The following is a 912,850-nucleotide window of genomic DNA, read 5'->3' as shown; positions in this document are numbered from 1 at the left end:
AGAACGGCCTGCGCAGCTCGCGCTTCAGCACCTTGCCCGCGCCCGACAGGGGCAGCGGTGCCTCCGTGATCTCGATGCTGCGGGGACATTTATAGCCGGCAATCAACGTCTTCGTGAACTCGATCAGCTCGCCGGCCGAAACCTCCACGCCGCTGCGTCTGACCACGACGGCATGGACCTGCTCTCCCCATTGCTCATTGGGAATTCCGATGACGGCGCATTGCAGCACCGACGGATGCTGCGCCAGCGCGTTTTCGACCTCGACCGAGTACACATTCTCGCCGCCCGAGATGATCATGTCTTTCACGCGGTCGACGACGTAGATGAATCCGTCCTCGTCCATGTAGCCGCCATCGCCCGTGTGCATCCAGCCGTCGACGACGGCGCGCGCGGTCTCTTCCGGCCGTTCCCAATAGCCCATCATCACGGTGTCGCCGCGCACCACGATCTCGCCGACGGACCCTGCCGGCACCGGCCGGTCGTTCTCGTCGACGATCCGGACCTCGCAGCCGAGCGTGGCGCGGCCGGCACCGCGATGACGTCCCTTGCGGCGTCCCTCCCCGACATGCTCGCCGGCGTGCAGCAGGGTCGCGATCGGCGACAATTCGGTCATGCCATAAGCCTGGGTGAAACGCACATGCGGCAGTGCGCGCGCGGCACGGTCCAGCACCGCCTCGCTGATCGGCGAGGCCCCGTAGATGATGTGCTTGAGCGACGACAGGTCGTAGTTTCCGATCGCGGGGTGATCGACGAACATCTGGATCATCGTGGGCACCAGCAAAACGTCGGTCACGCGCTCGTTCTGCATCGCAGCCATCACGCCTTCGGGCGTGAAGCCCTGAACGATCACGTTTGAGCCGCCGGAGAGCAGCAGCGAATACATCGCCGCCCCGTTGGCGAGGTGAAACATCGGCGCCGCATGCAGATAGGTCGTGCTCGCCGGAAACAGTCCTTCGCCGAGAGCATTGAGCGCGTTGGCCATCAGGTTCTGGTGGCTGAGCATCACGCCCTTGGAACGCCCGGTGGTGCCGCCGGTGTAGAAGATGCCGGCGAGATCGTCGCCCTTGCGCATGGCATCGGCGACCGGAGCGCTGCCCGCGACCAGATCCTCATAGCTCTCCATGCCCGCCGGCACCTCGCCGTCGTCGGCATAGATCAGCTTCAGCCCTGGAATGGCGCCGGCGAGCTGCGCGCCGACCTGCGCAAACGCCTTGTCGACCAACAGCACGGAGGCACGGCAGTCGCGCAGCGCATCCTCGTTTTCGAGGGCGCTCCAGCGGATGTTGAGCGGCACGATCACGCCGCCCGCCCAGCCGGTCGCCAGATAGAGCTCGAGATAGCGGTCCGAGTTGAAGGACAGCACGGCGACGCGATCGCCGTCCTTGACACCGCGCGTGCGCAGGCCGCCGGCCAGCCTGGCAACGCGTTCGCCGAGCTCGCCCCAGCTGCGCCGCCGCTGGCCATAGACGGTGGCGAGCCCGTTCGCATTGATCTGCAGCGCGCGCCGCAGCCCATGTGTGATGTTCATCGCGTTCCTCCTCCTGTGCGCTTCTTCCCTGTCGTCCCGCGCCCTGAGTTGCGCCGTTGCGGCGCTCTCGGCGTCTTCTTTGTCATCTGCTGCCGGCCCTCGGTCGCCAGGCCTTCCGTCAGCCGAACCGTGAACTCGTCGGCGATTTCGTTCGGCGACAGCCCGCCGTCACGGCGATACCAATGGCCGATCCAGTTGAGCGCGCCCGCGATCGCGAACGCTGCAAGCTTGGGATCGCAAGGCCTGATCGAGCCGTCGTCGATGCCCCCGGAGATATACTTCCGGAACGTGGCGTCGATGCGCTTCTTGGCGGCGCGCGCGACACCGGCGTTCCGCTCGGTCAGGTCGCGCAGATCGAAACGCACCAGGCTCGCGCCGAAGTCGGTCGCCATCAGCCCGGCATAGGCGTGCACCAGCTTGCGCAGCTTGGCGAGGCCCGAACCACCGCCGGCGTTGATCTCCGTGATGACGCTGTCGACGAGCTCGGCGCCCATCGACCAGCATTCGAACAGGATCTCGTCCTTGCCCCGGAAGTAATTATAGAGCGCGGGCTTGGTGATGTTCAGCCGTTCGGCGACCTCGTTCAGCGTCACGCGATGATAGCCTTGCTCCAGGAACAGCTGCACGGCGGCGCGCAGCACCGCCTCGCGCTTCTCGTCGCGGGCGCGGCGGCGACTCTCGAACGGCAGCCAGGGCGGCGGCGATGAGGGCGGAGCGGGCGGCGCTGAATCCATGCTTGATCGGTTGACTCCGGAGGACATCGACCGATATATTACCCATGGGTAAGAAAAAGTCCAATGGGTAATTTATCGGGAGGAAACCATGTCTGACGTGGTCGTCGCAGGGGTCGGCATGATCCCCTTCGCCAAGCCGGGCGCCAGCGCGCCCTATCACGAGATGGGGACGGAAGCGGCCAAGCTCGCGCTCGCCGACGCAGGCCTCGGCTACGAGAAGGTCGAGCAGGCCTATGTCGGCTACGTCTACGGCGATTCCACCTGCGGGCAGCGCGCGCTCTACCATGTCGGAATGACCGGCATCCCCATCGTCAACGTCAACAACAACTGCTCGACCGGCTCGACCGCGCTGTTCATGGCGCGGCAGATGATCGCGAGCGGCGCGCTCGACTGCGTGCTGGCGGTCGGCTTCGAGCAGATGAAGCCCGGCGCGCTCGGCAGCGTCTATACCGATCGCCCGAGCGCGTTCGAGGAATTCGACGCGGCTGCGGACCAGCTGATCGACGCTCCCGGCATTCCGCTGGCGCTGCGCTATTTCGGCGGCGCCGGGCTCAGCCACATGAAGAAATACGGCACGCCGCTCGACGCCTTCGCCAAGGTGCGCGCCAAGGCGAGCCGTCATGCCAGGAACAATCCGCTCGCGCTCTTCCGCAAGGAAGTCACGGCCGACGACGTGATGAACGACCAGGTGATCTGGCCGGGCGTGATGACGCGCATGATGGCGTGCCCGCCGACCTGCGGCGGCGCCGCCGCCGTGCTGGTGTCCGAGCGGTTTGCGGACCGGCACGGCATCGGCAAGCAGGTGCGCATCGCGGCGCAGGCCATGACCACCGACACGCCCTCGACCTTCAAGGCCGGCGACATGATGCAACTGGTCGGCTACGACATGGCCAAAGAGGCGGCAAGCCGCGTCTATGAAAGCGCCGGCATCGGGCCCGGCGATCTCGACGTCGTCGAGCTGCACGACTGCTTCGCCCACAACGAGCTCATCACCTACGAGGCGCTCGGCCTCTGCGGCGAGGGCGAGGCCGGCAAGTTCATCAATGACGGCGACAACACCTATGGCGGCCGGATCGTGACCAATCCGTCCGGCGGCTTGCTGTCGAAGGGACATCCGCTCGGCGCCACCGGGCTTGCGCAGTGCTACGAGCTAACGCGGCAGTTGCGCGGCACGGCGGGACCCACGCAGGTCGAGGGTGCGAAGGTCGCGCTCCAGCACAATCTGGGCCTCGGCGGCGCCTGCGTCGTCACGCTCTACCAGCGCCATTGATATCGCCATGGTCGATCAGTCCGCCGTAGGGCGCTGCTTCACGCCCGTCACCGCGCGCGTGGAGCCGGGTCGTCTTCGCTACTTCCTGAATACGCTGGGTGAACAGAATCCGGTCTACCGCGACGCAGATGCTGCGCGCGCGGCCGGATTTGCCGGAACGCCGGTGCCGCCGACCTATTTGTTCTGCCTGGAGATGATGGACGCCGGGGACCCGTTCGAAATGTTCAGCGCGCTCGGCATCGACCTTGGCCGCGTGCTGCATGGCGAGCAGAGCTTCGTCTATCACGCGCCGGTTCTGGTCGGCGACACCCTGACGTTTCGGCCGAGCGTGACCAGCGTGACGGAGAAGAAGGGCGGTGCGATGACGCTGATCGGCATCCGATGCGAGGTGACCAACCAGGACGGCGTGCATGTCGCCGATACCGCGCGCACCATCGTCGTCCGCAACAAGGTGACGTTGTGATGGCATCCGCAGACATCAAGGCCGGCGACCGCATCGTCCACAAGGTCTTTCCGCCGATCACCCGCCACACGCTCGCGCTCTATTGCGGCGCATCGGGCGATCACAATCCGATCCACGTCGATATCGACTTTGCCAAGACGGCCGGATTCCCGGATGTGTTCGCCCACGGCATGCTGGTCATGGCCTGTCTCGGGCAGGCGCTCACGGATGTGGTGCCGCCGTCGAAGCTCCGCAGCTTTGCGACCCGCTTCGTGGCGATAACCCAGCTCGGCGCCAAGCTGACATGCGAAGGCACCGTGACCGAGCTCTTCGCGGAAGACGGCGAGCGCCGCGCAAAGCTCGCGCTCACCACCAGGGACGATCGCGGCGAGGTCAAGCTCGAAGGCAGCGCCGTCGTCGCGCTGTGACAGCAGGAGGACACATCCAAATGGCAAAACTGCAAGGAAAGATCGCGCTCGTCACCGGCTCGGGCCGCGGCATCGGGCGCGCGATCGCACTCAAGCTCGCGCGCGAAGGCGCCCGGGTGGTCGTCAATGATCTCGATGCCGAGCCCGGCAACGCGGTGGTCGCGGAGATCAAGGCGCTCGGCGGCGACGCCGCCGCAGTGAACGGCAGCGTCTCGGAAGCGGGCTTCGCCGACCGGTTCGTCGGCGCCGCGCTGGAGAAGTTCGGCGGGCTCGACATCATCGTCAACAATGCCGGCTACACCTGGGACTCCACCATCCAGAAGATGACGGACGAGCAGTTTCAGGCCATGCTCGACGTCCATCTCGTCGCGCCATTCCGGATCCTGCGCGCGGCCGCCGAGCCGATCCGCGTCTTTGCCAGGAAGGAAGCCGAGGAGGGGCGCGAGGTGTTCCGCAAGGTCGTGAACATCTCGTCGATCGCTGGCCTCTACGGCAATGCCGGACAGGCAAGCTATTCCTCGGCCAAGGCCTCGCTGATCGGGTTGACCCGGACCATGTGCAAGGAGTGGGGCCGCTACAAGGTCAACGTCAATTGCGTCGCCTTCGGCCTCATCAACACCCGTCTGACCCAGCCGATCGAGGCGCAGCAGAAGACCATCGACGTCGCCGGCCGCGACATCAAGGTGGGCGTGCAGCCGCACATGCTGGAGGCCATGTCGCGCATGATCCCGCTCGGCCGCGGCGGCACGCCGGAAGAGGCAGCCGACGCGGTCTATCTGTTCTGCAGCCCGGAATCCAATTATATCAGCGGCCAGGTGGTCGTCGCCGGCGGCGGCCTGATTGTCTGAGAGCGAGGCGCTGATGCAATACCGATCGTCGTGGATGACCGAAGAGCTGGACACGTTCCGCGACCAGTTCCGGAAATATCTCGCCAAGGACCTGTCGCCGCATGCCGAGAAATGGCGCGAGCAGAAGATGGTCGACCGCTTCGCCTGGCGCGGGCTCGGCGAGATGGGTGCGCTGCTCGCGAGCGTGCCAGAGGAATATGGCGGCCTGGGTGCCACCTTCGCCTATGACGCAGCGGTGCTGGAAGACCTCGAAAGCACGGTGCCGGAGATGACGACCGGCGTCTCCGTGCACAGCGCCATCGTCGCGCATTACATCCTCAACTACGGCTCGGAGGAGCAGAAGAAGCGCTGGCTGCCCAAGATGGCCTCCGGCGAGATGGTCGGCGCCATTGCCATGACCGAGCCCGGCACCGGCTCGGACCTCCAGGCCGTCAAGACCACGGCGAAGAAGCAGGGCAATTCCTACGTCATCAATGGCCAGAAGACGTTCATCACCAACGGCCAGGCCGCCGATCTCGTTATCGTGGTCGCGCGCACCGGCGAAGCTGGCGCCAAGGGCATTTCGCTGATCGTGGTCGAGACCGCGGGTGCCGGCGGCTACAAGCGCGGGCGCAACCTCGACAAGATCGGCCTGCATGCGTCCGATACGTCGGAACTGTTCTTCGACAACGTCACGGTGCCGCCGGAAAACCTGCTCGGCAAGGAAGAGGGCCAGGGCTTTGCTCAGCTGATGCAGCAATTGCCGCAGGAGCGCCTCGCGCTCGCGGTCGGCGCCGTCGCTTCGATGGAGCGCGCGGTCAAGCTCACCACCGATTACACCAAGGAGCGGAAGGCGTTCGGCAAGCCGCTGATGGACTTCCAGAACACCGCCTTCACGCTCGCCGAGCGCAAGACGGAAGCGATGATCGCACGCGTCTTCGTCGACTGGTGCATCGAGCGCCTGATCGCCGGGGATCTCGACACGGTCACGGCGTCGATGGCGAAATACTGGTGCTCGGAGAAGCAGGTCGAGACCGCTGACGAATGCCTGCAGCTGTTCGGCGGCTACGGCTACATGCAGGAATACCCGATCTCGCGCATCTTCATCGATTCGCGCATCCAGAAGATCTATGGCGGCACCAACGAGATCATGAAGCTGCTGATCGCCAGATCCTTATAGATCAAGTCGCTGTAGATCATCGCGCACGCCAGTCGCGCGGCCGGCAGCCGAAGCGCTGCTTGAAGCGCCGCGTGAAGTGGGAGAGGTCCGAGAAGCCCCAGTCGAACGCGATGGCGCCGATCGCACGGTCCGCCATTGCGGGATTCCCGAGATCCCTGGCCGCGCCGTCGAGCCGATGGTCGATGACGTATTCGGTGAAGCTGGAGCCCGATCGCGCCAGCAGCTTGTGCACATAGCGCTCGCTGATGCCGACGGCCTCGGCGACATCGGCAACCGCGAGGCCGGGCTCGCGGAGCCGCCGGTGAATGGCACGCTTCAGCGCCAGCGTGGTTGCGTCGGCAAGACTCTCCGTCTCCGCAGCGCCTGCCCGGCCACGGCGCGACAGGCTCACGGCGACCAGTTCGATCAGAACCCGGAACAGCCGCACGCCCTCGTCTTCGGTCATGCGCAGCGCGCCGTCGCTGAGCGTGCGCGCGGTGTCGACGATGAGATGGCCGACGAAGGGATCGTCGGAGACGCGCGCTGCTCCGACGTCGAAGGAGGCCGGCAGGCGCTCGCGCAAGGCTTCTGCCGGCACCCAGAACGAGGCAACGCGCAATTGTGGTCCGCGGTCGTGCAGAAGCGCGAACTGCCGATCACTGTCGAAGATGCCGACCTGTCCCGACGAAAGGCTGATCTCGCGATCATCTTGCTGGATGCGACAGCGGCCCGCCAGCTTCAGGTTGAGATAGAAGCAACTGCGGTCCGATGCCGCGATGTCGGCCGCAGAGCGCCGCACCACGTGCTCGGGAAAGCTGACGCGGTTGATCGCGGCATCGCCGAGGCGAACGTGATCAACGCTGGCCGGAAAGCCGGCCGCGGCCGCCGGCTCCGGCGTCAGATTCATGAAGGCCTGGCAGATCGCCTCGCGATAATAGGCGAATTGCTCGGTCGGCCGCACGCCCGCAGTATTCCAGGCCGATTGACGTGACGGAACGGCGCGCTCGATCTGCTGCATCGGTTCACTCCGAGACCAATCCGGTTCACTCCCAGCCAAGCGGCAAACTAGCCGCCGGTCCACAATCGACGTACGGCAGCGCCGCGCCGGCCAGGGCCGCGCAGCCTCGATCTAACCACACCCTTGGGAGGAGCCACAACATGTCGACCTACGTTCTCGTCCACGGCGCCTGGCACACCGGTGCCGAGTTCGAGCCCGTCGCGGCCCCGATCCGCGCCGCTGGCCATCAGGTCTATACGCCGACGATCAAGGGCAACCGCCCGGGCGATGCCAAGACGACCGGACTGAAGGAGGCGATCCAGTCGATCGCCGACTATCTCGCCGAAAACAATCTCAAGGACGTCATCCTGCTTGGCCATTCCTATGGCGGGATGATCATCACCGGCGTCGCCGATCTCGCGCCCGATCGAATCCGTCGCCTGGTCTACTGGAATGCCTTCGTGCCCAACAATGGCGAATGCCTCAACGACATGGTGCCGCCGCACTATATCGGACTGTTCGACGCGATCGCGGCCGAGCGAGGCGACGGCTCGGTCGTGTTGCCCTTCCCGGTCTGGCGCGAAGCCTTCATCAACGATGCCGATATCGCGCTGGCGCAGCGCGCCTACCACGTCCTCAATCCGCATCCGCTGGCGACCTTCACCGACAAGATCGCGCTCAAGACCAATCCGGCGGAGATACCGCTGGCCAAATCCTACATCAACTGCACCGAAGACACCGCGCTGCCGCACAGCTATGGCTGGCATCCGCGTCTGTCGGAGAAGCTCGGCCTGTTCCGCCTGGTGCAGGTGGCGGGCAGCCACGAGCTGTGCTTCTCCGATCCGGCACGGCTCGCCGAGGCGATCATGGAGGCGGGACGCGACTGACGGCACGCCCTGTGCCAGCTCGCAATCGTCGGCCGCTCAATTCGGATGCCACCAGCGGCCGCCGATGACGACGCCTTCGGAGACGATCTTGCGGTCCCCGATCAGGTGCTCGCCGACGACGTCTTCATAGTCGAACTGCCCCTGCCTGACCGAGATCAGCGTGGCGTCGCCGACGCTGCCCGGCTTGAGGCTGCCGAGTTCGGGGCGGCGCAGCGCCATCGCCGCGTTCACGGTCGAGGCCGCGATCACGTCCGGCAGCTCCATGCCCATGCACAGGAATTTCGACATGGTCGTGACCTGGTCGTAGGCGGGACCATCGATGCAGAGCTGGTGGATGTCGGAGGAGATGGTGTCGGGATAGAAGCCGTTGGCGAGCATGGCGCGCGCGGTCTTGAAGGCGAACGAGCCCTTGCCGTGGCCGATGTCGAACAGCACGCCGCGCTCGCGCGCATCCAGCACCGCTTTCTTCACCGTGCCCTGCGCGGTCGCCGGCGTGTTGGGGAAGGGCCTGAACGCATGGGTGAGAACGTCGCCGGGCCGCAGGCGGGCCAGCACCTCCTCATAGCTCGGCGGCGGGTGGTCGATATGCGCCATCAGGGGCATGCCGACTTCGTTGGCAACCTCCAGCGCGATGTCGAGCGGGACGGCGCCCGATGTGCCCGAGGAGTGCAAGCCCACGCGCACCTTGATGCCGACGATGAGGTCGCGGTTGGCATCGGCCACCTTGGCCGCCTCGATCGGATTCATCAGCCGCAGCTCCTCGCTCTCGCCGACCATGATCCGGTGCGAGAAGCCGAAGATGCCGGCATGCGAGACGTGCAGGTAAGCGAGGATGCGAACCTGGCTCGGCTCGATGACATGCTTGCGGAAGCCGGCGAAATTGCCGGGACCTGCGCTGCCGGTGTCGACCGCCGTGGTGACGCCGGAGAGACGGCAGAATTCCTCGGCATCGATGCCGAGCGAGGTGCCGCCCCAATAGACATGGGTGTGCAGATCGATCAGCCCCGGCGCCACGATGAGATGCGAGACGTCGCGCACGTGCGTGCCCGGATCGGCCTTGAGCCCGCTGCCGATCGCAGCGACCTTGCCGCCGGCAAAGGCGACATCGGTCACGGCGTCGAGCTTCTGGGACGGGTCGATCACCCGCCCCCCGCGCAGGATCAAGTCGAAAGGCATCATGGTCTCCGGATCTAGCTATGAGGCGGCCGACTGGTCGACCGAAGGGAAGGAATCCCCACACTTCTAGCAATTTTTGCGCCGGAGTCCCTGGCAAACCGAGACGAAGACCCATGACAAATCAGCAGTCCCGGTAAGAGCCGCGCCCCGGCCTTTGACGCAAATTCCGTCTCCTCCGGGGATGCTGTCGATGCACCTATTCAGAGCGAACTGTGGCAAGACGCATCAGCGCTTTGCGGACGCCGGCGCCATAGGCCGGATCGGCTTTCGTGCAGTTCGCGATGTGGCGCTCCTGGATGTGGACGGCTGCACTGCCGACGGCGCGTGCCGTATTGTCGAACAGGACCTGCCGCTGCGCCGCGTTCATCTTGCGGAACAGGTCTCCGGGCTGCTGATAGTGGTCGTCGTCGATACGATGATCCCAGTGGGCGGCGGCGCCGTCGATCTCCAGCGGCGGCTCGTTGAGATCGGGCTGATCGGTCCACTCGCCGTGACTGTTGGGGAAATAGGTCGGCGTTCTCCCCAGATTGCCGTCCGTCCGCATTGCGCCGTCGCGATGGTAGCTGTGATACGGACATTTTGGGGCATTGACTGGAATAAGGTGATGGTTGACGCCGAGGCGATAGCGCGCCGCGTCTCCATATGAGAACAGACGAGCCTGCAGCATCTTGTCGGGCGAGAAGCCGATGCCGGGCACGACATGTGCCGGCGAGAAGGATGCCTGCTCGACCTCGGCGAAGACGTTTTCCGGATTCCGGTTCAACTCGAAATATCCGACCTCGATCAACGGAAAACCCGCCTTGGGCCAGACCTTGGTCAGATCGAACGGGTTGAACGGAAACGCTTTGGCTTGGTCATCGGTCATGACCTGCACGAACAGAGTCCAGCGCGGAAATTCACCGCGCTCGATGCTCCCGAACAAATCGCGCTGATGAGACTCGCGGTCCTTGCCGACGAGCGCCTCGGCCTGGGCGTCCGTCAGGTTCTCGATGCCCTGCTGCGTGCGGAAGTGAAACTTCACCCAAGTCCGTTCATTGGCAGCGTTGAGGAAACTGTAGGTATGGCTGCCGAACCCGTGCATGTGACGATAGCTCTTGGGAATGCCGCGCTCGCTCATGACGATGGTGACCTGATGCAGCGCCTCCGGCAGCAGCGTCCAGAAATCCCAATTGTTGTCGGCGCTGCGCATCCCCGTCCGCGGGTCGCGCTTGATCGCGTGATTGAGGTCGGGGAAACGCAGGGGATCGCGGAAGAAGAACACGGGGGTGTTGTTGCCCACCATGTCCCAGTTGCCTTCCTCGGTGTAGAACTTGAGCGCAAAGCCGCGGATGTCGCGCTCGGCGTCGGCCGCGCCGCGTTCACCGGCGACGGTCGAGAACCGCGCGAACATCGGCGTCTGCTTTCCGATCTGCGAGAAGATCTTCGCCTTGGTATAGCGGGTGATGTCATGGGTTACGGTGAAGCTGCCGAAGGCACCCGATCCCTTGGCATGCATCCGCCGCTCGGGGATCACTTCGCGGTCGAAATGAGCCAGCTTCTCGATCAGCCAGATGTCCTGGAGAAGAGCGGGGCCACGACGGCCCGCGGTCATGATGTTCAGGTTGTCGCTGACGGGAGCGCCGGTCGCGTGCGTGATATAGGGTAGCTTGTCGCTCATGTGATGATTCCCGATCGGTGATTTGGAGAAAGAGGCGGTAAGGCCGCGCGGCAGCGCCGAGCGGCGGCTCACCCGTGCCAATGTGAGCCGCGGATGACGCTGCAGAAGTTGCCGCGATGGAAATGCGGCTCCTTGTCGGCGATGACGTCGGCCTTGACGTTGCCGAAGGTGGTATCCGGCCTGTGCTTGATGCCGTCGTAGAACGCCTGGATGATGTCTTCCTTGAAGTGCGGCGTTCGCGGAAACGCCTGCACCACCGCCTCGCGTTCCTCGTCGGAACAATCCTCGTAGGTGAGGCCGAGAACGTCCATCTCGACGCCGGCGGTCACCAGAGCGACGACGGGATGCATATACTGCGGCACGCCCGGCGTCGTGTGCAACGCGATCGCGGTCCAGACCGTGTAGGCGTCGGCTTCGGAGATGCCATGGCTGCGCAGGAAGTCACGAGCGGCGTGCGCGCCGTCCACTTCGAATCGTTCGTGCTTGCTGCCATGGCCCGGCATCAGGCCGATGTCGTGGAACATCGCACCTGCGTAGAGCAGCTCGCGGTCGAATTTCAGCGCGCGGCGAATGCCGGCCAGCGCGCCGAAATGATAGACGCGGCTGGAATGATTGAAGAGCAGGTCCGTCTCGGTGTCACGGATGTAGTCGGTGACGGCGCGCGCAAGCTTGCTGTCGGGAATGGCGGCGGCTTTGGCAATCTGTGGCATGAGGGTCTCCTGAAAATCTCTGGTCGCCCGCAAGCTAAATCCGCGCTATTCTGTCTTCAATTGTCGTAATACGTCTAAAGCGGACAAATACCGACCGAGGCGGACATGAGCGGGAAGCCGAAACCGAGGACAGTTGTGATCGTGGCGTTGCCCGGGGTGCAGCTTCTCGACGTGGCGGGGCCGCTCGACGTTTTCGCCGAGGCCAACGTGCAGGCCGGCCATCAGGCCTATGTGCTTTTGGTGGCTGGGGCGGAGCCCGGCCCGATCCACAGCTCTTCAGGCGTGCGACTGATGCCGGACCGGATCATCGATCGCGGTTTCCAGGAGAGCATCGACACGTTGCTGATCGCGGGATGCCCGCACGCCGCCGACGTGCCGGCAGGCGGCGTGATGACCGATTGGCTCCGCCGGCGGGCGACCAGGACCCGGCGCTTCGGATCGGTTTGCAGCGGCGCCTTCTTCCTTGCAGCGGCGGGCCTCCTCGACGGCAGACGAGTCACGACACACTGGGCAGTCGCCGACCGACTTGCCGAAAAATACCCTTCAGTCACCGTGGACAGGGACGCGATCTACGTCACCGACGGCAAGCTTCGCACGGCTGCCGGTGTCACTGCGGGGCTCGATCTCGCGCTCGCCCTCGTCGAGGAGGATCTCGGGCGCGAGACGGCGATGAAGGTTGCGAGCCAGCTCGTCATGTTCTTCAAGCGCCCGGGTGGACAAATGCAGTTCAGCCGCAAGGGCGAGACCGTCCCCGCCGGCCGTGCCGCGCTGCAGGAACTGCAGCGCTGGGTCGCCGCCAATCCTGGACTGGACCACAGCGTTGCGAGCCTCGCGACGCGCATGGACATCAGCCCGCGTCACTTTGCGCGGCTATTCCGTGCCGAAGTCGGAATCACCCCCGCAACCTGGGTCGAGGAGGCCCGCGTCAACGCGGCGAGGCGCCTGCTGGAGCTCGGAAACGAAGCGCCCAAGCAGGTGGCCCTGCATTGCGGCTTTGCCGACGCGGACACGCTGCGCCGCGCGTTCGCCCGCCATGTCGGCGTGACGCCCGCCGAATATCGCAAGCGCTTTGCGCGGATCTCGGCCTGATACGCGATACGGGAGGAAGATGAAAATGGCGATCCCGGGATGACTCGAACATCCGACCTACGGTTTAGGAAACCGCCGCTCTATCCGGCTGAGCTACGGGACCGCGGAACCCGTGGGTACGGGTTCGATCCCGTCATAGCAGAGCAAAATGCGGTTCGCCAGCCGTCAGGCGGGCCAAGCCATCGTCAACCTGAACAGGGCGGCTATACAATCGCTTCCAGGCCCCTCTCGGCGGAGCAGCCCACCATGATCGAGAGCATCAGCGCCATCACGCTCGGCACCCATGACATGGCGCGCGCCGTGCATTTCTACCGCTCGCTCGGATTCGAGCTTCTCTATGGCGGCGAGGCCGCGGCATTCACGAGCTTTCGCGCCGGCAGCGGCTATCTCAACCTGACGGCGCAGCCGGACGACAGGTGCTGGTCCTGGTGGGGCCGCGTCATCTTCCATGTCGCCGACGTGGACGCGACCTATCAGCAGGCGCGCGCTGCGGGATGGCAGCCGTCGACCACGCCGCGCGATGCCGAATGGGGCGAGCGCTACTTCCATCTCACCGACCCGGACGGCCATGAGCTCAGTTTCGCGCGGCCGTTGTCCTGACCGAATAAGTCGCAGTCGCTGACGTTCCCCAACGTGCAAGTAGCGCTGTCTCAGCAGCCGTGGCAAGCTCGGCGCGGTTTCCTCAGGTTCTAACCAGGGAGGACGACCATGGTAACCTATGTTGTGCTGGGAAACTTCACGGATCAGGGAGCCCGCAACGTCAAGGACTCGCCGAAGCGGGCCGACGCCTTCAAGGAGATGGCCAAAACGTTCGGCGTGACTGTGAAAGAGATCGTCTGGACGCAGGGACGATACGACGTTGTGACCGTTCTCGAGGCTCCAGATGAGGCTGCCGCGATGTCGCTCAGCCTTAGTCTCAGCGCTCTCGGCAACGTCCGCACCGAAACGCTGCGCGCGTTCTCGGCAGCGGATATGACAAAGATCGTTGGCAAGATGCTCTGACGCTCAGGCCCGCGCGAGCGCACCGGACCTGCCACCGGACCCGGGATGGCAATCCCGGGCAGAGGCCTCTCATGCCCTGATATTGTTGTCCTTCACCACCTTGCCCCAATAGGCGACCTGCTTGTCGAAGAAGGATTTGAAGGCGGCGCCGTCCTGGAGCAGCAGCGTCATGTGCTGGGTGTCCTTGAGCTGGGTGGCGGTCGCGGGCTCGCTCAGGATCTCCCTGGACGCCGTCGCCATGGCCGAGACGATATCGGGCGGCGTGCCTGCGGGGGCGAAGATGCCCCACCAGGCCAGCGTCTCGAAATCGGGAAAGCCGGCCTCGATCGCGGTCTGCGTGTCCGGCAGCGCCGGCAGCCGCTCGCGGCCGAGCTGCAGGATCGGGCGCAGCATGTTGGTGCCGAGCTGGGCGGCGACCAGCGCGGCCGATCCCGCGATCAGGTCGACATGGCCGCCGAGCACGTCGTTCATCGCGGGGCCACCGCCGCGATAAGGCACGTGCATGATCTCGACCCCGGCCTTGCTGCCGAGCACGGTCATGGCGAGATGGCCGAGCGTGCCGATGCCGACAGAGGCATATTTCACCGCGCCGGGCGTCGCCTTGCAGGCCGCGACCACGTCGGCAAAGCTCTTGTAGGGACGGCCGGCACCCGCGGCGATCACGTAAGGCGCGGTGCCGATCAGCAGCACCGGCATCAACTCGCGCTCGACATCGACCGGTGGCTTGTCGAGGATGGCCGGGATCACCGCGTGGGAATCGAACGTCACCAGGAAGGTCGAGCCGTCCGCCGGGCTCTTGGCGACCTGCGCCGCGCCGAGCGCGCCGGCCGCGCCCGATTTGTTCTCGACCACGACGATACGATTGAGTTTTGTCTGTAGATTGGCCTGCAACAGCCGCGCCATCGCGTCGGTCGAGCCACCCGGCGGGAACGGCACCACCAGTGTAATCTTGCCGGCCTGCGCCGCCGCTGGCGCGATTGCGAGAATAGCGGGCGCTGTCAGCAGCGCCCGTCTTGTGATCGTCATCGTCCCCTCCCTTGTGTCTCCGCGCCCGGCTTTTGCTCTTTGGCGCTTCAGGTCGTTCCGAAACCCGACCCTGGTTTTCTGTATTCTGGCCGAGGCGGACTGAAGATGTCCAGCACCCGGGCGCCGTCGGGGCCGGCGCGCATGGTGTGCGGCACGTTGCCGGGCGTGCGCCAGAAGTCGCCCTTCTTCACCGGGATCTCCTCGTCGCCCTGGACGCGGATGGCCGAGCCGTCGAGCAGCACGCCCCATTGCTCCTCGGGATGGTGATGCAGCGTACCCTGCGCATGCGGCGCCAGCGTCACCACCGAGAGCATCGCCTGCTCGCCGGAGAAGATGCGCGTGGTCACCCCGGCTGCGAGCTCGCGGAACAGCCCGTCGCTGGCATCGTCGATGTTGTGGAATTCGTCCTTCTGGCTCACGCCATCCTCCCCTTCACGCGTATCTGATCAGGCTTTGCCATAAGATCCCTGGTAGCGGCCCTCGCGGATCGCCTTCAGCGTCTCCTCCTCGCGGGCGACCTGAGCGCGCACCGCGTCCAGCAGCGCAGCGGCACCGGCGGCGGGGAACGACACCACGCCGTCCTCGTCGCCGACCACGATGTCGCCGGGCGAGATCACGCTGCCGCCGATGGTGACCGGCACGTTGATCTCGCCGGGCCCGTTCTTGTAGGGACCGCGATGGATCACCGCGCGGGCGTAGCAGGGAAAGTCGTCGGCCGCGAAAGCCGCGACGTCGCGGATCGCGCCGTCGATGACGTAGCCTTCCGCTTTGCGCCACTGCGCGATGTTCTTCATGATCTCGCCGACCAGCGCCCGCGTCTCGTCGCCGCCGCCGTCGACCACGATGACGTCACCCGGGCCGACCAGGTCGAGCGCGCGATGGATGGCGAGATTGTCGCCGGGCCGGGTGCGCACGGTGAAGGCCGTTCCCACCAGCTTGCCGCCGCGATGATACGGCCTCAGCCCCACCGCGCCCGGCAGCCGGGCGAGATTGTCAGAGATCACCGAAGTCGGCGCGTCCCTGAAACCTTCGATGATATCGGCCGGCGGCTTCGGCACGCTGCTCGCTGCAATGGTGATCGTCATGTCAGTCCTTCCGTGTCTGTCTTACTCGACGTGTGCCCGCGCCTTCGCCGGCCAGATCCGGAAGGCGCGCCCCTCCTTCATCCACGCCGCGCGCTCATCGCGCAACAGGGTGCGGCGGACTTTACCGGAATCATCGCGCGGCGGAGCGCCGACGAACTCGAAGCTTTCGGGGTGCTTGTAGCGGCTGAGCCGGTCTTTCAAAAACTCCGTCATGCCGTCGGCGACGGCCTGGCCATCGGCATCAAGCTCCGGTTCGATGATGGCATGCACACGCTGGCCCAATTCCGGATCTGGCAAGCCCACCACGACGCAGGAGCGCACCCCGGGGCAGGCAGAGACCGCGGCCTCGACCTCGGCCGGATAGATGTTGGCGCCGCCGCGCAAGACCATGTCGGCGAGGCGGTCGCCGAGATAGAGATAGCCTTCCGCATCCAGCCGGCCGATATCGCCGAGCGACTCCCAACCGTCGGCACGGCGTTTCGGCTCGGCACCGAGATAGTGATAGGTGGCGTCCTTGCCGTCATTGTTGAGGAAGTAGATCTCGCCGGTCTCCCCCGGCGCAACATCGTTGCCGTCCTCGCCGATGATGCGAAGCTTCGCCATGTCGCCGATCTTGCCGACCGAGCCCTTGTGCGTCAGCCATTCCGTGCCGGAGATGATGCAGGCGCCCTGGCGCTCGGTGCCGCCATAGAGCTCCCATATCCGCTCGGGCCCGAGCCAGGCGATCCAGTTCTCCTTCAGCCAGGGCGGCATCGGCGCGGCCATGTGGAAGACCGTCTGCAGGCTCGACACATCGTAGGCGTTGCGCACGTTCTCCGGCAGCGCCCAGATCCGGTGCATCATGGTCGGCACGAAATTGACCCATTGCACGCGCTCGCGTTCGATTTGGCGCAGCGTCTCCTCGGCATCGAACTTGGTAAGGCCGGTGAGCTTGCCGCCGACGAACAGCGCGTAATGCGACACGATGAACGGCGCATTGTGGTAGAGCGGGCCGGGATTGAGCAGCGAAACTCCGAAGGGGATGTTGAGCGGCGGCGCGGCGACCGTGTCGGTCACCGCCGGCTGATGGTCGAGGATCACCTTGGGACGGCCGGTCGAGCCGCCTGAGGTCATCGCTTTCCAATAGCGCGCCACCGGCGCATTGAGCGGCTCGTCCGAGAAACCTTCCGGCACGAAGTCCGCAGGCAGCCGGTTCGGCGCATTCCAGTCGGCCTCGCCGCCGACCACAAGCGCCGGCTTCAGAATATCGAGCACCGCGGCGGCTTCGCCGCGCGGCAGCCGCCATGACAGCGATGTCGGCGTCGCCCCGCATTTCCATACCGCAAAGGAGGTCTCGAAGAACGTGTTGCCGTTCGGCAAGCCGATCGCGACGAAATCGCCGGGCTTGACGCCCCTGGCCGCGAACGCCCGGGCGCGCCGGTTGGCGCCACGCTCGAGCTCGTCCCAGGTCAGCGTGTCCTGCCCGTGACGGATGGCGATCGTGCCATGCGGTTTGCGTTCAGCGTACCAGCGCGGCACGTCGGACAGGGGCAGCAGCATCAGGCGTTTCCACTTCGTCTTCTTGGCGACGCCTCGGGAGTGAGGCGCTCACAGCATGAGTGTAACAGTCTGCCGGCAGGGCGCTGTGACTCCCGCGCCACGTCAAGCACAAAATGTCAGCATTGCAGACATGAAATTCCCAAGTTCCATGGGTGACAAGGCGGCGATAAAGGGGCAAAAATCGGTCTCGACTCAGTTCGGGTTGAGTCCTGCAAGGAATGCTCTCGTAGAATGTCGGCCGTGGCTACATCGCGTCGTGCGGCGCTGCTTCTTGTGACCGCAGCAGGGTCTCTCCTGCTGACGCATGCGCATGCCGAGGCGCAATGGTGGAAGCGCGCGCCGGTCGATTTCGAGGAATGCGCCGACGCCGCCGAGAAGGCCGCAACCAAGTCCGAGAAGACCTCCGCGCTTGCCGATTGCAACGCCAAGTTTGCCGGCCGCCGCAAGCCGGGCGGCGGCTATTCCTATTACGACTTCCTCCAGGATCGCACCTTCGACATCGCCGGCCCCAATCCGACGCCGGAGGAACAGAAGAAGATCGACGAAGCCTACACCGCCTATCTCGCCAGTCAGCGCCGCAGCAATGAAGCGGCCCAGGCCACCGCTCGCCAGCAGCGCGAGCAGCAAGAGCAACTGGTGCAGCAGCTTCAGCAGGTGGCACTGCGAACCGAAGTCGAGCGCGTGCCTATTCCGGTCGAGCGGCCGAAGGTCCAGCAGGCCGCAGGCCCGAGGCCGAAGGGCGCACCCTGCACCAAGGGCTCGTTCTCCTGCGAATGGCCACGGCTATCGGAAAGCTTGAACGATCTGAAGAAGCTGTTCAACCCGACCCCGAGCAAGCCCGCGAAGAAGGGCTGAGCCGAGACAGCGTCATTTCCGGATTGAGCGTGGAGCGTCAGTTCGTGTGCTTCTTCTTGCCGCGCTTCGGCTTGACCGCGGGCGCAGTCGCGGGCTCCGTTATGGCCATCGAACCACTCAACTCCTTGCGGCTCTCCTGCAACCGCCTGTCATAGCCGGGCGAGTTCATGACCGTCGGCGGCCTGGCGTAGGCGAGCGTCGATGCGGCGCAAAGCGCGGCCAGTGCAAGCCCGATCATCAAACCACGCTTCATCGCGTTCCTCCTTCGCACTCACGCCGACCCGCGAATCTGCTGCGGGGTCAGCCGCAGCGGGCCGTTGCCGGCCGTCTCAGCCTCCTTGATCAGCGCAACAATGCGGCGCATCAGCGGCACGCTGACATTGTTCCGCTCGGCGAGCGCGATGACCGCGCCCTGGAGATAGTCGATCTCGGTCCTGCGGCCCTGCTTGAGATCCTGCCACATCGAGGAGCGCGCCTCGGGATCGATCTTCATCGTGCGTCCCAGGATCGCTTTGAAGATCGCATCGGGCAGCCGCAGCAAGGCCGGAGACCACCTCATCGGAATCGGCGTCGCCGAGACCGGCGTGATGCCGGCCGCCTTCAGCGCCGCGAGCCCCTCGGCCATCTGGTCGGCGAACAATCTGCGCCAGTCGCGGTTCGCCAGTTGCGCGGCGAGCGGCAAGTCCGACAACGCGCTGAGCGCATTGTTCAGATTGATGATCAGCTTGCCCCATTGCACGCCGGTGATGTCACCGCTCGCGCGCACCGTCAGGCCGGCGACGGAGAGTGCGGCGGCCGTGTTCTCCGGATCCTCTCCCACGTGGATGTCGCCGGAGGTCGAGCGGTGGAAACGCCCCCCGCCCATCGCGATCACGTTGAACGGCACCATACCCGCAAGCACGCGGCGGCCGCCGAGCCGCTCACGCAGCACCGCGACATTGCCGATGCCGTTCTGGAGCGAGACGACGACGGCATCCTGCGGCGCATGCTGCGCGATCTGATCCGCGATGTCGGCGGTGTCGGCGCTCTTCACCGTGACCAGCACGATACCTGCGCTGTGGAAGATCGCGGGATCCTCCGATAGCGCGAGCTGACCCGCGCCAAGCCTCTTCTCGGAGCCGTCGAAATCGGTCAGAAGCAGGCCGAACCGCTCGATCTCGGTCTTCACCCGCGGCCGCACCAGCAGCGCGACGCGGCGGCCGGCGGCCGCCAGCATGCCGCCGACGAAACAGCCGATGGCGCCCGCGCCGGCGACTACGATCGGTCGATTTGTCATAACCTCGCCTTGCTCAACCTGAACGGCTCGCCTTCGATAGCAGAGGCCAGGCCGGCAACCAATCGCGGTGCATCCGACTTGTAACGGTCATGCGTGCCCCATATGTTTTCGCCCCGGGGGCAGTCAGCGGCGAGCGCTCGCCGAACCAGAGGCCAAAGGAGAGCACCATGGGTCTACTCGACGTCCTCAATGGCATGCAGAACGGCCCGCGCGGCCCGAGCACACCGAGCTCCGAGAAATCCTCCGGCGGCATGTCGCCGATGACCATGGCGCTGCTCGGCCTGCTCGCCTGGAAGGCGTTCAAGCATTTGACGGCAGGCCAGCAGCCCGGCGCGGCGCCTGCCCCGCAGCCGCGGTCGCCGCTGCCGCCTCCGACGCAGGCGAATGCGGGCGGCCCCGGCGGCGGTCTCGGCGATTTGCTCAAAGGTGGCCTCGGCGGCCTGCTTGCGGGCGGCGCGGCCGGCACCGTGCTCAGCGGTGGGCTCGGCGATCTCCTCAACCAGCTCCAGCAGAGCGGCCAGGGCGAAGCTGCGAATTCCTGGGTCGGCAGGGGCGAGAACAAACCGATCGCGCCCGGCGATCTCGCCAGCGCACTCGGCGCCGACCAGATCGACAGCCTGTCCGCCCAGAGCGGCCTGTCACGCGAGGAACTGCTCTCCGGCCTCAGCCAATATCTGCCGCAGGTGGTCGACCATCTGACGCCGGACGGACGGCTGCCGACCGAGAACGAAATCTCGGGCCGAATCTGAAGTTCTTGGTCTGAGCATGATCCATTCGGAGAACCGCGACACACTTCTTCGGATCATGCTCGAAGCGTTCTCGGGAAGGGGAGCACACTCATGAGCATGGGCGGCCTGTTGTGGATCATCGTCGTCGGCTTCGTCGCCGGCCTTATCGCGCGCTGGCTGGCGCCGGGGCCGAATAATCCGAGCGGCTTCATCCTCACAACCATCCTCGGCATCGCCGGCGCATTTCTGGCGACCTTCCTCGGCCAGGCCATCGGCCATTACAGCCCCGACCAGGGCGCCGGCTTCATCATGGCCACGATCGGCGCCGTGGTGGTGCTGTTCATCTGGCACCGGCTGGTGGCGAGCGGCGTGATCAAGGGGTAGCGGCGCTGGAAGTAGGCACGCCGTCGCTCCGCACTCGTCATTGCGAGGAGCGCTTGCGACGAAGCAATCCAGGCCGTTTCCGCGGAGGGATTCTGGATTGCTTCGCTGCGCTCGCAATGACGAGCTAGGTAATCAAATGCATCCCCGCATCCATGCGCACGACCTCGCCGGTCATGTTGCTGGAGGCCGGCATCGCCAGGAAGCAGACGAGTTGCGCGATGTCTTCTGCGCGCGAGGCGACCTTCAGCGGCACCTTTGCGACAACGCTATCGCGCACCTGTTTGGCCCCTGCCTCGCCGCGGCCCTTGGTGAACCAGGGCGTGTCGATATAGCCGGGGCATACCGTGTTGACACGGATCAGCGGCGCCAGCGCACGCGACAGCGACAAGGTCATGGTGTTGAGTGCGCCTTTGCTCGCGGCGTACGCGATCGACGAGCCGACACCGCTGATGCCGGCGACCGAGGACACGTTGACCACCGCGGAAGGCCGTCCCGAAGCCTTCGCGCCCGCCTCGAGCAGGCTGCGCGCCGCGCGCACCATCTGGAATGGACCGATGGTGTTGACGCCGTAGACCCGCTGGAAATCCTCCGCCGACAATCCGTCGAGATCGGCGTGAGCGACATGCTTGGTGGTGCCGGCATTGTTGACGAGCACGTCGAGCCGGCCCCATCCGCTGGCTGCCGCGACGATCTTGCGGCAATCCTCATCCCTGGAAACGTCGCCCTGCGCGACCAGGACCTCCGCCGCGCCGGCCTTGCGGCAGAGGTCGGCCGTGGCCTCGGCTTCCTTCTGGCTCGACGAATAGTTGATGACGAGCCGCGCCCCGCTCCGCGCGAAAATCTCCGCGGTCGCCGCGCCGAGGCCGGACGCCGATCCCGTCACGATTGCGCACAGACTGTCCTTTGCCATCCCGAATTCCTTCCCCTGTTCTGACGTTGGCGTCCTCTTTAGCGAGTTTGCCGCGCCCTGCAAATCGAGCAAACTCCGCTAAGCGGAATTAGCCTCCTGTTGGCCCTTGCGCCCATGCCCACGCCGCAGGTTGACCTGCGGTCAACGCTTGTCAGGGCCATGGCTTTTTCCGATCTTCGGGCGCAAGAAGAGAGCGCGCACCCGCCTACGGAACGGGACGCGCCAATGGCAAGACACGGGGAACGCTGTGGCGGAGAGTGACAATATCGTCGTCGAGACCGCGGAGAAAATCTTCGCCGATCTCGCCGATCCGCAAACCATCAACAACGACAAGAAGGATTCGTGGCAGGCGCCGCTGTGGCGGGCGCTGAGCGAGGCCGGCCTTCCATTGTCCTGGGTGCCCGATGATCTCGGCGGCTCCGGCGCGAGCCTTGCCGATGGCTTTGCGCTGCTGAACGCCGCCGGCCGTTTCGCGGTCGCGGTGCCTCTGGCCGAGACCATGCTGGCGGGGTGGCTGCTGGCGCAGGCCAGGATCGCCTCGCCCGAAGGCGAGATGACGGTGCTGCCGGCTTCGCCGAAGGACCGCATCAGCCTCGATGCCGATGGCGCGCTCTCCGGCCGTGCCCGCGGCGTGCCGTTCGCGAAGACAGCGAAGCACTTCGCGGTGCTGGCGCATGGCAAGGACGGTGTTTCCATCGCACTGGTCGATGCGGCCAAGGCGCGGATCGAGGCCGGCCTCAATGTCGGCTACGACCACAGCGACATCGTGACGCTCGACAAGGTCCAGCCCATCATCATCAAACCCGCGCCGAAGGGCTGCGACCAGACCACGTTGATGCTGATGGGCGGCGTCGCTCGCAGCCTTCAGATCGCCGGTGCATTGGAATCGATGCTCGATATCTCCGTGCGCTATTCCAACGAGCGCGTCGCCTTCGAGAAGAAGATTTCGAAATTCCAGGCGGTGCAACACAATCTCGCGCGCCTTGCCGGCGAGTCCGCCGCGGCGCTTGCGGCGGCGACGTCGGCCGCCGACGCGATCGCCAACGCAATATCCTTCAACGACGAGGTCTATCTCGAAGCCGCCTCCGCCAAGATCCGCTGCGCGGAAGCCGCCGAGAAAGGCGGCAGCATCGCCCATCAGGTCCACGGCGCGATCGGCTTCACCATGGAGCATATCCTGCACCGCTATTCGCTGCGCGCGCTGGCCTGGCGCGACGATTTCGGCTCGGAAAGCTACTGGGCCGTCGAGCTCGGCAGGCTGGTCGCGAACCGCGGCGCCGACGAATTGTGGCCGCTCGTGGCGTCGCGCTGATCAGGAGACGAGACAACAATGACCGCTGCCCTCCGTTTCGATCCGATCCGCCTGCCGGAGAAGTGCGAACAGCTGCGCAAGGAGGTGCGCGCCTTCCTCGCCGAGGAAATCGCCGCCGGCACCTTCGATCCGCACAAGCCCAACCGCGAGGACACCGACGCGCCGGAATTTTCCCGCCGGGTCGGCGCCAAGGGCTGGCTGGGGATGACCTGGCCGAAGAAATATGGCGGCCAGGAACGCTCCTTCCTCGAACGCTACGTCGTGACCGAGGAGATGCGCGTCGCCAACGCGCCGACTCGGCGCTTCTTCGTCGCCGACCGCCAGAGCGGGCCGGTGCTGCTGAAATACGCGCCCGAGCACATCAAGATGGAGATCCTGCCGCGCATCTGCCGCGGCGAGATCTGCTTCGCCATCGGCATGAGCGAGCCGAACTCCGGCTCCGACCTGTTTGCGGCGAAGACGCGCGCGACCAGGACCGACGGCGGCTATCTCATCAACGGCACCAAGATCTGGACCTCGTCGGCACACATCGCCGACTACATGATCGCGATCTTCCGGACCTCGCCGCCGACCAAGGAGAACCGCCGCCACGGCCTGACGCAGTTCCTGGTCAAGATGAAGCAGCCGGGCATCAAGGTGAGCCCGATCGGCCAGATCACCGGACAGTACGAATTCAACGAGGTCGTCTTCACCGACCACTTCATTCCCGACGATCACGTGCTCGGCGAGGTCGACGGCGCCTGGAAGCAGGCCACCTCGGAGCTCGCCTACGAGCGCTCGGGCCCCGAGCGCTTCCTCGAAACCTATTACGTGCTGACCGAGCTGGTGCGCGCAGTCGGTCCCAATCCGGACACGCGCAGCGCCGAGGGCATCGGCCGGCTGGTGGCGCAACTCCACACCATGCGGCGCATGTCGGTCTCGGTTGCCGGCATGCTGGAAGCCGGCAAGGAGCCGGTGGTCGAAGCGTCCATCGTCAAGGACATCGGCACGGTCTGGGAGCAGCAGCTTCCGCACCGCGTGCGCGATCTCGCCGCCTTCGTCGAGGAGACCGCGAGCAACCGCGAGACGCTGGAGCGGCAGCTCGACTTCGCCATCAAGACCGCCCCGAAACTCACCATTCAGGGCGGCACCACCGAGGTGCTGCGCGGCATCATCGCCCGCGGACTTGGCTTGCGCTAAGCTGATGGGATCGGACCTGTCTCCTCGCGCTCCGTCAACCTCTCCCATCGGGAGAGGTCGGCGCGTAGCGCCGGGTGAGGGGTTAGGGTCCCACGATAGAGGAGCTGATCCCCTCACCCGATTTGCTGGCGCAAATCGACCTCTCCAATGGGAGAGGTGATTCTTCGCTACTGAGATACTGGAGATTAGAAATGAGCACCTACAAGGATATCGGCGTCGAGAAGGTCGGGCATGTCGGCACCATCGAGATCCGCCGCCCGCCGCTGAACTTCTTCGACATATCGCTGATCAACCAGATCGCGGATGCGCTGGAAGAGTTCGATCGCGACATCGAGATCCGCGCTTCCGTGCTCTCAGCGCAGGGCAAGGCGTTCTGCGCCGGCGCCAATTTCGGCGATCCGGCGCGGCAGGCGCAGGAGGCGCGCGAAGCCGACAAGAAGGGCGATCCGGCCGACAGCCTCGGCCCGATCAACCATCTCTACATCCAGGCGGTGCGCATCTTCCGCGCCAAGAAGCCGATCGTTGCCGCCGTTCAGGGCGCGGCCATCGGCGGCGGACTCGGGCTCGCGGTGTCGGCCGATTTCCGCGTCGCCTGCCCCGAGGCGCGCTTCTCCGCGAACTTCACCAAACTCGGCTTTCATCCCGGCTTCGGCCTGACCGTGACGTTGCCCGAGCTGATCGGCAAGAACAACGCCGAGCTGATGTTCTACACCAGCCGCCGCGTCACCGGCGAGGAGGCCTACAAGTGGGGCCTCGCCAACGAGCTGGTGCCGCAGGACCAGGTGAAATCGGCCGCGATGAAGCTCGCCGGCGAGATCGCCGAATGCTCCCCGCTCGGCCTGCTCTCCACCCGCGCCACCATGCGCGCCGGCCTCGCCGACCGCGTCATGGCCGCGACCAACCACGAGCTCGCCGAGCAGACCAGATTGCGCGCGACGGAAGACTTCAAGGAAGGTGTGAAGGCGACAGAAGAGCGGCGCGCGGCGAATTTCAAGGGAAGGTGATTGCGGCGATGCCGTAGGATGGGCAAAGGCGCGTAAGCGCCGTGCCTACCATTGTGCTCCCAATGAGAAGAGGCGTGGGCACGCTTCCGCCGTCGCTCTTCGAGCTATGGCGGACAAGTCGCTTTGCCCACCCTACGCTTCGCTGCGCACTTTTCCGGATCTTGCTCTTGTTCTACACCCCCGTATCTCCTCGCGGCCGTCTCGAACCGTCATCCTGAGGTGCGAACAGCACGGTGCATAGCGCCGTGCTGAGAGCCTCGAAGGATGAACGGCCGGGCCAGTGGCCGTCGCCCTTCGAGGCTCGCCGAAGAGGCGAGCACCTCAGGGTGACGGATAACGAATAGGATCAGCTCACGCGAAACGTCACCCCGCCCAGCAAGAACTCATTCCCCGCGACCGCGTGCCCCTTCGCTCGCGCGGCATGCAGCACGCGTGCGACGTCGGTCACCCGAAACTCCAGCGCGCTCATGATCTCGCTGGCGCCCTTCACGAAGCGGAAGGTCGCGTTGGGCAGCTTCAACGCGAAGCCATCAGCCGCAACTCCGATGATCTTCCCCCAGTGCTCCGCCAGCCCCTGCGGGTCCGGGCTCTGCATCTCCACGGCCGTCAGCGCCTGCGTCACATCCTTGCGAATGAATTTCTGCCAGTCCGGCCCCGCCGGCGGATAGGGGCCCAGAATGTCGTCGCTGCCTTCGGTGTGGTTGAACTCGATGAAGGCGGCGCGGCAGTCGCGCGGGTGGAGCTGCACGCCGTGATAGGGCGCATGGTCGATGACGTTGGCGGTGCGCACACCGAGCGCGTTGGCGTTGCGGCCGCGCTCGTCCGGATCGTTGCAGCAGAAGATCGCCATATAGCCGCCGCGGCCGCCGGTCTTCTCGATGAAGCGGCCGGCCGTGGTGCCGTCCTTGAAGGGCGCCACCACCTCGAGCAAGATCGTGTCGACCGGGAGCAGCGCGTTCTCCAGGCCGTATTTGGCGACATTGCCGTCCCGATAGCAGACGGAAAGGCCCATGATCTCCGCGATGTCGGAAACGACGGGCGCGAGCTGCGGCGCGACCAGGCAGATCTGCCGCAGCCGCATATAGGGCGCCATGGTCATGCGCCCTTGAATGTGGGTTTACGCTTCTCGACGAAGGCCTTGGCGGCCTCCTTGTGGTCCTCGGTGTCGCCGCAGCGGGTGTGATGGATCGCCTCGCCGTCGAAGCAATCCTCCAGCGCCAGATGCTCGGCATTGTTGATGTTGCGCTTGATGAAGCCGAGCGCGATCGACGGGCCTTGCGCCAGCGATAGCGCGAGCTCGTGCGCGGCGGCATCGATCTCGGCGTCGGGCACGACCCTGGTCACCATGCCGATCGCATGCGCTTCCCTGGCCGTGAGCACCGGCGACATCAGGTAGAGCTCACGCGCCCGCGCGCTGCCGAGCAGTTGCGTCAGGAAATAGGTCCCGCCGTAATCGCCGGAGAATCCGACCTTGGCAAAGGCGGTGGTGATCTTGCAGGATTCGGAGGCGATGCGCAGGTCGCAGGACAGCGCCATCGACAGGCCCGCGCCGGCCGCGGCGCCATCGAGCTGCGCCACCACGGGCTTGGGCATCTGATGCAGGATGCGCGAGACCTCCATGCCGCGGCGCAGATTCGCAAGCTTCTGCTCGAACGGCAGCGGTGCGCGGCCTGCTGCCATCGACTTGACGTCGCCACCGACGCAGAAGGAGCCGCCCGCGCCCTTGAACAGCACCGCCCGTACCTCCGGATCATCAGCCGCGCGCCGCGCCGCTTCGACCAGCCCGGCGACCATCTCTGGATTGAGCGCGTTCTTCCGCTCCGGCCGGTTCATCGTGATGGTGAGCAGCCCGCCTTCGAGCTTCTGCAGGACCATGTCGTTGCTCACAGGACGTCTCCCTTGTTGTTGCTTTGCTCCGTCGTTCCGGGCTCGCGCAGCGAGAACCCCGGTGCGCGATTGCGCACCTGAGAACCTCGAGATCCCGGGCTCGCGCTCACGCGCGCCCCGGGATGACGCTTCGCGTCACTTCTTCACCAGCGGGCAGCGCGACTGCTCCAGTGACTGGAACGCCTCGTTGCCGGGGACGGTGGCGAGCAGCTTGTAGTCGTCCCAGCGGCCCTTGGACTCCGACGGCTTCTTCACCTCGAACAAATACATGTCGTGGATCATGCGGCCGTCCTCGCGGATCTTGCCATTCTTGGCGAAGAAGTCGTTGATCGGCGTCTCCTTCATCACCTTGATCACCGCCGCGGCGTCGGTCGTGCCGGCTGCCTTCACGGCTTTCAGGTAATGGGTGACGGAAGAATAGACGCCGGCCTGCGCCGAGGTCGGCACCCGCTTGGTACGCTCCATGAAGCGCTTCGAGAAGGCGCGCGTGTCGTCGTTGAGGTCCCAGTAGAACGCCTCGGCCAACAACAGGCCCTGCGCGGTCTCGAGCCCGATCGAATCGATATCGGAGACGAAGGCGAGCAGCGGCGAGACCTTCTGGCCGCCCTTGGTGATGCCGAACTCGGCCGCCTGCTTGATCGCGTTGACGGTGTCGCCGCCGGCATTGGCGAGCCCGATGACTTTGGCTTTGGAGGCCTGGGCCTGCAGCAGGAACGAGGAGAAATCCGACGTGTTGAGCGGATGGCGCACGCTGCCGAGCACCTTCCCGCCGGTCTTGGTCACGACGCTGCCGGTGTCCTTCTCCAGGTCCTGGCCGAAAGCGTAATCGGCGGTGAGGAAGAACCAGGTGTCGAGACCCGACTTCACGGCCGCAAGGCCGGTCACGTTGGCCTGGCCGTAGGTGTCGAACACGTAGTGCACGGTGTAGGGACCGCAGGCCTCGTTGGTGAGACGGATCGAGCCCGGGCCATTGAAGATGATGATCTTGTTGCGCGCTTTCGCGATCTCGCCGGCAGCAAGCGCGGTCGCGGAGGCCGCGACGTCGTAGATCATCTCGACGCCCTGGTTGTCGAGCATGTCGCGGGCGATGTTGGCGGAGAGATCCGCCTTGTTGAGATGGTCGGCCGCCAGCACCTGGATCTTGCGCCCCAGCACCTCGCCACCGAAATCCTCGACGGCCATTTTGGCCGCAGTCTCGCTGCCGGGACCGGTGATGTCGGCATACAGGCTCGACATGTCGAGGATTCCGCCGATCTTCAGCGGCGGCTTGTCCTGAGCCTGCGCGGCGCTTGCACTCAAGGCAAAAGCGGCGGCAAAAATGCCAGGCAAAAGTCTCTTCATCGAAAACGATCTCCCTTTATCGCGCCGTACTCTGATGGCGGCTTGGTTATTGCTCTTGGCTATAGCTGTTCGCTATCGCTATTGCCGCAATCCTGCCGCATGCGCAACAGCGCAGCAAGCGCGCGGGCGTTGAGAGCACACGATTGCCGTGCGCGTTTTCCGCAAAGCGGAATGGTGAGATGCGGAAATGCGCCTCCGCGCCGTCATTGTGAGGAAGACTCTTCGCGGCTCACGACGCTTGAGTTATGATCCGCCCGCAACGCAACCTCTCCGGGTCACGTGACGCGACTGCTTCATCTCATCGTCGCATGTCTTCTCGTCGCGAGAAGCGCCGCGCTCGCCAATCCGTGCCAGTTCGAATCCCAATCCCAAGACGAAGGCCGCGTTGCCGCGATCGTCGATGCGCGCAGCGTGCGTCTCGACGACGGCCGCGAAATTCGCCTTAGCGGGATCGAGCCGACGGCGACGACGAAGCAGGCGCTGACATCGCTGCTCGCCGGCCGCGACGTCATACTCCGCGGTGCTGACGACACGCCCGATCGCTACGGCCGCCAAGGGGCGCTGGTCTTCATCGGCGGAAGCGACACCCCGGTGCAGGCCACGCTGCTCGCCCAGGGCAGCGCCATGGTCTCTGCCGAGATCGCGGACAAGGACTGCGCGGCCTCCCTGATGGCGTCAGAAGCCGCGGCACGGCGCCAAAAAATGGGCAGCTGGGCTGACCTGTCGGCCATAAAAAACGCGGAAAGTCCGGACGATATTTTGGCGGAGATCGGGCGCTTTACGGTGGTCGAGGGCAAAGTCCTGTCGGTCCGGCAAGCTGGGGCAACGACCTACCTCAACTTTGGACGGAACTGGACACGTGGCTTTGCCGTGACTATTTCAAAGCGCACGCTGCCGGCGTTCGAAGGCGCCGGTATCAGCCTTAAGTCCCTGGAGAATCGGCGTATTCGAGTTCGGGGCTGGGTTGAGGGGAGTACGGGGCCGCGCATCGATGTGCGACTCGTGGGGCAGGTCGAGTTGCTGGGCGCAAACGAGCCGACAGGGGTAAGGCCTTAAGATCAGGCCAGGCACGGGTTAAGCGACGTGGATGGGGTGCTAGAACGGCACGTACGGGTTGAACGCCGCCGCCTGCGGGCGGCGCCGGCCGCGCTGTGCCTTGTTCTGGGCACGGCTGTTCTCGCCGGTTGCGGCGATATGGGCCGGTTCCAGACCGCGGCGGCCCCGGCGACCGTCATGATGCCGAAGCCGAAGCCCGCCGTGGCGCAAACCCCCGCCACCGAGAAGGAGCACGAGCGCATCCTGGCGAGCTATGGCGGCACCTATGACGATCCCAGGCTCGAGGCGCTGGTCAGCAAGACCGTCGACCGGCTGGTCGCGGCTTCCGACCGCCCCGATCAGGGCTACAAGGTCACCATCCTCAATTCCGGCGCGGTGAACGCGTTCGCGCTGCCGAACGGCCAGCTCTATGTCACGCGCGGCCTGCTCGCGCTCGCCAGCGACACCTCCGAATTGTCTTCCGTGCTCAGCCACGAGATGGCGCATGTGCTGTCCAAGCACGCCGCGATGCGCGAGGACCAGGCCCGCCAGGCCGCGATCGTCACCCGCGTCGTCACCGACATGAGCAACGATCCCGATCTCACCGCGCTTGCGCTGGCCAAGACCAAGCTCACCATGGCGAGTTTCTCGCGCAAGCAGGAGATCGAGGCCGACGGCATCGGGGTCGGCATTTCCGCCAAGGCACATTTCGATCCCTATGGCGCGGCGCGCTTCCTCTCGGCGATGGAGCGCAATGCCGAGCTGAAGGCCGGCAAGAGCTCGCTCGATCCGCGCGCGCAGGATTTCACTTCGTCGCATCCGGCAACCCCGGAACGCGTGCAGAACGCGCAGAATATCGCGCGGCAATACACGGCGCCGGAGGGCGCCGAGCGCGACCGCGAAAGCTATCTCGCCGCGATCGACAACCTCGTCTATGGCGAAGATCCCAGCGAAGGCTTCGTCCGCGGCCGGCGTTTCCTGCATCCGAAGCTCGGCTTCACCTTCCAGGCGCCGGACAATTTCACGCTCGACAACACCGCGCAGGCCGTGATCGGCGTGCGCGAGGGCGGCGCGCAGGCGATGCGCTTCGACGTGGTGCGCGTGCCGGCCGAACAGTCGCTCGGCGACTACCTGAATTCGGGCTGGATGGAAGGCGTCGAGAAGGCGTCGACCGAGGATCTCACGATCAACGGGTTTCCGGCAGCGTCCGCCACCGCCAAGGGCGATCAGTGGCAGTTCAAGGTCTATGCGCTGCGCTTCGGCAGCGACGTCTATCGCTTCATCTTCGCGACACGGCAGAAGTCGACCGAGAGCGAGCGCAACGCGCGCGAGACCGTCAACTCGTTCCGTCGCCTGACTCTCGAAGAGATTCAGGCCGCGCGCCCGCTGCGCATCAAGGTCATCACCGTGCAGCCCGGCGATACCGTGGAATCGCTCTCCCACCGCATGGCCGGCGTCGATCATCCCGCCGAGCGCTTCCGCGTGCTGAACGGCCTCGATCGCACCGCGCAGGTGAAGGTGCGCGATCGCGTGAAGATCGTGGCGGATTGACCCGCACCAAGCTGCACCAGCTGTAGGGTAGGCAAAGCGGAGCGTGCCCACCATTCTCCGTCGCAATCGCTGAAGGAATGGTGGGCACGGCGCTACGCGCCTTTGCCCACCCTGCAGCTCCCCCCGTTGAAGCCGGATGGCTATGCGTTGCTGGCCTTGCCGCCCGCGTCCATGTCGCCGGCCTCGCGCTGGCCGCTGAGCCAGAGCGCGAGCAGGGTCCAGAACGCGCCCGAGAGCAGATACGCACCCGAAGCGATGACGCCGAGATTGGTGGCGAGCAGCAGCGCCACCAGCGGGGCAAAGCCGGCGCCGAACAGCCATGCCATGTCCGAGGTCAATGCCGAAGCCGTGTAGCGGTATGTCTGCCGGAAGTTCGAGGCGATCGCGCCGGAGGACTGGCCGAAGGACAGGCCGAGCAGGATGAAGCCGATCACCATGTAGATGGTCTCTCCGAACGCGCCGGCATCGAGCAGCTGCGGGGCAAAGCCGCTATAGATCGCGATCGCGATCGCCGATCCCATCAGCAGCGATTTGCGGCCGACGCGGTCGGCGATGATGCCGGAGATCACGATCGCGGCGACACCGAACATGGCGGCGACGATCTCGATGATCAGGAAGCGCACCGGGCTCTCGCGGGTGAACAGGAACACCCAGGACAGCGGAAACACCGTGACCATGTGGAACAGCGCGAAGCTCGCCAGCGGCGCGAATGCGCCGAGCATGATGTTCTGGCCTTCGCGCGCGACGGTCTCGGAGATGCGCGAGGGCTGCAATTCGCGGGTCTCGAACAGCGTGGCGTATTCTTCCGTCGTCACCATGCGCAGGCGCGCGAACAGCGCCACGACGTTGATGGCGAAGGCGACGAAGAACGGATAGCGCCAGCCCCAATCGAAGAAATCATCCGCGGAAAGATTGCCGGCGAAATAGGCGAACAGCGCGCTCGCCACGATCAGTCCGAGCGGGGCGCCGAGCTGCGGCACCATCGCGTACCAGCCGCGCTGGGAGGACGGGGCGTTCAGCGCCAGCAGCGAAGCCATGCCGTCCCAGGCGCCGCCCCAGGCCAGACCCTGCGCGATGCGCGCCAGCGCCAGCAGCCAGATCGCGGCGACGCCGATCTCGTGATAGCCGGGCAGGAACGCGAGCGCCACGGTGGCGGTGCCGAGCAGGAAGAGAGCCGAGATCAGCTTTGCCGTCTTGCCGTAGGCACGGTCGATCGTCATGAAAATGACGGTGCCGATCGGCCGGGCCATGAAGGCCAGCGCGAAGATCATGAACGAATAAAGGGTGCCGGTCAGTTCGCTCGCGAACGGAAACACCAGGCGCGGGAACACGATCACCGAAGCGATCGCGAAGACGAAGAAGTCGAAGAATTCCGAGGTGCGGCCGATGATGACGCCGATAGCGATCTCGCCGGGACTGGCCTGGTCGTGGCCGTGCTCGCCCGTGTGGAGGTCTGCCATTGCGGGGGTCTGTGCCGTCGCCATTCGTGCGCCCTTAACGTCCTGAAAACCAAAGCCGACCGCCCGGCCGAAGGCCAGGCAATCCGGTTCTGTCTGTCCCAACATTCTGCACTGCAACATTGGACAAATTGTCCAATGTCCGGATTGTTGCGTCGCAGCTACCCGTTGCCCCCGCAAAGGAAACTCATTCTCAAAGGCTCGGCCCGTGTCTCGTCTCAAGATCCTGGCGCTACTACCCCTGGCAGCTGCGCTCAGCGGCTGCAACTACGTCGTGCTGGCGCCAGCCGGCGACATCGCTGCCCAGCAGCGCGACCTCGTCATCATCTCCACCGTCCTGATGCTCCTGATCGTCCTGCCCGTGATGGCGCTGACGGCGCTGTTCGCCTGGCGCTACCGCCAGTCCAACACGGCCGCTCGCTACGAGCCGGAATGGGACCACTCGACCAAGCTCGAGCTGGTGATCTGGTCGGCGCCGCTGCTGATCATCGTCTGCCTGGGCGCGCTGACCTGGATGGGCACGCATCTGCTAGATCCGTACCGCACGCTCGGCCGCATTCATGCCGACCGCGCCGTGGACCAGTCCAAGGCCCCGCTCGAGGTCGATGTCGTCGCGCTCGACTGGAAGTGGCTCTTCATCTATCCGGGCTACGGCATTGCGACCGTCAACGAGTTGGCGGCGCCCGTCGATCGTCCGATCAACTTCCGCATCACCGCCTCCTCGGTGATGAACTCGTTCTACATCCCCGCGCTCGCCGGCCAGATCTACGCAATGCCGGGCATGGAGACCAAGCTCCACGCCGTCGTCAACCACCCCGGCACCTACAAGGGGTTCTCGGCGAATTACAGCGGCGCCGGCTTCTCCGGCATGCACTTCAACTTCAAGGGCCTCGACGACAAGGGCTTTGACGCCTGGATCGCCAGCGCCAAGTCGGCCGGCGGCGCGCTCGGCCGCGCCGAATATCTCCAGCTCGAAAAGCCCAGCCAGAACGAGCCGGTGCGGCGCTGGGGCACCGTCGATGCCGATCTCTACCGCCTGATCCTCAACATGTGCGTGGAGACCGGCAAGATGTGCCAGAGCGAGATGATGGCGATCGACGCCAAGGGCGGCGCCGGCCATCAGGGCCTGAACAACACGCTGCCGCTGGCCTACGACAAATACGCCCGCCGCGGCACCGCGCTTGGGCCGGAGCCGAGCTTCGTCGCCGGCACCTGCACGCCGGATGCGCCGCAGGGCAAGACCACCGCCTCGATCACGGCCCCGACCGACACCATGCCGCTCATCGGCGCCGGCCTGAAGCGGCCGTCGTTCACGCCGCTCAAGTCCTCGTCCTTCTTCCTCGGACAGCGTCCGAAGTCAGACTCCTAATAGAGATCCAGCATGTCTCCTGATTTTCTCAAGCTCATCTTCGGCCGGCTCACCTTCGAGTCACTGCCGCTGCACGAGCCGATCGTCGTCGGCACTTTCGTGGTGGTCGCGCTCGGCGGCGCGGCGCTGCTCGGCGGCCTCACCTACTTCCGTCTCTGGGGTTATCTCTGGCGCGAGTGGTTCACCACGGTGGACCACAAGCGCATCGGCATCATGTACATGATCCTCGGCATCGTGATGCTGCTGCGCGGCTTCGCCGATGCGCTGATGATGCGCGGCCAGCAGATGCTCGCCTTTGGCGGCTCCGAAGGCTATCTCAACGCCCATCACTACGACCAGGTCTTCACCGCCCACGGCGTGATCATGATCTTCTTCGTGGCGATGCCGCTGGTCACGGGCCTGATGAACTATGTCGTGCCGCTCCAGATCGGCGCACGCGACGTGTCGTTCCCGTTCCTGAACAATTTCAGCTTCTGGATGACGGTCGGCGGCGCGGTGCTGGTGATGGCCTCGCTGTTCATCGGCGAATTCGCCCGCACCGGCTGGCTGGCCTATCCGCCGCTCTCGAACATCGGCTACAGTCCCGATGTCGGCGTCGACTATTACATCTGGGCGCTGCAGGTCGCCGGTGTCGGAACGACGCTATCCGGCATCAATCTGATCTGCACCATCGTCAAGCTGCGCTGCCCCGGCATGACGATGATGAAGATGCCGGTGTTCACCTGGACCTCGCTCTGCACCAACGTCCTGATCGTCGCCTCCTTCCCCGTCCTGACCGTCGTGCTCGCGCTGCTCTCGCTCGACCGCTACGTCGGAACCAACTTCTTCACGAACGATTTCGGCGGCAGCCCGATGATGTACGTGAACCTGATCTGGATCTGGGGCCACCCCGAGGTCTACATCCTGGTTCTCCCCGCCTTCGGCATCTTCTCCGAGGTCACCTCGACCTTCTCGGGCAAGCGGCTGTTCGGCTACACCTCCATGGTCTACGCCACGGTCGTCATCACCATCCTGTCGTACCTGGTGTGGTTGCACCATTTCTTCACGATGGGTTCGGGCGCCAGCGTCAATTCGTTCTTCGGCATCACCACGATGATCATCTCGATCCCGACGGGCGCGAAGATGTTCAACTGGCTGTTCACGATGTATCGCGGCCGCATCCGCTACGAACTGCCGATGATGTGGACGATCGCCTTCATGCTGACCTTCGTGATCGGCGGCATGACCGGCGTTCTGCTCGCGGTGCCGCCGGCCGACTTCGTCCTGCACAACAGCCTGTTCCTGATCGCGCATTTCCACAACGTGATCATCGGCGGCGTGGTGTTCGGCGCGTTCGCCGGTATCAACTACTGGTTCCCGAAGGCGTTCGGTTTCAAGCTCGATCCGTTCTGGGGCAAGATGTCGTTCTGGTTCTGGGTCACCGGCTTCTACCTCGCCTTCATGCCGCTCTACGTGCTCGGCCTGATGGGCGTGACCCGCCGCCTGCGCGTGTTCGAAGACCCCTCGCTTCAGATCTGGTTCGTCATCGCCGCGATCGGTGCCCTCTTCATCTTCATCGGCATCCTCTCCATGCTGATGCAGTTCGCGGTCAGCCTGCTCAAGCGCGAGCAGCTCAAGGACGTCACCGGCGATCCCTGGGACGCGCGCACGCTGGAATGGGCGACCTCCTCGCCCCCGCCGGACTACAACTTCGCCTTCACCCCCGTCGTTCACGACAATGACGCGTGGTGGGACATGAAGAGGCGCGGCTATCAGCGTCCGCTCACCGGGTTCAAGCCGATCCACATGCCGAGCAGCACCGGCACCGGCATCATCCTCGCCGGCTTCGCCACCGCGATGGGTTTCGGCCTGATCTGGTACATGTGGTGGCTGGCGGCTGCGAGCTTCATCGCGATGCTCGCCGTCGGGATCGGCCATACCTTCAACTATCACCGCGACTTCGACATTCCGGCTGAAGACATCATCCGGACGGAGGACGCGCGCACCAAACTGCTCGCCGGAGCCAAGTAAATGACTGTCGCTGTCAATCCCTCGCAAACCGGCGAGCCGGTGTTCTATCTCGCCGACGAACATCCGCATCCGGAAGGCTGGAGCACCGCGCTCGGCTTCTGGATCTACCTGATGAGCGACTGTCTCATCTTCGCGATCCTGTTCGCCACCTACGGCGTGCTCGGCGGCAATTATGCCGCCGGCCCCGCCCCGAAGGACCTGTTCGACCTGAACCTGGTCGCGGTGAACACCTCGATGCTGCTGCTGTCGTCGATCACCTATGGCTTTGCCATGCTGACGATGCAGCAGAACAAGGTCGCCCAGACCCAGATGTGGCTGGCGATCACCGGCCTGTTCGGCCTTGCCTTCATCGGCATCGAGCTCACCGAGTTCGCCCACATGATCCACGAGGGCGCCACGCCGCAGCGCAGCGCCTTCCTGTCGGCCTTCTTCACCCTGGTCGGCACCCACGGCCTGCACGTCTCGTGCGGCCTGATCTGGCTCGTGACGCTGATGGTGCAGGTCCAGAAGTTCGGCCTGATCGAGGCCAACCGCCGCCGCCTGATGTGCCTGTCGATGTTCTGGCACTTCCTCGACGTGGTCTGGATCGGCGTCTTCACCTTCGTCTATCTCCTGGGAGTTCTGCGATGAACACCGATACCCACGCCGCCCATGCGGACCATCATCACCACGGCGACGGCCACGCCCACGGCACGTTCTCGACCTATCTGCTCGGCTTCGTGCTCTCGGTGGTGCTCACCGCGATCCCGTTCTGGCTGGTGATGAGCGGGGCGCTTCCGAGCAAGCAGATCACCGCGCTGGTCATCATGGCCTTCGCGGTCGTGCAGATCGTCGTGCACATGATCTACTTCCTGCACATGAACACGGCCTCCGAGAACGGCTGGAGCATGATGGCGCTGATCTTCACCATCGTGATGGTGGTGATCGCGCTGTCCGGTTCGCTGTGGGTGATGAGCCACCTCAACAGCAACATGATGCCGGTGCATCAGATGCCGGGAATGAACTAAGCGAGACTCCGAAGTGAGCAAGACCCGGACCGTGACGAGCAAGCCAGGGGGGACGCGCAGCGAGGCTGTGCGTGCCCCTTCCTTGGGGCTCACGGCGCTCTTGCTCATCGCCTTTGCAATTCTCGTCGCGCTCGGAGTTTGGCAGATCGAACGCCGGGCCTGGAAGCTGGCGCTGATCGACCGCGTCGAGCAGCGCGTTCATGCCCCGGCGCAGCCGGTTCCCTCGCCCACGTCATGGCCCACCATCAGCGCCGCGAACGACGAATACAGGCACGTCAGCGTCAGCGGCCGTTTCCTGCATGACCGCGAGACTCTGGTTCAGGCCGTCACCGAGGAAGGCCCCGGCTATTGGGTGCTGACGCCGCTGAAGCGCAGCGACGGCACGCTGGTGCTGATCAATCGAGGCTTCGTGCCATCCGAGCGGCGCGACGCGTCGACGCGCAGGGGCGGCAATCCCGACGGTCAGGTCGAGATCACCGGCCTGATCCGCATGACGGAGCCGAAGGGCGGATTTCTCCGGGACAACGCGCCCCAGCACAACCGCTGGTACTCACGCGACGTCGCCGCGATTGCGGCGGAACGCGGCCTTCACGACGTCGCACCCTTCTTCGTCGATGCCGACGCCGGATCACAAATCGCCGGCGGTCCGATCGGCGGATTGACCGTGATCCGCTTTCCCAATAACCACCTGATCTACGCGCTGACGTGGTTTGCCCTGGCTTTCATGCTGGCCGGTAAACTCTTCGTCACATTCGGCGGCGGGCTGTTCCGCCGCAAGCGCTTCGTCCACGAAACGGCCGGCGGCTCCGATGCCATCGCCCGAAGGACGGGATCAGATGCTGGAACGATCGTCGAGCCGACCTGACGACGGGAAAACGCTTTCCCAGACGCTTGCGCGTGACGGGCTCGCCGTCACGCTGCAGTCGCAGGCCGATGCGCGCAGCGAGTTGATCGGCAGCGCTCCGACCGACGACGAGACCAACCGCAAGAACATGGCGCTGTTGATCCAGCTGCGCTGGACCGCTGTGGTCGGCCAGATCGTGACCATCGGCGCCGTGCATTTTGGTCTGGGCATCCCCCTCCCATTGGAGCGGATGGCCGCGGTCATCGGCGCGCTGGTGCTGCTCAACGTCTCCAGCCTGGTCTGGGTGCGCCATCGCGCCGCGATCACCAACAACGAGCTTCTGGTCGCCCTGATGCTGGACGTCGCCGCGCTGACCGCGCAGCTCTATTTGTCCGGCGGCGCCACCAATCCCTTCACCTCGCTGTTCCTGCTCCAGGTGACGCTGGGCGCGGTGCTGCTTGATGCCCGCTCGACCTGGTCGCTGGTCGCGCTGACCTGTGCGAGCTTCGTCTGGCTGACATTGGCCTACCGGCCGCTCGACCTGCCGCCTAATCCGCTGAGCGAGACCTACACCCTCACCGTAACAGGCATGCTGCTCGGCTTCGTCCTCAACGCCGTGCTGCTGGTGGTGTTCGTCACCCGCATCAACAGGAATTTGCGCCAGCGCGATGCGCATCTGGCGGCGCTGCGTCAGCATGCCGCCGAGCAGGACCACATCGTGCGCATGGGCCTGCTCGCCTCCGGCGCGGCACATGAGCTCGGCACGCCGCTCGCCTCGCTCTCGGTGATCCTCAGCGACTGGCGTCGCATGCCGGATCTCGCCGCCGATCCGGAGCTTGCCGAGGATCTTGCGGAGATGGAGACATCGCTGCAACGCTGCAAATCGATCGTCACGGGGATCCTGGTGTCGGCGGGCGAAGCGCGCGGCGAAGGCTCCTCGCCGACGACGGTGACGGCCTTCGTCACGGCACTGGTCGAAGAGTGGCGCAACGCGCGCTCGGCGCGCACGCTGTACTTCGTCAACACGTTCGGCGAGGACGTCGCGATCGTCTCCGACGTCGCGTTGAAGCAGGTGATCTTCAACGTGCTCGACAATGCCTATGAGGTCTCGCGCGACTGGGTCGAGCTCGTGGCCGAGCGCGAAGGCGACAATCTGGTGCTGTCGATCAGCGACCGCGGCCCGGGTTTTGCGCCGGAGATGCTGGCGCAGCTCGGCAAGCCCTACCACTCGAGCAAGGGACGCGCCGGCGGCGGGCTCGGCCTGTTCCTGGTGGTGAATGTCGTACGCAAATTGGGAGGCACCGTGACCGCCGAGAACCACAGGAAGCGCGGCGCCACGGTGCGCCTGACGTTGCCGCTCGCAACGCTCGCGATCGGAGGGAATTTTGACGCCTGACCGCTCCCTCATCGTCGTCGAGGACGACGCCGGCTTCGCCCGCACGCTGAAGCGCTCCTTCGAGCGCCGCGGCTACGAGGTCGTGCTCGCCGCCTCGATCGAGGAGGTGCGCCAGGTGCTGGAGCAACGCTCCTTCGGCCACGCCGTGGTCGACCTCAAGCTCGGCGGCGCCTCGGGCCTTGCCTGCGTCGAGCTCTTGCACACGCATGATCCGGACATGCTGATCGTGGTGTTGACCGGCTTTGCCAGCATCTCCACCGCCGTCGAAGCGATCAAGCTGGGCGCATGCCACTATCTGGCAAAGCCGTCGAACACCGATGACATCGAAGCCGCCTTCAACAAGGCCGAAGGCAACGCCGAGGTCGCGCTCGATGCGCGGCCGACCTCGATCAAGACGCTGGAATGGGAGCGCATCCACCAGACCCTGATCGAGACGGAGTTCAACATCTCGGAAGCGGCTCGACGGCTGGGCATGCACCGGCGGACGCTGGCAAGGAAGCTCGAGAAGCGGCCGGTGAAATGATGCAGCGAGAACGTAGCACGCGTAGGTGGTGAGGTAGGACCTGCAGATGCGCAAAGCGCATCTGCTCGTTGTAACCCACCACTTCTTTCGATGCGGACACAGACGTTGGCGGGTTACGCGGTGCGATTGTGCTTCGCACGATCGCACGGCTAAAGCATGATGGAGTCAGGCTCGATCGGCGCGGGCGATTACCTCTCCCCGACGGGGAGAGGTGATCGGAGCTCTCCGTACGCATCGACTCAACCAAGACACTTTCCGCTTCAACCCAGCCTACCATTCGAACAAAAAGCCCGGCCGAACGGCCGGGCTTTTGATCTCTTGCGTTCGACGCGGGGCTTACGCCGCCTCGTCGGCGACGGTCGTGTCGTCGCCATCGGTATCGTCCGACTCACCCTCGGCATCCGCGTCGGCTTCGCCCTCGGCGGCTTCCGCCTTGGCGTTGCGGCGCGGGCTCTTGGCGAGCTGGGCTTCGATCTCCTTGACCGCTTCGGTCTCGGTCGAGTGCTGCACCACCGCGATCTCGCGGGAGAGACGGTCGAGCGCCGCTTCATAGAGCTGGCGTTCGCTGTAGGACTGCTCCGGCTGCGACTCCGAGCGATAGAGATCGCGCACGACTTCCGCGATCGCGACGATGTCGCCCGAATTGATCTTCGCTTCGTATTCCTGGGCGCGGCGCGACCACATGGTGCGCTTGACGCGGGCGCGGCCCTTGAGCGTCTCCAGCGCCTTCTTGACCAGCGCCGGATCGGACAGCTTGCGCATGCCGACATTGGCGACCTTGGCGGTGGGCACGCGCAGCGTCATCTTGTCCTTGATGAAGTTGATGACGAACAGCTCGAGCTTCGCACCGGCGATCTCCTGCTCCTCGATGGCCAGGATCTGGCCGACGCCATGAGCGGGATAGACGACGAACTCGTTGGCCTTGAAGCCCTGACGCTGGGTCACGACCTTCTTTTCCTCGACCTTCGGCGCAGCAGCGGGCTTGGCAGCCGGCTTCGCCGCCGCGGGAGCCTTGGCAGGCGCAGCAGCAACAGGAGCCTTCGTCGCGGGCTTGGCAGCGGCAGCGGGAGCCTTGGCAGTTACCGGCTTTGCAGTCACAGGCTTGGCAGCAGCAGGCTTGGCAGCGGTCGCTTTCGCGGCCGGTTTGGCAGTCTTGTTAGGCATTGCGCTTCTTTTGTTCTTCGAGGACTTTGCAGCCGGCGCCTTCGTCGCGGTCCGACCCTTGGATGCGCTACGGCTGGCCGCGGCGACTTTTTTGGCCTCCTTATGGGAAGCCCTCGCTGAAGTACTCTTTTTACGCGTTTTCTGTGACACAGCCTGCGCGCGGAAACTGCCACGCCCCTGTTCGACATTTGGTTTCACGGGAACCCAGAGGGGCCAAACGGGCTGACGGGGTTCGGCTTAATGTGCCCAATATAGCACATTTCCCGCAAAAATCAATGATTTAGGGGTCTTCAGGGCTGGTTTTCGGCGGCAACGCCGCTATTAGGGTTAAGTTTGGGCCCGAATTAGTCGCCCGAGCCCGGGTTCGGAGAAAAATATTTCTCGAACTTGCCTTCCATGCCGTCGAATTCCTTGGCGTCGGCGGGTGATTCTTTCTTCTGGGTGATGTTGGGCCAGCTCTTGGCGTAGTCGGCATTGACCTGGAGCCACTTTTCCAGGCCCGGTTCCGTGTCCGGCTTGATGGCGTCGGCCGGGCATTCCGGCTCGCACACGCCGCAATCGATGCACTCGTCGGGGTGGATGACGAGCATGTTGTCGCCTTCGTAGAAGCAGTCGACCGGGCAGACCTCGACGCAGTCGGTGTACTTGCACTTGATGCAGTTTTCAGTGACGACGTAAGTCATCCAACGCTCCGAAAAGCTCTTTTAAAAGTCGTGGCTTGCGTAGCGCGGATGGCCCGGCGCCGCAAGATCGGGGAGGCCGATCATGACGGCTTTGCGCCGTTTGATCGACCAAGAAATGAATACAAAGCGCAATTAATTGCGCTCGCCGAGCTCCTGGTAGAGCACCCGGGCCGAGGCAGCATCGCCGCGGCGTTCGTTGAAGCCCGTCACCTTCAGGACGCGCACCGTGCGATCGAGCGCGACGGTGAGCACGTCGCCGATCTTGACGGCATGCCCCGGCGAGGTCTCGCGCGCGCCGTTGATGCGGACATGGCCGGTGACGACGAGCTCGGCGGCGGAGGTGCGGGCCTTCACCACCCGCGCATGCCACAGCCATTTGTCGAGGCGCTGCCGCTCGGTCGTCGTGACTCTACTCCCTGCTCCTTCTGACGCGTTGTCTTCAGGCGAACCGCTCCGGACTTCGCGTGAAGACGCGACGTTACTCCTTCCGGCCGGACAGCTGCTCCTTCAGCGCGGCAAGCTTGGCGAAGGGCGAGTTCGGATCGGCGGGACGGTCGCGCTCGCGCGGGCTTGCGCTGGAGGCGTAGGGACGGAGCGACGGACCGCCCTGGCGGTCGCGGCCCTTGTCGCGGTCGCGGCCACGGTTGTCGCGGCCCTTGTCGCGATCTCCGCCGAACTTGCCCTTGTCGCGGTTGCGATCCTTGTCGCCGCCCTTGCCCTCGAAACGACGATTCCTGTCGTCGCGGCCCTCGGGACGCGGCGCGCCGTCCGCACCGCCTTCGCGCGGCTTGCGGAAGTCCCTGCCGCCATCGCGGCGACCGCCGCCGTGACGATGTCCCGGCTTCGCGCCTTCGGCGGCTTCGGCGGGTGCGGCCGCGCCAGCTTCGGCCCCCGCCTGCGGACGCGGCTGATGGTGACGCTGGTGGCGATGGCGCTCGTGGCGCGGCTTGCGGTCCTCGTGACGGCCGGCCGGGCGCCAGACCTCGACCAGCTCGGGCTCTGCGGGCGCGACTGCCGCCTCAGGCGCGGCAGCGTCGGGGGCTGCGGCGGCTTCGGTCGCGGCCGTCTCGGCGGCAGCGGCTTCGAGGCCGGCAGCCTCGGGGGACGTCGCAGCCTCTTCTGCCGGCGGCGCAATGCCGGGGGCATCTTCGGGCGTGACGGGGGTCTCGGGAGCGGCTTCGAGCGCCGGCTCCTCATGGGCGGGCTCGTCGTGCGGCTCCATGCCGGGCGCGTCTTCGACCGTGACGGACTGATCAGCGGCTTCGGTGGAGGCGGTCGATTCCGCCGGCAGGCCGGCAACGGCCTCCGCCGCGGTCCCGGTCGAAGCCTCGGTCGAGGTCTCCGCGCTGCCCTCGGCGGGCGGCGTCTCGGCCGCAACCGTTTCGGTTACAACCGTTTCGGCCGCAACCGTTTCGACGACGACCGGCTTCGGCGGCAGCGGCGGACGCTTCTCCATGCGATAGCCGAGCGCGCGCAGCACAGAGGCGAAGTCTTCGCCGGCCGATCCCGTCAGCGAGGTCATCGCCTGCGTGACCACGAAGCTGCGGCCGTCGAATGCGCCGGCGGGCTTTTCGCCGGGCGAGTTCTCGCGCCACGCCAGCGCCGGGCGGATCAGATCGGCCAGCCGCTCCAGGATGTCGACGCGCACGGCGCGCTCACCGGCCTGCTTGTAGCCGAGCACGCGATAGGCATCGCGCGGCAGCTGCTTGTCGACCGGGAACGAGGTGCGGCCCGACGACGCCAGATGCTGCGCGCCCGAGAGCGCGGAGAGATCGACATTGTCCTGCTTCAGCGCCCAGAGCAGCGCAGCGAGTGCGCGCGCGGCGGGCTTGAGCAGGCCGGGGAAATAGATGTGGTAGGCGCCGAAGCGGACGCCGTATTTCCGCAGCACGGCGCGCGAGGACTGGTCGAGATCCTTCAGCTCGTTCGCGATCTTCGGGCGCTCGAGCACGCCGAGCGCCTCGACCAGCTGATAGGCGATGCCGCGGGCAATGCCGGTGACGTCCTCGGCCTTCGACAGCTCGAACATCGGCCCGAGCAGCTTTTCGATATGCGTCTTGAGCCAGAGCTCGAGCCGCGCCTGCACCTTGTCGCGCGGGCCGCCGGTCAGGCGCTCGTCGGAGATGATGCGGATGCGCGGATGCAGCGCGTCGTCTGCGGCAGACAGCCGCGCCACGGCATCGCCGGTCCAGCGAATGATGCCTTCCGAGGTCAGCACGAACTGCTCGTCCGGCGCGTTGCCGAGCTTCTCGGCGCGCGCGTTGATCTCGCCGGCGAGCACCGCTTGCGCTGCGGCCTGCAAGGCTTTCGCATCGGAGCCTGCTTCCGCAGCATCCGGTGCAAAGGTGAAGCCGTCGAGGCGGCCGATGACATGGCCTTCGACGATGACTTCGCCGGTCTTGCCGATTTCAGTATTCAAGCTCGTGTTCTCCCGCAGGCGGCGCATCAATACACTGGTCCGGCGATCAACGAAACGCTCAGTCAAGCGTTCATGGAGCGCATCCGATAATTTATTTTCGACCTCCCGCGCGATCCCCTGCCAGCGTTCCGGGTCTCTCAGCCAGTCCGGGCGGTTGGCGACGAAGGTCCAGGTGCGGATCTGGGCGATTCGGGCCGACAGCGTGTCGATATCGCCGTCGATGCGGTCGGCCTGGGTGACCTGGGACTCGAACCAGGCGTCGGGAATGCAGCCCTTCCGCATCAGGAAGCCGTACAGCGTCGTCACCAGCTCGGCATGGGCGGCGGGCGACAGTTTTCTGTAGTCCGGGATCTGGCAGGCTTCCCAGAGCCGTTCCACGGCGGCCTTGCCGTGCGCGATATCGCGCACCTCGCCGTCGCGGGCGGCGTGGTCGAGCACGCGCATGTCCTCGGCGATCGGCGCGCGCGTCAGCGCCTCGTGGCCGGGGGCGAGGTTCAGCGACACCTGGAGCGCGCCGAGCGAGGAGAAATCCAGCTTCGAGTTGCGCCATTGCAGCACCTTCACGGCATCGAAGGTGTGGTTCTGCAGCGCGTTGACGAGTTCGGGCTCGAACGGCGCGCAGCGGCCCGTGGTGCCGAAGGTGCCGTTGCGGGTGGCGCGGCCGGCGCGGCCGGCTACTTGCGCGAACTCGGCCGGTGTCAGGCGGCGGAACTGGTAGCCGTCGAACTTGCGGTCGGAGGCGAAGGCGACGTGGTCGACATCGAGATTGAGGCCCATGCCGACGGCGTCGGTGGCGACGAGATAGTCGACGTCGCCGTTCTGGAACATCGCCACCTGCGCGTTGCGTGTGCGGGGCGAGAGCGATCCCAGCACCACCGCGGCGCCGCCATGCTGGCGGCGGATCAGCTCGGCGATGGCGTAAACTTCATCCGCCGAGAACGCGACGATGGCGGTGCGGCGCGGCTGGCGGGTGATCTTGCGGTCGCCGGCGAATTCGAGCTGCGACAGGCGCGGCCGCGTGATCATGGACACGCCCGGCAGCAGCCGCTCGATGATCGGGCGCATGGTGGCGGCGCCCAGCAGCAGCGTCTCGTCGCGGCCGCGACGGTTGAGCAGCCGATCGGTGAAGACGTGGCCGCGCTCGAGATCGGCGGCGATCTGAACCTCGTCGACGGCGAGGAAGGAGACGTCGAGATCCCTGGGCATCGCCTCGACGGTGGAGACCCAATAGCGCGGGTTCTTCGGCTTGATCTTCTCCTCGCCGGTGACGAGCGCGACGCTGGCGGCGCCGGCCCTGTCGGCGATCTTGTTGTAGACCTCGCGCGCGAGCAGGCGCAGCGGCAGGCCGATCATGCCCGAGGGATGCGCGAGCATCCGCTCGATGGCGAGATGGGTCTTGCCGGTGTTGGTCGGCCCGAGCACCGCAGTGACGCCCGCGCCGGGCACTCGATCGTGAAGGGCGCGCTCGGAGGCGAAGGGGGAGGAGGAAAAAGCCATGTCTGGGGGATTAGGTAGTGGCGATTTGGGCGAATGTCAGTGCTGGATGAGGCGGGCCGGGGGCTGGGTGTCGGCCATGTCTCCGAACGCTGCGCGGCAACCACGCACTCCGCTGTCATGCCCCGGCTCGACCGGGGCATCCAGTACGGCGCGGCCTCTCCGCTCGACCACAACCGCCTCGGCGTACTGGATCGCCCGGTCAAGCCGGGCGATGACACCGTGGGTGTGGGAACGCCCTCGCCGAACCCTCCGCAACTGTCTCACTTTGCGACGCTTTTCCCGTTCGCCTTAAGTTTCGGAACGACTCTAGAACGAATCGCGGCCGAATCGCTGACTCCCCGTTGAGTCCCGTTCCGTTCTCGCAACATGTCGCGGGACTCGTGCTGGTTGTGCACTAGATGGAGGTTCGGGCCGCCGCACAAGCGGCCGTATCGGTTAAAGCTGGGGACGGCGCGGAGTCGAATCAGAATCGGGGCGGAGTCAAATGGATTCCCGTTGTCTCGCTCTGCCGTCATGCCCGGGCTCGTCCCGGGTATCCACGTTCTCGGCCCCGCGCAGCAAGGACGTGGATGGCCGGGACAAGCCCGGCCATGACGCTGGTGCTGGGGCCGGACGCCTTTTTCGTGAGAACAACCCCATGCACAGTAGGGAAGTGATTGAAAAAATTACGCTTCTTCTCCGTCATCCTGAGGCGCGAGTGGCGCGGCGCTTGCGCCGCGCCGGGAGCCTCGAAGGATGAGACGGCCCGGATGCGGCGGCTGGCGCTGAAATCCTCGTGGCGAGAGGGGGGCTGTCGCCCTTCGAGGGCCGCTGAAAGAAGCGGCCACCTCAGGGTGACGGTCAGGGAGAGGAGTGGGTAGCCAACGCCGGCCTACTGCGTCTTGGCGACGCGCGGCGGCTGGGCCGAGGTGATGAAGCTGGTGGCTTCCAGCATGGCCGGTCCGAGCGGCGTCGGCACTTTCAGCCAGAACGGGACCAGGATGCGCGTGCCGGCGACCGGGGCGAAGGCGATCTCGATGTTGCGCTGGGCGGCGAGGTATTTGATCACGGGACGATCGGGGATGTAGCCGGCAACAGGCACGAAATAGAGCGAGCAGACCACGACCGGGCCCTTGTACCCCTTCTCCGCCTTCACGGTCTCCATGCGCTTGAAATCGAGCTTGAGGTCGTAGCGCATGCGACCGTCGAACACCGGCGCGCCGTTGTGGCAGGCGTCCGGCGAAACGGGATCGCCGCTGCCGGGCACGCGCAGGAGCGAGGCCGTCATGGGGTCCCAGACGCCGCGGCGATGCGCCTCGGTGACGACGATACGATCAGGGTCGACCGGCGGTTCGGGGAGGATCGCAAAATCCTTCACATTGCCCTTGTCGAGGGTGATGCGGATTTCTTCGGTCTTCTTCTGGGTGGTGGTGGAGGCCTGGTAGCCGGTCGCCACCAGCGCGCCGTTGACGACGCGCCCCTGGCTGGCGCCGGTGCCCGAGCCGCCCGTGAAGGACTTCAGCAGCCCCGTGGTGCCGCCGGCGGCCGCCGCCGAAAACACGTCGTCCTGGATATCGATGTTCCAGGCGCCCTTGCCGACGGGAATGCCCGCCAGCGAGGCCTCATACTGCGCCTCGAGCTTGCCTTGCGCTGCGGCCGGCACTGCGCCCCACGCCAGGGCCAGCGCGCAAAGCGCCATCAGCCATCCGGCCAGGCGCGGACGGGCTGAGCGCAAATCCTGCGCAAAAAGAGACGTTGCAAGCACGGAGCAATCCAATCAGGGCGCGATGCGCTGTTACTTAAACCAAAAACCGCGGCAAACAATGTGTCCGGACGTATCCGCCCCGGAACTCCACCTGATATTTCGGCGGCGAATACGCCCTTTATGTGATGGTAACGCGCGATAATCATTGCCGTTTTGGTGATCGGGCGGTAACCGCGGGCTCCCACCTCTCCCGCTTGCGGGAGAGGTCGCGCGAAGCGCGGGTGAGGGCTCTCTCCTCTTGGGGGCACCGTCCGCAATGACGTCCGGGCCCCCAAGAGGAAAGAGCCCTCTCCCCAACCCTCCCCCGCGCGCGGGGGAGGGAGCGCACCACCCGGGCGGCTCTAAAAGACACCCCAAAAACTTGACGTCCCGCCCCTTCCCCCCTATACGTCCGCGCGCTCCCTGCAAGGACAAAAGAATTTGCCCCCGTGGCGCCCCGAATGGCGGCCGCAGATCGTTGGGGGTTCAGGATAAGGATTTTTGCCATGTCTCGCCGCTGCGAACTGACGGCCAAGGGCCCCCTCGTCGGCCACAAGGTCAGCCACTCCAACATCAAGACCAAGCGCCGCTTCCTGCCGAACCTCGTCAACGTGACGTTCATCTCGGAAGCACTGGGCCGCAACGTGCGCCTGCGCGTCTCCACCAACGCGGTCAAGAGCGTCGACCACAATGGCGGCCTCGACCCCTTCCTGCTCAAGGCCAACGCCGACAATCTGTCGCCGCGCGCCCTCGAGCTGAAGCGCGCCATCCAGAAGAAGGTCGGCGACGCGCAGCCGGCCAAGCAGGCGAGCTGAGTTTTCGGAAATTGGGCGGGGGCTAAGTAGCGTCGCGTGGCGTAGGCTTAGCCGAGTAAGAGTTTGCGTTGCGGCCGGATCGGAAGATCCGGCCGTTTTTGTTTGTGCATTACTCGCCTAAAAGCAACCATCTTTGATTTATTCAATTAATGTTTGCAGAGGTAAAATTTTTCATCCGCCGGGGTTTTCAGTGCCACTTAGTCTATTGAAGTTGGTGCGGCTCGTCATTCCGGCCGCCCTAATGCTTTTCTACGCTAAGCTTCTCGGTCACATGACGGGGCTATGGTCCACCACGCTTCCGGACTTCGAAAAGTCGGCGTATCTCCCGATCGTAGTCATTCCTGCTGTTCTCTACTATCTCACACCGCTTCGCAAATGGACCAACGCTTATCACCACAAGCGCGTCGTCGAGAGACTGCGCGAGGGGCTCGTTAAGATCACCGGTTATCCGGATCAGAAAGATCGATATACTTGGAAAAAGCTACGACCGCTCTTCTTTACCTTGGTCGACAGCGACGAGAGTCTCAAACAAAAAGCAAGTTTGGCCTACGCAAACGGCGCCATATGGACGTCGTGCGCGGACTCCACGATCTTAGCCCTGCTGTTTTTTCTCGTTTCAATGTTGCTCTTCTATCTGAAGATCGAAGAAGCTTTCCCCGCGGGTATGATTTTTCTTTTGATTGCGGTCTTCTCCTTCGCAGGCTCTCTTGCGTGCACCTCTAGTCAAATCGGCATCGGTGCAGAGCAACTCGAAGTGATCGACCTGAAGTACAAGTCTGAAGTCGAGAAGCGATTAAATGCTCTTGATGGATGATCCGGTACTCCGTTCAATTGAAATGACTACTGAAGCAATACGGGCCAGAAGCACAGCGCATTGGATCATCGCATTCTCGGGCGGAAAAGACTCGTCCGCAGCGCTAAAGATTTTCCTCGCTGCTTATCGTCGCGCGAAGGTCAATCTCTCTCGAATGACCTTGATCTATTGCGATACCGGTGTCGAGAATCCCGTGCTGGACGCCTATGTGAAGGCATTTCTTCAGAAGGTGAGGCAGGAATTCGTCGAGCTTGGGCTATCCATCAACATAGAGCTACTCAAAGCGCCCATTCCTGATCGCTTCTTTGTGAGAATAATAGGACGTGGCTACCCGCCACCTACCAACAGTTTCCGATGGTGTACGACTGGATTGCGAATAAAGCCCGTCTCGGAATTCATTGCGAAACAAAATCCGGACAACACAGTCGTTGTCTTGGGCCTGAGGCAATCTGAAAGCAGACAACGAGATCGCGCGTTGGCTCTAAGCTCCAACCTCTATTGGCAGAAACAGCGAGAGGGCAAAGGGGACTACGATCTCTTTCTACCAGTCGTAGAAATGAGCGTGCCAGAAGTATGGGATACAATTTTCGGTCTTTCTCTCCCGAACGCATTAGATAAGTCTGACTTAGAAACGCTTTACCGCGGAGCCTCGGGCGAGTGTCCCGTCATTAAGGCTCCGACTGCTCCCCCATGCGCCTCAGGCAGATTTGGATGTTGGACCTGCACGGTTGTCCGCAAGGACAAGTCTGCAAACGAACTGATAAAGTCAGGCCATTTTCAATTGAGACCATTCTTGGCATTTCGCGATTGGCTCGCAGAATTTCGTAACGATCCCGCCAATCGATGGCACACGAGGCGCAACGGCAGCGCCGGACTAGGCCCGTTTACGATTAAGGCCCGAAGGGAAATTCTCCGGAGAGTCGACGCGCTTGAGGATTTAACTGCAACAACAATAATCGACGTCGAAGAGCGAGGCGTTATTGCTGCTTTATGGACTATGGACAATTTTGCCCGGTTAGCCTTCAGGCCACAGGGCAATTGTTGAATCGCTGGAGTCCAACATCAAGCTAGTGCTAGGGGCTTGGCAGTTTACCGATTGCCCTCGGCTACTCTAGCCTGCTACCTCACCCAGTAGCAGCCCCTATACTTGCGAACACTGCAAGGGCGGAATCTAGAATGATCTTTGAGAGCAGCCCCTGGAAGCAGCAATTGCTTAGAGACGCGGGGAGTCTAAACAAGATATCAAGAGCCCGCCTTGGAGAGAGCAATGAAGACGCTTTGCTCGCTCGTCTTGAGCGCCTGATCTTCATTGGCGCCTATTCGATGCGTAAGCTTCACGAATCGGGAAAGCTATCGACCGATTGGACAAAGGTTAAGCTGTCTTGCTTCCGTTTCGAATTTATCGGAAATGGCACGCCGACCATCTTGAATTCTCACAAGATTGAACAGTTCTATGATCTCGCCAATCCTTTAGACGTGAGAATGCCTTCCGACGAATTTTGTAACCGCGTCGTGCATAGCTTTGTCTTCTCACCGGTGGTGAGCGAAGAGGGTTGTGTAGAGGGATTTCATCTTACCTCGGATCGTCTGAAGAAGCAGTGCCTTTGGCTTGTCCCTTTGGCTGAGGTCATCGCCTTGATGCGACGGACAGGAAAGGATTACCCAACCCACGGCGCTTGGGTTGGAACCGCAAGCGGCGAGCTAAAAATCTGGGCGGGGAACGAAGAACCGCCGGCAGAGTGGCTCGCTAACGCCGAAAAATCGCGACGCTAGCGCCGACTGCCGAGCGTCTTTTTGATCCTTTGCTAGTTGCGGTAGGAGCCTCGGTTTTCCAATTTTCCGCTATACTCGCCCCGGTAGCATCACCCGGAGGCGCATCCCATGGAGTCCGCGCACGACACCGACCGCAAGCTAGATCCGAAAAACCTCGTCATCTGCTGTGACGGCACCGGCAACGAGATCAGCGAGAACATCTCCAACGTCCTGAAGCTCTATCGCTGCCTGCGCAAGACGGACAGGACGTCGCCGCGGCAGATGGTGTATTACGATCCCGGGGTCGGCACGGTGACGGAGCCGACGACGTGGCACCGCTTCAAGGCCAACGTCAACATGGTGCTGGGGCTCGCCACCGGCTACGGGCTCGATGACAACGTGCTCAGCGCCTATTGCTTCCTGGTCGAGCATTATGCGCCGGGCGACAGGATCTACCTGTTCGGCTTCTCGCGCGGGGCCTACACCGTGCGGGTGCTGGCGGGGCTCATTCACAAGATCGGGCTGATCTCGCCGGAGCAGGCGAACCTCGCAGGCAGCGGCCTCGTCGCCTACAAGCAATATTCCGGCACCGGGCGCGGCAACGCGATCGAAGACGTCGAGGGCATCGCGACCGACGAGAGCGGGCCGCTGCCGAAGGACGCATTCGACCTCGCCGCGCAGTTCGCGCGCATCACCTCGACGCGCTGGCCGACCATCCACTTCATCGGCGTCTGGGACACGGTGGCGAGCGTGATCGTGCCGCGGCGCGACAATTTCTTCTTCCTGTTCAGCCTGGAGGAGCTCGCCTTCACGCTGCGCAACCCCAGCGTCAGGATCTTCCGGCAGGCGATCGCGATCGACGAGCGGCGCTGCATGTTCCGCCTGAAGCAATACCGGGAGCCGCAGGACTTCTGGAGCAACCGCTACGTACCCGACGAGAAGAAGGTGCCGCAGGACATTCTGCAGGTGTGGTTCGCCGGCGTGCATTGCGACGTCGGCGGCGGCTATCCGGAGGTCGAGAGCGGCGAGTCGAAATACCCGCTGATCTGGATGATCGAGGAAGCCGCGAAGGCCGGGCTGAACTTCAATCCGCGCACGGTGAACCAGCTCGCCTGGGGCGTCCAGCGCAAGAACTCGCCGTTCCACTATGTCGCGCCGGCCTACACCGGCAAGACGGGTCAATTGCACGATTCGATGACGCCGGCCTGGCGCGTGCTGGAGTATTTGCCGAAGAGCGCCAGGTACAAGGAATGGCCGGAGCGGAAGGCCTATTTCGGCTTCTACATCCCCGACTGCGAGCCGCGCGTCATCCCCGAAGGCGCGCACGTGCATGAGAGCGTGCTGAAGCGGATGGCGGTGGAGCCGGACTACCGGCCGGTGAACATGCCGAAGGATTACGTGACGGTGCCGATGCCGGTGGGGCCGGCGCACGCGGAGGCGGCGGGGGCACAGGTGGAGGGGGGCGTGACGGGGTGAGCTGCGATTCCCTTCTCCCCTTGTGAGAGAAGGTGGCGCGCGAACGCGCGCCGGATGAGGGGTTGTCTCCACTCGCAAGACCGGTCGTGAGGAGAGAACCCCTCACCCGGCTTCGCTTCGCGAAGCCACCCTCTCCCACAAGGGGAGAGGGTGAAGGCGGCGCATCCTGCTACCCCGCTTTCTGCTTTCGCCAACACTTTTCGTTAAAATTCTCATTCGCGGCTTAGCGCGATCGCATCATCTCGCCTGCCATCATGGCCCTCCAAACCGACTGCAGAACCTGCGGACTTGGAGGAGACGTGCCACAGCATCCGCGAAAGTTTACCCGCGTCAAGCCAGCAGGGCTGGTCTCACGCCAGGCCAAGATCATCACCGACCCGCGCGCGCCGGTGATCCCCTGCACGCTGATCGACTATTCGCCCGGCGGGGCCTGCGTCGATCTCGGCGGCCAGGTGAAGATCCCCGATCGCTTCGAGCTCCTGCACGTCAACACCAAGAAGCGCTGCCGCATCGCCTGGAAGCGCGGCACGCGGGTGGGCGTGGTGTTCTGAGCCATGCTGCTGCTGACCCTCCCCTGGAGGCAGGGCCATCGCATATGGATTTCACAAGGACTGTCTGCGGGCTTGCTCCGCCTCTCCCGCTTGCCGGGAGAGGCCGACGCGCTCGCAGAGCGCGGCGGGTGAGGGCTCTCGCCACGCAGGGACATTCTCATCAATCCCTGGCAATCCCGATGCGGAGACACCCCCACCCCAGCCCTCCCCCGCAAGCGGGAGAGGGAGCCCAGTGCCGATGCCGCCGCATTGTGCGCACCATATGCGATGACCCTGCCCTGGAGGGGGAGGGTCAGAAAGTTACTTCCGCATCCTTGCCTTGGCGCCCGCGACGATCTGCATGACGACGCCGGCGAGCCAGCCGGCGAGGACCAGCCAGGTCCAGAGCATGTGCGGGTCGATCCGCAGCACGATGACGAAGACGGAGACGAAGGCGGTGAGCGTGGCAAGCAGCGTGCCGGCGGAGCTCATGAATTCGGCGGCGTCGATCTGGCTGTGCGCATCGTCGAACGGCAGCTGCGGCGTGTCGATGCCGAGATAGAAGCCGATGCCGCCGAGCACCATCATCAGCAGCAGGAAGCCCTGGGTGGTGAGCACGGGAATCGCCGATCCGACATAGGCGCCGACGAACAGCCCGCACGATGCACCGGCCATCGCAAGGCCCACGCGCTCGAAGATGTGAGCAGCTTTGCGAACAGGATAACGCATGGGCGGCCCTCCATTGCCTCGGCTGCGCGGAAGGTTAGGCCAGTTTCGAGGGGCGTGGAAGCTCGGGGGAGTTACGGAGGGGCGAGGAACGTCTGAATCACGCCCGCCGGAATTCGACATCTACGTGTGGTGCACGCCTGCCTCCCCATCGTCATTGCGAGCGAAAGCGAAGCAATCCAGAACCCCTCGGCGGAGGCAGTCCTGGCTTGCTTCGTCGCAAGGGCTCCTCGCAATGACGAGGGCGGGGCAGGATCATCGCGCCTCAGGTGCCCTCACCGCGCGCCGAACGTGGTCTTGCCGAACAGCGCCTTCTGCGTCGAGGGCTGCGAGCGCCAATATTGCGGGGCCGCTTCGACCTCGCCGCCGAGCTCGGCGGCGGCGTGCCAGGGCCAGCGCGGGTCGTAGAGCATGCCGCGGGCGAGCGCGACCATGTCGGCCTTGCCGGATGCGACGATCTCTTCCGCCTGCCTTGCCTCCGTGATCAGGCCGACGGCGATGGTGGGCAGGCCGGTCTCGCGCTTGATGGCGTCTGCGAACTGCACCTGATAGCCGGGGCCGAGCGCGATCTTCTGCAGCGGCGAGACACCGCCGGAGGAGGCATCGATCCAGTCGACGCCGCGCGCCTTCAGCGCTCTCGCAAATTCGATGGTCTGCGCCAGGTCCCAGCCGCCCTCGACCCAGTCGGTCGACGACACCCGCATGCCGACCGGCTTGTCGGCGGGGAATGCGGCACGGACCGCGTCGAACACTTCCAGCGGATAGCGCATGCGGTTCTCGAGGCTGCCGCCATATTCGTCGGTGCGCCGGTTCGAGATCGGCGACAGGAATTGATGCAGGAGATAGCCGTGCGCGCCGTGCACCTCGATGGCGTCGATGCCGAGCCGCGCGGCGCGCCTGGCGCTGTCGACGAAGGCCTCGCGGATGCGCTTGAGGCCCGAAGCATCGAGCGCCGCAGGCGCGGCCTCGCCCTCCTTGTGCGGCACCGCGCTCGGGCCGACCGTCTGCCAGCCGCCGTCGCTGACCGGAATCAGCTGGCCGCCGTCCCAGGGCCGCGCGCTGCTGGCTTTGCGGCCGGCATGGGCGAGCTGCATCGCGACCGCGGCGGAGGAATGCTTGCGCACCGAATTGAGGATCGGCTTCAGCGCGGCCTCGCAGGCATCGCTGTAGAGCCCGAGGCAGCCCGGCGTGATGCGGCCGATCGCCTCCACATGCGTCGCCTCGATGCAGAACATCGCCGCGCCCGACAGGCTGAGATTGTTGATGTGGGTGAAGTGCCAGTCGGAGGCGACGCCGTCATCGGCCGAATACTGGCACATCGGCGACACCACGATGCGGTTCTTCAAGGTCAGGCCGCGCAGCTTGATCGGGGAAAACAGGACGCTCATGCGGGGAGTTCCGGAAGGTGGGAGGGCGATGCGGAGGAGTGTAGTGGGAGACGCGCGGATTGCTAGCGGGGCGGAGGAATGGCGGGTCGCCTCGGCGTGCATTCCCGCAATTGCGATCTGGCGCGAGCCAGCCTCTCCATCGCAATGACAGGGAGAGACTGCCTACTCCGCCAGCGTGAACTGCAGCAGCAGGGTCCGTTGCAGCATCGAGAAATTGTCGTCGGAGATCAGGGTCAGCACCGTCTCGCCGTCGGCGGTGACGTGGGCGTCGATGGCTTCCATGTTGTCGATCTCGTGGCCGAGATCGGCGGCGAACAGCGCAGGGCCATCGACCAGCGCACCCGGGACGATCGACTTCAGGGGGATCGAGCGGATGCGGATGTTGACGCCGGTGAACCAGGAGAATTTGCGTTCGAGGATGAGCAGCTCGCCGGAGGGCAGCAGCACGGCATCGCTGATGTCGTATTTCTCGGTCCGCCGCACGCCGAACTGGCCGGGCGTGGGGCCGCCGATCAGGAAGGCGATGAGGTTGCCATCGGCATCGAGCCCGCGCTCGGAGAAGGCGATCAGGCTGCCCGCGAGCGGCTGGCCCTGGCCCTTGGGAACGACGACCATCGCCTCGAGCCCCTTGTTGTAGGGCAGCTTGCGCAAGGCCGGCGGGACGCTCATCACCTCGCCGCGGGCACGGGTGCCGCCCTTGGCAAAATCGTAGCGCAGGATCTGGTTGACGCGCTCGAGCCCGACATAGACGAGGTTGCCATCGCGCGCGAGCGACTCGGTGTCGTACCAGAGCTTCTTCTCGGTGATCGGCCGGCCGTCGGCGCCCAGCACCGGCGCGGCCTCGACATCCGCAAGGCCCGTCATCTCGCGGCCGGCATAGCGGATGGTGCCGGTGAACCAGCCGCCCTGGTCGGAGATCGCGAGGAAGCGCTCGCCCTTGCCGTCGAGGAAGCGGATGCCGGACAAGCCGCCGAAGCCGCGATAGGGCGAGGTCAGCACCAGGCCGCTGCGATAGTCCAGCGAGCCGAAGCGCGTGCGCGTGCGGTCGCGCGGCTCGAAACTGGGAATGGGGCGCGCGTTGACCTCGACGCTGACGGGCTCTGCGACGGCGTGCTCGACCTGGAGCGCGCGCGGAGGCGGCTCGGTCGTGGCTTGCGCCAGCGCGAGGCGGGAGACTGCGAGGGTGGAGAATCCCGCCGCCGCGTGGCCGAGAAAGCGGCGGCGGGATGAATGCGTGCTCACGAATGCAATTTGCGTCGCGGGCGACCGGGTGCTTGCGTGGGCGCCGTGGCGGTCTCGCTGAAGAGTTCGGCGAGCTTCTCGGTGATGGCGCCGCCGAGCTCCTCGGCGTCCACGATCGTCACCGCGCGGCGATAGTAGCGCGTCACGTCATGACCGATGCCGATCGCGATCAGCTCGACCGGCGAGCGGGTCTCGATCTCCTCGATGATGTGGCGCAGGTGCCGCTCGAGATAGTTGCCGGGATTGACCGACAGCGTGGAATCGTCGACCGGCGCGCCGTCCGAGATCATCATCAGGATCTTGCGCTGCTCGGGCCGGCCGAGCAGGCGCTTGTGCGCCCAGTCCAGCGCCTCGCCATCGATGTTCTCCTTCAGCAGCCCCTCGCGCATCATCAGGCCGAGATTCTTGCGCGCACGGCGCCAGGGCGCATCCGCCGACTTGTAGATGATGTGGCGGAGATCGTTGAGACGGCCGGGATTGGCCGGCTTGCCGGCGGCCAGCCAGGCCTCGCGCGATTGCCCGCCCTTCCAGGCGCGCGTGGTGAAGCCGAGGATCTCGACCTTGACGCCGCAACGCTCCAGCGTGCGCGCGAGAATGTCGGCGCAGGTCGCCGCGACCGTGATCGGGCGTCCGCGCATCGAGCCGGAATTGTCGAGCAGCAGCGTCACCACGGTGTCGCGGAACGTCGCCTCCTTCTCGTGCATGAAGGACAGCGGATGATAGGGATCGGTGACGACGCGCGACAGCCGCGCGGGATCGAGGATGCCCTCTTCGAGGTCGAACTCCCAGGCGCGGTTCTGCTGCGCCATCAGCTTGCGCTGCAGCCGGTTGGCGAGGCGGGCGACGATGCCCTGCAGATGCGCGAGTTGCTTGTCGAGATAGGCGCGCAGCCGCTCCAGCTCGTCATGGTCGCAGAGGTCCTCGGCCGCGATCACCTCGTCGAACTTGGGCGCGAAGGCGTGATATTCCGGCCCGCGCGGCTCGTTCTTGCCGTGCGCGTTGGGACGCGTCGCCTCGCCGGGCGTCTCGTCGTCGCCGAGCTCGCCGTCGTCGAACGTATCCGAGGTCGAGGCCTGCGCGCTTTCCATCGCGCTCTCGCTCATCTCTTCCGAGGTCGCCTGCGCCTGGTCGGCGCTCATCTCCTGCGCTGCGTCGGAATCGGGCGAGCCTTCGGCGCCGGACTGGTCGTTGTCGCCGTCCCGGTTCTCGTCGTTCTCGTCATTGTCTTCGCTGTCGGCGTTGCGCTCGTCGCCGAGCTCGAGCGCCGACAACAGATCATGCACGGCGTCGCCGAACTTGGTCTGGTCCTCGACCACGCCGTCGAGCCGGTCGAGCCGCTTGCCGATCTTGTCTTCGAGGATGGGCCGCCAGAGGTCGACCATCTTCTTCGCCGCCGCAGGCGGCGCGAGGCCGGTCAGGCGCTCACGCACCAGCATCGCCAGCGCATCGGCCAGCGGCGCATCGGCGCGGTCGGTGATCTCGTCGAACTTGCCGCGATGAAAATGATCGTCGAGCATCGCGGTGAGGTTCTTGGCAACGCCGGCCATGCGGCGCGCGCCGATCGCCTCGACGCGAGCCTGCTCGACCGCCTCGAACACGCCGCGCGCCTGCGGATTGCCGGGCATCAGCTTGCGATGAACCTTGGGATCGTGACAGGCGAGCTTGAGCGCGATGGAATCGGCATGGCCGCGCACGATCGCGGCATCGCGCCGGGTCATCTTCCGCGCGGGCTCGGGCAGCCGCGCCTTCCCCGGCGCAAGGCCGGGCCGCTCGGCCGCGAAGCTGACGTCGAGCTCCGGCGTCCTGGCGATCGCCTTGAGGCAGGAGGCGACCGAGCGCTTGAACGGCTCGGTCGGCGCTTCCTTGTTGGTGCGGAATTTGGAGTTGGAGGTGGTGCTCATCTCGATCTCACCGTCGTCCCCGCGAAAGCGGGGACCCATAGCCACCGGCGGTAGTCAGGGAAATTATCACGTCGCTTCAATCGAGATATCACGCGGTATGGGTCCCGGCGTTCGCCGGGACGACATCTCGCGAGAGATCAGCTCAGCGCCACGTTCACCGCCGATTCCGGCAGCTCCGCGTTGAAGCAGCGCTGGTAGAACTCGGCGACCAGGGGGCGTTCGAGCTCGTCGCACTTGTTGAGGAAGGTGACGCGGAACGAAAATCCGATATCGCCGAAGATGTCGGCGTTCTCCGCCCAGGTGATCACCGTGCGCGGGCTCATCACCGTCGACAGGTCGCCGTTGGCGAAGGCGTTGCGGGTCAGGTCAGCGAGGCGCACCATCTTGTTGACGATGTCGCGGCCTTCCTGGGTGCGATAGTGCTTGGCCTTGGCCAGCACGATCTCCACCTCCTCGTCATGGCTGAGATAGTTCAGCGTGGTGACGATCGACCAGCGGTCCATCTGGCCCTGGTTGATCTGCTGGGTGCCGTGATAGAGGCCCGAGGTGTCGCCGAGGCCCACCGTATTCGCTGTGGCGAACAGGCGGAATGCCGGATGCGGCTTGATCACCTTGTTCTGATCGAGCAGCGTCAGGCGTCCCGAGACCTCCAGCACGCGCTGGATCACGAACATCACGTCCGGGCGGCCGGCGTCGTATTCGTCGAACACCAGCGCGACGTTGTGCTGCAGCGCCCAGGGCAGGATGCCGTCGCGGAATTCGGTGACCTGCTTGCCGTCGCGGACCACGATCGAATCCTTGCCGACGAGATCGATGCGGCTGATGTGGCTGTCGAGGTTGACGCGCACGCAGGGCCAGTTCAGGCGGGCGGCGACCTGCTCGATATGGGTGGATTTGCCGGTGCCGTGATAGCCGGTCACCATGACGCGGCGGTTGCGCGCAAAGCCCGCGAGAATGGCGAGCGTGGTGGCACGGTCGAAGCGGTAATCGGCGTCGACTTCGGGCACGTGAGGATCGACTTCGGAATAGGCCGGCACTTCGAGATCGCTATCGATCCCGAACACCTGGCGAACCGACACTTTCATGTCGGGCAGACCGGAAACTTCCTCAACTTTGGACAGGGCGGCGGTCGTCATCAATCCTCCGAGGTCCCGGGCGGTCCCGAAACCGGTTATTCGCACGTTGGCTGCGGCTGGGTGCTGAAAAGCAACCTATCAGAGACACGGGGCCGGCAGAAGCCCGCCCTCCAATCAAAGTTCCATTGTCTTTTCATTTAGATAGGCAAGGAGCGCAGTTTTTGGAGGGCTGCCTTGCGAATCACGCTCGTATTTCGGGCGGGGGAACGTCTCTGCCTTCACAAATGGCAGGTTTGCCGCTCGTGCTTACTTAGATAGGGTCTGACCTCCGATGCTCCAACCCGCCGCAGAGACGACGTGACGTCCTTCCTCGATCCGCTCATCTCCTTCGTCTCGGCCCATCCATGGCTGGGCTACCTGACCCTGTTCCTGGCGGCGCTGCTCGAAGCCGTGCCGGTGGTGGGATCGGTGATCCCCGGCTCGACCATCATCCTGGCGCTGAGCGCCCTGGTCCCGGGCGGCGAGCTCAAGCTGCAATGGGTGCTGCTGGCGGCCGCGCTCGGTGCCGTGCTCGGCGACGGTTCGGCCTACTGGATCGGGCACCGGCGCCAGCGCGAGATCCTCAACACCTGGCCGCTGACCAATTATCCGCGCGTGGTCGCCGAGAGCGAGAGCTTCTTCAACCGCTTCGGCACCTGGGCCGTGTTCTTCGCCCGCTTCGTGCCGCCGGTTCGGGCCTTCGTCCCCGTGACCGCCGGCGCGCTCGGCATGGCGCCGGCCAAATTCTACGCGGTGAACATCCCGGCCATCCTGGCCTGGGCGCCCGCGCATGTGCTGCCGGGCGTGCTGGCGGTCTCAGCCCTGCACGAATATGCCGGGCTGCATTATCATGGGCATGTCGGCAAGCACATCTGGATCCTGACCGTAACGGGCGCGGCGATCGCATTCGGCGCCGCGTTGTGGTTCATACGCCGCCGGAGCCGCAGCGAAGTCGCCGCGTCGAAGCCGCAGACCTAGTTTCCGCAGGGCGACCGTCTCTCACGGCGCGTTGAGCAACACCCACAAGCGTGAGATCTTACCGCCTTCGATTTCCGCGACGTCGGCCCCGGTCACGGCGACTGGACCATGCTCAGGCCCGGCGTGCCAGGCCAGACGTGCCAAACCATGATGCCCGACGGCGACGCCATCGGGTACGAACCTGAATGTCGGCCCAAACTGCTGCAGAAGTTCTCCGGCGACGCGCGATATCTCTGACCGGCCCCGGACGATCTTCGTCGGCTCGTACATCACGGGCTCTTCGACGAACAACTCGGCGATGGCGGCGCGCCGCTTGTCCTCGCTCCGCTCGTTGAACACGCGCTCAAGATTTGAGCGAAGCAGGTGGTCGAAATCGGTACTATCGGTTGTCATCTGGGTAGCCTTTCATCATCTCATATCGTTGGTGAACCTTCTCGGAGGGTCAGCCGAACTTGACCAGGTTCAGCGCCGGAAGCGGACCACCGGGAAACTGGGTCAGCCTGCCTCCGATTGCGAGCGAGCCCAGATCGATGCCGAAGAATCCGAGCCGATCGATCAGCGCGCCGACAACGGCTTTCGCATCAGCGTCATCTCCCGAGTAGAACAGCACGCGCTTGCCGCCGTCGCTCGCAGGGTCAGTTGCGAGGAGCTGCGCCAAAAGATGATTGAATGCCTTCACCACCCGCGCACCGGGCACGAGATCTGCGAAAACCTCGGACGAGGCGCGGCCACCGAGTTCAGCCGGCTTGAACAGCGGGGCCTCGATCGGATTGTTGGCGTCGACGACGATGCGGCCGGCGAATGGCGGCAGCCCGGCGAGCGCATCCGGCAGCTTCGACCAGTTGACTGCGACGAACACGATCTCCTTGGCAGCGGCCTCTTCGCGGGTGCCGGCGGTCACGAGCGGACCGAGTTCGGCAACGGTCGCGGCCAGGCTTTCCGGGCCGCGGCTGTTGGACAGGGTCACGGCGATGCCGTTGCGCGCCAGGGCTTGGGCGATTGCGCGGCCAATATTGCCCGCGCCGATGATGCCGATAGTGGACATGGAAAATCTCCGAGATGTTTGGGATCAGCCAAGCTGATCGGTGGTGCAGAGATGGTCCAAACATTGCCCCTTGATTAGGAAGATATTGCTCGTAATATTTTCAACGATTGCTTGAGAATAGATAGATGGAAACGCTGGCGAACCTGGAATCCTTCCTCCGCAGCGCCGAATGCGGCAGCTTTTCGGAGGCCAGCCGGCGTCTCTCGTTGACTCCGGCCGCCGTCAGCCGAAACGTCGCCATGCTGGAGCGCAATCTCGGCGTCCGGCTGTTTCATCGTTCGACGCGGAAATTGACGCTGACGGAGGCGGGCGAGACGTTTCGCGTGGCGATCTCCGACAATCTCGAAGGCCTCCAGGCAGCCATTGCAGGGATATCGACCGGCGGCACCGAGCCGGCAGGCCTTCTCAAGGTCAGCCTGCCACCGACATTCGGTACGGCTCATATCCTGCCGCTACTTCCCGGCTTCCTTGCCCGGTATCCGCGGGTCCGCCCTGAGTGGCACTTCGAGAACCGTCAGGTCGATCTGATCGGCGAAGGCTACGACGCGGCTATTGGTGGCGGGTTCGAGTTGTCGCCGGGACTTGTGAGCCGAACACTTGCGCCCGCCCATATCGTCGCCGTGGCGTCACCAGCCTACATGTCCGGGCGCGTGCCTCTGACCAAGCCTGATGAGTTGGCCAGGCTCAATGGCATCGTGATGCGCTCGCTGCAAACCGGGCGCATCCGGCACTGGTCGATGCGCGATGTTTCGGGACGGGAAGTTCAGGCGTCGCTGTCGGAGTCCATCGTGGTCAACGATCCCGCCGCAATGCGCGAAGCAGCGCTGCTGGGCCTGGGAGTGGCCATGCTCGCGACAGCCGACATCCTTCCAGCGCTCGAAGACGGCTCCCTGCTGCGCCTGGTACCGCGCTGGTACTGCGACGCCGGTGCGATCTCGATCTATCATGCATCGCGCAAGCTCGTGCCCGCGAAGACGAGAGCCTTCGTGGACTGGGTGGCGGAGGCATTCAGGAAGAACCGGCTCGCCGAACGTTTCGCCGGAAGCCTGAGCTGACAAGGTCGGCAGACTATGTGTCCCGAGTTCTGGAATCCGCGGCTGCCGTCCGCCGCCCCGGCGCCGGCCCGACATACCGCGCCCGCGGCCTGATCAGCTTGCCGAACTGCAATTGCTCGCTGGCGTGCGCGATCCAGCCGACGCTGCGCGCCATGGCGAACAAGGCGAGCTCGCTGCCCGCGGGCAGGCGCAGTGCGTGCACGAGGACTGCGAGCGCGTAGTCGATGTTGACGAATTCGCCGGTGGCTTCCGCGATGCGCTCCGGCACCTCGCGGGTGAATTTGCGCGGCGCGCCGGCGCGCGACAATGCGTTCAGCAGCGATTGCGCGCGGGGATCGCCGCGCTTGTAGACGCCATGGCCGAAGCCGGCAAAACGCTCGCCGAGCGCGACGCGCTCGCGCACCATCGGCTCGACGTCGCGGTCGACCAGCGCCTTCACGAGCTGCGAGGCCAGCACGCCGGCCCCGCCATGCTTCGGCCCTTTCAGCGCCGCGAGGCCGGCGATGACGGAATCGTAGAGGTTGAGGCCGGTCGAGGCCGCGCAGCGCGCGGTAAAGGTCGAGGCGTTCAGCTCGTGATCGGCGAGCAGAACCAGCGCGCGGCGGATCAGATCCGACGCATGCTTGTTGTCGGGCGCCCAGGCGTTGGCGATCTGCCGATGCAGCGGCTCTGCCGACGGCTCGGCGTTGAGCATGGTCGCGACCAGCAGGCGGACGATGCGCGCGCCGACCATGGCGCGGCCATCGGGCGCACGGGTGAAGGCGCGGGGATCGGCACTGGCGGCCAGCGCCAGCACGGCGATGGCCCGGTCGATCGGCGCCGCCCGGCGCGCGGCCTGCCCGATCGTGCGCATCTCCTCGGATATCTCCGGCTGATTGTCCGGAGCGAACGGATCGACGCCGGAGACGTCCCAGAGCAGCGTCGCCGTGTGCTCCAGTGTGTCGCTCTCGGAAAGATCGACGCAATTGACGCCGCGATAGATCGCGCCCTCCTCGGTGATGGTCGAGATCTCCGTGTCCATCACCGGCAGGTCGGCATCGAAGCTGCGCAGCCCGCGCGGCTCCGGCGACGGTACGCGGCGCTCCTTCAGCGCCCGGACATCCTCGGCGCGGTAGCGGTTCTTGCGCGAATCCGGCGTCGGCTCGGAGCGGATCAGGCCACGGCTGACATAGGCGTAGAGGGTGGCCGGGGAGATCGCGAGCTCGGCGGCCGCCTCCCGGGCAGAAAGGTACAGCCCATCGGAATTTTTCATATTGATTTACGTAATCAAGATTGATCAATCTGTCGAGAGGCCCGACCTTTCTCGCGTGAAAGGAGACAGGCCATGAACATTCATCTGACCAAGAGCCAAATCGGGCTGGACGGCGTCCCCGCGGCTGAAACCGTGCTGAGCCATGTCGATGGCGAGCGCGGCGAGTTGATCATCGCCGGGGAGCGTGTCGGCAACCTCGCCGCCAAATCGAGTTTCGAAGGCGTCACCGCCCGACTGTGGAACGGCGCGAGCAAGACCACGCTGAGCGAAGCCAATGTGCGGGCGAGCCTGGGCGCGGGGCGCGAGCGCGCCTTCGCGCGGCTGCCCGACCTGCTGCCGGCGACGCGCGGCATGGGCATCGTCGACGGGTTTCGCGCAGCCGTCGCCGCGCTTCGCGCCGAGCACGGGCTGGAGCATGAGGCGACCATCGTCGGCGCATTCCCGGTGATCGCAGGCGCACTGGTCCGCCGCGCCAACGGGCAGGAGCCGGTCGCGCCCGATCCCGGCGCGAGCCACGCTGCCGACACGCTGCGCATGCTGCACGGGCGCGCGCCTGCAACGCGCGAGGTCACCGCGCTCGATGCGTATCTCGTCACCGTCTGCGACCACGGCATGAATGCCTCGACCTTCACGACGCGCGTGGTGGCCTCGACGCAAGCCGATCTGTTCGCCGCCGTGACCGCGGGCTATTGCGCGCTCACCGGCCCCCTGCATGGCGGCGCACCGGAGCCGGTGCTGGAAATGCTGGATGCGATCGGCTCGCGTGAACGGATCAAGCCGTGGGTCGACGCGGCGCTGGCGCGCGGCGACCGGATGATGGGCTTCGGTCACCGCGTCTATCGCGTGCGCGACCCGCGCGCCAACGTCCTGAAGACCGCGATCGAGGCACTGGCTTCCAACGGCGCCGACCTGCCCTTCGCCGGCGAGGTCGAAGCCTATATCCGCGCCGCGCTGCGCAAGAAGAATCCGGAGCGGCCGCTGGAGACGAATGTGGAGTTCTTCACTGCGATCCTGCTCGACGCGCTCGCGATTCCGCGCCAGGCCTTCACGCCGATCTTCGCGGTGGCACGCGCCGCGGGATGGACTGCACACGCGCGCGAGCAGCAGCGGACGGGACGGTTGATCCGGCCGAGTTCGTCCTATGTCGGGGCGATGCCGAAGACGTGAAGTATCCGGTGAATGATCGGCGGCAGCGTGCCGTGCTTCCCCTCTCCCTTTGCGGGAGAGGGTCGCTTCGCGCCGCGGCGAGTGATGGGTTGTCTCCGCGCGCAAAACTGTCAGCGGAGTATCTCGGAGGGATACCCCTCATCCGGCGCTTCGCGCCACCTTCTCCCGCAAGGGGAGAAGGAAGAAAGAAAGCGAGGCCTTACGCCTCCCGCACGACCGTCTTCAGATAATTATACGCCTTGATGATCTCGATCAGGCGGTCCTCGGTGGAACGGTCGCCGCCATTGGCGTCGGGGTGGTGCTGCTTCACCAGCGCCTTGTACTTGGTCTTGACGTCGGCGAGCGTCGCACCGGGGCCGAGGCCCATGACCTGGAGCGCCTTGCGCTCGGCGTTCATCACCTTGCGCGTTTCGGCCTTGGGCGGCGCCTCCGGGCCCTTCCGCCAGCCCGTGCGGCCATTGAGCTCCTGGAACATGCTGAACGGATCGAACGCGCCGTCGATCTCGGCTTCCGCGCCCTTCTTGACGCCGCCATTGGCGCCCATCTTCCAGGTCGGACGGTGGCCGGTCAGCGCATCCTTCTGGTAGCGCGCGACGGCGTCGGCGTTCATGCCGGAAAAGAAATTGTAGTTCTGGTTGTACTCGCGCACGTGGTCGAGGCAGAAGTGCCAGTATTCGCGCTGGTTCTCACGGCCCTTCGGCGCGCGGTGGCTGCCCTTGTTCTGGCAGCCGGTCCATTCGCAGGCGACCACGCTGTCGCGCGGCTTCGCTTCCGCCTGCTTGCCGCGCGGCTTGACGCGGATGGAGTCGAAGAACTTTGATGAATCGATCGGCATGGCTGACTTTGACTACGCAATGCAAAAACCTTCAAGTCTTGACATTGCAATTAGCGTGAGGCCCGGGAGTTGACGGGCCGCGATCGCGTCCCTTAATGGCACTCATGGTCATGAAAGACACTATCAGCAACAAGTTGCAGGAAGCTTTCACGCCGGAAAGCCTGCGGGTCATCGACGAGTCACACTTGCATGAGGGCCACGCCGGCCATCAGCCGGGCGGCGAGACGCACTTTCGCGTCTATATCGTATCTGCCGCCTTCAAAGGGAAGAGCCGGGTCGACCGCCATCGCATGATAAATTCGGCGCTCGCCGCGGAACTCTCCGGCGGCGTGCACGCGCTCGCGATCCAGGCGCAGGCGCCGGGGGAAGGCTGATTTGCTCACCTCCCCTGGAGGGCAGGGCTATCGCAGGTGACTGTTGGCTGCAGCCTGAGCACGCGCCTCGTCCTTCGAGACGGCGCTTACGCGCCTCCTCAGGATGAGGCTAAGCGGCATCTTGCTCGTTGAAACTGCGGCCGCACACTCCGTCCTCATCCTGAGGGCCCGCCAAAGGCGGGCGTCTCGAAGGATGGCCGCAGAGAGATGCTCTCATATGCAATAGCCCCTCCCCTGGAGGGAGACGGTGAGCGAGATCAGAACGACGTTCCGGCCCGTCTCGGCTTGGTCTCCTCCAGCTCACCCTCGCGTGCCACCGCTGAAATACGGAGCGCGGTGATGCGGTTGCGCTCGCGCCGGAGGACGCGGAAGCGGAAGCCGTGGAAGGTAAAACTCTGGCCGCGGTCGGGGATCGAGCGCGCTTCGTGAATGACGAGGCCGGCGACCGTCGTTGCCTCTTCATCGGGCAGGTGCCAGTCCAGCGCGCGGTTGAGATCGCGGATCGGCACGGAGCCGTCGACCACGACGGAGCCGTCGGGCTGACGGCGCACGCCGGTGACCACCACGTCGTGCTCGTCGGAGATATCGCCGACGATCTCCTCCAGAATGTCTTCCAGCGTCACGAGGCCTTCGACCTCGCCATACTCGTCGACGACGAGCGCGAAATGGGTCTTGCGACGGCGGAACGCCTTGAGCTGCTGGGATATCGGCCGCATTTCCGGCACGAACCAGGGCGGCAGCATGATGCTGGTGACGTCGATGCGCGAGGTATCGCCCTCCGACGCGCGGATGGCCCGCAACAGATCCTTGGCGTGCAGGATGCCGATGATGTTCTCCGACTTGTCGCGCCACAGCGGAATGCGGGTGTACTCGGTGGCCAGCACCTCCCGCACCAGCTCTTCCGGCGGCAGATCGGCATTGATCATCACCATGGCGGTGCGATGAACCATCACGTCGGACACGGTCAGCTCGCCGAGGCGGAAGACATTGTGAATGTATTCGGCCTCGCCGCTCTCGATCTTGCCGTGCACGGCCGATTCCTCGACCAGGCCCTCGATCTCGGAATCCGTCAGGATCTCGTGCTGCGAAAACTCCTGGACCCCGATCAGACGCAGGATCGCGCTCGAAGCCGCGTTGAGACACCAGCTCAGCGGATAGAACAGCAGGTAGGAGACATGCAGCGGATAGGCGATCCACTGCGACACCGGCATCGGCTCCCTGATCGCAAGCGTTTTCGGCACCTGCTCGCCGATGATGATGTGCAGCGACGAGAAAACCAGGAAACCCGCCACGAACGAGACGAAGTGCAGCGTGGCCTCCGACAAACCGAGCGGCTGGAGGATCGGACTCAGCAGCGCAGACACGGTCGGCTCACCGATCCAACCAAGACCGAGGGACGCCATGGTGATGCCGAGCTGGCAGCAGGCGAGATAGGATTCGATATTTCCCATCATCGTCTGCAGCAGGCGGGCGCCGAAGCGATTCTGCTCGACCATGGCCTTGACGCGAAAGCCGCGGCTCTTCACGAGCGCGAATTCCGCAGCCACGTAAAACGCGTTGGCGGCGAGCAAGAGGACCGCCAGCAGCAGATTGACCGAGATCGAACTCATGTTTGCCTCGCGACCGCCTCGGCATTCCCCGCCGTTTCGCGGGCGGCCGGCCTGAAGGGTCCCGCCATCACTGCGACAGTTTCGACTGCAGGAAATCGCGCACTAGGCTCGGCTCGACGTCCTTGGCGATCACCGCGCGTCCCACGGCCTCCAGCAGGATGAACGTGAGCTTGCCGCGCTTGACCTTCTTGTCCTGTGCCATCAGCGCCATCAGCGCATCGGCATCGGCAAGTCCTTCCTGCGCGAAACCGGCGATGTCCTGCAGGCGGGTCGGCAGGCCGGCTTCGATCAAATGCCGCTCGACGCGCGCCGCATCGGCCTCGCCGATCATGCCGAGCCTGGCCGAGAACTGCGCCGCCAGCGTCATGCCGATCGCGACGCCCTCGCCGTGGAACAGACGGTCGGAGAAGCCGGTCGCCGCTTCCAGCGCATGACCGAAGGTATGGCCGAGATTGAGCAGCGCGCGCTCGCCGGTCTCGCGCTCGTCGCGCGAGACGACGCCCGCCTTGGCGCGGCACGAGGTCGCGATCGCGTGCTCGCGCGCCGAGCCGCCCTTGAAGATGTCGGAATGGTTCTTTTCCAGCCAGGTGAAGAAGGCCCCGTCGCCGAGCACGCCGTATTTGGCGACCTCGGCATAGCCGGCGCGGAACTGGCGCGGCGACAGCGTGTCGAGCACGGCGGTGTCGGCGATGACGAGCACCGGCTGGTGGAAGGCCCCTAACAGGTTCTTGCCCTGCGGCGAGTTGATGCCGGTCTTGCCGCCGACGGATGAATCGACCTGCGCGAGAAGCGAGGTCGGCACCTGCACGAAATCGACGCCGCGGCGCAGGATGGCCGCGGCAAAGCCGGCGAGATCGCCGACGACGCCGCCGCCGAGCGCGATGACGAGATCGTTGCGCTCGATCCTGGCGGCGATCAGGGCTTCGCTGACTTTTTCGAGGCCGGCATAGGTCTTGGAGATCTCGCCTTCCTCGACGACGATGCGCGAGGTCGGAATACCGCTGGCTGCGAACGACGCCTCGGTGGGCTCGAGCCAGTATTTCGCGACGGTGCGGTCGGTCACGATGGCCGTGCGCACGCCCGGCCGCAAGGCTGCGACCCGTTCTCCAAGCGAAGACAGCACGCCGCGGCCGATGACGATGTCATAGGCGCGGTCGCCGAGCGCGACGTCGACCTTGACTGGATCGGAATGTTTCAACGGCGCAGTCATCGTACGGCACTCGCAACGTCGGCAGGTGGTTGGGCGGCCTGTCCGCCGCAGAGATGGGCGTGCAGCGCCTCGATGCACTCCTCGACGATCCGGTCGTGCGGAACGTCGCGCGAGGCGATGGTGAGATCGGCATTGGCATAGACCGGCTCGCGCTGGGCGAGAAGGCGCGTCACGGTTCCTTCGGGATCGGCGGTCTGAAGCAGCGGACGGTCGGCACGGCGCCGCACGCGGCGCATGATGACGTCATGGTCCGCCCTCAGCCAGATCGAGATGGCCTTCGCCGCGATGCGCGCGCGCGTCTCCTCGCGCATGAAAGCGCCGCCGCCGGTCGCCAGCACCACGGGACCTCCCTCGAGCAGGCGCGCGATCACGCGGGCCTCGCCATCGCGGAAATAGGGCTCGCCATGGGCCGCAAAGATTTCCGGGATGGTCATGCCGGCGTGGGCCACCTCGATTTCGACATCGGCATCGAGAAATCGCAGGCCAAGCCGCGCCGCCAACCGCCGGCCGATGGTGGACTTGCCCACCCCCATCATGCCGACCAGCACGATCGAGCGCGCGCCGAGCGCCGACAGGATGTCGGCCTCAGGGGTCGCTTGTGCTGGCACCGCGGCGTCGGACATTGTCTCGCTCGATTGGATCTCGCTCGATCTGCCGCCGGGGGCGGCATGCTTTGGCCACCTATACGATCCCATGGGGGCCCTCGCCAGAGGACTCTTGCCACGAAACGGCGAACATGTTGGATGATTTCATTGGTTAATTTGGCTGCCAAGACCTACCAACAGCCCCATCCAAGAGCCCTATCCAAGTCCTCTGCCCGAGACCCCAGAAAGATGCCCAGCCTGTTCCGCTTCCTGACGGTCGTCGCCGTGATCGCCGGCATCGTCTATGGCGTGGTCTTCGCGCTGGCCAATTTCGTCAATCCCAAGCCGCGGGAAATGACGGTAACGATCCCGCCGGATAAATTTCTCAAGAAATAGGCGCTAGCCTCCGAGGCATGCCCATCAAGCCCTCAGACGCCAAGCTCATCGGCCTGTTCCTCGACATGCTCGCGGCGGAACAGGGCGCGGGGCCCAATACGCTCGACGCCTATCGCCGCGACCTCACCGATTTCTCGGATTTCCTGGGCCGCGTCGGCCACAATTTTGTGGGCGCGGAAACGCAGACGCTGCGCGACTATCTCGCCGATCTCGACATTCGCGGCTTCAAATCCACCAGCGTCGCCCGCCGCCTGTCGGCGATGCGACATCTCTACCGCTTCCTCCTCAATGAGCGCATCCGCAGCGACGATCCGGCCGCGATCCTGTCCGGCCCCAAGCGCGGCCGCGGCCTGCCGAAGGTGCTGTCGATCGCGGATGTCGACCGCATGCTCCGCCGCGCCAAGGAGTTGAGCGAGGCGGAAGAGGCCTCGCCGGCGAAGCGGCTGCGCGCTCTCAGGCTCTATTGCCTGCTCGAGGTGCTCTACGCCACGGGCCTGCGCGTCTCCGAGCTGGTGGCGCTGCCGCGCTCGGCGGCCAAGCGCGACGCCCGCATGATCGTGGTGCGCGGCAAGGGCAACAAGGAACGGCTGGTGCCGCTCAACGAGGCCTCGCGGCAGGCGATGGCGGATTACCTTGCCGCGACGGAGGCCGCGAAGACCGAGAAGAAGAAAGACAGCCTCGCCGCCTCGAAATGGCTATTCCCCTCCTTTGGCGAGAGCGGACATCTGACGCGGCAGCATTTCGCCCGCGATTTGAAGGAACTCGCGGTTGCCTCCGGGCTGCAGGCCCGGCTGGTCTCCCCGCACGTGCTGCGCCACGCCTTCGCCAGCCACCTCCTGCACAACGGCGCCGATCTCCGCATCGTGCAGACGCTGCTCGGCCATACCGACATCTCCACGACGCAGATCTACACCCATGTGGTCGAGGAGCGGCTGAAGAGCCTGGTGCGCGACCTGCACCCGCTGGCGGAGAAGTAGACAGGTCTCGTGCCCTGGACGGGGCTGTCGTAGCTCGGATGAGCGAAGCGACATCCGGAATTGTGCCCAAGGCACGACCTGCCCCGGATATCGCTTCGCTCATCCGGGCTACGGCGACCCATGAACCGCCTTGACTTCGGCCGCATCTCCGCAGAAAGAGCCGGGGCCTCACCGATTGATTTGGCTGGCGCCACACGAGCACACAAGCCAAACCATTGAAGACGCTACACATCTTTCCGTGACCCGAACCTCGCTTCGCTCCAAGGCCCCGTCCCCCTATATTGAGTTGATGCAAGACCAGATGCGCAGCTATCTCGACTTCGAAAAGCCCGTCGCCGAGCTCGACTCCAAGGTCGATGAATTGCGGGCGCTCGCGGCGTCCGGCACCGACATCAGCGACGAGATCGGCCGGATCGAGGACAAGGCGGCGCAGGCGCTGGCCGACCTCTATCAGAACCTGACGCCGTGGCAGAAGACGCTGGTCGCGCGGCATCCGCAGCGGCCGCATTTCAACGACTTCATCAAGGGCCTGATCACCGAATTCACCCCGCTCGCCGGCGACCGCAAGTTCGGCGAGGACGAGGCGCTGGTCGCCGGCTTCGGCCGCTTCCGCGGCGAGCCGATCTGCGTGATGGGCCAGGAGAAGGGCGATTCCACCGAGAGCCGGATCAGGCATAATTTCGGCATGGCGCGGCCCGAAGGCTATCGCAAATGCGTGCGGCTGATGGAGATGGCCGAGCGCTTCGGCCTCCCCGTGCTGTCGCTCGCCGATTCCGCGGGCGCCTATCCCGGCATCGGCGCCGAGGAGCGCGGCCAGGCCGAAGCGATCGCGCGCTCGACCGACGCCTGCCTCGCCCTGACCGTGCCGAACGTCGCCATCATCACCGGCGAGGGCATGTCGGGCGGCGCCATCGCCATCACCACCGCCAACAAGGTGCTGATGCTGGAGCACGCGATCTACAGCGTGATCTCGCCGGAGGCGGCGTCCTCGATCCTCTGGCGCGACGGCACCAAGGCGCAGGAAGCCGCCAACAACATGAAGATTACCGCCCAGGACATGCTCCGCTTCGGGGTGATCGACCAGATCCTGAAGGAGCCGGTCGGCGGCGCCCATCGCGACCCCGCGGCCATGATCGCCACGACGGGTGAGGCCATCGCCAAGGCCTTCGACGAGCTCCAGGGCCTCGACGGCGATGCCATCCGCAAGCAGCGGCGGCAGAAATTCCTCGATATCGGCCGGAAACTGGGCTGATTCGGGCTTGTTGCCGTGTCCCGGACGCGCTGCAGCGTGGAACGCTGCTGCGCAGAGCCGGGACCCAGGAGACTGCACAGCTCGCCCGCAGCATGGGCCCCGGCTCAGCAGCGCACCGCCCAAGGAGCGTTGCGCTGCGTCCGGGGCACGAGACCGTCGCAGGACGGCCCCCGGTAACCCCGCATTAACCCTTTTTTTGCCCAAATCGGCGATCTCAGTGGTGGTTTGGCCGTGGTCCAAGTTCCGGCCCAGTTTAAGTCTCTGTTGACCACACCTTTGGGCCAACGCCCTCGTGATCCCCGCTCGGGTTGCGACCGCATGACCCAGAGGTTAGAATTTTAATCAATGGCTTCAGGGCATAAGCGCTGGGGCGTGGTCCGAAAAAGCCCGTGGACGGGTCCGGTTCGCCGGTCGGATCATGCTCCATAGAATTGGGGTTCGCGCATCAATGCCCGGCACGGTGTGGGGTCCATCTTGATTTCTCGTTCGCTTGCTCGCGCGCTCTTGGCTTCGGTTGCGCTGATGACGGCCGGCGTTCTGCTGACCGGCTGCAACAGCGACCAGGTCTCGCTCGCGACCAACGCCAAGGCCAACCAGCCGGTGCCGCCGAAGCTGATCGCTGCGATGGCCGAGAAGGACATGGACCTGCAATCGCCGATCCTGGTCCGCCTGTTCAAGCAGGAGGCCGAGCTCGAGATCTGGAAGCAGACCCGCTCAGGCAAGTTCGCGCTGCTCAAGACCTATCCGATCTGCCGCTGGTCCGGCGACCTTGGCCCCAAGGTGCGCGAAGGCGACCGCCAGGCGCCGGAGGGATTCTACTCGATCAACCCGAGCCAGATGAATCCGCAGTCGGCCTATTACTTGTCCTTCAACACGGGCTATCCGAACGCGTTCGACAAGGCCTTGGGGCGCACCGGCTCGCAGCTGATGGTGCATGGCGATTGCTCGTCGCGCGGCTGCTACGCGATGACGGACGAGCAGATCGCGGAGATCTATTCGCTCGGGCGCGAATCCTTCTTCGGCGGCCAGAAGGCGTTCCAGCTGCAGGCCTATCCGTTCAAGATGACGCCGGTGAACATGGCCAGGCACCGGAACAATCCGAACATGCCGTTCTGGAAGATGATCAAGGAGGGCTATGATCATTTCGAGGTGACGCGGCAGGAGCCGAGGGTCGATTTCTGCGAAAAGAAATACGTGTTCGACGCGGCGAAGCCGGCGGACGCCAAGCGCGACCTGGTGTTCGACGCCTCGGCGAAGTGCCCGGCCTATGTGATCCCCGAGGAGATCGTCGCCGCCGTCCGCGAGAAGCAGGCCAAGGACGAAACGGAATACGCCAAGCTCGTCGCCAAGGGCACGCCGGTGGCGCGCATGAACACCGGCATCGACGGCGGCATGAACAAGGTGTTCGCCGCCAAGATTCCGGAAGGCTCGACCGGCCTGTCCGAAGGCGCCGAAGGCACCACGCTGCAGATGCTGGCGATGGCCAAGGCGCCGGGCACGATCCCCGGTCACGTCAATCCGCCGAAGCCCAACCTCGACTCGGTGGCGTCCGCGACCGCACCGCAGGACGTGCCGGTCGCAGCCGTCAGCGCGCCCGCGACCACGCGCGTCGCCGCAGTTGCGCCGGCGGAGAAGCCCCAGGCTGAGAAATCGCAAGCCGAGAAATCACAAGGCGGCGGCTTCTTCTCGAACCTCGGCCGCAAGATGGGCCTCGGCAGCTCCGAGACGACGGCGACCACGCCGCCGCCGCAGGCCACAGCGTCCGTGGCGCCGACCCAGACGTCCGTGACGCCGCCTACGGCAGCATCGAGGCTGAAGGCCGCTGTGACCCGCTTCGTGCCGGGGCATGACAAGTCCAAGGACACGGCCAAGGATGCGCCGAAGCCGGCGGCCGTCGCCGCCAAGCCTGCGGAGCCGCCGAAGCCCGACACCCGCCTCGCCCAGACGCGTCCGGCGCTGAAGCCGTCCGTGTCGGATGGCGCGGGTGAAGCGACGCAGATCATGGGCGCCGCGCCGGTGGTGCAGTCGAACTCGTTCGACAGCCGGTTTGGGGCGGTGAAGTAGGCGGGCGCCGCGCCTTCCGGAGCAAGCCAAGCACAACCTGCTGATTGCCCTTCCCCGCACATGGCCCGCCGCAGCAATAGCCGCGTGCGATCCGCCAGCTTGTCGGGAAGCTTGATCCCGCACGCGGAATGCAAGAAATCGCGACTTGGGGAAGGCCGGAGAAAGTTCGTCGTAGAGTTCGAACGCCTCCGACAAGGCCGCCACGGCGAGGATTGAGGAGCCGACTGGTTCCCTCCAAGGATCCGGGGCGCCTCTCGATGTGCCGGATTGCGTCGCCCGGTCACCCAGCTATAGTTACGCCGTTTGCTCTCTCGCGCTGCGCATGAGTGGATTTGGGCATCTCGATCATCTGATTGACCGTATCTACGAGGCCGGGCTCATACCGTCATTGTGGCCCGCGGTTCTCGATGAAATCGGTAACGCTATCGGCGGCAATGGCGGACTGCTTTTTGCGGTACGCGACGGCTATATCAGCGGGGTCAATTCCGTCAATCACGACCAGACCATGCCTCTTTTCTTGCAAGAGGGATGGAGTGAGCGCGATCCGTTGCTGCCGCGTGCCGCCGCCCTCAACTACGCCGGCTTCCTCAATGATGGAGACCTTCTATCGGAGGAGGAGATCGCGACCAATGACGTGTACTGCAATTTCTACCGCAGGTACGGAATCGGCTACAGAGCCGGGACCCTCATTTCAATACCGAGCGGCGATTCGATTGCGATCGTCATGCCGCGACACCAAGACAACGGACCGGTGCCGCGCGACGTCGTCTCGTTCCTTGATGGCCTGAGGCCTCATCTAGCTCGGGCGTCCCTGACTGCAAACCGCCTTGGCTTCGAGCGCGCGCGCGCGCAAGCCGACGCACTGCAGGCCATTGGGCTGCCCGGAGCAATATTGCGCGAACGAGGCAAATTACTCGCGGCGAACGGCCTGTTCGAAGCACTGATGCCGTCGCTGTTCCAAGACCGCGCAGAGCGGTTGACCCTGACAGATGTCACTGCGGACGGATTGTTCTTGGCGGCGCTGGGGACCTCGTTCGTTGGCACCAGTCGAGGCGTCAAGTCCCTCGCCATCGCAGCGGCCATGGATCGCGTACCGATGGTCCTGCATGTCGTCCCGGTGCGCGGATCCGCACGCGATATTTTCACGCAAGCCACCTTCATGCTCATCGTGACGCCCGTCGATCGCGGCGCGGTACCGAGTGCGGAAGTCCTGCAAGGGCTGTTCGACCTGACGCCGGCAGAAGCCCAGGTCGCACGTGGAGTTGCTCAGGCCGGATCGGTCGATGCACTCGCATCAAAAATCGGCGTGACGCGAGAGACGGTGCGCACGCAGCTCAAAGCCGTGCTTTCAAAGACCGGCCTTTCCCGTCAGCAGGAGCTCGTCAGCCTGCTCGCTGGCAAGGCATTGCGCGGCGGCTAGACCCCTATCCCGCAGACACATCCCTCATCGCCCTTCCGCCCGACGGCCCAGACCAGACCTTGCCCTGGCATGGGCAAGTCCTCTTTCACCCAAATGGGTGAAGACAGGGATCGGACCTCCGGGTTCAAGTTTGTCCGGTTGGTTGCAGGGTGAGAAGCGGCGACAATGGTCAGATCGGAGTTTTCGACATTCGAAGTGACTTTGGTGCAGCGCAAGCGAAAGAGATGGGTGTGGAGCGTCTGCACCAGCGGAGGAGCGGTCGTGGTGCGAGGGCGGGAATCAAGTCGATATGCCGCAAAGTACCAGGCCGAACGCGCGCTTTTCATGCTGCTTCTAACCGCGCCCTATTGGTCGCGACTTCCCGCATAATGAGGCTTTCAGTAATGTTGCGTCTGGACCTGGCTTGAGACGGAGCACCATACCGGATGCCTCGCTTTCGCGGAGGATGACAGCTGTGGTCGGTGTGGGTTCGGCGCGCTTCACGAGCATCCCTACGGCGCCAGATACCGCATCAGCTCCGGATTGTCCCTGACCTCGCCCGCCTCGCCCTGCAGCGCAACCCTGCCGCGGTCGAGCACGTAGGCGTAGTCGGCGACGCGCAGCGCCAGGTCGAGGTGCTGCTCGACGATGATGACGGCGATCTCCTTGGCGAGATCGATCAGGCGTTCGGTGATCTCCTCGATCACGCCGATCCAGACGCCTTCGGTCGGCTCGTCCAGCAGCAGCAGCTTCGGATCGCCCAGCATGGCGCGGCCGATGGCGAGCATCTTGCGCTCGCCGCCGGAGAGGGTGCCGGCGGGCTGGTCGAGCCGCTGGCCGAGCTTTGGGAAGATGGTCAGCACGTGATCGACGGCGTCGGCCTTCTTGCTCGCGAGCGAGCCGACCGCGAGATTGTCGCGCACCGACAGGCGCGCGAACACCGAATGCTCCTGCGGGACGTAGCCGATGCCGGCGCGGACGCGCTCCTGGGTGGCGCGGCGGCTGATGTCGCGGCCGTCGAAGGCGACCTCGCCCTTCCACGCCGGCAGCTCGCCGACGATGGTCTTCATCAGCGTGGTCTTGCCGGCGCCGTTGCGGCCGAGCACGGCGACGCCGCCGCGCCAGGGAATGCCGAGGCTGACGTCGAACAGGACCTGGCTGCGGCCATAGCCGGCGTCGAGATGCTTGATGTCCAAAAATTCAGGCACGGCGCAGATAGATCTCCTGGACGGCCTTGTTGGCCTGGATCTCGGACACCGTGCCCGACGCCAGCACCTTGCCCTGGTCGAGCACGGTGAGGCGATCGCAGATGTCGCGGATGAAATCGAGGTCGTGCTCGACGATGACGAGCGAGCAATGCTGCTTGATCGGCTGCAGCAATTCGCCGGTGACGCGGCGCTCCTCCAGGCTCATGCCGCCGGTGGGCTCGTCGAGCAGCAACAGCTTCGGCTTGCCGGCGAGCGCCATCGCGATCTCCAGCCATTGCTGCTGGCCGTGCGACAGCGCGGCGGCCGCATCGAAGGCGCGGTCGGCGAGGCGGAACTGCGTCAGCATGGTCATGACCTGGTCGTGCAGGAGACCGCGCGTGCGCGAGAACACGAGGTCGAGCAGCGAGCACTGCGCCTGCAGCGCGAGCAGGATGTTGTCGTAGAGCGTCAGCGTCGGCAGCACGCTGGTGATCTGGAATTTCAGGCTCATGCCGGCCCGCGCCCGCTCGGTCGGCGTGAACGCGGTGATGTCGGTGTTGACGAAGGAGACCTTGCCCTGCGTCGGCACCTCGGCGCCGGCGATGCACTTCATCAGCGTGCTCTTGCCGGAGCCGTTCGGGCCGATCAGGCCGTGAAACTCGTTCTCGCCGACGGTGAGCGCCGCGCCGTCGAGCGCAGTGAGCTTGCCGAAGACCTTCTTGATGCCGGCGGCCTCAAGGAGCGGCATTGCGCTTCTCCTTTGGCTTCGAACCGAAGCTGCCGACCCGCTCGCGCTCGCCGAGCACGAAGCTGATCAGGCCGAGCGGCCGGAACAGGATCACGAGCAGCAGCAAGAGGCCCAGGATGATCGGCCAGACGTCACGATAATTGTCCGACAGCCAGAAGCTGACGCCCTCGACGATGACGGTGCCGATGACGGCACCGATCAGCGTCCCGGAGCCGCCGAACAGCACGTAGAGCACGACCTGGGTCGAGACCACGACGCCGACCATGTTGGGCCAGACGAAGCCCTCGTGGAAGGCGTAGAGGCTGCCGGCAAGACCCGCAATGGCGCCCCCGATGGTGAAGATGATGGCTTTCAGGTGCTGCGCCTTGTAGCCGAAGAAGGCGATGCGCTGCTCGTTCTCGCGCAGGCCCGCGAGCGCCAGGCCGAACTGCGAACGCACCAGGAAGCGGCAGAGCAGATAGACGACGACGAGGATGCCGAGCACGAGATAGTAGAAGGCCGGACCTTCCGTGAACTCGTAGCCGCCGAGCGACATCGGCGCGATCGAGGGAATGCCGTTCTGGCCGCCGAGATAATACCAGCCGCGGGCCAAGCGGTCGGCGGCATAGGAGCCGGTGAGCGTGCCCAGCGACACGAAGATCACACTCGAGGGATGCCGTCCGAGCAGCAGGAAGCCGCCGAGCAGGAGCGCAGAGGTGAGTCCGATGATGGTCCCCGCCGGCAGCACCAGGAGGATGTTGGTGATGTCGAGGTCGCGCGCGAGCAGCGCGACGCCGTAGCCGGCCGAGCCGAAGAACAAGGCCTGGCCGAAGCTCATGATGCCGGCATAGCCCCAGACCAGGTCGAACGACAGCGCGAACAGCGCCAGGATGATCACCCGCGTCGCGAACACCGTGAGATAGTCCTGCAGCACCAGCGGAGCGAGCAGCGCCGCGACCAGCACGACGCCCTCCACGATCGGCAGGACCTTTCGCCCTGACGATGCGCTCTTGGCCACCGGAACGTCCGCTTCGCTGCCAACGTTGGCGTGGACAGCCTGTTTAGCCGCACCCATGGACTTCAGCATTTCGAATTCGACATCGTGGGATCAGTCCGCCTGGTCGTGTGTCACCTCTCCCCAACGGGGAGAGGTGAAGAGGGAGCCTCTCGGCTGGTACAGATGCAAGCCAAACTGACGATGACCCGGCATGTGTCGTCAGCATTCCTTGGGATCGACGAGGCCGTTGCTGCGGGCGACGATCTCGTAGTTCCCGCCCTTGGCGACCGCGGTGTACATCTTCATCTTGCAGTGCCGCTTGCCCGGCACCATCTCGGCGGGCCCGCCAGGGCCTTCGGCGATCTTGGCGTGGTCGAGCGCGGCGGCGACCGACTCGCGATCGATCTTGCCGGCTTCCTTGACGGCCGCCTCCCACAGCTTCAGGCCGCGATAGGTGCCGGTGGCGGCGCTGCCGGCGGCGAACAGGAAGTTGCCGGGGAAATCCTTCTCGTAGGCGGCCTGGATCTTGGCGTCGAACGGGTTTTCCTTGGTCAGCACCTTGAAATAGTCGAGGCAGCTTGCGAGGCCTTCGATCTCCGCGGCCTGGTTGATGTTGAGCGTGTTCTCGTCATAGTAGACGCAGGCGAGCCGCCCGCCGCTCTTGAGGAAGCCCGCTTCATAGAGCTGCTTGAAGAACGGACCGACGCCCGGCGGGATGACGGTGTTGAAGACGACGTCGACCTTGTTGGAGATGATGCGGTTGACCGTCGAGGAGAAGTCGACCTGGTCGAGCGGGTAATATTCCTCGAACACGACCTCGCCGCCGTTGGCTTCGATCACCTTGCGGGCGTAGACGTTGAGCGTGTGCGGCCAGACATAGTTGGCGCTGGGCAGCGCGAACTTCTTGCCGCCGTTCTTGATCAGCCAGGGGATGAACTCGTCGCACTGTTGCGCCGGCGTCGGGCCGGTGCAGAACAGGTAGGGCGTGCACTCCTTGCCTTCGTAGAGTTGCGGATAGATGTAGAGCGTCTTGCCGCGGGCGACGATCGGATCCTTGATCGCGTTGCGCATCGAGGAGGTGATGCCGCCGAGCACCATGTCGACCTTGTCGCGCTGGATCAGCTTTCGCACGTTGCCGACGGCGACGGATTCGTTGGACGCGGTGTCCTCGATGTAGAGCTCGAGCGGACGGCCGAGCAGGCCGCCGGCCGCGTTGATCTCCTTGATCACCATCTTGGCGACGTTGGCGTCGGCGTTGCCGGCATAGGCGATCGGGCCGGTGAGGTCGGTGGCGATGCCGACCTTGATCGGGCCTTCCGCCGCATTGGCCCAGGGCGCCGGGATCACCCAGCTGCCGACACCGGTTGCGACCGCGCCGGACGCAAAAGCGAAATTGGAGAGGAAACGACGCCGCGTGAGCTGAGTACGATCGAGCATGTGATTAAACCCCTTTTCCAGCGATGAGGCCCTGCGGGCGGAATTTGATGAAGACAATGGCGAGCACGAAGACGAGCACATCGGCGACGACGGGCGCCATCACCCAGGGCAGAGCGGCACTGAGCGTGCCGATGACGCCGGCGCCGGCGACCGGGCCGATGAAGGAGCCGACGCCGCCGACCATGACCGCGACAAAGCCCTGGATCAGGAAGCGCAGCCCGAGATCGGCGTAGAGGCTGAACACCGGCACGATCAGCGCGCCGGCAAGCCCGGCGAGCGCGGAGCCGAACGCGAAGGTGGCGCCGTACATCAAGGGCGTGGAGATGCCGGAGGCGCGCGCCAGCGACGGGTTCTCCAGCGTGGCGCGCATGCGCAGGCCGAAGCTGGTGCGCGAGAGCAGCAGGTAACAGCCGGCCATCACCAGGAGCGTGATGACGATGATGGTGAAGCGCCAGGCCGAGATGTGCATGGCGCCGATGTCGATCGAGCCGCCGATCGGCTCGGGCACGGTGAGATAGAAGCCGCCGATCAGCCCGCGCACGGATTCGCGGATGATCAGGCCGAGCGCATAGGTGCCGAGCATGGCGACGATGGGTGCGGCGTAGAAGCGGCGGATGATCAGCGCTTCCAGCACGAAGCCGAGCGCGCCGACGACGAAGGGCGCCGCGACCATGCCGGCCCAGATCGGCAGGCCCCTGGCATAGGCGAGATAGGTGATGTAGGCGCCGAGCAGGACGAACTCGCCTTGCGCGAAGTTGAAGATGCCCATCATGCTGGCGATGATCCCGAGCCCCAGCACGATCAGAACGATGATCGCCCCGAAGCTCAGGATCTCGAACGTCGCGACGAACGCATTAGCCATGCGCCGGAGCCTTTCCCGTTCCGATGGAATCGGAACGGGCCTCTAGAATTCGGTTTTGACGCGTTTTCCTGACGCGAACCGGGGTCCAGTTCGCGCGAAAACGATCTGGCGTTCCGCCCACCTGCATCAACACCTCGTTCACATCTTCTTCCAGTCGCCGATCTGCTCGAAGGCATGGGCGGCGCGGTAGATCGTGGATTCCTCGAACATGCGGCCGACCAGCATCAGGCCGACGGGCAGGCCGTCGACCATGCCGCAGGGCAGCGACATCGCGGGATGATGCGTGATGTCGAACGGCGCGGTGTTGGAGATCATCTCGAGCGCGCGGGCGACGTACTCCTCGCGGCTGGCATTTGGCTCCGGCAGCTTGGTCGCCTTCATCGGCGTGGTCGGCATCAGCAGGAGATCGTAATCCCTGAACGCCTTGTCGTAGGCCGCGGTCAGCCGGCGCGAGATGTTGAGCGCCTTGCCGTAGAAGCGTGGACCGAAATTGTTGTTGATGTAGGTGCCGAGCATCATGAACAACTTCGTGGTCTCCGACAGCGAGTCGGCCTGCCGGCGCCAGCCACGGTGGAAATCCATCAGCGAGGTCGAATAGAGGTCGCCGCGGCTGAGGCCGTAGCCGTCGCCGAACATCATGGTCTGGGTCAGGCCTTCGGTGCCGATCGGGGTCCAGATCGCGCCACCCAGGAGGTGCATCGGGATCGAGACGGTCTCGACGGTGGCGCCGAGATCCTTGAAACGCTTTGCTGCCTCGCGCACGCCTTCATTCACCGCAGCCTCCGCGCCCGGCTGCTCGAAACCTTCCTTGACGATGCCGATCTTCATGCCCTTGACGCCCTGACCGAGCGCCTTGGTGTATTCCTCGACCTTCGGAGCCTTGATGCGAGGATCGTAGCCGTCGTCGCCGGCGAGCACTTCGAGCAGCAGCGCGTTGTCGGCGACCGTCGCGGTCATCGGGCCGGTATGGTCGACATAGATCTCGATCGGCATGATCCCGGTATAGGGCACGAGGCCCCAGGTCGGCTTCATGCCGTAGATGCCGCAGAACGAGGACGGCATCCGGATCGAGCCGCCCTGATCGCCGCCGATCGCCATGTCCACCTCGCCGAGGGCGACCACGACGCCCGAGCCCGACGACGAGCCGCCGGCCGAGTAACCCATCTTGTGCGGATTGTGCACCGGCCCGTAGGAGCCGGTGTGGCTGCCGCCGGACAGGCAGAAATGCTCACAATGCACCTTGCCCTTGATCTCCGCGCCGGCGTCCAGCATGCGTGTGACGATGGTGGCGTCGAAATCGGGCACATAGCCTTCCAGCGTCGACGACCCGTTGGTCATGGGAACGCCGGCCAGCATGATGTTGTCTTTCAGGGCGACGGTCTTGCCCTTCAGCTTGCCGCTGGCTGCGCCCTTCACGGTCGACTTGCGATACCAGGCGTTGCGCGGGTTCTCCTCGGCCGAGGGCCGGTAACCCGGCGTGCGCGGGTACTTCACCTCAGGCACCTCGTCCGGCATCGTGGCAACGAGATTGTAGGCCTCGATCGAGCCCTGCATCAGGCCGCGGAACGAGGCGACGTCGTCGTCGGTCAGCGAAAGGCCGCACTGCTCGGCGACGCTGCGAAGTTGGTCGGGCGTGGGAAGGACAACTGTCACGGCGCTCTCCTTGAAGGCTTCTTGTTTCCTGGCGTTGAACGGAAGCCTTCCGCCCGCGCCTGCACGGCGCGGGCCAATCCGGCTTCGCGGCGATACTACAGACGGAAATATTTTCCTTTTCAAGTATTATTTCGCGAGACGGCTGCGACGTATCGGCGGCCGCATTCAGAACGTCTTGATGATCCTGAAGTCGAGACCGTCGGCTTCAGCGAAGTACATCGGCATCTCGGCGCGGCCGTCGCGAAGAGTCACGGGTCCGCGGCCGGCCGAGTAGACGGTGTTGCGCGCGGCTTTCAGGAGCGGACGAAACGCCAGCGAGCCGGCGCGGTTGGCCACGGACTCCAGGAAGCGCAACCCTTCATAGTTCGACTGGCCGACGGAGCCGACCGGCGGCGCATTGGCGCCGAACATGGCCTCGTATCCGCTGAGGAACTCGTCGTTGGCGCGTGAAGCCATGCAGTTGAAATAGCCGGAGGCGCAGAACAGATTCTCGGTGTTGTCGGCGCCGATGCCGAGCAGCACGGTCTCGTCCATCGCGCCCCCGAGCCGCAGCGTCGAGGTGGCAAGGCCCGCTTCGGCGAAGGCGCGGTTGAAGGTGATGCTGTCGGTGCCGATCAGGGAGATCAGCACCACGTCCGGCCTGGCGGCGCGGATGCGCGCCAGATGCGGCTCGTGATTGTCCTCGCCGACCGGAACGAACTCCTCGCCGACGACCTGGCCGCCCGCTTCCTTGATGTAGCGCTTCACCGCGCGATGCGACTGCCAGGGCCAGACGTAATCGCTGCCGATCAGGTACCAGCGCGCCGCCTTCTTGACCTCCGCGAGCCAATGGATCGAGGGCCGGCTCTGCCAGCGCGGCGTCTCGCCGATCGCCATGACCCCCGGCGTGCGCTCGCCGCCTTCATAGACCGGGGTGTAGATATAGGGGATGCGGTCGCCGGTGACCTTGCGCAGCGCGACGCGGACGGCGCTGATATGCGAGCCCATGATGAGATCGACCTCGTCGAAGGCGATCGCCTGCTCGGCGCGCCGCACCACCTGGTCGATTGGGCCGCCGGAATCGTAGATCGACAGCTCCAGCTCGCGGCCCAGAATGCCGCCGCGCTTGTTGATCTCGGCGACCGCCAGCATCGCGCTGTTGGTGGAGCTCGGGCCCCAGATCCCCGGCGAGCCGGTGAAGGTGAGGAAGTTGCCGATGCGCAGCTTGTTGCGGGCGCCGCGCCGCTTCATGAAATGCGCATCGACCGGGGACAGGTCGAAATCCGCCACCGATGACGACAAATTCCTGAACAGCAGGGACGGCGGCAACGCCGGTCTGCCGTGAGCCGGGAAGTTCACCGTCGCGCGCACGCCAACTCCTGTCTGGGACCAGACCTGAAAGCACATTGATCAGGCGGCCGCGGCTTCCGCCCTTTTGTTGGGCAATGATCCTATTTTGAAAATATTGAATGTTCAAGAATTGAAGTGCATATAGATGCAGCATTGATTGCAAGACATTCACTCATCTGGGTCAAGACGAAGTCTTAGCCGTGGCAAAACCGCCGAAAGAAAACTCCCCGATCACCGAACACCTCGCCTACCTGCTCGCGCAAGCCAACCGGGAAATCAACCGGCAGCTCGAACTGCGGTTGAGCAAGGAAGGCGTTCCCGTCGAGCAATGGCGCATCCTGAAAGTGCTGTCGGATGGCAACGGCCACTCGATGGGAGAGCTTGCGGATGCGGTGCTGCTCAACCATCCGACATTGACCAAGATGATCGACCGCATGGTCTCCGACACGCTGGTCTATCGCGTTCAGGACCCGAACGACCGCCGCAAGGTCCTGATGTTCATCTCCGACCGCGGCAAGGTGCTGTGCAGGAAGCTCAACTCGCTCGCGGTGGACCAGGAGGAGCACATCCTGGAAAGCTACGGCGACAAGTCGACGAGCGAGCTCAAGCGACTACTGGAGAGCCTGATCGACAGCTCGAACTGAGGCTCGTCTGCGCCGGGTGAAAGCCGATCGGGCCATGCGGCTTGGCGGAACAAAAAGCGGAACTGACGGTTGATCCCGGCGCGTACGGCCGTGAGGAACAGATCCACCGAGCCGGTCCCGTCTTTTTGAGGCCACCCACGGCTCGCGAATGACACGCTCAGTATTGATCGTCGAAGACGAAATCTTCGTCGCCAGCGACATTGCCCGCATCCTGGAAGACGCGGGCTATCGTGTCGCTGCGATCGCTGCGGATCGCAAGGAGGCGCTGGAAGCGGGGCCCAAGGCGCAGATCGCGCTGGTGGATGTCAATCTGCGCGACGGATCGACCGGGCCGCAGATCGCACTCGACCTGTCGCGCACATACGGGACCAAGATCGTCTACGTCACTGCAAATCCCGCACAGATCGCGCCCCGGGCAGAGACCGCCATTGGATTCATCCGCAAGCCTTTCAGCGATGATGCGATCCTGACCGCAGTTCATCACGCCGCTGGCCAGGCGGCTCAGCCCCGTTCCCCCGACGTCACGTTCTTTGCGGCAGCGGCCGGCTCATCGAGGCCTTTGGAATCGTAGCCACGGCCCGGAGCCCTTCCGGTTTCCAGGCGTAGGAGATCGCCCCGCCCAGCTGGTTGGACATGCTCAACGCGATCAGCCTGGAGCCGAAGCCTTCCACCGCCGGCGCCGCCTCGACTTGCGGACCGCCGCTTTCCGTCCACGCAATGACGACATCCTCGTCCGCCTCGCTGATGTCGATGGCGACGCGTCCTTCCAGCGTCGAGAGCGCGCCGTACTTCGCGGCGTTGGTCGCCAGCTCGTGGAACGACAGCGCCAAGGGCGTTGCGGAGCGGTCGTCGATGCGGAAATCGCCGCCCGTGATCGCAACCCGCTGCGCCTCCGACTGATAGGCCGACAGAAGTTGCTCCATGAGGCCCTTGAGGGTCGCCTGCGTCGAGGTCGGCTGCGATCGGGCGCTGTGCGGACGTACGAAGTCGTGCGCCTTGCCGAGCGACATGATGCGCGAACGCAGCTCGTCCGCCAGACGCTTGAGCTCCGGATGCGTGCGCGTCGACAGGCCGATCAGCCCGTTGATCACGGAGAAGATGTTCTTGATGCGATGGCTCAGCTCCTGGCTGATCATCTCGCGCTGCTCCATCAGCAGCTTCTGTTCGTGGATGTCGGTGCAGGTCCCGAACCAGCGGGTGATGTTGCCTTCGCCGTCGCGAATTGGCAGGGCGCGTCCGAGGGTCCAGCGGTAATTGCCGTCGGCATTCCTCAAACGGTATTCGATCTCGTAGGGCTCGCCGGTTCTCAGCGAATGCCGCCAGCGCTCCCAGGCCTTGTCCTGATCGTCGGGGTGGAACATCCCGTTCCAGCCCTCACCGTCGGTGGAGCCTTCCGGCACGCCCGTGAATTCGTACCACCTGGCATTGTAGTAATCGTGGTGGCCGTCGGGCAGCGTCGACCACACCATCTGGGGCATGGTGTCGGCCAAGATGCGAAATTTCTGCTCGGTCTCCGACAGCGCCTGCTTTGCGACGGCCTCGCTGGCCTGCTGGATTCTGGTCTTCTTGCGGTGCCCCATCGCGCCGATGACTTGGGAGGCCATGACGCGGAGGCCCTGCTGCTGCAGCGGCGTCAGGCCCGGCCTGGGCACGCGATCGATGACACAGAGCGAGCCGAGCGGAAAGCCGTCCTCCGTCACGAGCGGCGCGCCGGCGTAGAACCTGATGAACGGGTCTCCCGTCACCAGGGGATTTTCGGCGAACCTCGGATCCCGGGTCGCATCGGGCACGACCATCAGGTCGGAGCCCAGCATGGCGTGCGCACAGAACGAGGATTCGCGCGGCGTTTCGGAAACGTCGAGGCCGTGTCTGGCCACGAAGCGCTGCATCGTGTCGCCGACCACGCTGACGAGACAGATTGGCACCTCGCACAGAGCCGCCGTGAACGACGTCAGTTCATCGAAGCCCGCCTCAACGGCAAGGTTTTCAAGATCGTGCGCCTCAAGGATTTCGGTTCTGGACGGCGGGAGATTGTCTGCGGAACTCATGAAACGGTCTCACCCCCGGGCCAGCGCAGCCATTATCGAGCGACGTCGCATCATCGCCGGCGTTGTGGCGGCCTCCCCACGTTGAGCCGTCCCGACTTGAATTCTGATCGTCGAAACTGGTCAGGCAGCGGCGGACGACGTTGTCCTTGCTTGCGAGACGAGCGCACGTCCCCGCAAGGTCACGGCATGACAACAGCATTTGCTACAGAGGGTTCCGCTAGTGTCTACGACACTGACGCCGCAGCAGCGATGGAACCAAGGCGGGCCGGCCGGGAGCCCGGCCGATGCCCGGGGCTAGGCATATCTGCCGTGGCAGTGCTTGTACTTCTTGCCTGAGCCGCACGGGCAGTCCTCGTTGCGGCCGATCTTGCCCCAGCTGGCTGGGTTCTTCGGATCCCGTAGCGACGCATCCGTGGCCGGGGCGCCGAGGGTGACGCTGGCAAGCGCCATTTCGTCTTCGCCGGTATTCGGGTCGAACTTGTGCGCCTCCATCGGCGGCAGGACAGGAGCTTCCTGCTCCGGCGGGACGATCTCGACCCGCATCAGCTGCGCCGTGACCGCCTCGCGCAAGTGAGCGCTCATCTCCTGGAAGAGATTGAAGGCTTCGGTCTTGTATTCCTGCAACGGATCGCGCTGGCCGTAGCCACGGAGGCCAATGACCTGGCGCAGATGATCGAGCATGATCAGGTGCTCGCGCCAGAGATGGTCGAGGGTCTGGAGCAGGATGGTCTTCTCGACGTAACGCATCACGTCGGGACCCCATTGCCCGACCTTGGCCGCCATGTGCTCGTCGGCCTTGGTCTCGATGCGGTTCAGCAGCTCCTCGTCGGCGATGCCTTCTTCCTTCGCCCATTCGTCGACCGGCAGGTCGAGATCGAGCACGCGCTTCAGTTCCTCCTTCAGACCCGCGACGTCCCACTGCTCGGCATAGGCATGCTCGGGCACGTGCTTGGCGACGAGGTCGTCGATGAAGGCGTGACGCATGTCGGTGACGGTCTCGGCGACGCTCTCGTCCTTCATCAGCTCGACGCGCTGATCGAAGATCACCTTGCGCTGGTCGTTCTGGACGTTGTCGAACTTGAGGAGGTTCTTGCGGATGTCGAAGTTGCGCGCCTCGACCTTCTGCTGCGCCTTCTCCAGGGCCTTGTTGATCCAGGGATGGATGATGGCCTCGCCCTCTTGCAGGCCGAGACGCTGGAGCATGCTGTCGAGACGGTCCGAGCCGAAGATCCGCATCAGGTCGTCTTCGAGCGACAGGAAGAATTTTGAACGGCCGGGATCGCCCTGACGGCCGGAACGGCCGCGCAGCTGATTGTCGATACGGCGGGATTCGTGGCGCTCGGAGCCGATGATGTAGAGGCCGCCGGGCTTCTTCACGGTCTTGGCAGGCTTGGACCCCTTCGCCGGCTCGATCTCGACGGTCTCCTCGGCCTTCAGCACGATTTCGCGGAAGCGCTCGATGTCGGCCTTGATCTGCTCGATCTTCTTCGCCTTCTCGGCCTCGTCGGTGATAGCAGCGGTCTCCTGCTGGATGCGCATCTCCAGCGAGCCGCCGAGCTTGATGTCGGTGCCGCGGCCGGCCATGTTGGTGGCAATCGTGATCGCGCCGGGCACGCCGGCTTCCGCGACGATATAGGCCTCCTGCTCGTGGAAGCGCGCGTTCAGCACCGCGAACAGCTTCGCCTGCTTGCCGGCGCGGGCCGCGGCATAGAGCTTGTCGAGCGCGCCCTCCTTGCCGAAATCGATCTGCTTGTAGCCGTTCTTCTTCAGGAACTCGGCAAGCACCTCCGATTTCTCGATCGACGCCGTGCCGACCAGCACCGGCTGGAGCCGCGAATTGGCGCGCTCGATCTCGGCAAGAATGGCTGCGTATTTCTCCTGCTGGGTGCGATAGACCTCGTCGTCCTCGTCGAGGCGCGCCACCGCCAGATTGGTCGGGATCTCCACGACCTCGAGTTTGTAGATGTCGAACAATTCGTCCGCTTCGGTCGCGGCCGTGCCGGTCATGCCCGCCAGCTTCTCGTACATGCGGAAGTAGTTCTGGAAGGTGATCGAGGCGAGCGTCTGGTTCTCGGGCTGGACCTGGACGTGCTCCTTGGCCTCCAGCGCCTGGTGCAGGCCTTCCGAATAGCGGCGGCCCGGCATCATGCGGCCGGTGAACTCGTCGATGATGACGACCTCGTTGTCGCGGACGATGTAGTCCTTGTCGCGGGTGAACAGGGTGTGGGCGCGCAGCGCCTGGTTGATGTGGTGCACGACGGAGACGTTCTCGACGTCGTAGAGCGACTCGCCCTTGAGCTGACCCGCATCGCGCAGCAGGGTCTCGATCTTCTCCATGCCGGCTTCGGTCAGCGTCACCGTGCGCTGCTTCTCGTCGACATCGTAATCGGTCTTGTCGAGCCTGGGCAGGAAACCGTCGATGGTGTTGTAGAAATCGGAGCGGTCGTCGAGCGGACCGGAGATGATCAGCGGCGTGCGCGCCTCGTCGATCAGGATGGAGTCGACCTCGTCGACGATGGCGAAGAAGTGCGGGCGCTGGACCATGTCCTCGAGCCGGTACTTCATGTTGTCGCGCAAGTAGTCGAAGCCGTATTCGTTGTTGGTGCCGTAGGTGATGTCGCAGGCATAGGCCGCCTTGCGCTCGGCATCGTCGAGGCCGTGCACGATCACGCCGGTGGTCATGCCGAGGAAGCCGTAGATCTGGCCCATCCAGCCGGAGTCGCGGCGGGCGAGGTAGTCGTTGACGGTGACGACATGGACGCCCTTGCCGGCGAGCGCATTGAGGTAGACCGCGAGCGTTGCGACCAGCGTCTTGCCTTCGCCGGTCTTCATCTCGGCGATGTCGCCCTCGTGCAGCACCATGCCGCCGATCAGCTGGACGTCGAAATGACGCTGGCCGAGCGTGCGCTTGGCCGCCTCGCGCACGGTGGCGAAGGCCGGCACCAGGAGATCGTCGAGCGTCTTGCCTTCGGCGAGCTGCTTCTTGAACTCGGCGGTGCGCGCTTTCAGCGCCTCGTCGGACAGCTTGGAGACTTCGGGCTCCAGCGCGTTGATCGCGTTGACGCGGGACTGATATCCCTTCACCCGCCGGTCGTTGGCGGAGCCGAAAAACTTGCGGGCGAGCGCGCCGATCATGCCTAGTTCCTGTGTTCGCGATTTAACCGCGTTGCAGCCAAGAAGTTGTCACCCGCCTGCCTATCAACTCACCGTGACGCCTCGCGGCATCTGAGCCCGGACTGCGGGTTCATCCGCCATATGGGTGGGAATTGGGCAAGTCTGGGTTCAACGGCCAAAAACGCAGCAAAATAAACGCCATCGCCATGGTCGCGACCGGGCAGAGATATGGCCCGGTCAGGGCCTTGTCAACGGCGGGCGCATTGCGGCTAATTCATCATTTTGACAGACTTTTCGCGTTGCCAAGCCCCCCTGAATTGGGCGAGTGTCCGCCCCGCTCGAGCAGCCCCCTGCTTCAACATAAGGATTTTCCATGACCACCTCGTTCCCGGTAACCACCGGCCAGCGCTTCCGGCATGCGTCGGCCCTGGCTGGCAGCCTCGGCTTGACAGCCTGCTTGGCGCTGTCCCTGGCGTTCGCGGGCCCGCTCCGGGCCGCCGACGATCCGGTGCTGGCGAAGGTCAATGGCGCGGAAATCAAGAAGAGCGACGTCACCATGGCCGAGGAGGAACTCGGGCCGAGCCTCGCCCAGATGGACCCGGCGACCAAGGACGAGAATGTCCTGTCCTTCCTCATCGACATGAAGATCGTCAGCAAGGCTGCCGAAGACAAGAAGATCGCCGACAGCGAGGAGTTCAAGAAGCGCCTGGCATTCGCCCGCAACCGGCTCCTGATGGACAGCCTGCTCGCCAATGAGGGCAAGGCCGCCACCACGCCGGACGCCATGAAGAAGGTCTACGAGGAAGCCGCCAAGCAGATCACCGGCGAGCAGGAGGTGCGCGCCCGCCACATCCTGGTCGAGACCGAGGACGAGGCCAAGGCGGTGAAGGCCGAGCTCGACAAGGGCGCCGATTTCGCCGAGCTCGCCAAGAAGAAGTCCAAGGATCCGGGCTCCGCCGATGGCGGCGACCTCGGCTTCTTCACCAAGGAGCAGATGGTGCCGGAGTTCTCGGCCGTGGCGTTCTCGCTCGAGCCCGGCAAGATCTCCGACCCCGTGAAGTCGCAGTTCGGCTGGCACATCATCAAGGTCGAGGAAAAGCGCAACCGCAAGGCGCCCGATTTCGAGCAGGTCAAGGCCCAGATCGAGCAGTACGTGACCCGCAAGGCTCAGGCCGAGTATGTCGCCAAGCTGCGCGCCGAAGCCAAGGTCGAGCGGCTCGACCAGCCGGCGGCGGATGCGGCCAAGGACGCCAAGCCCGCCGACACTGCCAAGCCGTCCGACAGCAAGATGGCGCCGCCGGCGAAGAAGTAAGAATTCGCTGTCACTTCGCTGACGCCGAGAGTATCTAAGCATCGCAATGGCCGGGCATCCCCCGGCCATCTGCATGTCCAGACCCACCAAGGCGCCCCACGATGTCCTCTGCCGTCTCTCCCCTCGCCCCCAAAACCGTTCCCGACATGCCCGTGATCGCGGGCATCCGTCTTGCGACGGCCGAAGCCGGCATCCGCTACAAGAACCGCACCGACGTGCTGCTGGCGGTGATGGACAAGGGAACCGCTGTCGCCGGCGTCTTCACCAAATCGAAGTGCCCCTCCGCCCCCGTGGAATGGTGCCGCGCCAAGCTGAAGGGCGGCAAGGCCCGCGCGCTCGTGGTCAATTCCGGCAATGCCAATGCCTTCACCGGCAAGACCGGCCGCGCCTCCACCGCGCTGACCGCGAAGATCGCCGCCAAGGCGGTCGGGTGCAGCGAGAGCGAGATCTTCCTCGCCTCGACCGGCGTGATCGGCGAGCCGCTGGATGCCACCAAGTTCGACGGCGTGCTCGGCCGCCTCGCCGAGACCGCCGAGCCCGGCGACTATCTCGCCGCGGCCAAGGCGATCATGACCACCGACACCTTTCCGAAGGTCGCGACCGCGACGGTCAAGCTCGGCAAGGCCAGGGTCACCATCAACGGCATGGCCAAGGGCGCCGGCATGATCGCCCCCGACATGGCGACGATGCTGTCGTTCATCTTCACCGACGCCCCGATCGCGCCGGCAGCGCTGCAGGCGCTGCTCAAGAGCGGCGTGGAGGACACTTTCAATGCGGTGACGATCGACGGCGATACGTCGACGTCGGACACGCTGCTGGCTTTTGCGACCGGCGCCGCCGCCGGGCACGGCGCACCGAAGATCAGCCGCGCCAGCGATCCGCGCCTGAAGGCCTTCGTCAAAGCCTTCAACCAGGTGCTTGCCAACCTCGCCGAGCAGGTGGCGCGTGACGGCGAGGGCGCGCGCAAGCTGGTCGAGATCACGGTCGAGGGCGCCAAGACCAAGGCCTCGGCGCGCAAGATCGCGATGTCGATCGCCAACTCGCCGCTGGTGAAGACCGCGATCGCGGGCGAAGACGCCAATTGGGGCCGCGTGGTGATGGCGGTCGGCAAGGCCGGCGAGCCGGCCGATCGCGATAAGCTCTCGATCTCTTTCAACGGCATCCGCGTCGCCAAGAGCGGCGCGCGCGATCCTGACTATGACGAAGCGCAGGTATCGGAAGCGATGAAGGCGCCGGAGATCGCGATCAAGGTGTCGCTCGGCCTCGGCAAGGGCCGCGACCGCGTGCTGACCTGCGACCTCACCAAGGAATACGTCGCGATCAACGGGGATTACAGGTCCTGACCGGATGGCCGAACTGAAGCTCACCCTCGTCGTGGCCTGCGCGCTGGTCGATGCCGACAAGCGCGTCCTGATCGCGCAACGTCCCGAGGGCAAGCAGCTGGCCGGCCTCTGGGAATTCCCGGGCGGCAAGCTCGAGCCGGGCGAGCGGCCGGAGCAGAGCCTGATCCGCGAGCTCCATGAGGAGCTCGGCATCACCGTCGCCGAGCCATGCCTCGCGCCGCTGACTTTCGCCAGCTACGGCTACGAGACCTTTCACCTCCTGATGCCGCTCTACATCTGCCGGCGCTGGGAGGGCCTGGTGACGCCGCGCGAAGGGCAAAACCTCGCCTGGGTCCGCGCCAACAAGCTGCGCGACTATCCGATGCCGCCGGCGGACATTCCGCTGATCCCACATCTGATCGATCTGCTGATGTGAGGTCGTAACGGCGGCGTCGATTATTTGGTCGTCATTCCCGGGGCGCGCAAAGCGCGAACCCGGAATCTCGAGATTCCGGGTTCGATGCTGCGCATCGCCCCGGAATGACGTTCGGAAACGCCTACGTCTCCCCCGCCTTCTTCACCGCTTCCGCCAGACTCACCTTGGCCGATCCCGGCTTGAGCGGCTGCTGCTGGCTCGCATGCGGGGCCCAGCCGGACAGCCAGATGACGTCGAACGTCGCACGGATGCGGCCGTCGGCATCGGCAAAGCGCTCGGCGTAGATTTCGGCCATCCGCAGCAGCGTCGTGCGCCGGCTCGGCGTTCGCCGTCGTTCGATCAGCACGTTGGCCGCGCCCATGCGGCGGAGATCCTGCATCAAGGCGAACGCATTGGCATAGCGCACCACGACGCGGTCGACGTCGGTGACCGGCAGCGCGAAGCCCGCCCGCTGCAACAGCGCGCCGACGTCGCGCAAGTCGGCGAACGGCGCCACCCGCGGCGAGACGCCGCCCTCGCATTCGGCTTCCGCCGCGGCGAAGGCCTGGCGCAGCTCGGTCAGGCTGTCGCCGCCGATCATGGCGGCAAGCAGCAGGCCGTCCGGCTTCAGCGCCCGGCGAACCTGCGCAAGCACGCCCGGCAGATCGTTGACGAATTGCAGTGCCAGCGCCGAGACGACGAGATCGAGGCTTTCCTGCGCGAAGGGAAGTGTCTCCACACCCGTCGCATCGGGTGCAATCCGCGCGATTGTCGGAAGCCTCCCGCGCAACGCCGCGAGCCCCTCGCCGGGCGTCCAGAGATCGGCCGGAGCGTGAAACTCGCGCATCACCGCAGCCAGCCGGTCGGACATGTCCTCGGCCACGCGATCGAGCAGGAATGTCACCTCGCCCAGCGCCCGTGCGCGCCGCTGCCGCGCGTTCAGCAAGGCGCGATCGAACAAGGCGGGCGGGGTTTGCGGGGTCTGAGCCATGCCGCTGGTTACGCTGATCACCACGGTTCTGGCAACGCTCTCCTGTCCCGGACGATGCTTCGCATCGCCAGGGGCGCTGCGTCCGGGGCACGACACCGAATTCGGCCGCTTGAGCCCTCGCAAGCAGAACGCTAGCCTTGTCTCATGGAAGCCGACGCCGCCCCGACCCGCTCGATCGCCGCGCCGCTGCGGGCCGCGTGGACGGCTGGCCGCCACGTGGTGTCGCGCGCAGCGCGGCTCGCGCTCGACATCGCCCTGCCGACGCAGTGCGTATCCTGCCACGAGCCGGTCGACGGCGAGGGCGTTTGTGCTTCGTGCTGGGCGCGGCTGTCGTTCATCGAACGGCCCTACTGCCCGCGGCTCGGCATCCCCTTTGTGTATGACCCCGGCCCCGACATGCTGTCGATGGAGGCGATCGCGAGCCCACCGGCCTACCAGCGCGCGCGGGCGGCGGTGCGTTACGACGACATCGCGCGCACGCTGGTGCATGCGCTGAAATACCAGGACCGCACCGATCTGGCGCCCGCCATGGGCCGCTGGATGGCACGGGCGGGCGGCGAGCTGCTGGCCGGCGCCGACATGCTGGTGCCGGTGCCCCTGCACTGGCGGCGGGCCTGGCGCCGCCGCTACAACCAGTCCGGGGCGCTGGCGCGTGTCATCGCGCGGCAGAGCGGCGTCAAGGTGCAGAGCGAGGTGCTGCGCCGGGTGCGCGCCACCGAGCAGCAGATCGGCCTGTCGCGTGCCCAGCGCGCCACCAATGTGCAGGGCGCATTCCAGGTATCTCCCGACCGTCAGGCCGAGATTCAGGGCCGCCGCATTGTCCTGATCGACGATGTCCTGACGTCGGGGGCGACGCTGGATGCCTGCGCGCGGGTCCTGCTGCGCACCAAAGCGGCCCAGGTCGACGTGCTGGTCTTCGCCCGGGTTGTCGAAAGCGGCCCCCGTCCCATATAGTTCAATGAATTCATGACATGAGAGCGCCAGACGAAATGACTGCTGCTGTCGAGATCTACACCCGGCCGGGCTGCGGCTATTGTTCCGCCGCCAAGTCGCTGCTGACCCGCAAGAAGGCGACCTTCACCGAATTCGACGTCGCCAAGAACCCGTCCTGGCGCCAGGAAATGTACGGCCGCGCCGGCCAAGGTTCGACTTTCCCGCAAATCTGGATCGGCGGCACCCATGTCGGCGGCTGCGACGAGCTCTATGCGCTCGACCGCGACGGCAAGCTCGACGGCATGCTCGAGAGCGTCAAGGCGGTCTCATGAGCGAGAATCGCACCTTCACCGCGGCCATGGTGCAGATGCGCACCGGCCTGATGCCCGAGCCGAGCCTCGAACAGGCAACGAAGCTGATCCGGCAGGCTGCGGCCAACGGCGCCGACTACGTGCAGACGCCCGAAGTCAGCAACATGATGCAGCTGAACCGCAAGGCATTGTTCGAGCATCTGCAGAGCGAGGAGGACGACGCTTCGCTGAAGGCCTACCGCGCGCTCGCGGCGGAATTGAAGATTCATCTCCATGTCGGCTCGCTGGCGCTGCGCTTCTCGCCGGAGAAGGCGGTCAACCGCTCCTTCCTGATCGGGCCCGAGGGCGATGTGCTCGCGAGCTACGACAAGATCCACATGTTCGACATCGAGCTGCCGGACGGCGAGAGCTATCGCGAATCCGCCAATTACCAGCCGGGCGAGACCGCCGTGATCTCCGATCTGCCCTGGGGTCGCATCGGGCTGACGATCTGCTACGATGTGCGCTTCCCGGCACTCTACCGCGCGCTCGCCGAGAGCGGCGCGTATTTCATCACGGTGCCGTCGGCCTTCACCCGCAAGACCGGCGAAGCGCATTGGCACGTGCTGCTGCGCGCACGCGCGATCGAGACCGGCTGCTTCGTCTTCGCCGCGGCCCAGGCCGGCCTGCACGAGAACAAGCGCGAAACTTACGGCCATTCGCTGATCATCGATCCCTGGGGCGAGATTCTGGCCGAGGGTGACGTCGAGCCCGGCATCATCATGGCGAAGGTCGATCCGGCCAGGGTCGAGACCGCCCGCCGAGCGATTCCCTCGCTCCAGCATGGCCGCCGCTTCGGCGTCTCCGACCCCAAGGCGGGACCGGACCATTTGCACCTCGTGCGGGGCTCGGCATGATCCGCTACGCCCTTCGCTGCGACCGGGACCACGCCTTCGAGAGCTGGTTCCAGAGCTCGTCGGCCTATGATTCGCAGGTGAAGCGGAAACTCGTGACCTGCCCGATCTGCGGCTCGGCCAAGGTCGAGAAGGCGATCATGGCGCCGCGCATCGTCGGCAAGAAGAGCCGTGGCCGCGCGACGCCGGAGCCAGTCGCCACGGCCACGACGCCCGAAGCCGCGCCGTCAGGACCGACCTCGCTGCTGATGGCGCAGGAGCGCGAGCTGCGCACCAAGCTCAAGGAGCTGCGCGATCATATCGTCAAGAACGCCGACAATGTCGGCGAGCGTTTTCCCAACGAGGCTCGCGCCATGCACTACGGCGACAAGGAGCACCGTCCGATCTATGGCGAGGCCTCGCCGGAAGAGGCGAAGTCGCTGATCGACGAAGGCATCGAGGTCTCGCCGCTGCCGACGCTCCCGGAAGACCGGAATTGATGCGCGCAACGCGTCATTCCGGGGCACGCGAAGCGTGAACTCTGGTGCGCACTTGCGCACCTGAGAATCTCGAGATTCCGGGTCTGGTCCTTCGGACCATCCCGGAATGACGGTGCCTTACACGCCCACCAGCACTGCCACGCCGATCACGATCAGCGCGATCCCTGCGAGCTCGCGCGGCGCGATCGGCTGCTTGAACGAGTAGTAGGCCACGGCCTGCGCGAACAGCACCTCGATCAAAGCGAGCGTGCGGACATTGGCAGCCGCCGTCAGCGCGAACGCCAGGAACCAGAATTGCGAGGCGAAGGCGCCCGTGAAGCCGGCGAGCATCGACGGCCGCCACATCGCGAGGATGCCCTGCAGCACTTTCGGCGCACGTAGAAGCAGGTAGATCGTCAGCACCAGTGTCTGCACGAACAGGCCGAGCACCAGCGTGAACGAGGAGGCCGTCACGAACGACACGTCGGACACCGTGATGATCGCGCCGCGAAAACCGACCGCGGACAGCGCGAACGCCGCGGCGGCAACGAGGCCGGTGATGGTCGGCTTCAGTTCGGCAAAGCTCTTCTCGCCGCCCGGCCGCAGCGCAGTGATGACGACGCCGACGGTCGCGATCACGATCGCGAGCACCTTGAGCCAGGTGAGGTGATCGCCGAGGAAGATGAAGCCGAAGATCGCGGTCTGGATCGCTTCCGTCTTCAGATACGCCGTCGTCACCACGAAGGAGCGGTCGTTCATCGCGAGCAGCATCAGGCCGGTGGCGACGATCTGGCTGAGCGCGCCTAACAGCAGCCAGGGCCAGAACACGGCCGGCGGCATGCCCAGATGATCGCCGGTCGCGAGCAGCACGACGGCGAGGAACAGCACCGAGAATGGAAAGCCGAACAGGAAGCGGATATTGGTCGCGCCCCAGGTCCCCAGCGGCTTCGTCAACGACCGCTGCATCGCATTGCGCGCGACCTGCCCGAGCGCGGCAATGATGGTGAAGGGAATCCAGAGACTGGCGATGGTGAGCATCGGGGTGGGGTGGGACAGGCGTTAGCGGGAAATGATTGCGGCCAACCTGCAAGTTGAGGTCAGCGCGGTCAACCGCACAGACGTCATGGGTGCGATGCTCACGCCACAAACTCGGTGTCGTCTCTGCGAACGCAGGGACCCATAACCCCAGGGAGAAGGTTGGCGAAGACCGCCGGCCCGCGCGTCACACCATGGCTTCCGCCACCACCATGTAGTTCACGTCCATATCGGACGAGAGGGTCCATTTGTCGGCGAAGGGGCTGTAGACCACGCCGGTCTGCTCGGTGATGACGAGGCGGTTGTCGAGCAGGTGTTTTGCGAGTTCGTCGGGGGTGACGAACTTGCTCCATTCGTGGGTGCCGCGCGGCAGCCAGCGCAGCACGTATTCGGCGCCGACGATGGCGAGCGCGAAGCTCTTCCAGTTGCGGTTCAGCGTCGAGACCACCATCAGGCCGTTCGGCTTCAGCATCGAGGCGCAGCGCTTCAGGAAGACGCCGACATCGGTGACGTGCTCGACCACCTCCATCGCCAGCACGATGTCGAAGCGCTCGCGCGGGTCGATCTCCTCCACCGTGGTGCAGCGATAGTCGATCGCAAGATGGCTCTTGTCGGCGTGCAGCTTCGCCGCGGCGATGTTGCTCTGGGAAGGATCGATGCCGATGACCTGTGCGCCCAGCCGCGACAACGGCTCGCACAGCAGGCCGGCGCCGCAGCCGATGTCGAGCACGCGCAGGGACCCGAGGCAATTGAGGCTGCGCACGTTGCGCTCGAACTTGCGGCAGGCGGCGTCGCGGATATAGCCGAGCCGCAGCGGGTTGATCCGGTGCAGCGGCGCCATCTTGCCCTTGGGGTCCCACCACTCCGCGGAGAGTTTTGAGAATTTCGCGATCTCGGCGGCGTCGACGGTGGAGCCCGGCTGGGCGGAAAGGGAAGTATTTTGCTGCATGCTCATGGTTGCGCGCGGTCCTACCGCGTGGTGATCGAACTACGGAAGGCGAGCGGCGAAGCGATGGTCTTGATCGTCTCGATGCCCTCGCCGACGCCGCGAATCGTCACGTCGCCGTAGTTGAGAATACGTCCAAGAATGGACTGGTCGACGTCGACGCTCTCGACCTTGTCCAGCGCCATCTCGAAGGTTCGGCGCTTGATGAAACCGGTCTTGTGCACGACCCTGAGATTGGTGACGTCGGTCTCGGTGGTGAAGCGATGGAACCAGCCCTTGATGGTCCAATACAAGGCCGCCAGAGCCACGAGACCCGAGGCGACCAGGCAAAGCAGGACGAGCCAGTCGGCGGTGGCCTGCCGGGACAGCACGAACAGGGCCAGCGCCACGATCCAGGCCACGATGGCCGGAAAGTAGAAGATCCAGTGCGCATTGGTCGAATACAGCACCCGCTCGCCCGGTTGCAGGATCTCGTCGATATAGCGCGCCATGATCTCGGTTAACCCACTTCCCCCGCGCCCTGCCCCCGCAGGAACCCGCTTGCCCCCGGCCCCGCCGCTATGTATACGCGCGTCGGTGTCCGCGAGGCACCCGTCCAGTGCGGGTCACCATACTGATCCTTATGAAGGAATGCACGCGTCGTCATGAGCCGCCTCGTGATGAAATTCGGCGGCACGTCCGTCGCCAACATCGAACGTATCCGCAACGTCGCACGCCATGTGAAGCGTGAGGTCGATGCCGGCCATGAAGTGGCCGTGGTCGTCTCCGCGATGGCCGGCAAGACCAACGAGCTGGTCGCCTGGTGCACCGAGGCCTCGCCGATGCACGATGCGCGCGAATACGACGCCGTGGTCGCCTCGGGCGAACAGGTGACCTCAGGTCTTCTTGCCATCGTGCTCCAGGGCATGGGCATTCAGGCCCGCTCCTGGCAGGGCTGGCAGATCCCGATCAAGACCAGCGACGCCCATGCCTCGGCCCGGATCGAGGACATCGACGGCAGCGAGATCATCAAGCGCTTCCAGGAGCGCAAGGAGGTCGCGGTCATCGCCGGCTTCCAGGGCATCAACCCCGAGACCAACCGCATCACCACGCTCGGCCGCGGCGGCTCCGACACCTCGGCCGTGGCGATCGCCGCCGCCGTCAAGGCGGACCGCTGCGACATCTACACCGACGTCGACGGCGTCTACACCACCGACCCGCGAATCGTGCCGAAGGCCAAGAGGCTCGACAAGATCGCGTTCGAGGACATGCTGGAACTGGCCTCGCAGGGCGCCAAGGTGCTCCAGGTCCGCTCGGTGGAACTCGGCATGGTCCACAACATGCCGATCTTCGTCCGCTCGAGCTTCGACAAGCCCGAGGATATCGACCCGCATGCCAACCAGCCGCCCGGCACGCTGATCTGCAGCGAGGAGGAGATCATGGAAAGCCACGTCGTCACCGGCATCGCCTTTTCGAAGGACGAGGCCCAGATCTCGGTGCGCCAGATCGAGGACAAGCCCGGCGTCGCGGCCTCGATCTTCGGCCCGCTGGCGGATGCGAACATCAACGTCGACATGATCGTGCAGAATGTTTCCGAGGACGGCAAGACCACCGACCTCACCTTCACGGTGCCGGCCGCCGACTATACCCGCGCCAAGGATACGATTACCGCCGCCAAGGCCAAGATCGGCTATGCGCGGCTCGATACAGCCACCGACGTCGCCAAGATCTCGGTGATCGGCAGCGGCATGCGCAGCCATGCCGGCGTCGCCGCCCAGGCGTTCTCGGCCCTCGCCGGGCGGAACATCAACATCCGGGCCATTACAACCTCCGAGATCAAATTCTCGGTTCTGATCGATGCCGCCTATACCGAGCTGGCGGTGCGCACCCTGCATACGCTCTACGGCCTCGATCAGGCCTAAAGCGCGACCATCGTCGCGCTTTAGATTGTTGTTGGAGCATGGTCTTTCCGGAAAATCGCTTCGCACTTTTCCGGACCAAGCCTAGGCTAATTTTCTCTTAGCGGTCGCAGCAAACGCGAAGGTGTACACACCTTCGCGTTTGGCAGGCGTTTTGCTTGGCAAAACAAGCCTCAATTCGCTATACGGCGAACAGGGTGGGCTGCCGCAGACTGTGTCCCAGTTCAGGCGGCGCTGATTCGGTACAAGCGCTGAATCTCAGGTAGATTTTGGGCTTGTGCCTGCGCCGGACAAACAATTTGGTTGTTTTTCTGGAATTTTGAGCCAGCCGCCGGCTGATACCGCCGGGCCCGGCAGACGGAGGAGATTGACGGTTCATGCGGAGCGCGTCGGGAGGTCCCCGCGTCTTGTTGAGACGGCTCCGCGAAACCATGGCGGAGCAGGTCTCGGCCCAGGAGCGGCTGGACAAGATCGTGGTGCTGATCGCCGCCAACATGGTGGCCGAGGTGTGCTCGGTCTATGTGCTACGCATCGACAACACGCTTGAGCTCTACGCCACCGAAGGTCTCAACCGCGAGGCGGTGCACCATACCGTGCTCAGCGCCCATGAGGGCCTGGTCGGCCTCGTCGCCAGCGAGGCGACGCCGCTCAATCTGAGCGATGCGCAGAGCCACCCGGCGTTCTCGTTCCGCCCCGAGACCGGCGAAGAGATCTACCACTCCTTCCTCGGCGTGCCGATCCTGCGCGCCGGCAACACGCTCGGCGTGCTGGTGGTGCAGAACCGCGCCAAGCGCAACTATGTCGAGGAGGAGCTCGAGGCGCTCCAGACCACCGCGATGGTGCTGGCCGAGCTGATCGCCTCGGGCGAGCTGTCCGCGCTGGCCCAGCCGGGCCAGGAGCCGGCGGCGCGCCATTCCGCGCAGAAGGTCGGCGCGATCCTGTCCGAGGGTATCGCGCTCGGCCACGTCGTGCTGCACGAGCCCCGCGTCGTCATCAAGGACTACATCGCCGAGGACCTGCCGAAGGAGATCAAGCGGCTGGACACCGCGCTCGCCAAGCTGCGCGCCGACCTCGACCGCATGCTGGAGCGCGGCGACGTCGCCGACGGCGGCGAGCATCGCGAGGTGCTGGAAGCCTACCGCATGTTCGCCAACGACCAGGGCTGGTCGCACAAGCTGCACGAGGCGGTCGCCACCGGCCTCACCGCGGAAGCCGCCGTCGAGCGCGTGCAATCCGACACCCGCGCGCGCATGCTGCGCTCGACCGATCCCTACTTGCGCGACCGCCTGCACGACCTGGAAGACCTCGGCTACCGCCTGATGCGGCAGCTGGTCGGCCAGGATCACGCACCTTCGCGCGAACAATTGCCCGACAATGCCATCGTCATCGCCCGCGCGATGGGCCCGGCGGCGCTGCTCGACTACGACCGCAAGCGCCTGCGCGGCATCGTGCTGGAGGAAGGCACCGCCAATTCGCACGTCTCGATCGTGGCGCGCGCGCTCGGCATTCCCGCGGTCGGCGAAGTGCCGAACGCGCCCGGCATCGCCGATCCCGGCGATGCCATCATCGTCGACGGCACTTCGGGCTCGATCTATGTGCGCCCGTCGCAGGAGATCGAGGCCGCCTTCGCCGAGCGCGTGCGCTTCCGCGCCCGCCGCCAGGCCCAGTATCTGGCGCTGCGCGACCGGCCCTGCGTCACCAAGGACGGCCAGAAGGTCGAGCTGATGATCAACGCAGGGCTGGCCATCGACCTGCCGCATATCGAGGACACCGGCAGCGCCGGCATCGGCCTGTTCCGCACCGAGCTACAATTCATGGTCGGCCAAAGCCTGCCGCGCACCAGCGACCAGCTCGCGCTCTATCGCACCGTGCTGGACGCGGCCGGCAGCAAGCCGGTCACCTTCCGCACCCTCGACATCGGCGGCGACAAGGCGCTGCCCTATATGGAAGCCGTGATCGAGGAAAATCCCGCGCTCGGCTGGCGCGCGATCCGGCTCGGGCTGGATCGTCCCGGCCTGCTGCGCGGCCAGATCCGCGCGCTCTTGCGCGCCGGCGGCGGCCGCGCGCTGCGCATCATGTTCCCGATGATCTCGGAGGTCGCCGAATTCGACGCGGCCAAGGCACTGGTCGAGCGCGAGCTGACATATCTGCGCCAGCACGGCCACACGCTGCCTGAAAGAATCGACATCGGCACCATGGTCGAGGTGCCGGCCCTGCTCTACCAGCTCGACGAGCTCCTGAAGAAGGTCGATTTCATCTCGGTCGGCTCCAACGATCTGTTCCAGTTCCTGTTCGCGGTCGATCGCGGCAATGCCAAGGTGTCCGAGCGCTTCGACACCATGTCGACGCCGATCCTGCGCGCGCTGCGCGACATCGCAAGCAAGGCGCACGCGGCGAAGAAATCGCTCTCGCTGTGCGGCGAGATGGCGTCGAAGCCGATCGGCGCGCTCGCGCTGATCGCGCTGGGCTACCGCTCGCTGTCGCTCTCGGCGACTGCGCTCGGCCCGGTCAAGGCGATGGTGCTCGATCTCGACGCCAAGAAGGCCGAGGCCGTGCTTGGCCCGCTGCTGGACGCGCCGGCCGGCAGCGTCTCGATCCGGCGGAAGCTGACGGAATTTGCCGAGGCCGAAGGCCTGGCCTTGTAGCGGGCCTTTCGCCGCGTCCCGCCGCCTCGCCTCCTGCCGCTATTGAGACTGAACCGATGTCGTCACTCCCCGAAGCCAAACTGGACGTCCTGCTCGCGCATCACGCCTCGCTCGAGGCCGAATCGCTCGGACAACTTACCTCCGAGCGGTATGTGCAGATCACACGCGAGCTCGCCGAGATCACCCCGCTGGTCGAGGCGGTGAAGGCTTATCGCTCCGCCGTCAAGGAGCTCGCGGATACCGAGGCGCTGATCGCCGATCCGTCGACCGATGCCGAGATGCGCGGCATGGCGGAGGCCGAGCGCGACGAGCTGACGCGACAAATCGAGGAGCTGGTCCAGAAGATCCGCGTCGCGCTGTTGCCGAAGGACGCCATGGACGACCGCAACGTGGTGCTGGAAATCCGCGCCGGCACCGGCGGCGACGAAGCTTCGCTGTTCGCCGGCGACCTGTTCCGGATGTACGAGCGCTTTGCCAGCCTTCAGGGCTGGAAGGTCGAGGTGATCTCGGCCAGCGAAGGCACCGTCGGCGGCTACAAGGAAATCATCGCGGAGGTGCAGGGCCGCGGCGCGTTCTCGAAGCTGAAGTTCGAATCCGGCGTGCACCGCGTGCAGCGCGTGCCCGACACCGAGACGCAGGGACGCATCCACACCTCCGCCGCGACGGTGGCCGTGCTGCCGGAGGTCGAGGACGTCGACGTCGACATCAAGAACGATGACCTGCGAATCGAGACCATGCGCGCGCAAGGAGCGGGCGGCCAGCACGTCAACAAGACCGAATCGGCGATCCGCATCACCCACATCCCGACCGGCATCGTGGTGATGATGCAGGACAGCCGCTCGCAGCACAAGAACCGCGCCTCCGCCATGAACATCCTGCGCTCGCGCATCTACGACGCCGAGCGGCAACGCGTCGACGCCGCACGCTCCGCCGAGCGCAAGGAGAAGGTCGGCTCCGGGGACCGCTCCGAGCGCATCCGCACCTATAATTTTCCGCAAGGGCGCGTCACCGACCACCGCATCAACCTCACGCTCTACAAGCTGCCGCAGGTGATCGCGGGTGAAGCCCTGGGCGAATTGATCGACGCACTGACGACGGAGCACCAGGCCGCACAGCTCGCTGCGCAAGGCGCGGCGGCCTGAGGCGTGAGCAACCCCTTCACCGGACAATCCATCGAGGGTGCGCGGCGCACGCTTGCTGCGCTGTTGAGATCGGCACAGCTCGACGAAGCCGAGCTCGACGCCCGCATCCTGATCGGTGCGGTGCTCGGCCTCGACCTCACCGGCCTGGTTACGCAGGCTGCCCGTCCTCTCACCACGGCCGAGGCATCGCGGCTGGCGCAGCATGCGCAGCGCCGCATCGCCGGCGAGCCGGTGGCGCGCATCCTCGGAACACGCGAATTCTGGGGCCTGCCATTTCGCTTGTCGGAAGCAACCCTGGTCCCGCGCCCCGATACCGAGACCGTGGTCGAGCTTGCACTCGAGATATTTCGCGAGCGGCAGGCGTCTCATCCGCCGCGTATCGTCGACATCGGCACCGGATCCGGCGCGATCCTGCTCGCGCTGCTGCACGAAATTCCGGGTGCTTTCGGCGTCGGCACCGATCTCAGCCAGAACGCGCTCAGAACCGCCGGGGACAATGCCGCCGCGCTCGGCCTCGCCGACCGCGCCGCCTTCGTCGCCTGCTCCTACGCCGCTGCGCTCCGCGGCCCGTTCGATCTCATCGTCTCGAACCCGCCCTATATTCCCTCGGCCGAGATTCCGAAACTGAGCATCGAGGTGCGCGGGCACGATCCGCATCTGGCGCTCGACGGCGGCAATGACGGATATGACGCCTACCGCGCGCTGATCCCCCAGGCGGCCGAACGGCTCGCGCCCGGCGGAGCGCTGATCGTCGAGGCCGGACAGGGCCAGGCCCAAAATATTGAAACCTTGATGAGGGGCGCCGCGTTATCCCTGGACCGGCCGCCCAAGGCCGACCTGGCGGGCATTCCGCGGGCCGTTTCGGCCCGAAAAATGCCTCCATAAAAGCCGGATTGGGCTGCAAAAAACCTCTTGGAATATCGCCTGGGAACGACTACGTTCCGTTCAACACATCGGTGCCGGCCCCGTATACCTACGGGTGAAAGCCGGGCTCTCGGGCGAGAGCTTTACTGATTTAAAGGTTCCAAGCCGCAGGTCCTGTTGAGCGCGATGGCCATTGGAGCTGCGCTGCTCTCCGACCGCAACGTGAACGAAAGCCTGATATTGCGCTTGAAAACTTACGCAAGAAAGCTGGGCTTGTTTCGGCAGGCGAAATGAATGGGTTCGCTGGCAATGAATGCTGGCGGGTGGGGAACGCGTCTTTGTTGAACGCGACGGTCGACGAACATTGGCAGGGCTCGATCCGGCTTGCGCGCGGTGCGCGCGAGAGACGTGAGCCGCTGTCACCAGGTCACTCCTAGCAATCAGTAATGCGTGCAACCTTTAGGGCTGGAATCGAAGGCAGGACATGAGAAACGGTCAGAACAAGCAGCGGATGCGCAACCGCAACAACAACAATAACAACAACCGGCGCGGCCAGAACCCGATGACCCGGGTCTACGAGTCCAACGGACCCGACATCAAGATTCGCGGCACCGCTTCGCACATCGCTGAAAAGTATCTCCAGCTTGCGCGTGATGCGCGCTCCTCCGGCGACCCCGTTGCAGCCGAGAACTACTACCAGCATGCCGAGCATTACTTCCGCCTGATCGCGGCGGCCCAGGAGCAGTTCCGCCAGAACCAGCAGCCGCGCGGCGATGAGCCCATCAGCAGCAGCGACGACGGCGAGGATGACGGCGAGAATTTCTCGGCCTTCGGCCAGGAGCCGGGTTTCGTCCCGCAGCCTCCGCAGCAGCCCTTCATGCGCGACCGCGATGGCCAGCGCGATCACCACCAGCGTGATCATCAGCAGCGCGACGGCCAGCAGCCCTATCAGCGCGACAACCAGCAGCCGCGCGAGCACCGCGAACGCGATCATCGCGCACAGCCGCAATATCAGCCGCAACCCGCCAACCAGCCGCAGCCCGTCATCGCCGATGCCGGCAGCGTCGACCGCCTGCCCTCCTTCATCACTGGCGCGCAGCCGCAAGTGAATGTCGCCGCGAATGGCGGCCAGGGCGGGTTCGAGGGCGCCAGTGGCGGCGAGCGCTATCCGCGGCGGCGGCGCCGGCCGCATGGCCCGCGCCCCGAGCGGGAGGCCGCCCCAGTCGCGTCCAGCGACGAGGTCGCCCCTGGCGAGTAGCCACTTCTGATTTTCAGACCCGACTCGTCCCGGCCTCGCCGGGACGATTTGTTTGTGCCTGGCTGAAGCGGTGAGCGCTCGGGGCACGGACCACCTCTCCCGGTAGGGGGCGGTGAGCCCAAAGCATGATCCGGAAAAGTGCGCAGCGGCTTTACGAAAAGATCATGCTTAAACAACGGCCTAAAGCGCGATGACGATTCATCCTGATCGCATCGCGCTTTAGCTGCGCGTCGCTGTCGTCTGGGACGGCACCAGCACCGGCTTCGCGAGCGAGGGAATGAGCCGCGCGTGCTCGCGCTTGGCGGGGATCGCGCGGTAGACCTGCTTGGTCGCCTCCACGATATGGACGCCGGCAAAGGGCAGCGACAACGCTGCGCCGGCGCGCTCCCACATCTGCGCCGATTTCAGCACCCAGCCTCCGGCATAGGGCGGCATGAACAACGCCTCGCCCCAGGCGGTCGGCGTGAACCAGGTCTGGCGCAGCAGCTCGGTGATCTGCGAGCGCGAATAGGGCCGGCCGTGACCGAAGGGCGTGCTGTCGGTGCGAGTCCATACCCCGCGCCGGTTCGGGATCACGGCGATCACGCGCCCGGACGGCGACAACACGCGCCACACCTCGCGCAGCAACGCGGCCGGATCGTCCGACATCTCCAGCGCGTGGACCAGGAGGATGCGGTCGACCGCGGCGTCAGGAAGCGGCAGCGAGTATTCGTCGACCAGCGAGGCCAGCGCCGGCCGTCCCGTCGGCCATTTCAGGACGCCCTGGGCCGCCGGCATGAAGGCGATGCAGCGCTCGGCGTCCTCGCGGAACAATCCCAGATAGGGCGTGGGATAGCCGATGCCGAGCACGCGCTGGCCCTCGGCGCTTGGCCAGCGCTCCCTGATGCCGCGATTGATCATTTGCCGCGCGACGATCCCGAGGCGGCGGGAATAGAACTCGCGGAGGTCGACGACGTCGATGGTCATGACGGCAATGTAACATGCGCAAGGCCGCCGCTGCGCGCGGAATATTGCATTGCCTGCGCAACGTTAACGCCATATTTGTCTGGCGGGGCTGAGCCCGATGGAGATGACATGGCCGCCGAAATTCGTACTTTCACCTGTTTAAACGACAATTTCGGTTATCTGATCCACGATGTGGAAACCAAGGCGACGGCATCGATCGACGCGCCGGAGGCCGGTCCCATCCTCGAGGCCCTGGAGCGCGAGGGCTGGCAGCTCACCGACATCCTGATCACCCATCATCATGGCGATCACGTCGGCGGGGTTGCCGAACTCAAGCAGAAATACAATTGCCGCGTCGTGGCGCCGCACGACAAGACGACGAAGATCGCGAATGTCGACCTGCGCGTCGCCAACGCCGACGTGGTGAAGATCGGCAATTTGCTGGCGCGTGTCGTGGAGACGCCCGGCCACACGCTCGACCACATCTCTTACGTGTTCGACACCGAGAAGACGGTCTTCGCCGCCGACACGCTGTTCTCGATCGGCTGCGGCCGCGTCTTCGAGGGCACCTACCCGATGATGTGGGATTCGCTTCTGAAGCTGCGGGCGCTACCCGACGACTTCAAGCTCTATTGCGGCCACGAATACACGGCGTCCAACGTCAAGTTCGCGCTGACCATCGAGCCGGACAATCCGGCGCTCCAGGCGCGCGCCGCCGAAGTGACGAAGCTGCGGGCCGAGAACAAGCCCACGATTCCCTCACTGCTTGGTGACGAGAAGCGAGCAAACGTGTTCCTGCGGGCCGATGCGCCCGAGGTCGCAGCCAGGCTACACATGAAGGGCGCGGATGCCGCCGCGGTGTTCGGCGAACTGCGCGAGCGCAAGAACAAGTCCTGAAGAACAAGTCCTGACGGGAATCGATGCCGACCGCAGCCGAGATCATCGCGCGCCTCGAACTCCGGCCGCATCCCGAAGGCGGGCATTACCGCGAAACGTTTCGTGATCTGGCCACGGACGCCAACGGGCGTTCGCGCTCGACGCTGATCTACTTCCTGCTGGCTCGCGGCGAGCGTTCGCACTGGCATCGCGTCGATGCGGTCGAGACGTGGCACTATTACGCCGGCAGCCCCTTGATGCTGCGCATCGCCCATGACGGCTGCTCCCAGCATGAGGTGCGGCTGGGCACCGACCTCGTCGGCGGCGAGCGGCCGCAGGCGATCGTGCCGGCACAGGCCTGGCAGATGGCGGAAACCACCGGCGAATGGACGCTGGTCGGCTGCACCGTGGCGCCCGCGTTCGACTTCGCGGGCTTCGAACTCGCTCCGCCGGGCTGGGAGCCGTAGCTCACCTCTTCCGCAGCACCATGTCCTTCGCCGCGATCAGGCCGCCACCGGCGATCAGGATGGCAGCGATGGCGATGTTGGCGCTGGCCTTGGCATAGCCGGCGGCGATGAGGAAGCCGGTCGAGAGCAGCGGCGTCGCGTAGGAGGCGGCGCCGAGCACACGGATGTCGCCGCGCTTCATGCCGATGTCCCAGGCGTAGAAGGCAGCGCCGACGGGCCCGATGCCGAGCGCGATCACGGAAAGCCATTGCAGCGTGGTCTCCGGCCACACGGTGGTCTCCAGCGCGACATGCATCACTGCGGCGAGCACGGCGGTGGCGAGGCAGAAGCCCGCGACGGCGTCGGTCGGCACCGCCTTCAAGCGGCGCGACAGCACCGAATAGGTCGCCCAGACGAAAGCGGCGATGAAGGCCGCGATCAATCCCGGCACCGCCCCCGGCGCGAAGCCGGAGGTATTGCCGGCAAACAGCAGCACGGTGCCGACGAGGCCGAGGACCGCGCCGATGATGTGATGCGCGGCCAGCCGCTCGCCCGGCAGGAATGACGAGAACAGCACGATGAGCAGCGGCCACAGGTAATTCAGAAGGCCCGCTTCGGCCGGCGGCGCAAAGCGTAGCGCGAGAAAATACAGCGCATGATAGCCGAACAGGCCACCGACGCCGACGACCCAGACGGCGAGCGGCTGACGCAGGCTTTTCGCCGCCTCGCTCCGCCCGATCCAGGTGAGCAGCCCCACGACACCGCCGATCGCGAAGGTCATCGCGGCGAGCTGGAACGCCGGGATCTTTCCGGTCGCCACCGTCATCACTGACAGCAGCGACCACATCAGGATCGCGGTCAATCCGATCAGCGTTGCCGTGCGGGCAGTCATCGACCCAATGCTTCCGTCATGGCCGGGCTTGTCCCGGCCATCCACGTTCTTCCGTGGCGACGGCTGTTGTAAGGCCGTAGATGCCCGGGACAAGCCCGGGCATGACGATGTGGAAATTATCGGGCCACGTGATGCGATCGCATCACACCATGTACTGGCCGCCGTTGACGGTCAGGGTCGAGCCGGTGATGAAGCCGGCCTCGTCGGCCGCAAGGAACACGACCGCGCGCGCAATCTCTTCGGGCTCGCCGAGCCGGTTGGCCGGGATCTGCGGGATCACGTTCTTCTCCAAGACGTCCTTCGGCACCGCCTGCACCATTTCGGTGTTGATGTAGCCCGGGCAGATCGCATTGACGGTGATGCCGCCCTTGGCGTTCTCGAGCGCGAGCGCCTTGGTGAAGCCGACGTCGCCGGCCTTCGCCGCGGAATAGTTGACCTGACCGAACTGCCCCTTCTGGCCGTTGATCGACGAGATCGAGATGATGCGGCCGAACTTGCGCGCGCGCATGCCCTCGATGACCTGGCGCGTCATGTTGAACAGCGAGCCCAGATTGGTGTTGATGACGGCGGTCCACTGCCCGAGCGTCATCTTGTGGAAGGCGGTATCGCGGGTAATGCCGGCATTGTTGACGAGCACCTCGATCGGCCCGAGATCGGCTTCGACCTTCTTCACGCCCTCCGCGCAGGCGTCGAAGCTGCTGACGTCCCATTTGTAGGTCGCGATGCCGGTCTCGGCCTTGAACTTCTCCGCCGCCGCATCGTTGCCGGCATAGTTCGCCGCGACCTTGTAGCCGGCGGCCTTCAGCGCCTTGCTGATCGCCGCACCGATGCCCCGCGTACCACCCGTGACCAATGCAACACGTGCCATGTCGTGATCCTTCCCTTGGACTTTTCGGACGCTTTTGAGTGACTGTTTTTAGCGATGGATTATGCGATTGGTTTGACGGACATCAAGAACAAAACGCCCGGCGTCGAGCCGGGCGTTTCTCTTTAGTCGAGGCTTGCGTGGTTGCGAAGAATATTTGATTTGCAACCGCTGCCTTTTTGGTCGCGTGCAATGCACGCGCTGACGTGTGCGACGCACGCGTCAGCTCCGTGCAAGGTCGTCGTCAGTCGCGCGCCACACACACGGCGATGCCCATGCCGCCGCCGATGCACAGCGTGGCCAGGCCCTTCTTCGAATCACGCTTCTGCATTTCGTGCAGCAGCGTCACCAGCACGCGTGCGCCGGATGCGCCGATCGGATGGCCGATCGCGATCGCGCCGCCATTGACGTTGACCTTGGAGGTGTCCCAGCCGAGATCCTTGTTGACGGCGCAGGCCTGTGCCGCGAAGGCTTCGTTGGCCTCGATCAGGTCGAGGTCCCCGGCATTCCAGCCGGCCTTCTTCAGCGCGGCGCGCGAGGCCGGGATCGGGCCCGAGCCCATGATCTTCGGATCGACGCCGGCCTGAGCCCAGGACACGATGCGCGCGAGCGGCTTCTTGCCTTCCTTGGCCGCCTGCTTGGCGGTCATCAGCACCACCGCGGCGGCGCCGTCATTGATGCCGGAGGCCGAGCCCGCAGTGACCGTGCCGTCCTTCTCGAAGGCCGGCTTGAGCTTGGCCATCGCGTCGAGGGTGGCGCCATGACGCGGATATTCGTCGGCGCTGACGACGACGTCGCCCTTGCGGGTCTTGATGGTGACGGGCACGATCTCGTCGTTGAACCTGCCGGCCTTCTGCGCGGCCTCCGCCTTCTGCTGCGAAGCAACGGCGAACTCGTCCTGCTGGGCGCGGGTGATCTGCCACTGCCGTGCGACGTTCTCGGCGGTGTTGCCCATGTGGTAGCCGTTGAAGGCATCCCACAGGCCGTCCTTGATCATGGTGTCGACCAGTTCGAGGCCGCCCATCTTGACGCCGCCGCGCAGATGCTGGGCGTGCGGGGCCATGCTCATGGATTCCTGGCCGCCTGCGACCACGATCTCGGAATCACCGTTGAGCAGCGCCTGATAGCCGAGCGCAACCGTGCGCAGGCCCGAGCCGCAAAGCTGGTTCACGCCCCAGGCCGGGCTCTCCACCGGAATGCCGGCGGCGATCGAAGCCTGGCGGGCCGGGTTCTGGCCCTGGGCCGCGGTCAGGATCTGACCCATGATGACCTCGGAGACCCGGCCGGGCTCGATGCCACCGCGCTCCAGCGCGGCCTTGATGGCGATGGCGCCGAGATCGTGGGCGGGAAGGGTCGCGAACGCTCCGTTGAAGCTACCGACCGGGGTGCGGGCGGCGCTGACGATGACGACATCGTCTGACATGGGCATCTCCTGGGTTTGAAGGGGGCAGGCGGGGCTGGGGAAAAGACGGCTCGCCAGTCTCGAACGGCATCCTGTTAACGTCGTTGAGGCATGTCAATCGGACGGTCTCCGAATTCATGCCGCAACGCATTCAAAATAGCGTTCTTGGCGCTTTCGCAAGCACGATTTTGCTCTGCAATTAACCGTGCCGCACAAAACGGTAGCGTGAGCCCTTTGAAAATGCTTATTTTGTTGCGTTGCGTACTCTTCCCGCCCTGCGGCATTGCCCGACAGGTTCCCGTTCTCCGCGTTTGCAAGTGAGAGCCCATGGCGAAATCAGACCAACCCACCACCATCAAGAAATACGCGAACCGCCGGCTCTATAACACCGGAACGAGTACCTACGTGACGCTGGAAGACCTCGCCGCGATGGTCAAGGACGGCGAAGATTTCCTGGTCTATGACGCCAAGACCGGCGACGACATCACCCGCTCCGTGCTCGCCCAGATCATCTTCGAGCAGGAGAACAAGGCCGGCCAGAACCTGCTGCCGACCACCTTCCTGCGCCAGCTCATCCGCTTCTATGGCGACAGCATGCAGATGGTGGTGCCGAAATATCTGGAGCAGTCGATCGCGACGCTGACCCAAGAGCAGGAGAAGTTCCGCAAGCAGATCGCCAATACGTTGTCCGGCACTCCTTTTGCTCCGTTGGAGGAGCAGGTCCGCCGCAACATGGAGCTGTTCCAGCAGACCTTCTCGATGTTCAAGCCGTTTGCGGCGCCACGTCCGACCACCACTGCCGAGCCGCAGCCCGATGCGAGTACTGAGGCGCCGAAGGACAGCAATATCGACGACCTGCGCCAGCAGATGAAGGAGATGCAGGAACGCCTCGAGCGGATGTCGAAGAAGGACGAGTAGTCTTTCATTGGCACCGGCTCCCAGCGCGCCGGAGGACGAGCCATGTCTGGCCGAAGCACCCATTGGGACAATGTCTACGCCACCAAGGGCGAAGCCGAGGTCAGCTGGTTTCAGGACAGCCCGACAATCTCGCTTCAGATGATCCGCGCGGCCAATCCGGATCATGACGCAGCCGTCATCGATATCGGCGGCGGCGCCTCGCGGCTGGTCGATGCGCTGCTGCAGGACGGATATCGCGACGTCGCCGTGCTGGACCTCTCCGCCAACGCGCTTGATGCGGCGAAGAAGCGAATCGGCGGAGCCGGTTCGATCGTCGACTGGATCGTTGCCGACGCCACGACGTGGCAGCCGGCGAAGGCCTACGACGTCTGGCACGATCGCGCCGCGTTTCATTTCCTGACCGAGCCGCGCGACAGGGCGGCCTATGTCGAACGCCTGCGGGCAGCGCTTACCCCCGGCGGACAAGTCATCATCGGCACGTTCGCGCCCGATGGTCCGGAGAAATGCAGCGGCCTGCCGGTTCAGCGACACGACAGCGCGAGCCTTGCAGCGGAGCTCGGACCTGAGTTTGGGCTCGTCGAGACGCGCAGCGAGACGCATCACACGCCGTGGGATTCAACGCAGGCGTTTCAGTTCAGCCGGTTCCGGAGACGCGGCCTGTAAGCGCGCGACAGCTGGCTCAAGCCGCCAGCCTCACCGCATGCGCGAAATCCCAATAGAGTTTGCGCGCCCTCGTGTAGAACGGGCCTGGCTTCAGCTCGCGCTCGTCGATGCGGATCACGGGAGCGACCTTGGCGAAATTGCCGGATGAAAAGATCTCGTCGGCGGCAAGGAAATCGGCATAGCGCAGCGTCTTCTCGACCACGGTGATTCCGTCGCCACGAAGCAGGCTGATGACACGCTGGCGCGTGATGCCGTTCAGGAAAGTGCCGTCGGCACCGGCGTGAAGACCACGCCGTCCTTCGCCATGAACACGTTCGAATTGCCGAACTCGGCGACGTTGCCGAGCATGTCGAGCATCAGCGCGTTGTTGAAGCCGCGCGCGGCGGCCTCGGCGAGCGCGCGCGAATTGTTCGGATAGAGGCAGGCCGCCTTGGCTTCGACCGGCGCGCATTCGGCGGTGGGCCTGCGGAACGGCGACAGCGTGATCGCGTTGCCGACGGGCTTTGGCATCGGCGCCACGTAGATGCACAGGCACCAATTGGTGGTCTCGGGGTCGAACAGCACGCCGCCGCCGCTCCCGTTCTGCGCCCAGTACATTGGGCGGATATAGAGCTCGGCATCGGGCGCAAATCGCGCAATGCCCTCGGTTGCGAGCGCAAGCCAGGCGCCGGTATCGAGCACCGGCTTCAGGCCAAAATTGATCGCCGATTGATTGACGCGGGCGACGTGCCGGTCGAGATCGGGCGCAACACCCTCGAACGCGCGCGCGCCGTCGAACACGATCGAGCCGAGCCAGGCCGCATGCGTGCGCGAGCCCATGATCGGCACGTTGCCCTCGTGCCATTCGCCCTCGAAGAAGGTCCAGCTCGGCGAATAGTCGATGGGCTTCTTGATCTCGGCCATGACCGGCCTCCCCTTGGAAATATCCGGGCACTATTGCCCCCAATTTCTAAAAGATTCCCTGCGGGGACGTGGTGAGCTACCCTCCCCTCGTGGGAGAAAGGAGAGATCCATGCCCCTTGATCCGCTCGCCAAGCGTTTGTTGACCATGATGGCTGCGGCTGCGCCGCAGGCGCGGAGCCGGCCCAGCGTGGAAGCGCGGCGGCAATCGCTGGCAAAGCTGATGCAGTTCGCGCGTGCCGAGGCGCCGGACGTGACGACGTCCGACGGCGTTCTGGCCGGCCGTGCCGGCGAACTGCCCTATCGCCTCTACACGCCGGCAAGCGCCGAGGAACTCGCACCGGGCTTCGTGTTCTTTCACGGCGGCGGGCTCGTCGCCGGCAGCATTGCCACGCACGACCGCATCGCGGCCGCGCTGGCGCATGCCACCGGCTGCCGCCTCGTGTCGGTCGACTACCGGCTCGCGCCCGAGCACAGATTCCCCGCCGCCGTCGATGACGCGATCGCCGCCACCGAATGGGTGGCGCGCGAGGCGGCATCGCTCGGCATCGACGCGGACCGCCTGGTGATCGGCGGCGATTCCGCCGGCGCCACGCTGGCTGCGGTCGTGTGCCAGGAGGCGACTCAGGCCGCCGGCCTCTCCATCGCCGCGCAATGCCTGATCTGCCCGGTACTGGATTTCGAGGAAACCTCGCCCTCGCGCGAGGCCTTTGCCGAGGGCCACCTGATCGACCGCGTCACGATCGAAGCCGATCTTTCCGATTATCTGCCCGAGGGCATCGACGCCGCCGACCCCCGCGTCTCTCCGCTGCGCGCGAGACGGCTGACGGGCCTGCCGACCGCGATCATCCATACCGCCGAGTACGACCCGATGCGCGACGAAGGCAATGCCTATGCCCGCAAGCTGCTCGCTGCGGGCGTCGCCGTCGAACATGTCTGCCACGACGGCATGGTCCACAATTTCCACGCCATGGGCGCGATCCTGCCGCAGGCCCAGCTCGTGCTGTCGCAGATCGGCGAACAGGTGCGGAGGGCGGTGAAGAAGTGAGTGAGTGTGAGAATCACACGCGTGCGTCGAGAACGGCCCTGGCGGCCACAAGATATTCGGGCCAATGCGCATCCGCATAGCGCTCCGCCTGCCGTGCGCAAGTGACGTCCGGAGCATGCGCGGCGGCGATCATGCGCGCAAAGCGTTCTTCGGCAACCGTCACATCATCGACCACTGGCGCCGGTGCGGCCGCCGCAGCGGTCGGAGCGAGGGCGAGCCCCGCCATTCCGGCGAGCAGGATGCGGCGTGACGTGTTCATGGCTGTCGTCCTCCGTTGTCTGGCCTGCACTCTGGCCGGCGAGAGTGTCGGTGCAGTCACGACAGGGTAGCCGCGTGCGTCGATACAGTCCATCGTTTGCGGATAGCGCTTGACCGCGGGAACGATCACGTTCCATCTAGCGTGCGCTTCCGCCACCAGAGCCTCACGCGTCGGATTGTCACGTGTCAACTCGCAACCCACCGCATCGTCCGGCTTTGCGCGCCGTCGCGCTGGGGCTGGCCTGCGTGACGGTTTCAGCAAGCGCGGCCTTCGCCGCCGAGGCGGACGAGGACGCACCGGCAAAGCCGGCTGTTCCGAACATCTACCTCGACCTCCGCACCAGCTACGCGACGATCCCCGCAGGCACGCTCGGGCTCGGCTTCGGCACCACCTCGCTGTCGGCCGCGCTCCAGGCGCTGGCGGCGCGACGAAGCACGACGCTGCCGAGCGGCTTGCCGGCGGCGAAGTCGATTGCCGTTGACCTGCCGCTGACCGTCGACGTCACCGACCGTGTCTCGCTCTATGGCGGCGTGTCCGGATCGACGACGGATATCGGCGGCGGCTGGTCGTCCTTCGACATCACCAGCTGGAACATCGGCGTGCAGGCCGACCTCCACCAGCAGAATGGCGGCAAGATCCCGACGATCACGCTGCAATCGACGCTGACGCAGTCGGTGCCGAACGAGCAGGGCATGGTGAATTCCTTCAACAACATCCTGGAATTCGACTACGCGCTCGACGAGGACGAGACGCGGGGCTGGTTGGCCGGCATGCAATACACCACCGCCACCATTGCCAGTACGTTCGCCAGCATCCGGCCGAACACGATCCTCTATGGCGGCGGCTACTACCAATGGCCGAGCAACTGGAAGTTCACCGGGCGCCTCGGCATGCAGTCCTTCGGTGGCGCACAGCTCGCGGGACGGACGATCGCGGAGTCCTTCACCCAGCCGATCCTGCGGCTCGACCTTGACCGCATGGACGACAACGACAACCGCCTGTTCGGCATCACCGCGCTGATCGCGTGGACGCCGAAGCCGTCCTATCAGCTGACGTTGCGAACGCCGCTCTACGCCGTGCGCAATTGAGCACGATCCCGGAAGAGGATCATGCTCAAATGAAACGAAGCCCCTGCTAGTCCGGCACCGGCACGTCGAACGTGTTGAGCGTGACCGAGACCATGCAATAGACGCCGACCAGATAGGACAGCTCGGCCGCACCGTGTTCGCCGAACTCCTTCACCGCCGCACGATAGGTCAGCTCCGGCAGCACGCCACCGCTGACCAGGGCCGAGGCCATGTCATAGGCGACCGCCTCCTGCCTGGTCAGATCGACAGGCCGCTGTCCGGCGACGATGGTCGCCAGCTTCTCGTCGGACAGACCGCGCTGCTCGGCGACCAGAACGTGGGCATAGAGCTCGTAACCGGACCGGAAATGCGAGCCGGTGACGAGGATCGCGACCTCACGCACCGGAGCGGGCAGCAGCGGGTTCGACGCGACCGCCTTGACCAGCTCCCACACCGGCCCGCCGAAGCGCGGCTCGCGGATCCAGGGGTTCCAGGGCCCGAGCAGCGCGCCGTCGTCGCGCATGTTCACAAAACCCTTGAAATGGTCGGTGATGCCGGCTCGCATGTCGTCATAGAGCGGCTTCTGTTCGTCGGTCAGATCCTTGGGATCGAGAATGGGAAGGCGCACGATGGGATCTCCTCGTTGAGACCACAACCGTCACCTGCATGCGTGCGCGGGGCAAGTGAAGTTGCCGTGACGGTCGTGCCAATTTGAAAAACGGCAGGAAGACGCTGCTATGACGCGGCGGGGCTTCGCACGCCCTGCGGATTGAAGACATCGTCGACATCGAGCCTCAGCGGCTCGCCTGTCGCGAGGAACGACGACAAGGCCGCCTCGTAAGGCGCCGGATCGAGTCCGCGCGCCTTCAGCCATGCGGGCTCGTAACAGGTCTGCCGGTAGCGCTCGCCGGAATCGCAGATCAGCGTCACCAGCGACCCTGTCGCGTTCGCCTGACGCATTTCCGAGGCGAGCCGGCACAGCGCCAGGAAGTTGGTGCCGGTGGAGCCGCCGACCGCGCGGCGCAGCCGGCGCGACAGCACGTTCATCGCCGCGATCGTCGCCGCATCCGGGATCTTCATCATGCGATCGACCACACCCGGCACGAAGGACGGCTCGCAGCGCGGCCGGCCGACACCCTCGATCAGTGACGGGCGGTCGCAGACATGGGAGCGGTCCTGCGAGCGGAAGCAGTCGAAGAAGGCGGAATGTTCGACATCGGCGACGCATAGCCGCGTCGGATACTGCCGATAGCGCAGATAGCGCCCGATGGTGGCCGAGGTGCCGCCGGTGCCGGCGCCCATCACGATCCAGTCCGGCAGCGGGCGCGGCTCGCCCTGCAATTGCGTGAAGATGGACTCGGCGATGTTGTTGTTGCCGCGCCAGTCGGTGGCGCGCTCGGCGAAGGTGAACTGATCCATGTAGTGGCCGTTCAGACGGGCGGCGAGCGCCGCGGCGTCCGCATAGAGCGCGCGACCGTCGTCGATCAAATGGCAGTTGCCGCCATAATGCTCGATCGCGGCGATCTTCTCCGCCGAGGTCGTCCGCGGCATCACGGCGTAGAAGGGCACGCCGATCATCTGCGCGAAATAGGCTTCCGACACCGCCGTCGATCCCGACGATGCCTCGACGACGGGCGTGCCTTCGCCAATGTGGCCGTTGCAGAGCGCATAGAGGAACAGCGATCGCGCGAGACGATGCTTCAGGCTGCCGGTCGGATGCGTGGACTCGTCCTTGAGATAGATGTCGATGCCGGAGAGCGCCGGCACGATCAACCGGATCAGATGCGTGTCGGCGGTGCGGCACTGGTCGGCCTCGATCGCAGCCACGGCCTCGTCGACCCAGCCGCGCCGATAGCTCGGCCCGGCCGGATTGTACTGGCGGAAGGGAAATGTCTGCATCGGATGAACCTCTCATGATGCGGATCGCGCATCAAGTGCGCAGGATTCTGTTTTGACGCGTTTTATGGCGCGAACCGGCTTCCACTTCGCTGGAAAACGCTTCTGCTCAAAACTCCAGCGGCGCGTTGTCGACGACTTCCTTCATCACGAAGAAAGTTCGGGTCTGGCGCACGCCGGGCAGCGCGATGAGCTGCTCGCCATGGATGCGGTTGAAATCCTCCATGTCGCCGACGCGGATCTTGAGGAAGTAGTCGAAGTCGCCGGCGACCAGGTGGCAGTCGAGCACGAATTTCAACTTCGCGATGGCCTTTTCGAAGGTGGCAAAACTCTCAGGCGTCGAGCGGTCGAGCACGACGCCGACCATCACCAGCGTGCCCTTTGCCAGCTTCTTCGGCGCCACCATGGCGCGCACGCTGGCAATGAAGCCGTCCGCGAACAGGCGCTGGGTGCGGCGATGGCAGGTGGCGGGGCTGATCGCGACCGTCTCGGCCAGCTCGGCATTGCTGAGCCGGCCGTTATTTTGCAGCAATCTCAGTATCTTAAGGTCGATGCGGTCAAGTCGGGCGGCCACGGAAGAAGCTTTCATTCGTAGCGGACAATTTGGAAGAAATCTGGCCTATTGAGCCAATCGACGCAAGAGATAGCCAGTACTGACCCAATATTCGAGAGCACATTTTTCCAAGGCGATGCTAGCTCCGTTCCTCAGACGCCACCGCCAAATCGGGATAACCCATGATGCTGGAAAAATTCGCGCGCTACCCGCTGACCTTCGGCCCGACGCCGATCGAGAAGCTGGAGCGACTGTCAAAACACCTCGGCGGCAATGTCGAGATCTATGCCAAGCGCGAGGATTGCAATTCCGGCCTCGCCTATGGCGGCAACAAGTTGCGCAAGCTCGAATACATCATTCCCGATGCGATCGCCTCCAACGCCGACACGCTGGTCTCGATCGGCGGCGTGCAGTCCAACCACACCCGCATGATCGCCGCGGTCGCGGCCAAGATCGGCATGAAGTGCCGCCTCGTGCAGGAAGCCTGGGTGCCGCACGAGGACGCGGTCTATGACCGCGTCGGCAACATCATGCTCTCGCGCATCATGGGCGCCGACGTGCGCCTGGTCGACGACGGCTTCGACATCGGCATTCGCAAGAGCTGGGAGCAGGCGATCGAGGAGGTGAAGGCGGCGGGCGGCAAGCCTTATGCGATTCCCGCCGGCGGCTCCGTGCACAAATATGGCGGGCTCGGCTATGTCGGCTTCGCGGAGGAGGTGCGCAAGCAGGAGGCCGAGCTCGGCTTCAAGTTCGACTACATCATCGTCTGCACCGTCACCGGCTCAACCCATGCCGGCATGCTGGTCGGCTTCGCCGCCGATGGCCGCGCCCGCAAGGTGATCGGCATCGACGCGTCCTTTACGCCGGCCCAGACCAAGGCGCAGGTGCTCGAGATCGCGCAGAACACCGCTGAGCTCGTCGAACTCGGCAAGGACCTCGTCACTGATGACGTCGTGCTGATCGAGGACTACGCATATCCCGCCTATGGCGTGCCGTCGGAAGAGACCAAGGAGGCGATCCGCCTCACCGCGCGCCTCGAAGGCATGATCACCGACCCCGTCTACGAGGGCAAGTCGATGCAGGGCCTGATCGACCTCGCGAAGAAGGGCTATTTCGAGAAGGGTGCGAAGATCCTCTACGCCCATCTCGGCGGTGCCCCCGCGCTGAATGGATACGCGTATGCGTTCAGGAATGGGTGAGTGAGGGCATAGCCCTCGCCTTGTACACAGCTATCGTCCCGGACAAGCGCAGCGCAGATCCGGGACCCATACGCCGCAGCAATAGTTTTGCGAAGGCTCGTGGTTGCCAGCGTGACGCAGCGACCTCGTCCTGTGATTATGGATCCCGGATCTGCGCGCGCTTTGGGCGCGCTTGTCCGGGATGACGGCGGAGTTAAAGGCCGCTCCCTACCGCGTCTTGACGATCTGCAGCAGCTCGTCGCCGTAATGCTCGAGCTTCTTGTCGCCGATGCCGGGCACGTTGCGGAGCTCGTCGAGTGTCGTCGGCCAGGCCCGGACGATGCCGTCGATAGTGGCATCGTGCAGCACCACATAGGCCGGCACGCCGCGCTCGCGCGCGACCTCCGAACGCCACGAGCGCAGCCGCGCGCGCAGTTCGGGATCGACATCGCCTGGCGCGGCGCTGGCGGCGGGCGCAAGGTCGCCGCGGCGGGACTTGCCGCGGCTCGCGCGAATGCGCGTGCCGGGCGCCTCCTCGCGCAACCACACTTCGGTTTCGCCGCGCAGCACGCCGCGCGCAGTCTCGGTCAGCTTCAGCGCACCGAACGCTTCGCTGTCGCTCTGCAAATGGCCCATCGCCACCAACTGCCGCAGCACGGTGCGCCACTGCTTCTCGTTGAGCTCGCGCCCGATGCCGAACACGGACAATTTGTCGTGGCCGAACTGCGTCACCTTCTCGGTCAGGCGCCCGACCAGCACGTCGATCAAGTGCATCGCGCCAAAACGCTGCCCGGTGCGATAGACGCAGGACAACAGCTTCTGCGCCAGCACCTTGCCGTCGCGCATCCTGGGCGGCGTCAGGCAATTGTCGCAATTGCCGCAGCTCTCACCCATCACGATCTCGCCGAAATAGGCGAGCAGCCGCCGGCGCCGGCAATGCGGCGTCTCGGCAAGGCCGACCAGCGCATCGAGCTTGCCGATCGAGACCCGCTTGAATTCGTCGGAGGCGCTGGACTCGTCGATCATGCGGCGCTGCTGCACGATGTCGGAGAGCCCATAGGCCATCCAGGCCGTGGACGGCTTGCCGTCGCGGCCGGCGCGCCCCGTCTCCTGGTAGTAGGCCTCGATGCTCTTGGGCAGATCGAGATGGGCGACGAAGCGCACGTCGGGCTTGTCGATGCCCATGCCGAACGCCACGGTCGCGACGATGACGATGCCGTCCTCGTTGAGAAAGCGGTCCTGGTTGCGCGAGCGCACGCTGCCGTCGAGCCCGGCATGGTAGGGCAGCGCCGCAATGCCGGCGTCCTGAAGCGCGGCGGCGACCTCCTCGACGCGGTTGCGCGACAGGCAATAGACCACGCCGGCATCGCTCGTGTGGCGCTCGCGGATCAACTCCTTCAACTGCGACACCGCGCTGCGCTTGTCGACGATCTCGTAGCGGATGTTGGGCCGGTCGAAGCTCGAGACGAATTGCGGCGCGCCCGTAAGCTGAAGCCGCTCGACGATTTCCTTGCGCGTCAGCTCGTCGGCAGTCGCGGTCAGCGCGATGCGCGGCACGTCGGGAAACCGCTCGGCGATGATGGAGAGGCCGACATATTCGGGACGGAAGTCATGCCCCCATTGCGAGACGCAATGCGCCTCGTCGATCGCAAACAGCGCCACCTGCGCCTGCGCCAGCAGCGACAGGCAACGCGGCGTGACCAGGCGTTCCGGCGCGACATAGAGCAGGTCGAGATCGCCCGCGAGAAGGCGTCGCTCGATGTCGGATGCCTCCTGCGGCGTCAGCGACGAGTTCAGCGCGGCGGCATTGACGCCGGCCTCGATCAGCCCGGCAACCTGGTCACGCATCAGCGCGATCAGTGGCGACACCACGATGCCGCAGCCTTCGCGTAGCAAGGACGGAAGCTGATAGCACAGCGACTTGCCGCCGCCGGTCGGCATCAGCACGAGGCAATTGCCGCCCTCGGTGACATGCCGGATGATCTCGCCCTGCGCTCCGCGAAAACCCGGCAGGCCGAACACCGAATGCAGCACCGACAGCGCGTCGCGGCCGTTGGCCGGCGCAGAGAGCGGAGCGGTGGAGGGAGCGGACATGCGGAACAGATCAGGCCGTGAGATTCGTCACAACGCCAGTCGCATGCCGGCGCGAGCGTGGCAAGACTGTTTGCGGGGCAGGCGCTTCTCTTCCCCTCTCCCCTTGCGGGAGAGGTGGCTCGCCGCGATAGCGGCGAGACGGGTGAGGGGTATCTATCCTCGGATTCGATGGAGCTTGTTCTGCGGAGACATACCCCTCATCCGGCGCTTCGCGCCACCTTCTCCCGCAAGGGGAGAAGGAGGGCAGAAGCTACGCTCCGATCCGTCGCAGCGCCTCTGCAACGGTCACGATCGGCATGTTGCGCTTACCAGCGGCCTCCAGCGCGTGACGCATCAGGCGCGGCGTGCAGCCATAGGGGCTTGGCGCATCGGCGACGTCGTGGCCGTAGAAGATCAGCCAGCCGCCGCTTGCGACCGCCTCGTCGAAATAGCGATCGACGCCTGCCGGATCGATCTCGCAATCGACAAGCGGCGAGGCGCGCAGGAACTGGAGATCGATGACGTCGCTGTTGACGCCGGGAAGAATGCCGCGCGCGGAACGGAAGGCTTTCGCAAGTTGCGGCTTGCGCCAGACCGAGGCGAGCCCATAGGGGTAGGCGAAGTTCTCCAGCGTGATCGAGGAATCGATACCGCGGAAATGACTGCGGTTCCGCTCGATCTCGCGAGCCATCGCGGCCTCATCGAGAGTGGCCGAACTCCGGTGCGAGAAGGTGTGGCAGGCAATCTCGTGACCGGTCCGGTGAAGCCGCACGATCGCATCGTTCGACAGACCGTGCCAATGGTCCGACGGCTGATCGATCAAGCTGCCGGCGAGATAGAACGTCCCCCGGCCGCCATGCTGCTCCAGAAGCTCGGCACCCTCGCCTGCGGCGCTATCGGGGGCATCGTCGAAAGTGAAGCTCACCATCGGCGCATGCGCGGGCAATCGGTGCGGCGCGGCATGGAAATGCCGGGCCAGCCGATTGTTCACGCGTCCCTGGAGTGCCGACCACACGCTGCGCTTCCCGTGATTCCCTATTCCTCTACTGAAACATTCGTGCGCAGGTTGAGGCAAGCCTAACGCCTGGGTAATCCTAACGTGAGACCAAGACCGCTTCCGCTAGCGCGCCGCTACCGACGCGTCGGCGTCCGCGCCGAGATAGCGCAACCAGTTGCGGAATAGCATTGCCGCCGCGTTGCCAGCGCCGATATCGGCGCGCAAGTTCAGCCCGGGCAGCTCGTTGGCGAGTGCCGGATGGCGCTGATGCGCCGCCTTCTTCTCGAAGCGAGCCAGTTTCTCTTCCGTCGCTGCGTCAAAATAGCTCACCGGCAGGCGCGGGTAGGTCTCGCGCTCCCGCGCGAGATAGCGGCCGATGTCGCGCAGATATTCGCGCTGGAGCGACAGCGCGTCATATTCGGGGTGGCCCTGAAAGAACACGAAGCGGCTGGCATATTGGCGGACGAAGACGTCGACGCCGGCTTGGGCCGAGCGTGTCAGCACCTGATAGCCCGACTGCACGAGGTCGCTCTCGACGATCTCGTTCAGGCGTGAATGCGAGACCTTGAGCGGCGCAGGCGCAGCACGGGTCAACCCATCGCGGGTCACGACGTCGCAATCGAAAATGCCGTGACATTTGGCCGGCAGCCGCCGCCGTTCGATACCGTCGAGATGCAGCACCGCGGCATGCGCGGCAAGGCACGACCAGATCGTCGAGCGCGTGTTGGTCTTGGCCCAGTCGATGAGGTTCGTGAGGTCCTGCCAGTATGGCTCCTGGTCGAGCGCGGGCGCGATCGGCTCTGCACCGGTCACGATCAATCCGTCAAACTTGCCGCGCTCGAGATCGGAAAAGTCGGAATACTCGCTCTCGACATGCCACTTCGCTTCGGGCGACCGCTTCACGCTGGGAAGCGAGAAGCAGTGGAAGCGGATGCGGTGCGGGCCCGCGGCGGCCTGGAGCAACTTCATGAACTGCCGCTCGGTCGCCTTCAGCGCCGGATCCGGCATGTTGTTGATCAGCCCGATCGTGAGGTCGGCGCCGGCATGGTCGCGCACGAGATCGCCCTCGCCCGGCACCAAGGCCGGGCTCGATACGACTTGATCCCTGTCGATCAGGATCGTCATGGGCGACGCCGCCTACTCCGCGGCCTCGAGCCGCGCCGACGGGCAGGCCTTTTCCAGCGCCTGGTCGATGTCCTCGATGATGTCTGAGGCATGCTCGATGCCGATCGACAGACGGATGGTCTCCGGCAGCACGCCGGCGACGCGTTGCTGCTCCTCCGACATCTGCCGATGGGTCGTCGAGGCCGGATGGCAGGCCAGCGACTTGGCATCACCGATATTGACGAGCCGTGTGATCAGCTTCAGCGCATCATAGAAGGTCTTGCCGGCCTCCATGCCGCCCTTGATGCCGAAGGTGAACAGAGAGGAGGCGTTGCCGTTCAGGTACTTCTGCACCAGCGGATAATGGGGGCTGTCCGGAAAACCGGTGTAGTTGACCCAGGCGACGCGCGGATCGCCGCGGAGGAATTCGGCGACCTTGCGCGCATTCTCGACATGGCGCTCCATGCGCAGCGCCACGGTCTCGATGCCCTGGAGCAGCAGGAAGGCGTTGAACGGCGACAGCACCGAGCCCATGGTGCGCTGATAGACGCTTCGCGCCCGCTCGATGTAAGCGGTGCGGCCGAACCGCTCGGCATAGACCAGACCGTGATAGGAGGCATCCGGCTTGTTGTAGGCCGGGAAGCGCTCGGCATGCTTGGCCCAGGGGAAATTTCCGGAATCGACAATGGCGCCGCCGAGCGTGGTGCCGTGACCGCCAAGGAACTTGGTCAGCGAATGCACGGCGATGTCGGCACCGTAGTCGAACGGTTTGAGCAGGATCGGGGTTGCGACAGTGTTGTCGACGATCAGCGGCACGCCATGCGCATGAGCCATCTTCGCCAGCGCCTCGATGTCGCAGACATTGCCGGCGGGATTGCCGATGGTCTCGGCAAAGACGGCCCGGGTGTTCTCATCGATCAGCTTCTCGATCGCCTCAGGCCTGTCGCTCTCGGCGAAACGGCCGGTGATGCCTTGGCGCGGCAGGATGTGCGAGAGCAGCGTGTGCGTGGTGCCATAAAGCTGCGGCACCGAAACGATGTTGCCGCCGTGATCGGCGACGTTGACGAAGGCGAAATGCAGCGCGGCCTGCCCGGTCGCGACCGCAAGCGCGCCGACGCCGCCTTCGAGCTGGGCGATGCGCTTCTCCAGAACCGCACTGGTCGGATTGGCGATGCGGCTGTAGCGGAAGCCTTCGGTCTCGAGATTGAACAGGGCGGCGCCATGATCGGCGCTGTCGAAGGCGTAGGCCGCGGTCTGGTAGATCGGCACGGCAACCGCGTGCGTGGTCGCTTCGGGCTCGTAACCGGCGTGAATAGCGATCGTCTCGTTGCGCATTATGCCACCTCCGCGTGGGGCGGGCCGCACTTATTGGCCTAGAATGAGGCATGTGCGTTGTCCGCCGTCCTCGTGTTAGAGGCGGGCGGTAAAGCGGACAATAATTCGTATAGAGATCGAGGAAGTAACCCTAACGCCTGCTGGCGAATTGGCAGTGATCCCGGTTAAATTCGATTAACCGATCACGCCGTGTCTTGCTCGGCGTCACCCAACTCGCCGCTGCACGGCGAGCACCCCTCGCCCACACGCGGAGAGGGGTGCATCGTCAATGTGGCGGTGTTGCTTAGGCCTAAGCCATGTTCTCCCAGAGGCGGTGGGTGAGCACGCCGGCACGCTTCTCGATCGCGGCGGCGGCATCGAGTGCGAGGTCCTCGCGGTAACGGCCGGCGATGAGCTGCACGCCGATCGGCTTGCCGTCATGCAGCGCCACCGGCACCACCGCGCCGGGCAGGCCCAGCACGTTGATGGCGGAGATGAAGCGGATCTCGCCCCAGAAGATCTCGCGCACGCGCTCGGAACTGACGGTGTCGTCACGCGGGCCCGGCGTCGGCTTCACCGTGGTCGGCGCCAGCACGACCGGATATTCCTCGAAGAACAATTGCCAGGCGCGGATGTGGCCGCTGCGCGCGGCAGTCGCCTGCATCCAGGCTTTGAGATCGAGCACGTTGGCCTTGGCCTTCATGCCCCCCCAGGCTTTGTGGAAATCCTCGGACGTGACCTTCAGCATGCCGGCCTCCTGCATCACCACGGTCTCGTTGGTGATGATGTCGCACCAGGTCTGCCAGACGCCGTTGATGTCGGGCACCTCGACCTCGCTGACGCGATAGCCGGAACGCTCGAGATGGTCGGCGGCCTGGCGCAGCGCCGCGGCGACGGAGGGATCGACGTCCATGTCCTCGGGGATCTTCGCCAGCGCGACCTTGATCGGCCCCTTCGGCTTGGGTCCGATCAGCGGTGCCGGCACCCACCAGGGGTCGCGCGGATCGCGCTGGCTCATCGCCTCCAGCGCGAGGCGAACGTCGGCGACATGGCGGGCGAGCGGCCCCTGCGCCGACATCAGATGCGCCAGCATCGGCCGCTCCGCCGTTGCGCTTCCGTTGAAGGCGGGGATGCGGCCCTGCGTCGGCTTGATGGTGGCGACGCCGTTGCAATGCGCCGGCCAGCGCAGCGAGCCGCCGATATCGTTGCCATGGGCGATGGTGCCGATGCCTGCCGCGACCGCCGAACCCGCACCGCCCGAGGAGCCGCCGCAGGTGATATCAGGATCCCAGGGGTTCAGCGTCAGCCCGTGCAGGGGATTGTCGGTGAAGCCGCGGAAGGAGAATTCCGGGGTGTTGGTGAGACCAAGGACGATGGCGCCGGCCTTCCTGAGGTTGCGGACAACAGGCGCATCCGACGGCGCGATGAGACCCTTGTTGGCGGGAACGCCGTTGAAGTTGGGCCGGCCTTCATAGTCAACATTCTCCTTGATGGTGATGGGCACACCGTGCAGGAGGCCGAGCTCGCCGCCCTTGGCGCGCTGCTTGTCGGCGGCGTGCGCGGCCGCAAGCGCTTCTTCCGAGAGATCCACGACAACCGCATTGAGTCCCGGATTGACGGTGCGCATCCGCTCGAGATGCGTTTCCACGACCTCGACCGCGGAGATTGCGCCGGAGCGGATCGCGGCCGCGGTATCGACCGCGGACCATTGCCAGGCCGGTCCCCTGGGCCGACGCGCGGTGGCTGATTTGCGCGCGGCGACCTTCTTGGCTGGCTTGATCGTTTTCGCAGCGACGCCCTTTCGGGCTGGGGTCTTTTTGCTCGAAGTCTTCTTGCTCGATGCCTTCTTGCTCGTCTTCGTTGCCGCTTTCCTGGAAGCACTTTTCTTCTTGGTTGCCGTTTTCTTCGCCACGTCGCATCTCCTGAAATTGTGCGGCGGAGGTTACGGACGAGGATGAGGCGTGTACAGCCGCGTTTCTGCATGGCGCATTGCGACGGTACACCGATGCGACGAATTGCTTGCGTCTCCTGGACTACACCGGCGGCGGATTCAGCCGGGCAAAACCCTGCTGGATGCGATAGGGATAGTAGGGATAGGGCGGCATCACCGCGCTGGCCTCGTCGAGACGCTTGATCTGATCCGCGCTCAGCGGCCATCCCACTGCGCCGAGATTGTCGCGCAGCTGCGCTTCGTCGCGGGCGCCGATGATGACGGAGGCGATGGTGGGACGGCTCAGCAGCCAGGCGATCGCGACCTGGGGCACGGTGCGGCCGGTCTCCATCGCGATCGCGTCCAGCACGTCGACGACGGCGTAGAGCGTCTCGTCGCGCACCGGCGGACCGAACTGTGCGGTCGCGTGCAGGCGGCTGTTCGGCGGCAGCGGCTGGCCGCGCCGGATCTTTCCGGTAAGGCGGCCCCAGCCGAGCGGACTCCAGACCAGCGCCCCCACCCCCTGGTCGCGCGCGAGCGGCATCAGCTCCCACTCGTAGTCGCGGCCGAGCAGCGAGTAGTAGACCTGATGCGCGACATAGCGCGGCCAGCCATGCCGGTCCGCAATGGCGAGCGACTTCATCAACTGCCAGCCGGCGAAATTGGAGACGCCGACATAGCGCAGCTTGCCCGCGCGCACGAGCATGTCGAGCGTCGACAGCACCTCCTCGATCGGGGTGAAGGCGTCGAAAGCGTGGAGCTGGAGCAGGTCGATGTGGTCAGTGCCAAGCCGGCGCAGCGCCGCATCGACCGAGGTCAGGAGCCGCTGCCGCGACGAGCCCGCATCGTGCGGCCCCTCGCCCATCGGCAGGCTCATCTTGGTGGAGATCAGCACCTTGTCGCGCCGGCCCCTGATCGCAGCACCGAGAATCTCCTCGGACGCGCCGTTCGAATAGACGTCAGCACTGTCGAACAGATTGACGCCGGCATCGAGGCAGATGTCGATCAGCCTGCGCGCCTCGTCCGCATCGCTGCGGCCCCAGGCCGAGAACAGGGGGCCCTGACCGCCGAAGGTGCCGGTGCCGAAGCTGAGCACAGGGACCCTGAGTCCGGAGGCCCCGAGATTGCGGTATTCCATTGCGGATCTCCTTCGCTATTCCGCCGGACACGCCGCGGCGGCGACCGGCGCGCGATCGAGCCGAAGGCTCCACAGCGCCAGCGCGAGGCCGATCGCTGTGATGCCGGCCGCGACCAGCGGCAGCGCGGGAAGCCCGAATCCGCGGTCGATAGTGACGCCGCCGGCCCAGGCGCCGAGCGCGTTGCCGAGATTGAACGCGGCGATGTTGAGGCTGGAGGCGAGCGTGCGGCCGCTGGGGCCGGCTGCCTCCAGCACACGAAGCTGGAGCGGGGCGACGGTTGCGAAGGCGGCGATGCCGAGCAGCAGGATCAGCGCGATGGAAAGGATCTTGATCGATAGCACGGCTGCCAGCCCGAGCAGCACGATCGCAAGCGCGGCCAGCGTGCCGGTCAGGGCCCGTGCCAGGCCGCGGTCCGCGAGCTTGCCGCCGGCAACGTTGCCGATCGCGAGCCCGACGCCGAACACCAGCAGGATCGGCGAGACGGCAGCCTCCGAGAAACCGGTGAAACGCGTCAGGATCGGCTGGATATAGGTGAAGACGACGAACAGGCCGGCGAAGCCGAACACGGTCATGGCGAGGCCGAGCAGCACCTGCGGACGACCGAGCACGGCGACCTCTTCGGCGAGCGAGATCGGCTTGTCGCCACTGCCGACATGGCCAGGCACGAGCGCGGCGACCACCGCGAACGCGATCACGCCGATGACCGTCACGGCCCAGAACGCGGCGCGCCAGCCGAGCATCAGGCCGAACCACGCGCCGAAGGGCACGCCCAGGAGCGTGGCGACCGTCAGGCCGATGAACATGGTGGCGATCGCGGAGGCACGCTTGTCCTCGGCGACGAGGCTGGTGGCCACGACCGAGCCGACACCGAAGAACGTGCCGTGGGCGAGCGAGGTCAGCACGCGCGCAGCCATCAGCAGTTCGTAATTCGGGGCCAGCGCGCAAGCCGCATTGCCCAGCGTGAAGATCGCCATCAGCGCGAGCAGCACTGTTTTCCGTGGCATCCGCCGCGTCGCCAGCGTCAGCACCGGCGCACCGACGAACACGCCGAGCGCATAGCCCGATATCAGCAGGCCGGCGACCGGCACGGAAACATGCATGTCGGCGGCGACCTGGAGCAAGAGGCCCATGATGATGAATTCGGTGGTGCCGATGCCGAAGGCACCGGCGGTGAGCGCGAGGACGGCGGGAGGCATGCGTGGCTCCGATGGATGAGACGAAGCCCCGCAGATAGCGGCATGGCCGCAAAACCATTAGAATGTCGGCAATCCAATCATTTGTGACGTGAATTCAACATGGCCCGTTTTGACACCAACCGCTCCGCCGAGATGGAGGTTTTCGTCCGCGTGGTCGATCTCGGCGGCTTCACCCAGGCCGCGCGAAAGCTGCGCCTGACGCCGTCGGGCGTCAGCAAGCTGATGTCGCGGCTGGAGGCGCGGCTCGGCGCGCGACTCGTCAACCGCACCACGCGCAAGCTGACGCTGACCGAGGAGGGCCGGGCCTTCTACGAGCGGGCGGTGCGCATCCTCGCCGAAATGGAGGAGGCCGAGCGCGAGGCCGCCTCGGGCGCGGCGCCGCGCGGCCGCCTCACGGTCAATTGCAACATTCCCTTCGGCATGCTGCATGTGGTGCCGTTGATCCCGCGCTTCCTGGAACGGCATCCCGACGTCACGCTCGATCTCGTGCTGACCGACACGCTGATTGACCTGATGCAGGAGCGCGCCGACGTCGCCATCCGCGTCGGCCCGCTGCGGGCCTCGCGTCTCGTGGCGCGAAAGCTCGGCAGCAGCCGCATGGTCGTGGTCGGCGCGCCGGATTACCTCGCCCGTTGCGGCACGCCGAAAGCGCCGGCGGACCTTGCCGATCACCGTGGCATCGGCTGGACTTTTCCGCGCAGCATCCGCGGTTGGCCGTTCAGGCGCGGGGATCACACCGAGGAGGCCGTGCCCACGCCCGTCGCGCGCGCCAGCGACGGCGAGGCCGCCCGCCGCCTTGCGCTGGGCGGCGTCGGGCTTGCCCGGCTCGCCCTCTTCCACATCGGCCCCGACATCGAATCCGGCCGCCTCGTCCCGGTGCTGCAAGGCTACAATCCCGGCGACCGCGAAGACATCCACGCCGTCTATGTCGGCCACACCGCACCACTGCCCGCGCGTGTGCGCGCGTTCATCGATTTCCTGGCCAAGCACGTGCGGGTGAGCGATCCGGCGTTGAAGCGGGCGGGTGATGGAAGGTGGAGATTGGTGTGATGAGGCTGGCGAAGGGAGCGTCAATCGACTGCGCTGAAATGAGCCGAACGTTCCAGCTCCGGCGCTGCTGAGGTGCGGCCGAAATCACGAAGCCGTGGTCACCGGCTTCGTCCGCGCTGCCAATGCGACGCTCAGCCGTTCGAGCACCACGAAGAACGGCGGCACGAAGAGCACGGCGAGGAAGGTCGAAGCCAACATGCCGCTCACGACCGCCAGCCCGATCGAAACACGGGCGCCGGCACCTGCCCCGGTGGCGAACACCAGCGGGAGCATGCCGAATATGAAGGCGCACGAGGTCATCAGGATCGGGCGCAGGCGCAGCCGCGCCGCTTCGATCGCCGCCTCGGCGACCTCCATGCCCTCGGCCCGCTTCTCGCGCGCATATTCGACCACCAGGATGGCGTTCTTGGCAGCGAGCGCGATCAGCAGGACGATGCCGATCTGGGTGTAGAGGTTGTTCGGCATGCCCGTCGCATCGAGCGCGATGACCGTGCCGAGCAGCGCGAGCGGCACGGCGAGGATCACCGCGAGCGGCTGCAGCCAGCTCTCGTATTGACCGGCGAGGATGAAATAGACGAGCACCAATGCAATGAGGAAGACGCGATAGATCTGGTTGCCGACGATCTGCTCCTGATAGGACATGCCGGTCCAGGCGGTCCCCATGCCGGGCGGCAGCGACTTGGCCGCGACCTCGCTCATCAGCGACATCGCCTCTCCGGAACTGAAGCCGGTAGCCGGACTGCCGGTGACGGTCGCCGCGGGATAGAGATTGTACAGCGTGATCAGCGGCGGGCCGACCTCATCCTTGATGGCGGCGACCGTGCCCAAGGGCACCATCCGGCCATCGGCACCCTTGACCTTCAGCTTGAGGATGTCGTCGGGCTGGAGCCGGAACGCGGCATCCGCCTGGACGTAGACCTTGAACACGTAATTGTACTTGGTAAACTGGTTGACGTAGGTCGACCCCATATAGGTCTCCAGCGCCGAGAAGACCTGGCCGACGGTGATGCCGATGGCCTCGGCCTTGATGCGGTCCACCACCAGACGGAATTGCTTGACCGTCCCCTTGAAGTTCGGCGCGACATGGGCAAGCCCGGTCTGCGTCGACGCATTGGCGGCGAGCTGGTCGACGGCGTTCTGCAACGCCACGAAATCGGAGCTGCCGTCCTTGATCTGCACCATCATCGTGAACCCGCTGGCATTGCCGATGCCCTGGATCGGCGGCGGCAGCATGATCAGCGCCGTCGCGCTGTCCATGCCGTCGAGGGCGGCCCGGGCATTGGCCGCGATGCTGCCGATGCCAAGATCGGCCGTCTTCCGGTCGTCCCAGGGCTTGAGCACCACGTAGAGCATGCCGGCGTTATACAGCGTCGCGTTATTGTCGAGCGGCGAGATGCCGGACACCGCAATCACGTCCTCGACGCCGGGGACCGCCTGCACGAGCTTTACCGCCTCCGCGACGGCAGTCTCCGTCCGGTGCGCGGAAGCCGCGTCGGGCAGCTTGAGACTGACGACGAAATAGCCCTGATCCTCGTCCGGCAGGAAGCCGGTCGGCACCGTCGAGAGGCTGTAGAACGCAACGCCGATCAAGGCGATGCCGAGCAGTGCAACCGGAACGCTCAGGGCGACGATGCGGCTGATCAGCGCCGTGTACAGCATCTCGGCGCGCCCGTAGACGGCGTTGAAGGCGCGCGCGGCGACGTTGCGCTCCTGCGGCGGCACCGATGGCCGCAGCCACAACGCGCATTGCGTCGGTTTCAGCGTCACGGCGTTTATCGCGGAGATGACTGCGGTCGCGGCGATCACGAGCGCGAACTGCTGATACATCTTTCCGGTCAGTCCGGACAAGGTCGCCGCCGGCAGGAACACCGCCATCAGCACCAGGGTGATGCCGATCACGGGGCCGAACAGCTCGGACATCGCCTTCACGGCAGCTTCGCGGCTGGACATGCCGCCATCCAGATGACGCGCCACGCCCTCGACGATCACGATGGCGTCGTCCACCACGATGCCGATGGCAAGAACCAGCGCGAACAGGCTCGTCGTATTGACGGTGAAGCCGAGCAGCGACATCGCGCCGAACGCGCCGATGATGGTCACCGGCACCGTCGTCGCCGGCACCAGCATCGCCCGCCAATCCTGCAGGAACGCGAGGATCACGATCAGCACAAGGCCGGCGGCGATCACCAGTGTCTCGTAGACTTCGCGGACCGAAGCGGTGATGAACTTGGTGCTGTCGAACGAGACCTTGTAGGCGAGCCCGGACGGGAACGATTTCGACAGCTCGTCCATCTTGCTCTTGACGCTCTCGGCAACCGTCAGGGCGTTGGCGCCGGACAGCTGCGAGACCGCTATCGCCGCCGACGGCCGGCCGTTCAGCGTCGCGGTCTGGCCGTAGGACGCAGCGCCGAGCTCGATCCGGCCGACGTCGCGGATGCGGACAATCCTGCCGCCCTCGCCGCTCGCCACCTTGACCACGATGTTCTCGAACTCCGCCGCCTCGGAAAACCGGCCGGTGACATTGAGCACGTATTGGAAGTTGACGGTGTCCGGCGTCGGCGGCGCGCCGACGAGGCCGGCGGTCACCTCGTTGCTCTGCTGCTGGATCGCCGAAGTCACATCGCTCGGGGTCAGGCCGAACGCCTGCAGGCGGCCGGGATCGAGCCAGATGCGCATGGCGTAGGCTCCCGACCCCAGCACCGTGACGTTGCCGACGCCGGGCACGCGCGCCAGCTCGTTCTGGAGGTGGATGGTGGCGTAGTTGGCGAGGAACAGGTTGTCGTAGCGGCCCTCGGGAGAATAGAGATTGATGAACTGAAGAATCGAGGTCTGCTTCTTCTGGACATTCAATCCCTGCGTCGAGACCGCGCTGGGCAGTTGCGCGCTCGCCAGCGAGACCCGGTTCTGCACCAGAACCTGCGCCGTGTCCGGATCCGTGCCGATGTCGAAGGTGACGACAAGACTATAGCTGCCGTCGCTCGCGCTGGTCGACTGCATGTAGATCATGTGGTCGACGCCATTGACCTGCTGCTCGACGGGAAGGGCGACCGTATCCATCACTGTGCGCGCGCTGGCGCCGGGATAGGTCGCCGTCACCGATACGGTCGGCGGCACCACATTCGGATATTGCGACACCGGCAGGCTCGCCAACGCCAGCGCGCCGACCAGGACGATGAGGAACGCCAGCGTGTTCGAGAGCACCGGCCGTTCGATGAAGAAGCGCGAGAACATGAGAGCCTTGTGTGTGCCGGTGGCCTATTGCGAGCTTCGTCCCGACCCCGCCGCCGGGACCGGAGAGGCAGGTGCGGGCGTCGAGCCTTGGCCGGCGGCGGCCATTGTGCCCGCGACGGGATCGACCGTGTTGCCGGCGACCGCGCGCTGGATCGATCCGATCACGACCTTGTCGTCGGCCTTGAGCCCGCCGGTGATGACGCGAAGCTGGCCTTCCACCGGACCGGTCGTCACCTGACGCTGGGCAACCACCTTGTCCTCGCCGACCACCATCACGTAGCTGCCGGCCTGGTTCGACATCACAGCGGTGTCATTGACGAGCAGCGCGTTCTCGATCTTGCCGACCGGAACACGGACACGCACGAACAGGCCGGGCACCAGCGCGATATCTTTGTTCTCGAACACCCCTCGCAATTGCAGCGTGCCGGTATTGGGGTCGAGCTGCGGGGCGATGTAATCGATTTTGCCTTTGTACTGAAATGCGGCATCCGCGGCGAGAGCCACCTCGACCGATCGCTCCTCGGCCTTCTCGCGCAGGTCCCTGAGCGTCTTGCCCTGCTTGGCAAGGGCGTCACGCATGTCGATCTGCTGCTGCTCGGAGATGTTGAAATAGACGTGGATCGGATTGACCTGAAGGACCGTAGCGAGCTTGGTCGGACCGGACTGGCCGACCAGCGAACCGACCTCGGCAAGGTGCCGAGTAACCACTCCGTCGAAGGGCGCGCGCACCGTGGTGTAGCCGAGTGATGTCTGCGCGAGCCTGAGACTGGCTTCGTTGGCGGCGAGCTGGGCGGTCGCCATCTCGTAGTTCATCGTCGCCTCGTCGACCGCACGCTGGGTGGAAACGTCCTTCTGACCCAGCGTGACCTGCCGATCGTACTCCCGCTTGCTATTCACCTGCTTGGCTTTTGCGCTCTCCACCTGCGCCTGCTGCAGATCGAACTGCGCCTGGTACTGATCCCGCTCGATCTCGAACAGCACGCGGTCCTTCCTGACCGCTTCGCCATCGCGATAGCCGATCGCCGTCAGGAAGCCCTGAACGCGGGCCTCCACGTCGACGGCGGCGAGCGGCGCGGTGTTGCCGGTGAACTCGGCGTAGAGGGTGACCGGCCGCTGGATCGGGCTTGCCACCGCCACCTTTGCCGGCGGCGGCGCGGCATACCGGTTTTTCTCGTTACAGCCGGACAGGGCCGGCATGGCGCAAACCAGGCCCGCCAAAACCGCCAAGCGAGCCGGCCGGCCGGCAAAACCACGCCCCGTTAGTACCAACATCTCCATCTCTGCCATCCCCCGCCACGCGAACCATCCATGTCGGCCGCGGTCTGTCTCGTCTGCATATCCATCGCCCCGGTGCTGCGCTCTGCATCCGGCGCACCGCCCGCCGTCGTTCCAAAAACGCGCGGACATCGCCTGCGTCGGGGCTCACGGGCATGAGCGCTGATCAGCGCAGCCATCGTTTGGGCCGCACCTCGCACGATCGCAACATCATCTCACCGGCGCCGGCGGCCACGGAGTTGGCCAGCAGCCCACCGGCATGGCGCTCATGAATGTCTCTTTGATGCCCCCTTGGCGCGTTGCGGCAGCTGCAGCATTGCCAATGCGGATCAAGTTACCGCGCCGGCGCAGATCGAGAATCAATCGATTGGCCCAGCTATATACAGAAAAATCAGGGCCGGGGCATTTCCCGCGGAAGGTGTTTGTGATGCAGAGATTGCAGCCGGTCGCCGCAAAGGCGTCATTGGCAGCGTCGCCGCTTCGCAAGACAATGCAGCCTTACGATCGCACCTTCATCAAAAGTGCAAATGTACTGTTGCTGATCGCCAGTCACTCATCCGCCCTTTGCACGCTTCGCCGCAGACGCCGGAGATAGACAAACTTGAATCGCGGATGATCGCCCGGACCTCTATCTGCACCCATTCACGCAAGCGCCTAACCCGGAAAGGCCGATCTTGTCCTCGTCGTGCGAAACGTCATGCCCAGCGATGTCGGTCCCAGGCGCGCGTGGCAGCGGAACAAGAACTTCGCTTGCACCATGGGGTCACGACGTCATGGTGGACTTGCCACGTGAGCTTGACGGCGAGCTTCTTGGGGACAGTCAGCTGGCGCGGCGGACCGACTCCATCGGTCGTACGAATCGTCGAAATCGTAAGCCGGCGAACGAAGCGGTCAAATCGCGCCTATGGCGGAGAGAGTGTCAGTCAATCCTCATTGAAAGATCAAGTATTTTCGACCTTCCCAGACCAAAACCCACCGTTTGAGCTACCGCCGGAATGGAATTTCGCCTTCGACAAAAGCCTATCCCGTCCAATGGACGGTCATCGACAACAGTGCCACCAAGCGACTAGCGAAAGGCAAATTGCCGTCGCACCGCTCAGCCTGGGGCGTGGGCGTTTGCCCTCCGAAGGCGAAGGCCACACGTTCGAATCGTGTCGGGTACGCCACTTTTGCCATTTCCACTACGCCAACACTAAAATTACCGCCAATCGCCGCCGGACTACGCCCGAGCAAAGAGCGGCAATTAGCCTGCGAGCGAAAAAGCGGAGTAACGACGCCGCGGGGCAGCACTAGCACCGCTGGATTTGGAACCCATTGCAATCTAGATCCGCTTGAGTAGCCGGATCGGGGGACTCATGAGCGAGACCATTTTCAACGTCGCCCTGCCGTTCAAAGACGAACGATGCGACCACGTGCTCTATGTGGCTCACGAGTTCGCTGGCGACGGTGAGGCGCGTCATCATCTCCGGCTATCTCGGATATGCAATTGAGTTCTACGGCTTCCTCTTGTACAGCACAGCTGCTGCATCCAACTTCTTCGATTTGAACCGCGAAATTGCATGCCTTGTCGACCCCCGTGTGATCCTTCCTGAATGAGCACGAATCGCTGAAGTGCAACGTCATCAGTGATCATGAGATCCTGGACGCAGTGCGGGCTCTGCTCCCGTTCGGTCAGAAGAATCCTGGATCTGCCAGCCGGCCGCTCAGAATATCCGGAATACCTCGCCTGGCGCTTCGTTCAATACCCGTGCGACGGGCGTGCGCGGTCGTCAACGACGAGCAACGTCGGAAGCCACCATGTCGGCCCCCTTCATTAATCGTATCAACCCGACGACAAAGACTTGCATAGTTCGTTGCCGCACGTGCACAAAACACACTATTGTGCAAGATTTCGGCAACGTCATACGGCCACGAAGTGGGATTCTTCTGAGTCAGCCTTCGCCCGCCACACCGGAAAGCAATCCCTTTCGTCAGCGAGTTCTGCGGGATTTTCCAACGGCCACGATTCGGTGAGGCAAAAATCCAACCGTCTTTGCAAATCCTCAACATCGAGCCCCACGCCAATGAATACCAGTTCCTGCTTGCGATCGCCGTACCTTGGGTCCCACGAGGCCGCGAGTTGGCTGCGCCAGGCAGGATCCCTAGGCCACAACTTTTGATCGACCGCACACCACCACCAGCTCCTCCCGCTGGTTCGCACGAGAGCACCGCAATGGCTCAGTTCTCCAACCCACCGAGGTCGGCTGGCCAACCAGAAAAATCCCTTCGCGCGCAACACTCCGCCCCAGCCGCTGTCCAGGAAATCGGAAAAGCGCTGAGGATCGAACGGACGCCGGGCGCGGTAAACGAAGCTCGAAATGCCGAACTCCAACGTCTCCGGCACATGATCCTTGAATCCTTCGAGTTCCTTCTTCCAAAGGGGATGCAGGGCGGCTCTTTCCGGGGCGAACCGACTTACCCCGATGATCCGCGTCAAATCCAGACGGCCGAAATCCGCTTCATAGATTCTCGCGTCCGAGTTCAGTCCGCGAATGATCGAATATGCATATTTGCGCTGCTCGTTCGTCGCTGAGGATATCTTGTTCAGAATGATGGTGTCGGCAAACTCCACCTGGTCGACCAGCAACTCGACAATGGTTCGCTTATCGTCAGGGGACACTTCCTTCTGTCTTGCTTGCAGGAGCTCACGCGACCAAAAGTCCTGGGCAATGCGCGCGGTGTCGACCACCGTCACCATGTTGTCGATATAGGCGATATCATCCAGGCTCCGGCCTTTCTCGTCTCGGTAGGAAAATGCCGCCGCAATGGGCATTGGCTCCGAAATTCCCGTAGCCTCGATGATCAGGTTGTCGAAGCGTCGTTCGTTGCAGAGCTTTCTCACCTCGTCGATGAGATCTCCCCGGAGCGTGCAACAGATACAGCCGTTGCTAAGCTCTATCAAAGATTCTTCGGTGCGGGATAACTGAGATCCACCCGACTCTATCAGAGCCTTGTCGATGTTGACGTCCGACATGTCGTTAACGATCACAGCGACGCGCCGACCAGTCCGGTTAAGAAGCAACTCGTTCAACAGGGTGGTTTTTCCGGCGCCAAGAAATCCAGACAAGACGGTAACGGGCAGTTTCTTTCGGCTATTCCACAGCATCGAGGCACACCTGGTGACCACGCTCGGCCCTGAAGGCAGAGCTATCGCATTTGAAAAGAACCTGCAGGCGGTGTCTTTGCGGCCCATCCTTGGAGACGCCAGCCTTTGGCTGGCACCTCAGGATGAGGTCTTGTTTCGCGGCAAAATCTTGGACCCTCATGGTGAGAAGCGCCGCCTGCGGCGCGTCTCGAACCATGACGCCGAGCGCCTTCGCACCTGTATAAGAACCATTTGCAATAGCCCTGGCCCTGAAGGGTAGAGCTTCCGCGCTCGCGAGGAGTCTTCTTTCTGCTTCCGTGCGGCAGTCGGGCTCATATCGACGCTCGGCATCCCGGAGCGAGCACCTCTTATTCCGCGGCGATTGCTGTCGGTATTGAGGAAACGTCCTTGAAGACCGCCGTGCTATTCGCGGTCTCAGCCATCACGGGGAAAATGAAGCCGCACTTAGGACAGGGCTCGGCCAGCGCCGCTTGTTCCATGGAGACGTCGAATGCCTTGTCCGAAATGAAGGCACAAGCCGGACACACCCGAATGAGGCGCGCATTCTTGTACTCGAAGTTGACAATGATGTCCTCCATGATGGCGCCGGTGCGGACCGCCCATTCCTTCGCGTGCTTGTGGTAGGTGTCCATGTGCCAATCCTTCAGAGCTTCGAAGCTCGTCCAGAAGCTAACTTCGTTGTACCAGTGCGGATCGTCGGGATGCACCCACCAAGTCAAATGGAGGAAGCCGGGGAGCTTTTTCAACTGATGACGCACGTTCGCAAACACGACTTGAAACTTCTTGTAGCCGTCCTCGCTCGAGAACCGTACTCGTTGCATGCTTTGATATACCGCCATAACTCGTCCTCATTTCCGGTGCGCCCACTGCGCTGGCGGCGTGAAGACTAGAACGATTCAGAACTCCGACTGGCGCCAGGAAATGATTTTTCCCTTAGTCCAGGTCGCTCATGACCGATGCCGCAGAACTATTGGGCAGCGACTTGCTGATCCAAGTGTGGCGTTAGGCGAACGAAGCCACGGATCGCAAGCTGGGAGGACCTGAGGAGAATGGGTCCGCATCGCAAAATGACCATGAGTCCACCCGGATGACCTCGGCTAGGAGCCTCTTTTCCGGTACACTATTGGCACGCGCATTGCTTCGAGTTGGTATCATGCAATTGCCGATCAACATAGGTTCGGAAGGGAAAGCCGGCCTCCAACGTCAGCTCGTCGACCAAGTTCGAGAGCTGATATCCCGTGGAATATTGAAACCGGGCGCTCGACTGCCCTCCACGCGGGAGATGGCGACGGACCTGAATATTTCCAGACGGACAGTGGTCTTGTCCTACGAGCGCATGATCACAGATGGTCTTATTGTGACAAGGCCGGGCCTTGGCACCTTCGTCTGCGATCCGCTGCCGAGCGAATACATTCGTATAAGGGATGGCTATCCCGACGCGGAAGTAGCCCGGCTATCGTTCGCCCGGTTCAAGCGGGCGGTTGATGGGATGCATCTCTACCAAGAACCGAGAGACAGGCTGCGATATGACTTCCGCATTGGTCGCCCGGATCCGGGTCTGTTCCCAAGAAATTTATGGCGACGACTTACGGTCGAACACCTAGATACTTTCACTAGGCTGATAAGCGACTACACGGATCCTGCCGGTCACCCACTGCTTCGCGAGGCGATCGCAAATCATCTGCGTACCGCTCGCGGCATCTTATGTAAACCAGAGCAGGTCGTTGTCACGGCAGGAGCCCAAGAAGGCCTGAACTTGGTGGCGCGGCTGATGGAAATCCGTGACAAGCAGGTTGTCGTGGAGGATCCTTGCTATCGTGGCGCTGCACAGGCGTTCTCGAGCCTTGGTGCTCAGTTGGTGCCGGTGCCAATCGGAGACGATGGCTTGGACACCGACATGCTGCCGAAGGACGGCGGTTGCGTCGGATACGTGACGCCTTCCCACCAGTTTCCACTCGGTGTCACCATGTCGCGAGAGCGCCGACTAAATTTGGTCGAATGGGCTCGCCATACCGGTACGCTACTCGTGGAAGACGACTATGACAGCGACTTCCGACATAATTCGACCCCGCTGATAGCCTTACAAGCGCTGGCGCCCGAGTGCGTGGTGTATTTGGGGACGTTCTCCAAGTCGATCGGGCCGGGCTTGCGTCTCGGATACGCGGTCTTTCCGCACGATCTGGCGAAAGCCGCTCGCTGCCTCAAGTCAGTGATGAACAACGGTCATCCATGGTTGGAGCAGTCCGTTACGGCCGATTTCATATCATCCGGCGCGTTCGAACAGCACCTGTCTCGGATGAGGACGTGCTATTTGGAGCGCAGGAACACTGTGATGGAATGCATCGGGCGTGCGTTCCCAGCCACATCGCTTAGTGGCTTCGAAGGTGGCATGCACTTGGTTTGGACGATCGAATCGGACTTCGGTTCGGCATCGGACTTAAAGTCAAAGTGCCAGCAGATCGGTGTTGGCGTCTACACGTTGAACGAAAGCCCGACGCATCAGCTTCACCCTCGTCTAGACGGGGAACGAAAAATACTCTTGGGCTATCCGTGCCTGAATCCGCAACAGATCCAAACCGCTATTGGGCTGATTCAGCACGCGAGGTACCGGACAAACCTGCTCGCAACTGCACCATTCGACTCGTGACTGGTTCTCAACCTGTGTATCGGTACGGCCAAACTCGTACCTGGTCCCAGGGCCTTAGGCGGGCGTCGAGTGAGCACGAATAGCTAACGATTTGAGGACTGGCTTGGGGACGTACCCCCAAGCCTTAGGTTTCTTTAAGTTAAGTTACGGGGTCACTAAGCGACGGCTTCGTTTGTGATGATCCAGAACTTCTTCACATACGGTGCTTTCGATGTCCACTTGACCTTCAGACCTGAAGGTAGAGCAATGATGTCGCCGGCCTTGAATTGGTACTCCTCACCGGTCTCTTCATTGATCAGGTGAGCTTGCCCCTCGAGCAGCAGCATTGTCTCGTCACCGAGCGGAGCGGTATAGGGAATTGTCGAGGATCCGTCCGCCTCGCAGCCGGGGATGCCGACTCCTGTGCGCCAGAGACCGCACTTGAGCGTGCCGGTGCTTCCCGTTGATCGGAGCTCAAACAACTCACCGCAAGTCTGCGGACCGTGGTCGGGCTCGACCCATCGATACGGTGCCCAAAGATCGGGATTATCGCTGATGTTGCCGACGAAAATATCGGTCTCGCGAGTTGCCGGATTTGGGCTGTCCCAGATCACCCAGAACTTCTTGAGAAATGGCGGATCAATATCCCAGCTCAACACCACTCCTTTTGGGTGACTGATGATCGATCCGGCCTCAAGACGGTACTTCTTCCCGGTGGCGGCTATGGTGATTGTCACCGCCCCTTCGAGGATCACTATGGTTTCGTCGCCGAGCGGCGCTGAATAGTCCACGTGACATGAACCGTTCGCTTCGCATCCCGCGATGCCAATGCCTGTCCTCCAGAGGCCAGCTTGAAGGAAGCCGCTGGTGCCATTACTACGAATGACAGCGACTTCGCCCTTGATTTGCGGACCAAACTTCGGATCGTCCCATTCAAACGGTACCCATTTGGCTGGATTGTAGTTCCGGTTACCTATTTCGATTTGCCGTTCGAGAGCCGTTTTCTCGTCCAGCTGGCGTACAGCTCCATTGCTCATGCCAATCTCCTTTTGAGCCCGCGCGAACCGTCTGCTCTGTTGCGTTCATTGCAAACGGCCTGTCTTGCGGTGCTCAGAGTAAGCACTTTGCCGGACCACCTCTTAGGTCCTCTGATGCCAATTTTGCTGTTACCAGCGAGGCGGTAAAGGCTCTAGTCCGACAGTTAATTTCATCTCCAGGTCGTTACCGCGCGACTCTCAGAGAGTCCATTTGCTCGCCCTGATATCCTATTTTGCGACGCGCATCAGACCGACCTGTACCAATTGACCTGCGCTGTATCTCATGGCGTCAGGGTAAGTAACAAAGGAGATAGCGCACGCCGTGGAGGCTAATCCGGGGTCAAAAATCAAAAAGCATAATTTGAATCAGCAGGACATGGCGGAGAGAGTGGGATTCGAACCCACGGTACGGTTTCCCGCACACACGCTTTCCAAGCGTGCGCCTTAAGCCACTCGGCCATCTCTCCGGAGCGCCCTCTCTTGAAGGGGCGCCGATGATTTTGCAAGGGATCGCGGAGGGAATCGGGCGATTTTCCGCAACTTGTTGTATTTGCGAGATAATATCTGTCGCTGCAGGTGCCTTGACCCGCCTGCCGGCTGAACCGCAGGCGGGTTTGGCGCGACGATTCACGGCAAGCCGCCAAACACGACGGGGGACGCCATGACCATCTGCAGGACCATCGCCGCCCTTGGGCTGATTTCGGCCCTCGGCTCCGCCCTCGCCGTGCCCGCCGCCGCGCAGGTCTGCACCCGGCAAGGCGTCGACGTCAGCTGTGACGACGGCCGGCGCGGGTTGCTTTCGGGCGATGCCATCCTCTGGCCGGACGGCACGCGCTCGAGCTCGACGCCGCATCAGAGCGTGATTGTCGGCAACAAGCGCTCGGTCCATGTCGGGCCGGGCGTATTCGTCGGCCAGGGCAAGGGCGTGGTGCCGCTGGACGATCCCAACGCGCCGAACAAGCGGCAATGCGCGATTCTGGAGGGCGTGTCGTATTGTTTTTGAGGCTCGCGCCATTCGCCTGATACCGCCGTGCCCGAGGCTCGTCCCGGGCATCCACGGTCTCGGATCCGCGTGGCAAGACGTGACGGCCGGGACAAGGCCGGCCATCACGCGTGGACAGAGCCTGCGAAGATCTTAAATCAACCGCACGCCTGATATCGCCGACTTCAGCCAGCGCAGTGCCTGCGGCGGCTGAGCTGCGAGCGGCGCGACCGCCGCCTTCTCCGTCCGGCACTTCTCAAGCTCGGCGACGAAGTCGGCGGACCATTGCTGGATGGTGTGGCCGCGCAGCTTCTTCATCATCGCGTCCCAGCGCATCTTGCGCTCGGTGAGCGGCATGGAGGCCGCGACCGCGATCGCACGCGCCATACCGTCGACGTCGTGCGGATTGACCAGCAGTGCGGTGTCCAGCTCGTTGGCGGCGCCGGCAAATTTCGACAGCACCAGCACGCCGGGATCGGCCGGGTTTTGCGCGGCGACATATTCCTTGGCGACGAGGTTCATGCCGTCGTGCAGCGGCGTCACCACGCCGATCTGCGCCGTGCGGTAGAGTCCCGCGAGCACGGCCTGGCTGAAGCCCTTGTTCAAATAGCGGATCGGCGTCCAGTCGACCTCGCCGTGGCGGCCGTTGACGTCGGACACGAGGCGCGCGACCTCGCTCTGGAGACTGCCATAGGCCTCGATACCGCCGCGCGACGGGTTGGCGATCTGGAGCAGCGAGATGCTGCGCGCCAGTTGCGGCTGCTCGGTCCAGAGCCGGTCGAACGCGCTGATGCGGTTGACGAGACCCTTCGAATAGTCGAGCCGGTCGACGCCGATCGCGAGCCGCTCGCCGTTGAGGCTGCGCCGCAGCCGCGACACATCGGGGTGCGAGGCAGACTTCGCAGCATATTGCGCGAACTTCTCCGCATCGATGCCGATCGGGAAGACTTCACAGCGGGTGCGCCCATGCTGCGAGATCGCAACGCCATCCTCGATGGCGAGGCCGAGCTCACCGCCGACATAACCGAGAAAGTTCTGGCGATCCTCCTCTGTCTGGAAGCCGAGGAGATCGTAGGCCAGCATCGCCGTGATCAGCTCGCGATGGTTGGGCACGCCCTGCATCACCGCGGCGACGGGCCACGGCGTATGCAGGAAAAAGCCGATGGGATCGTCGACACCGAGGTCGCGCAGCTCGGCGCCGAGCGCGAGGAAATGATAGTCCTGCACCCAGAACGCTGTCTTGGCTTTTCGGAAGCGCAGCAGGGCGCGCGCCATGAAGGCGTTGACCTCGCGATAGCTGACATAGTCTTCCCGCGAGACGCGGATCAGATCGCTGCGCGAATGCAGCGCCGGCCACAGCGCCGAATTGGCAAAGCCTTCGTAATAACCGCCATAATGCGCCGCCGGCAGGTCCAGCGTCGCAATCGCACCGGTCCCGAGCGCCTCGATCTCGGCAAAAGGTTCCTTCTGATGGCCATCGCGCACCCGGCCGGAGGAACCGACCCAGATCGCACCAGAATGTTCCACCACGGGAAGCAGTGCCGCCGCGAGGCCACCCGTCATGGGCTCGTTGGGTTTGCCGCGCGCGACACGATTTGAAACGACGACTAAGTTCACAGGTCGTCCCCTCCTGTTCATTCCACCCCGTTTAACTGCCGTTCATCAATATGGTTCCTGATCATCGTTTCAACCAATTGAAACCAAAATCGGGCGCGCGCGTTGGAACTGGTTTCGCTTGCGGAACCCTGGGATTTCGCTGCAAAGACGGCTTTTACGGTCGTGTTGCACAGCATGTATCGCGGCGCGCAGTGAAGCTGCGCTCAGGGCTTTGTGTCTGCGAGGTGGCGCTGCCTTCGTTTCACCTCGGATCGAGCAGGCGCGCAAGGAACGCGCGCACATCCGCCGGCGCATCGAAGTGGCCATTCACGCCCATGGCGCGGCGGCCGACGGAAAAGGCGAGACCGTCCATGTCGGGCATGATCGCGAATACCGTCTCGTCGGTGACGTCATCGCCGATGAACATCGGGCGCCGCCCCCTGAATGGCTCGTGCTTCATCAATTCGCGCACGCCGCTCGCCTTGGTGAAGCCGGAATGCTTGATCTCGCAGACGAACTTTCCGGGCAGCACCTCGATCGGCGCATTGGGCAGGTCGGCGCGAATCAACGAGACGGCTTCGTAGATCGCCTTCTCCGCATGCGGCGCGAGACGGTAATGCAGGGCAAGCGAGTAGCCCTTGTCCTCGAGCAGAATGCCCGGGCTGAGCTTGGCGACCGCAGCCAGACGCCGCTTCAGCTCCTTGTCGAGCGGGGGCGCATGGACAGCATCGGCCTCGTTGTCGACCGACAGCCGCATTTCGGCGCCGTGGCCGGCGACGGCGCGAAACACGTCCGGCGCGAAGATCAGGTCGATGTCGTTGAGCGAACGGCCGCTGACCAGCGCCAGCGCGCCGGACGTACGCTCGGTCAGCCGGCCCAGCGTTTCCGACAGGCCCGGCGGCACCCACACCTCGCGCGGTGTCGGCATCAGGTCGAGCAGCGTGCCGTCGATGTCGAGCAGGATGGCGATTTCATCGAGATGCGGCACCAAGGCATGCGGCACCGGCACCGCTTCGGGCGCATCGTCATCCAGCATGGTGCGCTTCTGGTCCAATGCCATGTCCGCAAGTTCCGATTTCATCAGTCTACTCCATAAAGGCGAGCGGCCGCGCGATTTGTTCGAGCGATTTGCGCTCCGCCGAGACGGCATAGCGCCACGCCACGATCGCAGCCGCGATCATCAGGACTGCCCCCAGCAAATAGCCGGCGAACACGCTGTTGCGTGAACCCGTGTCGATCAGAGCGCCGAACAGCGCCGGCCCGATCACGCCGCCGATGCCGGTACCGATCGCGTAGAACACCGCGATCGCCAGCGCGCGAACCTCCAACGGAAACGTCTCGCTGACAGTGAGATAGGCCGCGCTCGCAGCCGGCGAGGCAAAGAAGAAGATCACCATCCAGGCCACGGTCTGCCCTTGTGCGCTCAGCACGCCGATCGAGAACAGATAGCCCGATACCGCCAGCAGCACGCCCGATGCGCCATAGGTGAACATGATCATGGTGCGGCGGCCGAGCGTATCGAACAGACGGCCGAGCAGCAGGGGCCCGAGAAAATTGCCGGCAGCGAAGGGCAGCAGGTACCAGCCGACTTGATCGGCACTGATGCCATAGAAATCGGTCAGCACCAGCGCGAAGGTGAAGAAGATGGCGTTGTAGAAGAACGCCTGGGCGCTCATCAGCACGAGGCCGACCACCGCGCGCTGGCGATAGGCCGAGAACAACGTATGCGCGACCTCGCGGAGCGGCGTGTGATCGCGCATTCTCAGGCGGATCTTCGTGAAGCGCCCATCCGTCAGGTCCTGATCATGCCCGATCACCGAGCGCTCGATCCCGTCGACGATGGCGTGGGCTTCGTCGGGACGGCCATGGATCATCAGCCAGCGCGGGCTTTCCGGGATCCACATTCGCATCAGAAGCACGACGAGGCCGAGGATCGCGCCTATGAGAAAAGCCAGGCGCCAGCCGAGATCGGGATCGATCACGGCAGGATCGAGCAGCACGATGGCCGCCACCGCGCCCATCGCGGCGCCGATCCAGAAACTGCCGTTGATGACGAGATCGGTCCAGCCGCGATAGCGCGCCGGCACCAGCTCCTGGATGGTCGAATTGATCGCGGTGTACTCGCCGCCGATCCCGGCTCCGGTGAGGAAACGAAACAGTGCGTAGCTCGCGACGTCCCATGACAGCGCGGTCGCCGCCGTTGCCGAGAGATAGAGCGCAAGCGTGATGAAGAACAGCTTCTTGCGGCCGATGCGGTCGGTGAGCCAGCCGAAGCCGAGCGCGCCGAGCACGGCGCCCGCCAGATAGGCGGAGTTGGCGATGCCGAGATCGAAATTGGAGAACTGCAACGAGGGACTCTGCTTCAGCGCCCCCGAGAGCGCACCGGCCAGGGTCACCTCGAGCCCGTCGAGAATCCAGGTGATGCCCAGCGCGAGCACGACGCGGGTGTGGAAACCGCTCCACGGCAGCGCGTCGAGCCGCGAGGGAATGCTGGTCTCGACGATACGGTCGGTCGCGGTCGCCGCCGGGACTACGGGTGCATAGTTCAGGGCTGGGCTTTGCTGCAATTCCATCGGGCCAGTCTGATCAATGGAAACAACCCCTCTCACGTGATGTGGACGGGTCGATCCGATCATCGGGGTGCGGCAATTCGCCTGCCACCTGCGACAACGCCTGCGGCGAGGCCAGGTTCCCATGGGAACGTCCGTTGGCACCGCTCGTTTCCGATGGAGCCGCAAGGAGTTGACGCATGGCTCACGTCAGAAAGACGACACATTCAAGGAAGACAGGCGCGCGCAACACCGCGCGTCGCAAGGCGAGCACGAGGCGGAGCACGACGCGCAAGAGATCGAGTCGCCGTGCGGCACCGAAGCGCTGGTCGCAACGGGTGACGCGGGAGAGCGACGCGCTCGATCTCAAGCGCGGTGTGTTCAAGCTCAAGGCCCCCGGGAAGATCGCGGCCTCCCTGAAGCGCTCGGCGGAGCACAGCTCGCGTCGCAAGACCGGCGCCTATCGCTCGGCGCTGTCGATGCTGACCTTCTACATCAACCGCGCCGGCAGGACGCTGCCGAAGACGCAGCGCGCGCGGCTGGAGCGCGCGAAGGTGGAGCTGAAGCGAGCCTTCGGGAAAGAGTGAGCCCGGATGGCGCCTCCTCCTCCGCTCTCGTCCGGGACGACAGCGGAGATGAGGTAGCGCGGACTTCGGAGGCCGTGAACCTACGCCGCCCTTATATTCGCCATGAAGCGGTCGAGCTCGGCGCGGAGGCGGGTGCTCTCGCTCGACAGGGTCTTGGCCGAATTCAGCACCTCTTCCGAGGCCGAGCCGGTCTCGGCGGCGCCGCGATTGACCTCGCCGATATCGGTGGCGGCCGTCTGGGTGCCCTGTGCGACCGTCTGGACGCTGCGGGCGATCTCCTGGGTGGCGGCGCCCTGCTGCTCGACCGCGCTCGCGATCGACGTCGAGATCGACGAGATCTGGCCGATGGTCGCGCCGATCTCCTTGATCGCGGCGACCGATTCGGCGGTGGCGCCCTGCATGCCCGCGATGTGCGAGGAGATCTCGTCCGTCGCCTTCGCGGTCTGGCTCGCCAGCGATTTCACTTCGCTCGCCACCACCGCGAAGCCGCGGCCGGCCTCACCGGCACGCGCGGCCTCGATGGTGGCGTTGAGCGCGAGAAGGTTGGTCTGCTCGGCGATCGCCGTGATCAGCTTGACCACCTCGCCGATCTGCTGGGCGGCATGCGACAGCTTGCCGATGCGGCCGTCGGTCTCCTTGGCCTGCACCACGGCCGCTTCGGCGATGCGGCTGGAATCGCGGACCTGACGGCCGATCTCCTCGACCGAGGCCGAGAGCTCTTCCGTCGCGGTCGCGACCGACTGCATGTTGCTGGACGCCTGCTCGGAGACGCCGGCGACCTGGCTCGACAGGCTCTGCGTGGTCTCGGCGGTGCGGGTCAGCGTCGAGGCCGCCGATTCCAGCTGCACGGCCGAGGCCGAGACGTTGGAGACGATGGCGCCGACCGCGCTCTCGAAATCGTCGGCAAAGCGGATCAGCTCGGAGCGGCGGCTTGCGGCCTGCTCCCGGTTCTGGATTTCGCTAGCGGCGGCGTCGCGCTCGGCCTTGGCGACCGCCTGAACCTTGAACTCCTCGACCGCGCCGGCCATCTCGCCGATCTCGTCCTTGCGGCCGAGACCCGGCAGCACGACGTCGAAATTGCCCGAGGCAAGCTCGCGCATCGCCTTGCACATCGCGATCATCGGACGCGAGATGCCGTTACCGAGCCACAAGGCCAGCACGGTGCCAACGGCCAGGCCGCCCAGCGCCAGCATCAGCATCAGCTGCTCGGTTTCCACGATGGTGGAATTGGCGCTCGCCTCGATGCGTTGCTGGTCGGCGGTCAGATCCGAACGCAGCTCGGCCGAGAGCTTGAGGATGGTCGCGGCCGTCCTGGTCATCTCGCCGTTCAGCTTGACGATGACCTTCACGTTCTCGTTCAGCTTTGCGAACGAGGTGCGGTACTGCTTCAGGAGATCGCCGATCTCCTTGACGCGATCGGTGATCTTCTGGTCATTCGCGTAGATGGAGACCAGCAGCGTCTCGAGGAACTTGATGCGGGCGATCACGCCGTCGGCGGTCTTCGGCTCCGGCTTGGCCACGAAGGCGCCGACCGAGGTGGAGACCGCCAGATATTGCGAGGTGACGTCCTTGGCCGTGGTCTGGACCGAGTTCAGGCCCGCCAGAGCTGCGGTGTCGGCGAGATCGTCGAATTTGAAGCGGATCTTGTTGCCGACACTGTTGAGCTCATCGGCCGCGATCTTGTTGTTCTCGCGCGTCAGCGTGATGATCTCGCCGAAGACTTTCGTGAAGTTCTGGAACTCGGTCTCGAGCTTGCCGACCTGCTCACGGCGGGCGGCGCCGGTCGTCGCCGTCATCGACTTGGCGATCGCGCTCTTCAGATTGCCTTCAGCGGTCTTGGCTGCGGTCTCATCATCGGCCGCGCCGGTCAGGGTATAGGCCCGCGCCAGCCCCTGATAGGCGACCAGCTCGCGATCGACCGTCCGCGCCAGGTCGGCTTCCGATACGCTGGTGCGGTAGGACGCCACGGCGCCTGCGATTCGCTCGAAGCCGAAATAGGCGAACGCCATGCTGACGGCGAGAATGGCTAGCACCGCCACAAAGCCGAGGATGATTTTTGCGCGAAAGCGCAGCGTTGGCAGCTTCGATTTGCTCGACTTCGACTTGACCGACATTCCCCCACCCCATTCCATTCGCGGAAAACCAGGCGCATCCCGGAAGCAGCCCGCTTCCCGGCTCTTCTGCACGTTACGGGGCAAAGGATAAGCTGTGGTAAATTTGTGGCGCCGCAACTGGCGGTTAGGTGACCCAGGGAATTGTTAAGGCGCGCTTTCTCCCGCCGCTACAAATTGACTGCCGCCCCATCTCTGCGGTCGTCCCGGACCAGCGCAGCTCCCGACGACGCGTAGCATTGGCGGGAGCGAAGCACCGACCCGGGACGACAGCGGAGATGAGGCAGCGCGGACTTCGGAGGCCGTGAACCTACGCCGCCCTTATATTCGCCATGAAGCGGTCGAGCTCGGCGCGGAGGCGGGTGCTCTCGCTCGACAGGGTCTTGGCCGAATTCAGCACCTCTTCCGAGGCCGAGCCGGTCTCGGCGGCGCCGCGATTGACCTCGCCGATATCGGTGGCGGCCGTCTGGGTGCCCTGTGCGACCGTCTGGACGCTGCGGGCGATCTCCTGGGTGGCGGCGCCCTGCTGCTCGACCGCGCTCGCGATCGACGTCGAGATCGACGAGATCTGGCCGATGGTCGCGCCGATCTCCTTGATCGCGGCGACCGATTCGGCGGTGGCGCCCTGCATGCCCGCGATGTGCGAGGAGATCTCGTCCGTCGCCTTCGCGGTCTGGCTCGCCAGCGATTTCACTTCGCTCGCCACCACCGCGAAGCCGCGGCCGGCCTCACCGGCACGCGCGGCCTCGATGGTGGCGTTGAGCGCGAGAAGGTTGGTCTGCTCGGCGATCGCCGTGATCAGCTTGACCACCTCGCCGATCTGCTGGGCGGCATGCGACAGCTTGCCGATGCGGCCGTCGGTCTCCTTGGCCTGCACCACGGCCGCTTCGGCGATGCGGCTGGAATCGCGGACCTGACGGCCGATCTCCTCGACCGAGGCCGAGAGCTCTTCCGTCGCGGTCGCGACCGACTGCATGTTGCTGGACGCCTGCTCGGAGACGCCGGCGACCTGGCTCGACAGGCTCTGCGTGGTCTCGGCGGTGCGGGTCAGCGTCGAGGCCGCCGATTCCAGCTGCACGGCCGAGGCCGAGACGTTGGAGACGATGGCGCCGACCGCGCTCTCGAAATCGTCGGCAAAGCGGATCAGCTCGGAGCGGCGGCTTGCGGCCTGCTCCCGGTTCTGGATTTCGCTGGCGGCGGCGTCGCGCTCGGCCTTGGCGACCGCCTGAACCTTGAACTCCTCGACCGCGCCGGCCATCTCGCCGATCTCGTCCTTGCGGCCGAGACCCGGCAGCACGACGTCGAAATTGCCCGAGGCAAGCTCGCGCATCGCCTTGCACATCGCGATCATCGGACGCGAGATGCCGGTGCCAAGCAGAAAAGCAAGGACCGCGCCCAGCAGCGTGCCGCCAACGGCCAGCATCAGCACCAGCTGCTCGGTCCGCCCGATGGTCGCCTCCGACTCCGAATCCAGCCGCTGCTGTTCGGCGAGGAGGTCGGCCTTCATCGTGGTCGCTCCTTGCAGGATCGCACCGGCGGAGCCGTTCATCTCGGTGACGAGATCATCGACCAGCTTGGCATTGGCGATCAGCTTCTCCAGCGCTTCGCGATAGGCGCCGAGCAGAGCCTTGGCATCCTTCAGGCCGGCGACGACCTTGTCGTCCATGGAATAGATCGCACCGAGCGAGTTCTCGACGAATTTCAGCCGCGCCAGCGCGCTGGTGGCGATCGCCTGGTCGGAGGTCAGCACGAAATTGGTCGCCGCCGCACTCGCCGTCTGGAACTGGGCGTTGACCTGCTTCGTGCCGAACTCGATCGCCTGCGCTTCGGAGTCGGAGGCGTTGTTGCCGATATCGTCCAGCTTGTATTTCAAGAGATTGGCGTTGCGGCTGAGCTGGTTCTGCACCAGCAGCGCACTGTCGCGCTTGGCCTTGAGCACCTTTGCGAAGGTCGCGGAGAAGTTGGAGAACTCCTTGGCGAGCTTGTCGAGGCTCTCCTGCCGCGCCGGCGTCTTGGCGCCCTTCACGGCCTGGTCGATGGCGTTCTTCAGGCTGCCTTCAGCATCCAGCGCCGCCTTGGCGTCGTCTTCCTTGCCGGTCACCACGAAATAACGGGCGGCCGAACGATAGGCGAGCAGCTCGCGATCGATGTTGCGGGCGAGATCGGCCTCGGAAACGCTGCTGCGGTACGACCCGACCCCGGAGGCGACCCGCTCGAAGCCGAAATAGGAGAAAGCCATGCTGCCGGCGGAAATCACCAGCACGGCGGCGAAGCCGAGAATGATCTTTGCGCGGAACCTGAGGGCCGGAAACAGTGTACGCTTAGACGGCGACGCGATACGCCCGGACATTCCCACCCCCATTTGTAATTCAGCCGCGATCCGGAGGCGCCCCGCCCCCCGACCTGGATGCGCAAAACTAAGGCAGAATCGATAAGGGGCGGTAAATTTGGCAGGCCCGCACGATGCTCGCCGCATCGGCCAAAGGCTCGATCCGGATCGAGATGATTGCTGGCATCCCACACCAGCCCGGCTGCTCCGCCTCCAAAATCCTCGCGCGCCGAACTGGATCAATGACTTTTCAATGACGCCGGCGACCAAAATCCTAGTTGCAAAGTTCCGGGCCGCTGTCTCTAATTAGAAGCAATCAAAATCAATCCCGGGAGGACTACGCCGTGTCTAAAGTCAACCTGACAGTGAACGGCAAGGCCGTTGCTGTCGACGTCGAGGACCGCACGCTGCTGGTCCAGCTCCTGCGCGATCACCTCAACCTCACCGGAACCCATGTCGGCTGCGACACCAGCCAGTGCGGCGCCTGCGTCGTGCACATGGATGGCCGTGCTGTGAAATCCTGCACGATGCTGGCGGGGCAGGCCGATGGCGCCAGCATTACCACGATCGAGGGCATCGCCAAGGGCGACGAGCTGCACCCGATGCAGGCTGCCTTCCGCGACAATCACGGCCTCCAATGCGGCTATTGCACGCCGGGCATGATCATGTCCGCGATCGACATCGTGCAACGCCATGGTGGCCAGCTCGACGAGGCGACCGTCCGCCAAGAGCTCGAGGGCAATATCTGCCGCTGCACCGGCTACCACAACATCGTGAAAGCCGTGCTGGATGCGGCCGGACGCATGAAGGTCGCGCAGGCGGCCGAGTAGAGCGGCCGTCGCGAAGCAAGAAATCACCACTCCCGCTTTCGAGGGAAAGCGCGGGTCAACGAAAATTCCGGTCGGGAGGACCAGACATGGGTGTTGAAGGCATCGGCGCACGCGTCGTGCGCAAGGAAGACAAGCGTTTCATTACCGGCAAGGGCCGCTACGTCGACGACATCAAGCTGACGGGCATGACCCATGCCTATTTCGTCCGCAGTCCGCACGCGCACGCCAAGGTGAAGCGGATCGACTCCTCCGCCGCGCTGAAGATGCCGGGCGTGGTCGCGGTGCTCACCGGCAAGGAGCTCGTCGACGACAAGGTCGGTAACCTCATCTGCGGCTGGGCCATCACCTCCAAGGACGGCAGCCCGATGAAGATGGGCGCGTGGCCGGCAATGGCGCCCGAGACGGTGCGCTTCGTCGGCCAGGCCGTTGCCGTCGTCATCGCCGAGAGCAAGAATCTCGCGCGTGACGCGGCGGAAGCCGTCGTCGTCGATTACGAGGAGCTCCCCGCTGTCGCCGACATGCAAGCCGCCATCAAGGCCGGCGCGCCCCAGCTTCACCCCGAAGCGCCCGGCAACCAGGTCTATGACTGGGTGATCGGCGACGAGGGTGCCACCGATGCCGCCTTTGCCAAGGCTGCCAATGTGGTGAAGCTCGACGTCACCAACAACCGTCTCGCCCCGAACGCGATGGAGCCGCGCGCGGCGATCGCCGATTACGACGCGGCGGAGGAGCACTTCACTCTATATACGACCTCGCAGAACCCGCACGTCGCCCGCCTCGTGCTGTCGGCGTTCTACAACATCGCGCCCGAGCACAAGCTGCGCGTGATCGCCCCCGATGTCGGCGGCGGCTTCGGCTCCAAGATCTTCATCTATCCCGAGGAGATGGTGGCGCTGTGGGCATCCAAGAAGGTCGAGCGTCCCGTGAAATGGACGGGCGACCGCACCGAGGCTTTCCTCACCGACGCGCATGGCCGCGACCACATCACCCATGCCGAAATGGCGTTCGATGCCAACAACAAGGTCATCGGCTTGAAGGTGAAGACCTACGCCAATTTCGGCGCCTACATGTCGCTGTTCTCGTCCTCGGTGCCGACCTACCTCTACGCGACCTTGCTGTCGGGCCAGTACAACATCCCGGCGATCCATGCCGAGGTGATCGGCGTCTACACCAACACCACGCCGGTCGACGCCTATCGCGGCGCGGGCCGCCCCGAGGCGAGCTATCTGATCGAGCGGCTGATGGAAACGGCGGCGCGGCAGTTGAAGGTGGACCCGGCGGAGCTGCGCCGGAGCAACTTCATCACCCAGTTCCCGCACCAGACGCCGGTAATCATGGCTTACGACACCGGCGACTTCAACGCTTCGCTCGATGCCGCGATGAAGGCGATCGACTATGCCGGCTTCCCCGCCCGCAAGGCCAAGGCGAAGGCCGACGGCAAGCTGCGCGGCATCGGCGTGTCCTGCTACATCGAGGCCTGCGGCATCGCGCCGTCGAAGGCGGTCGGCAGCCTGGGCGCCGGCGTCGGCCTGTGGGAATCGGCCGAGGTGCGCGTCAACCCGGTCGGCACCATCGAGATCCTCACGGGATCGCACAGCCACGGCCAGGGTCACGAGACCACCTTCTGCCAGCTCGTCGCGGAACGGCTGGGCATTCCGATCAGCCAGGTCTCGATCGTCCATGGCGACACCGACAAGGTGCAGTTCGGCATGGGCACCTACGGCTCGCGCTCGGCGGCCGTCGGCCTCACCGCCATCCTGAAGGCCATGGAGAAGATGGAGTCCAAGGCCAAGAAGATCGCAGCGCATGCGCTGGAGGCGTCGGAGGCCGACATCGTCATCGAGAACGGCGAGTTCAAGGTGACCGGCACCGACAAGGCGATCGCCCTGCCGATGGTCGCGCTCGCGGCCTACACTGCACACAATCTGCCTGACGGTATGGAGCCGGGCCTGAAGGAGAGCGCCTTCTACGACCCGACCAACTTCACCTTCCCGGCCGGCGCCTATATCTGCGAGCTCGAGGTCGATCCCGGCACCGGCAAGACCTCCTTCGTCAACTTCGTCGCGGCCGACGATTTCGGCCGGCTGATCAACCCGATGATCGTCGAGGGCCAGGTCCATGGCGGCCTTGTGCAGGGCATCGGGCAGGCACTGCTCGAGCATGCCATCTACGATTCCAACGGCCAGCCGGTCACGGCCTCGTTCATGGATTACGCCATGCCGCGCGCCGACGATGTCCCGTCGTTCAACCTCTCTCACACCACGACGCTCTGCCCGGGCAATCCGCTGGGCATCAAGGGCTGCGGCGAGGCCGGCGCGATCGGGGCGTCAGCGGCCGTGATCAACGCGATCACGGATGCGATCGGCAAGAACACTCTGGAAATGCCCGCAACCCCGGACCGGGTGTGGCGCACGATCCACGCGGCCTAGCCGACCACCGTCGTCATTCCGGGGCGACGCGAGGCGTCGAACCCGGAATCTGGAGCCACGAATTCAACCTCGAGATTCCGGGTCTGCGCCTATGGCGCATCCCGGAATGACAGAGCAGAGATTTCAGGAGCAACCAAGATGTACCAGACCACCTATCATCGCGCCTCCTCGGTCGACGAAGCCGCCAGCCTGTTCGCCAAAGGAAGCGAGGCGAAATTCCTCGCCGGCGGCCAGACGCTGCTGCCGGTGATGAAGCAGCGCCTTGCCGCACCGTCGGACGTCATCGACCTCGGCAGGATCAAGGAGCTGCAGGGCGTCGAGCTGTCAGGCGACGTGCTGACCATCAAGGCCGCCACGACCTACTACGACATCATGACAAATGCCGACGTGAAGAAGGCAATACCCGCGATCGCCTATCTCACCTCGGTGCTGGGCGACCCCGCCGTGCGCTACCGCGGCACGATCGGCGGCTCGATCGCCAACAACGATCCTGCCGCGGATTTCCCGGCCGCGCTGCTCGCGCTCAGCGCCACCGTGAAGACCAACAAGCGGTCGATCTCGGCGGATGACTTCTTCAAGGGCCTGTTCACCACGGCGCTCGAAGACGGCGAGATCATCACCGCCGTGTCATTCCCCGTGCCGGCGAAAGCAGGCTACGAAAAGATGCGGCACCCGGCCTCGCGCTTTGCGCTGACCGGCGTGTTCGTGGCGCAGACCAAATCGGGTGAGGTTCGGGTTGCCGCGACCGGCGCCTCACAGAGTGGCGTGATGCGGGTGCCTTCGATCGAGGCCGCGCTGAAGGCGAACTGGTCGCCCTCGGCGATCGACAACGTGACGATTTCGGCGAGTGGACTCCTCGCCGATATCCACGGCACGGCGGAGTACCGCGCCAATCTCGTCAAGGTGATGGCGCAGCGCGCGGTCGCCGCTGCTCGCTGATAGCGCCTCCACGCAAATTTTCCGCGGCGCGCACTTCGGTGCGCGCCGTTTTTATTTGGCCGTGCGGCATGAAAACCGCTTGCCTCGCTGACGTGAAGGCGAGAAAAGTTAATCAGTCAATTAACTCGCCCACAGAGGAACGTCGGAAGCGATTGCCGGACCACCGGCACTCTGCTCGCGACCCCGAGGAAACAACAACGTGCTCGATAAATCAGCCCCCACCTCATCCGTCCGCACCTCCGGCCCGCTCTCGGGCTTCCGCGTCGTCGAATTCGCCGGCATCGGTCCTGGTCCGTTCGCCTGCATGATGCTGGCCGACATGGGCGCCGAGGTCGTCACGCTCGACCGGATCGGTGCGAAGAAGAGCATGAAGTCGGTCGCCGGCCGCGGCCGCAAGGTGATTGAGCTCGACCTCAAGGACAAGGCCGCGATTGCACAGGTGCTCGACCTGCTTGCCAGCGCCGACGCCCTGGTCGAGGGCTTCCGTCCCGGCGTGATGGAGCGGCTCGGGCTCGGGCCCGACGTGGTGCTCGCGCGCAATCCAAAACTCGTCTATGGCCGCATGACCGGCTGGGGCCAGGAAGGCCCGCTCGCGAATGCCGCCGGCCACGACATCAACTACATCTCCATCACCGGCGCGCTCGCCGCGATCGGTACCACGGAAGCACCGGTGCCGCCGCTCAACCTCGTCGGCGATTTCGGGGGCGGCGCGCTCTATCTCGTGGTTGGGGTGCTCGCAGCGCTATTGGAGGCGCAGAAATCCGGCAAAGGCCAGGTCGTCGATGCCGCCATGTGCGACGGCGCGGCATCGCTGATGTCGTTCTTCTTCGACATGACCGCGATGGGACGCTGGACCGAGGGGCGCAACCAGAACTTCCTCGATGGCGGCGCGCATTTCTACGGCGTCTATGAATGCGCCTGTGGCCATTTCGTCTCGATCGGCTCGATCGAGCCGCAATTCTACGCGCTGCTGCGCGAGCATGCCGGGCTCACCGACGCCGATTTCGACGCGCAGATGGATCCCAAGGCCTGGCCTGCGCTGAAGGAAAAGCTCAAGACGGTGTTCAAGAGCAAGACGCGCGAGGACTGGTGCAAGATCATGGAAGGCACCGACATCTGCTTCGCGCCGGTGCTGACCATGTCGGAGGCCACGCAGCATCCGCACATGGTGGCGCGAAAGGTCTTCGTGGAGCGTCACGGCATCAAGCAACCGGGGCCGGCACCGCGCTTCTCGCGCACGCCCTCGACGGTGCGCGAGCCGGAGCCGGCGGAGATCGGCGCGGTGATGAAGGCGTGGGCGGCGGCGAAGTAATTTCCGCTGTCACCCCGGGGCGCGCGGAGCGCGAGCCCGGGATCCATATCCACAGGACGTGGTTTGACGAAGACTCGGAGTTGCCATCTCGCACGACGACTCCTCCCTGTGGTTATGGGTCCCCCCCTGCGCGGGGACGACACCTGTTGTGACGCAGCAGTGTGGCTGAAGCAGCGACCTAGGCCGCGTCCACCTTCAACACGCCGCGCCGGATCTGATCCTCCTCGATCGATTCGAACAGGGCCTTGAAATTACCCTCGCCAAAGCCGTCGTCGCCCTTGCGCTGGATGAACTCGAAGAAGATCGGGCCGATCGCGTTGGCCGAGAAGATCTGCAGCAGCACCTTGGTCTGGCCGCCCTCGACCACGCCCTCGCCGTCGATCAGGATGCCGTTCTTCTTGAGCCGTGCGACGTCCTCGCCATGCTTGGGCAGGCGCGCATCGATCTTCTCGAAATAGGTGTCGGGCGGCGACGGCATGAACGGCAGGCCGGCTTCGCGCAGGCCTTCGATGGTGCGGTAGATGTCGTGGCAGCCGCAGGCGATGTGCTGGATGCCCTCGCCGCGATAGGTCTTCAGATATTCCTCGATCTGGCCGGAATCACCGGCGTCCTCATTGATCGGAATCCTGATCTTGCCGTCCGGGCTCGTCAGCGCGCGCGAGAACAGGCCGGAGGCGCGGCCCTCGATGTCGAAGAAGCGAATCTGGCGGAAGTTGAACAGCTTCTCATAGAAGCCGGCCCAGACGTCCATGCGGCCGCGATGAACGTTGTGGGTGAGATGGTCGAGATAGAACAAACCGGCGCCGACCGGTCGCGGATCGCGTGCGCCGAGCCATTCGAACTCGGCATCATAGGCCGAGCCATTGGCGCCGTAGCGGTCGACGAGATAAAGCAGGCTGCCGCCGATCCCCTTGATCGCGGGGACATCGAGAGTTTTCTGCGCCGGTGGCACATCGGCAGGTTCGGCGCCGAGCGAAATCGCGCGGTCATAGGCCGCCTTCGCGTCGACGACACGAAAGGCCATCGACGGCGCGCAGGGGCCATGCGCGGCGACGAACTCGTAGCCGCGGGTGCCGGGCTGCTCGTTGACGAGATAGTTGATGTCGCCCTGGCGATAGACCGTGATCTTCTTGGTCCTGTGGCGCGCGACGGGCGCATAGCCCATCAGCTTGAACAGCGCGTGCAACTGTTCCGGATTGGGATGCGCATATTCGACGAACTCGAACCCGTCGGTGCCCATCGGATTGTCGGCGCTGATCGTGGCCGGCGGTGCATCGTGCGGAAACGGACCCATGCGGTTCTCCCAATTTGCTGCCGGGAGGAACTATCCTTCATAGGGCGCGCAAGAGGCGTGCAAACGGGTCGCGATTTCGCTACTTTATGCACGCTTTGTGCAAAAAATGGACGATTGACGCATGATTCCTGTGGACGCCTTTGACCTCAAGATCCTGGGCGCACTCCAGGACGACGGCCGCCTCACCAACCAGGAGCTCGCCGACCTCGCTGGCCTCTCCGCATCGCAATGCTCACGCCGGCGGATGCGGCTGGAGGAGGAGAAGGTGATCGCGGGCTATCATGCCGACCTCTCCAGCGAGGCGCTCGGCTTCGGCGTGATCGCCTTCATCCAGGTGGGGCTCGCGACCCACTCCCCGGACAATTCCAAGCGCTTTCGCGCGCTGGTGAACCGGATCGACGAGATCCAGGAGGCGTATTCGCTCACGGGCGATGCCGACTACGTGCTGAAAGCCGTGCTGCGCGACCTCAAGGGCCTCTCCAACCTCGTCAACGACGTCTTGATGCCGCACCAGAGCGTGGCGCATGTGCGCTCCTCGATCGTGCTCGACAGGCTCAAGGAAAGCTCACGGCTCCCGCTCAAGGAAATCAGGACCGGCTGAAATCGAGGGAACTATGGCATTCGCGCGGCGCGCGCGATCTGCGATGATCCGGCTCCACGTGCGGAGATTCGACATGGCCCTCCAGCTTCGGCCGAACTGCGAATTTTGCGACCGCGACCTGCCGCCGAGCGCAACGGACGCGCGGATCTGCTCCTATGAATGCACGTTCTGCGCGGATTGCGTCGAGACCAAGCTGTTCAACGTCTGCCCGAATTGCGGCGGCGGCTTTGCCCCGCGCCCGATCAGGCCGGCGCAGGAATGGCGGCCGGGCGTGTGCACAGCAAAGCAGGCGCCGTCCGACAAGCGGGTGCATCTGAAGTACAGCGTAGAAGATATCGCGGCGCATTGCGCGAGAGTCCGCGACGTGCCGCCGGAGAGGCGGTAAGCGCTCTCCACGCCGTCATTGCGAGGAGCCCTTGCGACGAAGCAATCCAAAATCTTTCCGCGGAGAGATTCTGGATTGCTTCGCTGCACTCGCAATGACGGTACTTGTGGCGGCGAGCGCTCCTACTCCGCCGGCAGAATCGTCCCCTCGACCTCGCCGAAGCCGACGCGATAGCCGTTGCCCTGGCACCAGCCGCGCATCACGAGGCTGTCGCCGTCTTCCAGGAATGAGCGCTTGGCGCCGCCGGGCAGCTCGACCGGCTCGGTGCCGTTCCAGCTGATCTCGAGCAAGCTGCCACGCTGGTCCTTCTCAGGGCCAGAAATGGTGCCGCTGCCCAGGAGATCGCCGACATTCATGGCGCAGCCGCTGGAAGCGTGGTGCATGAGCTGCTGCACCGAGGACCAGTACATGTACTTGAAATTGGTGCGGCTGATGCCGGCAGGTGCATTGGCACCCGCAGCGCGCAGGGAGACGTCGAGCGCGATGTCGTAGTTCTGCGGCTTCGTCTGCCTGAGATAGTCGAGCGGCGCCGGCTCCTGCTCCGGCCCCTTCAGCCGGAACGGCTCCAGCGCCTCGCGCGTCACCACCCAGGGGCTGATCGAGGTCGCAAACGCCTTGGCGAGAAACGGCCCGAGCGGCACATATTCCCATTGCTGGATGTCGCGCGCGCTCCAGTCATTGAGCAGCACGAAGCCGAAGATCATGTCTTCGGCCTGGCTCTCGCTGAGCATGCCGCCCATCGGCGAGGGTTGGCCGATCACGACGCCCATCTCCAGCTCGAAATCGAGCCGCTTGCACGGCCCGAAGCTCGGCACATCCACATTCGGCGGCTTCAGTTGCCCGCGAGGCCGCTTCACCTTCGTGCCGGAGACCACGACCGTCGATGCGCGGCCGTTATAGGCGATGGGCATATGCAGCCAGTTCGGCTGCAGCGCATTGTCCTTGCCACGGAACATCACGCCGACATTGGTGGCGTGCTCTTTCGAGGAGTAGAAGTCGGTGTAGCCGGAGACGGTGAAGGGCAGATGCAGTTTGGCAGCCGACATGGGAACCAGGGCCAGCTTGCGCAACTCGTCATTGTCGCGCAATTCGGGATTGTCGTGCCGCAAGAGCTCGCTGATCCGCGCGCGGGTCGTCGACCACGCCTTCGAGCCCAACGACATGAACGGATTCAGGCTGCCTGCCGCAAAGGTCCCCGGCTGCCCGACATCGAGGCGGCCATCCTGCTCGAGCTCCCACAGATCAAGAATGTAGGCGCCGATGGCGACACCAACGCGCGGCGCCAATCCATTCGCCGAGAACACGCCATAGGGCAGGTTCTGGATCGGGAAGTCGGAGGCGGGATCGACGTCGATGAAGGAGCGGAGGCTGGGGTCGTTGGGGTGTGTCGTCACGTCTGGCCCGGTCCTTTCTTCCTTCTCCCCTTGTGGGAGAAGGTGGCGCGAAGCGCCGGATGAGGGGTTCTATCCGCGAATCCAGAATGAGAGAGGTCCGCTCGCGGAGAGACCCCCTCACCCGTCTCGCCGCCACGCGGCGAGCCACCCTCTCCCACAAGGGGAGAGGGCACGACCGTCACGGCCGGCTCGGATCGAATTTCTTCTCCAGGCCCTTCCAGCAATCGGCGTAATCGTCCTGGAGCGTCGTAGCCTTCGCCGCATGCGCGGTGACGCGCTGCGGATAGCGGGTCTCGAACATGAAGGCCATGGTGCCGGTCAGCTTCACCGGCTTCAGCTCGCCATTGCTGGCGTGCTCGAAAGCATCGCGGTCCGGGCCGTGCGGCAGCATGCAATTGTGCAAGCTCATGCCGCCCGGCACGAAGCCTTGCGGCTTGGCGTCGTAGACGCCGTAGATCAGGCCCATGAACTCGCTCATGATGTTCATGTGGTACCAGGGCGGACGGAAGGTGTTGTCCGCGACCATCCAGCGCTCGGGGAAGATCACGAAGTCGATGTTCGCTGTGCCCGCGGTCTCCGACGGTGAGGTCAGCACCGTGAAGATCGAGGGATCGGGATGATCGAAGCCGATCGCGCCGACGGGAGAGAAGGTGCGCAGATCATATTTGTACGGCGCGTAATTGCCGTGCCAGGCGACGACGTCGATCGGCGAATGGGGCAGCGTGGTCTTGAACAGCGAACCGCCCCACTTCACGAACAGTTCGGTCGGCGTGTCCTTGTCCTCGTAGTTCGCGACCGGCGTGAGGAAGTCGCGCGCGTTGGCGAGGCAGTTGGCGCCGATCGGACCGCGCTCCGGCAGGGTGAAGGCACCGCCGTAATTTTCGCAGAGATAACCGCGCGCCGGGCCATTCGGAATCTCGACGCGGAACTTGACGCCGCGCGGGATCACCACGATCTCGCCGGGCTCGGCGTCAATGCGGCCGAACTCGGTGACGAGGCGCAAATTGCCCTGCTGGAGCACGAACATCAGCTCGCCGTCGGCATTGTAGAAATGCTGGTCCACCATCGATTTGGTAATGAGGTAGACATGCGCGGCCATGCCGGCCTGGGTGTTCACGTCACCCGCCGTCGTCATGGTCTGCACGCCCTCAACGAAGGTGACATCCTCCTTGGGGAGCGGCGTCGGATCCCAGCGCAGCTGCGCGATCGGCAGCTCGTATTCATGGCAAGGCGCCGAGCGCCACAGGCCGGCATCGACCTTCTCGAAGCGGCCGGAATGCTTCACCGAGGGCCGGATGCGGTACAGCCAGGAGCGCTCATTGGCGCCGCGCGGCGCGGTGAAAGGCGAGCCCGAGAGCTGCTCGGCATAGAGCCCGTAGGCGCAGCGCTGCGGCGAGTTGCGCCCGATCGGCAGCGCGCCCGGCAGTGCCTCGGTCTCGAAGCTGTTGCCGAAGCCGGACATGTAACCCGGCGTCACCTGGGCCGAGCTGCGGATGATCTGGTCAGGCGAGGTATTGATGTTCATGACTATCCTCCTCCTTGCAAGGCAGCCCACATTTCCTGGTCGCGCTTGTCGGTCCAGATCACGGGGTCGTCGATCCCCGACGCCTCGTCATAGGCGCGCGACACGTTGAACGGCAGGCAGTGCTCGTAGATGGCGAAGCTGGAAAATTTCGGATCCATCACCTCGCGGGTCGCCGCCATCGATTCCTTCAGCGTGCGACCACGAGCAACGGAGATTTCGGCCGCGCCGTAGAGCGAGGTGACGAAGTCGCGCGTCATCGCGATGGCCTCGCGCACCGTGGCCGTGCCCTTCAGCGCATCGCCGCGGCCCGGCGCGATCGCCTTGGGATTGAAGTTGCGGATCTCGTTCAACGTCATCGGCCATTCGCGCAAATGCGCATCGCCGCAATAGCAGGCCGAGTGATATTCGATCAGGTCGCCGGAGAACATCACCTCCGCGTCCGGCACCCAGGCGACGATGTCGCCCGAGGTGTGGCCGGCGCCAAGCTGCATCAGGCGAACCTCGCGCTTGCCGAGGTAGATCGTCATCTCGCCTTCGAAGGTCAGCGTCGGCCAGGTCAGGCCGGGGATGCTCTGCGCATCCTGGAACAGCCGCGGGAAGCGGCCGTATTCGGAATCCCAATCCTGCTTGCCGCGCTCCTCGATCAGCCGATAGGTCTCCTGCGAGGCGACGATGCCTTGCGCCTTGTAGGCAGAGGCGCCGAGCACGCGCACGGCGTGATAGTGCGACAGCACGACATATTTGATCGGCTTGTCGGTGACTGCGCGCACGCGCTCGATCACCTTGTTCGCCATCGCGGGCGTCGCCTGCGCGTCGAACACGAGGCAGCCGTCGTCGCCGACGATGACGGCGGTGTTGGGATCGCCCTCGGCGGTGAAAGCATAGAGGTCCGTACCGATCTCGGAGAATGTGATCTTCTTCTCGGAGAGATCGCCAGTGGATGCGAAGTTCTTCGCCATCAATTCGTCCTTCAAGTCACCGGGTTATTGTTGCTGCTGTTGTTGCTGTTGGCCGTCGATCATGCGGCGCTTCGCAAGCCCGATCGCCTCGCGCAGCACGTCGATATCGCCGATATGGTTGGCGAGGATCAGCACCAGCGCCGCGTCGAAATCGGCGCTCTGCTCCTCGGTGAGACCGCGATGCGCCTCGACGATGGCGCGGAAGGCGTCGTCGGGGCGTGCGAAGTTGGAGCTGGTGGAAAGCGGCATGCGAACCTCAATACAAGCCTTCGGCACGCGCCAGCGCTGCCGCGATCGTCGCACGCGTCGGATGGCGGAAGCGCGCCGCGACATAGCCATCCGGCCTCAGCAGATAGGCGGCGCCCGGTTCGGCGCCGTAGCGCTTCGCGACCAAGCCCGAGGGATCGGCAAACCCGCCCTCGCCGCCGATGCGGATGCCCTTGACGCCATCGGGCGCATCGATGGCCGCACCATTGCTGAACGACAGCAGGGTGAAGTCCGTTCCACCCTTGCGGAAGGCATCCGTCAGATAGATCTGCTCGCCGGCCGGCGTCGTGACGGGGGCGTCGAGCATGGAACAGCCGGGCGACGGCCCACCGTGCCACGTATCCGCGTCGAGCGAGGACAAGGGGGAATCATAGCTGCATGGCACCGAAAGCCGGCCGCCATTGACCATGCGCTTGCCGAACTCGGTCTCCTTCGCCAGCGACAGCACCGCCTTGCGCAGCCGCGCCTCCTGATGCGAGTTCGGCGCCATGAAATCGGTCGAGCGGGTCGATTCGCGGATGTTCTCGTCGGCGGCGGCGCTACGCTCGATGTGATAGCTCTCGAGCAGGCTCGCGGGCGAGGTGCCGCGCAGCACGCGATTGAGCTTCCAGGACAGGTTTTCGGCGTCTTCCAGCCCGGAATTGGCGCCGCGTGCGCCGAAGGGCGAGACCTGATGCGCGGAATCGCCGGCGAAGACCACGCGGCCATGGATGAAGCGGTCCATCCGCCGGCACTGGAATTTGTAGAGCGAGATCCACTCGAACGCGAACTTGTCGTGGCCGAGCATACGCGCGATCCGCGGCCGCACGTTCTCGGGCTTCTTCTCGACGACAGGATCGGCGTAGCGGTTGAGCTGGAGATCGATGCGCCAGACATCGTCAGGCTGCCGGTGCAGCAGCGCCGAACGCCCGGCATGGAACGGCGGATCGAACCAGAACCAGCGCTCGGTCGGGAATTCCGCAGTCATCTTGACGTCGGCAATGAGGAACTGATCCTCGAACACCTGCCCGGCGAACTCGGCGCCGACCATCTGCCGCAGCGAGGAGCGCGCGCCGTCGCAGGCGACGACGTATTGGGCGAGCACGCGGTACGCGCCCTCCGGCGTCTCGATCGTCAGCGCGACGGAACCGTTGCGCTGCTCGAGCGCCGTCACCTTGTTGCGCCAGCGCAGGTCGATCTCGGGAAGATCGTCGATGCGATCGACCAGATAGGCCTCGGCGTAATATTGCTGGAGATTGATGAAGGCCGGCCGCTTGTGGCCGTTCTCCGGCAGGAGATTGAACTGGTAAAGTTGGGACTCGCCGTGGAAGATGCGGCCAACGCTCCACACCACGCCCTTGTCGACCATGCGGTCGCCGACGCCGAGCCGGTCCCAATATTCCAGCGAGCGCTTCGAGAAGCAGATCGCGCGTGAGCCCTCGCCGATACGATCGGCATCATCCAGAAGGACGACACGCTGGCCGCGCTGAGCAAGATCGATCGCCAGCGACAGCCCGACCGGGCCCGCACCGACGACCACGACCGCGTGCTCGGCCGGGCTCTGGCCGGAACGATCCTGATCGGGGTGGCGTCGATAGCCGAACTGGGATTTGGCCTGTGCCATACACTAACCTCGGCTCTGGTCAGGAGAGGACTGATCTGCTAGATAGTCTCACGTGCAACTATTTTGGACCGGAGCCGGCCGGCCGTCAACTGGAATTCGGAGCGCTTTCCTTGGCGAGGACATCCAGCGACATCGCGCTGAAGGCGCGCGACGCCGACGAGGCTTCGGCGCGGCCAAAGCCACGGCTCGACCTGTTCAAGTTCGTGCCGTTCCGCCTCAACCGGCTCGCAGCGGAAGTCAGTTCCGCGCTTTCGGTCGAATATCAAGAACGGCATGGCCTCGACATTCCGGCCTGGCGCGTGATCGCCACGCTCGGCTTCCGCAACGATGCCTGCAGCGCGCAGTACATCGCGCAGTGCACCCGCACGCACAAATCCACCATCAGCCGTGCGGTGACCGCGCTACTCAACGACAATCTGATTGAACGGGTCGAGAATGAGGCCGACCGCCGCGAATTCCGGCTGCAACTGACGAGGAAAGGCCGCGCGCTCTACGAAGAGCTTTTCCCGCAATTGCTGCGGCGGGAAGACGAGATCCTCGCCTGCCTTTCCGCGCAGGAGCGCAGGCAACTCTCGACCCTGCTCGGCAAGATCGAGCAGAGCCTCGACCTGATCCAGACCAGCCAAGAGGCCGACGCCAAGCAGGCGTATTAGCCGATGCCGTCAACTTCTGGATTCCGGGTTCGCGCGACGCGCGCCCCGGAATGACGGCTTCGCCGTCATTTCGCGAACGATCGCGTCGGCGGCATATGCAGCGCCCAGGCATCGACCTTCTCGCTGGCGCGCGGATAGATCTCCGTCACGATCGGATCATGTCCGGGAATGAAGCGATCCGGATGGCCGGCAAGGCGCTCGATCGTCTCCCAGCCCTGCGCCATGTCGCCGACATTGTAGACGATCGGGAACGGGCTCCTGCGCTGCAGATTGGCGTAGTAATGCGCGGCATCGGATGCCAGCACCACCGGGCCGCGCGCAGTTTCGACCCTGACCACCTGCAAGCCGTCGGAATGGCCGCCGACGCGATGCACTGTCACGCCTGGAGCAACCTCGCCGTCACCCGAATAGAAGTTGACGCGCTCGCGATAGACGTGGCGCACCATCTGCGTGACGTGCTCGACCGAGAACGGATGTCGCAACAGTCCGTTGCACATGCAGCGGCCGGTCGCGTAAGCCATCTCGCGCTCCTGGAGATGGAAGCGCGCATTCGGGAAGCGGTCGAGATTGCCGGCATGGTCGTAATGCAGATGCGTCACGATGACGTCGCGAATCGCAGATGCGGCGACCCCGAAGCGCTCCAGCGCATCGACCGGGTTGAGCGTCAGCTTGCGCGCCCGCGCGCTCGCCTCCTCGGCATTGAAGCCGGTGTCGACCAGAATGTCGCGGCCGTGCCCTCGGATCAGCCAGACGAAATAGTCGAGGTCCTGCGCCGCACTGTCATGTGGATCGGGTGCCAGGAAGTTCATGCTGGGGGTGCGCGGCGACATCGTCGCGTAGCGAAGGGCGTAGATTTCGTAGACGTTTCCCATGGTCTTGCTTTTCTGAGTTGGATCTTCTGGGACGATCGAGCACACCAAGCCATCGTCGGCAGGAAAGGTCAAATGGGGCATTGCGCCGGGAGCCGGCCCCGCAATGTGAGACCAATCACATTTTTCATCGCCATGGTTGCCTTAAACATTGTGCCGACAGGATCGAACCAGGCCGCGCCGAGTACCGTCATGACAGCCCGTCCATCCCCCTCGCGGCACGCCCATACGTTGCGGTCAATCGCTACGATAATGCCGAATCTCCAAGCGGTTGACGCCCCCCCGTCCCCGGTTTGATAATGCAGGAAGCGTAAGTTAAGGTCGCCGCGGCGCAAGCTGGAACGGCGCCTTTTTGGCTGGACCGCGCTGATTATGAAAATTCGCTTCTTTTTTCTTCTGCCCTTGCTCGTCTCGCTTGTCCCGACTGCCCCATCGCTTGCGGCCGGCGACCGTTTTGCGCTTGTCATCGGCAACGCCAAATATCCGGACGCGGATGCTCCACTGAAGGAACCGATCAACGATGCGCGCGACGTCGCCGATGAGCTCAAGCGGGACGGCTTCTCGGTCGAGATCGGCGAGAACCTGACCGGCGACGCGATGCGCCGCGCCTTCGACAAGCTCTACGGCAAGATCAAACCGGGATCGGTGGCGCTGGTGTTCTTCAGCGGCTTCGGCATCCAGTCGGCGCGCCAGAGCTACTTGCTGCCGGTCGATGCACAGATCTGGACGGAGTCCGACGTGCGCCGCGATGGTTTCAGCCTCGAGACCGTGCTCGGCGAGCTCAACAGCCGCGGCGCCGGCGTCAAGATCGCGCTGATCGATGCGTCCAGGCGCAATCCGTTCGAGCGCCGGTTCCGCAGCTTCTCGGCCGGCCTGACCCCGGTCATCGCGCCCAACGGCACGCTGGTGATGTATTCGGCGGCGCTGGCCTCGGTGGTCTCGGACGCCGGCGGCGACCACAGCCTGTTCGTCCAGGAGCTGCTGAAGGAGATCCGCGTCCCCGACCTGATGGCCGAAGAGACGCTGAACCGCACCAAGATGGGCGTCACCCGCGCCTCGCGCGGCGAGCAGGTGCCTTGGATTTCCTCGTCATTGGCCGAAGATTTCTCGTTCATTCCGGGCGCCGGCGGATCGCGTCCCGCAACGACGCCGCCGCCTGCGCCCCCCGCTGCGCCGGCCGTCATCGCCAACAACCCGCCGCCGGCGCCACCCGCCCCGCCGGCACCGCCTCCGCCGCCGAAGCCGGCCGACACTGCTGCGGCACCCGCTCCTGCTGCTCCAGCTGCGCCCGCGCCCGCGCCGCCCCCCGCGCCAAAGCCACAGATCGAGGCCGCCCTGCCGCCGCCGCCACAGCCGGTGAAGCCGATCGATCCCGCTCCCGCGCCGAGCACCGACAGCGGACCCAGCGCCGCCGCGCTGGCTGACGATCCCACGATCAAGGGCCTGACCGCCAAGATCGCCGCCAATCCGGACGACGTGAACGCGCTGTATCGGCGCGGCCAGGTCTATGCCAGCAAGGGCGCCTACAACCTCGCGATCAAGGATTTCGACGACACCCTCCGGATCAATTCGAAAGACGTCGAGGCGCTGAACAACCGCTGCTGGACTCGCACCGTGGTCGGTGACCTCCAGGGCGCGCTGAAGGATTGCAACGAGGCACTGCGGCTTCGGCCGAACTTCGTCGATGCGCTGGACAGCCGAGGACTCGTCAACCTCAAGTCGGGAGCGGTGAAGAACGCCATCGCCGATTTCGATGCGGCCCTGAAGATCAACCCGCGCCTGACCTCCTCGCTCTACGGACGGGGCCTTGCCAAGCAACGCAACGGCTCCGCCCAGGAAGGAGCGCTGGACATCGCCAATGCCAAGGCGATGGATCCGAACATCGTTCAGGAATTCGCAAGCTACGGAGTGCGTTGATATTTTTTCGAGTTGGGGCAGTCAAAGCCTCGAACCTTGGACGGGCCAAGAAAGACTAATGGGCGGATGCCGCAAGAGGCCTTTTCCGGGGCCTATTGCCGGAATTTGGAAGCACGCGACTGGCTGAGCAGGAGGGACTGGCTATGAGATTGGCTGCAAAGGGACTTACCGCGATCCTGTCCATCATCATCGTCGGCGCCGCTCTGTCATTGCCGCGCGCGTACGCAGGCGATGACGGCAACAGCAAGAATGTCACCGAGGACGAGATCGTCCGCGCGCTCGCACCGCCGGCCAAGAAGCCCCTGACCCGCGGCCTCTCGATCGGCCCGCAGACCGAATCCGCGCCGAACGCGGCGGAGACCAAGCTGATTCAGTCCGTGCGCGGCCGCTCGACGCGCTCGCTGTCGTCGACCGAGCGCGAGGAAATCGCTTCAGTCGTCAAGGACAAGCCGAACATCGATCTCGAAATCACGTTCGACTACAACTCCGCCAACATCAGCGCCAAGTCGATGCCGTCGGTGCAGGCGCTCGGCCGGGCGCTGACCAGTCCCGACCTGAAGGGCTCGACCTTCGTGGTCGCCGGCCACACCGACGCCGCCGGCGGCGAAGCCTACAACCAGGACCTGTCGGAGCGTCGCGCCGATTCGATCAAGCGCTACCTCGTCGAGAAGTACAACATCTCCGCGACCGATCTCGTCACCGTCGGCTATGGCAAGAGCAAGCTCAAGAATCCGAGCCAGCCGCTGGCAGAGGTCAACCGCCGCGTGCAGGTCGTCAACATGGAAAACAAGACTACCGCGTCGAAGTGAGCTCGACGTAATCCTTTACAGTGAACAGTCGTGATGTGGTGTAAGGTCTCGCTTCCAAAGCGCGTCCCGCAACCTTGCGGGACGCTTTATTTCGGGGAAACGCTCTGTCTGGGCCTCGCACGGACGGCCGTGAGCCAGGCCAGGATGATCCGGCGATGAATCTGACTCAATATCTCAAGCCGGCCGGAACCGTGCTGTTCGTCGCCGTGCTCGGCGTCGGCTATTATCTGTTCGAGCATCGGCATCGCCCCGAAGCGAAGGAGACGCCGGGCGAGGCGCTCGTCATCGTGACGAAGTCCACCAACGCCTGCTTCTCCGACCTGGTGCGGGTGACCGGCTTCTTCGTGCCGCGCCGCGAGGCGGTGGTCGTTGCCGACCAGGAAGGCTCAAGAGTCACCGACCTCCTGGTCACCGAGGGCGCCATTGTCGCCGACAACCAGGAGCTGGCGCGCCTGACTGCGCCGCCGCAGATCCCGGGCCAGCCGCAGCGACCCGGCCCGCAAGGCCCGATCTCGTTGAGAGCACCTGCTCCGGGTCTCATCACCGAGGTCCGCACCATCGTCGGCGCGCCGGCCTCGCCGCAGGCTGGTCCGATGTTCCGCATCGCCGTCAACAACGAGATCGAGCTCGACGCCCAGGTGCCGGCGGTGCACATGTCCAAGCTCAGTTCCGGCGCGACCGTGCGCATCAGCCGCGACGACGCGCCCGATCTGATCGGACGCGTCCGGCTGGTCGCGCCCGAAATCGACCGCACGACCCAGCTCGGGCGCGTCCGCATCAGCGTCACCAACAATCCATCGCTCAAGGTCGGCGTGTTCGCCCGCGCCTCGATCGACGCCAAGCGCAGCTGCGGCGTTTCCATCCCCAAGACCGCGATCGACCATCTCATGGTGCAGGTCGTCAAAGGCAATGTCGTCGAGACGCGCAAGGTGCGGGTCGGACTGTCGTCCGACACCTCGACGGAAATCCTGGAAGGCCTCGAGGTCGGGGAAATCGTCGTGGCCGACGCCGGCTCTTCGCTCCATGATGGCGACCAGATCAAGACCATGTTCGCCGATGAACTCGATCGCACGCGGGTACGCTGATGGCTCTCAATATCTCGGCATGGTCAATTCGTCATCCGCTGCCGTCTGTCGTCTTTTCGATCATCCTTCTGGTTCTCGGCTGGACCTCCTTCACCAAGCTTGCAGTGACGCGGCTGCCCTCGGCCGACATCCCCGTGATCTCGGTTGCGGTCTCGCAGTTTGGCGCAGCACCAGCCGAGCTCGAATCCCAGGTCACCAAGACGGTTGAAGACGCGGTCTCCGGCGTCGAGGGCGTCAGGCACATCACCTCCTCGATCACCGACGGCCTGTCGGTCACCACGATCCAGTTCGCGCTCGAGACCAACACCGACCGCGCGCTCAACGACGTCAAGGACGCGGTGACGCGCGTGCGCTCCAACCTGCCGCAGAACGTCACCGAGCCGCTGATCCAGCGCGTCGACGTCATCGGCCTGCCGATCGTCACCTATGCCGCGATCTCGCCCGGCAAGACGCCGGAGCAGCTCTCCTATTTCGTCGACGACGTGGTCAAGCGCGCGCTGCAGGGCGTCCGCGGTGTCGCCCAGGTCGAGCGCATCGGCGGTGTCGAGCGCGAGATCCTGGTCTCGCTCGATCCCGATCGCTTGCAGGCCATGGGTCTGACTGCCGTCAATGTCAGCCAGAGCCTGCGCGGCACCAATGTCGACGTCGCCGGCGGACGCGCCGAGATCGGCAAGAACGACCAGGCGATCCGCACGCTCGCGGGCGCCAAGACGCTGGGCGATCTCGCCGGCACCATGATCCCGCTGTTCGGCGGCGGCGAGGTCCGGCTCGACGATCTCGGTACCGTCACCGACACCATCGCCGACCGCCGCACCTTCGCCCGCTTCAATGGCGAGCCGGTGGTCGCGCTCGGCATCAAGCGTTCCAAGGGCGCCAGCGACGTGAAGGTCGCCGAAGCCGTGCAGAAGCGCATCGACGCGCTCAAGGCGGCCTATCCCGATGTCGATCTGAAGGTGATCGACACCTCGGTCGAATACACCAACGGCAATTACCACGCGGCGATCTCGACCCTGTTCGAAGGCGCCATCCTCGCCGTCGTCATCGTGCTGCTGTTCCTGCGCGACCTGCGCGCCACCATCATCGCCGCGATCTCGCTGCCGCTGTCGATCTTCCCGGCGTTCTGGGCGATGGACCTGCTCGGCTTCTCGCTGAACCTCGTCAGCTTTCTCGCCATCACGCTGTCGACCGGCATTCTCGTCGACGATGCCATCGTCGAGATCGAGAACATCGTCCGGCACATGAACATGGGCAAATCGCCCTACCGTGCCGCGTTGGAGGCCGCCGACGAGATCGGCCTCGCGGTCATCGCGATCTCGCTGACCATCATCGCGATCTTCGCACCCGCGAGCTTCATGTCGGGCATTGCCGGGCAGTTCTTCAAGCAGTTCGGCATCACCGTCTCGGTGCAGGTGTTCTTCTCGCTGCTCGCGGCCCGCTTCGTCACCCCGGTTCTGGCAGCCTACTTCCTCAAGCACCATACGCATGTGGAACCGCCGCCCGGCCGCATATTGCGGTCCTATCATCGGATCGTGGGCTGGTCGGTGAAGCACTATTTCATCACGGTGCTGATCGGCCTCGGCGTCTTCGCCGCCTCGATCTGGAGCATCACGCTGCTGCCGCAGGGCTTTCTGCCGGCGCAGGACAGCGCCCGCTCGCTGCTTGCCCTCGAGCTGCCGCCGGGCACCCAGCTCGCCTACACCGAAAAGGTCACCGAGGACATCGTCGCGCGCCTGCGCAAGCGGCCCGAGGTCAAGAGCATCTTCGTCGACGGCGGGCGCGTCCCGCCGGGGACCCAGGAAGTCCGGCGTGCCGCCCTGATCATCAACTACACGCCCAAGAACAGCCGCGACATCACCCAGCGCGAGCTTGAATTCTCGATCAGCCAGGAGCTGGAGAACGTTCCCGATATCCGTTTCTGGTTCCTGGACGAGAACGGCCTGCGCGCGATCTCGCTGGTGGTGACCGGTGTCGATCCCAACATCGTCAACAACGTCGCGAGCGAGCTTGCGACGCAGATGAAACGCATTCCCACCATCGCCAATGTGATCTCGGAGACCTCGCTGGAGCGTCCCGAGCTGCGTATCGAACCGCGCGCCGATCTCGCCGCACGGCTCGGCGTGTCCACCGAAAGCCTGTCGCAGACCATCCGTGTCGCCACCATCGGCGACGTCGGCCCTGCGCTCGCCAAATTTGACGTCGGCGATCGCCTGGTACCGATCCGGGTGCAGCTCGAGGATGCCGCGCGCGGCAATCTGAAGACGCTCGAACAGTTGCGCGTGCCGCTTGGCGAGCGCGGCGAGAAGGGCGGCGTGCCGCTCTCGGTTATCGCCGATGTCAAGCTCGACCAGGGTCCGACCAGCATCAACCGCTACGACCGCGAGCGGCAGGCGACCGTCGCGGCCGACCTCGTCGGCTCCGCCGCGCTCGGCGATGCCACCAAGAAGATCTACGACCTGCCGGTCATGAAGACCCTGCCGAAGGGCGTGAAGGTCTCGCCCTCCGGCGACGCGGAAAGCCTGAACGAATTGTCGGACGGCTTCGCGACCGCGATCACGGCGGGATTGATGATGGTCTACGCCGTGCTGGTGCTGCTGTTCGGCACCTTCCTGCAGCCGATCACCATCCTGTTCTCGCTGCCGCTCTCGATCGGCGGCGCCATCGCAGCGCTGCTCGTCACCGGCAAGCAGCTCACCACGCCGGTGTGGATCGGCATCCTGATGCTGATGGGTATCGTCACCAAGAACGCGATCATGCTGGTGGAATTCGCGATCGAAGCCATTCGCGCCGGCAAGCCGCGCGAGGAAGCCATGATCGACGCCGGCATGAAGCGCGCCCGGCCGATCGTGATGACCACGATCGCGATGGCCGCCGGCATGATACCGAGCGCTCTCGCGGTCGGCGCCGGCGGCGAATTCCGCTCGCCGATGGCGCTCGCGGTGATCGGCGGCCTGATCTTCTCGACCATCCTGTCGCTGGTGTTCGTGCCCGCGATGTTCATGGTGATGGACGATTTCGGCGCCCTGATCTGGCGCTTCGCCAAGCGGCTGATCGTGCACAGCGAGGACGCCGAGACGGACGATCATCATGGAACGGCACCAGCGGAGGCGCCCCGCGTGCCGAAGAACTTCGTGCACCCGGCGGCGGAGTAGGACCGCGCGTCTCAAACGGACGACGCCGCCGGTTGGGTGTGCGATGATGAGTGCGCGGCGAGCAGGAAGATCGGACGCCGCGAGCAGCCGTCGCCCCTACTCGTTCCGCGCGATCGCGGTCAGCTTGCTCATGTTCCGCAGCAGGATGCGGCCGCGCTGGAGATCGAGGATCGCCTCCTTGCGCCAGGCCTGAAGCTGGCGGTTGACGCTCTCGCGGGCGGCGCCGACGAAGACGCCGAGCTGCTCCTGCGAGATGTGGACCTCGGAGCCGAAATCGGCGGCGAGCGCGCAGAGCCGCCGCGCCAGGCGAACCGGCAGCGGCTGCAGCATGGATTCCTCCATGCGCTCGCTCTGCCAGCGGATGCGCTGGCACAGCAGTGCGATGATCTTGATCGCGACCTTTGGCTCGCGCTCGAGGAAGCCGAGGAAGTCTTCGCGTCGCAGCACGAACAATTCGCTGGTCTCGCCCGCAGTGGCATCCGCCGTGCGGCTCTGGCCGTCCAGCACCGCGACCTCGCCGAACAGGTCGCCGGGCCCCATGAAATTCAGCGTCAGCCGGCTGCCGTCGGAGGCGCCGGTCTCGATGCGGACCTGGCCGCGGCGCACGCCGAACAGCGCGTCCCCGGGATCGCCTTTCTGGAACAGCACCTCGCCGTTCCCCAGATGCTGGGTGTGACAGAGATTGGACAACCGCTGGAGCTCGTCTGCGCCGAGATCGGCGAACATCGGGTTCATCTTCAGGATGACCGCAAATTCGGCCTGCTTGCTCATTTCAATGTCCTTGTGAACGTCACTGTTCCTGTCAAATCGCTTGAAACCATCAAACTTCAGGATCGCGTAAAACCGCGCCGGAGAAGTGTGTCATAAGTCACATAACTTTGCAGCACCCCCGGACTATTTTTACGCGCTTGGAGCCGCTTCCCGTCCGGGGATAAACTAAAGGCGCAAAGGACGGGTCATCTGCCGGTTCGACGCCGATCATCCGTCGTTGGAAAGTCGACATGAGAGCATTGAAATTCGCCGGCGGAGCTTTGGCCGCCGTCATCATCGTGATCGCACTCCTGCTGATGGTGGGAATCCCCTCGGGCTTCCTGACCGCCGCGATCGCCTCGCGCGTCGAGAGCGCGACCGGCTATCGCCTGTCGATCGACGGCACCACGAAGATCAGCCTGTGGCCGACGCTGAACGTCACCCTGAACGACCTCACGCTTGCCGACCCCAGGGATCGCAGCGGCATCACGCGCCTGACGGTCGACAGCGTGCAGGCCGAAATGTCGCTCGCAAGCATATGGTCCGGCCGCCCTGAGATCGGCGAACTCGTCGTCACCCATCCCGTGCTCTACCAGCCGCTGCTGCGTGAGCGCCTGCCGAGTGCCGGCGCCCCGTCGAAGCCGCTCGCGCTCGATACCAATGGCGCCACCATCGACCGCATCAAGGTGATCGACGGCGAAGTTGCATTCTCGCGCCTGCGCGATCGTGTCGAGGGCCGCATCAGCGCCATCAACGCCGACGCGACCGTCGACCACGACCGCAAGGTCAATATCACCGGCACCGCGCGCGTCGGCGATCATCCGACCAAGTTCGACATCAAGGCGGCCGCGCCGGCATCGCCGGCCGAGCGGCCGACCGTTCCCGTGGATTTCGCCATCGACATGCCTGACGTGCTGAAGTCCCAGCTCACCGGACACGCCGAGATGCGGCTCAACCGCGATGTGGTGATGATCAACGGCGTGAACGGCCGGCTCGGCGACGGCGCATTCAACGGCTGGGCTTCGGTCGACATCGCGAGCAAGCCCCTGGTCAAGGTGGACCTCGATTTCCAGCGGCTCGCGATGCCGCTGGCGAAATCGCCGCAGGGCACGGCCGGACAGCCCTGGAGCGATGCGCCGATCAACGTGTCCGGGCTCAACTATGTCGACGCGCAGTTGCGGATCTCCGCGAACGAAGCCTTGATCGGCGATGCGCGCATCGCGCCGCTGGCGCTCGACGCCAAGCTCGCCGGCGGCGTGCTGAAGGCCGGCACCTCCAATCTCGGCGCCTATGGCGGCCAGGTCTCGGGCGAGGTGATCCTGGATGCGACCAGCGGTGCGCCGAGCTTTGCCATGCATTCCGATCTCGTCGGCGTGCGCGCGCTGCCGCTGCTCCAGGGCCTTGCCGAATTCGACCGCATCGACGGCAAGCTGCAGGCCAAGCTCGCCCTGCGCAGCGCCGGCAACAGTCAGCGCGCGCTGATGGCGAACATGCAAGGTACGGCCTTCGTCAATTTCCAGGACGGCGCCATCCGTGGCATCAACGTCGCGCAGATGATCCGCTCGCTGACGGCAGGCACGCTGTCCGGCTGGCAGGCAAATCAGGACCCTGGCCAGGAACAGAGCACGGATCTGTCGCAGCTCTCGGCCTCCTTCCGCATCGACAAGGGCCAGGCGGTGACGACCGATCTCAATCTGATCGGACCGCTGGTGCGCGTGACCGGCGCCGGCACCATCGCGCTCGACACCAAGATGATGGGCTTTCGCGTCGAGCCGAAGCTCGTGATGACGACCGAAGGCCAGGGCCGCATCTCCGAGCCGGTCGGCTTCGGTATCCCCGTGATGATCCAGGGCAGCTGGTCGCAGCCGCGGATCTATCCTGATATGGCCGGCATGCTGGACAATCCGGACGCCGCCTATGCCAAGCTGCGCGAGATGGGCAAGGGTCTGTTCGGCCCCGACGGCGCCGGGCTCGGCAACATTCTGGGCAGCCTCGGGCTGGGTGGCGCCACCGCGCCAAGCGGCGGCAATGCCAATCCGCAAGCCCAGCAGCCGGGGCAGAACAATGTGCTCGGCGGCCCGCTGGGGGAGGCGATCGGCAATCTGATCCAGCAGGGGCTTTCCAGTGGCGCAGCAACCGGCACAGGCACCGCCTCCGGCCGCAGCCGCAGCGTGCCGGCAACGCCCTCCACGCCGGCGCCGCAGGCCTCGCCTGCGGCCCCCGCTCTGGAGGACCCGCCGCCGGCGCAGCAGGACAGTCAGCCAATGAACGACGTGCTGCGGCAGCTCTTCAATCGCTGACCGAAGGACTGGCGCGCTGGACGTCACGGGCAAATCCTTGCATCGGCTTCGACCCCTGCGGCTTCCTCCGAGCGGGATGAGGCTGCGGCAATTCCTCCCTTCCACCGGCCCGGAAGTCCACCGGGGGTAACCACACCGGCCGGTCCGCCGGCCCCGCCACGGCCCCATGGCCCAAATTGTGGTAGAACGGCCCGCAGCGCCGGCGTCGATGGCGGCGCAAGAGGATCGGGATGGCAGGAGCGAACGACAAGACACGATCTCTGCGCGGGGGCCTGTTCGCCAAATACGTCGTCTCCCTCGTCGGCCTCGTCGTGTTCGTCCTCGCCGTCAACGGGGCGATGGAGACCTGGATCTCCTATCGCGCCACCCGGACGTCGCTGACCGACGGGCTGGAGGACAAGGCCCAGGCGGCCGCCCGGCGAATCGAGCAGTCGATCTCCGAGCTCGACCGCCAGATCAGCTGGGTGACGCGGGCGAGCCAGGATACGCTGGAGAAGCGCCGCGCCGACTACGCGCAGCTGCTGCACCAGGTCTCCGACGTCAACCAGCTGTTCCAGCTCAACGGCGACGGCCGCGAGGTGTTGCGCGTCTCCCGGCAGTCGACCACGACCGGCGGCAATGCCGACCTCTCCCGCGACATGCGCTTCACCGACGCCGTCGCCCGCGGCGTCAGCTATGCGCCGGCCTGGTTCGCCGACCGGACGCCGATGATGTCGATCTCGGTGGCGCATTCCGGCTTCAACGCCGGCGTCACCGTGGCCGAGATCGATCTCAGCTTCCTCACCGATTTCCTGTCCGACGCCCAGGTCGGCAAGGCGGCCTTTGCCTATGTGGTCGATCCGCGCGGCCGGGTGCTGGCGACGTCCTCGAAAGGGCCCGAAATCGGCAAGGACCTCTCCAGGCTGCCGCAGGTCGCAGCCGCGATCGCGCCCGGCCACGAGCCCGACACGTCCGGCACCGACTTCAATGGTCATGCGGTGATGAGCGCCGCGAGCATCGTGCCGAAGCTCGGCTGGAGCGTGCTGTTCGAGCAGCCGACCACGCAGGCCCTGATGCCGATCCGCGACCAGCTGGTGCGCATCGTGCTGCTGATCGGCATGGGCCTGATGGTCGCGATCCTCGCCGGCACGCTGCTGGCGCGCCGCATGATCATCCCGATCACGGCGCTGCGCGACGGCGCACACAAGCTCGGCGAAGGCGATTTCAGCCACCGCATCGACGTGCACACCTCCGACGAGCTGGAGGACCTCGCCGGGCAGTTCAACCGCATGGCCGACCAGATCCAGGAGACCTATTCGAACCTGGAGACCAAGGTCGAGGAGCGCACCCGCGACCTCGCGCAGTCGATCCACGAGCTCAAGGTGCTGGAGGAGGTCGGCCGCGCTGTGGCCTCCTCGCTCGATCTCAACGCCGTGCTTGCGACGATCGCCGCCCGTGCGATCGAGATCACCCATGCCGACGCGGTGCTGATCTACGGCTTCGACGCCGAGGCGGGCCGCTTCAACCTGGTCGAGGCCAACGGCATCGACAAATCCGCCGACGGCGCGCATGTCACCATCGAGCAGGGCGAGAACATCCTGAGCGATGCCGCCGACAGCGGCGAGCCGATCGCACTAGCCGAGCTCGGCGAGGCCGCGGAGCAGCCGCTGCGCGAGGTCGCGCTCGCGGCCGGCTTCAACTCGGTGCTGGTGGTGCCGCTGATCGACCAGCAGGGCACGCTGGGCTCGCTGGTGGTGCTGCGCCGCGCCGGTGGCGAGTTCGCCGGCAGCGTCATCGGATTGATGCGCACCTTTGCCAACCAGGCGGTGCTGGCGATGCGCAATGCGCGGCTGTTCAGCGAGGTCGACCACAAGAGCCACGCGCTGGAGGCCGCGAACAAGACCGTGCGCGCCCAGGCGGACAAGCTGCGCGAGCAGACCGAGCAGCTCAAGGACTGGAACAAGTCGCTGGAGGCGCGCGTCAAGACCCAGCTCGGCGAGATCGAGCGCATCCGCAAGCTCGAGCGTTTCCTGGCGCCGCAGGTGGCGCAGCTGATCGCCTCCTCCGACAGCCCCGAGGGGCTGCTCACCAGCCAGCGCCGCGAGGTGACCGTGGTGTTCTGCGACCTGCGCGGCTTCACCGCGTTCACGGAAGCGACCGAGCCGGAAGAGGCGATGAACGTGCTGCGCGAATATCACGCCGCGCTCGGCAAGCTGATCTTCAAATACGAGGGCACGCTCGACAAATATGCCGGCGACGGCGTGATGATCCTGTTCAACGCGCCGATCCAGTTCGAGGACCATATCAGGCGCGCGGTGAAGATGGCGGTGGAGATGCGCGACACCATCGGCCCGCTGACCGAGCGCTGGCGCAACCGCGGGCATAGCCTGGGGTTCGGCATCGGCATCGCGCTCGGCTATGCCACGCTCGGCCAGGTCGGCTTCGAGCAGCGGCTGGAATATGCCGCGATCGGCAGCGTCACCAACCTCGCCTCCCGCCTCTGCGGCGAAGCCAAGCCCAACCAGATCGTGGTCAGCCGCCGCGTCTACGGCATGGTCGAGCCCTGGGTCGAGGCCCGCGCCCTCGATGATCTCCAGCTCAAGGGCTTCAATCACCCGGTGCTGGCGATGGAGATCCTGAGCTGGCGCGAGGAGGTGGAGAACGTGGTGGATGCGTCGGTCGCGCGGATGCGCGGGTAGCCGAAGCAAAAAGTGCGAAAACAACCCCATGCACAGTAGACGGGGTCTTAGGAATCAATGGGTTAGCGGGGCCTTTCCGCGGGTGCCAAAGCGTTTGACACGTCGGGCGAAAACAGCGGCAAGACGGTAGCATCCCCACGAACCACATCCCGCCTCCTCGCGACCAACCCTCGCCTCAACGGCGAGGCTGAACCCGGATGGAGCCGACCGTGGCATTTGCCCCGCCTTCGCGTGCTTATGATCTGCAGATGCTGGACCGTCCCGCCGACCGCGTGCGCGATCATGGCTGGGTCTTTGGGCTGCCGCCGGGCATCACGAGCGAACAATGGCCGCTCGATCCGGTCAGCGGCTATCCGCTGATGCACGGGTTCACGCTGTTGCTGCCGGAGGATTATCGCGTGCATGGCGAGGACATCGTCGCGGTGTCGTTCTTTGCCACCGCGCCAGATCACAACGACGGCGGCGCGCCCGATGATCCCGAGATTCGCGAGGCGGTGTTGGCGCGCATCTCCCATCCACACCTGTCGCGCATGACGGACATCCTCGACTACGAATATGCCGCGCTGCTGCTGACACGGGCCGAGTACGAGGACGCGTTCGCGACGCCGCCGGCACCGCTGGCGCTGGCGACGGCCGAGCGGCCGCGCTGGCTCGACGTCGGCGGGGCCAGCGCCTTCTTCGAGGCGGCGCCGCCTTACGCAAGGAAGATGTTCGCCGCTTCGCCGCGCGCGGATCTCGTCGAGAATCGCGCGATCGCCCTGTCGCCGCGCGCGAACGATCCCAACGCCGGCAAGGGCCCGCAGGACGAGCACGTGCGCGAGAAGACGCCGACCGGCTATCAGCCCTACTACTATTATGTCGGCGGCGTGCCCGGCCGCGACAATTTCCGCCTGCATGACTGGAGCAAGGATCACGCCCACAACCATCTCGGCGGCACGATGCGGCCCTGCCAGGCCGTGCCCGAGATGAGCCCGTTCTACATCGAGTTCGAGGAATATTTCGGCGGCTACAATTTTGGCGGCGGCAACGCCCAGCTCGACTTCAGGGATATGAAGTTCGACTGGGCTTGCGGGTGATCACGCCAGGCGTGCCGCTTCTTCTCCTGCTCAACCAAGAGGCGCCGATAAAATCGATTTTCGATTTTCTGTTGACCGCGGGGTGCCGCCTTGCAATCATCCCGCAATGGGTCCGCTTCAGTTCGACATGTCCGGAAACCCCGGCGATGGTCCGCGCAGCCTGACGTCGGCGCTGCATGAGCGGCTGCGCGCCGATATCCTGGCGACGCGCCTGCTGCCCGCCCAGAAGCTGCACATCGCCGGCCTCGCCAAGCAGTTTTCGGTGAGCCTTGCCGCCGTCCGCGAGGCTCTGTCGCGTCTCGTCGCCGACGGCCTCGTGCAGGCGTCAGACCAGCGCGGCTTCCGCGTGAGCCCGGTGTCGCTGGCCGATCTCGCCGACGTGACACAGACCCGGATCGACATCGAGGGCCTCGCGCTGCGCCGTTCGATCGAGCGGGGCGATGACGCCTGGCTCGCGTCGGTGAAGTCGACCTGGGCGGATCTGAAGGCCGTCCCCTATCACTACCCCGATGATCCGACCGTGCACTACGAGGAATGGGTGATCCGTCACCGCATTTTCCACCGTGCGCTCGTCAACGCCTGCGGCTCGCCATGGCTGCTCGGCTTCCGCGACGTGTTGCACGAGCAGAGTGAGAGATATCGCCGTCTTTCGATCCGACGCGAGCTCGGTGGCAAGCCGCGCGACGTCGAGGCCGAACACGAGGCGATTGTCGCTGCCGTGATGAAACGCGACGCGGACGCGGCAGTTCGCGCCTTGTCGAAGCATTTCGGCATCACCAAGGAGTTTGTCGAGCTCGCCGCCTCGCGCATTGCGGAGGTGAGCCGCACGACCTGACGATCCCTAGAAATTCGGCACAAAAAAAGAGAGACCGGGAGGAAACAATGAAGATCAATCGCCGTCACGCGTTCATGTCGCTCGTTGCCGCCGCAATTTTCGCCGGCCCCGCGAGCGCCGCCGACACCATTCGCGTCGGCCTGCCCACGAAAACTTACTGGCCGACGACGATCGCCGAGACGGCCGTGCGGCAAAAGCTGTTCGAGAAGGAAGGCATCCAGGCCGAGCTGACCATCTATCGCAGCGGCGCGGAGACGTTCGAAGGCATGGCTGCGGGCGCAGCCGACATCATCCTCGATCCGCCCTCGCTGGTTTCCGCCGGGCGCAAGAAGGGCGTGATGTCGCGCATCGTCGCCAACGCCGCAATGGGCAATTTCGGCTGGCAGTTGATGGTGCCGGCCAAATCGACGCTCGACGTCAAGGACCTCAACGGCAAGAAGGTCGCGATCACCGCGGCCGGCTCAGGCTCGGACCTGCTTGCGCTGTGGACCATCCAGGACAAGAAGATCGACTTCACGCGCGTCCCCGTCGGCGGCGGCGGCCTGGTGCCGAATCTGCTGGCCGGCAATGTCGAGGCCGCCGTGGTCTATTCGCCGCTGAGCTTCCAGATCTCGAAGTCCGGCGAAGCCAAGACCATCCTCGACTACGCGACCGCGGTTCCGCCGAACCTGACCGCGGGCTGGATCGTGCTCGACAAATTCGCCGAGGCCAAGCCTCAGCTGGTGCAGAAGGCCGTGAACGCTCTCTACGGCGCGGTCGCGTTCATGCGCGCCAATCGCGACGTCACCATCAAGCTGATCGCCGAGCTCTACGAGATGCCGCCGGAGATCGCCGGCCTCGAATACGACAACACAATCATGAAGCTCGAGACCAGCGGCGACATGGGCGCAGCCAACGTGAGCGCCGCCGTGCAGCTCTCGCTCGACCTCGCCAAGCTCGGCGGGCTCAAGGACATCGTGCCGGTCGAGGACGTGATCTCGACCAGGTTCAAGCCCGTCCCGACCAAGTAGTTGGCGATGCAGAGCACGCTTGCCATCAACCTTGCGCGGCTCGCGATTATCGTCGCGATCCTGGCGCTGTGGGAGGTGCTGTCGCGCACCGGCATCGTCAATCCGCGCCTGCTGCCGTCGGCGTCCGACACGTTCGTGACGCTCGGCGATCTCCTGCAGCGCGCGGCCGTGCAGAAGGACCTGATGGTGACCGCGACCGAGGTGCTGGCCGCGTTCGCGCTGGCCGTCCCCTTTGGCGCGGTGATCGGCTTTCTGGTCGCGGAGAACCGCTACTTCGCCGATGTCGCCAAGCCGCTGCTGTTCTTCGCCTTCAGCATCCCGAAATCGATCTTCCTGCCGATGTTCATCCTCGTGTTCGGCGTCGGCTTTGCCCAGAAGGTCGGCTTCGGCTTCTTCTCCACGATCTTCATCGTGATCATGTCGACCACGACGGCGGTTGAGTCGGTCAAGGTCGAGCATCTGACGGTGGCGCGCTCCTACGGCGCCACGCCGATGCAGACGGCGTTCCGCGTCTACCTGCCGAGCATGCTGCCGGTGCTGCTGGAGGCGTTGCGGATCTCCATGATCTTCAACCTGACCGGCGTGATCCTCGCCGAGATGTACGCCTCACGCGACGGCATCGGCCATCAGATCGCGACCTGGGGCGAGAATTTCCAGATGAAGCAGCTCCTCGCCGGCGTCGTGATGGTCGCCGCGATCGCCATGATCTTCAACGAACTTGTCAGATGGGTGGAAACGCGATGCAGCCATTGGCGAACGTGACCCCGTTGAAGCCCGCCGCGCGCGCCGGCGCGATCGAGGTGAAGAATGTCGGCCAGGTGTTCAAGACCCGGTCGCAGGACGTCGTCGCGCTGGAGGACGTCTCGCTCGACATCAAGCCCGGCCGCTTCGTCGTGCTGGTCGGCCCCAGCGGCTGCGGCAAGTCGACCCTTTTGATGATGATGGCGGGACTGCGTCAGCAGACCGCGGGCACCATCACGATCAGCGGCGCGCCGATCCTGCAGCCCGACCCCGACAGGGTCGGCGTGGTGTTCCAGGAGGCGAGCCTGTTTCCATGGCTGACGGCGGAGGACAATGTCGAGTTTCCGCTGGCGTTGCGGGGTGTCCCCAAGGCCGAACGGCGAGCCAAGGCGCAGGATGCGTTGAAGCTGGTCGGGCTCGAAGGCTTCGGCAAACGTCATCCGCACGAGCTCTCGGGCGGCATGAAGCAGCGCGTCTCGATCGCGCGCGGGCTGGTGCAGGACCCGCCGGTGCTGCTGATGGACGAGCCGTTCGCAGCGCTCGACGAACAGACGCGCATGACCATGGGCGACGAGCTGCTGCGCATCTGGGCCGCGACCGGCAAGACGGTCGTGTTCGTCACGCACAGCCTGACCGAAGCCGTCTATCTCGCCGACGAGGTGATCGTCATGTCGGCACGGCCCGGCCGCATCGTGGACCATCTCCAGGTCCAGCTGCCGCGGCCGCGCACCTACGAGATGCTGAGCGGCGATGCCTTCGGGAGCTTGCGCGACCGCATCTGGCGGCACATCCGCAAATCGGCGTGAGGCTGAGATGAGTGCCAGGATAAGCGCGAAGACGCTGCGATATCTGATCGTGATCGGCCTGATCGCGCTGTGGGAGCTGTTGCCGCGCGCCGGGCTCATCCCGGAACTGTTCCTGCCGTCGCTGTCGTCCACGTTGATGGCGGGATGGACAGACGCGGGTGAATACGGTCATGCGCTTGCCGTCACCCTCTACGAGGTCGTGGTCTCCATGGCGTTCGCCTGCGGCGGCGGCATCCTGCTCGGCGCCATCGTCGGCAGCCTGCCACGTCCGCGCGTGCTGATCATGCCGATGGTGTCGAGCCTCTATGCGGTGCCGCTTGTGATCCTCTATCCCGTCTTCACGGTGTGGCTCGGCATCGGCTCCGAATCCAAGATCGCATTCGCCTCGATCTACGGCTTCCTGCCGACGATGCTCGCGACCGCCGCCGGCATCCAGACCATCGATCCGCAACTCTTGCTCGCAGCCCGCAGCATGGGCGCGACGCTGAGCCAGCGGCTGGTCCGCGTCATCATCCCGGCGGCAATCCCGACGGTGCTGTCGGGTCTGCGCGTCGGCGGTGCGCTGGTCATCGTCGGCGTCGTGGTCTCGGAGATGTTGATCTCCTCGGCGGGCATCGGCTACCTGATCTCGCGCTACCGGACGATCCTCGACAGCCCGCACGTGTTCGCGGGCGTACTGCTCGTGCTGTTTCTTGCGATCGGCTTCAACGCCGTGATCCGGTGGATCGAGCGCAAGGCGGCGATCTGGCAGACCGGCACCCGCGCCGGTCAGGCCAACGACGACATCGCATCCAGCGCGATGCAGCCGGCGACCTGAGGTACTCGCGTGTACGACTTGACCCTGACATTCGACAACGGTCCCGACCCTGAGGTGACGCCGCGCGTGCTCGACATTCTCGGTGAGCGCGGGATCAAGACCACCTTCTTCGTCATCGGAGAGAAGCTTGCCGATCCCGAGCGGCGCAGACTTGCGGAGCGCGCGCACCGTGAGGGGCACTGGATCGGCAATCACACCTTTACGCATAGCATTCCGCTTGGTGAGCAATCGGGGCGCGATACCGCAGAGAACGAGATCGGCCGCACGCAGGACGCGATTGGCGATCTCGCACATCCGCAGCGCTGGTTCCGGCCGTTCGGTGGCGGCGGCAATCTCGACAAGCGGCTGCTCAAGCCCTCCGTCGTCGACTATCTCGCGCGCAAAAGACACAGCTGCGTGCTCTGGAATTCCATTCCGCGCGACTGGGACGATCCCGACGGCTGGACCGAGCGTGCCCTCGACCAGTGCAGCCGGCAGCCATGGACGCTGACGGTGCTGCACGATCTGCCGACCGGCGCCACGGATCATCTGGAGCGCTTCCTCGACCGCGCCGATGCCGCCGGCGCGTGCTTCCGCCAGAACTTCCCGCCGCAATGCGTTCCGATCCGCTGCGGCGAGATCGTCCTTCCGATCAACGACTATGTCTCCTGCATTGAAGAGAGTGTTTGACCGATGAAAGTTGCAAGCTTCACGATCGCCGGTACTGCGAGCTATGGCATCGTCACCGACAAAGGCGTCATCGATGCCGGCAAGCGCCTGAAGGCATATCCGACCTTGAAGGCGCTGCTCGCGAAGGGGTCGCTCGACGAGCTGAAGCAACTCGCCGGCGAGAAGACCGACTACGCGTTGCAGGACGTCGCGCTGCTGCCGACCATTCCCGATCCCGACAAGATCTTCTGCATCGGCGTCAACTACGCCACGCATCTGGCCGAGAGCGGCCATCCGACGCCGGCGCATCCGATGATCTTCACCCGTTTCGCCAACAGCCAGGTCGGCCACGGCCAGCCGATGATCCGGCCGCTGGAATCCGAACGTTTCGACTACGAGGGTGAAATGGCCGTCATCATCGGCAAGGCCGGCCGCCGCATCTCGCGTGAAGCCGCGCTCAGCCATGTCGCCGGCTATGCCTGCTACAATGACGGCAGCATCCGCGACTGGCAGCGCCACACCTCGCAATTCGCGCCGGGCAAGAATTTTGCCGGCACCGGCGGCTTCGGGCCCTGGATGGTCACGACCGACGAGTTGACCGATATCGCAAAGCAGACGCTGATCACCCGGCTCAACGGCGTCGAAGTGCAGAAGGCTCCGATCTCCGATCTCGTCTTCGACGTCCCGGCCCTGATCGCCTATTGCTCGACCTTCACGGAGCTCGTGCCCGGCGACGTGATCGTCACCGGCACGACCGGCGGCGTCGGCGCCTATCGCACGCCACCGTTGTGGATGAAGGGCGGCGACGTCGTCGAAATCGAGATCTCTGGCATCGGCATCCTGCGCAATCCCGTCAAGGACGAAGGATCGGCCGCGGCAACGCGCGCGGCCTGAACAGTCGCGCTCAACAACGACAAGCCACAACAAGAAGAAGAAGGAGAACCCCATGCCCATGCCGACGCACATCCTGCCGACCACCGTGGTCGGCAGCTATCCGCAGCCGGAATGGCTGGTGAACCGCGCCATGCTGTCGAAGGTGGTGCCGCGCACACGCCTGCACGACATGTGGCGGTTGCCGCCCGAACACCTGGAAGAAGCCCAGGACGACGCCACCATCGTCGCGATCCGCGACATGGAGCGCGCCGGCATCGATATCGTGACCGACGGCGAAATCCGCCGCGAGAGTTACTCCAATCGCTTCGCCACCGCGCTCGACGGCATCGACGGGGACAATCCCGCGATGATCGTGGCGCGCACCGGCAACACCCAGACGCCGGTGCCGCGCGTCGTCGGCCCCGTGAGGCGCAAAGGCCCGGTCGAGCTGCACGATATGCAGTTCCTGCGAAAGAACACGGAGCGTGCGGCGAAGATCACCCTTCCCGGACCATTCACGATGAGCCAGCAGGCCAAGAACGAGTACTATAAGGACGACGAGGAGCTCGCGATGGCTCTCGCCGAAGCCGTCAATGCCGAGGCGCTCGATCTGCAAAAGGCCGGCGCCGACGTGATCCAGCTCGACGAGCCTTGGGTGCGCAACAACCCGGAACTCGCCAAGCGCTACGCCGTCAAGGCGATCAATCGCGCGCTGCAAGGGATCACGGTGCCGACCGTGGTGCATCTCTGCTTTGGTTATGCTGCGGTCGTGCCGGGCTCGAACAAGCCGGCCGGCTATTCCTTCCTGGCCGAGCTCGACGACACCACCGCCGACCAGATTTCGATCGAGGCGGCGCAACCGAAGCTCGACCTCGGCGTGCTCAAGGACCTGTCGTCGAAGAAGATCATGCTCGGCGTGCTCGACCTCGCGGATCCCGCGATCGAGAGCGTCGATACCGTCGCCGAGCGCATCCGCAACGGGCTGAAATATGTCTCGCCGGATCGTCTCGTCCCGGCGCCGGATTGCGGCATGAAATACATGCCGCGTGCGACTGCGTTCGGGAAGCTGAAGGCCATGTGCGACGCAGCGGCGAAGGTTCGGCGGGAGGTCGGCTAAAGCGCGATGCGATGAGGATGAATCGTCATCGCGCTTTAGGTTGTTGTTTAAGCATGATCTTTTCGGAAAACCACTGCGCACTTTTCCGGATCATGCTTTAGCGACCTTCACGGGAGGCGTTGCGACTCCGGCCTCACGCCCCCCGCTTCGGCCCGATCGACTCGAACCCGGCCTTCTGCTCGTCGCTCAGATCCGCCTGGAAATCGTCGAGCGCATCGGTGACGTCGCCGACGGCTTGCAGCATCGTCTGCAGCCGCGCCTTCACGGCCGGGAGGCGGGCTTGCGGTGTCGCGGCGGGCTCTGTCGGGCAGGCGCTGAGCGTCTGCATGGTGCGCAGGGTGGTGTCCTGGAGCACCTCGAGGCGGGCGCGGGCCACCTCGTCGAGGTGGAGCGTGGAGGCAATGTCGTTGGCGGGCCATTGCTGCTGGACCAGCTGCTCGTATTGGCGCTGCGCCTTTTCGTCATAACGCGGATCGTAGTCGGGCCGGCAGGCGGCGGCCGCCTGCGCATCCTTGACCACATCCTTGGCCGCATCCTTCTGCGAATCCTTGGGCTGGCGGGACGCCAGCGCAGCGCGGCGATCGCTGGCGAGGGCATTGAGCCTGGCCTTCTGGTCGTCATTGAGGAGACCGGCGAATTTCGCCAGCGGCGCTTCGATTGCGTCGATCGCCTTGATCATGGCCTCGAGCCGCTCGCGCATCAGGCCGAGGCGCTCCGACGCAGTCGCGGGCGCCTGCTCCGGGCAGGCAGTGTGGATGGCCTCGCGCGCCCCATTCCAGGCGGATGCGAGCTCGTCGAGCGCAGTGCGCTGCAGCTCGTTCGGTGCCACGGCCGCGGCGATGCGGTCGACCGGCAGGCCGCCGGTGTCGCTGGCCTCGCAGAGCGTCTCCGCCGTCGGGACCCTTCGTCCACGCCGGCTTTGCGGCGCGGTGTAGGCGGCGAGCTCCGTCGCCGCATAGGGCGAGAAGATCGCGGCATAGATGTCGCCATAGCCATAGAACGAGAGGCTGGTGGTGTCGCCGAACATGATCGCGGTGGTGAGATCGTCATGCGCGAATGGCCAGAACACCGGGCCGACCCAGCCGTAGCTGCCGTCGGGATGGCGCCACCAGCCCTGCGGGCGCCGGCCGCCATGCCAGCCCGAGAGCGCAGCCTGCGCGGTGAGGGCCGCACGCAGGACATAGGGATTGGACAGCTGGCCGCGCTCGGCCCCGCGCAGATCTTGCGACCGCAGCGCAGCGGAGCGGTATCGGCTGCCGCGCACGGCCATGCGGGAGTGGCGCAGGCGCGACACGCCGAGCATGTGGCCGACCGCGAAACGTGCAACGCCAAGCGGACCGCCGCGCAATCCGAACTGCGCCTCCGCCTTGTTGGGCAGCAACACTGCCGCAATCACGAGGGTCGCGCCGGCCAGTGCCAGTCCCATGCGTCCCGACATGATCGCCGACCTGACCACCTCGGCCTCCTCCCAGCACCAAGCGCAATGCGTCGCAGCACAATGACGCGCGAGGGAACCGATTGTTCCGGAGGGACACAGGGCAAAGCGTCGCGGGCGACCGCGCCCTCTGCCCGCGACGGGCGACTTTCAAGACGCCCGCCTGGGCGGGGGAGGATGGAGCGTGCCGTCACTCCGCCTTTTGCGGCATCACGAAAGTCTGGCCGGGATAGATCAGATTGGGGTTGTTGATCTTGTCGCGGTTGGCCTTGAAGATCACCGCGTAACGGGCGCCGTCACCATAGGCGAGCCGGCTCAGAGCCCACAGACTGTCGCCACGGGCAATGACCCGGCTGCCGCCGGCCTGCGCCGGTGCGGCGGTGAGCACGTCTGCCGGCGAGGCCGATGCGACCGTGGTGTCCGCCGGCGCACGCGCGAGGACCTTGGGTTTCGGCGCGCCGGTCAATTTCGGCCGGGCCGCCTGCCTGTCAGGCGCTGAAGCCAGGCGCGGCGAGGCCGATGGCAGGGCGGCCACGACATCCGGCTTGTCGTCGGGCTTCTCGGCCTGCTTCGGCTCCTGTCCCGCATCTTGCTTCGCGGCCGGTGCGGGCCGCGCGGGCGGCGGCGCCGCCGCGGCGATGGTCACCGGCATGGTCCGGCCGGACTCCGTCACCGTGCCGTCCGGTGCCTTGGCCCGGAGCGTCAATTCATAGGAACCGGAGGGAAGCTGCGGCGGGGTCATGACGAACTGGCCCGAGGCGTCCGCGACCACACTATCGAGCGGCTTGCCGTCGCGCAGCAGCTCGACCCTTGCCCCCGGCGTGGCGCGGCCCGCAATCACCGCCGCCTCGCCGTGATCGTCGACGCGGGCGACGTCGAAACGAGGGCCGCTATCCGCAACCGCCGGCGGCGGCTTGACCGGCGCGAGATCGGCGAGCGCGGCCGTGACCTCGTTCTGAGTCTCGGCCAGCGCGCCCGCCTTCGGCCCGGGGGCCGGGGCCGGCGGCGCGCCGCCGGCGAGCTTTGGCTGTTCCGGCTTGAGCTGGACCTTGGCCTCAGCTTTGGGTTCGGCCTTGGGTTCGGCTTTGGCCTCCGGCTTGGCGGCGACGGCGGTCTTCGTCCCGTCCGGCAACAGGCGGCGCAGCTCGGTCGGGCCGATCACCAGTGCGGTGCCGGCCAGCGCGAGCAGACAGAGGGCAATGAGGACCTTGGATGCGGTGATCATCTGAAAAGGACCTTGGGTGGCAAATCAGCCGAGGCCGGCAAAGTGCGCCGATTTGGCTGCGGCAGCAAGACGGTCGATAGGATGATAAGCCTCCGTCCCGGCGCCCGGGATGAACCGGCGTCACCCCGCCGGCGTCCAAATCGTCGAGGCCGCAGCGCGGCATGTCTTCAAGGAATTTTCCCGTGGCCGTATTTCGCCGTCCCGCCCGATGGCTGGCGCTGGTCCTGACGGTGGCGGCTTCACCCGCACTCGCTGCCTCCGGCCCGCCGCCCGGCTTCACCCTGTCCGACAACACGGATCTCGCCTTCACCTCGCCCGACGGCGCCACCAGGATCGAGCAGTACGTGAAGGAGAGCGAGGATTTCAACGTCAGGTGGCAGGCCTGGGCTCGGCAGGGCGGAGAGATGACCGAGCTGAAGCCGGAGCAGACCTATCCGGCGGGCTTCCGTTTCACCGACGACTCGCGATGGCTGGTGCGGATGCAGAAGACCGGCTCCGGCGAGCAGGACCTCTATCTCTACCGTGTCGAGAAGGCAGCCGTCGTGAGTGCGACCAGCAAGTCGCTCAGCGATCTCGCCTGGGCCTATTTCCACAGCCGGTCCGACACGAAGAGGATGAAGCTCGACTCCCACATCTCGGCCAATCTCGTGAAAGGCACGGAGGATGGCTATCGCCGGCTCGGCGTCCGCTGGCCCAACAACCGCTATCTCGTGATCTCGCTGTCGGGCGAGATGGACAGGCATCCGAAGAACGTTGCGGTGAAGGGGCTCGCCGACTGGCGCTGCCGCTACGATCTCGAGACCGGCACTTTCGACGTGCCGTCGATATTCGCCAAGGCGAATGCGGAGGCGCTGCGATGGGAGATCAGGCGGTGAGCGCCACCTCCGATTCATGTTTTCCTAACCTTTAATGGTAACGGGGTCTTGTCGGTTTTGCTGCATCTTGCATCCCACGGGAGGGCCGGATGGGCGCATCGATCAGATGGACCGCGCGAATGCGCGCGTTGCTCCGCCGTTGGCGCGGGGCGCCGCTGACATGGCTGATCATCGGCGGCTTCGTGCTGATGCTTGCGACCGCCATCGGCACCGCGCTCACCGTCGACCGCTTCCGGCAGAATGCGATCGAGAGCGGCCGCGACAGCCTGGAAAACTCCGTCCGCATGCTCGCCCGGCACTTCGACCGCGCGTTCGAGGACTTTGCGGTGCTGCAGAAGAGCATCATCGCCGAGCTCGAGAGCCACGGCGTCGAATCCGCTGAAATCTTCCGCAGCGAGATGGGCACGCTCGCCGTGCACGAGGTGCTGCGTGCCAAGGCCAGCGGCTGGTCCGACATTGCCGGCGCCAATCTGTTCGATTCCAGGGGCCTGCTGATCAACTCGTCGCGGCAATGGCCGGTCGCCGACATCTCGGTCGCCGACCGCGGCTATTTCAACCGGCTCAAGAACGATCCCGCCTCGCAGGAAGAGGTGGAAGTCGAGCCCGCCCGGCTCGGCAGCGGACCGGCGATCGTGTTCGCGCGGCGCGTCTCCGGCCCGCATGGCGAATTCCTCGGGCTGGTCTCGCGTGCGATCGCGCCCGAACAGCTCGAATCCTTCTTTGCCTCGACCGGGCTTGGCGAGGAATCCTCGATCGCGATGCACCACCAGAACGGCCAGCTGCTCGCGCGCATTCCGCATGCGGATGCGATGATCGGGCAGAATTTCCGCAACGGCACGCCGGAGCAAATGGCGGTGTTCGAGCGCACCTTCGTCACCACCCAGCTCGCAAGCCCGATCGACGGCAAGGACCGCATCGTCGCCTCGCGCCTGCTCGCGGGCGAGCCGCTGGTGGTGGTGGCGACCAAGTCGATGGATGCGACGCTGGCGACCTGGCGCACGCAGACGAAATTCTTCGTCACCATTGCCGTGCTGTCGACGGGCCTGCTGGTGCTCACGCTCTACCTGATCTTCCGCCAGATGACGAACCGGCTCTCGCTCGAGAAGCAGCGGCTCGACACCGCGATGAACACGATGACGCAGGGCCTCCTGATGTTCGACCAGGACGAGCGGCTGATCGTCTGCAACCGGCGCTACATCGATATGTATGGCCTATCGACGGAGGTGGTGAAGCCCGGCGTCCATTTCCGTGACGTGATCCGGCATCGGCACGACACCGGCTCGTTCGAGGGCGACGTCGAGGCCTATTGCGACGGAATCCTGAGCAATGTCGGCCGGACCCAGAGCACCATCGTCGAGACCGCCGACGGCCGCCTGGTCGAGATCAAGAATCAGCCCGGCGCCGCGGGCGGCTGGCTCGCCACCCATGACGACGTCACCGAGCGCATCCGCGCCGACGAGCGCATCGCCCATATGGCGCATTACGACGCGCTGACCGACCTTCCCAACCGCGTGCTGCTGCGCGGGCATCTGGAGCGCCGCATCGCCGAGCTCGGCCAGGGCAAGCCGTTCGCGATCCTCTACATCGACGTCGACGAGTTCAAGGGCGTCAACGATTCGCTGGGCCACGAGGTCGGCGACGAATTGCTGCGCCAGGTGGCGAACCGCCTGCGCGCCTGCGTGAGCGGCAACGACATGGTGGCGCGGTTAGGGGGCGACGAGTTCGCCATCGTCAAGGCCGGCACGAACGACGCGGCCGAATTGACGGCGCTGGCGGAAACGATCCTCGGGGCGTTGCGCGCGCCGGTGAGCTGCAAGGGCCAGGACATCCCGACTGATGCCAGCATCGGCATCGCCATCGCGCCCGACCACGGCGACAATCCCGACGATCTGCTCAAGCGCGCTGATCTTGCGATGTATGCGGCGAAGTCGGAAGGGCGCCGCACCTTCCGACTCTTTGCACCCGAATACGACGCCAAGGCACGGCAGCGCCGGCAGCTCGAGCTCGATCTGCGTCACGCGCTCGTGCGCGGCGAGTTCGAGGTGCACTATCAGCCGCTGGTCGACCTCGCCGCCAATGTGGTCACCGGCTGCGAAGCGCTGCTGCGCTGGCGCCACCCCGAGCGCGGCATGGTCTCGCCCGCGGATTTCATTCCGGTGGCGGAAGATACCGGCCTGATCGGCGAGATCGGCGAATGGGTGCTGAAGCAGGCCTGCCTCGAAGCCGCCTCCTGGCCCGGCCAGATTCACATCGCGGTCAACGTCTCCCCGGTCCAGTTCCGCTCGCGGACATTGGCGCTCAAGGTCGCCGCCGCTCTCGCGGAGTCAGGGCTCGCGCCGGGGCGGCTCGAACTCGAGATCACCGAGACCGTGCTCATCCGTGACGATGCGGAGGCGCTGACGATCCTGCAGCAGCTGCGCGAGCTCGGCGTGCGCATCGCGCTCGACGATTTCGGCACCGGCTATTCCTCGCTGAGCTATCTGCACCGCTTCCCGTTCGACAAGATCAAGATCGACCGCAGCTTCATCAGCGACATCGGCGAGCCCGAGGATTCCTCGCCGATCGTGCAGGCCGTGGTGCACATGGCCGCCGCCCGCCGCATGGCGACGACGGCCGAAGGCGTCGAGACCGAGGCCCAGCGCGAGGTGCTGCGTCAGCTCGGATGCAGCCAGATGCAGGGCTGGCTGTTCAGCCCGGCCGTGCCCGCGGCGGAGTTGAAACGACTGCTGGCGGCGCAGGCGGTGGCAGCCTGAAGCGCGATGCGATGGGGACGAATCGTCATCGCGCTTCACGCCCCCGCGGTGACCGTCCAGAACGCGCGCCATCCGCGGCGACCGAGCGCAGCCACCCGCCTCCAGGACAGGCGGGACAGGCCGGCGACCAGCGAAGCGCGGGCGAGAAGGAGGTGGGCGACGACATCAATCACGGCCACCTCGCGTCCGCAGCGTGCGGCTCGACCGCGATCGCGCCGATGCGCACAAGGACGTGCGCGGCCGTCATGGCCGCGCCTCCAGGATCATGTTGAAGGGCGAGGCGGCAGCCTTGCCGATCTGCGAGAAGCCGCCTTGCCGCAACACATGCGCGATGCGCTTTTCGCCGGCCTGCGCCCCGAGTCCCAAACCGACGTCCTGGCTCAGCGACGTCGGAAGGCAGATGTGGGTGGAGCCGGCGTAATAGACCCGCCCGACCGGATTGAGATTGTCGGCCAGGCTGTCGCCCGCCGCCGGCTCGACCAGCATCAGCGTGCCGTTCTGCTTCAGCGCGGCGCGAACGTGGCGGGCGGCGCCGACGGGGTCGCCCATGTCGTGCAGCGCGTCGAACATCGTCACGAGATCGAAGCCGGATCCTGCGAAATCCTGCGCCTTTGCGACCTCGTATCGCAGATTGCGCGCGCCGGATATCTCGGCCCGTGCGCAGTCGATCGAGGCCTCGTCGTAGTCGATGCCGATGAAGTCCGAGTTCGGGAATGCTTCGGCCATGAGCCGGGTCGAATAGCCGTGGCCGCAACCGACGTCTGCGACCTTGGCACCTCGCTCCAGCTTCTCGACGACGCCGTCGAGCGCAGGCAGCCATTCGGCGATCAGATGCGCGCGATAGCCGGGCCGGAAGAAGCGGTCGACGCCGCAGGACATGCAATTGCAATGATCGCTCCAGCGTAGACCCTTGCCGGTCTTGAACGCCTCGGCCAGTCGCGGCTCATCGTGATAAACCGCCGGCAGCAGGCTGAAGCCGCCAACCATCGCGACCGGACTGTTCTCATCCGCGAATACGGCCTTCTGCTCCGGCGTCATGCTGAACGTGTCCTTCGTCGCATCAAAGCTCACGAAGCCGGAGGCCGCCTGTGAGGACAGCCATTCGCGAACGTAGCGTTCGTGAGTCCCCGTTCGCCTGGCCAGCTCGGCTGACGTCATCGGGCTGTCGGCCAGCGCGTGGAATAATCCCAGTCGGTCGCCGAGGACGACGAGCGCCGCATTGGAGGCGGCGCCGAGTTCGTTGACGACCAGTCCAAGCAGCTGCTCGAGCTTTCTCTCATCCAAGTTCATGTCTGGCTCCTCAGGGCGCGGAGATGCGCCGCTGAGGTGCGACATAGGGTGTCTGGACTCGCGGATGGAGAGGCAGAATAGTCAGTTTCGAGCCAATCGAGCCAGAGGCTGCAGAATGTCACGTGGACGTGTACGCGTGAGTATTCCCGTGTTCGCCGAATGCGATCCGTCGATCATCTACGGCGTATTCGACACGCTGTGGGGCGCGGGACGGATGTGGGACGGCGTCAAGGGCGGCACGCCGGAAGGCCTGTTCGAACCACGGCTGGTCGGCGCCGAACCTGGCCCAATCAAGCTGATCACCGGGGTCAGCATCCTGCCGCAAGACTTGGTCGATCAGGTTGAATCGACCGACATCGTGTTCGTACCGAATGTGATCGTCACGGCAGAGACGGGCACCGCCGTGCTCGATCGCCGGCTCATCGCATGGATCAGGCGGATGCACGAAGCGGGCGCGCAGCTGTACGGATCCTGCGGCGGGTCTCTCGTGCTCGCCGAAGCCGGCCTGCTCGACGGATACGAGGCCACCACGCACTGGGTTTACGAGCCGGTGTTTCGAAAGCATTTCCCCAAGGTCAAGCTCCGCATGGAGCGCGTGCTGGTGCAGAACGGGCCCGGTCACAATCTCGTCTGCGGGGGCGGTGCATCATCCTGGCAGGATCTCGCGCTGCTGATCGTCGCGAAATACGGCGGTACGGAAGAGGCGATTCGCATCTCGAAACTCTTTCTCTACCAGTGGCATCGCGAAGGACAATTGCCGTTCGCCTCGATGGTGCAGAACGTGGATCACGGCGACGGCGTGATCAGGAAGTGCCAGGACTACATCGCGCAGAACTACCAGCGGCAGGACCTCATTGCGGCGCTGGTGCATCACTCCGGGTTGCCGAAGCGCTCATTCGACCGCCGCTTCCGGGCAGCGACCGGCTATTCGCCGCTCGCCTATGTGCAGACGCTGCGCATCGAGGAAGCCAAGCAACTGCTCGAGACGTCGGAAACGGCCATCGAGGATATCTGCCGCGAGGTTGGATACGAGGACGTGGCATCGTTCCGCCGCTTGTTTCGAAAGCAGGCCGGCGTGTCGCCGAAGGATTACCGGCGCAAGTTTCAGCTTCCCGACTACGTCACGGGAGCGCGGCCCCCGGCCTCCGGCACATCGGTCAGGCCGCGGCGGGCGGCCGGCTGACGGCAACGGGGATCACGGTGGCGGCAAGGCCTGACGGGCTGCTGCTCAGGACCTCGCCGGAACAGGGGCAAACCCGCGAGCTCGGCAAGCTTACATCGATCGCCGGGCCGCGCGCACTTCGGCGAATTCGGCGTCGGGATGGCTGACGATGGTGGCGACCATGATGCCGCTGATGATCAGCGACCAGGCGGTGTTCCAATAGATCCAAAACACGGCCAGCCTCCGTTTCCATCTCTCGCCCGACGCACCTGGGTAACGGCGTGGCGATGCCGCCGTTCCCTGGCGCGACGACCGTCCAACAGCATGCGGACAGACGAGGCGCTATTTTGATTTGGTCGGTGGCGGCGCGCGATCGGTTTGGCCGGTGTGGCGCTTTGCCACGACGTCCTCGTCGCGCTCGCCCTCGCGCGGGCGTGGCGGAAGCTTGGGCTGGCCGGCTTGGCCGCCATGCTTGCCGCCCATGTCGGGCTTGCCTTCGAGATCATTTTCACGGGGCATGCCGGTTCAATGCACTCGCGCGGCATTGGTTCGCAGCGGCATCGGCTGTTTTCGACCTGTGAACCGGCTCATGGGAGCGCTTTGCAATGCACTGGCCGCACGGCGGCGATGCGTGGGCTAACCCGGCGCCACCGATACGAATTCGGCATCGATCAATCCCGATTGGGATTTGGTGCGGCGGCACGCCTGCCGCTATCCTCGCCGGCAAAACGACGATGCCGCGATCCGGCCTTAGGAGGAGCCCATGTCGAAACCGAGGCCGAGACCGCGCCAAGAATCTGCATCCAAAGCATTACGCGCTGCGATCGCCACCACCCTGTTCGCTTGCCTCATTCTCGTTTCCGGAGCCCGTGCCGGCATGGCCGAGACCTTCGCCTATGTCGGCAACGCCGACAGCAACGACATCAGCGTGTTCAACATGACCGAGCGCGGCGAGATGACGCTCGTGCAGACGGCCGCCTTCAAGGACGTCGAAAAGCCCGGCTCCTCGACGCCGCTCGCGATCACGCCCGACCATCGCGTGCTGATTGCCGGAATCCGCTCGCAGCCATACCTCGCGGTGAGCTTTGCGATCGATCCCGGGACGGGCCGGCTCAGCCATCTCGGCAACGGACCGCTCGCGGACAGCATGGCCAACATCGCCCTCGACCGCAGCGGCAGGTTCCTGTTCAGCGCCTCCTATGGCGGCAACAAGGTCGCGCTGAATCCGCTTCTGGCCAACGGCGTCGTCGGCGAACCCAAGCAGGTGATCCCGACCGGGCTGAACGCCCACGCCTTCCTGCCCTCGCCCGACAACCGCTTCGTGTTCGCGACCAATCTCGGCTCCGACCAGGTCCTGAGCTTCGCGTTCGACACCGCAACCGGTACGCTGGCGCCGAGCGATCCGCCGGCGCACAAGGCACCGCAAAAATCGGGGCCGCGGCACTTCGTGTTTCACCCTGGCGGCAAGTTCGTCTATCTCCTTCACGAGCTGAACGGCGACGTCGCGGCATTCGCCTACGATGCCAGCAGCGGCGCCTGGGACGAGATCCAGCGCACCACCACGCTGCCGGAAGGGTTCAATGCCAAAGAGCCTGACAAGAAGCCTTGGGCCGCCGACATCCACATCACTCCGGACGGCCGCTTCCTCTACGCCTCCGAGCGCACCACCAGCACGCTCGCCGCCTACAGGGTCGATGGATCAAGCGGCAAGCTGACCACGATCGGCAGCGTCCCGACCGAGACCCAGCCGCGCGGCTTTGCCATCGATCCCAGCGGGCGTTACCTCGCGGCGGTCGGCGAGCTCTCAGACGGCATGACGATCTATGCCATCGACCAGAGCAGCGGCGCGCTGGCCAAGCTTAAATCCTACCCCACCGGCAGGAAGCCGAACTGGGTCGAGTTCCTGAGCCTGCCTTGAGGGGCCGCCGACCTACGTAAACATCCGTAATTTCGCAAGGTCCGGCTTGGCGGCATATCTCCGGCCATGGATCGACAGATTGTCTTCAAATGCCCTCAGACTGGCTTGAACGTGCAGCATCGGCTTACCGATGAGCCGGCCGACCGCACGCACGTATCCGTGTCATGCCCGGCCTGCACGCGGCTGCATCTGATCGAACGTTCGACCGGCAAGCTGCTGGGCGATCGGCGCGGCTAACGGTTAACGCGGCGCCGCGACCTGTGGCGTGACGTCCTCGACGTGGTGCAGCAGGAAGACCAGATGGCCGGCCGTGTCATGGATCGGCGAGTTGATCGGCTGCCAATGACGCTCCACGAAGGTGCCATCGGAATCCCGGATGTCGTAGCGCTGGATCGCCATGGCATGGGCCTGCCCCGTCTCGCCGACGATCCGTAAGCTGCCGTAGAGATTGCTGACGCCATCGGCGAGCGGATCGTCGGGATTGTCGGGAAACATCTCGAACAGGGACCGGCCGACCACGTCGGCCCGGCTGATGAAGGTCGCCGCCGCATAGGCGTCGTTGATGTCGACGATGGACAGTCCCGGGCCGGGATCCAGCAACATGTAGGGGTGCGGCGAGCTATCGAACTCCGGCTGGAATTGCCGCCGGATCGTTGCGCCGTCGATATGCTGCCGCCGGCGCTGTTCGAGCCGCGTCGAATCGGCGCCGGACGCGGCCGAGTTCAACAACGCCAACTGGCGCTTCGCCGACGCCAGCAGTGCGCGCACGGTACTCTGGACCGTCGGGTCGCTCGTCTCATTGAGCAGCCGCTCGAAATGGACGATATTCTGCTCGCATACGAACTGCTGCATCCCGTCTCGACCAAGAGTTGTACGGCAGCAACGCCGCATCGTTTCTGACGCTAAACCCATACAGGTCGCTGTCGCAGATGAGAAGACCGTGATCAGCCGCACCCGAGGCCCGGACGGCCACGGCAAAGCGCACCCCAGAAGCGCGAACCTGTTCACCAATCCCGCGACTAATCAAAGGCTTGCCGCGACCGCCTGCGGCGCGGCATCCTGTTTTGGGACGACGCGGCCATAGTGCGGGCGGCGGCCATCTGCTATCGATTGGAGACATAGCCCCTGTGGAATTTCCGATGCGTCATTTGCCCCGTGCCGTTGGTCGAAACCTGTGTCCCGCAGCCGTCGCCGGCCTGCTCGTCTTCAGCCCCCATCCGGCCGGAGCCGCCGATGACGACGCGCCCAAGGGGCCGGCGGTCACGGTGCTGAAGGTCGCGAAATCCTGCTTCTCCGATATCGTCGAGGCGACCGGCACGATCGTCGCGCGGGAGCAAACCTCGGTGCGGCCCGAGCGTCCCGGCCTGAAGGTCACGGAGGTGCTGGCGGAAGCGGGTGATACCACCACCGCCGGCCAGGTGCTGGCTCGGCTGGCGCTGCCCGAAGGCGGCACGCTTCAGGTCACCGCACCGGTGGCGGGCGTGATCGCGACCTCGACTGCGCAGATCGGCAACTTCGCCTCGGCCAAGGGCGAGGCGCTGTTCACGATCGTTGCGCGCAGCGAATACGATCTCGTCGGCCTGGTGGCCACCACCGATGTGCGCAAGCTCGCGGTCAATCAGCAGGCGAGCGTGTGGATCGCAGGCGCCGACGACATCGGCGGCAAGGTGCGCCGCATCGGCGCGACCGTCGAGCCGAACATCCAGCAGGGGATGGTCTATATCGGCATCTCATCGCAGAAGCGTCTGCTCCTGAACGCGAGCGGGCGCGCGCTGATCAAGACCGGACAGAGCTGCAACGTCGCGGTGCCGCTGACCGCCGTGCAGTATTCATCCGCAGGCACCGTGGTGCAGGTGATCCGCCGCAACCGCGTCGAGACCAAGCGTGTCGAGGTCGGCTTGATGTCGGGCGGCAACATCGAGGTCCGCGACGGCCTCAATGAAGGCGATGTCGTCGTCGCCCGCGCCGGCGCATTGCTGCGCGAAGGCGATCCGGTGCGCCCAGTGATGGCGAGCGCGGAAGCCGCGAAGTAGTCGCCACAACCGTCATTGCGAGCGCAGCGAAGCAATCCAGAGTCCCTCCGCGGAAAGAATCTGGATTGCTTCGTTGCGCTCGCAATGACGATGTGGATACAGATGTGCGCAACAACACGCACATCGCAAAGCCCGGAAAAGCCTAGCCGCCGGCTTCGCCGAACTGGACGTCTTCGAGCAGCGAGGAGGAAACGGTCGGGACCTGGTCGCCTTCGCTGGCGCGGGAGATAGCGAGGCGGGTCTTGTTGAAGACGCTCTCGGCGCTGCCCTGCTTGCTGAGGTTGTTGAGGAACTCGCTGACCAGCACGCTGTGCTCGCCCTTGCCGTCGTCGACGACCTTGCCGGGCGAGGCGGAAGTGAGGATCAGCGCATTGTCCGACGCACTGATCGGCGCGAGGCCGTGGCTGTAGGAGCGGAAGCGGCGCTCGTAGGGATTACGGCGGGAGGCATCGACCACGACGAGCTTGGCCTTGGCGCCCTGCTCCTTCATCATCTCGAGCACGCCCTCGATGGAGACGCCATGGCGGCGGACGTCGCTTTCCTTCCAGATCACGGCATCGACCGGCAGCATGTAGCTCTCGCGGCCGGCCTGCACGCCGAAGCCGCCGAAGAACAGCATGACGACGCTGTCGTGCTTGATCCGGGACTTCAGGCGGTTGACGGCGCGGACCATGTCGTCCTTGGTCGCGTCTTCCACCATGTCGACGTCAAAGCCGTTCTTGCGCAGCGACGAGGACAGCGCACGGGCGTCGTTGATGGACTGCGTGAGCGGCGCGCTGGCGTCGGGATAGTGTCCGTTGCCGATGACCAGAGCCAGGCGCGAGGTCTGGCCGATCGAACCGGTGATCTGGTCGGTCGAGACGGCCTTGGCGGCGTCGATCGCACGCATGTTGAGAGCAGCATGGGCGCCGATCACCAGCGACACCGTGCCGATGAGGGCTGCGGCGAAGGCGATCGTGCGTCTGGAAAGGTCGAGCTGCTTTACATTCATCTCGGTTCGTTTCCTGTGCCAAAGACCATCCACGCGCGCGCACACTGTTTGAGTAGCGCGATAGCGTCTTTAGGTTTGAGGGATTGGCCGGGGGAGTGCCCCCGAATTGCGCGCAATTTGCGGCGCCGCACCAAACAAACCCTTAACCGCATATAGGCCCTCGGGCAATAGATTGCTCGAAATTTGAGATAAGTCTCTGAATACGTTAGTTAATTCTCCGAGCTGGAGGCTCCATTCTTGACGCCCCCGTAGCATTCCGGAGGCCGTCATGCAGGCCTCGTGCCGGCTTTTTTGTGACGTCTATCACATTTGTTTTTCCTGCGAATCCGGGTAGCTTTTTCAAAGACTTGCAGGGGGTGGTGTGCGGACAGCTGCGCGCTCGCCGGCCCCGGATGAGCCCCCGCGACCAGGTATTTCATGAGCTTTCATTATTTTGCCGGCGCCGCCTGCCGGGCGCTGACGGCGCGGAAGGACGGCCCCTCGCTTTACGACGTCTGCGATCCCGTATTGTCTGACACGGCCAGCGGCGATCTGCATCTGGCCAAATTCTACAAGACCGCACTCGGCAATCCCGCGCTGCGGATCCTGCTCCGCCGCGCCGGCCTGCCCGAGCTGCGCGACGAAGCCAGGCTGACCCGGCTGCGCGAGGCACTCGTCCACGCCCGCAACGAGGTCGAGCCCGACTGGGCGGCGGTCGGGCGGCCGATCGCCGATCTCGTCGACAGCATCGCGCTCGACCACCCCAGGCCGCCGCCGGCGCCGTTCACCGCCGCCATGCCGCAGAGCGCGCAGATCGACGGCGCGATCCGCGATTGCGCGCAGCATCTGCTCGGCTCGTACCGCCGAAACGGTTTCCTGCCGACCTATGCCGCCTTCAACCTGATCGGCGATCCCGATTTCCGCGGACGCGAGCTGATCATGGCCCTGACGGGCCTCAACGCGCGCGGCTACAAGAACTCCTCGCTGCTGTTCAATCTCGCCCGCGTCTTCATCGCGCGCTCGTCCGCGCGGGCCGTGGTCAATCCGCCGTGGAAAGGCATTGCCGAACCGATGTGGGAGCCGGTGCAGATCCGCCACCGCTCGGCCTATTACGATGCGTTCTTCATCGAGGCGCTGCTGAGCTACGTCGAGACCGGGCTCGCCTCGGTCGCCGACAAGATCGCGGCGGAGCGCGCGATCGCCGACATGGTCGATTTCTGCGTCAACATCAGCCGCGAGGAGGTCGAGGGCATCGACGGCGCGCGCTTCAACGTCGTCACCGCGCTCGCGCCGGCGCCGCATCCACGCTTTTCCCGCTACTTCGCGCAGATCAAGCAGGATCTCGGCTTCGGCATCTACGTTCCGGATTGCGACACCACGGCGTGCTCGATCTCCGCGGCGACGCAGGCCGGCTGCACCGATCCCATCATCGACCAGCCATTGCTGGATTTCTACTCGGGCTATCAGGTGCGCGCCGGCGTCAACGCGCCGCGCGTGACCGTGCCGCTCAACGACAATATCGACTATGAGGGCGGGGTTGCGACTTGGATCGACAATCTCGACGGCGAGCGCCCTTACGGCAACGATCTCGATCCGACGCTCAATCTCGACATTCTCGAGGTCAGCTTCCGCAACCTGGCGCGCTGGAAGATTCTGGAGACGCCGGCCCGGCTCGCCACCGTGCATCGCATCATCGGCTTCCAGAAGCGGCTGGCGGCCAGCGGTGCCTTCGCCAATCCGCGCTCGCACATCTATTACCTGCCGGAGCTCTACAGCGCCTATTTCGGCCGCTGCTATGCCGCCTTCCTGGCACTGCCGCTGGCGGCGCAGGCCGCGATCGATCCCGATGGCGATTTCGATTTCATCCGCCACCGCGTGCTGTCCTACGTCAAGGGCGAGCTGATGGCGGCCGAGATGAACGTGTTCGACGCCGCGCTCGCGCTGATCGCGCTCGGCCATCTCGGCGCCGACCCGCGCGCCTTCGCACCGGCTTTGAACGTGATCATCGCAAGCCTGGGCGAAGGCGGCCGCCGCGGCCCGTTCCGCGCCTATGAATGGAACAAGATGAAGACACCGACGCGGATTCTGGTCGGCGGTCCCGAGGTGACCTCGGCCTTTGTGCTGATGGGGCTGGCGGTGGCGAAAAGGGCGATGGCGCGGGGGTGAGCTCCTCTCGTGCCCCGGACGCGGCGCAGAGCGCACTTGCGCGGTGCGCCGCAGAGCCGGGGCCCATACGACTGCGAATTGTGTCCGTGATTTTCTGGGTCCCGGCTCTGCGCAGCAGCGTTTCACGCTGCAGCGCGTCCGGGACAAGAGAGGCGTGAATACTCACCACAATGACGGGAAGTTGAAAGCCCAGTCGTCAGGCATATGCTGGCCGCGAGGTCAAAAGCCGACCACAATTGCGGGCTCTACCGGTATCTCATCACGCGCGGACAGGCATGCTGCGAAGAATCCTGATTGCACTGTCTTTCCTTGCCCTGCCGTCGCTGGCCGAGGCCGCCGACATCACCGGCAACGCAAAGGTCCGCGCGGGCGATGCCGTCGTGATCGGGAACACGCGGATCCGGCTCGGCGGCATCGACGCGCCCGCGGTCGACCAGCTCTGCCTCAACACCAAGACCGAGCGCTGGACCTGCGGCGTCGCCGCCCGCGACGAGCTTGCCAAATACGCCGAGGGCAAGAGCTGGGCCTGCCACACGAGGTCGATCGACCGGCGCGGCCGCACCGTGGCGCGCTGCGAGGTCGGCGGCGAGGACATTCAGAAATGGCTGGTGCGCAACGGCTGGGCACTGGCCTACACCCGCATGTCCCACGACTATGAGGCGGATGAGAAGGCCGCGCGCGAGGCCAAGGCCGGGATGTGGCAGGGCGCCTTCATCGCGCCCTGGGACTGGCGCGTGCGCAACAAGAAGACGGCCATCCTGGGCGCCACCAAGCCGCCCGACGGCGCGCATGCGGTGCTGCTCGCCTCGGCCTCGGGGCCGGTCGCGCCCTCGCCGGACTGCACCATCAAGGGCAATGTGAACAGCGCCGGCGAGTGCATCTATCACCAGCCGACCAGCCGCTGGTACACCCAGATCAAGATGAAGATCAGCAAGGGCACTCGCTGGTTCTGCTCGGTGGAGGAAGCCGAAGCGGCCGGGTGCCGGGAGACGAAGCGATAACCCAGCCCTGCATTTTACGTGCTTTTCTCAAGACCCGGCGGCGCGTAAAAGCATGAATCAGCGACCAATCAGCCTGTTCTCAAGCAACAAGGACCAACAGCAATGACCGTTCGCGCGGGCCGGGAGTTTCTGGCCATCCCCGGGCCCACCACGATGCCCGACGAGGTGCTGCGGGCGATGCATCGTCCGGCGATCGACATCTACTCCAAGGAGATGCTCGATCTGACCGAGAGCCTGCTCGGCGACATCTCGAAGCTGTTCGCGACCAAGGGCAAGTCCTACATCTACATCGCCAACGGTCACGGCGCCTGGGAAGCGGCGCTGAGCAACGTGCTGTCGCGCGGCGACAAGGTGCTGGTGCTGGAGAGCGGACGCTTTGCGATCGGCTGGGGCAATGCGGCGGCGCTGATGGGCGCCGAGGTCGAGGTGCTCAAGGGCGACTGGCGCCGCGCGGTGCGGCCGCACGAGGTCGAGGAGCGCCTGCGCCGCGACAAGGAGCACACGATCAAGGCGGTCGTCGTGGTCCAGGTCGACACCGCCTCGGGCGTGCAGAACGACATCGAGGCGATTGGCAAGGCGATCAAGGCCAGCGGCCATCCCGCGCTGTACATGGTCGACACCGTCGCCTCGCTCGGCTGCATGCCGTTCGAGATGGACAAATGGGGCATCGACGTCGCGATGTCCGGCTCGCAGAAGGGCCTGATGACACCGCCCGGCCTTGGCTTCGTCGCCGCCAATGCGCGCGCGCTCGAGGTGCACAAGAAGGCCAACATGTCGACGCCCTATTGGAGCTGGAGCGAGCGCGAGGGCACCGAGAATTATCGTAAATATGCCGGCACCGCGCCGGTGCATCTGTTGTTCGCGCTGCGCCGGGCGATCGACCTGTTGCACGAGGAAGGCCTGGAGAACGCCTTCCGCCGCCATAGCCTGCTCGCCGAAGCGGCGCGCCGTGCGGTCGCCGTCTGGTCGGAAGGCCAGGTGCTCGGCTTCAACGTGGCCGAAGCGAGCGAGCGCTCCAACACCGTCACCACGGTGACCATGAGCAACGGCCACGACCCGGCCGTGCTGCAACGCTATTGCAAGGAGAAGTGCGGCGTCGTGCTCGGCACCGGCATCGGCGACCTCTCGGGACAGGCCTTCCGCATCGCCCATATGGGCCACGTGAATGCGCCGATGCTGCTCGGCACGCTCGGCGTGATCGAGGTCGGCCTGAACGCACTGAAGATCCCGCACGGCAAGGGCGGGCTGGAGGCGGCGGTTTCGTATCTCGGCGAGGAGGTGGCGGTGTAATAAAGCGGCGCTCGTGCCCCGGACGCAGCGCAGCACGGAGTGATGCGCTGCTGAGCCGGGGCCCACGTGGCTGCGATGGGTCCCGGCTCAGCGGAGCGGCACTTCGCGCCGCACCGCGTCCGGGACACGAGACCGACGATCCGCAAATCGATCTTGAGCTCTGGCCAGGTTACGGCTGTGGCACACGATACGCCTCAACCTGCGCCTTCAGATCCTCCAGCGACGCGGTCGGCGCCTTCGAATCCACCCGGTACTCCCCGCTCGCCAGCCACTTCAGCACCATGGCGTCCACCACCGGCGAATGGTGGATGACGTCGCTGTAATTGTCGAGATCGTGCGTCACCGCCTTGATCGCGCGGAAATCATGCAGGCGCACGTTGGGAAACTGCGTCAGGCGCCGCGCGATATGCGCCGTCAGTTCGGTGACGATCGTCAGCGTCCCGGGCGAGGCATCGCGCATGGCGACGAATTGCAGGATCGAATAGGGCGGGAAGTAGATGTCGAAGGTCACGCCGGGGTGGCGCGTGATCAGGCCGACGGCATCGCGCTCGAAGTGCCGGACCATCGCGTCGTAGCCGTACCCTTCGCCGAGGAAGCGGCGGCGAACGGGATCGGTGATGTAGCCGAAGGCGGCAAGCGTCTTGGTCGCGTTGTAGCCGCGCGCGACAACGAAATCCCGCGGCAGCGCGTAGATGTCATCGACGTCGGACAGCGCGAACTTGACCGGGAGAAACGGCGCCGCCCGGGTCAGCGGCTTGCGCAGCGGCGGCACCGACCGCGCCAGCGCGAACAGAGATTCCTTCGCCATCGCCGCGCTGAACAGATAGGACGCGATGCCCTTCGCCGTTCCACGATAGAGGTCGACGGAGAGATAGGGATCTGCCTCGATGTCCGCGGCGTCGACGAAGATGAAGTCGTCCATCTCCCAGATCACCCGTCTTGCACCGCGGTCGATCGCCTGTTCCAGCACGAAGGCCTGCTGGCGCGAATTGGAGCCGGTCATCGCCAGCTTGAGCGAATGGACGCCGAGCACGCGATCGATCTCGCTCTGGCGGAAATGGATCGCGAGCGATGTGCCCATGAAGGCGGTGTCGAACGACTGGCTGCGGATCAGCCCGGCATTCTGCACGCGCGTGTCGTCGGAGTAGAAGGCCGCCATGAGGCGCGAGGGGCGAAACAGTTGCAGCGGATCGACGACGAAGGTCAGCGCAGCCGCGGCCAGCGCGCACACGATGCTCGCGAGGAGAAGACGTCTCACATTGGTGAACGGTGCGCGCATCAGAACCGGAAATAAATGAACTCGCTGTGGCTCTGGATGCCCAAAATGCCGAACGCGAGCACCAGCGACGCGCCATAGAGAAACAGCGGTCGCATGCGCCCTGCCAGCAGGGCCCCGCCGACGCTGCGATTGCCGTGATCGTAGCTCATGATCGCCTGGGTGTTCGGCGTCAGCCACACCAGCGCCGCGTAGACCGATACCAGCACCAGCGCCGCAATCTCCTCGCGGCCAAAGACGATATCGGCGGGATCGGCCATGGCGCGGAGGATCCGTAGCGCCCATGCGACGCTCTCGGCGCGGAAGAACACCCAGGCGACGACGACGGCAAGAAACGTCAGAACCGCTCCGGCGATGCGGGCCGAGCGCGCCAGCGACGACGGGAGATCCGGCACCAGCGCGTTGAAGGCATGATTGAGACAGAGGTAGGCGCCGTGCAGCGCGCCCCACACCACGAAGGTCCAGGCCGCGCCGTGCCAGAGCCCGCCGAGCAGCATCGTGATCATCAGGTTCGCATAGCGCAGCACGCGGCCTCTGCGGTTGCCGCCGAGCGGGATGTAGAGATAGTCGCGCAGGAACTGCGACAGCGTCATGTGCCAGCGGCGCCAGAACTCGACGATGCTGGTCGCCTTGTAGGGCGAGTTGAAATTGACCGGCAGGAAGATGCCGAACATCAGCGAGATGCCGATCGCCATGTCGGAATAGCCGGAGAAGTCGAAATAGAGCTGGAAGGTGTAGGCAAGCGCGCCGAGCCAGGCCTGGTCGAAGCTCGGCGAGCGCGTATCGAAGGCGAGCGCGACCAGCGGCTGGATGCCGTCGGCAAGGCAGGTCTTCTTGAACAGGCCGATGGCGAAGATGATGATCCCGCACAGGATCAGATGCGCGTGCGGATGCTTCGATTCCTCCCGCTCGAATTGCGGGATCATGTCCTTGTGGTGGAGGATCGGTCCGGCGATCAGGTGCGGGAAATAGGTCACGAACAGCGTGTAATGCGGCAGCGCATAGGCCGCGACCTGGCCGCGATAGGCATCGACCAGGAACGCGATCTGGGTGAAGGTGTAGAAGGAGATGCCGACCGGCAGCAGGATGTGGACCGCAACATGCGTGCCGAGCAGCGCGTTGATGTTCTCAGCGGCAAAGCCGGCATATTTGAAGATGCCGAGCCCGAGGAGATCGCCGACGACGCCAAAAGCGAGCGCGGCCCGGCGCCGTGACGGCTTGAGCTCCGCCACGATGAGGAGATGGCCGACACCGTAGTTGAACGCGATCGATACCAGCAACAGGGCCACGAACTGCCAGCTGCCGATGGCGTAGAAGGCCAGCGAGGCCAGCGCCAGCCAGATCACCGGGGCGAGATTGCTGCGCTGGCCGAGCCGGAAATAGCCGGCCAGCACAACCGGCAGGAACAGCAGGATGAATGGATAGGAATTGAACAGCATCTGGCTGGACCGGCGGCGGGGATATCGTCCCTAAAGCATACAAGGGGCCGGTCAACAACCCGGCGGGCTCGGCGCAGCGGCGCTGGCAATTCGCGGAATCGGGACGATATAAGGGAACGCAGCGAGTTGCCCTCTTCCCCCTCTCCCCGCTTGCGGGGAGAGGGTCGGGGTGAGGGGGAGTCTCCGCAAGACTGGTGAGAGTTGGATTCGCGGAGAGTCCCCCTCACCCGGAATTTGCTGTCGCAAATCCCGGCCTCTCCCCGCAAGCGGGGAGAGGCGAAGAACAGCGACGTCGGACACGAACGAGGATCGAGTGACACAAGCCAAGACGCCTTCGAAGCCCCCCGTCGCCCCGCGCCGGCCGCATTCCTTCACGCGCCACGGCATCACGGTGACCGATGACTATGCCTGGCTGAAGGACGAGAAATGGCAGGAGGTGCTGCGTAACCCTGCGGTGCTCGATCCCGATATCCGCAAATATCTCGACGAAGAGAACGGCTACACCGAGAGCCTGCTCGGCCACACAGCTAGCCTGCAGAAGACGCTGGTGCGCGAGATGCGCGGGCGGATCAAGGAGGACGATTCGAGCGTGCCGTCGCCGGACGGCCCCTTCGCCTATTTCCGCCGGTTTCGCGAGGGCGGGCAGCACGAGCTGTTCGGCCGCATGCCGCGCGATGGCGGCGAGGGCCATATCGTGCTCGACGGCGACGCGCTCGCCAGGGACCACAAATATTTCAAGTTCGGCGGCAGCCGGCACTCGCACGATCACAAGCTGCAGGCCTGGAGCGCGGACACCAAGGGCTCCGAGTATTTTTCCGTCCGCGTGCGCGACTGGGCGACCGGGGCGGATCTCGACGACCTCGTCGAGGAGACCGACGGCGGCGTGGTCTGGGCCGCGGACTGCAAGAGCTTCTTCTATGTGAAGCTCGACGACAATCACCGTCCGATGCAGGTCTGGCGACACAAGCTCGGCACCAGGCAGGCCGACGACACGCTGGTCTACGAAGAGCAGGATGCCGGCTGGTTCACGCATCTGCACGAGAGCACCAGCGGCCGCTTCTGCGTGATCGCAGGCGGCGACCACGAGACGAGCGAGCAGCGGCTGATCGATCTCGCCAATCCCGAGGCGCCGCCGCGCCTGGTGGCGGCGCGCGAGGAGGGCGTGCAATATTCACTCGCCGACCGCGGCGACGAGCTCTTCATCCTCACCAATGCCGACGACGCCATCGACTTCAAGATCGTCACGGCACCGCTTGGCTCGCCCGAGCGCAAGAACTGGCGCGACCTGATTCCCTATCGTCCCGGCATCTACATCATCGACCTCGATCTCTATGCCGGCCATCTGGTCCGGCTGGAGCGCGCCAATGCGCTGCCGTCGATCGTGATCCGCGATCTCTCGACGAAGGAAGAACACGCGATCGCGTTTGACGAGGCGGCCTATTCGCTCGACACGATGGGCTCCTACGAGTTCGAGACGACGAATTTGCGCTTTGCCTATTCGTCGATGACGACGCCGTCGGAAGTCTATGACTACGACATGGTCAAGCGCACGCGCACCCTGCGCAAGCGCCAGGAGATCCCGTCCGGCCACAACGTGGCCGATTACGTCACCACGCGCATCATGGCGAAGGCGCATGACGGGGCCGAGGTGCCGGTGTCGATCCTCTATCGCCGCGGGCTGAACCTCGACGGCGCAGCGCCGCTCCTGCTCTACGGCTACGGCTCCTACGGCATGGCGATGCCGGCCTCGTTCAATGCCAACCGCCTGTCGCTGGTCGACCGCGGCTTCGTCTACGCCATCGCGCACATTCGCGGCGGGGCCGACAAGGGCTGGGGCTGGTATCTCGACGGCAAGCGCGAGAAGAAGACCAACTCGTTCGATGATTTCGCGGCCAGCGCCCGTGCACTGATCGATGCGAAATACACCAGCGCCAGGCGCATCATTGGCCATGGCGGCTCGGCCGGCGGCATGCTGATGGGCGCCGTCGCCAATCGCGCCGGCGAATTGTTCGCAGGGATCGTCGCCGAAGTGCCGTTCGTCGACGTGCTCAACACCATGCTCGACGACACGCTGCCGCTGACGCCGCCGGAATGGCCGGAATGGGGCAACCCGATCGAAAGCGAGAGGGATTTCCGCACCATCCTGTCCTACTCGCCCTATGACAATGTCGCGGCAAAGGACTATCCGGCGATCCTGGCGATGGGCGGCCTGACCGATCCGCGCGTCACCTATTGGGAGCCCGCCAAATGGATCGCGCGCCTGCGCGCCACCATGACGGGCGGCGGCCCGGTCCTGCTCCGCACCAACATGGGGGCCGGCCACGGCGGCGCGTCGGGACGTTTCGACCGGCTCGACGAGGTCGCGATCGTCTATGCGTTCGCGCTGTGGGCGGCGGGGATGGCGGAGGCTTAGTTCTTCTCCCTCTCCCACAAGCGGCAGCGCGATCGCATGTAACTTGTAGCGACGGCCGGTGCGCACGCCTCATCCTTCGAGACGACCGCTGCGCGATCTCCTCAGGATGAGGCTAAACAGCGTCCGTGTTCGTTGAGCCGATCGCCACGACCTCGGTCCTCATCCTGAGGGCCCGCCTACGGCGGGCGTCTCGAAGGATGGCCACAGGCGAGATCGCCTATATGCGATAGCCCTGCCGCTTGCAGCGAGAGGCGAAGAGACTACCTCCCGTTCTTCTTCCGCCACTCCGCAAAGTCGGTGAGCGTCTGCGGGTCGGTGGCGGGATAGAGGCCGAAGATGCCGCGGCCCTTGCCGACTTCCTCGGTGACGAAGTCCTCGAACGCGGTCATCTCGAAGGTCTCGCTCGCGATCTCATCCGCGAGATGCGCCGGGATCACGATGACGCCGTCGGCATCGCCCAGGATGACGTCGCCGGGAAACACCGGGGCGTCACCGCAGCCGATCGGGACGTTGATCTCGATCGCCTGGTGCAGCGTGAGGTTGGTCGGCGCCGAGGGGCGGTGGTGGAAGGCGGGAAAACCGAGTTTTGCAATTTCAGCGGAATCGCGAAAGCCGCCGTCAGTGACGACGCCGGCGACGCCGCGCTTCATCAATCGCGTGACCAGGATCGCGCCTGCCGATGCCGCGCGCGCGTCCTTGCGGCTGTCCATCACCAGCACAGCGCCCGGAGGGCAATCTTCCACGGCCTTGCGCTGCGGATGCGAACGGTCCTTGAAGACGTCGATCGTGTTGAGATCCTCGCGCGCCGGCATGTAGCGCAGCGTGAAGGCCTCGCCGACCATGGTCGGCTGATCGGGACTTAAGGGATGCACATCCTGGATCATCTGGATGCGCAGGCCGCGCTTGAACAAGGCGGTGGCGACCGTGGCGGTGGAGACGGATTTGAGCTTGTTGCGGGTGGCGTCACTGAGTTTGGTCATGGGCATCCTCATCTGTCATTCCGGGGCGATGCGAAGCATCGAACCCGGAATCTCGAGGTTCCGGGTTCGCTTCGCGCCCCGGAACGACGTCAGTAAATCGACGGCTCGCCTATCGGCGCGCCGAAATCGGTCTCAAGGAAATCGAAGTCGCAGCCGTCATTGGCCTGCTTGATGTGCCTGGTGAACATCCAGCCATAGCCGCGCTCGAAGCGGGGCTCGGGCTGCTTCCAGGCGGCGCGGCGCCTGTCGAGCTCGGCCTCGCTCACGTCGAGATTGATGGTGCGCGCGGCAACGTCCAGCGTGATGCGGTCGCCGTTCTGCACCAGCGCGAGCGGGCCGCCGACATAGGATTCCGGCGAAACGTGAAGGATGCAGGCGCCGTAGCTGGTGCCGCTCATGCGCGCATCCGAGATGCGCACCATGTCGCGCACGCCCTGCTTCACGAGCTTGGTCGGAATCGGCAGCATGCCCCATTCCGGCATGCCCGGCCCGCCTTGCGGCCCCGCATTGCGCAGGATGAGAATGTGGTCCTCGGTGACGTCGAGGTCGGGATCGTCGACCGCCTTCTTCATCGACGGATAATCGTCGAACACCAGCGCAGGCCCGGTATGCTTGAGGAAGCGCGGCGCGCAGGCGGAGGGCTTGATGACGCAGCCGTCGGGGGCGAGATTGCCCTTGAGCACCGCGAGCGCGCCCTCCTTGTAGATGGGATCGTCGATGGAGCGGATCACGTCGGCATCGTGGACCTCGGCGCCCTCGATGTTCTCAGCCACCGTCTTTCCGGTGACGGTGATGCAGTCGAGATGCAGATGCGGCTTGATCCGGTTCATCAGCGCCGGCAGGCCGCCGGCATAGAAGAAGTCCTCCATCAGATAGGTATCGCCGCTTGGACGGACATTGGCGATGACGGGCACCTTGCGGCTCGCGGTCTCGAAATCGTCCAGGCCAATGTCCTGGCCCGCGCGGCGGGCCTGAGCGATGAGGTGGATGATCGCATTGGTGGAGCAACCCATCGCCATCGCCACCGCGATGGCGTTCTCAAACGCCTCGCGGGTCTGGATCACCTTCGGCGTCAGGTCCTCCCACACCATTTCGACGATGCGGCGGCCGCATTCTGAGGCCATGCGGATGTGGTTGGCATCGGCCGCCGGAATCGAGGAGGCGCCGGGCAGCGTCATGCCGATCGCTTCCGCGATCGCCGTCATGGTCGAGGCCGTGCCCATGGTCATGCAGGTGCCGTAGCTGCGGGCGATGCCGGCTTCGATATCGAGCCAGTCCTTGTCGGAGATTTTTCCGGCGCGGCGCTCGTCCCAATATTTCCAGCCGTCGGAGCCGGAGCCGAGCGTCTTGCCCTTCCAATTGCCCCGCAGCATCGGGCCCGCCGGCAGATAGATCGCCGGAATGTTCATCGAGGTCGCCCCGAGCAGCAGCGCCGGCGTGGTCTTGTCGCAGCCGCCCATCAGCACCACGCCGTCGACGGGATGGCTGCGCAGCAGCTCCTCGGCGTCCATCGCCAGCAGATTGCGATAGAGCATGGTGGTGGGCTTGAGCAGCGATTCCGACAGCGACAGCGCCGGCAGCTCCAGCGGCAGGCCACCGGCCATCAGGATACCGCGCTTGACGTCGTCGACACGCGACTTGAAGTGCATGTGACAGGGCTGCGCGTCCGACCAGGTGTTGAGGATCGCGATGATCGGGCGATCCTTCCACTCCTCGGGGGCATAGCCCATCTGCATGGCGCGGGAGCGGTGGCCGAACGAGCGCAGATCGTCGGGCGCGAACCAGCGCGCGCTGCGGAGCTGGTCGGGCGACTTCTTCTTGTTGGTCATTTCATTCCTTGTCCGTCCGAAGGATTGGCCCTGCTCTTCTCACAGGCTCTCCATGCCCGGCAAGGCGCTGGGCGGGCCGAGAGCGAACCTCTGCTATGCACTCAGGCGGGCATAGGGACGGTGCGGGGCAAAAAATCGGCACCTCAGGCCAGAGAGGCTCCGAAGTGCTTGCCGGCAGACGAGAATCCGCGCAACAATTTCATGTTTTTGATGGCTTTGATGGTCGCCGGGGACTTCCCCATTGACCCGGAGGATTTCAGACGTGGCCAACATCCTGATCGTGGATGACGATCCGGGCTTGGAGATCACCATCCGGCTGCTGGAACGGGCTGGTTATCACGTGACTGTCGCCGGCGATGGCTGCAGATGACCAGGACACCTCCTCTGCTCCGGGCCAGAACAGACGCGATACGGCAAGCCCGGCGAAAGTCCCCATGAGACTGGCAACGACGCTGGCAACGCGGCTGGCCATCGCGATGATCCTGCTGGTGGCGGTGACCGTAGCCGCAGTCGGATGGTTGGGCTATCGCAACACCACACAGGCCGTCATTCCACGGGTCCTGGAGCGGGTTGAAGCCCAGTCACGCCTGCTCGCGACCAATCTCGAATCCTACGTTGCCGGCGTGCGCGGCGATCTGATCGGCTACCGCGCCGCAGCGGCAATCAACGGCCTCATCCGCGCTCACACCAGTGGAGGAACCGACCCCGTCGATGGCGTCTCGGAGCAAACCTGGCGCGAGCGTATCGCGACGCGGCTCGCGGCCGAGATCGACGCCAAGCCCATCTATGGGCAGTTCCGGATCATCGGTGTCGACAACGACCAGCGCGAACTGGTCCGCGTCGATCGCTCCGGACCGGGCGGAACGGCACGGATCGCCCCGGACGGCGAACTGGAGCGCAAGGGCGACCGAGCCTACTTCAGGGAAACCATGCGGCTCCGGCCCGGCGAGATCTACGTGTCCCCGATCGATCTCGCGACCCGCCACGGGGGAACCACGGCCGCTCACGCTCCGACTTTGCGGGTTGCGATGCCTCTGTTCACATCCGACGGCAAGCCGTTCGGCATCATCGTCGCCAATGTCGACATGCGCCCGGCACTCGACCGCGTCCGCTCCACCTCGACTTCAGGAGGAGAGATCTACGTCGTGAATTCGCGGGGCGACTATCTCATCCACCCCGATCGCACGCGGGAATTCGGTGCGTTGCATGACCGTCCCAACGACTGGCGCAAGGACTTTCCGTATTTCGCCGCCTTGGCCGGCACGCTGGAAGTCTCTACGCGGCTCATGACGGACGGATCGGGCCGGCCGAGCGGCGCAGCCATCGCGCCGGCACTGCTCGTGGGCAAGGAATGGGTCGCAATCATCGAGACGATTCCGGCGCCTGTGTTCGGCCTCGTGCCAGGGGCCATCCAGAGAACCTCCCTGCTCGTCGGTGTGCTGGCCGTGCTTGCAGCGGCCTCACTCGCAGTGCTGCTCGCGCGTTCGCTGACACGCCCGATCGGGCGCCTCACTGCGGCGGTGCAGGCGATCGGCAGCGGACGTCCAGCGGAGATTCCTGTCGACGCCGGCGGCGAGACCGGCGTGCTGGCGCGGGCCTTTGCCCGGATGATCGAGGAGACCCGTGCGAAAACGGCCGCTCTCGAGCGCGAGATCGAGGAGCATCGCCGCACCGAGGCTGCGCGAAGCCATCACGCGGCGCGCGAAAGGCTGTTCAGCGCCGCGGTGGAATCGTCCGACGATGCGATCGTGATGCAGACGCTCGATGCGGTCATCACGGGCTGGAACCCGGCCGCCGAACGTCTCTATGGCTATTCGGCGGACGAGGCGATCGGCAAGCCCACGTCGATCATTGTCCCGCCCGACCGTCGCGCGCACGGCAAGGACTATTTGCAGCGGATCGCGCGGGGCGAGCCGATCGAACGGTTCGAGACCGTGCGCCTGCGCAAGGACGGCACGCCGGTCGAAATTTCGCTCAGCCTCTCGCCGATCAGGGGGCCATCCGGCCAGATCGTCGGCGTCTCCGGGAGCGCGAGCAGCCTGACCGAGGCGCGGCGCGCCGAGCGGGTGTTGCAGCACCAGCTCGAGGAGCGGCGGCAGATCTTCGAGACATCGCAGGATCTGATCATGATCATGGATGCGCGGGGCCATATCGCGCAGATCAGCCCGAGCAGCGAAGCCATTCTCGGCTACCGGCCGGACGAGATGACCGGCCGCAGCGGCGCCGATTTCATTCATCCGGATCATCTGGAGCAGTCGCGCGTCGAGATGCGCGCCTTGCGTCGCGGCGAGCGTCCCAAGCTCGCCGACACCCGCTGCTTCCACAAGAGCGGCCACGAGGTGTGGCTGTCCTGGCTCGGCAACTGGTCCGAGCCGGCGCATCGATATTTCTTCGTCGGTCGCGACATGACAGAGGCACGGCTCGCGCAGGAATCGCTGCGCGAGAGTGAACGGCTCGCCCGCAACATCGTCGACACCTCGCTCGACGCCTTCGTCCAGACCGACGAGACCGGCAGCATCCTGAACTGGAATTCGCAGGCCGAGCAGCTCTTCGGCTGGCGCCGGGACGAGGTGCTCGGCAAGAGCACGATCGATCTGATCGTCGCCGAGAGCGAGCGCGAGAGGGTCAGGGCGGGGCTGAAGCGCTTCCTCGAGGACGAGGACGGCACGACGCTGAACCGCCGCCGCGAGCTCATGTGCCGCCGCCGCGACGGCAGGGAATTCAGGGCCGAGCTGAGCGTCACCGCCCTGAAGCGCCGCGAGGGCCTGCTGTTCAACGTGTTCTGCCGCGACCTCACCGACAAGATCGCCGCCGAGGAACGCATCCGTCACGCCGAGAAAATGGAGGCTGTCGGCCAGCTCACCGGCGGCGTGGCGCATGACTTCAACAACATTCTGACCGTCATCACCGGCACGATCGAGATTCTCGCGGAGGCGGTCGCGAAGGAGCCGCAGCTCGCGGCCATCACCAAGATGATCGACGAGGCCGCCGCGCGCGGCGCCGATCTGACCCAGCACCTGCTCGCCTTCGCGCGCAAGCAGCCGCTCCAGCCGCGCGAGATCGACATCAACTCGCTGATCGTCGACACCGCGAAACTGTTGCGGCCGACGCTGGGCGAGCAGATCCAGATCGAATCGGTGTTCGAGGACGAGAATTGCGTCGCGATCGTCGATCCCAACCAGCTCACCACCGCGATCCTCAATCTCGCGCTCAATGCTCGCGACGCCATGCCCGGCGGCGGCAAGCTGATCCTGGAGACTGGCGCCGCCTATCTCGACGAGGTCTATGCCGGCGCGAACGACGTGCCGCCGGGGCGCTACGTCCTGATCGCCGTGAGCGACACCGGCACCGGCATCCCCGCGAACATGTTGACCAGGGTGTTCGACCCCTTCTTCACCTCGAAGGGACCGGGCAAGGGCACCGGGCTCGGGCTTTCGATGGTCTACGGCTTCATCAAGCAGTCCGCAGGTCACATCAAGATCTACAGCGAGGAGGGCCACGGCACCACGATCAAGATGTACCTGCCGCCCGGCAAGACGGCGACAGCGGTCGGCGAGGGCGTGACGCCGGCGACGATCGAGGGCGGACACGAGACGATCCTCGTGGTCGAGGACGACCGTCTGGTGCGGGACTACGTGCTGACCCAACTGCATTCGCTGGGCTACGTCACCTTGGAGGCCGCGAACGCCGCGGAGGCGCTCACGATCGTCGCCAGCGGAAAGCCGTTCGACCTTCTGTTCACTGACATCATCATGCCCGGCAAGATGAACGGACGGCAGCTCGCCGACGAGCTGATGAAGACGCGCCCGGATCTCAAGGTGGTCTACACGTCAGGCTACACCGAGAACGCGATCATCCATCACGGCCGGCTGGATTCCGGAGTTCTGCTGCTGGCAAAGCCCTATCGCAAGTCGGATCTGGCGCAGATCATCCGCAAGGCGCTGAGCACTTGAGGCTGCGTAGCCCGGATGAGCGAAGCGATATCCGGGACTATGCAGCAGCGGTCCCGGGTGTCGCTTCGCTCACCCGGGCTACAAGAGCTTGCTAAGATGCGCGCTGGGCCGCAGTCATCACGATGCGGATCAGATCGGCGGCATTGCGTGCGCCGAGCTTCTTCATGATGTTGGCGCGATGGTCCTCGATCGTGCGCGGGCTGATGCCCAGCGTGCGGCCGGCCTCCTTGTTGGATGCACCGGAGGCGAACTGCTCCAGCACCTCGCGCTCCCTGCGCGTCAACGGCTCGCGTCCGGGGAAATGCAGCGAGCCGAACTTCGGCGCTGCATTCTGCGCCTGCCTGCGTGCATAGGCGCCGATCGCCTCATCGAGCCGGCCGACGATCTCGCTGCCGCGGAACGGCTTCTCGATGAAGTCGAGGGCGCCGCTCTTGATCGCGCCGACCGCCATCGCGATGTCGCCCTGACCGGAGATCATGAAGATCGGCGCCGGATAATCCTCGCCGTGCAACTCCTTCAGGATGTCGAGACCCGACTTTCCCGGAATATGCACGTCGAGCAGAATCGCAGCCGGTGTGCGGCTTCGCGCGACCGAGAGCAGTGCTGCCCCGTCCGCAAAACAGATCACGTCATAGCCCGCCGCCTTCAACACCATCGACAAGGTGTCGCGAACGGCAGCGTCGTCGTCCACCACGAAGATTTCACCGCGAGAGCTTTGTTCGGCCATGTGCCACATCCGGTTGGCATGAAGGACTCGCGTCCGCGCCAACCCTTATGGCGCTCGGCGCGGATTCGGCCCACCCGTATTTGTACGGGACATGGACTTAACGCACAAGTAGCGGCAGGGTGCCTAATTGCGGGACACGGAGATTATCCATGCTAAATTTCGCCGGCACGGCCCCGCTTGTCGCGACGTCTGCAACTGACAGCCGTCAGTTGATCGCAGCCGATCTTCGCTCTCTGATCGCGCGCATCGACATCAGTCTGCGCCTGATCGACGCAGTCATGGCGGAGGAAGACGCGGCGGGGCACGCGAGCGCTATCGCGGGTTCCATTGAGATTTTCGTGCTCGACGACGTCACGCCCCGTTACGCCGCGGCGGGCGCCGCGCTCATTGCCTGCCGGGCGGGGCTCGACCACGCCCTGCAACAATTATCGGAATCCGGCAGGCCGGCCTGAGTTGCAATCAGCGCGGCGGAGCAGCCGCTCGCATGCCAGCTCTGCGCGTCAGGCGCGATGCCGTTCCACGATCGCGTCGTTGGCGACACCACCCCAGGTGTGGATCGCAGGCAGGCCCATCGCGATCTTGCCGAGATTGGCGAGGCTGATGCGCAGGGCCGCGAGATCCAGCGGCTTCGGCAGGCTCTGCAGCTCGATCCCGACGGAGCGGGCAAAGCTGCGGGCGGCGCTGCGGCGTTTGCCGTCCATGCCGCTGATGACGATCACGGAGCCCGCAAATTTCGCGCTCGCCATCTCGCGCAGCACGTCGATGCCGTCGCCATCCTCCAGCACGAGGTCGAGCGTCACGCAGTCAAAGCGCGCGGCGCGGAGCTTCTCGATCGCGTCCGTCACCGATGGCGCCACGGTGACTTCGTGGCCGGCCTGCTTGGCGGCGACCGCGATCAGGTGGCGCTGCGTGGCGTCGTCGTCGACCACCAGGAGCTGAAGCGCACGCCGCTCGGCGACGTCCGGCAGGTTTGACGAGACGGGGGAAAGAGAACTTCTGGGCATTTCCGTATCCTGAGATTGAGACCCTCAATGGATACACGGCTCGCGCTTAGGCGATGTAAAGCCGCTGCGGCCAATTGATTCGAATGTGTTCAACAAATGTGAAGCAAGGTGCCGGACGGAATGGCGGCAGCTGCGGCCAGATCACGCCGCGGCGTCGTGGCCGCCGGCCGCACCGCGCTTCTTCCTGTTCTTGCCGCGCAGGAACTGGATGTCCATTTCGGCGCCGTTGACGCGGACCAGCTCGCAGCGGCGATAGGCGAGGCCCGTTGACGACAACAGCAGGAAGAACTCTTTCAGATTCAATCCCTGGATCGAGCCCTCCACCGTGAGGATGGCATCGGTGTCGGAGATTGCGTTGAGCTTGCAGTCCCGCCGCCAGGTGCCGTCGATGGCCATGATGCAGACATCATAGCCGCGGCTGAACGTCACGCGCTCCGCGCCCTTGCCATCGTCGGCCATGCTATTGCCCCGCCATCGCCGCCGCCATGCGCGGCGCCGCTGCGGCGAGAACCGGCTTGGCTGCCGCCGCACGCGGATCGTTCGGCTTGTAGAGGCCGCGCCGCTCCGGAATCGGCCTGAACGTATCGGTCAGTCCGACCACGGTCTCGGCGGCGCCCAGCACCAGGAAGCCGTCCGGCTCGATCTGGCGCGCCAGCCGGTTGAAGATGTTGATCTTGGTGTCCTGGTCGAAATAGATCAGCACGTTGCGGCAGAAGATGACGTCGAAGGTGCCGAGCTGGGCAAAGTCGTGCAGCAGGTTGAGCTGGCGATGCTGGATCATCGCCCGCAATTCGGGATTGATCTGCCAGGTCTCGCCGGTCTGCTTGAAATATTTGACCAGCATCTGGATCGGCAGGCCGCGCTGCACCTCGAACTGGCTGTAGATGCCGGCCCTCGCCTTCTCCAACACCTCCTGCGACAGGTCGGTCGCGATGATCTCGATGCGCCAGCCGGTGAGGGCCGCGCCCATCTCCTTCAGGCACATCGCCAGCGAATAGGGCTCCTGCCCGGTCGAGCCGGCGGCGCACCAGATCCGCACGCTGCGGCGGTTGGCCCGCGCCTTGATGATCTCGGGCATGATGTGGTCGCGGAAATGATCGAACGGGACCTTGTCGCGGAAGAAGAAGGTCTCGTTGGTGGTCATCGCCTCGACCACATCGGTGATCAGCGTGCGCGAGCCGGCTTGCAGCTTCTGCACCAGTTCGGCGATGCCGGAGAGCCCGGTCTTGCGGGCGAGCGGCAGCAGGCGGCTCTCGATCAGATATTGCTTGTCTGCGGACAGGTCGAGACCGGAATTGTCCTTCAGAAACTTGCGCAGATACTCATACTCGGTCGGGGTCACGGATGGCCTCTCGGAAGCTGTACTGGAACACTCTGGCCCAAGCACTCGGGCCAGACACACTCAGACCATGGCTTGTCCGACCGGGATCAAACCAACTTCAGCGAACTTGTCGGCGATAATGTCTTTGTCGAAAGGCTTCATGATGTACTCGTTGGCGCCGCCGCTGAGCGCCTGCGCGATATGAGCCACGTTGTTCTCGGTGGTGCAGAACACCACCTTGGGCTGGTCGCCGCCGGGCAGGCGGCGCATGTGGCCCATGAACTCGAAGCCGTCCATGACGGGCATGTTCCAGTCGAGCAGCACCGCGTCGGGCAGCTGCCGCTGGCAGATCTCGAGCGCCTTCGCCCCGTCCTCAGCCTCGGTGACTTCGAATTCCAGACCTTCCAGGATCCGGCGCGCGATCTTGCGCACCACGCTGGAATCATCGACCACCAAACACGTCTTCATTTTGGTTCTCCGGCTTCGATGGTTTCTTTGGTTCAGGCCGCCATCATCTCGGGTGCGAGCTCGAGGACGCGATCGACGTCGAGGACGACCATGAGCTGGCCGTCGAGGCGGTGGACGCCGCCGGCGAGCTTGGCCATGCGGGGGTCGAGGTTGACGGGGTTCTCCTCCATGCCGGCCTCGGGCAGGCGCAGCACCTCGCCGATCTGGTCGATCAGCAGGCCATAGGATTCGCCGCGCAGGTCGACGCCGACCGCCATCGGCACCTTGCCGTCCTCGGCCTTGGGCAGGCCGAGACGGGCGCGCATGTCGACCACGGTGACGATGCGGCCGCGCAGGTTCAACACGCCCGCGATCTCGCGCGAGGACAGCGGAACGCGGGTGACGCGCTCGGGCATGAACACGTCCTGGACGCGGGAGATCGGCAGGCCGAACAGCTGGCCGCCGATCATCGCGGTGACGTATTCGACCATGGCGCCTTCGCTGGACTGGGTCTTGTTGCTGGCCATAAGCCTATCTCCTGATCCCCTGGGTTACGCCGCGGCCCGGCTCAGCTCGGAAGCGCCGGCGGCGCCCGCGGTCTGCTCCTTCAGCGCCGCGATCAGCCCGGGACGGTCGAACTTGGCGACATAGTCGTGGAAGCCGGCCTGACGGCCGCGCTCGATCGCCGCCGGCGACACCAGCGCCGACAGGCCGATGATCGGCGTCGCGGCGAGGTTGTTGTCGGAACGGATCACTTCGGCGAACTCGAACCCGTTCATGTCGGGCATCTCGATGTCGGTCAGCACCACGTCGAAGCTCTGGGCGCGGAGCGCAGCTAAGCCCTCCTGCGCGGTCGGCGCGGTGCGGACGCGGTAGCCGGCGGCCTTGAGCACCGGGGCCAGCATGTTGCGGAAGAAGGCCGAATCGTCGACCAGCAGCACCGACTGCGAATGCATCGACGGCTTCATCTCCTTGCGGGTGAACCAGTCGGAGAACGCCATCGGCAGGAAGTGGCCGACGTCGATCACCTCGGTGGCCTGGCCCTTGATCACGGCCGAGCCCAGGATGCCCGAACTTGAACCGCCGACCTCGATGTTGAGCCGTTCCTCGACGATGTCGATGATCTCGTCGACGACGAGGCCCATGGAGCGGCCGTCGTCGGCGAACACCAGGATCGGCTGGACGCCCTGGCTGGCAATGGTGACGCCTTCCATGGCCACCAGCGGCATCAGCTGCTCGCGGTACTGCACCATGTAGCGGCCGTTGCTGAACTCGATCTTGTCGGCCGGCAGCTCTTCCAGGCGGGTGACGAGCCCGAGCGGGACCGCCTTGGGCTGGGACGAGCCGGCGCGGAACACCAGCAGCGAGGTGGTCTGCTCGCCCGAGCCGATGTGATGGCCGGCCGCGTCCTCGCCCATGTCATGAGCCGAGGAGCCGGCGGCGCCGAGCGCCTTCGCAATGCCGTTGGGATCGATGATCATGATCACCGCGCCATCGCCCAGAATGGTGTTGCCGGAGAACATGTCGATGTGGCGCAGCTTGGTCGACATCGGCTTGACCACGATCTCCTCGGTGTGGAACACGCCGTCGACCACGATGCCGAAGGTCTGGCTGCCGACCTGGGTCACCACGATGAAGCCGTTCTCGGGATCGGAGGCCGCGCCGTCGTCGATCTTGAGCAGCTTCTTCAGGTGGATCAGCGGCAGCAGCTTGTTGCGCAGCCGAAGGACCGCGGTGTCCTTGATGCGCTCGATGCGGTGCTCGGAATTGGCGCGGGCCCGCACCAGCTCGACCACCGAGAGCTGCGGGATGGCGAAGCGGTCGCCGGCGGCTTCCACGATCAGCGCCGAGACGATGGCGAGCGTCAGCGGGATCTTGATGGTGACGCTCGAGCCTTCGCCGGCCACGCTCTTGATGTCGATGGTGCCGCCGATCTGGTCGATATTGGTGCGTACCACGTCCATGCCGACGCCGCGCCCCGACACCGAGGTGATGGCGGCCGCGGTCGAGAAGCCCGGCGCGAAGATGAACTTGTGGATCTGGGCTTCGCTCATCTTCTCCAGCTCGGCCTCGGTGACGAGACCGCTCGAGATCGCCTTGGCCTTGATCTTCTCGGTGTTGAGGCCGCGGCCGTTGTCGGCGATGCAGATGATGATGTGGCCGCCCTCGTGATAGGCGGACAGGCGAATGGTGCCCTGCTCGCCCTTGCCGGCAGCCAGCCGCTCGGCGGGGGTCTCGAGGCCATGATCGGCGGAGTTGCGCACCATGTGGGTGAGCGGGTCCTTGATCAGATCGAGCACCTGGCGGTCGAGCTCGGTGTCGGCGCCGTGCATCTCCAGCTCGATCTGCTTGCCGAGCTCGCTCGAGAGGTCGCGGACGATGCGGGGCAGCTTCTGCCAGGCATTGCCGATCGGCTGCATGCGCGTCTTCATGACGCCTTCCTGCAGCTCGGCGGTGACGTTGGAGAGGCGCTGCAGCGGCACCTTGAACTCGGTGTCCTCGTTGCGCCTCGAGATCTCCAGCAGCTGGTTGCGGGTCAAGACCAGCTCGGAGACCATGGTCATCAGGTGCTCCAGCGTATCCACGTTGACGCGGATCGACTGGTTGGCGATGCGGTCGCCCTCGGAGGCGCCCTCGTCGGCCGTCGACTTCTTCGGCGCAGCCTTCTCCCTGGCGGGTTTTGCTTCCGCGACGGGCGCTTCTGGGGCGGGCTCAGGCTTGGCTTCGACCTTGGCTTCAGACTTGGCTTCGGATTTGGCAACGGGCGCGGGCACCGGCGCTTCGATCGCGGTCTCGCGGAAGGCGCGCTCGAGCTCGTCGAGCGAGACCTCGCCGGGACGCAACGGGCGCTCCAGCGTCTGCTCGATCAGCATGCCCGTGGTCAGCTCCTTGACGGGCGCAGGCGCAGCGGCAGCCGGGGCTTCCGGCGCCAGCGGCGGAGCGTCAGTGACGGGAGCAGCAGCACCGGCCGACGGCATCGGCTGCGCCGAGCCTGCCGCGATCGGCGAAGCCGACGCTGACATCGCCGCCATGCCCTGCTCGACCATCGCTTCCAGCTTGTCGATGAGGTCGCGGTCGTTGCCCTCCGGCTCGGCTTCGGTCGCCTCCAGGCCCGCCAGGATCTCCTTGATGCGGTCGATCGAGGACAGGATCACCGTCACCGCCTGCCCGGTCACCGGCATGCCGTCACGGAATTTGCCCATCAAGGTCTCGCCGGCATGCGCCAGCGCTTCCAGCCGCGGCAGCCCGAGGAAGCCGCAGGTGCCCTTGATGGTGTGGACCAGGCGGAAGATGTTATCCAGGATCTTGGCGTTGTTCGGCTCCTGCTCGAACTTCACCAGCTGATTGTCCACGGTGTCCAGGCTCTCGCTGGTCTCCGTCAGAAACTCCCGCAACAGATCATCCATGAGCTACGCCTTACTGACCTGGATTTAAACTGGACGCCCGAGCCACCCTTGGCACGGATGGACGCCCTATCCTCGATCGTTAGACATCCCCTTTCACAGTCCCGTTAATTTCATCCTCCGTCCTACTACGGATATTGAAGAGAAGTTTGCGGTTCGACCGCATGCCCCAGCGCTTTTCGGCAAATCCGTCTCCTCGCCGCAAGGAGTCGGCGTGCGAGGTAAACGGGCCGATAACAGCGAGGCGAGACGTGCGGGAAAGTCCTGCTCGCGAAGAGCATTGGAGACGGCCTGCGGGGGTTGGCCCGAGCCGCTCGCAACCGGCGATGCTCTCGTGGCTTGCGCTTCGCGGAATTGCTGCGACGTGCGCCGTCCGCTCATGAGGTAAACGGACTCTTACCCTGCGGCCATAGCGACTCGTGCCGCGCTAACCTAGCCGCGCGCAGCCGAGGCAATGCCGCCGCCACGACGCTCTGGCAGGCAATGCGGCATGACGATGTCGATGATCATCAGATCGAGCTGGTCGTGTTCGAGCGTGCAGCCCGGCTTCGCCAGCCTTGCCATCGTCACCCGAAATTGTTTGGACTAGGTCACAACCTTTGGGTTAATATCTGCCAAAACTACAACTGAGCGACGAACGGCACTTGCCGACGGCATCCGATGGACGCGTCGTGCTGTTCCCCGGAACTGCCTCCATGCTCGAAATCGGAGCTTTCCTTCCAGTCGCTGCCGCAAGCGCGCCGTCTTGCAAGCACGAAGCGCCGCAGGAAGCGATTGCCGCGGCCGGACAACCTGTCTCAATTGCCAATATATCCCGGCCTGTACATGATTGAACTTACCGCACAGGGCCGTGATGTCGCCTGTCGCGATTCGACGATGCAGGAACAGGGGAGGCAGCTTTGGAAACGATGGCCCGTCCACCCAACGGTTTCCTGTCCGCACTGTCGCCGGACGATTACGAATTGATCCGTCCGCACCTGCGAACGGTTGATCTGCCCCATGACGCAGTGCTGGCCGAGACCGGCGAGACGCTGAAGCGCGCCTATTTTCCCCACCGCGGCGTCATCTCGCTGGTGGTGGAGCTGGCCAGGGACGAGCATGTGCAGGTCGCCATGATCGGCCGCGACAGCCTGCTCGGGACGTTTTCGATCATGGGCGATGCGTCTGTATTGAACACCGCGCTCGTGCTGGTTCCCGGCGTCGCGTCAGTGGTGGATCTGGACCCGCTGCGGATCGCCGCCGACCAGAGCAGCACCCTGCGCACCTTGCTCATGCGCCACGGGCTTGCAGTCTACGTCCAGGTGCAGCAGACCGCCGGCTGCAACGCCGCCCATCCCGTGGAGTCGCGGCTGTCGCGGTGCCTGTTGCACACTCATGATCTGTCGGGCGACTCCCGGCTGCTGCTGACCCAGGAGACCATGGCACAGATGATCGGGGCGCGGCGCAACAGCGTGTCGCTGGTCGCCCACTCCTTGCAACAGGCCAATTTCATCCACTACAGCCGCGGACACATCCAGATCATCGACATCGACGGCCTGCGCCGGACGGCGTGCGCCTGCTACGCTACCGTGAAGGCCCAGTACGACCGGCTGCTCGGCACACGCTGAACGCCGCGGGCGATTGGTAAACCGCCGGCTAATACCGGTCTGCAAACACCGGCCATCCTGCTACCGGAACTGAAATTCCGATGCCGTAGACACGGGACGTACCTCGCGCCGCCACGTGCCGCGCGACAACGAACGATGATCAAGGCAGGCAAGCCATGTTTGACGCCCCCGTCGCGCCTGCGCTGAACGCGCTCGATGCCGACCCCGCGCGTGAGCCGCGCGCGTACGAAGCGCTGGTGCGCGAGATCGGCGAGGATGCTGCCTGTGAAGTGCGGGATGTGTTCTGGAGCGAGACCCGCGCGCGCCTGCAACTGTTCCGCACGCTCTCGCTTGCGCAGCACCACGCCCGGATCGCGCGCGAGGCGCATTCGCTCAAGAGCGCAGCCGGGACATTCGGCTATGTCAGGCTCGCAGCGCTGGCGTTGCGGCTGGAGAAGACCGCGGAGGGCCTCGGCGAGGCCGAATTCCGCGCGCTCCTGGACCGGATGGATGCCGCCTACGCCGCCGCGCGCGCACAAGAGCCGCAGGTCTAAGCGCGATGCGATTGACGCGTTTCCAGTGCGCGAACCGGTATCCGCTCCGCTCGAAGACGCTCGGGTACAGACCACGCGAAGCCCGCCGTACTTCTACGGTTTTGGATCTTCATAGATGGCTAATCATGGGAGGCGATAGTCCCGGGGAAAACCAGGAGGGTTTCCAATGTTCAAGTACGAGACGGCAGACCAGAAAGAGGTTCGTCGCTTCCGCATCGCGCAGTTCAACGGCCGGATGGCGACAGTGAAGGCTGGCGAGTCCACCGTGACCGGCTTCGTGCGTTCGGTGCTTGAGCAGGAATCGAGCGTGCCTCCCCGCTGGACCATCACGATCATTCCGAACGCGCCGAAGGAAGAGATCAAGCCGCTGCGTCGCGCCTCCCCCGCGCGTCCGTTCGCCGAAGATTATTTCTGAGCAGGACGGGTTTCCGAACGTCTCGAGAGATGTCGCGGGCGCATCGCCTGCCGGCGACGCCGCACGCCCGCCTCAGTCGATCGCATGCAGCAGCGCCGCACGGACGAGATCCGCGGTGTTGCGCGCACCGAGCTTGCGCATCGCCTCGGCGCGATGGCTCTCGAAAGTGCGCGGACTGATCTGCATGCGAAGCGCGCCCTGCTTGTTCGAATAGCCTTCGCTGATCAGCCTCAGCACCTCGCGCTCGCGCTTGGTCAGCCGCTTCTGGCCCGACGGACCGACGAGCTCGGCGCTCGGCACGCGCTGCGGCTGCAGCGCGCGAGCGGCCTTCGATTGCGCCTCCTCGGTGCCGGACGGGATCGGCAAGCCGCCTTTGCCGGCAAGCTGCTTGACCAGACCGCAAACGCGCTCGGTCTGTACCAGCGCGTTCTCCACCACCCGCTGCAGATAGGCACGATCGCCCGTAGCAGGCACGAGCTGATCGCTGTGGTGCTTGATCTCGCCCATGTAGAGCAGGAGCGCAGTCAGGGGGCCGTTGAGCTCGCGGGCGATGGCCGCGGCCATTTCGTCGGCCGCCTTGGCACGGGCGGCGCTCAGGCGGACGAAATCAGGCTCCTCAGCCGGCGCAGCGCCGCCTTCGTCCCATTCCGACGGCCGCGAATCAGTGGCCGTATCATTCGGTGACCCCATGGCACTCGTTTAGCGGAACCGGAGCCGGTCTGTGCTTAACTTTCTGCTCCGTAAGACTACGGTGATTTGGGCCCTTTTGCGCTAAAAAGGCGACTTCGGCACAATTTGTGCTTGCGTGCGGCCGCCCTCGATCGTGCAGCGGTTGAGTTCCGGCCGACACCTTGAGCGGTCAGGCCGGAAAACTCCCTTCGAGCGCCGCCTCCAACCGGCGCCGGCCCCCGGCTTTTACGGATTAATTAACGGCGACTTGCTTCTCTAGGGCGGTTGAGCGCGCAAATGCCTCCACGCATTGGGCCCGCAAGCCAGCGGGACACGCTGCGAAAGATGCGTGCCATGAACGAGATCGATCGACTGTCGGAATTTCTGCAGAGGCTGACGCCGCTGTCGCGCAGCTGTCTGCTCAGCGAGCTCGAGCGGCTCGAGCTGTGCGGCATCGACATGCCAGGCTCGGCCGACATCCAGTCCCGCTTGCGCGCCGAGTTCCGCAAGGACGGATCGACCCAGGCGCGCGCCACCAACCCGTCGCGCTATTTCTTCGCGCCGCTGCAGCTGCTGCTGATCGATGGCGCACCCGAGCATGCCAATCTGGGGCGGATCTCGCGCAACACCCTCACCCCGATCTGGGAGTGGATCTGCCGCGATCTGCTGCCGACCATGGCGCGCGACTACATCAAGGCGATCAACGACCAGGTCGCGGCGAACAACCCGAAGGAGGTGCAGAAGATCGCGTCGACCTTCCAGATCAAGGTCGTCAAGGTCCTCGAAAGCACCCTCACCTCATCCGAGAGCACCGAATCGGCGCGAGCCAAGCTCGCGCAATACACGGCCTCGCGCACCGCCTTCGACGACGTTGTGAAGATGCTGCATGTGTTGCGCGCCGGCGATGCGCTACCGAAGTTCAACGAGAAGCTGCCCGAGAGGATCGCGAAGTTCGACGACGGCCAGGTCGCCCAGACCACCGCGCAGCTCGACGCCTTCAAGAAGGCCCATCCCGACGCGCTGCCCTTTGCGCTGGCGCTGGTGGCGCGGCGTCTGAAGACGCCCTGGCAATTGGTGCGGCTTGCCACCAAGGCTGCTGCGAGCAAGGCCGCCGCGGACATTGCCGCCACGCCCTATGCCTGCGTCGTTCACATGGTCCTCGACCGGCTCGACGACAAGCGCCTCGCGCTTCGCATCGCGCTCCGAAACAACCGGGTGCTGGTCGCCCGCGACCTGCTCGCCGAAATCTACGACACCGAATATGCGCTCAAGGTCCGCATCGACGGCATCGAGCATTGCGACTGGGGCGTCCGCCTCCAGCAATTGATGGACGCGATCGCGAAGCTGGTCTCCGCCGAGGTGAGCCGCTTCCCCGCCAATGTGGGCCACATTCTCGGATCGCGGCGGCTGCGCAGCCACGACACGCTCGGCGGCAAGCTGACTTATCTGGCCTGGAAGGGACGCGACGCGATGCAGGACGGTGCGGCGGCGTTCCGCAAGTTGATCGGGCAAAACTAAAGCGCGATGCGATTAGTTAGGCACGCCGGGCGCGCGGCAGGCTCAGGAAACGGTCGAAAAACCGCCCCGACAGCACGAATCTGAACCACCAATACATCATTCGCCGCATCGACATTGCTGTAATCCTCGACAGCCCACCACCGGCTGCGCGGACCAATAGCGCAGCTGCAGCAATGTGCGTGTGATGCGCTTCACATTCTCGGTCTCCGGCCCGGACCCGTTGTCGCAGAACCACGGCGCGCGACAGCGCAACATGCGCGCAGGACGGGAAGACGAGCTGTTCCGGCGCAGCCGTCGCTCCGATGCGCGCGCTGACGCTCGCGTCGACGACAATGGCGCCGACGTCATCGCCGCAAGGCAATTGCGCACCGACCACAACGACAAGCGCCACCAGCCGCGCCCCTCGAACGAGCACGCGGGCTGGCGTGACACGGGAAAGTCGCCGGCAATCAATCCTCCGTCGGCCTCATCCCTGCGCCGGAGCGACAGCGCAACCGCATTGCGCAACGCGGTCGAGCGGCAAATTGCACGCCCATTGCGCGCGAGAGATTTTTCGCGCGCTTCGACCGGCGTTGCGCATGCGATGCCTGGATATGCGGATTCTTTTCGAAGCTTCTGTCGAAAAATTAGCTCAAATTGCAGAGCTTAACGTTACTCAAATTATTCAAGAACGATGTGAAGCTCTCCTTATTTGAACCCACGCTCGCCGTTTAAAAAACCGTCACGGAACGGGAGTGGTGTACGATGAACGATGGGATGACTGAACTCGTCGGCCGGAGGCCTGTGACCTTCGGACGACGAAAGGTGACGCCGCGCGCCTGCGTGGCCGACAGCAAGCGTCACCTGCGCGCCTTTCTCAGCGAGGTGCTCGAGGATCTCGGCTTCGTCACCTGCGAATGCGCCAGTGCCGACGAGCTGAAGACCGTGCTCGCCACCGAGTTGCCGGACCTGATCCTGCTCGGCGTCGCCGCCGATGGCATCGAGCCGGGACGATTCCTCGAAATCCTGGTGCGCGAGGCATTTGCTGGCAGGGTCCTCGCCGTCGGTGCCCGCGAATCGATCATCGTCAAAGCCGTGCGGCAGGTCGGTGAGGAGTATGGCCTTGCGATGCTGCCGCCGCTGACCACGCCCTTTGCCGCGGAGACGCTGCGCGAGCGTGTTGCAATGCTGCTGCCGGAGGAGCCGGCGCCGAGCCCGGCGGTGCATGTCGGCGAGGCCTTGCACGCCGGCTGGCTCGAGCTCTGGTACCAGCCCAAGATCGACGCGCGCACGCTCGTGCGCAGCGGCGCCGAGGCGCTGGTGCGGATGCGGCATCCGACCTGGGGCGTGGTACCGCCGGCCTATTTCATCCCGGAGCCGCACGATCCGCATTTCCGCGGTCTGTCGGAGTTCGTGATCGATCGCGCCGTGCAGGACTGGCACTATCTTCTGGAACAACAAAGCCCGGTCGATCTGTCGATCAATCTTCCCGCCTCCTATCTGAGGGAGCCGCACGCGGTGCGCGATCTCTGCCGTCGCGTGCCGACGCATCCGGCCTTCGGCGGACTGACGGTCGAGATCGACAGCGAGGAGGCGATCCGCGAGCTCGATCTCCTGACCGAGGTCGCGCGCGAGGTGGGCCTGCACAATATCGCGCTGTCGATCGACAATCTCGGCACCAACTGGCCGTCGCTGATGGGGCTCGACAGAATTCCCTTCGTCAAGCTGAAGGCCGATCGGCAATTCGTCACCGGCAGCGGCGGGGACCGGCTGAAGCGCACGGTGTGCCGCCACATCGTCGAGCTGGCGCAGGGCTTTGGCGCGCGCACCGTGGCTCAGGGGGTCGAGAGCCGCGCCGACCTCGTGGCGGCGAACGAACTCGGCTTCGACCTCGTGCAGGGCTTTCTGTTCGGCAAGCCGATGCCGCTGAAGAAGTTTGCAAGGAGCGCGCTGACGCGAACGGTGATGGGCGAGGCGTGAGGCACAGCCTCACGCGAACTGCCGCGCGAAGAAGACGCAGACGACCACGACCGCGGTCGCGGCGATCATGCTCCAGGCGACGGGCTCACGCAGCAGGAAGCCCGCGAGCGCGAGACCGAAGAACGGCTGCAGCTGCTGCAACTGGCCGACACGGGCAATGCCGCCGACGGCGAGCCCGCGGTACCAGAAGATGAAGCCGACGAACATGCTGAAGACGGAGACGTAGCCGAGCCCGATCCAGGCGGGCACGGTGACGCCGCTCCAGACGGGCGGCCATGTCAGAATCGCGAGCGCCGCCATCAACGGCAGCGCGAGCAACAGCGCCCAGGAGATCACCTGCCAGCCGCCGAGGCGGCGCGACAGCGCGGCGCCTTCGGCATAGCCGAGGCCGCACAGCACGATCGCGGCCACCATCAAGAGATCGCCGGTGAGCGATGCCGAGCCGTCGCCAGCGAGGGCGAAGCCGGCCACCGTGGCGCTGCCGGCCACGGCGAACGGCCAGAACAGCGGTTGCGGCCGCTCACCGCCGCGCAGCACGCCGAAGATCGCGGTCGATAGCGGCAAGAGCCCGATGAAGACGATCGAATGCGCGGAAGTGATGTGCTGGAGCGCGAGCGCCGTCAGCAGGGGAAAGCCGATCACGACGCCGACAGCGACGATCGCGAGCGAGGCGAGATCCTTCCGTGCCGGCCGCGCCTGACGGAGCAGGCCGAGCAGCGCAGCCCCCAGCAGTGCGGCGATCACTGCGCGCGCGGAGGTCAGGAACAGCGCCGAGAAGCCCCCGACCGCAACCCGCGTCGCCGGCAACGAAGCGCTGAAGATGATGACGCCCAGAAGACCGTTGCCCCAGCCGCTGCCCGCAGATTGCATGTCACCTCATTCCCTGGCGCGGCCATCTACCCGCTTCGACCATGGCGAAGCCAGCGACAGTCCCATACAATCTTGGAAAACTGTATTGGTATGGAAGGTCATACACCTTGGGCGCCGACACACGCATGAAGGGCCATAACGGCACGCGGACCGCCGATGTCATGAGCGCGGTCCGCGCCAAGGTCGCGGGCCGCGCGCTCGGTGCCGGCGACCGCCTGCCCTCGATCCGCAGTCTTGCCGCGACCATGGACGTTTCGCCCTCCACGGTGGTCGAGGCCTATGACCGGCTCGCGGCCGAAGGCCTGATCCGCGCGCGCCGCGGCTCGGGCTTCTATGTCTCCCCGACGGCAACACCGCCGCTCGCGCTGGCCGAAGTCGAGCCGCGGCGCGACCGGGAAGTCGATCCGTTCTGGGTGTCGCGGCAGTCGCTCGACGCCGATGCGGCCGTGCTCAAGCCGGGCTGCGGCTGGTTGCCGGCAGACTGGATGCCGGAGGCCGGCCTGCGACGGGCCGTCCGTGCGCTGGCGCGGGTCGACGAGCGCCTGCTGACCGACTATGGCAGCACGCGCGGCGTACTGGCGCTGCGCCGGCTGCTGATCACGCGGCTGGCGGAAGATGCCGTTGAGGCGTCAGTCGACCAGCTCATGCTGACGGGCTCGGGGACGCAGGCCACCGACCTCGTCTGCCGCTTCCTGCTTCGTCCCGGCGACACCGTGCTGGTCGACGATCCCTGCTACTTCAATTTCCGTGCACTGCTGCGCGCACATCAGGCAAGGATCGTCGGCGTGCCCTATACGCCGTCGGGCCCGGACGTCGCGCGCTTCGAGCAGATCCTCGGCAGCGAACGGCCGCGGCTCTACATCACCAATTCAGCTCTGCACAATCCGACCGGCGCGACGCTGTCTCTTGCGGCCGCGCACCGGCTTCTGACCGCGGCTGCCGCGCACGACCTCACCATCATCGAGGACGACATTTTTGGCGACTTCGAGCCGGAGCGCTCGCCGCGCCTTGCCGCGCTGGACGGCCTCACCCGCGTGATCCGCATCGGCAGCTTCTCCAAGACGCTGTCGGCGTCGGTGCGCTGCGGCTACATCGCGGCACGCGCCGACTGGATCGAGAATCTCGTCGACCTCCAGGTCGCAACCAGCTTCGGCGGGCCGAGCCCGGTCGCGACCGAGATCATTGCGAAAGTCCTGATCGGCGGCAGCTATCGCAAGCACATGGACGAACTCCGGCAGAGGCTCACGCGCACGCGTCGGGACGTCGCGCGCAAGCTTCAGGCGCTGGGGATCGAGCCGTGGCTGATGCCGCGCGGCGGCTTCTTCCTGTGGTGCCGCCTTGCCGACGGGCTGGACGCCACGCAGATCGCGCGCGCCGCGCTCCAGGAGAATGTCGTGCTGGCGCCCGGCAACGTGTTCAGCGTGTCGCAGACGGCATCGCACTTCATGCGCTTCAACGTGGCACAGATGAGCGAGCCGCGAATGTGGGACGTGCTGCGGCGGGCGTTGAAGTCGGCGCCCGGAAGCACCGGCGGCTAGTACCACGGCTCCTCATACACCGGCTCGCCGTCGAGCAGCAGCCGCTTGATGGCGGCGCGGCCCGAGGGCAGCACGGCGGCGACGACCCGCAGCTTCTGCTGGTTGCGCGCCTGCTCGAGCTTCCGGCCCTCGCCCTCGGGCACGAAGTAGCTTTCGAGACCATATTTGATCGTCAGCTTGTCGCAGAAGGTGCGGCCGGTCGAACCGCAGGAATGGCTGACGCGGCCACGGATCAGGATTTCAGGTACCGTGACCGTGACGGGCGCGGCGTGCACCGAAACCGCCTCATAGAGCCCGTTGGCATTGGGTGCGAGCTTCACAAACACGTCAGGATTGCGCTCGGCCGCGGGCTTGCCGGCCAGCGCACCTGCCGGCAATTGCGAGATGTCGTAGCGGAGCACGACATAGTCGCCGCGCAGCAGATCGCGGGGATCGACCGGCTGAGTCTGCAACGTGACCTCACTGCCTTCGCGCAGGATCTGCATGCGGTCGGCGACCATCAGGACCAGCAGCGCACATTGAATGAGGATGGCGGCGACGAACAGCGCCGCTTTCGGGATGCGCTGCCAGAGTTCGGTGAGGGACGCGATCGTCTTGTTCATCGCTCGGCCCTCGGCAACATGCGATTGAGCGCGGTTGCGAACAGGACGGCCACCACGCCCGCGGCCGCAAGGAAAGCCGATCGGCGCAGCAGCGAGCCCTTCACGGCCCAGGTGATGGCCGCGATGACGCCGGCGATCCCGAGCCAGCCGGCAACGATGCGCGGACGCGCTGCATCGAGCATGCCTGATACGACGAGGCACAGCATGGCGCAGAGCAGTGCGGCATAGGCGAACCAGGGCTCGCCGGCCGTGGATGCCGGCCAGAGCGGCGCCGCGACCAGCACGAGCCCGATCGCGCATCCTGCCAGGACTTCACCCGGGCGCCTGGTGATGGCGGCGGATACGAGCGCAAGGATCACGCCGGCAACGCCGCACAGGATCGCCCAAAGCGGCTGGGCCGGCACCGTGGCGGTCCGGAGGCGGATGATGTCATCGACGGTCGTCACTTCCAGGACGGCGGCGCCGGCCAGCGACAACGCGCCGTAAATCGACAGAACTGTTCCGAGGCCGAGCGCCCGCGGCGAGGGTGCTGCGGCGATCGCAAGCCCGGCGCCGAACAGCAGGGCCGCACCGTTCGCGAGCACGAACGACGGCTGGGCTCCAGCGAAATCAAAGCGAAGCGACGTCGCGATCCACCACGGCAGCACTGCGAGCGCGACGAGATGAGCCGCGACGCGCGAATTCCAGGCGAAGGCGAGGCTTGCGGCGACCAGCCAGACCGCCACGAAGGGAAGATGCAGGACGTCGGGTGCATCGTAAGTCCGCATGCAGGTCCAGATGGTGGCGGCGACGAGACTGACCGCAAGCGCACCGCGCGATCCGGTCAGCAGCGCCGCCGCAAACGCGCCGATCGACCACAGCAGCATGCCGCCGGCAAAATCCTCGCCGAGGTGATACATCTGGCCGACCAGCGCGATGCCCGCACCGAAGATGATCGCACCGACGCTCGCGCAGAGATCGGAGAGAACAATGCGGCCGGTCGCAGCGAACCAGGCCCCGAGGCCGCCGGTGACGACCATGCCGGCGAGCAGGATCGCGAACCGCATCGGTCGTGCAATCTCCGTCCAGTGTGCCGCCACGAAGGCGAGGAATGCCGCCGCGATCAGCAGGCCGCCGACGATGGCGACCACCACGGCGATGTTGATGCCCGCCGGAAGCGGCGGCAGCGCATTGCGGATCGAGGCCGCCGCCGCCGGCGCGATCACGCCATCGGCCTCCCATCGCCCGAGATCGGCCTCGAGGCGCTGCCGGTAGGATTTGTCGAACATCGTTGGGAATTACTCGGGGTGTCGTCGGAGGGCGGGACGTTGCTAGGTCGGATCCCACCCATAACAGGTTCAACCCGTCACCGCTCTGCAGGAAAAAGCGGCCATCTTGAACTGCGGTCTAAAGTCTTAACGCCAACAAACTAGTTCGATCGGTCGAGATGCGGCAGCTCGTTCGATGCCAATGAACATCGAATGCAGTCATTGGCGATAGTCCGATTGGACTGGCCGCAGCCGCTGACCTGCTGGTCAGAAATATTCCGGTTCGCCGCTATGAGGCTGGCGAAACGGTTGTCGCTAATGCTCGCGTTTGCGACCGCGGGCGCCTCTTCTTTCTCGGCCTGGAATTTGAAAGTCGATCAAGCGGCCCGGCAATTCTGAGGCGGCGCGGATGGCAGGCGCCTCGCGATGGAATGGCGACCGAGAGCATTGTGCGATGCGGCTGAATGCCACTGGATAACTTGACGAATCTCAAGAACTGCTTCCGCCCAGTTGCAACGATGGTCCCATCACATGGACCTGGTGAGAAACCAGGTGGCTCTTCTGGCCGCCCATCCGCCAGATAACGTCAAAGCCCCGGCACGCCGTCTCCTGCCCCGGGCAACCGTGAGAATCCTCTCTCTCCCCTACATTCGCGAATCGAACTGTTCGAAAGCAGCTTCGCTGAGGATTCGGCGTTTGAGATTACGATGGTGAAATCAGCGGCAAGTGGCTGAGTTACTGGCTCTGACTACGTCTAAAACGACGCGATTAACGTCAGCGAGCGGAGTAGTCTACGTGCTGTTCAATTCTTATCAGTTCATACTCGTATTCCTGCCTGCCGTACTGTTCGGCTATTTCGCCCTGCGTTTCTTTGCAACCAAAGCCGTCACCTTGCTTTGGTTGATTGGCGCATCCCTTGCGTTCTATGCGGCTTGGGATCCATGGAATCTTCTGGTGCTCTTTACGAGCATCGGCCTCAATTTTATCTGCGGCACGAGCCTCGCGGCTCGCGCGCGAAGCGGAAGCCCAACCCGGCTTCTGCTTGCTGTGGGCATAGCATTTAACCTCTGCATGATCGGCTATTTCAAATATGCAGGCTTTCTTGCAGCGAACGTCAATACGATTTTTGGAACCGACATTCCTGTCCTCGATCTGGTGTTGCCGCTGGCGATTTCGTTTTTCACATTTCAGGAGATCGCCTATCTGGTCGATTCGTCACGGGGCGAAACATACGGGTACCGCTTCAAGGATTACGCACTGATGGTGGTGTTCTTCCCGCACTTGATCGCCGGGCCGATCGTCAATCACCGGATTCTAATGCGTCAATTCATGAGCAATGAGCAATTGAGCGCGAGGGCCCCGACACTTGCGCTCGGAACCGGCCTATTCGTATTCGGCCTTGCAAAGAAGGTGCTGTTCGCTGATGGCATGGCGCCGCAGGCCAATCTGATTTTCGACGGTCTGGCCAAGGGAGCTTCGCCGACCTTTGCCGAAGCCTGGGTTGGAGCCCTGGCGTACACGTTGCAGCTCTATTTCGACTTCTCCGGCTATTCCGACATGGCGATCGGATTGGGCCTTCTGTTCGGGGTTCGCCTTCCACTGAATTTCAACTCGCCGTACAAGGCAGAAAACCTCATCGATTTCTGGCGGCGCTGGCACATGAGTCTGTCGGCATTTCTCCGCGACTATCTTTATTTTGCTCTCGGCGGCGGCCACCGAGGGGAAATACGGCGGCTTGCAAACCTGATCATCACCATGCTGCTCGGCGGGCTATGGCACGGCGCGGGATGGACATTCGTCTGCTGGGGAGCGTTTCATGGCTTCGGGCTCGCCATATGCCATTTGTGGATACGTCTCTTCGGTACTGCCCAACGCGGCGGCGCCAGTCGATCTGGGGCTATGGCTGGCCGCACTCTTACCTTGATATTCATCGTGTTTGGGTGGGTGCTGTTCCGTGCGGACTCCATGGGAAGCGCAACCAAGATGATGGGGACGATGATCGGACTGAATGGGTTCGATCTCGGGATCAATGCCGACCGGCAACTGACCACCTTGCTGACGCTGGCGTCAATTGTCGCTTTGTCGGCGATTGCGCTGTTTGCCCCCAACTCACAGCAGTGGTTGGGTTACGATCCGCAGCATCGGGTTGAAGAACGCTCCTCCTTGGCCGGTCACTTTGGGACTGCCTACCCATTGCACGGCGTGGCGTTGGGCTGCCTTTTCGTCTTCACTCTGACCCAGATGTCCATCGTGCAATCTTTCCTCTATTTCCAGTTCTGACCGGAGGGCCTGAGATGCAGCTGATCCAGACGGGCGACGAACGTGGCGCGGAAGGTCGTGCGCGGGTCTGTCTTGCCGCATTTTCCGTTACGGTCCTCCTGTCGGTGGTTGGATTCTTTGCAGCACTCGCAGCTTTGCGGGCCATCGATCGCCTGCCGCCGCCTCCGGTATCCGGGACGTGGTGCATCGATGGCCGTTTTGTCTGGCTGAGAGACAACCCGGACTGGAAGAATGCGGCGCTCATCGCGGTGGGCTCGTCGGTGACTTGGCGTAATCTTGATTTCCATGTGGTTCGCCCCGAGGGGGGAATCGTAAACGCAGCGCCCTGCGCCCTAACCGTCAATCAGACTCGTTATATGACGGAGTTTCTTCTCTCGCGCGCATCGAACGCAAAAGCTGTGATGATGGTCCTGGCACCGCGAGACTTCCAAGGCTGTTCGAGGAATCCGACTGCATTTTTCGATCCTGATCTGGTCGATCAATTCATTGATCGAAAACTGAGCAACAGACTAAACAGGGCGTGGCTTCGCTTTCGTAACTTTCGTCTCAAAGACGTCTTCTTTCACGTGCTTTACGCCGAAGAGCGCCGCTCCGAGTTGCAGTTTGACGAGTTTGGATCCGGCCCCCTGGTCAGGGACGTGCCGGACGTGGGATACCCGGTCAAGCCGGAGTCCAGCTGCTATTCGGAACTAACCGGCCTCGCCACCTGGCTCGAATCGAAGGGCATTCAGTTCGTTGCGGTGACTTTTCCCGTTATGCCGGGGTGGGCCGCACGTCACGACCGATCCCGCTCGATACGAGAACAATTCAGATCTGCGGTCGCATCCGCGCTTGCCCCTACTAAAGCGATCTTGGTCGATGGCATGACCGAATGGCAAGTGCCGGACTCGGCATTTACAGATCCGGTACATCTACAATGGGCAGAAACGGCTGCGTTTACCCGTTATGTCTGGAAGGCTGCTCAACAGAGGGGCGCAGACTTGCCTCATCTGAAGAGTGAGGGGAAATGACGGCAGCGAGCAGGTCTGAGACGAGAAACAGCTCAACAACATGCGGTAACCGGAAAGAGCCGCCGCGTGCTGCCGGGCCGGCGGGTGGTCGCGAGGTGTTGGCTTAAGGCTTTTTTGCAAAAACTCAGATAGGCCCAGACGGCGCATCGTTAGTAACGCAGCCGTTCTTCCTGGTCCTAGCGAAACGTCTGAACTATTGACGCCCCTCGACTCGGATTTCGGCTGATCACCTCGCGCTCGGTGTGCGGGCATTCAGCCGACCATTTCGTCCGCGCCTACGTGTCTCGGTCGGCGCTGTAATAAGGCCTGCCGGTTTGTAGAACGCGCTTGGAATTCTCAGCGCGGGCTATCAGATGGACGTGACGGACCCGCAATGGGCAGACTTCCCTATCATGCGGGATTTTCGGGCCTTCCTCGATCGATATTACCCGAAGCCGATTGCTCGGAGAGCCCTCCCTTGATTGCATTCAACATGTCGCCGGCACTCGTGGAGATGATCAAGCGATGCGGTGACGAACCGACCCGCCAGAACATCATGCAAGTCGCCTCAAGCCCCGATCTTGCGATCGGAAGTTACGTCCGTGGGGTCCGCATAAGAACCTCCCGCACAGACTATCTTCCGATCGAGCAGCTGCAAATGATGAGGTTTGATTGGCGGAAAGAGAAGGATTCCCGCTTAAATCGAATCAATCCATTTGGAATCATCAGGCCTGGGGAAACAGCATTCACAACCGCCGGTTGAGGCCATGGTTAGATTTCCGCAAGCGCCATCCTGCTTCCTCGATGGAATTTTTCCAGCGGCACAGATTCGGGTCTTTCCCGATTTCAGCCAGCGTGAGAAACTCCCGCCAAGCTGAGCGAGCATGAAGTTCTACCCCTTGCCGCGTCGATTCTGCGTTCTGGAGTCGCCCCGTGTTTGGTGTTGGATCATATTCTTCGGTTGCCGGAGCTCCATCGAGCCACCCTTTGCTTCAATGTCGTTGCTATCGAGTAGGCAGCCTTCGCACTGCCCGGCTCGCAAGCGCTTAGTGCCGGGAATTCCGGCACGGCACTGATGATCACGTAATAGCCGTTCGCACCTGAGGGCAGGATCGCGAGGTCCTGTATTTCCTGTCCGGAGCAGGCCATGCATCGTGAGCCGTGGTTGCATGTATGGGACAAGAACGAGTCCTGCGACCGAAAGACATTGCTCGAGTCGCTTGCCGGCGCGGGCATTCGCCCACGCCCCTTCGATTCCAGTGCGGAGGGCGACGGAATTCTGTGTATCGCGCGGTTGAACGAGGACATCTGTGAATTCGTACGCGAGCACACGCGCAATCACGGGCGGGTCCTGGTGCTGGAGACCGCTGGCACGGCCGCAGACGGTGCGCAGGCCTGGCAGCTGTTGCACGCCGGCGCATCGGACCTGCTGACATGGTCGTCGGCACCCGGCGTCGCCGAACGCATCAAGGCGCGGTTCGCGCGCTGGCAGGCCGTCGACGCGCTCATGCAATCCGCAGCGGTCATGGACCGGCTGGTCGGCGTGACCGCAGCGTGGCGCGCGACGCTGCGCCAAGTGATCGAGATTGCCCGCTTCACGTCCGCCTTTGTCCTGCTGACCGGCGAGAGCGGCACCGGCAAGGAGTTGCTGGCGCGTCTCGTCCATCAGCTGGATTCGAACGCGGCCGAAAGCGAGCTTGTCGTCGTCGACTGCACGACGATCGTGCCGGAACTATCCGGCAGTGAGTTCTTCGGACACGAACGCGGCGCCTTCACCGGAGCCGTGGCGATGCGCGACGGCGCTTTCGCGGCGGCCGACGGCGGTGTGCTGTTTCTCGACGAGGTTGGCGAACTCCCAATGCCGCTGCAGGCGCAGCTGCTGCGCGTCATCCAGGAGGGCACCTACAAGCGCGTCGGCGGCAACGTCTGGCGGCATGCCGCGTTTCGCCTCGTCAGTGCAACCAACAAGAACCTGATCGACGCGATCGCGGACGGCTGTTTCCGCAACGACCTGTACTATCGCATCGCCAGCTGGGTGGTCCGGGTACCCAGCCTGCAGGAACGACGCGAGGACATCCTGCCGCTGGCGCGGCATTTTCTGCGCGTGTTCCGCCCCGACATTCCGGACCTCGACTTCGAGCCCGCGGTGCGCAGTTTGCTGCTCGCGCGGGTATATCCGGGCAACGTTCGGGATTTGCGACATCTTGTGGCGCGCATCGCGAGCCGCCATGTCGGACCGGGCCCGATCACCGTCGGCGATGTGCCCGTCGACGAATATCCCGCGGTCGGCGCCGGAGATGGCCAGTGGCTCAACGCGGATTTCGAGCAGGCGATCCGCCATGCGGTCGACATTGGAGCCGGATTGAAGGAAATCAGCCAGGCCGCCGCCGAAACCGCCATACGCATCGCCATCGACAGCGAGGACGGGAGCCTGCAGCTCGCCGCGCAGCGCCTGGGCGTGACGGACCGTGCGCTGCAGATGCGACGCGCCGCGCGGCGCGCTCACAACGGCAATTCGGGCACTTAAAGCGTGATGGGATGAAGCTTGATTGCGACAGCGACGGAGGTGCACTCCCTCTCCCGCTTGCGGGAGAGGTGAACGACCCGCGGTGATCGATTCAACCTAAAGCCATTCCGCTTTGGTCGAGAGGATCGGTCGAAGCGTTTTACCGTGGCGCGATGACCGCCGGGAATCCGGCTTCGAATTCGAACGTGTCCGGCGGGATCCCGAAGTCGCTTGCCACAGTCGCTCCCTCGTTTCTCCGCGCGATCGTTTCGATGAGCATCGTCATTTGAAGCAAGGGTAGAGGCTGAGAGGATTGATCTGCTGCTTTGCCACCCAGTCTCTCAACCGCCGCACACGCTGCGACACTGCGCTTTGTCGCAGCTCGAACATCTGATTGATCATGCGTATGCCGCCACGGATATTCTCCTCGAGGATGGTCATGTCGCGCCAGATCTCCTTGTCTGTCTTTTTCGGACCTGGTTTGGCGAGGTGGGGGGCCTGGCCCCAGGCCCGAACGGACGGGATCAGGAACTCGATCGCGTCGCTGAATTCCGGTTCTGTCATGTCAACGTACCGGTCGTACCGGTCCACCGCGTCAGCCGTCAGATACCGCATGTCGTTTCCGGGCCGTGCAATCTGGTCAACAAGACACAGGATTCGCCGTCGCTTCGCCTCGTTGATGGGCATGCCGAATTGGTCCCACTTGCCGGTACGGCCAAACAGCTCGCGAGCTCTCAGGATGACCCGCCCGATATATTCGGGGTCTTCCTCGATGTTGGGCGTGGGGGCCGGGAAGCGCGCTCTGACAGGCTCCTGAGCAAATGAAATTTCGCGCCTACTCTCGATGAGCACGCCACGGTTTTGCGCGCGTCCTTGCACCGTGCTGTTGTCGGCAATGTAAGTACCGGGCGATGCCGCGGCAACTCGGACCTTCCCGCCCAGGTACCTCCAGTCGGAGCCGGCAAGCTGCTGGAGCAATTGCGCCATCTGTCGAGCGCGGCCGAGGCGAAGGGCACGATTGTCTTTCTCCCGGCCGACGCAATCGCTGTATCCGGTGATTGAGATGGTGGTGCTGGGATTGGCGCGAGCGACCTGGATGATCTCGCTGAGCCAGCTCCTCAGCGCGGCTTCTCTTCTCAGGGACGCCTTCGGAGTGGGCTGATCGACGCCGAAGTCCATGACCAGCAAGCCGCCGCTGCCGGGCCTGGTGACGTCGGATGGCAGATGCCCCTGCGCGGTTCGGGACCTCTCCACCTCGCCCCGCTGATACGGAGGACACACTGCCCGGGGCGTCGGCGCTTCATATTCATCGAAGGCGCCTTCGGACTCGGCCCATCCGTTCTCGTACTCGTCAAACTCCGGCTCGAATTCGAACGCCTCGGGTTCGATATAGAACTCCTCGGGCGTCGCCCGGCCTTGCGCCGGCCACAGGTTGTGGGTGCGGAACGGCGAAGGACGCTCGAATCCGTCGCGCGGCGCAGGCGCGACGGATTCGAACGGCTTCCGGGAGATATTGAATGGGCTCGTCATGTCACCCTCCCGTTGTCGTCAGTATGCTACTGGCCTGATCGCCGGCCACGACCGGGCGCGGCCCCGGTGACGCGAATGATCTCCGACTTCATGATCAGCACCCCGCGGTTCTGCGCGCGCCCGGCAACCGTACCGTTGTCGGCGATGAATTCGTCGCTCGGTGCCGCCCAGGCGTCGAGCCTCGAACTGAGGAACGCGCGGTCAGGACCCGCGAGCCGCAGCAGCAATTCTTTCACGCGTTCGGCCCGGCCGCGGCGCAGGAAGCTGTTGTTGTTCTCACGCCCCACGCAATCGCTGAAGCCAATGACCGAGAGCCCGACCGCGGGATTGGCGCGCATCTCGGCGATTGCGCTCGCAAGCCAGGCCTGCAGCGTGGCGTCATGGGCGAGGCTCGGCTTGGTATGGCGCCAATCGACGCCGAAGTCTGCGACCAGCGCCTGGCTTGGCTGCGGGAAGACATCGGCAGGAAGGTGACCCGCCTCGGTCCTCGACTTCGCGACCTCGCCGGGGGCGTAGGCTGGACACCGACCCGTGAGCCGTTTCGGCGTGTACCAGCCCTGTTCGTATTCGTCCTCGAACTCGTCCTGTTCGCCCTCGTAGCCGTATTCCGACTCGAACTCGAAGGCCTCCGGCTCGATAAAGAACTCGCCTGACTGGCCGGTGGGCGGCGGCGCTGGAGGCTCGGCCGGCTCCGGACTTGGCGGCTCGGCGACAGGCGGCGGCGCCATCTGCACCATCGGCGCAACAACCGGAGGCGGTGGCGGCGGCTCGACATAAGCCGGCTCGGGATATTGCGGTTCGTCGTAAGGCTGCGGGTACCGCATCTGGCCGTATGGCCAGCCGCCGCCATACCAGCGACGCCAGCGGCGCCAGCGCGGGGCTATGCCGGCCGTATAAGGCTGCTGCCAGTAGCCATAACGTACCGGTTGCTGCATCCCGTAAGCCTGCGATCCATAGACCGGCCGCGCCGGCCACCACCGACGGGCTCCAAGGGGACGCGAACCATAGACAGTCGAACGATAGGGACGCGCCGCGTAGTAGCGCGAAACCCGGCCGGACGGCGAGTAGCGGAATGACGGTGCGCTGACGCGTGATGCGTATGGCCGTTGCGGGTAAGCGCGCGGCGGCAGACGCGGCAACCGACGCCGGTGATCGCGGATCTCCGCTTCGCCGAATTCGGCTTCATCGGACTCCGCTTCGCCGAATTCTGCCTCGCCAAATTCGTCCATCTCGGAATTGAACTCGAAATCGCTGCGTTCGCTCTCGAATGCCCTGTTCATGATGTCCTCGCTGACAGTTTGGTTGCGCGGCCGGAGACGAGATCTCAGTGACGCTGCCGCGGCGGCCCTTCACCGGGACCGCTGCATCGCCAACCGGTTCTGAAGGTGGATCGCCGGCATGGTGTGGTCGACCATCTCGGCATTGGTGAGATCCATGCCGGTGACGGCACGGTAGGCGTGCAGGTATCCCTGGACCTCGGGTCGCCAGGAGCGGGCCCAGTTCTTCGCCGCCTCCTCGTTGTTGACGTCGATCCAGTCGCCGTAGCGGATCGTCAGCAGGATCTGCTCGCCATAGACACCGAGGTCGCGGAAGTAGGTGACCGGAATGTCGGTCCATCCCTGCAGCGCCTTCATGGTGTCGACCGTCGCCATCCACGGCTCCTTGTAGGGCACCATGCGGCGACCCTGCAGGAAGTCGCGCATCTCCGGCCGCGACAGCAGCCATTGCTGCATCAGCATCTCGGCGCGAGCCGTCCACGGCAGATCGCCGAACTGGTTGTTCGCGCCTTCGGCCAGCAGGATGTGCACCTCCTGCAGCGCGTTGAGCAGCGCGAAGCCGTCGGCGATCACCGTTGTGTCGTTGTCCTCCTTGTAGAAGATCGAGCAGCGGTGCAGCAGATGGTGGAATGCCTCGAGGAATTTCGACCGGCTGTCCGCCGAACGCAGCGGCGGCACCGCCTTGCCGTAGAGCTGCAGGCCATACTGATGGTCGTATTCATAGGCGCGGCGCTTCACGGAGAGCAGGTTCGGCTCGTCCTGAATGTAGCCCCACAACAGGTTGCCGAGCGGACGCAGCGGATCGATCTCGAGATGGGCGAGCGGATCGCGGTCTCCCCGCGCCCGCACGTTCTGGAAGCGCCGCGCGATGGCGCCGATGCTCTGCACCAGCATGCCTTCCTCGTGCCAGTACGACCAGATCAGCTCGAGCAGGCACGGCACCTGGATCCGCGAGCTGAGCACGCCATAGCAGTGCAGGCTGGCGATCTCCTTTTCGCCCTGGAAAGCGCTATCGAGCACACGCTTGATGTAAGGCAGCTGTCCGTGCGGGATGTAGGCGCAGAGCCGCGCGCGCAGATCCTCCAGCGTCACCTGCTCGCCGAAGCGCAGCGACTCGTCGTCCGGATCGAGATTTTTGATCTCCGCATGACAGCCGCCGCATTCGAGCAGCAGGAACACCTGCGTAGCGGTCTTCAAGAGCTCGTAGGCTCCGACGCCGTAGCTGAACGGCTGCAGATCGCGCGCGTCGCGCACCAGCCGGCTCGCGAGCATCGAACCGCGGCCGAGGAGGTCGGTCTTCTGCTTACAGAGCACGCCTTCGATGAACTCGGCATAACGAGCGCCGCTGATCTGCCCGGTGCAACTGCGGATCAGCGACCAGAATGCCTGGTCACGGGTGCGTAGTGCGGCCGGACGTTGCAGTGACACCCGCAACGTGTCGCCGCGGCCGAGCGGCTGCGCCCTGACGCGTCCCGTGTCGCTAAGGACTACAGGATCGTGCCCGCGCATTACGGCGGCTCCCCGCTCGTCCACCAGCAGGGCACTGACGGTGTGCGTCCCGGCAAACATCCCGCTCGTATCCCAGGAGGCAGTTACCGATTTGGCTTCGACCTTGACGTTACGGATCGCCCCCTTGTTGCCGGTGTCGAAACGCCAATGCAGCTTGGCGCTCTCTACCGATGGACCTCCCACTGTGAGCTTGATTGGTTCGCCCTCTTCAACTCCCTTGTCGTCGTCGTCGACGTGGAAATCCCACACCGGCATGTCCTCGGGCTGTTTGGCGGTGCGCACGGTGTGTATCCACGTCTCACCGATCTCATGGCCGGCCACGGCGACCGTCGCGCGGTGCACCCGTGTCGTTATATTTTCCGGCGGCGTCCATCGTGCCATTCGCGGATTGTGTGCATCGAGGTCGATATCCACGCCGTCGATTGCGAACACCAGCGGGCCGTGCTCCGTCGTGATCCTCTCCAGCTCCAGATCCGAGAGATTGACCGTGAGGGTCACGGTGTCACTATTCCGCAGAACCAGGTTGATATTGGCTTCGAGCTCTACCGTCTGAATCTTCTTGATCATCTGATCCTCCTTTGAGCCTTCATGCAGCGCGGGCGCGCGCAACCGGCGCGGCCGCACAGATTTCCGACATGTCCAACGTGGCGCGCAGCGCCCAGAAGGTGAGCAGCTTGCAGAGCAAGAGGCTCTCGTCCTCGGGACCGAGCTTGCCGTCCGAGCGCGCCTGTCCCATCACGGCGAAGACCAGCGTCGGCTTCGCGCGATACATTTCCGACGGCCGCGCCTGCCAGGACTGGAACAGCGCAGCGAGCCGCGCGGGCTGCCGCGCGCCGGTGTCCATCACTTCGGCGAGCGACCGGCCGCGCAACGCCGGCGGCCGGTGGTTGATCAGCGCGGCCGCGAAAGCGGGCATGGTCGCCTGCAACTCCTGCAGCAGCGCCTGTATCTCCGCCGCCACGCCGTCCGCCGGGTAGAACGACTCCCATGTCGCGCTCAGCCGCTGCCATTGCGGGTGCGGATAGAGCGCATCTCCGATCGCCGCGCTGAGCTTGACGCGGATCCACGGCATCGGATGCGGGTCATCGGCGTTGAGGCGGAACACGAAGGCGCGCGGCAGGCTGACGACACCGATGAGCCCGAGGGTGGACGCGATTCCGACCCGCGCGACCGACCAGAAATCGGCGACGATCTCGGAGATCCAGCGTTCCCACAACTGCCAGGCGCGGCGGGCGGCTCCGGCCCCATGCTGCAGCCGCCACAGCGCCGGCCGGAGCGAATTGACCAGGTCCAGCAAGGCCGCCGCCTGATGCCCGACCTCATGCACCAGCGACGACGCGATGCTGGTGCCGACCATGCGCTCGCGCGGAACGCGGATGATGGCCACCGGACTCTCGCCGCCGCCGGGCATGCGCGTGCGCGCGCGCCGTATCGCTGCGCCGATGTCGCGATCGAGATAGCAGATGACCGGCGGCGGATCGTAATAGCCGGGCAGCGCGAGGGCCTCGGCCGCGACCACGTCGAGCCCGGACAGCCAGACGCCCGACTCGTTCTCGCTACGCTGCGTGATCACGTCTGCGAAGGTGTCGAACTGGGTCAGCACCGCGTTGAACTTGAGGCGCAGCACCGCGAAACGGCGCTGCGCCTCCTCGGCGCTGACCTCGTCACCCGCCGCGTTCAGCCAGGCCAGGTAGCGGCCGACCATGAGCCTCAGCTCGCGGCGGCCGGCGAGCAGGAAGCGGTCGATCGCGACCTCCGCGGCCGGGAGCAACGCGGCGGCGGGCAGCATCGGCTCCTGCAGCGCAAACGGCTTGACCAGCGCCAGCCGCGCCAGCAGGGCGCGCGTCTCGTGCAGCAGCATCGATTTTGCGAAGGAGCCGATCACAATACCCTGCCCTAAACGCCGTAAAGCACGATCTTGTTGCCGCGACGCCGCCAGCGGCCGCGCTGGCCGCAGCGACATGGTCCCAGGTCGGGAGCGGGCGGCCGCAGCAACGCCGGAGCCAGCGCATTCGCCGCCTGGGCAATACCGGCTTGCGCCGCCTCCATCGCCTCGACATGCGGCCCCGCCGCGACCGTGTTCCTGACGGCGTCGGCGCCGACACGCACGAACTGCCGCGCGCCGGCGAATTCGCGATCCTCCTGTTCGAAACTTTCCGCTTCCATCTCGTTGCCCGCCATCGACGCGAGGCCGTTGCCGATCTGCGCACCGAGCGGCCCACCGACGAACGTGCCGAGCGCACCCGCGGCGTGCGGCAGGATCTGCCGCACCGCGCCTTTCAGGATCCCGCCGATCGCCTGGCCGGACGGGGAGCTCACGAAGCTGCCGAGCGCACGCCCGGCCTTGCGGATCAGGTCGCCGAGAAACTGATCGAGCTCCTCCTCGCTGTTGACTTCCATCAGTTGCGCGGCGAGCTCCATCTCCTCGGCCTCGCTGAAGACGGTTTCGCCGAGCCATTCGAGCTGCCCGGCTTCGTAGTTCTCCAACTCGGGATCGGTTTCGAGCTGAATGCGGCCAATGTTGTGCATGCTGTCCTCCGCAGATCGGATGTGGATGGGTCCGCCCGAACGGTCGCGCTGCGACTGCCGCCGACGTTTGCGGCCGCGCGGGATAATCCCGTAGCGCCACAATCCAGGCGCGTTGCGCCGCGCCGCAGCCGCGATTGCGAGTCGAGCTGTTGTCGCCGGGTCCTGCGATCGCGGTGCCACGATCGCGTCGCCCACCGCCTCGCTGGCGAAGCGCACGAAGCGTCTTGCCGCTGCAAGCTCGCGGTCCTCCGGGCCCAGTCCCTCGAGCTCGAGGCCGAATGCTCGCCCAGCCATGGAGGCCAGTCCGCTGCCTATCGAAGCGCCGAGCGGTCCGCCCGCGAAAGTCCCAAGCGTGCCGCCTGCGAGCGGCAACGCCGTTTTGATCGCACTTTTCAGTCCGGAGCCGATCGCCTTGCCGAGCGGCGAGTGCACGATCGAGCCGGCCGCGCGGCCGACCTTGCGAATGAGATCGCCGAGAAACTGGTCGAGCTCCAGCTCGTTGCTGACCGCCAGCAATTCACTGGCGAGATCGAGCTCAGTGGATTCGTCGATGATCTCGCGGCGATCCGAATCCGCCAGCCCCGACGCCTCGGCCTCGAAAGTTTCCCATTCGGGACTGTATTCGGTTAGTGGGCTGGGCATTCCGAATTCCCGAGGCCAGGCCATCGCAACCGCGCGACGCTCATCGTCCCTCTCCACTTCGCAAGGCGTGTGCCAGCCGCACGGTCATTGAAAATACGAAGGAAATCCCGTGATGGCCCTCACCCGCGGGGAAGATGGATTCGCCGTAGCGGGGGGCGCTGGCGAAATCGCCTTCGGGCTGTCCCGGCGACGCGGAGCTGCAGACATGCGCTGCGAGATAGGTATCTGGAAGGGCACCCGGCCTACCGCGAGCGACGATGGGACGATGCACTCGCGAGGCCTGGTGCCTCACTGGAGGTGATGCCTGGCGACGGACCGTCGATCGCGATACTTCAACGCATCGAAAGCATCAGAGCGAACCCGCCGCCTCGGGATTGGGACGGCTCGTGGCACATCGAGAAACAGCTGACGGAGCACGTCCCTCATGATGCGGCCAAATCAGTCCGCCTTGGCTTTCTCGGTCATTGCTGCCTCGAGTTTCTTGATGTCTGCAGGTGACAGTTGTGGACGGTCGACCTTGATCGTCAACTTGTTGAGCTTGGCGGTCAGCGGGAAAGGCGGCTTGTAGTCGGCATCGTTCACGCCGGTCAGCGTATCCGAGCCGATATCGAAGCTCTCGTCCCATTGCAGGATCATCGGCAGCGTCTTCGGCATGCGCTTCGAATCGACTTCCTTGCCGTCGACCTTGAGCGTACCGGTGCCGGGTTGGGCGAGGCCGCTGAAGTTGTTATACGCAAGCGTTCCGACGCCAGTACCTTCGTACTTGAAGTCGAATTCGACCGTATGCCGTCCGGGCGGAAGCGCCTCAGCCCCCGCCCACTTGATACGTTCGAGATCGATCATGTTCCAAAGAAACACCGGCTTGCCTTGCAGGAGATAGAAGCCGTAGCCGGAAAAGCGTCCTCCCGACGTCAGGATCATGCCCTCCGCCCCACCGGTCGGAACGTCGATGTCGGCGATGATCGCATAAGAGGTGTTAAGCAGCAGCGGCGAGTCGCCTTGCGGCAATCCCGTCATCGGCCGGGTGTAGACGAACTCGGAACGACCGGCCGTAATGTTCGGGCGCGGCGCGACGATTCGCGCGGCGACCGAGGCGTCCATTGGGAAGACCTGATACTTCTTGGCCTCGGCGATGAATTTCTGCTTCATCTCCTTGACCTTCTGCGGATTCTTCGCGGCAAGATCCTCGGTCTGGCTGAAGTCCTGGCTCAAGTTGAACAGCTGAAGTGTCTGGTTGTTCAGCGGGTCGGAATTGGCGGGGCCGAAAGCCTCCCAAGGCGCGCGATTGACTTTGGTGCTCAGGAACCACCCGTCGTCATACAGGGCCCACTGGCCCATCATCTCGAAGTACTGCGTCTTGTGCCGCGACGCGGCCTTCGCGTTCGCCGCCTCGAACGTGTAGGCGAAGCTCGTGCCCTCGATCGGCGCCTGCTTGATGCCGTCGACGATCTCGGGAGCGCGGATGCCCGCGGCCTCGAGGATCGTTGGCACCACGTCGATCACGTGAACGAACTGTTCGCGCAGCCCGCCCTTGTCCTTGATGCGAGCCGGCCATGACACAACCATGTTCTGGTTGGTGCCGCCGAGTTGCGAGGCGTTCTGCTTGAACCAGGAGAACGGCGCATCGAAAGCCCACGACCAGCCGGCCGACATGTGGTTGTAGGTGTGTTCGGTACCCCACACGTCGTAATACTTGGCCAATTGGACATCGACGGGCACCGGCACGCCGTTGAAGAAGGCCACCTCGTTGGGCGTACCGATCGGGCCGCCTTCGGCACTCGTGCCGTTGTCGCCATTGATGTAGATGATCAGAGTGTTGTCGAGCCTGCCAAGATCCTCAAAAGCCTGAATGACGCGCCCGATCTCGTGATCGCTGTAGGCCTCATAGGCGGCGAATACCTCCGCCTGACGAATATAGAGCTTCTTTTCGTCGGCTGTCAGCTGGTCCCACTCCTTCAGGATATCCTTTGGCCAGGGTGACAGTTTGGTCTCCTTCGGAATCACGCCCAGCTGCTTTTGGTTCTCGAAGATCCGATCGCGCACCTTATTCCAGCCTTCGTCGAACAGATGCAGCTTGCTGATCTTGTCGACCCATTCCTTGGTCGGATGATGCGGCGCGTGCGTGGCACCGGGCGCGTATTTGATGAAGACCGGCTTCGACGGATCGGTCTGATGGACCCGCGTCATCCAGTCAATGGCATCGTCCGCCATCGCGGTAACCAGATTCCAGGTCCCCGACTCCTTGCCCAGGAACGGGTAGATCTGCGTCGTGTTGCGGAAGAGATTCGGCTCCCACTGGTTAGCATCGCCGCCAACGAAGCCGTAAAAGTATTCAAATCCCATGCCGGTCGGCCACTGATCGAACGGACCAACCTGGCTGGCTGCGAAGGCCGGCGTGTTGTGATCCTTGCCGAACCACGACGTCGAGTAACCGTTGTCGAGCAACATGCGCCCGATCGTGGACTTGTCTTTGGAGATGATGCTGTTGTAGCCGGGAAAGCCGGTCGACTGCTCCGAGATCACACCGAACCCGACCGAGTGATGGTTGCGTCCCGTGATCAGCGCTGCGCGTGTCGGAGAACACAGCGCGGTGGAAAAGACCCGGTTGTACCGAAGGCCGCTGTTGGCGATGCGATCCATGGTCGGGGTCGGTATGACACCTCCGAACGTACTGGGCACGCCAAAGCCGGCGTCATCGGTAATGATCAACAGTACGTTGGGCGCGCCCTTCGGCGGCACGATGCGCGGCGCCCACCAGGGCGTCGACTGCAGCGCTCCATCCTTGATGACGCCGCCGAATTTCGCGTCTGGCGGCGGCAGTTGCTTGCCGCCGATCGTCGAGGTTGCACCGGGCGCACCGAGAGTACCATTGACCTGCTGGCCGGCTGCCGGAAGGGGCACCAGCAACGACAGGCTCAATACGCCCGCAGCGGCGAGAACTGATCGATACAGTTTCATGATTGCTCTCCCGGTACAATCGAACACGATCCGATGCCGCGCCGATGTTGGTCGCCTCAGCGCCTGCCCGCTCGGTTGACGGGGCCACCGCGGTTCATGGGCGTGCCCGGGACTCCAACGCCGGGAGTCGCCACGGCGCGCGCGACCGGTCGCGGCCGAAGCACGACACCGGCCCTTGCAACGCAGCCGACGGGATATGCGACATACTGACAGTACACCACGGCACTGGCCGGTTCCGTGCCTGCGGCTACGAAACCAGACGCCAACCCAACCATCAGTAGACCCGAGAATACGATTGATCGCTTCATCATGACGTGCTCCGTTCGATATCCAAAGAGAATGCGCGTTCGCGGTCAGACGAATTCGTCGATACCGGTTCGCATGCTAGAATTGCCGGTACGAACCGTATTCAGATGGTCCGTATTGGCACCGCCTCCGACAGTGGCGATGTAGAGATATTCGAGTTTTGCGGACCAGTTTTGAGTGAACGCCCACTCGGCGCCGAGACCGACCGCCAGTCCCGGCCGCCACGCCGAAGCAGAACAGTTCGTGAGCACGCCGGCCGTTCCGCATGCAGAGCCGGCGATCGAGGTGCCGTCGGCGCTGGATTTGACGAACGCCGCGCCGCCGGTGGCGTAGAACAGCCAGTTGTTCATGGCGACGCCTGCGCGCAGCCTTGCTGTTCCTACGGCGCTGATTTTTGATGCGATGTTGAGCGTGATGGCTTGGGGAACGCCTGCGATGGTCGGAGTGGAGACGCCATTGCCCTTGATGTTTGCCCAATCAAGATCACCTTCGACGCCCAGCACGACGATGCCCTGCTGAATTTGCGCGCCCATCGTGCCGCCGAACATTCCGCCGCTGATATTGAAGCTTGTGCGATCGAACCTGTTGGAAACGAGCGTCAAGGGATCCTGCGAGCCCCAGCCGTATCCGCCGTTCACCCCCACATAAAGACCGGTCCAATTGTAGACTTGCGCGACGGCAGGCGCGGGAACGTAGGCTTTGGTCGGCATGTCGGCCGCATTTGCCGAAACCGCGGCGGTCGAGAGCATCAACGCGGCTGCCCCCAAATGTCTGATGCTGAAATCCATGGCGTATCCCCTTTGAATAATTTGCATCGAAAGGCTGGGTCCGGGTCGCGGTGCGAACCTTGATCTGCATCAAGTCGAAGAAGATCACCGCAGGCCCCAAAGACAATTGGCTCGATGGCGCGCCAAATGCGGTACACATTCGTAAGGGGTGCTTACCGACCGGAAGGACCGAGCAGAGCAGCTTCGCGAGCAAGCAACAAGGTCAGCAGCAAATGAAGCGTGACCGCCGGCCACAGCAACACGCCGACTAATCCATCCGCGAAGCCGACGTAGCCGAGATAGAGCGTGACCAACGCGCTGTAGCTCAACATCCCGACAAGCGGCGGCCCCGGCCAGCATGCGATGCCGAGAGCAATCAAGGCAATCCCGACGACGCGCGCGACCGGTACTGCGATGCCTGTCAGCCGCTCACCCAGCAACAGCTGGCCGACCAGCGCAGGGGCAACGAGCAGAGCCAACCCGGTGGCAGCTTCGGCAACAGCGGCGAACGTCAGAGCATTCTTCATCGTTCCGCCTGCTGTTGCGAAGCAACCAACCACCGGTGCCGCTATGGCTTTGCGCTTGCCTCTTGCTCCGGCGTGAAAGGTTCAAGCTTGAAGGTCAGCTTGTCGATCTCGCCGGTGAACTTGAACGGCGGGTCGTAGCGGTATTCGACCATCGCGACCCCGGAGCGGGTATCCAGGCCGACATCGAAGGTTTCATCCTCGGGGAAGGTGACGGGAATGGTGTTCTTCATGGATTGTCTTGCCACTTCCTTTCCGTCCACGGACAACACGCCGGTACCGCCCTTGCCCAGACCCGGACCATCGGACTTGAAGTCAAAGATGATGGTGTGCTTGCCGGCGCTCAACTCCGGCCCTTCCCACATGGTTCGCTTGAGGTCGAGCAGGTTGTAGAGAAACACCACCTTGCCGCGGCCAACGCCGGCTTCGCCCTTGCTCACGAACAGGCCATAGCCGCCGAAGCGCCCGCCTTCGGTAACGATCATGCCTTCGGCGCCGCCGTCCGGGATCGTGACCTCAGCAGTGATGGCGTAGGACTTGCCCAGGATGCTTGGAGCTGCACTGGCCGGAACGCCCGACAGCTCACCCCTGTAGGAGAAGACCGTTCGTCCCGCCGTGAGGTTCGGGCGCGGCGCATTCCACCTGGCGAGGGTGGAATTGTCGAGAGGCAGCACGTTGTACTTCTTTGCCTCGGAGTAAAACAGGTCCTGCATCTGCTTGAGCTTGTCCGGCATCTTGGCGGCGAGATCGTCGAACTGGGTCGGGTCCTCCTGGACGTTGTAAAGTTCCCACTTGTAGCCGGTGATGACATCCGGAGGCACGGCCGAGCTGAGCGCCCAGGGAAGTGTCGCCGGTGTCGTGGCCGCCACCCATCCGTCCTGGTAGATCGCGCGATTGCCGAGCATCTCGAAGTACTGCGTCGTATGTTGACTCGGCGCCTTCGCATTCGCCTTGTCCCAAGTGTACTTCATGCTGACCCCCTCGACGGGGATTTGCTTGATGCCGTTGATCATGTCTGGTTGCGGAATGCCCGTGGCCTCGAGGATCGTCGGCACGATGTCTATGACGTGGTGAAACTGGCTGCGGATGCCGCCCGGATCGTTGATGTGGCCGGGCCAGGACATGACCATGCCCTGCGCCGTGCCGCCGAAATGCGACGGCACCTGCTTTACCCACTTGAACGGAGTGCCCATCGCCCACGCCCACGGCGCCGCAAAGTGCGGGAATGTCTTGTCCGATCCCCAGAACTCGTACCAGAGAAGCTGGTCCTTGACCGGTACCGCGACGCCGTTGAACGTGGTGAATTCATTCGGCGTGCCGTTGATCATGCCTTCGGCACTCGCGCCATTGTCGCCCCCGATATAGATGATCATGGTGTTGTTGAGTTCGCCGAGATCCTCGACGGCCTGGATGACCCGGCCGATTTCGTTGTCGGCATAGGCGAGATATGCGCCATAGACGTCCGCTTGCTTGATGAAGAGCTTCCTCTCCTCGAAACTGAGAGAATCCCACTGCGGCAATTCTTTCGGCCACGGCGTCAGCTTGGCGTTTTCGGGCATGATGCCCAATCGCTTCTGGTTGGCGAAGATGGTTTCACGCACCTTGTTCCATCCGTCATCGAACAAGTGCATGTCGCTGATCTTCTTTATCCACTCCGGCGTCGGATGATGCGGCGCGTGGGTCGCACCCGGCACGTAATAGACGAAGAACGGCTGGTCGGGCGCGAGCGCCTTGAGCTGCTTCATGTGCTGGATGGCATCGTCCGCCATCGCCGTTTCCAAATTCCACTTCGGATTGCCCTCGAAAGGATAGATGGCCGTCGTGTTGCGGAACAGGTTCGGCTGCCACTGGCTGGCGTCGCCACCGACGAAGCCATAGAAATAGTCGAAACCCATTCCGGTCGGCCATTGATTGAACGGCCCGGCTTGGCTCGACTGGTACGATGGCGTGTTGTGGTCCTTGCCGAACCACGACGTTGCATATCCATTCGCCTTCAGGACCGTGCCGATCGTTCCTTTCTCGATCGGAATGATCGAGTTGTAACCCGGGAAACCAGTAGCTACTTCGCCGACGACTCCGAAGCCGACCGAGTGATGGTTGCGCCCTGTGATCAGCGCCGCCCGCGTCGGTGAACACAACGATGTTGAGTGGAAATTCGTGAAGCGCAGCCCAGCTTTCGCGATGCGATCCATCGCAGGCGTGGGTATCACGCCACCGAATGTGCTTGGCGCACCGAAGCCCTGATCATCCGTCATGATAAGCAGCACGTTGGGCGCGCCTTTCGGCGGCACAACACGCGGGGCCCACCACGGCTTCGACTCCGACGCCTTTTCATTGATTACGCCGCCGAACTTCGGATCAGGTGGCGGAATTTGCTTGCCGTCAATTGTGGCGGTGGCGCCGGCCGAACCAAGCGTGCCGGTGATCTGCTGAGCCGATGCCGAAACGTAATTCAGGGCGAGAAAACATGCACCCACGAACATACTGCAAATGGATCTCATGGCGAACTCCCGGTGGGATGGTACGCACGGCAAACTGCGAGCCTGTCAGCGGGACCAAGCCTTCCCTTGATCCAGGTCAACGTTGTCCCGACGGAAAGACTCAACTTGTTGCGGCGCTGAAGTCAGGTGGTTCATTCGACGAGAGGCAGTTCGCAGGGAGCTTCAGTATGAAGGTCGCGCTGTTTTCGATGGCACTGCCCGGAAGCCAACTTGTGATCCCCGTCAGCGGCCGCGTGCCCGAGTTCAATGTCGTAGCGGCATGCAAGGCGACGGTGGCAACCGACAGGGCGATGGGGCTGGACCTGCCCCAGAGCTCTGACGATTGCATATGCGACGAGAAGGCTCCGCGCCAGCAACTCGGCACAGTCGCGATCGCACCATCGCGGTCCTAGCGCTGGGGGTGTCGTTGGCACGCAAGCGACGGAGATCCTCCACCAAATCGGGATTGCGAAAGGATCCCATCGGGGAAGAGCCGGCTGTCGCCGAAGCACCGACGTCAACAGGATCAGGAGCCGTTCTGCGCGCGATGCGAATGGCCCGGACGGCTTTCGGGTTCGTGCTGGTTTTGGTCTCCGCTTTGGGACTTGCCCTGTGGTTTCTCGGCAGCAGAGGGGCAGTTTCGGACTCGCAAGACGATTCAGGCGCAAGCTTCGTCGGTAGCGAAGTTTGCACCGGCTGTCATCGTACCGAAGCCAAGCTCTGGAACGCCTCGCAGCACAAGGTTGCGATGCAGCACGCCACCGAGAAGACTGTGCTTGGCAACTTCAACGACGCCGGCTTCGACCATTATGGCGTGTACTCCCGCTTCTTCCGCAAGGACAGCAAGTTTCTGGTCGAGACCGACGGACCGGATGGTCAGCTCGCCGTCTACGAGGTGAAATACACCTTCGGCGTAGAGCCGTTGCAACAATACCTGGTGGAGTTCTCCGACGGCCGCATTCAGGCGCTTTCGATTGCCTGGGACAGTCGCCCGCAAGACAAAGGCGGCCAGCGCTGGTTTCACATCTATCCCAATGAGCAGATCAAGCACGACGATGTCCTGCACTGGACCGGGCTGAACCAGAATTGGAACTTCATGTGCGCGGAGTGCCACTCCACGGGCGTACGCAAGAACTACGACGCCAAGACAGACCGCTTCGCGACTGGCTGGTCAGAGATCAGCGTCGGCTGCGAAGCCTGTCACGGCCAGGGTTCGCGTCATGCCGCCTGGGCGCGCGAGCAACAAAGCTGGTGGCCCTTCGGCAAGCGCGAGGACCCAAGCAAGGGGCTGCTCACGCTGCTCGACGAGCGCCAAGGCGTCACCTGGCCGATCGATCCGCAAACAGGGATCGGCAGGCGCAGCGTCGCGCCTGCCACGCTTCGCAAGGAGGTCGAGACCTGCGGGTTGTGCCATGCGCGGCGGGCCTCCTTCCACGAGGACTGGCTGCCAGGACAGTGGCTGTCTCAGACGCACGTGGTCGAGCCGCTCGCGCGCACGACCTATCATTCCGATGGCCAGATCCGTGACGAGGAAGAGCCGTATAACTATACGCCATTCAAGCAAGGCAAGATGTTTGCCGCCGGCGTCACCTGCAGCGACTGCCACGAGCCGCACAGCGCGAAGCTTCGAGCATCCGGCGAAGGCGTCTGCCTGCAATGCCATGCGCCGGAGAAATACGCCAACGTCGAGCATCATCACCACGGCAGCGTCAAGCCGCAGCCAACCTGCACCTCGTGCCACATGCAGACGCGCACCTACATGGTCGTCGACCCCCGCCATGACCACACCTTCCGTGTTCCGCGCCCCGATCTTTCCCTCACATTGGGTACGCCGAACGCCTGCAACGATTGCCACCGCGACAAACCCGCAGAGTGGACGGCCGCTGCCGTCGAACGGTGGTTCGGTCCCGGCAGAAAGGGTTTTCAGACCTTTGGGCCCGCCTTCCACGCAGCACGGACCGACCAGGTCGATGCCGCCGCCCTTCTCGGCATCATCGCCGCGGGCAAGAATGTACCAGCCGTCGCACGCGCCAGCGCACTCAGCGAACTCGCCTCACGCGTTTCGCCGGCGAACATCAATGCTGCGCGAAGCGGGCTGTCCGATTCCGACCCGATGGTTCGGATCGGAGCCCTCGACGTGCTGGCAAACCTCCCGGCCGCCCAGATCTGGCCGCTGGCATCCCCTCTGCTGGCCGATCCCGTGCGCGGCGTCCGGATCAGAACGGCCTCGCTGCTCGCCGCCATCCCGGCCGCGAGACAGCCCCAGGCGGATCGCGCGCGCTTCGATCAGGCGGCAGCGGAATTCGTCGATGCGCAACGCGCCAACGCGGAAAGGCCCGAGGCGCGGACGACGCTTGCAAACTTCCTGGCCCAGCGCGGACAGTTGGCCGAATCCGAGTCGGAATACAAGGCGGCGTTGCGGCTGAGCCCGCAATACACGGTCGCTGCCGTCAACCTCGCCGATCTCTATCGGCAGCTCGGCAGGGATAAGGACGGTGAAGATGCGTTGCGTACAGTGATCGCGACATCGCCACGCGACGCCGCGCTCCGCCATGCGCTCGGGCTAACATTGACACGGCTGAAGCGACCGGACGAAGCCATCGTCGAATTCCAGAAAGCAATCGAACTGGAGCCGGACAGTCCGCAATACGCCTATGTCTACGCGGTCGCGCTCCATTCAAGTGGCCATGCTGACGAAGCTGTGACGGTCCTGAAGCAAGCCCTGGCAAGCCATCCCAACGATCGCAGCATCCTGTCCGCGCTCATTGCGTTCAGCCGAACGAATGGCGATACGGAAGCCGCGCTAACCTATGCACAGCGCCTCGCCGCCATCGGGCCGGACGACCCCAACCTCACAAAACTGATTTACGAGCTTAGGCAAGGGGCCAATCCAGCCCGACGATAGCTTCCGAAGCGTACGGAATCCTGTCAGCAGCAACCACATATGCGAAATAGGAGGTTTCTTGGGGCTACACTCAAGGGCTCCACCAGGACCCCGCCGGGTATGCAAAAGTCTCTGTTTTACGGGGCGTTCTCGAGGCCGTTCTAATATGGCGGAGAGGGAGGGATTCTCTGCCAGAGCCCAAGAGGGCTCGAAAACCGCAGTGAAATCAGCGTTTCCAGACAACCTCGGTGGGTTGTGTGTACCGCGAGCATGTACCGGATCAGATGGCCCAGCTCAAGCGGATTCGCGCGAATGGTAAACGGTTTCCCACCGCCTTGTCGCTCTCATAGCGGTCCTGGGCGGTATCAGGAGGTTTGGCCCGTGTCCATCCATGCGCGGGGTCATGGCGGCGTTCATGCCACACGCAAATACGTCGCGGAGAGGCTCGCCCGAGCTGCTGGCCATGGAATGACTCACCTCGGAGAGCTAACTAGATGCAAGAGGAGGAGGATTTTCGGCCCGATCGCAGGCAGCCGGGGACGGCACGGCCTTTTCCGCCTTGGCGCCTTCGTGGCGGCCCGGGGCAGCCTGCGATTGGGTCGAGCGCGCATCAAATATCTGGTTGTCCCGTCTTTCGGACGCAAGTGGTCGAAACTGATGCGGGCCGGGACATTCCTATCTGCAGCACTTATGCATGCCAATGCGGGCGACGGGTTGCAGTTCGGCTTGCAATCCGATGTCACGGTGGAGGCGGCCCGAAGGCCGCCTTTTCAGTATCGCAGCAAGGCTTGTAACGGAGCCTTTTCAGAAAGGGCTGAACGGCACGTCGGTTCGCGGACGAAGGCGATCTGTGCTCTGCGCTCAAGCGCCTGCTGGAGCGCCGCCTCAACGAGGTCATCGATCGCCTCGAGATCGGCCTCGCCGCAAACCGGACACTTCGATAGCCGCGCGTCTTCGAACAAACTCCCGCAGTGCCCGCATTGGGCGCCAGCAGCAGCGTAGCTGTCGTCAACGACCAAGGTGAGGACTCGTCCCTCGCTCAGACAGTCTAAGGTCTCCTGTGTTCCCGTTGAGACCGCAACTGGATTCGCCTCGCGCAATCGGTCGATAAGCTCGCGCTCCTCTCGAGCTTTGAGCTGATCTTGTTTTGCGGCGGCCGCAACACCGATTTCGGCAGACGACGCGTGTACGCTGACCTCGCACGTCGCAAGGCGGGAGAGAGAATCCTTGGACAGATGATCGCGAAAAGCCGCGCTCATGTCGGGAGGCGCGCAGAGCAGGATGTGGGTTGTTTCGAACTCTCGGCCGATGATCTCAGTCATCGAGGCCAAGGCCTTCGCCTCGTCCTTCATGAGTTGAGTCGCCAGCGCTTCGCGGCGGTCGCGCGGGACACGATCCGTCAGCATGCCCCGAATGCGCTGGCCCTTGACGCGGTAGATCTCTTCGATGGTGCCGAGATGGCTGACGAAAAAGCGGCTCTGCTCCCGCGACAGCAGCGCAAGTAGCATTCGGTCGCTGCGGCCCCAGGTGCGCAATAGAGGTCGCAGGTAAGGCCGGGGTCCAATCCGGATATTGTCCGGCAGCGGAATCGGCAGGGCGATCTGCCGCCAGATCCCACGTTCGCGGCAAGCGAAGAATGCAGCGCCACGGCCAAGTTCGGGCAATTGTTGATCCAACGCGCCCCGGATATCCTCGATGTCCGCATTGACGCTGGCCCGAATGGCCTGATCAGCCGTCTGCGAGATGCGATGGCTGAGGGCTGACAGGGCAGACCGCCAGCCACCTCCCACGCGCCGTTCCGGGGTCAGCTGTAGATAGAGGCTGACGACGGGAGGGCCGGCCGTGTCGAGTGCAGCGAGAGCGCGGAAATGTTCGGGGGAGAGCAATCGATAGGAGTGCTCTTGCATCCGCGTGCGAACGTTCTGGACGATCCGGTCCCGCAACTCCGGAGTGAGTGCATGATGGGCGTCAATGGCGAGGCTGAGAGCCTTCATTTGCAGTCCTCCTCATCAGTTCAGCCAAGCGGGCTTGCCCCTCTCGCCAGAGCTGCGACAGGCTTTCCCGCGAAATTCGCAAGCCAATTGCAATTTCGGTAAAGCTGAGGCGGTGGACATGACGCATCACCAGCACCTGGCGAGCGATGGGCGACAGACCCGGAATGTTCCGGTCGAATACTCCCGTGGGGGGCTCGAGATCGGACTCAGCACGCAAAATGTCCTCCCAGCGCACCACCTCGTCCGGTTGAAACCATTCATAGAAGCCTTCGTCATCGTCGTAGATCGGCGGCTCCGGCGCACGCGACTCCAGCGAAACGGAAATGAGACGCCGTAGCAATTGCTCCTGCCGGACGATGCGCATCAGCACGCGGAACTGGAGCCCGAGCAGCCATGCACGAAGCCCGAGGGCTTGCGGACGGGTTCGGCGGTCTCGCCATGCCCGCAGCAGGGTCTCGCCAACCAATTCCTCCGCAGACAAATCGCCCTCGAGTAGACCGCCGAGGGCGACGTGATATCGGATGTCCCGCTCAGCTGCAGCGAATAGCTCGTCCAGGTGAGCGCTGACCACAACCTGGAACGCGTCCCGATCGCCGTCCAGGCAACGCGCCCATGCCGCGCTATTGTCCAACGTGCTAGACGCAGGGCCGAAAGTACCGGCGTCCGAGACATCGATGGGTGTCATGGTCATGTCCCGTATTGGGCCTCCTCAATTGGCTTCATTTTGAACCCCAGTTTCCGCCTGAGCCTGCAATCTTGCGATCGGACGCGCCGCGAAGCTCGGCAGGTGACGCTCGGATGCAGCCCGTTTTCGCAGCAGTCTCTGGTAAAGTTTGACGTATTCGGCAGCCATACGGGTGGCGGAGAAGCGCTCCTCGAAACGGGCGCGAATGGCCATTCGATCCAGCGCCAGAAGAGAGGGCATGGCTTGCACGGCCTCGTCGACGCTTTCGACGATGCGCCCGGTGATCCCGTCCTCAACGATCTCGGCGACCGATCCTCCGCGGAACGCCAGGACCGGCGTGCCGCATGCCATGGCCTCGATCATGACGAGGCCGAAGGGCTCCGGCCAATCGATCGGAAACAGCAGTGCTGCCGCGTTGCCCAGAAATTTGGTCTTTTCGCTCTCGTTGATCTCACCGATGAATTCCACCCCCGGACCGTCGAGCAGCGGCGCAATGGTGTCACGGAAGTAGGCTTCGTCGGCATTGTCGACCTTCGCGGCAATCTTCAACGGCAGTCCCGCTGCTCGCGCAATTTCGATCGCGCGGTCCGGCCGCTTCTCTGCGGAAATTCGTCCGAGAAAGGCGAGATAGCCGCCAGCCGGTTGGAAAGTCGGCTTATGCAGATCGAGCGGCAGCCCGTGGTAGACGGTTGCAACGAAATTGGCCCGCGGCAGCGGCGCGCGTTGAGCGTTGGAGATCGAGACCAACGGCATCTCGGGGAAATGGGCGTAGAACGGCATGTGGTCGGGCAAATCCTGCCGCCCGTGGAGGGTCGTTACGGTCCGTCGGGCCTGCGTCCGGAACAGTGGAAAGTGCAGATAGTCGACGTGGAAGTGGAGCACGTCGAACTCCTCAGCGCGCTCCCGGACCTTGTCCAGCAGCAGCATTTGGTGCGGAATCGAATTTCTGACATCCGGATCGAGCCGGAGGGCCTGGGTCGTGCAGGGGACGAGTTCGGCCGATGTGATGGAGTCCCCGCTCGCAAACAGAGTGACCTTGTGCCCTTGCCTGACCAACTCCTCCGTCAGGTAGTGCACGACCCGCTCAGTCCCGCCATAAAGCCGGGGCGGTACGCTCTCGAACAGCGGCGCAATCTGCGCGATCTTCATTCGGTCCTCCGTGCGTCCAGTCGGGTATATTTTTCAAGCGTGAGATCCGGCCGGCTTTGCCAAATGGCCACGCCGGCGCGCGGCAGCGCCTTGGACCTCGGAAGGAGCTGGTCGTTCCGCGGTCGCTCGCGCGGAGCGGCGGGCTGGTCGCGCTCGCCAAGCAATTGACCGATCGGGAGAGCCGATGTTGACACCGAGCGCGGCAAAGCACGGCGGATCACTCGCTGGAAAGGATTCCAAGAGCGCGGTTTCGATCACATCGTCTAGGACTGCTGCCATGGTCACTCTCTTCGGCCAAGTGCGATGGAGGGGCCGGCCGAGGCTCAGCAGGATGATAGGAAAGTATCCTTTGTCTCAGACGGACCCGCCAAAAAACATGGGTGCGGCATCGCAGTTTTCGCAAGATGCCGGCAGGACTTGAAATGATGGGGCTCCCTTCTAACTTGATGGGTGAAAGCGCGAGCCATCGCGCGGCACCACCGGGCGCCTGAGACAGGGCCCGGTCAGCGGGCGCCAGGCAGGTGTCCGAAGCGCCCAGAACCATGTTGCTCAATGGAGGATATGGCTATGACCACGCTTGATCTTGCTCCCCTGTGGCGATCGACCGTCGGCTTCGATCGTCTGTTCGACCTTCTCGATGACTCCGGCGGATGGACCGGTGGGGACAACTATCCCCCCTACGACATCGAACGTGTCGGCGAGGACCACTATCAAATCTCCCTGGCGCTTGCGGGCTTCACACCCGATGAGGTCTCCATCACGGCCGAGCAGAACATGCTGACCGTTGAGGGTCGCAAGGCCGAGAAGGGCGCCCACCAGTATCTCTATCAAGGCATCTCTTCACGCCCGTTCCGGCGGATGTTCAATCTGGCCGAGTACGTGCAAGTGAAGGGCGCCTCGTTCGAGAACGGCATGCTCAAGATCGATCTGGTGCGGGAGGTTCCGGAAGCCATGAAACCCCGCCAGATTGCGATCAGCACAGGTGGCGACCACCAGCAAATTGAGAACAAGCAAGCGGCCTAACACACCGCCTGCCCGTAATTGGCGCTCGCGGCGTGGCCCGCCGCGCCGCGGGCGCTTGGAACAGAGAAAGGAGAAACCCTATGGCTATCACTGATCTAATCCCTTGGGGCCGTGGTCGTGATCTGACCACCCGCCGCTCCGAAAACTACAATCCGGTTCTCACCCTGCACCGGGAGATGAACCGGCTATTCGATGATGTCTTCCGCGGCTTCGATGTCGCGCCGTTTGGCGGCAGCTTCTTCGAGCAGTCGATGAATTGGCCGAGCATCGAGGTCAATGAGAGCGACAAGGACGTCAAGGTCACGGCAGAATTGCCGGGTCTCGAGGAGAAAGACGTCCAGGTCGAACTCGCTAATGGCGTCCTCTCGATCAAGGGAGAGAAGAAGACCGAAACGGAAGACAAGGATCGCAAGTTCAGCGAGCGCTACTATGGCCGGTTTGAACGGCGTATCCCGGTCGACGACGTGGATCAGGACAAGATCTCTGCCGCGTTCAAGAACGGGGTGCTGACGGTCACCATGCCAAAGCTGCCGCAGGCCGAATCGAAGGTGAAGCGCATTGCGATCAACTCGAAATAAGTGCAGTTCGACGGGAGCGGGTCTCCGCTCCCGTCGAACACCAATTCGTTGTGCGGGAATGTGCTCGACATGAAATCCAGTTTTGCAGGCGCGGCGGATATTGTTGCACACGCCGAGACGGCGGCGCAGCACATCAAGGAGCTGAAGACGGCTTGCGCGAACGGCGACAAGCGCGCGGTCGGTCGATCGCTGCGGCAAGCGATTAGCGAGCTTCAGCTGGCGCGCGCGATGTTGCGGACCGGTCTCGATTAAATGCGCGCGTCGACGGCATCTTCCAGTCAGGCGGGATAATGGTTGACTTTCGAGCGGAGCGTCGCTTCAAGCTTGATGGAGAGATCCCGAGAGGAAAACGGCTTGCTGAGCAGTGTGCCGCCATCGAGGCGCTTGCTGGTTTCCTCGATCAGATCCGGATAGCCGCTGCAATACACGACAGGTAAGCCGGGCTTCCGCCGTTGAAGCTCGCGCCCGACGTCCAGTCCCGAGAGGCCGGGCATGGCGAGATCGACGATGGCCAGATCGATCGGCTGATCGGACATGGCGGTCAGCGCCATATCCAGAGTGTCCGCCGCGATCGCCTGATATCCGAGATCGTCGAGCATGCTCCGTGTCGTCTCCAGCACGCTGGCATCGTCGTCCACGACAAGGATGTGCTCCCTTGCTCCCGCGCCCGGGGTATCCGGTTGGCGATCGTCGCTTCCGACGACAGCCTCGGTCGATTTCGGCAAGAGGATTCGCACCACCGTTCCACGACCAACCTCGCTTTCGATTTTGGCGGTCCCGCCGGACTGGCGGGCAAACCCGTAGACCTGCGACAATCCAAGTCCCGTTCCCTTGCCGGGCTCCTTGGTGGTGAAGAATGGATCGAAAGCTCGGGCCAGAACATCCGGAGGCATTCCGGTGCCAGTATCTTTCACAGCGATGCAGACATATTCACCTGCCTTGAGGTCTGTCCGCAGATCTTCCGGGACACCATGGAGAATGCTTGTTTCGATGGTAAGAAGGCCACCCTGCGGCATCGCGTCTCGCGCATTGATCGCAAGATTGAGCAACATCAGCTCCAGTTGAGTCGAATCGACCAGTGCAGGCCAAAGATCTTTTTGTGTGACAACGTCGACCCGTATGGAGGCTCCAAGGGTTCTGGATAGCATCTCCGCAACTGTGCCCACGAGTTCATTGACATCGACCGGTTCCGGCGTGAGATGCTGCTTGCGGGAGAATGCCAAAAGCTGTCCCACGAGCTTGGCTCCGCGCTGCGCCCCGTGCATCGCGTTGCGAACATATCGCTGGATGCGCTCGTCCTCCACTCGCCGGGCGATCAGCTCGAGATTGCCAATGATCGCCATCAGAAGATTGTTGAAATCGTGAGCGATGCCGCCGGTGAGTTGACCGATGGCCTCCATCTTCTGGGCTTGACGCAGTGCGACTTCAGTGCGCTCGCGCTCCACGATTTCGTCTCTCAGTCGCTTGTTCGCTTCCAGGAGTTGCTGGGTCCGCTCCTCCACGCGGCGCTCCAGGGTGTCGGCCAGCTGCTTCAACTGCAGCAGATAATGCTCGGCCTGTCGCTGCCGCCGGCGGCTGCGTATCGCCGCCAGCACCGCGCTCTTGAGGGAGGTCGCCGCCAGCGGCCGCTCGAGCACCGTCACGTGGCCAAGCAGCTCGATCAGTTTGGTGAGAGCCGCGCCGTTTTGGCCCGTCCTCAGTGTCAGCAATACGAAGGGAAAGTCCGACCATGGCGGCTGATTGGCGATCCAATGAGCCAATGTGCCACGATGCTCGTGAACCAGCGCTTCCTCGGCAATGACCGCCGCGGCGGCATCATTCAGGTTGGCCACCAACTCCGAAAGGCTCGATTGCTGCAGCGCGTGGATGCCAACGTCACGCAGCGCAGAGCAGACCACGCCGGCATCACGACCGAACGGCGCCAATACGAGCACCGGCCCGTCCGGGCTTGGCTCACGATTCTCCATTGCTCCTCGTCGTAAGCAGCGCGCCGTGCTGGCCCGTATAGACGGGAGAACCCGACAGGACGCCTTGGAACTCGGCCAGAGGCGGTCCGACGCGGATGCCGCGATTGTCGAGCCGGTACTCACGGATTTCGTCTTCGTGGCGCCCGGTGCGCTTCTTCAGAACCGAAATGGCGCGGCGGATCCTTCCGGCGGCCTCGAAGAAGCGCAACAGCAGAACCGTGTCGCTCAGATAAGTGAGATCGACGCTGGATTGCATTGAGCCGACAAGTCCGTGCTGCGCTAGGGTCAAGATCGTCACGACGCTGCGGTGATTGAGATAGGTCAGCATTTCGTGCATCAACAGCAACATGAACTGCTCGGCGGGCATTGCATTCTGGTAGCCGCTCAAGCTGTCGAGGACCACGACCCGCACATTGTCGGTTTCGACGCGCCGGCGCACCATTCCAGTGAGCTCACCTGGAGAAAGCTCCGCGGGGTCGACCTGTTCGAGCAGGAGCTGTCCTGATGCGATCGGATGCTCCAGATGCCAGCCCATGCCGGCTGCACGCTTCATCAGGATCGCCTTGGTCTCGTCGAAGGTCACGAAGAGGGCGCGCTCACCCTGGCCAAGCGCCGCGGTGACGACCTGCATGGCGATGGATGATTTGCCGGAGCCGGACGGCCCGATGAGCAGAGTGCTGGTGCCGCGGTCGAGGCCGCTCCCCAGCAACTGGTCCAGCTCACCGATGCCGCTCAGGAGCGGCTCCGCTGCAGGTGCGTTGTCGACGTGCTCGGACGCGATCAGGCGCGGAAACAAGACGATCCCGCCCTTGCGGATGACAAAATCATGAAAGCCTCCGCGGAAGCTGCGGCCACGCATCTTGAAAATGCGCAGCCTGCGGCGTTCGGCGCCGTATTGCAGCGCATTGTGTTCGAGCCGGATGACGCCATGGGCGAGGCTATGCAGATTGAGGTCGTCGGCCTCGTCGGTCAAGTCGTCCAGCAACAACGCGGTGCATCCCTCCTGGGCAAAGAAATGCTTCAGGGCGATGACCTGCCGGCGGTAGCGCAGCGGGTTCTGCGCCAGGAGCCGGATTTCGGAGAGGCTGTCAAAAACCACCCGCGCCGGCGCAACCCGCTTGACCTCGTCGAACGTCATTTTGGTCGTTTCGCCGAGCTCAAGGTCGGAGGCATAGACCACCGTCTGTTGCTGCTTGGGGTCAAGACTGAGTTCCGCCGGGATAAGCTCAAAGATCTCGATCCCCTCGAGATTCCAGCCGTGCGTCTCAGCCACCTGCCGCAGCTCGTCCTTGCTCTCGGACAGGGTGATGTAAAGGCAGCGCTCTCCCTTCGACGCACCGTCCAAAAGAAACTGCAGGGCGAGCGTGGTCTTACCGGTTCCCGGCTGACCCTCGATCAGGTGCACACGGTGCGACGCGTATCCGCCATCTAAGATGCCGTCAAAGCCGGCGATTCCCGTGGAGATGGCATGCGTTTTGGTGCTCGTTTCAGGGATGTTCATTTGTCTTCCGATCGTCCCAAGCGCGCGCCGACGAGCAGGCTTCGTTCGCCCGGCCGGCATGGCTGGATGTGATTGTCGTGATCTTCGCGAAGACAAGGCCCAGGCCCTTGAGCAGGCACCTTGGCGCGGACATCTCCCGGAAAGTCCATTTTCGTACGAATTTCTGCTGTTGTGTCAAGCTGCCGGAACCAGTCCTGGCCGGGAACCGCGACAACTGAGCTGAGTTACCCGGCTCCGGCGGCAAGATCTCGATCGATGCGGAGGAATCCAACGACCGTGGCGTGGAATCAGTTTGTCGGCACCACCATGCTCCTCTACGCACTGACGAACCCGGTCGGAGCCATCCCCGTGTTCTTAGCAATGACTGGGCGCACTGGCGCAGCGATGACCCACCGGATTATTGTCTTGGCCTGCACGGCGGTCGCTATCTTCTTCGTCGGATCCGCGATGTTCGGGAAGGAGATACTGGCCTTCTTCAATGTGGGGCTCAATGACTTCCGGATCGCGGGCGGGCTGCTCGTGCTGGTGATCGCATTTGAGATGTTCCAGGCGCAATATGGAAAGTTCATTCCTCGTGCTGACGAAGGGAACTACGAGGAAAGCGACGTGCATGGCCTTGCCATTACACCGTTTGCTTTCCCGCTGCTCGTGGGACCGGCGGAATTGAGCATCATGATAACTCTTTCGAATGACAATCCGGGATGGCTCGGAAAGGCATTCTTGGCGTCGGCAGCGATCCTCGCAACTCTATTGATCGGCCTAACCTTGTGGATGGCTGCTGCGATTGAGCGGCTCCTGGGGCGAACCGGCATCAACGTCATGACACGCGTGATGGCGCTCATCATTGCGGCGATCGCAGTGAATTTCATCATGACCGGGGTCAAGAGCGAGCTGCCCGGCCTGGTAAACCGAGCCAGCTAAGCTCGCAAGCTAGGCCGTCGAGTTGGGAGTTCTCCTGGACCGCTCATCCGCTGCGCGCCTTGCCGCGATCGCCATCCAGTCTCGCAGCAATCCTCTGTCCTCTCTTGAAAAGACTGCCCGGCGTTTGAGATCGTCAAGAGTGTCTCCGGGATGGCATCGCTCGAAATCCTGGCGGATCAACGATTCAAGATATTCGGCGTCCTCCTGATCGGCACCGCCAAGGTCGCAATAGGAACGCGTCGACATAGATGCCGCAGTGTTCAGAGCCGATCTGGGCTATCAACTGCGTCCAGTTCGGCATCTATCCTTTCGAGAAGATGCTCGATCTCCTCACGCTCCCTTGGCCCGGGATCTTCTTCTAGGCGGCTGATCAGGTGCTGCTTGCGCGTGAGGAGCATTGCTATGCTCGTCATCGCAGGCGTGAGTTCGGCATGCTGGTACATTGGTCTGAACCCGATGTTGCTCTGTCGCGGCAACAAGGAGGCGATCGTGGGACGCTTGGTGTGCGTCGCGCCGAAGTAGGCTCTCGATACGCGCTAAACTCTCGACTGCACCGGCAGTTCCTGGGGCTGCAGTCTCTACGTGGACACGGGGCCCGGTGCGGCCTCGGTCAATCGGTTCCCCTAGTCGGGCGGGTGCTCTGAAACAACGATGGTTCAGGGCAGTTTCCAGCCGATGACCCCAAGCTGGGGCTTGCCCTCGGCTAAAGCGCATCCGAAAAGTCAGCTATTTCCATGCCGAGCCTTCCCATGACTGCGGCGGGCTACGCCGCCCTTCAGGCCGAACTAAACGACCGCATCAGGATCAAGCGGAGGCAGATTGCCGAGCGCATCCAGCAGGCGATCGGCGACGATCCCAATCTCGTCGAGAACTCGGAGTATCAAGCTGCGCTGACTGAGCAAGGTCTCAACGAAGCTCGCATAGCTGACTTGGAAGCCAAGCTTGCGCGCGCAGAAGTCATCGATGTGTCCAAGCTTTCCGGCGAAACTATCAAGTTCGGCGCGACGGTCACGCTCAGAGACGAGGATACGGGCGAGAAACGAACTTGCCAGATTGTCGGCGAGCCCGAAGCCGATCCTGCTCAAGGCAAGATTTCAGTGAGCTCACCGATCGCCCGGGCATTGATCGGCAAGTCGAAGGGCGCGGTCGTTGCTGTGGAGGCACCGGGAGGAGACAAGAACTACAGGATTGAGGAAGTCAGGTGGCTGCCATGAACACCAGGGGGCCCTCTCCCGCTCGGCCTGCGGCCCGGTGCGGCCTCGGCAAGGTGCTCAAGGACAGGGCTGCAGCCGGGTCTATACATCGGCGGCTTCAAGGACTGGGCGGGTTCCGGCGGGGCGGTGGAGAAGCCGATCTAGCCGGGAATGTAGGGCAGGAAGCCGGGCGGCAAAGGCTCCGCCGGAGCTCGAAGAGCGAAGGCGGATGCGTGCCACTTCTCTCGCCAGCCGCTCTTCGAGACAAAAGTGGTGGGCACGTCGCTCGCGCTCCTTACCCACACTAGCGCTTACTGCGCTGCCGCGCCGGTTGCGCGTGTATGAATATCGCGTCACGATGCATTCAGAGGACGAGCACAATTCCTACCAAAGTCTGAGCCGAAAATGCCTGAAATCACAGACTTGTAACTGGCCGGCTCGTTTCCTTCCCCAACTTCGTCACGATTGCTTCCATCATCCGACACGCTGGCGCCCCGGTTTGGGCGGCGTGCGATAGCCATCCCGGGTTCATTCCCCTTGCAGGAGTGTCGTCCATGCGAGCGCTTGATGTTGCGCGTCTTGCATTTGCCCTCACACTGATTGGCCCCCTGGCCCATGCTGCCGAGCCGGCACGCGAGATCAAGGGCCTCTACCTCATGACCGATTATCCTTCCGTCACGGTGAGGCCGGGCACCACCTCCAACATTTCGCTGCGCCTGCAGAACTATGGTCTTGCGCCGGAGCCGTATCAGCTCTCGGTCGCCGGCGTGCCGGCCGGGTGGACCGCGGCGCTGCTCGGCGGCGGACAGCCGGTCGCTGCGGCCGAGCCGGCGCCTGACGCCAGCGTGTCGCTCCAGCTTCGGCTCGAGATCCCGAAGGGGGCCGATCTCAGCCAGCAGACAATCACCGTCAAGGCGCAAGGGCAGGGCGCCAGTGCGGACCTTCCGATCACGATAGCACTTGCCAAGGAGCTGCCGGCGAAGCTCACGGTGATTCCGACCCTGCCGTCATTGCGCGGCAGCCCGAAATCGAACTTCGATTATACGCTCGCGATCAAGAACGATTCCGGCCGCGACGTGGTCGCAAGCTTCGATGCGCAGGCGCCCAGCAATTTCGAGACCTCGTTCACCGAGGCCTACGGTACGCAGGAGCTGTCCTCGATCCCCATCAAGGCCGGCGAGTCCAAAGACGTCAAATTGAAGGTGCGGCCGCCGAGCACGGTCGATGCCGGGCACTTCCCGGTCAAGGTGACTGTGAAAGCCGAAGATGTCTCGGCCTCGACCGAGGTTGCCCTCGACGTGGTCGGCCAGCCGCAGCTCCAGGTGTCCGGCCGCGAAGGATTGCTCAGCGCGCGCGCGGTTGCCGGACAACAAAGCTCGATTCCCGTGGTTGTCACCAACTCGGGCACGGCGCCGGCGGAGAATATCACGCTTGCGGCCACCGCCCCGACGGGCTGGAAGGTCACCTTCGAGCCTAAGACCATCGAGCGTCTGGTGCCCGGCAAGGATGCCGAGGTGCAGGCTTTGGTGACCCCCAGCGAAAAGTCCCTCGCCGGCGACTATCAGGCCACGATCCGCGCGACCTCGAGGGGCGAGAGCGCCTCCAGCCAGTTCCGCATCACCGTCGGCACCTCGACGGTGTGGGGTATTGCGGGAGCCGGGGTCATCGGCATGGCGCTGCTGCTGATGCTGGGTGCGGTTGTAAGGTTCGGACGGCGATGAGCGACAGCCAGACACAGGCCGTCGGCGGCCCGCGCGACATTGTCATCAGCGCGCGCGGCCTGACCCGACGCTACGGCAACACCGCCGTCGTCGACGCCATCGATCTCGACATCGCGCGGGGTGAGGTGTTCGGTCTGCTCGGGCCCAACGGCGCCGGCAAAACCACGACCATTCTGATGATGCTCGGCCTGACCGAGATATCGGAGGGCACAGTGAGCGTGCTCGGATTCAATCCTGCCCGCGAGCCGCTGAAGGTGAAGAGCCACGTCGGCTATCTGCCCGATTCCGTCGGCTTCTACGATCAGCTCACCGCGGCGGAGAATCTCGCCTACACGGCCAAGCTGATGGGACTGACACGGGCCGAGCGCACGAAGCGGATCGAAGGGGCGCTGGCACGCGTGCGGCTCAGTGACGTCGCCAACAAGCGCGTCGCCACCTTCTCGCGCGGCATGCGGCAGCGGCTTGGCCTCGCCGAGATCATCATCAAGCGCGCCGAGATCGCCATCCTCGACGAGCCGACCTCCGGGCTCGATCCGCAGGCGACCCTGGAGTTCCTCGCGTTGATCGATGAGCTCCGGGGCGAGGGCATCACGGTGCTGCTGTCCTCGCACCTGCTCGACCAGGTGCAGCGCATCTGCAACCGCGTCGCGCTGTTCCAGGCCGGCCGCATCGTGTTGATGGGATCGGTCCCGGAGCTGTCGGTCAAGGTGCTCGGCGCGGGCTTTGTGGTCGAGGTCGAGGCCGAAGGCGCGGGCATCGCCCAGCGCCTGTCGATGATTCCCGGCGTGACGCAGGTCGAGACGCTGGCGCCCGATCGCTTCCGCATGACCGCCGAGCGCGATGTGCGGCCGGATGCGGCGCGTGCCGTGGTCTCGGTCGATGGCGCGCTCAAGCGGCTTTCGGTCGACGAACCCAGTCTGGAGGCGATCTATGCCCGCTACTTCCAGGCCGCGGGAGGAGGCGTCCGTCATGCGGCGTGAAGGTTCACCGTTCCAGGGCCTCGGCACGGTCTTCGTCAAGGAGCTTGCCGATCACATCTCCAGCGTCCGCATGCTGATACTGGAGCTTCTGATCCTGTTCACGGCGCTCGCCGCGCTCTATGAGGCGATCACGAGCCTGCGGCAGAACACGGCCGAAGACCCGTTCCTGCTGCTGCGCCTCTTCACCATCGACCAGGCGCCGCTGCCGTCCTTCGTGGCGATCCTCGGCTTCCTCATCCCGCTGATGGCGATCGGGCTCGGCTTCGACGCTGTCAACAGCGAGTATAACCGGCGGACGTTGTCGCGCATCCTGGCCCAGCCGATCTACCGCGACGCGCTCCTGATGGGAAAATATCTTGCGGCGCTCGCCACCATCGGCATCAGCCTCGCCGCGCTGTGGCTGCTGGTGATCGGGCTCGGTTTGATCTTCCTCGGCGTGCCGCCCGGCGGCGAAGAGATCGCGCGATCGCTGGTGTTCCTAGTCGTGGCGATCTTCTATGCTGGGGTCTGGCTGTCGCTCGCGATGCTGCTGTCCATCGTGTTCCGCTCGCCGGCCACCGCAGCCCTCGTCGCGCTCGGCATCTGGCTATTCCTGACCGTGCTCTATACGATGCTGGCGCCGGCGATCGCGCAGGCGATCTCGCCGCCCGATCCGCGTTATGCGCTGCTCGGTCTCAACGATCCGCAGACCGCCATCTGGACCAACACGCTGCAGCGTGTGTCGCCCAACGACCTCTTTGGCGAAGCCATGATCGCCGTGCTCTCGCCGACCACGCGGACCTTGGGTCCGGTCTTCATCGATCAGCTGCGCGGCGCGGTGATGGGTTCGCCCCTGCCGTTCGGCGAGAGCGTCATGATTGCCTGGCCACAGACCGTCGGCCTCATCGCCGGCACCATCGTGCTGTTCGTCGTCGGCTACGTCCTGTTCCAACGGCAGGAGGTGCGGGCGTGAAGGACCGAGCAAGGTCTTAACGGGCCCGCATAGCCGACTTGGAAGCCAAGCTTGCGCGTGCAGAAATCGTCGATGTGTCTCCAAGCGCTCCGGTAAAACTATTAAATTCGGCGCAACAGTCACACAGACCGGGCGAAAGCGAACTTGTCAGTTTGTCGGCGAGCCCGAAGCCGAAATGGCGCGGTCGTGGCTGTAGAGGCACTGGGAGGCGATAAGACTTACAGCATTGAGCAGTCAGGTGGTTGCCCTGGAACAAAAAGCGTTCTTCTTCAGGCAAACGCCAATCATAAGTTCTCGCAGGGTTTGAGATAAAAGCGGGCCATTCTGCACTGAGCGCATAGCGACCTATTGTTCTGCTGTGGGGTGCCGAACCTTACGGTCTTGCATCTAACGCAACCGAGTGGATGGGCTACTCCCCACGGCCGGCGGGGCTACTCTGACGATCACCGAACTGGTGGCTTCGCCGCGCACCAGCGTAAGCTTCACGTCTTGGCCGACACGCGCGAGGCCGATCTTGTTACGAAGTTGCGAGGCCGTGCGGATCGGACGGTCGTCCGCCATAATGACGATATCACCCTTCCGCAAGCCGGCCTTCTCAGCGGGCGAATCCGGCGAGACCTCCGCGATGACCGCACCTTCATTGCGACCTTTATTGGTCGATGGTTGGAGGTCGCGCAGTGAGACTCCGATGCGGCCGCGCTCGACGCGTCCCTTGTCTACAATCTGGTCCATGACCAGCCGCGCCATGTTCGCGGGAATGGCGAAGCCAATCCCGACGTTGCCGCCGCCAGGTGAAATGATAGCCGAGTTGATGCCGACCAACTCGCCGCGAAGATTGACTAATGCGCCGCCGGAATTGCCCGGATTGATCGCAGCATCGGTCTGGATGAAGTCCTCGTAGCCTTCTTTACTCAAGCCTGTGCGACCCAGCGCACTCACGAGGCCGGACGTGACCGTCTGGCCGAGACCAAAGGGATTGCCAATGGCAAGCACGAAATCTCCCACTTCAAGCGCGTCGCTGTCGCCGAAGGGAAGCCCTTGAAGGCCGACAGGGTTCTGGATCTGCAGTACAGCGACATCGGTAGGAGGATCGCGTCCGACTACTTTCGCAGAAAGCTGGTGGCCGTCCTTGGTTGTAATCTGAACCAAAGACGCGCCCTCGACAACATGATTGTTGGTCAACACATAGCCACGGATCGCATCGACGATGACTCCCGAACCCGTCGAGTTGACCTCTTTCTCGACCTGCTTGGGAATGTCGAAAAATTCGCGGAAGAAAGGATCGCGATAAAGCGGATTGTCCTCGCGCACACGACCGTGCACGGAAATGTTGACCACGGCGGGCGTTACCTGCCGAACTACTGGAGCCAATGTTGGTACAGTACCGCCCGTCTTCAGGTCCGGCACCTGAGCTGAGGCTGGTGGAGACGCGAAGAACGCCGCAACTAGAACCCATGCCAATATTGCTCGCTGACCACACATGTCGGTCACCCTTGCATGCGTGTGGGGTCATCAAGCAGCGGCAGAAGCCCTCGTTGCCATGCTACAATCGGAACTGCCCAGGCCGCTGCGGCATGGCCAAGCAGAACGATGCCCAGAACGGCTTCCGTGACCATCACAACCACCTCCGGTGTGCGGCGGCGGCCCAAGGCCGCCGCAACCGCATGGGAACGCCGCCGCCACGGGGCGGATCGTCATCGTCACCACCATCGAGCTGACGCAACGCTGCAAGTATGTCGTTCAACCGTACCGAATGGCCGGTGCCAGGGATTTCCCGCAAATCGGGGCGGGATTCCACCGCGTACATGTCGGACGCCCATGAAGACAGGACGATTCGCTTCTCGGGGATCGAGAGCTCCTTGTCATTCAGGACTTCCGCCGGCGAACTGTAATGAGCGGCGGGGTGGAAGAATGGGTGCATGCCACCGCCATTAACGTTGACGTTGGTCATGGGTGCCTCCCTTATCACTCCTTTCTGAAGGGATGGTGGGTGCGTTATGAGCGGCGGCGCGAAGTGCGTCGCCACGCGGGGTTTCGTATTGGTGAGCAGCGATGCTCGCCGCGAGATCACTCGAGAGAGCGCGACCTGGCTGGAGGTCACAGCTCAGCATCCATGTCGGGCCATTCTACGCTGCCTTCTTCTGTTCAATTTGAGACGAAGAGGCCTCTCCGCTTCCGATCTGAATTCTGCGTAGTCTCATGGCTTCCGGAATCTCTCGAACGAGATCCACGATCAAGAGACCATTCTGGAAGGTCGCCTGCTTCACCTGAACGTAATCGGCGAGGCTGAAGACTCTTCGGAACGGTCGCGCCGGGATGCCCTGATACAGATACTCGCGCGCAGCGCCATCGGGTTTCCTGCCCTCGATCGTGAGAGCATTCTGCTCGGCCGTCACGGAGATATCGTTGGCACCAAAGCCCGCTACGGCCAGCGTGATTCGATACTGATCGTCACCGGACCGCTCGATGTTGTACGGAGGATAGTTGTCCTCGGTCGGCTGGCCCGACATGCCCTCGACAAGGTCAGCCAGATGATCGAAGCCGACGCTAGTGCGCCAAAGTGGCGTAAAATCAGGTGTCCTCATAGCCAAGTCCTCCAAAGAGCAATATGGATACGAAGCTAGGCAGGACGGGAGTCGGTGAGAGTCGAACCTCCAGTCCCGTACCTCGTGCCGAACCCGGCCCGGCGCTCGACACACCGCAGCCGCGGTCGAGAATCGAACTAGAAGCGACGCCCGTGAGTTCAAGAGGCCGTACGTACTTTTTCTGGCAGAAGCTGCTCAGCGGCTACGCGGCAAAGCGATCCGGGAGAGCGCCCTGGCGTAGATCCTCTATCACTCGCCGCTCTCGCTCAATTCGGGATTGATAAAGCTGGCGCTCTTCCTCACTCGTCGCGGTCGAAAGAAGGCGCTCGTAGTGACCGATCACCTTCTGGCTACCCCGGATGAGAAAGTCGCGGACGTCAGGCCCGAGTGTTGCGCGTGATGCCCGGTCGGTGCTCCCGCGTACGGAATGCCTCGCCGAATTCGGTCCGGACATGATCGTCGCTCGCTCTTGACGCACTGAAACCGGAGCGGCCTGGCGGGCCGCTCCCGTGAGGTTCAGCTTGTTGCAGCCGGCCCGTTAGGACCGGGCATCTGCTGCGGAAAGATGCTGGTCGGCGCAGAGCTCGGCGGCAGCAAAATGTCGATCTTCATCCTTGCTGGCTCCGGCTGCCATTTCATCCACGGCATTGTATCAAGATAAGGGATCGGCGGCAGTGGCAGGCCTGTGAAAGCACTACGCGTCGTCTCGGCTCCGCGCGGGCTGTCCATGCCGTAAGCACCAAAGGCAGTCATAGAAATTGCGCCGCCAATCGCGAGCGCCAGCAGGTGTCGCCGCAGGTTGTGTTTGGTCTCCGTTCGGGCGGAGAACGTACGATGATGACTCCGCATCTATACTCCTCCAATCGTTCGACAACAGGTCCAGGCGATGGTGAGAAAGCTCAGTGAGAACATGAACCCGTGGATCGCGTCCTGTTTCATCCTGAGCCGACGACGATCAGACCTTTCATGCGAGACTTCGTCTTTGATTTCTCTCCTCTCATCGGCGGAGCCCGGCCGTCCTCGGCCGGGCTCTATTGTTCAGAAGTCCATGGCGGGAGCTGCCGGAGCTGGTTCTGCCTTCTTCGGCTTCTCGGCCACGAGCGCCTCGGTCGTGATCAGCAGCGACGCCACCGACGCGGCGTCCTGCAAGGCGGTGCGGACGACCTTGGCGGGATCGATCACACCGGCTTTCACCAAATCCTCGTACTCGCCAGTCGCCGCGTTGAAGCCCCAATTGTAGCTCTGGTGCTCCAGAAGCTTGCCGACAATCAGCGACCCATCCTCGCCGGCGTTCTCCACGATCTGGCGAGCCGGCATCTGAATGGCTCGGCGAACAATGTCGATGCCGGCCTTTTGGTCGGCGTTCGCCGTCTTGGCGCCCTCCAGCGCCTTAAGGGCACGCAGGAGGGCCACCCCGCCGCCCGGGAGAATGCCCTCTTCGACCGCCGCGCGAGTTGCGTGCATCGCATCATCGACGCGATCCTTGCGTTCCTTGACTTCGACCTCCGTCGCGCCGCCCACCCGGATCACCGCAACGCCTCCGGCAAGCTTCGCCAGCCGCTCCTGCAGTTTTTCGCGATCATAGTCGGAGGTGGTTTCCTCGATCTGCAGTCTGATTTGCTGGGCGCGCGCCTCGATATCCTTCTTGGCGCCCGCGCCGCCGACAATGGTAGTGTTGTCCTTGTCTATGACCACCTTCTTGGCGCGGCCAAGCATCTTCACTGTGACCTTTTCCAGCTTGATGCCGAGGTCCTCGCTGATGACATTGCCGCCGGTCAGGATCGCGATGTCCTCCAGCATGGCCTTGCGGCGGTCGCCAAAACCGGGCGCCTTCACCGCCGCGACCTTCAGACCACCGCGCAGTCTGTTGACGACCAAGGTCGCAAGCGCTTCGCCTTCAATGTCTTCCGCGATGATCAGGAGCGGCTTACCTGATTGAACCACCTGCTCCAACAGCGGCAGCATGGTCTGCAAGCCGGACAGTTTCTTCTCGTGGATCAGAACGTAGGGATCCTCGAGTTCGACGCGCATCTTCTCGGTATTGGTGACGAAGTAGGGCGAGATGTAGCCGCGGTCGAACTGCATACCCTCGACCACTTCGAGCTCCGTATGCAGGCTCTTGGCCTCCTCGACAGTAATCACGCCCTCATTGCCGACCTTGTTCATTGCGTCGGCGAGAAAGCGGCCGATCTCGGTGTCGCCATTGGCCGAGATTGTACCGACCTGGGCAATCTCGTCATTGGAGGTGATTTTCTTGGCGTGTGATTTCAGATCGGACACGATAGCGTCGACAGCCAGGTCAATGCCGCGCTTCAGGTCCATCGGATTCATGCCGGCGGCGACGGATTTGGTGCCTTCCTTGAAGATGGCCTGCGCGAGCACGGTCGCTGTCGTGGTGCCGTCGCCCGCAAGATCATTCGTCTTTGAGGCGACCTCGCGTACCATTTGCGCGCCCATGTTCTCGAACTTGTCCTCCAGTTCGATTTCCTTGGCGACGGTGACGCCATCCTTGGTGATGCGCGGTGCACCGAACGATTTTTCGATCACGACGTTACGCCCTTTCGGACCGAGCGTGACCTTCACCGCGTTAGCCAGTGTATCGACCCCCCGCAGCATGCGCTCGCGGGCCTCGGTTGCGAACTTGACGTCCTTGGCAGCCATTTTGAACTCTCCTTTCCTTTATGACTGTCAATGTCCTCTATGACTGTCCGTGCGCTACGCTGCCTTCTTGACGGTGCCTGTCTTGTCGATGACACCCAGAAGGTCGCTTTCCTTCATGATGAGGAAGTCCTCGCCGTCGATCTTGACCTCGGTGCCAGACCACTTTCCGAACAGGACAAGATCGCCTGGCTTGACGTCGAGTTGAACGAGTTGGCCCTGTTCGTTGCGTGCGCCGGGCCCAGTGGCGATTATCTCGCCCTGCTGTGGCTTCTCCTTTGCGGTGTCCGGAATGATGATGCCGCCGGCGGTCTTCTCTTCGGCGTCCAGACGTCGCACGAGCACGCGATCGTGCAAGGGACGGAAATGCATGCACATCCTCCTTGGGCAGGTTCAGCGATGTCCAAAAACCGGGTCCATAGCGGCCCCCGGGCAAAAATCCACTTAGGCGCGGAGGTTCTACTTTCAAGAGGAAGTGAGCAAATTTTTCTGCCCCAAATCTGCTCATCGATAGCACTCGCGCTCGAGGCTTCGCCAGCGTCGGAATCGCTCGCCGCTCAGTTGAAAACTTAGATCATAAAACCGAGATGTTGCTCGGCCGCGGAGCAACGCAGCAGTTTGGAGCATCGTCGAAAGGAGGTTGATCAGAGATGCGGACCTTGATGGTATTCGCTGCTTTACTCGGCATGATGGTTTCGCTGCACGCCAAAGAAGTGGGATCGCTGCGAGCGTTGCGAGGCTCGGACGCCGCCGTTAAGCAGATCGTGAGCAATCAAAGCTCACAGCCGCGGGGCAAGCTTGCAAGAACAAGGTCCGATGCCCGCAAGGACCGTGAATTCTCAGCGGAAGCCATTGTGCCCGATATCTGCACTGGCTGCTGATCCATTGATCAGCAGCCAGTCTGTGGTTGTGGGATCCTCCTAGTATGCCTCTGCTGATGCAGTCTGAAGATCGGGGAGGCGAGCGCAGATCATCGCCTTGATACGCTTCAAGGCACGCTGCTCGATCTGGCGAACTCGCTCGCGAGAGATTCCGAACTTGGTAGCAAGATCGTCCAGCGTTCTTTGCTCTTCTGCCATGTAACGCGCTTCGACGATGGTGCGTTCTCGCGGCGAAAGCGCGCTCAAGGCTTCCGAGAGTGCGGCCTTCCGCCGTTCACGGTCTCCGGTCTCCACGAGCAGGGTTTCAGGATCAGGAGACGAATCGGCGAGCCTGTCCTGCCATTGTTCGCCTTCTTCGTCGCTGAGCTGAATGTTCAGCGTCATGTCGCCACGGATCCGCCCGTTCATCTCGACGACATCGGCTTCCTTGACCTGAAGGTGCTCAGAGATCTGTTTTACCTGTTCTGGCGAAAGCTCGCCGTCCTCCGGCGCACCCAAGCGCGCCTTCAACTTTCGAAGGTTGAAGAACAGCTTTTTTTGTGCGGCCGTCGTGCCGAGCTTCACCAGTGACCATGACCGCAGGACGAATTCCTGCACGGACGCCTTGATCCACCAAGTGGCATAGGTGGCAAGGCGAAATCCTTTTTCAGGGTCGAACCGCTTGACCGCCAGCATCAATCCGACATTGGCTTCTGAGATGAGATCGGCAACCGGTAAACCGTAGCGCCGATATTTCAGGGCGATTTTGGCAGCGAGCCGTAAATGGCTCGTCACCAAACGGTAGGCAGCTTCGCGATCGCCAAAATCCCGAAGACGCCTCGCATACATCACTTCTTCCGACGCATCGAGCAGCGGAAAGCTGCGGATCTGTTGCAGATACCGGGACAACCCGGCTTCCGAATGGATAGCAGGGAGGGCTGAGGCAATTGACATGACTTGCCCTCCTTCAGAAGCCAGAGCCGTTCTTGAGTTCGAACGGGCTGCCAAAGGGAAGATGCAGCCGCGCGAGCCCACCGTGGTGAGTGAGACCGATGGACGGCAAAGCGAAAAGACAGGTGGCTTTCATATCCAAATCCTCCATGGAGCAAAATGGTACGAGCCGCCGCGTTGCCCGGCTTAACTGGGCCCAGAAGGCGCCCAGCGACACTCAGGCCGGCGACGCCGAAAGAACCGCGAAGACAATGGGTTGTTCCACGTTTTGACTAACCCATTGGTCGGAAGATCTCCGTCAATTCGGACGACCGGTCGAACCGCCGCCATCCCCCCGGACGGATGGACGGTCCCAAAACGATGGGCTTGCATCGTGCCCCGCGGTCACCTGCTCGATTGAGGTGGAGCGCGAATCCGCTTGTCCCAGGCCTCTCGAGCCCGGCGCGAAGCTGCATACTTAGGATCAGGTCATCGCCGCCATTTTATCGCCGATACGGCATGGGCGGCGTGGTGGCAAGCGACCGCATGCGCTTCCGCAGACCGTTGGCAACGCCTTCGAAGCCTCTTATCGAGGGGGGCTCGCGATGCAGAGGGCTTGAAACCGGCCGAGCCCGTTCTAATTCCAGTAGTGCAGCGCGCGGCGATGCGCTGCTCCGGGTGCCTTCTGAGGACCCGGTGATCGGGCGCCGGCTACGGTGTCCGTGCGCTCGTAACCATGTTGCTCGAAAGGAGGATGTGGCTATGACCACCTTTGACTTCAGCCCGCTGTGGCGATCGACCGTCGGTTTCGACCGCGTGTTCGATCTACTCGAAGATTCCGCCCAATGGACGGGCGACAACTACCCGCCCTACAACATTGAGCGGAGCGATGAGGACCACTATCAGATCTCGCTTGCTCTGGCCGGTTTCTCGCCTGATGAGGTGACCATCACGGCTGAGCAGAACGTACTGACGATCGAAGGCCGTAAGGCGGACAAGGGTACCCATCAGTTTCTGTACCAGGGTATCTCGTCTCGCCCGTTCCGTCGGCAGTTCAACCTGGCCGAATATGTGCAGGTGAAGGGCGCTTCCTTCGTGGACGGCATGCTCAAGATCGAGCTGGTGCGCGAGGTTCCCGAAGCGATGAAGCCGCGCCAGATTCCTCTCCAGGCCGGCAACGACAATCAGAAGCTCGAGCACAAGCAGACGGCTTAAGTCTTGGCCGAATCGCTCCCGTCGCGCGGCCTGCGCCGCGCACGGGAAGCATTGTCCGCATTTCAGCCGATAGTCGCTTCGTCTCTCCGCCAGGGAGGGAGTCCGGCTGGCCCGGATCGAGACTTGAGCAGAGAGCCACTGTGAAGGCCATGGAAAGAGCAGTTCCTATCGATCTTGAGCAGATTAAACGCAAACTGCTTGCTGCGTTCGAGCGCCACGGCAGCGATGGCAGGGCTATCACATTGCAGAGCCTGGCAGCCAGCATCGGTACGCACGCAACCGCGAAAGAGTTCAGGCTCGCGCTGAAGGATCTCATCGACCGTGGACTAGTGAGGCGCGCGGGCGAAGACCCCATTCCCGGCTCTGCGATAGCCTTTCGGCTTGTCGCGCCGGTGATGCGGGAACGCGAGGGTAAGACCGAGGACCAATCCGTATTTAACGCGACACCTTCGGGTTCTGCGGAGCAGACCCAACCACGGCGACGACACCGAGCCAGCATGCCGGCCTGCTAGGCGAGGTTTGCTGTGGCGAAACTTTGATCACAGATGGCAGACGTGCTCTCTCGCTTAAGGGATATGACAGAAATGGACGACTATAGCGACATTGTAACAGCAAGCCTTACGCTCCTATCCGCCGGAATCATGCTGGTTGCAGGCCAGATCTACCTCGAAAACTACCCCACACATCCGACCCAGCCATCGCGGCAGGACGGGCAGCCGGCCCTCATCTCTCGCGCGCCGTCATCTACCGGCTGGCCGATCGAGCCGCCCCGAGCTCAAAATCGGAGCGCGAGCTGAGTGCGCGAGCGGCGCAACATTGCTGCTCAGCGACCGCAGACTCTCCTTCGGCATCTTCGCCCGCCAACAGCACACACTCGTCACCTCGCCAAACCCAACCTTTTCAAGCCATCGAGTTTCATTGCCGGAAGCGCCGTATGGCGGACTAAGAAGGCCCGGCGGGAGCCGGGCCTTCTTCTCGTCACCAGGCGTACCAGTAGGGATCAACCGGCGGATAGTCAGCGGACTACCCGATATGGGCGGCCGTAGTAGTAGGGCGGACCATAGACGGTCCATAATAGATCGGAGGCGCGGCAGCGGCCGCCAATGTTCCCGCGAACAATCCGAGAGCAAGCCCAGGAACGATACCCGGGCCGCCCCAACCATGGTGACGCCAATGGGCCGAAGCCGGCGCCATCGATCCGATGAGGAGCGTTGCCGCCGCGACGATTGTAAGGGCAAGCTTTCTCATGTCGTTTCCCTCAACTTTCTACGCGCTCTGCGCACTTAAGTCCTTACCAAGCTCAACATAGCCGAACCTCGGTTCGGCTATGAGTTGAATTAGAATTGTCGGAGGCGAGTTCAAGTAACCGGCGCCTATTGCCATGCTGCTGCCCGTACGATCATCAGCGCAACGCGCGCCGCGGATGGTGCGGATCGCCGACGAGTGGGTCAGCTCCTATCGACGGCGGTCAGCGATAACCTGCCCGGCTCAAAGCCGAGTCGAGTTCGCGTAGCGATGGCTGGACCAGCACTTGTCCGCCGATAGTGACGGCTGGACTTGCAATCCGTCCGCCGGCCAACCATTCGAGCTGACTTCGCGCCTCCGGATATGCCTCCCAATCCACGAAATGGTAGGGCACACCAGCCCGATCGAGATGGCGACGCACCATCATCGTGATTCCACACCAGCGGCTGCCATAGACAACGACGCCGCCGGCATGCGGCTTTGCTCGAAACATAGAGGAAGTAGACGCATACATCGGGAATGCTCCATCAAGCGGCCTTGCGAGTCACAAGTCCGTCCAGGACTTCGAACAGCTCGTAGATGTCCGGGACATGCTGAAGTTTGGGCGATACGTGTGCGTAGCGAATGATGCCGTCAGCATCGACGACATACAACGCGCGCTCGGAAAATCCCTCGGCTTCGCGCCAGACCCGATAGCTCCGGGCGACTTCGCCCTTTGGATTGAAGTCCGACAGAAGCGGGAAGCTCAGCCCCCGAACAGCGGACCAGGCTCCATGGCTGTAAAGGCTATCCACCGAAATGCCAACGAGTTCGACACCTCGGCGCTGAAACTCCTCGAGCTCGTGCTGGTAGACATCCAGTTGCCGGCTGCAGCCTGGGCTCCAATCGAGCGGGTAGAACGCCAGCACAACTGGTCGGCCGCGGAAATCGGACAGGCGAATGGTGCCCCGTTGGCGTCAGGAAGAGCGAATTCTGGCGCGGGCTGTCCCACAGGCAGCGGTGTGCTAACCGCCTCCCCCTCCATTGCCGGCGCGTGCTGATGGAGTTCAACGATGTCTTCGATTGTGGCGCCGGGCCGGGTTTGTGCCGGGCTGGAAGAACCCACCGCGCGCCACAGCTCCTGGACCATCCCATGCAGCAGCGAGATCGCCTGCCTTTCAGCGCCCCCGAGAGCTGAGGCGCGAGAGCGGCAAAATCAGACTCAAGTTGTTCGATACGGCTCGGGCGAACGTCGAGCGGACCTGCATGGGTACTCATAACCGTGCTCCCTATCTCCAATTGATCCTTTCCTGTTGGGGGCTAAACGGCGCGAGCCGCGCCGTTTGATGATGATCTAGGAGCCTGCGTGCGGAGCACAAGCGCCGCAGGCAGACCACTGGCGATCGCTCGGACTCATGCCCAGATTCACGGCGGCACCGGCTGAACGTGAGGACGTCCTATGGCCGAGAAGCGTCGAGTAGTCTGCCCGAGTTGTGATAGCATCAATGCCGTTCCGGCGGATCGACCAGCTGAAGCCGGAAGGTGTGGCCGCTGTCACGCGCCGCTTTTTCAGCGTCGCCCGATCGACGTCAACGCCAGCCAGCTGCAGAAACACATCGCAGAGTCTCCGGTGATCGTCGATTTTTGGGCGCCGTGGTACGGGCCGTGCCGCGCGATGGCTCCGATATTTGCTCAAGCCGCCCAAACCCTGGAGCCCAGAGCGCGCTTCGTCAAAGTGAACGTCGAAGAAAATCTACAAGCTGCCAGCCAATACGGTGTTCAAGGTATCCCGGCTCTCTTCGCGTTTCGTGGAGGCAAGGTAGCAGCGAGCCACGTAGGCGTGACCGATAGCGTCGCTCTGCGCAATTGGGTGCATCAACTCAAGGCCTGACTAGAGCGGTTTTCGGTTGATGTGAATCGGAACAAAAAGGGGGTTCCCAGAGGGGAGAAAATCAGATTCGTGTTGCTTTGACAGCAACGACGAGGTTGCGCGATGGCGAAGGGATACTCGAAGGACCTGAGGGCGCGGGCAGTCGCGCTTGTCGAAGATGGCGAGAGCAGACGGGAAGCGGCGCGGGTGCTTGGTCTCGGCGCCTCGACCGCCATCCGCTGGATTGAGCGGTGGGCGACGACGGGCAGTGTCGCGGCATTGCCCGGCACGGGCCACAGTCGCTCGCCACTTGAAGCGCATCGCCAATGGCTGTTTGATCTGGTCGCCGCGGAGCCGGACTTGACGCTCGAAGAGATTCGCGCGCGACTCAAGTCCGAGAAGCGGCTGAAAACCGGTACGACCTCGGTCTGGCGCTCTACGAACGCCACGACATCACGTTCAAAAAAAACTCTGCACGCCGCCGAACAGGATCGTCCTGCTGTCGCTGCAGCGCGTGCCGAGCTGAAGGCCGAGCAATCCAGGCTTGATGCGCCGCGCCTTGTGTTCATCGACGAGACGGCGGTTACGACCAAGATGGTCCGGCATCGCGGTCGCGCACCGCGCGGCGAGCGTCTCGTTGCGAGCGTGCCGCACGGCCACTGGAAGACGCTGACACTGGTTGCCGCGCTGCGCATCAATGGCCTGACGGCGCCCTATGTCTTTGACGGCGCGCTGGATGGGCCATCGTTCCTCGCCTATGTTGAGCAGATCCTCGCGCCGACGCTGCGCAAAGGCGATACCGTCTTCATGGACAACTTGCGCACCCACAAGATCGACGGCGTTCGCCAAGCGATCGAAGCGGTCGGCGCCAAGGTACGCTATTTGCCGGCCTACTCGCCCGACCTCAATCCGATCGAAATGGCATTCTCGAAGCTGGAGACGGCGCTGCGCAAGGGCGCCGCTCGCACCGTGACAACGCTGATGAAGCTGATTGGCAAGCTCATCAAGTCATTTGCACCCGCCCAGTGCACGAACTACTTTCGACATGCCGGATACACATAATGACCCACATCAAGTGGAAAGGGCTCTAATTGCTCGTCCAAGCTTCTCGCTGCAGTTGGGTGCGCGCGGGGCATATGGAACAAAGTTCGAACTGTACGTTTCATGCAGTAGGTCGCGCGCCTGACGAGCGGCGGACGGGAGAGATTGCAATGACTACACCAGAGTTCTTTGCCCGCTTACGATCGGCGGCGACGGGGGCGATGCGGGACGAAGGCGTTCTGCTCACCATCCTCGGCTTCGCGGCCATGATCGTGCCACCACTGGCCAGCATTGCCACAACCATCTGGCTCGGATGGATATTCTTGATCAGTGGTCTAGTCGGACTGGTCCTAACATTCTGGGCGAAAGGAGTGCCGGGCTTTTGGTAAGTCATTGCTGTCCGCTCTCGTCGCTATTGCCGCGGGTGTGGTCCTGCTGGTTGCGCCCATCCAGGGCACGTACGCGCTGACCATCGTCTTGGGAGCTTACTTCCTGGCCGAGGGCGTCGCTTCCATCCTGTACGCGTTCGAGCATCGGCGCGAATTGATTGGCTGATCTTGGATGCTGATTGCGGGTCTGATGGACCTGCTGATCGCGTCCATCATCATTATTGGCCTTCCCGGATCGGCGCTGTGGGCCGTTGGACTGCTTGTCGGGATCGACTTGGCTTTTGGCGGCGCAACGCTGATAGGGATGGCCCTGGCCGCGCACAGCGGAACGTCGGCTGAGCGAAGCATACAGCCGTCGGCCAGGAACGAAGACCCCGGGCTTGCCGGGGTCTTCGTTCCTCTCGAAAGCTGACCGGCTGCAGCCGCAGAATCGAGCAGATCCCCTCATGCTGCTAGTTCGGTCGTCGGCTCGCTCCCTTGGGCCGGCTCTCGGCGCTGGTTGGACTGAATGGTGGTCCGTTCGAGCTCGAGCAAGGCGAGCTCGACTTCACCCAGGCGCGATCGTCGCTGCTCGTCGGGTTTTGCGTCGGCGCTCGCTTGTTCGATCAGGTATTCGGTCCAAGCCCAGTTTATCAGGATCGAGCGTTTGGCCTCGATTGGGAAGGCCGCATCCTTTGCCACGGCCATAGGGGTGGCCCAGCCTTCATCCCCTCGAGGGTCATGCCGAGCTTCAGCGCCTGCAACGGCGTCCACATAGCTTTCTTGCAAGGCGCCAAGCCCAAGGCGTTCGAGGGTGGCATCGGAGAAGGCACGCGTCACCGGGGGCTGCGTTTCCGCTTGGTCCGCGCCTTCGTGGTGAGGCGTCTCAACAACGTATCGTAGGGCCTGCCGTTCAGCATACCGGATTGCGGACCTCAGGGTCGGAAACTTGAGCTCGACCTGGGCCAGCGGGTCATCATCGGAGGTCCATCCCATCAAAGGCTCCAGGTAAGGAGCGCTGCGCCGCTCGAACACGAGCCGCCAGCCGTCGCAATGGGCTCTTCCCGAACTCATCGGCGATGGCGCCGGCCTGAAGATGACGGCTGTGGCGCCTTTCGGGAACACGGACGGGGTGAAAAGATCTGCCGGCAGATTGTCATTGGCAATGACAGCCTCTGGTACGGGTTGTTCCAAAATTTTGGTGTTCACGACCTCCATTTGATCCCTCCCATGTCTGAGAACCGCACAGGGCTCGCTCAAGCCGCGCAGCGCGTCAGTCCTATGAAAGGATGACTGAACGACATGCCCTTGCGCCGCTTCTTTGCCAGCGTCGCGGCAATCAAGTTGGGTGTCTGCTCGCGAGCCTTCAAGAGCCCGCCGGAAACAAGCAATGCCAGGCGCGCCTACTGGCCCCCTGCTCAGCCTCTTGAAAGTAGGTCGGCCGATTTAGTTGGCCTGTCGTCAGCTGCTCTGACCTCCCCGCGCGATGAGCCTCCGGCTGGAGCCGTCAGGTGCGCCCTGCCGGAGGTTGAGCGACCGATGCGGAAACCAGAACCATGCGAGACGCAAGACTGAAGGGGCTCGCGATTGCGCGGTCAGGCGTCCTGCGTCGCACCTAGACAATAAGCCAGTGGCCTGGGCGATGTGGGAAGAGAATCACATCGCTCGGAGACCCTCCCTGGGCATTTCCCGTATCAACACATCAATGTCACTTTGCTCCAAAGTCTCTTTCTCGAGGAGCTTCTTTGCGGCACGGTCCAGGATCGGACGTCGTGTGTTCAATAGGCCCTGGGTGCGCTGGAAGACCTGATCTACAATCGCTTTCACCTCACGATCGACAGCAGCAGCAGTCTCCTCCGAATAATCTCGCTCGTGGACCGGATAAGGTTGGTCAGGCCCTGCGAGAAAACTACCGGGCTCGCGATCGTAGGCAACGCTGCCGAGTTCTCCGACATCCCGTAGCGGGTCACCATGCTTCGCGCGATGTCGGTTACCCGGCGCAGGTCGTCGGCGGCTCCGGTCGATAGATGACCAAACACAATTAGCTCAGCCGCACGGCCGCCGAGAAGTACGGCCATTTTGTTTTCTAACTCCTCCTTGGTCATCAGGAACCGGTCCTCGATGGGCCGCGGAATGGTGTAGCCCAGCGCGCCGACTCCGCGCGGGATGATCGAGACCTTGTGCACTGGGTCAACACCGGGCGGTGAGAGCGCGACGAGCGCGTGGCCCATCTCGTGGTAAGCGACGATCTCGCGCTCCTTGGAATTGAGCAGCCGGTTGCGCTTTTCCAAGCCGGCGACCATGCGTTCCCGCGTTATTGAAGTCGCTCATGCTTACCGCCTCGGCCCCCCGGCGCGTCGCCAGAAGCGCGGCCTCGTTAACGAGATTAGCAAGGTCGGCTCCGGTAAATCCGGGCGTTAGCGCTGCAACGGCCTCCGGCTGGACATCACCAGCGAGCCGCACCTTCTTCATGTGGACGTTGAGTATCTCGATACGGCCCTTCTTGTCGGGGCGGTCGACCAAGACCTGGCGATCGAAACGCCCAGCGCGCAACAGGGCAGGGTCGAGGATTTCCGGTCGGTTTGTAGCCGCGAGGATAACCAAGCCCGAGCGCGAGTCGAAGCCGTCGAGTTCCACGAGAAGCTGGTTTAGCGTTTGCTCCTTCTCATCGTTCCCTCCAGCAAACGGGCCGATGCCGCGGGCTCGGCCAAGCGCGTCGAGCTCGTCAATAAAGATGATCGCTGGCGCCTTTTCGTGAGCTTGCTGGAACAGGTCGCGCACCCGCGCAGCGCCGACGACCACGAACATCTCTACGAATTCAGAGCCCGAGGTCGAGAAGAAAGGCACCCGGGCTTCGCCTGCAACCGCCTTTGCCAGCAAGGTCTTGCCTGTCCCCGGCGGGCCAACCAGCAGCACGCCCTTGGGCATGCGGCCACCAAGACGGCTATAGTCGGTGGGATTCTTCAGAAAATCGACGACTTCGCGAAGCTCGTCCTTTGCTTCGTCGACCCCAGCCACGTCGGTGAAGGTCACGCCAGTGTTGGATTCGACATAGACTTTCGCCTTGCTCTTGCCGATCGCCATCAGTCCGCCGCCCAGGCCACCCGCTTCGGCCATGCGGCGGCCGATGTACCATCATATGCCGAAGAATATCAGGACGGGCATCGCCCAGGACAGGATGTCGCGCAGGAATGTGCTCTCGATCTGCCCGGTGAACCAGACGTTGTACTTCTCAAGCTCCTGCGCCACATCCTGGTCAACGCGCGTGGTCAAAAATCTCTTTTGACCACCAGGCAGCGGCTCCTTGAGAGTGCCCTGAAGCGTGCTAGGGCCACGTTAGATTCGATCAGGGCTCCGGCACCTGGCCGCGCCGCCCAGCGCGGCCCATGCGCCCAGCGTAAACAACAACTGCCAGGCAAACGGATTGAAGTACCAGACGCCCGACGGAAAGGACGGGAGATTCCATCCAAAATGTCTCGACGCGAAGTAAAGCACCAACGAGACCGCAAGGGCCCGGTCGGGCCGTCGGTCATCACCCAGAGCACAGGCGGGAAGACGGCCATCAGCACGATGTACAGAGGCAGCACGTCGAGATTCAGCGGCTTGAATCCAAGAGTTAAGCCATGCGCCAGTGTGGCAAGCGGATTCTTGATGACTTGGGCGACGTTGAATTCGTCGAGGAGGTGCGAGTGTTCGTAGGTGCGCGCGATATATCCAATCGACGCGACATATGTCACGAACAGAAGGACGTGAGCCGCGTAGAGCTGCCAAGCACGCGAAAGCAGCCGGATCGCGGCGGGAAAGAATCCACGCGCGAGCATCGTCCGACCGTAGACCAGAGCCGCCGTATAGCCGGAGATGAAGACGAAAAGATCGGCGGCATCGCTGAAGCCGTAGTGCTTCGTCGTCAACCACGCGACCGCATTGTTGGGGATATGATCGAGGAAGATCGCCCAGTTCGCAAACCACGGAAAAGGTCGAGGCGAAGATCGCGCCGCCGAGCTGCCGGATGGGCATTCCTTACGATATCCGTCGACGAGCTTCGCATGTCCGAGGCGTGCGGCGCGTCGGCAGACCTCGCTTTGGGTTTCGGTTCGGATAGGCTTGGTGGGCTCATTCTGTGGCGCGTCTCCAAGCGGATCACTGATCTGAAGCGGCCGCCGCTCGCCGGCCTTTCAGCCTCATCGAGAAGTAGATTTCGCTGCCGAGCGCAGGAAACAGGGCTCCCCAAGGTAGGTTCAGTCGCAGCCAAATGCGCGAGTTCTCGATCGCGCATCCAGAGTGTCGGGACAGAAAGGCGCCGGACAGGAATTCGACGGAGAAGCAATTGTCGTCCGCAAATCGCTGGAGCCGTTGCGGAGAGATCACGCTGACATGCTCGAAGGGCCCGGCCCGTCTTCGCAGTACGCGTTCGCGAAGCGGCGCCAGACAAGCAGGCATGGTGGGAGAGCCACCAACGATGATGCCGCCGGGCACCAGGCAGGTCGATAGCTGTTGCAGCGCGTATTCCGGTTCCTTGAGATGCTCCAGTACGTGCAGCGCGATCACGATGTCGTATGACCGCAGACAGGGAAGCGCTTCACGTCCCACCGTGTGCTCGATCAGGTCACTGTATGAATAGCGCGTTAATTCCGGCCGGAGCAACCGATCCAGCCCGTCCCATCGCTCGAACAGCTCCGGCAAACCGAAGCGACCGGATCCGCTCGCGCGCCCGTTCATGAACGCCAACATCTGTCCTCTGTCGATTCCGACTTCCAGCACCCTCAGCGGACAACCGCGTCGTTCGCTCTCCAGGTCGATGATCCTGCGCATGAACCAGTACCGCAGGCAACGAAACTGATAGCGCGTCCGATTCGTTTCCGACCAAAAGCAGTAAAACGGATGGTCCGCCCCGATCGCCGCCAATCCTGAGACGTCGCAGAATGGATGCCAACTCATAAGCGATTCCCGCAAAGCTCCCTCGGATGCAGTGAGCCGAGGCGACGAAGGTGCGATCACTATCAGGCGCAGATTACGGACTGCCGATATGGCGATTAAGAATCCGTCATCTTGGTTTCACTGATGCCCCAAGTAGGACGAGCGTTTCCAGTCAATGCTGTGCTTGTGAATGCACGACGAACGCACGCAGGACTCAAGGCTATGGCAAATGCCATCCTGATCGCGCCGTAGGATCAGCGCTCGCCGCCAACGATGAGGTCCTCTAGCCGCTCCCGTCTATGAACCATGTTGAGATTGAGAGCCGTCGCTAGTTGCGCCAACGTGAAAGCCTCTCCAGCAAGAATGCTGCTCGGCACGCCCCGCGACTCCCATTTGCTCTACTGTCGGCAAGTCATTTTGACGATCGGGAGATCCGGACTGGACTTATGTTACTGGTCCATGCGTGGCAGAGATATCTCTTTGCTCAGAAGCCGCGGCGATCGGCTGAGACGCTCGAAGAGCGCGCTGTTTCGCCATCCGATCTACTCTGCGGGAGCGGGCCCCGGGCTTGCTTGTCGAGTTGCGAATTCATTGGCCTCCGCTTCGAAACGCCCGAACCGCAGCGCCAGGGTCGGGAGCACGAGCAGGTTGAGCGCCATGGACGTCAGCAGCCCGCCAAGGATTACGACGGCCATCGGCCCCTCGATCTCGCGGCCGGGATCGCTCATGCCGATTGCCAGGGGCAGCACGCCCAGGGCCGTGACGAGGGAAGTCATGAGGATCGGTGTTACCCTGTCCGCGGCGCCCCGGATCGCGGTATCCGGGCCCCAACTCAACCCTTCGACTTCGACCAAATGTTCGTAGTGCGCAACCATCAGGATCGAATTGCGCAGCGTGATCCCGAAGACCGTCACGAAACCGACCAGCGAGCCCAGCGACAGCAGGCCTCCGGTCGCGAACACCGCCAGCACGCCACCAACGAGCGCAAACGGCAGGTTGACCAGCACCAGGAGCAGGTTTCGCCAGTTGCCCGTCACGATCGAGAGTAGCAGTACGATGCCAACGGCGGCGATCAGCGAGTTCAGAAGAAGATCGCGCTGCGACTGCGACTGCGCTTCCGCGGCGCCGGCGAAGGTCACGTAGGAGCCTGCCGGAAGCCGAACCTTCGAACCGATCGCCGCACGCGCGTCCTGAACGAAGGAAGCCACGTCACGCCCCGCCACGTTGGCAGTGACAGTTTGCAGGCGCTGCCCGCCCTGGTGCAGGACTTGGTAGCGTCCAGCGACTTCGTAGATATCGGCGATCTGCTTCAGCAGCACGTAGGTGCCGCCTCCGGAAGAGCTTGCACCGGCCGTGGCCGATGCCGTGCCCGGTGAACTTGTGACGCGAAGCGGAAGGTCGCCGACCTTGGTCACGCTGCCGCGGCTTTCCGGATCCAGAATCGTGATGACGTTGAAGACCTGGCTGCCTTCGTAGGTTTGGCCAACGACATCGCCCTGGTAGGCGGTGCGGATGAGATCAAGCACCTCGACGGCATCGAATCCCCATCGCTCCAGATCTGGCTGCCGCAAGCGGATCGTGAGCTGTGGGAGCCCCGGCGGCGACTGCACCTGGACTTCGGTGGCGCCGGGAATCCCGCCGAGGACGCGTGCGATCTCCTGCGCCGTCCGATCGAGAACGTCGAGGTCGTTGCCGAAGATGTTGACGGCGACGGAGGCGGTGTAGCCCGAAAGGGTCTCCTCGACCCGCTCGGTCAGGAACGTCTTGACCGAGAAATTGACGCCAAGGAAGCCGGCGAGTGCCTTGCGGATCTCGGCCTGCGCGCCCTCCGCCTCATCGCCGCTTAGCGGCTTCAGATCGACCTCGAATTCGCTGTAGTGCGGTCCCCACGTGTCGCTGACCTTCTCCGCCCGGCCCACCCGCTGCGCGACCGACCGGACCGAAGGCAGAGTCCGCAGCGTGTCGGCGACGCGCGCTCCGATGCGCAGCGACTCGTCGATGGACGTGCCGGGCACGGCCGACATGTGAATGATGAAGTGCCCCTCCTTGAGCTCGGGAATGAACCCGCCTCCGAAAAAAGGCAAGGCCGCGCAGCCGACTAGCGTAAACGCTACCGCGGCGGCAATTACGGTCCGCGGCTGCTGCGCAATGCCCCGCAGCAGGTTTTCGTAAGCGGCGCGCGTCCAACGGACGACCGGAGGATCGTGGGCTGCAGCGGTCCGGCCGGCAAGCAGCGCCATCGAGAGCGCCGGCGTCACCGTGAGCGCGACCAGGAGCGACGCCAGCACGGCCAACGTGTAGGAGAAGCCAAGCGGCGCGAACAACCGACCGGCAAGTCCGGAAAGCGCCATGATGGGTAGAACGACGAGAATGACGGCCAAGGTGGCGTAGACGACGGCGCTGCGGACCTCGATGCAGGCGTCCAGAATCACCCTGGCTTCGGATCGCGGTTCGGGCAGGCGCCGGTTCTCGCGCAGGCGCCGGACGATGTTCTCCACCCCGATCACCGCGTCGTCGACCACGACGCCGATCGAGATCGCAAGACCGCCAAGGGTCATGGTGTTGAGGGTCGCGCCCACCACCTGGAGAACGATCGTCCCGGCCAGCAGCGACAGCGGAATGGCGATACAGGAAATCGCCGCGGTGCGCATGTCGAAGAGAAACAGGAACAGGATTGCGATGACCAGGACGCCGCCGATGATCAAGGAATCGCGGACGTTGCTGGTCGCGGTGTGGATGAAGTTCGCCGGCCGGAACAGGTCCGACTGAATGCTAATGCCGCTGGCCGCCAATCCCGGCCGCAAATCCTCGAGCGCCGCTTCAACGGCGGTCGTCACGTCCACGGTGTTCGCGCCGTACTGCTCGGAGACGTTGAGAATGACACCCGGCCGGCCGCCGATGGCGGCGCCGCTGATCGCGGGCTCCGGAGCGTCCCTCACATCGGCGACATTGCCGAGCGTGACGCTCGAGCCGTTCTGGCTCAGCAGCACGGTACGGGCGATCTGCGCCGCCTGGAGCGATTGGCCTTCGGTCTGGAATACGATGCGTTGGTTCTTGGTGTCGATGAAGCCGGCGCCGCGCACGCCCGTGGCCTTGCGGGCCGCGGTCAGAACATCGTTCAGGCCAAGATCGTACAGGATGAGCTTATCGGGGTGGACCTGAATCTGAATGGCCCGCGTCTCACCGCCGAAGATCGCGACGTTGGCGACGCCGGGCACCGCGAGCAGCCACAAGCGGACGGTCCATTCCGCGATCGAGCGGAGTTCCATCAACGATTTCGAATCCGAGGTCAGGCCGGCGACGAGCACGGTGCTGGTCGATGACGTGAGCGGCGTCAGTGAGGGCGGCTGGACGCCGGCGGGAAGCTGCTGAGCGGCTGCGGCGAGCCGTTCGGCCACGACCTGGCGGTCGCGGTAGATGTCGCTCGACGGATCGAAGAACACCGTGACGACCGAGAGCCCCTGTATAGAGGTGGAGCGCAACGTCTGCACGCCGGGCACTCCCTTGATCGCGGTCTCGATCGGCCGAGTGACGAGAATTTCCACCTGTTCGGGCGTGAGGCCGGCGGCCTCGGTCTGTATGCCGACCTGGGGCGGCGCAAATTCCGGGAACACGTCGTACTTGACCCGCCCCAACGAATAGACCCCGTACGCCAGCAGCAGGCACGCAAGCGCGATGACGATGCCGCGAAAGCGGATCGCAAAGCCGATGACCGCCGCCTGTGGTCCCGATGGAGGCGCGCCGGTCATTTCTTGTCCTCGCCGACCTGGATTTGCGCGCGGAACTCCTCGGACAGGAGCGCCTGCGCGCCGCGCGTCACGATTTCGGCATCCTTCGGAAAGCCCTTGACGACGTAGCCTCCGCCGGGCGCCGGAAAGTCGGTCGCGATCGAGACGCGGGTGAACTTGTCGGGGGCGCTGCGCCGGTAAACCCAGGCCCGGTCCTGCCACCATACCATGGCCGGCTCCGGAATGGCCGCGCCTTCGACAGTTGCGCCGCTGGGCAGATACGCAATCACGTTCATGCCGGGCAACACGCCGCTGTCGGCCGCGGCGATATAGAAATAGCTCACGCCCTGAATCTTCGGATCGGTCCGCGTCGCGGGCGAGACGAACCTGATGTCGGCTCGCAGTCCGTTGGCGGTGAGGATCGCGGCAGTCGGCGGAGGCGTCGGTATCGACACCCCGGGCGGCAGGGTGACCTGCAACAAAAAGTCCTGCCGCTCGATCAATCGGGTGATCGTAGGAGATCCCTCGATCAGCGCCTTGTCTAGAACCGGCCCCCACTCCTGTTGCGCGGTGGCCGCGAGCGTCCGGAGCTGCGACTCGGCGGAGGCCTGAGTGGCCACGTCGGCGCCGTAGGTCGCCTGCGCCGCCTGGACTGTCGCCTGCGAGACGATCTGCTCGTTCTTGTTCAACGTCTGCGCACGTTCGTACGCAGGGCGCGATGCCGCGAGCCGGGCGTTCGCGGCCTGCAGCGAGGATTTGGCGGTCTGGTAGCTGTTGCTCAGGTCGGTCAGACGCGCCAGATCGACTACCGTGCCGTAGGCCCGGACGCGCTCCCGATACGGCGCCGCCGCAACCCGGGACGTTTCGATCCCGTTGTGCTTCTGGGCTTCGGCGTCCAGCGTCACGACCTGCTCGTCGTTATCCAGGGAGACGCGGAGCGGAGCCTTGATGGGTCTTTCCCGCTCGGCCTCGAGCGCCGCCTCCATTCGTCCCGCCACGAAACCCCAGAGAATCCCGCCTCCGACGCCGGCCAGGACAAGTACAAGAAGGAAACGGCGCAACGGCCGCCAGCGCTTCTTCGATGGCTTCGATTCGATCATATGCCTGACCCTGATGGTCCGCGTGGATTCGTCTCCGAAACGAAGAGGCGGACGCGCGGTTCGAATATCGGGTGCTGAAGCGCATCCTCCAGCGCGCCCAGCGCCTGTCGCTGCTGCACCAGGACGTCGAAACGCGAGATTTCGATCGCCGCCACCTCGAGCTCGGCCGTGACCAGGGTGGAGCGATCGACGTCCCCGGCCTGCAACGAGCGGGAGACTTCATCCTGACGCCGACGTCCGGTGGCAACCAGCGCATCCGCCGTCGTCATCGTCTGGTTTATCGCGCGATAGCTCGAGACGGCGGTGTCGATCGCCCCGATGATCTGTGCCTGCAAGGCGTCGAAGCGAGCGGCGGCATCCTTGCGGCGGGCATCCGCCTCGGCGATCGGCCCCTGGTTCTGGTTGAAGATCGGCAGTTCGAAGGACAGATCGAGATTGTACTTGTTGGCGCCCTGATCGAAGGTGTAGCCGGGCCCGACATTAACGTTCGGGAATCGCTTCGCGATCTCCAACTGCAGGGCAGTTTGCATTGCCGCATATTCGGCGAGGAGCGCCTGCACGTCGCTGCGACCGACAAGGGCTTCGCGGCGCAATTCGCCGGCCTCCAGGCGGAATGGAGGTGCCCGCTCGAAAGCGCCGAACGAGAGGCTGACGGCGTCCAACGCTCGGAGCGGCACGCCGACGGCGGTCGCAAGTTGCGCCCGCGCCTCGGCGCGTTGCCGCTCTGCATCGCGCACCGCAAGACTTACCTGATTGAGGTTTATCCGCTCGCGCGTGAGGTCCAATGCGGAGGCCTGACCTTCCGAGAACCGCCGTTGGAGCAGGTCGACGAGTTGGCGCTGAAGGGCCGCACGCCGGCCGTTCAGTTCGAGCCTTCTCTGGGCCGCCCACAGGCTCAGGAAGGCGGTGCGGACGTGCCCGCGCACCAGCCAGGTGGCCGTCGCCAAATCCTCGCGCGCGGCCTCGACCAGGTTTTCCGCCTGGCCAATCCGATACTTGCGCCTACCCATCGTCTCGATCAGGAAGCCTACGATCTGGCCGACGGTCCACGGCGTCGGCGCGGTCATCGTGGCGTTGTAGGTCGCGCTCGCACTCAGCGTAGGATTCGGAATTTGCGCGGCGGTAATCACGGCGGCCCGTGCCGAGACAAGCTTGGCGCGCGAGACGTCGAGATCCGGATGATAGTACAGCGCCGCCAGCGTCAAGCTCGAGAGCTCCCATGCCCGGCCGCCCTTCCGTTGCCGAGGCAAACCAAGCGCGACGAACTCGCCCAATCGCGGATCGTTGAACGAACGTTCTTCGAGCGCCGCAGCGTGGCGCTCGGCCGAAAACGGCTCGGGCCGATACTGGGCGCAGCCTGCGACGACAATCGTCAGGGGAACGGCAAATGCGGTCCACATCGACTTCCGACCGAATAAGTTCGCCCGCCACATTGGATTCATCCAAACCTCGACACCTACCCTTGCCTACAGAAGCGAGCCTGACAGGCCCCTGACGCCAAGATGACGATTTCGTCATCTGCCAGTAGCAATGCGCTTCGCCTTTCGTGACGAGATCAAGCTTGTCTTCTCGGGCTGGACTAGCTTGACGTGAGGCCACTTTCGGAGGACGCAGTAGGAGTCCCGTTCGATATTGGATCGCCCGCATGCAGTCGAATGAGGCTTTCGGCGTTTTTGGCGTGAAATCTAGTGCCGCCAGTTCGCATCAAACGTCAGGAACAGGCGCCATCAGGGTGAGGTTTTTCATGGCAGCCGCAAAGCACATGGCAATGCTGGCAGGCTTGGCCGTTCTCGGGTCAGCTACCGGCGCTCGCAGATGAATCGACGAACGTCGCGACCCGGATGGCCGAAGCGACGGCCCCATCGGTCACTTCAGAGCGACCGTGGGGAACTTGGTCCTATGATCCGGGCGCCGGTCTCTTCTACCAGAATGTCGATTTTCGATGGACGTTATGGGGCTATGCTGAACGTCTGATCGACGCGCAGGGCGACAACAACAGCACATGGCGTCGCTTCCGGCAGGGCAGCGAGTTTGATCTTCCCCGTATCACCGATCAGTTACGGCCAGCGCTCGTCTACGAAATCGACATGGTCAATTCTGACTTCTTCAAGAGCGGCATCGGCGGAACAAGCGGATTTGGCCGCCGCAATCTAGAAAACTTTTTCGTTGCGATTCAGATGTCCGGGATCCCGGCCATCTGCGCGCCCTGCTCGGCCAGAATCCCCATATTCCCTCGCGCGAGGACAATCTGTCGTCCGGCAATCTCCCAACCATCAATCAATCTCTGATCCTGGAAGAGCATGGGACAGCGAATCTCTTCGGCGCGCAATTTGGCTTCGAGTATGTTCAGGCGTTGTCGCCGCAATACACGATCGCCTTTCCCGCCCTCGACAACCGCGGCTCGTTCAACGTCGACCGCCCTCGATACTCGATCGGCAATTCGCTCTCGGCAAAGCTCTCTGCGACGCCATTCGAGGATAGGGAAAGCGGACAGAAACTAACCTTGGGGGGGCGGCATCGATCATACGATGGACATCCACAACGGAATGCTGAGGCTGCTGACCGCCGTCGGCCAATCTGGCTTGGGCGCCCTCCCGGCCGAAGGCGACAAGTTGACCGTCGAAGGCGATGTGTCCTATTCGTTTAAGGCCTTCGGACATCCTATCACCTTGGAAGCCGAGGGCTTGCTTTCGAACTTCAGCGGCAGCAAGACGAAAATTGGTGGCGGCTACGTCATGGCCCAGCTTTCGCTGTTCGACACCGAAATCTGGGGCGATCTCGACCTCTTCGTCCGCCATGATGTGGTGAATGCAAGCGCCGCCGGTTTTGGCGGAAGTGCTCGACAACAAGCGGTGAGGCTTGGGATCAATTACAACCCTCCCCACTTCAAGAAGCTCATCAACCTGCACTTGGAATATGCGCACAATCGCATCGTCGGCCCGGCAGGCATGGTTTTCGGGACGCGAGACTCTGATGAACTGATGCTTGAGATCCGAGCAAGTCTGCAGCCCTATCAGCGCCATTGATGTGCAGCGATGCGCAAACCCTGGCCGCTACGCCGGTCGGCGATTGCGATTGAGCCATCACCACTATCTCTGTGGCGCGCAATCGGCACGGGGCGATACTGGGGTACGCTCCGATCGCTCCGTCGGCTCGCCAAATCGTTCCACAACTCGGCCAGTGACCGAAATAAAATGTTTGCCTCCGCCGGAACGCCGAACGTCGGCCGGTCGTATGTCGAGAGCGTATTGATCGAATCGGAGGTGCACCTGCAAGATGACGATTTCGTCATCTTGGCGTCGGCACCGGATTGATTTCCAAAGACGCGAAGGGGAGATTATGTTGACGTGGATCAAGCGCGTGCGAAGTTGAAGCGATGGAGTCGTTCGGTAAATGAAGATCCTCGTCATCGACGACGAAGAGAAGTCGACGGCGTATCTCAAGAAGGGCCTTGAGGAGAACGGCTTCGTCGTGGACGTGGCGCATGATGGGGAAAGCGGGTTGTTCCTCGCGCGTACGGGACCATACGACCTGATCATCCTCGACGTCATGCTGCCGGTCATCGACGGCTGGTCCGTCATGACGGAGATCAGGCGCACGCAAAGCGACGTGCGCGTCCTCTTCCTGACAGCCCGCGATGGTCTGCAGGACCGGGTCAAGGGCCTGGATCTCGGGGCGGACGACTATCTCGTGAAGCCCTTCGCGTTTTCGGAACTGCTGGCGCGGACCCGGTCCATTCTGCGGCGGAGCGCGAAGCGCGAGCAGACGATACTTCGGCTCGACGATCTCGAAATCGATCTCAATCGCGGGCGTGCCACCCGCGCCGGCAAGCCGTTGGACCTCACGCCAAAGGAATTTCTCCTGCTATCGCTGTTCTTGCGGCGTGCCGGCGACGTCCTTTCCCGGACCGTAATCGCTGAACAGGTATGGGACATGAACTTCGATAGCGACACCAACGTGGTCGATGTCCACATTCGGCGGCTTCGGTCAAAAGTAGACGATCCCTTCGACAGAAAGCTTCTTCATACCGTACGCGGAATTGGCTATGTCCTCGAAACGCGATCCTGAAGCTGCGGAGGCGCGGCGGTGGCCGATCTGGCGTGGCCCGACTTCCATCGCTCTGCGCATAACCCTTTGGTACGTGCTTTCCGCCGTGGCCATAGTGTCGGCCGCGACCGGCACGCTCTATTGGGCGATGGCGACCAACCTCAATCAAGAGGATCGGCGCATCCTCACCAACAACCTGGATAATCTCCGACTGCTCCTGAAGCCGCAGCACGGCTCGGGCTTTCTCACCGAGCCGGCAGCACCCGATGCCTCGCCGGTGGACACGCAGATATACATCCGCGTTCTGGACCGGAACGGCCGACCGCTGGTCGAGACCCCCGGCATGACGCAGGAGATTCCGCCGCCGTCGGCGGAGACCCTGGAAACGCTCCCGACCGGACCGCCGGAGCCCCGGGACATCGCGACCCGCTCCAAGCGGCCGTTCAAGATCCTGACCACGCGCGCGCCCGCCGACGCCAGCCGCCCGGACGCGCAGTACGTGCAGGTGGCGATGGACCGCGGAGCCGAAGAAAAGACGTTGCGGCGCTACCGAGAACGCCTTTACCTGATTCTGGTGTTGGCCGTGGTCCTCAGCTCGCTGGTCGGATACGCGATTGCCCGCAGCGCCATGCGTCCGGTCGGCGGCATCAGCAAAACGGCGGAGCGGATCCGCTCGACCACGCTCCATGAGCGGATCGATACCGCAGATCTGCCTACGGAACTTCTGGGACTCTCCTCCACCTTCAACCACATGTTGGACCGGCTGCAGGGCTCGTTCGACCGCATCTCGCAATTCAGCGACGACGTCGCGCACGAACTCCGGACGCCGGTCAACAACTTGAGGGGCGAGATTGAGGTCGCCCTCACACGGGCGAGAAGCAACGAGGACTACCGCGATATCCTCGGCTCCAGCCTGGAGGAGTGCGCCCGCATTTCGCGTATCATCGAAAGCCTGCTGTTCCTGGCTCGGGCCGACAACGCGGTCGGCCAACTCGACGTCGAGGAGGTAAACGTCCGCGACGAGATCGCGAGCGTGAAAGACTTCTTCGAACCCTCGGCCGCCGAGAAGGGTATCGACTTCGAGCTCGGCGCTTCTCCGGCGCTCACGGCGCGCGTTGATCGAACGTTGTTCCGCCAGGCTCTAAGCAATCTGGTCTCGAACGCCATAACCCACACGGACCGCGGCGGACGGCTTCGCGTCAAGGCGCAGGCTTCAAAAGGTGCTCTCGCCGTCGCCGTCTCGGACACCGGCAGCGGGATTCCCCCGGCTGATCTGCCGCGCGTCTTCGAACGGTTCTACCGGGTCGACAAGGCGCGGGCGGGTTCGCAACACAACGTCGGGCTGGGCCTCGCAGTCGTCAGATCGATCGTCGTCCGGCACGGCGGGCATGTCGAGATCGACAGTCATCTCGGGGAAGGCACCACGGTGACCATGGAATTTCCGAGGAGTTGCGCATGACGCGAAAAAGCACAGACGGCTCTGCCTGGCGACGCGTCGCCACCACGCAGCGCTCTGGCACGTGGCTCGCGCTGCCTTGCCGGGATGGATGGCGACAACGTGATCTCGACCGTTCCAGCCGTCGACTGCAATTGGAAACCCCCGGCCACAATCGCGGGAGCGGTCCCGGTGATCTAGTGTCCTGAACCAGAAGTCCGCAACATCGCGTCGTGTTCTGGCGGGGCATTGTACCGACAGAAGCGCTCGATAGAAGCAAGGACGTCATCGGCTGATTTGGTCCACCGGAACGGCTTGGGATCGGCGTTGTGTCATTCGATGAACGAGGTGATGTCCGCCCTGAGGGCGGCGACGCTGCGATAGACGCAGCGCCTGATCTTCTTGTCGGTAAGGAGCGCGAAGAAGCGTTCGACCTGGTTGAGCCACGACGAGCTGGTCGGGGTCAGGTGCACATGCCAGCGCGGCCTCTTAGCCAACCATCGCCGGATCGGCGGGGCCTTGTGCGTGGCACAGTTATCCATGACGAGATGGACGTCGAGTTCACGCGGCACGGCGGCCTCGATCTCGTCGAGGAACTTGCGGAACTCGGCGGCACGGTCGTCCGTAGCACGTGCCGATGACCCGCCCGGTCGCAATGTCGAGGGCGGCGAACAGCGATGGTGCCGTGCCTCTTGTAACCATGGCTCCTTCGGGTCGGCTGGCCGGGACGCATCGGTAACATCGGCTCAATGCGGTCCAGCGCCTGGATTTGGGATTTCTCGTCCACACACAGAACGATGGCGTGCTCCGGCGGCGAGACGTAAAGGCCGACGACGTCGCGCACCTTGGCCACGAAGTTCGGATCGGTCGAGAGCTTGAACGTCTCCATCCGGTGCGGTTGGAGCCTGAAGACCCGCCAGATGCGTTGCACCGTCGACACCGACAGGCCGCTGGCCTTCGCCATGCCACGGGAACTCCAATGAGTCACGTTCTCAGGGCAGCTTTCCAGCGTCCTCACGATCACCGCTTCGATGCAGGCGCCATCTCTGGCACAGCGACTGCGAACTTGTGACTCGGAACACTAGATAGGAGCGGCCTGGCGGGTGCATCTCAAGATTCGGGTGGCGGAACTGGTTCCGGCAGGAGCGAGCTTGATGCCTTCCGATGGGGCGGCGCGATTCACGAAATCACAGGCGGGCGACGAAATGGCTGAGGCGAGGCAGAAATACTCGGTGAGGAACATTCCGACCGGCGTCTGGGCGCTCGGCTTCGTTGCGCTCTTGATGGACGTCTCGTCGGAGATGATCCACGCGTTGCTTCCGGTGTACCTGGTGACGGTGCTCGGCACTTCGATGGTCACGGTCGGTTTCATTGAAGGCATCGCCGAAGCAACAGCATCCATCACGAAGATCTTCTCCGGCACCCTCTCCGACCGGCTTGGCAAGCGCAAGCTGATCGCCGTCGTCGGATACGGCCTCGCTGCAATGACCAAGCCGGTGTGTCCGCTTGCATCTACGGTCGACTGGCTCTGGTGGCCGCGCGCTTCACGGACCGGGTCGGCAAGGGCATCAGGGGCGCGCCGCGGGACGCGCTGATCGCGGACATCGCCCGGTGCATCTGCGGGGGGCGAGTTTCGGCTTGCGTCAGTCGCTGGATACGGCGGGAGCCTTCACGGGGCCGGCGCTGGCGATCGCGCTGATGTGTGGACGGCCGACAACTTCAAGGCCGTATTCTGGTTCGCGGTCTTTCCGGCCTTTCTGGCGCTGGCGCTCATCATCTTCGCCGTCCATTAGCCGGCGCAGCCGAAGGGGATGCGCGAGGTGCGCAATCCGATTAGCCTGGCCGAGATCAAGCGTCTCGGCGCGGCGTACTGGTGGGTCGTGGCGGTCGCCACCGCATTCACGCTGGCGCGGGTCAGCGAGGCATTCCTGATCCTGCGCGGGCAGAACGCCGGGCTGCCGATTGCACTGGTGCCGGCGGTGCTGATCGTGATGAACGTCTTCTATGCCCTGGCGGCCCATCCGGTGGGCGTCCTCTCGGACCGTATCGACAGCACGGGTTTGCTCGCGCTTGGCCTCGCGCTGTTGATCGCGGCAGATCTGGCACAGGCCTTCCTCTCCACGACCAGCGGCACAACCGTCGGGACCGTGCTGTGGGGACTGCATATGGGATTCACGCAAGGGCTGCTGGCGACCCTGATCGCGGATACGTCGCCTCCGGAACTGCGAGGGACGGCATATGGGTTTTTCAATCTGCTGGGCGGCTCGGCGATGCTCGGCGCGAGCGTGATCGCCGGCACACTCTAGGACGCCGCCGGGCCAAGGGGAACTTTCGTCGCGGGAGCCGGGTTCGCGCTGATCGCGCTGGCGGGTTTGCTGGCCGTGCGCGGGGCAAGAATACACGAGCGTGTCTATGATTTCTCTCTTTAGACGCCGGAGTTTGCGCCATTCTATTTGGTAATACTTGCTTCATTTGTGGGTGGCGTTGGCCGGCAGGTGTCAGGTCTTTCCAGCCACGCATGCGCAAGGAAAAGCGGGCGCAATCGACTACACGAAACGGCAGCACATCGGCGCTTTCGCGATGAGGAAGCCGCCGCCCACTGTCGACGAGCTGCGGTTTCGTCCTATCAGATGACCATATTTGGAACAGGGCTAGGAAAAATAACAGGCCGCCGTGAACTGCCCCATCATTCCATTATCCTCATGCTCCAGGATGTGACAGTGATACATGAAAGGCGCCGCCTTCGAAGCGGGCTGTGTGAATTGTACCAGCAATTCGACAGGCTCCTTCACTAGGACAGTATCCCGAACACCCTGGTCGCGAATAGACGGTTTTACTCCACCCCGGCTCAGTACTTGGAAGTGCACGCCGTGGATGTGTAGTGGATGGGCCATCATCTCGCCCGACGCTTCCCAAATCTCAAAATCTACCAGCCGGACTTTCTCGTCGATACGATCCATGTCAAAGGCGCGGCCATTTATGCCAGCCATCGCCATGCCACTGCCTCTGCCGCCCTCCATCATCCGCCCTCTGCTACCCATCATGGCCATCATGCCGCCCATACCCATGTTCAGCGAAAACCGCCGGCGCCTCACAGCCCTGCTTGAGTCTGGATTCGCGCGTGTGACGAGTCGGTCGGGAACGGTTGGGTTGGTGCGATGGCCCGCTGTTTCCGTTGGTTCGAACGCGAGCACGCGCTCATGATCGAGGTCGACGAGATCCCGCAGGAAGTTTCGCGGGCCGCCGACCATGCGCATCATCGTGGGCATGTTACGGTCGGGTGCCGTCTGCAGCGCGACTGATCGTCCATCAGAAAATCCACAAGGACCTCCGCCCTCTCGCCGGGCGCAAGGCTCAGCGACTGCAGCTTGACAGGAAGCTCCAGCAGTCCGCCTTCCGAGGCAATCCAGTGAAACGTCCGGCCATCCGTAAAGGAAAGATCAAAAATGCGAGCATTCGATCCGTTCACAAAACGCAATCTAACCAGCTGCCTCGGCACCCTCGCTATTGGATTCACTGTCCCGTTCACGAGCATTGTGTCGCCCCTCCTACCAGCCATCAACGTCATCATCCCGTTTGGAATGACGAGCCGACCATCCTCGAATTGCCTGTCTTGCAGAACGAGCGGCAGATCGTCGACACCATATTCTGATGGGAGCCCGAGCAAATTCTCTTCGTCGTCGGTCACAAGAAGTACACCGGCAAGACCAGTGTAGACCTGTTCGGCCGTCCGATCATGGACGTGTGAGTGATAGAAAAGGGTCGCCGCGGGCTGGCGGACCGGCAGCACGGGGCGCCATGTGGTGCCAGGACGGATGAGTTGATGTGGCCCACCGTCCACTTCCGCCGGGACAAGGAGCCCGTGCCAGTGCACGGTTGTGTCGTCGCCAAGCGCATTCGTGACCGCCACCTCGACGTCGTCTCCACTGTGGACGCGAAGTGTGGGGCCGAGATAGCTGCCGTTGTATCCGAGGGTTCTGCTCTCTCGACCTGGAAAGAACGAGGTGGTGCCTCGCTGCACCTTGAGGGACGCCGATTGCCCCATCCCCCGAAGGTCGATCAGATCGGGAATCCGCAGTAGCTGCGGCTCGGGGGCTGCACGATCGTGCCAGAGTGAACCGGCCACGACGACGCCGGTGCCAGCCAGAGCAGCACCGGCGAGCAGAGCGCGGCGAGACATCATGACATCGTCCTGCAGCAAATTGGAGGGCTCGAGTGGCCCCCCTTGGCGGAGGCGAACGCCACAGCATTGTCATCTCCGGCAAGCCATCGGGGAGCGTTCGCCCATAGTCCTGTGCGCTTTCGTGAAACTCTTAGGTGTGAGCAACGACGCTTACGGGACGGAGTTCCAAGCGCTTACCGGTATGTATGCGTGCACGGCCTCTCCCTTCGTCGTCGGAAGTCGACCAGGTAGGCCCGCGCCGATGATCTTCTCGCGGGCGTACGCGGGGTGGCGACTGTCAGCGGCACAGCCGGTTCGATCGGGCGGCGGCGCCGGACACCGAGCATGACCGAGAAGAACCATCAATTTTTCAAAGAGTGAACGGCTCCATCGCTGGCCTCGCTCATGCATCTGCGCCGATCTCATATCTCAGTCCCGGTCTCACGTCCTTTGTCAAATATCATAGGCAGCGGCGGCCGCGTCCCTTCCTGCTTCGTGATGTGATTGGTCGGCAGTTCACGGCAACATCGATATCAGGGCTTGGATGTGGTCAGTGGCGGCTGCGACGAGATCGGCGTAGCTAGTGTGACCTTGCGCCGCGGCCTTGAGAATGCATTCGGCGAGAAACGCTTTTGTGGAAACCGTAGCGACGTCTGATGGCACCCTCGCCATCGCATCTTCAAGAGCGCTCCTCATTCGCGACACCAGCTCGGGATCGAATTGCGGCATCACGACAGCTCCCACATTGCAGCGTTGCGCGAGGCAATTTGAAGTGTGAGGGAGTGCGCGGCAAAATCAACTTAATTGCGTCGGCGTTAGATGAAATTGGAGAAAGGTTGAAGAGCAAGCGGTTCGACGCACGAAGGGGGCGACGGAGCGAGCCTGCCGCCGGCAACGTTCTTCAGCTCGTATTTCGGAACCGCGAAGCCCGCGACGTGGAGCGCGCCTGATTCGTTACCGCCCGAGGCTCGACATTGCGCCTTGAAACAGCCGTCAGTGATCGTCGCGACGAATCGTCGGACATAGCTGTCCGCTGCACGTTCGCGCGACAGTCGGCCGTCGTCAGCGCGTGCGCAGTAGGAACAAATCAGGACAGCGCGCGTAATCTAGTAAGGACCTCTAGGAGCTGATGGATGACCACGACGCGGAATCGGGTGCCCCTACGTTCGTCTGAGAGCGATAATCGTCGCATCGAGCGCACGATGCGGGCGAACGTCGCCTTTTTCGCCGAACACCGCGACCAGATTGCCGACAGGTTGCGCGAGCTCGACCGGGAGTGGGACATCGAGAGAACCATCGAAGCTAATGCAGCTGTAATCGGATTCACTGGCATCGTCCTGGCGGCCGCTCACAATCAGCGCTGGCTCGCACTCCCGGCGCTGGTGACCGGCTTTCTGTTCCAGCATGCGATCCAGGGGTGGTGCCCCCCGGTGCCTGTCTTGAGAAAGCTGGGCTTTCGCACTTCCTACGAAATCGAGCAAGAACGTCGAGCCCTGATGGCGTTACGAGGCGATTTCAGGCACGTGGCGGAAAACGCGGATAGCGCCCTTCGGGCTGCGAGGGGTGTCCCAAACGCGACTGCACCAGCGTAGCGCTGAGGCACACCAGTACAGGAGTTTGGAATGTCGTACTATTTCTCGAGAACACTCGACCTTCCTTTTGCGGAGGCCGTCGACAAAGCGATAACCGCACTCAAAGCCCGCGGATTCGGCGTGTTGACCAGGATCGACGTACAATCGACGCTCAAGGAGAAGATCGGCGCCGACTTTCGGCCTTACGTCATATTAGGTGCGTGCAACCCGAGAATGGCGCATGAGGCGCTGATGGCCGAGGACAAGATCGGAACCATGCTTCCATGCAACGTTGTGGTTCAGGAATTCGACGGGAAGACCGAAGTGGCAGCGGTGGATCCGGTAGCGTCAATGCAGGCCATACAGAATGAATCACTGGCGGCGATCGCGGAGATGGTCCGCGGCGAATTGAAGGCGGCGGTCGAAGCCATCTAAAGGCCTTCTGTTCTTTGTGTTGGTGCATCGCTCCAGCTCGGCGACACGTCGCCTGGCGACGTCTCGACAGGGACACTCGGTACCGCGGAGGGAGGGATCCCGCCCCTTGGAGCATCCCTACTTTCGTCGAGGTCGCGCGCGGATCGAAGTTCATCCGCCCGAGGCCGCGGTCTCTGCACCGCCCGTCGGCAGGACCACGACCTTGGCTCCCGACGGCACGCGTCGGTAGAGCTCGATCACGTCCTGGTTCATCATGCGGATGCAGCCGGACGACATTGCCTGCCCGATGGACCATGGCTCGTTGGTGCCGTGAATCCTGTACAGCGTGTCCTTGCCGTTCTTGAAGAGATAGAGAGCGCGGGCGCCGAGCGGGTTTTGCGTGCCGCCTTCCATGCCCCGGGCCCACTTGGCGTATTTCCCCGGCTCCCGGGCGATCATCTTCGTGGTCGGCGTCCAACGCGGCCATTCGCGTTTCATCGCTACATTGGCGGTACCCGACCAGGCCATGCCCTCCTTGCCGACGCCTACGCCGTAGCGGAGCGCCTTGCCGCCTTCCTGCACCAGATAGAGGAAACGGTTTTTCGGGTCCACGACGACGGTCCCGGCAGGCTGCCCGGTCGGATCGTCGACGAGTTGTCGCATGTAACGGATCTTCAGGTCGCCGCCAGGAACCGCCGCAACAGTGTAGGCGCCGTCCGAGACCGCCCCATATCGCAGGTCGGAAGCCGGCGCGTAGGTCGCCGCTGCGGCCTTGGGCATCATGTCGGAGTCGGACACGCAGCCCGCCAACGCTACCGGCAGAAGCAGTGCCGCAGCACGTACGGTCCATTTTCTATAAGTGCTCATGTCGATTCCTTCGATGCGGCTTGCCGGCGCGCGTCGGCGACCGCCCGGCGAAGGCCGGCGTAGTCGAGCGTGTTGTAAAGAAGATTTCCGATCAGATACGATGGCGTGCCGGCAAGGCCCAAGGAGTCCGCCTGCGCCGCGTTTCTGGCGAGCAGCGCATTGATGTCGTCGGCGTGTTGGCGAAGATCGGCCTCCAGCGCCTCCATATCGATGCCGGAGGCGCGGACGCTGTCCAGCATCAGTTTCTGCGGAATCCTCGAGCCCGGAATCTCCATGAGCGCATGGTGCGCCCTGTCGTATCCGCCTTTGTATCGAGCTCCGAGGGCGAGGCGGGCGCCGAAGAGAGAGGCGTTCGTCAGGATCGGCCAATCCTTGTGGACGAGGCGAACACCTTTATCTTCCGCTAACAGCCGATCCAAATTCGGGACAGCTGCCTTGCAGAATGGGCAGTTATAGTCGGTGAAAGCTGCCACGACCACGTCGCCGTCCGGATTGCCCGAGACAGGCACATCCGGATCCCGAAGAATGGAGCCGACGTCGACGCTGTCAGCGACGGCGCTGCCCGATCCCCTTGAGATCAGACGCGGGACCAGCACCATTCCTGCAGCCAAAGCGAGGAAGCCCCTGCGTCCTACACGTCCGTCCCTCATAAAGGTCTGCGGCCTCAGCATCTGACGATCCCAGCGTGGCTTCATTGATGGCGGTCAGTCTCAATCCTCAGCTTAAGCCACGCTTAAGAGGGGCTCCGTTGGCTCACTTCTTTGCGGCGCGCGCCCGCGCGTCGGCGGCGACGCGCTTGAAGCCTTCGTAGTTCAGGGCCTGCGTCACCCGGTACTGACCGACGATGTAGGCGGGCGTGCCCATCAGCCCCAGCGAGTCGGCCTGGGCGAGGTTGCGTCGCAGCAACTTGGTGATCTCGTCGCCGTGTGCCTGCAGGTCGGCATCGAGGCGAACCATGTCGACCCCCGACTGCGCGATCGCTTCCCGCATCCGCTCGGCGGGTATCTTCGGTCCTGGTATCCCCATCATCGCGGAGTGGGCGGCCTCGTAGCGGTTTTGATATTTGGCAGCCAGCGCCCACTGCGCACCCTTGATGGAGTCCGGCGTCAAGATCGGCCAATCCTTGTAGACGAGGCGTATCTTGCCGTCGGCCTTCACCAGCCGATCGAGCTCGGGCTCGGCCTGTTTGCAGAAGGGGCAGTTGTAGTCGAAGAAGACGACGATCGTCAGATCACCTTTCGGGTTGCCCGCGGTCGGCGTCGCCGGATCGTAGAGGATGGCTTCGCGCGATATGTCGGCTTCAGTCGGAGCGCCCTCGGCGCGCACGGGGCCTACCAGATAGCGGGCACCCGCGATTGCGATCATTTGGGCGAGGGTGCGTCTGGAGATGTGCGGAGGCATGTTCGATTTCCTTTTCTGTAGATGGGGCTCAGTCGACCGCGGCGAAGGCCGATAGCTTTCCGAGCAGGGCGTCGGCATCGAGAGCACCGATGATCTTGACCGCGGGCTCGACGGTTTCATGCGCGCCGAACAGCAGAATCGTCGGCGGCCCGACGATGTCGAAGCGCTTCATCAGGGCGCGGCTCGCGTCGTCGACGGAGGTCACGTCGGCACGAACCATTCTGAAGTCCTGCAGCCGTGCCCGAACTTCAGGCTTGCGCAGGACGGCATCCATCACTCTGCATTCGACGCACCACTCGGCGGAGAAGTCGACCATGACGGGCTTTCCGTCCGTTCGGGCCGCGGCGAGTTCGTCTTTCAGCGCGGCGACTGACCGGATCGTTCGGAAAGGTGCCTCGGATGCGCTCTCGCGGGTCACGAACCGATCGAGAATGCGTGTCGCGTTGAGGCTATCGTCGCCTCCTGATCCGATCATCAGGACCGAACCGACTAGCAGCGCGATACTCGCCAAGCTCATGGACACGAAGCGCCATCGGCTTTGCCTGACCAGGAATTGCGTTCCGCAATAGACGGAGACACCGGTAGCAAGAGCGCCCCATAGCAGCAGCGTGGTCTGCTGCGACAGAACGCGAGAGAAGATCGAGATCGCGACGGCCAGCAGGATGAACCCGAAGGCATGCCTGACGCGGACGAGCCAGCGACCAGGCTTCGGCAGGAAGCGTGGTCCAAGCGCCCCGAAGACCAGAAGCGGCATTCCCATGCCGACGCCGAACACGAAAAGGGCAGTCATGCCACGCACGACATCGCCGGTCCGCGCGACGTACAGAAGAGCGGTGGCAAGCGGAGGCGTCACGCAGGGGCCGGCGATCAGCGCCGATCCGAATCCAAGAACGGCGGCCGCAGCCAACGGCCCTCGACCTCCGTCTGAAGCCGCGCCCGATATCCGCTCGACGAACGCGGCCGGCAGCTGGATCTCGAACAGGCCGAACATGGATAGCGAGAGGACGACGAGAACGGCGCTCATTGCGCCGAGCGCGATCGGCGTCTGCAGCAGGATTTGCAGGTTCTCTCCGGATCCGGACCAGGCCGCGAACGCGCCCAGTGCCGCATAGGCCGAGGCCGACGCGCCGACGAACGTGGCCGCGAGGGCGAGACCGCGACCGAGCGAAAGATGGTCCTGCGACCGGGCCATCAGGCCGAAGAAGATCGGCACCAGCGGGAAGGTGCAGGGTGAGAACGACAACAGAACGCCGAATCCGAAGAACGAGGCCAGCATGCCGCCGAGCGTCGCCCAGGAGGAGATACCCGTGTCAGAAGTTGACCCAGCCTTCGTCGGAAGGTCATCATCCGATCCCCCCGCGACATTGGGAGCGTCCTCGAAGGCCGACGATGATCCCGACGAACTCGCGCCGGTGGCCTCGCGGTCCTTGATCGCCAGCGTCTGCAAATCGATCGTCTTGGCGACGGGCGGGTAGCAAATCTGATATTGTTCCGCACAGCCCTGATAGGTCACTGCGATCTCGCGCAACCCACGCAGATCGGCTGATGGGATCCGGGCCTTCGCCAAGTTCCGATAGATCTCCTGCGGCCCGAAATCCGGATCGTCCTTCGGTTCTCCCCGGGGCGTTTGGACCGCGATAGGGGTTCCGGGCGGCACCGCATCCTTGACGACGATCATCGCGCGGTAGAGGTAGCTGCCCGGCCCTATCGCCCAAGTGAGCGAAAGCCCCGCGTCGTCGCGCGAAGCCTTTAATTGGAACGCCTGATCGGCCGGAGGCGGCGTTCCCGCCCGGGCTTGCGCGAGCGATGACAGGAGAACGAGCAATAAGATCGATAGTCGCTGAAAGCCCGGCATGTCGGTGGCGGCCCTGCGTTTTTGTGAGCGGTGCCACGACTTGGATAGGCTACCTTAAGCCAGCCTTAAGGCTGGCGACCGAGAGGAAACTCGGAGGTGCTGATGCGCATACTTGTGGTCGAAGACGATCCGATCCTGGCCGACGGTCTGCGGGCGGGTCTGTCGTTGACGGGTGCGACGGTCGACGCGGTCGAAACCTGCGAGGACGCAGACCAGGCGCTCGCCGCGTCGCGCTATTCGGCGGTGGTGCTCGACATCATGCTGCCGGATGGAAGCGGTCTGGATCTGCTGCGCAAGCTCCGGGGGCGCAGGGACGCTACGCCCGTCCTGCTCCTGACGGCGCGCGACAGCGTCGGCGACAAGGTTTCGGGACTGGATTCTGGGGCCGACGACTATCTGGCGAAACCATTCGATCTCGATGAACTGGCAGCGCGCCTGCGCGCCATTGTCCGCCGGGAAGGCGGTCGTGCGGCTCCGGCCATGACCCACGGCGCCATTGTGCTCTCGCCTGCTGATCTCTCCGTGACCGTCGCGGGTGAGCCGATCAACCTGTCGCGTCGCGAGTTCGCGATCCTGGCAGCGCTCATGGAGCGTCCGGAGCAGGTCCGTTCGCGCGCCGAACTTGAGGAGCGGCTTTACGGATGGCAGGAGGACGTCGAGAGCAATGCGATCGAGGTCCACATCCACAATCTTCGCAACAAGATCGGCAAAGACGCGATCCAGACGCTGCGCGGCGTCGGCTACCGGATGGGGGCGGCCCGATGAGATCCTTGAGACTGAGATTGTTTGCGATGCTGCTCGCCGCGACCGGGATCGTCTGGTTGGCGGCGGTCATCTGGATCTACGTCGGGACCCGCGATGAAGTTGAGCACGTTCTCGACACGCGCCTGCAGGAGGCCGCGCGCATGGTGGCCTCACTGGCGTCCGGCTTCGACGCGCTTCCCGGTGGCTCGACACCCGCCGCGCCGCAGCCACTCGGCAGCTACGAACGTCAACTGTCATGCCAGATCTGGTCTCTCGATGGCCGCATGGTCGCGAAATCGAGCGGCGCGCCCGATCAGCAGCTCTCGCCCGCGGTGTCCGGCTTTTCCGACCGGATCATCGACGGCGAACCCTGGCGCGTGTTCTCCGTTGAGGACGCCGATCACAATCTGCGTGTGATGGTCGGCGACCGCGTCGGGCTGCGGGAGCGGCTGGTGACCGACCTGATCAAGGGGCTGATGTGGCCGGCGCTGCTGATCGCGCCGCTGCTCGGCGCCGCGATCTGGGCGAGCGTGGGGCAGGGTCTTCGTCCCTTGCGGCAGATGGCCCAGGACCTCGGCGCGCGCGAGCCGGACGACATGCGGCACGTCGAAACCGAACGCGCTCCGACCGAGGTCAGGCCGCTCGCGGTCGCCCTGAACGGGCTTCTCAGCAGAGTGGAAGCCGCGCGTCGGCATGAACGCGAAGTGACCGCCTTCGCGGCGCACGAACTGCGCACGCCGCTGGCAGGACTGAAGACGCAGGCCCAGGTGGCTTTGGCCGCCGACGACCCGAAGGTCGTGCGGGGGGCGCTCGAACAGATCGTGAGAGCCGTCGACAGGAGCTCGCGCCTGGTGCGCCAACTGCTGACGATCGCAAGGCTGGACTCCGAAACGGTCGATGCACCGTTGGCGCCGGTCGCGGTCGGTCCGATCCTCGAGGAGATCGTCGCCGCCACTCCGAGGCACGAACGGACGACAGTGACGATCGACGCCAGCGTCCGGGCCATGGTGCTGAATACGAACGCCGAATGCCTACAGCTCGCGCTGCGGAACCTGCACGAAAACGCGATGCAGTACACTAGCGAGGGACGGGTCGTCTGGACGGCCCGGGGCAATGCCGTCGCCATCGAGGACGAAGGGCCGGGGATCCCCGCCGACGAACTCGATCAAATCGGAAAGCGCTTCTTCCGGGGTCGACTGAGGAGCCCGATCGGAAGTGGGCTGGGCCTTGCCATCGTCAAGCTCGCGCTCGCCAAGGTCGGAGCGAAACTCACCATATCCAACCGCGAAGGTCGCAGCGGCACTCGGTCGGAGCTGACGTTCGACGTCTGATCAGCGACCGGTGCCACGGCATGAACGATCGTCTGGGGCCTACACGCAGGTCTGCGCGCCGCCCTTGAGTTTCACGGGGATCGCGAGATAGCGCACCCCGTTGGCTTCGGCCGGCGGGAATTTGCCGGCGCGGATGTTGACCTGAATGGAAGGCAGCAGCAGCTTCGGTGCCGACAGCTTGGTGTCGCGCGCCTGCCGCATGGCCACGAATTCGTCTTCCGATACGCCGTCTTTGACGTGGACGTTGTTCTCGCGCTGCTCGCGTACCGTGGTCTCCCACGCGAACGTATCTCGGCCGGGGGCCTTGTAGTCGTGACACATGAACAGCCGTGTTTCCGGCGACAGCGCCAGCAGCCGCTTGATCGAACGGTAAAGCTTGTGAGCATCGCCGCCGGGGAAGTCGGCGCGCGCGGTGCCGTAGTCGGGCATGAACAAAGTGTCGCCGACGAACACCGCATCCTCGATCTTGTAGGAGACGTCTGCCGGCGTGTGCCCCGGGGTATAGAGAACCTCCACGTCGAGCTCCCCAATCTTGAAGCGCTCTCCGTCGCGGAACAGATGATCGAAGTCGCTGCCGTCGGTCTTCAGGTCGGTGGCGTTGAAGATCGGTCGGAAGATGCGCTGCACGTCTTTGATGTGCTCGCCGATACCGATCTTGGCTCCGGTCTTCGACTTGATAAAGGGCGCGCCCGATAGATGGTCGGCATGCGCGTGGGTCTCCAGAACCCATTCGACGGTGTAGCCCGCTTGTTCGGCGGCTGCCAGCATCGCCTCGACGGAGCGCGTATCCACCTCTCCTGAATTATGGTCGTAGTCGAACACCGGATCGATGATGGCGGCCTTTTTCGTAGCCGGATCGGCGACAAGGTAGCTTACGGTGTTGGTGGGCTCGTCGAAGAACGATCGGATAATTGGCTGTGACATTCTGGAACTCCCTGATGCCATGGTCACTTGGACTTGACGAATATATTAGCGATGCCTAATTAAGCAATACCTGAAATAATGGGAACGGGAATATGGCCATCTCAACATTCGATCCGGCAACTTTCGGAAAGCAGGCAGTTGAAGTTGCCTCCATCTTGCGCGCGCTCGCCAATGAGCGCCGGTTGATGATCCTGTGCAGACTGGTTGAATGCGGCGAGGACAACGTGAGTTCCCTCGCCGAGGCGGTCGACCTGTCGCAATCGGCGCTGTCGCAGCATCTCGCGAAGATGCGCGACGAGGGTTTCGTCACTTTCCGCCGGGAAAGCCAGACGCTCTGGTATCGCATCGCCGATCCGCGCATCGAGCAGCTCTTTGCTACGCTGCACAAGCTGTTTTGCGCGCCCGTCAAAGCCAAGCGCAGATAAGCCAAAGAAGGAACCAGGAATGTCTCTACCGACTATCACCCCGACGGATGCGGGTCGTCTTCTCGACAAGGGCGCTACCCTCATCGACATCCGCGAAGCGGACGAGCACGCTCGCGAGAAGATCCCGGGCGCGCGGAACCTGCCGCTGTCGAAACTCGACGACGCCGATCTCGCGGCGCATCACAAGCCGATCATCTTCCATTGCAAGAGCGGCGCGCGAACCCAAGCCAACGCTCCGCGGCTCGCCGTGAAACTCGATCCCGCCTGCGAGGCCTTCGTCGTCGATGGCGGGCTCGATGCTTGGCGTAAGGCGGGTCTGCCGGTCGCGACCGACCGGCGGCAGCCGATCGAGCTTCAGCGCCAAGTGCAGATGGGGGCCGGAAGTCTGGTCTTCGTCGGGACGCTGCTTGGCCTTCTGGTCTCGCCCTGGTTCTTCGCCGTGCCGGCATTCGTCGGTGCCGGGTTGATCACCGCCGGGCTCACAGGCTTCTGCGGTATGGCCCGTATGCTCATGCGGGCCCCTTGGAACCGCCAACTCTACAGCGCGCCGGGGCGAGCCGCGTGACGCCCGAGAATTGAGGAGTATCCGCTATGCTGTCTCTGGCCCAAGGCGCGCTCGGCATCGCCTCTGGCTCGCTGGTCGGCTTTTCGCTGGGCCTGGTCGGAGGCGGCGGCTCGATTCTCGCGGTACCGCTGCTGATCTATCTGGTCGGGGTAGCGGATCCCCATGTCGCGATCGGGACCAGCGCCATCGCCGTCGCGGCGAACGCCGCGACCAACCTGGCCAACCACGTTCGCGCCGGCAATGTGAAGTGGCGCTGCGCCTCCGTGTTCGCGCTCGCGGGCGTCGCCGGCGCCTTTCTCGGCTCCACTCTGGGCAAGATCATCGACGGCCAGAAGCTTCTCGCCCTGTTTGCCATCGTCATGCTGGTCGTGGGAGCGCTGATGCTGAAGGGCCGCTCCGGCGAGGGCGAGCCGTCGGTCAGGCTTAATCGTGAAAATCTGCCGAAGCTGGTGGCTTATGGTCTCGCCACGGGGGGCGTGTCCGGCTTCTTCGGGATCGGCGGTGGTTTCCTGATCGTACCCGCTCTGATCGCCGCCACCGGCATGCCGATCTTGTACGCGGTGGGTTCTTCTCTGCTGGCGGTGACCGCCTTCGGACTGACAACTGCGGCGAACTACGCCGTGTCCGGCTTCGTGGACTGGTCCCTCGCCGGGTTGTTCATCGTCGGCGGCGTTCTCGGCGGGCTCCTCGGCGCCCGCTCTGCAACCTCCCTGGCCAGCCGCAAGGGCGCATTGAACACCGTGTTTGCCGCGCTCATATTCGCAGTCGCAATCTACATGCTGGTCCGCAGCCTGGGTCTGTTGTGATGGACCTTGGCAGGCCGGCTGTTCCGAACGTGGCCGGGCGCGAAAGCCATGAGAGGCGTGGCAGCCCCCTCAAGGAGGGGCCGGGCTCCTGAACGGGTGGCCTTCCAGCTGGTCGCTCGATGACGCGCCCGGCATGGAAATCTATCTGATTCCGAGATCCCGCGGATGAAGCTGCAATGCTCCACGCCGCCCGCGAACGCGCGCGACGAAAGGGCTCTATCGTAGCATCCGCTGCACGACCCCATCGCGGTACAGCAGGATGTGCAATAGGGCTGCCGACACATGGATAACGATGAACGCCAGCAGGGTCCATTCCATGGCTTGGTGGAGGCCATCAATGGCTCGAGCGGCGGTCGCATCGACAGAGCCCAGCATCGGCAGCGGCGTCAGGAACAAGAAGGAGACCGACCAGCCACGAAAAGAGGCGAACAGCCATCCTGTGAGCGTCGTCGCGAGCACCAGCGCGTAAAGCGACCAGTGCACCATTTCCGAGCTCAAGCGCTGCCAGGCGGACAGCGAGCTCTCTGGTGCGACAGGATGGGTAAGCCGCCATGCGAACCGCAGCAGCATTACGGCCAGGATCAAGACCCCAAGGCTGGCGTGGAGGGTCATGGCGATGCCCGGCAGCTCGCCGCGGTGAATGTCCGGCATCAGCCATCCAATCGAATATTGCGCGAGCAGCAGTACGACAACGAGCCAGTGAAGAACTCTCGCGGTGGTGCCATACTGCAATGGGGTCGCTATTCGCATATCCTGCACAGGCTTCCTTTGGGAGCTGCCTTCACCTGATGCTAGGCCGCGCCTCGCCAGGTGGGCGTAGGGTCTAGACTGCATCGCTGGCGAGGCGCCCTGCCGGATGTCTGCCAGCCCGCTGCGGGAAAATCAGGAGGCAGGCGACGATGAAGACGGCAATCACGGCCGAGGCGATTGGGCGGCTCAGGTGCAGGCCGCCCTGGCTGACCGGCTTGTCGAAGAAGTCGCCCACGGTTGCGCCCAATGGTCGTGTCAGGATAAACGCTGCCCAGAACAGCAGAACCCGCGAAACTGTGGTCCGATAATACAGTGCGGCGAGGACGGCAAGGCCTGCCGCAAAGACGATCGCCCCGCCTTCGTACCCAAGCCCGGTCGAATCGGCCGTCCAGTCGCCCAGAGCGGTGCCCAGGGTTTGCGAGAAGGTGATCGCCGCCCAATAGAACGCCTCGACCTTTGGCGTGTTCACGGTGTCGACGGAGATCGAGCCCTGCGACCAGTACCACAAACACAGGGTAAAGATGACGCAAGCAAATAGGATCGAGGAGCCGCCAGCATAGCCGATACCGAGCGAGCGATCGGCAAAATCAGCCATGGTCGTGCCGGCCGTGGTCGATGCGATGATGGTGGCCCAGTAAAGGAACGGGTGGAACCTCTTCGCTGCGGTCTGCATCACAACCAAGACCGCAAGGATCGAGAGAAACAGCGCGGTGCTGGCGAGGTACCCCCAATGCAACGTCATGCTAACGGTATCGCCGCCGGTCTCGCCCAGCGTGGTGGCGGCGATCTTGATCACCCAGAACGAGAGAGTAACCGCCGGTACTTTGGTGGCAAAATCCTGCAGTTCGATTGAAGCAGACGGTGATGAGAAGTCCTGCCCTGCATGGCGACCGGCATTTCTCTCTTGCATGTGAGCACCTCCTGATTGAACGACGCGACAACGCGCAGAGTGCAATCTTTTCTCCTTCCGCGAGGTTACGGGCTCTATACAATTCCGTATTCTGCGGACTGCAAGGCGGCGCGAGGGCAGACTTGCAAACCGCAAGTCGAATGCTATCGCCTCATCCGGAAGATGAGGACTGCGAGCGTCGCATACATTACACCGCCCCCTACTCGCCAGAACTCGTCGAGCCGACATTACAAATCGGTATAGTTTTGGTGAGGGCCCCGTCAGGTGTCGACTGCTAGGCTCCTATTCTCGTCGGATGGATCGCGCCGAGTTGGGGCAGTCATGGAGAAGCGGCAAGCGGAGAGACGGCGCACCTTCAAGGGTGGCAAGATTGTTTTCAACCACGGGCGCTCAATCATCGACTGCACCATCAAGAACTTGTCGCAGGGCGGCGCTGCGCTGAATGTCGAAAACACCTGCGGAATTCCGGACGAGTTCATCCTTCTTGTCAACGCCGACAACGCGCGAAAGGCCTGCCGGGCCGCCTGGAGAACGCAAACCCAGATTGGCGTTGCTTTCCTGGAGGCTTAGCACCACGCATGCGACAAGGTCTCGATATCGCGCTTACTCAGTGGCTCAACAGCTCGGCCGGACATCGTCCTATGCTCGATTGGTTCATGATCGGGGTGACGGATTACACGGTTCCCGTCATGGTTCTGGCGGTCGCGGTGCGGTGGTGGCAACGTGAGGACAGGGCAAACGAGAGGATGCTCGCGGTCGACGCCGGACTGACCTTTCTTTTCGGTCTCCTCATCAACCAGTTTATCCTGTTGTATGTAAGTCGTCTCCGCCCCTACGAGCTAGGTGTAACCCATCTCATCGTCGCACCCAGCTCCGACCCCTCCTTTCCTTCAGATCATGCCACGGCCGCGATGGCGATCGTCGCCGCGACACTGCTGCAGCATCGCCGGCTCCGCGCGCTGATCTTGGCGATTCCGGCGGCGCTGCTGATGGTCTCGCGCATATACGTCGGAACGCACTACGTTTCGGACGTAGTCGGCGGCATGGGCACGGCGCTATTGGCGGCCATCGTGATGCGCGCGACAGTCGCCTTGCGTCAGCCGATCATCGAGGTGATCATCCGTTTTCCATAATGGATTTTGGGTCCCGAGGTGGACCGCAAGTCGCGGCGCCTGTCGCGATATCCGGGCGATCATTACTAAAACGTATAGCGTCGGTCGAATTCAGGCAATGCTCTCCCGGTCATGGTTCGGCCTATCAGCGAAGCCTTCGCTTCGCGGCGGACGAAAGGAGACACCAATGCTCCGCACCAAACTTATGACCGCTATCCTGGCCGGTACTCTTGCCTCGGGCGCGATCGGCGGCTCGGTCGCGGCTTACGCCAAAAACCGCGATGCTCCGACCGACGAAGCGGCGGTCATGGCCAACGCCAAGGTCCGTATGGAAGAGGCCATGGCAACCGCAGAACAAGCGGTCGGCGGCAAGGCCGTCGGCTCGGGCATCGAGGATCAAGATGGTACCGTCTATCTCGAAGTGCAGGTCCTCAAAGGCGGCACCCGCCACAAGGTGCTGATCGACCCTCAATCGGGCAAGGTGGTGAAAACCGTCACTGCCGACAACGAGCAGAACGAGAACGGCCACGAAGGCGACGACGACTGATCTCGACGACTGGGGCCGCTACACAGCGGCTCCAGTTCCTTCCCCTCGCGCATCTTCTCGAATGTCTTTGACCGTCGTCTTGCGTGTCAAACGCGCGGGAGCCGTACGCAATTGGCAGCAATTCTTGAATAGGAGCCGATCCGATGCATGCAACCCAGCTGACGGCAAGCGCCATCTACAATCGCGTACCGAAGGTAACGGTCGACTTCTGGTTGATCAAACTCATGGCTGTGACCGTCGGCGAGACGGCGGCAGACTTCCTCAACGCAAATTTGGGTCTCGGCCTCTCGAAGACATCCTTGCTGATGAGCGGGCTCTTGCTCGCCGCGCTGATGGTGCAGTTTGCGCAGAAGAGATATGTCCCCTGGATCTACTGGGTGATCGTGGTTCTGGTCAGCATTGTCGGCACCCTGCTCACCGACAACCTTGTCGATCACCTCGGCGTCAGCCAAGAGGCCGCCAGCATCGGCTTCGCCATCGCCCTCGCGGCGACCTTCGCCGTATGGTATCTGGTCGAAAGGACGCTTTCCATTCATACCATCTACACCACCCGGCGCGAACTGTTTTACTGGCTGGCTATCTTGTTGACCTTCGCCCTCGGCACGGCCGCCGGAGATCTCGCCGCTGAAGGCCTGAACCTGGGCTATCTGCATGCCGGGCTGATGTACGGCGCAGTCATCGCCGTTATTGCATTCGGCTATTTCGGGCTGAAGATGAACTCCATCCTCGCATTCTGGCTCGCCTATATTGTGACGCGCCCGATGGGCGCATCCTTCGGCGATCTCCTGTCGCAACCGATCGGAAATGGCGGCTTGGGACTTGGCACCGTGATCACGAGCGCGGTGTTCCTGACCGTTATTGCCAGCGTGATAGTCTATATGACGCTCAGCCACGAGGGCGAGGAGGCCGTTCCGGTCAAGCGGCGCGTTTGACGACGCGCCGGCATTGTAGGATCGTACCTGATCGCGAGGCGGCGGGCTCATGCGATGGGAGATGCAGGCGATGCGTGTTCTTGTAATCGAGGACGACGCCGAGACGGGGTCCTATCTCAGGCGGGGCTTGCGGGAACAGGGTCACGTGGTGGACATCGCGACAAATGGTCGTGACGGTTTGTTCATGGCGACCAGCGAGGCCTACGATATCCTGATCGTCGACCGGATGCTTCCCCATCTCGACGGCCTCTCGGTGGTCAAGACGGCCCGTGCGACGGGACTCAAGACCCCAGTGCTCTTTCTGACAACGATGTCTGGCGTCGGTGATCGCGTCGAAGGCCTCGAGGCCGGCGCGGACGACTACCTCGTCAAGCCGTTCGCGTTTGCCGAGCTGTCGGCCCGGATCAATGCCCTGGCCCGACGGCCGCCAATGGCCCAAGTCGAGACCGTGTTGAAAGTCGCGGACCTGGAGATAGACCTGATCAGCCGAGAAGTGCGCCGCGCCGGTCTGGACATCGACTTACAACCCCGCGAATTCCGTCTGCTGGAGTATTTGATGCGCAATGCCGGTCGGGTCGTAACGCGCACGATGCTCTTAGAGAGTGTCTGGGATTTCCATTTCGATCCAAAAACGAACATCGTAGAAACTCACATTAGCCGGCTGCGGTCAAAAATCGATCGCGGTTTCGACACTGAGCTGATCGAGACGGTTCGCGGTTCAGGATACATTCTCCGTGCCCGCCCCTAGACTTTTTAGAAGCACGGGGTTCCGCTTCGCTCTGCTTCACACGGTCGTCTTCGTACTGTCCGTCTCCGTCATCGCCTGGGTTGCCGAAATCACGGTGACGTCCGCTCTTGAGCATCAGGCGCGGGACCGCATGGACGCGGAGTCTTCGTCGATGCTGGCCGAATATCGGCGCCACGGCATGGAGGGCTTGCGCTCTACGATCGAGGAGCGATCTTCGGCCGCCAAGCGGCGTCTGCAGTATGCCATTGTCAATGCCGAAGGCCACGTCCTGATCGGTGAAAGCTATCTGGCTGAATTTGCCGCAACGTCGACCGCACGACCGAAGATCGTGCCTCGGTCCAATGGCGAAGACGCAACCGACCAAATCCTGGTGGGCTCGACTGCATTGGCAAACGGCTTGACGCTCGTCGTTGCCGACAATCTCGAAAGCGTCGAGGACGTCGAAGATGTGGTCTTGAATGGGTTTTTCATCGCGCTCGGCCTTGCACTCGTACTCGGTCTGGCGGCTGGGACCCTCTTCACCCGCTCGCTGCTCAAGCGGGTTGACCACGTCAGCCGGACTGCGGAAGCAATCATTGCCGGCGACTTGTCTCAGCGCATCGCCCTGACGGGCTCGGGCGACGACTTCGATCGGCTTTCCGCGACCTTGAACACGATGCTCGATCGCATCGCGGATTTGCTTGAGAGCCTGCGACAGGTCTCCAGCGATATTGCCCACGATCTCCGGACACCGCTCACTCACCTGCGCCAGCGCCTCGAGTCCGCCAAAGCGCGGGCGTGCTCGCCAGTCGATTATCAACGTGCCATCGATCAGGCCATCGAGAACGCAGACCAGCTCCTCGAGACATTTTCGGCACTCTTGAGAATCGCGCAAATCGAGGCCGGGGCTCGACGCGCGTCGTTCCGTTTGGTCGATCTGGAGGAGGTCATGCGGACGGTTGCGGATGCTTACGAGCCGACAATCGAGGACGGCGGCCGAGCTTTGGAGCTGCAACTTGCCGACGAGCTTCCGATCCATGGCGACCGCGAGCTTCTGATCCAACTCTTTTCCAACCTGATGGAAAACGCGCTGCGGCATACACCGACGAAGACGCGCATCGTCTTGCGCGGATTTCACTCGCGCGGCACAGTCATCGCGGAGGTCAGCGACGACGGTCCCGGCATCCCGGAACCCGAGCGAGATCGCGTGTTCCGGCGATTTTACCGCCTGGAGCGGAGCCGCACCACGGCGGGAAACGGCCTTGGACTTAGTCTGGTTGCTGCCGTTACCGATCTCCATCAAGCCGTGATCGAACTGTCCGACAGCAAACCAGGTCTCAAGATCACGCTGCGATTTCCGGATGCGAGCTCTGGAACGGGTGCCGGACGCGAGAACGGCTTGGCCGTATCTTGCGTCTCTCACAGTGAATAAGCGAGGTCGACGCGCCTGACGCGACCTTCGGCCAAATTGCGAAGGAGGCTGGCGAAAAGTCGCCGGTCGAGCTAGTACTACTTTGGTAGAATCTATTTGCGCCAGTGTTTTTCAAAGATTTGTTTTCGGCAGTATGGACACCGTTGAGACGGCGGCCGAAGGATAAGATCGACGATGGCGTGACGTACGGCGGGCATGGTTGGCTGAGGCGGAGGTCCGTTGATTCTTTTTTTCCGCCCCGCGTATGCGAGGCGGCGATGTTGCAGGAAGGCGTAGGCGATCATTGTCATCAGGGCATGGCGATGAAGACCCTGCCATGATCGCCCCTCGAAGTGATCAAGTCCAAGTTCCTCCTTCAACTGCTGATGCGCCTGCTCACAAATCCATCTAGCCTTGATGGTGGCGGCCAGTGTGCGCAGATCCGTCGCCGCAGGGAGATTGGTAAGATCGTATTTCTTCTCCCCTGAGGCACGTTGCTCGCCAATGAGCGAAGCTTCGTCGCCCGGGAGATGCTCTCAACCGACCTTTCGTCCCGCTGCGCCAACTCACGGCTTTCCATTTGGCGCTGGCCAGCATTTGTTCTGCCGCAGTCGACAGGATATCTGGCACGTGGTGCTTTCGTGGTTTCCCGCGGACTTTGGTAATCGGCCAAATGAGCTTCACATCGACCGGATACACCTTCAGGTGCCGAGGGATGCCGACAGCCCAGGCCAGCCCGCGCTCTGTTAGCCCTTGTCGAAACGGTGCGCTGAGTCCTTATCCTGCATCCGCCAGCACACATCCAAAGCGCACGTTGGCTGCCATCGCGCGGTCAATCTCGGCCAAAGCAATTTCCGGCTGGGACTGTGTCGTTCGATGTTCGACTGGCACGCGAGCGCGCTTCAAACGAGACACGTCGCTTGTCTAACTGTCAGGCAAAAAGAGACGTAGCGCCACCATCACTGGCACTTCGCCGCGCGCAAGCGTCAAAGACACCAGCGTTTGGCAATTTGCCGTTTTGCCGAGAGCCGACGCGTATTGAGCCGCAACACCAACCGAGCGGTCGCCCTTCTTCGGCAGTGAGGTGTCATCAATAACCAGCACCGCATCCTTGCCGCCGACAAGTCGGTCCGCCTGGTTGAGCAGCTCTGTCTCCAGCGGCGTCGCGTCCCAGACACCGTCCGCAATGAAATGGTGCAACTGATCGTAGTTGCCCGTGGCAAGGCGTTCTGCCATCGGCGGAACGCTCTTGCGATCGCCAGGACCGATCAGTCCCGCAACGTAAAGGGGACACATCCGCTGCCGGGTCTTATGACCCAACCGGTCCAAGAACGGCATGAGCCAGCGTTCGAGTTCGTCTTCCCATTCCGCCATGGTCAGCCGTCCAAGAGCCGACCACCCATGAATCATTGAAAAATCGATTCGGGAATCCTAATAAAAAGCCCAGATCTAACATTCTGCCAAGTAGTGCTAGGCCCCAGCCGAAGGTCGGTTCACCGAAGGACATGGAACATGCGCCGACGTTCGGACAAGTTCACACTGGTCCTACCTCGCGCCTTGTGCGCCGCTGGAGCGGTCCTGTTCGCAATCCTATCGTTTCGGCAGGACCGTCGGATGATTTCAGGTCGAGCGGGTTCGGGTAACTCGAGCGAGGAATTTTTCATGCCAGCACCGGAAACCGGCCGATCGCTCAAAGTAGCCTTGGCGCGGTCGCAAACGTCCGGAACGCCTCTCTCGTTCAGAGCACGACCACCATTCCTGCGCGCAAGTCGCTACGATTCGGGCTGCGGTATCTCATCGAGGGCGCTCCCGCCGGCGCGCGCGTGGAGCTCAGGCTTGTCACTGTCTTTCCGGAGTCGGGATTGCTCGATCCGGCTTCGGGGGTTCGGCACTACGAAAGCGAGTATACCATTCGCGGCACGATCGGCGCTCAGGCCTACCGCGAGTTCATGTTTGACCACACGTGGGAGATCGTAGCCGGTGAGTGGGTCTTCGAATTTTGGCAAGACGGTCGAAAGGTCGGAAGCGAGACGTTTTGCGTGTTGGACGCGGATTCCGCGCCGCATCGGTCGGACCCGTCGAAGGCAAATTGCGGCTTCTTGATCGGACGAATGGAATTCTGGAGAGGGGCCGTTGCGGTAGGTCCGGAAAGTGGCTCATGAGAGGTCGCGCGCCTTCGTTCACGGCGATGATTCCAATACCGTCTATGGCGGCCTACATCGCTCCGCAGCGGCCGCGTGAAGGCCGAATTCGCAGCGCCGCGAACGTGAGCTGTGGCCCCGCTGCCGCCGGTCGACCCGGTGCGACGCGCAATCGCGAGGCCGGACCGGATCCCCAGGGAGGCTTCGTGAACTAATGCATCGTTCCACTTCAATGAGGATTGCTGCCCAATGCCCAAGCGACGATTTGCTCGCCGGATCGGCCGGTCTGGCTGGGCGGCTTCTCCGCATTCCGTGGATGAATCTGGAGGCGATGGAGCTCAGTCGCTGAAGTCGGGGCTTCGAATGCTACCGGTACGCTCGGCAATGAACCGGGAAAGGAACTCTGCCGCGTTCTGCGGCCAGAACTCGTATCCCACCTTGGTCAGAAGCTGGAGATGGGCGCGTTCATCCTCACGTCCGACCCAAAGCTCATGAAAGGCCGCAACGAGATCGGCGTCTGCGATATCGATCGTGCCGATCAACATCTTGAAACGGATTGCCGCTTCGCGGCTTCGAATGTCGCTGCCGTCGATCAGCATCTCGGCATTGCGCCGGATCGCGGCATTCTCGAAGATTTCCTTCAAGACCGCGCGAATATGGCTGACGTCCGATCCCGTGCCCACTCGGCCAACTATCCCGGCCATCTCGTTTCCAGCCCTTTCGATCCGGCAATTGAGCCAACCGGCATCAGGGAATGTCATTGCGCCTTGGGCGAACATCAAACGGGCGATCCTGCCTCGTGTCAAGGAACCGCTTCGCCCGTGTCGTTTACACCGCTGCTCGCGCGCGACGGTCGTCAGGCGACGCGATGGCGCGGGCATACAAGCAGCTTTATACAGACGCTGAGCTCGGCGAAAAATTACAGCGAGTGGCATAGCTGATCACCGAAGTCCGCCCTTGGAGACATATGGATCGCACACCCCGGCGGCGACATGATATCGGAATTGCGGTCGCTTGCGGTTCACCGACGCCCTATGCGGTGCAAGCTCGGCGACCCGACACTATCGACCGAAAAGGCGAATGCCACGAACATCTCCGGCGGCGAGCCGATGCTCCGACGCGCCGACTTCAAGCGACAGTTCTCCCATTCGGTGCGAGCGTTCCGCGGGAGCGCCCCGCGACCCGACACGTTTCGCCGTTCCTGACCGCGGTGCGTTTCCGGATCGTATGACTGTTTGGCTTTATCTCATCGGAGCTGGCGCCGGACTCGCGCCTCTCGATGCTAATACGTCGGCCGCTTGTCGTGGCGAGGCGATCTTTTCGGGAGTCCCCGGGTGGGCGATGGCCGCCGCCGCAGGCTCCTCCCTGCGCCTACACATTCAACGCCGATTGAGGCCGTTCTTCGGTCCATACCCGTTGCTGATGATGGTCACTTGGGCGGATAAGATCGGCTTAATCAAAGGAAATGGAGAAGCGCTCGCGCTCCTCGAAAGGCTGCGTCGAGCGGCGATCGAGGGAGAACTCGAGTTCTATGGACAACTGGTTACGACGACGGGCGTGGAGCGCGAATTGACCAAAGTGCCTCCCGGCCACCTCCAGGTGTGCGCGATAGGTCTGGGCACCTCGCGTGCGCAGGGAGGAACGAGGAGGTAATCACCTACGATCCGAAGCGACCGGCTTCAAAGGCCTCGCGGCAGGTCGGTCACTTCCGCAATCTCCATGTGAGCAGGAGCGTGCTGGGGATCATCCGGCGGATCTGGGAAGACGCGCACGGGTGAGTCGGCCGCCGACAGGGACCGGCGCGCTGGCCGGCGAAGTGACGAACCGGAAAATGGTCCGGTTACGATCGCGTCGAGGGCGGCGTCCATGCCGAACGAGGGAACCGGTCTTTCGCGAACGATCCGGCAGCCCCCCGCGCGACGTCAACGCGACGGCGGTGGAAAGCGTTTACCACCCGGAGGAATCCGGTTGAGCCGGGTTGCCGGTACACGCAACGCACCGCGGTAGTAGTCCGGAAACGCTGATTTCCATCGCGAATTTCATGGGAGGTTCGACGAGATTGGTCTTCTGCAGCTGCCGAATTACCGCATTTATCTCAAGCTTATGATCGATGGAACGCCGTCAACGCCGTCACGCTTGATCCGCACGCCTATCAGACGCCGCCTATTTTTGCTAGTTGCGGAGATGGGTATGGATTTGGCGTTCGGTTGGAAGCGGTGGCTTGCCAATCGTCGCGCACAGCTCTGGATCGTGCCCCGTTGCGTGGTGTAGCTGGCGGCGGGAGACCGCGTTCACCGGCAAGAGCCGGGCAGGTCAGCTGGCGATCGCCGGAAGGCTGACGGTGGGATCATCGCTCAACGGCGCGATGGTTTCCAGCGTCATGTAGCGGGCGCGCTGGACGGCCCATTCATCGTTTTGCTCGAGCAGGATCGCGCCGATGAGGCGAACGATGGCATCTTCATTGGGGAAGATGCCGACGACCTCGGTCCGGCGCTTAATCTCGCCGTTCAGGCGTTCGATCGGATTGGTCGAGTGCAGCTTGGTCCGGTGCTGCGGCGGGAACGTCATGTAGGCCAGCACATCGGTCTCGGCCTCGTCCAGGAAGCCGGCAAGCTTGGGCAGCTTGGGACGGAGCTGGTCAGCGACCTTGCGCCACTGCGTGCGAGCGGCCTCGGCATCGTCCTGGGCGAACGCGGTGGCGATGAAGGCGGAGACGACGCGCCGGCCGCTCTTGCCGGCATGGGCCAGTGCGTTGCGCATGAAGTGGACGCGGCACCGCTGCCAACTGGCATTGAGCACCTTGGCGACGGTGGCCTTGATGCCCTCATGGGCATCGGAGACGACCAACTTGACACCACGCAAGCCGCGGCGGGCGCGCTTGCGCAGGAACGCCGTCCAGAACGTCTCGGCCTCGGACGGGCCAATGTCCATGCCGAGAACTTCGCGCCGGCCGTCGCTGTTGACGCCGACCGCGACGATGACTGCGACCGACACGATGCGGCCATTCTGGCGCACCTTCACGTAGGTGGCATCGATCCACAGATACGGCCAGTCACCCTCGATCGGACGGGCGAGGAACGCCTTCACCTTGTCGTCGATCTCCGCACAGAGCCGGCTTACCTGGCTCTTGGAGATGCCACTCATCCCCATCGCCTGCACCAGATCGTCGACCGAGCGGGTCGAAACGCCTTGCACATAGGCTTCCTGGACCACGGCGGTGAGCGCCTTCTCTGCCATCCGGCGCGGCTCCAGGAAACCCGGGAAGCAGGAGCCCTTGCGCAGCTTGGGGATGCGAAGCTCGACGGTGCCGGCCCGGGTCTCCCAGATCCGGTCGCGGTAGCCGTTGCGCTGGGCCAGACGCTCGGGGTTCTTCTCGCCGTAGGCTGCACCGGCCTGGCCTTCGACTTCCAGCTCCATCAGCCGCTGGGCGGCAAAGCCGATCATCTCGCGCAAGAGATCGGCATCAGGGGTCTTCTCCACGAGCGTGCGCAGGTTCATCATATCGTCGGTCATCGGTGGTTCCTCGGTTGCGTTGGCGTGTCGCAACCCGATCCTACCGGAGAACTGCCGGTGACCACCGCAAAGCCGCCCGCCCGCTACGGCGCTATTTGAGGCGCGCGTCCGGGCGGCTTTGCTCTACCGAGCTACACCACCACCGGGGACACGACCCAGCTCTGAGCTGAACCACCATCGCTTGTTTCCATCTCGCGCCCAAACGATGAGCCGTCCGTTGACGACAATCCATTGATCCTATGGCAACACTGACACTTGTGAGTGAGATGCGGAGGAAGGAGGTGGCGATCGAGCCGCATAACATTCTCCCTAGGCCGTTCCAGGAGAGGGCGCCAATAGCCTTGCCAATTTGCCACAATCTCACGCCTCCTTCTTTCACGACCCCAAGACAATATTGCGGTCTGGCGTGTACCTTCTCCGGCCCCCTATTCCGGGTCGGTAGCGAGGTGGAGTTATTCTGCAGCTGCGCGAGCCATGCGCGCAGTAGCTCCGCTTTGCTATCTCGGGCGGTCGGCAGTGAGGAGAAGCGAGACGTCCACCATTGCTCTTTCTACAAGGCTATAAAGCCGGTGAGGCTTTGTGACATTGAGGGATTCGATAGCCTCGATAATCTGCTCATCGCAGAAATCACCGACACCGTGTGTCCTGCCATCTGCATGACGGAAAGATGCGACCACACGGCAAAGATAGAGCCCGACCAGGACCAGGGATACTGCGAAGCGTGTGGCGGTAACACCGTCGTATCAGTGCCCGTGCTCGCTGACCTAATCTAAGAGGCCGGCCATGCAAATCCGAAACTACTACCACTGGGCGGAACGCGGCCGTGAGTGGACCGATCTGTGGTCTGCACAGTGTGACGATGATTGTCCCTACTGCGGGGCCCGCCACATGTCTCCGTACAAAAGCGGGACGCGGATGACGCGGAGGAGAGCGATGACGAATTGGATCGCTCTTCTCATTACGCCTTCATAAGCGCATTCTGCGGCGGCAAGGTGATGCTGCCGATGGTGGGGGTGCGGAACTGCCTGACTGCGTGAAGGCACAGCCGCTGCTTTTGGTGACGAGCTTCTCGGAATTTTCCGCCGAGAATGACTCGCATGGCGAGCACGACTTAGGCCGCTTTAGCTTGGTGGGCCGCACGTTCTTCTGGAAGATAGACTATTTCGATAAGGGCATGCGCACGACTCCGAATACCCGAGCGATCCCGAACGGACGCTGCGTGTGCTCACGTTGATGCTCGCCAGGGGGTACTGAATAGAGCAAGAAGTGACCGCCTCCCATCTAGACGCAAGGGGCCAATGCTCCAGCAGGAGGAGCACCATTGTGGGGACCATCGGATGGCCTGCCAGAACCTACGGGTTCGGCGCCCGATCAGGGCGGATTTTCCCTGGACATTCTTGTCCACCAACCCTTGCTTCAACGCGAGGGTCTTCTTTCTCGATCGAGATGACCCCTTCCAATTCAATGGCAGGGGAAGGCGCATTTAATCATACTGCTGACATTGCATCACTTTAGTCATTGAAATATCTTCAAAGAATCGGCCAGTGCAGCCGTGATAGGGTAACGGGCACCGGCGGCTTGGTCGAGCTGCCTCCCTTGAACCTTACAATGACTTAGACCATTCGACATGACTCAGATCCGGTTCTGCAAATCCTCAGACGGCGTCCGTATCGCTTATACTCAGGGCGGCCAAGGTCCGGCGATGATCGAGGTAGCGACTTGGCTCAATCATGTGGAATACGATTGGAAGAGCCCAATCTGGAATGCGCGGCTTGCCGAGCTGACAAGGAACTACACGCTTACGCGCTATGATGGTCGCGGCTGCGGACTCTCCGAACAAAATCCCCCGCACCTGACATTCGATGATCTTGTTGCCGACCTCGAGGCGGTCGTCAACGCGTCAGGGCTGAAGCGATTCATTCTCCTCGGCTGCTGCCAGGGAGCGCCGGTGGCGATGGCTTACGCGGCACGTCATCCGGAGCGCGTGAGCCACTTGGTTCTTTATGGCGCCTATGCACGCGGAAAGCTCACTCACAATCCATTGCCGCAGGACGTCGATGAAGCCGAGACGATGCTCAAGCTGGTCGAACTCGGGTGGGGGCGTGACAATCCGGCGTTCCGCCAGGTGTTTTCTGCCCTCCTGATACCCGACAGCAGGCCGGAGCAATACAGCTGGTTCATGGATATGCAGCGCATGACGATCTCGCCACAAAACGTGGTGCATCTGATGCGGACGCATAACCGCATCGATGTTAGCGACATGCTGTCCGATATCCGCAGTCCGACGCTTGTCATGCACGCGCGCAATGACAGGCGAGTGCCGTTCGCCGACGGCCATATGGTCGCCCATTCAATCCCGAATGCCGAATTCGTGCCCTTGGAAAGCAATAACCATCTTCTGCTCGAACATCAGCCTGCGTGGCGTCAGTTTCTTGACGAGACGGCACGATTTGTCCTCGCTGATCGGCGCGCGGAATCCGGAGAAACCCCGTTTCTCGAGCTGACTGCACGCGAACGCCAGGTGCTCGACCTGATCGCGCGCGGTCTAGGCAATTTGCAGATCGCTAAGTCGTTGACGCTGAGCGAGAAAACCGTCCGCAATCACATCAACAGCATTTTCGGCAAGCTCGGCACGCTAAACCGCGCGCAGGCGATCGTCCGTGCGCGCGAGGCGGGGCTTGGATCTCGGGGCGTCTCCAGGGACTGACCGAATCTGGGTCCTGGGCCCCAGACCTTTCATTGATCTCGTCTAAATTGTGCAGCCGTCTGGGTCCGGCGGCTCATGACGAATGTTCAGTATTCTTGATGATGTGGCAACCTGGAGCGATCGCGCCACCAGCCAAGTTTGGAAGGAGAAAGCAATGAGCGTGACAATAACCGCATCTGCTGGATCTGCTTCGGTCCAAGGGGACTTGTGGGGCGCGCGTGCGCGTGACTATGCCGAGGTACAAGAGCCGACCTTCCTTCCCCTTTATGAGAGCGTGCTGGCGCGTCCGGAAGTCGCGAAGGCTGGGTCAATCCTCGATATTGGGTGTGGAGCTGGGCTCGCAGCGCAGGTTTTCTCAAGAGCAATCGGCCGTGTTGCAGGCGTCGATGCTACTGCGCCCTTCATCGAGATTGCGCGGCGTCGCGTCCCCGGTGGAGAGTTCCACGTCGCCGAAATGGAAGCCCTCCCCTACGAGGACGGCTCTTTCGACGTCGTGACAGGCTTCAACGCATTTCAGTATGCCGCTTCGCCGGTGAACGCACTGCGTGAAGCGCGACGCGTCGTGAAGGCCAACGGCATCATCATCATCGCAGTCTGGGGCTTGCCGGAAACCTGCGAGGCTGCCGGGCACCTGAAGGCATTGGGATCGCTGATGCCGCCACCGCCTCCCGGCGCTCCAGGTCCGTTTGCGCTCTCGGACGAAAGCAAGCTCAAAACGCTCGCGAGCGAAGCGGGCCTGACACCGGGCGTAGTCGTGGATGTCTCATGTCCCTGGATTTATGCCGATTTGGAGACGGCGCTCAGGGGCATGCTATCCGCGGGACCAGCCGAGCGCGCGGTTCGGGCCTCGAGCTTTGAATGTGCCCGCGAAGGAGTCGCCGCTGCGATCGAGCGCTACCGCACTGCGTCCAGCGGCTATCGTCTGAACAACACGTTCCGATACCTAGTCGCTCGCTCATAGAGACGCGACTCAATGTCCGACATCGATTTGCCCCCGACGCGTTACGCGCTTTCAGGTGAGGTCAGTATTGCCTACCAGGTGATAGGCAACGGAGCGATCGACATCATCATGGTCCCGGGCCTGTTTTCGCACGTCGAGTTTATGCATGAGCTCCCAGGCTACACGGCGTTCTTGCGGCGGCTATCCCGATTCGCCCGGATTGTGAGCTTCGACAAACGAGGCCAGGGGTTGTCGGACAGAATATCCGGCGCGCCCTCACTCGAGCAACGCATGGACGATGTCCGCGCCGTCATGGACGAGATTGGATCCCGCTGCGCCATTATTTTCGGCTTCTCTGAGGGTTGTCCAATGAGCATTATGTTCGCGGCAACCTATCCCGACAGGGTCTCGCACCTTATTCTCGTGGGAGGGTTTTCCCGCGCTGCGGATCGGATGTCTGACGACTTGTGGCAGCCTCGTTTGGAACAGATCATCAAGTCGTTCGGTAGCGGAGCCATGATCAAAACGGTCATCCCGAGTCAATTGCACAGCGCCGCCGCCGTTAGCCAGTTCGCTAAGCTAGAGCGGTTATCCAGCAGTCCCGGCGCGTTGCGGACGCTCTTGGCACTCAACCGGCAGATCGACGTCTCCTCGATCCTCCCCACACTGCAGATCCCCACTTTAGTGGTGCACCGCAAAACAGATGCTCAGGTCCCCGTCGCCCTGGGTCGGAAACTGGGTCAGAAAATTCCCGGGGCAAAGTACGTCGAATATGCCGAGGGCGATCACTGTTACTGGCTCGGTGAAGTTGAGGCGCTCTATGGAGACATTGAGGAGTTTGTTACCGGCCGACGGGAAGCTGCATCAATGGACCTGGAGCGAGTATTGGCGACCGTGCTTTTCACGGACATCGTCGGTTCGACCCGGAGTGCCGCCGAGATGGGCGACCAGACGTGGCGTCGATTGCTGGATAGTCACGATGAATTGGCGAAGCAGATGGTCGCAAAGCATCGCGGCACTTTGATCAAGAACACTGGCGATGGTATTCTCGCGACATTCGACGGACCTGGTCGGGCAGTTCGATGCGCGATTTCCGTCGCTTCCGCTTCAAAGAAGATCGGTTTAACATTGCGCGCCGGCCTTCACACCGGCGAGATCGAAATCAGAGGGCGGGATGTCGGCGGTATTGCCGTGCACGTCGCGGCTCGCGTCATGGCCAATTCCAAAGCCGATGAGGTACTTGTTTCAAGGGTCGTGACCGATCTCGTGGCTGGATCAGGTTTGAAATTCTCCGATCGCGGATCGCACGAGCTTAAGGGCCTTCCGGACCGATGGGATCTCTTTGCTGCAAGCATCTAGTTTCTGGTCCACGACGTCATCTGTTGCGGTTGCACAAGAGTGGTCGTTATCGGAGCGAAGCGCACGTGGCCGAAGTTTTATCAGTGTGCGCCCTAATAGCCTTCGGCCTCCCCTATCTGAACGGCCGCGACATTCGGAAGCTGCCCCACCTCGAGCGAAAGGCCGAGCTCAAGAAGATCATCGCGGGAACGGACGACGTACAATATAGCGAAAGCTTCGAGAGCGAAGGACAGCTTTAGCGACTTCACCATCTTCTCCACGGTCGTCTTGTACTTTTAAATGATCCGATCCGAGATGAGCGTCGTAGCGCTCCTATCCCGGTAGATCTCGAAGACTTCTGGCGCTGCCGTTGGCCGTCGGTGTGTCATCGTTCTGGATGCACCCGCGACCCTTCGCAATCCTACATACCCGAAACTTCCTCAATCACGCTCCGGATAGTCTTTCCCGAGCGATCACAGCGCCATACTCTTTGCGATGGGTTTGGCCTCTGGGTGTCCGCCTCAACGCCGGCACGTCGTGCCGGGGCCCTAGCCGCCGCCCTCGGGCTCTGCGTAGGCTGGGCCCGGGTCTACCTCGCCGCCCATTTCCCTTTGGACATTGTCGGCCGATAGACGCCCCGGGTCCTTATAACCCGGTACTTTTTGCGGTGATAGTCGATGAAGAGTCGCAGACAGTCGCCCGTACACTCGATAAGTTCGCCAATTACGATTGGGACTTGATCTCCGGGACCGCGGGAAAGCTGGCGCTGGCAATTAGCCCGTGCTCGCCGGGCGGCCTCGTGTTCTCGAGGCGGATCGAACCGTGACACCGTTCGGCTACGCGACGCACAATCGAAAGGCCGAGGCCGGTTCCATCACCTCGCGAGCGACTTCCAAGGCGGTAGCGCCAACGTTTTTGTTGTCACCGCAGTCAATGAGGAAGAAGAGCAAGCCATCGTGGCGCGGTTTCAAGCCGACCGAACGCGCGAATACGACGAGTTCGGCGCGCGCTCCAGCGAATTTCTCGCCGAGATCGAAAAGGAAACTAAGCGCCGGAAGTTTACGTTCGCGGAGCTTGAGGAGATCGAAGACGACTTCGACAAGCTCTCTGCCTGGCTTGCCAAGATCAAGGCGCGCGACTTTTTCCCAGGCGCGCGGATGGAGCAGCCGGACGAAATACTTAAGACCTGTGACACCGCCCTGCGGACATTCGCCGATGAGGTCTATGCGCAAGAAGGCATCGTAGACACGAATGACGGCGGCACTGGCCCGCTGGATCCCGACACTCCAAACTCCTCGAAGCGAGGGAAATCGCGGAATGGCTGACCACGCTCTGACCGCCTCGACGGCGCTTCGAGCCCTGCCGCGCGGAATCTGGCCGCTCGGATTCGTGTCGCTGTTCATGGATCTCTCATCCGAGATGATCCACGCGCTCCTGCCGGTTTACCTCGTCGCCGTGCTCGGAGCCTCGACACTGACAGTCGGACTCATCGAGGGTGTTGCCGAAGCCACCGCGATGATCACCAAGATTTTTTCGGGCGCACTGTCCGATTGGCTCGGCCGCCGCAAGATGCTGGCCGCCATCGGCTACGGTCTTGCCGCCTTCACCAAGCCAATCTTCCCCCTCGCGACGACGATTGAGTGGATCCTGACTGCCCGTTTCCTTGACCGGGTCGGAAAAGGCGTCCGCGGCGCGCCGCGCGATGCACTGGTGGCGGACCTCGCGCCCGCGGCATTGATGGGAGCGAGCTTCGGCTTAAGACAGTCGCTCGACACAATCGGTGCATTCCTAGGCCCTCTCACCGCAATCGGGCTTATGCACCTCACTGGCGACAATTACGCCGCGGTGTTCTGGATAGCGGTCGTCCCAGCGTTCGCCGCAGTTGGCTTGATGGTGTTCGGGGTGAAGGAGCCGGAACGGGCAATTGGCGCTGTGGCGAAGTTCAAGCCGCACTTCGCCGATGTCTGGCAGCTCCCGCGGCCGTTCTGGGCCGTGGTGGCCGTTGCGGTGGTGCTGACGTTGGCCCGGTTCAGCGAGGCCTTTCTGATTCTACGAGCTCAGAACGTGGGCCTCGCCGTCGGACTCGTACCCATCGTCTTGGTCGTTATGAACTTCGCTTATGCGCTCGCGGCTTACCCTGCCGGGGTGCTCTCTGACCGGTTTGGGCATCAAGCTGTCCTGATCGTCGGCGTCGCCACGCTCGTGGTGGCCGATCTGCTCCTGGCATTGGCGTCATCGATGCCGATCCTTCTGCTTGGCGTCGTGTTTTGGGATCTGCACATGGGCCTCACCCAAGGATTGTTTGCGGCATTGGTGGCAGATACCGCGCCTGCCGATCTGCGCGGAACTGCGTTTGGGGTGTTCAATCTCGCGAGCGGGGGTGCCATGCTCGCCGCCAGCGTGGTCGCGGGAGCACTCTGGGATGTCTACGGCCCCATCGCGACATTCCTGGCCGGAGCGGCGTTTACAACGGTCGCTTTGGTTGGTCTGCTTGGTCTGCGCAAGCAGTTCCGAAAGGATTTCGGACAGCATTCGCTCAAGATAGAGCTATCGAAAAATGGCGATGGAGATGGACGTGGCCGTTAGGCAGCACACAAGCCCTGATGGATCTGCGCGCCGAATCGTTCGAGCCTTGGTTACCCTTGCAGTGGTTGTAGGCCTTGGCGCGCTTGTCGTTTGGGGGGGTTCCTCGCCGGACGAGGCGAGGCAGCGTTGGAGGCTGAACGAGAGCGGCCGCTCAAAGCGCCTCTGCGCGTATCGATCGACGGCGATGGTCAGCCCGTCGTGACCCTGACTGCCGCGACGCGCAAGCTGAGCGGGGTCCTGGTCATCAAGCCAAAAGCGACGCAACACCAGGACCAAATCCGCGTCTACGGAACCGTGCTCGATCTCGACAAGCTGGTCGCGTTGGACAACAGCTACGTGACTGCCGTCGCCCAGCTTCAGAGTGTCCAAGCCAGGATCGCTGCATCGAAGGCTGCGTTGGAGCGCGCGCAGACACTTTCCAAGGACAATATCAGGACCCTGGCGCAGCTACAGACGGCCGAGGCGACGTTCGCCACAGATCAAGCCGGTGTCGCAACGGCAGAGGCCCAGGTCAGAACGCTAAAGGCAACGGCGCTGCAGGAGTGGGGGACGGTCATCGGCAAGGCGCTCGTTGCGGATTCCGGGGATTGCGGCCAGGGATTCCGATTGAACGCGACCATGCATTCCGATCGAAGGCGGCCACCTGTTCCGACGAAGGCGGCCGGGGTGTCGTTGCCGGCATGAGGAGTTGGGTCAGGTTTTCTTGGCTGCGTCAAGATTGGCGCGCTGCGCAGTGATCTTTCGCATGCTGTCTCCCTTGAGTGTGAGGCGGTGAGCATTGTGGACGAGTCGATCCAGGACGGCGTCGGCGATGGTCGGGTCGGCGATGACCTCATGCCAATTTTCGATCGGCACCTGGCTGGTGATGATGGTCGATCCGCGCTGGTGGCGATCGTCGACGACTTCGAGGAGATCGCGACGTTGCTCGCCGGTAAGCGGAGCGAGGCCCCAGTCATCGAGGATGAGCAAATCGACCCTCGATAGCGTTTTGAGGAGCCGCGCGTAGCGTCCGTCGCCGCGGGCGAGCGCAAGAGCTTCGAACAGCCTTGGCAAGCGATGATATAAGACGGATCGATTATCGCGGCATGCCTTGTGGCCGAGCGCGCAGGCGATCCAGCTCTTGCCGACGCCGGTCGGCCCGGCAATGAGCAAATTTTGCTTGCGGCTGATCCAATCGCCATCGACGAGCTTGGCAAAGAAGGCGCGGTCGATGCCGCGCGGAGCGCGCAGATCGACATCTTCGACGATTGCGGTCTGCCGTAGCGAGGCGAACTTCAGGCGCACGATGAGCCTTTTGTTCTCCCGCTCGGTTGCTTCGCGATCGATCATCAGGCCGAGGCGCTGCTCGAAGGTCAGTGCGGTGACGTCCGGTTGGCGTTGCTGATCATCGAAGGCCTTGGCCATGTCGGCGAGCCCGAGAGCGGCGAGACGTTCGTGGGTATGGTTGCTGAGCATAAGGTCTCCTTGTTGCTGGTCAGTGGTAGTAGCCGCGGCCCCGGATCTTGCCGTGCTGGATGGGATCGGCGTCGGGGGCGGTGTCGGGAAGGAAGGCCTTGTCCAGGCCGGTCTTGAGGATCGAGGCGATCGACCGATAGCTCGCTGCGCCGATGCTGATACCACGGCGGCATGCGGCCTAGAGACGCTGCGCCCCATAGGTCCTCTCCATCCGCAGGATGCCGAGACAGGATCGGAAGCCCTGCTCAGGATGGGGCTTTGTCCGCATGATCGCCTCGCACAGCGCGACCGTGGACGGACCGATCTTCTCGGCGGCGGCCAGCAGACGCGCGGGCGTCCAGAAGGCGTATCGGCGATGCGCGCTCGGCATGTGCTCGGGGATCGTGGTGTGGCGGCGCTTCACGCCCGAGCGTGCGTGGCTGGCGATGCGGGTGCCGCGATGGAACACCTCGATAGTGGCTTCGGTGGCCCGCACCTCGACAACCTGGCGGATCATGCGGGATGGCACCGAGTAGAAGTGTCCCTGAACTTCAACATGGTAATCCGGCGCCACACGGGCACGACGCCATTCGGCGTACTGATAGAGCTCGGCCGGCAGCGGCATCAGGGCCGGACGATCGATGGTGTCGAAGAACTCGCGGCGGCTGGCACCGAGCTTGCGCATCAGGCGGGCGTTGAGTTCATCGACCAGGATGCGGATCGCAACGTTCAACTCGGCGAGTGAGAAGAAGCGCCGGTTGCGCAACCGCGCCAAAATCCATCGCTGGACGATGAGAACCGCCGCCTCCACCTTGGCCTTGTCGCGCGGCTTGCGGGGCCGCGCCGGCATAAGGGTGGTGCCGTAATGGGCGGCAAGATCCTGGTAGGTCCGGTTGACGCCTGGCTCGTAGCGGCTCACCACCGTTACCCCGGCCTTCAGATTGTCGCAGACGAGCGCCTTCGGCACCCCACCCAGGAAGGTGAGCGCATCCACATGGGCGCCGATCCAGTCGGGCAGCGCCTCGCTGAACCGGGCTTGGGCAAAGGTGTAATTCGACGCTCCCATGACCGCGACGAAGATCTTGGCGGCGCGCACCTTCCCGGTGAGCCCGTCGAACACCGGCACGGTATCGCCGGCGAAGTCCACGAACAGCTTCTCGCCGGCCGCGTGGGTCTGTCGCATGGTCGCCGTAATCCCGTGGCGCCATTCGACGTAAAGATCGCAGAACCGGCTGTAGCCGTAGCCGTCGGGATGATGGCCGCGGTATTCCTCCCACAGCAGCGCCAGCGTTACGCTGCGGCGGCGCAACTCGGCATGGACATGCCCCCGATCCGGAAGTGGCTTCGATCGCGGCGGGTTGTAGCCGGCCGGCGCAAACAGCTTGCGCTCCAGTGCTGTGTCGTCGAGTTCCTCCGGTATCGGCCAGGTGATGCCGATCACCGCGGCGCGGCGGACATACTCCGCGATCGCCGTGCGGCCGATCCCGACCGATCGGGAGATCACCCGATCGCTCACCCCACAGGCATACTTCAGGCGTAGAACTTCTCGAATCTTCCGCATCGGCAATCTCTCGGCGGGCATCAGACCTCCCATTGCGTGAACCGCAAAAGGAGGGACCTTGCCCCGTTCAGATTGCCGACAACGCCCCCTGGCTCACCCTATCAACAGGGTGGCCGCCTTCGTTCGGATTGGGCGGCCGCTTTCGATCGGAATCGGTGGCCGCCTTCCGTCGGAATCGGTGGCCGCTTTGCCTCGGATTCCGCACTCGTCGACGGCAGCCCGTTGGTGAGCCGGCTGATCGAACGTCAGACCTTTCTCCTCCAGATCACGCTGCCTCCTGGGGCTTCCGCGTCGCCGCACCGAGCGCGACGGTTCAATTCGGCGCAAGTGCCACACCGCATCAGGTCGAGTTCCTCTCGCCCGCCACGCAAACGGACCCGAAAATCCAAGGTCTGAGTTTCTATTACTCGGCCGATGCCGCAAGCAATCTGCTGCCAGGAATGAACGTTCTTGCATTCCTGCCATCCGGTGCGCCCATCGATGCAATCGAAGTTTCCGCGCTCGGCTGTCGTGTGGTGGACGGGGCGTGCCTGGGTCTATCTGCGCACCGGCGCAGATACATTTACGCGCCTCGAAATTCACACTGACGCACCCATGCCCGAAGGCGCAGCCAAGGATTTCCCCCAACCCATCCCCGAGCTTGTGGCCCAGGGAGCCCAGATGCTGCTGTCCGAGGAGTTCCGGGCGCAAATCCAGGTCGGCGAGGACAACAAATGACGCGGGCCAACGCCGGTCTCGCCGCAAAGCAGTCGGGATTGCAAGCGAATATCATCGGTTTCGCCATCCGCTTCCGCGGCATCGTCCTGGCCTTGGCCTTGGTGCTGCTCGGCTACGGTATCCTCTCGGTCGTCCGCGCGAAATACGATGTCTTTCCGGAATTCGCGCCGCCCCAGGTCGGCATCCAAACCGAGGCCCCCGGACTGACCCCGGAGCAGATCGAGGTCCTTGTGACCCAGCCCATCGAGAACGCCGTTAACGGCGTTCCCGGCGTGCAATCGCTGCGCTCCACATCGATCCAGGGGCTCTCGGTCGTCACGGTTGTTTTCGCGTCCGGAAGTGACATCTACCGAGATCGGCAAGTGGTGGCCGAACGCCTGGCGGTCGCGGCCCAGCAACTCCCCGCGGGGACACAATCCCCGGCGATGACGCCGCTGACCTCCTCGACGAGTACCGTCCTGGTGGCGGGGCTCACCTCCGACAAGCGTTCGCTGATGGATATGCGCACCATCGCCGATTGGACGCTGCGGCTGCGGCTTCTTGCCGTGCCGGGGGTCTCTAACCCTCGACGACGTTCTGGCCGCAGCGAAGAAGGCGACCGGCGTGCGCGGCGCGGGCTTTATCGACACGACCAATCAGCGCATCGTCTTTCAGACGGAGGGGCAGTCGCTCAAGGCGGAAGATGTTGCCCACACTGTCTTGCTGAACCAGGGCGCTTCGAGCGTGCTGCTGGTCGACGTTGCCGACGTGGTCCATGCGCCGGAGCCGCCGATCGGTGGCGCGACGATCATGGGCAAGCCCGGCGTAATCCTGGCGATCTCGGGACAGTACGGCGCCAATACCGTCGAGGTGACGCAGCGTGTCGAAGACGCGCTGGCGGACTTGCGGCCGGTGATCGAGAAGGATGGCGTCATCCTTCACGCCGACCTTTTCCGTCCGGCGAACTTCATCGATACGGCCAACAATAATGTCCGGGAGTCGCTGATCCTCGGCGACATCCTCGTCGTCGGGGTGCTGTTCCTGTTCCTTTTCGATCTGCGTACGGCGGCCATCGCCTGCACGGCGATTCCGCTTTCGCTGCTGGCCGCAGTCATCACCTTGAACGCGCTGGGCGAGAGCCTGAATACCATGACCTTGGGCGGCCTCGCGATCGCCATCGGCGAAGTTGTCGATGACGCGGTGATCGGCGTTGAAAACATCGTCCGACGTTTGCGCGAGAACAGGCGTTTGCCCAATCCGCGGTCCGCAGCCCGCGTCGTGCTCAACGCCTCGCTCGAAGTGCGCGGAGCCGTGATTTACGCTACCCTCGCGGTGGTTCTTGTTTTCTTGCCCGTGCTGACGTTGCCGGGTCTCGCCGGCCGGTTCTTTGCGCCTCTCGGCGCCGCTTACATTTTCGCGATCCTGGCATCGCTTGTCGTCGCGCTTTCCGTGACGCCGGCGCTCTCGATGCTGTTGCTCGCGGGTCGCGGACGACAAGACGAAGGCGCGGGAGCGGCTAGAGAGCCGCCCGTCGTTCGCTGGACACGCGGCCGCTATGAGCGAATTTTGCGGAACATCGCGGTCCATCCACGGACTGCGATCACCGCCGCTATGGCCTTTACTTTGGCCGGCTGTGCCGCCCTCCCGTTCTTCGGAAGCGCCTTCCTTCCTGAGCTCAAGGAAGGACATTTCATCCTGCACATGTCGGCCGTGCCGGGCACTTCGATCGCGGAATCGGAGCGCCTTGGCGCGCTCGTCACCAAGGCTTTGGCTGCCCTGCCAGTGGTGCGCTCGATCTCCCAGCGGATCGGCCGGGCGGAGAAAGCGGACGACACCTGGGGTACGCATTACAGCGAGTTCGAGGTCGACCTCAAGCCTGGGCTATCCGGTGACGAAGCGGAAGGCGCTCAGGCCGACGTGCGCAAGGCCCTCGTCGGATTCCCGGGCGTAAACTTCGCCGTCAAGCCGTTCCTGACGGAGCGGGTCGAGGAATCGCTATCGGGCTACACGGCCGCCGTTATCATCAACATCTTTGGCGACGATCTCAACACGCTCGATCGCACGGCGCGCGACGTAGCGCGCACCGTCGGCGGGATCCAAGGCGCGACGGAAGTGCAGCTGCAATCGCCGCCTGGCATGCCGCAACTCACCATTAGGCTCCGGAAAAAGGTTGTAGAGCGCTGGGGCTTCGACGCGGTGGACGTTCTTGACCTAGTGCGCACCGCCTATCAAGGCGATGTCGTCGGTCAGAGCTATGACGGGAACCGGGTTTTCAACGTCATCACAGTGCTCGACGCCGCGAGCCGCAATAACATCGCGAAAGTTGGGGACCTCGCCCTGCGGGCGCCGAGCGGCAGCTTTGTACTCCTGAAGCAAATTGCGGATGTATACGAAACCGCCGGCCGATATCAGGTTTCTCATCTCGGCGGCCGGCGCGTTCAGACAGTGACGGCGAACGTTGCCGGCCGCGACGTCGCGTCATTCGTGCAGGAAGCTCAGGCAGCGGTTGCAACCCATGTCGAACGCCCGAGTGGGGTCTACGTCGAGTTCACCGGCACAGCGCAAGCGCAGGCACAATCCCGGCGGGACCTGCTGATCCATTCGTCGATCGCCGCCGTCGGCATCGTTATGCTCCTGTCGATCGTGACGCGGAACTGGCGAAACCTGCTGCTCGTCCTTGTCAATCTGCCCTTCGCCCTCGTCGGCGGCGTGCTCGCTGTATTTGCAACCGGAGGCGTGCTCTCGCTCGGTTCAATGGTCGGCTTCGTGACACTGTTCGGAATCACGTTGCGCAACTCGATCATGATGATATCGCACTATGAACGCTTGGTCGAAATTGATGGCATGCCCTGGGATCTTGAAGCTGCAATCAAAGGCGCCGGCGACCGACTGACGCCCATCCTGATGACCTCGCTCGTCACCGCGCTTGGGCTCCTGCCTCTCGCGATCGGAATGGGAGATCCCGGCCGTGAGATCGAGGGCCCCATGGCGCTCGTCATTCTCGGTGGTCTGCTGACCTCGATGGCTCTGAATTTGCTCATTCTGCCTGCGTTGGCGTTGCGCTTCGGACGGTTCGAGGCCGCCGTCAATGAGCTCGGCGAAAATCCTCCAGAGGTGGCCAATGCCTATTCGACCGGCGAATGACCGCCCGGTTGGTCGTCTTGGTCGGCCTTTCCGGAAGCGGGAAGTAGACGATCCTTTCCTGCGTTGCTGGCCTCGACGAGCTTGACGCCGGCCATGTCGAGATCATGGGCCAGCGCCTGTCGCGCCGACCCGAACCGGAAGACCTATTCCGTTGCAGCAGGAAGTCGCCGGGTGCCCCGGTCTGCATCCGGAGCGCCATCTGCAGCACTGCGCAAACGACCATGATGCAGACGGAGATGCAGTACCGGGCAACACCAGGGAGGCGGTGCTCAAGCACCAGCGGGGACAGCCTGTTAATGGAAACTCAAACTACCCGCTGGGGACCGCCGTTCCCGCCGCCGCTCGGGATCTGGGGAACAAGATCGAGAATAGGAGTCTTAAGACGTAAAGCCGAATTGGAGACGGCAGCGGCTGATACCGGGACCGCCAGATTGGCTGGAAAGCGAGCGCGGTCCTCATGAAATGGATGCTTGTCGTTCTGGTCGGCGGCGTGACGCCGGTCAACACCGATCTGGTGTTCGAGAAATTCGCGGACTGCCTATCCGCCGAGGAGCAGATGCGGAGGCATTACGCGGACGCTTTCGAGGCTTGGGATAGATCGGCGGCACTCAATTTCGAACGACGACGGGATTATTCCAAGGCACGCGACATCCAAGCCAAACGGCTACTGAGCAACATCGGGACTTGCATTCCGCACAGTGGCGATCCGCTTCTCGGCACGCCTCTGCAGCAGCCAAATCCTCAACCCACTGCGCAGAGGAGACTGGCATTTGCCGCCTAGGTCTCGCTGGCACGAACGCGGCCAAGCTGACGCAAGTCTCCATCGGGAGAGGCGGCATTTCTGTTTTACCACCTCTCAGAGGGGAGCAGGTCTCAGAGGGGAGCAGGTCGCCGCGAGTAGCAATCAATGGTGCATCGCGGCGAGATCGCCGACCATCTTGCCCGTCGTGCTGTTGACGATGTGCAGCGACATGCAGGCCGGGCATGGCACCGCCGCATAGGTATATTCGGGTTTTCTGCACTCAAGCGCTTCGTCGTCCAGGGAAAGCTGGACGTTCATTCGCGTGCGCGGACAGTTGAACAGGATCTGGCGCCGCATGACCCCACCATGCACCTTGCCCGCTGCCGGCGAAATTGCGGATGACTACCTAGGGCGCTCCCCGAAAGTTGAGGTGGGTCAAAGCGAACCCAACGACTGATCCAGAATTGACCTGCATCGGGCACTTCGGCCCCGATAGCGTGGCGAGGCGGAGCCCGGACTCCTGGGCACTCCGGGTCCCGTCTCTCGGCCGCCGCAGACCGTTACTTTTCCGGAGGCCTCAGCGGGCTGTCGGCCCAATTGCGGGCGGTCGGGTTGTGCAACGGGTCTTGCTCGCAAACGGTGCAGACGTAGCGCAGCCGTCCCTCGGCAAGATCGTCGGTCACGGCCGCCATCGGCTTGCCGCACGTCGGGCACGCCTTCCGGATGGGATAGAGCACTGCCACTGGATTTCCCCCTGCCGCTTGGATCGTAATCCCGCTCTTGGCGTGTACGCAAGCGCATCCATCAGGCTTGACGTGGGTGCCGCAAGCCGTTGAGATTAGGCTTTCAGTGAATGTTGCGGGGGTGCGTCATGGAAGAGTTCTACAGAGGCTTTGCGCAACGGGCGCGCGATCTGGCGGAGGCCGCGGATCCATTTACCAAGCGGCGGCTACTTGACCTGGCTCAGCGGTACGATCTCAGGAGCAGGCCGGGCGCAGCGAGCGGACGGCCCCTTCCAACGCAGCGGGCCACGCCACCGACCGTGCTATTTTCCGGTTCCGGCGAAGCCTGACGCTCCCAACTATGCGGCAGCGCGAAGCCTTCCTCACCGGCCTCGACCACGTTGCTCAGGACATTCGGCCAACGCATGGCGCCAGCGTGTTGATCGCGCGAGCTCCAAGACAAGACTTGGATAATCGCTCCTGCTGACAAAGCCCTGATGCTGTAGGCGATTCCGGACGGAGCGCTCCGCATCGTTGCCCACCGGCAATTTGGTAGAACGGAAGGCAATCGATCAGCTTCCGCGATTCCACCAGGATTGCCTAAGCTTTAGTTCAGATTGTGGTCAGATTTGCTCAGCCGGATGCTGATAACTCTGGCACTGAGCTCACGTGACCGATGCTATGGAATTGCCGGAAGAAGACCTGATGATCTGCGATCGATGCCGCATGCCCATGCAGCATTTGCCGGACCTTCGGAGCATTGGTTGCCATCCGGCAGCGAGTATATTCCGAAGCAGTGCCTGCAATGCCGTCGTCTCACTGCCTTGGTGAACTTGCCACGTGCGATCCGATCGATAGAGGACGGACTGCTCCTCCTGAGACTTTCCCGCCAACCAACAGTTCCGCCAGAAGACACCTGCCATCCGAACTCGGGGTTTTGGTCAATATTGACCAGCCCCGCTGCCACGAGTTGAGGCAGACTGGGTCCATCGCCGCTCCGACAGGCAGTTATCGGCGACGGAGAGATCGGTAATGCTGCCGCCTAACTTCCGGGAAAGCAGATGTCATCTATCCAGCCAAACCCACTGTTCAACCGCGCCGAGTTCGGAATTCACCCGTGTCTCAGGTGCGGCAAGCCTATGCGGCTCGTTTGCATCGAGCCCGACCAGCCTGGTCACGAAGTCCGGATCTTCGAGTGTCCGGAATGCAAAACGACGGGCAAGTTCAAAGCCGTGATCTAGTCGCCGATGGGCAGAGATCGGCTGGTCCCAACGTTCGCTTCGCCAAGGCGCGGAGTCTCGCTCTGATGACGGGACGACGGGTCCATCCGCGCGGCTGGTTTATTGGCACCGCCTTCAGGCGGCCGGCCAAAGTAGACGTCATGAGGACCAAAATCGGCATGGCCGGCAGGACCAACACACCATATGACCCGAGGGATTTTCTCGCCAACGTGGGCGAGGGAAAGACCATCCTTGAACTCGGCAAGGGCGACGTCATTTTCACCCTTGGTGACGAGGCGAATACGATCTTCTACATCCAGAAGGGGCGGGTGAAGGTTGTCGTCGTATCTGAGCAAGGCAAGGAAGCTGTCGTCGGTATCTTGGTGCCGGGCCAATTCTTTGGCGAAGGCTGCATGAACGGTCATTCGCTGCGGATTGCGACAACGACGGCGATTGAGTCCTGCTTGATCACGGCGATCACGAAAAGCGCCATGCTCGCCGCCTTGCGCGATCAGCCTAAGTTCTCCGAATTGTTCATGAGCTACCTGCTCACCCGAAATAGTCGGATCGAAGAGGATTTGATCGACCAGCTCTTCAATTCCAGTGAAAAACGGTTGGCGCGCCTGCTTCTCCTATTGGCGAATTTCGGGAAGGAGGGGAGCCCTCAACTGATCAGCCCCAACATCAGCCAGGAAACATTGGCCGAGATGATCGGAACGACCCGATCCCGCGTCAGCTTTTTTATGAACAAGTTTCGCAAGCTCGGCTTGATCAACTACAACGGAAAGATCGAGGTCAACAGCTCGCTGCTGAACGCCGTCTTGTACGACAAGCCCGAGATCCAACGCGACTGATAAATCGATCAGCGGAAGCGCAAGGAGGCCGCCGCAACAAGACCTGATCGAGACCGGTTGAACTCGTCATCCAAACTACGCTCAAATCCGAATAGCCCTAACGAGTTGGTGCGGCGACGATGAACTTTCCAGTCTTGCTCTTGCCCGTATCTGACCACAAGTGTCCTAATTCGCTGTCGGAACCTAGTTCGTCTGAACCGTTGATCTAGCTCAACGGCCCAATCTTCGTCCCGTCGAACCATCGCGCATGGCTGAGCCCGAGAAACCAAAGCCGGCTGAGGAAGCCAAGCCCTCCCGGGTCGAGGAAGCTCGAAGCGTCATCGAGGAGTACGCGAACGGCCTCCGCGAGATCATCAGAAAGCTGCGCCAGAAGCTGCACTAAGTCGCCTGCCGCTTGCGTGGAGGCGGCAGCCTGGCGGCCGGGTTCCTTCGCTCCTCGCGAGCCGGCCCTGCGGGCGCTTACCCAGGATATCGAAGGCTCGGAGCCGAAGCGTCTCGCCTTGCTCAGACGCCAGGCTGCGAGGCCGGCCGATCAAGTATCCCTGCATCTCGTCGCAACCCTGTTGCCGGAGAAGCGACATCTGGGCGTCGGTCTCGATCCCCTCCGCGAGCACCGGCACCCCTAGGCCGTGGGCAAGGCGGATCACCGCGCGTACGATGGCCAGCGACCGCTCGCTCTGCCCCAGCGAGGCGACGAAGGACCGATCGATCTTGATCCTGTCGAGAGGCAAGACTTCAATGTACGACAAGGAGGAATAGCCAGTACCGAAGGAGTCTGGGCTAAGCGCCTCTTTTCGTCGAGATTTGAGGTTTCCATCCTCATCGGGATAATCTGAATCAGCTTTTGCGTCGCCACCACGTGAGCAAGCGCCCGATCTCGGCGAGCGACCTTGCGGATCGAGTTGCGGACTTTTCCTCGTGCGGGCTGATCGACGGCGCCTCGTCTAGCGCGCGAAGTTGCTGCATTTTCCTTTCTAGGTTAGGAGGCAAATCGGTTTGCTCCCTTAGCACTGTGCGCAGGTGCTCACCGATCTCACGCCTGATTGCATGGCTGTGCGTTTGGTCATCGAGAAGTTTCGCATACTCTCGATCCGCAATCAGGTTGAATTTCGCGACCACAATCTGCCTCGAACCAGGCAGGCACCATCCTATGGAAAATGCGGAGACCGTTGCTTTTTGCTATCTACGCGGACGCTGGTTGCTAGACAGCGGGTCCATCGCTATCGACCTTTGGCTATCCTGCGACGTGCGCTGCTTGTCTAAACAGCGGGCGACGGTCTCACACACCTAATGTCGTCAATGAAAGGGCGTTCCGCTGGCACGGGAGTTTTCTGAGTTTGGGGAAAGCCACGGGGCCGCCGCGATACATAGGTTGCCGCGCTCGCCTGATCTCTGATGAGAGTCCCAATCCTCAAAGCCAAACAATGTCAGGATTTGAGGGGAACTCGCATGGCTCAGAGAGACTTTCTTACGTTGCCGCGAAAACGCCAGTTCATCGGAGGAGACGCGCTTACACGAGAAGGTTTTTCGTAATCAGGCTTGCGGCCTGTGCCGCTACCATCGCCTCACTTCAAACCGCTTCGGCGATTTCCGTTGCAGCACCTGGCGTGCTTGGCGCGTCCGATAATGCCGTAATCCAAGTCAAGGGCGGCCACGGTCACGGCCACGTGCACCGATGAGGACACCGGGGCGGCCGCGGCCATCATTACGGGTGGCACCGGGGGCGTGGCCACCATTATGGATGGTACCGAGGTCGTGGTCACCACTATGGGTGGAGGCACCACCGCCATCGCTGGTGAGTTCGAGGGGCTGCGCTTCGCACAGGCGCGACCTAAAAGACAAAAGCCGATTCTCAGAGCCGGCCTTCGGTTTTTCAATCCCTGAACGAATAAGTAGTGCGCAACCACCCTAAGCGTCGTTCTCGGGCCACGGCTCTCGATTCTTCCGGCTGAGCTAGTCCAGAGGTGACTAGGACAGGATGCTGTTCTTCGTCTTCGATGTCCTCTGCTGAATGGCAAGGACCTTGGGCGAGAGCCGCAGATTGAGCGCAAGCGGCTGCTGCAAAACCTGATTACGGAAATGAGTTGGACGATCCGCCGCCCCCGTCCCCTTCGTCGGCCAATATCTTCCCCCTGACGCCGTTGACGAAGTGCAGAAGGCCGCAAGCCAAGCACGACACGGCTGCATGCGCGCTGCCGTGGGGATACGTTGCGAACACAATGCTACCCGTCGCTTTCGCGCGTCCTCCACGGGGAGCTGTTCAGACGCCACAAGCTGCAGCAGGCCGATCCATGCAGCAGGCGCCGCCCTATGGGGCGGCGCCAAGATTGTCAGTTACCAGCGGCCGGTGCCGAAGCTGAAGCCGATGTTCGGCCCCCCGCCGTAATAGCCGTAGCCGCGGTCGTAGTAGCCCGGACCGCCGTAGGAGCCGTAGCTTCTGCGCACCACGTAGCGGTCGTCGCCGCCGTAGTAGCGCTGCACGTATCGTGGGCCGCGGGTCCGGTAGCAGCGGCCGTACTCGCTGCAGACCAGGCGGACCTGATCGATGTTTGCCAGCTCCGCCGACCCGATCGGGGGGGCATTGAGCGGAGCTGCCGAGGCTGCCGAGGCCGCCATGACGGTGGCAGCGAACGCTGCGAAAGCGATAGTCCTCATGGTGTTTCTCCTTGGTAATGACAAGATCAATCGATCTCTTCGATGACGCGACGTTCCCCTGGTTCGACGATGTAGGTGCGGCTATCCCGGTTGATGTACCGGTACTCCCGCAGGCTCGGTGCCTCGCGGTAAACCTCCTCGGGGAAAGTCTCGACTTCCACGCCTTCCGGGAGGCGCTCCCCCCTGCGGATCTCGGTGCGCACGGTGCTGCCGGTGGTCTGCCGCTCGCGCTCGACAGGGCGAGGCTTGGCGTGCTTCCGGATCACCTCGCGATCACGATCGCTGAACGTCGCCTTGCGTTGCTCCGTCCTCGCCGGCGCAGCGGCCGTCGAGCGGCCGGAGTACGGCAGGACCGTCACGATCTTGTAGGTCGACGGCTCGACGATCACGATCTCGTCCTTGACCAGGACGAAGTTGTAACCGCGGTACTGCGGGACAATCTCGACGACCTCGGCCGGCAGCGGCTGCAGACGGACGTCGCGCGGCACAACCGTGCCCACCGACAGGGAGAAGTTCACGCTGGTGAGCGGCTGCACGTTCAGGTGCGAAATCGACGCGCTGATGCGGGTCCGCTGCTGGTCGTTGATGTTCACCGACGCGTTCACGTTGGTGTTCGACGAACGATCTGCCGTGTTCTGCTGATTGTTGGGCTGCTGGGCGGTGTTTGTCGATCCGCTACCCGACGGCGATTGGGCCTGGTTGGTGGTTGAGGCTGGCGGGTTGGCGCTCTGCGTCTGGTTGTTTGTGTTCGAAGGAGGATTGGTCTGCGCCTGGCTGGAAGGCGCCCTGGTCTGGTTGGACGGCTGATTGGTCTGAGCCTGGTTGGTGGAGTTGTTCGAGGGCGCTTGGGTGGTGTTGGTGCCCGCGCCCGAATTGGACGACTGGCCTGCAGCGGTCTGCCCCGTCGATGACGGAGATTGCGTCTGGGCGGAATTCGTCGAAGGACTGGTCTGCGCGGATCCGGACGAAGAGTTGTTTGCCGGGGCTGAGGTAGAAGACGACGGCGTCGAGGAATCCTGCTGACGCTGGGTAGAAGTCGGGCTGGAGCTCGACGAGCTCTGCGAAGATTGAGCGAAAGCCGAAGTCGCGATCGCGATTGCAGCCGTCGTAGCCAATAATAAACGCTTGTTCATCTCTGAAACCTCCTAAATGCGGACGCCGGTCAACCCGCAGCGACAAGCGGGGTTCCGTTGCGGGAAAACTTGGCAATCTCGGCTCGATTTCTTCCGGATGCCGCAAGATTGCTGCTGTAGCGAAATGGCAACGACGATATCGCCCGTGGGAACAAGCGGAACTTCGACGACGAACGCTCGTTTGCAGTGATACAAACACTGAGGAGGACATCATGAAGAAGTTGATCGTATGCGGCGCGCTCGCCGCTTTCGCCCTCGGCACCCAGGCCGCCAGCGGCGCCGAGTTCTACATCGTGCGCGACGCCACCACCAAGAAGTGCACCGTGGTCGACAGCAAGCCAACCACGACCACCACCACGGTCGTCGGCAACGGCGTCTACAAGACCAAGGTCGAGGCCGAGTCCGCGGTCAAGACCACAAAGGTCTGCACCGAGCAGTAACTGCTCGACGCTTCGTTTTTTAATCAACCATGGAGGCGTAAATGCCTGTCTTGATTCTGTGGGCCGTTCCTGCCGTTCTCATCGTCGGCGGCGTCGGCTATTTCCTGGTTCACATGCACTGAGCAAGTGGACGCATCCTTGAACGGCCCGTCCGGCATCTCCGGGCGGGCCGTTCTTGTTTTAGGATGCCTCGCGTGGAAAAGGGGGGCCTCTGGATGGAGGCCCCCGATCCCGAAAGATCTTTTGCGAAGGTCAGTTGTAATCCGAATACTTGAACTGCGGGAGCGCCTTCAGTTGCTCCTTGTTGCCGCTCATGACCGCATGGTCGGGGACCCAATCGTTCGTGTTGCGGCTCGACGTACTCGTCGAAGCCGCACCGGTGGTCGTGGTCTCGCGCGTGGTGGTCGAGTTGCCGGTCGAGCTGGTCCGGACCGGCTCTTCGACGAACTTCAGCTTGTCCATCGAGACCGCGATGTCGTGCTCGCCCATCCCGAGGAAGCCGCCGATACCGATCACCACAGCATTGATCTTGCCGCTCTTGTCGACCAGCAGTTCGTTGATGTCGCCCAGCTTCTCGTTGGCCTCGTTATAGACGTTCAGGCCCATGAGCTTCGAAGCGCGCCAATTGTCCTTCAGCATCATCTTGTCGGCGGGTTGTGCGGTGGCCGTCGGCGCGGCGCGGTCGGCCGGCTGAGCGGATTGCGCGAACGCGGCGCCGCCGATCACGGCAGTGCTCAGCAGAGCGACGGCAAGAAAGCTTTTCATCGAATTTTCTCCTCCAGGTGACGCACCCGTTCGGATGCCCGCCCCAACGCGTATGATTGCCGCTTGTTCCCAGATCGGAACGTGCGACGATCTCTTTCGAATCCTTCGCGCTCGGATGCGTCAGGCGCGACAGCCTCCGCGAGCGAGCAGCTTGCGATAGCTGTCTTCATAGCGCCGGGCCATGCGGTCGGCTGCAAAGCGCTCTTCGAAACGGGCGCGGATCCTGCTCCGATCCAGTCGGCCCGCTTTCCCAACCGCCTCGATCGCCTGCTCCTCGCCATCGACTATAAAGCCGGTGACGCCGTCCTCGACCACTTCCGGCACCGATCCGGAGCGGTACGCAATCACAGGCGTACCGCAAGCCATCGCTTCGATCATGACGAGACCGAACGGCTCCGGCCAATCGATCGGAAACAGGAGCGCGGCGGCCCCCGCGAGGAAGGGCTCCTTGCGGGCCTCATCCACCTCGCCGACGAGCTTGATCTCCTTGCCGTCGATCTCGGGCTCCAGCTTCTTCTTGAAGTACGCCGTCTCTGCCCGGGGTATCTTGGCCGCTATCCGCAGCGGCATCCCGACGGCACGTGCGATGCGTATCGCATCTTCCGGCCCCTTTTCGGCCGTGAGCCGTCCGAGAAACGCCAGATACGAACCGCTTTCGAACGACGGTCGAAACTGGTCCTTGGGAAGCCCATGGGGGATCGTCGCGATCCAGTTGGCGTCCGGAAGCGGACGGCGCTGGTTGTCGGAGATGGAGACGAAGGGGGCCTCCGGAAAAGCGCCGATCACGTCCGCCAGGCCGGGAAGGTCGAGGCGTCCGTGCATGGTCGTCAGAAACGGCACTCCCGTGCGTCTCAGGACCGGCAGCGGCAACCAGTCGACATGGGAGTGGATGACGTCGAAGTCGCGCGCGCGCTCGGCGATCGCCTCGATGAGGAGCGCGCAGGCGGCGTTCGGATCGGCGCCCCGCCGCCCCAGGCGCAGCGCGCGCGGCCAAACGGCATGAAGCTTTCCCTTGGTTCTCGAATCGCCGCTTGCGAAGAGGGTGACGTCGTGTCCGTGTTGGACGAGCTCGTCCACCAGCCAGGCGATTACCCGCTCTGTGCCACCATAGAGCTTCGGCGGAACGCTCTCGGCCAACGGAGAAAGCTGGGCAATCCGCATCGGTCAGGCCCCAAAGACGAGCCGCAAACCGATCACGACAGCCGCGGAGATCAGAAACGAAATCGCGAGCAGCGTCCAACTTGGCCTTGTGCTTCCGCGGGCTGCGCGCACGACGAGCATTTTCATGCTCGTCAACATTCGTCTCTAGGAAGACGGTGCAGGTAGGCGATACCGAAGCTCGCGAGTTCTTCGGTGTCGCTCTCGCGCTCTTCCCATCTCCTGTGCAGGTGGCGCTCGAGCAAGCAGCGCCGGCTGTCGCGAGCGCAGACCTCGGGGTGCCGCGCCCGGTACACCGTCCATGCCGTCTCCGCGGCGCTCCTCAAGACGACATCGTCGACCATGCTCACTCTCCGGAGACGAACCCAATCGCTGCCAACTCAAGGCACCGCTGAAAGTTTCCGGTTTTTCCCGGTTCCGGACGAGAGGTGGTTCAGGATGCCTTGGCGCGCGCTCGCGCACGTGCTGCGCGGCGGCGCTGCAGGCGCTGGTTTCGGCCGGCCCTTTTGGAGACGACTAGCCTGGGCGCCGGCTGAGCGAACGAGAGCTGCTCGACCGGAGCGTCTAGTGCGGTTTGCGTTCCTGAAGACCTGGCTTCCATGAAGTCGAGTACCGTCCTGCCCTTCTCCGTGATCCGCCATCCTCCGTTCAGGCGTTCGATCAGCGCCTGCGAGAAGATGTCGAGATCGGGGACACGCGCGGCGAGGCGCTTTGTCCGCTCGGACCAGTCGCGGCCGCTAGTCGCAAGGATCGCCATGTCACGCTTGAGATCCGCCATGACGGCGAATCCATCGGGATAACTCACCAGGATCTTCAGCACTGTGACCTGGAAGTTCACCCTCGCCCTCCGCTATCGCCACATGGTGGGAGCGTCGTGGAGCGCTTCGCGCCCCACCTGCGCCAGGCTCTCCGGCGCTGTCTCGCCCTTTGACGTCGCTTCCAGTAGTTTAGAGGCGACGTGCGTGTGAGCTACGGCCTGAAGGCGCGGAACGTCTTCGCAGACCTCCTCGAACACGGCGCGCAAAAGCGCCGTCGCTGCTGGATCGAACATGGGACGCCCCAAGGAAAGAGAGATAGTTTACCGCAAACGCACGCTACCGCCACTCAACATCGTCTGCGCTTCACTGGTGAAGACGCCGAGCGCCTCTCGGAAGAATGCTGCAGCGCAACATCGATCGCGAACCCGTCGAGCGCAGATGCATTGTTTCGAGCTGGATCTCTTCAGGCAACGCTGCCCCGGCGCCGAGCAATCCATTGCCCGCTCGCCGTCGGGGCCAGCAGAAACCATTGCCTGTTCTTCCCGTTGACGCCGAGCAACGTGAAAGGCTTTTCGATGAAGAAACTTGCAATGTCGGCGCTGATGGTGGCGCTCTTGGTCTCGCCTCGGTAGCCACGACATCTCCTGCCGAAGCCCATTGGCGAGGAGGTTGGGGCGGCTGGGGCCCGGGCCTCGCGGGTGGCCTGGTCGCGGGCGCGGTCATCGGCGGGCTTGCTTCCTCGGCCTACGCCTGGGGTCCGGGCTATGGCTATTACGGCGGGGCCGGCTACTACCGGGACGGTTAATACGGTGGCCCTTACGCCTCCGACTACGGGTACGACGGGCCCTATCGCTGGGGCGGCGGATGCACCACGACCTATTACACGGCGCCGGTCTCCTACGGCTATCGCTATCGCCGCGTCGTGCGGCCTGCCTACGCCTATTACGGCGGGTCCCATCCGGTCGTTCGGCATCGCTGGCATCGTCATCGATCACTGGTGAGATCGGTCCGACCGCACAATGAAGGCCGCGCGTTGGACGCGCGGCCTTGCGTGCGGGACCGACCTAGAACTTCCGCTCACCACCATCCGCCGGCAAATGGGTCGTGTCGGTCGAAGGCAAGCCGTCGCTCGGATGCCCTTCTCGAAGGCTGGGCCGAGCGCTTCGGCCGCGGACTGGCCCCCGCGTAGACGTGAGCAGGCGGCTCTTTCTTGATCTCGGCCGAAGGTGCTGCAGGCATTGCGGCCATGGCTTGACGAACCTGCTCCTGCGGGCCTTCAGGGATGGGATCCGCCTGCGCGACCTTGGGCACGTCAGTACGCGGACTTGTGTCGAACACGATCTTCTCCGGAAGACTTTTCGCCGAACTGATCCGGATGATGGTTCTGTCAGGATCCGCCGCGGCGGCAGTTTCGACTGGAGCGGGCAGGTAACGGTCCGCAGCGAAGAGCAGGGCCAGCAACAGACCGCCCACAAAGACGAAATATCGAATGATCGGCATGAACTGGCCGCTCGTGAAAGGGGGTGAGATTTTGGGCGGGCCGGATCGGCGTGGCGGGCCGCTGACTTCAGCGACCCGCCAAGGACTCAGTCGATCTCCTGAACGACCGTGCGGGTCGACGGGTCGACCAGCATCACGCGCTCGCCCGAGTAGACATAGCGGTACTTCGTGAGCGAGGGACCCCAGTCGGCGGGCACCGCCTCGAGCTCGACCTCGCGCGGCACGGGCTGGCCGATCACAATCTTCTCGCGGGTCTGCACGGGACGGACCTTGTGTTCGGTGACGTAGGTGCGGATCTTCGTGCGGTATTCTGGCTCGATCTGCACGGCGGCAGCATGACCCGTGCCGGTGGTCGTGGTGACGACCGTAGACTGCGCCATCGCACCGGTCGAAATCAGCGCGGCGGCCGCGCAGGTCAGCATCAGCTTCTTCATGAAAATCTCCTGGCCGCAGGATGCGGCCTGCGAGAACCCGCCAATGATGGCAAGGTTCCAGCCCCGCCTCCTGGGCTGCTACCCGGTCACATCGCCGCTGGTCAGGGGCTTGATGCGCCCATGACCGGGCCTTCTCGTCGCATTAAAACCAACTCAGGAGCTCGCTGGGGTAAAGGCCGACGAGGTCGCGCACCTTGGCCACAAAGTTCGGATCGGTCGAGAGCTTGAATGTCGCCAGCCGGTGCGGCTGAAGCCCGAAGGCCCGCCAGATGCGTTGCACCGTCGACACCGACAGCCCGCTGGCTTTCGCCATGCTCCGAGAACTCCAATGAGTGGCGTTCTCGGGGCAGCTTTCCAGAGTCCGCACGATCACGGCTTCGATGCGGACATCGTCATGGTGCGCGGCGCCCCGGACGCGGCTGGTCGTGCAGCCGGCCACGCGCTGCTTTACAAAACGCTGCCGCCACTTGCCTACCGTTCTCCGCTCCAGGCCTAGCTTGGCCGCCACTTCATTGTTCTGCCCGCCTTCCGCGCAGGCCAGCACGAACCGGGCTCTCAGAGCCAGCGCCTGCGCCGTCTTCCGCCGCATTGTCAGCGACTGAAGTTCGGCAAACTCATCATCGCTCAATATCAGGGGCGCAAGTCGCTGGGCCGACATCAGATCCTCCGTCGCTGTTACAGCGGCCATCTCTGGCACAGCGACGCGAATCCACTGCGAATCTACGATTGCGAACTTGTAACTCGGGACACTAGTGGACCACCGCCTGTCAAACTTGTTCGCTCAAATCGCAATGCCACGACCGGCCAGAGCGGAGAATTGCACGATGGGGGCATGAGCACCTGCTCGAGGCCGTACAGCACGGCTTGATGCAAACCAACAAGCCATGCGCCAGCGTCGCGAGACGGTCGAGCGTCCGTCCGGGACGATGAAGGCTCGCATCGGGAGCAACACACTTCCTCACCAAGACCCTTCCGAACATTGCCGCCGAGATGGCACTCTCCGTCCTGGCCTATAGTCCTATAATCTGACGCGGGTCATGAACATCGTTGGGACAAGCCGTTGATATCTGCGATCGCGGCCTCAGGCCGAACCGGGTCTCTCAGAACCGGTCTTCTTTAGGAACGTTTTTACATGGCCAAGACCCAAAGCAGACACGGTGAACACCGGGCGGCCGGCAGCCACTGACTGCTGGGACGCCGGGCCAACCGGACCTTCCGGAATACGCGTACCAGTGCTCTTCATGGCCTCCGTGCTTTGCCAGCCAATGCGGTTGCCGAATAGGTGATGCTGCCGTCGGAAGCTATCGGCAAGGTCTCGCGCAAATGGTCTCGTTGAGCGTTGTCAAGTCTGGCGACGCTCTTGCCGGGCGGCGAGAAGGGCAAGGTCTGAACTCCCAATACTCGTCAAAATTCCGGAAGCTTTGGTCGACCTCAATTTCAGTCACCATGATGGCGTCATATCCCGCCGCGGCGAGCGCGGCATGCATTCCGTCTGTCGAGCCTTCCGGAACGAGAGGCGAACGCAGCGTGCGCGCTCTCCATCGAGCCGTTCTCGTGTGCGATGCCCGCATTGTTGCGCGGTGTTGCCATGCGGTAATGGCCCATCAGCGCGGCGTAGCGCTATGTCAGATCCCCGCGCATCGGCCGCCAGATTGCGGTACGCCGCGGACAGACTGTCGCTACGATGTCCCGCGGCGCGCCGCCGAGCGCCCACAGGGCGGTCTGCAGGCCCTCGGCCAGGGCGACGAAGCTTTCGCCGCCGAGCACGACATAGCATGCTCGGAGCCGGAGAAGGCCAGCCGGAAGCGATAGAGCCGGTGATCGAGCGTCTCACGGCGATGGTAATGCCGAGCGCGCTTGTGTCGGTGAAGTCGGACAGACCCAGACGGCCGGGCTCATCCTTCCTGGCGGAAGATCACGTCCTGTTCGGGGCCATTGAGCGACCACCAGGCATTGATGCGCCGCTCCAGCGTGCGTCGGTTGTTGGGGTGAGGTCGGGATGCCGTCGGCGCAGTTCGTCCAGCACGCCGATCACGGGGGTGCCCGGGGGCAGCCTCTAGGATCGGAAGGATCTCGGCGTCCCAATAGGGCGCGAGCGGATCGAATCGTCGCCGGCCCCTCGGCGCCTTCTTCTGCGATGGCGGACGCACATCGCCCTCGATCCGCTACGCGCTCGCTTTCGAGAACCCGCCTTGGCCCCGGCGGCCTCGGGGGACAATGTGAGTCGGTAGGTCATGTATGGCCTCATTTGGTGGTCGGTGATGTGGAGGCCAGGCACGGCGCCGATTCCCTCTTGGTCGAGACGAATCAACAGCTTGCACCAATCCCGCCCGGCCGCCAGACGGGTTCAAAACTGCGCGACGCCGATGGGGACGGTCTTCCGGTCGGGCTACGCCCTCCCTTCGGTCCGTCCCCACCGGCGCAGTCTCATCCTGATTGTCGCTCGAGTCTCACCCTGCCGCGCAAAGGAGTACGGAGCGCTCGCTGCCTAGATCCTCGGCCCGTAGGAATACGGGACTATGGCCATCGACCCTCGAAGAGCTTGCCTTTCTGTAGCGTGCGCGACCGAATGTCCGCTCTGGCATCGCATGAGGGGTTGATGGACGAGCGCAAATTCAAACTCGCAAGCTTCTTGGATCTCCAAGCCCTGCGGCTGCTGCACGCCTTCTTCAGGATTGACAGCCCCGAGCGCCGCCAGGAGGTGATCCTGCACGCGGAGAAGCTCGCCTCACCCAACCCAGATGCCAATCCTCCTTCGAGCGGAGCAGCTCGTTAGCGCGAGCCGGGGAATTTGGCACAGTCTGCTGCCAAATTGAGGTAGCGCCGTATTGCACAAGGCGATGGAACACGTGGAAAAGCGGCAGGTATGACATTCGGAAGCTCACCCTGTGTAAGCAGGCGGAACGTACGCATACGACGAAGACCGCCTGATTGACGCATGCGCGCGGGCACGGCGAGTTCTATGATGGCGATGCGTGAAGGTCAGCGGCTTGCTGATCAGTGGGGTTGTCGGCTTGGCGCAGGAGCTTCCATTCCCAAGGCAGCAGCTCGTGCAGACGCAATGAGGGAAGATCGGCTGTCAATCGGCCCTTTAATTGCGGGCTGTTGTCAAGCTGCCATTCTTTCTCTCCAGTGGCACGCCGGTAGCGATTGCTCCGTCGGAGCTGGTCGGGTTGCGGAGACGGAGCGATCGCGGATGGCGAGACGATCGCCTAGCGGGATTGGATAATCGACGTCCTTGGCGGCTTCGGCGTAATTGGATTGATGTCGTAGCTGGGGTCATGGTCCTTTCCGAGGTCGCGAGCGCCTCATGATGATGTCCGGATCGAGCGCCTCAACGTTTGCAGCGGAGTGCGGACGAACCGCCTCCAGCCGATTGACCGAGGTCGCCACGACCACCGTCCCAGCGGGACATCGCCAGTCCGGCGGGGCCGGACCAGGAGCTTGTAAAATAGGATTATGCCGCCTTCGCCTGCCCCCAGTCGAACGATGTGCCGTCGACCCAGATGCAGAAATCGATCGCCCCAACGAGATATCTTGCCGTTGGTGTCAGTTTCACCAGATTGGTTGCGTCGCGGCGTAAGCCCCAGATAGGCGCCAACTGTCGAGGCCGATCGGAAGCGCGAGGGATCATCGATCGTATGGCGGAAAGTTAGGGCAGTCACGACGCCAACACCCGGGACCGTCATCAGACGGCGCGTCGTCTCGTCCTGCTTTGCCAACCGGCGGACTTGGTCATCGAACTTATTCTGTTGCTGACAGACGTTCTCATGGATCGACAAGAGCGGCGCTATCACGCTCAGGAGCTGATGATCATCGCCCAAAAGCTCGTGGACCTGGTGGCGGAACTGCAGGCCGATTGCGCGGGGGAACAATAATCCATACTCCTTGATCAGGCTGCGAACCTGGTTCTCGATATCCCGGCGAATGGTCACGAGACGAAATCGCGCAACGAGTATCGCACGAATCTTCTGGCTTTCTTCGCTCTTGACCTTCACCTCCCGGTACCAACCGACCCGCACCAGTTCGGCGAGACCTCGCGCGTCGTTTTGATCACTCTTGTTCATGCGAACCGACAGGGCTGCGTGCGCGTGCCGAGCGTCGATACAGACAACGGGAAGATCAACCCTGCGGAGTTCATGCCACAGCCAACTCGCCATCGCGCCAGTCTCGAATCCGATGCGCTCGGCATGGGGCGCATGCTTGCGAAGCAGGCTGGTCAACGCGCCCGGATCAGATTTGGCCTTTCCTTCGAAGATTACTTGTCCCATCTCGCCAACTACGCATATCGCCGTTTCCCTCTGCGAGACGTCCAGCCCAACGTATTGCTTCATCATAGCTGCTCCGAATCGTTTGATTGCGAGAGCCTGACAATAGCGAGAGTACCTTCCTCCCGAACGTCGACCGCAATTACGTCATCGTTTGCAAATTTGGCTCTGACGCAATCTTGGTAACCGTCCGGTGAGGGCCGCGGGATGATCGAGCGGCGTCCCGATCAGGCAGCGGACTGAACGGGGGTTCTCTTCCATTCCCAAGGCAGCAGCTCATTGAGGCGACCTTGCGGGGTGCTGGCGATGCGGGCCAAGACGTCTGCCAGCCAGGCTTGCGGATCGACGTCATTGAGCTTTGCCGTCATGATCAGCGTCGCCATGATGGCGGCGCGGTCGGCACCACGCTCGGAGCCGGCGAAGAGCCAGGACTTGCGGCCGAGAGCAAAGCCGCGCAGCGCTCGCTCCGCCGCATTGTTTGTCAGGCAGATCCGCCCATCTTCGACGAAGCGAGCGAACCGATCCCAGCGGCGCAGCATGTAGTCGATTGGCTTGGCGACCGATGACGAGTTCGACAGCCGCGCGCGCTGCTCGCGCAGCCATGCCAATGCGTTTAAGAGCACGGCACTTTGTTCTTTGCGCATCCGTAGCCGCTCTTCGGCGCTTTGGCCGTTAATGCCGCGCTCGATGTCGAACAGCGCATCGATGCGCTTGACCGCCTCCAGGGCGATCGGCGAGATCGCCGCGGCGTTCTTGTCTCGCCTCGCATTGGCGGCGATGTCCGCCAGCTCAAAAAATTGCCGCCTGGCATGAGCCCAACAGAGTGCGGGCGTGACCGGTCCCTGCGCGCGCGAGGCGTCATACAGCTCGTTATAGCCGCTATAGGCGTCGGCCTGCAGGATGCCAGTGAAGCTTTGGAGATGCCTCGTGGGATGCTCCTGTCGTCGATCGCGCGAGGCGTAATAGAGCGCGGCCGGCGGCGCCCGTCCGCCAAACGGCCGGTCGTCGCGGACATAGGCCCAGATGTGCCCCTTGACCGTCTGGCCCTTGGCCAGGATCGGCACCGTGGTGTCATCGCCGTGCAGCCGCTCGGCGACCAGGACGTGGCGCTCGATCAGCCCATGGAGAGGCTGCAGGGCTGCCGCACAGGCGCCGACCTGGTCGGCCAGTGTCGACAGGCTCAGATCGATGCCCTCCCGGGCATAGCGGTCGCTCTGCCGGTTCAAGGGCTGATGCTGGCCGAACTTCTCGAACAGGATCATGGCCAGGAGGTTGGGCCCGGCGAAGCCGCGTGGCGTCACGTGGAAGGGTGCCGGCGGCTGGGTGATCGTCTCGCAGCCCCGGCACGCGAACTTCTCCCGCAACGTCTGGATCACCTTCCACTGCCGGGGAATGACCTCCAGCGTCTCGGTGATATCCTCGCCCAGCTTCGAGAGCCTCGATGAGCCGCAGCAGGGACAGCTCTCCGGCGCCGGGATCACGACGCGCTCGCGCGGCAGATGCTCGGGGAACGGTTTGCGCGACGGCCGCGTGCGCTTGAACGGCTGCACGGTCTGTGTCTTGGCCGCGGCCTGCTCGGCTGCCAGTTCGTCCTCGGTTGCAGTTGCTTCCAGCTCTTCGAGCTGAAGCTCCATCTGCTCCAGGAGCCGTGCCTTGCGCTCCGAGCGGGTGCCATAAATCTGGCGGCGCAGCTTCTCGATCTCGAGCTTGAGGTAACTGATCAGCGCCTCGGCTGCCTTCGCGTTGGCAGCTTCCGCCTTGGCGCTCGCCGCGACTGCTTCCGCTTGACGGCGCGCGGCCCGTTCCGCGAGGATCATCGCGTGTGCGGCGGCCAGATCGGTGGGAAGCGATTCAGATGTGGTCACGACGATGATGGAATCACATCCATCACGATCCGCAAGCTCAAAGCTCTCTCATCCGACCGATGTCGGCCGCCACGTCTCTTGTGGGTGCCGCCAGTCGATCCCGGACAAGAGATAACCGAGCTGCGCCGACGAGATCGTCACCACACCCTCAGCCGGGCTCGGCCAGATGAAGCGACCCCGCTCCAGGCGCTTTGTGAACAAGCAGGCGCCCTGGCCGTCATGCCAGATCACCTTCAAGAGATTGCCGCGACGACCACGGAAGCAAAACAGGTGACCGCCCAGCGGGTCGCGATGCAGGATCTCCTGAACCTGCAAGGCCAGCGACGGAAAGCCCTTCCGCATGTCGGTATAGCCGGTTGCGAGCCATACCCGCACGCCGGCAGGCAACGGGATCATCGTGGCCGTCCATCGGTCAGCGCCGCCACGACTGCGCTCAGCGTCGCGGCGTCAACCGCGCCCGTGATCCGCATCCGAGCTCTGGCCGCGAACTCAATCTCGATCGCGCCGCAGCTCCCGGCGGGCGCCGTAGACGGTTGCCGGTCTGGCGCAATGGAGACCGCCGCAAAACAGACTTCGTCACTCCGCTGCGGCATCGGCTCGGGCCCGCAAGCAAGGACGCCTGTACGGACCTGCCGCCGCCAAGCCGTAACCAGATTGCGGTGAACATCATGTCGTCGAGCAACCTCGACAACACTGGCCCCAGGCGCCAGACTCTCCTCCACGATCCGAAGCTTCTCCGCACTGGTCCACCGCCGTCGCCGCTCTGGACCAGACAGAACCGTAACCGTCGTCACGTTTGCTCATTTGTTTGCAAATTAATGAGCAAATCATCTCATGCTCGAACCCGATCCGGGAAGGCGGCTTCCACCGGAGGCTTACCAATCTTGGTGCAGATCCAATTATTCTGCGCCGATTAGTCTCGCTTGAAGCAGATCGAGTTTGCCGCGGCCGTACATCTGACGTTTGACGAGCTTGAGGCGCGTGATCTGACCTTCGGTCTGGCCATTAGACCAGGGCAAAGTGATTGCTGCCCGGACCGCTGCGTCGTCCCTTGCGACGCCACTGGCGAACGAGGCGACGAGACTAGCGCGGGCGCGCTCTATCCACGTCATGAGACCCGCCTCCGTCTTGCGCCGGATCATCAGATGGAATTCGGCAATCATCTCGCGTGCCTCGACCAAGGTTGGCACGCCAGCTTCGATCGCCGCAACCGTCACGGTCTCTGCTTCCGTGAGCAAGTCCGCCCGATTATCATGAGGCGCGCGATCGTTCTGGCCGACGGAATCCTCTGAAGGTTCGTGTGTCGGCTCTTTCCGCCCGTCGTCTGCGGGTTGTCCACTCGCTGATGACTCGGAGCGAGCCTCGGAAGCCCCGCCCTTTTAAACGACGCCAAAGTTCAGCCCCGTTACGGCAGCCGGACGCCCACTGCTCGTCCAGCCATGGTAAATGTAGATCCAACGAACTAGGTCGCGGCATTGCCGGGGTCGATCGACTGAGCCCGGTCGAAATCCGCCAAGGCATCCTTGTAGCGTCCCATTGTCATGTAGGCGCTCGCCCTGTTCGACCAGAAGATCGGATCGGTGCCGTTGAGCCGGATGGCATCTCCGAAATCTTTGATCGCTTTGTCCGGCTCTCCAAGCATCAGGTACATTCCACCCCGGTTGCTATAGGCATCCGCGAAGTCGCGCAGCAGATCGATTGCGCGGTCATAATCCGATATCGCAGCCCAATAGTCCTGCTTCGCGATATAGACGTGAGCACGGTTATAGAAGGCCTGTGCTGCCTTGGGATCGAGCCGGATCGCTTCCCCATAGCTTTGGATGGCCGAATCGATCTCTCCCTTGCGTTCGTAGACCGAGCCCAAATTGTTGTGAATGAGCGCGTTGGTCGGGTTCAGCCGAAGGGCTTGCATGAGATCGTCACGCGCCTTCTCGAATTCCCGACGATCGCCCCACACTATTGCGCGATACACGTAGGAATTCGGGAAATCTGGCAACAGCGCTATCGCGGCGTCGAGGTCGCCCAAGGCAAGATCGCGCAGCCCGAGCGCCTCATACGACACCCCTCGCCCGTACAGGATGAAACCGCGTTGCTCAGGAGTAGATTGTCCCTGCTTGATCGCTTCGTTGAACAATTGGATGGCCAGCGGAAACTGTTGCCTGTCCTTTGCCGCGAAGCCTTCCCGTGCGAACTCGCGCGCGGTCTGGGCGGCTGTCGGCGAAACCAGCCAACAGACCATCAGCAGACAAAAAGCCACATGGACCGACCTTCCGCCACTCCCGAGCAGTCGCTCGCAAAATCTGCCACCGGCATTGGCCGCTCTGGCTTTCTCGGAAGCCGCCGTACTCAATTTGGAAATCGTCTGGCCGAAAACCTTCCATCGACACCTACCCAGCATTCTTCGCAGGAAAAAAGCCAGCCACCGGGCTCGGTTCGCCAGTCCCCGTCGTGCGGACAGTTCGGACATGCTGCCCTCCCTCTTTGGTTTACCCCATCGATCTCGATATCAAGCGTCGATTGAGACGGCGCTCGAGCTTGCTTCTCGCCCTCGTCCACACTAGACCACTTCGTCAGGCGCCAAAGCGCACTCGTTGTTCTCGTCGACTTCGATCTGCAGGGTCGCGTGTCCGATCTTGTGCTCCGTCCGGAGCAGTCGAGCCGTCTCCATCAAGAACTCGTCGCCGGGATGCCCGGCGGGCATGACCAGATACAGGTGATCGCGGTTTCCGTCGTAGAGATCGGCCAGATGTGCAGGTCATGGATCTTGGAGACGCCAGGGCGCCGCAGCAGAAACGAGCGGACGGCGTCCATGTCGGTCCCGGCCGGCGCGGCGCTCAAAGACATCGCGACCGAGCCGCGCAGAAGGCTCCAGGTGCTCCACAGGATGACGGCGCAGATGACTAGGCTCATGCCGGGATCCAGCCAAAGCCAGCCGGTCCAGAGAATGAGCCCGGCGGACGCAACGACGCCGGCCGAAACAGCAGCGTCGCCAGCCATGTGCAGAAAGGCGCCTTGGATGTTGATATCGCCCTTGCGGCCGCTGGCGAACAGCATGGCGGTGGCGCCGTTGACGACGATGCCGATCGCGGCGACAACCATGACGGTCAGGCCGGCGACGGGCTCCGGTTCGTACAGCCGGAGGATGGATTCCCATCCGATAGCGCCGGTCGCGACCAGAAGAAAAACGGCGTTCGCAAGCGCCGCCAGGATCGACGCCCCCTTCAGACCGTAGGTGAAGCGACCGCTGGGCGCCCGCTTCGCGGCGACTGATGCGGCCCAGGCCACGACCAGGCCAAGGACATCACTCAGATTGTGTCCGGCGTCCGCCAGCAGCGCCGTCGAGTTTCCGAGGTAGCCGTAGACGGCTTCGGCCGCGACCAAGGCGGGGTTCAGCCCGATGCCGATGGCGAAGGCCCTGCCGAAGCTCGCCGGAGCATGGACGTGTCCGAGCCCGGCATGGTCGTGGTCATGACCGTCCTGGTCGGAGCCGTGCCTATGATGAGCATGATGCCGAGAATCATGACCGGCATGCCCTCCCGACCTGGCGTCGCGGTGGCCCGTCTCAGACATGGAGTACGGTCTCCTCCACCCTCATGGCCTCGTCCTCGACCTGGATCGTGGTGTGGTCGATGCCGAAGTCATCCTTCATGAGGTTGCGGGCCGCCCGCAGCGTCTCCCGACTGGTCGACATGTTTGCCACAACGAGATGGCAGCTCATGGCGTCGAAGCCGGACGTGACGCTCCAGACGTGAAGATCGTGGACGGCAACGGTCCCAGGAATGCCGAGCAGCTTCTTCTCGATCGCGCCGGTATCGACATTGGGAGGCGTTCCCTCCATCAGGATGTGGGTGACCTGGCTGAGGAGCGACCATGTCCGGGGCACGATGAAAAGGCCGATACCGGCTCCGATGATCGGATCGGCAAGCGCCCACCCCTTCCACATCATGAGCAGCGCGGCGACGATCACTCCGATTGACCCGAGCATGTCGCTGAGCACCTCGAAATACGCGCCCTTGACGTTCAGGCTTTCGGACGACCCGCTCGACAGCAGCCGCATGCTGACCAGATTGACGGCAAGGCCGATTGCCGCCACGACGAGCATCGGTCCGCTCAAGACTTCGGGGGGTGTCAGGAAGCGTTGATAGGCTTCGTACAGGATGTAGACGGTCAGCAGCAGCAACACGACGGCGTTGGCCAATGCCGATAAGACCTCCATCCGGAGATAGCCGAAGGTGCGTTGCGGCGTCGCCTCGCGTGCGGCAAAGCGGATCGCCAGGAGCGCCAGCGCGAGACCACCGACGTCGGTAAGCATGTGGGCTGCATCCGCGAGCAACGCCAGGCTACCGGTCACCAGCCCTCCGATGACCTCCGCGATCATGTATGTCGCGGTCAGTGCGAGCGCCCAGGCGAGCTTTGTCGCGTGCCTTGCGCCGGCCGTTCCGACGGATCCTCCTCCGTGCATGTCTCAATCTCCCGTCGTGACCGGTTCTCGCGCGGCGTCGTCCGGAACGTCGAGCGATCGGCGGAGGTTCCGCTCGAGCTCGTCGAGCAGAAAGAAGCTGACGTCGTCCACCGAACCGTGCCCCTTGGCGAATGGCTGCTCAAGGAGCCGGACGAGGTAGAGGACGTAGACGAACATGTAGGTGATGAAACCGAACAGCAGTGCGGATGCGGGATCGCCCTCGGTCTTCAACAGCAGCAGAAGGAGCACTATCGATCCGACGAGGGTCTGCACCAGAACGTGGACGGACGGCACGAACTCGACGCGCTGAATGGTGTAGATCCGGAGCAAGGCTCTCCGGATAACGTCCTGATTCGTCCGGAGGCGAACGACGAAGTTCGCCGCCATGCCCATGCCCTCGAGCTGGCCCAAGATCGGCGTCAACCTGGCAAGCTCAGCGAGAGCGGGAGGAACATCCTTGTGATCGTTTTCGTGCCCTAGACCATCTCGAAGCCTGTCGATGACCGCCAGCAGCAACTGCCGAGCCTTTCGTAGCTCAAACGCATCGTTGGTCTGCGCGAAGCAAGCGAGGTCGCCGTCGATAGCCTCAATGGAATTCCTGAGATCGGCCGGAATCTTTTCGGCCTCCTTGTAGTCCTGAAGGATGCTCGATAGCAGAAAGCCAACGATGAAGACGGCGCCGCCGATGCCGCTGGTCACCAGGCCGTTCAGATCGAGGAATTCGACTCCGAAGTAGTGGACCGCGACCTTCGCCGCGCTCAGAATCAGCACAACGACTCCCACGGTGAAGAACAGCCGGAACTTCTTCCAGAGAGAGATATCAGCGCCGCCAAAGTGAAGATGCGAGATGATCGACGATGTCACCGCTCGATACCCTTTCCGAATAAGGGAACGGGTGCGAATGTGCGTCCGTTCCAACGTAGAATAACCGGCCGATCTCCCGCGAACTCCAACCCGGCGGTCCCGCCGTCGTTGATCAGCTTCATGTCGTCGATGAAAGCGCTGAATACCCGGCGTGAATGCCCACCCTGTTCCAGATAGACCTCATGGAGGCATCGGTCCGCCCTACAAATCGCCTCTCGCCGCTCGCAGGCGAAGTTCTCGAAATGCAACGATCTGAAATGCAGGCCGCCGGCCTCGATTGTGGTGGAAAAGTAGTGCGTGGCGGCAGCTTTCCCGCCGCATTGTCTCTCCAGGCGACTCAGGTCATGACGGATGTCCGGGGGAAGCAGATCGATGTGCTCGGCCGCGAAAGGGCGCTCGCTGGCAATGCTGCCCCGCGCCTCGGCGACGCCTACTGCCGCGATCAGACCCAAGACACTTCCGAGCGCCAAGAAGAGCCCGTCCTTCCACATCTGCGACCTCCGATGCCGTTCCGTCCTCACCCCTTGAACTTCACACCCCTTCGTTTCTCCTTGATCCACGCGACCCGAGAGTTGCGCCGTATCGCGTCCTTAGGTACGACGAGCGTGAATTCGCGGGGGATGCCGACTTGGCTTTCGACCTCCAACATCGCACCTTGGTCGCTGAGGTTCCGGATCGAGCAATCGATGGCGGAGCTGCCGAACTCGATCGATCCCTTTTTAAGTACCCTCCGGCGTTGATCTCCACGTCGTTCCATTGCAGTTGCTGCGGCGTATCATCAGTTCAGTCGGCGGCCTTCTCTGCCTTTTCGCCCTGCTTCACGATATCGCCATCGGTAAAAAGGATTCCTTTCAGCTCCTCGCGCCACTGTTTATTCCGCCGCAGAAGGAATTCCAGGTTCATGCCGAAATGCTTGAACTCCTCCTTTTGGGCGTTGGCCATGATGGCCTTTCGCCTTCTTGTCCTTCTCGACTGACATGCGCTGTTCGTACCAATTGATGGCCTCGGCCTCCTCGATCAGCGAAGCGATCATCCGCGCGAAGGTGCGCACCTCTTGCGAAAGCTCCTGGGGCGGTTCGTGGTATTGATCGAAGCCCATCTCATAGTTCCCTTCGTGCTAGTCTTGGTTGCGGACTTGCTTCGCGCTCGACGGGTCGTCGATCAAATGCAGCGCGAAAATCTCTCGCCCAGGTTTTGAAATAGGCGACGGAGATCATGATGCTGATGCCCGCGGTGCTGACGACGACCTGGAAGGCGAGCGAGTCGGAGACAAGGTCGATCGCGAAGTAAGCGACGAACGCGAGGAATACGCCCGCACAGAAGACTTCGAGCGAGCGCTCTCCGCACAGCCGCAGCGGCCGAAGCCACGACGTCGACAGGAACGGCGCGTCCTTCGGAATCAATCGCGAGATGACGATTGCGACCGCCAGAAAGTGGACGATGCGATACGGTGCCAGATTCGTCTTGTCGTTCGGAATGAATGTCGAGCGGACGGTATCGAGGATCAGATTCTGATGGCCGGTCCGAGTCGCCAGTGTGATGAACGCGGCGAACAGGAGAAAGAGACCGGCGACAGCGAGGGTGGTTTTCGAGTTGATGAGCGCCCTTGCCGCGGTCGCTCCTCCGACGGCGACCCACGCTCCGATGACGAAGAGAAATTGCCATGCGAACGGATTGAAGTACCAGTGACCGGCGGGGTACGCGCGTAGATTGCATCCTGCCTGTGCGGCGATGTAGACGCCCGCCGAGATCACCAGCGCGATGTTCGGCCATCTGATGAGAACCCAGAGCAGCAGCGGAAACGCGACCATCAACGCGATGTAGAGCGGTAGGACGTCGAGATTCAGGGGCTTGTATTCGAGCAGAAGGCCGTGCTTCAGAAACTCGACGGGGTCCCTGATGAGAAGCCGAATGTTAAACTCGTCCAGCAGATGAGCATGCCCATACCGTTGCGCTACGTAACCTATGGTGACCACGTAAAAGGCAAACAGCAAAATGTAGGCGATATAGAGCTGCCAGGCTCTGCCGAGAACGCCGACCACGGCGGCGAGGAAACCCCTGGCTCGCGCCATGCGGGTATACACCAAGGCGGCCGTGTAGCCCGAGACGAACACGAACAACTCTGCAGCGTCGCTGAAGCCGTAGTTCCGAGCCGTAATCCAGGCGACCGCGTTATTCGGAACATGATCGAGGAAAATCGCCCAGTTTGCCACCCCCCGAAAGAGGTCTAGGCGCAGGTCGCGACTGCCGCTTTGTGCCCTCTCCGCTGTCATCGGGACGCGCCCTTGTCGGATGGTCCATGACCGCTTGGGACAGAGAGCAGACGCAGCGCGTTCAAGGTCACTAGGACGGTCGCGCCGGTGTCGGCGAGGATGGCCGGCCATAGGCCCGTGATTCCGACGACGGTGGAGACGAGGAAGATCGCCTTCAGTCCCAACGCGACCGCGATGTTTTGCCGGATGTTGGTCATGGTCCGCTTGGACAGGACGATCATGGCCGCGACATCCGACACGCGCCCGTGCAGCACGGCGGCGTCGGCGGTCTCCAGGGCGATGTCGGTGCCGCCTCCCATGGCGATGCCGACGTCGGCGGCCGCGAGCGCCGGCGCGTCGTTGATGCCGTCGCCAACCTTCGCGACAACGAAGCCCTCCTTTTGGAGCCGGCCGATGATGCGCTGCTTGTCATCTGGAAGAAGCTCCGCTTCGACGTCGATGCCGAGCTGTTCGCCGATGGCATCGGCGGTCCTCCGATTGTCGCCGGTCAGCATCACCGTCCGAATGCCGGCTTCCGCAAGCAGCTTCAGGCCCCTTTCCGCATCCGGACGAGGCTCGTCACGCATGGCTATCGCGCCGGCTATGCTGTCGTCCAAGACGAGCAGGGAGACCGTCTTGCCTTCGTCATTGAGAGCAGCGATCCGTGCCTGCTGGGCATCCGAGACGGCCGCCAACTCCGCAGCGCCTTTCGCGGAACCGAGGAAGACCTTCGTTCCCTCCACCATTGCCCGCACGCCCTTGCCGCCGATGGCCGAGGCTTCCGAGGTCGGCGGGATTTGCGTCCGTTGCTCCGCCGCCTTGGACAGGATGGCGGTTGCGAGCGGATGGCTCGACCCCAATTCCAGCGCGGCCGCGAAGCGCAACACGTCGCCCTCGCTGCGGCCGAAACCGACGATGTCGGTGACCTGGGGCTTGCCGGCGGTGAGCGTGCCGGTCTTGTCGAGCCCCACTGCGGTGACCTTGCCGACCTTCTCGAGCACGGCGCCCCCTTTCAGGAGCAACCCTCGCCGGGCACCCGCCGCAAGGCTGGCGGCGATGGCCGCCGGGGTCGAGATGACCAGCGCGCACGGGCATCCTATCAACAGGACGGCGAGGCCCTTGTAGATCCACCCGTTCCAGTCTCCGCCAAACAGCAGCGGCGGCAGAATCGCAACGAGTGCTGCGACCACTACAACGCCCGGCGTGTAGTACCGGGAAAACCGATCGATGAACCGCTCGGTCGGGGCCTTCGACTCCTGCGCCTCCTCGACCAGCTTGACCACGCGGGCGATGGTGTTGTCCGCCGCAGCGGCCGTCACGCGGACCTTGACCAGGCCGTCTCCATTGACAGTCCCGGCGAACACGTTCTCGTCCCGCCCCTTTCGGACGGGATTGCTTTCCCCGTTGATGGGGGACTCGTCGATGGCGCTCTCTCCGGAGACGATGACCCCATCGGCCGGGATCCGATCGCCGGGACGCACCTGGATCACCGCGCCGACTAACAACGTGTCGGCCTCGACCTCGCTCACCCGGCCCTCGCTGTCCTCGAGGCGCGCGGTCTTGGGTACAAGCTTCGTCAGACCCTGGATGCTGGCGCGCGCCCGGCTGGCCGCCACGCCCTCCAGAAGCTCGCCAATCAGGAACAACAGAACCACCGTAGCCGCTTCTTCGGTCGCGCCGATGAAGACCGCTCCGACCGCCGCAATCGTCATCAGCGTCTCGATCGAGAACGGTGTCCCCGCCATGGCCGCCGAGAAGGCCCGCTTGGCGATCGGGACGAGACCGACCATCATCGCCAGCAAAAAGGCCCAGCGCTCAAACGCGGGCACGCTCTTCCCGACCGCGAAAGCAACCGCGAGCGCCACACCCGATGCGATCGTCAGGCGGGCCTTTCCGGTCTGCCACCATGGCCTGTCGCTTGGCTCGCGATCATGATCTTGACCCCGTGAAGGACCGGTTCGTTCTTCGGACTCGATCGGGGAATGCTCACGGGCGCTTGCCTGGTCGCTCTCCGCGACCGTATATCCGAGCGACGAGATCTTGCTCGTCATCTCTGCAGAGTTTGCGTTGTCGTGCCTCACCGTGACCGTGCCGCGGGAGACCGAGACATCCACGGTACGCACTCCGGGCATCCGGTTCAGCGCGTTCTCGATCTTGATCGCGCAGCTCGCGCAGTCCATTCCCTGCACCTGCAGGCGCGTGGTGATCGCCTGCGAGGCAGCCGTCGAGCCATCCTCGTTTCGTGCGTTTGGACGTGTCATCGTGCCGCCCTTGCCATGGTCTGCCGCGATCTATGTTTCATACCGCCTCCTCGGGCGCCGGCGCCGGCTCGGAGTCCTTCCTGAACAGCACGTAGAGGGCCGGTAACACCAGCAGCGTCAAGATCGTCGAGGAGATGATGCCACCGATGACGACGGTCGCCAGCGGCCTCTGCACTTCGGCACCGGCACCCGTCGCGATGGCCATCGGAACGAAGCCGAGCGAAGCCACTAACGCCGTCATCAGTACCGGCCGCAGCCGGGTCACCGCGCCTTCATGGACGGCCTCCAGCACCGGTTTCCCTTCGTGTCTGAGCCGCTCGATGAAGGCGATGATGACGAGACCGTTGAGGACGGCGACGCCGGAAAGCGCGATGAAACCGACGCCGGCGCTGATCGACAGCGGAATGCCCCGCAACAGCAGCGCCAGGACGCCGCCGGTGAGCGCCAGCGGGACTCCGCTGAACACCAGAAGCGCGTCGGCGACAGACCCGAAACTCATGAACAGCAGCAGCAGCACCAGCAGCAGCGCCACCGGAACGACGATGGTGAGCCGCTTGGTTGCCGAGACCAGTTGCTCGAACTGACCGCCCCAGCCGATCCAGTAGCCGGCCGGGAGCTTGACCTTCTGAGTCACGGCATCCTGCGCCTCGGACACGAACGAGCCGAGATCGCGCTCGCGGACGTTCGCCGTCACCACGATCCGGCGCTTGCCGTTCTCGCGGCTGATCTGGTTCGGGCCGGGCGCGGAATCGACGGTCGCGACCGACGACAGCGGCACGTAGCGGGGCTGCGCCGCGGGCGTCCCCGACCAGGCGGTCTTGGTGACCGCCGGCGCGCCGGGCTCCTCCGCAGGCAGCGGAATCGGGATGGCACGGATCGCCTCGATATTGCCGCGCAGGCGCTCCGGAAGGCGCACGACGATGTCGAACCGCCGGTCGCCTTCGAACAGCTTGCCGACGCTCTTTCCGCCGACGGCGATCTCCACGATGTTCTGGACGTCGCCGACGCTGAGCCCGTACCGCGACAGGGCGCGGCGGTCGAGCTTGACGGTGAGGATCGGCAGACCTGCGACCTGTTCGGTCTTCACGTCGGTCGCCCCGCGGATGCCCTGGATCACCCCTTGGACCTGCTTGGCAGCCCCCTGAAGCACGTCGAGATCGTCGCCGAAGATCTTGACGCCGACGTCGCTGCGCACGCCCGAGATCAATTCGTTGACGCGCAACTGGATCGGCTGGGAGACTTCGTAGTTGCTGCCCGGAATGTCGTTGGCCGCGTTCTCGATCTCCTCGACCAGTTCCGCTTTCGGTTTCTCGGGGTCAGGCCACTCGCTGCGCGGCTTGAGCATGATGTAGCCGTCGGAAATCGACGGGGGCATCGGATCGGTGGCGACTTCGGCGGTGCCCGTACGCGCGAAGAACTCCTTCACCTCGGGCAGTTGCTGAATTCGCTTCTCGAGCGCCATCTGCAGCTCGAGCGACTGTGTCAGGCTCGTTCCAGGGATCCGGATCGCGGCCAGAGCGACGTCGCCCTCATCGAGGCTCGGGATGAACTCGCCACCCATGCGGGTCGCCGCGAACACGCTGGCGCCTACGATCACGACCGCCGCGAACGCCACGATGCCGCGGAATGCGATCGCCCGGTCCAGAAGCGGCAGGTAGACGCGCTTGGCGGCGCGCATGAAGAGGTTCTCCTTCTCCGATACCTTGCCGGTGACGACGATGGCGACGGCGGCGGGCACGAAGGTGATCGAAAACATGGCGGCGGCGGCAAGCGCCATCAGGACGGTCAGCGCCATCGGCGTGAACATCTTGCCTTCGACGCCCGTGAGCGTCAGGACCGGCAGGTACACGACCGCGATGATGAGCGTTCCGAACAGGCTGGGCTTGATGACTTCGGCAGAGCCGCGACGGATCGTGTCCAACCGCTCCCTTAGGTTCAGCAGCCGGCCCTTCTCATGCTGCGCTTCGGCGAGCAGCCGGAGACAGTTCTCGACGATGATGACCGCGCCGTCCACGATGATGCCGAAGTCGATTGCACCCAGGCTCATCAGGTTGGCGCTGACCTTGGTCTCGACCATGCCGGTGACCGTCATCGCCATCGACAGCGGAATGACGCAGGCGGTCACCAGCGCTGCACGGAAATTCCCGAGGATCAGGAAGAGAACGGCGATGACGAGAATCGCGCCCTCGACGAGGTTCTTCTCGACCGTCTTGACCGTCGCCTCGACGAGGTGGGTCCGGTCGTAGACGGTGCGGGCGACGACGCCTTCGGGGAGTGACTTGGCGATATCGTTCAGCTTGGCTGAAACCCGCTGTGCGACGGCGCGGCTGTTTTCGCCGATCAACAGCATGGCGGTGCCGAGCACCGTCTCCTTGCCGTTCAGCGTCGCAGCGCCCGTGCGCAGGTCTTTCCCTTCGGTGACCTGCGCCACGTCCTTGATCCTGACCGGCACACCGCCGCGCGAGCCGATGACGATGTCCTCTATTTCGGCGATGTTGGCGACCTGCCCGGGGGTCCGGACCAGGTACTGTTCGCCGTTCTTCTCGATGTAGCCCGCGCCGACGTTGGCGTTGTTGGCTGCAAGCGCGGTCATCACGTCGCGGAAGCCGAGCTTGTAAGCCATCAGTTTACCGGGGTCCGGCAGCACATGGAACTGACGCTCGAACCCACCGATCGTGTTGACCTCGATCACGCCGGGCACGTTCCGGAGTTGCGGCTTGATGATCCAGTCCTGGATCGTCCGAAGATCACTCGGCGTGAACTCCTTGCCGCCCGGCGCCTTCCAGCCCTGCTTCGCTTCGACAGTGTAGAGGAAGATTTCGCCAAGGCCCGTCGCAACAGGACCCATGGCGACCTCGACGCCGGCGGGAAGCTGATCCTTGACCTGTTGGATCCGCTCGTTGACGAGCTGGCGCGCGAAGTAGATGTCTGTGCCGTCATGGAAGACGACGGTCACCTGGCTGAGGCCATAGCGCGACAGGGAGCGGGTGTATTCCAGCTTGGGTAGTCCTCCCATTGCCGTCTCGACCGGGAAGGTGATGCGCTGCTCCGTCTCCAGCGGAGAAAAGCCCGGCGCCTGCGTGTTGATCTGCACCTGGACGTTGGTGATGTCCGGCACGGCGTCGATCGGCAGCCGCGTGAAATTCCAGCCGCCGAACGCCAGAAGCCCGAGCACGAACAGGATCACCAACCAGCGCTGGCGGATGGAGAATTCGATGATGCGCTCAATCATGCTCGGCCTCCCCCTTGCCCATCTCGGCCTTCACGACGAACGAGTTTTCGGCGACGTACCTCTCTCCCGGCGATATGCCGGCACGGATCTCCACGAATTTCTGATCGGAATCCCCGAGCTCGACCGGGCGCGCCTCGAGCTTGTCGTCGCCTTCGCGCACGAACACGACCGTCTTGTTCTCGAACGTCTGGATCGCGCCGGCGTGCACCGCGACCGGCACCTTCCGCTCGGCCAGGATCAACCGGGCGGTCACGAACAGACCTGGGCGAAGACGTCCGTGGGGATTCTGCAGGACCACGCGGGCGATCGCCGTCTGGGTCTCGCTGGCGCCGACGGGCGCGACGTAGGAGATCGACCCTTTGATGTCGCCGGCCCCATCGTCCGGATCGATCAGAACCTCGTCCCCGATCCGCACCCGCCTGAGATCCTGACGGTAGATCGAAAGGTCCACCCAGATCGTCGACAGGTCAGCCACGACGAAGGCGGGCTTCTGCTCGGAGACGTACTCGCCGAGCGAGATCTGGCGATCGATCACGGTTCCCCCGATGGGCGCCTTCAGGTCGTACACCGTGAGGCTCTGATTGCTCTCGATGGACGCCAGCAGATCGTCCTTGCCGATGGTGTCGCCGATCCGCTTCTTGATCGCACGTGCGATCCCCGGGAAGCGCGGGGTGACCTGGACCACCGTCTCCTGGTTGGCTCGCAGCACGCCGTTGAACGAGAGGGTTTCGGTCAGGGTCGCCGGTCCCGCCTCGGCGAAGGCAGCGCCGGCAGCCGCCAATTTGACGTCGCTGATCACGATGCGGTCGGCGCCGTGTTCGTCCTTCTCGGCGTGCTCGTTGCCGGCTTTCTCGTCCTTGCCATCCTGCTTCGCGACCTGCTGCGTCGCGGCGGGCGCGTCTTTGGGCGTCAGCCAGCGGTACCCGTGGGCGCCGGCGGCGGCAGCGACCAGTGCAAGGACGATTGCGCTCGAAGTTCTCATCGTGCGCTCCCCCGCGCCAGAGCGAAGGGATTGCCAACCAGGCCTTCGATTGTGGCAACGGCGACGTGATAATTCTGCAGCGCTTCCTGCTCGCGCAGACGAGCCTGGGTGACGTTGGCCTGCGCGTCGAGCACTTCGAGCAGGGTGAAGCGCCCTGCGCCGTAGCCTTGCTCGATCTCGTTGGCGGCCGCCTGGGCTTTCGGTATGCCGGACTCGCGTAGGATCGCGAGTTCCCGCAGCGAGCCCTGGACCGTGTCGTACGCCCGCCCCGCGACGACGATCAGCGTATTGCGGTTCGCCTCGCGCTCGGCCCGCGTCTTGGCGAGGCTTTCCTGCGCCGAGAGGATGTTGCCCTGGTTCTGATCGAATACCGGGATCGGGACCGACAAGGTCAACCGAACGGCGTCGTCGTTGGTTTCGTTGAAATGGCGCCAGCCGGCTGCCAGGCGGACGTCGGGGTAAGGCTTCAGCCGCGCCAGAAGAAGTTCGGCGTTGCGCTGGGCGTAGATCGCATTCCATCTCGCCAATTGCGGGTTCGCGTCGATGGCCGCGATCACCGCCTGAAACGACGGCGCCCGAGTGGTGGCATCCAGCCGTCCAGAGACGCTGGCGAACTTCGGCGACGTCTCCCCTATGAGCACCCCCAGCTCGCGACGGGCACTGGACAGGCTGGCCTTGGTGCGCTCGCGATCGGCCTTCACCAGGGCGGCGGCGACCTCGGCGCGGCCGGTCTCGGCGGGCGACGATGCGCCGGCGTCCACCCGGCGCTGAAGCAACGGGGTCAGGCGCTCGAGAGCGGCGACCTGCTCGTCCAATATTTGGATCCGCCGCTGCAGGCCGAGCACGTTCAGGAAGGCGATAGCGGTCTCCGACAGGATCTGCAGGCGCACCGCCTTGCGCTCGATCGTCGCCCCCTCGACGCCCGCCTGGCCGGCGGCGATCCGGGCCTCGCGCTTGCCGAACAACTCGAAGAGCTGGCTGATCTGCAGCGTCGTCTCGGCCGACTTGGTGCCACGGTAGATGCCCGATCCGAACGAGTTGTCCTGTTCGTAGGATAGTTCCGGATTGAGCAGCGCGCCCGCCTGGATGCGCTGGCCGGTCGCGATACCGACGTCGCGCTCTGCGGTAGTCAGGCGGGGGCTGGTCGCGAGCGCGCGCTGCAGCGCCGCCCCAAGATTGAGGGTCTGCGAATGCGACGCCGCCGTCAGCCAAGGACTGACCAGCAACGCCGTCGCGCACGCGAAACGCGTGACGCACCTTGAAAACATGATGAAAACCTGACGAAAGACGGAATCAGAGCGCGATGCGCCCAGCGGTCATTTTCAGGTCAGGAACTTCGGCGGCGGTGGATCGAGACCTCGGACAGTGTCTGTTAAAGGGGCCGTCGACCGGATGAGGACCGCCAGCTTGGGTTCCATCACGGTCATGACCTGCTGCGGGGGCGCTGCGACGGAAACCGCGAAACAGCCATGGCAGTGATGGTCGATGATGACGCCGGTCTCAGGGCCGCTGTCGGACTTGGTGTCGACCATCCAAACCACCGGGGAACCGGTCGGATTGGTCACGTCAAGGTCGAGACAGCGATGCAGCGCACCCGACATCAGATACGTCACGATCAGAAATACGGACACAATCCCGCGCAAAGCAGGGATATGCCTCATTCCAGATCTTGTCCGATCGATCATCAATGACCACGGTCTACGTTTGCGAGTTGATAGGTAGCATGGGCACGCTGCTCAGGTCGACCCGCAACAATGTAACAATCCCAAACATTTGTTGCGGGTTACTCGTAACTTCCGATCGCCCTAGTCTCGGACGGGCACGCGAGCCTGTCCCAAGTCGAGACTCCGCGGCGCAGTTCCCAATTCGGACGGAAAGCAAGGCGCGCCCGCGCCTGGTCCGGATCGCGTGGCTCGAGAAGGCATCGGCGGCATGCCGCACTCGGTCGTCATCGGGGGTACCCTTAGGGCTTCCTGAAAAAAATCACGGCAATCCGTCCGATCCGTACGGAATGCGACGACTGTGTTTTGCCCCCGGCAAACCCAGCTTTTTTCAGGAGCTGGCCCCATGTGCCGTCGACGTGAGACTGAACCGCATTCCTGCTTGAAATCTGTGCTGCGATGTTGAGCACGATGCGTTCTTCGCGGATCGTCGGTCGGTCATAGTCCGCAACGTAGAATACTCCTCCACGGCGCAGGATTCGGAAAGCCTCCTTCGCCAAGGCGATTTTTTCGTCGGGAGTTCGTAGGTGAAAGGACAGTATGCACATCGCGCGGTCGAAGCAGCCGGTGTGAACCGGGAGGGCGGCAATGGAAGGTGCGTCGATGAACGTAACATTCGGAATTTGCTGTTTTTCGATAACGCGTCTTGACTTGCGCACGATCGATGGATCGGGATCCGCTACCACGATGCTGAGCTCGGTGAACCGTTCCGCAAGCGCGATCGCGGTCGCTGCACTTCCCGGTCCGAACGCCAAGAGGCGCTCTCCGAGCTTCGGAGACATCAAGTCGAACAACGGCTCTTGCCATGTCGTGTCGCGCATCATTGCAGCGGCGAAGCGGTAGTAGAGCGGCTTAAGCAACGCCACGACCAATTTCGATAGAAACTTCATGCAGTGTCGCGACCGCGTGGCCAATGGCGGAGCGCGTCCGAAGCCGTCAGAAGCTCCGCGCGCTTGAGGACGCTTTTCAGCTCCTCGAGTTCTGTTAGAAGCCGGCGCGCCTTGCCGCTCGCGTTATTGGCAACATACGCATTCACAGCGTTCATGGAGCCAGACAGTTCTTCTATCTGCCATTGAGCCTTGCTCGAGATCGCGAGGAGGACGACCCGGCGATCGATCGCGCTCGGCTTGCGGCAGATCAGTCCCTTGGACTCAAGCAACTGCGACTGGGCGGTGACGAATGAGGCGTCTACGGAGAGCTTCTCCGACACCACGTTAACCCGGACACCCTCGTCGCCCGCAAGATGCGATATCGCCATGAGAATGTTCCATTGAGACAAAGTGACGCCCACCCGGGTCGCCCAGAACTTCTGCACTTCGCTTAGACAACCGTGAATTTGCTTCACTTCCCAAGACAATCGCTGCAAGAGGTTGTCCGACGCCGAGGTCTGCGGGTCTTCAACTTGCTTGGTTTCCATAGCGCGATCCCTTAATTCCATTCGATGTGCCGCCGAGGGCCCGACAAAACGGAAGGGCCTCATAAGAGCAGTTTCTGAAAAATCCATTGTCGATCAAGATCGCCTGCGCGCTCGCCGTCACAGCAACTCGGTTCGCGAAGGCTTTGCGAGCGACGGCGTCGACATGCTAAAATAGAGGGATGACAGCATCGCGCGCCGTGAAAGCGCGCGAGGGAATTCGACGAAACACGGAGACGGGCGCGCGATGCGTCCGCGTCGTTCGCTTCAGGTCAGAGACTTCGGCGGGGGCGGATCAAGACCGCGAACATTGCCGTACAAAGGAGCCGCCGATTTCGGCAACTCCGCGACCTTCAAACCCGGGGCGAGTTCAGCCTGTTGCGCGGGCGCAGGGACCGACACCGAAAAGCAACCGTGACAGTGGTGATCGGCCACCAAGCCCCGTTCGGACGATTGGGAGCTTTTCCCATCCATCAAGAAGATCGTCGTGGAGGATCCGTAGCGATCGGCGACGTCGACATCAACGAATCCGTGCAGAATGCCGGGCAGGAGGTACGCCATGGTCAGGAGAGCGGACACGACCCCGCGAAACGCAGAAACGCGCTGGGTTCCCGTTATGACCTGACAACCGGACAATGATCACGCTCTTGGTAAAGACGACGTGGCTACCTAACATGAGGGTCACCTTCCGTCGAGCCGCATTATGTCGGAAGCGGCAGAGAGCCTGCGGGCCTAAAGATCTTCGCCGGGGCCAGCTTTCTGAGTTCGTTCTTGTCGTCTTCGCGCAAGAAATTTGGGAGGACCCCAAAGATGCGAAGACGGTAGATTGGGCGTCATTCGCCCATCATCCGCGATTTCGATCAACAGATTAGCCCTCCTCGATCGTCACTCGACATCCACCACGCTCGGGCGTGCCTGAGCACATTGGTGATGTTTCCTGAATGAGCCGATAGACGGTCTGCAACAGTAGGTTGTCGAGAACGTCGAAAGGACCTTCAAGCCGTGATCGAATGCGTAACCTGGGAGCCTGCTGGTCGGTGTCGCGCGACAGCGCCTCGATAGTTCCGGATAGGCCGAGCTCAGCAAGGTAGAGCGGGCTCAATCCCTGCACAATGCGCATGTTCGCCTGCTGAAGCGCCTCCGCCGCCTCGACCACGCCCCCTGGACGGGCGCGCCGGCGCCGCAGCCGTCGCTTGCGGCCTCTTCCGGTATTTCAGCGGCGTTGGTTCGGATGGCGAATAGGAGCGGACCCATCTCGTCGCGCAGTTCGAGTGCAATTCAACGGCACTCGTCGCTTTGCAGCGAGACGAGCCTTCGCAAAAGGTCCGGTTATAGCGGCTGAGATCCTTTAGGGTCGCGGTGGGCGTCGATTCGCGTGCCGCGCCTCCCCCCCGAGCGGTTGCCGGAACCGCTGGCGAGGAGTATCCCCTCCCAGGGGATAGGAGGGTTCGGACCATGAGTAGCAAGGATCACGTCCACGAAAGTCACCCGGAGATCGTCAAAAGGCTGAAGCGGGCCGACGGGCATCTCCAAAAGGTGATCGCGATGCTCGCCGAAGGCCGACCGTGTCTCGACCTGGCGCAGCAGCTCCACGCCGTCGAGAAGGCGATCGCCGAGGCGAAGAAAACCCTGATCCACGATCACGTCGACAACTGCTTGGACGCCGCCGCCAACGGCATATCGGGCAAGTCGACCAAGAGCGTCCTCGCCGAATTCAAGGCGATCTCGCGCTACCTGTAGGAAGGAAAAAGATGATCCCGGGTATACGGACGGCCTGCATGGTCCTCCTCGCGACGATTGCCGCGGCCGGCACCATCGTGCCGACGAGGGCGCAGGTGGATTCCGCGAAGCCGGCGGTCATCGTCATGGACGACGACCGCATCCGGCTGTCAGGAATCGAACTCCGACAGGCGGGACCAGCCTCGATCGCTAAACGGCTGACGGTGCCGGGGACGATCGTCCCAGACGCCGGCCGGGTGGCGCACGTCTCGATCAAGGTGTCCGGAACCGTCGCTGATCTGCGGAAGAACATCGGCGACGACGTTCAGAAGGACGAAGTCCTCGGCGTTCTGGAGAGCCGCGAGGTCGCCGACGCCAAGAGCGAGTATCTCTCCGCCAAACTCTCGAACGAACTGCAGCAAGACCTCACGGCGCGCGACAAGTCGCTGTGGGAAGGCCGCGCCGTTCCCGAGCAGCAGTACATCAAGTCGCGCAACGCGGCGGCGCAGACCGAGATGCGCTTCGGCATCGCTCGTCAGAAGCTGATGGCGCTCGGCATCAGCGATGCGGAGGTCTCCGGGCTGCCGCAGGCGCCTGATGGGACGCTGCGCAGCCAAAACGTCCGCGCCCCTATCTCCGGGCGTATCGTCGAGCGAAAGGTCGAGCTCGGCACCGCGGTCGGACGGGACAGCCTGGAGACCGAGCTCTTCGTCATCGTCGACCTCAGCCGCGTTTGGGTCGACCTGGCGGTCTCGGCGACCGACCTGCCCCTGGTCAGGGAGGGCCAGGATGTGGCCGTGGCCGTGCGTGGGATCACGGAGGCCGGCTCGGGCAAGATCACGTTCGTCAGCCCCCTGCTGGACAAGGATACCCGCACGGCCCGCGTCGTGGTCTCGCTCGACAATGCCGGCGGCCGATGGCGTCCCGGCTCCTTCGTCACGGCCAAGATCGCAGTCGAAAGCCATGATGCGGCGGTCACCATCCCCTTTGCCGCCCTCCAGACCCTTGACGGTCGCAAAACCGTTTTCGTCCGGACCAAGGAAGGTTTCGAAACCCGCAACGTCGTGCTCGGCGGACGAGACGGACCGGTCGTCGAGGTGGTCTCTGGTTTGGCCGCCGGCGAGACCGTCGCCGCCTCGAACACGTTCCCGCTCAAGGCGGAGGTATCCAAGCCCGGCGACGAGGACTGAGCGATGATCGAACGCATCGTAGAATTCTCAGTCCGCCGGAGATGGCTGGTCGTGTTGATCGCCTTGGCCGCGGCTGCGTCCGGCTTCTGGTCACTGACAAAGCTCCCGATCGACGCCGTGCCCGACGTTACGAACGTCCAGGTACAGGTCAACGCCGTGGCCCCGGCCATGACGCCGGTCGAGATCGAGAAGCAGGTCACCGTCACGCTGGAGACGGCGCTCGCCGGCATGCCCGGTCTGGAATCGACGCGCTCTTTCTCGCGCAACGGCTTCGCGCAGATCACCGCCGTCTTCGCCGACCGGACCAACATCTATTTCGCGCGGCAACTCGTCGCCGAGCGTATCAGCGAAGCCAAGACCGATATGCCCCCAGGTGTCGACATCCGGATGGGACCGGTCTCGACGGGCCTCGGCGAGATCTACTGGTGGGCCGTGGAATACGAAAAGCCTGGCGCGTCCGTACCTGTCCGCGATGGAAAGCCCGGCTGGCAGACCGATGGCAGTTACCTCACTCCGGAGGGCGAGCGGCTGACCGATGACTTCCAGCGCACCGTCTACCTTCGGACCGTGCAGGACTGGATCGTCCGGCCGCAGATGAAGACAGTACCCGGCGTCGCCGGCGCCGATGCCATCGGCGGCTTCGTCAAACAGTACCAGGTGCAGCCTGATCCGGCGAAGCTCGTCGGCTACGGGTTGTCCTTGAAGCAGATCGTCGAAGCGATCGAGGCCAACAACGCCAGCCGCGGCGCGAACTACATCGAGCAGAACGGCGAAGGGTACGTCGTGCGCGCCGCGGGCCGCGTCGAGAACCTGGAAGACATCGAAAACATCGTCGTCGCGACGCGTGGCGGCGTGCCGGTCCGCGTCAGGGACGTCGCCGAGGTCGCAATCGGAAAGGAGCTCCGGACCGGCAGCGCGAGCGTCGACGGGCGCGAGGTCGTGCTCGGCACCGCGCTGATGCTGATCGGTGGCAACAGCCGGACCGTGGCAGCCGCGGCGGACGCCAAGATCAAGGCGATCGGCAGGACGTTACCACCGGGGATCTACGCCCACACGGTCCTCAATCGCACGCAACTGGTCGACGCCACCATCCAGACGGTCGCCAAGAACCTCGCCGAAGGCGCCCTCCTGGTGATCGCCGTGCTCTTCGTCCTGCTCGGAAACTTCCGCGCCGCGCTGGTCACCGCCCTCGTCATCCCGGTCACGATGCTCGTCACCGCGAGCGGGATGCTGCAGGGGCGGATCAGCGCGAACCTCATGAGCCTCGGTGCGCTCGACTTTGGCCTCATCGTCGACGGCGCCGTCATCATCGCGGAGAACAGCCTCCGGCACCTTGCCGAGCGCCAGCGTGAGCTTGGCCGCGGGCTGGCGCTGCAGGAACGTCTGGACACCGTGACGGCGTCCACCGTCGAGATGATCCGTCCTTCCGTGTTCGGCCAGATCATCATCATCCTGGTCTACACGCCCCTGCTCGCATTCTCCGGCGTCGAGGGAAAGACCTTCGAACCCATGGCGCTCACCGTGATGATCGCGCTGGCCGTAGCCTTCGTCGTGTCGCTGACGTTCGTCCCCGCGGCCGTCGCCATCGCGATACGCGGGCGCGTCATGGAGCGCGAGAACGTTATCGTCCGAACGCTGAAGCGCTGGTACGCCCCGCTCCTCGCCGGATCGATCGCAAGGCCGCTCCCCGTAGTCGTTGCTGCAGGCCTTCTCTTCGTCGGCGCGGCGCTCCTGTTCACGCGTCTCGGCCAGGAATTCACCCCGACGCTCGACGAGAAGAACATCGTCATGGAGGTGAAGCGCGTGCCGTCTACGGCGCTCGCGCAGTCTCAGAGGATGCAGCTTCTTATCGAGCGCCAGATCAGCACCCTGGAGGAGGTCTCGTTCGTCTTCTCGCGCACCGGCACGCCCGATCTTGCCGCAGACCCGATGCCGCCGTCGGCGTCCGACACCTACATCATCGTCAAGCCGCAGGAGGAATGGGCCGATCCTTCGATGACGAAGGAAGATCTGATCAAGAAGATCGAGGAGGTGACCGCGAAGCTTCCTGGCAACAAGGTCGGCTTCTCCCAGCCGATCGAGATGCGCTTCAACGAACTCATCGCCGGCGTCCGAGAGGATCTGGCCGTCAAGGTCTTCGGCGACGACTTCGAGCGGATGCAAAAGACCGCCGGCCAGATCGCCGAGGTCATCCGCAAGATCGCCGGCGCTGAGAACGTGAAGACCGAGCAGACGAGCGGTCTTCCGTTCCTCGACATCAATATCGACAAGGGCGAGATCGCGCGGCGGGGCCTGAGCTTGGCCTCGGTGCAGGACCTGATCGCGACCGCGATCGGCGGCACCGACGCCGGTCTCGTCTTCGAGGGCGACCGCCGCTTCAAGATCGTCGTGCGGCTTCCGGACGATCTGCGCGACAGCATTCCGGCGCTCGAGGAGCTCCCACTCTCGCTCCCGAACGCGAATCCGAACGCGCCCGCAGCGTCGATCCCGCTCCGGACGGTAGCTTCGTTCGAACAGACCGTCGGCTACAACCAGATCAGTCGCGAGAACGGCAAGCGCCGCGTAGTGGCAACGGCCGAGATCCGGGGTCGGGACATCGGCTCGGTGGCAACGGAGGCGCAGGCGAAGGTCGCCGAACAGGTGAAGCTGCCGCCGGGCAGCTATCTTGCCTGGGGCGGCCAGTTCGAGAACTTCGCGGTCGCGCGCCAGCGCCTCGTCTTCGTCGTGCCCGGCGTTTTCGCGCTGATCTTCATGCTGTTGTTCGGAGCGCTCGGCTCGGCACGGGACGCCGCACTCGTCTTCAGCGCGGTTCCACTGGCGCTGACCGGCGGGATAGCCGCGCTCTGGCTTCGCGGCATGCCGTTCTCGATCTCGGCGGCCGTCGGCTTCATCGCGTTGTCCGGCGTGGCCGTGCTGAATGGTCTGGTCATGCTGACACAGATCCGGCGGCTCATCCTCGAGGGGGTAGATCCAAGAACCGCGATCCGCGAGGGGGCGCTGACCCGCTTTCGACCCGTCGCGATGACCGCACTCGTCGCCTCGCTCGGATTCTTACCGATGGCGCTGGCGACCGACACGGGAGCCGAGGTCCAGAAGCCGCTGGCGACCGTCGTGATCGGCGGGCTCCTGACCGCGACCCTGCTCACGCTGGTCGTTCTACCCGCACTGTACGCCCGATTCGTCGTCCCCGCCGCGGCGGACAAGCGCAGCGGCTCGGTCGCGCCCCTTATCCACGACCGCGCAGCGGAGTAACGGCCCATGCTGTCAGTCCTTGCTAACCGCACCTACCGCCATCTGTTCGCCGCCCAGGTCATCGCGTTGATCGGGACGGGGCTGATGACCGTAGCGCTGGGATTGCTGGCGTTCCGTATCGCCGGCGAGAACGCCGGGGCGGTGCTGGGAACGGCGCTCGCCATCAAGATGGTCGCCTACGTGCTCGTCGCGCCGGTCGTAGGCGGTCTCGCCGGCCGCCTCCCGCGTCGGACCTTCCTGGTGGCGATGGACCTGACCCGTGCCGGGGTCGCGATCGCGCTGCCCTTCATCGACCAGGTCTGGGAGGTCTACGTCCTCATTTTCGTGCTGCAGTCCGCGTCTGCCGCCTTCACTCCGACATTCCAGGCGACCATCCCGGACGTGCTTCCGGAGGAGCGCGACTACACGCGGGCGCTTTCTCTGTCCCGCCTGGCGTATGACCTGGAAAGTCTTCTAAGCCCGACGCTTGCGGCCGCCTTGCTGACCCTGGTCACCTTCAACTGGCTTTTCTTCGGAACCGTGATCGGCTTCTTCTGCTCGGCCGCGCTGGTGGTCTCGGTAACGATTCCGCAAGCGGCGGCAACCCGTCCCCGCCGCGGCTTCTACGAAGATACGACGGGCGGCATGCGGATCTACCTGGCGGCGCCCCGCTTGCGGGGCTTGCTGGCGCTCAACCTGTCCGTGGCCGCAGCGGGATCGATGGTGTTCGTCAATACGGTCGTCCTGGTGAAGGGGGCGCTGGGCGGAACGGACGGCAACGTCGCGGTCGCACTCGCCTGCTTCGGCGGCGGCTCCATGGCGGCGGCCCTCTTGCTGCCTCGCCTGCTCGACCGGCTGCCCGACCGAAGGATCATGCTCTCGTCGGCGGAAATGCTGGCTGCAGTGCTGGCCGCCTTCGGCGCGATCATGGTGATCTATGGAAACGAGGTCGTCAGGTACGCGCTTCTGCCGACATGGGTGCTATTGGGGATCGGCTACTCCGGTGTGATGACACCCGCCGGGCGCCTACTGCGCCGGTCGGCCGGCGCTGCGGACCGGCCCGCCGTATTCGCTGCTCAGTTCGCGTTGTCCCACCTATGTTGGCTGCTGACGTACCCACTTGCTGGATGGCTTGGCTTGTCCGCCGGGATCGCGCCGACCGCTTTGGTACTCGCAACCCTGACGTTGAGCGGCGTCGTGCTGGCGTTCTATTTTTGGCCGGTCGCCGAGCCAGACCCCATTCCTCACGACCATCCCGAAGTACCGCCCGATCACCCTCATTTGCGCGGACAGCCTTCGATGCATGCGCACGCCTATGTGCTCGACGACCTGCATCCTCGGTGGCCTTAGGACCCGCGCAGCTGCCTCTGAATCAGCGATCGCAGCCGGGCTGCACGGACTACGCGGAACGGATGCGCAGCCGGTACTTTCCCGCGTTATTCGCGGCGCCGGCAACGGCGCAAAGCGCCTAGACTTTACGTCGATTGAGGGCGAATCCGAGGGCCAGTGCCACTATCATGACGATCTGAGCGGCGACGGTCTCTGTGGTCGGAAAGAAACCGACGAGCGAGAGGCGCGGCACCGCGTGCAACGGCGAGATGCCCACGATGCCCGCTTCCTGTAGCGCGGAGATTCCCTTTCCCCGTGAGGACCGCCATGAGCCAAGAGCTGTAGATGAAGAACTTGCCGATGGGCAGTCGGCTGCTGTAGCGCAGCATCGCCCAGGCCATGATCGTCAGCGCGATACAGGCACTGAGCGCGCCGGCGAAAATCGCGCCGCCGTTTCCCTGATGCCAGAGCGCCGCGGAGAACAGGATGGTCTCGAACACTTCCCGATACACGACGACGAACGCTAGGACGAACAAAAGCCGGGCCGATCCTCCGGACAGCGCTTTCGACATCCTCTCGCGGATATACCGCTGCCACTGATCCGCCTGCGCCTTGCCGTGCATCCAGATGGCGACCGACAGCAGCACCACCGCGGCAAAGATCGACCCGAACCCTTCGGTCAATTCGCGGCTGGCGCCGCTGATGCCGATCACCCAGGTCGCGACAACCCAGGTCAGGAAGCCCGCGAGCAGAGCGCCGATCCAGCCTGCGTGGACGTAGGGCATGACCTCCATTCGTTCGGCCTTGCGAAGAAAGGCGACCATCGCGACTACGATGAGGAGCGCTTCGAGACCCTCGCGCAGCAGGATCGTCGCTGCCCCAAGGAATGTCGAAAGTGCGCCCGTCGCATCCGGAGACAGCGCAGCTTGGGCGTCGTCGAGGAGGCCGTCCAGAACCTGAACCTGCTCCGAGAGCGCGTCGGCGGTCTCGGCCTTCACGGCCGCGCGATATTCGCCCATCAGCCCTTCAATCCGCTCCATCAGCGTGCGGTCGCTCGCGGTCAGCGCCGGCTCGATCGGCTCAAAACCGTCCAAATAGGCGGACAAAATCGTGTGACACGAAACCCGCATCAATACCCAGTCCGAAAGTAAGGCAATCGCGCCGGCGAGTGCTCCCGACGCGATTACCAGTCCGGTGATGCCGCCCGCGTTTTGATGTCCCATCTTTCGGACTTCGAGTACAGCAGCGCCGAAGATGATCGGGGTAGCGATGAGGGAATGAGAATGGGCCGCGGCTCATGCTAGGGCTCGACCCTCAGAGAATGCGATGACAAATGCAGAAACGGCGACACGAACAACCCCGGTTGACGAACGCAACAAGACCGCAAAGAGCGATAGCAAGCTGACCACGGCCCATCAGTTTGAACGGGCCGGTCCTGCCGCTTTCGTAAGCTGGCGCGACTGCCGGGATGAGCGATGCGCCTCAACATACTCCCAAAAGCTCTTGTCCATCGCATTTGTCTTGCTCAGGAGATAGGGAAAATTCCCGTAACCAGCGAAAGCTGTTGAGCAGCTTCATCGGCCGATTTGCCTTCCACTTCGGCGACGCAAAGAGCCGCCACCAGACCCGATCGGTCAGCGCCGCCTTGGCAGTGAATGAGGAGTGGCTTGGCGGCGTCGCGAACGATTTTGAGAATTGCACGGATCTGCTGTGATGTGACAAGACGGCGCGCTCCAATGCCGTAATCAAAGCGCGTTACGCTCATGCTTCGCGAGATAGCGATTTTCGTCGTCATACCAGGATGTACCAGAATTATCCCCTCGTAGGTTTAAGATCGACCTTATCGCGTACTCGTTGATTACCCGCTCAAACTGGTTCTTGTTAAGTTGCGCGGAGCGGTAAAGTTGTCCGCTCTTCTACGACATGAACGTTGCCCAACAGCTGGATGATACCGCAATAGGACGCGATAGACGTCACGATGAGCAGCGTGGTGAGGGCTGCGATGTTCGCGGTACGACGGCAAGCCCGCCAGAGATTTGAGGTGATAATGGCGTCCGATTCAGTCATGAAAGTTTTTGGGGGCAACTTGGAATCACTCGACTTGTCATCCGGGAGAGCCCGACTCGGGTGAAAACAGGCGCGATCGCGGGCTAGGTTGTGACGTAAAAGGCGATGATCGTCGGCGACGAGCCGAGCCGATAGGCACCCCCCGGGGCCGCATTGGCCCGGATGTAAATCCGGCGGACTCGACCAAACCAAGGCAAGCCGCGCGCTTCCCTTGTTCATTGGTGTTCAGCCTGCTACCGGTGATTCGCCATGGCCGAGCATACGGGCCCCAAGCTCTCCGGGATTTTGCCGAAACTATACGAATCCGTAATCTGATTCGAACTGCCGCGGTCGGGACATACGCTGGAGCTGGCGTGTATATGTTGAGAGCCGAGCATCGTAGGCTGAGCAGGCTGGTCGGGCGCGGCAGAGGCCGATCTCACAATCACGCGTAATGTTCCATGCCCGTCGCCGCCACCTTACATACCTGGACCCATTCGGCTCCTTCTTTCTTGGCGGCATTCCTCGCCTCGCTTGTCGAATTCGTCGAAGCGCTGACCATCGTGCTGGCGGTCGGAATTGTGCGCGGATGGCGCCCTGCACTTGTGGGCACGGCAGCCGGCACCGTGATTCTCGCCGCGATGATTGTCCTGCTCGGGCCATTGCTGGGACAGATACGAATCGAGATTCTTCAGTTGGTAGTCGGATTCTTGTTGCTGCTGTTCGGGATGCGGTGGCTGCGGAAGGCAATCCTCAGAGCGGCAGGCATTATCCCGCTGCACGACGAAATCGCCGCTTTCTCCTCGGAAGTCATCCAACTCCGCTCCGCCGGGCCGATGGCCGCGATCATGCTCGACCCGATTGCGGTCGGGACGACTTTCAAGGCCGTCGTGCTCGAAGGCACCGAAGTGGTCTTCATCGTCCTTGCAGTCGGTGCTGCCGGCAATACGCTGATACCGGGGAGCGTTGGAGCCGCCGCTGCGGGCGTTCTGGTCATCGCTCTCGGTATCGTCTTGCATCGGCCGCTATCTCGTGTCCCGGAGAACGCGATCAAATTTGCCGTTGGCATTTTGATCTCCGGGTTCGGAATATTCTGGGTCGGCGAAGGACTCGGCTTTGAATGGCCGGGTCGCGATTCTGCGCTGATCCCGATGTTCGCCTTGCTCCTCACGACATCGCTGGTCGGGGCGCAACTCGCTCGGCGGGCGACCGTGCCATCCGGAGCCAACAAATGAGTACTCTTTCTGGCGTGCTGCGCCAGCTTTGGCGGTTGTTCGTCGATGATGGCAGCCTCGCTGGTACGCTTGTGATCTGGTGTGTGGGCGCCGGATCCGTTCTTCCGCGTTGGATAACATTCGGCGGCTGGAACGCCCCAATCCTGTTCGTCGGATGCATTGCGATACTGCTCACAAATATTATGTTGGCAGCGCGACACCATCGCTACGGAGACGAACGAATTCCAATGCTGAGTGAGCAATCGCCTTCGAGGTAAATAGATCGATGCAACTGAACTTACCGGTTCATGAGCAATCCATTTTTCAGGAGAAGGACCTTTCGCCTCGCATTTCGGATTAGCCTCACGATCAAGGGCATCTTCGCACTACTGGAGATATTCGCTGGCATCACCGCGCATTTCGTCAGCCAGCAGTTCCTATTGAGCGCCATCCTTGCAAAACCCGCGAAGAGCTGACCGAAGATCCTGGCGACGTCGTCGTGCGCTATCTGCTCCAGACGGCACACAGCTTCTCGCTGGACACCCAAAAATTCGCGTCGATGTATCTGCTCAGCCACGGAATAATCAAAGCCTTACTCATTGCCGGACTGCTACGCCAAAAGCTGTGGTATTACCCAGCGGCAATTATCGTATTTGTGTCCTTCATTCTCTATCAGCTCCACAGATTTACCCATGCCCTTCCGTCTGGCTCTTGCTGATCACGCTATTGGATGTAGTCGTGATTTGGTTGACATGGCACGAGTATCTCTATTTGCAAAAGCATCATGCAGCGATCGGCCGATAGCCCCGGACAATTCATGCAGTCGCCGGCCTTGCCGTTGCCAGGTGCCTCAGTGATTCAGGGCAATCAATCGCCGCGCATCGCCCTATCTGCTGTCTCACCGCCAAAGGTATCCTTTGAGTCCTATTTCGCCGGCGCGGGGATTGTCGAGGCAGGCACGGGAAATATCGCCCATTGGAGTGTCGGTTTCCGGCATTGGGGGCGGCCGGCGAACCGCTCTTCAAGATCAACGATCTAGGGGCTGGTCGGTAGTGCGGCTCGCGAAGCGGAAGCGCGGAATCGCCGTCGATTCGCGGAACGATCCGACAGGAACCTGACCTGAGGACCACGGAAGCTATCGCTAATCGTCGAAATGCTGGGGAGCGGCCTTCAGTGGAACATCCGATGCGCGACGCTCAAGTGGCCGTTTACGATGTCGACATCAAATAGTCCATTTCATCACGCGCCGCGAGAGGCCGATCAGCGTTCTGATCAGACTTAGCGTCATCGGAGCTAAACGGGTTTTGATGCAGATCAACGACGCATTGCCAGAATCTGTTCACGGTCGATCGCCGCCCTTAAAGTATGGCGCCAATCGATACATTCTGAACGCTGGGCTCGTAATATCTCCACGAGTAGGACGTCTATCTGTTTGGAGCGTCTGTGGGGATTTCATGCGCATCACGGTCACTAGTTCGCCAAAGCGAATCTTATTCGTCAGTTCCGAGTTTGGCGGCTACGCAAAAGTTGGCGGGCTTGGGGACGTGTCCGCCGCTCTACCACGCGCTCTCAAGCGATTCCACGACGTCCGGGTGCTCGTTCCCGGCTACAGCGAGCTGCTCAGAGCGGCCCCGCGGCTGCGGATCGTCGGACGGATGGACGCGTTCGCCGGTCTTCCTCACTGCGATCTCGGCCGGTTTGAGACCGTCGATGGCCTGACGGTCTATGCACTAGTCTGCGCCAACCTCTACGAACGCGATGGAACTCCTTACTGCGAACCGAGCGGTGGAGATTGGGACGACAACGACATCCGGTTCGGTCGACTTGCGTCAGCGGCTACCGAGATCGCGTGTGGCAGCGCCGACCCCGGATGGCGCCCCGATCTGATCCACGTGAACGACTGGACCTCGGCGCTCGCGCCGGCCTACGTCGCTTGGCGCGGGTGCTCCATTCCAAGCATCTTGACGATCCATAATGCCGCCTATGCCGGCATCTTCGATCGGGAACGGCTGGGACCACTTGGCGTGCCGGAGAGCGCCTTTACGGTCGACGGCATGGAATTCTATGGCCGGGCGTCCTTTCTGAAGGCTGGGATTTCCTATTGCTCGCACGTGACGACCGTGAGCTCCACTTATGCGGACGAGATCACGAGACCAGAGTTCGGTTGCGGTCTCGACGGCGTTCTGAGGCTCAAAGCCGAGGAGGGTCGGCTTACCGGCATCGTCAATGGGATCGACCGGAGCTGGGACCCCCGCCGCGATCCGCACCTGGATAGACCTTTCGAAATCGGCGATTGGGGTAGCCGACAGGCGAACGCTAAGGCCCTGCGCAAGGCATTCGGTCTGGCCGTTTCTGAAGGACCGTTGTTCGCCGTCATCTCCCGGCTCGTTCATCAGAAGGGCGTCGATCTCACGATCCAGGCCACGGAGAGCATCGTCCGACAGGGCGGACAGATCGTCGTCGCAGGTCGCGGAGATCCGGGTCTGGAATCCGAACTCGCGAACCTTGCCGTGAAGTACCGCGGCAAGGTGGGCGTCAAGATCGGTTATGAAGACGGGCTGGCCCGCCGCATGTATGCCGGAAGCGATTTCCTACTGATGCCGTCGCGATTCGAGCCTTGCGGCCTCACGCAGATGTACGCGCAGCGCTTCGGCTCGCTTCCGATCGCCCATCAAACCGGAGGTTTGGCCGACACCATCCAGGACGGCGTGACCGGCTTTCTCTTTCAGGACGCGTCGTTGGCGCCGATGCTCAACGCGATCTATCGGTCCTTCGACGTGTTCAGCTCAGCCAGGCGACTCGGCGCCATGCGGCGGGCAGCCATGAAGCGACATTTCGGCTGGCAACGATCAGCGAAGAAATACACCGAAGTCTACGAGCATGCCGCGCGCAGTCACTGAAGGCCGTGGCTCGGGACGATAGCGAGGGGGATCGCATGAGACGGGAATTCCGGGATACGTTATTGCCGATCACGGTCGCCTTCTGGCTGGCGTGTTCGATTGCAGCTCCGGCCTACGCAGGTGCGTACGATCTCGTGCTCGAGCGGCATGCGGTCAACATCACGGGGCGCAACACCGAGGCACTTCTGATCAACGGACAGCTGCCTGGCCCCGTTCTCCGGTTCAGGGAAGGCGAGAGCGTGGTGATCAACGTGACCAACCGCCTCGACGAAAACGCCTCCATCCATTGGCACGGTTTGATCGTCCCGCCCGAGATGGACGGGGTGCCCGGCATCTCCCCAGGCTATGGCGACGGCATACCGCCGGGCCAGACCTTCACCTATCGTTTCAAGTTAAAGCAATCCGGCACCTACTGGTATCACAGTCATTCTTCCGGAGAGCAGGAGCAGTTGGGCATCTACGGTCCTATGATCGTCGAACCTCGCGACCACGAGCCGTTTAGGTACGACCGCGACTACATCATCATGCTGTCGGACTGGAGCGACGGCGCGAAAAGCGTCATCAAGAACCTGAAGGCCGACAGCAGCTGGTACAATTTCAACAGGCGCACGCTGGTGAGTCTCTTCCAGGAGCTGAACAAGGCGCCTTCCGAGGAGGCTCGCCGGGCCATCATCAACGACCGTATCGCGTGGTCGCTGATGCGGATGGACCCTACCGACATCTCGGACGTGTCGGCCTATACCTTTCTGGTCAACGGCCGGACACCGGAACAGAACTTCACTGCTCTTTTCAGACCGGGTGAGCGCGTTCGTTTGCGATTCATCAATGGCTCGGCGATGACGTATTTCGACGTACGTATTCCCGGACTGAAAATGAAAGTCGTCCAGGCGGACGGCAACAACGTTCAGCCGGTCGTCGTGGACGAATTCCGTATCGCCAACGCCGAAACCTACGACGTGATCGTGCAGCCCACCGAAGACCGGGCCTACACGATCGTCGGAGAGTCGCTGGACCGCACGGGCTTCGCTCGCGCCACTCTCGCGAGCAGGCCGGGAATGGTTGGCGACCTGCCACCGCATCGCCTGCGGCCGCTCGTTTCGATGGCCGAAATGGGCATGAATCTCGGGCCGAAAGGCGGCGACCGCGGAACCCCCCATCCGGAGCAGGACATGCCGGGCCATGTCGCGCCCGAGGATCCGGTCGCAATGGCGATCGGGATGGGCGACATGAGCGGAATGTCGGACAGGGGCCGCTCCAAGATGCCCGGTATGCAAAATGGCGGCGGCGCGAAGCAACCGATGACCGGGATGTCGATGTCGCCGAAACCGTCGAAGCAAGCTCCGAAGCCGGCTCCGCGTAGCAAGAGCCCGGGCATGCCGAACCACGGAAACATGCCCGGAATGAGCGAGGCTCTTCCCAAGAAGTCGGATGCATTCGCCCAGATGCAACAGGTGCCGGGCCATGCCACCATGCCTGGAATGCGAGGCGAGGGCCGATCCGCACCGGTTGTACAGCCGGAAGGCGGAGTCCAAGAAGGACCCCAGGCGTACGCACTCCACGGTGGCGAAGACATGGAGAGCGTTCCGCTGGCGAGCGGACATGGAGCGCCGGACCCGCTCCTGAACGATACGGGAGCGCCACCAGGCACCAAAGTCCTTTCGTATCGCGATCTCAGGGCGCTCAGCCCCTATCCGTACAAGCCATACGACCGCATCATCGAGATGCGTCTGACGGGCAACATGCAAAGGTACTTCTGGTCGATCAACGGTCGGAAATTCAGCGAGGCCGAACCGATCGTACTGCGATACGGCGAACGCGTCCGATTCCGTATCATCAACGAGACGATGATGAATCACCCGATGCACATACACGGGACATGGTTGCTGCCGGACGTCGGGAACGGTGCTCGCAATCCCAAGAAGCATACCGTCAACGTCAAGCCCGGGAGCACGGTAGATGTGGATGTGCCCGCCGATGCCGAGGGCCCTTGGGCATTCCATTGCCATCAGCTCTATCACATGGAAACCGGAATGATGCGGAAGATCGAAGTCGTCAGACAGACGGCTTCGGTTCGATAGGAGGCGAACATGACAGGGACCTCTCGCCTCGCGACGCTCGCCCTTTGCATTCTTGCAAGCGTTTGCCTGGGTACCGCTCGAGCCCAGACTGCGCCGCCCTATGTCGAGGAAACGCAATGGTGGAATCTGCGCAGGCCAGGGGCAGTGAGCTTCCCCGATCAGCAGGCCTTCGGCGCCCTGCGCTTCGACAAGCTCGAATGGGGCGGCCCGGAGATGAGCAGGAGCGCGCGCTGGGACATGGAGGCTTTCGTCGGAACCGACTATGACAAACTGTTCTTCAAGTCGGAAGGCTTCTACGACGGAAAGACCAGGACCACCGAGGAAGGCCAACTGCAAGTGCTCTACTCGCGACTGATCAGCTACTACTTCGACGCCCAGTTCGGCGTCCGGCAGGACTTCTCGAAGAAGTCGCATCGAACCTATGCGGTGATCGGCATCGAAGGGCTCGCACCCGGCTTCATCGAAATCGACGCCGACGCGTACATCAGTCAGAAAGGGGAAGTTTCGGCCCAGGTGACGGCATTCCACGACCTGCTGATCACGAATCGATTGATCCTGCAACCGCGCATCGACGTCAAGTTTCAGATGCAGTCGGTACCCGACCTGGAGCTCGGTGCGGGCCTCACCGATTTCGAGCTAGGTGCGCGTTTGCGCTACGAATACACGCGCAACTTTGCGCCCTATGTCGGTGTGAATTGGGATCGCAAGGTCGGCCAGACGGCGACCATCGCCAGGAATAACAGAGAGTCCGTCTCTGCCGTATCCTTCGTCGCGGGTGCGCGGCTGTTTTGGTAGCATCGGTGAGCGCATCTTGTTCGACCACCCGATCGGCCCCTATCGAGATCAGCAGTCGCAGCTCGATTCAGCAGATTCTTGCAGTCGATCGCGGCGAGGACTTGTTTCGAAATCTTCAACGAAGAACTCCGGTGGCGGACGCCGTGATGGACCGGCGTGCCGCAGCGCTCGTAAGGAATCGGAGCGGGCTGATTGTTGAGCCACAGTTTGAGGAACACGCCGAACTGGCCCTGGCGGCACCCCACGGAACAGCGCGGGAACTTGTGCCGCATCATCAGTCGGCAGCCAATAAATGACAACAATCTCGCAGTCGATCGTGTCGGAGAATATCGAAGCCGCACCAAGCATCGCACGCAACGCCGCGGTCGACCGCGCGCGCATTCCTGATGTTGTTGGTGCTCCTGTATCACACCATTATTCCGTATACTTATTTCGGCCATACCGACCGCGAGGGGTGGATCGGCTTCGACATGATGGTGCTCGCCAATGACAGCTTCTTCATGGCGATGTTCTTCTTTCTATCTGGGCTGTTTGTCTGGTCCAGCCTGGCTCACAAGAAGCCGGGGGTCTTTTTGTGCGATCGTTTGCTCCGGCCAGGACTTCCCTTCGCAATCGCTACTCTCACCATCATCCCGCTCGCCTATTACGCGATCGAACTGCGCCAGTCGCCGAACACCAATCCTGCTGTGTTCTGGTGGAAGATGGTCACGGTGGGTCCGTGGCCGAGCGGACCCGTCTGATTTGTCTGGGTTTTGTTGGCGCTAGATCTTACCGCCTTCCTTTTCTATCGATTCACGCCTCTCATCCTCGATCCAATCAACCGGATCTCGCTAAGCAGCCACTCGCGGCCGGCCATATTCTTCGTGTTCCTGCTTCTCGCCACCGCGCTCCTGTACGTTCCGGCACGGGTCTGTTTCGGCGCGGGTCGTTGGTTCGAGTTCGGTCCCTTTTCGCTACAGGCGAGCCGCGTACTGCTCTATCCGACGTACTTCTTCGTCGGCGCGGGCGTGGGTATGGCGAATTTCGATCGCGGCCTGCTCGGTACGGATGGACATCTAGCCAAAAGCCGCTGGCATTGGGTGGTCGTCGCCCTGCTTTCCTATTGCCTGCTGTGGATGCTGATTTACGTCAAGCGCGAGATGCTCGGCAATCCGGTATGGCTGCCGAACTGGTATGAAGCGAGCTACGGATTGTTCTTTGTCGCCTTCAGCGCGGCCACTATGCTTGCCATTCTCGGCTATTTTCTGAGGTTCAACCGATCTGGCTTCACCCTGCTCGATACTATCCGAACAGATGGCTACGGCATGTTTCTGGTGCGCTATCCGATCGCGCTCTGGATTCAATACTGGCTGTACGATTTCGACGCACCCGCCTTTACCAAAGCGCTGATAACGTTCGTGCTCACCGTTCTGTTCAGCTGGGGCGCGACGGCGGCATTGCGAGCTATCCCGGGCGCTGCGCGGGTATTGTAGCCATCCCGCTTTCGACGCCTGGCCGCCCTGGTCGAAAGGGACTTTGGTCCGAGCCGAGCCGCCGGTCTCAAAGCGCGGAACGCCGTGTCGCAATGTTTTCGTTTCTTCGTCACCGTTGATCTCGATGGAAGAGCTTGCTCGGAGTTTCGCCGATCGATGAGGCTGGCGCGTACATAAAGCGGTTTGTTCGGGTACGCACGGTCGCTGTCATGCTGATCTCAGCTGTCCGGGCGCTAATCGCCTTTGGTGCCGCCATCACATTCGCAAGACTACGGTACGTGGGGCCGCGATGCTGCGGCTTCCGCGGTGGTTTAGACAGAACCCGAATTGAAGGGCATCCCTGGATCCGTTCGGTGGGCGCCGATTGCCAGTCCCGAAAGTCATCGACAAACCGTCTTCTGACGACGCGCGCGCGAAATGGATCATCATGAGGTCGATATGCTCCTTGTCGATCGGACAGGCGAGCCGAAACATCGGCAGTGGGACGCAAGCGTCAAGAGCTGGCCAGTTCGAGGGAAATCCGCCCTTGGTCCACGGATCCGGCGGGAAGACCGGCGCCGCGCAGATTGCCCGCTTTTGCCTGAAAGGAAGGGGCTTGATGCCGCCGGAGAGGTAACGAAGCCGAAGGTAAGGTGCGAGATTCTACGCTCTTGCTCGGCAGGCTCGGCGCGGATTATCGCACGGCGATCTCGAGCACGATAAATAAGGGCGGCGACCGTTCTCACGGACGCTTCGCCGCACAGTTGTTTATTGAATTTGAGTCGCCCGCGCGACGTTCCGCTTTGCCGATGGATTATCCCTACATGCGATGCGGTTTATACCGGATGCCGTTTGCGATCTGCAGCTCTCGAACGTAGCGCACAATCGCCGCGACCTGATCCTCATTGGCCTGCGGTTGCGGCGGCATATTGCCGTAACGCCAGTGATGTTGCCTTACGCCAAACTTGGCCGCTGCAAGGAAGGCGAGATCGGCGTGGTGTCCCGGATTGTAGATGTCGTGAACAAGCGGAGGCCCGGTATCCGTGCCCGAGGCACGGATACCGTGACAAATCGCGCAATTCGCTTCGTACAGAACCTTGCCCGTCGCGGCCAACGACGACAGTTCCGGCTCAGCGACCTCCAGGGAGAACGATCGCGGCGCAGGTCCAGAGGAGAATGTCATCCAGGACAGAGCCGCCGCCGCGAACACTGCCACGGCGCCCAGGAAGAATCTGCCGTAGCCGCCACCGGTCGGGTACTTTCTTTTGTTCGAGTGCACCATGAACTTCTCCACCTACGGCTCCAGAAGATCGACGAAACATCGGCTTGCCCCGCAATTCATCGGCGATCGCCGGCGGCTGGCTCGCGATTATTGAAACCGCGATGACCGCACGCGCCGGTGCCGCACCTGGCAGCTTACGCGCCGCTATGAGACTGGCTCGCGGTGCGCAGGCTGCTCGATCGCAACCGAGAAATTTCGTCCGATCCACTCTCCGCTATTCCATCGGATCGTGAATTCCAGCTGCTGCCCGGCCTTCAGCCTGGCCGTATCGAGCCTCGCCGCAAAGAAGCCGAGACCCGTGTCCTTGGCCGGCACTTCATCCACCAGGCGCCAGCCATCTATCCCGACGCGAATGGCCGCCTCGTCCCTCGATGCGACGACCAATTCCGCCCCCTCGCGGATGCTTCCGGTCTGTGCGTGCGGCCACCAGAATGCGCTGCGGGCGAGAGGTCGAATGCCCTGATAGCGATTCCAGACAAAGTGCGGCCGGTCGAACGGCTGGCCTAGGGCGCGCGACATCAGGAGCTTGACGAACTCGGCATGCGCCCAGGCCAAGGGCATCGCCGAGCCGGTCGGTCGCCCCGGAGCAAGACGCCGTTGGGGAATGGGGGCGGCATCCCACACCTGCTCGGGAATCATGCCGCCGGGACTGGCGCATGACGCCATGGTGCGCAGGAAAGGCAGTGCGTCGCGGCCGGCGGTCAATTCGACGTGTCCCCGCTCACCCGTCAGCAACGGCCAAGGTCGTCCGCAGCCGGTCCCGTCGTAGGGACCACCGTTCTCGTGTTCACCGTAGCCATCCTCGTTGTAACGTCGCCATACCGCTCCAGCCGGAGTTTCCACCTTCAACAGACGATCAATCACGGCAATCGTGGACTGGATCAACGGGTCCTGCAGTCGGCGCAAGCCGAACCGGACCAACTGGAGAAAGTCGGTGCTGACCTGCTCTCGGGCGGCGAGTTGGAGACCATCGGCCCGGTTGCGGATCGCGATGGGCTGGTCCATGGCCGCTTGCCCCGATCGTAGCACGCTGGGAGGCGCCGTTCGGATGTAATGGCTCGCAGCGCCGGCCCGGCGACCGATTTCCGTAGCTCCCGCGGAGGTCCACCGTTCGAGGTTTTCGTTCCAGAAATCGGCGAGCTCCAGCGCCCAATCGGCCGCCTCCGTGTTCAGAAAGGCGCTGCCGGAGACGAGGGCCGCGATGCAGACCGCGAGCGTGAAGGCATTGATGCCTGCGTTTTCCTCCCACCGATCCTGATCCGTGGCGGGCCCTTGACGCGCTATGAAGGCAAGGGCCCCGCGCACCATGTCCGCAACTTCGGTGCCTGCCAGCGCGTTTCGTTCGGCAAGTGCGGCAGCCAGAAGCACGGGAAAGGCGGCCTCATCGAGCTGGACCCCGCGCCAGAACGAGCGCCCGTCCAGCCACTGGTTCTGATTCCAGTGCCCATCGGCATTCTGCGTGGCTATCAGGTAACGAAGCGTATCGCGCGCCTCCGCCTCGCCGCCGATCGCCAGCAATGCGGTGGCGCATTGGACCAGATCACGCGGCCACACCAGAAAGTAGCCGCCGCGTTCTTCTCCGCTGTCGCCCCATGGCACGCTGAGGCTCGCCACCATGGCCCCCGGATAAGTCTTGTCCAGATGGCTGCGCAGCACGGCTTTCGAGACCGCAAGCTGGTCGCGGAGATCGGCCGGCACGGCAAGTACGCAGTCGCAACGCTCATCGCAGCACCGATGCCATGTCGCCCAGTCGGACAATTGCCCGTCCAGCAGCCGATCGAATGGCTGCATCAGGCTTGACAGCGCAAGGGTGGTCGCGGCTTCCACATTGCTGCCGAAGCCGAGCGCCAGAACGCAGCGCCTGCCGAGCTCGGCCATAAGCGCGACATTGCCGGGCCCGCCGACGGATATGACCATGTCATTGCGCCATTGCGCGCAAAATCCTGCCAACCGTCGCTGAATCCTACGTAACCCGCGCTCGCGCGCAGCACCGCGTCCTGCTGGCACTGATCGACGGCGACCAGCGCGAGTGAAAATGGCGCCTGATCGGCCCAAAGCACCGTTCGATCGTTGTGCATGGCGATGCCGGCTCGGTTGTTGTTTCCGCTCGCCCCGAGGTGCGGCGCCAGCAGGACATATACCCTCATTTCCGGCGCGTTGCTTTCCAGCACTACCTCCACCGCGAGCACGTCTCTGCGCGGATCGGGCGAGATCCTCAGCGAGAGACGGTATCGTTCGTCCGGATGGACGATCTCATAAGCCGGTGTTCCGGACGCGAGCGACCGAAGCGAGTACTTGCCGCAGCGTTTCACCTCCGACCAGAAGCCCTTGCCATCGGAAACGATGAATCCAAGGTCCCTGATCTGGGGGAGATCGATGCGCGGCCAGTACACCTCGTTCAGAATGCCGTAGCCGATCGTGAACCAAAGGCGCGCCGGCCCCAACGAACAGCCGACCGCGTCCTTCGCGCTGCTGGTCCAGGTAGGAGCGATGCCCGGCGAACCCGGAGCATCATTCCGCTCGAACGCCTTCCATAGGTCCGCCTGCCGGTCTGCGGCAAACAAGGCGTCGGTCTGGCCGAACCGTGTCATCGGAGTCATCGTCGCTCCCCTACTCCAGCCGACCGTAGCGAATGCCGAACCACTAGCCGAACGCTCGATGGGCGACCTCATTGCTCGAGCCCTCGGCCGAGCGCCGGTTCGCGCGTCAGGAAGGCCTTCCTGCTCGACCTTCGCCACACCGGCATTCCAAAAAGCTATCCTCGCGACAAATTACGCATTTGTCTTCGAGGCGATCCTTCAAGGCCTGACGGGCACGAAATAGACGCACGGTTAGATTGTTGACGGTCACCCCGAGTTCAGCCGCGACCGTTTCCCTCGGTTCGCCCGCAAGGTCGATTCGCCGGATGACCTCGGCGTGCTCCATCTTCAACAAAGGCAGATGAGCATACAAGCATTCGCAGATCGCACTTTCCAATTCGGCATCTTGATCGACCGCAACGCGATCGCTCAGTTCGGCGGGCAGCGGGACTTCCCTCGTCTTGTTTTTCGACGCCTGCCGGTGGAAATCGGCAACCGTGGTCGCCAGAACCTTGCTGAGCCACCCACGTACCGAATCGGCATCTCGAATATCGGAAGAACGCTCCAGAGCTCTCAAAACGAACGCCTGCAATACCTCTTCCGCGTCTGAGGGCGAACTGAAGCGCTTCTGCAGATAATTGCGTAGACGCTCGTAGCTGCCTACGATAGCCGCCCGAACCGCGCCGTCAGAAGCTGCGGACGGCCGTACACTGCGCGTCTTTGCCGGACTTGATCCCATATTCCGCGACGACCTCATGACGCTTGTCTCGACGCTTTGCTGACTTGCTGCTCTTCGGCTCGTGGCGGGGCGCCTCTGGCGAGAGCGCCCCGCCGACGCTCTACTTCGACTTCTGAATCTTGGTGATCGTGATTCCGCCCGTCTGCCGCTCGGCCTCGAACTGAACCTTGTCTCCCACCTTGACCTGCTTGAGCATGGAGGGATCGGAGACCCGGAACACCATGGTCATCTCCTCCTCGTCCATGTTCAGGTTCTTGATGGGACCGTGCTTGAGCGTGATCTTGCCGGCGCTTTCGTCGACCTTCTTTACTTCCCCGGCAGCGAGGCTCCCCTGGGCGAAGGCGACGCTCGGAGCGACGGCGAGTGCGATGGCGAACAGCGCGGATCTGACAGCAGACTTCATCATTTCGATTTCCTCATTGATTTTGCGGCTTACTTCACGACGACCTTCCCGACCATGCCACCCTCACGGTGACCCGGGATAAGACACGCATATTCAAACTCGCCGGCCGCACCGAACTTCCAGAGGATTTCCCCCGTCTTCTTCGGTGCCAGCCGCTTGCCGTTCGGATCGTCGTGCTCCATGTCGGGATTCTTCTTCATCGCCTCGGCGTGCTTGAGATTCTCAGCCGTGGTCGCGAGGATAAATTCATGGTCCAGCTCGCCGTTGTTGCGAAGCACGAACTTGACCTGCTCGCCCTTCTTCACGTCGACTTTTTCCGGAACGAATACCATCTTGCCGTCGGTCTCGTTCATCGTGACCTGAACGACTCGGGCGGGCTTCTTGGGATCTCCCGGTTCACCCGCGGAATACGTCTCATCCTTGTTGTGGTGCCCTCCCTGATGGTGGCCAGGGTCAGCCCATGCCACGGTCGAAAGGGACCAAGCCATCGCGGCAGCGGCGAGCGCGCTGGTGTAGTTCATCTCGTATCTTCCTTTCTTCGATTGCAGTCTCACAATCATGCTCCCTTCATCTTCATGCCTTTCATTCCCTTAGTTCCCTTCGCTCCCTTGCGTTCCCCCGCATTCGGCTGAGTGTCCTGGCGCGGCGGCTCCGCAGCAGGCGTTTCGATCTCATAAGCAACCGTTCCCTTCGGAAACTTGTAAGGCCCCGGATCGCTGTAATCGTCGCGACCCATTCCCTCGCGGATCTTCATCACGGTGAACATGCCGCCCATTTCGATCGGACCGAATTGCCCTGAGCCCGTCATCATCGGCAGCGTGTTGTCCGGCAGGGGCATCTCCATTTCGCCCATCGCCATGCCGGTCGAACCCATCGCCATCGAGTCCGGCGCCAGCCGCTTCACCGCCTTGGCGATGTCCTTCTTCGAGACCCCGATCAAGGTTCTGAGGTCGTGCCCCATCGCATTCATCGTGTGATGCGATTTGTGACAGTGAAACGCCCAGTCACCCGGATTGTCGGCCAACACGTCGAAGGCACGGATCGCTCCGACCGGAACGTCGATCGTCGTCTCTGGCCACTGCGCGCTCTCCGGCACCCAGCCGCCGTCCGTGCCGCTGACCGAAAAGCTATGACCGTGGAGATGGATCGGGTGATTGGTCATCGTCAGATTGCCGATCCGCACGCGGACGCGGTCGCCCAGTCTTACGGGCAGCGGATCGATGCCGGGAAAGACGCGCGCGTTCCAGGACCACATGTTGAAGTTGGTCATCTCCGTGACCTTCGGCAGGTAGGTCCCCGGATCCATGTCATAACTGCTCATCACGAAGACAAAGTCGCGATCGACGGGACGAAAGCCGGGGTCCTTGGGATGCACCACGAACATTCCCATCATTCCCATCGCCATCTGGACCATTTCGTCCGCGTGGGGGTGGTACATGAAGGTGCCGCTGTGCTTGACTTGGAATTCGTAGACGAAGGTCTTGCCCGGATTGATGTGAGGCTGCGTCAGACCACCGACGCCGTCCATGCCGCTAGGCAGGATCATGCCGTGCCAGTGGACGGTGGTGTACTCCGGCAGCTTGTTGGTGACGAAGATGCGCACCTTGTCACCTTCGACCGCCTCGATCGTGGGGCCCGGCGTTTGTCCGTTGTAGCCCCACAGGTGGGCCTTCATGCCTTCGGCGAATTCGCGCACCACGGGTTCGGCTACCAGATGGAATTCCTTCCAATCGCCGTTCATGCGCCAAGGCAGGGACCAGCCGTTGAGAGTGACCACCGGCCGATATTCGGGTCCGCTGCTCGGGTGCAGCGGCGGCTGGGTGGCCACCTTGTCCATGGTAGGCGCTTCGGGAATGCCCGCGGCCTGAACCCGTCCGGAAACGAGGCTGGCGCTCGCAAGCGCGGTCGCGGTACCGAGAAAACTTCGTCGAGACAACATTTCCATCTCCTTATCCGCCGCTTGCCAATGAGTTGGTCGGTGAACGGCTCTCCTGTTGACTATCGGCACGGCCTCCGCCGTTGACTGCCGTCTGCAGCTCCGACTGCGCCAGCCAGAAATCGCGTCTGGCGTCGATCGACGCGCGCTGGGCCGCAATCCGCAGCTTCGCTTCCGCCAGCAACGCGAATACGTCGATCTGCATGCTGCCGTAGCGCAGTTGAGCTTCATCCGAGATGATGTTGCGCAGCGGCACGACCTCACGCTGGTAGTGACCGGCGATATCGTAGCTCGAGCGATAGACGCGATATGCGTCGCGCGCCTCCGAGCGCACGTTGACGGCCTTTTCCGTCAGCCTGTTGAAGGCAATGTTGTAGCTTTCCGTCGCCTGGCGGACGCGGACCTCGCCTCCGTCGAATATCGGGACCTGAAACTGAAGGTCGAAGCCGCGTTCGCGGAACGGCGGGCTTTCGGGGTCTTTGGTCTTCCGATAGATCCCCGCGAGATCGAGCAGCGTGACGAAGCGGGTCGCCTCGGTCAGGTTCAGAGCCTTCGCCAGAACTTCCAGCTCGATGCGGGCTATCTGAAGATCGATGCGGTGGCTGACGGCCTCCATTTCGATGTTGGGCAGCGACTTCGGGACGCGCGGCAGAGACGGCAGCGCTTTGGGAAGCTTGAAGTCGAGCTGGCCATCCCATACGCCGAGCAGTCTTGCGAGGCGCTCCCGCAAGGACGTTGCCTGCTGCCGCACAGACGCGAGATCGGCCGTGATCTCCGCGTAGAAGACCTGCTCGCGCGCCTGATCGAGTTTGTTCATCGAACCGCTGTGGCCGAGCTTTTCCGCGAGCTGAGCGATGGTCTCGGCCGTGGTCTTCGTCTCGGTCAGAAGTACGACCAGTTCGTTGGCGCCGACCGCCTGGTAGTACGCCCGTCTCACGTCGGCAGCGAGGCGCAGCGTCTCCAAGGCTGCCCGCAGCTGGGCTTCGCGAAATCGTCGTCGCGCGATGTCGGAACGAAAGGGAAGCGTTGCCAGTGCAAGGATGTCGCCTACGACCTGACGTTCGAGTTCGTATCCACCGTTTCCGGAGATCCGGGAAGTGGAAAAGGTCGGGTTCGGAGGCAGGCTTTGCTCGATCGCGTCCGCTTCAGCCAACGCGAGTTCGCTGTAGGCGGCCTGAAGTCCGCGGTTGTTCAGCAACGCGATCTGCACCGCGGCGTCGACCGTCAGGGTTCGGCGCAGGAGCTGCGCGACCAGCGTATTGGCCAGATCGGCATCGTCGACCGACCGGATCGCGATCACATCCTTCTTGATGGTGTTCGCCGCGACGTCCGCGACGCCGGACATCCCGGCATCGGGAGAGAAGGCGGCGCAACCGCCGAGCAGGACCGAGACCGACAGCGCAAGGATGCCTGCTCTCGAAGCGGTCGTGAGCGAAATCGTGTTTCGAGCCGTGAGCGTCATGTCCATCCCCTACCGCTCGTTCTTCGGCGTGGGCGCCACGCGCTGATTCTGTTCGCGCCATCCGACCGGCGAGGTCGGGCGCAGGCTGACGTAGGGGGCAACCGTGGGCCTGTATCCGACCCGCCGGACCTTTACTCCCAGATCCGCGGGATCGGCACCCACCAAGGGCACGGTCGTCGCACAGCCGGCAAGAAACGGGCCGACCAAAACAATCAGAATCGTGCGCCGGATGACCGCGCGTCTGGATCCCGTTCTCGTGAATGCATTGAATGCGGCGGCGTCGTTCGCCGCCATTTGCGCCAGCATGTAAATCCCCTGAAAAGCACCGACGTACGAGTACTCGCGCCCCAAGCCGGAGCGCGGCAGCCCATCAATTCACGTGCTTTCAGGCTATCGGGGGTCGGTACAGCGGACCCAGCGCTCTGCCCGCGAGAACCGAATCCGGCCGGGCGTCGCACCGCGACGGCAGAGGTGCGAACTGCAGGAGCGAAGGCGCTTGAGGAGACACGGCGTTAAGGCACAGCACCGACCCGCAGCAATTGCCGTGCTGGTCGGGGCGGTCCTGGTCAGCATGACCCGCCGCGGGCGAGGTCCCATCATGCGAGTGAACCGCGACCTTGGCATCGCCGTGACTGTGCTTATGCCCGTCATGGCTATGCTGGTGGTCGTGGCTGTGCTGATGCTTCTGGGCGTGCTCATGAGCCGGCAGGGTTTCGTGGGCACGCTGAGCCACTACTTCGAGGTCGGCCGGCAGCGGCGCGGCGATGGACGGCGTCAACGACCCGAGCAGATACGTGATGGCGACGAGCCACCCCCACCATCTGCGCGCAGGCCTTCTGAAGCCAATCATCCCATTTACCGCCATTCCGAAGACTAAAATATAGCCACTGTTGGGCACGACGCCAATAGTAGAAACGCCCGCTCAACTGCCCTTTTGGGCGTTCAACGAGCCCGCTTTGCCTTCCGTCGCGGAACCACCATCGGCTTGGCGTCGGGGCCGGCCCCAGGATACGCGTATGAAGGGGGCAGGATTTCGAACGCCCGCCCTGGGCTACTTCGAGCCTCGTTAGGCCAGTAGCGCCGGTCGGAGAGGGTCACGCCCGCCTGCGCGTCGAACGCGGAGATTGAGGCGAGCACCGGGACCAGAAGACATAGGAGTCTTGTCCTCGTCGACATGCCTCGCCTCAAGCTCTCAGCGCAGCGGGTGCTCGTGTTTAATTTTATCATAGGAGCGAACGGGTTCGTCATTGTTGATCGAGATCAAACGTCTGCGCGGGCCGCAGGTGCCCCGGCATCCGGCCTGTTATCGTCACCGCTGATAACACTGCCACGCAGGGCGCCTTCATCGCGCGACGCTGCCGACAGTTCGCTGCGATCAAGCATGTGGCCGGCCGCCGACGAGCTCGCGCCAGCGTTTTCGGGACTTCCAGAGGCAGGCTTTGGGAGCTCGGGAGCAAACCGCCGGTTCGTAAACAGGTAGTAGCCGTCCCGGGCGAAAGCCGTCATCGCGGACTTTCCCCGCAGACACGGCTGACGCGCGTTCCTGCCCTTCAAGATGCGCACGAAGCGCCAACCCGGGCTCAGCAGCAGATTTGGAATCGGATTGTAGGTCGGCACGACCGCGTAGAACTCGCGCGCGAATGTGCTTGCAAAGAGCACATAGGCCGGCTCGTTTGCGCGGTTGCGCCGGCTCGGACATCCCGGGTTCTTGCTGCCCATCATCGTTTTCAGCCGACTTCGTCGGAGCCGATGAACTCCATGTAGGTGCGGCGTCCGTGCGGGCCGAACAAAACGACCGAATACTTCTGAGGTTTGCCGCTCATGCCCGGAGATCCCTGGGGCATCCCGGGCACTGCGATGCCCGCGGCCTCGGGTCGTTCAGCAAGCAGCCTGTTTATCGCGGCCACAGGCACATGCCCTTCCACGACGTAGCCTGCGATTTCAGCCGTATGACAGGCAGCCAGGTCCGAGGGGACGCCGAGACGATTGCGGATCGCGTTCAGACCGCTCGTTTCTTCAACCTTGACGGAGAACCCCGCCTCGCCGAGGTGCTTCGCCCAAGCGCCGCAGCAGCCGCAGCTGGGGTCCTTGTGGACCAAGACGCCCGCGGCCGCGCGGAGTGGCAGGGGCGCCAGCGCGATTCCTAGAATGCAACCGCAAACCATCCGGCGTGAAAGTCGAAGCTTCGCAGACGAACTTGGCGTCATGTCCCTATCCCTCAATGGTGTTTGAACCAACCGATATCCTTTATGTCGTTGAAAGAATCGGTGCGGTGACAAAGAAAGCACTGGTTCACACGCGCATGGTGCTGCCCCGTGATCATCTGGTCCATCATCACGAAGTGGTGCATGTAGTGGCTCGGCGGCGCCTGGTGGCATTGCGCACACTCCTTGGAGGTGGGCGAAGGATGGAGGAACTTCGCAATTCTCCATGTATCGAGTGCGTGACAGCTCGCGCATTCGCGCCCGAACAGTCCGCGGTGCGGTTCTCGATTGCTGTGACAGCTGACGCAGTCGAGGCTGGCCTTCTCCGCTTCGTCGGAATTCGGTACGCGCAGGAATTTCTTCAGATCGGCGACCATCTGTCCCGTGATTGCGCGCGCAGACGTGTTTGCTTCATGCGGAAACGCCCCCATGCGCAAAAGCGCGGCGTGATCCATCCTCGTCGGCCGCACGCCGCCCGCATGCTCGAGATGGCAGCCGCGGCACTCCTTGCTCGTCGCGTGGAATGCCGTCGCTTGCTTCCCGAGATCCGCAGCGGCCGTCGTGTGACAGGCGACACAGGCCGTGGCTTCAACGCCTTTGGCCGGCGTATGACAACTTTCGCATTTACTGGATAGGAAGGCATGCTTCTCCGAAAGCGGCCCGGGAAGCACTGTGTCCATCCAACCCGAGACAGCCATAGAACCATCCCTGTACAATCCGGCGGATACCGCCGCCACGCCCGCGATGGCAAGCGTCGCGAAGATCGCGTAGATGAACGCCCGAACGCTCACGTGAGCCACCGAAGCCCGTAATAGACCTCGCCTGCAATATGAAGCGCCAACAGCGCGTACATCGCGATCGCCGCAAGCACGTGGAATCCGATCCACTGCGTGAAGATCTTCTTGACGGCCTCTTGGGATCCGATCGCATACTCGAGATCCGAAATGCCCTCGACGAGCTGCAGGATCGGCACTTCCTGCAGCGCGGAAGCACTCGTGGGAGGATCGTGGTCAGCGGATGCTGCGCGCGCGGACAGGATGAGCGCGGTCCGGTCGTAGGTAGACCGCAACGTTGCAAGGCGAGACTGCCGCTCCCGAATTTCGGCGGCGGTCTGCGGCAAGTAGTAACGCCCCACGAATCCGGTGACGACAACAACCAGCAGGCTGGCTACGAGCGCGATTCCAAGCGGGCTTTGATATTTGTGTCCGGTATGCAGGAGCGCGAGAAACGATGCCGCAATGCCGGCGTAGACGTGAAAACCAAGTAGCGCGCGCATCGAGACGACGCGGGTGACGATGGTCTTGAAACTTCGGCCGTACTTCGCGAGCGGATAGACGAGGAGGAGAAGCATCAGGCCGGCGGCCGACGCGCCGAGAGCAAATCCAGCGAGGCTTCCGGCGAATCTCTCATCGGAATGAAGCAAGAATGCCGGAATCAGCAACAGCAGGCTGGCGAGGACGACATCGACGATCAGCCGCTCTCTGTCACCCATCTCAGGCCTCGACGACCAGGTTTCCGATGGATTTCGCCTGGCAAGCCAGGATCATGCCCTTGGCTCTGTCCTCCTCGGTGAGCGCATCCTGGACTTCCATCGTGACGCTGCCTTCCAGCAGGTGCGTCTTGCAGATGCCGCAGATGCCCGCGCGGCAGGAATAGTCGATCGGCACGCCGACGGACTCGGCGACTTCGAGCACGCTCTTGTCCGGAGGCAACGGCGCGACCTTGCCTGATCTGGCGAAGCGGACGGACGCCGTGGCCGGACCGATGGCTGCGGCGCGACCGTTCTCGGACTTCGTGCTCTCGGTGACGGTCCTGCCGGGAGGCGGAACGGCCCCGAGCGCGGGGCCGAACGCCTCCGTCTTGATCTGTTCGGACGGGACTCCAAGCTCGCCGAGGGTCTTCTTGATCGCCTGCATCATTCCGGGAGGGCCGCACAGATGCACACGGCGTCGGGCCAGATCGGGGACGGCCCGCGTCAGGAAATCGGCCGTGATCTGGCCCTCGCTTCCCATCCACGACGTGCCGGCCGCGCGCGCCATAGTGGCTGCGACGTGGAGATTGTTCATCCGCCGCTGCAGGTATTCCAGCTCGTCCCTGAATATGAACTGTTCGGTCGTCTGCGCACCGTACACCAAGTGGACTTGGCCCGGCCAAGCGATGTCGAACAGATACCTTATCGCAGCCATCAGCGGCGTGATACCGACCCCCCCGCCGATCAACACGACGCTGTCGGCCTCCTTTCCACTGAAAGTGAAGGCGCCGGAGGGAGCCATCACGTCGAGCAGGTCTCCTTCTTTGACCTTGTCGTGCATGTAGTCGGAGAAGACTCCGCCGTCCTCGCGCTTGATGGTGGTCTCGACGTAAGCCGTCTGGGCGGCGGATGACGCGATCGTGTAGGATCGCCTGACGGTCTTCCCGTCGATCTGGGCGGAGTAGGTCAAAAACTGGCCGGGAAGAAACGTGAAAGGAATCGAGCCGCCTTCCGGATCCCGGAGACGAAAGGTCTTCACGCTCTGAGTTTCCCTGAAGATCGCGCAGACCTTGAGCTTGCCTTTCCAGAGCTGCCCCGGCGTCGTCGACCCCCCGGTTGCGCGCGTCGTCGAAACCGCAGTTCCTTCCGGAGAGTCGCTGCGCGCAACCGATGGCTTGACCGCGGGGCCATCGCTCGACCCGACCTGCCGCTGAAACGCCGGCGAGGCAGCCTGCGGCGTCGCTGCGAACGCCGGCGCCTTTGTTAGCCTATCGACGAGAGCGTTGGCTCGGCGCATTCGCGCCACATAGACCGCAAGCATCCCCGACGAGAAGGCCGCGAGCAGTCCCATCGTTACGACGTGAAACCAGGAAATGCCCAGGACTCCGTCCGCAGTGAAGGTTGCGGGCGGCGGCAGCAGATTCATCTGCGCCTTGAACCAGTTTTGCGCGATGTGCTGCGGAGACTTTCCTTCGCTCAACGAACGCAGCACGGTCACTCCGCTTTGCACCTGATCGAGGGACCCGCGAATTTGTCCCGAAGCCTGATCGGCGGCGGGAATGTCGCCTCCCGCCATGGCATGACGCAGTTTCGTTTGCGCGGCGGCAAGACTATCGAGACCGGAGTTGATGCGGGCAAGGGCCTCGGATTCAAAGCCGCGCCGCTGCTCGGCCGAGAGAGCGGGCATTTCCATCAACGCCGGATAGAACTCCTTGCGTGGGCGGCCCATCATCTCGCCCATCATCCCCGTTTCGCCCATCATGCCCGGATTGGATGATCCGCTCGACGAAGGTGCCGGCGGGCCGCCACCTGGAGCTGCCGTGCCGTTCGATTGAGGAGCGCTCGCGCCTCCGGAGCCGGGAGTGCCGGGATGATGCGCCGAGTGATTGTCCTCGGCCTGCGCCAACCGCAAATCGGCCGGCCGTCCGAACTCCGCATCGAGACGCTTGGGGCTATCGCGATCCCGTAGCTGCTCTGCCGAGAGCTGCGCGGTTGCAGCGATGGAGGCCCCTGCGAGAAACAGGGTGCAGAGGCCCGCCACCCAAAGACCACCGCGATTTCGAAACACCAGCTCGAATATCGACATGGCCTCTGCCTTCACGAAGAGGTCGTCAGAACGTCGCGATCAAAGGCAGAAGGATGGCATCAGCCGTCTGCTTCTGCCCGTCGCTGAGGGACCCGTACAACCGAGCGAATGCAGAGCGCGCCGATTTGATCGCTTCCAAGCGCTCACCCAAATGATGCTCGTAGCGGTCAAGGCGCTCGGGGCCGGCCGCTTTGTCATCCATCACCAGCAGCTTGCGCGCTTCCAGCAGGTGCTGACGGCTGGAGCGCAGCGCGTCCGCCAGAACGTTCCAATCGGCCGTCTGCTTGTCGGTGATCTGCAACTCGGTCTTGAGGAACGCGATGCGCCCCTCCAGTCGTTCGGTGACGTCGGCGGGGCCGCTCGCGCTTGCACCGGTACCGGAACCCATGCCGTTCATCTGCTGATTCATGCGGCCATGCATTCGCTCCATCATTTGCATCATCGGCATCATGTTGGAGTCGCGCGGCTGACAGCCGGCTCCCTGACAGTCCTGCATCTGACCCGGCATGGGCATCTTCATCTTGTCGTCCATGCGACCGCCGCCAGTGCTCTGCGATTGGCTGCCGGGCTGCCCCATGTTCCCCATGTTGTTCGTGGTGCCGCTGGACGAATCGGGTTTCATCTTCATCTCGTCCATCATGGCAAGCTGCGCGCGTTCCGCCGCCACAAGCTTGCCCGCAGGCGACCCAGCAGCCAGGCCCAGGACGGTAACCGCCGTTATCGCAACGAACCTCTTGATATTATCCATGGCCTATCTCCTATCGTGACGCTGATGGATGCCCCCGACTTGCCTACCAACTCAGGACCGGATCAAGTTGAGCCAGATCAACAGCGCAAGTCGAGCCAGACGGCAGATTGGGCGCACCAGTTAGTATAGACGGAGAGCCCGCTGAAAAATTACAGTGGTCTCGCGCCGCCAGTTTCGCTACCAGCTTCCTCGTCCGAAATCGGTGAGGCATGAGGCAGGCCCAATGCAAGCTTCCACCTGCACGCAATGCGTGCCGCAAGAAGCCAATCGTGACGGTCGTGCTGACGGCGGCTTCGAAGAGGCACGCGATCGCCTCCTGAACCCGGCAACGGATCATGGTGCATTATGGGCATACGGTCGCGATTTTTGGGAACGTTCGATCCTCTTCTGGGACACGCTTCGACGACGAGCCGACGATCTGATCGAGCATGAGCGCCGGGGGCTGCCGCCTCTCCTGGACTTCCGCTTCGAGACGATTCTCGACGCGCGCCGGTTCGAGCGTCCGGTCAATTGCGTGCTGCTGCGGATCCTGCCCGGGCCCGGATCCGACATCGGGCGAGGCAGCGAGCAGAAGCCGCCGATATTGATCCTGGATCCGCGGGCGGGACATGGGCCTGGCATCGGCGGATTCAAGCAGGACTCCGAAGTGGGCGTCGCACTCTCCGACGGAAATCCGGTCTACTTCGTCTCGTTTTTCCCGCAACCTTGTCATGGGCAAACCCTCGCCGATGTGCTGCACGCGCTCCGGCGCTTCGTGGAGGCCGTGGCCCATCGCCACCCGGATCGTCCGCCGATCCTTTACGGTAATTGTCAGGCCGGCTGGGCGGTCACGCTGCTTTCGGCCGACTGCAGCGGCCTCGTCGGTCCGGCGGTACTCAACGGGTCTCCCCTCTCCTACTGGTCGGGAGAAGTAGGGATCAACCCCATGCGCCTCGCGGCCGGGTTCAACGGGGGAGCCTGGCTTGTACACCTCGTGTCAGATCTCAGCGACGGCCGATTCGACGGCGCCTGGCTCGCCCAGAACTTCGAGAATCTCAAACCCGAGGCACAGTGGGAGAAATACGCCGATCTGTTCACGCATATCGATCGGGAACGCGACCGCTTTCTGGAGTTCGAGCGCTGGTGGGGGAGCTTCTTCTTTCTCAGCCGTGAGGAAATCCTGGCGATCGTCGAAAACCTGTTTATCGGCAATCAGCTCGAGGGCGGCCGCTTCCGAATCTGTGAACACTGCTTCGCCGACCTTCGCCGCATCCGCAACCCGCTGGTGATCTTTGCCTCCTACGGCGACAATATCACGCCGCCGCACCAGGCGCTCGGCTGGATACCCGTCGTGTACAAGACCACGGAACAGCTGATTCAGGCCGGTCAACGCATCGTCTATCTGACGAACCCCCACGTGGGCCATTTGGGAATTTTCGTCTCCGCTAAAATCGCCCAACGCGAGCACCGGGCCATTCTTGCCAGCCTCTCGGAAATCGAAGGGCTGCCACCCGGCCTATACGAGATGAAGATCGAAGAGGCCGACTCTTCGACGGGCGCGTCCAAACTGCCTTTTGCGGTTAGGTTCGAATCCCGACGTGTCGAAGAACTTAAATTCCAGCCGCCGGATCCTGCTTTCGAGCGCATAAGGGATTTCTCAGAGGCGGCAGAAACCATCTACAGGACTTTCTTCAGCCCCTTCGTCCAGTCCACCTCGAATCCCTTGACGGCGGAAGCGGCCAAATGGCTTCACCCGATGCGGATGAGCCGCTATCTGCTCTCGCCTTCCTTTTCGCCGTGGCTCCGCGGACTTCCCGGACTTGCCGGTTCGATTCGCGATACCCGCGTCCCGCTGGCGGAAGACAATCCATTCCTGGCCGCCGAGCGGACGCTCATCGGCTCAACAACCTCGCTAATCGAGGCAAGCCGAATAAACCGCGACGCCGCTCTGGAACGCATGTTCGAAGTGCTGTACGGCCGTGCTTCCTCTCGCGGAGTCTGATCGCCCGTTCATAGTTCGGCGCGATCGGTCTCGTCGGTGATCGACCTGCGCCGCTGCCAAGGCAATCGGCCCTCGATCTCAACCTGAAGCGAGAAGCTCAAGAAGGTGCGGATCACGATAATAAGAGCAAGGATACCCAGCCGATCGAATGACGGCACTATCGCGACCATACCGATGATATCGGCGGCAATCAGGAACTCCAACCCGAGCAAAATTCCTCGGCCGAGGTTCGCCCGATACGAACGAAATGCGTCGGCAAATCCCCCGTGCCGCAATTCGCGAAGCGACCAGACCGTGGCGGCTAACACGCCGCAGACGATCACCACCACTCCGAGCAGTTCGATCGCCGACGCGGTCCAGTGAAGCCCGTGCAGAATTGCGCCTTGCGTTTGCTCGTTGAAGATCCGCTCCGAGGTTATCATCAGCGTCCCACCTTACGCTTCACCCACCCGACGGACGATCTTGGTCCGTCGACTAGATTTGCGGCTCGTCACCTGCGCCTGCCGGCGTCGATCTATTCCCCCCGGAAGACAAACTCTTGTCGAGCTGCTTCGACCAAGTGCGATAGTAAGCGATGATCGTCAGGATGCACAGGCCGGCGGCGCCGACCAGGAGCTGGACCAAAATCCCCTCCGAACCGAATTCCAGCACAAAATGGGCCACGAAAGAAAGAAAGAGACCCACGCAAAAGACCGGCAACGATTGCTGGCCGCACCTGATCAGCGGCTTGAAGATGGGCCACTGCAATCCGGGCCAGTCGATGGGAATGAGAGCGACGACGATGAATACCAGGCTGGCCAAATGGATCACTCGGTAAGGCGCGAGATTGGTCTTGTCGTTGGGGATGAACATTTCATCGATCGAGTCGGGGATGAGCTGTCGTAGCTCCGGAATCCGCTCCGCCAGGGTGATCACGAGAGCAAACAGCAAGAAGCCGGCACTAAGCGCATAGAGAATCCGAAAACGGAGCAGCCATCGACTGGCCTCGGCGCCCCCGAGCGCGAGCCAGGCCCCAAGAACGAAGAGCAACTGCCAAGCATAGGGATTGAAGTACCACACTCCCGCAGGATAGGATTCGAAGTTCCAGCCGTAGTGACGAGCGGCCAGGTATAGCCCGATCGATCCGATCATGACGGCGTTGCGCCATCGCAGCATGAACCAAAGTACGATCGGGAATGCCGCCATCAACACGATGTAGAGTGGCAGGACGTCGAGATTGAGCGGCTTGAATTTCAGCACCAAGCCCTGCGAAAGCGTCTCGACGGGAAAATTCATTAGGTGCGCGACGTTGAATTGATCCATGAGATGCGGATCATCGAACCTGTGCGAAAGGTAATGCACCGAAGTGAGGTAAAACAGGAAAAGCAGCAAATGGGCGGCATAGAGTTGCCACACTCGGCGCAACAGCCTGGTCGCTCCGACTACAAAGCCGCGATCCATCATGATCTTACCGAATACGAAGGTCGCGGTGTAACCGGAGATCAACACGAACAGGTCGGCTCCATCGCTGAAGCCGTAGTTCCGGGTGGTGAACCAGGCGAGCGCCGAGTCCGGGATGTGACCCAGAAAGATCAGCCAGTTCGCCAGTCCGCGAAATAGATCGAGGCGGAGATCGCGCTGAGACTTCGGCAGCACAGATCTCACGGTGATCGTTTCCCAAAGCCGCTCTCGTACGAAGATCGCTATCTGCAGCGTCCGGCCGGTCGCACGGCCAGTCGTTTCGTCAGGCAAGCCTGCTCCCCTTCATTACTGATGATGAATTTCCGCGCCACCGGGAGGGGTGACGAAAGTTCGTATCTTACGGCTCGTTGTCATACGGGCAACCATCAGGCTTCGTACTCGATAATGAACGCGGTCGGCGGGCGAACCGCGTTGGGTGAGGAAGCGCAGGGCCTCGGGAAAGCGAACGGCTAGATATGCATATGCCAAGTACTTGATGATCTTCCCGGCAAGAATGGCGACGAAGACGTCAGCGATCGGGGGTCGATAGATTCCAGCTACCGCGAGCATCGGCACTTTGGGAACGGGCAGCGGCAAGGCCATCAGTGCGAATATGGCGAGGAGACCGTATTTCGACAGCCAATCCGTCGCCTGCGACCAAGCTTGCGAATCCGCGAGCTCGGGGTAACGCGCAAGCAATATGCTCCAGCCGAAATGGTGAAAGGTGAGGTACAGGCCGAGGGACGCGGTCGCGCTTCCGACGGCGGCCATCAAGGCGGTCATCGTCCATCGGCGTCGGCAGGCCAGGGACGCCACGACTACCAACCATTCCACGGGAACGCTCATCGTCAGCGTGGAAAGGAAGGCGGTCGCTCCAACCAACGGCGGAAACGAGCTGCGCTCGGCCTGACCGAGGACTATCTCGACGAGTTTGTGCGTCGTGGCGTGACCGATCATTGGCTCTCCGTCGCCCCCGCCATTTGCAGCCGTTCTCCCTGTTCTGGCTTGAAAGCCTCAGTCGACCCGCCGAGATCGACCGGTGCAGGTTCGCCATTTTGAAACTCGCCCAATGGTCGACCTGCACCGGCCTCCAAGGCGCATCATCGTCTTATGATCGTCGAGGCGATGATAGCAGTTCGATCCATATTCGAACTCTGTTGCCGCTTGAGGGAAATCTCCCAGTGGCGACAACAGAGTGTGCCCGACAGTCCGGGGCTATTCTGATCTGTCGGGCGAAGAGCACTGCCGTTCCCTTGGTAGGCTACTTGGAGCCGGTCGACGGCGCAGCGGAAGGATTCGCGCCGGTGGTCGCGGTTGAATCTCTCGACGGAGCTGAGCCGTCCTGCTTCATTCCCGACCCCATCCGACCATGGTCGCCTTCCATTCCCTTTCGGTGCATTTGGTCCCCCATCTTGCCCATCCCATCCCGCATCATCTCGTGGCCCATGCCGGACCTCGGCTGAGTGGACGGATTCTGTTGGGGGGCATTCTGCTGATTCTGATTGTCCGGAGTCTGCTGCTGGGCAGACGCAACCCCGGACACGCCCAAGATCGCTGCGAGCGCGACAGCTGCCGCAAGCCTTCCTTGACCGATGTACTTCATCGTGATCTCCAATTCGTGATGTTTGGCGGCCAGTTTCGATGACTGGTGTCGGGACGCTATGGCCGCTCGCCGAGCTCACATTGACCAATGTCAAATGGAAGCCGTGCGGCCAAGCAATCTTTTTGCGTCAGTTCGGTGTAATAGATCGAGGCACCCGTCGTCACTAATTGGTGGCTGTTCAGTGCGCCAGCTTTCAACAGCGTGGGACCTCGATAGCAACTGCAGCCGAAATTGAAAGAAGGGCTCGATGGCCCAGGCCGTTGACATCGGATTGTGGCGGAGTCGGTTGGAGCCGAGTGCGCCTCTCCGCGTGTGCCAAAACGGAAGGCCTCGACCGGCTGCTGTTAGCTCTCCCTTCTCGCGCATTCCACGACGGCAACATTCATTGGTGGCTGCAAGCCGAAAGTAGGCGCTCCTTCCAGGAACGATCGGACGTGGCGAAGACGTTGTAGCCGACCCATCGGTGTCGCTTCATGCGGTCGAGCAGGCGAAGATCGTCGAGCCTGACGAACCTCCGGACCGCAGGATCGAACACCATCAGCGAAAGCGAGTTCTCTTCCATGAGAAAGCGCGACACGGAATGCTTCCTTCGGAGCCATGCTCTTCGCAAACGACCAGACAATCTCCGGCCAGCATGCCGCGTGCGCCGCGCAGCGCCTCGATCTCGACCCCTTCCACGTCCAGCTTGATCACCAGGGGCGCGACGCGTCGATGACCCGCATCTCGGCAAGGCCATCGAGGGATACCGTTTCGACCGCCCCCGGTTCGGATTGTCTACCGGCACGGTTTCGAGCTTCTCGTGACTTGTCCCCGTGACTCGGGCGAATCCGCTCCCACCTGCGATCGCGGCGTGAAGGCAACGGAAGCGATTCCCATTAAGCTCAGCATTCCGATTCAGACGCTTCACGTTCAAGCCACCCGCCTCGATCGCAAGCGCCTGTTGCGCGCCGAAGGGCTGGCTCGAGGCGAGGACCGACCAGTATCCGAAGTTTGCGCCGCAATCGACGAACTCATACCTCTCCTCGCGCGCGCAGTGCAGGAGAGCGTTTATCTCTTCTTCGTAGTCGTAGCTGCAGTTGAGGAGCCTGCTCCAGTAGGCATTGCAGAACGCATGGCGAATGTAGCGTCCTCATTTAGCCGCATGACGATTTCGCGGTGCGCGGCGACCGAAACGATTAGGCGACAACCCAAGCCGTAACCGCGGTGGCCAAAGGGCCCTGTGGCAACCGACCCGGCCTGCAGCGCCAAGACGGTCGCCCGGTCGAGCAAGTTTGCTCCCGCCAACGTCCGCTTTTCCGATCGAACGTCATCGTTTCCGGTGCGGAGGGAGCTGAAGCGCCGCGTGACGATATTCCCATGATTCCTCGCTGGCGAACGGTTACCGCGCAGAAGACGTCGCCGCCGTGCCGCACTCGGCGTGCACAGGGGTCTCTGCCGTGAGGCCAAGGGACGATGCCCCGACCAGCACCATGGCTTTCGGCCGGTAAAGGGCGGCGGGATCGTTGTCCGCGGTCCGCCGATATGCTGCGAGCTCCCAGCGGGAGGTCAGCGTGGGCGGGTTTATCAATTCGGCGACCTCCACCGCCAATGCGTTGACACACAGCATTCCGCAGCATTGACCGTGCGAGGACTTTCGACGGTCAGGCTCGTCCACTACATTCGCCGATCGTTCGCCGGTTCCGTCATCGCCTGCCTCTTGAACGGGTGCGGAATGATCTTGCACGCAATGGCTGGTATGGACGTAGGCAACCGCATGGTCCACTCCTGGTGAACGTGGGCAATGCCCTTGCCGTGTTCATCTTCGACGAGACAGGAAGCGGCGCGCGAGGAGAATGCAAACCCAAGCGGGGATGCCAGCAAGCAAAGCAGATAGAGCAGAGCGAGTAGCTTACCTGCCTTCAATCGCTTGGCCTTGGTCAGGCGCGTCAACAAACTCGAACGTTTCCTCGCCGCAACGAATCGTTGTTGCAATGTAGGCCCAAAAATATTCGAAGCGAAGCCGGAAGAGCAGTTCACCACGTGGAGTACCGACCATCCATTCTGCAGATCCTACTCTGCTAAATTAGTTGTTGGTGACCGGAAGTGATCTTCAAAAATAACTCGAATGAACCTGTAAGAAATCCGAGCCTCACGCGTCGCGAATCGCTGCCCTCTTTTTGTGCTTTGAAGACCGCCTCGAGGCGGGCAACTTTTGATCTGGCTCAACTGCACCGCTTGAGACTGAGCTTGATTGTTTCTGAAACAGACATCTGGTTTGATTGCCCCTTGAAAGAACTTCGTCGAAACAGGAGAAAGAAAATGAACGCCCGCAAATTGTTTTTGGCCGCAACCATTGCCTCCTTCGTTACGCTGCCAGCAATCGCGCAGACCGCCCCTTCCCCGAGCGATGGCGGACATCACTATTCAGGTGGACCAAGGGCCGAGCCGCACCACATGGGAAAGAAAGAGAGTACGGCCCCGAAGAAGAAGTCCTCCGGCGGCAGCCATCACTATGGCGGCGGACCCAAGTCCGATTTGCCGCATCATATCGGGCCCAAGAAGGATCAATGATCGGAGCGCGGTGATCCTACGAACTTGGCTTGTGGGATCACTGCTTCGTTCAACCGAGCCTCCTGAGTTCGTTCAGGCACGATGCAGGTCCATCCCAGTTCCTTCGCGATGCGAGTCTGCAGCGCCCGGGCGGCCCGCGGCTCGCCATGAGTAACGAACGTCCTCCTCGGCGCTGCCCCGGCGCTCTTGAGCCATTCGATTGTCTCGTCGGCATCCGCGTGTGCAGAAAGGGCATCGATGTTGCGAACCTCGGCGGCGACCGGGACATCCTCGCCGTGGATCCGGATCGTCCTTGCACCTGATATCATCGCCGCCCCTCGCGTCCCCTCGGCCTGATAGCCTGCAAACAAGACCGTACTCTTCTGATCCGACGCGAAGCGCTTCAGATGATGGAGCACCCGGCCGCCGGTCGCCATTCCGCTCGCGGAAATAATGACCTTCGGAACTGGGCTGTCGCTCAGGCGCTTCGAATCTTCGACGGAACGGATATAGGTCGCGACAGCGCATGTTCTAATGCATTCCTCGTGCGACAACTTGTGATCGGACCTGAATTTGCAGAAGATTTCGCTCGCATCGACGGCCATCGGACTGTCGAGGAAGATCGGAACGTTGCCCAGGCCACCGGCCAATTTGATGCGTGCGAAGTAGTAAAGCAGCGCCTGAACACGGCCAACCGCGAACGCCGGAATGACCACGGTGCCACCGCGTTTCGCCGTCGTGCCGACGATCTCCTCGATTGTACGTTGAGGATCGATCTTCGGGTGCGAGCGGTCGCCATAGGTCGATTCGACAACGAGGTAATCGGTTTTTGCCAACGGCTCGGGCTGCAGCATGATCGGATCGTCGTGCCGACCAAGGTCGCCGGAAAATGCGATCGAGGTTCGCTCCCACCCAATCTCAATCGAGGAAGCCCCCAGGATGTGGCCGGCCCGTCGGAGTACCAGATTTGCGCCGCCCGGCAGGCTGTGGTCCTCGTGAAAAGATGTTGGCTTCAGCAGACGCAGGGCCGCTTCGGCATCCTTTACTGTGTAGAGCGGAAGAGCAGGCTTATGCTTGGAGAAGCCGCGCTTGTTGGCAAATCGCGCATCCTGCTCCTGCAGATGCCCAGAGTCGCGTAGCAGCACCTCGCATAGGGCGGCTGTCGCTTCGGAACAGACGATCGCTCCGGCGAATCCCTGCCTCACCAGAAGGGGAAGCGCGCCGGAATGATCGAGATGGGCGTGGGTCAGGACGACGGCGGAGATGCCGGCTGGTTGGACCGGGAATCTGTCCCAATTCATCTCGCGAAGAGACCGGCCGCCTTGAAAGAGACCGCAATCGACGAGAATCCGATGAGACGGGGACTCGAGAAGATATTTGGAGCCCGTAACCGTCCCCGCCCCACCCAAGAAAGACAAGTTCAGACTCATTCCGTCACTCTGAATTGCGGACCAGACCGTTCGCTCCGCTGGCGAGCGGCCGAACGGAGATCCGGAAGATCGGAGCGCTTCGGCAACCGGTCAAGCAGAAGCTAGATTCCGGTTGCGCTTTATTGATCTAGTGGGACAGTGTAGTTGGCAGAAGGAATAGTAAAGGCGATATATTTTGATACGGAAGTTGTAATGGACGACACCCCACAGACGTCTAGGGAGACCTTTCGTCCCTCGAACAACGAGCAACTGGATTCGCCCGCCTACACTCTAGCTGCACTCGATCAAGGCTTTCTCCTTGGCGATTCCATGCGTGGGGTACGGTTCCTGCTGGAGTACGCAAAGGCCGAGGAATGCCTGAGATCGTGGGGCATCCGGTCGACCATCGTCGTTTTCGGGTCGGCAAGAGTTCGAGAGGATGGGCCTGAATCGCACGCGCGATGGTATAGGGAAGCACGCGCGTTCGCGCGCTTGGCCTCCGAACGCGGTGGCGCCCTGACCTCGAACGGCGGCCTCCGCGACAACGTCATCGCGACCGGCGGTGGCCCGGGGATCATGGAAGCCGCAAACCGAGGAGCGGCCGACGCGGGAGCGCCTTCCATCGGCTTCAACATCACGCTTCCGGGGGAGCAACAACCAAACCCTTACTCCACGCCAGCGCTGACCTTTCAATTCCACTATTTCGCAATGCGGAAGATGCACTTGGCCATGCGCGCCAATGGGCTCGTCGCGTTCCCGGGAGGCTTCGGGACTTTCGACGAGTTGTTCGAAATCCTGACGCTGCGGCAGACGAAGAAGGCGCCGGCCATTCCGATCGTTCTGTTTGACGAACAATACTGGCGGTCTGCCGTCAACTTCGAGGCGCTGATCGACAGCGGCACGATCGATCGATCCGACTGCGATCTCTTCCGGTTCGCGGAAACCTCGGAAGATATTTGGTCCAAACTACTTTCGTGCGGTCTCGGCGCACCCGGTCTTTCCTGTCCGGCCTCGCAATTCAGCCGCACTACGTCCTCGAACGCGAGTTAGACCTCTCGCTCTACCCGCAATATGTCTGAATGAGCGTGACAGACGTCCGCCTGCCGTTATCGCGCTCGGCGCTGGTGCTTCGAACCAGGCGGCTCGGCCGCCTTCGGAGAAACGACGGCTTCTCGGACGAACATGACAATGCTCACCCCCCAAACGAGGGCGATGCCGAGCAGAACCCACTTGAAATCGGAATGGATCATGAAGTTGACGGCGGCCATCAACTCGATCGAAAGCCCGCGGCGACCCCGGCGCCGACCGCAGCTACAGCGCGATGGTCTCGGAAGGACGTCAACGCCAGGGTGAGCGCGAGCATCCGTAGCCGTCACGTAGCCGCCCATCACCCGGAATGCGTGGGTCAGCCATGATGTCAGTCTGGGCCCGATAGACTTCAATTCGACAGGTGTAAGGTCTCATGTGCCGGATGTCCTCCGGCAGCAGGGGAGCCCGAAGGAAGAGGAAGTAGACGCCAACCCCGACCAACAGGATCCGGAGGCCGCCAACAGCATCGAGGACAGACGCCAGCGATACGGTGCGTCGCGCATCGTGGCAGCCGGATCAACCGTGGCGATAGGTGCTGCCGGTCGAGCCCTGCCCGAGAATTCGGCTCAGGCGCGGTATGAAGCCCGGGACTTCCGCAGCGTATTTCGTATAGGCCTCGCCGAACTCCGACTTGGCGTCCAACTCCTCGTTTCTCGCGAGCTTCACGTACATGATCGTCAGCACCGGAAACATTGCGAGCGTGAGAATTGTCGGCCACTGCAACAGGAAGCCGAGCATGACGAGGATGAAGCCGACATATTGCGGATGGCGCACATAGCTGTAGGGACCGGCCGTGGCGAGACTGCGCGTCTGCTGCGCGTCGTACAACACCTTCCAGGCGGCGGAAATCAGAATGAACCCGGCGGCGATGAAGATGAAGCTCAGGATGTGGAACGGTCCGGCGTGCGGATTGGCCTTCCAACCGAACACCATCTCGAGCAGATGACCGGCGCCGTGCGAGAACCAGTCCATGTCGGGAAACCGCGACTGCAGCCAGCCCGAGAGGAAGTAAATGGTGAGCGGGAAGCCGTACATCTCCACGAATAGCGCCACCAGAAACGCACTGAAGGCGCCGAACGAACGCCAGTCCCGGGAGGTCTGCGGCTTGAAGAAGCTGTATGCGAACAGGATGAAGACCGCGGAGTTGACGATGACAAGGCTCCAGAGGCCGTAAGCGGGCGTAGAATCATGCATCACACGCTCCTTGGATCGTTCTGTTGATTGTCGGCGTGATGATGCCTGTGTCCGTGATGCATGAACAAATGCATCAGCGGGCAGGCGAGGATTGGGAGCCAGACAAGCAATCCGAGCACGTGCGCTCTATGCTCAGTGAACAGCAGGGCACCTGCGATGATAAGAAATCCGATCAGAACCAGTCCGGCACGCGATTTGAGCGACAAACCCTCAGGCGCATGTCCTTGGTGACCGGAACGATCTTGCACCGACATCGTGAAGTCCTGCTACCCAACAGTAAGTAAACAACTTGCCGGAAACCTTCTTCTTGATCGAGATCAAGCAGATCGGACCGGAAACGCCCGCAAACAAGGCGCTTGCGGCGACCGCTGCCTAAGCACGTTGCGCGATGCGCTCGCCGACTGACAGGGCGTCGATTGGTCTAGTTCTGTATCATCGAGGACTTCGGGCCTCCCTGATATCTCCAAACCCGCCTGCTCGAATCAACAGGTGGCGCGAAGTAGTGGCCCGGTGTCGCGGGAACCGAGCCGAACGCAGAGCTCCAGTCACCTTGTGGGTTCGACATCCCTTGCGCGCCCCGCCTGGCCTCGTTTGGCCAATACCGCCGATCCGAAATCGTGGCCCCTGCAAAGGCACTCGCCGACACTGCAACCAACGGCAGCACCAGCAACATAGTTCTGAAGGTCTGCTTGAACATGACCCGGCTCCTGCTCACTCGAAGGAAGGATTTGAGGCCCTCTCATCGATGAGTTCGGAAGAAATCGCCGTTCGGTTACAGGGCTCACGCCGACGTGAAAACGGTTCGGTCTCGCTACCAACGCAGCAACCTGGGGCCCAGCATCGCCCCTGCCGGGGTGCAGAGCACAATCGTCCCGCCGTACCAGATTGCGACAAATGGCAAGGAATCGTCGGTGCAATGAAGCGCGTAACCCGTGGCGCTGATGCCGCCCGAAACAAGTCCCGCAAAGGCACCTGTCCGGACGAGATTGGTCGGCGCCGCCGTTCGCACCGCCGCGATAACGAAGGTGAAAGGTACGATCGCGATGATCGGGATCGAGATAGTGCACTCTAGCCACTCGTCACCCATGACCATCTTGGCCCAATGCGTAATGGGCGCCAGCCCAAGGCTGATTGCGGCAAGCAACAAGATGCCTGCGAATGGGAGGACGGCCCACCCCGAAGAGGACCTACGTTCTCCGCCCGGCCGCGCCAGTCGCATCAGGTAGGCCGATGCCAACACGACGATTCCGACCGCGAACGAGCACGGAAACGACGGCGTGACCGGTCGTCAGATCGGACCGGGTACCCAGGCCGACCAATATGCCGCCCAACGTCAGAACCGTTGCGGCCGCAAGGGCGAGGCCCACTGTCCGACCTACCGATCGGCGATCGACCGGCTCGACGTGGGCACTGAGTGCCGCGATCAAATCATCCGTCTTCATGATCTCGCTTCCCGGGCAATCAGCGCGGCCAGGGTTTTTAGCCCGCGGTGAATATTCACCTTAATCCCGGATTCCGAAAGTCCGCACCGCTGCGCCGCTTCGGCGATGCTCAACCCGTCGAGTTTCACGGCTTCCATGGAACATTTGACGTTTGGCGGCAGCCGTCGCAAGAGCCGCCCGACGTCGTAGGAACTCTCCGCACCGACATGATCGTCCGATGCCATGGCCTCGTCAGCCTCGTCCAGAGGCACATCGGCCAACGACGTGCGGGTCCGACGCAGAAAGTCGATCAATTTGTGGCGCGCGATCGCATGGACCCATGGTGTCAGCAGGTCCGAGGCGTCGTAGGTATGTCTCTTGATGTGAATGGCCAAGACCGCTTCCTGAACCAGGTCTTCGGCCTCCGACGCGCTACGGCCAGTGCCTGCGAGCTTCCTCTTGTAGTACGCACGTAGGCGCCTGCTCAGCGCTTCAAGCAATGCCCGATGCGAAGCCGCATCGCCGTCCAGGCTTGCGAGCATGAGCTTCTTCAGATCCGCCTCCGAGGTCGTCATGTTCGCGGTCCCGACTACCTTCTCGATCAGGGAATATCTCGACGAATTCATTGTCCTGCAGGCGTCCGCAAACCATGCCAGGCATCCCGAACTTGGTGGTAGTGAACCTCTGGCAGATAGTCGGGCGTGTTCAACCCGAGCGTCTTCACGTCGAGGCGCCCTACGGCGTTGAGGAGCGTGTAGGATGCGATCACGCGGTCGCGCTGAGCGAGGATGAGGCGAGCGCGGGCATTGGTCAGATCCTGCAGGGCGTTGAGTACGTCGACTGTGGCGCGCTGTCCTGCCTGCGCCTCCCGCTGCACCCCCAATAGCGCCACGTTCGCGGCACGCACCTCGGATTCCGAGGCAGTGACCGCGACTTTTGCACCCTCATTGGCGACCCAAGCGCCGGTTGCCGCAGTGCGCGTCTGATTGCGCACCTGCTCTAGGACCAGCCGGCTTTGCGAAGTGACCTCCTTGGCCTGGCGGGTCTGGGCGGCCGCGATGGCTGCATCGTAGAGGGGAACGCCGACCTGGCCCAAAACCGAAGCCTGATCCATGCGGGAAGTGGCGAGGGTAGGATCATTCTGCACGGCGCGGCTGACGCTGGCCTGCACGGACACGGTCGGAAGCAGCCCGCTTTCCGCCACTGCGACCGAAGATTGGGCGACATCCACATCGAACTGCGCGGCAAGGACGGCCGGGTTCTCTTGACGCGCCACATTCGTCGCATCCGCAAGAGTAGGCGGCGAGAACCGGTCCACCGGCGTTGCCGCCACGAGCTGCGCGGTAGGCTCGCCCACCACTTGGGTGTAGGTCGCCTTGCTCACGGCAAGGGCCACTTCTGCGGCGTTGAGGTCGGCAAGGCCGCGGTTCAGGCGCGCTTCGGCCTGGGCCGCGTCGGTGGGCGTGACGTCGCCGGCATTGAGACGACTGCGAGTGTTGGAGAGCGTCTGCCGCAGGAAGGCGATATTGGCGCGCTGCGCGTCGACCAGCGCTCCGTTGGCAAGTACGTTCATGTACACGGTGACGGCATCGAGCAGGATCCCCTGCCCTACGTTGCGCAGGGCTTCGCGGCCGGACCTTACCTGTGCCTCCGCCACCCGGACATTGTTGGCGGTCTTGAAGCCGTTGAACAGCGTCTGGGTCACCGTGAGCCCAACGGTCCACGGCTTTAGCGTGACCGTCTGGACGACGTTGTCCGGCAACAGGTTGCGAACCTGCTGCAGGCCGGCGCTCAGGCTTGCCACGATCTGCGGGCGATAGCCCGACAACGCCTGCGGCACGTTTTCGTCGGTCGCCCGTTGGCGCGCCCGTGCCGCGTTCAGCTGCGGATTTGACTGATAGGCCTTCACCATGGCTTCCACGAGGGTCTCCGCCCTGGCGGGCGCTCCGCCGTGAAGCAACAACACCGACCCGAACATGGGTCCGGCCCACCTCCCGACGATCGAACCCGAAGCATCGACTCTCGATCTGTACTTAGCCATCTCTTCCTCGTCCTTCGCGAAGCGTCGCACACGGATGTGCTCACGGCTGGCCCTCTTCCGGCTCATTGGGCCGGCTCCATAATGCGCGGCCTCTTTGCAGGCGCTTCTTCATGTGCGGGAGGCTGTGGATCGCGGTCGCCTCGATCGGACGTTGAAGGCAACCGGAAGCCCTTGATCAGTCCAAAGATCGCTGGAATGACGATGAGCGTCAGCAGCGTGGACGAGACCATTCCGCCGATCATCGGCACGGCGATGCGCTGCATGATTTCGGATCCGGTACCCGAACTCCACATGATGGGCAGAAGGCCGGCCATGATGGCGACCACCGTCATCATCTTGGGCCGGACTCGCTCGACGGCGCCTTCCATGATGGCGTCGTAAAGATCGCTTCGCGTCAGCGCGCGACCTTCCGCCTTTATCCGCTCGCTCGTTTCCGCCAACGCGTGGTCGAGATAGATCAGCATCACCACGCCGGTCTCGGCGGCGACGCCGGCGAGCGCGATGAACCCTACCGCGACGGCGACCGACATGTTGAAGCCGAGCCACCACATCATCCAGAGGCCGCCGACCAGCGCGAAGGGCAGCGAGAGCATGACGATCAAGGTTTCTGTGATCGACCTGAAGTTCAAGTAGAGCAGCAGGAAGATGATCGTGAGCGTGACCGGTACCACGATCTTCAGACGCGCAGCGGCACGCTGCAGATACTCGTATTGGCCGCTCCAGACGACATAGTAACCCGCCGGAAACTGTATGCTCTCGCTGACCGCTCGCTGTGCGTCGGCGACGTAGCTCCCGATGTCCCTGTCCCGGATGTCGACATAGATGTAGGTCGCGAGCTGTCCGTTCTCCGTACGGATCGAAGTCGGCCCGCGGGTGGGTTCTACCTTCGCCACTTCGCCAAGCGGAACGGCCCCGCCGGCCGGCATCGGCACCAAAATGTCGCTTGTGATGGCCTTGGGATTGTCACGGAGATCGCGCGGGTAGCGCATGTTCACCGTGAACCGCTGCCGGCCCTCGACGGTCGTGGTGACCGTCTGACCTCCCAATGCGGCCGCGATGGTGTCTTGGACATCCTGGATCAGGACCCCGTAACGGGCGAGCGCCTCCCGGTCCGGAGCGATCTCGAGATAGTACCCGCCGATGCCCCGCTCGGCATAAGCCGATGATGTACCGGGGACTGTCTTGATGACCCGTTCGATCTGCTTTGCCAACCGATCGATCTCCACGAGATCCGTGCCCATGACCTTGACGCCGATCGGCGTGCGAATGCCTGTCGACAGCATGTCGATGCGTGCCTTGATCGGCATGGTCCAGGCATTGGAGACGCCCGGAAATTGCAGCGCCTTGTCCATCTCCGCGATCAAAGTGTCGATCGTCATTCCGGGACGCCATTGCTCTTTCGGCTTGAGGTTGACGACCGTTTCGAACATTTCGGTCGGGGCCGGATCGGTGGCGGTCGCGGCCCGCCCCGCCTTGCCGTAGACGGAAGCGACCTCCGGGAAGGATTTGATAATGCGATCCTGCATCTGCATCAGTTCCGCCGCCTTGGTCACCGAGATGCCGGGCAGGGTCGTGGGCATATAGAGCAGCGTGCCCTCGTTCAGCGTCGGCATGAACTCGGTTCCAAGCTGTCGGGCCGGCCAGATCGTGACCGCGAGGACCGCCACGGAGGCGAGGATGACTAGGGTCTTTGCGCGCAGCACCCCCTTGATGACGGGGCGATATACCCAGATCAGGAAGCGATTAATGAAATTCTTGTGTTCGGGAACGATCTTCCCGCGCACGAAGACCACCATCAGCGCCGGGACCAACGTCACCGAAAGCAGAGCTGCGGCTGCCATCGCGAAGGTCTTCGTGTATGCCAGCGGGCTGAACAGCCGCCCCTCCTGCGATTCCAGCGTGAAGATCGGCATGAACGAAACGGTGATGATCAAGAGGCTGAAGAACAATGCGGGGCCCACCTCGGAGGCCGCCTCGATCAGGATTTGAACGCGCGACTGTCCCGGCTTCGCCCGCTCCAGGTGCTTGTGCGCGTTCTCGATCATGACGATGGCGGCATCCACCATGGCGCCGATCGCAATCGCAATACCGCCGAGGCTCATGATGTTCGACCCGAGCCCCAGCAGTTTCATGGCTCCGAACGCCATCAGCACGCCCACTGGCAGCATCAGGATCGCGACCAGCGCGCTGCGCACGTGCAGCAGGAAGACGATGCAGACGAGCGCCACGACGATGCTCTCCTCGAGAAGCGTTTGCTTCAGCGTGTCGATGGCGGCGTAGATCAGGTTGGAGCGGTCGTAGACCGGGACGATCTCGACCGATTTCGGCAGACTGCTCGCAATCTCATTGAATCGCTTCTTGACGTTCTCGATGACGTTGAGCGCATTGACGCCAAAGCGCTGCAGCACGATGCCGCTTGCGACCTCCCCCTCGCCGTTCAATTCGGCGATACCCCGTCTTTCGTCCGGGCCGAGCTCGACTCGCGCGACGTCACGCAGCAACACGGGCGTCCCGTTGTTCGTCTTCAGTACGATGTTGCCGAGATCGTTGATGCTCTTGATGTAGCCCTTGCCCCGGATCACGTACTCGAACTCCGCGAGTTCGACCGTCCGGCCGCCGACGTCCGCGTTCGATGCGCGGATGGCGTCCCGGATCTTCTGCATGCTGATTCCGCGGTCGCGCATGCGCTGCGGGTCAAGGACCACGTTGTACTGTTTGACGAAACCGCCAATGCTCGCGACCTCGGCCACTCCTTCGGCCTTGGCGAGCGCGAATCTCAGATTCCAGTCCTGGATCGTGCGCGTGTCCGCCAGATTCAATTCCTTCGAGATGACGGCGTATTGGTAGACCCAGCCGACGCCCGTGGCATCCGGCCCGATGCTCGGCGTGACGCCCGCCGGCAACCTGGACGTCGCGCTATTCAGGAATTCCATGACGCGCGAGCGGGCCCAGTAGATGTCGGTTCCGTCCTCGAAGATCACGTACACGAAGGACACGCCGAAGAACGAGAATCCGCGCACCACCTTGGATTTCGGCACGGTCAGCATGGCCGTCGTCAGGGGATATGTAACTTGGTCCTCGATCACCTGCGGCGCCTGGCCGGGATATTCCGTGTAGACGATGACCTGCGTGTCGGAGAGATCCGGAATCGCATCGAGCGGCAGATGCACTAGTGCGTAGAGGCCAGCGGCGGCCGCAAAACCGGTGCCGAACAGCACCAGCAGTAGATTGCGTGCGGACCAGGCGATGATGCGAGCGATCATTTGTGCTCTCCCGTCGAGTGGGCGGCGCCGGTGTCGGAAGGATTGGGCGCAGCCTCCGCGAAGCCTTTGAGCGCCGCCTTCAGGTTGCTTTCGGCATCGATCAGGAAGTTGGCCGCGGTGACCACCGCCTCGCCGACCGCAAGGCCCTCCCGGACCTCGATGTAACCGCCGCCCCGCCGGCCCAGCTTGACTTCGCGCGGCTCGTAGCGTCCTCCGCCCTTGTCGACCAGAACGGCCTGCCGGCTGCCGGTGTCGAGCACCGAACTGTCGGATACCGCCAATACGGATGCGGAGTCCGCGGTGTCGATGTCCGCATCGACGTACATGTCCGGCAGCAGCGCCGCTTCCGGGTTGGCGAGTTCGATTCGAACGCGTGCCGTCCGCGTTTCGCGGTTCACCTGCGGATAGACGACGGCGATCCTGCCGCTGAAGTTGCGGGTCGGATAGCTGCGGGCGCGAACCGTGACCGGCTGACCCACCGCGATGTTGCCGAGATCGCGTTCGGCGACGTCGACCAGGGCCCAGACCACCGAAATGTCGGCGATCCGAAACAGTACGTCGCCCGGATTGGCTCTCATCCCTTCGACGGCGTTGCGTTCAAGCACGATGCCGTCGCGCGGCGCTGACCATTGCACGGTGACGGGCGCGACGTGGGACTTCTCCATGTCCGCTATAACCTGTTCGGGAACGTCGAGATTGATCAGCCGCTGCCGCGAGCCGCGGCCGTAGGCCTCAATCCCGCCGGTGGTCTTGGAAGTGATCGTCGAGAGATACTCCGCGGCGGCGGACGCCACGGCCGAACTGTAGATCTGCATCAGCGGCTGGCCTGCCTTCACGCGCGTGCCGGTGGTCACGTCGGCGACCTTTTGCACGAAGCTTTCGGCGCGCATTGCGATGACCGAGACGCGGCGTTCATCCAGTTGGATCGTACCGGGCGACTTGACCAGCATCCGGATCGGACGGCGCTCGGCGGGCTCGGACTTCACGCCCGTCCGCTGGATTTTGCCGGGCGAGAGCTTGACCGACCCGTCGTCCTGATCGTCCCCTTCGTAGACGGGAACGTAGTCCATCCCCATCGGGTCCTTCTTGGGGACCGACGAAGTGTCCGGCAGGCCCATCGGATTGCGGTAGTACAGGATCCTGCGGGAGGAGTCTGCTTGTTGCCGCTTCGGCTTTGCGGGCTCGGTCGAGGGCTCGTCCTCATCGTAGACCGGCAGGTAATCGCGTCCCTGCTGATCCTTTTTCGGAACGGCCGACCAGAAGGGGGCCCCAGCGGGGTCACGATAGTACAGCGGTGTCTTGTCCGCGGCCGCGGCAGCGTCGGTCAAGCGGGCGTGAGCGGGCCAGAAAGATCGTTCCACCGACCAGTATCCGGTCAGTCCGATTCCGGCGCCGAGCGCGATGATTGTAAGCAAGCGCGAGGTGTTCATGGTGTGCACCAGGGCGCGCCCTGCGGCGCGCATATATGGGTTCGAGAATGCTGGGCGTTCCCTGGGAACGCCCGCAGGCTCACTTGTTGGCCTTGACGATGACCTTGCCGTTGATGGTCTCAGACTCGCCCTGGACCTTTGCGGAGAGCGTGACCTGATAGCGTCCCGCCATCGGAAGATCCGTCTTGAAGGCGTACACGCCGGACTCCCTGGACGGCAGCGGAGCCACCGGGGATTCCATTTCGGCCATTCCGTCGGGCGCCATGTCCACGCGCGTCCTGAAGATCACGGCGTCGGAGACCGGTTTCCCGGTCGTCTTGTTGGTCAAGCGGACCGCGACGGTGACGTCGTCGCCCTTCTTCATCTCCGCATTGACGGGCTCGAACACGTAGTCGCCTGCGCCCGCCGACGCAGCCGTGGCGACGAGAGTGACGACGACGGTCAGTGCGGCAGCACTGCTGAATTTGGAAGTCATGATTTTCTCCTCGATGGGTCTGTCTCGACCGCGGCTCCGAAGGAGCACACACGGCAGTCGTCATCGCGCGCGGGCACGTGCTACGCGCGTCGAACCGGGTGAGATCAGACCCGAGGAGGTCGGAAGGGAGGGCTCGCTCCGCTCAGGGGGACGAACTGGTCCGCAGGGATGGCGACTTTGCTCTCGGCTGCGGGCACGAAGCGGAAGCCGATGCTTCGGACGTCGCCCAGCGCGACAAATCCGCCCGCGCAGCAGAAACCCATGCTGCAGTTATGGCCGGCGGCGTGAAAGGGGGCGCCGTTCATGTCGTCCGGGCAACAGTCCATCGACATGTCGGCCGAGGTGCCCATCTGCATTCCGGACTGCGCATCGTCGGCCATCACGCCGAACCCGGCCGCGGACGCGCCGACCGGCAGCAACGCCAAGGAGGCGGCGATCGCGAATGCCAGAATGGTACGGACGAGCCGCATCGCGCTTTGTCTACCTATACTTGTCCCGCTTACCGCACCGGTCCGGCGCGGTAGCGGTTTCCTTCCATAACATAATCCTGCTCCGAGCGGCGTCTTTGATCCTCGTCAAGCATTCGTGACCGCCTTCATCACCTGTCCGCCCGCCCGACGACTTCCATCAGTTCCGCGATCTTGCGCCGCTGGTCGGCCTTATCCCCGCTACGAATGGCGTGTTCCACGCAATGGGCCACGTGATCCTTGAGGATTTCTTCCTCGACGCGGCGGAGCGCGGCTCTGACCGCCGAAATCTGCGTGACGATGTCGATGCAGTACCGGTCCTCGTCCACCATCTTCGCGAGTCCGCGAACTTGGCCTTCGATGCGGTTCAGGCGTTTCTGACAGGAAGCCTTGATGTCGGTCCTCATGGGCCGTATATACCCCCCTAGGGTACTTTCCGCAAGAGATCCGCAAGAGACAAGAGAAGAGATGGAGCACATAATGTCTAAGGATGCCCCAAATTCCGAAAAAGCTCGCGGAAACTGCTGCGAACACTCTCACTCCACCTCGCGCGAGCGCCCTGTTCACCATGACCATGGCCCCGCGCACGGTGCCGCGGTCGATCCCGTCTGCGGAATGGCCGTGGATCCGGCGACGGCCTCTCATAAGGTCGAGCACGGCGGAAGAACCTTCTATTTTTGCTCCGATCGTTGCAGGACGAAATTCGCCGAGGAGCCGGCAAGATACGTTCATGGCAAGGTGGGGCATGAAGCCCGAACCGACGTGCCGGAAGGTACGGTCTACACCTGTCCGATGCATCCGCAGATCCGGCAGGTCGGGCCCGGCAATTGTCCGATCTGCGGCATGGCGCTCGAACCGGAAGTCGCAACGACGGACGCGGGACCGAATCCCGAGCTGATCGATATGACCCGCCGATTCTGGGTGGGTCTGGCGCTTTCCGTTCCGGTGGTGATCCTCGAGATGGGCGCTCACCTGGTCGGAGCGCACCGTTGGATCGACCAGTCGTTCTCCAACTGGATCCAGTTCGTTCTCGCGACGCCGGTCGTCTTGTGGGCCGGCTGGCCGTTCTTCGTCCGCGGTTGGCAGTCGGTGCTGACGCGCAATCTGAACATGTTCACCCTGATCGCGATGGGTACCGGCGTCGCCTGGGTCTACAGCGTCGTCGCGACGGTTCTGCCAGCCGCGTTTCCTTCCACTTTCCGCGGCCACGCCGGCGCGGTCGCGGTCTACTTCGAGGCGGCCGCCGTCATCACGGTCCTGGTGCTTCTGGGGCAGGTGCTCGAATTGCGCGCGCGCGAGGCGACCTCCGGGGCGATCAAGGCACTGCTGGATCTCGCGCCGAAAACCGCTCGACGCATCCGTGCGGACGGGGCCGACGAGGAGGTGCAGATCGCGGTGCTGCAGCCGCAAGACCGCCTGCGCGTCCGACCCGGCGAAAAAGTACCCGTGGACGGCGAGATCGTCGAGGGTCGCTCGTCGCTCGACGAGTCGATGGTGACGGGAGAGTCCATGCCGGTCAGCAAGGAGGTCGGCAGCAAGGTCATCGCAGGCACCCTGAACCGGTCCAGCGGGTTCGTCATGCGTGCTGAGAAGGTCGGTAGCGACACGATGCTGTCCCAGATCGTGCAAATGGTCGCGCAGGCGCAGCGGTCCCGCGCTCCCATCCAGCGCCTGGCCGACCAGGTCGCTGGCTGGTTCGTTCCCGCGGTCATCGTGGTCGCGGTCGCAGCCTTCGCCGCCTGGGCCGTCTACGGGCCCGAGCCGCGCTTCGCTTTCGGGCTGGTGGCGGCGGTGAGCGTTCTCATCATCGCCTGCCCGTGCGCGCTCGGCCTCGCGACACCGATGTCGATCATGGTGGGCGTCGGACGCGGAGCACATGCGGGCGTGCTCATCAAGAACGCAGAGGCGCTGGAGCGCATGGAGAGAATCGACACGCTCGTTGTCGACAAGACCGGCACGCTGACAGAGGGCAAGCCCAAGGTCGTCGCGGTGATCCCGACGAACGGGTACTCGGAGTCGGACGTGCTTCGGCTCGCCGCCAGCGTCGAGCGCGCCAGCGAGCATCCATTGGCGGATGCGATCGTTAATGCAGCCAGAGAGCGCGATCTACCGACTACCGACGTGCAGGACTTCGACTCGCCGGTCGGCAAGGGCGCGCTCGGAACCGTCGAGGGCAAGAAGGTGCTCCTCGGAAACGCGAGGTTCCTGAGCTCGGAAGGCGTCGATACGTCCTCCCTCGAATCCGAAGCCGAACGTCAGCGGGGCGAAGGCGCGACCGTCATCAACATGGCGGTCGACGGCACGCTCGTCGGCATCTTGGCCATCGCCGACCCGGTGAAGCAGTCCACGCCCGAGGCGCTGCGCGAACTCGCCGCCGAAGGGGTCAGGGTGATCATGCTAACGGGCGACAACCGTACGACGGCCCGGGCGGTCGCTCGGAGGCTCGGTATCGCGGACGTCGAAGCCGAGGTTCTGCCCGACCAGAAGAGTGCGGTCGTCGCGAAGCTACACGAGCAAGGTCGAATAGTCGCGATGGCCGGCGATGGTGTCAATGACGCGCCGGCGTTGGCGGCCGCCGAAGTCGGTATCGCGATGGGGACCGGAACGGACGTGGCGATGGAGAGTGCCGGTGTGACGCTACTCAAGGGGGATCTCACGGGTATCGTACGGGCGCGGCGACTGTCGCGCGCAACGATGCGTAACATCCGCCAGAACTTGTTCTTTGCCTTCGCCTACAACGCGGCCGGCATTCCGATCGCCGCCGGGCTGCTCTACCCGACCTTCGGCTTGTTGTTGTCGCCGATCGTCGCCGCGGCCGCAATGGCGCTGTCGTCCGTCAGCGTGGTCGGCAACGCGCTGCGGCTACGAACAGTGCGGGTCTGACGTCCGAGCATGCGCGAGTACATTCGTCCGAATCCGGTACCTCCGCCCAAGACGGCTGTCGCGCGCGAATCGCCGGCCATCGTCGCTGGCCATCGGAATTCGCGTCAAGGCGACGACGTGATCGAGGAATCGGCAGCCCGCTTCGCGTTTCCATCGGGGACGCCATGCGCGAGCAACCTGGACTCCGAAAGGCTTCCAAGAAGCTCGACCTTGGCGTCGTTGAGCGCTCCGCATGCTGCCTGAACGGCTTTCACAGCCTCGAGCTGGTCGCCGAGGTGCACGTACCAGACTTCCTGTGCGTGCTTCCCGTCGCGGACTTCGGGCCAGGTCACGAGGACCGCGTAACCGGCTGCAGGCAGCTCGAAATCGCGAATGTCGGGCCCGGATCGCTCTGACGACATCTGCTGTTCTCTCCAAACATCGTTACTAAGCTGGCCCGCCGTCGGAGGTTCCCAAGCACCCGCACGGCTTCTTGCTGCTGCAACGCGGCGAACCTTCCGATCGGCGCGGCTGTCGCCGTTCGCGACGGACCGCCCGAAGCTCAGGACGTCCTCGCTGATACGAGAATCCGTTGCGTTGGTACCAGCCGCGCCGGACGCCGGGATGCCTTACGTCCGCGCCGTTCAGAGCAGGCGGGCGATCGCCTCGATGCCCTTCATTCCCGTCCCGAAACGGGCAATTGCATCCTTGTTGCGCTCCAATTCACCGTAAGGCAAGAATCGGACCTGGAGGTCCGCCACGCGACTGAATGCGGGCCGACGAAGCTGGTTGCGTACTTCATTCTCTCTGCCGTCGGGAGCCACCAGAAACAGCCCGCCCGTCGCATGCAGGTCGCTGCTCAACGCGAGGTCTAGCATGCGAACGATGCCGGAATAGATGGAGGTCGTATGCTCGACCTCGAAGGCCGCCGTCACACGGCTCGCGGCATCGATCCAGAGAACGTCGATCAGCCGGATCGACTCCGCGCCGGCAGCTTCCTCGACCGACGGCGGAAGACGATCTATGCACCCGGCGGCCAACGTCGCACCATTGTAAGGCCGTCCTCGATCGTTGGCGGCGATCCAGACTCGGTAACCGAGGGCCAGGCCTAAGTCCCGGAGCCAGGCTTGAACCTCCGTGTGGGTGAGGTCGTTCTCGCGCGCGACGGCGATCGGCGCCTCGAGGCGCTTTGCGGATTCCCTGGCCTTCGACAGCTCGGACAACCATGCGTCCTTGGCGGAATCGCTGGTGCCCGCGGGAGGCGCGGTAAAGCGTCCGGTACCGACATCGAAAAGAAATCCTGCGATTGCGCCGAGGTCGTTGGACAGGAGATCGCGGTAGCTCCGGTTCAGCTCCAGGATTCCCCGACGCATGGCGAGGTACTGATCCCAACGACCCAGCTTCACCTTCGAGCCGGTGACCGCGTTGAAGCCGTTTACGATGGCCGTATTGAACGGTGGCATCAAGGTCGGGTGCAAAAAGTACAGGAGATTGGCGACCGCAGGTCCGAGACCCTTGATCGCCAGGCGATCGATCGTCTCGATTCCGTCCACAAGCTCCTGCTCGGTGCTGCAGCAGGAGCAGTGATGGAGAAGTCTGCCGAACGCCCGCTGATTGCCGGAGTTTTCGTAGATGTCCGGTATCCGGAGCTTCGGCTTCCACAGGAAGGCGTGGTCGGCCCCTTTGAATATCTGCCTCTGCTCCGCGATCGACCCGACGATCGTTTCCAGGGAAGAACCCTTGTAGACGTTGCCGAACGTGCTCGCCTCGATCTCCTCGACGACCTGCTCGATCCCGCGTCGAATGGAGCGAAAATTCTTGAGCCGCTCGTCCCACAAGAACCATGTGCGATAGGTCGATCCCGGGTCCTCGCGCCACCGTTCGATCAACACGCGCAGCAGATCGGTCAATTCTGCCCCCTTTGACATCAACACCGTGCCGCAAGTCGACACGCGCTGCGACGTCCGCCGGTCGCGAATATTACAGTTGGCGGTAGCCGTTTCTGCTTTGCCGGAGCGGCATCAGGACAGGAACAATGACACCGCGCAACGGTTGCGTGACAAACGATCCGTCGGAGCAGCTGTGATTGCCTTCCCATACGATTATTTCCTGCTCGCCTGGTTCGCCATCGCGCTGAGCTCGGCGGCCTATGTAGCCTACGATCAGTTTGCGGGAAACCCCGAGCCCACGGTGATGAAGTGGGCGTTCGTCCTCGTCACGCTCTACATGGGGCCTTTCGGGCTGCTGCTCTATGTTCTTGCCGACAAGGAGCCGCGGCCAGGAGAGCACGAACGATTTACCTCTCCTCTCTGGAAGCAGGGAGTAGGCAGCACCATCCACTGCGTGGCCGGCGACGCCACCGGCATCATCCTGGCCGCAGCCACGACCGCGCTGCTTGGGTTGCCGATGTGGATCGATCTCATCGTGGAATATCTCGCCGGATTCTCGTTCGGCCTCTTCATATTCCAGTCGCTGTTCATGAAGAAGATGATGGGCGGCTCGTACTGGCAGAACGTGAAGATGAGCTTCATGCCGGAATTCATCAGCATGAATTCCATGATGGCGGGCATGGCTCCGACGATGAGCCTCCTGATGATGGGACGCGACATGCGGGCCATGGACCCTCTCGAACTGGTGTTCTGGGGTGTGATGTCGCTCGGCGTCATCGTCGGGTTTGCGACAGCATATCCGTTTAACGTCTGGATGGCGGGAGCCGGCGTCAAGCACGGGCTCATGACGGAGAGGCGCTCGGCAAGCACGAAACGATCCGGCGGGCACGATGGAGGCGGCCGACAACAAGGCGAGCATGGCGGGAGTGGAATGAAGAGCGAGGCGACGGCCCCGCAACTCGCCGCGTTGGCGGGGGTCACGGGATTTCTCCTCGTGACCGGCATGGTCTGGCCGGGCTTCCACGTGAACCTGAGCCTCAGTGCGCGCGACGTGGACGGTGCGATCATGCCGCCGGGCATGATCAACACCTTCGAGCTGCCGGCGGCCGCCATGCGGGAAATGGCCGCGGTGAAGCCGCGACAGGTCGGTTACGAAGCTCCGAACACGGCGCGCGGCGACCAGGCGCTGCAGCCACGGCTGGAAAACGGCGTCAAGGTGTTTGACATCGAAGCGTCGGTGATCCGCTGGAACATCCTACCCGACGTAACCATGCAGGCCTATGCCTACAATCGGCAGATACCCGGCCCCCGGCTGGAATTGACCGAAGGCGACCATGTGAGAATCAACGTACGCAACACTCTTCCCGAAAGCACGACCGTGCATTGGCACGGACTGATCCTCCCGAACGAGATGGACGGCCCGGCGAAGGTCACGCAGGCACCGATTCCGCCCGGCGGCTCCTACAGCTACGAATACACGGTCGGGCAGCACGGGACCTATTTCTATCACAGCCACGACCACCCCGATAGGCAACAGGCGCTCGGCCTGTACGGCGCCCTCATCATCCAACCGAAGGATCCGTCGGCTGAGGTCAAGGCGGATCACGAGTATGCGATACAGCTACAGGAATGGCTGAAGCGGGAGCGGCTCACTTATCCCGCGATGCTGATGGAGGGCGAACTGCCCAACTACTTCACGATCAACGGGAAGGCCTATCCGGCCACCGACAGCGTTCCGATGAAAATCGGTCAGACGATAAAGCTGAGATTCATCGGGACCAACAACAACTTCGTCCATCCGATGCACGTGCACGGCGGACCATTTCAGGTGGTCGCGGTGGACGGCATCACGCTTTCCGAAAGCGCTCGGTACCAAGCCGACACCGTCAACGTGGGCCCCGGCCAAAGGTACGACGTGATTTGGACCGCCCGCAAAGCCGGCAAGTGGCTGGTGCACTGTCATATTCCCCACCACACGGCGAACAACAACGTCGAGCAGGACGGCGGCGGCGGCTTGATGCTGGTCTTGAACGTTCAGTGATCGCGAGGAAGCGTGGTTGCCGCGGCGTCCGTGGCTTGCATGGCAAACGCGCACTGGACGCGATCGTGGAATACAACGTGGTCAATTTCCGCCCACGTTTGGATCGAGAAAGGACCTGGCGTAGGCATCGGTGGGTCATGCAGAAAGGCTGGCTGCTTTCAATCCAACGGTCCTGGCTCGTTCAGGCGGATTTTGTACCGATCCGGGCACGCTCGACATAATGCCGACGTGTTAAATCGCGAGCAGCGAACGCCTCGCGTTCATCCGCGGGACCGGTCAAGCCCTTCGTCCTTTCTTGGCGGCCACGGTCTTTCGAATTATGGCCCCGGCCGTCGATCCATCTAGGCGTTTGTCCTTCAACAGCTTGGGCGCGATCGCCCGCAGCGCCGGTTTGCGCTGCAATAGTAAGGCTCGCACGGCTTTCTCCGCCTTCGCAAGTTCGCGGTTCGCCGCCTCCCTGACTTCGGGGTACGAAAGAAGTTCGTCGGTGCGGCCGACGTCGCCGAGGTAGAGCAGCTTGGACTTTCCGGCGATGCCCAAGGATGCACACATTCCCGCTGCCATCGAGGCTGCGACCTGCAGATCGGAGCCTTGTCGCCCGCCCGCACCATGGGGAAGCTGCGGAAAGTAGAAGCTCCTCGGCCGTACGGCCTGCGAGAAGCACCTGAAGACGACGTGCGTAGTCGTAATAAGTGCCGGAGAAGGGCGGCGCTTTCGTTCGGGTCGTGCATCCTCCTCTGATTCCGACCGCGGCGATATTCGCGTGGACGTCGGCTTCGTTTCCGAATAGTTCGATCTCGGAAACCAGATGACCGGCCTCATGGATCGCGGCAATCTCCAGATCGACGGCGGCGCGGTCGTCGTTTCCGACGATAACCGCACGTAGATCGGAAAGAGCGAGGTCGCCGCCGCCGTGACGGGCGGACCTTAGCGCATCATTCGTGATCCGCTCGACCTCCGCGCCTGTCGAGCCGAGGGCCAGCATACAGATTTCCGACAGGTCCGTCTTCTCAAGCAGCCCCCTCAGACGTACCCGGAACATGCGCTCCAATTCCCGTTCGGTCGGAAGGCTTATGCGGATGATCTTGCCGAGACGCCCTGGCCTGAGAATCGCCGGATCGCAGCGGCCGATGTCGTTGGAAGCCCCGACGCAAACGATTCCTTCGCGAGATGCGACGCCGTCGAGCTGCGCAAGCAGGCCGTTGACGACCTCAACGACATAGTCCGCATGCGCGTGTTTGACTTTTGATCGGTCGGCGAAGCTATCGATCTCGTCTATGAAGAGGAGGCTCGGCGCTTTTGCGCGGGCCTGCTCAAAGTCTCGGCGCATAGCGCGCAACAAATGGCCGCGATGCGCTTCATCTGCACCCTGCCACTGCGACAGCGAACATTCGATCAGCGGAACGCTATATGATCCGCTCGACAGGAAAGTACTGAGCGTCTGCGCGAAGAGGGTCTTGCCGGTGCCGGGGGGCCCGACGAAACACACACCAGCACTCAGAGATGACCAGGATAGGTCTCCTCGGCGCCAGGCGTCGAGATCCACCCTCAGCTCGCGTGCCCACATGACTGCCTCGTCCATGCCATGCAGATCGTCCATGGCGATGTCGCGACCGGACTTGCGATTTTGCTTCGCTGACGTGCCGGCGCAGTTCATGCATGCACTCGGCGGGCGTGCGATCGAAGCGGATCGCGACGATCAAATCGCTCGCGGTCATGAGCGCGGACGAATTTTCGTCCAGATAATCCTTGCGCGTCCGCCCAGTCACGATCCGGATGCAGCGCGCGATCGTGGTCGCGTCGATAGGCGGAAAGGCGATCCGCGTCGGGTTCGCCTTCAGGCTCTTCGGCAGGTGGGTCTCGGCCGCCGGCGAGATGGCGATCGGCAGCGCCAAGGAAACCGCCGCGAGCGCCTCCCGCTCGCGCTCGAACTCCGCTTTTCCCTTGCTCGGCTCCTTGGCGACGATGAGAAGCAGATCGCTGTCTCGCCGCTTGCCGACGTTGTTGTTCACCTTGTGCACGCGCGTGAGGTCGTCGAGGATGGTGCGCTGCCAGGTGTCAAGCACGCGGTCGAGCATCTCGGGATCTGGAACATCGATCGCCACCACTGGCGAGCGGCTTCGGAGAATTTCCTTCAACTCGGGCCGCGCATCGACCAAACGGGCGAGGATAAGCCTCGCGGCGACCCTGGCCGGCGTGACCGGATATACGGGAAACTGCCGCCGTTCGCCGGCGGCAACGGTTTCGGCGCGATCGGCGTCGTCGCCTTCCTCGAAGGCGCTTCGCTGTGCCGCCAGTCTCAGAGCGCCGAAGCCGCCGCCAGTCTTCCCCTTCCCCGTGCTGGCGTTGCGTTCGATTACCGCCGTTTTGACGGGGACCTGCGCCGTCGACCGTTCGGTTTGGTCGCGTTCGGCTTCGGCCGCACGGACGCCGCGCCGAAAGCGCGACGACTCCCACCAGTCTTCTTTGTACGCCTTCCGCTCAAGGCTCCCGAGGCGGGCAGCAGGGGCCGTCGACCCGGACGAAGGGCTCGCATGCGGCAGCGTGCGCTTCCGGGGAGTCGGATACGCTCCGGTATCGTCGATCGCGGATTCCGATTTGGAAGCGGCTCGGCGCTTTCGGTTTGGCGCGGTGGCGGCGCGACGCGGCGGACTAATCATTCGCTAGTCTCCGTCGACCGCGATGGTCAGCATCGGATCGAAACCGGTACGCTCGTCCGCGTAGCCGATAGGATTCGACAGGATTCGCGTCTTGCCGCGACGAAAGTCCGTACGGTGGTGAGTGTGGCCGAAGACCCAGAGGTCCGGTTGATGGCGGTCGATTAGCGGCAGCATTTCCGAGAAATATGCTGCCGATACGATGCTCTTTTGCTTGCTCGGCTGGACGCATTCGATCGAGACCGCCGCGTGCGTGATCACCAAGGTAGGACCATCATGCGGTTTCGAAAGCTCTTCTTCCATGAACGCGCGCGAGCGCATGTGCAGCATGCGCGCTTCTTCCGGCCGAAACCTCATCCACGGATCGCTGCTCCACTTGATGCGCTTGTGGTCGCGCATCTCTTCGCGCGCGCTCCGCATCGCGGCGGGCCTCAAGGACTCGCCGTAGGCGTCGTAGCTCGTCCAAAGTGTGCATCCCAGCACGCGCAGACGTCCCAGCGTGACCGCCTGGTCCTCCATGAAACGGATGCCCAATTTCTCGGCAACGCGACGTCCCTCGTCGACCTCGCGCGACCACACAGATCCCCAGAACTCGTGGTTGCCGGCGACCATCAGGATCTCGACGGGATGCGGATAGGCGGCGCGCAGTTCGGTGAGCGAGGCGGCGAGTCCTTGGCAGGTATCGCCCGCGACCACGATGGCGTCGACGCCCTCTATTAGACGCGGAAAACCGCCGAAGCCTGCGCAGTCCGAGTGAGCGTCCGAAAAAGGCTGCAGGATCACGACTTGCGCCCTCCCCGCATCTGGCGGGCCCGCGGCGGCCGGGATGCGGAATAATCGCGCGCAAGGCATAAATTCCTGACGAGCCAAGAGGTCGCGAGCCGATTGCGGTGAGATCGGTCCAGCGGCATCGACCTCAGCCTGAGGGAGAGCGTAAGCGCCGCCGCCGCATTGTCGAACGCGCGGCACAACAGCACGGTCATCGCGAGATCGACCTTCAGCGTGATGCGCTCCGGCGGTTTTTGGGCCAGCACCAGTCGTATCGCCGCCGCCGCGTCGCCGTGGACCGCGTCTCGCCAATCCTTGACCGTCGAAGAGATCGATCCGACGCAGGTTTCGACCTCCGCGATCTCGGCTTGCCCGAAGTCCAGCGCCGACAGCGTGCGCCAATAGTTTAGGGCGCGCTCGGTATCGCTCTCGCCGGCGGTGCCGCTGTCGTCGTCGCGACGCATGACTGATCCTTCAAGCCTTTCGGCGACGTTCCGGCCGGCCTCCATGGCCCGGCGAACGGCGCGCGTTCGTTGATGTGATAAGTCACATAGCACGCCGCGCGCGGAAATGGTAGCATAAAGCTACGGAAGCCGGAGATTTGGTTAACGACAGATTAGGCCATCCCGTGCAATGTCAGACGAAGCGCAACATCAGGCGCTCGAACCGATCGTTGCGATGGCCGAGATCCTCACCCCTTCACTCATTCGGGCCGCCAGAGCCCTACTTCATATGGACCAGGTCGGACTCGCCGAGTCGTCGGGAATTTCTCGGAAGACGATTTCGTTAATCGAGGCCGACGACTCGCCACCGGCTCATCCTAAGCGACTGGAAATACTAAGAAATCTGCAAAAGCATTTCGAAGAAGAATATGGCGTGGAGTTCACGTTCGCGAGCCTGCGGAGCGGAGAAGGAGTAAAGCTGAAGCGGGCCTACACCCCTAAACCGAAGCCAAAATCCTAGCCCCGCGGGCGACCAAGCGCGGATCGACCTTGGACCGATATCGATCGCCGTCACGTTGTCCTTCCCGCTGGCATCGAGCGCGGCCGCCGGGGCTCACTTCCGAGCGGCGTATTTGCGCCGGTATGCCTCGAGGAAGTCGCGGTCGTCGCAAATGCAGCGGCCGCTAGGATCCTTTGCCCGCGGATCAGCCAGGACCGGCGCCAGCGGTCGCAGAAGATTGACCCGCGTGGCCGTGGTTGGCGCGGTCGGCATTCCGATGGCGTGCTTGACGAGATCGGCCGCGAGCATGATGCCGGCGAGCGCCGACTGGAACGCCATGGGCACGACGGCGGTGCCCGCGCTGGTGCCGCCGGTCAGATTGACCATAAGCCCGCCGCAGACAGCCTTCCGATAGAAGGTCCGTACCGGCTGGCCGACGAACATTTCAAGCTCCTCGAACGGAACGCCGAACGCGGTGGCGACGCGGCGGACGAACGGCTCTGACACCGGGTTATCCGTCTGCAACAGGTTGCGGATTTCCATATGAGCGTCAGGAATCCTCAGCTCCTCCGCCACTCTTTCATGTTCGTTCTTAACCGCGCCGGTCGGCAGGTAGAGGCAGGCGAGGCATGCACCACCGTCGGCGAAATTGTGCCGGGAGACACCTAGATCGACGTCCTGGGTCCAGGCATTCACGATCCATTTGGGCAGCGACGCTTGGAGCGCGATGCGGTCTTCGGCGGTGTCGAGCGCAACCGCGACCCGTTCGAAGGTCCACTTGCTACGACCGTGGACGTAGTCGACCCACCGCTTCGGATGCGCCCGGACCTTGAGCCCATCCTGGGTGAACATCGTTCGAGCGAGTTTCACTTTGCTGCGGCCGATGTCGTCCTGCGTGGTCAGGACATAACGCTGCAGGTTCGAAAGGTCGGCGTTCTCGTGATCGACGAGATGCAGAACGCCGGCGAGGCCTGGAACGCGCGACAATGCCCAGACGGCGCCGTTGCCGATTGCGCCGAGGCCGACGAGATAGGCATCGCCCAAGTCGCATCGTTCCGGCAGCTCCGATCCGGCCCCGGCGCCCTGAAGATAGGTCGACAGTGACAGATCGATCAGATCGTCGGGATCGCCGCGGGGAAGTTGGTCAGCGAACATCCTCCTGAAAACGTTGGCGGCTCCGAAGCATGCGGCTGCGCCGGCGCCGAACGGATTCGCCGTCGAGCCAGAGCCGACGGGACGCTGGCGCGACAGCAGCGCGCGCCATCCGTCGGAACCGATGTTGATCACGTCGGCGGCAGCCACCGCCGTCGCGCCGACATTGACGACGATGTCGGCGTTGGCGAGCCCGTCCTGCAGTTCGATCTCGTCGTTGATGCTGCGGGCGAGTTCGCCGAGACGAGCGGCATATTCGCCTGCTGTGGATCCCACCGGATGGGCGGCGAGCGCAGGATTGAGGCGCGCGAGCAGTCTCACCGCAAGATCGAGGCTGGCGCGACCTTCCGCAGAGTTGACCGCGGCATCATCGAAGGACAACGCGACGACGTGCGCCGACAAACGGGCCTTGAAATCTTCCAGCTGGAAGTTTGCGAGCACCTGCGAGGCGGCCGTGGCGCTCCGGCCGAAGAAGTTGGCGAAGGCCATGGCTACTCCACGATCGCAATCATGCGGGCGGCCTGCGACGCGCCGATGGCTCGCCAGGCGCCGGATGCGTCCAGCCGATAGGAGGCGAGGCGCTCGATCTGGAAAGGACCGCGTGCGAAATCGGGCATGACCAGCGAAAAGCAGCCGACGGTGGTCGCGACCGCATAGCGGTCGTCGGTGTCGGAATGATAGGCCCGGCCGGGGTGGCTATGGATCTGTGCGATCAGCGACAGGCCCTTGCGGTAGAGCCAGACGTTCAAACGATGCAGTTCCTCGGCGCCGGTGATGACGCAGACGCCGTCCTCGGTACGTATGTGCTTCTGGGCCGGGATGATGGCCTCCTCCACCGTGAAGATGTCGCCGGACTGGCGCCCGGCCCACAACCCGAGTCCTTCGAAGCCGTCGTGGCCGACTTTGCGCATGTGGGCGTGGACGGTGTCGGCGCAGCGGCGCGGTACTTGGACCGAGCGGACATCGGCAAGCCGCATCATTCCCGGAACGCCTGCGGATTGGCTCCCAGCGCGAGCGTCGTGGCCTGCACCTGGATCTGGAACGTCGACAGCGGCTCGACGCCGTAGATCCAGATCTTGTCCAGGATGAACGCCAAGGAGCCTTCGCCAGAAGCGCGATGCAGAAGCCATGAATCACCGGTATGGGCTGGATTGTCGTGATATTCGCGCACGCCCGGCAGGCATATGAAGGGATAGTCGTCCGGACCGTTGAACTGCACGATATTGGCGACCGGCACGGTACCTTGCTGAAGCATCGCTGCGAACGCCTCGTCCGGCATGCTCTGACGCCGCCACATGGTGAAGTGGAGGTTGCGCGCGATCAAGGGCTCGCGGGTGAACGGGTCCACGAAGCGGACCGACAAGGGCCGCAGGTCGTAGTCGGTGAAGTCGATCACGACCGCCGCGACAATCGGAAAGGGACGCAGCTTCGGGATCCCGAAGGCGATGCAGACCTCGGGAAATGCGGCGTCGAGAAGAAGCCACCCCCGCCTGCGGTAGGCGGCCTCCATCTTCCGGTATGCCGCGATCTCGCGATCGAACTTGGCGCGCGAGACCGCCGGATCAACGACCTGCGGCGTCGGCACCCGCGGCTCCCGCCTTGAGGCTGAGGAAGAGCGTGACCTCCTTGCCGAAGTGGTAGTCGCCGACGCGCTTGTCGGGATCGAGCACCGCGCCCGCCTCGTCCTTGATCTCCCAGTTCTCCGGCGGCTGCGCCACGTTCTCGGTCTCGGTCAGGGCGCGCTGCCGGACCTCGGTGAGCTTTTCCTGTTCGGTCGCCTTGATGGTCACGGGCTGGCCGTTGACCACCATGGTGATCTTGACGACATGGCCGTGGTGATGACCGTGATCGTCGTCATCATGGTGCCCGCCGTGCCCGTCACCATTGTCGTGGTTGTGGCCGTGGTCGTGGTCGTTCCGCTCGCGGCGGGCTACTTCCTCGAGTTCGTGCGCACGACGCTCCAGGTCGTGGGCGTGCTCCTCGATCTTGTGGGCGGTCTCCTCTAGCTGTCCGGCGTCGCGCTCCAGCCGGTCGGCGTCCTTGTTCCCGTGATCGTGCATGATCGATCCCTTCTGCCTGGGCGCCGGAATCGGTCACCCCCAAACTAGGTCAGAACCTTACCTCGATTCTGGGCAGGCTTGAGTATTAAAACATGAAATATTTGTAATGTTTGTATTAAGCACCTTTTTGTTTGCATCGTTGACGCAGGAATCGAATTGCGATTCTCTTCCCGCATGGCTGATTTGGATCTGTATAGGATCGTGGGCGCGGGTCTCGCGGCGCGGCGCAAGGAGCTGCGCCTTAGGCAGTCGGAAGTCGCCGATCGGATCGGTCTTACGAGAGCCTCGCTGGCAAACATCGAGCGCGGGCGCCAAAAAGTCATGCTTCATCAGATCTACCGTCTCGCGAGCGCGCTTGAGGTCGGATCGATCACTGATCTCGTGCCGAGCAAATACTCGTTCGAGCAGACGAGCGGTCCGCTGGCAATCGAGGGCAGCGACGTGAACGAGACGCAGCGGGCTCAGATAGAACAATATGTGAGAAGAACGGGCGGGGGCCGGAAATGAACGACCTGGAGGAAGCAAGAGAGAGCGCACGTGCCCTGGTCAACAAACTGGGATTGAAGGCGCCCCCAGTCCCGGTCGAGAAGCTCGCGAAGGCATTGGGGGCGCGAGTGGAGTACACGCCCTTCGACGACGAACTCTCGGGTATGGCGTTTGTCCGTGACGGCAAGCCCGTTATCGGTGTCAATTCAAACCATCATCCAAACCGACAGCGCTTCACCATCGCACACGAACTGGCGCACGTGGTGCTGCATCGATCGAAGCTCGACGCCACTGTACTGATCGACAAGGGCCGGAACTTCCTGCCGCGCGACTCGGTATCCGCCGAGGGGATTGACCGGCTCGAAATGCAAGCCAACGCGTTCGCGTCGGAACTGCTCATGCCGGAACGGCTCGTCCGAAATATGCTTTCGGAGTCGTCTCGCGACATTCAGGATGACGACTATCTGATCAGCATAGCGAGCCGCTTCCGCGTCAGTCTCGCTGCATTGCAGTTCAGACTTGGACGCCTATAGGCCAAGTCTATCGTGGCCTTCATCCTGTACGACCTGGAAACCTCCGGGCTTCACAAGCGCTTCGATCAGATCCTCCAATTTGCAGCCGTCAGGACCGACGCGGACCTCGTCGAGACCCACAGATTCGAGACGAAGTCGCGCCTGATGCCTCACATCGTACCCTCGCCTCAGGCGCTGCACGTCACCGGGCATACCCTCGACGACGTGAACGCACCGTCGAGACAGTCACACTATTCCATGATCTGCGAAGTTGCGAACACGCTCGCTTCGTGGTGCCCGGCGGCGTTCCTCGGGTACAATTCTATCCGCTTCGACGAGGAATTCCTGAGGCAAGCATTCTATCAGTGCCTGCATCCGGTCTTCCTGACCAACACCAACGGCAATGCCCGCGCCGATGTGCTCAATCTGATGCGGGCCGCGACGACTCTGCATCCATCGGTGGTGCATGCCGGACTTGAGCCGGACGGGCGCCCTACCCACCGTCTTGGCGCCCTCGCCGCGGCAAACGGCATCGTGTCGCGGGCGGTACATGAGGCGGCGGCCGACGTTGATGCCATGATCGGTCTTTGCAGGCTGGTGCGCGCCGGCGCGCCCGACCTCTGGTCCACTTTTCTGCGCTTCTCGGCGAAAGCGGCGGTGCTCGACTTTGTTCGGGACGAGGCAGCGTTCGCTTATTTCGACTACTTTGGCCGCCCGCAAGTGATGCACTTCCTGACCAGGGTCGGCATCAGCCCGAAAGACGCGAATGTGCATTACTGCCTGGATCTTGCATGCGACATAGACGCTCTGCGCAGGCTCGACGAGAGGGAACTCGCGACCAGGATGCCGCAAGAGCCGCGGCCGATCCGGCGGCTGAAGGTGAACGCCTCGCCGCTGCTCTATCCATTGTGGGACATAGACGGCGTTCACTTCGTCGATCTGACCGAGGACGAGTGCTCGCGACGATCCGATTCGGTTCGTGCCGATCCCGACTTCATGGAGGCGCTGACGCGCGCGGCCGCGTCGCTCGAGCCGAGTTATCCGCCCTCGGAGCACGTGGAGGAGCAGATCTACGGCGGCAACTTCTTCTCCGACGCAGACACCGAACTGTGCCGGCTATTCCATACGCTTCCGTGGGAGGCCAGAGCGAAACTCATCCCCCGCTTCGCCGACGGGCGTTTGAGGCGCCTGTCGCGCCGATTGATGTACTTCGAGAGCCCCCACCTGTTTCAGGAGGCGGCCCGTCGCGTCATCGAAGATGACATCGGCGCGCGCCGGCGCGGCGATGGCAGATACGCAGCCGCACCTTGGACGACGATCCAACGCGCGCTTTCCGAGATCGAATCCATTTCAGGAGACTTGAGCGGCGCTCTCAAAAGGGGGTTTTGGGATCTGCGGTAGGCCGGCCCTGCACCCGCGGGTCGGACGGCCGCCGCGACCCGTCTATGCGTCTCTCGCGAATCCTTAGCGAGACGACCTATTTGCGGCGCCTATCTGCGTTCTACCGCGTTTGAGGGAGAGCGACATTGGCCAGGTCCGACAAATTGAAGACTGCCGCGCCGAAGGACTCGGCGGAGAGCCTGATCGAAACCATCGTTGACGATGTCCTGAAGACCGCTGCCATGCCTTTCGAGGACTGGTTGTCGCAGAATCGGTTTCCGATGATTCCGATGACCATCCCGGCGGATGCGGGTCGTGGGTATAACGTCACGCAGGCCGGCGTGGACGCCGCCCAGCGGCTTACGGCGCAGACGTGGAACGAAAGGTTCGAATTCCGCCAGACGATCGAACGGAGCGCCTTCGATAGGGTTTCCTTTCGCGCCATCGGCGAGGCGCTGACGAGCAGTCCATCCCACCTGCCGCCCGACGCCCAAACCCGGGGCCAGGATCCGCTGCCGGAAGGCTTCTTCAGCCGTTGTCGCCGACTACCGGAAGAATCTCGATCGCCTCGCCGCGACGATCCTGCAGACGACGGACCGCCACATCCCGTGCAACCTGTTCGACACCGATCAAGGCGTCCAGCCGTTTGCCGTCGGCCCGGTCGCGTTCCTGCCGCGGGCGGGCTGGATCTCACGCTACGTGAAGAGCAGGGGCGCGCGGGACCACATCCGATCGGTCGAAAGCGGGCAACTGCGGTATGCCGACCTTCGTGACCGGGCTTTGGCGACCGGCAGCGACGCAGATCTCCGGACCGCTTCGGAGGTGCCGAGTACGCTCGATGGCTTCGAATGGGTTGCGACGGTCAGGATCGAGGGCCACGACCGCGGCCGATCGCACCACAAGGCCATGGTCGTCGGCGGCCTCGCCATCGACGCGATTGGGCTCCGCTTTCGGGTCGAAGACGCGCGGCGGAGGGTGACGGATGGGGATAGAGTGCGCTCACGCGGCGAGAGAGATCGGGATGGTGGCGACCGGCAGCGCTCGCAAAATCCAGCGAGCGCAGTTGCGGCCCTTCGCCTGGAAGTCATCGGCGTGCTTGGTTAACACCGTTTGGAGCACGCTGACCTCGTTGCCGAAGATCTTGCGACCCTTTGCGTGAAACTGCTCGATTAGTTCGAGGGGGCGCATTGGCTTGCCGCTTAGGTCCAGGACCTCGCGCGCCATCTCCACGATTTCCGCCGTGGATTGGAAGTACCTGAGCGGCTGCTTCTCCCACCTCGAACGGAGCATGAAGCCGTTCTTCCGGATGCGCACGAAGAGTTCTGGCCGGCGATCGAGGGCGTTATGCACGCTGGTAACGGTGCGGTGCACGCCCACGTCGGCAAGCTTTCCGGCGATAGCCCTAGCCGTGAGCGGTACACCGGATCGGGACAAGAGAAGTCTCAACTCCGGTTCCTCTCGCCGCGGAGCGCGCTTTCGCGGGGGTTTGTGGCCCGGCCCGCGGCGCCGGGCAAACGGCATCACGAGATTCGCAGCCGCGCGCGACGTCGTAAGGGTTTCCCGGATAAGGATATCCTTACCAACCATATCCTTACGATGTTGGGCGCGGTAGGACTCGGCGCCGGTAACCAAGGTAGCCAGCTTGCCGAACACCTCGACCTCGAAGGTCTTCTTGCCGTTTTCCACGAGAGGATGCACGTAGACGTGCTTGACGAGAGCTTCGAGATGCTCGCGGAGCTCGATGTCTTCGGGCTCCTGGCCGCTGCCCGAAAGATTAACCATCATCCGCTCGGCCATCGAGGCGTAATCCGCCAGGGACGGAGGATTCAACGCGAAGATCACCGACGAATTTTCGATGTCTTCGAGCTGCGCGGTCAATTTGAGCTTCTCCTCCTTGCGAAGGGTAATGCCCCCTTGCAATTCGTCGGCATTGATGCCCTTGGCGAGTTGGTCGACGAGCCGCTTGATCTCGGTTTCCAAGACCTTGATGCGCTTCTCGGCTTTGCCCCGCGACGGGCCGACTTCGGCCAAACGCCTCTCGGACGCGGCATTGTGCTCCTGCAGGAAGATCTGCATCGCCCCGGGTGATTTGAGATGATCCAGTAGACCGCCAAGGACCGCTTGGAGGATATGGTCGCGGTAGAAGGTGCGGCGGTTGTTGCACTTGCCCGCATTCGCGTTGATGCAGCGCATCCTTAGCCGACGGCCGTCGCCGCCCACCACGGACATCGAGCCGCCTTGAACGTTGCCCTCGTCGTCGATCCGGCTGCAATGCGGACATTTGATCAGGCTCGAGAGGAAGGCGGGAGGACCGGCCTTCTTGCTCTTCTTGCCGTTCTCGTTGCGGCCTAGGATTTCCTGAACGCGATCGAAGTCCGCCTCGGAAACGAGCGGCTCGTGAGTTCCCAGCGCCCGGATCCACTCGGCCTCGGGCGGATAGTCACGCTTGAAGGCTTCCGTCATCGCGTGGAAGAAGTTTCGGGTCCTCCCCCAAACGATGTCCTTTCGATAGACCGGATTGGTCAGGATGTACCGGACCGTCTCCGACGTCCACAACGAGTCTCGCGGGGACGGGACCTTGTCCTTGAAGTTCAGGATCTGCGCCTGGCCGCGCAACGACACGCCGGCCAAAGCCCGCTTGAAGATCCGCCTGACGATCCTGGCGTCTTCCTCGACGATCTCAAGGTGGCCCTTTTCGCCGTCCTTCTCGACGCATTCGTAGCCGAGCGGCGGACGTCCGAGATGCAATCCCTTTCGGGCCTTCACGGCCAGCGAGGTCCTGACCTGTTCGCCGCCGACGGCAGGCATCACCTGAGCGACCAGACCCAGCGCCCAGCAGATCAGGCCGTCGATGACGCCGATCTGCCCGTCGACAAGGACGACGCCGTTCTGCCGCGAGAAATGCCACAGATCATCCAGAGTACCGAACTTTCGGGAAAGTCGGCTCAGATCGCGGACGAAAAGGTAGTCGATCGCCCGCTGCTCGATGAGCTTCAGCATCTGCTGATAGCCGGTACGCTGCTTCGATCGCCTGCCCGTCCCGACATCGCAATGCTCCGCGACGATATGACCCTTTTTCGAGGTCACCTCGTTCCGGAGGAAGCTCAATTGAGCGTCCAACGCGGCGGACTGGTCCGGCGTCGAAACACGCCCGTAGAGCGCAAAGCGGGCTCCCTCCCAGGGTTTATCATGGGCGACCTTCAACTCGAACATCGGGCTCTCCTGCCTCTTGACCTGCGATGCGCGCGACTGTAGTATGTAACGGTTACGAAGTTACATGTATCTGATACGACAATTTTAATGAATACAAGATCTTTTAGGTGAAGCGATGGGAAAGGCGTCTCAAAGCTTCGGAATCCGGGAGGCGGGGCAGCTGTTACGGCTTGCAAGGATGCTGGCCGGTTTCACTTCAGCCAAAGCCGCAGCAATTCACTTCGGATGGTCCGAACCGCTGATGCGTGCGCACGAGAGCGCGACGCGGAGGATCGGCGTGAAGGATGCAGAGAAGTATGCTTCGGCGTTCGGGATCTCGGGCGACGCTTTTTGCAGCGGCGATTCTGCCCGGGCTGAGATGGAGAGATTGCGCGAGAGTTCGCCATTCGCGGCCGACGAAATCCCGGCCGGTAGGAGTCACGTCGCCGTGGGTGCGCGTCTCAAGCTCGCCCGCAAAGTGCGCGGCTTCGTCAGTTCGTACGATTTTGGCAGCACTTTCGGCTTCGTGCCGTCGACATTGGCCAGTCACGAAGCCGGCAACAATCCTGTCAACGAGCGGATGATGCAGGCCTATGCCGAGGCTCTAACGTTATCGTCATCATGGCTCGCCCGCGGCGATTTTCCGTCCGGCCTCGGTGAAGCCGCGGATCGGTTGATCCGCTCTGTCAAGTCTTTGGCCGAGATCGACCCGGCCTATCTGGCTCGGATCGCCGAAGCGGCTCCGCCTCCCGACTTCGATAAGGTAAATGAACTCTTAAGCGCCTCCAAAATGCGCCGCGCACCCGGGAGCTCCGATGAGGACGAGATTTATGAAGTCGAGCCGGCAAGTATCGTTCAAGCTATTGGCGCGGCACGCCGGCTGAGGACGTGGAAGCTGCCGAAGGGTCTGCTGCAGACTCTGTTTGATGCGTCGCCTTCCGAAACGGTCATTGTGGCGCTCGACCGGCCAATCGAAGGTATGACGCAAGGCGATCGCGTGTTCGTGGATACTTCCCGTCGGGATTGGACGGCCGCCGGCGAGTTCGCCTTCTGCGGCGCCGACGGTAGGGTGTTTCTGGCCAGACATTCCGACGGCTCGGCCACCTCCGGGGGAGTTCTCATTGGACGCGTGGTTGGGCGGCTCTTGCGAGAGCGGGTCTGAGCAGTCACGTCGGTAAGCGCAGCGAATTGGAGACGAAATGCCGAGGAAGACGGAGCCGGCGATGCCCAAGAGCAGCGCGGCCCCCGCGCGCCCGCCGACAAGCGTCAGCGCGGTCATCATCAAGAAAGCGGTGATCGAAGATGCCAAGATCGGGCGATTCGTCAGAAAACGAACGTGTCGCGGGTGGCTGAAGAACTGCTCCAAGCATGGCTTTCCGGCCAGAACAAGCTGCAGCGGAAAGTGGTGCGCAACGAACCAGAATTTCCTTGAAGGCGATCCTGGAGCGCGGAAGATTGAGGCTTCTTGGCCTGCTCGGCTTTTCGGGCGAGCACGTTCTGTTTATATCCGCCGACATCCGCACCACCTGGGGCGAAAAGATCGGATTTCTCTCGCTTATGAGCCGGTCCCGCAAGCGCGCCTTTCTGGTGCTGATCAAGCTGCAGCACGCGCAGGATCATTTGACGACACGATACTGACCTTGCTGTCCGCGATCCGGGACTGGGACACCCCTCGGCGCGAATTCGAAGCGATGTGGCCAATCAGACCACCGACTACGTCGGGTCGCGCCGGTGGAATCCGAAGACAGAAATCAAGGACATCAATCTCCGCTACTCGCACGGTTTTGTCGACGCACGGACATCGATCCCGAGCTAATCCTCGCCAGCGACAATGTCGGCGACCTCGCCTCTGTGTCCTTTACCGAGACGAAGAACGATCACCGAGTTCAGAGCTTCGAGGATTCGATTTCAAGGACTCAAGCGACCCACAAATCGCGACGCGGTGTCGAAGGTGCGGGACAGCGCGTATGCCAGCGGCCGCGGCAACAACTGGCCAAGAAGACCTGCGAGCAGCGGGAGACTCTGACCATCACCGGCTTCGCACTCGATGAAGGCAAATGGGACGGCATGTACCTCGGGCGCCGCCGCAAGGGCCAAGACTTGGTCTATGCCGGCAAGGTGGACCATAGATTCGACAAGGCTTCTGCCGCCGACCTGCAGAAGCGCCTCAAGCCTTTGATCCGGAAAACTCAGCCGTACTCCAAGCGGATCGCGCACATCGAGCCCAAGCTGCTCGCCGAGATCGAGTACCGCGCGAAGTCGGCGGAGGGCAAGGTCCGGCATCCCTTCTTCAAGGGACTTCGGGAGGATCTGTGATGGACGCCTTCGACCGCTTCCGGCAGTGGGCGGAAAAACCGCCGGAAAGCCCTCTCACCATTCCTGCCGAGCTTCATCGGGCGGTCATGGATCTCGCGCCGGAGGCCAGGCGAACCCGTGCGAAGGTGAACCAGGCCGCACGGCGGAGCGAGGCGCCCCGCGTAGTCGGCTGCCCTGCCAGGCTACTCAGCTCAACGCGCGATATCTCTGAAGAGTCCGATGCTCACGCGCATTCCCTTCCCGGGCGCGCTGTCGACGACGAAATCCGCCTTGGCGTTCTCCCTCAACGTGGCGAGCATGAGTGCTGAGAGCTTCCCGGACACCGGCCAGGATGCGCCTTCAGGAAGTCCGCTTCCGTCGTCGGCCACGACGATCCTATAGTAGTCGTTCCGTTCCTGCAGGCACCTGACCGTCAATGTGCCGGAGTCCCGCCCTTCAAAGGCGTATTTGAATGCGTTCGTCAGCAATTCGTTGACGAGAAGCCCAACCGGCATCGCCACATTGATCGAAATCGGAGCTTGGTCGGCTTTGAGGTCCAGCCGGACGCCGTCAAGACCGTGGGTACGCGTTACCGCGGACGCGATTTGTGTCAGGTACTGACCAAGGTCTATGGTTTGACCAAGACCGTCGCCGGAAAGTTCTCTGTAAAGAATCGCCAAGGAATCGATGCGTCCAGCCAGCCGATCCAGCGCGGCCCGGTCGGCGCTGCCTTGATTGCGTACATCGAGGCGAATGAGGGCGGCGATCAGTTGCAGGTTGTTCTTTACTCGATGCTGCAATTCCTTGAGCAACAGATCCTTATCGCGCAATTGTCGCTCGAATTCCTCACGCTGCGATTTGGCGCGCTCGGTAATGTCGATCAGTGCAACAATGCGATAGTCCTCCGTTTCGTCCTCGTTTTGGATCACACCGGCAAATGCGTCTACCAACAAATGCTTCGGCTGCTCGCGCTGAAATGTCCCGATAAAATCATCGCAGTCGATGAGCGCCTTGGTGAAGGTGACATCGGGCTGCCCTTCGAGCGTGAACGACTCCAGGACGGACCATCCTCTTCCCTTGATTTCCGAGGCGGTCTGCCCCGTCAGCGCCTCATAGGATTTGTTTGCAAAGACTATGCGCTGATCTCCACCGACGATTTTGGAAATGACGATTGCTATCGGTATATGGTCGAGAAACAGTCTAAATTCATGGGAGTCGATGGCGTGTGTGATATCCAACGCGTCGAATAGATCATTGACCTGCTGCGAAGATGACGCGGAGCCCTGTTCTGGGTCGCCCATATTGCCCGTCCTAATCTGTCGGCTAGGATTCGCTCCGTCCCGCTGTCCCTGCGGGACCTTCGCCGCGAATGATAGGGCTTTTGCGCAGCCGTTCCAGTCAAATCGCCCGCCGAGGAGCGAACTGGATTTCTAGGGACGTCCAGCCGCCGCAGTACCGAGCGGCAAAGTTGCTGGCAGCGGCGCGTGACAGGCGTTTGCTGCTGCGGCTGACGCACCAAAGCTACCGAATTCGCCGGGCCGAAGACGAGCATGGTCGCCGACCCGACAAGAACCGCCATGGCTGAGACGATCACCACGAGGAAAATCCGTTCCTCCATGGATGGTGAATGAACGGCAGCAGCCTCGGTTCCCGCATACTTGGTTATAAGGGCGCGCAAAGGCCGGGACCCCGCAGCGACAAGCGGTCGTCATCGCTAGGCAGACTTGCGGTGCGGCCCTGGCTGACGGCTTTTTCGTTGCAGCCTCCCTTGCCGTCTTCTTGCCCTCGAGGGACACCAACATTTCCTTCTGACCCGCCACTGCCTTCTTCGGCTTCTTGGCGCCCTTGGCGGCCTTCGCCTGCGCCGCGCCACCCACACTCCGCCGCAGCGCCTCCATCAGGTCGACGACGTTGACAGCCGCGGGCTTCTCCTTCGGCGTGATCGGCTTGCCGGCACACTTCTGGCTGACGGGTCGATCAGCGCGGTTTCGCACTGGTCCTCGAACTTGTCGGGCTCGAGCCGTCCGGACTTCTGGTCGACGATGTGCTTTGGCGAGATCGAGCATATCCTTGGTGACTTTGACCTCTTGGATCTCTTCAAAGTATTCTTCGGATCCCGCACTTCGTAAGGGTCCCGCAGCAGTGTACCGACCAAGCCTTGTCCATTGGCTTCGAGGGCAATGATGTGCTCGCGATTGGTGAGCACGACGCGTCCGATCGCGACCTTGTCCATCTCCCGGACGGTCTCTCGGATCATGGCAAAAGCGTCATGCCGACCTTCCCGTCGGGCCTGAGATAGTGGGGGCGGATCAGATAGCGCGGATCGATCTCGGACCTGTCGACGAACTCGTCGATCTCGATGGTGCGCGTGGACTCGAGCGCGACGTTCTCCAGTTCCTCCTTGGAATCGGATGCGGTGACCGGTCGCCCTATTGAGCTGGTTGAACGAGATCTTCTCGGACTCGGACGTGGCCGGGTAGAGCGCCACCGGACAGGTGACCAGGGACAGTCGAAGGCAGCCTTTCCAGTTGGCGCGCGGGGGGTACGCAGAAACTCCGGTTCGGGACGGTCCGGATTCAAGCCGAACGAGGCAGCTCGGTTCCACAGGCTGATGCCTGCGGCTGCCATTTTCTCGATCCGTTCCTTAGGTCTGTTTTCCTTGACTTGGCTCAAGGGCGCGCAGCGCGCTCGGGAGCCTCGGGCGGAATTCGATCGAAGGTGCCGCGGCTTGTGGAAACGCTGGCATGCCCGCTGCACCTGACCGCGCTGCGCCCGTCGAGGGCGACCTCGAACTCGCCGCCGACCAGGCGATCGAAGTCTGTGGCGGGGACGCCCGGGAGGCGGTGAAAGCGCTGATCGTCGCGAACGGCTTTCTCGAGGCGGAGATCGAAGAGCTCCGGACGAAAGTGTCGACAGGCTACGCGCGCAGACGGCTATCGCCGGCGCGCAAGCGCAAGGACGAGACCGATGTCTGAATTGACCTACTACGTCGCTTTGCCGTTCGTCCCTTCGGACCACGGCATCGCACCAGGCGAGGCCACAGAATGCTTCAGCGCCAACGCCGCCGTGATGCGGGCGGAGGCGCTTTCGCGCAAGCCGAGGCACGTCGGGGCCGTCGCGTTCAGCCGCAGCGCGGATCCGGCGGTCGGAGAATTCGGCGACGCCAAGCTGATCCGGAAGTTCGGCGACGTGCCGGACAATCTCGGCGCGCTGTGAATCGTGGAATGAAGGTACCGAGCTGCTCGAACTGCCGAAGGGCAACCTCCGAACCACAGGGCCGCGTTGCGCGGGTGCGAGCGTGGCTGCGCCGACGAGTCCGACTGCGGCGCGAGATGGCCGATCCAGCGGGACTGAACCTCAGTGAGCCGATGCAAAATGGCCGCAGACCAACGGCCTGCGGCCCATCGGCGAAACTATGAAATACGCCAGTCCCGGTGCTGCGGTATAGATAAGCCTTCTTCGCCTCGTTTTGGATTCCGTGGATCTACGGATAGGCGCAGCGAGAGCGAGCGGTGAGCCCGCAATCTTGAGGAATGTGGCCATCCTTACCACGTCCCCTCAATCGCTCCTTAAGCAAACAAGCAAATTTACCTAAAGTCGCTGCGCTTCGTTTAGCGAAATCGAAGCGCAAAGTGACGATCGTCACAACGAACGTTTTTTGGTTCGCAATTTCATTGGCGGTCATTGCCGCAAAGACCTTGTCGACAGGAGCCCGAGAAGCACTCGATGCAGTCGGATGCGAGCATCTACAGCCTTCCGCGCTGGCGCGTGACGCGATGGCTCGCCGACTGCGGCGCGGACGTGCCCGAGGACATTCGGTTAGCGCTGATCGGCAACCTCTACGGCACACTGCCCGTCTTCATCGGCGGCATCCTGAACACCCTACTGGTGGCCGCAGCTATCACGGCGCGCTCACCGACGCCATTGTTCGTCGCCTGGCTCGCGGTCGAGATCGCGATCTGCCTGACGCGGCTCGCCGTGCTAATCGTCGCGCGCCGGCGCGCGCTGAAGCATCGGTCCACGCCGACCGACGTCAACCTGCTCCTTTCGATCGCGTGGAGCGGCAGCGTCGGGTACGGTGCGCTGATCAGCCTGGCGACGGGCGACTGGGTGGCCGCGACGCTCGCCTGCGTGTCGGCCGGAGCGATGGTCGGCGGGATCTGCTTCCGCAATTTCAGCGCGCCGCGGCTCTGCGGCGTGATGATCGTGCTGAGCCTCGGCCCGACGATTCCGGGCGCCCTGATCGCCGCGCAGCCGCTCCTGCTCGTCCTCTTCGCCCAGATCCCAGTGTATTTGGGAGCCATGACCATGGCCTGCTTCAAACTAAGCCGGATGCTGATCGCGACCATGCGCGCCGAGCGCGAGAACGACCGTCGCGCCCGGCATGACGAACTCACCGGGCTCGCCAATCGGGCCGGGCTTGTCCGCGCTCTCGATGAGCGGCTGTCGCGCTCTGGCCGTGCCGGCGAGGCTCTGGCCCTGCTCTATCTCGACCTGGACGACTTCAAGGCGGTCAACGACACGCACGGTCATGCCGCTGGCGATCGGTTGCTGGAGAGCGTGGCCGAGCGCATGCGCGGCCTTCTGCGCGAAGACGACCTGCCGGCGCGCCTAGGCGGCGACGAGTTCGTGGTGCTCGCCACAGGCTGCACGGCGGACCAAGCGACGGAGTTCGGGCATCGCCTGATCGACGCTATCGGAGCGCCGTACGACCTCGGTTCTGGGACATCGGCGCGCGTCGGCGTGAGCGTCGGCATCGCCATGGCGCCCGAGCACGGGAGCCGCGCGGCCGACCTGCTGCGGGCCGCCGACGCGGCGCTCTATCAGGCCAAGTTCGACGGCGGGTCGCGGTGCCGGGCCGCGTCCGGAGACGACCTGGCGAGGTTCCGCGATCTCGTGTCGCGCAACGCCTCTGATCCTGCTCTTCAGAGCGCCGCAGCGTGACCGGTCGGCGAGCCGGCGGCGCTCGCGCTCCCGTTGCACTGGGGGTCTGCTGGGACTGGAATGCTCGCCTGTATCGCGCTTAACCGAATCCGCAACTCATAACTCAAGCCTTCGGGCTTGTATTCGAGGGCTGGCCTGCCGAGCCAGTTGCCGATCTCCAGCAGCACGGTGCTGCCGAACCCCTTGCGCATCGGCATTGCTGCCGGTGGTCCGCCGATCTCGCGCCAGCGAAACGATAACACGTCCTCTTCGAGTGGGGACTGCTCGACCGTTCCTTCAACGGTGACGTGCCCGCCTGGGACACTCAGCGCGCCGTACTTGGTCGCATTGGTCGCCAACTCGTGGACGATCAGCGCGAAGTGCTGGGCTGCGGAAGCATCAACTGCGATATCGCAGCCCCGCACCTCGGCGCGGTCGGCAAAGGGCTGCAGTTCACCCCTGACGATCTGATCCAGTGGCGCGCCTGTCCAGGCCGCATCGGCGAGCATCGAATGAGCACGTGCCAGCGACTGCAGGCGGCTCTGCAGGAGGTCCCGCGCTTCGGCGATTGGCCGGTCTGCCGTCAGACCGTTCCTCACCAGGGCCGAAACCACTGTCAACAGGTTCTGCATCCGGTGTCGCATCTCTCCGATGAGAACGCGCTGTTGCTCAGCGGCTTTCTTTCGTTCCGAAAGATCCGCCACCGACGCGACCACGGCCCGTTTTCCATTCCGCTGGAGCGGACTGAGGCCCACTTCGACGGGCACCTCGGTGCCATCCTTGCGCCGGCCGTTGAGGTCCAGATTGGCCGCCATCGGGCGTGCTTCGGGAATCCTCATGTAGGCGTTGCGCAACGCCTCATGGGCATTGACGAACCGATCAGGAACCAGCACCTCGACGCTCTTCCCGAGCAGCTCGATCCGCTTATAGCCGAACAGCTTCTCCGCGCTCGCATTAAGCAGCCTGACCTTGCCATGATCGTCAACAACTATGATCCCATTGGGAGACGCCTCGATCAAGGTTCGCACCTCTTCCTCACGTGCCAGGACTCGTTCGAGCGCATCGTTCAGAAAGACGATCAGGGCGACCATGAGGGCGCTGACCATGAAAAAGACAGTGAGCGAAACCGCCGCCCGCGCACCGAGAGCCAAGGTATGGTCGGGCGGAAAGACAAGGTACCACGCTGCCGTCGCCGACAAGATGATTGCCAGAAGGCCGGGGCGAAGCCCGCCAACGATGGTCGTCAGGATGATCGCCGGGTAGAACGTGATGAACACCACCCCGGCAACGACATGGTCCTCGAGCGCCCAGCGGGCCAATGCGGCCACCCCGACGGCGACAATCGAGACGCCGTATGCGGCCATTGGCTCATGGCGCAAGTGTAGCAGGACGCGGACGATACGTGCTTCTCGTTGCGACGCGGTGAACGGCATGGGTCTCCCCCGTGAGACCGGCGGAAACACAGATTAGCAGATGCTCGGAGACATAGGGAACTTCCGCGTTCAGACGCGTCCCCGACTAGCCGCCTCCTGTCACCCGCGCAAGCGGTTCGCCGGAGGTCGCGCTGGCAGGCAAGTCATGCAGTAACCCGACCCCTATCGCCACATCGTCGGCGCGTCGGAAAGCGCCTTCCGGCCGACCTGCTTCAGATTGGCCGCCGAGGTCTCGCCGCTCGTCGCGGCCTCGAGGATCTTCGAGGCGACGTGAGTGCGAGCCAAGGTTTCGTAGCGGGAAACGTTCTCGCAGACCTCATCGAGGACCGCGCGCAGCAGCGCGGTGGTGTCGGCATCGAGCATTGGAGATCTCCCCCATCCGCCGCACACAGGATGCATGAACCCATCGGGCGTGGCAGTCAATCTGGCTCGCTTTGCGAAAAAGATCAGCCGCCGTCACGGTCCCGGACATCCCTGCCGTAGCGCCAGAACGCTGGCCCATCACATTACCGCGGCGGTCCACCTTGGACTCGCAAGCCGGATGCTATTATCGGCCTCGGCGCTCCTTGAGATCCCGGGCTGATTTCTTCCGGACCACTATTTCGGCGGCGGCCGCAGCGGGCTATCCACCCACTTTTGGGCGGCGGGATCATGCAGCGGATCGTCGCAATCCGGACAGACGTAGCGCTCCCTGCCGTTGGCCGCCTCGTCGCGCACAAGCTCCATCGGCCGCCCGCAATGAGGGCACCGGCTTCCCACCCCGATGCAGCAGCGACATGTGACTTCCCCCGCCCTGTTCAACTTGGTGCCGTTTTCCGGGCCGGCACAAGCGATGTCTTGACGCGGACCCCGCCCCGCACTCAAATCCAGCATTCACGGATGTTTTGCGGGGGTAGCGTCGTGGAAGAGTTCTACAGAGGCTTCGCACAGCGTGCGCGCGACCTGGCGGAGAAGGCAGACCCGTTCACACGCCGGCGGCTGCTCGATCTGGCCAAAAGATATGACGCCAAGAGCAAACCTCTCGGGAGCGCCCGGCCCTCGCCACTACCTCGCACCAGCCCTCCCGCCACATACTTCGCCAGAGCCGGCGAAGTATGACCAAGGGCGCTTCCTCTGAGATCAAGTGCCACGCCTGCAACGGCACGGGGCGCCAACCGGCGCGCGAGATCGCGCCCGGCCGCAGAATCTTTCCGGGCCGCTGCGCGAAGTGTGGCGGCAAGGGACGCTTACCCAAGGCGGAGTGAGCTTTTACCGATACGCGGCCGTCCCTACTCTCGCGCCCTGCGGAGAGCGGTCTCAAGCTTCGCCTTCTGCTTTCCCGGCGGGTCTCTTCGGCTTTCGCGCGCTCGTCCACGGAGGCGCGCTCAGCCTCGATGGCGTCCGCCTTCTCTTCGTGCTCCCGCCGGGCCTTGTTCAGCGCGGCCTGTGCCTTGGCAACCGCCTTCTCGCGCCGCTCGCGTTCCTTCGCCCTTGCGGCATCCTCCTGGCGGCATCCTCCTTGCGGCGTTCGGCGTCCCGCTGCTTCTGCTCCCGCTCGAATTCCAGCGCCGCCTTCCGGGCCTGCTTATCGCTGATCTTGGCCGGGGCGCGTCCCTTCGATTTCGAGCGACGTCTCGCCCGTCCTGCTTTGGCCTCGTCGCCCGTCAGCTCGGTCGGCAGCTCGGCGTGCTGCTTGAAGGGGCCGTTCGATCCGACGGGCCGCCTGAGCACGACGCCCGACTTCGCCATCGTCGCGGCGACGATCTCGGGATCGTCGGTTTCCTTCGCGACACCCTGGTGAAACAGGTTGCTATCGGCACCCCACCCGCGATGACGATGCGGCTGCAATTGCTCCTCTGGGTTCTGGTCGGTCCGGCTCCGTTGTTGAACGCCGCCAAGTCACAGATTGACCACGGCGATGATCGAAACCTTCGGCGTCTCGCTGAATTTGCTCCTCAAGGCTTCGGGGCTTCGCAACGCGCGAGGCATGTGATGAACTCATTATCCGCGAGGGATGCGCTCCTCACCGTCCTGACCATGAGCTCCGCTTTTCTGCTCGAAGTCGCGGTGTTCGCGTGGATAGGAATGTTCTAGGCTCCGCCAATCTTGTCCAACGGACTCTGGAAGCGAACTCACGCGGTCATCGCATCAAGTTGACCAGGCTCAAGGCGAACTGCCGCAGCGAGCGTATGTTGAGACCGTACCGAGCGGCATTCGTAAGTCGTTCCGGACCCGCGATGACGATGCGGCTGCAATTGCTCCTCTGGGTTCTGGTCGGTCCGGCTCCGTTGTTGAACGCCGCCAAGTCACAGATTGACCACGGCGATGATCGAAACCTTCGGCGTCTCGCTGAATTTGCTCCTCAAGGCTTCGGGGCTTCGCAACGCGCGAGGCATGTGATGAACTCATTATCCGCGAGGGATGCGCTCCTCACCGTCCTGACCATGAGCTCCGCTTTTCTGCTCGAAGTCGCGGTGTTCGCGTGGATAGGAATGTTCTAGGCTCCGCCAATCTTGTCCAACGGACTCTGGAAGCGAACTCACGCGGTCATCGCATCAAGTTGACCAGGCTCAAGGCGAACTGCCGCAGCGAGCGTATGTTGAGACCGTACCGAGCGGCATTCGTAAGTCGTTCCGGTTGCGAGGCGTCCGGACTCCCTGCTGCGCTCGGATCAGTTCCGGCGCTTGGAACAAATCCAACCGCCCGACGTTTTGCACCTTCTTGCGCAGCTTTGGGGTGCCGCGTGCGGTTGCGAAATGTGCTTCTTGGGGTCGGGCTGGGATTGTCCCTCCAGGCTTTTCCCGTTTCTGCCCAGACACCCGGCCAGCCGCCGGACACGATGGCGGCGCGCGTGGAAGCCTGCACGCCGTGCCACGGCAATCAGGGCGAAGGCACCAGCGACGTCTACTTCCCCCGCCTCGCCGGCAAGCCGGCCGGCTATCTCTACAACCAGCTTCTGGCCTTCAAGAACGGCCGGCGGAAGTACCCGCCGATGAACTACCTGTTGGAGTACCTCGGCGATCCGTACCTGCAGGAGATGGCCGAATACTTCGCCGAGCAGCGCCCCCCGTTGCCCGCGACCCCAGCGAGCGACGTGAGCCAGCAGGTCATGCAGCAGGGGCAGGCACTGGTCACGCGCGGTGTCCCGGCCCGGCAGATTCCGGCGTGCGGCAGTTGCCACGGACCGAATCTCACGGGCATGGAACCCGGCATCCCTGGACTGCTGGGGCTCCGTCCGAACTACGTCAGCGCACAGTTGGGCGCATGGCGTTACGGCACGCGGACCGCGAAGGCCCCGGATTGCATGCAGCAGGTCGCAGCGCGGCTCACGGAAGCCGACGTCACCGCGGTCGCCGCCTATCTCGCGAGCCGGCCCGCTCCGATCAACAACGCTCCAGGCCCAAAGGGCGCCTACGTGCTGCCCTTCGCCTGCGGCAGCCAACCGGACTGAGGAGGCGGAGGTGCGCGTACTCTCACGAATCCTTGGCCTGGCTCTGCTGCCCCTCCTCGCAGCGCCCGCCGCGGATGCGCAGCAGCAGAAATCCGTGACCGGCGGCGAGTTCGTCAAGCGCGGCGAGTACCTCGCGCGCGCGGGCGACTGCATCGCCTGCCACACCGCTCCCGAGGGCCGCACCTTCTCCGGGGGGCGGGCCATGCCGACGCCGTTCGGCACGCTGTTCTCGTCCAACATCACGCCGGACCGCGAAACCGGCATCGGCAAGTGGAGTGCCGATGACTTCTACGTCACGATGCACCGGGGGCGCTTTCCCGATGGCGGCCTGATCTACCCGGCGATGCCGTTCGCCTCCTACACCAAGGTAACGCGCGCCGACAGCGACGCGATCTTCGCGTACCTGAAGTCGATCCCGCCGGTAAATCAGAAGAACCGCGAGCACGACCTCCGTTTCCCCTACAACAATCGACAACTGATCTTAGGCTGGCGCACGCTCTACTTCACTGAAGGCGAGTATAAGCCCGACCCGACGAAGTCCGCCGAGTGGAATCGCGGCGCCTATCTCGTCGAAGGACTCGGCCATTGCGGCATGTGTCATTCGCCGATCAACGTCCTCGGAGGCACGTCGCAGTCGGACGCCTTCAAGGGCGGTCTGATCCCGATGCAGAACTGGTACGCGCCCTCCCTCACCTCCAACCGCGAGGCGGGTCTCGGCGACTGGAGCATCAAGGACATCACCGACCTCCTGAAGACCGGAGTCTCGGCCCGCGGCGTCGTCTACGGCCCGATGGCGGAGGTGGTCCACAACAGCCTGCAGTACCTTACCGACGAGGATACCAAGGCGATGGCGGTGTACCTGAAGAGCATCGCCGAGCCGGCATCACCTCCGCCGGCTGGAACCAAGTTGCCGACGAGCGAGAGCAGTCTGCTGATCAGTCTGGGCAAAACCGTCTACGACGCCCGCTGCGCGAGTTGTCACGGCTCCCAGGGCGAGGGCAAACCGCCGCACTGGCCGCCGCTCGCGAACAACCAGTCGATCGAGATGGAATCGGCGGTGAATGCGATCCGGATGGTGCTGAACGGCGGCTATCCGCCGAGCACCGAGGGAAATCCCCGCCCCTACGGCATGCCACCCTTTGCGGGGCTACTCTCGGACAACGAGATCGCCGCCGTCGTGTCCTACATCCGGACCGCCTGGGGCAACCGCGGCGCCCCGGTGAGCGCGCGCGAGGCCAACGAACTGCGCTCCGCGCCCCTGAACTGAGGCATTTCATGATCAACACGGATCTTCCCGAGCCGATCGAGAACAGTACCGACGATCGCGTGAACCGGATCGTGGCGGCCGGCCCCGGCGGCGCGCTGATGGTCGCAGGCATCGCCACCGCGCTGGTCGTGGCGATGTGGTTCGCCTTCTATCTGCTCGTCTTCCTCCCGCGCGGGCCGCTCCAATGACCGTGCAGGAGGACCATCACGGCGCTGAGGTCGCCGAGCGGACCGAGAAGCGGTGGGCGACCGTCTCCGTCCTCATCATCATCCTCCTCGCGGTGCTGGCGGCGTTCGCTGGCATTCACCGCGCGACCATGCCGCAGGCCCGCGTCGAGACCATCGATCCGACCCGCCTGCACATCTCCGGTGAGTTCGTTGAGTCCAACCTCGGCAGCGTCTTGGAATCGAACAGCGCCGTGACGGTTCGCGCGATCGGACAGCAATATTCCTTTACTCCCGCCTGCATCCTGGTGCCGGCCCAGACGCCGATCACGCTGCGGGCGACCAGCGCCGACGTGGTCCACGGAATCCTGATCCAAGCCACCAACGTCAACACCATGCTGGTGCCCGGCTACGTTTCTGAGCAGTTCATGCGGTTCGAGAGGACGGGCGATTACCTGATGCCCTGTCAGGAGTTCTGCAGCTTCGGCCATGAAGGGATGTGGGGCAAAGTAAAGGTAATCGACAAGACCGCGTTCGCGGAACGCGCGAAGAACGGCGGGAGGCTGAGCTGTGTTGGAGAATAGGAAGCTCATCCTCGCGCATTTCTGGCTCGCGTTCGCCGCCTTCGGTCTGGCCCTCTTCCTGGGCGCCTGGCAGATGTTTGTCCGCAGCCCGCTCTACACCTGGATCAGCAATCCGGAATGGTACTACCGTTCGCTGACGGCGCATGGCACGGTGATGGGCTACGTCTTCCCGACGCTGGTCGCAATGGGCTTCGGTTATGCGATCACCGAGGCGGCGCTGAAGCAGCGTCTCGTCGGCGTCCGCTGGGCGTGGGCCGGCTTCTGGCTGATCGTGGCCGGCAGCGTCATGGCGATGGTGCCCGTCGCATTGGGGCGCGCCTCGGTGCTCTACACCTTCTACCCGCCCCTGATCGGCAACGCGTTCTACTACATCGGCGTCGTGCTGGTCGTGGTCGGATCCTGGATCTGGGTCGCGCTGATGTCGATGAACCTGCGGGTCTGGCGGCGCGCCCACCCGGGCGAGCCGGTGCCGCTCGCGATGTTCGCGAACGTCGCCGGGTCCTATCTGTGGGCCTGGACGGCGGTCGGCGCCGCCCTCGAACTCCTGCTGCAGATCATTCCCGTCGCGCTCGGCTGGAAAACGACCATCGATGCGGGCCTCGCCCGCGTGTTCTTCTCCTGGACGCTGCACGCCATCGTCTATTTCTGGCTGATGCCGACCTACATCGCCTACTACACCATCGTGCCGCGCGCGATTGGAGGCCGACTCTACAGCGACACCATGGGGCGGATCGCCTTCATCCTGTTCCTGGTGGTGGCCATGCCGATCGGCATTCACCACACCTTCGCCGACCCGCAGGTCGGCGCTGGCTTCAAGTTCATCCATTCGGCTTTCACCGCGCTCGTCGCTCTGCCGACCCTGCTCACCGTCTTCACGATCTGCGCCTCGGTCGAGATCGCCGCGCGCCTGCGCGGCGGCCGCGGTCCCTTCGGCTGGATCCGGGCGCTGCCATGGCAGAACCCGATCATGCTGGCGGTGGCGTTCTCGTTCGTGTTGCTCGGTTTCGGGGGCGCCGGCGGGCTGATCAACATGAGCTACCAGCTCGACGCGACCATCCATAACACGCAGTGGATCACCGGCCACTTCCACCTGATTTTCGGCGGCGCCATCGTCATCATGTACTTCGCCATCGCCTACGATCTATGGCCGCATCTGACTGGACGCGCGCTGCCGAGCCTAAGCCTGGTCCGCGCGCAGCTCTGGCTCTGGTTCGTCGGCATGATCGTGACAACGTTCCCGTGGCACTGGGTCGGGATCCTCGGCATGCCGCGGCGCATGGCGTACTACGACTACGCGGACCCGGCGATCGCCCCTCAGGCGCTCTCGGTGACGCTGTCGGCGATCGGCGCGTTCATTCTCCTGGTCTCCGGCCTCCTATTCCTGTTCATCCTGGCGACCGCTCATCGACAGCCAGCCGCGAGCTCCGGCGAGTACCGCTTCAGCGTACCCGTTCATCCGGTCCGGTCGATCCCGCTGGCCTTGAACACATTCGCCATCTGGGTGGCGCTGATGATCGGGCTGACGGTCACGAACTACGGCTACCCGATCCTGACGCTGGCCGCGCGTTCCGACACTTCCGTGCCCGCCATCTACGTGGGAGCGCAGTGATGAGCGCCCGCGAGCTCTTCACCTTCCGCAACAGGTTCTTCTCGGCGGGCGTCGGCATCGCCGCCGGGCTGTTCGTGCTGACCGCACTCGGCGGGTTCATCTTGCTGCCATACCTCCAGAAGGAAGTTCAGTTCGCCAGCCTCTGGGACGCGATCTGCAGCGCAGCCGGGCTGCCGCAGCGGGCCGCTCCGGTCGCGACGGGCAAGGTCGGACCTCGCCTCACCGAAGCGGTCCTGACCCCCACGATGCTCGCCAGGCCGAGCCAGGAGTCCATCGGGCGGGGCGCGACGCTGGCGCACCGCTGCGCCATCTGCCACGGCCCGACCGGACTCAGTCGTGCCGACTCCCCCAATCTCGCCGGCCAGTATGCCAGCGTGATCTACAAGCAGATGCTCGACTTCCGTTCGGGCGCGCGGACCAGCGCGATCATGTCGCCCTTTGCCGCCAACCTAACCGACCAGGAAATCGCCGACGTCGCCGTGTACTACGCCTACCTGCCGCGGCTGCCGGCCTATCATCCGACCCCGCAGCTTCCGAGACCGCGCATCGTGATCTACGGCGCGCCGCTGCGGGGAATCGCGCCCTGCGGCTCCTGCCATGGCAGCCTCGACAACAAGGTCGGCAGCCCGTGGCTGGAAGGCCAATCGGAGGTCTACATGAGGGAGCAGCTGCTGGCCTTCGCCTCGGGGCAGCGCCGCAACGACATCAGCCAGCAGATGCGCAACATCGCGCGCGCGATGACGCCGCAGGAGATCGACGAGGCGGCGGCCTACTACGCCTCCCAGCCGCCGGATGTCGTCAAGGCAGTTGACTGACCACCGCAGCGGCATGGCGCACAACGACGCGCCGAAGCAGGCCGCTCCAGGAGAAAGGCGCCCCCGAGCCGCTGCGGGCGGAAATCCCTCGCCCTTAGCCTCAAGCCGACCGCACGGCGGGCGCCGCCCCTCTGCCGGTGCTCCCAGCGTCCACCATCGCGTCGAGCCAAGGAAAGCTGGTCCGACCTTGCGTTCCGGCTTTGGGCGCCACGGAGGCCCCATCATCCGGTTCCAGCGCTCGGCTCCGGCGCTAAGTCGCCAAATGAGACAAATCGACAAGTTATTTTGCCGTCTGAGACGGTCCAGAGGGTTCGACGGCGGCTTAAGTCGTCGGAAGGTCGGGTTCTTGGCAGCCGCCTACTGCCAAAGTGCTCTGGTAGATCACGCCGAAGGGCGTCGCAGACACTCCTTCAGAAATCTACTGTGTAGCCCCTGGTGCGGCCAGGCAGGAGCTCGGTGAGCTCTGGCCGAGATATTCCCATGAGTCGGGCGGCTCTGGTATGGGTGAGGCGACGCTTCTCCATGACGTCGGTGATCTCGATGACGGCGTTCGCCGTCGCGAGATGCGCCTCTGGGTCTGGAAGGCCGAGGTCAGCAAAGACGTGTCCGGAGCCGATAACGCCGATCGACGTCTTTCTCGTTCAGGCTTGTCTGGCGGTCATCTGAAAGTCTCACCCTCGGTTATTTCCGCGCCGGCGCTGCGAGTTAGACCTTTGCCACTGCTTGCGGAGGACGTCCGTACCGGGAATACGGTACGGACCCCACAAGCTCAGCTCCGCGCCTTTCCAGCATGCGCTTGCGCATCTCGGCGCCCGAGATCTCGCCGGCTTCGTACAGGGTGAGCAGTTCGAGGCAGAAGGGGGAAGGACGAGCGCCTTCCATCGCGCAGAACTGGGCCACCCCACGCCGGGCGCAGAGGGCACCGTTACGGTTGAAGCCGTAGTCGCTTAGCTGCCGCGCGGACAAGAGCGGCGTCATAGTCGGTCTGGGTCGGGCCCCTTCATGAGGATGCAGACCGTCCCGATCTTGAGTGCTGCAACAATATAAAAGCGCCGTCGCCCAGGACTCCGGCGAGATCCGGCGCTGCTTATCGCCGCACCGTGCGGTGTTTAGGACTTCGACGGTCACCGACCCGTCCTCTTTAATCGCTCGTTAACCGTCGCGGAAACATCGGTTACTTTATGCTACCCCTCTTTGACGCTGCATGCTATGTGACTTATCACATATACGTCGAGCGTGCGCGCGTTCCGATACGCACGCGGAATATTCGCCTGAGGAGAACGAGGATGAGGACCACTGCGAAGCAAGGCCGGAAACCGAAAGCAAAGATCAACTCGATCGCAACGGCCTCGTCGCCGATCAGGTGGTGGCGCTCCATCGCTGCGCCCAACTTCCACGCGGCGGCGCTGGGCGCGATGCGCTTTGCTGTCGAAAAGATCGAGATGGTCGGCGAGCCGCGCTGGCACGCCGCCGTTGCCGGCGACGCAGCCGCCGCGATCGGGATGGCGCTTGCGCTGAGCCGCGGCGACTCGTTTCGTCACAAGTTCGATCTGGTGATGACCGCTCTGGTTCTGTGCGCCTGCGAAGGCGACGCTACGGCCTGCCTCGTTCTCTCCACCGTGATCCGGCGTCTGCCGGGCGCCGGCGCTCGCGAGGCACGCCTGGCGACATCGTGGCTGGTGAAATCTTTCCGTCCCTTGGTGGCGAGGAAGTTCTCGGAGGAGACCTGATGATAAGCAACCCCGCTCATCCCGGAAGCGAGAGGTTTCTTCCCAGCCGCCGGCACCGAAGCGTTCGTCATAGTCCGCGACACGTGCCGAGGGCTTGCTTCGACGGTCGCGGCGCTGCTGCAACGTCGACATCATGCGCCGCAGGTAACCAACCCGGCCAACTAGGCGGGAGACAAACGACGGTTCGATCCAGCCTTGCTCGTCGAACCTGCTGCCTACGGCTTCTTTCTCCGGACATCCGCAAGATCGATTTCATCCTCACTCCTTCAGAATCTCGATGAAAAACGAACCCACGCAACTCGCTACGCCCGAGACGCAAACGGGCGAACCGTCACCTTCGATCAAAAGCTCGTCGCCCGTAGCCGCGCCCGCTGCGACGCCGACCGACAATCCGTCAAAAGGCGGCGATGCGCTGCGCGTACCGTCCGGCTTCGTCCGGCTGCTTGCCGCGCGTGAAAGAGCGCGAAAGGCCGAGGATGGCGGCGATCCTGACTTCGATCTTTCTTCCGATGCCGCCGACGACGACGGCCCTGGGACTACGGCGGACGACGGCGGTGCGCCTCGGGACCCGCGCAAAGCGCTCGTTGCCGCCGCGATCACCGCGGCCGTTACGCCGATCGTCGACGAGGCGCTCTGGGGAAAGTCGACCCAGGCCGTGGTGGTGTCGGTCCCGGCAGCCGATTGGATCGTCCCGGTCAAGGAATTCTTCGAGCAACGTCCCTTCGGAAAAAAGTGGCTCTGCTTCGCGCGAGACGGTTCCGAGCGCCTTCGCCACAAACCGTCGATCGGCAACGCCGAGGTGGCTTCTGCACTGGCGAAAGGAAGATCCGTTATCGGCATCGCCGTGGATCCCGAGCAGGTACTCCCGTCGACGCTCGTCGCGGGCGCGGACCATCGCATAAAGATCAAGCTCGACGAGTCGGTCCTCGGTGGCACGCTTAGCGACCTGTACGGCGAGCCGCCTCCACGGATCGACGAGGTTCATCTGGTCCGCCTCGGGCTCGACGACATTGTGGCCGCCATGCGTCCGGGAGTTGATGCGCGTGAAGTCGCCTCTCGCATCGTGGCGGCCGCGACCGCGAGGGGCGGCGCCGGAAATGCCGAAGACGTTCCGGATCTTGCCACTGCGGTCGAGTACGGCGCCGCGCGCGCTTGGGGGATGGCCTTGGCATGCGACATGCGGGACTATCGCGCGGGCATCATTCCCTGGAGTGCGGTGGACCGCGGAGCCGTCTTCTTTTCCGGTCCCGGCATGGGAAAGAGCGTTCTCGCGAGGAGTATCGCTCACGCGTGTGAAGCCTCGCTGGTGGTCGGCAGCGTGGGCGAGCTTTTCGCGGCCAGTTCCGGGCATCTGGATGGAGTGATCAAGAGCATGCGCGAACTGTTCGCGCGCGCTATGGCTTCCGCGCCTGCGATCCTCTTCCTCGACGAAATCGACGGACTGCCTTCCCGCGAATCCTTGGACTCCAGGAATCGGGATTGGTGGATGCCCGTGATCGAAGATTTCATGCTGCAGTTGGACGATGCGACCAGCGGCAGGAGAGAGGGCATCGTGGTGATCGGCGCGACCAACCGGATCGACGCCATCGACCCGGCCATTCTCCGGCCCGGACGGCTCGAGCGCGCGATCGAGATCACCGCGCCGGACGCCGACGGAATCCTCAACATCCTCCGCTTTCATGTCCAGGGAGACGTATCCGACGACGAGCTGCGCACCGTGATCGGACCGCTCGAGGGGTCGACGCCTGCCGAGATCATGCAGACCGTGCGCAGCGCTCGTCGGAAAGCGCGGCGGGCCGGGCGCCAACTTTCTATCGAGGACGTGAGGAGCGCGGCGCTTCCGGAGTCGGAACTGCCTGCCGACATGATCTACAGGATCGCGGTGCACGAGGCCGGCCACGTCCTGGCTGCCTATTGCAGCGGATTTCGGGTGGAATCCGTCCGGATCGTCGGACGGGGCGGTACCGGCGGCGTCACGCGCATCGACCAGCAGGACCCCGTGGCGGTCACGCGGCCTTCGATCGAACGACACGTCGTCGGACTTCTTGCGGGTCGTGCGGCCGAGATCGTTTTGCTCGGCTCGGCGTCCGCTGGTGCCGGGGGTAGCGAACGTTCCGATCTATCGGTCGCGACGCGCTTGCTCGCCGCGATGAACCGATCGTACGGATTGGGAGACGATGAACTGATCTATCTCGCCGACGCCGACGAAGCTCATCGTGAACTCGACCGCGATCACATTGCGCGCGGAAAGATCAATGAGATGCTCAAACGGTTGCAGGCACGCGCCGTAGAAGTCGTGGAAAACCACCGTCGGCAGGTGACAGACGTGGCCCATGCTCTGTCTCGCCGTCGCTTTTTGTCGGCGGACGATATCGACGCCATTGTCGGACTAAGTCCGCCGTCGCCCACGCGCTCGAATGGGCCATAGACATGCCGCAACAGATACGGTCCGGCATGGAGAAGCGTGGGGACGTCCTCCGCCTTGCTCCGCCGCCGGCCGATACCTCGCGATCTCGAAGCGGCATCATCCGCCGTTAACCGTCTTCGAAACTCGGTAGCTTTAAGCTACCAAATTCGGATAGTTCGTGTTATGTGATTTGTCACATCTTCGGCCTCTCGTGGCCGCTGAGGACTGGAGCCAGACCGATGACTGAAACGGACCTCTCCCAGACGCGCTCACCCATCTCGCGAGAGCAGGAGTACGAGCGGATCGCGCTTTCACTGGAGAGCTGCGGAAATTACCGGCTGCTCCGCCGCCTCAAGCCGCGCGTTTTCAAGTCTTCACGCGGAGCGTTGTCGACCAAGCGGGCCGTCTTTCTCGATGTCGAGACCACCGGTCTCGACCGGCAGACGGACACGGTGATCGAGCTCGCCATGCTGCCGTTCGATTACGCGCCTGACGGCAGAATCGTCGGCATCGACAAGCCGTTCGTCGCCAGGCGTGATCCGGGTCGCCCCATTCCTCCCGGCATCGCGACGTTGACCGGCATCACGAACGAGATGATCTCCGGCGCCGTGGTGGACGACGAGATCGTTCGCGACATGCTGCGCGACGTGTCGCTGGTCGTCGCCCACAACGCCGCATTCGATCGTCCGTTCTGCGAGCCCTTGTGGCCGGAATTCGCTTCCAAGGCGTGGGCATGCTCGCTGAAGGAGGTGGACTGGGCCGGAGAGGGTTTTGAGGGCGGTCGTTTGTGCCATATCGCGGCGGCATACGGCTTCTTCTTCGACGCGCACCGGGCAGAAGAGGACTGCTACGCAGGAGTCGAAATTCTCACCCGTGACCTCCCGCGAAGCGGACGTCCGGTCTTCGCCGCGCTCCTGGAATCGGCTCGAACGCCCAGACTACGCGTGCGCGCCGAAGGAGCGCCCTATGGCTCCCGTCTGCTCCTGAAATCGCGCGGATATCGGTGGGATGCAAGTGGAAAGGGCGGTCCGAGCGCCTGGTGCGCGGAGGTTGCCGAGGACGCGTTGGACGGTGAAGTCGAATTTCTACGTCGGGAGGTCTATCGGCGAAACGACGCGGCCATTCCCCATCGCCGCGTCACCGCCTTCGACCGCTATTCCGACAGGTGACGACGCGAGAAGATCGCCGCAGGACTGCCTGCGGCGTCGACCCCGACCAGCGACGCAGGAGAGCCCAATGAGTAATCATGAAGCCGCCGACCGAAAGGTAGCGGAAAGCCGAGAAGGCACCGATGCACGCCGGCTCGAGCGGAAGAAGAAGAACGAAATACCGCAACCCCTCTCGCCTGAGCGAGAGCAACTGCTGCGCAGCGTCTTGGCCGTCATGGCGCTCGCGGCGGTCGACGGAGAGGTCCGGCGACGGTCTCAAAAGCTTCGTTCGGATCGAGCGTCGATCGGATCGACGGCGATATCTCGCGCGGAATCGATCAAATCGTAGCCCTTCACGGAAGCCTAACCACGTCCGGGCAACCGAAACTTAAGCAGTCCGGCAAACTCGTAAGGACGGTAGGCGAGCATTAAAGTTTGGCCGGAAGGTTAGGCACCCGAAAGTTCGATAACGGAAAGCGCCGTCGAACGCGCGAAAGCTCCGAAAAGGATTGCAAGTGATGACCATACCCGAAACGGCAAATTCCGCGACCGATGAAGGCGAATCGTCGACCAAGCCGGGCGTGGAGGCGGCGGCGGCCGTACGAGTCTTGTCCTATGCCAGCACTTCCAACAAACCGTACGATGTCTCGCTTGAGGATCAGATGATCACCATGGCCGAGTACAGCTCGAATCAAAAGGGCTGGGCCGCGGCGGGCAAGATCGTTGACGCCGAGAGCGGCAGGCTATAGCGCGACAATCTGGGTGGGAAGCGCGCGACAATCAGGATGGCGAGTCGGTGTCGCGGCGAGGTGATGATTGCCGCGATGATTGTCGCGCGCAAGAGTTTTGTTGGCTTTGATTGTCGCGGAGCGTCAATCAGCGACAGTTTTGGGTGTCGCGTGCGAAGGCGGCCGTCCGGGGCCGCGCTTGCGTTCGAGCGCGGTGCGCCTGCGATAGCTCTCGACGTTCATCTCGACGATGGTGGCGTGGTGAACGAGGCGATCGATAGCGGCGAGGGTCATGGCGGGGTCCGGGAAGACCTTGTTCCATTCGCCGAAGGGCTGATTGGCCGTGATCAGCATCGAGCGCCGCTCGTAGCGTGCGCTGATAAGCTCGAACAGCACGCTGGTCTCGGCTTGGTCCTTGGTGACGTAAGCGAGATCATCAAGGATCATGAGATCGAAGCGATCGAGACGATTGATCGCCGCCTCGAGGTTGAGCTCGCGCCGCGCTAACCTGGAGCTTCTGCACGAGATCAGTGGTGCGGGTGAAGAGGACGCGCCAGCCGTTCTCGATCAGGGCCAGGCCGATCGCTGCCGCCAAGTGGCTCTTGCCGCCGCCGGGCGGCCCGAACAGCAGCAAATTGGCGCCCTTGCCGAGCCAACCATCGCCGGCGGCGAGCGCGGTCACCTGCGCCTTGGAGATCATCGGCACGGCCTCGAAGTCGAAGCTGTCGAAGGTCTTTCCGGCGGGCAGCCGCGCCTCGACGAGATGGCGCTCGATCCGGCGGCGGCCGCGTTCGGCGATCTCGTGTTCGGCTATGGCGGCAAGGAAGCGGGCCGCCGGCCACCCTTCCTTATCGGACTGTTCGGCAAACTGCGGCCACAGCACCTTGATGGCGGGAAGTCGCAGCTCATTGAGCAACAGGTTGAGGCGTGCGGTGTCGACGGTGTTCGCCGTGCTCATGCGGCACCTCCGATCTCGGAGGCGCCGATGAGACATTCATAGGTGGCGAGCGGCGCGAGATGCACCACGACGTTCGGCACGTGGGCAGGATCAGGGGCGAAGTGAGCGCGTAGCCGGGTGAGGTCCGGTAGCCGGCCAGCGTCAAGATCAGCCGCGAGCTGATCGGCGAGCCCGGCCTCGCAGCCGCGCTCATGGGCAAGTGCGAGCAGATCGACCATGAGGCGGCAAGCCTTTTTGTCCGGCAGCCGTTGCCGAAGCAGGTCAAAGGTTCGGCGGTAGGCATCGCGCGGGAACAGCCGATCACGGTAGACGAGATTGAGCAGCGCCATCGGCTTGCGCCGCAAGGAATGGATCACGTGCCGATAATCGACGACCTGGTCATGCCTGCCGTTAGGATGCGGCCGGCCACGCGGCAGGGTGACGAGATGGGTGCCGCCGACGAACATCGAGACGATCGTCGTAAAGGCGAACCCGCAGCCGATGGCCGATCAGGCGTGACGGCACGGTGTAGAACACCTTGCGCAAGGTGAAGCCGCCGCTTGACGTTACGCGGACAATCACCTCCTCGTAGTCCGAGATGCGGCGATCCGGCAACGTCTGCAGGGCAGCGCGCTCGCTATCGATCCGCTTGGCGTTGCGGGCATTGCGGCGGCTGACGATCTCGTCGATGAAGCCGCGGTAGGCGGTGAGATCGTCGAAGTCGGTGGTGCCGCGCAGCAGCAGCGCATCGGCGATCGCCCGCTTGAGATGGCCATGCGAGCTCTCGATCGCCCCGTTCTCATGGGCGATGCCGCGATTGTTGCGGGAGGGCCGCATATCGTAATGGGCGCAGAGCTCCTCGTACCGCCGCGTCAGATCGTCCTGAGCATTCCGGTCCAGATTGCAGAAGGCGGCCGACAGGCTGTCGGTCCGATGCTCCCGCGGCGCGCCACCGAGCGACCATAGGGCATTCTGCAGGCCTTCCGCCAGGGCAACGAAGCTCTCGCCGCCGAGCACGACATGGGCGTGCTCAAACCCGGAATAGGCCAGCCGGAAGTGGTAGAGGCGATGATCGAGCGGCACGCCCGCGATGGTCACCCCGAGCTCGCCCATGTCGGTGAAGTCTGACAGGCCGACATGGCCGGGCTCATGGGTCTGCCGGAAGATGACTTCCTGCTCCTCGCCGTGGATTGTCCGCCAGGCGCGGATCCGGCGCTCCAGCGTGCGGCGGATTCCGGCCCCGAGTTCAGGATGGCGTCGTAACATCTCCTCGAAGATCGCAATCGGCCGCACGCCGGGAGCGGCCTTGAGCATCGGCACGACCTCGATCTCGAACACGTCGGCCAAGGGGTCCGGTCGGCGCCGGCCGCGGGCTCCCTTCTTCTGCGATGGGAGCCTTCGATCCTTGTCGAAGCGATACGCGGTCGAGGTACTGAACGACGCTCTGGCAGCGGCCACTGGCGGGGTATCGGTCTGACGGTACTTCATGTAGAGCCTCATCTGGTGATCGGTAACGTGTCGGCCTGGCAAGCGAGTGATTCCTCTTGGCGGAAGAACCACTTGCATAACCCCACCGGCCGCGATCACCAGTCGGCGCGGTCCCTCAAGGATCGCGCCGACGCCGGGCTCGTAACTCCGGTCGGGCTACGCCCTCCCTGCGTCACGAGCCCGGCGAAGCTCTCTCATCCTGTTTGACGCTCCTCTGTCATCCTGATTGCCGCGCGGCAGGCAGGCCGCTGCGGATGCGGACGGCGCTCCGGCAGATTGAAGATGCCATGCGCGCCGGCCAGGTCGATGCCGTGCTGGCGACCGAACCGAGCCGTTTTAGCCGGAGGCACTCCGAACTAGCCTATTTCATCGGCTTGGCCGAGCGCTGCGGCGTGGAGGTTTGGACGACGACGACCGGTCCGATTACGAATATGATGGCCGTGGCGCTGCACATGGTCGCCGGCTTGGGGCTTGACGACAGGCGTTGCCACACTGCGCGCAGGCTCAAGGCCGTGAATGAGGACGGCCGTCACGTTGGCCCTGCACCCTACGGTTACGACGTGGTTCGCTCCGGCGGGCAAAGCGGCATTCTGAAGATCCGTCCCCAGGAGGCGCTCATCGTGCGGAAGATCTACCGCTCTTACCTCGACGGAACGTCCCTGCTGGCGATCGTGAAAGAGCTGAACGAGATGCGCATTCCGTCGCCTCGCGGGGGAAAATGGAAAGTGACGATGTTGTCGAAGGACTGCGTTCTCGGCGTGCTGCACGACATGACTTACGCCGGCTTTGTCATCTCCGGAATGTACCACACGTTCGAAGACGCAACCACCGGAGCTCGGATGCGGGTCCTCAAGCCGTGCGCGGAATGGAACATCGCCAGAGGGCGACACGAGCCGATCGTGGCGGTCGAAGTGTTCGACGCCGTTCAGAAGCGTTATGCCGGCGAACGGACCGCCGCCTGATACCCGGGACGGAGACGGCTTTTCGCCGGGACGCGAGGCATTCGTGGCTTCCGATCATGCCGGCGCGATTCATCAGGCCGCCCGCGCGGCTCGAACGGCTGCCAGTGGGCCGACAAATGTGCGAATAGACCAGCGCCTCTCCGCCGACCTCGCGCTCTGTTTGCCCGGTCCGCGAGGAGTAGATCGGCGCCGTCTGCCAGCTGACAGCGAGGGGCAGCATCCTAAGACGGCGACGATGCGTTCCACGTTCCGCAGCGGCGAGACGCGTTCGTCGCGCCAAAGCCCCACGGCATTCTTGGGGTGAAAAACTGCGGCTCGCGCAGCGGATCGAAAGCCGCAATTGTAAAACGGCCTGCTGCACAATGCAGCAGGGATTAGGCTGCTCGAGCGGAAAGTAGCCCGGAACAGGCGGTAGAAGCCGCGGCATGCATCCCCGACGAAATCGCAAAACTCTGATTCGAACGCCGCCGATGAATCCATCACGACGTCCGGTCGTTATCCACCATTCTGCTCGTAGGCGGAGCCAGAGGCCGGAAAAGTCCCCCCGCGAGCAGCGCCGAACGTCCTCGTATTTTCCAGAATTCATTACATCGCGCTTAAGCTGTGGTTGATCGGCAGGACGGCGCGAATCGGACAGAAGAACAGGTCCACCTAGCGAGTGGTCGTCACATCCGTCGGACGCCGTGAACCTTGGTCCACATGATTAGCTTCGGTTAGCAACTAGGGGAAAATGTTTGTCATCCCGTGCGATGTGTCTATCATCGCGGTTGACACCAACGACCGACCGACCGCGTGGCCAAAGCACAGCAGAATAAGCCGGAACAGAAGCCGTTCAAGGAGCGATTCCCTGCCCGGAAGTCGGCGGCCTTGCGGACGCTCGCCACCAATCTGCGCAAGCTGCGGAAGGAGCGTGGCTGGAGTCAGGAAGCGCTGGCGGCCAAGGCCGGCATCGACCAGAATGCCGTCAGTCTTATCGAGAACCGGCGCTCGAACCCCACAATCGTGGCGATCGAAGGACTTGCCGATGCGTTCAAGGTGCCCGTTGCCGAACTCCTGACACCGTGCACAGCCCCAAAGAAGGCGTCGTCTAAGGGCGGCACATAGCCTCCAACTGCCGAGACAAGAAATCCTCCAGCAACGTGTCCGTGTCGGGCTTGTGGCCCCTGGCGAGATGCCAACCGACCCATAGTTAGCCCGCAGAGCGACTAAGTAGGCCCGCAAACGGAAGCATAGCACGCCCGCAGTCGGTCAGGCTCGCCGCAGTCGATCGGCCGGTACGCTTGCCCGGCGTGCAAATCCAACGCGACGGCGGGTTCGTCCCGGTGATCATAGGTGGCCCATGTTCGCGGCGATGATCGCCGCGAGGGCGGTGCTGCTGCTGCTGATGGTGCCGAGAATGATCGCGCCGGCACGTTACTGCCGAGCCCGATGCGAGCAGCGGCATGGCCCCCTTTGAGGTGAAACTTCCCGATCGGGAATATTGTGCCCGTTAATCCAGAATTATTCCCGATCGGGAAGTTTTTGATTTTCCGCTTGAATATCTTCCCGATCGGGAATATTTGGCTTTTACGTTCACAAACTTACCGATCGGGAAGATGGCTCCAATCACGACACCACAGGAATACGGCGCCCTTATCCGGCAGAAGCGCAAGGTTCTCGGCATCACCCAAGATGAGCTGGCCGAACGCTGCGGCGTTGGCGCCCGGTTCATCATTGATTTGGAGAGCGGAAAACCCTCCTGCCAACTCGGTAAGGCATTGACCGTCGCCGCTGAGGTTGGTCTGCGCCTAGAAGACGCCCCGGCACCGGGGGGCCAAACCCGCGCTCCACCCGACGAAGACGATCCGCTATCCCAGATCCCAACATTCAGATGACCCATGCCTGACATCTACTTCGACCGACTGAAGGTGGCGACGGTCGACGTCGCGAACGAACGCGTTCAAATGCGTTACGACGCTAATTGGGTCACGCGACATGGTGCCTTTCCGATTTCCCTTTCCATGCCGCTCGGTCCGGATCCCGTCGACCACGATAGGATCATTCCCTGGCTCGCCAATCTTCTTCCGGAGAGCCATCTTTCGGAAATCGGACAGCAGATCGGCGTCGCGCCTCAAGACATCCTCGGCTTGCTCGAACACATCGGCCGCGATACCGCGGGCGCTCTGGCAATCGGGGCGCCTCGTCCCCCACGAGACGAATTCCGCTCTATCGCGCGAGACTCTGATCTGGAGCGGATCATCAACGAACTACCGCGGAAGCCCTTCCTCGTCGGCGAGGACGGAGTCTCTATGTCGTTGGCCGGCGTTCAAGACAAGCTTCCAGTAAGCCTCATCGACCGGAAACTTGCCATCCCTCTCAACGGGACACCTTCGACGCACATCATTAAACCTGACAGCGATCGCCTGCCTGGCAATGTTCACAATGAAGCCTTTTGTCTCAAACTCGCGGAACTGATCGGATTGGATACCGCAAAGGCGACAACAGGCCGCGCTGGGAAAAGGCTCTACCTTCTGATCGAGCGCTACGACCGTGTGAAGTCCCCGAACGGCCGTGTCACGCGCGTGCATCAAGAGGACTTCTGCCAATTGCTCGGATATTTTCCGAGCTCGAAATACGAATTCACCTCCCCAACCGTCAGAGGAGGCCCTGGTCTAAAGGCGTTGTTCGACGGCGCTGCTCGATTCATCCAGCCCGGCGCCAGACTGCCGCTGATGGATGCGGTCATCTACAACGTGTTGATCTGCAACGTCGACGCACACGCGAAGAACTATTCGATTCTGATCGGTGCAGGTGGGTCGGCGAAGATCGCGCCGCTCTACGATCTCATGTGCGGCGAGGTCTATCCCAAGATCACGAAACGCTTGGCGCAAGCCCTCAACGGTCGAAGGGAAGGCATCCACATTTACGGGTCCGATTGGCAGCAACTCGCAAAGCAAGTCTCGCTGAGTCCAGCTCGAACGCTGAGGCGGGTCGAAGAGCTGTGTGAGCTGGTTACCGCGAATGTAGACGCGGCCAAGGAGACGATCGCATCATCGCCTGCAGGGCCTCACCAGATGCTCGATCGGGCCGCGTTCGAAGTGAATAAGCGGGTCAAGCGCATTCGCAACCAACTCTCGAAGCTCGATCAATCTGTCTCTGATGCGGACGAAGAGGCCGCGGCGGAAGAGCGCTAGGAATCGCGTCATATCGCTTTGAAAAATCGCTGCATTCTCAAAAACGGCGAATATCGTTTCATTTTCGGCGAGCCAGTTCTGCGAATTGGAGGCACGTTTCAAGCCAAAAATATCCCTTGGTGAGTCACGGAGTCGATGATGCGTCGTCCTCAATTCATTGCCGAGCACGCTCGGAATGCGCGTGGCCTGTTGGGCCGGCTCATTGCCTTCATCATGGCCCGCGAAACTTGGCGCCAGAATTTGCGCGTGATGGATGCGCTTCGCATCGAGCCGGCCGATCATGTGCTCGATGTCGGATGCGGCCATGAGCGAAGTCTGGCCGAATTGGCCGCGCGGGCTCCCCGGGGGCGCATCAGCGGCGTAAATCCCTCCCAACTGATGGTCGAGTCGCGACGCAGCGAAGCCGTTCGCTGATCGAAGCCGCTCGCGTGGAGGTCGTTCTTTCGGGCGTGGAGTCGCTGCCTTTTCCCGATAACTTCTTCGACAAGGCGCAGTGCGTGCACGTGCTTTACTTCTGGGGGGATCTCGAAGGGCCGTTGCACGAGATCGCGCGTGTGCTGAAGCCAGTCGGCCGGTTAGGATTGCTGTTCCGGACGAACGCCGACCCGAAGGCCATCGCATCGTTCCCGCCGGAAATCTATCGCTTTCCCGCCTTGGCCGACGTGTCGGCGGCGCTGGAACATGCGGGTATGGACGTCGATGTTGTCCGCGATGGCGCCGACGAACCCGCTCTTCTGCTGGCGACCAAACGGTTCAACTGAGCCGAAGCGATTAGACGGCCGCGATAGTTACAAGACCTGCGACCACTTCGTCGATCGCGTCGGGCCGTAGTGTACCTGCCCAGGCTGAAGCGGATCGCTTGAGGAGGCGGGAGCGCGACTGGTCTCTCGGTCACCGGCAGATGCCTGCGGCCGAGCGGTGATGTTGTAAGTAGATGTTCATCGATTCCGGAGTGGAGACAAATCGGAACGCAGGGGCAAGTGACGCGCGGAGGCGCACCGATTGTGGGGGTAATGAAGGTCTGGCGCCCGAGATCAAGGGGCGGTGCTCCGCACGGGCCTCCCGCTGCGGGAAGATCTGTGTCTTAGAAACCCTGGATCTTTTGGCGGAATGGCAGCCAGCAACTCAGACAGCTCACTGAAGCATCTCGCTGAGGGGGCGGCTCGCTCGGTGGGCATCGACCACGCTAAGCACTTCCATTCCCGGATACTTGCATTGCTAGGCGTGCGCTGCATCGGGCGTGGCAAAGAAGCGATCGGGGTTGCAGAAGGCGATGCGGACGAGCTCATTTGTTCCGGCGTGACAATGGAGACGACGGCAGTGAGCGGGTCGAGCGCGCTGACGCCGGCTGTCGGATCGACTGTCAGCCTTATGGGAATGCCAGTGGCCGCGCAGGGAGATTCGATATGGGCCGGACGGCCAATCACGGCCGGGAAGAACAGGGTGTCCAGCGCACACCACGTATACAACTGCTTGCCGTCGACGTTGAAGCTGTGCCGAGTGGGACGCAGGGTTAGTCCCCATCCAACGATGCGCCCTTGCAGATCGTATTCGGTGTCATTCCAGCCGGCCACCGCGCGTTGCACGACATCGGGGGCTTGTCCTGCGGCGGCCGCTAGTTCGGCGATGGTGACAGGCTCACCATGGGAGAGGAACCGCAGCAGTGCTTTGTAAAGCCGGGGCGTCGTACGGGCGCTTACGGCTTGGCCGACGCTGGCGACCAGCCGATCAGAGAGATTTGCAGATGCGGGATCGGTGCGCATGGATGTACTCCTTTTCGCAAAATGAGAACTGCTGGATGAGGCTGGCCGGCTTTCTCACGACAGCTTCGTGCAGCAGTAATCCCTTATCCTCCGCAGCAACCAGCCGCGCCGGACTCGCCTGAGCGCTCGGCCTGGATCGGCGGGCACGGCACGGACCCGTAGGAGCAGAACACGCAACAATCGCCTGCTTTCGGCCGCAGCCTCTCCCCACAGCCGGTGCATTCATAAAAGAACCGGCAGGCATTGGTCGGCATGGTCTCTGATTTCACGGTAGCGCAGTGCGGGCAGGTGATGATGGATTCCAGGATCATGGAGTTTCCTAAAACATGTAGCCGACGTCTGAGGCTCCGGTAGGATAACCGAAGATCGTCGATTTGAGATCATCGACGGTGAGATCGTGCCGAATGGCAAGAGCGAAAAGATTGATGACTTCGTCGGCATGCGGCCCGACGAGATGCGCGCCGAGAATGCGCTCGCGATCCTCATCGACGAGCGTCTTGTACCCGTAGACGGGCTCGGCAACGCGGCGGGCCGTATACCAGTGTGGCACCCGCGCAGACTTGATCCGCAGTTTCGAGGTTTGTGCACGGGCGGCGCTCTCGGACAGCCCAACGGCGGCGACCGGGGGCAGCGTGAAGGCGACGCTAGGCACGCCACGATAATCCGGCTTATGGCGGTTGCCTTCCAGGATATTGCCGACGGCCACCTTGGCGTCGTGGCTCGACACCGGCGTCAGCGGCGGTCCCTTCGCCGCGGCGTCTCCCGCTGCATAGACGATCGGGTTGGAGATGCTCTGCAAGAAATCGTTGAGTTGGAGTGTCCCGCCCGCGACGGCAACATTCGCGGCAGACAAATTAAGCTCGGCGACGTCCGGTACACGCCCTGCGGCATGTATCACGACATCCGCGGTGACCATCGCTTCGCCGTGCGGCGTCTGCACATGCACGCGGTACTCATCGCTACTCCGTTCGATCGCAGTCACCGCATGTCCGGTGCGTACGTCCACGCCGATTTCGGCAAATTTCTCCATCAGCCAGCCGACCACCTCGGCGTCGAAGGCCGGCAGCATCCGCGCCGCGCGCTGTAGCACGGTGACTTGGGCACCGGCGCGCGCCGCGATATGCGAGAACTCGGCAGCGATGTAACCGCCGCCGACCATGACGATACGGTCGGGCAAGTGCTCGAGTTCCATGAAGGCGTCGCCGGTCGTGAGATGCTCAGAACCTGGAAATCCGAGGGCGGCTGGCCGCGCACCGCTTGCAATCAAGATATGACGGCCTCGGCAAGTGTGTTCACCCACCGCGACGCGATCGGGGCCGGTGAAGCGGGCAAAGCCATGAAACGCATCAATGCCTTGCTTGGCGAAATGCTCCTCGCGCCTGCTCGGCACCGGATCAGTGAAGGTCCGTTTGAAGGCGATCAGATCTTTCCATTCGATGTGCAGGTCCCCGGACGCGCCGTGACCTCGCATGCGGCGCCCGAGATCAATAGCCTCGGCCCCGCTGACTAGCATCTTCTTGGGATCACAGCCGCGCAGGGCGCAGGTGCCGCCGAATGGGCGATGATCGATCATCGCCACCGAACGCCCCGCCTTGCGGACGCGGCCCGCGACAACCTGAGCCGCAGTTCCCGTGCCAATCACGATGAGATCATACGTATCCATGCGTTACCTCCGCGCAGGCTTTGGTGGTGGGAGCCCGCTTTGGATCGTCACGTCTAACCTTTGGAACGGAGGGATACCCAGCGTTTGTCGTGGCGGCGGTCAGCGCATTCACACCAGTTTTTGCGTCGTCGAACGTTACAATCGCAGTCTTGTCCTTGTAGGACACGGCGACATCGGTCACGCCCGGCACCGCTGCAAGGCTTGCTTTCACCGTGTGGGGACACGTCGCGCAGTACATGTTCTTCACCGCAAGGGTAACCCTCTTCTCGGCGCCCAACGCGGCGGAAGAGCCAAATAGGCAAATTGTGAATGCAGTGGAGATCAGCAGTTTGTGCATGGGGTACCTTCCATCATGAGTCGAGTAGCAGTGGCGCGACGAAATCGAAGCCAAGGGCAGCAACGACCAGGACTGTCGCCACGACGAGCACGGCCTTGACCAGCCGATTCGGTAAAGGGCGGGCGCAGGCTTCGCCCTCGACGCAGACACGTTTCGAGGCGCGGTGAACGAGCCAATAGCCGGTCCCGAGAAACGCCGTTGTCGCCGCGAGGAAATACGGTTGATAGGGGGCAAGCTGGGTGAAATTCCCGATCCAGGCACCGCTGATCCCGAGACTGAACAGAACCACCGGCAGGATGCAGCATGACGAAGCGGCGAGCGCGCCCAGCAGCCCGCCCGCAGCCATCAGCGTCGTTCCGCGTTCCGAACTGCTGACGATAGGATCTTGCTTGATTGTCATGACGATGAGGCTACATCCTGTAGTGACTACAGGATCAAGGAGTTTTCCATGGGTGCGATCACGGCTGCGCGAGCGGATGCGCTGACGATCGGCAAGCTGTCGCAGCTTACCGGCGTGAACATCGAGACCATTCGCTATTATGAAAAAATCAAGGTGCTGCCCGTCCCCTCGCGCGCTGAGAACGGGCGTCGCTTGTACGGTCCGACGGAACGGCGCATCCTTGCGTTCGTGCGGCGCTCGCGCGAGTTGGGATTTTCGCTGGATGAGGTACGCGCTTTGCTGCGGCTCGGCGGTCCTGAGAAGGCCTCTTGCCGCGAAGTCCGGGAAATTGCCGCGCACCACCTCGATGACATTCGCGCCAAGATCAATGACCTCCGCAAGCTCGAGCACTTGCTGGCGAGAACTATCGCCCAATGCACCGGCACCACCGCGCCGGAGTGCCCGGTGTTGGATATCCTCAACATCCAGCGCTCCGACTCCAGCCAGGCATTTTAGCTGGTGCCCCGAGGCGATCGAAAGACTTGGCCGGGCCTCGAGGGGGCCGCGCCCTGAACCGTGAGATGAACGGAGCTTTCGTTTTTGCGAACCTACCAAGGCTGGCCCGTGGTGCTCCCCGTCGGGATAGCGAGAGACTCTCACCGCCGCTGCCTCCGAGCTGCGCGAGCTCCGCGCGGCCACATCGTTGGGGTGGATCCCTCTGAACTGATGGTGAGATTGAGGATAGCGCGAACCAACGTGCTCTTGTGCTGGCGACGAAGCGGTAGGTGAACGATCAGACCGCCGCGATCGTGGCCAGGCGTGCGATCACTTGGTCGATCTCGTCGACTGCAGGGCGCCTTCCTAAGCTGAAGCGGATCGCCCCCATTCCGGTCCTCTCGGGCACGCGCATGGCCGCGAGAACTGGTGAGAGCTCGATCTGCCCCGAATGGCACGCCGAACCTGTCGACGCCGCGACATCGCGTAGCTGGGCTAGGATGTCCGCGCCTATTCTGCCGACGAACGACACGTTGAGGGTATTGGGCAAGAGATGCGTGGGATGTCCGTTGAGCGCGGCGCCTTCACCGAACCTGTCTTGCAGCGCCTGCCAGAGGCGATCGCGCAGGGTCTGAATGCGGCTCAAGGGCGCGAGGTCGGCGGCCATCGCACAAGCCCCTCCCAGCCCCACTGCGAGCAAAGCGCTCTCGGTGCCGGCACGCCGGCCAAATTCGTGGCCGGCGCCGTGGATCACCGGCTCGACCTCGATGCCTCGCCTGAGATAAAGCGCGCCGACGCCCTTCGGGGCGCAGAGCTTGTGACCGGCCATCGTCAGCACATCAACGCCGAGCTCGTCCACCTGGGTCGGGATCTTTCCGACCGATTGGGCTGCATCGGTGTGAAAACGGATTCCGTGCTGCCGCGCGATCGCCCCGATTTCCGCGATCGGCTGGATGGTTCCGACTTCGTTGTTGGCATGCATGATGCTGATCAGGGCCGCCTGCGGAGTGATCGCGCGGCGGACGTCCTCAGGATCGACCCGGCCTGTCCCGTCCACCCGGATGTGGGCGACCGAACCGCCGAGCCGTTCGAGAAACCGGCACGGCGCGAGAATCGCGGGATGTTCGACGGCCGAGGTGATGATGTGCGCAGCGCGGCGGTTCGGCGCGAAGAACGTGCCCTTGATGGCCAGATTGTTTGCTTCGCTGCCGCCACTGGTAAATACGATCTCATCAGGTGAGGCACCGAGCAGCGCGGCGACCTGGCTGCGCGCCCGATCCAAACCGGCCTTCGCCGGCGCGCTGGCCCAATGGCCGCTGGACGGATTGCCGAACGCGGCGTCCAGGAAGGGGCGCATCGCCTCCGCCACGGAAGGATCGATCGGCGTGCTCGCGTTGTAGTCGAGATAGATCAGCCGAATCGTCGCAGTCATTTGCTTTGCTCGCTGTGGTCAAGCTGCAGCCAGGGAAGTTGCTCGTTGGCAAAAAAATGCTTCCCCGGTTGGAGCTCCGCCGCCCGATCGAAGGCGCCGACGTGATAGTGCGTCTCCGTCGGAAAATGCACGGTAGCGCAGGTCAGCGTCGAGCCGCAGCGGGCACAGAAGCCGCGCGTCGTTCCCGGCGATGATTTGAACGTCGTGATGGTGCCCTCGGTGACCGTGACAGCGTCGTTCTCGAACCCGACGAACACGCTGACGGGGGCGCCGGAATGGCGGCGGCAGCTATCGCAGTGACACCAGAAGACTCCCTTCGGCCGACCTCGCGCCTCGACGCCCACCGCCCCACAAAGGGAGCGGCCTGAAAAGGTCTCGATCATTGTCGTGCTCCGGGCTTACTCTCCATGGCGACGAACACTATCGCCCCGGAGAGGAAAGTAAGTGCGCCGATCGCTCCGATCGCCCAGGCCATGCCGAACAGGTCGGCGATGATGCCGGCCGACAGCGCCCCTATCGCGTAACCGAGGTCGCGCCAGAAGCGGTAGACGCTGAGCGAGCGTGCGCGCCAGCTTGGATGCGAAGCGTCGGACACCGCAGCGATCAGGCTCGGATACACCAAGGCCGTGCCAAGCCCTAGAAGCAGGCTGCCGACCAGCCACCCTTCGAAATGACTTGTCGCGGCGGTCAGGAATAGACCCGCGGCCTGCACCCACATGCCGGCCACGATCAAGCCCTTGCGGCCCCAGCGATCGGAAAGAGGGCCCGTGGCGATCTGCAGGATGCCCCAGGTGACCGGATAGACGGCCTTCAGTATGCCGATCCGATCGACGTGGAGGCCAAACGAAGCGAAGAACAGCGGAAAGATTCCCCAGCTCATCCCATCATTCAGATTGTTGACGAGCCCAGCCTGGGACGCGGCGAACAGATTGCGATCTCGGAACGACGTGAGGACGAATATCTCCCTGAAGCTGATCGGAGACGCTTGATGCGCATGCGCCGCGGTCTCCAGCCGGACGTGCTCACGTGTATCGCGCACCAGCAGGATCGAGAGCGCTGCGCCGAAGACGGCGTAGGCTACCCCGAGGTAGATCGGCGCCGGCCGCAGTCCATACTTCGAGGCAAGATACCCGGTGAGGAAGGCGGTCACGCCGACCGCGAGATAGCCTGCGAACTCGTTCAGGCCGACGGCAAGCCCGCGCGACTTCGGGCCGACGAGATCGATTTTCATGATCACCGTCATAGACCACGCCAAACCCTGGTTGATGCCGAGAAGGGCGTTTGCTGCGATGACCCATCCCCAGCTTGGCGCCCACATGATCATGAGCGGCACCGGCAGCCCGACGAGCCAGCCGAGGATCAGAACACGTTTGCGTCCCCATGCGTCGGCGAGCTGGCCAGAGACCAGGTTGGCGCACGCCTTCACGATTCCGAAGCTTACGATGAAAGAAACAACGAGCGTCGTCGAACTGATCTTGAACTCCTCGGAGCCGATCAGCGGCACGACCGTCCTCTCGATTCCGACCATCCCGCCGACGAAGGCGTTGATCAGGACGAGCAAGGCAAATTGCGGCCAGTTCTCTTTCAGCCCTAATCGGACAGACGAGGCAGTCTGTGGACCGGTTACAGCCTCGGTCATGAGATCAGGCCGCAGCCGCCGCAGTGCCTGAATTTTCCGCCCTGATCTTCGCGGCTCCCGGTGGCGCCGGCGGAATCTCGGCGACCATGAACCGGACAAACTCGGCTTCGTCCTCGATCATGAACGCCTGATTGTGTCGCTTCTCGAAGCCGATCGCGGACGATGGCTTGCCACTCAGGCGGCGACCGCAGACCGAGCCCGCATACGCGCCCGGCAACACCTCGACGTAGTCAGGAAGTTCCTTCAGCCTTCGCACGCTCTTGAACAATTGCCTCGCGCCTTCCTCCGCGCTCGCCGCAAGTTCGGTGCGGCCGAGATCGCCGACCATGAGCGTGTGTCCGGTGAAGACGAACCAGGGCTCGTTGGCGCGGGTTCGGTCCGTCACAAGGATGCAGATGTGCTCGGGTGTGTGACCCGGCGTGTGCATCACCGTCGCCGACACATTGCCGAGCGGAAGAACCTCCCCGTCGTTCACCGCCTTGTACGGAAACGATACGCCAGCCTCCGCCGAGAGCACGTATTCGGCTCCCCCTGCGGCCGCGAGCGCGCGCCCCGCCGACAGGTGATCGGCATGGACATGGGTGTCGATGACGTAGTTTATCCGCATGCCGGCATTGTGGGCGGCCTGGAGGTAGGGCTGAATATCGCCGACCGGGTCGACGACCGCCCCGGTGGCTTTGCCGCCGCAGCCGAAAAGGTAGGAAATACCGACTGGATCGCTATGCAAGAACTGGCGGAGAATCATGGACTTGCACTCCCTAGTGAGAAACGCTAGATACATTCAATCGATCTGCTGAATGATATATTGAGGGAGCGCCGTGTCAAGCTCGGGACCGAAACAGGCGATCTATGAAAACCTTGCCCAGGTAGCGCAGGCGCTTGGCCATGCTCACCGGCTTGAGCTCTTGGAGCACCTTGCGCAGGGGATCCGCACCGTCGAGGAACTGTCGGCTCGGGCACATCTGACCTTCGCGAATACGTCGCGGCACCTGCAGATCCTGAGGCGCGCGCGTCTCGTCGAGACCGAGCGTCGCGGCAAACACATTCTCTATCGTCTCGCCGGCGATGCCGAAGTGGTCACGCTGCTCAAAGCGCTGGGGCGCGTCGGTGAACGGAATGTTGCCGAGATCGGTCGTGTTGTGACCGATTACTTCCAGGCCCGAGATTCGCTCGAGCCTGTCTCGCGTGACGACCTGGTCGCGCGATTGCGGGACGACCTGGTTACGTTGCTCGACGTGCGGCCCGAGGATGAGTTCGCACTTGGCCATCTACCGGGGGCGCTCAACATTCCACTGGCCGAACTAGAAAGACGTTTGGGCGAGTTGCCGAAAGGCCGTGAAGTGATTGCCTACTGTCGCGGGCCCTATTGTGTGCTTTCGTTCGAGGCCGTGGCGGCGCTGAGGGCGCGCGGTTATCGCATTCGCCGTCTTGAGGACGGCTACCCGGAGTGGAGGGCCGCAGGCCTGCCGATCGAATCCGCGGCTTGAGACAACTCGTCAGGTGCATCATGGATGATAAGCCTCATCGCGCGGAACCCGCGTGGCCGATCGTCGGCATCAAGGATCACAAGGCGCCCTCGGTGTTCCGGCCTGAATCCCTGTTGAGGGAGGCGCGCAGGCAGAGACACTTGCCGCTCGTCGCTGTGCCCGAAATCTGCGTGCTCGATCCGGACGGTGACGTCGTCCGCCACCTCAAGCGGACCGGCGCTGGCCGGATCCACGAAGGTTGGGCATGCTATCACACCGAGCTTCTTGCCTTCGATCTCGACGGCATCGGCGAGGTCGGGATCGTCGGCTGCGCGGTCGGGGCACCCTTCGCCGTCCTGGTCGCAGAACAGCTGTTCGCGTCAGGCTGCCGGCTGCTCGTCAGCGTCACCTCGGCGGGCCAGATCAATCCCATCGGACCGACACCCTATTTCGTCCTGATCGACCGCGCGCTCCGCGACGAGGGGACGAGTTATCACTATCTGCCTGGCTCGGCTTTCGCCGCGGCACCCGACGTGTCGCTTCTGGATCGCGTCGAGCGGGCTGGCCGGTCGCTGCCGGAGAAACTGCATCGCGGCTCGACCTGGACGACGGATGCCCCCTATCGCGAGACCGAGGCGGCGATCGCACGAGCGCGCGATCTGGGTACGCTCGCCGTGGAGATGGAGGCCGCGGCCCTCTACGCTTTCGGCGCGACGAGCGGCAATTCGATCGTCTGCTTCGCTCACGTCACGAACTCGATGGCGCAGACCGAGGGCGACTTCGAGAAGGGCGACGCGGACGGCGCCAAGGCCACGCTCGCCGTCGTTGCCGCTGCGGCGCTGGGGTGGCGAAGTTTTGGGTCATGACCACGTTGTGATCCGTGGACGAAAGTTTGGCCACATCTCCATTTGACGTAATCATCAGTCTACGCTAATCATTAGGTATGACTAATGTCACTGAGAATCGGACGTCGGCCACCCATGGCTAAAGACAGCGTGCAATTGGCCGCTTTGGGCGATTCCACTCGCAGACGAATTTTCGAGCTGGTGGGCGCGCGGCCTCGCACTGTCGTTGAACTCACTCGAGAGCTGACGGTCTCGCAGTCAGCCGTCTCCCAGCATCTGAAGGTGCTGCGCGAATCTCGTTTGGTTCGTGCCGAGCCAAAGGGTGCCAGCAACATTTATCACATCGATCCAGCGGGGATCGGCCAGATGCGCGCCTGGCTTGACCGGTTCTGGAGCAGCACACTGGCAGCCTGCAAAGTGGCCGTCGAAAAATCAGTGGAGGACCAATGAGTAAACGTGTACCGGCCGCGCCCGTCAAACAATCTGTCGTGGTCGAGGCGCCCATCGAGCGTGCGTTCAAGGTCTTCACGGAAGATTTCGGCAGCTTCAAGCCACGCGAGCACAATCTGCTCTCCGTCCCCATCGCAGAGACCGTGTTCGAGCCCCGGGTCGGAGGGCACGTTTATGATCGAGGTGTCGGTGGCAGCGAATGCCGCTGGGCACGTGTATTGGCTTTTGAGCCGCCGAATCGCGTCCTTCTAAGCTGGGACATCAGCCCCCGCAAATCGAAAACGATCCCGACAAGACCAGTGAATGGGAGGTACGATTCATTGTCGAGTCGCCAAGCCGGACTCGGTTGGAACTTGATCACCGTCACCTTGAACGCCATGGCGAGGGTTGGGAAGGCGTGCGTGATGGAGTGGAGGGCGATCAGGGCTGGCCGCTCTATCTGAAACGGTTCGCCGAGCGGATTGCCCGCAAGGAATAATACTCGCGCATTTCGTGCGACGTGATCCCAAATTGTGGAGGTCCGTATGGCAGCCTACTCGCTGAGCATTGTGGGAGTGCTCGTCCTTTGCTTCCTGTCAATTTTGCTGGCGGTTCAGGATCGTCCAAAGGCAGGGCCAGGGCGCTCTCCGGCCCTGTCTTTCCCACGGAAGGCCATGTTGATCTACATGCACCCCGACCTCATCCAGCTGGTCAAGGATACGGCGCACGACAACGATCAGAAGGCATGGCAACTTATAGACAACGCCGTCGCGCGGGCGTTGAAGTGGAAGAAGGCGTGATCCCATGCCGCGGTCTCGTATCCGGCCTTATGCCGAGGTTGCTGGCTTTTTTTCCGTCGGGGTGAACCGGACTGATACCTTTTCGATAAGATGAGGATCGAGATCGGGGGCAGACACGAACACCGGCACCTCCGGATTCGGTCTGTTCTTGTCGTGCTTATTGTTCGCGATCCAATCCTCGCGCCGTGGAACGCGTTCAAGCCCCACGACGTACATGTCGAAGCCGTCCTCGGTCAGTCGGAAGCGTAGGAAATTGTTGTAGGCTCCGATTCGGAGTGAACTGAAGGCGTCGTTGCGGTTCATCCTGAGCAACAGACACGTGATCAGCATATTCAGCCCGAACAGTGTGCTCCCGACGAAGAAGCCGACGGGCACCATCTCTATGGCTAAGAGGCCGAACCATTTCCAGACCTCCCACCATTCGCCGCTCCATGCGAAATGCGCGTTGTTGAACGCAATCGCGTAGCGTGCCGCGTAGATCAAAACTAGGACGTGGGCGGCCGCGTGTACGGCGGCTGAACTCCAGATCTTGAATTTCTTGGAGACTTCTTGCTTGAACGTGTAACCGATCAAGGATGCGCCGAAGATGGCGGCGATCAGTACGTAGACATCCGGTTGGTCTCGCAGCGATATTAGCACCGCGAACAGGAAGTAGATCCCGCCCATCAATAGGGAGAAATCCCAGTTTGTGAAAGCAAAGAACGCGTTGCGTAGCGTGAGCCACCTGCTCGTCAAGAACGATGGGTATGCTGCAGCCGTCGTCTTTTCCGGATGCTTTGGATCCGGCATGGTGCCAAGTTTCAGGCCCTCGCGGTGGTTGACGAAGATTACCGAGACGTCTTGCTCGAGTTGGTGCGTCGGATGCAGGAAGGCGCCCCCGCCGCCCGAGGTGACGTACTGACGGTTGTCCTTGCCGACGTAGCGGCTGTAGTGGTGCGTGTCGCCCGACAGCAGCACTGGGATGGTGTGACCGCGTCCGGCGTTCATCGCTATGCCGGCGGCATACTCCATGATTTCCCAGGAATTTCGATTTGTGTCCATGTACAGCCAGCCTGGCTCGGCACTGCACAGGATGATTTTGGAGTTTTCGGGCATGTGCGCCGCGATGTGCTTGAAATAGTCGAACTGCGGCTGATCCATGTTGTCGGCAAGCTGCACGTCCGTCGCCCACAGCCACCATGTCTCGGTCAGGCGAACAGCGAAGTAGCTGCGACGCTGGTAGGAACGCCAGGCGCCGACGTGCCATGGCTTCTCCCGAGTGAAGAGCGCGAGGAAAAGCACCAGCCCGTCGTACCAATCGTGGTTGCCGGGAATGGCGAGCAGGGGTCTACCCGCGTCATTCTTCTTGTCGGAGTCGGGAGCCGCCCAAGCATAGGGCTGCCAAAGCTGGTTAATATAGGCCTGCCGGGTAGCCTTGGGATACACTTCATCGCCGCCCATGACGAGCGCTTGGCCGCGCGGAAGCCTGTCGTCGCCGACCTTCAACTCGCTGCGCGCGAGCAGGCTCGCCACCGCATAGGTGCTGTCAAAGCCGTCGCCCAGATCGGAGACCCAATCGAACCAGACGCCGCCTTTCTCGTCGGGCTTAAGGCGCGACCGGAATTCCTCTGCCCGGCTCGCATGCTCTTCGGGCGGTACGGTGTCGAGTGCCGCGATCATTAGTCGTCTGTCCGCGTACTGCCCGAACATCGACGACACGATCACGTTGTTCAACAACTGCAGCAACAACACCGGATCGAACCAGTGCGCCATGCGGGGATAGGTCTTTGTATCGTTGAGCAGATCGTCAGCCATTTTCGTGCCCCGATGAATTGAAATCGCCAACCATTCAGCCAACGGCCGCTCGAAGGTTTAGAACTCGAATCGCTCCACATAAGGTTGCAACATATAACTTCCGCCGCGCAACCGGTGGCATGGGCTTTCCCCCGGCCGTGAAACGCAGATTTAGCGACTTCAGGGCTCGACCGTTGGTTCCCGATATGTTCTACGACGCCTGTCGCTGTTGCTCGAAAACTGAATGGGCGCTTTCAGTCGACGACTGCGATGACGACGAAAGCAGAGGAGAATGGTCATGATGGCGACTGGATCAGTCGATGATCATCGAAGGTTGATAGCTCTTGTTGCCGCGCCGATCGAAATCGTATTCGTGGACGACGCACGGAGCGATCGCCTGGTGCTGCTGGCCCAGATAGAACAACAGTGCGTTCGGCGCCGCCGCAAAGACATGAGCGAGGGCGTCGATGTCGTTTCCCTTGAGCGAACGGAGATGGTTCGCCAAGGATTCGGCGAGCGCCGCCGCGTGTCCACCACCCAGCACGCCGCGCTGACCGGGACCTAGAGCGAAGACGACCAGCCTGCCGACGTTCGGCAGGGATGCCTCGCAGTAGGCCCGCGCCGCGGCTTCCGCGGACTGCGCGACGCTGATGGCGATCGCGATCTCCGGCCCGTCGCCGAGCCTGTGTTCCGTGATCTGGAAGTCGGGCGCACCGCTTTCCGATCCATCGTCGGCGCGCCACACGCGGGACCCGACCCGGCCCTTCTGCACCAGTTCGACCGACACGCCGGACTTCACGTCCAGCACCGCGCCGGCGATGAAGGCGACCGATGCATGGGCGTCGAGGATCAGACGCAGCATCGGACTCCGCACGACCTTCTGGCGCAGGAAGCTTTCGACGCGTGGGCGGATGTCGCGCTGCCAGTCGAGATCGTCACGAAGATATCGCTGTCGGAACGAGTCGGTCAGCACCAGCGTATGCTCCGGCAAGGCGCCCACGATGTCCGACGCGGGCCCGAGGAACGACCGGATGGCGACGGGCAGGTGGGGATCGGCCGCCGCGGCGGCCGCCTCGGCGAGGATCGATTCGTCCCTGCACAACTGTCTGAACGTCTCGCGCGTGAACGAGTTGAGGCCGCGCTTCTTGAGCGCGCGGGCGAGCTCGTCGAGGCGGAAGTCGGAGCTGGTCGGCATGGTCGTGATGACGCCGACCGTCCTGGCGCGCAGAACGATCGAGTCCTTGAGTTCTTCGAGCGAACGATGCCCGTCGAATATGCGGAAGCCGGCGAGCACCCCGCGCAGGGCTTCGTTGTCGAGAAGTCCGAGGTGCTCGCGCCAAAGCTTGCGGACTGCGCCCATCCTGCTGCCGTCGGTCTTGGTGCCGTCGAACAACTTCTCGACCAGCAGCGACCGGTCGTTGCCGGAAACGAGATCGGCGAGCGGGTCGCCGTCCTTGATGCGGTAGGTGGTGAGGAAGGAAAAGCAGGCGCCGGGTCCGGCCTTCTTCCGCGCCTCTTCGAGACGCTGGAGGATGGAGAACGACTTGGCGCCGATGAAGGCGGGATCGACGAGATCGGCGTAGCCGAAGCGGCCACCGTACTCGACGTGCCATTTCACCTGATGGTAGTCCGCGGTGACGCGTTCGGGCCCCGACCGGACCACGGCGGGATCGTAGCGCACGACGACATCGTCGAAGGCCTTGGGGCCGTCGGCTTCGAAAGCCACTTCCACGATGCACGACGTGCCGTCGTCTAGCAGGTTGAGCGCGTTCTCCCAGAACACGCGGGCCTGGTAGTTGTCGCCGTGCCATCTCGGCAGGACCGCGTCAGCCATGTTTTTCTCCTGCCGGCAGGTTGCGCTTCACTATTCGGGTCAAGAGATCGGAAACTTCGGCCCGAACAGAGCGCGCCAGGCCTTCAGCGAGTCGCCCTGGCGCCCCTTGCGGGCCAGATCGATCGCGAATGCGGCCTCCTGCTCGGCCGCCAGCAGCAGGCCGCGGGCGCGCTCCTTGCGCGCCCGGTCCATGCCGTCGCTGATCGGAGGTCCGAGCCCTGCGGGATCAAGCCAGGTGTCGAAGATCCGGTCGCCGAGCGTGGCGAAGAAGCCCTGGATCTCCCGGTCGAAGCTGCCGCCGAAGCCACCGTAAAGGATCTCGAGCGCCATGACCTCGATCAGGAAGGACGGCTTGATCGGCTTCTCGCCGTGCTTGGGATTGTTGTTCCAGTATTTGACCATGCGGACGAGGCCCTTCCATTCGCTGGAATAGGCCTGATGGGCAGCCGTCGCCTTCTCGGCATGCGTCTTCGGGTTGGTCTTGATCCACTTGCCGAGATCCTTGTCGGGGATTTCGTAGTCGGCGCCGGCGACGAAGGCGGGCACGGCGTCGACGCTCATGATGCGGTAGTCGGTGTTGTCCTCGGCGTCGACCTGCACGCCGAAGTCGACGTTGATCGAGCGCCCCTGCTTCTTGACGGCCTTCTCGCCGTACTTGTCGACGAGCGCGTCGTGGAAGTCGCCCAGCACGACCGACGGCGCCTCGGAGCGGTAGTCGCGCTTGTTCGGGTTCATCACGAAGAAGATGTCGACGTCCTTGAGCGGCTTGGTCTTGGTCCACCGCGCGTAGGAGCCGGTCAGGAAGTCGCTGTAGATGGAGAATTTGGTGTCGAGGTACTCGCGCACTTCCTGCTCGCGCGACCGCGCGTTGTCCTGCTCGCGCTGGTTCAGCTCGAGCTTGCTCTTGAACTTGCGGAAGGCTTCGTTGGTGGTCAGCATCAGGGTCTCCTCAGATAGGATGTGCTGGCGCTGAGGCTGCCGTGGCCGATGGTGGTGCCGAGGCTGTGCCGCACCATGCCCACCGTGGAGCGCGCCGCGATCTTGCTCCAGCCGGCGATGTCGTGGCGCCCCGGCTTCGTGTTCAGACGCAGGTCGTACTTCGCTTCGCTCGGCGCTAGACCGGCCTTGCGGATCGCGTATTTCAACTGGTCGGTGTCGGTCCAGAAGCTGCCGTCGCCGCCCGCCCAGCTGTAGGAGATCTCGATATTCCATTGGAAGAGAAGCTGGCAGGAGCGCTGGTGGTAGATGTCGAGCTTGACGCATTCGAGATCGCCCGAGCGTAGCCACCCGTCGATGCCACGCATGTGCAGGTCCCAATCCTTTACGAACTCGCCGGGGTCGAGCCCGCTGAGACGGATGATGTCCTTCAGGCTCTTGAGGATGTTCTCGGCCACGTAAGTGACCGAATGCGTGTGAGAGTAGACGTTTACGGCCACGGCGGTCATGGTTCGCGCAATCCTTTCAGGTCGGGGACGAGCGAGAGCCGGGCCGCCGCCGCGGCCGGCTCGTCCTGGTCGGCGGCGACCGGCGCGTCGGGTTCGCGCGCCGTGATTCTGGTTCCGTGCTTCTTCAGCGCCCGCTGCACCCAGTCGAGCTCGTCGGCGTCGCAGGGCAGCGAGACGGCCCAATCGCCCTTCAAGGCGTCGTAACCGAGCGCGGCTTCGTTGGCGTCCGAACCGTCGACCGCGTCGTCGTCGAAGAGGCAATAGACGCGGGTGCGCGGGCCGTCGCAGGTTGCCACGATGGCATGGTCCTTCGGCGAGCGGTCCGAGATGATGCTGGCCGCGATGCCGGCGACCGACGTCAGCTCCTTGCGGGCGGGATGCGTGGCGCCGGGCGCGAGCACGTCCACGATCGCGCTCCAGGTCGAGAGGGCATCGCGGGCGGGGGTGGCGGCGAAGGTGCGGCGGTAGACGGTGCTCATGGTCAGCGCTCCGCCGCCGAACGAGCGGCCTTCGCGGCCTTCGCCGCGGCGAGGATCTGCGCGAGAGTGACCTTCTCCGGACGCACCGCTGTCTCCGGATCACTCGCGAGCGCGCTCGCGACCATTTTGCGGATCGCGCGGCCGTCGAGCCCAACGCAGGCGGCGGCGCAGTCCGCGAAACCGGCCGCGTTCGCGAGCCTGGCGACGGCGGGATAGGTCGCGCCGAGCCCGGTCAGGCAGTCTTTCAGGATCTGCGCGCAGGCTTCCTTGGCGGGAAGCGGGATCTCGACGATGAGGTCACAGCGCGAGGTGAACGCGCTGTCGACCGCGCGGGGGAAGTTGCTGGTCGCGACGAACAGGAGGTTCGGGTAGTGCTCCGCCAGTGCGTCCAGTTGGACCAAAACCGCGTCGGTGGCGCGATGCACGTCCACCGGATTGGCGTCCATGCTCAGCTTCGCGCGATCCACGGCGAGCGTCTCGACCTCGTCGAGCAGGACCACCACCGGACCGCCGGCGGCCGCTTCGGCGATCGCTTGGCCGAACAGTTCGGTAACCGCACGCTGGCTCTTGCCGAGGGAAGAGCTTGCGAGCTGATGCGGCTCGACCTCCATCAGGCGGAACTTGCCGCCCGGGAAAGCCTTGGCGATTTGGTTGGCAAGGCCGCGGGCCAGCGACGTCTTGCCGGTGCCGGGTGGTCCCACCAGCAGGATGACGCCGTGGAGCGGGAGCACGGTCCGCGAGACCTTCTCACGGACCGTGAAGTTCAAGATGCCCTGGGCCTCGAGCTTGTCCTTGATCGCGCGGTCGATGACGATCGAGCTCCAGAGGGCGCCGAGCTGGTCGTTCGGCAGGGACAGGATCCGCTGAATGCCTTTCGGCAAATCGATCTCCGCGGAAAGAGCTTTGAGTTGCGCCGTCACGTTCACCTCCTGGGGGTGCATTCGACCTCTCTGCGCTTGCATTCCCCACATGAGGCTGTAAAGCTGGTGTCCAGTCAGACAACGCCCGGGCTCATAAAGACGCCCAGGCCGCGCAGCGGGGCAAGGGCGTGTTGTCCAGCCAGACAACAGGCCGAATGTGGCGGAATTTTGTTGAGAGGGCGAATGCCGGGGACGGCGCTTGGGACCTGGTTGAAGGACCTGCGGGAACGCCGCAGCATGAGCTTGCGGGAAGTCGCTGACCGCAGCCGCGTCGACCACGCCTACATCTACCGCCTCGAGACCGGAACGAAGGAGGCCCCTTCCAAGGAGGTGGTGGACAAGCTGATATCGGCGCTCGCGCCCCCCAAGCGCGACGCGGAGATACTTCGCTTCCTCGTCGACCACACCAACCTCGACGTCAAGCTTGTGGAGTTCGTTCGAGGCGATCCAAGCATCACCTTTGATCAGTTCCACATGCTGACAACGGTCGTTAACCGCGGCGCGCGCCCCGATTATGCGACCTCCCTCGCCCGCATCCGCAAATTCATGACATAGGGGATACCATGATCGATGAGCTCGGCATCGCTATGAAGGCGCGTGAGTTCATCGGACGTTGCGGACCCTTGGCATTGCCGGTTTCGGTCGATGCCTACGCCTCCCAGATCGGCGGGGAAGTGCTCAAGGAGGCGCTTGAAGAGAACGAGGACGCTTGGTCCTTCCGAGACAGCGCGGGCAAGTACCGGATCTGCGTAAATTGCGCGCATAACGCGCGGCGGCAACGGTTCAGCGTCTGCCATGAGGTCGCCCACGTCGTTCTTGAAATCGCCTCCGACCATGCGACGCCGAGCTGGAGCTATTCGCGCCGCCCCCCAGGCGAGATCGCTTGCGACGTTTTCGCGGCCGAGTTGCTGCTGCCCCATAAACTGTTTAAGCCCCGCGTCGACAGTGCCGACATGGCGCTCGCGGCTATTGGAAGTCTCGCGGACGAATTCGACGCGTCCCTGATTTCCACTGGCTCGCGCTTCGCGACCTTTTCCCGCGAACTGTGCGCGTTCGTTGTCTCCGAGGGAGGCAAGGTCCGGTACAGCGCCCGGTCGGCGCGTCTTCGCGAAGCGAAAGGTTGGATCAGGCCGGGTTCGTCTCTGCCGACGGACTCCTACAGCGCGCGCGTTCGCTCAGGTGAAACGCCGTCAGGGGTCGAGGACGCAGAGCCGGATTCGTGGTTCGAAGACTGGTCGCGCGACGCAGCGCTCTTCGAGGATGCACTCCACTTGGGGCAGTGGGACCAGACGCTGACGCTGCTGTGGTTTGACGACGATCAGATGGCGGCGCCCGCCCCCGAACGGAAACAATGGGACGAAGACTCCTATAGGTTGCGCGAGCTTGACGGGGTGCTTCCGTGGCCCAGCGGCAAGAAGCGCAGGTAGGCCACTTAGTGCGCCATCGGTGCCACCTCGTCCCGCCATCGAGCGGTTTGCGGGCTCACTATGCTTCCGCCTGCGGGCGAAGCCGCATTTTCCAACTCGAAAATATCGCAGAGATTCAAGCATACGGAATTGCGCTCTGCGGACATACTATGGGTCGGGTTTCACGAGATCCTCACTCGAAAGTTCCTCGTTGGTTTCAACGCCGATCTTGACGTACCTTGTTGGAGAGCTTGCTGAATGCGGGAGCGGCTGATCTCTCCTAATCGTCGCCTGGAGATACAATGACCGCTCTACCTCCTCTGCCGCTCAGCCCGTAGACGGCCGCTCTCGTTCCGCGGTACCCCGGTTACTGACTACCTCTCGTAGGCCAGACTTAATCGAACCCGCGTCGAGGTTGAGGCCGAGTGGCTACTTACTCTCCCCGAATGTTCGCTGTTCGGCGCAAAGGCGTCGGCGCAGCGGAAAAGGCACGGCTGCGCGAACTGCACACGGACTTCGGCCAAGGCGAGATCGATCGGCTCGCCGAACCGAAGCGACCACACGCCACGACGTCAAGGCCGTCGAACACCTCGTCCGCGATCGGCTCAAGTAGCTAGGCCTTGGAGCTATCGGCGAACTGACTGTGCACGGGCGACGACATCAACTCCGCTGCCTATGCTCTCACCGCGAAGCGCGCGGTGACGCGCGTCTGGCCGCCCAAGCTCCAGCGCCGTCATCGGCTCGCTGACGGCGCCGGCCGCGTCGCACCGCGACACCCCAACGCTCGCCCGTCCCCACGGGCAGCCCGCGACGCCTACCACGATGGGCAAGGAGATCGGGGTGTTCGCGTGGCGGCTGCAACGCATCGCCAGCAGATCAAGACGTCGGACTACGTCGCGAAGTTTTCTGGCGCCACCGGCACGTGGTCGGCGCACCTGCCGCCGCGCCGGACGTGGACTGGCTGGCCCTCTGCCGCACGTTCGTCGAATCCCTCGGGCTCGGTTTCAACCATCTCGCCACCCGAATCGAGCCGCACGATTGCCGGGTGGAACTTTACGGCCGCGTTAGACACGCCGGCGGCGTTCCGCATAATCTCGTCACCGACGCGTGGACCTACATCTCCCTGAGCTACTTCGCGCAGACTCCCATCCCCGGCGCGACTGGATCGTCCACGATGCCGCACAAGATTAACCCCATGCGCTTCGAGAAGGCGGAGGCGAATCTCGAGATTTCGGGCGGGCTGTTCGGCACGCTCGCGCAGACGCTGGTCACCTCGCGCCTCCGGCGCGATCTCACCGGCTCCTCGACCCAGCGCAATATCGACGTCGCGTTCGCACACTCGCTGCCCGCCCTAGATAATCTGCAGCGCGGGCTCGGCGAGATCTTCGCGGAGGACGTGCTCGCTGCCGAGCTCGAGGCGAATTGGGAGGTGCTCGCGGAGGCGATTCAGACGGTCGTCCGCGCTGAGATCGTTGTCAGTCGCTCGCGCATCGCCGACCCTTACGCCCTGCTGAGGGACCTGACCCGCGGTCGCCGAGTAGGCGCGGCCGAGTTGCCTGAATTCCTGCGCGGTCTCGACATCGGGGACGACGCGAACGCTCGCCTCCTGACTTTCACGCCCGCGACCTACACCGGATTGGCGTCCGCCATCGCCGACGAGTTCGGTTGCACCTAGCCCGAGCCCCTAGCGCAGCCCGATCTGGCCTGGCGGCTTGCCGGTCGCCTCCCACGGCTCAATGTCTGCGGCGTCGGCCTTTCGTCCTCCGCGAACGATCCAAGGAGGACAGCGCCTGCTGAAGTAAATGCAACAATTCTGTTGCAAATGCAACATCAATAGGCGGTCTGTCGCCGTTCCCCAGACGATCCAAACCCTGCCCGATCAGCTTCGCGCTCGCATCCGTCACGGGACGTCCGGCCAGAGCTCTGGTGACCAGCGAGTGGCTCAAGTCGAGCCGACGCGCGAGTTCCCGCCTGCTCCAGTGAGGATGCTCGCCGGCGAACTCCTGCAGCCGCTGGACGGCGGAGTGATCGACCTTTCCTCGGGGCATAGACCGCATTCGAGAGGAGGGGAGAACGACTCCATTTGCGACATTTTCGTTTTATATGCAACAACGATTGCTATAGGCTGCGGACCGTGGCGCTGCGTTGCGCGCCGAATTATATTGATGGGGTCCGATGTCCTGGAAGAAGAGCGCGATGGTCGCAGTCAAGGTAGAAGTGGGACCGTCGATCATGCTCCATAGCGGCGCATGGTTCGATTTCGCCTCGCCGCACACCAGCGACTTCACGGCCGAGGACATCGCCCACGGACTCGCGCACATCTGCCGGTATTCCGGCCAATGCAGCCGGTTCTACTCGGTGGCGGAACACAGCCTGCTGGTGAGCGACGTCGCCGAAGGATTCGAATTCGAAGCGCTTCTGCACGACGCGGCCGAGGCCTTCATCGGCGACATCACGCGCCCGCTCAAGCAGATGCTTCCCGACTTCAAGCGGATCGAAGCCGCGGTCCAGGATGCCGTCCTGAAGCGGTTCGGCATCACGTCCCCTCTTCCTCCTCAGATAAAGGAAGCCGATCTGCGGGTGCTCGCGGCCGAGCAAAGGCAGATCATGCCGCCGGGGACGGACGGCTGGCTCGCCGGGCTGACCATACGGCCTGCACCGATCGTGGTCCGCCACCTCCAACCGGAAACCGCTAAGCGGATGTGGCTCGATCGGTTCGAGACCCTGCGGCGGGAGAGGATTGTCAAGGGACAATCCCAGGTCCGGTGAAAGGCGGTGATATTTCTCCGGAACGGCTGGAGCGAGCGGCCGTTTGCGCCTTTATGCCGAAGCTGGACGCGTAACAGGGGCCGGGTCGATGTCATTGCGTAAGGACGTTTCGTTGGACGAGCTCGCCCGCGTCGGGAACGTCGCGCAGTTCGTGAGCTTCTCTCCCGATGCGAACCGACCGCGTCAGGAATTCTGCCGCGTCGCCGGGTTCGACGCCAACCACAGGTTCCCGTCTTTGGCGGACGCGCTCCGCAGCCTGATCGAGCAAAGTCCCGACGGGACGATTAACCTCCGCAGCTTCACGCCAGACAGTCCGAGGAGCCGCGACTTCCACTACGGCCTGTCCGATCTGACGAAGGCGGAAGCGCTGGTCCGAAGCATGTCGGCCGAGGGTCTCTTCGTCATCGCGAACGAAACGGTCGACGTTTCCGATGGCGGCGTATCCGGCGTCATCCAGGGCGGCGTGGCCGAGTTCGCGCCCGACGATACGCCACGCTGCGTCGAAAAGGGCGGCACGTCATCGCTGCCGCTGGACTGGGCGCTCGCCCTGATCGAGACGGTGTACGGCATCCCGGTCGAAACGGTCGACGCCGGTCGCGGGCGACTCGAGTTCAGCATTCATCCCAAGCCGCGTGGCTGGCGACGGACCCACACCCTGATGTGGGAATACGAAGGATCGGACAGCGCGCCCGCCATGGCGGCCGTCAAATGGCCGAACCGCTTCAGCCGATTGATCGGCGACAAGACGTTCGGTCTGTTGATCGCCCACGCCATGGGCCTGCCCGTTCCCCGGACGACCTGCATTTCGCGGCGCATCGCACCGTTCACGTTCGGCGAAGCGACCTCGTCGAAGGAAGTGTGGACCCGTACGTGCCCGCGCGAGCAGGAACCCGGCAGATTCACCACCATCAAGGGCTGGCTCGATCCGTTCCGCCTGCTCAACGCGGAGGACCCGAGCGGCGAAGCGATCTCGGCGGTTCTCTCTCAGGCCGCAGTCCCTGCTACTTTCGCCGGCGCCGCCATCACGGATGCGCGGGGTGAAGTCGTCGTCGAAGGCGCCGCCGGCGAAGGCGATCGCTTCATGCTCGGCCAGAAGGTGCCGGAACGCCTGCCGCAAAGCGTGGTGGGCGACGTCGAGGCGATCTATCACCGGACGAAGGAACGGCTCGGACCAGTGCGGTTCGAGTGGGTCCACGACGGCAAGCGCGTCTGGATCGTCCAGCTTCACAAGGGCGCCACGGACAGCGCGGCGTCCACGCTCGTTCCGGGCGAAGCCGACCGCTGGGAGACGTTCGACGTGTCGAGCGGCCTGGAAGAACTGCGCAATCTGCTGCACCGCCTGCCATCGGGCGTCGGCGTCCGCATCCGCGGCGAGGTCGGCTTGACGTCGCATGTGGCCGATCTGCTGCGCAAGCATCGGCGCCCCGCGCGTCTGACCGAGACCTCGGCGGCGTAGGCCGCCGTCTACGGTCCCTCGCCAGGATCGCTGCCTTTGCGCCGCCAAAGCACTTTTTTCTCGCCTTTGAAGACGCGATGTGCCGCCAGAGCGTGAGCTTCGATGTCGGGCACGCCCCCCATCACGGTCAACTCGACCACCGCGTCCTTGATCGGCTTCTTCAGCTTCTTGCGGCGCTCGTCGAAGGGAAAGTCGGCGATGGGCTTGAACGTGCTGCGTCCCCTCGGCACCGGATTGTAGATCGTGGCACCGCTGTTGATCGGACTGAGCGTGATGGCGTCGCGATGCGCAGCGACCAGGCTCTTCGTATCTAGCGTGATGACGGTCTGCGGTTTGTCGCGATAGGCCCGTGCACCGAGGAGTCCTTGAAGCCGATCCTTGGAGAGCCAGAAGAACACCCGCGCGTTCAACGTTTCGAACCACTCTTCGGGCGTCGTGCCGTCAGTCAGGCACTTTTCCAGCGCGGAGCGGGTCATCGGCTTCTGGTCGCGGACCACGGCCACCGGCAACCCGTCCCGCGATATCTTGACCGATTCCGGTCGGCGCTCGGATTCCAGCGTACGCCGCTCCTCGCCCCCGAGTTCGTAGAGGTCGAGCAGCGCAGTCGTCGACAGCAGGCCGTGGCGGGCGACCGACTCCCAACTTGCGTCTTCCGCCATGTGGTAAAGACGCGGATAGTTCTCCAGCAGTTCTTCTTCCGTCACCGCCAATCCCTTCGATCAATGACGCCAAACTTGGCGAATTGCGTCGATATCAACGATACGGGCGCGTTCGCAACCTTCTCGATGGACGCGATGAATTCGTGCGTTTCGGCGGTGAGTTGGTCGTAGGTTTGGGCCTTTCGGTTGTCGATGCTGATGTAGTCCGAAAACGACAATGCGATGTCGGTGGCCCCGTTGAGGATCGACGAACGACGAAGCTGCTCGAAATCGAACTCGGCGATCCGGCGCTTGTTTCCCGACACCGACCCGACTTCGGTTTCCTCGATCTCCTTCAGAGGCACGCCCGACCGTTTCGAAATCGTTTCGAAATCGAGCAAGATCCCCATGGGGCCCGACTCGCCGCCGACCCGGATCGGATATCGCCTCATGACCATGACGACCCTGCGCACGCGCGACGGAGCTATTCCGGCGTCTGCGAGACAGCCGGCCGCTGTGGTCTCTCGCGCCGTGACGTTCGGGTAGTGACCATGATGGATGCTCAGATCGGTGCCTTGCGTGCCTTCGAGCATTACACGCGTCCCCGACGAATAGGCCTTCTCGAGCTCCCAACCGACGGAGCGGACGAACGGCTGCAGGTCGGGATGATCTTTCGCCAGCCTGACGGGGCCGCCCAACATCGGCTGTTTACCTCGATTCAATATCTTACGGGCCAGCGCAGAGCCGGCGCCCGACTTTGTCGAACCGATCGTTCCGAGACCGCCTTCTTGGCTTTCGAACGCCACGTCGGCGTCTTCGATCACCATGGCCTGCTCGTCGATGACGATGCGATGCGCGGCGTCGCACTGTGCGATCTCGCGTAGAATTCGGGTCGGCGAGATCGTCGATCCCGCAGCGATCAATATTTTCGCAGCCGGATTGGACTGGGTGCCGGACGGCAATTGTCTGTAGTTGTACCTGGGATCCGCCACCTGATGGCCGGCATTGGGGCCGCCAACCCGCACCAGGATGCCGTAATCCGTAGCGATATGAGCGCAGATATGCCCTTTGCCTTCGCTACCGTACTGGCCGCTCACGATGACGTCGACGAGCGGAACGGCCTTGCCCGGGAATAGCTCGAGCCCAGCCACCGCCAAGGCAAGCAGCGACGCGGGCTCCTGATTGTGATTTTCGACGACCCTGTCGGCCGTGCCGTCCAGCGACCAAACGCCGGCTTCGGTCGCATCGGCCCTGACCTGATCGTACGTCATGCCAGTGTCGGCGACAGAACCGCGGTCTTCGTAGCGCTTCTTGACCACCTCGAACGGTGCCGTGACATGCACGTGGACGAGCCGATCGCCGTATGTCTCGCGGAGGTGTGCGACCTGCCGGGCGGTCCTGACCGCATCGACCAGGATCACGTCCTTGCCTTCGTGCTCGGCGACGTATCGAGCGATGCCGTCGCGGACCCATCGGCCGTCAGTGTCCACGTCCAACCGCTTGCCTGCCTCGATCAGCGCATCGCGTTCGTTCGGGCAACCCTCGTCCAACAGCAACGTCCGCGTCGAAATCCGATGGGAGCTGAATCTACGAAGCAGCTCCTCGGCCAAGGCCGACTTTCCGACCGCAACCGGTCCCGAGATCGCAATAATGTAACGCACGCATAAACCTCTGATTGAAATGCCACTCGCAGGGTAAGTGTTGCGCGCCGCTCTTGTCCACACCGAACCGATCTTCCGGACGAAGTATCAAGGGATGTTCGCGGCCGAAGCCGCCCGCGGCAGCGGTGCGCCGCGTACCCTTGCATCCGAGCTGGTGCACCGCGGGATGCAGAACTGATTGGATGGCCGAACGGGACTTCGCCGCCCTCGGCCCGATGCGCGGCCTATCAGCTCAGCTCTTCCAGATCGTGCGCGTCTTCCAATCTTGAGGAAAACCCATCTTATCGATGGGAGTGTCGGGAAACTCATCGATCAGGTCCTTCAACCTCTGCGTCCAGTTCGATGGCCCCGAGCATTTGTTGAGCATGATCTTGAGGCTTACTGCCTGGGCGTACGTCCGGTCGTTCGGATTCAGCTCGTCATCATACTGCCTGATGGTCGTGGGCTTCAGCGTGTACACGCGGTTCCAGATGCGGCTGTGATGCGCGCATAGGTTTCGCAAGTAGGAGAGCGAAAGGCACCAGGACTTCAGTGCCGGCTCTTGAAGTCCGATCAGCCACGCGACCGACTTCGAATTCGCCAAGTTGAGGTTTCTGACCAGGTTCGCGAGGCTACCGAAGGATATCGCTTCGACGATCATCCACGAAGGCGGCATGTCCGGCACGTCGTAGCTCTCATAGTAATGTGCGATGTGCACCGCCCTCTTCCGGGGATCGGAATGACCGATCTCGTCCTTCAGCTTCTGCAGAAGCTCGGCATGGTTCGTCGAGGCAGCAAAATGCTTAGGATCCAGAAACCAGTGAGAGCCGTGCTTGATCCCGAGGGACTCGGTGAGGGCCGAGCGGATCGCAACCTCGATGCGATCGATCGCGTCAAGGAAAATAACGCGAAGCTTCCGGTCGAAGGAGTAGAGCGTCGCAATCTGATCGAACGTGGTTCCGGCGTGGAATTTGTGTGTTCGGTCCGTCGATTGGAACGGCCGCATGTACGCGGACAGGCGGTAATAGCCTATATGTCTGAGCGACATCTGGGCCGCTGCCCGGTCCGGAATCGTCAAACCCCGGCCTTCCAAGAGGGCCAATTGGTCGGACACCGACAGCGCCGGCTTCGTAAACGTTCGCGACTCTCCGCACAAAAGAAAACCCCCCTGGTGCGCATCGTTGAGAGGCGTGGGGGGTGTTGATGCGTCTTATTTACCGATTCCATCGAATGTAGTCAAGCCGTCCCACAACTCGAGGTTAACAGATTGTGGCAACATACTGCAACCGGCGCAAACTCCTCAATCCACTTGGATTTTCCGCGGCGTCGTTGCGGTACCAAGCCACCTCACGTTTCACCGATGGCCGCGCGCCCAGCCTGGTCCGTACGGACGGAAGGATCCCGGTCTGGCCAGCATATGCCGGCGGCCGGCAGCGCGACGACAGTTCGTCAACGCCACGTCGGCGAGATCGACGAAAGTGCCGTCGCTGACGGCCCGGCAAGCTTGTGCCACCTGGATCGCGGCTGCGGCGACCGCCGTCGAGGGCACGCCGAGACTGCGGCCGGCGATCGTCAACGCCCCGCAGCGATCGATGCGACCGGCGTCGACGAGCTCTTGGAGCGCCGGGACAAGCGTAACTTCCAAGTGACCGTCCAGCTGAGGCCACGCCTGCTCGGGCGAGCGCCCTCCGGGGAAGCCATGGAGCCGAATGTCGAAGATCTCCGAGGGCGTGGCACCGAGGCCGGCATCGAGGACGAGGTCGAAGTTCGAACCGGCCGCCGCGCGCCGAGCCGCGAGATTGTCGACGCCGACGATCGCCAGGCCGGGCTCGTCCGCCGAGCGCTTGATGCCATCGGCGAACCTGCTTTCGATGACCGTGGTGCCGAAGCCACGCGCCTCCGCCCACGACGCCGCGTTGCGAGCCTTTTTGCGGCCAATCCAGTCGGGCTTGGTCAACAACTGGAGGCGAGATTGCCGACTTCGGACTTCTCCGCGTCCTGAAGAAACAGGGAGACCATGCCCGTATCGGCATACGGGAGAAGTCCTATCGTCCACAGCGCGGCCTGACCGAGATTGCCGAGCCCCAACATCCAGTACGCCGCGGGCAGGTAGGCGAGATCGATGCCGGCAGCGTCTTCGCAGCCCGGCGACAACGCCGACAATCTTGAAGCCCTGCGACAGGCGAGCTTGTCTCCGAGCACGACACTGCGGAAGACCTCGCCGATGCCCATGGCGGCCGCCATCACGCCGCCGATTTCGCTGCCGCCCCGGGGCAAATCGGCCGGCGCCTGGATGCCGACAAGGCCTGCCCAGCCATCGGCCCAGCATAGCGCCCCGCCCTGCATCCGCCGACGCTCGGTACCGACGTGCAAGCCGATGGCGTTCGCGGGCGCACCCGTAGAACGGCACCGCGCGAGTTCGAGATGCCGACGGATGGGCCATCTGCCGAGCTGCCCGACAACGGTCGTGTCGCCAAAATCGGAGCGGAGATAGACGCCGCCGGGAAACATCCGCACGCCGCATTCCGCCGCGGTAAGCAGCGCCGCCTGGATCCACGGCGCGCCAGTCGCGGCATCGGCGCTCAGAACCAGCGCGGCCTGATCGAGCCTTCGCCGCGCCTCGTCGTAGCCGACATGCCCGTCGCCGCGCATGAGCAGTTGCGCCAAGCGATCATCTTCGATCGAAAGGTTCGTGCGAACCTCCTGACCGCGAAGTACCTGCCGGCGTCGTCGCTGCGATCGGTCCACTGCCGGCGGCCGCGATATTCGTAGATGCCGATTTGGCCCGGCAGGTACGTACGATCCGCGAAGTTCGGCACGATGATCGCGACGTGCCCGACCTCCGGTAGCATCGGGTTGTCGCGATCGGTCTGGCTCTGACCGACGCCGCCGCGATGGGTGTGGACGTCGGCGACGACCTCCAGTCCTTCGCGGCGGCATAGATCCCAGACGACGTCCATCTTCGAACCGTCGAACAGGATCGCCCCCGCAACGCGTGCGGATCGACATCGTCGTAGGGCAGAAACGCTTCGATCGTCCTGAGGCCGTCGACCCGGCGGCCGAGAAGGAAGCCGCCGCTCTCGCGACGGCCCCGGCCGCACTCACGCAGCAGCGCCAACGTTTCCAGCCACAAACTCCTGCGGCAGTTCAAGCGCCGCGGCGGGAAGACTAGCGCCCCGAATATTCCGTAGAATCGAGAAGGCCATGTACGGTCTCCAGCAGAAAGACGATCGTCTTGTCGGCAGTCCAGCAGAGTTCGTGGTACTGACCGGGCCAATGGCTCCGCGCGAACCGGTCGACGGGGTGGTAGAGGCACGGCGTCGACCTCTGGGTAAACGAGACCATCGTGCCGCCCTGCTTGTTCTTGGGCCGGTGCGCTTCGGCCAGCGGCTGGTTGTCGCGGCCGTGCCAAAGCTGCGAGGTCGGCGCTGTCGCCGGATATCCGGAACAGTCCGACCGCAGCAGGAAGCCGGTCGGGCCGCTGAGACGAACGGGCGCCGCGACGAAGAACATCGCGATCGGGAACTTGTTGCCGAGCAAGGCCCAGCGACCCTGGCGCGCATGAGAGCGTCGTGATCGGGTCACATGGTCTAGCCCTGCGGCTCCACCTTGAAGACGAGATCGAGGACGATCGACTTCTCGCCGCGAGCCGCCTGGCCAAGATGCGAGTCCGACGGCAGCACGTCGCCGTCGTGTTTCAACTGAAAGTCGATCGGATCCTCGGTGGGCGCAAGCTTGCCGACCGCCCACCGCGTCACCTTCGCGCTCGTGGCCGACGTACGGAACGGGTGCTCGACGTGACGGCGCTGGTAGCGGACCGTGGTCGCGATCTTGCCCGGCTTGGCGACGTGAAGCGGCGCGAACTCGACCGACAGATGCTCGATCAGGACGGAGTCGGGGCCGAGCGGCTCCTCGGCGTCCTCGACGTAGACCTCAAGCAGGCATTCGATCCCCGTCTTGATGACGGCGATATCGACGAACTCCTTCACGGTGGTGGCAGGGCCGATCTCCGCGTCGGACTATCGCCGGTTTTCGAAGTTGATCAGTCGGGGCGAGGTCAATCAGTTCTCAAATCAGTCTAGGATTCGGCCGGCGAAAGAGCGGGACCTTCCGATGGCGTGCCGATGAAATCACGCGCTTTGGGGATACGTACCACTCAGACCGCCGCGAGACATTCGGGCGCCCGGAACCGTCGATATTCCGCTGTCCTTTCCTATGTAAGAGCGCCCCGCCATCAAACGTGAGACGGTCGATCATAAACTCGGGCCGCGCTCCTCTCTGGCTCTTCCGGCACTACCGATGGCGACAGAGGAACCGCTCAAGCTCATAGCCGTGGCCTTGGCCGGCAAAGCCACTGAACGACCACGGCCGCGATGATCGTGCCTACGACCCGTTCAGCCATTTCGTCATCGAAGGTCATCCTGCCGCGCCACTAGCTAATCAACCAAGTTGGTATAGGAAGAGGCTCCCGGACCCCTAGACGGCTTTCGGCTTATCAAAAGTAAGCCGGTGGTCCAGGTCAAAATCTACCGGCCTTTCCGGCACCTGAAGGGTACGCTCTCTCTGCAGAAGCGAGAAAGCCCGCAAGAGCATGTCGCTTCCGCTGACCCGATCGACGTGCAGCCTGTCACCATCGACGTGGTATGTCGGAAACAACTCCATCCATGCCGCCGTCACGTCCACAGGGAAAAATCCGTATTTTTCTCCTTCCATCTTGAACGCGTGGCCTTGGATGTAGAGGCGCACTTCGCGATCCATCGATATGCGGCGGCACTCCGTTTTGAAGCGATGGCGCCAGCCGTGGTTGGGCGCGACCGAGCCCTTCTCGATTTCGGCGACCTTGCGTGCCCACTCGGCGAGCCCTTCCGCGCGGGTCTTGTGCACGACGAGAGGATCGTCCTTCAGCTTCTCGGCGTCGAAGAACAGCGGCAGCCCCTCGCGTTCGAGCACGAATTCGAGAAAACCCTGCTCGATGAGATGACGGTGGATGGGAACGATGCGCGGGCGCCCGTTTTTGCTCTGCTGGATATCGATGCCCCACACGCCCGCTTCGAACAGGATGTGTTTCGACTCCAGCCGCGTCATCTCCGCGACCCGCGCGCCGGTGTAGGCGAGCAACCAGGGGACCCACCGCCGGGCGTTCGCGACGTCCGGCGAGGCGTCCCCCTGAGGCTCCAGGCTTGCCCTCAGGATCGCGAAGACCTCCCCGTCGCGAAGATCCTTCTCTCGCTTGCGCGGCAGCGGCTTACCCTCGAGGACGATCTCGTCGCAAGGGTTTACCTTGATCACGCCTTGTTTGCGCGCCGAGTTGAATATCGTCTTGATGGCTGCGAAATATCCGTCCCTGATGCGGATATCGCTCAGGTCTCGCTCGATCTTCAGATGCTCCAGCCATTTCCGCAGCTGATCGCTCGTCACATCCGACACGTCGTTGCTGCCGACGAACGCGATGTACTGGTCGACGCAGGCCTTGAAGGCGGCATGCGTCTCCGGCTTTGCTTGAGGCCTTCTCCGTATCCAGGCGGCGCACATGCCGGACAGCGTCGTGTTCTCTAGGCTGGGCCATTCGGGATAGAGATCGGCGTCGGGATCGGGTCGAAGATCTCCGCCCGCCTTTCTGATGGCGACGCGGCACGCGTGCTTGGCGGCATCCTGCGCGGCCGCGATCAGGAGCCAGCGGACGCCGTGGCTCACGGTCAGGCCGCGGGCCGCCAGTACGGCTTCCACGTGATCGCCATGGAGAAATTCGAGCCGATCGTCATCGAAGGCGGGCGAGGTGAACTCCCTCTCGATCTCGCCGTCGATCTCCTGCAAGACCCGAAGCGTATGGCTCGCGCCCTCGCGGGTATTCGGATCCTTGGGCGGATAGAGCTTGAGCCAGCGCCGGTGGATCTCGCCGGCGAACGCCTGGATGTGGATCCGGGTGAGTTCGCTCGATTGGCCGCTGCGCAATTCTGCCCATCTGGCTTCCACGGCACGATCGTGCTTTTCCCATGCCGACTGGGCGAAGGTCGCGTTCCTCCCCAGACGCTTCTTCTCCTCCCGTTTGTCGTGCTTGGGACCGTTCCCTCCGGAATTCGCGTCCAGTTCGCGCAGCACCCGCCGCACGTCGTCGGGAATTCTTCGACGGTAATGGTAGACCCCGCTCTTGTCGCGGATAGGCCCCCGCTCTTTCTGTTCTTTGTTTTTCGGCACGAGGACGCTCACAAGGGCTGGCGATGGATGCCGGCCGGCCATTATGATCCGATACCGTGAAATATTTCCTAAGCTGGCCCGACCTCCCCGAACGTGTGCTCATTGAGCGTCCGACGAGGCTTGCCCCGCCCGACCGGAAGAGAGAGTTGCCGTAGCAGTCATCGGATGGCAACTCGAACCGGATTGCTCGCAAGCCCCGCGCACCCGTTCTTGGATGACTTTCCTGCTATCGTTTTGGACAGAGCGAAAGCCCCCGAAGGGAGGCGGCCGGATCTTCATGCCTCGTATACCGCAAAGGCTGCCCGCAGATTGCAAGCGCAAACCAACGACTGGTCTTTCTTGGCGAGCAGCTTCTTGAGCGGCGCTTGAGCGTTCGTCCCCAAAAATTGGAAGGGAAAAATCGAAACGCGACGCTAGGACACGGCCGCCCGTGCTCGTTCCGCAGCTTGCCTTCGACGCTCCGGACGTTCTCGCCGTCGCCGAACTCGTTCCGCGGGCAGCCGCTGCGCCACTATCGTCGTGTCGGACTGCTCGGCGGGAGCCGCCTCGACCGGCTGATCGACGGCGGACCGTTCCTCCATGAATTCGAGCACGGCGCGGCCCTGGTCGGTGATCCTCCAGCCGCCATGCTCGCGCGCGACATGACCTTGCGTGAAGATGTCGAGGTCCGGCACGCGCGCGGCCAGCCGCTTGGTGCGATCGGCCCAGTCGCGGCCGCTCGTCGCTAGAAGCGCCATGTCGCGCTTGAGATCGTCCATGACGGCGAAACCATCGGGATAGCTTACCAATATCTTCAACACCGTGACCTGGAAATTCACGCTCGCCCCTCAGCGCCACATGGTCGGTGCTTGCGACAGGGCTTTGCGACCGATCTGCTTCAGGTCCTCGGGCGAGATCTCGCCCCTATTGGCGGCCTCGAGGATTTTGGACGCGACATGCGTACGCGCGCCCATCTCGGACCGCGAGACGTTCGCGCAGACCTCATCGAGAACGGCGCGCAACAGCGCCTTCATGGCCTGATCGAACATAAAAGCCCCCCTTTGGCCTTTGCTATCCTAGCGCAGTTTTTTGGATCTTGGGATTCAAGAATGTTAAGGATCGCGAACAGGCAGCCGAACTGGGGGCGCGCGACGACCGCATGACGACGATACCTGAACCGCCGGCGCCGCGGCCGAAAAGCAACGTGGCACAGATCGTGTCCGCCGCCGTGGCCATCGTGGCGCTCGCCGGCATCTACTTCCAGGTTCATCTGACGCGGGTCAACGCCCAGCGCGCCAGCGCCCGCCAGGTCTATCTCGCCTACAGTCAGGCCACCCTGCAGAATCCCAGGCTGGCGAGGCCGAACTATCTCCGGATGAAGTCCGATCCGGATCCGACGGAACTTGTGCGGTACCAGATCTACGTCGCGAACATGCTCACGGCCTACGACGAGATCTTCCAGATCATCGACGACAAGGAATGGGTTTCTTCCTTCGAGTACGACATCGAGGATCACCTGCCCTATCTTTGCAAGCAGAACGACAAGAAGTACTTCGCGAGCTTCACCCCGAAGACGCGAAAGCTCGTCGACGGACAGAAGAAAGCGCGTTGCGGCAATCTGGCCCCCATCCTGAAGAACGCGCCCACCTACCCCTGAGACGCAAGGTCCTCGGGGATTCACAGGCTCTCGGACGACGGCGGGGTGAGACGGGCCACGTCGTCCCTGATTGCCTGGTCCGCCAACAGACGGAGTACGTTCGCCGGGAGGCGGGGCGAATGCGCGAGGTCGTCCCTGCCGTTGGCGAAGCCGTGCCGATAGCTGGCTGACCTGTTCGCGGACGGTTCGGGATTGTCGGGCTTACGTCCGTCGAGGTAGCCCTCGACCATCTCGTCGAGGAAACGCTCTTCCGGCGTGCGTTCGTTCGTCATTTCGGTGCCTTCTCCATTTGCGGAACATCCTCAGTCGTGACAGGTGCGACCGTGTCGCCGCCGTCGCAGCTGCCCGCGAGATTCCGCTTCCACGGCAGGAGCGGCTCGACGATGGGATCGATCAGGTAGCCCAGGTCGACAGTATGGTCCTGCACGAGGTCCCAGCCGTTCTCGCCGAAGATCAGCCGCATCCAGGATTCCTCGTCGTTCCTTTCGACGACGAGCTCGATCCGGTCGACGTCGAGCAGGATCTCGAGGATCGTCTCTCGGTCGGCGGAGCGTTCGAACTCCTCGCCGGACGCGTCGGTGACGACGTAGCCGTCCGCCAGCAGAGCGTCGATCAGCTTCGTGGCGATCTTCTTGTCCAACCGGTGGACTTCCCGGCGTTTGGCGACGTGGAGGAGGCGTTTGTCGAACTCCTCGTCGGTCTCGACGTGCGCCTTCGAATACCTGCCGCTCGTGCGCAGGAACTTATCGACAATCATCGACATGCCCAGCTCGCGGTCGCGCACGGCGTCCGCCGTCTTCACTACGGTGGCGTGCAGTGCGTCGAGCTTGCCTTTCTGGTAGGGAAAATCTCTGGCATAAGGCCGCCAGTGGTAGAGCCTGAACGTCTCGTATTCGTCCTCGCGGTCGTGGACGCGCCATGCGCCGTCGAGTTCGAGCGCGGTCCTGATGGCGTCGGCGCCCGGCAGGTTGCGCGCGACGACCACGCCGTCTTCGCCGATGTCGGCTGCCGGGAGGTACACCGTGAACCGACGCATGTCGCAATCGCCCGTCATTTCAGCATGCCCTCGATCTTGAGGACGTCGTCGGGCGAGTTCAGCACCAGCACGCGGATGCCGTGGTCGCGCCGGTCGGCATCGGGCTGGTTCCAGGGTAGATACGGCTCGCAGATCGGATCGACGATGCGCTCGAGATCGGCGCTGTAGTCGGCGACCACGTCCCAGCCGCACTCGTTGAAGATCAGGCTGATCCAGCCGCGCTTCTTGCCCTTGTGGACCGCCAGCTGCGCGGTTTCGACCGCCCAGAGATAGTCCAGGATGCCGTCGCGGTCGGTGGAGCAATCGAACTCCGGCTCGTCTTCCTGCAGGTCGCAGGTGATCGTGTAGCCGTCGGCGAGCAGGCCGTCGACCAGCTTGGTCGCGATCTCGCGGTCGATCCGCCGCACCTCGCGCGCCTCCGTCACGCGGCGCAACCGCTTGTCGAAGACGTCGTCGTCTTCGACCCGGCCCTCCCAGTAGAGATGGTTGAAGCGGATGCACTGTGCCGCGATCATCTCGAGCGCGACCGCCCTGTCGCGCTCGGCGTCGGCGGTCCGGATGACGGTCGCGTGCAGACGCTCGGTGAAGGAGCGTTCCGGCGGACGCTTGTCGGGCGCTGCCGCCCAGACGAAGTGCATGAACGTGCCGAAGTCCTCCTCGTGAAGGTGGACGCGCCAGCCGCTCCGGTGACCGAAGACGATTTTCATCGCCTCCACCGCCGACATCCCCCGGGCGATCACGGTGTCGTCCTTCTCGATGTCGTCCACCGGAAGGTAGACGGTGTAGGCTCGGTTCATGCTCATGACGCCCTTCCCTCGAACTCCACTTTTTCCAGATACTCGTCGGTCTTCTCGCGCCGCAGCGCGTCCGCCTTCTCCTCGAAGCGCTTCCAGTCGACGGAGTCCTCGAACGCCTCATAGGCGCCGCCCTCGGCGATATCGTGATAGAGGTCCCTGTCGATGTCGGCGTCGACGACGGCGCCCAGCAGGACGCAGAGCTCGTTTCTGTCCCACTTGTCGATGGGCTTGGCGATCCAGTCGCCGATATAGTCGCTGTAGTACGGAACGAATCCCGGATACGGCGTAAACCAGTCGACGATCTCGTCGTTCAGCCGCCGGTGCCGCTCGCTCATGCTCGCATAGAACAGCTTCTTCGCGCTGCGCAGGGGCATCGTGGCGAGGATGCGGTCGGTCGTGACGTTGTATTCGCTGGGGCTGTCGAGCCTGGAGAACTTCAGTCCCAGCCGGAAGCCGAGCCTCTCGGACATCGCGCCGTCGAACCCCTCGCAGAAGCGTTTGGCGATGCCGGTGCAGAGCCGCGAGACGCTGCTCGTCTCGGAGAGGAGCTCCGCGATCTCGACCTGGTCGAGGCCCCCTTCGGCCCTCTCTTCCTCGACATGCATTCCCGCGTAGAGCTCCTCGATGTCGGTGAGCAGCTCTTCCCAGTGGGTCTGATAGAAACCGCCGAAGGCCGGCAGGAAGGTTTCGAGTTTCTTGTTGGTGTTCTTGGTCATGTGGTGGCTCTGATGCTCGTGTTGCGGTTCGCCGGACGCTCCCGGACGAGGCGCCCGCCGAAGAACACGCGCGGGTCGTGCTCCAGAACCTCCTCGAAGAATTCGAGCGCGCGGACGTGATCGGTCTCGATGCGTCCCGTCCGCGGCACCACGCCGCGGAGCACGGGCTCGAAGATCTTGTCGGCGAGCCGTCGGCGCCCGATGACGTATTCGCGCAGGTCTCCGCGGTTGCGATAGAACATCTCGGCACCGCGCCCGCCGCCGTGCTCCAGCGCGATGACGAGCGCCCGGGCGATGCTGACGTCGTGGGCGATGATCTCCTCGACGCCGTCGCGCTTGACGCTCATCCGGTAGCGGACGGCATTGTGCAGCCGGCGCGGCGCCGCGATGAAGACTGAATGCCAGTGCTCCACCGTCGGCGCGCGCCCACCCTCCTCCGGCCGGTTCATCGCAGGCTCCTCTCGGTGATCTCAGCCACCTTCCCGCGCCATCGCGCCTCCACCAGGGTCCAGAAGCGGCTCCAGTCGACCGAATGCTCGAATGCGTCTTCGGCTTGGTGCTGGGCGATCGCGGTGATCGCCGACTTCTCGAGCCCTGCCGCGGTGACCGTCTGCAGCAGCTCGCCGAACACCGCGCGATCGAGCGGCCGCAGGCGGCGCAGCGCGATCTCGTAGGCCCGTTCGCCGGATCCGCGGACGATCTCCGCGAGCGGCGCGAACGCCGCCGGCAGGGTGCCGTCGTCCACGTGGAGGCCGACGATGCGCATGACCGTCGGCAGCGGGATGCCCGCCACGACCCGGTCGGCGCCGGCGTCGTATTCCTGGAAGCGCAGGCCCTCGCCGAGATCGTGCGCGGCCGACAGATGAGTGCGGAAGATCTCGAAGAAGGACCTCGATAGCGCCGAGCGCTGCCGTGCTTCGTCCACGGTCTCTTCGAAGATCTCGAGGTACTCCTCGGCGTCGAGCACGTGGTCGTTCATCGCGATCAGCTCGCGGCTCTGTGCGGCCTGCAGCCTGGGGCCGGAGAGCAGCGCCGCCCAGCCGGGCGACGCGAAGCCGGAGAACTCCGGCAGGTGGGCTTCGAACATCGGAACGATCCGCATTTCCTTCTTCCTTTCGTTTCGGTCGGGTTAGAGCTTCGCCGTGTCGCCGGAGAGCGCGCGGCGGCGCGCCGCGGCGGTCGCGGCGAACCGCTCCCAGTCGACGGCCGCCTCGAACGCCGTGCTGACGTCGCTTCCGCCCGTCATGTCGGCGTAGAGCCGCTCGTCGATCTCGGGATCGACGAAGCCGGCGAGCAGGTCGCAGAGTTCGGTGCGGCTCCAGCGTTCGATCGGCTGGGCCAGCCATTGCTTCACGGCCTTGTCTTCCTCGGCAACGACGCCGTCGTCGGCCGCGAGCCGGTCGCGGATCGAGCCCAGAAGCCGCTGGTGCCCTTCTGCGGCGCTTCTCTCGAGCAGCTTGGCGGCGCTGCTCGCCGGCATCGTCGCGAGGATGAAGTCCGTGGTGCCGCCGTAGGCGGGCGGGATGTCGAACTCGGCGAACTTCAGCTCCAGCTCGAAGCCGAGCCACCGCGAAATCTCCGCGTCGTAGCGGCGGCAGAAGCTGTTCGCGAGCGCATCGAAGAAGCGCGACGCCTCGCTCGTCTCGCGCAGGATCGCGCCGAGATCTGCCGCGGTCAGTTCGTCGGCGGCTTCATAGCGCGCGAAGCGGTCCGCGCAGCTCTCTAGGGCGAACGGAAACAGGTCCGTCCATCGCGTGCCGTGGAAGCCGCCGAAGCCGGGCAGGAACGTCGTCAGTCTCGCCTCGGTCACGTCGCTCTCCTCGTGATGTTGCAGGTGTTCGTACTCCTGGTCGGCCACGACGCGGCCGCGCCAGAATTCGCCGGGATGCTGCAGCAGGACTTGCTCGAAGACCTCGAAGGCCCTGTCGGCGTCGTGCCCGGGATGCTGCGACGGCTGCAGGACGGTGTACGTCGCGCATTCGAACGGGCCGTCGGCGGCGGGACGCCAACCGATCGCGAAGTAGCGCAACTCGCCGACGTCGCCGTATACGATTGCGGGCTTGCCCTTGCCCCCGTGCTCCAGCGCCAGCACCAGCGCGCGGGGCAGCGACACGCCGCGGGCGACCACCTCCTCGGCCCCGGCGGCGTTCTCGATGAGCATGGTGTAGGTGGACTGCATGGTTTCCTCCGATCTCAGTGGACGTGCCGGCCCGCGAACGCCTCGTCGGCCACGATGCGGCCGTCCCAGAATTCGTGAGGGTGCTGCAGCAGAACCTGCTCGAACGCCTCCATCGCGAGCTCTGTATCGAGCGGCAGATCGTCGGAGCGCGGCATCGCGATGTGCCTTGCGCACTCGAAGGAGCCGTCCTCGGCGAGCCGCCGCCCGATCGCGAAGTAGCGCAGCCGGCCGACGTCCTTGTGGACGACCTCGGCCTTGCCGGCGCCGCCGTGCTCCAGCGCGATGACGAGCGCGCGCGAGGACGTGACGCCGCGCGCGACGATCTCGCCCGGCTGGCCGCAGCGGTCGATGAACATGGTGTAGGTGAAGTCGGACATTTCTTCTCCTTCACGCCGCGTAGCGCGGCAGCTTCTCGATCTCGCGCAGCGCCACCAGCGGCCAGGTCTCGCCGTAGTCGCCGGCGGTCCGCGTGGAAGCATGGCCCTGGATGATGTTGCGCACCTCCTCGCTCATGCCGACCAGGCGGCTGACGGATGAGAAGCGGTGCCGCCAGCCGTGATTCGGCGCGACGTCGCCGTCGATGCCGAGCGAGCGGACCCACTCGGCGAGGCGCTCGGCGACCTTCTTGTGGTGCGGGTTCGAATCCTTCGCGCCGCGGCTGCGGTCTGGGTCGTAGAACAGCGGCCGGCTGCCGCTCGATTTCGCGAGATCCAGAAGGCCCATCTCGATCAGGTGGCTGTGCAACGGCACCTCGCGGTAGCTGCGCGTCTTCGCGTCGGCGCCGCGGATGCGGATCACCCAGATGCCGTCGCGCTTGACGAACGAGGCGCCGGTGACCGGCGTGATCTCGTTGACCCGCGCGCCGGTGTAGGCGCAGATCCACGGCACCCAGCGCCGCGCCGCCCTCATCTCCTTGCTGATCAGATGCGAGAACGTGCGCAGCGTGGCCGACAGGATCGTGGTCGCCTCCTCGCCGTCGAAGCCCTTCTCGCGCTCCTTGACCTTCTTAGGCACGCGCACCTTGACCTCCTTCGCCGGATTGGCGGGAAGCAGGCGCTGATCGACCGCGAACTGCAGCGTTGCCTTGGTCGCCGCGATGTAGACGTCGCGCACCGTGATGTTGGACATGCCCTCCGCGAGCAGGGCGTCCTTCCAGGCGACCAGGTCGGCGGGCTGGATCGAGGCGGCATCGTCGTGGCCGAGTCGCGCGATCAGGCGGTCGATCACCGGCGACCACCGCTTGACGGTACCGTGGGAGAGCTTCGCCTCCTTGGCGTAGGACTTGAACACCTGGCGCAGCGGCACCGGCGCCTTCGGCGCCCCTCCGGCCGGCGCCGTCGGCGAGGCTGCCGTCGCGGACATGGATGCCGTCGCGGATACCGGTGACGAGGCGGGCGCGGCCGGCATCGGCGCGGTGTCGGGGGCGGCCGGCGCCGGCTGACGGGGCGCCGCAGGCGCGCGCGAGAATTTGGCGTCCAGGTAGGAGGCGAAGTGCTCCGAATTCCTGAAGCGCGTGCCGTCGATCTCGGCCCATGCGCGCTCGAGCCGCGCCAGCTCCTCGAGGTTGCGGATCCGCGCCACGGCGGGGTCGCGCGTCTGCAGCGAGAACTTGATCTCGCGCCTGCCGACGACGTCCTTCAACCGTTCGGGGACGCGCTTCCGGAACAGATAGATTCCGCTTTCCGGATGGCGCTTGGGCGTAAACAGCGCGTTAACCATGATCCGTGTGTACCGTCGTTGTGTACCGACGGCCGGTCCGGAAAACCTTTATGTTTCAAAAGGTCCGCTGTTTTTCAGGGGTTTTCGAGTTTGCTGGCGGAGAGGGAGGGATTCGAACCCCCGATAGGCTTGCACCTATGCCGCATTTCGAGTGCGGTGCATTCAACCACTCTGCCACCTCTCCTGAAGGCGCCATTGAGGGGCTGCGGCCCCTGTGGTTGGGGGCGTTAATAGGCGAGGATGGCGGGCCAGACAAGGCGCGGGAGACGAAAATCGGGACGGTTTTCCGCCGAACCCTGCGACGGTCGCGGTGCTGGCGGCGCCGATTGCGGATTTTGGCGCGCGTTTGAGCGTTTCGGGGCGGAGTTTTCGCCTCGCCCGGCGCGGGGGCCGAGGCCGCGGACGCAGGGGCGAATCACGGCTCAAAGGGAAAGCAGAAGGGGGGTGGGACCGCCAGACGCGGTAAACACTGGCGGTCCCGTGCCGCTCATTGAAATACTGGCCAGGAAGGGCGGCTTCGCCGGCCGAGTGAAAGCGGCGATTTCGACCGTAGCGTGTAGCCCGCATGGCGCAACGCAATCCGCCCCTTAACCTAACCGGTCAAGGTTACTCCTTGTCTGACTTGCTCTTTTTCTTCCCGTTCTCCGTGGAATCGCGGTCCTTGCCGTTACCGTTCTCCTTGCGGCGGTTGGTGAAGCGCGCATTGCCGAGCCCGGTGCCGATGGTGAGCACGCCCCAGCGCCCGACATCCTGCATGAACGGCACTTCCGACAGGCCCTGAACGACGCCGTCATTGTGCATCAGGATCGCCGTGTCGTGCTCGCCGATGACGGGGATCGCCTCGATGAGGCTCGCCGGCAGGTTGAACTTGCTGCTCTCCCAATTGCCCGGCAGGTTCTGCGCGCCCTTCTCGATCGAGCCGTCCGCGTTGATCACGCCGGGGCAGGCGATGCCGATGAAAGGCGCGAGCTTGTAGCCTTCGTTCTCGGCTTCCGTGATCAGCCCCTTCAGCATCTTGGTGAGCCGCTTCACCGCGCCTTCGCGCGTCGGTTCGTCATCGGCATGACGCCACAGTTCGGAATGCACCACCCTGGCCTTCGACAGATCCTTGGCCTTCTTCCAGCTGGTTTCCACCAGGCCGCAGCGGATGTTGGTGCCGCCGATATCGACGGCGAGGATGCTGTCATGGGCCTCGAAGATCCAGGACGGCGCCAGATGCAGCGCGCCGATCAGGCCGGCTTCGTCGGGATGATGGCGGATCGGTTGCAGGTCGATCTTGAGGTCCTCCGACTTCAGGATGATCTCGGCACGGGCGATCACGAGCTCGCCGAGCCGGGAATCGCGAAAGCCGCCGCCGACGACGATGCGCTCGGTCTTGGCCCAGGCCTTGGTCTTGAGGAAGCGGCGCGTGACATAGGCGAGCTCCTGGGCGAAATCCTCGATCGCACTGTGCACCACGGCCGAGGCCTCGGTGTCGTCGCCGACCAGGATGGCGTCCAGCGTCTTCTTGTTGATCTCCTCCGTCGGCACCTTGCCGAACGGGTCCTCCCCCGTCTTGCGCAGCGGCTTGCGCCAGCGATCAAGGATATCCCGGAACGCGCCCTTGCTGGCGCGGTCGCCGAGAAAGCCGTCCTCGTCCTTGATCTCGATGTTGAAGCTGTCGACATCCACCGACGGCAGCCGCTCGGCGCCGTGCTGGGCGATGCCCGTTGTCTTGACCAGTTCGTCCGTTGCCATGATAGCCCTTGCCCGCGAGAGATTTGCGAGGACAACGGCGAGGGAACCCGTTGGTTGCAGCCCGGGCCGAGATTCCCCTCGGCCCCTGCAAACGCTCCAAATCCTTCAGATCTCGGGCCTTTTCCCGCGGTTTTCCTTGACTCGCGGCGTCCAGCGGCTATAAGTCCCACAGCCGGCGCGGGGCGTTTCTCGCGCCGCTTGCTTTTGCGTGGGTTTTCAAAGGGGTAAGTCCCGCCCGCACAAACGCGCATAAACCCTTAGCGACTGACAAAAAGCCGGCCCCGACGATATCCGTCGCGAGGCCGGGATTGAACACGAAGGAAAAAAACGATGTTCGCAGTCATCAAAACCGGCGGCAAGCAATACCGCGTCGTGCCGGATGATGTCCTGGAAGTAGGCAAGATCGAAGGCGAAGTCGGCTCGATCGTGCAGTTGAATGAAGTTCTGGTGGTCGGCGGCGACACGCCGGTGCTGGGCGTCCCGACGGTGGCAGGTGCGTCCGTTGCGGTCGAGGTGCTCGACCACAAGCGTGGCCCCAAGGTCATCGCGTTCAAGAAGCGCCGCCGCAAGAATTCGCGCCGCAAGCGCGGCTACCGCGACGAGATCACCGTGCTGCGCGTCAGCGAGATCCTGACGGACGGCGCCAAGCCCACCAAGGGCCCGCGCCCGAAGCGGGAGAAGGTGGCCAAGGAGCCGGCAGCCGAAGCCGCCGAGTAACGAGAATCGATCACGCCAGTTCACGAATTGATGCGTGAGACCTTTTGAAATGATTCCGTCAAGGAATTGACCTAGACATACGCAGGATTTCGGAGACGAGCCATGGCTCACAAAAAAGCAGGCGGTTCATCGCGTAACGGACGCGATTCCAAAGGCAAGCGCCTCGGTATCAAGGCGTTCGGCGGGGAGATCGTCACTCCCGGCAACATCATTGCGCGTCAGCGCGGCACGACCTGGCACCCCGGCCTTAATGTCGGCATGGGCACGGACCACACTCTGTTCGCCAAGATCGAGGGCCGCGTTGCGTTCCAGGCTAAAGCCAACGGCCGCACCTTCGTATCGGTACTCCCGATCGCCGAGGCGGCTGAATAGACGGTGGATCAAATTTGGAGTCCGCCGGGTCCTGACTGAACCGGCGGAGTCCACAAGCAGGCTCCAGGGGAGGCGGGAAACCGGCCTCCCCTTTTCTTTGACTTGCTCACTTCGAATTAGTGACTTTCACGGAGCCGGACATGTTGCAGGATTTCTCGAGCGTGACCTTGCAGGAGGCGAGACCCAGCGTCGTCGCCACCGAGCGGCTGACCTTGCGGCGGCCGACCCTCGCCGACGTCAGGACGATCGCCCGGCTCGCCAATGACCGCCGTGTCGCCGAGAACACCCGCCGCCTTCCGCACCCCTATTCGCAGGACGACGCCGTCGCATTCATCCGCGCCACGGCCGCGCTCGTCAGCGAGACCGTGTTCCTGATCGAGCACGACACCGAGCCGGTCGGCATGGTCGGTATCGACTGCTCCACGCCCGGCAAGGCCGAGCTCGGCTACTGGCTCGGCGTCGAGCACTGGGGCCGGGGTTATGCGACCGAAGCCGCGCGCGGCGCGATCGACTTCTTCTTCGAGGAGTTCGAGGACGAGCATCTCCATGCCGGTGCGCGCGTCACCAATCCGGCCTCGCGCAACGTGCTGGAGAAGTGCGGCTTCCAGTGGAGCGGCGTGCAGCTGCACCGCTTCCTGGCGCTGGGCTCCTCGACGCCCGTCGACTGCTTCCGCCTGTCACGCGGGGTCTGGGCGTCGCTGAAGAGCTGGAGCAGCGCGCGACGCATGAGGTAGGGCAAGAGCGCGCCACATTCTCCGCTGTGTCCCGGGCTCGCGCTTCGCGCGCCCCGGGACGACGAAGGCGCGTTCACGCAGGCGGGTTCACGTCGGCACCCGCGCGCCCGAGATCGCGCTCGCGCAGATAGATGTAGAAGCCGGCGCCGATGATGATGGCGGCGCCGACGAGGGTTGCGATCGACGGCACGTCGCCGAACACGACAAAACCGAAGATCACGGCCCAGACGATCATCGAATATTGGTAGGGCACCACGACGCTCGCGGGCGCCAGCTTGAGCGAGCGGTTGACGCAGAACAGCGCGGTCACCGAGATGCATCCGGCCAGCGCGAAGATCACGAGGCTGCCCGGCGTCGGCGGCACCCAGTGGAACGCCGACAGCACGGCACCCAGCGAAAACGTGCCTATGAATTGCGAGGACGCCATCACGATGTCGGGCGTCTTGCGCAGGCTGCGCGTGATCAGCATCAGGGTCGCAAACGACAGGCTGCCGCCGAGCGCGATCAGTGCCGGCAGGCTGACGGTCTGCGCGGAGGGGCGCAGCGCGATCAGCACGCCGCAGAAGCCGATCAGGATCGCTGTCCAGCGCCGCCAGCCGACCTTTTCCCCCAGGAAGATCGCCGACATCGCAGTGACGAAGATCGGACCGGCCAGATAATAGGTGATGACGTCGGCAAGCGGCAGATAGACCGTCGCGAGGAAGAAGGCAGCCACCTCGAGCGTCGACAGCACGACACGGAACAGCTGCAAGCCCGGCCGCTCCAGATGCAGGAACTGGCGACGCTGCGTCCAGATCATCGGCGACAGCAAGAGCAGCGCCGCGCAGGCACGCAGGAACAAGAGCTGCCCGACCGAATAGGTGCCGACCAGAAACTTGCCCATGGCGTCGCCGAACGAGAACATGAAGATCGACAGCACCATCAGCGCGATGCCGGCCAGCCGCGCCGAGCGGTCGTCATAGGCGGAGAGGTTCTTGAACAGGGGCATCGACAGGGTTTGCTTCGGGAAACGCGTCATTGCGAGCGAAGCGAAGCAATCCAGGCTGTCATCACGGCGGCAGCCTGGATTGCTTCGTCGCTGCGCTCCTCGCAATGACGGAGGACAGGGCAGCAGCGCGATCGATAGAGCGTCGGAAGGTCCTTTTAATGGCGACACGGCACCAAACAAGTCCGCGTTCGATCAATTGAACGCATTGTCGCACTGCGCGCGGCGCGATACGGATCATTCTCCAAATCCGTTCCGATGGAAATTCGTTCCGATGGTGCAGCGCATGACCGAGTTCGATCCCACCCAGCATCGCATGATCCCCGCGCAACGCTGGTTTGAGGATTTCGTCGTCGGCGAGCGTTTCGTGCTGCCGAGCCGCACCCAGACCTCGGCGGTGTTCGCCGCATTCCAGACCGCGAGCGGCGACACCCATCCGGTCCACTACGACGTGGAATATTGCCGCAGCCGCGGCATGCCGCATCTGCTCGCCCACGGCTTCCAGACCTTGATCCACACCGCGCCCGGTGCCGGCCTGTTTCCGTTCATGGTCGAGGACTCCCTCGTCGGCTTCCTCGAGCAATCGAGCCGGTTCCTCAAGCCGGTGTTCGCCGACGACACGATCTACCCCGCGCTCGAGGTCACCGAGCTCATGCCGGGCCGCTCGACCGGCGTGGTGACGCTTCGAAGCACGATCTTCAACCAGCGCAAGGAGCTGGTGCTGGAGGGCATGCAGAAATTCCTGATCCGGCGCCGCCCGGCAGGTTAAGCAAGGCGCGACTTCGGGAGAAATTCGGCCAATCCGCGGGGCAATGCGGGTTGCCGCAAGGCACCGGCTGGCCTACCTATGGCCCATGAAATTCCTCGACGAAGCAAAGGTCTATATCCGCTCCGGCGACGGCGGGAACGGCTGCGTGGCGTTCCGCCGCGAGAAGTTCATCGAGTTCGGCGGTCCCTCCGGGGGCAATGGCGGCCGCGGCGGCAATGTCATCATCGAAGTGGCCGACGGGCTCAACACGCTGATCGACTACCGCTACCAGCAGCACTTCAAGGCCCAGAAGGGCGAGAACGGCTCGGGCTCGGACCGCCACGGCGCCAACGGCAAGAACATCGTGCTCAAGGTACCGGTCGGCACCCAGATCTTCGACGAGGATCGCGAGACGCTGATCCACGACTTCACCAAGGTGGGCGAGAAGTTCGTGCTGGCCGAGGGCGGCAATGGCGGCTTCGGCAACGCGCATTTCAAGTCGTCGACCAACCGCGCGCCGCGCAACGCCAATCCCGGCCAGCCCGGCGAGGAGCGCTGGATCTGGCTGCGTCTGAAGCTGATCGCGGACGCCGGCCTTGTCGGCATGCCCAATGCCGGCAAGTCGACGTTCCTGTCCAAGGTCAGCGCCGCAAAGCCGAAGATCGCCGATTATCCCTTCACCACGCTGCATCCGCAACTCGGCGTGGTGAACGCCGACGGCCGTGAATTCGTGCTGGCCGACATTCCCGGCCTGATCGAAGGCGCGCATGAAGGCACCGGCCTCGGCGACCGCTTCCTCGGCCATGTCGAGCGCTGCCGGGTGCTGCTGCATCTCGTCGACGCCACCTGCGAGCACGCCGGCAAGGTCTACAAGACCGTGCGCAAGGAGCTCGACGCCTATGGCGGCCAGCTCACCGACAAGATCGAAATCGTCGCGCTGAACAAGATCGACGCGGTCGAGCCGGACGAGCTCAAGAAGCAGAAGGACCGCCTCAAACGCGCGGCGAAGAAGACGCCGCTGCTTCTCTCCGGCATCACCGGCCAGGGCGTCAAGGAAGCGTTGCGCGCGCTTGCCGACGTGATCGGCGAGAGCCCCGTCTCCGCGAAGGCGAAGAGCGCGGCCGAGGCGGAGCCGTGGTCGGCGTGATTTGGCCCCTGTGAGAACGCAGCCCCGAACTTGACACCTCTCCCACAGGGAGAGGTTGGCGCGCAGCGCCGGGTGAGGGCTCCGCCCTCTCGTGGGACCTGAACCGCTCACCCGATTTGCTGCGCAAATCGACCTCTCCCTTCGGGAGAGGTTGTCATCGCGGCTCCTATATCGCAGCATCAAACGACGAATGTGCGGAAAGGGCAAGGCATGGCGCGCGCGAAGAACGTTCTCTGGATCATGTGCGACCAGCTTCGCTATGATTATCTCGGCTGCACCGGCCATCCCACGCTGAAGACACCGAACATCGACGCCATGGCGAAGCGCGGCGTGCTGTTCACCAACGCCTATGTGCAGTCGCCGATCTGCGGGCCGTCGCGGATGTCGTTCTACACCGGGCGCTACATGCGCTCGCACGGCTCGCACTGGAACGGCTGGCCGCTGCGCGTCGGCGAGCCCACGCTCGGCGATCACCTCAAGAAGATCGGCGTGCGCAACGTGCTGGTCGGCAAGACCCACATGGCGCCCGACCTCGAGGGCATGAAGGCGCTCGGCATCCCGCCGGAATCGATCATCGGCGTGCACGTCGCCGAATGCGGTTTCGAGCCGTATGAGCGCGACGACGGCCTGCATCCCACGGGGCGGCCGCGGCCGAAATACGACGACTATCTGCGCCAGCAGGGCTTTGAAGCGACCAATCCCTGGGAGCATTGGGCCAATTCAGGCGCAGCCGACGATGGCTCCCTGCAAAACGGCTGGCTGCTGGTGCATGCCGACAAGGCCGCGCGCGTGCCGGACGAGCATTCCGAGACGCCCTACATGACGCGGCGCGCGATGGACTTCATCACCGAGGCCGAGACCGACGGCCGGCCATGGTGCCTGCACCTGTCCTACATCAAGCCGCACTGGCCCTACATCGCGCCAGAGCCCTATGCGAGCATGTATTCGACCGACGACATGATTCCGGTGATCCGCTCCGAGCGCGAGCGCCAGAATCCGCATCCCGTGTTCGGCGCCTATATGGACATGCGCTACTCCCGCAACATGGCGCGCGACGATGCCCGCGAAAAGGTGATTCCGACCTATATGGGCCTGATCACGCAGATCGACGACCAGATGGGCGTGCTGATGGAGTTTATGGAGGACCGAGGCCTCTTGGACACCACCATGATCGTGTTCACCTCCGATCACGGCGATTATCTCGGCGATCACTGGATGGGCGAGAAGGATCTGTTCCACGAGCAGTCAGCGAAGATCCCGCTCATCATCATCGATCCCTCGAAGGAGGCCGACGCCACGCGGGGCACGCGCAGCGACGCGCTGGTCGAGGCGATCGATCTCGCGCCGACCTTCGTCGATTATTTCGGCGGCAAGGTGCCGGGCCACATCCTCGAAGGACGTTCGCTGCTCCCGCTGCTGCGCGGCGCCACACCACCGGACTGGCGCAAGGTCGCGTTCTCCGAATACGACTACGCCATGCAGGACGTCAGGCTGAAGCTGAACCAGCCGATCGAACGCTGCCGCCTGTTCATGGTGTTCGACGGCCGCTGGAAATACATCCACGCCTCCGGCTTCCGCCCGATGCTGTACGACCTGGAAACCGACCCGGAAGAGTGCCTGGATCGCGGCGACGATCCGGAGTGCGCCGGCATCATCGCGCGGCTGCAGGCCGAGCTGTTCGATTGGGCCCTGCATCCGAGCGGCCACATCACCACGCCGCGCGAGAAGATCGCGGCCTATGCCGACAACCAGCTGCAGGTGAAGAACGGCGTCCTGATCGGCATCTGGGACGAGAAAGAGCTCGCCACCATTCGCGACGGAATCGAACAGCGCGCGAAGATGTGAGCGCGTGGAGCGAGGCTCTCTCCATTCGTCATGCCCGGGCTTGACCCGGGCATCCACGTCTTACGGCAATCGCGGACACACGTGGATGGCCGGGTCAAGCCCGGCCATGACGACTGAGTGTGTGGCGCCGCGGGAAACTCAATTCTCGATCTTGTAGCCCGTCGCCTTCACGATCGGCTGCCAGAACGCCGTGTTTGCGGCGAGCTCCTTCGTCAATCCTTCCGGCGTCGACCCGACCGGGATCATCCCGATCGCCGTCAGCTTCTCCTTCACCTCGGGCTTGGCCAGCGCCGCGCTCGCGGTTGCGCCGAGCCTGCTCGCAAACTCCGGCGGGCTGCCGGCGGGAAGCCACATCCCGTACCAGGCGTCCGCGACGAGATCGATGCCGTTCTCCTGCAGCGTCGGAACGTCGGGCGCGAAGGGCGAGCGCTCGGCGCTCGCGACCGCGACGATCTTCACGCCCTTGGCGCGATGCTGCGGCAGCGCGTCGGCCAATGTCGTGATACCGAACGAGATATGGCCGCCGACGAGGTCGTTGAGGATGGGCGCGCTGCCGCGATAGGGCACGCGGGTCAGGGGAATGCCGAGATCCTTCTCGAGCCTGGAGCCCGTGAAATGAGGGATGGTGCCGTTGCTCGGCACGCCAAACGACGTCTTGTCGGGATGCGCCTTCAGCCAGGCGACAAAGCTCTTGAAATCCGGGACGTCGATCCCCGGGCCGATCACGACGGCGAACTCGAACCGCGCCAGCAGCGACACCGGCATGAAGTCCCTGGCCGTGTCGAAGCTCGGTGTCGTCTCCACCATCGGCAGCAGGTACATGGTCGGCCCGGTCGTCATCAACACCATGCTGCCGTCGGGGCTTGCACCCTTCACCGCCTTGATCCCGATCAGGCCGTCGCCGCCGGTGCGGTTCTCGACCACGATGGTCCGTTGCAGCACCGGGGCCATCTCCTGCGCGATCAGCCGGCACAGCGTATCGCCGCCAGCTCCCGCTGCGAACGGGAAGATGATCTTGCTCAGCCCGGCCTGCGCCTGCGCTCCACCCGCATGCGCCAGGAGCGGCAGGCCGAGGCATCCGGTCATGAATTTGCGGCGATCCATACGTTTCCTCTCCAACCCCGTTTTTGGTTGCCGGCATTAGAACCGGGTTGGCGTCCAAGACAAGGCCGACGTTGGCCGTTTACCATCTCGCCCGCCTTGCGCCGGCCATCGTCCTGCTGCAAAAGCAGGCCTCACCGGCGCCGCTCTTTCGCTCCGCCGCTTCCGATGCAGAGCAATTCGTCACACGCGCCAGCACATACACACATGGCCAGCCCCGAACTCAGTCAATTCCGCCGTATCGTCGTCAAGGTCGGCTCCGCACTACTGGTGGATTCCGACAAGGGCGAGGTACGCGCGTCCTGGCTCGCCGCGCTCGCGGACGACATGGCCAAGCTGCACAACGAAGGGCGTGACGTCCTCGTCGTTTCCTCCGGCTCGATCGCGCTCGGCCGCAGCCGCCTCAAGCTGCCGCGCGGCCCGCTGAAGCTGGAGGAGAGCCAGGCCGCCGCCGCGGTCGGCCAGATCGCGCTGGCGCGGATCTGGTCCGAGGTGCTGGGGGCGCACGGCATCGGCGCCGGCCAGATCCTGGTGACGCTGCAGGACACCGAGGAGCGCCGCCGTTACCTCAACGCCCGCTCCACCATCGGCAAGCTGCTGGAATGGCGCGCCATCCCCGTGATCAACGAGAACGACACGGTGGCCACCAACGAAATCCGCTACGGCGACAATGACCGCCTCGCCGCGCGCGTCGCCACCATGGCGAGCGCCGACCTGCTCGTGCTGCTGTCCGACATCGACGGGCTCTACGACGCCCCGCCGAAGAACAACCCGGACGCAAAGCTCATACCCGTGGTCGAGAGCATCTCCTCGGAGATCGAGGCGGTGGCGGGCGACGCCGAGTCCGAGCTGTCGCGCGGCGGCATGCGCACCAAGGTCGAGGCGGCCAAGATCGCCACGACGGGCGGCACCCACATGCTGATCGCCTCCGGCAAGATCGAGCATCCCCTGCAGGCGATCGCCAATGGCGGCCGCTGCACCTGGTTCCTGACGCCGGCCAACCCCATCACCTCGCGAAAGCGCTGGATCGCAGGCACGCTGGAGCCGAAGGGCACGCTGACGATCGATGCCGGCGCCGTGACGGCGCTCCGCGCCGGCGCCAGCCTGTTGCCGGCCGGCGTGATCAAGGTGGAGGGCCAGTTCGCCCGCGGCGATGCCGTCATCGTCCGCGGCCCCGATACCAGCGAGGTCGGCCGTGGCCTGATCGCCTATGACGCCGAGGTCGCCGAGCGGATCAAGGGCCGCTCCTCCCCGGACGTGATGAGCATCCTCGGCATCAGCGGCAGGTCGGAGATGATCCACCGCGACGATCTCGTGGTGGGCGGGTAGATCCCTTTGCGCCGTCATTCCGGGATGGTCCGCAGGACCAGACCCGGAATCTCGAGATTCCGGGCTCGGTGCTCACGCACCGCCCCGGAATGGCGTCGGGAGACCAGCCATACCCTCCCGACCCTTCGCAAAAGCGGGATTTCCGTGCTAGGACACCGCCTTAGCAGAAGGTTGAACCCCATGGCCGCCCCCCTCAAAGCCGTTGACGGCAATGCCGATCGAGCTGGCGATCTCTTGGCGCTGATGTCCGATCTCGCCGCCCGAGCCCGCGCTGCCGCGCGCGTGCTGGCGCTGGCGCCGCCGGAGCAGAAGAACCGGGCGCTTGAGGCCATGGAGCGGGCGATCCGCGCAAGCTCTGCTGCGATTCTCGCCGCCAACGCCGAGGACGTCGCAGAAGCCCGTGCCTCCGGCAACATGACCGCTTCCTTCATCGACCGCCTGACGCTGACGCCGGCGCGGATCGAGGGCATGGCCGAAGGTATCGCCATCGTCCGCGGCATCGCCGATCCCATCGGCGTCGTCACCGAGAGCTGGCAGCGGCCGAACGGCATGACCATCGAGCGCGTGCGCGTGCCGCTCGGCGTCGTCGGCGTGATCTTCGAGAGCCGGCCGAACGTGGCGGCGGACGCCGGCGTGCTGTGCCTGAAGTCCGGCAATGCCGTGATCCTGCGCGGCGGCTCCGACAGTTTTCGCTCCTGCCGTGCCATTCATGAGTGCCTGGTGCAGGGCCTGCGCGAAGCGGGCCTTCCCGAAGCCGCGATCACGCTGGTGCCGACGCGCGACCGCGCCGCGGTCGGCATGATGCTGTCAGGCCTGAACGGTGCGATCGACGTGATCGTGCCGCGCGGCGGCAAGAGCCTCGTCGCGCGCGTCGAGCAGGAGGCGCGCGTGCCGGTGTTCGCGCATCTCGAAGGCGTCAACCACGTCTATGTCGATGGCAGCGCCGACCTCGCAATGGCGAAGTCGATCGTGCTCAATGCCAAGATGCGACGCACCGGCGTCTGCGGCGCGGCCGAGACGCTGCTGGTCGATCGCGCCGCTGCCGGCAAGAACCTGAAGCCGCTGGTCGAGATGCTGCTCGATGCCGGCTGCGAGGTGCGCGGCGACGACGCCGTGCAGAACATCGATGCACGGGTCAAGCCCGCCAGCGAAGACGATTGGGACACCGAATATCTCGACGCGATCATCGCGGCGAAGGTGGTCGACGGCGTCGACGGCGCGATCGCGCACATCCAGAGCCACGGCTCGCATCACACCGACGCGATCGTGAGCGCGGACGAGGCTGCCGCGAAGAAGTTCCTGAGCGAGGTCGATTCCGCGATCGTGCTGCACAACGCCTCGACGCAGTTCGCCGACGGCGGCGAGTTCGGTTTCGGCGCCGAGATCGGGATTGCCACCGGCCGGTTCCACGCCCGCGGTCCGGTCGGCGCCGAGCAGTTGACGAGCTTCAAATATCGCGTCCACGGCACCGGGCAGACCCGGCCGTAGACATCGCGAGGCGCGGGCATTGAGCAACAATTTCGTCGTGCCGCGTTCCCCGGCGCAAGCGGTCCCGCCCCACACGCCGGGCATGCGCATCGGCCTGCTCGGCGGCTCCTTCAATCCGCCGCATCAGGCGCATCGCGCCATCAGCCAGTTTGCGCTGAAGCGATTGAAGCTCGATCGCGTGTGGTGGCTGGTCACGCCCGGCAATCCGCTGAAGGAGAACGGCACGCTGCACGAGCTCGGCGCGCGCATGCAGGCCGCGCGCGACGTCGCTGATGATCCGCGCATCGAGGTGAGCTGTCTCGAATCCGTCATCCGTACGCGCTACACTATCGACACGATCAACACCTTGCGCCGCCGCTTCCCCGGCCTGCGCTTTGTCTGGATCATGGGCGCCGACAATCTCGCTCAATTCCACCGTTGGCAGGACTGGCGGCGCATCGCCGCCCAGGTGCCGATGGCCATCATCGATCGCCCGCCGCAGAGTTTTCGTGCCCTCGCCTCCCCCGCCGCCCAGGCGCTATCGCGCTACCGCCTGCCCGAGACGAAGGCGGCAGGACTTGCGGATCGGCCGGCGCCCGCCTGGGTGTTCCTGACCGGATTGAAGCTGAACCTCTCCTCGACGGGCCTGCGGAACCCGGACGGAAGCTGGAAAGGTACGAAGTGAGACGAAGTGTGCGGGCTGGAGGCTCTCTGGCATATTGAAACCCTTAACCCCACATGATGTAGTGTAACCAGTGAGCGCCGGATTCGCGTTCGCGATACAGTGAAAGGAATGGTCCCTGACCACATCTGTATTGTCCAAGCCTGTTTTACCCAAGGTTGCCAAGCCTACGCGTAAAACATCGACCAAAGCTGCGGCCTTGAAGGCGCAACCCGACGCCGACAAGACGCTGAGCCTGATCCTCTCCCGCCTTGAGGACATGAAGGCGGAAGAGACGGTCACCATCGACCTTCGCGGCAAATCGGCGTACTCCGACTACATGATCGTGACCACCGGCCGGGTGAACCGGCACGTCGGCGCGATCGCGGAAAACGTCACCAAGAGCCTCAAGGAAAACGGCATCAAGAACATCCATGTCGAGGGCTTGCCCAATTGCGACTGGGTGCTGATCGATTCCGGCGACGTGATCGTGCACGTGTTCAGACCCGAGGTCCGCGAGTTCTACAATCTCGAGAGATTGTACACCCAGGGCCCGGGGGCGGCGAAGGCGATCTAGGCTCATCGAGCCGATTTCGAATCGGCTGACGCGCATGCTAGCGTCGTGTGCGCGCGCTTATGGCGCGCGGTCTTGAAACACGACCCTGACGATATCAGACCCTGAAGATATCATGCGTGTTGCTGTCATTGCGGTGGGCCGGCTGAAGCAGGGCCCCGAGCGGGAGCTTGCGGACCGCTATTTCGAGCGGTTCGACGAGGCCGGCCGCAAGCTTGGATTCCGCGAGCTCAGCATCCACGAAATTCCCGAGAGCCGCGCGCGCGATACCGCGACCCGGATGGCCGAGGAGGCTGCGGCGATCTCGGCGCATATTCCGGAAAGATCCATCCTGGTGGCGCTGGACGAGCGCGGCCAGAATCTCGAGTCCACCGTGTTCGCACGGCATCTCGGGCGCTGGCGCGACGAAGGCGCCGGACATACTATTTTCGTGATCGGAGGGGCGGACGGACTTTCGCCCGAATTGCGCCGTAAGGCCAAGCTCGCGATCGCGTTCGGCTCTGCGACCTGGCCGCACCAAATGGTCCGCGTCATGCTTCTGGAACAGCTTTATCGGGCCGCCACCATTCTGGCCGGCCATCCCTATCACCGCGCGTGATGCGCGCCACAACGAGCACTTTTGCCGAGAAGCGATGCGAGCGCCGATTCTCAACCTGCTGCTGATCGCCAACGTCGCCGGCGCAAGCCTGGCGCAAGCCCAGACGGCAACACCGGCGCCGCAGACCGCAGCCATCTCGCCCGACGCGATCAAGCAGCGCGAGCAGGAGCTGGAAGCCGCGCGCGCCAGGCAGAAGAGCGCGGAGGAAGCGCAGGCCAAGCTCAAGGCCGAGATCACCGCGCTCGGCCAGGACCGCACCCAGCTCAATCAGCAGCTGATCGAGACCGCCGCCAATGTGCGCACCGTGGAGACCAAGATCGACGAGGCCGAAGCGCGGCTGCGCGCGCTGAACGGCCGCGAGCAGCAGATGCGTGCTTCGCTCGATTCACGCCGTGCCGACATCGTCGAAGTGCTCGCGGCCTTGCAGCGCGCCGGCCGGCGCACACCTCCGGCGCTGCTGGTGCGGCCCGAAGATGCGCTGCAATCACTGCGTACGGCGATGCTGCTCGGCGCCGTCGTGCCGGAATTGCGCGGCCGCGCCGAGAAGATCGCGGCCGAGCTCGGCGAGCTCGTGGCCTTGCGCAAGACCATCGCCACCGAGCGCGACCAGCTCGCCTCTGACCGCGACAGGGTCCGCAACGACCAGACCCGGCTCGCCGCCTTGGTCGACGAGCGGCAGCGACAGCAGGCGGCGCGCGAAAAGGACCTGGACGCCGAGAGTTCGCGCGCCATCGCGCTTTCAAGGCAGGTCGGCGATCTCCAGGGGCTGATCGCCAAGATGGAGCAGGACCTGCAAAGCGCCGCCAAGGCTGCCGAGAAGGCCGCGGAGGCCGCAAGGCAGGCCGAGGCGAAAGCGGCCGCCAGCGCCAAGTCGGGCCCGGGCGCCTTCAAGGACAAGTCCCGCACCACCCCGGCGATCTCCTTCGCTTCCGCCAAGGGACTCCTGCCTCTGCCGGTTAACGGTAACAAGATCAGGGACTTTGGCGGTTCCGACGGGGTTGGCGGGGTCCAGAAGGGGATTTCGCTGGCCACCAAGCCCGGCTCCCAGGTCACGACGCCGTGTGATGGCTGGGTGGTCTATGCCGGGCCGTTCCGCAGCTATGGACAACTCTTGATCCTCAACGCCGGTGGCGGGTATCATGTCCTGATCGCCGGGATGGAGCGCATTTCGGTCAACATCGGACAGTTTGTGCTCACGGGGGAGCCGGTCGCGACCATGGGGTCGACCTCTCAAGTCGCCTCCATTCTCGCCACGAACGCGAGTCAACCTGTGCTGTATGTCGAGTTCCGTAAAGACGGCACTCCAATCGATCCAGGCCCATGGTGGGCCGCAAATGAAGGCGAGAAGGTTCGCGGATGATGCGCAAGACTTCAGTAATCCTCCTCAGCGCCGCCACCGGTGCAGCGCTGACGCTGTTCGTGACCCAGCCCCGCGCGGTGTTCATGGGCTCAAGCGCGCGAGCCGCCACCGCGGACACCTATCGCCAGCTCAATCTGTTCGGCGACGTCTTCGAGCGCGTGCGCTCCGACTATGTCGAGAAGCCCGATGACACCAAGCTGATCGAATCCGCCATCAGCGGCATGCTCACCGGCCTCGATCCGCATTCGAGCTACATGGACGCCAAGAGCTTCCGCGACATGCAGGTGCAGACCCGCGGTGAGTTCGGCGGCCTCGGCATCGAGGTCACGATGGAAGACGGCCTGATCAAGGTGGTCTCGCCGATCGACGACACGCCGGCCTCGCGCGCAGGCGTCATGGCCAACGACATCATCACCAATCTCGACGACGAGGCGGTGCAGGGCCTGACCCTGAACCAGGCGGTCGAGAAGATGCGCGGCCCGGTCAACACCAAGATCAAGCTCAAGATCATCCGCAAGGGTCAGGACAATCCGATCGACGTCACGCTGGTGCGCGACAACATCCGCGTCCGCTCCGTGCGCGCGCGCATCGAGCAGGACGACATCGCCTATATCCGCATCACCACCTTCAACGAGCAGACCACCGAAGGCCTCAAGCGGGAGATCGGCAACCTCACGAACCAGATCGGCGGCGACAAGCTCAAGGGCTTCATCATCGACCTCCGCAACAATCCGGGCGGCCTGCTCGAGGAGGCGGTCACCGTTTCCGACTCGTTCCTTGAGAAGGGCGAGATCGTGTCGACCCGCGGCCGCAATGCCGAGGAGACCCAGCGCCGCACCGCGCATGCGGGCGACCTGACCAAGGGCAAGCCGGTCATCGTGCTGGTCAATGGCGGCTCGGCCTCGGCGTCGGAAATCGTCGCCGGCGCGCTGCAGGACCACAAGCGTGCGACGATCGTCGGCACGCGCTCGTTCGGCAAGGGTTCGGTGCAGACCATCATTCCGCTCGGAAGCGGCAACGGCGCGCTGCGGTTGACCACCGCCCGCTACTACACGCCGTCGGGCAAGTCGATCCAGGCCAAGGGCATCGTGCCCGACATCGAGGTGCTGCAGGACGTGCCGGACGAGCTGAAGTCGCGCACCGACACCAAGGGCGAGGCTTCGCTGCGCGGCCATCTGAAGAACGACGGCGACGAGAAGACCGGCTCGCAGTCCTACGTCCCGCCGGATGCCAAGGACGACAAGGCGCTCAAGCTCGCGGGCGACCTGCTCCACGGCATCAAGAACAGCGCCTCCGCCGCCCCCACGCCGGGCGACAACAAGGCCACGACCGACAAGCCCAAAGCGGCGAACTGAGTCCTTGCATTTCCGCGATCTGACGAAAAGGGCGGCTCCTGGAGCCGCCCTTTTGCTTGCAAGTCCGATCCCCCGGCCTATCCCGGCCTGCCGCCGCTTGACCTCGGCATGGTATCGTCGGCTGGAGTGATTCGGGATCTCGCATGACTGAAACGGCCGATGATCTGAGCGCGCCGCTCGGACAGGACAAGCCGCGCCGGAAACGCCGGCTGCGGCTGCCGTTCACGGCCATGCAGCTGCTTGCCGTCCTGCTCGGACTTTTCCTCCTCACCTTTGCCGGCTTCGCCATCTTCAACAAGGATCCGCTCGGCGGCGAGCCGATGACCCGGATCGCGATCCGCGCTCCCGATGCCACGGACGAGAAGCCGGCGGCCTCCGGCCACGGCTCGGAGAGCAAGCCGGAGGGCAAGCACGAGACCAAGGAGGCGCCGAAGCAGGCCGCCCCCGGTGAGCAGAAGACCATCACCATGATCGACGGCTCGACCGGCGCCCGCCACGACGTGGTGATCGGCGGTGGCGATGCCGCCGACAAGGGCGAGGCAGCATCCGCCCCGCCGCCCGTCATGGCCGGGATCAATCCGAAGCTCTTGGAGAAATCGCGCTACGGCATGATCCCGGTGGCCGCTGACGGGCTGAAGCCGTTCGACGTCTATGCGGCGGACGCCGACCGCGCCAAGGCCGCCAAGATGCCGGTGGTGGCGATCGTGATCGGCGGCCTCGGCGTCGGCGCCGCCAAGACCACCGACGCGATCATGAAGCTGCCGGCGGCGGTGACGCTGGCCTTCACGCCCTATGGCGCCGACCCCGGCAAGCTCGCCGAGCGCGCCCGCGCGCAGCGCCACGAGATCTTCCTCCAGATCCCGATGGAGCCCTATGACTTCCCCGACAACGATCCGGGACCGCAAACGCTGCTGACCTCGCTCAGCCCCGACCAGAACATGGACCGTCTCTATTGGCACCTGAGCCGGATGCAGGGCTATGCCGGCCTCACCAATTTCATGGGCGCGCGATTCATCGCGACCGAGCCGGCGATGCAGCCGATCATCCGCGAGGCCGCCAAGCGCGGCCTCGGCTTCTTCGACGACGGCTCCTCGCCGCGCAGCATCGCGCCCCAGGCCGCGGCGAACCAGGCCATGCCGTTCGGCAAGGGCGACATCGCCATCGACGTGGTGCCGACGCCGACCGAGATCGACCGCGCTCTGAACAAGCTCGAATCGACCGCACGAGAACGCGGCATCGCTGTCGGCACGGCCTCGGCCCTGCCCGTCTCGATCGAGCGCATCGGCGCCTGGACCAAGACATTGGGCGACCGAGGTATCCTTTTGGTGCCATTGACAACCGCGATGCTGAAATCAAAATCCAGCTAAATCAACGAATTGGTACGGCACGGCTCCCGCGGGGCCGCATCAAGCCGGACCTGAGGCATGCGAGAGGTCTGGCGGAATGGCGCGTTACGAGGATCTGCCCTACCGGACCTGCGTCGGTGTGATGATGCTCAATCCAAAGGGACTGGTGTTCATCGGCCGCCGCGCCGGCGGCATCGAGCATGTCGACGACACCCATGTCTGGCAGATGCCGCAGGGCGGCGTCGACCCCGGCGAGGACACCTGGGAAGCCGCCAAGCGCGAGCTCTACGAGGAGACCAGCGTGCGCTCGGTCGAGCTGCTCGGCGAAGTCCCGGACTGGCTCACTTACGACATTCCGCGCACGGTTGCGGGGCGCGCCTGGAAGGGCCGCTACCGCGGCCAGCGCCAGAAATGGTACGCGGTGCGGTTCACCGGCAAGGACAGCGAGATCAACGTCGAGAAGCCCGGCGGTGGCGGCCACAAGGCGGAGTTCGTGAGCTGGCGCTGGGAATCGATGAAGAATCTGCCTGAGTTGATCATCCCCTTCAAGCGCCCGGTCTATGAGCGCGTGGTGAAGGAATTTTCTGCGCTGGCGGATGAATGATCCACTGTCGCTCCGGGGCGATACGAAGTATCGAACCCGGAGCCTCGAGATTCCGGGTTCGATGCTTCGCATCGCCCCGGAATGACGGCAAGGGATCCGCGCGTGACCAATGAAAAGCCCTACCGCCCCAACGTGGGCATCGCCCTGTTCAATGCCGACGGCCGTGTGCTGATCGGCCACCGCTTCAAGGGCGACGGGCCGGAGATCGTCCTGCCGGGGCTCGACTGGCAGATGCCGCAGGGCGGCGTCGACGAGGGCGAGGATCTGCGCGATGCGGCGATGCGCGAGCTCTGGGAGGAGACCAATGTCGTGAGCGCCGACTTTCTCGGCGAGACCGACTGGCTCACCTACGAATTCCCGCCTTACGACGGGCCGCAGACGCACCGGCTGGCGAAATTCCGAGGCCAGCGCCAGAAATGGTTCGCGCTGCGCTTCACCGGCCGCGATGACGAGATCGATCCGCTGACACCGCGCAACGGCCAGCCCGCCGAGTTCGACGCCTGGCGCTGGGAGCGCCTCGACCGTGTCGCCGATCTCGTGGTGCCATTCCGACGTGAGGTCTACCGGGCGGTGGCGAGAGAGTTTGCAGCCTTCGCAAGCTAAAGCGCGATGCGATTAGGAACAATCGTCATCGCGCTTTAGGTTATTGTTTGAGCATGATCTTTTCGGAAAACCGCTGCACACTTTTCCGGATCATGCTCCAAAACTGCGAAAACAACCCCATGCACAGTAGCGAAGTGTTTGACACGTCGCGATAAAATCGGCGGCAGCTCCAGCGATCCCGCAATAAAGTCTCAGCGCCCGCCACGGTCGTGACGAGCGCTGAACCTGTTCGGGATTTGCAGGCTTGAGCCCCGGAGCGGTGCCCCGGGGCTTAGTGCATAGCCGTGGAGCTGAGCTGCTGCTGGATGCTCTTGAAGTGGTCGAGCCGCTCGATGGCGTGATCGAGCTCGCCGCCTTCGTGCTCCTTCAGTCCCTCTTCCATCTCCGCGATCGTCTCGGCGAGCTGCGCACGGTCGAGCTCGGCCAGCGACGTCGCGACGTCGGCGAGCACGGTCAGCCCCTTGTCGGAGACCTCGGCGATGCCGCCGAGCACGATGATCTTCTCGTGCCTGCCGCCGCTGGTGATGGTGAGAATACCCGGACGGATCGCGGCCACGACCGGCGCATGTCCGGCCAGCACGCCGAAATCACCCTCGACGCCGGGGATGTCGACCTGATCGACCTCGCCCGAGAAGGCGAGCTTTTCCGGAGAGACGAGATCGAAGTGGAAGGTGGCCATGGGAAACCTGCGAATAGCGAGTGGCGAATAGCGAGTGGCGGTCGGGAGCAGCGGACTATTCGCTACTCCCAATTCGCCATTCGCCCCTTAAGCCGCTTCAGCGGCGAGCTTCTTGCCCTTCTCGACGGCTTCTTCAATGGTGCCGACCATGTAGAAGGCGGCTTCCGGCAGGTGATCGTACTTGCCTTCGACCAGGCCCTTGAAGCCCTTGATGGTGTCGGCGAGCTCGACGAACTTGCCCGGCGATCCCGTGAAGATCTCGGCGACGTGGAACGGCTGCGACATGAAGCGCTCGACCTTGCGGGCGCGGGCCACCGTCAGCTTGTCCTCTTCCGAGAGTTCGTCCATGCCGAGAATGGCGATGATGTCCTGGAGCGCCTTGTAGCGCTGCAGCACCTGCTGGACCTGACGGGCGACCGCGTAGTGCTCCTCGCCGACCACCAGCGGGGAGAGCATGCGCGAGGTCGAGTCGAGCGGGTCCACCGCCGGGTAGATGCCCTTTTCGGCGATCGAGCGCGACAGCGTGGTGGTCGCGTCAAGATGCGCGAACGAGGTCGCGGGCGCCGGGTCGGTCAAGTCGTCGGCCGGAACGTAGATGGCCTGCACCGAGGTGATCGAGCCCTTCTGCGTGGTGGTGATGCGCTCCTGCAGCGCGCCCATGTCGGTGGCGAGCGTCGGCTGATAACCCACGGCGCTCGGGATACGGCCGAGCAGCGCCGACACTTCCGAGCCGGCCTGGGTGAAGCGGAAGATGTTGTCGACGAAGAACAGCACGTCCTGGCCCTTGTCGCGGAAGTCTTCGGCGATGGTGAGGCCGGTGAGCGCGACGCGGGCGCGGGCGCCCGGCGGCTCGTTCATCTGGCCGAACACCAGCGCGCATTTCGACTTCACGCTCGGATCCGGATTCTTCGGATCGGCGTTGACCTTGGACTCGATGAACTCGTGATAGAGATCGTTGCCCTCGCGGGTGCGCTCGCCGACGCCGGCGAACACGGAGTAGCCGCCGTGCGCCTTCGCGACGTTGTTGATCAGCTCCTGAATCAGCACGGTCTTGCCGACGCCGGCGCCGCCGAACAGGCCGATCTTGCCGCCCTTGGCGTAGGGCGCGAGCAGGTCGACGACCTTGATGCCGGTGACGAGAATTTCGGCTTCGGTGGACTGGTCGGTGTAGCTCGGTGCTTCCTGGTGGATGGCGCGCAGGCCTTCCGACTTGACCGGGCCGGCTTCGTCGATCGGCTCGCCGATGACGTTGATGATGCGGCCGAGCGTGCCTTCGCCGACGGGAACGCGGATCGGCGCGCCGGTGTCGGTCACTTCCTGGCCGCGGACCAGACCTTCGGTGGTGTCCATCGCGATCGTGCGCACCGTGGATTCACCGAGATGCTGGGCGACTTCGAGCACCAGGCGGTTGCCGCCGTTCTTGGTCTCGAGCGAGTTGAGAATGGCCGGGAGGTGGCCTTCGAACTGCACGTCGACGACGGCGCCGATGACCTGGGTGACGCGACCGACCTGGGCTGCCATTGAATGTCTCCTTCGATCCGAATTCAGCTCATGATCCGATCAGATCGGATCATGAGCTAGTTTGCTTTTTGAGCATGATCTTGCGGAAAACCGGTTCCCACTTTTCCGGATCATGCTCGTTAGACCACGGTCAGCTTGACCGGGATGTTGCGTATGATGGGTACCGACGCGCCTTGATCAGACGGCCTCGGCGCCCGAGATGATTTCGATCAGTTCCTTGGTGATCTGCGCCTGACGCGTGCGGTTGTAGACCAGCGTCTGCTTGCGGATCATTTCACCGGCGTTGCGCGTCGCGTTGTCCATCGCGCTCATCTGCGCACCGTAGAACGAGGCGTTGTTCTCGAGCAGCGCGCGGAAGATCTGGACCGCGAGATTGCGCGGCAGAAGGCGGGTGAGGATCTCATCCTCTTCCGGCTCGTATTCGTAGGACGTGGTGCTGGCAGCAGCGCTCTCCTCGACGACCAGCGGGATCACCTGCTGGGCGGTCGGGATCTGCGCGATCACCGATTTGAAGCGCGAATAGAACAGCGTGCAGACGTCGAACTCGCCGGCCTCGAAGCGGGCCAGGACCTTCTTGGCGATGTCCTCGGCGTTGACGAAGCCGAGCTGGCGAACGCTGCGCAGATCGAGATGCTCGACGATCTGCTTGTCGAACTGGCGGCGCAGCTGCTCGTAGCCCTTGCGGCCGACGCAGAAGAACTTCACGTCCTTGCCCTGCGCCATCAGCGCCAGGGCGCGCTCGCGCGCCAGGCGCACGATCGAGGAGTTGAAGGCGCCGGACAGGCCGCGCTCGCCGGTGCAGACCAGCAGCAGGTGAACCTGATCCCTGCCGGTGCCGGCCAGCAGAACCGGCGCGCCGGGCGAGCCCGCGGCGGCGCTGGCGATGTTGGAGATCACCGCGCTCATCTTGTCGGCATAGGGACGCGCCGCTTCCGCGGCGGTCTGCGCACGGCGCAGCTTCGAGGCTGCGACCATCTGCATGGCCTTGGTGATCTTTTGCGTCGCCTTGGTGGAGGCGATGCGGACGCGCATGTCTTTAAGTGACGCCATTCTTCGTTCACCCCGGCGGTTCGACCATTACGGCCAAGCCACTAGCCTATCCCAGTCGTCATGCCCGGGCTCGTCCCGGGCATCCACGTCCCGTCTTGCACGCCAATAGACGTGGATGGCCGGGACAAGCCCGGCCATGACGGTTGTTTCTTAAGCGAATGACTTCGCAAAGCCCTCGACAACCGACTTCAGCTTGGCAGCGGTGTCGTCGGTGAGGTCGCGGGTGTCGCGGATCGAGTTGAGGATCTCGACGTGCTTGCCGCGCAGCAGCGAGAGCAGGCCGTCCTCGAACGCGCGCACCTTGTTGAGCGGGAGCGGATCGAGATAGCCGTTGGTGCCGGCCCAGATCACGCAGACCTGCTCTTCCATCTTCAGCGGCGAGAACTGCGGCTGCTTCAGCAGCTCGGTCAGGCGCGAACCGCGGTTGAGCAAGCGCTGGGTCGAGGCGTCGAGGTCGGAGCCGAATTGCGCGAACGCCGCCATTTCGCGGTACTGCGCGAGCTCGCCCTTGATCTTGCCGGCGACCTTCTTGGTGGCCTTGGTCTGCGCCGACGAACCGACGCGCGACACCGACAGACCGACGTTCACGGCAGGACGGATGCCCTGGAAGAACAGGTCGGTTTCCAGGAAGATCTGGCCGTCGGTGATCGAGATGACGTTGGTCGGGATGTAGGCGGACACGTCGTTGGCCTGGGTTTCGATGATCGGCAGCGCCGTCAGCGAGCCCGAGCCCTGGTCCTTGTTCAGCTTCGCCGCGCGCTCGAGCAGGCGGGAGTGCAGATAGAACACGTCGCCCGGATAGGCTTCGCGGCCCGGCGGACGGCGCAGCAGCAGCGACATCTGGCGGTAGGCGACGGCCTGCTTGGAGAGGTCGTCATAGATGATGACCGCGTGCATGCCGTTGTCGCGGAAGTACTCGCCCATGGTGCAGCCGGTGAACGGCGCGATGTACTGCATCGGTGCCGGATCGGAGGCGGTGGCGGCGACGACGATCGAATATTCGAGCGCGCCCTGCTCTTCCAGCACCTTCACGAACTGGGCGACGGTCGAACGCTTCTGGCCGACGGCGACGTAGACGCAGTACAGCTTGATGTTCTCGTCGGGCTGCGCGTTGAGCGGCTTCTGGTTCAGGATGGTGTCGAGCGCGATCGCGGTCTTGCCGGTCTGGCGGTCACCGATGATCAGCTCGCGCTGGCCGCGGCCGATCGGGATCAGGGCGTCGATCGCCTTGAGGCCGGTCGCCATCGGCTCACTCACCGACTTGCGCGGAATGATGCCGGGCGCCTTGACGTCGACGCGCATACGCTTCTCGGCCTGGATCGGACCCTTGCCGTCGATCGGGTTGCCGAGCGCGTCGACGACGCGGCCGAGCAGGCCCTTGCCAACGGGCGCGTCCACGATGGCGCGGGTACGCTTGACGGTCTGACCTTCCTTGATCTCGCGGTCGGCACCGAAAATAACGACGCCGACGTTGTCGGTTTCGAGGTTCAGCGCCATGCCGCGGGTGCCGTTCTCGAACTCGACCATTTCACCGGCCTGGACGTTGTCCAGACCGTAGACGCGGGCGATACCGTCGCCGACGGACAGCACCTGTCCGACTTCGGAGACTTCAGCTTCCTGGCCGAAATTCTTGATCTGGTCCTTGAGGATCGCGGAAATTTCCGCGGCGCGGATGTCCATCAGCCTGCCTCTTTCATCGCGTGCTTGATCGAATTGAGTTTGGTGCGAAGCGAACCATCCACCATGCGGCTGCCCAGCTTGACGACGAGGCCACCGATGATCGAGGGATCGACTTTCACGTTCAGCGCGACGTCCTTGCCGGTCACCGACTTCAGGGCAACCTTGAGGGCATCGAGATTCTTGTCCGAGAGCGCTTCCGCCACGGTGACGTCGGCCGTCGTCTCGCCCTTGAACTTGGCGACGAGGGCGCGGTAGCCGCGGATGACGTCGGCCACCACGAACAGGCGGCGGTTGGCGGTCAGCACCTTGAGGAAGTTGGCGGAGATGCCGGCGATGCCGGCCTTGGCCAGCACGGCCGAGAGGGCCCGGGACTGGGCGTCGGCCGCGAACACCGGGCTGCGGACGAGGCGCTTGAGATCCGCGCTTTCGTTCAGCAAGGCATCGAATTTGTCGAGATCGGCTTTGACCTCGTCGACCACTTTCTGGTCGCGGGCCAGTTCAAACAAGGCCGTTGCATAACGGCCGGACACACCAGAAACGGACGTATCTTCTGCAGCCACAGACGCGCTCTTTTTGCTGTCAAACTCGCAAGGGAAAAACCGTCGCCACGAAGCGGCGCCTAGCGATCCAAGCCCTTGGAATTCAAGCGGGACTTCGATTTTCGACCAGCACGGGAGGTGCCGGGCTCGTTAAAATCGCGGCTTTGCTAACATAGCAGGCGCGCAGGTGCAACATGACGCCAAATTAAAGGCACGAGGTTCTCTCGCCAGTTCGTCGCAGCGAACGACGCCGCGAGGGCGGCGCTGACGCGTCCGGACCGACGACCTCCCGCGTCGCGGAAATTGCCGGAAGCCTCCCGGCGGTTGGTTCCTGCCCCCAGCGCATAGCGGCCATGAACACGGATCACTGAGGCGTGATTCCGACGCCGCCGGTTCCACTGGCCGAATACTTACCGAATTCTGAACAATCGAAACGATCACTTCGATTTACAGTATTTAGAAGTAATCATGAGGTTAATGAATCGTTAAAGCCAAAGATTACGGAACATCCTCTGATTATCGCACAACGGTAACAAGATGTTTCATGACGAAACATACCCAATTTACTGCCCAATTCACGCCTCATTGGGAATCGAAACGCCAAACCGCTCACAAACTGATGGGGGCTCCACTAGCCACATATGTGGCAATACTAGCTTAGGGACCAGTAAATGCTGTCTTTGAAGACGCTGGGCTTTGTGACCCGGCCGCGTACGGCGATCGCTTTCGTCGCCGCAACCCTTCTCGTCGGTGGAACCGCCACCGAAGCTTCCGCCAAATCCCGGCATCACCGGCATCATCATCACCGCCACCACGCCCAGACCGACACCAACGCGACCTCCGATTGGCGCAACGCCAATGCGTCGATGACGCCGACCTCCGGCGCGGGCCGCAGCTTCTCCGGCGTGGCTTCCTTTTACGGCAACGAGTCCGGCAGCCGGACGGCGTCGGGCCAGCGCTTCAACCAGAACGCCATGACTGCGGCGCACCGTTCGCTGCCGTTCGGCACCAAGCTGCGTGTCACCCATCGCGGCCAGAGCGTGGTCGTCACCATCAATGACCGCGGCCCGTTCATTCGTGGCCGTGTCCTCGACCTCTCCACGGGCGCTGCCCGCGCCATCGGCCTCACCGGCGCCGGCGTCGGCCGCGTCACCGCGGAAGTCGTCTCCTAACGGGCGATCAACGCCTTTCCTCACACGCGCAGTTTCCATCAGTTTGCTGCGCGCGTGAGACAAGCCCGTGGTCTTGGGGGACCGCGGGCTTTTTTATTGGGCTCGGCGCGTGTCCCGGACAAGCAGCAACGCGCGCGCGTTGCTGCGCAGAGCTGAAGGGCGCTGCGCCGCGTCCGGGGCACGCGAGGAGAGATTTGCGCACCACTCTCTCACCGTCATTGCGAGCGCAGCGAAGCAATCCAGAATCTTTCCGCCGAGAGACTCTGGATTGCTTCGTCGCAAGAGCTCCTCGCAATGACGCGGGAGAGAGAGTGTCGCTACAAGAAGCTCTGCGGATCGACGTCCACTTCGAGCTTGAGATTGCCCGTCGCCTTCGGGCACACCGCGAGCCAGCGGCGCAGATAGTCCGACAGATCGAAACCGCGCGCCGATTTCACCAGGATGCGGAAGCGGTAGCGGCCCTTGATGACGGCGAGCGGCGCTTCCGCCGGCCCCAGCACCACCACGCGTTCATCGCGCGGCGCCAGCGCGACGAGCTTGCGGCCGAAACCTTCCGCGCCCGGACGGTCGCCTGCCGAGATGATCAGGCTCGCGAGCCGGCCGAACGGCGGATAGAGCGTCTTCTCGCGCAGCTCGATCTCGCTGTCGTAGAAGGCCTCGCGGTCGCAGGCGATCAGCGCCTTCATCACGGGATGATCGGGCTGATGGGTCTGGAGGTAGCCGACGCCGCGTCCCTGCTCGCGTCCGGCGCGGCCGATCACCTGATTGAGCAATTGCCAGGTGCGCTCCGCCGCGCGCGGATCGCCGTTGCTGAGGCCAAGATCCGCATCGATCACGCCGACCAGATTGAGCCGCGGGAAATTGTGGCCCTTCGCCACGAGCTGCGTGCCGATGATGATGTCGACGCGGCCCTCCGCGATCTCGGCGAGCTCCGAGCGCATCGTCTCGATCGAGGTGATGAGATCGCTGGACAGCACCATGGTGCGCGCTTCCGGGAACAGCGCGGCCGCCTCCTCCTGCAGGCGCTCGACGCCGGGACCGACCGCGACCAGCGATTCCTCGGCGGAACAGTTCGGGCAGATGTGCGGACGCGGCATCGAGAAGCCGCAATGGTGACAGACGAGGCGCTGGCGGAAGCGATGATCGACCAGCCATGCATCGCAGATGGTGCAGGCGAAGCGATGGCCGCAGGCACGGCACAAGGTCAGCGGCGCATAGCCGCGGCGGTTGAGGAACAGCAGCGCCTGCTCGCGCCGCTCGATCGCGATTCTGATCTCGCCGGCAAGCCGCGGCGAGATGAAGCGGCCGCGCGCGGGCGGCTCGCGCCGCAGATCGATCGCCTCGATATGCGGCATGTGCTGGCCGCCGAAGCGCGAGGGCAGCGCGATGCGCTGGTAGCGGCTCTTGCGCGCATTGACCTCGGACTCCACCGAAGGCGTCGCGGAAGCCAGCACGACCGGAATCCTGGCGATGTGCGCGCGCACCACCGCCATGTCGCGGGCGTGATAATGCACGCCGTCGTCCTGCTTGTAGGCCTGGTCGTGCTCTTCATCGACGACGATGAGGCCGAGATTGGCATAGGGCAGGAACAGCGCCGAGCGCGCGCCGACCACGACCGGCGCGGTGCCACCGGAGATCGCCGCCCAATTGCGCGCGCGTGTGCGCGGCGTCAATTCAGAATGCCATTCGATCGGCCGCACGCCAAAGCGCTGCGCGAAGCGATCGAGGAACTGGCCGGTCAGCGCGATCTCCGGCATCAGGATCAGCGACTGTTTTCCACGGCGGATGGTTTCCGCGACGGCTTCGAAATACACCTCGGTCTTGCCCGAGCCGGTGACGCCGTCGAGCAGCGCGACGTGGAAGGTACCGTTGGCCGCGAGCGCGCGCATCGCATCCACGCCGGCACGCTGCAGCGGCGAAAAATCCGGCCGGCCGAAATCGGGATCGGGCGCGGGAGGGGGCGGAGGCGGCGGCATCGGCTCGACCGTGAGCGTGCCTTCGTCGACGAGGCCGTCGATCACGCCTGAGGAGACGCCCGCTTCCTTGGCCGCCTCGGACTTGCCGTGCAGCAGCCGGTCGGACAGCACCGCGATCAACCGCTGCCGTGCCGGCGTCAGGCGCTTCGGGGGATCGCCGACCAGGCGAACGCCGGCGCGCACCCGCTCCGGGCCGAGATTCTCGCCCATGCGCAGGCACATGCGCAGCACCATGCCGCGCGGGCTCAGCGTGTAATTGGCGACCCAATCCACCACCTGGCGCAGCTCGGGCTTGAGCGGCGGGATGTCGAGCTTCTCGCTGACCTCCTTGAGGCGATTGTGCAGGCGCGGATCGGGATTGGCGTTCTCGCCCCAGACCACCGCCAGCACCTCGCGCGGACCGAGCGGCACGCCGACGAGATCGCCCGCCTTCAGCTCCATCCCGCGCGGCACCTTGTAGGAATAGGTCTGGTCGAGCGCGACCGGCACCAGCACGTCGACCATGCGGGTCGCGTTGGCGGGGGCGGCGTTGCTGCGCGACGAATGATCCATGAGGGGAGAATCGGAACCGGGGGTGCTCAAGGCTAGCGCCACGGGCCGGCCTTAGCGAACGATAAACGAGTGTGATGCGATATACTGTACGGAATCACCACGTCCAGAGCGCATGAGCAAAGCGGCCGCCCCACAGATCGAGCTCGCCAGCGCCGATCCCTCGATCGCGCAGGAGATGGCACGCTGGCTGTCGCATCTCGGCGCCGAGCGGCGGCTGTCGCCGAAGACGCTGGAGGCCTATGGCCGCGACTTGCGGCAGTGCCTGGATTTCCTCAGCAATCATTGGGGCGAGCGCGTCACGCTGGCGCGCTTCGCGGCGCTGGAAGCCACCGACATCCGCGCCTTCATGGCGATGCGCAGGGCCGACGACATTGCCGGCCGCAGCCTGATGCGCGCGCTCGCGGGCCTGCGCTCGTTCGGCCGCTTCCTCGAACGCGAGGGCAAGGGCAAGGTCGGTGCATTGTCCGCAATCCGCGCGCCAAAGGTTGCGAAGAGCCTGCCGAAACCGCTGCCGATGGCCTCCGCAAAACGCCTGGCCGACGCCGACGAGCGCGCCGGCGAGGACCGCGAGACCTGGATCCTGGCGCGCGACGCTGCGGTGATGGCGCTGTTGTACGGCTCGGGCCTGCGCATCTCGGAAGCCCTGGGCCTGAAGCGCCGCGAGGTGCCGCGTCCCGGCGAAGGCGATGTGCTGGTCGTGACAGGCAAAGGCAACAAGACGCGCATGGTGCCGGTGCTCCAGAACGTGCTGGAGCTGGTGCAGGAGTACGTCGCGATGTGCCCCTATCCGCTGCCGGCGGATGGGCCGATCTTCGTCGGCGCGCGCGGCGGCCCCCTGAGCCCGCGCATCATCCAGCTGGCGATGGAGCGGCTGCGCGGCGCGCTGGGCCTTCCCGACAGCGCCACGCCACACGCGCTCCGCCATTCCTTCGCCACGCACCTGCTCTCGCGCGGCGGCGACTTGCGCGCCATCCAGGAACTGCTCGGGCATTCCTCGCTCTCGACCACGCAGGTCTATACCGGCATCGATTCCGAGCGACTGCTGGAAGTGTACGCGAGCGCGCATCCGCGGCGCTGACACACTCTCGTCATAGCTCGCGTGCCTCTTGCGCAGCAGCCGCGGTTCGGTCAAATCGTGGGAACCGATGCAGGAGAGACATGATGGGCGCCCACGAAAGCATGGAGCACGCCGAGCACGCTGAGCACGCGTCCGGCTCGAACAAGAAGATCGCGCTGCTGATCGCGGTGCTGGCGCTGTTCCTGGCGATCTCGGAGACGCTCGGCAAGGCCGCCCAGACCGAATCGATCAGCAAGAACGTCGAGGGTGCCAATCTCTGGGCATTCTTCCAGGCCAAGAGCATCCGCCGCACCGTGGTGATTACCGCGGCCGAGCAGGGCAAGCTGACGCTGGGCTCGCTGGCCGACGACGCCACCATGAAGCCGGCCGTGCAGAAGCAGATCGACGACTGGACCAAGACCGCACAGCGCTACCGCTCCGAGCCGGAGACCGGCGAAGGCACCGAGCAACTCGCGGAGAAGGCCAAGCACGCCGAGCATGCGCGCGACGAGGCGACCGCGAAATACCACCATTTCGAGCTGGCCTCAGCCGCCTTCCAGATCGGCATCGTGCTGGCCTCGGCCACCATCATCACCGGCATGCTCGCGCTGGCCTATGTCAGCGGCGTGCTGACGGTCGCCGGCCTGATCATGACCGCGCTCGGCCTGTGGTGGCCGCATCTGTTGCATTTGCATTGAGGGCTACGGCCGACGCTATTAATCCCGTCATCCTGAGGTGCGAGTGGCGCGATGCAAAAAGCATCGCGCCGGGAGCCTCGAAGGATGAGCTGCCACCGCGCAGAGAGAGCCGGGCCGTCGCCCTTCGAGGGCCGCTGAAGAAGCGGCCACCTCAGGGCGACGGTGAGAGAATGATTGTGCCGGCGCTCACCGCGCTTCGTGCACGCTCTTGCGGAAGCGCTGAATCAGGCGAAGCGTGCGAACGGACCACCCCTGCCCGTTGCCGGCGATCAACTCGCGGATGCGGCGCTTGATCGGATCGACCAGTTCGGCGGCCTTGGCGCGCACCTTCAGCACCAGATCATAGATCCGCTCGAACCAGTGCATCTCCAGCAGCTTGTGGCGCGTCACGTCGAACACGAAGGCGGTGACGCCGACGCCGACCAGCTTTGCGAACACGATCATGAAGACCGCGCTGGTCCAATATTCGTGCGCGAGCAGCCACAAGCCAACCAGCTTGAGCGGAAACAGCGGGACGATGGGGACCGCGAACACGATCAGCGTCATGGCCGGCGACAGCGCATTGACGCGCTCCGTCAGCCAATGCTTGAACCGCGCGAGCGGGATGGCTGCGACGACCCTGGCAACGATCGGCTCGAGATGGTCCCACAGCCAGGCTTCGATCAGGAAGATGATCGCAAGCAGGACCCAGACCGGTTGAAGGAGGCGGCGCAGCATGTGTTTCCCGCCCGATTCGGTGCTGGGCGTGCCTACATATGGATGGCCCGCTTGCCGACCGCAAGCGCGGCTTCCTTGACGGCCTCCGAGCGGGTCGGATGGGCGTGGCAGGTGCGCGCGAGATCCTCGGCACTGCCGCCGAATTCCATGAGAACGCAGGCTTCATGGATCATTTCGCCGGCTTCGCGGCCGATGATGTGAACGCCGAGCACGCGATCGGTCTTCGCATCTGCGAGAATCTTCACAAAGCCGTCAGTGGTCTGGTTGACCTTGGAGCGGCCATTGGCGGTGAACGGAAACTTTCCGACGGTGTAACCGACGCCCGCCTGCTTCAGTTCCTCCTCGGTCTTGCCGACGGAGGACACTTCCGGCGTGGTATACACGACGCCCGGAATGACGTCGTAGTTCACGTGGCCGGCTTGGCCGGCGATGATCTCGGCGACTGCAACGCCCTCGTCCTCGGCCTTGTGCGCGAGCATCGGGCCCGCGACGACGTCGCCGATGGCATAGACGCCCTTCAGGCTGGTGGCGAAATGCGGATCGATCTGCACGCGGCCGCGCGCGTCGAGCGCGACGCCGGCCTCCTTCAGACCGAGACCGTCGGTGTAGGGCACGCGGCCGATGCAGACGAGCACGACGTCGGCTTCCAGCGTCTCGGCAGCGCCGCCGGCAGCGGGCTCGATCGTCGCCTTCAGCGTCTTGCCCGAAGTGTCGACCGCGGTGACCTTGGCCCCCAGCTTGAACGCAAAGCCCTGCTTCTCGAGGATGCGCTGGAATTGCTTGGCGATCTCGCCGTCCATGCCGGGCAGGATGCGGTCGAGGAATTCGACGACGACGACTTCGGCGCCGAGACGGTGCCAGACCGAGCCGAGCTCGAGGCCGATCACGCCGGCACCCACGATCAGCAGCTTGCCGGGGACCTTGTCCAGCGACAGCGCGCCGGTGGACGACACGATGCGCTTCTCGTCGATCTCGATGCCCTTCAGACGCGCGATGTCGGAGCCGGTGGCGATGACGATGTTCTTCGCTTCGATGACTTGCGACTTGCCGTCGGCGGAGACCTCGACCTTGCCGGTGCCTAGGATCTTGCCGGTGCCCTTGAGCACGTCGATCTTGTTCTTCTTCATCAGGAACTCGACGCCCTTGACGTTGCCGTCGATGCCCTGCTGCTTGAAGTTCATCATCGCGGGCAGATCGAGCTTCGGCGACGAGACCGCCACGCCCATCTTGGCGAAGGAATGGCCGGCTTCCTCGAACATTTCGGAGGCGTGGAGCAGCGCCTTCGACGGCATGCAGCCGACGTTCAGGCAGGTGCCGCCGAGCGTGGCGTTCTTTTCGACCACGGCGACTTTCATGCCGAGCTGGGCTGCGCGCACCGCGCAGACGTAACCGCCCGGTCCGGTGCCGATGACGACGAGATCGTAGGTAGCCATGAGTGAAAGTCCCGTGAAGTTTGGCGTGATGAGGATGTGTCAGCGTCCGCCGGTGCGTCAGCGTCCGCCGGACACATCGAGAATGGCTGAGGTGACGTAGGAGGCCTCGTCCGACATCAGCCAGACGATGGCATTGGCGATTTCCTCGGCGGTGCCGACGCGCTTCATCGGCACCATATGGGCCAGGCGATGGGCGCGGTCGGGCTCGCCGCCGGCGGCGTGGATCTCGGTGTCGATCAGGCCGGGACGGATGGCGGCGACGCGGATGCCTTCGCCCGCGACCTCGTAGCCGAGGCCGACGGTGAAGGAATCCACCGCGCCCTTGGACGCGGCGTAATCGACATAGGTGTTGGGCGCTCCGAGCCTGGCAGCAACGGACGAGAGGTTGACGATGACGCCGCCCTCGCCGCCGTGCCTGGTCGACATCCGCTTGATAGCTTCGCGCGCGCAGAGGATGGAGCCGGTCACGTTCACCGCCATCACGCGCTGGATGCGCTCGGCCGACATTTCGTCCACGCGCACGCCGCTCTTGCCGACGATGCCGCCGTTGTTGACGAGCGCGCCAAGCGTGCCCAGCTCGTCGGCTTCCTTGAACAGGGCGAGGATGTCGCTTTCCTCGGCGACATCGCATTTCACCGCGATGGCCTTGCCGTTGGCGGCCTCGATCTGCGCGACCACCTCGTCGGCCGCCTTCTTGTTGCTGGCATAGCCGACCACGACGCGATAGCCGCGCGCGGCCGCCGCGATCGCGGTCGCCCGCCCGATGCCGCGGCTGCCGCCGGTGATGACAACGACCTTATCCGTCATGCGCACCTCCATGGTTCGACACGCGCCGCCGCGCTGATCGCGACGGCGCTCGCAGAGCAACAGGGATCAGAGATCGAGCACCAGGCGCGCCGGATCTTCCAGGCTCTCCTTGACGCGGACCAGGAAGGTGACGGCTTCCTTGCCGTCGATGACGCGGTGATCGTAGGACAGCGCCAGGTACATCATCGGGCGAACCTCGATCTTGCCGCCGACGACCATCGGGCGTTCCTGGATCTTGTGCATGCCGAGGATGCCGGACTGCGGCGCGTTCAGGATCGGGGTCGACATCAGCGAGCCGTAGATGCCGCCATTGGTGATAGTGAAGGTGCCGCCCTGCATCTCGTCGATCTTGAGCTGGCCGTCACGGGCGCGGCGGCCGAAATCGGCGATGCTCTTCTCGATGTCGGAGATCGACTTGTGGTCGCAGTCGCGCACCACGGGCACGACGAGGCCCTTGTCGGTGCCGACGGCGACGCCGATGTGGTAGTAGTTCTTGTAGATCAGGTCGGTGCCGTCGATCTCGGCGTTGACCGCCGGGATGTCCTTCAGCGCCTGCACGACGGCCTTGGTGAAGAAGCCCATGAAGCCGAGCTTGGCGCCGTGCTTCTTCTCGAACGCGTCCTTGTAGTGCGCGCGCAGCGCCATGACGTTGGTCATGTCGACCTCGTTGAAGGTCGTGAGCATGGCCGCGGTGTTCTGCACGTCCTTGAGGCGGCGCGCGATGGTCTGGCGCAGGCGGGTCATCTTGACGCGCTCTTCGCGGGCGGCGTCATCGGCCGGCGACGGCGCGCGAACCTGCACGGCGGCGGCGGGCTGGTTGACCGGGGTCGGCGCCGAGGCGGCGCGCTCGATCGCAGCCAGCATGTCGCCCTTGGTGACGCGGCCGTCCTTGCCGGAGCCCGGCACGGTCGAGGCGTCGATGCCGGTCTCGGCCGACAGCTTGCGCACGGACGGGGCGAGCGGCGCATCGGCCGGCGGCGCCTTCGGCGCAGCGGCGGCAGCAGCCGGAGCCGCGGCCGGCTTGGCGGGAGCGGCGGCGGGCTTGGCAGCACCGGCCCCCTCGGTGATCTGGCCGAGCAGCGCACCGACGGCGACGGTCGCACCATCGGCGGCGATGATCTCGCTCAGCGTGCCCGCGGAGGGGGCCGGGACTTCGATGGTGACCTTGTCGGTCTCGAGCTCCACCAGGGGCTCGTCGACGGCGACGGGATCGCCGGCCTTCTTGAACCAGCGGCCGATGGTGGCCTCGGTGACGGATTCGCCGAGCGTCGGCACACGAATTTCAGTCATGGTCTTTTCCTTAAGGAGATCGCGGTCTTGAATTCATGTGTCATCGCCCGCCTTGTGCGCGCTTGCGCACGGGGGCGGGCGATCCAGTACGCCGTGACGTCGATGAGCAGAACGAATGCCGCGGAGTACTGGATGCCCCGCCTTCGCGGGGCATGACTCAGTTTGAAATTGCCTAGCTCAGTGCTTCGTCCAGGAACGCCTTCAGCTGCGCCTGATGCTTGGACATCAGACCCGTGGCGGTTGCGGCGGAAGCGGCGCGGCCGACATAACGCGGACGCCGGCTCACGCCGTTCACCTGGTTCAGCACCCATTCCAGATAGGGCTCGATGAAGTGCCAGGCACCCATGTTGCGGGGCTCTTCCTGGCACCACACCACTTCGGCCTTCTTGAAGCGCGAGAGCTCGGCCACCAGCGCCTTCAGCGGCACAGGATAGAGCTGCTCGATGCGCATCAGATAGATGTCGTCGATGCCACGCTTCTCGCGCTCCTCGTAGAGGTCGTAATAGACCTTGCCGGAGCAGAGCACGATGCGGCGGATCTTCTCGTCCGGAACGAGCTTGATCGCCTCGCTCGGCAGCATCTGGGCGTCATCGTACAGGATGCGGTGGAAGGTCGTTCCCTTCGCCAGCTCTTCGAGACGCGACACCGCCCGCTTGTGACGCAGCAGCGACTTCGGCGTCATCATGATCAGCGGCTTGCGGATCTCGCGGTGCAGCTGGCGGCGCAGCGCGTGGAAGTAGTTCGCCGGCGTGGTCGGGTAGACCACCTGCATGTTGTCTTCCGCGCACATCTGCAGGAAACGTTCGAGGCGCGCCGAGGAGTGCTCCGGTCCCTGGCCCTCATAGCCGTGCGGCAGGAGGCAGACGAGACCGGACATGCGCAGCCATTTGCGCTCGCCCGAGGAGATGAACTGGTCGAACACGACCTGCGCGCCGTTGGCGAAGTCGCCGAACTGGGCTTCCCAGAGCGTCAGCGTGTTCGGCTCGGCGAGCGAATAGCCGTATTCGAAGCCGAGCACGGCCTCTTCCGACAGCAGCGAGTTGATGACCTCGTAATGGCCCTGCTGGCTGCCGAGATGGTTGAACGGCGTGTAGCGGCTCTCGTCCTCCTGGTCGATCAGGACCGAGTGGCGCTGCGAGAAGGTGCCGCGCTCCGAATCCTGTCCGGACAGGCGGACATGGTGGTTTTCCTGGAGCAGCGTGCAGAACGCCAGCGCTTCGCCGGTCGCCCAGTCGATGCCGGCACCGGTGTCGATCGCCTTGGCGCGGTTGTCGAGGAAGCGCTGGATGGTGCGGTGGACGCGAAAACCGTCCGGCACCTTGGTGATCTTGCGGCCGATGTCCTTCAGGATCGGAAGGTCGACGCCGGTGACGCCGCGACGCGCGTCCTCTTCCTGGTCGGCGATCTTGAAGCCGGACCACTTGCCGTCGAGCCAGTCGGCCTTGTTCGGCTTGTAGGAGGTGCCGGCCTCGAACTCGGCATCGAGCCGGGCGCGCCAGTCCGCCTTCAGCTTGTCGACCTCGCCCTCGGTGACCACGCCTTCGGCGATCAGGCGCTTGGAGTAGAGCGTGAGGGTCGAGGGATGGGCCGCGATCCGCTTGTACATCACCGGCTGGGTGAAGGCCGGCTCGTCGCCCTCGTTGTGGCCGTAGCGGCGATAGCACCACATGTCGATGACGACGGGCTTGTGGAATTTCTGCCGGAACTCGGTCGCGACCTTGGCCGCGAACACGACGGCTTCCGGATCGTCGCCGTTGACGTGGAAGATCGGCGCGTCGATCATCTTCGCCACGTCGGACGGATAGGGCGAGGAGCGCGAGTAGCGCGGATAGGTGGTGAAGCCGATCTGGTTGTTGACGATGAAGTGCACGGAGCCGCCGGTGCGGTAGCCCTTCAGGTCGGACAGGCCGAAGCACTCGGCGACCACGCCCTGGCCGGCGAACGCGGCGTCGCCATGCATCAGGAGCGGCATGACGGAGATGCGCATGTCCGGCGGATCGCCGTGCTGGTCCTGCTTCGCACGGACCTTGCCGAGCACGACGGGATCGACGATCTCGAGATGCGAGGGGTTGGCGGTCAGCGACAGATGGATCCGGTTGCCGTCGAACTCGCGGTCCGAGGAGGCGCCGAGGTGATATTTGACGTCGCCGGAGCCCTCGACCGCGTCGGGATTGGCCGAGCCGCCCTTGAATTCGTGGAACAGCGCGCGGTGTGCCTTGCCCATCACCTGGGTCAGCACGTTGAGGCGGCCGCGATGCGGCATGCCCAGCACGATCTCCTTCACGCCGAGATTGCCGCCGCGCTTGATGATCTGCTCCAGCGCGGGAATCAGCGATTCGCCGCCGTCGAGGCCGAAGCGCTTGGTGCCGGTGAACTTGGTGTCGCAAAACTTCTCGAAGCCTTCGGCTTCGATCAGCTTCATCAGGATGGCTCTGCGGCCTTCGCGCGTGAACGAGATCTCCTTGTCGGGCCCCTCGATGCGCTCCTGGATCCAGGCCTTCTGCGCGGCATTGCTGATATGCATGAACTCGACGCCGAGCGTCTGACAGTAGGTGCGCTCGCAGATCGCGGTGATCTCGCGCAAGCTGCCGTATTCGAGGCCGAGCACGTGATCGAGGAAGATCTTGCGATCGTAATCGGCCTCGGTGAAGCCGTAGGTGCGCGGATCGAGCTCCTCGCGGTTGCGCGGCGCTTCGATGCCGAGCGGGTCGAGCTTGGCATGGAAATGGCCGCGCATGCGGTAGGAGCGGATCAGCATCAGGGCGCGGACGGAGTCGCGCGTGGCCTGGAGGATGTCGGCGGAGGAGATGTCGGCGCCCTTTGCCTGCGCCTTGGCGGCGATCTTGGTGCCGACCGCCTTCTCGACTTCGGCCCAGTTGCCGTCGAGCGCCGAGGTCAGATCGTCCTTCGGCGTCAGCGGCCAGTTGGCGCGCTCCCAGGACGGACCCTGGGCGTTCTTCCGGACGTCAGAGGGCTGGTCGTTGAGGCTCTTGAAGAACTCCTGCCACTCGGCATCGACCGAGGACGGGTCCTTCTCGTAGCGGGCGTAGATTTCGTCGATGTAGGTGGCGTTGGTGCCCTGCAAAAAGGAAGACAAGGCAAAGGCTGCGTTCGCGTCCTGGCGAGACATACTGGAGTTCCTGGCGATTTCGGTTCGCGCATAACAAACGGCGCTGGCGCCGAGCTCCCCGGCAGAGGCTCGGCGCGACAGGCACCCTTTACCCTATTTGCTGCGAAACTTCGCCCGGAAAAGCACGAAGGAGTGAATTAGCCTTTCAACTTTTCGGCAAGCGTGTGCCCGAGGCGGGCGGGCGACGGGGACACTGTAATCCCAGCCGATTTCATCGCCTCGGTCTTGGAACCGGCATCGCCCTTGCCGCCCGAGATGATCGCACCGGCATGCCCCATGCGGCGGCCGGGAGGGGCGGTGACACCGGCGATGAAACCGACCATCGGCTTCTTGCGACCGCGCTTGGCCTCGTCCTTGAGGAACTGGGCGGCGTCCTCCTCGGCGGAACCGCCGATCTCGCCGATCATGATGATCGATTCGGTCTTGGGGTCGGCGAGCAGCATCTCCAAGACGTCGATGAACTCCGTGCCCTTGACCGGGTCGCCGCCGATGCCGACCGCCGTGGTCTGGCCGAGGCCTTCCTGGGAGGTCTGGAACACGGCTTCGTAAGTGAGCGTGCCCGAGCGGGAGACGATGCCCACGGAGCCCGTCTTGAAGATGTTGGCCGGCATGATGCCGATCTTGCACTCGCCGGCGGTCATGACGCCCGGGCAGTTCGGCCCGATCAGGCGCGACTTGGAGCCGGCCAGCGAACGCTTCACCCGCACCATGTCGAGAACAGGAATGCCCTCGGTGATGCAGACGATCAGCGGGATCTCGGCGTCGATGGCTTCGCAGATCGCATCCGCCGCGCCCGGCGGCGGCACGTAGATCACCGAGGCGTCGGCGCCGGTCTTCTCACGCGCCTCGCGCACGGTGTCGAACACCGGCAGACCCAGATGCGTCGAGCCGCCTTTGCCCGGCGAGGTGCCGCCGACCATCTTGGTGCCGTAGGCAATCGCAGCCTCCGAGTGGAAGGTGCCGTTCTTGCCGGTAAAGCCCTGGCAGATGACCTTGGTGTTCTTGTCGATCAGGATGGACATGAGGTCTGCTTTCGCGAACTAACGAGTGAGAGGTCAGTGGATGCGGCGGTAGACGCCGGTGAGCACGTCGGCCCAGCCTTCCGCGTCCGGCGAGAACTGGATCTTCAACGAATAGGAATCGTCGTCGATGATCTCGTAGACGTGGCGCGCATTGCCGCGGAGCGAGCCGCGCACCAGCGTCAGGGTCTTGCCGACCCACCCGCCCGAAGCGGGCGAGGGCGGCGTGTAGCCGAGCGAGTCGTACCAGAACAATTTGTAGGTCCGGTCGTCGGGATCGTAGGTGAAGATGCCGTGAGTGGCGAAGACCTGCTTGCCGTCGCGCATCTGAGCCGAATCCTGGATCAGGTAGAACCCGTTGAGGTCCATGCGGGCGACGACGCGAGAGGTCGCCGGCCCGCCTTCCGTCCAGCGCGACGGGAAGACCACCTCTTCGCCATTCCATTCGCCGGCGAACGCGGCGAGACGCGCGTGCTCGGGAAGCGGAGATGGTGCGGCGAGATGGTCCTGGGCCATGGCCTTAGCCTCCCTTGACGGCCTTCACGATCTTCTGCGCGGAATCGTCGAGATTGTCGCCCGCAACGACGTTCAGTCCGGATTCATCGATGATCTTCTTGCCGAGCTCGACATTGGTGCCTTCGAGGCGAACCACCAGCGGCACGTTGAGGCCGACTTCACGAACCGCCGCCGTGACGCCCTCGGCGATCACGTCGCACTTCATGATGCCGCCGAAGATGTTGACCAGGATGCCCTTCACGTTGGGATCGGCGGTGATGATCTTGAAGGCGGCTGCGACCTTCTCCTTGCTGGCGCTGCCGCCGACGTCGAGGAAGTTCGCCGGCGACATGCCGTAGAGCTTGATGATGTCCATCGTCGCCATGGCAAGACCGGCGCCGTTGACCATGCAGCCGATGTTGCCGTCGAGGGTGACGTAGTTGAGGTCGTACTTGGACGCCTCGATTTCCTTGGCGTCTTCCTCGGTCTCGTCGCGCAGCGCGAGCACCTCGGGGTGACGGAACAGCGCGTTGTCGTCGAACGACACCTTGGCGTCGAGCACGCGGAGCTGGCCCTGCTTGGTCACCACCAGCGGGTTGATCTCCAGCATCGACATGTCCTTGGCGACGAAGGCGGCGTAGAGCTGCGCGGTGAGCTTCTCGGCCTGCTTGGCGAGATCGCCGGAGAGCTTCAGCGCGTTGGCGACGGTGCGGCCGTGATGGCCCATGATGCCGGTGGCGGGATCGACCGAGAAGGTCACGATCTTCTCGGGCGTATTGTGCGCGACGTCCTCGATGTTGACGCCGCCTTCGGTCGACACGACGAACGAGACGCGCGAGGTCTCGCGGTCGACCAGGAGCGAGAGATAGAATTCCTTGTCGATGTCGGAGCCGTCCTCGATGTAGAGGCGGTTGACCTGCTTGCCGGCGGGGCCGGTCTGGATCGTCACCAGCGTGGCGCCGAGCATCTGCTTGGCGAATTCGGCAACCTCGGCGGCCGACTTGGCGATGCGCACGCCGCCCTTGTCGCCGACAGAGGCTTCCTTGAACTTGCCCTTGCCGCGGCCACCGGCATGGATCTGGCTCTTCACCACCCAGACCGGGCCAGGCAGCGCCTTGGCAGCAGCTTCGGCGTCGGCGGCTTTGAGGACCGGGACGCCCTTGGAGATCGGCACGCCGAACTCACCCAGCAGCGCTTTGGCCTGATATTCATGGATATTCATATGGTCGCTCCCTGAACCCGCGGGCGGTGACCTCATGGGCCCACCTCAGTCTTGTGGCTGGCATACCATATACCACAGGAACTGCAACCTGGATTCTTTGACTTCGAGATCTGGACTGCGCCGGAACCCGCCCGGTCACGGGCTCCGGAAGTGAAACCGCCGAAGACCGGGTTTCGATCTTCGGCGGGGTATTGCTTGCGGCTTAGCGGCCGAGAAGATCGGGGGCGATCTTCTTGCAGGCATCGACCAGGCCCTGTACGGCGCCGACCGACTTGTCGAAGGCCTCGCGGTCCTTGCCGGCGAGTTCGATCTCGACCACGCGCTCGACGCCCTTGGAGCCGATCACGACGGGGACGCCGACATACATGTCCTTCACGCTGTACTCGCCGTTGAGATAGGCGGCGCAGGGCAGCACGCGCTTCTTGTCCTTCAGATAGCTCTCGGCCATCGCGATCGCGGACGCGGCCGGGGCATAGAAGGCCGAGCCGGTCTTGAGGAGGTTGACGATCTCGGCGCCGCCGTTGCGGGTGCGGTCGACGATCTCGTCGAGGCGCGCCTGCGAGGTCCAGCCCATCTTGACGAGGTCGGGCAGCGGGATGCCGGCGACGGTGGAGTACTTCACCAGCGGCACCATGGTGTCGCCATGGCCGCCGAGCACGAAGGCGGTGACGTCCTCGACCGAGACGTTGAACTCGTCCGCCAGGAAGTAGCGGAAGCGGGCCGAATCCAGCACGCCGGCCATGCCGACGACCTTCTTGTGCGGCAGGCCAGAGGCCTTCTGCAGCGCCCAGACCATGGCGTCGAGCGGGTTGGTGATGCAGATGACGAAAGCGTCGGGCGCGTACTTCTTGATGCCGGCGCCGACCTGCTCCATGACCTTGAGGTTGATGGAGAGGAGGTCGTCGCGGCTCATGCCCGGCTTGCGCGGCACGCCGGCGGTCACGATGCAGACCTTGGCGTTGTCGAGCGCCTCGTAGGAATTCGCGCCGCTGTAGTGCGCGTCGAAGCCGTCGACCGGCGAGGACTGCGCGATGTCGAGCGCCTTGCCCTGCGGCACGCCCTCGGCGATGTCGAACATCACCACGTCGCCCAGCTCTTTCAGGCCGATGAGATGAGCCAGCGTTCCGCCGATCTGACCGGAGCCAATCAAAGCAATCTTGTCGCGCGCCATGTGAACCTGTCCTTTAGACACGTAAGGAGGGGAAAACTGAGACGGGTGGTTATCCCTTTCGTCTCCCCCGTTCAAGTCGCCGAATGCCCAATTGTCGGGCTTGCCGAGAGAGGCGCCAGCCACATCCTCGTCATTCCGGGATGCGCCGCCAAGCGCAGGCCCGGAATCCATCGGGCGGCAGAGTAGGTGGACCGATGGATTCCCGGCGCGCGCTCCGCGCGCCCCGGAATGACAGCGGTGGGCAAATAGGACTTAAGTCTCCACCAGGCCCTTGGTCGAGCCGCTCGCGGTTGAATCCTTGCGGCCGTGAGGCAGCGCCAGATAGGTTTCCGAGCTCATTTCGATCAGGCGCGAGGCGGTCCGCTTGAACTCGTTGGCCTCGTTACCCTCGGTGGCGAGGTAGAGCGAGATCGGATTGGCGTCGGCCGAGGCCATCAGCTTCACGGCGTTGTCATAGAGCGCGTCGATCAGCGTGATGAATCGCTTGGCGGCGTTGCGCTGGGAGAGGTCCATCACTGGAATATGGTCGACCAGGATGGTGTGATAGTCGTGCGCCAGCCTGAGGTAGTCGGATGCACCTAGCGGCTTCTCGCAGAGGTCGGCGAACGAGAACCGCGCCACGCCATGGGCCGAGCACGGCACGTGCAGGATGCGTCCCTTGATCGAAATGTCGCGCGACCTGCATTTGGCGCCGCCCGACATCCGCTTCCAGGCACGGTCGAGCGCGGCGTCCGCATCGCCATCCGCCGGCGTCAGCCACATCGGCACGCCCTGAAGTTTCTCCAGCCGGAAGTCGGTCCGCGCGTCGAGCCGCGCGACATCCATGTGGTCGGTGATCTGCTTGATGAAGGGCACGAACAGCGAGCGGTTCAAGCCGCCCTTGTAGAGATCGTCAGGCGCGACGTTGGAGGTCGCGACCACCACGGTGCCGAGCTCGAACAGCTTGGCGAAGAGGCGCCCCAGGATCATCGCGTCCGCGATGTCGGTGACGTGGAATTCGTCGAAGCAGAGCAGCCAGCTCTCCTCGAAGATCGCGTTCGCGGTCAGCGCGATGACGTCGCCGTCGGCGATATCGCCGCGCGCAATGCTCTGGCGAAAGTCGTAGATGCGCTCATGCACATCCGCCATGAATTCGTGGAAATGCGCGCGCCGCTTGTGCTCGACGGTACTGTGCTGGAAGAACAGGTCCATCAGCATGGTCTTGCCGCGGCCGACCTCGCCGTGGATGTAGAGCCCGCGCGGCACGTCGTCCTTGTCATTGCTGCTGAACAGGCGACTGAGCAGGCCCTGCTTGCGCTGCGGCTTGTAAGTGGCGAGCCGCTGGTCGAGCGCCGCATAGGCCTCCGCGACCTCGGCCTGCGCGGCATCGGGCTCGATCGCGCCGGAGGCGATCTGGGCCTGGTATGCGTCGCTGAAGGGGGAACTGGGAGTGGAGAGCATGGCCCTTTACCGCCAGAGACCGGCGGAAATTGCAACTGCGTATTGGCACACCGGGCATGCGCCGTCCTCGGCGAGCTCAACGTGCGTTGATGCCGCGACGCTCCAGCTCGGGGCATCGTCTGTTGTTGCGCGGACCCGGGCTAGAATATACCTATTGAGGAACCAAGGAACCTCAAGATGGCCCTGAGCATCAAGGACCCCGAAACAGAGCAATTGGCGCGAAGCCTGGCGCAATTGACCGGCGAGACCATCACGACCGCAACCAAGCGCGCCATCGAGGAGCGATTGCGCAGGCTCGGCAGTCAAACCCGCAAGGACGCCTTGCTGGAGGACATGGCCGAGATCAGGCGACGCTGGAGCGAAATGCGCGTCGTGGACGACCGTTCGCCCGAGGAAATTCTCGGATATGACGAGCATGGATTGCCGCGCTGATGGTGATCGACACATCTGCGATCGTGGCCATTGCGTTCAATGAAGCCGATGCAGCCAGTATGGAGCGACTGATCGCGGACGATCCAATCCGCCTGATCTCTGCCGCAACCGTGCTCGAAGCAACGATGGTGATCGAAACGCGGCTCGGTGACGCTGGCGGGCGCGAGCTCGATCTCTGGCTCGTCAAGGTCGGCGCAGAGATCGTGGCAGTAGATGCCTTTCAAGCCGATGCGGCACGGCGCGCCTGGCGGCGTTACGGGAAGGGGCGTCACACCGCATCGCTCGACTACGGTGATTGCTTTTCTTACGCGCTGGCTATGACCCGCAGCGAACCATTGCTGTTCAAAGGCGAGGACTTCGCGAAGACCGATGTCAGCCGACCAGTCGCGGCGCCGCTCCGATAGCGCGCGCGGGGTGAGGCCCCTCTCACGCACACAGCTCGTAGGCGTCCTCGACGACATAGGGGCCGCCGCCGGTGGAGGCGCGGGACGAGAACAGCACGAAGCGCTCCGCCATGAACGCCTTGCTCGGGAAGTAGCCGCGCAGCGAGAGATAGTCGGCGACGTCGCGGTCGGAGGCGTCGTACAGCCGGGCCAGCGTGACGTGCGGTGTGAACTTGCGTCCCTCCGGATCGAGGCCGATCCGCTGCATCATCCGCTCGAGCTCGGCCTGCAATTCCATCAGCGGCTTGCTCGGCGCGATCGTCGCGACGACTGCCCTCGGCTTGCGGCCGCCAAAGCTCGTGAGGCCCTGCACCTTCACCTCGAACGGCTTGCGGTCGACGCGAAACAGCATCGAGGCGATCTCGTTCGCGGAGACGCCGTCGATGTCGCCGATGAAGCGCAAGGTGACGTGATAATTTTCGGGATCGATCCAGCGGGCGCCGGGGAGGCCGCCCCTCAAGTTGGAAAGCGACTGGCCGATCTCGGCCGGAATTTCCAGACCCGTGAACAAACGCGGCATCGTTTCGCACTCCCGATGCTTGGGTACGATCCCTGAGCAGGATCATATCCAAATTAGAGCCGGCGACGAATCACCGGTACCCTGATTCCTATCGCAGTTGTGTGACTCTGCGAAGCATGCCGCGCCTCACCTCCGTAAAACCCTGGGAATTAGGGTTAGCGCTGCCTGCATTTCAACGCCGTTGCTCAGCTATCGTGCCAAGGAATGCCTCCACGGTGGGCATGATGTTGCCGACGATGATGTCGACTCCGGCCGCAGTCGGATGAATGCCGTCGGCCTGGTTGAGCTTGGCGTCGGCCGCCACGCCTTCGAGGAAGAACGGGTAGAGCGGCACGTCGAATTTTTTCGCCAGATCCGGATAAATCGAATTGAAGCGAGCGGCATAGTCGGCGCCGTAGTTCGGCGGCGCCAGCATGCCGCAGAGCATCACCGCGATCTTGCGCGCCTTGAGCCGCTGGATGATGTCGGTCAGCGCGGCGCGCGTCAGGTCGGGATCGATGCCGCGCAACGCATCGTTGGCGCCGAGCTCGACGATGACGCCATCGGTTCCATCGGGCACCGACCAGTCGAGCCGGTCGCGGCCGCCGGAGGAGGTGTCGCCGGACACCCCGGCATTGATCATGTCGACCTCTATGCCTTTGGCCTGCAACGCTTTTTTGAGCTTCTGGGGGAACGCCTCCTGGGCCGGGAGGCCGAGACCGGCGCTGAGGGAATCGCCGAGAACGACGAGCCTGATCGGCTTTGCGGCGTCCGCCCAGGCGGGGGGCGCCATCGTCATCAAAGCGAGCATCAACACGGCTATGTGCATGAACAAACCGTAACGCCTCTCGACCGCGCTGTCGGAGTTGCCATATGACCGGACCATGGACACTCGCATCGACCCCTCTTCGCTCGCCGCTACCGCCGCGGACACCATCGCCATCTCCAACGTCAATCTCTCATTGGGCGCGGGCGCAGCACGCGTTCACATCCTCAAGGATATCAGCCTGCGGGTCGCCTCGGGCGAGACGATCGGCCTGATCGGCCCGTCAGGCTCGGGCAAATCCACGCTGCTGATGGTGATGGCGGGGCTGGAGCGTCCTGATAGCGGAGAGGTGGTGGTCAATGGCACGCCTTTCAATGCCCTCGACGAGGACGCGCTGGCCCGCTTCCGCGGCCGCCAGGTCGGCATCGTCTTCCAGTCCTTCCATCTGATTCCAACCATGACGGCGCTGGAGAACGTCGCCGTGCCGCTCGAGCTTGCCGGCAATCCCGATGCTGCGCGGCGCGCGGCGCAGGAGCTCCAATCGGTCGGGCTCGGCGACCGCCTGCATCACTATCCGACGCAGCTCTCCGGCGGCGAGCAGCAGCGCGTTGCGCTGGCGCGCGCGCTGGCGCCCGATCCCGCGATCCTCGTCGCCGACGAGCCGACCGGCAATCTCGACGAGACAACCGGAAAACAGATCGTCGATCTCCTGTTCAGCAAGCACGCCGAGCGCGGCATGACCCTGGTGCTGGTCACGCACGATTCCTCGCTCGCGCATCGCTGCGATCGCGTCATCCGCCTGCGCTCGGGGCGCATCGACACGCAGTCTGCGCCGGCATGAGCGCGGCAGTCGAACCATTCGCGAGGCCGGGCGGCGTTGCGCTGTCGCTGCGCTATGCCCTGCGCGAATTGCGCGGGGGCCTGCGCGGCTTCTATGTCTTCATCGCCTGCATCGCGCTCGGCGTGATGGCGATCGCCGGCGTCGGCTCGGTGTCCGCGAGCCTCTCCGACGGCCTCGCGCGCGAAGGCCGCACGCTGCTCGGCGGCGACGTCTCCTTCGTGCTGTTCCAGCGCGAGGCCAAGCCCGAAGAGGTCGCCTTCCTGCGCTCGCGCGGCACGCTGTCGACGGCGGCGACCTTGCGCGGCATGGCACGCACGACTGACGGCAAGCTGGCCCTGGTCGAGATGAAGGCGGTCGACGACACCTATCCGTTGCTGGGCCAGCTGACGCTGGCACCGCCCCTGCCGATGTCCGACCTGCTCGCAGAGCGTGACGGCGCGTTCGGCGCCGCCGCCGATCCGACGCTGCTGGCGCGGCTCTCGCTGAGGACCGGCGACCGCGTCACCATCGGCTCGGCGACCTTCCAGATCCGCTCGACGGTCGAATCCGAGCCCGACAAGCTCGCCGGCGGCATCGGCTTCGGGCCACGCTTCCTGATCAGCGAGGCGGGCCTGCGCGCCACGGGCCTGATCCAGCCCGGCAGCCTGGTGCGCTGGGTCTACCGGGTCAAGCTGCCCGATGCCGCGAACAGCGAGCGCGCCACCGAAGCCTTCATCGCGGACGCCCGCAACGCCGTGCCGCAGGCCGGCTGGGAGATTCGCAGCCGCTCCAATGCCTCGCCGCAGCTCGAGCGCAACATCAGCCGCTTCACGCAGTTCCTGACCCTGGTCGGCCTCGCGGCGCTGCTGGTCGGCGGCGTCGGCGTCGCCAATGCCGTGAAGAGCCATATCGACCGCCGGCTCGAGGTGATCGCGGCCCTCAAGGCCGTGGGCGCGACCGGGCGCGACGTCTTCGGCATCTATCTTGCGCAGGTCATGCTGCTCGCTTGCATCGGCTCGGTGATCGGCCTCGTGCTCGGCGCCGCCATGCCCTTTGCGATCGTCGGCCTGTTCGGCAAGCTGCTCCCGCTGCCCGTGGTGCCGGCCGTGCATGCCGACGAACTCGCGCTGTCCTTCGTCTACGGCCTCTTGACCGCGCTGGCCTTTGGCCTGTGGCCGCTTGGCCGCGTGCACGACGTGCCGGTCGCCGCGCTGTTCCGCGACACCATCAGCTCCGAATGGCACCGGCCGCGCCTGGGCTATCTCCTGTTCATGGGGCTCGTGATCGCCCTGCTCATCGCGGTTGTGATCGGCCTCTCCTTCGACAAGCGCATCGCCGCGGTATTCGTCGCCTCCTCGGTGGTCGTGTTCGCCCTGCTGCGCGGCATCGCCGCCCTGCTGATGACCATCGCGCGGCGGCTGCCGCGGACGCGGCTGCCGATGCTGCGCCTGGCGATCGCCAACATCCACCGGCCCGGCGCGCTGACGCCTTCGGTCGTGCTGTCGCTGGGGCTCGGGCTCGCCGTGCTCGTCACCATCACCCAGATCGACGGCAATCTGCGCCGGCAGTTCCTCGCAGCTCTGCCCGATCAGGCGCCATCCTTTTTCTTCATCGACATTCCGAGCGCGCAGGCCGAGCAGTTCGACCTCTATCTGCGCCAGATCGCGCCCGGCGCGAAGGTCGAAGACGTGCCGATGCTGCGCGGGCGCATCGTCGCCGCGCGCGGCGTCCGCGCCGAGGAACTCAAGCCGACGACCGATTCCGAATGGGTGCTGCAGAGCGACCGCGGCCTGACCTACACCGGCGAGCTGCCGAAAGGTTCCAAGGTAGTCGAGGGCGAATGGTGGAGCGCCGATTATTCCGGGCCGCCGCTGGTCTCGATGGAGAAGAAGATCGCCGACGGACTCGGCCTCAAGCTCGGCGACGAGATCGTGGTCAACGTGCTCGGCCGCGACATCCCGGCGAGAATCGGCAATCTGCGCACCATCGACTGGCAAGGGCTCGGCATCAACTTCGTCCTGGTCTTCTCGCCGAACGCCTTCAAGGGCGCCCCACATACCCATATCGCGACCCTGACCGAGGCCGGCGGCAATGCCGCGGGCGACGGCAAGATCATCAAGCAGGTGGCCGACGCCTATCCGATGGTGACGAGCGTGCGCGTGCGCGAGGTGATGGAGACGGTCGGCTCGGTGGTGACCAACCTGGCGCTGGCGATCCGCGGCGCCAGTGCCGTCACCCTGATCTCGGCGATCCTGGTGCTGGGCGGGGCGCTCGCAGCCGGCCACCGCCACCGGGTCTACGATGCGGTGATCCTGAAGACCCTGGGGGCGACGCGGCTGCGGCTGCTCGGCGCCTATGCGCTGGAGTACCTCCTGATCGGGCTCGCCACCGCGGTGTTCGGCGTGATCGCTGGCAGCATCGCGGCCTGGATGATCGTGACGCGGCTGATGACGCTCAGCTTCGTCTGGCAGGCCGGCAGCGCGGCCGGCGTGGTCGCGGCCGCGCTGGTCGTCACCGTCGGGCTCGGCCTTGCCGGCACGTTGCTGGCGCTGAACAAAAAGCCCGCGACGGTGTTGCGGAATTTGTGACAAAATGTAGCGGGTCGCCGCGCGGGAGCGGAATCGCACGATTCCTGCGATTAACCACGACTGCTCGTCTGGATTGTGGGTGAGGGCGACATTCGGCCGCGCGTGGACGGTTGCAGCGAATGTGTTAGTTTCCCACATATCGAATGGGTTCGGAGTCCCGATTGTTAGCCAAAATTTAGTCGGCTGGCATCGGTATCCGAGATAGAATTGACGAACCGGCGGCATGGCGACCCTCATGCCGGACCGGCCAACCAGCGGGATTTCGACCATGTCGGACCTAGACCGTAACTACGCTTCTCCTTTCGGCAGGGCCGCCGGGCGTGTTGACGCCGCGACGGTCGATGCCGGCCTGCGCGCCTACATGCTGCGCATCTACAACTACATGACCATCGGCTTGGCCATCACTGGCCTGGCCGCCCTCGGCGTCTACATGGCCGCCGTGACCGACGTTGCGACCCCGGAAGCGGTCCGCGTCGGCAAGCTGTTCCTGACGCCGTTCGGCTACGCCATGTTCGTCAGCCCCCTGAAGTGGCTGTTCATGCTCGCGCCGCTCGCGATGGTGTTCGTGATCTCGGCGGGCATCAACCGTCTCGCCCCCTCGACCGCCCAGATCCTGTTCTGGGTGTTCTCGGCGCTGATGGGCATCTCGCTGTCGTCGATCTTCCTGGTGTTCACGCACACCTCGATCGTGCGGGTATTCTTCATCACCGCGGCGACCTTCGGTGCGCTGAGCCTGTACGGCTACACCACCAAGCGTGACCTCACCGGGATGGGTTCGTTCCTGTTCATGGGCCTGATCGGCATCGTCCTCGCCAGCCTGGTGAACCTGTTCCTGGCCAGCTCGATGCTGCAGTTCATCGTGTCGGTGGTCGGCGTGCTGGTGTTCTCGGGCCTCACCGCCTGGGACACGCAGCGGCTGAAGAACGACTACATCTACGGCTACGCCTCGGCCGGCGGTGACATCGCAGAGCGTGCGGCCATCACCGGCGCGCTGTCGCTGTACCTGAACTTCATCAACCTGTTCACGCTGCTGCTGCAGCTGCTCGGCCAGCGCGAGTAAGCGCAACGACGAGAGAGACGGACGCGAACCCCGGCCGAAAGGCCGGGGTTTTTGTTTATGGGCCCATGCCTCTCCTCGTCATTGCGAGGAGCCCTTGCGACGAAGCAATTCAGAGTCCCTCCGCGGATGCATTTCTGGATTGCTTCGCTCGCAATGACGGGTGCTGAGGCAGCCGGGGCTCTTCCAGCCTCCGTGCGAACGCTCTAATCTCCGCGCCATGTCCGCACCCGAAATCAGGCCCACAACCGAGGCCGACCTTCCCGCCATCACCGCCATCTACCAGCAGGCCGTCCGCGAGGGCACGGCGACGTTCGAGCTGGAGCCGCCCGACCTCGCCGAGATGACGCGTCGCTACCGCACGCTGATCGACGGCGGCTATCCCTATTTCGTCGCCATGCTCGACGGCAGCATTGCCGGCTACGCCTATGCCGGCGCCTACCGGCCGCGGCCGGCCTACCGCTTCACGGTGGAGAACTCGATCTATCTCGATCCCTCCTTCCACCGCCGCGGCGTCGGCTCGTTGCTGCTGGAACGGCTGATCACCGAATGCGAGGCGCGCGGTTTTCGCCAGATGATCGCGGTGATCGGCGATTCCGCCAACGCCGGATCGATCGGCGTGCACACCAAAGCCGGCTTCAAGATGATCGGCACGCATCCCAATGTCGGGCTGAAATTCGGCCGCTGGCTGGACACGGTGATGATGCAGCGGGACCTCGGCGAGGGCGCAAGCACGGTGCCGGGGAGGTAGGTTCTGTAGCCCGGGTGAGCCAACGGGTCGGCGCAAAGCGCCGCCCGATGACAGGCTCCGCGATACCCGGGAACGCTGCGAGACAAGACCCGGATGTCGCTTCGCTCATCCGGGCTACGGAGTTCGCGCACATCACGGCTGCTGCAGGGTGGGGCAAAGCGAAAGCGTGCCCACCAAACGTAACGATGGCGAGAGATCGTGGGCACGGCGCTTTGCGCCTTTGCCCACCCAACGCAGCGTTCGTTCTGCTAAACCACCGCCAGCTTCCGATCGATCACCAGCAACACCCGCTCGAGCTCATGGCCGCGGCGCAGGATCAGCCCGGTCGCCGAGATCACGCTGTACATGCCCTGCTTGCGCGCGAGCCGCGGGTCCTTCTCGATGCGATAGATCGGCACTTCCGAGGCGCGGCGATAGACCGAGAACACGGCGCGGTCCTTCAGGAAGTCGATGGCGTAGTCGCGCCATTCGCCGTCGGCAACCATGCGGCCATAGAGATTGAGAATCCGGTGCAGCTCGAGCCGGTTGAACGTCACCCGGTTCGGCTGCGCATTCGCAGCGGCGGGGCGCGCCGCCGCGCGCTGCTCGCTCGGATCGGCATCCTCCGACATCAGGCTCATGGGAAGCGCCTCCTCATCGCACGCCATGACCGCGTCCGCGAAGACCGTCCCCGGAACCGCACTCATGACAATTGCATGATTGCGCCAACCGTTCCGCGCCGCAAGGGGCTCAACCCACCGAATCCGCTGCGAGTCAGGGCACACGCAGGGGTGGAACTTTGTCGCGGCAAACCGTCACGGGATCGTTAGCAGGAATCATAGTATCGCCGCTTTTCCGCCCACCGCCCGCCGCCCTGCACTGCGATAAAGAGTCCTGTGCGTTGACCCGGTCCTTTCGGTTCCGGATTCCTCAGCCCCCAGCCCCCCGGGGTCGAACAGGATCGGGTCTGTGCGCACGGCAAGGAGGGCCAACGCGAGTTGGTCCTTTTTTGTTTGTGTCTGGACGTGTCTGGCAACCGTCACTCGGGGCGAGCGAAGCGCTAGCCCGAACATTGGAACGATGGATCCTTGAGATGCGCAACCGCGCATCATGGCTCGCGCCGGAAGCCCTGCCCCGGAATGACGAAGGCGAGATTTGCAGAGACGAGCTCTGCTGCAGGTCAGCGCAGCGACGTGTAGGCCGCACCAAGCATCGGGCCGGGCTTCTCCCGGCTGCCGTCCTGGACATAGACCACCGCGCCGTCGACGCCATCGCGCGTGAGGTTCTCGATCGGCACCGTCCAGCTTTCCGGACGGCCGGTCCAGTCGCCGACCTTGAGCAGGTTGCGCACCACGTTGTGATAGGTGACCTGCTGTCCGCGATTCTCGCCACGGGTGATCGCGATCGGCACCGACTTGGCGATCGAGCAGATCCAGACCTCGCCGTGCGAGACCGCGGGCTCCTTGCTTTCGGCCACCGAGACGTTGATGTGCTTGCCCGACAGTGACATCGTCACCGGCACGCTCATCACGCCGGTGCCCTTGTCGGTCTTGCCGATCGCATTCTCGATGCCGGCGCGATCGCTGCCGATGACATGCGTGGAGCCGTTGACGACGGCCTGCGGCGTGTAGACCTCGCGGTCGCCGCGCATGCGCGAATAGGCACGCTGCCGTGCGGAGAAGCGCGAGTCCGCCAGCGTGTCTTTCCAGCCGAGATAGTCCCAATAGTCGATCGGCATGCTCAACGCGATGATCGACGGGTCTTTCGAGAGATCGCCGATGATCTGATCGGCGGGCGGGCAGGAGGAGCAGCCCTGCGAGGTAAACAATTCAACAACGGCGCGGGGATCAGCCTGCGCGGGACGGATGACGGCGACGATCGCGCAGATGCCGAGAGCTCCCGTCCAGAGGGCATTGGACCAGCGCGAAATCGGATGAGAAGCCGTCATTGTCGTCATGTCGAACGCCGCACACCATTGCTCGTGGGAAGGGGAATCTTATCGCCGGATGGTCACCGTAGTCTTACGGGGCGCGGTACATTCGTCCGTCCAGCCAACCGTCCAAGGGAAGGTTTTCCGCCGGGCGGGCCCATCTGAAACGTACCGCAAACGCGCGAAGGCGGCCTTTGATAGGCCGCCTTCGTTTAGGCTTCTACTCACTTCGCAGTGAGCCATCGTTCACAAATCCGCGCTTACGCCGCGAGCTTGCGCAGCACGTAGTGCAGGATGCCGCCGTTGCGGTAGTAGTCGAGCTCGTCCAGCGTATCGATGCGGCAGAGCAGCGAAACGCGCTGCAGCGAACCGTCGCCGGAGACGATCTCCGCGGTCAGCTTCTGACGCGGCTTGAGGTCGCCGACGAGGCCGCGCAGCGTGACCTTCTCGTCGCCCTTCAGGCCCAGCGACGACCACGAGGTGCCTTCCTCGAAAGTCAGCGGCAGCACGCCCATGCCGACCAGGTTGGAGCGGTGGATGCGCTCGAAGCTCTGGCAGATCACGGCGCGCACGCCGAGCAGACGCGTGCCCTTCGCCGCCCAGTCGCGCGAAGAGCCGTTGCCGTATTCGGCGCCGGCGAACACCACCAGCGGCACCTGCTCCTGCTGGTACTTCATCGCGGCGTCGTAGATCGACATCTGCTCGCCGTCGGGCCAGTGCTTGGTCAGGCCGCCTTCCGGAATGTTGCCGTCGGCGCCCTTCAGCATGAAGTTCTTGATGCGGATGTTGGCGAAGGTGCCGCGCATCATCACTTCATGGTTGCCGCGCCGCGTGCCGTACTGGTTGAAGTCGGCCGGACGCACCTGGTGCTCGCTGAGATACTTGCCAGCGGGCGAGGTCAGCTTGATCGAACCGGCCGGCGAGATGTGGTCGGTGGTGATCTTGTCGCCGAACATGGCGAGGATGCGCGCCTCGACGATATCGGTGACCGGCTCCGGCTCCTTCTTCATGCCGTCGAAATAGGGCGGGTTCTGCACGTAGGTCGAAGACATGTTCCAGCGATAGGTCTCGCTCTCGACCGTCTTGATCTTGCGCCAATTGGTGTCGCCCTTGAACACGTCGGCATATTTCTTCTTGAAGATCGACGCGGTCACGAACTTCTTCATGAAGGCGTTGATCTCCTTCGTCGTCGGCCAGATGTCCTTCAGGTACACCGGCTTGCCGTCCTTGCCCTCGCCGAGCGGCTCGGCGGCAAGGTTCTTGGTGACGCTGCCGGCGAGCGCGTAGGCGACGACCAGCGGCGGCGAGGCCAGATAGTTGGCCTGCACGTCCGGCGAGACGCGGCCCTCGAAGTTGCGGTTGCCGGAGAGCACGGCGGCCGCGACAACGCCGTTGTCGTTGATCGACTTCGAGATCTCCTCAGGCAGCGGACCGGAATTGCCGATGCAGGTGGTGCAGCCGAAGCCGACCAGGTTGAAGCCGACCTTGTCGAGATGGGGCTGCAGGCCGGAATTGGCGAGATATTCCGCAACCACCTGGCTGCCCGGGGCGAGCGAGGTCTTCACCCACGGCTTGGCCTTGAGGCCCTTCGCCGCGGCGTTGCGCGCGAGCAGGCCGGCGCCGATCAAGACGCTCGGATTCGAGGTGTTGGTGCAGGAGGTGATCGCGGCGATCACGACGTCGCCATGGCCGATATCGAAATTCTTGCCTTCGACCGGGAAGCGCTTGGTGGGCTCGTCGGCCTTCTTGTACTCGCTGCCGAGCGCAAGCGAGAAGCCCTCCGCGACGGTCGGCAGCGCGATGCGGCCTTCGGGACGCTTCGGGCCCGCCATCGACGGCACGACGTCGCCGAGGTCGAGGGTCAGCGTTTCCGTGAACACCGGATCGGGCGACTTGGCGGTGCGGAACAGGCCCTGCGCCTTGGCATAGGCCTGCACCAGCGCGACGCGCGCCGAGGCGCGGCCGGAGGTCTTGAGGTAGTCGAGCGCGGCGGCGTCCACCGGGAAGAAGCCGCAGGTCGCGCCATATTCGGGCGCCATGTTGGCGATTGTGGCCTTGTCGGCGACCGAGAGATGGTCGAGGCCCGGGCCGAAGAACTCGACGAACTTGCCGACCACGCCGAGCTTGCGCAGCATCTGCGTCACGGTCAGCACGAGGTCGGTCGCAGTGACGCCTTCCTTCAGCGCGCCCTTCAGCTTGAAGCCGACGACGTTGGGCAGCAGCATCGACAGCGGCTGGCCGAGCATGCAGGCTTCCGCCTCGATGCCGCCGACGCCCCAGCCGAGCACGGCAAGACCGTTGACCATAGTGGTGTGCGAATCAGTGCCGACGAGCGAGTCGGGATAGGCCACCTCGAAGGTGCCGGTCTTCTTGCCGACCGTCATCTTCTCCTTCCTGGTCCAGACCGTCTGGGCCAGATATTCGAGGTTGACCTGGTGGCAGATGCCGGTGCCGGGCGGCACGACGGAGAAGTTCGAGAACGCCTTCTGGCCCCACTTCAGGAACTCGTAGCGCTCCTGGTTCTGCTTGTATTCCTCGGTGACGTTCTTGCCGAAGGCCTTGTTGTCGCCGAAGAAGTTCACGATCACGGAGTGGTCGATGACGAGATCGACGGGAACCAGCGGGTTGATCTTCTCTGCATCGCCGCCGAGCTTCTGCATCGCGTTGCGCATCGCGGCGAGGTCGACCACCGCGGGCACGCCGGTGAAGTCCTGCATCAGGACGCGCGCGGGACGGAAGGCGATCTCATGCTCCAGCGACTTCTTGCGCAGCCATTTCGACACCGCGACGATGTCTTCCTTCTTGACCGAGCGGCCGTCCTCGTTGCGCAGCAGGTTCTCGAGCAGGACCTTCATCGAATAGGGAAGTTTCGAAATTCCCTTCAGACCATTCTTCTCGGCCGTGGGCAGGCTGTAATACACATAGGTCTTGGCGCCGACCTTGAGGGTCTTTTTGCATTTGAAGCTGTCGAGCGAGGTCATGTAGGAGATCCCAATTGTTAGCTATACCCGGCAGGGTATTTTAACACCGTCAGCGTATCAGGCTGGGCCGCTTGCAGGGGCAGGTTGAGTTGCTGCATCAAGTAGTTCCGGGCTTATAGAAGCTTTCTAACGGCGCCGCCACAGCCACAATCGTGCCGCAGCAATCCGCGAGCCAAAAATTCCCATGCGCTACCCCAAGATTTCCTGAGGCCTGGCTTTGAGCGGGTTGAAACGAGGCGAGATGCGGCTTTCAGGTCACGGGCTCAGATGCGTGCGGGGCGGACGCGAGGTGTTCGCCGGCCTCGAATTCGCGGCCGCCTCGGGCGAAGCCGTGGCGGTGACGGGTCGCAACGGATCGGGCAAGACCTCGCTGCTCCGGCTGATCGCGGGCCTGCTCGTTCCCGCCGGCGGGACGATCGCGCTGGACGGGGGCGACGCCGAGCTGACGGTGCCGGAGCAGTGCCACTATCTCGGCCATCGCGATGCCCTGAAGCCGGCCCTCAGCGTGGCCGAAAATCTGGTCTTTTGGGCTGATTTCTTGGGCGGGGAGCGCAGTGACGCGGCTGAATGCCTCTCCACCGTCGGCCTCGACCATGCCACCCATTTGCCCGCCGCCTTCCTCTCCGCCGGCCAGCGCCGCCGCCTGTCGCTGGCCCGGCTGCTGACCGTGCGGCGCCCCGTCTGGCTGCTGGACGAGCCGACCAATGCGCTGGATGTGGCCGGCCAGGACATGTTCGGCGGACTGATGCGTGAGCACCTGTCGCGCGGCGGCCTCATCGTCGCAGCGACCCATGCCCCGTTGGGGATCGAATCGCGGGAGCTGCGGATCGGGGGTGTGGCGTGATTTCGACCGACCCTCAGTTTTCCGAGCGGCTGGCGACCGGCCTCTCCGTTCCCTCCCCCCTTGCGGGGGAGGGCCAGGGAGGGGGGTGCCACACGGCGTGCTCTGGCGTTTCAAGCCCTTGGGAAGCACGCCCCAAACGGACATCTCGCCCGGGGCTACCCCTCGCCCCCACCCTCCCCCGCAAGGGGGGAGGGAGCGCAGTTTGCCGAGGGCGAGAGCCGGGCTCTCACGGCCGCCCTGCCGCCGGAGCCACCCCATGACCGCCCTGTCCGCCCTGATTCGCCGGGACATCCGGATCGCGCTGCGCGTCGGCGGCGGGGCCTTGATCGGCGTGCTGTTCTTCCTGACCGTGGTGGTGCTGATGCCGTTCGCGGTCGGGCCGGATCTGGCGCTGCTGTCGCGGCTGGGGCCGGCGATCCTGTGGCTCGGCGCACTGCTGGCGAGCCTGCTCACCCTCGACCGGCTGTTCATGGCCGACCATGAGGACGGCTCGCTCGACCTGATCACGATGAGCCGGACGCCGCTGGAACTCGCCTGTGCCGCCAAGGCGCTGGCGCATTGGCTGGCCGCCGGCCTGCCGCTGATTGTCGCAACCCCCGTGCTCGGCCTGTTGCTCAACCTCGACATGGTCGCAACGGGCGCAGTGGCGCTGACGCTGCTGGCGGGCACGCCGGCCCTGACCTTCACCGGCATGATCGGCGCGGCATTGGCTGTGACGCTGCACCGCGGCGGGCTGCTGATGGCCGTGCTGGTGCTGCCGCTGTCGATTCCCGTGCTGATCTTCGGCGTTGCCGCCTCGCAGGCCGTGATCGTCGGTCCCATGACGTTCGGGGCGCCGTTCTCGATCCTCTGTGCGCTGTCCCTGGTCAGCCTCGTCGTCGGCCCGTTCGCGGCGGCGGCGAGCCTGCGCCATGGTCTCGATTGAGATGGGCTCGACCGACCTTGACTCCGATCAATTTTCGCTGCGGCCTTTCGTGCTGATTGCCTGAGCGGCCCCCGGTGATTATCAGGATACCATGACGCTGATCGACCTCGCCAATCCGACACGGTTCCTCGCCCTGACGGCGCGGGTGTTGCCGTGGCTCGCGGCCGCGACCGTCATCCTGCTCGCGATCGGCCTCTACCAATCCGCGCTCGCGCCCGACGACTACCAGCAGGGCGCGACCGTGAAGATCATGTTCATCCACGTGCCCAATGCCTGGCTGTCGATGTTCGTCTGGGGCGTGATGAGCATTGCCTCGCTGGGCACGCTGGTGTGGCGGCATCCGCTCGCCGATGTCGCCGCGAAAGCGGCAGCTCCGATCGGCGCCAGCTTCACCTTCCTCGCGCTGCTCACGGGCTCGCTGTGGGGCCGGCCGATGTGGGGCACCTATTGGGAATGGGATGCGCGGCTGACCTCGGTGCTGATCCTGTTCCTGATGTATCTCGGCCTGATGGCATTGTGGCGTGCGGTCGACGATCCCTCGCGCGCGGCGCGTGCGGCTGCGGTGCTCACCCTGGTCGGTGCCATCAACCTGCCCATCATCAAGTTCTCGGTCGACTGGTGGAACACGCTGCACCAGCCGGCCTCGGTGATGCGCATGGGCGGCTCGGCGCTCGACAAGTCGTTCCTGATTCCGCTGCTGGTGATGGCGATCGCATTCACGCTGCTGTTCGTCACGCTGCATCTGGCTGCGATGCGCAACGAGATCCTGCGCCGCCGCGTCCGCTCGCTGCAGATGATGCAGGCGAGCCGCATCGCGTTCTCGAGCGAAAGCGGTTCGCGTGGTGAAGGCGCTTCAAACGAAGTCGGGGCCGCTTGATCATGTCGCTCGGTCCCTACGCCTCTTTCATCGTGACGTCCTATGCCGCGGCGGCCGCCGTGGTCGCGATCCTGATCGGCTGGATCGTGCTCGATTATCGCAGCCAGACGCAGCGCCTGCGCGAACTGGAGGAGCGCGGCATCACGCGCCGGTCAGGCCGCAGCGCGACGGAGCTGCGATGAGCGACCAGTCGACCTCCGCCCCGCCGCAGCGCCGCACCTTCCTGATGGTGCTGCCGCTGATCGCCTTCATCGGACTTGCGCTGCTGTTCTGGTTCCGGCTCGGCAGCGGCGATCCCTCGCGGATTCCCTCGGCGCTGATCGGTCGGCCGGCGCCGCAGACGGCGCTGCCGCCGCTGGAGGGATTGCAGGACAACGGCACCCAGGTGCCGGGGCTCGATCCCGCCGCGTTCAAGGGCAAGGTCAGCCTGGTCAACGTCTGGGCGTCCTGGTGCGTGCCGTGCCATGACGAGGCGCCGCTCCTGACCGAGCTCGCCAAGGACAAGCGCTTCCAACTGGTCGGCATCAACTACAAGGACGCCTCCGACAATGCGCGCCGCTTCCTCGGCCGCTACGGCAACCCGTTCGGCCGCGTCGGCGTGGACGCGAACGGCCGCGCCTCGATCGAATGGGGCGTCTATGGCGTGCCGGAAACCTTCGTCGTCGGGCGCGAGGGCACCATCGTCTACAAGCTGGTGGGGCCGGTCACGCCGGACAATCTGCGGACTGTGCTGATGCCGCAGATGGAGAAGGCGTTGAAGTAGTTACCGTCATTCCGGGGCGATGCAACGGCATCGAACCCGGAATCTCGAGATTCCGGGTTCACGCTTCGCGTGCCCCGGAATGACTCCAACTCACTACCCCTTGCTCACATCCCCCGCCTCCGCCTCGCTGGTCTCCAGCGATACCGGCTCGAGGTGGTAGCGCTTGGTCAGCGGCATCTGCGCGATGGCGAAGACCATCGTGATGGGCGTCACGCCGAATACCTTGAAGTTCACCCAGAAGTCGGTGCTCTGGGTGCGCCAGACGATCTCGTTCAGCACGGCCATGCCGGCGAAGAACAACGCCCAGCGCAGCGTGAGGATGCGCCAGCCCTGCGGCGTCAGGTTGAACATCTGGTCGAACATCACGGCGATGAAGGAGCGGCCGAACAACAGGCCGCCGCCGAGGATCGCGGCGAACAGGCCGTAGATGATGGTCGGCTTGACCTTGATGAAGGTCTCGTCGTGCAGCACCAGGGTCAGTGTGCCGAACACCAATACGATCACGCCCGTCACGATGGCCATGATCGGGATGTGGCGCGTCACCACATAGGAGGCGGCCATCGCCACCACGATCGCGACCATGAATGCGCCGGTCGCGGCGAACAGATTGAACTTCGCATTGACGAAGAAGAACACGAGCAGCGGACCGAGCTCGGTCGCGAGCTTGAACAGCGGATGCGGCTGGGTCTTGTCCATTACCTGACCTTCTTTGCTGTCATCCCCCGCGAAAGACGGGGGATCCAGTATTCCAGAGGCAGCTCGGCTGAACCGAGAAGCTGCGGCGTACCGGATGCCCGCCTTCGCGGGGCATGACGAGGAAACCTACGACTCGATTCCGGCGATGGCGCGGGCGAAATCACGCGCGGTGAACGGCGCGAGATCGTCGACGCCTTCGCCGACGCCGATGAAATGCACCGGCAGTTTGAATTTCTCAGCGAGCGCCACCAGGATGCCGCCGCGCGCGGTGCCGTCGAGCTTGGTCATCACGAGGCCGGTGACGCCGGCGGTGCGATGGAAAGCCTCGACCTGTGATAGCGCGTTCTGGCCGACGGTGGCGTCCAGCACCAGCAGCACCGCGTGCGGCGCGCTGGCATCCACCTTGCGGATAACGCGCACGACCTTTTCGAGCTCGTTCATCAGCTCGGCCTTGTTCTGCAGGCGGCCGGCGGTGTCGATCAGGAGCACGTCGATGCTCTGCTCCTTCGCCGCCGTCAGCGCGTTGAAGGCGAGGCTTGCCGAATCGGAGCCCTGCGCACCGGCGATGACGGGCGTCTTCGTCCGCTCGCCCCAGACCTTGAGCTGCTCGATCGCCGCTGCGCGAAACGTGTCGCCGGCGGCCAGCATCACCTTGCGGCCCTCGGACGCGAATTTCTGCGAAAGCTTTCCGATCGTGGTGGTCTTGCCGGAGCCGTTGACGCCAACGACGAGAATGACGAACGGCTTCTTGCCCCCGTCGATCTCGAGCGGTTTTGCAACCGGCGCCAGCACCTTCTCGACCTCGGTCGCGACGACGTCCTTGACCTCGTCGGCCGAGATCGCCTTGTCATACCGCCCCGTGCCGACCGCGTCCGCGATCCGGACCGCGACCGAGGTGCCCAGATCGGCACGCAAGAGCACGTCCTCGATGTCGTCGAGCATGGCGCGGTCGAGCTTGCGCTTGGTGACGAGGTCGGCGACCGCGGTCCCCAGCGAGGACGACGTGCGCTTCAGCCCGTTGGACAGGCGGCGCCACCAGCTCAGCTTGGGGGTCTCGGAGGTATCGTTCATGTGCTCGTGCCGCCGATTTGAAGTTCCTACTCTCTTGCCGCAAGTTCGGTTAGGAACTTCAAATCGAGGAGCGGCCCGAGCGAAAATTTCTTTGCCAGTGCGGCTCTTGGATTTGGCATTCGCTTCGCGCTTGCGGCGAACACCGGGCGAATGCCAAATCCGCCGCACTGGTGTGTGTTAGCCGTTCCGACGATTAAACGAAAGTCTTGCAATTGCTCGATGTTCCCGAATTGACCGCCGAGGAGATTTTGTCGCGCGTGCTCCATCGCGACGGCTTGATGCTGGTCATCAACAAGCCGGCCGGCCTTCCCGTGCATCGCGGTCCCAAGGGCGGCGCCAATCTGGAGGATTCCTTCGACGCGCTGCGCTTCGGCCTGCCGCGGCCGCCGGTGCTGGCTCACCGGCTCGACAAGGACACTTCCGGCTGCCTCGTGCTCGGCCGCCATCGCAAGGCCACCGCATCGCTCGGCCTGCTCTTCAAGCATGGCAAGATCGGCAAAACCTACTGGACCGTGGTCGAGGGCGGCCCCGCTGAAGACGAAGGCACCATCGACATGCCGCTCGGCCGGCTCAACGCCGAGCGCGGCTGGTGGCAGAAGCCCGACCCGGAGGGGCAGAAGGCCATCACCAACTGGAAGGTGATGGGCCGGGGCGAGGGCCTGACCTGGCTCGCCATGGAACCCGTCACCGGCCGGACCCATCAATTGCGGGTGCATTCGGCCGCGACCGGCTGGCCGATCTTCGGCGATAACATTTACGGCAACGGCCCGCGCTTCGGCGAGCCAAAGCTGCACCTGCATTCCCGCGAGATCGTGGTGCCGATCTCCCGGAACAAGGAGCCGGTCCGCGTCGTGGCGCCGGCCCCACCGCACATGCACGAGAAGCTCAGGGCTTGCGGGTGGAATGGGGAATAGGTGCCTATCCTCATGGTGAGGAGGCCGCGTAGCGGCCGTCTCGAACCATGAAAGGCCCCGCTGCACCTCGGCCTGCATCCTTCGAGACGCCCGCGTCGCGGGCTTCTCGGGATGAGGGTCACCCCATGGTTTACGAAACCTTCAGCGCTCCTCTCTAATGATAGCGGTTGCTTAGAAAAAGCTTCCATTAACCGCTCGGGACGAGCAGCGCGTGATGTCCAAGGCCCAGCAATCGATCATCGACGAGGTCGAATCAGCGATTCGGGCAGGCTCGCCGGAAAAGGGGCTGGAGACGGCCCGCCGCGTCACCGGCCTGTTCCTGACTTCCGCCGGCAGCTTTGACGACGAGCAGATCGCACTGTTCGACGACGTGCTCGAGCGCCTGATCGGCACCATCGAGCTGCGCGCCATCGCCGACATGGGCGCACGCATCGCGCTCGCCGAGATCAGCGCCCAGCTCGCGCCGGTCGCGCAGGCACCGCCGTCCGTGATCCGCCGCCTCGCCAACAATGACGAGATCCGCATCGCCGGTCCCGTGCTGCAGGAATCCGCGCGCCTCGACGACGGCGAACTGGTGAAGATCGCCTCCAGCAAGGGCGAGCCGCATCTGCTCGCGATCGCCGGACGCTGGTGGCTGAAGGAGATCGTCACCGACGCGCTGCTGGCGCGCCGCTATCCCAGCGTGAGCCGGCGGCTCGCCGCCAATCCCGGCGCGCGCGTCTCCGGAGGCGGATTTGCCATCATCGTCGGACAGGCCGAGAGCGATCCGGAGCTCGCCGTCAGCGTCGGCGTTCGGGTCGATTTGCCATCGGATCTGCGCCGCCAATTGCTGCGCTCGGCGACGGATGCCGTGCGCGCCCGCCTGTTGTCGCGCGCGCCGTCGCATCTGTTCGAGGAGATCCGGAGCGCGATCGCCGCCGTCACCATCGGCGTCGAGCGCGAGATGTCCGGTGTCCGCGATTTCGAAGGCGCCAAGCGCGCCATCGCGGGTCTCAAGGCGACCGGCCAGCTTGACGAGGCGGCGTTGCTCGGCTTCGCCAGACAACGGCGCTATGAGGAGACGGTGGCGACCCTTGCGGCACTATCCGGATCGACGGTCGAAGTGATTCGCCCACTGATGCAGAGCGTGCGCGAGGACGGCCTGCTGGTGCCATGCAAGGCCGCGCAGCTTAGCTGGGAGACGACAGGCGCCGTGCTCGAAAGCCGATTCGCGACGGGCGCGATGAAGCCGGCCGATCTCGCCAGGGCGCAAGCGCACTACGCGCGCATGACGCCGGAGAATGCAAAGCGGACGCTGCGGTTCTGGCAGGTCAGGGCGTCGTAAATTCTGTTTGGTGGATGCGGCGTTGCACGTTTCTTCCCTCTCGCCTTGTGGGAGAGGGTGGCTCGCCGCGTAGCGGCGAGACGGGTGAGGGGTATCTCTCAGCGAGCGAGCCGCTCGCAATGGCGTATGCTGAAACAACCCCTCATCCGGCGCTACGCGCCACCTTCTCCCACAAGGGGAGAAGGAAGAAGCATGTCCAGACCGGATAGATAGGTAACACAGTAGACCGGATGGATGGGTGACAGTTCTCTGTCGGCTGGGAGGATCAGCCGATGCCTTGGCGGGAGAGCTGTACAGTGGACCTGAGGATTGATTTCATAGCGGATCAGCGAAGCGGCTTGTGGACGATGACAGAGCTCTGCGAGCGCTACGAGATCAGCCGCAAGACCGGTTACAAGTGGCTGGACCGCTACCGGTTGGAGGGGCCTAGCGGGCTTGAGGATCGCTCCCATGCCGCGCGAGTGCATGGGCGAGCGACGCCGCAGCACATTGTGGATGCGATTGTCGGGCTGCGGCTCGAGCGGCCGAGCTGGGGACCGCGCAAGATCGTCAGCAAGCTAGAGGTCCGTCAAGGGGATGTCGATTGGCCGTCAGCCTCGACGGCAGGCGAGATTCTCAAGCGGGCTGGACTGGTGAACAGCCGTCGGGTCCGGCGACGAGCGCCGCCGCGTATGGGACAACTGACAGTGCCTCAGCATGCCAACCATGTCTGGGCCCTCGATCACAAGGGCTGGATCCGGCTGGGCGACCGATCTCGCGTTGAGCCCTTCACGATGACCGATGGCTTCAGCCGCTATTTGATTAGCTTGGCGGCGACGGGCAGCACGCAATATGCCGAGTGCCACCCCCTGCTGGAACGGGCGTTTCGCGAGTACGGCTTGCCGCAGATCATCCGCTCCGACAACGGCTCGCCGTTCGCCTCGACTGGGATCACTGGTCTGACCGCGCTGTCGGTATGGTGGATCAAGCTTGGCATCTGCCATGAACGGATTGATCCCGGCCATCCGCAGCAGAATGGCCGACACGAGCGTTTCCACCTCACGCTTCTGGAGGCCATGCGGCCACCGCCGCCGACCAAGGCCGCGCAAGCCCGTCGGTTCGCAGCATTTATGCGCGACTACAACGAAGAACGGCCGCATGAGGCACTTGGGCAGCGTCCACCTGCCAGCGTCTACAAGGCTTCCCCTCGTGCGATGCCCAGTCGGCTTCCGGAGCCGAATTATCCGGTCGGAGCGGCGGTGCGCCAGGTTCGCTCCAACGGCGAGATCAAATGGCGTGGCGAGCTCATCCATCTTTGCAGCGCTCTCGCTGGTGAAACAGTTGCCGTGGAGGAAACCGCCGAGGGGCAATGGCAAGTGCGCTTCTTCAACATGCCGATCGGCATCGTCGACCAGAAAACATCAACGCTGCGGCGCTGCGCTAGCGCAGCGCCGCAGCGGACCGAACCATGAACGACTGTTACCTATCCATCCGGTCTGGTTTGTTACCCATCCATCCGCTGGACAAGCAGAGCTACGCAGTCAGCCGCTCGCCATCGCTGCCGGTAATCTTGCGCGACACCACGCTTCCAACACACTCGCCCGCAACAGCCACCGGAAGATAATGCTCCGTTCGGCCCTGCCCCGCGCTCTCGATCAGCACATCGCGCGTGGCGCCGATCTCGGTTTGCAGCCGCCGCCGCAACGCCACCTCCCCCGCCGCGCGTAGTTGTCTCGCGCGTTCCTTGATTTCCGGCCCCGCAACCTGCGGCATTCGCGCGGCCGGCGTGCCGGGCCGCGGCGAATAGGGAAAGACGTGGAGGAAGGTGAGGCCGCATTCCTCGACGAGGTCGAGCGAGCGCGAGAACATCTCCTCCGTCTCGGTCGGAAAGCCCGCGATGATGTCGGCGCCGAAGGCGATGTCCGGGCGCAGACGGCGGACCTGGTCGCAGAACGCGATCGCATCCTGCCGCGAATGCCGCCGCTTCATGCGCTTCAGGATCATGTCGTCGCCCGATTGCAGCGACAGGTGCAGGTGCGGCATCAGTCGCGCGTCGCCGGCGATGGCATCGAGCAGATCGCTGTCGGCCTCGATCGAATCGATCGAGGAGATGCGCAGGCGCTTCAGCTCCGGCACATGCCGCAAGATCTGCCTGGTCAGCAGGCCGAGTTTCGGCGCGCCCGGCAGATCGGCGCCATAGCTGGTGAGATCGACGCCGGTCAGCACGATCTCGGCATGACCACGCTCGACCAGCGTCCGCACCTGCTCCACCACGGCACCCATCGGCACCGAGCGCGAATTGCCGCGGCCGAACGGGATGATGCAGAAGGTGCAGCGATGGTCGCAGCCGTTCTGCACCTGCACGAACACACGCGGCAGGCCGCTCGCATAGCCGTCGACGAGGTGCGGCGCCATCTCCCTGATAGCCATGATGTCGCTGACGGCGATCTTCTCGCTGGCGCCGACGCCGAACGCCGCGTGCGTCTCGCGCCACGCTTCGCCGTGCAGCTTGTCGTCATTGCCGACGACACGATCGACCTCGGCCATGTCGGCGAACATCGCAGCTTGCGTCTGCGCGGCACAGCCGGTGACGACGATGCGCGCACCGGGCCGCTCGCGCTTCAATTTGCGGATCGACTGGCGCGCCTGCGCCACCGCCTCGTTGGTGACGGCGCAGCTGTTGATGACGATGGTGTCGGAAAGGCCTGCGCCCTCCGCCTTGCTGCGGATCACCTCGGCCTCGAAGGCATTGAGGCGGCAGCCGAAGGTGACGACCTCGACGCCCATCACGTGACGGGCGCGAACAGCGCCGGATCGAAGGTGCCCTCATATTCGAAGGTCGCCGTGCCGGTCATCAGCACGTGGTCGTCGCGTTCGCGCCATTCGATGCCGAGCTTGCCGCCGGGCAGCGTGATCTCGACCTTGCGCTCGGCGCGCTTCAGCCGCGCCGCGGCGACGGCCGTGGCGCAAGCCGCCGACCCGCAAGCCCTGGTCAGGCCGGCACCGCGTTCCCAGGTGCGGATCGTGATGTGCTCGGGATCGACGATATGGGCGAGCGTGATGTTGGCGCGCTCGGGGAAGATCGGATGGTTTTCCAGCAGCGGACCGAAACGTTCGAGGTCATAGGCGTTGACGTCCTCGACCCAGAACACCGCATGCGGATTGCCCATGCTCACCACGGAGGGTGAATGCAGGATCGGATCGTCGATCGGCCCGATCTGCAATTCGATGTAGCGGGTGTCGCGAAACTCTTCCGCCAGCGGAATGTCCTGCCAGCCGAACTTCGGCACACCCATGTCCACGGTGTAGAGATCGGCCGCTGGGCCCTGCCAGGCATTGAGCAGGCCGGCGGCCGTTTCGAAGGTCGCGGCGGTCTGCCCGGTCTTCTCGAAGATGCGGCGCACCACGCAACGCATGCCGTTGCCGCAGGCGCCGGCCTCCGAGCCGTCATTGTTGTAGATGCGGATGAAGGCTTCGGTGCCGTCCAGCCGCGGCTTCTGCAGCACCATGAGCTGGTCATAGGCGATGCCGCCTTGCGCAGCCGCTACCGCCCGCGCATCGTCCGGCGTCACCCGGCCTGCGGAACCGCGCATGTCGACAACAACGATCTCGTTGCCGATGCCGTTCATCTTGGCAAATGCGTGGTTGGCCAGCGCGCTCATGAAAATTCCCGAATTTCGCCCGCCTTATATGGCGATCCTTGCCAGCTTGGCCAGTGATTTGCGGCCGCGAGCCAGGACGTCGGCCATGACGCATCTGTCATGGGACGAATTCGGCGCTCGCGTGTTAGAACGGCGCGGTTCGCGCGAACCGGGACGCGCGGCCAGGTTGAGGCCTTGGTGGGTAAGGCCTTGATGAATTTGGGCCTTGGTGAATCCAGGCCTTGGGGAGAATAGAATGACCAGTTTTCGTCGTCTCGCTCTGGCCGCGCTGATCCCGGCGGCCATGTCGATTGGCCTGTCCGGGGCTCCGGCACAGACACCCAGCCCGGCACCGGCCGCGTCGGCAAGCCCCTCGCCTGCGCCATCGGCGGCACCCGCCCCCGCGGCAAGCGCGTCGCCAGCCCCGGCAGCGACGCCTTCGCCCGCCGCCAGCGCTTCACCCGGCCCGGCGGCGTCCCCGCCCGCGGCGGCCGCAAGCCCCGCTCCGGTGCAGACCGCCGATCCCTTCGGCCTCGAGACCACGCTCGAGGCGAGGAAGGTCGTGATGGTCAAGGGCACTGCCAATTGGGATTCGGCCTTCGACACGCTGATCGACGCCTTCAAGGCCCTCAATGCGCTGCTGGACAAGCAGGGCATCAAGCAAGCCGGCAATGCGATGATCGTCTACACCTCGACCGACGACACCGGCTTCACCTTCCTTGCCGAGATCCCGGTCGACCAGGATCCGAAGAACTTGTCCAAGGACATGAGCATCGGCAAATCGCCGGAGGGCAAGGCGTTGAAATTCGTCCATCGCGGGTCCTACGACAACATGGACAACACCTATGAGGCGATCACCAACCATCTCGACGACAAGAAGCTGGAAGCCAAGGACACCTTCATCGAGGAGTACCTCACCGATCCCCTGAAGACGGCCGAGGACAAGCTCGTGATCAATGTTTTCGTGCCGCTGAAGTGAGAATGATGAAAAAGCCTGCCCTGCTCGCCGCCGTATTCGCCACCGCACTGCTGACGGCGCCCGCACGCGCCGACGATTTTCCGTCCGCCATTTCGGTGAGCGGCGAAGCCACGATTTCCGCAGCCCCGGATCTCGCGCAGATCGATGCCGGCGTCGCCAACGATGCCAAGACGGCGAAGGAAGCTTCCGACGCCAACAATGCCGCGATGGGCAAGGTGCTGCTGGCGCTGAAGGGCGCAGGGATCGCCGAGAAGGACTTCCAGACATCGCGCTTGTCGCTGCAGCCGCAATACGGTCAGAACAAATCCACCGGCGCCTCGCCCGTGGTCGGATTCCGCGCGAGCAACCGCGTCACCGTGAATATCCGCGACGTGACCAAGGTGGCCGGCATCATCGACACGCTGGTCAGCGCCGGCGCCAACGATATCGGCAATATCTCCTTCGAGGTGACGCAGGCGTCAAAGCTGCTCGACGATGCACGCGAGCAGGCGATCGCCGATGCGCGGCGCAAGGCGGAGGTCTATGCCAAGGCCGCCGGCGTGACGCTGGGCGCGCCGCTCAGCGTCACCGAGGGCGGCGGCCCGGTGCCGCTGTTCAAGGGCCGCATGGCAGCGCCAATGGCCGCTGCACCACAGGCCGCGGTGGCGCCGGGCGAGGAGACGCTGTCGGTGACGGTGAATGTGAGCTGGGCGATCAAGCCGGGACAGTAGGTCTCGTGTCCCGGACGCGCTGCGGCACGCAGTGACGCTGCGCAGAGCCGGGACCCAGCAGCAACACGATACCACGATACAATGCAGCGACATGGGCCCCGGCTCAGCAGCGCATCACTGACGTGCTGCGCTGCGTCCGGGGCACGAGCTGTGCGTGTGGAGAGCTAAATCTCCACCACTTGCCCAGGCTTCATCGCCACGAATCTGTCCTGCGGAATCTGCGCGGCATCGAGCGCTTCCACCAAGGCCTTCGCCGGCGCGTCGATCGCTTCATCCGTCAGTTGGAACGTGCCGTGATGGTGCCCGAGCGCTTGCTCGGCGCCGCAGTCGAGCAGCGCCTTGACGGCATCTTCCGGGTTCATGTGCTGGTCGCGCATGAACCAGCGCGGCTCGTAGGCGCCGATCGGGAGGATCGCGAGGCGTAGTAGCCCGTGCCTCTCGGCGACGCGGCGGAAGTGCCGGCCGTCACCATAACCGGAATCGCAGACGATGTAGATCCGGCCGGCCGGCGTCTCCAGCACGAAGCTCGCCCACAGCGCCTTGTTGCGATCGAACATGCCGCGCGCGGTCCAGTGCCGGGTCGGCACCAGATGCACGGCGATGCCGCCGCCGAGTTCGACGCGATCGTGCCAGTCGAAGGCCTCGACCTTGATGGTGGGATCGGCGCCGCGCATCGTGACGTCATTGCCGAGCGGGGTGACGACGCGCGGGGCGAAATTCTTGGTGAGCCGCGACAGCGTCGCGATATCCAGATGATCGTAATGCCCGTGCGAGACCAGCACGACATCGATCTGCGGCAGCTTCTCGAAGGCGATGCCGGGATCGTTGTGCCGCTTCGGCCCGGCCCAGGCGACCGGCGAGACCCGCATCGACCAGACCGGATCGACCAGGATGTTGAGGCTGCCGGCCTGGATCAGCCAGCTGGCGTGGCCGACGAAGGAGAGCCGCACCTTGTCGCCCTCGACGCGCTCCGGCGGGATGTCGGCATGCGGGCTCGGCGCCCAAACGGGCCATTTCGCGCGCTGCCGTTTGCCGCCAAATTGCCAGCGCAGCACCTCGCGAAGCGATTTCGGCGGTGCCCCGTCCGGATCGAAGAAGTGCAGGCCGTTGAAATGGTCGGAGGCGGGGCCGTCATAGGTTTTCATGCGGAAGATCCAGCGCGAGGACGCCGACCGGAGCACCGGCGCCGGCGAGCGGCCCCCAGAAGTCGGGTGACCGGCAGGCTCGTAGGGATAGTCGGGCGGTAAGACATCACCGGCTATATGGGCCGGGCTGGCAGAAAAGGAACCCATGGCCAAAAAGGTCACATTTTCAGTACCTTGCCTTATCAAGGGCGCCCCGGCACCCTAACTTTCCTTGACTTTTGGGCGGGAGCGGCGTTTAACCCCGCCACTTTCTCGGAAAGGCTTTCTTTTCGACCCGCCGACTGGCCTTAGGACCAGAGGTCAACGCCCGACAGCGCTGTGCGCCCTCGGGCGCAAAGGTGTTTGGAAGATCGCTTGCCCAGGAAAGCGGTCATCCTCCGCGAAGGCGGGGGATCCAGTATTCCAGAGGCGGCTCGGATAGAACCGAACAGCAAAGGCGTACTGGATGCCCGGTCAAGCCGGGCATGACAGTGGTGAACGCGGCAACCCCTGCGCGAGCAGGACAAGGGACAACGGCATTGTTCGACAATCTGTCGGAACGGCTTGGCGGAATTCTCGATCGTCTGACGGGGCGCGGTGCGCTGACCGAAAAGGACGTCGACGCCGCGATGCGCGAGGTGCGCCGCGCGCTGCTGGAGGCCGACGTCGCGCTCGAGGTGGTCCGCAGCTTCACCGAGCGCGTCCGCGAGCAGGCGATCGGCGCCACCGTCGTCAAGTCGGTGACCCCCGGCCAAATGGTGGTCAAGATCGTCCATGACGAGCTGGTCAATACGCTGGGCAGCGAAGGCCAGACCATCGACGTCAATTCCGTGCCGCCGGTGCCGATCATGATGGTCGGCCTGCAAGGCTCGGGTAAGACGACCACCACCGCAAAGCTCGCCCGCCGCATGGTCCAGCGCGACAAGCGCAAGGTGCTGATGGCCTCGCTCGACGTCTACCGCCCGGCGGCGATGGAGCAGCTCGCCGTGCTCGGCCGCGACCTCGACATTCCGACCCTGCCGATCGTGGCGGGGCAGCAGCCGCCGCAGATCGCGAAGCGTGCGCTGGAAGCCGGCAAGCTCGGCGGCTACGACGTCGTGCTGCTCGACACCGCCGGCCGCACCACGCTCGACGAAGACATGATGGCGGAAGCGGCGGCGATCAAGGCCGCGGCGAACCCGCATGAAGTGCTGCTTGTCGCCGACAGTCTCACCGGCCAGGACGCCGTGAACCTCGCCCGCTCGTTCGACCAGCGCGTCGGCCTCACCGGCATCGTATTGACCCGCGTCGACGGCGACGGCCGCGGCGGCGCCGCGCTGTCGATGCGCGCTGTCACCGGCAAGCCGATCAAGCTGCTCGGCACCGGCGAAAAGACCGACGCGCTGGAGGATTTCCATCCCGATCGTATCGCCGGCCGCATCCTCGGCATGGGCGACGTGGTGTCGCTGGTCGAGCGCGCCGCCGCCAACATCGACGCCGAAAAGGCCGCACGCACCGCCGAGCGCATGCGCAAGGGTCAGTTCGACCTCAACGACATGCGCGAGCAGCTGCTGCAGATGGCGAACATGGGCGGCATCAGCGGCCTGATGGGCATGATGCCCGGCATCTCCAAGATGAAGAACCAGATCGCGGCGGCGGGCATCGACGACAAGATCCTGAAGCGCCAGGTGGCAATCATCGATTCCATGACGCGCGACGAGCGCCGGCATCCGGACGTGTTGAAAGCCAGCCGCAAGAAGCGCATCGCCGCCGGCAGCGGCCAGAGCGTCGAGCAAGTGAACAAGCTGCTCAAGATGCACCGGAACATGGCCGACGTGATGAAGGCCATGGGCTCGGGCAAGCGCGGCCCGCTCGCCGGCATCGCGCAGGCCATGGGCTTCGGCGGCGGCATGAAGATGCCCTCGCCTGAAGAGATGAAGGCTCTTCAGGAGAAGATGCAGAGCGGCGGCGGACAAGGCCTGCCCAATCTGCCGAAGGATCTGCCGCCCGGTCTTCGCTCAGGCCTGCCGAATGTGCCGGGACTTACGGGCCTCAGCGGCAAGCCGACCCTTCCAGGGCTCGGCGGCTTTCCCGGCAAGAAAAAATGAGGAATTCGTCGCGGGGGACCGCACCGGTCCCGCGCAACGCGAAAATACCGATCAACCGAACAAAACGTACTTTGAAGGAGAACTGAATGTCCGTCGTTATCCGCCTCGCCCGCGCAGGCACCAAGAAGCGTCCCGTCTATCACGTCGTCGTTGCCGACTCGCGCTTTCCGCGCGACGGCCGCTTCATCGAGCGTCTGGGCTATTTCAATCCGCTGCTGCCGAAGGACAACGAGGCGCGCCTCAAGCTCGACCTGGAGAAGGTGAAGGCCTGGGTCGCCAAGGGCGCGCAGCCGTCGGACCGCGTGGCGCGTTTCCTCGACGCTGCCGGCGTCAAGAAGCGCGAAGCGCGCAACAACCCGGAGAAGGCCGTGCCGCGCAAGGAGCGCAAGGCGCAGGCCGAAGCCGCAGCGAAGTCGTAAGGCCCGGCCATGTCGGCGCTGGTCTGCGTCGCGCGGATCGGCGCCGCGCATGGTGTGCGCGGTGCGGTCAAGCTGTGGACCTTCACCGAGGATCCCTTCGCCGTCAGGCGCTACGGCCCGCTGCTGTCCAGGGACGGCAAGCGCCAGTTCGAGGTCGCGACGGCGCGCGAGGCCAAGGATCATCTGGTCGCAACGTTCAAGGGCGTCACGACCCGCGATGAAGCCGAGCGCCTCAACGGCATCGAACTCTACGTTCCGCGTGACAAGCTGCCCGCGACCGACGCAGACGAATATTACCACACCGACCTGATCGGTCTCGCCGCCGTCACCACGGACGGCGAGCCGCTCGGCCGCGTCGTCGCGATCCAGAATTTCGGCGCCGGCGACATCATCGAGATCGCCCCGCCCAAGGGCCCGACGCTGCTGCTGCCATTCTCCAATGCGGTGGTGCCGGAAGTCGATCTCGCCGGCGGGCGCGTGGTGATCGCACTGCCGCAGGAAATCGAGGGCGACGAAGCTCCCTCCGCGAGTCGTCCCCGCCTAGTGCGCAAAGCGCACGGGGGCGGGGACCCATAGTCACAGGCCGTGGTTTTTTGGCTAAGCTGGTAGCCCCCATCATCGCAAAGCGAAGTGCGGTGGTTATGCGTCCGGGCTCGGCGCTTCGCGCGCCCCGGGACGACGAGACATTTTGGATCCGATGACCAATCCCTCACCCTGGCGCGCGACGGTGCTGACGCTGTTTCCGGAGATGTTTCCGGGACCGCTCGGCGTGAGCCTGGCCGGCCGGGCGCTGGCGTCCGGACTCTGGCAGCTCGAGGCGCGGGACATCCGCGCCTCCGCCACCGACCGCCACCGCAGCGTCGACGACACCCCGGCCGGCGGCGGCCCGGGCATGGTGCTGCGCGCGGACGTTCTGGCTGCCGCCATCGACGCCGCGGAGATCGGACCGGAGCGGCCGCGCCTCTTGATGAGCCCGCGGGGTCGGCCATTGACCCAGGCCCGGGTCACGGAGCTGGCCAGGGGCCCCGGCCCCCTGATTGTCTGCGGGCGGTTCGAGGGGGTGGACCAGCGGGTGATCGACGGACGGGGCCTCGAGGAGATCTCGATCGGCGACTACGTCCTGTCCGGGGGCGAGATTGCGGCCCTGGCCCTGATCGACGCCTGTGTGCGGCTCCTGCCCGGGGTGATGGGCAAGGAGGCCTCCGGAACCGAGGAAAGCTTTTCGGACGGGCTGCTCGAGTATCCCCAATACACCCGCCCGCAGCTGTTCGAGGGGGTCCCGATCCCGGAAATCCTGACCTCGGGCGACCATGCCAAGGTTGCAGGCTGGCGGCGGGCGCAATCGGAGGCCCTGACGGCGGCCCGGCGGCCGGATTTGTGGGCGCAAGTGCCGACCCCCGTCCCGAATCGGGCCGGGCGCCAAAAAACGCCAAAAACCAAGACAGACGGGTGACAAACGCTCCGGCTTGCCTTATAGGAGCGGCCACATCCGCAATGGCTGGATAGACGAATTTCGCGCAGCCCCCGTTTGAAAAGGCTGGGCGCGCCGATGGAGATTTACCCATGAACCTGATCAAGCAGCTCGAGCAAGAGCAATTCGACAAGCTGTCCGCCGGCAAGGACATTCCGGAATTCGGCCCCGGCGACACCGTGATCGTCAACGTGAAGGTCGTCGAAGGCGACCGCACCCGCGTGCAGGCCTATGAAGGCGTCTGCATTGGCCGCTCCGGCGGTGGCCTCAACGAGAGCTTCACCGTCCGCAAGATCTCCTATGGCGAGGGCGTCGAGCGCGTGTTCCCGGTGATGTCGCCGATGATCGACTCGATCAAGGTGGTGCGCCGCGGCAAGGTGCGTCGCGCCAAGCTCTATTACCTCCGCAATCTCCGCGGCAAGTCGGCCCGCATCGTCGAGAAGCAGGACCGCCAGGCCGCCGTCGGCGAGTAAGCTTCGCCCCACCGGGCAAGTTTCCAAAGCGCGGGGCTCGGCTCCGCGCTTTTTTGTTTGGCCTCAAGCCGCGCATGCGGTGCCGCCCCTCACCCTGAGGAGCGCGGAACGCGCGTCTCGAAGGGCGAGGCCGCAGACCGGGCCTTCATCCTTCGAGACGCGCGCAAGAGCGCGCTCCTCAGGATGAGGGTCATGCCCTGACCGCGCATTGAAAGCACTCGCGATTTCAATTCGGCCTGCTATATATTCTTGGAATGTTTCCAGATCTGACCAGCCCCTCGTCCGCCAAGCGCATCGTCATCGACGATCGCTCGCGGCTGCCTGGCCGGTTCTTCGGACGCTTCGCGACCTCGGCAACGTCAGAGCTTACGCGCGCAGCCTAAAAGCTGCGCTGACGGTTTTGTTGCCCGCGCGCCAGGCGCGCTCATCGCTGACACACATTCTTCGGAGCTGACGCTCATGTCCAAGCCGACCACCCTGTACGACAAGATCTGGAACGACCATCTGGTGCACGAAGCCGACGACGGCACCTGCCTGCTCTACATCGACCGCCATCTGGTGCACGAAGTGACCTCGCCGCAGGCGTTCGAAGGCCTGCGCGCCACGGGACGCAAGGTTCATGCGCCCGAGAAGACGCTCGCCGTCGTCGACCACAACGTGCCGACCACCGATCGCAGCAAGCCGAATCCCGATCCTGAAAGCATCGAGCAGATCAAGGCGCTGGCCGAGAACGCCAAGGAATTCGGCGTCGAATATTACAACGAGTTCGACAGGCGCCAGGGCATCGTCCACGTCATCGGCCCCGAGCAGGGCTTTACGCTGCCCGGCACCACCATCGTCTGCGGTGACAGCCACACCTCGACGCATGGCGCGTTTGGCGCGCTCGCGCACGGCATCGGCACGAGCGAGGTCGAGCATGTGCTGGCGACGCAGACGCTGATCCAGAAGAAGGCCAAGAACATGCGCGTCACCGTCGACGGCAAATTGCCTGACGGCGTGACGGGCAAGGACATCATCCTCGCCATCATCGGCGAGATCGGCACCGCGGGCGGCACCGGCTACGTGCTGGAATATGCCGGCGAGGCAATCCGTGCGCTCTCGATGGAAGGCCGCATGACGGTCTGCAACATGTCGATCGAAGGCGGCGCCCGCGCGGGTCTCGTTGCGCCCGACCAGAAGGCGTTCGACTTCCTGCGCGGCCGCCCGAAGGCACCGAAGGGTGCGGACTGGGATGCGGCCATGCGCTATTGGGAGACACTGCGCTCCGACGACGGCGCGCATTTCGACCACGAGCTGCGCCTCGATGCCGCGAAGCTGCCGCCGATCGTGACCTGGGGCACCTCGCCTGAAGACGTCATCTCCGTGACCGGCATCGTGCCCGATCCGGACAAGATCGCGGACGAGGCCAAGCGCATCTCCAAGCATCGCGCGCTCAAGTACATGGGCCTGACGGCGGGCACCAAGATCACCGACATCAAGCTCGATCGCGTCTTCATCGGCTCCTGCACCAACGGCCGCATCGAGGACCTGCGCGCGGCCGCGAAGATTGCCGAAGGCAAGACCGTTTCAGCGAACGTCAACGCCATGGTCGTGCCGGGCTCCGGCATCGTGAAGGAGCAGGCGGAAGCCGAGGGTCTGGACAAGATCTTCATCAAGGCCGGTTTCGAATGGCGCGAGCCGGGCTGCTCGATGTGCCTTGCCATGAACCCGGACAAGCTGAAGCCGGAAGAGCGCTGCGCCTCGACCTCGAACCGCAACTTCGAGGGCCGCCAGGGCTTCAAGGGCCGCACGCATCTGGTCTCGCCGGCGATGGCGGCGGCTGCGGCGATCGCAGGGCACTTCGTCGATGTCAGGGACTGGCGGTAAGCCGGTTCCTGCAATTGTAGCGATCGCGGCAAACCGCCGTTAATCCGCCTCGCCCACATTGTGTCCTCGCGACGGTTCGCGAGGACGCGCCTCATGGCCAACAAGCCGGAATATGTCGATCTGATCAGTGACGCGACGCGCCAGCACCGGCGGCGCGCAACGCCGCTGCGCATCGTCGCCAAGCCGGAGGTCGAGGAAACCTCGAAGCTCAGCCGCTGGCCGCCGGCGATGTTCAGGCAGTGGAAGGTCGAGAATTTGATGCGGTGGAAGGCTTCGTCATGGAAGCTGAAGGATTGGCTCTAGCCAGCCTCTCCGTCATGCCCGGGCTCGTCCCGGGCACCCACGAACTCTCTGTGCAAGCCCCAAGAACGTGGATGGCCGGGACATAGGCAAGCGGAAGCGACGCCGTCCTTCGGACGGCTATGCCCGGCCATGACGAATGCAGGGCCAGCAATTCACTCACGTCACCAGTAGCGGTACGGATACTGCCAGCGCGGCCAGTGGCAGACGCGGCGCGGGCCGTAATAGGTCCAGATGATCCGGCAGCGGCGCGGATAGTTGTAGTAGGGATAATACCCGCCAACGTAATAGGGCCGGCGGAAGTGTCGATAGCCGTAGTGCGGGCGATGATGGCCCCAGTGACGGTGGTAGCCGCCATATCCGCCATGCCGAAAGCCGCCATGCCGAAAGCCGCCGACATGGCGGTGATGAAAGGCCGGTCCGGCACGGAAGCCGCCGACATGGCCGCCGCGGAAACCGCCGCCGTGGAAGCCGCCGATATGTCGCCCGCCGCCGTGGAATCCGCCTCCGCGGAAACCTCCGCCGTGAAAGCCATGTCCACCATGCCCGCCGCCGTGACGAACCTGTGTGACGAGATCGTCGGCCGCGGCCTTCGTTGCGGGTGACGTCGCCGGATTGATCAAGGTGAGTGCTTCAGCCCGACGCGCGGTGCCGGCCGACAGCATCAGCGTCGCGGCGGCCGCAAGCCCGAGCAAGCGCATCGGGCTCGTCCCGAGGCCGAACATTCTCAGCATGGAATCCTCCCTGAATCTGGACAGCAGAGCTGCGGCGCGACGTCTCGGCTGCGCCATTGCTGTTCAACAACGGTCGCTCCCTCGGGTAAACTGAGGAGAGCGAGGTGAACGCGCCATGAATGAACGACGCTGGGTCCCGCGATGCGACGCAGTGCCGCGACGGGAGGAATTTTGCAGATGACTGTCTACGCCATTGCACAATTGAAGATGACGGACCGCGCGGCCTATGACCGCTATCAGGCGCGATTCTTCGACGTGTTCAAGAACTACAACGGACGGCTGCTCGCCGCCGACGAACATCCGCGCGTGCTCGAAGGCGCATGGCCGCATGACAAGCTGGTCATGATGTCGTTTCCCGACGAGGCCGCGTTCCTCGCCTTCTCGAACTCGCCCGAGTACGAGGACATCTCGCGTGATCGCAAGGCCGGCGCGCAGGCCACCGTGCTGCTGGTCAGGGGATTTGCGCCCGGTTAGAGCAGCGCCTCACCAGAACGGCCCGTAGCTGAACACGAAAGGTGCGGGCACGCCGTAAGGATAGGGACGGTAGTGGACGGGCCGCGCGTAATAGCGTGGATCAGGGCGCGCAGCAGGCCGCACGATGTCACGGGTTCGCGCGTGTCGTCGCATATCGAAAACCGCGATCCCCGCCGAGGCCTCGGGTATCGTCACCCTTTGCGACGCGGACGCGCGAGGCAGGCCGGCGGCAAGCGCGACGGCAACGGCGAATGCGATCCATCTCGCCATCACGACCCCCACGAGGCCACCGCGCTGTTCGCTGGCGCGGGCATTGAACTGGTCAGCCCCGGCGCCAGTAGCAGCTCACGCGCGGCACGATCACGGTGCCGCTCGGCCGGTACTCCTGCACATAGGTGGCGTTGCACACGCGGAGTGCGTCGGGACCCGGATTGTAGCGGGGATAGACACCGTCCGGGCTGTAATAGGGCGTGACGCGCAAGCGCGCCGGGGGCCGCTTGCGTGGCGGGGGAACGTCGTCAGGCGGAGCCGCCTGGGCGAGGCGAATCCCGGGGCTGGCGGTCTGGGCTTCCGCGCCGACGCAAAACTGCGAAAACAACCCCATGCACAGTAGAGTCAGCGCTGTTTTCGCTCGCATTTTTCCGCCCACCTGAAACGTCCCATCGACGGCCCCACGCTCCCCGTTTTGGCGGCGCCCGTCAACCTCGCCGCGCTTATAAAGCCAGATGCATCGCCGCGGAACCCGCGACAGAGCCCGTTCCGATGGAATCGGAACAGGCTCCGGATTCTAGTTTGACGCGTTTTCTTCACGCGAAACCGGTATCCACTGCGCTCGAAAACGCTTTAGAAGAAGCCCATGTGGACGGAATTGAAAGCGCCCTCGCTGGCCGAGATGGAAGCGATGGCTCACGAGGTATTCGAGCGCCTGCCGGCGGAATTTCGCAAGCTCTGCGAGGGCGTGATTGTCCGCGTCGACGACTTCCCGACCGAGGAGGTCCTGGACGAGATGAGGTGCGAGAGCGAGTTCGACCTGCTCGGGCTGTTCCAGGGCGTCGGCCTGCCCCAGCAGAGCTTTGGCGACGTGGCGCGGCTGCCGAACATGGTCTGGCTCTACCGCCGGCCGATCCTGGATTACTGGGCCGAGCACGACGAAAGCCTCGGCCATATCGTCCGTCACGTCCTGATCCACGAGATCGGCCACCATTTCGGCCTCTCCGACGACGATATGGCGGCGATCGAGGCGCGGGCGGAGTAGCGAGGGTCACGAAGACGATGCGCTCCCTCCCCCGCTTGCGGGGGAGGGTTGGGGAGAGGGTGTCGCCGCAACGGGACCGTCCCCTAGAGGAGAGAGCCCTCACCCGCGCCTTCGGCGCGACCTCTCCCGCAGGCGGGAGAGGTGAAGTCCCGACGCCGCGCCAGTCCGGTCTCAAACTCGCTGAGCAGGCTAGCCCTGCCTAATTTGGCCTAGGATTCCTGCCCCGATCGCGATAAATACCCGTTCCTCCAGACCCATCCGGGAAAGCGCAACCATGGACAAGTTCACCACGCTGGAAGGCGTCGCGGCGCCGCTGAAGATCATCAATGTCGACACCGACATGATCATTCCGAAGCAGTACCTCAAGACCATCAAGCGCACCGGCCTTGGCAAGGGGCTCTTCTCCGAGCAGCGCTACAAGGACGACGGCAGCGAGAACCCGGACTTCGTTCTCAACCAGCCCGCCTATCGCAACGCCAAGGTTCTGGTCGCCGGCGACAATTTCGGCTGCGGCTCGAGCCGCGAGCACGCGCCCTGGGCGCTGCTCGACTTCGGCATCCGCTGCGTGATCTCGACCTCGTTCGGCGACATCTTCTACAACAACTGCTTCAAGAACGGCATCCTGCCGATCCGCGTCTCGCAGGAAGACCTCGACAAGCTGTTCGACGATGCCGAGCGCGGCGCCAACGCGACGCTGACGATCGACCTGCCGAACCAGGAGATCCGCGGCCCCGACGGCGGCAAGGTCAAGTTCGAGATCGATCCGTTCCGCAAGCACTGCCTGATCAACGGCCTCGACGACATCGGTCTCACCATGGAGAAGAAGGCCTCGATCGACAGCTACGAGGAGAAGCTCAAGCGCGAACGCGCCTGGGCCTGACTTCATATTCTTTGAGCATGATCTTTCCGGAAAACCGCTGCACACTTTTCCTGATCATGCTCTAGTTCTCGTTCGAGCCCCGGTGCGCCATCCGCGCCGGGGCTTTTTCTTTGCTCCGGATATCCCGTATAGCTTTTCCTCATGCTGCCCGAGATCGTCACCTTCTGGCATGGCCCGATGGATGCGCTGCGCCGGACCTGTCTGCGCTCGCAGCTCGCTGCCGGCCACAAGATCACGGTCTACAGCTTCGACACCATTCCCGGCCTGCCTGCAGGAATCGCCAATGCGGATGCCGAGGCGATCCTGCCGCACGCCTTCTCCGAACGGCTGCGGCCGCCGCAGCCGGACGGCAGCTGGCGCGACTGGACCAAGCTGCAGTTCAGCGACTTCTTCCGCATGAAGCTGATGGCGAAGGGCCTCGGCCTCTGGCTCGATGCCGACGTGCTGCTCTTGAAGCCCATCGAGATCGATCCGGCAAAACCGTACTTCGCCTGGGAGCGGCCGCGCCAGCTCGGCAACTCCGTGATCTATCTTCCGCCCGGGCACGGCATCGTGTGCGCGTTCGAAGAGCTGATGGAGCAGGATGAGCTGACGCCGGACTGGCTGTCGCTGCGCCACCGCGTCACCTTCATGATGCGCCGCCTGCGCGGCGGCTCGAACCGCCTTTCGGATATTCGCGTCGCGATCTACGGCCCTGCCGCGCTGACCGCGCTCGCGCGCCGCACCGGTGAGTTGCACAACGCACTTCCGAAGCAGTCGTTCTATGCCGTGCATGCCGAGCCGAAACGTTTCTTCGACCCATCGAGCTATCTCGGCCTCGTCACCAGCCCCGAGATCATCGGCCTGCACATCTCGCCCAAGGGCCGCGGCGGCGAAAAGCCGATTCCGGGCAGCCTGTATGCCTGGGCGGCGGAGCGGTTTGCGTAGCTGCCGCGCTGGAGGTGCGCTCCCTCTCCCGCTTGCGGGAGAGGGTTGGGGAGAGGGTGTTTCCGCAATGGGACAATCCCCAAGAGGAGAAAACCCTCACCCGACGCGCCGGACGATGCTTCGCATCGCCCGCGACGCGTCGACCTCTCCCGCAAGCGGGAGAGGTGCAGCGGAGGCCGCGGCCCCTTCCCAGTTTGATCCAGCGCAACGCGCTCCTGCACCATTGTGCTTAATTCGCTCCAATTCCGACGTCCGAATGGAGCGTTCCATGAGCACCGCAAGCAAGCCTTATCCCATCGTTCAGGACCTCATCGAGTCCTTTGCGAACTGGCTGAAGCATCGCCGCGAGATGAACGAGATGCGGCAGCTCGATCGCGCCGATTTCGACCGGATCGCGAATGATCTCAGGATCGCGCCCGACGATCTCGAAGAGCTGGTCCGTCACGGCCGGCACGCCGCCGACGAACTTCCGAAGATGCTGGAGCAGCTCGGCATCAGTGCGGAGCGGCTCGGGCAGGCGCAGCCCCTGCTACTGCGCGACATGGAACGGACCTGCTCGCTCTGCGGTCACAAGGGACAGTGCGACCGCGATCTCGCTGAGGGCACCGCCGCGGAGAACTATCACGGCTATTGCGCGAACGCCTCGACGCTGGAGTCGCTCGATCGCGCCGACCTCGCGCCGCGCTGAGCTGCACCCCGTCGGACCTCACTTGCCAGCCACGAAATAGAAGTCCTGCCGTCCGGAGATCGAGCCGTAGCTGAACGGCTTTTGCCTGCGGCCGGTCGCTTCCATGACATCGTCGCGAACGAAATCGAACAGCCTGCGGACTTCGAGGCCCGGCGTCGGAAGATTCTTGACGAAGGCGGTCGCGAACGGACTGTTGGTCCCGTCACCGTCGAGCGCGGTCTCGCCGTCCTTGGCGGCATAGACGACCAGCGTTCCAGCCTCCGGCTCGAGCGGGGCGAGACCTCGCGACACGGAACGCGACGCCATCGTCATCGTGCGTTTCATCTGGGCGGCGAACGGATTGTCACGGCACGCATCGAGAATGACGAGGCGCAATTTTCTGGCGCGCTCGGCGGCATTGAGGACCTGATCGACCGGCACCGCTTCAAACCCGATTTCGCGGTCCGCGGCGATCCTCGCATCGGTCGGGATGAGATAATTGATGCCGCCGACCTCCATGCCGTGTCCGGCATAATACACGACCGCCCAATCCGCCGTTTCCGCACGTGCAGCGAACTCGCGCAAGGCATTCACCAACGCATCCTTGCGCAGATCGGTCAGCAGAGTGACCGCTTCGAACCCGGTGAGCCTCAGCACATCGGCGACGAGGCTCGCATCGCGGACGGGGTTCGGCAGTGCGGCGACGTTTTCATAAGCGGAATTGCCGATGACGAGGGCGATACGGCGATCACCGTTCGCAACCCCGGGCGCCGCGACGGACGGGGGTACGCCGGCTTTCTCGACCAGGATCGTAGCTGGCCGCGGCCGCGGCAGGGCGGATAGCCGCTCACGCGCCTTGTCCAGAGCCCACCTTGTGGCGCTCTGGGTCAGTCCGAGCGTGGCGTTGAAATCGGCTCTTGCCTTGGCGAAATCTCCGCGCTTCTCGTAGGCCAGCCCGCGATTGACATACGCGTTCGCATAGGTGGGATCCACGCGTATCGTTTCGGTGTAGTCGGCGATGGCACGGTCCGCGTCGCCCTTGTTGCCGTAGGCGTTTCCGCGATTGAAATACGCGTTCGCATTCGCCGGCTGCAGGCGCACTGCCTCGGTGTAGTCGGCAATGGCGCGATCGGTGTTGCCCTTGTTGCTGTAGGCGTTGCCTCGGTTGTAGTACGCGTTGGCGTAGGCCGGATCGAGCCGGATCGTCGCCGTGTAGTCAGCGATGGCACGGTCCGTGTCGCCCTTGCTGCTGTAACCGTTGCCCCGGTTGTAATACGCGTTCACATGCGCCGGATCGAACCGGATCGTCGTCGTGTAGTCGGCTATGGCGCGGTCCGTATCGCCGCTGGCGGCGTAAGCATTCCCTCGGTTGTAGTACGCATTCGCGTCCTTGGGATCTCGCCGGATGGCCTCCGAGGCGGCGGCAATGGCCGGGTTTGCGTCGCCTTTGACGCGGTCAATAGCGGCTGCGGGGTCTGCGAGGACAAGGATTACGCAGCACCAGAATAATTTGCGAAGCATACCAAAGCCCATTCGCCATATCCGGGACGGGAAGCAGTATTTAAGCGACGCGAATTTATCGAAGCAAGCAGCCGGCCTGTGTGATCCAAATCACAGGCATGTTCGCACCAAGCAACGGCCGTTGCGGTGCACAGCGACCGGCAAGGGAAATCCGCGCCAGGCAGATGTCCAGGAAGAGATACTCAACGCGATTGGTCGAGCAAGACGCGAGCGGCTGCTCTACCGGTCGGCGCCCTTCCTATCCCGTGCTCAGTCGTCGGCTTGGCCCATTGAACTACAGGATGCTCCGAGGACGTGATCGTCTGATCACGCGCGACCCGCCATCGCCGCGGCTTCGGCCGCGGCACGCTGCATGCTGGTCGACATCTCGTTCGTCACCGTGCTCTGCTCCTCGATCGCTGCGGCGGTCGAGGTGACGTACTCGCTGACATTGTTGATCGCCTGCTTGATCGCACTCAGGGCGTCGACGACGTCGCCCGAGATCTGGTTGAGGCTGCCGATCTCCTGACCGATCTTGTCGGTCGCCTGCTTGGCCTGGTTGGCGAGGCCCTTCACCTCGGAAGCGACCACGGCGAACCCGCGGCCGGCTTCGCCGGCGCGCGCGGATTCGATCGTGGCGTTGAGTGCGAGCAGGTTGATCTGCCCCGTGATGTTGTTGATCAGCTCGACGATGCCGCTCATCGCCTGCGCGGCCTCGGTGAGACGCTGGGCCTGCGCGTCGGCAGCCGAGACCTGCTCCACCGCACTGGTCGCGGTTTCACGCGATTTGGTCATGGCTTCGGCAATCTCCCGTACCGAGGCGTTGAGTTCCTCCGAGCCTGCGGCAACCGATTCCATCATGCCGCGGACGCGCTCGTTGCCCATGCGGACCAGCACCTGCCGCGTGGTGTCGGTGGCGTATTTCACCACCTTGAACGGCCTGCCGTTGAGATCGAGGATCGGGTTGTAGGAGGCCTGGATGTAGACTTCCTTGCCGCCCTTGCCGATGCGCTTGTATTCGGCCGCCTGGTATTCGCCGCGATTGAGCGCGGCCCAGAACTCGCGATAGCCGGCGCCATCGCGCTCGCTGGGATCGACGAACATGCTGTGATGCTGGCCCTTGATCTCGGCCAGCGAATAGCCGAGCGCGCCGAGGAAGTTGGCATTGGCGGTGATGATCGTGCCGTCCATGTTGAACTCGATCACGGCCTGGGCCTTGTCGATCGCCGCGACCTGGCCGGCGAGATCGGCGTTCTTCAGCTTCTCGGCGGTGACGTCGGTCGCGAACTTCACCACCTTGAAGGGGTTGCCCTTCTCGTCGAGGATTGGATTATATGAAGCCTGGATCCAGACTTCCTTGCCGCCCTTGCCGATGCGCTTGTACTCGGCGACCTGGTATTCGCCGCGGTTGAGCGCGGCCCAGAACTCGCGATAGGCTGCGCTGCCCCGCTCGGCCTCGGCCACGAACATGCTGTGATGCTTGCCCCGGATCTCGTTCAGGGTGTAGCCGATCGTATGCAGGAAGTTCTCGTTGGCGCTGCGAACGGTGCCATCCATGTTGAACTCGATGACCGCCTGCGAGCGGTTCGCGGCGGCAACCTGAGCCCCGAAATCGAGGTTCTGCAGACGAACCGAGGCATCGGACCATTCCACCACGACGCCCGCCCGGCTGCCGTCGGCGCTGCTCAAGGGGGTTGCAACGAGGTCGAATTCCCGCTCGCCGATCTGGATCGTCACGCGATGCACACCACTGAGGCTCGCGAGCATCCTGCGCTGATGTTGCTGATTCCTGAGAAACACGTCGATGTTGGTCCCGACGAGCGTGTCGAGGTTGAAGTGCGGCAGCTCCTTCTTGAGATCGCTCTCGGCGGCACGAAGCAGATCCGTCACAGCGTCGTTCATGTAGACGATCTTGAGGTCGTTATCCGCGATCATCAGATTGGCACTTACGACCTTCGCCGCCATCAACGTCAACGCGTCGGAGCTCGACTTGCGCTTGAACATGATCTCTCCAATATCAACCCGGTTGTGTGCACGCCGAGGCGGGTTTCTGCTCGCAATACGAACTGGGATATCTGAATCGAATTATCGAACTATTTGTCCGATCGCAGACACAATGGCCGGATTTTGCCAAAGCGGCCAACCTGACAGCGACGCACGACCGGGCGGCGGCGGCACGGGCCCTGAACTGCAAACGCGGTCCTAAAATCACTATCGCAATCTGGCAAAGCGCTCGCAGCAAGCATTCGCTTACCGTCGGCATCGCGGCGCGCAGCTGGCCGGTGAGCGAAGTCGATGTCGTTCGCAGCGACAGTGCGCGTCCGGGCATTTCGTCGCAGCCGCCATGGGTGCGGTTCATGCCGCCTCGAGTGATCCAGGCACGTCCGACAGCCGTTGCATTCAATCTCGAATTGGTGGCGCCTCGTAGGCGATACGGTAGTTTGCACGGTGAGGAACTCTGATTTGGGCACCGTTACTTATCTTGACCGCTATCCCTTGATTCGGTCGCGCGACAGCGAGTTCGCGCGCGACCGCCTGTTTGCGGCCTACGGCGCGGATCGGTTCGACAAGTATGACGATGAGTTCGGCATAGAGGCCAATTTTGCTCGCTTGAGGTCCATCGGCCTCGCCTTCTGCGCCTACGAGGGCGCGGCATCGCTCTCCTTTCCTGAATCGCAGATTCTCCGCCAGCTCTTTTCCATCCAGGGATCTGCGGGCTTCCGAACGAAGGGAAATAGCCAGCCGATCGAGGCCTGGAGCCCGATCATCTCCGGCGACGCCAGGCTGGATCTCGACTTTGCGCCAGGCTACCGCCAGCTGGTGGTGAGGATAGATGCCGCCGCGCTGGAGCGCCTGCTGAAGAGCATGCTCGGCGACGACAGTGACATCAAGCTGCGTTTCACCGCAGGCGAAGCCAATCCCGCGGTCATGACGCATGTGCGCCAGGAGGTCTTCAGGTTCGCGGAAGAGCTGGATCGATTTGGGCAGGATTACTCACCCATTGCCATCGCAGAGCTGGAGCGTGCGCTGATGGTCCGGATTCTCCTGGCGCATCGGCACAATTTCTCCAGCCGGCTTCAGCGTTCCGCTCCGGGCGCCAACCGGACCGCGATCGACATCGTGGAGTCCTACATCGAGGCTCATTGGGGCGAACCTCTCGATCTGGAAAGGATCGCTGGGATCGCCAATGTGAGCGTGCGGACGATTTTCCGCGAGTTCTCCGATGCCGGACGCGGATCCCCCGGCCAGTTCGCGCGCCGCGTTCGGCTTCAGCACGCGGCCGAGCTGTTGCGTCGGCCCGATGTACAGACCAGCGTGCTGGCCGTGGCGTTCAAATGCGGCTTCCGAAACCTCGGACGCTTCGCGTCCGAATATCGACGGACCGTCGGTGAGCTGCCATCCGAGACTCTGAAGAATGCTAGACGAAGGCAGTAAGACGATGATTCACGCTCTATAGTCTCGCGGTGGGCGCGCCGCGGAATGATTGCGAAGGTGCGCGAGCAGCGGATCGGCACAGCCGGGGACAGCACGACCTCGCATCTTGTAGCGGGCAGAGCCGAGCCTACCCGCTCAGCATCGACAGGACCACGCGAGAGAGATCAGAGGGTCGCTCCACCAATTGGTCTGCACCGGACGATTCGAGTTCCTCCCGGCTGCCATATCCCCAGAGCACACCGAGGCCGCGCATCTCGACCGCGTGAGCGCCGGCAATGTCGTGGCGACGATCGCCGGCCATGAGGCCGTAAGAGGCGAAGACATTCTCTTCGGACAGGATATGGGCGAGCAGCTCCGGCTTATGATCCAGCTTGCCGCCTGGCACCGAGCCGTAGATGCCGTCGAAGTGCTGCGCCAAGTTCAAGTTTTCCAGAATTCGCCGCGCGAAGACTTCGCGCTTCGATGTGGCGAGATAGATCCGCAATCCGGCGCGACGCATCTCGTCAAGCGCATCACTGATCCCGGGATAGAGTTCACTCCCGAGCAGACCGGTTGTGCCGTAGTGCTCGCGATAGGCCACGACGGCTTCATTGACCCGGTCGTCGCCGTACGCGGCAAGCAATACCTGCAGGATGTCTTCGAGCGGTGGCCCGATGGTTATATCGGGTGCCTTGGCGGGATCGTGTCCGAGCACACGCAATGCGGCTGAGCAGCTCGCGACAATGCCCGGGAGGGAATCGACCAGAGTTCCGTCGAGATCGAGGAGAACGGAACGGGTCTGAGGCACACCTCAGCCCTTCCCCATCGCTGCGATCGCGTCCGCGATCTCGATCGTGCGCCGGGCCATGTCGGCGTGCAGGCGCTCCACCATGGCGCCGTCGAGGCGGATCGCGCCGCGCGAGGCGTTCTCGGGCAGCTCGAACGCGGCGATGATCTTTCGGGCGCGCGCGACTTCCTCTTCGGGAGGCGTGAAGATCGCGTTGCAGGCGTCGATCTGCGAGGGGTGGATCAGCGTCTTGCCGTCGAAGCCGAGATCGCGGGCTTGCGCGCATTCGGTGGCGAAGCCGTCGGAATTGGCGATGTCGCTGTAGGGGCCGTCGAGGATCTCGAGGCCGTGGGCGCGCGTCGCCAGGATGCAGTGGGTGATCATCGGGATCATCGCGGCGCGGCCCGGCAGCATCCTGATGCGGGTTTCGCGCGAGATATCATTCGGGCCGAACACGAAACCGGAGAGGCGCCGCGATGGATCGCGTCCGGCGGCGGCCAGCTCCTCGGCGTGCAGCACCGCGCGCGCGGTCTCGATCATGGCCCAGACCTTCACGCTCGGCGCGGCGCCAAGCTCGGCGAGGCGGCGGCCGATGGCGTCGAGATCCTCGATGCTTGAAACTTTTGGAACCAGGATGCCGTCCGGCGATGCCTTGGCGGCCATCGCGACGTCATCGGCCCACCACGGCGTGTCGAGACCGTTGGTCCGGATCAAAATCTCGCGCTTGCCAAAACCCTTGGCCGCAATGGCGGCGGCGATGCCGTCACGTGCCGCCGCCTTGGCCTCGGGGGCGACCGAGTCTTCCAGATCGAGGATCAGCCCGTCGGCGGAGAGATTGCGCGCCTTTTCCAGCGCGCGGGGGTTGGAGCCGGGCATGAACAGATGGCTGCGGCGCGGGCGGGTCATGCAAGCGTTCCTTCCTCGTCTGTCGTCGGACATCAGCCGATAGCACTTGGACTGCCCATTCGAAAGGCTTGTTCACCCCAGCGGTCTATGATTAGGCATAGGTATGATGACATTCCCGAAGCATTTGCTGGAAGGCTACAAGGCCTTCGCCACCCAGCGGCTGCCGACCGAGCAGACCCGCTATCGCGAGCTGTCGGTGAAGGGGCAGTCGCCGGAAGTGATGGTGATCGGCTGCTGCGACAGCCGAGTCTCGCCGGAGGTGATCTTCGACGTCGGCCCCGGCGAATTGTTCGTCGTCCGCAACATCGCCAACCTCGTGCCGGTGTATCAGCCCGACGGCACCGCCCACGGCGTCTCGGCGGCGCTGGAATATGCCGTGACGGTGCTGAAGGTGAAGCACATCGTGGTGCTTGGCCACGCGCAATGCGGCGGCATCCGCGCCTTCGTCGACAAGATCGAGCCGCTCACGCCGGGCGACTTCATCGGCAAATGGATGCAGATGTTCATCAAGCCGGGCGAAGTGGTCGAGCAGCGCGAGCACGAGAGCATGGCGCAGTTCGTCGAGCGCATCGAGAAGGCCGCCGTGTTCCGCAGCCTGGAAAACCTGATGACCTTCCCGTTCGTGCGCAAGGCGGTGGAGAGCGGCCAGATGCAGACGCACGGCGCCTATTTCGGCGTCTCGGAGGGCTCGCTGTTCGTGCTGGACAAGACGACGAAGGAATTCAAGATGGCGAATGGCGAATAGCGAATGATCCACTCGCCATTCGCAACTCACCATTCGCCAGTTACGCCGCCTTCTTCTTCGCGCTGATCAGCTTGCGGTTGATCAGCACTTCGGCGATCTGGATCGCGTTGAGCGCTGCGCCCTTGCGGAGGTTGTCCGACACGCACCAGAGCACCAGACCGTTCTCCACCGTGGCGTCCTCGCGGATGCGGCTGATATAGGTGGCGTCCTCGCCGGCCGCCTCATAGGGCGTGGCGTAGCCGCCGGGCTCCTGCTTGTCGATGACGAGGCAGCCCGGCGAGGTGCGCAGGATGTTGCGGGCTTCGTCCGCGCTGATCGGGTTCTCGAACTCGATGTTGACGGCCTCGGAATGGCCGACGAACACCGGCACGCGCACGCAGGTGGCCGTAAGCTTGATCTTGGGATCAAGAATCTTCTTGGTCTCCGCCATCATCTTCCACTCTTCCTTGGTGTAGCCGTCCTCCATGAAGACGTCGATCTGGGGGATGACGTTGAAGGCGATGCGCGCAGGAAACTTCTTATTGACGATCTCGCTGTTGGTGTAGACGGCCTTGGTCTGCGAGAACAGCTCGTCCATCGCGTCCTTGCCGGCGCCCGACACCGATTGATAGGTCGAGACCACGACGCGCTTGATCGTGGCCTTGTCGTGCAGCGGCTTGAGCGCGACCACGAGCTGCGCGGTCGAGCAGTTCGGGTTGGCGATGATGTTCTTCTTCTTGAAGCCTTCCGTCGCAGCCGCGTTCACTTCCGGCACGATCAGCGGCACGTCCGGATCCATGCGCCAGGCCGAGGAGTTGTCGATCACGACCGCGCCGGCGGCGCCGATCTTCGGCGACCATTCCTTCGACACCGCGCCGCCCGCCGACATCAGGCAGATGTCGACGTCGGAGAAATCGTAGTGCTCGAGCGCTTTGACCTTCAGGGTACGGTCGCCATAGGAGACCTCGACGCCGACGCTGCGGCGCGAGGCCAGGGCCACGACCTCGTCCGCGGGGAATTTGCGCTCATCCAGGATGTTGAGCATTTCCCGTCCGACATTGCCGGTCGCGCCGACCACTGCGACTTTGTAACCCATCGTTCACTCTCCGATGAAAAAGCCCGTTCCTGAAGCTGACGCTTAAACAGGAAGAGCAGCGCTTCTATGCGAGAACCGGCCTCAAGACAACGTGGGACCATGCCTGAAGGCCGTGGATGCAGTCGCCTGAGGCCAGCACGGCCGTTAGCCCTACCCGGACCGCCATCCAGCTGGCGCTGCTCGCCTTCGCCGACGAGGTCGTCGGCACGCTGGCGCGCCTGATCGCCTATGTGGGGGCGCTCGCGCTGTTTGCCATCCTCGCCCTCGCAGCGCTGGGCCAGCTCCCCGATCTGCGCGACGACGAGCCGGCCGGGAGACCGGGCTGGAGCGTGGCGGACCGTTCGCACCCGGCCTTCGCCGTCAGCCAACGCGATTCTTCCGACAAAACAGCGTCTTACACCATCCTGAGGCACCCCGAAGGCGGCCGTAGGGACGTGCTGCGCTGGAGCGATGACGCGGGCAGGCCCGTCGCTGAGCTTGAAATCTACCGCCAAGGCGCCGAATTCGACGTAACACGTCCGGCGACCGCGGACCTCGCCGCCCGGATGGGCTTGGGCGCGGCCACCGCGCTCGAGCAGGCCGGCCTGATCGACACCAAATTCGGCCCCGTCGCCCTGTTCCGGCCAACCGGCACAATGGAGGGCGCGCAGGCCTGTCTCGGCTACCTCAAGCGCAGCGAGGAGCCGGCGCTCCAGATCTCCGGCTTCACCTGCCAGGGCGACAGCCTGCCCGCCCGGCGCGCGGCGATCGCCTGCACGCTGAACCGGCTGACGCTGCTGGCCTCGGGCAACGAGCCGAGGCTGGCGGAATTGTTCGCCCATGCCGAGCTGAAGCGCGGCCGCTGTGACCCCGCGGGCCCGGCGGACTGGCTGCTGGGCGCCGCGAACGCGCAATTGCGCGGAGCGCTTTGATCAGCATCAAGCTCAAGTAGCTGGTTTGCATGCAACTTTTGCCGATGCGCACGATTATTCCCCGCTGGTGTGACCCAATTGACCTAGTTGCAGTCACCCCCGCCGGGCTAGTATGCGGTGAAATCGACTGGCGGCCTGCCGCCTGAAGGGGACGTGATGAGCTCGAAATTTTCTGCGGCGAACAAATTGGCGACCTGGCTTGCGGCGGGCGCCGTGATTGCCATCGCGTTCGCGACTCCGGCCTCGGCCGACACCAAGTCCAAGCAGCGCTATGACGATCGCGGCCGGCCCATCTACGGCCCGAGCGGCCCCAACGCGGTCTATCAGCAGGGCCGCACCCGCATCTATGTGAGCAAGCGCTCCTGGCTGGATGGCGGCACCGAGGTCAATCCGGGCGATCGCAAGTTCACCGACTACGCCTTCCCGCCGGCCGTTGGCTATCCGTCCTTCGCCCGCGAGAACCTGAACCGCCCGATCGATCGCCAGCCGCTCTCGCCGCCAGGCGATGTCGGCGGCTATCCGCAGAACTTCCCGCTGTACTGAGCGGACGAGGCGATCCAAATCAAAATGGCCGGGCTCACGCCCGGCCATTTTTGTTGTGATAAGATGGTCCGCCTCACGCGTTGGCCGCCGGGTCGTAACGCCGGCAAAATTCCCCGATCGCCTCGGAGCGGAAATCGCCGAGGCGCTCGAAGATGAGCGCATCCGGCCAATCCCACCAGGCGATCCGGCGCAGGCTTGCCGCGACCGATTCGTCAAAGCGCCTGCGGATGGGACGCGCGGGAACGCCGCCGACGATGGTGTAGGGCTCGACATCGCGGCTGACGACGGCGCCTGCAGCAATCACCGCGCCGTCGCCGACGCTCACGCCCGGCAGCAGGATGGCGGCGTGCCCGATCCAGACGTCATTGCCGACGATGACGCGGTCGCCGCGGCGCTCCGCGAAGAAGTCGCGGTCACGCGTCGCGCTCGCATCGTAATATTCGGGGCAGTAGGTGAAGCGATGCTGGGACGGCCGGCCCATCGGATGATTGGGCGCGCCGATCCGCACCGAGTTGGCGATGGCCGTGAACTTGCCAATCACCGCGTCGGCGACGTCGCAATTCTCGCCCAGATAGGAGTAGTCGCCGAGCGAGGCATATTCGATGCGCGTGCCCGCGAGCACCTCGCAACGGCGCCCGATCTGCGCCTCGCGCAGGCGCACCGTTTCATGGATGACGGTTTCCGCGATCTTGGGTCGGGAAGAGGCATCCATGAGGCGGGCTCCGGGAAGTCGTAGCCCGGGTGAGCGCAGCGACACCCGGGAACGCGACGGGCAAGTTCCCGGATGTCGCTGCGCTCATCCGGGCGACGACAGATCGCTTACGCGTGCAGCTTCTGCAATTCCTTCAGGATCGCTTCGCCCATCTGCGTGGTGGAAGCAGCCGTGGTGCCTTCCGACTTGATGTCGGCGGTGCGCAGGCCGCTGGCGAGCACCGCGGCGATCGCGGCATCGACCTTGTCGGCGAGATCGCCCATGTCGAAGGAATAGCGCAGCGCCATGCCGAAGGACGAGATCATCGCGATCGGATTGGCGAGGCCTTGGCCTGCGATGTCGGGCGCGGAGCCGTGCACGGGCTCGTACAGCGCCTTGCGCTTCTTGCTCTTGACGTCGATCTCGCCGAGCGAGGCCGAGGGCAGCATGCCGAGCGATCCCGTCAGCATCGCCGCGATGTCGGACAGCATGTCGCCGAACAGGTTGTCGGTGACGATGACGTCGAACTGCTTCGGCCATTTCACCAGCATCATGCCGCCGGAATCGGCGAGCTGGTGCTCGAGCGTGACATCGGGATATTCGCGCTTGTGGAGCTGGGTCATGACCTCGTTCCAGAGCACGCCCGACTTCATGACGTTGCGCTTCTCCATCGACGTCACCTTGTTCTTGCGCTTCCTGGCAAGCTCGAAGGCGACGCGGCCGATGCGCTCGATCTCGTAGGTGTCGTAGACCTGGGTATCGATGGCGCGCTTCTGGCCGTTGCCGAGATCGGTGATGGTCTTGGGTTCGCCGAAATAGACGCCGCCGGTGAGCTCGCGCACGATCATGATGTCGAGACCCTCGACCGCCTCGCGCTTCAGGCTGGAAGCATCGGCCAGCGCCGGGTAGCACACGGCGGGACGCAGGTTGGCGAACAGAGCGAGATCCTTGCGCAGGCGGAGCAGGCCGGCTTCGGGGCGCACCTCGTACGGAACCGCATCCCATTTCGGGCCGCCGACCGCGCCGAAGATCACGGCGTCGGCGTCTTTCGCCTTGGCCATGTCGCCTTCGGAGATCGAGACCTTGTGGGCGTCATAGGCGGAGCCGCCGACGAGGCCGGTGTCGGTCTCGAACCTGGCGATCCCGGCCGCATTGAGCCAGTCGATCAGCCGCTTCACCTCGCCCATCACCTCGGGGCCGATACCGTCTCCGGGGAGCAGCAGCAGTTTGTGGGTCGCCATGGTCGTTCTTCCTCCGTTTCGTCATGGCCGGGCTTGTCCCGGCCATCCACGTCCTGGCTTGCGGCGCGAAGAACGTGGATGCCCGGCACAAGGCCGGGCATGACGGCAGCTCGTGAATTTCGGCCGGAGTGCTAGAGCGGCGTTGCGTGCTTGGCAAGACACCATTGCCGGGGAGGCGGCTGTGCAAAACGGATGGAGCCTGCCACACTTCCTCCGCCGGAGTACCCCTTGCACGCCCCTGACGGCCTACCGCCCAACGCGCACCTCGCGCGGCTGATCCTGACCCTGTCGCTGGCTGCGACGGTCGGGCTCGGCATCGGCCGCTTTGCCTATGCGCTGGTGCTGCCCGACATGCGGGAGGACCTCGGCTGGTCCTACTCGGCCGCCGGTTTCATGAACACGATCAACGCCGTCGGCTATCTCGTGGGCGCGCTGGTGGCGTCCCGGCTGATCCAGCGCATCGGCTGGTCCGCGGCGATCCGCGGCGGGACCCTGGCCTGCCTCGCCGCGCTCGCCACCTGCGCGCTATCAGGCAATTTCGTCGCGCTGAGCCTGGCCCGTCTTGTGCTGGGCCTGGGCGCGGCAGTCGGCTTCGTCGCCGGCGGCGCGCTGGCCGCCACCATCGCGCAGTCGCGCCCGGAGCGGGCCAATTTCCTGCTGAGCCTGTTCTATGCCGGGCCCGGCATCGGCATTCTCGCCTCCGGCCTGATCGCTCCGTTCACGCTGCAACATTTCGGACCGGGCTCGTGGTGGATCGTCTGGTGGGCGCTGACGCTGCTGTCCGTCGCGATGACGATCCCGCTGTTCCTGATCCGCATCGAGAGCAGCGTCCGCTTCTCGGAAGGCAGCCACGCGTCGTTCGCGATCCTCCCCGTGCTGATCTACCTCGCCGGCTATTTCCTGTTCGGCGCCGGCTACATCGCCTACATGACCTTCATGATCGCCTATGTGCGCGACGGCGGCGGCGGGGCCGCGGCGCAGGCCGCGTTCTGGAGCCTGATCGGGCTGAGCGCCTTCGTCACGCCCTGGGCCTGGCGCGGCGTGCTGGCGCTCGATCGCGGCGGGCTTGCCACCGCCATCATCCTCGGTACCAACGCGCTGGGCGCGGCCCTGCCGATCCTCGGCCATTCGCCGGCATGGCTCGCGGTCTCCGCCGTCGTGTTCGGCGTCGCCTTCTTCGCCGTGGTCGGCTCGACCACGGCCTTCGTGCGCTTCAACTATCCATCCGAGGTGTGGCCGACCGCGATCGCCGCGATGACGATCTCGTTCGGCGTCGGCCAGACGCTGGGGCCGATCGTCGTCGGCGCGATCACGGATGCGCTGGGGAGCCTGAGCTACGCGCTGAACGTGTCGGCGGGGTTGCTGGCGCTGGGGGCGGTGCTGTCGCTGTGCCAAAGGAAGGTGGCCTAGAGGGCGAATGGCGAATAGTGAGTGGCGAATGGGAACGGACTGGCTTCAGTGCTTCTCTATTCGCTACTCCCCATTCGCCATTCGCCCTTTTAGCTCCCACTAAACGAATTGTACCCCTGGTCTTCCCAATAGCCGCCCTTGTAGTCGTTGGTGACTTCCATGGAGACCACGTATTTCGGGTTCTTGAAGCCGAGCTTCGTCGGCACGCGGATCTTCATCGGGAAGCCGTAGGCGCGCGGCAAGATCTCGCTCGCGTATTTGAACGTCATCTGGGTCTGCGGATGCAGCGCCGAGCGCATGTCGAGCGGCGAGTTGTAGCCGTCCTTGTCGGCGCACTGGAACCAGACATATTTGGCGCGGGTATCGGCGCCGATCAGCTTGAGGAAGTCGCGCATGGGCGTGCCGGTCCAGCTGCCGATCGCGCTCCAGCCCTCGACGCAGATGTGGCGCGTGATCTGCGTGACCTGCGGCAGCTTGTAGAGCTCGTCCAGCGTCCATGACTTCTTGTTGTCGACGAGACCGCGCACCTCGAGCTTCCAGTCGGCGCCGTCGATATCGGGCGCGTCGTCGAGATCGTAATAGGCGTTGAACGGAAACGGCTTGGTGATCGCGCTCTCGGGAAAGGTCGGCGCCAGCGCATCCGGATTGAACATCCAGGCCTGCACGGCGTCGTTGAACTTCGAGACCTTGGCGAGCATGGTTTCGGCCGAGGACGAGTCGACGACGTCGCAGCCGGTGAGCAGCGTCAGCGCCCCGAGACTGGCACCGCCTGCGATGAAGCGACGGCGGGTGACATCGGGCATCGTCTTGAGGGAGTCCTTGATCAGGAGCCGCTTGTCGACGCCGGGAATCAGGAATGAGCGCTTTGCCATCGTCTCCTCCTCAGCGGCCGATGATCATGGCGCGCAGGCTCTTCGGCACGAGCAGCGCGAGCAGGACATGGATGACGAGGAATGCGCAGATCGCGGCCATGCAGAAGAAGTGGACATAGCGCGCGGCCGGATAATCGCCGAACAGCATCACGAGGTAGTAGAGCTGCACCGGCTTCCATATCGCAAGCCCGGACAACACGATCAGCACGCCGACCACGATGATGCCGGCATAGAGCAGGCGCTGCACGTAATTGTAGACGGTGAGATCGTCGTGGCCGAGCTTGAAGGTCAGCGCCGCCCTGGCGTCGTGAAGCACCCCGGACGCCGTGATCGGCAGCAGCTTCCTGCGGAAGCGGCCGGTGACGATGCCGGTGACGAGATAGGCGAGGCCGTTGATCATCAGCAGCCACATCGCCGCAAAGTGCCAGAGCAGGCCGCCGCCGAGCCAGCCGCCAAGCGTATATTCGCGCGGGAAGCTGAAGCCGAACAGCGGCGAGGCGTTGTAGATCTGCCAGCCCGACAGGATCATCAGGATCATGGCAAGCGCGTTGACCCAGTGCATGATCCGCACCCAGGCCGGCTGGATCACTTTGGCCGGGGTGGCCCCGACCCGCTCGTCGGTGACTGTGAGACTCGCCATGCTGGTTCCGTCCTGAAGATCGTCTGACGGTAATTATACGCCGAAGTTTCCGCTTTCGTTACGCCCTGTCCGGCATCGAATCGATGCTGCGAGCTTATCGCGGTCACAAAAAAGCGAGCCGGGGACCCCCGGCTCGCCGTCTCGAAGCACCCTGTTCGGGGATGAAACAGGGGCGCGCGGTGTTACGTCGCCGGCATCAGCACGGTATCGACCACATGGATCACGCCGTTCGACTGGTTGACGTTGGAGATCGTCACCATCGAGGTGCCGCCCTTGGCATCGACGATCCAGACCTTGCCGTCCTGCTTCTTCACGGTGAGCTCCTCGCCCTCGGCGGTCTTCAGCTTTTTGCCGTCGGTGAGGTCGGAGGCATCGAGCTTGCCGGGCACGACATGGTAGGTGAGAATCTTGGTCAGCGTCGCCTTGTTCTCGGGCTTGACCAGATTGTCGACGGTGCCGGCCGGCAGCTTGCCGAAGGCGGCGTTGGTCGGCGCGAACACCGTGAACGGCCCCTTGCTTTCCAGCGTCGGCACCAGGCCCGCCGCCTTCACCGCCGCCACCAGCGTGGTGTGGTCCTTGGAGTTGACCGCGTTCTGGACGATGTTCTTCGACGGGAACATCGCAGCGCCGCCGACCATGACGGTCTTCTCCTCGGCGCTGGCCGGCGCGACGACGGTCGCGGTGATGGCGAGGGCGCTGAAGGCGGCGGCAGCGAGATAGGCAATGCGCTTCGACATGGAGATCTCCCGATTGAATGGTGACCGGCGTGGCCGGCATTGAGTTGGGGCAACAACGGCAGCTGCGACAGTCGAGGGGTGATGCAGCAGCGCCGTCGTTGCACCGAACTACGGGAGGGTTTGGGTTGCGGTTTCGCGGAAAAATTCTTTGTGATGCGTGAAACTATGCGGCGGCGCGTCCGTGTATGAGGCGAGCACGCTGCGACACACTCAAATGTCGTCCCGGACAAGCGAAGCGCAGATCCGGGACCCATACGCACAGGGAGCAGTTTGGCGAAGACTCGGAGTGACCCGTTGCGCGCGACAATTTCTCCCTGTGGTTATGGGTCCCGGGTTGGCGACTGCGTCGCGCCCCGGGACGACGAGGAGAGTTTGCCGCACGGTCTTCGCGTCTCAATCCCTGTTGTTCGGCGTCTGGATGAAACCGCGATTATGCGTCGGGCTGATCAGCAGCTCGTTGATGCAGACGCGCGGCGGCATCGACGCGATGAACGCGATGGTGCGGCCGAGGTCTTCGGGTTGTAGCATCTTCGCCTGCTCCTCCTCGCTCGGCACCACCGGGCGCAGCTTCAGGATCGGGGTCGCCACTTCGCCCGGCATCAGGCAGCAGGCGCGCAGGCCGTTGACGCATTCGTCCATGTTGAAGGAATGGGTCAGCGCCAGCACCGCATGCTTGGTCGTGGTGTAGGCCGGACCCGGCATCTTCGAGACGTGTCGGCCGGCCCAGGACGAGACGTTGATGATCGCGCCGTCCTTCTGCTTGCGCATCGTCGGCAGCACGGCGCGCATGCAATAGAGCACGCCATTGAGATTGACCTGGACCAGCTTGTCCCAGCCTTCCAGTTCCATGTCCTTCCAGCTGCGCTTGGGGAGATTGATGCCGGCATTGTTGACGAGGAGGTCAATGCGGCCGTGCTTTGCGACGATCTGATCGGCCGCCTTCTGGGCCTCGGCCGCATTGGAGACGTCGAGCGCAATGGCCTCGGCCGCTCCGCCCGCCCCGGTGATCCTGGCAACCACGGTATCCAGGGCATCCTTGCGGCGGCCCGAGACCACCACCGTCCAGCCGTCGGCAGCCAACGCCTCGGCGCCGGCTTCCCCGATCCCACTGCCGCCGCCCGTGACCCAGGCCACGCGTTTCCCGTTTTTTGACATGCAAACTGTCTCCGTTGCTTCTGCGGGGCGGTTTTTGCTAATCCAGCCCTCGGTTTTGACCGGCCTCTGCCGGCGAGGAATGTTGCATGAACCAAGCTGCCGACGCCAACCTGTTTTCCCGCCTGTTCGATGGCCTGGACGATCCCAAGCGGCTCGCGATCGAGACGCATGACGGCGTCCATATCAGCTATGGCGATCTGATCGCGCGCGCGGGGCAGATGGCGAACGTGCTGGTCGCCCGCGGCGTGAAGCCGGGCGACCGCGTCGCGGTGCAGGTGGAAAAGTCGGTCGCCAATATCGTTCTCTATCTCGGGACGGTGCGGGCCGGCGCGGTCTATCTGCCGCTCAACACTGCCTATACGCTGAACGAGCTCGACTATTTCATCGGCGATGCCGAGCCGTCGCTCGTGGTCTGCGATCCCTCAAAGGCAGAAGGCCTCGCCCCCATTGCGGCGAAGGTGAAGGCCAAGGTCGAGACGCTCGGCCCCGACGGCAAGGGCTCGCTGACGGAGGCCGCCGACAAGGCGGGCAGCGAATTCGCGACGGTGGCGCGCGAAAACGACGATCTCGCCGCGATCCTCTACACCTCGGGCACCACCGGCCGCTCCAAGGGCGCGATGCTCACGCACGACAATCTCGCGTCGAACTCGCTGAGCCTCGTCGACTATTGGCGCTTCACCGATAGGGACGTGCTGATCCACGCGCTTCCGATCTACCATACGCACGGCCTGTTCGTGGCGACCAACGTGACGCTGTTCGCGCGGGCGTCGATGATCTTCCTGCCGAAGCTCGATCCTGATCTGATCATCAAGCTGATGGCGCGCGCGACGGTGCTGATGGGCGTGCCGACGTTCTACACGCGGCTCCTGCAGAATCCTGCGCTGTCGCACGAGACCACGAAGCACATGCGGCTGTTCATCTCGGGCTCGGCGCCGCTGCTCGCCGACACCCACCGCGAATGGTCGGCGCGCACGGGACATGCGGTGCTCGAGCGCTACGGCATGACCGAAACCAACATGAACACGTCGAACCCCTACGACGGCGAGCGCGTGCCCGGCGCGGTCGGTTTTCCCCTTCCCGGCGTCTCCGTGCGCGTCACCGACCCCGAGACCGGCAAGGAATTGCCGCGCGAGGAGATCGGCATGATCGAGGTGAAGGGCCCGAACGTGTTCAAGGGCTATTGGCGCATGCCGGAGAAGACCAAGGCCGAATTCCGGCCGGATGGATTCTTCATCACCGGCGATCTCGGCAAGATCGACGCCAAGGGCTACGTCCACATCCTCGGCCGCGGCAAGGATCTCGTGATCTCCGGCGGCTTCAACGTGTACCCGAAGGAGATCGAGAGCGAGATCGACGCCATGCCTGGTGTGGTCGAGTCCGCCGTGATCGGGGTGCCGCATGCCGATTTCGGCGAGGGTGTCACGGCGGTGCTGGTCTGCAACAAGGGCGCCGATGTCAGCGAAGCCTCGGTGCTCAAGGCGCTCGACGGCCGGCTCGCCAAGTTCAAGATGCCCAAGCGCGTCTTCGTCGTCGACGAGCTGCCGCGCAACACCATGGGCAAGGTGCAGAAGAACGTGCTGCGCGATACGTACAAGGATATCTACGCGAAGACGTAGCGGGCTCCGCTCTCTCGGCGTCATTGCGAGGAGCTCTTGCGACGAAGCAATCCAGGCTGCCTTTGCGGAAAGATTCTGGATTGCTTCCGCCTTCGCCAAGGCTTCGGCGGACAAGTCGCTGCGCTCGCAAGGACGAACGTTGCGGCGGCTACAGCCCGCCCACCAGACTCAGCACAAACCTGCTGCCGACGATGAACAGATAGCACCCGAACGCGGCCTCCAGCGTCCGCTTCGACATCGCATGCGCGGCTCTCACGCCGAGCGGTGCCGTCACAAGGCTCATCGGCATCACCAGCACGGCACCGATCAGCGAGACGTAGCCGAGCGCGAATGGAGCCTGCAGGGCCGCGACGGCCGGATATTTCGCCGCCGCCGGCCAGCCGGCATAGATGTAGCCGAGCGCGCCGGGAATCGAGATCAGCACGGCGAGCGCCGACGAGGTCGCGACGGCCTGATGGATCGGACGGCTATAGAAGGTCATCAGCAGGTTCGAGAACAGGCCGCCTCCGATGCCCATCAAGGTCGACAAGATGCCGACGCAGAAGCCGTAGACGCGCATCAATGGGCCCTTCGGCAGATCGTCGCCGAGCTTCCAGGTCTCGCGCGCGAAGATCAGCCGGACCGCGGCTGACCAGGCGACGGCCACGAACACGATCTTGAACAGCCGCTCCGGCGCGTAGCGCGCGATCACGCTGCCGGCGAGGACGCCGATCACGATCGGCAGCCACCAGACGCGCAGGATCGTCATGTCGACCGCCCCGCGCTTGTAGTGCGCCTGGAACGAGCGGATCGAGGTCGGGATGATCACGGCGAGCGAGGTGCCGACACACAGCGGCATCCGCACCTCTAGCGGTACGCCGGCGATGCGGAAGCACTCATAGAACACCGGCACGAGGATCGCGCCGCCGCCGATGCCGAACACGCCGGCCAGAAATCCCGAGAGCGCGCCGGTTGCGATCAGCAGCAGCGCGAGCTCGACGATTTCCTTGATATCGAGACCCGCGATCACCCCGAACTGCCCCGCCGACTGGCGCAGCTCCTCCGAAGCATCGGCTCGGATCTGGCTGCGGGCAAAGCTGTAGGCGATCTGCCCGATCTGGTCGACACGCCGGGGCAGCCCGGCTGGGGTGGAATGCGGGCTGCGCATATCGGCCGTCAGCGCGCCATGGCCCCGTTGAGCTGCGTGCGAAGATTCCGTCCCAGGGTAATGAGCGGCAGGCTGCGCCGATGCGCTGGCCGGCACGAACCGCCGATGGCAAATGGGCGGATTAGAGGAGTTCCAATAGCGATTTCAATGCGCCTTGCCGCGTCGACCCAAAAATATGAATCTATGTTCCTATTTTGGTTGGTGGACCGCGGGCCTGGTATACCAAGAGCCGGATTGGCCTTGGTTCATCAAGACCATAGAGCTGAACCCAAGTTCGATTTATGGCGATTTGGTGATTGCGCCGGCCAGATCGACTCCGTAAATAGAGCCGACCTTTCGCGATCCCCGCGCGCCCCATGCTGGGCCGCAACAAACATCAAAAGCCGCCCATGACCGCACGGATCGAACGACCGCTTTCGCCGCACATCCAAACCTATCGCTGGACCCTGACGATGGCGCTGTCCATCGTTCACCGTGCCACCGGCATCGCTCTCTACGTCGGAACGCTGCTGCTGGCCTGGTGGCTGATCGCGGCAGCCTCCGGCCCGACCGCCTACGCCCACGTCCAGGCCTTCACCGGCAGCATCATCGGCCGCCTGATCGTGTTCGGCTACACCTGGGCGCTGATGCACCATATGCTGAGCGGCATCCGGCATTTCGTGTGGGACCTCGGCTACGGCTTCAAGGCCAACGAGCGCGAAGCCCTGACCTGGGGCGCGCTGATCGGCGGCATCGTGCTGACGGTGCTGATCTGGATCATCGCCTATGCGATCGGAGGCGGACGATGAGCTACAGCGAATCCCACGGCTCTCCGAAGCCGCCGTCGATGCGTACCCCGCTCGGCCGCGTCCGCAATCTCGGCGCGGCGCATTCCGGCACCTCCGATTTCTGGCGCCAGCGCATCACTGGCGTCGCCATGACGCTGCTGATGATTCCGGTCGTGGTCATCGTGATGATGCTGCTCGGCCGCAACCAGGCCGGCGCTGCCCAGATCCTCGGCTCGCTGCCGATCGCGGTGATCCTGCTGCTCTTCATCTTCGCCAGCGCCTGGCACATGAAGATCGGGATGCAGGTGGTGATCGAGGACTACGTCCATAACGAGAAGCTGAAGCTCACTGCGATCATGCTCAACAACTTCTTCTCGATCGCCGTCGCACTCGCCTCGACCTATGCGATCCTGAAACTTTCTTCCGGAGTGTAACCCATGGCCGCCACAACGAATGGCACGGGCAACGGCGCTCCCGCCACCAACGGCAAAGCCTATCCGATCGAAGACCACACCTACGACGTCGTCGTGGTCGGCGCCGGCGGCGCCGGCCTGCGCGCGGTGGTCGGCTGCAGCGAGGCCGGACTTCGCACCGCCTGCATCACGAAGGTGTTTCCGACCCGCTCGCACACGGTCGCGGCGCAGGGCGGCATCTCCGCCTCGCTCGGCAATATGCACAAGGACGACTGGCGCTGGCACATGTACGACACCGTGAAGGGGTCGGACTGGCTGGGCGACCAGGACGCGATCGAATACATGGTGCGCAACGCGCCCGAGGCGGTCTACGAGCTCGAGCATTGGGGCGTGCCGTTCTCGCGCACCGAGGACGGCAAGATCTACCAGCGCCCGTTCGGCGGCATGACCCTGGACTACGGCAAGGGCCAGGCGCAGCGCACCTGCGCCGCCGCCGACCGCACCGGCCACGCGATGCTGCATACGATGTACGGCCAGTCGCTGCGCCATGCGGCCGAATTCTTCATCGAATTCTTCGCCATCGACCTGATCATGGACGACCAGGGCACCTGCCGCGGCGTCATCGCGCTGAAGCTCGACGACGGCACGCTGCACCGCTTCCGCGCCCAGACCGTGATCCTCGCCACCGGCGGCTATGGCCGCGCCTACGCCTCCTGCACCTCGGCACACACCTGCACCGGCGACGGCGGCGGCATGGTGCTGCGCGCCGGCCTGCCGCTGCAGGACATGGAGTTCGTGCAGTTCCACCCGACCGGCATCTACGGCTCGGGCTGCCTCGTCACCGAAGGCGCGCGCGGCGAAGGCGGCTATCTCGTCAACTCCGAGGGCGAGCGCTTCATGGAGCGCTATGCGCCGTCGGCAAAGGACCTTGCCTCGCGCGACGTGGTCTCGCGCGCGATGACGATCGAGATCCGCGAGGGACGCGGGGTCGGCAAGAAGAAGGATCACATCTTCCTGCATCTCGACCATCTCGATCCCGCCGTGCTGGCCGAGCGCCTGCCGGGCATCTCGGAATCCGCAAAGATCTTCGCCAATGTCGACGTGACGCGCGAGCCGATCCCGATCGTGCCGACGGTGCACTACAACATGGGCGGCATCCCTACGAATTATCACGGCGAAGTCCTGACCAAGAAGGACGGCGACGACAACGCGGTGATCCCCGGCCTGATGGCGATCGGCGAAGCCGCCTGCGTCTCCGTGCACGGCGCCAACCGGCTCGGCTCCAACTCGCTGATCGACCTCGTCGTGTTCGGCCGCGCCGCAGCGCTCCGCCTCGCCGAGAAGCTCACGCCGAACGGCAAGCAGCCCGAGCTGCCGGCGAACTCGGCCGAGATGGCGCTCGGCCGCCTCGACCATTTCCGTTATGCCTCCGGCAGCACCCCGACCGCGAAGCTGCGCGAGGGCATGCAGCACGTGATGCAGAACAATTGCGCGGTGTTCCGCACCGGCGAGGTGCTGAGCGAAGGCCAGAACCTGATCCAGAAGGTCCACAGCGGCATCAGCGACATCGCCGTGTCCGACCGCTCGCTGGTCTGGAATTCGGACCTCGTCGAGACGCTGGAGTTCGACAACCTGATCTCGCAGGCGGTGGTGACGATGAACTCGGCCGCCAACCGCACCGAGAGCCGCGGCGCCCATGCGCGCGAGGACTTCTCCGAGCGCGACGACAAGAACTGGATGAAGCACACGCTGGCCTGGCTGGACGATGCCGGCAAGGTCAGGATCGAGTACCGCCCGGTTCACGACTACACCATGACCAACGACGTGCAGTACATCCCGCCGAAGGCGCGCGTGTATTGATCGAACAGTAGCCGTCATTCCGGGATGGTCCGAAGGACCAGACCCGGAATCTCGAGATTCCGGGTTCGATGCTGCGCACCGCCCCGGAATGACGAAAGGTTAGAGCAATGGTTGAATTCGCACTTCCGAAGAACTCCAAGATATCGGGCGGCAAGACCTGGCCGAAGCCCGCGGGCGCGACCGAGCTCCGCGAGTTCAAGGTCTATCGCTGGAACCCGGACGACGGCAAGAATCCGAGCGTCGACACCTATTACGTCGACACCAATGATTGCGGTCCGATGGTGCTGGACGGCCTGATCTGGATCAAGAACCACATCGACCCGTCGCTGACCTTCCGCCGCTCCTGCCGCGAAGGCGTCTGCGGCTCCTGCGCCATGAACATCGACGGCCAGAACACGCTGGCCTGCACCCGCTCGATGCACGACGTCAAGGACGGCGCGGTGAAGATCAATCCGCTGCCGCACCAGCCGGTGGTGAAGGACCTCGTCCCCGACCTCACCAACTTCTACGCCCAGTATGCGTCGATCGAGCCCTGGCTGAAGACGACCTCGCCGACGCCGCAGAAGGAATGGCGCCAGAGCCACGAGGACCGCGAGAAGCTCGACGGCCTCTACGAATGCATCCTGTGCGCCTGCTGCTCGACCTCGTGCCCGAGCTATTGGTGGAACAGCGAGCGCTATCTCGGACCTGCCGCGCTGCTCCAGGCCAACCGCTGGGTCTCCGATTCCCGCGACGAGGCAACCGGCGAGCGGCTCGACAATCTCGAGGACCCGTTCCGCCTCTACCGCTGCCACACCATCATGAACTGCGCCAAGGCGTGCCCGAAGGGACTGAACCCGGCGGAAGCCATCGCCGAGCTCAAGCTCAAGATGGTCGAGCGCCAGATCTGATCGGCCCTGTGTGAGCGATGACGCGTCTCACTGCGGCCCGGAGCGTTGTCGGTTCTGATCGAATCAGAACCGACGCTTAAGATCATTCTCAAACGATGATCCAAGCGCGACGTCGATCACCCGATCCCATCGCGCTTTATTGATGCTCCACTACACGCTTGGTGCCAGGCAGGGGCGACGCTGCCGCCGCGCCAGGTTTTGAATTCCCGCGTTCGATTGCCCAGCGCAGTTGGCGGTCCGTGGCGCGCAACTTAATCTCGTCCGAGGCAAGCGCGGCGAGATTGGCAAGGATCTGCTTCTGCGTTTCGTCTAGCGCGCGTGGCCGAGTGTCGATCACGCAGAGCGACCCCAGGGTAAAGCCGTCGGGATCGCTCACTGGGCAGCCAGCGTAGAACCGAAACCCCAGCTCACCCTTCACCGCCGGATTCTCCGCAAAACGCAGGTCGGTCGCGAGGTTCTCGGCGACCATGATACCCTTCTGCAGAATGGTGTAGTTGCAGAACGCCCAGCCGCGCGGCGTATCGACCATATCGAGCCCATAGCGCGACTTGAACCATTGTCGGGTCGGGGTCAGCATCGTCAGCAATGCCACGGGAGCATCAAGGCTGCGCGCCGCCAGCCAGGTCAGGCGATCGAAAGAATCTTCAGGCGGCGTGTCGACGAGGCCGGAGCGTTCGAGTGCGAGGAGCCGCTGGCCCTCATTGTCCGGGAAGGGAAAGGAAGGCGGCGTCTCGAACGGAAAGGGGTGTCCGACGGCGGCTTTGAAAACGGTTTCGATTGCTGCAGGCAACGCGGGCAATTCGTCGACGAACACCGTCATTCTGGAGCCGGGCCCGCCCCCGCCTGATCGCCGGGTTCCAGCCGAGCGCCCGACGACAAGGATCTCGGTACTGCCGAGTGATGGATCGGCGCGCAAGCTCTCCAGCATGGCGAGTCTGCTGGCGTCCGATGTTTCAGCTTCGATCACAACGGCAGCCGGCAACCGCGTGCCGATCGCAAGCAGCGCGGTGTAGATGTCCGAGTAACTCTCGACGACACAGAAATCGACCTCCGCCAAGGCCGCCTTGTAATCGGCCATGCGTTCTTGCCGCGCAATGAGGATCACCCGGGCGGAAGCAAGCATCGGCGGCTCGCCGGAGCCGGCGATCAGCCCGAGAACGTCGCGGCGGTAGACGCGGCGATGACCCCCCGGGGTTTTCCAGGACGGGATCGAGCCGCCTTCGATCAGAAGCTGAGCCGTGCGGACGGAGACGCCCAGTATCTTGGCAGCCTCCGCCGTCGTCAGAATGTCCTTGGCCATACCATCCATCTTTACCCCCGACCGCGCGCCGGCCGGCCTCGTCCCAGACCTCACAATGTCGTGCTCCCACTTGTGTTGACAAGAGCAGGCGGCTGCTATTTTGATAGATTTGATGATAACGATAGATTTGATAAATCTGATAGAATGGTTCCGCACTGCATGGCAGATGCGAGCTGCCGAGGGGCACGTCTTCCTCTGGAAGAAGCCGGGCTCTGGCCCTGAGCCGCCCGGCGAATCGTCCTCGCGCAAGCCGAACCGCCGCGCGGCTGGCCACTCCACACACTCTCAACCACGGGAATGTCGCGATCCGTGACGCCTCCCGACCGAGCTTCGTCCCGGCGACGCCCCCTCTTCATCTCCCTTACCGCCGTCTTCCCTGGCGCGTTGCGTCCCCCGCACCGTCGATTTGTCTGGAGCATCCTCATGAGTGACTTTCTGCCTTCCGATCTTCCGGAGTTTGCTGATCGCGTTGCTGCCAATCAGCGCCGCCTCCACGAAAATTCCAGCGGCAGTTATGACTTCGTCGTTTGCGGCGCTGGCAGTTCCGGGTCGGTCGTCGCGCGCCGCCTCGCCGAAAATCCCTCCGTCACTGTTCTGCTGATCGAAGCAGGGGGAAGCGACGAGGTGCCGACCGTCATGGAGCCGTCGGCATGGCCGGGAAACCTCGGCAGTGCGACCGATTGGGGCTTTGTCGCAGAGCCCAACCCGCACTTGAACGGGCGCGCACTTCCGATGTCGATGGGCAAGGTTCTCGGCGGCGGCTCCAGCATCAATGTGATGCTGTGGGCGCGGGGTCACCGCAGTGATTGGGATTTCTTCGCCGAGGAAACCGGCGATCAATCCTGGGGTTATGACGCAGTCTCGAAGATTTTCCGGGAGATCGAGAACTGGCAAGGCCCGCCTGATGCGCGTCATCGCGGCACCGGCGGCCCCGTTTTCGTGCAGCCGTCACCCGATCCCGGCCCAGCCGCATTGGCCATGCTCGGCGCCGCGGAGGAGATCGGCATTCCGACCTTTGAAAGCCCCAATGGTGAAATGATGGAGGGCGAAGGCGGCTGCGCCGTTACAGATATCCTGGTCCGGAACGGCAGACGCCATTCCATCTTCCGCGCCTATACCTATCCCTATCTCGATCGGCCCAATCTCACCCTGCTGACCGGCACGCAGGTCTCCCGCGTCCTGCTCGAACGCGGGAGAGCTGTCGGTGTCGAGGCCATGCGTGACGGCCAGGTGTTGCGGATCCATGCGGCCCGGGAACTCGTACTCGCGCTCGGAGCGATCCAGACGCCGTCCGTGCTGATGCGTTCCGGCATCGGCGATGAGGCAGAACTTCGACGGCTTGGGATTCCCGTGGTCCAGCACCTGCCCGGTGTCGGGCAGAACCTGCAGGATCACGTATCGTTCGGATGCATTTGGGAGTATCGCGAGCCGATCGCGCCGCGCAACACCGGCAACGCGGCGACGCTCTATTGGAAATCCGACTCTGCACTCAGGACTCCCGACCTGCTGTTCTGCCAGGTCGAGTTTCCCGTGCCGAGTCCCGAGACGGCAGGCCGGGCCCCTGCCCATGGCTGGACGATGTTTGCCGGCCTCGCTTTGCCGAAGAGCCGAGGCAGGGTCAGTCTCCGAAACGCGGAGCCGCTTGCAACGCCGCGGATCGAAGCCAACATGCTGTCGCATCCTGACGATGTGAAGACGGCGATCGCCTGCGTCGATGTTTGCCGTGAGCTCGGCAATACCCGCGCCTTCGAGCCGCTGGTGGCGCGCGAGTCGATGCCCGGCCCTCTCGGCGCCGCCGAGATGGAACGCTTCGTGCGCGACTCCGCGGTGACCTACTGGCACCAGACATGTTCGGCCAAGATGGGACGCGATGCGATGTCCGTGGTCGACAGCAAGCTCAAGGTCTACGGAATCGACCGCCTTCGCATCGCCGACGGCTCGGTGATGCCGCGGATCACCACCGGGAACACGATGGCGCCATGCGTCATCATCGGGGAGAAGGCGGCCCGCGCGCTGCGCGACGAGCACGATATCTGACGCCCCCCTCCGGTAGCGCGATGGACCGCGGATGCGCCGGCCTCCGCTCCATCGCTCTGCATGCCACGCGAACTTGCCGCCCCTTGGCCGATCATGCGTGACATTCCAAGACCTGCCCCAATTTGAGTAGAATCGTTCTTGACCCGCATGGCGGGCGAACCCATAAAATTGCAACCAATGGTTACGATCGCAACCGACTTCCTTCCCGGCGCGAAATTCAGTTAAGCTCACGATCAGGGACTGGAGCGACTGTGCAGAGGGCGCAACGCAACTCGCTGAGGCTGTTGCAGTGGATGATGGCGGCATCCCTGGCGCTGCCGATTGCGCTCTTCGCCGTTGCCGCCACGATCTCCTACACCTCCACCAGGGATATCGCCGACCGTGAGATCGAGCGGACGGTCGACGTCGCTCATGAGCACGCGCTCAAGGTGTTCGAGACCATCGACCGCAGCCTCGCCGAGCTCAACGAGGTCGTGCGTGGCTTGCCGGACGACATCATCCGCGCGCGAGAACCGGCACTGCATCGCCGCCTCAAGCGGCTGACCGATGCGCTGCCGCAGCTCAAATCGGCCTGGATCTTCGATGCGAACGGAAAAGCGCTGGTCAACAGCCTTGCCTCGCCGCCGGCGGACCTCAGCTTTGCCGATCGCGAATACTTCTATGCCCACATCGACCAGAGCATCGGCACTTTCATCGGCACGACCCTGACGCCACGGCCACCCTATCAGGGCGCGCGCTTCTTCGGGGTCAGCCGCCGCCGCGACTCCGACGACGGCAGCTTCATCGGCGTGATCCAGGCCTCGGTGCTGCCGGAATATTTCGAGAGCTTTTACGCCAGAATTGGATCGGATCCCGGCAGCTTCTTCGCGATGGGACGTGCCGACGGCGCGATGCTTACGCATTTTCCCCGCCTTGACCACGAGTTTCGGCTCGATCCGGCCGGGCCGGTGGGCCGGAAGATCGCGGCCCAACCCGAGCACGGCCTCATCACCGTCGGCTGGCCCTCGGACGGCATCGAGCGGCGCATCGCCTACCGGCGTGTCGCCGAATATCCGATCTATGTCAGCGCCGGGCTCGAGACCTCGGCGATCCGCGCGCGCTGGTTCGCCACCATGGGCCAGCACCTGGTGTTCGGCATTCCCGCCACCGCGCTTCTGTTTCTGTTGCTGGCGCTCGCGTTGCGGCGCACCCGGCACCTTCAGGCGGAAGCTGCAAAGCGGCGCGAGGCCGAGGAGGCGCTCAAGCACAGCCAGCGCCTGGAGGCGCTCGGGCAGCTCACCGGCGGCGTCGCGCACGACTTCAACAACCTCCTGACCGTGATCCGCGCGTCGGTCGACCTCCTGAACCGGCCGCAACTGACGGAGGAGCGCCGACAGCGCTACATCACGGCCATTGCGGATTCGGTGGCGCGCGCGGCCAAGCTGACCTCGCAGCTGCTCGCCTTTGCGCGGCGCCAGACCCTGAAGCCGGAGGTGTTCGACGTCGGTGCGCGGGTGCAGTCGCTGCACGACATGCTCGCCACGCTGCTGGGCCCCGCGATCGAGATCGTCATGCGGCTGCCGGCGGAGCCGTACCTCGTCAATGCCGATGCCAGCCAGTTCGAGACGGCGCTGATCAACATGGCCACCAACGCGCGCGATGCCATGCGGGGCAATGGCAGGATCGTTTTCAGCGTCGAGGCCGCAACGACCGTTCCGGACACGCTGGCGAAGCTTTCGGCCAACCAGACCTTGGCAAACCATGGCTTCGTCCGCGTCAACGTCAGCGACACCGGTGTCGGCATTCCCGCCGCACGGCTCGGACGCATCTTCGAGCCGTTCTTCACCACCAAGCAGATCGGCCACGGCACCGGTCTCGGCCTGTCCCAGGTGTTCGGCTTCGCCCGGCAGTCCGGCGGTGAAGTGACCGTCACGAGCGAGGTGGGACACGGCAGCACCTTCTCGCTTTATCTGCCGCGCGTGTCGCCGGAGTTGCTGCCGCAACGCCAGGCGCCCAACACTGCGCCGGCAATGGCCGGTACCGGCATGTCGGTGCTCGTGGTCGAGGACAATATCGAGCTTGCCAATTTCGCCGCGGATGGCCTCACCGAGCTCGGCTACAGCATCACGCTGGTCGACAATGCCGCCGATGCGCTTGCCGAGCTCGTCGTGGACGCGGATCGTTTCGACGTCGTGCTCTCGGACGTGGTGATGCCCGGGATGACCGGGCTCGATTTGGTACAGGCGATCCGCGAGCGCAGCATCGCCGTGCCGGTCGTGCTGACCACGGGCTACAGCCAGGCTCTGTCACAAGAGGGCGCGGCCGGCTGCGATCTCGTGCAAAAGCCCTATTCGATCGAGGAATTGTCGCGCGTTCTGCACCGGGCCGCGCGGCTGCGGCACGTCCGCGACGGCGCCGCCGAGTGATCCGGCGGCCGGAACCGAAGGGAACCGATTGATTTCCCTGTGCGTTGTCCGCCCATGCACAAGCCGGCCACAACGCGCGAACAGGGCAGGAAGCCGCCCATTGTGGAAATCAAAGGCGAGAACGGCGATGACGTGGCACCGCCCCCGCCCGAGCTGGTCGAACCCGACCCCGAGCTCTCACCCGAGGAAGCCGAGCAGGCCCGCAAGGATTATCTGCTGACCCGGTTCTGGATTAGCGCCCGCGGCTTCTGGGGCCGCAACGGCGACCGCCTGGCCTGGCCGTTCTCGATCGGTCTCGGCCTGCTGATCGTGCTGACGGTTGGCTTCCAATACGGCATCAATGTCTGGAATCGCGCGATCTTCGACGCGATCGAGAAGCGCGATGCGGCGAGTGTCTTCCATCTCACGATGGTGTTCTTCCCGCTCGCTATCGGCAGCATCGTGCTCGCAGTGGCGCAGGTGTTCGCGCGGATGGGTATCCAGCGACGTTGGCGCGCCTGGCTCACTGCGAGCGTGCTGACGCGATGGCTCAAGAACGGGCGCTACTATCAGCTCAATCTCGTCGGCGGCGACCACAAGAATCCCGAATACCGCATCGCCGAGGATCTGCGGATTGCGACCGACTCCCCGGTCGATTTCCTCGCCGGCGTGACGTCCGCACTGCTGTCGGCCGCGACCTTCATCGTCGTGCTCTGGACCATCGGCGGCGCGCTCACCGTCACGCTCGGCGGCTCGGCCATCACCATCCCCGGCTTCCTCGTGATCGCCGCGATCCTCTACGCCGCGATCGCATCCAGCTCGATCGTGGTGATCGGCCGGCGCTTCGTCCAGGTCTCCGAGGGCAAGAACCAGGCCGAAGCCGATTTCCGCTATACGCTGACGCGCGTGCGCGAGAACGGCGAGAGCATCGCGCTGCTCGGCGGCGAGGAGGAGGAGCGCGACGGCATCGATCGCAATTTCACCCGCGTGCTGCGGCAATGGGCGCGACTCGCCGGCCAGCACATGCGCACCACGCTGGTGTCGCAGGGATCGAGCCTGGTTGCGCCGGTGGTGCCGCTGCTGCTGTGCGCGCCAAAATTCCTCGACGGCAGCATGACGCTGGGGCAGGTGATGCAGGCGGCCTCCGCCTTCACCATCGTGCAGAGCGCATTCGGCTGGCTGGTCGACAATTATCCCCGGCTGGCAGATTGGAACGCCTGTGCGCGCCGCATCGCCTCGCTGATGATGTCGCTCGACGGCCTCGAACGCGCCGAGCAGGGCGATGGCCTTGGCCGCATCAAGCGGGGCGAGACGCGCAACGACGCCATGCTGGAGCTGAAGGACCTCTCCGTCACGCTCGACGACGGCACCGCCGTGGTCGGCGAGACCGAGGTCGTGGTCGAGCCCGGCGAACGACTGCTGGTCGCCGGCGAATCCGGCACCGGCAAGAGCACACTGGTGCGCGCCATCGCAGGCCTATGGCCATGGGGCGGCGGCAGCGTCAATTTCCATGTCGATCGCCGGCTGTTCATGCTGCCGCAGCGGCCTTACGTCCCCTCGGGCTCCTTGCGGCGGGCGGTCGCCTATCCAGGCGCGGCCGACCACTGGACCGTCGAGGAGATCGGCGAAGCCCTTCACAAGGTCGGGCTCGATCATCTCAAGGAGAAGATCGAAGAGGAAGGACCCTGGGACCAGACGCTGTCCGGCGGCGAGAAGCAGCGCCTCGCCTTCGCGCGGCTGCTGCTGCACAATCCCGACATCGTCGTGCTCGATGAGGCGACCTCGGCGCTCGATGAGAAGAGCCAGGACAAGATGATGAAGATGATCACCGACGCGCTGCCGAAGGCGACGATCGTCAGCGTCGCGCATCGCGCCGAGCTGGAGGCCTTCCACAGCCGCAAGATCGTGCTGGAGCGGCGCAAGGGCGGCGCCAAGCTCGTCAGCGACATCGACCTGATCCCGCGCAAAGGCAAGCGCAAGCTGCTTGGCCGCTTCCTGAGGCAACGCAAGAGGGCGGCGTAGCACTCTCTCTCCGTCGTCCCGGACAAGCGCGCGCCGATCCGGGGCCCATACCCAAAGGGAGCAATTTGGCGAAGACTTGGAGTGGGCATCTCGCGCCACATTCGCTCAAGAGCGATGACGCGCAAGACCCGACGCAATACATTCCTGTCATGCTGATAGGGACAAACAAGGGAGGTTGCCATGATCGACCATCTGGGTATCTCGGTCTCCGACTATGAACGCGCGAAGGCGTTCTACACGACGGCGCTGGCGCCGCTCGGCTACGGCCTGGTCATGGAGGTCACGGCCGAGCAGACCGGCCACGCTTCCGCCGCAGGCTTCGGCGCCGAGGGCAAGCCCGATTTCTGGATCGGCGGCGAAGGCGCCATGAACAAGCCGGTGCATGTCGCCATTCGCGCCAAGGACCGCGCCACGGTCGACGCCTTCTACAAGGCCGCAATCGTGGCCGGCGGCCGCGACAACGGTTCGCCCGGCATCCGCCCGCATTACCATCCGAACTACTACGGCGCGTTCGTGCTCGACCCTGACGGCCACAATATCGAGGCCGTCTGCCACGCGCCGGAATAGGAAGGATTCGGCAGGAACATCGTTCCAGGCAGGCCGTTATCGTTCCTTGCAAAAAGGAGCACGACATGGCCAACGACAATGCCGGCGACGTCGATCGGGTCTGGGATCTGATGCAGAAAATCGGATTCGCGATGCTGGTCACGCGCGACGGCAACAAGCTCCGCGCGCGGCCGATGAGCGCCCGTCTCGACCGCGACGCGAACACGATTTTTTTCCTGACCGATGCACGGCGTCACAAGGATGAGGAAATCGCACGCAGTCCATCCGTCAACCTGTCGTTCGCGGATGCCGGCAGCCAGAAATATGTGTCGCTGACCGGCACTGCCGTCGTTTCCAACGACCGTGCCAAGATCAAGGAGCTGTTCTCGACGCCGGCCAAGGCATGGTGGGACTCTGCGGAAGATCCCAACATCCGCGTGCTCGAGGTCACACCTGACGACGCCGAATTCTGGGACTCGCCGGGGACGGTGATCTCCTACGTGAAGATGGCGGCCGCGGCCGTCACGAACACACGTCCGGACATCGGCGAGAACCGCAAGGTCTCGATGTGATGCCGATCGAACCGCCCGAGATTCCGCCGTCGACACCCGGCACGCCAACAGAACCGCCGCCCGGAATTCCCCCTGGCAATCCGCAACCCGAGATCACACCGCCGGTTCGCGAGCCAGGCGAATCACCGCGCCCCGACGAATTGCCGGGCCGCATGCCCGAAGAGATTCCATCGCGCGGTCCGAATGGGCCGCTCACGCCAAATCCTGCGACGGACTTAAGTTCGCCGCAGGACTACGCATGAGGCGCGACCCATCACATGCAAGGCGATTGCAACCAGCGTCTGAATGCGCAATGAACGTCGCCATAGTGAAATGATTTGCATGCAGAAATAAATCGGGCTGCGGCTGCATCGCCTGCCACAATGCGGCCTAACGCGTAGATGTTCATCCCGACACTTCGTCAAAGAACCTTCCGGGGAAGTTCACCACCATGACCAACCTTCGTTTCGTGCTGCTTGCGACGACGGCTCTGACCGCGATGCAATTGGCAAACACCGCATCGCATGCGCAAGACGCTTCGCCGCTCGTGGTCGCGCAGGCCCAGCCTCAAGAGACGGGCCCTGACGGAAAACCGAAGCAGCCGCCGAAGGGACCGCCGACAGCGGCTCCGCCTGCAGCGCCCGCTCGCCCGGCGGCACCGCCGCCCGCGGCTGCACCGCCCCACCCGCCCGCCGCGCCTCCGCCGGCAGCCGCACCGCCGCGTCCGGCTGCGCCGCCACCGCCACCTCCTCCACCGGCGGCCCGTCCGGCGCCACCGCCTCCGCCTCCACCTGCGGCCCGTCCGGCGCCACCGCCTCCGCCTCCACCTGCGGCCCGTCCGGCACCTCCGCCGCCCCCGCCGCCGCCGGCCGCTCCAAAGCAGCCTGCGCCGCCTCCGGCTGCGGCTCCGCAGCAGCATGCTCCGACACCGCCTGCCGCGCGCCCGGCTCCCACGCCGCCAGCACCGCCGCCTGCCGCGCCGAAGCAGCCTTCGCCGCCTCCCGCCGCGGCTCCGCAACACGCGCCCACACCGCCGCCGCCTGCGGCTCGCCCGACTCCGCCGCCACCGCCTCCTCCAGCGGCTCCTTCGGCACGGCCCGCGCCGACGCCCACGGCAACACCCCCTGCTCCGACCGCGGCGCCCACGGCTCGCCCGGGCGCACCTGCCCCGGCGACCACACCCGCACCGACTGCGACCCCGGCCCCCGGCGCGACGCCGCCCGGCGTGCGTCCCGGCACGCCCCCAGCTGCAGGATCGCCTGCTCCCGGTGCCACGCCCGCTCCAGCGGCCACGCCGGCACCAGGTGGCGTCACTCCGACGACACCGCCCGCACGTCCCGGGACCGCGCCGACGCCTGCACCCGGCGCAACCCCGGCCCCAGCCGCGACGCCGACCCCCGGCACAGTGACACCGACGCCCGGCCCTCAAGGTGGTACGCCGCCTGCGGGCGCACCCGCTGCCGGCACTCCGCCCGCGTCACCGCAAGCCGGCGCTCCGGCTCGCCCACCGGCGCCTCCGGCCGGCGCTGCGGCGCCGACGGTCGTTCCCGGCACGCCGGCCGCCGCACCGCCGCCGAACAGGGCGCAATACGCCCCGCCCACGGTGACGCCCGCGTTCCGGGCCGCTCCCACGGTTGCTGCACCGCTGCCGCCGCCGCCGCGTCCGCCGCAGCGTGACCTCACGCCGCTCGCGATCGGTGCGGGCGTCGTGGCCGGCGCCGTGATCGGTGCCACCATCGCCGATCTCCATAACCAGCGCCGCGAGACCATCGAAGGCGGCCGCACCGTCTACACCGAGCCGGACCGCATCATCGTCCGCGATCCGGGCGGGCAGGCCTATGTCCGCGGCAACGATCTCTATCGCTTCCGCTACGGGGCCCGCGACATCCGCACCGACACCGTCGGCGGCGAAACCCGCACCGTCGTGATCCGTCCCGACGGCAGCGAGATCATCACGGTGGTCGGAACCGACGGCCGGCTGATGCGGCGCATCCGCAGGGACCCCGCCGGGCGCGAGGTCATCATCATCGACAACACCTACCGCGATCCGCGATCGGTCGGCGGCTTCTATGTCGACGCGCCGCCGCCGGTCGTGAACATGCCCTATGATCGCTACATCGTCGATGCCCAGGAGGCGTCGCCGGACTTGATCTACGAGACCATGGAGGCACCACCGGTGCAGCGGATCGATCGGCGCTACTCGCTCGACGAAATCCGCTACAGCCCCAATGTTCGCATGCAGATGCCGAGCATCGACGTCAACACGATCAACTTCGAGACGGGATCGTGGACCATCCCACCGGACCAGGCGGCCCGGTTGCAAGCTATCGCCGACGGCCTCAACCGTGCGATCCAGCGCAACCCGCGCGAGGTGTTCCTGATCGAGGGGCACACCGACGCGGTCGGCAACGAGGTCGACAATCTGTCACTGTCGGACCGTCGTGCGCAGTCCGCGGCCGAACTGCTGACGCAGCAGTTCGGTGTCCCGGCGGAGAACCTGACGTCGCAAGGCTACGGCGAGCAGTACTTGAAGGAACAGACGCAAGGACCGAGCGTGATCAACCGGCGCGTCACGGTCCGCCGCATCACGCCGCTGCTCAATGGCGGCCAGGCCTCGCTGCCGCCGCCCCCGCCCGGCACCGCGCCGCCGCGCTGAGGCACAAGCCACAAACGCAAATGGCCGGGAGCGATCCCGGCCATTTCATTTTGCAGGTATTACGCACTCATCGCTTCTGGCGGCAGGCAGGCCTCGCAAACGGCGGCAACGTGCCGGTGATCGGTACCGCAACAGCCGCCGAGAATCCGCATCTGCGGAAACGCCCGCCTGAGCGAGAGGTAACGGCGGCCGAGATCGACGGGATCGCCGCTGTCGAGCGTCTCCGACTCGTCGAGCTCGGCATGGCTCTTGATCGACGCGTTGGCCCTGATGCCGTGGATGCGCTGGACCCACGATTCGCCGGCCGCGAGTGCGCCGTCAAAATGGGTCGGATGCGCGCAATTGATCAGGAAATATTCGCAAGCACGGTCCGTTGCGTCGTCGACCGCTTCGATCGCCTCGCGCAACGACTCGCCCCTGACGAGGCGGCCATCGGTCTCGACCGTGAAGGAGATCGCGACCGGAATTTCCTGCGTCTTGGCTGCACGCACCACGCCGACGGCTTCGTTGATGCTGTTCAGCGTAAACGCAGTCACCATGTCGGCGCCCGCCTCGGCGAAGGCTGCGATCTGGGCCGAGTGGTAGGCTTCCGCCTCCGCCGCGTCCATGTTGCCGGCCTTGTAGCCGTCGCCGCGCGGACCGATCGCGCCGTTGATCACGCATGGCGTGCGAGGCGATTCCCATGTGCTACGCAATTCGTCGAGAAAGCGAATGGCGCCCATGTTGACGGCCTTGAGCCCGGCCGCATCGTAGCCGAGCTTGGCGCCCCAATCTGGGTTGGCGCGCCAGGTCGGGCTGTCGAGCACGAAGCCGAGTCCATGCTGCCGCGCGATGCGGAGATAGGCTTCGTAGTACCGCTTCAGATGCGCGCGGCCATCCGCGCTGTCCAGCAGCACGAATGCCGCGAAGTGCGGCAGCTCCAGCCCTTGGTGGAAGATCAGGGTGGTTTCCATGCCGCCATCGGTCAAGTAGATGCCACCGCGGTGCTGCGGCAGATCGTGTCTGTATTTGGCCATTGATCGCTCCTTCGCTTGGCGCCAGCCGCTCCACTTCGGTCGCGTCGCGGCGCCTTCGGTCTCGCGCGAGTGGTGCCGCATAATGTCGCGCCGCTCTAGAAGTCTGATGGTGCGGCTGAACCTACACCTGCAAACGGATACAAAATCAGAGGCTTACGCGGAGCGCCGGGAGCGGCGCGGATTTCGCACGCGGCGGATTCCACACCGTTGGTACGGTTTTGGAGGGATCGATGGGAAAGGGCGAAGCGACGCGCGAACGCATTCTCGAGATCGCGGAAGCGGCGGTGCTCGCGAAGGGCTTCGGCGCAACCTCGATCGACGAGGTCATCGCCGAGGCCGGACTGACCAAGAGCGGATTCTTCTATCACTTCAGGGACAAGAACGCGCTCGCGCGGGAGATGCTGCGCCGCTATGTGGAGACGAACGATCGCCTGTTCGAGGAGATCTTCCAGCGAGGGCGTGAGCTCTCGGACGATCCCTTACAATCGTTCCTGATCTCGCTGAAGCTGCTGGCGGAGGTCATGGCCGATCTGCCCAACGGCCATCCCGGGTGCCTGATCGCCAGCATCTGCTATCAGGAGCGCCTGTTCGACCGCGAGGTTCGCGACCTGACGGCGCAATCGGTCCGGGCCTGGAATGCGCATTTCCGCGCGATCCTCGACGGCATCGCAGCGGTCCATCCGCCGCGTGAGCCGATCGACCTTGACGATCTCGCCGAGATGATCTCGTGCGTGGTCGACGGCGCGATCATCATGTCGAAGACGCTCAACGACCCGAAGCGGCTGGAGCGGCAGATCCTGCTTTTCCGCAGCTGTGTGAAGCTGGTCTTCGCGCCGCCTCCCTCATCGTGAAATGCATGTGACGTGAGCGAGCCGGGTGCGGACCGCCTTGCTGCGCCGTTTGTGGGTGGAGTGCAACCGGATCGCGGTTCGCAATCGAACCTCTGCATCATTGCCCGGCAGCCAATCCCAACGCATCGGCCATGACACGGAACACTTCGGTGTTGTCCATCGAGCCGTGCACGCGCTCGCTGCCCGGTCCGGTGGCGGTCAGGATGACGTCCTCGCCCGAATGCACGCTGGCGCCGATCATCGCCGAAAGATTGCCGGGGCGCAGCACCGCGCCCGGGACGTCCTTGTATTTGTCGTTGGCCTTGAAGGTCCCGTCGGCGCCGGCCTTGACGGTCGGCTCGTTGGGACTGTCCAGCTTCGGACGGAACGTCTCGTAGTGATCGGGCAGACTGGCGGAGAAGATGGCCAGCCGCCGGCTGACGTCGATGCGTGCCGGATAACCTTCCGCATCCGGCGCCGGATAATTGGGAAATCCAGCCCGATCGTAGACGCCGACGCGCTCGCGCAAGGGAACGTTGGGCGTGGTGGCCATGTCGTCATTCACCGTGCCGACGAGGCTGTTGGGATGATTGTGGTCCGCCAGCACCAGGATGAGGGTGTCGTCGCCGCGCGCCCGCGCCCATTCACGCGTCTGGCGCACCGCATTGTCGAGCATGATCGTGTCGTAGACGGCGCGCTCCATGTCGAGCAGATGCGCATATTTGTCGATCATTCCGGATTCGACCATCAGGAAGAAGCCGGCCTCATTCCGCGACAGCAGTTGCAGCGCCGCCTGCACCTGCTCGGTCAGGTCGGGCTGCTCGGGAAATTTCTTGACGCCGCCGCCCTTCAGGAACTTGCGGTCGAGCACACCGTCCATGTTGCCCGTGGCGAACAGGCCGAGCAGCCTGGCCGTCTCGGGCTTGGCCGAGAGAGCGCCGAGCTCGCTCGCGGTGGTCGCCACCTGATAGCCTGCATCGCGGAACTTGGCGATGTAATCGGTCTCGTCCTTGCGTTTCGAGCCGGCGGCCGACTTCGGCAGAAAATTCGCGCTGCCGCCGCCCATCAGGACGTCCGGCTTCGCCGCAAAGAACTGCTCGACGATCTCGTCGTAGGCGGCACGGCGGCGCGTGTGCGCAACCATCGCCGCCGGCGTCGCGTCTTCGATCTCGGTGTTGGTGACGACGCCGATCGCCATGCCGTGCCGCCTCCTGGCAAGGCTGGTGATGGTTTCGACGCGGGGATCGTCGAACGGACTTGCGGTGCGGTCCGCATAGACGCCCAGGGCGTTGACGGCGCTCTTGTGCCCGGTCGCATAGGCGCTCGCCGCGTTCGCGGAATCGGTGATGATCGAATCCGAGCCTGCGGTTGCCACCAGCGCCATGTGAGGCATGTCGTCGATGGCCATCTTGCCGCGGCTCTTGCCCTCCGAAATCCCCTTGGACAGGATTCGGGCTGCGACACGGTGCGCCGGCGACATGCCATCGCCGATGAACAGGATGACGTTCTTCGCCTTGCGCGGCCCCGTATCGTAGACCGTCCATGTGACGCTGTGCTGGCCCATGCCGTCGCTCACGTCGACAACGACGTTGCCTGGCGTGGTCAGCGTGACGTCGCGCAGGATCAGGGCCGACTGATCCTTGCCGTCCTCGCGGTCGATGAAGGTTCCGGCACGGCCGAACGCGGTCGCGTAATCCGCGCCGTTCACCGTCACCTTCAACTTGGCGGGATCGACCGGCCCGGGAAGCTCGACCTTGAAGTCGAATTTGGCTCCGGCCAGGATCTCGGCACGATCGATCGGATAGATCGTCTGCGCCGACAGCGACGATGTCCAACAGAGGACGATGAGAGAGGCGAGTGCCGATCCCCTGACCATGCTCGATGCTCCGCAATCCGGTTTCCGACAGGAACGGCAAGCGTAGCGATCGAGAATGACACCGTCATTAAATTCGTAGCCCCGGATTCACGGCGATAAATCCGAGCTACGAAGACGTCACCCCTTGTCGCTCTCCAGGCGGAAGATCTGCGAGCCTTCGCTGCCCGACAGCAGGCCGGTGTCGCTGTAGAGCTTCAGCTTGGTGCGGGTGTCGGCGATATCGAGGTTGCGCATGGTGAGCTGGCCGATGCGGTCGGCCGGCGTGAAGGCGGCGTCCTCCACCTTCTCCATGCTGAGCCGCTCCGGCGCATAGGTGAGGTTGGGGCTCTCGGTGTTGAGGATCGAATAGTCGTTACCGCGGCGCAGCTCCAGCGTGACCTCGCCGGTGACGGCGCGCGCGACCCAGCGCTGCGCGGTCTCGCGCAGCATGAGGGCCTGCGAGTCGAACCAGCGGCCCTGATAGAGCAGCCGGCCGAGGCGCATGCCGCTGATGCGGTACTGCTCGATGGTGTCCTCGTTATGGATGCCGGTGACGAGGCGCTCATAGGCGATGTGGAGGAGCGCCATGCCGGGCGCTTCGTAGATGCCGCGGCTTTTCGCCTCGATGATGCGGTTCTCGATCTGGTCGCTCATGCCGAGGCCGTGGCGGCCGCCGATGGCGTTGGCTTCGAGGAACAGCGCGACGGGATCAGAGAAGGTCTGGCCGTTCAGCGCCGTGGGCTGGCCTTCCTCGAACCGCACCACGACCTTCTCGGCCTTGACGTTGCAGTCGTCGCGCCAGAACGGCACGCCCATGATCGGGTTGACGATCTTGATGCCGCAATCGAGGCTCTCGAGATCCTTGGCCTCGTGCGTGGCGCCGAGCAGGTTGCTGTCGGTCGAATACGCCTTCTCGGCGCTCATCTTGTAGGCAAAGCCCTGGGCGGTCATGAACGCCGACATCTCGGCGCGGCCGCCGAGCTCGTCGATGAACTGCTGGTCGAGCCAGGGCTTGTAGATCTTCAGGCCGGGATTGGTGAGCAGGCCGTAGCGGTAGAAGCGCTCGATATCGTTGCCCTTGAAGGTCGAGCCGTCGCCCCAGATGTTGACGCCGTCCTCCTTCATCGCCGCAACCAGCATGGTGCCGGTCACCGCGCGCCCCAGAGGCGTGGTGTTGAAATAGGTGATGCCGCCGGTGGAGATGTGGAAGGCGCCGGACTGGATCGCGGCGATGCCCTCATGGACCAGCTGCGTGCGGCAATCGACCAGGCGCGCCTTCTCGGCGCCGAACTCCATCGCCTTGCGCGGGATCTCGTTGTAGTCGGCCTCGTCAGGCTGGCCGAGATTGGCGGTGTAGGCGTAGCAGCGCGCGCCCTTCTGCTTCATCCAGAGCAGCGCCGCGCTGGTGTCGAGGCCGCCCGAAAACGCGATGCCGACTTTCTCGCCCTTGGGCAGGCTTTTCAGGATCGTGGTCATGGGGCTTCCAATCGGGTCTCAAGGGCTGATGAACGTTTCGAACTTGACCGCGCGAATATCAAATTTCGCAGGGCTCGGCACCCCTTTAATGGCCTAAACCGACGTCTCGGGACCGGTCTTGCGGCCGAACAGGCGCTGGCGGAGCCGGTAGCCGGGCATGCTCAGCCGGGTCAGGGCGGCACCGACCGCCTCGTCCGAAAACCGCGTCCGCGGCCAGCGGTAAATCAGCGCGTAGGCGAACCAGATCACGACGAAGGTGACGAGGCCGGCGATGGAAACGTCGGTGAAGAAGTGGCCGCCGAAGGCCATGCGCAGCCCGCTGGTCAAGGCGCCGAACACCACGGCGGCGGCATAGGCGAGCGGCCGCCACGGCGGCGGCGCCAGCGCAGCCGGCGCGAGCGTCCAGAATGCCGTCGCCCCTTCGCCGGAGAAGAACGAGCAGTTGCGCGCGCAGCCGCCGCGCGGATCCCACCACGGCACGAATTGCTGGTCGCCGGCAAACTCGGTCACCACCACCGGGCGTGGCCGGCCCCAATAGGTCTTGAAGGTGAGGTTGGTGAGGATGCCGGCCGACAGGATGATCGTGACCAGCAGGAACACCATCGCGCGGCCCGAGACCATCAGCGGCCGGTCCGGCCGGATCATCTTGACCACGAGTGCGACCAGCGATGGCAGCACGAATGCCCAGGCGACCCACATCGCAGCGTCACGTGCGAAGCTGGCCCAGCCGTTCAGCTTGAGCGGAAACGTCCTGGTCTCGGGATCGAAGAACAGCGCGGCGAGCTTGAGATCGAGCTCGGGATAGAGGCCGAAGACGACGCCGATCACGAGCCACAGCGCCAGGGCGATGAAGAGTCCAGTCCGGTTCATGGCGCGCGGTTTAGCGGAGAGGGAAGGAGATGAAAACCCCGCGCCCGTCATTCCGGGGCGGTGCCTACGGGACCATCCCGGAATGACAGGCGCAAAACTAGCGCGCATCCGGCCGCGACTGTGAAGGCAGTGGCGGAGGCGGACGGCGCGCGGGCGGCGGATCGCGCCAGGCGCCGGCATTGCGGCCGGCGATCAGCCAGTAGACCACGCCGGCGACGATGCCCGCGCCGGTCATGATCTCCAGGTGACGGCGCACGATGCCCTCGAACTGGAACGTGTCGGGATGAAAGGGAACGAGGCCGAGATAGCAGACGAGCCCCACGACGCCGCCGCCGACGGCGTAGGCGAGCGCGCTGCGGATGTAGAGCGCTTCGGTGATCGCGACGATCACCGCTGCCGGCACCAGCGCAAAGCCGGAGACGAAGATGAAGCCGAAGCCAAGCAGGATGTCGATCGTGCCCTGATCGACGGGACCGGCGCCGAGATCGGCGAACTCCGGAAACAGCAGCGCGACGACGACGATCATGCCGCCGACGAAGCAGGCGGCGAGGAAGCCGATGAAGATGACGATGAGGCGGCCGATCAGGGACATGCTAAGCCACACTCACCCGTCATTGCGAGCAGCGTAGCGACGAAGCAATCCAGACTGCCGCCGCGGAAAGGCTCTGGATTGCTTCGCTTCGCTCGCAATGACGGGAATGCGAGAGCGCGGGCACGCATCCTCAATCCGTCATCGCCATGGCGCGGAGCGCCTGACGTTCGCGTGCACTGAGCTTCTCGGTCTCCGACTTGAGCTGGCCGCAGGCGGCGAGGATGTCGCGGCCGCGCGGGGTGCGCACGGGCGAGGAATAGCCGGCGTTGAAGATGTATTCGGAGAACTTCTCGATCTGGTCCCAGTCCGAGCATTCATAGGCGGTGCCGGGCCAGGGATTGAACGGGATCAGGTTGATCTTGGCCGGAATGCCCTTGAGCATCTTCACCAGCAGCTTCGCATCGTCGAGCGAATCGTTGACGCCCTTGAGCATCACATATTCGAAGGTGATGCGGCGCGCGTTCGAGGCGCCGGGATAGTCGCGGCAGGCCTGCAGCAGCTCCTTGATCGGATATTTGCGGTTGAGCGGCACCAGCTCGTTGCGCAGCTCGTCGCGCACCGCGTGCAGCGAGATCGCGAGCATGACGCCGATCTCCTCGCCGGCACGCACGATGTTCGGCACGACGCCCGAGGTGGACAGCGTGATGCGGCGGCGGGAGATGCCGATGCCTTCATTGTCGCCGACGATGAGAAGCGCGTCGCGCACCGCGTCGAAATTGTAGAGCGGCTCGCCCATGCCCATCATCACGATGTTGGTGACGCGGCGCGTGCCGTCCTCGCGATCGGCCCAGTCGTTGAGGCGATCGCGCGCGACCATCACCTGCCCGACGATTTCGCCGGCGGTGAGGTTGCGCACCAGGCGCTGCGTGCCGGTGTGACAGAACGAGCAATTCAAGGTGCAGCCGACCTGCGAGGAGACGCAAAGCGTGCCGCGATCGGTCTCGGGGATGTAGACGCACTCGACTTCATGCGCCTTCTGAACATTGTCGCCGCTCGGCAAACGGAGCAGCCATTTGCGGGTGCCGTCGTTGGAGATCTGCTCGGCCACGACCTCGGGACGGTCGACCGTGAAATGCTGCGCGAGCTCGGCACGGATGCCCTTCGAGATCGACGTCATCTCGTCGAAGTTCTGGGCGCCCCGGAAATAGATCCAGTGCCACAGCTGCTGCACGCGCATCTTGCGCTGGGCCGGAGCGACGCCGATCTCGCCGAGGCGGTCGGCAAGCTCGGTGCGCGACAGACCGATCAGCGACGGCTTGGCCGGCGGCACATAGGTTTCGAGCGGAGTCTTCTCCACCAGGGTTGCGGTGTGCGGCTCGGTCGTCGGTTGCATTGATGGGACCTGGACTACTGCTGTTTGAGTTCGTCATGCCCGGGCTTGACCCGGGCAACCACGTCTTTCGTCAATCGCGGTTGCGCGTGGATGGCCGGGTCAAGCCCGGCCATGACGACCGAAAATCTGGAACCGCCCCTATATAGCAATCGGACCGGCCGATTGCGACCTCATCGCCGGCAGCCTTAACGCTTGCGCCCTTACCGCTTGCAATCCTGCGCGATCTTGTCGAGCGCCTGGGCGAGGCCCTTCAGCGAGAACGTGTCGGTCGTCTCCGTGCCCTTGGCCGAGACCCCCTTGACCACGAGGTCGGCGGATTTGCGCATGGCTTCGACCATCCGCTCCTCCTCGGCCGCGTTCTTGATCCAGAGGCCGTCGCCCTGCGTGTACATCGCGAAAGAGGCGCCGCCGACCTCGACGGTCGATTCCGAGCCCGGCTTCAGCGCGTAGCCGATCATGACCGAGACTTCGTTGTTGACCTTTTCCGCCGGCCGGGTCGAGACGAACGCATAGGCGGGATCACGCGGCCGGTTCGGCGGATTGGTCTTCGACGACGAAGGCTTGGCCAGCGCGAAGCAGACCTTCTTGCCATTGGGGGTGGCCGCATAGGCCCCCCAAGTGCCGAACTGCCCGATCAAGGTCGGCTCGGCGCCACCCGCAACCGCGGCGGGCGAGGCCGCCGGTTTGCTCTCGGGCTTCGAAGCCCCCTTTGCCGTCGTATGGGCCGGCGACGCAGCCGGCTTCGGTGTCGCCTCTTTTGGAGCAGACTCTTTTGGTCCGGCCTTGGGCGCCGGTTGCGCCGTCTGCGCCCGCGCGGAATCGGCGATTCCCCCGGCCATGACGCCAGTCATCAAAGCTAAAATCAGCACCCGCCACATGCTCGGAGTGGTTCCCTCAATATTGTGACTGGAAGATGGCCCGATCGCGCTTTGTCCCCGGGCACGCATAGCCGGGAAAGTCCAATTTGGGAAGGCAGTTAGCGGTATCGGCTGGGCTAGGCCCTGGATCGCGCGGCGCGTTGCTCGGCCCATTGCGCCTCGGTCCAGCCGAGCAAATCCTCGGCGCCGGAACTGCGCAAATGCGCGCCACCGTCGATCACCACCATTTCACCATTGATGTAGCCGGCGCGGTCGGAGACCAGAAAGCTGGCGAGATCGGCAAGCTCGCTGTGCTCGCCGGTCCGCCCCAGCGGGTTGCGTGCGGTCCAGCTTTCGTCGCGGCCCTCGGGGCGGAGCTGCCCGGACGCCCCGGCGGTCGGAAACGGACCGGGCGCGATCGCGACGGTGCGGATGCCCTTCGGGCCCCACTCCACCGCAAGGCTCTTGGTCATCGCCAGCAGGGCGGACTTCGCCATCGCCGACGGAACCGTGAAGGCGCGGCCGGTGATGGTGGAGGTCGAGAGGATCGACAGCACGACGCCGCCATGCGTGCCGTCGATCCAGCGCCTGCCGGCGGCGAGCGTGCAATACATCGCGCCATGCAGCGTCGGCGCCAGGATCGCATCCGCGGCGCGGAAGGAGAGATGCTCGCTCTGTGCGATGAAGGTCGCGGCAGCATTGTTGACGAGGATGTCGAGCGGCGCCTCGCGCCAGATCTGATCCATCATGCCGTCGACGGCTGCGCCATCGCGAATATCGCAGCTGATCGTCGTGACCTTGCCATCCGTCTGCTCGCGCATCTCGCGCGCGGTTGCTTCCAGCCGGTCGAGCTTGCGGCCGCAAATCACGATCTCTGCGCCGAGCGCGAGGAAGCGACGGCCCATCGCCGCGCCAAGGCCCGAGCCGCCGCCGGTGACGAGGATGCGCTTGTTCTTGAGCAGGTTTGTTTCAAACATCGTTTGAATCCCCATCTCCGTGGATTTCGTCGTTGCGAGCGCAGCGAAGCAAATCCAGAGTCCGTCCCGCGGAAATAGTCTGGATTGCATCGCTGCGCTCGCAATGGCGCGAGGATAGGGCTGTGCATCGCTTTGGGCAAAGAAACCGGATTGTCGCCCGTGCCTAAATCCGGCAGAAACAGGTCAACTATAATTCCACTCGAAACGCTTCAGGTGCCGCCATGAAAGCCATCCTCTGCTCGCAATATTGCCAGCCCGACGATCTCGTTCTGGCCGAGGTGCCGGATCCGGTGGCCGGTCCCGGCGAAGCCGTGATCGCGATCAAGGCGGCGGCGCTGAACTTCTTCGACATCCTGATGATTCAGGGCAAGTACCAGATCAAGCCGCCGTTCCCGTTCTCTCCGGCTGCGGAAGTCGCCGGCGTGATCGAGAGCATCGGCCCCGGCGTGACCGATCTGAAAGTCGGCGACCGCGTCGTCGCATCCTGCGGCCACAACGGCGCGCGCGAGAAGATCGCGCTGCCGGCGGCATCGATCGTGAAGATCCCCGACAATCTCGACTACGACCGCGCGGCCGGCATCATCATCATCTACGGCACCGCGCTGCATGCGCTGGAGGACCGCGCGAGCCCGAAGCCCGGCGAAACGCTCGCAGTGCTCGGCGCGGCCGGCGGCACCGGCCTCGCAGCCTGCGAGCTCGGCAAGCTGATGGGCCTGAAGGTGATCGCCTGCGCCTCGTCGGACGAGAAGCTCGAATTCGCGAAAGCGCATGGCGCCGAGCTGACGCTGAACTACGGCAAGGAAGATCTGAAGGAAGGCCTGCGCAAGCTCACCGGCGGCAAGGGCGTCGACATCATCTTCGATCCGGTTGGTGGCGCTTACGCCGAGCAGGCGCTGCGCTCGATCGCCTGGGAGGGTCGCTTCCTCGTCATCGGCTTTGCCGCCGGCGACATCCCCAAGATGCCGCTGAACCTCGCGCTGCTGAAGGGCTGCGACATTCGCGGCGTGTTCTGGGGCGCCTGGACGAGACTCAACCCGGCCAAGAACCGCGCCAATCTGGAGAAGCTCGTGAAGTGGACGGCGGAGGGAAAGATCTCATCGCATGTCGACCGCACCTTCCCGCTGGCCCAGACTGCGGACGCGCTGAAGGTGCTCGCGGGACGCCAGGCCATGGGCAAGGTGATCCTGCATCCGTGAGGATGTCGTGGCGAATGGTGTCGCGACGCCATCGCCACATACCCAACTGTCGTCACCCGCGCAGGCGGGCGATCCAGTATTCCGAGACGGTAGCGATTGAACAGAAAGGCCGCGGCGTACTGGATTCCCCGCTTGCCGCCTACGCTAAAGCTTCGGCGCCCCTGGACCTCAACCCCGGCGAAGCCTTGGCGTAGCCGGGTCGCGGGGAATGACAGCGGTGCGTGTGAATCCCGCTACGCAGCCTCTTCTTCCATCTCATCCACCCCACGCCGCAGCGCGGCGCGGGCGGCCTCGCGATGCTCGTTCGTGATGTGGCCGGCGACCATGCGGATGGCAGTGGCGAGCACGGCAGCGTCATCGGCGAAGCCGAGCATCGGCATCACGTCGGCGACGAAGTCGAACGGCAGGATGAAGTAGGCGATCGCCCCGAGCAGCGAGGCCTGGACGTGGCGCGGCGTCTGCCGGTCGAACGCGCAGTAATAGGCGGCAAGCAGGTCTTCCGCGAACGGCAGGTGCGCGGCGACACGCTTCAGCTTGCGCCAGAAGCGGCGGCGCACGCTCTCGCGATCTTCCGCGAGCCGATCGGCCGGCTCGAAGCCGACGCTGTGCTCGGCAGCCATGCTCAAAAACTCCCCGTTCTGCCGGAGGCGGAGGGTCGTCCCGTCCCGGCTGATCACAAGATGGGGATGCGGCCGATCCCTGCAAGACGTCAGCCAAGTATCCGTCAAGTGTCAGCCTGCGATCGCGTTCATCGCCTTGGCCAGCGCGATGTCGCGCGTGGTGACGCCGCCGGCGTCGTGGGTCGACAACACCACCTCCACCGTCTTGTAGACGTTGCGCCATTCGGGGTGGTGATCCATCTTCTCGGCCACCAGCGCGGCGCGGGTCATGAAGCCGAACGCCTCGTTGAAATCCCTGAAGACAAAGATTTTCCCGATGGCGTCGCGGCCTTGGACCTCACTCCAGCCCGGTAGTCCGCCCAGCGCCTGCCTGCGCTCCTCCGCCGAGAGCCGTTCTGCCATGATCGTCTCCTTGCCTTTTGGGGGGATCTTTACTCTAACACCGCGCCGCCGCCCGGGTTCATACGGGATTTCCTGCGTCCGCTAACCATGACGGAGATGTAACCCCGCCGGACAAGGAAATTTGCTACAATTGCAATGGTAGATCGCCGGCCAAGATGAAACTGAGCCTGAAGCGCCTGTTTGGGAGATCGATGACCGGGGGATTGGACCTGGCCGAAGCGCCCCCTCCGCCTTCGCCGCGATCGGCGGCGCGGAAGACGGCGCTCGTGTCTCTGGCACTCGTGCTTGCGATCGTGGGCGCGGTCGCCGGCGGCTACTACTTCGCGATGCGTCCGGTGACGCTCAAGATCGCGGTCGGCCCTGCCAACAGCGATGACATCAAGGTCGTGCAGGCGCTGACGCAGGCCTTCACCCAGACCAAGGCTCAGGTACGGCTGCGGCCGTTCCAGACCGACGGCGCCACGGCGAGCGCCGACGCGCTCGCGGAAGGCAAGGTCGATCTCGCCATCGTGCGCGGCGACGTCGACGTGCCCAAGAACGCGCAAGCGGTCGCGACCCTGCGCAAGAACGTCGTGGTGCTGTGGTCCGTCCCGGGCAAAGGCAAGAAGCGGGGCGCGAAAATCACCAAGATCTCGCAGCTCGCCGGCCATCGCGTCGGCGTGGTCGGCCGCACCCAGGCCAACGTCAATCTGCTCAAGGTGATCCTCCAGCAGTACGGCATCGATCCCGCCAAGGTCGAGATCGTGCAATTCCCGGCGAACGAAGCCGCCGAGGCGATCAAGGCGCAGAAGGCCGACGTCTATCTCGCGGCGGGCCCCGTCAACAGCAAGATCACGTCGGATGCGATCGCCGCCTCCACCAAGGATTTCGGCGCGCCCACCTTCCTTGCGATCGATTCTGCGGATGCGATCGCGCAAAACCATCCGGTCTACGAAGCGTCCGAGATTCCCGCCGGCACCTATGGTGGCTCGCCTGCCCGCCCGGAGGACGAGGTGAAGACCATCAGCTTCTCGCACCACATCGTGGCGCGCAAAGGCGTGGCCGAAACCACCATTGCGGCGTTCACGCGCCAGCTCTTCGCCGTTCGCCAGCAACTGGTCACGGAATTTCCGCTCGCGGCGAAGATCGAAACGCCTGATACCGACAAGGATGCGGTGATCCCGGTGCATCCCGGCGCGGCGGCCTTCGTCGACGGCGAGGAAAAGACCTTCCTCGACAAATACAGCGACTACATCTGGTGGAGCCTGATGGCGCTTTCCGCCATGGGCTCGATCGGCGCCTGGTTCGCCGGATACCTGAAGAAGGACGAGCGCGACAGCAACAATCATCAGCGCGAACGCCTGCTCGACATGATCGCCGCTGCGCGCAAGTGCGAGACGGCCGAAGAGCTCGACCAGATGCAGACCGAGGCTGACGACATCCTGCGCGATACGCTGCGCTGCTACGATCACGGCGCGATCGAGGAAGGCGCACTCACCGCCTTCAACATCGCGCTCGACCAGTTCCACTCTGCGGTCGCCGACCGCAAGGCATTGCTGATGAGCCTGCCGCAGAACCTGCAGCGCGCCGGCGCGCAGTTCAGGGCCGCCGGCAACGCGTAGGCGCTTGCCGGCGTAATGACTGCGTCACATTGTCTCAATATAGCTCCCACTGTCATTCCGGGGCGATGCGCCAGCATCGAACCCTGGTGCTGGCGCACCATCCCGGAATGACAGCGAAAGCTACGCCAGTCAGCGAGCCATCTTGATGGACATCAAATTCTCCCGCCGCCGCTTCCTCGCCACCAGCGCCGGTGCGCTCGGCACGATGGCAATGCCGTATCTCTCGCGCGCGGCCGATCGGCCGGCGGTCACTCATGGCGTGCAGTCTGGCGACGTCACGGTCGATGGCGGCGTGGTGTGGGCGCGTACCGACCGGCCGGCACAGATGCTGGTCGAGGTGGCGACGACTGATACGTTCAGGGATGCCCGTGCGCTGCCGCCGATCGCCGCGCTGCCCGAGAGCGACTTCACGGCAAAAATGCTGCTGGAGAATTTGCCGGGCGGCCAGGACATTTTTTACCGCGTCCGCTTCCGCGATCTCTCGCACAGCGCGGTCGAGGGCGAGCCGGTCGTCGGCCGCTTCCGCACCGCGCCGGCCGACCGCCGCGACGTCAGCTTCGTCTGGGGCGGCGACGTCGCCGGCCAGGGCTGGGGCATCAATCCCGATGACGGCGGCATGTTCACCTTTTCGGCGATGCGCAAGCACCGGCCGGATTTCTTCCTGCATTCCGGTGACACGATCTATGCCGACGGTCCCATCCAATCCGAGGTGAAGCTCGCCGATGGCAAGGTCTGGAAGAACGTCACGATCCCGGAGAAGGCCAAGGTCGCGGAGACGCTGGACGAGTACCGCGCCGCGCACAAATACAATCTCACCGACGCGAACCTTCGAGCCTTCAATGCCGAAGTACCGATCTTCGTGCAGTGGGACGACCACGAGGTGACCAACAACTGGTCGCTGTCGAAGGAGCTGCCGGCCGCCTACAAGGTGCGCGACATCTCGCTGCTCGCGGCCCGCGCGGGGCGCGCCTTCCACGAGATGTACCCGATGCGGGAAAGCATCGTGGAGCCCGGCCGGGTCTATCGCCAGATCGCCTACGGCCCGCATCTCGACGTGTTCGTGCTCGACGAGCGCAGCTATCGCGGCCCGAACGGGCCCAATCTCGAGACCGCTTACGGCCCCGCCAGCTCCTTCCTCGGTCCGGACCAGATCGCCTGGCTCAAGCGCGGCCTCCTCAATTCGCGCGCGACATGGAAGGTGATCGCGTCAGACATGCCGATCAGCCTGATTGTCTCGGACACGCCGAAGGGTGGCTCGGAAGCCATTGCACAGGGCGACGGTCCGGTGCGTGGTCGCGAGTTCGAGATCGCCGACATCCTCCGCTTCATCAAGATGGCGCCGGTCACCAACACGGTGTGGCTGACCGCGGATGTGCATTACGCCGCCGCGCATTATTACGATCCGAACAAGGCGCAGTTCCAGGAGTTCGAGCCGTTCTGGGAATTCGTGTCGGGTCCACTGCACGCCGGTACGTTCGGTCCGAACGCGCTCGACAACACCTTTGGCCCCGAGGTTCGCTTCGTCAAGGCACCAGGCAAGGACAGCCAGAACCTGCCGCCGTCAGCTGGCATGCAGTTCTTCGGTCACGTCAAGATCGACGGCGCCTCGGGTCAAATGACGGTGACCCTGCGCGACCGCGCTGATGTGGCGCTGTGGTCGACCACGCTCGATCCGAAGCAAGGCTAATTGCTAATTGGCGGCGCGTAGCTTGAGCGCCGCTTCCAGCGCATCGCTCGAACACGGTTTCTGCAACCGCGGTCGGCCCGCCAGTTCGGGCGGAATGCGCGCCTCGGCGCCATAGCCGGTGACGAAAACGAACGGAACCTCCAGCGCGGTCAGCCGCTCGGCGACCGCAAAGCTGGTCTCGCGGATCAGCTCGACATCGAGCAGCGCGAAGTCGGGCGTACGCTTCGTAATGGCGTCCAGCGCCTGCGTCACCGAACCGACGGTCCGCACGCCGGTCACACCAAATCCGAGCAGACGGTCCTCGAAATCGATTGCGATGATCGGATCGTCCTCGACGATCAGAACATCGGCCGGCCAGCCTGAGCCGTTGGAAAGTGCGGGTGCCATGATCGCATCTTGCGTTGGGGTTTTAGGATCAGGACTGCCGCGACACGATGCCTGCGCGCAGCGCATCGGAGGGTTCCCGGAACGAAACTCACCACATCATCGTTGTTCAGTCTGTCCACTTGTGCACACAGGGGTGGCGCGGAACTCGCTAAGGTGGGAGGAAGGACGGGAGTTTCACGATGGATGCGCGTATCGGCAAGGTCACCGAGGTCGAGAGCCGGCCGGCCAACAATCTGCTGCGGCGTTTGAGCCAGGCCGACTACGCCCTCCTTGCGCCGCACGTGACTTTCGAAGACTCCGCAGCGGGCCAATTGCTCTATAATCCCGGCGATGACGTGCAGGTCGTCCACTTCCCCTGCGGGCCGTCGCTCGCGACCTTCCTCGTCCCCAACGAGGACGGCCGCGACGTCGAAACCATTCTGGTCGGCCGCGAAGGCGCGGTGGGCGGCATCGTCAGCGAGGGATTTCTGCCGGCCTATACCCGGATCTGCGTGAAGTTCGGCGGGCCGTTTGCGCGCATTCACGTTGCCAAGCTGGAAGCGGCCAAGCTGCGCTCGGCGTCGCTGCGCAACATCTTTGCCCGCTATGCCGATTGCATGCTGGCCCAGATCTTCCAGTCGACCGCCTGCAACGCGATCCATTCGATAGAGCAGCGGACCGCCAAATGGATCCTGGCGGCGATGGAGCGGACCGGCGACGAGACCAGTGTGCCGCTGACCCACGAACAACTCGCGACGCTGCTCGGGGTCGGGCGCAGCTATGCCAGCCGCGTGCTTCAGTCGTTCAAGGCGGAGCGAATTCTCGACACGAGGCGCGGTTCGATCCTGGTTCGCAGCCGCGATGGCCTGAAGCTTCGCGCCTGCCTGTGCAACGATGCCGTGAAGATGCACTTCGAGGAGGTCCTGCGCGGCGTCTATCCAACCGAGGAGCGGGAGGCGGGGTAGCGGCCTGAGGGCACAGCAATGCGCGGCACGCTTTTCTGAACGTGATCGTGCTATGCTCCCTCCCGCATGGGCGGGGCTTTCCTTCACACTCTGTTCGATATCGCAGCGTGGCTGGCGGCCGCGGTGGCCGTCTACTGGCTGGCGCGACGGGGCTTGCAGTTTCCGGCGCAATCCTTCGAGCTGCCCTATATCGCCGCGCTGGTGTTCGGCGCCGGAATTGGCGCCTATCTGTTCGGGTCGGCCAATCTGTGGCTGTCCGGACAGAGCGGCATCGCGCGCTCGGTCGAGGGCGCGCTGGCCGGCGGCATCGTCGCGATCGAGCTCTACAAATGGTCCGCAGGGATCGCGGTGCGAACCGGCGCCCGGTTTGCGCTGCCGCTGGCGCTCGGCATCGCGATCGGCCGCCTCGGATGCTACTTCGCGGGCCTCGACGACTTCACCTACGGCACGCCGACGGCGCTGCCTTTCGGCCATGATTTCGGCGACGGCGTCCTTCGCCATCCCGTCCAGCTCTACGAGAGCGCAGCCATGGCCGTATTCGCGATTGTCTATGTGCTGGCGGTCTTGAACCGAAACGCCTTCACCATCACCAATGGTTTCTACCTGGTTCTCGCCTATTATGGAGCGCAGCGCTTCCTATGGGAATTCCTCAAGCCCTACGGCACGCTGATCGGTCCTTTCACGCTGTTTCACCTGCTGTCGCTGTCCATCCTGCTCTACGCCGCATTCATGCTGGCGACGGCGGCCAAAGCGAGATCCCTGCATGAACGCGCCGTTGCGTAAGTCGCGTCCCTACATCTTCTGGGGCCAGACCCAATCCCTTTGCGAGACCTGCCTGAAGCTGGCGCCGACCAAGATCCAGATTTTTGGCAACGAGGTCTGGTACGAAAAGCGTTGCAAGGAGCACGGCGTTCAGTCGACGCTGGTGTCGACGGACGCGGCCTATTGGCGGCTGTGCAAGGATTTCATCAAGCCGGGCGACCGGCCGCTGCAAGTCCAGCACCGCACGGAATTCGGCTGCCCCTATGATTGCGGCCTCTGTCCCGACCACGAGCAGCATTCCTGCCTGGCGCTGATCGAGATCACCGAGCACTGCAACCTCACCTGCCCTGTCTGCTTTGCCGAATCCGCGCCGGCACGAACGAGATTCACGCCCCTCGCGACGGTGGAGAGGATGCTCGACGCGCTGGTGGCGAGCGAAGGCGAGCCTGATCTGGTGCAGATTTCCGGCGGCGAGCCGACATTGCATCCGGATTTCTTCGAGATCCTGGACGCGGTGCGCGCCCGCCCGATCCGCCACGTCATGATCAACACCAACGGCCTGCGCATCGCCCGCGAGAAGGACTTTGTGGCGCGGCTCGCCGAGAACAGGCGCGGGCTGGAGGTCTATCTCCAGTTCGATTCGCTTCAGCGCGATGCGCTGATCGATCTGCGCGGCGCGGATCTGCGAAAAATCCGCCAGCAGGCGCTGGAAAATCTCGAGCATTATGGCGTGTCGACCACGCTGGTCGCGACCATCAAGCGCGGCGTCAACGACGCCGAGATCGGCGACATCGTCCGCCATGCCCTGACCTGGAAATGCGTGCGCGGCGTCACGCTGCAGCCGGTGCAGGACGCCGGGCGCAACGAGAATTTCGACAAGACCACAGACCGCATCATGCTGTCGGATATCCGCAAGCGCGTCATCGAGACCGGCGTGTTCGGCGACAAGGACATGATCCCGCTGCCCTGCAATCCCGAGAGCATCTCGATCGGCTACGGCCTGCGCAACGGCGAGAAGGTATTGCCGCTGACCTCGCTGATCCCGCAGGAGCAGCTCGTTGCAGTGATGCCCAACACCATCAGCCCGGAAAAATATCCGATGCTGCGGGAGAAATTCCAGGAGAAGTTCTTGGACCTGTTCTCGCTGTCGTCGGGGCCGCTGAACACGAGCGAGCGCGTCTGCGAACTCTTGTGCTGCCTGCCGAGCTTCGAGGTGCCGCAGGGGCTCACTTACGAGAATGTTTTCCGCGTCACCATCGTGCAATTCCTCGATCGCTTCAATTTCTGCGTCGGCAACGTCAAGCGCAGCTGCATCCATTTCGTGACGGAGCAGGGCGCGATCATTCCGTTCGACACCTACAATTTGTTCTACCGGAACGGAAAGATCGACGGCATCCGCGCCGGGTTGGCCGCTCAGGCGACCGAAGGGGTCTTGGAGGCATGAGCATCAGCGAAACACCGCCGCCCGCGCCTCCCGTTCCGCCGCCGGCGCAAAAGCGCAGCGGCTGCCTGACCGCGCTCATGGCGATGTTCGGGATCATGCTGCTGCTGCCGGGTGCCTGTGCGCTGCTCTTCGGCGGGATCTCGGTGTTCGAGGATGGCAAGATCGCCTCCGACATTGCGCCGCTGGTCTTCCTTGGGCTGGTCGTCGGGATCGGGGGCGTTGCCCTGATCTGGGCCGCCATCAAGGGCCGAAAGGCCCCGGCTCACCCAGGAACCCGGTCTTAAGCTCCGGGAATTCCCGGACAAAATTCAGTCAACCAACGGCCAAAGAACACATTGTTTTTTGGCCGTTTTTGCATATATTGCGCCGCAACGCGCAGGGTGCCCGGTCGATATGGCCGGGCTTCCCTTTTGGGCGGCGAGCGCCCGTTTCCAGTCTTCCAGCGTTGTTTCGAGAAGAGGTCCCGGTCCGACCGGCGAGATCGCGCTTAACCCATTGTTCGAACGCAAAGAAGCTCTCCCATGAACCTCCGTAACGTCGCCATCATCGCCCACGTCGACCACGGCAAGACGACCCTGGTCGACAAGCTCCTCCAGCAGTCCGGCACGTTCCGCGAGAACCAGAAGGTGACCGATCGTGCCATGGACTCCAACGACCTGGAGCGTGAGCGCGGCATCACCATTCTGGCCAAGGCAGCCTCGGTGCAGTGGAAGGACACCCGCATCAACATCGTCGACACCCCCGGCCACGCCGATTTCGGCGGCGAGGTCGAGCGCATCCTGAACATGGTGGACGGCGCGCTGGTCCTGGTCGACGCCGCGGAAGGCCCGCTACCGCAGACCAAGTTCGTCGTGTCCAAGGCGCTCAAGGTCGGCCTGAAGCCGATCGTCGTCATCAACAAGGTCGACCGCCCCGACGCGCGCCCGACCGAAGTCATCAACGAGGTGTTCGACCTGTTCGCTGCGCTCGACGCCAGCGAGGAGCAGCTCGACTTCCCGATCCTCTACGGATCGGCCAAGCAGGGCTGGATGGCCGACAGCCCGGAGGGTCCGAAGGACAAGGGCATGGAGCCGCTGTTCGACCTGATCCTGCGCCACGTCGCGCCGCCGAAGGTCGAAGAGGGCCCGTTCCGGATGATCGGCACCATCCTCGAAGCCAACCCCTACCTGGGACGCATCATCACCGGCCGCATCTCGTCCGGCGTGCTCAAGCCGAACCAGCAGGTCAAGGTGCTCAATGCCGAGGGCAAGCTGGTCGAGTCCGGACGCATCACCAAGATCCTGGCGTTCCGCGGCCTCGAGCGCACCCCGCTCGATGAAGCCGAAGCCGGCGACATCGTCGCCATCGCCGGCCTGACCAAGGGCACCGTCGCCGACACCTTCTGCGATCCGACCGTCGAGGTGCCGCTGCCGGCGCAGCCGATCGATCCGCCGACCGTGTCGATGTCCTTCATCGTCAACAACTCGCCGCTCGCCGGCACCGAAGGCGACAAGGTGACGAGCCGCATGATCCGCGACCGTCTGTTGCGCGAAGCCGAGGGCAACGTCGCGCTGCGTGTGGTCGAAGCCGCCGACAAGGACGCGATGGAAGTCTCGGGCCGCGGCGAATTGCAGCTCGCGATCCTGATCGAGACCATGCGCCGCGAGGGCTTCGAGCTCTCGGTGTCGCGCCCGCGCGTCGTGTTCCAGAAGGACGAGGCCACCGGCGCCACCATGGAGCCGGTCGAGGAGGTCGTGATCGACGTCGACGAGGAGCATTCCGGCGTCGTCGTGCAGAAGATGAGCGAGCGCAAGGCCGAGCTGATCGAGATGAAGCCGTCCGGCGGCAACCGCCTGCGTCTGGTGTTCTACGCGCCGACCCGCGGCCTGATTGGCTACCAGGGCGAATTGCTCACCGATACCCGCGGCACCGCGATCATGAACCGCCTGTTCCACGGTTACGCCCCGTACAAGGGCGAGATCCAGGGCCGCCGCAACGGCGTCCTGATCTCGAACGACCAGGGCGAGGCGGTGGCTTACGCCATGTTCAAGCTGGAAGACCGCGGCCCGATGATGATCGAGCCGGGCTGGAAGGTCTACAAAGGCATGATCGTAGGCGAGCACACCCGCGACAACGATCTCGAGATCAACGTGCTCAAGGGCAAGCAGCTCACCAACATCCGCACGACCTCGAAGGACGAAGCGGTGCGCCTGACCCCGCCGATCCGCATGACGCTGGAAAAGGCGCTCGCCTATATCGAGGACGACGAACTCGTCGAGGTGACCCCGAAGTCGATCCGCCTGCGCAAGAAGCACCTCGACCCCAACGAGCGCAAGCGCGCGGAAAAGGCCAAGGAAGCGGTGGCGTAACCGGGCGAATGGGGATTGGCGAGTAGCGAATAGGGGGAAACCCCGCGCAGCATCTCTGCTATAACGCTACTCACCATTCGCTACTCGCCATTCGCCATGTCCTTTCCCTCCTCCGTCAACGTCGCGATCATCGGCGCCGGTGCCGCCGGCCTTGGCGCGGCGCATGCGCTGCGAGGCTCCGGCCTCTCCGTGATCGTGCTGGAGGCCCGTGACCGGCTCGGCGGCCGGGCCTGGACCGTGCAGGCCTCGCCCGAGGTGACGTTCGACGTCGGCTGCGGCTGGCTGCATTCGGCGGACAAGAACTCCTTCGTGCCGATCGCGCGACAACTCGATTTCGAGGTCAACAAGGACCTGCCGCCCTGGCGCGAGCGCGCCTTCGGCAACGCTTTTCCGCAGGCCGAGCGCGACGACTTCATGCGCGCGATGGACGCGTTCTATGAGCGCCTGTGGGAAGCCGCGCAAAAGGGCAAGGACGAACCCGCGAGCCTGAGCCTCGAGGCCGGCAATCGCTGGAATCCCATGATCGACGCGATCTCGACCTACATCAACGGCTGCGAACTCAAGGACATGTCCACGCTGGACTGGGACGCCTATGAGGACACCGGCCTCAATTGGCGCGTCCGCCGTGGCTATGGCGCGCTGGTTGCAGCGTATGGTGCACCCTGCCCGGTGGCCCTGAACTGCAACGTGACGCTGATCGACCATTCCGACAAGCGCATCCGCATCGAGACGTCGCGTGGCACGCTGACCGCGGCCAAGGCGATCGTCACCGTGCCGACCAATCTGATCGCCCTCGAGGCGATTCGCTTCTCGCCGCCGCTCCCCGCCAAGGTCGATGCCTCAGCCGGTCTGCCGCTGGGCGTCGACGACAAGGTAACGCTGGCGCTCGACGACGCCGAAGCCTTTCCGAAGGAAGCCAATCTGCGTGGCGCCACCATGCGCACGGACATGGGCACCTATCACATCCGCCCGTTCGGCCAGCCCTGCATCGAGGGCTTCTTCGGCGGCAGCTTTGCGCGCGAGCTGGAAGATGCCGGCGACGGCGCCATCGCCGCGCAGAGCATCGACGAGATCGCGGGCTTCCTCGGCAACGAGATCAGGCGCAAGCTGAGGCCGCTCTGCGAATCCCGCTGGGCGCGCGATCCGTTCGCGAGAGGCTCCTATTCGCATGCGCTGCCGGGGCACGCCGGGGATCGCGCGGTGCTGGCCGCACCGGTCGATGCCCGGCTGTTCTTCGCGGGCGAAGCGACGTCGCCGACTTTCTTCACGACGGCGCATGGCGCGCGGGACAGCGGCGAGCGGGCGGCGAAGGAGGTGCTGGCGGTTTTGGGCAAGCCGTAACCGCACACGCCGTCATTGCGAGCTCGCAATGACGCGCTACTCGATCACCCGCGCCCGCAGATCGGCATCAGGCACGAAGCAGGCATCGTACTTGCCGAAGATGCGATAGCGGTTGCGCGCGACGAGGCTGTAGATCGGGTCCCGCACCGGTTTTGGCACGGCAAACAATACGCGCACCCAGCTCCATCCCGGCAGCTGCGATAGCACCGTCAGCGCGGCATCTGACTTCATAAAGATCTCGCCGCCGTGGACGACCGCGTTCGTGTCGGGATCATCCGGATCGATGCCGAACGTGCGCGCAAGCCGAGCCCCATAATCCGACTGGATCGGCGTGAACCGGAACCGTTTCGCCGTGTCGCGCCTGGCGACGAAGCGGACCCAGCGCGAGCAGAAGATGCAGACGCCGTCGAACAGGATCACGTCATCGTCGGGCCACTTGCTCATCAGCGATTGTCCAGCATGAGCAGCGCGACGAGCATCAGCACGATTGCCGGTCCCGTCTTCACCAGCGCGCCGAGCGGCTCGATCCAGAGGTCGGGAGTGAGGATCGCCGCGCCAACCATGTAGCCGAGCGAGGCGACGATGCCCGCGACCAGCCCGATCGCCGCGGTCCGGCGGAAGGCAATCAATATGCCGATGCCCATATCCATCAGGCTGGTGCCGATGGTGATGGGATCGACGAGCGCGGGCGGGAAGTCATGCGCGCTCAAAATGCCGGCGGCGGCGCGGTAGGACACGAACAGGGCGATGAAGCCGGAGACGAGCCAGAATGCGACCAGGCTCGCGAAGATCAGCGCCTTGACCAGGAACAGCCGCGCGAACCATTTGTCCTGGATGGTGGCGGGATGGCGCCCGAGCGCATCAGCCAGCCGCTTCGGCGCGATGCCCGTGGCGGCGATCCAGACCGTGGGATCACCTCGCACGCCGCGGCGCAGCTCTGCGATGGCCGTGGAACGCATCGGCGGCATCCAGCCGAGATGATTGGCGAGATCGCCGATCTTTGCGCCGAGATCGAGCATGAAGCGCGGCATCGCGACACGCGGCCAGCCGGCCGTGCCGAACGCGACGCGAAACGGCTCGATGACTCCAGCCATCGTGACGGGCTCCGCCTGCATCAGGTCCCAGCTCACCGCCTTCACGGCGGCATCGTCGGCGTCGCGTGCGGCGAGCCAGGCGATGGTCGCCGAAATGTCCTCGATCGCGACGGGTTGGAATGGCGTGGCCATTTCCTTTGCCGGCAAATCGACCGGGAAGGCGGCAAGCGCGCGGAGCATGGCGCTGCCGCCATAGGCTGCCGGTGCAACCACGAAGCCAGGCCGCAGGAGGGCATGGGGAATGCCGGAGGCCGCGATCAGGCGCTCGGCCTCGCGCTTGGTCGTGGCGAAGGCGGTGCGATCCGTCTCGGCGGTGCCGGGAATCGAGATATGCACCAGCCGGATCGCGCGGCCGCTGCCGCCGATCGCCTGAAGCAGGCGCGCGACGAAATCGCGATGCACCGCGCTCGTGCTGCTGCCGGGACCATCCTGGAGCACGCCGAGGCAGTTCACCACGACATCGACGGCATGCTCGCTGAGGAGACGCATCAGCGCGGCCGTATCGAGCGAGAGGATCGGCAGCTCGATGTCCAGCGCGCTCATTCTCTGCGCCGACGACAGGCTGCGCGCCACGCCGACAACACTAAATCCCCGCTCGCGCAGATCGTCGGTGACGAAGCGGCCGATCAGGCCGGAGGCGCCGAGCACCAAAATGGTTCGCTCACTCATCGCTTCTCTCAGAACGGTTTTGCGATCATCAGCCAGAGGATCAGCATGGTCGCCCCGAAGCCGGGAAAGCCGAATGCGAACCAGCGGCGGAACAGGGCGTGGTAGCGCTGTGGCAGCGCACTGCGCTGAGCGGCGGCCTTGCGCGCGAGGTCGCGCATCTCGATCTGCATGAAAACGACGGGGATCCAGAACAGGCCGGCGATAGCGTAGAGCGCCAGCGAAGCGAGCAGCCAGCGTTCCGTAATCGACGTGGCAGACAACATCATCAACAGGCCGCCGCTGACGGGCTGGAGGATCACCGCCGACAGAGTGAAGATCGCATCCGCAATCACCACCACGGAAGCGGTACGCGCGATGAATTCCACGTCGTGCGTACGATGCGCCATCAGCATGAAGAAGGCGATGCCGGTTCCTGTGCCGAGGATGACGATGGCGCCGAGCACATGGAGGAACTTGACCAGGAAATACAGCGTCATGGCTTCTTGGTCGCCACTGGCTTGGGCGGGTTCAGTGCGCGTTCGAGCTCGGCGCTTGCGGCTTTGACGCCGGCTTCGGTCTCGATCATCCAGTGGCCCTCGCTGCCGACGGCCGGCAGGAGGCGCAGGTCGGCGTTGCCGCCACTTCCGCGAAATGCATCGGCGAGCTTCTGCGAAAATGCGGGCGCGAAATAGCTGTCATTGCCTGCAACGAGCCATGTAACGGGAATGCGCGCCATCTTGCCGAACTCCGCCGCCGCGGCAAGCAGCGTATGCGGCGCACAGATGCGGTTCGGCTCATCATTGGCATGGCCGCCGCGCCCCGGCGCAAACACTGTGATCGCGGAGATCACCTTCGGATCGGCATTGGCGAGCGCCAGCGCACCCCACCCACCGGCGGAATGGCCGATCACGATCGCGGCATCCTTGCGGATGAAATCCTGCTTTCGCAAGAAGCCCAGCGCGAGCGAAATCGCGTCGGCCGTTGCGCGGCCCGAGCGCACATAGTCGGCCTCGTCACATCCGCCCTGATCCTCGACATAGCGGCCGCCCGTCGCACCATGGCCGAGCCGCTCCGGCACCAGCACGGCAAATCCACGCGCGACGAGATAGGCGGCGAGCGGACGGTATTCCGGCTGCGGCATTTGCGCACGACGCAGCGCGTTCTGCGTCGAGGCGTGCGCGATCACCGCGAGTCGGAACGGACCCGGGCCCGGGGGACGAAACAGGAGAGCACGCGCGGCAAGGTCGGTATCCGGCGCGGGCACCCGCCACGCTTGCCGGCGAAACGGTTCGCTCTCCCCTCCCGAGGGGCCAAACGTGACCTCGGCGCAGAGAGGGGACGCAGTTAGCAAAGCCAGCAGAGGCACGAGCGCGATGGTATTGAGGAGCCGCATGAATTGGCCGAAGGCGAACGCGAACAGCGACAGCCAGATTAGTAGGAACGAATCAATTTCGGCCGACTTTCTGCGTTGCCATTGCCGTCCCCTCGCCGCCGAGACGTAGTTTTGCACCGGCGCGCGGCACGCGGTTGCGGTTCGAGGCAGCGGCTTGTCCTCTTTCGGCACAACATAGTCGAAATACTGATGCAGAAAGTCCACAGGTTAACCGATAATTAACGATAGGTCTTGCCGCCGGCGCGGTGACTTGGTTTGATCGTGTCCATGAGCACAACCCTGATCGAGGTCCGGCCGGCCAAAGCTGCAGATGCAACTGCGGTGGCGTCCACTCATGACGAAGCCTGGCGCTCGGCCTATCAGGGCATCATTCCCGGCGCCGAGCTGGAAAAGCTGATCAACCGCCGCGGTCCGCAGTGGTGGGACAGCGCGATCCGCAAGGGCAGCCGCGTCAGCGTGCTCGTGTTCGGTGACAAGATCGCGGGCTATGCCAATTACGGCCGCAACCGCGCCCGCAGCCTGCATTTCGACGGCGAGATCTACGAGCTTTACCTGCGACCGGAATTCCAGGGTCTCGGCTTCGGCCGCCGCCTGTTCGCTGCCGCCCGCCGCGACCTCATGCAGAGCGGGCTGAAGAGCATGGTGGTGTGGGCGCTCTCGGACAATGATCCGGCCACGGAGTTCTACCGTGCCCTGGGCGGCCGCATGGTGGCGCGCTCTTCCGAGCGATTCGGGCCCAAGTCGCTCGACAAGGTTGCCTTCGCTTGGACCAATTGAGCTGCTGAAATCGTACCCGGCAGCGTTTTCCGTCCGTCGATACCGTCGCCTTTCGAGCCGGTGATCGCAGGATTCATTATTTCACAAAAACGCGATGGATCAGCGGGCCAAGCCCGCGTATGACAGCGCCAAAATCGCTGCCGGGCGCGATTTCACCTCGGCAACAACGGAGCCTTGAATGCGTATCGATGCGGTCTCGATCGGGAAAAACGTACCACACGACGTCAATGTCATCATCGAGGTCCCCGTGGGCGGCGAACCGATCAAGTACGAGATGGACAAGGAGGCCGGCACGCTGGTGGTCGACCGCTTCCTCTACACGCCGATGCGTTACCCCGGTAACTACGGCTTCATCCCGCACACGCTGTCGGATGACGGCGATCCCTGCGACGTCCTGATCATCAACACCCGCGCCATCATTCCCGGCGCCGTCATGAGCGTGCGTCCGGTCGGCGTGCTGTTCATGGAAGACGAAGCCGGCGGCGACGAGAAGATCCTGGCGGTGCCGTCGTCCAAGCTCACGCAGCGCTATGACAAGGTGAAGAGCTATTCCGACCTGCCGGACATCACGCTGCAGCAGATCCAGCACTTCTTCGAGCACTACAAGGATCTCGAGAAGGGCAAATGGGTGAAGATCCTGCGCTGGGGCGGCGCAGAGGAAGCGCACAAGCTGATCCTCGAAGGCATCGAGCGCGAGAAGAAAAAGAAGGGCTAGGCTTCTGTGCCCCGGACGCGGCGCAGCGTGAAACGATGCGCTGCTGAGCCGAGGCCCAGTACAGTGGCGCCATGGGTCCCGGCTCAGCGTCGCGTCATTTCATGCCGCGCCGCGTCCGGGACACGAGAGTTTACTTACACCGCCGGTTTCGGCAGCCCTGCGATCGCACAGGCTGCGCGCAGCGTGTTCACCAGCAGGCACGCCACCGTCATCTGGCCGACGCCGCCCGGCACCGGCGTGATCGCGCCGGCAACGCCAAGCGCTTCCTGATAGGCGACGTCGCCGACGAGACGGGTCTTGCCGTCGTCCTTCGGGATGCGGTTGATGCCGACGTCGATCACGGTCGCGCCCGGCTTCAGCCAATCCCCGCGCACCATCTCGGGCCGGCCGACCGCGGCATAGACGAGGTCGGCGCGCCTTACGAGACCCGGCAGATCGCGCGAGCGCGAATGCGCGATCGTGACGGTGGCGTTTTCATTCAACAGCAGCTGCACCAGCGGGCGGCCGACCAGGTTGGAGCGGCCAATGACGATGGCGTTCATGCCCTCGAGCGAAGCATGCACGCTCTTCGTCAGGATGATGCAGCCGAGCGGCGTGCAGGGCGACAGCGCCTCGAAGCCGCCGGCAAGCCGACCGGCATTGTTCGGATGCAAGCCATCGACATCCTTGGCAGGATCGATGGCGTTGATGACGGCTTCGGTATTCAGCCCCTTCGGCAGCGGCAATTGCACGAGAATGCCGTGCACGGCCGGATCGCGATTGAGCTTTGCGACCAGCGCCAGCAGGTCTGCCTGCGAGACGTCGGCCGGCAGCTTGTGCTCGAACGACGCCATCCCCGCAGCCTGGGTCTGGGTGTGTTTTGAGCGGACATAGACCTCGCTGGCGGGATCGTTTCCGACCAGGACCACCGCAAGGCCGGGGATCAGGTTGTGCTCGCGCCCGACCCTGGCGACCTCCTCAGCGACCCGGGCGCGCAGCTCCGCGGCAATGACTTTTCCATCGATGATCCTGGCCGTCATGTCAGTTCCCTCAGTCTTTCGATTTGGCCGACACAAGCTGGCGAAGGGCCTCTCCGAGCCGCGCCGGATCGCCGTCGACCGCGATCTGCTTCAACCGTGAGGTAGCTCCGGATAGCAGTCTTACGCTGGCCTTGGTCACGCCGAGCGATTTCGCGAGGAGCACCAGGACGGCCTTGTTGGCCTCGCCGCCATCGGCAATGGCGCGCACCCGCACCTTGAGCACCGTACGCCCGTCCGAGAGTTGCTCGATCCCGTCGATGTCGTCGCGGCCGCCGCGCGGCGTTACCCTCAGAGCGATGCTGATTCCTGTGGCCGAGTAGCGCCAGGGATCTTTATGAGCTTCCTTGGCAACCAAAGGCGCTCCAGCGGTCTCAGATCACGTTCGGGTAGATGTAGTACAGGATCACCCGCTCAATGAACATGATGATCAGGATCAGGATGATCGGCGAGATGTCGAGGCCGCCAAGACTGGGCAGGAGATTGCGAATCGGCGCCAGGACCGGCTCGGTGATCCGGTACAGGAACTCCGCCACCGCCGACACGAACTGGTTGCGGGTGTTCACCACGTTGAAGGCGATCAGCCAGGACAGGATCGCGGAAGCGATCAGCAGCCAGACGTAGAGGTCGAGCACGATGATGACGATGTCGAGAACGGCACGCATGGCTTTGAAAACTCTGGGTCGGTCGGGATTGACGGCTTTTGCTAGATATCGGTTCCCCCCGGCCCAAACAAGGGAAGTTCGGGCACCGGAATGGCTAAAACCGGGTTACGCCCGTCCTTGACTTGACCTTGGCGGGGACTTAAATGGCGCCCGGTTGTCGGCCGCATTCACCAGAGCGGCCAGCAAAGGGGCCATAGCTCAGCTGGGAGAGCGCGTCGTTCGCAATGACGAGGTCGGCGGTTCGATCCCGCCTGGCTCCACCACGCTTCGCCCTTCGGGCTACGCGTGGCGCTGCCGCGACGGAGCCCGAAGGGCGAAGCGTGGTGTCCGGCGAAGCCCGCAAGGCGAAGACGGGCTGTAGCTGATAGATCCCCTACCTCCCCGTAAACCTCGGCGGCCGCTTCTCCATGAAGCTCGCGACGCCTTCCCTGAAATCACTCCCGTTCAACGCCACCATCATCTCCCGGTTGGCCTCGATCGTCGCCTCGGCAAGCGTCTGGAACGGGACCTCGTAGAGCTGACGCTTGATGACGGCCATGGCGCTCGGCGAGACGAAATCGGCGAGGTCGCGCGCATAGGCGTAGGTCTCCTCGCGCAGCTTCTCCGGCGAGCAGAGCCGGTTGACCAGCCCGATCCGCAACGCCTCCTCGCTCGATACGCGCCGCGCCGAGAGCAACAGATCCAGCGCATTGGCGTGGCCGACGATCCGCGGCAGCATCCAGCTGATGCCATGCTCGGCGATCAGGCCGCGCCGCGCGAAGGCGGTCGTGAACACGGTGTTGTCGGCAGCAAAACGCAGGTCGCAATAGAGTGCGTGCACGAGTCCGATGCCGGCTGTGGCGCCATTGAGCATGGCGATCACAGGCTTCTTGATCGACGGATAATAGCCGTAGCGCGTCTGCCAATCCGGCCGGCGATTCATGTCGAAGGGCGGCAGGTTCGAGGCGCGTCTGACGTCGTCGGGATCCAATCCCTTGAGCGCATCCATGTCAGCGCCGGCGCAGAAGGCGCGGCCCGCGCCGGTGAGCACGATGACGCGAACATCGTCATCGGCGTTTGATGCTTCCATCGCGTGACGCACGTCGCGCTCCATGATCGGCGTCCACGCATTCATGCGGTCGGGACGGTTCAGCGTGATGGTCGCGATCCTGTCGCTCACCTCGTAGAGAATGTGTTCGTAGGCCACGGCGCTCTCCCTTGTCGGCCGGCACGCATTGGTGCGTGCTCGTTTGCGGAGAGCCTAGCATATCCAGGGAAGAGGCAAGGACTTGCGCGAAGGCGCGAAAAGACTTGCGCGAAGACGCGATCACTCGGCGGCTTGCGCCAGCACCGGCCGGCGTGCGAGCCAGCCGTCGATGAAGTGATCGAGCCAGGCGCGCTCCGCGACATCGTAGACGGCACGATCCGCGAAGTGATGATGCCGCTGCCGCGCACCGGGCGCGCTGAAGCCGTCATAGCCGCGCGTGGTCCAGCGATGCATCATCGCGTAGGTCACATCGGGGTGGAACTGCACGCCGAAAGCATTGCCGGTACGGAACGCCTGCACCGGAAAGTCATCGCCTTCGGCGAGCAATTCGGCGCCAACCGGCAACTCAAATCCCTCGCGATGCCAGTGATAGACCTGCGCCGGCCAGTGCGGGCAGAGCGCACGGCCCGCAGCGGTCGGCCTGATCGGGTAATACCCGATCTGCGTCAGCGCCTCCGCATGGGGGGCGACGCGCGCCCCGAGCTGCATCGCCAGCATCTGCGCACCCAGGCAGATGCCGAGGAACGGCCGCTGCTCGCGGAGCGGAATTTCGATCCAGTCGATCTCGCGGCGGATGTAGTCATCGGGATCGTTGGCACTCATCGGGCCGCCGAAGATCACGGCGCCGGCATGCCGATCGAGCGTCTCGGGCAACGGATCGCCGAAGCGCGGACGGCGGATATCGAGGCGATGACCGAGCGCGCGCAGCGCATTGCCGACCCGGCCCGGGGTCGAGCACTCCTGATGCAGGACGATCAAAACCGGCAACCGGCCTTCAGAGGCGGCGGCGCCCGGCGCCTTCCGTGGGAAGGCCACCACCTCTGCGCCACCAAACCTGTCCGTCCGGAACGACATGGCCTCTGCGAGTGCTATCGGTTCAGACCGCCAGCATAGCTAAGCGATGGTTAACATCGTGTGAGTTCGCGCACATACGCGCGATACTGAAGCAAACTCCGGGCCACTACGGGGCCTCTAGTGCCTGTGCCTTTGAAACCGGCTGGTCGCCGCAAGGATGAAGCCGCGCGGGAAGAAACGCAGCGCGAACGGCACAATCTTGATACCGAGACCAGGCAGCACTGCCCGCTTGTTGGCCATCAGGCCACGATATGCCTCCCGCGCAACTTTGGTCGCGGAGACGTTGAGAACGGCCGTATCATGTCCGGACCCAACGCCGGCGCGGGCCTGGAATTCGGTCGGCACCGGGCCCGGGCAAAGCACGGTGACGCGGACGCCGAGCGGTGCAAGCTCCGCCCGCAACGCTTCGGTGAAGGAGATCACATAGGCCTTGGACGCGTAGTACACGGCCATGCCGGGACCGGGCAGAAAGCCGGCGACGGAGCCGACATTGAGAAGGCCGCCCTTGTTCCTGATCAGCTGATCGGCAAAGCGCAGCGACAGATCCGTCAGGGCCCGGATGTTGACATCGACGATGCCGAGCTGCTCGACGCGATCGCGCTCGATGGCATCGCCGAACACGCCGAAGCCGGCATTGTTGACGAGATGGTCGAGCTCGACGCCTTCGGCTGCAAGGGCTGCCGCGATCGTCTCGCCGGCATCCGCTTTCTCGAGATCGCAGGCGATCACGATCGGCTTCTTGCCGCCCTTGGCAGCGAGCTCGTTCGCGAGCGTTTCGAGCCGATCCGCCCGTCTCGCGGTCAATGCGAGGCGGTGTCCATTGGCGGCAAACACACGCGCCAGCTCCATCCCGATGCCCGCCGAAGCACCAGTAATCAACGTCACCCGCTCAGCCACGATCGAAGTCTCTTGAATTCAACTATTTTAACCCCGCAACGGCGGAACGAGAGCATAGGCCGTGCGCAACAGGCAAGCGGCACCGGCAGCATGGCCGCTTGAGCAGAACGACCGGCAATGCAGAGAAGCCGTTGATTTGCAGGCGTATTCGGCGCAGGCGACGAACATATTAAACTTTCGTCATGTGCCCACGCGGGCCGCGATCCGCCGAGTAGTGCCGTCAACCGACGGCGCTATCCTTGAGCTGACCACCGGCACGCTCCGCGACCGCGTGCTTCAGCTCGATCCGGTCGCGCTGGGAAATCCCGAGCAGGTCGGAAGCACGCCAGACGACATTGTCTTCGAACTCGCTGACTTGGCCGTCGGCATAGACCAGCTCCCACATCATCCGGACGATGCGCTTGCGGCCCTCTTCGTCGAGCGAGCGCATGATGACGCTGGTGAAGTGATAAAGGTCCACCGCCTCGCCCTCGACCTGGGTGGCGTCCGCGATCAGACGATCCGCAGTGCCGCGATCGAGCCCGAAATGGCTTTCGATCAGGCTGTGCAGCTTGCGCTGCTCGGCCGCGCTCGGCTGGCCGTCCAACGAGACCACGTGGACCAGCAGTGCAGTGGCCGCCAGCCGATAATCGCTGTCGCCGAATGCGCGGTCCGAGGCTTGAGGACCGACAATGTCGGCGATGAATTGACGTAAGCCGTCGAGCATAAGGTCCTACCGAGATCGATGACAGCCGCAAGGAGCGCGGCTGTTACCAGCATTATATGAGAGGGAAACTCAACGGGCGCAATGTGCGTCAGTTCCGCGCGCTGCATTACGTTTCGGCAATCTCTTCATCGTCATTCTGGGGCGCGCAAAGCGCGAACCCGGAATCTCGAGATTCCGGGTTCGATGCTAACGCATCGCCCCGGAATGACGATCCGAACTCACGGGATCTCGTAGACCACCATCTTGTCGGCGATGCCGCGGAGCGCTGCCTGTTTCTGGATCGGCTTGATCGCGCGCCGCTCCAGCACCTCGGCGACCGCGGGAGCGTCCAGCACCGGACCGGTGATGTGGATCTCCTGCGCAGTCGACAGGCTCTGCACGCGCGCGGCGATATTGACGGTCTGACCGAAATAATCCTGCCGCTCGTTGAGCATGACCGCGAGGCACGGCCCTTCGTGGATACCGATCTTGAGAACGAGGTCGTTGGCGCCGCGCTGCTTGTTCAATTCGTCCATCGCCGCGCGCATGCGCAGTCCCGCGGTGATGGCGTGCTCGGGCCTGACGAAGGTCGCCATCACGGCATCGCCGATCGTCTTCACGACCGCCCCCTTCTCGGCGGCGATGATCTCCAGCAGCGCGCGAAAGTGCGCCCGCACGAGATCGAAGGCGTTGAGGTCGCCGACCCGCTCATACAGCGCTGTCGAGCCCTTCAGGTCGGTGAACAGGAACGTCAGGGACGTGATCTTCAGCCGCTGGTCGACATTGAGGTTGTCGGCCTTGAAGACGTCGCGGAACGTTTGGTTGGACAGCATCCGCTTGGCCGTCAGGATCGGCTTGCGCTTGCCGATCATCTCGTGCAACGCGTGGTCGGCAATCCAGACCGAAGGCAACACGCGATTGTCCGATTGGTTCTCGAGCATGAGACGCAACGGTCCGGGGCGCATCACGGTGGTCCCCGTCGGCGCCTCCAGCTTGTTGAACATGATCGACAGCTGCTGACGCTCGCTCGTCGGTTCGCCCTGAACGTCCAGGAAATGGGCGGAGTGGGTAACCGGCTCGAACACGATGATGAACTGGCTGGGCAAATTGAGCGAGAGGATCGCCTTCTCGCCGGCGGGCAATTCGAGGGCTTCGAGTGTCACCTCGTTGATCAGGCGGGAAAACGATTCATCGTTGATGTCGACGCCTGAGCTCCAGAACATCTGCCGCACATATTCCCAGATCGGCAACGTGTCGGGGTCATGAGCACCGATGCGGCGGACCCGCGGACTGACGGTGAAGGCCACCTCGACCATCTCGTCTACCGAGGCCTCGTATCCGGCGGCGCAGAGCGCGCAATTGTAGTCGTCGTGCTTCAACGACTTCAACGTGGCGTGCGCCCCCAGCACACCTCCGCAGCCGGGACACAGCACGTTCCAGCTCATGTCGAACAGGCCGAGCCGCGAAGCGTGCAGGAAGCCGGAAATGACCTTCTCCTGATCGAGCCCGGTACGGTTGGCAAAATCCAGCGCATTGATCCGGTTGAGATCGCGATCGTGACCGTTGGCGATCAGCTGCGCGATGGCCTCCACCACAACGGGATCGGCCGTCTGCTTTAGAACGGAAAACTGGGCCTGGATGTCGCTCATGGCGGGACTCTATCTAGGGTGGATCACGCCATCGGCCAGACGAGCGCCTGTCACCGACGCGTGATGCGGAACATGGGTGAGTGGTCCGGCTGGGTGGTGACGACGCCGAGCGGGATCACGGGATTCGCCGGGTCGGCAAGCTCGACACGGAATGCGCCGATCAGCCGGGCCAGGGCCAGCACGGATTCGGCCTGTGCAAACGGCGCGCCGATGCAAACGCGCGGACCTGCGCCGAACGGCAGGTAGGCAAAACGGTCAGGCGCCTCCTTCGACATGAAGCGCTTTGGAACGAACGCGTTCGGCTGATCCCACAGCTTCTCGTGCCGGTGCAGCAGCCAGGGCGCAATCATGATGATGTCGCCCTTGCCGATCCCGACACCGGCCGCGTTGTCCTTCTCGCGCGCGGCCCGCGCGACCAGGAAGGCCGGCGGATAGAGCCGCATGGTCTCGTCGATCACGGCGCGGGTGAATTTCTGGCGATCGATATCGGCCATGCTGTCGAGATGCTCGCCGCGGGTCTCGGACGCCACCTCCTCCTGCGTATCGGGATCGAGCGCGAGCAGATAGAGCGCCCAGAACAGCGCCGTCGCCGTGGTCTCGTGACCGGCCAGGATCATGGTCGCGACCTCGTCCACGAGTTGCTCGTCCGAGAAGCCCTTGCCGGTTTCGGGATCACGCGCCTCGTCCATGAGATCGAACAGGTCGCGCGGCGGCGCGCCCTCCTTCTTGCCGGCCGTACGCCGTTCCGCGATCAGCATCGCGACGAATTCGGTCCAGCGCCTGCGGAAGCGCGCGCGGGCGAAATCCATCGGGCTCGGCCAGGACACCGGCAGCACCATGTCGAGGAGATACGGACGCCCCAACCGCGCGGCATATTCCATGATGAAGTTGCGCAAGGTCGCGCCATACCGGTCCATGCCGAACGAAAACATGGTGCGCCCGGCGATCTCGAGCGTCATGCGCTGCATGATCTCGCGCAGATCGACCGGCTCGCCCGTTTGCGCATCGAGCTTCACGATGGTCTCGTCGAGCACCGCCGTCATGTGGGGGACGAGATTTGCGGTGGCGCGCGGCGTGAAGGCCGGCGCGAGCGTGCGGCGCTGAAATGTCCAGGAATGACCTTCCGCGATCAGAAGGCCGTCGCCGAGCACCGGGCGCAGCATGCGGATGCCGGCCGGCGTGCGCGTATAGTTCTCGTAGTTGCTGAGCAGAACGTGCCGGATCGCGTCCGGCTGGTTCAGGATGAAACTGTTGCGGAAAAAGAAGCGGCCCGGGATGACCTCTTCCTCATAGGCGCGCTGCCCCCAGGTCGCGATCATGTTCTGCCGGACCACCGCGAGACGGCCGAAGAACGACATGTCGTCGGGCGCACGCGGAGGAGCCGGAGGGACGATGGGCCGACGCACGCTGGCGAAATTCATGGCTCTCTCCCGCAGATGTGACGCAGCTAAACAGCTAATAAGTCAGCTCGGCGATCGCAATCCTGTTCTCGGCGGCAGGCCAGGCGCGCGCCACGATCCGTTCTTCGCCGAATTGGGCCACGATGTTACGCCCGATCTCGCTGGCCGGAAGCCGCAGGGTTGCTGCCGCATCCGTGGGCACGCCCTGCTTGACGTCGGCCGGCTCCTTGCCATCGAACAGAACCACGTCCCGCGGCAGGCCGAAATAGCCGCGCGGCCGCGACATGATCACGACCGCCCCTGCGTCCTTGTCTGCCGGTCCGAGCGGTCGCGCAGACCGCAGGTGCACGACGTCTGACGAGCGCGGGAACGGAGAGCGGTAGATGTGCGTCGTCGGCGCATCCGGCGAAGTCAGAACGAATTCGAGCGACCAGACCGGATCGACCTGCGCCGGCCCCCAGCGGCCGTCGGCGGCGGTCTTTGCGCTGTGCAACGCACCACCCTTGCGCTCCCCGGTATTGGGATCGACACGGAAGACATCGACGGTTGCACCCGCGACCGGACGATTGGTCGGCACACCGCCTGGCATTCCCGTGACAAGCCCGCTCAGCTTTACGCCGGTCTCCGGCGCGATCGCGATGCGGGCGGGCTCCCGGCCGGCGATGAACTTGTAGATCTCGCGGAAGGCGCGAGGGTGAAACGCCACCTCGCGATGATCGAGCGCGCCGAGCGCGAGGTTGGTGGCGCCCTTCAGCTCGGGCCCCTCGGCGGTCACACCGGTCGGCGTGCCAGGCTTGCCGATGAAGCGGCCGTCGGCTTGCGCATATTTGTCCATGCCGTCGCTGCGCAGGGTGAGGAAGGCAACACCCGGGGTCACCTCGCTCTCGCCCTCGTTCAGGCCGCGCAGGAATACGCCGCGGCCGTTGAATTCGTTGTTCGGCTGGTCATCGGTCGCGAACACGCCGTGGTTGGGCGTGCCGCACAGGACGGCGTGGCTGACATCGCCAGCGCCGCCGTTCCTGATGACGTTGCGGATCGCATAGCCGCCGCGCGAGCTGCCGACCAGGGCCACCCGCGCCGCACCGGTCCGGCGCTTCAATTCAGTGACGGCAGCGGCGAGCTCGCGGCGCTGGTCCTCGGTCGAGGAGCGGTTCGCCTGCTCGACCTTGTCATCGCTGCGCGCCAGGGGATCGGTGAAATTGATCGCCATCATGCGCTCGCGGGCGATGCCGTTTGATTCCATCCGCCACAAGGTCGTCATCCAGAGCGCGTCGTAATCGCCATTGCCGTGGACGAACAGGATCGGCGGCACCTCGGTGCTCGGCGGGACGCCAGGTGCGGTTTGGGCGATCGCGCCGGCCCGCATGCTCGCAACCGCGAAAGGCAGGCTGCCGGCTCCCAGCAGGATCGTCCGTCGCGACAGCCTCATCTGTTCCTCCCGGCAAAACCATGCCTTTGCACCGCTTATACCTGCCTAACCACTGGACAGCGAAGGACTTTCGCAGGCATCAGTGATCCGATCGGAATCGCTGAAGCTAGTTCTGACACCCGATATGGAAGGGGATATGACCGAGCAGACGAAACGCCAGACATTTGCCGGCGACGGCATCACCGCCCCGCTGCGGTACACATTGTTCCGGCGCATCTGGCTCGCCAGCCTGCTCTCCAATCTCGGCCTCCTGATCCAGGGCGTAGGCGCAGCCTGGGCGATGACGCAGATGGCCGCCTCGGCCGACAAGGTGGCACTGGTGCAGACCGCACTGATGCTGCCGATCATGTTGATCTCGATGCCCGCCGGCGCCATCGCCGACATGTATGACCGCCGCATCGTCACCCTGGTCTCGCTGTCGATCGCGCTGATCGGCGCGAGCGCGCTCACCGTTCTGGCCGGCCTCAACCTGATCACCCCCGAATTGCTGCTCGTCTTCTGCTTCGTCGTCGGCAGCGGCAATGCGCTGTTCGGCCCGGCCTGGCAGTCCTCGGTCAGCGAACAGGTGCCGCCTGAGGCATTGGCGTCCGCGGTGGCGCTCAACGGCATCAGCTACAACATCGCGCGCAGCTTCGGTCCTGCGGTCGGCGGCGTCATCGTCGCTGCGCTCGGCGCCGTGGCCGCGTTCGCCTGCAATGCCATCCTCTATCTGCCGCTGCTGGTCGTGCTGCTGCTCTGGCGCCGCAGCACCGAGCCCTCGCGCCTGCCGCGGGAAAAGCTCAACCGCGCCATGGTCTCGGGCGTGCGCTACATCACCAATTCGCCGCCGATCAAGATCGTGCTGTTGCGCACGCTGGTGATGGGCCTGATCGGCGGCGCCGTGATGGCGCTGATGCCGCTGGTCGCGCGCGACCTCCTGCATGGCGGCGCGCAGACCTACGGCATCATGCTCGGCGCCTTCGGCATGGGCGCGGTGATCGGCGCACTCAACATCCACGAATTGCGCAAGCGCATGAGCGGCGAGGCCGCGATCCGCGCCTGCACCATCTCGATGGCATTCGCGATGGCCGCCCTCGCGGTCAGCAGCGAGCCGGTGCTGACGGCGACTGCGCTGGTGCTGGCCGGGGCGGTCTGGATGGCTGCGATCGCGCTGTTCAACATCGGCGTGCAGCTGTCGGCACCGCGCTGGGTCGCGGGCCGCTCGCTCGCGGCGTTCCAGGCCTCGATCTCCGGCGGCATCGCGATCGGCGCCTGGGGCTGGGGCCGTCTCACCGACTATGCCGGCGTCGAGATCGCATTGCTGACGGCGGCAGGCCTGATGCTGATCTCGCCGTTGCTCGGCATCTGGCTCACGATGCCGCGCGTCGGCGCGCGCAACGAGGATGCGGACGTGCTGGCCGATCCCGAGGTGAAGCTGTCGCTGACCGGACGCAGCGGACCGCTGGTGGTCGAGATCGAATACCGGGTCGCCCAGGAGAACGCGCGCGCGTTCCACAACGTGATGCAGGACGTGCAGCTCTCGCGCCAGCGCAACGGCGCCTATGGCTGGTCGATCGCGCGCGACATTGCCGATCCCGAACTATGGACCGAGCGCTATCACTGCCCGACCTGGTTCGATTACCTGCGCCAGCGCAACCGCTCGACCCAGTCCGAACGCGCGCTGCATCAGCAGGCGATCGACTTCCACATCGGCCCCGAGCCGGTGCGGATCCGCCGCATGCTCGAGCGCCCGTTCGGCTCGGTGCGGTGGAAGGACGAGACGCCGGACCGCGCCGATGGCGAGGTGCTGCCGGTGGTTGCGACCGCTGCAGGCAGCAGCACGTAGCCTCTTTCAGACCGTAGCCCGTATGAGCGAAGCGACAGGCGGGGCCAAGCGTCCCGGATATCGCTGTGCTCGTCCGGGCTACGGGAATCATCACTGCCCGTGATCCGTCAGCACCTTGTCGCAGGCCTTGCTGAGGCGGGTGCGGTGCTGCTTCAGGCAAGCGAGTACGGCACCATCGCCATTGTTCATGACGGCGCGGCAGAAGCGCGTGACGTCACGCGCGCAAGCGTCCTGGCCCAGCTGCTGCGCCGACGCGCCCGATGCGAACATGAGCAAAGGGATGATGAAAAGAAATCTGGTCATCGCGTAATGCCTCTTACCCGGAAAGATGTGCGGGCGAAGCTAGTGCGACGATCCCGGGGCTGCAACGGCTTTGTGGCCGAGCGGGACGAGCGCCGCCGCGGGGGGCTTCGGCTTGACGCCGGGGCACATCGCGAGGGGAGCTGACCGACGCAACGATCTCGGTTGCGCGCTCTTACTGCTTGTCCTGGGCGTCAGCGACCTTGCGCGAGGCGCCCTTGGCGAGGTTCTTGTCCATCACCGCGCGGCAGCCGGCGCTCAGGTCCGAGCGATGCTTGATCATGCACGCCGTGATCTTCGGGATGTTGGGGATTTCCGCCGAGCACAGGCGGAAGGCATCGCCGGTGCACATCTGCTGCGCCTCGGCCGAGAAGGCGAGGCTCGAGCTCGTCGAGGCGATCGAGACGATGGCGGCAAAGCCCAGCGCCAGGCTGGTGTCGCGGATCTTGCTGGTAAACGACTTGGTGTTCAGAGACCTGGTCATTTGAAGCTCCCATTGGCTCCGCGCAAAGCGGGCCGGTTGTTGATGGGAGCCACGATGCTCCGGCAAAACCGTTTCCACTGTGATGACGCTCACGGGAGACCCATCATCTGTGATCTCGGTCACTTTGGCGCACCCCGTTGAAATTCCTCCACAGCCGCCGTCGTGTTGGTGTCGCGTTAACTCTTACTTCGCATTAATGGCTGGTCGCGCGGAAAATTCCGCTGGTTTGGTTGCGTAATTGGAAAGAGTAGCGATGCGTAATGCGTTGGGCCTCATGCTGGCCAGTGTAGTTGCGGCGGTCGTGATCGCCGCCGGCGGTTGGTTCTATTATTCCGCGCGCGCCGACCAGGGCGCTCCCAAGACAGTTGCCGCTCGTGCCGCCGATCAACTGCCGGCACAGGCGAAGCTCGCCGCCAAGGATGACGTCGAGACCACCGCGACGATCGCGGCCAAGCCCACGGCAGCCGCTCCGGCACCCGCGTCCGCACCGGTCATGCCGATGCAGCCGAGACAGGCCTGCGCCAATCCGAACGCGCTGGGTGTGTCCCGCGTCGTCGAGATCGACACCACGGGCGGTCCCGGCTTCGGCTTCGAGCACTTCAAGCAGTTCGACTTCCTGACCGACAAGGAGGTCGTGCTGACCTTCGACGACGGTCCGTGGCCGGTCAACACGCCCGCCGTGCTGAAGGCGCTCGCCGATGAATGCACCAAGGGCCTGTTCTTCTCGGTCGGCAAACACGCGACCTATCATCCGGAAATCCTGAAACAGGTGCTGGCCCAGGGCCACACGGTCGGCACGCACACCTGGTCGCACGTCAACCTCAACAGCAAGAAGATGACCGAGCAGCAGGTCAAGGACGAGGTCGAGAAGGGCTTCAGCGCGGTGAGATTCGCGCTCGGCACCAACCCGGCGCCGTTCTTCCGCTTCCCGCAGCTTCAGCACAATCCCGCGATGGTGACCTATTTCGGCACCCGCAACGTCGCGATGTTCTCGACCGACATCGACTCCTTCGACTTCAGGAAAGGTGCGACGCCCGAGAAGATCGTCGAGACCGTGATGACCAGGCTCGACAAGCTCGGCAAGGGCATCATCCTGATGCACGATTTCCAGAAGCACACCGGCGAAGCCATGCCGGCGCTGCTCGCGCGGCTCAAGGCCGGCGGCTACAAGGTCGTGCAGATGAAGGCCAAGGCGACGCTCCAGACGCTGCCGGAATATGACGAGGCGCTGATGAAGGACATGAAGGTGCCGACCGCCGGCACGAACGCACGCCCGATTTCGAGTGTCGTGCAGACGGTGTCGCAGTAGGCTCGATCAGTCGAATCCAGATTCCTGCATCATGGCCGGGTCCGTCCCGGCCATTCACGTTTTCGGGGCCAAGATCGAAAATGCGACGATCCTGGCTGGCGCGAAGCAGCCGTCATCACCCACGGAAATTGTGATCACGTACAGCCGGGAACAAATCCACGCAGAGCCACTCGGGGGAAGGCCATAACTTTGGCCCGGCGCATTGGGTGATACCCCTTCTGGCATCGCGTAGAAAATTCCGGAATTTGGGCTATCGCAGTCCTTCGCGCGCATACTTCCCAAGTGCCGAGAGCAAAATCTCGCGCTTCTCCATATAGGGGTGGTACACCTCCGGCCACCCGTCGTTTAAGCTGGCGACGTCTTTGTTGAGCCGCTTGTGCGCGCCTTTAGCAATCCAAACCTCCAGCTGACTTGCAGCGACGTCCAAGTCCGTGACCAAATTGGAGAAGCGCGGAAAATAGATCGAAGTAATGGATTGCACCTTAGCGAAGGGCGTCATTGTCGCCGGGATGTCTTCGCCGTACACTTTACGATTTCGCTCGCATTCCAGCCAATGGTTAAAATCATAAACGGCCGCAACCAGTTCTTCGAGCTTATCCGCGCGTCGTTTCTTCGCATCTCGCCGTTGTTGCGCGACATCGCGAACGATCGTCACCACCGAACCGGCAGCGGTGCCCGCTAGAGTCAAAAGCCCGCCGACCACCACGGGCCACAACGACGCGTCTGATCCAGCCATAAAATTGCAACCCCGCTCCCGGGCACTCGGCACCCATTATTGAGTGGTAAATCGTGGGGAACTGCTCGCAATCCCTTGAAACCGGGACCCTTCTCCCGGAGAGTCCATAGGCGAGTCGGCAACCCCGATTCGCATTCGTGGCGGCAGAGCCGGTCAACTGCCAAGTCCGATCCGGCTCCGCTCGCCCGTGGCGATCCGCGTCAGTAACCTGACGGGACCAGCAAACGGCTCGTTGGAGAAATCCTTCGGGCCGTTTGTTTTTTGCATTAGGACGATTCGTCCTAAGCCTCGCTGTACACTAGGCGTACAGATTATTCTGTAAAGCACTCGTTGTTGCCAACATGGCAACATCCACTGTGGTCTCACCATCAAACGCAAAACCATCATCCAAAATTATCATCGCTAGAATTACAAGCGGCCAACAGAGTACGGCCAAGCGTACCTCTAACGTACCTATCGCAAGGCAGCGAATGTGTTGATGCAAGCTAAGTGCTTGAAAAGGCTGGTGCCGCAAGAGGGATTCGAACCCCCGACCCCGTCATTACGAATGACGTGCTCTACCGACTGAGCTATTGCGGCGAACCCTGCCGGGACCTCGGCAATGCCGGTCCCGATACGTGCGCTCCTGATATCGGGCATGGCCCGAATTGGCAAGGACAAGCCGGGTCTGAAATGCGCCTCACGCGCCCCAGCGGGACCAGAATCCGCGCCAGCCGCCGGCCTGGGCCTTCGGCGTGCCGATTTGTTCCGTAAATTCATCGCTCGGGCCGTCGTCGTCGATTCCGGGATCATCCGGCGCACGGACGATCGGGATGACGGCCTCGACCGGCGCCGATGCCGGCTTGCCGAGGTCGGCCCGGGTTCGGAACACCGGCGTCGCCGCCAGCGGCGATGATTCGGCGGGCGCCGGAGCCGGATTCGCGGGCTCGGAGGGCGTGACCACCGGCTCCTCCTTCGCGGATTCCCCGGCAACCTCCTGGGCCTGAGGCGGCGAATTGTCCTGGGCGGCCGGCGCTGACACCGGGGCCGTCACCGGCGGTTCCACCGGAGCTTCGCTGGGAGCGGCGGCCACCCGCTTCGGCGGCGGAGCGGCCAGCATGGCTTCCTCGAAGGCCGAGGATTCGAGCGTGGGGCCCTTGTCCGACGGCAGGCTCGCGACCGGCGTCTGCCACTGGAACGCATCGAGGCGGCCGGTGACCGGGGAGACCGGACGCCAGCGGTCGCTGACATAGCCGTCCGCGGTCCAGGCGGGATCGAGGCGGGCGCGCACCGCGCGCAAGGTCCAGGCGCGGGCGCGGCCGCCGTCACCATGCTCGGTGCGCTCGAGCTCGGCCATCAGCAGCGCGACGCGCTGGGTCGGATCCTTGAGATAAGGCGTGAGCGCCTCGCGCGCGCGGGCGAACTCCGAGGCGTCGATCGCAGCGCGCGCGATCGCGAGCTGCCCTTCGACATGACCGGGCTTGTCGGCGGGCGTCTTGGCGGCGAGGGTCTCCACCCGCTGTAGGCGGTGCCATGCGGTATCGCCGAGCTTCACATGCGCATAGGCGTCCGCGAGATCGGGATGCGGATTGGCGAGCCAGGCGGCTTCCACCAGCTTCATGGCGCGGCGCACCTGATGCGCCTCGCTCTCGAATTTTGCCGCGAGCACCGCCGCCGGCACCAGGGTCGGTGCGAGCTTGACCGCCTCCATCGCGCTCTCGCGCGCGACGTCGCGGTCCATCGTTTGCAATTCCAGCGCGCGCGCGGTGAGTAGGACGCCGCGCTGCCGGCGATAGGTCTGCCTGTCGATCTGCCCCGCGCGCAGATTCGAGTCGAGGATCGCGAGTGCCCCGCTCCAGTCGCCGCGCGCGCAACGGAAGCCGAGCACCGCATGCGAAGCCCAGGTCGAGGACGGCGACAGCTTGATCGCTTCCTCCGCGATCATCACCGCGCCGACCGCATCGTCGGCGCGCTGCGCCTCGATGAACAGGCCGCGCAGGCCGAGCAGCCGCGTGTCCTCGCGCTCGGCCATGACGCGGAAGACGCGCTGCGCCTCGTCGCGATTGCCTTCGAGCTGGGCCGACTGCGCGTGCAGCAGCAGAGCGAGCGGATCGTTCGGCGCATGCCGCCGCGCCGCATCGGCGTGACGGCGGGCCAGCGCGGAATCGCCATGACCGATCGCGAGCAGGCCGTGGGTGATGGCGTGGCGGCCGCGGGCCTGGCGCTTTTCGTGGCGACGGCGGCGCAGACGCCCCGGCGTGCGCCAAATCGTGGTCAGGATGCTCCAGACCAGCACGACGGCCACGGCAAACAGGCCAAGCAAGAGAACGAACCTGGGAAGCGTCGTCGAGATGCGGAAACCAGCCGCGGTCAGCACGAGATCGCCGGGCTGATCGGCAACCCAGGCCGCGCCGGCCGCCGCCAGTGCGATCAGGACAAGAAAGAGGACGATGCGAAGCATGGCGATCCCTATACGCGCCGATTGTTGCGCGAACTTTTACTGAAGAGGCTTGACCGGATCAGATTTGGCGAGATCCGCCATGGCATCGTCGGCGAACTTGCGGGACGCGGCGAGCGCGGCTTCGCGGGCATCGGTCTTGTCGAGCCAGGCCTGCGCCGGGGCACGATCGGCCTCGGGCAGAGTCTTCAGCTCGCGCCGCGCTTCCACGAAATCGTTGCGAAGCGCCGCCGCGGTCACGCGCGCAACGATGGCACCGCGATCGTTGCCGACCCCGTCGGTACGCTCGATGCGGACGAGCTTTGACGCGCCGGCCTGGAGACGCTCGACGATGCCGGCGTCGCTCGACGGAGCTTCCGCCGGCGGCGACAGCTTCGGCACGATGTTGAGGAGCTCGCGGCTCAGCGCGGCCGGCGTCGGGATGCCGGACGACGCAAACGCCTCGAGCGGCTTCAGCATGTCGGGCTTGGCCGCAAATGACCGCGCCGCCGCCAATTGCGATTGATAGGGATCGCCGTGGCGAACGGCGACGTCGAGGAGGGACGCCGCCACCACATGGCGGAGCGGCTTGTCGTCCATCGTCCTGGCCTCGGCGATCTTCTCGCCCTGCCGCGCGAGTTCGGCGCGCTCCGTCTTGCCGACGCGCTCGAGCTGGGCGATGCGGTCGATGATAGCGGCAAGATCAGGCGCTGCAGCAGGCGACGCAGCCTTCACGTCGTTCAAAGCGCTCGCAGTCTTGTCGGACTGCGCACGCAGATTGGCCATGTCGCTGCGCAGGCTGCTTGCGGATTTCTCCAGCGCGTCGATCCGCGCCGCCATGGCCGGATCGGCTGCGGGCCTGCCGGCCTTGGCTTCGACCGCAGCAACGCGTGCGCTCAGTGCATCGATTGTCGCACGGGTGACCTCAGGCGCGGCCGGCGGCGCCTGCACCGCGGGCCAGCCCAGCATCCAGCCCACCGCGATCACGACCGCGGCTGCGACGGCGCCGGAGAACGGCGCGATGACCCAGGGGGAAATCGGCGCCGACACGGGTGCGGCCGCTACGGAAACCTGCTCCTCTGCAGGCTCGGACTGAGGCTCGGCCTTGACCTCCTCGGATCCGGGTTCTTCGGACCTGGCCTGCTCCTGCGCGACATGCTCGGACGCCTCGGGCTCATCCGCGACCTGCTGCGGCTGGGTCGAGACTTCCGTCGCCTCAAGATCGATGGTGGGCGGGGTGCGCTTGGTACGACCCGTCTCGGGCGCCAATCCAGCGTCTTCAGGCTTGTCGTCGGCCATCGTGACGGTTCCTCACACTTCCATACCCGGGTGAACTAGATTGCGTCGGATTCGGCCTGACCTCTTACGCCAAACGGGTGCGCAACGCACGCTCCAAGGTGTCGAATAGGGCACTTTCGTCCGGCGTTGCGGCCACCAGAACCCGTGATGCGCCGGCGTCGCGCAGCACGCTCGCAACCGTCTCGGACAGGCAGCAATGCGGTATGGCCAGCGCCGAGATTTCGACGCCTTCGTCCCGCGCCGCATCCAGGAACGCGCGTGCGCTGCGCCGGGAGTAGTGCAGCACCGCCTCGACCTCGTGCGCGGCAAAACCCTCGCAAACCTCGCGCGGCAGATGCTTGACCGGCGCCATGCGATAGGCGGTCCGCGTGACGACGCGAAAGCCCCCCGCACCGAGTTCGCCGCCGAGATCGCGCGACAGCTCGGCGCCGGCGAGATACAGCAGCGCGCTCTTCTTCTTCAGCACCTTGTCGCGCGCACTTTGCATCACCTTGTCGCGCAAGGAAGCAGCATCGCCGCCGGCGACGATCACCTCGGCGAAGCCGGCCTCGCGCGCCGCAGCAGCCGTATGCTCGCCGACCGCGAACAAAGGCAGCTTCAGGAGACCGAGCTCCGGCAATTGCGGCGCGACGGCGCGGATCGCGTTGGCCGATGTGACGAGAACGGCGCCGTAGGGACCTTCACTCTCGTCATGGACGGCGACCGGCTCGAACTTGAGCACCGGCGCGAGCAGCACCGCATGCCCTCGCGCGCGCAGACTTTCCGCCGTCGCCTCATTGTCGGGATGCGGCCGTGTGACAAGAATGGACATCGCTGGTGTTCCCGAACCACGTGGCGGTGGCGCATTGGCCAGGACGGTTTGCGCGTGACGATTGCGCAAGCCGACCCCGGAATGCTACCGGACGTACCAGAACGCTGGTTTATGGATGAGCGCAAGGGCGCAAATTGGATAACAATTCGCCAATGCTGGTGCTGGGCATAGAGACCACCTGCGACGAGACCGCCGCGGCCGTGATCGAGCGCGCGCCTGACGGCAGCGGCAGGATCCTGTCCAACATCGTGCGGTCGCAGATCCAGGAACATGCCCGCTTCGGCGGCGTGGTGCCGGAGATCGCCGCGCGCGCGCATGTCGATCTGCTCGACGGCATCATCGACCGCGCCATGCGCGAGGCCGGCATCGGCTTTGCCCAGCTCAATGGCGTCGCGGCCGCCGCGGGGCCGGGCCTGATCGGCGGCGTCATCGTCGGGCTTACCACCGCGAAGGCGATCGCGATGGTGCACGATACGCCGCTGGTCGCGGTGAACCATCTCGAAGCGCATGCGCTGACGCCGCGCCTCACCGACGGAATCGAATTTCCCTACTGCCTGTTCCTCGCCTCTGGCGGCCACACCCAGATCGTCGCAGTCACCGGCGTCGGCCAATATGTACGGCTCGGCACCACGGTCGACGACGCGATCGGCGAGGCCTTCGACAAGGTCGCGAAGATGCTGGGACTGCCTTATCCGGGCGGACCGCAGGTCGAGCGCGCCGCGGCGGGCGGCGATGCCACCCGCTTTGCGTTTCCGCGGCCGATGCAGGGACGTCCCGATGCCAATTTCTCGCTGTCGGGATTGAAGACGGCGGTGCGCACCGAAGCGAGCCGGCTGGCTGAGCTCACACCGCAGGACATCAGCGATCTCTGCGCGAGCTTTCAGGCCGCCGTGCTCGAATCGACGGCCGACCGGCTGAGCGTCGGCCTCAGGCTTTTCCGCGAAAGGTTCGGCGCGCCGCGCGCGCTGGTCGCGGCCGGCGGCGTCGCCGCCAATCAGGCGATCCGCGGCGCCCTCGATGACGTCGCGAGACAGGCGCAGACCCGATTGATCATACCGCCGCCCGCGCTCTGCACCGACAACGGCGCGATGATCGCCTGGGCCGGCGCCGAACGCCTCGCGCTCGGCCTGACCGACACGATGGAGGCGCAGCCGCGCGCGCGGTGGCTGCTCGACGCCAACGCGACGGCGCCCGCAGGCTACGGCAACACGCGGGCGGGATTCTAGCGATGGCCGCGCTGCAATCCGTCGCGGTGATCGGCGCCGGCGCCTGGGGTACGGCGCTCGCCACGGTGGCAGCGCGAGCCGGGCGGAGCGTCACGCTCTGGGCTCGCAATGCGGAGCATGCCGCGCGGATTGCGTCGAGCCGCGACAATCCGCGGCTGCCCGGCGTGCGGCTTGCTCCGGAGATTGTCGTCACAGGCGAGCTGGCGCTCGCCGCACGCGCCGACATGCTGCTGATCGCAACGCCTGCGCAGCATCTGCGCGGTGCCGTCAACATGCTGGCATCGCATCTGGCGAGGCCGGTACCGATCGTCGCGTGCGCCAAGGGCATCGAGCACGGCACCCATAAGTTCATGACCGACGTGATCGCGGAGGCCGCGCCTCACGCGCAGCCGGCGATCCTGTCGGGCCCAAGCTTTGCCGACGACGTCGCGCGCGGCCTGCCGACGGCGGTGACCCTGGCGGCAAACGATGAGGCGCTGGCGCGCACGCTCGTGCAGGCGCTGGGCTCGCCGACGTTCCGGCCCTATCACTCCACGGACATCCGGGGCGTCGAGATCGGCGGTGCGGCCAAGAACGTGCTGGCGATCGCAGTCGGCATCGCGGTCGGGCGCAAGCTCGGCGCCTCCGCACAGGCTGCGCTCACGACCCGCGGCTTTGCCGAACTGGCGCGTCTTGGCCGCGCGCTCGGCGCACGCAGCGAGACGCTCTCCGGCCTGTCCGGCCTCGGCGACTTGATCCTGACCTGCTCGAGCCTGCAATCGCGCAACTTCGCGCTCGGACTTGCGCTCGGGCGCGGCGAGCAGCCTCCCGCCGGCAAGCTCGCCGAGGGAGAGTTCACGGCACCTGTGCTGATCGAACTCGCAGCTTCGCAAGACATCGAGTTGCCGGTATCAGAAGCGGTCGCGGCGATCCTGAGCGGCCGAAGCACGATCGATGCCGCAATCTCGGGGCTGATGACGCGCCCCTTCAAGGCAGAGGAATGACGTCTTCTCGTCATGCCCGCGCTTGTCGCGGGCATCCACGTCTTGATATTGAACTGGTGACAAGACGTGGATGGCCGGGACAAGCCCGGCCATGACGAATGGATAGGGCGCGTTGTCATGAACTACTGGCTCGTGAAATCCGAACCGTCGGTGTGGTCCTGGGACCAGCAGGTCGCGAAGGGCGCCAAGGGCGAGGCCTGGACCGGCGTGCGCAATTTCACCGCGCGCCAGAACCTCGTGAACATGAAGAAGGGCGACAAGGCGTTCTTCTATCATTCCAACGAGGGCAAGGAGATCGTCGGGATCGCGGAGATCATCAAGGAAGCCTATCCCGACCCGACCGACAAGACCGGCAAGTTCGTCTGCGTCGACATCAAGGCCGACAAGCCGTTGAAGACGCCGGTGACGATGGCCGCGGTCAAGGCCGAGAAGAAGCTCGCCGACATGGCCCTGGTGAAATATTCGCGCCTGTCGGTGCAGCCGGTGACGGCGGAGGAGTGGAAGCTCGTCTGCAAGATGGGCGGGGTGTAGTTTCTCACGTCTCCGGGAGCGCGAACACCTGGCACGGCGCGGCAATGCCGCGCAGCGAATGCGACCCGAGCGCGACCAGCGGCATGTCCGTCTCGGCGGCGATCGCGCCCGACACCAGCACGGTCCGCCCCAACGGCTTGCACAATCCTTCGAGGCGGCTGGCGAGATTGACGGCGGGACCGATCGCGGTGAAATCGAGCCGGTTCGCGGCACCGATATTACCCCAGAGCATCTCGCCGAGATGGAGCGCAGCACCGAACGCCAGCGGCGGCAAACCCTCGGCGCCGCGCTCGGCATTGAGATGGGCCATCCCGGCCTCGGCGGCGCCTGCAGCACGCAGAGCAGCCTCGCAGGCAGGGCGCGGCGATGCCTCGACCACCGGAAAGATCGCGAGCACGCCGTCGCCGATGAATTTCAGCACCTCGCCGCCGAAGGCGTGAACAGCGCCGGCGATGCGGTCGAACCAGGCGTCGAGCGCGGCAATGACCTCGCCAGGCGGCGAGGTTTCCGACAGCGTCGTGAAATTGCGCAAATCCGCATAGAGCAGCGCGGCCTGAATGGTCTCGCCGAGATCGCGCCGCAAGGGTGCCGCCAGCACCCGCTCGGCGCTGCGCCTGCCGAGATAGGCATCCAGCGTTGCCCGCAACGTGGCGCGCGCGGCGAGCACGGCGAGCGGCGTCGCGGCGAAACGCGCGGCCTGGCGCAGTTGCCCGATTTCATCTGCGGTGAACGGCCGCGGCCCGATCCAGCCGAGCAGCGGCCCCTCTTGCCGTCCGACGATGTCTTCGTGCAGCTCGCCACGCGCGATGTCGCGCAGCCAGCGGCGACCGGCATCGTTCGGCGGATCCGGTGCGAGCCCGCCAGGCGCGAAGCCGAGCGCTTCGATCACCTGGCCGCTGTCGGCCCGCCATAGCCAGGTCCGCTTCGCGATCAGCGGATGCGGCACCTCCAGCGTTAGGGCACCCGCCGCAAGCGGCACGCCGTCGGCCATGAGATGAGCGCCGAGTTCCGCGAGCAGGCGGTCGGCCCCGGCACTGTCCGAGGCGACATCGACAAGCCAGGCGAGCGTCGGGAAGAGCTGCATGGCCCGATCATGGCGAAGGCCGGCCGGGTTTGTCACGGGCAATCCTTGACGGGCCGCCCGCGCGCCGCCATGTCCCAGTGTCAGCGAAGGGATGATCGCCCATGACTGAACCGTTCATCGTGCGACGCGAGACCCAGATCGCAGCTCCACGCGCTACCGTCTTCGCTTACCTGACCGATCCCGAGAAGATCTTGAGCTGGATGGGTTCCGACGCGATCACGGAGCCGCATCCCGGCGGACTCTATCTGCTCAAGGGCGTCGGTCCGCGCGGCGGCGTCGCCCGCGGCGCCTTCCGCGAGGTCGTGCCGGTGCATCGTCTCGCCTACACGTTCGGCTGGGAAGGTGGCCAGGAAGTGCCGCCAGGCTCGAGCCTGATCGAGATCGACCTGATCGAACGCGAAGGCGGCACCCTTCTGCGCATGACCCATAGCGGCCTGCCGAGCGAAGCGCAGGCGGCTTCGCACGCGACGGGGTGGGCGCATTATCTGGAACGGCTGACGATCGTGGCCGCAGGCGGCGATCCCGGTCCCGATAACGGCGTCTCAGCCAAGTCGTAGCTCTGTAGGGTAGGCAAAGCGCAGCGTGCCCACCATTGCATGCCGGAATTCGCAGCGAGATCGTGGGCACGCTGCGCTTTGCCCACCCTAGGGCAGTGTCGTTACACCGCCGCCGTCGCGACCACCTGCTGCAAGAGCTGCTCGCGCCGCGCCTGCGAACGCTGGCCCTTCATGGTCGCGGCAAAGCGTTCGAGGATGCCCTCCTCGAACGCGGTGACGATGGTATCGTGGACGTAGCTCTTGCGGCAGATCGCCGGCGTGTTGGAGAGCTTGTCTGCGGCGGCGCGGATGGCGTCCAGCACCTGCTTCTTGCGGCCGCGCTGGCTCGTCGCCGGCGTGATCCGCGACAGCGATTCCACGACGACGGCGGACGCCATCAGCGTCCGAAAATCCTTCAGCGAGATCTTGATTCCGGCGATCTCGCGCAGAAACGCATTCACCTGCGTGGTGTTGACCGCGCGCACGATGCCATAGGCATCGCGATACTGGAACATGCGCTTGCCGGGGACGCCCTGCAGGATGCCGATGGCGCGCACCAGCTTGGCGGCGTCGCACTCCTTCCGCACCGCCTTGCCGCCCTTCGCCTTGAAGGTCAACACGAAGCAGTCGTCTTCGAGCGTGACGTTGGACTTCAGCAGCGTGGTGGCGCCGCGGGTGCCGTTGAGGCGGGCATAGGATTCGTTGCCGGGGCGGATCGCGGTGCGCGCGATCAGCTCGATCACGGCCGAGAGCGCGAACTCGCGCGTCGGCTCGTCGCCCGACAGGAACGCCGAGACCTTGCGCCGGATTTTTGGCAGTGCGCCGACGAGCTTCTCCAGCCGGTGCGCCTTGCGGTGCTCGCGGACCTTCTCCCAATCGGCGTGATAGCGATATTGCAGCCGGCCCGCGGCATCGCGGCCCACCGCCTGGAGGTGCGAGCTGGGATCGGCGGAGTAACGCACCTCGCGATAGGCCGGCGGCACCGCCATCGCGTGCAGCCGGCGGATGATGCGTGCGTCGCGGATATGCGCGCCGTTGGGACGGACGAAGGAGTAGCCCTTGCCGCGCTTGATGCGCCGGATGGTGAGCTCGTTCTGGTCGCCGAGCCGCAAGCCGTGCTCCCTGGCGAGCGCCTCGACCGTCGCCGGCGCCGCATCGAAGGTCTTTTTCGGGCTGGGGCGCCTGAAACTGGGCGGTTTGGGCCATTGTCCGAGGGCTTTGGCCAGGGCAATGGCCGCAGGATCGGCTGAAGCGAGCCGCTTCGTCCCGAGATTCTGCTGATCCATCATAGCCTTACGCCTTAGCCCTGCCTGTTATCGATCAATGCCGCTGTTCTGATTTTTGTTCCGAGGGGTCTCTTTGGACCCGGGTTGCCCATTTAGGGTGTTCCGAACCGTATTGCGAGTCCCGAATCAGTGAGAGGCGGTTTCTGAATACCTCCATTCGTGCATGAGAGCTCTGCACCGCTTGGCCCGGGCTTCCGGGTCGAGGCCCAAAAGCCGCCCGCGGGCCTGTTTCAGATCTGCGACAGTCGCGGCGGGTCGCCTTGATCCTCCGCATGGCCGGTAGCCCGCCGAAGGTCCAGCTTGTGCTCCTTGTCGGGTCCGGTTAGCCCGACGCATAATCAGTCAATGATCAAGTCGGCTCGCCGATCGCTGGCGTTCGGCCTGCCGCATGTGGAGGGAAGCATGTCCGAGAAGATCTACGACGTCCCCGCGGAGTGGGCGAAGCGCGCCTGGGTCGACCAGGCCAAGTACAAGGAGATGTACGCCCGCTCCATCTCGGACCCGAACGGCTTCTGGGCAGAGCAGGCCAAGCGCATCGACTGGATGAAGGCGCCGACGAAAATCGAGAACGTCTCGTTCGCGCCCGGCAACGTCTCGATCAAATGGTTCGAGGACGGCGTCCTCAACGTCGCCCACAATTGCATCGACCGGCATCTTCACACGCGCGCCAGCCAGACCGCGATCATCTGGGAAGGCGACGATCCCTCGCAGTCAAGGCACATCACCTATCAGGAGCTGCACGACGAGGTCTGCCGGATGGCCAACATCCTGCGCACCCGCAACGTCAAGAAGGGCGACCGCGTCACCATCTACCTGCCGATGATTCCCGAAGCCGCCTATGCGATGCTGGCCTGCGCACGCATCGGCGCGATCCACTCGGTGGTGTTCGCGGGCTTCTCGCCGGACAGTCTCGCCCAGCGCATCAACGACTGCCAGTCCAAGGTCATCATCACCGCGGACGAAGGCCTGCGCGGCGGCAAGAAGGTGCCGCTGAAGGCCAATGTCGACGCGGCGCTCACGAAGGCCGACGGCGTCGACTGGGTGGTGGTGGTCAAGCGCACCGGCGGCAAGGTCGACATGAACCCGACGCGCGACCTCTGGTACCACGAGGCGGCGGCAATGGTGACGACGGAATGCCCGGTCGAGCACATGCATGCCGAGGACCCGCTGTTCATCCTCTACACCTCCGGCTCGACCGGCCAGCCCAAGGGCGTGCTGCACACCACGGGCGGCTATCTCGTGTTCGCCTCGATGACGCATCAATACGTCTTCGACTATCACGACGGCGACATCTACTGGTGCACCGCCGACGTCGGCTGGGTCACCGGCCACAGCTACATCCTCTACGGGCCGCTGGCGAACGGGGCGACCACGCTGATGTTCGAAGGCGTGCCGAATTACCCTGACAATTCCCGCTTCTGGAACGTCATCGACAAGCACAAGGTCAACATCTTCTACACCGCGCCGACTGCGATCCGCGCGCTGATGCAGGGCGGCGACGAGCCCGTGAAGAAGACCTCGCGCGCGAGCTTGCGCCTGCTCGGCTCGGTCGGCGAACCCATCAATCCCGAAGCCTGGGAGTGGTATCACCGCGTCGTCGGCGACGATCGCTGCCCGATCGTCGACACCTGGTGGCAGACCGAGACCGGCGGCATCCTGATCACGCCGCTGCCGGGCGCGACCAAGCTCAAGCCCGGCTCGGCGACGCAGCCGTTCTTCGGCGTGGTGCCTGAGATCGTCGACGCCGATGGCAAGGTGCTGGAAGGCGAGACCACCGGCAATCTCTGCCTGACGCGGTCCTGGCCCGGCCAGATGCGCACGGTCTATGGCGATCACGCCCGCTTCGAGCAGACCTATTTCTCGACTTACAAGGGCAAGTACTTCACCGGCGACGGCTGCCGGCGTGACGCCGACGGCTATTACTGGATCACCGGCCGCGTCGACGACGTCATCAACGTCTCCGGCCATCGCATGGGCACCGCGGAGGTCGAGAGCGCACTGGTCGCGCACGAGAAGGTTTCGGAGGCGGCGGTGGTCGGCTTCCCGCACGACATCAAGGGCCAGGGCATCTACGCCTATGTCACCCTGATGGCCGGCGTCCAGCCGACCGAGGATCTGCGCAAGGAGCTCGTCACCTGGGTGCGCAAGGAGATCGGCCCGATCGCTTCGCCCGACCAGATCCAGTTCGCGCCGGGCCTGCCCAAGACCCGCTCCGGCAAGATCATGCGCCGCATCCTGCGCAAGATCGCCGAGGACGAGCCCGGCAGCCTGGGCGACACCTCGACCCTGGCAGATCCCGCTGTCGTCGACGACCTCGTCAAGAACCGGCAGAACCGGAAGTCGGCGTAAGATCTTGCGCCCCGGACGCAGCGCAGCACGTAAGTGGTGCGCTGCTGAGCCGGGGCCCATGCAGCGGCAGAACGTGTGGCCCCGTGGGACCCGGCTCTCGCAACAGCGCCAAGGCGCTGCTGCGCGTCCGGGACACGAGAGCAACAGGCAGCTGCGCGGCCCTTCCAAAACAACAGCCGTTCACATCCTCACGCTCTTGTCAGGGCGCGCACCGGCGCAACCGGCATCTTTCCCGGGAAGTGTTGTTTTCAGATCATTTACTTTATTTCGAACATTTCCTTTGTTCCCGCTGCCGGCAGGCCCTCGGCGGCCGCGCGTGGAAACCATCCGGTTAACAGGCGCGGTTAAGAATGAGCGCTGACGAGGGCCTGGCGCGGCGACGATTGCCGGTTCTGCGTAATTTTTGGACGATCCATTTGGGGCAAGGGAAGCATCGATGTCGATGAGGATTGCGGTGGCGCTGGCCGCCACCATCGGGGTTGGGGTCTTGATGTCGACCGCGGCAGAGGCGCGGCCGGAGCTGGTGGGCGCACACCTCGCCGACTATTCGCCGGGCACCATCGTGGTCAGGACCAGCGAGCGGCGGCTCTATCTCATCCTCGATAACGGCCACGCCGTCCGCTATCCGGTCGGCGTCGGCAAGGCCGGCAAGCAATGGGCCGGCACGACGAAGATCGAGGGCAAGTATCTCAACCCGGCCTGGGCGCCGCCCGCCGAGGTGAAGCGCGACAAGCCTGATATCCCCGACGTCATTCCCGGCGGCTCGCCGCGCAACCCGATGGGCGTCGCGGCGATGACGCTGACCGGCGGCGAATACGCCATCCACGGCACCAACGTGCCGGGCTCGATCGGCGGCTTCGTCTCCTATGGCTGCATCCGCATGCTCAACGACGACATCACCGATCTCTACGGCCGCGTCTTCGTCGGCACGACGGTGGTCGTGACGCGCTGATCGCCTGAATCAGTCGAGATGAGAGCCGCGTGTTGCGACGCGGCTTTCTTGTCACCACAAGCGCCAGCCCCGCGCGCACCAGCCGTCGCGATGGCCGCCATTGTAGCTGCGCACATAACCGCCGGCGAGCATTGCCGCCGCAACGCTCGCGGTCTTCCGGGTGGCGACGTCGGCGAGAACGCGGCCGTATTTGTCGGGGCCGAGATTGGCGATCGTCACGCCCCCCTGGCTGAGCAGGTCGCGCAACGCGCGGGCAGCAGCTTCGGCCTTGTCCAGCTCCTCCTGGCAGGACGCCTTCAGTTCGGGCGCATCGATGCCGCGCAGCCGAACACGTGCGACGAGATCGCCGCCATTGTGCTGGTGCACGCGCGCCAGAAACGTGTCGCCGTCGACGGTGCGAATGACCTCGACCGGTTGACGAGCGCCCGCCGCGCCGGACTGCTGCAGGATGATTTCGGCATCGCGCGACCGTTCGTCATCCACATGCGGAATGGGCCAGATCGTTCCCTGGCGGAAGCCGAGCACGACGGCCGTCACAACGCCGACCACGAACATCCACGGCAACAGTCCGGAGAAGCGACGGCCGAACGGCGAGCCGCTGTATGAAGTCCGGTAGGGACGGCTGGGATCGAAGCGCGACATCCGCGCACGCTAGGGCTGAGTCGGCTGAACCGGCAAGATGGCGTATGAGGAGCGCGCGTAAAGCGGCGTCTCAAAAGTCCGAAGCGATGCCGTTGCGCTCCCAATCGCCGTAGCGGGTTGGCTCCGGACCCTTTGGCCCCTGCAACTCCTTCGGCGCGGCTTCATCATGCGCAGCCGCCGCAGCCTGCCGGCGCGCCTCGGCTTCGGCCAACGCCCGCTGGGCGGCCGGCGACAGCGGCTTGCGATCGGGAAGGGAGGGCTGGTCACTCATCTCGGCGGGTTCCTAACGCAGGATGACGGGAAGTGCGAGGTCCAATAACGCATTGCTGAAATGGTCATTGCGGGCTGCAATCGCGAGGGCCCATTCTTACATTTGGCATATTCGCGTGCCAGAGATCGAGCCTCTCGAGGCATGCGCCATTGCGGCGGAACTGCCGCTCGCTCAGAACCTTGCTTCCGCATGCCATCTCAACGTTTCGTCCCTCCATCCGAAGTGCCCGGTCTTGCGGCACGGCGGATTGCCGCCGACATCGTCGACGGCGTGCTGCACAAGCACCGCACGCTCGACGACCAGCTCGACGGCAGCGGCGCCCATCCCGGACTGAAGACGCTGGCCGACCGCGACCGCGCGCTGATGCGCCGCCTCGTCGCCACGGTGCTGCGCCGGCTCGGCACGCTCGGCCATGTGCTGTCCCGCCTGCTCGACAAGGGAATTCCCTCCGATGCGCCCCGTGCGCAGAGCGCGCTCCTGATCGGCGCGGCGCAGATCCTCTGGATGGACGTGCCGGATCACGCCGCGGTCGACCTCTCCGTTCGCCTCGTGCAATCCGACCGCCGCGCCGCGCGTTATGCCGGCCTCGTCAACGCCGTGCTGCGCCGCTGCGCGCGCGAGGGCAAGGGGCTGATCGAGGAGGTCGCGACACAATCGCTGGACCTGCCGCCATGGCTGTTTGCGCGCTGGAGCGCGCACTATGGCGAGGCGACCGCACGCGACATGGCGCTGTCGCTCGGCCACGAGCCCTCGCTCGATCTGACGGTGAAGTCCGATCCCGCGCAATGGGCGAGCCGCCTGCATGGCGAGACACTGCCGACGGGAACGGTGCGGATGCTGCTGCACGGCTCGGTGACCATGCTGCCCGGCTTCGCCGAAGGACAATGGTGGGTGCAGGACGCCGCTGCCGCCTTGCCCGCCCGGCTGTTCGGCGACGTCAAGGGCAAGTCCATTGCCGATCTCTGCGCCGCCCCCGGTGGCAAGACCGCGCAGCTGGCGCATGCCGGCGCGCGTGTCACGGCCATCGACCGCTCGCCCGCGCGAGTGGCGCGGTTGCGCGAAAACCTGGCGCGACTGTCGCTCCAGGCGGAGACTGTCGTTGCTGACGCCGTGGAATGGGCCGGTCCGGCCGAGGCCTTCGACGGTATTCTGATCGACGCGCCCTGTACCTCGACCGGCACGATCCGCCGCCATCCCGACGTGGCATGGCTGCGGCAGGAATCCGACATCGCCGCCCTGACGGCGCTGCAGCAGCGGCTGCTGCGAAAATCGGTGTCGCTGCTCAAGCCCGGCGGGACGCTGGTCTATTGCACCTGTTCGCTGGAACCCGAGGAAGGCGAACAGGCCGTGGTGGCGCTGCTCGCCGCCGAGCCTGCGCTTCGCCGTGTTCCGATCGACGCGTCGGAGGTCGCAGGTCTCGACGAAATCCTCAACCGGGACGGCGATCTTCGCACCTTGCCCTGCCATCTGCCGAACGCCGATCCCAAGCTCGGCGGCCTCGACGGATTTTTCGCGGCCCGGCTCGTTAAATCCTGATTTTGCACTGGATTTTGCCATCACGACGCTGATTCGCGCCGTTCAAGGTGGTGTCAGCCGTCCGATTTTGGGATTAATAAGGATTCGTCGTCCTCTCCCCCTTCAAGGCAAGGCGTGTCGGTCGCTCAACGCAGACATATCTCGACGCTGGTCATGAACCGCTTCGCGCGGAACATGCTCGCGCGCGCGAGCGGCGGTTCCGTTGCGCTGTCGCGGGTCTGGCCCGGCCGCACCGACCGGCTGATCATCGCACCGCACGACCTGCGCACCGCGGACGCGACCCGCGCCGCCGAAATCTATGCCGGCCGGTTCGTCTTCGCCGGCAAGATCGTCAATTGCCACGGCCGCTCGATCTTCGATCTCGAGCCGCCGTCGGAGGATTGGGAAGTTGCGCTGCTCGGCTTCGGCTGGTTGCGTCATTTGCGCGCCGCCGACACTGCGCTGACGCGAGCGAATGCGCGCGCGCTCATCGAGGATTGGATCGCCAACCCCGCCAACAAGCGCCGCCCCGTCGCGCGCCGCGCCGACGTGCTGGCCAGGCGCGTGATCTCGCTGCTGTCGCAGGCGCCGCTGGTGCTGGGCGAGACCGACAACAAGTTCTATCGCCGTTATCTGCGCGCCTTGGCCCGCGAGATCCGCTTCCTGCGCTACGCCATGGTCGACATTCCGGACGGGGTGCCGAAGCTCCAGGTGCTGATCGCACTGTGCTATGCGGCCCTGTGTCTCGCCAACCAGGCGCGTCACATCCGCAGCGCCTCGAAGAAGCTGTCGGACGAATTGCAGCGGCAGATCCTGCCCGACGGTGGACACATCTCCCGCAACCCAGGCGCGCTGATCGAACTCCTGATCGACCTGCTGCCACTGCGGCAGACCTTTGCCGCGCGCAACATCGCGCCGCCGCCGGCGCTGCTCAACGCGATCGATCGCATGATGCCGATGCTGCGCTTCTTCCGGCACGGCGACGGCAATTTCGCCCTGTTCAACGGCATGAGCGCGACCTCTTCGGACCTGCTCGCCACGCTGCTCGCCTATGACGACACCCACGGCGTGCCGATGGCGAACATGCCGCATACCGGCTTCCAGCGCCTCGATGCCGGCCAGACCACGCTGATCATCGACACCGGCCCGCCGCCACCGGCCGGCGTCAGCCACGACGCCCACGCCGGCTGCCTGTCGTTCGAACTGTCGTCCGGCATCAGCCGCATCGTCACCAATTGCGGCATGCCGACCACGGGCCGCGACAATTGGCGGCCGTTCGCACGCAGCACGGCGGCGCATTCGACGCTGACCTATCACGAGACCTCGTCATGCCAGTTCGTCGAGATGTCGGCGATGAAGCGGCTCCTGCACGGCGCGCCCATCACCAGCGGTCCCGTCGAGGTCGAGAGCTATCGCGAGATCGTGCAGAACGGCACGCTGCTCACGACATCGCATGACGGCTATCTCGCCAAGTTCGGGGCAATCCACCGTCGCGTGCTGATGATCGCCAATGACGGCGCACGCATCGACGGCGAGGACACGCTCTCGCCGCCGCAGGGCCGACGCTTCAAGGGCGCGGATGCCGATTTCGCGCTGCGCTTCCATCTGCATCCGGCGGTGAAGGCGAGCCGGCTCTCGGATGCCCGCGGCGTGATGCTGGTGCTGCCGAACCGCGACGTCTGGACCTTCGAGGCGCTCGACGACAAGGTCGACCTCGAGGACAGCGTGTTCCTGGCCGGCAATGACGGCCCGCGCCGCACCGCCCAGATCGTGATCCGTCAGGACGCGCGGCAGGCACCCTCGATCCGCTGGAGCTTTGTCCGCTCCACCGCCTCGCCGGCCGTCACCAATGCCCGCCGCAACGCTCGCCGTGAGCCGGAACTTCCGCTGTAGGCGCGCGAATTCAACGCATCTCGTCGTTGTGAAAACGGGCAAAAGCTGCTAACGAACACGCGCTCGCGCGACTGGCGACCTTGGATGGAGCACCATCGGGAAGCGCGGGACACATCCGCCGCGCGCCTGGGCATAGACACTCCTTAAGACAGAGGATCTTGCTCATGACTGACCATCCCCGCCGCGTCACCCGCGCTCTCCTTTCCGTCTCCGACAAGACCGGCCTGATCGAATTCGCAAAGGCGCTTGCCGCGCACGATGTCGAGCTGGTCTCGACCGGCGGCACCGCCAAGGCCATAGCCGCGGCCGGGCTCGAGGTGAAGGACGTGTCCGAGCTGACCGGCTTCCCCGAGATGATGGACGGCCGCGTCAAGACGCTGCATCCGAAGGTGCATGGCGGCCTGCTCGCGATCCGCGACAACAAGGAGCACGCGGAGGCGATGAAGGCCCACGGCATCGCGCCGATCGATCTCCTCGTCGTCAATCTCTATCCGTTCGAGGCGACCGTCGACAAAGGCGCGGGCTTCGAAGACTGCATCGAGAACATCGACATCGGCGGGCCCGCGATGATCCGCGCCGCCGCCAAGAACCATGACGACGTCGCCGTCGTGGTCGAGGCGCAGGACTACCAGGCCGTGCTCGACGAACTGGCCGCCAACAAGGGCGCGACCACGCTGAAGCTGCGCCGGCGCCTTGCCGCGAAGGCCTATGCCCGCACCGCGGCGTACGATGCCGCGATCTCGAACTGGTTCAACCGTCAGCTCGAGATCGACGCGCCCGACTTCCGCGCTTTCGGCGGCCGGCTGATCCAGTCGCTGCGCTATGGCGAGAATCCGCATCAGACCGCGGCGTTCTACGCCACGCCCGACAAGCGCCCGGGCGTCTCCACCGCACGGCAGCTCCAGGGCAAGGAGCTCTCCTACAACAACATCAACGACACCGATGCTGCCTATGAATGCATCGGCGAGTTCGACGCCAGGCGCACCGCGGCCTGCGTCATCGTCAAGCACGCCAATCCCTGCGGCGTCGCGGAAGGCTCCAGCCTCGTCGACGCTTATCGCAAGGCGCTGGCCTGCGATTCCACCTCGGCGTTCGGCGGCATCATTGCGATGAACCGCCCGCTCGATGCCGACACCGCCCGCGAGATCACCAAGATCTTCACCGAGGTCATCATCGCGCCCGACGCCAGCGAGGAGGCGATCGCCATCATCGGCGGCAAGAAGAACCTCCGCCTGTTGCTCGCCGGCAGCCTGCCCGATCCGCGCGCGCCGGGCCTGACCGCCAAGACGGTGGCCGGCGGCCTGCTCGTGCAGAGCCGCGACAACGCAGTGGTCGACGACATGACCTTCAAGGTCGTGACCAAGCGGGCGCCAACCGATGCCGAGATGCGCGATCTCAAGTTCGCGTTCCGCGTGGCCAAGCACGTCAAGTCCAACACCATCATCTACGCCAGGGATCTCGCCACCGTCGGCATCGGCGCGGGCCAGATGAGCCGGGTGGATTCAGCCCGCATTGCCGCGCGCAAGGCGCAGGATGCCGCAGCTGAGCTCAAGCTCGCCGAGCCGCTCACCAAGGGCTCGGTGGTGGCATCGGATGCGTTCTTCCCGTTCGCCGACGGTATGCTCGCCTGCATCGAGGCCGGCGCCACCGCCGTGGTGCAGCCCGGCGGCTCGATGCGCGACGACGAGGTGATCAAGGCCGCCGACGAGCACGGCATCGCCATGGTGTTCACGGGAACACGGCACTTCAGGCATTGAGCTTGCTGTCATTCCGGGGGGCGCGAAGCGCGAGCCCGGAATGACAGTGGGGATGCTACTTCCGCACCCGCATCAACAGCCCCAGTCCTGCAACGAAGAACACCACCAGCACGGCCATGCCGGCCTTCTGGCTTGCGGTCACGGCGGTGATCATGCCGATCAGGAGCGGGCCGATGAAGGATGTCACCTTCCCGGTCAATGCGAACAGGCCGAAATACTGCGCGATGCGATCCTTCGGTGCGAGGCGGATCAGCAGTGTGCGGGAGGCGGCCTGGAGCGGGCCGCCGGCTGCACCGATCAGGCAGCCCAGCACGAGATAGGCGCGCTCCGCCGCGCTCCAGAACAGGGGAGCGCCTGCTTGCGGCGGCTCGACCTTGACGAACAGGACACTGTCCTTGTCGACCAGGAGGATCGCGGCCACCGCCAGCAGCAGGACAAGCAGACTGCCGGCGATGACGCGCTTCGGCCCGAGACGATCGTCGAGCTTGCCGCCGAACCATGCGCCGAACGCGCCGGCGATCGCGAGCATGATGCCGAATGTGCCGATCTGGATCGTGTGCCAGCCGAACGTACCGGCGGCATAGATGCCGCCAAACGCGAACAGCGACACCAGACCATCGGTGTAGATCATGTTGGCGAGCAGGAATGCCGCAAGCGACTTCTGCCTGGGCAGGGCGTTGATCGATCGCTTCAGTTCGGACAGACCTTCGCGCAGCGCCTCGCGCAACCGGCGCTTCGCCGGATAATCCGGCGTGAACAGGAACATCGGCGTCACAAAGATGATGAACCAGAGCGCGGTCAATGGCCCGGCAGCACGGTCGCCCTGATGGGTCGCGGGATCGAGCCCGAACAACGGCGTGAAGCCGAGCAACGTGCGACCGGTCTCGGGATTTGCGGCGAGAAAGCCGAGCACGATGATCAGGCTGACGATGCCGCCGACGTAGCCGATAGCCCAGCCGGTGCCGGAGAGCCGGCCGATGCGCTCCGGCGGCACCAGGGTCGGCATCATCGCATTGTTGAAGACGGTGGCGAACTCCGCACCCACGCTGGCGAGCGCGACGGCGGTGAGCAGCGACGGAATGATGGCGTAATCGCCGGGTTTGCCGATCCACAGCGTGCAGGACGCCAGGACCAGCACCGCGCCGAAACCTGCGATCCATGGTTTCCTGCGGCCCGATGCATCCGCGATGGCCCCCAGCACCGGCGACAGCAGCGCGATCGCAAGGCCCGCGGCGGCCATTGCAAAACCCCACAGCGACTGCCCGGTGGCGGGATTTGGCGCAACGCTGGTCGCGAAATAGGGGGCGAACACGAAGGTCGTGATCAGCGTGAAATAGGGCTGCACGGCCCAATCGAACAAGATCCAGCTGACGACGGCGGCGCGCGGTGGATAGGTCCGCTGCGCGCCGGCCATCCGCACATCGGGGGCAATCGTCGTCATCCGGCAGTCCTCATCACGAACAGTTTTGTCCCTCTTGGAGCAAACCGTATAGCATTGCAGCGAGGTGTGTGAACTGGCCCAAGGCCGCGGCAGACGTTTTGATGATGTCATCATATTCGACACGACGGACATTCTTCGCCTTCATAGCCACTTTGGCGTTCAGTCTCGCGCCTGCGACCGCGCAGGATGCGCGGCGGGGCTACGTGCCGCCCGCGCGCGACGCGGTGCGCGCTGTCGTCGCCGAGCACGGCATGGTGGTGGCGCAGGAGAGGTTGTCTGCGCAGGTCGGCGCCGACATCCTGCGGCGCGGCGGCAATGCGGTCGACGCTGCGGTCGCGACCGGCTTTGCGATGGCCGTCACCTACCCACGCGCCGGCAATATCGGCGGCGGCGGCTTCATGGTGATCCATTCCGCCGATCGCAACGAAGACATCACGATCGACTATCGCGAGACCGCGCCGGCTGCGACGACGCCACAGATCTTCCTCGGCGCAGACGGCAAGCCTGACACGACGAAGTCACGGGATTCCGCGCTCGGCATCGGCGTTCCCGGCACGGTCGCGGGCCTCGCGCTGGCATTGGACAAATACGGCTCCGGCCGGTTCACGCTGGCGCAGCTGCTCGCGCCCGCCATCGCGCTCGCACGCGATGGCTTCATCGTCAGCGACGACATCGCCGATACGCTGCCGAGCTGGCACCCGCGGCTGGCACGCTGGCCTTCCTCGGCCAGGATCTTCTCGCGGCCTGACGGCACGCCGCTGGGCGAAGGCGACCGGCTGCTGCAGGGCGATCTCGCCGAAACGCTGTCGGCCGTCGCCGCACTGGGACCGCGCGGCTTCTACGAGGGGCCGGTCGCCGAGAAACTCGCCAAGGCCGTGACCGACGCCGGCGGCATCATGACGCCGGCCGACCTCAAGGCCTATCAGCCGGTCATCCGCGCGCCGGTACGCGGCACCTATCGCGGCTACGACATCGTGTCGATGCCGCTGCCTTCGTCCGGTGGGGTGGTGCTGCTGGAGACGCTCAATATCCTCGAAGGCTTTCAGCTTGCCGATCTGAAGCAGGGATCGGCGGCATCGCTGCATCTGCTGATCGAAGCCATGAAGCGTGCCTATGCCGATCGCGCGCGCTATCTCGGCGATCCCGCCTTCGTCAACGCACCGATCGAGACGCTGATCGCGAAGGACTACGCCGCCAAGCTGCGCGCGGGCATTTCTGCCGAACGCGCCACGCCGTCGAAGGAGCTCGTGTCCGCTTCTGCCGCGCCGCGTGAGGGCAGCAACACGACGCATTTTTCCGTCGTCGACGGTCGCGGCAACGCCGTCAGCAACACTTATACGCTGAACTTCAGCTATGGCGTCGGCCTCGTCGCCGACGGCACCGGCGTGCTGCTCAACAACGAGCTCGACGATTTCACCGCGGCAGTCGGCGCTTCCAATGCCTATGGCCTCGTCGGCTTCGAGGCAAACCTGCCTGGGCCCGGCAAGCGGCCGCTCTCGTCGATGTCGCCGACCATCGTGCTGAAGGACGGCAAGCCGGTGCTGGTGACGGGTTCGCCCGGCGGCAGCCGCATCATCTCGACCGTGCTCCAGGTGATCGTGAACGTTCTCGACTACAAGATGGATGTTGCGGCCGCCGTCGCAACACCGCGGCTGCATCACCAATGGCTACCGGATGAGGTGCGCGTCGAGCGCGGCTTTCCCGACGACGTGCTGCTCGCGCTGAAGGCCATGGGCCACCTCGTCGTCGAGCCGATGGGGCAGACATCGGCGAATTCGATTCTGGTGACGCCGAAGGGATTGCTTGGCGCGGCCGATCTGCGGACGCGCGGCGCGGAAGCGGCGGCACAGTAGCCCGCTCTCCCTGCATGGCACGGCAGCGCGCAGCGGCTTGCACAGGCCGGCGTGCGTGCTACCACCGGCCCGGCCAAAAGCAATTGCCGGGGAAACGCGCATGACCACCGCCGATCCGAACCAGCGCATCGAACGCGCGGAGATCGAGGACACCAGCCTGCTCGCCTTCTATCGCGACATGAACACGCCCGAGCGGCGGACGTTCTGGGCCTGCGCTGCGGGCTGGGCGCTCGACGGCATGGACTTCATGATCTACCCGCTGGTGATCGGCACCATCATCGCCCTGTGGAAGGTCGATGCGGCCTCGGCCGGCCTTGCCGGCACGGTGACGCTGCTCGCCTCTGCCATCGGCGGCTGGCTCGGCGGCTATCTCTCCGATCATATCGGGCGTGTCAGGACGCTCCAGATCACCATCATCTGGTTCTCGTTCTTCTCTCTGGTCTGCGCCGTCGTGCAGAATTTCGATCAGCTCCTGATCGCACGTGCCGTGCTCGGTCTCGGCTTCGGCGGCGAATGGGCGGCGGGCGCCGTGCTGATGGGTGAGGCGATCCGGCCGCAATATCGTGGGCGCGCGGTGGGCTCGGTCCAGTCGGGCTGGGCGGTCGGCTGGGGCCTGGCCGTGCTGTCGCAGGCGATCCTGTTCTCGCTTCTGCCGGCGGAGACGGCTTGGCGCTGGATGTTCGTGATCGGTGCGCTGCCGGCACTTCTGGTGTTCTACATCCGCCGCTCTGTCACCGAACCGGCGATCGCAGTCGAGGCACGCGCCAGGCACGCGGAAACGGGCAGTCATCCGAAGCTCTGGGAGATCTTCACCTTCCCGATCGTGAAGACCACGGTGCTTGCGTCGCTGATGGCGACGGGCTGCCAGGGCGGCTACTACGCCGTCACCTTCTGGGTGCCGCAATTCCTGACCAAGGAGCGGCACCTGTCGATCGTCGGATCGACCGGCTATCTCGCGACGCTGATCATCGGCTCCTTCATCGGCTATCTCGTGGGCGCGTGGCTCGCCGACCGGATCGGGCGGCGCAATCTGTTCCTGATCTTCTCGCTCGGAGCCATGGCGGTGGTGCTTCTGTACACACAGCTGCCGCTGACCAACGAGATCCTCTGGATACTCGGTTTCCCGCTCGGCTTCTTCGCCTCGGGCTATTTCTCCGGGATCGGCGCGTTCCTGACCGAGCTCTATCCGACGCGGCTGCGCGGCTCGGGCCAGGGCTTCTGCTACAATTTCGGCCGCGGCATCGGCGCGCTGTTTCCATTCCTGGTCGGCGCGCTGTCGGCGACGACGTCGCTCGGCAATGCGATCGCGATCTTCGCTGTGGCGGCTTACGCAGTGTTCTTCATCGCTGCCTTCGCGCTGCCGGAGACACGCGGGCGCGTGCTGTACGCGGATTAGTAACCACTGTCATCCCGGGGCGGCTCGAAGAGCCGAACCCGGGATCTCGCGTCACAATCTCGAGATTCCGGGTTCGCCCTTCGGGCGCCCCGGAATGACGGTGAAGAAACTACCGCCCGACCTGATACGGCCCGCCCTTTTCCAGCGCGCGCGCATAGGCCGGCCGCGCGTGGATGCGCTCCAGGAACGCCATCGCCCTGGGATGGCCCTGCTCGAGCCCGCCGCGCGCCTGGGCAGCTTCCAGCGGAAAGCTCATTTGGATGTCGGCCGCGGTGAACTCGCTGCCGGCGAACCACGCGCTCTTGGCAAGCTCGCCTTCCCAATAGTCCATGTGCTGCTTGAGCTGCGGATTGACCAGCGCGGTCAGCGCCTGGTTGCAGACCTTGCGCACCAGCGGGCGCAGCAGTGCCGGCGCGCGCTTGGGCATCAGCGTGAACAGCAGCTTGAGCAGCAGCGGCTGCATCGCGGATCCTTCCGCATAATGCAGCCAATAGGTGTACCGCAGCCGCTCCGGCGTGTTCGGCGGCGGGATCAGCCGGCCGTCGCCGTAGGTCGCGATGAGATATTCGATGATCGCGCCCGACTCGGCGATGGTGTTGCCGTTGTCGGTGATGACCGGCGACTTGCCGAGCGGATGGATGGCGCGCAGCTCCTTCGGCGCGTGCATATCCGGCTGGCGCTGATAGCGCACGATCTCGTAGGGCACGCCCAACTCCTCGAGCAGCCACAGCACGCGCTGCGAGCGGGAATTGTTGAGGTGGTGAACGGTCAGCATCGCGGGGTCCTCAGGGCTAGGCGTGGTCGATCGGCCGAGCGTTCGTGCCAGCCCGGGAACACATTGTCGAGGCGGCGGTGCGGATATTTTCACCCGGGTATATTGACGTGAGTAATTTACCCGGGTATTAAGCTGCCAACACGATCAATATGGCAATGATTCCAATGCAAGGGACTTACACAGCATTCGTCGGCCAGCGCCGGCTGGCCTCCGGCACGGCCGGCGAGGTCGCGCTCGCCGTCAAGCGGGCAACGCAGCCGATAGACCAGCCGATCATCATCTTCGACGACGGGACCGGGCGGTCGATCGACTTCGACCTGCGCGGCGAGGATCGCGAGGTGCTGGCGCGGCTGGAGAAGCTGGCACCGCCGCCGGCCGGGACGGCCGAGGCACCCGCAGAGCCGCGCGGCCGCGGCCGGCCCAAGCTCGGCGTGGTCGCGCGCGAGGTGACGCTGCTGCCGCGGCACTGGGAGTGGCTCAACGCCCAGGCCGGCGGCGCCTCGGTCGCGTTGCGCAAGCTCGTCGACGAGGCGAGGCGCGCCAGCGGCGCCAAGGACCGCGAGCGCCAGGCCCGCGATGCGGCCTATCACTTCATGTCGACCATGGCCGGCGATCTGCCGCAGTTCGAGGAGGCCTCGCGCGCGCTGTTCGCGGATGACCGGCGGCGCTTCACCGGACTGATCGCCGACTGGCCGGCTGATATCCGCGACCACATCGTCAAGCTCGCCTACAGCGACCGCGCTTAAAGCGCGGCGCTCTTCACAATCCCATCGACGGCCGGGCCGCGCATTGCGCGGCAACGGCTTCGCACGCCCTGATGAAAGGCCGATCCATGTCCGCTCCAAAGCCGCTCTGGACCACATTCCTCCGCTTCCTCGCACCCTTGATGCTGAGCAACGCGCTGCAATCGCTGTTCGGCACCATCAGCAATGTCTATCTCGGCCAGATGATCGGCGTCGATGCGCTCGCCGCGGTCTCGGTGTTCTTCCCGGTGATGTTCTTCCTGTTCGCCTTCGTCATGGGGCTGAGCACCGGCGCCACCGTGTTGATCGGCCAGGCCTTCGGCGCGGGCGAGCACGGCCGGATCAAGATCATTGCGGGCACGACACTCGCAGTCGGCCTGCTGCTGTCGATTTCGGTTGCACTGATTGGCGGGCTCTTCAGCCGTCAATTGATGATGGCGCTCGCCACGCCCGCGGACATTCTCGATGAGGCCAGCGCCTATGCGAGAATCATGCTGCTGACGATGCCGCTCGGCTTCGTCTTCCTGCTGATGACCGCAATGATCCGCGGCGTCGGCGACGCGCTGACGCCGCTGCTGGCGCTGGCGTTGTCGACTGCGACCGGCCTGATCCTGACGCCATTGCTGATCCGCGGCGCGTCCGGATTGCCGGCGGCGGGCATCACCAGTCCGGCATGGGCATCTGCGATCGCCAATGCGACGACGCTGATCGTGCTCGCGGCCTATCTGCTGCGGAAGAAGCACGCGCTCGCGCCGGACGCTGTGTTGCTGGGTCACCTGCGGCTGAACGGCGCCGTGCTCGGGAAGGTCCTCGGCATCGGGCTGCCGAGCGCCATCGGCATGGTGGCGATGGCGATCGCCGAGCTGGTGCTGCTCGGCCTCGTCAACGGCTACGGGTCGGAGGCCACGGCCGCCTACGGCGCGGTCAACCAGGTGATGGGCTACACGCAGTTCACGGCGATGTCGATTTCGATCGCGGTCTCGATCCTCGGCGCCCAGGCCGTCGGCGGCGGCGACAGGACGCGGCTCGACGGCATCGTCCGCACCGGTCTCCTGTTCAACATCGTGCTGACCGGCGGGCTGGTGGCGCTGATCTATCTCGCGCCGCGCGCGGTGCTCGGCATCTTCATCACCGATGGCGCCGTGCTCGATCTTGCGAAAGGGCTGCTGTACATCGCCTTGTGGAGCTCGGTGCCGTTCGGCCTCGCCACGGTGTTTTCAGGCGCGATGCGTGCGGCCGGTGTCGCGTTCACACCGATGCTGCTGTCGATCTTCGCGATTGTCGCGATCGAACTGCCGGCCGCGGTGATCCTGAGCCGCACGATCGGCCTTGCGGGCGTCTGGGCGGCCTATCCGATCGTGTTCTGCGCCATGTTCATCTTGCAGATGGGCCATTACCTCCTGGTGTGGCGCAGGCAGGCGATCCAGCGGCTGATCTGACGGGACCTTAAGTATTATGATCGTCATTAAACGGTGGACCTGTGGCGCGGCCTGCGCCACAATGACGAAAAGCGACGTCAGGGAGCATGATTTTGACCCGTACCGCCCCGCAATTCCTGTTCGACTTCGGCAGCCCCAACGCCTATCTCAGCCATCTGGCGATTCCGGCAATCGAGCAGCGGATCGGCGTCAAGTTCGAATATGTGCCGATCCTGCTCGGCGGCATCTTCAAGTCGACCAACAACAAGTCGCCGGCGGAGACCCTGGCCGGCATCAAGAACAAGCGCGAATTCCAGGCGGTCGAGACCGAGCGCTTCATCAAGCGCTTCCATGTCCAGCCCTATGTCTGGAATCCGCATTTCCCCGTCAACACGCTGAACCTGATGCGCGCGGCAATCGCGGCGCAGCTCGAGGGCGTGTTCGAGAAATATGTCGAGGCCGCCTTCCACCACATGTGGCGCGAGCCGAAGAAGATGGACGATCCTGAAATCGCGGCGAAGGCGCTGGCGTCCTCCGGCCTCGACGCGCAAAGGCTGTTCGCCCGCGCTGGGGAACCCGAGGTCAAGGGCAAACTGATCAAGAACACCGAGGAGGCGGTCGCCCGCGGCGCCTTCGGTTCGCCGACCTTCTTCGTCGGCAACGAGATGTTCTTCGGCAAGGAACAGCTGCGCGAGGTCGAGGAGATGGTGCTGGAAGGGGGCGAATAGGGAAAGGCGAAGAGCGAGTCGTGAAATTGTGACTCGTCATTTGCGGCCTCTCACCCTATTCGCTATTCCCTACTCGCCATTCGCCTCGTTCAACGGAGTTCTGCAATGCGTATTCTCGTGGTCGGCGCCGGCGCCATTGGCGGCTATTTCGGTGGCAGGCTGTTGCAGGCCGGCCGCGACGTCACCTTCCTGGTCCGGCCACGGCGCGCCAGCGAGCTCGCGAGCGCCGGCCTCATCATCAAGAGCCCGAATGGCGACGTGACCTTGAGAAATCCGCCGACCGTGCAGGCGGACGCGCTCAAGGACAAGTTCGACGTCGTGCTCCTGAGCTGCAAGGCGTTCGACCTCGACGACGCCATCAAGTCGTTTGCCGCGGCGGTCGGTCCGAACACCGCGATCATTCCGATGCTCAACGGCATGAAGCATCTCGACACGCTGGATGCCCGGTTCGGCAAGGAGCGGGTGCTCGGCGGCCTCTGCGCCATCGCCGCGACCTTGAACGAGAAGCGCGAGGTGGTGCAGCTCCAGCCGATGCAGTCGATCAATTACGGCGAGCGCGACGGCAAAATGTCGGACCGGGTGAAGGCGATCGACGAAGCCTTCAAGAGCGGCATCACTGGCGCCACCGCCAGCCAGAACATCATGCAGGACATGTGGGAGAAGTGGGTGTTCCTCTCCTCGCTCGCGGCATCCACCAGCCTGATGCGCGCCTCGGTCGGTGACATCCTGGCGGCTCCGGGCGGCCGGGACTTCCTGCTCGGCATGCTGGACGAGACCAGCGCGATCGCCGCCGCGTCCGGCTATCCGCCGGGCGGGCCATTCTTCGAGCGGGTGAAGGGCAACCTCACCGCCGAGGGCTCGCCGATGACCGCCTCGATGTTCCGCGACATCAAGGCTGGCTTGCCGGTCGAGGCCGATCACGTCATCGGCGACCTCATCGCGCGCGCCGACGCCGCCAAGGTGCCGGTGCCGAAGCTGCGCATCGCGTACACGCATCTGAAGGCGTATGAGAAGCAGCGGGCGGGGTAGGCGCTTCGTACACACCGTCGTCCCGGACAAGCGAACGAAGTGAGCGCTGATCCGAGACGACGCGGAGTTTGCGGTAACAGATCAGCGCTATTTCAGATGCGCGAGATAGTGCGAGACGGCCGTGATCTCCTCGTCACTCATGTGATAGGCGACATCGGCCATCGCGGCGACGCCGCCGCCGACGCGCTGGCCGGCCTTGTAGTCATGCAACGCCTTGACGAGATATTCCTCGCGTTGCCCCGCGAGCCGCGCGACCGCCTTGGTGCCGGCATAGCTGTCCGTGTGGCACGAAGCGCAGCGGCGGCCGGCGGCAACCTGCGCGCCCTTCCTCGACAGGTCCGGATCTCCGTCCTCGGCTCCCTTCGGCGGCGCGAGCTGTGAAAAATAGGCGCCGAGATTGCGGATGTCCTCGTTGGTGATCTCCTCGACGATCGGCTGCATCTGCTCGTTCTTGCGCGAGCCGGCGCGGAAGAACACCAGCTGCCATTGCAGGAATTGATCGGGCTGGCCGGCGAGCGAGGGGATGTTCTCGGTCTGCGAGACGCCGTTCTCGCCGTGGCAGCCGGCACAGACCTGCGCCTTGGCCTTGCCGGCGGCGACGTCGGCGGCACGCGTGGCCGGCGCAATCAGAAGCGTGGCTGCCAGAACTCCCGACCAAACTGCTCGCATGAATGATGTCTCCGACTGTCATTGCCGGGCCTTCCCGGCAATCCATCCCATTCTTGAAGGGCTTCCCGCTTGATGGATGCCCGGATCAAGTCCGGGCATGACGAACGCGTTCCGCTGTGTGCTTGCTGTGTCAAACAAAAGGCTGCGGCGCCTTCCGGCCGCCGCAGCCTCGTGTCGTGCGCGCGCTACTTCTTGCTGTAGCTGATGCGGTAGATCGCGCCGGCCCAATCGTCGGCGACGAGGATCGACCCGTCCTTGGCGAGGATGATGTCGTTGGGACGTCCGAGATAGCCCTGGTCGCCCTCGAGCCAGCCGGAGGCGAAGATCTCCCGCTTGGGATTCTTGCCGTCCGGCCCGACGATCACGCGCACGATGCGCGCGCCCTGGTACTTGTGGCGATTCCAGGAGCCATGCTCGGCGATCAGGATGTTGTTCTTGTACTCGGCGGGGAATTGGTCGCCGGTATAGAACTTCATGCCGAGAGGAGCGACATGGGCGCCGAGATTCAGCACGGGCGGTGTGAACTCGGAGCATTTGTGGCCCATCGCGAACTTGTCGTCAGGCAGATTGCCCTGATGGCAATAGGGATAGCCGAAATGCTCGCCGATCCTGTTGATCATGTTCAGCTTGTCACTGGGCAGATCGTCGCTGATCCAGTCGCGGGCATTCTCGGTGAACCAGAGCTTGCCGGTGCGCGGATCGACGTCGCCGCCGACCGAGTTGCGAACGCCGAGCGCCCAGATTTCGGCGTTGCCGGTCTTGGGATCGACGCGGCGGATCTGCGAGACGCTGGTCGGCGGGATGCCGATATTGAAGGGCGGTCCGAACGGCAGGAAGAACCAGCCTTCCTTGTCGACCGCAATGTATTTCCAGCCATGCGCGGCATAGGACGGCATGTCGTCATAGACGACCTTGCCCTGGCCGAGATTGTCGAGATTGGCTTCGGCGTTGTCGTAGCGGATCAGCTTGTCGACGGCGATGACGTAGAGCGCGCCGTCCCTGAAGGCGAGACCGGTGGGCATGTTCAGGCCCTTGAGGACGGTTTTGACCTCCTTCTTTCCGTTGTTGTCCTTGATGGCATAGACGTTGCCGAGGCCGAACGAGCCGACGAACAGCGTGCCCTTGTCACCCCAGGCCATCTGCCGCGCGGCCAGCACACCCGAGGCGTAGACCTCGATCTTGAAGCCCGGCGGCAGCTTGATCTTCTTGACGACGTTGGCGAGCTCGGCGTCGGAGGCGCCGGTCGGCGGGCCCGAGGGCGGCGCAAGGCCCTTCTGCGCCTCGGTCTCGTCGCCGAGGAACCAGTCGTCCGGCGGATGGGTCCAGAACTCCTTGGTGCCGGATTCGTATTTCTTCAGCGGCTTGCTCTTGTCCTGCTGTTGCGCATTGCCGGCGCTGGTCCCCGCAAGAAGGGCAAACGCTGCAAGCGCCAGAACGGACTGAAAGACGGATCGATGGAATTTCATCGCGTCACTCCCCTAAGGCAGCCGTCAGGGCTGCGCGTTATTTTGGTTTTGCCAGTCGAGAGACGAAGTCTTGGGTCCGTCAGAACGACAGACCCAAAAAGGTTAGCACATCTGCGAACGGTGAGAAGCGCGCCGCCTGCACCGCGTTCGCGCTCCGAAAAAATTGAGACGGAATGTCAATGAGGGGGCGAACGCAGCGACGACAACGCTCTCGCTGCAGCGCGGAATCAAGATGGCGCGCGGATCGTCTGCGCGCAGCACGAGGGGTGCTCGTGCAAAAACGCGAAAACAACCCCATGCACAGTAGAACGGCTGAGATCGGCGCGCTCCCGGCGACGCCGGCCAGACATCTGAAGCGTCGAGCAAAATGGCGATCGCGGCGCTTACGAGGCGACGGGGTAGGGGCCGTCGTCGAACACCGTGTCATGATAGCCCTTCGACCCGATCTCGCGGGCCAGCGTGCTGCGAAAATCGCGGTCGCCTTGCAGGCTGCGCAGCACATGCGCGAAGTCGAATTCGGGCCGCCAGCCCAGCTCGCGCCGCGCGCGGTCGTTGACATAGACGCGGTCGATCGCGGGGAAGAGCCGCCAGCCGCGCGCCGCGTAGAGCTGCGCGCATTCCGGATAGAGCTCGCGCACCATGCCCGCCGCATCGCGCGCGAGCGCGGCGAGATGACGCTGCTCGAACGGGCTGGTGGCCGAGACGATGTAGCGGGCGAAGCCGATCCTCGGCGCGCGTTCGGCGGCGAGCAGATGCGCGCTCACGGCGTCCGCGATATCCAGCCGGCGATAGAGCAGCTCGTTGGCCTGCGCGTTCTCGAGCGCGTAGGCCGACCGCACCGAGGGATCGTCGTCGTCCTCGGGGAAGAAGCGCGAGGTCCGCAAGACCACCACCGGCACACCGCGCTCGCGAAAGAACAGCTCGCAGAGGCTCTCCGCCATCAGCTTGGTGGTGCCGTAGATGTTCTTCGGGATGGACGGCAGATCCTCGGTGACCCACACCGCGGCCTGTCCCGCCTCGGGGCGGAGCTGCGAGCCGAACGCGCTGGTGGTGCTGGTGAAGACGAAGCTCCTCACACCCGCCGCCGCAGCCGCCTCGAGCAGATTGAGCGTGCCCGTGACATTGGTGTCGACGAAGTCCTGCTTGGAGTGGGTCGCCACATGCGGCTTGTGCAGCGTCGCGGTGTGGATGACGGCGGTGACGCCGTCCATCTGCTCCCGCACGAACGCGGGATCGACGATCGAGCCGACGGCGTCGGTGAAGGGCGAGGGCTTCAGATCGATCCCGCGCACGGATGACCCGTGGCCACGGAGCGTGCGGAGAATGGCTTCGCCGAGGTGGCCGGCACTGCCGGTGATCAGAATTGTCATGTGAGTCCCAAAAATACAGCCGTCAGCGGCGTGGAAACCACGGCCCGACCCGGTTCGGCTGGATGCTCTGGGAGAAATTGGAGCGGGCGAAGGGGCTCGAACCCTCGACCCCGACCTTGGCAAGGTCGTGCTCTACCACTGAGCTACACCCGCATCCTGTGTCGGTCGCGTGACGCGCCGGCAACGGCTGTCGTATGCCAAAAGCGGGAGGGGAATGCAACAGCTACCGGCGGCATAGATTCGCAATCGGGGGCCCCATTTGGGCCCTGAAAGCGACCGAACCACCCGAAAAGGCCCCGGAACCGGCGAATCGGGTCGCCTGGATTGAAATTCGGCCACCCCGGCCCAATTTAGGTGCCGACCACAAGCATATGATGTGGCGGCGTGCTAAAGAGCCGTCATTCCAGACATGACGAGGGAATCCCGTGACGATCATCGACCAGGGTAACGGAGCGGCAGGCCCGGCTGCGGCCGACCTGATCAAGGACACCACCACCCAGACCTTCGTGAAGGACGTCATCGAGGAATCGAAGCGCCAGCCGGTGCTGATCGATTTCTGGGCGGAGTGGTGCGGCCCCTGCAAGCAGCTCACCCCCGTGCTGGAAAAGGCTGTGAAGGCGGCCAAGGGCAAGGTCAAGCTGGTCAAGATGAACATCGACCAGCATCCGGCGATCCCGGGCCAGATGGGCATCCAGTCGATCCCGGCCGTGATCGCTTTCGTCAACGGCCAGCCGGCGGACGGCTTCATGGGCGCGGTGCCGGAGAGCCAGGTCAATGCCTTCATCGAGCGGCTGACCAAGGGCGTCACCGCGCCGGGCGAGGTCAACGTCGCCGAGATCGTGCAGGAGGCCGATGCGGTGCTCGCCGAGGGCGACACGGCGGCGGCGGCGCAGATCTATGCCGAGGCGCTCCAGCATGATTCGACCAATATCGCGGCACTTGCGGGCCTCGCGAAGTGCTACGCCGTCTCCGGCGCGATGGAGCAGGCCAAGCAGACGCTGGCCATGGTGCCCGAATCCAAGCGCAACGACCCGGCCGTGAAGGCCGTGCAGACCGCGATCGATCTCGCCGAGCAGGCAAAATCGCTTGGACCGGTCGCCGAGCTGGAACAGAAAGTCGCCGCAAACCCGCTCGATCATCAGGCCCGATTCGACCTCGCCACCGCGCTCAACGCACAAGGCAACCGCGCCGCCGCGACCGAGCAGCTGCTCGAGATCATCAAGCGCGACCGCAAGTGGAACGACGACGGCGCCCGCAAGCAGCTGGTGCAGTTCTTCGAGGCCTGGGGCAGCACGGATGATGCAACCGTCGAGGGACGCAAGCGTTTGTCGACGATCCTGTTTTCGTAAGGGCGCGCTGGCGACGCCAGGGGGACCGGGCAGATGCCGATCAACATCGAATATCGCGGGCCCGCCGACCTCCCGGAGATCATTCCGGTGTTTCCGCTGCCGGGCGCGCTGCTGCTGCCCCGCGGCCAGATGCCGCTCAACATCTTCGAGCCGCGCTACCTCGCGATGGTCGACGATTCCTTCCGTGACGGGCATCGCCTGATCGGCATGATCCAGCCTGACGTGGCGCATTCGCCGAAGAATTCCGACAAGCCGGCGCTGTTCCGCGTCGGCTGCGTCGGCCGGATCACCCAGCTCGCCGAATCCGGCGACGGCCGCTACATCCTCGAACTCACCGGCGTCGCGCGCTTCAAGGTTGTCGAGGAGCTCGAAGTGCTGACCGCCTACCGGCAGTGCAAGGTGGACTTCTTCGCTTTCGTCGACGACTTCACCGCGCGCATGGGCGAGGAGGAGGTCGATCGCGAGGCGCTGCTGACGGTGCTGGCCGACTTCCTGAAGGCCAACAATCTCAAGGTCGACTGGGAGGGCGTCGAGAGCGCGCCCAACGAGGCGCTCGTCAACGCGCTGGCGATGATGTCGCCCTACGGCCCGGCGGAGAAGCAGGCGATGCTCGAAGCGCCCGACCTGAAGACCCGCGCCGAGATCCTGATCGCAGTCACCGAGATGGATCTCGCCAAGAGGCGCACCAGCGGCGATCCGCCTCTGCAGTGAGACTGTAGGCACTACAAGCTCCGTCATGCCCGGGCTTGACCCGGGCATCCACGTCTTTGCCACACAGAAGAACGTGGATGGCCGGGACAAGCCCGGCCATGACGAGGAAGGAATGTGGCCTTCGAAATTTTTATGAATGATGCCGGATGCGCTTGCGCCCGGTGAACATCGCGCGGACCAGGTTCTCGCGCTGGAGAATCCCCATCACCAGCACGCCCAACACGTGCAGCACGACCAGAACGATGACCGCGTCCGATGAATAATGGTGGGTGTCTTCGACCCACCACACGCCGAAGAAGGTGACGGTGACCGACATCGCGCCGGTGATCGTCGAGACGGCGAGCGAAGCCAGCAGCGCGACCAGCATCAAGCTGCCGGCGGGATTGAGCCCGATATAGCGGCCGGTCATGCCGCGCCGCAGATTCCACAGATAGTTCGGCGCGGCGCGCAGCCTGACGCCGAGCATCCGGAAGCGCGAATAGCGGCTTCCCATGAAGCCCCAGAGCAGGCGGAAGGCGAGCAGGCCGATGACCGCATAGCCGACGATGCGGTGAACGCCGTCATGCACGGTCGGCGTGAACCACGCGATCGCAACCGAAATCGCGAGAACCCAGTGCCAGAGGCGCAGCGGGAGGTCCCAGACCGCGACCGTCCGCGAGACATGTCGATTCGCGGGTGTCCTGTCGGACCCCCCGCGCTCTTCGGGCACTGCTTTCATCAAGCCCAATGCGCTTCGCGGCTCACGCGCGCAATCTACTTGGCGATCGTGTGCTTGAGGCTGAGATCCTCGGGGCTGTAGAACAGCTCGTACAGCTTGCCTTCCTTGACGCCGTAAACCTCGTAGCACGAGCCCTCGACCTTGGAGCGGCGCACCTCGTAGCCCGCCGCCTTGGCCTTGGCTTCGGCTTCGCTGGCCGGCTTCCACGACGCCTTGTCGAGCTTGGTGCAGTCCTTGAAGCCGTCGGCCATTGCCGCCGATCCCATGCCAATCCCGATCGTCAGTGCAATGGCAACAACACGAATGACCTTCACGAACGTCTCCTCCTCTCGTGTGCGCACCGCAGTGCCGCGGGGCGCACCGAAGGAAGCAAAGGAGGTGATGAAGTCAATCGGGTACGGGCCTGGTTCGCTTTAGATAAGTTCTAACATGAGCGAAAACGTGAGCGCGCCCGGTGCGCAACCCGGATTCGCCCCACCGCTGCCGCCTTACCCCTCGCAGGCCGGATGCGCAGCGCGAAAGCATGATCCGGAAAAGTGCGCAACGGTTTTCCGAAAAGATCATGCTTAAAACAACAACCTAAAGCGCGATGACGATTCATCCTCATCGCATCGCGCTTTAGTAGCCGGCGACCGCGAGCGCGACCACTGCCCCCATGCCGACCCAGCCGAAATGGCGGCCGCGCATGGCGAAGGCGTTGGCGAGGGCCGCAGCGCCGAACACGATTGCGAGCGTGGCAACGATCCAGTGCCTGGCAAGGCTCGACTCCAGCCGGGGCGCAACCAGCAGCAGCACGCCGCCGCCGACCCACGCCACCGTGCCGGCCTGCCATACCAGTCGGATCAGCGTGCGCAGGCGCGCCGGCTCGATGCTGGCGCGGGCGAAGACCCTGGTCTCGCCGAGCACGCCGTGGATGAGGGCCAGCACGATCGCGGCGAGGCCGGAACATTGCAGGAGAAGGTCGCGCATGGGGCATGCTCCATCCGTACAGTACTGTATGGATATGCACCTGCTTGCTGGAAGCTGTCAATACATTAGTGTATGGCCGCCATCTGGAGCCCGGCATGACCGAACAGCTTTCCGCCGACGACTGGACCAAAGAGGGCCTGAAGGTGCTCGCCAAAAGCGGCTTCACGGCGCTGAAAGCCGATCCGCTGGCCAAGGCCATGGGCGTCTCGCGCGGCAGCTTCTATTGGCATTTCGCCGACCTGGCCGCGTTTCACGCCGCCGTGCTGAAGCGCTGGCGCGAGATCGCGGCCGAGCAGATCATCGCCGATGTCGAGGCCGCCAGCGACGAGCCGCTCAAGATGCTGCTGCGGAGATCGTTTGGCGCGCGGCTCGACCTCGAGCGCGCGGTGCGCAACTGGGCGGCGTTCGATGCGGCGGCGCAAGGGGCGGTGCGCGCAATCGACCGCCGCAGGCTCGACTACATCGAAGAGCTGCTGGACAAGCGTGGGCTCACCCCGGCGACGGCGCAGGCCCGCGCGCAGATCCTGTACTGGACATTTCTCGGTTTCGCCCTGTCAGGCCCGCCGGTGCCGGCCGCGCGGCTTCAGGCCCTGCTCGACGAGCTCCTGGCGATGGTCTCGGCTTAGGCCTGCGATGGGCGGGCGCGAATTTCTATGCTAAAGCGCGACGCGATGAGGATGAATCGTCATCGCGCTTCAGGTTGTTGCTTAAGCATGGTCTTTTCGGAAAGCCGCTGCGCACTTTTCCGGATCGTGCTTTAGAGGCAGCCGAGTGCCGGAGAATCCCATGAACGCGCCCACCGAACGTGCCGAAGCCAGCGTCGATCCCAAATTGCTGGAGATTCTGGTCTGCCCGCTGACCAAGGGCCCCCTTGAGTTCGATGCCGCAAAGCAGGAACTGATCTCGCGCAGCGCCAAGCTCGCCTATCCGATCCGCGACGGCATCCCGATCATGCTGCCGGAAGAGGCGCGCAAGATCGATTGAATGTGAGCGAATAGGGAGTAGCGAATAGCGAATGGACCTACTCGCCAATCGCTACTCGCTATTCGCCCCTACAACGCCTCGCCCTTCAACAGCCGCGGCACCTCGCCGGTGAGCCCCGCGGCCTGGCGGATGAAGAGGTTCTTCAGCGGCGGGGCGCGGTCGACGAGGCCGAGGCCGATGTCGCGCACCGTGCGCAGCAGCGTCGACTGGTTGGAGAACAGGAAGTTCAGCGAGTTGGTGGCAACGCCCATCGCCATGGTGTCGAAGCGGCGCCAGCGCTGGTAGCGTTCGAGCACGTCGGCACCGCCGATATCCATGCCGAGCCGTGCGGCATCGACGACCACTTCCGCCAGCGCGGCAACATCCTTCAGGCCCATGTTGAGGCCCTGCCCAGCGATCGGGTGGATGACGTGGGCGGCATCGCCGACCAGCGCCAGCCGCTCGGCGATGAAGGAACGCGCAACGAAATAAGACAGCGGAAACGCGCGCGGCTTGTCGAGTGCCTTCACCTCGCCGAGATGCAGGCCGAAGCGCCGCTCGAGCTCGCTGTGAAATTCCTCGTCACTGAGCGCGATGATGCGCGCCGCCTCAGCTCGGCGCTCGGTCCACACCAGCGACGAGCGTTTGCCCGACAACGGCAGGATCGCGAAGGGACCTGCGGGCAGGAAATGCTCTTCGGCGCGGCCCTCATGATCGCGCTCATGGCCGACGGTGACGACGATGCCGGACTGGTCGTACTCCCAGCCATGGGTGGCGATGCCGGCGCGCTCGCGCAGCTTCGACCTCGCGCCATCGGCGGCGACCAACAGGCTCGCCGCGATGACGCTGCCGTCGCCGAGCGTCACGTCGATGCCGTCGGAACGCGCGTCGTAGGACGCCACGGTGGTCGCACGCAGATCGATGCCCTCGGCCTCCGCACGCACCACCAGCGCATCGATCAGGCGGCGGTTCTCGACCATATGCGCGAAGGGCTCACCCGGCGCGACATCGCCGGCAAAGTTGAGGAACACCGGACGCGTGGCGTCCTCCAGCTTCGAATCCGTGACGACCATGTCGAGGATGGGCTGCGCCTCGCTCCTGACGGCGTCCCAGGCGCCGATCGTCTCGAACAGGCGGCGGCAGGCGGCCACGATCGCGGTGGCGCGGGGGTCGCGGCTCGGCCGCGTGCCGAGCGCGGGATCGGCGACGATGACGGGGATCTCGGGCCCGAGCCCCTGGCGCAGCGCCAGGGCCAGCGCAAGCCCTGCAAACGCGCCACCACCGATGACAATACTACCCTGTACCGACATACCAAGTTTCCCGGTCAATTCTCGGTCTTGCTAGCAGACTTGAGCTGGGCGAAACAGTGCGGTGAAACAAGGGCCGAAAGGCCCGTTGTGTCATTCCGGGGCGCGCGTCAAGCGCGAACCCGGAATCCAGAGGTTGTCAGCTCGGGATTCTCAGGTGCGCGATTGCGCACTATAGTTCATCGCTATCGCGATGCCCCGGAATGACGAGATCTTCGAAAGCATCATCATGTCCAAAAGCCTGATCGACCTCATTTCGATCCTCGACCTCGAGCAGCTCGAGGTGAATCTGTTCCGTGGCAACAGCCCGAAGACGAGCTGGCAGCGGGTGTTCGGCGGCCAGGTGATCGGGCAGGCGATGGTTGCGGCGTGCCGCACCGTCGAGGGCCGGCTGCCGCATTCGCTGCATTGCTATTTCATCCTGCCGGGCGATCCGCAGATCCCGATCATCTACCAGGTCGAGCGCCTCCGCGACGGCAAGAGCTATTCGACCCGCCGCGTCACCGCGATCCAGCACGGCAACGCGATCTTCTCGATCATGGTGTCGTTTCACGCCGAGGAGGAAAGTGCGTTCGACCATCAGGACAAGATGCCCGACGTGCCGCCGCCGGAGAAGCTCACGGCGGAGGAGGTCGCGAAGCAGCCGATGTTCAAGGAGATGCCGGAGTTCATCCGCCGCTACTATGAATCCGACCGCCCGATCGAGTTGCGCCCGGTCGAGCTCGGCCGCTATTTCGGCCAGAAGATCGACGACGGCCGCATTCACGTCTGGATCAAGACCGCAGCGAAGCTGGCCGACGATCCGGCGCTGCATATGTGCGCGCTCGCCTACGCCTCGGATTTCTCGCTGCTCGATGCGATCATGGCGCGCTATGGCCGCACGCTGTTCGACAAGCGCATGATGCCGGCGAGCCTCGACCACGCGATGTGGTTTCACCGCCCCTTCCGCGCCGACGAATGGCTGCTCTACGCGCAGGATTCGCCGAGCGCACAAGGCGGCCGCGGCCTGACCCGCGGCTCGATCTTCAAGCCCGACGGCACGCTGGTCGCCTCCGTCGCGCAGGAAGGCTCCGTGCGCGAGCGGAAGGCATAGCGCCACGGGGCGCGATGGATCGCGCCGGTGGCTGTCCGGGTCATGCTCCGAACGAACCGCGCGGAACGAGTTCGGTCTGCGAGGCGAACCAGTTCATGATCCAGCGATAGACCCACGGAATCGGGATGATCAGGCTGCACAGGATCGCAGCGACGATGCCGCGCCAGAGGATGTCGAGACCGCTCCCCTTGAACACGACCTCGCGCCGCGTGCCCTCGACGCTGCGGCAGAACCAGCGCATCTGGGCCGCGGCGACCCAGGCCCAGCCGATGATGGTGATGATGGAGATCGCAAACAGCAGATTCCAGCCGATATAGGCCCAGATCGTGCCGGTGAAGCTCAAGCCGAGCGGCTGCCCGTTGGAGGCGAGATTTGCGACCATCCATTTGATCAGGAGCCAGTAGAGAACGATCTGCGCGACGAACAGCAGGTTGCTCAATATATCGCTGCCGATGAAGCCGAGGGCGATCGCCAGAACGATGAAGCCGAAATACCAGGGCACCAGCGTCATCGCGTCGCCGATGAAGCTGAGATTGGGCCGGCCCGGGACCTTCACGCAGGACACGATCCATTTCGTGTACCAGACGAAAACCCACGGCGCCGGGATGATGAAGATCATTCCGATCAGCAGGACGATGCTGCGCCAGGTGAATTCCAGGATGCCGAAATCGACCGCCAGAGAGCCGCCGCTGCCTGCGCCGGCATAGCCGCCGGAACCCATCATCGGTGGACCGCCGGCCGGCATCATCGGCGGGGCGCCGCCGCCGATCAGGCCGGGGACTTCGGCAGCCTTCTGCCAGCCCGCCATGCCCTCGGTCCATACCAGCGTATCCGGGCGGACGATGCCCTGGGCGATGAGATCGCGGAATTGTCCCTCCGGAAAAGGCCCCTGCTGCTTGCCCTCGGATGCGTAAAACCAACTCGCCATGAAGCGTCCCCCAAAACTCTTTTGTACCGCCCGACCGCCGCGGGTTCACCGCATCCATGCCAAAAATGCATTGTGAATGATGAACGGTTGCCCTGTACAGAGGCGGCCGTTGACATGGCCAGACGTTTTTCCGCTTCAGTCTGCAACTTTTTTATGCCATTTGCCCGGAAAGATGCCAGATTGACGCTGCGCCGGGGACATGCGGCGCGCCGCATCCCGGGGAATAGGCCTGACCATGAAACTCGTCGTCGCGATCATCAAACCCTTCAAGCTCGATGAGGTCCGGCAGGCCCTGACCGCGATCGGCGTCCACGGCATGACCGTGACCGAGGTGAAGGGTTACGGCCGGCAGAAGGGCCACACCGAGATCTATCGCGGCGCCGAATATGTCGTGAACTTCCTGCCCAAGCTGCGCATCGAGATCGCGGTCGCTTCCGACGTTGCCGACAAGGCGGTCAGCGTGATCACCGCGACCGCCCGCACCGGGCAGATCGGCGACGGCAAGATCTTCGTCACGCCGATCGACCATGCGCTGCGCATCCGCACCGGCGAAACCGACAGCGACGCGCTCTAGGATTCGGTTTGACCCGTTTTCTCGACGCGAACCGGTATCCACTTCGCTCGAAAACGCTCTGATAAATCTTCGATCGCACCGGGCAACGATGCCACAGCGTGCGACGCCAATTGATGCCGGGGGGAACGACATGGCGGGATTGTTGCGCCGCGCAGCGTGCATGGCTGCGCCGATCGGGCTTGTGTCCGTGGTAGCCTTGCCGGCGCACGCCGCCGACTCCGGGATCAACACCGCCGACACGGCCTGGATGATCGTCGCCACCGCGCTGGTGCTGATGATGACGATCCCGGGGCTCGCGCTGTTCTATTCCGGCATGGTGCGCAAGAAGAACGTGCTCGCCACCATGGCGCAGAGCCTGGCCGCGGTGACGATGATCTCCATTCTCTGGGTGGCGTTCGGCTATTCACTCTGCTTCGTCGGCGACGGGCCGTGGATCGGCACGCTCGACCGCTGGTTTCTCGCCGGCATGACCATGGACAGCGTCAACCCTGCGGCGAAGACCATCCCGGAATCGCTGTTCATGCTGTACCAGATGACGTTTGCGATCATCACGGTCGCCCTGGTCGCGGGCTCGGTCGCCGACCGCATGCGGTTCTCCGCCTATCTCCTGTTCTCCGTCGCCTGGTTCATCTTCGTCTACATCCCGCTGGCGCATTGGGTGTGGGGCGGCGGCTTCCTTGCCAGCATGGGCGTGCTGGATTTCGCCGGCGGCCTCGTGGTGCACCTGTCGGCCGGCACCGGAGGCCTCGTTGCGGCCAAGGTGATGGGGCGTCGTCACGGCTACGGCACCGACAATCTCTCGCCATTCGATCTGTCGCTCGCGGTGATGGGCACCGGCCTGCTGTGGGTCGGCTGGTTCGGCTTCAATGGCGGCTCGGCGCTTTCAGCGAATTCACGCGCGGTGATGGCGATCATCGCGACCCATCTTGCCGCCTGCGCCGGCGCGCTGACATGGGCTGCGATCGAATGGTCGACGCGGCGCAAGCCTTCCGTGCTCGGCATGATCTCCGGCGCAGTGGCCGGCCTCGGCACCATCACGCCGGCCTCGGGCTTCGTCGCGCCCTGGCACGGCATCGTCATCGGTATCGTCGCCGGGGCGGTCTGCTACTGGGCCTGCACCTGGCTGAAGCACCGCTTCAACTATGACGATTCGCTCGACGTGTTCGGCGTCCATGGCATCGGCGGGCTGACCGGCACCCTGCTCGGCGGCGTGTTCGCGACCAGCGCCATCGGCGGCACCGCGGGCCTTCTGGAGGGCCATCCTCAACAGGTCCTGATTCAGTTCTACGGGGTCGCCGTCACCTTCGTCTGGTCGGGGGGCATGAGCTTCATCCTGCTCAAGCTGGTCGGCCTGTTCGTGCCCTTGCGCGTATCCCGTGAGCAGGAGCTCGAGGGGCTGGATATTTCGCAGCACGGCGAAGCCCTGCAATAGGCGACTGCACTACGAAATTACCTTCTTGCTGCCCGACGCGTGAGCAACATTGTGTCGGCAGTCTGTTCTGCACTGGATTTGAGCAGACATGACCACGTTTTAAGCGCGACGTAATAGCGCACCGCACCGCAATACCCGTCAAACGCGAAAACACCCGTTTTCATAGTCCGTTAGGCAACACGTCCGATCTGGCACGGCATTTGATTCTAGGGGTCCGGCTGTGCCCGCGTAGTGAATTTTCTCCCTCGTGGCGAACCAGTCGAGAAACGCCCGGCCACGTCCGGACCGGGCCCAAGCGGGGATAGGACCCATGAAAATTGTTATGGCGATTATCAAGCCATTCAAGCTGGAAGAAGTCCGTGACGCCCTGACCGCCATCGGCGTTCACGGTCTCACGGTGACGGAAGTCAAGGGGTATGGCCGCCAGAAGGGTCATACGGAAATCTATCGCGGCGCCGAATATGCCGTGAGCTTCCTGCCCAAGATCAAGATCGAGGTCGCTGTCGCCTCCGACCAGGTCGACAAGACCATCGACGCCATCACGTCCGCGGCGAAAACCGGACAGATCGGCGACGGCAAGATCTTCGTCATCAACCTCGACCACGCGGTGCGCATCCGCACCGGCGAGGCCGATGCCGCGGCCCTCTGATTTCGCGCTCAACCTTATCCAATCAGGAGTGAATAATATGACGTTCAAGCGTCCCTATGGCGCGGGATTGGCGGCTCTCGCAGTCGGCCTGTTCGCTGCGACCGCAGCCTACGCCGAGCCAACGGTCAACAAGGGAGACAACGCCTGGATGATGACATCGACAGTGCTGGTGCTGTTGATGACGATCCCCGGCCTCGCGCTGTTCTACGGCGGTCTCGTCCGTTCCAAGAACATGCTCTCCGTCCTGATGCAGGTGTTCTACACCGTCTGCGTCGTCACCGTGATCTATGCCGTGTACGGCTACAGCCTCACCTTCACCGGCGGCTCCGACTTCATCGGCGGCTTCTCCAAGGCCTTCATGATGGGCGTCACCACCGACTCGAAGGCCGCGACCTTCTCGGTCGACGCCAACATCTCGGAGCTCATCTACATGTGCTTCCAGATGACCTTCGCGGCGATCACGCCCGCCCTCATCGTCGGCGCCTTCGCCGAACGCATGAAGTTCTCGGCGCTCGCTCTGTTCGTTCCGCTCTGGGTGACGCTGATCTATTTCCCGATCGCGCACATGGTCTGGTACTGGCCCGGTCCGGACCTGATCCAGGACGCGGCCAAGGCTCTCGCTGCGGCGGGTGACGCGGCGGCGAAGACCGCGGCGCAGGCCAAGCTCGACGAGGTCAACGCCGACGCCGGCTGGATCTTCAAGATGGGTGCGATCGACTTCGCTGGCGGCACCGTGGTGCACATCAACGCCGGCATCGCAGGTCTCGTCGGCGCTCTCCTGATCGGCAAGCGCGTCGGCTACGGCAAGGAGCTGATGGCTCCGCACTCGCTGACCATGTCGATGATCGGCGCCTCGCTGCTCTGGGTCGGCTGGTTCGGCTTCAACGCCGGTTCCAACCTCGAAGCCAGCGGCGGCGCTGCCCTCGCCATGACCAACTCCTTCGTCGCCACCGCGGCCGCCGCGCTGTCGTGGATGTTCGCGGAGTGGATCATCAAGGGTCATCCCTCCGTGCTCGGCGTCATCTCCGGTGCTGTCGCGGGTCTCGTGGCCGTCACACCTGCAGCCGGCTTCTCCGGCGTGATGGGCGCGATCGTCCTCGGCCTCGTGGTCGGCGTGGTCTGCCTGTTCTTCTGCACCGTCGTGAAGAACGCGATCGGCTACGATGACTCGCTCGACGTGTTCGGCGTGCACTGCATCGGCGGCATCGTCGGCGCCATCGGCACCGGCATCCTGGTCAACCCCGCTCTCGGCGGCGCCGGCATCGTCGACTACACGGCCATCCCGCCGAAGGTTGCCGATTACGACTTCGCCACGCAGATCCTCGCCCAGATCAAGGCCGTCTGCACCACGCTGGTGTGGTCGGGCGTCGGTTCGGCGATCCTCTACAAGGTCGTCGACGTGATCGTTGGCCTCCGCGCCAATGTCGAGAGCGAGCGTGAAGGCCTCGACATCACCGAGCACACCGAGCGCGCCTACAACATGTAAGTCTCCTCCCGGGACGCGATCTCATCGAGGCCGCGTCCACAACTCCGGTTCGGGCACATACCCGGCAATGCCCTGACCGTTGAGGGGCTCCAGCGCAAGCTGGAGCCCCTTTTTCTTTGGGTCGGGGCCTGAAGAAAGGGATTGCCGAAGGCGATCCGATGATCGCCGGCGCAGTGCCATTGCACGAGTGTTCCCGCAAGCAAGCGGAAGAGGTGGAGGAACCAGCCGGGCCCTGTAGCCCGCATCCTGTTTGTGATCCGGCCTCGATATTCCCGCTCTGGACGCGGGCGGCGGCCGATGGTTAATCGCGTCTTAACCTCGCCCTATCTATGGTGAACTGAACCGCTTCCCGCCGGTGCCTTCGCGCGACCGGCTGTTCCAAGAGTGCTGGCGCCCAGAATGGCTATGACCGCTTCATCCCGTGCGCCGCAGGCCGGTGGAAGCCCGGACACCGACCGCTCGCCCTTCATCCGGCTGAACGAGCTGCTGGCGCCGCATCAGCCGGGTAAGCCCTTGATCACGCTTGCAGTCGGCGAGCCCCAGCATCCCGTGCCCGACTTCGTCGGCCCGGTACTGGCGAAACACATCGCCGATTTCGGCCGCTACCCACTCGGCAAGGGCATCGAGCCGTTCCGCAAAGCCGCCGGCGCCTGGCTGTCGTCGCGGTTCAAGCTGCCGCGGCCGCTCGATCCCGAGAGCGAGATTCTCGTCCTCAATGGCAGCCGCGAAGGGCTTTTCTTCGCGGCGATCACCGCGGCGCGCTATGTCGGGCCGCGTCCCGGCAAGCCTGTGATCCTGATGCCGAACCCGTTTTATCCGGTCTATGGCGCCGGCACCCGCGCCGCGGCATGCGAGCCGGTCTATCTGCCGACCACGGTCGAGAACGGCTTCCTGCCCGATCTCGATGCCATCGACGAGGCGATTCTGGCGCGCACGGTGGCATTCTATCTGGCTTCGCCGGCCAATCCGCAGGGCTCGGTCGCCCAGCCCGATTATTTCAAACGATTGAAGCAACTCGCCGACCGCTACGGCTTCGTGATCCTCAGCGACGAGTGCTATTCCGAGATCTACACCCGCGAGGCTCCTGGCAGCGTTCTGGAATGCGCCGGCCCCGACTTTACCCGCGTGGTCGCGTTCCAGTCGCTGTCGAAGCGCTCCAACCTGCCGGGCATGCGCGTCGGCTTCGCCGCCGGCGACAAGAAGTTCATCGGCATGTTCCTGGAGCTGCGCAACGTTGCGGCGCCCCAGGTGCCGGTGCCGCTCCAGCATGTCGCGACCGTTGCCTATGGCGACGAAGCGCATGTCGAGGAGAACCGCAGGCTCTACCGCATCAAGTTCGATCTCGCCGACCAGATCATCGGCAATCGCTACGGCTATCGCCGGCCCGATGCCGGCTTCTGCGTCTGGCTCAACACGTCCGCCCTCGGCGACGACGTGTCGGTGACGCTGAGACTTTTCAAGGAAGCAGGCGTGCGCGTGGTGCCCGGCAGCTATCTGGCCCGGCTCCAGCCCGACGGCTTCAATCCCGGGGCAGGCTACATTCGCCTCGCACTGGTGCAGGATGGAGAGACCACGGCGCAGGCGCTGCACCGCCTGGTCGAGACTCTGGGTTAGGCGGGGCCCATGAGCATGTCGGCAATCGAACGTGTCATTCCGCTGGTCGGCCATCTGCCGCCATCGATCCGCGAGGGTCTGGCGCGGCGCATGCGCGAGCTCACCGGCCTCGGCCTGATCGCGCTTTCGGGCGTCGCCTCGGCCGCGCTGATGACGTGGTCGGTGCAGGATCCCAGTCTCAGCCACGCCACCTCGCGGCCGATCCGCAACATCCTCGGCTATGCCGGCGCGATCGGTGCGGACCTCGCGATGCAGATCCTCGGGCTCGGCGCGATCATGCTGGTCCTGACGGTTGCGGTCTGGGGCTGGCGCATGATGACCCATCGCCCGTTCGACCGCGAAGCGCTGCGGCTCGGCTCCTGGATTCTCTGCACGGTGATCGCGGCGGGCTTCGTCAGCTGCTGGCCGCATGGCGGCGCATGGCCGCTTCCGACCGGCCTCGGCGGCGTGGTCGGCGACGCGCTGGTACGCGCGCCGGCAGTGATCTTCGGACCGGCCGGCACGATCTATCGCATCGTGCTGGGCACGATCCTGTTCGCCGCGATGACCGCGACCTTCCTGATCGCCTGCGGCCTTGGCGCCCGCGAGCAGGACGACGAGCTCGCGGAGATCGAGGATGACGACAAGCCGCTCGACGAAGACGAGGAGAGCGATCGCGGCTCGGTGTCGCTGGGCTGGCTGTTCCACGCGCTGATGAGCACCAAGGCGCGGCTGATCTGGCTGCTTGGCGCCGCCTACCGCTCGCTGGTCTCGAGTGGACCGAAAGCCAGGGCCGCTGCATTCAGCCGCCAGGAGCCGAATCTGGGCGGCGGCCGCGCCGCGCCCTCGATCTCGCCGCAGTCCGAAGACGAGGACCAAGAGGACGAGCACGAAGAAGAGGAAGACGAGGAGGAGGAAGAGGAGCAGCCGGCCGCGCGCGCCCCGCGCAAGAAGGCTGCACCGAAGGCCGCGACCAGGAAGTCCTCCGACAAGTTCGACCTTCCCTCCGTCTCGATGCTGGCCGCCCCGAAAGCGGGCGATCGCCAGCCGCTCAGCAAGGCCGAGCTGGAGACCAATTCCCGTTCGCTCGAAGGCGTGCTGCAGGATTTCGGCGTGCGCGGCGAGATCGTGAAGGCCAATCCGGGTCCCGTCGTTACGCTCTACGAACTGGAGCCGGCACCCGGCATCAAGTCCTCGCGCGTGATCGGGCTTGCCGACGACATCGCCCGCTCGATGAGCGCGCTGTCGGCGCGCGTCGCGGTCGTGCCCGGCCGCAACGCGATCGGCATCGAGCTGCCGAACGCGCATCGCGAGAAGGTCTATTTGCGCGAATTGCTGGTGGCGAAGGAGGCGACCGACACGGTGGCAAAGCTGCCGCTGTGCCTCGGCAAGACCATCGGCGGCGATCCCGTCATCATCGATCTCGCCCGCACGCCGCACATGCTGATCGCCGGTACCACCGGCTCGGGCAAGTCGGTCGCGATCAACACCATGATCCTCAGCCTGGTCTACCGGCTGCGCCCGGACCAGTGCCGGCTGATCATGGTCGACCCGAAGATGCTCGAGCTCTCCGTCTATGACGGCATTCCCCATCTGCTCACGCCCGTCGTGACCGATCCGAAGAAGGCGGTGGTCGCGCTGAAATGGGCCGTGCGCGAGATGGAAGAGCGCTACAAGAACATGGCCAAGCTCGGCGTGCGCAACATCGACGGCTACAACACGCGCCTGCTCGAATTGAAGGCCAAGGGCGAGGAGCCGACGCGCACGGTGCATACCGGCTTCGACAAGGAAACCGGCAAGGCGATCTACGAGGAAGAGAAGCTCTCGCTCGACCCGCTGCCCTACATCGTCATCATCGTCGACGAAATGGCCGACCTGATGATGGTCGCCGGCAAGGACATCGAAGGCGCGGTGCAGCGTCTCGCGCAGATGGCGCGCGCCGCCGGCCTGCACGTGATCCTGGCCACGCAGCGTCCGTCGGTCGACGTCATCACCGGCACCATCAAGGCGAACTTCCCGACCCGCATCGCCTTCCAGGTCACCTCCAAGATCGACAGCCGCACCATTTTGGGTGAGATGGGTGCCGAGCAGCTGCTCGGCCAGGGCGACATGCTCTACATGGCCGGCGGCGGCCGCATCAGCCGCGTGCACGGACCTTTCGCTTCCGACGAGGAAGTCGAGAAGGTGGTGCGTCACCTCAAGACGCAGGGACAGCCGGAATATCTCGAAGCCGTTACCGCCGAGGAGCCGGCCGAGGACGAGGACGGCGCCGTGTTCGACGCGACCGGCATGGGCGGGGATGGCGGCGGCGATCTATTCCAGCAGGCGGTTGCCATCGTCAAACGCGATCGCAAGGCCTCGACCAGCTATATCCAGCGCCGCCTGCAAATCGGCTATAATCGCGCCGCATCACTGATGGAACGCATGGAACTGGAGGGCATCGTCGGCCCAGCCAACCACGCCGGCAAGCGCGAGATTCTGGTCGAGGAAGAAGACAGCCATATGTGAGGCGAAGGGCCTCTGAACATCATTTCACGCAGAATCGATATCTGCTTTTGCCAGAAATCACGCTAAAAGGGCGCCCAGCCATACAGGACGACGTGTTGATCAGACATCCGGACATTCGATTCGCCGCCACCATCGCCGCGCGAAGTGCGCGCGTGGCCGGCGTGCTTCTCGTCACCGCCGCGATGGTGACTGCGACGTCGTTCGCGCAGACCGTCCCGGTGCCGAAGCCTGCACCGAAGGGGCGCGCCGACGGCGGGCCGGCCGGTGGGCCCGCTGTGACCGGCGCGACGCAGACGCCGCCGAATCCGGTCATCCCGGATCCGCGGCGCAACGTGCCGACCAGCATCTTCCAGACCTTCGATGCCAACCAGAAAGCGCAGGCGGCCAAGGTCAGCGCCTATCTGTCGTCGCTTCAGACATTGGTTGGTAATTTCGTCCAGGTCGGCCCCGACGGCAGCAAGACGCAGGGCGATTTCTACATCCAGAAGCCCGGCAAGGTGCGCTTCGAGTATGACGCGCCGAGCCCGATCGACATCGTCGCCGACGGATCCTCGCTGGTGGTGCGCGACCGCAAGCTCGCGACCCAGGACATCTATCCGCTGTCGCAGACGCCACTGCGTTTTCTGCTGTCCGACCGCATCGACCTGATGAAGGACACGAACGTCGTCAACGTCTCGGCCGACGACGTCTTCGTCAGCGTCACCATCGAGGAGAAGCAGGCGCTGGTCGGCACCAGCCGGCTGCTCCTGATGTTCGGTGCCAAGGACGGCCAGCTCAAGCAATGGACCGTCACCGACCCGCAGGGCTACGACACCACGATCGCGGTCTACAATCTGGATTCGAGCAAGAAGCTCGACCCCAACATGTTCAAGATCGATTTCACCAATTACGGCCCGTCGCCGGGTTGAGATTGCATGGCCGCTCCAATCACCTCATGCCCGGGCTTGTCCCGGGCATCCACGTTTTTGGGTCCGACAAAAAGACGTGGATGGCCGGGTCAAGCCCGGCCATGACGGATGGAGTTTGTTAGATCGTCGCCATGCGTCTTTCCCTGACAACCTGGAACATCAATTCGGTGCGGCTGCGCATCGACCTGGTCGCAAAATTCTTGAAGAGCGTGCGGCCGGAGGTGCTGTGCCTGCAGGAGACCAAGTGCATCGACGACGCCTTTCCGCTGAAGCGCTTCAAGCGGCTCGGCTATGAGCACGTCGCGCTGAACGGGCAGAAGGGCTATCACGGTGTCGCCATCGTCTCGAAGATTCCCTTCGAGTCCAAGGACATCCGCACCTTCTGCGACAAGGTGGATTCGCGCCACATCTCGGTATCGTTCGGCGAGAGGGCGGGCATCGCAAGGCCTTTGGTGCTGCATAATTTCTACGTGCCCGCCGGCGGCGACATCCCCGATCCCGCGCTGAACGAGAAGTTCGACCACAAGCTTCGCTTCCTCGACGAGATGACGGCGTGCGAGCCGCTGCATCCGCGCGGTGATGACCGCCACATCCTGGTCGGCGACCTCAACGTCGCCCCGCACGAGAACGACGTGTGGTCGCACAAGCAGCTTCTGAAAGTCGTCTCGCACACACCCGTCGAAACCGAGAAGCTGAAGGCGGCGCTCGCCGCCGGCGATTGGATCGACGTCGCGCGCGAGCGCATCCCGATGTCGGAGAAGGTCTATACGTGGTGGAGCTATCGTTCCGCCGACTGGACCGTCGGCGACCGCGGCCGCAGGCTCGATCACATCTGGGTCTCGCGCGCGCTGAAGGACGCGGTCAGCGATTTCAGGATCCTGCGCGATGCGCGGAGCTGGGAGCGTCCATCGGACCACGTGCCCGTCACGGTGACGCTGGAGGTCTAAAGCCCCCGTCGTTCTCCGGGACGCGCGGAGCGGTTAAGACGTCAGCTTCGCGCCGGCCATCAATATATCGCTGGCGATCTGGCTGGAGCGCACCGCGAATTCGTCGCGGAGGCGCACGGCGGCGGCGGGGTCGCTCTCCAGCACGCGCTGGAACAGGCTGCGTGCGACGCGGATGACGGAGGAATGCTCCAGCGCGATCGCACGCGATGGCCGCTTCATCGGCACCACCAGTGCGAGCTCGCCGATCAGCGCGCCGGGGCCGGCGATCATTTCGGCGCCGGCGCCGTCTTCGACCCTGAAGGCGCCGCGCTGTACCACGAAGCCGGCATCGGCGGCGTCACCGAGATCGAACAGGACGTCACCGCGGACGAAGTCACGCTGCTCGGAACCGATCGCCAGCATGCGCAACGAGGCATCTCCCAACAGGCGCAGTGTCGGGACACGCTCGAGAAGCGCTACGTCGTCGTCGATTGACATTCTGGTCCGTGGCTCGAGAAACGCGCCAATTTACGACGAATCGCGCGTTTCCGGAACGTATCACGGCACCAGCTTGTAGCCACCGGCTTCGGTAACCAGGATCTCGGGGTTGGCGGCGTCCTTCTCGATCTTCTGGCGAAGCCGATAGATGTGGGTTTCCAGCGTGTGGGTGGTGACGCCGGAATTGTAGCCCCAGACCTCCTGGAGCAGGGTCTCGCGCGACACCGGCATCTGGCCGGCCCGGTAGAGGAAGCGGAGAATCGCCGTTTCCTTCTCGGTGAGGCGGACCTTGCGCGCATTGGCCGCGGTCAGCATCTTCGAGCCGGGACGGAAGGAGTAGGGGCCGACCGAGAACACCGCATCCTCGCTGGCCTCGTGCTGGCGGAGCTGGGCGCGGATGCGGGCCAGCAGCACGGCGAAGCGGAAGGGCTTTGCGACATAGTCGTTGGCGCCGGATTCCAGCCCCAGGATCGTGTCGGAATCGGTGTCGTGCCCGGTCAGCATGATGATCGGGGCCTTGAATCCTCCCTTGCGCAAGGAACGGACGACTTCGCGGCCGTCAGTATCGGGCAGGCCGACATCCATCAGGACGAGATCGGGAGAATTCGCCTTTGCGGCGCTCGCGCCCTTGGCGCCGGTGTCGACCGCGGAGGCTTCGAATTCTTCGTGCAGCGATAATTGCTCCACCAACGTATCGCGCAGATCGGTATCGTCATCCACGATCAGGATCTTGCGGGCATTGGCCATAGGGGGTCATCCTTTTAGGGTCCGGCTCGGCGCGCATCCATGCCGCACCCAGCCGCGAGGGAAGTTTAGGGTCGCCGTTTTATTGTTGTTCGTGTTGAAGTAGTGGGCTGTTACCGATTCACAAGCCAGAAGCACTCTAACTCAGAATAGCAGGGCGATTTGATGAATGTCCTGTAATGAATTCGACATTGCACGTTCACATGAAAAATAGAGCAGCTTCAGTCGGTTACGCCAGGAATCGACGCGCCGGGCCGCTGTCTGCGATCCGCGTTAAGGCTGCAGCCGGAAATCCGCGCCGGGGCTGGCTGACGGCCGGGACGCTGACCATCCCGGTTGCGCTGGGGCGGGGCGGCATTCTGGCCAACAAGCGCGAGGGCGATGGCGGCACCCCCAGGGGCAGCTTCCGGCCCAGGCGGCTGTGGTGGCGGGGCGACCGGCACAGCCGGCCCCAGACGTTCTTGCCGGCCCGGATGATCACCGGCGCAGACGCCTGGTGCGAGGATCCACGGGACCGCCATTACAATCAGGGCATCCGGCTCGGCGAGGGGCAGGGCGGTGACCGGCTCAAGCGGGCCGACCACCTCTATGACTTCATCATCGAGATCGACCACAACACCAGACCGCGCATCGCCGGCCGCGGCAGTGCGGTGTTCCTGCACCTGGCCCGCGACAATTTCGGCCCGACCGCGGGCTGCGTCTCCATGACGAAGTCTGCGATGCTGCAATTGCTGCGGCGCCTGGGCCCGCGAACACGAATCATCATCGGGTGAGGGTGCATGCTCGACAAGGATCAGATCGCCGCCGCTTCGCAGATCCTGGTTCAACACTGGCGCGACGGCACCAAGCTGGACGCACTGGAGGTCCGGTTGCGGCCACAGAGTCGCGCCGAGGGCTACGCCATCCAGGCCGCGCTCGAACGACAATCGCGCGGGAAATTGTTCGGCTGGAAGATCGCGGCAACCAGCGAGGCCGGACAGAAGCACATCAATGTGGCAGGCCCCATGGCCGGACGCATCATGAGCGACACCGTGATCGCTGACGGCGGGACTGCGCCGATGAAAGGCAACGAGATGCGCGTCGGCGAGCCGGAATTCGCCTTTCGGATCGGGCGCGATCTGCCGCCGCGCGCGGCGCCGTACACCGTCGACGAGGTGCTCGCCGCCGTCGAGACGTTGCATCCCGCGATCGAGATTCCCGATTCGCGCTTTGCCGATTTCGCCCGCGCCGGCGAGGCCCAGCTCATCGCCGACAATGCCTGCGCGCATCTGTTCGTGCTGGGCGCGGCGACGTCGGCGGACTGGCGCGCGATCGATCTCATCGCGGAACGCCCGCAGATCATGCTGCGCGGCGAGCGCTATGTCGGCCACGGCAGGAACGTGCTCGGCGATCCCCGCGTTGCGCTCGCCTGGCTTGCCAACGAGCTGCGCGGGCTCGGCATCACGTTGCGGGCAGGGGAGGTGGTAACGACGGGCACGTGCCATCCGCCGCTGCCGATTGCGGCCGGCGATCATCTTGCGGTGGACTTTGGGGTGCTGGGCAAAGTGTCGGTGGGGTTTGCGTAGACAGCTCCGCCGTCATTGCGAGGAGCCCTTGCGACGAAGCAATCCAGACTACCTCCGCGGAAAGATCCTGGATTGCTTCGCTACGCTCGCAATGACGAACTCAAGAACTCGGTTGGGGCACGGCCCTCGCTTACGACAATCACCTGTGCCCGAAGATCGCAGATCCCACGCGCACATGGGTGGCGCCCAGCATGATCGCGGTCGCGAAATCGGCGCTCATCCCCATCGAGAGGTTCTTCAATCCGTTGCGCGCGGCGATCTTGGCGGTGAGGGCAAAATGCGCGGCCGGCGGTTCGTCGACCGGCGGGATGCACATCAGTCCGGAGATCGTGAGCCCATAGGTATCGCGGCAGCTCGCGAGGAAGGCGTCGGCCTCGCCGGGCGCGACGCCGGCCTTCTGCGGTTCCTCGCCGGTATTGATCTGGACGAAGAGCTGCGGGTGCTTGTTCTGGGATTCGATTTCCTTAGCTAATGCCTGGCAAATGCTCGGGCGATCGACCGAATGGATCGCGTCGAACAGCGCGACCGCCTCTTTCGCCTTGTTGGATTGCAGGGGCCCAATCAGATGCAGCGCGATATCGGGGTAAACAGACGTTAACGCCGGCCACTTGCTTTTGGCCTCCTGCACCCGATTCTCGCCGAATACCCGCTGTCCGGCGGCGATGACCGGGATAATCGCATCGGCGGCGAAAGTCTTGGACACCGCAATCAGCGTCACGGAGGCGCGGTCGCGCCGCGCGTCCGTGCAGGCGCGGGCGATTTCGGCTTCGACCGCGGCGAGCGCGTTTGGTGAATGGCCGGTTACCGGCGCGGCGATGGCTTCTGTCATGACGTCTCTTGGCCGGGATCGTAGCCCGAGTTAAGTCCAATTTTACCGAGTTCAAGAAACAGTTTTTGAACCCTTCGCTTTACCTTGGCCCATGGGGTGGGTAACGAAGATGGCAAGCGTCAGTCTCAACCGCAAACGCGCGAAACTCAAGCAGGTTCTGGGAATCCGGGCGCGGCTTGCGTTGCTTGCGGTCATTCTCGTGGCGCCGTTAATGCTCGAGCGCATCCGCTCGCTCGAAGACACGCGTGTGCGGCAGATCGCGCAGGCTGCGGCCGAGTTCACCACGGTGGCAAGGCACAGTGCCGATGCGCAGCGCGAGGTGATCTCGTCGGTCGAGACCATCCTGAAATCGGAAGCCTTCATCCGCGCCTCCGCCGGCGGCATCAGCAAGAGCTGCGACGTGCTGCGCGCAAGCCTGCCGTCGAGCCTTCCCTGGATCCGCACGCTTTTGATCGCCGGCCAGGACGGACGCATCCAATGCGCCACCAACAACATGTATGTCGGCCTCGATCTCAGTGACCGGCCCTACTTCCAGCAGGCACAGCAAACCGGCCGCTTCGTTCTCAGCGATTTCATCCTGTCGCGGCCTGTGCTCTCGCCGACCGTGATGGCGGTTTATCCGGTCTCGGCCTTCAGCGGGGTGCCCGATGCCGTCGTGCTCGCCACCGTCAATCTCGACTGGATGTCGAAGGTCATGAGCAATCTGGGCGGCCGCGCCGGCATCACCGCGGTGCTGGTCGACAGCGCGGGCACCGTGCTGGCGGCCCCAGCCGATCAGCACAGCGCGGTCGGCCGTCCCCTCGACAACATGCCGCTGATGTCCGCGATCGCGGACAAGGCGCTGCGGTCCGACCAGGACGAGGGTTCACTGTCGTTCCTCGCCGCCGACGGCTCCCGCCGCGCGGTCAGCTATATCCGCATCGCCGGCACCAATGCCCGCCTGATCGCCAGCATCGATGAAGACAAGGTGTCAGCCGCGGTCAACCGCGACATCCGGACCGCCTATCTACAGCTCGCTTTCGTCGTCGTGTTCGTCCTGCTCGGCGCGCTGATTGCCGCCGAGAAACTCGTCATCAAGCCGATCGAGATGCTCGCCGACATGGCCAAGCGTCTCGGCGAGGGCGACCTGTCGGCCCGCGCGGCACGCAATCGGCTGCCGGCCGAATTCGTTCCGCTGGCCCGCGCCCTCAACGCGATGGCTGCGCAGCTGAGCCAGCGCGAGCGCGAGCTGATTGCGAGCAACGACCGGCTGACGGTGATGGCCTCGATCGACATGCTGTCGGGGCTCGCCAACCGCCGCGGTTTCCAGAGCCGGCTCGATTTCGAATGGATGCGCGCGCAGCAATATGGCAGCGACCTCGCGCTTCTGATGATCGACGTCGACCATTTCAAGCTGTTCAACGACACTTACGGCCATCTCGAAGGCGATTCCTGTCTGACCCGGCTCGGCGAGTCGCTGTCCGGCATCGCCGCCGACACGATGGGCTTTGCGGCACGCTATGGTGGTGAGGAATTCTGCCTCTTGCTGCCGAATACCGACGTGATGCGCGCCGCCGAAATCGGCGAACAGGTGCGGGCGGCCGTGCTGAGACTCTGCCTGCCGCACATCACGTCCGCGCATATGATCGTCACGGTCTCGATCGGCGTCGCCGCGACGAAGCCGAACGAGTCCTTGCGTCCCGGCGACCTGATCGAAGCCGCCGACGCCGCGCTCTATGCCGCCAAGCATCGGGGCCGCAACAATGTCGTCGAGCACGGCGTGCAGGCGATCGAGACCGGCGCGGCTGATATGATGATGGTGGCCAGCGCCTAGCCCGCGGCCCCGGCCCGCTCGAGCTCGACCTCCGTCACGACGCGATTGCGGCCGCCGCTCTTGGCGAGATAGAGCGCGCGGTCGCAACGCTCGATGAGATCGGTGATCGCCTCGCCGGTCCGGTACTGCGCCACGCCGATCGACACGCTGATATTCGGCAGGATCTCGCCGGTCGAGCGGCGCGTGATCGTGCATTCGGCAATCGCGCGCCTGATGCGCTCGGCGATCTCGGCACATGTGCCGAGATCGGCGTCCGGCAGCACCGCGATCAGCTCCTCGCCGCCATAGCGGGCCGGCAGATCCTGCTCGCGGACCTTCTCGCGCAGCACCTTCGCCATCAGGCGCAGCACCTGGTCGCCGACGCCATGGCCGAAATTGTCGTTGAAGGCCTTGAAGTAGTCGATATCGAGCATCAGCACGCCGAGCGGCTCGCCCCATTCCGCGGTCGTCTGCGCCTTGCGCAGGAATTCGTCGAGGGCCCGCCGGTTCGCCAGCCCCGTCAACATGTCGGTCCGGGCGCGCTGCTCGGACCGCGACAGCGAATCGCGGATCACGTCGAGCTCGCGGGTCTTTTCCGCAAAACCTGCCTCCAGCCGCGTCGCCCTTGTGGCGGCCCGCGCCAGCTCGTTCATGAGCTGGGCGACCAGCAGCTTTGGATCGACGCCGGCCCTGCCCTGGTCGGCCACCTGGCTGATGACCTGCATCTGCGAATGATTGTCGGCGATCGCGGTCGCCAGAAATTCCTTCGCGGCCCCCATGAGCGTCTGCAGCCGCTCGGAGGTGTCGACCGCGGCGGCACTCGCCTGGGGCGCGACGTAGGTCTCGAACAGATCCTGATTGGTTCGCGCATCGAAGGGACGATTGTGGTCGATCAGCAGATCGATCGCGTTGCGCAGATCGTCATGACTGCCCGCGAAATACTGGAACCAGACCGCGAAATTGGCCGGGGTCGGCGCAATGCGCTGTTCGGCCATGCTCCGCATCGCCCGTCCGGCGATGGACGCGGCATAGTCGTAATCGGGATCGTCGAAGCTGGAATCCATCGCGGTCATGCGGCCTTTTCGGGCGGCAAATTGGCATCGACCCCTTAATCACACCCCAACGCGGGCCCTCGTAGTTATGCGGAGGCGCGGTCGAAGTTCCGGAACGCGGCAACCCATTGACCCCCTGAGGTCTTCTATGGCCTAGTCCGCCGTCTTGAGACGGCCGAACCCACGAAAACCCAACGATTCCATGACCTCCGAACGCTATAACGCCCGCGACGCCGAACCGCGCTGGCAACGCCTCTGGGACGAGCAGGCGATCTTCGTCTCCAGGAACGACGATCCGCGGCCGAAATACTATGTGCTCGAGATGTTCCCCTACCCTTCCGGGCGCATCCATATCGGCCATGTCCGGAATTACACCCTGGGTGACGTGCTGGCCCGCTTCATGCGCGCCAAGGGCTTCAACGTGCTGCATCCAATGGGCTGGGATGCCTTCGGCCTGCCGGCCGAGAACGCCGCGATCGAGCGCAAGGTCGCCCCGAAGGCCTGGACCTACGACAACATCGCCGCGATGAAGAAACAGCTCCGCTCGATCGGGCTGTCGCTGGACTGGAGCCGCGAGATCGCAACCTGCGATCCCAGCTATTACAAGCACCAGCAGAAGATGTTTCTGGACTTCCTGCGCGAGGGTCTCGCCGAGCGCGAGAAGCGCAAGGTGAACTGGGACCCCGTCGACATGACCGTGCTCGCCAACGAGCAGGTGATCGACGGCCGCGGCTGGCGTTCGGGCGCGGTCGTCGAGCAGCGGGAAATGAATCAGTGGGTCTTCAAGATCACGAAGTACTCGCAGGAGCTCTTGAGCGCGCTGGACGGGCTGGACCGCTGGCCCGACAAGGTGCGGCTGATGCAGCGCAACTGGATCGGCCGCTCGGAAGGCCTGCTGGTCCGCTTCGCACTGGATCCGGCGACGACGCCGGCCGGCGAGAGCGAGCTGAAGATCTTCACGACGCGCCCGGACACGCTGTTCGGCGCGAAATTCATGGCGATCTCGGCGGATCATCCGCTGGCGCAGGCCGCCGCTGCGAAGAACCCTAAGCTTGCGGAGTTCATCGCAGAGATCAAGAAGATGGGTACCGCGCAGGAGATCATCGACACCGCGGAAAAGCAGGGTTTCGACACCGGCATCCGCGCGGTGCACCCGTTCGACCCCAGCTGGAAGCTGCCGGTCTATGTCGCGAACTTCGTACTGATGGAATACGGCACCGGCGCCATCTTCGGCTGCCCGGCGCACGACCAGCGCGACCTCGACTTCGTCAACAAGTACAGTCTCGGCAACACGCCTGTGGTGTGTCCGGAGGGCCAGGACCCGAAGTCGTTCGTCATCACCGACACCGCCTATGACGGTGACGGCCGCATGATCAATTCGCGCTTCCTCGACGGCATGAGCATCGAGCAGGCCAAGGAAGAGGTGGCGAAGCGTCTCGAGACGGAGCTGCGCGGCAACGCGCCGATCGGCGAGCGGCAAGTGAATTTCCGCCTGCGCGACTGGGGCATTTCGCGCCAGCGCTATTGGGGCTGCCCGATTCCAGTCATCCATTGCCCCAAGTGCGATGTGGTGCCGGTGCCGGATGCGGACCTGCCGGTGAAGCTGCCGGACGACGCCACCTTCGACAGACCGGGCAACGCGCTCGATCATCATCCGACCTGGAAGCACGTCACCTGCCCCAAATGCGGCGGCAAGGCCCAGCGCGAAACCGACACCATGGACACCTTCGTGGATTCGTCCTGGTACTTTGCGCGCTTCACCGATCCCTGGAACGAGAACGCGCCGACGACGCCTGCGATCGCCAACCGGATGCTGCCGGTCGACCAGTATATCGGCGGCGTCGAGCATGCGATCCTGCATCTGCTCTACAGCCGCTTCTTCACCCGCGCGATGAAGGCGACCGGGCACATTGCGCTGGACGAGCCGTTCGCCGGCATGTTCACGCAAGGCATGGTGGTGCACGAGACCTACCAGAAGGCGGACGGCACCTACGTGCAGCCGGCCGAGGTGAAGATCGAGGTCGGCGGCAACGGGCGCCGCGCAACGTTGCTCGCCACCGGCGAGGACATCCAGATCGGCCCGATCGAGAAGATGTCGAAGTCGAAGAAGAACACGGTCGACCCCGACGACATCATCGAGACCTACGGCGCCGACGTGGCCCGCTGGTTCATGCTCTCGGACTCCCCGCCCGACCGCGACGTGATCTGGAGCGACGAGCGCGTCCAGGGTGCCTCGCGCTTCGTGCAGCGGCTGTGGCGGCTGGTGAACGATTCCGTCGAACTCGGCAACGGTGCGCCGGCGGCCCGACCGGCCAGTTTCGGCCCGGACGCGACCACCTTGCGCAAGGCCGCCCACGGCGCGCTGGACAAGGTCACAACCGGCATCGAGCGGCTGCACTTCAACGTCTGCCTCGCCCATATCCGCGAATTCACCAACACGTTCTCGGAGGTGCTGCAGCGCCCGGGCCAGCCCGCAGCCGACCTGGCGCCGGATCTGGCCTGGGCGATCCGGGAGGCCAGCCAGATCCTGGTGCAGCTGTTCTCTCCGATGATGCCGCATCTGGCCGAGGAGTGCTGGCGGGTTCTGGGCCAAAAGGGGCTGGTTTCGGAAGCCGATTGGCCCCAAATCGAACGCGATTTGCTGGTCGAAGACAGCGTGACCCTGGTGGTCCAGGTCAACGGCAAGAAGCGGGGTGAGGTCACAGTTGCAACAGCGGCCCAGAATCCGGAAATCGAGGCTGCCGTTTTGGCCCTCGATGCGGTAAAGCTGGCCCTGGACGGCAAGCCCGTCCGCAAGGTGATCATCGTTCCCAAGAGGATCGTGAATGTTGTCGGCTAGGATCCGTATCGCAGCCCGCTTGCTGGCAGTCGCTGCATTGGCGGCGCTGACGGCAGGCTGCTTCCAGCCGATGTATGCCGAGCGCACCGACGGCACCCCCGGTCTGCGCGAAAGGCTGATGGGCGTCGAGCTACCCCCGATCAGCAAGCCCAATGCTTCGCGCGAGGCCCGCGTCGGCGTCGAAATCCGCAACGCGCTGGCGTTCAAGCTTTACGGCACGGCGACGGGCATGCCGCCGACGCATCGACTGGATATCCGCTTCACCACCAGCCGCTCCTCGCTGATCGTCAGCGCCGCGACCGGACTGCCGACCAGCGAAAATCTCGGCATCGACGCCCAGTACAATCTGATCGACGTCGCGACCGGCAAGTCTGTCATGACTGGCTCGACATTCTCACGCGTGTCCTATGACATGCCGGGGTCCTATCAGCGCTTCTCGCGCACCCGCGCCGTGCGCGATGCCGAGGATCGTGCCGCCAACGAGATCGCCGAGAACATCTCCACCCGGCTCGCCTCGTTCTTCACCGCAGGCACTTAAGTCGTTCCCGTCATTCCGGGGCACGCGCAGCGTGAACCCGGAATCTCGATCCCAAACCTCTGGATTCCGGGTTCGCGCTGCGCGCGCGCCGGAATGACGATCTGGACCATGGTCGCACTGCGCGGAAAAGAGATCGACGCCTTCCTCGCTCGGCCCGATGCCGGCCGTCCGATCATCCTGCTCTACGGTCCCGATGCGGGCCTCGTGCGCGAGCGCGCCGATGCGCTGATCGCGTCCAGCGTCGACGATCCCAACGATCCGTTCTCGCTGGTCAAGCTCGACGGCGACGAACTCTCCGCCGAGCCCTCTCGCCTCGTCGACGAGGCCATGACGGTGCCGCTGTTCGGCGGCCGCCGCGCCATCCGCGTTCGCGCCGGCTCGCGCAGCTTCGCCAGCGGCATCGAGACGCTGGCCGAGATGAACGTGAAGGATTGCCGCATCGTGATCGAGGCCGGCGAGCTTCGCCCGGAATCGCCGCTGCGTAAGACTTGCGAGCGCGCCAAGACGGCCGTGGCGATCGGCTGCTATCCAGACACTGAGCGCGATCTGGCCAGGCTGATGGAGGACGAGCTCCGTATCGCGAATTTGCGCATCGCGCAGGACGCCCGCGCGGCGCTGATGTCCTTTCTCGGCGGTGACCGCCAGGCCTCGCGCAACGAGCTGCGCAAGCTGACCCTCTACGCCCACGGCAAGGGCGAGGTCACGCTGGATGATGTCATGGCCGTGGTCGCCGATGCGTCGGAGCTGAAGCTCGATCCGATCGTCGACGGCGCCTTTGCCGGGCGGCCCGACATCGTCGAGACCGAATTCGCCAAGGCCATGATCGCCGGCACCTCTCCAGGCGTGATCATATCCGCCGCGCAGCGGCAGGCTGCGTGGCTGCACAAATCCGCGCTCGCGATCGCCGACGGCACGCCGGCCTCCGCCGTGCTCGATGGCGGCTTTCCGCGCCTGCATTTTTCGCGAAAGCCCGCGGTCGAAACCGCGCTGCGCAATTTCAGCCCGGCGCGGCTTGCCGCGATCATCGAGCAGCTCGCAACCGCGGCGCTCGACACCCGCAAGCAGTCCACCCTCGCCGCAGCCATAGCCCAGCGCGCGCTGATGGCGATTGCGGCGAACGCGAAGCGGCGGGGCTGAGCTCTCTCCGCGTCACTGCGAACGCAACAAAGCAAGGGGCCAAATCCGTCATCCTGAGGCGCGAGTGGCACGATGCTACGCATCGTGCCAGGAGCCTCGAAGGATGAAAGGCCGCGCTGCTACAGCCGGGCCGTCGCCCTTCGAGGGCCGCTGAAGAAGCGGCCACCTCAGGATGACGGGTGGAGATCAGTGCCCGCGGCACGGGACAGCGGAGTTACAGCGCGCCCTTGGCGAGCCGCTTCATCACCTCGTCGAGCTGATCGAGGTTGCGGTAGTTGATCTGCACGGAGCCGCCGGGATCGCGATGATTGACGGTGACCTTGAGACCTAGCGCGTCGCTGACACGCTTTTCGAGATCGATCGTATCAGGGTCCTTTTCCTTGCCCCCAGTGCTGCGCGCCTTCTGCGGCTTGCGCTCGGGCACGCCTTCCTCGTGCGCCAGAGCCTCGGCCTGGCGAACGTTGAGCCCCTCCTCGACGATGCGCTTGGCGGCGGCGAGCGGATCCGGCACGCCGATCAGCGCGCGGGCGTGGCCCGCCGTCAATTCACCGGTCGCGATGAAGGCCTGCACCTCGGCCGGCAGCTTCGTCAGCCGCATCATGTTGGCGACGTGGCTGCGGCTCTTGCCGACGACCTTCGCGATGTCCTCCTGGCTGCGTTTGAACTCGTTGGCGAGCGCGTGATAGCCCTGGGCCTCTTCCATCGGGTTGAGGTCTTCGCGCTGCACGTTCTCGATGATCGCGAACTCCAGCGCGTCGCTGTCGCTGATGTCGACCGGAACGATCGGCACGTCATGCAGGCCGGCGAGCTGCGAGGCGCGCCAGCGCCGCTCGCCCGCGATGATCTCGTAGCGATCCTGCGCGCCCTTCAGCGGACGCACCACGATCGGCTGAATCACGCCGTGCTGCCTGATGGAGTCGGAGAGCTCCTTGAGCTCGGTCTCCGAAAAGGTGCGGCGCGGGTTGCGCGGGTTGGGCTTGATGAATTCGATCGGCACCTTGCGCTGTGCGCGCGGACGATCGACATGCTGAGCCTCGCCGCCAACGTCACCGATCAGACTCGCAAGACCTCGGCCCAGTCGCGAACGCGCTTCGTCGGCCATCGCCAGCTCCCTTGGATTCACGGTGCAGCACTCCAGAACTGAATTGTCGTAGGGTGGGCAAAGCGAGGCGTGCCCACCGATTGTTTGCGGAAGACGATGGGCACGGCGAAGGCGCCTTTGCCCACCCTACGGCAGCCTCAATGCGCCGTGCGCAGTTCGCGCTCGCGCTGGATCACTTCGGTGGCGAGCCGCAGGTAGGCTTCGCTGCCGACGCATTTGAGATCGTAGACCAGCACCGGCTTGCCGTAGGACGGCGCTTCGGAGATGCGCACGTTGCGCGGGATCATGGTCTTGTAGACCTTCTCGCCCATGAACTGGCGGACGTCGGCGACGACCTGGTTCGAGAGGTTGTTGCGCGAGTCGAACATGGTCAACACAATGCCGTGGATCGACAGGTTCGGATTGAGCGTCGAGCGCACCTGCTCCACCGTCTGCAGCAATTGCGACAGACCCTCGAGCGCGAAGAACTCGCATTGCAGCGGCACCAGGATCGCGTCGGAGGCCGCCATCGCGTTCACCGTGAGCAGGTTGAGCGAGGGCGGGCAGTCGATCAGCACATAGGTGTAGTCGGCGTCCGGCGAGACGTTGTTGTTGAGTGCGCCGATGGCGTCGCGCAGCTTGAAGGCGCGGCCGGGCGTGGTGCCGAGCTCGAGCTCGAGGCCGGAGAGGTCCATGGTCGAGGGCGCGATGTGCAGCCGCGGCACCGCGGTCGAGACCACCGCCTCGCGCAACGCGGCTTCGCCGACCAGCACGTCGTAGGTCGAGCAGGAGCGGTTGCGGCGATCGATGCCGAGGCCGGTCGAGGCGTTGCCCTGCGGATCGAGATCGACGATCAGGACGCGCTCGCCGATCGCCGCGAGCGCCGTGCCGAGGTTGATCGCTGTGGTTGTTTTTCCCACGCCGCCCTTCTGATTCGCCAGCGCCAGGATGCGCGGGTGGCCATGCGGGACCTCATTGGTCTCCTGGGCCGTCTGTTCTTGCTGCGGTTCGTCAATCACGCTCATCGCAATTCCCCACTCCCCCTGAACGCCTCACCCGCGCCGTTCGACGGACGTCAGCTCCACGATCCAGCCGTCACCCGTGCGGCTCTGATGGAGCTGAGGTTGAATATTCCAATATTTAGCGGCTTCGGTCAATTCAGCCTCTACATCTTGACCCTTCGGAAACAGCGCCTTTGCGCCTTGGCGCATCAGCGGCTCCGCAAAGCCGATGAGTTGATGTAGCGGAGCCAGTGCGCGTGCGGTGACGCAATCGACGGGGCCGGTGATTCTATCCACATTATCCCCGATCTCAGCGAGATGTACGACTCCCGGAGATGTGGTGACGCGAATCGCTTCGCGCAGGAAAGCCGCCTTCTTGGCGATTCGCTCGACGAGGTGGACGCTCGCGCCCGGCGTCCCCGCCGTGGCGCAGGCCAGGACAACGCCGGGGAAACCGCCGCCGCTGCCGAGGTCGGCCCAGCGTTTTGCGGTCGGCGCGAGATCGACCAGCTGAAGCGAATCGGCGATGTGCCGCGTCCAGAGATGCGGCAAGGTCGAAGGCGCGACCAGATTGGTCTTGGCCTGCCACTCGCGCAGCAGGGCGATGTAGCGATCGAGCCGGGCTTCAGTTTCACGTGAAACGGGCGCGAGCTTGAGTGCCGCGACCTTGTCGGCTGCGATGATTGCGTCCAGCGACTGATCGTTGGCGTTGGCCTTGTCGATCTTCGGTCGGGCCGGTGTCGAGTCGGATTGGCGCACGGCGGCACCTGCTCCGGGTCGTCGCAATAGCGGCCTGTCCCCGCCCGGTCCGCGCTGTTTCACGTGAAACGCCTATGCAATGGCCTTGGGGGTTTTCCGAGCTTCACGGCGCAGATAAGCCGCGAGGATGCCGAGGGCAGCCGGCGTCATCCCATCGATCCGGCCAGCCTGGCCGACGGTAAAGGGGCGGGCCTTCTCCAGCTTGGCCCGGACCTCGTTGGAGAGACCCGGGACCTGCTGGTAATCGACGTCTGACAGGACCATGCCCTCATCGCGCCTGAACGCTTCGACGTCGGCGCTCTGGCGCTCCAGATAGACATCGTATTTCGCGTCGATCTCGAGATGGGTGGCAATGACGGGATCGATCGCCGCCAACTCCGGCCAGATTGCGCGAACCTGGCTCCAGCCGATCTCCGGATACGCCATCAGCTCAAAGGCCGACCGGCGCTGGCCATCCCGGTTCAGGGACAGGCCGTGCTTGCTCGCCTCGTTCGGGGTCATGGTCAGGGACTTCGACAGCGTCCGGGCTGCGTTCAGAGCATCCATCTTGGCGCGGTGATGCCGGGTTCGGGCACTGCCGACACATCCCAAGGCGATGCCCTTCTCGGTCAGGCGCTGGTCCGCATTGTCGGCCCGCAGCGTCAAACGATACTCGGCCCTGGAGGTGAACATCCGATAGGGCTCGCTGATCCCGCGGGTAACGAGGTCATCGATCATGACGCCGAGATAGCCGTCGGCCCGATCGAACACCGTCAGCGCGGCCCCACTGGCGGACAATGCCGCATTCAGCCCGGCCACGATGCCCTGCCCGGCGGCCTCTTCATATCCGGTGGTGCCGTTGATCTGCCCGGCCAGGAACAGTCCGCGCAGGCGCTTGGTCTGCAGGGTCGGATCGAGCTCGCGGGGATCGATGTGGTCGTATTCGATGGCATAGCCCGGCCGCACCATCTTCACCCGTTCCAGGCCCGGAATGCTGGCGAGGATCGCAAGCTGGACCTCCTCCGGCAGCGAGGTCGAGATGCCGTTGGGATAGACGGTCGTATCGTCCAGCCCTTCCGGCTCCAGGAAGATCTGATGGCCGTCACGGTCGCCGAAGCGGACGATCTTGTCCTCGATCGAGGGGCAGTAGCGCGGGCCGGAGCTCTTGATCTGACCGGAGTACATCGGAGAGCGATGGACATTGGCGCGGATCACCTCGTGCGTCGCGGCCGTGGTCCGGGTGATCCCGCACTGGATCTGCGGGGTCGTGATCCGCGCGGTCAGGACCGAGAACGGCTCCGGCGGCTCGTCCCCAGGCTGCATCTCGACGGCGGACCAGTCGATCGTCGTGCCGTCCAGACGGGGCGGCGTGCCGGTCTTGAGGCGTCCGAGGGTGAAACCGGCGCGCTCGAAGGAGCTTGAAAGGCCCATCGCAGGAGCTTCGCCGACCCGGCCGGCGGGCCAGCTCTTCTCACCGAGATGGATCAGACCGCGGAGGAATGTGCCGGTGGTGACCACAACCGCCCCTGCCCGCAGCTCCCGGCCATCACCCAGGCGAAGACCTGTGACCCGCCCTTCGGCCACGATCAGCTCGTCGGCCTCGCCTTCGATGACCGAAAGGCCCTCGGTCTCCCGGATCGCGGCCTGCATGGCGGCCGCATAGAGCTTCCGATCCGCCTGGGCGCGAGGACCGCGGACTGCGGGGCCTTTGCGGCGGTTGAGAACACGAAACTGGATGCCGCCGGCGTCGCCGACGCGACCCATCAGACCATCGAGAGCATCGACTTCGCGGACCAGATGACCCTTCCCGAGACCACCGATGGCCGGATTGCAGGACATCGCGCCGACAGTCGAGAAATGGTGCGTCACCAGGGCGGTCGCCGCACCCATCCGCGCAGCAGCGGCCGCGGCTTCACAGCCGGCGTGGCCGCCGCCAATCACGATGACGTCGAAGCTTGCTCGCTCTGTTCGCATGGTGGGACTTCTATCCCAGAGCGCAAAAAGCCGGAAGTGGAAACTCGGGGCCGGCGTGTTTCACGTGAAACAGGTGCCGCCGGCCGATCCCGGCTTTCGCGAAAACAACCCCATACACAGTAGAAGGAGCGTTGAAGATGCTGTTGTTTCACCACGCCAAAACGAACCACAGGGCCGTGGTAGATTGTGCGGATGCGATCCTGGCGATCCATCGAGAAAGCAGATCAGCACCGCGCCGTCATGCGAGCGCGGCGAAGCTATTCGGAGTATGCCAAAATAGAGACAGTTGGATCGCTTTGTCGAAAGGCTCCTCGCAATGATGCGATCGCGGCCAGCGGCCCTAGCGTCCACTCGTGCTAAGCGGGCCCCAAGTCGCGCAATGTGCGAGCGAATTGGAGCGTAAGATCGCCCCGGTGTTTCACGTGAAACAGGCCGAAGACGTTCCCTGCGCTGTTTCACGTGAAACACAAGGAATGGAACAAATCCTAGTTCTACAATGAAGAACTAGCCTACTTTCCGATGCAGAATTTCTGAAAGATCGCCCCAAGGACGTCCTCAACGTCCACCCGGCCCAGCAGACGGCCCAGGGCATAAGCGGCGGCGCGCAGCTCTTCGGCCGCCAGCTCTTCGCCCTCTTCTACAAGCTGCAGACTCCGGCGCAAGCTGTCCGACGCCTGGCGCAGCAGATCGCGCTGCCGCGCCCGGGTCACCAAAGCGCCTTCCGTCGTTCCGAAGAAGTCGGCGGCGAACATTACGAGGGCGTCGATCAGTTCCGGAATGCCGTCGCCCCGGCTCGCGGAGATCGGGAACTCGCCCGGCGGTACGGGGCCCTTGCGCCCGCCGAGATCGATCTTGTTGCGGACGATCCAGACCGAGCCGCCCGACGAAGCATTTCCGTCGCCGGATCTTCGAAGCGAGCGCATGGATTCCGGGTCGACAGCTTGCCCGCCCTCCACCAACCACAGGACCAGGTCGGCGTCCCCGGCTCGTGCACGCGCCCGACGCACGCCCTCCTGCTCCACGGGATCATCGGTCTCGCGAATGCCGGCGGTGTCGATGACAGTGACGGGGTAGCCGTCGAGATCGAGCTGCACCTCGATCACGTCGCGCGTGGTGCCGGCATGAGGCGAGACGATCGCGACCTCGCGCCGCGCGAGCTGGTTGATCAAGGTCGACTTGCCAACGTTCGGTTCGCCCGCGATCGCAACCACCAGGCCGTCACGCAGACGTTCAGCTTGTCCCTGTGCCGCAAGGACTTTCGAGATTTCGTCATGCAGGGCTTGGATTGCCCTGACTGCCGGCGCCTTCAATTCGGCCGGCACGTCGCCTTCGTCGGAAAAATCGATGCCCGCCTCGATCAGCGCGGACGCCTCGATGATGCGTTCCCGCCAGTCGCGCGCGTGATCGCCGAGGAGACCTTGCAACTGGCGCAGCGCCTGGCGCCGTTGCCGGTCGGTGTCGGCGTGGATGAGATCGTCGAGACCCTCGGCCTCGGTGAGGTCTAGCTTGCCGTTCTCGAACGCGCGCCGCGTGAACTCTCCAGGCTCAGCGGCGCGCGTATTCGGAATATTCGAAATTTCCGCAAGGAGCGCCGCAAGCACCGCGCGTCCGCCATGGACGTGAAACTCGGTGACATCCTCGCCGGTCGCGCTGGCCGGTCCTGGGAACCAGAGCACCACCGCATCGTCGATCGGCTGGCCCGCGCCGTCACGGAGCAACCGGCGGCTCGCCTGCCGCGGTGCCGGCAGCCGGCCCGCGAGCCTTGTCAGCACCAAGCCGGCCTGCGAGCCCGACACACGCACCACCGCGATCGCGCTGGGCGCCCGGCCGGATGACAGCGCAAAAATGGTCTGGTCTCTCGGATGCATGGCCTATTTGTCCGCCTCCCGGCGAAAAGGCAAACGTCCGTTTCCGCCGGCCAGCCGGAGGATTTGCTGCACCAAATCCTGCAGCAATGCCTATGCTGCAACGCAACATAACTGCTGCATTTTGCTGCAACGTTCCCTATCCGAGAGAGTTCAGGCCGAGTGCCATCCCAACTTTTCCTCGCGATAGCAACATATTAATGAACGCCCGCGATCGGGATGGGAACCACCTTCATGCTGCAACTTCGCTGCAGCAAAGCCGCACAACAAAAGGGCGCCCGAAGGCGCCCTCTAATCCCTTGCTGCAGTGCACTCAGGTATTCATCGACTCGAAGAACTCCGAGTTGCTCTTGGTCGAGCGGAGCTTGTCGAGCAGGAAGTCGATCGCGTCCATCGTGCCCATCGGATTGAGGATACGGCGGAGCACGTACATCTTCTTGAGCACCTGCGGATCGGTGATGAGCTCCTCCTTGCGGGTGCCGGAGCGCGAGATGTCGATCGCCGGGAAGGTACGCTTGTCCGACACCTTGCGGTCCAGGATCAGTTCCGAGTTACCGGTACCCTTGAACTCTTCGAAGATGACTTCGTCCATGCGGCTGCCGGTATCGACCAGCGCGGTCGCGATGATGGTCAGCGAGCCGCCCTCCTCGATGTTGCGGGCGGCGCCGAAGAACCGCTTCGGGCGCTGGAGCGCGTTGGCATCGACACCACCGGTCAGCACCTTGCCGGATGACGGCACCACGGTGTTGTAGGCGCGGCCAAGGCGGGTGATCGAATCGAGCAGGATCACGACGTCGCGGCCGTGTTCGACCAGGCGCTTGGCCTTCTCGATCACCATCTCGGCGACCTGGACGTGACGCACCGCCGGCTCGTCGAAGGTGGAGGACACGACCTCGCCCTTCACCGAGCGCTGCATGTCCGTGACTTCTTCCGGACGCTCGTCGATCAGCAGCACGATCAGATAGCATTCGGGATGATTGTGCGTGATCGAATGCGCGATGTTCTGCATCAGCACTGTCTTACCGGTGCGCGGCGGTGCGACGATCAATGCGCGCTGGCCCTTGCCGATCGGCGCGACGATGTCGATCACGCGTGCAGACAGGTCCTTTCGCGTGGGATCGTCGATCTCCATGCGGAAGCGCTGATTCGGAAACAGCGGCGTGAGGTTGTCGAAATTGACCTTGTGCTTGGACTTTTCCGGGTCCTCGAAATTGAGCGTATTGACCTTCAGCAACGCGAAATAGCGCTCGCCCTCTTTCGGACTACGGATATGGCCTTCGATGGTGTCGCCGGTACGCAGGCCAAAACGGCGGATCTGCGAGGGTGACACGTAGATGTCGTCGGGGCCCGGCAGATAATTCGCATCGGGCGAGCGGAGAAAGCCGAAGCCGTCGGAGAGCACCTCGACGACGCCTTCGCCGACGATGTCGGTCTCGGCGAGCGAGAGCTGCTTGAGGATGGCGAACAGCAGCTCCTGCTTGCGCATGGTGCTTGCGTTCTCGACCCCGTTCTCTTCCGCGAACGAGACGAGCTCGGCCGGGGTTTTCGACTTGAGGTCCTGGAGTTTGATTTCCCGCATTGGGGTGGTCCTGTGGGGTAGCCTTAGAAGAGGGGGATGCGAGGAGGCTCTGAAATGCGGACGTGAGAAGGTAAGGTCCGCAGGACTGGCAAGGTGAGCGCCGGGAGGCTTCAAACCTGATGCGGTATCCGGCTTCTGGAAAGCCCGGACACAACCACATCCGCCTGCGTTGGGTGGGATGTCGACAATATAGAAAATCGCTTCCTGCTCCGCAAGCCGAAGCGCTGAGCGAATCGTCGGCGCGATGTGCCTAGAACGGCTTCACGATCACCATGATGACGATGAAGATCATCAGAACGGTCGGCACCTCATTGATTATTCGATAGAATTTCTGGCTCCGCGGGCGCCGGTCGGCGGCGAAATCCTTAAGCCAACGGGAAAAAAAGCCGTGGACCGCAGACATCGCCAGGACCAATGCCAGTTTTACGTGCAACCAGGGCGATGCGAACCAATGGCCGGACCACGCGAGATAGAGACCGGCCAGCCAGGTCACGATCATGGCCGGGTTGATGATCGCCTTGAGCAACCGGCGTTCCATGACCTTGAACGTTTCCGACTGCTTCGAGCCAATCTCCGCCTCGCAATGATAAACGAACAGCCGCGGCAGATAGAGCATGCCGGCCATCCAGGAGATGACCGCGATCACGTGCAGCGCCTTGATCCACTCGTACATTCCGGCAGCCTTCCGTGTCTTGCCTTTCGCGTTTTATGGACGCGAACCGGGATCCATGTCGTTCGAACGCGCCCAGTCTCACCGGACAGTGGATGGAACGAGCTCGGTAAGAATTCATTCATAGATTTGGGTGCACACACATATCCGCGTGCTCGGCTCTTCTAAACCTAATAATTTTAGAATCTTAAGGTTTGAGTCTATGTGACCGTGGATTGGACTCACACAATTCCGTCCGCCGTTTCGCGCGCGCTTGTTCACATCCATAAACATATCCAGCGTGGCCTCGAGCCGTTCGGATAAGCCGTCCGAACTCAAGAGCTTGCGCTTCCCCGTCGGCAGCTTATCAAGAGGGTTATCCGCGCAATCCCGCTCGCCTCATCGGAGGGCGCCGGACTTGTCCTGAGGGGCAGTGGTGTGAAGAAAATTGGCCGTTGTCCCGCCCTTGGTGTCGCACATCCCTTTCCAAGGGGTTAAGCTCCACAGAAATCCACAAACCGCCCCGCCCTCATACAAAGAGTTTTTGTGCCGACCTCGAACAATTATTTCCATCTGCATCTGGTCTCGGACTCCACGGGTGAGACGCTCATCACCGTGGCGCGCGCGGTCGCAGCCCAATACGCCAACGTGACGCCGGTCGAGCACGTCTATCCGCTGGTGCGCAGCCAAAAGCAGCTCGACCGCGTGCTCGATGAGATCGAGGAAGCGCCGGGAATCGTGCTGTTCACGCTGCTCGAAAAGGATCTGGTCGCCAGGCTCGAGGACAAGTGCAAGCAGATCAATGTTCCGAGCCTGTCGATCATCGGCCCGGTGATGCAGCTGTTCGAAGCCTATCTCGGCGCTGCGACCACCGGGCGCGTCGGTGCCCAGCACGTCCTCAACGCGGAATATTTCAAGCGCATCGACGCGTTGAACTACACGATGATTCATGACGACGGTCAGCACGTCGAAGGTCTCGACGAGGCCGACGTGGTGCTGGTCGGCGTGTCCCGGACGTCGAAGACGCCGACCTCGATCTATCTCGCCAATCGCGGCATCCGCACCGCCAACGTGCCGCTGGTTCCAGGCATTCCAGTGCCTTCGCAACTGGAGACGCTGACCCGGCCGCTGGTTGTCAGCCTGCACGCGACGCCGGAACGCCTGATCCAGATCCGGCAGAATCGCCTGCTGTCGATGGGAGCCGAGTCCGGCAGCGACACCTACACCGACAAGCAGTCGGTCACCGAGGAGGTCGCGTTTGCTCGCAAGCTGAGTGCCAAGCATGACTGGCCGCTGCTCGACGTCACCCGCCGCTCGATCGAGGAAACCGCGGCGGCGATCATGAAGCTCTATAGTGATCGCCAGCGCAACCGGCCCTCGGAATAGTTTCTGCCATGGTTCTGTGGCGCGGTACATCTCCGTTGATCCTGGCCTCGCAAAGCAGCGCGCGCAAAATGCTGCTGGCCAATGCCGGGCTCGGATTCCAGGCCGTGACGGCCGATATCGACGAGCGCGGCATTCAGGCCGCATCGAGACTGTCAAACCCGCGCGAGATCGCCCTGTTGCTGGCGCGAGAAAAGGCCAAGGCGGTTTCGGCGAGTCATCCAGGAAGCTACGTGATCGGCGCCGATCAGACATTGGCTCTCGGGATGCGTCTCTTCAACAAGCCTGCAGGCCGCGCACAGGCGCTGGCGCAGTTGCGCGATCTCGCCGGCAAGAGCCACGAGCTGAATTCGGCCATAGCCGTTGCGCGTGACGGCAAGATTGTTTTCGAGGACGTGTCAGTCGCCCGCATGACCATGCGAGAGATGACCGATGCCGAGCTTTCGGCCTATCTCGACGCCGCCGGCGATGCCGTCACGACCAGCGTCGGCGCCTATCAGCTCGAAGGCCTCGGCATCCATCTGTTCGAGCGGATCGAGGGCGATCATTTCACCATTCTCGGCCTGCCGCTGCTGCCACTGCTTGCGTTCCTGCGCCGCGAGCGGCTAGTTGCAGTGTGACCGACAGACATGGCTATGGCTTGATGCGGATCCTCGGACTGACCGGCTCGATCGGGATGGGCAAATCCACCACCGCGAAACTGTTCGCGGAGGCCGGTGTGCCCGTCTACGATGCGGATGCCGCCGTGCATCAACTCTATGAAGGCGAAGCGGCCCCCGCGATCGAGGCTGCGTTCCCCGGCACCACCGTCAACGGCAAAGTCGACCGCACAAAACTGTCGGCGCGCGTCGTGCACGATCCTGCCGCGATCAAGCAGCTCGAGCAAATCGTTCATCCGATGCTGGGCGCCTCCCGGCAGAAATTCTTCGCCGACGCCGAGGCCGCCAAGGCGCCGGTGGTGGTGCTGGACATCCCGCTGCTGTTCGAGACGGGCGGCGACAAGCGGGTGGACGCCGTGGTCGTGGTCTCGACGTCGCCCGAACTCCAGCGCCAGCGGGTGCTGGCGCGCGGCACCATGGACGAAGCCAAGCTCGACGCCATCATCGCCAAGCAGACGCCGGATGCCGAAAAACGCCGGCGCGCCGATTTCGTGGTGGATACGTCACACGGACTTGAGCCGGTGCGGGCGCAAATCGCGCACATTCTGGCCGAGGTCGTTAAGATGCCGCAGCGGCGAGCCTGATTCGCCGTCTCACACGGCGACCAAGACATGCGCGAAATCGTCCTCGACACCGAAACGACCGGCCTCGATCCGCTCCGCGGCGACCGACTCGTCGAAATCGGCTGCGTCGAGATCCTCAACCGCATGCCGACGGGGCAGACTTTTCACGTCTACATCAACCCTGAACGGGACATGCCGGCGGAAGCGTTCGCGGTGCACGGATTGTCGTCCGAATTCCTGGCGACGAAACCATTGTTCCACGAGGTCGCCGACGAGTTTCTGGAGTTCATCGGCGACGCCCCGCTGGTGATCCACAACGCCTCGTTCGACATCGGCTTCATCAATGCCGAGCTTGACCGCATCAAGCGCGCCGCGATCCCGCGCGAGCGACTGGTGGACACGCTGCTGCTGGCGCGCCGCAAGCATCCCGGCGTGTCGAACCGGCTCGACGATCTCTGCTCGCGCTATGCGATCGACAATTCACGCCGCACCAAGCACGGCGCGCTGCTGGATGCCGAGCTGCTGGCCGAAGTCTATGTCGATCTGGTCGGGGCGCGACAGTCGCAGCTGCTGCTGGCTTCGGACACCCAGGAGATCCGCGTCAATGCGGGCGGCGATGCGCCGCGGCGACAGCGCCTGGTGCCGCTTGCGCCGCGGATTTCGGAGGCCGAGCGAGAGGCCCATCGGGCCTTCATCGCGACACTCGGCGACAAGGCGATCTGGAACGAGTACCTGCCCGCTCCAGCCGCCGTGGCGGTCGGTCAGGCCTGACCGGCTTGACCTTGAGCGGCCATTTGCCGCTCCATGTTCTGGCGATAGAGACCGACGAAGTCGACCGGATCCAGCATCAGGGGCGGGAACCCGCCGTCGCGTACCGCGGTCGCGATGATCTCGCGGGCAAACGGGAACAACAGGCGCGGGCACTCGATCATGACCAGCGGATGCAGGTTCTCCTTGGGCACGTTGACGATCCGGAACACGCCGGCATAGGCGAGCTCGAACGAGAACATCACCTTGCCTGCGGTCTCGGCCTTGCCTTCGACCGACAACGTCACCTCGAACTCCTGTTCGCTGAGATTGTTGGCGTTGACGTTGATCTGGATGTTGATCTGCGGCGGCTGGCTCTGCTGCTGGAGCGAGCTCGGCGCGTTGGGATTTTCGAACGAGAGGTCCTTGGTATATTGCGCCAGCACATTGAGCTGGGGAGCCTGGGCCGCCTCGGGAGGGGTGCCGTTACCGTTGGTCATGAAAGTCTCTCCTTACCCGATTGGGGCTGAATTTCGCGGCGGTTGGCTAACATAGGGCCGCCTCGTTCCACAAGGACGAACGGCCCCGCATCGGGGAATCGGGCCGCGCCCGCCGTTTGGACGGTCATCCTGCCTTTTCCGCGAAATTGCGCCTTAAATGATTGAAGATGCGCGATTTCCCGGCAGGATCGGGTTTCCCCTTAAGGATAAAACGCGCTACACTTGGTGCTGTGCCAAAAGGCGCCATTGGCCCGGCAAGATTTCGTGCCTACATCCCACGGACCTGACACGGACCTAAAATGGTGATGTGGACTTGCCGTTTCCCTGGGGAACGGTCTACTGGCCGGATTAATTTTCCCGGCAACGACCCCTGAAAAGACCAGAAAGCGAATACGACGTGGACATCTACACCATCATATTCCTGGCGCTGGCAGTCTTCATCTTTTTGAGACTGCGTAGCGTGCTGGGGCAGCGCACGGGCAACGAGCGGCCGCCGTTCGATCGCACCGCCGCCCGCAATGCGTTGGGAGGTGCCCAGGACAACAACGTCGTGACCGTGCCGGGCAAGGTGATCGACCAGGCCCCGCTCGCGCCGACGGCCGAGCCGACCCCGCCCTCCGATCGCTGGAAGGGGCTGGCCGAGCCCGGCACTGCGTTGGCGCAGGGCCTCGATGCCATCGTCGAGAAGGATTCCACGTTCGACCCGCGCCATTTCATCTCGGGCGCCCGCGGCGCCTACGAGATGATCGTGCTGGCCTTTGCCAATGGCGACCGCCGTGCGCTGCGCGACCTGTTGTCGTCGGACGTCTATGACAGTTTCGATGCCGCGATCAAGGAACGCGAGAAGAACGAGCAGAAGACCGAGACGCGCTTCGTCTCGATCGACAAGGCCGAGCTCGTCGGCGCCGAGATGCGTGACCGCACCGCCCAGCTCACCGTGCGCTTCGTTTCGCAGATGATCTCGGCCACCCGCGACAAGGCCGGCAACATCGTCGACGGCAGCGCCGACACGGTCGCCGACATCACCGACATCTGGACTTTCGCCCGCGACACCTCCTCTCGCGATCCGAACTGGAAGCTGGTTGGCACCGGAAGCGCGAACTAAGGTCTTTCTGAAGAACAGCGCGACGGCGCTTTGCGCGTGTGCCGTCGTGCTCTCGTCGTTTTCGCTCGGTGCCGAGGCGGCGCGGCGCCACCATCGCAGCCATCATCATCACGCCCGGCAATTGCCCGCCGCCCCGCCGCGGGCCTTGCCCTACCCGCAGCTTCCCCTGCCGTTCGAAATTCCCGGCGCGCAATATCTGCCGCTGGCTTGGGCGGACGTGAAGGGTTGGGAAGAGGACGACCATCTCGCCGCCTATAAGACGTTCCGCGCCAGCTGCCGGCCGATCAATGCGCAGAACGGCGGGGCCGAACCCAAGGCCTTCGAACCCAAGGCCCTCGAATCCAAGGCCTTGGGCGCCTCGCTGAGCGAGCCTTGCCGCGCTGCCAAGACGCTCGATCTCGCCGACGACGCCAAGGCGAAGACCTTCTTCGAGGAGAACTTCACGCCGCTGCGGATCTCGCGCCTCGGCGAGCCCGACGGTTTCGTCACCGGCTATTACGAACCGGTGCTGGAGGGGTCGCGCACGCAAACCGATGTCTACAACGTGCCGGTCTATCGCCGTCCCTCGAATCTGTTCGTGCGCGGTTACAAGCAGGATTCGGTCAGCCTGCCCAACAAGGGCCCGGTCTATCGCAAGATCGGCCGCCGCAAGCTGGTGCCCTATTACGACCGTGGCGAGATCGAGGACGGCAAGATCGCCGGCCGCGGGCTGGAGATCGCCTGGCTCAAGGATCCGACCGATCTTCTGTTCGCCCAGATCCAGGGCTCGGCACGGATCAAATTCGAGGACGGCAGCTCGGTTCGGCTCAATTACGACGCCTATAACGGCTATCCCTACACGGCCGTCGGCCGCATCCTGATCGAGCGCGGCATCATCCCGAAAGAGGAGATGTCGATGCAGAAGATCAGGGAGTGGATGGCGCAGAATCCCGACGGCGCCAAGGAGCTGCGCCGCGCGAACCGTGCCTACATCTTCTTCCGCGAGGTCAACCTCTCCGACAAGGACGAGGCGGTGGGCGCGCAAGGCATTCCGCTGACCGCCGGCCGCTCGATCGCGGTCGACAAATCGCTGCATGTCTACGGCACGCCGTTCTTCATCGAGGGCGAGCTGCCGATCGAGTCCGAACGCGCGAAGTCGCCGTTTCACCGGCTGATGATCGCGCAGGACACCGGTTCGGCCATCATCGGCCCCGCACGCGCCGATCTGTTTTTCGGCGCCGGCCAGGAGGCCGGCCGTGTCTCCGGGCGGCTGCGCCATCCCATGCGTTTCGTGATGCTGGTGCCGAAGAGCCTCGATCCGGGCCCGCGCGCCGCGAAATTGCCGATACCGGACGCCAGGCCCTCGGAGAAGATCGCAAAGCTGTTTCCGCAAACCGTCCCGGCCAAGGCGGCAACGCCCGCTGCCGCCGCGGCGCAAGACAAGAACGAAACGGTTGCCATCGCCGGTCCCGTTCCGATACCGGTGCCGCGTCCCGCGATCGACCCTGCCTCTGAGCCGCGTCGGCCGGTGAAGAATCGTCCTCATCGGCAGCAATGAAACGATCGTCCCGTCCGCCCGTGCTGGAGCCTCGCCCCTCGCCGCGCCGCCGTGCGCTGAGCGATGAGGAGCGCGAGCTGTGGGACCTCGTTTCGAGACAGGTCAAGCCGCTGAGGAAGCCCCGCGTGCCAAAGACGCATGCCGCGCCGCGCCAGGAGGCGTCACCCGCCGGTCCGGCCAATCGACCGGCGTCATCGCCGCGGCCCGTCGCCGCCGCGCCGTCGCCGCGCGTGACGAAGCCGTCCATTCCGCCCCTGGCGCCGCTTGGCAAGCGCGAGCGGACAAAACTGTCGCGCGGCCGCAGCGAGATCGAGGCGCGGCTCGATCTGCACGGCATGACCCAGACGCGCGCCCATCGCGCGCTGACCGGTTTCCTGCACCGCGCCCATCAGGATGGCCTGACCTTCGTGCTCGTCATCACCGGCAAGGGCCGCAGCGGCGGCGAAAGCGGCGTGCTCCGCCGTCAGGTGCCGGAATGGCTCAGCCTGCCGGAATTCCGTGCCTTCGTCGTCGGCTTCGAGACCGCGCATATCGGCCACGGCGGCGAGGGCGCGCTGTATGTGCGGATCAGGCGGGCGAGGGGTTAGCAGTCCCGACGTGTGCGGCTTCCCTTGCCTCTCCCGCTTGCGGGAGAGGCCGACGCGCGAAGCGCGGCGGGTGAGGGTTCTCTCCTCTTGGGGAATCCCTATGCGGAGAGAGCCCCTCTCCCCAACCCTCTCCCGCAAGCGGGAAAGGGAGCGCACCGTCTAGAACGGCCGGACGATGCCGACGCGCGGGATCAGTGAGAGGATCAGGCCGAAGATGTTCGTGTTGCGATCCTCCGCCGGAATCAGCGCAGCCTCCGGCTTGGCCGGCAGCATTCTGACCGCATGCAGAATCAGGAACATGCAGACCGCCCAGTTCGAGATCCAGCGCGAATAGTCGAACACCATCGCAAACATCACGACATAGGCGAGGCTGATGCCGACCAGCGCCGCGACGACGAGGCGGCGGTGCGTTTCGCTGGCGAGTGCGCCGATCAGGCGCGCAAGATAACGCCACAACGGCGTGTGTAGCCAGATCAGCAGGACGAACACGGGCACGCCGAGAATGTTGTGCGGCAGGCGGCCCCAGGTGTCGGCAACCTCCTTCGCCAGCGGCTGGTACCAGATGTAGGCAAATTGCAGCAGATCGGTCCGCGCGGGATCGGCCATCCGGCCTTTCAGATAGGTGACGAAATCCGCTTCGGGGATCGGCATCGTTCCCCAAAACTGCGCTGCGAAGAACAGCGCGGAGACGACGGCGAGGGCGACGCTACCGAAAGCAATGTTGCTGCGATTGCAGCCATGGGTCAGGTAGTGCCTGATCACGACGATGGTGATGATCGTCGGCACATACATCAGCAGATGAATGTGATGGATCAGCACGAGGACGATCGAGAACAGCGCGGCCGTGGCAACGAACAGCAGCGAGCCCGCGGGCATCAGCAGCAGGATGATCGCCAGCGCGCAGCCATAGATGTCGAAATGGCCGAGCGTGTGCATGAAGTTCTTCAGGAAGAACGGCGAGCCCGCGGTGAAGACGAACAGCGGCAGCGTCCTCGCGGTGAAGCCGAAGGTCTTCTGAAACAGCCTTGCGTAAAGCGCTGATGTCACCAGCCACGTCGCCCCGCCGAGCGCAAACACCAGCCAGACCGGCACCTTGTCGGTGAAGAGGGCGACGACCGCGCCGATCAGCGCGCGCTTGATGAAGCCGAAATGATAGTCGACGAGGAGGTGAATATAGGGGACGTAAGGCGGCAGCTGGATCTTGTGGACGAACACGCCGACGAGGACGGCGGCGTTGATCGCGAGCAGCAGCCGCCAGGGATTTTGCAGGATGTGTACGGTCACGCCGCATCAATAGCGTGACCGCCTCAAATTACAAAATAAACCGGCTCAGATCCGCGTTCTTCGCGAGGTCCCCGACGTGCTTCTGCACGAAGTCCGCATCCACCTTGATCGTCTCGCCGCTGCGGTCGGGGGCGGTGAACGAGATCTCGTCCAGCACCCGCTCCATCACGGTCTGGAGCCGCCGCGCGCCGATGTTCTCGACGGTGGAGTTGACGGCCACCGCGACGTCGGCGAGCGCGTCGATCGCGTCGTCGGTGATGTCGAGCGTCACGCCCTCGGTCTGCATCAGCGCGATATATTGCTTGATCAGCGAGGCCTCGGGCTCGGTCAGGATGCGGCGCATGTCGTCGCGGGTCAGCGCCTGCAGCTCGACGCGAATCGGCAGGCGGCCCTGCAATTCCGGCAGCAGGTCGGACGGCTTGGCGACGTGGAACGCGCCCGAGGCGATGAACAGGATGTGGTCGGTCTTGACCGCGCCGTGCTTGGTCGAGACCGTGGTGCCTTCTATCAGCGGCAGGAGATCGCGCTGCACGCCCTCGCGCGAAACGTCGCCGCCGACGCGGCCGTCGCGCGCGCAGATCTTGTCGATCTCGTCCAGGAACACGATGCCGTTGTTCTCGACTGCGCTGATCGCCTCCAGCGTCAGCTGCTCGGTGTCCAGCAGCTTGTCGGATTCCTCGTTGACGAGGATCTCGTGCGAGCTCTCGACCGTGAGCCGCCGCGTCTTGCTGCGACCGCCGAGCTTGCCGAAAATGTCGCCAAGCGAGATCGCGCCCATCTGCGCGCCCGGCATGCCCGGGATCTCGAACATCGGCATGCCGCCGCCCGACGATTGCGTCTCGATCTCGATCTCCTTGTCGTTGAGCTCGCCGGCGCGCAGCTTCTTACGGAAGGATTCGCGCGTCGCCGAGCTCGCATTGGCGCCGACCAAGGCATCGAGCACGCGCTCCTCGGCGGCGAGCTGGGCACGCGCCTGCACGTCCTTGCGCTTGCGCTCGCGCACCTGGGCGATCGCGACCTCGACGAGATCGCGCACGATCTGCTCGACGTCGCGGCCGACATAGCCGACCTCGGTGAATTTCGTCGCTTCCACCTTCAGGAACGGCGCGTTCGCGAGCTTGGCGAGCCGTCGCGCGATTTCCGTCTTGCCGACGCCGGTGGGGCCGATCATCAGGATGTTCTTCGGCAGAACCTCCTCCCGCAACGAGCCGGAGAGCTGCTGCCGCCGCCAGCGGTTGCGCAGCGCGATCGAGACGGCGCGCTTGGCGTCGCCCTGGCCGACGATGAAACGGTCGAGTTCGGAAACGATTTCGCGGGGAGAGAAGTCTGTCATGTGTGCTTAGCTAGGGTCAGATGCGGGCCGGGACAAGCCGCATTTCAGGTCAGATGATCGGCGGCCCCGATTGCCATTGCTTCACGGCCTCGATCGGATGGATCAGCATCAGGATGTTGAGCGTCAGATTGTCGCGAATGTGGAGCGCCAGCATGATCTCGAAGGCGATGCCGAGCAGGACGGTCGCTGTGACCGGCAGCACGCGTGCGGCCAGGAACCCCAGGATCATGGCCAGATTGTCCGAGACCGAATTGACGATGCTGTCGCCGTAATAATCCAGCGAGATCGTGCCGGCGCGATAGCGCTCGATGATGAACGGCGAGTTCTCGACGATCTCCCAGGCTCCCTCGATCAGCATGGCGACGATCAGCCGGGCCGGCCAGGACAAGGGCAGGAACGGCAGCCTTGCGAACAGCAGCCAGGTCAGGCCGTAGAACAGGAAGCCGTGCAGCACGTGCGAAAAGCTGTACCAGTCGGCGATCTGCTGCGAATTCTCCGAGCTGTTCACCACCCCATGCCAGAGCTTGATGGTGCCGCAGATGCAGATCGGCACGCGCCCCATCGCGAGCAGGATCGAGGCCTGCAGCGCCAGCAGCAGCAGCGCGATGCCGACCCAGGCGAGCGGCGGAAATGCGGTCTTGGCAGTGGGGGTTTTGGCGACGGGGGTCACGGCGAGCGTCATGGGTCTCGGATCATCAGGAGTGCCGGACCGTCGGGCGTGACGATGACATGCTGCGGCACAAATCCGGCCTTCTCATAGGCACGGATCGCACGGGCATTGGCGGGACTCGGATCAATCACGATGCGCGGCACGCCGCGCGCGAAGAGTTCGTCGGTGAACGCGCGGATGAAAGCGGAGCCGTGGCCGCATCCGAGCATGTCGGCTTCGCCGATGAACTGATCGAGGCCGCGTGTTCCTGTCGGCTGCGGACCGAAGCCGAGGTGCCATTCACCGAGCTGGTAGCACTGCAGATACGCCAAGGGCCCGTCCTTGCTGACGATGAACTGCGCCAGGTCAGGATGATCGAGGTCGCCGCCGACGAATTCAAGCGTCTCCGGATCATGCCACCATTCCGCGACATGCGGTGCGTCCAGCCACCGCCGGATCAGCGGCATGTCGGCCGTGGTCATCGGGCGGAAGGTGTAGGTGGTGGTCATCTAGCGGCCCCGGCGGTGCTGTGCCCCCTCGCCCGCTTGCGGGAGAGGGCGGGGGAGAGGGTGTCTTCGCAATGGGACGATCCCCACGATGAGAAAACCCTCACCCGGCGCTGTGCGCCGACCTCTCCCGCAAGCAGGAGAGGTTACAGCCAGTCCGGAGCGCCGCTGTTGAGTCACAGATAGGTCCTAGCCCGTCGCCAGGCTTTCGATGGTCACATTCCGGTTGGTGTAGACGCAGATGTCGGCGGCGATGTCGAGGGAGCGGCGGACGATGGTCTCGGCGTCCTTGTCGGTGTCGAGCAGGGCCCGTGCCGCCGCAAGGGCATAGTTGCCGCCGGAGCCGATCGCCATCACGCCGGCCTCGGGCTCGAGCACGTCGCCGGTGCCCGTCAGCACCAGGGAGACGTCCTTGTCGGCGACGATCATCATGGCCTCCAGCCGCCGCAGATAGCGGTCGGTGCGCCAGTCCTTGGCGAGCTCGACCGCGGCCCGGGTCAGCTGCCCCGGATATTGCTCGAGCTTGGCTTCCAGCCGCTCGAAGAGCGTGAAGGCGTCGGCGGTCGCGCCGGCGAAGCCCCCGATCACGTCGCCCTTGCCGAGCTTGCGGACCTTCCTGGCATTGGACTTGATCACGGTCTGGCCGATCGAGACCTGGCCGTCACCGCCGATCACCACCTTGTCGCCCTTGCGGACCGTCAAGATCGTGGTGCCGTGCCAGACCGGCGAGCTGTTCTGGGGAGCCTGCATGGATGATCCTCGTTGTCCGGCCTGATTTAGGCGGTCGGGGCAAAGGGCACAACCTGGGCACAACGGGCCGTTCCGGCCCTAGATTTCGCTCACCATAGGCGGAAGTGCCGGGCTGACGGAGCGTTCCCGCAGTAGCGAAGCCGTCATTTGGCTGTTAAAAGACCGCCGTTTTCGGGCAAACCATAGCGAAAGCTTTCAATGCGCACCGCGACGATCAAGCGCAAGACCAAGGAAACCGACATCGAGGTCTCCGTGAACCTCGATGGATCAGGCGTGTCCAATATCGCGACCGGCATCGGCTTTTTCGACCATATGCTCGATCTCCTCGCCCGCCATTCCCGCATCGACCTCACGGTCAAGGCGGTGGGCGATCTGCACATTGATCATCACCATACCACCGAAGACACCGGCATCGCGCTCGGCCAGGCGGTCAGGCAGGCGCTCGGCAACATGGCGGGCATCACCCGCTATGCCGGCGTACACATGCCCATGGACGAGACGCTCTCGCGCGTGGTCATCGACATCTCGGGCCGCCCGTTCCTGGTGTTCAAGGTCGATTTCCCCCGCGACAAGATCGGCGAGTTCGACACCGAGCTGGTGCGCGAGTGGTTCCAGGCCTTCGCCATCAACGCAGGCGTGACTCTCCACGTCGAGACCCTATATGGCGATAACAGCCACCATATCGCCGAGTCCTGCTTCAAGGGTCTGGCACAGGCGCTGCGGGCGGCGGTCGCGATCGATCCGAAGGCGGCGGGCGAAATTCCGTCCACCAAGGGTTCGCTCGGCGGCTGACATCTTCGTCTCGGCGGCAAAACGCTGCCGGCGGCATCACTGAATTCAGAGAACGGGGCATCACCATGCCTGTCTACACAGTTCACGCTCCCTTCCCTGGCGGAGCCGATCTGCGCGCGACCGACAAGTTCGTCTTCGTGCGCGATGGCTTCCATTTCTGGGCGATGATCTTCGGTCCGTTCTGGCTGCTGTGGAATCGGCTGTGGCTGGCGCTGATTGGCTGGGTGCTTTTCACGGCCGCGTTCAGCGCGGGGCTGTCCAGCCTCGGTGTCGGACGCAGCTCGGTCGTCTTTGCCAATCTCATCATCGCGCTGCTGATGGGGTTCGAAGCCTCGAGCCTGCGCCGCTGGACCTTGTCGCGCGGCAAATGGCGGCAGCTCGACGTGGTGGTCGCCGACAACGGCGACACCGCCGAGCGCCGCTTCTTCGAGCGCTGGAGCCAGAAGCAGCACGGCATCGTCAACGATCAATGGGCCATCGATCGCGGCGGTCCGCCGCCCACCCGCAACACGCAGGGTCAGTCGTTTTCGAACCCGCCGCCAATTCCGGCCGGCGGCATCATTGGATTGTTTCCAGAACCGGGAGGGTCAAGATGAGCGTCGCCATCATCGATTACGGTTCCGGCAATCTGCATTCCGCCGCCAAGGCGTTCGAGCGCGCCGCGCGTACCCTGGAGATCCCGCAAAAGGTCTTCGTCACCAGCGATCCGGACCAGGCTTACGGCGCCGATCGTCTGGTGCTGCCGGGCGTCGGCGCCTTCGCCGATTGCCGGCGCGGCCTTGATGCCGTCAACGGCATGGTCGAGGCGATCACCGAGGCGGTGCGGGTCAAGGCGCGGCCCTTTTTCGGCATCTGCGTCGGCATGCAGCTGATGGCGAGCCGCGGCAAGGAACATGTCATCACCGAAGGCCTGAACTGGATCGGCGGTGACGTCGAGAAGATCACGCCACGCGATGAAAGCCTGAAGATCCCGCACATGGGCTGGAATACGCTCGACGTGCTGAGGGAGCATCCGGTGCTGAACAAGCTGCCGCTCGGTCCGAAGGGCCAGCACGCTTATTTCGTGCACTCCTATCACCTCAACCCCGCCAGCGAGGCGGACGTGCTCGCGCGCGCCGATTACGGCGGGCCCGTCACCGCGATCGTGGCGAAGGACACCGCAATCGGTACGCAATTCCACCCCGAGAAGAGCCAGCGTTTCGGCCTGGCCCTGATCTCGAACTTTTTGCGATGGAAGCCGTGATGGCCGCTTCGCTCTCTCTTGTCACCTCCCCCCTTGTGGGGGAGGTCGAACGCGCAGCGTTCGGGAGGGGGGTAAGCCCCGACGGCGGTGCCCGCGGCTACCCCTCTCCCCAACCCTCCCCCACAAGGGGGGAGGGAGCGCACCGTGTGCGCGGAAAAATCCTGGCTCAATCATGATTCTCTTTCCCGCGATCGACCTCAAGAACGGCCAGTGCGTGCGCCTCGAGCAAGGCGACATGGCGCGCGCGACCGTGTTCAACCTCAATCCGGCCGCGCAGGCGCAGAGCTTTGCCGATCAGGGCTTCGAATATCTCCACGTCGTCGACCTCGACGGCGCCTTCGCCGGCAAGCCTGTGAACGCGCAGGCCGTCGAGGCGATGCTGAAGACGATCAAGATCCCGGTGCAGCTCGGCGGCGGCATTCGCGATCTCAAGACCGTCGAAGCCTGGCTCGACAAGGGCATCACCCGCGTCATCATCGGCACCGCCGCGGTGCGCGATCCTGAACTGGTGAAGTCTGCGGCGAAGAAGTTTCCCGGCCGCGTCGCGGTTGGGCTCGACGCGCGTGACGGCAAGGTCGCGGTCGAAGGTTGGGCCGAGACCTCGCAGGTCACGGTGCTCGAGATCGCGCGGCGTTTCGAGGATGCCGGCGTCGCCGCCATCATCTTCACCGACATCGCGCGCGACGGCCTGCTCAAGGGATTGAATCTCGACGCGACCATTGCGCTCGCCGAGGCCATCTCCATCCCCGTGATCGCCTCCGGCGGTCTCGCCTCGATCGAGGACGTCAAGGCGATGCTGACGCCACGCGCCAAGAAACTCGCCGGCGCGATCGCCGGCCGCGCGCTCTATGACGGCCGGCTCGATCCCGCCGCCGCCCTCGCCTTGATCCGCAACGCGCGCACTTAGGAGACATCGGATGTTCAAGGTGCGCGTGATCCCCTGCCTCGACGTCAAGGACGGCCGGGTCGTCAAGGGCGTCAACTTCGTCGATCTGCGCGATGCCGGCGATCCCGTCGAGGCCGCGATCGCCTATGACGCCGCCGGCGCCGACGAGCTCACCTTCCTCGACATCACTGCGACCCATGAGAACCGCGGCATCATGCTGGACGTGGTCCGGCGCACGGCGGAGGCCTGCTTCATGCCCGTCACCGTCGGCGGCGGCGTGCGTGAGGTCAACGACATCAAGACGCTGCTGCGCGCCGGTGCCGACAAGGTCTCAATCAACAGCGCCGCCGTGGCACGGCGCGAGTTCGTCAAGGAAGCTGCTGAAAAATTCGGCGAGCAGTGCGTGGTGGTGGCGATCGACGCCAAGCGCGTCAAGCGCCCCGGCGGCGACCGCTGGGAGATCTTCACCCATGGCGGGCGCAACTCGACCGGCATCGATGCCATCGAATACGCCCAGGAAGTGGTCTCGCTCGGGGCCGGTGAAATCCTGCTCACCTCGATGGATCGGGACGGCACCAGGCAGGGGTTCGACATTCCGCTGACCCGTGCGATCGCCGACAGTATTCCCGTTCCCGTGATCGCCTCGGGCGGCGTCGGCAATCTCGACCATCTCGTCGACGGTATTCGCGACGGGCACGCCACGGCCGTGCTGGCCGCCTCGATCTTCCATTTCGGGGAATTCACCATCCGCGAAGCCAAGGAGCACATGGCGCGGCGGGGACTCCCCATGCGCCTGGATGCCTGACGACTCCTGTACTCAAGAATGCTAGATTGGCGGATGGCCGCCGTAGCCCTGTGTGTTTCCGAGTGAGTCCGATGCCGCGTTTCACGATCCACGATCTGGCCGAGACCATCGACGCCCGCGCGGCCTCGGGTGGCGAAGCCTCCTATACCCGCAAGCTCCTCGACAAGGGCGCCGAGCATTGCGCCAAGAAGTTCGGCGAGGAAGCAGTCGAAACCGTAATCGCTGCAGTCGAAAACGATCGCGCGCATCTGATCGCTGAAAGCGCCGACCTGCTCTATCATTTCCTTGTGCTGCTCAAGGTACGCGGCGTAAAGCTGGAAGAGGTCGAAGCCGCGCTGGACAAGCGTACGAATATGTCAGGGTTGGAAGAAAAGGCGTCGCGCAAGAGCGGCAGCTAGCCGAAGTGGAGAGGTCGCGTTATGGATATCCGCGCACCCGAGCAGCAGTATAATCCGTACCGCGTCTATACGCGTGAGCAGTGGGCGCGCCTCCGCGACGATACGCCGATGACGCTGGAGCCGGGTGAATTCGACCGGCTGCGCTCACTGCACGACCGCCTCGATCTCCAGGAAGTCGAGGACATTTATCTTCCGCTGTCGCGCCTGTTGTCGATCTATGTCGACGCCATGCAGCGCCTGTATTACGCAGAGCGCCAGTTCCTCAACATCAGGGATCGCAAGGTCCCCTACATCATCGGCGTCGCCGGCTCGGTTGCGGTCGGGAAATCCACCACGGCACGCGTTCTTCAGGCCCTGCTGGCGCGCTGGTCGCCGCGGCCGAAGGTCGAGCTGATCACCACCGACGGATTCCTCTATCCCAACGCGGTGCTCGAGCGGCACGGCATGATGCAGAAGAAGGGTTTTCCGGAGAGCTACGATCTGCCGCTGCTGCTCAGCTTCCTCTCCGACATCAAGGCCGGCCGCCGCCACGTGCGCGCGCCGGTCTATTCGCATCTGACCTACGACATCGTGCCGAACCAGTGGGCCGAGATCGACCAGCCCGACATCCTGATCGTCGAGGGCGTCAACGTGCTGCAAACCGGCAAGCTGCCGCGTGACGGCAAGGCGGTGCCTGTCGTCTCCGACTTCTTCGATTTCTCGGTCTATATCGATGCCGACGAGGCGGCATTGCGGCAATGGTACATCAAGCGCTTCCTGGCGCTGCGCGACACCGCATTCACCAATCCAAAATCCTACTTCAACCGCTACGCGCTGCTGTCGGACGAGGAAGCCACCGCCACCGCGATCGCGATCTGGGAACGCACCAACCTCGCCAATCTCGAGGACAACATCCTGCCGACCCGTCCCCGGGCGACGCTGATCCTGAAGAAGGGCGCCGATCACACGGTGGAGAGCGTGGCGCTCAGGCGGCTATGACGGCGATCTGAACGCGGCGCTGGCCGGTTCGTGCTGAAAGTATCTTTTGTTGCAGACCAACAATGGGTATTCCGCTATTCCATCGGAAAACGGCGGGAAAGGCATCATGGTTGATCGTCTCAGAAGCGCTGCGGAGCAGCTCGAAGCGCCGATCTGCCCCGACTGCCATGTCGAGATGAAGTGGTTTCGCTCCGAGCTGCTCGCGGACGAGCCGACCCCGATCATCGCGCATCTCTTCGTGTGCCCGCATTGCAAGCGCGCCGCCAAGGCAGACACCATCTTCCGGGGAGGCCAAGCGCCGCCCGACAAGCTGTCTGCGCCGCGGTTTATTGGTTATGCGGCATGACATTCCGGGTCGGCCGGAATCCAAGCCCGGCTGGTGTCCATCGCCTGCTCGAGGCTCGGAATGACGATCATTTTCGCGCCCCCTGTTGCGCCTTCGAGGCGACGAAGATGTGCCACGTCGTCAGAAACATCGCGGCGACGAGCGGGCCGATGACGAAGCCGTTCGCTCCGAAGGTCGCGAGGCCGCCCAGGGTGGCAAGCAGCACGACATAGCTCGGCATCTGGATCGACTGGCCGACCAGGATCGGGCGGAGAAAATTGTCCGCGAGGCCAATCACGAAGGTACCGAAAGCGAGCAGAATGAGGCCCTTCGTGACTGCGCCTGCCACAAACAGATAAAGTGCGGCCGGAACCCAAATCAGGGCGGAGCCAAGCACGGGCAGCAGCGAAACCAGCGCCATGAGCGCGCCCGCCAGCAGCGGCGCAGTCAAGCCGAGCAGCCAGAAGATGAGCCCGCCAAGCGCCCCCTGTATCAGGGCGACGAGAACGATCCCCTTGATCGTTCCGCGCACCGCGAGGGTGAACGCATCGAGGATCTCGGCGGTCTGGCTCGGGCGCAGCGGGAGTGCGTCGCGAATGCGTGCGCTCAGGTCTTCGCCGTCGCGCAGCAGGAAGAACAGCAGGTACAGCATCACGAGCAGGCTTGCGACGAACTCCAGCGTCAACTGACCGATGTTGATCGCATGCCCGGCCAGCTGTTGGCCGGCTGGGACGACCAGGCCCGACAGGCGTTCCTTCAGGGCCGAAAGATCCATGCGGGCCAGGCGATCTGACAGCGAAGCAGCCCAGCCAGGCAGTGCGGATCTCAATTGCTGCAGGGGATGAGCGAAACTGATCTCTCCGCTCTGAACGCGCTGATACAGCTCCCCGCCCTGGTCGACGAGCGAAGCGATGACGACCGCCACCGGGATCAGCACCATGACGATCACGACGACGACAGTGAAGAATGCGGCAAGGTTGTGCTTGCCCGGGAGGGTTTCCAGGGCGCGCCGATAGAGGGGTGCGAAGATGATGGCCAGCAGGATGGCCCACAACAATGCGCCGGAGAATGGCCAAAGCACCCACCCGAACGCAACGGAGATCGCGGCAAGCAAGATGAGGAATGAGCGGTCTTCTGATGTTCTCACGTCGTCGCCAGCCTTTCGGTCGCTCGTCATAAGATGTCCGTATCACAACAACGTGGCGGAGCGGAAAGACACGCCGGGCCAATCGTCACGCCGCGTCGCCGCAGGAACATGCGCTCGTGAACCGGCCCAATGCCGGGCCCTTCAGCCGGCGGCTCCGACCGTTCATCGGAACGTGGCTACGCGATCAGACGTGAGAAGATCTGGAGTTTCCTGCGCACCGGCAGCAGTCCCGGCCGGATGGCAGGCCCCTCATCTGCCTGCTTTCGCGTTCCAGTCCGCAAGCTTGATGCGCCCCGCGAAGGTGGCAGGGCCGGAGCCGTTGGCCTTGTAGATGAAGGCTTCGCCCTCCTGCACGTCGCCGGCTTCCTTGCCGAAGGCATCGGCGATGTTCGTTTTGTGGGTGACCAGGAAGGTGTTGGTGCCTGCCGTCGGCGGCGCATCGACGAGCTGACGCACGGCCTGCCCGGCCTTTGCATTGGCACCGGTCGGGTTTGCCATTCCCGACGCGCTGGCATTGCTGCTGTCAGTGAGCGCATCGACCGGCCTGACCTCGCGGCCGGAGATCAGCCTGCCGGCCTCGACCGCGCGGTTCAGCCTGCTGGTGTAGACCTCGCCGATCGGGATCGCCTGCTCCCTGATCGCCGCCCCGATCTGGCGCGCCATGTCCCTGCCCTTGTCGCTGAGCTGACGCTGGGCGCTCATGTCGTCGAACTTGAACGGGTAGACGTCCTTCTGGCTGTCGTCGGTCGCGGTGTGCCGGAAGATCAGGACGTAACCGCCTTGCTTGAGCGACGAGATGAGGTCCGGGGCATCGGCTGCGGCGTGTCGGGAGATTCCAGCGAGGAGGGTAATAAGCGCGAGGCGGCAAAGCACGTTCATGCGCAAATCCTCTTTTGCAAATGCCCCCGGAGGATGGTGACGCGCAACGCGCTCGATTTCAATTAGCGATTGCCGGCGGGGATCGGGTTCCCGTGATCCGGGACTGCCAGATGCCGCGATGCGGCCAGCCCGGCCAGCGCCTCGTCCAGCTTCTCCCGGTCGAGCGGCTTGATCAGAAATCCGTTCATGCCCGCCTCGAAGCAGGCATGGCGATCCTCCGCCAGCGTGTTGGCGGTAAGCGCCAGGATCGGCGTGTGCTGACCGCCCGTGGCGGCCTCATGCGCGCGGATGCGTTTTGTCGCCTCGATGCCGTCGAGCTGCGGCATCTGGATGTCCATCAGCACGAGATCGTAGGGCGTGCCGGCGGATGAGGCGGCGAGCCAGGATTCCAGCGCGGCCTCGCCATGGACAGCGATGACGACGCGGTGGCCGAGCTTGGTCAGCAGCGAGCGCATCAGCAATGCGTTGATCTCGTTGTCTTCGGCGACGAGGATCGACAGGCTCTTCGCCGGCGCTGTACCGGTGGATGCGGCCGGCGGCTCCGGCGCGAGATCGGGCGAGGCGACCTCCGGCGTCAGGGCGAGGCGTGTGGCGAGCGAGGCCGCCCGCAGCGGCTTCATCAGAAAGCCGGTGAAGGCCGGCGACAGCTTCTCGTGGCGCGAGCTCGACGTCAGCAGCACGAGGCGCTGCAAGGCATGCGCGCGGGCCGCGTCACCCAGTTGGTCGGCAATGGCAGGGCCGATCGCACGATCGATCAGCACCGCGTGCCATGAGCGTTCCGGCAGCAGTGCTTCGGCGACCGCCGCATCCGCAACCAGGCAGGTCTGGCCGCCCCAGCGCGCGAGGCGCCGCGCGATCAGCGAGGCCTCGATGCCGTCGGCGACGAGGAGCATCGACTTGCCGGTGAGATCGGGGCTCGGAAATGCAGTCTGCCCGGCGCCGGCCCGCGACGGCGGAAGCGGCACCGCGACCTCGAAGGTCGAGCCCCTGCCCGGCTCGCTCGTGAGCGTGATCCGGCCGCCCATGCGCTTGACGATGCGTTCGCTGATAGCAAGGCCGAGCCCGGTGCCGCCATAGGTGCGGGCAACGCGCTGGTCGGCCTGCTCGAACTCGCGGAAGATGCGCTGCTGGGCTTCGGCGGCGATGCCGATGCCGGTATCGCGGACCAGGAAGCTGATCTCGTTCGGCCAGATGCCGGGCTCGACGATCAGCGCAACGCCGCCGCCCGCGGTGAACTTGATGGCGTTGCCGGCGAGGTTGAGCAGCACCTGGCGCAGCCGCGCGGCGTCGCCGACGACCTCGAGCGGCAGACGCTCATCGACATAGGCGGCAATCTCGAGCGTCTTCGCCTGCGCGCGCGGCGCGAGCAGCTCGGTGATCTCCTCGACCAGGGTCGAGAGCGCGAAGGGACGTTGATCGAGGTCGAGCTTGCCGGCCTCGATCTTGGAATAGTCCAGCAATTCCTCGATCAGCGCCATCAAGGCTTCGCCCGAGGTTTTCACCGCCCTGGCATAGGTCGCCTGCTCCGGCGTCAGATTGGTGTCGAGCAGGAGGCCGCCCATGCCGATGATGCCGTTGAGCGGCGTGCGGATCTCGTGCGAGGCCATCGCCAGGAAGCGCGACTTGGCGCGGTTGGCGGCATCGGCCTGGTCGCGGGCATCGGACAGCGCGCGTTCGGTCTCGGTGCGGTCGGTGACGTCGCGACCCACGCTCTGCAGTTCGGCGGGCTGTCCGGCGTCGAGCCGGACATAGCCCTCGCGCCAGGCGATCCAGCGCGCGCCGAGCGGGGTTGCGATCTTCTGGTCGTGGATGCGCGTGCCGTTGCTCTCGCGGGCGCTGTCGCCCTGCTCCAGCACTTCGAAATCGAAGCGCGTGCCGACAAGGGCGCCGCGCGCTTGTCCTGCGAGCGCGCAATAGGCCTCGTTGGCAAAAGTGATGCGGCCCTCCGTGTCGCGCAGCACGATGAGGTCGCCCTGCTGTTCGAACAGGCTGCGGGCACGTTCTTCCGCTTCCTTCAGCTCCCAATTGCGGTCGATCAAGGCCTCATTGTGGGCGGCGAGCGTGCGCAGCCGCCTGTTGACGAAGCGCAGGCGCATGCTCAGCGTCGCAAGGCCGAGGCAGGCGAGCGCGAACAGGAAGCTCGCGCCGATCGCAAAGGCGTGGGGATCGTAGGCGGAATTCTCGGAGCGGCTGCCGGACACGAAGCCATAGGCGCCGCCGAAGGTCGCCGAGAAGATCATGAAAGAGCGGATCGCGAAGGCAATGCGGGGGTGCTGCCGCTTGAAGCGGCGCATGCGCACCTTGATCCGGAACATCCGATCCATCGCCACCCGACCCGACTCTCTTGCTTGAAACCTGTGATCGCCGGCTGCCACGATGTCGCGCCGACCTTGCGAACAGTTTGCGGCCTGGGCCCCGCCTTCAGACAGGGTTGACGGGATGTTAACGGCTCAGAGCGAGGCGGCCTGGAGCTGGCGGTGGCCGCCGCGGGCGCCGACGATCAGGGCCGCCGCCTCGCGCTGCGAGAACGTCTTCGAGCGCACATAGATGCGGTAATCCGCCGGTCCTTCGCTGGAGAGATAGACCACCGGCCCGCCGTCGACGGGCTGTGCCGCAATCGAGATCAGCCGTGTCGAGGGGGTGAGCCCGCAGGAGTCCGGCTCGGAGCCGAGACCGTCGTCCACCACGGTGAAGTCCGCGGCGTCCGCGTCATCGGTGATCTGGACCCGCACCGTCGCCCGCGCGGGATCGTCGGTGAAGGCGATATGCACGTTGGCAGTCCAGAACAGGGATGTGAGCTCGACCGTCGTGTCGCTGAGCGCGATGCAGGGATGCGAGACCGATCCGATCTCGGCACGGGCGAACACCGCAGCCGCCAGCAGGGGAACAACCGAGGCCAGGACCTTGAAACGCAACATGACACTCTACTCGCCGGGCCCTTCAGGAACTCACGACCGAAACGCGCGGGCCTTATGGTTTGCAGAGCGCAAAGGAAAATCGTTACCGCCGGGTTGATGCGCGATGCGATCACGCCATCTGCCGCACATCCTCCGCGAGTGCGCGGTAGGACAGCGCTTCGGCCAGATGCAGCCGGCCGATCTTGTCCGCGTTGTCGAGGTCGGCCAGCGTGCGCGCCACCCGCAGCACGCGGTGATAGCCGCGCGCCGACAGCCGCATGGTCTCGGCGGCATCCCGCAGCAGCTTGGCGCCTTGCGCATCCGGCTTTGCGATCTCCTCCAGCACCGAGGCGGGCGCCTCGGCATTGGTGCGGACCTTTGGCAGGCCGGCATCCGCATAGCGCGCGAGCTGGATGTCGCGCGCCGCCGCCACGCGTGCGGCGACCTCGGCCGATCCCTCCGCCGCCGGGGGCAGGATCAGGTCCGCCGCGGTCACGGCCGGCACCTCGATGCGCAGATCGATGCGGTCCATGAGGGGACCGGAGATGCGCGCCTGGTAGTCGCCGGTGCAGCGGTCGATGCGGCCGCGCTTGCAGGCATAGCCGGGCTCGAACGCATTGCCGCAGCGGCAGGGATTCATCGCCGCGACCAGCATGAAGCGGGCAGGGTAGGTGACGCGGTGATTGGCGCGCGATACAGCGACTTCGCCGTTCTCCAGGGGCTGGCGCAGCGAATCCAGCACGCGCGGATCGAATTCCGGCAGCTCGTCGAGGAACAGCACGCCCTGATGCGCCAGCGAGATCTCGCCGGGCCTGGCACGCATGCCGCCGCCGGTGAGCGCGGCCATGCTGGCGGAATGATGCGGCGAGCGGAACGGCCGCCGCGCCGTCAGCGCGCCGCCTTCGATCTCGCCGGCGACGGAGGCGATCATCGAGACCTCGAGCAGCTCGCCCGGCGACAGCGGCGGCAGGATCGAGGGCAGGCGCGCCGCCAGCATCGATTTGCCGGCGCCGGGCGCGCCGATCATCAGCAGGTGATGCCCGCCGGCGGCCGCGATCTCCAGCGCGCGCTTGGCGCTTTCCTGGCCCTTGATGTCGCGCAGGTCGAGCGTGGAGGCGGGCGCCTCGTGCACCTTCGGCGAGGGCCGCGACAGCACCTGGGTGCCCTTGAAATGGTTGGCGATCTGGATCAGCGAACTCGCCGCGATGATCTGGATGTCCGGGCTCGCCCAGGCCGCCTCGGAGCCGCACGCCGCCGGGCAGATCAAGCCTTCCTCGCGCGCATTGGCGCCGATCGCGGCGGGAAGAACGCCGGCCACCGGTGCGATCGAGCCGTCGAGGCCGAGCTCGCCGAGAACGGTGAAGCCGGTCAGCGCATCCGGCGGGATCGCGCCGATCGCCGCCATCAGCCCGAGCGCGATCGGCAGGTCGTAATGGCTGCCTTCCTTGGGAAGGTCGGCGGGTGCCAGATTGACGATGATCCGCCGCGCCGGCAGCGCCAGCCCCGAGGCGATCAGCGCCGAGCGCACCCGCTCGCGCGCCTCCGATACCGCCTTGTCCGGCAGGCCGACGATGGCGAAGGCCGGCAGGCCAGGGGCGACCTGCACCTGCACGTCGACCGCGCGGGCCTCGATCCCCTCGAAGGCGACGGTAGAAACCCGCTGAACCATGCTCGAACCAGCCTGCCCCTTTCGCGCAATTAGGGGTAGCAGAGCGCGGCCGCCAGCGCAAGAACAATACGGGAACATTCGCCGACGCCCGCGCAAGCCCTAACCAGCCGTAAACGTGACGCGGAGACTACGTCTCGAATGCCAGCTTCTGTCCTCAGCACATTCCAACGAATGTCCATTACTCCTGAGGCTGCGGGATGGGCCGTGATCTAACAAGTGAAGTAGCAAGATGCTTGCAAATCGCCGGAGAAGCGAACGTCGGGTGTGCAGCCGGCTCGCCAAGATTCATTTTGGCGCGGGCTCGCTGCCGAGGGACTGCACGATCACGGATATTTCGGATGGGGGTGTGAAAGTGGTGGCGGAATTCCTGGAAGTGCCGCCGCAATTCACCATCATCTTCGCGCCCGACTATTCCCGCCAATGCCGCCTGCGCTGGCGCATCGGCTGCGAGTTCGGCGCCGAATTCGTGGACTAGGCCGCAGGGGCCGTCCTCCTTAACGGGACTTTAGCGTTAATGGGTCAGCATCTCTGATCAGTTGCCGAGTGATCAGAGTATGTCCAAGCGTTCGTCCCTCGCCCCTCCGGCGAGATTCCTGCTTCCCGCACTCCTGGTGCTCGGCCTGGGCGGCTGTCAGACGACGGGCCTCGAGGACGTCACCGGCGCGCTCGGCGGCAAATCGGAAACAGCCGGCAAGGCCGACGCCCGGTCGGACATGGACGCATTGCGCGAGCGCTATCGCGCCAGGCCCGGCGATCCCTCCGTTGCGCTCGCCTACGGCAAGGCGCTGCGCGAGACCGGCCAGCGCGCGCAGGCGGTCGCGGTGCTTGAGCAGGCCGTGCTCAGCCATCCCAGCAACAAGGCGCTGCTCGCCGGCTACGGCCGCGCGCTCGCCGATAGCGGCAATTTCCAGCAGGCCTTCGACGTTCTCAGCCGTGCGCATACGCCTGAGGATCCGGACTGGCGCATCTTGTCGGCGCAGGGCGCGGCGCTCGATCAGCTCGGCCGCAACGAGGAGGCGCAGCAATATTACGCCGCGGCGTTGAAGATCGTGCCGAACGAGCCGACCGTGCTGTCCAATCTCGGCCTGTCCTATGTGCTGCAAAACAATCTGCCGAAGGCCGAACAGGTGCTCGGCCGCGCCTATCAGCGCAATCAGAACGATCCGCGGGTTCGTGCCAATCTCGCGCTCGTGCTGGGATTGCAGGGCCGAGAGGCCGAAGCCGAAATACTCGTGAAGGCCGATCTGCCGCCCGATCAGGCGGCGGCCAAGGTCGCGGCGCTGCGCCAGTTGCTGGCGAAGAAACAGCAAAGGGCGGACAAATAGTCCGCCCTCTTCCGATCTTTGCGATTCCCGATCTTTACGACGCCTTGCGATGCGGGGCCGACCCGCGCCCCGACCTGCCCTTCAGCTTCTTCAGGAGCGGCTCGAGCAGCGAGCGCTTCGGCTTCTTCACCTCGCCGCGGCCGGCAAGGCGGTTCGCCATGTTCTGGAACAGAAGGGTGGTGCGGTGGGTCTTGGCGACCTCCGCGATCATCTGGCCGTTATTGGCCGCGGTCGAGAACAGCTTCGAATCGAACGGGATCACCGCGATCGGCTGGCTCTCCATGGTCTTGGCAAACGCCTTGACCTCGATTTCCGCGCGCTTGTGCATGCCGACCTGGTTGATGCAGTACAACGGCGGGCGATCATTGGGGCGTGCCGCCTTCAGCACGGTCAGCATGTTCTTGGTGTTGCGCAGGTTCGCGAGATCGGGCTCGGCCACGATCACGATGTCGTCGGCGTTGACCAGCGCGCGCCGCGTCCAGCCGGACCATTGATGGGGAACGTCGAGCACGATGCAGGGCGTGGTCATGCGTAGCGTGTCGAACACCGCATCGAAGGCTTCGGTACCGAAATCATAGACGCGGTCGAGCGCAGCCGGTGCCGCCAGCAGGCTGAGGCGATCGGTGCATTTGGCGAGCAGGCGTTCCATCAGCGCCGTGTCCGGCCGGTCCTGCGACAGCACCGCATTGGCGATGCCCTGCACCGGATCCTGGTTGTAGTCGAGGCTCGCCGTGCCGAAGGCGAGGTCGAGATCGATCACGACGGAATCGAGCGCGAGGTCTCGGGCGATGGTCCAGGCCACATTGTGCGCGACGGTGGACGCACCGACGCCGCCCTTGGCGCCGACCACGGCGATGACGCGGCCGGTGATGATGGCCTCGGAAGCCGAGAACAGGCTGCAGATCGAGCGAACGACGTCGAGTGTCTCGACCGGGCCGACCACGTAGTCGTTGACGCCGCGGCGCACCAGCTCGCGATAGGGCGCGGTGTCGTTGGGATTGCCGATCACGACCACACGGGTGCCGGGATCGCAGACGCCGGCGAGGTCGTCCAGGCCCTCGAGGATGTCGCGCGTGCCGTCGGACTCGATGACGATCACGTTCGGCGTCGGCATCGATTCATAGACCTCGATCGCCGCGGCGAGGCCACCGTCCTTGGCGGTAAGGTGGGCCTTGGCGAGCCGGCGATCCTGGCCCGCCGCGGTCACCGCATTGAGCGTCTGCTCGGTCTCGCAAAAGGCTTGCACGGAAATGCGAGGAACCGGTGCAATGTGTTCCTCGGGGTGCCGCGGATCGTCCGCGTCTTCGTCGTCGAAGCTTGTCATCTGCCGGTGTCGCTGAGTTTGGCCTTGTCGGATTCGGGATAGGCGGTCGCGGTCGTCGCGCCCTTGCGATAGCGTTCGAACGCGATGTTGCGTCGTGCGGTATAGGCGGGTGTCTCGGCGCGCGGCTGCTCGAGATCGGCCGGGTTGTCGATCATGGCCGCGAGATTGCGCTGGGTGGCGCAGCCCAGATTGAAATAGGGCCGGTTCTCATTGTAGCCGGGGTCGAGGATGGAGGGGCCGACGTCTTCCGGCCACAGCCCGCAGGGGCCGGCGACGGCCGCGATCTTCGAATAGCTCAGGCGGATGGTGGGCAGCAGCCCGGGATCCTCGGGGCGGTAGGGATGCTGGACGATGGCACGCGACGGCACGCCGCCCGACGCCAGCACGGACCGGATTTCCTGGTAGGTCGCAGCAGCCGCGCGCGAATTGGCGCTGTCGACAGGCACGTCGACGACGACGGAGCCGGTGCCTTCGCGCACCCAGTCCCGCGCGATGCCCGCGACATCCGAATGCTGTGCGGCTGAGAGGCCGCCTCGCGCCTTGCCGACAAAAATCACAATCGACTTCTTGCCTTCCTGCACCGCGATCGGGTGGCGCTGGCGATAGTCGGTCGGCACCGTCTGGGTGACGATCTCGGTGGTGTTGCAGGCGCCGAGCATGACGGAGATCCCCGCCAGTGCCAGCACCACGCCCAGATTGCGACGTCGATCGGCTGTCGTCTTCGTCATCGCCTCATCCCCTCCTGCCCCAATTCCTGCCCCGGTCCCCACGCCGCGCGTTCGTCTCAGTCGATGATGAAGCCGAAATCACCCGGCGTGCCGCTGATCGGATCGACGCGGCGCGCGATGCCGTAGAGGCGGTTCATGCGGCCGAGCAGCGCCGTCTGCGCATCCGAGGCCGGCGCGAAGCCGTCGTCGGGCCGCGACAATTCCTTCTGGGCGACCGCGCGCACCACGTAGGGCGTCACGATCACCATCAGCTCGGTCTCGTTGTTGACGAAGTCCTGGCTGCGGAACAGCGCGCCGATGATCGGCAGCTGGTCGACGCCGGGCAGGCCGTTGATCGCCTGCTTGGTCTGCTGCTGGATCAGGCCGGCCATCGCCATCGAGCCGCCCGAGGGAATTTCCAGCGTGGTCTCGGCGCGGCGGGTCTGGATCGACGGGATGGTGATCGAGCTGGTCTGGCCCGCGGACACCGCCTGCGTCACGGAGATGGCGTTCTGACTCGACAGCTCCGAGACTTCGGTCATCACGCGCAGGCTGATACGTCCCTCGCTGAGCACGACCGGCGTGAAGTTCAGGGAGATGCCGAACTTCTTGTAGGTGATCTGGGTGGTACAGACATGGGTGACCGGATCGCAGGAATAGCCCGCAGGGATCGGGAATTCGCCGCCGGCAATGAAGGTGGCGGACTCGCCGGAGATCGCCGTCAGGCTGGGCTCGGCCAGCGTCCGCATCACGCCGGCGCTTTCCATCGCGCGCATCGTGGCGTTGACCGTGGCCACGCCTTTTGCGAGCCCGGTGACACCGAGCCCGTTGCTGCTGACGAGCGGGCCGCCGGAGACCGAGAACGGGTTGGAATTGTTGAAATTCACCACCGCGGTGCCGGCGTTCAGGCTGGCGCTGAGATCGACGCCCAGCTGCTTGACGATGTCGCGGCGCACTTCGCCGACCACGACCTTGAGCATCACCTGGTCGCGGCCGCGCACGACGATGTTGTTGACGACCTTCTCGGCGCCGCCGACGAGCTTTGCGGCGACGTCACCGGCTTGCTGAGCCTCGACCGGGCTCGAGACCGAGCCGGTCAGCATCACGCTGTCGCCGACGCCTTCGACCTGTACGCCCGGCAAGGACTGGCGCAGCGCCGCGCGCATGCCGTTGAGATCACGCTTCACGGCGATGTCGTAGGAGGCGACCTGCTGGCCGTCGGCGGTGAAGAACACGACGTTGGTCTGGCCGACCTGGCCGCCGATGATATAGGCGCGCTGCGCCGAGCGGATCACCGCGTTGGCGATCTTGGGGTCGGCCACGAGCACGTCCTTGACCTCGCGCGGCAGGTCGATGACGACGGACTTGCCGACGCCGAGCGACAGGAATCGCGTCCTCGCCGCTGCGACCGTCGAGACCGGCGACACGCCGAGGTCGGGCGCTTGCATCGGCGCCTGGTCGCCGACTGGCGCATCCGCAGCGCTGACGGCGTCGGAGGCTGCGAGCAGCCCCAGCATCAACATCGTCCCCGCCAGGATCGAGCGCGCGCGCTTCCCCCGAATGCGCAGGCTCGTCCGATCACCCCGGTAACTCATGCTATCCCCATCACTTCTGTGACGTCAGTTGTCGTGCCTGCACGCCGTAACGGATCACGTTCACGCCGCCCGGGCGCTTGACCGCCTGGTCCTCGGGCGTGCCCTCGAATGCGTTGGCATCGACGATGCTGCGCAGCGCGAGCGTCAGCGTGCCGCCCTGGCGTGCGGCCGAGAGCGTTGCGACCTGGTCGGGCCTGAGCTCGAGCGTGACGGTCTTGCCGAGCACGGCATTCTGGCCGTCCTTTTCCTTCGGCGCCTGGTCGATCGCGAGCACGCGGATGTTGGCGAGAATGACCTCGGACAGGATAAGGTCGTTGCCGCCGGTCGGGCCATCGCTGTTGCCGTCGGGATTCTTCAGGCGGCGGGTCAGGATGATGTCGACGCGGTCGTTCGGAAGGATGAAGCCGCCGGCGCCCGTTTCGGCTGAAATCTCCGTGGAGACGGCGCGCATCCCGGACGGCAGGATCGCGGCCATGAAGCCGGAGCCTTCGGCCCTGACCAGCTTCTGCTCGCGGATCGGCTCGCCCTGCATCAACGGCACGCGTGCGATCGAGCCGGCGATCTGGGTCTGCGCGTCGGGCCTGCCGTCGCGGCGGATGAAGGCGCTGCTCGCGGTCGCGGCCGGCCAGGCCTGCCATTGCAGGTCGTCTGGCTTCACGGCCTGGCCGAGCTGGATATCGTTCTTCGCGACGAGCACCTCGACCGTCGGCAGCTTCTCGGCGACGGGAAGGGCAGGCGCGGGATTGTTGTCGAAGCTGCTCGCCAGATACGCAGCGACGCCGCCGGCGCCCAGTGCGATGACGAGAACGACAATGCGTGCGGTGTTCATGCGCCTCTACTCTTACGCGGGGCACTCGAACTGCACGTGGCGTGTTCCCCCGCGTCGATGAGTAGGGAGCAAAAGTATAAGGGGTGTTGCGAGGCCGAATGCGATGGCCGGCCGCGATGCTGGTTTTCGGCGGATGGTGAACGCGGCGTTATTCGATCGGCCAGCGGCTCCGTAGTTTCACGCAGACCGGCGCACGCGATCGAATGCGGCGCGTGGGCGTCATGGTGAACGGGTGGTTAGTGACGGGAGAGGCTCGACGTCGGGCGCCATCGCAATGTGCGCCGCGACGCCGGCGCTCGTCCTGCCGTGCAGGACGAGCAGCTCAGGACGACGGTGATGGAATGAGGCCGGTGTCGCCGGCGCTATTTCTTCCGCTTCTGCTCGATCACGTCCCAGATCCTCGCCGCAACGTCAGGGCCGCCGAGCCGTGCAATCGCGCGGATGCCGGTCGGCGAGGTGACGTTGATCTCGGTGAGGTTGCCGTTGATGACGTCGATGCCGACGAACAGGAGGCCGCGCTGGCGCAGCGCCGGGCCGACGGTGGCGCAGATCTCGCGCTCGCGCGGGGTGAGCTCGGTCTCCTGGGCCGCGCCGCCGCGCACCATGTTGGAGCGGAGGTCGTCGGCGGCCGGCACGCGGTTCACCGCGCCGGCGAACTCGCCGTCGACCAGGATGATGCGCTTGTCGCCGTGCTTCACCTCGGGAATGAACTGCTGGATCACCCAGGGCTCCCTGAACGTCACCGAGAACATGTCGAACAGCGAGCCGAAATTCATGTCCTGCGGCATCACGCGGAACACCGCCGCGCCGCCATGGCCGTGCAGCGGCTTCATGACGACGGCGCCGTGCTTGTCGCGAAACGCGTTGATCTCATCGAGGTCGCGCGAGATCAGCGTCGGCGGCATCAGCTGCGGAAAATTCATCACGAACAGCTTCTCCGGCGCGTTGCGCACGGAGGCGGGATCGTTGACGACCAGCGTCTTCGGATGGATGCGCTCCAGGAAATGTGTCGAGGTGATGTAGGCGAGGTCGAACGGCGGGTCCTGGCGGAGCAGCACCACGTCAAAGCCGTTCAGCGCTTCGCGCCTGGGCTCGCCCAGGGTGAAGTGGTCGCCGGGCTCGTCGCGCACCGTCAGGAGCTGAACCGGCGCGACCAGCTCTCCACCGACCATCGAGAGCTTGTCGGGCGTGTAATAGGACAGGCCATGGCCGCGCTTCTGCGCTTCCAGAAGCAGCGCAAAGGTGGAATCGCCCTTGATGTTGATACGGGCGATTGGATCCATCTGGACGGCGACATTGAGTTTCATGATCTGCCTTTCAGGTCGAGGCGTCGAATGCCGCCAACACATGGCGCGGAAGCGAGCGCGGCGCAATCAGCATCGCGTCGAATCGCAATTCGAATTCGGCATGCTCGGGATGCGCTACGAGCCAGCCTTGCGCGGCGTCGATGATGCGCTGCTGCTGGCGCGGCGTCACGGCGAAAGCGGCGTCATCGAGGCTCGCCCGCGCCTTGACCTCCACGAAAGCGATCAGGTTGCGGCGGCGCGCCACGATGTCGATCTCGCCATGCGGGGTGCGATAGCGCTTGGCGAGGATGCGGTAGCCCTTGGCCATCAGATAGGCCGCGGCGCGGCTCTCCGCGGAAATGCCGGTGCGGAACGCGGCGACGCGCTCGGGCGAGGCGACCTTCGGTTCCCTGGGGATCTCAGTCTTCGCCATCGCCGCCCCGAAGATCCTTTGCGAGTGCGAGCGCGCGGGCATAGACCTCGCGGCGCGGCCGGCCCGACAATGCGACCGCATGCGCCACGGCATCCTTGACGCTGTTTGCGGCAAGCTGCTCGCGCAAGAGCCCGTCGAGCGCATCCGATGCCAGCACATCGGCGTCCGCTGCGGGCGGGCCGATCACCAGAACGAACTCGCCGCGCGTCTCCGGCGCATCGGCTTGCCGCGCGAACTCGGCGAGCGGCGCACGCCTGATCTCCTCGTGCAACTTCGTCAGCTCGCGGCAGACCGCGGCCTCGCGTTCGCCCATGATCTCCGCGAGATCGTCCAAGGTGGCCTGCATCCGGTTGCCCGATTCGAACATCACCAGCGTCGCGTCGATGCGCGCAAGCTCGGCCAGCCGTGCGCGGCGCGCGGCGGATTTCGCCGGCAGGAAACCCTCGAAGAAGAAGCGGTCGGTCGGCAGCGCGGCGACCGACAGCGCTGCCAGCACCGAGGACGGGCCGGGCAGCGCGTGCACCGGATGGCCCGCGGCGCAGACCTCGCGCACCAGCTTGAAGCCGGGATCGGAGATCAGGGGCGTACCGGCGTCCGACACCAGCGCGACCGAGCGGCCTTGCGCCAGCGCCTCCAGAATCTTCGGACGCGCCGCTTCCGCATTGTGCTCGTGATACTGCTTGAGCGTCGCTGCGATCGCATAGCGCTCGGTCAGGCGGCGCGTGATGCGGGTGTCCTCGCAGGCGATGACATCGACGCCGGCGAGCGTCTGAAGCGCCCGCAGGGTGATGTCGCCGAGATTGCCGATGGGTGTCGCGACCAGATAGAGACCCGGCGCGGCCTTCGGCGCCGCAAGCCGATGGGCATCGATGGAGAAACCGCGCGAGGCGGGGTCTTGAGCTTCAGGCGTATTTATCGGGGCCGGCTTTGCGCGCATAATGAAGCCAACTTAGGCACGATCCGCAGGGCTGGGAACCGGCTGGTCGAAAAAGATCGTGCCCAGGATCGTGCCCAGGTGAGGGGGCGAGGAACGGACGGGAATGTGATCGGCCAGGATCACCTCGAGAGGGAATGAGGGGCCTTCGCGCCATATTCACGACGGAAACGCCGCCTTGATGCTGGATGAGCGACGGCGAATGGCTGCCATGACAGGAAGGCGGTCGCGTTAAGCGGCTGTTATCCTTTTGTTTTGGTTAACTGTTTGCCGACAATATGCCTGAACCGCGGCCTGTGTCGCGGAAGGAATGTCGTGACCGGCCGGCGACGGCGGGTCAGAAGAGAAGCTGCCATGGTGGGCCCGCGTCATCCAAAGTCTCTGCCTCCGGGGTCCCGAACGTCGGGGGCGACCCGCCGGAGTGCGCTCGGCCTGTTGCTAGGCGCGCCCGCGCTGTCGGCCTGCGCCGGCGTGCAGCAGAGTCTCAGTCAGTTCTCCAACCCGTTCTCGAGCTCCGCGCCGCCGGCCCAGCCGGCAGGGCCCCCGCAACAGGCGACGACCGCCGGCACCGGCGGCGTGAAGGTCGCCGTGATTCTGCCGCTCTCCGCCGCCGGCAATGCCGGCCTCGCCGCGCAATCCATGCGCAACGCCGCCGAGATGGCGCTGGCCGAGTTCCAGAACCCGAACATCCAGCTCCTGATCAAGGACGACAATGGCAGCCCGCAAGGCGCGCAAGCCGGCGCGCAGCAGGCGGTCGACGAAGGCGCCGAGATCATCCTCGGGCCGCTGTTCGCGCAGTCTGTGCCGGCGGTGGCGCAGGTCGCGCGCACGCGCGGCATTTCCGTCATCGCGTTCTCGACCGATTCCAGCATCGCCGGCCGCGGCGTCTATCTGCTCTCGTTCCTGCCGGAGTCCGACGTCAACCGCATCGTCGAATATTCCGCCAGCATCGGAAAGCGCTCCGTTGCCGTGCTGGTGCCCGACAATGCCTATGGCAATGTCGTCGAAGCGGCGGTGAAGGCGGCGGTGCCGCGGCGGGGCGGGCGGATCGTCGCCTTCGAGAAATACGGTGCCGATCGCGCCACGCCGGCGCGCACCGTCGCGCAGCAGCTCGGCAGCGCCGATGCGCTGTTCATTGCCGACGACGGCGATGCCGTGGTGTCGGTGGCGGATGCGATGACGGCCGCAGGCGCGAATCTGCGCAACATCCAGCTGCTCGGCACCGGCCTGTGGGACAATCCGCGCGTCTATGCCAGCGCCGCGCTCCAGGGCGGCCTCTACGCCGCGCCCGACCCGGCCGGCTTCCGCGCCTTCTCGGGCCGCTATCGCACCAAATATGGCGGCGAGCCGGTGCGCACCGCGACATTGGCCTACGACGCCGTCGCCCTCGTCGCCGCACTGGCGCGCACGCAAGGTCCCACCCGCTTCTCGCCGGACGTGCTCACCAACCCTTCGGGCTTCGCCGGCATCGACGGCCTGTTCCGCTTCCGCGCAGACGGCACCAACGAGCGCGGGCTCGCAGTGATGAAGGTGACGCAGGGTGGCGGCGTTGCGGTCGCAGGCTCGCCGAAGAGCTTTGGGGCGTAGCTCCGGACGACGCTGCCGCAGGGTGGGGCAAAGGCGCACTCGCGCCGTGCCCACCATCCCAGCTAATCGCGTGCAGTTGCGTGGGCACGCTCCGCTTTGCCCATCCTACGGCAGCTCGCTACGCCGCCAGATCCGCGACCACCGCATCCAGCACCGGAAAACCGCTGCTGGTCACGCGCAGCCGGCCCGTCGGATCCACCGTGATCGCGCCTTCCTCGCGCAGCAGCGCGATGCGGCGGGGGTCGAGCGGGCGGCCGGAGAGGGCGGTGTAGCGCTCGGGGTCGATGCCCTCGGCAAGGCGCAGTCCCATCAGCAGGAATTCGTCGGCGCGCTCTTCGCTGTTGAGGCGCTCGTCGGTGACGACGCCATGGCCGTTGGTCTCGACGCGCAACAGCCAGGCCTCGGGACGCTTCTCCGTGGCGGTGGCGTGGCGCACGCCGTCGATGTCGAGGCGGCCGTGCGCGCCGGGGCCGATGCCGGCATATTCCTCGCCGCGCCAGTACACCAGATTGTGCCGGCACTCGGCGCCGCGCCGGGCGTGATTTGAGATCTCGTAGGCGGGCAGACCCAGCCTGTCGCAGGTCTCCTGCGTGACGTCATAGAGCGCGCGCGCGACCGCTTCATCCGGCGTCTTCAATTTGCCGGCCTGGTGCAGGCCGAAGAACGGCGTGCCTTCCTCGATCGTCAATTGATAGAGCGACAGATGCTCGGCCGCTTCATCGATTGCCAGACGCAGTTCGTCGGCCCACATCGCCGGCGTCTGGTCGGGGCGGGCGTAGATCAGGTCGAACGAATAGCGGTCGAACGAGCGGCGCGCGATGGCGACCGCATCGAGCGCCTCGCGCGCGCTGTGCATGCGGCCGAGCGCCTTCAGCGAGGCATCGTCGAGCGCCTGCACGCCGAGCGAGACGCGGTTGACGCCGGCGGTGCGATAGCCGGCGAAGCGCGTGGCCTCGACGCTGGTCGGGTTCGCTTCCAGCGTGACCTCGACGTCGCCTGCGACGGTCCAGTGCTTGCCGATCGCATCGAGCACGGCGCCGACCGTTGCGGGCTGCATCAGGGACGGCGTGCCGCCACCGAGGAAGATCGAGGTGACCTCGCGGCCCGGCGCACGCTCTGCGGTGGTTGCGATCTCGCGCGCAAAGGCGGAAGCGAAGCGCGCCTCGTCGATCGCGGCGTGGCGAACGTGGCTGTTGAAGTCGCAATAGGGACACTTCGACAGGCAGAACGGCCAGTGCACGTAGACGCCAAAGGCTTTAGATTCTTGTTTTGACGCGTTTTCCTGGCGCGAACCGGTATCCACTTCGCTCGAAAACGCTCTAGCGCGGCTCAAGGCAGATCTCCGCCAGTTTCACGAAGGCGCGGGCGCGGTGCGACAGGCCGAGGCCAAGCGGCGGCAGGCCGTGCTTCTCGATGCTCTCCATCTCGCCGAAGGTGCGGTTGTGGCCGTCGGGCAGGAACATCGGATCGTAGCCGAAGCCGGCAGTCCCGCGCGGAGGCCAGACCAGCGTGCCGTCGACGCGCGCCTCGACCTGTTCGAGATGATCGTCGGGCCAGGCGACGCACAGCGCGGAGACGAAATGCGCCTTGCGCTTGTCCGGCGTGGCGGCGCCGCGCTCCTGCAACAGGCGCTCGATCTGCGCCATCGCCGCGTTGAAATCCTTGGAGGGGCCGGCCCAGCGCGCGCTGTAGATGCCGGGCGCGCCGTCGAGTGCGTCGACGACGATGCCGGAATCATCGGCGAAGGCGGGTAGCCTGGCTGCCTGCGCCGCTGCGATCGCCTTGATGGCGGCATTGCTGCGGAAATCGCTGCCTGTCTCGTCCGGCTCGGACAGGCCGAGCTCTCCCGCCGACACCGCCTCGATGCCGTACGGCGCCAGCAGCTCCCGCATCTCGGCGAGCTTGCCGGGATTGTGGGTGGCGATGACCAGCTTGTCCGTGATTCGGCGGTGCATGGCCTATTGACTACGCCACAGCCAGTTTCTGCAAGTCCACCAGACGCGCGACGCCCTTGCGGGCCAGCGCCATCAGCGCCAGCAGCTCGGCTTCGGTGAACGGCTCGCGTTCCGCGGTGCCCTGCACCTCGATGATGCGGCCATCGCCGGTCATGACGAAATTGGCATCGGTCTCGGCCTCGGAATCCTCGGCGTAGTCGAGGTCGAGCACCGGCGTGCCGTTGTAGATGCCGCAGGAGATCGCGGCGACGTTGTCGCGCAGCACGTTGGCCTTGACCATGTTGCGCGCCTTCATCCAGTTGACGCAATCGGCGAGGGCGACCCAGGCGCCGGTGATCGAGGCCGTGCGCGTGCCGCCGTCGGCCTGAAGCACGTCGCAATCGACCGTGATCTGGCGCTCGCCGAGGGCTTCGAGATTGATGATGGTGCGGAGCGAGCGGCCGATCAGGCGCTGGATCTCGACGGTGCGGCCGCTCTGCTTGCCGGCGGAGGCCTCGCGGCGGGTCCGTTCCGAGGTCGCGCGCGGCAGCATGCCGTATTCGGCGGTGACCCAGCCGCGGCCCTGGCCCTTCAGCCATGGCGGCAGGCGGTCCTCCAGGGTGGCGGTGACCAGCACATGGGTGTCGCCGAATTTCACCAGGCACGAACCTTCCGCATATTTCACCACGCCGCGCTCCAGCGTCACGGGGCGCAATTCGTCGGGCGCACGGCGGCTTGGCCGCATGGGAAATCCTCCAAAACTCACGGGAAAAGGCTGCTCGCGGTGCTTGTAGGTGCGGCGGGGATGGGCGGCAAGGCTTTTTCACCCCCTGATTTCGCGGCCGCAAACGCCACGCTTGTCAGAAGCGCCCGGGATAGACAAATTACGAGTATCCGAGAGGAGTTACCGTCCGTGGCCCATCACGATCCGATCCATCTGATCGCGCCGCGCGCAGGCCTTGCCCAGCTCAACGAGCGTTCCCGCGACATCTTTCGTCAAATTGTCGAAAGCTATCTCGCGACCGGCGAGCCTGTCGGCTCGCGCAACATTTCCCGCCTGATCGCCATGCCGCTGTCGCCGGCCTCGGTCCGTAACGTCATGGCGGATCTGGAACAACTCGGCCTGATCTATGCCCCGCACACCTCCGCCGGGCGGTTGCCGACGGAACTCGGCCTGCGCTTCTTCGTCGATGCCCTGATGCAGGTCGGCGACCTCAACGAGGCCGAGCGGCAGTCGATCCAGAGCCAGCTCTCCTCGGTCGGCGAGGCGCAGTCGGTCGAGGCGGCGCTGGACCAGGCCTTGATGCGGCTCTCCGGCCTCACCCGGGCCGCCGCCGTCGTGTTGACGCCAAAATCCAATGCGCGGCTGAAGCACATCGAATTCGTCCGCCTGGAACCCGAGAAAGCGCTGGTGATCCTCGTCGGCGAGGACGGTCAGGTGGAAAACCGCGTGCTGACGCTGCCGCCCGGGGTTCCCTCCTCGGCGCTCACCGAGGCTGGCAATTTCCTCAATGCGCGCATCCGCGGCCGCACCCTGGCCGAGGCGCGGCTCGAGCTCGAGACCGCCCTTGCCGAGGCCCGTGCCGAGCTCGATCAGCTGACGCAGAAGGTGATCTCGGCCGGCATCGCCAGCTGGTCCGGCGGCGAGAACGAGGACCGCCAGCTCATCGTTCGCGGCCATGCCAATCTGCTCGAAGATCTGCATGCGCTGGAGGATCTGGAGCGGGTGCGCCTGTTGTTCGACGACCTCGAGACCAAGCGCGGCGTAATCGACCTGCTTGGCCGCGCCGAGACCGCCGAGGGCGTGCGCATCTTCATCGGCAGTGAGAACAAGCTGTTCTCGTTGTCGGGGTCCTCCACCATCATCTCGCCCTATCGGGATGCCGCCGGCCACATCGTCGGCGTTCTCGGCGTGATCGGCCCGACGCGGCTGAATTATGCCCGCGTGATCACGACCGTGGACTACGCCGCCCGCATCGTCAGCCGCCTTCTGGGGGGCTGACCGGCGTTTCCGCCGATCACGGGCGCTTGATTTTCGCAAGCTTAGGCACGATATCCGGGCCAACAATCCCTGAAACGAGTTCGAGATTAGAGCCGATGACCGAGCAAGACCGGCAACCTCAAGACACGGCTGCAGCGACCGGCGAGCCCGTGGTGTCAAAGCCCTACATCATGCCTGACGATCCCGAGCCCGGCTCGGTCGAGATGTTGCAGAAGGAAGCCGCCGAGGCGCGCGACCGCATGCTGCGGACGCTGGCCGAGATGGAGAATCTGCGCAAGCGCACCACCAAGGAGGTCGCCGACGCGCGTCTCTACGGCATCACCGGCTTTGCCCGCGACGTGCTCGACATCGCCGACAATCTTCAGCGCGCGCTCGATGCCGTTCCGGCCGAAGCGCGTGCAGCGGCCGATCCCGGCCTTACGGCGCTGATCGAGGGTGTCGAGTTGACCGAGCGCTCGCTGCACAGCGCGCTCGAGAAGCATGGTGTGAAGAAGCTCGATCCGCAGGGTCAGAAGTTCGACCCGAACTTCCACCAGGCGATGTACGAAGTGCCTGACGCGTCGGTGCCCTCAGGCACCGTTGTGCAGGTCATGCAGGCCGGCTACACCATCGGCGAGCGCGTGCTGCGTCCGGCGCTGGTCGGTGTCGCCAAGGGCGGTGCGAAGGCAGCCCCCGCCGCCAACAACAACGAATCGAACGGCGCGCCGAACTGATTGAACCTCATGGTGCGCAAAGCGGCCGTGTGAGGCTCTCCTCTGGGAGAGTCTTCGCTGGTGAGACAACGTCCTCTCCAGCCCCCCGCAAGCTAGGGAGCGCATCCCGCTTGCGGATGCAGCTATCCCTTCGGCTGGATGCCGTCGCGGACCGCGCGGAAGCGGGTGAAGGCGGGCAGCCACTGGTCGCGTGGGGCGCTGGCGATGATGCGCAATGATGCGCCGCCAGTCGAGAAGCGGATCCACTGCACCACGGTCACGGGGATCTTGTCCTTGCCGCTGACGCCGTCGATCCGGGTCTCGAAACCCTGCTGGCCGTTGATGCGAATCGGCTCGGACATGGTGATGCGCGACTCGCGCACGCCGGGAATCTGGAGCGCCGCCTCCTGGGCGAAGCGGGCGCGGTCGTCGGCCTGCTGCGGGGTGGCGCCGATCACGCCGAGAATCATGAACGGCTTCGACTCGTAACCCGTGCTCTCATCGCCGTCGGCGAGGATGATGCTGCTGCCCGGCGCGAGCGTTCGGATGTCCTTGAAGTTGGCGAGATCGGTGATCTTGAACGGCATCAGCGCGATCTGCTCTTCAGCCGAGACCTGCCTGCGAGTGACGGTGCTCGCAAACATCTGCCGCACCGCTTCATCCGTGTAGATCTTGGTCGCATTCTCGGGGATCTGCACCGCGACATAGCCGGAGAAGCCGGCGCCGGGCACGATCATCGAATAGCGCTTCACCGGGGTATCGCCGGCCTTGCCGCTTTCGGTGGTGAAATAGGCGAGGCCTGCGGGGGTCTCGATCTTGTCCTGCGTGACCCCATTGGTCCCGGCGGGATTGGAATTGAAGGCGCTCACGACCTCGCCATAGGCCGCCGGCGGCAGCTCGGTGACCAGCACCTTGACGCTGCCATCCTCGCTCTCGAAGCCCGGAAAGGTCTTGGCGGTGCTGAGGCCGATCAGCGGCACCATGCCGAGGCGCAAGCCAGGTGGGAAAACGGCGTCGGCGGCAAGGGCCGGAAACACTGTTACGGCGAGGAGGGCCAGCGCGGCGAGGGGGCGGATCAGCTTCATGGGCACTCTGATTGGTTCACATTGAGGCCGTTCGATGGTCGGCCGCCGGGCCGCTTTGTCGCGCGAAGCAGCTGCGCCGGCTGTCCGGCCGGTTCGCCTTTTAGCGGGTTTGGCCTTGCCGCAACAGGGCGGGGCCTGTTGCGGGTGGCGGGGGCTTGCCGAGGCCCCAACCTGTTAATAATTCCTCACCCGCAAGGGCGGCGGAGCCCGGACATCATCTTTCAAAACCCAATGTTTTCGCGGCAGAAACGTAGCTTCGGTCCTTGCGGGCCCCTCCCCCCCTCCTATATGAGCCTCAATCATCGCAATATCGCGGATGTTTGATCTTAGGGGGTTTCGGTTCGGGTGCCTTCTGGGCCCAGCCAACCTGCCGCAAAAAGAAGGATATCAGGACCATGGGAAAGGTCATTGGGATCGACCTCGGCACCACGAATTCGTGCGTCGCCGTGATGGATGGCAAGAACGCGAAAGTCATCGAGAATTCCGAAGGCATGCGCACGACGCCTTCGATCGTCGCCGTGACGGATGACGGTGAGCGCCTCGTCGGCCAGCCGGCCAAGCGCCAGGCCGTCACCAATCCCGAGCGTACCTTCTTCGCAGTGAAGCGCCTCATCGGCCGCCGCTACGACGACCCGATGGTCGAGAAGGACAAGAAGCTCGTCCCGTACAAGATCGTGAAAGCCTCCAACGGCGACGCCTGGGTCGAGGCCGACGGCCAGACCTACTCGCCCTCGCAGGTCTCGGCGTTCATCTTGCAGAAGATGAAGGAGACGGCGGAAGCCCATCTCGGTCAGAAGGTCGATCAGGCCGTCATCACCGTTCCCGCCTACTTCAACGACGCCCAGCGCCAGGCGACCAAGGACGCCGGCAAGATCGCGGGCCTCGAAGTGCTGCGCATCATCAACGAGCCGACTGCGGCCGCTCTCGCCTATGGCCTCGACAAGACCAAGGCCGGCACCATCGCCGTGTACGATCTCGGCGGCGGCACCTTCGATATCTCCATTCTCGAAATCGGCGACGGCGTATTCGAGGTGAAGTCGACCAACGGCGACACCTTCCTCGGCGGCGAAGACTTCGACATGCGCCTCGTGGGCTATCTGGCCGACGAGTTCCAGAAGGAGCAGGGCATCAACCTGCGCAACGACAAGCTTGCGTTGCAGCGCCTGAAGGAAGCCGCTGAGAAGGCCAAGATCGAGCTGTCCTCGACGACGCAGACCGAGATCAACCTGCCGTTCATCACGGCGGACCAGACCGGCCCGAAGCATCTGACGATGAAGCTCACCCGCGCCAAGTTCGAGGCGCTGGTCGACGACCTCATCCAGAAGACGGTCGAGCCCTGCCGCAAGGCGCTGAAGGATGCCGGCGTCACCGCCGGCGAGATCGGCGAAGTCGTGCTGGTCGGCGGCATGTCGCGCATGCCGAAGGTCCAGGAGGTCGTGAAGCAGCTGTTCGGCAAGGAGCCGCACAAGGGCGTCAACCCGGACGAAGTCGTGGCGATCGGTGCCGCGATCCAGGCCGGCGTGCTCCAGGGCGACGTCAAGGACGTGCTGCTGCTCGACGTGACCCCGCTGTCGCTGGGCATCGAGACGCTTGGCGGCGTGTTCACCCGCATCATCGACCGCAACACCACGATCCCGACCAAGAAGAGCCAGGTGTTCTCGACGGCTGAAGACAATCAGAATGCCGTCACCATCCGGGTCTTCCAGGGCGAGCGTGAAATGGCGGCCGACAACAAGATGCTCGGCCAGTTCGACCTGATGGGCATCCCACCGGCTCCGCGCGGCATGCCGCAGATCGAGGTGACCTTCGACATCGACGCGAACGGCATCGTCAACGTCTCGGCCAAGGACAAGGCCACGGGCAAGGAGCAGCAGATCCGCATCCAGGCCTCGGGTGGGCTGTCGGAAGCCGACATCGAGAAGATGGTCAAGGACGCCGAGGCCAATGCCGAGGCGGACAAGAAGCGCCGCGAGGCCGTGACCGCCAAGAACGAGGCCGACGGCCTGGTGCATTCGACCGAGAAGGCGCTGGCCGAGCACGGTTCGAAGGTCGCCGAGAGCGAGCGCCGCGCCATCGAGGATGCCGTCAGCGACCTCAAGGAAGCGCTGAAGGGCGACGATGCCGAGGCGATCAAGGCCAAGACGCAGACGCTGGCGCAGGCTTCGATGAAGCTCGGCGAGGCCATGTACAAGCAGCAGGCCGAGGCCGACGCCAAGAAGGATGCGGCCAAGGACGACGTCGTCGATGCGGAGTTCACCGAAGTCGACGACGACAAGAACAACAAGAAGTCCGCCTGAACCCCGAGAGGGTGATGATGCGGACGGCTTGGACCCCACACGCAATGCCGGCCTCCTCCCGCGCGGGGGAGGCCGTCGTGCCGGGGCGGGCGGGCAAGGCGCCCATCATGATCGATCAAGTCCCAGCCGTTATTCCCAGCGCTGCCATGCTGCCCTCTGCCGCAAGGTCGAAGGGCGCTTATATCGCTGCGTGGCAACGTTGTTTCGCCCCAACTTGAATCGCGATTGGATAGACCGAGCTCAGCATGTCCACGTCCACCAAGCGCTGCTATTACGAGACCCTCGAAGTCGAACGTGATGCCGACGAATCCAGGCTGAAATCGTCGTTCCGCAAGCTTGCGATGAAATTCCACCCCGACCGCAATCCCGGGGATGAGACCAGCGAAGTCAAGTTCAAGGAAATCAACGAGGCGTACGAGGTCCTGAAGGACAAGGACAAGCGCGCCGCCTATGACCGTTACGGCCACGCCGCCTTCGAGCAGGGCGGCGGCTTTGGCGGCGGCGCCGGCTTCGGCGCGGGCTTCGCCTCCTCCTTCTCGGACATTTTTGAAGACCTGTTCGGCATGGCCGGACAGCGCGGCCGCGGCGGCCGCGAGCGCGGTGCCGACCTGCGCTACAACATGGAAATCACCCTCGAGGAAGCTTTCGGCGGCAAGACCGCACAGATCGAGATCCCGGTCTCGGTCACCTGCGAGGCCTGTTCGGGCATTGGTGCCAAGGCCGGCACCAAGCCGAAGACCTGCTCGACCTGCGGCGGCGCCGGCCGCGTGCGGCAGTCGCAGGGCTTCTTTACGCTGGAGCGGACCTGTCCCGGCTGCCAGGGGCGCGGCCAGATGATCGAGGACGCCTGCCCGTCCTGCGCGGGCCAGGGCCGGGTTACCCGCGAGCGCACGCTGTCGGTCAACATTCCGCCGGGCGTCGAGGACGGCACACGGATCAGGCTCGCCGGCGAGGGCGAGGCCGGCGTCCGCGGCGGACCGCCCGGCGACCTCTACATCTTCCTGTCGCTGGCCCAGCACCAGTTCTTCCAACGCGACGGCGCCGATCTGCATTGCCGCGTGCCGATCTCGATGGTGACGGCCGCGCTCGGCGGCGAATTCGAGGTGCCGACGATCGAGAAGGCCAAGACCAAGGTGAAGGTGCCCGCCGGAACCCAGTCGGGCCGCCGATTCCGCATTGCATCAAAGGGTATGCCGGTGCTGCGCTCGCGCCAGATGGGCGACATGTATGTCCAGGTCGTGGTCGAGACCCCGCAGAATCTCACCAAGAAGCAGCAGGAATTGCTGGCCGAGTTCGACAAGCTCTCCTCCGGCAACACCCAGCCGGAATCCGAGGGTTTCTTCGCCAAGGTCAAGGACTTCTTCGGTAATCGGGCGAGTTGACTCGTCTTGACCGTACCGCCTTCGGCCTATACGTCTTTATGACCATTTTCTGACACGCCGCGGTCCCGCGGTCCCGTCCGGTCCCAACATGCCATTGCCATCGTCCGCGCGTGCGTTGAAGAAGCCTCGACTCGATGACGAGGTGCGCTTTCTCAGGTCGTGGATCGAAAAGCCACTGCACATGGGCGCGGTCATGCCGTCAGGCAAGCTGCTGGCGCGGACCATGGCTCATTACGTCGATGTCGATTCGGACGCACCGGTGGTCGAGCTCGGACCCGGCACCGGCGCCATCACCTCCGCGCTGATCGAGCGCGGTGTCGACCAGAAACGTCTCGTCCTCGTCGAGTACAATCCCGGCTTCTGCGCGCTGCTGCGCGACCGCTACCCACAAGCCAAGGTGGTGCAGGGCGATGCCTATCGCCTCCGCGACACGCTCTGGAATGTCTTGAGTGCGCCGGCCAGCGCGGTCGTCTCGGGCCTGCCGCTCGTCACAAAACCGATGCTGACGCGGCTGCGGCTCATCCGCGACGCCTTCACCGCGCTCGCGCCCGGCGCGCCCTTCATCCAGTTCACCTATGCGGTGGTGCCGCCGATCCCGAAATCGCTGCACGGCGTGTCCACAGAGGCTTCGGAACGGATCTGGATGAACCTTCCGCCGGCCCGCGTCTGGGTGTATCGCAAGGATTAATTCCGCCGGCTCCTCCTTTTGCGCGGCGGGCCCGTTTCGCCGAACGCATGGGATTGGATGTCCGCGCCCAAAATCCTGATCATTCCCGGCTCGCTGCGCACCGGCTCGCACAATGCGAAGCTCGCAGCGGTCGCCGCGTATGAATTCGCTCAGGCCGGCGTCGACGTCACCCGCATCTCGCTGGCCGATTTTCCGCTGCCGATCTATGACGGCGATCTCCAGGCCAAATCCGGCGTGCCCAAGCACGCCATCAATCTCAAGCGTATGATCGGCGCCCATCACGGCATCCTCATCGTCTCGCCCGAATACAACGCCTCGGTGCCGCCGCTGCTCAAGAACGCGATCGACTGGGTCAGCCGCGTGCACGAGCTGCACGAGGCGCGCGGCGAGGTGTTCCGCAACCGCGTCTTCGCGCTCGCCGGCGCCTCGCAGAGCCGGCTTGGTGCGGCCCGCGCGCTCCAGGCCTTGCGGCTGATCCTCTCCTCGTGCCACGCCAATGTGATTGCCAGCCAGCTCACGCTCGCCTTTGCCGACCAGGCCTATGACGATATGGACAGGCTGAAGAATGAGGGCGATATCGCCGCGTTGAAGGAGCTGGTAGCGCAGTTGATCGACGTTTCCCAACGCATGATGTGAGGTGACATGACGCCAGCCGAGATCGCCCCCAAGGACCGCCTGATCGTTCCGCTCGATGTGTCGAGCCCGGAGGCTGCGGAGGCGATGGTCGCAAGGCTCGGCGACAGCGTCACGTTCTACAAGATCGGCTATCAGCTCGCCTATGCCGGCGGCCTGCCGCTGATCGGCAAGCTCGCCGGCGAGGGCAAGAAAGTGTTTGCCGATCTCAAGATGCACGACATCGGCAACACCGTGATGCGCGGTGTCGAGAGTGTCGCCAGGCTGGGGGCGACCTTCCTTACCGTCCACGCCTATCCGCAGACCATGAAGGCGGCGGTCGAAGGGCGTGGCGGATCGAGCTTGAAGATTCTCGCGGTCACGGTGCTGACCTCATACAATGACGACGACCTGCACGCGGCCGGATATCGGCTCGGCGTCTCCGATCTGGTCGAAGCGCGCGCACAGCAGGCACAGGTGCTCGGCATCGATGGACTCGTCTGCTCGCCGGAAGAGGTGGGGGCCTTGCGCAAGATCGTCGGCCATCAGATGAGCCTCGTCACGCCCGGCATCCGTCCGGCGGGCGCACCGACCGGCGACCAGAAGCGCGTCATGACGCCGGGTCGTGCGATCGCGGCGGGCGCCGACTATCTCGTCGTCGGACGGCCGATCCTCGAGGCCTCCGATCCCAAGGCGGCCGCCGACGCAATCCAGGCCGAGATCGTGCAAGCGCTCGGCTGATCACCAAGGGAGAAGAGCAATGGCAAAGGGCTACTGGATCGGGCGCGTCGACGTGAGCAGTGACGAGGGCTACAAGCCCTACGCCGTCGCCAACGGTCCGATCTTCAGGAAATGGGGCGGCCGCTTCGTCGTCCGCGCCGGCAAGTTCACCACCGTCGAAGGCGCCAGCCGCACCCGCAACGTCGTGATCGAATTCCCGGACTACGAGACCGCGCTCGCCTGTTACAACTCGCCGGAATATCAGGCCAACATCAAGGTGCGCCAGCCGCACTCGGTCGCCGACCTCATCATCATCGAGGGCTATGACGGCCCGCAGCCACAGGACGGCTGAGGCCCTCTCGGGCCTGCATGGTTCGAGACGTCCGCTCGCGCGGGCTCCTCACCATGAGGGTCTGATGTCTCGCCGCGAAACGAGACCTCATCTTGAGGGCCCGCCGGAGGCGGGCGTCTCGAAGGATGGCCGCAGGCGACCTGCCTGCCTCCCTCGGTTGCCGGAACTGCATCCCCCCGCTACAACGGCGGCTCAGAGGATCACACCATGTCCGACATGCGCTTGATTGTTGCAGGAGCCGGCGGCCGGATGGGCCGGGCGCTGACGCGGGCGATTGCCGAGAGCAAGGGCGCCGTGCTGGCGGGCGCGCTGGAAGCGCCGGGCTCGGAGCTGCTCGGCAAGGATGCCGGCGTGCTCGCAGGCCTGCCGGCCAATGGCATCAAGCTGTCCGCCGATCTCTGGGCGATGTCGAGGGATGCCGACGGCATCCTCGATTTCACCGTCCCGGCGGCGACCATCGCCAATGTCGCGATCGCCGCCGAGCGCGGCATCGTCCACGTCATCGGCACGACCGGACTGTCCGGTTCCGACAACGCCGTGATCAAGAGCGTCACCAATCGCGCCGTCGTGGTGCAGTCAGGCAATATGAGCCTCGGCGTCAACCTGCTCGCCGCCGTGGTCAAGCGTGTCGCCAAGGCGCTCGACCAGAGCTTCGACATCGAGATCGTCGAAACCCATCATCGCATGAAGGTCGACGCGCCTTCGGGCACGGCGCTGATGCTGGGCCAGGCCGCAGCCAGCGGCCGCGGCGTCACCCTCGATGACCATTCCGAGCGCGGGCGCGACGGCATCACCGGCGCGCGCCGGCCGGGCAATATCGGCTTCGCCTCGTTGCGCGGCGGCACCGTCGCCGGCGACCACAGCGTCACCTTCCTCGGCCCGTTCGAGCGCCTGACGCTGTCGCATCAGGCCGAGGACCGCATGCTGTTCGCCCACGGCGCGCTGAAGGCGGCGCTGTGGGCGCATGGCAAGGCGCCGGGGCATTACTCGATGGCCGACGTGCTCGGCCTCGCCGATTTCTGATTGAACAAACGGAAAGCAGTCAATGAGTGAACGTCTTCTCGTGCTCGTGCGTCACGGCCAGAGCGAATGGAATCTGAAGAACCTGTTCACCGGCTGGAAGGATCCCGATCTCACCGAGCTCGGCGTGAAGGAAGCCACGGAAGCCGGCCGCAAGCTGAAGGCGCAGGGCCTCGTGTTCGACGTCGCCTTCACCTCGGTGCTGACGCGCGCGCAGCACACGCTCGACATCATCCTCGGCGAGCTCGGCCAGAGCGGTCTGCCGACCTCGAAGAACCTCGCGTTGAACGAGCGCGATTACGGCGATCTCTCCGGCCTCAACAAGGATGATGCGCGCAAGAAATGGGGCGAGGAGCAGGTGCTGATCTGGCGCCGCTCCTACGACGTGCCACCGCCCGGCGGCGAAAGCCTGAAGGACACGCTCGCGCGCGCACTGCCCTATTACGTGCAGGAGATACTGCCCGGCGTGCTCAACGGCAAACGCACCCTGGTTGCCGCTCACGGCAATTCGCTGCGCGCGCTGATCATGGTGCTGGAGAAGCTCTCGCCCGAGGGCATCCTGAAGCGCGAGCTTGCCACCGGTGTGCCGATCATCTACCGGCTCAATGCGGATTCGACGGTGGCCTCGAAGCTGGATCTGGCGGGCTGAGTTTCGCCACATATGCGGCGCCGTAGGGTGGGCAAAGCGAAGCGTGCCCACCACGCATCAACGAATTCGGAAAGATGGTGGGCACGGCGCTGTGCGCCTTTGCCCGCTCTACCGCAGTGTGCTTGCAGCGCCTACTGCATCCCCAGCTGTCCGGCTTCCCAGCCCAGCATCGCCTGCTTGCGGGTGATGCCCCAATGATAGCCGGTGAGCGTGCCGCTCTTGCCGAGCGCGCGGTGGCAGGGCACGACGAAGGAGACCGGGTTCTTGCCGACGGCGGCGCCGACGGCGCGCGAGGCCTTGGGGCTGTTGATGTTGCAGGCGATGTCGGAATAGGACACCGCGCGTCCCATCGGAATCTTCAGCAGCGTCTCCCACACCCGCACCTCGAAATCGGTGCCGATCAGCACCACGCGCAGCGGCTGGTCCGGCCGCCACAGCTTCGGGTCGAAGACACGCGCTGCGAGCGGCGCGGTGCCTTCGTGATCTTCCACATAGGTAGCGTTCGGCCAGCGCCGCGTCATGTCGGCGAGTGCGATCTTCTCTTCGCCGTGATCGGCGAAGGCAAGTCCTGACAGGCCGCGATCGGTGGCGATCACGATCGCGGTGCCGAACGGCGAGGAATGGAAGCCGTAGCGCAGGGTAAGGCCGGCGCCGCCGTTCTTCCATTCGCCCGGCGACATCGCTTCGTGGGTGACGAAGAGATCGTGCAGCCGGCCGGGGCCCGACAGGCCGGAGTCGAGCGCCGCGTCAAGGATGCTGGCGGAATCCCTGAGCAGGTTCTTGGCGTGGTCGAGGGTGAGCGCCTGCATGAAGGCCTTCGGTGTGATCGAAGCCCAGCGGCGGAACAGATGGTGCAGCTCGTCCGGCGTGACGCTGGCGGCATCCGCCATCGCCTCGATGGTCGGCTGCGCGCGCCAGTTCGCCGAGATGAAGGCGATCGCCCGGCGCACCGAATCATAGTCGCGCAACGCGGCGTTGTGGGTGCCCGGCTTGGCCAGGCGCTGGTCATGGATCGCGAGGGTCATCATGGCCGGAATGTAGGAGAAGGGCTGGCTCGAAACCACCCGATTCCCGACTGTGCTCAGGTCACCGGATTGTAGGTCGGCCCACGCCGCGCGGCGTTGAGGGCCCCGACCAAGCCATTATAAAAGCTTGCCTTTTCTTCCGGTCCGAGAAAACCGGCGATGCGCAGCCGGCGGCCGCGCGAGATCAGATAGAGGTGCTCGATGCCGTATTCCTCGTCGACCTCCTGGTCGAGCCGGACCCAGAGTGGATTGAAGGTCCATTCGGCAACCTGGCCACGATGGCTGACGCGCCGCACGCGCAGTTCCGATGGCGTCACCACGATCTCCTCGCTGGCCCGCGCCGCGCGGAAATTGACCTTGAAGGCCCACCAGATCACCAGCACGTCGAGACCGAAAAAGCCGAACACCGGCCAGGCGCCCATCATCAGGAAGGCGAGGCCGGTGACGAAGCTGACGACGCTCAGGAACAGCATCACGGCGAGAAAGCCTGTGCGGTTCAGCGAGCGGTGTGGCGTCAGCAGCGCGGAGAAGATCTGAGGCTCGTCCTCGCTTTCAGATCGCGCGCGCTCAATTTCGTTGCCTGTGCTCATCGTCCCTCAGTATATCCCGATCATGGCGAAAATCACCCGCAAGCCGGCCCCGCGTAAAGCGGCGGTGCCGAAGAAAAAGGCAAAGCCGGTCGCGGCCAAACCGAAAGCGCCCGCCAAGAAATCGCTCAGAGCCGCAAGACCCTGGACGCCGGCCGAGGTCCGCGAGGTCTTCAGCCGTTTCCGCAAGGCCAATCCGGAGCCGAAGGGCGAGCTCGAGCACGTCAATCCGTTCACGCTGCTGGTTGCCGTGGTGCTATCGGCGCAAGCGACCGACGCGGGCGTCAACAAGGCGACGCGCGCATTGTTCGAGGTCGCCGACACCCCGCAGAAGATGCTCGAGCTCGGCGAGGAGCGCCTGCGCGAGTACATCAAGACCATCGGCCTCTACCGCACCAAGGCGAAGAACGTGATCGCGCTGTCGGCGAAGCTGCTCAGCGAATTCGGCGGCCAAGTGCCGCGCACGCGTGCCGAGATCGAATCGCTGCCCGGCGCCGGGCGCAAGACCGCGAACGTCGTGCTCAACATGGCCTTCGGCGAGCACACCATGGCGGTCGACACGCATGTCTTCCGCGTCGGCAACCGCACCGGACTTGCGCCCGGCAAGACGCCTCTCGAGGTCGAGCTCGGTCTCGAAAAGGTCATCCCGGCAGAATTCATGCTGCATGCCCATCATTGGCTGATCCTGCACGGGCGCTATACTTGCCTCGCGCGCAAGCCGCGCTGCGAGGTGTGCCTGATCAACGATCTTTGCCGGTGGCCGGAGAAGACGGTGTGAGATCGCGGTGAGTTCGTTTGAGGTTAAGTCGTGAGTCAACAAGAGCAAGTTCCATCGTCGCCTCCCGCCGCAGCGCCTGCCCCACCACCGAAGCCGACGCAGCGGCCGGCCACGCCGCTCTGGAGCCGGCTCGCGATCCCGCTGTTTGCGGTCATCGTCGCGCTCGCCTTCGTCGCGCTGGCAACGCTGCGCTTCGACGAATGGGTTGGCAACGCCGTGGTCCAGACCACCAATGACGCCTATGTGCGCGCCGATCTGACGCGGCTTTCGAGCCGCGTCTCGGGCGAAGTCCTCAGCGTGGGGGTCACCGATTTCCAGCGCGTCAAGGCCGGCGACCTCCTGATCCAGATCGATCCCGCCGATTACGAGGCGCAAGTCGCGCAGGCCGAAGCTGCGGTCGCCGCGGCGCAAGCCGCGCTCGACAATCTCGCCAACCAGATCGAGCTGCAATATGCGACGATCGCGCAGGCGCAGGCCGCGCGGTTGTCTGCAGAGGCCATGGAGGTCGAGGCACGGCAGGAGCAGGAGCGTCAGCAATCGCTGTCGCAGAGCGAGTCCGGCACGCGCCAGCGCCTCGAGCAGGCGGTGGCCGCCTACGCCAAGGCACAGGCCGACGTGCGCGCGAGCCGCGCCGTGATCGCGGCCCAGCAGCATCAGCTCGAGGTCCTGCAAGGTACCAGGAAGCAGCGCGCGGCCGATGTCGAGGCGGCCAAGGCGACGCTGGCGGGTACGAAGCTCAAGCTTGGTTACACGAGGATCACCGCGCCGTTCGACGGCGTTGTCGGCGAGCGCCAGGTGCAGCCCGGCGATTACGTCAATATCGGCACCAACCTCATCAACGTGGTGCCGCTGCCCAAGGTCTATGTGATCGCGAACTACAAGGAGACCCAGCTCACGCACGTGGCACCGGGCCAGCCGGTCGAGATCACCGTCGATAGTTTCCCGCGCGAGAAGCTGCGCGGCCGGGTCGAGCGCATTGCGCCGGCGACGGGTGCACAGGTGGCGCTGCTGCCGCCCGACAACGCAACAGGCAATTTCACAAAGGTGGTGCAGCGCATTCCCGTACGCATTCAGTTCGATGACGGCCAACCGCTGCTGGCGCGGCTGGTGCCGGGCATGTCGGTGGTCACCAGCATCGATACGAAGGCCGCGAATGGCCGAAAATGACGATGCCAGCCGCGAACCGCTCTCGCGCGGCGGCGTCGCGCCGCAGCCCCTGTTCGCCGTCGCGGCGGTGCTGCTCGGCTCGTTCCTTGCCAATTTCGACAGCCGGCTGACCACGGTCGGCCTGCCGGACCTGCGCGGCGCATTCTCGCTCGGCTTCGACGAGGGCGCCTGGCTCTCGACCGCCGGCATTGGCTCGCAGATCTTCATCGCGCCTGCGGTGGCCTGGCTCGCCACGGTGTTCGGCCTGCGCCGCGTGCTCGGCATCCCCAGCCTCGTCTATGCCGCCGTCTCGTTCATCATTCCGTTCGTGCACGACTATCCGACATTGCTCGCGCTCAGCGTCGTGCATGGTCTCCTGCTCGGCACCTTCGTGCCGGCGACGCTGATGATCGTGTTCCGCAATCTGCCGATCCGCTGGTGGCTGCCGGCGATCTCGATCTATTCGATCCGCGTCGGCTTCGCGTTGGATACCTCGACCTCGCTGGTCGGCTTCTATGTCGACCATCTCGGCTGGCAATGGCTGTACTGGCAGGGCGTGGTGATCGCGCCCTTGATGGGCCTGATGGTCTATCTCGGCACGCCGAACGAGCCGGTGAACCGCGCGCTGCTGCGCGAGGCCGATTGGGGCGGCATGCTGCTGCTCGGCGCCTCGGTGTCGATGATCTATGCGGGACTTGACCAGGGCAACCGGCTGGACTGGCTCGGCTCCGGCACGGTGATGGCACTGCTCGCAGCGGGCGCGGTGCTGTTTCTGGTCTTCCTCGTCAACGAGTCCCTGGTGCGGCAGCCCTGGGCGCATGTGAACGTGCTGTTCTCGCGCAACATCGGCCTGGGACTGGTGCTGATCCTGCTCTACACGCTGACGAGCCTGTCCAATGCGTCGCTGGTGCCGAACTTCCTCGCCACCATCGCGCTGCTCAGGCCGGAGCAGAGTGGCCTGCTGCTGCTCACCTGTGGCGCGTTGCCGATGTTCGTGCTGGTGCCGGTCTCGATCTGGCTGCTGAGGCATTTCGATACGCGGACGGTGGTCGTCGTGGGCTTTGCCTGCTTCGCCGCGGCCAATCTCTGGGGGACCCGGCTCAGCCACGATTGGGCGCGCGAGGACTTCGCCGGCATCGTGCTGCTCCAGGCGATCGGGCAGTCGCTGACCCTGCTGCCGTTGATCATCACGCTGCTCTCCAACTCCGATCCCAGCCGCGCCACCTCCTTTGCCGCCTATATCCAGATCATGCGTCTCGGCGGTGCCGAGATCGGCGTGGCGCTGATGGGCACCTGGCTGCGCGTGCGCGAGCAGGTCCATTCGTTCTATCTCGGCCAGAACCTTGCGGTCGGCGATGTCGATGTCGTGCAGAGGCTGAAGCAGCTCGCCGATCACTTCGCCGCCCATGGCACAGGATCGGCGCAGACGCGCGCGGTCGGCACGCTCGCGGGCATCGTGCAGCGCGAGGCCAATGTGCTCGCCTATATCGACGGCTTCTGGCTGTGCTTCTGGCTCGCGGTGATCGCACTCGGCGTCGTCGCGCTGGTCACCCGCGCGCCGACGGGTCCCTTCACGCCGGCGCCGTTCGGCTTCGCCAGGATGCTGCTGCGAAAGTGTGGTGTGCGGGCCGCCTGAATGCGGTGACGGTTGGTTCGTTCGCTCGCGCCACGGGGGCGGTCATCTCTCCCGCAAGCTTGCGGGAGAAGGTGCGCACAATCACCGTACCTGCCGCGCCGGCTCGATCAGCTCGGGCCGCGGGCCTGACAGGCGCTTGTGCATGTGGACCATGAAGGCCATGGCGAAGATCGGCGTCGCCAGATTGACGATCGGGATCGAGACGAAGGCGGCGATGAAGAGCCCGGCGGTGAAGATGGTGGCGGCGTTGTCACGCCGCATCGCCTTGGCTTCCTCCGGCGGGCGGAAGCGCATCGCCGCGAGCTCGAAATATTCGCGGCCAAGCAGCCAGGCCGCGGCGAGGAAGAAGATCAGGAATCCGGCGCCGGCGAACAACACCAGCGGCAAGGCGGCGAGGTAGACCAGGATCGTCAAGAGGGCGGTCTTGATGCCCTCGAGGATCGCCTGGCTGAACGGCAGCGCCACGCCGGGCCGCTCGGCCGGATAATGCTCGCGCTCGACGATGTCGGCGACGTCGTCGACGAACAGGCTCGCCACCAGCGAGGTGATCGCGGGCATCAGGAAGATGCCGCCGAACACGACGCCCAGGCCCGCCGCGATCGAGACGATCCACGACAGGACTTCGATCGATGAATGCCAGCCCGGTCCGAGCAGGCCTTCCAGCCAGACCTCGCCATTGGTCGCAAACCAGCTGAGGAGCCGCTGCAGGCCGATCGCCAGCACGGTGATCAGCACCAGCGCCAAGCCGACCGATCGCCACAGGATCGAGCGCATCGGCGGCGAGATCATTTGCGACAGCGCCTTGATGGCGGCATCCAGCATGGGAGATCCTCTCAGGTCAACACTTCGCGAGAGGTAGACACCCGAGGTGGCTTCGGCAAGGGCGGCCGGCTGCCCAGGCACGACCGTGTCCCGGTCGGGGAAACGCGAGCGCCCAGCTACCCATGCTTGTGCCCTTGCTTGCGCCCCTTCGCCTGCTTGCCTTCGCCGGTCGGAATCATCACCACGCGGCCGTAGCGCACGCCGCGTTCGGCGATGATGTGGTCGGCGAAGTGCCTGACCTCGGAGGCGTTGCCGCGCAGCGCCGTCATCTCCATGCAATTGTCGTCGTCGAGATGGACGTGCAGCGTCGCCAGCGCGAGGTCGTGATGGCCGTGGAATTCCTGCACCAGGCGCTTTGAGAGATCGCGCGCGGCGTGGTCGTAGACATAGACGAGACCGGCCACGCATTGGCCGGTCTGTGCCGTGCCCTCCGTGCTCTGTTGCAGGCCGGCGCGGGCGAGATCGCGAATGATCTCGGAGCGGTTCTGGTAGCCGCGCGCCTCCGCCGCTGCGTCGATCTCCGCCAGGAGATCGTCCTCGATCGTGATCGTTATCCGCTGCATCGGGTCCTCTCCATCGGGCTACGGGCCATTTGTAGCCTTTCCTCCGAAGGGAGGCGAGGGAGTGTGCCGGTAGCTCACAGTCGCGTCGTGCGCAGGCGCAGCGCATTGCCGACCACGCTCACCGAGGACAGCGCCATCGCCGCTGCGGCGATGATCGGCGAGAGCAGCACGCCAAAGGTGGGATAGAGCACCCCGGCGGCGATCGGAATGCCGGCGGCGTTGTAGATGAAGGCGAAAAACAGGTTCTGGCGGATGTTGCTCATCGTCGCCTGCGACAGTTTTCGCGCCCGCACGATGCCGACGAGATCGCCCTTGAGCAGCGTGACGCCGGCGCTCTCCATCGCCACGTCGGTGCCGGTGCCCATGGCGATGCCGACCTCGGCCGCCGCCAGCGCCGGCGCGTCGTTGACGCCGTCGCCGGCCATCGCGACGCTGCGGCCGGCCTTCTGCAGCTTGGTGACCACCGCGCTCTTCTGGTCCGGCAGCACCTCGGCCTCGACCTCGGCGATGCCGAGGCGGCGCGCCACGGCCTCGGCCGTGGTGCGGTTGTCGCCGGTCAGCATGATGACCCTGATGCCTTCCGCCGCGAGCGCCTTCAGCGCCTCCGGGGTCGAGGCCTTGACCGGATCGGCAATCGCGAACAGGCCGGCCAGCCGGCCGTCGACGGCCATGTTGATCACGGTCGCGCCGTCGCCACGCAGCCGTTCGGCTTCGGTGTCGAGCGTCCTGGTCTCGATGCCGATCGACGTCAGGTATTTTGCATTGCCGAGCACGATGGTCTTGCCGTCGATCTTGCCGGTCGCGCCCTTGCCAGTCGGCGAATCGAACTGCTCGACCTGGCCAAGGGCGAGCTGCTTCTCCCTGGCCGCGCGCACGATGGCGTCAGCCAGGGGATGTTCGCTGGCCCGCTCGACGCTGGCCGCGAGCCGAAGGATGTCGTCTTCCGTAAAGCCGGCCGCCGGCACGACCGCGACCACCTTGGGCTTGCCCTCGGTCAGCGTGCCGGTCTTGTCGACCACCAGCGTGTCGATCTTCTCCATGCGCTCCAGCGCCTCGGCGTTCTTGATCAGCACGCCTCCCTGCGCGCCGCGGCCGACGCCGACCATGATCGACATCGGGGTCGCGAGGCCGAGCGCGCAGGGGCACGCGATGATCAGCACGCTGACGGCTGCGACCAGGCCGAAGGCCAGCCGCGGCTCCGGTCCAAACCAGGCCCAGGCGCCGAAGGCAGCGAGCGCGATGACGATCACCATCGGCACGAACCAGCCGGAGACCTGGTCGGCCAGGCGCTGGATCGGCGCGCGCGAGCGCTGCGCGTCCGCAACCATCTGAACGATCTGCGACAGCAGCGTCTCGCGCCCGACCTTGTCCGCACGCATCACGAAGCTGCCCGACTGGTTCAGCGTGCCGGCAATGACCTTCGCGCCGGTCTCCTTGGTGACCGGCATGGATTCGCCGGTGACCAGGGATTCGTCGAGCGAGGAGCGGCCCTCCAGGATGATGCCGTCCACCGGCACCTTCTCGCCGGGGCGAACGCGCAAGGACTCGCCGGCATGGAGCGCGTCGATCTCGACCTCGTGCTCGCTGCCGTCGGCCTCGACGCGGCGCGCGGTCTTCGGTGCAAGCTGGAGCAGCGCCTTGATCGCACCAGAGGTCGCGTCGCGGGCGCGCAGCTCCAGCACCTGGCCGAGCAGCACCAGCACGGTGATGACGGCAGCCGCCTCGAAATAGACGGCGACAGCACCCTCATGACCGCGGAAGGTGGCAGGGAACAGCTGCGGTGCCACGGTGCCGAGGACGCTGTAGACATAGGCGACGCCGGTGCCCATCGCGATCAGCGTGAACATGTTGAGGTTGCGCGTCAGCAGCGACTGCCAGCCGCGGACGAAGAACGGCCAGCCCGCCCACAGCACCACGGGCGTCGCGAAGACGAACTGGATCCAGTTCGACAGCGTCGGATCGATCCAGTTGTGCGGGCCCGCGAGATGGCCGCCCATCTCCAGCACCACGGCCGGCAGCGCCAGCGCGCCGCCGATCCAGAACCGCCGCGTCATGTCGGCGAGCTCGGGGTTGGGTCCGGTCTCGAGGCTCGCCACCTCAGGCTCCAGCGCCATGCCGCAGATCGGGCAGGTGCCCGGGCCGACCTGGCGAATCTCCGGATGCATCGGGCAGGTGTAGATGGTGCCCGCGGGCATCTCGGGCTCGGGCGCCTTCTCCTTCGCAAGATACTTGGCGGGATCGGCGGCGAACTTGGTACGGCAGCCGGCCGAGCAGAAATGGAAGGTCTCGCCGTGATGTGTGAAGTGGTGCTTCGAGGTCGCGGGATCGACCGTCATGCCGCAGACGGGGTCCTTCACCTTGGTCGCGGAATCACCGTGGTCGTGGCCGTGATGATGAGCGTGGCTGGAATGATCGACGTGGCCGCCGCAGCATGAGGATGCCGCGGGCTTCGCCGCCGGCGGTGCAGCTTTCGTGGAACAGCCGCATCCGGAATGGGTTTCCGCGTCGTGACGATGCTCGCTGCTGTTCATGGCCATTCTCCGGTCCTGTCCCTGGGCTTGCAACCTATACCCGGTAGGGGTATATAGACCCCATGCGCAAGGACATCAAGGCATCTGTCGGAAAACGTCTCGGCCGGATCGAGGGCCAGGTTCGCGGCCTGTCGAAAATGGTAGAGGAAGACCGCTACTGCATCGACATCGTGACGCAGATCTCGGCTGTGCGTGCCGCGCTGCGCCGGGTCGAGGAGGAGGTCCTGAAGGACCACGTCGCCCATTGCGTCGAGCACGCCATTGCGAGCGGCGACAAGGCCGACCAGCGCGAGAAGATCGCGGAGCTGATGGCGGTGATCGGGCGGGCGGAGCGGTAGCGCACGCTCTCTCTACCGTCATTGCGAGGAGCTCTTGCGACGAAGCAATCCAGACTGCCACCGTGGTAACAGTCTGGATTGCTTCGCTGCGCTCGCAATGACGGAATAGAGGGACGCGCGGTATCTCCTCTCGCTTTTCGAGCGAAAGCCGGGACTTTTACCGCGAGTTCGATGGATTGCGCTCGGTAGACGTACCGAACGAGGAGTCTTCGCCAAACGACTTGTAGGGGTAATGGGTCCTGGCTTTCGCCAAGGATGACGTTGGCAGGAGACTTACGCCGCCATCTCCCGCGTCCTCGCGCGGTACGCCGCGAGTTCGCTCGGCAGCACGAAATGCTCGGAGAAAGCGGCGCTGGCCCCCGCGGCCTGCAAGGTCACTTCTTCAGCCGGAATCTCAGCCGGCGCCTCTTCGTCAATCGCCTCAGGAATGAGCGGCGGCGCCAGGACCGTTTCTGGAAACACACTGAATGAGCCCGCTACCTCCTCGAGCGGCTTCTGCTTGTCGGCCCAGTGCAGGGCGGTGTAGTCGAACCCGTGCACGATGGTGGGTTTGACGACTTCGAAATAGGGCGAGATGTCGAAGTCGCGGGGCATGTAGAGCGAGGAATCGCGGATGTGCAGGATCTCGCGGCGCGCGGCACGGCTGCCGGCCTTGGTGATCTTCGGCAGGATCGGATAGCGCACGGCGTCGAAGGCCTGCGCGATCAACGCCGAGCAGATGATCTTGGTCGGGTCGCCCGAGCCGATCGCGATCATGCGCCGGCGCCAGCGCTGCGGTATCGGCATCGGGAACAGATAACGCATCAAGTCGACGATGTTCTTGGTGTCGTAGCCGAAGCCGATGCGGTTGATGGCGTAGCGGCAGACCGTGGTGCGGTCCTCATAGGACAGTCCGACCGGGCGGCAGAGGCGGGTGTGGTAGGGGAAATATTTCGACAGCGGCGCCGAGGTGACGCCCTCGCCGATATTGGCCTCGATCAGCACATGCGGCTCGCCATCCGCCTCCTCCGCACCTGCGACCGGGCCGACATAGAGCGCCGCATGCGACCAGGTCGACTGCGTCAGATATTTGATGATGCCGGAGATGCGGTTGTTGCCCTCGACCAGCAGCACGTCGCCGGGCTCGATGACGCCGCGCAGATGCTCCGGGTCGCTCGGCGTGAACGGCTCGTAGCCCGGCACCTCCTTCGAGAGGTACGCGGCAATCAGCTTGCCGACTGAATCCAGGACCGTCCCCATGTCAAACTCCCCCCACGGCCTTTTCCGGCCGTCTTTTTCCCTTCTCTATCATGGTCGAAACGTGTTGCAATTCGGTTCATCACTCTGTGAGATCAAGCACGATTGATTCACCATGATGGTTGCCGTGCAACATCAGATGCAGCAAGGTTCGCGGGCTGTTCCCATACGCCGCAAGTCCCCGGAAACCATCACATGACAATTACGCGCCGCGGTTTCCTTTCGGCGTCGGCGGCCCTTGCGGCGCTGCCGGTCCTGCGCGCATCCGCCGCGCCCCTGCCGCGCGAGGCCGACATCGTCGTGATCGGGGCCGGAACAGCCGGAATCGCCGCGGCGCGGCGCATCATGGCGGCGGGCCGCAAGGTCATCGTGGTGGAAGCGGCATCGCAAGCAGGCGGCCGCTGCATCACCGATAGCACGACCTTCGACACGCCGTTCGATCGCGGCGCGCGCTGGATGCACAATCCCGACACCAACCCGATGATCCGGCTGGCGCGCAGTGTCGGGCTGGATGCGCTGCCGGCGCCATCGGGCCAGAAGATGCGCATCGGCCGCCGCAACGCGCGCGCGGGCGAGACCGAGCAGTTCCTGGCCGCGCTGGTACGCGCCAACCGCGCCATCGACGAGGCCGCGCGCGGCAAGTTGGATACCTCCTGCGCGTCCGTGCTGCCGAAGGATCTCGGCGACTGGGCGGGTGCGGCCGAGTTCATGCTGGGCCCGGGCTTCGCCGGCAAGGACCTGAAGGAGCTGTCCGCGATCGACAAGGGACGCGCGCAGGACCGCAATGCGGCGATCGCCTGTCGTCAGGGCCTCGGCACTCTGATTGCCAAGCTCGGCGAGCAGGTGCCGGTGGCGCTGTCGACGCCGGCGAGCCGGATCGTCTGGAGCAACCGCGACGTCGGCGTGGAGACGCAAGCCGGCAAGATCGCCGCACGTGCCGCCATCCTCACGGTTTCGACCAATGTGCTGACGTCGGGCGCTATCAGGTTCGCGCCCGACATTCCCAAGCGCACGTTGGATGCGGCCTCAAAGCTCAGCCTCGGCAGCTACGATCGCATCGTGCTGCAACTGCCGGGCAATCCGCTCGGCCTGTCGCGCGACGATATCCTCATCGAGCAGAGCAATTCGACGCGCACGGCGCTCATGTTCGCCAATATCGGCGGCTCCTCGTTGTGCTCGATCGATGTCGGCGGCTCCTTCGGCCGCGATCTCTCCGAGCAGGGCGAGAAGGCCATGGCCGCTTTCGCGAAGGAGTGGATCACGAAGCTGTTCGGCAGCGAGGCCGCTTCAGCCGTGCAGAAGACCAGCGCGACGCGCTGGAATGCCGCGCCCTACGTGTTGGGCGCAATGTCGGCATCCTCGCCCGGCGGCCAGCTTTCGCGAAGGACCCTGGGCGAGCCGATCGGCAACATGTTCCTCGCCGGCGAAGCCACGCACGAGACGCTCTGGGGCACCGTCGACGGCGCCTGGGAAAGCGGCGAGCGCGCTGCGGATGCCGCCTTGCGCAAGATCGGCGCGCTCAAGGCCGAGCCGGCCGACGTGCCGACGCAATCGACGAAGAAGCGGCGGGCAAGACCGCAATGAATTCGACGCGTCGTCCCGGCGAAGAGAGCTACCGCAACACCCCGTCCAGCACCGGCAGCCCGGCAATCACCGCCACCGCGATCAGCGCATAGCAGATCCCGCGGAACACTTTCTCGCTGGCGCGGCCGAACAGCGAGGCGCCGAAGGCGACGCCGATCGCATAGACCGGCCCGACGACCAGCGAGAGCGCGAGCGATTCGCGGCTGATCAGGCCCGTGGTCGCGTAACTGATCATCGAGAACAAATCCGACGCGCCAAAGAACAGCACGATGTTGGCGCGTGCGACGATCGGTGCGATCGGGCGGCCGAGCCAGTAGCCGACGATCGGCGGGCCGCCGGTCTGCGCGAGGCCGCTGCAGAAGCCCGAGAGACCGCCGATGCCGACCGAGAGCCAGGCGTGGTCCTTGCCGCGATAGCGCCAGCCCGACAGCAGCAGGAGCAGGAGGGCGGCGACGAAGCAGGAGATGATCCATCGCGTGGTGACGGGCTCCAGCACGCTCAGGAAATAGGTGCCGACGGGCACGCCGATCAGCGCGCCCAGCACGATCACGGCAGTGGCCCTGCGGTCGGCCTTCCGCCATGCGTCAGGCAGCAGCGGTGCGGCCGCGACGAAATCGATGACGAGCAGCAAGGCGGCAACGAGCCGCGGCGCTGCGATGCTGCTCGCCAGCGGCATGAAGATCAGCGCCGAACCGAAGCCGGAGAAGCCGCGCGCGGTGCCCGAAACGAAAGCGACGGCGCAGAGCGCCATCGCAATGGTGAGGCTGACATCCTTCGGGAGAAAGTCGGCGAGACTCATGCTTGTCGATTCTTGAGCATGATGCCGTCCGAAAATCGCTTCACACTTCTCGGCATCATGCTCTCAGAGTACCGCCAGTCTTCTTCGTGACTTCGGCCACGATCTTGGCACCGACGGCCTCGATCTCCTGGTCGGTCAGGGTCTTCTCGCGCGGCTGGATGGTCACCGCGATCGCGATCGACTTCTTGCCGTCATCGATGCCCTTGCCCTCGTAGACGTCGAAAACGTTCACGCCGGTAATCAGCTTCTTGTCGACGGCTTGCGCGGCGCGGACGATGTCGCCGGCCTTCACGGCGCGGTCGACGATGAAGGCGAAGTCGCGCGACACCGGCTGGAAGGCGGAGAGCTCGATCAGCGGCTTGGCGCGCGTCGGCTTCTTCTTCGCCTCAGGGATGCGGTCGAGGATGACCTCGAACACCATCAAGGGACCGTCGACACCGAGCGCCTCGAGCGCGCGCGGATGCATCTCGCCGAAATGGCCGAGCACGTTCTGCGGGCCGATCTGGATCGTGGCGGAACGTCCCGGATGCAGCCAGCCAGGACCACCCGCCACGACCTGAAGCGCCTGCATCGGCGCACCGGCCGCAGCGAGCACCGCCAGCGCGTCGGCTTTCGCGTCGAACACGTCAGCCTGGGTCGAGCCGGTCCAGTGCCGTCCGAGACCTTCGGAGGAAGCAAAGCCGCGGCGCACGCCGCTTGCCGCCATGAACTGGTCCTGCGGGCGATCGCCCTTGAAAATCTGGCCCACCTCGAACAGCGCGACATCGCCAAAGCCGCGATCAGTGTTGGCCTGCGCGGCCGCGATCAGGCCCGCAAGCAAGGTCGGGCGCATATCCGACAAATCGGACGCGATCGGGTTGGCCACTTCGAGCTCGCGCTGGCCGCCGCCGAACAATTCCGCCGCGGGCTTGGCAATGAAGGACCATGTCACGGCTTCGACCATGCCGCGGCTCGCGAGCGCGCGCCGCGCCCGTCGGGTGCGCAGCTGGAGCGGGGTCAAAACGGACTTGCGTGCGTCCTCGCCGCGTTCGAACGGCGTCATCGGCACCTTGTCGACGCCGAAGATGCGGACGACCTCCTCGACGATGTCGGCCTTGCCGTGCACGTCCGTGCGCCAGGACGGCACCGCCACCTTCACGACCGGGCCGGGGCCCGCCATCATGAAGCCGAGATGGGTCAGGATGCGCTTCATCTCCGCTTGCGGCACCTCGATGCCCGAGAGTCGCTTGACCTCGGTGATCGGGAACTCGATCAAGCGGTCATCGCCAAAGGCCTTGCCGACCACGACAGTCTCGGACGGCGTGCCGCCGCACATCTCCATCACGAGCTTGGTCGCGAGCTCCAGTCCCGGCACCATGAAGGCCGGGTCGACGCCGCGCTCGAAGCGGTAGCGCGCATCGGAATTGATGCCGAGCTTGCGGCCGGTCTGGGCGATGTTGATCTCGTTCCACAGCGCCGATTCGATCAGCACGTCGGTGGTGTCATCGTCGCAGCCGGAGGCCTCGCCGCCCATGATGCCGGCGAGCGATTCGACGCCGTGCTCGTCCGCGATGACGCAAATCGCGGGATCGAGATTGTAGGTACGGCCGTCGAGCGCGAGCAGCGTCTCGCCGTTGCGGGCGCGGCGCACGACGAGATTGCCCTTGACCTTCTTCGCGTCGAACACGTGCAGCGGCCGCGCGCGGTCGAAGGTCATGAAGTTGGTGATGTCGACCAGCGCGTTGATCGGGCGCAGTCCGATCGCGGTCAGCCGCTTCTGCAGCCATTCCGGCGACGGTCCGTTCTTGACGCCGCGCACGAGGCGGAGCGCGAAGCCGGGACACAGCGAGGAATCCTCGACCGTGACCTTCACCGGGCATGGGAAGTCGCCCTTGATCGGCTTGATGGTCGGGTCCTTGAACTTGCCCATGTCGGCGGCGGCGAGGTCGCGCGCGATGCCGTGCACGCCGGTGCAGTCCTGCCGGTTCGGCGTCAGATTGATCTCGACCACGGGATCGCCGAGCCCGGCCCATTCGGCGTAGGCCGCGCCAACAGGCGCATCGGCCGGCAATTCCATGATGCCGTCATGGTCGTTGGAGATCTGCAATTCGGCCGCCGAGCACAGCATGCCGCGGCTCTCGACGCCGCGGATGGTGCCGATGCCGAGCGTGATGTCCTTGCCGGGAATGTATGTGCCGGGTGGCGAGAACACGCTGACGAGGCCCGCACGCGCGTTCGGCGCGCCGCACACCACCTGCACCGGCGCACCGCCGTCACCGGTGTCGACCATGCAGACCCGCAAGCGATCCGCATTCGGATGCTGCTCGGCCGAGATCACCTTCGCGATGGTGAACGGCTTCAGCGCCTTCGCCTTGTCCTCGATGTTCTCGACCTCGAGCCCGATCATGGTGAGCTTCTCGGCGAGCTTGTCGAGCGGCTCGTCGGTCTCGAGATGATCCTTCAGCCAGGAGAGGGTGAATTTCATGGCTGCTTCTTCTCCACGGAGACGGTCTGCTCCCTCTCCCGCTTGCGGGGGAGGGCTGGGGTGGGGGTTCTCTCCGCGATGGTGGTCGCGATTGTGTCGAGAACGCCGCCACGATTGGTCATGACATCGAGATTGCTGAAGCGGAGCACCTTGAAGCCCTTCGCTTCGATCGCCGCAGAGCGTCGCGCATCGGCGCGCTCGCCTTCATCGGAGAAATGCTGGCCGCCATCGAGCTCGATCACGAGCTTGGCGGCGTGGCAGATGAAATCGGCGATGTAGCGCTCGATTGGCACCTGGCGGCGGAAGCTCGCGCCGTTCAATCGGCCGGCGCGCAGCTCCGACCACAGGATGCGCTCTGCATCGGTCGAATTGCGCCTGAGTGCGCGCGCATTGGCACGCTGTTTGGCCGGCACTTTCCAGTCCGGATGCTTGGGATCGACCATCGGCAGCCCCGTTGCGGAGAAACCCTCTCCCCAGCCCTCCCCCGCAAGCGGGGGAGGGGGTTCGACCTGTCGCGCCGACAGAGAATACGTTTCCATGAGGCAAGCGCCACGCGTTCGCTCCATCCATTCCCTCCCCCGCTTGCGGGGGAGGGTCAGGGAGAGGGCTGTCTCCCCAACGGGAACGGAGAGAGTCTTCGCGGTCTCAGATTGGAGTGCCGCCCTCACGAACTCAGCCCTCCGGCAAGCGTCGGCACCTCCAGCGGCTTGAAGCCGTAATGGGACAGCCAGCGGACGTCGCTGTCGAACAGCTGGCGCAGGTCGGCGATGCCGTATTTCAGCATGGCGATGCGGTCGATGCCCATGCCCCAGGCAAAGCCCTGGTACTCGTCGGGATCGATGCCGCAGGCGCGCAGCACGTTCGGATGCACCATGCCGCAGCCGAGAATCTCGAGCCAGTCCTCGCCCTCGCCGAAGCGGATCTCGCCCTTGTCGCGGCGGCACTGGATGTCGACTTCCAGCGACGGCTCGGTGAACGGGAAGAAGGAGGGGCGGAAGCGCATGTTGATGTGGTCGACCTCGAAGAACGCCTTGCAGAACTCGTGCAGGATCCATTTGAGGTGGCCGAGATGCGAGGTCTTGTCGATGACGAGGCCTTCGACCTGGTGGAATTGTGGCGTGTGGGTCGCGTCCGAATCGATGCGGTAGGTGCGGCCCGGGCAGATGACGCGGATCGGCGGCTTCTGGCTCAGCATCGTGCGCACCTGCACCGGCGAGGTGTGGGTTCGCAGCAGCATGCGCGAGCCGTCCTCCTTCGGATGGAAGAAGAAGGTGTCGTGCATCTCGCGCGCGGGATGGCCTTCCGGGAAATTCAGCTTGGTGAAGTTGTAGTCGTCGGTCTCGATGTCGGGACCTTCGGCGACCGAGAATCCCATGTCGGCGAAGATCGTGGTCAGCTCGTCCCAGACCTGGCTCAGCGGATGGATGCGGCCGGCCTCGACCGGTGCGTCGCGCAGCGGCAGGGTGACGTCGATGGTCTCGGATGCCAGCCGCGCATCGAGCGCCGCCGACTTCAGCACGTCGCGCCTTGCTGCGAGCGCCTCGGTGACCTTGTCCTTGGCCTGGTTGATCGCCGCGCCTTGCGACTTGCGCTCGTCGGGCGACATCTTGCCGAGCGTGGCGAGCAGCGCCGAGATCGAGCCCTTCTTGCCGAGGGCTGCGACGCGCACCGCTTCGAGCGCGGCTTCATCGCCGGCGGCGGCGATCTGGTCGAGGATGGATGTTTCGAGCGTTGCGAGGTCGGACACAGTCAAATCCTTGGCTCCAAATTCGGCTGGGTTGTCGCCGCCGGAAGGGCGTAACGTCAAGCGAAAAGCCGGTGTTTTCGGGCTCCCGCCCGGCCGGGGTGAACCTCGCGAGGGCGCGGGCCACCAAGGAAGGATACGAGGAGACCTTCGCGATGCCTTCGAAATGCTGTTGGGCCGTTCTGGCCGCTGTTCTGTCCATTGCCGGTACCCCGGCGCGCGCCATGGTCTGCATGGAGCAATCCATGACGCTGGACGAGGTCGCGGCCGCCATCAGCAGCCAGAAGAGCTGCGAAAGCGCGATGAAGGTCTTCAGGGATTGCCAGCTGACCGCGAGCGGCGATGTCGAGCTCGGCGCCGCCGTCGAGACGAAGTGCGAGGCGGACTTCAAGCCCGGCCTCAGCGCCGCGCAGGCGCAGGCCTACAAGCGCGAGATGCACGCGTGCGACGTCAAGTACCGGAACAAGTCCGGCACCATGTATCAGTCGTTTACGGCATTCTGCCGGGCGGAGGTCGCCCAGCGTTACTCGCAACGCGCGCTGCAGGCTGCGGGCCAGAAGGCCCGCTAGCGCAACCTTACGCCGCCAGCGCGGCCTTGGCCTTCTCGGCGATGGCCTGGAACGCGGCGGGCTCGCTGATCGCGAGATCCGACAGCACCTTGCGGTCCACGGTGATCCCGGACTTGGCCATGCCGTCGATAAATCGGCTGTAGGTCAGGCCGAACGGACGGACGGCGGCGTTGATGCGCTGGATCCACAGCGCGCGGAACGTCCGCTTCTTCCGCTTGCGGTCGCGGAAGGCGTATTGCTGGGCCTTCTCCACGGCTGGCTTGGCGGCGCGGATGGTGTTCTTGCGGCGGCCGTAGAAGCCCTTGGCGGCCTTGTAGACTTTCTTGTGCTTGGCGTGGGCGGTCACACCGCGTTTGACGCGAGACATGACAAAATTCCTTCAGAGATGACTTGGTTTTCGGATCGCCGCGCGAAGGCGGCGCGAGAGGGCAGTGGTCGTGGACGCGATCAGGCGTTCGGCAAGAAGTACTTCTTGACGTTGTCGCCGTCGGTCTTGAACAGCACGCGGGTGCCGCGGAGCTGACGGATCTGCTTCTTCGTCCGCTTGATCATGCCGTGACGCTTGCCGCGCTGGGCGTGCATCACTTTGCCGGTGGCAGTCACCTTGAAGCGCTTTTTAGCGCCCGATTTGGTCTTCAGCTTGGGCATTTGGCTCTCCTATGGCCACAACAGAAATCCGCCCGTGAAGGCGGCTGGCCGTCAAAATGCTCGTTAGAGCGTTGATTGTGCTCAGGTTTTACGAACAAGCGCGAAACCCGCACGAAACACCGCCACGGCAGCCCTTAATCAGCCGGGCGATGAAGGCTGGGCTTATGACAGAGCGGGAGCCAAATGGCAACGATGAACCGGCGGAACAGGCCCGGAGACTATCCGGTGTTGCCATCTTCATGTCCCCAGCCGTGTCGCCCGGAGCAGGACCAAAATGGCCCATTTGTCCCGATCGCCTTCGTCTTTGACTGGTTTCGTCCGCCCGCGTCATCTGGCGGTGCTTGCCCTGCTCGCGGCCGCCATGCTGCCGTCGACTGCCGATGCCCGCGTCGGCGGCTATGACGGCATCTGGAACGTCACCTTCGCCACCACGAGGGGCAGTTGCAGCTCAGGCTACAGCGTCCCCTTCACCGTGACGGGCAGCCGCGTCTCGTCCGCCGGCGGCGGCCGGGTCTCGGGCAAGGTCAACCGCTCCGGCGCTGTGGCTGTCCACGTCTCAGTCGGCGCCTCTCACGCCAGCGGCGGCGGCCGGCTCGCCGGCATGAACGGCGCCGGCTCGTGGAGAGGTGTCATCTCCGGCGACCAGTGCAGCGGCACCTGGCAGGCGACGCGGACCTGAAGGGCAAACCATCGCCACGACGGCGATGCGCTCCCTCCCCCGCCTGCGGGGGAGGGTCGGGGAGAGGGCTGTTTCCGCAAGCGAGGATTCTCAAGAGGCGAGAGCCCTCACCCGCCGCGCTTTGCGCGTCGACCTCTCCCGCAGGCGTGGCGAGAGATATCTCCAGCAACGCGCACACAACAAAACGGCCCGCCGGAAATCCGGACGGGCCGCTGAAAACTCAGTCCTGAACCAAAGCGCTTCGCGTCAGCGCGGCGCCAGCACCATGACGACCTGGCGACCTTCGAACCGCGCGTCCTGCTCGACCTTGGCGAGCTCGGCGACGTCGGTCTTGATCTTGTCCAGCAGCTTGGTGCCGATCTCCTGGTGCGCCATTTCGCGGCCACGATAGCGCAACGTGATCTTGACCTTGTCGCCCTCTTCGAAGAACCGCTGCATCGCGCGCATCTTCACGTCGTAATCATGGTCGTCGATCATCGGGCGGAGCTTGATCTCCTTGATCTCGACGGTCTTCTGCCGCTTGCGGGCTTCCGCGGCTTTCTTCTGAGCGGAATACTTGTACTTCCCGTAGTCCATGATCTTGCAGACGGGAGGGCTGGCATTCGGCGAAATCTCGACCAGATCCATGCCGGCTTCCTGAGCCATCCGGATGGCGACGACGGTCTCGACCGTGCCTTTGTTGTCACCGGTCTGGTCGATCAGCTGGATCTGCGCATTGCGGATATCATCATTGATGCGCGGCCCGTCTTTGCTGGCAGCGGGCGGAGCTTTATTAGGACGGCGAATGGGTGGTTCTCCAAAGTTGTGAAAGAAGCGGCTATCTTGAAGGAAGATGCGTTTGCCGGCAAGCAAGTCGCTCATGCGGCGCGAAAAACCCTCAAATGCGAGGCATTTTGGTCACGCCTGGGCACGCAGACGACATAGACACCTTGCTTCTGTTCCGCAAGCGTCCCAAAGGGCGGCCAATGCAGCCATCGGGTTGCATCGCGGGACACGCCCGGACAGCTCAAACCGCACAGCCAGAGTAAATGTTCCATGACCGATATAATTCCTGATGCCACGCTCGACTTCATCGATGTGGGTGAGGGCCCGTCCGCACGCAGGATCGCGGTACGCAGTCGGCGCGGACAGGGGCCTGGACTGGTCTGGCTGGGCGGATTCAAGTCGGACATGCTGGGCAGCAAGGCCTTGGCGCTGGACGCCTTTGCCCGGGATCACAGCCGCGCAATGGTCCGGTTCGACTATTCCGGCCACGGCGAGTCCGGCGGCGACTTCACTGACGGAACCATCGGACGCTGGCTGGAGGAGAGCGTCGCGGTATTCGAGCGGTTTTGCGACGGCCCGCAAGTCCTGATCGGCTCATCCATGGGCGGCTGGATCGCGCTGCTGCTCGCACGCGAGATCAAGAAGCGTCCTGGCAAGGCGTCGCTGGCCGGCCTCGTCCTGATCGCGCCCGCGCCCGACTTCACCGAGGAGCTGATGTGGAAGAATTTTTCGCCCGCGGTGAAGAAGGAGATCGAGACCAAGGGCGTCTGGATGCGGCCGTCGGATTACGGCGACGGCTCACCCTATCCGATCACGCGGAACCTGATCGAGGAGGGCCGCAACCACCTCGTGCTCGGCAGCGCCATCGATCTCGGCTGCCCCGTCCGCATCCTGCAAGGTGCGAAAGATCCCGACGTGCCATGGCAGCACGCGTTCGCGCTGACGCACCGCCTGCCGGCAGATGACGTCGTGCTGACCATGATCCAGGACGGCGATCACCGCCTCTCCCGCCCGCAGGACATCGCGCGCCTTCTTGCCGCGGTCGCCGAGATCGGGTGAAACTGCCCAGCATTCGATGTCATCGTCCGCGAAGGCGGACGATCCAGTATTCCAGAGGCCGTCGCGGTTGAACCGAGGCGCCGCGGCGTACTGGATGCCCCGCCTTCGCGGGGCACGACAGCAAGGGAAGGGAGGCAACAATGACCACCACCGCCATGCTGCGCGCCTTCTGCGACGCGGTCGAGCAGCGCAACGGCCGCGCCTTCGCCGAACTGTTCACCGAGGACGGCGTCTATCACGACGTGTTCTACGGCGCCTTCGAAGGCCGCGAAAAGATCGCGGCGATGATCGACGACTGGTTCTATCGCACGGCGACCGATTTCCGCTGGGACATGCACGATCCCGTCACCGATGGCACCACGCTCTATGCGCGCTACACCTTCAGCTACAAATCAACCTTGCCGGAAGCGGGCGGCGCGCGGGCGATGTTCGAGGGCGTGGCGATCATGACGCTGCGGGATGGAAAGATCGCGAGCTATCACGAGGTCGCCAACACCGCGCCGGCGTTCGTCGATCTGAAGTTCGCGCCGGAGCGCATCGCGAAGATCGTCGCCAGGCAGGGCGCCGAGTTGAAGGCGCGGCCGGAGATGCAGCGGCATATCACCTGACCGTCATTCCGGGGCGCGCGAAGCGCGAACCCGGAATCCATTTCGCCTTTTGGCCTGCGGTCCGATGGATTGCGGGTCTGCGCCTGACGGCGCATCCCGGAATGACGACCGGAGAGAGGCGCGCGCTCCTACCGCTTCGACGGATTCGCCATCGGCTTGCGCTGCGCCAGCGCGGCGACCGTGGCGGTGCCGATCGGGCCCTGCTCGTCATAGAGCCAGCATTCGCCGATCGCGACGCCGTCGGTGGCGTGGTGGTTCACGACTTCGAAGCCGATCCATTCCGTGACCGGCAGGCGGTGCAGATAGATCGTGACGTCGCTGTTGATGTAGCCGAGCCCCTGGTCGCCGGCATTGGCAAACGGGCTGGCGAAATCGGCGCCGGTTGCGACATGCACGAACGGCGTCATCGGCACGCCCGCAACGAGCTCGCGCACCTCGCTCATCCAGAGCCGGCGCGGTCCGAGCGAGCCCATCTGGCCGACGATCGGCCGCGTCGTCCATTTGCCGTTCATGCCGAGCCGGGGATCCGTGGGCTTGGGAATGTCGGCCGGCTTCGGCGCGTCCCAGTTCGGCGGCGACCAGACATTGCCATCAGGATTTTGCGTCTTCCGCAGCAGCTGGCACGAGGCGCGCGCCATGCTGACGCCGCCGGAGAAGAACTCCGCTTCCACCACGCGGATGCGCATTCCATCGCGCACCAGCCGCGTCGTCACTTCAATCGGCTTGTCGATGGTCGGCAGCCGAAACATGTCGACGGTGAGCCGCGCCGGCACGAACTCGGGCCCGGAATGGCGTTCCTCGATGGCGAAGCCGAGCAGGCCAATGATGACGCGCCCGTGCAGCGAGTTCGGATCCCAGGGGCCATTGGCAACTTCCGTCGGGTGGAATGTCTCGCCGTCGCGGGTGAAGAAAGGCATGTTTGTCATGCCCGCGAGATTGAAGAAACGCGCGGGGAAATCAAGACGTTCAATCCTCATGGTGAGGAGGCGAGAAGCGCCGTCTCGAACCATGCAGGCCGCGCTGCGGCAGCTCGGCCTCTATCCTTCGAGACGCCGCTCGCGCGGCTCCTCAGGATGAGGGTCAGAGAGCGGCTTTCCACTCTTCGCGAATGCTCTCGTCGGGCTCGCGATCGAGAGCATGCAGCCTCATCGCCTCAAACTCTTCCCGAACCACCAGCTGCCCCAATGCCCACACCGCAGCGCCACGCACCAGCGGGCTCTCATCTTCCAGCAAGCGCCGCGCCTCCTCCGCCAGGGCCGCCTCGCCAGAGTTGCCGATCGCAATCAGCACGTTCCTCAAGAAGCGGTCGCGGCCGATGCGCTTGACCGGCGACTTCGTGAACAGCGCGCGGAACGCCGCGTCGTCGAGCCGTGCCAATTCGGCAAGCCGAGGTGCACGCAGTTCGTCGCGCGCCGCGAGCCTGGATTCGCGGCCCGCCTGCGCGAACTTGTTCCAGGGGCAGGCTGCAAGACAATCGTCGCAACCATAGATGCGATTGCCGATGGCTTTGCGAAATTCGCGCGGGATCGGTCCCTTGTTCTCGATGGTGAGGTACGAGATGCAGCGCCGCGCATCGAGCTTGTAGGGCGCGGGGAACGCTGCGGTCGGGCAGATGTCGAGACAGGCCCGGCACGAGCCGCAATGATCGATCTCGGCGGCATCGCGCGGCAGTTCCAGCGTGGTGTAGATAGCGCCGAGAAAAAGCCACGAGCCGAACTCGCGCGAGACGAGGTTGGTGTGCTTGCCCTGCCAGCCCAGTTGCGCCGCCTGCGCCAGCGGCTTCTCCATCACGGCCGCGGTGTCGACGAAGACTTTCACGTCCGACGGCGCGGTCGCGACCAGCCAGCGCGCCAGCGCCTTCAGGCGCTTCTTGATGAGATCGTGATAGTCGTCGCCCTGCGCATAGACCGAGATCGCCGCGCGCGTCGGCTGCTCGAGAATCGCCAGCGGATCGAAGTCGGGACCGTAATTGACGCCGAGCATGATCACGCTGCGCACGTCGGGCCACAGCCCGCGCGGATCGACGCGGCGCTCAGGGCTTGCGGCGAGCCAGTCCATGTCGCCATGGCCGCCCGATGCGATGAATTCGAGGAAGTATTTGCCGGCACTCTCGATCGTGCCCGGCGCGGTGATGCCGATGCAGTCGAAGCCAAGCGCGCGCGCCTGCTCCTCGAGTGCGGAACGCAGCCCATCCATGTCGGGGGTAGATTTGATCGCCGTCGGATCCACGCTCGTCATGGCCGGGCCTGTCCCGGCCATCCACGTCCTTGCGTCGCGCTCATGATAAGAGAAGGAACGTGGATGCCCGGGACGAGCCCGGGCATGACGATCCTCATCAGAAATCCAGGTCCACGTAGGTCCGCGACGCCGGCACGCCGGCCAGCCATTCGCTGAGCAACGGACGGAACGACGGGCGGGATTTCACCCGCGCGTACCACGCCTTTGCTGCGTCGTCCTCGCTCCATGGCACGTCGCCCAGATAGTCGATCGCCGAGAGATGCGCCGCGGCGGCGAGATCCGCGTAGGTGAGCCGGTCGCCGGCGAGGAAATTGCGCGTCTGCGCCAGCCAGCCGATATAGGCCAGATGATAGCGCACATTGGCCTTCGCCGCGCGCATCACGTCGGCCGAAGGCGCGCCGCCGCCGTTCTCCTCGCTCATGAAGCGCTTGTAGATGCGCTCGGTGACGAGCGGGTGCGAGACTTCCTCGAAGAACTTTTCGTTGAACCAGGACATCAGCCGGCGCACCTCGACGCGCTCGCCGATCGTCTGCGGCATCAGGCGTTTCGGGCCCATCTCGGCACCATAGGCCTCGTCGACATATTCGGCGATGATGGCCGCGCCGGGAATGGGCGGCTGTTCCTCGTCCACCAACACCGGCGTGGTGCCGGCCGCATTGAGAAGCAGAAACGCCTCGCGCCGCTCCCAGCTGCGCTCTTCGATCAGCTTCAGATCGAGCCCGTATTCGCCCGCGATCAGGCGGATGAAGCGCGAATGCGGGCAGAAGGGATGATGAAACAGCGTAAACATGAAGCCTTTGACTATTTGATGGTGCTTAAGAATCCATCAATGTTTGTGCGGCGCCACACTAGTCCCTCAAAACCGCGAGGCAAGGTCGTGATCTCGCATTTTGCGATTGCGGCATGGGAACGAATAGGCGAGAAGAGCCCCGCTTTTCCAGCCGAAATGGACCGTAAATATGTCAGACGTAATACGGGCAGTGATCCTCGGCATCATCGAGGGTGTGACCGAGTTCCTTCCCGTATCCTCGACCGGTCACCTCCTGCTCGCGGAGCGCTTCTTCCATCTCGGCGAAGGCGCCTTCTGGGATTCGTTTACCGTTCTGATCCAGCTGGGCGCGATCCTCGCGATCGTCGGGCTGTATTTCAGGAAGCTGTGGGACGTCGTGATCGGCCTGTTCACGGGCGATGCCGATGCGCGGCGCTTCGTGATCGGCGTGCTGGTGGCGTTCCTGCCGGCCGTGATCGTCGGCCTCGTCGCCGGCAAGTACATCAAGAGCCTGCTGTTCAATCCCTGGGTCATCTGCTTCACGCTGATCGTCGGCGGCGCCATCCTGCTCTGGGTCGACAAGCTCGATCTCAAGCCGCGCGAGCATGACGCCACCAGGTTTCCGCTGCTGATGTATCTCTATATCGGCATCGCGCAGTGCGTGGCGATGATCCCCGGCGTGTCACGCTCCGGCGCCAGCATCGTCGCGGCGATGCTGCTCGGAGCCGACAAGCGCGCGGCGGCGGAGTTCTCGTTCTTCCTCGCCATTCCCACCATGATCGGTGCGTTCGCCTACGACTTCTACAAGAGCCGCGCCGAGATGACGATGGACCACATGAACATCGTCGCGATCGGCTTCGTGGTGTCGTTCATCACCGCCATCATCGTGGTGAAGACGTTCCTGACCTACGTCACCCGGCACGGCTTCGTGGTGTTCGCCTGGTGGCGCGTCATCGTCGGCACGCTCGGCCTGATCGCGCTGGCGCTCGGGCAGTAGGAACTCCGTTGGTGCGCTCCCTCGCCCGCTTGCGGGAGAGGGCTGGGGAGAGGGTGTCTCCGCAGAGAGACCTCCAGTGAGGCGAAAGTCCTCACCGTCCCGACATCATTGCCGAAGCGATGCGCCGGCGTTCTCGCGGACGGCTGCCAGAGGCAGCCTACGCCGTCCCGCAAGCAAGCGGGAGAAGCAAACCAGCCTCACACGCTCATGCGCTGGAACTGACCGGCGGCGCGGAAGCGCCAGAGATATTGCGGGGCGATCGCTTCCAGCGAATCGGGGGTGATGCCGAGGCCTTCCAGCGTCAGGCCGGCCGCCTTCGCCGCCTCCGAGACGATGTTGTCGCGCTCGAGCAGCGTGACCTGGTCCGGCGTCAGCTTGAACGCGCCCGGCGCGAATTGCAGGAAGGCGGCCTGGAAGCGGGCGAGGCCGAACGGCAGCGGGATCAGCATCCGCTTGCGGTCGGTGATCTCCAGGATGGTCTCGATGATCTCGCGCATGGTCAGCACTTCCGGCCCGCCGAGTTCGTAGGTGGCGCCCGCCTTGGCCTTGCCGTCGACGGCATCCGCGATCGCGGTGGCGACGTCGCCGACATAGACCGGCTGCATCTTGGTATCGCCGCCGATCAGCGGCAGCACCGGCGACATCCGGGCCAGCGCGGCAAAGCGGTTGGTGAACTGGTCCTCGGGGCCGAACATCACGGAGGGGCGGAAGATCGTGGCGGAGGGAACCGCGGCCAGGACCGCGGCTTCGCCCGCCGCCTTGGCCCTGGCATAGCGCGAGGGCGATTCCGCGTCGGCGCCGATCGCCGAGACATGCACCAGGCTGGCATCGGCCGCGGCCGCCGCCTTGGCGACGGTTTCGGCGCCCCTGGCCTGGACGGCGTCAAAGGTCTGCGCGCCGCCCTCGGTGAGGACGCCGACGAGGTTGATCGCGACATGCGAATCACGCAGCGCCGCCTCGACCGAGGCCGGATAGCGCAGATTCGCCTGCACGGTGTGGACCTGTCCGACCTTGCCGGAGGGCTGCAGGTATCCGGCGAGTTCCGGCCGCCGCACCGCGACCCGGACCCGGTAATCGCGCTTGCACAGGGCCCGGACGACATTCCGGCCCAAAAACCCCGATCCGCCGAAAACCGTGACGAGCGTGTCCAGATTCGATGCCATGGGGGTGTCCGTTCCTGCGGAAAAGAGTGCGTCTTGTCAGGCTTTTATCGGGCCGGTTTGCGATGCGCAATCGGCATCCCGAACCGGGTCTCACGCATGAATTGACAACGGCGTCACCGAACCGTAGTAACCGCCTCCGTGCCCCAAACGGCATGCCCAGGTGGTGGAATTGGTAGACGCGCTGGCTTCAGGTGCCAGTGGCTTAACGGCCGTGAAGGTTCGAGTCCTTTCCTGGGCACCATGCTTTTCTGGATCGCAAATAAATCCAGATAGATCAGCCCTTTCAGAGTGTTGCGTTGGCCCCGACTGTGTAACAATGGGGTGTAACATTGCTGTTCAGGGTTGTTCGGCCAATGCGCCGGGACGGGTCTCGCTTTCCTCTTTTCGTGCAGCGCATTCCGGCTGATGTTCGGCGCAAAGTAGTTGGCTCCGAACTCGCGATTCCGCTCGATGACAGCTTCGTTTTCGTGACGCCTAGCGAAGGTGCTCAGGCCGTACGGTTCTCTCTTCGAACCACAGACCCCAGCGAGGTCAAGACGCGTCAGGCGCTCGCTGCGGCATATCTGGAGGGCGTTTGGGAGGCGCTCCGCAACGACGCTCCCGTGCATCTCACCCACCGGCAGGCAACCGCTTTGGCGGGCGAACTCTATCGCGTTTGGGCTGACAGCGAGAGCCGCGCCCGGAGCATCGCCATGGTGCACACGCCCGGAGTCGGCTGGGCGCCGGACACCGAAAGTCAGGACGAGCACGAAGCCCATTGGGCGGCCGTCGTGGGGATGTGGGAGAAGGTCGGGAAGGATCGGGACCCCAAGCAATTGGAGAAGCCGCTTGGCCCCATCGTGGACCGTCTCTTGCTGACTAAGGGCATACGCCGCGTGGACAACGAATCCCGCGCCATGTTGCTCGTGGCATTTTGGATGGCGCTGCGTGACGCCTTCGCGAGCCGCCAGCGCAACGCGGAAGGAGACTATGCGCCTGACCCCAAGGCCGCCCGCTTTCCGGAGTGGCACGCGCCGGAAGGCGTGCCAAAGGAAAAGCCAAAGCGGGGCGCCTCCAAGCATTCCCTCACCGGTCTCGTCGAGGATTGGTGGAAGGAAGCTAAGCGGGCAGGCCGTAAGCAGAGCACCTATGAGAGCTATCGCAATTCGATGGGCCGCCTCGTGATGTTCCTGAAGCATGACACGGCGAGCCGGGTGACGCCCGAGGACATCGTTCGCTTCAAGGACTATCGCGTGCAGAGCGGCGTAAGCCCGAAGACCGTGAAGGATAGCGACCTCGCGGGCCTGAAGACGGTGTTCGGCTGGGCCGTGGTGAATCGTCGGCTGCCCGGCAATCCGGCCGAAGGGATCACCATCAAGGTAGGCAAGTCGCGCAAGCTCCGGTCCAAGGGGTTCTATGATTCGGAGGCCGTCGCCATCTTGAAGCACGCCCGCGAGTTCGTGCCCGGCCGGGAAGCCCCCAAGCTGGCGGCGGCCAAGCGGTGGGTCCCTTGGCTATGTGCTTTCACGGGTGGCCGCGTGGGCGAGATGATTCAGATTCGTAAGGAGGACCTTAGGCGCGAAGGCAAGCTCTGGGTGCTACACGTGACGCCCGAGGCGGGGCCGGTGAAGACGGATGAAGCGCGGGACGTCGTGCTCCATCGGCAGGTCATTGAGGAGGGCTTCTTGGCATTCTTTGAGAAATCCAAGAACGGCTATCTATTCATCGATCCCAAATCCGGTGAACTGGGGGTGCGCAACGCGGTGAAGACGGCGCGGAACAAGGTCAACGAGTTCGTCCGCGAGGTCGTGAAGGATAAGAACGTTGATCCTAGCCATGGCTGGCGTCACCGCTTCAAGACAGTTGGCATTGATCAGGGCGTCGAGATGCGCGTGCTGGATGCCATACAGGGACACGCGCCCCGCAATGTCTCGGAGGGATATGGAGACGTGACTATCAAGGCAAAGGCGAATGCAATCGCTCGGTTTCCGGCCATCGATGTCGCATAAGCCGCCAGTGGGTGACAAAACCGTCGGGGCTGCAAAAGTTACCTAAGGGCCAATGGCCGGCTTAACGGTCCACTACCATCAGACCAATGATACGCGAGCGAACGGTTGATGGGGTGGACCAGGCGGCCAAGTTGCAATTTGCTGCTCTTCCGTCCGGTAGAAGCGCAGCGGCTCAAATCGAAGGCTTGCAGCGCGATCACCGATTAGCTGAAGCAGCTCCGGAGTATCCTTAATGAAGTTGACTAGCTGAAGCGACTTCTGCTCTCGCTCTTTGTTGCCGAACTCTCCAAGTGTGGCGCACAAGGTGGCGAGTTTCCGAGCTACCACCGCTACTGATCCGTTTCGGGTCCATGGTCCCCAAACGGACAGCGATCCATCTTCCGCAAATACAGCCACTATTCGATCATCAAGAAAAGGCTCCGGCGTTTCCGGATAGTAGCTTCCATAATGGGCAATCCACTTATCTCGCAAGAAGTGAATTTCTTCGTGGAACGACTTTAGCGTCGCGGAGCTGAGACCGGCTTGGAAATTCCAACCTGAGAGCCCATCGTTCCCATTGGAAGTGGCCCTCGCGTACAAGAGAACAGAGTGCTGGAGTAGTGGCGCCGCGAGATCTGCGTTCTGCCAGAATGAGGTCAAGAAGTTCAAGTTATGGCGAACCTGTTGGAAGTCGGTCACAGCGGCGTTGATGGTCCGAAGTTGGCGGATATTCTGGCGAACCCTTGTCCACTTGGGTTCGTTCGCTAGCTGGTGCTCCAGTACGTTCAGGTCGATCAGTCCTGTCGGTGCGGGCGTCATCACTAGTTTCCTTCGGTTGGCCGCTTTATTGCGCATATTGCCCCTCCTGGTGTCCACTCCCTTTCAAGGGCGCGGATCGCTAGGGTGTATCGGTTCGGGCCGCTTGGCTATTGTTCGGTCTACCTATACAGCCGAGCAAAACAGGAGCCGCGCGGACTTAAACTGAGAAATGTTATGATAGTGGTGCTGGCTTGTATCGCTGAGGCGCTCAAGAGACTACTCTGGACCGGCTGTTGGTACTGCTTTCGAAATCACGTGGCTAGTTCTCGGATCGCGTCCGGTTTCTTCCCGATCACATCGCGCACAAGCTTAGGTCTTGGGCTCACCCGTGTGTCCTCTCGATGGACCTGCTAAAGGGCCATGATGCGGAGACGCAGGGCGGAGGGATGTACTCTCCCTCTCCGCTGTGGTCACCGTTGTGGTGACGGCGCTTGGTGACGGCCCTCAACCTGCTCGGAGGTGTGCACCTTTGGGGTAGCTCGTGGATGCAAGGGACCTTGTCGTCGTGGTCGCGATGATGGTGGCTACGGCGGTCGCCTTATTGGGGGACCCCTCTAAGCCCGTGCTGATAGTCCCCTTCCTCTGCTTAGAGGCGGCCCTTTGAGTAGTCCTCTGAGGAAAGGGGGATCGATCATCCCTCACCGCTAAGACTCTCCAATAAGCAGGACCCCTTTAAGACCCCACCCTCTCAGTTTCCTCCTTCCATCAGCGGAGGCGTAAGGAGCTAAGTGATTGTTACATTGTACCAAAATCGACTGAAACGATCACGCAGCGGGACCCCGTACGGTGCGTAAATTCGTCCTGCATGGCCTTCCTGGCTGTCTCCGCATGGGAGCGGGCCACGAGAACGGCATCATGCAGCGGTAGCGCGGTGATACCCTGCGCAAACAAGTGCGAGACCACTGCGATGAGCATATCGCTTTCGGACTTCATCAATTGATATCCAAGGCCCTTTCCGAAGAGGTGAGCGATCGGGCCGTGTTTTCGCTCCAGCATTTCGATGGCGTCGCGAAGCTTGGTCCCTTTGGGAAAATGCTCACGCGCACCCTTCGGCCAATTCCCGAGGAGGCCATCTGCAAACAGCATGGCGTTGAGCAGCACCTTCCAGGCGTCGCGTGTGGTCCCGTCGCCCGCAACATCGTAAATATCACCATCGGGCTGCTCCGCCCCTGCGCGGACATATGCAAGCCTGGGATAAAGCTGCCGGTAGTCCACATCAGCGATGCGCTCGCCGTCTAGCCGGATGCGTTCAAAGCGTTCGGCGCGGGGCATCGACATCCAGAATCCGCCCGCTAGACGTCCGCCATCTTGCCAACTGCGGTTGTTGAATATCCGCCGCAATGATCGTCGGTGCGGCACTACAAGGCCGCCATCAGTCCCGAGTCGCAGCGCCTTTCCAGCCTCGGTGATCTCAATGTTGGCATCTCCGAGCCTTCTGTTGAGCCGCCTAATCTGGCCTCGCAACAGGTTCGTTCTGCGACTGTCCTTATAATCAATGGGCTCAGACTGATCGTTGGCATCCTTGCCGGTCTTGAGGATAAGCAACTCAGGTTCGTCGAGCCGTCTGAGCGAATTCACGCTGAAACCTGGGACCGGCAGAAATTCGGCCATCCTTTCTGTTGGAATGACGAGAGAGGGGGCCTTCGCCTTCTCTGAGTATCGGTAGCCTGTGCTTACTTTTCGCAGCACTCCGAGGCTTGTCATGACATCGATGCTGCTGAGGAAGTGCTCGCCATAGACCGGATTGGAGTAGCGGCCTTTACCCCACATTGAGCCGTGCGCTCTTGGGACGGCGAGGGCTACATCATCGTCCATCAGAGTCACAAGCATCAGATTGCAGGCGAGTGCCTCGACGCTGGCGAAGAATCTCTCCCGCGCCGCATCGGTACGGGCTCTTTCTCTCAGGCCCTCCGAAAGCTCAAAGTTGGAGAGGTGGTTGGCGAAACTCTTGATGGCTTCGCTAAGTTCTGGTGATTTCGCCCGGTATTGAGGATCAAACCAAAGCGGGCGGAATTGCTTTGTCATTGTCTGGCGTACCCGCCTTGCGTCTGGTGCGCGAAGTGACCGGCCTCAGTGCCCAACATGCGCGTACCATCTCCGTGGCACCTGATCTCTCGCGAGAGGGAGGGGCACAAAATTATCGTACGGGGGAAGCTGCGACGAGGCATCGCGGCTGCTGGCCGTAGCGCTTCTTCTTGAGGGCGAGGACGCCGGGGAGATGCTTCTCGATGACCCATTCGCAAAGCCCTTCCACCGCGCGGCCCATAATGCGGAGGACCTGCCCTGACGACCTGGGGAAGGCGTGCATCTCGGTTTGTCTCTTCCGCCCGTATGCGTCCACAAAGGGCCAACGCTTATGGGTGCCGCTCGCAAGGCGATGTAGGGCCTTTGCAATTTGCACCGTGCGAAACTCCTTGGTCCGGTGCGAGTCGGGGTCTTCCTCGATTAGCGCGGTGACGGCCAGCACGATGGCAACAAATCGCTCCGGCTTGATGCCTGCGACGCGAAGCCGTGCCAAGGCGATCCGCGCCCGCCTCCGTGGTGACATGCCGCGCAGCCGAGTGGCGATCTCCGTTGGGCCGGCTTCTTCGAGGAGCAAGCTGATGGCGTTGAGTGCTGCCTTTATGAACCGATCGGATTCCGCTCTGGGCCGGAGATACGAAGTGGCAGCCGCCAAGTAGGGCTTCAACTCCGCGGCGCTGTATGTCCCGTCCCAGTGTGATCCGTGCCGAGCCTTGTGCTCGATGTGCTTGCGGCAGTGGAAGGCAGCGAGCCCGATGCCAGCAGCCCGCATAGTTGGATTGCGGCAACCGGGAATGGCGCAGCGCGATGCGAAACCTTCCGTTGCTTTCAGGCGGGTTCGAATGGATCGCATTTACCTTGTCGCCCATCAGCGATCTTTGCCAGAGTTCTCCGACGTTTCTCTGGCTGCGACGTCCACGACGGTTATGCCAGCGCTCTTCAGCGAGCTCCTTGCCGACGATAGTGCCTCTGCGAGTTGATCACGCTTCGATTTAGTCAGGAGCATGCCGATTGCATCGAACAGCGTGCTTAGCTCTGATCGGTTTGTTATTCGCCACCGACAAGCGGGCTGTTGCTTCTTGTTCTTGCGCGGAGGCAAATCGACCACGTGGCCGACGCCAACGGCTTTGCAGAAGCGTTCGAGGTTATAAAAGTCTTTCGAAGCTTGGTCGATGCTACAATCAAAGGCGCCATCGCTGCGAGCACTGGCATGGCCTTCACCATCGAAAAAACCAGCAGCCCACGCTCGTTCAAAGATAAGTTGCTGCTCTTCAGCCAGCTTTAGGTTTTTGGTCGCTTCGCGATTCCATTCCTGTTCAGCTCTGCGGCGCAGCTCTTTTTCTTCCTCGTTCATTGTGTAACCCCCTCTATGCGGCTCCTTCAGATGCAATTAGGGAATACTTGACGAATTTCAAGTATTGCTGCCCAAGTTGCTGAAACGCAATGGCATTTGTATTACATAGGGAGAGGCTATACGTCACCCCCTTAGGGGTTACTGGGAGACATGCTAGGGTATACTTGGGGTGTGGGAGGATAGACTATCGGGGGTGAGGGAGGTGCTCGGGTTACCCCCGGGTAGGTCTTGGTGGTGGTCAGCCTGGCTGACCCCTCCGAGCTAAGGAGAGTGTAGCTGCACACCCCATGCCGGGACTTGCTCGGCCTTACAAGACCCCCCGGGGCAGCATTCCTTAAGCCGCCAAGGCTGGGCGGGTAGCACTGGCAGACACTATGCCATTTTCTTTGAAGGTCTCTATGGTGGCGCAAGGTCTCTAGAGCGAACTAGCAAGGGCGTGACTAAGATGGGGTAGCTGCATGTCGCGAGACCAACATTGCCATTGGCTCGTTACCTCGCGAAAGGGGCCCTCGGGAATACACTTGGGTGATCCATCAACTGGACGTGGCCCACGTCACGTCAAGACGTAGCGGACCTGGAGCTTCCTTGAGGTGCGGTGTTGTCAGGGTCTGGCCTTCTTGGCCCGGTGCATCAGGACAAAGGCTGTGAATTGCTCCGTTGCAGCCTTTTCGTATCCCGTAATGAAGGCTCGTGATTGCCCCGCCATTGCATGCTCGAAGAGGCTTTGGTTCTCCCTCCTGCAAATGCCTAGCAGGGTTCGCGCAATGACTGTCGCGGACGAGATACCATCATCGAGGTCATGCATATTCAGGCCAGCGCAGTATTCGAGCGCTGCTCTGTACTCCCCCGCTGGGGATTGAGCGTGCGAAGGAGCTAATTGCAGCAACACGATTAGAACGGCTATGCGGCGCATGTGGATGTCCTTTGATGTGCATTATAATGCGTCGCATTAAAGTACAACAAGTTGTCGCATCCGGCCCATGCCGGAAGACGTGCGAAAGCTTGTGGGGGACAATGTGAAGAGGCTTCGGCTAGCCGCCAACCTAACGCAAGCCGAGTTGGCGGAGCGCGTCGGTGTTGACCGCGCCTACATTAGCGGACTGGAGCAGGGCCAGCGTAACCCGACGGTGGTGAGCCTGTGGCACGTCGCCAAAGCACTATCAGCGCCGCTCTGGCAAATCTTCGATGAGCCTAGAAGACGGTAATCTTGTTTTTGCGGGCGCCGGCCATTGATGATCGCGGTGAGTCAATTTGACTCGCTGAAATGTTTGGGTCGCCGAGTTACAAAATCGCCTAACGACCATTAGGCAGTTTTGTATGGAGCGGATGGCATGAAGATCGTGGCCTACAGGCGCGTTTCGACGCAGAAGCAGGGTAAAAGCGGTCTGGGTCTAGAAGCTCAGGAAGCAGCCATTCAGGAATTCGCTCGGAGCCGAGGTGCACGGATCATCCGGGAATACACTGAGGTTGAGAGCGGCAAGACCAACGAGCGGCCCCAACTCGCGGCGGCGCTGCATCACGCAAAGGTCACTGGCGCAACGCTGGTGATCGCCAAGCTAGACCGTCTCTCTCGCTCAGCATCATTCACCCTCACCCTGAGAGATAGCGGTGTGAAGTTTGTTTGCTGTGACATGCCCGAAGCCAATGACCTCACCATCGGTGTGTTGGCGGTGGTCGCTCAGGCTGAGGCTCAGGCTATCTCTAGGCGCACAACGGACGCGCTCAGGGTGGCCCGCAAGCGGATTGCGGAGACAGGCCAGAAGACGCACCGCAAGGTCAAGCGCCTTGGCAACCCCAACGGAGCAGCGGCCTTGAGGCGGGCAGGGAAGGGCAACATGGCGGCCATCGCCACGGTCTCATCCAACGCGGACCAACGCGCTCGTGACCTTGCGGAGGTGGTGAAGGATATCCGGGCTAGCGGTGCGGCCACGCTGGAGGCCATCGCCAATGAGCTAAATGGCCGCGAGATGATGACGGCGCGTGGTGGCCGTTGGCATCCGTCCTCGGTAGCAAATCTGTTGAGGCGCCTATCTCCGGGGACCGCTCGTTAGCGCTGCGTTTCCAAAGAGGCCGACTGAAGAGGCCACGTGATCAGCGGCAGGAGAGGGGTACGGGGGGAAATACGAACGCCGCCGTCACGAGGTCACCCTTCGCGTGAGTGACCTCAAAACTAGTCGGGCAGCGAAGAACTCAGTCAACGAGCGTTGACGCCATTGTTATCGACGTGGGATTCGCTCGCCAATCGGCGTGACATGAGTCAAATCGACTCATCCAGCGTCGTCGTCGTAATTCACTCGATGGTACTCGATGGTCTAAAAAGGATCGGGTGGCAGAGAGGGGCGCATTGCCGAGTGACCTGTTGCGGTACTCAGAAGTTGACTCATGGGACGGGGGGAAATCGGATGTACTTTGCCGCGAGGTCACCCCTCGAATTTGCGCCCCTTAGAAAAAACCGCGCCGGTCTCAGAGCGGATGCAGGTCTCGCTTCGAAACTAGCGCCTGCGTCCTTTTCGAACGCCAAAACCGACACTAGATTAGGAAAGATGAAACGTGGTTGAAGGGGAAGGGCCCTCGCCTCTCCGACGGTATGTGACAATGGACACCCGTACCCCAGAGCAACGCCGGATGATCATGCAATCGGTGGGAGCTAAGAACACCGGGCCTGAAATGGTGGTCCGGAAGTTACTTCACCGCGCGGGCTATCGTTACAGACTTCACTCTGCAAGGCTTCCTGGCAAGCCGGACATAGTTTTCCCAGTCAGGCGAAAAGTAATATTTGTTCATGGCTGTTTCTGGCACGGTCACGACTGCCCAAAAGGCCGGCTGCCGAAATCTAGGACAGACTTTTGGCAAGCCAAGTTGGATCGGAACAAGGAGAGAGACACCTCTGCGATTGAGCAACTGGAACTACTGGGTTGGACGCCTTGCGTAATCTGGCAATGCGAGACGAAGGATGCAGTGCCCCTGCTGAGACGGTTGAAATTTTTTTTGGAAGGTTGATCGATTTCGATCGACTTGACATTCCAAATCAGCTAAAGCTCGGAAAGACCTCGGGGGACGATAAATGGCAAGGCCGCTCGGAATTGATCTTTTTGCCGGTGCCGGTGGAATGTCGCTCGGTTTCGAGCAAGCTGGCTTCGATGTCGTAGCGGCCGTTGAGATAGACCCGGTCCACGCAGCAGTTCACGAATTCAATTTTCCCAAATGTGCGACGATAGCCCAATCGGTTTCTAGTCTGACCGGAGCGGACATTCGTCGTATGGCAAAGATTGGGGATCGGCCCGTTGATGTAGTGTTTGGTGGAGCTCCTTGCCAGGGTTTCAGCATGATCGGTCAGCGTGCCCTCGAAGACCCTCGGAATGCTTTAGTCAGAGACTTCGTGCGCATCGTAACGGAGCTTGAGGCCCGCTATTTTGTTTTTGAGAACGTCAAAGGACTAACAATTGGGAAGCATCGCGCATTCCTCGATGAATTGATCCAGGCGTTCGAGTCGGCCGGTTACGAACTGCGGCTGCCCTGGAAGGTACTAAACGCGGCCTCCTTTGGAGTTCCGCAAAACCGCGAACGACTCATCTTGATGGGGGCGCGGCGTGGCTTGAAGGTTCCGGAGTATCCACCCAATAAAACACGAGCGGCCGGCACTCCCGCAGACTTGGAGAATCTTCCAGAAGGCCCCAGCTGTGAGGATGCGCTGAGCGACTTGCCGGATGCGGAAACATTTTTGGAGCTGCTAGAGGCCGATGCGGTCAAGGTTAGAAAATGGCCGCAAGGACGCTCTTCTTACGCGAGGATGCTGCGCGGATTGGACAATGAGAGCAATTATTTTGGCTATCCACGCGAATGGGTGCCGTCACTTCTGACGTCAAGCCTGCGAACCGACCACTCGGATATTAGTCGGCGCAGGTTCAAGGCCACGCGAGAAGGAGAGGTCGAGCCAATTTCTCGATTCTTCAAACTGCCTCGCCGCGGTGTATCCAATACCTTGCGTGCCGGTACAGATGCATCCCGAGGAGCATTTACTAGCCCTCGGCCACTCCACTACGAATTCGCTCGTTGTATCACCGTGAGGGAAATGGCGCGTCTTCATGGATTTCCAGACTGGTTTCGCTTCCACCAAACGAAATGGCATGGAGCAAGGCAAATCGGAAATTCGGTTCCTCCATTGCTGGCTATGGAAATTGCGCGGCGTATTATCAAGGCGCTGGGCGCACGTCCCACGCGTCCGAGGGCGGCAATAGCTCTGGGAGATCCTCAACTTTTGAACCTCGATATGGCGGAAGCTGCTCGGTTTTGGGGGGTCGCTCCGCCCATAGGCAAGAGAAATCAAAAGAGTGGAGCAAAGAAGCGTAGTCAAATCGAAATCGAGAATCAGTTGTCGGTTAGCGGTATCTGACGATTTCTTCGAGGACGCTTCGGATTCTTGTGCCCGATGCCAGGGACCGGAGGAATGAGATTGTACAGAGCCTCCGACGCGAGGTTTAGGCCGGGTAGTTGATCTTCGGGAAGATCAGACATTGCTATCGTCCACGGTTCAAATTCCGCAATATAGATGCGGCTTCCGTCCATTGCCTTTATGGCCAACGGAATAATCAGGCTTATATCAATGCCAGCAAGTCTAACTGATCTGCTCGCTGCAACTACTTGCTCTATGATCTGATGGTCGAGAATTCGTTGTCCCTCTTGCTTCGCTTCGCAAGTAACTAGGGCTTTCGTCAATGTGCCATCGTGATCTCGAAGATGCGCCAGGAACAAGCTGTCGATCTCCGAGGAGCCTAGTTTGACTCCGGTTTGAAGGTGGCTGACTTCCTCAACATCCTGTTTGGAATGTGTTGCGAGGTGCGTCTGAATAATACGAAGTTCTACTGCGACCTGGACGAGCCAAGATTCGTCTTGTCGACCCAAGCTTCGTTTAGCCAGTGAAAGGCTGACCGCTTCGATAGGAAGAACAGGAAGAGACGGATCTGGCATATATCGGTTTGGAAAAGGTTCGTTCTGTCCTTCTAGGAAATCGACAAATTCAAAAACTCTACGGCCGCTTGGTCGCTGACGGGCACCAATTCTCATCGAGGTCAGTCGAGGCGGCCAATGGTCGCTGGCATTGTCACCTCGCACCACGTCCTTCATGAAGTTTGCGGGATTTCCCGTCGAGAGCTTCAACCCAAATTGTGCATTGCAATGTGTTATCGCCTGTACAACGTCATCTCGATCAACGACACGCCGACCTTGCCCCTCCTCCGCAAGCAAATCCCAGAGATAGTCTATGACTAAAGTTTTCTCGGATGGCATTTGAGTTTCTCAAAAACAGAAGGCGGCAAACTCATCGGTGGCTAGTAATCCCCAAGCGAGTTTCAGCGACTATCGGATTCGCGCCGGGGTTGCAACGGTCCGGAAAGTTCGGATAGCTTACCCTCAGCTGAGGAAGGGCGTTTAGCGACATGGCAAAGAAATCAGTATCGGCATCCCCCACAAAGAAATTCTTCGTGGAAATGATCACGCGCGATATCGAGCTTGGGGACGCAATCCTCGATCTGCTGGACAACTGCATCGATGGGATCCTACGGTCGAGGAGGGGCAGCACTAAAAAGAAGCCCTACGCGGGATTCTTTGCTTCGATTACCGCGAATAAGGACCTCTTCGAAATAAAAGATAACTGCGGAGGGATACCCGAGTCGAGGGTTCCTTATGCCTTTCGTATTGGTCGAGAAGCGGGAGATGCCAGCGAAGATATCGAGTCGATTGGAGTGTACGGTGTAGGTATGAAGCGCGCCATCTTCAAGATGGGCCGGCACTGCGTAATCACAACGCGCAATTCAGAGTCGAGCTTCTCTGTGCCTATCGACTCGAACTGGATGGCCGACGACTCGGATTGGCAATTGCCGGTTCTAGACGCTGAAGAGGATCTCAAAGAGGCGGGAACAGTCATTCGCGTAACGAAACTGCTCAAATCGGTGCAGTCTGAGTTCGACCCCGAAGCATCCTCGTTTATCGATGATCTCAAGAAGAAGATATCGGGGTTCTTCTCGTTCATTTTGGACAAAGGTTTCGAGGTCATCGTAAACGGGGAACACATCCAAGCAGCCGATTTTTCACTTCTCTTCCCAGACAAGTTTCCGAAAAAGGAGACTGCCCTTATCAGTCCGTATGTTCTTGAAGCTCAGATTGGGGATGTGCAGGTTGAAGCAATGATCGGCTTTTATCGGCCGCTCGCAAAAGAAAATGAAGTGGAGGGAGAGAATCTGCGCCCGCGCTCGCGTGAGGAAGCGGGCATCTCAGTCGCTTGCAATGACAGAGTCGTTCTGTTCAAGGATAAGTCTCGCCTTGTGGGTTGGGGAACTCGAGGAGTGCCGTCTTTCCACAATCAGTTCATCTGCATTTCGGGTATCGTATTCTTCAAAAGCAAGGATACGTCAAAACTCCCCCTAACGACAACCAAGCACGGACTTGACACGGGCTCCGACGTTTACTTGACCGTGCTCGAACTAATTGCTGTCGCGCTGAAGAAGTACACGGTCTTCACAAATAAATGGAAAGGTAACGAGGGCGAAACGAACGACTTCTTTGCAGCAACGAGCCCGGTCGCTATTCATAATTTGAGGGAGAACGTTCCCGACGATAAGCTCAAAGTCGTACCGAGAATGTCTGCGTATGGAGACGTCAAGGAATGGAAGCCTGATCTTCCTCTTCCGGTATCGGAATCTACGAACAAGAGAATAGCATTTTCGCGCCCAATCTCTCGTATCCGAACTGTGTCGCGATATCTTTACGATACCCCAGACGTGTCTCCTGCGGAAATTGGCGCTAAATGCTTTGACCGCGTTCATGCTGAAGCGGGGCGCCGGAAATGAGTGGAGAAAGCGTAGCCTATCACCTTCGCCTCAATAAGTTCATCGAGCGAGAACTATTCTTCGAACTCTTGAGCCGACTTAAGCCAGGCGTCCCTCGGCAGGACCTGTCGCGATATACTTACGCGTCGATGGGCGGCAAGTTTATGGAGGATCTCAAGATCGCAAATCATAGGCTCGGCATAAGAGATTTGTTTTGTATCGAGAGCGACAAAACGACGTTTGGGAGGCAGCTCTTCAACAAGCCGCTTTCCTGGATTCAATGTCTTCAAAAATCCAGCGACGACTTTATCAATGACTTCGGAAATCTCTGCGAAAGTCGCAACTATCCGAACTTTATTGTGTGGCTCGATTACGCAGCAGCTAACAAAAGGGGCAGCCAGCTAACGGAATTTCAGTCACTAGTCGCTCAAATGTCCGACTTTGATGTTGTTAAGATCACACTTAATGCGGACGTGAAAACGCTCATGGGACGACCGCTTGCGCCTACAGAAACCGATGAAGGTACAAACGTTGATATTCTAGAAAAGATTCGAGAAGAGGCGTTTCAAAGATTGTCGAATCAATTGGGCGCCCTGATGCCCGCAGGGTTCGACAGTCAGCGTATGCGCCAAGATGATCTTCCCAATCTCTTGTTGGAGGCCGTCAGGATTGTTGCCGTAAAGGGAATGTCGGGGCGGCCCCGTTCGCGGATCGTGCCTCTCGCAATCAACAAGTATTCCGACGGTCACCAGATGTTAACAGTGACAGCGATTATCCTGCCAGTTGCCGGTGAGCACGATTTTCTTGAGCGTACAAAGATCGCTGAGTGGGCTTTCTTTTCTCCCGACTGGAACACAATACATAAAATTCATGTCCCAGATTTGTCTCTTCGCGAGAAGTTAGAGATTGATCAAAAATTGGGAAGAAACCCGATAGTCAAAATTCATCGTGACCTACCGTTCAAGCTTCACAAGAACCGCGAAGCATCGCTTGAGATTCTGCAAAACTACGCGGTTCACTACGAAAGATATCCTTCTTTCGGCCGGTACATGACTTAACTTAACTGCACGTTCGTTTCGAACGGTGAGATTAATCCGATGCCTTTGGTCTTTGCTGAAAGTCAGTTTACCGAATCGGGTATACGGTACGCCGATCAAACTGGGATCTCGTATCAATTTCCCCGACGATATCGAACGCTCATACAACCCGGTGAGAACTTCATCTACTATCGCGGTCGAAAGAAGCTTCGTGGTCGGCAACTGCCTGTCTACTTTGGAGCGGGAGTCGTTGGCTCAGTCACTTCGGACGTTTCCGATAGAGATAGGATGGTCTGCGAGGTGCTTAGCTATCGCCCCTTCGATACGCCAGTGCCTTTCAAATCTGACACGTATGGATATCTCGAGGTCGGTGGAAGCCGACGCGGATATTTCCAGCCGGGCGTCAGGCGGATATCGTTGGAAGAACACGATGCCATCTTGAAGCGGGCAATGGGTGGATTACCCGAGAAGCTGGCGCAAATGGAGGGAAGCGAGGCCCGCGGGCTTTCCGCTTTGCGTATGGCAAAGGTGGCCGCTCAGACAGCCGATTATTCGAAAGGTCAAATTGTTGAAAGAACGGTCAAACGAAAGGACTTGGACATTGGTTTCGAGGACCTTGTTGCTTATATCGAGGATCTGATCGAAAGGCAGAATGGTAGATGTGCCCTTTCTGGGTTGGAGTTGCAGTTCGATGCAGTCGAGGCCGATGTGGAGGCTCTTGTGCTCGCTTGATCGCATTGATAGCAGCGGGCACTACTCGATCGGAAATTTGCAAGTCGTATGCAGATTTTTGAATCGGTGGAAGAATGACGGGAACGACACTGAGTTTCGGCGACTTCTCGCATTGTTGAGATCGGAGTGCCGTGTGTTGCCACTCACCACGTGGGACGCTGCTTCTGGATCACTGCGAGACTAATTCTGTGATTCCTTTAGTCCGTATCGCTGTCGCCATTGGGCGCGATGAGTCGCTTGGCATTCCGAGAGAAACGAGTGGACTACATTTTCCTCGACACCAGGTGATTCAACGAGCGTCGTTCGGTAAGTTCTTTCGTGGACTTTTTCATAACAGGCAGCAAAGAAGTTCTTTGCTTCCACGGGCCACTCGTCCCGATATCCACCCTCACACTCCAAGAACTTTCTGGCCAAGAAAATCACGAGATCGGATAGTTGTATTAAGGGATGTTTCGTCGAGTCGACTGGATAGCTGAATTCTACGATCCATTTGAGCTGTCGCGCTTGGGGAATTTCGTACCGCCGGTAATGCGTCAGACTATCGATCTGTGGCTGAAACATCTCCTTGTGGTCAAGTATGATCATCCCTCGTGCCGAGCGCCCTAGCTGCTCGCGGACGTATTTTTCGATGTATGTTATTAGATAGTTGAATCCTAGAAGATATGGAATCTTGCAATCTATTTTCGCGTGATCGTTTTGCAGAGTTGAAGCCAATAGTTTGGCCTTGTCGATTGCGATGAGATGCACCGCGTGCTTGCGCTCTGCGACTAAGTCTAAAAGCGTGTGGGCAAATCCATTCCGCTCTGCACGTGTTCGGCCAGAGAACGGGCCGGTTCCTGAAGCGAGCTCGTGCGCGTGAAGCTCAAACCCATCCGGTACAGCTCCGTCGAAGAATGTTGAGAATGCCGCGTTCACTGCAAGAGTGGTTTTGCGCCAGCCTTCATCGGTAACACTGAGGCCGCCGATCACAAAAATCGGTTGTTCAGCGCTCGCTAAATCGGCGCCGGTGCATCCTGTCTCATCCAAATAAAAAAAGTGCATTCCGACGTGCGCTCCTTCGAGACACAATAGGTTCGCAGAGCGTAACTGCAAGTTGTGGATTGTGGCGAATGATGCGGAGACTTCGTTCCGTGTTCTTCGGGCAAGTTGTCGCGAAGCAAGACTGAACCATCTTTCGCCAAGTGAAAACACTAGGAGTAAATTCAACGCAGTGGAGATTGGCCGTCGCAATCCCACGGGCATCCCCGTTGATTTGCTTATACGTCCGAGCCCTACCCGGTCCGGGACCGGTTGCCCGCCGCGTATGCCTCACGCTTGCGGTAAGACGTCAAACGAATACTTGAGATGTCTATCGAACCTACAGGCCGACACCGACTTAAGTTTCAATAGTTAAGCGCGGGGCAGAGTGCATACGATGATGGTATAGCGAGACGCGAGCGCAAGCCCGGAGCCCCGTGCGGGCGCCAAGTGTCGCACAAATTCTCCGACGATGCGTCGCATCTCCAGAACGCGCCGCTTACTAGGCCCATTCCCTAGCTGCTCCGCCGCCACCTGAATCAAGGGCATTTCGCAAGTGCGGCTTTGAGCTTGAGCATTGGAACGCCGGAATCGGACTTCACACCGCTTGCTAGGATACATTCGAGCGCCTCTTGTCCGGAGTAGTTCTTCTGGACAAGGCGAAACAACACTAAGCCGGAAGAACAATATGGCGACGCCATCGATGTGCCGCTCATTTCTCCATACGCGCTCTTAGTTGGCTGCCGCTGAGCGTTGAAAGCAACTGTGCTAAGAATATTGACCCCAGGGCAAGAGATGTGGCCGCCGGTATTTGAAAACGGCGCTCGCTTTCCCAACTTGTCATGCGCTTCAACTATGACGCCGCTCTTTATTCCTAATTCCCTGGCTGTGATCGCGGCCCAGTTAAAGGGGCTCGCGTACTTTGCGTCGATAGGCGGAGTGAGGCCGGCACTGTCGTTGCCAGCTGCAGAGAAGATGATCTTGCCCTTCTTCTCGGCATTCTGGAGGAGCGTCACAAGGAGCGGCCCTTGGATTTCAACGAGCGATCTCCATTGACTAGATTCCGGATTGTCGGGATTTATGCCGAAATTACTGATCCAGTTGTATCCTAAACTGATGTTGAATACAGAAACGTCGTCGAAACTATCTACAAAGCTCGTCAAAGAAGCCAGTATTTGACTAAATAATGCGAAAAACTTTGTTACCTGCCCTGGCTGTACACTTTCAAAGAAGACATCCCCGTACCTCGCTCGGATCAAACAATTGGGAATCACTCCATTGATCCCTGTCGCCTCTTTCACGCGTCCGCAGGCAATGCCTGAAACATGGGTGCCATGATCTTCAATCGGCGTCGAATTCAAGAGGTCGATGTAAACCAAATTGCGGTGTCGCCCGAAGCCGACATCCATGACACCAAAGATAGCTCCATCGGACGCGCCCTCCAAAGCCCACAACTGGTCTGCCTCTATATCTTTGATGCCCCAATCAAGCCTCGTCGCGTCGGTTTGATCGGCCACGTTGGTCGCGATCATGAAATTGGCGACGTCGGCCTGCCCCCGTAGAACCAAATCAGGAGTCGCCTCTCGGACTCGCGGATCTTTCTTGAATTGCGCGCTAGCATCCAAGAGGCCCCTTATCACAGCGTCATTCGCACTGTTGTCGGTGAGCTTGGGTTGAAAAAAGCGGCTGAGATCAGTTCGAATTTGAACGGCGCCAAGAGTAGGAAAGGTCTTTACCACCTCGAACTTGTTTACTTTTACGTAATCATCAATCTGAGACTGAGTAGTGTCGGGTTGAAACTGAACAATCATGGTGTCCTGCGCCGCGATTGCCACCGTGCCGTCTGCCCCCGAATTGGTGGACTCGTTACTCGGACGACCAGTCTTAGAATCGATCTTCAGCTCTTTGAAAGCTCGGGGACTCTTCGAGGAACCTTCATTTCGCGGTGTGATCGCTTCGATGGCCTGCCGCGTCTCGAGGCTTGGTGTCAGAGCCATATCTCGAGATGTTTGCGCATTTGCAGCGGTCGAGCCAAGAAGAATGAATGTTAACGTTGTCGCCAACCTCATTGCCTGCCTCCATCTTGCTCTATTGCGTTCCCTGTAGAGTGACCCCAATCGATATGCCTGAGTCGCTATTCGCTCACGAGGAAAACGTTTTCGCCATGGCTCAGCGCGGCCAGAAACTCAAGGTCCTTCAAAGAGAGCGGGGTGCCGCGAAGTTCGCTTAGCTTGATCTTCTGTTCGACTTGCTTCAGCTCACTCGAATGATCTGTTGAAAAATTGGCACCTTCTTCGGCGTAAACTTTTCCGTCGGCCAAAGTGATCGGAGCGCTAGTAACGACTCTGCCGCCTGCCGAAGCACTCAGCTGCACCGGCGCGGTAAAAACGCAGTTTTTTCCGCAAGGCACGCCCTTTGCCAAAACTCCCCAATGTGGGCCAAAAGCATAGACCGCAAAATACATCGTCTTTGCTTTCACTATATTTACGTTATTGACCAACATCGCCTGATAGAAAACTCGCGCGGTGTCCCTCCAGGACCTCACTCGATGTGCTCTATGAGTGTAGTGATCGTGAATGACGGCCGCGGGAAGAAAGTCAGGTTCAAATGATTCGCCAACAAATGGCTTGAGCAGGTCAGGTATTGTGGCGCCGTCCGTTGTGTCGCCCTTTCCAGCTTTCCAGACAAAATTGTCGGAGTCGACGAAGTAAAGGTCTTCGCCTAGGAGTTTTGTTGTCCCGCTGAGGTCGGCCGGGTTGTCCTTCAGCAGCAACTTTCCAATAAAGCACGAATTACATGGAGGCGGATCCGGTAGATCATTCGCCGAACTGGCGCCCATTAAAAGAACTGAACTAAGAGCCGGCAGCAAAATCTTCCAGCTTGCAAGGTTCATGTGCCCTCCTACCCACGGGCTATGAGTAATGCGTTTTCGATAACAACGCATGCTGGCAACTTAGGGCGTCAAGGCAATAGACCTACAACTAGCATATCCCGGCCGCTCCCTCAAGCCACAAGATTCGAAGCTCTCCGGCTGGATGCGTATCGAGAACGCAACACCGGCGATTTTTTCTCACAGCCCCTTGACGAAGACCGGGAACGTTACGTCCAATTGACCCCGTATTTTGATTTTCGCGCCGGAGCTGAATTATGCTTTGTCGAGCGCTATTAATTTTGGGTTCGTCCCTCTTATCTTCCGCTTGTGCGATCATGCCTGATTTGCCTCCAGACTGGGCAATGCCTCAGCAGCAGATCCTACTTCACGTAGCATGTGAATTGCAGCATTCGCTAAGGGCCTTCGATGGAGTCACTGATCCGAGGCAGTTCGACGCGCGCGGATGGACAATAAAGGTCACTCTCAATCCCAAGGTGGATGCGGACATACAGCCGGGCGCTGGGCTCACGCGAAGGTCTCCAGCGACTTCTGGAGCCGCACGTTTCGTTACGTGGGTGATCGGAGGCGGTAATGGCTATTCGTTGGATATGAGAGGAGAAAGGACCGGCAGCGTCGACTTTGCGTTTGATTCAGCGAAGCTCATTGACGACGATAAATTGCGTTGTGAATACGAAGCACCTTCATATCATGCTTTGACCAAGTATCTTGGGATTCAGAAGTGGCTCCATCATTCGGTCGCAGCGATGCAGCGGACAGGATCGAGAATCGATAAGCCGAGCTTCTCATCGGATGTGCTAATTAAGTTCAGCGGCAGTAGTGGCTACACGTACACCTCCCCTCCAGGCACAGATTTGTTAAATCTGTCCGGTTACTACCAACTTCAAGAAACTCTCAACATCAATCTGACGGCCAAGCCCTCGGTGGAGAAAATCGTGGCCGTGACACTGCCGATCGGTGGGCCCGGTTCGCCGAAAAATGCAGGGAGAGCTCTAGTCACATCTACGGCGACGATTTCTCAAGAAGCTCGATCTGACCTTCAGCAGATTGAGCAAGCAATCAGAAATCAACGAGTGCCCCTACAATGATGTTGTGATGGAGAGACGCCTTGGACCCTGCAACTGTTACAGCCGCAACTGCCGCTACCGCTGCGAAAGTCGCGGCATTTCCAACAACCTTGTTGCTCTTGTTCTTCGTAACACCGCCCGCCAACGGGCCAAAGAGCGAAGCTACCAGCCTTTGGTCCCTACAATCGACGAGTCAGCTTCAGACCGAAAATCCTGAGATGTGTACAAAACTCGCTTGGGACATGATAAATGAAATGAAGCCCGTGAGAACGCTGACCGTACGAGCGTATTGTCTCTGCCCCTCCGGTAACGGAACTAACCTTTGCTTCAATCCGGAGCAGGCTAGCAGCGCAGCTGCCTCCGCAGACCCTGCTAAAAAACCGCAGCCGACCACGCTTCGAGTTGGGCCAGATACTTACAAGCCTAGATAGGTGAGTATCGTGAAAGGCCAACGGAAACAATGTGCGCAGTCTGACTCGAGCTCTTTCTGCTTAGAGATTTCACGATTTTCACGGTTCAAGGGATTTTTTAATCGCGCAAAATGCTGGCTCCTTATTTCGATCTTGATGTGTGTCGTCGGATCGCAGCCGGCGGTGGCGCAGCCTATGTTGAGCATTCCCGACGGCCAATTCGGGAGAGCTTACTTCATCCCACCCCAAAGTACGAATTACGAAAGCCTGTCTAATCCCGCAAATCCAAACTATGAACCGGTTTCAAAATTTCTGCCGCCGCACCCCGTACAGAGGGCTTCGCTAGATGTCGTCCGAGTCGATATACAGCTGACAAATGGACGGCAAGAGGCCTGTTCCGGTATTTTGATTACCGAAAAATATTTGCTCACAGCAGCCCATTGTTTTTATAGCGCCAAGGATGAGCTTCATGCGTTGGCAGCGGTACAATTAAGGCGAAGCTTTTTCGGAACGGAAGTTGATGATGGCGAAGGCACTGTACTCAAGGTAATTCTTCCACCTGTTGAGCATGACGTTTCCATAGATTATGCGATCATCACGCTAGCTGAGCCCATAGCGGGTATTTTCGATAAGCCGAAGATTAGGAAGCAGCCGATACTACCCTCCCTAAATCTCGCGATAATCCATCATCCCCTTGCTCAGCCAATGCGTGTGACCCGCAGAGATTGTCTGATGGTCGATAAAAGGTCGTTCAGTCTTTCCGAAGTGCGCCATCGGTGCGACACCCTCCCGGGAAGTTCTGGCGCGCCAATTTACGATGAGATTACCTTCGAGCTGCTTGGTATTCACACGCAAGGTTTTCCACCGTCACCAGATAAATCGGGTTTCAATTCCGGGGTCCCGATTCTTAAGATTCTCGAGAACAGCAAAATTGCCAGTCAGGTTTGGTCTGAAGCCTCGGTCAGTCCAAAATCCGCCAAGGAACCAGAAGTGCGGTTGCGGCCGCCGGAAGCTCGTACCGAAACGCAGACTGCCATAAGGACTACTAAGCAATCCGTTTCCTTCGCGCGGTATCTAATTTGTCCTGTTGGGAAGGCGGACTGTCAGCTGGGGCCTGGAGTGGATTTCAAAGATTGTGCAATTTGCCCCGTTATGAGAGTTGTGCCTCCTGGGCAGTCATTGATGGGATCGACCAGCGAAGACGTAATAAGGTATGAGAACTACAATGAGAGTCCGCAACGCCTGGTTGACGTTCAGCGCGCGTTTGCAGTCGGCAAATTCCCGATCACAGTCGAGGAATATTCCATCTTCATTAAAGATGCGCAGTATATCCCGGAAGAATCCTGCAATGTCATGACAAACTTTCAATGGGGCGTGAAGCCGGGCAAATCTTGGAAGGATCCAGGATTTGTCCAAAGTGGTCTCGATCCGGTCACTTGCGTCAATTGGAATGACGCCAAGGCATATGCGAATTGGCTTTCGACAAAAACAGGGCAAAAATATAGGCTTCTTACCGAAGCCGAGTGGGAATACAGCGCTCGCGGACAGACGAGCGCCTACTACTATCCTTATCCCTTTGATATTTCGGACACCTGCAGTTACTCGAATTTTGGGGATTACTCATATTCGCAAGCGAGCGGCCGTCGTATCACTTACAGCTGCAACGACGGTTATGTGTTTACCTCCCGCGTCGGTGCTTTCTTGCCTAATGCTTTTGGCCTCCACGACACCGCTGGCAACGTTCTTCAATGGGTCGAAGATTGCTATTTTAAAGAGCATGATGCTCGAAAGCGTGACACAGCCGCTCGGGTTCTTTCAGAGTGCCCAACACATGTCTTGCGTGGAGGGTCTTGGGACTATGCCTTTCGCGGCCTGAGATCGGCCTTCAGGCGTATCGGTGGTACACTGGTTCGGAAATCCGAATATGGAATCAGGGTGGCTCTCGATATCAGCCCATAACAACCCGGTGACGTCGGAAACTTGGATCTGTGTCGGAAGCACGGCGTCACGGCGCTGAATGACTTCAAAGAAGTGGTCACGCTCGAGGGACCCGGAAAGCTGTCCGTTCGTGCGCGGGGCATCCGGGGTGAGCGAAGGGCGGATGATCGAGCACGGCAAGCCGAAGACCAGCGCCTTAGCTACATTGCGCCAGGCAAAGCCATGCGGAACGTCTTCATTGTCGCGCTTCGAAGCTGGCGGGTGATTACCACGACGCAAGACCACAGTCGCAACTCGGATACAACTCACCGGCGCCGGGATTTGGTGCTGCGCTATACGAAGCCCCGGCCGCGCCCGTCGTTAACCACCGGCCAACCGAGCAATCCGAGGGCGAACTGTTCCACCCCTCTGAGATAGGTCAAGCCGCTCGTGCAAGTGTGCAACTGACATGCGTAACATGGCTTGCAAAACTAGCAAAATTCTCTAGTGATGTCAGCGACTAAGACGGCCGGCCGGGCAATCCTTTCCTGGGCACCATCGCTCGGCGATGTTGTTGATTTCGCTGAAGTCCCTGTTATTCAAGGGTGATCGACCGTCTCAACTGGTACACAGAGACGGGACACATGCTTCTGCGAATGGCTTCTCCTATCCGCCGCGACGGCTCCTCCGTTCACTACCTCCGAAAGCGCGTTCCCGCTGACCTGACCGACAAGGCGGTGGGCGTGGTGCTGCGTGTGCCCGTGGGGATGAGACTGCGGAAGTGAACTCCCTGATGGTGTCGCAAACGTCGCCGTAGTTGCGTCCGAGGCGGTCGATCCAGCGAACGACGAGAACGTCCCCGCTGCGGAGAATGTCGAAGAGGCGCTTGCCCTCAGGGCGTTCTGCGAGGCGAGTGCTGATCACCGAGACGCCATGATCCGCGACGACGCGGTCGATCTTGAAGTCTGCCGCCTCCGCTCTGATCAGTGTCTCCCTAATGGCGTCCTCGGCCTTTCACGGATTGAACGGATAGAACCTCCCGAGTAGCCACGCCGGGAATGCCGGCCCGGCACTCGTTGCGGCCCGGTAGGCGATGCCTTCTATCCGAATGGGGACAATCAGAGAGCTAAGGTGACTGGCGTCACAGAGCCGGAACTTGCCTTGCGACAGTCTTTGGATACGCTGTACGGGTGTTATTCGGGGCGACGATGGGCACGTTTCGTTGGTTTTCATTGTTCTTTTTTATCTGGCTGACGTGCGGTTCGGCCCATGCCGAACGCCGTGTCGCGTTGGTGATGGGCAATTCCGCCTACAAGAGTGTGCCCCGGCTCGCCAACCCCGCCAATGATGCCGCCTTGGTCGGAGGCATGTTCAAGAAGGCCGGGTTCGATCTGATTGACGTCCGGACCGATCTCAATGGCGTGGAGATGCGTAAGGCCCTGCGTGAGTTTGGCAGCCGCGTACGTGATGCGGAGGTCGCAGTCATCTACTACGCCGGTCATGGCATTGAGCTGGACGGGACCAACTACCTGATCCCGACTGATGCGGCGCTTGAGACCGACAGCGACGTGCTCGATGAAACCGTGGCGCTGGACCGCGCTCTGTTCGCCGTGGAGCCTGCGAAGCAGCTTCGCCTCGTCATCCTCGATGCCTGCCGCGACAACCCGTTCGCCAAGACCATGAAGCGCACCGTGGCCTCCCGCGCTATCGGGCGCGGTCTGGCCAAGATTGAGCCGACAAGCCCCAACACCATGATCGCCTTTGCCGCCAAGGCGGGATCAACGGCCTCGGATGGCGATGCCAAGAATAGCCCATTCGCCGCAGCTCTTGTTGAGCGGCTGCCGACGCCCGGTCTCGATTTGCGCAAGGCGTTTGGCTTCGTCCGCGATGATGTCTTGAAGAACACCAGCTACAGGCAGGAACCCTATGTCTACGGTTCGCTCGGCGGCGATGACGTGCCGCTTGTGGCAGCGAAGCCGACAGCAACCGGCCCTCAGGCAAGCCCGGAAGACGCTATTCGCCGGAACTATGAGCTTGCCCTGCAGCTCGGCACTCGGGATGGCTGGACTGTTTTCCTCGTTCAGTATCCTGAGGGCTTCTACGCAGGCCTCGCAAAGGGTCAACTCAACAAGATCGCGGCGGAGGAAGCTCGCGCAGTGGCCGCAGAGAAGGCACGGCAGGCTGAAGAAGACAAGGCGCGGCTTGCCGCTGACCGTGCAAAGAAGGCCGAACAGGACAAGGCGGCCGCTACGGCCAAGGCCGCCGAGAATGCACGGCTCGCCGCTGAGAAAACCAAGGAACTCGAAGAAGCGAAGGCGGCAGCAGCAGAGCAACGGCGGAAGGAGATAGAGGCGGCTGTCGCAAAGGCTCTGACCGACAAGCAGGCTGCGGAGAAGAAGGGCATCCCCGAAGCCGATCCGAGGATTGCTGCCCTGCCATCACCGACACCTTCCCCCGCCCCGGCGCAGTCGCCGCAACAACTCGCCTCGTCGGTGCAATCCGAACTTCGCCGGGTCGGCTGTCTTGCCAATGCGGAGAACGGTGAGTGGAGCGCCAAGTCACAGCGCTCCCTGACGTTGTTCAACAAGTATGCGGGAACGAAGCTCGACACGACGCTTGCGAGCTTCGATGCGCTCGATGCGATCAAGGCCAAGCCAGGGCGGGTCTGCCCGTTGGTCTGCGATCACGGTTTCAAGGCCGATGGCGATGCCTGCGTGAAGATCGCATGTCGGGCTGGTTATCGCGTCAACGACGATAATGAATGCGAGAAGGCCCAGGACAAGAAGCCGGTCGCCACGCGTGAGGATGTGACGAAGCGGGACGCGGAGCGTAAGAAGATCGAGGCTACGCCCGCGAAGCCACAGTCGAGCGGACAGATTGTTTGCAATAGCGCCGGCTGCCGGCCAGTGTCCAAAGGTTGTCGATTGGAATTTCGTAGGGGCGGTAATGCGAACACCCACACCGGCGAAAGTGTTGAAGTTTGTAACTAAGTTATGGCCGGCCCGCCCGCTTGTGAATACGAACGGTGACCTGGGGTCCTGCTCCCGTTGTAACGACGTATAGTTTCAGACAAGACCGAGCCATGTAGGTCGCGACTATAGATTGTGTCTGTAACTGTTGCCTGCGGTACACTCGACTGGTACACAGCAGTCACCTATCGGTCGAGGATCGCAAACAGATCCAGATAGATAAGCCCTTTCAGAGTGCTGCGTTGGCATTGGGCCATGAGCCGAGAAAGTGCAATGCGCTGTGTCTTGGGATCGTCCGTCTTCTTGTGCCTCTTGATCGGTCTGTGTGCTTCTGCGAACGCCGCCGCAAGAGGGCATCACAAGTTGCGACATGTCATCGTTCGGCCGGGCCAGGCCACGGCTCCAGTCTATGTCACTCCGAATGGCGTGCGCATCTATCGCGACGACTCCGTTCCCGGCGGTCTGCGGACCGACCACGATGATCCTCCCGCCTATGACGATCCATCCAAGTTCGGCGGCGGCTGATCTGGGAGCCGGGCTGCTGCTGCGGCAAGGTGCCCTCACACCACCTGCTTCCCCGCCCGCTCCGCCACCGCCTTCTGCACGAAATACATCATCACCAGCGTGATGATCGTCGTCGCGACGACGACGTAGCCGATCCGGTCGAAATGGATCAGCGAGCCGTCGGGCGCTTGCGCGATGATCGCGCCGGCGAGCACCGAGCCGAGCCCGCCGGAGAGCTGCTGGAGCGAGGCGCTGACCGCGCTGAAGGAGCCGCGCTGGCTCGCGTCGGGGATCGCCGACATCAGCGCCTGCGACGGGATCATCCGCGAGAAGATGCCGACGAACATCAGGACGTTGACGAGGATCGCGGTCGCCAGCGAGACGTGGCCGAGATTTGTGTAGATCAGCACCATGACCACGGTCATCGCGCAGCCGAACACGAAGGTCGGATATTTGCCGAACGCATCGCTGGCACGTCCGACCAGCGGTCCCGTGACGATGCTGAACAGGCCGGAGACGAGATAGATCGTCGGCAGATGCGTGATGTCGATGCCGAGATTGTGCACGGTGTAGGCGCTGGAGAACGGCATCAGCATGTAACCGCCCGTTGCCAGCAGCGTCGTGACGGCGAAGGCGAGCGTATAGCGTGGCTGACCGATCGTCGCGATCAGATGGTGGAACGGGTTCTTGTCCTGCTTCAGTTTCAGATGCGCATCGACCGGCTCCATCACGACGGCGATGATTGCGATCGCTGCGATCGACACCACGACGATCGCAACGAAGCAGACATGCCAACTCCAGTGATTGGCGAGAAACAGCCCGGCGGGAATTCCGAGCACCTGGCTCGCGGCGAACGCCGTCTGGAGGAAACCCATGACGCGGCCGCGCAGGTGCAGCGGAAACAAGTCGGTGACGATGGCGAGCACGACCGCGCCGATCACGCCGCCGAACAATCCGGTCACGATCCGGCCGAGCAGCAGCACATGGTAGTTCTGCGCGGCCGCGCAGAGTGCAGTGCCGAGCGTGAAGCCGACATAGAAGAACAGGAGCAGGCGTTTGCGATCGAACCGATCGGCGAAGCCGGCGGCGAGGATTCCCGAAATGCCCGCACTGAATGCGTAGGCCGACACCGCGACGCCGAACTGCCCGGCCGTGATGCCGAGCGAGGGCATCAGGATGGCGCCGAGCGGCGACATGATGATGAAGTCGAGGATGATCGTGAACTGCGTGAACGCCAGCAGCGCGATGAGGAGCGCCTGGTAGCGCGAGAAGCCGCGCTGGCGTTTCCCTTGGTCGTCGATCGGCGCGGCGAGCGTCTGTTCGGTCATTGGCACTTCATTCGTCGTGAGCGGGCGAGGGCGGAGAGGCCGGCAACAGATAGGGTGCGCCGGGGCGAATTGCAGCGGGCCGGCCTGAAAACCTGCTCTGCCGGAAAGAGCGGGCGGCCCATCATTTCGCGCGCCGTGGAAGGCGTGAATCGCCTTGATTGTGCCGCGGCTGATCAAGCGCTTCAGCGCCCAGCATGCGCGAGAGTGCAGGACCAGCTGATCCCTCCAATTCCGGCTAAGGCCTGATGGGATGAAGCTTGATTGCTGCAACGACGGAGGTGCACTCCCTCGCCCGCTTGCGGGAGAGGGCTGGGGAGAGGGTGTATCCCAAATGGGACAATCCCCAAGAGGAGAAAGCCCTCTCCCGCACGCGGGAGAGGTGAACGGCCCGCGGCGATCGATTCAACCTGAAGCCATTCCGCTTTAGGGGATCGCCGACCTGCACGCCATCGCCGCGATCTGACCGGGCCATCAGGTCATGGCGCCGCTTGCGTGACCTCTCGCCAGTGGCTACATCGCGGTCCATCCGTTTAGCCTATGATATCGATGCACCGATTCGACCCGAGGTTTTGACACGCCATGACCGTACGTCTGCACCGCGGCGACTTGCCCGACCTGTCCCGCTACACCGGAGCGGTGGCGATCGACACCGAGACCATGGGGCTGAACCCGCACCGCGACAGGCTCTGCGTGGTGCAGCTTTCGCCGGGCGACGGCAGCGCCGACGTGGTGCAGATCCCCCGGGGGCACACCGATGCGCCGAACCTGAAGGCGCTCCTGGCCAATCCGGCCGTCACGAAGATCTTCCACTTCGCGCGGTTCGACATCGCGGTGCTGTACCAGACCTTCGGCGTCATGACCGGGCCGATCTACTGCACCAAGATCGCCTCCCGCCTGACCCGCACCTATACCGACCGCCACGGCCTCAAGGACCTCGTGCGCGAGGTGCTCAACATCGACCTCTCCAAGCAGCAGCAATCCAGCGACTGGGGTTCCGACAGCCTGACCGAGCCGCAGCTCGCCTACGCCGCCTCCGACGTGCTGCATCTGCATGCCTTGCGCGAACGGCTCGATGCCATGCTGGTCCGGGAAGGCCGCAGCCAGCTGGCACAGGCCTGTTTCGACTTCCTGCCGACCCGCGCCTTGCTCGACCTCCAGGGCTGGGCGGAAGAGGACATTTTCGCGCATTCCTGAGGCCCGGCGCGGCGGTTAGCCTGAGGTTGCCGCCCCGTTTCGGACACTTTCGTAACGGCCTGTCGCCGGCTGCATATTTGGGCGGCGCCGGATACAATGGGGCGCCCGTCGACCGGACGAGGCGAGCGATATTTCAGGAGCCCAGGACTTCAGGAGCCCAGGTGAATTCGGCCCAGAATCCCACCTACGACGCCGCGCTTGCGGCGAAGTTCGCCAGCGCGGCACGCCACAGCCGCCTGGTGCGGATTCTGCGCATCGCGGTTCCGGGTGCGGTGCTGTTGTCCATGGCCGCCATCGTCGGCGTCTCGATCTTCAATCCGTTCCGCATGCTGATGCCGAAGCTGCCGCTCGATTCCGGAAACATGGTGGTGTCGGGGACCAAGATCACGATGGAATCGCCGCACCTCGCCGGCTTCACGCCGGACCAGCGGCCCTATGAGCTCTGGGCCAAGACCGCGACGCAGGACATCACCGACCCCGATCATGTCGATCTGTCGGACCTGCGCGCGAAGGTGCTGATGGAGGATCGATCGACGCTTTTCCTCGATGCCCGCACCGGCCGCTTCGACAACAAGCAGCAGCAGCTCGAGCTGCACAAGGACATCTTCCTGCGCACCTCGACCGGCTACGAGGCGCGGCTGAACTCGGCCTTCGTCGACATGGGCAAGGGCACGGTCTCCTCGGACGAGCGCGTCGACGTCACGCTGACCAACGGCACGCTGACCGCGGATCGCTTGCGAATTACCGAAGGTGGTGACGTCATCCGCTTCGAAGGCAACGTGGTGATGCACCTGGACAAGCTGGACGAGCAGCCCGCGCAGCCCGCCGCCCAGCCTGCGCCGCCCGAGCCGGCGCCGCCTGCGAAGACGCGTACGCCTCAGAACAAGTCTGCCAATTCAAGATGATTTTCATGATGAACTGTTTTCCGCGCGACGCTGTCGCCAGCAAGGCCGCGCTCGCCGTCGGTCTCGCACTGCTCGTCACGGGTGCGGCCTTTGCACAGAGCACGATGCAAGGCGTGCCCAACGCGATGCAGGGCTTTTCGCAGAACCGCGATCAGCCGATCCAGATCGAGGCCGCCTCCTTGGAGATGCGCGACAAGAAGAAGGAGGCGACCTTCGCCGGCAATGTGAAGGTCGTGCAGGGCGACACCACCATGACCTCGAAGACGCTGGTTGTGTTTTATGACTCGGGCGATAAGCCGGCCGCGCCGCAGCCTGCGCCGAAGGGCACGAAATCGGCGCCGATGCAGTCGGCGACGCCGGGTCCGGGCGGCAGCTCCTCGATCAAGCGGCTGGAGGCGCGCGGCAATGTCGTGGTCACCCAGAAGGACCAGGTGGTAACCGGCGAGACCGCCGTGTTCGACACCCGGACCAACCTCATCACCATGCTCGGCGGCTCGGGCGGCCAGGTGGTTCTGACGCAGTGCAAGAACGTGCTGCGCGGCGACCGCCTGATGGTCGACATGACGACCGGCGTGTCACGTGTCGAATCCGACAACGGCCGCGTGCAGGCGCTGCTGCCGCAGGGCGGCAGCAATGATTGCGGCCAAGGGGGACAAGGGGCCAAACCCGGCGCGGCGCCGCCCCTGCAATTGCCCGGCGCAAGTAAACAAAAGTAAATTCAATCACTTGTCTCGAATCCTCGCGATCCGAGGTTGAAGCTTGCCCGGCGAGGCTGTATCTAGCGCGCAGGGCTTTCGAAGCGGGATCCGCCGCTTTTCGGGCGTGTTTCACTGGGCATGAGACATCCCTTCACTCATGCTGCCTCGGCGAACTGAAAGGCCGGTGCGGCAGATCACGCGAATTCGCGCAGGATCGTCGCGAAAAGGCTAGAAGGCGGGATGGTCGATCTCTTCAGCATGTTCCGTCGGCGCCCCGCCAAGCGCGGCCGGCCAGGATTTGCGCGTCAGGACATCACCTCGCTCGGTGACAGCGTCGGCGGCCTCGTGACCAGTCCCATCAGGGACGCGCAGCCGGTCGCCCGCGACCAGCCGATGCGCGCGCCGGACCAGTTCCGGGATGACTACCAGGCCGGCTATCAAGTCGAGCCGCCGCGTCCGCAGGCCGTTCACCCGGTCAGGGCCGCCGCGAGTTCCAACGGCGCGGGCGGCCCTCAGCTGCTGAAGCGGCCCGGCTTCCTGGCTGTGCATAGCGTGGAAAAGAGTTTCGGCAGCCGCCAGGTGGTGCGCGGCGTCAGCATCTATGTGCGCCGGGGCGAAGCGGTCGGCCTGCTCGGGCCGAACGGCGCCGGCAAGACCACCGTGTTCTACATGATTACGGGCCTGATCAAGGCCGACCGCGGCGCGATCGAGCTCGACGGCCACGACGTCACCAAGCTCCCGATGTATCAGCGCGCGCGGCTCGGCATCGGCTATCTGCCGCAGGAGGCCTCGATCTTCCGCGGCCTCACCGTCGAGCAGAACATCCGCGCCGTGCTCGAAGTGGTCGAGCCCTCGAGCAAGAAGCGCGAGCAGCAGCTCGATTCGCTGCTCGACGAATTCAACATCACGCGCCTGCGCAAATCGCCGTCGATCGCGCTGTCCGGCGGCGAGCGCCGCCGCGTCGAGATCGCGCGCGCGCTGGCGACGCGGCCGAACTACATGCTGCTCGACGAGCCCTTCGCCGGCATCGACCCGATTGCGGTCGGCGACATCCAGGACCTCGTCCGCCATCTCACCAACCGCGGCATCGGCGTTCTCATCACCGACCACAATGTCCGCGAGACGCTCGGCCTCACCGATCGCGCCTATATCGTCTATGCCGGGGAAATCTTGACCGAGGGAACTCCGGATGAGATCGTTGCCGATCCGGACGTACGCCGCCTTTACCTTGGCGAGGAATTCCGCCTCTAGCCCGTTTTTGCGTTTCGTCAAGACGTGTACATCGGGCTCGGACTAGGATAAGCAAAAATCGGACCAATTTTTGGGAACGGTTCTTGCTTCATGGCGCTCACGCAGAGACTAGAGTTCCGGCAGTCGCAGTCGCTGGTCATGACGCCGCAGCTGATGCAGGCGATCAAGCTGCTGCAATTGTCCAATCTCGATCTCACGACGTTCGTGGAAGAGGAGCTCGAGCGCAATCCGCTGCTGGAACGGGCCAGTGACGAGGGCCCGGCGGGGGAGGCTCCGGCCGAGGCCGGGAGTTACGGCGATTCCGACGGTCAAGGCGATGGTCAGGGCGAGGACGGCTTCGGCGGCGGCGCCGAGGGTTTCGAGCCGGGCCAGGAAGAATGGATGAGCAAGGATCTTGGCACCCGCGCCGAGATCGAGCAGACCCTGGATACGGGCCTGGACAACGTCTTCTCCGAGGAGCCCGCCGAGGCCGCGGCGCGCAACGCCCAGGACGCCGCGCCGACCACCTATACCGAATGGGGCGGCGGTGCCTCTGGGACCGAAGACTACAATCTCGAAGCTTTTGTCGCGGCCGAGACAACGTTGTCGGACCATCTCGCCGAGCAGCTCGCGGTCGCCTTCGCCGCCCCCGCCCAGCGCATGATCGGCCAGTACCTGATCGACCTCGTCGACGAGGCCGGCTATCTGCCGGCCGATCTCGGCCAGGCCGCCGAGCGCCTCGGCGCATCGCAAGCCGACGTCGAAGGCGTCCTCGCCGTGCTGCAGAAATTCGATCCGCCCGGCGTCTGCGCGCGCAATTTGAGCGAGTGCCTGGCGATCCAGCTCCGCGAGCTCGACCGCTACGATCCGGCGATGCAGGCCCTGGTCGAGCATCTCGACCTGCTTGCCAAGCGCGACATCGTTGCCTTGCGCAAGATCTGCGGCGTCGACGACGAGGACATCGCCGACATGATCGGCGAGATCCGCCGCCTCAATCCCAAGCCCGGCATGAAGTTCGGCTCCGCGCGCCTGCAGACCATGGTGCCCGATGTCTATGTCCGTCCGGGTCCCGACGGCGGCTGGCATGTCGAGCTCAACAGCGACACCTTGCCGCGTGTGCTGGTCAACCAGACCTACTATTCCGAGCTGTCGAAGAAGGTCGGCAAGGACGGCGACAAGTCCTATTTCACCGACGCGCTTCAGAACGCGACCTGGCTCGTGCGCGCGCTCGACCAGCGCGCCCGCACCATCCTGAAAGTTGCAACCGAGATCGTGCGCCAGCAGGACGGCTTCTTCACACATGGCGTGGCGCACCTGCGGCCGCTCAATCTGAAGGCCGTCGCCGATGCCATCCAGATGCATGAATCCACAGTGTCGCGCGTCACCGCCAACAAGTACATGGCGACCAATCGCGGCACGTTCGAGCTGAAATATTTCTTCACGGCCTCGATCGCCTCGGCCGACGGCGGCGAGGCGCATTCGGCCGAAGCCGTGCGTCACCACATCAAGCAGCTGATCGATTCGGAGGAGCCCTCCGCGATCCTGTCGGATGACACCATCGTGGAACGCTTGCGCGCCTCGGGCATTGATATTGCCCGCCGCACGGTCGCGAAGTACCGCGAAGCCATGCGCATACCCTCCTCGGTGCAACGCCGCCGCGACAAGCAGAGCGCTCTTGGTAACGTTCTCTCCACCGCATTGTCCGATCGCTCCCGCAACCCCGAGCCGGCCTGATTGCGCTGGCGCGAAATCGCGCTACTCTCGTCTTCCCTGCGAGACCGATCCAGGCATGCGCATGATCCGGAAAGATGTGCAGCGGTTCTCCTCGCGACATACGCGGAGCGCGTTTGCGCGAAGATCGTGCGCAGGGAGCGACTTCAGCTGCGATGACGCGTCATCGCAGCTGGGGCTACAAACCAAGCGAGGCATCCCATGACTCTCCGGATTTCGGGAAAGAGCATCAGCGTCGGCGAGGCCCTGCGCGGCCGCGTCGCCGACCGCACCGACGAGGTGCTGCGCAAATATTTCGACGGCAACTATTCCGGCCACATCACGCTGAGCAAGGACGGTTTCGGTTTCCGCACCGATTGCGCCCTGCATCTCGATTCGGGAATCACGCTGGAGGCCGATTCGAACGCACCGGATGCCTATGCCAGCGCCGACCAGGCGCTGCTGATGATCGAGAGGCGGCTGCGGCGCTACAAGAACCGGCTCAAGGACCGCTCTGCGCGCAAGGCCCATGTCGCCTCCGAAGCGATGGCTGCGCTCGACGCCACCAGCTACGTGCTGGAAGCGCCCGGAGAGGGCGAAGAGGAAGTCACCGGCTACAGCCCGGTCATTATCGCGGAGCAAACCACGTCGCTGAAGCGGCTCTCGGTCAGCGAAGCGGTCATGGAACTCGACCTCAGCGGGGCGCCCTGCATGGTATTCCAGCATGGTTCGTCAGGTCGGGTGAACATCATTTACCGCCGGGCGGACGGCAATGTGGGCTGGATTGACCCGCCGGGGGCGAAAGTGGACGGCCAGTCGCACGGCTAGGCCCGGGATTCGGGCACCGTACCATTCCGGCCCTTAACAATGACGGTGGCAAAGCCACACGCGGGAGTTGGCACCGGGATTGCGTTGGAGTAGAAGCCCCCCACATCTCGACCGGGGCTAAGTGCGCCTCCTGCTTCATGTTATTGACGCCGGCTCAGCTTGGTCTATCAAGTTGGCCAAATCGGAACCTGACGGTTTAATTCACCTCGGAAACCCTCCATGCCGATTACCGATCTGGTCGCACCCGAGGCGATTCTCCCGGCATTGAAGGTCAACAGCAAGAAACAGGCCTTGCAGGAGCTCGCAGCCAAGGCCGCCGAGCTGACCGGGCAGAACGAGCGCTCGGTGTTCGAGGTGCTGCTGCAGCGGGAGAAGCTCGGCACCACCGCAGTCGGCTACGGCGTCGCCATTCCGCACGGCAAGCTGCCCAAGCTGGAAAAGATCTTCGGCCTGTTCGCGCGCCTCGACCGCCCGATCGATTTCGAGGCGATGGACGGCCAGCCGGTCGATCTCGTCTTCCTGCTGCTCGCCCCCGAAGGCGCCGGCGCCGATCACCTCAAGGCGCTCGCCCGCATCGCCCGCCTGCTCCGCGACCAGGACATCGCCAAGAAGCTCCGCGCCTCGCGCGATGCCGAGGCGATCTATTCGGTGCTGGCACTGCCGCCGGCGACCGCGGCCTGAGCATGATCCGGAAAGGTGCGCAGCGGCTTTCCGAAAAGATCATGCCTGAACAACACCCTGAAGCGCGGTGACGTTTCATCCTCATCGCACCGCGCTTTAAGCATCGTCCGGGGCCCTCCGGGCCCCGGCATCGGATGAATCTCGAGCCCTGGGAACGCCGCCCGCGCGAGGGCGGTCGCGATGGGCATTAAGCAAAATATTAACCGTGCTTCTGGAAGGTCAGCTCATGGCCAGCCTGCACACCGTGGCGGATTCCGAGGCATACGACAGCGCGATCTGGAAAGCGCGCGGGGTCGGCGTGGAAACGCTTGCCAGAAACGTGATCCGCATTTCGATCACCGTCAACGTGATCGCGTCGATGGGCGTCTTCAATCCCGCGCTGCTTCGCGCAGAGTGGAGCTATGTGCAACAGGCCGTAGCGCTCTTGATGTGGATCATCCTGATCTACGCCAGTGCCTTCATACGCCCGCGCGTGCGCGTGCAATGCAATCCCGATCTCATCGCGCTGGTCGCATTCTATGCTCTTGCCGTCGTTTCCGTTCTCTGGACCAGCCTCGCCGGCGCGGCGTTCATGAAGAGCGCGGCACTCGCGGTGACGACCTTCGGTGCGTACTGCCTCATCACGCGTGTCGACATCGACGAGATCGTCGGGTCGACGGCGCTGGGGCTCTTCATTCTGGTCGCGGCCTCGACCTTGTGCGCGGTGTTCGTGCCCGAGATCGGCGTGGACCAGAGCTGGATGCACAATGGCCAGTGGCAAGGAATCTATGAATCGAAGCAGACGCTCGGCTTCATCAGCGCCTATCTGATGTTCTTTGCCTGCTATCGGAAGATGACGGGGCAGGGATGGATCGCCTTCCTCTCGATGTTCCTCCTGGCATCGACGTGCGTCATCGCCTCGGAATCGCGTGGCGCCGGTGCCGTTGCCGTTGCCGCGGGAGCACTGCTCTTTACCTCGATGTGGTCGATCCGCTGCATGAGAGTCTACGCGGCGCTGCCGTTCATCATGTGCATCCTGGCCGCCCTGTTGATCCTGTATTTCTACGTGACGGGATACGATTCCATCCATCTCGGCGAAACGACCATCAATTTGACCGAGCGGACCTTCATCTGGCAGTACGCCATCAGCCATTTCAACGATGCGCCGCTGCTGGGCTTCGGCATCAACGGATTCTGGACGCGCCCTGCGATTTACGACTATTTCAACCAGAATCATGGCTGGGTGCTCGACAATTATCACAGCGGTTACATCGCGGTGGCGATCGAAACGGGATTCCTGGGATATCTGCTGTTCGTCGCGAGCGTCTATCTGTTCTCGGAGAAGGTCCAGTATTTGATCTCCACCCGGTCGATCGATCGCGGCCATTGCGCTCTCATCATCGGATTCGTTGTCCTGAGTTTCCAATCGAATTTCACGGAGACGATGTTCCTCCGCTCGACGATGTTCACGTCGGTGCTTCTGGTCGCATTCTTCTTTGCGGTGTGCAGGCCGGTGCCGCAGCAATCCCTGTCGTGATGAGGAGGAACGGATGAAGGCGATCTGCGCTCGCTGGCCGCTGGCGTTCGGTCTGGCTCTGGCGATCGCCGTGCTCGCAATCGGATCCCGGGCCGACGCAGCCGGCCAGGGCACCGCGCCGTCCCCCTCGAAATTGGGACGCGGCATCAACATCCTCGGCTACGACGGCATCTGGGAGGGAGGCCGGAACGCGCCATTTCGGCTGGATAACCTCACGGCGATCAGGCGCGCCGGGTTCTCGCACGTTCGCATCAATTTCTTCGGCTTCAAGTTCATGGGCCCGGGGAATCTGCTGGATGAAACGGTGTTGAGGCGGCTTGATGCCGTCATCGAGGAGGTGCTCGCCCGAAAGCTCATCCCCATCCTGGACGAGCACGATACCCATGTCTGCCAGCGCGACGTCTCCGAGTGCACCGAGAAGCTGAAAGCGTTCTGGACGCAGATCGCCGCGCGTTACGCCGGAAAATATCCGAAGCTTGTCTTCGAGGTCCTCAATGAGCCGGGCGGGCAGATGGCGTCCGCCGCCTGGAACGCCCTTCTGAACGAGTGTCTCGGCATCATCCGCGCCACCAATCCCCGGCGGACGGTCATCGCCGCGGTTCTCAACGTCGATGACATGCCTGTCGACGACCTGGTCCTGCCGTCGGACGACCGAAACCTCATCGTCACGTTTCACTATTACGCGCCGATCCGTTTCACCCATCAGGGCGCGCCGTGGTCGCCGACGTTCTCGCGAATCGGTCCGCTTGATTGGGGCACTGCGGAGGACGAAAGCAAGGCTCGTGCCGATTTCGAGAAGATCCGGTCCTGGTCCGAAAGGGAGAAGCGCCCGATCTATCTCGGCGAGTTCGGCGTGTACGAGGCCGCTCCAGCCGAAGCACGGACGAGATATCTGTCGTTCGTGGCGCGGAGCGCGGAGCGGCTCGGCTGGGCATGGGCCTACTGGCAGTTCGACCACGATTTCGCGGCTTTCGACAGCGAGCGCCAAACCTGGAAGCCGGACATTTTGCGGGCGCTGATTCCGGCGGTGCGCTGAGGCGGAAGGTTCGCGCGCGTGTGCTCAGTGCACTCTTACTGCTTGCAGCTCGTCGCTCAAGGCGCTGGCGATCGCGGCTTCCCGGCTGTCGGTCAGCATTCGCGGCGACGCCTTCGTGGCGCCGCTCGTGCGCTTCAGCAGACCGTCGGTAGCAGGCGCCGGATCATGCTCAAACAAGAACCTTAAGCGCGATGACGATTCATCCAAATCTCATCGCGCTTTAGTCCGAAAGTTGCTCGAGCACGTCGCGCACCAGCCCTTGCAGAAGATCGAGCTTGTAGGCCGTCATCGGCAATGGTTCGGCACCCGAGCTCGCCGCTTTCGCCGCTTCTGCGATCGATGCCGCATTGGCAATCCTGCCACTGAGCTGGACTTCCACGGCGGTGAGGCGAAGCGGCACGGGCGCGACGCCGCCTGCAGCGAGACGCACGAGCTGGAACTTGCCGTCGGCGATCACGACGCGGGCGCAGAGTTCCACCAGCGGCCATTCCGCATAGGTCCGACTGATCGCCCGCTTGTACGAAGCGCTCTCGCCCTCAAGCGGAGCAGGAAGCGCGATGCTTTTGATCATCTCGCCTGCTGCGAGTGTATGATCGGCGTGCGCGACCGAGCCGTCGCCGAGCAGGCCGGCAATCGTCAATCCGCTGCGCCGGTCCGTGGTGATGGTCGCATCATAGGCGAGCAACGCCGCTGCCATGGTCGAGGGATGCGGCGCGACGCAGTCGCCGAGATCGAAGGCAACGCCATAGAGATGATTGCCAGACCGGGCAGGGCAGGTGCTGCCACCTTTCTTCAGGCAATCGATGTCGGCTCGGCGGAAATACCAGCAGCGCGAACGTTGCGCGAGATTGCCGCCAAGCGTTGCAACCTGGCGCACCTGTGGCGTGGCGAGGCCATGCGCGCTCGCCGCAATACCGGGATAGGCAGCGGCGATGCGCGCGTCCGTCGCGATCGTGGCGATGGTGGTAAGCGCGCCGATATGGGCTGCTCCATCGGCGTCCCAGGTGATCGTCTTGTCGCCGGTGGCCGATATATCGATCAGCATTCCCCGCGACACGCCGCTGCGGCGGCGTTCGCTGAAGTCGGTGCCTCCAGCACGGAATTCAGGCATGGGCTTCGCGGTCATGACGGCGACACTCATGCCGCATCCCTCCCTTTCAGCGCGGCCACCAGACGATCGGGCCGGAACGGAATTTCGGTCAGTCTCACGCCGATCGCATCGCGGATGGCGTTGGCGATCGCGGGCGAGGTCGGCACGGTGGCGACTTCGCCAATGCCGACGCTGCCGCCCGGCACATGCTCGAAACCGGCCTCGTCGAAATGCACTTCCAGTTTCGGCATGTCGCCAATCCCCGGAATGCGGTAATCCTCCATGCTGCCGCTCAGGATGTGGCCGCTCAAAGGATCGGTCTCCCGCGACTCATAGAGTGCGTAGCCAATGCCTTGGATCACCGCGCCCGCGGCCTGGCTTCGCGCCAGCGTCGGCGCGGCGAGCTTGCCGATCGCGAGGCCCGTATAGGCGTTGAGCACGCGCACATGGCCGAGCCAGGTATCGACCTCGACTTCCATCACCTGCACCGAGCTCGGCACGCCGGCGCCGACCACCATGTGGTTCATCAGACGCAGCACCCAACCGAACACCCGGCCCATGATGCCCGCCTCGTGCAGCGCCGGCCTGACGCCGGGCGGCGGTTTGCCGTCCTCCTGGCGTCTCGCCGACACGGCGATGTCGGGAGAAGCCGCGATCATCTCGCGCCACGGCGCGTTCGAGCCCGGAGCAGGTGTGCGAGACGCGGTGCGCTTGATTTCCGCTTTCAGCTTGTCGATGGCGAGCAAGGTCGGCGGCACCACCGAGGCGGTGACGCGGCTGCCGCCGGAGCCCGGTCCGGGCGGCAGGTTGGAGCGGCCGATGCGAACTTCCACGTCCTGCGGCTCGAGATCGAACGCCTTCGCGACGGTGTTCGCGATCACGCTGCGCGTGCCCGTGCCGATATCCTGTACCGCGCAGCTTGCGACGATGCGGCCGCCCTTGATCGCGAGTTCGACCGAGGAGCCGGTCTGCCAGAGATAGAGCCAGTAGCCGGTGGCGACGCCGACGCCGCGCCGGTAGCGGCCGGTCTGCGAGGCGGCCGGCTTGCGGCGCTTCCAGACGTCGAGGCCGGCAGCCCAGTCGTACAGTCGCTGGCGGTTGGGATCGGGGTCCCAGAGCTTGCGCAGGTGAATCGGATCGATCTTCATGCGCAACGCCGCTTCGTCGACCGCCTGCTCCAGCGCAAACGACATCGGCGGACCGCCGGGGCCGCGGAACGGCGCGCCGGGCGGCAAATTGCTGAGCACGTCGAAGTCGACGAGTTCCTTTGCTTCGGCCGGATAGATCAGTCTCGCCAGGCCGGCGATCAGCGAGTTCACGGCTGCGCCGGTATCGGCATGGGCGGTGAGCGACAGCGCCTTGAGGCGGCCTTCCGCCGAAGGCAGCAAGGACAGCTTCAGCTCGGCGGCCGGACGATAGCCGGCGACGGAAAGCTCCTCTTCACGATCGAAGGCGACACGCACCGGTGCCTTCGCGGCGCGCGCAAGCTCGATTGCGGCGATGGTCTCCAGCCCAACGCTGCCCTTGGAGCCGAACCCGCCGCCGACATGGTCGGCGATCACACGCACCTTGTCGTGCGGAAGGCCATAACGTTTGGCGATCTTCTCCATGCTCTCGTGAATGGCCTGGGTCGAGATGTGCACGGTGAGCTGATCGCCATCGAACCTGGCTACGGCGGCATGTGGTTCGAGGCTTGCGTGCTGTTGCGTCGAGACGCGGAAGGTTTCCTCGACCAGCAGCGGATTGCGTTGCTGGCGCGCCTCGTCAAGCCAGCTCTTGGCCTGCTTGGCTTTTTGCGAGAACGGCGCCGAAGGCCCGCGCACATTGCCCTTCCACGACACCGGTGCGCCGCCGGCGCCCTCGGACACGTTGCCGGCACGCTTGCGGTCCTTCTTTTCGAACACGACGGGCGCATCGTCGCGTCGCGCTGCATCGAGCCCGATCACCGCGGGCAAAGGCTCGGGCTTGAAGCTGATCGCGGCGATTGCCTTCAGTGCGGTGCGGCGATCCTTGGCCGCGACGGCTGCAATCGGCGCGCCGACGAAGCGGACCATGTTGTCATCGTCGAGCAGCGGAACGACCGCGGCAACACCGGCAATGGCGCGCGCCGGCGCCAGATCAAGCCCGGTGATCCTCGCATGCGCGATGTGCGCGCGCAGGATGACGCCTTCGAGCTGCCCGTCATGGTGGATGTCGACTGTGTAGCGGGCCAGTCCCGTCACCTTGTCGCGGGCTTCCAGCCGCGGCGCGATGGGATCGTTGCCGTCGAAGCGGCCCGAGCATGCTTCGGCGACGGCGCGATAGATGCCTTCATAGGCGCCGCAGCGGCAGAGATGTCCCGATAGCGCGGCGGCGATCTCCTCGCGCGAGGGTGTCGCCGCGCCCTTGGTCGCGCGCCAGCTGTCATGGAAGGCGGTGGCTTCGACGACAAAGCCGGGCGTGCAGAAGCCGCATTGCAGGGCGTCGTGCGCCATGAACGCCTTCTGCACCGGATGCAATCCGGCTGCTCCGACGCCCTCGATGGTCGTCAGCGATTTGTCGGCGGCCGCCTGCGCCGGCAACAGGCAGCTCACGACGGGCGTGCCGTCGAGCAGCACGGTGCAGGCGCCGCAGACGCCGGAGCCGCAGACGAGTTTGGTGCCGGTGAGGCCGCCATCGCGGATCACGTCGATCAAGAGCGCATCCGGATCGTCGGGTAACGCCAGAGGCCGTCCATTGATAGTCGTGGTGGTCATTTTCGAACTCCCGTTTTGCGTAGGGACTTCTTTGCGGACGGCGCCATCGCGCCGGCGATCAGCATGCGAAGCATGGTCTCGAGCTGTTTCAGGAACGCGTCGACCGGCTGCATGGAAGGGAAAGCGGATTTGGTGCCGTGGATCGCCATCTCGACGCAGCGCGCGAGCTCGCGCACGCTGACGCCGCTTTCGAGCGTGAGCTTTCGCTTGCGGCACACCCGCGCGATCGTGGTTGCGATCTCGTCGGCGAAACGGTTGGAATAGCTCTGGTAGAGGTCGCGCGCCTGCGCGAGGTGCTCGGAAAACAGCTCCTCGGTATGGGGCGAGTCCTTGAGCGAAGCGAGCAGCGACTGCATTCGCGCGCCGATCTCGGCGACCAGGATGTCGGCAAGCTCGAGGCCCGCTTCTTCCGCCGCCCTCGCTGCCGCGATTTCGGCAGCGAGCCCCTGCTCGTAGAGCCGCTCGAGCACGGCGCGAAACAACGCCTCCTTGGAGGCGAAGTGATGATAGAGCGCCTGCCGCGTCAGTCCGGCTTCCGCCGCCGCCTGCTCGATCGAGGAGCGGCGGAAGCCGTGGCGCCGGAACACGCGCATGGCGGCGTCGAGGATCCGGTCCTGGGGAGGAGCCTTGGCCTGCATTTTGTCAGATTTGACAAACACGAACGAAATGTCAAATCACGGATTGATGACGGTCTCCTGCGCGCAAGAGCCAAGGCCGCCCCCGCACGCGGGCGGGGACATCGCCGAATTCCCGTTGGCTGGCGATGGTGATGCGAAAACATCACCTCTCAAATGAAAACGGGCACGCCTTCACGTGAAGGCATGCCCGTTGAAACCCTATTCGTGCGACGCGCGAGCGCTTTAGTGCACGCTCACCGCTTGCAGCTCGTTGCTCCAGGCGTTGGCGACGGCGGCTTCGCGGCTGTCGGTCAGCATGATCGGCGTGCCGTCGGCGGCGTGGAGCGCGAACAGCTTGAGACCTGGCGCGATTTTCGGCGCCTCGGGAAACAGGTCCGGCACGTCCTCGGAACGGATCTGCTTCACATAGGCGATATGGCCTTCGCCCAGGGTTGCCAGCGTCTCCGGAGAGACGTTCTTGGCTTCGTATTCGAACGCAACGTGACCTTCACTCATGGTCTCGACTCCTCTGGAACACTAAGCGGTCGAGTCCGCTACTCGTTCCATTATTCGTGCTCATTGATAGCGATTGTCTTAACGATCCTCTCCGGTTCTGGCCGGGCCAGATCGATCGACAACAGCCCGTTCTTCAGATCCGCACCCAGCACCAGCATCCCCTCCGCCAGCACGAAGGTGCGCTGGAAGTGGCGCGCGGCGATGCCGCGATGGATGTATTGCCGGGTCTTGTCGTCCTGCTGCCGCCCGCGGATCACGAGCTGGTTTTCCTCAATGGTTACATCGAGTTGGTCGCGCGTGAATCCGGCAACCGCCAGCGTGATGCGCAAGCGCTCGGGCTGGCCGTCCGATCCGCCGCACCTCTCGATATTGTAGGGAGGGTAGCCGTCGGCGCCTTTGACGACGCGGTCGAGCACGCGCTCGATCTCGTCGAAGCCCAGCAGAAAGGGACTGGAGAGCGTTGGAACACGAGACATAGTTTACAAAGTCCTCGCAGAAGCGACTTTGGTGTTTCAGGGCCCGTCAAGGCACCCCTTGATCAGCAATATGGGCATGTTCCCGTGTGGGTTCAAGGACGTAGCGGAGGGCTGTGGATGGGCCATGGCCGTCCGTCACCGGGGCCAGACAGCGCGCGGGAATGCTTCAATGATCGTCATGGCCGGGCCTGTCCCGGCCCTCCACGAACCTTCCTCGCAGCAGAACGTGGATGGTCTGGGGCAAGCCCGGGCATGACGAAACTGCCGCTGAATTTCCCCAATGAAAACAAACCCCCTTCTACTGTGCATGGGGTTGTTTTCGCAGTTTTGATCGATCGGCCTTCCGAAGCCGGTCAGACCTCGATCCGCGTGCGCCCGTCGCTGCTGAAAAGGTGCAGCTTTTGGTGCACGGCAGCAACGCGGATTTTCGCGCCGATGGCGGGCGCCTCGGTTCCGGGAATGCGGACGATGATCTCGCCGGGCGGCAGCTCGCCGGGCGTGGCGGCGACGCGCTGCTCTTCCTGCTCGCGCGAGCCGTAGACGAAGGTTTCGGCGCCGACGCGCTCGATCGCTTCCACGGTGAGCGGCAGGGCGACGCCGCCGTCCGGGGTCTGGTCGGTGATGACGAAGTCTTCCGGGCGGATGCCGAGGATGCCGGCGTCGGCCGCGGCGCTGCCGGCGAGCTGCGAGCGGATCTCCTCGGGCCGCGTCGACATCAAATTCATCGGCGGCGCGCCGATGAAGGAGGCGACGAAGGTCGTCGCCGGTTTCTCGTAGATCGCGAGGGGATTGCCGACCTGCTCGACCTGGCCGCCGTTCATCACGACAAGAATGTCGGCGAGCGTCATCGCCTCGAGCTGGTCGTGGGTGACATAGATCGAGGTCGTGTTGAGCCGGCGCTGCAATTTGCGGATCTCGACCCGCATCGCGATGCGCAGCTTGGCGTCGAGATTGGAGAGCGGCTCGTCGAACAGAAACACCTTGGGCTGGCGCACGATGGCGCGGCCCATCGCGACGCGCTGGCGCTGGCCGCCCGAGAGCTGGCGCGGCTTGCGCTCCAGCATAGATGTGAGCTCGAGGATGCGCGCGGCTTCGTCGACGCGGGTCCTGATCTCCGCCTCCGCCATGCCGCGGTTGCGCAGGCCGTAGGCCATGTTGTTGTAGACGCTCATATGCGGATAGAGCGCGTAGTTCTGGAACACCATCGCGATGTCGCGGTCGGCGGGCTCGATTCCGTTGACGATCCGGCCGCCGATGTCGATCTCGCCGCCGGTGACCGTTTCGAGTCCCGCGACCATGCGCAGCAGCGTGGACTTGCCGCAGCCGGAGGGGCCGACCAGCACGCAGAACTGTCCGTCGCCGACATCGACGTCGACGCCCTTGATGGCTTCGAAGCCGCCGGGATAGGTCTTGCGGACGTTGCGCAGGGTGACGTTAGCCATGGGATTTTCCGGCGAATAGCGAATAGGGAGTGGCGAATGGGGACTGGTTGGTACGCAAGGCGGACGCAGCGACCCCATTCGCTGCTCGCCACTCACTATTCGCCATCTTCACTTTTCCGTCTCGACCAGTCCGCGCACGAACAGCTTCTGCATGACGACGACGACGAACACCGGCGGCAGCATGGCCAGCACGGCGGTCGCCATCACGATCGGCCATTCGGTCAGCGCGTCGGTGGTGGTGATCATCTTGCGGATGCCGATCTGGATGGTCTGCATGTCGTCGCGCGTGGTGATCAGCAGCGGCCAGAGATATTGATTCCAGCCGAGGATGAACAGGATCACGAACAGCGCCGCCATGTTGGTGCGCGACAGCGGCAGCAGCGTATCCCAGAAGAAGCGGAAGGGACCTGCGCCGTCGATGCGTGAGGCCTCCAGCAATTCGTCCGGCACCGTCATGAAGAACTGGCGGAACAGCAGCGTCGCGGTGGCCGAGGCGATCAGCGGCAGCGAGAGACCCGCATAGCTGTCGAGCATGTGCAGGTCGGCAACGATCTTGTAGGTCGGATAGATGCGCACCTCGACCGGCAGCATCAACGTGATGAAGATCAGCCAGAAGATCGGCATCCGGAACGGAAAGCGGAAATAGACGATCGCATAGGCCGAGATGATCGAGATCGCGATCTTGCCGACGGCGATCAGCAGCGCCATCACCAGCGAGTTCAGCATCATGTTGCCGACCGGCTCGCGGGTCGAGCCGCTCGTGCCGACGAAAATCGTCTGGTAGTAGGTCTCGAGGAAATGACCGCCCGGCAGCAGCGACATCTGGCCGTTGGCGATCACCGCGTTGTCCTGGGTGGAGGCGATGAAGGCGAGATAGACCGGGAAGGCGACGATCGCGATCCCGATCCACAGGATGATGTGGGCGACGTAGCGCCGGAAGCCCTCTTCCTCGACCATCAGTAGGTCACCTTGCGTTCGACGAAGCGGAACTGGATGCCCGTCAGCACGATGACCATGATCATCAGGATCACCGACTGTGCCGCAGAGCTGCCGAGATTTCCGCCGAGCAGGCCGTCGGTATAGACCTTGTAGACCAGCGTCTCGGTCGACTTGCCGGGGCCGCCCCGGGTCATGGTGTCGATGATGCCGAACGTATCGAAGAAGGCGTAGACGATGTTGACGACCAGGAGGAAGAAGATGGTCGGCGACAGCAGCGGGAAGGTCACGGTCCAGAACCGCCGCATCGGGCGCGCGCCGTCGATCGCGGCGGCCTCGAGCACGCTTCGAGGGATGCTCTGCAGGCCGGCGAGGAAGAACAGGAAATTGTAGGAGATCTGCTTCCAGGCGGCGGCGAGGATGATCAGCGCCGCGGCCTGGTCGCCGTCGAGCAGCGGATTCCAGTCGATGCCGAGGGCCCGCAGATAGCGCGAGAGCACGCCCAGCGAGGGATGCAGCATGAAGATCCAGAGCACGCCGACGACCGGCGGCGCTACCGCATAGGGCCAGATCAGCAGCGTGCGGTAGAGCATCGAGCCGCGCAGCGGCTTGTCCGCCATCACGGCGAGCAGCAGCGCGAACGACAGCGACGACACCGCGATCGCGAACGAGAAGAAGAAGGTGCGCAGGATCGCCTCGAAATAGGCGGGCTCCTTGAACAGGTCGATATAGTTCTCGAACCAGACGAAGCTGGTCGAGAGGCCGAAGGCGTCCTGGAGCAGGAAGGACTGGATCACCGCCTGCAAGGCCGGCCAGTAGAAGAAAATCAGGACGATCGCGAGCTGCGGCGCAACCAGCGCGTAGGGCAACAGCTTGGATTGGAAGATGGCTTGCTTTTGCATGATGCCCGCAGCAGCGGCAGGCCGGCTTCACCGGCCTGCCGCTTGTCGCCTTACTTCACGGCGGTCTTTTCGAACTGCCGCAGCATGGTGTTGCCGCGCTCGACGGCCGCATCCAGCGCCTGCTTGGCGGTCTTCTTGCCGGCCAGCGCCTGCTCGATCTCTTCCGCCCAGACGTCGCGGAGCTGCACCATGTTGCCGAGGCGCAGGCCGCGAGAGTTCTCGGTCGGCTCCTTGTTGGTCAGCTCGAGCAGCGGGGTCTCGAGATAGGGCTGGTCCTTGTAGAAGCCTTCGGCCTTGGCCTTCTCATAGGCCGCCTTGGTGATCGGCAGATAGCCCGAGGACTTGTGGATATAGACCTGGCGATCGGTGTCCGAGAGGAAGGTCAGGAATTTCGCGACGCCCTTGTATTCGTCGGCCGACTTGCCGCCCATGATCCAGAGCGAGGCGCCGCCGATGATCGAGTTCTGCGGCGCGCCCTTCACGTCGGGATAATAGGGCATCGGCACCGCGGTGAAGGCGAACTTGGCCTGCGCCTTGACGTTGCCGAAGAACGCCGACGAGGTCAGGTAGAGCGGGCATTCGCCCGACGTGAAGCGGCCTTCGCCGGTGTTGGTGCGGCCGGCATAGTCGTAGGTCTTGTCCTTCTGGAGCTCGACCAGATTTTCGAGATGCTTGACCTGGAGCGGTCCGTTGAAGGAGAGCACGGTGTCGAAGCCGTCGAGGCCGTTGGCCTTGGTCGAGAGCGGCACGTTGTGCCAGGCGGAGAGCTGTTCGAGATTGACCCAGGTGACCCAGGAGTTCGAGAAGCCGCAGGTCGCGTGGCCGGCCGCCTTCAGTTTCTTGGCGGCATCGAACACTTCGGGCCAGGTCTTCGGGATCTCGACATTCGCCTTCTTCAGCTCGTCGAGATTGACCCACATGACGGTCGACGACGAGTTGAAGGGGAAGGACAGCATCTCGCCCTTCGAGGTCGAATAATAGCCGGTGATCGCGGGCAGATAGGCCTTCGGATCGAACTTCTCGCCGGTCTCTGCCATCAGCTTGTAGACCGGCTTCACGGCGCCGGTCGCGGCCATCATGGTGGCGGTGCCGACCTCGAACACCTGCATGATGTGCGGCGCGTTGCCGGCGCGGAACGCCGCGATGCCGGCGTTCATCGTGTCGGCGTAGTTGCCCTTGTAGGTCGGGATCACCTTGTAGTCGCTCTGCGCGGCGTTGAAGTCGCTGGCGAGCTTGACGATGACATCGTTGTTGGCACCGGTCATCGCGTGCCACCACTGGATTTCGGTCACAGCCAGGGCCGGCGAAGCCGACAAGCCGACCGTGAGTGCAAATGCGGCAGCCGCACCAAAATGTCGAAGAGCCATCAAGAAACCTCCCTTGCCCGTCACTGAAGAAGCGCTTGCGCTAGCAGCGCCATATGACGTTCACATGACTGTGTAAGCGGCCGAAACGAAAGCGGCAAGCGCTTGAAAAGGAAAGCGGTCAAATAGGCGAAGCCGTGCGCGCACTCCTCCGCCCACGCTGCACATGCGCAGTCCGCGCCGCAGTGCGGCATCGTTGTGTGACGCTGACGGTCAGGCCGCGGGCTCCAAACCTCTCCCGCTTTGCGGGAGAGGTCGGCGCGCAGCGCCGGGTGAGGGCTTTATCCTCTGGGGATTGTCCCGTCGCGGAGACACCCTCTCCTCGGCCCTCCCCCGCAAGCGGGCGAGGGAGCTCACTTGCGGTGCCGCTCGCGATCTTATTTGATCGCGCCACTCAGCGCTTGCGCTCGGGGCCGCAGACCGTGCCGTTCTCGACCATCGCGTCGATCTCGGCCTTGGAGTAGCCGAACTCGCCGAGCACCTCCGCCGCGTGCTGGCTGAATTTCGGCGGCAGGCGGCGCAGGCTCGGCTTTGAGCGATCGAGCCGGATCGGCGAGGCGACGCCCTTGTACCAGTCCTTCTCGATAATATCGCCGCGCGCGATCGTGTGCGGATTCGTCAACGCCTGGTCGATCTTCTGCACGGGGCCGGCGGGCAGGCCTGCCGCGAGCAGGCGATTGCACAGCGGCTCAGCCTCGTGCTGGCTGAACACGGCGGCAAGCTCGGCACGCAGCGCCTCGCGATTGGCGATACGGTCCTTGTTGCGGGCAAAGCGCGGGTCGGTGCCGAGCTCGGGCTTGCCGATCTCCTTGGCGAGCTTGCGGAAGGTGCCGTCATTGCCGACGCCGATGAAGATGTTGTCGGTCTTGGTCGGGAAGATCGCGTAGGGCACGAGGTTCGGGTGCTCGTTGCCGGTGAGGCTCGGCGGCTTGCCATGCATGAAATAGTTCGCGGTGTGCGGATGCATGATGGCAAGGCCGGTCTCGTACAGCGTCGTCTCCAGGAACTGGCCCTTGCCGGAGCGCTGCCGCTCCGAAAGCGCCATCAGGATGCCGATCGCCGCATAGAGTCCGGTGGTGATGTCGACCAGCGGCACGCCGATCCGCATCGGCCCGCTCTCGGGCGAGCCGGTCGCCGCGATCATGCCGGTCATGGCCTGGATGATGGCGTCATAGCCGGGGTTGCCGCCGCGCGGGCCGTCGGCACCGAAACCGCAGATCCGGCAATGCACGAGGCGCGGGAATTTTTCGCGCAAGCTCTCGTTGCCGATGCCCCATTTCTCCAGCGTGCCCGGCTTGAAATTCTCGATCAGGACGTCGGCCGTCTCCAGCATCTTGAGCAGCACCGCGCGGCCGCCCTCGGAGCCGAGGTCGAGGCCGATCGAGCGCTTGTTGCGGTTGATGCCGACGAAATAGGCCGCGTCCTCCTCGTGGAAGGGAGGGCCCCATTCGCGCACCTCGTCGCCCGCGGGCGGCTCGACCTTGATCACGTCGGCGCCATGGTCGGCGAGGATCTGGGTGCAGTAGGGACCGCCGAGCACGCGCGTGAGATCGACGACGCGCAGTCCGCTCATGGCACCTAGGGCGGCTTGAGAACTCATGCCTTCGCTTCTCCTGTGTCGAGGTTTGATCACAGGCCTAGCGAGGTTCGTGCACGCCAGCAATGCCCCTCCGGGTAAGGGGCGTATGCGCCGCTGCGCGCAATCCCGCAGAATGGCAAATCAGGGGAAACGGCCGGCCCGAGGGGGATCCCGGGCCAGCCCATCCGCACTCCCGATCAGACGACCGTCAGGCGAACGTCGACATTGCCGCGCGTGGCATTGGAGTAGGGGCACACCTGATGCGCCTTTTCGACCAGCGCCTCGGCCTCGGCGCGGGCAAGGCCCGGCAGCGAGACGGCCAGGTCGATGTCGAGGCCGAAGCCGCCCTCGGAGCGCGGGCCGATGCCGACGGTCGAGGTGACGGAGGCGTCGGCCGGCACCTTCGGGCCGCCCTGCGAAGCCACGAACTTCATCGCGCCGATGAAGCAGGCGGCATAGCCGGCCGCGAACAGCTGCTCGGGATTGTTGCCGGCGCCGCCACCGCCGCCGAGCTCCTTCGGCGTGGTGAGCTTGACGTCGAGCGCGCCGTCGAGGGTCGCGGCATGGCCGTCGCGGCCGCCGGTGGCTTTTGCGCTGGTCTTGTAGAGGACGTTCACGGACATTGTGGTCTCCCTGATCTTGGGTGGGTGCGATCTTTATTGCAGGCAATTAGATTGTGCGCAATTGAAAATGCGACGTCTCACATTTAATTGTTCGCAATTGAATGTGGCGCCGACCGGCCCCACAATGCCGCCGAACCTCGTGAGATTCTGCAATGGCCCGGAAACCATCGGTAGCGGACGCGCCGCTGCGGCTCGACAACCAGATCTGCTTTGCGGTCTATTCCGCAGCGCATGCCTTCAACCGCGTCTACAAGCCGCTGCTCGACCGGCTCGGCCTGACCTATCCGCAATATCTGGTGATGCTGGTGCTGTGGGAGCGCGACGACGTGCCGGTCAAGGACATCGGCGAGAAGCTGTTCCTGGATTCGGGCACGCTGACGCCGCTGCTCAAGCGGCTCGAGGCCGCCCACCTCGTCAAGCGCACCCGCTCGCGCGAGGACGAGCGTCAGGTGCTGATCGCGCTGACGCCGCAGGGATACGCGCTCAAGGAAAAGGCCCGCGCCGTGCCGCAGTCGATCCTGGCGGCGTCGGATTGCTCGGTGTCGGAACTGGTCGCGATGAAGGACGAGATCGTCGCGCTGCGCGACAGGCTCAATGCGGTGATTGGGGAGTAGGGGGTTAGAGGCGCTTCTTGGCGAAGGCGCGGCCGGACGCTGACTTCAGGTATCTCTCAAACGCGACAGCCTGCTTCGCATTGCTGAACGCGACGTAAGTCTTGAGGCGCCAAGGCCCGAATTTCGAAGTGTGAGGTACCTCGCCGGCATTGTGCTTTGCCAATCGGGCGCGCAGGTAGTCGGTGATCCCGACATAAAAGTGGAGGCTACGGAGGCTTTCTAGAATGTAGACGTACTTCACGGCACGCTCCCCAGTTGTCGAGGAGTTCTTATACTCGCTTCCGTTCTACTGAGCCCCGCCTCGCTACGAGAGGGCTTGCCGAGTCGAAGCTGCGAACTGGAGGTTTGCGGATGGAGCCCAGCTTCGCCCTTTGGGCTACGCCGCGGCAGCCTTCGCTACGAAAGGGCTTGCCGAGCCGAAGCAGGCGAAGCCAGCGAAGGCTGGTGGAGCCAGGCGGGATCGAACCGCCGACCTCTTGCATGCCATGCAAGCGCTCTCCCAGCTGAGCTATGGCCCCTTAATTCTTCACCGGGGTGAACCTGGTCGATCACCCCGGACCGGCGAGCCCTTTCGACTCGCGCGGTGCACCCTTTTTCACAGATCAGGGCTGATCTCAAGTCTCTTCATCACCTCCGACGTCACCAATGATGTCGGTCACGTCCTCATCGCCCTCTTCCTCGTCGGCAATGAAGGTCGAATCATCGTCATCGTCGTCGTCGATGGTCTCATCGACCTCGATATCATCCTCGGATTCCGGCACGACGGCCTTGACCTTGCCGGTATTTTCCTCGGCATCGGCCTCCTCGAGGGAAACCAATTCTTCGGCCTCCGCCGGCTCCGGCGCGGCATCCGCTGTCGCCGCGTGCCGGGCTTCGGCGCCGCGGGGGACGCGAGCGGGCGCCACCGGAGCGATCGGCACCACCTCGCCGGTATAGGGCGAGATCACCGGATTCTTGTTGAGGTCATAGAACTTCTTGCCCGTGGTCGGGCAAATACGTTTAGTTCCGAGTTCGGACTTGGCCACGGCAGGAATCCTGGGAATGTCTGAAAAGCGGTGCTTCACTTGGCTAGTTGGCGGCCCGCTGTCAATAGCGCATTACAGGAGAACGACATGCCCGTGACGAGGCGCGGACCATGTGATACCTGCGCCGCAGCCCGGTGAGGGCGCATCCAAGGACACAATCTTGACCCATTCCGACCAACCGAGGCCGCTCCAGGCCCGCGCCAGCGGTCCTTTGACCGGGAAAGTACGGGTGCCCGGGGACAAATCGATCTCCCACCGCGCCCTCATCCTGGGCGCGCTCGCGGTCGGCGAGACCGGGATTTCAGGCCTGCTGGAGGGCGAGGACGTCCTCAACACAGCCAAATCCATGCAGGCGCTCGGCGCCAGGGTCGAGCGTACCGGCGATTTCGCGTGGAAAGTGCAGGGCGTGGGCGTTGGGGGCTTCGCCCAGCCCAAGGCGCCGCTGGATTTCGGCAATTCCGGCACCGGCTGCCGGCTGGTCATGGGCGCCGTTGCCGGCTGCCCGATCTCGGCGGTGTTCGACGGCGACGCCTCGCTGCGCAGCCGCCCCATGCGCCGGATCCTCGATCCGCTGGAAAAGATGGGCGCGAGGGTCGTGTCCAGGAGCGAGGGCGGCCGTCTGCCGCTGACCCTCCAGGGCGCGCGCGATCCGCTGCCGATCACCTACAGGACCCCGGTCGCCTCGGCCCAGATCAAATCGGCCGTGCTGCTGGCGGGCCTGGCGGCGCCGGGCACTACGACCGTGATCGAGAGCGAGGCCAGCCGCGACCACACCGAGCTGATGCTGAAGCATTTTGGCGCCGACATCACCTCGGTCCAGGAAGGCCAGCACGGCCGCCGCATCACGCTGGTGGGCGAGCCCGAGCTGCATGGCGCCAATGTCGTCGTCCCCGCCGATCCCTCTTCGGCGGCCTTCCCGATTGTTGCGGCGCTGGTCGTCGAGGGCTCCGATATCGTGCTGTCCGACGTCATGACCAATCCGCTGCGCACCGGTCTGTTCACCACGCTGCGCGAAATGGGCGCCTCGATCGAGGAGAGCGAGGTGCGGGGCGATGCCGGCGAGCCGATGGCGCGCTTGCGCGTGCGCGCCTCGAAGCTGCGCGGCGTCGAGGTGCCGCCGGAGCGCGCGCCCTCGATGATCGACGAATATCTGGTGCTGGCGGTCGCGGCCTCCTTCGCCGAAGGCACGACGATCATGCGCGGGCTGCAGGAGCTGCGCGTCAAGGAATCCGACCGGTTGGAGGCGACCGCCGCCATGCTCCGCGTCAACGGCGTCAAGGTCGAGGTCTCAGGCGATGATCTGATCGTCGAGGGCCGCGGCCATGTCCCCGGTGGCGGTATCGTCGCCACCCACATGGACCATCGCATCGCGATGTCGGCCCTGGTGATGGGCTGCGCCTCCGACCAGCCGGTGACGGTCGACGACACCGCTTTCATCGCCACCAGTTTCCCGGATTTCATTCCGATGATGCGTTCGCTAGGGGCCGAGTTTTCATGATCATCGCCATCGACGGGCCGGCGGCCTCGGGCAAGGGGACGCTCGGCAAGCGTCTCGCCCATCATTACGGCTATCGCCACTTGGATACCGGCGTGATCTACCGCGCGGTGGCCTATTCTCTCATGGAGTCCGGCCACGATCTTCGCGACGAGGCGGCGGCGGTGCAGGCCGCGCTGGAGCTCGACCCCGAAAAGTTCGGCAATCCCGCGCTGAAGACCCAGAAGGCCGGCGAGGGCGCCTCGATCGTCTCGGCGATCCCCAGGGTCCGCGAGGTCCTGGTCAACTTCCAGCGGCAATTCGCCGCCGATCCGCCCGGAGCGGTGCTGGACGGCCGGGACATTGGAACCGTGATCTGCCCCCATGCCGACGTGAAGATCTTCGTCGTCGCAGACCCCAAGGTTCGCGCGCGCCGCCGCACCATGGAGGCCAGGGCGAGGGGCGAGGAGGCAGACGAGGCCGCCGTGCTCGCCGACATCATCCAGCGCGACGAACGCGACAAGAACCGGCCGATTGCGCCTTTGAAACCGGCCCCGGATGCTTACTTGCTAGATAACTCCCAACTGGATATAGAAGGCGGCGTCCGGGCCGCCATCGACATTATCGAGGCCGTCCGAGCGGGCCGGTCGCGGGGTTAAGCCGCAGCCGTCATTGGAGGAAGCGCCCGCTCCCGCCTCTTTGATGTCGATACCTCGGTCCCTGTTTCGGGGCCGGCGCAATCCAGGCTCCGGACAAAGATTCCACGTATCGAACGCGCGGGCCTCTGCCGGCCCGCTTCCGCTGTTCCGGCGCCGAGCCGGGGCAGCGAGCGGTCGCTCGAAGGTTTTTGCGGACCTTCCGACACTGCGCGTGCGATGCGCCCATGAACCCAACGGCCGGCAAGAGATCCGCAACTGGAGAACAAATGGCTTCGACTTCTGCTGATACCTATAGCCCTTCGCGTGACGATTTCGCCGCGATGCTCGACGAGTCCTTCGCAGGCGGCAACCTGCAGGAAAGCTCCGTCATCAAGGGCAAGGTGGTTGCAATTGAAAAGGACATGGCCGTCATCGACGTCGGCCTGAAGACCGAGGGCCGCGTTGCGCTGCGCGAATTTTCCGGCCCCGGCCGTGAAAGCGATCTCAAGGTCGGCGACGAGGTGGAAGTGTTCCTCGATCGCATCGAAAACGCGCTCGGCGAAGCCGTGCTGTCCCGCGACAAGGCGCGCCGCGAAGAGAGCTGGGGCAAGCTCGAGAAGGCGTTCCAGAACAACGAGAAGGTCAACGGCGTCATCTTCAACCAGGTCAAGGGCGGCTTCACGGTCGACCTCGACGGTGCCGTGGCGTTCCTGCCGCGCTCGCAGGTCGACATCCGCCCGATCCGCGACGTTGCGCCGCTGATGAACAACTCGCAGCCGTTCCAGATCCTCAAGATGGACCGCCGCCGCGGCAACATCGTCGTCTCCCGCCGCACGGTGCTGGAAGAGACCCGCGCCGAGCAGCGTCAGGAGCTGGTGCAGAACCTCGAAGAGGGTCAGGTCATCGACGGCGTGGTCAAGAACATCACCGATTACGGTGCGTTCGTCGACCTCGGCGGCATCGACGGCCTGCTGCACGTCACCGATATCGCGTGGCGCCGCGTCAACCACCCGACCGAGGTGCTCTCGATCGGCCAGACCGTGAAGGTCAAGATCATCAAGATCAACCACGAGACGCACCGCATCTCGCTGGGCATGAAGCAGCTGCTGGACGATCCGTGGCAGGGCATCGAAGCCAAGTACCCGCTGGGTGCCCGCTTCACCGGCCGCGTCACCAACATCACCGACTACGGTGCGTTCGTCGAGCTCGAGCCGGGCATCGAAGGCCTGATCCACGTCTCCGAGATGTCGTGGACCAAGAAGAACATGCATCCCGGCAAGATCGTCTCGACCTCGCAGGAAGTCGACGTGCAGGTGCTGGAAGTCGATTCCGTCAAGCGCCGCATCTCGCTCGGCCTCAAGCAGACCATGCGCAACCCCTGGGAGGTCTTCGTCGAAGCTCACCCGACCGGTTCGGTGGTCGAGGGCGAGGTCAAGAACAAGACCGAGTTCGGTCTGTTCCTGGGTCTCGAGGGCGACGTCGACGGCATGGTCCACCTCTCCGACCTCGACTGGAAGCTTCCGGGCGAGCAGGTGATCGACAACTACAAGAAGGGCGACATGGTGAAGGCCGTGGTGCTCGATGTGGACGTCGAGAAGGAGCGCATCTCGCTCGGCATCAAGCAGCTCGAAGGCGACCCCTTCGCCGAGCCGGGCGATGTCAAGAAGGGCGCGGTCGTGACCTGCGAAGTGCTCGAAGTGAAGGAGAGCGGTATCGAGGTGAAGATCGCCGGTACCGACTTCACCACCTTCATCAAGCGCTCGGAACTCGCCCGTGACCGCAACGACCAGCGCGCCGAACGCTTCGCCGTCGGCGAGAAGGTCGATGCCCGCGTGATCCAGTTCGACAAGAAGGCCCGCAAGGTCCAGGTGTCGATCAAGGCGCTCGAAGTCGCCGAAGAGAAGGAAGCCATCGCGCAGTACGGCTCTTCCGATTCGGGCGCGACGCTCGGCGACATTCTGGGCACCGCGCTCAAGAACCGCGACAGCAAGTAAGCGAAACGTCCGTTTTGCTGACATCAAGGCCCCGGCGCGAGCCGGGGCTTTTTTGTTGCGGTCTCCACAAACTCTGCTGTCATCCCGGACAGGCGCAGCTCCCGGACCCATACCCACAGGAAGTGGTTGGCGAAGACTCCGAGTGGGCGTCTCGCGTCACACGCCTCCCGGGGTTATGGATCCCCGCGTTCGCGGGGATGACGACGGAGTGTTGTGGCGACTTGCTTGCCTCACGAAGCCTTCATTTCTTCAAATTGCGCCGCAATTGATGTATCCAGATAAGCCAATGGTCACGCTGTGACGGCACAACGCGCCCAGCCTTTCATTTGGAGATATTCCGATGTCGCTCGATTCGGACATCATCGTCGATCGCCGCAGGATCCGCCGCAAGCTGACGTTCTGGCGTGTGATGGCCGCGCTGATCGCGATCGCGGCGATCGCGAGCTTCGCGCTGATCGCGACACCGGGGGCGCGCGGCACCTTCGCATCCGCCGGCTCGATCGCGCGCGTTCATATCGATGGATTGATCCGCAGCGATTCCGAGCGCACCCAGGCGCTGGAGCGGCTGGAGAATTCGGCGGCCGCCGCCGTCATCGTTCACATCAACTCGCCGGGCGGCACCACTGCCGGCTCCGAGCAGCTCTACGACTCGCTCACCCGCCTGAAGGCGAAGAAGCCGCTGGTCGTCGTCGTCGAGGGTCTCGCCGCATCGGGCGGCTACATCACGGCGATCGCGAGCGACCACATCATCGCCCAGCAGAGCTCGCTGGTCGGCTCGATCGGCGTGCTGTTCCAGTACCCCAACGTCTCCGAGCTGCTGAAGACCATCGGCGTCAAGGTCGAGGAGGTGAAGTCCTCGCCGCTGAAGGCGGCACCCAACGGTTTTGAGCCGACCAGTCCCGAGGCGCGTGCCGCGCTCGATGCGCTTGTCAAGGATTCCTACGCCTGGTTCAAGGGAATGGTGAAGGAGCGGCGTGGCATGGATGACACGCAGCTCGAAAAAGTCGCCGATGGCCGTGTCTTCACCGGGCGCCAGGCGATCGATCTCAAGCTGATCGACCAGATCGGCGATGAGAAGGCGGCGGTGACCTGGCTGGTCGAGCACAAGGGCGTCAAGAAGGGGCTTCCGGTACGCGATTACAAGCTTCAGCCGCGCTTTGGCGATCTGACTTTCCTCAAGACGGCCGCTGCCGTGACGCTGGAAGCGCTCGGTTTGGGCTCGATTGCGCATCAGATCGGCCAAACCGGCGTCGCGCAGGCGGTCGACCGGCTCGGAATGGATGGCATGCTGGCCTTGTGGCAACCGGCCGCATCAAACTGACGGGAACAGGCGAGTTCCGCAAAGTTTTCTCGCCCTGCGAGTGCCGGCGCAGCACGCTTTTTCGGCATTTGTCACGTATTTTCGCGATGCCCAGCCTTGATTTAGCGTCTTGACAGATCACGGTATTTTCACGGAAATGGTCATCCGCACGCTTCCGGGTCCTATCTCTCGATGATCAAATCCGAACTTGTTCAGCGTATCGCCGAGCACAACCCGCATCTGTACCAGCGGGATGTCGAGAACATTGTGAATGCGATTCTCGAAGAGATCGTAGCGGCGCTTGCGCGCGGTGATCGCGTCGAGCTGCGCGGCTTCGGTGCCTTCTCGGTCAAGCACCGCCCTGCACGCGCAGGGCGCAATCCACGCACCGGCGCCCATGTGCCCGTCGATCAGAAGAGCGTTCCGTTCTTCAAGACCGGCAAGGAAATGCGCGAGCGGCTGAACCGCGACCATCCGGATCCCGGCGCGGCAGACTAAAGCGCGATGTGATCGCGCTTTAGGTTATTGTTTGAGCATGATCTTTTCGGAAAACCGCTGCACACTTTTCCGGATCATGCTCCAAGGCCGGCCTCAGGGTTTTTCGCGGTCGCGCGCGATACGGCCGCAGGCTTGATTCAAGGCGAGCGAAGCGAGATGCGAAAGTTCCTGACCGCGCTGATCGTGATTCCCTTGGGCGTGATCCTGGTCGCGTTCGCCGTCGCCAACCGGCATTTCGTCACGGTCTCCTTCGATCCCTTCATTTCCGACGACCCGTCGCTGTCGCTGACGTTGCCGCTGTTCCTGCTCCTGATCCTGGTGGCTGCGCTGGGCGTCGTGGTCGGCGGCTCAGCCGTCTGGTTCGGCCAGCGGCGCTGGCGGCGCGCGGCGCGCCGGAATGACGCGGAGGCCCGGACCGCCAGGGCCGAACTGGCCGATCTGCGGGCCCAGACGGCCGCAGCGAAGCCCGAGTCCCTGCGGCTTCCCTCTCCCTCCGGGGTGGGCCTGTACGGGCCCGTCGGGCGAGACAAGCAGCGCGCGACGTTGTAGAAGCGGCCCCGACCGAAAGCCCCGTTTTCCGGCCGCGGACCCCGCGGCCTCCATCTGCTTCGAGACCATGTCCCTGCTCGTCAAAATCTGCGGCCTGTCCACGCGGGAGACGCTTCAAACGGCGCTCGACGCCGGTGCCGACATGGTGGGATTCGTGTTCTTTCCGCCGTCCCCGCGACATCTCTCCCTGGAGGCCGGGCGCGAGCTGGGCCGCCAGGTGAAGCAGCGCGCGCTCAAGGTCGCGCTCACGGTCGATGCCGACGACGCCACGCTCGACAACATCATGGATGCGCTGTCGCCGGACATCTTCCAGCTCCATGGCAAGGAGAGCGTGGCGCGGCTGCGCGACATCAAGCAGCGGTTCGGCCGTCCGGTGATGAAGGCGGTCCCGGTCGCAACATCCGCCGATCTCGCCGTTCTGCCGGGCTACGCCGCAGTCGCCGACAGCATCTTGTTCGACGCGCGCGCGCCGAAGGATGCGACGCGGCCCGGCGGCCTGGGGGAGCCCTTCGACTGGCACCTGCTGGAAAATCTCGATCTGAAACTGCCCTATATGGTCTCGGGCGGGCTTCACGCCGACAACGTCACTGAAGCCCTCCGCGTCACCCGCGCCGGCGGCGTCGACGTGTCCTCCGGTGTCGAGAGCGCCCCCGGCGTCAAGGATCCCGAGATGATCAAGGCCTTCATTCGCGCCGCGCGCGCCAGCCAAGAGTTGAGTGTTCGATGACCGTCGCCAAACCCAATTCCTACCGCAGCGGCCCCGACGAGCGCGGCCATTTCGGCATCTTCGGTGGCCGCTTCGTCGCCGAAACCCTGATGCCGCTGATCCTCGACCTGGAAAAGGCCTACACCGCCGCCAAGGACGATCCGGCCTTCCAGGCCGAGATGAACGGCTACCTCAAGAACTATGTCGGCCGGCCTTCGCCGCTCTATTTCGCCGAACGCCTGACCGAGCATCTCGGCGGCGCCAAGATCTACCTCAAGCGCGAAGAGCTCAACCACACCGGTTCGCACAAGGTGAACAACGTGCTCGGCCAGATCATGCTGGCGCGGCGCATGGGCAAGAAGCGCATCATCGCCGAGACCGGCGCCGGCCAGCACGGGGTCGCCACTGCGACGCTGTGCGCGCGCTTTGGCCTCGAATGCGTGGTCTATATGGGCGCCGTCGACGTCGAGCGGCAGCAGCCCAACGTCATACGCATGGAGATGCTGGGCGCCAAGGTGATGCCGGTGCAGTCGGGCACGCGCACGCTCAAGGACGCCATGAACGAGGCGCTGCGCGACTGGGTCACCAACGTGCACAACACCTTCTATTGCATCGGCACGGTCGCAGGCCCGCATCCCTATCCGACGCTGGTGCGCGACTTCCAGTCGATCATCGGCAACGAGACCAAGGCGCAGATGCAGGAGGTCGAGGGGCGCCTGCCGGATTCGCTGGTCGCCTGCATCGGCGGCGGCTCGAACGCGATGGGCCTGTTCCATCCCTTCCTCGACGATCCCACGGTCGAGATCTTCGGAGTCGAAGCCGCAGGCCATGGGCTCACGCAACTGCATGCGGCCTCGATCGCGGGCGGCCGTCCCGGCGTGCTGCACGGCAACCGCACTTATCTCTTGATGGATGCGGACGGCCAGATCCAGGACGCGCATTCGATCTCGGCCGGCCTCGACTATCCCGGCATCGGCCCCGAGCATTCCTGGCTGCACGAGGTCGGCCGCGTGAACTATCTCTCCGCGACGGACGACGAGGCGCTCGCCGCGTTCCAGCTGCTGTCGAAGCTCGAAGGCATCATTCCCGCGCTCGAACCCGCGCACGCCATCGCCAAGGTGGTGGAGCTCGCGCCGAAACGGCCCAGGGATCACCTGATGGTCGTCAATCTCTCCGGCCGCGGGGACAAGGATGTCCCGCAGGTCGGCGACATCCTGAGGGGCAAGAGCAAGTGAGGCGGGTGTCGCACTCTCTTCACCTCTCCCCGTCGGGGAGAGGTCGGCTGCGAAGCAGCCGGGTGAGGGGTCTCTCCGCTTATTCGAATCTCAGTGAAGATGCGATGAGCTCAAGCACGCCCTCGAGATTCTCGTACACATCCGTGTTCGAGACCCGAATGACGAGGAATCCGCAGGCCTCGAGAACTTCGGTCCTGATCTTGTCGCGTTGGACCTCCGCTGGGCCGGAATGCGGGACGCCATCAACTTCAACGATGAGCTTGCCGTCCAAAGTCACGAAGTCGACGATGTACCGATCAATCGGATGCTGTCGGCGAAACTTCCAGCGGGCGAGCTGCCTGTTGCGCAGCGCTTGCCAAAGCTTTGCTTCGGCACTCGTCTGCGACTCGCGGAGCCTTCGCGCTCTGGACTTGAACCTCTCCATCCCCCTCACCCGGCTGCCTCGCAGCCGACCTCTCCCCGGAGGGGAGAGGTATAGCACAGCGGCGGCCGGATCATGACCACGCGTATCGACACCCGTTTTGCCGAGCTTGCGAAGCAGGGCCGCTCGGCCTTCGTGACCTTCCTGATGGCCGGCGATCCCGATCCGGCGACCTCGCTCGAGATCATCAAGGCGCTGCCGAAGTCCGGCGCGGACGTGATCGAGATCGGCATGCCCTTCACCGATCCGATGGCCGACGGCCCGTCGATCCAGGCTGCGGGCCTGCGCGCGCTCAAGGCCGGCATGACGCTGAAGAAGACGCTCGAGCTGGTGCGCGGCTTCCGCAGGGACGACAACGCGACGCCGATCGTGCTGATGGGTTACTACAATCCGATCTACATCTATGGCGTCGACAAGTTTCTGGTCGACGCCAAGAGCGCGGGCGTCGATGGTCTCATCATCGTCGACCTGCCGCCGGAGGAAGACGACGAGCTCTGCCTGCCCGCGATGAAGGCCGGTCTCAATTTCATCCGCCTGGCGACCCCGACGACCGACGACAAGCGTCTGCCGGCCGTGCTCGCCAACACTTCGGGCTTCGTCTACTACGTCTCCATCACCGGCATCACCGGTGCGGCGGCGGCGGACTCCGCGGCCGTGAGCGGGGCAGTTGCCCGCATCAAGCGGCACACCAAGCTGCCGGTCTGCGTCGGCTTCGGTATCCGCACGCCGGAGACGGCGCGCGCCATTGCCTCGCATGCCAATGGTGCGGTCGTCGGTACCGCATTGGTCGATGCGCTCAAGAGCAGCCTCGATGCCGAAGGGCGGGCGACCGCCAAAACCGTCAACGCCGTGGCAGAGCTCACGGCGGCCCTGGCCCAGGGCGTCAAGGGCGCGTCTCAGGCGGCGGAATAGGCCATGGTTCCGCTCTTGAGGGTCGCGCCCGGCGGCTTGCCGGACGGGCGCCCGGCGGCCATATATCCTTCAGGCGATCCGCGAAGCGGGTTCGCACATCGGAGCAAACCATGAACTGGCTTACCAATGTGGTCCGGCCGAAGATCCGCAACATGCTGCGGCGGGAGACGCCGGAGAATCTGTGGATCAAATGTCCGGATTCCGGGCAGCTCGTGTTCTACAAGGACGTCGAGGCCAACCAGTTCGTCATTCCCGGCTCGAACTACCACATGCGCATGGGCGCGGTGGCGCGCCTGAAGTCGATCTTCGACAACGAGACCTGGTTCGACGTCGCGCTGCCCGAGGTCACACCCGACCCGCTCAAGTTCCGCGACGAGAAGAAATATGTCGACCGCATCAAGGATGCGCGGGCGCGGACCAATCTGAACGACGCGATCAAGGTCGGCTACGGCAAGCTCGAAGGCTCCGCCGTCGTCGTCGCCGTGCAGGATTTCGACTTCATGGGCGGCTCGCTCGGCATGGCCGCGGGCGAGGCCATCGTGCGCGGGATGGAACTCGCGGTCGAGAAGAAGTCGCCGTTCATCGTGTTCGCCGCCTCGGGCGGCGCGCGCATGCAGGAGGGTATCCTGTCGCTGATGCAGATGCCGCGCACCACGGTCGCGGTGCAGATGCTGCGCGAGGCAAAACTGCCCTATATCGTCGTGCTGACCAATCCGACCACCGGTGGCGTCACCGCGTCCTATGCGATGCTGGGCGACGTGCAGATCGCCGAGCCCGGTGCGCTGATCGGCTTCGCCGGCGCGCGCGTGATCGAGCAGACCATCCGCGAGAAGCTGCCGGAAGGTTTCCAGCGCGCCGAGTACCTCAAGGAGCACGGCATGGTCGACATGGTCGTGCACCGCCACGAATTGCGCCCGACGCTGGCGCGGCTCTGCCGACTGCTGACCAAGGCGCCGGCGCTGGAAGGCGCATCGAAATCAGTGCAGCCGGTGGCGAGCCCGGCGCAGATCGTATCGGCCGCCGAGACGGCGCCGGCTGCGCCCCACGCGTGAACGCCTCCTCTGACAGTGCAAAGACACCGCTCGGCGAATTGATCGGGCGGCTGTCGTCCCTGCATCAGAAGCGCATCGATCTCGGGCTCGAGCGGATGCACCGCCTGCTCGAACGGCTCGGTCACCCCGAAAGCAAGCTGCCGCCGGTGATCCACATCGCCGGCACCAACGGCAAGGGTTCGACGCTGGCTTATCTGCGCGCGACGCTGGAAGCTGCGGGCTTGCGGGTCCACGCCTATACCTCGCCCTATCTCGTCCGCATCAACGAATGCTTCCGGCTCGGCCGCGTGGGCGGCGGCGTGCTCATCGGTGACGACGAGTTGCGCGCCGCGCTGGAAGAGGTCGAGCGCGTCAATGCCGGCGAGGCCGCGACCGTGTTCGAGTTGAAGACGGCTGCCGCGTTTCACCTGTTCGCGCAGAACCCGGCCGACGTGGTGCTGCTCGAGGTCGGCCTCGGCGGCCGGCTCGATTCGACCAACGTGGTCGATGTGCCGGCGGCCTGCGTCATCACGCCCGTCAGCATGGACCACACGGATTTCCTCGGCGATACGCTGACGTCGATTGCCGGCGAGAAGGCCGCGATCATCAAGCGCGGCGTGCCCGTGATTTGCGCCGAGCAAATGCCGGAGGCGATGGCCGTGATCGAAGCGCAGGCCAAACGCATGCGTGCGCCGCTGCTTGCCGCCAACGAGAGCTGGCACGTCAATGTCGAACGCGGGCGTCTGGTCTATTCCGACGATCGCGGCCTGATGGATCTCCCGGCGCCGCGTCTGTTCGGCCGTCACCAATTCGCCAATGCCGGGCTCGCGATCGCGACGCTGCGGGCGCTTCCGGCCATCAAGGTCAACCACGCCGCGTTCGAAGCCGGCATCATCGGTGCCGAATGGCCGGCGCGGATGCAGCGCCTCACCTCGGGCGAATTGCTGTCCTGGGGTCCGCAGGGCTCCGAGATCTGGCTCGACGGCGGCCACAATGCGGAGGGCGGGCGTGTCACTGCGGCGGCGCTCGGCGATCTCGAGGAGCGGGTGTCGCGGCCGCTGGTGGTGATCGCGGGCATGATGGCCAACAAGGACGCGCAGGGATTTCTCGCCAATTTCGCCGGCCTCACCCGTCATATCATCGCGGTGCCGATTCCCGACACCGAGAACGCAATGCCGGTCGATCGCCTCGCGGATGCCGCGCGCAGCCTCGGCATGCGCGTCGAGACCGTTTCCGGCGTCGAAGCCGCGCTGCGCGCCTTGGCGAAGCTCGCCTACGACGTGCCGCCGCGCATCCTGATATCAGGCTCGCTGTATCTCGCCGGCCATGTGCTGGCGATCAACGGCACGCCTCCTGCATGACGGTCTCGTGTCCCGGACGCGGCGCGGCATGAAACGACGCGGCGCAGAGCCGGGACCCAGGATGCTGCGATATGGGCCCCGGCTCTGCAGCGCATCACTGCGTGCTGCGCTGCGTCCGGGGCATGAGAGTTGGGACAACAACAATGCGTTTTGCCGCGATCGCCGATATCCACGGAAACTATCTTGCACTGGAGGCCGTGCTTGCCGACATCCGCGCGCACGGTATCGCCGACATCGTCAATCTCGGCGACATGCTGAGCGGCCCGCTCGATGCGCGCCGCACGATCGAGATCCTGATGCAGCTCGATGCCGTGCATGTGCTCGGCAATCACGACCGCTATCTGCTCGATCGTCCGCCGGAGAAGATGGGCTCGTGGGATCGGCCCGCCCACGCACAGCTCGATGCCGCGCAGCTCGACTGGCTGCGCGGGCATCCGATAACGCGTGTCTTCCGTGAGCAGGTGTTTCTTTGCCACGCGACGCCCGGCAACGATGAAGTCTATTGGCTCGACACCGTGCATCCCGACGGCACGGTCGCGTTGTCGCCGCTCGATCGCATCGAGCAATTTGCGCTTGGAATCACGCAGCCGCTGATCCTCTGCGCCCACACCCATCTCGCCCGTGCCGTGGGCTTGCGCGACGGCCGGCTGATCGTCAATCCCGGCAGCGTCGGCAGCCCTGGTTATCGCGACAAGCATCCATTCCCGCATGTCGTCGAGGCCGGCAGCCCGCACGCGCGATATGCGATCCTCGAACTCGCTGATGGCGGTTGGCAGGTGACGTTCCGTCACGTCGCATACGATCACGAGGCCATGGCGGCGCTTGCACGCCGCAATCGTCAGCCCGAACTGGCGAATGCGCTGGCGACGGGGTGGATCAAGTAAAACCTCGTGTCCCGGACGCGGTGCGGCGCGAAGCGCTGCTCCGCAGAGCCGGGACCCAGAATATAGCGACATGGGCCCCGGCTCTGCAGCGCTCCGCGCTGCGTCCGGGGCACGAGCGCGGATCACTTCAACAGCTTCATCGGATCCGCCACCTTCTGCTTCAACTGTTCGAAGCGGCATTGCCGCGGCGCCTTGTCCGGGCGCCAGCGCAGGATCGAGGTGCCATGGCGAAAACGCTCGCCGCTGAAATGGTCGTAACAGACTTCGATGACGAGCTTCGGCTTCAGTGGACACCATTTCGCCGAGCGTTCGGTCGACCAGCGGCTCGGCCCGCCCGGCGCGTTCCCGGTGAAGCCGGGCTCGCCGATCAGCGCCTCCAGCCGGTCGGTCAGGTCGGGCTTCTCCTCCGCCTTGATGGCCGAGGTGAAGCCCACATGGTGCAGCAGGCCGTCATCGTCGTAGAGCCCGAGCAGCAGCGAGCCGACCACCTTGCGGCCGGCGATCTCGTTGGTGGCGTAGCGGAAGCCGCCGACCACGCAATCGGCGCTGCGGAATTTCTTGATCTTCTGCATGCCGTCGCGATTGCCCGCCTGATAAGGCAGGTCGACGCGCTTGGCGATGACGCCATCCGAGCCGCCGCCGGATTGCGCGAGCCATTTCCCGGCCGTGGCGTAACTCGTCGTCGCAGGCGAAAGCCGGAAGATGCTGCCCTTGAGATGGGACTTCGCAAAAGCTTCCAGTGCCGGCCGTCGCTCGCGAAGCGGCGCCTTGGCAAGCTGCTTGTCCCCGGCCGTCGCGAGCAGATCGAAAACGAGGTAGAGCGCGGGCGTCTCCTGGGTGAGCTTCTTCACCCGGCTTGCGGCAGGATGAATTCGTTGCAGCAGCGTGTCGAACGAAAAGCCCTTGCCTTGCGGCACCACGATCTCACCGTCGAGCGTGAAGCGATCCGCCTTCAGCTTCAGCGCGGCGGTGACGATCTCGGGGAAATAGCGCGCAAGGTCCTCGCCGGATTTCGAGCGCAAATCGACGCTGCCGCCCTCGCGCGACAGCAGGCAGCGGAAGCCGTCCCACTTGGGTTCATATTGCCATTCCTTGCCGCGCGGGATCTCGTCGACCGAACGCGCCTCCATCGCGACGAGAGAGCTCGATCTTCGGGCGCGCTTCGCAGATGGGGCTGGCAAGGGCGGGACTCGTCATACGCTGAACACGTCCCATCAACGCAAACGGCCGGCTTTCGCCGGCCGCTTCCGAAAATAATCTTCGAGGCGGATCAGACCGCGGAGGTGATCCACTGCTGCAGCTTCGCCTTGGGCGCCGCGCCGACCTGGCGGGAGGCCATCTCGCCGCCCTTGAAGATCATCAGGGTCGGGATCGACATCACGCCATATTTGGAGGCGGTCTTCGGGCTCTCGTCGACGTTGAGCTTCACGATCTTGACCTTGTCGCCCATCGCGCCGGCGATCTCGTCGAGGGCGGGCGCGATCATGCGGCAGGGGCCGCACCATTCGGCCCAGAAATCGACGACCACGGGGCCGTTCGCCTTGAGCACTTCGGTTTCGAAATCGGCGTCGGAAACCTTGCTAACGGCCATTGGGAGTACCTCACTCGGTTGAAAGAGAATCGGCGCGACCTGGAATCGCGCCTGGGATCATGCGGTCAACCTATGAACGGCTCCTTGCCGGGTCAAGGACGCTCACACCGAGATGAAGGGATGCCAGCGCCGCGTCCAGCGCGGGGGCCGAAATCTCCATGTATTCAAGGGCCTCCGTCCAGAGCAGGACGGCCCTGACGGGCGTTCGGGGATAAAGCCGCGACAGCACCGCCCGGTACAGCGCAAGCTGGCGGACATAGGCCGCCGGCGCCTCTGCGGCGCTTCTGGGGGCCGCCTGGTTGGTCTTGAAATCGACGATCAGGACCTCCTCGGGACGAACGACCAGCCGGTCGATCTGCCCCGACACCAGCGCCGGAGTGCGGCCCGGTCGCTCCAGCCTGCCGGCGATGGCAACCTCCGCCCGGCTTCCGGCGGCAAAGACCGGCGCGAAACGCGGTTCAGTGATCAAGGTGAGCACCTTGTCGACCAGCGCAATGCGGTCGGCCTCCGGCCAGTCCGCGGCATTGCGCACCATGAAGCCGAGCGCCGCCTCGCGACGGCGCTCAATGGCGATGTCGGGCAGGGACTGCAGCAGACGGTGCACCAGCGTGCCGCGTTGCAGCGCCAGAGCGCGCGACTGGATTGATTCGCCGGTCCGCACGCTGCGGCCCTCCTCGGCAGACTGGCCCGAGGGGCGCACGGGATCGTTGTCGATGGGCTCGCACGGTGCCGGCGTCCGCAGCCAGTCCGGCAGCACGACCGATTGGTCCCGGGGCGCCGCCGGCGTGCCCAGCGCAGCGACGTCCTCCGGCCGGGCGAACCGGGTCACCTTGCCGAGCGGCGTCTCGATGATCTGCTTGTCCAGGCCTGAGCCGGCGAGACCGGTGTCGACCAGATCGTACCAGCTCAGCTTGCGGACCGTCCGCATGTTGCCGGGCATGCAGCCGCCGACGATCAGCCGGTCGGCCGCGCGCGTCATCGCGACGTAGAGCAGGCGGCGATACTCGTCCTCGGTCTCCTCGAGCATCGCCTTGCGCGCCTCGGCAACCGGCCCGGGATCATCCGCCTTGCGGCCGGCCCAGACCACCACCTCGCCGCCATTGCCGCGCGGCACGTGAATCAGCCGAACCCGCTGCGAGTCCGCAGGCGACGATGTCGTGTCGACCATGAACACGACGGACGCCTCGAGCCCCTTGGCGCCGTGCACGGTCATCACCCGCACCTCGTCGCGCGAGATCTCCATGTCGCGCTTCACCTCGGTGTCGGCTGAACGCAGCCAGGCCATGAAGCCCTGCAGCGAGGCCGGCGCCTTGCGCTCATAGTTCAGCGCCAGCTCCAGGAATTCGTCGAGCGCGTCGTTGGCCTCGTGGCCGAGCCGGCGCAGGATGCGCGCACGCCCGTCGTCGCCGCCCAGCAGCCAGGCATAGAACGCGAACGGCGTCTCCTCGCGCGCACGAATCTCGCAGGCCTCCAGGCGCCGCAATGCCGTGGCGAACTTTTCGCTTCCGGCCGCATGCTCGCCGAGCGCGCGGCGCAGCGATCCCTTGCGGTCATGGGCCAGCTGAAACAGGTCGTCGTCATCGAGCCCGAACAGCGGGCTCTTCAGCGCCACCGCGAGCGCGAGATCGTCCTGCGGCAGCAGCAGCGCGTCGGCGAGGTTCATCAAATCGATGATGGCGATGTGCTCGGTGAGCTTGAGGCGGTCGGCGCCGGCGACCGGGATGTTGGCGTGCTTCAATGCCTGGATTACGGCGTCGAAGGCGTTGCCGCGCCGCCGCACCAGGATCAGCATGTCGCCATAGCGTAGCGGGCGGCGCTCGCCCTCGTGCCCCGTCAGCGTGCCGCTCTCGACCAGCCGCTTGATCTCGGCCTGGATGCGGCGGGCGAGCTTGACCTCGGGACTGGTGACGGCGACGCCGTCAAACGGGGCGCGCCAGCCCTCGATGTCCTGCCTGTCGTCGGCTTCCGCCAGGTCCCACAGCTCGATCACACTCGGCCCGGCATCGGCAAGCGCATTGTGCAGGGGATGACCGATCTCGACCGAATGGATGCTCTTGTAGATCGCGGGATCGCGGAAGACGTGGTCGACCGAGTGCAGGATCGTCGCGCCCGAGCGGAACGAATAGGTGAAGGCGACCGGATCGAATTTCAGCCCGGCCGCGGTGAACTTGCGATGCAGCTCGCGTCGGCGCGCATCGAACTCGTGGGGCGCCGCGCCCTGGAACGAGAAGATCGACTGCTTCTCGTCGCCGACCGCGAAGATGGTGCGGTTCAGCCCCTCGCGCGCGCCTTCGCCGGCGGTGAATTCGGAGATGATGTGCGCGACGATGTCCCACTGCCGGGGGCTCGTGTCCTGCGCCTCGTCGATCAGCACGTGGTCGACGCCGCGGTCGAGCTTGTAGTGCACCCAGCCCGAGGCGACGCGATCCAGCATCGCCAGCGTCTTGTCGATCAGGTCGTCATAGTCGAGCAGCCCGCGCTCCTGCTTCTCGCGGCGGTAATTCCCGGCAGCGGCGGTCGCGATGTGCAGCAGGGCGGCGGTGCGGTCACGAACCGTCACGGCGCGACGCTTTTCGATCAGCCCTGCAAGACGCTGCGCCTCGGCCTCGAACAGGCGGGCAACGGATGGATTGTGATCGCAAAATTTCTTGGTCAGCACCGCCTTGCGCGGCAGCTTCTCGTCGGTGAGGAAGACGGACAGATAAGCATCGACCTGGTCGCTGCCGGAGAACGCCTTTGCCGCGCGGAGGCGCCCCGCCTGGTCATTGTCCGACTTGCTGCCGTCTTCCAGCGCGAAGGCGATGTCGTCCCAGCGCGATCGCGGCAGGAACGGACCATCCAGAATCTCCGTCTCGATGTCCTCGATGCGGTCACTCGCGTCAACGCCGAGCACCCCAGCCATCTGCGCCGCTGCGGCTTCCGCGTTGCCGGCCTCGTCGGTCCAGGCCATGAAGTGATCGCGGCTGAGGCACGCCTCGCGCACGACTTCCTTGAAGGTGACATCGGCGGCGCTCGCCATCGCGGTCAGGAGCGCGCGTCCGGTCACGCTCTCGGGGGCGCGCGCTGCCTCCAGCAGCACCTTCAGATTGGCGCGCTCCATCATGTCGGTCTGGTCGCGCTCGTCGATCACGGCAAAGCGCGCCGGCACGTTGGCCTCGAACGGGAACTGCTGGAGCAGGCGCGTGCACAGCGCATGGATGGTCTGCACCTTCAGCCCGCCCGGGGTCTCCAGCGCGCAGGCGAATAGCTTCCGTGCCTCGCGCCGCAGCTTTGCGCTCGGATGCGGGATGCCGACGGCGCGGATGGCGGCATCGAGCCCGGCATCATCCAGCGTCACCCAATGCCCGAGCGTGGTGAACACGCGCTCGGCCATGTTGGCCGCGGCGGCCTTGGTGAAGGTGATGCAGAGGATCTTTTCCGGCGGCACGCCCGACAGCAACAGGCGGATCACGCGCTGCACCAGCACATGGGTCTTGCCCGAGCCGGCATTGGCCGACACGAAGGCCGATGCAGTCGGATCGGATGCACGCGCCTGCCGCGCGCGCACCTCGTCGGGGATGGGACGCGGCGCCTTCACCATTCCTCGATCCCCAATCCTCCGGCGGCGGACCATTCCTTGATCCGGGCGAGGTCGTCATAGGTGCCGTAGCGGTTCGCCCACATCGGCAGATTCAGCGAGGTATAGGCCTGGCTCTCGTCCTCGAAGGCACGGATCAGCGCTTCCAGCTTGGCTCGCGCCTCGGCTGCCGCGGTGTCGGGCGGCTGCGGCTCGTCGCCTTGCTTGAACTTGAGCTCGAGGATGCGCTCCTCGCCCGGCGGATTGTTGCCGCTGAGTCGGACATAGACGAGCTGGCTCACGGAGGAGCCGGCGTCGATGTCCGGGAAGCCACCCTCGCGCAGAATCGCGGCTTCCAGCGTGAGCTGCGGTGACAGGCCCATGCGGACCTGCTTGCCGGTCGGCGGCTGCCCGGTCTTGTAGTCGAGAATGGCGTAGCTGCCGCCCTGGCGACGCTCGATGCGGTCCGCGCGCGCGGAAAGATAGAAAATGCGTGCGTTGTCGAGCGGGATCGTGATCTCGCCCCGGGTCTCGGCCGTGATTGCCTCGATTGCGTCGCGCCGCGCCGTCTCCCATTCGCCGAACCAGCGCGCGATGCGCTGGAAGCGTGGCCACCACAGCGCCCGTGCCTCGGGGCGCTCCATCAGCGGCGCAAAATGCTTCTCGCCGATCGCACGCAGCACGCGCGCGGGATCGTCGGGCAGATGTGCGGCATAGGCCTCGGTGAACTCGCCGAGCGCATCGTGAATCGCCGAGCCGCGGTCGGCAGCCGAGAGCGGCATGTCGACCGGATCGAGCGCATCGAGCCGCAGGATGCGTTTGGCGTAAATCGTGTAGGGATCGCGCAGCCAGTCTTCGATTTCGGTGACGGACATCTTGAGCGGCCGCATCGCGCGCGGCGGCCGCGGCTCCGGCTGCTTGACCGGTCTGACCTCGTCGGGCTGGTCCAGTGCGGCCGCGAACTGCACATATTTCTCGCCGGCACGGACAGCCGCGTTCCAGAGATCATCGCCCGCGACCGCCTCCAGCCGATGCAGAAAGCGCGAGGCGACCGCCGGCGCGCCGCCCGCCTTGGCGGAATGGGTGAGGATCACCTCGTCGCCGCCGAGCAGCTGCGCGAAGTCATGGGCGGAGAGGCCGATGCGGCGCTCCGGAAGGTCGAGCCCGAGCTCATGCCGCATCGGCCGGCTGAGCCAGGGATCGATGCGCGGCGCCGGCGGCCAGACACCTTCGATCAGGCCGCCCACGATGATGCGGTCGGCCTGCATCAGCCGCGATTCCAGCGGGCCGTAGATCTGCAAGCGGGCGCCGGGTCTGTCGCGCCGCCGCACCGCGCGATCGCCGAACGCCGTCTGGAAGACGTCGGGATAGTCGGGCAGCGGCACCATCAGCCCGCTGGCCGTGCCGCTGCGCAGGAGATCGTCAAAGGCGCTGGCAAGCGCGAGACCATCGCGATCCTCGAAGGCGAGCGGGATGCCCTGCTCGTCGCGCGACAGCTCGATCAGGATCTCGCGATGCCGATGCGCGAACTCGGCGAAGTCATATGGTCTCGCGGGCGGCAGGCTCTCGATTGGCGCCAATGCCTTTTGCAGGACATCGATCAGCGCCTGGATGCGATCGAGATCCTCCGCCTTGAGACGCGCCCGCGGCTCGGCGCGGTGCAGCGCGGAGACCTCGCGGCGCCAGAGCTTTGCGAGTTCCTCGCGGAAACGGTTGAATTCGCGCAACAGGCCTGAGGTGGCCGCCGGCGGGCGCGTGCCGCGCAGGACTGCGAGCTCGAGGCCTTCGATTGCCATCTTCCACGCGCCGGGCGCGCGGCCGAGCCGGCATAACGGATGCTTCAGCATCGCCAGCAATGTCGCCGGCTCAAGCCCCCTTGTCGCCGCCTCTGCCGCGAGACGCGCGAAAGTGCCGGCGGATGTTTCCATCAGCACATCGCCGCCCGAATCGTCGAAGGCGAGGTCCCATCGGGTCAGCGCCGCCATCACCCGCCGCGCCAGCGCGCGGTCGGGCGTCGCCAGCGCCGCCGATTTGTCGAGATGCCGCGCCTCGCGCATCGCAATGGCGATCGCGAGCGCTTCCATTTCAGGGTTGGGGGCCTCGACGACAGCGAGGTTCTTCATGCCGCCGGCGATCTTCGCGGCGACGTCAGGCTGCTTCAGGCGGTCATGCCAGACTTCCGTCCTGGCGGACGGCCGCATCGATTCGGACGCGAGCAGATCGCGGCCGTCTTGCGCCGGGGGCTGAAGCAATTCGACATCGCCACGCTTGATACCGAAACGCTGCAGCAGCGCGTGCATGGCATATTGCGGATGGTTCGAGGCCGGATGCTCCACGAACTTGCCGAGCGCATCGCGCACGCCGCCGATGGTGCGCCATGCGTCATCGTCGAGATCCGTGTCGAGGCCGGGCAGCACCACCGCGCCATGCGGCAGCGACGCGACTGCGTGCAAGAACTTCGCGGTGGCCGGCATCGAGCCGGTAGACCCCGCCGCAATCACCGGCCCGCCCGGATGCGCGGTCAGCCGTTTGGCTTCCGCCGCGATCAGGAGATCGCGCCGCGCGGCCGGCTCGATCCGATTGATCTCCGCGAGATGATTGGGCCAGGCGATGCGCGCGATGCGCAGGAATTCGAGCGAGTGCTGCCAGTACCGATCGAGCTGGTCCGGTACCAGTCCATCGAGCGCGCTCCAATCGACTCCGCGCGTGACCATGTCGTCGATCAGGCGCGCGAGATCGGATGCAAGCGCCAGCGTCGAGGCTGGCCCGCCGACCACCAGTGGCGACAGCACCGGGCCCCTGGCCCAGGCGGCGACGAGCTGCGCCAGCGTCAGCCGCCGTTCGAGCTCGCCCAGCCGCGGCGGAATGTCGAGCGGCGCTGCACCGGAAAACTGTTCACTCTCGCCGGCGAAGGCGAGCTCGTCCTCGTCGATGTCGCCGAGCGCGACGATGCGCGGCAGCACGACCGCGTCCGCTTTCATCTCATCGAGGAAGATCTCACGCACGACGCGCATCGCACGCCTGGTCGGCAGGTACAGCGTGGCGTCGGCCAGCCGCGCCGGTTCCTTGCGGGCCTCGAACCCCTCGACCAGCCGGCCGTCGAGCAGGGCCATGACGACCGTGCGCAGAAACGGAACTGAGATGGGAACGCTGAAAACGCGCATGAGCCGCCTGATTCGAGAATCAGGGCAATATAGGGAGGCGGGGTCAAATGGTCATGCGCTGCGGCGGGGTCTTCCCCGCTGTTCGCTGGTCATCGCAGGTCTCGTGCCCCGGACGCAGCGCAGCGCTACTTCAGCGCTGCGCTGCAGAGCCGGGGCCCACCTCGCCGCGCTTTGCCGTGTGGCTTTCTGGGTCCCGGCTCTGCGGAGCGGCACTTCGCGCCGCGCCGCGTCCGGGACACGAGAGCAGGCCCCTACGCCACGCTCTCCAGAAACGCCTCTTCCGCGGCGTGAACGGCATCAGGCGTGCCGACATGCATCCAGACACCGTCAAGCCGCAGGCCGAACAGCCGCTCCTGCTCGTTGGCGCGATCGAACATCCTGGTCAAAGAGAACTCGCCCTTCGGGGCGTCGGCGAAGATCGACGGCGACATGACCGCCGCGCCGGCATAGACGAACGGAACGACTTCTTTTTCCTTGCGCTTGCGCAGGGCACCGTCGGGCAGCATGCCGTAATCGCCGCGGCCGCCATAGCCGATGCTGGTTGCGGTCGGCGCCATCAGCAGCAGGATATCCATCCGCGCCGGGTCGAAATTTTCAGCGAGCCGCGTCAGGTTCGAGCGCACGCCATCGATCCACAGCGTGTCGGAATTGACGTGGAAGAACGGCGCGTCGCCGAGCAGCGGCAGCGCCTTGACCACGCCGCCGCCGGTGCCGAGCACCTGGTCGCGCTCGTCGGAGATGGTCACGCGCGGATGCCGGCGCGAAGCGACGTGATTGATGATCTGGTCGGGCAGGTAATGCACGTTGACCACCGCCTCGGTCACGCCGGCCTGGCCGAGCTTGTCGAGCACGTGGTCGAGCAGCGGCTGGCCCGCCACCGGCACCATCGGCTTCGGCATCGTGTCCGTCAACGGACGCATGCGCAGGCCAAATCCTGCGGCGAGCACCATGGCTTTGGTCGGTTTGACGGGCATCCTTCGCTTTCTCAGACCTTTCGCGTTCGCAGCAATCGTACCACGAGGCTCGATCAGCCGCATTGCATCTCGACCGCCTTAACCACCCGCCGTGACGGTTGTACGACGGGTGTTGCCGTCACGCCCCAATGGTCGCGGAACGCGCCTTTTTCTTTCTTTCACCGATCTTGAGGAAATTGACGCCGATCTGGTCGCCATTGACCCAGGCAAGCTCACAGCGCCGGTACGCCAGCCCGGTGGACGACAGCAGGAGAAAGAATTCCTTCAGATGGAGCCCTTCCACCGAGCCGTCGATGGTCAGCTTGGCGCCGCTCTCGGAGACGTCCTCCATGGTGCAGTCGCGCCGCCAGGTGCCGTCGATTCCCATGATCTGGGCCGGAATCCCGCGTTCGAAAACCACCCGGCCGTTGCCGCGCTGGTCCGTCTGTACCGCCATCTGTCCCGCTCCAGCCCCGTAATCATCCGGCTGCCTCGCCGCCAGAATACCGACGTCTTGGCTAACGGCCGGTAAATCGCGCCGCAAATCAGGCTTGAGACGCCCCTTGAGACTCCCCTTGGGACGGTTCTTGGGGCGGCGGGACGTTGGCGAGATACCAGTTGCGCAAGGCGCCGAGCGCGGGATGCGCCAGCGAGCGCTGGAGGTAGGTCCAGATCCGCGGCTGGTGACGCAGATAATGCGGCTTGCCGTCGCGGCGGTTGAGCCGGGCGAAGGTGCCGAGCAGGCGCGTGTTCCGCTGCGCCGACATGATGGCGTAGAGCTCGGCAAAGCCGGCCGCATCGAAGCTGGTGTCCTGCGCGCGCCGCGCCTTGATGTAGCGCGACAGCAGCGTCAGCTCGATGTTCTCGGGCACGTCGATGCGGGCGTCCTGGAGCAGCGACACCACGTCGTAGGATTGCGGCCCCAGCACGGTGTCCTGGAAATCGATCACGCCCACCCGCTCGATGCCGCTGCGCTCCCCGAGCCAGATCAAATTGGGTGAGTGATAGTCGCGGATGATCCATGTCTTCGGCGCCGCCAGCGGCGTCCTGAGCAGTTCGCGCCACATCGCAAAGAATTCCGCGCGCTTGTCGTCGCTCAACGGCGCGTTGCGATCGGGCAGGTACCATTCCGGCATCAATCCGATCTCGATCAGCATCGCCTCAACGTCGAAGACGGGAATCTCGTAGGTCTTCCCGTCCAGCGGCAGCGTCTCCGGCAGCGCCTTGCCATGCAGCAACGCCAGCAGGTCGGTCGCGGCTTCGTAGCGCTCGCCGATCGGGCGTGGCGGATCGCCTTCGATCACACCTTCGCTGCCAAAGTCCTCGGTAATCAGGAAGCCATGATCGAGGTTGGAATGATGAATCGCGGGCGCGGAGATTCCCTGCGCGCGCAGGCCTTCGGCGATCGCGACGAAGGGTTTGACGTTTTCCGCGAGATGCACCGCGGCGCTGTAGGACTTTCCGTTGTAGAGGGCCGCGCCGTCGGGCCGCTGCGGAAAGTTCATGAGGATGACGATGCTGTCGTCGCGCAGCAGCCGCGCATAGGAGCGCGTCGAGGCATCGCCGGCCATGCGCTTGCGCGTCGCATCCATGTAACCGGATGCGTCGAGGAATTCGCGCAGCGCCTTCAGCCGCGCGACTTGCGCGGCGCCCTTGCCATGGCCGGTGATGTCGGCGGCGCGTGCGCTCGATCCGAGCGCCGGCCGGTGCGTCAACGCGATGTCGATGCGGTCCTCAGGCATCGCCGATGGTGCGCGCTCGGGCCATTCGATCAGGACGAGGGTGGCATCCGGGAGCGGCGACAGGCCGATCTCCTCGAGCTCGCTCTCGTCCTCGACGCGGTAGAGATCGGCATGCATCACCGGGAAGGGCGGCAGCTCGTAGCCCTGCACCAGCGTGAAGGTCGGGCTCGGCACCTCCAGCGTCTCGTCGCCGGCGAGGTAGCGGATCAGGCTGCGTGCTGCCGCAGTCTTGCCGGCACCGAGATCGCCGGTGAGGGTGATGACGTCACCGGGGCCGACCAGCAGCGCGAGGTCGGCCATCAATTGCGCAGTGGCCGTCTCGTTGTGGAGCGCGACGGAGAATGTGGTCGGTTCCGTCATTCGGCGGCGTCGCGATGCGCCGCCTGGTCGGTCGGGAAATCGCAGATCACGACCGTGCCTCGGCCGACAATCGAATCCACCCGCACCTTGCCGCCATGCAGCTCGACGAAGGAGCGCACCAGCGACAGGCCGAGCCCGGCGCCGCGGTGACGCGAGCCCTGCGAGCGGCTTTCGAACCAGTTGAACACCTTGTCCTTCATGTCGGCAGGTATTCCAGGTCCCGAATCTGTCACGGTGAAGACCACGCTGCGTTCGGTGCGGCGCGCGCTGATGCCGACGGTGGAATCCTGTGGAGAAAACCCGACGGCGTTGGCGAGGAGGTTATAGAGCACCTGCACCACGCGCTTCTCGTCGCCGACGAAGCTGCCGACGTCGGGCGCGATCTCGACCTTGAGGCGGATGCGGTCGGTGGCGAGCCGGTCCTGGATGCCCTCCGCGGCGAGCTCGATGGCCTTGCTGACGTCGACTTGCCCGAGTTCCAGCTTCATCGCGCCGGCGTCGATGGTGGCGAGATCCAGGATGTTGTTGGTGAGCGCGAGCAGCGCATTGGTCGATTTGGTGACGTAGTCGAGATATTCGGCCTGCTTCGGCGTCAGCGGCCCGGTCGAGGGATCGCTGAGGAAATGCGCAAAGCCGATGATGGTGGTGAGCGGCGAGCGCAGCTCGTAGGAGACGTGGTGGACGAAATCCACCTTCATCTGGTCGGCGGCCTCCAGCGCCTCGTTGCGCTCGCGCAGTGCGCGCTCGACGTTCTCGGTGTCGGTGATGTCCTGGAACGTCAGCATGGTGGCGCCGTCGGGCAGCGGCCGGATCATGCCGTCGAGCACGCTGCCGTCCTTGCGCTCCAGCTTCAGCGGCACGTCGGCGCGGTTTTCGATCGAGGTGATGGCCTCGCGGATCTGGCGCCAGACGACGGGATCGTCGTAGAGCTGATGGCACCAGCCTTCCACCGTCTGGATGTGCGGCTCGTCGCGCATGGCATCGCTGGAGAGCTTCCACATCCGGACGAAGGCCGGATTGAACAGCTGCGCCTTGCCGTTGCTGCCGAACACCGCCACGCCCTCGGCGAGGCTGTCCAGCGTCTCGCGCTGAACGCGGATCAGGCCGTCGAAGCGGCGGGCGAGGTCGAGGCTTTCGGTGACGTCGTCGAACAGGTAAGTGACGCCGCCCTCGGGGTTCGGCGTGGTGACGACCGAGAGCGCGCGGCCGTCGGGCAGGAACCAGGTGTCCTTGGCGGTCTCGACCGCGCGATAGGCTTCGTGCAGCTTGGCCTTCCAGGCGCGGAAATCCGGCTGCTCCGGCAGCTTGCGCGCGGCGCGGAGCTGGTCGAGCACGCTGGAATCGTCAGGGTTGGCGTCGAGGAAGGTGCGGTCGAGGTCCCACAGCCGCCGATAGGAATCGTTGTAGAAGGCGAGGCGGCGCTGGCCGTCGAACACGGCGACGCCGGAGGAGAGCTGGTCGAGCGTGCGGCGGTGCGCCTCTGCCATTCGCACCAGCGCGGACCTCAGCGCATCCGCCTCGCTGGCATCGATTGCGACGCCGACGCTGCCGCCGCTCACGTTGATGGCGCGCACGTCGTAGATGCGGCGCTCGCCGCCGATCACGATCGGCAGCCGCGAGCTGAAATTGGCCGCGTCCTTCAGGCCCCGTTCCATCGCGGTGCGGTTGGCACTGTCGAGCAGCTCGAGCCTGCGCTCCTGGGCATCGGTGACGCTGTTCGCTTCGGTGGCGCGCACATAGGCCGGATTGGCGTAGGTAAGCGCGCCGTTCTCACCCTTGGCCCAGATTGGCCAGGGCGCGGCGGCGGCAAGGCCGCGCAGCATCTCGGTCTCGTCGGAGAGCGCCTTGTAGCGCAGATGGGTCTCGGCCAGATCGCGGCGCAGTCCTGAGAGCTCGCGAATCCGGACAATGGCCTGGCCGCCGATGGCGCGGCCGATCGCTTCCAGCGTATGGCCGTGCGCGGTGGTCAAGGTCAGCTGGAACCCGTCGCCGCGATCGCGCAGCGCGTCGACGGCATGGTCCATCTGGAGCGCGGGTTCCGGGGGCAGCCAGGTTCCGAACGCCAGCACGCGCTGCGGGGAGGAGTCGCGCGGCAGCACCAAGGAGATGTCGCCGGAGATCTGAACGCGGTTATCGCCGGCCGGCCAGGAGATCAGGATCTGCGGCTCGGCGAACAGCAGCGCGCCGAAGCGGTCGGCCTGGAGCTGAAGTTCCCCGATCCGGGCGCGCAGCCGCGCCTCGTTCTTGACCAGGCGCACCCGCGTGCGCATCAACAGGATCGCGGCCACCACCGAGAAGCCGAGCAGCGCCAGCGCGGTGGCGAGGACGGCGAGTTCCTGCCGGTTGAAATCCAGCATGGTGGAGAGGGTGTCGATGAGATCGGCGGCCCTGGCCGGCGCAGCCGGCAGCAGCGCCGCAAGAGCGCTCCCAATCAATGCGCTGCGCGCCAGCGACGTGCACGACAGCAGCGTCCGACGCATCGACACGATCACGCCTGACATAGTTGCCCCAAGACCGCACGAATTTGCGCGCGGCGACCCCCGTCGCGCGCGAATCAAAAGACAATACCCCCACCGTGACTCCGCCGGTAAGAGTCCAGATCGTGAACGTAAAGGAGGCCCCCCAAAAATGCCGCCGTGGTGTTCCCGCCCACATGGTTCTTGGGATTCCGCCGGTCGCGCGGGATGGCTCGCCACGAACAGGGTGCGCGTTCCCGCTCGCTCGCGGCAGAGGTCGGGAATTCAGCGGCCGGTCGAGCCGAAGCCGCCGGCGCCGCGATCGGTCGGCGACAACGTCGCGACGGGAACCAGGGTAGCCTGCACCACGGGTGCGATCACCATTTGGGCGATGCGCTCGCCGCGCTTGATCACGAACGGCGCCGCGCCGTGGTTGATCAGGATCACCTTGATCTCGCCGCGGTAGTCCGCGTCGATCGTGCCCGGCGAGTTCAGCACGGTGACGCCGTGCTTGGCGGCAAGCCCCGAGCGAGGCCGCACCTGCGCCTCGTGCCCACCCGGCAGCGCGATCGCAAGACCCGTCGGCACCAGCGCGTATTGGCCCGGGGCGAGCGTCATCGGCTCGCTGTCCGGAACGGCTGCCATCAGGTCGAGGCCGGCGGCCTCGCTGGTCTGATAGGCCGGCAACGGCAGACCTTCGGCATGGGCGAGGCGCTGCAGTTCGACCGTGACCTTCGTGCTCAAGATGCCGTCTCCAGGGATTTGTCGGCCACGCTTCTGGCGACATGCGCGACCAGCTCGATGGCGACCTGTTCCTTGGTCATCACCGGCCAGGAATCAACTGCAATCTCGCCGTCCTTCGCACCGTCCTTGCGGCTGAGGAGGTGGACGGTGTTGCGGTCGCCGCCCATCACGCCGGTCGCCGGCGACACGTCATTGGCGACGATCCAGTCGCAGCCCTTGCGCGCGAGCTTGGCCTTGGCGTTGTCGATGAGATGTTCGGTTTCGGCGGCAAAGCCGATCACCAGGGGCGGGCGCTTGTCGGTCAGCTTCGAGATCGTGGCGAGGATGTCGGGATTCTCGACCAGCTGAAGCGGCGGCATGCCGACCGCGGTCTTCTTCAGCTTCTGCTCGCCCTCGTTGGCGACGCGCCAGTCGGCGACCGCCGCGGCGAAGATCGCGATATCGGCGGGAAGCGCGGCCTGCACCTGCTCCAGCATCTGCCGTGCCGATTCGACGTGCTTCACCGTCACTCCGGGTGGATCGTCGAGGTCGACCGGGCCGCTCACCAGGATCACCTCGGCGCCGGCGGCCTGCGCGGCGGCGGCAATGGCAAAGCCCTGCTTGCCGGAGGAGCGGTTGGCGATGTAGCGCACGGGGTCGATCGGCTCGTGCGTGGGACCCGCGGTGATCAGCACGCGCTTGCCGACGAGCGGCCGCGGCACCGGCGGCCGCAGCAGCCGTTCGGCGGCATTGGCGATCTCGATCGCTTCCGACATGCGGCCGATTCCGGCCTCGCCGGCTTCGGCCATCTCGCCGGAATTCGGGCCGATCAGCACCACGCCGTCGCGCTGGAGCAAGCCGACGTTGCGGCGCGTCGCCGCGTTGCTCCACATCAGCGGGTTCATCGCCGGCGCAAGCAGCACCTTGCGGTTGGTCGCGAGCAGGATGGCGCTGGCGAGATCGTCGGCGTGGCCGTTCGCCATCTTCGCCATCAGGTCGGCGGTCGCCGGCGCCACAATGATCAGGTCGCAGTCGCGCGCAAGGCGAATATGGCCGGCGTCGAATTCGCTCTGGGGGTCGAACAGATCGGTGTAGACGCGCTCATGCGAAAGCGCGCTCACCGCCAGCGGCGTCACGAATTGCTGGGCCGCCTTGGTCAACACGCAGCGGACCTCGATGCGCCGCTCCTTCAGCCTGCGGATCAGGTCGAGCGATTTGTACGCCGCGATTCCGCCGCCGATGATCAGGGTGACGCTGGCTTCGGGGAGGGCGCCGGTGCGCTGCGGCGCCGGTGCGGTGGACGGGGCAGGCGGCACCGCAAACGGCGTCAGCGGCTCCTCGCGGCCCTCGATCAGTTCCCGCAGGATGACCCGGACCTCTTCCTCGACCGACCTGCGGTTCTTGGCCGAGCGCAGCCGCAGATAGGTTTTGACGCCGTCGTCGAGCTTGCGGATGGTCAGGCTTGCCATGACGCCCCTCCAGCACGGAATGATAGCGATGCTATCACTCGTGTGATTGCAGTGCAATCACAGATTCCGGACGGCGATCAGGATTCCGATGAATGTCGCGGCGATGATCCACAGCGCCACGGTGCGCCAGCGGTTCTTGCGGCCTTCGCTGCGCCCCATGGCCGCGATGCTGTCCGGCGACAGCCTGATGCCCTCGCGCGTCATGGTCTCGAGCTGCTCAAGGACCTTCACCGACCGCTCGGCGATCTCCGGCAGGCGCATCAGCACGCGCGCGATGTCGCCGGTCCCGGCCAGCGCGCCCTGCACCCGGCCGATGGGCCCGAGATTGCGCTCGATCCATTCGCGTACCACGGGGTCGGCGATCTTCCAGATGTCGAGCTTGGGATCGAAGCCGCGGGCCACGCCCTCGACCACCACCATGGTCTTCTGCAGCAGGATCAGCTCGGGCCGCGTGGTCATGTCGAACAGGCCGGTGACCTCGAGCAGCAGCGTCAGCAGCCGCGCCATCGAGATCTCCTCGGCGGTGCGGTTGTGGATGGGCTCGCCGATGGCGCGGATGGCTTGCGCGAAATTCTCGACCGAATGGTGCGCGGGCACATAGCCCGCCTCGAAATGCACCTCGGCGACGCGGCGATAGTCGCGGGTGATGAAGCCGAGCAGGATCTCGGCGAGGAAGCGCCGCTCCTTCATGCCGAGCCGGCCCATGATGCCGAAATCGACAGCGACGAGCCGGCCGGCGTCATCCAGGAACAGATTGCCCGGATGCATGTCGGCGTGGAAGAAGCCGTCGCGCAGCGCGTGCCGCAGGAAGCTCTGGATAATCTTGCGGCCGAGGTCGGGCAGGTCGACCTGCGACTCAGCAAGGCGCTTGTGGTCGTTCAGCGCGATGCCGTCGATCCACTCCATCGTCAGCACGTTGTGCGTGGTGCGGTCCCAATCGACGGTCGGCACGCGGAAATCGGGATCGTCGCGCGTGTTCTCTGCCATCTCCGACATCGCGGCGGCTTCCAGCCGCAAATCCATCTCCATCGCGACAGAGCGCGACATGGTGTTGATGACCTCGATGAGGCGCAGCCGCCGCGCCTCGGCCGAATGGGCTTCGGCCTTGTGCGCGACGTAGAAGAAATCGGAGAGATCGCGGCGGAAGCGTGCGGCGACGTTGGGCCGCAGCACCTTCACGGCGACCGATTTGCGGATGCCGTCGCGCAGCACTTCGCCACGGTGCACCTGCGCGATCGAGGCAGCCGCGACCGGCGGGCCGAAGCTCGCGAAAATGTCCTTCAGCGGCCGTTCCAGCGACGTCGCGATGGCGGCCTCGGCCTCTTCCTGCGGAAACGGCGGCAGTCGGTCCTGCAGGCTCTCGAGGTCGCGCGCCATGATGACGCCGACCACGTCGGGACGCGTCGCCAGGAATTGTCCGAGCTTGAGATAGGCTGGGCCCATCCGCGTCAGTGCGCGCGCTATCCGCGGGCCGTGCTTGGTGCCGCGGCGTTCGACGAGGCGCGCCAGTTTCAGTGCGAGTTGTCCCGGCGGCGGCACCAGGCTCGGATCGACCGAGCCGAATACGCCCTCACGCGCGAACACGAACGCGGCGCGGATCAGGCGCGTCATGTGGGTGATGGCAGAGATCACAAACGCCAGCCCGAATGCAGTGCCACGATGCCGCCGGAGAGTGTCTGCCAGCTGACGCGGGAAAAGCCGGCCTCGCGGATCATGTCGGCGAAAGCGGCAGGCTTCGGAAACTTGCGGATCGATTCGACGAGGTATTGGTAGGACTCGGCGTCGCCGGTGACCATGCGGCCGAGTGGCGGGATCACCTTGAACGAGAACAGATCGTAGAGCTTGTCGAGTCCGGGCATTTCGACGGTGGAGAACTCCAGGCAAAGGAAGCGGCTGCCGGGCCTCAGCACGCGATAGGCCTCGCGCAGCGCCAGGTCGATCTGCGGCACGTTGCGAATGCCGAAAGCGATCGTATATGCGTCGAAGCTGCGATCGGCGAAGGCGAGCGCTTCGGCATTGCCTTCGACGAAGTCGACCCGGGTGTCGAGATGCTGCTTGGCAGCGCGTTCGCGGCCCACGGCCAGCATATCGGTGTTGATGTCGCAGACGGTGGCATGGAAACCCGCACCCGCGGCCTTGGCGGCGCGGAACGCGATGTCGCCGGTGCCGCCGGCAACGTCGAGCAGCGCGAACGGCCGGTCGCCCCGGGGCGGGTCGAGCGCCGTGATCATGATGTCCTTCCAGACCCGGTGTAGGCCACCGGACATCAGGTCGTTCATCAAGTCATAGCGCGACGCCACGCTGTGAAACACATCGTTCACCAGCGTCTGCTTGTCGCCCAGGGGGACGTCCCTGAAGCCAAAATGCGTGGTTTCGCCCGGCCGATCCATTACCCTACTCCGCGAGGCGGACCATAGCGCGCCCGCCGCAATGGCGCTATCACACCGCCCTCATAAGGTGAATGCCTGACCATGCCTGAATTGCCCGAAGTCGAGACCGTCCGCCGCGGCCTTCAGCCGGTGATGGAGGGTGCGAGAATCCTCGTCGCGGAGGCCCGCCGGCCGGACTTGCGCTTTCCGTTCCAGCCGGACTTCGTGGCCCGGCTCAAGGGCCAGGTCGTCACGGGCCTCGGCCGCCGTGCAAAATATCTCATGGCCGATCTCGGCTCCGGCGACGTCCTGCTGATGCATCTCGGCATGTCGGGCTCGTTCCGCGTCATCAAGCCGGACAACGAAACTCGGCCCGGCGAGTTTCACTATCCGCGGGCCAAGGATTCCGCCCACGACCACGTGCTGTTTCGGATGTCCTCCGGCGCCGACATCGTCTTCAACGATCCGCGCCGCTTCGGCTACATGAAAGTGATCGCGCGCAATGCGCTCGACGACGAGCCGCTGCTGCGCGGGCTCGGACCCGAGCCGCTCGGCAACGAATTCGACGCCGCGATGCTGGCGCACTCCTGCGCCGGCAAGACCACCAGCCTGAAGGCCGCGCTGCTCGACCAGCGCGTCGTGGCAGGGCTTGGCAATATCTATGTCTGCGAGGCGCTGCACCGCTCGCATCTGTCGCCGCGTCGGATCGCCGCGACCTTGTCGACGAAGTCCGGACAACGCAAAGGCGTCGCCGGGGGCGAGCCAACGGACCACGCCAAGCGATTGGTCGGCGCGATTCACACCGTGTTGAACGATGCCATCAAGGCCGGCGGCTCGAGCCTGCGCGACCATCGCCAGACCTCAGGCGAACTCGGCTACTTCCAGCACTCGTTCAAGGTCTACGACCGCGAAGGCGAGAAATGCACGACACCGCGCTGCGGCGGCACGATCAAGCGGTTCACGCAGAACGGCCGGTCCACCTTCTGGTGTCCGAAATGTCAGAAGTGAAGCCGCAATCGTCATTGCGAGGAGCTCCTGCGACGAAGCAACCCGGCCGGGGCTGATGGCCCGATTGCTTCGTCGCTTGGCCTCTTTCTCCGGGTGGCGAAGTAGCCCCGCCTAGCCGCTGAGCGAGCGTCCCGCTCAGGACGTCGCTGTGGTGGTCTCGTCCGCGGCAAGGCCGGCGGCGGCGTGCAACATGCCGTCGGCGGCCGACAGCACCTGCTCGATCAGGACATTGGTCGGGGCCTTGAGCTCCAGCCGGGTCTGGATCCAGCGCCAGAGGCCGCGGATCTCGTCCGCCGACTTGCCGTTCGGCGCGAATTCGCTCACGGCAAGGCCGCTGGCGAGCGAATCCTGGTGATCGTTGCGCATGACGATCAGCGGACGCGCGAGCACCTCGGCGAGATCGAGCGAAGCTTCTTCAGCGAGGGTGTTGGCCGCGTTGTCGATCCGCTGGCCGCGGATCGGCGTCTGGTTCAGCACGAAGCCGAAGGGCCGCCTCCAGGCGCGCGCGACGCTCAGCGTCGAGGCGGTGGCCTCGATGTCGGCGACGCTCGGGCGGGCCGGGATCAGGCAGAGGTCGGAATGGCGGATTGCGGCGGTGGTCGCGGCGCTGAGGCCGGCCGCAGTGTCGACGATCGCGAGCTGGAGGCCGCTGTCGGCGAGCATCTTCAAGCGTGGCTGGATATCGGCGGCGTGATAGATCGGCTCGACGATGAGATCGTCGGTGGTGCGGCGGCGTTGCCAGTTGGACAGGGTGCCCTGCGGGTCGGTCTCGATCAGGCGAACGGTGAAGCCGGACTGTCTGGCCGCCAGCGCGAGGCCGACGGCGAGTGTGCTCTTGCCACTGCCGCCCTTTTGGGTGGCCAGTACGATCGTGTGCATTGAAGTTCAATCCTTTGGAGGGCTGGGTCAGGAATACGCCACGCGAACGTGCACCGCTTTGCGATGCTGAGCTCTTCTCGCTCAGGACGTGCCGGCCCGATCCAAAGGGGATCGCGGGGGTCCGAATCAACGGTAACGATGATGGCGGAATAGGGAATGCCAGCGAATCCGTACCATTACCGGACCCGTAATCGTACGTAAGGTGGTGCCGATCGGTCTCCTGCCCCGGACAAAGCGCTGCGCTGCCGAGCCGGGGCCCAGAAGCCGCAAGCGGAGCTGTCGACGCATGAGTCCTGGCGCAGCGGAGCGGCATTTCATGCCGCGCCGCGTCCGGGACACGAGAGAGAGCGGTGATGTTGCCAGTCCTATTTGCGCACGCAGATCACGCGCACGACGGCGGCTTTCGCATCCGTCGACGTGCCGTTCGCAGCGACGCCGTTCGCCTTCAGGAAATCCCGTATCCGCTCGGCGGAGACCATCACGGCCTGTGACGCCGGCACCGACGTCGCAGGTCCTGCAACCATTGCCGGCTTCAGCAGCGCCATGCCGGCGAACTTGCCGTCGGCGTCGATGGCCGGGCTGCCGGAGAATCCGATCGCCGGCGGCGGGGACAATGCGGAAGCGCTTTGCGTGACCGCCGCCAGCGCAGCCTTGACGCTCGACACGCCGGCCGCGCCGCCCTGGCCCTGCGGATCGGCGATGCCGACGATGTCGACATTCGCCTTCGCCGCGCCGCCGGCGAGGCTGAGCGGCTTCAGGGCGCGGGCGCCGTAGATGTGCAGGAGCGCGAGATCATGCTCCTTGTCCTCGGCGAGGCGGTCGGCGTTGCCATGACCGGCGATCGTGATCGCGAGGCAGCCATCGGTGATGAGGCGGTCGGTGACGATCGCACCGTCGTCGCTGACGACGATGCCGGTGCCGTATTCGACGGTCTTGCGCGGCGGCGGCCCGGCTTGCGGTCCGGACGGAAATGCATTGAAGGCACTCGACATCGCGATCACGACCGGCTCGACCGTGTTCTCGGTCGCCTGGTCGTAGACGATCGTCATGGTGCGGACCTCGTCACCCTTGAAGGCGCCTCGCACGTAGAACTTCTTCAGGCCCTGCAATCCCGACAGCACGAAGAAGTCGGGCTTCACCACGGTGTAATCGACCTTGCGCCCGGACGGCTCCTTCTCCAGATCGGCGAGCTTTGCCGAGGTCGGGTTCACCTCCTTGCGGCGGCTGAGCAGCACCTGAACGGTGCCGGTCGGCGAGGTCCATTTCGAGCCGTTGGCGTCGCTTGCCTGCTGCGGCACCAGCTTGCCGGGGATGCCGAGCCTGGCGCCGCTGGTCGGCTCGGTCACGATCTTCCAGCCGACGCTCTCCTGCTTCTTTCGCGCCGCCTCGGCGAGCGCGGCGCGCTCCTGCGGATTGAGCACGCCGGTCGGCTTGCCGCCCTTGGTCTTCTGGTACTCCTTGATGGCGTTGACCATGCGCTCGCTGACGTCGCCGGTGATGGCGCCGTTGTACTGGCCGACCCAGGCGAGGTCGGACTGGAGCGACAGCCGCTCCGCTTTGGCCATGGCATCGGCCGTCGCCGACGGCGTCTGCATTGCGGGAGGCTGGATCGGTACGGTCTGGACCGTTTTCGGCTTGGTGCCGGGGACCTGTGGCGCCGTCATCTGGGCGTTCGCGCCCGTGGCGGCCGCAAACATCAGTGTTGCCGCAAGCATCGATCTCATGACAAATCCAGCCAGCCCATTGAACGCAGTGTCATTGAAGCACATCTCGTTGGTCGCGAACAATGTTGGGGTGGTTCAGGCTCGTGACCGCGCCACGCAATCAGGTCCTCATCCTGAGGAGCGGCCGAAGGCCGCGTCTCGAAGGATGGCAGGGGGCGGGAGTCGGGTCTTCATGGTTCGGGACGGCGCTTTGCGCCTTCTCACCATGAGGGGATAGAGCGATGGCTCGGTAGGAGAGACGGACGACGATGCTGAGCCCGGACGAACTCGAACGCTATGCCCGCCATATCGTGCTGCGCGATGTCGGCGGGCCGGGCCAGGCTGCGCTGAAGCGGGCCTCCGTGCTGGTGATCGGCGCCGGCGGGCTCGGCGCGCCCGCGCTGATGTATCTGGCTGCCGCCGGCATCGGCACGCTGGGCGTGGTCGACGACGACGTGGTCTCGCTGTCCAATCTGCAGCGCCAGGTCATCCATACCACGCCCGATATCGGCCGCCACAAGGTCGAGAGCGCCGCCGAGCGGATCTCGGCGCTCAATCCGCATGTCCGCTTCGTCGGCCACGCCACCTGGCTCAACGCGGACAACGCGCTCAGCCTGATCGGCGACTACGACCTCGTGCTCGACGGCTCCGACAATTTTTCGACGCGCTATCTCGTCTCCGACGCCTGCTTCTTCGCGAAGCGGCCGTTGATCACGGCGGCGCTCGGCACTTTCGACGGCTCGCTCACCACCATCCGCGCGCATGAGACGAACGAGCAGGGCGAATTCAATCCGACCTATCGCTGCCTGTTTCCGGAAGCACCCCCGCCCGGAACCGTTCCGGCCTGTGCGGAGGCCGGAGTCATGGGGGCACTCGCGGGCGTGCTCGGCTCGATGATGGCGCTGGAGGCGATCCGCGAGATCGTCGGCTTCGGCGACGGCCTGGTCGGCCGCCTCCTGATGATCGATGCGCGCGCGATGCGCTTCGAGACGCTGCGCTACGGGCGCGATCCGGCCAATCCGCTCAACGGCGACGGGCCTGTGATCAGCGATCTCAGCGCCCATCGCACCTGATTGCCGCCGTTACCTCGTGGCCGGTTTTTCGCTGTCGAGATGGGCCATCTGTTCCGCCGTGTAACGCGTGCCGGCGGCGACATCCGGCGGGAAGGCCTTGCCCAATGCTGCGAGATGAGCTTGCGTCAACGCCGCCCTGGTTGTGCCGAGCGCTTCGGCCAGACGGTTGCGGGTCCGGGCGCCGACCAGTGGCACGATCTCCGGGCCCTGCGCCACCACCCAGGCGATCGCGACTTGCGCAGGCGTCGCGCCGACCTCATTCGCGATCGCGCGTAGAGAATCCACCAGCGCGAGATTGGCATCGAGGTTCGCGCCCTGGAAGCGCGGCGTCATCAGCCGATAGTCCTTGCCGGCCTTGCCCGAATCCTTCGACCAGTGACCGCTGATCAGGCCGCGCGCCAGGACGCCATAGGCGGTGACGCCGATGCCGAGCTCGCGGCAGGTCTTGAGGATGTCGCGTTCGATGCCGCGCTCGATCAGCGAATATTCGATCTGGAGATCGGCGATCGGATGCACCGCGTGCGCGCGGCGGATGGTGTCGGAGCCGACCTCGGACAGGCCGATATGCCTGACATAGCCCGCCTTCACGAGATCGGCGAGGCCGCCGACGGTCTCTTCGATGGGAACGTTCGGATCGAGCCGCGCCGGACGATAGATGTCGACATGGTCGGTGCCGAGCCGCTGGAGCGAATAGGCGAGGAAGTTCTTGGTTGCGGCCGGCCGGCAGTCCATGCCGATGAAGTCGCCGGCGGGGCCTCGCAGCGCGCCGAACTTGACGCTGATCCGCACCCTCTCGCGTGAAACGCCCTTGAGCGCCTCGCGGATCAGCATTTCATTGTGACCCATGGCGTAGAAATCGCCGGTGTCGAGCAGCGTGATGCCCGCATCGAGCGCCGCATGGATGGTGGCGATGCTCTCGCCGCGATCGGAAGGACCGTAGGCGTCGGACATGGCCATGCAGCCGAGACCGAGGCTCGAGACGGTGGGGCCGGTTGAACCGAGTTTTCGTTGTTCCATGATGGCTCTCCTCGAAGGGCGGCGACTGAGCGCGGCGTGACGAGGGCAGATATGCGCCCGCCCGATTGAGCCGATAAGCTGGACAATCCGGAATGGCTTGTTCACATTAGCGAACAATGGCCGAGCCTGACCTGCGCGATCTCGATGTCTTCATGGCGGTCGCCCGCACCCGCAATTTCCGGCGCGCGGCGGTCGAAATTCGTGTGTCGGTGTCGAGTCTCAGCCAGCGGCTCCGGGACCTGGAGGAGCGCCTCGGCGTCCGCCTGATGAACCGCACCACGCGCAGCGTCGCGCTGACCGAGGCGGGCGAACTGCTGCTGTCGCGCGTCGCTCCGGCCTTGCGCGATGTTGGCGATGCGCTGGATCAGGTGCGCGGACTGCGCGAGGTCGCCTCGGGCCGCCTCCGCATCAACGCGCCCCCGCCGGCGGTCGATCTGGTGCTGGCGCCGATGGTCGGGCCGTTTCTGGCGGCGCATCCGCAGGTCGATCTCGACATCGTTTCCGAGAGCGGGTTCGTCGACATCGTCAGCGCCGGCTTTGATGCCGGCGTCCGTTACGGCGAGCACCTCGCGCAGGACATGGTGGCGGTCTCCCTGAGTGGTCCGCAGCGTTACGTCATCGTGGCCTCGCCTGCGTACCTTGCGCGCCGCGGCAAGCCGAAGCATCCGAAGGATCTTCTCGATCATGACTGCATCCGCGCCCGCTATTCGAGCGGGGTCATGCATGATTGGGAGTTCGAGAAGAAGGGTCAGATCATGAAGGTCGATCCGCCGGCCAAGCTGATCTCGACCAATATGGGCCTCGCCATGCGCGCCGCGCTCGACGGTGTCGGCGTGTGGGCAACGCTCGATGGCTACGTGCATGATGCCGTGAAGTCCGGCGCGCTGGTCAGCCTGATGGAGGATTGGTGCGAGCCGTTTCCCGGACCGTTCCTGTACTATCCGAGCCGCCGCCAGACCCCGCCTGCGCTGCGCGCCTTCATCGATTTCGTCGCGGCTTGGCGCAAGCGGGAAGGGCGCGGGACGTAAGCCTCAGAGCATGCTCGGCAGCACGCGATCCGGCGGCTTGTGGGCGTCGAGGAAGGTACGGATGTTGATGATCACCTTCTCGCCCATCTCGACGCGGCCTTCGATCGTGGCCGAGCCCATATGCGGCAGCAGCGTCACCTTGCCGGCCCTGGCGAGCCGCACCAGCTTCGGGTTGACTGCGGGCTCGTGCTCGTAGACGTCGAGGCCGGCGCCGGCAATCTCGCCGCCTTCGATCAACTTGATCAGCGTGTCCTCGTCGGTCACCTCGCCGCGCGCGGTGTTGACGATGTAGGCGTCCTTGCGGATCAGCTTCAGCCGTCGCGCCGAGAGCAGGTGATAGGTCGCAGGCGTGTGCGGACAATTCACCGAGATGATGTCCATCCGCGCCAGCATCTGGTCGAGGCTTTCCCAATAGGTCGCGCCGAGCTCTTCGGCGATGACGGGAGCGACGGGACGGCGGTTGTGATAGTGGATCTGAAGGCCGAATGCGCGCGCGCGGCGCGCCACCGCCTGGCCGATGCGGCCCATGCCGATGATGCCGAGACGCTTGCCGCCGATGCGGTGGCCCAGCATCCAGGTCGGCGACCAGCCCGCCCAGGGCTTTCCTTCGGTCAGGATCGAGGCGCCTTCGATCATCCGCCTGGGCACGGCGAGGATCAGCGCCATGGTCATATCAGCGGTGTCTTCGGTCAGAACCTTCGGCGTATTGGTGACGGTGATGCCGCGGGCATGGGCGGCTGCAACGTCGATATTGTCGACGCCGTTGCCAAAATTGGCGATCAGGCGGAGCTTGCAGTCGGGCTGGTTCACGACATCGGCGCTGATGTGATCGGTGACGGTCGGAACCAGCACGTCGGCGGTGCGCGCGGCTTCCGCGATCTGGTCGGGTGACATCGGCGTGTCCTCGAGATTGATGCGCGCGTCGAACAGCTCGCGCATTCGCGTCTCGATCGAATCCGGCAGCTTGCGCGTCACCACGACGAGGGGCTTTTTCTTCACCGACATGTCCTGCTCTCATGAGGCGTCGCGGTCCGCCTCTGTCGCCAAAGGCCGGCCGTTGAGGCCTCATTAACCCGGTTGTTCGACACTGCCCTTGCCGTGTCCGTCCCCGGCGCTTCCTCCAAGCTCTCCCGACATTTCCGGCCGGAAAATCGGGGCAAACTGGTTGTTCAAGTGCCCGTCCTCTCTAGCAGAAGGCCGGGCCAAGACAAGAACCACGGGCCAAGGCTTGGAACCCGCGTGGGGCGGGAAAAGGGGCAGGCGCGGCAGGGTTTTGGAATTTGGGGTGAGGATCCGGTCTGGCCGGGTCTTCGACAGGAGACGGGTTGATGGCGTTGGGGCGTTTTTGTTCGGTGATGGCGCTCGTTTGCACCTGGTTGAGCGCCTCGGTCGGCCCCTCGCATTCGGCGAAGGACAATACCCCGCAGACCGCCAGCGGCTTGCCGGTGCCGCGCTATGTCAGCCTCAAATCGGATCATGTGAACGTCCGCGCCGGCCCGACCAAGGACAATGACGTCGCCTGGGTCTACACCCGCGCCGGCCTGCCGGTCGAAATCACCGCCGAGTTCGAGAACTGGCGCAGGGTGCGCGATTCCGAGGGCGCTGAAGGCTGGGTCTATCACTCGCTGCTGTCGGGCCGCCGCACCGCGGTCGTCACCATGAAGCACAAGGACGACCTCGCCCCGATCTACGACCGGCCCGATCCCGACAGCGCGGTTGCAGCAAAGCTCCAGGCCGGCGTCGTCACGCAGGTGAAGAAGTGCGCTGCAAACTGGTGCCGCGTCATCGGCAACGGCTTTGACGGCTGGATCCAGCAGGAGCGCCTCTGGGGCGTCTATTCGGACGAGCAGGTGAATTGACGCCGCAGGCGGGGCGAAACCGTTACCCCAACGTTCATGCCCGGGCTCGTCCCGGGCATCCACGTACTTTCACGCTTAGCCCAAGAACGTGGATGGCCGGGACAAGCCCGGCCATGACGATCAGATCAGCGATGTAGGACGACCTCAGCGCTTCTTGCGCAGGCGCACGACCATGTCGATGCGGGAGATCTCGTAGCCCTCGGGCACCTCCGGCATCTTCGACAGCGCCAGATGCGGGTCCTCGATGTCGACCAGCTCATGGCTGTTCTCGAGGTAGTAGTGATGGTGGGTCGTGACGTTGGTGTCGAAATAGGTCTTGGTGCCGTCGACGCTGACCTGGCGGAGCAGGCCGGCATCGGTGAGCTGGTTCAACGTGTTGTACACGGTCGCCAGCGATACCGGAACCTTGGCCAGCGTCGCTTCCTCGTAGAGCATTTCAGCCGTGAGGTGACGTGCACCCTTGCCGAACAGCAGCCAGCCGAGCGCCATGCGTTGGCGCGTCGGACGGAGCCCCGCGGACTGGAGCATTTCGTTGACGTCGTGCCACGGGCAGCCGGTCAAGGCCGGCTGGCGGCCGGACAGGAGGGCCGCAGCATGGGCGTCGTCGTCGTAGTGGGACGCGGTATTCTCGGTCATTTCCA

At 64.0% G+C, this 912,850-nt stretch carries 838 protein-coding genes, 9 tRNA genes, 24 pseudogenes, 1 riboswitch and 1 other annotated feature (1 of these 873 running past the window's edge); of the genes and pseudogenes, 406 read left to right on the top strand and 465 right to left on the bottom strand.

Features of this window, described 5'->3' with window-relative positions; translation table 11 throughout:
* On the bottom strand, window positions 1-1,528 hold the 5' portion of the coding sequence (locus tag FJV43_RS20445; RefSeq protein ID WP_239620299.1) for a long-chain-fatty-acid--CoA ligase. It extends 29 nt beyond the left edge of the window; the window shows 1,528 of its 1,557 coding nt (coding positions 1-1,528); the start codon lies at window positions 1,526-1,528; its stop codon lies off the left edge, out of view.
* Window positions 1,525-2,262, bottom strand: coding sequence for a TetR/AcrR family transcriptional regulator (locus FJV43_RS20440; RefSeq protein ID WP_239620297.1), 738 nt, complete (start codon window positions 2,260-2,262; stop codon window positions 1,525-1,527). The genes FJV43_RS20445 and FJV43_RS20440 overlap by 4 nt, the downstream gene beginning before the upstream one ends.
* A gap of 88 nt (window positions 2,263-2,350) precedes the next feature.
* Between FJV43_RS20440 and FJV43_RS20435 the strand changes: the two genes are divergently transcribed.
* Genes FJV43_RS20435 through FJV43_RS20415 form a run of 5 tightly spaced genes read left to right on the top strand, consistent with a single transcriptional unit; the run spans window position 2,351 to window position 6,409 of the window.
* Window positions 2,351-3,532, top strand: coding sequence for a lipid-transfer protein (locus tag FJV43_RS20435; RefSeq protein ID WP_239620294.1), 1,182 nt, complete (start codon window positions 2,351-2,353; stop codon window positions 3,530-3,532).
* Window positions 3,533-3,539: 7 nt separating this feature from the next.
* Entirely contained in the window at window positions 3,540-3,995 is a 456-nt protein-coding gene (locus FJV43_RS20430) for a MaoC family dehydratase N-terminal domain-containing protein (RefSeq protein WP_239620293.1), read from the top strand.
* Window positions 3,995-4,402 carry a MaoC family dehydratase gene (locus tag FJV43_RS20425; RefSeq protein ID WP_239620291.1) on the top strand — a complete coding sequence of 136 codons (408 nt, stop codon included), beginning with the start codon at window positions 3,995-3,997 and terminating at the stop codon, window positions 4,400-4,402. The genes FJV43_RS20430 and FJV43_RS20425 overlap by 1 nt, the downstream gene beginning before the upstream one ends.
* Window positions 4,403-4,422: 20 nt before the next feature.
* On the top strand, window positions 4,423-5,250 hold the full coding sequence (locus tag FJV43_RS20420) for an SDR family oxidoreductase (RefSeq protein WP_239620289.1): 828 nt from the start codon (window positions 4,423-4,425) through the stop codon (window positions 5,248-5,250).
* A gap of 13 nt (window positions 5,251-5,263) precedes the next feature.
* The gene (locus FJV43_RS20415) at window positions 5,264-6,409 is read left to right on the top strand and encodes an acyl-CoA dehydrogenase family protein (protein WP_239620287.1); all 1,146 of its coding nucleotides are present in this window, start codon (window positions 5,264-5,266) and stop codon (window positions 6,407-6,409) included.
* 16 nt (window positions 6,410-6,425) lie between these two features.
* Here the strand turns inward: FJV43_RS20415 and FJV43_RS20410 are convergent, their stop codons facing one another.
* Window positions 6,426-7,406, bottom strand: a complete 981-nt coding sequence (locus FJV43_RS20410; protein WP_239620286.1) for a helix-turn-helix domain-containing protein — start codon at window positions 7,404-7,406, stop codon at window positions 6,426-6,428.
* A gap of 140 nt (window positions 7,407-7,546) precedes the next feature.
* Here FJV43_RS20410 and FJV43_RS20405 point away from each other — a divergent pair, with 140 nt between their 5' ends.
* Window positions 7,547-8,272, top strand: a complete 726-nt coding sequence (locus tag FJV43_RS20405) for an alpha/beta hydrolase (protein WP_239620284.1) — start codon at window positions 7,547-7,549, stop codon at window positions 8,270-8,272.
* 36 nt (window positions 8,273-8,308) lie between these two features.
* Here FJV43_RS20405 and FJV43_RS20400 read toward each other — a convergent pair whose 3' ends face one another.
* The 3 genes from FJV43_RS20400 to FJV43_RS20390 form a co-directional block, all read right to left on the bottom strand.
* On the bottom strand, window positions 8,309-9,448 hold the full coding sequence (locus FJV43_RS20400; protein ID WP_239629522.1) for an amidohydrolase/deacetylase family metallohydrolase: 1,140 nt from the start codon (window positions 9,446-9,448) through the stop codon (window positions 8,309-8,311).
* Window positions 9,449-9,644: 196 nt separating this feature from the next.
* Window positions 9,645-11,105 (bottom strand): catalase, encoded by a 1,461-nt coding sequence (locus FJV43_RS20395; protein ID WP_239620282.1) that lies wholly within the window; start codon window positions 11,103-11,105, stop codon window positions 9,645-9,647.
* A gap of 68 nt (window positions 11,106-11,173) precedes the next feature.
* A complete protein-coding gene (locus FJV43_RS20390) occupies window positions 11,174-11,815 on the bottom strand; it encodes an HD domain-containing protein (RefSeq protein ID WP_239620281.1) in 642 nt (213 codons plus the stop codon).
* 105 nt (window positions 11,816-11,920) lie between these two features.
* Here FJV43_RS20390 and FJV43_RS20385 point away from each other — a divergent pair, with 105 nt between their 5' ends.
* Window positions 11,921-12,904 carry a GlxA family transcriptional regulator gene (locus FJV43_RS20385; RefSeq protein ID WP_239620279.1) on the top strand — a complete coding sequence of 328 codons (984 nt, stop codon included), beginning with the start codon at window positions 11,921-11,923 and terminating at the stop codon, window positions 12,902-12,904.
* Between the two features lie 26 nt (window positions 12,905-12,930).
* Here FJV43_RS20385 and FJV43_RS20380 read toward each other — a convergent pair.
* Window positions 12,931-13,007, bottom strand: a tRNA-Arg gene (locus FJV43_RS20380).
* A 143-nt stretch (window positions 13,008-13,150) separates the two neighbouring features.
* On the opposite strand from FJV43_RS20380, the gene FJV43_RS20375 reads away from it, so the two are divergent.
* Window positions 13,151-13,504, top strand: a complete 354-nt coding sequence (locus tag FJV43_RS20375; RefSeq protein ID WP_239620277.1) for a VOC family protein — start codon at window positions 13,151-13,153, stop codon at window positions 13,502-13,504.
* A gap of 108 nt (window positions 13,505-13,612) precedes the next feature.
* Window positions 13,613-13,906 carry a GYD domain-containing protein gene (locus FJV43_RS20370; protein WP_239620275.1) on the top strand — a complete coding sequence of 98 codons (294 nt, stop codon included), beginning with the start codon at window positions 13,613-13,615 and terminating at the stop codon, window positions 13,904-13,906.
* A gap of 69 nt (window positions 13,907-13,975) precedes the next feature.
* Here FJV43_RS20370 and FJV43_RS20365 read toward each other — a convergent pair whose 3' ends face one another.
* Genes FJV43_RS20365 through FJV43_RS20350 form a run of 4 tightly spaced genes read right to left on the bottom strand, consistent with a single transcriptional unit; the run spans window position 13,976 to window position 17,556 of the window.
* Window positions 13,976-14,932 (bottom strand): tripartite tricarboxylate transporter substrate-binding protein, encoded by a 957-nt coding sequence (locus tag FJV43_RS20365; RefSeq protein ID WP_239620273.1) that lies wholly within the window; start codon window positions 14,930-14,932, stop codon window positions 13,976-13,978.
* A 47-nt stretch (window positions 14,933-14,979) separates the two neighbouring features.
* Complete coding sequence (locus FJV43_RS20360) at window positions 14,980-15,351, bottom strand: cupin domain-containing protein (protein ID WP_239620271.1); 372 nt, start codon at window positions 15,349-15,351, stop codon at window positions 14,980-14,982.
* 27 nt (window positions 15,352-15,378) lie between these two features.
* A complete protein-coding gene (locus FJV43_RS20355) occupies window positions 15,379-16,017 on the bottom strand; it encodes an RraA family protein (protein WP_239620269.1) in 639 nt (212 codons plus the stop codon).
* Between the two features lie 21 nt (window positions 16,018-16,038).
* Window positions 16,039-17,556 carry an AMP-binding protein gene (locus tag FJV43_RS20350; protein ID WP_239620268.1) on the bottom strand — a complete coding sequence of 506 codons (1,518 nt, stop codon included), beginning with the start codon at window positions 17,554-17,556 and terminating at the stop codon, window positions 16,039-16,041.
* Window positions 17,557-17,787: 231 nt separating this feature from the next.
* On the opposite strand from FJV43_RS20350, the gene FJV43_RS20345 reads away from it, so the two are divergent.
* Window positions 17,788-18,411, top strand: a complete 624-nt coding sequence (locus tag FJV43_RS20345) for a hypothetical protein (protein ID WP_239620266.1) — start codon at window positions 17,788-17,790, stop codon at window positions 18,409-18,411.
* Between the two features lie 37 nt (window positions 18,412-18,448).
* Here the strand turns inward: FJV43_RS20345 and FJV43_RS20340 are convergent, their stop codons facing one another.
* Entirely contained in the window at window positions 18,449-18,664 is a 216-nt protein-coding gene (locus FJV43_RS20340; RefSeq protein WP_239620264.1) for a hypothetical protein, read from the bottom strand.
* An 18-nt stretch (window positions 18,665-18,682) separates the two neighbouring features.
* On the bottom strand, window positions 18,683-19,687 hold the full coding sequence (locus FJV43_RS20335) for a 2-dehydropantoate 2-reductase (RefSeq protein ID WP_239620261.1): 1,005 nt from the start codon (window positions 19,685-19,687) through the stop codon (window positions 18,683-18,685).
* 167 nt (window positions 19,688-19,854) lie between these two features.
* Here FJV43_RS20335 and FJV43_RS20330 point away from each other — a divergent pair, with 167 nt between their 5' ends.
* Together FJV43_RS20330 and FJV43_RS20325 are read left to right on the top strand one after the other, a co-directional pair.
* Window positions 19,855-20,436 (top strand): YidB family protein, encoded by a 582-nt coding sequence (locus FJV43_RS20330; RefSeq protein WP_239620259.1) that lies wholly within the window; start codon window positions 19,855-19,857, stop codon window positions 20,434-20,436.
* Window positions 20,437-20,526: 90 nt separating this feature from the next.
* Entirely contained in the window at window positions 20,527-20,799 is a 273-nt protein-coding gene (locus tag FJV43_RS20325; protein WP_239620257.1) for a GlsB/YeaQ/YmgE family stress response membrane protein, read from the top strand.
* Between the two features lie 124 nt (window positions 20,800-20,923).
* On the opposite strand, the gene FJV43_RS20320 is transcribed toward FJV43_RS20325, so the two are convergent.
* Complete coding sequence (locus FJV43_RS20320; RefSeq protein ID WP_239620255.1) at window positions 20,924-21,709, bottom strand: SDR family oxidoreductase; 786 nt, start codon at window positions 21,707-21,709, stop codon at window positions 20,924-20,926.
* 247 nt (window positions 21,710-21,956) lie between these two features.
* Here FJV43_RS20320 and FJV43_RS20315 point away from each other — a divergent pair, with 247 nt between their 5' ends.
* The 3 genes from FJV43_RS20315 (at window position 21,957) to FJV43_RS20305 (ending at window position 25,204) form a co-directional block, all read left to right on the top strand.
* Window positions 21,957-23,021 (top strand): acyl-CoA dehydrogenase family protein, encoded by a 1,065-nt coding sequence (locus FJV43_RS20315; RefSeq protein ID WP_239620254.1) that lies wholly within the window; start codon window positions 21,957-21,959, stop codon window positions 23,019-23,021.
* 18 nt (window positions 23,022-23,039) lie between these two features.
* Complete coding sequence (locus FJV43_RS20310) at window positions 23,040-24,200, top strand: acyl-CoA dehydrogenase family protein (protein WP_239620252.1); 1,161 nt, start codon at window positions 23,040-23,042, stop codon at window positions 24,198-24,200.
* 191 nt (window positions 24,201-24,391) lie between these two features.
* Window positions 24,392-25,204 carry an enoyl-CoA hydratase/isomerase family protein gene (locus tag FJV43_RS20305; RefSeq protein WP_239620250.1) on the top strand — a complete coding sequence of 271 codons (813 nt, stop codon included), beginning with the start codon at window positions 24,392-24,394 and terminating at the stop codon, window positions 25,202-25,204.
* A gap of 346 nt (window positions 25,205-25,550) precedes the next feature.
* Here the strand turns inward: FJV43_RS20305 and FJV43_RS20300 are convergent, their stop codons facing one another.
* The 3 genes from FJV43_RS20300 to FJV43_RS20290 form a co-directional block, all read right to left on the bottom strand.
* The gene (locus tag FJV43_RS20300; RefSeq protein WP_239629521.1) at window positions 25,551-26,297 is read right to left on the bottom strand and encodes a hypothetical protein; all 747 of its coding nucleotides are present in this window, start codon (window positions 26,295-26,297) and stop codon (window positions 25,551-25,553) included.
* Between the two features lie 2 nt (window positions 26,298-26,299).
* Window positions 26,300-27,091 (bottom strand): enoyl-CoA hydratase, encoded by a 792-nt coding sequence (locus FJV43_RS20295; RefSeq protein WP_239620248.1) that lies wholly within the window; start codon window positions 27,089-27,091, stop codon window positions 26,300-26,302.
* A 135-nt stretch (window positions 27,092-27,226) separates the two neighbouring features.
* Window positions 27,227-28,432: an ABC transporter substrate-binding protein gene (locus FJV43_RS20290; protein ID WP_239620246.1), complete on the bottom strand. Its 1,206-nt coding sequence runs from the start codon at window positions 28,430-28,432 to the stop codon at window positions 27,227-27,229.
* A gap of 279 nt (window positions 28,433-28,711) precedes the next feature.
* Here FJV43_RS20290 and FJV43_RS20285 point away from each other — a divergent pair, with 279 nt between their 5' ends.
* Window positions 28,712-29,488 carry a thermonuclease family protein gene (locus tag FJV43_RS20285; protein ID WP_239620244.1) on the top strand — a complete coding sequence of 259 codons (777 nt, stop codon included), beginning with the start codon at window positions 28,712-28,714 and terminating at the stop codon, window positions 29,486-29,488.
* A 138-nt stretch (window positions 29,489-29,626) separates the two neighbouring features.
* Entirely contained in the window at window positions 29,627-31,018 is a 1,392-nt protein-coding gene (locus FJV43_RS20280) for a M48 family metalloprotease (RefSeq protein WP_239629519.1), read from the top strand.
* 140 nt (window positions 31,019-31,158) lie between these two features.
* On the opposite strand, the gene FJV43_RS20275 is transcribed toward FJV43_RS20280, so the two are convergent.
* On the bottom strand, window positions 31,159-32,502 hold the full coding sequence (locus tag FJV43_RS20275; RefSeq protein ID WP_239629517.1) for an MFS transporter: 1,344 nt from the start codon (window positions 32,500-32,502) through the stop codon (window positions 31,159-31,161).
* A gap of 181 nt (window positions 32,503-32,683) precedes the next feature.
* Here FJV43_RS20275 and cyoA point away from each other — a divergent pair, with 181 nt between their 5' ends.
* From cyoA to FJV43_RS20240, 7 genes are read left to right on the top strand one after another with little or no spacing between them, the layout of a single operon-like run.
* Complete coding sequence (gene cyoA, locus FJV43_RS20270; protein WP_239620243.1) at window positions 32,684-33,844, top strand: ubiquinol oxidase subunit II; 1,161 nt, start codon at window positions 32,684-32,686, stop codon at window positions 33,842-33,844.
* Between the two features lie 12 nt (window positions 33,845-33,856).
* Window positions 33,857-35,854: a cytochrome o ubiquinol oxidase subunit I gene (cyoB, locus tag FJV43_RS20265; protein WP_239620241.1), complete on the top strand. Its 1,998-nt coding sequence runs from the start codon at window positions 33,857-33,859 to the stop codon at window positions 35,852-35,854.
* Window positions 35,855-36,484, top strand: coding sequence for a cytochrome o ubiquinol oxidase subunit III (gene cyoC / locus FJV43_RS20260; protein WP_239620239.1), 630 nt, complete (start codon window positions 35,855-35,857; stop codon window positions 36,482-36,484).
* A complete protein-coding gene (gene cyoD, locus FJV43_RS20255; RefSeq protein WP_239620238.1) occupies window positions 36,481-36,861 on the top strand; it encodes a cytochrome o ubiquinol oxidase subunit IV in 381 nt (126 codons plus the stop codon). The genes cyoC and cyoD overlap by 4 nt, the downstream gene beginning before the upstream one ends.
* Window positions 36,862-36,874: 13 nt before the next feature.
* On the top strand, window positions 36,875-37,726 hold the full coding sequence (locus tag FJV43_RS20250) for an SURF1 family protein (protein WP_239620236.1): 852 nt from the start codon (window positions 36,875-36,877) through the stop codon (window positions 37,724-37,726).
* The gene (locus FJV43_RS20245) at window positions 37,698-39,101 is read left to right on the top strand and encodes an ATP-binding protein (RefSeq protein ID WP_239620235.1); all 1,404 of its coding nucleotides are present in this window, start codon (window positions 37,698-37,700) and stop codon (window positions 39,099-39,101) included. The genes FJV43_RS20250 and FJV43_RS20245 overlap by 29 nt, the downstream gene beginning before the upstream one ends.
* Window positions 39,091-39,624: a response regulator transcription factor gene (locus FJV43_RS20240; RefSeq protein ID WP_124162758.1), complete on the top strand. Its 534-nt coding sequence runs from the start codon at window positions 39,091-39,093 to the stop codon at window positions 39,622-39,624. The genes FJV43_RS20245 and FJV43_RS20240 overlap by 11 nt, the downstream gene beginning before the upstream one ends.
* Before the next feature lie 336 nt (window positions 39,625-39,960).
* Here FJV43_RS20240 and FJV43_RS20235 read toward each other — a convergent pair whose 3' ends face one another.
* The 4 genes from FJV43_RS20235 to FJV43_RS20220 form a co-directional block, all read right to left on the bottom strand.
* Window positions 39,961-40,788: a CarD family transcriptional regulator gene (locus FJV43_RS20235; RefSeq protein ID WP_239620233.1), complete on the bottom strand. Its 828-nt coding sequence runs from the start codon at window positions 40,786-40,788 to the stop codon at window positions 39,961-39,963.
* Between the two features lie 344 nt (window positions 40,789-41,132).
* A complete protein-coding gene (fdxA, locus tag FJV43_RS20230; protein ID WP_018643465.1) occupies window positions 41,133-41,471 on the bottom strand; it encodes a ferredoxin FdxA in 339 nt (112 codons plus the stop codon).
* A gap of 132 nt (window positions 41,472-41,603) precedes the next feature.
* On the bottom strand, window positions 41,604-41,828 hold the full coding sequence (locus tag FJV43_RS20225; protein ID WP_239620231.1) for a S4 domain-containing protein: 225 nt from the start codon (window positions 41,826-41,828) through the stop codon (window positions 41,604-41,606).
* A 121-nt stretch (window positions 41,829-41,949) separates the two neighbouring features.
* Window positions 41,950-45,387 (bottom strand): helicase-related protein, encoded by a 3,438-nt coding sequence (locus FJV43_RS20220; RefSeq protein ID WP_239620229.1) that lies wholly within the window; start codon window positions 45,385-45,387, stop codon window positions 41,950-41,952.
* Window positions 45,388-45,420: 33 nt separating this feature from the next.
* Between FJV43_RS20220 and FJV43_RS20215 the strand changes: the two genes are divergently transcribed.
* Window positions 45,421-45,732: a hypothetical protein gene (locus FJV43_RS20215; protein ID WP_239620227.1), complete on the top strand. Its 312-nt coding sequence runs from the start codon at window positions 45,421-45,423 to the stop codon at window positions 45,730-45,732.
* Between the two features lie 526 nt (window positions 45,733-46,258).
* Here the strand turns inward: FJV43_RS20215 and FJV43_RS20210 are convergent.
* The gene (locus FJV43_RS20210) at window positions 46,259-47,065 is read right to left on the bottom strand and encodes a DUF3108 domain-containing protein (RefSeq protein ID WP_239620225.1); all 807 of its coding nucleotides are present in this window, start codon (window positions 47,063-47,065) and stop codon (window positions 46,259-46,261) included.
* 551 nt (window positions 47,066-47,616) lie between these two features.
* Here FJV43_RS20210 and rpmB point away from each other — a divergent pair.
* From rpmB to FJV43_RS20180, 6 genes are all read left to right on the top strand, one after another.
* Window positions 47,617-47,925 (top strand): 50S ribosomal protein L28, encoded by a 309-nt coding sequence (gene rpmB, locus FJV43_RS20205; RefSeq protein WP_061882608.1) that lies wholly within the window; start codon window positions 47,617-47,619, stop codon window positions 47,923-47,925.
* A gap of 241 nt (window positions 47,926-48,166) precedes the next feature.
* Entirely contained in the window at window positions 48,167-48,739 is a 573-nt protein-coding gene (locus FJV43_RS20200; protein ID WP_239620223.1) for a hypothetical protein, read from the top strand.
* Window positions 48,723-49,784 (top strand): phosphoadenosine phosphosulfate reductase family protein, encoded by a 1,062-nt coding sequence (locus FJV43_RS20195; RefSeq protein ID WP_239620222.1) that lies wholly within the window; start codon window positions 48,723-48,725, stop codon window positions 49,782-49,784. Before FJV43_RS20200 ends, FJV43_RS20195 begins: the two co-directional genes overlap by 17 nt.
* A 131-nt stretch (window positions 49,785-49,915) precedes the next feature.
* Window positions 49,916-50,512 (top strand): hypothetical protein, encoded by a 597-nt coding sequence (locus FJV43_RS20190; protein WP_239620220.1) that lies wholly within the window; start codon window positions 49,916-49,918, stop codon window positions 50,510-50,512.
* Window positions 50,513-50,620: 108 nt separating this feature from the next.
* Window positions 50,621-51,967 (top strand): DUF2235 domain-containing protein, encoded by a 1,347-nt coding sequence (locus FJV43_RS20185; protein ID WP_239620218.1) that lies wholly within the window; start codon window positions 50,621-50,623, stop codon window positions 51,965-51,967.
* Window positions 51,968-52,221: 254 nt separating this feature from the next.
* A complete protein-coding gene (locus FJV43_RS20180) occupies window positions 52,222-52,518 on the top strand; it encodes a PilZ domain-containing protein (RefSeq protein WP_239620216.1) in 297 nt (98 codons plus the stop codon).
* A gap of 300 nt (window positions 52,519-52,818) precedes the next feature.
* On the opposite strand, the gene FJV43_RS20175 is transcribed toward FJV43_RS20180, so the two are convergent.
* The 5 genes from FJV43_RS20175 to cobS form a co-directional block, all read right to left on the bottom strand.
* A complete protein-coding gene (locus tag FJV43_RS20175) occupies window positions 52,819-53,226 on the bottom strand; it encodes a hypothetical protein (protein ID WP_197969279.1) in 408 nt (135 codons plus the stop codon).
* Window positions 53,227-53,498: 272 nt separating this feature from the next.
* On the bottom strand, window positions 53,499-54,611 hold the full coding sequence (locus FJV43_RS20170; RefSeq protein ID WP_239620215.1) for an NADH:flavin oxidoreductase/NADH oxidase: 1,113 nt from the start codon (window positions 54,609-54,611) through the stop codon (window positions 53,499-53,501).
* A 162-nt stretch (window positions 54,612-54,773) separates the two neighbouring features.
* Window positions 54,774-55,853, bottom strand: a complete 1,080-nt coding sequence (locus tag FJV43_RS20165; RefSeq protein ID WP_239620214.1) for an esterase-like activity of phytase family protein — start codon at window positions 55,851-55,853, stop codon at window positions 54,774-54,776.
* Window positions 55,850-57,754: a cobaltochelatase subunit CobT gene (cobT, locus tag FJV43_RS20160; RefSeq protein WP_239620212.1), complete on the bottom strand. Its 1,905-nt coding sequence runs from the start codon at window positions 57,752-57,754 to the stop codon at window positions 55,850-55,852. The genes FJV43_RS20165 and cobT overlap by 4 nt, the downstream gene beginning before the upstream one ends.
* A 137-nt stretch (window positions 57,755-57,891) precedes the next feature.
* On the bottom strand, window positions 57,892-58,890 hold the full coding sequence (gene cobS / locus FJV43_RS20155) for a cobaltochelatase subunit CobS (RefSeq protein ID WP_239620211.1): 999 nt from the start codon (window positions 58,888-58,890) through the stop codon (window positions 57,892-57,894).
* Between the two features lie 297 nt (window positions 58,891-59,187).
* Between cobS and FJV43_RS20150 the strand changes: the two genes are divergently transcribed.
* Complete coding sequence (locus FJV43_RS20150; protein ID WP_239620209.1) at window positions 59,188-59,847, top strand: DedA family protein; 660 nt, start codon at window positions 59,188-59,190, stop codon at window positions 59,845-59,847.
* A 21-nt stretch (window positions 59,848-59,868) separates the two neighbouring features.
* Here FJV43_RS20150 and FJV43_RS20145 read toward each other — a convergent pair whose 3' ends face one another.
* Together FJV43_RS20145 and FJV43_RS20140 are read right to left on the bottom strand one after the other, a co-directional pair.
* A complete protein-coding gene (locus FJV43_RS20145) occupies window positions 59,869-60,240 on the bottom strand; it encodes a nuclear transport factor 2 family protein (RefSeq protein ID WP_239620208.1) in 372 nt (123 codons plus the stop codon).
* A 49-nt stretch (window positions 60,241-60,289) separates the two neighbouring features.
* Complete coding sequence (locus FJV43_RS20140) at window positions 60,290-60,892, bottom strand: NAD(P)-binding domain-containing protein (RefSeq protein ID WP_239620206.1); 603 nt, start codon at window positions 60,890-60,892, stop codon at window positions 60,290-60,292.
* Between the two features lie 125 nt (window positions 60,893-61,017).
* On the opposite strand from FJV43_RS20140, the gene FJV43_RS20135 reads away from it, so the two are divergent.
* Window positions 61,018-61,947, top strand: coding sequence for a LysR family transcriptional regulator (locus tag FJV43_RS20135; RefSeq protein ID WP_239620204.1), 930 nt, complete (start codon window positions 61,018-61,020; stop codon window positions 61,945-61,947).
* A gap of 13 nt (window positions 61,948-61,960) precedes the next feature.
* Here FJV43_RS20135 and FJV43_RS20130 read toward each other — a convergent pair whose 3' ends face one another.
* Window positions 61,961-63,199, bottom strand: coding sequence for a citrate synthase family protein (locus FJV43_RS20130; protein WP_239620203.1), 1,239 nt, complete (start codon window positions 63,197-63,199; stop codon window positions 61,961-61,963).
* Window positions 63,200-63,271: 72 nt separating this feature from the next.
* On the opposite strand from FJV43_RS20130, the gene FJV43_RS20125 reads away from it, so the two are divergent.
* The gene (locus tag FJV43_RS20125; protein WP_239620201.1) at window positions 63,272-64,366 is read left to right on the top strand and encodes a citrate synthase/methylcitrate synthase; all 1,095 of its coding nucleotides are present in this window, start codon (window positions 63,272-63,274) and stop codon (window positions 64,364-64,366) included.
* A 199-nt stretch (window positions 64,367-64,565) separates the two neighbouring features.
* Here the strand turns inward: FJV43_RS20125 and FJV43_RS20120 are convergent, their stop codons facing one another.
* Window positions 64,566-65,201 carry a DnaJ domain-containing protein gene (locus FJV43_RS20120; protein WP_194390964.1) on the bottom strand — a complete coding sequence of 212 codons (636 nt, stop codon included), beginning with the start codon at window positions 65,199-65,201 and terminating at the stop codon, window positions 64,566-64,568.
* A gap of 104 nt (window positions 65,202-65,305) precedes the next feature.
* Between FJV43_RS20120 and FJV43_RS20115 the strand changes: the two genes are divergently transcribed.
* Window positions 65,306-65,575 carry a BolA family protein gene (locus tag FJV43_RS20115; RefSeq protein WP_239620200.1) on the top strand — a complete coding sequence of 90 codons (270 nt, stop codon included), beginning with the start codon at window positions 65,306-65,308 and terminating at the stop codon, window positions 65,573-65,575.
* A gap of 257 nt (window positions 65,576-65,832) precedes the next feature.
* On the opposite strand, the gene FJV43_RS20110 is transcribed toward FJV43_RS20115, so the two are convergent.
* From FJV43_RS20110 to FJV43_RS20100, 3 genes are all read right to left on the bottom strand, one after another.
* On the bottom strand, window positions 65,833-67,185 hold the full coding sequence (locus tag FJV43_RS20110; protein ID WP_239620198.1) for a hemolysin family protein: 1,353 nt from the start codon (window positions 67,183-67,185) through the stop codon (window positions 65,833-65,835).
* A gap of 67 nt (window positions 67,186-67,252) precedes the next feature.
* A complete protein-coding gene (aroB, locus tag FJV43_RS20105) occupies window positions 67,253-68,395 on the bottom strand; it encodes a 3-dehydroquinate synthase (RefSeq protein ID WP_239620196.1) in 1,143 nt (380 codons plus the stop codon).
* Entirely contained in the window at window positions 68,392-69,018 is a 627-nt protein-coding gene (locus FJV43_RS20100) for a shikimate kinase (protein ID WP_239620194.1), read from the bottom strand. Before FJV43_RS20100 ends, aroB begins: the two co-directional genes overlap by 4 nt.
* A gap of 210 nt (window positions 69,019-69,228) precedes the next feature.
* Here FJV43_RS20100 and FJV43_RS20095 point away from each other — a divergent pair, with 210 nt between their 5' ends.
* The 5 genes from FJV43_RS20095 (at window position 69,229) to FJV43_RS20075 (ending at window position 75,088) form a co-directional block, all read left to right on the top strand.
* A complete protein-coding gene (locus tag FJV43_RS20095) occupies window positions 69,229-69,375 on the top strand; it encodes a hypothetical protein (protein WP_035669499.1) in 147 nt (48 codons plus the stop codon).
* Between the two features lie 17 nt (window positions 69,376-69,392).
* Window positions 69,393-70,352 (top strand): site-specific tyrosine recombinase XerD, encoded by a 960-nt coding sequence (gene xerD, locus FJV43_RS20090; RefSeq protein WP_239620193.1) that lies wholly within the window; start codon window positions 69,393-69,395, stop codon window positions 70,350-70,352.
* Window positions 70,353-70,641: 289 nt separating this feature from the next.
* A complete protein-coding gene (locus FJV43_RS20085; protein WP_239620191.1) occupies window positions 70,642-71,604 on the top strand; it encodes an acetyl-CoA carboxylase carboxyltransferase subunit alpha in 963 nt (320 codons plus the stop codon).
* A gap of 522 nt (window positions 71,605-72,126) precedes the next feature.
* Window positions 72,127-73,668: a murein L,D-transpeptidase family protein gene (locus tag FJV43_RS20080; protein ID WP_239620189.1), complete on the top strand. Its 1,542-nt coding sequence runs from the start codon at window positions 72,127-72,129 to the stop codon at window positions 73,666-73,668.
* Window positions 73,669-73,990: 322 nt separating this feature from the next.
* Window positions 73,991-75,088 (top strand): LuxR family transcriptional regulator, encoded by a 1,098-nt coding sequence (locus FJV43_RS20075; protein WP_239620187.1) that lies wholly within the window; start codon window positions 73,991-73,993, stop codon window positions 75,086-75,088.
* Window positions 75,089-75,579: 491 nt separating this feature from the next.
* Here FJV43_RS20075 and FJV43_RS20070 read toward each other — a convergent pair whose 3' ends face one another.
* From FJV43_RS20070 to FJV43_RS20040, 7 genes are all read right to left on the bottom strand, one after another.
* Window positions 75,580-76,275, bottom strand: coding sequence for an ABC transporter ATP-binding protein (locus FJV43_RS20070; RefSeq protein ID WP_239620186.1), 696 nt, complete (start codon window positions 76,273-76,275; stop codon window positions 75,580-75,582).
* On the bottom strand, window positions 76,268-77,002 hold the full coding sequence (locus tag FJV43_RS20065; protein ID WP_028177470.1) for an ABC transporter ATP-binding protein: 735 nt from the start codon (window positions 77,000-77,002) through the stop codon (window positions 76,268-76,270). Before FJV43_RS20065 ends, FJV43_RS20070 begins: the two co-directional genes overlap by 8 nt.
* A complete protein-coding gene (locus FJV43_RS20060; protein WP_239620184.1) occupies window positions 76,989-78,068 on the bottom strand; it encodes a branched-chain amino acid ABC transporter permease in 1,080 nt (359 codons plus the stop codon). The genes FJV43_RS20065 and FJV43_RS20060 overlap by 14 nt, the downstream gene beginning before the upstream one ends.
* Before the next feature lie 129 nt (window positions 78,069-78,197).
* Window positions 78,198-79,415 carry a substrate-binding protein gene (locus FJV43_RS20055; RefSeq protein ID WP_239620182.1) on the bottom strand — a complete coding sequence of 406 codons (1,218 nt, stop codon included), beginning with the start codon at window positions 79,413-79,415 and terminating at the stop codon, window positions 78,198-78,200.
* 4 nt (window positions 79,416-79,419) lie between these two features.
* On the bottom strand, window positions 79,420-80,277 hold the full coding sequence (locus FJV43_RS20050) for a branched-chain amino acid ABC transporter permease (RefSeq protein WP_194390956.1): 858 nt from the start codon (window positions 80,275-80,277) through the stop codon (window positions 79,420-79,422).
* Window positions 80,278-80,415: 138 nt separating this feature from the next.
* Window positions 80,416-81,930, bottom strand: coding sequence for an amidase (locus FJV43_RS20045; RefSeq protein WP_239620181.1), 1,515 nt, complete (start codon window positions 81,928-81,930; stop codon window positions 80,416-80,418).
* Between the two features lie 165 nt (window positions 81,931-82,095).
* The gene (locus tag FJV43_RS20040; protein WP_239620179.1) at window positions 82,096-83,280 is read right to left on the bottom strand and encodes a substrate-binding domain-containing protein; all 1,185 of its coding nucleotides are present in this window, start codon (window positions 83,278-83,280) and stop codon (window positions 82,096-82,098) included.
* Window positions 83,281-83,459: 179 nt separating this feature from the next.
* On the opposite strand from FJV43_RS20040, the gene FJV43_RS20035 reads away from it, so the two are divergent.
* A complete protein-coding gene (locus tag FJV43_RS20035; protein ID WP_239620178.1) occupies window positions 83,460-83,903 on the top strand; it encodes a MarR family transcriptional regulator in 444 nt (147 codons plus the stop codon).
* A gap of 148 nt (window positions 83,904-84,051) precedes the next feature.
* Complete coding sequence (locus FJV43_RS20030; protein WP_239620176.1) at window positions 84,052-84,474, top strand: response regulator; 423 nt, start codon at window positions 84,052-84,054, stop codon at window positions 84,472-84,474.
* Here FJV43_RS20030 and FJV43_RS20025 read toward each other — a convergent pair.
* Together FJV43_RS20025 and secA are read right to left on the bottom strand one after the other, a co-directional pair.
* A complete protein-coding gene (locus FJV43_RS20025) occupies window positions 84,425-85,951 on the bottom strand; it encodes a PAS domain-containing protein (RefSeq protein ID WP_239620174.1) in 1,527 nt (508 codons plus the stop codon). The genes FJV43_RS20030 and FJV43_RS20025 overlap by 50 nt on opposite strands.
* 294 nt (window positions 85,952-86,245) lie before the next feature.
* Window positions 86,246-89,086 (bottom strand): preprotein translocase subunit SecA, encoded by a 2,841-nt coding sequence (secA, locus tag FJV43_RS20020; protein WP_239620173.1) that lies wholly within the window; start codon window positions 89,084-89,086, stop codon window positions 86,246-86,248.
* 352 nt (window positions 89,087-89,438) lie between these two features.
* Between secA and FJV43_RS20015 the strand changes: the two genes are divergently transcribed.
* The 3 genes from FJV43_RS20015 to FJV43_RS20005 all read left to right on the top strand — a co-directional run bounded on the left by FJV43_RS20015 (window position 89,439) and on the right by FJV43_RS20005 (window position 92,135).
* On the top strand, window positions 89,439-90,377 hold the full coding sequence (locus FJV43_RS20015) for a peptidylprolyl isomerase (protein WP_239620171.1): 939 nt from the start codon (window positions 89,439-89,441) through the stop codon (window positions 90,375-90,377).
* 101 nt (window positions 90,378-90,478) lie between these two features.
* Window positions 90,479-91,720 carry a bifunctional glutamate N-acetyltransferase/amino-acid acetyltransferase ArgJ gene (gene argJ, locus FJV43_RS20010; protein WP_239620169.1) on the top strand — a complete coding sequence of 414 codons (1,242 nt, stop codon included), beginning with the start codon at window positions 90,479-90,481 and terminating at the stop codon, window positions 91,718-91,720.
* Window positions 91,721-91,724: 4 nt separating this feature from the next.
* On the top strand, window positions 91,725-92,135 hold the full coding sequence (locus FJV43_RS20005; protein WP_239620167.1) for a (deoxy)nucleoside triphosphate pyrophosphohydrolase: 411 nt from the start codon (window positions 91,725-91,727) through the stop codon (window positions 92,133-92,135).
* A gap of 121 nt (window positions 92,136-92,256) precedes the next feature.
* Here FJV43_RS20005 and FJV43_RS20000 read toward each other — a convergent pair whose 3' ends face one another.
* Window positions 92,257-93,105, bottom strand: coding sequence for a methyltransferase domain-containing protein (locus FJV43_RS20000; protein WP_239629516.1), 849 nt, complete (start codon window positions 93,103-93,105; stop codon window positions 92,257-92,259).
* A gap of 144 nt (window positions 93,106-93,249) precedes the next feature.
* Between FJV43_RS20000 and FJV43_RS19995 the strand changes: the two genes are divergently transcribed.
* The 4 genes from FJV43_RS19995 to FJV43_RS19980 are packed head-to-tail and all read left to right on the top strand — an operon-like array spanning window position 93,250 to window position 95,721.
* Window positions 93,250-94,059: a ComF family protein gene (locus FJV43_RS19995; RefSeq protein WP_239620165.1), complete on the top strand. Its 810-nt coding sequence runs from the start codon at window positions 93,250-93,252 to the stop codon at window positions 94,057-94,059.
* 35 nt (window positions 94,060-94,094) lie between these two features.
* Window positions 94,095-94,370: a glutaredoxin 3 gene (grxC, locus tag FJV43_RS19990; protein ID WP_131872709.1), complete on the top strand. Its 276-nt coding sequence runs from the start codon at window positions 94,095-94,097 to the stop codon at window positions 94,368-94,370.
* Window positions 94,367-95,245 carry a carbon-nitrogen hydrolase family protein gene (locus tag FJV43_RS19985; RefSeq protein ID WP_239620164.1) on the top strand — a complete coding sequence of 293 codons (879 nt, stop codon included), beginning with the start codon at window positions 94,367-94,369 and terminating at the stop codon, window positions 95,243-95,245. Before grxC ends, FJV43_RS19985 begins: the two co-directional genes overlap by 4 nt.
* Window positions 95,242-95,721, top strand: a complete 480-nt coding sequence (locus FJV43_RS19980) for a DUF1178 family protein (protein ID WP_239620162.1) — start codon at window positions 95,242-95,244, stop codon at window positions 95,719-95,721. Before FJV43_RS19985 ends, FJV43_RS19980 begins: the two co-directional genes overlap by 4 nt.
* A 117-nt stretch (window positions 95,722-95,838) precedes the next feature.
* On the opposite strand, the gene FJV43_RS19975 is transcribed toward FJV43_RS19980, so the two are convergent.
* The 3 genes from FJV43_RS19975 to FJV43_RS19965 form a co-directional block, all read right to left on the bottom strand.
* Window positions 95,839-96,738, bottom strand: coding sequence for an EamA family transporter (locus FJV43_RS19975; protein ID WP_239620161.1), 900 nt, complete (start codon window positions 96,736-96,738; stop codon window positions 95,839-95,841).
* Between the two features lie 184 nt (window positions 96,739-96,922).
* Window positions 96,923-97,690, bottom strand: a complete 768-nt coding sequence (gene ubiG / locus FJV43_RS19970; protein ID WP_239620159.1) for a bifunctional 2-polyprenyl-6-hydroxyphenol methylase/3-demethylubiquinol 3-O-methyltransferase UbiG — start codon at window positions 97,688-97,690, stop codon at window positions 96,923-96,925.
* A 14-nt stretch (window positions 97,691-97,704) separates the two neighbouring features.
* Window positions 97,705-98,172, bottom strand: a complete 468-nt coding sequence (locus FJV43_RS19965; RefSeq protein ID WP_239620157.1) for a PH domain-containing protein — start codon at window positions 98,170-98,172, stop codon at window positions 97,705-97,707.
* A 153-nt stretch (window positions 98,173-98,325) separates the two neighbouring features.
* Here FJV43_RS19965 and FJV43_RS19960 point away from each other — a divergent pair, with 153 nt between their 5' ends.
* The 5 genes from FJV43_RS19960 to FJV43_RS19940 all read left to right on the top strand — a co-directional run bounded on the left by FJV43_RS19960 (window position 98,326) and on the right by FJV43_RS19940 (window position 105,488).
* Window positions 98,326-99,582 (top strand): aspartate kinase, encoded by a 1,257-nt coding sequence (locus tag FJV43_RS19960; protein ID WP_239620155.1) that lies wholly within the window; start codon window positions 98,326-98,328, stop codon window positions 99,580-99,582.
* A gap of 374 nt (window positions 99,583-99,956) precedes the next feature.
* Window positions 99,957-102,224, top strand: a complete 2,268-nt coding sequence (gene ptsP / locus FJV43_RS19955) for a phosphoenolpyruvate--protein phosphotransferase (RefSeq protein WP_239620154.1) — start codon at window positions 99,957-99,959, stop codon at window positions 102,222-102,224.
* Between the two features lie 56 nt (window positions 102,225-102,280).
* On the top strand, window positions 102,281-103,366 hold the full coding sequence (prfA, locus tag FJV43_RS19950; RefSeq protein ID WP_239620152.1) for a peptide chain release factor 1: 1,086 nt from the start codon (window positions 102,281-102,283) through the stop codon (window positions 103,364-103,366).
* A gap of 3 nt (window positions 103,367-103,369) precedes the next feature.
* The gene (gene prmC, locus FJV43_RS19945; protein WP_239620150.1) at window positions 103,370-104,251 is read left to right on the top strand and encodes a peptide chain release factor N(5)-glutamine methyltransferase; all 882 of its coding nucleotides are present in this window, start codon (window positions 103,370-103,372) and stop codon (window positions 104,249-104,251) included.
* 463 nt (window positions 104,252-104,714) lie between these two features.
* Window positions 104,715-105,488 (top strand): DUF4167 domain-containing protein, encoded by a 774-nt coding sequence (locus tag FJV43_RS19940; protein WP_239620148.1) that lies wholly within the window; start codon window positions 104,715-104,717, stop codon window positions 105,486-105,488.
* Between the two features lie 219 nt (window positions 105,489-105,707).
* Here FJV43_RS19940 and FJV43_RS19935 read toward each other — a convergent pair whose 3' ends face one another.
* Window positions 105,708-106,454, bottom strand: a complete 747-nt coding sequence (locus FJV43_RS19935) for a methyltransferase domain-containing protein (protein WP_239620146.1) — start codon at window positions 106,452-106,454, stop codon at window positions 105,708-105,710.
* A gap of 108 nt (window positions 106,455-106,562) precedes the next feature.
* Between FJV43_RS19935 and gloB the strand changes: the two genes are divergently transcribed.
* The gene (gene gloB / locus FJV43_RS19930; RefSeq protein ID WP_239620144.1) at window positions 106,563-107,330 is read left to right on the top strand and encodes a hydroxyacylglutathione hydrolase; all 768 of its coding nucleotides are present in this window, start codon (window positions 106,563-106,565) and stop codon (window positions 107,328-107,330) included.
* A gap of 23 nt (window positions 107,331-107,353) precedes the next feature.
* Window positions 107,354-107,776, top strand: coding sequence for a cupin domain-containing protein (locus FJV43_RS19925; protein ID WP_028177443.1), 423 nt, complete (start codon window positions 107,354-107,356; stop codon window positions 107,774-107,776).
* A 1-nt stretch (window position 107,777) separates the two neighbouring features.
* On the opposite strand, the gene FJV43_RS19920 is transcribed toward FJV43_RS19925, so the two are convergent.
* The 3 genes from FJV43_RS19920 to FJV43_RS19910 form a co-directional block, all read right to left on the bottom strand.
* Window positions 107,778-108,647, bottom strand: a complete 870-nt coding sequence (locus tag FJV43_RS19920; protein WP_239620141.1) for an EamA family transporter — start codon at window positions 108,645-108,647, stop codon at window positions 107,778-107,780.
* A gap of 142 nt (window positions 108,648-108,789) precedes the next feature.
* Window positions 108,790-109,515 (bottom strand): acetoacetyl-CoA reductase, encoded by a 726-nt coding sequence (gene phbB / locus FJV43_RS19915; protein ID WP_239620140.1) that lies wholly within the window; start codon window positions 109,513-109,515, stop codon window positions 108,790-108,792.
* A gap of 241 nt (window positions 109,516-109,756) precedes the next feature.
* Entirely contained in the window at window positions 109,757-110,935 is a 1,179-nt protein-coding gene (locus FJV43_RS19910; protein WP_239620138.1) for an acetyl-CoA C-acetyltransferase, read from the bottom strand.
* Window positions 110,936-111,241: 306 nt separating this feature from the next.
* On the opposite strand from FJV43_RS19910, the gene phaR reads away from it, so the two are divergent.
* Both phaR and FJV43_RS19900 read left to right on the top strand, forming a co-directional pair.
* Window positions 111,242-111,832, top strand: coding sequence for a polyhydroxyalkanoate synthesis repressor PhaR (gene phaR / locus FJV43_RS19905; protein WP_239620136.1), 591 nt, complete (start codon window positions 111,242-111,244; stop codon window positions 111,830-111,832).
* A 42-nt stretch (window positions 111,833-111,874) separates the two neighbouring features.
* Window positions 111,875-112,495 (top strand): class I SAM-dependent methyltransferase, encoded by a 621-nt coding sequence (locus FJV43_RS19900; protein WP_239620133.1) that lies wholly within the window; start codon window positions 111,875-111,877, stop codon window positions 112,493-112,495.
* Window positions 112,496-112,511: 16 nt separating this feature from the next.
* Here the strand turns inward: FJV43_RS19900 and FJV43_RS19895 are convergent.
* Window positions 112,512-113,398 (bottom strand): annotated as a pseudogene (locus FJV43_RS19895) (branched-chain amino acid aminotransferase).
* A 109-nt stretch (window positions 113,399-113,507) separates the two neighbouring features.
* Here FJV43_RS19895 and FJV43_RS19890 point away from each other — a divergent pair.
* Window positions 113,508-114,443: an alpha/beta hydrolase gene (locus FJV43_RS19890; RefSeq protein WP_239620132.1), complete on the top strand. Its 936-nt coding sequence runs from the start codon at window positions 113,508-113,510 to the stop codon at window positions 114,441-114,443.
* A gap of 13 nt (window positions 114,444-114,456) precedes the next feature.
* On the opposite strand, the gene FJV43_RS19885 is transcribed toward FJV43_RS19890, so the two are convergent.
* Window positions 114,457-114,702, bottom strand: a complete 246-nt coding sequence (locus FJV43_RS19885; protein ID WP_239620130.1) for a hypothetical protein — start codon at window positions 114,700-114,702, stop codon at window positions 114,457-114,459.
* 215 nt (window positions 114,703-114,917) lie between these two features.
* On the opposite strand from FJV43_RS19885, the gene FJV43_RS19880 reads away from it, so the two are divergent.
* Window positions 114,918-115,790 (top strand): hypothetical protein, encoded by an 873-nt coding sequence (locus FJV43_RS19880; protein ID WP_239629514.1) that lies wholly within the window; start codon window positions 114,918-114,920, stop codon window positions 115,788-115,790.
* A 46-nt stretch (window positions 115,791-115,836) separates the two neighbouring features.
* Here FJV43_RS19880 and FJV43_RS19875 read toward each other — a convergent pair whose 3' ends face one another.
* The 3 genes from FJV43_RS19875 to FJV43_RS19865 all read right to left on the bottom strand — a co-directional run bounded on the left by FJV43_RS19875 (window position 115,837) and on the right by FJV43_RS19865 (window position 118,239).
* On the bottom strand, window positions 115,837-116,397 hold the full coding sequence (locus tag FJV43_RS19875) for a hypothetical protein (protein ID WP_061882674.1): 561 nt from the start codon (window positions 116,395-116,397) through the stop codon (window positions 115,837-115,839).
* Window positions 116,398-116,504: 107 nt separating this feature from the next.
* Window positions 116,505-117,668, bottom strand: a complete 1,164-nt coding sequence (locus FJV43_RS19870) for a PLP-dependent cysteine synthase family protein (protein WP_239620128.1) — start codon at window positions 117,666-117,668, stop codon at window positions 116,505-116,507.
* Between the two features lie 106 nt (window positions 117,669-117,774).
* The gene (locus FJV43_RS19865; protein WP_239620126.1) at window positions 117,775-118,239 is read right to left on the bottom strand and encodes an Lrp/AsnC ligand binding domain-containing protein; all 465 of its coding nucleotides are present in this window, start codon (window positions 118,237-118,239) and stop codon (window positions 117,775-117,777) included.
* A gap of 164 nt (window positions 118,240-118,403) precedes the next feature.
* Between FJV43_RS19865 and FJV43_RS19860 the strand changes: the two genes are divergently transcribed.
* A complete protein-coding gene (locus FJV43_RS19860; RefSeq protein ID WP_239629512.1) occupies window positions 118,404-119,417 on the top strand; it encodes a 1-aminocyclopropane-1-carboxylate deaminase in 1,014 nt (337 codons plus the stop codon).
* A gap of 207 nt (window positions 119,418-119,624) precedes the next feature.
* Here FJV43_RS19860 and recQ read toward each other — a convergent pair whose 3' ends face one another.
* The 7 genes from recQ to FJV43_RS19825 all read right to left on the bottom strand — a co-directional run bounded on the left by recQ (window position 119,625) and on the right by FJV43_RS19825 (window position 129,149).
* Window positions 119,625-121,490 carry a DNA helicase RecQ gene (recQ, locus tag FJV43_RS19855; RefSeq protein ID WP_239620125.1) on the bottom strand — a complete coding sequence of 622 codons (1,866 nt, stop codon included), beginning with the start codon at window positions 121,488-121,490 and terminating at the stop codon, window positions 119,625-119,627.
* 250 nt (window positions 121,491-121,740) lie between these two features.
* A complete protein-coding gene (locus FJV43_RS19850) occupies window positions 121,741-122,484 on the bottom strand; it encodes a polysaccharide deacetylase family protein (RefSeq protein WP_239620123.1) in 744 nt (247 codons plus the stop codon).
* 105 nt (window positions 122,485-122,589) lie between these two features.
* Window positions 122,590-123,591 carry a homoserine O-succinyltransferase gene (locus FJV43_RS19845; protein WP_239620122.1) on the bottom strand — a complete coding sequence of 334 codons (1,002 nt, stop codon included), beginning with the start codon at window positions 123,589-123,591 and terminating at the stop codon, window positions 122,590-122,592.
* A 12-nt stretch (window positions 123,592-123,603) separates the two neighbouring features.
* The gene (locus FJV43_RS19840; protein WP_239620120.1) at window positions 123,604-124,905 is read right to left on the bottom strand and encodes an O-acetylhomoserine aminocarboxypropyltransferase/cysteine synthase family protein; all 1,302 of its coding nucleotides are present in this window, start codon (window positions 124,903-124,905) and stop codon (window positions 123,604-123,606) included.
* Window positions 124,906-125,194: 289 nt separating this feature from the next.
* Complete coding sequence (locus FJV43_RS19835; RefSeq protein ID WP_239620118.1) at window positions 125,195-126,796, bottom strand: amidase family protein; 1,602 nt, start codon at window positions 126,794-126,796, stop codon at window positions 125,195-125,197.
* A gap of 121 nt (window positions 126,797-126,917) precedes the next feature.
* Window positions 126,918-127,952, bottom strand: coding sequence for an aldo/keto reductase (locus FJV43_RS19830; RefSeq protein WP_239620116.1), 1,035 nt, complete (start codon window positions 127,950-127,952; stop codon window positions 126,918-126,920).
* A gap of 15 nt (window positions 127,953-127,967) precedes the next feature.
* The gene (locus FJV43_RS19825) at window positions 127,968-129,149 is read right to left on the bottom strand and encodes an MFS transporter (protein WP_239620115.1); all 1,182 of its coding nucleotides are present in this window, start codon (window positions 129,147-129,149) and stop codon (window positions 127,968-127,970) included.
* 99 nt (window positions 129,150-129,248) lie between these two features.
* Here FJV43_RS19825 and FJV43_RS19820 point away from each other — a divergent pair, with 99 nt between their 5' ends.
* Window positions 129,249-130,199 carry a LysR family transcriptional regulator gene (locus FJV43_RS19820; protein WP_239620113.1) on the top strand — a complete coding sequence of 317 codons (951 nt, stop codon included), beginning with the start codon at window positions 129,249-129,251 and terminating at the stop codon, window positions 130,197-130,199.
* Between the two features lie 84 nt (window positions 130,200-130,283).
* On the opposite strand, the gene FJV43_RS19815 is transcribed toward FJV43_RS19820, so the two are convergent.
* The gene (locus tag FJV43_RS19815) at window positions 130,284-133,430 is read right to left on the bottom strand and encodes an efflux RND transporter permease subunit (RefSeq protein WP_239620112.1); all 3,147 of its coding nucleotides are present in this window, start codon (window positions 133,428-133,430) and stop codon (window positions 130,284-130,286) included.
* A 24-nt stretch (window positions 133,431-133,454) separates the two neighbouring features.
* A complete protein-coding gene (locus FJV43_RS19810) occupies window positions 133,455-134,627 on the bottom strand; it encodes an efflux RND transporter periplasmic adaptor subunit (RefSeq protein WP_239629511.1) in 1,173 nt (390 codons plus the stop codon).
* 1,171 nt (window positions 134,628-135,798) lie between these two features.
* Between FJV43_RS19810 and FJV43_RS19805 the strand changes: the two genes are divergently transcribed.
* Window positions 135,799-135,871: transfer RNA gene (locus FJV43_RS19805), tRNA-Arg, on the top strand.
* Between the two features lie 734 nt (window positions 135,872-136,605).
* On the opposite strand, the gene FJV43_RS19800 is transcribed toward FJV43_RS19805, so the two are convergent.
* Both FJV43_RS19800 and FJV43_RS19795 read right to left on the bottom strand, forming a co-directional pair.
* On the bottom strand, window positions 136,606-137,850 hold the full coding sequence (locus tag FJV43_RS19800) for a GTP-binding protein (RefSeq protein ID WP_239620110.1): 1,245 nt from the start codon (window positions 137,848-137,850) through the stop codon (window positions 136,606-136,608).
* 347 nt (window positions 137,851-138,197) lie between these two features.
* Window positions 138,198-138,689 carry an antibiotic biosynthesis monooxygenase gene (locus tag FJV43_RS19795; protein WP_239620108.1) on the bottom strand — a complete coding sequence of 164 codons (492 nt, stop codon included), beginning with the start codon at window positions 138,687-138,689 and terminating at the stop codon, window positions 138,198-138,200.
* Between the two features lie 314 nt (window positions 138,690-139,003).
* Here FJV43_RS19795 and FJV43_RS19790 point away from each other — a divergent pair, with 314 nt between their 5' ends.
* Entirely contained in the window at window positions 139,004-140,497 is a 1,494-nt protein-coding gene (locus FJV43_RS19790) for a PLP-dependent aminotransferase family protein (RefSeq protein ID WP_239620107.1), read from the top strand.
* Window positions 140,498-140,652: 155 nt separating this feature from the next.
* Here FJV43_RS19790 and FJV43_RS19785 read toward each other — a convergent pair whose 3' ends face one another.
* Window positions 140,653-141,513, bottom strand: coding sequence for a cupin domain-containing protein (locus FJV43_RS19785; RefSeq protein ID WP_239620105.1), 861 nt, complete (start codon window positions 141,511-141,513; stop codon window positions 140,653-140,655).
* A gap of 377 nt (window positions 141,514-141,890) precedes the next feature.
* A tRNA-Ser gene (locus FJV43_RS19780) sits at window positions 141,891-141,980 on the bottom strand.
* A gap of 194 nt (window positions 141,981-142,174) precedes the next feature.
* Here FJV43_RS19780 and FJV43_RS19775 point away from each other — a divergent pair.
* Complete coding sequence (locus tag FJV43_RS19775; RefSeq protein WP_239620103.1) at window positions 142,175-142,516, top strand: hypothetical protein; 342 nt, start codon at window positions 142,175-142,177, stop codon at window positions 142,514-142,516.
* 132 nt (window positions 142,517-142,648) lie between these two features.
* Here FJV43_RS19775 and FJV43_RS19770 read toward each other — a convergent pair whose 3' ends face one another.
* The 3 genes from FJV43_RS19770 to FJV43_RS19760 form a co-directional block, all read right to left on the bottom strand.
* Entirely contained in the window at window positions 142,649-144,112 is a 1,464-nt protein-coding gene (locus FJV43_RS19770; protein WP_239620101.1) for a trehalose-6-phosphate synthase, read from the bottom strand.
* A 241-nt stretch (window positions 144,113-144,353) separates the two neighbouring features.
* Window positions 144,354-145,172, bottom strand: coding sequence for a trehalose-phosphatase (gene otsB / locus FJV43_RS19765; protein WP_239620100.1), 819 nt, complete (start codon window positions 145,170-145,172; stop codon window positions 144,354-144,356).
* 4 nt (window positions 145,173-145,176) lie between these two features.
* Window positions 145,177-146,664, bottom strand: coding sequence for an MFS transporter (locus FJV43_RS19760; RefSeq protein ID WP_239620098.1), 1,488 nt, complete (start codon window positions 146,662-146,664; stop codon window positions 145,177-145,179).
* Window positions 146,665-146,840: 176 nt separating this feature from the next.
* Here FJV43_RS19760 and FJV43_RS19755 point away from each other — a divergent pair, with 176 nt between their 5' ends.
* Window positions 146,841-147,227, top strand: a complete 387-nt coding sequence (locus FJV43_RS19755) for a DUF3175 domain-containing protein (RefSeq protein WP_239620096.1) — start codon at window positions 146,841-146,843, stop codon at window positions 147,225-147,227.
* A gap of 80 nt (window positions 147,228-147,307) precedes the next feature.
* Here FJV43_RS19755 and FJV43_RS19750 read toward each other — a convergent pair whose 3' ends face one another.
* Entirely contained in the window at window positions 147,308-149,341 is a 2,034-nt protein-coding gene (locus FJV43_RS19750; RefSeq protein ID WP_239620095.1) for a HAMP domain-containing methyl-accepting chemotaxis protein, read from the bottom strand.
* Between the two features lie 307 nt (window positions 149,342-149,648).
* Complete coding sequence (locus FJV43_RS19745; RefSeq protein WP_239620093.1) at window positions 149,649-151,688, bottom strand: HAMP domain-containing methyl-accepting chemotaxis protein; 2,040 nt, start codon at window positions 151,686-151,688, stop codon at window positions 149,649-149,651.
* A 323-nt stretch (window positions 151,689-152,011) separates the two neighbouring features.
* Between FJV43_RS19745 and FJV43_RS19740 the strand changes: the two genes are divergently transcribed.
* The 4 genes from FJV43_RS19740 (at window position 152,012) to FJV43_RS19725 (ending at window position 157,177) form a co-directional block, all read left to right on the top strand.
* Window positions 152,012-152,497, top strand: coding sequence for a (2Fe-2S)-binding protein (locus tag FJV43_RS19740; protein WP_028181083.1), 486 nt, complete (start codon window positions 152,012-152,014; stop codon window positions 152,495-152,497).
* A gap of 86 nt (window positions 152,498-152,583) precedes the next feature.
* Entirely contained in the window at window positions 152,584-154,926 is a 2,343-nt protein-coding gene (locus FJV43_RS19735; protein ID WP_239620092.1) for a xanthine dehydrogenase family protein molybdopterin-binding subunit, read from the top strand.
* 138 nt (window positions 154,927-155,064) lie between these two features.
* Window positions 155,065-155,865: a xanthine dehydrogenase family protein subunit M gene (locus FJV43_RS19730; protein ID WP_239620091.1), complete on the top strand. Its 801-nt coding sequence runs from the start codon at window positions 155,065-155,067 to the stop codon at window positions 155,863-155,865.
* 199 nt (window positions 155,866-156,064) lie between these two features.
* Window positions 156,065-157,177, top strand: coding sequence for a CaiB/BaiF CoA-transferase family protein (locus FJV43_RS19725; protein WP_239620090.1), 1,113 nt, complete (start codon window positions 156,065-156,067; stop codon window positions 157,175-157,177).
* A gap of 178 nt (window positions 157,178-157,355) precedes the next feature.
* Here FJV43_RS19725 and hppD read toward each other — a convergent pair whose 3' ends face one another.
* Window positions 157,356-158,471: a 4-hydroxyphenylpyruvate dioxygenase gene (gene hppD / locus FJV43_RS19720; RefSeq protein WP_239620088.1), complete on the bottom strand. Its 1,116-nt coding sequence runs from the start codon at window positions 158,469-158,471 to the stop codon at window positions 157,356-157,358.
* A 121-nt stretch (window positions 158,472-158,592) separates the two neighbouring features.
* Between hppD and FJV43_RS19715 the strand changes: the two genes are divergently transcribed.
* A complete protein-coding gene (locus FJV43_RS19715; RefSeq protein ID WP_239620086.1) occupies window positions 158,593-159,072 on the top strand; it encodes an Lrp/AsnC family transcriptional regulator in 480 nt (159 codons plus the stop codon).
* Window positions 159,073-159,145: 73 nt separating this feature from the next.
* Window positions 159,146-159,457: a DUF1272 domain-containing protein gene (locus FJV43_RS19710; RefSeq protein ID WP_239620085.1), complete on the top strand. Its 312-nt coding sequence runs from the start codon at window positions 159,146-159,148 to the stop codon at window positions 159,455-159,457.
* Window positions 159,458-159,579: 122 nt separating this feature from the next.
* Here FJV43_RS19710 and fahA read toward each other — a convergent pair whose 3' ends face one another.
* The 5 genes from fahA to FJV43_RS19685 form a co-directional block, all read right to left on the bottom strand.
* Complete coding sequence (fahA, locus tag FJV43_RS19705) at window positions 159,580-160,851, bottom strand: fumarylacetoacetase (RefSeq protein ID WP_239620083.1); 1,272 nt, start codon at window positions 160,849-160,851, stop codon at window positions 159,580-159,582.
* A 178-nt stretch (window positions 160,852-161,029) separates the two neighbouring features.
* Entirely contained in the window at window positions 161,030-162,376 is a 1,347-nt protein-coding gene (gene hmgA / locus FJV43_RS19700; RefSeq protein WP_239620082.1) for a homogentisate 1,2-dioxygenase, read from the bottom strand.
* A 2-nt stretch (window positions 162,377-162,378) separates the two neighbouring features.
* A complete protein-coding gene (locus tag FJV43_RS19695) occupies window positions 162,379-163,335 on the bottom strand; it encodes an MBL fold metallo-hydrolase (RefSeq protein WP_239620080.1) in 957 nt (318 codons plus the stop codon).
* Window positions 163,336-163,359: 24 nt separating this feature from the next.
* Entirely contained in the window at window positions 163,360-163,584 is a 225-nt protein-coding gene (locus FJV43_RS19690) for a DUF2783 domain-containing protein (protein ID WP_025032749.1), read from the bottom strand.
* A 7-nt stretch (window positions 163,585-163,591) separates the two neighbouring features.
* Window positions 163,592-165,205, bottom strand: coding sequence for an FAD-dependent oxidoreductase (locus FJV43_RS19685; RefSeq protein ID WP_239620079.1), 1,614 nt, complete (start codon window positions 165,203-165,205; stop codon window positions 163,592-163,594).
* Between the two features lie 110 nt (window positions 165,206-165,315).
* Here FJV43_RS19685 and FJV43_RS19680 point away from each other — a divergent pair, with 110 nt between their 5' ends.
* Window positions 165,316-165,858, top strand: a complete 543-nt coding sequence (locus FJV43_RS19680; protein ID WP_239620077.1) for a MarR family transcriptional regulator — start codon at window positions 165,316-165,318, stop codon at window positions 165,856-165,858.
* Between the two features lie 65 nt (window positions 165,859-165,923).
* Here FJV43_RS19680 and FJV43_RS19675 read toward each other — a convergent pair whose 3' ends face one another.
* Window positions 165,924-166,730: an N-acyl homoserine lactonase family protein gene (locus FJV43_RS19675; protein WP_239620076.1), complete on the bottom strand. Its 807-nt coding sequence runs from the start codon at window positions 166,728-166,730 to the stop codon at window positions 165,924-165,926.
* A 369-nt stretch (window positions 166,731-167,099) separates the two neighbouring features.
* Between FJV43_RS19675 and FJV43_RS19670 the strand changes: the two genes are divergently transcribed.
* From FJV43_RS19670 to FJV43_RS19655, 4 genes are all read left to right on the top strand, one after another.
* Window positions 167,100-168,644 (top strand): caspase family protein, encoded by a 1,545-nt coding sequence (locus FJV43_RS19670; protein WP_239620074.1) that lies wholly within the window; start codon window positions 167,100-167,102, stop codon window positions 168,642-168,644.
* A 143-nt stretch (window positions 168,645-168,787) separates the two neighbouring features.
* Window positions 168,788-169,453, top strand: coding sequence for an OmpA family protein (locus FJV43_RS19665; protein WP_239620073.1), 666 nt, complete (start codon window positions 168,788-168,790; stop codon window positions 169,451-169,453).
* 155 nt (window positions 169,454-169,608) lie between these two features.
* Window positions 169,609-170,538, top strand: coding sequence for an efflux RND transporter periplasmic adaptor subunit (locus FJV43_RS19660; protein WP_035670616.1), 930 nt, complete (start codon window positions 169,609-169,611; stop codon window positions 170,536-170,538).
* Entirely contained in the window at window positions 170,538-173,687 is a 3,150-nt protein-coding gene (locus tag FJV43_RS19655; protein WP_239620071.1) for an efflux RND transporter permease subunit, read from the top strand. The genes FJV43_RS19660 and FJV43_RS19655 overlap by 1 nt, the downstream gene beginning before the upstream one ends.
* A gap of 96 nt (window positions 173,688-173,783) precedes the next feature.
* On the opposite strand, the gene FJV43_RS19650 is transcribed toward FJV43_RS19655, so the two are convergent.
* Window positions 173,784-174,458, bottom strand: coding sequence for a Crp/Fnr family transcriptional regulator (locus FJV43_RS19650; RefSeq protein WP_028178789.1), 675 nt, complete (start codon window positions 174,456-174,458; stop codon window positions 173,784-173,786).
* 230 nt (window positions 174,459-174,688) lie between these two features.
* Here FJV43_RS19650 and FJV43_RS19645 point away from each other — a divergent pair, with 230 nt between their 5' ends.
* From FJV43_RS19645 to FJV43_RS19595, 11 genes are all read left to right on the top strand, one after another.
* Window positions 174,689-176,737, top strand: coding sequence for an AsmA family protein (locus tag FJV43_RS19645; RefSeq protein ID WP_239620069.1), 2,049 nt, complete (start codon window positions 174,689-174,691; stop codon window positions 176,735-176,737).
* Between the two features lie 230 nt (window positions 176,738-176,967).
* The gene (locus FJV43_RS19640; protein WP_239620068.1) at window positions 176,968-179,415 is read left to right on the top strand and encodes an adenylate/guanylate cyclase domain-containing protein; all 2,448 of its coding nucleotides are present in this window, start codon (window positions 176,968-176,970) and stop codon (window positions 179,413-179,415) included.
* Window positions 179,416-179,663: 248 nt separating this feature from the next.
* On the top strand, window positions 179,664-180,491 hold the full coding sequence (locus FJV43_RS19635; protein ID WP_239620066.1) for a hypothetical protein: 828 nt from the start codon (window positions 179,664-179,666) through the stop codon (window positions 180,489-180,491).
* Between the two features lie 106 nt (window positions 180,492-180,597).
* Window positions 180,598-181,326 (top strand): GntR family transcriptional regulator, encoded by a 729-nt coding sequence (locus FJV43_RS19630; protein WP_239620065.1) that lies wholly within the window; start codon window positions 180,598-180,600, stop codon window positions 181,324-181,326.
* A gap of 47 nt (window positions 181,327-181,373) precedes the next feature.
* Complete coding sequence (locus FJV43_RS19625) at window positions 181,374-182,336, top strand: ABC transporter substrate-binding protein (protein WP_239620063.1); 963 nt, start codon at window positions 181,374-181,376, stop codon at window positions 182,334-182,336.
* A 6-nt stretch (window positions 182,337-182,342) separates the two neighbouring features.
* On the top strand, window positions 182,343-183,098 hold the full coding sequence (locus FJV43_RS19620; protein ID WP_239620062.1) for an ABC transporter permease: 756 nt from the start codon (window positions 182,343-182,345) through the stop codon (window positions 183,096-183,098).
* Window positions 183,077-183,883, top strand: a complete 807-nt coding sequence (locus FJV43_RS19615; RefSeq protein ID WP_239620060.1) for an ABC transporter ATP-binding protein — start codon at window positions 183,077-183,079, stop codon at window positions 183,881-183,883. Before FJV43_RS19620 ends, FJV43_RS19615 begins: the two co-directional genes overlap by 22 nt.
* A gap of 7 nt (window positions 183,884-183,890) precedes the next feature.
* A complete protein-coding gene (locus tag FJV43_RS19610) occupies window positions 183,891-184,700 on the top strand; it encodes an ABC transporter permease (protein WP_239620059.1) in 810 nt (269 codons plus the stop codon).
* Between the two features lie 9 nt (window positions 184,701-184,709).
* Window positions 184,710-185,369, top strand: coding sequence for a polysaccharide deacetylase family protein (locus FJV43_RS19605; protein WP_239620058.1), 660 nt, complete (start codon window positions 184,710-184,712; stop codon window positions 185,367-185,369).
* Between the two features lie 3 nt (window positions 185,370-185,372).
* Window positions 185,373-186,242: a fumarylacetoacetate hydrolase family protein gene (locus FJV43_RS19600; protein WP_239620056.1), complete on the top strand. Its 870-nt coding sequence runs from the start codon at window positions 185,373-185,375 to the stop codon at window positions 186,240-186,242.
* Window positions 186,243-186,294: 52 nt separating this feature from the next.
* Window positions 186,295-187,338: a uroporphyrinogen decarboxylase family protein gene (locus FJV43_RS19595; RefSeq protein WP_239620055.1), complete on the top strand. Its 1,044-nt coding sequence runs from the start codon at window positions 186,295-186,297 to the stop codon at window positions 187,336-187,338.
* A 133-nt stretch (window positions 187,339-187,471) separates the two neighbouring features.
* On the opposite strand, the gene FJV43_RS19590 is transcribed toward FJV43_RS19595, so the two are convergent.
* Both FJV43_RS19590 and FJV43_RS19585 read right to left on the bottom strand, forming a co-directional pair.
* The gene (locus FJV43_RS19590) at window positions 187,472-188,776 is read right to left on the bottom strand and encodes a Spy/CpxP family protein refolding chaperone (protein ID WP_239629509.1); all 1,305 of its coding nucleotides are present in this window, start codon (window positions 188,774-188,776) and stop codon (window positions 187,472-187,474) included.
* A gap of 187 nt (window positions 188,777-188,963) precedes the next feature.
* Entirely contained in the window at window positions 188,964-189,998 is a 1,035-nt protein-coding gene (locus FJV43_RS19585) for a LysM peptidoglycan-binding domain-containing protein (RefSeq protein ID WP_239620053.1), read from the bottom strand.
* Window positions 189,999-190,180: 182 nt separating this feature from the next.
* Here FJV43_RS19585 and FJV43_RS19580 point away from each other — a divergent pair, with 182 nt between their 5' ends.
* Both FJV43_RS19580 and FJV43_RS19575 read left to right on the top strand, forming a co-directional pair.
* A complete protein-coding gene (locus FJV43_RS19580) occupies window positions 190,181-190,873 on the top strand; it encodes a hypothetical protein (RefSeq protein ID WP_239620051.1) in 693 nt (230 codons plus the stop codon).
* Window positions 190,874-190,962: 89 nt separating this feature from the next.
* Window positions 190,963-193,626, top strand: coding sequence for an EAL domain-containing protein (locus FJV43_RS19575; protein ID WP_239620050.1), 2,664 nt, complete (start codon window positions 190,963-190,965; stop codon window positions 193,624-193,626).
* Between the two features lie 243 nt (window positions 193,627-193,869).
* On the opposite strand, the gene FJV43_RS19570 is transcribed toward FJV43_RS19575, so the two are convergent.
* Window positions 193,870-194,916, bottom strand: a complete 1,047-nt coding sequence (locus FJV43_RS19570) for a class I SAM-dependent methyltransferase (RefSeq protein ID WP_239620048.1) — start codon at window positions 194,914-194,916, stop codon at window positions 193,870-193,872.
* Window positions 194,917-195,052: 136 nt separating this feature from the next.
* Between FJV43_RS19570 and FJV43_RS19565 the strand changes: the two genes are divergently transcribed.
* Window positions 195,053-196,099, top strand: a complete 1,047-nt coding sequence (locus FJV43_RS19565; RefSeq protein ID WP_239620046.1) for a helix-turn-helix domain-containing protein — start codon at window positions 195,053-195,055, stop codon at window positions 196,097-196,099.
* A gap of 90 nt (window positions 196,100-196,189) precedes the next feature.
* Here the strand turns inward: FJV43_RS19565 and FJV43_RS37175 are convergent, their stop codons facing one another.
* On the bottom strand, window positions 196,190-196,312 hold the full coding sequence (locus FJV43_RS37175) for a hypothetical protein (RefSeq protein WP_256439331.1): 123 nt from the start codon (window positions 196,310-196,312) through the stop codon (window positions 196,190-196,192).
* Between the two features lie 108 nt (window positions 196,313-196,420).
* Entirely contained in the window at window positions 196,421-196,597 is a 177-nt protein-coding gene (locus FJV43_RS19560) for a hypothetical protein (protein WP_239620045.1), read from the bottom strand.
* Between the two features lie 244 nt (window positions 196,598-196,841).
* Between FJV43_RS19560 and FJV43_RS19555 the strand changes: the two genes are divergently transcribed.
* Window positions 196,842-197,996: a beta-propeller fold lactonase family protein gene (locus FJV43_RS19555; RefSeq protein WP_239620043.1), complete on the top strand. Its 1,155-nt coding sequence runs from the start codon at window positions 196,842-196,844 to the stop codon at window positions 197,994-197,996.
* A gap of 240 nt (window positions 197,997-198,236) precedes the next feature.
* Here the strand turns inward: FJV43_RS19555 and FJV43_RS19550 are convergent, their stop codons facing one another.
* Window positions 198,237-198,848, bottom strand: a complete 612-nt coding sequence (locus FJV43_RS19550; protein WP_239620042.1) for a PAS domain-containing protein — start codon at window positions 198,846-198,848, stop codon at window positions 198,237-198,239.
* A 287-nt stretch (window positions 198,849-199,135) separates the two neighbouring features.
* On the opposite strand from FJV43_RS19550, the gene FJV43_RS19545 reads away from it, so the two are divergent.
* Window positions 199,136-200,029, top strand: coding sequence for an HlyD family efflux transporter periplasmic adaptor subunit (locus FJV43_RS19545; RefSeq protein ID WP_239620040.1), 894 nt, complete (start codon window positions 199,136-199,138; stop codon window positions 200,027-200,029).
* Between the two features lie 142 nt (window positions 200,030-200,171).
* On the opposite strand, the gene FJV43_RS19540 is transcribed toward FJV43_RS19545, so the two are convergent.
* Window positions 200,172-201,020, bottom strand: coding sequence for a caspase family protein (locus FJV43_RS19540; protein WP_239620039.1), 849 nt, complete (start codon window positions 201,018-201,020; stop codon window positions 200,172-200,174).
* Window positions 201,021-201,437: 417 nt separating this feature from the next.
* Here FJV43_RS19540 and FJV43_RS19535 point away from each other — a divergent pair, with 417 nt between their 5' ends.
* The 3 genes from FJV43_RS19535 to FJV43_RS19525 all read left to right on the top strand — a co-directional run bounded on the left by FJV43_RS19535 (window position 201,438) and on the right by FJV43_RS19525 (window position 205,456).
* Entirely contained in the window at window positions 201,438-203,165 is a 1,728-nt protein-coding gene (locus FJV43_RS19535; RefSeq protein ID WP_239620037.1) for a hypothetical protein, read from the top strand.
* Window positions 203,166-203,440: 275 nt separating this feature from the next.
* Window positions 203,441-204,166 carry a thermonuclease family protein gene (locus tag FJV43_RS19530; RefSeq protein ID WP_239620035.1) on the top strand — a complete coding sequence of 242 codons (726 nt, stop codon included), beginning with the start codon at window positions 203,441-203,443 and terminating at the stop codon, window positions 204,164-204,166.
* Between the two features lie 102 nt (window positions 204,167-204,268).
* Window positions 204,269-205,456 (top strand): aminotransferase class V-fold PLP-dependent enzyme, encoded by a 1,188-nt coding sequence (locus FJV43_RS19525; RefSeq protein ID WP_239620034.1) that lies wholly within the window; start codon window positions 204,269-204,271, stop codon window positions 205,454-205,456.
* A 169-nt stretch (window positions 205,457-205,625) separates the two neighbouring features.
* On the opposite strand, the gene FJV43_RS19520 is transcribed toward FJV43_RS19525, so the two are convergent.
* Together FJV43_RS19520 and FJV43_RS19515 are read right to left on the bottom strand one after the other, a co-directional pair.
* Window positions 205,626-206,735 (bottom strand): hypothetical protein, encoded by a 1,110-nt coding sequence (locus FJV43_RS19520; protein ID WP_239620032.1) that lies wholly within the window; start codon window positions 206,733-206,735, stop codon window positions 205,626-205,628.
* Window positions 206,735-208,171 (bottom strand): MBOAT family protein, encoded by a 1,437-nt coding sequence (locus tag FJV43_RS19515; RefSeq protein WP_239620031.1) that lies wholly within the window; start codon window positions 208,169-208,171, stop codon window positions 206,735-206,737. Before FJV43_RS19515 ends, FJV43_RS19520 begins: the two co-directional genes overlap by 1 nt.
* Before the next feature lie 313 nt (window positions 208,172-208,484).
* On the opposite strand from FJV43_RS19515, the gene FJV43_RS19510 reads away from it, so the two are divergent.
* A complete protein-coding gene (locus tag FJV43_RS19510; protein ID WP_239620029.1) occupies window positions 208,485-210,584 on the top strand; it encodes a S9 family peptidase in 2,100 nt (699 codons plus the stop codon).
* A 260-nt stretch (window positions 210,585-210,844) separates the two neighbouring features.
* On the opposite strand, the gene FJV43_RS19505 is transcribed toward FJV43_RS19510, so the two are convergent.
* Both FJV43_RS19505 and araD read right to left on the bottom strand, forming a co-directional pair.
* Window positions 210,845-211,564, bottom strand: a complete 720-nt coding sequence (locus FJV43_RS19505) for a ribonuclease activity regulator RraA (protein WP_239620028.1) — start codon at window positions 211,562-211,564, stop codon at window positions 210,845-210,847.
* 89 nt (window positions 211,565-211,653) lie between these two features.
* Window positions 211,654-213,393 carry an L-arabinonate dehydratase gene (gene araD, locus FJV43_RS19500; protein ID WP_239620026.1) on the bottom strand — a complete coding sequence of 580 codons (1,740 nt, stop codon included), beginning with the start codon at window positions 213,391-213,393 and terminating at the stop codon, window positions 211,654-211,656.
* A 262-nt stretch (window positions 213,394-213,655) separates the two neighbouring features.
* Here araD and FJV43_RS19495 point away from each other — a divergent pair.
* Both FJV43_RS19495 and FJV43_RS19490 read left to right on the top strand, forming a co-directional pair.
* Window positions 213,656-213,754 (top strand): annotated as a pseudogene (locus FJV43_RS19495) (response regulator); the annotation flags it as partial.
* 73 nt (window positions 213,755-213,827) lie between these two features.
* Complete coding sequence (locus tag FJV43_RS19490; protein WP_239620025.1) at window positions 213,828-217,346, top strand: PAS domain S-box protein; 3,519 nt, start codon at window positions 213,828-213,830, stop codon at window positions 217,344-217,346.
* Window positions 217,347-217,437: 91 nt separating this feature from the next.
* Here FJV43_RS19490 and FJV43_RS19485 read toward each other — a convergent pair whose 3' ends face one another.
* Window positions 217,438-218,073, bottom strand: a complete 636-nt coding sequence (locus tag FJV43_RS19485) for a response regulator (protein WP_239620023.1) — start codon at window positions 218,071-218,073, stop codon at window positions 217,438-217,440.
* A gap of 149 nt (window positions 218,074-218,222) precedes the next feature.
* Between FJV43_RS19485 and FJV43_RS19480 the strand changes: the two genes are divergently transcribed.
* Entirely contained in the window at window positions 218,223-218,525 is a 303-nt protein-coding gene (locus FJV43_RS19480) for a hypothetical protein (RefSeq protein WP_239620022.1), read from the top strand.
* Window positions 218,526-218,573: 48 nt separating this feature from the next.
* Here the strand turns inward: FJV43_RS19480 and FJV43_RS19475 are convergent, their stop codons facing one another.
* The 7 genes from FJV43_RS19475 to FJV43_RS37170 form a co-directional block, all read right to left on the bottom strand.
* Complete coding sequence (locus FJV43_RS19475; RefSeq protein WP_028181010.1) at window positions 218,574-219,077, bottom strand: response regulator; 504 nt, start codon at window positions 219,075-219,077, stop codon at window positions 218,574-218,576.
* Between the two features lie 141 nt (window positions 219,078-219,218).
* Window positions 219,219-219,536 (bottom strand): hypothetical protein, encoded by a 318-nt coding sequence (locus FJV43_RS19470; protein WP_028181011.1) that lies wholly within the window; start codon window positions 219,534-219,536, stop codon window positions 219,219-219,221.
* 1 nt (window position 219,537) lies between these two features.
* A complete protein-coding gene (locus tag FJV43_RS19465; protein WP_061880292.1) occupies window positions 219,538-220,419 on the bottom strand; it encodes a protein-glutamate O-methyltransferase CheR in 882 nt (293 codons plus the stop codon).
* A 60-nt stretch (window positions 220,420-220,479) separates the two neighbouring features.
* Entirely contained in the window at window positions 220,480-220,866 is a 387-nt protein-coding gene (locus FJV43_RS19460; protein ID WP_028181013.1) for a response regulator, read from the bottom strand.
* 32 nt (window positions 220,867-220,898) lie between these two features.
* Entirely contained in the window at window positions 220,899-221,372 is a 474-nt protein-coding gene (locus tag FJV43_RS19455; protein WP_239620020.1) for a chemotaxis protein CheW, read from the bottom strand.
* A 24-nt stretch (window positions 221,373-221,396) separates the two neighbouring features.
* Window positions 221,397-224,252, bottom strand: coding sequence for a hybrid sensor histidine kinase/response regulator (locus FJV43_RS19450; RefSeq protein WP_239620018.1), 2,856 nt, complete (start codon window positions 224,250-224,252; stop codon window positions 221,397-221,399).
* 429 nt (window positions 224,253-224,681) lie between these two features.
* Complete coding sequence (locus FJV43_RS37170) at window positions 224,682-224,813, bottom strand: hypothetical protein (RefSeq protein WP_256456024.1); 132 nt, start codon at window positions 224,811-224,813, stop codon at window positions 224,682-224,684.
* Between the two features lie 344 nt (window positions 224,814-225,157).
* On the opposite strand from FJV43_RS37170, the gene FJV43_RS19445 reads away from it, so the two are divergent.
* The 3 genes from FJV43_RS19445 to FJV43_RS19435 all read left to right on the top strand — a co-directional run bounded on the left by FJV43_RS19445 (window position 225,158) and on the right by FJV43_RS19435 (window position 226,804).
* The gene (locus FJV43_RS19445) at window positions 225,158-225,856 is read left to right on the top strand and encodes a Crp/Fnr family transcriptional regulator (protein ID WP_239629508.1); all 699 of its coding nucleotides are present in this window, start codon (window positions 225,158-225,160) and stop codon (window positions 225,854-225,856) included.
* 155 nt (window positions 225,857-226,011) lie between these two features.
* Window positions 226,012-226,389: an Hpt domain-containing protein gene (locus FJV43_RS19440; protein WP_239620016.1), complete on the top strand. Its 378-nt coding sequence runs from the start codon at window positions 226,012-226,014 to the stop codon at window positions 226,387-226,389.
* A 166-nt stretch (window positions 226,390-226,555) separates the two neighbouring features.
* Window positions 226,556-226,804 carry a hypothetical protein gene (locus FJV43_RS19435; protein WP_061880238.1) on the top strand — a complete coding sequence of 83 codons (249 nt, stop codon included), beginning with the start codon at window positions 226,556-226,558 and terminating at the stop codon, window positions 226,802-226,804.
* Between the two features lie 72 nt (window positions 226,805-226,876).
* Here the strand turns inward: FJV43_RS19435 and FJV43_RS19430 are convergent, their stop codons facing one another.
* Window positions 226,877-227,494 carry a helix-turn-helix transcriptional regulator gene (locus tag FJV43_RS19430; RefSeq protein WP_239620014.1) on the bottom strand — a complete coding sequence of 206 codons (618 nt, stop codon included), beginning with the start codon at window positions 227,492-227,494 and terminating at the stop codon, window positions 226,877-226,879.
* 333 nt (window positions 227,495-227,827) lie between these two features.
* Here FJV43_RS19430 and FJV43_RS19425 point away from each other — a divergent pair, with 333 nt between their 5' ends.
* Entirely contained in the window at window positions 227,828-228,991 is a 1,164-nt protein-coding gene (locus FJV43_RS19425) for a hypothetical protein (protein WP_239620013.1), read from the top strand.
* 16 nt (window positions 228,992-229,007) lie between these two features.
* Here the strand turns inward: FJV43_RS19425 and FJV43_RS19420 are convergent, their stop codons facing one another.
* Window positions 229,008-229,382: a hypothetical protein gene (locus FJV43_RS19420; RefSeq protein ID WP_239620011.1), complete on the bottom strand. Its 375-nt coding sequence runs from the start codon at window positions 229,380-229,382 to the stop codon at window positions 229,008-229,010.
* A gap of 353 nt (window positions 229,383-229,735) precedes the next feature.
* Between FJV43_RS19420 and FJV43_RS19415 the strand changes: the two genes are divergently transcribed.
* Window positions 229,736-230,950: an EAL domain-containing response regulator gene (locus tag FJV43_RS19415; protein WP_239620010.1), complete on the top strand. Its 1,215-nt coding sequence runs from the start codon at window positions 229,736-229,738 to the stop codon at window positions 230,948-230,950.
* Window positions 230,951-230,959: 9 nt separating this feature from the next.
* On the opposite strand, the gene FJV43_RS19410 is transcribed toward FJV43_RS19415, so the two are convergent.
* On the bottom strand, window positions 230,960-231,820 hold the full coding sequence (locus FJV43_RS19410; RefSeq protein WP_239620007.1) for a DMT family transporter: 861 nt from the start codon (window positions 231,818-231,820) through the stop codon (window positions 230,960-230,962).
* Between the two features lie 125 nt (window positions 231,821-231,945).
* Between FJV43_RS19410 and FJV43_RS19405 the strand changes: the two genes are divergently transcribed.
* Window positions 231,946-233,358: a PLP-dependent aminotransferase family protein gene (locus FJV43_RS19405; RefSeq protein ID WP_239620006.1), complete on the top strand. Its 1,413-nt coding sequence runs from the start codon at window positions 231,946-231,948 to the stop codon at window positions 233,356-233,358.
* On the opposite strand, the gene FJV43_RS19400 is transcribed toward FJV43_RS19405, so the two are convergent.
* Together FJV43_RS19400 and FJV43_RS19395 are read right to left on the bottom strand one after the other, a co-directional pair.
* Entirely contained in the window at window positions 233,355-233,960 is a 606-nt protein-coding gene (locus FJV43_RS19400; RefSeq protein ID WP_239620004.1) for a GDYXXLXY domain-containing protein, read from the bottom strand. The two genes, FJV43_RS19405 and FJV43_RS19400, sit on opposite strands and share 4 nt — an antisense overlap.
* Window positions 233,957-235,228 (bottom strand): DUF2157 domain-containing protein, encoded by a 1,272-nt coding sequence (locus tag FJV43_RS19395; protein WP_239620002.1) that lies wholly within the window; start codon window positions 235,226-235,228, stop codon window positions 233,957-233,959. Before FJV43_RS19395 ends, FJV43_RS19400 begins: the two co-directional genes overlap by 4 nt.
* Window positions 235,229-235,737: 509 nt before the next feature.
* Window positions 235,738-235,793 (top strand) — a sequence feature (sul1 is cis-regulatory element that is thought to sense ions involved in sulfur or methionine metabolism; They are found in Alphaproteobacteria).
* A gap of 209 nt (window positions 235,794-236,002) precedes the next feature.
* Between FJV43_RS19395 and FJV43_RS19390 the strand changes: the two genes are divergently transcribed.
* The 3 genes from FJV43_RS19390 to FJV43_RS19380 all read left to right on the top strand — a co-directional run bounded on the left by FJV43_RS19390 (window position 236,003) and on the right by FJV43_RS19380 (window position 241,003).
* Window positions 236,003-237,487 carry an MBOAT family O-acyltransferase gene (locus tag FJV43_RS19390; RefSeq protein WP_239620000.1) on the top strand — a complete coding sequence of 495 codons (1,485 nt, stop codon included), beginning with the start codon at window positions 236,003-236,005 and terminating at the stop codon, window positions 237,485-237,487.
* Window positions 237,488-237,501: 14 nt separating this feature from the next.
* Window positions 237,502-238,497 carry a hypothetical protein gene (locus FJV43_RS19385; RefSeq protein WP_239619998.1) on the top strand — a complete coding sequence of 332 codons (996 nt, stop codon included), beginning with the start codon at window positions 237,502-237,504 and terminating at the stop codon, window positions 238,495-238,497.
* 1,126 nt (window positions 238,498-239,623) lie between these two features.
* On the top strand, window positions 239,624-241,003 hold the full coding sequence (locus tag FJV43_RS19380) for a sigma 54-interacting transcriptional regulator (protein ID WP_239619997.1): 1,380 nt from the start codon (window positions 239,624-239,626) through the stop codon (window positions 241,001-241,003).
* Between the two features lie 261 nt (window positions 241,004-241,264).
* On the opposite strand, the gene FJV43_RS19375 is transcribed toward FJV43_RS19380, so the two are convergent.
* The 10 genes from FJV43_RS19375 to FJV43_RS19330 all read right to left on the bottom strand — a co-directional run bounded on the left by FJV43_RS19375 (window position 241,265) and on the right by FJV43_RS19330 (window position 255,507).
* Window positions 241,265-242,512, bottom strand: a complete 1,248-nt coding sequence (locus FJV43_RS19375; RefSeq protein ID WP_239619995.1) for a hypothetical protein — start codon at window positions 242,510-242,512, stop codon at window positions 241,265-241,267.
* A gap of 26 nt (window positions 242,513-242,538) precedes the next feature.
* Complete coding sequence (locus tag FJV43_RS19370) at window positions 242,539-243,792, bottom strand: hypothetical protein (RefSeq protein ID WP_239619994.1); 1,254 nt, start codon at window positions 243,790-243,792, stop codon at window positions 242,539-242,541.
* A gap of 69 nt (window positions 243,793-243,861) precedes the next feature.
* Entirely contained in the window at window positions 243,862-245,865 is a 2,004-nt protein-coding gene (locus FJV43_RS19365) for a hypothetical protein (RefSeq protein ID WP_239619992.1), read from the bottom strand.
* Between the two features lie 19 nt (window positions 245,866-245,884).
* Complete coding sequence (locus FJV43_RS19360; protein WP_239619991.1) at window positions 245,885-247,183, bottom strand: hypothetical protein; 1,299 nt, start codon at window positions 247,181-247,183, stop codon at window positions 245,885-245,887.
* Window positions 247,184-247,194: 11 nt separating this feature from the next.
* Complete coding sequence (locus FJV43_RS19355) at window positions 247,195-248,469, bottom strand: hypothetical protein (RefSeq protein ID WP_239619989.1); 1,275 nt, start codon at window positions 248,467-248,469, stop codon at window positions 247,195-247,197.
* A 438-nt stretch (window positions 248,470-248,907) separates the two neighbouring features.
* The gene (locus FJV43_RS19350) at window positions 248,908-251,427 is read right to left on the bottom strand and encodes an arylsulfatase (protein ID WP_239619987.1); all 2,520 of its coding nucleotides are present in this window, start codon (window positions 251,425-251,427) and stop codon (window positions 248,908-248,910) included.
* 56 nt (window positions 251,428-251,483) lie between these two features.
* On the bottom strand, window positions 251,484-251,738 hold the full coding sequence (locus tag FJV43_RS19345) for a hypothetical protein (RefSeq protein ID WP_239619986.1): 255 nt from the start codon (window positions 251,736-251,738) through the stop codon (window positions 251,484-251,486).
* A 42-nt stretch (window positions 251,739-251,780) separates the two neighbouring features.
* Window positions 251,781-252,521 carry an outer membrane beta-barrel protein gene (locus FJV43_RS19340; protein WP_239619984.1) on the bottom strand — a complete coding sequence of 247 codons (741 nt, stop codon included), beginning with the start codon at window positions 252,519-252,521 and terminating at the stop codon, window positions 251,781-251,783.
* A 152-nt stretch (window positions 252,522-252,673) separates the two neighbouring features.
* Window positions 252,674-253,027, bottom strand: a complete 354-nt coding sequence (locus tag FJV43_RS19335) for a hypothetical protein (protein WP_239619983.1) — start codon at window positions 253,025-253,027, stop codon at window positions 252,674-252,676.
* Between the two features lie 41 nt (window positions 253,028-253,068).
* A complete protein-coding gene (locus tag FJV43_RS19330; RefSeq protein ID WP_239629506.1) occupies window positions 253,069-255,507 on the bottom strand; it encodes an arylsulfatase in 2,439 nt (812 codons plus the stop codon).
* 185 nt (window positions 255,508-255,692) lie between these two features.
* Here FJV43_RS19330 and FJV43_RS19325 point away from each other — a divergent pair, with 185 nt between their 5' ends.
* Together FJV43_RS19325 and FJV43_RS19320 are read left to right on the top strand one after the other, a co-directional pair.
* A complete protein-coding gene (locus FJV43_RS19325; protein WP_239619981.1) occupies window positions 255,693-255,917 on the top strand; it encodes a hypothetical protein in 225 nt (74 codons plus the stop codon).
* A 140-nt stretch (window positions 255,918-256,057) separates the two neighbouring features.
* Entirely contained in the window at window positions 256,058-258,409 is a 2,352-nt protein-coding gene (locus FJV43_RS19320; protein ID WP_239619979.1) for a tetratricopeptide repeat protein, read from the top strand.
* Between the two features lie 749 nt (window positions 258,410-259,158).
* On the opposite strand, the gene FJV43_RS19315 is transcribed toward FJV43_RS19320, so the two are convergent.
* Genes FJV43_RS19315 through FJV43_RS19305 form a run of 3 tightly spaced genes read right to left on the bottom strand, consistent with a single transcriptional unit; the run spans window position 259,159 to window position 262,216 of the window.
* Window positions 259,159-260,382, bottom strand: a complete 1,224-nt coding sequence (locus FJV43_RS19315; protein WP_239619978.1) for a hypothetical protein — start codon at window positions 260,380-260,382, stop codon at window positions 259,159-259,161.
* Complete coding sequence (locus FJV43_RS19310) at window positions 260,357-261,073, bottom strand: RNA polymerase sigma factor (RefSeq protein WP_239619976.1); 717 nt, start codon at window positions 261,071-261,073, stop codon at window positions 260,357-260,359. Before FJV43_RS19310 ends, FJV43_RS19315 begins: the two co-directional genes overlap by 26 nt.
* 18 nt (window positions 261,074-261,091) lie before the next feature.
* Window positions 261,092-262,216, bottom strand: a complete 1,125-nt coding sequence (locus FJV43_RS19305) for a glycosyltransferase family 4 protein (RefSeq protein ID WP_239619975.1) — start codon at window positions 262,214-262,216, stop codon at window positions 261,092-261,094.
* Window positions 262,217-262,783: 567 nt separating this feature from the next.
* On the opposite strand from FJV43_RS19305, the gene FJV43_RS19300 reads away from it, so the two are divergent.
* The 3 genes from FJV43_RS19300 (at window position 262,784) to FJV43_RS19290 (ending at window position 264,069) form a co-directional block, all read left to right on the top strand.
* Window positions 262,784-263,239, top strand: coding sequence for an Hsp20 family protein (locus FJV43_RS19300; protein WP_239619973.1), 456 nt, complete (start codon window positions 262,784-262,786; stop codon window positions 263,237-263,239).
* Between the two features lie 80 nt (window positions 263,240-263,319).
* Window positions 263,320-263,817 (top strand): Hsp20/alpha crystallin family protein, encoded by a 498-nt coding sequence (locus FJV43_RS19295; protein ID WP_239629505.1) that lies wholly within the window; start codon window positions 263,320-263,322, stop codon window positions 263,815-263,817.
* A 69-nt stretch (window positions 263,818-263,886) separates the two neighbouring features.
* Window positions 263,887-264,069, top strand: coding sequence for a hypothetical protein (locus FJV43_RS19290; protein ID WP_239629503.1), 183 nt, complete (start codon window positions 263,887-263,889; stop codon window positions 264,067-264,069).
* Between the two features lie 26 nt (window positions 264,070-264,095).
* On the opposite strand, the gene FJV43_RS19285 is transcribed toward FJV43_RS19290, so the two are convergent.
* Window positions 264,096-265,784, bottom strand: coding sequence for an ATP-binding protein (locus FJV43_RS19285; protein ID WP_239619971.1), 1,689 nt, complete (start codon window positions 265,782-265,784; stop codon window positions 264,096-264,098).
* Window positions 265,771-267,285: an ATPase domain-containing protein gene (locus FJV43_RS19280; RefSeq protein ID WP_239619970.1), complete on the bottom strand. Its 1,515-nt coding sequence runs from the start codon at window positions 267,283-267,285 to the stop codon at window positions 265,771-265,773. The genes FJV43_RS19285 and FJV43_RS19280 overlap by 14 nt, the downstream gene beginning before the upstream one ends.
* 276 nt (window positions 267,286-267,561) lie before the next feature.
* Between FJV43_RS19280 and FJV43_RS19275 the strand changes: the two genes are divergently transcribed.
* Window positions 267,562-268,206: a MarC family protein gene (locus FJV43_RS19275; protein ID WP_239619969.1), complete on the top strand. Its 645-nt coding sequence runs from the start codon at window positions 267,562-267,564 to the stop codon at window positions 268,204-268,206.
* Window positions 268,207-268,466: 260 nt separating this feature from the next.
* Here FJV43_RS19275 and FJV43_RS19270 read toward each other — a convergent pair whose 3' ends face one another.
* Entirely contained in the window at window positions 268,467-268,649 is a 183-nt protein-coding gene (locus FJV43_RS19270; protein ID WP_239619967.1) for a hypothetical protein, read from the bottom strand.
* 291 nt (window positions 268,650-268,940) lie between these two features.
* On the opposite strand from FJV43_RS19270, the gene greA reads away from it, so the two are divergent.
* The 4 genes from greA (at window position 268,941) to FJV43_RS19250 (ending at window position 273,052) form a co-directional block, all read left to right on the top strand.
* Window positions 268,941-269,420 (top strand): transcription elongation factor GreA, encoded by a 480-nt coding sequence (greA, locus tag FJV43_RS19265; protein WP_239619966.1) that lies wholly within the window; start codon window positions 268,941-268,943, stop codon window positions 269,418-269,420.
* Window positions 269,421-269,953: 533 nt separating this feature from the next.
* Window positions 269,954-271,120: an NEW3 domain-containing protein gene (locus FJV43_RS19260; protein ID WP_239619964.1), complete on the top strand. Its 1,167-nt coding sequence runs from the start codon at window positions 269,954-269,956 to the stop codon at window positions 271,118-271,120.
* Complete coding sequence (locus FJV43_RS19255) at window positions 271,117-272,100, top strand: ABC transporter ATP-binding protein (RefSeq protein WP_239619963.1); 984 nt, start codon at window positions 271,117-271,119, stop codon at window positions 272,098-272,100. The genes FJV43_RS19260 and FJV43_RS19255 overlap by 4 nt, the downstream gene beginning before the upstream one ends.
* Window positions 272,090-273,052 (top strand): ABC transporter permease, encoded by a 963-nt coding sequence (locus FJV43_RS19250; RefSeq protein ID WP_239619961.1) that lies wholly within the window; start codon window positions 272,090-272,092, stop codon window positions 273,050-273,052. The genes FJV43_RS19255 and FJV43_RS19250 overlap by 11 nt, the downstream gene beginning before the upstream one ends.
* A 387-nt stretch (window positions 273,053-273,439) precedes the next feature.
* On the opposite strand, the gene FJV43_RS19245 is transcribed toward FJV43_RS19250, so the two are convergent.
* The 6 genes from FJV43_RS19245 to groES form a co-directional block, all read right to left on the bottom strand.
* The gene (locus FJV43_RS19245) at window positions 273,440-274,534 is read right to left on the bottom strand and encodes a trypsin-like peptidase domain-containing protein (RefSeq protein ID WP_239629502.1); all 1,095 of its coding nucleotides are present in this window, start codon (window positions 274,532-274,534) and stop codon (window positions 273,440-273,442) included.
* 133 nt (window positions 274,535-274,667) lie between these two features.
* The gene (locus FJV43_RS19240; protein WP_239619959.1) at window positions 274,668-275,003 is read right to left on the bottom strand and encodes a hypothetical protein; all 336 of its coding nucleotides are present in this window, start codon (window positions 275,001-275,003) and stop codon (window positions 274,668-274,670) included.
* A gap of 175 nt (window positions 275,004-275,178) precedes the next feature.
* Complete coding sequence (locus tag FJV43_RS19235; protein WP_239619958.1) at window positions 275,179-275,637, bottom strand: Hsp20 family protein; 459 nt, start codon at window positions 275,635-275,637, stop codon at window positions 275,179-275,181.
* Between the two features lie 516 nt (window positions 275,638-276,153).
* Window positions 276,154-276,486, bottom strand: a complete 333-nt coding sequence (locus FJV43_RS19230; protein ID WP_239619956.1) for a hypothetical protein — start codon at window positions 276,484-276,486, stop codon at window positions 276,154-276,156.
* A 189-nt stretch (window positions 276,487-276,675) separates the two neighbouring features.
* Window positions 276,676-278,298: a chaperonin GroEL gene (groL, locus tag FJV43_RS19225; protein ID WP_239619955.1), complete on the bottom strand. Its 1,623-nt coding sequence runs from the start codon at window positions 278,296-278,298 to the stop codon at window positions 276,676-276,678.
* 54 nt (window positions 278,299-278,352) lie between these two features.
* Window positions 278,353-278,667, bottom strand: coding sequence for a co-chaperone GroES (gene groES / locus FJV43_RS19220; RefSeq protein WP_239619953.1), 315 nt, complete (start codon window positions 278,665-278,667; stop codon window positions 278,353-278,355).
* A gap of 278 nt (window positions 278,668-278,945) precedes the next feature.
* On the opposite strand from groES, the gene FJV43_RS19215 reads away from it, so the two are divergent.
* Complete coding sequence (locus FJV43_RS19215) at window positions 278,946-279,176, top strand: hypothetical protein (RefSeq protein ID WP_239619952.1); 231 nt, start codon at window positions 278,946-278,948, stop codon at window positions 279,174-279,176.
* 39 nt (window positions 279,177-279,215) lie between these two features.
* Here the strand turns inward: FJV43_RS19215 and rpoH are convergent, their stop codons facing one another.
* Together rpoH and FJV43_RS19205 are read right to left on the bottom strand one after the other, a co-directional pair.
* Window positions 279,216-280,109, bottom strand: coding sequence for an RNA polymerase sigma factor RpoH (gene rpoH / locus FJV43_RS19210; RefSeq protein WP_239619950.1), 894 nt, complete (start codon window positions 280,107-280,109; stop codon window positions 279,216-279,218).
* A gap of 269 nt (window positions 280,110-280,378) precedes the next feature.
* Window positions 280,379-280,669 (bottom strand): annotated as a pseudogene (locus FJV43_RS19205) (hypothetical protein); the annotation flags it as partial.
* A 178-nt stretch (window positions 280,670-280,847) separates the two neighbouring features.
* Between FJV43_RS19205 and FJV43_RS19200 the strand changes: the two are divergent.
* Both FJV43_RS19200 and FJV43_RS19195 read left to right on the top strand, forming a co-directional pair.
* Window positions 280,848-281,300 (top strand): Hsp20 family protein, encoded by a 453-nt coding sequence (locus tag FJV43_RS19200; protein ID WP_239619948.1) that lies wholly within the window; start codon window positions 280,848-280,850, stop codon window positions 281,298-281,300.
* Between the two features lie 140 nt (window positions 281,301-281,440).
* Complete coding sequence (locus FJV43_RS19195; RefSeq protein ID WP_239619947.1) at window positions 281,441-281,812, top strand: hypothetical protein; 372 nt, start codon at window positions 281,441-281,443, stop codon at window positions 281,810-281,812.
* Window positions 281,813-282,768: 956 nt separating this feature from the next.
* Here FJV43_RS19195 and FJV43_RS19190 read toward each other — a convergent pair.
* Window positions 282,769-282,969, bottom strand: a complete 201-nt coding sequence (locus FJV43_RS19190; RefSeq protein WP_239629500.1) for a glutaredoxin domain-containing protein — start codon at window positions 282,967-282,969, stop codon at window positions 282,769-282,771.
* 103 nt (window positions 282,970-283,072) lie between these two features.
* A complete protein-coding gene (locus FJV43_RS19185; protein ID WP_239619945.1) occupies window positions 283,073-283,453 on the bottom strand; it encodes a redoxin domain-containing protein in 381 nt (126 codons plus the stop codon).
* A 530-nt stretch (window positions 283,454-283,983) separates the two neighbouring features.
* Between FJV43_RS19185 and trxA (FJV43_RS19180) the strand changes: the two genes are divergently transcribed.
* The 3 genes and pseudogenes from trxA (FJV43_RS19180) to FJV43_RS19170 form a co-directional block, all read left to right on the top strand.
* Complete coding sequence (gene trxA, locus FJV43_RS19180; RefSeq protein ID WP_239619943.1) at window positions 283,984-284,415, top strand: thioredoxin; 432 nt, start codon at window positions 283,984-283,986, stop codon at window positions 284,413-284,415.
* Between the two features lie 102 nt (window positions 284,416-284,517).
* Window positions 284,518-285,456 (top strand): IS630 family transposase, encoded by a 939-nt coding sequence (locus tag FJV43_RS19175; protein WP_239619941.1) that lies wholly within the window; start codon window positions 284,518-284,520, stop codon window positions 285,454-285,456.
* Between the two features lie 149 nt (window positions 285,457-285,605).
* Window positions 285,606-286,149 (top strand): annotated as a pseudogene (locus FJV43_RS19170) (DUF308 domain-containing protein); the annotation flags it as partial.
* 119 nt (window positions 286,150-286,268) lie between these two features.
* On the opposite strand, the gene FJV43_RS19165 reads toward FJV43_RS19170, so the two are convergent.
* The 7 genes and pseudogenes from FJV43_RS19165 to FJV43_RS19125 all read right to left on the bottom strand — a co-directional run bounded on the left by FJV43_RS19165 (window position 286,269) and on the right by FJV43_RS19125 (window position 296,753).
* Window positions 286,269-287,021: an NADH dehydrogenase ubiquinone Fe-S protein 4 gene (locus FJV43_RS19165; protein WP_239619940.1), complete on the bottom strand. Its 753-nt coding sequence runs from the start codon at window positions 287,019-287,021 to the stop codon at window positions 286,269-286,271.
* A 438-nt stretch (window positions 287,022-287,459) separates the two neighbouring features.
* A pseudogene (gene ftsH / locus FJV43_RS37165) lies at window positions 287,460-289,127 on the bottom strand (ATP-dependent zinc metalloprotease FtsH); the annotation flags it as partial.
* 30 nt (window positions 289,128-289,157) lie between these two features.
* Window positions 289,158-289,851 (bottom strand): annotated as a pseudogene (locus FJV43_RS19145) (OpgC domain-containing protein); the annotation flags it as partial.
* Between the two features lie 92 nt (window positions 289,852-289,943).
* A complete protein-coding gene (locus tag FJV43_RS19140) occupies window positions 289,944-290,615 on the bottom strand; it encodes a methyltransferase domain-containing protein (RefSeq protein WP_239619934.1) in 672 nt (223 codons plus the stop codon).
* Window positions 290,616-291,262: 647 nt separating this feature from the next.
* Window positions 291,263-294,469, bottom strand: coding sequence for an efflux RND transporter permease subunit (locus tag FJV43_RS19135; protein ID WP_239629499.1), 3,207 nt, complete (start codon window positions 294,467-294,469; stop codon window positions 291,263-291,265).
* Window positions 294,466-295,548, bottom strand: a complete 1,083-nt coding sequence (locus FJV43_RS19130; RefSeq protein ID WP_239619933.1) for a hypothetical protein — start codon at window positions 295,546-295,548, stop codon at window positions 294,466-294,468. The genes FJV43_RS19135 and FJV43_RS19130 overlap by 4 nt, the downstream gene beginning before the upstream one ends.
* Complete coding sequence (locus tag FJV43_RS19125) at window positions 295,545-296,753, bottom strand: TolC family protein (protein ID WP_239619931.1); 1,209 nt, start codon at window positions 296,751-296,753, stop codon at window positions 295,545-295,547. The genes FJV43_RS19130 and FJV43_RS19125 overlap by 4 nt, the downstream gene beginning before the upstream one ends.
* A gap of 636 nt (window positions 296,754-297,389) precedes the next feature.
* Here FJV43_RS19125 and FJV43_RS19120 point away from each other — a divergent pair.
* The 4 genes from FJV43_RS19120 to FJV43_RS19105 all read left to right on the top strand — a co-directional run bounded on the left by FJV43_RS19120 (window position 297,390) and on the right by FJV43_RS19105 (window position 301,054).
* Complete coding sequence (locus FJV43_RS19120; RefSeq protein ID WP_239619929.1) at window positions 297,390-297,836, top strand: hypothetical protein; 447 nt, start codon at window positions 297,390-297,392, stop codon at window positions 297,834-297,836.
* A gap of 240 nt (window positions 297,837-298,076) precedes the next feature.
* A complete protein-coding gene (locus FJV43_RS19115) occupies window positions 298,077-298,574 on the top strand; it encodes a hypothetical protein (protein WP_239619927.1) in 498 nt (165 codons plus the stop codon).
* Window positions 298,575-298,941: 367 nt separating this feature from the next.
* The gene (locus FJV43_RS19110; RefSeq protein WP_239619926.1) at window positions 298,942-299,616 is read left to right on the top strand and encodes a heavy metal response regulator transcription factor; all 675 of its coding nucleotides are present in this window, start codon (window positions 298,942-298,944) and stop codon (window positions 299,614-299,616) included.
* On the top strand, window positions 299,594-301,054 hold the full coding sequence (locus tag FJV43_RS19105) for a heavy metal sensor histidine kinase (protein ID WP_239619923.1): 1,461 nt from the start codon (window positions 299,594-299,596) through the stop codon (window positions 301,052-301,054). The genes FJV43_RS19110 and FJV43_RS19105 overlap by 23 nt, the downstream gene beginning before the upstream one ends.
* 308 nt (window positions 301,055-301,362) lie before the next feature.
* On the opposite strand, the gene FJV43_RS19100 is transcribed toward FJV43_RS19105, so the two are convergent.
* Window positions 301,363-301,686, bottom strand: a complete 324-nt coding sequence (locus FJV43_RS19100) for a transposase (RefSeq protein WP_239619922.1) — start codon at window positions 301,684-301,686, stop codon at window positions 301,363-301,365.
* Between the two features lie 549 nt (window positions 301,687-302,235).
* Between FJV43_RS19100 and FJV43_RS19095 the strand changes: the two are divergent.
* Window positions 302,236-303,459: pseudogene (locus tag FJV43_RS19095) on the top strand (MFS transporter).
* A gap of 222 nt (window positions 303,460-303,681) precedes the next feature.
* Here the strand turns inward: FJV43_RS19095 and FJV43_RS19090 are convergent.
* The 3 genes from FJV43_RS19090 to FJV43_RS19080 all read right to left on the bottom strand — a co-directional run bounded on the left by FJV43_RS19090 (window position 303,682) and on the right by FJV43_RS19080 (window position 305,921).
* The gene (locus FJV43_RS19090; RefSeq protein WP_239619920.1) at window positions 303,682-304,299 is read right to left on the bottom strand and encodes a multicopper oxidase domain-containing protein; all 618 of its coding nucleotides are present in this window, start codon (window positions 304,297-304,299) and stop codon (window positions 303,682-303,684) included.
* Window positions 304,287-305,213, bottom strand: a complete 927-nt coding sequence (locus FJV43_RS19085) for a multicopper oxidase domain-containing protein (RefSeq protein WP_239619917.1) — start codon at window positions 305,211-305,213, stop codon at window positions 304,287-304,289. The genes FJV43_RS19090 and FJV43_RS19085 overlap by 13 nt, the downstream gene beginning before the upstream one ends.
* Window positions 305,214-305,708: 495 nt before the next feature.
* Complete coding sequence (locus FJV43_RS19080) at window positions 305,709-305,921, bottom strand: hypothetical protein (protein WP_239619915.1); 213 nt, start codon at window positions 305,919-305,921, stop codon at window positions 305,709-305,711.
* Window positions 305,922-306,325: 404 nt separating this feature from the next.
* Here FJV43_RS19080 and FJV43_RS19075 point away from each other — a divergent pair, with 404 nt between their 5' ends.
* On the top strand, window positions 306,326-306,784 hold the full coding sequence (locus FJV43_RS19075; RefSeq protein ID WP_024342000.1) for a DUF2892 domain-containing protein: 459 nt from the start codon (window positions 306,326-306,328) through the stop codon (window positions 306,782-306,784).
* A 30-nt stretch (window positions 306,785-306,814) separates the two neighbouring features.
* Window positions 306,815-307,198 carry a DUF302 domain-containing protein gene (locus tag FJV43_RS19070; RefSeq protein WP_239619913.1) on the top strand — a complete coding sequence of 128 codons (384 nt, stop codon included), beginning with the start codon at window positions 306,815-306,817 and terminating at the stop codon, window positions 307,196-307,198.
* 150 nt (window positions 307,199-307,348) lie between these two features.
* Here the strand turns inward: FJV43_RS19070 and FJV43_RS19065 are convergent, their stop codons facing one another.
* The 4 genes from FJV43_RS19065 to dsbD all read right to left on the bottom strand — a co-directional run bounded on the left by FJV43_RS19065 (window position 307,349) and on the right by dsbD (window position 311,300).
* Complete coding sequence (locus FJV43_RS19065) at window positions 307,349-308,044, bottom strand: L,D-transpeptidase (RefSeq protein WP_239619911.1); 696 nt, start codon at window positions 308,042-308,044, stop codon at window positions 307,349-307,351.
* Window positions 308,041-308,715 carry a DsbA family protein gene (locus FJV43_RS19060; RefSeq protein WP_239619910.1) on the bottom strand — a complete coding sequence of 225 codons (675 nt, stop codon included), beginning with the start codon at window positions 308,713-308,715 and terminating at the stop codon, window positions 308,041-308,043. Before FJV43_RS19060 ends, FJV43_RS19065 begins: the two co-directional genes overlap by 4 nt.
* An 82-nt stretch (window positions 308,716-308,797) precedes the next feature.
* Entirely contained in the window at window positions 308,798-309,433 is a 636-nt protein-coding gene (locus FJV43_RS19055) for a DsbA family protein (protein WP_239629497.1), read from the bottom strand.
* Between the two features lie 40 nt (window positions 309,434-309,473).
* Window positions 309,474-311,300, bottom strand: a complete 1,827-nt coding sequence (gene dsbD, locus FJV43_RS19050) for a protein-disulfide reductase DsbD (protein WP_239629310.1) — start codon at window positions 311,298-311,300, stop codon at window positions 309,474-309,476.
* 102 nt (window positions 311,301-311,402) lie between these two features.
* Between dsbD and FJV43_RS19045 the strand changes: the two genes are divergently transcribed.
* Together FJV43_RS19045 and FJV43_RS19040 are read left to right on the top strand one after the other, a co-directional pair.
* Window positions 311,403-312,065, top strand: coding sequence for a response regulator (locus tag FJV43_RS19045; protein WP_239629308.1), 663 nt, complete (start codon window positions 311,403-311,405; stop codon window positions 312,063-312,065).
* Entirely contained in the window at window positions 312,062-313,375 is a 1,314-nt protein-coding gene (locus FJV43_RS19040; protein ID WP_239629306.1) for an ATP-binding protein, read from the top strand. Before FJV43_RS19045 ends, FJV43_RS19040 begins: the two co-directional genes overlap by 4 nt.
* Before the next feature lie 39 nt (window positions 313,376-313,414).
* On the opposite strand, the gene FJV43_RS19035 is transcribed toward FJV43_RS19040, so the two are convergent.
* Window positions 313,415-314,320: an MBL fold metallo-hydrolase gene (locus tag FJV43_RS19035; RefSeq protein ID WP_239629495.1), complete on the bottom strand. Its 906-nt coding sequence runs from the start codon at window positions 314,318-314,320 to the stop codon at window positions 313,415-313,417.
* Window positions 314,321-314,391: 71 nt separating this feature from the next.
* Here FJV43_RS19035 and FJV43_RS19030 point away from each other — a divergent pair, with 71 nt between their 5' ends.
* Genes FJV43_RS19030 through FJV43_RS19020 form a run of 3 tightly spaced genes read left to right on the top strand, consistent with a single transcriptional unit; the run spans window position 314,392 to window position 316,095 of the window.
* Window positions 314,392-314,724 (top strand): metalloregulator ArsR/SmtB family transcription factor, encoded by a 333-nt coding sequence (locus FJV43_RS19030; protein WP_239629304.1) that lies wholly within the window; start codon window positions 314,392-314,394, stop codon window positions 314,722-314,724.
* Between the two features lie 19 nt (window positions 314,725-314,743).
* Window positions 314,744-315,289 (top strand): rhodanese family protein, encoded by a 546-nt coding sequence (locus tag FJV43_RS19025; RefSeq protein ID WP_239629302.1) that lies wholly within the window; start codon window positions 314,744-314,746, stop codon window positions 315,287-315,289.
* Between the two features lie 26 nt (window positions 315,290-315,315).
* Complete coding sequence (locus tag FJV43_RS19020) at window positions 315,316-316,095, top strand: sulfite exporter TauE/SafE family protein (RefSeq protein WP_239629301.1); 780 nt, start codon at window positions 315,316-315,318, stop codon at window positions 316,093-316,095.
* A 216-nt stretch (window positions 316,096-316,311) separates the two neighbouring features.
* Here FJV43_RS19020 and FJV43_RS19015 read toward each other — a convergent pair whose 3' ends face one another.
* Window positions 316,312-316,845, bottom strand: a complete 534-nt coding sequence (locus tag FJV43_RS19015; RefSeq protein WP_239629299.1) for a cytochrome b/b6 domain-containing protein — start codon at window positions 316,843-316,845, stop codon at window positions 316,312-316,314.
* Window positions 316,846-316,918: 73 nt separating this feature from the next.
* A complete protein-coding gene (locus tag FJV43_RS19010) occupies window positions 316,919-317,755 on the bottom strand; it encodes a membrane protein (protein ID WP_024342011.1) in 837 nt (278 codons plus the stop codon).
* Window positions 317,756-318,076: 321 nt separating this feature from the next.
* Here FJV43_RS19010 and FJV43_RS19005 point away from each other — a divergent pair, with 321 nt between their 5' ends.
* From FJV43_RS19005 to FJV43_RS18980, 6 genes are all read left to right on the top strand, one after another.
* Entirely contained in the window at window positions 318,077-318,325 is a 249-nt protein-coding gene (locus FJV43_RS19005) for a PilZ domain-containing protein (RefSeq protein WP_239629297.1), read from the top strand.
* 8 nt (window positions 318,326-318,333) lie between these two features.
* The gene (locus FJV43_RS19000) at window positions 318,334-318,888 is read left to right on the top strand and encodes a phosphatase PAP2 family protein (protein WP_239629295.1); all 555 of its coding nucleotides are present in this window, start codon (window positions 318,334-318,336) and stop codon (window positions 318,886-318,888) included.
* A gap of 166 nt (window positions 318,889-319,054) precedes the next feature.
* A complete protein-coding gene (locus tag FJV43_RS18995) occupies window positions 319,055-319,414 on the top strand; it encodes a PepSY domain-containing protein (protein ID WP_239629293.1) in 360 nt (119 codons plus the stop codon).
* A gap of 143 nt (window positions 319,415-319,557) precedes the next feature.
* Window positions 319,558-320,346, top strand: coding sequence for a hypothetical protein (locus tag FJV43_RS18990; RefSeq protein WP_239629291.1), 789 nt, complete (start codon window positions 319,558-319,560; stop codon window positions 320,344-320,346).
* A gap of 70 nt (window positions 320,347-320,416) precedes the next feature.
* Window positions 320,417-321,094, top strand: coding sequence for a response regulator transcription factor (locus FJV43_RS18985; protein WP_239629289.1), 678 nt, complete (start codon window positions 320,417-320,419; stop codon window positions 321,092-321,094).
* A 151-nt stretch (window positions 321,095-321,245) separates the two neighbouring features.
* The gene (locus tag FJV43_RS18980; protein WP_239629287.1) at window positions 321,246-322,505 is read left to right on the top strand and encodes a HAMP domain-containing sensor histidine kinase; all 1,260 of its coding nucleotides are present in this window, start codon (window positions 321,246-321,248) and stop codon (window positions 322,503-322,505) included.
* Between the two features lie 111 nt (window positions 322,506-322,616).
* Here the strand turns inward: FJV43_RS18980 and FJV43_RS18975 are convergent.
* The 3 genes and pseudogenes from FJV43_RS18975 to FJV43_RS18965 form a co-directional block, all read right to left on the bottom strand.
* Window positions 322,617-323,894, bottom strand: a pseudogene (locus FJV43_RS18975) (IS701 family transposase).
* A 1,069-nt stretch (window positions 323,895-324,963) separates the two neighbouring features.
* Window positions 324,964-325,407 carry a hypothetical protein gene (locus tag FJV43_RS18970; protein WP_239629285.1) on the bottom strand — a complete coding sequence of 148 codons (444 nt, stop codon included), beginning with the start codon at window positions 325,405-325,407 and terminating at the stop codon, window positions 324,964-324,966.
* Between the two features lie 1,531 nt (window positions 325,408-326,938).
* On the bottom strand, window positions 326,939-328,138 hold the full coding sequence (locus tag FJV43_RS18965; RefSeq protein WP_239629283.1) for an IS256 family transposase: 1,200 nt from the start codon (window positions 328,136-328,138) through the stop codon (window positions 326,939-326,941).
* A gap of 1,627 nt (window positions 328,139-329,765) precedes the next feature.
* Here FJV43_RS18965 and FJV43_RS18960 point away from each other — a divergent pair.
* The 3 genes from FJV43_RS18960 to FJV43_RS18950 all read left to right on the top strand — a co-directional run bounded on the left by FJV43_RS18960 (window position 329,766) and on the right by FJV43_RS18950 (window position 333,144).
* On the top strand, window positions 329,766-330,845 hold the full coding sequence (locus tag FJV43_RS18960; protein ID WP_239629282.1) for an alpha/beta fold hydrolase: 1,080 nt from the start codon (window positions 329,766-329,768) through the stop codon (window positions 330,843-330,845).
* Between the two features lie 82 nt (window positions 330,846-330,927).
* Complete coding sequence (locus FJV43_RS18955) at window positions 330,928-331,806, top strand: class I SAM-dependent methyltransferase (RefSeq protein ID WP_239629280.1); 879 nt, start codon at window positions 330,928-330,930, stop codon at window positions 331,804-331,806.
* Between the two features lie 12 nt (window positions 331,807-331,818).
* A complete protein-coding gene (locus FJV43_RS18950; RefSeq protein WP_239629278.1) occupies window positions 331,819-333,144 on the top strand; it encodes an adenylate/guanylate cyclase domain-containing protein in 1,326 nt (441 codons plus the stop codon).
* A 702-nt stretch (window positions 333,145-333,846) separates the two neighbouring features.
* Here the strand turns inward: FJV43_RS18950 and FJV43_RS37250 are convergent.
* Entirely contained in the window at window positions 333,847-333,972 is a 126-nt protein-coding gene (locus FJV43_RS37250; protein WP_345946196.1) for a hypothetical protein, read from the bottom strand.
* Window positions 333,973-334,058: 86 nt separating this feature from the next.
* On the opposite strand from FJV43_RS37250, the pseudogene FJV43_RS18945 reads away from it, so the two are divergent.
* From FJV43_RS18945 to FJV43_RS18935, 3 genes and pseudogenes are all read left to right on the top strand, one after another.
* Window positions 334,059-334,448: pseudogene (locus FJV43_RS18945) on the top strand (Chromate resistance protein ChrB); the annotation flags it as partial.
* A complete protein-coding gene (locus FJV43_RS18940) occupies window positions 334,441-335,709 on the top strand; it encodes an MFS transporter (RefSeq protein ID WP_239629274.1) in 1,269 nt (422 codons plus the stop codon). The pseudogene FJV43_RS18945 and the gene FJV43_RS18940, both read left to right, overlap by 8 nt.
* 126 nt (window positions 335,710-335,835) lie before the next feature.
* Entirely contained in the window at window positions 335,836-336,393 is a 558-nt protein-coding gene (locus FJV43_RS18935; protein ID WP_239629272.1) for a hypothetical protein, read from the top strand.
* A gap of 9 nt (window positions 336,394-336,402) precedes the next feature.
* On the opposite strand, the gene istB (FJV43_RS18930) is transcribed toward FJV43_RS18935, so the two are convergent.
* Both istB (FJV43_RS18930) and istA (FJV43_RS18925) read right to left on the bottom strand, forming a co-directional pair.
* A complete protein-coding gene (gene istB, locus FJV43_RS18930; RefSeq protein ID WP_239629271.1) occupies window positions 336,403-337,164 on the bottom strand; it encodes an IS21-like element helper ATPase IstB in 762 nt (253 codons plus the stop codon).
* Window positions 337,165-337,183: 19 nt separating this feature from the next.
* Window positions 337,184-338,725, bottom strand: a pseudogene (gene istA, locus FJV43_RS18925) (IS21 family transposase).
* A gap of 459 nt (window positions 338,726-339,184) precedes the next feature.
* Here istA (FJV43_RS18925) and FJV43_RS18920 point away from each other — a divergent pair.
* The 3 genes and pseudogenes from FJV43_RS18920 (at window position 339,185) to FJV43_RS18910 (ending at window position 343,325) form a co-directional block, all read left to right on the top strand.
* Window positions 339,185-339,421, top strand: a complete 237-nt coding sequence (locus FJV43_RS18920; RefSeq protein ID WP_239629269.1) for a hypothetical protein — start codon at window positions 339,185-339,187, stop codon at window positions 339,419-339,421.
* Window positions 339,418-342,544 (top strand): annotated as a pseudogene (locus FJV43_RS18915) (efflux RND transporter permease subunit). Before FJV43_RS18920 ends, FJV43_RS18915 begins: the two are co-directional and overlap by 4 nt.
* A 457-nt stretch (window positions 342,545-343,001) precedes the next feature.
* Window positions 343,002-343,325 (top strand): hypothetical protein, encoded by a 324-nt coding sequence (locus FJV43_RS18910; protein ID WP_239629268.1) that lies wholly within the window; start codon window positions 343,002-343,004, stop codon window positions 343,323-343,325.
* Between the two features lie 123 nt (window positions 343,326-343,448).
* On the opposite strand, the gene FJV43_RS18905 is transcribed toward FJV43_RS18910, so the two are convergent.
* Together FJV43_RS18905 and FJV43_RS18900 are read right to left on the bottom strand one after the other, a co-directional pair.
* The gene (locus FJV43_RS18905) at window positions 343,449-343,643 is read right to left on the bottom strand and encodes a hypothetical protein (protein ID WP_239629266.1); all 195 of its coding nucleotides are present in this window, start codon (window positions 343,641-343,643) and stop codon (window positions 343,449-343,451) included.
* A 203-nt stretch (window positions 343,644-343,846) separates the two neighbouring features.
* Window positions 343,847-344,029: a hypothetical protein gene (locus FJV43_RS18900; RefSeq protein ID WP_239629265.1), complete on the bottom strand. Its 183-nt coding sequence runs from the start codon at window positions 344,027-344,029 to the stop codon at window positions 343,847-343,849.
* A gap of 128 nt (window positions 344,030-344,157) precedes the next feature.
* On the opposite strand from FJV43_RS18900, the gene FJV43_RS18895 reads away from it, so the two are divergent.
* The 3 genes from FJV43_RS18895 (at window position 344,158) to FJV43_RS37160 (ending at window position 346,464) form a co-directional block, all read left to right on the top strand.
* Window positions 344,158-344,358: a hypothetical protein gene (locus FJV43_RS18895; protein ID WP_239629253.1), complete on the top strand. Its 201-nt coding sequence runs from the start codon at window positions 344,158-344,160 to the stop codon at window positions 344,356-344,358.
* Window positions 344,359-345,407: 1,049 nt separating this feature from the next.
* A complete protein-coding gene (locus FJV43_RS18890) occupies window positions 345,408-346,082 on the top strand; it encodes a Crp/Fnr family transcriptional regulator (protein WP_239629493.1) in 675 nt (224 codons plus the stop codon).
* Window positions 346,083-346,329: 247 nt separating this feature from the next.
* Window positions 346,330-346,464, top strand: a complete 135-nt coding sequence (locus tag FJV43_RS37160) for a hypothetical protein (protein WP_256457605.1) — start codon at window positions 346,330-346,332, stop codon at window positions 346,462-346,464.
* On the opposite strand, the gene FJV43_RS18885 is transcribed toward FJV43_RS37160, so the two are convergent.
* The 3 genes from FJV43_RS18885 to FJV43_RS18875 all read right to left on the bottom strand — a co-directional run bounded on the left by FJV43_RS18885 (window position 346,436) and on the right by FJV43_RS18875 (window position 349,870).
* Entirely contained in the window at window positions 346,436-346,813 is a 378-nt protein-coding gene (locus tag FJV43_RS18885) for an EAL domain-containing protein (protein WP_239629492.1), read from the bottom strand. The two genes, FJV43_RS37160 and FJV43_RS18885, sit on opposite strands and share 29 nt — an antisense overlap.
* 1,603 nt (window positions 346,814-348,416) lie before the next feature.
* A complete protein-coding gene (locus FJV43_RS18880; protein ID WP_239629252.1) occupies window positions 348,417-348,737 on the bottom strand; it encodes a hypothetical protein in 321 nt (106 codons plus the stop codon).
* A 26-nt stretch (window positions 348,738-348,763) separates the two neighbouring features.
* Entirely contained in the window at window positions 348,764-349,870 is a 1,107-nt protein-coding gene (locus FJV43_RS18875) for a DUF1236 domain-containing protein (RefSeq protein WP_239629250.1), read from the bottom strand.
* Between the two features lie 212 nt (window positions 349,871-350,082).
* Between FJV43_RS18875 and FJV43_RS18870 the strand changes: the two genes are divergently transcribed.
* Window positions 350,083-350,310, top strand: a complete 228-nt coding sequence (locus FJV43_RS18870; RefSeq protein WP_239629249.1) for a hypothetical protein — start codon at window positions 350,083-350,085, stop codon at window positions 350,308-350,310.
* 252 nt (window positions 350,311-350,562) lie between these two features.
* Here FJV43_RS18870 and FJV43_RS18865 read toward each other — a convergent pair whose 3' ends face one another.
* The 4 genes from FJV43_RS18865 to FJV43_RS18850 all read right to left on the bottom strand — a co-directional run bounded on the left by FJV43_RS18865 (window position 350,563) and on the right by FJV43_RS18850 (window position 353,071).
* Window positions 350,563-351,075 (bottom strand): PRC-barrel domain-containing protein, encoded by a 513-nt coding sequence (locus tag FJV43_RS18865; RefSeq protein ID WP_239629247.1) that lies wholly within the window; start codon window positions 351,073-351,075, stop codon window positions 350,563-350,565.
* A gap of 120 nt (window positions 351,076-351,195) precedes the next feature.
* Window positions 351,196-352,236, bottom strand: a complete 1,041-nt coding sequence (locus FJV43_RS18860) for a glycosyltransferase family 4 protein (protein ID WP_239629245.1) — start codon at window positions 352,234-352,236, stop codon at window positions 351,196-351,198.
* Between the two features lie 131 nt (window positions 352,237-352,367).
* Window positions 352,368-352,577 (bottom strand): hypothetical protein, encoded by a 210-nt coding sequence (locus FJV43_RS18855; RefSeq protein ID WP_239629243.1) that lies wholly within the window; start codon window positions 352,575-352,577, stop codon window positions 352,368-352,370.
* An 89-nt stretch (window positions 352,578-352,666) separates the two neighbouring features.
* A complete protein-coding gene (locus FJV43_RS18850; RefSeq protein WP_239629241.1) occupies window positions 352,667-353,071 on the bottom strand; it encodes a hypothetical protein in 405 nt (134 codons plus the stop codon).
* A 126-nt stretch (window positions 353,072-353,197) separates the two neighbouring features.
* On the opposite strand from FJV43_RS18850, the gene FJV43_RS18840 reads away from it, so the two are divergent.
* Window positions 353,198-353,623 carry a hypothetical protein gene (locus FJV43_RS18840; protein ID WP_239629848.1) on the top strand — a complete coding sequence of 142 codons (426 nt, stop codon included), beginning with the start codon at window positions 353,198-353,200 and terminating at the stop codon, window positions 353,621-353,623.
* Window positions 353,624-354,068: 445 nt separating this feature from the next.
* Here the strand turns inward: FJV43_RS18840 and FJV43_RS18835 are convergent, their stop codons facing one another.
* The 4 genes and pseudogenes from FJV43_RS18835 to FJV43_RS18820 all read right to left on the bottom strand — a co-directional run.
* Entirely contained in the window at window positions 354,069-354,491 is a 423-nt protein-coding gene (locus FJV43_RS18835) for a hypothetical protein (RefSeq protein ID WP_239629238.1), read from the bottom strand.
* An 86-nt stretch (window positions 354,492-354,577) separates the two neighbouring features.
* Window positions 354,578-354,925, bottom strand: a complete 348-nt coding sequence (locus FJV43_RS18830) for a DUF1236 domain-containing protein (RefSeq protein ID WP_239629236.1) — start codon at window positions 354,923-354,925, stop codon at window positions 354,578-354,580.
* A gap of 142 nt (window positions 354,926-355,067) precedes the next feature.
* The gene (locus tag FJV43_RS18825; RefSeq protein ID WP_239629234.1) at window positions 355,068-355,583 is read right to left on the bottom strand and encodes a helix-turn-helix domain-containing protein; all 516 of its coding nucleotides are present in this window, start codon (window positions 355,581-355,583) and stop codon (window positions 355,068-355,070) included.
* A gap of 869 nt (window positions 355,584-356,452) precedes the next feature.
* Window positions 356,453-357,173 (bottom strand): annotated as a pseudogene (locus FJV43_RS18820) (IS21 family transposase); the annotation flags it as partial.
* Between the two features lie 351 nt (window positions 357,174-357,524).
* On the opposite strand from FJV43_RS18820, the gene FJV43_RS18815 reads away from it, so the two are divergent.
* Window positions 357,525-357,701, top strand: coding sequence for a hypothetical protein (locus tag FJV43_RS18815; RefSeq protein ID WP_239629233.1), 177 nt, complete (start codon window positions 357,525-357,527; stop codon window positions 357,699-357,701).
* A 532-nt stretch (window positions 357,702-358,233) separates the two neighbouring features.
* On the opposite strand, the gene FJV43_RS18810 is transcribed toward FJV43_RS18815, so the two are convergent.
* The 22 genes and pseudogenes from FJV43_RS18810 to FJV43_RS18705 form a co-directional block, all read right to left on the bottom strand.
* Window positions 358,234-359,262 (bottom strand): IS110 family transposase, encoded by a 1,029-nt coding sequence (locus FJV43_RS18810; protein ID WP_239629231.1) that lies wholly within the window; start codon window positions 359,260-359,262, stop codon window positions 358,234-358,236.
* A 158-nt stretch (window positions 359,263-359,420) separates the two neighbouring features.
* Window positions 359,421-361,010: an IS66 family transposase gene (locus FJV43_RS18805; RefSeq protein ID WP_239629490.1), complete on the bottom strand. Its 1,590-nt coding sequence runs from the start codon at window positions 361,008-361,010 to the stop codon at window positions 359,421-359,423.
* 96 nt (window positions 361,011-361,106) lie between these two features.
* Window positions 361,107-361,454 (bottom strand): IS66 family insertion sequence element accessory protein TnpB, encoded by a 348-nt coding sequence (gene tnpB / locus FJV43_RS18800; protein ID WP_135176416.1) that lies wholly within the window; start codon window positions 361,452-361,454, stop codon window positions 361,107-361,109.
* Entirely contained in the window at window positions 361,451-361,780 is a 330-nt protein-coding gene (locus FJV43_RS18795; protein ID WP_239629229.1) for a transposase, read from the bottom strand. The genes tnpB and FJV43_RS18795 overlap by 4 nt, the downstream gene beginning before the upstream one ends.
* 177 nt (window positions 361,781-361,957) lie before the next feature.
* A pseudogene (locus FJV43_RS18790) lies at window positions 361,958-362,522 on the bottom strand (transposase); the annotation flags it as partial.
* Window positions 362,521-362,970, bottom strand: a complete 450-nt coding sequence (locus FJV43_RS37245) for a tetratricopeptide repeat protein (protein ID WP_345946201.1) — start codon at window positions 362,968-362,970, stop codon at window positions 362,521-362,523. The gene FJV43_RS37245 and the pseudogene FJV43_RS18790, both read right to left, overlap by 2 nt.
* A gap of 645 nt (window positions 362,971-363,615) precedes the next feature.
* Window positions 363,616-364,628 (bottom strand): annotated as a pseudogene (locus FJV43_RS18780) (cation diffusion facilitator family transporter).
* On the bottom strand, window positions 364,621-365,520 hold the full coding sequence (locus tag FJV43_RS18775; RefSeq protein ID WP_239629228.1) for a cation diffusion facilitator family transporter: 900 nt from the start codon (window positions 365,518-365,520) through the stop codon (window positions 364,621-364,623). The pseudogene FJV43_RS18780 and the gene FJV43_RS18775 overlap by 8 nt, the downstream one beginning before the upstream one ends.
* Before the next feature lie 3 nt (window positions 365,521-365,523).
* On the bottom strand, window positions 365,524-366,384 hold the full coding sequence (locus FJV43_RS18770; protein WP_239629226.1) for a hypothetical protein: 861 nt from the start codon (window positions 366,382-366,384) through the stop codon (window positions 365,524-365,526).
* The gene (locus FJV43_RS18765; protein WP_239629224.1) at window positions 366,381-366,875 is read right to left on the bottom strand and encodes a hypothetical protein; all 495 of its coding nucleotides are present in this window, start codon (window positions 366,873-366,875) and stop codon (window positions 366,381-366,383) included. The genes FJV43_RS18770 and FJV43_RS18765 overlap by 4 nt, the downstream gene beginning before the upstream one ends.
* 26 nt (window positions 366,876-366,901) lie before the next feature.
* On the bottom strand, window positions 366,902-367,141 hold the full coding sequence (locus FJV43_RS18760) for a PilZ domain-containing protein (protein ID WP_239629222.1): 240 nt from the start codon (window positions 367,139-367,141) through the stop codon (window positions 366,902-366,904).
* A 26-nt stretch (window positions 367,142-367,167) separates the two neighbouring features.
* Window positions 367,168-367,483: pseudogene (locus tag FJV43_RS37240) on the bottom strand (hypothetical protein).
* Between the two features lies 1 nt (window position 367,484).
* The gene (locus FJV43_RS18750; RefSeq protein WP_239629215.1) at window positions 367,485-368,657 is read right to left on the bottom strand and encodes an OpgC domain-containing protein; all 1,173 of its coding nucleotides are present in this window, start codon (window positions 368,655-368,657) and stop codon (window positions 367,485-367,487) included.
* Complete coding sequence (locus tag FJV43_RS18745) at window positions 368,654-370,897, bottom strand: heavy metal translocating P-type ATPase (RefSeq protein WP_239629213.1); 2,244 nt, start codon at window positions 370,895-370,897, stop codon at window positions 368,654-368,656. The genes FJV43_RS18750 and FJV43_RS18745 overlap by 4 nt, the downstream gene beginning before the upstream one ends.
* A 37-nt stretch (window positions 370,898-370,934) precedes the next feature.
* Complete coding sequence (locus FJV43_RS18740) at window positions 370,935-374,129, bottom strand: CusA/CzcA family heavy metal efflux RND transporter (RefSeq protein WP_239629212.1); 3,195 nt, start codon at window positions 374,127-374,129, stop codon at window positions 370,935-370,937.
* Window positions 374,122-375,111 (bottom strand): divalent metal ion exporter adaptor subunit IhpB, encoded by a 990-nt coding sequence (ihpB, locus tag FJV43_RS18735; RefSeq protein WP_239629210.1) that lies wholly within the window; start codon window positions 375,109-375,111, stop codon window positions 374,122-374,124. Before ihpB ends, FJV43_RS18740 begins: the two co-directional genes overlap by 8 nt.
* Window positions 375,108-376,379 carry a divalent metal ion exporter subunit IhpA gene (gene ihpA / locus FJV43_RS18730; RefSeq protein WP_239629209.1) on the bottom strand — a complete coding sequence of 424 codons (1,272 nt, stop codon included), beginning with the start codon at window positions 376,377-376,379 and terminating at the stop codon, window positions 375,108-375,110. The genes ihpB and ihpA overlap by 4 nt, the downstream gene beginning before the upstream one ends.
* A 54-nt stretch (window positions 376,380-376,433) precedes the next feature.
* On the bottom strand, window positions 376,434-376,772 hold the full coding sequence (locus tag FJV43_RS18725; RefSeq protein WP_239629207.1) for a hypothetical protein: 339 nt from the start codon (window positions 376,770-376,772) through the stop codon (window positions 376,434-376,436).
* A gap of 302 nt (window positions 376,773-377,074) precedes the next feature.
* A complete protein-coding gene (locus FJV43_RS18720; RefSeq protein ID WP_239629205.1) occupies window positions 377,075-377,722 on the bottom strand; it encodes a class I SAM-dependent methyltransferase in 648 nt (215 codons plus the stop codon).
* On the bottom strand, window positions 377,719-378,249 hold the full coding sequence (locus FJV43_RS18715) for a MarR family transcriptional regulator (protein ID WP_239629204.1): 531 nt from the start codon (window positions 378,247-378,249) through the stop codon (window positions 377,719-377,721). Before FJV43_RS18715 ends, FJV43_RS18720 begins: the two co-directional genes overlap by 4 nt.
* A 264-nt stretch (window positions 378,250-378,513) precedes the next feature.
* The gene (locus FJV43_RS18710) at window positions 378,514-378,807 is read right to left on the bottom strand and encodes a hypothetical protein (RefSeq protein WP_239629202.1); all 294 of its coding nucleotides are present in this window, start codon (window positions 378,805-378,807) and stop codon (window positions 378,514-378,516) included.
* Between the two features lie 307 nt (window positions 378,808-379,114).
* On the bottom strand, window positions 379,115-379,366 hold the full coding sequence (locus FJV43_RS18705) for a hypothetical protein (protein WP_239629201.1): 252 nt from the start codon (window positions 379,364-379,366) through the stop codon (window positions 379,115-379,117).
* Window positions 379,367-379,701: 335 nt separating this feature from the next.
* On the opposite strand from FJV43_RS18705, the gene FJV43_RS18700 reads away from it, so the two are divergent.
* Genes FJV43_RS18700 through FJV43_RS18685 form a run of 4 tightly spaced genes read left to right on the top strand, consistent with a single transcriptional unit; the run spans window position 379,702 to window position 385,736 of the window.
* A complete protein-coding gene (locus FJV43_RS18700) occupies window positions 379,702-379,986 on the top strand; it encodes a metal-sensing transcriptional repressor (RefSeq protein WP_239629199.1) in 285 nt (94 codons plus the stop codon).
* Between the two features lie 38 nt (window positions 379,987-380,024).
* Window positions 380,025-381,155 carry an efflux RND transporter periplasmic adaptor subunit gene (locus tag FJV43_RS18695; protein WP_239629197.1) on the top strand — a complete coding sequence of 377 codons (1,131 nt, stop codon included), beginning with the start codon at window positions 380,025-380,027 and terminating at the stop codon, window positions 381,153-381,155.
* Between the two features lie 3 nt (window positions 381,156-381,158).
* Entirely contained in the window at window positions 381,159-384,407 is a 3,249-nt protein-coding gene (locus FJV43_RS18690; RefSeq protein WP_239629196.1) for a CusA/CzcA family heavy metal efflux RND transporter, read from the top strand.
* Window positions 384,408-384,413: 6 nt separating this feature from the next.
* Window positions 384,414-385,736: an MFS transporter gene (locus tag FJV43_RS18685; protein WP_239629194.1), complete on the top strand. Its 1,323-nt coding sequence runs from the start codon at window positions 384,414-384,416 to the stop codon at window positions 385,734-385,736.
* Between the two features lie 125 nt (window positions 385,737-385,861).
* On the opposite strand, the gene FJV43_RS18680 is transcribed toward FJV43_RS18685, so the two are convergent.
* Both FJV43_RS18680 and FJV43_RS18675 read right to left on the bottom strand, forming a co-directional pair.
* Complete coding sequence (locus FJV43_RS18680; RefSeq protein ID WP_239629193.1) at window positions 385,862-386,938, bottom strand: FTR1 family protein; 1,077 nt, start codon at window positions 386,936-386,938, stop codon at window positions 385,862-385,864.
* 302 nt (window positions 386,939-387,240) lie between these two features.
* Complete coding sequence (locus FJV43_RS18675) at window positions 387,241-387,510, bottom strand: tyrosine-protein phosphatase (protein WP_239629191.1); 270 nt, start codon at window positions 387,508-387,510, stop codon at window positions 387,241-387,243.
* 712 nt (window positions 387,511-388,222) lie between these two features.
* Here FJV43_RS18675 and FJV43_RS18670 point away from each other — a divergent pair.
* The 5 genes and pseudogenes from FJV43_RS18670 (at window position 388,223) to FJV43_RS18650 (ending at window position 396,220) form a co-directional block, all read left to right on the top strand.
* Window positions 388,223-388,996 (top strand): hypothetical protein, encoded by a 774-nt coding sequence (locus FJV43_RS18670; RefSeq protein ID WP_239629189.1) that lies wholly within the window; start codon window positions 388,223-388,225, stop codon window positions 388,994-388,996.
* Between the two features lie 1,433 nt (window positions 388,997-390,429).
* A complete protein-coding gene (glgA, locus tag FJV43_RS18665) occupies window positions 390,430-391,875 on the top strand; it encodes a glycogen synthase GlgA (RefSeq protein WP_239629188.1) in 1,446 nt (481 codons plus the stop codon).
* Between the two features lie 35 nt (window positions 391,876-391,910).
* Window positions 391,911-393,953 carry a copper resistance system multicopper oxidase gene (locus tag FJV43_RS18660; protein ID WP_239629186.1) on the top strand — a complete coding sequence of 681 codons (2,043 nt, stop codon included), beginning with the start codon at window positions 391,911-391,913 and terminating at the stop codon, window positions 393,951-393,953.
* A gap of 9 nt (window positions 393,954-393,962) precedes the next feature.
* Entirely contained in the window at window positions 393,963-394,748 is a 786-nt protein-coding gene (locus FJV43_RS18655; RefSeq protein ID WP_239629184.1) for a copper resistance protein B, read from the top strand.
* Between the two features lie 292 nt (window positions 394,749-395,040).
* Window positions 395,041-396,220, top strand: a pseudogene (locus FJV43_RS18650) (acyltransferase).
* Window positions 396,221-397,019: 799 nt separating this feature from the next.
* Here FJV43_RS18650 and FJV43_RS18645 read toward each other — a convergent pair.
* From FJV43_RS18645 to FJV43_RS18605, 9 genes and pseudogenes are all read right to left on the bottom strand, one after another.
* The gene (locus FJV43_RS18645; RefSeq protein ID WP_239629182.1) at window positions 397,020-397,493 is read right to left on the bottom strand and encodes a cytochrome c; all 474 of its coding nucleotides are present in this window, start codon (window positions 397,491-397,493) and stop codon (window positions 397,020-397,022) included.
* A gap of 132 nt (window positions 397,494-397,625) precedes the next feature.
* On the bottom strand, window positions 397,626-399,098 hold the full coding sequence (locus tag FJV43_RS18640) for a glycoside hydrolase family 15 protein (protein ID WP_239629486.1): 1,473 nt from the start codon (window positions 399,096-399,098) through the stop codon (window positions 397,626-397,628).
* Window positions 399,099-399,275: 177 nt separating this feature from the next.
* A pseudogene (locus FJV43_RS18635) lies at window positions 399,276-400,072 on the bottom strand (glycosyl hydrolase); the annotation flags it as partial.
* Window positions 400,073-400,187: 115 nt separating this feature from the next.
* Window positions 400,188-400,799 (bottom strand): sigma-70 family RNA polymerase sigma factor, encoded by a 612-nt coding sequence (locus tag FJV43_RS18630; RefSeq protein ID WP_239629484.1) that lies wholly within the window; start codon window positions 400,797-400,799, stop codon window positions 400,188-400,190.
* Window positions 400,800-400,899: 100 nt separating this feature from the next.
* Window positions 400,900-401,202 carry a copper-binding protein gene (locus FJV43_RS18625; protein ID WP_239629483.1) on the bottom strand — a complete coding sequence of 101 codons (303 nt, stop codon included), beginning with the start codon at window positions 401,200-401,202 and terminating at the stop codon, window positions 400,900-400,902.
* Between the two features lie 29 nt (window positions 401,203-401,231).
* On the bottom strand, window positions 401,232-401,690 hold the full coding sequence (locus tag FJV43_RS18620; protein ID WP_239629481.1) for a cupredoxin family protein: 459 nt from the start codon (window positions 401,688-401,690) through the stop codon (window positions 401,232-401,234).
* A 68-nt stretch (window positions 401,691-401,758) separates the two neighbouring features.
* Window positions 401,759-403,141: a copper oxidase gene (locus FJV43_RS18615; RefSeq protein ID WP_239629480.1), complete on the bottom strand. Its 1,383-nt coding sequence runs from the start codon at window positions 403,139-403,141 to the stop codon at window positions 401,759-401,761.
* Between the two features lie 10 nt (window positions 403,142-403,151).
* Window positions 403,152-404,600 carry a TolC family protein gene (locus tag FJV43_RS18610; protein WP_239629478.1) on the bottom strand — a complete coding sequence of 483 codons (1,449 nt, stop codon included), beginning with the start codon at window positions 404,598-404,600 and terminating at the stop codon, window positions 403,152-403,154.
* A gap of 9 nt (window positions 404,601-404,609) precedes the next feature.
* Complete coding sequence (locus tag FJV43_RS18605; RefSeq protein WP_239629180.1) at window positions 404,610-404,906, bottom strand: hypothetical protein; 297 nt, start codon at window positions 404,904-404,906, stop codon at window positions 404,610-404,612.
* 292 nt (window positions 404,907-405,198) lie between these two features.
* On the opposite strand from FJV43_RS18605, the gene FJV43_RS18600 reads away from it, so the two are divergent.
* A complete protein-coding gene (locus FJV43_RS18600; RefSeq protein WP_239629179.1) occupies window positions 405,199-405,477 on the top strand; it encodes a hypothetical protein in 279 nt (92 codons plus the stop codon).
* Between the two features lie 383 nt (window positions 405,478-405,860).
* On the opposite strand, the gene FJV43_RS18595 is transcribed toward FJV43_RS18600, so the two are convergent.
* From FJV43_RS18595 to FJV43_RS18570, 6 genes are read right to left on the bottom strand one after another with little or no spacing between them, the layout of a single operon-like run.
* The gene (locus FJV43_RS18595) at window positions 405,861-406,322 is read right to left on the bottom strand and encodes a hypothetical protein (RefSeq protein WP_239629177.1); all 462 of its coding nucleotides are present in this window, start codon (window positions 406,320-406,322) and stop codon (window positions 405,861-405,863) included.
* Between the two features lie 5 nt (window positions 406,323-406,327).
* Complete coding sequence (locus FJV43_RS18590) at window positions 406,328-406,807, bottom strand: DUF411 domain-containing protein (protein ID WP_239629175.1); 480 nt, start codon at window positions 406,805-406,807, stop codon at window positions 406,328-406,330.
* 11 nt (window positions 406,808-406,818) lie between these two features.
* Window positions 406,819-407,595 (bottom strand): cytochrome c3 family protein, encoded by a 777-nt coding sequence (locus tag FJV43_RS18585; protein WP_239629174.1) that lies wholly within the window; start codon window positions 407,593-407,595, stop codon window positions 406,819-406,821.
* Window positions 407,592-408,296, bottom strand: coding sequence for an iron reductase (locus FJV43_RS18580; protein WP_239629172.1), 705 nt, complete (start codon window positions 408,294-408,296; stop codon window positions 407,592-407,594). The genes FJV43_RS18585 and FJV43_RS18580 overlap by 4 nt, the downstream gene beginning before the upstream one ends.
* Window position 408,297: 1 nt before the next feature.
* Window positions 408,298-410,361 (bottom strand): 2Fe-2S iron-sulfur cluster-binding protein, encoded by a 2,064-nt coding sequence (locus FJV43_RS18575; protein ID WP_239629170.1) that lies wholly within the window; start codon window positions 410,359-410,361, stop codon window positions 408,298-408,300.
* Between the two features lie 25 nt (window positions 410,362-410,386).
* Window positions 410,387-411,109, bottom strand: a complete 723-nt coding sequence (locus FJV43_RS18570; protein ID WP_239629169.1) for a Spy/CpxP family protein refolding chaperone — start codon at window positions 411,107-411,109, stop codon at window positions 410,387-410,389.
* Between the two features lie 223 nt (window positions 411,110-411,332).
* Between FJV43_RS18570 and FJV43_RS18565 the strand changes: the two genes are divergently transcribed.
* On the top strand, window positions 411,333-413,090 hold the full coding sequence (locus FJV43_RS18565; RefSeq protein ID WP_239629167.1) for a DUF3141 domain-containing protein: 1,758 nt from the start codon (window positions 411,333-411,335) through the stop codon (window positions 413,088-413,090).
* 8 nt (window positions 413,091-413,098) lie between these two features.
* Here FJV43_RS18565 and FJV43_RS18560 read toward each other — a convergent pair whose 3' ends face one another.
* The 6 genes from FJV43_RS18560 to FJV43_RS18535 all read right to left on the bottom strand — a co-directional run bounded on the left by FJV43_RS18560 (window position 413,099) and on the right by FJV43_RS18535 (window position 418,062).
* On the bottom strand, window positions 413,099-413,512 hold the full coding sequence (locus tag FJV43_RS18560) for a DUF1622 domain-containing protein (RefSeq protein WP_239629166.1): 414 nt from the start codon (window positions 413,510-413,512) through the stop codon (window positions 413,099-413,101).
* Between the two features lie 52 nt (window positions 413,513-413,564).
* Window positions 413,565-414,821 (bottom strand): OpgC domain-containing protein, encoded by a 1,257-nt coding sequence (locus FJV43_RS18555; RefSeq protein WP_239629164.1) that lies wholly within the window; start codon window positions 414,819-414,821, stop codon window positions 413,565-413,567.
* A 15-nt stretch (window positions 414,822-414,836) separates the two neighbouring features.
* The gene (locus tag FJV43_RS18550) at window positions 414,837-415,487 is read right to left on the bottom strand and encodes a VTT domain-containing protein (RefSeq protein ID WP_239629162.1); all 651 of its coding nucleotides are present in this window, start codon (window positions 415,485-415,487) and stop codon (window positions 414,837-414,839) included.
* Between the two features lie 304 nt (window positions 415,488-415,791).
* The gene (locus FJV43_RS18545; protein ID WP_239629160.1) at window positions 415,792-416,133 is read right to left on the bottom strand and encodes a hypothetical protein; all 342 of its coding nucleotides are present in this window, start codon (window positions 416,131-416,133) and stop codon (window positions 415,792-415,794) included.
* Window positions 416,134-416,515: 382 nt separating this feature from the next.
* Window positions 416,516-416,710 (bottom strand): hypothetical protein, encoded by a 195-nt coding sequence (locus tag FJV43_RS18540; protein ID WP_239629159.1) that lies wholly within the window; start codon window positions 416,708-416,710, stop codon window positions 416,516-416,518.
* Between the two features lie 1,076 nt (window positions 416,711-417,786).
* Window positions 417,787-418,062, bottom strand: a complete 276-nt coding sequence (locus tag FJV43_RS18535; RefSeq protein WP_239629157.1) for a hypothetical protein — start codon at window positions 418,060-418,062, stop codon at window positions 417,787-417,789.
* A gap of 153 nt (window positions 418,063-418,215) precedes the next feature.
* Between FJV43_RS18535 and FJV43_RS37235 the strand changes: the two genes are divergently transcribed.
* Complete coding sequence (locus FJV43_RS37235; RefSeq protein WP_345946195.1) at window positions 418,216-418,683, top strand: hypothetical protein; 468 nt, start codon at window positions 418,216-418,218, stop codon at window positions 418,681-418,683.
* On the opposite strand, the gene FJV43_RS18525 is transcribed toward FJV43_RS37235, so the two are convergent.
* Window positions 418,677-420,092 carry an MBL fold metallo-hydrolase gene (locus FJV43_RS18525; RefSeq protein ID WP_239629155.1) on the bottom strand — a complete coding sequence of 472 codons (1,416 nt, stop codon included), beginning with the start codon at window positions 420,090-420,092 and terminating at the stop codon, window positions 418,677-418,679. The genes FJV43_RS37235 and FJV43_RS18525 overlap by 7 nt on opposite strands.
* A gap of 192 nt (window positions 420,093-420,284) precedes the next feature.
* Here FJV43_RS18525 and FJV43_RS18520 point away from each other — a divergent pair, with 192 nt between their 5' ends.
* On the top strand, window positions 420,285-421,121 hold the full coding sequence (locus FJV43_RS18520; RefSeq protein WP_239629154.1) for an LOG family protein: 837 nt from the start codon (window positions 420,285-420,287) through the stop codon (window positions 421,119-421,121).
* Window positions 421,122-421,177: 56 nt separating this feature from the next.
* On the opposite strand, the gene FJV43_RS18515 is transcribed toward FJV43_RS18520, so the two are convergent.
* The 11 genes and pseudogenes from FJV43_RS18515 to FJV43_RS18465 form a co-directional block, all read right to left on the bottom strand.
* Window positions 421,178-421,339: a hypothetical protein gene (locus FJV43_RS18515; RefSeq protein WP_239629152.1), complete on the bottom strand. Its 162-nt coding sequence runs from the start codon at window positions 421,337-421,339 to the stop codon at window positions 421,178-421,180.
* 337 nt (window positions 421,340-421,676) lie between these two features.
* Window positions 421,677-422,354 (bottom strand): isoprenylcysteine carboxylmethyltransferase family protein, encoded by a 678-nt coding sequence (locus FJV43_RS18510; RefSeq protein WP_239629144.1) that lies wholly within the window; start codon window positions 422,352-422,354, stop codon window positions 421,677-421,679.
* A complete protein-coding gene (locus tag FJV43_RS18505; RefSeq protein WP_024343386.1) occupies window positions 422,354-422,608 on the bottom strand; it encodes a DUF2933 domain-containing protein in 255 nt (84 codons plus the stop codon). The genes FJV43_RS18510 and FJV43_RS18505 overlap by 1 nt, the downstream gene beginning before the upstream one ends.
* A 557-nt stretch (window positions 422,609-423,165) precedes the next feature.
* Window positions 423,166-423,796 (bottom strand): annotated as a pseudogene (locus FJV43_RS18500) (DUF1109 domain-containing protein).
* The gene (locus tag FJV43_RS18495) at window positions 423,793-424,350 is read right to left on the bottom strand and encodes a sigma-70 family RNA polymerase sigma factor (RefSeq protein ID WP_239629142.1); all 558 of its coding nucleotides are present in this window, start codon (window positions 424,348-424,350) and stop codon (window positions 423,793-423,795) included. Before FJV43_RS18495 ends, FJV43_RS18500 begins: the two are co-directional and overlap by 4 nt.
* A 47-nt stretch (window positions 424,351-424,397) precedes the next feature.
* Window positions 424,398-425,753 (bottom strand): TolC family outer membrane protein, encoded by a 1,356-nt coding sequence (locus FJV43_RS18490; protein ID WP_239629477.1) that lies wholly within the window; start codon window positions 425,751-425,753, stop codon window positions 424,398-424,400.
* Window positions 425,754-425,878: 125 nt separating this feature from the next.
* Window positions 425,879-429,079: an efflux RND transporter permease subunit gene (locus FJV43_RS18485; RefSeq protein ID WP_239629140.1), complete on the bottom strand. Its 3,201-nt coding sequence runs from the start codon at window positions 429,077-429,079 to the stop codon at window positions 425,879-425,881.
* Window positions 429,076-430,509: an efflux RND transporter periplasmic adaptor subunit gene (locus FJV43_RS18480; protein ID WP_239629138.1), complete on the bottom strand. Its 1,434-nt coding sequence runs from the start codon at window positions 430,507-430,509 to the stop codon at window positions 429,076-429,078. Before FJV43_RS18480 ends, FJV43_RS18485 begins: the two co-directional genes overlap by 4 nt.
* Window positions 430,510-430,588: 79 nt before the next feature.
* Entirely contained in the window at window positions 430,589-430,984 is a 396-nt protein-coding gene (locus FJV43_RS18475) for a FixH family protein (protein WP_239629136.1), read from the bottom strand.
* Between the two features lie 104 nt (window positions 430,985-431,088).
* Window positions 431,089-431,454, bottom strand: a complete 366-nt coding sequence (locus FJV43_RS18470; RefSeq protein ID WP_239629135.1) for a hypothetical protein — start codon at window positions 431,452-431,454, stop codon at window positions 431,089-431,091.
* A 128-nt stretch (window positions 431,455-431,582) separates the two neighbouring features.
* The gene (locus tag FJV43_RS18465; RefSeq protein WP_061022299.1) at window positions 431,583-431,858 is read right to left on the bottom strand and encodes a metal-sensitive transcriptional regulator; all 276 of its coding nucleotides are present in this window, start codon (window positions 431,856-431,858) and stop codon (window positions 431,583-431,585) included.
* A 208-nt stretch (window positions 431,859-432,066) separates the two neighbouring features.
* Between FJV43_RS18465 and FJV43_RS18460 the strand changes: the two genes are divergently transcribed.
* Window positions 432,067-434,334, top strand: a complete 2,268-nt coding sequence (locus FJV43_RS18460; RefSeq protein ID WP_275973720.1) for a heavy metal translocating P-type ATPase — start codon at window positions 432,067-432,069, stop codon at window positions 434,332-434,334.
* A 104-nt stretch (window positions 434,335-434,438) separates the two neighbouring features.
* On the opposite strand, the gene FJV43_RS18455 is transcribed toward FJV43_RS18460, so the two are convergent.
* Together FJV43_RS18455 and FJV43_RS18450 are read right to left on the bottom strand one after the other, a co-directional pair.
* On the bottom strand, window positions 434,439-434,735 hold the full coding sequence (locus FJV43_RS18455) for a hypothetical protein (RefSeq protein WP_239629133.1): 297 nt from the start codon (window positions 434,733-434,735) through the stop codon (window positions 434,439-434,441).
* Window positions 434,736-434,957: 222 nt separating this feature from the next.
* On the bottom strand, window positions 434,958-436,241 hold the full coding sequence (locus FJV43_RS18450) for a type II restriction endonuclease (protein ID WP_239629475.1): 1,284 nt from the start codon (window positions 436,239-436,241) through the stop codon (window positions 434,958-434,960).
* Window positions 436,242-436,395: 154 nt separating this feature from the next.
* Here FJV43_RS18450 and FJV43_RS18445 point away from each other — a divergent pair, with 154 nt between their 5' ends.
* The gene (locus tag FJV43_RS18445; RefSeq protein WP_239629474.1) at window positions 436,396-438,243 is read left to right on the top strand and encodes a DUF4396 domain-containing protein; all 1,848 of its coding nucleotides are present in this window, start codon (window positions 436,396-436,398) and stop codon (window positions 438,241-438,243) included.
* Between the two features lie 181 nt (window positions 438,244-438,424).
* On the opposite strand, the gene FJV43_RS18440 is transcribed toward FJV43_RS18445, so the two are convergent.
* The 4 genes from FJV43_RS18440 to FJV43_RS18425 are packed head-to-tail and all read right to left on the bottom strand — an operon-like array spanning window position 438,425 to window position 442,132.
* A complete protein-coding gene (locus tag FJV43_RS18440) occupies window positions 438,425-439,732 on the bottom strand; it encodes an AAA family ATPase (RefSeq protein ID WP_239629472.1) in 1,308 nt (435 codons plus the stop codon).
* Window positions 439,650-440,903 carry a hypothetical protein gene (locus FJV43_RS18435; protein WP_239629132.1) on the bottom strand — a complete coding sequence of 418 codons (1,254 nt, stop codon included), beginning with the start codon at window positions 440,901-440,903 and terminating at the stop codon, window positions 439,650-439,652. The genes FJV43_RS18440 and FJV43_RS18435 overlap by 83 nt, the downstream gene beginning before the upstream one ends.
* Before the next feature lie 3 nt (window positions 440,904-440,906).
* Entirely contained in the window at window positions 440,907-441,683 is a 777-nt protein-coding gene (locus FJV43_RS18430) for a metallophosphoesterase (protein ID WP_239629131.1), read from the bottom strand.
* Window positions 441,680-442,132 (bottom strand): hypothetical protein, encoded by a 453-nt coding sequence (locus FJV43_RS18425; RefSeq protein WP_239629130.1) that lies wholly within the window; start codon window positions 442,130-442,132, stop codon window positions 441,680-441,682. The genes FJV43_RS18430 and FJV43_RS18425 overlap by 4 nt, the downstream gene beginning before the upstream one ends.
* A 169-nt stretch (window positions 442,133-442,301) precedes the next feature.
* Here FJV43_RS18425 and FJV43_RS18420 point away from each other — a divergent pair, with 169 nt between their 5' ends.
* Window positions 442,302-442,631, top strand: coding sequence for a helix-turn-helix domain-containing protein (locus tag FJV43_RS18420; protein WP_239629129.1), 330 nt, complete (start codon window positions 442,302-442,304; stop codon window positions 442,629-442,631).
* A 93-nt stretch (window positions 442,632-442,724) separates the two neighbouring features.
* Here FJV43_RS18420 and FJV43_RS18415 read toward each other — a convergent pair whose 3' ends face one another.
* Genes FJV43_RS18415 through FJV43_RS18400 form a run of 4 tightly spaced genes read right to left on the bottom strand, consistent with a single transcriptional unit; the run spans window position 442,725 to window position 445,822 of the window.
* A complete protein-coding gene (locus FJV43_RS18415) occupies window positions 442,725-444,251 on the bottom strand; it encodes an E2 ligase fold family C protein (protein WP_239629128.1) in 1,527 nt (508 codons plus the stop codon).
* A gap of 2 nt (window positions 444,252-444,253) precedes the next feature.
* Window positions 444,254-444,742 (bottom strand): Mov34/MPN/PAD-1 family protein, encoded by a 489-nt coding sequence (locus FJV43_RS18410; protein ID WP_239629126.1) that lies wholly within the window; start codon window positions 444,740-444,742, stop codon window positions 444,254-444,256.
* Window positions 444,739-445,347: a putative metal-binding protein gene (locus FJV43_RS18405; RefSeq protein ID WP_239629125.1), complete on the bottom strand. Its 609-nt coding sequence runs from the start codon at window positions 445,345-445,347 to the stop codon at window positions 444,739-444,741. The genes FJV43_RS18410 and FJV43_RS18405 overlap by 4 nt, the downstream gene beginning before the upstream one ends.
* Window positions 445,325-445,822 (bottom strand): DUF2604 domain-containing protein, encoded by a 498-nt coding sequence (locus tag FJV43_RS18400; RefSeq protein WP_239629123.1) that lies wholly within the window; start codon window positions 445,820-445,822, stop codon window positions 445,325-445,327. The genes FJV43_RS18405 and FJV43_RS18400 overlap by 23 nt, the downstream gene beginning before the upstream one ends.
* A 174-nt stretch (window positions 445,823-445,996) precedes the next feature.
* On the opposite strand from FJV43_RS18400, the gene FJV43_RS18395 reads away from it, so the two are divergent.
* The 4 genes from FJV43_RS18395 to FJV43_RS18380 all read left to right on the top strand — a co-directional run bounded on the left by FJV43_RS18395 (window position 445,997) and on the right by FJV43_RS18380 (window position 448,973).
* Window positions 445,997-446,329 (top strand): helix-turn-helix transcriptional regulator, encoded by a 333-nt coding sequence (locus FJV43_RS18395; RefSeq protein WP_239629121.1) that lies wholly within the window; start codon window positions 445,997-445,999, stop codon window positions 446,327-446,329.
* Window positions 446,326-446,841, top strand: coding sequence for an ImmA/IrrE family metallo-endopeptidase (locus tag FJV43_RS18390; RefSeq protein WP_239629119.1), 516 nt, complete (start codon window positions 446,326-446,328; stop codon window positions 446,839-446,841). Before FJV43_RS18395 ends, FJV43_RS18390 begins: the two co-directional genes overlap by 4 nt.
* Before the next feature lie 12 nt (window positions 446,842-446,853).
* Window positions 446,854-448,221, top strand: coding sequence for an exonuclease domain-containing protein (locus FJV43_RS18385; protein ID WP_239629118.1), 1,368 nt, complete (start codon window positions 446,854-446,856; stop codon window positions 448,219-448,221).
* 125 nt (window positions 448,222-448,346) lie between these two features.
* A complete protein-coding gene (locus FJV43_RS18380) occupies window positions 448,347-448,973 on the top strand; it encodes a hypothetical protein (protein WP_239629117.1) in 627 nt (208 codons plus the stop codon).
* A 226-nt stretch (window positions 448,974-449,199) separates the two neighbouring features.
* Here FJV43_RS18380 and FJV43_RS18375 read toward each other — a convergent pair whose 3' ends face one another.
* Window positions 449,200-451,413: a recombinase family protein gene (locus FJV43_RS18375; protein ID WP_239629115.1), complete on the bottom strand. Its 2,214-nt coding sequence runs from the start codon at window positions 451,411-451,413 to the stop codon at window positions 449,200-449,202.
* A gap of 178 nt (window positions 451,414-451,591) precedes the next feature.
* On the opposite strand from FJV43_RS18375, the gene FJV43_RS18370 reads away from it, so the two are divergent.
* From FJV43_RS18370 to FJV43_RS18360, 3 genes and pseudogenes are all read left to right on the top strand, one after another.
* On the top strand, window positions 451,592-452,554 hold the full coding sequence (locus FJV43_RS18370) for a helix-turn-helix domain-containing protein (RefSeq protein ID WP_239629113.1): 963 nt from the start codon (window positions 451,592-451,594) through the stop codon (window positions 452,552-452,554).
* 266 nt (window positions 452,555-452,820) lie between these two features.
* Window positions 452,821-453,030: a hypothetical protein gene (locus FJV43_RS18365; protein ID WP_239629111.1), complete on the top strand. Its 210-nt coding sequence runs from the start codon at window positions 452,821-452,823 to the stop codon at window positions 453,028-453,030.
* Between the two features lie 304 nt (window positions 453,031-453,334).
* Window positions 453,335-453,708, top strand: a pseudogene (locus tag FJV43_RS18360) (DNA ligase); the annotation flags it as partial.
* Window positions 453,709-453,899: 191 nt separating this feature from the next.
* Here FJV43_RS18360 and FJV43_RS18355 read toward each other — a convergent pair.
* Window positions 453,900-454,988, bottom strand: a complete 1,089-nt coding sequence (locus FJV43_RS18355; RefSeq protein WP_239629109.1) for a histidine kinase dimerization/phosphoacceptor domain -containing protein — start codon at window positions 454,986-454,988, stop codon at window positions 453,900-453,902.
* A gap of 432 nt (window positions 454,989-455,420) precedes the next feature.
* Window positions 455,421-456,196: pseudogene (locus FJV43_RS18350) on the bottom strand (Ku protein); the annotation flags it as partial.
* Between the two features lie 235 nt (window positions 456,197-456,431).
* Between FJV43_RS18350 and FJV43_RS18345 the strand changes: the two are divergent.
* The 3 genes from FJV43_RS18345 to FJV43_RS18335 all read left to right on the top strand — a co-directional run bounded on the left by FJV43_RS18345 (window position 456,432) and on the right by FJV43_RS18335 (window position 458,631).
* Window positions 456,432-456,662 carry a hypothetical protein gene (locus tag FJV43_RS18345; RefSeq protein ID WP_239629107.1) on the top strand — a complete coding sequence of 77 codons (231 nt, stop codon included), beginning with the start codon at window positions 456,432-456,434 and terminating at the stop codon, window positions 456,660-456,662.
* Complete coding sequence (locus FJV43_RS18340; protein WP_239629105.1) at window positions 456,655-456,903, top strand: hypothetical protein; 249 nt, start codon at window positions 456,655-456,657, stop codon at window positions 456,901-456,903. The genes FJV43_RS18345 and FJV43_RS18340 overlap by 8 nt, the downstream gene beginning before the upstream one ends.
* A gap of 510 nt (window positions 456,904-457,413) precedes the next feature.
* Complete coding sequence (locus FJV43_RS18335) at window positions 457,414-458,631, top strand: GGDEF domain-containing protein (protein ID WP_239629104.1); 1,218 nt, start codon at window positions 457,414-457,416, stop codon at window positions 458,629-458,631.
* Here FJV43_RS18335 and FJV43_RS18330 read toward each other — a convergent pair.
* Window positions 458,613-460,043, bottom strand: coding sequence for a PAS domain S-box protein (locus tag FJV43_RS18330; RefSeq protein ID WP_239629102.1), 1,431 nt, complete (start codon window positions 460,041-460,043; stop codon window positions 458,613-458,615). The genes FJV43_RS18335 and FJV43_RS18330 overlap by 19 nt on opposite strands.
* Window positions 460,044-460,205: 162 nt before the next feature.
* Window positions 460,206-460,406 (bottom strand): hypothetical protein, encoded by a 201-nt coding sequence (locus tag FJV43_RS18325; RefSeq protein WP_239629100.1) that lies wholly within the window; start codon window positions 460,404-460,406, stop codon window positions 460,206-460,208.
* A gap of 516 nt (window positions 460,407-460,922) precedes the next feature.
* Here FJV43_RS18325 and FJV43_RS18320 point away from each other — a divergent pair.
* The 13 genes from FJV43_RS18320 (at window position 460,923) to FJV43_RS18260 (ending at window position 473,946) form a co-directional block, all read left to right on the top strand.
* Window positions 460,923-461,141: a hypothetical protein gene (locus FJV43_RS18320; RefSeq protein ID WP_239629470.1), complete on the top strand. Its 219-nt coding sequence runs from the start codon at window positions 460,923-460,925 to the stop codon at window positions 461,139-461,141.
* A gap of 372 nt (window positions 461,142-461,513) precedes the next feature.
* Window positions 461,514-462,116 (top strand): hypothetical protein, encoded by a 603-nt coding sequence (locus FJV43_RS18315; protein WP_239629099.1) that lies wholly within the window; start codon window positions 461,514-461,516, stop codon window positions 462,114-462,116.
* A gap of 143 nt (window positions 462,117-462,259) precedes the next feature.
* Window positions 462,260-462,523, top strand: a complete 264-nt coding sequence (locus tag FJV43_RS18310; RefSeq protein ID WP_239629097.1) for a hypothetical protein — start codon at window positions 462,260-462,262, stop codon at window positions 462,521-462,523.
* A gap of 338 nt (window positions 462,524-462,861) precedes the next feature.
* The gene (locus tag FJV43_RS18305) at window positions 462,862-463,473 is read left to right on the top strand and encodes a c-type cytochrome (protein ID WP_239629469.1); all 612 of its coding nucleotides are present in this window, start codon (window positions 462,862-462,864) and stop codon (window positions 463,471-463,473) included.
* Window positions 463,474-463,516: 43 nt separating this feature from the next.
* Complete coding sequence (locus tag FJV43_RS18300) at window positions 463,517-464,740, top strand: cytochrome c (protein WP_239629467.1); 1,224 nt, start codon at window positions 463,517-463,519, stop codon at window positions 464,738-464,740.
* 8 nt (window positions 464,741-464,748) lie between these two features.
* On the top strand, window positions 464,749-464,928 hold the full coding sequence (locus tag FJV43_RS18295) for a hypothetical protein (RefSeq protein ID WP_239629096.1): 180 nt from the start codon (window positions 464,749-464,751) through the stop codon (window positions 464,926-464,928).
* Entirely contained in the window at window positions 464,925-465,488 is a 564-nt protein-coding gene (locus tag FJV43_RS18290) for a cytochrome C oxidase subunit II (RefSeq protein ID WP_239629093.1), read from the top strand. The genes FJV43_RS18295 and FJV43_RS18290 overlap by 4 nt, the downstream gene beginning before the upstream one ends.
* Window positions 465,475-467,097: a b(o/a)3-type cytochrome-c oxidase subunit 1 gene (locus FJV43_RS18285; RefSeq protein WP_239629091.1), complete on the top strand. Its 1,623-nt coding sequence runs from the start codon at window positions 465,475-465,477 to the stop codon at window positions 467,095-467,097. Before FJV43_RS18290 ends, FJV43_RS18285 begins: the two co-directional genes overlap by 14 nt.
* Window positions 467,097-467,912 (top strand): c-type cytochrome, encoded by an 816-nt coding sequence (locus tag FJV43_RS18280; RefSeq protein WP_239629086.1) that lies wholly within the window; start codon window positions 467,097-467,099, stop codon window positions 467,910-467,912. Before FJV43_RS18285 ends, FJV43_RS18280 begins: the two co-directional genes overlap by 1 nt.
* Window positions 467,913-469,198: 1,286 nt before the next feature.
* The gene (locus FJV43_RS18275; protein WP_239629084.1) at window positions 469,199-469,642 is read left to right on the top strand and encodes a hypothetical protein; all 444 of its coding nucleotides are present in this window, start codon (window positions 469,199-469,201) and stop codon (window positions 469,640-469,642) included.
* Between the two features lie 277 nt (window positions 469,643-469,919).
* A complete protein-coding gene (locus FJV43_RS18270; protein ID WP_239629083.1) occupies window positions 469,920-472,070 on the top strand; it encodes an AAA family ATPase in 2,151 nt (716 codons plus the stop codon).
* A gap of 254 nt (window positions 472,071-472,324) precedes the next feature.
* Complete coding sequence (locus tag FJV43_RS18265) at window positions 472,325-473,218, top strand: 3'-5' exonuclease (protein ID WP_345946200.1); 894 nt, start codon at window positions 472,325-472,327, stop codon at window positions 473,216-473,218.
* Between the two features lie 497 nt (window positions 473,219-473,715).
* Window positions 473,716-473,946 carry a hypothetical protein gene (locus FJV43_RS18260; protein WP_239629081.1) on the top strand — a complete coding sequence of 77 codons (231 nt, stop codon included), beginning with the start codon at window positions 473,716-473,718 and terminating at the stop codon, window positions 473,944-473,946.
* Between the two features lie 123 nt (window positions 473,947-474,069).
* Here the strand turns inward: FJV43_RS18260 and istB (FJV43_RS18255) are convergent.
* A pseudogene (istB, locus tag FJV43_RS18255) lies at window positions 474,070-474,883 on the bottom strand (IS21-like element ISBj11 family helper ATPase IstB).
* Window positions 474,880-476,428 (bottom strand): annotated as a pseudogene (gene istA, locus FJV43_RS18250) (IS21 family transposase). The pseudogenes istB (FJV43_RS18255) and istA (FJV43_RS18250) overlap by 4 nt, the downstream one beginning before the upstream one ends.
* Window positions 476,429-476,604: 176 nt before the next feature.
* Here istA (FJV43_RS18250) and FJV43_RS18245 point away from each other — a divergent pair.
* From FJV43_RS18245 to FJV43_RS18220, 6 genes are all read left to right on the top strand, one after another.
* The gene (locus FJV43_RS18245) at window positions 476,605-477,312 is read left to right on the top strand and encodes a recombinase family protein (protein ID WP_239629079.1); all 708 of its coding nucleotides are present in this window, start codon (window positions 476,605-476,607) and stop codon (window positions 477,310-477,312) included.
* A gap of 792 nt (window positions 477,313-478,104) precedes the next feature.
* Window positions 478,105-478,416, top strand: a complete 312-nt coding sequence (locus FJV43_RS18240; RefSeq protein ID WP_239629077.1) for a helix-turn-helix transcriptional regulator — start codon at window positions 478,105-478,107, stop codon at window positions 478,414-478,416.
* A 491-nt stretch (window positions 478,417-478,907) separates the two neighbouring features.
* On the top strand, window positions 478,908-479,186 hold the full coding sequence (locus FJV43_RS18235) for a helix-turn-helix domain-containing protein (protein ID WP_239629075.1): 279 nt from the start codon (window positions 478,908-478,910) through the stop codon (window positions 479,184-479,186).
* Between the two features lie 3 nt (window positions 479,187-479,189).
* Window positions 479,190-480,485 (top strand): type II toxin-antitoxin system HipA family toxin, encoded by a 1,296-nt coding sequence (locus tag FJV43_RS18230; protein WP_239629074.1) that lies wholly within the window; start codon window positions 479,190-479,192, stop codon window positions 480,483-480,485.
* 135 nt (window positions 480,486-480,620) lie between these two features.
* A complete protein-coding gene (locus FJV43_RS18225; RefSeq protein ID WP_239629072.1) occupies window positions 480,621-480,899 on the top strand; it encodes a hypothetical protein in 279 nt (92 codons plus the stop codon).
* Window positions 480,900-480,913: 14 nt separating this feature from the next.
* A complete protein-coding gene (locus FJV43_RS18220; protein ID WP_239629071.1) occupies window positions 480,914-481,246 on the top strand; it encodes a methyltransferase domain-containing protein in 333 nt (110 codons plus the stop codon).
* Between the two features lie 273 nt (window positions 481,247-481,519).
* Here FJV43_RS18220 and merB read toward each other — a convergent pair whose 3' ends face one another.
* From merB to FJV43_RS18195, 5 genes are all read right to left on the bottom strand, one after another.
* Window positions 481,520-482,248 (bottom strand): organomercurial lyase, encoded by a 729-nt coding sequence (gene merB / locus FJV43_RS18215; protein ID WP_239629069.1) that lies wholly within the window; start codon window positions 482,246-482,248, stop codon window positions 481,520-481,522.
* A gap of 83 nt (window positions 482,249-482,331) precedes the next feature.
* Window positions 482,332-482,559: a GDCCVxC domain-containing (seleno)protein gene (locus tag FJV43_RS18210; RefSeq protein WP_239629067.1), complete on the bottom strand. Its 228-nt coding sequence runs from the start codon at window positions 482,557-482,559 to the stop codon at window positions 482,332-482,334.
* 8 nt (window positions 482,560-482,567) lie between these two features.
* Complete coding sequence (locus tag FJV43_RS18205; protein ID WP_239629066.1) at window positions 482,568-483,911, bottom strand: NAD(P)/FAD-dependent oxidoreductase; 1,344 nt, start codon at window positions 483,909-483,911, stop codon at window positions 482,568-482,570.
* Window positions 483,898-484,248, bottom strand: coding sequence for a mercury resistance system periplasmic binding protein MerP (gene merP, locus FJV43_RS18200; protein WP_239629064.1), 351 nt, complete (start codon window positions 484,246-484,248; stop codon window positions 483,898-483,900). The genes FJV43_RS18205 and merP overlap by 14 nt, the downstream gene beginning before the upstream one ends.
* Before the next feature lie 13 nt (window positions 484,249-484,261).
* The gene (locus FJV43_RS18195; protein WP_239629063.1) at window positions 484,262-484,648 is read right to left on the bottom strand and encodes a mercuric transporter MerT family protein; all 387 of its coding nucleotides are present in this window, start codon (window positions 484,646-484,648) and stop codon (window positions 484,262-484,264) included.
* 48 nt (window positions 484,649-484,696) lie between these two features.
* On the opposite strand from FJV43_RS18195, the gene FJV43_RS18190 reads away from it, so the two are divergent.
* Window positions 484,697-485,143: a helix-turn-helix domain-containing protein gene (locus FJV43_RS18190; RefSeq protein ID WP_239629061.1), complete on the top strand. Its 447-nt coding sequence runs from the start codon at window positions 484,697-484,699 to the stop codon at window positions 485,141-485,143.
* Window positions 485,144-485,420: 277 nt separating this feature from the next.
* Here the strand turns inward: FJV43_RS18190 and FJV43_RS18185 are convergent, their stop codons facing one another.
* Genes FJV43_RS18185 through FJV43_RS18170 form a run of 4 tightly spaced genes read right to left on the bottom strand, consistent with a single transcriptional unit; the run spans window position 485,421 to window position 488,938 of the window.
* On the bottom strand, window positions 485,421-486,491 hold the full coding sequence (locus FJV43_RS18185) for a cysteine desulfurase family protein (protein WP_239629059.1): 1,071 nt from the start codon (window positions 486,489-486,491) through the stop codon (window positions 485,421-485,423).
* Window positions 486,492-486,550: 59 nt separating this feature from the next.
* On the bottom strand, window positions 486,551-486,937 hold the full coding sequence (locus tag FJV43_RS18180; RefSeq protein WP_239629058.1) for a GFA family protein: 387 nt from the start codon (window positions 486,935-486,937) through the stop codon (window positions 486,551-486,553).
* Window positions 486,934-488,193 (bottom strand): MFS transporter, encoded by a 1,260-nt coding sequence (locus tag FJV43_RS18175; protein ID WP_239629056.1) that lies wholly within the window; start codon window positions 488,191-488,193, stop codon window positions 486,934-486,936. Before FJV43_RS18175 ends, FJV43_RS18180 begins: the two co-directional genes overlap by 4 nt.
* 4 nt (window positions 488,194-488,197) lie before the next feature.
* Window positions 488,198-488,938 carry an MBL fold metallo-hydrolase gene (locus FJV43_RS18170; RefSeq protein ID WP_239629054.1) on the bottom strand — a complete coding sequence of 247 codons (741 nt, stop codon included), beginning with the start codon at window positions 488,936-488,938 and terminating at the stop codon, window positions 488,198-488,200.
* A gap of 73 nt (window positions 488,939-489,011) precedes the next feature.
* Here FJV43_RS18170 and FJV43_RS18165 point away from each other — a divergent pair, with 73 nt between their 5' ends.
* The 5 genes from FJV43_RS18165 (at window position 489,012) to FJV43_RS18145 (ending at window position 491,733) form a co-directional block, all read left to right on the top strand.
* Entirely contained in the window at window positions 489,012-489,680 is a 669-nt protein-coding gene (locus tag FJV43_RS18165; protein ID WP_239629053.1) for a metalloregulator ArsR/SmtB family transcription factor, read from the top strand.
* Between the two features lie 20 nt (window positions 489,681-489,700).
* A complete protein-coding gene (locus FJV43_RS18160; protein ID WP_239629051.1) occupies window positions 489,701-490,525 on the top strand; it encodes a nucleoside phosphorylase in 825 nt (274 codons plus the stop codon).
* Between the two features lie 114 nt (window positions 490,526-490,639).
* Window positions 490,640-490,954 (top strand): metalloregulator ArsR/SmtB family transcription factor, encoded by a 315-nt coding sequence (locus tag FJV43_RS18155; RefSeq protein WP_239629049.1) that lies wholly within the window; start codon window positions 490,640-490,642, stop codon window positions 490,952-490,954.
* The gene (locus tag FJV43_RS18150; RefSeq protein ID WP_345946194.1) at window positions 490,951-491,397 is read left to right on the top strand and encodes a hypothetical protein; all 447 of its coding nucleotides are present in this window, start codon (window positions 490,951-490,953) and stop codon (window positions 491,395-491,397) included. Before FJV43_RS18155 ends, FJV43_RS18150 begins: the two co-directional genes overlap by 4 nt.
* Before the next feature lie 81 nt (window positions 491,398-491,478).
* Window positions 491,479-491,733, top strand: coding sequence for a hypothetical protein (locus FJV43_RS18145; protein WP_239629047.1), 255 nt, complete (start codon window positions 491,479-491,481; stop codon window positions 491,731-491,733).
* A 27-nt stretch (window positions 491,734-491,760) separates the two neighbouring features.
* On the opposite strand, the gene FJV43_RS18140 is transcribed toward FJV43_RS18145, so the two are convergent.
* From FJV43_RS18140 to FJV43_RS18115, 6 genes are all read right to left on the bottom strand, one after another.
* On the bottom strand, window positions 491,761-493,527 hold the full coding sequence (locus FJV43_RS18140; protein ID WP_239629045.1) for a hypothetical protein: 1,767 nt from the start codon (window positions 493,525-493,527) through the stop codon (window positions 491,761-491,763).
* A gap of 292 nt (window positions 493,528-493,819) precedes the next feature.
* Window positions 493,820-495,340, bottom strand: a complete 1,521-nt coding sequence (locus FJV43_RS18135; protein ID WP_239629044.1) for an SAVED domain-containing protein — start codon at window positions 495,338-495,340, stop codon at window positions 493,820-493,822.
* 39 nt (window positions 495,341-495,379) lie between these two features.
* The gene (locus FJV43_RS18130) at window positions 495,380-496,279 is read right to left on the bottom strand and encodes a CBASS oligonucleotide cyclase (RefSeq protein ID WP_239629041.1); all 900 of its coding nucleotides are present in this window, start codon (window positions 496,277-496,279) and stop codon (window positions 495,380-495,382) included.
* Window positions 496,279-496,785, bottom strand: a complete 507-nt coding sequence (locus FJV43_RS18125; protein ID WP_239629039.1) for an HORMA domain containing protein — start codon at window positions 496,783-496,785, stop codon at window positions 496,279-496,281. The genes FJV43_RS18130 and FJV43_RS18125 overlap by 1 nt, the downstream gene beginning before the upstream one ends.
* Window positions 496,782-497,264, bottom strand: coding sequence for a hypothetical protein (locus FJV43_RS18120; RefSeq protein WP_239629037.1), 483 nt, complete (start codon window positions 497,262-497,264; stop codon window positions 496,782-496,784). The genes FJV43_RS18125 and FJV43_RS18120 overlap by 4 nt, the downstream gene beginning before the upstream one ends.
* Before the next feature lie 2 nt (window positions 497,265-497,266).
* Entirely contained in the window at window positions 497,267-498,184 is a 918-nt protein-coding gene (locus FJV43_RS18115; RefSeq protein ID WP_239629035.1) for an AAA family ATPase, read from the bottom strand.
* Between the two features lie 183 nt (window positions 498,185-498,367).
* On the opposite strand from FJV43_RS18115, the gene FJV43_RS18110 reads away from it, so the two are divergent.
* From FJV43_RS18110 to FJV43_RS18085, 5 genes are all read left to right on the top strand, one after another.
* Window positions 498,368-498,739 (top strand): helix-turn-helix transcriptional regulator, encoded by a 372-nt coding sequence (locus FJV43_RS18110; RefSeq protein ID WP_239629033.1) that lies wholly within the window; start codon window positions 498,368-498,370, stop codon window positions 498,737-498,739.
* Window positions 498,740-498,747: 8 nt separating this feature from the next.
* Entirely contained in the window at window positions 498,748-499,611 is an 864-nt protein-coding gene (locus tag FJV43_RS18105) for an ImmA/IrrE family metallo-endopeptidase (protein WP_239629031.1), read from the top strand.
* A gap of 901 nt (window positions 499,612-500,512) precedes the next feature.
* Complete coding sequence (locus tag FJV43_RS37155; RefSeq protein ID WP_256457581.1) at window positions 500,513-501,265, top strand: lyase family protein; 753 nt, start codon at window positions 500,513-500,515, stop codon at window positions 501,263-501,265.
* A gap of 521 nt (window positions 501,266-501,786) precedes the next feature.
* Complete coding sequence (locus FJV43_RS18090) at window positions 501,787-502,359, top strand: hypothetical protein (RefSeq protein ID WP_239629029.1); 573 nt, start codon at window positions 501,787-501,789, stop codon at window positions 502,357-502,359.
* Window positions 502,360-502,447: 88 nt separating this feature from the next.
* Window positions 502,448-503,815 (top strand): hypothetical protein, encoded by a 1,368-nt coding sequence (locus FJV43_RS18085; protein WP_239629027.1) that lies wholly within the window; start codon window positions 502,448-502,450, stop codon window positions 503,813-503,815.
* A gap of 8 nt (window positions 503,816-503,823) precedes the next feature.
* Here FJV43_RS18085 and FJV43_RS18080 read toward each other — a convergent pair whose 3' ends face one another.
* From FJV43_RS18080 to FJV43_RS18055, 6 genes are all read right to left on the bottom strand, one after another.
* Window positions 503,824-504,519 carry a hypothetical protein gene (locus FJV43_RS18080; protein ID WP_239629026.1) on the bottom strand — a complete coding sequence of 232 codons (696 nt, stop codon included), beginning with the start codon at window positions 504,517-504,519 and terminating at the stop codon, window positions 503,824-503,826.
* The gene (locus FJV43_RS18075; protein WP_239629024.1) at window positions 504,516-506,063 is read right to left on the bottom strand and encodes an adenylosuccinate synthetase; all 1,548 of its coding nucleotides are present in this window, start codon (window positions 506,061-506,063) and stop codon (window positions 504,516-504,518) included. The genes FJV43_RS18080 and FJV43_RS18075 overlap by 4 nt, the downstream gene beginning before the upstream one ends.
* Before the next feature lie 283 nt (window positions 506,064-506,346).
* Window positions 506,347-507,207, bottom strand: a complete 861-nt coding sequence (locus tag FJV43_RS18070) for an Abi family protein (protein ID WP_239629023.1) — start codon at window positions 507,205-507,207, stop codon at window positions 506,347-506,349.
* 240 nt (window positions 507,208-507,447) lie between these two features.
* On the bottom strand, window positions 507,448-508,050 hold the full coding sequence (locus FJV43_RS18065; RefSeq protein WP_239629021.1) for a hypothetical protein: 603 nt from the start codon (window positions 508,048-508,050) through the stop codon (window positions 507,448-507,450).
* Window positions 508,047-508,760 carry a hypothetical protein gene (locus FJV43_RS18060; RefSeq protein ID WP_239629019.1) on the bottom strand — a complete coding sequence of 238 codons (714 nt, stop codon included), beginning with the start codon at window positions 508,758-508,760 and terminating at the stop codon, window positions 508,047-508,049. Before FJV43_RS18060 ends, FJV43_RS18065 begins: the two co-directional genes overlap by 4 nt.
* Window positions 508,676-509,053 carry a hypothetical protein gene (locus FJV43_RS18055; RefSeq protein ID WP_239629018.1) on the bottom strand — a complete coding sequence of 126 codons (378 nt, stop codon included), beginning with the start codon at window positions 509,051-509,053 and terminating at the stop codon, window positions 508,676-508,678. The genes FJV43_RS18060 and FJV43_RS18055 overlap by 85 nt, the downstream gene beginning before the upstream one ends.
* Window positions 509,054-509,088: 35 nt before the next feature.
* On the opposite strand from FJV43_RS18055, the gene FJV43_RS18050 reads away from it, so the two are divergent.
* Window positions 509,089-509,265, top strand: a complete 177-nt coding sequence (locus FJV43_RS18050) for a hypothetical protein (RefSeq protein WP_239629016.1) — start codon at window positions 509,089-509,091, stop codon at window positions 509,263-509,265.
* Here FJV43_RS18050 and FJV43_RS18045 read toward each other — a convergent pair.
* The 5 genes from FJV43_RS18045 to FJV43_RS18025 all read right to left on the bottom strand — a co-directional run bounded on the left by FJV43_RS18045 (window position 509,262) and on the right by FJV43_RS18025 (window position 513,316).
* On the bottom strand, window positions 509,262-509,633 hold the full coding sequence (locus tag FJV43_RS18045; protein ID WP_239629014.1) for a hypothetical protein: 372 nt from the start codon (window positions 509,631-509,633) through the stop codon (window positions 509,262-509,264). The genes FJV43_RS18050 and FJV43_RS18045 overlap by 4 nt on opposite strands.
* A 50-nt stretch (window positions 509,634-509,683) precedes the next feature.
* Window positions 509,684-510,082 carry a hypothetical protein gene (locus FJV43_RS18040; protein ID WP_239629012.1) on the bottom strand — a complete coding sequence of 133 codons (399 nt, stop codon included), beginning with the start codon at window positions 510,080-510,082 and terminating at the stop codon, window positions 509,684-509,686.
* 487 nt (window positions 510,083-510,569) lie between these two features.
* Entirely contained in the window at window positions 510,570-512,288 is a 1,719-nt protein-coding gene (locus tag FJV43_RS18035; RefSeq protein WP_239629010.1) for a tyrosine-type recombinase/integrase, read from the bottom strand.
* 413 nt (window positions 512,289-512,701) lie between these two features.
* Window positions 512,702-513,106, bottom strand: coding sequence for a hypothetical protein (locus tag FJV43_RS18030; RefSeq protein WP_239629008.1), 405 nt, complete (start codon window positions 513,104-513,106; stop codon window positions 512,702-512,704).
* A 9-nt stretch (window positions 513,107-513,115) separates the two neighbouring features.
* Entirely contained in the window at window positions 513,116-513,316 is a 201-nt protein-coding gene (locus tag FJV43_RS18025; RefSeq protein WP_239629005.1) for a hypothetical protein, read from the bottom strand.
* 155 nt (window positions 513,317-513,471) lie between these two features.
* Between FJV43_RS18025 and FJV43_RS18020 the strand changes: the two genes are divergently transcribed.
* On the top strand, window positions 513,472-513,924 hold the full coding sequence (locus tag FJV43_RS18020; protein ID WP_239629003.1) for a hypothetical protein: 453 nt from the start codon (window positions 513,472-513,474) through the stop codon (window positions 513,922-513,924).
* Between the two features lie 20 nt (window positions 513,925-513,944).
* Here the strand turns inward: FJV43_RS18020 and FJV43_RS18015 are convergent, their stop codons facing one another.
* The 11 genes from FJV43_RS18015 to FJV43_RS17965 all read right to left on the bottom strand — a co-directional run bounded on the left by FJV43_RS18015 (window position 513,945) and on the right by FJV43_RS17965 (window position 522,108).
* Complete coding sequence (locus tag FJV43_RS18015; protein WP_239629001.1) at window positions 513,945-514,196, bottom strand: hypothetical protein; 252 nt, start codon at window positions 514,194-514,196, stop codon at window positions 513,945-513,947.
* Window positions 514,193-514,909, bottom strand: coding sequence for a hypothetical protein (locus FJV43_RS18010; protein WP_239628999.1), 717 nt, complete (start codon window positions 514,907-514,909; stop codon window positions 514,193-514,195). The genes FJV43_RS18015 and FJV43_RS18010 overlap by 4 nt, the downstream gene beginning before the upstream one ends.
* A 65-nt stretch (window positions 514,910-514,974) precedes the next feature.
* The gene (locus FJV43_RS18005) at window positions 514,975-515,763 is read right to left on the bottom strand and encodes a hypothetical protein (protein WP_239628998.1); all 789 of its coding nucleotides are present in this window, start codon (window positions 515,761-515,763) and stop codon (window positions 514,975-514,977) included.
* Complete coding sequence (locus FJV43_RS18000; RefSeq protein ID WP_239628996.1) at window positions 515,760-516,473, bottom strand: hypothetical protein; 714 nt, start codon at window positions 516,471-516,473, stop codon at window positions 515,760-515,762. Before FJV43_RS18000 ends, FJV43_RS18005 begins: the two co-directional genes overlap by 4 nt.
* A complete protein-coding gene (locus FJV43_RS17995) occupies window positions 516,470-516,922 on the bottom strand; it encodes a hypothetical protein (protein ID WP_239628994.1) in 453 nt (150 codons plus the stop codon). The genes FJV43_RS18000 and FJV43_RS17995 overlap by 4 nt, the downstream gene beginning before the upstream one ends.
* Complete coding sequence (locus tag FJV43_RS17990) at window positions 516,919-517,575, bottom strand: hypothetical protein (RefSeq protein WP_239628992.1); 657 nt, start codon at window positions 517,573-517,575, stop codon at window positions 516,919-516,921. The genes FJV43_RS17995 and FJV43_RS17990 overlap by 4 nt, the downstream gene beginning before the upstream one ends.
* A 27-nt stretch (window positions 517,576-517,602) precedes the next feature.
* Window positions 517,603-518,652 carry a hypothetical protein gene (locus FJV43_RS17985; protein WP_239628990.1) on the bottom strand — a complete coding sequence of 350 codons (1,050 nt, stop codon included), beginning with the start codon at window positions 518,650-518,652 and terminating at the stop codon, window positions 517,603-517,605.
* Window positions 518,653-518,666: 14 nt separating this feature from the next.
* Window positions 518,667-519,029, bottom strand: a complete 363-nt coding sequence (locus tag FJV43_RS17980; RefSeq protein WP_239628989.1) for a hypothetical protein — start codon at window positions 519,027-519,029, stop codon at window positions 518,667-518,669.
* 10 nt (window positions 519,030-519,039) lie between these two features.
* On the bottom strand, window positions 519,040-520,371 hold the full coding sequence (locus tag FJV43_RS17975) for a DUF6538 domain-containing protein (RefSeq protein ID WP_239628987.1): 1,332 nt from the start codon (window positions 520,369-520,371) through the stop codon (window positions 519,040-519,042).
* A gap of 94 nt (window positions 520,372-520,465) precedes the next feature.
* Window positions 520,466-520,555 (bottom strand) — tRNA-Ser (locus FJV43_RS17970).
* A gap of 422 nt (window positions 520,556-520,977) precedes the next feature.
* The gene (locus tag FJV43_RS17965; RefSeq protein WP_239628986.1) at window positions 520,978-522,108 is read right to left on the bottom strand and encodes an ROK family protein; all 1,131 of its coding nucleotides are present in this window, start codon (window positions 522,106-522,108) and stop codon (window positions 520,978-520,980) included.
* A gap of 330 nt (window positions 522,109-522,438) precedes the next feature.
* Here FJV43_RS17965 and rplU point away from each other — a divergent pair, with 330 nt between their 5' ends.
* The 3 genes from rplU (at window position 522,439) to FJV43_RS17950 (ending at window position 523,931) form a co-directional block, all read left to right on the top strand.
* Window positions 522,439-522,825 (top strand): 50S ribosomal protein L21, encoded by a 387-nt coding sequence (gene rplU, locus FJV43_RS17960; RefSeq protein WP_124163569.1) that lies wholly within the window; start codon window positions 522,439-522,441, stop codon window positions 522,823-522,825.
* Window positions 522,826-522,927: 102 nt separating this feature from the next.
* Window positions 522,928-523,197: a 50S ribosomal protein L27 gene (gene rpmA, locus FJV43_RS17955; protein ID WP_008538809.1), complete on the top strand. Its 270-nt coding sequence runs from the start codon at window positions 522,928-522,930 to the stop codon at window positions 523,195-523,197.
* 140 nt (window positions 523,198-523,337) lie between these two features.
* Window positions 523,338-523,931: a GNAT family N-acetyltransferase gene (locus FJV43_RS17950; RefSeq protein ID WP_239628984.1), complete on the top strand. Its 594-nt coding sequence runs from the start codon at window positions 523,338-523,340 to the stop codon at window positions 523,929-523,931.
* Window positions 523,932-524,004: 73 nt separating this feature from the next.
* Here the strand turns inward: FJV43_RS17950 and FJV43_RS17945 are convergent, their stop codons facing one another.
* Entirely contained in the window at window positions 524,005-524,919 is a 915-nt protein-coding gene (locus FJV43_RS17945; RefSeq protein ID WP_239628982.1) for a DMT family transporter, read from the bottom strand.
* A 283-nt stretch (window positions 524,920-525,202) separates the two neighbouring features.
* Between FJV43_RS17945 and FJV43_RS17940 the strand changes: the two genes are divergently transcribed.
* The 3 genes from FJV43_RS17940 to FJV43_RS17930 all read left to right on the top strand — a co-directional run bounded on the left by FJV43_RS17940 (window position 525,203) and on the right by FJV43_RS17930 (window position 528,656).
* On the top strand, window positions 525,203-525,685 hold the full coding sequence (locus FJV43_RS17940) for a MaoC family dehydratase (protein WP_239628981.1): 483 nt from the start codon (window positions 525,203-525,205) through the stop codon (window positions 525,683-525,685).
* 85 nt (window positions 525,686-525,770) lie between these two features.
* Window positions 525,771-526,811, top strand: coding sequence for a GTPase ObgE (gene obgE, locus FJV43_RS17935; RefSeq protein ID WP_239628979.1), 1,041 nt, complete (start codon window positions 525,771-525,773; stop codon window positions 526,809-526,811).
* A gap of 210 nt (window positions 526,812-527,021) precedes the next feature.
* Window positions 527,022-528,656, top strand: a complete 1,635-nt coding sequence (locus FJV43_RS17930; protein WP_239628977.1) for an alkaline phosphatase family protein — start codon at window positions 527,022-527,024, stop codon at window positions 528,654-528,656.
* A 138-nt stretch (window positions 528,657-528,794) separates the two neighbouring features.
* On the opposite strand, the gene FJV43_RS17925 is transcribed toward FJV43_RS17930, so the two are convergent.
* Complete coding sequence (locus tag FJV43_RS17925; protein ID WP_239628976.1) at window positions 528,795-529,760, bottom strand: Bug family tripartite tricarboxylate transporter substrate binding protein; 966 nt, start codon at window positions 529,758-529,760, stop codon at window positions 528,795-528,797.
* 204 nt (window positions 529,761-529,964) lie between these two features.
* On the opposite strand from FJV43_RS17925, the gene proB reads away from it, so the two are divergent.
* The 10 genes from proB to FJV43_RS17875 all read left to right on the top strand — a co-directional run bounded on the left by proB (window position 529,965) and on the right by FJV43_RS17875 (window position 539,654).
* Window positions 529,965-531,086: a glutamate 5-kinase gene (gene proB / locus FJV43_RS17920; RefSeq protein WP_239628974.1), complete on the top strand. Its 1,122-nt coding sequence runs from the start codon at window positions 529,965-529,967 to the stop codon at window positions 531,084-531,086.
* 180 nt (window positions 531,087-531,266) lie between these two features.
* Window positions 531,267-532,574 (top strand): glutamate-5-semialdehyde dehydrogenase, encoded by a 1,308-nt coding sequence (locus FJV43_RS17915; RefSeq protein WP_239628964.1) that lies wholly within the window; start codon window positions 531,267-531,269, stop codon window positions 532,572-532,574.
* Window positions 532,575-532,593: 19 nt separating this feature from the next.
* Window positions 532,594-533,238, top strand: a complete 645-nt coding sequence (locus FJV43_RS17910; RefSeq protein WP_239628962.1) for a nicotinate-nucleotide adenylyltransferase — start codon at window positions 532,594-532,596, stop codon at window positions 533,236-533,238.
* 196 nt (window positions 533,239-533,434) lie between these two features.
* On the top strand, window positions 533,435-533,791 hold the full coding sequence (gene rsfS / locus FJV43_RS17905; protein WP_024338888.1) for a ribosome silencing factor: 357 nt from the start codon (window positions 533,435-533,437) through the stop codon (window positions 533,789-533,791).
* Between the two features lie 112 nt (window positions 533,792-533,903).
* A complete protein-coding gene (gene rlmH / locus FJV43_RS17900) occupies window positions 533,904-534,386 on the top strand; it encodes a 23S rRNA (pseudouridine(1915)-N(3))-methyltransferase RlmH (protein ID WP_239628960.1) in 483 nt (160 codons plus the stop codon).
* A gap of 34 nt (window positions 534,387-534,420) precedes the next feature.
* Entirely contained in the window at window positions 534,421-535,746 is a 1,326-nt protein-coding gene (locus FJV43_RS17895; RefSeq protein WP_239628958.1) for a peptidoglycan DD-metalloendopeptidase family protein, read from the top strand.
* Window positions 535,743-537,101 carry a S41 family peptidase gene (locus tag FJV43_RS17890; protein WP_239628956.1) on the top strand — a complete coding sequence of 453 codons (1,359 nt, stop codon included), beginning with the start codon at window positions 535,743-535,745 and terminating at the stop codon, window positions 537,099-537,101. The genes FJV43_RS17895 and FJV43_RS17890 overlap by 4 nt, the downstream gene beginning before the upstream one ends.
* A gap of 143 nt (window positions 537,102-537,244) precedes the next feature.
* A complete protein-coding gene (locus FJV43_RS17885; RefSeq protein ID WP_239628954.1) occupies window positions 537,245-538,468 on the top strand; it encodes a divergent polysaccharide deacetylase family protein in 1,224 nt (407 codons plus the stop codon).
* A 76-nt stretch (window positions 538,469-538,544) separates the two neighbouring features.
* Window positions 538,545-539,051 (top strand): RNA pyrophosphohydrolase, encoded by a 507-nt coding sequence (locus FJV43_RS17880; protein ID WP_239628953.1) that lies wholly within the window; start codon window positions 538,545-538,547, stop codon window positions 539,049-539,051.
* A gap of 102 nt (window positions 539,052-539,153) precedes the next feature.
* Window positions 539,154-539,654 (top strand): RNA pyrophosphohydrolase, encoded by a 501-nt coding sequence (locus FJV43_RS17875; protein WP_239628951.1) that lies wholly within the window; start codon window positions 539,154-539,156, stop codon window positions 539,652-539,654.
* A 271-nt stretch (window positions 539,655-539,925) separates the two neighbouring features.
* Here FJV43_RS17875 and FJV43_RS17870 read toward each other — a convergent pair whose 3' ends face one another.
* From FJV43_RS17870 to FJV43_RS17850, 5 genes are all read right to left on the bottom strand, one after another.
* Window positions 539,926-540,333 carry a F0F1 ATP synthase subunit epsilon gene (locus tag FJV43_RS17870; protein WP_239628949.1) on the bottom strand — a complete coding sequence of 136 codons (408 nt, stop codon included), beginning with the start codon at window positions 540,331-540,333 and terminating at the stop codon, window positions 539,926-539,928.
* A gap of 87 nt (window positions 540,334-540,420) precedes the next feature.
* The gene (gene atpD, locus FJV43_RS17865; RefSeq protein ID WP_131874106.1) at window positions 540,421-541,854 is read right to left on the bottom strand and encodes a F0F1 ATP synthase subunit beta; all 1,434 of its coding nucleotides are present in this window, start codon (window positions 541,852-541,854) and stop codon (window positions 540,421-540,423) included.
* A gap of 177 nt (window positions 541,855-542,031) precedes the next feature.
* Window positions 542,032-542,904, bottom strand: coding sequence for a F0F1 ATP synthase subunit gamma (locus FJV43_RS17860; protein ID WP_061880208.1), 873 nt, complete (start codon window positions 542,902-542,904; stop codon window positions 542,032-542,034).
* A gap of 150 nt (window positions 542,905-543,054) precedes the next feature.
* Window positions 543,055-544,584, bottom strand: coding sequence for a F0F1 ATP synthase subunit alpha (gene atpA / locus FJV43_RS17855; protein WP_239628948.1), 1,530 nt, complete (start codon window positions 544,582-544,584; stop codon window positions 543,055-543,057).
* Complete coding sequence (locus FJV43_RS17850; protein ID WP_131874110.1) at window positions 544,584-545,144, bottom strand: F0F1 ATP synthase subunit delta; 561 nt, start codon at window positions 545,142-545,144, stop codon at window positions 544,584-544,586. Before FJV43_RS17850 ends, atpA begins: the two co-directional genes overlap by 1 nt.
* Before the next feature lie 650 nt (window positions 545,145-545,794).
* Between FJV43_RS17850 and FJV43_RS17845 the strand changes: the two genes are divergently transcribed.
* Complete coding sequence (locus FJV43_RS17845; protein WP_239628946.1) at window positions 545,795-546,295, top strand: septal ring lytic transglycosylase RlpA family protein; 501 nt, start codon at window positions 545,795-545,797, stop codon at window positions 546,293-546,295.
* Between the two features lie 317 nt (window positions 546,296-546,612).
* On the opposite strand, the gene FJV43_RS17840 is transcribed toward FJV43_RS17845, so the two are convergent.
* Window positions 546,613-548,823, bottom strand: a complete 2,211-nt coding sequence (locus FJV43_RS17840; RefSeq protein ID WP_239628944.1) for a primosomal protein N' — start codon at window positions 548,821-548,823, stop codon at window positions 546,613-546,615.
* Between the two features lie 112 nt (window positions 548,824-548,935).
* Here FJV43_RS17840 and FJV43_RS17835 point away from each other — a divergent pair, with 112 nt between their 5' ends.
* Together FJV43_RS17835 and FJV43_RS17830 are read left to right on the top strand one after the other, a co-directional pair.
* Window positions 548,936-549,901: a tyrosine recombinase XerC gene (locus tag FJV43_RS17835; RefSeq protein ID WP_239628942.1), complete on the top strand. Its 966-nt coding sequence runs from the start codon at window positions 548,936-548,938 to the stop codon at window positions 549,899-549,901.
* An 83-nt stretch (window positions 549,902-549,984) separates the two neighbouring features.
* Window positions 549,985-550,578 carry a DUF4337 domain-containing protein gene (locus tag FJV43_RS17830; RefSeq protein ID WP_239629463.1) on the top strand — a complete coding sequence of 198 codons (594 nt, stop codon included), beginning with the start codon at window positions 549,985-549,987 and terminating at the stop codon, window positions 550,576-550,578.
* Between the two features lie 186 nt (window positions 550,579-550,764).
* Here FJV43_RS17830 and FJV43_RS17825 read toward each other — a convergent pair whose 3' ends face one another.
* The 10 genes from FJV43_RS17825 to zapE form a co-directional block, all read right to left on the bottom strand.
* Window positions 550,765-551,295 (bottom strand): hypothetical protein, encoded by a 531-nt coding sequence (locus FJV43_RS17825; RefSeq protein WP_239628940.1) that lies wholly within the window; start codon window positions 551,293-551,295, stop codon window positions 550,765-550,767.
* A gap of 32 nt (window positions 551,296-551,327) precedes the next feature.
* Window positions 551,328-552,728, bottom strand: a complete 1,401-nt coding sequence (gene lpdA / locus FJV43_RS17820; RefSeq protein ID WP_239628938.1) for a dihydrolipoyl dehydrogenase — start codon at window positions 552,726-552,728, stop codon at window positions 551,328-551,330.
* A gap of 57 nt (window positions 552,729-552,785) precedes the next feature.
* Window positions 552,786-553,535, bottom strand: coding sequence for an SDR family oxidoreductase (locus tag FJV43_RS17815; protein ID WP_239628937.1), 750 nt, complete (start codon window positions 553,533-553,535; stop codon window positions 552,786-552,788).
* Between the two features lie 66 nt (window positions 553,536-553,601).
* A complete protein-coding gene (odhB, locus tag FJV43_RS17810) occupies window positions 553,602-554,825 on the bottom strand; it encodes a 2-oxoglutarate dehydrogenase complex dihydrolipoyllysine-residue succinyltransferase (RefSeq protein WP_239628935.1) in 1,224 nt (407 codons plus the stop codon).
* Window positions 554,826-554,997: 172 nt separating this feature from the next.
* Window positions 554,998-557,955 (bottom strand): 2-oxoglutarate dehydrogenase E1 component, encoded by a 2,958-nt coding sequence (locus FJV43_RS17805; protein WP_239628934.1) that lies wholly within the window; start codon window positions 557,953-557,955, stop codon window positions 554,998-555,000.
* A 137-nt stretch (window positions 557,956-558,092) separates the two neighbouring features.
* Window positions 558,093-558,977 carry a succinate--CoA ligase subunit alpha gene (gene sucD / locus FJV43_RS17800; protein ID WP_028177730.1) on the bottom strand — a complete coding sequence of 295 codons (885 nt, stop codon included), beginning with the start codon at window positions 558,975-558,977 and terminating at the stop codon, window positions 558,093-558,095.
* Between the two features lie 33 nt (window positions 558,978-559,010).
* Window positions 559,011-559,490 carry a DUF1579 domain-containing protein gene (locus FJV43_RS17795; protein WP_239628933.1) on the bottom strand — a complete coding sequence of 160 codons (480 nt, stop codon included), beginning with the start codon at window positions 559,488-559,490 and terminating at the stop codon, window positions 559,011-559,013.
* A 4-nt stretch (window positions 559,491-559,494) separates the two neighbouring features.
* Complete coding sequence (sucC, locus tag FJV43_RS17790) at window positions 559,495-560,691, bottom strand: ADP-forming succinate--CoA ligase subunit beta (RefSeq protein ID WP_239628932.1); 1,197 nt, start codon at window positions 560,689-560,691, stop codon at window positions 559,495-559,497.
* A 202-nt stretch (window positions 560,692-560,893) separates the two neighbouring features.
* Window positions 560,894-561,862 (bottom strand): malate dehydrogenase, encoded by a 969-nt coding sequence (gene mdh, locus FJV43_RS17785; protein WP_028177733.1) that lies wholly within the window; start codon window positions 561,860-561,862, stop codon window positions 560,894-560,896.
* A 252-nt stretch (window positions 561,863-562,114) separates the two neighbouring features.
* On the bottom strand, window positions 562,115-563,302 hold the full coding sequence (zapE, locus tag FJV43_RS17780; RefSeq protein ID WP_239628931.1) for a cell division protein ZapE: 1,188 nt from the start codon (window positions 563,300-563,302) through the stop codon (window positions 562,115-562,117).
* A gap of 177 nt (window positions 563,303-563,479) precedes the next feature.
* On the opposite strand from zapE, the gene FJV43_RS17775 reads away from it, so the two are divergent.
* On the top strand, window positions 563,480-563,734 hold the full coding sequence (locus tag FJV43_RS17775) for a type II toxin-antitoxin system VapB family antitoxin (protein ID WP_239628929.1): 255 nt from the start codon (window positions 563,480-563,482) through the stop codon (window positions 563,732-563,734).
* Entirely contained in the window at window positions 563,734-564,138 is a 405-nt protein-coding gene (locus FJV43_RS17770; protein WP_239628927.1) for a type II toxin-antitoxin system VapC family toxin, read from the top strand. The genes FJV43_RS17775 and FJV43_RS17770 overlap by 1 nt, the downstream gene beginning before the upstream one ends.
* 22 nt (window positions 564,139-564,160) lie before the next feature.
* Here the strand turns inward: FJV43_RS17770 and thpR are convergent, their stop codons facing one another.
* Together thpR and FJV43_RS17760 are read right to left on the bottom strand one after the other, a co-directional pair.
* Window positions 564,161-564,697: an RNA 2',3'-cyclic phosphodiesterase gene (thpR, locus tag FJV43_RS17765; RefSeq protein WP_239628919.1), complete on the bottom strand. Its 537-nt coding sequence runs from the start codon at window positions 564,695-564,697 to the stop codon at window positions 564,161-564,163.
* A gap of 172 nt (window positions 564,698-564,869) precedes the next feature.
* On the bottom strand, window positions 564,870-565,505 hold the full coding sequence (locus tag FJV43_RS17760) for an arylesterase (protein ID WP_239629461.1): 636 nt from the start codon (window positions 565,503-565,505) through the stop codon (window positions 564,870-564,872).
* A gap of 55 nt (window positions 565,506-565,560) precedes the next feature.
* Here FJV43_RS17760 and FJV43_RS17755 point away from each other — a divergent pair, with 55 nt between their 5' ends.
* The 4 genes from FJV43_RS17755 to FJV43_RS17740 all read left to right on the top strand — a co-directional run bounded on the left by FJV43_RS17755 (window position 565,561) and on the right by FJV43_RS17740 (window position 570,658).
* Window positions 565,561-566,283: an ABC transporter ATP-binding protein gene (locus tag FJV43_RS17755; RefSeq protein WP_239628917.1), complete on the top strand. Its 723-nt coding sequence runs from the start codon at window positions 565,561-565,563 to the stop codon at window positions 566,281-566,283.
* Entirely contained in the window at window positions 566,280-568,850 is a 2,571-nt protein-coding gene (locus FJV43_RS17750) for an FtsX-like permease family protein (RefSeq protein ID WP_239628915.1), read from the top strand. Before FJV43_RS17755 ends, FJV43_RS17750 begins: the two co-directional genes overlap by 4 nt.
* Before the next feature lie 268 nt (window positions 568,851-569,118).
* Complete coding sequence (locus tag FJV43_RS17745) at window positions 569,119-569,910, top strand: Bax inhibitor-1/YccA family protein (protein WP_028177739.1); 792 nt, start codon at window positions 569,119-569,121, stop codon at window positions 569,908-569,910.
* A gap of 217 nt (window positions 569,911-570,127) precedes the next feature.
* Window positions 570,128-570,658 carry a GNAT family N-acetyltransferase gene (locus tag FJV43_RS17740; protein WP_239628913.1) on the top strand — a complete coding sequence of 177 codons (531 nt, stop codon included), beginning with the start codon at window positions 570,128-570,130 and terminating at the stop codon, window positions 570,656-570,658.
* Between the two features lie 248 nt (window positions 570,659-570,906).
* On the opposite strand, the gene FJV43_RS17735 is transcribed toward FJV43_RS17740, so the two are convergent.
* The 3 genes from FJV43_RS17735 to acnA all read right to left on the bottom strand — a co-directional run bounded on the left by FJV43_RS17735 (window position 570,907) and on the right by acnA (window position 575,548).
* Entirely contained in the window at window positions 570,907-571,278 is a 372-nt protein-coding gene (locus FJV43_RS17735; RefSeq protein ID WP_028177741.1) for a DUF2794 domain-containing protein, read from the bottom strand.
* Window positions 571,279-571,817: 539 nt separating this feature from the next.
* Window positions 571,818-572,594 carry a DUF1223 domain-containing protein gene (locus FJV43_RS17730; RefSeq protein WP_239628911.1) on the bottom strand — a complete coding sequence of 259 codons (777 nt, stop codon included), beginning with the start codon at window positions 572,592-572,594 and terminating at the stop codon, window positions 571,818-571,820.
* A gap of 233 nt (window positions 572,595-572,827) precedes the next feature.
* Window positions 572,828-575,548 (bottom strand): aconitate hydratase AcnA, encoded by a 2,721-nt coding sequence (gene acnA, locus FJV43_RS17725; RefSeq protein WP_239628909.1) that lies wholly within the window; start codon window positions 575,546-575,548, stop codon window positions 572,828-572,830.
* 241 nt (window positions 575,549-575,789) lie between these two features.
* Between acnA and ccmA the strand changes: the two genes are divergently transcribed.
* The 5 genes from ccmA (at window position 575,790) to FJV43_RS17700 (ending at window position 578,957) form a co-directional block, all read left to right on the top strand.
* Window positions 575,790-576,392: a heme ABC exporter ATP-binding protein CcmA gene (gene ccmA / locus FJV43_RS17720; RefSeq protein WP_239628907.1), complete on the top strand. Its 603-nt coding sequence runs from the start codon at window positions 575,790-575,792 to the stop codon at window positions 576,390-576,392.
* A 256-nt stretch (window positions 576,393-576,648) separates the two neighbouring features.
* A complete protein-coding gene (gene ccmB, locus FJV43_RS17715) occupies window positions 576,649-577,317 on the top strand; it encodes a heme exporter protein CcmB (RefSeq protein WP_061880182.1) in 669 nt (222 codons plus the stop codon).
* A 91-nt stretch (window positions 577,318-577,408) separates the two neighbouring features.
* Entirely contained in the window at window positions 577,409-578,194 is a 786-nt protein-coding gene (locus tag FJV43_RS17710; RefSeq protein ID WP_061880181.1) for a heme ABC transporter permease, read from the top strand.
* Window positions 578,191-578,376: a heme exporter protein CcmD gene (ccmD, locus tag FJV43_RS17705; protein WP_028177747.1), complete on the top strand. Its 186-nt coding sequence runs from the start codon at window positions 578,191-578,193 to the stop codon at window positions 578,374-578,376. Before FJV43_RS17710 ends, ccmD begins: the two co-directional genes overlap by 4 nt.
* Window positions 578,373-578,957, top strand: coding sequence for a DsbE family thiol:disulfide interchange protein (locus tag FJV43_RS17700; RefSeq protein ID WP_239628905.1), 585 nt, complete (start codon window positions 578,373-578,375; stop codon window positions 578,955-578,957). The genes ccmD and FJV43_RS17700 overlap by 4 nt, the downstream gene beginning before the upstream one ends.
* Window positions 578,958-579,050: 93 nt before the next feature.
* On the opposite strand, the gene FJV43_RS17695 is transcribed toward FJV43_RS17700, so the two are convergent.
* Together FJV43_RS17695 and ftsY are read right to left on the bottom strand one after the other, a co-directional pair.
* A complete protein-coding gene (locus tag FJV43_RS17695; protein WP_239628903.1) occupies window positions 579,051-579,653 on the bottom strand; it encodes a septation protein A in 603 nt (200 codons plus the stop codon).
* Between the two features lie 126 nt (window positions 579,654-579,779).
* Complete coding sequence (gene ftsY, locus FJV43_RS17690) at window positions 579,780-580,724, bottom strand: signal recognition particle-docking protein FtsY (protein WP_239628901.1); 945 nt, start codon at window positions 580,722-580,724, stop codon at window positions 579,780-579,782.
* 212 nt (window positions 580,725-580,936) lie between these two features.
* On the opposite strand from ftsY, the gene FJV43_RS17685 reads away from it, so the two are divergent.
* The 3 genes from FJV43_RS17685 (at window position 580,937) to FJV43_RS17675 (ending at window position 584,413) form a co-directional block, all read left to right on the top strand.
* Window positions 580,937-581,638: an RNA pseudouridine synthase gene (locus FJV43_RS17685; protein WP_239629459.1), complete on the top strand. Its 702-nt coding sequence runs from the start codon at window positions 580,937-580,939 to the stop codon at window positions 581,636-581,638.
* Window positions 581,639-581,852: 214 nt separating this feature from the next.
* Window positions 581,853-582,962, top strand: a complete 1,110-nt coding sequence (locus FJV43_RS17680; RefSeq protein ID WP_239628899.1) for a DUF2336 domain-containing protein — start codon at window positions 581,853-581,855, stop codon at window positions 582,960-582,962.
* Window positions 582,963-583,258: 296 nt separating this feature from the next.
* A complete protein-coding gene (locus FJV43_RS17675; RefSeq protein WP_239628897.1) occupies window positions 583,259-584,413 on the top strand; it encodes an integrase core domain-containing protein in 1,155 nt (384 codons plus the stop codon).
* Window positions 584,414-584,474: 61 nt separating this feature from the next.
* Here the strand turns inward: FJV43_RS17675 and mtaB are convergent, their stop codons facing one another.
* Together mtaB and dapF are read right to left on the bottom strand one after the other, a co-directional pair.
* Window positions 584,475-585,728, bottom strand: coding sequence for a tRNA (N(6)-L-threonylcarbamoyladenosine(37)-C(2))-methylthiotransferase MtaB (gene mtaB / locus FJV43_RS17670; RefSeq protein ID WP_239629458.1), 1,254 nt, complete (start codon window positions 585,726-585,728; stop codon window positions 584,475-584,477).
* Window positions 585,728-586,603 carry a diaminopimelate epimerase gene (dapF, locus tag FJV43_RS17665; protein WP_239628895.1) on the bottom strand — a complete coding sequence of 292 codons (876 nt, stop codon included), beginning with the start codon at window positions 586,601-586,603 and terminating at the stop codon, window positions 585,728-585,730. Before dapF ends, mtaB begins: the two co-directional genes overlap by 1 nt.
* 235 nt (window positions 586,604-586,838) lie before the next feature.
* Here dapF and FJV43_RS17660 point away from each other — a divergent pair, with 235 nt between their 5' ends.
* Both FJV43_RS17660 and FJV43_RS17655 read left to right on the top strand, forming a co-directional pair.
* Complete coding sequence (locus FJV43_RS17660; RefSeq protein ID WP_239628893.1) at window positions 586,839-587,561, top strand: GyrI-like domain-containing protein; 723 nt, start codon at window positions 586,839-586,841, stop codon at window positions 587,559-587,561.
* Window positions 587,562-587,566: 5 nt separating this feature from the next.
* Window positions 587,567-588,271: an SIMPL domain-containing protein gene (locus tag FJV43_RS17655; RefSeq protein WP_239629456.1), complete on the top strand. Its 705-nt coding sequence runs from the start codon at window positions 587,567-587,569 to the stop codon at window positions 588,269-588,271.
* A 164-nt stretch (window positions 588,272-588,435) separates the two neighbouring features.
* Here FJV43_RS17655 and FJV43_RS17650 read toward each other — a convergent pair whose 3' ends face one another.
* Window positions 588,436-589,416, bottom strand: coding sequence for an MBL fold metallo-hydrolase (locus FJV43_RS17650; protein ID WP_239628891.1), 981 nt, complete (start codon window positions 589,414-589,416; stop codon window positions 588,436-588,438).
* A gap of 518 nt (window positions 589,417-589,934) precedes the next feature.
* Between FJV43_RS17650 and ffh the strand changes: the two genes are divergently transcribed.
* The 7 genes from ffh (at window position 589,935) to FJV43_RS17615 (ending at window position 596,014) form a co-directional block, all read left to right on the top strand.
* Window positions 589,935-591,482: a signal recognition particle protein gene (ffh, locus tag FJV43_RS17645; protein WP_239628889.1), complete on the top strand. Its 1,548-nt coding sequence runs from the start codon at window positions 589,935-589,937 to the stop codon at window positions 591,480-591,482.
* A gap of 86 nt (window positions 591,483-591,568) precedes the next feature.
* On the top strand, window positions 591,569-591,901 hold the full coding sequence (rpsP, locus tag FJV43_RS17640; protein ID WP_061880170.1) for a 30S ribosomal protein S16: 333 nt from the start codon (window positions 591,569-591,571) through the stop codon (window positions 591,899-591,901).
* Between the two features lie 9 nt (window positions 591,902-591,910).
* A complete protein-coding gene (gene rimM / locus FJV43_RS17635) occupies window positions 591,911-592,477 on the top strand; it encodes a ribosome maturation factor RimM (protein ID WP_239628887.1) in 567 nt (188 codons plus the stop codon).
* 121 nt (window positions 592,478-592,598) lie between these two features.
* Entirely contained in the window at window positions 592,599-593,354 is a 756-nt protein-coding gene (gene trmD, locus FJV43_RS17630) for a tRNA (guanosine(37)-N1)-methyltransferase TrmD (protein ID WP_239629454.1), read from the top strand.
* Between the two features lie 110 nt (window positions 593,355-593,464).
* Window positions 593,465-593,845 (top strand): 50S ribosomal protein L19, encoded by a 381-nt coding sequence (gene rplS, locus FJV43_RS17625; protein ID WP_011083318.1) that lies wholly within the window; start codon window positions 593,465-593,467, stop codon window positions 593,843-593,845.
* A gap of 459 nt (window positions 593,846-594,304) precedes the next feature.
* Window positions 594,305-595,711, top strand: a complete 1,407-nt coding sequence (gene leuC, locus FJV43_RS17620) for a 3-isopropylmalate dehydratase large subunit (RefSeq protein WP_239628885.1) — start codon at window positions 594,305-594,307, stop codon at window positions 595,709-595,711.
* A gap of 93 nt (window positions 595,712-595,804) precedes the next feature.
* A complete protein-coding gene (locus FJV43_RS17615) occupies window positions 595,805-596,014 on the top strand; it encodes a hypothetical protein (RefSeq protein ID WP_239628883.1) in 210 nt (69 codons plus the stop codon).
* 161 nt (window positions 596,015-596,175) lie between these two features.
* Here the strand turns inward: FJV43_RS17615 and FJV43_RS17610 are convergent, their stop codons facing one another.
* Window positions 596,176-596,745, bottom strand: coding sequence for a hypothetical protein (locus FJV43_RS17610; RefSeq protein ID WP_239628881.1), 570 nt, complete (start codon window positions 596,743-596,745; stop codon window positions 596,176-596,178).
* Window positions 596,746-596,922: 177 nt separating this feature from the next.
* Between FJV43_RS17610 and FJV43_RS17605 the strand changes: the two genes are divergently transcribed.
* Window positions 596,923-597,219 carry a DUF1330 domain-containing protein gene (locus FJV43_RS17605; RefSeq protein WP_239628880.1) on the top strand — a complete coding sequence of 99 codons (297 nt, stop codon included), beginning with the start codon at window positions 596,923-596,925 and terminating at the stop codon, window positions 597,217-597,219.
* A 9-nt stretch (window positions 597,220-597,228) separates the two neighbouring features.
* On the opposite strand, the gene FJV43_RS17600 is transcribed toward FJV43_RS17605, so the two are convergent.
* Both FJV43_RS17600 and FJV43_RS17595 read right to left on the bottom strand, forming a co-directional pair.
* Window positions 597,229-597,489, bottom strand: a complete 261-nt coding sequence (locus tag FJV43_RS17600) for a hypothetical protein (protein WP_239628878.1) — start codon at window positions 597,487-597,489, stop codon at window positions 597,229-597,231.
* Between the two features lie 52 nt (window positions 597,490-597,541).
* Window positions 597,542-597,823, bottom strand: coding sequence for a hypothetical protein (locus FJV43_RS17595; RefSeq protein WP_239628875.1), 282 nt, complete (start codon window positions 597,821-597,823; stop codon window positions 597,542-597,544).
* 252 nt (window positions 597,824-598,075) lie between these two features.
* Here FJV43_RS17595 and FJV43_RS17590 point away from each other — a divergent pair, with 252 nt between their 5' ends.
* The 4 genes from FJV43_RS17590 (at window position 598,076) to FJV43_RS17575 (ending at window position 600,969) form a co-directional block, all read left to right on the top strand.
* On the top strand, window positions 598,076-598,474 hold the full coding sequence (locus FJV43_RS17590) for a metallopeptidase family protein (protein WP_239628874.1): 399 nt from the start codon (window positions 598,076-598,078) through the stop codon (window positions 598,472-598,474).
* Window positions 598,475-598,748: 274 nt separating this feature from the next.
* Complete coding sequence (leuD, locus tag FJV43_RS17585; protein ID WP_061880161.1) at window positions 598,749-599,354, top strand: 3-isopropylmalate dehydratase small subunit; 606 nt, start codon at window positions 598,749-598,751, stop codon at window positions 599,352-599,354.
* 141 nt (window positions 599,355-599,495) lie between these two features.
* A complete protein-coding gene (locus FJV43_RS17580) occupies window positions 599,496-600,281 on the top strand; it encodes a capsular polysaccharide synthesis protein (RefSeq protein WP_239628872.1) in 786 nt (261 codons plus the stop codon).
* Between the two features lie 268 nt (window positions 600,282-600,549).
* On the top strand, window positions 600,550-600,969 hold the full coding sequence (locus FJV43_RS17575; RefSeq protein WP_131874192.1) for a DUF6455 family protein: 420 nt from the start codon (window positions 600,550-600,552) through the stop codon (window positions 600,967-600,969).
* Window positions 600,970-600,987: 18 nt separating this feature from the next.
* On the opposite strand, the gene FJV43_RS17570 is transcribed toward FJV43_RS17575, so the two are convergent.
* Complete coding sequence (locus tag FJV43_RS17570) at window positions 600,988-602,481, bottom strand: tetratricopeptide repeat protein (protein WP_239628870.1); 1,494 nt, start codon at window positions 602,479-602,481, stop codon at window positions 600,988-600,990.
* A 294-nt stretch (window positions 602,482-602,775) separates the two neighbouring features.
* Window positions 602,776-604,452: a PAS domain-containing methyl-accepting chemotaxis protein gene (locus FJV43_RS17565; RefSeq protein ID WP_239628868.1), complete on the bottom strand. Its 1,677-nt coding sequence runs from the start codon at window positions 604,450-604,452 to the stop codon at window positions 602,776-602,778.
* Window positions 604,453-604,842: 390 nt separating this feature from the next.
* Here FJV43_RS17565 and FJV43_RS17560 point away from each other — a divergent pair, with 390 nt between their 5' ends.
* Entirely contained in the window at window positions 604,843-605,883 is a 1,041-nt protein-coding gene (locus FJV43_RS17560; RefSeq protein ID WP_345946192.1) for an AraC family transcriptional regulator, read from the top strand.
* A gap of 127 nt (window positions 605,884-606,010) precedes the next feature.
* Here the strand turns inward: FJV43_RS17560 and FJV43_RS17555 are convergent, their stop codons facing one another.
* Window positions 606,011-606,670, bottom strand: coding sequence for an HAD hydrolase-like protein (locus FJV43_RS17555; protein WP_239628866.1), 660 nt, complete (start codon window positions 606,668-606,670; stop codon window positions 606,011-606,013).
* A gap of 3 nt (window positions 606,671-606,673) precedes the next feature.
* Window positions 606,674-607,555 carry a CoA ester lyase gene (locus tag FJV43_RS17550; RefSeq protein WP_239628864.1) on the bottom strand — a complete coding sequence of 294 codons (882 nt, stop codon included), beginning with the start codon at window positions 607,553-607,555 and terminating at the stop codon, window positions 606,674-606,676.
* A 103-nt stretch (window positions 607,556-607,658) separates the two neighbouring features.
* Here FJV43_RS17550 and FJV43_RS17545 point away from each other — a divergent pair, with 103 nt between their 5' ends.
* Window positions 607,659-608,300 carry a carbonic anhydrase gene (locus FJV43_RS17545; RefSeq protein WP_239628862.1) on the top strand — a complete coding sequence of 214 codons (642 nt, stop codon included), beginning with the start codon at window positions 607,659-607,661 and terminating at the stop codon, window positions 608,298-608,300.
* Between the two features lie 40 nt (window positions 608,301-608,340).
* On the opposite strand, the gene FJV43_RS17540 is transcribed toward FJV43_RS17545, so the two are convergent.
* On the bottom strand, window positions 608,341-609,375 hold the full coding sequence (locus FJV43_RS17540; protein WP_239628860.1) for an aspartate-semialdehyde dehydrogenase: 1,035 nt from the start codon (window positions 609,373-609,375) through the stop codon (window positions 608,341-608,343).
* A gap of 116 nt (window positions 609,376-609,491) precedes the next feature.
* On the opposite strand from FJV43_RS17540, the gene FJV43_RS17535 reads away from it, so the two are divergent.
* Both FJV43_RS17535 and FJV43_RS17530 read left to right on the top strand, forming a co-directional pair.
* On the top strand, window positions 609,492-610,286 hold the full coding sequence (locus tag FJV43_RS17535) for a hypothetical protein (RefSeq protein ID WP_239628852.1): 795 nt from the start codon (window positions 609,492-609,494) through the stop codon (window positions 610,284-610,286).
* Between the two features lie 156 nt (window positions 610,287-610,442).
* On the top strand, window positions 610,443-610,829 hold the full coding sequence (locus FJV43_RS17530; protein WP_239628850.1) for a hypothetical protein: 387 nt from the start codon (window positions 610,443-610,445) through the stop codon (window positions 610,827-610,829).
* A gap of 73 nt (window positions 610,830-610,902) precedes the next feature.
* Here the strand turns inward: FJV43_RS17530 and FJV43_RS17525 are convergent, their stop codons facing one another.
* Together FJV43_RS17525 and leuB are read right to left on the bottom strand one after the other, a co-directional pair.
* Window positions 610,903-611,541, bottom strand: a complete 639-nt coding sequence (locus FJV43_RS17525; protein WP_239628848.1) for a DapH/DapD/GlmU-related protein — start codon at window positions 611,539-611,541, stop codon at window positions 610,903-610,905.
* A 107-nt stretch (window positions 611,542-611,648) separates the two neighbouring features.
* A complete protein-coding gene (leuB, locus tag FJV43_RS17520; RefSeq protein WP_239628847.1) occupies window positions 611,649-612,761 on the bottom strand; it encodes a 3-isopropylmalate dehydrogenase in 1,113 nt (370 codons plus the stop codon).
* Window positions 612,762-612,989: 228 nt separating this feature from the next.
* Here leuB and FJV43_RS17515 point away from each other — a divergent pair, with 228 nt between their 5' ends.
* Window positions 612,990-614,171: a YbfB/YjiJ family MFS transporter gene (locus tag FJV43_RS17515; RefSeq protein WP_239628845.1), complete on the top strand. Its 1,182-nt coding sequence runs from the start codon at window positions 612,990-612,992 to the stop codon at window positions 614,169-614,171.
* Window positions 614,172-614,260: 89 nt separating this feature from the next.
* Here the strand turns inward: FJV43_RS17515 and FJV43_RS17510 are convergent, their stop codons facing one another.
* From FJV43_RS17510 to FJV43_RS17495, 4 genes are all read right to left on the bottom strand, one after another.
* On the bottom strand, window positions 614,261-615,043 hold the full coding sequence (locus FJV43_RS17510; protein ID WP_239628844.1) for a molybdopterin-binding protein: 783 nt from the start codon (window positions 615,041-615,043) through the stop codon (window positions 614,261-614,263).
* 10 nt (window positions 615,044-615,053) lie between these two features.
* Complete coding sequence (locus tag FJV43_RS17505; RefSeq protein ID WP_239628842.1) at window positions 615,054-615,683, bottom strand: cytochrome b/b6 domain-containing protein; 630 nt, start codon at window positions 615,681-615,683, stop codon at window positions 615,054-615,056.
* Window positions 615,684-615,865: 182 nt separating this feature from the next.
* Window positions 615,866-616,420 (bottom strand): fasciclin domain-containing protein, encoded by a 555-nt coding sequence (locus FJV43_RS17500; RefSeq protein ID WP_239628840.1) that lies wholly within the window; start codon window positions 616,418-616,420, stop codon window positions 615,866-615,868.
* Between the two features lie 393 nt (window positions 616,421-616,813).
* Window positions 616,814-617,575 (bottom strand): SDR family oxidoreductase, encoded by a 762-nt coding sequence (locus FJV43_RS17495; protein ID WP_239628839.1) that lies wholly within the window; start codon window positions 617,573-617,575, stop codon window positions 616,814-616,816.
* Window positions 617,576-617,661: 86 nt separating this feature from the next.
* Here FJV43_RS17495 and FJV43_RS17490 point away from each other — a divergent pair, with 86 nt between their 5' ends.
* Window positions 617,662-619,191, top strand: coding sequence for a malonyl-CoA synthase (locus FJV43_RS17490; RefSeq protein ID WP_239628837.1), 1,530 nt, complete (start codon window positions 617,662-617,664; stop codon window positions 619,189-619,191).
* A 148-nt stretch (window positions 619,192-619,339) separates the two neighbouring features.
* On the opposite strand, the gene FJV43_RS17485 is transcribed toward FJV43_RS17490, so the two are convergent.
* Complete coding sequence (locus FJV43_RS17485; RefSeq protein WP_239629452.1) at window positions 619,340-620,200, bottom strand: sulfite exporter TauE/SafE family protein; 861 nt, start codon at window positions 620,198-620,200, stop codon at window positions 619,340-619,342.
* A gap of 527 nt (window positions 620,201-620,727) precedes the next feature.
* Between FJV43_RS17485 and sdhC the strand changes: the two genes are divergently transcribed.
* The 4 genes from sdhC to FJV43_RS17465 all read left to right on the top strand — a co-directional run bounded on the left by sdhC (window position 620,728) and on the right by FJV43_RS17465 (window position 624,268).
* Window positions 620,728-621,126 (top strand): succinate dehydrogenase, cytochrome b556 subunit, encoded by a 399-nt coding sequence (gene sdhC, locus FJV43_RS17480; protein ID WP_061880145.1) that lies wholly within the window; start codon window positions 620,728-620,730, stop codon window positions 621,124-621,126.
* Complete coding sequence (sdhD, locus tag FJV43_RS17475) at window positions 621,123-621,539, top strand: succinate dehydrogenase, hydrophobic membrane anchor protein (RefSeq protein ID WP_131874223.1); 417 nt, start codon at window positions 621,123-621,125, stop codon at window positions 621,537-621,539. The genes sdhC and sdhD overlap by 4 nt, the downstream gene beginning before the upstream one ends.
* Window positions 621,540-621,542: 3 nt before the next feature.
* On the top strand, window positions 621,543-623,378 hold the full coding sequence (gene sdhA / locus FJV43_RS17470) for a succinate dehydrogenase flavoprotein subunit (protein WP_239628835.1): 1,836 nt from the start codon (window positions 621,543-621,545) through the stop codon (window positions 623,376-623,378).
* 107 nt (window positions 623,379-623,485) lie between these two features.
* Complete coding sequence (locus tag FJV43_RS17465; protein WP_028179640.1) at window positions 623,486-624,268, top strand: succinate dehydrogenase iron-sulfur subunit; 783 nt, start codon at window positions 623,486-623,488, stop codon at window positions 624,266-624,268.
* A 136-nt stretch (window positions 624,269-624,404) separates the two neighbouring features.
* Here the strand turns inward: FJV43_RS17465 and FJV43_RS17460 are convergent, their stop codons facing one another.
* Entirely contained in the window at window positions 624,405-625,568 is a 1,164-nt protein-coding gene (locus tag FJV43_RS17460; RefSeq protein WP_239628833.1) for a GAF domain-containing protein, read from the bottom strand.
* A gap of 423 nt (window positions 625,569-625,991) precedes the next feature.
* Here FJV43_RS17460 and FJV43_RS17455 point away from each other — a divergent pair, with 423 nt between their 5' ends.
* The 7 genes from FJV43_RS17455 (at window position 625,992) to FJV43_RS17425 (ending at window position 635,764) form a co-directional block, all read left to right on the top strand.
* On the top strand, window positions 625,992-627,605 hold the full coding sequence (locus FJV43_RS17455; protein ID WP_239628831.1) for a GMC family oxidoreductase N-terminal domain-containing protein: 1,614 nt from the start codon (window positions 625,992-625,994) through the stop codon (window positions 627,603-627,605).
* Window positions 627,606-627,856: 251 nt separating this feature from the next.
* Entirely contained in the window at window positions 627,857-630,010 is a 2,154-nt protein-coding gene (locus FJV43_RS17450; RefSeq protein WP_239628829.1) for a hybrid sensor histidine kinase/response regulator, read from the top strand.
* A gap of 54 nt (window positions 630,011-630,064) precedes the next feature.
* Window positions 630,065-632,011 (top strand): ABC transporter ATP-binding protein/permease, encoded by a 1,947-nt coding sequence (locus FJV43_RS17445; RefSeq protein ID WP_239628827.1) that lies wholly within the window; start codon window positions 630,065-630,067, stop codon window positions 632,009-632,011.
* Window positions 632,012-632,191: 180 nt separating this feature from the next.
* Window positions 632,192-632,578: a VOC family protein gene (locus tag FJV43_RS17440; protein ID WP_239628825.1), complete on the top strand. Its 387-nt coding sequence runs from the start codon at window positions 632,192-632,194 to the stop codon at window positions 632,576-632,578.
* Between the two features lie 65 nt (window positions 632,579-632,643).
* On the top strand, window positions 632,644-633,129 hold the full coding sequence (locus tag FJV43_RS17435; RefSeq protein WP_239628824.1) for a pyridoxamine 5'-phosphate oxidase family protein: 486 nt from the start codon (window positions 632,644-632,646) through the stop codon (window positions 633,127-633,129).
* Window positions 633,129-633,371 carry a hypothetical protein gene (locus FJV43_RS17430; protein ID WP_239628822.1) on the top strand — a complete coding sequence of 81 codons (243 nt, stop codon included), beginning with the start codon at window positions 633,129-633,131 and terminating at the stop codon, window positions 633,369-633,371. Before FJV43_RS17435 ends, FJV43_RS17430 begins: the two co-directional genes overlap by 1 nt.
* A 188-nt stretch (window positions 633,372-633,559) precedes the next feature.
* Complete coding sequence (locus FJV43_RS17425; protein ID WP_239628820.1) at window positions 633,560-635,764, top strand: OmpA family protein; 2,205 nt, start codon at window positions 633,560-633,562, stop codon at window positions 635,762-635,764.
* A gap of 59 nt (window positions 635,765-635,823) precedes the next feature.
* On the opposite strand, the gene FJV43_RS17420 is transcribed toward FJV43_RS17425, so the two are convergent.
* Window positions 635,824-636,780, bottom strand: coding sequence for a homocysteine S-methyltransferase family protein (locus tag FJV43_RS17420; RefSeq protein ID WP_239628819.1), 957 nt, complete (start codon window positions 636,778-636,780; stop codon window positions 635,824-635,826).
* A gap of 230 nt (window positions 636,781-637,010) precedes the next feature.
* Here FJV43_RS17420 and FJV43_RS17415 point away from each other — a divergent pair, with 230 nt between their 5' ends.
* Window positions 637,011-637,631 carry a TetR/AcrR family transcriptional regulator gene (locus tag FJV43_RS17415; protein ID WP_239628817.1) on the top strand — a complete coding sequence of 207 codons (621 nt, stop codon included), beginning with the start codon at window positions 637,011-637,013 and terminating at the stop codon, window positions 637,629-637,631.
* A 97-nt stretch (window positions 637,632-637,728) separates the two neighbouring features.
* Here FJV43_RS17415 and FJV43_RS17410 read toward each other — a convergent pair whose 3' ends face one another.
* From FJV43_RS17410 to FJV43_RS17380, 7 genes are all read right to left on the bottom strand, one after another.
* Window positions 637,729-639,486: an alkaline phosphatase gene (locus FJV43_RS17410; RefSeq protein ID WP_239628815.1), complete on the bottom strand. Its 1,758-nt coding sequence runs from the start codon at window positions 639,484-639,486 to the stop codon at window positions 637,729-637,731.
* A gap of 117 nt (window positions 639,487-639,603) precedes the next feature.
* A complete protein-coding gene (gene argG, locus FJV43_RS17405) occupies window positions 639,604-640,941 on the bottom strand; it encodes an argininosuccinate synthase (RefSeq protein WP_239628813.1) in 1,338 nt (445 codons plus the stop codon).
* Between the two features lie 93 nt (window positions 640,942-641,034).
* A complete protein-coding gene (locus tag FJV43_RS17400) occupies window positions 641,035-641,811 on the bottom strand; it encodes a phosphatase PAP2 family protein (RefSeq protein WP_239628809.1) in 777 nt (258 codons plus the stop codon).
* Between the two features lie 97 nt (window positions 641,812-641,908).
* Window positions 641,909-642,403, bottom strand: a complete 495-nt coding sequence (locus FJV43_RS17395; RefSeq protein ID WP_239628807.1) for a hypothetical protein — start codon at window positions 642,401-642,403, stop codon at window positions 641,909-641,911.
* 130 nt (window positions 642,404-642,533) lie between these two features.
* Entirely contained in the window at window positions 642,534-643,736 is a 1,203-nt protein-coding gene (gene rlmN, locus FJV43_RS17390) for a 23S rRNA (adenine(2503)-C(2))-methyltransferase RlmN (protein WP_239628806.1), read from the bottom strand.
* Between the two features lie 200 nt (window positions 643,737-643,936).
* The gene (locus tag FJV43_RS17385; RefSeq protein WP_239628804.1) at window positions 643,937-644,614 is read right to left on the bottom strand and encodes an invasion associated locus B family protein; all 678 of its coding nucleotides are present in this window, start codon (window positions 644,612-644,614) and stop codon (window positions 643,937-643,939) included.
* A gap of 116 nt (window positions 644,615-644,730) precedes the next feature.
* Entirely contained in the window at window positions 644,731-645,570 is an 840-nt protein-coding gene (locus FJV43_RS17380; RefSeq protein WP_239628803.1) for an SDR family oxidoreductase, read from the bottom strand.
* A gap of 221 nt (window positions 645,571-645,791) precedes the next feature.
* Here FJV43_RS17380 and FJV43_RS17375 point away from each other — a divergent pair, with 221 nt between their 5' ends.
* Window positions 645,792-646,766, top strand: a complete 975-nt coding sequence (locus tag FJV43_RS17375; RefSeq protein ID WP_061880125.1) for an NADPH:quinone oxidoreductase family protein — start codon at window positions 645,792-645,794, stop codon at window positions 646,764-646,766.
* Window positions 646,767-646,999: 233 nt separating this feature from the next.
* On the opposite strand, the gene FJV43_RS17370 is transcribed toward FJV43_RS17375, so the two are convergent.
* Both FJV43_RS17370 and FJV43_RS17365 read right to left on the bottom strand, forming a co-directional pair.
* On the bottom strand, window positions 647,000-647,386 hold the full coding sequence (locus FJV43_RS17370; protein WP_239628802.1) for a YkvA family protein: 387 nt from the start codon (window positions 647,384-647,386) through the stop codon (window positions 647,000-647,002).
* A gap of 111 nt (window positions 647,387-647,497) precedes the next feature.
* Entirely contained in the window at window positions 647,498-647,788 is a 291-nt protein-coding gene (locus tag FJV43_RS17365) for a 4a-hydroxytetrahydrobiopterin dehydratase (protein ID WP_239628801.1), read from the bottom strand.
* Between the two features lie 155 nt (window positions 647,789-647,943).
* Between FJV43_RS17365 and FJV43_RS17360 the strand changes: the two genes are divergently transcribed.
* Window positions 647,944-649,389, top strand: coding sequence for a TAXI family TRAP transporter solute-binding subunit (locus tag FJV43_RS17360; protein ID WP_239628800.1), 1,446 nt, complete (start codon window positions 647,944-647,946; stop codon window positions 649,387-649,389).
* 145 nt (window positions 649,390-649,534) lie between these two features.
* Window positions 649,535-651,076, top strand: coding sequence for an alkaline phosphatase D family protein (locus FJV43_RS17355; RefSeq protein ID WP_239628799.1), 1,542 nt, complete (start codon window positions 649,535-649,537; stop codon window positions 651,074-651,076).
* 3 nt (window positions 651,077-651,079) lie between these two features.
* On the opposite strand, the gene FJV43_RS17350 is transcribed toward FJV43_RS17355, so the two are convergent.
* Entirely contained in the window at window positions 651,080-651,463 is a 384-nt protein-coding gene (locus FJV43_RS17350; protein ID WP_239628798.1) for a response regulator, read from the bottom strand.
* Between the two features lie 179 nt (window positions 651,464-651,642).
* Between FJV43_RS17350 and FJV43_RS17345 the strand changes: the two genes are divergently transcribed.
* The 6 genes from FJV43_RS17345 to FJV43_RS17320 all read left to right on the top strand — a co-directional run bounded on the left by FJV43_RS17345 (window position 651,643) and on the right by FJV43_RS17320 (window position 658,302).
* On the top strand, window positions 651,643-652,407 hold the full coding sequence (locus tag FJV43_RS17345) for a helix-turn-helix domain-containing protein (protein ID WP_239628797.1): 765 nt from the start codon (window positions 651,643-651,645) through the stop codon (window positions 652,405-652,407).
* Window positions 652,408-652,473: 66 nt separating this feature from the next.
* A complete protein-coding gene (locus tag FJV43_RS17340) occupies window positions 652,474-653,190 on the top strand; it encodes a prolipoprotein diacylglyceryl transferase family protein (RefSeq protein ID WP_239628795.1) in 717 nt (238 codons plus the stop codon).
* Window positions 653,171-654,613 carry a radical SAM protein gene (locus FJV43_RS17335; protein WP_239628793.1) on the top strand — a complete coding sequence of 481 codons (1,443 nt, stop codon included), beginning with the start codon at window positions 653,171-653,173 and terminating at the stop codon, window positions 654,611-654,613. The genes FJV43_RS17340 and FJV43_RS17335 overlap by 20 nt, the downstream gene beginning before the upstream one ends.
* Window positions 654,610-654,897, top strand: coding sequence for a hypothetical protein (locus FJV43_RS17330; protein WP_239628792.1), 288 nt, complete (start codon window positions 654,610-654,612; stop codon window positions 654,895-654,897). The genes FJV43_RS17335 and FJV43_RS17330 overlap by 4 nt, the downstream gene beginning before the upstream one ends.
* Window positions 654,898-655,134: 237 nt before the next feature.
* The gene (typA, locus tag FJV43_RS17325; protein WP_239628790.1) at window positions 655,135-656,961 is read left to right on the top strand and encodes a translational GTPase TypA; all 1,827 of its coding nucleotides are present in this window, start codon (window positions 655,135-655,137) and stop codon (window positions 656,959-656,961) included.
* 96 nt (window positions 656,962-657,057) lie between these two features.
* Window positions 657,058-658,302 carry an NAD(P)/FAD-dependent oxidoreductase gene (locus FJV43_RS17320; protein ID WP_239628789.1) on the top strand — a complete coding sequence of 415 codons (1,245 nt, stop codon included), beginning with the start codon at window positions 657,058-657,060 and terminating at the stop codon, window positions 658,300-658,302.
* Between the two features lie 36 nt (window positions 658,303-658,338).
* On the opposite strand, the gene FJV43_RS17315 is transcribed toward FJV43_RS17320, so the two are convergent.
* Genes FJV43_RS17315 through FJV43_RS17300 form a run of 4 tightly spaced genes read right to left on the bottom strand, consistent with a single transcriptional unit; the run spans window position 658,339 to window position 661,437 of the window.
* Window positions 658,339-658,746 carry a thiol-disulfide oxidoreductase DCC family protein gene (locus FJV43_RS17315; RefSeq protein WP_239628787.1) on the bottom strand — a complete coding sequence of 136 codons (408 nt, stop codon included), beginning with the start codon at window positions 658,744-658,746 and terminating at the stop codon, window positions 658,339-658,341.
* A complete protein-coding gene (locus tag FJV43_RS17310) occupies window positions 658,746-660,065 on the bottom strand; it encodes an SDR family oxidoreductase (protein WP_239628785.1) in 1,320 nt (439 codons plus the stop codon). The genes FJV43_RS17315 and FJV43_RS17310 overlap by 1 nt, the downstream gene beginning before the upstream one ends.
* A gap of 8 nt (window positions 660,066-660,073) precedes the next feature.
* Window positions 660,074-660,541, bottom strand: coding sequence for a DUF2269 domain-containing protein (locus tag FJV43_RS17305; protein ID WP_239628784.1), 468 nt, complete (start codon window positions 660,539-660,541; stop codon window positions 660,074-660,076).
* The gene (locus FJV43_RS17300) at window positions 660,538-661,437 is read right to left on the bottom strand and encodes an alpha/beta fold hydrolase (RefSeq protein ID WP_239629451.1); all 900 of its coding nucleotides are present in this window, start codon (window positions 661,435-661,437) and stop codon (window positions 660,538-660,540) included. Before FJV43_RS17300 ends, FJV43_RS17305 begins: the two co-directional genes overlap by 4 nt.
* A gap of 267 nt (window positions 661,438-661,704) precedes the next feature.
* Between FJV43_RS17300 and FJV43_RS17295 the strand changes: the two genes are divergently transcribed.
* Window positions 661,705-662,214, top strand: coding sequence for a GNAT family N-acetyltransferase (locus tag FJV43_RS17295; RefSeq protein ID WP_008136728.1), 510 nt, complete (start codon window positions 661,705-661,707; stop codon window positions 662,212-662,214).
* 178 nt (window positions 662,215-662,392) lie between these two features.
* Complete coding sequence (gene ppa / locus FJV43_RS17290; RefSeq protein WP_124161935.1) at window positions 662,393-662,929, top strand: inorganic diphosphatase; 537 nt, start codon at window positions 662,393-662,395, stop codon at window positions 662,927-662,929.
* Window positions 662,930-663,063: 134 nt separating this feature from the next.
* On the opposite strand, the gene folD is transcribed toward ppa, so the two are convergent.
* The 3 genes from folD to FJV43_RS17275 are packed head-to-tail and all read right to left on the bottom strand — an operon-like array spanning window position 663,064 to window position 664,610.
* On the bottom strand, window positions 663,064-663,948 hold the full coding sequence (gene folD / locus FJV43_RS17285; protein ID WP_239628782.1) for a bifunctional methylenetetrahydrofolate dehydrogenase/methenyltetrahydrofolate cyclohydrolase FolD: 885 nt from the start codon (window positions 663,946-663,948) through the stop codon (window positions 663,064-663,066).
* 10 nt (window positions 663,949-663,958) lie between these two features.
* A complete protein-coding gene (locus FJV43_RS17280; RefSeq protein ID WP_239628780.1) occupies window positions 663,959-664,303 on the bottom strand; it encodes a DUF167 domain-containing protein in 345 nt (114 codons plus the stop codon).
* A 16-nt stretch (window positions 664,304-664,319) separates the two neighbouring features.
* Complete coding sequence (locus tag FJV43_RS17275) at window positions 664,320-664,610, bottom strand: YggT family protein (RefSeq protein WP_135165759.1); 291 nt, start codon at window positions 664,608-664,610, stop codon at window positions 664,320-664,322.
* 187 nt (window positions 664,611-664,797) lie between these two features.
* Here FJV43_RS17275 and FJV43_RS17270 point away from each other — a divergent pair.
* Window positions 664,798-664,873 (top strand) — tRNA-Ala (locus tag FJV43_RS17270).
* 110 nt (window positions 664,874-664,983) lie between these two features.
* On the opposite strand, the gene FJV43_RS17265 is transcribed toward FJV43_RS17270, so the two are convergent.
* The 7 genes from FJV43_RS17265 to FJV43_RS17235 all read right to left on the bottom strand — a co-directional run bounded on the left by FJV43_RS17265 (window position 664,984) and on the right by FJV43_RS17235 (window position 672,771).
* Window positions 664,984-665,796, bottom strand: coding sequence for an enoyl-CoA hydratase (locus FJV43_RS17265; RefSeq protein ID WP_239628779.1), 813 nt, complete (start codon window positions 665,794-665,796; stop codon window positions 664,984-664,986).
* A gap of 120 nt (window positions 665,797-665,916) precedes the next feature.
* Window positions 665,917-666,711: a glutamine amidotransferase gene (locus tag FJV43_RS17260; protein WP_239628777.1), complete on the bottom strand. Its 795-nt coding sequence runs from the start codon at window positions 666,709-666,711 to the stop codon at window positions 665,917-665,919.
* A 117-nt stretch (window positions 666,712-666,828) separates the two neighbouring features.
* Window positions 666,829-667,608, bottom strand: a complete 780-nt coding sequence (locus FJV43_RS17255) for an SDR family oxidoreductase (RefSeq protein WP_239628775.1) — start codon at window positions 667,606-667,608, stop codon at window positions 666,829-666,831.
* A gap of 220 nt (window positions 667,609-667,828) precedes the next feature.
* Window positions 667,829-668,314, bottom strand: coding sequence for a TerB family tellurite resistance protein (locus tag FJV43_RS17250; protein WP_194390730.1), 486 nt, complete (start codon window positions 668,312-668,314; stop codon window positions 667,829-667,831).
* A gap of 218 nt (window positions 668,315-668,532) precedes the next feature.
* Window positions 668,533-669,942: an adenylate/guanylate cyclase domain-containing protein gene (locus FJV43_RS17245; RefSeq protein WP_239628773.1), complete on the bottom strand. Its 1,410-nt coding sequence runs from the start codon at window positions 669,940-669,942 to the stop codon at window positions 668,533-668,535.
* A gap of 50 nt (window positions 669,943-669,992) precedes the next feature.
* Window positions 669,993-671,363, bottom strand: a complete 1,371-nt coding sequence (locus tag FJV43_RS17240) for a cytochrome P450 (protein WP_239628772.1) — start codon at window positions 671,361-671,363, stop codon at window positions 669,993-669,995.
* A 34-nt stretch (window positions 671,364-671,397) separates the two neighbouring features.
* On the bottom strand, window positions 671,398-672,771 hold the full coding sequence (locus tag FJV43_RS17235) for a hydrolase (protein ID WP_239628770.1): 1,374 nt from the start codon (window positions 672,769-672,771) through the stop codon (window positions 671,398-671,400).
* Between the two features lie 136 nt (window positions 672,772-672,907).
* Between FJV43_RS17235 and FJV43_RS17230 the strand changes: the two genes are divergently transcribed.
* The gene (locus FJV43_RS17230) at window positions 672,908-674,596 is read left to right on the top strand and encodes an MFS transporter (protein WP_239628769.1); all 1,689 of its coding nucleotides are present in this window, start codon (window positions 672,908-672,910) and stop codon (window positions 674,594-674,596) included.
* A gap of 90 nt (window positions 674,597-674,686) precedes the next feature.
* Here FJV43_RS17230 and FJV43_RS17225 read toward each other — a convergent pair whose 3' ends face one another.
* Both FJV43_RS17225 and FJV43_RS17220 read right to left on the bottom strand, forming a co-directional pair.
* Window positions 674,687-674,899, bottom strand: a complete 213-nt coding sequence (locus FJV43_RS17225) for a cysteine rich repeat-containing protein (protein WP_239628767.1) — start codon at window positions 674,897-674,899, stop codon at window positions 674,687-674,689.
* A 172-nt stretch (window positions 674,900-675,071) separates the two neighbouring features.
* On the bottom strand, window positions 675,072-675,380 hold the full coding sequence (locus FJV43_RS17220) for a hypothetical protein (RefSeq protein ID WP_239628765.1): 309 nt from the start codon (window positions 675,378-675,380) through the stop codon (window positions 675,072-675,074).
* Window positions 675,381-675,633: 253 nt separating this feature from the next.
* On the opposite strand from FJV43_RS17220, the gene FJV43_RS17215 reads away from it, so the two are divergent.
* Complete coding sequence (locus FJV43_RS17215; RefSeq protein WP_239628763.1) at window positions 675,634-676,689, top strand: polysaccharide deacetylase family protein; 1,056 nt, start codon at window positions 675,634-675,636, stop codon at window positions 676,687-676,689.
* A 250-nt stretch (window positions 676,690-676,939) separates the two neighbouring features.
* Here the strand turns inward: FJV43_RS17215 and FJV43_RS17210 are convergent, their stop codons facing one another.
* The 5 genes from FJV43_RS17210 to FJV43_RS17190 form a co-directional block, all read right to left on the bottom strand.
* Window positions 676,940-677,425, bottom strand: coding sequence for a hypothetical protein (locus FJV43_RS17210; RefSeq protein ID WP_239628761.1), 486 nt, complete (start codon window positions 677,423-677,425; stop codon window positions 676,940-676,942).
* Between the two features lie 503 nt (window positions 677,426-677,928).
* A tRNA-Thr gene (locus tag FJV43_RS17205) sits at window positions 677,929-678,004 on the bottom strand.
* Between the two features lie 100 nt (window positions 678,005-678,104).
* The gene (locus tag FJV43_RS17200) at window positions 678,105-679,865 is read right to left on the bottom strand and encodes a heme biosynthesis HemY N-terminal domain-containing protein (protein ID WP_239628758.1); all 1,761 of its coding nucleotides are present in this window, start codon (window positions 679,863-679,865) and stop codon (window positions 678,105-678,107) included.
* A gap of 36 nt (window positions 679,866-679,901) precedes the next feature.
* On the bottom strand, window positions 679,902-681,140 hold the full coding sequence (locus tag FJV43_RS17195; protein ID WP_239628756.1) for a hypothetical protein: 1,239 nt from the start codon (window positions 681,138-681,140) through the stop codon (window positions 679,902-679,904).
* 64 nt (window positions 681,141-681,204) lie between these two features.
* Entirely contained in the window at window positions 681,205-681,951 is a 747-nt protein-coding gene (locus FJV43_RS17190) for a uroporphyrinogen-III synthase (RefSeq protein ID WP_239628754.1), read from the bottom strand.
* A 152-nt stretch (window positions 681,952-682,103) separates the two neighbouring features.
* On the opposite strand from FJV43_RS17190, the gene tsaD reads away from it, so the two are divergent.
* From tsaD to FJV43_RS17175, 3 genes are all read left to right on the top strand, one after another.
* Window positions 682,104-683,177, top strand: coding sequence for a tRNA (adenosine(37)-N6)-threonylcarbamoyltransferase complex transferase subunit TsaD (gene tsaD, locus FJV43_RS17185; RefSeq protein ID WP_239628752.1), 1,074 nt, complete (start codon window positions 682,104-682,106; stop codon window positions 683,175-683,177).
* A gap of 2 nt (window positions 683,178-683,179) precedes the next feature.
* Window positions 683,180-684,160, top strand: a complete 981-nt coding sequence (locus FJV43_RS17180) for an NAD(P)H-dependent glycerol-3-phosphate dehydrogenase (protein ID WP_239628750.1) — start codon at window positions 683,180-683,182, stop codon at window positions 684,158-684,160.
* 117 nt (window positions 684,161-684,277) lie between these two features.
* Window positions 684,278-684,691 carry an EVE domain-containing protein gene (locus FJV43_RS17175; RefSeq protein WP_124161954.1) on the top strand — a complete coding sequence of 138 codons (414 nt, stop codon included), beginning with the start codon at window positions 684,278-684,280 and terminating at the stop codon, window positions 684,689-684,691.
* Between the two features lie 4 nt (window positions 684,692-684,695).
* Here the strand turns inward: FJV43_RS17175 and FJV43_RS17170 are convergent, their stop codons facing one another.
* A complete protein-coding gene (locus FJV43_RS17170; RefSeq protein ID WP_239628748.1) occupies window positions 684,696-685,775 on the bottom strand; it encodes an adenylate/guanylate cyclase domain-containing protein in 1,080 nt (359 codons plus the stop codon).
* A gap of 101 nt (window positions 685,776-685,876) precedes the next feature.
* On the opposite strand from FJV43_RS17170, the gene FJV43_RS17165 reads away from it, so the two are divergent.
* Window positions 685,877-686,332, top strand: a complete 456-nt coding sequence (locus tag FJV43_RS17165) for an SRPBCC family protein (RefSeq protein WP_239628746.1) — start codon at window positions 685,877-685,879, stop codon at window positions 686,330-686,332.
* A 101-nt stretch (window positions 686,333-686,433) separates the two neighbouring features.
* Here FJV43_RS17165 and FJV43_RS17160 read toward each other — a convergent pair whose 3' ends face one another.
* Window positions 686,434-687,600: a DNA topoisomerase IB gene (locus FJV43_RS17160; protein WP_239628744.1), complete on the bottom strand. Its 1,167-nt coding sequence runs from the start codon at window positions 687,598-687,600 to the stop codon at window positions 686,434-686,436.
* Between the two features lie 399 nt (window positions 687,601-687,999).
* Between FJV43_RS17160 and acs the strand changes: the two genes are divergently transcribed.
* Window positions 688,000-689,946: an acetate--CoA ligase gene (gene acs / locus FJV43_RS17155; protein WP_239628743.1), complete on the top strand. Its 1,947-nt coding sequence runs from the start codon at window positions 688,000-688,002 to the stop codon at window positions 689,944-689,946.
* 436 nt (window positions 689,947-690,382) lie between these two features.
* The gene (locus FJV43_RS17150) at window positions 690,383-690,898 is read left to right on the top strand and encodes a L,D-transpeptidase (protein WP_239628741.1); all 516 of its coding nucleotides are present in this window, start codon (window positions 690,383-690,385) and stop codon (window positions 690,896-690,898) included.
* A gap of 51 nt (window positions 690,899-690,949) precedes the next feature.
* Here FJV43_RS17150 and FJV43_RS17145 read toward each other — a convergent pair whose 3' ends face one another.
* Window positions 690,950-691,540: a thermonuclease family protein gene (locus FJV43_RS17145; protein WP_239628739.1), complete on the bottom strand. Its 591-nt coding sequence runs from the start codon at window positions 691,538-691,540 to the stop codon at window positions 690,950-690,952.
* 70 nt (window positions 691,541-691,610) lie between these two features.
* Window positions 691,611-691,811, bottom strand: a complete 201-nt coding sequence (locus FJV43_RS17140; RefSeq protein ID WP_239628737.1) for a DUF1674 domain-containing protein — start codon at window positions 691,809-691,811, stop codon at window positions 691,611-691,613.
* Window positions 691,812-692,000: 189 nt separating this feature from the next.
* Between FJV43_RS17140 and FJV43_RS17135 the strand changes: the two genes are divergently transcribed.
* The 3 genes from FJV43_RS17135 to purH all read left to right on the top strand — a co-directional run bounded on the left by FJV43_RS17135 (window position 692,001) and on the right by purH (window position 696,976).
* Window positions 692,001-693,347 (top strand): transcription antitermination factor NusB, encoded by a 1,347-nt coding sequence (locus FJV43_RS17135; protein WP_239628735.1) that lies wholly within the window; start codon window positions 692,001-692,003, stop codon window positions 693,345-693,347.
* A 153-nt stretch (window positions 693,348-693,500) separates the two neighbouring features.
* The gene (locus tag FJV43_RS17130) at window positions 693,501-695,219 is read left to right on the top strand and encodes a heparinase II/III family protein (RefSeq protein ID WP_239628733.1); all 1,719 of its coding nucleotides are present in this window, start codon (window positions 693,501-693,503) and stop codon (window positions 695,217-695,219) included.
* 57 nt (window positions 695,220-695,276) lie between these two features.
* A riboswitch (ZMP/ZTP riboswitch) is annotated at window positions 695,277-695,358 on the top strand.
* A 25-nt stretch (window positions 695,359-695,383) separates the two neighbouring features.
* On the top strand, window positions 695,384-696,976 hold the full coding sequence (purH, locus tag FJV43_RS17125) for a bifunctional phosphoribosylaminoimidazolecarboxamide formyltransferase/IMP cyclohydrolase (protein WP_239628732.1): 1,593 nt from the start codon (window positions 695,384-695,386) through the stop codon (window positions 696,974-696,976).
* 55 nt (window positions 696,977-697,031) lie between these two features.
* On the opposite strand, the gene FJV43_RS17120 is transcribed toward purH, so the two are convergent.
* The gene (locus FJV43_RS17120; protein ID WP_239628730.1) at window positions 697,032-698,417 is read right to left on the bottom strand and encodes an MFS transporter; all 1,386 of its coding nucleotides are present in this window, start codon (window positions 698,415-698,417) and stop codon (window positions 697,032-697,034) included.
* Between the two features lie 101 nt (window positions 698,418-698,518).
* On the opposite strand from FJV43_RS17120, the gene ggt reads away from it, so the two are divergent.
* Together ggt and FJV43_RS17110 are read left to right on the top strand one after the other, a co-directional pair.
* Window positions 698,519-700,270, top strand: a complete 1,752-nt coding sequence (gene ggt, locus FJV43_RS17115; RefSeq protein ID WP_239628728.1) for a gamma-glutamyltransferase — start codon at window positions 698,519-698,521, stop codon at window positions 700,268-700,270.
* A 100-nt stretch (window positions 700,271-700,370) separates the two neighbouring features.
* A complete protein-coding gene (locus FJV43_RS17110; protein ID WP_239628726.1) occupies window positions 700,371-701,666 on the top strand; it encodes an MFS transporter in 1,296 nt (431 codons plus the stop codon).
* Window positions 701,667-701,775: 109 nt separating this feature from the next.
* On the opposite strand, the gene FJV43_RS17105 is transcribed toward FJV43_RS17110, so the two are convergent.
* On the bottom strand, window positions 701,776-702,441 hold the full coding sequence (locus FJV43_RS17105; protein ID WP_239628724.1) for a glutathione S-transferase: 666 nt from the start codon (window positions 702,439-702,441) through the stop codon (window positions 701,776-701,778).
* A gap of 164 nt (window positions 702,442-702,605) precedes the next feature.
* Between FJV43_RS17105 and FJV43_RS17100 the strand changes: the two genes are divergently transcribed.
* From FJV43_RS17100 to panE, 4 genes are all read left to right on the top strand, one after another.
* Complete coding sequence (locus tag FJV43_RS17100; protein WP_239628722.1) at window positions 702,606-703,187, top strand: DUF2239 family protein; 582 nt, start codon at window positions 702,606-702,608, stop codon at window positions 703,185-703,187.
* 86 nt (window positions 703,188-703,273) lie between these two features.
* On the top strand, window positions 703,274-704,623 hold the full coding sequence (locus FJV43_RS17095; RefSeq protein ID WP_239628721.1) for an MATE family efflux transporter: 1,350 nt from the start codon (window positions 703,274-703,276) through the stop codon (window positions 704,621-704,623).
* Window positions 704,624-704,715: 92 nt separating this feature from the next.
* Window positions 704,716-705,330 (top strand): 2-hydroxychromene-2-carboxylate isomerase, encoded by a 615-nt coding sequence (locus FJV43_RS17090; RefSeq protein ID WP_239628719.1) that lies wholly within the window; start codon window positions 704,716-704,718, stop codon window positions 705,328-705,330.
* A gap of 105 nt (window positions 705,331-705,435) precedes the next feature.
* On the top strand, window positions 705,436-706,359 hold the full coding sequence (gene panE, locus FJV43_RS17085) for a 2-dehydropantoate 2-reductase (RefSeq protein WP_239628717.1): 924 nt from the start codon (window positions 705,436-705,438) through the stop codon (window positions 706,357-706,359).
* 87 nt (window positions 706,360-706,446) lie between these two features.
* Here panE and FJV43_RS17080 read toward each other — a convergent pair whose 3' ends face one another.
* The 4 genes from FJV43_RS17080 to FJV43_RS17065 form a co-directional block, all read right to left on the bottom strand.
* Window positions 706,447-707,028 carry a c-type cytochrome gene (locus FJV43_RS17080; protein ID WP_239628715.1) on the bottom strand — a complete coding sequence of 194 codons (582 nt, stop codon included), beginning with the start codon at window positions 707,026-707,028 and terminating at the stop codon, window positions 706,447-706,449.
* Window positions 707,029-707,213: 185 nt separating this feature from the next.
* Window positions 707,214-708,494 (bottom strand): PQQ-dependent sugar dehydrogenase, encoded by a 1,281-nt coding sequence (locus tag FJV43_RS17075; RefSeq protein WP_239628714.1) that lies wholly within the window; start codon window positions 708,492-708,494, stop codon window positions 707,214-707,216.
* A 383-nt stretch (window positions 708,495-708,877) separates the two neighbouring features.
* Window positions 708,878-709,864, bottom strand: a complete 987-nt coding sequence (locus tag FJV43_RS17070) for an NAD(P)-dependent oxidoreductase (RefSeq protein WP_239628712.1) — start codon at window positions 709,862-709,864, stop codon at window positions 708,878-708,880.
* A gap of 78 nt (window positions 709,865-709,942) precedes the next feature.
* Window positions 709,943-710,017, bottom strand: a tRNA-Gly gene (locus FJV43_RS17065).
* 272 nt (window positions 710,018-710,289) lie between these two features.
* On the opposite strand from FJV43_RS17065, the gene trxA (FJV43_RS17060) reads away from it, so the two are divergent.
* On the top strand, window positions 710,290-711,213 hold the full coding sequence (trxA, locus tag FJV43_RS17060) for a thioredoxin (RefSeq protein ID WP_239628710.1): 924 nt from the start codon (window positions 710,290-710,292) through the stop codon (window positions 711,211-711,213).
* A 33-nt stretch (window positions 711,214-711,246) separates the two neighbouring features.
* Window positions 711,247-711,924, top strand: a complete 678-nt coding sequence (locus FJV43_RS17055; protein ID WP_239628708.1) for an LON peptidase substrate-binding domain-containing protein — start codon at window positions 711,247-711,249, stop codon at window positions 711,922-711,924.
* 130 nt (window positions 711,925-712,054) lie between these two features.
* On the opposite strand, the gene FJV43_RS17050 is transcribed toward FJV43_RS17055, so the two are convergent.
* The 3 genes from FJV43_RS17050 to FJV43_RS17040 all read right to left on the bottom strand — a co-directional run bounded on the left by FJV43_RS17050 (window position 712,055) and on the right by FJV43_RS17040 (window position 713,611).
* Complete coding sequence (locus tag FJV43_RS17050; RefSeq protein WP_239628706.1) at window positions 712,055-712,642, bottom strand: cytochrome b/b6 domain-containing protein; 588 nt, start codon at window positions 712,640-712,642, stop codon at window positions 712,055-712,057.
* A 35-nt stretch (window positions 712,643-712,677) separates the two neighbouring features.
* A complete protein-coding gene (locus FJV43_RS17045) occupies window positions 712,678-712,956 on the bottom strand; it encodes a PepSY domain-containing protein (RefSeq protein WP_239628704.1) in 279 nt (92 codons plus the stop codon).
* A 304-nt stretch (window positions 712,957-713,260) separates the two neighbouring features.
* On the bottom strand, window positions 713,261-713,611 hold the full coding sequence (locus tag FJV43_RS17040; protein ID WP_239628702.1) for a hypothetical protein: 351 nt from the start codon (window positions 713,609-713,611) through the stop codon (window positions 713,261-713,263).
* Window positions 713,612-713,706: 95 nt separating this feature from the next.
* Here FJV43_RS17040 and FJV43_RS17035 point away from each other — a divergent pair, with 95 nt between their 5' ends.
* A complete protein-coding gene (locus FJV43_RS17035) occupies window positions 713,707-714,237 on the top strand; it encodes a TetR/AcrR family transcriptional regulator (protein ID WP_239628700.1) in 531 nt (176 codons plus the stop codon).
* A gap of 160 nt (window positions 714,238-714,397) precedes the next feature.
* Window positions 714,398-714,595, top strand: coding sequence for a Trm112 family protein (locus FJV43_RS17030; protein WP_028177001.1), 198 nt, complete (start codon window positions 714,398-714,400; stop codon window positions 714,593-714,595).
* Window positions 714,596-714,663: 68 nt separating this feature from the next.
* Here FJV43_RS17030 and FJV43_RS17025 read toward each other — a convergent pair whose 3' ends face one another.
* A complete protein-coding gene (locus FJV43_RS17025) occupies window positions 714,664-715,884 on the bottom strand; it encodes a ubiquinone biosynthesis hydroxylase (protein ID WP_239628699.1) in 1,221 nt (406 codons plus the stop codon).
* Window positions 715,885-716,110: 226 nt separating this feature from the next.
* Between FJV43_RS17025 and tesB the strand changes: the two genes are divergently transcribed.
* Window positions 716,111-716,974 carry an acyl-CoA thioesterase II gene (gene tesB, locus FJV43_RS17020; protein ID WP_239628697.1) on the top strand — a complete coding sequence of 288 codons (864 nt, stop codon included), beginning with the start codon at window positions 716,111-716,113 and terminating at the stop codon, window positions 716,972-716,974.
* A gap of 40 nt (window positions 716,975-717,014) precedes the next feature.
* Here tesB and FJV43_RS17015 read toward each other — a convergent pair whose 3' ends face one another.
* The gene (locus FJV43_RS17015) at window positions 717,015-717,902 is read right to left on the bottom strand and encodes a DUF4339 domain-containing protein (RefSeq protein ID WP_239628695.1); all 888 of its coding nucleotides are present in this window, start codon (window positions 717,900-717,902) and stop codon (window positions 717,015-717,017) included.
* Window positions 717,903-718,137: 235 nt separating this feature from the next.
* Here FJV43_RS17015 and FJV43_RS17010 point away from each other — a divergent pair, with 235 nt between their 5' ends.
* From FJV43_RS17010 to FJV43_RS16975, 8 genes are all read left to right on the top strand, one after another.
* On the top strand, window positions 718,138-718,476 hold the full coding sequence (locus FJV43_RS17010; RefSeq protein WP_028176997.1) for a P-II family nitrogen regulator: 339 nt from the start codon (window positions 718,138-718,140) through the stop codon (window positions 718,474-718,476).
* A gap of 130 nt (window positions 718,477-718,606) precedes the next feature.
* Window positions 718,607-719,908 (top strand): ammonium transporter, encoded by a 1,302-nt coding sequence (locus tag FJV43_RS17005; RefSeq protein ID WP_239628682.1) that lies wholly within the window; start codon window positions 718,607-718,609, stop codon window positions 719,906-719,908.
* A gap of 310 nt (window positions 719,909-720,218) precedes the next feature.
* Window positions 720,219-720,557 carry a P-II family nitrogen regulator gene (locus FJV43_RS17000; RefSeq protein WP_008142813.1) on the top strand — a complete coding sequence of 113 codons (339 nt, stop codon included), beginning with the start codon at window positions 720,219-720,221 and terminating at the stop codon, window positions 720,555-720,557.
* A gap of 37 nt (window positions 720,558-720,594) precedes the next feature.
* Window positions 720,595-722,043, top strand: coding sequence for an ammonium transporter (locus tag FJV43_RS16995; RefSeq protein ID WP_239628680.1), 1,449 nt, complete (start codon window positions 720,595-720,597; stop codon window positions 722,041-722,043).
* Between the two features lie 399 nt (window positions 722,044-722,442).
* The gene (locus tag FJV43_RS16990) at window positions 722,443-723,657 is read left to right on the top strand and encodes an aminotransferase class I/II-fold pyridoxal phosphate-dependent enzyme (RefSeq protein WP_239628678.1); all 1,215 of its coding nucleotides are present in this window, start codon (window positions 722,443-722,445) and stop codon (window positions 723,655-723,657) included.
* A 9-nt stretch (window positions 723,658-723,666) separates the two neighbouring features.
* The gene (locus tag FJV43_RS16985) at window positions 723,667-726,144 is read left to right on the top strand and encodes a DNA translocase FtsK (RefSeq protein ID WP_239628676.1); all 2,478 of its coding nucleotides are present in this window, start codon (window positions 723,667-723,669) and stop codon (window positions 726,142-726,144) included.
* 152 nt (window positions 726,145-726,296) lie between these two features.
* Entirely contained in the window at window positions 726,297-727,052 is a 756-nt protein-coding gene (locus tag FJV43_RS16980) for an outer membrane lipoprotein carrier protein LolA (RefSeq protein ID WP_239629450.1), read from the top strand.
* Between the two features lie 131 nt (window positions 727,053-727,183).
* Entirely contained in the window at window positions 727,184-727,999 is an 816-nt protein-coding gene (locus tag FJV43_RS16975; protein WP_239628674.1) for an exodeoxyribonuclease III, read from the top strand.
* 33 nt (window positions 728,000-728,032) lie between these two features.
* On the opposite strand, the gene FJV43_RS16970 is transcribed toward FJV43_RS16975, so the two are convergent.
* Together FJV43_RS16970 and FJV43_RS16965 are read right to left on the bottom strand one after the other, a co-directional pair.
* Entirely contained in the window at window positions 728,033-728,476 is a 444-nt protein-coding gene (locus FJV43_RS16970) for a cyclic nucleotide-binding domain-containing protein (RefSeq protein WP_028181423.1), read from the bottom strand.
* A gap of 60 nt (window positions 728,477-728,536) precedes the next feature.
* Window positions 728,537-729,223, bottom strand: coding sequence for a response regulator (locus FJV43_RS16965; RefSeq protein ID WP_008142830.1), 687 nt, complete (start codon window positions 729,221-729,223; stop codon window positions 728,537-728,539).
* A gap of 200 nt (window positions 729,224-729,423) precedes the next feature.
* Between FJV43_RS16965 and FJV43_RS16960 the strand changes: the two genes are divergently transcribed.
* Both FJV43_RS16960 and FJV43_RS16955 read left to right on the top strand, forming a co-directional pair.
* The gene (locus FJV43_RS16960; protein WP_239628672.1) at window positions 729,424-729,993 is read left to right on the top strand and encodes a L,D-transpeptidase family protein; all 570 of its coding nucleotides are present in this window, start codon (window positions 729,424-729,426) and stop codon (window positions 729,991-729,993) included.
* Window positions 729,994-729,999: 6 nt separating this feature from the next.
* Entirely contained in the window at window positions 730,000-730,785 is a 786-nt protein-coding gene (locus FJV43_RS16955; RefSeq protein WP_239628670.1) for a fumarylacetoacetate hydrolase family protein, read from the top strand.
* A 139-nt stretch (window positions 730,786-730,924) separates the two neighbouring features.
* Here the strand turns inward: FJV43_RS16955 and FJV43_RS16950 are convergent, their stop codons facing one another.
* Window positions 730,925-731,614, bottom strand: coding sequence for a YggS family pyridoxal phosphate-dependent enzyme (locus FJV43_RS16950; protein ID WP_239628668.1), 690 nt, complete (start codon window positions 731,612-731,614; stop codon window positions 730,925-730,927).
* 109 nt (window positions 731,615-731,723) lie between these two features.
* Between FJV43_RS16950 and FJV43_RS16945 the strand changes: the two genes are divergently transcribed.
* On the top strand, window positions 731,724-733,427 hold the full coding sequence (locus FJV43_RS16945) for a diguanylate cyclase (protein ID WP_239628666.1): 1,704 nt from the start codon (window positions 731,724-731,726) through the stop codon (window positions 733,425-733,427).
* Here FJV43_RS16945 and FJV43_RS16940 read toward each other — a convergent pair.
* Window positions 733,424-734,470 carry a GGDEF domain-containing protein gene (locus FJV43_RS16940; RefSeq protein WP_239629449.1) on the bottom strand — a complete coding sequence of 349 codons (1,047 nt, stop codon included), beginning with the start codon at window positions 734,468-734,470 and terminating at the stop codon, window positions 733,424-733,426. The two genes, FJV43_RS16945 and FJV43_RS16940, sit on opposite strands and share 4 nt — an antisense overlap.
* A 190-nt stretch (window positions 734,471-734,660) precedes the next feature.
* Here FJV43_RS16940 and leuS point away from each other — a divergent pair, with 190 nt between their 5' ends.
* The 3 genes from leuS (at window position 734,661) to holA (ending at window position 738,972) form a co-directional block, all read left to right on the top strand.
* Entirely contained in the window at window positions 734,661-737,297 is a 2,637-nt protein-coding gene (gene leuS, locus FJV43_RS16935; protein WP_239628660.1) for a leucine--tRNA ligase, read from the top strand.
* Window positions 737,284-737,835 (top strand): LPS assembly lipoprotein LptE, encoded by a 552-nt coding sequence (gene lptE, locus FJV43_RS16930; RefSeq protein WP_239628658.1) that lies wholly within the window; start codon window positions 737,284-737,286, stop codon window positions 737,833-737,835. The genes leuS and lptE overlap by 14 nt, the downstream gene beginning before the upstream one ends.
* Before the next feature lie 108 nt (window positions 737,836-737,943).
* Window positions 737,944-738,972, top strand: a complete 1,029-nt coding sequence (gene holA, locus FJV43_RS16925) for a DNA polymerase III subunit delta (protein WP_239629448.1) — start codon at window positions 737,944-737,946, stop codon at window positions 738,970-738,972.
* A 214-nt stretch (window positions 738,973-739,186) separates the two neighbouring features.
* Here the strand turns inward: holA and FJV43_RS16920 are convergent, their stop codons facing one another.
* From FJV43_RS16920 to hemJ, 7 genes are all read right to left on the bottom strand, one after another.
* Window positions 739,187-740,074 carry a ParB/RepB/Spo0J family partition protein gene (locus FJV43_RS16920; RefSeq protein ID WP_239628656.1) on the bottom strand — a complete coding sequence of 296 codons (888 nt, stop codon included), beginning with the start codon at window positions 740,072-740,074 and terminating at the stop codon, window positions 739,187-739,189.
* 137 nt (window positions 740,075-740,211) lie between these two features.
* Entirely contained in the window at window positions 740,212-741,078 is an 867-nt protein-coding gene (locus FJV43_RS16915; RefSeq protein WP_239628653.1) for a ParA family protein, read from the bottom strand.
* Window positions 741,079-741,105: 27 nt separating this feature from the next.
* Window positions 741,106-741,747, bottom strand: coding sequence for a 16S rRNA (guanine(527)-N(7))-methyltransferase RsmG (rsmG, locus tag FJV43_RS16910; protein WP_239629447.1), 642 nt, complete (start codon window positions 741,745-741,747; stop codon window positions 741,106-741,108).
* A 138-nt stretch (window positions 741,748-741,885) separates the two neighbouring features.
* Window positions 741,886-743,766, bottom strand: a complete 1,881-nt coding sequence (mnmG, locus tag FJV43_RS16905; protein WP_239628652.1) for a tRNA uridine-5-carboxymethylaminomethyl(34) synthesis enzyme MnmG — start codon at window positions 743,764-743,766, stop codon at window positions 741,886-741,888.
* A gap of 509 nt (window positions 743,767-744,275) precedes the next feature.
* Window positions 744,276-745,634, bottom strand: a complete 1,359-nt coding sequence (mnmE, locus tag FJV43_RS16900) for a tRNA uridine-5-carboxymethylaminomethyl(34) synthesis GTPase MnmE (RefSeq protein ID WP_239628651.1) — start codon at window positions 745,632-745,634, stop codon at window positions 744,276-744,278.
* 310 nt (window positions 745,635-745,944) lie between these two features.
* A complete protein-coding gene (rho, locus tag FJV43_RS16895; RefSeq protein ID WP_239628649.1) occupies window positions 745,945-747,210 on the bottom strand; it encodes a transcription termination factor Rho in 1,266 nt (421 codons plus the stop codon).
* A gap of 250 nt (window positions 747,211-747,460) precedes the next feature.
* Complete coding sequence (hemJ, locus tag FJV43_RS16890) at window positions 747,461-747,883, bottom strand: protoporphyrinogen oxidase HemJ (RefSeq protein ID WP_028181379.1); 423 nt, start codon at window positions 747,881-747,883, stop codon at window positions 747,461-747,463.
* Window positions 747,884-748,405: 522 nt separating this feature from the next.
* Here hemJ and FJV43_RS16885 point away from each other — a divergent pair.
* From FJV43_RS16885 to dnaQ, 4 genes are read left to right on the top strand one after another with little or no spacing between them, the layout of a single operon-like run.
* Complete coding sequence (locus FJV43_RS16885) at window positions 748,406-749,245, top strand: pyruvate, water dikinase regulatory protein (RefSeq protein WP_100233242.1); 840 nt, start codon at window positions 748,406-748,408, stop codon at window positions 749,243-749,245.
* 8 nt (window positions 749,246-749,253) lie between these two features.
* Window positions 749,254-749,862, top strand: a complete 609-nt coding sequence (locus FJV43_RS16880; RefSeq protein WP_239628647.1) for a Maf family nucleotide pyrophosphatase — start codon at window positions 749,254-749,256, stop codon at window positions 749,860-749,862.
* A gap of 23 nt (window positions 749,863-749,885) precedes the next feature.
* Window positions 749,886-750,485 (top strand): dephospho-CoA kinase, encoded by a 600-nt coding sequence (coaE, locus tag FJV43_RS16875; RefSeq protein ID WP_239629445.1) that lies wholly within the window; start codon window positions 749,886-749,888, stop codon window positions 750,483-750,485.
* Window positions 750,486-750,512: 27 nt separating this feature from the next.
* A complete protein-coding gene (gene dnaQ / locus FJV43_RS16870) occupies window positions 750,513-751,235 on the top strand; it encodes a DNA polymerase III subunit epsilon (RefSeq protein WP_197965020.1) in 723 nt (240 codons plus the stop codon).
* On the opposite strand, the gene secB is transcribed toward dnaQ, so the two are convergent.
* Entirely contained in the window at window positions 751,226-751,711 is a 486-nt protein-coding gene (gene secB, locus FJV43_RS16865; protein WP_239628645.1) for a protein-export chaperone SecB, read from the bottom strand. The genes dnaQ and secB overlap by 10 nt on opposite strands.
* A gap of 397 nt (window positions 751,712-752,108) precedes the next feature.
* Here secB and FJV43_RS16860 point away from each other — a divergent pair, with 397 nt between their 5' ends.
* The 3 genes from FJV43_RS16860 to FJV43_RS16850 are packed head-to-tail and all read left to right on the top strand — an operon-like array spanning window position 752,109 to window position 754,940.
* A complete protein-coding gene (locus FJV43_RS16860) occupies window positions 752,109-752,816 on the top strand; it encodes a Tim44/TimA family putative adaptor protein (protein ID WP_239628643.1) in 708 nt (235 codons plus the stop codon).
* Window positions 752,794-754,353, top strand: a complete 1,560-nt coding sequence (locus FJV43_RS16855) for an MltA domain-containing protein (RefSeq protein WP_239628641.1) — start codon at window positions 752,794-752,796, stop codon at window positions 754,351-754,353. Before FJV43_RS16860 ends, FJV43_RS16855 begins: the two co-directional genes overlap by 23 nt.
* Window positions 754,350-754,940, top strand: a complete 591-nt coding sequence (locus FJV43_RS16850) for a Smr/MutS family protein (RefSeq protein ID WP_239628640.1) — start codon at window positions 754,350-754,352, stop codon at window positions 754,938-754,940. Before FJV43_RS16855 ends, FJV43_RS16850 begins: the two co-directional genes overlap by 4 nt.
* A 159-nt stretch (window positions 754,941-755,099) precedes the next feature.
* Here FJV43_RS16850 and FJV43_RS16845 read toward each other — a convergent pair whose 3' ends face one another.
* The 5 genes from FJV43_RS16845 to hslV form a co-directional block, all read right to left on the bottom strand.
* Window positions 755,100-756,224 carry a hypothetical protein gene (locus FJV43_RS16845; protein WP_239628638.1) on the bottom strand — a complete coding sequence of 375 codons (1,125 nt, stop codon included), beginning with the start codon at window positions 756,222-756,224 and terminating at the stop codon, window positions 755,100-755,102.
* A gap of 28 nt (window positions 756,225-756,252) precedes the next feature.
* The gene (gene hslU / locus FJV43_RS16840; protein WP_239628636.1) at window positions 756,253-757,557 is read right to left on the bottom strand and encodes an ATP-dependent protease ATPase subunit HslU; all 1,305 of its coding nucleotides are present in this window, start codon (window positions 757,555-757,557) and stop codon (window positions 756,253-756,255) included.
* A 49-nt stretch (window positions 757,558-757,606) separates the two neighbouring features.
* The gene (locus tag FJV43_RS16835) at window positions 757,607-758,239 is read right to left on the bottom strand and encodes a DUF2585 domain-containing protein (protein ID WP_239628635.1); all 633 of its coding nucleotides are present in this window, start codon (window positions 758,237-758,239) and stop codon (window positions 757,607-757,609) included.
* Window positions 758,236-758,715 carry a GNAT family N-acetyltransferase gene (locus FJV43_RS16830; RefSeq protein ID WP_239628633.1) on the bottom strand — a complete coding sequence of 160 codons (480 nt, stop codon included), beginning with the start codon at window positions 758,713-758,715 and terminating at the stop codon, window positions 758,236-758,238. The genes FJV43_RS16835 and FJV43_RS16830 overlap by 4 nt, the downstream gene beginning before the upstream one ends.
* Before the next feature lie 186 nt (window positions 758,716-758,901).
* Window positions 758,902-759,462 (bottom strand): ATP-dependent protease subunit HslV, encoded by a 561-nt coding sequence (gene hslV / locus FJV43_RS16825; protein WP_239628632.1) that lies wholly within the window; start codon window positions 759,460-759,462, stop codon window positions 758,902-758,904.
* A gap of 198 nt (window positions 759,463-759,660) precedes the next feature.
* Between hslV and hisB the strand changes: the two genes are divergently transcribed.
* The 8 genes from hisB to FJV43_RS16785 all read left to right on the top strand — a co-directional run bounded on the left by hisB (window position 759,661) and on the right by FJV43_RS16785 (window position 764,910).
* Entirely contained in the window at window positions 759,661-760,254 is a 594-nt protein-coding gene (gene hisB, locus FJV43_RS16820; protein WP_239628630.1) for an imidazoleglycerol-phosphate dehydratase HisB, read from the top strand.
* Between the two features lie 65 nt (window positions 760,255-760,319).
* Entirely contained in the window at window positions 760,320-760,850 is a 531-nt protein-coding gene (locus FJV43_RS16815; RefSeq protein ID WP_239628628.1) for a DUF2628 domain-containing protein, read from the top strand.
* Window positions 760,847-761,497, top strand: a complete 651-nt coding sequence (gene hisH, locus FJV43_RS16810) for an imidazole glycerol phosphate synthase subunit HisH (protein ID WP_239628627.1) — start codon at window positions 760,847-760,849, stop codon at window positions 761,495-761,497. Before FJV43_RS16815 ends, hisH begins: the two co-directional genes overlap by 4 nt.
* A 172-nt stretch (window positions 761,498-761,669) precedes the next feature.
* Complete coding sequence (hisA, locus tag FJV43_RS16805) at window positions 761,670-762,404, top strand: 1-(5-phosphoribosyl)-5-[(5-phosphoribosylamino)methylideneamino]imidazole-4-carboxamide isomerase (RefSeq protein WP_239628625.1); 735 nt, start codon at window positions 761,670-761,672, stop codon at window positions 762,402-762,404.
* A 10-nt stretch (window positions 762,405-762,414) separates the two neighbouring features.
* Entirely contained in the window at window positions 762,415-763,188 is a 774-nt protein-coding gene (gene hisF, locus FJV43_RS16800; RefSeq protein ID WP_061023640.1) for an imidazole glycerol phosphate synthase subunit HisF, read from the top strand.
* Window positions 763,189-763,259: 71 nt separating this feature from the next.
* Window positions 763,260-763,586, top strand: coding sequence for a phosphoribosyl-ATP diphosphatase (locus FJV43_RS16795; RefSeq protein WP_028180742.1), 327 nt, complete (start codon window positions 763,260-763,262; stop codon window positions 763,584-763,586).
* 21 nt (window positions 763,587-763,607) lie between these two features.
* On the top strand, window positions 763,608-764,564 hold the full coding sequence (gene coaA, locus FJV43_RS16790) for a type I pantothenate kinase (RefSeq protein ID WP_028180741.1): 957 nt from the start codon (window positions 763,608-763,610) through the stop codon (window positions 764,562-764,564).
* A 46-nt stretch (window positions 764,565-764,610) separates the two neighbouring features.
* Window positions 764,611-764,910 (top strand): hypothetical protein, encoded by a 300-nt coding sequence (locus FJV43_RS16785; RefSeq protein ID WP_239628623.1) that lies wholly within the window; start codon window positions 764,611-764,613, stop codon window positions 764,908-764,910.
* A 67-nt stretch (window positions 764,911-764,977) separates the two neighbouring features.
* Here the strand turns inward: FJV43_RS16785 and FJV43_RS16780 are convergent, their stop codons facing one another.
* The 5 genes from FJV43_RS16780 to FJV43_RS16760 all read right to left on the bottom strand — a co-directional run bounded on the left by FJV43_RS16780 (window position 764,978) and on the right by FJV43_RS16760 (window position 771,481).
* Window positions 764,978-766,066 carry an AI-2E family transporter gene (locus FJV43_RS16780; RefSeq protein ID WP_345946191.1) on the bottom strand — a complete coding sequence of 363 codons (1,089 nt, stop codon included), beginning with the start codon at window positions 766,064-766,066 and terminating at the stop codon, window positions 764,978-764,980.
* A gap of 219 nt (window positions 766,067-766,285) precedes the next feature.
* Complete coding sequence (locus FJV43_RS16775; protein WP_239628622.1) at window positions 766,286-766,915, bottom strand: histidine phosphatase family protein; 630 nt, start codon at window positions 766,913-766,915, stop codon at window positions 766,286-766,288.
* Window positions 766,916-766,977: 62 nt separating this feature from the next.
* Complete coding sequence (locus FJV43_RS16770) at window positions 766,978-769,239, bottom strand: ATP-binding protein (protein WP_239628620.1); 2,262 nt, start codon at window positions 769,237-769,239, stop codon at window positions 766,978-766,980.
* Window positions 769,240-769,365: 126 nt separating this feature from the next.
* Window positions 769,366-769,833, bottom strand: coding sequence for a hypothetical protein (locus FJV43_RS16765; RefSeq protein WP_239628618.1), 468 nt, complete (start codon window positions 769,831-769,833; stop codon window positions 769,366-769,368).
* A gap of 109 nt (window positions 769,834-769,942) precedes the next feature.
* Window positions 769,943-771,481, bottom strand: coding sequence for a YifB family Mg chelatase-like AAA ATPase (locus FJV43_RS16760; protein WP_239628617.1), 1,539 nt, complete (start codon window positions 771,479-771,481; stop codon window positions 769,943-769,945).
* Between the two features lie 229 nt (window positions 771,482-771,710).
* Here FJV43_RS16760 and FJV43_RS16755 point away from each other — a divergent pair, with 229 nt between their 5' ends.
* Together FJV43_RS16755 and FJV43_RS16750 are read left to right on the top strand one after the other, a co-directional pair.
* The gene (locus FJV43_RS16755; RefSeq protein WP_018644993.1) at window positions 771,711-771,956 is read left to right on the top strand and encodes a PilZ domain-containing protein; all 246 of its coding nucleotides are present in this window, start codon (window positions 771,711-771,713) and stop codon (window positions 771,954-771,956) included.
* A 79-nt stretch (window positions 771,957-772,035) separates the two neighbouring features.
* Entirely contained in the window at window positions 772,036-772,806 is a 771-nt protein-coding gene (locus FJV43_RS16750) for a tetratricopeptide repeat protein (protein ID WP_239628615.1), read from the top strand.
* A 34-nt stretch (window positions 772,807-772,840) separates the two neighbouring features.
* On the opposite strand, the gene FJV43_RS16745 is transcribed toward FJV43_RS16750, so the two are convergent.
* The 7 genes from FJV43_RS16745 to rsmI all read right to left on the bottom strand — a co-directional run bounded on the left by FJV43_RS16745 (window position 772,841) and on the right by rsmI (window position 779,917).
* Window positions 772,841-774,130: an AAA family ATPase gene (locus FJV43_RS16745; RefSeq protein ID WP_239628613.1), complete on the bottom strand. Its 1,290-nt coding sequence runs from the start codon at window positions 774,128-774,130 to the stop codon at window positions 772,841-772,843.
* On the bottom strand, window positions 774,127-774,858 hold the full coding sequence (locus tag FJV43_RS16740) for a CpaD family pilus assembly protein (RefSeq protein ID WP_239628611.1): 732 nt from the start codon (window positions 774,856-774,858) through the stop codon (window positions 774,127-774,129). Before FJV43_RS16740 ends, FJV43_RS16745 begins: the two co-directional genes overlap by 4 nt.
* Before the next feature lie 56 nt (window positions 774,859-774,914).
* Window positions 774,915-776,432 carry a type II and III secretion system protein family protein gene (locus FJV43_RS16735; RefSeq protein WP_239628609.1) on the bottom strand — a complete coding sequence of 506 codons (1,518 nt, stop codon included), beginning with the start codon at window positions 776,430-776,432 and terminating at the stop codon, window positions 774,915-774,917.
* A 10-nt stretch (window positions 776,433-776,442) separates the two neighbouring features.
* Window positions 776,443-777,261 carry a Flp pilus assembly protein CpaB gene (gene cpaB, locus FJV43_RS16730; RefSeq protein ID WP_239628608.1) on the bottom strand — a complete coding sequence of 273 codons (819 nt, stop codon included), beginning with the start codon at window positions 777,259-777,261 and terminating at the stop codon, window positions 776,443-776,445.
* A 362-nt stretch (window positions 777,262-777,623) separates the two neighbouring features.
* The gene (gene gshB / locus FJV43_RS16725) at window positions 777,624-778,568 is read right to left on the bottom strand and encodes a glutathione synthase (RefSeq protein WP_239628606.1); all 945 of its coding nucleotides are present in this window, start codon (window positions 778,566-778,568) and stop codon (window positions 777,624-777,626) included.
* Window positions 778,569-778,578: 10 nt separating this feature from the next.
* Window positions 778,579-778,980 (bottom strand): YraN family protein, encoded by a 402-nt coding sequence (locus FJV43_RS16720; protein WP_028178952.1) that lies wholly within the window; start codon window positions 778,978-778,980, stop codon window positions 778,579-778,581.
* Entirely contained in the window at window positions 778,967-779,917 is a 951-nt protein-coding gene (gene rsmI / locus FJV43_RS16715; protein ID WP_239628604.1) for a 16S rRNA (cytidine(1402)-2'-O)-methyltransferase, read from the bottom strand. Before rsmI ends, FJV43_RS16720 begins: the two co-directional genes overlap by 14 nt.
* 351 nt (window positions 779,918-780,268) lie before the next feature.
* On the opposite strand from rsmI, the gene FJV43_RS16710 reads away from it, so the two are divergent.
* On the top strand, window positions 780,269-781,501 hold the full coding sequence (locus FJV43_RS16710) for a penicillin-binding protein activator (protein ID WP_239628603.1): 1,233 nt from the start codon (window positions 780,269-780,271) through the stop codon (window positions 781,499-781,501).
* A 118-nt stretch (window positions 781,502-781,619) separates the two neighbouring features.
* Here the strand turns inward: FJV43_RS16710 and hemW are convergent, their stop codons facing one another.
* From hemW to rph, 3 genes are read right to left on the bottom strand one after another with little or no spacing between them, the layout of a single operon-like run.
* A complete protein-coding gene (gene hemW, locus FJV43_RS16705) occupies window positions 781,620-782,804 on the bottom strand; it encodes a radical SAM family heme chaperone HemW (protein WP_239629442.1) in 1,185 nt (394 codons plus the stop codon).
* 16 nt (window positions 782,805-782,820) lie between these two features.
* On the bottom strand, window positions 782,821-783,456 hold the full coding sequence (gene rdgB, locus FJV43_RS16700; RefSeq protein WP_239628601.1) for an RdgB/HAM1 family non-canonical purine NTP pyrophosphatase: 636 nt from the start codon (window positions 783,454-783,456) through the stop codon (window positions 782,821-782,823).
* A 10-nt stretch (window positions 783,457-783,466) separates the two neighbouring features.
* Window positions 783,467-784,180, bottom strand: a complete 714-nt coding sequence (gene rph / locus FJV43_RS16695) for a ribonuclease PH (RefSeq protein ID WP_028178946.1) — start codon at window positions 784,178-784,180, stop codon at window positions 783,467-783,469.
* A gap of 168 nt (window positions 784,181-784,348) precedes the next feature.
* Between rph and hrcA the strand changes: the two genes are divergently transcribed.
* Together hrcA and grpE are read left to right on the top strand one after the other, a co-directional pair.
* Complete coding sequence (gene hrcA, locus FJV43_RS16690; RefSeq protein WP_239628600.1) at window positions 784,349-785,437, top strand: heat-inducible transcriptional repressor HrcA; 1,089 nt, start codon at window positions 784,349-784,351, stop codon at window positions 785,435-785,437.
* A 95-nt stretch (window positions 785,438-785,532) separates the two neighbouring features.
* Window positions 785,533-786,150 carry a nucleotide exchange factor GrpE gene (grpE, locus tag FJV43_RS16685; RefSeq protein ID WP_239628598.1) on the top strand — a complete coding sequence of 206 codons (618 nt, stop codon included), beginning with the start codon at window positions 785,533-785,535 and terminating at the stop codon, window positions 786,148-786,150.
* Between the two features lie 122 nt (window positions 786,151-786,272).
* Here grpE and FJV43_RS16680 read toward each other — a convergent pair whose 3' ends face one another.
* Complete coding sequence (locus FJV43_RS16680) at window positions 786,273-787,214, bottom strand: hypothetical protein (RefSeq protein WP_028178943.1); 942 nt, start codon at window positions 787,212-787,214, stop codon at window positions 786,273-786,275.
* 395 nt (window positions 787,215-787,609) lie between these two features.
* On the opposite strand from FJV43_RS16680, the gene dnaK reads away from it, so the two are divergent.
* From dnaK to FJV43_RS16640, 8 genes are all read left to right on the top strand, one after another.
* Window positions 787,610-789,511, top strand: coding sequence for a molecular chaperone DnaK (gene dnaK, locus FJV43_RS16675; RefSeq protein WP_025033017.1), 1,902 nt, complete (start codon window positions 787,610-787,612; stop codon window positions 789,509-789,511).
* 245 nt (window positions 789,512-789,756) lie between these two features.
* Window positions 789,757-790,893, top strand: a complete 1,137-nt coding sequence (gene dnaJ, locus FJV43_RS16670; RefSeq protein WP_028178942.1) for a molecular chaperone DnaJ — start codon at window positions 789,757-789,759, stop codon at window positions 790,891-790,893.
* Between the two features lie 88 nt (window positions 790,894-790,981).
* On the top strand, window positions 790,982-791,581 hold the full coding sequence (locus tag FJV43_RS16665) for an rRNA adenine N-6-methyltransferase family protein (protein ID WP_028178941.1): 600 nt from the start codon (window positions 790,982-790,984) through the stop codon (window positions 791,579-791,581).
* Window positions 791,582-791,638: 57 nt separating this feature from the next.
* Window positions 791,639-792,217, top strand: a complete 579-nt coding sequence (locus FJV43_RS16660; protein WP_239628596.1) for an NAD(P)H-dependent oxidoreductase — start codon at window positions 791,639-791,641, stop codon at window positions 792,215-792,217.
* A gap of 6 nt (window positions 792,218-792,223) precedes the next feature.
* Window positions 792,224-792,934: an orotidine-5'-phosphate decarboxylase gene (gene pyrF / locus FJV43_RS16655; RefSeq protein WP_239628595.1), complete on the top strand. Its 711-nt coding sequence runs from the start codon at window positions 792,224-792,226 to the stop codon at window positions 792,932-792,934.
* A gap of 19 nt (window positions 792,935-792,953) precedes the next feature.
* On the top strand, window positions 792,954-793,265 hold the full coding sequence (locus FJV43_RS16650) for a DUF1330 domain-containing protein (protein WP_239628593.1): 312 nt from the start codon (window positions 792,954-792,956) through the stop codon (window positions 793,263-793,265).
* A gap of 207 nt (window positions 793,266-793,472) precedes the next feature.
* Entirely contained in the window at window positions 793,473-794,288 is an 816-nt protein-coding gene (dapB, locus tag FJV43_RS16645) for a 4-hydroxy-tetrahydrodipicolinate reductase (RefSeq protein WP_239628591.1), read from the top strand.
* Between the two features lie 22 nt (window positions 794,289-794,310).
* Complete coding sequence (locus FJV43_RS16640) at window positions 794,311-794,934, top strand: 2,3-bisphosphoglycerate-dependent phosphoglycerate mutase (RefSeq protein WP_239628590.1); 624 nt, start codon at window positions 794,311-794,313, stop codon at window positions 794,932-794,934.
* A gap of 131 nt (window positions 794,935-795,065) precedes the next feature.
* On the opposite strand, the gene FJV43_RS16635 is transcribed toward FJV43_RS16640, so the two are convergent.
* Window positions 795,066-795,962, bottom strand: coding sequence for a bifunctional helix-turn-helix domain-containing protein/methylated-DNA--[protein]-cysteine S-methyltransferase (locus tag FJV43_RS16635; protein ID WP_239629440.1), 897 nt, complete (start codon window positions 795,960-795,962; stop codon window positions 795,066-795,068).
* A gap of 53 nt (window positions 795,963-796,015) precedes the next feature.
* On the bottom strand, window positions 796,016-796,549 hold the full coding sequence (locus tag FJV43_RS16630) for a DUF2244 domain-containing protein (RefSeq protein ID WP_239628588.1): 534 nt from the start codon (window positions 796,547-796,549) through the stop codon (window positions 796,016-796,018).
* Window positions 796,550-796,571: 22 nt separating this feature from the next.
* On the opposite strand from FJV43_RS16630, the gene nth reads away from it, so the two are divergent.
* Genes nth through FJV43_RS16615 form a run of 3 tightly spaced genes read left to right on the top strand, consistent with a single transcriptional unit; the run spans window position 796,572 to window position 800,106 of the window.
* Window positions 796,572-797,324: an endonuclease III gene (gene nth, locus FJV43_RS16625; RefSeq protein ID WP_239628586.1), complete on the top strand. Its 753-nt coding sequence runs from the start codon at window positions 796,572-796,574 to the stop codon at window positions 797,322-797,324.
* Between the two features lie 30 nt (window positions 797,325-797,354).
* Window positions 797,355-798,491: an HlyD family secretion protein gene (locus tag FJV43_RS16620; RefSeq protein WP_239628584.1), complete on the top strand. Its 1,137-nt coding sequence runs from the start codon at window positions 797,355-797,357 to the stop codon at window positions 798,489-798,491.
* Window positions 798,478-800,106, top strand: a complete 1,629-nt coding sequence (locus FJV43_RS16615) for an MFS transporter (RefSeq protein ID WP_239628582.1) — start codon at window positions 798,478-798,480, stop codon at window positions 800,104-800,106. Before FJV43_RS16620 ends, FJV43_RS16615 begins: the two co-directional genes overlap by 14 nt.
* Window positions 800,107-800,187: 81 nt before the next feature.
* Here the strand turns inward: FJV43_RS16615 and FJV43_RS16610 are convergent, their stop codons facing one another.
* From FJV43_RS16610 to FJV43_RS16600, 3 genes are all read right to left on the bottom strand, one after another.
* On the bottom strand, window positions 800,188-800,928 hold the full coding sequence (locus tag FJV43_RS16610) for a sulfate transporter family protein (RefSeq protein ID WP_239628581.1): 741 nt from the start codon (window positions 800,926-800,928) through the stop codon (window positions 800,188-800,190).
* 116 nt (window positions 800,929-801,044) lie between these two features.
* A complete protein-coding gene (gene nikR / locus FJV43_RS16605; RefSeq protein WP_239628579.1) occupies window positions 801,045-801,491 on the bottom strand; it encodes a nickel-responsive transcriptional regulator NikR in 447 nt (148 codons plus the stop codon).
* Window positions 801,492-801,565: 74 nt separating this feature from the next.
* Window positions 801,566-804,022 carry a heavy metal translocating P-type ATPase gene (locus tag FJV43_RS16600; RefSeq protein ID WP_239628577.1) on the bottom strand — a complete coding sequence of 819 codons (2,457 nt, stop codon included), beginning with the start codon at window positions 804,020-804,022 and terminating at the stop codon, window positions 801,566-801,568.
* A gap of 62 nt (window positions 804,023-804,084) precedes the next feature.
* Here FJV43_RS16600 and FJV43_RS16595 point away from each other — a divergent pair, with 62 nt between their 5' ends.
* Entirely contained in the window at window positions 804,085-804,360 is a 276-nt protein-coding gene (locus tag FJV43_RS16595) for a metal-sensitive transcriptional regulator (RefSeq protein WP_007598521.1), read from the top strand.
* Window positions 804,361-804,633: 273 nt separating this feature from the next.
* Here FJV43_RS16595 and FJV43_RS16590 read toward each other — a convergent pair whose 3' ends face one another.
* A complete protein-coding gene (locus FJV43_RS16590; RefSeq protein ID WP_239628576.1) occupies window positions 804,634-805,599 on the bottom strand; it encodes a YiiX/YebB-like N1pC/P60 family cysteine hydrolase in 966 nt (321 codons plus the stop codon).
* Window positions 805,600-805,791: 192 nt separating this feature from the next.
* Here FJV43_RS16590 and FJV43_RS16585 point away from each other — a divergent pair, with 192 nt between their 5' ends.
* Complete coding sequence (locus FJV43_RS16585; RefSeq protein ID WP_239628574.1) at window positions 805,792-807,180, top strand: FAD-dependent oxidoreductase; 1,389 nt, start codon at window positions 805,792-805,794, stop codon at window positions 807,178-807,180.
* A 28-nt stretch (window positions 807,181-807,208) separates the two neighbouring features.
* Here the strand turns inward: FJV43_RS16585 and FJV43_RS16580 are convergent, their stop codons facing one another.
* The 4 genes from FJV43_RS16580 to pheS all read right to left on the bottom strand — a co-directional run bounded on the left by FJV43_RS16580 (window position 807,209) and on the right by pheS (window position 812,190).
* Window positions 807,209-807,979 (bottom strand): sulfite exporter TauE/SafE family protein, encoded by a 771-nt coding sequence (locus tag FJV43_RS16580; RefSeq protein WP_239628572.1) that lies wholly within the window; start codon window positions 807,977-807,979, stop codon window positions 807,209-807,211.
* 55 nt (window positions 807,980-808,034) lie between these two features.
* Entirely contained in the window at window positions 808,035-810,443 is a 2,409-nt protein-coding gene (gene pheT, locus FJV43_RS16575; RefSeq protein ID WP_239628570.1) for a phenylalanine--tRNA ligase subunit beta, read from the bottom strand.
* Window positions 810,440-810,886, bottom strand: coding sequence for an endonuclease domain-containing protein (locus tag FJV43_RS16570; RefSeq protein ID WP_239628568.1), 447 nt, complete (start codon window positions 810,884-810,886; stop codon window positions 810,440-810,442). Before FJV43_RS16570 ends, pheT begins: the two co-directional genes overlap by 4 nt.
* Before the next feature lie 221 nt (window positions 810,887-811,107).
* Entirely contained in the window at window positions 811,108-812,190 is a 1,083-nt protein-coding gene (gene pheS, locus FJV43_RS16565; protein WP_239629438.1) for a phenylalanine--tRNA ligase subunit alpha, read from the bottom strand.
* Window positions 812,191-812,432: 242 nt separating this feature from the next.
* Between pheS and FJV43_RS16560 the strand changes: the two genes are divergently transcribed.
* A complete protein-coding gene (locus FJV43_RS16560; protein WP_239628566.1) occupies window positions 812,433-812,756 on the top strand; it encodes a hypothetical protein in 324 nt (107 codons plus the stop codon).
* A 7-nt stretch (window positions 812,757-812,763) separates the two neighbouring features.
* On the opposite strand, the gene rplT is transcribed toward FJV43_RS16560, so the two are convergent.
* Both rplT and rpmI read right to left on the bottom strand, forming a co-directional pair.
* Window positions 812,764-813,123 carry a 50S ribosomal protein L20 gene (gene rplT, locus FJV43_RS16555; protein WP_027561620.1) on the bottom strand — a complete coding sequence of 120 codons (360 nt, stop codon included), beginning with the start codon at window positions 813,121-813,123 and terminating at the stop codon, window positions 812,764-812,766.
* Between the two features lie 80 nt (window positions 813,124-813,203).
* Window positions 813,204-813,404 (bottom strand): 50S ribosomal protein L35, encoded by a 201-nt coding sequence (rpmI, locus tag FJV43_RS16550; RefSeq protein WP_008539890.1) that lies wholly within the window; start codon window positions 813,402-813,404, stop codon window positions 813,204-813,206.
* A 274-nt stretch (window positions 813,405-813,678) separates the two neighbouring features.
* Between rpmI and FJV43_RS16545 the strand changes: the two genes are divergently transcribed.
* Entirely contained in the window at window positions 813,679-814,083 is a 405-nt protein-coding gene (locus FJV43_RS16545; RefSeq protein ID WP_239628564.1) for a hypothetical protein, read from the top strand.
* 246 nt (window positions 814,084-814,329) lie between these two features.
* On the opposite strand, the gene infC is transcribed toward FJV43_RS16545, so the two are convergent.
* On the bottom strand, window positions 814,330-814,869 hold the full coding sequence (infC, locus tag FJV43_RS16540; RefSeq protein ID WP_080659921.1) for a translation initiation factor IF-3: 540 nt from the start codon (window positions 814,867-814,869) through the stop codon (window positions 814,330-814,332).
* Window positions 814,870-815,118: 249 nt separating this feature from the next.
* On the opposite strand from infC, the gene FJV43_RS16535 reads away from it, so the two are divergent.
* Window positions 815,119-815,907, top strand: a complete 789-nt coding sequence (locus tag FJV43_RS16535) for an alpha/beta hydrolase (protein WP_239628562.1) — start codon at window positions 815,119-815,121, stop codon at window positions 815,905-815,907.
* Between the two features lie 140 nt (window positions 815,908-816,047).
* A complete protein-coding gene (locus tag FJV43_RS16530; protein ID WP_239628560.1) occupies window positions 816,048-816,515 on the top strand; it encodes a nuclear transport factor 2 family protein in 468 nt (155 codons plus the stop codon).
* Window positions 816,516-816,643: 128 nt separating this feature from the next.
* On the opposite strand, the gene FJV43_RS16525 is transcribed toward FJV43_RS16530, so the two are convergent.
* The 3 genes from FJV43_RS16525 to FJV43_RS16515 form a co-directional block, all read right to left on the bottom strand.
* A complete protein-coding gene (locus tag FJV43_RS16525) occupies window positions 816,644-817,441 on the bottom strand; it encodes an acyl-CoA thioesterase domain-containing protein (protein ID WP_239628559.1) in 798 nt (265 codons plus the stop codon).
* A gap of 154 nt (window positions 817,442-817,595) precedes the next feature.
* A complete protein-coding gene (gene queG / locus FJV43_RS16520; RefSeq protein WP_239628556.1) occupies window positions 817,596-818,753 on the bottom strand; it encodes a tRNA epoxyqueuosine(34) reductase QueG in 1,158 nt (385 codons plus the stop codon).
* Between the two features lie 97 nt (window positions 818,754-818,850).
* Window positions 818,851-819,543: a glutathione S-transferase family protein gene (locus FJV43_RS16515; protein ID WP_239628555.1), complete on the bottom strand. Its 693-nt coding sequence runs from the start codon at window positions 819,541-819,543 to the stop codon at window positions 818,851-818,853.
* Window positions 819,544-819,712: 169 nt separating this feature from the next.
* On the opposite strand from FJV43_RS16515, the gene FJV43_RS16510 reads away from it, so the two are divergent.
* The gene (locus FJV43_RS16510; RefSeq protein WP_239628553.1) at window positions 819,713-820,519 is read left to right on the top strand and encodes an undecaprenyl-diphosphate phosphatase; all 807 of its coding nucleotides are present in this window, start codon (window positions 819,713-819,715) and stop codon (window positions 820,517-820,519) included.
* A gap of 197 nt (window positions 820,520-820,716) precedes the next feature.
* Here FJV43_RS16510 and FJV43_RS16505 read toward each other — a convergent pair whose 3' ends face one another.
* Window positions 820,717-821,682: a complex I NDUFA9 subunit family protein gene (locus FJV43_RS16505; RefSeq protein ID WP_239628551.1), complete on the bottom strand. Its 966-nt coding sequence runs from the start codon at window positions 821,680-821,682 to the stop codon at window positions 820,717-820,719.
* 154 nt (window positions 821,683-821,836) lie between these two features.
* Here FJV43_RS16505 and FJV43_RS16500 point away from each other — a divergent pair.
* A tRNA-Leu gene (locus FJV43_RS16500) sits at window positions 821,837-821,923 on the top strand.
* Between the two features lie 88 nt (window positions 821,924-822,011).
* The gene (locus FJV43_RS16495; RefSeq protein ID WP_239628549.1) at window positions 822,012-823,670 is read left to right on the top strand and encodes a tyrosine-type recombinase/integrase; all 1,659 of its coding nucleotides are present in this window, start codon (window positions 822,012-822,014) and stop codon (window positions 823,668-823,670) included.
* Between the two features lie 78 nt (window positions 823,671-823,748).
* On the opposite strand, the gene FJV43_RS16490 is transcribed toward FJV43_RS16495, so the two are convergent.
* The 4 genes from FJV43_RS16490 to FJV43_RS16475 all read right to left on the bottom strand — a co-directional run bounded on the left by FJV43_RS16490 (window position 823,749) and on the right by FJV43_RS16475 (window position 827,844).
* Complete coding sequence (locus tag FJV43_RS16490) at window positions 823,749-824,504, bottom strand: hypothetical protein (RefSeq protein ID WP_239628548.1); 756 nt, start codon at window positions 824,502-824,504, stop codon at window positions 823,749-823,751.
* A 699-nt stretch (window positions 824,505-825,203) separates the two neighbouring features.
* The gene (locus tag FJV43_RS16485; RefSeq protein WP_239628547.1) at window positions 825,204-826,493 is read right to left on the bottom strand and encodes a hypothetical protein; all 1,290 of its coding nucleotides are present in this window, start codon (window positions 826,491-826,493) and stop codon (window positions 825,204-825,206) included.
* A 112-nt stretch (window positions 826,494-826,605) separates the two neighbouring features.
* On the bottom strand, window positions 826,606-827,343 hold the full coding sequence (locus FJV43_RS16480; RefSeq protein WP_239628546.1) for a hypothetical protein: 738 nt from the start codon (window positions 827,341-827,343) through the stop codon (window positions 826,606-826,608).
* A 15-nt stretch (window positions 827,344-827,358) separates the two neighbouring features.
* The gene (locus FJV43_RS16475; protein WP_239628545.1) at window positions 827,359-827,844 is read right to left on the bottom strand and encodes an LAGLIDADG family homing endonuclease; all 486 of its coding nucleotides are present in this window, start codon (window positions 827,842-827,844) and stop codon (window positions 827,359-827,361) included.
* A gap of 980 nt (window positions 827,845-828,824) precedes the next feature.
* On the opposite strand from FJV43_RS16475, the gene FJV43_RS16470 reads away from it, so the two are divergent.
* The 4 genes from FJV43_RS16470 to FJV43_RS16455 all read left to right on the top strand — a co-directional run bounded on the left by FJV43_RS16470 (window position 828,825) and on the right by FJV43_RS16455 (window position 832,237).
* On the top strand, window positions 828,825-829,049 hold the full coding sequence (locus tag FJV43_RS16470) for a helix-turn-helix transcriptional regulator (RefSeq protein ID WP_239628544.1): 225 nt from the start codon (window positions 828,825-828,827) through the stop codon (window positions 829,047-829,049).
* Between the two features lie 126 nt (window positions 829,050-829,175).
* On the top strand, window positions 829,176-829,895 hold the full coding sequence (locus FJV43_RS16465; RefSeq protein ID WP_239628543.1) for a recombinase family protein: 720 nt from the start codon (window positions 829,176-829,178) through the stop codon (window positions 829,893-829,895).
* A gap of 544 nt (window positions 829,896-830,439) precedes the next feature.
* A complete protein-coding gene (locus FJV43_RS16460; RefSeq protein WP_239628542.1) occupies window positions 830,440-830,844 on the top strand; it encodes a very short patch repair endonuclease in 405 nt (134 codons plus the stop codon).
* A gap of 64 nt (window positions 830,845-830,908) precedes the next feature.
* Complete coding sequence (locus FJV43_RS16455) at window positions 830,909-832,237, top strand: DNA cytosine methyltransferase (protein ID WP_239628541.1); 1,329 nt, start codon at window positions 830,909-830,911, stop codon at window positions 832,235-832,237.
* Here the strand turns inward: FJV43_RS16455 and FJV43_RS16450 are convergent.
* On the bottom strand, window positions 832,213-833,130 hold the full coding sequence (locus FJV43_RS16450) for a hypothetical protein (protein WP_239628539.1): 918 nt from the start codon (window positions 833,128-833,130) through the stop codon (window positions 832,213-832,215). The genes FJV43_RS16455 and FJV43_RS16450 overlap by 25 nt on opposite strands.
* Before the next feature lie 149 nt (window positions 833,131-833,279).
* Between FJV43_RS16450 and FJV43_RS16445 the strand changes: the two genes are divergently transcribed.
* From FJV43_RS16445 to FJV43_RS16435, 3 genes are all read left to right on the top strand, one after another.
* Window positions 833,280-834,689 carry an ATP-binding protein gene (locus FJV43_RS16445; protein ID WP_239628538.1) on the top strand — a complete coding sequence of 470 codons (1,410 nt, stop codon included), beginning with the start codon at window positions 833,280-833,282 and terminating at the stop codon, window positions 834,687-834,689.
* Window positions 834,686-835,726 (top strand): O-methyltransferase, encoded by a 1,041-nt coding sequence (locus tag FJV43_RS16440; RefSeq protein WP_239628536.1) that lies wholly within the window; start codon window positions 834,686-834,688, stop codon window positions 835,724-835,726. The genes FJV43_RS16445 and FJV43_RS16440 overlap by 4 nt, the downstream gene beginning before the upstream one ends.
* 267 nt (window positions 835,727-835,993) lie before the next feature.
* A complete protein-coding gene (locus FJV43_RS16435) occupies window positions 835,994-836,437 on the top strand; it encodes a hypothetical protein (protein WP_239628534.1) in 444 nt (147 codons plus the stop codon).
* A 180-nt stretch (window positions 836,438-836,617) separates the two neighbouring features.
* Here FJV43_RS16435 and FJV43_RS16430 read toward each other — a convergent pair whose 3' ends face one another.
* The 3 genes from FJV43_RS16430 to FJV43_RS16420 form a co-directional block, all read right to left on the bottom strand.
* Window positions 836,618-837,478: a DUF3800 domain-containing protein gene (locus FJV43_RS16430; RefSeq protein WP_239628532.1), complete on the bottom strand. Its 861-nt coding sequence runs from the start codon at window positions 837,476-837,478 to the stop codon at window positions 836,618-836,620.
* A gap of 515 nt (window positions 837,479-837,993) precedes the next feature.
* On the bottom strand, window positions 837,994-839,523 hold the full coding sequence (locus FJV43_RS16425) for a S8 family serine peptidase (protein ID WP_239628530.1): 1,530 nt from the start codon (window positions 839,521-839,523) through the stop codon (window positions 837,994-837,996).
* A 65-nt stretch (window positions 839,524-839,588) separates the two neighbouring features.
* The gene (locus FJV43_RS16420; RefSeq protein WP_239628529.1) at window positions 839,589-840,347 is read right to left on the bottom strand and encodes a DUF1353 domain-containing protein; all 759 of its coding nucleotides are present in this window, start codon (window positions 840,345-840,347) and stop codon (window positions 839,589-839,591) included.
* A gap of 314 nt (window positions 840,348-840,661) precedes the next feature.
* Here FJV43_RS16420 and FJV43_RS16415 point away from each other — a divergent pair, with 314 nt between their 5' ends.
* Both FJV43_RS16415 and FJV43_RS16410 read left to right on the top strand, forming a co-directional pair.
* On the top strand, window positions 840,662-841,432 hold the full coding sequence (locus FJV43_RS16415) for a hypothetical protein (RefSeq protein WP_239628527.1): 771 nt from the start codon (window positions 840,662-840,664) through the stop codon (window positions 841,430-841,432).
* Window positions 841,433-842,016: 584 nt separating this feature from the next.
* Window positions 842,017-843,780 carry an SUMF1/EgtB/PvdO family nonheme iron enzyme gene (locus FJV43_RS16410; RefSeq protein ID WP_239628525.1) on the top strand — a complete coding sequence of 588 codons (1,764 nt, stop codon included), beginning with the start codon at window positions 842,017-842,019 and terminating at the stop codon, window positions 843,778-843,780.
* Between the two features lie 741 nt (window positions 843,781-844,521).
* On the opposite strand, the pseudogene FJV43_RS16405 reads toward FJV43_RS16410, so the two are convergent.
* A pseudogene (locus FJV43_RS16405) lies at window positions 844,522-844,737 on the bottom strand (recombinase family protein); the annotation flags it as partial.
* A gap of 209 nt (window positions 844,738-844,946) precedes the next feature.
* Here FJV43_RS16405 and FJV43_RS16400 point away from each other — a divergent pair.
* Both FJV43_RS16400 and FJV43_RS16395 read left to right on the top strand, forming a co-directional pair.
* Window positions 844,947-846,728: a caspase family protein gene (locus tag FJV43_RS16400; RefSeq protein ID WP_239628515.1), complete on the top strand. Its 1,782-nt coding sequence runs from the start codon at window positions 844,947-844,949 to the stop codon at window positions 846,726-846,728.
* Between the two features lie 342 nt (window positions 846,729-847,070).
* Window positions 847,071-847,232: a hypothetical protein gene (locus FJV43_RS16395; RefSeq protein WP_239628513.1), complete on the top strand. Its 162-nt coding sequence runs from the start codon at window positions 847,071-847,073 to the stop codon at window positions 847,230-847,232.
* A 35-nt stretch (window positions 847,233-847,267) separates the two neighbouring features.
* Here FJV43_RS16395 and FJV43_RS16390 read toward each other — a convergent pair whose 3' ends face one another.
* A complete protein-coding gene (locus FJV43_RS16390) occupies window positions 847,268-848,539 on the bottom strand; it encodes an MFS transporter (RefSeq protein WP_239628511.1) in 1,272 nt (423 codons plus the stop codon).
* A 579-nt stretch (window positions 848,540-849,118) separates the two neighbouring features.
* Between FJV43_RS16390 and FJV43_RS16385 the strand changes: the two genes are divergently transcribed.
* The 9 genes from FJV43_RS16385 (at window position 849,119) to FJV43_RS16345 (ending at window position 858,337) form a co-directional block, all read left to right on the top strand.
* Window positions 849,119-849,733: a ribonuclease D gene (locus tag FJV43_RS16385; protein WP_194390615.1), complete on the top strand. Its 615-nt coding sequence runs from the start codon at window positions 849,119-849,121 to the stop codon at window positions 849,731-849,733.
* Window positions 849,734-849,894: 161 nt separating this feature from the next.
* On the top strand, window positions 849,895-850,638 hold the full coding sequence (gene lptC / locus FJV43_RS16380; RefSeq protein ID WP_239628509.1) for an LPS export ABC transporter periplasmic protein LptC: 744 nt from the start codon (window positions 849,895-849,897) through the stop codon (window positions 850,636-850,638).
* On the top strand, window positions 850,635-851,354 hold the full coding sequence (locus FJV43_RS16375; protein ID WP_239628507.1) for an LptA/OstA family protein: 720 nt from the start codon (window positions 850,635-850,637) through the stop codon (window positions 851,352-851,354). Before lptC ends, FJV43_RS16375 begins: the two co-directional genes overlap by 4 nt.
* A gap of 222 nt (window positions 851,355-851,576) precedes the next feature.
* Window positions 851,577-852,587 carry an LPS export ABC transporter ATP-binding protein gene (gene lptB, locus FJV43_RS16370; protein WP_239628505.1) on the top strand — a complete coding sequence of 337 codons (1,011 nt, stop codon included), beginning with the start codon at window positions 851,577-851,579 and terminating at the stop codon, window positions 852,585-852,587.
* Between the two features lie 90 nt (window positions 852,588-852,677).
* Window positions 852,678-854,300, top strand: a complete 1,623-nt coding sequence (gene rpoN / locus FJV43_RS16365) for an RNA polymerase factor sigma-54 (protein WP_239628503.1) — start codon at window positions 852,678-852,680, stop codon at window positions 854,298-854,300.
* A gap of 198 nt (window positions 854,301-854,498) precedes the next feature.
* The gene (gene raiA, locus FJV43_RS16360) at window positions 854,499-855,104 is read left to right on the top strand and encodes a ribosome-associated translation inhibitor RaiA (RefSeq protein ID WP_239628501.1); all 606 of its coding nucleotides are present in this window, start codon (window positions 854,499-854,501) and stop codon (window positions 855,102-855,104) included.
* Between the two features lie 219 nt (window positions 855,105-855,323).
* Window positions 855,324-855,785, top strand: a complete 462-nt coding sequence (ptsN, locus tag FJV43_RS16355) for a PTS IIA-like nitrogen regulatory protein PtsN (RefSeq protein ID WP_028179145.1) — start codon at window positions 855,324-855,326, stop codon at window positions 855,783-855,785.
* A gap of 226 nt (window positions 855,786-856,011) precedes the next feature.
* Window positions 856,012-857,301 carry an O-antigen ligase family protein gene (locus FJV43_RS16350; protein ID WP_239628499.1) on the top strand — a complete coding sequence of 430 codons (1,290 nt, stop codon included), beginning with the start codon at window positions 856,012-856,014 and terminating at the stop codon, window positions 857,299-857,301.
* Window positions 857,302-857,314: 13 nt separating this feature from the next.
* Window positions 857,315-858,337 carry a glycoside hydrolase family 5 protein gene (locus tag FJV43_RS16345; protein ID WP_239628496.1) on the top strand — a complete coding sequence of 341 codons (1,023 nt, stop codon included), beginning with the start codon at window positions 857,315-857,317 and terminating at the stop codon, window positions 858,335-858,337.
* Window positions 858,338-858,361: 24 nt separating this feature from the next.
* On the opposite strand, the pseudogene FJV43_RS16340 reads toward FJV43_RS16345, so the two are convergent.
* From FJV43_RS16340 to FJV43_RS16285, 12 genes and pseudogenes are all read right to left on the bottom strand, one after another.
* A pseudogene (locus FJV43_RS16340) lies at window positions 858,362-858,445 on the bottom strand (DUF1150 family protein); the annotation flags it as partial.
* Window positions 858,446-858,557: 112 nt separating this feature from the next.
* Window positions 858,558-859,478 carry an FAD binding domain-containing protein gene (locus tag FJV43_RS16335; RefSeq protein ID WP_239628494.1) on the bottom strand — a complete coding sequence of 307 codons (921 nt, stop codon included), beginning with the start codon at window positions 859,476-859,478 and terminating at the stop codon, window positions 858,558-858,560.
* The gene (locus FJV43_RS16330) at window positions 859,475-862,162 is read right to left on the bottom strand and encodes a molybdopterin-dependent oxidoreductase (protein ID WP_239628492.1); all 2,688 of its coding nucleotides are present in this window, start codon (window positions 862,160-862,162) and stop codon (window positions 859,475-859,477) included. Before FJV43_RS16330 ends, FJV43_RS16335 begins: the two co-directional genes overlap by 4 nt.
* Entirely contained in the window at window positions 862,159-862,821 is a 663-nt protein-coding gene (locus FJV43_RS16325) for a TetR/AcrR family transcriptional regulator (protein ID WP_239628490.1), read from the bottom strand. The genes FJV43_RS16330 and FJV43_RS16325 overlap by 4 nt, the downstream gene beginning before the upstream one ends.
* Before the next feature lie 201 nt (window positions 862,822-863,022).
* Window positions 863,023-863,295: a DUF1150 domain-containing protein gene (locus FJV43_RS16320; protein WP_018645064.1), complete on the bottom strand. Its 273-nt coding sequence runs from the start codon at window positions 863,293-863,295 to the stop codon at window positions 863,023-863,025.
* A gap of 50 nt (window positions 863,296-863,345) precedes the next feature.
* Complete coding sequence (locus FJV43_RS16315; RefSeq protein ID WP_035704151.1) at window positions 863,346-863,771, bottom strand: Hsp20 family protein; 426 nt, start codon at window positions 863,769-863,771, stop codon at window positions 863,346-863,348.
* Window positions 863,772-864,124: 353 nt separating this feature from the next.
* Window positions 864,125-865,213 carry a sn-glycerol-3-phosphate import ATP-binding protein UgpC gene (locus tag FJV43_RS16310; protein WP_239628489.1) on the bottom strand — a complete coding sequence of 363 codons (1,089 nt, stop codon included), beginning with the start codon at window positions 865,211-865,213 and terminating at the stop codon, window positions 864,125-864,127.
* Window positions 865,214-865,321: 108 nt separating this feature from the next.
* Window positions 865,322-866,170, bottom strand: a complete 849-nt coding sequence (gene ugpE, locus FJV43_RS16305) for a sn-glycerol-3-phosphate ABC transporter permease UgpE (RefSeq protein ID WP_239628487.1) — start codon at window positions 866,168-866,170, stop codon at window positions 865,322-865,324.
* The gene (ugpA, locus tag FJV43_RS16300; protein ID WP_239628485.1) at window positions 866,170-867,051 is read right to left on the bottom strand and encodes a sn-glycerol-3-phosphate ABC transporter permease UgpA; all 882 of its coding nucleotides are present in this window, start codon (window positions 867,049-867,051) and stop codon (window positions 866,170-866,172) included. Before ugpA ends, ugpE begins: the two co-directional genes overlap by 1 nt.
* A 50-nt stretch (window positions 867,052-867,101) precedes the next feature.
* Window positions 867,102-868,418, bottom strand: a complete 1,317-nt coding sequence (gene ugpB, locus FJV43_RS16295; protein WP_239628484.1) for a sn-glycerol-3-phosphate ABC transporter substrate-binding protein UgpB — start codon at window positions 868,416-868,418, stop codon at window positions 867,102-867,104.
* Window positions 868,419-868,809: 391 nt separating this feature from the next.
* The gene (locus FJV43_RS16290; RefSeq protein ID WP_239628482.1) at window positions 868,810-870,015 is read right to left on the bottom strand and encodes a CaiB/BaiF CoA-transferase family protein; all 1,206 of its coding nucleotides are present in this window, start codon (window positions 870,013-870,015) and stop codon (window positions 868,810-868,812) included.
* Window positions 870,016-870,191: 176 nt separating this feature from the next.
* Entirely contained in the window at window positions 870,192-870,617 is a 426-nt protein-coding gene (locus FJV43_RS16285; RefSeq protein ID WP_061023501.1) for an organic hydroperoxide resistance protein, read from the bottom strand.
* 152 nt (window positions 870,618-870,769) lie between these two features.
* On the opposite strand from FJV43_RS16285, the gene FJV43_RS16280 reads away from it, so the two are divergent.
* A complete protein-coding gene (locus tag FJV43_RS16280; RefSeq protein WP_239628480.1) occupies window positions 870,770-871,231 on the top strand; it encodes a MarR family transcriptional regulator in 462 nt (153 codons plus the stop codon).
* 4 nt (window positions 871,232-871,235) lie between these two features.
* Here the strand turns inward: FJV43_RS16280 and FJV43_RS16275 are convergent, their stop codons facing one another.
* The 3 genes from FJV43_RS16275 to FJV43_RS16265 all read right to left on the bottom strand — a co-directional run bounded on the left by FJV43_RS16275 (window position 871,236) and on the right by FJV43_RS16265 (window position 872,256).
* Entirely contained in the window at window positions 871,236-871,472 is a 237-nt protein-coding gene (locus FJV43_RS16275; protein WP_239628479.1) for a GIY-YIG nuclease family protein, read from the bottom strand.
* Window positions 871,473-871,673: 201 nt separating this feature from the next.
* Window positions 871,674-871,749: transfer RNA gene (locus FJV43_RS16270), tRNA-Ala, on the bottom strand.
* 96 nt (window positions 871,750-871,845) lie between these two features.
* On the bottom strand, window positions 871,846-872,256 hold the full coding sequence (locus tag FJV43_RS16265; RefSeq protein WP_035673723.1) for a TIGR02300 family protein: 411 nt from the start codon (window positions 872,254-872,256) through the stop codon (window positions 871,846-871,848).
* A gap of 160 nt (window positions 872,257-872,416) precedes the next feature.
* Between FJV43_RS16265 and aroA the strand changes: the two genes are divergently transcribed.
* The 8 genes from aroA to trpB all read left to right on the top strand — a co-directional run bounded on the left by aroA (window position 872,417) and on the right by trpB (window position 880,650).
* The gene (gene aroA, locus FJV43_RS16260) at window positions 872,417-873,754 is read left to right on the top strand and encodes a 3-phosphoshikimate 1-carboxyvinyltransferase (protein WP_239628477.1); all 1,338 of its coding nucleotides are present in this window, start codon (window positions 872,417-872,419) and stop codon (window positions 873,752-873,754) included.
* Complete coding sequence (gene cmk, locus FJV43_RS16255) at window positions 873,751-874,389, top strand: (d)CMP kinase (protein ID WP_131870510.1); 639 nt, start codon at window positions 873,751-873,753, stop codon at window positions 874,387-874,389. Before aroA ends, cmk begins: the two co-directional genes overlap by 4 nt.
* 266 nt (window positions 874,390-874,655) lie before the next feature.
* A complete protein-coding gene (gene rpsA, locus FJV43_RS16250; RefSeq protein WP_061879957.1) occupies window positions 874,656-876,362 on the top strand; it encodes a 30S ribosomal protein S1 in 1,707 nt (568 codons plus the stop codon).
* Between the two features lie 340 nt (window positions 876,363-876,702).
* Window positions 876,703-877,683, top strand: coding sequence for a signal peptide peptidase SppA (gene sppA, locus FJV43_RS16245; protein WP_239628476.1), 981 nt, complete (start codon window positions 876,703-876,705; stop codon window positions 877,681-877,683).
* Between the two features lie 171 nt (window positions 877,684-877,854).
* Window positions 877,855-878,160, top strand: a complete 306-nt coding sequence (locus tag FJV43_RS16240; RefSeq protein WP_008539997.1) for an integration host factor subunit beta — start codon at window positions 877,855-877,857, stop codon at window positions 878,158-878,160.
* Between the two features lie 156 nt (window positions 878,161-878,316).
* Entirely contained in the window at window positions 878,317-878,709 is a 393-nt protein-coding gene (locus FJV43_RS16235) for a lipopolysaccharide assembly protein LapA domain-containing protein (protein WP_239628474.1), read from the top strand.
* A gap of 67 nt (window positions 878,710-878,776) precedes the next feature.
* Window positions 878,777-879,436, top strand: coding sequence for a phosphoribosylanthranilate isomerase (locus tag FJV43_RS16230; protein WP_239628472.1), 660 nt, complete (start codon window positions 878,777-878,779; stop codon window positions 879,434-879,436).
* Window positions 879,433-880,650, top strand: a complete 1,218-nt coding sequence (trpB, locus tag FJV43_RS16225; protein ID WP_239628470.1) for a tryptophan synthase subunit beta — start codon at window positions 879,433-879,435, stop codon at window positions 880,648-880,650. Before FJV43_RS16230 ends, trpB begins: the two co-directional genes overlap by 4 nt.
* 79 nt (window positions 880,651-880,729) lie before the next feature.
* On the opposite strand, the gene FJV43_RS16220 is transcribed toward trpB, so the two are convergent.
* Window positions 880,730-881,074 carry a DUF559 domain-containing protein gene (locus FJV43_RS16220; protein ID WP_239628469.1) on the bottom strand — a complete coding sequence of 115 codons (345 nt, stop codon included), beginning with the start codon at window positions 881,072-881,074 and terminating at the stop codon, window positions 880,730-880,732.
* 72 nt (window positions 881,075-881,146) lie between these two features.
* Here FJV43_RS16220 and trpA point away from each other — a divergent pair, with 72 nt between their 5' ends.
* From trpA to FJV43_RS16200, 4 genes are all read left to right on the top strand, one after another.
* Window positions 881,147-881,983 (top strand): tryptophan synthase subunit alpha, encoded by an 837-nt coding sequence (gene trpA / locus FJV43_RS16215; RefSeq protein ID WP_239628467.1) that lies wholly within the window; start codon window positions 881,147-881,149, stop codon window positions 881,981-881,983.
* Between the two features lie 110 nt (window positions 881,984-882,093).
* Window positions 882,094-883,035 (top strand): acetyl-CoA carboxylase, carboxyltransferase subunit beta, encoded by a 942-nt coding sequence (accD, locus tag FJV43_RS16210; protein WP_239628466.1) that lies wholly within the window; start codon window positions 882,094-882,096, stop codon window positions 883,033-883,035.
* The gene (locus FJV43_RS16205) at window positions 883,032-884,375 is read left to right on the top strand and encodes a folylpolyglutamate synthase/dihydrofolate synthase family protein (RefSeq protein ID WP_239628464.1); all 1,344 of its coding nucleotides are present in this window, start codon (window positions 883,032-883,034) and stop codon (window positions 884,373-884,375) included. Before accD ends, FJV43_RS16205 begins: the two co-directional genes overlap by 4 nt.
* A gap of 143 nt (window positions 884,376-884,518) precedes the next feature.
* A complete protein-coding gene (locus tag FJV43_RS16200) occupies window positions 884,519-885,259 on the top strand; it encodes a metallophosphoesterase family protein (protein ID WP_239628462.1) in 741 nt (246 codons plus the stop codon).
* Between the two features lie 122 nt (window positions 885,260-885,381).
* On the opposite strand, the gene FJV43_RS16195 is transcribed toward FJV43_RS16200, so the two are convergent.
* The 12 genes from FJV43_RS16195 to ubiE all read right to left on the bottom strand — a co-directional run bounded on the left by FJV43_RS16195 (window position 885,382) and on the right by ubiE (window position 903,663).
* Window positions 885,382-886,389, bottom strand: a complete 1,008-nt coding sequence (locus FJV43_RS16195; RefSeq protein WP_239629436.1) for an ATP-dependent DNA ligase — start codon at window positions 886,387-886,389, stop codon at window positions 885,382-885,384.
* Between the two features lie 140 nt (window positions 886,390-886,529).
* Window positions 886,530-886,850 (bottom strand): thioredoxin, encoded by a 321-nt coding sequence (gene trxA / locus FJV43_RS16190; protein WP_074121876.1) that lies wholly within the window; start codon window positions 886,848-886,850, stop codon window positions 886,530-886,532.
* A 70-nt stretch (window positions 886,851-886,920) separates the two neighbouring features.
* On the bottom strand, window positions 886,921-890,430 hold the full coding sequence (addA, locus tag FJV43_RS16185; RefSeq protein WP_239628460.1) for a double-strand break repair helicase AddA: 3,510 nt from the start codon (window positions 890,428-890,430) through the stop codon (window positions 886,921-886,923).
* Window positions 890,424-893,570 (bottom strand): double-strand break repair protein AddB, encoded by a 3,147-nt coding sequence (gene addB / locus FJV43_RS16180; RefSeq protein ID WP_239628459.1) that lies wholly within the window; start codon window positions 893,568-893,570, stop codon window positions 890,424-890,426. The genes addA and addB overlap by 7 nt, the downstream gene beginning before the upstream one ends.
* A gap of 251 nt (window positions 893,571-893,821) precedes the next feature.
* Window positions 893,822-894,544 carry a nucleotidyltransferase family protein gene (locus FJV43_RS16175; protein WP_239628457.1) on the bottom strand — a complete coding sequence of 241 codons (723 nt, stop codon included), beginning with the start codon at window positions 894,542-894,544 and terminating at the stop codon, window positions 893,822-893,824.
* Window positions 894,545-894,662: 118 nt separating this feature from the next.
* Window positions 894,663-894,980: a PilZ domain-containing protein gene (locus tag FJV43_RS16170; RefSeq protein WP_239628455.1), complete on the bottom strand. Its 318-nt coding sequence runs from the start codon at window positions 894,978-894,980 to the stop codon at window positions 894,663-894,665.
* A gap of 88 nt (window positions 894,981-895,068) precedes the next feature.
* Entirely contained in the window at window positions 895,069-896,625 is a 1,557-nt protein-coding gene (tsaE, locus tag FJV43_RS16165) for a tRNA (adenosine(37)-N6)-threonylcarbamoyltransferase complex ATPase subunit type 1 TsaE (RefSeq protein ID WP_239628453.1), read from the bottom strand.
* On the bottom strand, window positions 896,622-899,126 hold the full coding sequence (locus tag FJV43_RS16160) for a PAS domain-containing sensor histidine kinase (protein ID WP_239628452.1): 2,505 nt from the start codon (window positions 899,124-899,126) through the stop codon (window positions 896,622-896,624). Before FJV43_RS16160 ends, tsaE begins: the two co-directional genes overlap by 4 nt.
* Window positions 899,127-899,366: 240 nt before the next feature.
* Complete coding sequence (gene dut / locus FJV43_RS16155; protein WP_239628450.1) at window positions 899,367-899,825, bottom strand: dUTP diphosphatase; 459 nt, start codon at window positions 899,823-899,825, stop codon at window positions 899,367-899,369.
* Entirely contained in the window at window positions 899,822-901,273 is a 1,452-nt protein-coding gene (gene coaBC, locus FJV43_RS16150; RefSeq protein WP_239628448.1) for a bifunctional phosphopantothenoylcysteine decarboxylase/phosphopantothenate--cysteine ligase CoaBC, read from the bottom strand. The genes dut and coaBC overlap by 4 nt, the downstream gene beginning before the upstream one ends.
* Before the next feature lie 57 nt (window positions 901,274-901,330).
* Entirely contained in the window at window positions 901,331-902,905 is a 1,575-nt protein-coding gene (ubiB, locus tag FJV43_RS16145) for a 2-polyprenylphenol 6-hydroxylase (RefSeq protein WP_239628447.1), read from the bottom strand.
* Window positions 902,902-903,663, bottom strand: a complete 762-nt coding sequence (gene ubiE, locus FJV43_RS16140; protein WP_239628445.1) for a bifunctional demethylmenaquinone methyltransferase/2-methoxy-6-polyprenyl-1,4-benzoquinol methylase UbiE — start codon at window positions 903,661-903,663, stop codon at window positions 902,902-902,904. Before ubiE ends, ubiB begins: the two co-directional genes overlap by 4 nt.
* An 81-nt stretch (window positions 903,664-903,744) precedes the next feature.
* Between ubiE and mutM the strand changes: the two genes are divergently transcribed.
* Entirely contained in the window at window positions 903,745-904,650 is a 906-nt protein-coding gene (mutM, locus tag FJV43_RS16135) for a bifunctional DNA-formamidopyrimidine glycosylase/DNA-(apurinic or apyrimidinic site) lyase (RefSeq protein WP_239628443.1), read from the top strand.
* A gap of 135 nt (window positions 904,651-904,785) precedes the next feature.
* On the opposite strand, the gene FJV43_RS16130 is transcribed toward mutM, so the two are convergent.
* Complete coding sequence (locus tag FJV43_RS16130; protein ID WP_239628441.1) at window positions 904,786-905,529, bottom strand: ParA family protein; 744 nt, start codon at window positions 905,527-905,529, stop codon at window positions 904,786-904,788.
* A gap of 365 nt (window positions 905,530-905,894) precedes the next feature.
* Complete coding sequence (locus tag FJV43_RS16125) at window positions 905,895-907,253, bottom strand: serine protease (protein ID WP_239628439.1); 1,359 nt, start codon at window positions 907,251-907,253, stop codon at window positions 905,895-905,897.
* A gap of 248 nt (window positions 907,254-907,501) precedes the next feature.
* Between FJV43_RS16125 and moeB the strand changes: the two genes are divergently transcribed.
* Window positions 907,502-908,305 (top strand): molybdopterin-synthase adenylyltransferase MoeB, encoded by an 804-nt coding sequence (gene moeB / locus FJV43_RS16120; RefSeq protein ID WP_239628437.1) that lies wholly within the window; start codon window positions 907,502-907,504, stop codon window positions 908,303-908,305.
* 9 nt (window positions 908,306-908,314) lie between these two features.
* On the opposite strand, the gene FJV43_RS16115 is transcribed toward moeB, so the two are convergent.
* Window positions 908,315-909,322 carry an aldo/keto reductase gene (locus FJV43_RS16115; protein WP_239628435.1) on the bottom strand — a complete coding sequence of 336 codons (1,008 nt, stop codon included), beginning with the start codon at window positions 909,320-909,322 and terminating at the stop codon, window positions 908,315-908,317.
* A 116-nt stretch (window positions 909,323-909,438) separates the two neighbouring features.
* Here FJV43_RS16115 and FJV43_RS16110 point away from each other — a divergent pair, with 116 nt between their 5' ends.
* Window positions 909,439-910,350: a LysR family transcriptional regulator gene (locus FJV43_RS16110; RefSeq protein WP_239628434.1), complete on the top strand. Its 912-nt coding sequence runs from the start codon at window positions 909,439-909,441 to the stop codon at window positions 910,348-910,350.
* A gap of 3 nt (window positions 910,351-910,353) precedes the next feature.
* Here FJV43_RS16110 and FJV43_RS16105 read toward each other — a convergent pair whose 3' ends face one another.
* On the bottom strand, window positions 910,354-911,355 hold the full coding sequence (locus FJV43_RS16105) for a D-glycerate dehydrogenase (RefSeq protein ID WP_131870462.1): 1,002 nt from the start codon (window positions 911,353-911,355) through the stop codon (window positions 910,354-910,356).
* 323 nt (window positions 911,356-911,678) lie between these two features.
* Between FJV43_RS16105 and FJV43_RS16100 the strand changes: the two genes are divergently transcribed.
* The gene (locus FJV43_RS16100; protein WP_028176484.1) at window positions 911,679-912,209 is read left to right on the top strand and encodes an SH3 domain-containing protein; all 531 of its coding nucleotides are present in this window, start codon (window positions 911,679-911,681) and stop codon (window positions 912,207-912,209) included.
* Window positions 912,210-912,353: 144 nt separating this feature from the next.
* Here FJV43_RS16100 and irrA read toward each other — a convergent pair whose 3' ends face one another.
* The gene (gene irrA, locus FJV43_RS16095) at window positions 912,354-912,845 is read right to left on the bottom strand and encodes an iron response transcriptional regulator IrrA (RefSeq protein WP_035674497.1); all 492 of its coding nucleotides are present in this window, start codon (window positions 912,843-912,845) and stop codon (window positions 912,354-912,356) included.
* Window positions 912,846-912,850 lie beyond the last annotated feature (5 nt).

The organism is Bradyrhizobium sp. I71 (assembly GCF_022354745.1).
In the GTDB taxonomy this organism is placed as follows: domain Bacteria; phylum Pseudomonadota; class Alphaproteobacteria; order Rhizobiales; family Xanthobacteraceae; genus Bradyrhizobium; species Bradyrhizobium liaoningense.
This window is presented reverse-complemented; position numbering and strand designations above follow the sequence as displayed.

Coding starts and splice junctions, on each gene's coding strand:
- FJV43_RS19110 (WP_239619926.1), top strand. CDS start 298,942: ATGAAGATCCTCGTCATCGACGACGAAGAGAAGTCGACGGCGTATCTC.
- FJV43_RS19065 (WP_239619911.1), bottom strand. CDS start 308,044: ATGAGCACTTATAGAAAATGGACCGTACGTGCTGCGGCACTGCTTCTG.
- FJV43_RS17035 (WP_239628700.1), top strand. CDS start 713,707: ATGACCGAACAGCTTTCCGCCGACGACTGGACCAAAGAGGGCCTGAAG.
- FJV43_RS18125 (WP_239629039.1), bottom strand. CDS start 496,785: ATGACCGCCGTGGCCGTAAACGTCTACTCTCACACGCATTCGGTCACT.
- FJV43_RS18245 (WP_239629079.1), top strand. CDS start 476,605: ATGCGGACGGCGCTCCGGCAGATTGAAGATGCCATGCGCGCCGGCCAG.
- FJV43_RS19530 (WP_239620035.1), top strand. CDS start 203,441: ATGCTGCGAAGAATCCTGATTGCACTGTCTTTCCTTGCCCTGCCGTCG.
- FJV43_RS16385 (WP_194390615.1), top strand. CDS start 849,119: ATGACCGTACGTCTGCACCGCGGCGACTTGCCCGACCTGTCCCGCTAC.
- FJV43_RS17260 (WP_239628777.1), bottom strand. CDS start 666,711: ATGTCGTTCCGGACGGACAGGTTTGGTGGCGCAGAGGTGGTGGCCTTC.
- FJV43_RS18835 (WP_239629238.1), bottom strand. CDS start 354,491: ATGCCGATCATTCGATATTTCGTCTTTGTGGGCGGTCTGTTGCTGGCC.
- hisF (WP_061023640.1), top strand. CDS start 762,415: ATGTTCAAGGTGCGCGTGATCCCCTGCCTCGACGTCAAGGACGGCCGG.
- FJV43_RS19860 (WP_239629512.1), top strand. CDS start 118,404: ATGCTGGAAAAATTCGCGCGCTACCCGCTGACCTTCGGCCCGACGCCG.
- FJV43_RS17860 (WP_061880208.1), bottom strand. CDS start 542,904: ATGGCGTCACTTAAAGACATGCGCGTCCGCATCGCCTCCACCAAGGCG.
- FJV43_RS20050 (WP_194390956.1), bottom strand. CDS start 80,277: ATGGCTAATGCGTTCGTCGCGACGTTCGAGATCCTGAGCTTCGGGGCG.
- FJV43_RS19015 (WP_239629299.1), bottom strand. CDS start 316,845: ATGCGAATAGCGACCCCATTGCAGTATGGCACCACCGCGAGAGTTCTT.
- atpD (WP_131874106.1), bottom strand. CDS start 541,854: ATGGCAGCCCAGGTCGGTCGCGTCACCCAGGTCATCGGCGCCGTCGTC.
- FJV43_RS18955 (WP_239629280.1), top strand. CDS start 330,928: ATGTTCAGTATTCTTGATGATGTGGCAACCTGGAGCGATCGCGCCACC.
- holA (WP_239629448.1), top strand. CDS start 737,944: ATGGTCGCACTGCGCGGAAAAGAGATCGACGCCTTCCTCGCTCGGCCC.
- FJV43_RS17825 (WP_239628940.1), bottom strand. CDS start 551,295: ATGCTGCGCCGCCTCCTTCAACCGGTCTGGGTCCTGCTTGCGATCATC.
- FJV43_RS16590 (WP_239628576.1), bottom strand. CDS start 805,599: ATGGGGACGGTCCTGGATTCAGTCGGCAAGCTGATTGCCGCGTACCTC.
- FJV43_RS17805 (WP_239628934.1), bottom strand. CDS start 557,955: ATGTCTCGCCAGGACGCGAACGCAGCCTTTGCCTTGTCTTCCTTTTTG.
- FJV43_RS16450 (WP_239628539.1), bottom strand. CDS start 833,130: ATGCCATCCGAGAAAACTTTAGTCATAGACTATCTCTGGGATTTGCTT.
- FJV43_RS17710 (WP_061880181.1), top strand. CDS start 577,409: ATGACGCTGATCGACCTCGCCAATCCGACACGGTTCCTCGCCCTGACG.
- FJV43_RS19920 (WP_239620141.1), bottom strand. CDS start 108,647: ATGACTGCCCGCACGGCAACGCTGATCGGATTGACCGCGATCCTGATG.
- FJV43_RS19715 (WP_239620086.1), top strand. CDS start 158,593: ATGATTCCTGTGGACGCCTTTGACCTCAAGATCCTGGGCGCACTCCAG.
- FJV43_RS17050 (WP_239628706.1), bottom strand. CDS start 712,642: ATGAAAGCAGTGCCCGAAGAGCGCGGGGGGTCCGACAGGACACCCGCG.
- FJV43_RS18965 (WP_239629283.1), bottom strand. CDS start 328,138: ATGACCGACGATATGATGAACCTGCGCACGCTCGTGGAGAAGACCCCT.
- FJV43_RS18475 (WP_239629136.1), bottom strand. CDS start 430,984: ATGACTTCCAAATTCAGCAGTGCTGCCGCACTGACCGTCGTCGTCACT.
- FJV43_RS18335 (WP_239629104.1), top strand. CDS start 457,414: ATGCAGTCGGATGCGAGCATCTACAGCCTTCCGCGCTGGCGCGTGACG.
- addA (WP_239628460.1), bottom strand. CDS start 890,430: ATGGTGAAGGCGCCGCGTCCCATCCCCGACGAGGTGCGCGCGCGGCAG.
- FJV43_RS16760 (WP_239628617.1), bottom strand. CDS start 771,481: ATGGTTCAGCGGGTTTCTACCGTCGCCTTCGAGGGGATCGAGGCCCGC.
- FJV43_RS17380 (WP_239628803.1), bottom strand. CDS start 645,570: ATGTTTGAAACAAACCTGCTCAAGAACAAGCGCATCCTCGTCACCGGC.
- FJV43_RS17230 (WP_239628769.1), top strand. CDS start 672,908: ATGACCGAGCAGACGAAACGCCAGACATTTGCCGGCGACGGCATCACC.
- FJV43_RS19640 (WP_239620068.1), top strand. CDS start 176,968: ATGGCAGGAGCGAACGACAAGACACGATCTCTGCGCGGGGGCCTGTTC.
- FJV43_RS16175 (WP_239628457.1), bottom strand. CDS start 894,544: ATGCCCGTCAAACCGACCAAAGCCATGGTGCTCGCCGCAGGATTTGGC.
- FJV43_RS17070 (WP_239628712.1), bottom strand. CDS start 709,864: ATGACAATTCTGATCACCGGCAGTGCCGGCCACCTCGGCGAAGCCATT.
- FJV43_RS17755 (WP_239628917.1), top strand. CDS start 565,561: ATGGACACTCGCATCGACCCCTCTTCGCTCGCCGCTACCGCCGCGGAC.
- FJV43_RS17170 (WP_239628748.1), bottom strand. CDS start 685,775: ATGCAGCTCTTCCCGACGCTCGCCTGGCTTGTCGATGTCGCCTCGGAC.
- ftsY (WP_239628901.1), bottom strand. CDS start 580,724: ATGAACGATACCTCCGAGACCCCCAAGCTGAGCTGGTGGCGCCGCCTG.
- FJV43_RS19215 (WP_239619952.1), top strand. CDS start 278,946: ATGCGGACCTTGATGGTATTCGCTGCTTTACTCGGCATGATGGTTTCG.
- FJV43_RS19980 (WP_239620162.1), top strand. CDS start 95,242: ATGATCCGCTACGCCCTTCGCTGCGACCGGGACCACGCCTTCGAGAGC.
- FJV43_RS18410 (WP_239629126.1), bottom strand. CDS start 444,742: ATGATGCGGCTTGCCGATGTCCGCTCGGTCCAAGTACCGCGCCGCTGC.
- addB (WP_239628459.1), bottom strand. CDS start 893,570: ATGCGCGTTTTCAGCGTTCCCATCTCAGTTCCGTTTCTGCGCACGGTC.
- FJV43_RS16660 (WP_239628596.1), top strand. CDS start 791,639: ATGTCCGCGCCCAAAATCCTGATCATTCCCGGCTCGCTGCGCACCGGC.
- FJV43_RS20420 (WP_239620289.1), top strand. CDS start 4,423: ATGGCAAAACTGCAAGGAAAGATCGCGCTCGTCACCGGCTCGGGCCGC.
- FJV43_RS16440 (WP_239628536.1), top strand. CDS start 834,686: ATGAGTGGAGAAAGCGTAGCCTATCACCTTCGCCTCAATAAGTTCATC.
- FJV43_RS20110 (WP_239620198.1), bottom strand. CDS start 67,185: ATGAGTTCGATCTCGGTCAATCTGCTGCTGGCGGTCCTCTTGCTCGCC.
- FJV43_RS18705 (WP_239629201.1), bottom strand. CDS start 379,366: ATGCGCATTGTGCAGGGATTGAGCCCGCTCTACCTTGCTGAGCTCGGC.
- FJV43_RS19525 (WP_239620034.1), top strand. CDS start 204,269: ATGACCGTTCGCGCGGGCCGGGAGTTTCTGGCCATCCCCGGGCCCACC.
- FJV43_RS17460 (WP_239628833.1), bottom strand. CDS start 625,568: ATGGCCAAGGACATTCTGACGACGGCGGAGGCTGCCAAGATACTGGGC.
- FJV43_RS16970 (WP_028181423.1), bottom strand. CDS start 728,476: ATGTCAATCGACGACGACGTAGCGCTTCTCGAGCGTGTCCCGACACTG.
- FJV43_RS20365 (WP_239620273.1), bottom strand. CDS start 14,932: ATGACGATCACAAGACGGGCGCTGCTGACAGCGCCCGCTATTCTCGCA.
- FJV43_RS18505 (WP_024343386.1), bottom strand. CDS start 422,608: ATGTCGGTGCAAGATCGTTCCGGTCACCAAGGACATGCGCCTGAGGGT.
- FJV43_RS17510 (WP_239628844.1), bottom strand. CDS start 615,043: ATGGCAAAGCGCTCATTCCTGATTCCCGGCGTCGACAAGCGGCTCCTG.
- FJV43_RS17105 (WP_239628724.1), bottom strand. CDS start 702,441: ATGCTGACCGTTCACCACCTCAACAATTCCCGCTCGCAGCGCGTGCTG.
- cobS (WP_239620211.1), bottom strand. CDS start 58,890: ATGACGACCGCCGCCCTGTCCAAAGTTGAGGAAGTTTCCGGTCTGCCC.
- FJV43_RS17500 (WP_239628840.1), bottom strand. CDS start 616,420: ATGTCGAAGCGCATTGCCTATCTCGCTGCCGCCGCCTTCAGCGCCCTC.
- FJV43_RS20100 (WP_239620194.1), bottom strand. CDS start 69,018: ATGTCCGACGCCGCGGTGCCAGCACAAGCGACCCCTGAGGCCGACATC.
- FJV43_RS19460 (WP_028181013.1), bottom strand. CDS start 220,866: ATGAAGACGTGTTTGGTGGTCGATGATTCCAGCGTGGTGCGCAAGATC.
- cyoD (WP_239620238.1), top strand. CDS start 36,481: ATGAACACCGATACCCACGCCGCCCATGCGGACCATCATCACCACGGC.
- hisA (WP_239628625.1), top strand. CDS start 761,670: ATGATTCTCTTTCCCGCGATCGACCTCAAGAACGGCCAGTGCGTGCGC.
- FJV43_RS20305 (WP_239620250.1), top strand. CDS start 24,392: ATGAGCACCTACAAGGATATCGGCGTCGAGAAGGTCGGGCATGTCGGC.
- FJV43_RS17135 (WP_239628735.1), top strand. CDS start 692,001: ATGCCATCTCAACGTTTCGTCCCTCCATCCGAAGTGCCCGGTCTTGCG.
- FJV43_RS19785 (WP_239620105.1), bottom strand. CDS start 141,513: ATGAGCAATGGAGCTGTACGCCAGCTGGACGAGAAAACGGCTCTCGAA.
- FJV43_RS19695 (WP_239620080.1), bottom strand. CDS start 163,335: ATGGCGAAGAACTTCGCATCCACTGGCGATCTCTCCGAGAAGAAGATC.
- FJV43_RS16510 (WP_239628553.1), top strand. CDS start 819,713: ATGTCAGACGTAATACGGGCAGTGATCCTCGGCATCATCGAGGGTGTG.
- FJV43_RS37245 (WP_345946201.1), bottom strand. CDS start 362,970: ATGCAAGCCCTTCGGCTGAACCCGACCAACGCGCTCATTCACAACAAT.
- pheT (WP_239628570.1), bottom strand. CDS start 810,443: ATGAAATTCACCCTCTCCTGGCTGAAGGATCATCTCGAGACCGACGAG.
- FJV43_RS18550 (WP_239629162.1), bottom strand. CDS start 415,487: ATGATCGGTCACGCCACGACGCACAAACTCGTCGAGATAGTCCTCGGT.
- FJV43_RS17100 (WP_239628722.1), top strand. CDS start 702,606: ATGCAAGGGACTTACACAGCATTCGTCGGCCAGCGCCGGCTGGCCTCC.
- FJV43_RS16680 (WP_028178943.1), bottom strand. CDS start 787,214: ATGAAGCTGATCCGCCCCCTCGCCGCGCTGGCCCTCCTCGCCGTAACA.
- FJV43_RS16530 (WP_239628560.1), top strand. CDS start 816,048: ATGACCACCACCGCCATGCTGCGCGCCTTCTGCGACGCGGTCGAGCAG.
- ugpE (WP_239628487.1), bottom strand. CDS start 866,170: ATGGTCGAGGAAGAGGGCTTCCGGCGCTACGTCGCCCACATCATCCTG.
- FJV43_RS18890 (WP_239629493.1), top strand. CDS start 345,408: ATGGCCGGCAGGACCAACACACCATATGACCCGAGGGATTTTCTCGCC.
- FJV43_RS20055 (WP_239620182.1), bottom strand. CDS start 79,415: ATGCTCGATCGTACTCAGCTCACGCGGCGTCGTTTCCTCTCCAATTTC.
- FJV43_RS18675 (WP_239629191.1), bottom strand. CDS start 387,510: ATGACGACGAAAATCGCTATCTCGCGAAGCATGAGCGTAACGCGCTTT.
- FJV43_RS20385 (WP_239620279.1), top strand. CDS start 11,921: ATGAGCGGGAAGCCGAAACCGAGGACAGTTGTGATCGTGGCGTTGCCC.
- FJV43_RS18195 (WP_239629063.1), bottom strand. CDS start 484,648: ATGACAATCAAGCAAGATCCTATCGTCAGCAGTTCGGAACGCGGAACG.
- FJV43_RS17990 (WP_239628992.1), bottom strand. CDS start 517,575: ATGCGGATCGTTCCGATGTTCGAAGCCCACCTGCCGGAGTTCTCCGGC.
- FJV43_RS16460 (WP_239628542.1), top strand. CDS start 830,440: ATGGACACCCGTACCCCAGAGCAACGCCGGATGATCATGCAATCGGTG.
- groL (WP_239619955.1), bottom strand. CDS start 278,298: ATGGCTGCCAAGGACGTCAAGTTCGCAACCGAGGCCCGCGAGCGCATG.
- FJV43_RS20335 (WP_239620261.1), bottom strand. CDS start 19,687: ATGACAAATCGACCGATCGTAGTCGCCGGCGCGGGCGCCATCGGCTGT.
- FJV43_RS17305 (WP_239628784.1), bottom strand. CDS start 660,541: ATGACGCTGTATTTCCTGGTCAAGTTCCTCCATGTGCTCGGCGCCATC.
- hisH (WP_239628627.1), top strand. CDS start 760,847: ATGAGCGTCGCCATCATCGATTACGGTTCCGGCAATCTGCATTCCGCC.
- FJV43_RS20390 (WP_239620281.1), bottom strand. CDS start 11,815: ATGCCACAGATTGCCAAAGCCGCCGCCATTCCCGACAGCAAGCTTGCG.
- sdhC (WP_061880145.1), top strand. CDS start 620,728: ATGACCGCACGGATCGAACGACCGCTTTCGCCGCACATCCAAACCTAT.
- FJV43_RS20190 (WP_239620220.1), top strand. CDS start 49,916: ATGATCTTTGAGAGCAGCCCCTGGAAGCAGCAATTGCTTAGAGACGCG.
- FJV43_RS19385 (WP_239619998.1), top strand. CDS start 237,502: ATGCAGCTGATCCAGACGGGCGACGAACGTGGCGCGGAAGGTCGTGCG.
- FJV43_RS19430 (WP_239620014.1), bottom strand. CDS start 227,494: ATGGGGTCACCGAATGATACGGCCACTGATTCGCGGCCGTCGGAATGG.
- FJV43_RS16780 (WP_345946191.1), bottom strand. CDS start 766,066: ATGACGAGCGACCGAAAGGCTGGCGACGACGTGAGAACATCAGAAGAC.
- FJV43_RS20170 (WP_239620215.1), bottom strand. CDS start 54,611: ATGAGCGTCCTGTTTTCCCCGATCAAGCTGCGCGGCCTGACCTTGAAG.
- FJV43_RS19285 (WP_239619971.1), bottom strand. CDS start 265,784: ATGGAGAATCGTGAGCCAAGCCCGGACGGGCCGGTGCTCGTATTGGCG.
- FJV43_RS17730 (WP_239628911.1), bottom strand. CDS start 572,594: ATGACGACAATGACGGCTTCTCATCCGATTTCGCGCTGGTCCAATGCC.
- FJV43_RS20320 (WP_239620255.1), bottom strand. CDS start 21,709: ATGGCAAAGGACAGTCTGTGCGCAATCGTGACGGGATCGGCGTCCGGC.
- FJV43_RS16160 (WP_239628452.1), bottom strand. CDS start 899,126: ATGTCAGGCGTGATCGTGTCGATGCGTCGGACGCTGCTGTCGTGCACG.
- FJV43_RS18815 (WP_239629233.1), top strand. CDS start 357,525: ATGGACGAGCGCAAATTCAAACTCGCAAGCTTCTTGGATCTCCAAGCC.
- FJV43_RS19615 (WP_239620060.1), top strand. CDS start 183,077: ATGCAGCCATTGGCGAACGTGACCCCGTTGAAGCCCGCCGCGCGCGCC.
- FJV43_RS16710 (WP_239628603.1), top strand. CDS start 780,269: ATGGTGGGCCCGCGTCATCCAAAGTCTCTGCCTCCGGGGTCCCGAACG.
- FJV43_RS18725 (WP_239629207.1), bottom strand. CDS start 376,772: ATGAGGCATATCCCTGCTTTGCGCGGGATTGTGTCCGTATTTCTGATC.
- FJV43_RS20025 (WP_239620174.1), bottom strand. CDS start 85,951: ATGAGTTCCGCAGACAATCTCCCGCCGTCCAGAACCGAAATCCTTGAG.
- FJV43_RS16315 (WP_035704151.1), bottom strand. CDS start 863,771: ATGTCTCGTGTTCCAACGCTCTCCAGTCCCTTTCTGCTGGGCTTCGAC.
- FJV43_RS19485 (WP_239620023.1), bottom strand. CDS start 218,073: ATGGCCGAACAAAGCTCTCGCGGTGAAATCTTCGTGGTGGACGACGAC.
- FJV43_RS19590 (WP_239629509.1), bottom strand. CDS start 188,776: ATGTCGGGACGCATGGGACTGGCACTGGCCGGCGCGACCCTCGTGATT.
- FJV43_RS17345 (WP_239628797.1), top strand. CDS start 651,643: ATGGATGCGCGTATCGGCAAGGTCACCGAGGTCGAGAGCCGGCCGGCC.
- FJV43_RS19175 (WP_239619941.1), top strand. CDS start 284,518: ATGGCGAAGGGATACTCGAAGGACCTGAGGGCGCGGGCAGTCGCGCTT.
- FJV43_RS19455 (WP_239620020.1), bottom strand. CDS start 221,372: ATGGCCAGCAACAAGACCCAGTCCAGCGAAGGCGCCATGGTCGAATAC.
- sucD (WP_028177730.1), bottom strand. CDS start 558,977: ATGTCCATCCTGATCGACAAGAACACCAAGGTCATCTGCCAGGGCTTT.
- FJV43_RS20015 (WP_239620171.1), top strand. CDS start 89,439: ATGACCACCTCGTTCCCGGTAACCACCGGCCAGCGCTTCCGGCATGCG.
- cpaB (WP_239628608.1), bottom strand. CDS start 777,261: ATGAACACCGCACGCATTGTCGTTCTCGTCATCGCACTGGGCGCCGGC.
- tnpB (WP_135176416.1), bottom strand. CDS start 361,454: ATGATCCCGTTGCCTGCCGGCGTGCGGGTATGGCTCGCAACCGGCTAT.
- FJV43_RS16975 (WP_239628674.1), top strand. CDS start 727,184: ATGCGTCTTTCCCTGACAACCTGGAACATCAATTCGGTGCGGCTGCGC.
- FJV43_RS18150 (WP_345946194.1), top strand. CDS start 490,951: ATGAGTAAACGTGTACCGGCCGCGCCCGTCAAACAATCTGTCGTGGTC.
- FJV43_RS18235 (WP_239629075.1), top strand. CDS start 478,908: ATGGCTCCAATCACGACACCACAGGAATACGGCGCCCTTATCCGGCAG.
- FJV43_RS17225 (WP_239628767.1), bottom strand. CDS start 674,899: ATGACCAGATTTCTTTTCATCATCCCTTTGCTCATGTTCGCATCGGGC.
- FJV43_RS17140 (WP_239628737.1), bottom strand. CDS start 691,811: ATGAGTGACCAGCCCTCCCTTCCCGATCGCAAGCCGCTGTCGCCGGCC.
- sdhA (WP_239628835.1), top strand. CDS start 621,543: ATGGCCGCCACAACGAATGGCACGGGCAACGGCGCTCCCGCCACCAAC.
- FJV43_RS18620 (WP_239629481.1), bottom strand. CDS start 401,690: ATGGCTTGGTCCCTTTCGACCGTGGCATGGGCTGACCCTGGCCACCAT.
- FJV43_RS16470 (WP_239628544.1), top strand. CDS start 828,825: ATGCCGGAAGACGTGCGAAAGCTTGTGGGGGACAATGTGAAGAGGCTT.
- FJV43_RS16435 (WP_239628534.1), top strand. CDS start 835,994: ATGGTCTGCGAGGTGCTTAGCTATCGCCCCTTCGATACGCCAGTGCCT.
- FJV43_RS19300 (WP_239619973.1), top strand. CDS start 262,784: ATGACCACGCTTGATCTTGCTCCCCTGTGGCGATCGACCGTCGGCTTC.
- mnmE (WP_239628651.1), bottom strand. CDS start 745,634: ATGCATCCGAGAGACCAGACCATTTTTGCGCTGTCATCCGGCCGGGCG.
- FJV43_RS17985 (WP_239628990.1), bottom strand. CDS start 518,652: ATGCAGTCCACCTACACCATGCTCATCGAGAACGCCGCCGGGGCCGAG.
- FJV43_RS18995 (WP_239629293.1), top strand. CDS start 319,055: ATGCTCCGCACCAAACTTATGACCGCTATCCTGGCCGGTACTCTTGCC.
- FJV43_RS19370 (WP_239619994.1), bottom strand. CDS start 243,792: ATGAACAGGGCATTCGAGAGCGAACGCAGCGATTTCGAGTTCAATTCC.
- FJV43_RS18275 (WP_239629084.1), top strand. CDS start 469,199: ATGAGGACCACTGCGAAGCAAGGCCGGAAACCGAAAGCAAAGATCAAC.
- FJV43_RS17320 (WP_239628789.1), top strand. CDS start 657,058: ATGTCCTTTCCCTCCTCCGTCAACGTCGCGATCATCGGCGCCGGTGCC.
- FJV43_RS18325 (WP_239629100.1), bottom strand. CDS start 460,406: ATGCTCGATGCCGACACCACCGCGCTGCTGCGCGCGGTCCTCGATGAG.
- FJV43_RS16290 (WP_239628482.1), bottom strand. CDS start 870,015: ATGAGTTCTCAAGCCGCCCTAGGTGCCATGAGCGGACTGCGCGTCGTC.
- coaA (WP_028180741.1), top strand. CDS start 763,608: ATGGATATCCGCGCACCCGAGCAGCAGTATAATCCGTACCGCGTCTAT.
- rdgB (WP_239628601.1), bottom strand. CDS start 783,456: ATGCACCGCCGAATCACGGACAAGCTGGTCATCGCCACCCACAATCCC.
- FJV43_RS16585 (WP_239628574.1), top strand. CDS start 805,792: ATGACAATTACGCGCCGCGGTTTCCTTTCGGCGTCGGCGGCCCTTGCG.
- FJV43_RS17355 (WP_239628799.1), top strand. CDS start 649,535: ATGGACATCAAATTCTCCCGCCGCCGCTTCCTCGCCACCAGCGCCGGT.
- FJV43_RS19290 (WP_239629503.1), top strand. CDS start 263,887: ATGAAATCCAGTTTTGCAGGCGCGGCGGATATTGTTGCACACGCCGAG.
- FJV43_RS17600 (WP_239628878.1), bottom strand. CDS start 597,489: ATGGCGAGATGGATCGCATTCGCCGTTGCCGTCGCGCTTGCCGCCGGC.
- rpoH (WP_239619950.1), bottom strand. CDS start 280,109: ATGTCAATTGCCTCAGCCCTCCCTGCTATCCATTCGGAAGCCGGGTTG.
- FJV43_RS18495 (WP_239629142.1), bottom strand. CDS start 424,350: ATGACGACCTCGGAGGCGGATCTGAAGAAGCTCATGCTCGCAAGCCTG.
- FJV43_RS18590 (WP_239629175.1), bottom strand. CDS start 406,807: ATGACGCCAAGTTCGTCTGCGAAGCTTCGACTTTCACGCCGGATGGTT.
- FJV43_RS16310 (WP_239628489.1), bottom strand. CDS start 865,213: ATGGCTAACGTCACCCTGCGCAACGTCCGCAAGACCTATCCCGGCGGC.
- FJV43_RS17695 (WP_239628903.1), bottom strand. CDS start 579,653: ATGGACAAGACCCAGCCGCATCCGCTGTTCAAGCTCGCGACCGAGCTC.
- FJV43_RS16835 (WP_239628635.1), bottom strand. CDS start 758,239: ATGACGCTCGCCGTGACCCCCGTCGCCAAAACCCCCACTGCCAAGACC.
- FJV43_RS19140 (WP_239619934.1), bottom strand. CDS start 290,615: ATGCGCAGGATCATCGACCTGGAGAGCGAACGACGCGGTTGTCCGCTG.
- FJV43_RS18985 (WP_239629289.1), top strand. CDS start 320,417: ATGCGTGTTCTTGTAATCGAGGACGACGCCGAGACGGGGTCCTATCTC.
- FJV43_RS19650 (WP_028178789.1), bottom strand. CDS start 174,458: ATGAGCAAGCAGGCCGAATTTGCGGTCATCCTGAAGATGAACCCGATG.
- FJV43_RS19910 (WP_239620138.1), bottom strand. CDS start 110,935: ATGTCAGACGATGTCGTCATCGTCAGCGCCGCCCGCACCCCGGTCGGT.
- FJV43_RS18110 (WP_239629033.1), top strand. CDS start 498,368: ATGCCGGGGACGGCGCTTGGGACCTGGTTGAAGGACCTGCGGGAACGC.
- rimM (WP_239628887.1), top strand. CDS start 591,911: ATGTCGGCGCTGGTCTGCGTCGCGCGGATCGGCGCCGCGCATGGTGTG.
- FJV43_RS18865 (WP_239629247.1), bottom strand. CDS start 351,075: ATGAAAAGCTTTCTTGCCGTCGCTCTGCTGAGCACTGCCGTGATCGGC.
- ubiE (WP_239628445.1), bottom strand. CDS start 903,663: ATGGATCGGCCGGGCGAAACCACGCATTTTGGCTTCAGGGACGTCCCC.
- FJV43_RS17235 (WP_239628770.1), bottom strand. CDS start 672,771: ATGAGGCTGTCGCGACGGACGATCCTGCTGGGAGCCGGCAGCCTGCCT.
- FJV43_RS17770 (WP_239628927.1), top strand. CDS start 563,734: ATGGTGATCGACACATCTGCGATCGTGGCCATTGCGTTCAATGAAGCC.
- FJV43_RS18390 (WP_239629119.1), top strand. CDS start 446,326: ATGAACGACCTGGAGGAAGCAAGAGAGAGCGCACGTGCCCTGGTCAAC.
- FJV43_RS18960 (WP_239629282.1), top strand. CDS start 329,766: ATGACTCAGATCCGGTTCTGCAAATCCTCAGACGGCGTCCGTATCGCT.
- FJV43_RS20340 (WP_239620264.1), bottom strand. CDS start 18,664: ATGAAGCGTGGTTTGATGATCGGGCTTGCACTGGCCGCGCTTTGCGCC.
- FJV43_RS18775 (WP_239629228.1), bottom strand. CDS start 365,520: ATGCACGGAGGAGGATCCGTCGGAACGGCCGGCGCAAGGCACGCGACA.
- FJV43_RS20080 (WP_239620189.1), top strand. CDS start 72,127: ATGACGGCCGGCGTTCTGCTGACCGGCTGCAACAGCGACCAGGTCTCG.
- FJV43_RS18720 (WP_239629205.1), bottom strand. CDS start 377,722: ATGAAGTTTCTATCGAAATTGGTCGTGGCGTTGCTTAAGCCGCTCTAC.
- FJV43_RS19475 (WP_028181010.1), bottom strand. CDS start 219,077: ATGCCCAGAAGTTCTCTTTCCCCCGTCTCGTCAAACCTGCCGGACGTC.
- FJV43_RS17150 (WP_239628741.1), top strand. CDS start 690,383: ATGTCGATGAGGATTGCGGTGGCGCTGGCCGCCACCATCGGGGTTGGG.
- FJV43_RS18155 (WP_239629049.1), top strand. CDS start 490,640: ATGGCTAAAGACAGCGTGCAATTGGCCGCTTTGGGCGATTCCACTCGC.
- FJV43_RS16110 (WP_239628434.1), top strand. CDS start 909,439: ATGGCCGAGCCTGACCTGCGCGATCTCGATGTCTTCATGGCGGTCGCC.
- FJV43_RS19800 (WP_239620110.1), bottom strand. CDS start 137,850: ATGCTGTGGAATAGCCGAAAGAAACTGCCCGTTACCGTCTTGTCTGGA.
- FJV43_RS19020 (WP_239629301.1), top strand. CDS start 315,316: ATGCTGTCTCTGGCCCAAGGCGCGCTCGGCATCGCCTCTGGCTCGCTG.
- dsbD (WP_239629310.1), bottom strand. CDS start 311,300: ATGCCGGGCTTTCAGCGACTATCGATCTTATTGCTCGTTCTCCTGTCA.
- FJV43_RS17495 (WP_239628839.1), bottom strand. CDS start 617,575: ATGTCAAAAAACGGGAAACGCGTGGCCTGGGTCACGGGCGGCGGCAGT.
- FJV43_RS20095 (WP_035669499.1), top strand. CDS start 69,229: ATGCCCAGCCTGTTCCGCTTCCTGACGGTCGTCGCCGTGATCGCCGGC.
- argJ (WP_239620169.1), top strand. CDS start 90,479: ATGTCCTCTGCCGTCTCTCCCCTCGCCCCCAAAACCGTTCCCGACATG.
- FJV43_RS18980 (WP_239629287.1), top strand. CDS start 321,246: ATGCTGGCCGAATATCGGCGCCACGGCATGGAGGGCTTGCGCTCTACG.
- FJV43_RS18565 (WP_239629167.1), top strand. CDS start 411,333: ATGCAAGCTTCCACCTGCACGCAATGCGTGCCGCAAGAAGCCAATCGT.
- typA (WP_239628790.1), top strand. CDS start 655,135: ATGAACCTCCGTAACGTCGCCATCATCGCCCACGTCGACCACGGCAAG.
- FJV43_RS18225 (WP_239629072.1), top strand. CDS start 480,621: ATGATGCGTCGTCCTCAATTCATTGCCGAGCACGCTCGGAATGCGCGT.
- dnaK (WP_025033017.1), top strand. CDS start 787,610: ATGGGAAAGGTCATTGGGATCGACCTCGGCACCACGAATTCGTGCGTC.
- panE (WP_239628717.1), top strand. CDS start 705,436: ATGCGTATTCTCGTGGTCGGCGCCGGCGCCATTGGCGGCTATTTCGGT.
- FJV43_RS16170 (WP_239628455.1), bottom strand. CDS start 894,980: ATGGCGGTACAGACGGACCAGCGCGGCAACGGCCGGGTGGTTTTCGAA.
- FJV43_RS17950 (WP_239628984.1), top strand. CDS start 523,338: ATGTTGCAGGATTTCTCGAGCGTGACCTTGCAGGAGGCGAGACCCAGC.
- otsB (WP_239620100.1), bottom strand. CDS start 145,172: ATGAAATCGGAACTTGCGGACATGGCATTGGACCAGAAGCGCACCATG.
- FJV43_RS17425 (WP_239628820.1), top strand. CDS start 633,560: ATGACCAACCTTCGTTTCGTGCTGCTTGCGACGACGGCTCTGACCGCG.
- FJV43_RS18600 (WP_239629179.1), top strand. CDS start 405,199: ATGCGAGTGAACCGCGACCTTGGCATCGCCGTGACTGTGCTTATGCCC.
- FJV43_RS18120 (WP_239629037.1), bottom strand. CDS start 497,264: ATGAGCACCGTCTACCGCCGCACCTTCGCCGCCACCCCCGCCCGCGAT.
- FJV43_RS18710 (WP_239629202.1), bottom strand. CDS start 378,807: ATGGCGTACCTCCTGCCCGGCATTCTGCACGGATTCGTTGATGTCGAC.
- hslU (WP_239628636.1), bottom strand. CDS start 757,557: ATGACAGACTTCTCTCCCCGCGAAATCGTTTCCGAACTCGACCGTTTC.
- FJV43_RS19070 (WP_239619913.1), top strand. CDS start 306,815: ATGTCGTACTATTTCTCGAGAACACTCGACCTTCCTTTTGCGGAGGCC.
- FJV43_RS17350 (WP_239628798.1), bottom strand. CDS start 651,463: ATGGCACCCGCACTTTCCAACGGCTCAGGCTGGCCGGCCGATGTTCTG.
- FJV43_RS16880 (WP_239628647.1), top strand. CDS start 749,254: ATGGTTCTGTGGCGCGGTACATCTCCGTTGATCCTGGCCTCGCAAAGC.
- hppD (WP_239620088.1), bottom strand. CDS start 158,471: ATGGGTCCGTTTCCGCACGATGCACCGCCGGCCACGATCAGCGCCGAC.
- FJV43_RS18130 (WP_239629041.1), bottom strand. CDS start 496,279: ATGCTGACCACCAACGAAGCCTTCCGCAAGTTCAAGAGCAAGCTCGAG.
- rpmB (WP_061882608.1), top strand. CDS start 47,617: ATGTCTCGCCGCTGCGAACTGACGGCCAAGGGCCCCCTCGTCGGCCAC.
- FJV43_RS16375 (WP_239628507.1), top strand. CDS start 850,635: ATGATTTTCATGATGAACTGTTTTCCGCGCGACGCTGTCGCCAGCAAG.
- FJV43_RS17435 (WP_239628824.1), top strand. CDS start 632,644: ATGGCCAACGACAATGCCGGCGACGTCGATCGGGTCTGGGATCTGATG.
- prfA (WP_239620152.1), top strand. CDS start 102,281: ATGTCGTCACTCCCCGAAGCCAAACTGGACGTCCTGCTCGCGCATCAC.
- FJV43_RS17015 (WP_239628695.1), bottom strand. CDS start 717,902: ATGGCGAGTTGGTTTTACGCATCCGAGGGCAAGCAGCAGGGGCCTTTT.
- FJV43_RS16545 (WP_239628564.1), top strand. CDS start 813,679: ATGGCCCATTTGTCCCGATCGCCTTCGTCTTTGACTGGTTTCGTCCGC.
- FJV43_RS19795 (WP_239620108.1), bottom strand. CDS start 138,689: ATGGCGGTATATCAAAGCATGCAACGAGTACGGTTCTCGAGCGAGGAC.
- FJV43_RS17930 (WP_239628977.1), top strand. CDS start 527,022: ATGGCGCGCGCGAAGAACGTTCTCTGGATCATGTGCGACCAGCTTCGC.
- FJV43_RS19625 (WP_239620063.1), top strand. CDS start 181,374: ATGAAGATCAATCGCCGTCACGCGTTCATGTCGCTCGTTGCCGCCGCA.
- FJV43_RS19335 (WP_239619983.1), bottom strand. CDS start 253,027: ATGAAGAATGCTCTGACGTTCGCCGCTGTTGCCGAAGCTGCCACCGGG.
- FJV43_RS19440 (WP_239620016.1), top strand. CDS start 226,012: ATGTTTGACGCCCCCGTCGCGCCTGCGCTGAACGCGCTCGATGCCGAC.
- purH (WP_239628732.1), top strand. CDS start 695,384: ATGACTGACCATCCCCGCCGCGTCACCCGCGCTCTCCTTTCCGTCTCC.
- cmk (WP_131870510.1), top strand. CDS start 873,751: ATGATCATCGCCATCGACGGGCCGGCGGCCTCGGGCAAGGGGACGCTC.
- FJV43_RS18460 (WP_275973720.1), top strand. CDS start 432,067: ATGGCCGTGGATCCGGCGACGGCCTCTCATAAGGTCGAGCACGGCGGA.
- FJV43_RS17700 (WP_239628905.1), top strand. CDS start 578,373: ATGAGCGACCAGTCGACCTCCGCCCCGCCGCAGCGCCGCACCTTCCTG.
- zapE (WP_239628931.1), bottom strand. CDS start 563,302: ATGCTCTCCACTCCCAGTTCCCCCTTCAGCGACGCATACCAGGCCCAG.
- FJV43_RS20000 (WP_239629516.1), bottom strand. CDS start 93,105: ATGGCTCAGACCCCGCAAACCCCGCCCGCCTTGTTCGATCGCGCCTTG.
- FJV43_RS16535 (WP_239628562.1), top strand. CDS start 815,119: ATGACCGATATAATTCCTGATGCCACGCTCGACTTCATCGATGTGGGT.
- FJV43_RS19245 (WP_239629502.1), bottom strand. CDS start 274,534: ATGTGTGGTCAGCGAGCAATATTGGCATGGGTTCTAGTTGCGGCGTTC.
- FJV43_RS17940 (WP_239628981.1), top strand. CDS start 525,203: ATGACCGAGTTCGATCCCACCCAGCATCGCATGATCCCCGCGCAACGC.
- FJV43_RS16105 (WP_131870462.1), bottom strand. CDS start 911,355: ATGTCGGTGAAGAAAAAGCCCCTCGTCGTGGTGACGCGCAAGCTGCCG.
- FJV43_RS16515 (WP_239628555.1), bottom strand. CDS start 819,543: ATGTTTACGCTGTTTCATCATCCCTTCTGCCCGCATTCGCGCTTCATC.
- lptB (WP_239628505.1), top strand. CDS start 851,577: ATGGTCGATCTCTTCAGCATGTTCCGTCGGCGCCCCGCCAAGCGCGGC.
- FJV43_RS19940 (WP_239620148.1), top strand. CDS start 104,715: ATGAGAAACGGTCAGAACAAGCAGCGGATGCGCAACCGCAACAACAAC.
- FJV43_RS18400 (WP_239629123.1), bottom strand. CDS start 445,822: ATGCACGATCACGGGAACAAGGACGCCGACCGGCTGGAGCGCGACGCC.
- FJV43_RS19630 (WP_239620065.1), top strand. CDS start 180,598: ATGGGTCCGCTTCAGTTCGACATGTCCGGAAACCCCGGCGATGGTCCG.
- FJV43_RS19790 (WP_239620107.1), top strand. CDS start 139,004: ATGCAATTGCCGATCAACATAGGTTCGGAAGGGAAAGCCGGCCTCCAA.
- FJV43_RS18395 (WP_239629121.1), top strand. CDS start 445,997: ATGGCTGATTTGGATCTGTATAGGATCGTGGGCGCGGGTCTCGCGGCG.
- FJV43_RS16755 (WP_018644993.1), top strand. CDS start 771,711: ATGCTTGCAAATCGCCGGAGAAGCGAACGTCGGGTGTGCAGCCGGCTC.
- mutM (WP_239628443.1), top strand. CDS start 903,745: ATGCCTGAATTGCCCGAAGTCGAGACCGTCCGCCGCGGCCTTCAGCCG.
- FJV43_RS19620 (WP_239620062.1), top strand. CDS start 182,343: ATGCAGAGCACGCTTGCCATCAACCTTGCGCGGCTCGCGATTATCGTC.
- FJV43_RS19130 (WP_239619933.1), bottom strand. CDS start 295,548: ATGATCGAATCGAAGCCATCGAAGAAGCGCTGGCGGCCGTTGCGCCGT.
- queG (WP_239628556.1), bottom strand. CDS start 818,753: ATGACGAGCGTGGATCCGACGGCGATCAAATCTACCCCCGACATGGAT.
- FJV43_RS18515 (WP_239629152.1), bottom strand. CDS start 421,339: ATGGCCGCCGTCAACTTCATGATCCATTCCGATTTCAAGTGGGTTCTG.
- tsaD (WP_239628752.1), top strand. CDS start 682,104: ATGCTGGTGCTGGGCATAGAGACCACCTGCGACGAGACCGCCGCGGCC.
- rpmI (WP_008539890.1), bottom strand. CDS start 813,404: ATGCCCAAGCTGAAGACCAAATCGGGCGCTAAAAAGCGCTTCAAGGTG.
- FJV43_RS17540 (WP_239628860.1), bottom strand. CDS start 609,375: ATGGGTTACAAAGTCGCAGTGGTCGGCGCGACCGGCAATGTCGGACGG.
- FJV43_RS19060 (WP_239619910.1), bottom strand. CDS start 308,715: ATGCTGAGGCCGCAGACCTTTATGAGGGACGGACGTGTAGGACGCAGG.
- istB (WP_239629271.1), bottom strand. CDS start 337,164: ATGCTCAGCAACCATACCCACGAACGTCTCGCCGCTCTCGGGCTCGCC.
- FJV43_RS19690 (WP_025032749.1), bottom strand. CDS start 163,584: ATGCCGCTTTCCACCAGCTCCAACTTCGCACGCCCCGACGACGCCTTC.
- FJV43_RS17660 (WP_239628893.1), top strand. CDS start 586,839: ATGACCAGTTTTCGTCGTCTCGCTCTGGCCGCGCTGATCCCGGCGGCC.
- hisB (WP_239628630.1), top strand. CDS start 759,661: ATGCGCACCGCGACGATCAAGCGCAAGACCAAGGAAACCGACATCGAG.
- FJV43_RS17375 (WP_061880125.1), top strand. CDS start 645,792: ATGAAAGCCATCCTCTGCTCGCAATATTGCCAGCCCGACGATCTCGTT.
- nikR (WP_239628579.1), bottom strand. CDS start 801,491: ATGCAGCGGATAACGATCACGATCGAGGACGATCTCCTGGCGGAGATC.
- FJV43_RS18175 (WP_239629056.1), bottom strand. CDS start 488,193: ATGACCGAGGCTGTAACCGGTCCACAGACTGCCTCGTCTGTCCGATTA.
- trmD (WP_239629454.1), top strand. CDS start 592,599: ATGACCAATCCCTCACCCTGGCGCGCGACGGTGCTGACGCTGTTTCCG.
- trxA (WP_074121876.1), bottom strand. CDS start 886,850: ATGGCCGTTAGCAAGGTTTCCGACGCCGATTTCGAAACCGAAGTGCTC.
- FJV43_RS17525 (WP_239628848.1), bottom strand. CDS start 611,541: ATGGATGCCTCTTCCCGACCCAAGATCGCGGAAACCGTCATCCATGAA.
- FJV43_RS18090 (WP_239629029.1), top strand. CDS start 501,787: ATGGTCGCAGTCAAGGTAGAAGTGGGACCGTCGATCATGCTCCATAGC.
- leuC (WP_239628885.1), top strand. CDS start 594,305: ATGTCCAAGCCGACCACCCTGTACGACAAGATCTGGAACGACCATCTG.
- FJV43_RS17610 (WP_239628881.1), bottom strand. CDS start 596,745: ATGCTGAGAATGTTCGGCCTCGGGACGAGCCCGATGCGCTTGCTCGGG.
- phbB (WP_239620140.1), bottom strand. CDS start 109,515: ATGGCACGTGTTGCATTGGTCACGGGTGGTACGCGGGGCATCGGTGCG.
- FJV43_RS19540 (WP_239620039.1), bottom strand. CDS start 201,020: ATGAATGTAAAGCAGCTCGACCTTTCCAGACGCACGATCGCCTTCGCC.
- FJV43_RS18880 (WP_239629252.1), bottom strand. CDS start 348,737: ATGAGGACTATCGCTTTCGCAGCGTTCGCTGCCACCGTCATGGCGGCC.
- rpsA (WP_061879957.1), top strand. CDS start 874,656: ATGGCTTCGACTTCTGCTGATACCTATAGCCCTTCGCGTGACGATTTC.
- rlmH (WP_239628960.1), top strand. CDS start 533,904: ATGCGTGTTGCTGTCATTGCGGTGGGCCGGCTGAAGCAGGGCCCCGAG.
- FJV43_RS16200 (WP_239628462.1), top strand. CDS start 884,519: ATGCGTTTTGCCGCGATCGCCGATATCCACGGAAACTATCTTGCACTG.
- FJV43_RS16650 (WP_239628593.1), top strand. CDS start 792,954: ATGGCAAAGGGCTACTGGATCGGGCGCGTCGACGTGAGCAGTGACGAG.
- FJV43_RS19260 (WP_239619964.1), top strand. CDS start 269,954: ATGCGAGCGCTTGATGTTGCGCGTCTTGCATTTGCCCTCACACTGATT.
- FJV43_RS16425 (WP_239628530.1), bottom strand. CDS start 839,523: ATGAGGTTGGCGACAACGTTAACATTCATTCTTCTTGGCTCGACCGCT.
- FJV43_RS16410 (WP_239628525.1), top strand. CDS start 842,017: ATGTTGAGCATTCCCGACGGCCAATTCGGGAGAGCTTACTTCATCCCA.
- FJV43_RS17025 (WP_239628699.1), bottom strand. CDS start 715,884: ATGTCGGTACAGGGTAGTATTGTCATCGGTGGTGGCGCGTTTGCAGGG.
- FJV43_RS37170 (WP_256456024.1), bottom strand. CDS start 224,813: ATGGCAAGGCTGGCGAAGCCGGGCTGCACGCTCGAACACGACCAGCTC.
- FJV43_RS20060 (WP_239620184.1), bottom strand. CDS start 78,068: ATGCTGAAGTCCATGGGTGCGGCTAAACAGGCTGTCCACGCCAACGTT.
- FJV43_RS19320 (WP_239619979.1), top strand. CDS start 256,058: ATGGCCCGGACGGCTTTCGGGTTCGTGCTGGTTTTGGTCTCCGCTTTG.
- FJV43_RS19515 (WP_239620031.1), bottom strand. CDS start 208,171: ATGCTGTTCAATTCCTATCCATTCATCCTGCTGTTCCTGCCGGTTGTG.
- gshB (WP_239628606.1), bottom strand. CDS start 778,568: ATGAAACTCAATGTCGCCGTCCAGATGGATCCAATCGCCCGTATCAAC.
- FJV43_RS19190 (WP_239629500.1), bottom strand. CDS start 282,969: ATGGTGCGTCGCCATCTCGATCGGGCTGGTGTGCCCTACCATTTCGTG.
- FJV43_RS17830 (WP_239629463.1), top strand. CDS start 549,985: ATGGGCGCCCACGAAAGCATGGAGCACGCCGAGCACGCTGAGCACGCG.
- irrA (WP_035674497.1), bottom strand. CDS start 912,845: ATGACCGAGAATACCGCGTCCCACTACGACGACGACGCCCATGCTGCG.
- FJV43_RS19240 (WP_239619959.1), bottom strand. CDS start 275,003: ATGACCAACGTCAACGTTAATGGCGGTGGCATGCACCCATTCTTCCAC.
- FJV43_RS20140 (WP_239620206.1), bottom strand. CDS start 60,892: ATGTCCACTATCGGCATCATCGGCGCGGGCAATATTGGCCGCGCAATC.
- FJV43_RS18005 (WP_239628998.1), bottom strand. CDS start 515,763: ATGAGCATGAACCGAGCCTACACCGTCTACCTTCCGGTGGACGACATC.
- FJV43_RS18570 (WP_239629169.1), bottom strand. CDS start 411,109: ATGGATAATATCAAGAGGTTCGTTGCGATAACGGCGGTTACCGTCCTG.
- pyrF (WP_239628595.1), top strand. CDS start 792,224: ATGACGCCAGCCGAGATCGCCCCCAAGGACCGCCTGATCGTTCCGCTC.
- FJV43_RS19415 (WP_239620010.1), top strand. CDS start 229,736: ATGAACGATGGGATGACTGAACTCGTCGGCCGGAGGCCTGTGACCTTC.
- FJV43_RS19820 (WP_239620113.1), top strand. CDS start 129,249: ATGGCCCGTTTTGACACCAACCGCTCCGCCGAGATGGAGGTTTTCGTC.
- FJV43_RS19600 (WP_239620056.1), top strand. CDS start 185,373: ATGAAAGTTGCAAGCTTCACGATCGCCGGTACTGCGAGCTATGGCATC.
- FJV43_RS16570 (WP_239628568.1), bottom strand. CDS start 810,886: ATGGTCGATCCCAAGCATCCGGACTGGAAAGTGCCGGCCAAACAGCGT.
- FJV43_RS19750 (WP_239620095.1), bottom strand. CDS start 149,341: ATGTCGGTCAAGTCGAAGTCGAGCAAATCGAAGCTGCCAACGCTGCGC.
- FJV43_RS17250 (WP_194390730.1), bottom strand. CDS start 668,314: ATGCTCGACGGCTTACGTCAATTCATCGCCGACATTGTCGGTCCTCAA.
- FJV43_RS17010 (WP_028176997.1), top strand. CDS start 718,138: ATGAAACTCGTCGTCGCGATCATCAAACCCTTCAAGCTCGATGAGGTC.
- FJV43_RS18655 (WP_239629184.1), top strand. CDS start 393,963: ATGACAGGGACCTCTCGCCTCGCGACGCTCGCCCTTTGCATTCTTGCA.
- FJV43_RS16390 (WP_239628511.1), bottom strand. CDS start 848,539: ATGACCGAACAGACGCTCGCCGCGCCGATCGACGACCAAGGGAAACGC.
- FJV43_RS17965 (WP_239628986.1), bottom strand. CDS start 522,108: ATGGCAACGGACGAACTGGTCAAGACAACGGGCATCGCCCAGCACGGC.
- FJV43_RS17750 (WP_239628915.1), top strand. CDS start 566,280: ATGAGCGCGGCAGTCGAACCATTCGCGAGGCCGGGCGGCGTTGCGCTG.
- FJV43_RS16490 (WP_239628548.1), bottom strand. CDS start 824,504: ATGCGCAATAAAGCGGCCAACCGAAGGAAACTAGTGATGACGCCCGCA.
- FJV43_RS17335 (WP_239628793.1), top strand. CDS start 653,171: ATGAACGCGCCGTTGCGTAAGTCGCGTCCCTACATCTTCTGGGGCCAG.
- FJV43_RS19900 (WP_239620133.1), top strand. CDS start 111,875: ATGTCTGGCCGAAGCACCCATTGGGACAATGTCTACGCCACCAAGGGC.
- FJV43_RS17130 (WP_239628733.1), top strand. CDS start 693,501: ATGAACCGCTTCGCGCGGAACATGCTCGCGCGCGCGAGCGGCGGTTCC.
- FJV43_RS16815 (WP_239628628.1), top strand. CDS start 760,320: ATGCCTGTCTACACAGTTCACGCTCCCTTCCCTGGCGGAGCCGATCTG.
- dapF (WP_239628895.1), bottom strand. CDS start 586,603: ATGAGCGCGCTGGCCAACCACGCATTTGCCAAGATGAACGGCATCGGC.
- lpdA (WP_239628938.1), bottom strand. CDS start 552,728: ATGGCTACCTACGATCTCGTCGTCATCGGCACCGGACCGGGCGGTTAC.
- FJV43_RS20405 (WP_239620284.1), top strand. CDS start 7,547: ATGTCGACCTACGTTCTCGTCCACGGCGCCTGGCACACCGGTGCCGAG.
- FJV43_RS18455 (WP_239629133.1), bottom strand. CDS start 434,735: ATGTCGTCAGAGCGATCCGGGCCCGACATTCGCGATTTCGAGCTGCCT.
- FJV43_RS19445 (WP_239629508.1), top strand. CDS start 225,158: ATGGCCCGTCCACCCAACGGTTTCCTGTCCGCACTGTCGCCGGACGAT.
- FJV43_RS17175 (WP_124161954.1), top strand. CDS start 684,278: ATGAACTACTGGCTCGTGAAATCCGAACCGTCGGTGTGGTCCTGGGAC.
- secB (WP_239628645.1), bottom strand. CDS start 751,711: ATGACCAACGGTAACGGCACCCCTCCCGAGGCGGCCCAGGCTCCCCAG.
- FJV43_RS17605 (WP_239628880.1), top strand. CDS start 596,923: ATGACTGTCTACGCCATTGCACAATTGAAGATGACGGACCGCGCGGCC.
- hmgA (WP_239620082.1), bottom strand. CDS start 162,376: ATGAACATCAATACCTCGCCTGACCAGATCATCCGCAGCTCGGCCCAG.
- FJV43_RS19340 (WP_239619984.1), bottom strand. CDS start 252,521: ATGGATTTCAGCATCAGACATTTGGGGGCAGCCGCGTTGATGCTCTCG.
- FJV43_RS16475 (WP_239628545.1), bottom strand. CDS start 827,844: ATGAACGAGGAAGAAAAAGAGCTGCGCCGCAGAGCTGAACAGGAATGG.
- FJV43_RS19270 (WP_239619967.1), bottom strand. CDS start 268,649: ATGTACCAGCATGCCGAACTCACGCCTGCGATGACGAGCATAGCAATG.
- acs (WP_239628743.1), top strand. CDS start 688,000: ATGTCCGAGAAGATCTACGACGTCCCCGCGGAGTGGGCGAAGCGCGCC.
- rlmN (WP_239628806.1), bottom strand. CDS start 643,736: ATGCAACCGACGACCGAGCCGCACACCGCAACCCTGGTGGAGAAGACT.
- FJV43_RS18905 (WP_239629266.1), bottom strand. CDS start 343,643: ATGCGGCGCCAGATCCTGTTCAACTGTCCGCGCACGCGAATGAACGTC.
- FJV43_RS20415 (WP_239620287.1), top strand. CDS start 5,264: ATGCAATACCGATCGTCGTGGATGACCGAAGAGCTGGACACGTTCCGC.
- FJV43_RS17890 (WP_239628956.1), top strand. CDS start 535,743: ATGATGCGCAAGACTTCAGTAATCCTCCTCAGCGCCGCCACCGGTGCA.
- FJV43_RS19450 (WP_239620018.1), bottom strand. CDS start 224,252: ATGGATGATCTGTTGCGGGAGTTTCTGACGGAGACCAGCGAGAGCCTG.
- FJV43_RS17030 (WP_028177001.1), top strand. CDS start 714,398: ATGAACGCGCCCACCGAACGTGCCGAAGCCAGCGTCGATCCCAAATTG.
- nth (WP_239628586.1), top strand. CDS start 796,572: ATGGCGAAAATCACCCGCAAGCCGGCCCCGCGTAAAGCGGCGGTGCCG.
- FJV43_RS19365 (WP_239619992.1), bottom strand. CDS start 245,865: ATGATCAAGAAGATTCAGACGGTAGAGCTCGAAGCCAATATCAACCTG.
- FJV43_RS19935 (WP_239620146.1), bottom strand. CDS start 106,454: ATGACCATCGACGTCGTCGACCTCCGCGAGTTCTATTCCCGCCGCCTC.
- FJV43_RS17415 (WP_239628817.1), top strand. CDS start 637,011: ATGGGAAAGGGCGAAGCGACGCGCGAACGCATTCTCGAGATCGCGGAA.
- FJV43_RS16640 (WP_239628590.1), top strand. CDS start 794,311: ATGAGTGAACGTCTTCTCGTGCTCGTGCGTCACGGCCAGAGCGAATGG.
- ppa (WP_124161935.1), top strand. CDS start 662,393: ATGCGTATCGATGCGGTCTCGATCGGGAAAAACGTACCACACGACGTC.
- ihpB (WP_239629210.1), bottom strand. CDS start 375,111: ATGAGAACTTCGAGCGCAATCGTCCTTGCACTGGTCGCTGCCGCCGCC.
- FJV43_RS20375 (WP_239620277.1), top strand. CDS start 13,151: ATGATCGAGAGCATCAGCGCCATCACGCTCGGCACCCATGACATGGCG.
- FJV43_RS16415 (WP_239628527.1), top strand. CDS start 840,662: ATGCCTGATTTGCCTCCAGACTGGGCAATGCCTCAGCAGCAGATCCTA.
- FJV43_RS18490 (WP_239629477.1), bottom strand. CDS start 425,753: ATGTTCGGGTCGGTGTTGTTGCTTCACGGCGGAGCGCCCGCCAGGGCG.
- FJV43_RS16455 (WP_239628541.1), top strand. CDS start 830,909: ATGGCAAGGCCGCTCGGAATTGATCTTTTTGCCGGTGCCGGTGGAATG.
- FJV43_RS17365 (WP_239628801.1), bottom strand. CDS start 647,788: ATGGCAGAACGGCTCTCGGCGGAGGAGCGCAGGCAGGCGCTGGGCGGA.
- FJV43_RS19840 (WP_239620120.1), bottom strand. CDS start 124,905: ATGCGCAACGAGACGATCGCTATTCACGCCGGTTACGAGCCCGAAGCG.
- FJV43_RS20115 (WP_239620200.1), top strand. CDS start 65,306: ATGGTCATGAAAGACACTATCAGCAACAAGTTGCAGGAAGCTTTCACG.
- FJV43_RS16345 (WP_239628496.1), top strand. CDS start 857,315: ATGAAGGCGATCTGCGCTCGCTGGCCGCTGGCGTTCGGTCTGGCTCTG.
- FJV43_RS16595 (WP_007598521.1), top strand. CDS start 804,085: ATGCGCAAGGACATCAAGGCATCTGTCGGAAAACGTCTCGGCCGGATC.
- FJV43_RS17655 (WP_239629456.1), top strand. CDS start 587,567: ATGAAAAAGCCTGCCCTGCTCGCCGCCGTATTCGCCACCGCACTGCTG.
- FJV43_RS19710 (WP_239620085.1), top strand. CDS start 159,146: ATGGCCCTCCAGCTTCGGCCGAACTGCGAATTTTGCGACCGCGACCTG.
- FJV43_RS19735 (WP_239620092.1), top strand. CDS start 152,584: ATGGGTGTTGAAGGCATCGGCGCACGCGTCGTGCGCAAGGAAGACAAG.
- FJV43_RS16485 (WP_239628547.1), bottom strand. CDS start 826,493: ATGACAAAGCAATTCCGCCCGCTTTGGTTTGATCCTCAATACCGGGCG.
- FJV43_RS19030 (WP_239629304.1), top strand. CDS start 314,392: ATGGCCATCTCAACATTCGATCCGGCAACTTTCGGAAAGCAGGCAGTT.
- FJV43_RS17775 (WP_239628929.1), top strand. CDS start 563,480: ATGGCCCTGAGCATCAAGGACCCCGAAACAGAGCAATTGGCGCGAAGC.
- FJV43_RS16445 (WP_239628538.1), top strand. CDS start 833,280: ATGGCAAAGAAATCAGTATCGGCATCCCCCACAAAGAAATTCTTCGTG.
- FJV43_RS17565 (WP_239628868.1), bottom strand. CDS start 604,452: ATGTTCAAGCGCAAGTCGAGCTCCGACGCGTTGACGTTGATGGCGGCG.
- hslV (WP_239628632.1), bottom strand. CDS start 759,462: ATGCAGGCTCCCCAGAACAGCTCGCCGGTCTGGCACGGCACCACGATC.
- cyoB (WP_239620241.1), top strand. CDS start 33,857: ATGTCTCCTGATTTTCTCAAGCTCATCTTCGGCCGGCTCACCTTCGAG.
- FJV43_RS19295 (WP_239629505.1), top strand. CDS start 263,320: ATGGCTATCACTGATCTAATCCCTTGGGGCCGTGGTCGTGATCTGACC.
- FJV43_RS17760 (WP_239629461.1), bottom strand. CDS start 565,505: ATGCACATAGCCGTGTTGATGCTCGCTTTGATGACGATGGCGCCCCCC.
- FJV43_RS20290 (WP_239620246.1), bottom strand. CDS start 28,432: ATGAAGAGACTTTTGCCTGGCATTTTTGCCGCCGCTTTTGCCTTGAGT.
- FJV43_RS17165 (WP_239628746.1), top strand. CDS start 685,877: ATGACTGAACCGTTCATCGTGCGACGCGAGACCCAGATCGCAGCTCCA.
- FJV43_RS17835 (WP_239628942.1), top strand. CDS start 548,936: ATGAGCAAAGCGGCCGCCCCACAGATCGAGCTCGCCAGCGCCGATCCC.
- FJV43_RS17410 (WP_239628815.1), bottom strand. CDS start 639,486: ATGGTCAGGGGATCGGCACTCGCCTCTCTCATCGTCCTCTGTTGGACA.
- FJV43_RS17340 (WP_239628795.1), top strand. CDS start 652,474: ATGGGCGGGGCTTTCCTTCACACTCTGTTCGATATCGCAGCGTGGCTG.
- FJV43_RS20135 (WP_239620204.1), top strand. CDS start 61,018: ATGGAAACGCTGGCGAACCTGGAATCCTTCCTCCGCAGCGCCGAATGC.
- FJV43_RS17740 (WP_239628913.1), top strand. CDS start 570,128: ATGTCCGCACCCGAAATCAGGCCCACAACCGAGGCCGACCTTCCCGCC.
- FJV43_RS18680 (WP_239629193.1), bottom strand. CDS start 386,938: ATGGGACATCAAAACGCGGGCGGCATCACCGGACTGGTAATCGCGTCG.
- FJV43_RS20355 (WP_239620269.1), bottom strand. CDS start 16,017: ATGACGATCACCATTGCAGCGAGCAGCGTGCCGAAGCCGCCGGCCGAT.
- FJV43_RS17815 (WP_239628937.1), bottom strand. CDS start 553,535: ATGACGGATAAGGTCGTTGTCATCACCGGCGGCAGCCGCGGCATCGGG.
- FJV43_RS18280 (WP_239629086.1), top strand. CDS start 467,097: ATGAGCGCCCGCGAGCTCTTCACCTTCCGCAACAGGTTCTTCTCGGCG.
- FJV43_RS17945 (WP_239628982.1), bottom strand. CDS start 524,919: ATGCCCCTGTTCAAGAACCTCTCCGCCTATGACGACCGCTCGGCGCGG.
- coaE (WP_239629445.1), top strand. CDS start 749,886: ATGCGGATCCTCGGACTGACCGGCTCGATCGGGATGGGCAAATCCACC.
- FJV43_RS20235 (WP_239620233.1), bottom strand. CDS start 40,788: ATGCCTAACAAGACTGCCAAACCGGCCGCGAAAGCGACCGCTGCCAAG.
- FJV43_RS20370 (WP_239620275.1), top strand. CDS start 13,613: ATGGTAACCTATGTTGTGCTGGGAAACTTCACGGATCAGGGAGCCCGC.
- FJV43_RS16630 (WP_239628588.1), bottom strand. CDS start 796,549: ATGAGCACAGGCAACGAAATTGAGCGCGCGCGATCTGAAAGCGAGGAC.
- FJV43_RS18320 (WP_239629470.1), top strand. CDS start 460,923: ATGTTTTGCGGGGGTAGCGTCGTGGAAGAGTTCTACAGAGGCTTCGCA.
- FJV43_RS17430 (WP_239628822.1), top strand. CDS start 633,129: ATGCCGATCGAACCGCCCGAGATTCCGCCGTCGACACCCGGCACGCCA.
- mtaB (WP_239629458.1), bottom strand. CDS start 585,728: ATGGGCGTCGAGGTCGTCACCTTCGGCTGCCGCCTCAATGCCTTCGAG.
- FJV43_RS19250 (WP_239619961.1), top strand. CDS start 272,090: ATGCGGCGTGAAGGTTCACCGTTCCAGGGCCTCGGCACGGTCTTCGTC.
- FJV43_RS16950 (WP_239628668.1), bottom strand. CDS start 731,614: ATGACAGAAGCCATCGCCGCGCCGGTAACCGGCCATTCACCAAACGCG.
- FJV43_RS18370 (WP_239629113.1), top strand. CDS start 451,592: ATGCTGGCCGGTTTCACTTCAGCCAAAGCCGCAGCAATTCACTTCGGA.
- FJV43_RS19080 (WP_239619915.1), bottom strand. CDS start 305,921: ATGCCGCAATTCGATCCCGAGCTGGTGTCGCGAATGAGGAGCGCTCTT.
- FJV43_RS18525 (WP_239629155.1), bottom strand. CDS start 420,092: ATGAGTCTGAACTTGTCTTTCTTGGGTGGGGCGGGGACGGTTACGGGC.
- ggt (WP_239628728.1), top strand. CDS start 698,519: ATGATGTCATCATATTCGACACGACGGACATTCTTCGCCTTCATAGCC.
- ubiG (WP_239620159.1), bottom strand. CDS start 97,690: ATGAGCATGCAGCAAAATACTTCCCTTTCCGCCCAGCCGGGCTCCACC.
- FJV43_RS20215 (WP_239620227.1), top strand. CDS start 45,421: ATGTCAGTGCTGGATGAGGCGGGCCGGGGGCTGGGTGTCGGCCATGTC.
- FJV43_RS20345 (WP_239620266.1), top strand. CDS start 17,788: ATGTCGGCCGTGGCTACATCGCGTCGTGCGGCGCTGCTTCTTGTGACC.
- FJV43_RS18485 (WP_239629140.1), bottom strand. CDS start 429,079: ATGATCGCTCGCATCATCGCCTGGTCCGCACGCAATCTACTGCTGGTG.
- FJV43_RS16960 (WP_239628672.1), top strand. CDS start 729,424: ATGAAAAATAGAGCAGCTTCAGTCGGTTACGCCAGGAATCGACGCGCC.
- FJV43_RS16775 (WP_239628622.1), bottom strand. CDS start 766,915: ATGAACGTGCTTTGCCGCCTCGCGCTTATTACCCTCCTCGCTGGAATC.
- FJV43_RS18545 (WP_239629160.1), bottom strand. CDS start 416,133: ATGAAGTACATCGGTCAAGGAAGGCTTGCGGCAGCTGTCGCGCTCGCA.
- FJV43_RS16400 (WP_239628515.1), top strand. CDS start 844,947: ATGGGCACGTTTCGTTGGTTTTCATTGTTCTTTTTTATCTGGCTGACG.
- FJV43_RS18745 (WP_239629213.1), bottom strand. CDS start 370,897: ATGACACGTCCAAACGCACGAAACGAGGATGGCTCGACGGCTGCCTCG.
- FJV43_RS16990 (WP_239628678.1), top strand. CDS start 722,443: ATGGCTATGACCGCTTCATCCCGTGCGCCGCAGGCCGGTGGAAGCCCG.
- glgA (WP_239629188.1), top strand. CDS start 390,430: ATGCGCATCACGGTCACTAGTTCGCCAAAGCGAATCTTATTCGTCAGT.
- FJV43_RS18610 (WP_239629478.1), bottom strand. CDS start 404,600: ATGACGCTCACGGCTCGAAACACGATTTCGCTCACGACCGCTTCGAGA.
- FJV43_RS16235 (WP_239628474.1), top strand. CDS start 878,317: ATGCGAAAGTTCCTGACCGCGCTGATCGTGATTCCCTTGGGCGTGATC.
- FJV43_RS18310 (WP_239629097.1), top strand. CDS start 462,260: ATGACGATGCGGCTGCAATTGCTCCTCTGGGTTCTGGTCGGTCCGGCT.
- FJV43_RS19425 (WP_239620013.1), top strand. CDS start 227,828: ATGAACGAGATCGATCGACTGTCGGAATTTCTGCAGAGGCTGACGCCG.
- FJV43_RS19105 (WP_239619923.1), top strand. CDS start 299,594: ATGTCCTCGAAACGCGATCCTGAAGCTGCGGAGGCGCGGCGGTGGCCG.
- FJV43_RS19745 (WP_239620093.1), bottom strand. CDS start 151,688: ATGTCCGGGCGTATCGCGTCGCCGTCTAAGCGTACACTGTTTCCGGCC.
- trpB (WP_239628470.1), top strand. CDS start 879,433: ATGACCGTCGCCAAACCCAATTCCTACCGCAGCGGCCCCGACGAGCGC.
- FJV43_RS17195 (WP_239628756.1), bottom strand. CDS start 681,140: ATGGCCGACGACAAGCCTGAAGACGCTGGATTGGCGCCCGAGACGGGT.
- FJV43_RS18290 (WP_239629093.1), top strand. CDS start 464,925: ATGACCGTGCAGGAGGACCATCACGGCGCTGAGGTCGCCGAGCGGACC.
- accD (WP_239628466.1), top strand. CDS start 882,094: ATGAACTGGCTTACCAATGTGGTCCGGCCGAAGATCCGCAACATGCTG.
- leuD (WP_061880161.1), top strand. CDS start 598,749: ATGGACAAGTTCACCACGCTGGAAGGCGTCGCGGCGCCGCTGAAGATC.
- FJV43_RS16945 (WP_239628666.1), top strand. CDS start 731,724: ATGGCAAGCGTCAGTCTCAACCGCAAACGCGCGAAACTCAAGCAGGTT.
- moeB (WP_239628437.1), top strand. CDS start 907,502: ATGCTGAGCCCGGACGAACTCGAACGCTATGCCCGCCATATCGTGCTG.
- FJV43_RS18830 (WP_239629236.1), bottom strand. CDS start 354,925: ATGAAGAAGCTGATGCTGACCTGCGCGGCCGCCGCGCTGATTTCGACC.
- FJV43_RS16920 (WP_239628656.1), bottom strand. CDS start 740,074: ATGGCCGACGAAGCGCGTTCGCGACTGGGCCGAGGTCTTGCGAGTCTG.
- FJV43_RS19350 (WP_239619987.1), bottom strand. CDS start 251,427: ATGAAACTGTATCGATCAGTTCTCGCCGCTGCGGGCGTATTGAGCCTG.
- FJV43_RS17975 (WP_239628987.1), bottom strand. CDS start 520,371: ATGGTTAACGCGCTGTTTACGCCCAAGCGCCATCCGGAAAGCGGAATC.
- FJV43_RS18425 (WP_239629130.1), bottom strand. CDS start 442,132: ATGCGTCGCGACGACGACAGCGGCACCGCCGGCGAGAGCGATACCGAG.
- FJV43_RS17360 (WP_239628800.1), top strand. CDS start 647,944: ATGAAACTGAGCCTGAAGCGCCTGTTTGGGAGATCGATGACCGGGGGA.
- FJV43_RS18805 (WP_239629490.1), bottom strand. CDS start 361,010: ATGATCCTCGCGGAACGGGCCGCGCGCCGTCAAGCGGAAGCAGTCGCG.
- FJV43_RS20410 (WP_239620286.1), bottom strand. CDS start 7,406: ATGCAGCAGATCGAGCGCGCCGTTCCGTCACGTCAATCGGCCTGGAAT.
- rpsP (WP_061880170.1), top strand. CDS start 591,569: ATGTCCGTCGTTATCCGCCTCGCCCGCGCAGGCACCAAGAAGCGTCCC.
- FJV43_RS17160 (WP_239628744.1), bottom strand. CDS start 687,600: ATGATGGATCAGCAGAATCTCGGGACGAAGCGGCTCGCTTCAGCCGAT.
- FJV43_RS17040 (WP_239628702.1), bottom strand. CDS start 713,611: ATGCGCGACCTTCTCCTGCAATGTTCCGGCCTCGCCGCGATCGTGCTG.
- FJV43_RS19555 (WP_239620043.1), top strand. CDS start 196,842: ATGTCGAAACCGAGGCCGAGACCGCGCCAAGAATCTGCATCCAAAGCA.
- FJV43_RS19375 (WP_239619995.1), bottom strand. CDS start 242,512: ATGACGAGCCCATTCAATATCTCCCGGAAGCCGTTCGAATCCGTCGCG.
- FJV43_RS17370 (WP_239628802.1), bottom strand. CDS start 647,386: ATGGCTGCCGAGCACAGCGTCGGCTTCGAGCCGGCCGATCGGCTCGCG.
- FJV43_RS16850 (WP_239628640.1), top strand. CDS start 754,350: ATGAAACGATCGTCCCGTCCGCCCGTGCTGGAGCCTCGCCCCTCGCCG.
- FJV43_RS18950 (WP_239629278.1), top strand. CDS start 331,819: ATGTCCGACATCGATTTGCCCCCGACGCGTTACGCGCTTTCAGGTGAG.
- FJV43_RS19810 (WP_239629511.1), bottom strand. CDS start 134,627: ATGCCGGCCCTGTCCGGCTGTAACGAGAAAAACCGGTATGCCGCGCCG.
- FJV43_RS17385 (WP_239628804.1), bottom strand. CDS start 644,614: ATGTGGCGGGTGCTGATTTTAGCTTTGATGACTGGCGTCATGGCCGGG.
- FJV43_RS16220 (WP_239628469.1), bottom strand. CDS start 881,074: ATGGAGAGGTTCAAGTCCAGAGCGCGAAGGCTCCGCGAGTCGCAGACG.
- FJV43_RS17300 (WP_239629451.1), bottom strand. CDS start 661,437: ATGCGGCTCCTCAATACCATCGCGCTCGTGCCTCTGCTGGCTTTGCTA.
- FJV43_RS16915 (WP_239628653.1), bottom strand. CDS start 741,078: ATGAGCGTGATTGACGAACCGCAGCAAGAACAGACGGCCCAGGAGACC.
- FJV43_RS17400 (WP_239628809.1), bottom strand. CDS start 641,811: ATGAACCGGACTGGACTCTTCATCGCCCTGGCGCTGTGGCTCGTGATC.
- FJV43_RS19595 (WP_239620055.1), top strand. CDS start 186,295: ATGCCCATGCCGACGCACATCCTGCCGACCACCGTGGTCGGCAGCTAT.
- leuB (WP_239628847.1), bottom strand. CDS start 612,761: ATGGCGACCCACAAACTGCTGCTGCTCCCCGGAGACGGTATCGGCCCC.
- FJV43_RS19575 (WP_239620050.1), top strand. CDS start 190,963: ATGGGCGCATCGATCAGATGGACCGCGCGAATGCGCGCGTTGCTCCGC.
- FJV43_RS17110 (WP_239628726.1), top strand. CDS start 700,371: ATGACCACCGCCGATCCGAACCAGCGCATCGAACGCGCGGAGATCGAG.
- FJV43_RS19395 (WP_239620002.1), bottom strand. CDS start 235,228: ATGTTCGACAAATCCTACCGGCAGCGCCTCGAGGCCGATCTCGGGCGA.
- leuS (WP_239628660.1), top strand. CDS start 734,661: ATGACCTCCGAACGCTATAACGCCCGCGACGCCGAACCGCGCTGGCAA.
- FJV43_RS17870 (WP_239628949.1), bottom strand. CDS start 540,333: ATGGCCACCTTCCACTTCGATCTCGTCTCTCCGGAAAAGCTCGCCTTC.
- rplU (WP_124163569.1), top strand. CDS start 522,439: ATGTTCGCAGTCATCAAAACCGGCGGCAAGCAATACCGCGTCGTGCCG.
- FJV43_RS20400 (WP_239629522.1), bottom strand. CDS start 9,448: ATGCCTTTCGACTTGATCCTGCGCGGGGGGCGGGTGATCGACCCGTCC.
- FJV43_RS17530 (WP_239628850.1), top strand. CDS start 610,443: ATGAGCTCGAAATTTTCTGCGGCGAACAAATTGGCGACCTGGCTTGCG.
- FJV43_RS16125 (WP_239628439.1), bottom strand. CDS start 907,253: ATGAGATCGATGCTTGCGGCAACACTGATGTTTGCGGCCGCCACGGGC.
- FJV43_RS20350 (WP_239620268.1), bottom strand. CDS start 17,556: ATGCTGCTGCCCCTGTCCGACGTGCCGCGCTGGTACGCTGAACGCAAA.
- FJV43_RS20120 (WP_194390964.1), bottom strand. CDS start 65,201: ATGCCGATCGATTCATCAAAGTTCTTCGACTCCATCCGCGTCAAGCCG.
- ihpA (WP_239629209.1), bottom strand. CDS start 376,379: ATGTTTTCAAGGTGCGTCACGCGTTTCGCGTGCGCGACGGCGTTGCTG.
- FJV43_RS18480 (WP_239629138.1), bottom strand. CDS start 430,509: ATGAACACCTCGCGCTTGCTTACAATCATCGCGCTCGGCGCCGGAATC.
- xerD (WP_239620193.1), top strand. CDS start 69,393: ATGCCCATCAAGCCCTCAGACGCCAAGCTCATCGGCCTGTTCCTCGAC.
- lptE (WP_239628658.1), top strand. CDS start 737,284: ATGTTGTCGGCTAGGATCCGTATCGCAGCCCGCTTGCTGGCAGTCGCT.
- FJV43_RS17210 (WP_239628761.1), bottom strand. CDS start 677,425: ATGGCTGGATCAGACGCGTCGTTGTGGCCCGTGGTGGTCGGCGGGCTT.
- grxC (WP_131872709.1), top strand. CDS start 94,095: ATGACTGCTGCTGTCGAGATCTACACCCGGCCGGGCTGCGGCTATTGT.
- ccmB (WP_061880182.1), top strand. CDS start 576,649: ATGACCGCCCTGTCCGCCCTGATTCGCCGGGACATCCGGATCGCGCTG.
- recQ (WP_239620125.1), bottom strand. CDS start 121,490: ATGTCCGCTCCCTCCACCGCTCCGCTCTCTGCGCCGGCCAACGGCCGC.
- FJV43_RS17220 (WP_239628765.1), bottom strand. CDS start 675,380: ATGACCAGGTCTCTGAACACCAAGTCGTTTACCAGCAAGATCCGCGAC.
- FJV43_RS17080 (WP_239628715.1), bottom strand. CDS start 707,028: ATGCGAGCAGTTTGGTCGGGAGTTCTGGCAGCCACGCTTCTGATTGCG.
- FJV43_RS17395 (WP_239628807.1), bottom strand. CDS start 642,403: ATGTCCCTGATCGGCCGCCTCATCGTCATCTTCATCGGCTTCCTCGCC.
- FJV43_RS20075 (WP_239620187.1), top strand. CDS start 73,991: ATGAGTGGATTTGGGCATCTCGATCATCTGATTGACCGTATCTACGAG.
- FJV43_RS19405 (WP_239620006.1), top strand. CDS start 231,946: ATGAAGGGCCATAACGGCACGCGGACCGCCGATGTCATGAGCGCGGTC.
- FJV43_RS17880 (WP_239628953.1), top strand. CDS start 538,545: ATGGCGCGTTACGAGGATCTGCCCTACCGGACCTGCGTCGGTGTGATG.
- FJV43_RS18435 (WP_239629132.1), bottom strand. CDS start 440,903: ATGATTAGTCCGCCGCGTCGCGCCGCCACCGCGCCAAACCGAAAGCGC.
- FJV43_RS20280 (WP_239629519.1), top strand. CDS start 29,627: ATGGGCCGGTTCCAGACCGCGGCGGCCCCGGCGACCGTCATGATGCCG.
- FJV43_RS17895 (WP_239628958.1), top strand. CDS start 534,421: ATGCGAGCGCCGATTCTCAACCTGCTGCTGATCGCCAACGTCGCCGGC.
- mnmG (WP_239628652.1), bottom strand. CDS start 743,766: ATGCGAACAGAGCGAGCAAGCTTCGACGTCATCGTGATTGGCGGCGGC.
- FJV43_RS18695 (WP_239629197.1), top strand. CDS start 380,025: ATGGTCCTCCTCGCGACGATTGCCGCGGCCGGCACCATCGTGCCGACG.
- proB (WP_239628974.1), top strand. CDS start 529,965: ATGGCCAGCCCCGAACTCAGTCAATTCCGCCGTATCGTCGTCAAGGTC.
- dnaQ (WP_197965020.1), top strand. CDS start 750,513: ATGCGCGAAATCGTCCTCGACACCGAAACGACCGGCCTCGATCCGCTC.
- FJV43_RS19490 (WP_239620025.1), top strand. CDS start 213,828: ATGAGACTGGCAACGACGCTGGCAACGCGGCTGGCCATCGCGATGATC.
- FJV43_RS18510 (WP_239629144.1), bottom strand. CDS start 422,354: ATGCATGATTCTACGCCCGCTTACGGCCTCTGGAGCCTTGTCATCGTC.
- FJV43_RS19255 (WP_239619963.1), top strand. CDS start 271,117: ATGAGCGACAGCCAGACACAGGCCGTCGGCGGCCCGCGCGACATTGTC.
- FJV43_RS16130 (WP_239628441.1), bottom strand. CDS start 905,529: ATGCACACGATCGTACTGGCCACCCAAAAGGGCGGCAGTGGCAAGAGC.
- FJV43_RS20210 (WP_239620225.1), bottom strand. CDS start 47,065: ATGGCGCTTTGCGCGCTGGCCCTGGCGTGGGGCGCAGTGCCGGCCGCA.
- FJV43_RS19135 (WP_239629499.1), bottom strand. CDS start 294,469: ATGACCGGCGCGCCTCCATCGGGACCACAGGCGGCGGTCATCGGCTTT.
- FJV43_RS20440 (WP_239620297.1), bottom strand. CDS start 2,262: ATGGATTCAGCGCCGCCCGCTCCGCCCTCATCGCCGCCGCCCTGGCTG.
- dnaJ (WP_028178942.1), top strand. CDS start 789,757: ATGTCCACGTCCACCAAGCGCTGCTATTACGAGACCCTCGAAGTCGAA.
- FJV43_RS16665 (WP_028178941.1), top strand. CDS start 790,982: ATGCCATTGCCATCGTCCGCGCGTGCGTTGAAGAAGCCTCGACTCGAT.
- FJV43_RS19675 (WP_239620076.1), bottom strand. CDS start 166,730: ATGGGAAACGTCTACGAAATCTACGCCCTTCGCTACGCGACGATGTCG.
- FJV43_RS16940 (WP_239629449.1), bottom strand. CDS start 734,470: ATGGATTCCAGCTTCGACGATCCCGATTACGACTATGCCGCGTCCATC.
- FJV43_RS18140 (WP_239629045.1), bottom strand. CDS start 493,527: ATGGCTGACGATCTGCTCAACGATACAAAGACCTATCCCCGCATGGCG.
- FJV43_RS19545 (WP_239620040.1), top strand. CDS start 199,136: ATGCGTCATTTGCCCCGTGCCGTTGGTCGAAACCTGTGTCCCGCAGCC.
- FJV43_RS18870 (WP_239629249.1), top strand. CDS start 350,083: ATGAAGAAGTTGATCGTATGCGGCGCGCTCGCCGCTTTCGCCCTCGGC.
- FJV43_RS17595 (WP_239628875.1), bottom strand. CDS start 597,823: ATGGGGTTGTTTTCGCAGTTTTGCGTCGGCGCGGAAGCCCAGACCGCC.
- coaBC (WP_239628448.1), bottom strand. CDS start 901,273: ATGGCAAGCCTGACCATCCGCAAGCTCGACGACGGCGTCAAAACCTAT.
- FJV43_RS19325 (WP_239619981.1), top strand. CDS start 255,693: ATGAAGGTCGCGCTGTTTTCGATGGCACTGCCCGGAAGCCAACTTGTG.
- FJV43_RS16765 (WP_239628618.1), bottom strand. CDS start 769,833: ATGTTGCGTTTCAAGGTCCTGGCCTCGGTTGTTCCCCTGCTGGCGGCT.
- FJV43_RS19115 (WP_239619927.1), top strand. CDS start 298,077: ATGGACATCCACAACGGAATGCTGAGGCTGCTGACCGCCGTCGGCCAA.
- rho (WP_239628649.1), bottom strand. CDS start 747,210: ATGCGGGAAATCAAACTCCAGGACCTCAAGTCGAAAACCCCGGCCGAG.
- FJV43_RS20130 (WP_239620203.1), bottom strand. CDS start 63,199: ATGAAAAATTCCGATGGGCTGTACCTTTCTGCCCGGGAGGCGGCCGCC.
- grpE (WP_239628598.1), top strand. CDS start 785,533: ATGACCGAGCAAGACCGGCAACCTCAAGACACGGCTGCAGCGACCGGC.
- rplT (WP_027561620.1), bottom strand. CDS start 813,123: ATGTCTCGCGTCAAACGCGGTGTGACCGCCCACGCCAAGCACAAGAAA.
- FJV43_RS18825 (WP_239629234.1), bottom strand. CDS start 355,583: ATGTCGGCCCAGCGACTTGCGCCCCTGATATTGAGCGATGATGAGTTT.
- FJV43_RS16465 (WP_239628543.1), top strand. CDS start 829,176: ATGAAGATCGTGGCCTACAGGCGCGTTTCGACGCAGAAGCAGGGTAAA.
- FJV43_RS20145 (WP_239620208.1), bottom strand. CDS start 60,240: ATGACAACCGATAGTACCGATTTCGACCACCTGCTTCGCTCAAATCTT.
- FJV43_RS18450 (WP_239629475.1), bottom strand. CDS start 436,241: ATGTCAAAGGGGGCAGAATTGACCGATCTGCTGCGCGTGTTGATCGAA.
- greA (WP_239619966.1), top strand. CDS start 268,941: ATGCCGAGCCTTCCCATGACTGCGGCGGGCTACGCCGCCCTTCAGGCC.
- merP (WP_239629064.1), bottom strand. CDS start 484,248: ATGCACAAACTGCTGATCTCCACTGCATTCACAATTTGCCTATTTGGC.
- FJV43_RS18660 (WP_239629186.1), top strand. CDS start 391,911: ATGAGACGGGAATTCCGGGATACGTTATTGCCGATCACGGTCGCCTTC.
- groES (WP_239619953.1), bottom strand. CDS start 278,667: ATGCATTTCCGTCCCTTGCACGATCGCGTGCTCGTGCGACGTCTGGAC.
- FJV43_RS18340 (WP_239629105.1), top strand. CDS start 456,655: ATGTCTGAATTGACCTACTACGTCGCTTTGCCGTTCGTCCCTTCGGAC.
- FJV43_RS19815 (WP_239620112.1), bottom strand. CDS start 133,430: ATGTTCTCGCGCTTCTTCATCGAACGGCCGGTGCTCTCGAACACGCTG.
- FJV43_RS18180 (WP_239629058.1), bottom strand. CDS start 486,937: ATGATCGAGACCTTTTCAGGCCGCTCCCTTTGTGGGGCGGTGGGCGTC.
- FJV43_RS20030 (WP_239620176.1), top strand. CDS start 84,052: ATGACACGCTCAGTATTGATCGTCGAAGACGAAATCTTCGTCGCCAGC.
- FJV43_RS19685 (WP_239620079.1), bottom strand. CDS start 165,205: ATGGCACAGGCCAAATCCCAGTTCGGCTATCGACGCCACCCCGATCAG.
- FJV43_RS19345 (WP_239619986.1), bottom strand. CDS start 251,738: ATGATGAAGCGATCAATCGTATTCTCGGGTCTACTGATGGTTGGGTTG.
- FJV43_RS18145 (WP_239629047.1), top strand. CDS start 491,479: ATGGCAGCCTACTCGCTGAGCATTGTGGGAGTGCTCGTCCTTTGCTTC.
- FJV43_RS20220 (WP_239620229.1), bottom strand. CDS start 45,387: ATGGCTTTTTCCTCCTCCCCCTTCGCCTCCGAGCGCGCCCTTCACGAT.
- FJV43_RS17915 (WP_239628964.1), top strand. CDS start 531,267: ATGGCCGCCCCCCTCAAAGCCGTTGACGGCAATGCCGATCGAGCTGGC.
- FJV43_RS18875 (WP_239629250.1), bottom strand. CDS start 349,870: ATGAACAAGCGTTTATTATTGGCTACGACGGCTGCAATCGCGATCGCG.
- odhB (WP_239628935.1), bottom strand. CDS start 554,825: ATGACTGAAATTCGTGTGCCGACGCTCGGCGAATCCGTCACCGAGGCC.
- FJV43_RS18520 (WP_239629154.1), top strand. CDS start 420,285: ATGGACGACACCCCACAGACGTCTAGGGAGACCTTTCGTCCCTCGAAC.
- FJV43_RS17120 (WP_239628730.1), bottom strand. CDS start 698,417: ATGACGACGATTGCCCCCGATGTGCGGATGGCCGGCGCGCAGCGGACC.
- folD (WP_239628782.1), bottom strand. CDS start 663,948: ATGACGGCCAGGATCATCGATGGAAAAGTCATTGCCGCGGAGCTGCGC.
- FJV43_RS16955 (WP_239628670.1), top strand. CDS start 730,000: ATGCTCGACAAGGATCAGATCGCCGCCGCTTCGCAGATCCTGGTTCAA.
- argG (WP_239628813.1), bottom strand. CDS start 640,941: ATGACCACGATCCTGAAAAGCCTGCCCAAGGGCGAGAAAGTCGGCATC.
- FJV43_RS16560 (WP_239628566.1), top strand. CDS start 812,433: ATGACGCTGGACGAGGTCGCGGCCGCCATCAGCAGCCAGAAGAGCTGC.
- FJV43_RS19965 (WP_239620157.1), bottom strand. CDS start 98,172: ATGGCGCGCTATATCGACGAGATCCTGCAACCGGGCGAGCGGGTGCTG.
- FJV43_RS19400 (WP_239620004.1), bottom strand. CDS start 233,960: ATGAACAAGACGATCGCGTCCCTCACCGAACTCTGGCAGCGCATCCCG.
- FJV43_RS18640 (WP_239629486.1), bottom strand. CDS start 399,098: ATGGTGGCGAGCCTCAGCGTGCCATGGGGCGACAGCGGAGAAGAACGC.
- ptsP (WP_239620154.1), top strand. CDS start 99,957: ATGCGGAGCGCGTCGGGAGGTCCCCGCGTCTTGTTGAGACGGCTCCGC.
- FJV43_RS18615 (WP_239629480.1), bottom strand. CDS start 403,141: ATGTTGTCTCGACGAAGTTTTCTCGGTACCGCGACCGCGCTTGCGAGC.
- FJV43_RS20395 (WP_239620282.1), bottom strand. CDS start 11,105: ATGAGCGACAAGCTACCCTATATCACGCACGCGACCGGCGCTCCCGTC.
- FJV43_RS19570 (WP_239620048.1), bottom strand. CDS start 194,916: ATGAACTTGGATGAGAGAAAGCTCGAGCAGCTGCTTGGACTGGTCGTC.
- rpmA (WP_008538809.1), top strand. CDS start 522,928: ATGGCTCACAAAAAAGCAGGCGGTTCATCGCGTAACGGACGCGATTCC.
- ugpB (WP_239628484.1), bottom strand. CDS start 868,418: ATGGCTCTTCGACATTTTGGTGCGGCTGCCGCATTTGCACTCACGGTC.
- FJV43_RS20300 (WP_239629521.1), bottom strand. CDS start 26,297: ATGGCGCCCTATATGCGGCTGCGGCAGATCTGCCTGGTCGCGCCGCAG.
- FJV43_RS19760 (WP_239620098.1), bottom strand. CDS start 146,664: ATGGAATTGCAGCAAAGCCCAGCCCTGAACTATGCACCCGTAGTCCCG.
- trpA (WP_239628467.1), top strand. CDS start 881,147: ATGACCACGCGTATCGACACCCGTTTTGCCGAGCTTGCGAAGCAGGGC.
- FJV43_RS17200 (WP_239628758.1), bottom strand. CDS start 679,865: ATGCTTCGCATCGTCCTCTTTCTTGTCCTGATCGCACTGGCGGCGGCC.
- rsmI (WP_239628604.1), bottom strand. CDS start 779,917: ATGCGCGCAAAGCCGGCCCCGATAAATACGCCTGAAGCTCAAGACCCC.
- FJV43_RS16480 (WP_239628546.1), bottom strand. CDS start 827,343: ATGCGATCCATTCGAACCCGCCTGAAAGCAACGGAAGGTTTCGCATCG.
- FJV43_RS17490 (WP_239628837.1), top strand. CDS start 617,662: ATGAACCAAGCTGCCGACGCCAACCTGTTTTCCCGCCTGTTCGATGGC.
- FJV43_RS18990 (WP_239629291.1), top strand. CDS start 319,558: ATGCATGCAACCCAGCTGACGGCAAGCGCCATCTACAATCGCGTACCG.
- acnA (WP_239628909.1), bottom strand. CDS start 575,548: ATGACCTCGCTCGACAGCTTCAAATGCAAAAAGACCCTCAAGGTCGGC.
- FJV43_RS18580 (WP_239629172.1), bottom strand. CDS start 408,296: ATGGGTGACAGAGAGCGGCTGATCGTCGATGTCGTCCTCGCCAGCCTG.
- FJV43_RS18295 (WP_239629096.1), top strand. CDS start 464,749: ATGATCAACACGGATCTTCCCGAGCCGATCGAGAACAGTACCGACGAT.
- FJV43_RS18085 (WP_239629027.1), top strand. CDS start 502,448: ATGTCATTGCGTAAGGACGTTTCGTTGGACGAGCTCGCCCGCGTCGGG.
- FJV43_RS17885 (WP_239628954.1), top strand. CDS start 537,245: ATGACTGAAACGGCCGATGATCTGAGCGCGCCGCTCGGACAGGACAAG.
- sucC (WP_239628932.1), bottom strand. CDS start 560,691: ATGAATATCCATGAATATCAGGCCAAAGCGCTGCTGGGTGAGTTCGGC.
- FJV43_RS18465 (WP_061022299.1), bottom strand. CDS start 431,858: ATGAGGACCGACATCAAGGCTTCCTGTCAGAAACGCCTGAACCGCATC.
- FJV43_RS19010 (WP_024342011.1), bottom strand. CDS start 317,755: ATGCAAGAGAGAAATGCCGGTCGCCATGCAGGGCAGGACTTCTCATCA.
- FJV43_RS19960 (WP_239620155.1), top strand. CDS start 98,326: ATGAGCCGCCTCGTGATGAAATTCGGCGGCACGTCCGTCGCCAACATC.
- FJV43_RS18055 (WP_239629018.1), bottom strand. CDS start 509,053: ATGGACGTCGTCTGGGATCTATGCCGCCGCGAAGGACTGGAGGTCGTC.
- merB (WP_239629069.1), bottom strand. CDS start 482,248: ATGCGCACCGATCCCGCATCTGCAAATCTCTCTGATCGGCTGGTCGCC.
- rplS (WP_011083318.1), top strand. CDS start 593,465: ATGAACCTGATCAAGCAGCTCGAGCAAGAGCAATTCGACAAGCTGTCC.
- FJV43_RS19655 (WP_239620071.1), top strand. CDS start 170,538: ATGGCTCTCAATATCTCGGCATGGTCAATTCGTCATCCGCTGCCGTCT.
- FJV43_RS19560 (WP_239620045.1), bottom strand. CDS start 196,597: ATGCCCCGTGAAAATGATCTCGAAGGCAAGCCCGACATGGGCGGCAAG.
- FJV43_RS19825 (WP_239620115.1), bottom strand. CDS start 129,149: ATGCCTCCCGCCGTCCTCGCGCTCACCGCCGGTGCCTTCGGCATCGGC.
- FJV43_RS18205 (WP_239629066.1), bottom strand. CDS start 483,911: ATGGATACGTATGATCTCATCGTGATTGGCACGGGAACTGCGGCTCAG.
- FJV43_RS19995 (WP_239620165.1), top strand. CDS start 93,250: ATGGAAGCCGACGCCGCCCCGACCCGCTCGATCGCCGCGCCGCTGCGG.
- FJV43_RS18630 (WP_239629484.1), bottom strand. CDS start 400,799: ATGGGATCAAGTCCGGCAAAGACGCGCAGTGTACGGCCGTCCGCAGCT.
- FJV43_RS19505 (WP_239620028.1), bottom strand. CDS start 211,564: ATGACCAAACTCAGTGACGCCACCCGCAACAAGCTCAAATCCGTCTCC.
- FJV43_RS19775 (WP_239620103.1), top strand. CDS start 142,175: ATGACCATCTGCAGGACCATCGCCGCCCTTGGGCTGATTTCGGCCCTC.
- FJV43_RS19670 (WP_239620074.1), top strand. CDS start 167,100: ATGAAAATTCGCTTCTTTTTTCTTCTGCCCTTGCTCGTCTCGCTTGTC.
- FJV43_RS16770 (WP_239628620.1), bottom strand. CDS start 769,239: ATGGATCGGATGTTCCGGATCAAGGTGCGCATGCGCCGCTTCAAGCGG.
- FJV43_RS16430 (WP_239628532.1), bottom strand. CDS start 837,478: ATGCACTTTTTTTATTTGGATGAGACAGGATGCACCGGCGCCGATTTA.
- mdh (WP_028177733.1), bottom strand. CDS start 561,862: ATGGCGCGCGACAAGATTGCTTTGATTGGCTCCGGTCAGATCGGCGGA.
- FJV43_RS17590 (WP_239628874.1), top strand. CDS start 598,076: ATGTGGACGGAATTGAAAGCGCCCTCGCTGGCCGAGATGGAAGCGATG.
- FJV43_RS19480 (WP_239620022.1), top strand. CDS start 218,223: ATGCTAAATTTCGCCGGCACGGCCCCGCTTGTCGCGACGTCTGCAACT.
- cobT (WP_239620212.1), bottom strand. CDS start 57,754: ATGAGCACCACCTCCAACTCCAAATTCCGCACCAACAAGGAAGCGCCG.
- FJV43_RS20310 (WP_239620252.1), top strand. CDS start 23,040: ATGACCGCTGCCCTCCGTTTCGATCCGATCCGCCTGCCGGAGAAGTGC.
- FJV43_RS18685 (WP_239629194.1), top strand. CDS start 384,414: ATGCTGTCAGTCCTTGCTAACCGCACCTACCGCCATCTGTTCGCCGCC.
- FJV43_RS18415 (WP_239629128.1), bottom strand. CDS start 444,251: ATGGCCTTCGCCAACTTCTTCGGCCGGAGCGCCACGGCCGCCTCGCAG.
- FJV43_RS20195 (WP_239620222.1), top strand. CDS start 48,723: ATGCTCTTGATGGATGATCCGGTACTCCGTTCAATTGAAATGACTACT.
- FJV43_RS18855 (WP_239629243.1), bottom strand. CDS start 352,577: ATGGTCGACGATGTCGTCTTGAGGAGCGCCGCGGAGACGGCATGGACG.
- FJV43_RS20125 (WP_239620201.1), top strand. CDS start 63,272: ATGAACATTCATCTGACCAAGAGCCAAATCGGGCTGGACGGCGTCCCC.
- FJV43_RS16795 (WP_028180742.1), top strand. CDS start 763,260: ATGCCGCGTTTCACGATCCACGATCTGGCCGAGACCATCGACGCCCGC.
- FJV43_RS19925 (WP_028177443.1), top strand. CDS start 107,354: ATGCCGACCGCAGCCGAGATCATCGCGCGCCTCGAACTCCGGCCGCAT.
- FJV43_RS18765 (WP_239629224.1), bottom strand. CDS start 366,875: ATGTGGAAGGACGGGCTCTTCTTGGCGCTCGGAAGTGTCTTGGGTCTG.
- FJV43_RS18305 (WP_239629469.1), top strand. CDS start 462,862: ATGGCGGCGCGCGTGGAAGCCTGCACGCCGTGCCACGGCAATCAGGGC.
- FJV43_RS19045 (WP_239629308.1), top strand. CDS start 311,403: ATGCGCATACTTGTGGTCGAAGACGATCCGATCCTGGCCGACGGTCTG.
- FJV43_RS17505 (WP_239628842.1), bottom strand. CDS start 615,683: ATGGCGAGTCTCACAGTCACCGACGAGCGGGTCGGGGCCACCCCGGCC.
- FJV43_RS17295 (WP_008136728.1), top strand. CDS start 661,705: ATGAGCACAACCCTGATCGAGGTCCGGCCGGCCAAAGCTGCAGATGCA.
- FJV43_RS17925 (WP_239628976.1), bottom strand. CDS start 529,760: ATGGATCGCCGCAAATTCATGACCGGATGCCTCGGCCTGCCGCTCCTG.
- FJV43_RS16580 (WP_239628572.1), bottom strand. CDS start 807,979: ATGAGTCTCGCCGACTTTCTCCCGAAGGATGTCAGCCTCACCATTGCG.
- sppA (WP_239628476.1), top strand. CDS start 876,703: ATGTCGCTCGATTCGGACATCATCGTCGATCGCCGCAGGATCCGCCGC.
- FJV43_RS18230 (WP_239629074.1), top strand. CDS start 479,190: ATGCCTGACATCTACTTCGACCGACTGAAGGTGGCGACGGTCGACGTC.
- FJV43_RS18700 (WP_239629199.1), top strand. CDS start 379,702: ATGAGTAGCAAGGATCACGTCCACGAAAGTCACCCGGAGATCGTCAAA.
- FJV43_RS20435 (WP_239620294.1), top strand. CDS start 2,351: ATGTCTGACGTGGTCGTCGCAGGGGTCGGCATGATCCCCTTCGCCAAG.
- FJV43_RS20330 (WP_239620259.1), top strand. CDS start 19,855: ATGGGTCTACTCGACGTCCTCAATGGCATGCAGAACGGCCCGCGCGGC.
- fdxA (WP_018643465.1), bottom strand. CDS start 41,471: ATGACTTACGTCGTCACTGAAAACTGCATCAAGTGCAAGTACACCGAC.
- FJV43_RS16740 (WP_239628611.1), bottom strand. CDS start 774,858: ATGACGAAGACGACAGCCGATCGACGTCGCAATCTGGGCGTGGTGCTG.
- FJV43_RS19585 (WP_239620053.1), bottom strand. CDS start 189,998: ATGATCACCGCATCCAAGGTCCTCATTGCCCTCTGTCTGCTCGCGCTG.
- FJV43_RS16720 (WP_028178952.1), bottom strand. CDS start 778,980: ATGGCGAAGACTGAGATCCCCAGGGAACCGAAGGTCGCCTCGCCCGAG.
- FJV43_RS17680 (WP_239628899.1), top strand. CDS start 581,853: ATGTCCAAGGCCCAGCAATCGATCATCGACGAGGTCGAATCAGCGATT.
- FJV43_RS18135 (WP_239629044.1), bottom strand. CDS start 495,340: ATGGCTGACGCGGTCCTGCCGAGATGGCACGGCGACAACTACCAGGCC.
- FJV43_RS19315 (WP_239619978.1), bottom strand. CDS start 260,382: ATGAAGGCTCTCAGCCTCGCCATTGACGCCCATCATGCACTCACTCCG.
- FJV43_RS17845 (WP_239628946.1), top strand. CDS start 545,795: ATGCTGTCTTTGAAGACGCTGGGCTTTGTGACCCGGCCGCGTACGGCG.
- secA (WP_239620173.1), bottom strand. CDS start 89,086: ATGATCGGCGCGCTCGCCCGCAAGTTTTTCGGCTCCGCCAACGACCGG.
- FJV43_RS18760 (WP_239629222.1), bottom strand. CDS start 367,141: ATGGAACGACGTGGAGATCAACGCCGGAGGGTACTTAAAAAGGGATCG.
- trxA (WP_239619943.1), top strand. CDS start 283,984: ATGGCCGAGAAGCGTCGAGTAGTCTGCCCGAGTTGTGATAGCATCAAT.
- tsaE (WP_239628453.1), bottom strand. CDS start 896,625: ATGACGGAACCGACCACATTCTCCGTCGCGCTCCACAACGAGACGGCC.
- FJV43_RS17330 (WP_239628792.1), top strand. CDS start 654,610: ATGAGCATCAGCGAAACACCGCCGCCCGCGCCTCCCGTTCCGCCGCCG.
- FJV43_RS18810 (WP_239629231.1), bottom strand. CDS start 359,262: ATGATGAAGCAATACGTTGGGCTGGACGTCTCGCAGAGGGAAACGGCG.
- FJV43_RS16830 (WP_239628633.1), bottom strand. CDS start 758,715: ATGACCACCACCTACACCTTCCGCCCGATGACCACGGCCGACATGCCG.
- FJV43_RS17745 (WP_028177739.1), top strand. CDS start 569,119: ATGTCGGACCTAGACCGTAACTACGCTTCTCCTTTCGGCAGGGCCGCC.
- FJV43_RS17535 (WP_239628852.1), top strand. CDS start 609,492: ATGCAGTCGCCTGAGGCCAGCACGGCCGTTAGCCCTACCCGGACCGCC.
- sdhD (WP_131874223.1), top strand. CDS start 621,123: ATGAGCTACAGCGAATCCCACGGCTCTCCGAAGCCGCCGTCGATGCGT.
- FJV43_RS19380 (WP_239619997.1), top strand. CDS start 239,624: ATGCATCGTGAGCCGTGGTTGCATGTATGGGACAAGAACGAGTCCTGC.
- FJV43_RS20065 (WP_028177470.1), bottom strand. CDS start 77,002: ATGCCGCTCCTTGAGGCCGCCGGCATCAAGAAGGTCTTCGGCAAGCTC.
- FJV43_RS18105 (WP_239629031.1), top strand. CDS start 498,748: ATGATCGATGAGCTCGGCATCGCTATGAAGGCGCGTGAGTTCATCGGA.
- obgE (WP_239628979.1), top strand. CDS start 525,771: ATGAAATTCCTCGACGAAGCAAAGGTCTATATCCGCTCCGGCGACGGC.
- FJV43_RS16635 (WP_239629440.1), bottom strand. CDS start 795,962: ATGATGACCCTCGCGATCCATGACCAGCGCCTGGCCAAGCCGGGCACC.
- araD (WP_239620026.1), bottom strand. CDS start 213,393: ATGACCAACAAGAAGAAGTCGCCCGACCAGCTCCGCAGCGCGCGCTGG.
- FJV43_RS19090 (WP_239619920.1), bottom strand. CDS start 304,299: ATGCCCACGATGATGCGCATGGTCGGCGGCCCGCGAAACTTCCTGCGG.
- FJV43_RS17245 (WP_239628773.1), bottom strand. CDS start 669,942: ATGAGCGACATCCAGGCCCAGTTTTCCGTTCTAAAGCAGACGGCCGAT.
- FJV43_RS16420 (WP_239628529.1), bottom strand. CDS start 840,347: ATGAACCTTGCAAGCTGGAAGATTTTGCTGCCGGCTCTTAGTTCAGTT.
- FJV43_RS18575 (WP_239629170.1), bottom strand. CDS start 410,361: ATGTCGATATTCGAGCTGGTGTTTCGAAATCGCGGTGGTCTTTGGGTG.
- FJV43_RS19830 (WP_239620116.1), bottom strand. CDS start 127,952: ATGGAATACCGCAATCTCGGGGCCTCCGGACTCAGGGTCCCTGTGCTC.
- FJV43_RS20085 (WP_239620191.1), top strand. CDS start 70,642: ATGCAAGACCAGATGCGCAGCTATCTCGACTTCGAAAAGCCCGTCGCC.
- FJV43_RS18420 (WP_239629129.1), top strand. CDS start 442,302: ATGTCAGACGAAGCGCAACATCAGGCGCTCGAACCGATCGTTGCGATG.
- FJV43_RS20430 (WP_239620293.1), top strand. CDS start 3,540: ATGGTCGATCAGTCCGCCGTAGGGCGCTGCTTCACGCCCGTCACCGCG.
- FJV43_RS18190 (WP_239629061.1), top strand. CDS start 484,697: ATGGGTGCGATCACGGCTGCGCGAGCGGATGCGCTGACGATCGGCAAG.
- raiA (WP_239628501.1), top strand. CDS start 854,499: ATGACTCTCCGGATTTCGGGAAAGAGCATCAGCGTCGGCGAGGCCCTG.
- FJV43_RS19730 (WP_239620091.1), top strand. CDS start 155,065: ATGTACCAGACCACCTATCATCGCGCCTCCTCGGTCGACGAAGCCGCC.
- FJV43_RS19975 (WP_239620161.1), bottom strand. CDS start 96,738: ATGCTCACCATCGCCAGTCTCTGGATTCCCTTCACCATCATTGCCGCG.
- FJV43_RS19755 (WP_239620096.1), top strand. CDS start 146,841: ATGGCTCACGTCAGAAAGACGACACATTCAAGGAAGACAGGCGCGCGC.
- FJV43_RS19660 (WP_035670616.1), top strand. CDS start 169,609: ATGAATCTGACTCAATATCTCAAGCCGGCCGGAACCGTGCTGTTCGTC.
- FJV43_RS17650 (WP_239628891.1), bottom strand. CDS start 589,416: ATGAAAACCTATGACGGCCCCGCCTCCGACCATTTCAACGGCCTGCAC.
- FJV43_RS18595 (WP_239629177.1), bottom strand. CDS start 406,322: ATGATGGGCAGCAAGAACCCGGGATGTCCGAGCCGGCGCAACCGCGCA.
- FJV43_RS16100 (WP_028176484.1), top strand. CDS start 911,679: ATGGCGTTGGGGCGTTTTTGTTCGGTGATGGCGCTCGTTTGCACCTGG.
- FJV43_RS19200 (WP_239619948.1), top strand. CDS start 280,848: ATGACCACCTTTGACTTCAGCCCGCTGTGGCGATCGACCGTCGGTTTC.
- rpoN (WP_239628503.1), top strand. CDS start 852,678: ATGGCGCTCACGCAGAGACTAGAGTTCCGGCAGTCGCAGTCGCTGGTC.
- FJV43_RS16965 (WP_008142830.1), bottom strand. CDS start 729,223: ATGGCCAATGCCCGCAAGATCCTGATCGTGGATGACGATACCGATCTG.
- aroB (WP_239620196.1), bottom strand. CDS start 68,395: ATGACTGCGCCGTTGAAACATTCCGATCCAGTCAAGGTCGACGTCGCG.
- FJV43_RS20180 (WP_239620216.1), top strand. CDS start 52,222: ATGGCCCTCCAAACCGACTGCAGAACCTGCGGACTTGGAGGAGACGTG.
- FJV43_RS18670 (WP_239629189.1), top strand. CDS start 388,223: ATGCCCGTCGCCGCCACCTTACATACCTGGACCCATTCGGCTCCTTCT.
- FJV43_RS18625 (WP_239629483.1), bottom strand. CDS start 401,202: ATGAAGTCTGCTGTCAGATCCGCGCTGTTCGCCATCGCACTCGCCGTC.
- atpA (WP_239628948.1), bottom strand. CDS start 544,584: ATGGACATCCGCGCCGCGGAAATTTCCGCGATCCTCAAGGACCAGATC.
- FJV43_RS16280 (WP_239628480.1), top strand. CDS start 870,770: ATGGCCCGGAAACCATCGGTAGCGGACGCGCCGCTGCGGCTCGACAAC.
- FJV43_RS17545 (WP_239628862.1), top strand. CDS start 607,659: ATGATGACATTCCCGAAGCATTTGCTGGAAGGCTACAAGGCCTTCGCC.
- FJV43_RS18015 (WP_239629001.1), bottom strand. CDS start 514,196: ATGACGAACGAACGCACGCCGGAAGAGCGTTTCCTCGACGAGATGGTC.
- FJV43_RS20245 (WP_239620235.1), top strand. CDS start 37,698: ATGCTGGAACGATCGTCGAGCCGACCTGACGACGGGAAAACGCTTTCC.
- FJV43_RS16985 (WP_239628676.1), top strand. CDS start 723,667: ATGAGCATGTCGGCAATCGAACGTGTCATTCCGCTGGTCGGCCATCTG.
- rph (WP_028178946.1), bottom strand. CDS start 784,180: ATGCGGCCAAGCCGCCGTGCGCCCGACGAATTGCGCCCCGTGACGCTG.
- FJV43_RS18860 (WP_239629245.1), bottom strand. CDS start 352,236: ATGCGGATTGCCCAGCTTTCTCCGTTGGCCGAGAGCGTTCCGCCGAAG.
- FJV43_RS19280 (WP_239619970.1), bottom strand. CDS start 267,285: ATGAACATCCCTGAAACGAGCACCAAAACGCATGCCATCTCCACGGGA.
- FJV43_RS18210 (WP_239629067.1), bottom strand. CDS start 482,559: ATGATCCTGGAATCCATCATCACCTGCCCGCACTGCGCTACCGTGAAA.
- FJV43_RS20200 (WP_239620223.1), top strand. CDS start 48,167: ATGCTTTTCTACGCTAAGCTTCTCGGTCACATGACGGGGCTATGGTCC.
- FJV43_RS16750 (WP_239628615.1), top strand. CDS start 772,036: ATGTCCAAGCGTTCGTCCCTCGCCCCTCCGGCGAGATTCCTGCTTCCC.
- FJV43_RS18895 (WP_239629253.1), top strand. CDS start 344,158: ATGGAAGAGTTCTACAGAGGCTTTGCGCAACGGGCGCGCGATCTGGCG.
- FJV43_RS18750 (WP_239629215.1), bottom strand. CDS start 368,657: ATGACAGCGGAGAGGGCACAAAGCGGCAGTCGCGACCTGCGCCTAGAC.
- FJV43_RS17735 (WP_028177741.1), bottom strand. CDS start 571,278: ATGAGCCTGATGTCGGAGGATGCCGATCCGAGCGAGCAGCGCGCGGCG.
- FJV43_RS16350 (WP_239628499.1), top strand. CDS start 856,012: ATGGCCAGCCTGCACACCGTGGCGGATTCCGAGGCATACGACAGCGCG.
- FJV43_RS18740 (WP_239629212.1), bottom strand. CDS start 374,129: ATGATTGAGCGCATCATCGAATTCTCCATCCGCCAGCGCTGGTTGGTG.
- FJV43_RS16320 (WP_018645064.1), bottom strand. CDS start 863,295: ATGAGTGAAGGTCACGTTGCGTTCGAATACGAAGCCAAGAACGTCTCT.
- FJV43_RS17570 (WP_239628870.1), bottom strand. CDS start 602,481: ATGGGCTTTGGTATGCTTCGCAAATTATTCTGGTGCTGCGTAATCCTT.
- FJV43_RS19075 (WP_024342000.1), top strand. CDS start 306,326: ATGACCACGACGCGGAATCGGGTGCCCCTACGTTCGTCTGAGAGCGAT.
- FJV43_RS19330 (WP_239629506.1), bottom strand. CDS start 255,507: ATGTTCGTGGGTGCATGTTTTCTCGCCCTGAATTACGTTTCGGCATCG.
- FJV43_RS18560 (WP_239629166.1), bottom strand. CDS start 413,512: ATGATAACCTCGGAGCGGATCTTCAACGAGCAAACGCAAGGCGCAATT.
- FJV43_RS19035 (WP_239629495.1), bottom strand. CDS start 314,320: ATGGCATCAGGGAGTTCCAGAATGTCACAGCCAATTATCCGATCGTTC.
- FJV43_RS19305 (WP_239619975.1), bottom strand. CDS start 262,216: ATGAAGATCGCGCAGATTGCGCCGCTGTTCGAGAGCGTACCGCCCCGG.
- FJV43_RS20185 (WP_239620218.1), top strand. CDS start 50,621: ATGGAGTCCGCGCACGACACCGACCGCAAGCTAGATCCGAAAAACCTC.
- FJV43_RS17000 (WP_008142813.1), top strand. CDS start 720,219: ATGAAAATTGTTATGGCGATTATCAAGCCATTCAAGCTGGAAGAAGTC.
- FJV43_RS19885 (WP_239620130.1), bottom strand. CDS start 114,702: ATGAACACGTCACGCCGCATCCTGCTCGCCGGAATGGCGGGGCTCGCC.
- FJV43_RS16240 (WP_008539997.1), top strand. CDS start 877,855: ATGATCAAATCCGAACTTGTTCAGCGTATCGCCGAGCACAACCCGCAT.
- FJV43_RS20425 (WP_239620291.1), top strand. CDS start 3,995: ATGGCATCCGCAGACATCAAGGCCGGCGACCGCATCGTCCACAAGGTC.
- FJV43_RS16745 (WP_239628613.1), bottom strand. CDS start 774,130: ATGACAAGCTTCGACGACGAAGACGCGGACGATCCGCGGCACCCCGAG.
- FJV43_RS19845 (WP_239620122.1), bottom strand. CDS start 123,591: ATGACGATCCTGATCGACAGGGATCAAGTCGTATCGAGCCCGGCCTTG.
- FJV43_RS19235 (WP_239619958.1), bottom strand. CDS start 275,637: ATGAGGACACCTGATTTTACGCCACTTTGGCGCACTAGCGTCGGCTTC.
- FJV43_RS19520 (WP_239620032.1), bottom strand. CDS start 206,735: ATGCGCGCACCGTTCACCAATGTGAGACGTCTTCTCCTCGCGAGCATC.
- FJV43_RS19890 (WP_239620132.1), top strand. CDS start 113,508: ATGCCCCTTGATCCGCTCGCCAAGCGTTTGTTGACCATGATGGCTGCG.
- FJV43_RS19040 (WP_239629306.1), top strand. CDS start 312,062: ATGAGATCCTTGAGACTGAGATTGTTTGCGATGCTGCTCGCCGCGACC.
- ugpA (WP_239628485.1), bottom strand. CDS start 867,051: ATGCAAAAGCAAGCCATCTTCCAATCCAAGCTGTTGCCCTACGCGCTG.
- FJV43_RS16600 (WP_239628577.1), bottom strand. CDS start 804,022: ATGAACAGCAGCGAGCATCGTCACGACGCGGAAACCCATTCCGGATGC.
- FJV43_RS19535 (WP_239620037.1), top strand. CDS start 201,438: ATGAGCTTTCATTATTTTGCCGGCGCCGCCTGCCGGGCGCTGACGGCG.
- FJV43_RS17190 (WP_239628754.1), bottom strand. CDS start 681,951: ATGTCCATTCTTGTCACACGGCCGCATCCCGACAATGAGGCGACGGCG.
- FJV43_RS17240 (WP_239628772.1), bottom strand. CDS start 671,363: ATGAATTTCGCCAGCGTGCGTCGGCCCATCGTCCCTCCGGCTCCTCCG.
- FJV43_RS17420 (WP_239628819.1), bottom strand. CDS start 636,780: ATGGCCAAATACAGACACGATCTGCCGCAGCACCGCGGTGGCATCTAC.
- FJV43_RS19230 (WP_239619956.1), bottom strand. CDS start 276,486: ATGCGGAGTCATCATCGTACGTTCTCCGCCCGAACGGAGACCAAACAC.
- ccmA (WP_239628907.1), top strand. CDS start 575,790: ATGCGGCTTTCAGGTCACGGGCTCAGATGCGTGCGGGGCGGACGCGAG.
- FJV43_RS17440 (WP_239628825.1), top strand. CDS start 632,192: ATGATCGACCATCTGGGTATCTCGGTCTCCGACTATGAACGCGCGAAG.
- FJV43_RS19635 (WP_239620066.1), top strand. CDS start 179,664: ATGCTGGACCGTCCCGCCGACCGCGTGCGCGATCATGGCTGGGTCTTT.
- FJV43_RS18330 (WP_239629102.1), bottom strand. CDS start 460,043: ATGCCGTTCACCGCGTCGCAACGAGAAGCACGTATCGTCCGCGTCCTG.
- FJV43_RS18000 (WP_239628996.1), bottom strand. CDS start 516,473: ATGACCAAGAACACCAACAAGAAACTCGAAACCTTCCTGCCGGCCTTC.
- FJV43_RS17145 (WP_239628739.1), bottom strand. CDS start 691,540: ATGTCGCGCTTCGATCCCAGCCGTCCCTACCGGACTTCATACAGCGGC.
- FJV43_RS17465 (WP_028179640.1), top strand. CDS start 623,486: ATGGTTGAATTCGCACTTCCGAAGAACTCCAAGATATCGGGCGGCAAG.
- FJV43_RS16735 (WP_239628609.1), bottom strand. CDS start 776,432: ATGAGTTACCGGGGTGATCGGACGAGCCTGCGCATTCGGGGGAAGCGC.
- FJV43_RS18375 (WP_239629115.1), bottom strand. CDS start 451,413: ATGTTCGAGTTGAAGGTCGCCCATGATAAACCCTGGGAGGGAGCCCGC.
- FJV43_RS19005 (WP_239629297.1), top strand. CDS start 318,077: ATGGAGAAGCGGCAAGCGGAGAGACGGCGCACCTTCAAGGGTGGCAAG.
- FJV43_RS19410 (WP_239620007.1), bottom strand. CDS start 231,820: ATGCAATCTGCGGGCAGCGGCTGGGGCAACGGTCTTCTGGGCGTCATC.
- FJV43_RS19355 (WP_239619989.1), bottom strand. CDS start 248,469: ATGCCCAGCCCACTAACCGAATACAGTCCCGAATGGGAAACTTTCGAG.
- FJV43_RS16505 (WP_239628551.1), bottom strand. CDS start 821,682: ATGGCATCGAATCTGGACACGCTCGTCACGGTTTTCGGCGGATCGGGG.
- FJV43_RS16335 (WP_239628494.1), bottom strand. CDS start 859,478: ATGAGTGTCGCCGTCATGACCGCGAAGCCCATGCCTGAATTCCGTGCT.
- FJV43_RS17840 (WP_239628944.1), bottom strand. CDS start 548,823: ATGGATCATTCGTCGCGCAGCAACGCCGCCCCCGCCAACGCGACCCGC.
- tesB (WP_239628697.1), top strand. CDS start 716,111: ATGTCCAAAAGCCTGATCGACCTCATTTCGATCCTCGACCTCGAGCAG.
- FJV43_RS18355 (WP_239629109.1), bottom strand. CDS start 454,988: ATGGGCGACCCAGAACAGGGCTCCGCGTCATCTTCGCAGCAGGTCAAT.
- thpR (WP_239628919.1), bottom strand. CDS start 564,697: ATGCCGCGTTTGTTCACGGGTCTGGAAATTCCGGCCGAGATCGGCCAG.
- FJV43_RS18940 (WP_239629274.1), top strand. CDS start 334,441: ATGGCTGACCACGCTCTGACCGCCTCGACGGCGCTTCGAGCCCTGCCG.
- FJV43_RS18920 (WP_239629269.1), top strand. CDS start 339,185: ATGCAATCGAAGTTTCCGCGCTCGGCTGTCGTGTGGTGGACGGGGCGT.
- FJV43_RS17180 (WP_239628750.1), top strand. CDS start 683,180: ATGGCCGCGCTGCAATCCGTCGCGGTGATCGGCGCCGGCGCCTGGGGT.
- FJV43_RS16230 (WP_239628472.1), top strand. CDS start 878,777: ATGTCCCTGCTCGTCAAAATCTGCGGCCTGTCCACGCGGGAGACGCTT.
- hemJ (WP_028181379.1), bottom strand. CDS start 747,883: ATGTACGAGTGGATCAAGGCGCTGCACGTGATCGCGGTCATCTCCTGG.
- gloB (WP_239620144.1), top strand. CDS start 106,563: ATGGCCGCCGAAATTCGTACTTTCACCTGTTTAAACGACAATTTCGGT.
- FJV43_RS19435 (WP_061880238.1), top strand. CDS start 226,556: ATGTTCAAGTACGAGACGGCAGACCAGAAAGAGGTTCGTCGCTTCCGC.
- FJV43_RS18910 (WP_239629268.1), top strand. CDS start 343,002: ATGAAATGGATGCTTGTCGTTCTGGTCGGCGGCGTGACGCCGGTCAAC.
- FJV43_RS19120 (WP_239619929.1), top strand. CDS start 297,390: ATGGCCGAAGCGACGGCCCCATCGGTCACTTCAGAGCGACCGTGGGGA.
- FJV43_RS18690 (WP_239629196.1), top strand. CDS start 381,159: ATGATCGAACGCATCGTAGAATTCTCAGTCCGCCGGAGATGGCTGGTC.
- dapB (WP_239628591.1), top strand. CDS start 793,473: ATGTCCGACATGCGCTTGATTGTTGCAGGAGCCGGCGGCCGGATGGGC.
- FJV43_RS18025 (WP_239629005.1), bottom strand. CDS start 513,316: ATGTTCGATCAGGCCATGAAGGCGCTGTTGCGCGCCGTTCTCGATGAG.
- FJV43_RS17580 (WP_239628872.1), top strand. CDS start 599,496: ATGCTGCCCGAGATCGTCACCTTCTGGCATGGCCCGATGGATGCGCTG.
- FJV43_RS18170 (WP_239629054.1), bottom strand. CDS start 488,938: ATGATTCTCCGCCAGTTCTTGCATAGCGATCCAGTCGGTATTTCCTAC.
- FJV43_RS17995 (WP_239628994.1), bottom strand. CDS start 516,922: ATGAACCGGCCGGAGGAGGGTGGGCGCGCGCCGACGGTGGAGCACTGG.
- FJV43_RS19470 (WP_028181011.1), bottom strand. CDS start 219,536: ATGGCCGACGATGGCAAGGGCGCGGAGCGCGTGACGTTCAGCCGCGGC.
- FJV43_RS16615 (WP_239628582.1), top strand. CDS start 798,478: ATGGCCGAAAATGACGATGCCAGCCGCGAACCGCTCTCGCGCGGCGGC.
- FJV43_RS17095 (WP_239628721.1), top strand. CDS start 703,274: ATGTCCGCTCCAAAGCCGCTCTGGACCACATTCCTCCGCTTCCTCGCA.
- FJV43_RS20175 (WP_197969279.1), bottom strand. CDS start 53,226: ATGCGTTATCCTGTTCGCAAAGCTGCTCACATCTTCGAGCGCGTGGGC.
- FJV43_RS18160 (WP_239629051.1), top strand. CDS start 489,701: ATGGATGATAAGCCTCATCGCGCGGAACCCGCGTGGCCGATCGTCGGC.
- FJV43_RS20325 (WP_239620257.1), top strand. CDS start 20,527: ATGAGCATGGGCGGCCTGTTGTGGATCATCGTCGTCGGCTTCGTCGCC.
- FJV43_RS17980 (WP_239628989.1), bottom strand. CDS start 519,029: ATGTCCGACTTCACCTACACCATGTTCATCGACCGCTGCGGCCAGCCG.
- FJV43_RS20275 (WP_239629517.1), bottom strand. CDS start 32,502: ATGGCGACGGCACAGACCCCCGCAATGGCAGACCTCCACACGGGCGAG.
- FJV43_RS18605 (WP_239629180.1), bottom strand. CDS start 404,906: ATGCTGGCGCAAATGGCGGCGAACGACGCCGCCGCATTCAATGCATTC.
- FJV43_RS19025 (WP_239629302.1), top strand. CDS start 314,744: ATGTCTCTACCGACTATCACCCCGACGGATGCGGGTCGTCTTCTCGAC.
- FJV43_RS17615 (WP_239628883.1), top strand. CDS start 595,805: ATGGCCAACAAGCCGGAATATGTCGATCTGATCAGTGACGCGACGCGC.
- ptsN (WP_028179145.1), top strand. CDS start 855,324: ATGCCGATTACCGATCTGGTCGCACCCGAGGCGATTCTCCCGGCATTG.
- FJV43_RS17550 (WP_239628864.1), bottom strand. CDS start 607,555: ATGACCCGCCCGCGCCGCAGCCATCTGTTCATGCCCGGCTCCAACCCC.
- FJV43_RS17575 (WP_131874192.1), top strand. CDS start 600,550: ATGAGCACCGCAAGCAAGCCTTATCCCATCGTTCAGGACCTCATCGAG.
- FJV43_RS19165 (WP_239619940.1), bottom strand. CDS start 287,021: ATGGAGGTCGTGAACACCAAAATTTTGGAACAACCCGTACCAGAGGCT.
- FJV43_RS17455 (WP_239628831.1), top strand. CDS start 625,992: ATGAGTGACTTTCTGCCTTCCGATCTTCCGGAGTTTGCTGATCGCGTT.
- FJV43_RS18345 (WP_239629107.1), top strand. CDS start 456,432: ATGCCCGCTGCACCTGACCGCGCTGCGCCCGTCGAGGGCGACCTCGAA.
- FJV43_RS19550 (WP_239620042.1), bottom strand. CDS start 198,848: ATGCAGCAGTTCGTATGCGAGCAGAATATCGTCCATTTCGAGCGGCTG.
- FJV43_RS16285 (WP_061023501.1), bottom strand. CDS start 870,617: ATGTCCGTGAACGTCCTCTACAAGACCAGCGCAAAAGCCACCGGCGGC.
- phaR (WP_239620136.1), top strand. CDS start 111,242: ATGGCGAAATCAGACCAACCCACCACCATCAAGAAATACGCGAACCGC.
- FJV43_RS19000 (WP_239629295.1), top strand. CDS start 318,334: ATGCGACAAGGTCTCGATATCGCGCTTACTCAGTGGCTCAACAGCTCG.
- cyoC (WP_239620239.1), top strand. CDS start 35,855: ATGACTGTCGCTGTCAATCCCTCGCAAACCGGCGAGCCGGTGTTCTAT.
- FJV43_RS16995 (WP_239628680.1), top strand. CDS start 720,595: ATGACGTTCAAGCGTCCCTATGGCGCGGGATTGGCGGCTCTCGCAGTC.
- FJV43_RS16525 (WP_239628559.1), bottom strand. CDS start 817,441: ATGACAAACATGCCTTTCTTCACCCGCGACGGCGAGACATTCCACCCG.
- FJV43_RS18260 (WP_239629081.1), top strand. CDS start 473,716: ATGACCATACCCGAAACGGCAAATTCCGCGACCGATGAAGGCGAATCG.
- FJV43_RS19085 (WP_239619917.1), bottom strand. CDS start 305,213: ATGATGTCTCGCCGCGCTCTGCTCGCCGGTGCTGCTCTGGCTGGCACC.
- FJV43_RS17275 (WP_135165759.1), bottom strand. CDS start 664,610: ATGCGTGCCGTTCTCGACATCGTCATCATCGTGCTCGACCTCTACGTC.
- FJV43_RS19310 (WP_239619976.1), bottom strand. CDS start 261,073: ATGACCATGACACCCATCGATGTCTCGGACGCCGGTACTTTCGGCCCT.
- FJV43_RS17310 (WP_239628785.1), bottom strand. CDS start 660,065: ATGAGTGAGCGAACCATTTTGGTGCTCGGCGCCTCCGGCCTGATCGGC.
- FJV43_RS19870 (WP_239620128.1), bottom strand. CDS start 117,668: ATGCAGACATTTCCCTTCCGCCAGTACAATCCGGCCGGGCCGAGCTAT.
- FJV43_RS37160 (WP_256457605.1), top strand. CDS start 346,330: ATGGCTGAGCCCGAGAAACCAAAGCCGGCTGAGGAAGCCAAGCCCTCC.
- FJV43_RS16115 (WP_239628435.1), bottom strand. CDS start 909,322: ATGGAACAACGAAAACTCGGTTCAACCGGCCCCACCGTCTCGAGCCTC.
- FJV43_RS16195 (WP_239629436.1), bottom strand. CDS start 886,389: ATGGAGGCGCGTTCGGTCGACGAGATCCCGCGCGGCAAGGAATGGCAA.
- FJV43_RS18270 (WP_239629083.1), top strand. CDS start 469,920: ATGAAAAACGAACCCACGCAACTCGCTACGCCCGAGACGCAAACGGGC.
- FJV43_RS17075 (WP_239628714.1), bottom strand. CDS start 708,494: ATGAAATTCCATCGATCCGTCTTTCAGTCCGTTCTGGCGCTTGCAGCG.
- FJV43_RS17315 (WP_239628787.1), bottom strand. CDS start 658,746: ATGAGCAAGTGGCCCGACGATGACGTGATCCTGTTCGACGGCGTCTGC.
- FJV43_RS20005 (WP_239620167.1), top strand. CDS start 91,725: ATGGCCGAACTGAAGCTCACCCTCGTCGTGGCCTGCGCGCTGGTCGAT.
- FJV43_RS17795 (WP_239628933.1), bottom strand. CDS start 559,490: ATGGCCCAGGACCATCTCGCCGCACCATCTCCGCTTCCCGAGCACGCG.
- FJV43_RS17445 (WP_239628827.1), top strand. CDS start 630,065: ATGCACAAGCCGGCCACAACGCGCGAACAGGGCAGGAAGCCGCCCATT.
- FJV43_RS17215 (WP_239628763.1), top strand. CDS start 675,634: ATGCGTAATGCGTTGGGCCTCATGCTGGCCAGTGTAGTTGCGGCGGTC.
- FJV43_RS19645 (WP_239620069.1), top strand. CDS start 174,689: ATGAGAGCATTGAAATTCGCCGGCGGAGCTTTGGCCGCCGTCATCATC.
- FJV43_RS19610 (WP_239620059.1), top strand. CDS start 183,891: ATGAGTGCCAGGATAAGCGCGAAGACGCTGCGATATCTGATCGTGATC.
- FJV43_RS18715 (WP_239629204.1), bottom strand. CDS start 378,249: ATGGAAACCAAGCAAGTTGAAGACCCGCAGACCTCGGCGTCGGACAAC.
- FJV43_RS17005 (WP_239628682.1), top strand. CDS start 718,607: ATGGCGGGATTGTTGCGCCGCGCAGCGTGCATGGCTGCGCCGATCGGG.
- FJV43_RS16610 (WP_239628581.1), bottom strand. CDS start 800,928: ATGCTGGATGCCGCCATCAAGGCGCTGTCGCAAATGATCTCGCCGCCG.
- FJV43_RS17055 (WP_239628708.1), top strand. CDS start 711,247: ATGCCGATCAACATCGAATATCGCGGGCCCGCCGACCTCCCGGAGATC.
- FJV43_RS19665 (WP_239620073.1), top strand. CDS start 168,788: ATGAGATTGGCTGCAAAGGGACTTACCGCGATCCTGTCCATCATCATC.
- FJV43_RS19985 (WP_239620164.1), top strand. CDS start 94,367: ATGAGCGAGAATCGCACCTTCACCGCGGCCATGGTGCAGATGCGCACC.
- FJV43_RS18470 (WP_239629135.1), bottom strand. CDS start 431,454: ATGCGGCTCGTCCGTACCATTCTGGCATTCGCGATCGCCGCCTCCTTG.
- FJV43_RS16330 (WP_239628492.1), bottom strand. CDS start 862,162: ATGACCACCACGACTATCAATGGACGGCCTCTGGCGTTACCCGACGAT.